The organism is Streptomyces manipurensis (assembly GCF_049570255.1).
GTDB classification, from domain to species: domain Bacteria; phylum Actinomycetota; class Actinomycetes; order Streptomycetales; family Streptomycetaceae; genus Streptomyces; species Streptomyces manipurensis.
On record NZ_CP186950.1, the window covers coordinates 5,415,744 to 6,338,489 of the forward strand.

The 922,746-nt window shown below is 73.2% G+C and carries 733 protein-coding genes, 6 tRNA genes, 13 pseudogenes and 4 riboswitches (1 of these 756 cut by a window edge); of the genes and pseudogenes, 433 read left to right on the forward strand and 319 right to left on the reverse strand.

The features are described from left to right. A protein-coding gene (gene recA / locus ACPU2J_RS25085; RefSeq protein ID WP_420079411.1) for a recombinase RecA crosses the window boundary here: on the forward strand, positions 1-390 show its 3' portion. Its footprint begins 720 nt before the window's first position; the window shows 390 of its 1,110 coding nt (coding positions 721-1,110); its start codon lies beyond the left edge, outside the window; its stop codon occupies positions 388-390. 3 nt (positions 391-393) lie between these two features. Continuing rightward, positions 394-966 (forward strand): recombination regulator RecX, encoded by a 573-nt coding sequence (gene recX, locus ACPU2J_RS25090; RefSeq protein ID WP_423834017.1) that lies wholly within the window; start codon positions 394-396, stop codon positions 964-966. Positions 967-1,027: 61 nt separating this feature from the next. On the opposite strand, the gene ACPU2J_RS25095 is transcribed toward recX, so the two are convergent. The 8 genes from ACPU2J_RS25095 to ACPU2J_RS25130 all read right to left on the reverse strand — a co-directional run bounded on the left by ACPU2J_RS25095 (position 1,028) and on the right by ACPU2J_RS25130 (position 7,290). After that, positions 1,028-1,429: a rhodanese-like domain-containing protein gene (locus ACPU2J_RS25095; protein ID WP_361589502.1), complete on the reverse strand. Its 402-nt coding sequence runs from the start codon at positions 1,427-1,429 to the stop codon at positions 1,028-1,030. Beyond that, positions 1,426-1,959 carry a cysteine dioxygenase gene (locus tag ACPU2J_RS25100; protein WP_361589499.1) on the reverse strand — a complete coding sequence of 178 codons (534 nt, stop codon included), beginning with the start codon at positions 1,957-1,959 and terminating at the stop codon, positions 1,426-1,428. The genes ACPU2J_RS25095 and ACPU2J_RS25100 overlap by 4 nt, the downstream gene beginning before the upstream one ends. Positions 1,960-2,037: 78 nt before the next feature. Then, positions 2,038-2,124 (reverse strand): putative leader peptide, encoded by an 87-nt coding sequence (locus tag ACPU2J_RS25105; protein WP_311318651.1) that lies wholly within the window; start codon positions 2,122-2,124, stop codon positions 2,038-2,040. Positions 2,125-2,156: 32 nt separating this feature from the next. Then, a complete protein-coding gene (locus tag ACPU2J_RS25110) occupies positions 2,157-3,731 on the reverse strand; it encodes an FAD-dependent monooxygenase (protein ID WP_420079410.1) in 1,575 nt (524 codons plus the stop codon). Positions 3,732-3,912: 181 nt separating this feature from the next. Beyond that, positions 3,913-4,809: an amino acid ABC transporter permease gene (locus tag ACPU2J_RS25115; protein WP_389074335.1), complete on the reverse strand. Its 897-nt coding sequence runs from the start codon at positions 4,807-4,809 to the stop codon at positions 3,913-3,915. Next, positions 4,806-5,480, reverse strand: a complete 675-nt coding sequence (locus ACPU2J_RS25120; protein ID WP_365077806.1) for an amino acid ABC transporter permease — start codon at positions 5,478-5,480, stop codon at positions 4,806-4,808. The genes ACPU2J_RS25115 and ACPU2J_RS25120 overlap by 4 nt, the downstream gene beginning before the upstream one ends. Before the next feature lie 83 nt (positions 5,481-5,563). After that, positions 5,564-6,415 carry a glutamate ABC transporter substrate-binding protein gene (locus ACPU2J_RS25125; RefSeq protein WP_365496416.1) on the reverse strand — a complete coding sequence of 284 codons (852 nt, stop codon included), beginning with the start codon at positions 6,413-6,415 and terminating at the stop codon, positions 5,564-5,566. Positions 6,416-6,504: 89 nt separating this feature from the next. Next, positions 6,505-7,290 carry an amino acid ABC transporter ATP-binding protein gene (locus ACPU2J_RS25130; RefSeq protein ID WP_423834018.1) on the reverse strand — a complete coding sequence of 262 codons (786 nt, stop codon included), beginning with the start codon at positions 7,288-7,290 and terminating at the stop codon, positions 6,505-6,507. 304 nt (positions 7,291-7,594) lie between these two features. Between ACPU2J_RS25130 and ACPU2J_RS25135 the strand changes: the two genes are divergently transcribed. After that, positions 7,595-8,302 (forward strand): response regulator transcription factor, encoded by a 708-nt coding sequence (locus tag ACPU2J_RS25135; protein ID WP_423834019.1) that lies wholly within the window; start codon positions 7,595-7,597, stop codon positions 8,300-8,302. Positions 8,303-8,314: 12 nt separating this feature from the next. After that, positions 8,315-9,736: a sensor histidine kinase gene (locus ACPU2J_RS25140; protein ID WP_420079408.1), complete on the forward strand. Its 1,422-nt coding sequence runs from the start codon at positions 8,315-8,317 to the stop codon at positions 9,734-9,736. 35 nt (positions 9,737-9,771) lie between these two features. On the opposite strand, the gene ACPU2J_RS25145 is transcribed toward ACPU2J_RS25140, so the two are convergent. Continuing rightward, complete coding sequence (locus ACPU2J_RS25145; protein ID WP_423834021.1) at positions 9,772-11,955, reverse strand: endo-beta-N-acetylglucosaminidase; 2,184 nt, start codon at positions 11,953-11,955, stop codon at positions 9,772-9,774. Between the two features lie 151 nt (positions 11,956-12,106). Then, on the reverse strand, positions 12,107-13,402 hold the full coding sequence (locus ACPU2J_RS25150) for a glycoside hydrolase 5 family protein (RefSeq protein WP_423834022.1): 1,296 nt from the start codon (positions 13,400-13,402) through the stop codon (positions 12,107-12,109). A 384-nt stretch (positions 13,403-13,786) separates the two neighbouring features. Between ACPU2J_RS25150 and ACPU2J_RS25155 the strand changes: the two genes are divergently transcribed. Continuing rightward, entirely contained in the window at positions 13,787-14,854 is a 1,068-nt protein-coding gene (locus tag ACPU2J_RS25155) for a LacI family DNA-binding transcriptional regulator (RefSeq protein WP_423834023.1), read from the forward strand. Positions 14,855-14,938: 84 nt separating this feature from the next. Beyond that, positions 14,939-15,889 carry an ROK family protein gene (locus ACPU2J_RS25160; protein ID WP_423835006.1) on the forward strand — a complete coding sequence of 317 codons (951 nt, stop codon included), beginning with the start codon at positions 14,939-14,941 and terminating at the stop codon, positions 15,887-15,889. Between the two features lie 42 nt (positions 15,890-15,931). On the opposite strand, the gene ACPU2J_RS25165 is transcribed toward ACPU2J_RS25160, so the two are convergent. Continuing rightward, positions 15,932-16,927 (reverse strand): TAXI family TRAP transporter solute-binding subunit, encoded by a 996-nt coding sequence (locus ACPU2J_RS25165; protein ID WP_420079404.1) that lies wholly within the window; start codon positions 16,925-16,927, stop codon positions 15,932-15,934. A gap of 177 nt (positions 16,928-17,104) precedes the next feature. On the opposite strand from ACPU2J_RS25165, the gene miaB reads away from it, so the two are divergent. Both miaB and ACPU2J_RS25175 read left to right on the forward strand, forming a co-directional pair. Then, positions 17,105-18,628 (forward strand): tRNA (N6-isopentenyl adenosine(37)-C2)-methylthiotransferase MiaB, encoded by a 1,524-nt coding sequence (miaB, locus tag ACPU2J_RS25170; protein WP_361589464.1) that lies wholly within the window; start codon positions 17,105-17,107, stop codon positions 18,626-18,628. Positions 18,629-18,738: 110 nt separating this feature from the next. Continuing rightward, a complete protein-coding gene (locus ACPU2J_RS25175) occupies positions 18,739-19,461 on the forward strand; it encodes a hypothetical protein (protein ID WP_423834024.1) in 723 nt (240 codons plus the stop codon). A gap of 114 nt (positions 19,462-19,575) precedes the next feature. Here the strand turns inward: ACPU2J_RS25175 and ACPU2J_RS25180 are convergent, their stop codons facing one another. Both ACPU2J_RS25180 and ACPU2J_RS25185 read right to left on the reverse strand, forming a co-directional pair. Further along, positions 19,576-19,827: an antitoxin gene (locus ACPU2J_RS25180; protein ID WP_361589459.1), complete on the reverse strand. Its 252-nt coding sequence runs from the start codon at positions 19,825-19,827 to the stop codon at positions 19,576-19,578. A gap of 23 nt (positions 19,828-19,850) precedes the next feature. Then, positions 19,851-20,072, reverse strand: coding sequence for a gliding motility protein (locus ACPU2J_RS25185; protein WP_361589456.1), 222 nt, complete (start codon positions 20,070-20,072; stop codon positions 19,851-19,853). 220 nt (positions 20,073-20,292) lie between these two features. Here ACPU2J_RS25185 and miaA point away from each other — a divergent pair, with 220 nt between their 5' ends. From miaA to hflX, 6 genes are all read left to right on the forward strand, one after another. Further along, positions 20,293-21,231, forward strand: a complete 939-nt coding sequence (gene miaA, locus ACPU2J_RS25190; protein ID WP_423834027.1) for a tRNA (adenosine(37)-N6)-dimethylallyltransferase MiaA — start codon at positions 20,293-20,295, stop codon at positions 21,229-21,231. Positions 21,232-21,356: 125 nt separating this feature from the next. After that, the gene (locus ACPU2J_RS25195; RefSeq protein WP_423834028.1) at positions 21,357-21,875 is read left to right on the forward strand and encodes a hypothetical protein; all 519 of its coding nucleotides are present in this window, start codon (positions 21,357-21,359) and stop codon (positions 21,873-21,875) included. A 24-nt stretch (positions 21,876-21,899) separates the two neighbouring features. Continuing rightward, positions 21,900-22,775: a diaminopimelate epimerase gene (gene dapF / locus ACPU2J_RS25200; protein WP_365496397.1), complete on the forward strand. Its 876-nt coding sequence runs from the start codon at positions 21,900-21,902 to the stop codon at positions 22,773-22,775. Positions 22,776-22,915: 140 nt separating this feature from the next. Next, entirely contained in the window at positions 22,916-24,997 is a 2,082-nt protein-coding gene (locus ACPU2J_RS25205; RefSeq protein ID WP_361589447.1) for a RelA/SpoT family protein, read from the forward strand. 179 nt (positions 24,998-25,176) lie between these two features. Beyond that, complete coding sequence (locus ACPU2J_RS25210) at positions 25,177-26,751, forward strand: M1 family metallopeptidase (RefSeq protein ID WP_423834029.1); 1,575 nt, start codon at positions 25,177-25,179, stop codon at positions 26,749-26,751. Positions 26,752-26,884: 133 nt separating this feature from the next. Further along, complete coding sequence (gene hflX, locus ACPU2J_RS25215) at positions 26,885-28,390, forward strand: GTPase HflX (RefSeq protein ID WP_423834030.1); 1,506 nt, start codon at positions 26,885-26,887, stop codon at positions 28,388-28,390. Between the two features lie 161 nt (positions 28,391-28,551). Here the strand turns inward: hflX and ACPU2J_RS25220 are convergent, their stop codons facing one another. After that, complete coding sequence (locus ACPU2J_RS25220) at positions 28,552-29,724, reverse strand: trypsin-like serine peptidase (protein WP_423834031.1); 1,173 nt, start codon at positions 29,722-29,724, stop codon at positions 28,552-28,554. Positions 29,725-29,907: 183 nt separating this feature from the next. On the opposite strand from ACPU2J_RS25220, the gene ACPU2J_RS25225 reads away from it, so the two are divergent. From ACPU2J_RS25225 to ACPU2J_RS25245, 5 genes are all read left to right on the forward strand, one after another. Then, positions 29,908-31,371, forward strand: coding sequence for a diaminobutyrate--2-oxoglutarate transaminase family protein (locus ACPU2J_RS25225; protein ID WP_423834032.1), 1,464 nt, complete (start codon positions 29,908-29,910; stop codon positions 31,369-31,371). Positions 31,372-32,690: 1,319 nt separating this feature from the next. Then, positions 32,691-34,601, forward strand: a complete 1,911-nt coding sequence (locus ACPU2J_RS25230; RefSeq protein ID WP_423834033.1) for an IucA/IucC family protein — start codon at positions 32,691-32,693, stop codon at positions 34,599-34,601. A gap of 32 nt (positions 34,602-34,633) precedes the next feature. Continuing rightward, a complete protein-coding gene (locus tag ACPU2J_RS25235; RefSeq protein WP_365077856.1) occupies positions 34,634-35,332 on the forward strand; it encodes a GNAT family N-acetyltransferase in 699 nt (232 codons plus the stop codon). Between the two features lie 98 nt (positions 35,333-35,430). Beyond that, positions 35,431-37,326: an IucA/IucC family protein gene (locus ACPU2J_RS25240; protein WP_423834034.1), complete on the forward strand. Its 1,896-nt coding sequence runs from the start codon at positions 35,431-35,433 to the stop codon at positions 37,324-37,326. 54 nt (positions 37,327-37,380) lie between these two features. Further along, entirely contained in the window at positions 37,381-39,351 is a 1,971-nt protein-coding gene (locus ACPU2J_RS25245; RefSeq protein WP_361589430.1) for an ATP-dependent DNA helicase, read from the forward strand. Between the two features lie 115 nt (positions 39,352-39,466). Here the strand turns inward: ACPU2J_RS25245 and lexA are convergent, their stop codons facing one another. Beyond that, entirely contained in the window at positions 39,467-40,261 is a 795-nt protein-coding gene (gene lexA, locus ACPU2J_RS25250) for a transcriptional repressor LexA (RefSeq protein ID WP_361589427.1), read from the reverse strand. Between the two features lie 470 nt (positions 40,262-40,731). Here lexA and nrdR point away from each other — a divergent pair, with 470 nt between their 5' ends. The 7 genes from nrdR (at position 40,732) to ACPU2J_RS25285 (ending at position 49,525) form a co-directional block, all read left to right on the forward strand. Beyond that, a complete protein-coding gene (gene nrdR, locus ACPU2J_RS25255) occupies positions 40,732-41,244 on the forward strand; it encodes a transcriptional regulator NrdR (RefSeq protein ID WP_365077860.1) in 513 nt (170 codons plus the stop codon). Between the two features lie 152 nt (positions 41,245-41,396). Further along, positions 41,397-44,288, forward strand: coding sequence for a vitamin B12-dependent ribonucleotide reductase (locus ACPU2J_RS25260; protein ID WP_420079395.1), 2,892 nt, complete (start codon positions 41,397-41,399; stop codon positions 44,286-44,288). A gap of 175 nt (positions 44,289-44,463) precedes the next feature. Next, on the forward strand, positions 44,464-45,303 hold the full coding sequence (locus tag ACPU2J_RS25265) for an arylamine N-acetyltransferase family protein (RefSeq protein WP_420079394.1): 840 nt from the start codon (positions 44,464-44,466) through the stop codon (positions 45,301-45,303). Positions 45,304-45,335: 32 nt separating this feature from the next. Beyond that, positions 45,336-45,941: a YdbC family protein gene (locus ACPU2J_RS25270; protein WP_361589417.1), complete on the forward strand. Its 606-nt coding sequence runs from the start codon at positions 45,336-45,338 to the stop codon at positions 45,939-45,941. Positions 45,942-46,014: 73 nt separating this feature from the next. Further along, positions 46,015-46,674 (forward strand): histidine phosphatase family protein, encoded by a 660-nt coding sequence (locus ACPU2J_RS25275; RefSeq protein WP_361589414.1) that lies wholly within the window; start codon positions 46,015-46,017, stop codon positions 46,672-46,674. A gap of 11 nt (positions 46,675-46,685) precedes the next feature. Then, on the forward strand, positions 46,686-47,600 hold the full coding sequence (locus ACPU2J_RS25280; RefSeq protein ID WP_420079393.1) for an ADP-ribosylglycohydrolase family protein: 915 nt from the start codon (positions 46,686-46,688) through the stop codon (positions 47,598-47,600). A 293-nt stretch (positions 47,601-47,893) separates the two neighbouring features. Continuing rightward, positions 47,894-49,525, forward strand: coding sequence for a DUF4153 domain-containing protein (locus tag ACPU2J_RS25285; RefSeq protein ID WP_420079392.1), 1,632 nt, complete (start codon positions 47,894-47,896; stop codon positions 49,523-49,525). Between the two features lie 78 nt (positions 49,526-49,603). Here ACPU2J_RS25285 and ACPU2J_RS25290 read toward each other — a convergent pair. Further along, positions 49,604-51,017: pseudogene (locus ACPU2J_RS25290) on the reverse strand (MFS transporter). A gap of 172 nt (positions 51,018-51,189) precedes the next feature. Between ACPU2J_RS25290 and ACPU2J_RS25295 the strand changes: the two are divergent. The 3 genes from ACPU2J_RS25295 to ACPU2J_RS25305 all read left to right on the forward strand — a co-directional run bounded on the left by ACPU2J_RS25295 (position 51,190) and on the right by ACPU2J_RS25305 (position 53,346). Beyond that, positions 51,190-51,792, forward strand: coding sequence for a TetR/AcrR family transcriptional regulator (locus ACPU2J_RS25295; protein WP_420082336.1), 603 nt, complete (start codon positions 51,190-51,192; stop codon positions 51,790-51,792). A 115-nt stretch (positions 51,793-51,907) separates the two neighbouring features. After that, entirely contained in the window at positions 51,908-52,618 is a 711-nt protein-coding gene (locus ACPU2J_RS25300) for a ribonuclease HII (protein WP_423834035.1), read from the forward strand. A gap of 59 nt (positions 52,619-52,677) precedes the next feature. Next, positions 52,678-53,346 carry a hypothetical protein gene (locus ACPU2J_RS25305; protein ID WP_420079390.1) on the forward strand — a complete coding sequence of 223 codons (669 nt, stop codon included), beginning with the start codon at positions 52,678-52,680 and terminating at the stop codon, positions 53,344-53,346. 145 nt (positions 53,347-53,491) lie between these two features. On the opposite strand, the gene ACPU2J_RS25310 is transcribed toward ACPU2J_RS25305, so the two are convergent. Further along, on the reverse strand, positions 53,492-54,121 hold the full coding sequence (locus ACPU2J_RS25310) for a hypothetical protein (protein WP_420079389.1): 630 nt from the start codon (positions 54,119-54,121) through the stop codon (positions 53,492-53,494). Between the two features lie 215 nt (positions 54,122-54,336). Then, entirely contained in the window at positions 54,337-56,496 is a 2,160-nt protein-coding gene (locus ACPU2J_RS25315) for a DEAD/DEAH box helicase (protein WP_423834036.1), read from the reverse strand. Positions 56,497-56,627: 131 nt separating this feature from the next. Between ACPU2J_RS25315 and ACPU2J_RS25320 the strand changes: the two genes are divergently transcribed. The 7 genes from ACPU2J_RS25320 (at position 56,628) to ACPU2J_RS25350 (ending at position 66,958) form a co-directional block, all read left to right on the forward strand. Continuing rightward, a complete protein-coding gene (locus ACPU2J_RS25320) occupies positions 56,628-57,905 on the forward strand; it encodes a DUF4192 domain-containing protein (protein WP_423834037.1) in 1,278 nt (425 codons plus the stop codon). Positions 57,906-58,114: 209 nt separating this feature from the next. After that, positions 58,115-60,103 (forward strand): glycogen debranching N-terminal domain-containing protein, encoded by a 1,989-nt coding sequence (locus ACPU2J_RS25325; RefSeq protein ID WP_423834038.1) that lies wholly within the window; start codon positions 58,115-58,117, stop codon positions 60,101-60,103. A 99-nt stretch (positions 60,104-60,202) separates the two neighbouring features. Then, on the forward strand, positions 60,203-60,949 hold the full coding sequence (locus tag ACPU2J_RS25330) for an NUDIX hydrolase (RefSeq protein ID WP_423834039.1): 747 nt from the start codon (positions 60,203-60,205) through the stop codon (positions 60,947-60,949). A 167-nt stretch (positions 60,950-61,116) separates the two neighbouring features. Next, positions 61,117-62,901: an ATP-binding cassette domain-containing protein gene (locus tag ACPU2J_RS25335; RefSeq protein WP_423834040.1), complete on the forward strand. Its 1,785-nt coding sequence runs from the start codon at positions 61,117-61,119 to the stop codon at positions 62,899-62,901. A gap of 137 nt (positions 62,902-63,038) precedes the next feature. Beyond that, complete coding sequence (locus ACPU2J_RS25340) at positions 63,039-63,980, forward strand: FadR/GntR family transcriptional regulator (RefSeq protein WP_420079383.1); 942 nt, start codon at positions 63,039-63,041, stop codon at positions 63,978-63,980. A gap of 376 nt (positions 63,981-64,356) precedes the next feature. Continuing rightward, positions 64,357-65,934, forward strand: a complete 1,578-nt coding sequence (locus tag ACPU2J_RS25345) for an RNA polymerase sigma factor (protein WP_423834041.1) — start codon at positions 64,357-64,359, stop codon at positions 65,932-65,934. Between the two features lie 97 nt (positions 65,935-66,031). Then, positions 66,032-66,958: a serine protease gene (locus tag ACPU2J_RS25350; RefSeq protein ID WP_423834042.1), complete on the forward strand. Its 927-nt coding sequence runs from the start codon at positions 66,032-66,034 to the stop codon at positions 66,956-66,958. Between the two features lie 189 nt (positions 66,959-67,147). Here ACPU2J_RS25350 and ACPU2J_RS25355 read toward each other — a convergent pair whose 3' ends face one another. After that, positions 67,148-67,381, reverse strand: coding sequence for a DUF7455 domain-containing protein (locus tag ACPU2J_RS25355; RefSeq protein ID WP_360877520.1), 234 nt, complete (start codon positions 67,379-67,381; stop codon positions 67,148-67,150). A gap of 447 nt (positions 67,382-67,828) precedes the next feature. On the opposite strand from ACPU2J_RS25355, the gene ACPU2J_RS25360 reads away from it, so the two are divergent. The 3 genes from ACPU2J_RS25360 (at position 67,829) to ACPU2J_RS25370 (ending at position 72,203) form a co-directional block, all read left to right on the forward strand. After that, positions 67,829-69,949 (forward strand): DNA gyrase/topoisomerase IV subunit B, encoded by a 2,121-nt coding sequence (locus ACPU2J_RS25360; protein WP_423834043.1) that lies wholly within the window; start codon positions 67,829-67,831, stop codon positions 69,947-69,949. A 179-nt stretch (positions 69,950-70,128) separates the two neighbouring features. Continuing rightward, positions 70,129-70,614: a DUF485 domain-containing protein gene (locus ACPU2J_RS25365; RefSeq protein WP_361589369.1), complete on the forward strand. Its 486-nt coding sequence runs from the start codon at positions 70,129-70,131 to the stop codon at positions 70,612-70,614. Next, positions 70,611-72,203 (forward strand): solute symporter family protein, encoded by a 1,593-nt coding sequence (locus tag ACPU2J_RS25370; RefSeq protein ID WP_423834044.1) that lies wholly within the window; start codon positions 70,611-70,613, stop codon positions 72,201-72,203. Before ACPU2J_RS25365 ends, ACPU2J_RS25370 begins: the two co-directional genes overlap by 4 nt. A 91-nt stretch (positions 72,204-72,294) precedes the next feature. Here the strand turns inward: ACPU2J_RS25370 and ACPU2J_RS25375 are convergent, their stop codons facing one another. From ACPU2J_RS25375 to ACPU2J_RS25385, 3 genes are all read right to left on the reverse strand, one after another. Then, the gene (locus ACPU2J_RS25375) at positions 72,295-72,996 is read right to left on the reverse strand and encodes a DUF7342 family protein (RefSeq protein WP_423834045.1); all 702 of its coding nucleotides are present in this window, start codon (positions 72,994-72,996) and stop codon (positions 72,295-72,297) included. Further along, complete coding sequence (locus ACPU2J_RS25380) at positions 72,993-74,594, reverse strand: ATP-binding protein (RefSeq protein ID WP_420079380.1); 1,602 nt, start codon at positions 74,592-74,594, stop codon at positions 72,993-72,995. Before ACPU2J_RS25380 ends, ACPU2J_RS25375 begins: the two co-directional genes overlap by 4 nt. Before the next feature lie 151 nt (positions 74,595-74,745). Beyond that, positions 74,746-75,996, reverse strand: coding sequence for a citrate synthase (locus ACPU2J_RS25385; protein WP_420079379.1), 1,251 nt, complete (start codon positions 75,994-75,996; stop codon positions 74,746-74,748). A gap of 64 nt (positions 75,997-76,060) precedes the next feature. On the opposite strand from ACPU2J_RS25385, the gene ACPU2J_RS25390 reads away from it, so the two are divergent. After that, on the forward strand, positions 76,061-77,236 hold the full coding sequence (locus ACPU2J_RS25390; RefSeq protein ID WP_399314444.1) for a citrate synthase/methylcitrate synthase: 1,176 nt from the start codon (positions 76,061-76,063) through the stop codon (positions 77,234-77,236). Between the two features lie 24 nt (positions 77,237-77,260). Further along, positions 77,261-78,349 (forward strand): CobW family GTP-binding protein, encoded by a 1,089-nt coding sequence (locus tag ACPU2J_RS25395; protein WP_423834046.1) that lies wholly within the window; start codon positions 77,261-77,263, stop codon positions 78,347-78,349. Between the two features lie 137 nt (positions 78,350-78,486). Here the strand turns inward: ACPU2J_RS25395 and ACPU2J_RS25400 are convergent, their stop codons facing one another. Together ACPU2J_RS25400 and ACPU2J_RS25405 are read right to left on the reverse strand one after the other, a co-directional pair. After that, positions 78,487-80,580: a restriction endonuclease gene (locus ACPU2J_RS25400; RefSeq protein ID WP_423834047.1), complete on the reverse strand. Its 2,094-nt coding sequence runs from the start codon at positions 80,578-80,580 to the stop codon at positions 78,487-78,489. Between the two features lie 91 nt (positions 80,581-80,671). Continuing rightward, complete coding sequence (locus tag ACPU2J_RS25405) at positions 80,672-83,128, reverse strand: DNA gyrase/topoisomerase IV subunit A (protein WP_420079376.1); 2,457 nt, start codon at positions 83,126-83,128, stop codon at positions 80,672-80,674. 280 nt (positions 83,129-83,408) lie between these two features. Between ACPU2J_RS25405 and ACPU2J_RS25410 the strand changes: the two genes are divergently transcribed. The 4 genes from ACPU2J_RS25410 (at position 83,409) to ACPU2J_RS25425 (ending at position 88,229) form a co-directional block, all read left to right on the forward strand. Beyond that, positions 83,409-84,770, forward strand: a complete 1,362-nt coding sequence (locus ACPU2J_RS25410) for a M16 family metallopeptidase (RefSeq protein WP_361589344.1) — start codon at positions 83,409-83,411, stop codon at positions 84,768-84,770. A gap of 20 nt (positions 84,771-84,790) precedes the next feature. Then, the gene (locus ACPU2J_RS25415) at positions 84,791-86,158 is read left to right on the forward strand and encodes a M16 family metallopeptidase (protein ID WP_365078398.1); all 1,368 of its coding nucleotides are present in this window, start codon (positions 84,791-84,793) and stop codon (positions 86,156-86,158) included. Between the two features lie 228 nt (positions 86,159-86,386). Continuing rightward, positions 86,387-86,545: riboswitch (cyclic di-AMP (ydaO/yuaA leader) on the forward strand. Positions 86,546-86,558: 13 nt separating this feature from the next. Further along, a complete protein-coding gene (locus ACPU2J_RS25420; RefSeq protein WP_361589341.1) occupies positions 86,559-87,362 on the forward strand; it encodes a M23 family metallopeptidase in 804 nt (267 codons plus the stop codon). 189 nt (positions 87,363-87,551) lie between these two features. After that, complete coding sequence (locus ACPU2J_RS25425; protein WP_365496334.1) at positions 87,552-88,229, forward strand: GntR family transcriptional regulator; 678 nt, start codon at positions 87,552-87,554, stop codon at positions 88,227-88,229. Positions 88,230-88,618: 389 nt separating this feature from the next. Here the strand turns inward: ACPU2J_RS25425 and ACPU2J_RS25430 are convergent, their stop codons facing one another. After that, on the reverse strand, positions 88,619-88,900 hold the full coding sequence (locus ACPU2J_RS25430) for an HPr family phosphocarrier protein (RefSeq protein ID WP_327737834.1): 282 nt from the start codon (positions 88,898-88,900) through the stop codon (positions 88,619-88,621). A 176-nt stretch (positions 88,901-89,076) separates the two neighbouring features. Between ACPU2J_RS25430 and ACPU2J_RS25435 the strand changes: the two genes are divergently transcribed. The 4 genes from ACPU2J_RS25435 (at position 89,077) to ACPU2J_RS25450 (ending at position 94,497) form a co-directional block, all read left to right on the forward strand. Beyond that, positions 89,077-91,866: a GNAT family N-acetyltransferase gene (locus tag ACPU2J_RS25435; protein ID WP_423834048.1), complete on the forward strand. Its 2,790-nt coding sequence runs from the start codon at positions 89,077-89,079 to the stop codon at positions 91,864-91,866. Positions 91,867-91,916: 50 nt separating this feature from the next. After that, positions 91,917-92,513, forward strand: coding sequence for a DUF5998 family protein (locus tag ACPU2J_RS25440; RefSeq protein ID WP_073909804.1), 597 nt, complete (start codon positions 91,917-91,919; stop codon positions 92,511-92,513). After that, positions 92,513-93,715: an alkaline phosphatase family protein gene (locus ACPU2J_RS25445; RefSeq protein WP_420079374.1), complete on the forward strand. Its 1,203-nt coding sequence runs from the start codon at positions 92,513-92,515 to the stop codon at positions 93,713-93,715. The genes ACPU2J_RS25440 and ACPU2J_RS25445 overlap by 1 nt, the downstream gene beginning before the upstream one ends. A 131-nt stretch (positions 93,716-93,846) precedes the next feature. After that, on the forward strand, positions 93,847-94,497 hold the full coding sequence (locus ACPU2J_RS25450; protein ID WP_361589329.1) for a thymidine kinase: 651 nt from the start codon (positions 93,847-93,849) through the stop codon (positions 94,495-94,497). Positions 94,498-94,609: 112 nt separating this feature from the next. Here the strand turns inward: ACPU2J_RS25450 and ACPU2J_RS25455 are convergent, their stop codons facing one another. Beyond that, positions 94,610-95,041: a hypothetical protein gene (locus ACPU2J_RS25455; protein WP_423834049.1), complete on the reverse strand. Its 432-nt coding sequence runs from the start codon at positions 95,039-95,041 to the stop codon at positions 94,610-94,612. A 195-nt stretch (positions 95,042-95,236) separates the two neighbouring features. Between ACPU2J_RS25455 and ACPU2J_RS25460 the strand changes: the two genes are divergently transcribed. Beyond that, positions 95,237-95,458: a hypothetical protein gene (locus ACPU2J_RS25460; protein WP_423834050.1), complete on the forward strand. Its 222-nt coding sequence runs from the start codon at positions 95,237-95,239 to the stop codon at positions 95,456-95,458. Positions 95,459-95,488: 30 nt separating this feature from the next. Here ACPU2J_RS25460 and ACPU2J_RS25465 read toward each other — a convergent pair whose 3' ends face one another. Further along, positions 95,489-96,448 carry a hypothetical protein gene (locus ACPU2J_RS25465; protein WP_423834051.1) on the reverse strand — a complete coding sequence of 320 codons (960 nt, stop codon included), beginning with the start codon at positions 96,446-96,448 and terminating at the stop codon, positions 95,489-95,491. A 580-nt stretch (positions 96,449-97,028) separates the two neighbouring features. On the opposite strand from ACPU2J_RS25465, the gene ACPU2J_RS25470 reads away from it, so the two are divergent. Then, positions 97,029-97,601: a GNAT family N-acetyltransferase gene (locus tag ACPU2J_RS25470; RefSeq protein ID WP_391345844.1), complete on the forward strand. Its 573-nt coding sequence runs from the start codon at positions 97,029-97,031 to the stop codon at positions 97,599-97,601. Here the strand turns inward: ACPU2J_RS25470 and ACPU2J_RS25475 are convergent. From ACPU2J_RS25475 to ACPU2J_RS25490, 4 genes are read right to left on the reverse strand one after another with little or no spacing between them, the layout of a single operon-like run. Further along, positions 97,577-98,353, reverse strand: coding sequence for a nucleoside 2-deoxyribosyltransferase domain-containing protein (locus ACPU2J_RS25475; RefSeq protein WP_423834052.1), 777 nt, complete (start codon positions 98,351-98,353; stop codon positions 97,577-97,579). The two genes, ACPU2J_RS25470 and ACPU2J_RS25475, sit on opposite strands and share 25 nt — an antisense overlap. Beyond that, the gene (locus ACPU2J_RS25480; protein ID WP_423834053.1) at positions 98,343-99,266 is read right to left on the reverse strand and encodes an alpha/beta fold hydrolase; all 924 of its coding nucleotides are present in this window, start codon (positions 99,264-99,266) and stop codon (positions 98,343-98,345) included. Before ACPU2J_RS25480 ends, ACPU2J_RS25475 begins: the two co-directional genes overlap by 11 nt. After that, the gene (locus ACPU2J_RS25485; protein ID WP_423834054.1) at positions 99,263-100,243 is read right to left on the reverse strand and encodes a macrolide 2'-phosphotransferase; all 981 of its coding nucleotides are present in this window, start codon (positions 100,241-100,243) and stop codon (positions 99,263-99,265) included. The genes ACPU2J_RS25480 and ACPU2J_RS25485 overlap by 4 nt, the downstream gene beginning before the upstream one ends. After that, the gene (locus ACPU2J_RS25490) at positions 100,240-101,745 is read right to left on the reverse strand and encodes an AMP-binding protein (protein ID WP_423834055.1); all 1,506 of its coding nucleotides are present in this window, start codon (positions 101,743-101,745) and stop codon (positions 100,240-100,242) included. Before ACPU2J_RS25490 ends, ACPU2J_RS25485 begins: the two co-directional genes overlap by 4 nt. Positions 101,746-101,779: 34 nt before the next feature. Between ACPU2J_RS25490 and ACPU2J_RS25495 the strand changes: the two genes are divergently transcribed. Beyond that, positions 101,780-103,399, forward strand: coding sequence for a CocE/NonD family hydrolase (locus tag ACPU2J_RS25495; RefSeq protein WP_423834056.1), 1,620 nt, complete (start codon positions 101,780-101,782; stop codon positions 103,397-103,399). On the opposite strand, the gene ACPU2J_RS25500 is transcribed toward ACPU2J_RS25495, so the two are convergent. The 9 genes from ACPU2J_RS25500 to ACPU2J_RS25540 all read right to left on the reverse strand — a co-directional run bounded on the left by ACPU2J_RS25500 (position 103,364) and on the right by ACPU2J_RS25540 (position 114,870). Continuing rightward, on the reverse strand, positions 103,364-104,443 hold the full coding sequence (locus ACPU2J_RS25500; RefSeq protein ID WP_420079368.1) for a glycosyltransferase family 2 protein: 1,080 nt from the start codon (positions 104,441-104,443) through the stop codon (positions 103,364-103,366). The genes ACPU2J_RS25495 and ACPU2J_RS25500 overlap by 36 nt on opposite strands. 57 nt (positions 104,444-104,500) lie before the next feature. Further along, positions 104,501-105,733 (reverse strand): ATP-grasp domain-containing protein, encoded by a 1,233-nt coding sequence (locus ACPU2J_RS25505; protein ID WP_361589307.1) that lies wholly within the window; start codon positions 105,731-105,733, stop codon positions 104,501-104,503. Then, positions 105,726-106,430 (reverse strand): PIG-L deacetylase family protein, encoded by a 705-nt coding sequence (locus ACPU2J_RS25510; RefSeq protein ID WP_361589304.1) that lies wholly within the window; start codon positions 106,428-106,430, stop codon positions 105,726-105,728. Before ACPU2J_RS25510 ends, ACPU2J_RS25505 begins: the two co-directional genes overlap by 8 nt. Beyond that, positions 106,427-108,457 (reverse strand): NAD-dependent epimerase/dehydratase family protein, encoded by a 2,031-nt coding sequence (locus ACPU2J_RS25515; RefSeq protein WP_423834057.1) that lies wholly within the window; start codon positions 108,455-108,457, stop codon positions 106,427-106,429. Before ACPU2J_RS25515 ends, ACPU2J_RS25510 begins: the two co-directional genes overlap by 4 nt. A 73-nt stretch (positions 108,458-108,530) precedes the next feature. Next, the gene (locus ACPU2J_RS25520; protein ID WP_365077975.1) at positions 108,531-109,280 is read right to left on the reverse strand and encodes a hypothetical protein; all 750 of its coding nucleotides are present in this window, start codon (positions 109,278-109,280) and stop codon (positions 108,531-108,533) included. Positions 109,281-109,287: 7 nt separating this feature from the next. Further along, positions 109,288-110,322 (reverse strand): arginine beta-hydroxylase, Fe(II)/alpha-ketoglutarate-dependent, encoded by a 1,035-nt coding sequence (gene vioC / locus ACPU2J_RS25525; RefSeq protein WP_361589295.1) that lies wholly within the window; start codon positions 110,320-110,322, stop codon positions 109,288-109,290. 127 nt (positions 110,323-110,449) lie between these two features. After that, positions 110,450-112,291, reverse strand: coding sequence for an amino acid adenylation domain-containing protein (locus tag ACPU2J_RS25530; RefSeq protein WP_423834058.1), 1,842 nt, complete (start codon positions 112,289-112,291; stop codon positions 110,450-110,452). 5 nt (positions 112,292-112,296) lie between these two features. Beyond that, the gene (gene vioD, locus ACPU2J_RS25535) at positions 112,297-113,421 is read right to left on the reverse strand and encodes a capreomycidine synthase (protein WP_423834059.1); all 1,125 of its coding nucleotides are present in this window, start codon (positions 113,419-113,421) and stop codon (positions 112,297-112,299) included. Between the two features lie 57 nt (positions 113,422-113,478). Then, complete coding sequence (locus ACPU2J_RS25540) at positions 113,479-114,870, reverse strand: KamA family radical SAM protein (protein ID WP_420079364.1); 1,392 nt, start codon at positions 114,868-114,870, stop codon at positions 113,479-113,481. Between the two features lie 592 nt (positions 114,871-115,462). Here ACPU2J_RS25540 and ACPU2J_RS25545 point away from each other — a divergent pair. The 6 genes from ACPU2J_RS25545 (at position 115,463) to ACPU2J_RS25570 (ending at position 124,587) form a co-directional block, all read left to right on the forward strand. Next, positions 115,463-115,984, forward strand: a complete 522-nt coding sequence (locus tag ACPU2J_RS25545) for an XRE family transcriptional regulator (protein WP_423834060.1) — start codon at positions 115,463-115,465, stop codon at positions 115,982-115,984. A 69-nt stretch (positions 115,985-116,053) separates the two neighbouring features. Beyond that, the gene (locus ACPU2J_RS25550) at positions 116,054-117,787 is read left to right on the forward strand and encodes a carbamoyltransferase family protein (RefSeq protein WP_420079362.1); all 1,734 of its coding nucleotides are present in this window, start codon (positions 116,054-116,056) and stop codon (positions 117,785-117,787) included. Then, positions 117,784-119,502: a condensation domain-containing protein gene (locus ACPU2J_RS25555; protein ID WP_423834061.1), complete on the forward strand. Its 1,719-nt coding sequence runs from the start codon at positions 117,784-117,786 to the stop codon at positions 119,500-119,502. The genes ACPU2J_RS25550 and ACPU2J_RS25555 overlap by 4 nt, the downstream gene beginning before the upstream one ends. A gap of 32 nt (positions 119,503-119,534) precedes the next feature. Next, positions 119,535-121,037 (forward strand): AMP-binding protein, encoded by a 1,503-nt coding sequence (locus ACPU2J_RS25560; RefSeq protein WP_365077995.1) that lies wholly within the window; start codon positions 119,535-119,537, stop codon positions 121,035-121,037. Next, a complete protein-coding gene (locus ACPU2J_RS25565; protein ID WP_420079360.1) occupies positions 121,034-122,725 on the forward strand; it encodes an ABC transporter transmembrane domain-containing protein in 1,692 nt (563 codons plus the stop codon). The genes ACPU2J_RS25560 and ACPU2J_RS25565 overlap by 4 nt, the downstream gene beginning before the upstream one ends. Next, positions 122,722-124,587, forward strand: a complete 1,866-nt coding sequence (locus ACPU2J_RS25570) for an ABC transporter ATP-binding protein (RefSeq protein ID WP_423834062.1) — start codon at positions 122,722-122,724, stop codon at positions 124,585-124,587. Before ACPU2J_RS25565 ends, ACPU2J_RS25570 begins: the two co-directional genes overlap by 4 nt. A gap of 50 nt (positions 124,588-124,637) precedes the next feature. Here the strand turns inward: ACPU2J_RS25570 and ACPU2J_RS25575 are convergent, their stop codons facing one another. Further along, on the reverse strand, positions 124,638-125,186 hold the full coding sequence (locus tag ACPU2J_RS25575; protein WP_420079358.1) for a hypothetical protein: 549 nt from the start codon (positions 125,184-125,186) through the stop codon (positions 124,638-124,640). Positions 125,187-125,380: 194 nt separating this feature from the next. Between ACPU2J_RS25575 and ACPU2J_RS25580 the strand changes: the two genes are divergently transcribed. Further along, positions 125,381-125,452 (forward strand) — tRNA-Cys (locus tag ACPU2J_RS25580). 44 nt (positions 125,453-125,496) lie between these two features. Here the strand turns inward: ACPU2J_RS25580 and ACPU2J_RS25585 are convergent. Next, the gene (locus ACPU2J_RS25585) at positions 125,497-126,282 is read right to left on the reverse strand and encodes a VOC family protein (protein ID WP_420079357.1); all 786 of its coding nucleotides are present in this window, start codon (positions 126,280-126,282) and stop codon (positions 125,497-125,499) included. A gap of 175 nt (positions 126,283-126,457) precedes the next feature. On the opposite strand from ACPU2J_RS25585, the gene ACPU2J_RS25590 reads away from it, so the two are divergent. Beyond that, positions 126,458-127,303, forward strand: a complete 846-nt coding sequence (locus ACPU2J_RS25590) for a sulfurtransferase (protein ID WP_420079356.1) — start codon at positions 126,458-126,460, stop codon at positions 127,301-127,303. A gap of 72 nt (positions 127,304-127,375) precedes the next feature. Here the strand turns inward: ACPU2J_RS25590 and sepH are convergent, their stop codons facing one another. After that, a complete protein-coding gene (gene sepH / locus ACPU2J_RS25595; protein ID WP_420079355.1) occupies positions 127,376-128,401 on the reverse strand; it encodes a septation protein SepH in 1,026 nt (341 codons plus the stop codon). A gap of 528 nt (positions 128,402-128,929) precedes the next feature. Between sepH and ACPU2J_RS25600 the strand changes: the two genes are divergently transcribed. Further along, positions 128,930-129,733: a hypothetical protein gene (locus ACPU2J_RS25600; protein ID WP_423834063.1), complete on the forward strand. Its 804-nt coding sequence runs from the start codon at positions 128,930-128,932 to the stop codon at positions 129,731-129,733. A 2-nt stretch (positions 129,734-129,735) separates the two neighbouring features. Here ACPU2J_RS25600 and ACPU2J_RS25605 read toward each other — a convergent pair whose 3' ends face one another. Both ACPU2J_RS25605 and ACPU2J_RS25610 read right to left on the reverse strand, forming a co-directional pair. Continuing rightward, complete coding sequence (locus ACPU2J_RS25605) at positions 129,736-131,070, reverse strand: D-arabinono-1,4-lactone oxidase (protein WP_365134178.1); 1,335 nt, start codon at positions 131,068-131,070, stop codon at positions 129,736-129,738. After that, positions 131,015-132,274, reverse strand: a complete 1,260-nt coding sequence (locus tag ACPU2J_RS25610) for an MFS transporter (RefSeq protein ID WP_423834064.1) — start codon at positions 132,272-132,274, stop codon at positions 131,015-131,017. The genes ACPU2J_RS25605 and ACPU2J_RS25610 overlap by 56 nt, the downstream gene beginning before the upstream one ends. 170 nt (positions 132,275-132,444) lie before the next feature. Between ACPU2J_RS25610 and ACPU2J_RS25615 the strand changes: the two genes are divergently transcribed. Together ACPU2J_RS25615 and ACPU2J_RS25620 are read left to right on the forward strand one after the other, a co-directional pair. Further along, a complete protein-coding gene (locus ACPU2J_RS25615; protein WP_423834065.1) occupies positions 132,445-133,599 on the forward strand; it encodes a ferrochelatase in 1,155 nt (384 codons plus the stop codon). Between the two features lie 11 nt (positions 133,600-133,610). Next, positions 133,611-134,414 (forward strand): inositol monophosphatase family protein, encoded by an 804-nt coding sequence (locus ACPU2J_RS25620; RefSeq protein ID WP_391345872.1) that lies wholly within the window; start codon positions 133,611-133,613, stop codon positions 134,412-134,414. A 97-nt stretch (positions 134,415-134,511) separates the two neighbouring features. On the opposite strand, the gene ACPU2J_RS25625 is transcribed toward ACPU2J_RS25620, so the two are convergent. Next, positions 134,512-134,691 carry a hypothetical protein gene (locus tag ACPU2J_RS25625; RefSeq protein WP_360871552.1) on the reverse strand — a complete coding sequence of 60 codons (180 nt, stop codon included), beginning with the start codon at positions 134,689-134,691 and terminating at the stop codon, positions 134,512-134,514. 245 nt (positions 134,692-134,936) lie between these two features. Here ACPU2J_RS25625 and ACPU2J_RS25630 point away from each other — a divergent pair, with 245 nt between their 5' ends. From ACPU2J_RS25630 to ACPU2J_RS25645, 4 genes are all read left to right on the forward strand, one after another. Beyond that, positions 134,937-135,590 (forward strand): response regulator transcription factor, encoded by a 654-nt coding sequence (locus ACPU2J_RS25630; RefSeq protein ID WP_361589244.1) that lies wholly within the window; start codon positions 134,937-134,939, stop codon positions 135,588-135,590. 5 nt (positions 135,591-135,595) lie between these two features. Beyond that, on the forward strand, positions 135,596-136,849 hold the full coding sequence (locus ACPU2J_RS25635) for a sensor histidine kinase (protein WP_361589241.1): 1,254 nt from the start codon (positions 135,596-135,598) through the stop codon (positions 136,847-136,849). Between the two features lie 383 nt (positions 136,850-137,232). Next, positions 137,233-137,529 carry a DUF4193 domain-containing protein gene (locus ACPU2J_RS25640; protein WP_030036261.1) on the forward strand — a complete coding sequence of 99 codons (297 nt, stop codon included), beginning with the start codon at positions 137,233-137,235 and terminating at the stop codon, positions 137,527-137,529. A gap of 12 nt (positions 137,530-137,541) precedes the next feature. After that, positions 137,542-138,474, forward strand: a complete 933-nt coding sequence (locus ACPU2J_RS25645; protein ID WP_423834066.1) for a hypothetical protein — start codon at positions 137,542-137,544, stop codon at positions 138,472-138,474. 30 nt (positions 138,475-138,504) lie between these two features. Here the strand turns inward: ACPU2J_RS25645 and ACPU2J_RS25650 are convergent, their stop codons facing one another. Next, the gene (locus ACPU2J_RS25650; protein ID WP_420079349.1) at positions 138,505-138,963 is read right to left on the reverse strand and encodes a DUF3093 domain-containing protein; all 459 of its coding nucleotides are present in this window, start codon (positions 138,961-138,963) and stop codon (positions 138,505-138,507) included. A 58-nt stretch (positions 138,964-139,021) separates the two neighbouring features. Here ACPU2J_RS25650 and ACPU2J_RS25655 point away from each other — a divergent pair, with 58 nt between their 5' ends. From ACPU2J_RS25655 to ACPU2J_RS25685, 7 genes are all read left to right on the forward strand, one after another. Next, complete coding sequence (locus ACPU2J_RS25655; protein WP_361589233.1) at positions 139,022-139,606, forward strand: PaaI family thioesterase; 585 nt, start codon at positions 139,022-139,024, stop codon at positions 139,604-139,606. Beyond that, complete coding sequence (gene dut / locus ACPU2J_RS25660; RefSeq protein ID WP_420079348.1) at positions 139,606-140,139, forward strand: dUTP diphosphatase; 534 nt, start codon at positions 139,606-139,608, stop codon at positions 140,137-140,139. Before ACPU2J_RS25655 ends, dut begins: the two co-directional genes overlap by 1 nt. Position 140,140: 1 nt before the next feature. Beyond that, complete coding sequence (locus ACPU2J_RS25665; protein WP_365496282.1) at positions 140,141-140,923, forward strand: DUF3710 domain-containing protein; 783 nt, start codon at positions 140,141-140,143, stop codon at positions 140,921-140,923. A gap of 192 nt (positions 140,924-141,115) precedes the next feature. Further along, a complete protein-coding gene (locus ACPU2J_RS25670) occupies positions 141,116-143,821 on the forward strand; it encodes a DUF4118 domain-containing protein (protein ID WP_423834067.1) in 2,706 nt (901 codons plus the stop codon). Next, positions 143,818-144,504: a response regulator gene (locus ACPU2J_RS25675; RefSeq protein WP_361589223.1), complete on the forward strand. Its 687-nt coding sequence runs from the start codon at positions 143,818-143,820 to the stop codon at positions 144,502-144,504. The genes ACPU2J_RS25670 and ACPU2J_RS25675 overlap by 4 nt, the downstream gene beginning before the upstream one ends. 25 nt (positions 144,505-144,529) lie before the next feature. Continuing rightward, the gene (locus ACPU2J_RS25680) at positions 144,530-144,949 is read left to right on the forward strand and encodes an OB-fold nucleic acid binding domain-containing protein (RefSeq protein WP_361589220.1); all 420 of its coding nucleotides are present in this window, start codon (positions 144,530-144,532) and stop codon (positions 144,947-144,949) included. 3 nt (positions 144,950-144,952) lie between these two features. Next, positions 144,953-145,720 carry a DUF3159 domain-containing protein gene (locus ACPU2J_RS25685; protein ID WP_361589217.1) on the forward strand — a complete coding sequence of 256 codons (768 nt, stop codon included), beginning with the start codon at positions 144,953-144,955 and terminating at the stop codon, positions 145,718-145,720. A gap of 229 nt (positions 145,721-145,949) precedes the next feature. On the opposite strand, the gene ACPU2J_RS25690 is transcribed toward ACPU2J_RS25685, so the two are convergent. Both ACPU2J_RS25690 and ACPU2J_RS25695 read right to left on the reverse strand, forming a co-directional pair. Then, entirely contained in the window at positions 145,950-146,612 is a 663-nt protein-coding gene (locus tag ACPU2J_RS25690) for a potassium channel family protein (RefSeq protein WP_030650639.1), read from the reverse strand. After that, positions 146,609-147,277: a potassium channel family protein gene (locus ACPU2J_RS25695; protein ID WP_361589215.1), complete on the reverse strand. Its 669-nt coding sequence runs from the start codon at positions 147,275-147,277 to the stop codon at positions 146,609-146,611. The genes ACPU2J_RS25690 and ACPU2J_RS25695 overlap by 4 nt, the downstream gene beginning before the upstream one ends. A gap of 220 nt (positions 147,278-147,497) precedes the next feature. Between ACPU2J_RS25695 and ACPU2J_RS25700 the strand changes: the two genes are divergently transcribed. The 3 genes from ACPU2J_RS25700 (at position 147,498) to ACPU2J_RS25710 (ending at position 151,706) form a co-directional block, all read left to right on the forward strand. Next, complete coding sequence (locus ACPU2J_RS25700) at positions 147,498-149,552, forward strand: APC family permease (RefSeq protein WP_420079345.1); 2,055 nt, start codon at positions 147,498-147,500, stop codon at positions 149,550-149,552. Between the two features lie 100 nt (positions 149,553-149,652). Beyond that, a complete protein-coding gene (locus ACPU2J_RS25705) occupies positions 149,653-150,984 on the forward strand; it encodes a class I SAM-dependent RNA methyltransferase (RefSeq protein ID WP_423834068.1) in 1,332 nt (443 codons plus the stop codon). A 554-nt stretch (positions 150,985-151,538) separates the two neighbouring features. Beyond that, the gene (locus ACPU2J_RS25710) at positions 151,539-151,706 is read left to right on the forward strand and encodes an acyl carrier protein (protein ID WP_423834069.1); all 168 of its coding nucleotides are present in this window, start codon (positions 151,539-151,541) and stop codon (positions 151,704-151,706) included. A 149-nt stretch (positions 151,707-151,855) separates the two neighbouring features. Here ACPU2J_RS25710 and ACPU2J_RS25715 read toward each other — a convergent pair whose 3' ends face one another. After that, positions 151,856-153,175, reverse strand: a complete 1,320-nt coding sequence (locus ACPU2J_RS25715; RefSeq protein ID WP_423834070.1) for a cation:proton antiporter — start codon at positions 153,173-153,175, stop codon at positions 151,856-151,858. After that, positions 153,172-153,552 (reverse strand): DUF6191 domain-containing protein, encoded by a 381-nt coding sequence (locus ACPU2J_RS25720; protein ID WP_423834071.1) that lies wholly within the window; start codon positions 153,550-153,552, stop codon positions 153,172-153,174. Before ACPU2J_RS25720 ends, ACPU2J_RS25715 begins: the two co-directional genes overlap by 4 nt. A gap of 167 nt (positions 153,553-153,719) precedes the next feature. On the opposite strand from ACPU2J_RS25720, the gene ACPU2J_RS25725 reads away from it, so the two are divergent. From ACPU2J_RS25725 to ACPU2J_RS25735, 3 genes are all read left to right on the forward strand, one after another. Beyond that, positions 153,720-165,173: an amino acid adenylation domain-containing protein gene (locus ACPU2J_RS25725; RefSeq protein WP_423834072.1), complete on the forward strand. Its 11,454-nt coding sequence runs from the start codon at positions 153,720-153,722 to the stop codon at positions 165,171-165,173. Positions 165,174-165,299: 126 nt separating this feature from the next. After that, positions 165,300-165,794 (forward strand): DUF3995 domain-containing protein, encoded by a 495-nt coding sequence (locus ACPU2J_RS25730; RefSeq protein WP_423834073.1) that lies wholly within the window; start codon positions 165,300-165,302, stop codon positions 165,792-165,794. Between the two features lie 56 nt (positions 165,795-165,850). After that, the gene (locus ACPU2J_RS25735) at positions 165,851-167,245 is read left to right on the forward strand and encodes an NB-ARC domain-containing protein (protein ID WP_423834074.1); all 1,395 of its coding nucleotides are present in this window, start codon (positions 165,851-165,853) and stop codon (positions 167,243-167,245) included. Here the strand turns inward: ACPU2J_RS25735 and ACPU2J_RS25740 are convergent. The 15 genes from ACPU2J_RS25740 to ACPU2J_RS25810 are packed head-to-tail and all read right to left on the reverse strand — an operon-like array spanning position 167,163 to position 177,708. Beyond that, a complete protein-coding gene (locus tag ACPU2J_RS25740) occupies positions 167,163-167,744 on the reverse strand; it encodes a 3-hydroxyacyl-ACP dehydratase FabZ family protein (RefSeq protein WP_423834075.1) in 582 nt (193 codons plus the stop codon). The two genes, ACPU2J_RS25735 and ACPU2J_RS25740, sit on opposite strands and share 83 nt — an antisense overlap. Further along, complete coding sequence (locus ACPU2J_RS25745; protein WP_423834076.1) at positions 167,741-168,190, reverse strand: hypothetical protein; 450 nt, start codon at positions 168,188-168,190, stop codon at positions 167,741-167,743. Before ACPU2J_RS25745 ends, ACPU2J_RS25740 begins: the two co-directional genes overlap by 4 nt. After that, positions 168,187-168,570: a hypothetical protein gene (locus tag ACPU2J_RS25750; protein WP_423834077.1), complete on the reverse strand. Its 384-nt coding sequence runs from the start codon at positions 168,568-168,570 to the stop codon at positions 168,187-168,189. The genes ACPU2J_RS25745 and ACPU2J_RS25750 overlap by 4 nt, the downstream gene beginning before the upstream one ends. Continuing rightward, positions 168,571-168,996, reverse strand: coding sequence for a hypothetical protein (locus tag ACPU2J_RS25755; RefSeq protein ID WP_423834078.1), 426 nt, complete (start codon positions 168,994-168,996; stop codon positions 168,571-168,573). After that, the gene (locus ACPU2J_RS25760) at positions 168,987-169,322 is read right to left on the reverse strand and encodes a hypothetical protein (RefSeq protein WP_423834079.1); all 336 of its coding nucleotides are present in this window, start codon (positions 169,320-169,322) and stop codon (positions 168,987-168,989) included. The genes ACPU2J_RS25755 and ACPU2J_RS25760 overlap by 10 nt, the downstream gene beginning before the upstream one ends. Then, complete coding sequence (locus tag ACPU2J_RS25765) at positions 169,319-169,579, reverse strand: acyl carrier protein (protein ID WP_423834080.1); 261 nt, start codon at positions 169,577-169,579, stop codon at positions 169,319-169,321. The genes ACPU2J_RS25760 and ACPU2J_RS25765 overlap by 4 nt, the downstream gene beginning before the upstream one ends. A gap of 40 nt (positions 169,580-169,619) precedes the next feature. Further along, positions 169,620-170,336, reverse strand: a complete 717-nt coding sequence (locus ACPU2J_RS25770) for a 2-hydroxychromene-2-carboxylate isomerase (protein ID WP_423834082.1) — start codon at positions 170,334-170,336, stop codon at positions 169,620-169,622. Between the two features lie 28 nt (positions 170,337-170,364). Further along, a complete protein-coding gene (gene fabG / locus ACPU2J_RS25775) occupies positions 170,365-171,111 on the reverse strand; it encodes a 3-oxoacyl-ACP reductase FabG (RefSeq protein WP_423834083.1) in 747 nt (248 codons plus the stop codon). Continuing rightward, the gene (locus tag ACPU2J_RS25780; protein ID WP_423834084.1) at positions 171,104-172,165 is read right to left on the reverse strand and encodes a beta-ketoacyl synthase N-terminal-like domain-containing protein; all 1,062 of its coding nucleotides are present in this window, start codon (positions 172,163-172,165) and stop codon (positions 171,104-171,106) included. Before ACPU2J_RS25780 ends, fabG begins: the two co-directional genes overlap by 8 nt. Further along, positions 172,162-173,169 carry a hypothetical protein gene (locus ACPU2J_RS25785; protein ID WP_399820538.1) on the reverse strand — a complete coding sequence of 336 codons (1,008 nt, stop codon included), beginning with the start codon at positions 173,167-173,169 and terminating at the stop codon, positions 172,162-172,164. The genes ACPU2J_RS25780 and ACPU2J_RS25785 overlap by 4 nt, the downstream gene beginning before the upstream one ends. Further along, on the reverse strand, positions 173,169-174,041 hold the full coding sequence (locus ACPU2J_RS25790) for an alpha/beta fold hydrolase (RefSeq protein ID WP_423834085.1): 873 nt from the start codon (positions 174,039-174,041) through the stop codon (positions 173,169-173,171). The genes ACPU2J_RS25785 and ACPU2J_RS25790 overlap by 1 nt, the downstream gene beginning before the upstream one ends. Beyond that, positions 174,038-175,036, reverse strand: coding sequence for a beta-ketoacyl synthase N-terminal-like domain-containing protein (locus ACPU2J_RS25795; RefSeq protein WP_423834086.1), 999 nt, complete (start codon positions 175,034-175,036; stop codon positions 174,038-174,040). Before ACPU2J_RS25795 ends, ACPU2J_RS25790 begins: the two co-directional genes overlap by 4 nt. Next, on the reverse strand, positions 175,033-176,175 hold the full coding sequence (locus ACPU2J_RS25800) for a beta-ketoacyl-[acyl-carrier-protein] synthase family protein (RefSeq protein WP_423834087.1): 1,143 nt from the start codon (positions 176,173-176,175) through the stop codon (positions 175,033-175,035). Before ACPU2J_RS25800 ends, ACPU2J_RS25795 begins: the two co-directional genes overlap by 4 nt. Then, positions 176,172-177,398 carry a beta-ketoacyl-[acyl-carrier-protein] synthase family protein gene (locus ACPU2J_RS25805; RefSeq protein ID WP_399820530.1) on the reverse strand — a complete coding sequence of 409 codons (1,227 nt, stop codon included), beginning with the start codon at positions 177,396-177,398 and terminating at the stop codon, positions 176,172-176,174. The genes ACPU2J_RS25800 and ACPU2J_RS25805 overlap by 4 nt, the downstream gene beginning before the upstream one ends. 25 nt (positions 177,399-177,423) lie before the next feature. Continuing rightward, positions 177,424-177,708: an acyl carrier protein gene (locus tag ACPU2J_RS25810; protein ID WP_423834088.1), complete on the reverse strand. Its 285-nt coding sequence runs from the start codon at positions 177,706-177,708 to the stop codon at positions 177,424-177,426. Between the two features lie 193 nt (positions 177,709-177,901). On the opposite strand from ACPU2J_RS25810, the gene ACPU2J_RS25815 reads away from it, so the two are divergent. Both ACPU2J_RS25815 and ACPU2J_RS25820 read left to right on the forward strand, forming a co-directional pair. After that, on the forward strand, positions 177,902-178,660 hold the full coding sequence (locus ACPU2J_RS25815; RefSeq protein ID WP_423834089.1) for a phenylalanine 4-monooxygenase: 759 nt from the start codon (positions 177,902-177,904) through the stop codon (positions 178,658-178,660). A gap of 39 nt (positions 178,661-178,699) precedes the next feature. Then, positions 178,700-179,362, forward strand: coding sequence for an O-methyltransferase (locus ACPU2J_RS25820; protein ID WP_399820522.1), 663 nt, complete (start codon positions 178,700-178,702; stop codon positions 179,360-179,362). 19 nt (positions 179,363-179,381) lie between these two features. Here the strand turns inward: ACPU2J_RS25820 and ACPU2J_RS25825 are convergent, their stop codons facing one another. The 3 genes from ACPU2J_RS25825 to ACPU2J_RS25835 are packed head-to-tail and all read right to left on the reverse strand — an operon-like array spanning position 179,382 to position 183,367. Then, positions 179,382-181,064, reverse strand: coding sequence for a phytoene desaturase family protein (locus ACPU2J_RS25825; RefSeq protein ID WP_399820519.1), 1,683 nt, complete (start codon positions 181,062-181,064; stop codon positions 179,382-179,384). Between the two features lie 27 nt (positions 181,065-181,091). After that, positions 181,092-182,168 (reverse strand): beta-ketoacyl synthase N-terminal-like domain-containing protein, encoded by a 1,077-nt coding sequence (locus tag ACPU2J_RS25830; protein WP_423834090.1) that lies wholly within the window; start codon positions 182,166-182,168, stop codon positions 181,092-181,094. Continuing rightward, positions 182,165-183,367: a beta-ketoacyl-[acyl-carrier-protein] synthase family protein gene (locus tag ACPU2J_RS25835; RefSeq protein ID WP_423834091.1), complete on the reverse strand. Its 1,203-nt coding sequence runs from the start codon at positions 183,365-183,367 to the stop codon at positions 182,165-182,167. Before ACPU2J_RS25835 ends, ACPU2J_RS25830 begins: the two co-directional genes overlap by 4 nt. Before the next feature lie 227 nt (positions 183,368-183,594). On the opposite strand from ACPU2J_RS25835, the gene ACPU2J_RS25840 reads away from it, so the two are divergent. The 5 genes from ACPU2J_RS25840 to ACPU2J_RS25860 all read left to right on the forward strand — a co-directional run bounded on the left by ACPU2J_RS25840 (position 183,595) and on the right by ACPU2J_RS25860 (position 194,682). Continuing rightward, positions 183,595-183,798, forward strand: coding sequence for an MbtH family protein (locus ACPU2J_RS25840; RefSeq protein ID WP_399820513.1), 204 nt, complete (start codon positions 183,595-183,597; stop codon positions 183,796-183,798). A 43-nt stretch (positions 183,799-183,841) separates the two neighbouring features. Continuing rightward, positions 183,842-191,353, forward strand: a complete 7,512-nt coding sequence (locus ACPU2J_RS25845) for an amino acid adenylation domain-containing protein (protein WP_423834092.1) — start codon at positions 183,842-183,844, stop codon at positions 191,351-191,353. A gap of 11 nt (positions 191,354-191,364) precedes the next feature. Continuing rightward, positions 191,365-192,855, forward strand: a complete 1,491-nt coding sequence (locus ACPU2J_RS25850; protein WP_423834093.1) for an FAD-dependent oxidoreductase — start codon at positions 191,365-191,367, stop codon at positions 192,853-192,855. Next, positions 192,852-193,607: a thioesterase II family protein gene (locus ACPU2J_RS25855; protein WP_423834094.1), complete on the forward strand. Its 756-nt coding sequence runs from the start codon at positions 192,852-192,854 to the stop codon at positions 193,605-193,607. The genes ACPU2J_RS25850 and ACPU2J_RS25855 overlap by 4 nt, the downstream gene beginning before the upstream one ends. A gap of 460 nt (positions 193,608-194,067) precedes the next feature. Further along, complete coding sequence (locus ACPU2J_RS25860; protein ID WP_423834095.1) at positions 194,068-194,682, forward strand: lantibiotic dehydratase; 615 nt, start codon at positions 194,068-194,070, stop codon at positions 194,680-194,682. 111 nt (positions 194,683-194,793) lie between these two features. Here the strand turns inward: ACPU2J_RS25860 and ACPU2J_RS25865 are convergent, their stop codons facing one another. Both ACPU2J_RS25865 and ACPU2J_RS25870 read right to left on the reverse strand, forming a co-directional pair. Next, a complete protein-coding gene (locus ACPU2J_RS25865; RefSeq protein WP_423834096.1) occupies positions 194,794-195,138 on the reverse strand; it encodes a hypothetical protein in 345 nt (114 codons plus the stop codon). 153 nt (positions 195,139-195,291) lie between these two features. Continuing rightward, positions 195,292-197,421 (reverse strand): UvrD-helicase domain-containing protein, encoded by a 2,130-nt coding sequence (locus ACPU2J_RS25870; RefSeq protein WP_423834097.1) that lies wholly within the window; start codon positions 197,419-197,421, stop codon positions 195,292-195,294. Between the two features lie 102 nt (positions 197,422-197,523). On the opposite strand from ACPU2J_RS25870, the gene ACPU2J_RS25875 reads away from it, so the two are divergent. From ACPU2J_RS25875 to ACPU2J_RS25895, 5 genes are all read left to right on the forward strand, one after another. After that, positions 197,524-200,109 carry a GmrSD restriction endonuclease domain-containing protein gene (locus ACPU2J_RS25875; RefSeq protein WP_423834098.1) on the forward strand — a complete coding sequence of 862 codons (2,586 nt, stop codon included), beginning with the start codon at positions 197,524-197,526 and terminating at the stop codon, positions 200,107-200,109. Positions 200,110-200,253: 144 nt separating this feature from the next. Next, positions 200,254-200,754, forward strand: a complete 501-nt coding sequence (locus tag ACPU2J_RS25880) for a DUF4365 domain-containing protein (protein WP_319818847.1) — start codon at positions 200,254-200,256, stop codon at positions 200,752-200,754. Then, entirely contained in the window at positions 200,751-201,902 is a 1,152-nt protein-coding gene (locus tag ACPU2J_RS25885) for a hypothetical protein (RefSeq protein WP_423834099.1), read from the forward strand. The genes ACPU2J_RS25880 and ACPU2J_RS25885 overlap by 4 nt, the downstream gene beginning before the upstream one ends. A 127-nt stretch (positions 201,903-202,029) precedes the next feature. Then, complete coding sequence (drmD, locus tag ACPU2J_RS25890; RefSeq protein WP_423834100.1) at positions 202,030-205,290, forward strand: DISARM system SNF2-like helicase DrmD; 3,261 nt, start codon at positions 202,030-202,032, stop codon at positions 205,288-205,290. After that, positions 205,287-209,486 carry an Eco57I restriction-modification methylase domain-containing protein gene (locus tag ACPU2J_RS25895; protein WP_423834101.1) on the forward strand — a complete coding sequence of 1,400 codons (4,200 nt, stop codon included), beginning with the start codon at positions 205,287-205,289 and terminating at the stop codon, positions 209,484-209,486. Before drmD ends, ACPU2J_RS25895 begins: the two co-directional genes overlap by 4 nt. A 28-nt stretch (positions 209,487-209,514) precedes the next feature. Here ACPU2J_RS25895 and ACPU2J_RS25900 read toward each other — a convergent pair whose 3' ends face one another. Then, positions 209,515-209,745, reverse strand: a complete 231-nt coding sequence (locus ACPU2J_RS25900; protein ID WP_423834102.1) for a hypothetical protein — start codon at positions 209,743-209,745, stop codon at positions 209,515-209,517. 148 nt (positions 209,746-209,893) lie between these two features. Next, positions 209,894-210,121 carry a hypothetical protein gene (locus tag ACPU2J_RS25905; RefSeq protein ID WP_150259950.1) on the reverse strand — a complete coding sequence of 76 codons (228 nt, stop codon included), beginning with the start codon at positions 210,119-210,121 and terminating at the stop codon, positions 209,894-209,896. A 114-nt stretch (positions 210,122-210,235) separates the two neighbouring features. On the opposite strand from ACPU2J_RS25905, the gene ACPU2J_RS25910 reads away from it, so the two are divergent. The 7 genes from ACPU2J_RS25910 (at position 210,236) to drmC (ending at position 221,391) form a co-directional block, all read left to right on the forward strand. Then, a complete protein-coding gene (locus ACPU2J_RS25910; RefSeq protein ID WP_423834103.1) occupies positions 210,236-211,084 on the forward strand; it encodes a helix-turn-helix domain-containing protein in 849 nt (282 codons plus the stop codon). A gap of 53 nt (positions 211,085-211,137) precedes the next feature. Beyond that, on the forward strand, positions 211,138-211,263 hold the full coding sequence (locus ACPU2J_RS25915) for a DUF397 domain-containing protein (protein WP_423835007.1): 126 nt from the start codon (positions 211,138-211,140) through the stop codon (positions 211,261-211,263). A 251-nt stretch (positions 211,264-211,514) separates the two neighbouring features. Next, positions 211,515-212,345, forward strand: a complete 831-nt coding sequence (locus ACPU2J_RS25920; protein WP_423834104.1) for a hypothetical protein — start codon at positions 211,515-211,517, stop codon at positions 212,343-212,345. Between the two features lie 156 nt (positions 212,346-212,501). Further along, positions 212,502-214,730: a hypothetical protein gene (locus tag ACPU2J_RS25925; protein ID WP_423834105.1), complete on the forward strand. Its 2,229-nt coding sequence runs from the start codon at positions 212,502-212,504 to the stop codon at positions 214,728-214,730. A 120-nt stretch (positions 214,731-214,850) separates the two neighbouring features. Further along, positions 214,851-218,720: a DISARM system helicase DrmA gene (gene drmA / locus ACPU2J_RS25930; RefSeq protein WP_423834106.1), complete on the forward strand. Its 3,870-nt coding sequence runs from the start codon at positions 214,851-214,853 to the stop codon at positions 218,718-218,720. A gap of 2 nt (positions 218,721-218,722) precedes the next feature. After that, positions 218,723-220,633: a DrmB family protein gene (gene drmB, locus ACPU2J_RS25935; RefSeq protein ID WP_423834107.1), complete on the forward strand. Its 1,911-nt coding sequence runs from the start codon at positions 218,723-218,725 to the stop codon at positions 220,631-220,633. Then, positions 220,630-221,391, forward strand: a complete 762-nt coding sequence (gene drmC, locus ACPU2J_RS25940; protein ID WP_423834108.1) for a DISARM system phospholipase D-like protein DrmC — start codon at positions 220,630-220,632, stop codon at positions 221,389-221,391. The genes drmB (ACPU2J_RS25935) and drmC overlap by 4 nt, the downstream gene beginning before the upstream one ends. A gap of 47 nt (positions 221,392-221,438) precedes the next feature. On the opposite strand, the gene ACPU2J_RS25945 is transcribed toward drmC, so the two are convergent. From ACPU2J_RS25945 to ACPU2J_RS25955, 3 genes are all read right to left on the reverse strand, one after another. Continuing rightward, positions 221,439-228,155, reverse strand: a complete 6,717-nt coding sequence (locus ACPU2J_RS25945) for a DUF3320 domain-containing protein (RefSeq protein ID WP_423834109.1) — start codon at positions 228,153-228,155, stop codon at positions 221,439-221,441. Positions 228,156-228,254: 99 nt separating this feature from the next. Further along, positions 228,255-232,142 carry a caspase, EACC1-associated type gene (locus tag ACPU2J_RS25950; protein ID WP_423834110.1) on the reverse strand — a complete coding sequence of 1,296 codons (3,888 nt, stop codon included), beginning with the start codon at positions 232,140-232,142 and terminating at the stop codon, positions 228,255-228,257. Then, on the reverse strand, positions 232,139-232,558 hold the full coding sequence (locus tag ACPU2J_RS25955; RefSeq protein WP_423834111.1) for an effector-associated constant component EACC1: 420 nt from the start codon (positions 232,556-232,558) through the stop codon (positions 232,139-232,141). The genes ACPU2J_RS25950 and ACPU2J_RS25955 overlap by 4 nt, the downstream gene beginning before the upstream one ends. Before the next feature lie 274 nt (positions 232,559-232,832). Between ACPU2J_RS25955 and ACPU2J_RS25960 the strand changes: the two genes are divergently transcribed. The 3 genes from ACPU2J_RS25960 (at position 232,833) to ACPU2J_RS25970 (ending at position 236,182) form a co-directional block, all read left to right on the forward strand. Further along, a complete protein-coding gene (locus tag ACPU2J_RS25960; RefSeq protein ID WP_423835008.1) occupies positions 232,833-233,858 on the forward strand; it encodes a PucR family transcriptional regulator in 1,026 nt (341 codons plus the stop codon). A gap of 166 nt (positions 233,859-234,024) precedes the next feature. Next, positions 234,025-234,534: a TOBE domain-containing protein gene (locus tag ACPU2J_RS25965; RefSeq protein ID WP_420079331.1), complete on the forward strand. Its 510-nt coding sequence runs from the start codon at positions 234,025-234,027 to the stop codon at positions 234,532-234,534. An 88-nt stretch (positions 234,535-234,622) separates the two neighbouring features. Further along, a complete protein-coding gene (locus ACPU2J_RS25970) occupies positions 234,623-236,182 on the forward strand; it encodes an SPFH domain-containing protein (RefSeq protein WP_423834112.1) in 1,560 nt (519 codons plus the stop codon). A gap of 83 nt (positions 236,183-236,265) precedes the next feature. On the opposite strand, the gene ACPU2J_RS25975 is transcribed toward ACPU2J_RS25970, so the two are convergent. Then, positions 236,266-237,156 carry a helix-turn-helix domain-containing protein gene (locus ACPU2J_RS25975; RefSeq protein ID WP_423834113.1) on the reverse strand — a complete coding sequence of 297 codons (891 nt, stop codon included), beginning with the start codon at positions 237,154-237,156 and terminating at the stop codon, positions 236,266-236,268. Between the two features lie 140 nt (positions 237,157-237,296). Between ACPU2J_RS25975 and ACPU2J_RS25980 the strand changes: the two genes are divergently transcribed. Next, entirely contained in the window at positions 237,297-238,022 is a 726-nt protein-coding gene (locus ACPU2J_RS25980) for an SDR family oxidoreductase (RefSeq protein WP_423834114.1), read from the forward strand. Beyond that, positions 238,019-238,498 (forward strand): nuclear transport factor 2 family protein, encoded by a 480-nt coding sequence (locus tag ACPU2J_RS25985; protein WP_423834115.1) that lies wholly within the window; start codon positions 238,019-238,021, stop codon positions 238,496-238,498. The genes ACPU2J_RS25980 and ACPU2J_RS25985 overlap by 4 nt, the downstream gene beginning before the upstream one ends. A gap of 92 nt (positions 238,499-238,590) precedes the next feature. Here ACPU2J_RS25985 and ACPU2J_RS25990 read toward each other — a convergent pair whose 3' ends face one another. Next, positions 238,591-238,839 (reverse strand): MbtH family protein, encoded by a 249-nt coding sequence (locus ACPU2J_RS25990; RefSeq protein WP_423834116.1) that lies wholly within the window; start codon positions 238,837-238,839, stop codon positions 238,591-238,593. Positions 238,840-238,981: 142 nt separating this feature from the next. After that, positions 238,982-239,437 (reverse strand): Lrp/AsnC family transcriptional regulator, encoded by a 456-nt coding sequence (locus ACPU2J_RS25995; protein ID WP_371588650.1) that lies wholly within the window; start codon positions 239,435-239,437, stop codon positions 238,982-238,984. 122 nt (positions 239,438-239,559) lie between these two features. Between ACPU2J_RS25995 and ACPU2J_RS26000 the strand changes: the two genes are divergently transcribed. Next, positions 239,560-240,561 (forward strand): asparaginase, encoded by a 1,002-nt coding sequence (locus tag ACPU2J_RS26000; protein ID WP_423834117.1) that lies wholly within the window; start codon positions 239,560-239,562, stop codon positions 240,559-240,561. Positions 240,562-240,688: 127 nt separating this feature from the next. On the opposite strand, the gene meaB is transcribed toward ACPU2J_RS26000, so the two are convergent. From meaB to ACPU2J_RS26020, 4 genes are all read right to left on the reverse strand, one after another. After that, positions 240,689-241,672 (reverse strand): methylmalonyl Co-A mutase-associated GTPase MeaB, encoded by a 984-nt coding sequence (gene meaB, locus ACPU2J_RS26005; RefSeq protein WP_361589151.1) that lies wholly within the window; start codon positions 241,670-241,672, stop codon positions 240,689-240,691. A 10-nt stretch (positions 241,673-241,682) separates the two neighbouring features. Next, positions 241,683-243,869, reverse strand: a complete 2,187-nt coding sequence (gene scpA, locus ACPU2J_RS26010; protein WP_420079326.1) for a methylmalonyl-CoA mutase — start codon at positions 243,867-243,869, stop codon at positions 241,683-241,685. Continuing rightward, positions 243,866-245,731 (reverse strand): methylmalonyl-CoA mutase small subunit, encoded by a 1,866-nt coding sequence (mutA, locus tag ACPU2J_RS26015; RefSeq protein WP_423834118.1) that lies wholly within the window; start codon positions 245,729-245,731, stop codon positions 243,866-243,868. The genes scpA and mutA overlap by 4 nt, the downstream gene beginning before the upstream one ends. A gap of 62 nt (positions 245,732-245,793) precedes the next feature. Next, positions 245,794-246,957, reverse strand: coding sequence for an ROK family transcriptional regulator (locus ACPU2J_RS26020; protein WP_420082333.1), 1,164 nt, complete (start codon positions 246,955-246,957; stop codon positions 245,794-245,796). Between the two features lie 665 nt (positions 246,958-247,622). Here ACPU2J_RS26020 and ACPU2J_RS26025 point away from each other — a divergent pair. From ACPU2J_RS26025 to ACPU2J_RS26050, 6 genes are all read left to right on the forward strand, one after another. Beyond that, a complete protein-coding gene (locus tag ACPU2J_RS26025; RefSeq protein ID WP_423834119.1) occupies positions 247,623-248,636 on the forward strand; it encodes a TauD/TfdA dioxygenase family protein in 1,014 nt (337 codons plus the stop codon). A gap of 35 nt (positions 248,637-248,671) precedes the next feature. After that, positions 248,672-249,274: an NADPH-dependent FMN reductase gene (ssuE, locus tag ACPU2J_RS26030; protein WP_420079323.1), complete on the forward strand. Its 603-nt coding sequence runs from the start codon at positions 248,672-248,674 to the stop codon at positions 249,272-249,274. Positions 249,275-249,455: 181 nt separating this feature from the next. Beyond that, positions 249,456-250,499, forward strand: coding sequence for an ABC transporter substrate-binding protein (locus ACPU2J_RS26035; RefSeq protein WP_420079322.1), 1,044 nt, complete (start codon positions 249,456-249,458; stop codon positions 250,497-250,499). An 8-nt stretch (positions 250,500-250,507) separates the two neighbouring features. Continuing rightward, positions 250,508-251,332 (forward strand): ABC transporter ATP-binding protein, encoded by an 825-nt coding sequence (locus ACPU2J_RS26040; RefSeq protein ID WP_361589133.1) that lies wholly within the window; start codon positions 250,508-250,510, stop codon positions 251,330-251,332. Continuing rightward, on the forward strand, positions 251,329-252,252 hold the full coding sequence (locus ACPU2J_RS26045; protein ID WP_361589130.1) for an ABC transporter permease: 924 nt from the start codon (positions 251,329-251,331) through the stop codon (positions 252,250-252,252). The genes ACPU2J_RS26040 and ACPU2J_RS26045 overlap by 4 nt, the downstream gene beginning before the upstream one ends. Before the next feature lie 87 nt (positions 252,253-252,339). Then, positions 252,340-253,677 (forward strand): LLM class flavin-dependent oxidoreductase, encoded by a 1,338-nt coding sequence (locus ACPU2J_RS26050; RefSeq protein WP_365494394.1) that lies wholly within the window; start codon positions 252,340-252,342, stop codon positions 253,675-253,677. 117 nt (positions 253,678-253,794) lie between these two features. On the opposite strand, the gene ACPU2J_RS26055 is transcribed toward ACPU2J_RS26050, so the two are convergent. Together ACPU2J_RS26055 and ACPU2J_RS26060 are read right to left on the reverse strand one after the other, a co-directional pair. Continuing rightward, positions 253,795-254,715, reverse strand: coding sequence for an NADP-dependent oxidoreductase (locus ACPU2J_RS26055; protein ID WP_361589124.1), 921 nt, complete (start codon positions 254,713-254,715; stop codon positions 253,795-253,797). Between the two features lie 59 nt (positions 254,716-254,774). After that, positions 254,775-255,500, reverse strand: a complete 726-nt coding sequence (locus ACPU2J_RS26060) for a DUF2470 domain-containing protein (RefSeq protein WP_420079320.1) — start codon at positions 255,498-255,500, stop codon at positions 254,775-254,777. 155 nt (positions 255,501-255,655) lie between these two features. Here ACPU2J_RS26060 and ACPU2J_RS26065 point away from each other — a divergent pair, with 155 nt between their 5' ends. The 4 genes from ACPU2J_RS26065 (at position 255,656) to ACPU2J_RS26080 (ending at position 258,655) form a co-directional block, all read left to right on the forward strand. Continuing rightward, positions 255,656-256,051, forward strand: a complete 396-nt coding sequence (locus ACPU2J_RS26065) for a cell division protein SepF (RefSeq protein WP_030031705.1) — start codon at positions 255,656-255,658, stop codon at positions 256,049-256,051. Positions 256,052-256,382: 331 nt separating this feature from the next. Further along, a complete protein-coding gene (locus tag ACPU2J_RS26070; protein WP_423835009.1) occupies positions 256,383-257,618 on the forward strand; it encodes an AAA family ATPase in 1,236 nt (411 codons plus the stop codon). Then, on the forward strand, positions 257,615-258,046 hold the full coding sequence (locus tag ACPU2J_RS26075) for a nucleotide pyrophosphohydrolase (RefSeq protein WP_423834120.1): 432 nt from the start codon (positions 257,615-257,617) through the stop codon (positions 258,044-258,046). Before ACPU2J_RS26070 ends, ACPU2J_RS26075 begins: the two co-directional genes overlap by 4 nt. Before the next feature lie 123 nt (positions 258,047-258,169). Further along, positions 258,170-258,655 (forward strand): DUF6099 family protein, encoded by a 486-nt coding sequence (locus ACPU2J_RS26080; protein WP_420079318.1) that lies wholly within the window; start codon positions 258,170-258,172, stop codon positions 258,653-258,655. Between the two features lie 62 nt (positions 258,656-258,717). On the opposite strand, the gene ACPU2J_RS26085 is transcribed toward ACPU2J_RS26080, so the two are convergent. After that, the gene (locus tag ACPU2J_RS26085) at positions 258,718-259,041 is read right to left on the reverse strand and encodes a hypothetical protein (protein ID WP_423834121.1); all 324 of its coding nucleotides are present in this window, start codon (positions 259,039-259,041) and stop codon (positions 258,718-258,720) included. 203 nt (positions 259,042-259,244) lie between these two features. Between ACPU2J_RS26085 and ACPU2J_RS26090 the strand changes: the two genes are divergently transcribed. The 9 genes from ACPU2J_RS26090 to ACPU2J_RS26130 all read left to right on the forward strand — a co-directional run bounded on the left by ACPU2J_RS26090 (position 259,245) and on the right by ACPU2J_RS26130 (position 271,759). Beyond that, on the forward strand, positions 259,245-260,168 hold the full coding sequence (locus ACPU2J_RS26090) for an LLM class F420-dependent oxidoreductase (RefSeq protein ID WP_423834122.1): 924 nt from the start codon (positions 259,245-259,247) through the stop codon (positions 260,166-260,168). 12 nt (positions 260,169-260,180) lie between these two features. Then, on the forward strand, positions 260,181-261,092 hold the full coding sequence (gene mmuM, locus ACPU2J_RS26095) for a homocysteine S-methyltransferase (protein ID WP_420079316.1): 912 nt from the start codon (positions 260,181-260,183) through the stop codon (positions 261,090-261,092). A gap of 150 nt (positions 261,093-261,242) precedes the next feature. Beyond that, positions 261,243-262,751, forward strand: coding sequence for a 3' terminal RNA ribose 2'-O-methyltransferase Hen1 (locus tag ACPU2J_RS26100; protein ID WP_423834123.1), 1,509 nt, complete (start codon positions 261,243-261,245; stop codon positions 262,749-262,751). Beyond that, positions 262,748-265,375, forward strand: coding sequence for a polynucleotide kinase-phosphatase (locus ACPU2J_RS26105; protein WP_420079314.1), 2,628 nt, complete (start codon positions 262,748-262,750; stop codon positions 265,373-265,375). The genes ACPU2J_RS26100 and ACPU2J_RS26105 overlap by 4 nt, the downstream gene beginning before the upstream one ends. A 243-nt stretch (positions 265,376-265,618) precedes the next feature. Further along, positions 265,619-266,125 (forward strand): hypothetical protein, encoded by a 507-nt coding sequence (locus ACPU2J_RS26110; protein WP_420079313.1) that lies wholly within the window; start codon positions 265,619-265,621, stop codon positions 266,123-266,125. Between the two features lie 46 nt (positions 266,126-266,171). Further along, entirely contained in the window at positions 266,172-267,398 is a 1,227-nt protein-coding gene (locus ACPU2J_RS26115; protein WP_361589100.1) for an arginine deiminase, read from the forward strand. A gap of 88 nt (positions 267,399-267,486) precedes the next feature. Beyond that, on the forward strand, positions 267,487-268,506 hold the full coding sequence (gene argF, locus ACPU2J_RS26120) for an ornithine carbamoyltransferase (protein WP_423834124.1): 1,020 nt from the start codon (positions 267,487-267,489) through the stop codon (positions 268,504-268,506). Between the two features lie 165 nt (positions 268,507-268,671). After that, entirely contained in the window at positions 268,672-269,499 is an 828-nt protein-coding gene (locus ACPU2J_RS26125; protein ID WP_365078184.1) for an enoyl-CoA hydratase family protein, read from the forward strand. Positions 269,500-269,503: 4 nt separating this feature from the next. Further along, positions 269,504-271,759, forward strand: coding sequence for a bifunctional salicylyl-CoA 5-hydroxylase/oxidoreductase (locus ACPU2J_RS26130; RefSeq protein WP_423834125.1), 2,256 nt, complete (start codon positions 269,504-269,506; stop codon positions 271,757-271,759). 7 nt (positions 271,760-271,766) lie between these two features. Here ACPU2J_RS26130 and ACPU2J_RS26135 read toward each other — a convergent pair whose 3' ends face one another. The 3 genes from ACPU2J_RS26135 to ACPU2J_RS26145 form a co-directional block, all read right to left on the reverse strand. Then, the gene (locus tag ACPU2J_RS26135; RefSeq protein ID WP_420079311.1) at positions 271,767-272,606 is read right to left on the reverse strand and encodes a GNAT family N-acetyltransferase; all 840 of its coding nucleotides are present in this window, start codon (positions 272,604-272,606) and stop codon (positions 271,767-271,769) included. A 104-nt stretch (positions 272,607-272,710) separates the two neighbouring features. After that, the gene (locus ACPU2J_RS26140) at positions 272,711-273,511 is read right to left on the reverse strand and encodes a PaaX family transcriptional regulator (RefSeq protein WP_361589087.1); all 801 of its coding nucleotides are present in this window, start codon (positions 273,509-273,511) and stop codon (positions 272,711-272,713) included. A 4-nt stretch (positions 273,512-273,515) separates the two neighbouring features. Then, positions 273,516-275,174: an AMP-binding protein gene (locus ACPU2J_RS26145; RefSeq protein ID WP_423834126.1), complete on the reverse strand. Its 1,659-nt coding sequence runs from the start codon at positions 275,172-275,174 to the stop codon at positions 273,516-273,518. Positions 275,175-275,319: 145 nt separating this feature from the next. Between ACPU2J_RS26145 and ACPU2J_RS26150 the strand changes: the two genes are divergently transcribed. The 3 genes from ACPU2J_RS26150 (at position 275,320) to ACPU2J_RS26160 (ending at position 277,818) form a co-directional block, all read left to right on the forward strand. Beyond that, entirely contained in the window at positions 275,320-276,486 is a 1,167-nt protein-coding gene (locus tag ACPU2J_RS26150; protein WP_361589081.1) for an acyl-CoA dehydrogenase family protein, read from the forward strand. Continuing rightward, on the forward strand, positions 276,483-276,884 hold the full coding sequence (locus tag ACPU2J_RS26155; RefSeq protein ID WP_361589078.1) for a RidA family protein: 402 nt from the start codon (positions 276,483-276,485) through the stop codon (positions 276,882-276,884). The genes ACPU2J_RS26150 and ACPU2J_RS26155 overlap by 4 nt, the downstream gene beginning before the upstream one ends. 250 nt (positions 276,885-277,134) lie before the next feature. Next, on the forward strand, positions 277,135-277,818 hold the full coding sequence (locus tag ACPU2J_RS26160) for an alpha/beta fold hydrolase (protein ID WP_420079309.1): 684 nt from the start codon (positions 277,135-277,137) through the stop codon (positions 277,816-277,818). A gap of 43 nt (positions 277,819-277,861) precedes the next feature. Here the strand turns inward: ACPU2J_RS26160 and ACPU2J_RS26165 are convergent, their stop codons facing one another. The 4 genes from ACPU2J_RS26165 to ACPU2J_RS26180 all read right to left on the reverse strand — a co-directional run bounded on the left by ACPU2J_RS26165 (position 277,862) and on the right by ACPU2J_RS26180 (position 281,176). Further along, positions 277,862-278,509, reverse strand: coding sequence for a GNAT family N-acetyltransferase (locus ACPU2J_RS26165; RefSeq protein ID WP_420079308.1), 648 nt, complete (start codon positions 278,507-278,509; stop codon positions 277,862-277,864). Beyond that, positions 278,502-279,119, reverse strand: coding sequence for a hypothetical protein (locus tag ACPU2J_RS26170; protein ID WP_420079307.1), 618 nt, complete (start codon positions 279,117-279,119; stop codon positions 278,502-278,504). The genes ACPU2J_RS26165 and ACPU2J_RS26170 overlap by 8 nt, the downstream gene beginning before the upstream one ends. Next, the gene (locus tag ACPU2J_RS26175) at positions 279,109-279,732 is read right to left on the reverse strand and encodes a TetR/AcrR family transcriptional regulator (protein WP_420079306.1); all 624 of its coding nucleotides are present in this window, start codon (positions 279,730-279,732) and stop codon (positions 279,109-279,111) included. The genes ACPU2J_RS26170 and ACPU2J_RS26175 overlap by 11 nt, the downstream gene beginning before the upstream one ends. A 64-nt stretch (positions 279,733-279,796) precedes the next feature. Next, positions 279,797-281,176 carry an aminopeptidase P family protein gene (locus ACPU2J_RS26180; protein ID WP_423834127.1) on the reverse strand — a complete coding sequence of 460 codons (1,380 nt, stop codon included), beginning with the start codon at positions 281,174-281,176 and terminating at the stop codon, positions 279,797-279,799. 117 nt (positions 281,177-281,293) lie between these two features. Here ACPU2J_RS26180 and ACPU2J_RS26185 point away from each other — a divergent pair, with 117 nt between their 5' ends. The 10 genes from ACPU2J_RS26185 (at position 281,294) to ACPU2J_RS26230 (ending at position 292,767) form a co-directional block, all read left to right on the forward strand. Then, entirely contained in the window at positions 281,294-283,738 is a 2,445-nt protein-coding gene (locus ACPU2J_RS26185; protein ID WP_423834129.1) for a collagenase, read from the forward strand. Positions 283,739-283,819: 81 nt separating this feature from the next. Beyond that, positions 283,820-285,037: an NAD(P)/FAD-dependent oxidoreductase gene (locus ACPU2J_RS26190; protein ID WP_423834130.1), complete on the forward strand. Its 1,218-nt coding sequence runs from the start codon at positions 283,820-283,822 to the stop codon at positions 285,035-285,037. 124 nt (positions 285,038-285,161) lie between these two features. Continuing rightward, the gene (locus ACPU2J_RS26195) at positions 285,162-285,476 is read left to right on the forward strand and encodes a (2Fe-2S)-binding protein (RefSeq protein ID WP_389074378.1); all 315 of its coding nucleotides are present in this window, start codon (positions 285,162-285,164) and stop codon (positions 285,474-285,476) included. After that, on the forward strand, positions 285,457-286,959 hold the full coding sequence (locus ACPU2J_RS26200) for an NAD(P)/FAD-dependent oxidoreductase (RefSeq protein ID WP_423834131.1): 1,503 nt from the start codon (positions 285,457-285,459) through the stop codon (positions 286,957-286,959). The genes ACPU2J_RS26195 and ACPU2J_RS26200 overlap by 20 nt, the downstream gene beginning before the upstream one ends. 75 nt (positions 286,960-287,034) lie before the next feature. Continuing rightward, positions 287,035-287,949 (forward strand): dihydrodipicolinate synthase family protein, encoded by a 915-nt coding sequence (locus ACPU2J_RS26205; protein WP_423834132.1) that lies wholly within the window; start codon positions 287,035-287,037, stop codon positions 287,947-287,949. Positions 287,950-287,969: 20 nt separating this feature from the next. Further along, positions 287,970-288,974, forward strand: a complete 1,005-nt coding sequence (locus ACPU2J_RS26210; RefSeq protein ID WP_361589038.1) for a proline racemase family protein — start codon at positions 287,970-287,972, stop codon at positions 288,972-288,974. Beyond that, entirely contained in the window at positions 288,971-289,990 is a 1,020-nt protein-coding gene (locus tag ACPU2J_RS26215) for a proline racemase family protein (RefSeq protein ID WP_423834133.1), read from the forward strand. The genes ACPU2J_RS26210 and ACPU2J_RS26215 overlap by 4 nt, the downstream gene beginning before the upstream one ends. Positions 289,991-290,025: 35 nt before the next feature. Then, positions 290,026-290,931, forward strand: a complete 906-nt coding sequence (locus tag ACPU2J_RS26220; protein WP_399314357.1) for an ornithine cyclodeaminase family protein — start codon at positions 290,026-290,028, stop codon at positions 290,929-290,931. A 71-nt stretch (positions 290,932-291,002) separates the two neighbouring features. After that, positions 291,003-291,713, forward strand: a complete 711-nt coding sequence (locus ACPU2J_RS26225; RefSeq protein WP_420079298.1) for a GntR family transcriptional regulator — start codon at positions 291,003-291,005, stop codon at positions 291,711-291,713. 196 nt (positions 291,714-291,909) lie between these two features. Then, a complete protein-coding gene (locus ACPU2J_RS26230) occupies positions 291,910-292,767 on the forward strand; it encodes a hypothetical protein (RefSeq protein WP_423835010.1) in 858 nt (285 codons plus the stop codon). Here ACPU2J_RS26230 and ACPU2J_RS26235 read toward each other — a convergent pair. From ACPU2J_RS26235 to ACPU2J_RS26245, 3 genes are all read right to left on the reverse strand, one after another. Then, positions 292,758-293,513, reverse strand: a complete 756-nt coding sequence (locus ACPU2J_RS26235) for an aldo/keto reductase (RefSeq protein WP_423834134.1) — start codon at positions 293,511-293,513, stop codon at positions 292,758-292,760. The genes ACPU2J_RS26230 and ACPU2J_RS26235 overlap by 10 nt on opposite strands. Positions 293,514-293,533: 20 nt before the next feature. Continuing rightward, complete coding sequence (locus ACPU2J_RS26240; RefSeq protein ID WP_423834135.1) at positions 293,534-294,745, reverse strand: JmjC domain-containing protein; 1,212 nt, start codon at positions 294,743-294,745, stop codon at positions 293,534-293,536. An 81-nt stretch (positions 294,746-294,826) separates the two neighbouring features. Further along, positions 294,827-294,982 (reverse strand): hypothetical protein, encoded by a 156-nt coding sequence (locus ACPU2J_RS26245; protein WP_401164273.1) that lies wholly within the window; start codon positions 294,980-294,982, stop codon positions 294,827-294,829. 741 nt (positions 294,983-295,723) lie between these two features. Between ACPU2J_RS26245 and ACPU2J_RS26250 the strand changes: the two genes are divergently transcribed. Further along, the gene (locus tag ACPU2J_RS26250; protein WP_423834136.1) at positions 295,724-297,082 is read left to right on the forward strand and encodes a helix-turn-helix domain-containing protein; all 1,359 of its coding nucleotides are present in this window, start codon (positions 295,724-295,726) and stop codon (positions 297,080-297,082) included. Here the strand turns inward: ACPU2J_RS26250 and ACPU2J_RS26255 are convergent. Then, on the reverse strand, positions 297,052-297,585 hold the full coding sequence (locus ACPU2J_RS26255) for an NUDIX hydrolase (protein WP_365494321.1): 534 nt from the start codon (positions 297,583-297,585) through the stop codon (positions 297,052-297,054). The genes ACPU2J_RS26250 and ACPU2J_RS26255 overlap by 31 nt on opposite strands. Before the next feature lie 226 nt (positions 297,586-297,811). Here ACPU2J_RS26255 and ACPU2J_RS26260 point away from each other — a divergent pair, with 226 nt between their 5' ends. From ACPU2J_RS26260 to ACPU2J_RS26285, 6 genes are all read left to right on the forward strand, one after another. Beyond that, entirely contained in the window at positions 297,812-298,771 is a 960-nt protein-coding gene (locus tag ACPU2J_RS26260; RefSeq protein ID WP_423834137.1) for an arylamine N-acetyltransferase family protein, read from the forward strand. A gap of 153 nt (positions 298,772-298,924) precedes the next feature. Beyond that, positions 298,925-300,667 (forward strand): ABC transporter substrate-binding protein, encoded by a 1,743-nt coding sequence (locus ACPU2J_RS26265; protein WP_420079293.1) that lies wholly within the window; start codon positions 298,925-298,927, stop codon positions 300,665-300,667. A 22-nt stretch (positions 300,668-300,689) separates the two neighbouring features. Then, the gene (locus ACPU2J_RS26270; protein ID WP_420079292.1) at positions 300,690-301,694 is read left to right on the forward strand and encodes an ABC transporter permease; all 1,005 of its coding nucleotides are present in this window, start codon (positions 300,690-300,692) and stop codon (positions 301,692-301,694) included. Next, entirely contained in the window at positions 301,691-302,677 is a 987-nt protein-coding gene (locus ACPU2J_RS26275) for an ABC transporter permease (protein ID WP_365078240.1), read from the forward strand. Before ACPU2J_RS26270 ends, ACPU2J_RS26275 begins: the two co-directional genes overlap by 4 nt. Next, the gene (locus ACPU2J_RS26280) at positions 302,677-303,675 is read left to right on the forward strand and encodes an ABC transporter ATP-binding protein (protein ID WP_423834138.1); all 999 of its coding nucleotides are present in this window, start codon (positions 302,677-302,679) and stop codon (positions 303,673-303,675) included. Before ACPU2J_RS26275 ends, ACPU2J_RS26280 begins: the two co-directional genes overlap by 1 nt. Then, positions 303,672-304,700: an ABC transporter ATP-binding protein gene (locus tag ACPU2J_RS26285; RefSeq protein ID WP_365078243.1), complete on the forward strand. Its 1,029-nt coding sequence runs from the start codon at positions 303,672-303,674 to the stop codon at positions 304,698-304,700. Before ACPU2J_RS26280 ends, ACPU2J_RS26285 begins: the two co-directional genes overlap by 4 nt. A 98-nt stretch (positions 304,701-304,798) precedes the next feature. On the opposite strand, the gene ACPU2J_RS26290 is transcribed toward ACPU2J_RS26285, so the two are convergent. Continuing rightward, positions 304,799-305,797 (reverse strand): hypothetical protein, encoded by a 999-nt coding sequence (locus ACPU2J_RS26290; protein WP_420079289.1) that lies wholly within the window; start codon positions 305,795-305,797, stop codon positions 304,799-304,801. Positions 305,798-306,053: 256 nt separating this feature from the next. On the opposite strand from ACPU2J_RS26290, the gene ACPU2J_RS26295 reads away from it, so the two are divergent. After that, positions 306,054-308,801 carry a M4 family metallopeptidase gene (locus ACPU2J_RS26295; protein ID WP_423834139.1) on the forward strand — a complete coding sequence of 916 codons (2,748 nt, stop codon included), beginning with the start codon at positions 306,054-306,056 and terminating at the stop codon, positions 308,799-308,801. An 81-nt stretch (positions 308,802-308,882) separates the two neighbouring features. Here ACPU2J_RS26295 and ACPU2J_RS26300 read toward each other — a convergent pair whose 3' ends face one another. After that, the gene (locus ACPU2J_RS26300; protein ID WP_423834140.1) at positions 308,883-310,940 is read right to left on the reverse strand and encodes an alpha/beta fold hydrolase; all 2,058 of its coding nucleotides are present in this window, start codon (positions 310,938-310,940) and stop codon (positions 308,883-308,885) included. 83 nt (positions 310,941-311,023) lie between these two features. Here ACPU2J_RS26300 and ACPU2J_RS26305 point away from each other — a divergent pair, with 83 nt between their 5' ends. Beyond that, positions 311,024-312,577: an MFS transporter gene (locus ACPU2J_RS26305; RefSeq protein ID WP_423834141.1), complete on the forward strand. Its 1,554-nt coding sequence runs from the start codon at positions 311,024-311,026 to the stop codon at positions 312,575-312,577. 60 nt (positions 312,578-312,637) lie between these two features. On the opposite strand, the gene ACPU2J_RS26310 is transcribed toward ACPU2J_RS26305, so the two are convergent. Beyond that, complete coding sequence (locus ACPU2J_RS26310; protein ID WP_420079285.1) at positions 312,638-313,159, reverse strand: FBP domain-containing protein; 522 nt, start codon at positions 313,157-313,159, stop codon at positions 312,638-312,640. Between the two features lie 61 nt (positions 313,160-313,220). Continuing rightward, positions 313,221-314,606: a cytochrome P450 gene (locus tag ACPU2J_RS26315; protein ID WP_423834142.1), complete on the reverse strand. Its 1,386-nt coding sequence runs from the start codon at positions 314,604-314,606 to the stop codon at positions 313,221-313,223. Positions 314,607-314,850: 244 nt separating this feature from the next. On the opposite strand from ACPU2J_RS26315, the gene ACPU2J_RS26320 reads away from it, so the two are divergent. Next, complete coding sequence (locus tag ACPU2J_RS26320; protein WP_361588997.1) at positions 314,851-315,423, forward strand: dihydrofolate reductase family protein; 573 nt, start codon at positions 314,851-314,853, stop codon at positions 315,421-315,423. A 37-nt stretch (positions 315,424-315,460) separates the two neighbouring features. Here ACPU2J_RS26320 and ACPU2J_RS26325 read toward each other — a convergent pair whose 3' ends face one another. From ACPU2J_RS26325 to ACPU2J_RS26335, 3 genes are all read right to left on the reverse strand, one after another. Then, positions 315,461-315,763: a DUF6087 family protein gene (locus ACPU2J_RS26325; protein ID WP_420079283.1), complete on the reverse strand. Its 303-nt coding sequence runs from the start codon at positions 315,761-315,763 to the stop codon at positions 315,461-315,463. Between the two features lie 178 nt (positions 315,764-315,941). Beyond that, positions 315,942-316,502, reverse strand: a complete 561-nt coding sequence (locus ACPU2J_RS26330) for a hypothetical protein (protein ID WP_423834143.1) — start codon at positions 316,500-316,502, stop codon at positions 315,942-315,944. Positions 316,503-316,984: 482 nt separating this feature from the next. Next, positions 316,985-317,554, reverse strand: a complete 570-nt coding sequence (locus ACPU2J_RS26335; RefSeq protein WP_423834144.1) for a hypothetical protein — start codon at positions 317,552-317,554, stop codon at positions 316,985-316,987. A 199-nt stretch (positions 317,555-317,753) separates the two neighbouring features. Here ACPU2J_RS26335 and ACPU2J_RS26340 point away from each other — a divergent pair, with 199 nt between their 5' ends. Further along, positions 317,754-318,533, forward strand: coding sequence for an aminotransferase class IV family protein (locus ACPU2J_RS26340; protein WP_423834145.1), 780 nt, complete (start codon positions 317,754-317,756; stop codon positions 318,531-318,533). A gap of 52 nt (positions 318,534-318,585) precedes the next feature. After that, positions 318,586-319,449: an SUMF1/EgtB/PvdO family nonheme iron enzyme gene (locus tag ACPU2J_RS26345; protein WP_423834146.1), complete on the forward strand. Its 864-nt coding sequence runs from the start codon at positions 318,586-318,588 to the stop codon at positions 319,447-319,449. A 132-nt stretch (positions 319,450-319,581) separates the two neighbouring features. On the opposite strand, the pseudogene ACPU2J_RS26350 reads toward ACPU2J_RS26345, so the two are convergent. Continuing rightward, a pseudogene (locus ACPU2J_RS26350) lies at positions 319,582-319,824 on the reverse strand (lipoate--protein ligase family protein); the annotation flags it as partial. A gap of 186 nt (positions 319,825-320,010) precedes the next feature. On the opposite strand from ACPU2J_RS26350, the gene ACPU2J_RS26355 reads away from it, so the two are divergent. After that, the gene (locus ACPU2J_RS26355) at positions 320,011-320,199 is read left to right on the forward strand and encodes a hypothetical protein (RefSeq protein WP_423834147.1); all 189 of its coding nucleotides are present in this window, start codon (positions 320,011-320,013) and stop codon (positions 320,197-320,199) included. On the opposite strand, the gene ACPU2J_RS26360 is transcribed toward ACPU2J_RS26355, so the two are convergent. Then, positions 320,200-320,595 (reverse strand): very short patch repair endonuclease, encoded by a 396-nt coding sequence (locus ACPU2J_RS26360; protein WP_423834148.1) that lies wholly within the window; start codon positions 320,593-320,595, stop codon positions 320,200-320,202. Positions 320,596-321,173: 578 nt separating this feature from the next. Between ACPU2J_RS26360 and ACPU2J_RS26365 the strand changes: the two genes are divergently transcribed. From ACPU2J_RS26365 to ACPU2J_RS26400, 8 genes are all read left to right on the forward strand, one after another. Beyond that, the gene (locus tag ACPU2J_RS26365) at positions 321,174-322,442 is read left to right on the forward strand and encodes a DNA cytosine methyltransferase (RefSeq protein ID WP_423834149.1); all 1,269 of its coding nucleotides are present in this window, start codon (positions 321,174-321,176) and stop codon (positions 322,440-322,442) included. 247 nt (positions 322,443-322,689) lie between these two features. Continuing rightward, complete coding sequence (locus ACPU2J_RS26370) at positions 322,690-325,287, forward strand: Z1 domain-containing protein (protein ID WP_423834150.1); 2,598 nt, start codon at positions 322,690-322,692, stop codon at positions 325,285-325,287. A 20-nt stretch (positions 325,288-325,307) separates the two neighbouring features. Beyond that, entirely contained in the window at positions 325,308-326,300 is a 993-nt protein-coding gene (locus ACPU2J_RS26375) for a PD-(D/E)XK motif protein (protein ID WP_423834151.1), read from the forward strand. Beyond that, positions 326,297-328,183 (forward strand): hypothetical protein, encoded by a 1,887-nt coding sequence (locus ACPU2J_RS26380; RefSeq protein WP_423834152.1) that lies wholly within the window; start codon positions 326,297-326,299, stop codon positions 328,181-328,183. Before ACPU2J_RS26375 ends, ACPU2J_RS26380 begins: the two co-directional genes overlap by 4 nt. Next, the gene (locus ACPU2J_RS26385; protein WP_423834153.1) at positions 328,180-329,082 is read left to right on the forward strand and encodes a hypothetical protein; all 903 of its coding nucleotides are present in this window, start codon (positions 328,180-328,182) and stop codon (positions 329,080-329,082) included. The genes ACPU2J_RS26380 and ACPU2J_RS26385 overlap by 4 nt, the downstream gene beginning before the upstream one ends. Continuing rightward, positions 329,082-329,852, forward strand: coding sequence for a DUF6339 family protein (locus ACPU2J_RS26390; protein ID WP_423834154.1), 771 nt, complete (start codon positions 329,082-329,084; stop codon positions 329,850-329,852). The genes ACPU2J_RS26385 and ACPU2J_RS26390 overlap by 1 nt, the downstream gene beginning before the upstream one ends. A 179-nt stretch (positions 329,853-330,031) precedes the next feature. After that, positions 330,032-331,273, forward strand: a complete 1,242-nt coding sequence (locus tag ACPU2J_RS26395) for a restriction endonuclease (protein WP_423834155.1) — start codon at positions 330,032-330,034, stop codon at positions 331,271-331,273. 191 nt (positions 331,274-331,464) lie between these two features. Beyond that, complete coding sequence (locus ACPU2J_RS26400) at positions 331,465-331,746, forward strand: hypothetical protein (protein WP_423834156.1); 282 nt, start codon at positions 331,465-331,467, stop codon at positions 331,744-331,746. 361 nt (positions 331,747-332,107) lie between these two features. Here ACPU2J_RS26400 and drmB (ACPU2J_RS26405) read toward each other — a convergent pair whose 3' ends face one another. From drmB (ACPU2J_RS26405) to ACPU2J_RS26425, 5 genes are all read right to left on the reverse strand, one after another. Next, on the reverse strand, positions 332,108-333,919 hold the full coding sequence (gene drmB, locus ACPU2J_RS26405; RefSeq protein ID WP_423834157.1) for a DrmB family protein: 1,812 nt from the start codon (positions 333,917-333,919) through the stop codon (positions 332,108-332,110). Next, positions 333,900-336,983 (reverse strand): helicase-related protein, encoded by a 3,084-nt coding sequence (locus ACPU2J_RS26410; RefSeq protein WP_423834158.1) that lies wholly within the window; start codon positions 336,981-336,983, stop codon positions 333,900-333,902. The genes drmB (ACPU2J_RS26405) and ACPU2J_RS26410 overlap by 20 nt, the downstream gene beginning before the upstream one ends. Positions 336,984-337,072: 89 nt before the next feature. Further along, positions 337,073-338,593, reverse strand: a complete 1,521-nt coding sequence (locus ACPU2J_RS26415) for an NERD domain-containing protein (protein WP_423834159.1) — start codon at positions 338,591-338,593, stop codon at positions 337,073-337,075. Continuing rightward, entirely contained in the window at positions 338,590-343,299 is a 4,710-nt protein-coding gene (locus tag ACPU2J_RS26420; RefSeq protein WP_423834160.1) for a sacsin N-terminal ATP-binding-like domain-containing protein, read from the reverse strand. The genes ACPU2J_RS26415 and ACPU2J_RS26420 overlap by 4 nt, the downstream gene beginning before the upstream one ends. 568 nt (positions 343,300-343,867) lie before the next feature. Next, positions 343,868-345,397 carry a helix-turn-helix domain-containing protein gene (locus ACPU2J_RS26425; RefSeq protein WP_399822671.1) on the reverse strand — a complete coding sequence of 510 codons (1,530 nt, stop codon included), beginning with the start codon at positions 345,395-345,397 and terminating at the stop codon, positions 343,868-343,870. Positions 345,398-345,624: 227 nt separating this feature from the next. Here ACPU2J_RS26425 and ACPU2J_RS26430 point away from each other — a divergent pair, with 227 nt between their 5' ends. After that, a complete protein-coding gene (locus ACPU2J_RS26430; protein ID WP_420079281.1) occupies positions 345,625-346,488 on the forward strand; it encodes a haloalkane dehalogenase in 864 nt (287 codons plus the stop codon). Between the two features lie 83 nt (positions 346,489-346,571). Here ACPU2J_RS26430 and ACPU2J_RS26435 read toward each other — a convergent pair whose 3' ends face one another. Further along, complete coding sequence (locus tag ACPU2J_RS26435; protein ID WP_420079280.1) at positions 346,572-348,494, reverse strand: amidohydrolase; 1,923 nt, start codon at positions 348,492-348,494, stop codon at positions 346,572-346,574. A 310-nt stretch (positions 348,495-348,804) separates the two neighbouring features. On the opposite strand from ACPU2J_RS26435, the gene ACPU2J_RS26440 reads away from it, so the two are divergent. From ACPU2J_RS26440 to ACPU2J_RS26460, 5 genes are all read left to right on the forward strand, one after another. Continuing rightward, positions 348,805-349,854: a LacI family DNA-binding transcriptional regulator gene (locus ACPU2J_RS26440; protein WP_423834161.1), complete on the forward strand. Its 1,050-nt coding sequence runs from the start codon at positions 348,805-348,807 to the stop codon at positions 349,852-349,854. A 306-nt stretch (positions 349,855-350,160) separates the two neighbouring features. Continuing rightward, positions 350,161-352,875: an aconitate hydratase AcnA gene (gene acnA, locus ACPU2J_RS26445; protein ID WP_423834162.1), complete on the forward strand. Its 2,715-nt coding sequence runs from the start codon at positions 350,161-350,163 to the stop codon at positions 352,873-352,875. Positions 352,876-353,188: 313 nt separating this feature from the next. Continuing rightward, on the forward strand, positions 353,189-354,619 hold the full coding sequence (gene ngcE / locus ACPU2J_RS26450) for an N-acetylglucosamine/diacetylchitobiose ABC transporter substrate-binding protein (RefSeq protein ID WP_423834163.1): 1,431 nt from the start codon (positions 353,189-353,191) through the stop codon (positions 354,617-354,619). A gap of 43 nt (positions 354,620-354,662) precedes the next feature. After that, positions 354,663-355,607, forward strand: coding sequence for a carbohydrate ABC transporter permease (locus tag ACPU2J_RS26455; protein WP_361588959.1), 945 nt, complete (start codon positions 354,663-354,665; stop codon positions 355,605-355,607). Positions 355,608-355,620: 13 nt separating this feature from the next. Further along, entirely contained in the window at positions 355,621-356,547 is a 927-nt protein-coding gene (locus tag ACPU2J_RS26460; RefSeq protein WP_399822679.1) for a carbohydrate ABC transporter permease, read from the forward strand. 4 nt (positions 356,548-356,551) lie between these two features. Here the strand turns inward: ACPU2J_RS26460 and ACPU2J_RS26465 are convergent, their stop codons facing one another. From ACPU2J_RS26465 to mgtA, 3 genes are all read right to left on the reverse strand, one after another. Further along, positions 356,552-357,427 carry a hypothetical protein gene (locus ACPU2J_RS26465; protein ID WP_423834164.1) on the reverse strand — a complete coding sequence of 292 codons (876 nt, stop codon included), beginning with the start codon at positions 357,425-357,427 and terminating at the stop codon, positions 356,552-356,554. A 112-nt stretch (positions 357,428-357,539) separates the two neighbouring features. Next, a complete protein-coding gene (locus tag ACPU2J_RS26470) occupies positions 357,540-358,253 on the reverse strand; it encodes an MgtC/SapB family protein (RefSeq protein WP_423834165.1) in 714 nt (237 codons plus the stop codon). A gap of 16 nt (positions 358,254-358,269) precedes the next feature. Then, positions 358,270-360,990 carry a magnesium-translocating P-type ATPase gene (gene mgtA / locus ACPU2J_RS26475; protein WP_423834166.1) on the reverse strand — a complete coding sequence of 907 codons (2,721 nt, stop codon included), beginning with the start codon at positions 360,988-360,990 and terminating at the stop codon, positions 358,270-358,272. Positions 360,991-361,587: 597 nt separating this feature from the next. Here mgtA and ACPU2J_RS26480 point away from each other — a divergent pair. The 6 genes from ACPU2J_RS26480 (at position 361,588) to ACPU2J_RS26505 (ending at position 370,078) form a co-directional block, all read left to right on the forward strand. After that, a complete protein-coding gene (locus ACPU2J_RS26480; protein ID WP_361588945.1) occupies positions 361,588-362,802 on the forward strand; it encodes an ROK family transcriptional regulator in 1,215 nt (404 codons plus the stop codon). Between the two features lie 117 nt (positions 362,803-362,919). After that, entirely contained in the window at positions 362,920-364,038 is a 1,119-nt protein-coding gene (locus tag ACPU2J_RS26485; protein ID WP_365494254.1) for a sugar ABC transporter substrate-binding protein, read from the forward strand. A gap of 161 nt (positions 364,039-364,199) precedes the next feature. Further along, positions 364,200-364,988: an ATP-binding cassette domain-containing protein gene (locus ACPU2J_RS26490; RefSeq protein WP_420079275.1), complete on the forward strand. Its 789-nt coding sequence runs from the start codon at positions 364,200-364,202 to the stop codon at positions 364,986-364,988. Next, positions 364,985-366,280 (forward strand): sugar ABC transporter permease, encoded by a 1,296-nt coding sequence (locus tag ACPU2J_RS26495; protein WP_389073567.1) that lies wholly within the window; start codon positions 364,985-364,987, stop codon positions 366,278-366,280. The genes ACPU2J_RS26490 and ACPU2J_RS26495 overlap by 4 nt, the downstream gene beginning before the upstream one ends. Before the next feature lie 262 nt (positions 366,281-366,542). Beyond that, the gene (gene dxs, locus ACPU2J_RS26500) at positions 366,543-368,459 is read left to right on the forward strand and encodes a 1-deoxy-D-xylulose-5-phosphate synthase (RefSeq protein ID WP_420079274.1); all 1,917 of its coding nucleotides are present in this window, start codon (positions 366,543-366,545) and stop codon (positions 368,457-368,459) included. Between the two features lie 131 nt (positions 368,460-368,590). Continuing rightward, positions 368,591-370,078 carry an amino acid permease gene (locus tag ACPU2J_RS26505; RefSeq protein WP_420082330.1) on the forward strand — a complete coding sequence of 496 codons (1,488 nt, stop codon included), beginning with the start codon at positions 368,591-368,593 and terminating at the stop codon, positions 370,076-370,078. A 95-nt stretch (positions 370,079-370,173) separates the two neighbouring features. Here the strand turns inward: ACPU2J_RS26505 and ACPU2J_RS26510 are convergent, their stop codons facing one another. From ACPU2J_RS26510 to ACPU2J_RS26540, 7 genes are all read right to left on the reverse strand, one after another. Then, positions 370,174-371,220 carry an LCP family protein gene (locus ACPU2J_RS26510; RefSeq protein WP_420079273.1) on the reverse strand — a complete coding sequence of 349 codons (1,047 nt, stop codon included), beginning with the start codon at positions 371,218-371,220 and terminating at the stop codon, positions 370,174-370,176. A gap of 91 nt (positions 371,221-371,311) precedes the next feature. Next, the gene (locus ACPU2J_RS26515) at positions 371,312-373,450 is read right to left on the reverse strand and encodes a 3-hydroxyacyl-CoA dehydrogenase NAD-binding domain-containing protein (protein WP_365494241.1); all 2,139 of its coding nucleotides are present in this window, start codon (positions 373,448-373,450) and stop codon (positions 371,312-371,314) included. Then, positions 373,447-374,673 carry a thiolase family protein gene (locus ACPU2J_RS26520; RefSeq protein WP_125814944.1) on the reverse strand — a complete coding sequence of 409 codons (1,227 nt, stop codon included), beginning with the start codon at positions 374,671-374,673 and terminating at the stop codon, positions 373,447-373,449. The genes ACPU2J_RS26515 and ACPU2J_RS26520 overlap by 4 nt, the downstream gene beginning before the upstream one ends. Positions 374,674-374,810: 137 nt before the next feature. Further along, positions 374,811-375,566 carry a ferritin-like domain-containing protein gene (locus tag ACPU2J_RS26525; protein WP_420079272.1) on the reverse strand — a complete coding sequence of 252 codons (756 nt, stop codon included), beginning with the start codon at positions 375,564-375,566 and terminating at the stop codon, positions 374,811-374,813. A gap of 118 nt (positions 375,567-375,684) precedes the next feature. Further along, a complete protein-coding gene (locus ACPU2J_RS26530; protein WP_420079271.1) occupies positions 375,685-376,968 on the reverse strand; it encodes an HRDC domain-containing protein in 1,284 nt (427 codons plus the stop codon). Positions 376,969-377,092: 124 nt separating this feature from the next. After that, complete coding sequence (locus ACPU2J_RS26535; protein ID WP_007267191.1) at positions 377,093-377,755, reverse strand: helix-turn-helix transcriptional regulator; 663 nt, start codon at positions 377,753-377,755, stop codon at positions 377,093-377,095. A gap of 291 nt (positions 377,756-378,046) precedes the next feature. Beyond that, positions 378,047-378,703, reverse strand: a complete 657-nt coding sequence (locus ACPU2J_RS26540; protein ID WP_361588922.1) for a DUF3000 domain-containing protein — start codon at positions 378,701-378,703, stop codon at positions 378,047-378,049. A gap of 91 nt (positions 378,704-378,794) precedes the next feature. Here ACPU2J_RS26540 and hemE point away from each other — a divergent pair, with 91 nt between their 5' ends. Both hemE and ACPU2J_RS26550 read left to right on the forward strand, forming a co-directional pair. Continuing rightward, a complete protein-coding gene (gene hemE / locus ACPU2J_RS26545; protein ID WP_361588919.1) occupies positions 378,795-379,859 on the forward strand; it encodes a uroporphyrinogen decarboxylase in 1,065 nt (354 codons plus the stop codon). Between the two features lie 40 nt (positions 379,860-379,899). Further along, positions 379,900-380,196 (forward strand): annotated as a pseudogene (locus tag ACPU2J_RS26550) (DUF7638 domain-containing protein); the annotation flags it as partial. Positions 380,197-380,502: 306 nt separating this feature from the next. Here the strand turns inward: ACPU2J_RS26550 and ACPU2J_RS26555 are convergent. Together ACPU2J_RS26555 and ACPU2J_RS26560 are read right to left on the reverse strand one after the other, a co-directional pair. Further along, positions 380,503-381,885: an FAD-dependent oxidoreductase gene (locus ACPU2J_RS26555; protein ID WP_420079270.1), complete on the reverse strand. Its 1,383-nt coding sequence runs from the start codon at positions 381,883-381,885 to the stop codon at positions 380,503-380,505. 59 nt (positions 381,886-381,944) lie between these two features. Further along, on the reverse strand, positions 381,945-382,925 hold the full coding sequence (locus ACPU2J_RS26560) for a DUF4349 domain-containing protein (protein WP_423834167.1): 981 nt from the start codon (positions 382,923-382,925) through the stop codon (positions 381,945-381,947). 140 nt (positions 382,926-383,065) lie between these two features. Here ACPU2J_RS26560 and hemG point away from each other — a divergent pair, with 140 nt between their 5' ends. Together hemG and hemQ are read left to right on the forward strand one after the other, a co-directional pair. After that, positions 383,066-384,595 (forward strand): protoporphyrinogen oxidase, encoded by a 1,530-nt coding sequence (hemG, locus tag ACPU2J_RS26565; protein WP_420079268.1) that lies wholly within the window; start codon positions 383,066-383,068, stop codon positions 384,593-384,595. 4 nt (positions 384,596-384,599) lie between these two features. Beyond that, positions 384,600-385,313: a hydrogen peroxide-dependent heme synthase gene (hemQ, locus tag ACPU2J_RS26570; protein WP_423834168.1), complete on the forward strand. Its 714-nt coding sequence runs from the start codon at positions 384,600-384,602 to the stop codon at positions 385,311-385,313. 232 nt (positions 385,314-385,545) lie between these two features. Here hemQ and ACPU2J_RS26575 read toward each other — a convergent pair whose 3' ends face one another. The 3 genes from ACPU2J_RS26575 to ACPU2J_RS26585 all read right to left on the reverse strand — a co-directional run bounded on the left by ACPU2J_RS26575 (position 385,546) and on the right by ACPU2J_RS26585 (position 388,795). Further along, positions 385,546-386,595: a TIGR04222 domain-containing membrane protein gene (locus tag ACPU2J_RS26575; RefSeq protein WP_423834169.1), complete on the reverse strand. Its 1,050-nt coding sequence runs from the start codon at positions 386,593-386,595 to the stop codon at positions 385,546-385,548. Then, positions 386,592-387,899 (reverse strand): DUF692 domain-containing protein, encoded by a 1,308-nt coding sequence (locus ACPU2J_RS26580; RefSeq protein WP_423835011.1) that lies wholly within the window; start codon positions 387,897-387,899, stop codon positions 386,592-386,594. Before ACPU2J_RS26580 ends, ACPU2J_RS26575 begins: the two co-directional genes overlap by 4 nt. Positions 387,900-388,042: 143 nt before the next feature. Beyond that, positions 388,043-388,795: an aminoacyl-tRNA hydrolase gene (locus ACPU2J_RS26585; RefSeq protein WP_420079266.1), complete on the reverse strand. Its 753-nt coding sequence runs from the start codon at positions 388,793-388,795 to the stop codon at positions 388,043-388,045. Between the two features lie 71 nt (positions 388,796-388,866). Here ACPU2J_RS26585 and ACPU2J_RS26590 point away from each other — a divergent pair, with 71 nt between their 5' ends. Further along, complete coding sequence (locus tag ACPU2J_RS26590) at positions 388,867-389,541, forward strand: AIM24 family protein (protein ID WP_423834170.1); 675 nt, start codon at positions 388,867-388,869, stop codon at positions 389,539-389,541. 79 nt (positions 389,542-389,620) lie between these two features. On the opposite strand, the gene ACPU2J_RS26595 is transcribed toward ACPU2J_RS26590, so the two are convergent. From ACPU2J_RS26595 to ACPU2J_RS26610, 4 genes are all read right to left on the reverse strand, one after another. After that, the gene (locus tag ACPU2J_RS26595; RefSeq protein WP_420079264.1) at positions 389,621-390,367 is read right to left on the reverse strand and encodes a scabin-related ADP-ribosyltransferase; all 747 of its coding nucleotides are present in this window, start codon (positions 390,365-390,367) and stop codon (positions 389,621-389,623) included. Positions 390,368-390,507: 140 nt separating this feature from the next. Next, positions 390,508-391,425 carry a polysaccharide deacetylase family protein gene (locus ACPU2J_RS26600; RefSeq protein ID WP_420079263.1) on the reverse strand — a complete coding sequence of 306 codons (918 nt, stop codon included), beginning with the start codon at positions 391,423-391,425 and terminating at the stop codon, positions 390,508-390,510. 78 nt (positions 391,426-391,503) lie between these two features. After that, positions 391,504-392,859, reverse strand: a complete 1,356-nt coding sequence (locus tag ACPU2J_RS26605; RefSeq protein WP_420079262.1) for an alkaline phosphatase PhoX — start codon at positions 392,857-392,859, stop codon at positions 391,504-391,506. 113 nt (positions 392,860-392,972) lie between these two features. Further along, positions 392,973-393,527 (reverse strand): hypothetical protein, encoded by a 555-nt coding sequence (locus tag ACPU2J_RS26610; protein ID WP_365078368.1) that lies wholly within the window; start codon positions 393,525-393,527, stop codon positions 392,973-392,975. Between the two features lie 259 nt (positions 393,528-393,786). Between ACPU2J_RS26610 and ACPU2J_RS26615 the strand changes: the two genes are divergently transcribed. Together ACPU2J_RS26615 and ACPU2J_RS26620 are read left to right on the forward strand one after the other, a co-directional pair. Beyond that, a complete protein-coding gene (locus ACPU2J_RS26615; protein WP_420079261.1) occupies positions 393,787-395,100 on the forward strand; it encodes a cytochrome P450 family protein in 1,314 nt (437 codons plus the stop codon). A gap of 40 nt (positions 395,101-395,140) precedes the next feature. Continuing rightward, positions 395,141-396,223, forward strand: a complete 1,083-nt coding sequence (locus ACPU2J_RS26620; RefSeq protein ID WP_423834171.1) for an amidohydrolase family protein — start codon at positions 395,141-395,143, stop codon at positions 396,221-396,223. Between the two features lie 55 nt (positions 396,224-396,278). Here the strand turns inward: ACPU2J_RS26620 and ACPU2J_RS26625 are convergent, their stop codons facing one another. Continuing rightward, positions 396,279-396,704 carry an OsmC family protein gene (locus ACPU2J_RS26625; protein WP_365078377.1) on the reverse strand — a complete coding sequence of 142 codons (426 nt, stop codon included), beginning with the start codon at positions 396,702-396,704 and terminating at the stop codon, positions 396,279-396,281. Positions 396,705-396,769: 65 nt separating this feature from the next. Continuing rightward, positions 396,770-397,873, reverse strand: coding sequence for a cell division protein ZapE (gene zapE / locus ACPU2J_RS26630; protein ID WP_361588874.1), 1,104 nt, complete (start codon positions 397,871-397,873; stop codon positions 396,770-396,772). A gap of 36 nt (positions 397,874-397,909) precedes the next feature. Here zapE and ACPU2J_RS26635 point away from each other — a divergent pair, with 36 nt between their 5' ends. The 9 genes from ACPU2J_RS26635 to ACPU2J_RS26675 all read left to right on the forward strand — a co-directional run bounded on the left by ACPU2J_RS26635 (position 397,910) and on the right by ACPU2J_RS26675 (position 407,525). Then, on the forward strand, positions 397,910-398,692 hold the full coding sequence (locus ACPU2J_RS26635; RefSeq protein WP_420079258.1) for a pyrimidine reductase family protein: 783 nt from the start codon (positions 397,910-397,912) through the stop codon (positions 398,690-398,692). Positions 398,693-398,827: 135 nt separating this feature from the next. Further along, positions 398,828-399,295 (forward strand): indole-3-glycerol phosphate synthase, encoded by a 468-nt coding sequence (locus tag ACPU2J_RS26640; protein WP_361588869.1) that lies wholly within the window; start codon positions 398,828-398,830, stop codon positions 399,293-399,295. 68 nt (positions 399,296-399,363) lie between these two features. After that, a complete protein-coding gene (murC, locus tag ACPU2J_RS26645) occupies positions 399,364-400,761 on the forward strand; it encodes a UDP-N-acetylmuramate--L-alanine ligase (RefSeq protein ID WP_420079256.1) in 1,398 nt (465 codons plus the stop codon). A 23-nt stretch (positions 400,762-400,784) separates the two neighbouring features. Further along, positions 400,785-401,192 carry a peptide-methionine (R)-S-oxide reductase MsrB gene (gene msrB / locus ACPU2J_RS26650; protein ID WP_361588864.1) on the forward strand — a complete coding sequence of 136 codons (408 nt, stop codon included), beginning with the start codon at positions 400,785-400,787 and terminating at the stop codon, positions 401,190-401,192. A 419-nt stretch (positions 401,193-401,611) separates the two neighbouring features. Beyond that, complete coding sequence (locus tag ACPU2J_RS26655) at positions 401,612-403,954, forward strand: nitrate- and nitrite sensing domain-containing protein (protein WP_423834172.1); 2,343 nt, start codon at positions 401,612-401,614, stop codon at positions 403,952-403,954. Beyond that, positions 403,951-404,355, forward strand: coding sequence for a roadblock/LC7 domain-containing protein (locus ACPU2J_RS26660; protein ID WP_361588859.1), 405 nt, complete (start codon positions 403,951-403,953; stop codon positions 404,353-404,355). Before ACPU2J_RS26655 ends, ACPU2J_RS26660 begins: the two co-directional genes overlap by 4 nt. Further along, entirely contained in the window at positions 404,355-404,720 is a 366-nt protein-coding gene (locus tag ACPU2J_RS26665; protein WP_420079254.1) for a DUF742 domain-containing protein, read from the forward strand. Before ACPU2J_RS26660 ends, ACPU2J_RS26665 begins: the two co-directional genes overlap by 1 nt. Continuing rightward, positions 404,707-405,321 carry a GTP-binding protein gene (locus ACPU2J_RS26670; protein ID WP_420079253.1) on the forward strand — a complete coding sequence of 205 codons (615 nt, stop codon included), beginning with the start codon at positions 404,707-404,709 and terminating at the stop codon, positions 405,319-405,321. The genes ACPU2J_RS26665 and ACPU2J_RS26670 overlap by 14 nt, the downstream gene beginning before the upstream one ends. Positions 405,322-405,464: 143 nt before the next feature. After that, on the forward strand, positions 405,465-407,525 hold the full coding sequence (locus ACPU2J_RS26675) for a phosphocholine-specific phospholipase C (protein WP_423834173.1): 2,061 nt from the start codon (positions 405,465-405,467) through the stop codon (positions 407,523-407,525). Here the strand turns inward: ACPU2J_RS26675 and ACPU2J_RS26680 are convergent. Next, entirely contained in the window at positions 407,512-408,228 is a 717-nt protein-coding gene (locus ACPU2J_RS26680) for a hypothetical protein (protein WP_423834174.1), read from the reverse strand. The two genes, ACPU2J_RS26675 and ACPU2J_RS26680, sit on opposite strands and share 14 nt — an antisense overlap. Before the next feature lie 73 nt (positions 408,229-408,301). Here ACPU2J_RS26680 and ACPU2J_RS26685 point away from each other — a divergent pair, with 73 nt between their 5' ends. Further along, positions 408,302-409,057, forward strand: a complete 756-nt coding sequence (locus ACPU2J_RS26685) for an alpha/beta fold hydrolase (protein WP_423834175.1) — start codon at positions 408,302-408,304, stop codon at positions 409,055-409,057. Between the two features lie 51 nt (positions 409,058-409,108). On the opposite strand, the gene ACPU2J_RS26690 is transcribed toward ACPU2J_RS26685, so the two are convergent. Further along, positions 409,109-409,181: transfer RNA gene (locus tag ACPU2J_RS26690), tRNA-His, on the reverse strand. 73 nt (positions 409,182-409,254) lie between these two features. Continuing rightward, a complete protein-coding gene (locus tag ACPU2J_RS26695) occupies positions 409,255-410,148 on the reverse strand; it encodes a CTP synthase C-terminal region-related (seleno)protein (protein ID WP_423834176.1) in 894 nt (297 codons plus the stop codon). A 77-nt stretch (positions 410,149-410,225) separates the two neighbouring features. On the opposite strand from ACPU2J_RS26695, the gene ACPU2J_RS26700 reads away from it, so the two are divergent. Both ACPU2J_RS26700 and ACPU2J_RS26705 read left to right on the forward strand, forming a co-directional pair. After that, positions 410,226-411,080: a LysR family transcriptional regulator gene (locus tag ACPU2J_RS26700; protein WP_420082328.1), complete on the forward strand. Its 855-nt coding sequence runs from the start codon at positions 410,226-410,228 to the stop codon at positions 411,078-411,080. Beyond that, complete coding sequence (locus ACPU2J_RS26705) at positions 411,077-412,216, forward strand: M24 family metallopeptidase (protein WP_423834177.1); 1,140 nt, start codon at positions 411,077-411,079, stop codon at positions 412,214-412,216. The genes ACPU2J_RS26700 and ACPU2J_RS26705 overlap by 4 nt, the downstream gene beginning before the upstream one ends. A 33-nt stretch (positions 412,217-412,249) precedes the next feature. On the opposite strand, the gene treZ is transcribed toward ACPU2J_RS26705, so the two are convergent. After that, positions 412,250-413,998 (reverse strand): malto-oligosyltrehalose trehalohydrolase, encoded by a 1,749-nt coding sequence (gene treZ / locus ACPU2J_RS26710; RefSeq protein ID WP_423834178.1) that lies wholly within the window; start codon positions 413,996-413,998, stop codon positions 412,250-412,252. A gap of 111 nt (positions 413,999-414,109) precedes the next feature. Between treZ and ACPU2J_RS26715 the strand changes: the two genes are divergently transcribed. Beyond that, the gene (locus tag ACPU2J_RS26715; RefSeq protein ID WP_391346061.1) at positions 414,110-414,673 is read left to right on the forward strand and encodes an FHA domain-containing protein; all 564 of its coding nucleotides are present in this window, start codon (positions 414,110-414,112) and stop codon (positions 414,671-414,673) included. Positions 414,674-414,914: 241 nt separating this feature from the next. On the opposite strand, the gene ACPU2J_RS26720 is transcribed toward ACPU2J_RS26715, so the two are convergent. The 3 genes and pseudogenes from ACPU2J_RS26720 to treY all read right to left on the reverse strand — a co-directional run bounded on the left by ACPU2J_RS26720 (position 414,915) and on the right by treY (position 419,029). Next, complete coding sequence (locus tag ACPU2J_RS26720) at positions 414,915-416,387, reverse strand: M14 family zinc carboxypeptidase (protein WP_423834179.1); 1,473 nt, start codon at positions 416,385-416,387, stop codon at positions 414,915-414,917. Positions 416,388-416,506: 119 nt separating this feature from the next. Next, positions 416,507-416,671, reverse strand: a pseudogene (locus ACPU2J_RS26725) (dihydrolipoyl dehydrogenase); the annotation flags it as partial. A gap of 87 nt (positions 416,672-416,758) precedes the next feature. Continuing rightward, positions 416,759-419,029, reverse strand: a complete 2,271-nt coding sequence (treY, locus tag ACPU2J_RS26730; protein ID WP_423834180.1) for a malto-oligosyltrehalose synthase — start codon at positions 419,027-419,029, stop codon at positions 416,759-416,761. Between the two features lie 82 nt (positions 419,030-419,111). Between treY and ACPU2J_RS26735 the strand changes: the two genes are divergently transcribed. Continuing rightward, positions 419,112-420,383 (forward strand): MFS transporter, encoded by a 1,272-nt coding sequence (locus ACPU2J_RS26735; protein ID WP_423834181.1) that lies wholly within the window; start codon positions 419,112-419,114, stop codon positions 420,381-420,383. Here the strand turns inward: ACPU2J_RS26735 and glgX are convergent. Further along, positions 420,368-422,482: a glycogen debranching protein GlgX gene (glgX, locus tag ACPU2J_RS26740; protein ID WP_399822765.1), complete on the reverse strand. Its 2,115-nt coding sequence runs from the start codon at positions 422,480-422,482 to the stop codon at positions 420,368-420,370. The two genes, ACPU2J_RS26735 and glgX, sit on opposite strands and share 16 nt — an antisense overlap. 284 nt (positions 422,483-422,766) lie before the next feature. On the opposite strand from glgX, the gene ACPU2J_RS26745 reads away from it, so the two are divergent. Both ACPU2J_RS26745 and ACPU2J_RS26750 read left to right on the forward strand, forming a co-directional pair. Further along, complete coding sequence (locus ACPU2J_RS26745) at positions 422,767-424,044, forward strand: SAV2148 family HEPN domain-containing protein (RefSeq protein WP_420079241.1); 1,278 nt, start codon at positions 422,767-422,769, stop codon at positions 424,042-424,044. 111 nt (positions 424,045-424,155) lie between these two features. Continuing rightward, positions 424,156-424,893, forward strand: coding sequence for a 3'-5' exonuclease (locus tag ACPU2J_RS26750; protein ID WP_420079240.1), 738 nt, complete (start codon positions 424,156-424,158; stop codon positions 424,891-424,893). An 88-nt stretch (positions 424,894-424,981) separates the two neighbouring features. Here ACPU2J_RS26750 and ACPU2J_RS26755 read toward each other — a convergent pair whose 3' ends face one another. The 3 genes from ACPU2J_RS26755 to ACPU2J_RS26765 are packed head-to-tail and all read right to left on the reverse strand — an operon-like array spanning position 424,982 to position 427,417. After that, a complete protein-coding gene (locus tag ACPU2J_RS26755; RefSeq protein WP_420079239.1) occupies positions 424,982-425,854 on the reverse strand; it encodes an aminoglycoside phosphotransferase family protein in 873 nt (290 codons plus the stop codon). A 37-nt stretch (positions 425,855-425,891) separates the two neighbouring features. Next, complete coding sequence (locus ACPU2J_RS26760; protein ID WP_423834182.1) at positions 425,892-426,803, reverse strand: SDR family oxidoreductase; 912 nt, start codon at positions 426,801-426,803, stop codon at positions 425,892-425,894. Next, complete coding sequence (locus ACPU2J_RS26765) at positions 426,800-427,417, reverse strand: TetR/AcrR family transcriptional regulator (protein ID WP_420079237.1); 618 nt, start codon at positions 427,415-427,417, stop codon at positions 426,800-426,802. Before ACPU2J_RS26765 ends, ACPU2J_RS26760 begins: the two co-directional genes overlap by 4 nt. Before the next feature lie 137 nt (positions 427,418-427,554). On the opposite strand from ACPU2J_RS26765, the gene ACPU2J_RS26770 reads away from it, so the two are divergent. The 4 genes from ACPU2J_RS26770 (at position 427,555) to ACPU2J_RS26785 (ending at position 432,719) form a co-directional block, all read left to right on the forward strand. Continuing rightward, positions 427,555-429,777: an FUSC family protein gene (locus tag ACPU2J_RS26770; RefSeq protein WP_423834183.1), complete on the forward strand. Its 2,223-nt coding sequence runs from the start codon at positions 427,555-427,557 to the stop codon at positions 429,775-429,777. A 24-nt stretch (positions 429,778-429,801) separates the two neighbouring features. Then, positions 429,802-431,016: a macrolide-inactivating glycosyltransferase gene (gene mgt, locus ACPU2J_RS26775; RefSeq protein WP_420079235.1), complete on the forward strand. Its 1,215-nt coding sequence runs from the start codon at positions 429,802-429,804 to the stop codon at positions 431,014-431,016. Between the two features lie 20 nt (positions 431,017-431,036). Further along, a complete protein-coding gene (locus tag ACPU2J_RS26780) occupies positions 431,037-431,627 on the forward strand; it encodes a DUF1697 domain-containing protein (RefSeq protein WP_423834184.1) in 591 nt (196 codons plus the stop codon). An 87-nt stretch (positions 431,628-431,714) separates the two neighbouring features. Then, positions 431,715-432,719 carry a ketopantoate reductase family protein gene (locus tag ACPU2J_RS26785; protein WP_420079233.1) on the forward strand — a complete coding sequence of 335 codons (1,005 nt, stop codon included), beginning with the start codon at positions 431,715-431,717 and terminating at the stop codon, positions 432,717-432,719. A gap of 15 nt (positions 432,720-432,734) precedes the next feature. Here the strand turns inward: ACPU2J_RS26785 and ACPU2J_RS26790 are convergent, their stop codons facing one another. The 14 genes from ACPU2J_RS26790 to ACPU2J_RS26855 all read right to left on the reverse strand — a co-directional run bounded on the left by ACPU2J_RS26790 (position 432,735) and on the right by ACPU2J_RS26855 (position 447,034). Then, entirely contained in the window at positions 432,735-433,490 is a 756-nt protein-coding gene (locus tag ACPU2J_RS26790; protein ID WP_423834185.1) for a sirohydrochlorin chelatase, read from the reverse strand. Between the two features lie 5 nt (positions 433,491-433,495). Further along, positions 433,496-434,380: an ABC transporter permease gene (locus tag ACPU2J_RS26795; RefSeq protein ID WP_361588783.1), complete on the reverse strand. Its 885-nt coding sequence runs from the start codon at positions 434,378-434,380 to the stop codon at positions 433,496-433,498. Further along, positions 434,367-435,161: an ABC transporter ATP-binding protein gene (locus ACPU2J_RS26800; RefSeq protein ID WP_361588781.1), complete on the reverse strand. Its 795-nt coding sequence runs from the start codon at positions 435,159-435,161 to the stop codon at positions 434,367-434,369. Before ACPU2J_RS26800 ends, ACPU2J_RS26795 begins: the two co-directional genes overlap by 14 nt. A 33-nt stretch (positions 435,162-435,194) precedes the next feature. Next, a complete protein-coding gene (locus ACPU2J_RS26805; RefSeq protein ID WP_423834186.1) occupies positions 435,195-436,313 on the reverse strand; it encodes an ABC transporter substrate-binding protein in 1,119 nt (372 codons plus the stop codon). A gap of 195 nt (positions 436,314-436,508) precedes the next feature. Then, a complete protein-coding gene (locus ACPU2J_RS26810; RefSeq protein ID WP_420079229.1) occupies positions 436,509-437,855 on the reverse strand; it encodes a sulfate adenylyltransferase subunit 1 in 1,347 nt (448 codons plus the stop codon). Between the two features lie 2 nt (positions 437,856-437,857). Then, complete coding sequence (gene cysD / locus ACPU2J_RS26815) at positions 437,858-438,796, reverse strand: sulfate adenylyltransferase subunit CysD (protein WP_420079228.1); 939 nt, start codon at positions 438,794-438,796, stop codon at positions 437,858-437,860. Beyond that, complete coding sequence (cysC, locus tag ACPU2J_RS26820; RefSeq protein ID WP_420079227.1) at positions 438,793-439,338, reverse strand: adenylyl-sulfate kinase; 546 nt, start codon at positions 439,336-439,338, stop codon at positions 438,793-438,795. The genes cysD and cysC overlap by 4 nt, the downstream gene beginning before the upstream one ends. A gap of 35 nt (positions 439,339-439,373) precedes the next feature. Beyond that, positions 439,374-440,102, reverse strand: a complete 729-nt coding sequence (locus tag ACPU2J_RS26825; protein ID WP_365083438.1) for a phosphoadenylyl-sulfate reductase — start codon at positions 440,100-440,102, stop codon at positions 439,374-439,376. Further along, positions 440,099-440,287, reverse strand: coding sequence for a hypothetical protein (locus ACPU2J_RS26830; protein WP_361607958.1), 189 nt, complete (start codon positions 440,285-440,287; stop codon positions 440,099-440,101). The genes ACPU2J_RS26825 and ACPU2J_RS26830 overlap by 4 nt, the downstream gene beginning before the upstream one ends. Next, a complete protein-coding gene (locus ACPU2J_RS26835) occupies positions 440,284-441,990 on the reverse strand; it encodes a nitrite/sulfite reductase (RefSeq protein WP_420079226.1) in 1,707 nt (568 codons plus the stop codon). The genes ACPU2J_RS26830 and ACPU2J_RS26835 overlap by 4 nt, the downstream gene beginning before the upstream one ends. 215 nt (positions 441,991-442,205) lie before the next feature. Continuing rightward, the gene (locus ACPU2J_RS26840) at positions 442,206-442,289 is read right to left on the reverse strand and encodes a putative leader peptide (protein WP_312847410.1); all 84 of its coding nucleotides are present in this window, start codon (positions 442,287-442,289) and stop codon (positions 442,206-442,208) included. 900 nt (positions 442,290-443,189) lie between these two features. Continuing rightward, entirely contained in the window at positions 443,190-443,753 is a 564-nt protein-coding gene (locus tag ACPU2J_RS26845) for a GNAT family N-acetyltransferase (protein ID WP_361607565.1), read from the reverse strand. A 5-nt stretch (positions 443,754-443,758) separates the two neighbouring features. Continuing rightward, positions 443,759-445,024 (reverse strand): GAF domain-containing protein, encoded by a 1,266-nt coding sequence (locus ACPU2J_RS26850; protein WP_423835012.1) that lies wholly within the window; start codon positions 445,022-445,024, stop codon positions 443,759-443,761. A 366-nt stretch (positions 445,025-445,390) separates the two neighbouring features. After that, positions 445,391-447,034, reverse strand: coding sequence for an acyl-CoA dehydrogenase family protein (locus ACPU2J_RS26855; protein ID WP_365083442.1), 1,644 nt, complete (start codon positions 447,032-447,034; stop codon positions 445,391-445,393). 17 nt (positions 447,035-447,051) lie between these two features. Between ACPU2J_RS26855 and ACPU2J_RS26860 the strand changes: the two genes are divergently transcribed. The 3 genes from ACPU2J_RS26860 (at position 447,052) to rsgA (ending at position 450,175) form a co-directional block, all read left to right on the forward strand. Continuing rightward, the gene (locus tag ACPU2J_RS26860; protein ID WP_420079224.1) at positions 447,052-448,167 is read left to right on the forward strand and encodes a YihY/virulence factor BrkB family protein; all 1,116 of its coding nucleotides are present in this window, start codon (positions 447,052-447,054) and stop codon (positions 448,165-448,167) included. 97 nt (positions 448,168-448,264) lie between these two features. Continuing rightward, the gene (locus tag ACPU2J_RS26865) at positions 448,265-448,795 is read left to right on the forward strand and encodes a GNAT family N-acetyltransferase (RefSeq protein WP_420079223.1); all 531 of its coding nucleotides are present in this window, start codon (positions 448,265-448,267) and stop codon (positions 448,793-448,795) included. 273 nt (positions 448,796-449,068) lie between these two features. Further along, the gene (gene rsgA, locus ACPU2J_RS26870) at positions 449,069-450,175 is read left to right on the forward strand and encodes a ribosome small subunit-dependent GTPase A (RefSeq protein ID WP_399308765.1); all 1,107 of its coding nucleotides are present in this window, start codon (positions 449,069-449,071) and stop codon (positions 450,173-450,175) included. Between the two features lie 138 nt (positions 450,176-450,313). Here the strand turns inward: rsgA and ACPU2J_RS26875 are convergent, their stop codons facing one another. From ACPU2J_RS26875 to ACPU2J_RS26885, 3 genes are all read right to left on the reverse strand, one after another. Further along, entirely contained in the window at positions 450,314-450,925 is a 612-nt protein-coding gene (locus ACPU2J_RS26875) for a GNAT family N-acetyltransferase (protein ID WP_423834187.1), read from the reverse strand. A gap of 79 nt (positions 450,926-451,004) precedes the next feature. Further along, positions 451,005-451,487: a DUF456 domain-containing protein gene (locus ACPU2J_RS26880; RefSeq protein ID WP_420079221.1), complete on the reverse strand. Its 483-nt coding sequence runs from the start codon at positions 451,485-451,487 to the stop codon at positions 451,005-451,007. A gap of 24 nt (positions 451,488-451,511) precedes the next feature. Beyond that, positions 451,512-452,489: a helix-turn-helix domain-containing protein gene (locus ACPU2J_RS26885; protein ID WP_423834188.1), complete on the reverse strand. Its 978-nt coding sequence runs from the start codon at positions 452,487-452,489 to the stop codon at positions 451,512-451,514. Between the two features lie 367 nt (positions 452,490-452,856). Between ACPU2J_RS26885 and ACPU2J_RS26890 the strand changes: the two genes are divergently transcribed. From ACPU2J_RS26890 to ACPU2J_RS26900, 3 genes are all read left to right on the forward strand, one after another. Then, positions 452,857-454,947 carry a protein phosphatase 2C domain-containing protein gene (locus tag ACPU2J_RS26890; protein ID WP_423834189.1) on the forward strand — a complete coding sequence of 697 codons (2,091 nt, stop codon included), beginning with the start codon at positions 452,857-452,859 and terminating at the stop codon, positions 454,945-454,947. A gap of 77 nt (positions 454,948-455,024) precedes the next feature. After that, positions 455,025-456,767: a pyruvate dehydrogenase gene (locus ACPU2J_RS26895; RefSeq protein WP_365487249.1), complete on the forward strand. Its 1,743-nt coding sequence runs from the start codon at positions 455,025-455,027 to the stop codon at positions 456,765-456,767. Positions 456,768-456,950: 183 nt separating this feature from the next. Next, positions 456,951-457,355: an ATP-binding protein gene (locus ACPU2J_RS26900; protein ID WP_361604617.1), complete on the forward strand. Its 405-nt coding sequence runs from the start codon at positions 456,951-456,953 to the stop codon at positions 457,353-457,355. A 57-nt stretch (positions 457,356-457,412) separates the two neighbouring features. On the opposite strand, the gene ACPU2J_RS26905 is transcribed toward ACPU2J_RS26900, so the two are convergent. Together ACPU2J_RS26905 and ACPU2J_RS26910 are read right to left on the reverse strand one after the other, a co-directional pair. Then, a complete protein-coding gene (locus ACPU2J_RS26905) occupies positions 457,413-458,471 on the reverse strand; it encodes a DUF2637 domain-containing protein (RefSeq protein ID WP_423834190.1) in 1,059 nt (352 codons plus the stop codon). A 205-nt stretch (positions 458,472-458,676) separates the two neighbouring features. Beyond that, positions 458,677-459,537 carry a (2Fe-2S)-binding protein gene (locus ACPU2J_RS26910; protein WP_365138893.1) on the reverse strand — a complete coding sequence of 287 codons (861 nt, stop codon included), beginning with the start codon at positions 459,535-459,537 and terminating at the stop codon, positions 458,677-458,679. Between the two features lie 131 nt (positions 459,538-459,668). Here ACPU2J_RS26910 and ACPU2J_RS26915 point away from each other — a divergent pair, with 131 nt between their 5' ends. Next, on the forward strand, positions 459,669-460,331 hold the full coding sequence (locus tag ACPU2J_RS26915; RefSeq protein ID WP_423834191.1) for a GntR family transcriptional regulator: 663 nt from the start codon (positions 459,669-459,671) through the stop codon (positions 460,329-460,331). Positions 460,332-460,386: 55 nt separating this feature from the next. On the opposite strand, the gene ACPU2J_RS26920 is transcribed toward ACPU2J_RS26915, so the two are convergent. Next, a complete protein-coding gene (locus ACPU2J_RS26920; RefSeq protein ID WP_361604626.1) occupies positions 460,387-461,169 on the reverse strand; it encodes a hypothetical protein in 783 nt (260 codons plus the stop codon). Between the two features lie 180 nt (positions 461,170-461,349). Beyond that, positions 461,350-463,029 carry a PucR family transcriptional regulator gene (locus tag ACPU2J_RS26925; protein WP_423834192.1) on the reverse strand — a complete coding sequence of 560 codons (1,680 nt, stop codon included), beginning with the start codon at positions 463,027-463,029 and terminating at the stop codon, positions 461,350-461,352. Positions 463,030-463,283: 254 nt separating this feature from the next. Between ACPU2J_RS26925 and ACPU2J_RS26930 the strand changes: the two genes are divergently transcribed. The 7 genes from ACPU2J_RS26930 to ACPU2J_RS26960 all read left to right on the forward strand — a co-directional run bounded on the left by ACPU2J_RS26930 (position 463,284) and on the right by ACPU2J_RS26960 (position 473,054). Continuing rightward, positions 463,284-464,177, forward strand: coding sequence for an FAD binding domain-containing protein (locus ACPU2J_RS26930; RefSeq protein WP_361604602.1), 894 nt, complete (start codon positions 463,284-463,286; stop codon positions 464,175-464,177). A 2-nt stretch (positions 464,178-464,179) separates the two neighbouring features. Next, complete coding sequence (locus ACPU2J_RS26935) at positions 464,180-464,785, forward strand: (2Fe-2S)-binding protein (protein WP_361604599.1); 606 nt, start codon at positions 464,180-464,182, stop codon at positions 464,783-464,785. A 2-nt stretch (positions 464,786-464,787) separates the two neighbouring features. Beyond that, complete coding sequence (gene pucD, locus ACPU2J_RS26940; RefSeq protein ID WP_399817237.1) at positions 464,788-467,184, forward strand: xanthine dehydrogenase subunit D; 2,397 nt, start codon at positions 464,788-464,790, stop codon at positions 467,182-467,184. A gap of 323 nt (positions 467,185-467,507) precedes the next feature. After that, positions 467,508-468,971 (forward strand): NCS2 family permease, encoded by a 1,464-nt coding sequence (locus ACPU2J_RS26945; protein ID WP_361604593.1) that lies wholly within the window; start codon positions 467,508-467,510, stop codon positions 468,969-468,971. 109 nt (positions 468,972-469,080) lie between these two features. Next, positions 469,081-470,232, forward strand: a complete 1,152-nt coding sequence (locus ACPU2J_RS26950) for an XdhC family protein (protein WP_423834193.1) — start codon at positions 469,081-469,083, stop codon at positions 470,230-470,232. 144 nt (positions 470,233-470,376) lie between these two features. Continuing rightward, complete coding sequence (locus ACPU2J_RS26955) at positions 470,377-471,669, forward strand: YncE family protein (RefSeq protein ID WP_420079213.1); 1,293 nt, start codon at positions 470,377-470,379, stop codon at positions 471,667-471,669. 149 nt (positions 471,670-471,818) lie between these two features. Further along, a complete protein-coding gene (locus ACPU2J_RS26960) occupies positions 471,819-473,054 on the forward strand; it encodes a GNAT family N-acetyltransferase (protein WP_423834194.1) in 1,236 nt (411 codons plus the stop codon). A gap of 55 nt (positions 473,055-473,109) precedes the next feature. Here the strand turns inward: ACPU2J_RS26960 and ACPU2J_RS26965 are convergent, their stop codons facing one another. The 3 genes from ACPU2J_RS26965 to cobN form a co-directional block, all read right to left on the reverse strand. Then, entirely contained in the window at positions 473,110-475,332 is a 2,223-nt protein-coding gene (locus ACPU2J_RS26965; protein ID WP_420079211.1) for a terpene synthase family protein, read from the reverse strand. A 109-nt stretch (positions 475,333-475,441) separates the two neighbouring features. Continuing rightward, positions 475,442-477,469, reverse strand: a complete 2,028-nt coding sequence (locus ACPU2J_RS26970; protein ID WP_423834195.1) for an ATP-binding cassette domain-containing protein — start codon at positions 477,467-477,469, stop codon at positions 475,442-475,444. 363 nt (positions 477,470-477,832) lie between these two features. Continuing rightward, the gene (cobN, locus tag ACPU2J_RS26975; protein WP_423834196.1) at positions 477,833-481,459 is read right to left on the reverse strand and encodes a cobaltochelatase subunit CobN; all 3,627 of its coding nucleotides are present in this window, start codon (positions 481,457-481,459) and stop codon (positions 477,833-477,835) included. A 53-nt stretch (positions 481,460-481,512) separates the two neighbouring features. Then, a riboswitch (cobalamin riboswitch) is annotated at positions 481,513-481,610 on the reverse strand. Positions 481,611-482,072: 462 nt separating this feature from the next. On the opposite strand from cobN, the gene ACPU2J_RS26980 reads away from it, so the two are divergent. From ACPU2J_RS26980 to ACPU2J_RS26995, 4 genes are all read left to right on the forward strand, one after another. Beyond that, positions 482,073-483,431: a cobalamin biosynthesis protein CobG gene (locus tag ACPU2J_RS26980; protein ID WP_423834197.1), complete on the forward strand. Its 1,359-nt coding sequence runs from the start codon at positions 482,073-482,075 to the stop codon at positions 483,429-483,431. Positions 483,432-483,590: 159 nt separating this feature from the next. Further along, the gene (locus ACPU2J_RS26985; RefSeq protein ID WP_420079205.1) at positions 483,591-484,238 is read left to right on the forward strand and encodes a precorrin-8X methylmutase; all 648 of its coding nucleotides are present in this window, start codon (positions 483,591-483,593) and stop codon (positions 484,236-484,238) included. Then, positions 484,235-485,740, forward strand: a complete 1,506-nt coding sequence (locus ACPU2J_RS26990; protein ID WP_423834198.1) for a precorrin-2 C(20)-methyltransferase — start codon at positions 484,235-484,237, stop codon at positions 485,738-485,740. Before ACPU2J_RS26985 ends, ACPU2J_RS26990 begins: the two co-directional genes overlap by 4 nt. A gap of 145 nt (positions 485,741-485,885) precedes the next feature. Beyond that, positions 485,886-487,928 carry a UvrD-helicase domain-containing protein gene (locus ACPU2J_RS26995; RefSeq protein WP_423834199.1) on the forward strand — a complete coding sequence of 681 codons (2,043 nt, stop codon included), beginning with the start codon at positions 485,886-485,888 and terminating at the stop codon, positions 487,926-487,928. 24 nt (positions 487,929-487,952) lie between these two features. Here ACPU2J_RS26995 and ACPU2J_RS27000 read toward each other — a convergent pair whose 3' ends face one another. The 3 genes from ACPU2J_RS27000 to cbiE are packed head-to-tail and all read right to left on the reverse strand — an operon-like array spanning position 487,953 to position 490,811. Further along, on the reverse strand, positions 487,953-488,738 hold the full coding sequence (locus tag ACPU2J_RS27000; RefSeq protein WP_420079202.1) for a cobalt-precorrin-6A reductase: 786 nt from the start codon (positions 488,736-488,738) through the stop codon (positions 487,953-487,955). Further along, positions 488,728-489,477: a precorrin-4 C(11)-methyltransferase gene (cobM, locus tag ACPU2J_RS27005; RefSeq protein WP_420079201.1), complete on the reverse strand. Its 750-nt coding sequence runs from the start codon at positions 489,475-489,477 to the stop codon at positions 488,728-488,730. Before cobM ends, ACPU2J_RS27000 begins: the two co-directional genes overlap by 11 nt. Next, positions 489,474-490,811, reverse strand: coding sequence for a precorrin-6y C5,15-methyltransferase (decarboxylating) subunit CbiE (gene cbiE / locus ACPU2J_RS27010; RefSeq protein WP_420079200.1), 1,338 nt, complete (start codon positions 490,809-490,811; stop codon positions 489,474-489,476). The genes cobM and cbiE overlap by 4 nt, the downstream gene beginning before the upstream one ends. A 148-nt stretch (positions 490,812-490,959) precedes the next feature. Here cbiE and ACPU2J_RS27015 point away from each other — a divergent pair, with 148 nt between their 5' ends. Next, entirely contained in the window at positions 490,960-491,925 is a 966-nt protein-coding gene (locus ACPU2J_RS27015; RefSeq protein ID WP_420079199.1) for an oxidoreductase, read from the forward strand. Between the two features lie 74 nt (positions 491,926-491,999). Here the strand turns inward: ACPU2J_RS27015 and ACPU2J_RS27020 are convergent, their stop codons facing one another. Next, positions 492,000-492,977 (reverse strand): trypsin-like serine peptidase, encoded by a 978-nt coding sequence (locus tag ACPU2J_RS27020; protein WP_423834200.1) that lies wholly within the window; start codon positions 492,975-492,977, stop codon positions 492,000-492,002. Between the two features lie 290 nt (positions 492,978-493,267). Here ACPU2J_RS27020 and ACPU2J_RS27025 point away from each other — a divergent pair, with 290 nt between their 5' ends. From ACPU2J_RS27025 to ACPU2J_RS27040, 4 genes are read left to right on the forward strand one after another with little or no spacing between them, the layout of a single operon-like run. After that, positions 493,268-494,560 (forward strand): hypothetical protein, encoded by a 1,293-nt coding sequence (locus ACPU2J_RS27025; RefSeq protein WP_420079197.1) that lies wholly within the window; start codon positions 493,268-493,270, stop codon positions 494,558-494,560. Beyond that, a complete protein-coding gene (locus ACPU2J_RS27030; protein WP_420079196.1) occupies positions 494,557-496,620 on the forward strand; it encodes a hypothetical protein in 2,064 nt (687 codons plus the stop codon). The genes ACPU2J_RS27025 and ACPU2J_RS27030 overlap by 4 nt, the downstream gene beginning before the upstream one ends. A 31-nt stretch (positions 496,621-496,651) precedes the next feature. Then, positions 496,652-497,719: an AAA family ATPase gene (locus ACPU2J_RS27035; RefSeq protein ID WP_423834201.1), complete on the forward strand. Its 1,068-nt coding sequence runs from the start codon at positions 496,652-496,654 to the stop codon at positions 497,717-497,719. After that, the gene (locus tag ACPU2J_RS27040; protein ID WP_423834202.1) at positions 497,716-501,333 is read left to right on the forward strand and encodes an SAV_2336 N-terminal domain-related protein; all 3,618 of its coding nucleotides are present in this window, start codon (positions 497,716-497,718) and stop codon (positions 501,331-501,333) included. The genes ACPU2J_RS27035 and ACPU2J_RS27040 overlap by 4 nt, the downstream gene beginning before the upstream one ends. A 23-nt stretch (positions 501,334-501,356) precedes the next feature. On the opposite strand, the gene ACPU2J_RS27045 is transcribed toward ACPU2J_RS27040, so the two are convergent. Beyond that, positions 501,357-502,295 carry an ion transporter gene (locus ACPU2J_RS27045; protein WP_423834203.1) on the reverse strand — a complete coding sequence of 313 codons (939 nt, stop codon included), beginning with the start codon at positions 502,293-502,295 and terminating at the stop codon, positions 501,357-501,359. 343 nt (positions 502,296-502,638) lie between these two features. On the opposite strand from ACPU2J_RS27045, the gene ACPU2J_RS27050 reads away from it, so the two are divergent. The 9 genes from ACPU2J_RS27050 (at position 502,639) to ACPU2J_RS27090 (ending at position 512,087) form a co-directional block, all read left to right on the forward strand. Next, positions 502,639-503,238 (forward strand): acyltransferase, encoded by a 600-nt coding sequence (locus ACPU2J_RS27050; protein WP_361597757.1) that lies wholly within the window; start codon positions 502,639-502,641, stop codon positions 503,236-503,238. Between the two features lie 434 nt (positions 503,239-503,672). After that, the gene (locus ACPU2J_RS27055; protein ID WP_423834204.1) at positions 503,673-504,842 is read left to right on the forward strand and encodes a hypothetical protein; all 1,170 of its coding nucleotides are present in this window, start codon (positions 503,673-503,675) and stop codon (positions 504,840-504,842) included. After that, entirely contained in the window at positions 504,839-505,609 is a 771-nt protein-coding gene (locus tag ACPU2J_RS27060) for a WecB/TagA/CpsF family glycosyltransferase (RefSeq protein ID WP_420079190.1), read from the forward strand. The genes ACPU2J_RS27055 and ACPU2J_RS27060 overlap by 4 nt, the downstream gene beginning before the upstream one ends. Further along, complete coding sequence (locus ACPU2J_RS27065) at positions 505,609-506,865, forward strand: nucleotide sugar dehydrogenase (RefSeq protein WP_389077765.1); 1,257 nt, start codon at positions 505,609-505,611, stop codon at positions 506,863-506,865. The genes ACPU2J_RS27060 and ACPU2J_RS27065 overlap by 1 nt, the downstream gene beginning before the upstream one ends. Before the next feature lie 4 nt (positions 506,866-506,869). Further along, positions 506,870-508,000 carry a non-hydrolyzing UDP-N-acetylglucosamine 2-epimerase gene (gene wecB, locus ACPU2J_RS27070; RefSeq protein ID WP_420079188.1) on the forward strand — a complete coding sequence of 377 codons (1,131 nt, stop codon included), beginning with the start codon at positions 506,870-506,872 and terminating at the stop codon, positions 507,998-508,000. A gap of 28 nt (positions 508,001-508,028) precedes the next feature. Beyond that, on the forward strand, positions 508,029-508,733 hold the full coding sequence (locus tag ACPU2J_RS27075; RefSeq protein ID WP_420079187.1) for a chain length determinant protein: 705 nt from the start codon (positions 508,029-508,031) through the stop codon (positions 508,731-508,733). After that, entirely contained in the window at positions 508,730-510,196 is a 1,467-nt protein-coding gene (locus tag ACPU2J_RS27080; RefSeq protein WP_420079186.1) for an oligosaccharide flippase family protein, read from the forward strand. The genes ACPU2J_RS27075 and ACPU2J_RS27080 overlap by 4 nt, the downstream gene beginning before the upstream one ends. Next, complete coding sequence (locus ACPU2J_RS27085) at positions 510,186-511,259, forward strand: hypothetical protein (protein ID WP_420079185.1); 1,074 nt, start codon at positions 510,186-510,188, stop codon at positions 511,257-511,259. Before ACPU2J_RS27080 ends, ACPU2J_RS27085 begins: the two co-directional genes overlap by 11 nt. Before the next feature lie 21 nt (positions 511,260-511,280). Next, positions 511,281-512,087 (forward strand): glycosyltransferase family 2 protein, encoded by an 807-nt coding sequence (locus ACPU2J_RS27090; protein WP_423834205.1) that lies wholly within the window; start codon positions 511,281-511,283, stop codon positions 512,085-512,087. 61 nt (positions 512,088-512,148) lie between these two features. Here the strand turns inward: ACPU2J_RS27090 and ACPU2J_RS27095 are convergent, their stop codons facing one another. Beyond that, complete coding sequence (locus ACPU2J_RS27095; protein WP_420079183.1) at positions 512,149-513,132, reverse strand: glycosyltransferase; 984 nt, start codon at positions 513,130-513,132, stop codon at positions 512,149-512,151. Then, the gene (locus ACPU2J_RS27100; RefSeq protein ID WP_423834206.1) at positions 513,072-515,108 is read right to left on the reverse strand and encodes an O-antigen ligase family protein; all 2,037 of its coding nucleotides are present in this window, start codon (positions 515,106-515,108) and stop codon (positions 513,072-513,074) included. Before ACPU2J_RS27100 ends, ACPU2J_RS27095 begins: the two co-directional genes overlap by 61 nt. A gap of 62 nt (positions 515,109-515,170) precedes the next feature. Here ACPU2J_RS27100 and ACPU2J_RS27105 point away from each other — a divergent pair, with 62 nt between their 5' ends. Next, the gene (locus ACPU2J_RS27105) at positions 515,171-515,947 is read left to right on the forward strand and encodes a hypothetical protein (RefSeq protein ID WP_365079479.1); all 777 of its coding nucleotides are present in this window, start codon (positions 515,171-515,173) and stop codon (positions 515,945-515,947) included. Here the strand turns inward: ACPU2J_RS27105 and ACPU2J_RS27110 are convergent. From ACPU2J_RS27110 to ACPU2J_RS27140, 7 genes are all read right to left on the reverse strand, one after another. Next, positions 515,866-516,918 carry a glycosyltransferase family 2 protein gene (locus ACPU2J_RS27110; protein ID WP_361597793.1) on the reverse strand — a complete coding sequence of 351 codons (1,053 nt, stop codon included), beginning with the start codon at positions 516,916-516,918 and terminating at the stop codon, positions 515,866-515,868. The two genes, ACPU2J_RS27105 and ACPU2J_RS27110, sit on opposite strands and share 82 nt — an antisense overlap. Further along, positions 516,915-520,217 (reverse strand): DUF4082 domain-containing protein, encoded by a 3,303-nt coding sequence (locus ACPU2J_RS27115; protein ID WP_423834207.1) that lies wholly within the window; start codon positions 520,215-520,217, stop codon positions 516,915-516,917. The genes ACPU2J_RS27110 and ACPU2J_RS27115 overlap by 4 nt, the downstream gene beginning before the upstream one ends. A gap of 31 nt (positions 520,218-520,248) precedes the next feature. Then, complete coding sequence (locus ACPU2J_RS27120; protein WP_420079179.1) at positions 520,249-521,364, reverse strand: DegT/DnrJ/EryC1/StrS family aminotransferase; 1,116 nt, start codon at positions 521,362-521,364, stop codon at positions 520,249-520,251. After that, a complete protein-coding gene (locus tag ACPU2J_RS27125) occupies positions 521,361-522,206 on the reverse strand; it encodes an acetyltransferase (protein ID WP_423834208.1) in 846 nt (281 codons plus the stop codon). The genes ACPU2J_RS27120 and ACPU2J_RS27125 overlap by 4 nt, the downstream gene beginning before the upstream one ends. Beyond that, positions 522,203-523,357 (reverse strand): DegT/DnrJ/EryC1/StrS family aminotransferase, encoded by a 1,155-nt coding sequence (locus ACPU2J_RS27130; protein ID WP_420079177.1) that lies wholly within the window; start codon positions 523,355-523,357, stop codon positions 522,203-522,205. Before ACPU2J_RS27130 ends, ACPU2J_RS27125 begins: the two co-directional genes overlap by 4 nt. Then, positions 523,354-524,355 (reverse strand): NAD-dependent epimerase/dehydratase family protein, encoded by a 1,002-nt coding sequence (locus ACPU2J_RS27135; protein WP_420079176.1) that lies wholly within the window; start codon positions 524,353-524,355, stop codon positions 523,354-523,356. The genes ACPU2J_RS27130 and ACPU2J_RS27135 overlap by 4 nt, the downstream gene beginning before the upstream one ends. A gap of 84 nt (positions 524,356-524,439) precedes the next feature. Beyond that, complete coding sequence (locus ACPU2J_RS27140) at positions 524,440-525,540, reverse strand: Gfo/Idh/MocA family protein (RefSeq protein WP_361597811.1); 1,101 nt, start codon at positions 525,538-525,540, stop codon at positions 524,440-524,442. Positions 525,541-525,925: 385 nt separating this feature from the next. On the opposite strand from ACPU2J_RS27140, the gene ACPU2J_RS27145 reads away from it, so the two are divergent. The 19 genes and pseudogenes from ACPU2J_RS27145 (at position 525,926) to hypE (ending at position 545,328) form a co-directional block, all read left to right on the forward strand. Then, positions 525,926-526,807: a glycosyltransferase gene (locus ACPU2J_RS27145; RefSeq protein WP_423834209.1), complete on the forward strand. Its 882-nt coding sequence runs from the start codon at positions 525,926-525,928 to the stop codon at positions 526,805-526,807. A 144-nt stretch (positions 526,808-526,951) separates the two neighbouring features. Then, positions 526,952-528,379 (forward strand): MFS transporter, encoded by a 1,428-nt coding sequence (locus ACPU2J_RS27150; protein WP_423834210.1) that lies wholly within the window; start codon positions 526,952-526,954, stop codon positions 528,377-528,379. Next, entirely contained in the window at positions 528,376-529,392 is a 1,017-nt protein-coding gene (locus ACPU2J_RS27155; protein ID WP_423834211.1) for a TolB family protein, read from the forward strand. The genes ACPU2J_RS27150 and ACPU2J_RS27155 overlap by 4 nt, the downstream gene beginning before the upstream one ends. Before the next feature lie 142 nt (positions 529,393-529,534). After that, complete coding sequence (locus ACPU2J_RS27160; RefSeq protein WP_420079172.1) at positions 529,535-529,909, forward strand: low affinity iron permease family protein; 375 nt, start codon at positions 529,535-529,537, stop codon at positions 529,907-529,909. 194 nt (positions 529,910-530,103) lie between these two features. Continuing rightward, complete coding sequence (locus ACPU2J_RS27165) at positions 530,104-531,804, forward strand: enoyl-CoA hydratase-related protein (protein WP_420079171.1); 1,701 nt, start codon at positions 530,104-530,106, stop codon at positions 531,802-531,804. Positions 531,805-531,877: 73 nt separating this feature from the next. Beyond that, positions 531,878-532,933 carry a hydrogenase expression protein HypE gene (locus tag ACPU2J_RS27170; RefSeq protein ID WP_361597828.1) on the forward strand — a complete coding sequence of 352 codons (1,056 nt, stop codon included), beginning with the start codon at positions 531,878-531,880 and terminating at the stop codon, positions 532,931-532,933. 142 nt (positions 532,934-533,075) lie between these two features. After that, positions 533,076-534,860 (forward strand): nickel-dependent hydrogenase large subunit, encoded by a 1,785-nt coding sequence (locus ACPU2J_RS27175; RefSeq protein ID WP_360867021.1) that lies wholly within the window; start codon positions 533,076-533,078, stop codon positions 534,858-534,860. Then, the gene (locus tag ACPU2J_RS27180; RefSeq protein ID WP_420079170.1) at positions 534,857-535,384 is read left to right on the forward strand and encodes a hypothetical protein; all 528 of its coding nucleotides are present in this window, start codon (positions 534,857-534,859) and stop codon (positions 535,382-535,384) included. Before ACPU2J_RS27175 ends, ACPU2J_RS27180 begins: the two co-directional genes overlap by 4 nt. Continuing rightward, positions 535,381-536,079, forward strand: coding sequence for a DUF5947 family protein (locus ACPU2J_RS27185; protein ID WP_423834212.1), 699 nt, complete (start codon positions 535,381-535,383; stop codon positions 536,077-536,079). The genes ACPU2J_RS27180 and ACPU2J_RS27185 overlap by 4 nt, the downstream gene beginning before the upstream one ends. Continuing rightward, positions 536,076-536,774, forward strand: a complete 699-nt coding sequence (locus ACPU2J_RS27190) for a DUF6084 family protein (RefSeq protein ID WP_420079168.1) — start codon at positions 536,076-536,078, stop codon at positions 536,772-536,774. The genes ACPU2J_RS27185 and ACPU2J_RS27190 overlap by 4 nt, the downstream gene beginning before the upstream one ends. Further along, positions 536,771-538,177: a hypothetical protein gene (locus ACPU2J_RS27195; RefSeq protein WP_420079167.1), complete on the forward strand. Its 1,407-nt coding sequence runs from the start codon at positions 536,771-536,773 to the stop codon at positions 538,175-538,177. The genes ACPU2J_RS27190 and ACPU2J_RS27195 overlap by 4 nt, the downstream gene beginning before the upstream one ends. Beyond that, a complete protein-coding gene (locus ACPU2J_RS27200; RefSeq protein ID WP_399817158.1) occupies positions 538,174-538,743 on the forward strand; it encodes a hydrogenase maturation protease in 570 nt (189 codons plus the stop codon). The genes ACPU2J_RS27195 and ACPU2J_RS27200 overlap by 4 nt, the downstream gene beginning before the upstream one ends. After that, on the forward strand, positions 538,740-538,844 hold the full coding sequence (locus ACPU2J_RS27205) for a DUF6893 family small protein (protein ID WP_420079165.1): 105 nt from the start codon (positions 538,740-538,742) through the stop codon (positions 538,842-538,844). Before ACPU2J_RS27200 ends, ACPU2J_RS27205 begins: the two co-directional genes overlap by 4 nt. 127 nt (positions 538,845-538,971) lie before the next feature. Continuing rightward, positions 538,972-539,367, forward strand: coding sequence for a hydrogenase maturation nickel metallochaperone HypA (locus tag ACPU2J_RS27210; RefSeq protein WP_361597842.1), 396 nt, complete (start codon positions 538,972-538,974; stop codon positions 539,365-539,367). Between the two features lie 3 nt (positions 539,368-539,370). Further along, positions 539,371-540,225, forward strand: a complete 855-nt coding sequence (gene hypB, locus ACPU2J_RS27215; RefSeq protein WP_423834213.1) for a hydrogenase nickel incorporation protein HypB — start codon at positions 539,371-539,373, stop codon at positions 540,223-540,225. After that, positions 540,222-542,711 (forward strand): carbamoyltransferase HypF, encoded by a 2,490-nt coding sequence (hypF, locus tag ACPU2J_RS27220; RefSeq protein ID WP_423834214.1) that lies wholly within the window; start codon positions 540,222-540,224, stop codon positions 542,709-542,711. The genes hypB and hypF overlap by 4 nt, the downstream gene beginning before the upstream one ends. After that, positions 542,680-542,958 (forward strand): annotated as a pseudogene (locus tag ACPU2J_RS27225) (HypC/HybG/HupF family hydrogenase formation chaperone); the annotation flags it as partial. The gene hypF and the pseudogene ACPU2J_RS27225, both read left to right, overlap by 32 nt. A gap of 143 nt (positions 542,959-543,101) precedes the next feature. Further along, complete coding sequence (gene hypD, locus ACPU2J_RS27230; RefSeq protein ID WP_420079162.1) at positions 543,102-544,244, forward strand: hydrogenase formation protein HypD; 1,143 nt, start codon at positions 543,102-543,104, stop codon at positions 544,242-544,244. Next, positions 544,237-545,328 (forward strand): hydrogenase expression/formation protein HypE, encoded by a 1,092-nt coding sequence (gene hypE / locus ACPU2J_RS27235; RefSeq protein WP_420079161.1) that lies wholly within the window; start codon positions 544,237-544,239, stop codon positions 545,326-545,328. The genes hypD and hypE overlap by 8 nt, the downstream gene beginning before the upstream one ends. 618 nt (positions 545,329-545,946) lie before the next feature. Here the strand turns inward: hypE and ACPU2J_RS27240 are convergent. From ACPU2J_RS27240 to ACPU2J_RS27260, 5 genes are all read right to left on the reverse strand, one after another. Continuing rightward, complete coding sequence (locus ACPU2J_RS27240) at positions 545,947-546,162, reverse strand: hypothetical protein (protein WP_361597854.1); 216 nt, start codon at positions 546,160-546,162, stop codon at positions 545,947-545,949. After that, the gene (locus ACPU2J_RS27245; protein ID WP_423834215.1) at positions 546,162-546,788 is read right to left on the reverse strand and encodes a hypothetical protein; all 627 of its coding nucleotides are present in this window, start codon (positions 546,786-546,788) and stop codon (positions 546,162-546,164) included. Before ACPU2J_RS27245 ends, ACPU2J_RS27240 begins: the two co-directional genes overlap by 1 nt. Positions 546,789-546,929: 141 nt before the next feature. After that, a complete protein-coding gene (locus ACPU2J_RS27250; protein ID WP_420079158.1) occupies positions 546,930-547,457 on the reverse strand; it encodes an SMI1/KNR4 family protein in 528 nt (175 codons plus the stop codon). A 32-nt stretch (positions 547,458-547,489) separates the two neighbouring features. Then, the gene (locus ACPU2J_RS27255; RefSeq protein WP_423834216.1) at positions 547,490-549,337 is read right to left on the reverse strand and encodes a TerD family protein; all 1,848 of its coding nucleotides are present in this window, start codon (positions 549,335-549,337) and stop codon (positions 547,490-547,492) included. Positions 549,338-549,413: 76 nt separating this feature from the next. Further along, positions 549,414-549,647: a hypothetical protein gene (locus tag ACPU2J_RS27260; RefSeq protein ID WP_423834217.1), complete on the reverse strand. Its 234-nt coding sequence runs from the start codon at positions 549,645-549,647 to the stop codon at positions 549,414-549,416. A 238-nt stretch (positions 549,648-549,885) separates the two neighbouring features. On the opposite strand from ACPU2J_RS27260, the gene ACPU2J_RS27265 reads away from it, so the two are divergent. From ACPU2J_RS27265 to ACPU2J_RS27280, 4 genes are all read left to right on the forward strand, one after another. Continuing rightward, the gene (locus tag ACPU2J_RS27265; protein ID WP_420079155.1) at positions 549,886-550,227 is read left to right on the forward strand and encodes a HopJ type III effector protein; all 342 of its coding nucleotides are present in this window, start codon (positions 549,886-549,888) and stop codon (positions 550,225-550,227) included. A 99-nt stretch (positions 550,228-550,326) separates the two neighbouring features. Further along, positions 550,327-550,980 carry a hypothetical protein gene (locus ACPU2J_RS27270; RefSeq protein ID WP_420079154.1) on the forward strand — a complete coding sequence of 218 codons (654 nt, stop codon included), beginning with the start codon at positions 550,327-550,329 and terminating at the stop codon, positions 550,978-550,980. Between the two features lie 5 nt (positions 550,981-550,985). Then, complete coding sequence (locus ACPU2J_RS27275; RefSeq protein ID WP_423835013.1) at positions 550,986-552,251, forward strand: DUF6357 family protein; 1,266 nt, start codon at positions 550,986-550,988, stop codon at positions 552,249-552,251. Positions 552,252-552,364: 113 nt separating this feature from the next. Continuing rightward, positions 552,365-553,408, forward strand: coding sequence for a hypothetical protein (locus ACPU2J_RS27280; RefSeq protein ID WP_423834218.1), 1,044 nt, complete (start codon positions 552,365-552,367; stop codon positions 553,406-553,408). 71 nt (positions 553,409-553,479) lie between these two features. Here ACPU2J_RS27280 and ACPU2J_RS27285 read toward each other — a convergent pair whose 3' ends face one another. The 7 genes from ACPU2J_RS27285 to ACPU2J_RS27315 all read right to left on the reverse strand — a co-directional run bounded on the left by ACPU2J_RS27285 (position 553,480) and on the right by ACPU2J_RS27315 (position 560,006). Then, positions 553,480-554,265 (reverse strand): enoyl-CoA hydratase/isomerase family protein, encoded by a 786-nt coding sequence (locus ACPU2J_RS27285; RefSeq protein ID WP_420079152.1) that lies wholly within the window; start codon positions 554,263-554,265, stop codon positions 553,480-553,482. Next, positions 554,262-555,509 carry a cytochrome P450 gene (locus ACPU2J_RS27290; protein WP_420079151.1) on the reverse strand — a complete coding sequence of 416 codons (1,248 nt, stop codon included), beginning with the start codon at positions 555,507-555,509 and terminating at the stop codon, positions 554,262-554,264. Before ACPU2J_RS27290 ends, ACPU2J_RS27285 begins: the two co-directional genes overlap by 4 nt. 104 nt (positions 555,510-555,613) lie before the next feature. Further along, complete coding sequence (locus tag ACPU2J_RS27295) at positions 555,614-556,993, reverse strand: cytochrome P450 (RefSeq protein ID WP_423834219.1); 1,380 nt, start codon at positions 556,991-556,993, stop codon at positions 555,614-555,616. Between the two features lie 10 nt (positions 556,994-557,003). Continuing rightward, entirely contained in the window at positions 557,004-557,564 is a 561-nt protein-coding gene (locus ACPU2J_RS27300; RefSeq protein WP_361597893.1) for a GTP-binding protein, read from the reverse strand. A gap of 3 nt (positions 557,565-557,567) precedes the next feature. Continuing rightward, positions 557,568-557,948 carry a DUF742 domain-containing protein gene (locus ACPU2J_RS27305; protein WP_423835014.1) on the reverse strand — a complete coding sequence of 127 codons (381 nt, stop codon included), beginning with the start codon at positions 557,946-557,948 and terminating at the stop codon, positions 557,568-557,570. Between the two features lie 4 nt (positions 557,949-557,952). Next, entirely contained in the window at positions 557,953-558,795 is an 843-nt protein-coding gene (locus tag ACPU2J_RS27310; protein WP_399314602.1) for a roadblock/LC7 domain-containing protein, read from the reverse strand. Then, positions 558,792-560,006: an ATP-binding protein gene (locus ACPU2J_RS27315; protein ID WP_420079149.1), complete on the reverse strand. Its 1,215-nt coding sequence runs from the start codon at positions 560,004-560,006 to the stop codon at positions 558,792-558,794. The genes ACPU2J_RS27310 and ACPU2J_RS27315 overlap by 4 nt, the downstream gene beginning before the upstream one ends. 605 nt (positions 560,007-560,611) lie before the next feature. On the opposite strand from ACPU2J_RS27315, the gene ACPU2J_RS27320 reads away from it, so the two are divergent. Further along, positions 560,612-561,724, forward strand: coding sequence for a winged helix DNA-binding domain-containing protein (locus ACPU2J_RS27320; protein ID WP_420079148.1), 1,113 nt, complete (start codon positions 560,612-560,614; stop codon positions 561,722-561,724). Positions 561,725-561,834: 110 nt separating this feature from the next. After that, entirely contained in the window at positions 561,835-563,532 is a 1,698-nt protein-coding gene (locus ACPU2J_RS27325; RefSeq protein WP_423834220.1) for an AMP-binding protein, read from the forward strand. 104 nt (positions 563,533-563,636) lie between these two features. On the opposite strand, the gene ACPU2J_RS27330 is transcribed toward ACPU2J_RS27325, so the two are convergent. Further along, positions 563,637-564,125 carry a glutathione peroxidase gene (locus ACPU2J_RS27330; RefSeq protein ID WP_365079390.1) on the reverse strand — a complete coding sequence of 163 codons (489 nt, stop codon included), beginning with the start codon at positions 564,123-564,125 and terminating at the stop codon, positions 563,637-563,639. 135 nt (positions 564,126-564,260) lie between these two features. Further along, positions 564,261-565,091 carry a hypothetical protein gene (locus tag ACPU2J_RS27335; protein ID WP_420079146.1) on the reverse strand — a complete coding sequence of 277 codons (831 nt, stop codon included), beginning with the start codon at positions 565,089-565,091 and terminating at the stop codon, positions 564,261-564,263. A gap of 276 nt (positions 565,092-565,367) precedes the next feature. Here ACPU2J_RS27335 and gcl point away from each other — a divergent pair, with 276 nt between their 5' ends. Then, on the forward strand, positions 565,368-567,155 hold the full coding sequence (gcl, locus tag ACPU2J_RS27340) for a glyoxylate carboligase (RefSeq protein ID WP_423834221.1): 1,788 nt from the start codon (positions 565,368-565,370) through the stop codon (positions 567,153-567,155). Between the two features lie 1,339 nt (positions 567,156-568,494). On the opposite strand, the gene ACPU2J_RS27345 is transcribed toward gcl, so the two are convergent. The 3 genes from ACPU2J_RS27345 to ACPU2J_RS27355 form a co-directional block, all read right to left on the reverse strand. Next, a complete protein-coding gene (locus ACPU2J_RS27345) occupies positions 568,495-569,952 on the reverse strand; it encodes a catalase (RefSeq protein ID WP_420082325.1) in 1,458 nt (485 codons plus the stop codon). A gap of 206 nt (positions 569,953-570,158) precedes the next feature. Continuing rightward, positions 570,159-571,058, reverse strand: a complete 900-nt coding sequence (locus ACPU2J_RS27350) for a 2-hydroxy-3-oxopropionate reductase (protein WP_403636197.1) — start codon at positions 571,056-571,058, stop codon at positions 570,159-570,161. 75 nt (positions 571,059-571,133) lie between these two features. Next, positions 571,134-571,967 (reverse strand): TIM barrel protein, encoded by an 834-nt coding sequence (locus ACPU2J_RS27355; protein ID WP_423834222.1) that lies wholly within the window; start codon positions 571,965-571,967, stop codon positions 571,134-571,136. 125 nt (positions 571,968-572,092) lie between these two features. Here ACPU2J_RS27355 and ACPU2J_RS27360 point away from each other — a divergent pair, with 125 nt between their 5' ends. The 7 genes from ACPU2J_RS27360 to ACPU2J_RS27390 all read left to right on the forward strand — a co-directional run bounded on the left by ACPU2J_RS27360 (position 572,093) and on the right by ACPU2J_RS27390 (position 578,101). Further along, a complete protein-coding gene (locus tag ACPU2J_RS27360) occupies positions 572,093-572,344 on the forward strand; it encodes a hypothetical protein (RefSeq protein ID WP_361597932.1) in 252 nt (83 codons plus the stop codon). After that, positions 572,341-572,724, forward strand: a complete 384-nt coding sequence (locus ACPU2J_RS27365) for a helix-turn-helix domain-containing protein (RefSeq protein WP_420079143.1) — start codon at positions 572,341-572,343, stop codon at positions 572,722-572,724. Before ACPU2J_RS27360 ends, ACPU2J_RS27365 begins: the two co-directional genes overlap by 4 nt. 154 nt (positions 572,725-572,878) lie before the next feature. After that, complete coding sequence (gene uraD / locus ACPU2J_RS27370; protein ID WP_361597938.1) at positions 572,879-573,394, forward strand: 2-oxo-4-hydroxy-4-carboxy-5-ureidoimidazoline decarboxylase; 516 nt, start codon at positions 572,879-572,881, stop codon at positions 573,392-573,394. Between the two features lie 2 nt (positions 573,395-573,396). After that, positions 573,397-573,801 carry a hydroxyisourate hydrolase gene (gene uraH / locus ACPU2J_RS27375; RefSeq protein ID WP_420079142.1) on the forward strand — a complete coding sequence of 135 codons (405 nt, stop codon included), beginning with the start codon at positions 573,397-573,399 and terminating at the stop codon, positions 573,799-573,801. A 1-nt stretch (position 573,802) separates the two neighbouring features. Further along, entirely contained in the window at positions 573,803-574,726 is a 924-nt protein-coding gene (pucL, locus tag ACPU2J_RS27380) for a factor-independent urate hydroxylase (RefSeq protein WP_361597944.1), read from the forward strand. A 192-nt stretch (positions 574,727-574,918) separates the two neighbouring features. Beyond that, the gene (locus ACPU2J_RS27385) at positions 574,919-576,319 is read left to right on the forward strand and encodes an 8-oxoguanine deaminase (RefSeq protein ID WP_420079141.1); all 1,401 of its coding nucleotides are present in this window, start codon (positions 574,919-574,921) and stop codon (positions 576,317-576,319) included. Positions 576,320-576,712: 393 nt separating this feature from the next. Beyond that, the gene (locus ACPU2J_RS27390) at positions 576,713-578,101 is read left to right on the forward strand and encodes a nucleobase:cation symporter-2 family protein (RefSeq protein WP_361597950.1); all 1,389 of its coding nucleotides are present in this window, start codon (positions 576,713-576,715) and stop codon (positions 578,099-578,101) included. A gap of 120 nt (positions 578,102-578,221) precedes the next feature. Here the strand turns inward: ACPU2J_RS27390 and ACPU2J_RS27395 are convergent, their stop codons facing one another. The 4 genes from ACPU2J_RS27395 to ACPU2J_RS27410 form a co-directional block, all read right to left on the reverse strand. After that, positions 578,222-579,412, reverse strand: coding sequence for a GDSL-type esterase/lipase family protein (locus ACPU2J_RS27395; protein WP_423834223.1), 1,191 nt, complete (start codon positions 579,410-579,412; stop codon positions 578,222-578,224). Between the two features lie 324 nt (positions 579,413-579,736). Next, entirely contained in the window at positions 579,737-581,356 is a 1,620-nt protein-coding gene (gene aceB, locus ACPU2J_RS27400; protein ID WP_420079139.1) for a malate synthase A, read from the reverse strand. 251 nt (positions 581,357-581,607) lie between these two features. Then, entirely contained in the window at positions 581,608-582,219 is a 612-nt protein-coding gene (locus tag ACPU2J_RS27405) for a nucleotidyltransferase family protein (RefSeq protein ID WP_420079138.1), read from the reverse strand. Continuing rightward, positions 582,186-582,368 carry a hypothetical protein gene (locus ACPU2J_RS27410; protein ID WP_361597962.1) on the reverse strand — a complete coding sequence of 61 codons (183 nt, stop codon included), beginning with the start codon at positions 582,366-582,368 and terminating at the stop codon, positions 582,186-582,188. Before ACPU2J_RS27410 ends, ACPU2J_RS27405 begins: the two co-directional genes overlap by 34 nt. 88 nt (positions 582,369-582,456) lie before the next feature. Here ACPU2J_RS27410 and ACPU2J_RS27415 point away from each other — a divergent pair, with 88 nt between their 5' ends. Next, a complete protein-coding gene (locus ACPU2J_RS27415; RefSeq protein WP_423834224.1) occupies positions 582,457-583,944 on the forward strand; it encodes a PLP-dependent aminotransferase family protein in 1,488 nt (495 codons plus the stop codon). Between the two features lie 34 nt (positions 583,945-583,978). Here the strand turns inward: ACPU2J_RS27415 and ACPU2J_RS27420 are convergent, their stop codons facing one another. After that, a complete protein-coding gene (locus tag ACPU2J_RS27420) occupies positions 583,979-584,608 on the reverse strand; it encodes a response regulator transcription factor (protein ID WP_361597968.1) in 630 nt (209 codons plus the stop codon). After that, complete coding sequence (locus tag ACPU2J_RS27425; RefSeq protein ID WP_423834225.1) at positions 584,605-585,936, reverse strand: sensor histidine kinase; 1,332 nt, start codon at positions 585,934-585,936, stop codon at positions 584,605-584,607. The genes ACPU2J_RS27420 and ACPU2J_RS27425 overlap by 4 nt, the downstream gene beginning before the upstream one ends. Positions 585,937-586,070: 134 nt before the next feature. Here ACPU2J_RS27425 and ACPU2J_RS27430 point away from each other — a divergent pair, with 134 nt between their 5' ends. Together ACPU2J_RS27430 and ACPU2J_RS27435 are read left to right on the forward strand one after the other, a co-directional pair. Then, positions 586,071-587,201 (forward strand): ABC transporter permease, encoded by a 1,131-nt coding sequence (locus ACPU2J_RS27430; RefSeq protein WP_399817103.1) that lies wholly within the window; start codon positions 586,071-586,073, stop codon positions 587,199-587,201. Beyond that, entirely contained in the window at positions 587,198-587,893 is a 696-nt protein-coding gene (locus ACPU2J_RS27435; RefSeq protein WP_423834226.1) for an ABC transporter ATP-binding protein, read from the forward strand. The genes ACPU2J_RS27430 and ACPU2J_RS27435 overlap by 4 nt, the downstream gene beginning before the upstream one ends. A 100-nt stretch (positions 587,894-587,993) precedes the next feature. Here the strand turns inward: ACPU2J_RS27435 and ACPU2J_RS27440 are convergent, their stop codons facing one another. Beyond that, positions 587,994-588,800 carry an IclR family transcriptional regulator gene (locus ACPU2J_RS27440; RefSeq protein ID WP_361597980.1) on the reverse strand — a complete coding sequence of 269 codons (807 nt, stop codon included), beginning with the start codon at positions 588,798-588,800 and terminating at the stop codon, positions 587,994-587,996. A gap of 327 nt (positions 588,801-589,127) precedes the next feature. On the opposite strand from ACPU2J_RS27440, the gene allB reads away from it, so the two are divergent. Both allB and alc read left to right on the forward strand, forming a co-directional pair. Continuing rightward, entirely contained in the window at positions 589,128-590,471 is a 1,344-nt protein-coding gene (gene allB / locus ACPU2J_RS27445) for an allantoinase AllB (RefSeq protein ID WP_420079134.1), read from the forward strand. A 3-nt stretch (positions 590,472-590,474) separates the two neighbouring features. Next, complete coding sequence (gene alc / locus ACPU2J_RS27450) at positions 590,475-591,593, forward strand: allantoicase (RefSeq protein WP_420079133.1); 1,119 nt, start codon at positions 590,475-590,477, stop codon at positions 591,591-591,593. A gap of 88 nt (positions 591,594-591,681) precedes the next feature. Here alc and ACPU2J_RS27455 read toward each other — a convergent pair whose 3' ends face one another. Both ACPU2J_RS27455 and ACPU2J_RS27460 read right to left on the reverse strand, forming a co-directional pair. Continuing rightward, the gene (locus tag ACPU2J_RS27455) at positions 591,682-592,146 is read right to left on the reverse strand and encodes a GNAT family N-acetyltransferase (protein WP_365079337.1); all 465 of its coding nucleotides are present in this window, start codon (positions 592,144-592,146) and stop codon (positions 591,682-591,684) included. Positions 592,147-592,312: 166 nt separating this feature from the next. Then, positions 592,313-593,059 (reverse strand): SDR family oxidoreductase, encoded by a 747-nt coding sequence (locus ACPU2J_RS27460; RefSeq protein ID WP_423834227.1) that lies wholly within the window; start codon positions 593,057-593,059, stop codon positions 592,313-592,315. A gap of 172 nt (positions 593,060-593,231) precedes the next feature. Here ACPU2J_RS27460 and ACPU2J_RS27465 point away from each other — a divergent pair, with 172 nt between their 5' ends. Next, entirely contained in the window at positions 593,232-593,849 is a 618-nt protein-coding gene (locus ACPU2J_RS27465) for a dihydrofolate reductase family protein (RefSeq protein WP_423834228.1), read from the forward strand. Between the two features lie 385 nt (positions 593,850-594,234). On the opposite strand, the gene ACPU2J_RS27470 is transcribed toward ACPU2J_RS27465, so the two are convergent. Further along, positions 594,235-594,606 carry a hypothetical protein gene (locus ACPU2J_RS27470; RefSeq protein WP_389077884.1) on the reverse strand — a complete coding sequence of 124 codons (372 nt, stop codon included), beginning with the start codon at positions 594,604-594,606 and terminating at the stop codon, positions 594,235-594,237. A 133-nt stretch (positions 594,607-594,739) separates the two neighbouring features. Between ACPU2J_RS27470 and ACPU2J_RS27475 the strand changes: the two genes are divergently transcribed. Further along, positions 594,740-595,681 carry a DMT family transporter gene (locus tag ACPU2J_RS27475; protein WP_423834229.1) on the forward strand — a complete coding sequence of 314 codons (942 nt, stop codon included), beginning with the start codon at positions 594,740-594,742 and terminating at the stop codon, positions 595,679-595,681. A 61-nt stretch (positions 595,682-595,742) separates the two neighbouring features. Here the strand turns inward: ACPU2J_RS27475 and ACPU2J_RS27480 are convergent, their stop codons facing one another. Further along, complete coding sequence (locus tag ACPU2J_RS27480; protein ID WP_420079129.1) at positions 595,743-596,756, reverse strand: Gfo/Idh/MocA family protein; 1,014 nt, start codon at positions 596,754-596,756, stop codon at positions 595,743-595,745. Positions 596,757-596,969: 213 nt separating this feature from the next. Between ACPU2J_RS27480 and ACPU2J_RS27485 the strand changes: the two genes are divergently transcribed. From ACPU2J_RS27485 to ACPU2J_RS27520, 8 genes are all read left to right on the forward strand, one after another. Then, the gene (locus ACPU2J_RS27485; RefSeq protein WP_361598073.1) at positions 596,970-597,950 is read left to right on the forward strand and encodes a sugar ABC transporter substrate-binding protein; all 981 of its coding nucleotides are present in this window, start codon (positions 596,970-596,972) and stop codon (positions 597,948-597,950) included. Continuing rightward, positions 597,947-598,987: an ABC transporter permease gene (locus ACPU2J_RS27490; protein WP_391345031.1), complete on the forward strand. Its 1,041-nt coding sequence runs from the start codon at positions 597,947-597,949 to the stop codon at positions 598,985-598,987. The genes ACPU2J_RS27485 and ACPU2J_RS27490 overlap by 4 nt, the downstream gene beginning before the upstream one ends. Next, positions 598,984-599,907 carry an ATP-binding cassette domain-containing protein gene (locus ACPU2J_RS27495; protein WP_365140583.1) on the forward strand — a complete coding sequence of 308 codons (924 nt, stop codon included), beginning with the start codon at positions 598,984-598,986 and terminating at the stop codon, positions 599,905-599,907. Before ACPU2J_RS27490 ends, ACPU2J_RS27495 begins: the two co-directional genes overlap by 4 nt. After that, positions 599,904-601,082: an ROK family glucokinase gene (locus ACPU2J_RS27500; protein WP_420079128.1), complete on the forward strand. Its 1,179-nt coding sequence runs from the start codon at positions 599,904-599,906 to the stop codon at positions 601,080-601,082. Before ACPU2J_RS27495 ends, ACPU2J_RS27500 begins: the two co-directional genes overlap by 4 nt. Continuing rightward, a complete protein-coding gene (locus ACPU2J_RS27505; protein WP_420079127.1) occupies positions 601,079-601,672 on the forward strand; it encodes a hypothetical protein in 594 nt (197 codons plus the stop codon). Before ACPU2J_RS27500 ends, ACPU2J_RS27505 begins: the two co-directional genes overlap by 4 nt. A 30-nt stretch (positions 601,673-601,702) precedes the next feature. Further along, positions 601,703-602,335 carry an MBL fold metallo-hydrolase gene (locus ACPU2J_RS27510; protein WP_365140589.1) on the forward strand — a complete coding sequence of 211 codons (633 nt, stop codon included), beginning with the start codon at positions 601,703-601,705 and terminating at the stop codon, positions 602,333-602,335. A 30-nt stretch (positions 602,336-602,365) separates the two neighbouring features. Next, positions 602,366-603,151: an exodeoxyribonuclease III gene (locus tag ACPU2J_RS27515; RefSeq protein WP_361598025.1), complete on the forward strand. Its 786-nt coding sequence runs from the start codon at positions 602,366-602,368 to the stop codon at positions 603,149-603,151. Between the two features lie 108 nt (positions 603,152-603,259). Continuing rightward, complete coding sequence (locus ACPU2J_RS27520; protein ID WP_420079126.1) at positions 603,260-603,700, forward strand: DUF6278 family protein; 441 nt, start codon at positions 603,260-603,262, stop codon at positions 603,698-603,700. A 160-nt stretch (positions 603,701-603,860) separates the two neighbouring features. On the opposite strand, the gene ACPU2J_RS27525 is transcribed toward ACPU2J_RS27520, so the two are convergent. Continuing rightward, the gene (locus ACPU2J_RS27525; protein ID WP_423835015.1) at positions 603,861-605,033 is read right to left on the reverse strand and encodes an Ig-like domain-containing protein; all 1,173 of its coding nucleotides are present in this window, start codon (positions 605,031-605,033) and stop codon (positions 603,861-603,863) included. Between the two features lie 248 nt (positions 605,034-605,281). Between ACPU2J_RS27525 and ACPU2J_RS27530 the strand changes: the two genes are divergently transcribed. Genes ACPU2J_RS27530 through ACPU2J_RS27555 form a run of 6 tightly spaced genes read left to right on the forward strand, consistent with a single transcriptional unit; the run spans position 605,282 to position 612,162 of the window. Continuing rightward, on the forward strand, positions 605,282-606,445 hold the full coding sequence (locus ACPU2J_RS27530) for a lipid II:glycine glycyltransferase FemX (protein WP_389077896.1): 1,164 nt from the start codon (positions 605,282-605,284) through the stop codon (positions 606,443-606,445). Beyond that, the gene (gene murJ / locus ACPU2J_RS27535) at positions 606,442-608,103 is read left to right on the forward strand and encodes a murein biosynthesis integral membrane protein MurJ (RefSeq protein WP_423834230.1); all 1,662 of its coding nucleotides are present in this window, start codon (positions 606,442-606,444) and stop codon (positions 608,101-608,103) included. Before ACPU2J_RS27530 ends, murJ begins: the two co-directional genes overlap by 4 nt. 58 nt (positions 608,104-608,161) lie before the next feature. Continuing rightward, the gene (locus ACPU2J_RS27540) at positions 608,162-608,845 is read left to right on the forward strand and encodes a response regulator transcription factor (protein WP_361598037.1); all 684 of its coding nucleotides are present in this window, start codon (positions 608,162-608,164) and stop codon (positions 608,843-608,845) included. 7 nt (positions 608,846-608,852) lie between these two features. Next, positions 608,853-610,298: a HAMP domain-containing sensor histidine kinase gene (locus ACPU2J_RS27545; RefSeq protein ID WP_365079289.1), complete on the forward strand. Its 1,446-nt coding sequence runs from the start codon at positions 608,853-608,855 to the stop codon at positions 610,296-610,298. After that, positions 610,295-610,825, forward strand: a complete 531-nt coding sequence (locus tag ACPU2J_RS27550) for a GerMN domain-containing protein (protein ID WP_420079124.1) — start codon at positions 610,295-610,297, stop codon at positions 610,823-610,825. The genes ACPU2J_RS27545 and ACPU2J_RS27550 overlap by 4 nt, the downstream gene beginning before the upstream one ends. Before the next feature lie 44 nt (positions 610,826-610,869). Beyond that, complete coding sequence (locus tag ACPU2J_RS27555) at positions 610,870-612,162, forward strand: cytochrome P450 (RefSeq protein ID WP_420079123.1); 1,293 nt, start codon at positions 610,870-610,872, stop codon at positions 612,160-612,162. On the opposite strand, the gene ACPU2J_RS27560 is transcribed toward ACPU2J_RS27555, so the two are convergent. Next, positions 612,122-612,847 (reverse strand): hypothetical protein, encoded by a 726-nt coding sequence (locus ACPU2J_RS27560; protein WP_420079122.1) that lies wholly within the window; start codon positions 612,845-612,847, stop codon positions 612,122-612,124. The genes ACPU2J_RS27555 and ACPU2J_RS27560 overlap by 41 nt on opposite strands. 100 nt (positions 612,848-612,947) lie before the next feature. Between ACPU2J_RS27560 and ggt the strand changes: the two genes are divergently transcribed. After that, on the forward strand, positions 612,948-614,747 hold the full coding sequence (gene ggt / locus ACPU2J_RS27565) for a gamma-glutamyltransferase (protein WP_423834231.1): 1,800 nt from the start codon (positions 612,948-612,950) through the stop codon (positions 614,745-614,747). Between the two features lie 80 nt (positions 614,748-614,827). Here ggt and map read toward each other — a convergent pair whose 3' ends face one another. Further along, positions 614,828-615,595: a type I methionyl aminopeptidase gene (gene map, locus ACPU2J_RS27570; RefSeq protein ID WP_420079120.1), complete on the reverse strand. Its 768-nt coding sequence runs from the start codon at positions 615,593-615,595 to the stop codon at positions 614,828-614,830. Between the two features lie 64 nt (positions 615,596-615,659). On the opposite strand from map, the gene ACPU2J_RS27575 reads away from it, so the two are divergent. The 11 genes and pseudogenes from ACPU2J_RS27575 to ACPU2J_RS27625 form a co-directional block, all read left to right on the forward strand. Beyond that, positions 615,660-615,911, forward strand: coding sequence for a helix-turn-helix domain-containing protein (locus tag ACPU2J_RS27575; RefSeq protein ID WP_365079274.1), 252 nt, complete (start codon positions 615,660-615,662; stop codon positions 615,909-615,911). Between the two features lie 95 nt (positions 615,912-616,006). Beyond that, positions 616,007-616,192: a hypothetical protein gene (locus ACPU2J_RS27580; protein ID WP_361598061.1), complete on the forward strand. Its 186-nt coding sequence runs from the start codon at positions 616,007-616,009 to the stop codon at positions 616,190-616,192. A 38-nt stretch (positions 616,193-616,230) separates the two neighbouring features. Then, positions 616,231-616,611 (forward strand): PPOX class F420-dependent oxidoreductase, encoded by a 381-nt coding sequence (locus ACPU2J_RS27585; protein WP_365487509.1) that lies wholly within the window; start codon positions 616,231-616,233, stop codon positions 616,609-616,611. Between the two features lie 99 nt (positions 616,612-616,710). Continuing rightward, on the forward strand, positions 616,711-618,375 hold the full coding sequence (locus ACPU2J_RS27590; RefSeq protein WP_423834232.1) for a hypothetical protein: 1,665 nt from the start codon (positions 616,711-616,713) through the stop codon (positions 618,373-618,375). A gap of 166 nt (positions 618,376-618,541) precedes the next feature. Then, on the forward strand, positions 618,542-619,384 hold the full coding sequence (locus tag ACPU2J_RS27595) for a nitrilase-related carbon-nitrogen hydrolase (protein ID WP_361606287.1): 843 nt from the start codon (positions 618,542-618,544) through the stop codon (positions 619,382-619,384). After that, on the forward strand, positions 619,381-620,676 hold the full coding sequence (locus ACPU2J_RS27600; protein ID WP_420079118.1) for an aspartate aminotransferase family protein: 1,296 nt from the start codon (positions 619,381-619,383) through the stop codon (positions 620,674-620,676). Before ACPU2J_RS27595 ends, ACPU2J_RS27600 begins: the two co-directional genes overlap by 4 nt. 11 nt (positions 620,677-620,687) lie before the next feature. Continuing rightward, positions 620,688-622,088: a dihydropyrimidinase gene (gene hydA, locus ACPU2J_RS27605; protein ID WP_365079261.1), complete on the forward strand. Its 1,401-nt coding sequence runs from the start codon at positions 620,688-620,690 to the stop codon at positions 622,086-622,088. 75 nt (positions 622,089-622,163) lie between these two features. Continuing rightward, the gene (locus tag ACPU2J_RS27610; RefSeq protein WP_361606278.1) at positions 622,164-623,165 is read left to right on the forward strand and encodes a TIGR03842 family LLM class F420-dependent oxidoreductase; all 1,002 of its coding nucleotides are present in this window, start codon (positions 622,164-622,166) and stop codon (positions 623,163-623,165) included. A gap of 183 nt (positions 623,166-623,348) precedes the next feature. Next, positions 623,349-624,173, forward strand: a complete 825-nt coding sequence (locus tag ACPU2J_RS27615) for an inositol monophosphatase family protein (RefSeq protein ID WP_420079117.1) — start codon at positions 623,349-623,351, stop codon at positions 624,171-624,173. Positions 624,174-624,273: 100 nt separating this feature from the next. After that, positions 624,274-625,692, forward strand: coding sequence for a phytoene desaturase family protein (locus tag ACPU2J_RS27620; RefSeq protein WP_423834233.1), 1,419 nt, complete (start codon positions 624,274-624,276; stop codon positions 625,690-625,692). A gap of 154 nt (positions 625,693-625,846) precedes the next feature. Continuing rightward, a pseudogene (locus ACPU2J_RS27625) lies at positions 625,847-626,344 on the forward strand (O-acetyl-ADP-ribose deacetylase); the annotation flags it as partial. Between the two features lie 61 nt (positions 626,345-626,405). Here ACPU2J_RS27625 and ACPU2J_RS27630 read toward each other — a convergent pair. Continuing rightward, positions 626,406-626,888, reverse strand: coding sequence for an Lrp/AsnC family transcriptional regulator (locus tag ACPU2J_RS27630; RefSeq protein WP_361598755.1), 483 nt, complete (start codon positions 626,886-626,888; stop codon positions 626,406-626,408). A gap of 134 nt (positions 626,889-627,022) precedes the next feature. Between ACPU2J_RS27630 and ACPU2J_RS27635 the strand changes: the two genes are divergently transcribed. The 3 genes from ACPU2J_RS27635 to ACPU2J_RS27645 all read left to right on the forward strand — a co-directional run bounded on the left by ACPU2J_RS27635 (position 627,023) and on the right by ACPU2J_RS27645 (position 631,605). Further along, positions 627,023-628,006: an EamA family transporter gene (locus ACPU2J_RS27635; protein ID WP_423834234.1), complete on the forward strand. Its 984-nt coding sequence runs from the start codon at positions 627,023-627,025 to the stop codon at positions 628,004-628,006. Continuing rightward, positions 627,999-629,237 (forward strand): aromatic amino acid transaminase, encoded by a 1,239-nt coding sequence (locus ACPU2J_RS27640; RefSeq protein ID WP_423834235.1) that lies wholly within the window; start codon positions 627,999-628,001, stop codon positions 629,235-629,237. The genes ACPU2J_RS27635 and ACPU2J_RS27640 overlap by 8 nt, the downstream gene beginning before the upstream one ends. 295 nt (positions 629,238-629,532) lie before the next feature. Then, a complete protein-coding gene (locus ACPU2J_RS27645; RefSeq protein ID WP_423834236.1) occupies positions 629,533-631,605 on the forward strand; it encodes a SpoIIE family protein phosphatase in 2,073 nt (690 codons plus the stop codon). 54 nt (positions 631,606-631,659) lie between these two features. Here the strand turns inward: ACPU2J_RS27645 and ACPU2J_RS27650 are convergent, their stop codons facing one another. Further along, entirely contained in the window at positions 631,660-634,488 is a 2,829-nt protein-coding gene (locus ACPU2J_RS27650; protein ID WP_423834237.1) for a SpoIIE family protein phosphatase, read from the reverse strand. Between the two features lie 143 nt (positions 634,489-634,631). Next, a complete protein-coding gene (locus tag ACPU2J_RS27655; RefSeq protein ID WP_423834238.1) occupies positions 634,632-635,780 on the reverse strand; it encodes a glycerate kinase in 1,149 nt (382 codons plus the stop codon). Between the two features lie 143 nt (positions 635,781-635,923). Here ACPU2J_RS27655 and ACPU2J_RS27660 point away from each other — a divergent pair, with 143 nt between their 5' ends. The 3 genes from ACPU2J_RS27660 to ACPU2J_RS27670 are packed head-to-tail and all read left to right on the forward strand — an operon-like array spanning position 635,924 to position 638,618. Beyond that, a complete protein-coding gene (locus tag ACPU2J_RS27660) occupies positions 635,924-637,612 on the forward strand; it encodes a BCCT family transporter (protein WP_423834239.1) in 1,689 nt (562 codons plus the stop codon). 41 nt (positions 637,613-637,653) lie between these two features. Then, positions 637,654-638,154 carry an NUDIX domain-containing protein gene (locus ACPU2J_RS27665; RefSeq protein ID WP_423834240.1) on the forward strand — a complete coding sequence of 167 codons (501 nt, stop codon included), beginning with the start codon at positions 637,654-637,656 and terminating at the stop codon, positions 638,152-638,154. 35 nt (positions 638,155-638,189) lie between these two features. After that, positions 638,190-638,618 carry a hypothetical protein gene (locus tag ACPU2J_RS27670; RefSeq protein WP_423834241.1) on the forward strand — a complete coding sequence of 143 codons (429 nt, stop codon included), beginning with the start codon at positions 638,190-638,192 and terminating at the stop codon, positions 638,616-638,618. On the opposite strand, the gene ACPU2J_RS27675 is transcribed toward ACPU2J_RS27670, so the two are convergent. The 11 genes from ACPU2J_RS27675 to ACPU2J_RS27725 form a co-directional block, all read right to left on the reverse strand. Beyond that, positions 638,611-639,123: a methylated-DNA--[protein]-cysteine S-methyltransferase gene (locus tag ACPU2J_RS27675; RefSeq protein ID WP_420079107.1), complete on the reverse strand. Its 513-nt coding sequence runs from the start codon at positions 639,121-639,123 to the stop codon at positions 638,611-638,613. The genes ACPU2J_RS27670 and ACPU2J_RS27675 overlap by 8 nt on opposite strands. Before the next feature lie 12 nt (positions 639,124-639,135). Further along, a complete protein-coding gene (locus ACPU2J_RS27680) occupies positions 639,136-640,620 on the reverse strand; it encodes an AlkA N-terminal domain-containing protein (protein WP_423834242.1) in 1,485 nt (494 codons plus the stop codon). A gap of 389 nt (positions 640,621-641,009) precedes the next feature. Then, positions 641,010-641,870 (reverse strand): CDP-diacylglycerol--serine O-phosphatidyltransferase, encoded by an 861-nt coding sequence (gene pssA / locus ACPU2J_RS27685; RefSeq protein WP_361598728.1) that lies wholly within the window; start codon positions 641,868-641,870, stop codon positions 641,010-641,012. After that, positions 641,857-642,513, reverse strand: a complete 657-nt coding sequence (locus tag ACPU2J_RS27690; protein ID WP_361598725.1) for a phosphatidylserine decarboxylase — start codon at positions 642,511-642,513, stop codon at positions 641,857-641,859. The genes pssA and ACPU2J_RS27690 overlap by 14 nt, the downstream gene beginning before the upstream one ends. 186 nt (positions 642,514-642,699) lie before the next feature. Continuing rightward, complete coding sequence (locus tag ACPU2J_RS27695) at positions 642,700-643,905, reverse strand: acyl-CoA dehydrogenase family protein (protein WP_030027413.1); 1,206 nt, start codon at positions 643,903-643,905, stop codon at positions 642,700-642,702. Positions 643,906-643,907: 2 nt separating this feature from the next. Further along, entirely contained in the window at positions 643,908-644,420 is a 513-nt protein-coding gene (locus tag ACPU2J_RS27700) for a MaoC family dehydratase (protein ID WP_361598721.1), read from the reverse strand. A 5-nt stretch (positions 644,421-644,425) separates the two neighbouring features. Beyond that, a complete protein-coding gene (locus ACPU2J_RS27705; RefSeq protein ID WP_364848464.1) occupies positions 644,426-645,418 on the reverse strand; it encodes an HpcH/HpaI aldolase/citrate lyase family protein in 993 nt (330 codons plus the stop codon). Next, the gene (locus ACPU2J_RS27710; RefSeq protein WP_420079105.1) at positions 645,415-647,496 is read right to left on the reverse strand and encodes a protein meaA; all 2,082 of its coding nucleotides are present in this window, start codon (positions 647,494-647,496) and stop codon (positions 645,415-645,417) included. Before ACPU2J_RS27710 ends, ACPU2J_RS27705 begins: the two co-directional genes overlap by 4 nt. A gap of 31 nt (positions 647,497-647,527) precedes the next feature. Next, positions 647,528-648,865, reverse strand: coding sequence for a crotonyl-CoA carboxylase/reductase (gene ccrA, locus ACPU2J_RS27715; protein ID WP_150260301.1), 1,338 nt, complete (start codon positions 648,863-648,865; stop codon positions 647,528-647,530). 393 nt (positions 648,866-649,258) lie between these two features. Next, positions 649,259-650,074 (reverse strand): TetR family transcriptional regulator, encoded by an 816-nt coding sequence (locus ACPU2J_RS27720; protein WP_420079104.1) that lies wholly within the window; start codon positions 650,072-650,074, stop codon positions 649,259-649,261. A gap of 163 nt (positions 650,075-650,237) precedes the next feature. Then, complete coding sequence (locus ACPU2J_RS27725; RefSeq protein WP_423834243.1) at positions 650,238-652,034, reverse strand: 3-hydroxyacyl-CoA dehydrogenase family protein; 1,797 nt, start codon at positions 652,032-652,034, stop codon at positions 650,238-650,240. Between the two features lie 409 nt (positions 652,035-652,443). On the opposite strand from ACPU2J_RS27725, the gene ACPU2J_RS27730 reads away from it, so the two are divergent. Beyond that, positions 652,444-652,998: an adenylosuccinate lyase gene (locus ACPU2J_RS27730; RefSeq protein ID WP_420079102.1), complete on the forward strand. Its 555-nt coding sequence runs from the start codon at positions 652,444-652,446 to the stop codon at positions 652,996-652,998. Between the two features lie 50 nt (positions 652,999-653,048). On the opposite strand, the gene ACPU2J_RS27735 is transcribed toward ACPU2J_RS27730, so the two are convergent. Both ACPU2J_RS27735 and ACPU2J_RS27740 read right to left on the reverse strand, forming a co-directional pair. Continuing rightward, entirely contained in the window at positions 653,049-654,620 is a 1,572-nt protein-coding gene (locus ACPU2J_RS27735) for an alpha/beta hydrolase (RefSeq protein WP_420079101.1), read from the reverse strand. 123 nt (positions 654,621-654,743) lie between these two features. Then, complete coding sequence (locus ACPU2J_RS27740) at positions 654,744-655,775, reverse strand: Rv2578c family radical SAM protein (RefSeq protein WP_420079100.1); 1,032 nt, start codon at positions 655,773-655,775, stop codon at positions 654,744-654,746. A 214-nt stretch (positions 655,776-655,989) separates the two neighbouring features. Here ACPU2J_RS27740 and ACPU2J_RS27745 point away from each other — a divergent pair, with 214 nt between their 5' ends. The 4 genes from ACPU2J_RS27745 (at position 655,990) to ACPU2J_RS27760 (ending at position 660,840) form a co-directional block, all read left to right on the forward strand. Continuing rightward, the gene (locus ACPU2J_RS27745; RefSeq protein WP_423834244.1) at positions 655,990-656,433 is read left to right on the forward strand and encodes an SRPBCC family protein; all 444 of its coding nucleotides are present in this window, start codon (positions 655,990-655,992) and stop codon (positions 656,431-656,433) included. 208 nt (positions 656,434-656,641) lie between these two features. Beyond that, positions 656,642-657,475, forward strand: a complete 834-nt coding sequence (locus ACPU2J_RS27750; protein ID WP_361598695.1) for a M55 family metallopeptidase — start codon at positions 656,642-656,644, stop codon at positions 657,473-657,475. Position 657,476: 1 nt separating this feature from the next. Beyond that, positions 657,477-658,826, forward strand: a complete 1,350-nt coding sequence (locus ACPU2J_RS27755) for a M20/M25/M40 family metallo-hydrolase (protein ID WP_423834245.1) — start codon at positions 657,477-657,479, stop codon at positions 658,824-658,826. Positions 658,827-658,839: 13 nt separating this feature from the next. Next, positions 658,840-660,840 carry a prolyl oligopeptidase family serine peptidase gene (locus tag ACPU2J_RS27760; RefSeq protein ID WP_420079098.1) on the forward strand — a complete coding sequence of 667 codons (2,001 nt, stop codon included), beginning with the start codon at positions 658,840-658,842 and terminating at the stop codon, positions 660,838-660,840. 104 nt (positions 660,841-660,944) lie between these two features. On the opposite strand, the gene ACPU2J_RS27765 is transcribed toward ACPU2J_RS27760, so the two are convergent. The 3 genes from ACPU2J_RS27765 to ACPU2J_RS27775 form a co-directional block, all read right to left on the reverse strand. Then, the gene (locus ACPU2J_RS27765; protein ID WP_365070502.1) at positions 660,945-661,487 is read right to left on the reverse strand and encodes a stress protein; all 543 of its coding nucleotides are present in this window, start codon (positions 661,485-661,487) and stop codon (positions 660,945-660,947) included. Positions 661,488-661,628: 141 nt separating this feature from the next. Beyond that, positions 661,629-662,159 carry a stress protein gene (locus tag ACPU2J_RS27770; protein ID WP_423834246.1) on the reverse strand — a complete coding sequence of 177 codons (531 nt, stop codon included), beginning with the start codon at positions 662,157-662,159 and terminating at the stop codon, positions 661,629-661,631. A 514-nt stretch (positions 662,160-662,673) separates the two neighbouring features. After that, entirely contained in the window at positions 662,674-662,859 is a 186-nt protein-coding gene (locus ACPU2J_RS27775; protein ID WP_365132371.1) for a hypothetical protein, read from the reverse strand. Between the two features lie 147 nt (positions 662,860-663,006). Here ACPU2J_RS27775 and ACPU2J_RS27780 point away from each other — a divergent pair, with 147 nt between their 5' ends. From ACPU2J_RS27780 to ACPU2J_RS27795, 4 genes are all read left to right on the forward strand, one after another. Next, positions 663,007-664,095, forward strand: a complete 1,089-nt coding sequence (locus ACPU2J_RS27780) for a LuxR family transcriptional regulator (protein WP_420079096.1) — start codon at positions 663,007-663,009, stop codon at positions 664,093-664,095. A 112-nt stretch (positions 664,096-664,207) separates the two neighbouring features. Continuing rightward, positions 664,208-664,783, forward strand: a complete 576-nt coding sequence (locus ACPU2J_RS27785) for a GNAT family N-acetyltransferase (protein WP_423834247.1) — start codon at positions 664,208-664,210, stop codon at positions 664,781-664,783. A gap of 4 nt (positions 664,784-664,787) precedes the next feature. Continuing rightward, on the forward strand, positions 664,788-665,687 hold the full coding sequence (locus tag ACPU2J_RS27790; RefSeq protein WP_423834248.1) for an arginase family protein: 900 nt from the start codon (positions 664,788-664,790) through the stop codon (positions 665,685-665,687). Positions 665,688-665,751: 64 nt separating this feature from the next. Continuing rightward, positions 665,752-667,725 carry a DUF5107 domain-containing protein gene (locus ACPU2J_RS27795; protein WP_423834249.1) on the forward strand — a complete coding sequence of 658 codons (1,974 nt, stop codon included), beginning with the start codon at positions 665,752-665,754 and terminating at the stop codon, positions 667,723-667,725. 125 nt (positions 667,726-667,850) lie between these two features. Here ACPU2J_RS27795 and ACPU2J_RS27800 read toward each other — a convergent pair whose 3' ends face one another. Further along, entirely contained in the window at positions 667,851-668,672 is an 822-nt protein-coding gene (locus ACPU2J_RS27800) for a methyltransferase domain-containing protein (RefSeq protein ID WP_423834250.1), read from the reverse strand. A gap of 169 nt (positions 668,673-668,841) precedes the next feature. On the opposite strand from ACPU2J_RS27800, the gene ACPU2J_RS27805 reads away from it, so the two are divergent. The 3 genes from ACPU2J_RS27805 (at position 668,842) to ACPU2J_RS27815 (ending at position 671,919) form a co-directional block, all read left to right on the forward strand. Then, positions 668,842-669,435, forward strand: a complete 594-nt coding sequence (locus ACPU2J_RS27805) for a TIGR03086 family metal-binding protein (RefSeq protein WP_423834251.1) — start codon at positions 668,842-668,844, stop codon at positions 669,433-669,435. A gap of 106 nt (positions 669,436-669,541) precedes the next feature. Then, on the forward strand, positions 669,542-670,759 hold the full coding sequence (locus ACPU2J_RS27810; protein ID WP_423835016.1) for an aminotransferase class I/II-fold pyridoxal phosphate-dependent enzyme: 1,218 nt from the start codon (positions 669,542-669,544) through the stop codon (positions 670,757-670,759). A 35-nt stretch (positions 670,760-670,794) separates the two neighbouring features. Next, on the forward strand, positions 670,795-671,919 hold the full coding sequence (locus ACPU2J_RS27815; RefSeq protein ID WP_423834252.1) for an MBL fold metallo-hydrolase: 1,125 nt from the start codon (positions 670,795-670,797) through the stop codon (positions 671,917-671,919). 105 nt (positions 671,920-672,024) lie between these two features. Here the strand turns inward: ACPU2J_RS27815 and ACPU2J_RS27820 are convergent. The 4 genes and pseudogenes from ACPU2J_RS27820 to ACPU2J_RS27835 all read right to left on the reverse strand — a co-directional run bounded on the left by ACPU2J_RS27820 (position 672,025) and on the right by ACPU2J_RS27835 (position 675,149). After that, positions 672,025-672,904: pseudogene (locus ACPU2J_RS27820) on the reverse strand (putative RNA methyltransferase). Positions 672,905-673,163: 259 nt separating this feature from the next. Further along, entirely contained in the window at positions 673,164-673,622 is a 459-nt protein-coding gene (locus ACPU2J_RS27825; RefSeq protein ID WP_389074900.1) for a MarR family transcriptional regulator, read from the reverse strand. A gap of 85 nt (positions 673,623-673,707) precedes the next feature. After that, positions 673,708-674,352: a DedA family protein gene (locus ACPU2J_RS27830; RefSeq protein ID WP_420082323.1), complete on the reverse strand. Its 645-nt coding sequence runs from the start codon at positions 674,350-674,352 to the stop codon at positions 673,708-673,710. 26 nt (positions 674,353-674,378) lie between these two features. Further along, complete coding sequence (locus ACPU2J_RS27835; RefSeq protein WP_361607476.1) at positions 674,379-675,149, reverse strand: MBL fold metallo-hydrolase; 771 nt, start codon at positions 675,147-675,149, stop codon at positions 674,379-674,381. Positions 675,150-675,352: 203 nt separating this feature from the next. Between ACPU2J_RS27835 and ACPU2J_RS27840 the strand changes: the two genes are divergently transcribed. The 3 genes from ACPU2J_RS27840 (at position 675,353) to ACPU2J_RS27850 (ending at position 679,555) form a co-directional block, all read left to right on the forward strand. Then, positions 675,353-675,757 (forward strand): hypothetical protein, encoded by a 405-nt coding sequence (locus ACPU2J_RS27840; protein ID WP_365487609.1) that lies wholly within the window; start codon positions 675,353-675,355, stop codon positions 675,755-675,757. Between the two features lie 159 nt (positions 675,758-675,916). After that, entirely contained in the window at positions 675,917-678,100 is a 2,184-nt protein-coding gene (locus ACPU2J_RS27845; protein WP_420079088.1) for a phage holin family protein, read from the forward strand. Positions 678,101-678,175: 75 nt separating this feature from the next. After that, complete coding sequence (locus ACPU2J_RS27850) at positions 678,176-679,555, forward strand: amino acid permease (RefSeq protein WP_423834253.1); 1,380 nt, start codon at positions 678,176-678,178, stop codon at positions 679,553-679,555. 177 nt (positions 679,556-679,732) lie between these two features. On the opposite strand, the gene ACPU2J_RS27855 is transcribed toward ACPU2J_RS27850, so the two are convergent. Continuing rightward, positions 679,733-681,328 carry an RNA polymerase sigma factor gene (locus tag ACPU2J_RS27855; RefSeq protein ID WP_420079086.1) on the reverse strand — a complete coding sequence of 532 codons (1,596 nt, stop codon included), beginning with the start codon at positions 681,326-681,328 and terminating at the stop codon, positions 679,733-679,735. A 210-nt stretch (positions 681,329-681,538) separates the two neighbouring features. Further along, positions 681,539-682,312: a methyltransferase domain-containing protein gene (locus ACPU2J_RS27860; RefSeq protein ID WP_423834254.1), complete on the reverse strand. Its 774-nt coding sequence runs from the start codon at positions 682,310-682,312 to the stop codon at positions 681,539-681,541. A 56-nt stretch (positions 682,313-682,368) separates the two neighbouring features. Then, a riboswitch (ZMP/ZTP riboswitch) is annotated at positions 682,369-682,469 on the forward strand. 96 nt (positions 682,470-682,565) lie between these two features. Between ACPU2J_RS27860 and ACPU2J_RS27865 the strand changes: the two genes are divergently transcribed. Further along, positions 682,566-683,411: a bifunctional 5,10-methylenetetrahydrofolate dehydrogenase/5,10-methenyltetrahydrofolate cyclohydrolase gene (locus tag ACPU2J_RS27865; protein ID WP_365071604.1), complete on the forward strand. Its 846-nt coding sequence runs from the start codon at positions 682,566-682,568 to the stop codon at positions 683,409-683,411. A gap of 24 nt (positions 683,412-683,435) precedes the next feature. Here the strand turns inward: ACPU2J_RS27865 and ACPU2J_RS27870 are convergent, their stop codons facing one another. Then, positions 683,436-684,869 (reverse strand): NAD(P)/FAD-dependent oxidoreductase, encoded by a 1,434-nt coding sequence (locus ACPU2J_RS27870; RefSeq protein ID WP_423834255.1) that lies wholly within the window; start codon positions 684,867-684,869, stop codon positions 683,436-683,438. A 566-nt stretch (positions 684,870-685,435) separates the two neighbouring features. Continuing rightward, the gene (locus ACPU2J_RS27875; protein WP_420079084.1) at positions 685,436-685,828 is read right to left on the reverse strand and encodes a hypothetical protein; all 393 of its coding nucleotides are present in this window, start codon (positions 685,826-685,828) and stop codon (positions 685,436-685,438) included. Between the two features lie 239 nt (positions 685,829-686,067). Between ACPU2J_RS27875 and ACPU2J_RS27880 the strand changes: the two genes are divergently transcribed. Beyond that, on the forward strand, positions 686,068-686,490 hold the full coding sequence (locus ACPU2J_RS27880; RefSeq protein ID WP_423834256.1) for a hypothetical protein: 423 nt from the start codon (positions 686,068-686,070) through the stop codon (positions 686,488-686,490). Here the strand turns inward: ACPU2J_RS27880 and ACPU2J_RS27885 are convergent. Next, on the reverse strand, positions 686,476-687,264 hold the full coding sequence (locus ACPU2J_RS27885) for a helix-turn-helix domain-containing protein (RefSeq protein ID WP_420079082.1): 789 nt from the start codon (positions 687,262-687,264) through the stop codon (positions 686,476-686,478). The two genes, ACPU2J_RS27880 and ACPU2J_RS27885, sit on opposite strands and share 15 nt — an antisense overlap. A gap of 153 nt (positions 687,265-687,417) precedes the next feature. On the opposite strand from ACPU2J_RS27885, the gene ACPU2J_RS27890 reads away from it, so the two are divergent. Further along, on the forward strand, positions 687,418-687,723 hold the full coding sequence (locus ACPU2J_RS27890; protein WP_361605180.1) for a 4a-hydroxytetrahydrobiopterin dehydratase: 306 nt from the start codon (positions 687,418-687,420) through the stop codon (positions 687,721-687,723). A gap of 163 nt (positions 687,724-687,886) precedes the next feature. On the opposite strand, the gene ACPU2J_RS27895 is transcribed toward ACPU2J_RS27890, so the two are convergent. The 7 genes from ACPU2J_RS27895 to ACPU2J_RS27925 form a co-directional block, all read right to left on the reverse strand. Beyond that, positions 687,887-688,312 carry an RICIN domain-containing protein gene (locus tag ACPU2J_RS27895; protein WP_420079081.1) on the reverse strand — a complete coding sequence of 142 codons (426 nt, stop codon included), beginning with the start codon at positions 688,310-688,312 and terminating at the stop codon, positions 687,887-687,889. 9 nt (positions 688,313-688,321) lie between these two features. Further along, positions 688,322-689,170 (reverse strand): aldo/keto reductase, encoded by an 849-nt coding sequence (locus tag ACPU2J_RS27900; RefSeq protein ID WP_420079080.1) that lies wholly within the window; start codon positions 689,168-689,170, stop codon positions 688,322-688,324. Between the two features lie 137 nt (positions 689,171-689,307). Continuing rightward, positions 689,308-690,078 carry an ABC transporter ATP-binding protein gene (locus ACPU2J_RS27905; protein ID WP_420079079.1) on the reverse strand — a complete coding sequence of 257 codons (771 nt, stop codon included), beginning with the start codon at positions 690,076-690,078 and terminating at the stop codon, positions 689,308-689,310. Next, positions 690,075-692,879 carry an ABC transporter permease subunit gene (locus ACPU2J_RS27910; RefSeq protein WP_423834257.1) on the reverse strand — a complete coding sequence of 935 codons (2,805 nt, stop codon included), beginning with the start codon at positions 692,877-692,879 and terminating at the stop codon, positions 690,075-690,077. Before ACPU2J_RS27910 ends, ACPU2J_RS27905 begins: the two co-directional genes overlap by 4 nt. Before the next feature lie 9 nt (positions 692,880-692,888). After that, positions 692,889-694,157 carry an ABC transporter substrate-binding protein gene (locus tag ACPU2J_RS27915; RefSeq protein ID WP_420079077.1) on the reverse strand — a complete coding sequence of 423 codons (1,269 nt, stop codon included), beginning with the start codon at positions 694,155-694,157 and terminating at the stop codon, positions 692,889-692,891. 89 nt (positions 694,158-694,246) lie between these two features. Further along, positions 694,247-696,082, reverse strand: a complete 1,836-nt coding sequence (locus ACPU2J_RS27920) for an AMP-dependent synthetase/ligase (protein ID WP_420079076.1) — start codon at positions 696,080-696,082, stop codon at positions 694,247-694,249. Between the two features lie 157 nt (positions 696,083-696,239). Beyond that, positions 696,240-697,091 (reverse strand): LysR substrate-binding domain-containing protein, encoded by an 852-nt coding sequence (locus ACPU2J_RS27925; protein WP_365070556.1) that lies wholly within the window; start codon positions 697,089-697,091, stop codon positions 696,240-696,242. Positions 697,092-697,465: 374 nt separating this feature from the next. Here ACPU2J_RS27925 and ACPU2J_RS27930 point away from each other — a divergent pair, with 374 nt between their 5' ends. The 3 genes from ACPU2J_RS27930 to ACPU2J_RS27940 are packed head-to-tail and all read left to right on the forward strand — an operon-like array spanning position 697,466 to position 699,425. Then, positions 697,466-698,509: a bile acid:sodium symporter family protein gene (locus ACPU2J_RS27930; RefSeq protein WP_389074863.1), complete on the forward strand. Its 1,044-nt coding sequence runs from the start codon at positions 697,466-697,468 to the stop codon at positions 698,507-698,509. A 9-nt stretch (positions 698,510-698,518) separates the two neighbouring features. Then, positions 698,519-698,950 (forward strand): (2Fe-2S) ferredoxin domain-containing protein, encoded by a 432-nt coding sequence (locus ACPU2J_RS27935; protein WP_361605154.1) that lies wholly within the window; start codon positions 698,519-698,521, stop codon positions 698,948-698,950. Between the two features lies 1 nt (position 698,951). Then, positions 698,952-699,425: a hypothetical protein gene (locus ACPU2J_RS27940; protein WP_423834258.1), complete on the forward strand. Its 474-nt coding sequence runs from the start codon at positions 698,952-698,954 to the stop codon at positions 699,423-699,425. Here the strand turns inward: ACPU2J_RS27940 and fdhD are convergent. After that, positions 699,415-700,242, reverse strand: a complete 828-nt coding sequence (fdhD, locus tag ACPU2J_RS27945; RefSeq protein ID WP_399816974.1) for a formate dehydrogenase accessory sulfurtransferase FdhD — start codon at positions 700,240-700,242, stop codon at positions 699,415-699,417. The two genes, ACPU2J_RS27940 and fdhD, sit on opposite strands and share 11 nt — an antisense overlap. Positions 700,243-700,449: 207 nt before the next feature. On the opposite strand from fdhD, the gene ACPU2J_RS27950 reads away from it, so the two are divergent. Continuing rightward, complete coding sequence (locus tag ACPU2J_RS27950) at positions 700,450-701,391, forward strand: beta-ketoacyl-ACP synthase III (RefSeq protein WP_361605145.1); 942 nt, start codon at positions 700,450-700,452, stop codon at positions 701,389-701,391. Between the two features lie 262 nt (positions 701,392-701,653). Further along, positions 701,654-701,738, forward strand: a tRNA-Leu gene (locus ACPU2J_RS27955). Positions 701,739-702,146: 408 nt separating this feature from the next. Here the strand turns inward: ACPU2J_RS27955 and ACPU2J_RS27960 are convergent. Together ACPU2J_RS27960 and ACPU2J_RS27965 are read right to left on the reverse strand one after the other, a co-directional pair. Then, positions 702,147-702,845 (reverse strand): annotated as a pseudogene (locus ACPU2J_RS27960) (IclR family transcriptional regulator domain-containing protein); the annotation flags it as partial. 833 nt (positions 702,846-703,678) lie between these two features. Then, positions 703,679-704,335 (reverse strand): RNA polymerase sigma factor, encoded by a 657-nt coding sequence (locus ACPU2J_RS27965; RefSeq protein ID WP_420079074.1) that lies wholly within the window; start codon positions 704,333-704,335, stop codon positions 703,679-703,681. A 379-nt stretch (positions 704,336-704,714) separates the two neighbouring features. Between ACPU2J_RS27965 and metG the strand changes: the two genes are divergently transcribed. Next, the gene (metG, locus tag ACPU2J_RS27970; RefSeq protein WP_365070567.1) at positions 704,715-706,430 is read left to right on the forward strand and encodes a methionine--tRNA ligase; all 1,716 of its coding nucleotides are present in this window, start codon (positions 704,715-704,717) and stop codon (positions 706,428-706,430) included. A gap of 100 nt (positions 706,431-706,530) precedes the next feature. Here the strand turns inward: metG and ACPU2J_RS27975 are convergent, their stop codons facing one another. Next, complete coding sequence (locus ACPU2J_RS27975; protein WP_420079073.1) at positions 706,531-708,243, reverse strand: protein kinase domain-containing protein; 1,713 nt, start codon at positions 708,241-708,243, stop codon at positions 706,531-706,533. A 158-nt stretch (positions 708,244-708,401) separates the two neighbouring features. Here ACPU2J_RS27975 and ACPU2J_RS27980 point away from each other — a divergent pair, with 158 nt between their 5' ends. Beyond that, complete coding sequence (locus ACPU2J_RS27980; protein WP_420079072.1) at positions 708,402-708,977, forward strand: hypothetical protein; 576 nt, start codon at positions 708,402-708,404, stop codon at positions 708,975-708,977. Positions 708,978-709,066: 89 nt separating this feature from the next. After that, entirely contained in the window at positions 709,067-709,846 is a 780-nt protein-coding gene (locus ACPU2J_RS27985; RefSeq protein ID WP_361593380.1) for a hypothetical protein, read from the forward strand. A 9-nt stretch (positions 709,847-709,855) separates the two neighbouring features. Here ACPU2J_RS27985 and ACPU2J_RS27990 read toward each other — a convergent pair whose 3' ends face one another. The 3 genes from ACPU2J_RS27990 to ACPU2J_RS28000 all read right to left on the reverse strand — a co-directional run bounded on the left by ACPU2J_RS27990 (position 709,856) and on the right by ACPU2J_RS28000 (position 712,321). Continuing rightward, positions 709,856-711,025 carry an MAB_1171c family putative transporter gene (locus ACPU2J_RS27990; RefSeq protein ID WP_389074846.1) on the reverse strand — a complete coding sequence of 390 codons (1,170 nt, stop codon included), beginning with the start codon at positions 711,023-711,025 and terminating at the stop codon, positions 709,856-709,858. Next, entirely contained in the window at positions 711,022-711,579 is a 558-nt protein-coding gene (locus ACPU2J_RS27995; RefSeq protein WP_365070575.1) for a toxin-antitoxin system, toxin component, read from the reverse strand. The genes ACPU2J_RS27990 and ACPU2J_RS27995 overlap by 4 nt, the downstream gene beginning before the upstream one ends. A 64-nt stretch (positions 711,580-711,643) precedes the next feature. Then, positions 711,644-712,321, reverse strand: a complete 678-nt coding sequence (locus ACPU2J_RS28000; RefSeq protein WP_365070577.1) for a helix-turn-helix domain-containing protein — start codon at positions 712,319-712,321, stop codon at positions 711,644-711,646. Between the two features lie 334 nt (positions 712,322-712,655). Between ACPU2J_RS28000 and ACPU2J_RS28005 the strand changes: the two genes are divergently transcribed. From ACPU2J_RS28005 to ACPU2J_RS28020, 4 genes are all read left to right on the forward strand, one after another. Beyond that, positions 712,656-713,531 carry a helix-turn-helix domain-containing protein gene (locus ACPU2J_RS28005; protein WP_399816964.1) on the forward strand — a complete coding sequence of 292 codons (876 nt, stop codon included), beginning with the start codon at positions 712,656-712,658 and terminating at the stop codon, positions 713,529-713,531. A 126-nt stretch (positions 713,532-713,657) separates the two neighbouring features. After that, positions 713,658-715,013 carry a 6-phospho-beta-glucosidase gene (locus tag ACPU2J_RS28010; protein WP_423834259.1) on the forward strand — a complete coding sequence of 452 codons (1,356 nt, stop codon included), beginning with the start codon at positions 713,658-713,660 and terminating at the stop codon, positions 715,011-715,013. A gap of 60 nt (positions 715,014-715,073) precedes the next feature. Beyond that, positions 715,074-717,170, forward strand: a complete 2,097-nt coding sequence (locus tag ACPU2J_RS28015) for an MDR family MFS transporter (RefSeq protein ID WP_423834260.1) — start codon at positions 715,074-715,076, stop codon at positions 717,168-717,170. Between the two features lie 125 nt (positions 717,171-717,295). Beyond that, positions 717,296-717,952, forward strand: coding sequence for a GOLPH3/VPS74 family protein (locus tag ACPU2J_RS28020; RefSeq protein WP_420079068.1), 657 nt, complete (start codon positions 717,296-717,298; stop codon positions 717,950-717,952). 117 nt (positions 717,953-718,069) lie between these two features. On the opposite strand, the gene ACPU2J_RS28025 is transcribed toward ACPU2J_RS28020, so the two are convergent. Together ACPU2J_RS28025 and ACPU2J_RS28030 are read right to left on the reverse strand one after the other, a co-directional pair. After that, positions 718,070-718,561 (reverse strand): NUDIX domain-containing protein, encoded by a 492-nt coding sequence (locus tag ACPU2J_RS28025; RefSeq protein ID WP_420079067.1) that lies wholly within the window; start codon positions 718,559-718,561, stop codon positions 718,070-718,072. Next, complete coding sequence (locus ACPU2J_RS28030) at positions 718,558-719,187, reverse strand: helix-turn-helix domain-containing protein (protein ID WP_420079066.1); 630 nt, start codon at positions 719,185-719,187, stop codon at positions 718,558-718,560. The genes ACPU2J_RS28025 and ACPU2J_RS28030 overlap by 4 nt, the downstream gene beginning before the upstream one ends. 65 nt (positions 719,188-719,252) lie before the next feature. Here ACPU2J_RS28030 and ACPU2J_RS28035 point away from each other — a divergent pair, with 65 nt between their 5' ends. Then, on the forward strand, positions 719,253-720,257 hold the full coding sequence (locus ACPU2J_RS28035) for an NAD(P)/FAD-dependent oxidoreductase (protein WP_423834261.1): 1,005 nt from the start codon (positions 719,253-719,255) through the stop codon (positions 720,255-720,257). A gap of 59 nt (positions 720,258-720,316) precedes the next feature. Here the strand turns inward: ACPU2J_RS28035 and ACPU2J_RS28040 are convergent, their stop codons facing one another. Next, positions 720,317-720,727 (reverse strand): hypothetical protein, encoded by a 411-nt coding sequence (locus ACPU2J_RS28040; protein WP_420079064.1) that lies wholly within the window; start codon positions 720,725-720,727, stop codon positions 720,317-720,319. Between the two features lie 203 nt (positions 720,728-720,930). Between ACPU2J_RS28040 and ACPU2J_RS28045 the strand changes: the two genes are divergently transcribed. Further along, a complete protein-coding gene (locus tag ACPU2J_RS28045; RefSeq protein ID WP_420079063.1) occupies positions 720,931-722,346 on the forward strand; it encodes an NAD(P)/FAD-dependent oxidoreductase in 1,416 nt (471 codons plus the stop codon). A 15-nt stretch (positions 722,347-722,361) separates the two neighbouring features. On the opposite strand, the gene ACPU2J_RS28050 is transcribed toward ACPU2J_RS28045, so the two are convergent. After that, on the reverse strand, positions 722,362-723,438 hold the full coding sequence (locus tag ACPU2J_RS28050; protein WP_420079062.1) for an ATP-dependent DNA ligase: 1,077 nt from the start codon (positions 723,436-723,438) through the stop codon (positions 722,362-722,364). 75 nt (positions 723,439-723,513) lie between these two features. Here ACPU2J_RS28050 and ligD point away from each other — a divergent pair, with 75 nt between their 5' ends. Together ligD and ACPU2J_RS28060 are read left to right on the forward strand one after the other, a co-directional pair. Next, positions 723,514-724,533 carry a non-homologous end-joining DNA ligase gene (ligD, locus tag ACPU2J_RS28055; protein WP_423834262.1) on the forward strand — a complete coding sequence of 340 codons (1,020 nt, stop codon included), beginning with the start codon at positions 723,514-723,516 and terminating at the stop codon, positions 724,531-724,533. Between the two features lie 72 nt (positions 724,534-724,605). Continuing rightward, positions 724,606-724,848, forward strand: a complete 243-nt coding sequence (locus ACPU2J_RS28060) for a WhiB family transcriptional regulator (protein WP_365070599.1) — start codon at positions 724,606-724,608, stop codon at positions 724,846-724,848. A gap of 132 nt (positions 724,849-724,980) precedes the next feature. On the opposite strand, the gene ACPU2J_RS28065 is transcribed toward ACPU2J_RS28060, so the two are convergent. From ACPU2J_RS28065 to ACPU2J_RS28075, 3 genes are all read right to left on the reverse strand, one after another. Further along, positions 724,981-725,952, reverse strand: coding sequence for an acyl-ACP desaturase (locus tag ACPU2J_RS28065; protein WP_420079060.1), 972 nt, complete (start codon positions 725,950-725,952; stop codon positions 724,981-724,983). Between the two features lie 268 nt (positions 725,953-726,220). After that, the gene (locus tag ACPU2J_RS28070; protein ID WP_420079059.1) at positions 726,221-727,861 is read right to left on the reverse strand and encodes an ABC-F family ATP-binding cassette domain-containing protein; all 1,641 of its coding nucleotides are present in this window, start codon (positions 727,859-727,861) and stop codon (positions 726,221-726,223) included. A gap of 217 nt (positions 727,862-728,078) precedes the next feature. Continuing rightward, entirely contained in the window at positions 728,079-728,495 is a 417-nt protein-coding gene (locus ACPU2J_RS28075; protein WP_361593346.1) for an SsgA family sporulation/cell division regulator, read from the reverse strand. 343 nt (positions 728,496-728,838) lie between these two features. Here ACPU2J_RS28075 and ACPU2J_RS28080 point away from each other — a divergent pair, with 343 nt between their 5' ends. Next, a complete protein-coding gene (locus ACPU2J_RS28080; RefSeq protein ID WP_420079058.1) occupies positions 728,839-729,933 on the forward strand; it encodes a WD40/YVTN/BNR-like repeat-containing protein in 1,095 nt (364 codons plus the stop codon). Between the two features lie 100 nt (positions 729,934-730,033). Here ACPU2J_RS28080 and ACPU2J_RS28085 read toward each other — a convergent pair whose 3' ends face one another. Then, positions 730,034-730,333 (reverse strand): YciI family protein, encoded by a 300-nt coding sequence (locus ACPU2J_RS28085; protein WP_365071606.1) that lies wholly within the window; start codon positions 730,331-730,333, stop codon positions 730,034-730,036. 25 nt (positions 730,334-730,358) lie between these two features. On the opposite strand from ACPU2J_RS28085, the gene ACPU2J_RS28090 reads away from it, so the two are divergent. Beyond that, the gene (locus tag ACPU2J_RS28090) at positions 730,359-731,039 is read left to right on the forward strand and encodes an endonuclease V (protein WP_420079057.1); all 681 of its coding nucleotides are present in this window, start codon (positions 730,359-730,361) and stop codon (positions 731,037-731,039) included. 7 nt (positions 731,040-731,046) lie between these two features. On the opposite strand, the gene ACPU2J_RS28095 is transcribed toward ACPU2J_RS28090, so the two are convergent. Both ACPU2J_RS28095 and ACPU2J_RS28100 read right to left on the reverse strand, forming a co-directional pair. Beyond that, entirely contained in the window at positions 731,047-732,246 is a 1,200-nt protein-coding gene (locus ACPU2J_RS28095) for a saccharopine dehydrogenase family protein (protein WP_420079056.1), read from the reverse strand. A 181-nt stretch (positions 732,247-732,427) separates the two neighbouring features. After that, a complete protein-coding gene (locus tag ACPU2J_RS28100) occupies positions 732,428-734,080 on the reverse strand; it encodes a PKD domain-containing protein (RefSeq protein ID WP_423834263.1) in 1,653 nt (550 codons plus the stop codon). Between the two features lie 320 nt (positions 734,081-734,400). On the opposite strand from ACPU2J_RS28100, the gene ACPU2J_RS28105 reads away from it, so the two are divergent. From ACPU2J_RS28105 to ACPU2J_RS28125, 5 genes are all read left to right on the forward strand, one after another. Then, the gene (locus ACPU2J_RS28105; RefSeq protein WP_365070612.1) at positions 734,401-735,552 is read left to right on the forward strand and encodes a CaiB/BaiF CoA transferase family protein; all 1,152 of its coding nucleotides are present in this window, start codon (positions 734,401-734,403) and stop codon (positions 735,550-735,552) included. Then, a complete protein-coding gene (locus ACPU2J_RS28110) occupies positions 735,552-736,577 on the forward strand; it encodes an LLM class F420-dependent oxidoreductase (protein ID WP_420079054.1) in 1,026 nt (341 codons plus the stop codon). The genes ACPU2J_RS28105 and ACPU2J_RS28110 overlap by 1 nt, the downstream gene beginning before the upstream one ends. 29 nt (positions 736,578-736,606) lie before the next feature. Continuing rightward, entirely contained in the window at positions 736,607-737,749 is a 1,143-nt protein-coding gene (locus tag ACPU2J_RS28115) for an acyl-CoA dehydrogenase family protein (protein ID WP_365070616.1), read from the forward strand. A 69-nt stretch (positions 737,750-737,818) separates the two neighbouring features. After that, entirely contained in the window at positions 737,819-739,033 is a 1,215-nt protein-coding gene (locus ACPU2J_RS28120) for an acetyl-CoA C-acetyltransferase (protein WP_420079053.1), read from the forward strand. A gap of 50 nt (positions 739,034-739,083) precedes the next feature. Beyond that, positions 739,084-741,255: a 3-hydroxyacyl-CoA dehydrogenase NAD-binding domain-containing protein gene (locus ACPU2J_RS28125; protein WP_423834264.1), complete on the forward strand. Its 2,172-nt coding sequence runs from the start codon at positions 739,084-739,086 to the stop codon at positions 741,253-741,255. A 101-nt stretch (positions 741,256-741,356) separates the two neighbouring features. On the opposite strand, the gene ACPU2J_RS28130 is transcribed toward ACPU2J_RS28125, so the two are convergent. The 3 genes from ACPU2J_RS28130 to ACPU2J_RS28140 all read right to left on the reverse strand — a co-directional run bounded on the left by ACPU2J_RS28130 (position 741,357) and on the right by ACPU2J_RS28140 (position 743,459). Continuing rightward, positions 741,357-742,025, reverse strand: a complete 669-nt coding sequence (locus tag ACPU2J_RS28130) for a maltokinase N-terminal cap-like domain-containing protein (RefSeq protein ID WP_423834265.1) — start codon at positions 742,023-742,025, stop codon at positions 741,357-741,359. A 66-nt stretch (positions 742,026-742,091) separates the two neighbouring features. Then, a complete protein-coding gene (locus ACPU2J_RS28135) occupies positions 742,092-742,547 on the reverse strand; it encodes an SRPBCC family protein (RefSeq protein WP_420079050.1) in 456 nt (151 codons plus the stop codon). Positions 742,548-742,730: 183 nt separating this feature from the next. Then, complete coding sequence (locus ACPU2J_RS28140) at positions 742,731-743,459, reverse strand: MerR family transcriptional regulator (protein ID WP_361593324.1); 729 nt, start codon at positions 743,457-743,459, stop codon at positions 742,731-742,733. 85 nt (positions 743,460-743,544) lie between these two features. Between ACPU2J_RS28140 and ACPU2J_RS28145 the strand changes: the two genes are divergently transcribed. Then, entirely contained in the window at positions 743,545-745,392 is a 1,848-nt protein-coding gene (locus ACPU2J_RS28145) for an AMP-dependent synthetase/ligase (protein ID WP_420079049.1), read from the forward strand. Positions 745,393-745,558: 166 nt separating this feature from the next. Here ACPU2J_RS28145 and sph read toward each other — a convergent pair whose 3' ends face one another. Beyond that, entirely contained in the window at positions 745,559-746,548 is a 990-nt protein-coding gene (sph, locus tag ACPU2J_RS28150) for a sphingomyelin phosphodiesterase (protein ID WP_365132189.1), read from the reverse strand. Positions 746,549-746,674: 126 nt separating this feature from the next. Then, positions 746,675-746,878 carry a hypothetical protein gene (locus tag ACPU2J_RS28155; RefSeq protein ID WP_423834266.1) on the reverse strand — a complete coding sequence of 68 codons (204 nt, stop codon included), beginning with the start codon at positions 746,876-746,878 and terminating at the stop codon, positions 746,675-746,677. A 91-nt stretch (positions 746,879-746,969) separates the two neighbouring features. Between ACPU2J_RS28155 and ACPU2J_RS28160 the strand changes: the two genes are divergently transcribed. Next, positions 746,970-747,872: an oxygenase MpaB family protein gene (locus ACPU2J_RS28160; RefSeq protein WP_420079047.1), complete on the forward strand. Its 903-nt coding sequence runs from the start codon at positions 746,970-746,972 to the stop codon at positions 747,870-747,872. A 79-nt stretch (positions 747,873-747,951) separates the two neighbouring features. Here ACPU2J_RS28160 and ACPU2J_RS28165 read toward each other — a convergent pair whose 3' ends face one another. Next, positions 747,952-749,502 (reverse strand): M1 family metallopeptidase, encoded by a 1,551-nt coding sequence (locus ACPU2J_RS28165; RefSeq protein WP_365070630.1) that lies wholly within the window; start codon positions 749,500-749,502, stop codon positions 747,952-747,954. A 301-nt stretch (positions 749,503-749,803) separates the two neighbouring features. Between ACPU2J_RS28165 and ACPU2J_RS28170 the strand changes: the two are divergent. The 6 genes and pseudogenes from ACPU2J_RS28170 to ACPU2J_RS28195 form a co-directional block, all read left to right on the forward strand. Then, a pseudogene (locus tag ACPU2J_RS28170) lies at positions 749,804-750,157 on the forward strand (SCO6745 family protein); the annotation flags it as partial. A 92-nt stretch (positions 750,158-750,249) separates the two neighbouring features. Continuing rightward, positions 750,250-752,712, forward strand: a complete 2,463-nt coding sequence (locus ACPU2J_RS28175) for a Tex family protein (RefSeq protein ID WP_423834267.1) — start codon at positions 750,250-750,252, stop codon at positions 752,710-752,712. Between the two features lie 274 nt (positions 752,713-752,986). Then, entirely contained in the window at positions 752,987-753,493 is a 507-nt protein-coding gene (locus ACPU2J_RS28180; protein ID WP_365070635.1) for a hypothetical protein, read from the forward strand. Further along, complete coding sequence (locus ACPU2J_RS28185) at positions 753,483-754,670, forward strand: MAB_1171c family putative transporter (protein ID WP_420079045.1); 1,188 nt, start codon at positions 753,483-753,485, stop codon at positions 754,668-754,670. The genes ACPU2J_RS28180 and ACPU2J_RS28185 overlap by 11 nt, the downstream gene beginning before the upstream one ends. Further along, on the forward strand, positions 754,667-755,449 hold the full coding sequence (locus ACPU2J_RS28190; protein WP_399309764.1) for an SDR family NAD(P)-dependent oxidoreductase: 783 nt from the start codon (positions 754,667-754,669) through the stop codon (positions 755,447-755,449). Before ACPU2J_RS28185 ends, ACPU2J_RS28190 begins: the two co-directional genes overlap by 4 nt. A 61-nt stretch (positions 755,450-755,510) precedes the next feature. Beyond that, positions 755,511-756,083: a hypothetical protein gene (locus ACPU2J_RS28195; RefSeq protein WP_423834268.1), complete on the forward strand. Its 573-nt coding sequence runs from the start codon at positions 755,511-755,513 to the stop codon at positions 756,081-756,083. A 94-nt stretch (positions 756,084-756,177) separates the two neighbouring features. On the opposite strand, the gene ACPU2J_RS28200 is transcribed toward ACPU2J_RS28195, so the two are convergent. After that, complete coding sequence (locus ACPU2J_RS28200) at positions 756,178-757,815, reverse strand: ABC-F family ATP-binding cassette domain-containing protein (protein ID WP_423834269.1); 1,638 nt, start codon at positions 757,813-757,815, stop codon at positions 756,178-756,180. 100 nt (positions 757,816-757,915) lie between these two features. Between ACPU2J_RS28200 and ACPU2J_RS28205 the strand changes: the two genes are divergently transcribed. Further along, complete coding sequence (locus ACPU2J_RS28205) at positions 757,916-758,887, forward strand: GlxA family transcriptional regulator (protein ID WP_423834270.1); 972 nt, start codon at positions 757,916-757,918, stop codon at positions 758,885-758,887. A gap of 109 nt (positions 758,888-758,996) precedes the next feature. Beyond that, positions 758,997-759,647, forward strand: coding sequence for a DJ-1/PfpI family protein (locus tag ACPU2J_RS28210; protein ID WP_420079041.1), 651 nt, complete (start codon positions 758,997-758,999; stop codon positions 759,645-759,647). 13 nt (positions 759,648-759,660) lie between these two features. On the opposite strand, the gene ACPU2J_RS28215 is transcribed toward ACPU2J_RS28210, so the two are convergent. Next, complete coding sequence (locus ACPU2J_RS28215) at positions 759,661-760,401, reverse strand: enoyl-CoA hydratase/isomerase family protein (RefSeq protein ID WP_420082322.1); 741 nt, start codon at positions 760,399-760,401, stop codon at positions 759,661-759,663. A gap of 87 nt (positions 760,402-760,488) precedes the next feature. Between ACPU2J_RS28215 and ACPU2J_RS28220 the strand changes: the two genes are divergently transcribed. Beyond that, entirely contained in the window at positions 760,489-761,151 is a 663-nt protein-coding gene (locus tag ACPU2J_RS28220) for an HdeD family acid-resistance protein (RefSeq protein WP_423834271.1), read from the forward strand. Positions 761,152-761,281: 130 nt separating this feature from the next. Further along, complete coding sequence (locus ACPU2J_RS28225; RefSeq protein WP_361593394.1) at positions 761,282-761,770, forward strand: ATP-binding protein; 489 nt, start codon at positions 761,282-761,284, stop codon at positions 761,768-761,770. Positions 761,771-761,782: 12 nt separating this feature from the next. On the opposite strand, the gene idi is transcribed toward ACPU2J_RS28225, so the two are convergent. The 3 genes from idi to ACPU2J_RS28240 form a co-directional block, all read right to left on the reverse strand. After that, entirely contained in the window at positions 761,783-762,382 is a 600-nt protein-coding gene (gene idi / locus ACPU2J_RS28230; protein WP_420079039.1) for an isopentenyl-diphosphate Delta-isomerase, read from the reverse strand. Positions 762,383-762,530: 148 nt separating this feature from the next. Then, the gene (locus ACPU2J_RS28235; RefSeq protein ID WP_423834272.1) at positions 762,531-763,862 is read right to left on the reverse strand and encodes a GNAT family N-acetyltransferase; all 1,332 of its coding nucleotides are present in this window, start codon (positions 763,860-763,862) and stop codon (positions 762,531-762,533) included. Positions 763,863-764,287: 425 nt separating this feature from the next. Continuing rightward, on the reverse strand, positions 764,288-764,431 hold the full coding sequence (locus tag ACPU2J_RS28240; protein WP_365487774.1) for a hypothetical protein: 144 nt from the start codon (positions 764,429-764,431) through the stop codon (positions 764,288-764,290). Between ACPU2J_RS28240 and ACPU2J_RS28245 the strand changes: the two genes are divergently transcribed. The 15 genes from ACPU2J_RS28245 to ACPU2J_RS28315 all read left to right on the forward strand — a co-directional run bounded on the left by ACPU2J_RS28245 (position 764,426) and on the right by ACPU2J_RS28315 (position 781,459). Then, positions 764,426-766,039 (forward strand): DUF5941 domain-containing protein, encoded by a 1,614-nt coding sequence (locus ACPU2J_RS28245; RefSeq protein ID WP_423834273.1) that lies wholly within the window; start codon positions 764,426-764,428, stop codon positions 766,037-766,039. The genes ACPU2J_RS28240 and ACPU2J_RS28245 overlap by 6 nt on opposite strands. Beyond that, positions 766,036-766,785, forward strand: coding sequence for a sugar phosphate nucleotidyltransferase (locus ACPU2J_RS28250; protein ID WP_420079036.1), 750 nt, complete (start codon positions 766,036-766,038; stop codon positions 766,783-766,785). Before ACPU2J_RS28245 ends, ACPU2J_RS28250 begins: the two co-directional genes overlap by 4 nt. Further along, positions 766,773-767,834 carry an iron-containing alcohol dehydrogenase family protein gene (locus tag ACPU2J_RS28255; protein ID WP_361593282.1) on the forward strand — a complete coding sequence of 354 codons (1,062 nt, stop codon included), beginning with the start codon at positions 766,773-766,775 and terminating at the stop codon, positions 767,832-767,834. Before ACPU2J_RS28250 ends, ACPU2J_RS28255 begins: the two co-directional genes overlap by 13 nt. Further along, positions 767,812-768,591 (forward strand): CDP-alcohol phosphatidyltransferase family protein, encoded by a 780-nt coding sequence (locus ACPU2J_RS28260; protein WP_420079035.1) that lies wholly within the window; start codon positions 767,812-767,814, stop codon positions 768,589-768,591. Before ACPU2J_RS28255 ends, ACPU2J_RS28260 begins: the two co-directional genes overlap by 23 nt. Positions 768,592-768,599: 8 nt before the next feature. After that, a complete protein-coding gene (locus ACPU2J_RS28265; RefSeq protein WP_420082321.1) occupies positions 768,600-769,481 on the forward strand; it encodes a glycosyltransferase family 2 protein in 882 nt (293 codons plus the stop codon). Positions 769,482-769,575: 94 nt separating this feature from the next. Further along, positions 769,576-770,505 carry an ABC transporter permease gene (locus tag ACPU2J_RS28270; protein WP_399816898.1) on the forward strand — a complete coding sequence of 310 codons (930 nt, stop codon included), beginning with the start codon at positions 769,576-769,578 and terminating at the stop codon, positions 770,503-770,505. Then, positions 770,498-771,280 carry an ABC transporter ATP-binding protein gene (locus ACPU2J_RS28275; RefSeq protein WP_361593274.1) on the forward strand — a complete coding sequence of 261 codons (783 nt, stop codon included), beginning with the start codon at positions 770,498-770,500 and terminating at the stop codon, positions 771,278-771,280. The genes ACPU2J_RS28270 and ACPU2J_RS28275 overlap by 8 nt, the downstream gene beginning before the upstream one ends. A 433-nt stretch (positions 771,281-771,713) precedes the next feature. After that, positions 771,714-772,598, forward strand: a complete 885-nt coding sequence (hpnC, locus tag ACPU2J_RS28280) for a squalene synthase HpnC (protein ID WP_361593272.1) — start codon at positions 771,714-771,716, stop codon at positions 772,596-772,598. Continuing rightward, positions 772,595-773,557: a presqualene diphosphate synthase HpnD gene (gene hpnD, locus ACPU2J_RS28285; protein WP_420079033.1), complete on the forward strand. Its 963-nt coding sequence runs from the start codon at positions 772,595-772,597 to the stop codon at positions 773,555-773,557. Before hpnC ends, hpnD begins: the two co-directional genes overlap by 4 nt. A 106-nt stretch (positions 773,558-773,663) precedes the next feature. Then, positions 773,664-775,043, forward strand: a complete 1,380-nt coding sequence (gene hpnE / locus ACPU2J_RS28290) for a hydroxysqualene dehydroxylase HpnE (protein ID WP_423834274.1) — start codon at positions 773,664-773,666, stop codon at positions 775,041-775,043. A 53-nt stretch (positions 775,044-775,096) separates the two neighbouring features. Further along, positions 775,097-776,197 carry a polyprenyl synthetase family protein gene (locus tag ACPU2J_RS28295; RefSeq protein ID WP_391344947.1) on the forward strand — a complete coding sequence of 367 codons (1,101 nt, stop codon included), beginning with the start codon at positions 775,097-775,099 and terminating at the stop codon, positions 776,195-776,197. A gap of 120 nt (positions 776,198-776,317) precedes the next feature. Next, a complete protein-coding gene (gene shc, locus ACPU2J_RS28300; RefSeq protein WP_423834275.1) occupies positions 776,318-778,381 on the forward strand; it encodes a squalene--hopene cyclase in 2,064 nt (687 codons plus the stop codon). Next, positions 778,381-779,046 carry a 1-hydroxy-2-methyl-2-butenyl 4-diphosphate reductase gene (locus ACPU2J_RS28305; RefSeq protein WP_420079031.1) on the forward strand — a complete coding sequence of 222 codons (666 nt, stop codon included), beginning with the start codon at positions 778,381-778,383 and terminating at the stop codon, positions 779,044-779,046. The genes shc and ACPU2J_RS28305 overlap by 1 nt, the downstream gene beginning before the upstream one ends. A gap of 5 nt (positions 779,047-779,051) precedes the next feature. Then, positions 779,052-780,080 (forward strand): adenosyl-hopene transferase HpnH, encoded by a 1,029-nt coding sequence (gene hpnH / locus ACPU2J_RS28310; RefSeq protein ID WP_361593260.1) that lies wholly within the window; start codon positions 779,052-779,054, stop codon positions 780,078-780,080. Then, positions 780,077-781,459: an aspartate aminotransferase family protein gene (locus tag ACPU2J_RS28315; RefSeq protein WP_420079030.1), complete on the forward strand. Its 1,383-nt coding sequence runs from the start codon at positions 780,077-780,079 to the stop codon at positions 781,457-781,459. Before hpnH ends, ACPU2J_RS28315 begins: the two co-directional genes overlap by 4 nt. Before the next feature lie 63 nt (positions 781,460-781,522). Here the strand turns inward: ACPU2J_RS28315 and ACPU2J_RS28320 are convergent, their stop codons facing one another. Next, complete coding sequence (locus ACPU2J_RS28320; protein WP_365070666.1) at positions 781,523-782,314, reverse strand: tyrosine-protein phosphatase; 792 nt, start codon at positions 782,312-782,314, stop codon at positions 781,523-781,525. A gap of 312 nt (positions 782,315-782,626) precedes the next feature. Beyond that, a riboswitch (cyclic di-AMP (ydaO/yuaA leader) is annotated at positions 782,627-782,807 on the forward strand. A 4-nt stretch (positions 782,808-782,811) separates the two neighbouring features. On the opposite strand from ACPU2J_RS28320, the gene ACPU2J_RS28325 reads away from it, so the two are divergent. The 25 genes from ACPU2J_RS28325 to ACPU2J_RS28445 all read left to right on the forward strand — a co-directional run bounded on the left by ACPU2J_RS28325 (position 782,812) and on the right by ACPU2J_RS28445 (position 828,291). Further along, on the forward strand, positions 782,812-783,765 hold the full coding sequence (locus tag ACPU2J_RS28325) for a M23 family metallopeptidase (RefSeq protein ID WP_423834276.1): 954 nt from the start codon (positions 782,812-782,814) through the stop codon (positions 783,763-783,765). A 163-nt stretch (positions 783,766-783,928) separates the two neighbouring features. Then, positions 783,929-784,714: an SGNH/GDSL hydrolase family protein gene (locus ACPU2J_RS28330; RefSeq protein ID WP_399816880.1), complete on the forward strand. Its 786-nt coding sequence runs from the start codon at positions 783,929-783,931 to the stop codon at positions 784,712-784,714. Positions 784,715-784,902: 188 nt separating this feature from the next. Next, positions 784,903-786,108, forward strand: coding sequence for an MBL fold metallo-hydrolase (locus tag ACPU2J_RS28335; RefSeq protein ID WP_399309739.1), 1,206 nt, complete (start codon positions 784,903-784,905; stop codon positions 786,106-786,108). 275 nt (positions 786,109-786,383) lie between these two features. Beyond that, a complete protein-coding gene (locus ACPU2J_RS28340; RefSeq protein ID WP_423834277.1) occupies positions 786,384-788,141 on the forward strand; it encodes a sensor histidine kinase in 1,758 nt (585 codons plus the stop codon). Positions 788,142-788,185: 44 nt separating this feature from the next. Then, complete coding sequence (locus ACPU2J_RS28345) at positions 788,186-788,620, forward strand: roadblock/LC7 domain-containing protein (protein ID WP_365488166.1); 435 nt, start codon at positions 788,186-788,188, stop codon at positions 788,618-788,620. Continuing rightward, on the forward strand, positions 788,617-789,030 hold the full coding sequence (locus tag ACPU2J_RS28350) for a DUF742 domain-containing protein (protein ID WP_423834278.1): 414 nt from the start codon (positions 788,617-788,619) through the stop codon (positions 789,028-789,030). The genes ACPU2J_RS28345 and ACPU2J_RS28350 overlap by 4 nt, the downstream gene beginning before the upstream one ends. A 79-nt stretch (positions 789,031-789,109) precedes the next feature. Next, positions 789,110-789,655: a GAF domain-containing protein gene (locus ACPU2J_RS28355; protein WP_420079026.1), complete on the forward strand. Its 546-nt coding sequence runs from the start codon at positions 789,110-789,112 to the stop codon at positions 789,653-789,655. Between the two features lie 90 nt (positions 789,656-789,745). Beyond that, the gene (locus ACPU2J_RS28360) at positions 789,746-790,108 is read left to right on the forward strand and encodes an MmcQ/YjbR family DNA-binding protein (protein ID WP_423834279.1); all 363 of its coding nucleotides are present in this window, start codon (positions 789,746-789,748) and stop codon (positions 790,106-790,108) included. Between the two features lie 105 nt (positions 790,109-790,213). After that, a tRNA-Pro gene (locus ACPU2J_RS28365) sits at positions 790,214-790,287 on the forward strand. Positions 790,288-790,597: 310 nt separating this feature from the next. Next, entirely contained in the window at positions 790,598-791,854 is a 1,257-nt protein-coding gene (locus tag ACPU2J_RS28370; protein WP_389074734.1) for a helix-turn-helix domain-containing protein, read from the forward strand. Between the two features lie 315 nt (positions 791,855-792,169). Continuing rightward, the gene (locus tag ACPU2J_RS28375; RefSeq protein WP_420079025.1) at positions 792,170-792,679 is read left to right on the forward strand and encodes a cobalamin B12-binding domain-containing protein; all 510 of its coding nucleotides are present in this window, start codon (positions 792,170-792,172) and stop codon (positions 792,677-792,679) included. Positions 792,680-792,747: 68 nt separating this feature from the next. Then, the gene (locus tag ACPU2J_RS28380) at positions 792,748-794,193 is read left to right on the forward strand and encodes a methylaspartate mutase (protein ID WP_423834280.1); all 1,446 of its coding nucleotides are present in this window, start codon (positions 792,748-792,750) and stop codon (positions 794,191-794,193) included. Further along, entirely contained in the window at positions 794,190-795,191 is a 1,002-nt protein-coding gene (locus ACPU2J_RS28385; RefSeq protein WP_391344936.1) for an asparagine synthetase A, read from the forward strand. Before ACPU2J_RS28380 ends, ACPU2J_RS28385 begins: the two co-directional genes overlap by 4 nt. Continuing rightward, the gene (locus ACPU2J_RS28390; protein WP_423834281.1) at positions 795,188-796,456 is read left to right on the forward strand and encodes a glutamate synthase-related protein; all 1,269 of its coding nucleotides are present in this window, start codon (positions 795,188-795,190) and stop codon (positions 796,454-796,456) included. The genes ACPU2J_RS28385 and ACPU2J_RS28390 overlap by 4 nt, the downstream gene beginning before the upstream one ends. Before the next feature lie 379 nt (positions 796,457-796,835). Then, the gene (locus tag ACPU2J_RS28395) at positions 796,836-801,578 is read left to right on the forward strand and encodes an amino acid adenylation domain-containing protein (RefSeq protein ID WP_423834282.1); all 4,743 of its coding nucleotides are present in this window, start codon (positions 796,836-796,838) and stop codon (positions 801,576-801,578) included. Between the two features lie 58 nt (positions 801,579-801,636). Continuing rightward, on the forward strand, positions 801,637-806,175 hold the full coding sequence (locus ACPU2J_RS28400; protein ID WP_423834283.1) for an amino acid adenylation domain-containing protein: 4,539 nt from the start codon (positions 801,637-801,639) through the stop codon (positions 806,173-806,175). A 667-nt stretch (positions 806,176-806,842) separates the two neighbouring features. Beyond that, positions 806,843-808,654, forward strand: coding sequence for a non-ribosomal peptide synthetase (locus tag ACPU2J_RS28405; protein WP_423834284.1), 1,812 nt, complete (start codon positions 806,843-806,845; stop codon positions 808,652-808,654). Further along, on the forward strand, positions 808,651-809,526 hold the full coding sequence (locus ACPU2J_RS28410; RefSeq protein WP_420079020.1) for a thioesterase II family protein: 876 nt from the start codon (positions 808,651-808,653) through the stop codon (positions 809,524-809,526). The genes ACPU2J_RS28405 and ACPU2J_RS28410 overlap by 4 nt, the downstream gene beginning before the upstream one ends. After that, complete coding sequence (locus ACPU2J_RS28415) at positions 809,526-810,728, forward strand: cytochrome P450 (RefSeq protein WP_420079019.1); 1,203 nt, start codon at positions 809,526-809,528, stop codon at positions 810,726-810,728. The genes ACPU2J_RS28410 and ACPU2J_RS28415 overlap by 1 nt, the downstream gene beginning before the upstream one ends. A gap of 166 nt (positions 810,729-810,894) precedes the next feature. After that, entirely contained in the window at positions 810,895-811,107 is a 213-nt protein-coding gene (locus ACPU2J_RS28420; protein ID WP_361593222.1) for an MbtH family protein, read from the forward strand. 8 nt (positions 811,108-811,115) lie between these two features. Beyond that, entirely contained in the window at positions 811,116-812,114 is a 999-nt protein-coding gene (locus tag ACPU2J_RS28425; protein ID WP_423834285.1) for a TauD/TfdA family dioxygenase, read from the forward strand. An 81-nt stretch (positions 812,115-812,195) separates the two neighbouring features. After that, complete coding sequence (locus ACPU2J_RS28430; protein ID WP_423834286.1) at positions 812,196-825,620, forward strand: amino acid adenylation domain-containing protein; 13,425 nt, start codon at positions 812,196-812,198, stop codon at positions 825,618-825,620. A gap of 6 nt (positions 825,621-825,626) precedes the next feature. Continuing rightward, positions 825,627-826,922, forward strand: a complete 1,296-nt coding sequence (locus ACPU2J_RS28435; protein ID WP_420079017.1) for an MFS transporter — start codon at positions 825,627-825,629, stop codon at positions 826,920-826,922. Positions 826,923-827,029: 107 nt separating this feature from the next. Continuing rightward, entirely contained in the window at positions 827,030-827,842 is an 813-nt protein-coding gene (gene ddaH / locus ACPU2J_RS28440; protein ID WP_399309712.1) for a dimethylargininase, read from the forward strand. 227 nt (positions 827,843-828,069) lie between these two features. Next, a complete protein-coding gene (locus ACPU2J_RS28445) occupies positions 828,070-828,291 on the forward strand; it encodes a hypothetical protein (protein ID WP_361593214.1) in 222 nt (73 codons plus the stop codon). Between the two features lie 52 nt (positions 828,292-828,343). Here ACPU2J_RS28445 and ACPU2J_RS28450 read toward each other — a convergent pair whose 3' ends face one another. Then, the gene (locus tag ACPU2J_RS28450; protein ID WP_420079015.1) at positions 828,344-831,541 is read right to left on the reverse strand and encodes an AfsR/SARP family transcriptional regulator; all 3,198 of its coding nucleotides are present in this window, start codon (positions 831,539-831,541) and stop codon (positions 828,344-828,346) included. Between the two features lie 277 nt (positions 831,542-831,818). On the opposite strand from ACPU2J_RS28450, the gene ACPU2J_RS28455 reads away from it, so the two are divergent. Then, a complete protein-coding gene (locus ACPU2J_RS28455; RefSeq protein WP_420079014.1) occupies positions 831,819-832,853 on the forward strand; it encodes a hypothetical protein in 1,035 nt (344 codons plus the stop codon). Between the two features lie 51 nt (positions 832,854-832,904). Here the strand turns inward: ACPU2J_RS28455 and ACPU2J_RS28460 are convergent, their stop codons facing one another. Then, the gene (locus ACPU2J_RS28460; protein WP_423834287.1) at positions 832,905-833,693 is read right to left on the reverse strand and encodes an IclR family transcriptional regulator; all 789 of its coding nucleotides are present in this window, start codon (positions 833,691-833,693) and stop codon (positions 832,905-832,907) included. Positions 833,694-834,090: 397 nt separating this feature from the next. On the opposite strand from ACPU2J_RS28460, the gene ACPU2J_RS28465 reads away from it, so the two are divergent. Together ACPU2J_RS28465 and ACPU2J_RS28470 are read left to right on the forward strand one after the other, a co-directional pair. Beyond that, positions 834,091-835,506 (forward strand): phenylacetate--CoA ligase family protein, encoded by a 1,416-nt coding sequence (locus ACPU2J_RS28465; RefSeq protein WP_399816845.1) that lies wholly within the window; start codon positions 834,091-834,093, stop codon positions 835,504-835,506. Continuing rightward, on the forward strand, positions 835,503-836,423 hold the full coding sequence (locus ACPU2J_RS28470) for a hypothetical protein (RefSeq protein WP_423834288.1): 921 nt from the start codon (positions 835,503-835,505) through the stop codon (positions 836,421-836,423). The genes ACPU2J_RS28465 and ACPU2J_RS28470 overlap by 4 nt, the downstream gene beginning before the upstream one ends. Positions 836,424-836,790: 367 nt before the next feature. On the opposite strand, the gene ACPU2J_RS28475 is transcribed toward ACPU2J_RS28470, so the two are convergent. Beyond that, complete coding sequence (locus ACPU2J_RS28475; protein WP_399816841.1) at positions 836,791-836,979, reverse strand: hypothetical protein; 189 nt, start codon at positions 836,977-836,979, stop codon at positions 836,791-836,793. Positions 836,980-837,211: 232 nt separating this feature from the next. On the opposite strand from ACPU2J_RS28475, the gene ACPU2J_RS28480 reads away from it, so the two are divergent. Then, on the forward strand, positions 837,212-839,488 hold the full coding sequence (locus tag ACPU2J_RS28480) for a hypothetical protein (protein ID WP_423834289.1): 2,277 nt from the start codon (positions 837,212-837,214) through the stop codon (positions 839,486-839,488). A gap of 90 nt (positions 839,489-839,578) precedes the next feature. On the opposite strand, the gene ACPU2J_RS28485 is transcribed toward ACPU2J_RS28480, so the two are convergent. From ACPU2J_RS28485 to ACPU2J_RS28505, 5 genes are all read right to left on the reverse strand, one after another. Further along, entirely contained in the window at positions 839,579-840,718 is a 1,140-nt protein-coding gene (locus ACPU2J_RS28485) for a substrate-binding domain-containing protein (protein WP_420079011.1), read from the reverse strand. Positions 840,719-840,763: 45 nt separating this feature from the next. After that, positions 840,764-841,828 (reverse strand): ABC transporter permease, encoded by a 1,065-nt coding sequence (locus ACPU2J_RS28490; RefSeq protein ID WP_423834290.1) that lies wholly within the window; start codon positions 841,826-841,828, stop codon positions 840,764-840,766. Next, positions 841,825-843,411 carry a sugar ABC transporter ATP-binding protein gene (locus ACPU2J_RS28495; RefSeq protein WP_423834291.1) on the reverse strand — a complete coding sequence of 529 codons (1,587 nt, stop codon included), beginning with the start codon at positions 843,409-843,411 and terminating at the stop codon, positions 841,825-841,827. Before ACPU2J_RS28495 ends, ACPU2J_RS28490 begins: the two co-directional genes overlap by 4 nt. Before the next feature lie 149 nt (positions 843,412-843,560). Continuing rightward, complete coding sequence (locus tag ACPU2J_RS28500) at positions 843,561-846,287, reverse strand: SpoIIE family protein phosphatase (RefSeq protein ID WP_423834292.1); 2,727 nt, start codon at positions 846,285-846,287, stop codon at positions 843,561-843,563. A 114-nt stretch (positions 846,288-846,401) separates the two neighbouring features. Next, positions 846,402-847,370 carry a cyclase family protein gene (locus ACPU2J_RS28505; protein WP_423834293.1) on the reverse strand — a complete coding sequence of 323 codons (969 nt, stop codon included), beginning with the start codon at positions 847,368-847,370 and terminating at the stop codon, positions 846,402-846,404. 101 nt (positions 847,371-847,471) lie between these two features. Here ACPU2J_RS28505 and ACPU2J_RS28510 point away from each other — a divergent pair, with 101 nt between their 5' ends. The 3 genes from ACPU2J_RS28510 (at position 847,472) to ACPU2J_RS28520 (ending at position 851,847) form a co-directional block, all read left to right on the forward strand. Continuing rightward, positions 847,472-848,662: a PP2C family protein-serine/threonine phosphatase gene (locus ACPU2J_RS28510; RefSeq protein ID WP_420079006.1), complete on the forward strand. Its 1,191-nt coding sequence runs from the start codon at positions 847,472-847,474 to the stop codon at positions 848,660-848,662. Beyond that, complete coding sequence (locus ACPU2J_RS28515) at positions 848,659-850,278, forward strand: phospholipase D family protein (protein WP_423834294.1); 1,620 nt, start codon at positions 848,659-848,661, stop codon at positions 850,276-850,278. Before ACPU2J_RS28510 ends, ACPU2J_RS28515 begins: the two co-directional genes overlap by 4 nt. Before the next feature lie 126 nt (positions 850,279-850,404). Then, entirely contained in the window at positions 850,405-851,847 is a 1,443-nt protein-coding gene (locus ACPU2J_RS28520) for a glyceraldehyde-3-phosphate dehydrogenase (RefSeq protein WP_423834295.1), read from the forward strand. 76 nt (positions 851,848-851,923) lie between these two features. Here the strand turns inward: ACPU2J_RS28520 and ACPU2J_RS28525 are convergent, their stop codons facing one another. From ACPU2J_RS28525 to ACPU2J_RS28535, 3 genes are all read right to left on the reverse strand, one after another. Next, complete coding sequence (locus ACPU2J_RS28525) at positions 851,924-853,117, reverse strand: MFS transporter (protein WP_420079003.1); 1,194 nt, start codon at positions 853,115-853,117, stop codon at positions 851,924-851,926. A 65-nt stretch (positions 853,118-853,182) separates the two neighbouring features. Further along, positions 853,183-854,229, reverse strand: coding sequence for an NUDIX hydrolase (locus ACPU2J_RS28530; protein WP_361593186.1), 1,047 nt, complete (start codon positions 854,227-854,229; stop codon positions 853,183-853,185). Positions 854,230-854,342: 113 nt separating this feature from the next. Continuing rightward, the gene (locus ACPU2J_RS28535; protein ID WP_365070728.1) at positions 854,343-854,972 is read right to left on the reverse strand and encodes a LysE/ArgO family amino acid transporter; all 630 of its coding nucleotides are present in this window, start codon (positions 854,970-854,972) and stop codon (positions 854,343-854,345) included. 69 nt (positions 854,973-855,041) lie between these two features. Between ACPU2J_RS28535 and ACPU2J_RS28540 the strand changes: the two genes are divergently transcribed. The 5 genes from ACPU2J_RS28540 to ACPU2J_RS28560 all read left to right on the forward strand — a co-directional run bounded on the left by ACPU2J_RS28540 (position 855,042) and on the right by ACPU2J_RS28560 (position 860,640). Then, positions 855,042-855,947 (forward strand): LysR family transcriptional regulator ArgP, encoded by a 906-nt coding sequence (locus ACPU2J_RS28540; protein WP_365071616.1) that lies wholly within the window; start codon positions 855,042-855,044, stop codon positions 855,945-855,947. A gap of 31 nt (positions 855,948-855,978) precedes the next feature. After that, positions 855,979-856,371, forward strand: a complete 393-nt coding sequence (locus tag ACPU2J_RS28545; RefSeq protein WP_420079002.1) for a TOBE domain-containing protein — start codon at positions 855,979-855,981, stop codon at positions 856,369-856,371. Positions 856,372-856,470: 99 nt separating this feature from the next. After that, positions 856,471-857,553, forward strand: a complete 1,083-nt coding sequence (corA, locus tag ACPU2J_RS28550; protein ID WP_365070730.1) for a magnesium/cobalt transporter CorA — start codon at positions 856,471-856,473, stop codon at positions 857,551-857,553. A 300-nt stretch (positions 857,554-857,853) separates the two neighbouring features. Next, on the forward strand, positions 857,854-858,210 hold the full coding sequence (locus ACPU2J_RS28555) for a DUF805 domain-containing protein (RefSeq protein WP_420079000.1): 357 nt from the start codon (positions 857,854-857,856) through the stop codon (positions 858,208-858,210). A gap of 210 nt (positions 858,211-858,420) precedes the next feature. After that, the gene (locus tag ACPU2J_RS28560; RefSeq protein ID WP_420078999.1) at positions 858,421-860,640 is read left to right on the forward strand and encodes an NADP-dependent isocitrate dehydrogenase; all 2,220 of its coding nucleotides are present in this window, start codon (positions 858,421-858,423) and stop codon (positions 860,638-860,640) included. A gap of 124 nt (positions 860,641-860,764) precedes the next feature. On the opposite strand, the gene ACPU2J_RS28565 is transcribed toward ACPU2J_RS28560, so the two are convergent. After that, entirely contained in the window at positions 860,765-861,247 is a 483-nt protein-coding gene (locus tag ACPU2J_RS28565) for a MarR family winged helix-turn-helix transcriptional regulator (protein ID WP_423834296.1), read from the reverse strand. 65 nt (positions 861,248-861,312) lie between these two features. Then, positions 861,313-861,795: a hypothetical protein gene (locus ACPU2J_RS28570; protein ID WP_365487903.1), complete on the reverse strand. Its 483-nt coding sequence runs from the start codon at positions 861,793-861,795 to the stop codon at positions 861,313-861,315. A gap of 459 nt (positions 861,796-862,254) precedes the next feature. Between ACPU2J_RS28570 and ACPU2J_RS28575 the strand changes: the two genes are divergently transcribed. Continuing rightward, positions 862,255-863,916, forward strand: a complete 1,662-nt coding sequence (locus ACPU2J_RS28575) for a glycoside hydrolase family 71 protein (protein WP_420078998.1) — start codon at positions 862,255-862,257, stop codon at positions 863,914-863,916. A gap of 31 nt (positions 863,917-863,947) precedes the next feature. Here ACPU2J_RS28575 and ACPU2J_RS28580 read toward each other — a convergent pair whose 3' ends face one another. After that, positions 863,948-864,574, reverse strand: a complete 627-nt coding sequence (locus ACPU2J_RS28580; RefSeq protein ID WP_423834298.1) for a GNAT family N-acetyltransferase — start codon at positions 864,572-864,574, stop codon at positions 863,948-863,950. Between the two features lie 130 nt (positions 864,575-864,704). Here ACPU2J_RS28580 and ACPU2J_RS28585 point away from each other — a divergent pair, with 130 nt between their 5' ends. After that, a complete protein-coding gene (locus ACPU2J_RS28585) occupies positions 864,705-865,919 on the forward strand; it encodes an aminotransferase class V-fold PLP-dependent enzyme (protein ID WP_423834299.1) in 1,215 nt (404 codons plus the stop codon). A gap of 82 nt (positions 865,920-866,001) precedes the next feature. Here ACPU2J_RS28585 and cobF read toward each other — a convergent pair whose 3' ends face one another. Further along, entirely contained in the window at positions 866,002-866,754 is a 753-nt protein-coding gene (cobF, locus tag ACPU2J_RS28590) for a precorrin-6A synthase (deacetylating) (protein ID WP_365070746.1), read from the reverse strand. A gap of 18 nt (positions 866,755-866,772) precedes the next feature. On the opposite strand from cobF, the gene ACPU2J_RS28595 reads away from it, so the two are divergent. The 4 genes and pseudogenes from ACPU2J_RS28595 to ACPU2J_RS28610 form a co-directional block, all read left to right on the forward strand. After that, a complete protein-coding gene (locus ACPU2J_RS28595) occupies positions 866,773-867,528 on the forward strand; it encodes a (Fe-S)-binding protein (RefSeq protein WP_420078995.1) in 756 nt (251 codons plus the stop codon). After that, complete coding sequence (locus ACPU2J_RS28600; protein ID WP_420078994.1) at positions 867,525-869,009, forward strand: lactate utilization protein B; 1,485 nt, start codon at positions 867,525-867,527, stop codon at positions 869,007-869,009. The genes ACPU2J_RS28595 and ACPU2J_RS28600 overlap by 4 nt, the downstream gene beginning before the upstream one ends. Continuing rightward, positions 869,006-869,656: pseudogene (locus ACPU2J_RS28605) on the forward strand (LutC/YkgG family protein); the annotation flags it as partial. The gene ACPU2J_RS28600 and the pseudogene ACPU2J_RS28605, both read left to right, overlap by 4 nt. 63 nt (positions 869,657-869,719) lie before the next feature. Then, a pseudogene (locus ACPU2J_RS28610) lies at positions 869,720-870,091 on the forward strand (VOC family protein); the annotation flags it as partial. Positions 870,092-870,097: 6 nt separating this feature from the next. Here the strand turns inward: ACPU2J_RS28610 and ACPU2J_RS28615 are convergent. Beyond that, positions 870,098-870,586 (reverse strand): DUF309 domain-containing protein, encoded by a 489-nt coding sequence (locus ACPU2J_RS28615; RefSeq protein ID WP_420078993.1) that lies wholly within the window; start codon positions 870,584-870,586, stop codon positions 870,098-870,100. 108 nt (positions 870,587-870,694) lie between these two features. On the opposite strand from ACPU2J_RS28615, the gene ACPU2J_RS28620 reads away from it, so the two are divergent. Next, positions 870,695-870,768, forward strand: a tRNA-Pro gene (locus ACPU2J_RS28620). 73 nt (positions 870,769-870,841) lie between these two features. Here ACPU2J_RS28620 and ACPU2J_RS28625 read toward each other — a convergent pair. Next, positions 870,842-872,530, reverse strand: coding sequence for an immunity 49 family protein (locus ACPU2J_RS28625; protein WP_423834300.1), 1,689 nt, complete (start codon positions 872,528-872,530; stop codon positions 870,842-870,844). Positions 872,531-872,816: 286 nt separating this feature from the next. Between ACPU2J_RS28625 and gdhA the strand changes: the two genes are divergently transcribed. From gdhA to ACPU2J_RS28640, 3 genes are all read left to right on the forward strand, one after another. Continuing rightward, the gene (gene gdhA, locus ACPU2J_RS28630) at positions 872,817-874,163 is read left to right on the forward strand and encodes an NADP-specific glutamate dehydrogenase (protein ID WP_423834301.1); all 1,347 of its coding nucleotides are present in this window, start codon (positions 872,817-872,819) and stop codon (positions 874,161-874,163) included. Between the two features lie 213 nt (positions 874,164-874,376). Continuing rightward, entirely contained in the window at positions 874,377-875,717 is a 1,341-nt protein-coding gene (locus tag ACPU2J_RS28635; RefSeq protein ID WP_420078990.1) for a phosphatase PAP2 family protein, read from the forward strand. 128 nt (positions 875,718-875,845) lie between these two features. Further along, complete coding sequence (locus tag ACPU2J_RS28640) at positions 875,846-878,173, forward strand: tetratricopeptide repeat protein (RefSeq protein WP_423834302.1); 2,328 nt, start codon at positions 875,846-875,848, stop codon at positions 878,171-878,173. Between the two features lie 48 nt (positions 878,174-878,221). Here the strand turns inward: ACPU2J_RS28640 and ACPU2J_RS28645 are convergent, their stop codons facing one another. The 4 genes from ACPU2J_RS28645 to ACPU2J_RS28660 all read right to left on the reverse strand — a co-directional run bounded on the left by ACPU2J_RS28645 (position 878,222) and on the right by ACPU2J_RS28660 (position 881,867). Next, positions 878,222-879,568: an MFS transporter gene (locus tag ACPU2J_RS28645; RefSeq protein WP_420078988.1), complete on the reverse strand. Its 1,347-nt coding sequence runs from the start codon at positions 879,566-879,568 to the stop codon at positions 878,222-878,224. Continuing rightward, a complete protein-coding gene (locus ACPU2J_RS28650; protein ID WP_423834303.1) occupies positions 879,565-880,716 on the reverse strand; it encodes a PLP-dependent cysteine synthase family protein in 1,152 nt (383 codons plus the stop codon). The genes ACPU2J_RS28645 and ACPU2J_RS28650 overlap by 4 nt, the downstream gene beginning before the upstream one ends. Positions 880,717-880,841: 125 nt before the next feature. Beyond that, the gene (locus ACPU2J_RS28655) at positions 880,842-881,279 is read right to left on the reverse strand and encodes a hypothetical protein (protein WP_420078986.1); all 438 of its coding nucleotides are present in this window, start codon (positions 881,277-881,279) and stop codon (positions 880,842-880,844) included. 183 nt (positions 881,280-881,462) lie between these two features. Next, a complete protein-coding gene (locus tag ACPU2J_RS28660) occupies positions 881,463-881,867 on the reverse strand; it encodes a hypothetical protein (RefSeq protein WP_423834304.1) in 405 nt (134 codons plus the stop codon). 147 nt (positions 881,868-882,014) lie between these two features. On the opposite strand from ACPU2J_RS28660, the gene ACPU2J_RS28665 reads away from it, so the two are divergent. From ACPU2J_RS28665 to ACPU2J_RS28680, 4 genes are all read left to right on the forward strand, one after another. Next, positions 882,015-882,431 carry a DUF6153 family protein gene (locus tag ACPU2J_RS28665; RefSeq protein WP_423834305.1) on the forward strand — a complete coding sequence of 139 codons (417 nt, stop codon included), beginning with the start codon at positions 882,015-882,017 and terminating at the stop codon, positions 882,429-882,431. 105 nt (positions 882,432-882,536) lie between these two features. Next, entirely contained in the window at positions 882,537-883,193 is a 657-nt protein-coding gene (locus ACPU2J_RS28670; protein WP_423834306.1) for a DUF305 domain-containing protein, read from the forward strand. 145 nt (positions 883,194-883,338) lie between these two features. Continuing rightward, positions 883,339-885,159, forward strand: a complete 1,821-nt coding sequence (locus ACPU2J_RS28675; RefSeq protein ID WP_423834307.1) for an ABC transporter ATP-binding protein — start codon at positions 883,339-883,341, stop codon at positions 885,157-885,159. 153 nt (positions 885,160-885,312) lie between these two features. After that, positions 885,313-886,074 carry a carbonic anhydrase gene (locus ACPU2J_RS28680; protein ID WP_399816778.1) on the forward strand — a complete coding sequence of 254 codons (762 nt, stop codon included), beginning with the start codon at positions 885,313-885,315 and terminating at the stop codon, positions 886,072-886,074. Positions 886,075-886,095: 21 nt separating this feature from the next. Here ACPU2J_RS28680 and ACPU2J_RS28685 read toward each other — a convergent pair whose 3' ends face one another. The 4 genes from ACPU2J_RS28685 to ACPU2J_RS28700 all read right to left on the reverse strand — a co-directional run bounded on the left by ACPU2J_RS28685 (position 886,096) and on the right by ACPU2J_RS28700 (position 890,570). Further along, positions 886,096-888,000 (reverse strand): CASTOR/POLLUX-related putative ion channel, encoded by a 1,905-nt coding sequence (locus tag ACPU2J_RS28685; protein ID WP_423834308.1) that lies wholly within the window; start codon positions 887,998-888,000, stop codon positions 886,096-886,098. Positions 888,001-888,075: 75 nt separating this feature from the next. Continuing rightward, a complete protein-coding gene (locus tag ACPU2J_RS28690) occupies positions 888,076-888,837 on the reverse strand; it encodes a TetR/AcrR family transcriptional regulator (protein WP_420078980.1) in 762 nt (253 codons plus the stop codon). Continuing rightward, positions 888,834-889,919, reverse strand: coding sequence for a saccharopine dehydrogenase (locus tag ACPU2J_RS28695; RefSeq protein WP_420078979.1), 1,086 nt, complete (start codon positions 889,917-889,919; stop codon positions 888,834-888,836). The genes ACPU2J_RS28690 and ACPU2J_RS28695 overlap by 4 nt, the downstream gene beginning before the upstream one ends. Positions 889,920-889,985: 66 nt before the next feature. Then, positions 889,986-890,570, reverse strand: a complete 585-nt coding sequence (locus tag ACPU2J_RS28700) for a hydrolase (protein ID WP_423834309.1) — start codon at positions 890,568-890,570, stop codon at positions 889,986-889,988. Positions 890,571-890,837: 267 nt separating this feature from the next. Between ACPU2J_RS28700 and ACPU2J_RS28705 the strand changes: the two genes are divergently transcribed. Then, positions 890,838-891,902, forward strand: coding sequence for an enoyl-CoA hydratase/isomerase family protein (locus ACPU2J_RS28705; RefSeq protein WP_420078977.1), 1,065 nt, complete (start codon positions 890,838-890,840; stop codon positions 891,900-891,902). Here ACPU2J_RS28705 and ACPU2J_RS28710 read toward each other — a convergent pair whose 3' ends face one another. Continuing rightward, complete coding sequence (locus tag ACPU2J_RS28710; protein ID WP_423834310.1) at positions 891,903-894,164, reverse strand: ATP-binding cassette domain-containing protein; 2,262 nt, start codon at positions 894,162-894,164, stop codon at positions 891,903-891,905. 96 nt (positions 894,165-894,260) lie between these two features. Between ACPU2J_RS28710 and ACPU2J_RS28715 the strand changes: the two genes are divergently transcribed. After that, the gene (locus ACPU2J_RS28715; protein WP_423834311.1) at positions 894,261-895,037 is read left to right on the forward strand and encodes a TetR/AcrR family transcriptional regulator; all 777 of its coding nucleotides are present in this window, start codon (positions 894,261-894,263) and stop codon (positions 895,035-895,037) included. Positions 895,038-895,121: 84 nt separating this feature from the next. Here the strand turns inward: ACPU2J_RS28715 and ACPU2J_RS28720 are convergent, their stop codons facing one another. Beyond that, positions 895,122-896,348, reverse strand: a complete 1,227-nt coding sequence (locus ACPU2J_RS28720; protein WP_420078974.1) for a serine hydrolase domain-containing protein — start codon at positions 896,346-896,348, stop codon at positions 895,122-895,124. Positions 896,349-896,606: 258 nt separating this feature from the next. Here ACPU2J_RS28720 and ACPU2J_RS28725 point away from each other — a divergent pair, with 258 nt between their 5' ends. Next, positions 896,607-897,401: a MarR family transcriptional regulator gene (locus tag ACPU2J_RS28725; RefSeq protein WP_423834312.1), complete on the forward strand. Its 795-nt coding sequence runs from the start codon at positions 896,607-896,609 to the stop codon at positions 897,399-897,401. 63 nt (positions 897,402-897,464) lie between these two features. On the opposite strand, the gene ACPU2J_RS28730 is transcribed toward ACPU2J_RS28725, so the two are convergent. Beyond that, complete coding sequence (locus ACPU2J_RS28730) at positions 897,465-898,388, reverse strand: SDR family oxidoreductase (RefSeq protein WP_420078972.1); 924 nt, start codon at positions 898,386-898,388, stop codon at positions 897,465-897,467. A 140-nt stretch (positions 898,389-898,528) separates the two neighbouring features. Here ACPU2J_RS28730 and ACPU2J_RS28735 point away from each other — a divergent pair, with 140 nt between their 5' ends. After that, positions 898,529-899,839, forward strand: a complete 1,311-nt coding sequence (locus tag ACPU2J_RS28735) for a cytochrome P450 family protein (RefSeq protein WP_423834313.1) — start codon at positions 898,529-898,531, stop codon at positions 899,837-899,839. Here ACPU2J_RS28735 and ACPU2J_RS28740 read toward each other — a convergent pair. The 6 genes from ACPU2J_RS28740 to ACPU2J_RS28765 form a co-directional block, all read right to left on the reverse strand. Then, positions 899,778-900,983 (reverse strand): FAD-dependent monooxygenase, encoded by a 1,206-nt coding sequence (locus tag ACPU2J_RS28740; RefSeq protein WP_423834314.1) that lies wholly within the window; start codon positions 900,981-900,983, stop codon positions 899,778-899,780. The two genes, ACPU2J_RS28735 and ACPU2J_RS28740, sit on opposite strands and share 62 nt — an antisense overlap. Positions 900,984-901,058: 75 nt before the next feature. Beyond that, entirely contained in the window at positions 901,059-902,675 is a 1,617-nt protein-coding gene (locus ACPU2J_RS28745; protein WP_423834315.1) for a molybdopterin-dependent oxidoreductase, read from the reverse strand. A 77-nt stretch (positions 902,676-902,752) separates the two neighbouring features. Further along, the gene (locus tag ACPU2J_RS28750; protein ID WP_420078968.1) at positions 902,753-903,934 is read right to left on the reverse strand and encodes an oxygenase MpaB family protein; all 1,182 of its coding nucleotides are present in this window, start codon (positions 903,932-903,934) and stop codon (positions 902,753-902,755) included. Between the two features lie 45 nt (positions 903,935-903,979). After that, complete coding sequence (locus tag ACPU2J_RS28755; protein WP_420078967.1) at positions 903,980-905,014, reverse strand: polyprenyl synthetase family protein; 1,035 nt, start codon at positions 905,012-905,014, stop codon at positions 903,980-903,982. Then, a complete protein-coding gene (locus ACPU2J_RS28760; protein WP_399816750.1) occupies positions 905,007-905,360 on the reverse strand; it encodes a hypothetical protein in 354 nt (117 codons plus the stop codon). The genes ACPU2J_RS28755 and ACPU2J_RS28760 overlap by 8 nt, the downstream gene beginning before the upstream one ends. 292 nt (positions 905,361-905,652) lie before the next feature. After that, complete coding sequence (locus tag ACPU2J_RS28765) at positions 905,653-907,341, reverse strand: ricin-type beta-trefoil lectin domain protein (RefSeq protein WP_420078966.1); 1,689 nt, start codon at positions 907,339-907,341, stop codon at positions 905,653-905,655. Positions 907,342-907,497: 156 nt separating this feature from the next. Between ACPU2J_RS28765 and ACPU2J_RS28770 the strand changes: the two genes are divergently transcribed. Both ACPU2J_RS28770 and ACPU2J_RS28775 read left to right on the forward strand, forming a co-directional pair. Continuing rightward, positions 907,498-908,139: a TetR/AcrR family transcriptional regulator gene (locus tag ACPU2J_RS28770; RefSeq protein ID WP_420078965.1), complete on the forward strand. Its 642-nt coding sequence runs from the start codon at positions 907,498-907,500 to the stop codon at positions 908,137-908,139. Between the two features lie 14 nt (positions 908,140-908,153). Further along, positions 908,154-909,095, forward strand: a complete 942-nt coding sequence (locus tag ACPU2J_RS28775) for a serine/threonine dehydratase (protein ID WP_365070906.1) — start codon at positions 908,154-908,156, stop codon at positions 909,093-909,095. A gap of 77 nt (positions 909,096-909,172) precedes the next feature. Here ACPU2J_RS28775 and ACPU2J_RS28780 read toward each other — a convergent pair whose 3' ends face one another. Together ACPU2J_RS28780 and ACPU2J_RS28785 are read right to left on the reverse strand one after the other, a co-directional pair. After that, the gene (locus ACPU2J_RS28780) at positions 909,173-909,751 is read right to left on the reverse strand and encodes a hypothetical protein (RefSeq protein WP_420078964.1); all 579 of its coding nucleotides are present in this window, start codon (positions 909,749-909,751) and stop codon (positions 909,173-909,175) included. 96 nt (positions 909,752-909,847) lie between these two features. Further along, the gene (locus tag ACPU2J_RS28785) at positions 909,848-911,269 is read right to left on the reverse strand and encodes an amidohydrolase family protein (protein WP_420078963.1); all 1,422 of its coding nucleotides are present in this window, start codon (positions 911,267-911,269) and stop codon (positions 909,848-909,850) included. Between the two features lie 229 nt (positions 911,270-911,498). Here ACPU2J_RS28785 and ACPU2J_RS28790 point away from each other — a divergent pair, with 229 nt between their 5' ends. Together ACPU2J_RS28790 and ACPU2J_RS28795 are read left to right on the forward strand one after the other, a co-directional pair. Further along, positions 911,499-912,194 carry an SDR family oxidoreductase gene (locus tag ACPU2J_RS28790; RefSeq protein ID WP_420078962.1) on the forward strand — a complete coding sequence of 232 codons (696 nt, stop codon included), beginning with the start codon at positions 911,499-911,501 and terminating at the stop codon, positions 912,192-912,194. Between the two features lie 233 nt (positions 912,195-912,427). Beyond that, positions 912,428-912,799, forward strand: a pseudogene (locus tag ACPU2J_RS28795) (sigma-70 family RNA polymerase sigma factor); the annotation flags it as partial. 117 nt (positions 912,800-912,916) lie between these two features. Here the strand turns inward: ACPU2J_RS28795 and ACPU2J_RS28800 are convergent. Then, the gene (locus ACPU2J_RS28800; RefSeq protein WP_423834316.1) at positions 912,917-915,919 is read right to left on the reverse strand and encodes an ATP-binding protein; all 3,003 of its coding nucleotides are present in this window, start codon (positions 915,917-915,919) and stop codon (positions 912,917-912,919) included. A 272-nt stretch (positions 915,920-916,191) separates the two neighbouring features. Further along, on the reverse strand, positions 916,192-917,079 hold the full coding sequence (locus ACPU2J_RS28805) for a hypothetical protein (protein WP_420078960.1): 888 nt from the start codon (positions 917,077-917,079) through the stop codon (positions 916,192-916,194). A gap of 299 nt (positions 917,080-917,378) precedes the next feature. Here ACPU2J_RS28805 and ACPU2J_RS28810 point away from each other — a divergent pair, with 299 nt between their 5' ends. The 3 genes and pseudogenes from ACPU2J_RS28810 to ACPU2J_RS28820 form a co-directional block, all read left to right on the forward strand. After that, positions 917,379-918,815 (forward strand): FAD-binding oxidoreductase, encoded by a 1,437-nt coding sequence (locus ACPU2J_RS28810; protein WP_399816734.1) that lies wholly within the window; start codon positions 917,379-917,381, stop codon positions 918,813-918,815. Positions 918,816-919,044: 229 nt separating this feature from the next. Then, positions 919,045-919,368, forward strand: coding sequence for a hypothetical protein (locus ACPU2J_RS28815; protein WP_420078959.1), 324 nt, complete (start codon positions 919,045-919,047; stop codon positions 919,366-919,368). 70 nt (positions 919,369-919,438) lie between these two features. Continuing rightward, positions 919,439-919,858: pseudogene (locus tag ACPU2J_RS28820) on the forward strand (transposase); the annotation flags it as partial. A gap of 114 nt (positions 919,859-919,972) precedes the next feature. Here the strand turns inward: ACPU2J_RS28820 and ACPU2J_RS28825 are convergent. Next, positions 919,973-920,212, reverse strand: a complete 240-nt coding sequence (locus tag ACPU2J_RS28825) for a universal stress protein (RefSeq protein ID WP_423834317.1) — start codon at positions 920,210-920,212, stop codon at positions 919,973-919,975. A gap of 190 nt (positions 920,213-920,402) precedes the next feature. Here ACPU2J_RS28825 and ACPU2J_RS28830 point away from each other — a divergent pair, with 190 nt between their 5' ends. Beyond that, on the forward strand, positions 920,403-920,768 hold the full coding sequence (locus ACPU2J_RS28830) for a hypothetical protein (RefSeq protein WP_401170390.1): 366 nt from the start codon (positions 920,403-920,405) through the stop codon (positions 920,766-920,768). A gap of 18 nt (positions 920,769-920,786) precedes the next feature. Here ACPU2J_RS28830 and ACPU2J_RS28835 read toward each other — a convergent pair whose 3' ends face one another. Together ACPU2J_RS28835 and ACPU2J_RS28840 are read right to left on the reverse strand one after the other, a co-directional pair. Next, positions 920,787-922,364 carry a hypothetical protein gene (locus ACPU2J_RS28835; RefSeq protein WP_423834318.1) on the reverse strand — a complete coding sequence of 526 codons (1,578 nt, stop codon included), beginning with the start codon at positions 922,362-922,364 and terminating at the stop codon, positions 920,787-920,789. 2 nt (positions 922,365-922,366) lie between these two features. Beyond that, positions 922,367-922,439: transfer RNA gene (locus tag ACPU2J_RS28840), tRNA-Cys, on the reverse strand. Positions 922,440-922,746 lie beyond the last annotated feature (307 nt).

Consider the following 922,746-nt stretch of genomic DNA (forward strand, 5'->3'; position numbering starts at 1 on the left):
CGCACCCGCTGCAAGGTGGTCAAGAACAAGGTCGCGCCGCCCTTCAAGCAGGCCGAGTTCGACATCCTCTACGGCCAGGGCATCAGCCGCGAGGGCGGCCTGATCGACATGGGCGTGGAGCACGGCTTCATCCGCAAGGCCGGCGCCTGGTACACCTACGAGGGCGACCAGCTCGGCCAGGGCAAGGAGAACGCCCGCAACTTCCTCAAGGACAACCCCGATCTCGCCAACGAGATCGAGCGGAAGATCAAGGAGAAGCTGGGCGTCGGGATCAAGAAGGACGGCTCCTCGGACGAGGCCGCCGCCGAGACCCCGGCCGATGCCGCCGCCGTGCCCGCCCCTGCGTCGAAGGCCAAGACGACGGCCAAGACCGCCGTGGCCAAGAGCTGATCCGTGCGCGAGCACGACGAGAGGGGCGGCGGAAGCCGGGCGGGCCGCGAAGGCCGCCAGGAACTGCCGCCCCAGAGCCCCGAGGAGCAGGCGCGGGCGATCTGCCTGCGTCTGCTCACGGGGAGCCCCCGTACCAGGCGTCAGCTCGCCGACGCCCTCCACAAGCGGGGCATCCCCGACGAGGTGGCGCAGGAGGTCCTCTCCCGGTACGAGGAGGTCGGCCTCATCGACGACGCGGCCTTCGCCGGGGCCTGGGTGGAGTCCCGGCACCGCGGCCGCGGTCTGGCACGCCGGGCCCTCGCCCAGGAGCTCCGCACCAAGGGGGTGCACGCCACCCTGGTGGAGGAGGCCCTGGAACAGCTGGACTCCGACCAGGAGGAGCAGACGGCGCGGGAGCTCGTGGAGCGCAAGCTCCGCTCCACCCGGGGCCTGGAGCGGGACAAGCGGATCCGCCGGCTCGCCGGCATGCTCGCCCGCAAGGGCTACCCGGAAGGCATGGCCCTGCGAGTCGTCCGCCGCGCGCTGGAGGCGGAGGGCGAGAACGCCGACGACAGCGACGGCACCGACGACTTCTGACACCCGACACCCGGGGGAGCAGTGACCGGCGGCCCGGGGCGGGGACGGCCCCGGGGCCGGGTCAGGACACGGGGGACACCGGGGTGACGGGCAGTCCCGCGGCCTTCCACGCCTGGAAGCCCCCGGTCAGGTCCGTGGCGCGGTGCAACCCCAGCGCGTGGAGCGAGGCCGCGGCGAGACTGGAGGCGTAGCCCTCGTTGCAGACCACCACCACCCGCAGGTCGTGTCCGGTGGCCTCGGGGGCACGATGGCTGCCCAGCGGATCGAGCCGCCACTCCAGCTCGTTGCGTTCGACCACCAGCGCGCCCGGGATGAGCCCGTCGCGCTCGCGCAGGGCCTGGTAGCGAATGTCCACCAGCAGGGCACCGGACAGCGAGGCCTCGTACGCCTCCCGCGCGCCGACGCGCGTGTAGCCGGCGCGGACCCGCTCCAGCAGCTCGTCGATGCCGACCGGCGCGCTCACTGCCAGTCCGCCGCACGCTCGACGTGCTCCAGGTGCAGCACCGGTCCGCTGCGGCTGTAGCGGCGGATCAGCGGGAGCGGCGGATAGTAGGCGTGGACCGAGACCGCGTGTTCGGCCGCGGACTCGTTGAGGACCTCGTGCACGTGGTGCTCCGAGAACGCCCGCCCCGCGCCCGCCTCCAGGACGCGGCTGCGGTCGACGCCGGGAGCCAGCTCCAGCGAGCGCCAGCCCTCGGAGGGCAGCCGGACCGCCAGGGAGCGTTCCGTCAGACGGCCCCGCGCGGTGGCGAACGCCCCGCGCGAAGCGGCGTGGTCGTGCCAGCCGGTGCCGCTGCCCGGGGGCCAGCCGATCAGCCAGGCCTCGCTGCCGCCGGGGCCGTCCAGCCGGATCCACGTGCGGCCCTCGGGATCGAGCGGCAGCGACGCCACGATGTCGGGGTCGGCCGCGGTGCGCAGGGCGAAGTCGAGGAGCTCGGTGATCGTGGGGCCCCCGGCCAGCACGGGCTCAGGGGTGTACGCGGGTGCAGACATGGAAGTGTGACCGTTCCTGGGTTCGCGGAAGTGCGCGCAGGCCGGTGGACGGCACGGGGCGCGCGGAGGGAGGGCGAATCAGCAGGAAGGGCGACACACGCAGCCCGCGTAGCGGAGCAGGTCCATATGGACCCTCCGCCACAGGCGTACGTCGTTGCCGGTCATTCGGCGAGTGAACCACGCGGGCCCGGACACGGTCAATCGATCACGGCGGTCGGCGTCGTCGCCCGGACGGCCGTCCGGGACTCCGGCGCGCCGGCCCGCACGGCGTCCGCCGCCTCGTACAGCTCGGCCGGGCGCACCCCCGCGAAGGTGGCCGCCAGGTGCCCGTCCGGCCGTACCAGCAGGACCGTGTGGGCGGGCGCCCCCGGGTAGCTGTCGGCGACCAGCAGGTCGGTGCGGGCCGGGAGGGCGCTGACCGCCGCGGCCAGACGGGGCATCAGTCCGGCGCCGAGCCAGTGGCGCCGGTCCCAGACCCCGGTCCCCGGAGCCACCAGGACCGCCAGCAGCCGCCCCTGCCCGAGCAGGTCGCGCAGCGGCACCGTCGCCCCGTCGGGTGCGGTGACCGGGACGTTGGCCACCTGACCGCCCGGCTCCGTGTCCGTCGGCACCTCGCGTACGGCCACGGGGGGCGCGTACGCCGGTGCCGCGCCCAGCGGCCCGCGCCCCAGGTGGCCGTCGGTGAGCAGCGACTCGGCGGAACGGGCCGCACCGGGCAGGTAGGTGCGCAGGCCGCCACCGGTCCGCAGGGCCGGCATGGCCTGGTCCGCGGCGCGCAGCCGCGCGGCCACGGCGGTGCGCCGCTCGCCCTCGTAGCTGTCGAGCAGTGCCTCCGAAGCCCCGTGGTGCCAGGCGAGGGAGAGCTTCCACGCCAGGTTCTCGGCGTCCCGCAGCCCTTCCTCGACCCCCTGGGTGCCGAGCGCGCCCAGCAGGTGCGCGGCGTCGCCCGCGAGGAAGGCCCGCCCGTCGCGCCACCGGCGGGCCAGCCGGTGGTGCAGGGTGTGGACCCCGGTGTCGATGAGGTCGTACGGGGGAGTCGTTCCCCCGCACCACGAGGCGAGGGTGTCGCGGATCAGCGTGACCAGCGCGTCGGGGGTCACCAGCTCGCCGCGGGCCGGCAGCAGCCAGTCCAGCCGCCAGACCCCGTCGCGCAGCGGCCGGGAGGTGACCTCCTGCTGCCCGCTGCGGTGCAGCAGCGCCTCGCCCGGCCAGGGCAGTTCGGTGCGCAGCGCGGCCACGGCGTGGCGCTCCACGGCGGTGCGGCCCGGGAAGCGGATCCCGAGCAGCTTGCGCACGGTGGAGCGGGCGCCGTCGCAGCCGACCAGGTGGCTCCCGCGCCACCAGGTGGTCTCGGCCCCCCGGGTGTGCGCGGTGATCCCGTGCTCGTCCTGCTCCAGGGAGTCCAGCTTGGTGTCGTGGACCAGCTGGACGAGGGGGTGCGCGGCGGCGGCGTCGCGCAGCCCGCGCGTCAGGGCGTGCTGCGGGAGGTGCAGGGGGGCCTGGCGGTCCTCGAAGGTGATCCGCTGCGCGTCCCGGCCGCGGCGCATGGTGCGCCAGGCGGCGAAGTACGCCCCCTCGTCGCGCAGGGTCCTGCAGCCCAGCCGGTGGGCCATGGCGGAGGTGTCGGCGTGCAGGACGACCGTACGGGCGGGCCGGACCTCGTCCTTGCCGGGCCCCTCGTCGAGCACGACGGAGGGCACGCCCGCACCTGCCAGGGCGAGGGCCAGGGACAGGCCGACGGGCCCTGCGCCGACGACGATCACCGGGTCCATGGCGCGGCTCCCGATGTCCGGTATGTGATCACACGAGTATGCAACCCACTGGATGTTCCTACGTCAAGTGACACTCGACGGCGCACAGCGGCGTGGTGCGGCGGATGAGTTCCGCCGCACCACGTGGGCCACGCTGTGTGACTGACCGGACGTCAGTTCCCGGAGGTGTCGTCCCGTCGGATCAGGGGGCCTTGCCCACCCCGGCCGCGCCACCGGCGTCGACCTCGGCCACGTCGCCCTCGACCACGGCGCCGGTGCTCTTCTTCGACTTCCGCAGCCGGCGTTCCAGCTGGGACGCGAAGCTGGTGAGGGCGAAGTTCACCACGATGTAGATCAGGGCGATCACGAACATGGTCGCGATGGTGTTGCTGTAGTTCGCCGCGATCTGCCGGTTCATGGAGAGCAGCTCCGCGAAGCCCAGCAGGGCGCCGCCGAGTGCGGTGTCCTTGAGGATCACGACGAGCTGGCTGACCAGCGCCGGAAGCATGGCCGTGACGGCCTGCGGCAGCAGCACGTGGGTCATGGTCTGGCCCTTGCGCAGGCCGATCGCCTTCGCGGCCTCCGCCTGGCCCTTCGGCAGGGAGAGCACGCCCGCCCGGACGATCTCGGCGATGACCGCCGAGTTGTACAGGACCAGGCCTGTGACGACGGCCCAGAACGGCCGCGTCTCCGAGGGGACGTCCATGAGCTGGGGCGAGTACAGGGCGCTGCTGAAGAGCATCAGCATCAGCACGGGGATGGCGCGGAAGAACTCCACCCACGCGCCGACCGCCGCCCGGACTCCGGTGTGGTCGGACAGCCGGCCGATGCCCAGCAGCGCACCGAGCGGGAGGGCGATCACCATGGAGAGGGCGCCCGCCTTGAGGGTCTCCATCAGCCCGGGGATCAGGTACGTGGTCCAGATCCGGCTGTCGGTGACGAAGGGGGTCCACTTGTCGGCGTCGAGCTGGCCCTTCTCGCCCATGAGGGACAGCGCCCACCACAGGACGAGGCCGAACAGGACGACGAAAATCCCGCTGTAGATCCAGTTGCGCACCTTGGCCTTGGGGCCAGGGGTGTCGTACAGCACGGAGCTCATCGCTTCACCGCCACTCGCTTGGACACCCAACCCAGCAGCAGGCCGGTGGGCAGGGTCAGAAGGACGAATCCGAGGGCAAAGACCGCGAAGACGGCGAAGACCGCCTGGGCCTCGTTCTCCAGCATTTCCTTCATCAGCAGCGCTGCCTCGGCCACGCCGATGGTCGCTGCCACCGTCGTGTTCTTGGTGAGCGCGATCAGGACGTTGGCGAGCGGCGCGACGACCGCCCGGAAGGCCTGGGGGAGCACGATCAGGCGGAGTACCTGGAAGAAGCTCAGCCCCAGCGCACGAGCCGCCTCGGCCTGGCCGACGGGCACGGTGTTGATGCCGGAGCGCAGGGCCTCGCAGACGAAGGTGCCGGTGTAGGCGATCAGCCCGAGGACCGCGAGACGGAAGCCCGTCTCCTTGAAGGTGGTGCCGCCCAGATCGATGCCGAGGGTCTGGCTGAGACCCAGCGAGCAGGCGATGACCACCAAGGTCAGCGGGGTGTTGCGCACCAGGTTGACGTACGCGGTACCGAAGCCCCGCAGCAGCGGGACCGGGCTGACCCGCATTCCCGCCAGGACGGTGCCCCAGATCAGGGATCCGACCGCCGAGTAGAAGGTGAGCTGAACCGTCACCCAGAAGGCTCCGAGCACGTCGTACTGCCCGGAATCAAGAAAATCGAACACGATGCCCTGCGCTCTCCCCAGGATGGCCGGTGAGGTGCGCCGCCGCCCGCGGCAGGCGGGCGGCGACGCCCCTCACCGATGAATCAGCTGCCTTCGGTGATCTGCGGGGCAGGCTCGCTCTTGAAGTTGGCCGGGCCGAGGTTCTTGTCCACGGCCTGCTGCCAGCTGCCGTCCGCGACCATCTTCTTGAGCGCGGCGTTGATCTTGGTCTGGAGCTCCTTGTCGCCCTTCTTCAGACCGATGCCGTAGTTCTCGTTGCTCAGGTTCAGGCCGACCAGCTTGAACTTGCCCTTGTTGTTCTCCTGGGAGGCGTAACCCGCGAGGATCGAGTTGTCCGTGGTGAGGGCGTCGACCTTCTTGTTCTCCAGGCCCGTGAGGCACTCGGAGTAGCCGCCCTGCTCCAGCAGGTCGGCCTCGGGGGCCAGCTTGGTCTTGACGTTCTGCGCCGAGGTGGACCCGGTGACCGAGCAGAGCTTCTTCTTGTTGAGGTCCTCGGCCTTGGTGATCGAGGTGTCGTCGGCGCGGACCAGCAGGTCCTGGTGCGCGAGGAAGTACGGGCCGGCGAAGTCGACCTTCTCCTTGCGCTTGTCGTTGATCGAGTAGGTCGCGACGACGAACTTGACGTCACCGTTCGCGATCAGGTTCTCGCGCTCGGCGCTGACGGCCTGCTTGAACTCGATCTGGTCGGGCTGGTAGCCGAGCTCCTTGGCCACGTAGGTCGCGACGTCGACGTCGAAGCCCGTGAACTTGCCGTCCGGGGTCTTCAGGCCCATGCCGGGCTGGTCGTACTTGATGCCGACGACGATCTTGTCCTTGGCGCCGCCGGACGCACCGCCGTCGCTGCCGGCGTCCTGCTTGCTGCCGCCGCACGCGGTGGCGGTCAGGGACAGGGCGACGGCAACGGCCGCGGCCGCAGCGGCCTTGGAGATCTTCATGGTGAACTTCCCTCGGATGAGACGTTGTTGGACGACGAGCGACGACGCGGGCGTCGGGCCGCCAGGGGATCACTACCAGACGACAACCGTCAGTGGTGCAGGATCTTCGACAGGAAGTCCTTCGCACGATCGCTGCGCGGGTTGCTGAAGAACTGCTCGGGGGGGGCCTCTTCGACGATCTTTCCGTCGGCCATGAAGACGACCCGGTTCGCGGCCGAGCGGGCGAAGCCCATCTCGTGCGTGACCACGACCATGGTCATACCCTCGCGGGCGAGCTGCTGCATGACCTCCAGCACCTCGTTGATCATCTCCGGGTCCAGGGCCGAGGTGGGCTCGTCGAAGAGCATCACCTTCGGCTCCATGGCCAGCGCCCGGGCGATCGCCACGCGCTGCTGCTGGCCGCCCGAGAGCTGCGCCGGGTACTTGTCGGCCTGCGAGCCGACGCCCACCCGGTCCAGCAGGGCCACCGCCTTGGCGTGCGCCGTGGCCTGGTCGATCCCGCGGACCTTGAGCTGGCCCAGCATGACGTTCTGCAGCACCGTCTTGTGCGCGAAGAGGTTGAACGACTGGAAGACCATGCCGACGTCGGCGCGCAGCCGGGCGAGTTCCTTGCCCTCCGAGGGCAGTTCCTTGCCGTCGAGCGTGATCGTGCCCGAGTCGATGGTCTCCAGGCGGTTGATGGTCCGGCACAGCGTGGACTTGCCCGATCCCGAAGGACCGATCACCACGACCACCTCGCCGCGGGCAATGCTCAGATTGACGTCCTGAAGCACGTGCAGCGCGCCGAAGTGCTTGTTGACGTTGCTCAGTACGACCAGGTCGTCAGCGGCACCGGCCGCGTCCTGCACGTCCTTGGTCACTGATACTCCGCTCATCGGCTTCTAGCTCCGTCCTCCTCGGTTGGGAGGACAGTAGTGAGGGGACGAGCACACCGTCATCACATCTGAGGGAGAATTGAGGATAACGATCCGGCCTCTGCCGGATACGCTCCGTGTACGGCACCTGTCCGGACGATCATGTACGAGTACCGGGTCCATAACGGAAGGCGCGCCGTGGCGGAACCCCCTTGACGTGGGCCCCGGCATCGGCGTGGATGCAGGGTGGCCACATGTGCGGCCACGCATCCACGCCGATGCCGGAGCACGGTGAACCCGAACGAGAAGAGGAGAGGGGGACGACATGAGACTGCTGCTCGTCGAGGACGACGACCACGTCGCCGCCGCCCTGTCCGCGATCCTCGCCCGGCACGGCTTCCAGGTCACCCATGCCCGCAACGGCGAGGAGGCCCTGCAGGCGCTGCTGCCCGCCGGGGCCCCGCCCTTCGGCGTGGTCCTGCTCGACCTGGGCCTGCCCGACCAGGACGGCTACGAGGTGTGCGGCCGGATCCGCAAGCGCACCTCGACGCCGGTCATCATGGTGACCGCGCGGGCCGACGTGCGCTCCCGCATCCACGGCCTGAACATGGGCGCCGACGACTACGTCACCAAGCCCTACGACACCGGCGAGCTCCTCGCCCGCATCCACGCCGTCGCCCGGCGCACCGGCACCGCGTCCGACGAGAGTGCCACCCCGGGCACCGGCACGCCCGCCACGGTGCGGCTCGGCCCCGTCAGCATCGAGCTGCCCACCCGCCGGGTCAGCGTGGACGGCGCGGACGTACCGCTCACCCGCAAGGAATTCGACCTGCTGGCCCTGCTCGCGCAGCGGCCGGGCGTCGTCTTCCGCCGCGAGCAGATCATCAGCGAGGTGTGGCGCACCAGCTGGGAGGGGACCGGGCGCACCCTGGAGGTGCACGTCGCCTCCCTGCGCTCGAAGCTGCGCATGCCCGCCCTGATCGAGACCGTCCGAGGGGTGGGCTACCGGCTCGTCGCCCCCACCGCCCCCTAGGAACGTCCTGCCGTGCGCGCCCGTCTGCTCCCCCTGCTCGTCATCCTGATGGCGGGCACGCTCCTCGCGCTCGGCTTCCCCCTGGCCGTGTCCCTCGCCGCGGGGCAGCAGCAGCGGGTCGTGGTCGACCGCATCGACGACAGCGCCCGCTTCGCCGCCCTCGCCCAGTTCGTGATCGACGCCCAGGGCGCCGGCTCCACCGGGGCCGACGAGCGCCGGGAGCTGCTCCAGCTCGAACTCGCCCGCTACCAGCAGCTGTACGGCATCCGTGTCGGCGTCTTCTACCGCGACGGCAACGCCCTCGCCCGCTCCCCGGGCTGGTGGCAGCTCCCGCGGTCCGGTGAGGGGCCGAAGGCTCTCGACGAGGCCCTCGCGGGGCGGCGCAGCCACGACCCGCCGCAGGTGTGGCCCTGGCAGTCCCACGGGAAGCTCCTCGTCGTCTCCCCGGTCGTCCTCGACGGCGACGTGGTCGCGGTGGTCGCCACCGAATCGCCGACCGACCAGATGCGGGCCCGGATCCTCCGGGGCTGGCTCCTGATCGCGGCCGGCCTGGCCGCCGCGATGCTGGTCGCCTTCGCCGCCGCGCTGCGCCTGACCAGCTGGGTGCTCAAGCCCGTCCGGACGCTGGACGCCGCCGCGCACGGCATCGCCACGGGCCGGATGAACTCGCGCGTCGCCGCCGCCGGCGGGCCGCCGGAACTCCAACGCCTGGCCCGGTCCTTCAACGAGATGGCCGACAACGTCGAAGAGGTGCTGGAACAGCAGCGGGCATTTGTCGCCGACGCCTCCCACCAGCTGCGCAACCCGCTCGCCGCGCTGCTCCTGCGGATCGAGCTGCTCGCCCTCGAACTGCCCGAGGGCAACGAGGAGATCGCGTCCGTCCGCACGGAGGGCAAACGGCTCACCCAGGTCCTGGACGACCTGCTGGACCTGGCCCTCGCCGAGCACGCCTCCGCGGAGATCAGCCTCACCGACATCGGCGCGCTCGCGGCCGAGCGGGTCGCCGCCTGGCACCCGGTCGCCGAGGAGAAGGGCGTACGGCTCGTCGAGACGGGCCGGACCGCCGCGACCGGCTGGGCCGACCCCATCGCCCTGTCCAGCGCGCTCGACGCCGTCATCGACAACGCCCTGAAGTTCACCCCCGCCGGTGAACAGGTCGAGGTGTCCGTCGCGGCGGCCGGGCGCTCGGTCACCGTGACCGTCGCCGACCGCGGCCCCGGCCTCACCGAGGAGGAGCTGCAGCGCGTCGGGGACCGCTTCTGGCGCAGCGGCCGCCACCAGAACATCAAGGGCTCCGGACTCGGCCTGTCGATCTCCCGGGCCCTGCTCGCCGCGGGCGGCGGGTCCCTCGCGTACGAGACGAACCCGCCGCACGGGCTGCGGGTGACCGTGGCCGTCCCGCGCACCGATCCCCACGGCGCCGCACCGCACTGACCCCGGCGCCGCCCGGGCAGCCCCCGCCGGCGCGGTTACGGCTCCCAGGGCAGGGCCGTGCGGACGGGTGCGGAGGCCCGGTAGAGCTCGTCGACGGCCCGCACCTCGAACACGGCCGCCGGCTCCCCGCCCGCGCGCACGATCCCGTCGAGGTAGAGGGCCGTACCGCAGGTGCCCCCGAGGAAGCGGCGGCCGCCGTCCGGCAGCAGCCGGGACACCTCGTAGTGGCGCGGCCGTCCGCCCGGAGCGGCCGCAGGCCTCCACGACAGGCGCAGCCGGGCCCGGTCCCCGGACCGTTCCGAGGCGTCCACGGCCGGCGCGGTGACCGGGGCGGGGCGCGGGGAGCGGGGCCCGTCGTGCACCGCGACGGAGCCCAGCCGCCACCCCACCGGGCCCTTGCCCCGCACGGTCAGCCGTACGGCGAGGGCGTACGCGGTACGGCCCGCCAGGAGCGCGAGCGGTGCCCGGGTGGTGCGCCAGCCCCGCCCTGCGTCCGTGCTCCGGCCGCGCAGCCAGGTGTACGGGACCGGCCCGCCGGCCGTGGACGGCTCGCGGGTCGCCACGCCGATCTCCACCCCGACCGGTGCGGTGCCGGGACCGGTGGCGTGGACCAGTTCCAGGACGCTCGCCCGGGTCAGCGGCAGCCGCGTCGTGTGCAGCCCGACCGTCACCGGCGCCGTCGCGGAGCCCGACACGAGCAGGCTGGAGCCGCCGCGCCAGGCGTCCGCGAAGTCCAGGGCGACCGTGGGGCGCTCCCCGTCGGTGTCGACCACCCAGCGGCGGCCCGGCAGCCGGTCCTGCAGCCCGAGGTGGTTCCAGGGGGTGTCCCCGACGACGGCGCCGGCGTCGTACCAGCGCAGCCCGTGTCCGGTGTTGAAGAAGCAGGCGAAGGGGAGAGCGGTGACGGTGGACCGGTCGGCGACCGCGGTGGCGGGTGCGCGCCAGCGGTCCCCGGGCGCGGGCCGCGACGGGTCCAGCGACGAGCCGGTCCAGAAGCGGTCGTCCGCGCGGTGGAAGGCGCCGGGGGAGCGGTCGGTGAGGTGGTTGCGGGTCCACTCGGGCCGGTAGAAGCCGACGCTGACGATGTGGTCGCGGCCGCGCGGGACGATGGCGTCCCAGTCGACGGCGGACTCCCAGCCGCGGGCCTCGGTGTCCACGGCCGCCCACAGTTCGTGGCGGGAGCGGCCCAGCCGGTCGGCGAGCGCGCCCGAGGAGGCGAGCGTCCCCGGCGTCCAGCGGAAGTCCAGGAACACCGTGTCGGCGACCCTGCCGCCGCGGTCCTCGAAGAACTCCTGGTTCAGCGCGTTGAGCGCACCCTGCCAGCCGACCCGGCCGGTGGTGTTCATGGCGTCGTACCAGGTGATCCGCAGCCCGTGCGGTTCTCCCGCCGCCCGCAGGGCGCGCAGGAACTCCCGCATCCGGGTCGCGAGGGCGCTGTCACCGCCGTCGGTCTCGGCGTTCACGAACCAGCCGTCGAAGCCGTACGTCCGCGCCACCAGGACGAGTTGGTCGGCGATCGGGAAGCGGCCCAGGGCGTCGCGCTGCACCAGATCGCGGGTCCAGCGCAGGTCACCGCCGTACGCGACGGGAGGCAGGAAGACGTTGCCCATGACGCGGACGCCGTTGCGGTGGGCGGCGTCGATCACGGGGGCGTTCGGGGCGAGCACGATCCCCTCGCCCGCGGAACCGCCCCAGAAGACCAGCTCGTCGATGTACGCCCAGTGCGCGAACGCGTAGTGGTCGGCGGTCGGGGAGCCCTGGGAGGGGTTCGCGGCGGTGGGGGCGAAGGAGACCAGGGAGGCGATACGGGCCTGGCCGGCGCGGGCGAGCCGGTTCGCGGGGACCGGGGTGAAGCGCTCCGCCAGGGGCACGGTCGCGGTGTTGTACGCGAGGTCGGGGTCCCCCTCGGGGCTCCACTCGCGCAGCGAGCGCCACACGATGCCGGGGCCGGGGGTCCCGGCGGGGAGGGAGTCGGGGAACCAGTAGGAGGCGTACGGTGCCAGGTCGGCCGGGGCCGGTCCGGGCGCGCCGTGGGTCCCGTGCGTCCCGTGCGGCGCGGCGGGCGGGGCCGGCGGGGCCGAGTCCGCCCGCGCCCGGCCGGCCAGGCCCAGCAGCGCGGTGGCACCGGCTCCGGCGGCCAGCACTCTGCGCCGGGTCGGGCGTAACCGGTCGGGCGCGGGCGGCGTACGACGATCGAGGCCGTTTCCGGTCTCGGGCATGCGGGGCTCCTCACGGGGGATCGGTCGGGTGGTGCCGGGCGGGGCGGGGCGGCGCGGGCATGGCGGGAGTGCGGGCCGGGGTCGCGGCGCCGGCGCACGGTTCCGGGCGGCCGGGGCGGGTCTGGCGGATCTGGCAGGTCGGGCGGGGGTGTCAGGCCGGGGGCGGCGGGGCCGCGTCGCGTACGCGCAGGACCTCCGTGATCCCGCGGGCCGTCAGGTGCGCCGGGTCCTCGGCGTGCTCCGCGAGCACCACCGCGGGCCGCACGCCCTCGGCCGTCAGCGCGGCCCAGGCCTCGAAGAACGCCCCGCCCGGAGCACACGCCGACCGTCCGGCGGCCCCGTCGGGGCGGCCGGGCGCGTCGGCGCCCGCGGAGTCCAGGGTGTCGAGGACGAGCGCGGTCGTGCGCGGGGCCGGCCGGTGCGGGCGCCCCCGCCACCGGGCGGCGATCCGGGCGACCGCGTCGCCGGCCGGCTTGACCCTGCCGTCGTTGGAGAGCAGGCCCAGGCCGTACTCCAGCTCGGGGAAGTCGGCGAGGTCCCGGGACACGTCGTGTGAGCACCACCAGGTCACCCCCCACAGGCCGGCACAGTCCAGCACGTTCGTGATCGTGGCCTCGGTGAACCGGGCCGCCCGCTCCGGCAGGATCAGCGGCGCCGGAGCGCCGGCCTCCTGGAGCCACACCGGCCGGTGCGGGTCCAGGGCCCAGGCCTTGGCCAGCTCGATCAGGTACGCGGCGTGGTGCTCGGTCGCCGTCCCGCGCGCGCCGTGGCGCTGGGCGGTCCCGTTGAACACCCAGGAGTGCACGGCGGTGGCCCCGCCCAGCCGGGCCGCCTGCGCGGGGGTGAAGGGGTGCCCGTCCCGGTACCAGGCGGCGTCGTACTCGGCGTGCACGTGCAGCCGCCCCGGCGCGCCCCGTTCGCAGGCGGCGAGCATCCGCTCCAGCCAGCGGGCGGCCTGGTCCGGGCCGATGCGGTCGGGGTCGGGGTGGGGGTCGTCGGAGAACTGGTTGATCTCGTTGCCGACCGTCATGCCCAGGAAGTTGGGCCGGTCGGCGAGGGCCGCGGCGAGCGTGCGCAGGTACTCCTCCTGCCCGGCGACCACGTCGGGCGCGGTGAACATGTTGCTGCGGTGCCAGGTCCGGGTCCAGGAGGGCAGGAAGTCGAAGCTCGACAAGTGCCCCTGCAGGCCGTCCACGTTGACGTCGAGCCCGCGTTCGGCGGCCGCGTCGGCGAGCGCGACGAGCTGTTCGACGGCCCGCGGCCGGATCAGCGCGCGGTTCGGCTGGAAGACCGGCCACAACGGGAACACGCGGACGTGGTCCAGCCCGAGTGCGGCGATCGCGTCGAGATCGGTCCTGACCGCGTCGAGGTCGAAGTCCAGCCAGTGGTGGAACCAGCCCTGGGCGGGCGTGTAGTTGGCGCCGAAGCGGACTGCGTCGTCAGGCACAGGGCGTCCCGGGTTCTGGAGTGGTACGCGAATTCTCCGGACGCGCCACAAACTGCCGCCGCGGATCCGGAAAGTCAACAGGGCCCCGGAGGGACGCACTTATGCGCTTCAGGCCAACGCGCACAAGGGTTCCGGTCCTGGAACACCGGGAGGCTAAAGCGGTTTAGCCCCGGTCCGCCCCGGCGGTGGGAACGGGAAATGGACAAGGGGCGTACGGGTGGTGGCCGCAGCGCGCCCGGCCCCGTCCGGAAATCCCTTCCCGGCGGGCGGACGGAGGTGCCGGACCGTTCGGTGCCCGGGGCGGGGCCGGATCGCGTACGGTCCGGCCAGCGGCCCGCGTACTGCGCCGCGCGTGACGCACCCGATGGAGGAATGAGGCAGGTCATGGCCCGCAGACCCACCATCAAGGACATCGCCCGACGGGCGGGCGTGTCGGAGAGCGCCGTCTCCTTCGCGCTGAACGACCGGCCGGGGGTCTCGCGGGACACCCGGGCCCGGATCCGCGGCGTCGCCGAAGAGCTCGGCTGGCAGCCCAACAGCGCCGCCCGCGCGCTCTCCGGCGAACGCGCCGGGGCCGTCGGGCTCGTCCTCGCCCGGCCCGCGCACACCCTGGGGGCCGAGTCCTTCTTCCTCCGGCTCGTCTCCGGGATCCAGGAGGCACTCTCCGCGGCCGGGACCGCGCTGCTCTTCCAGGTGGTCGAGGACATCGACGCCGAATGCGCCGTCCACCGCAGGTGGTGGGCCGAGCGCCGGGTCGACGGGGTCCTCGTCGTCGACCCGCGCACGGACGACCCCCGCCCGGCGCTCCTCGCGGAGCTGGGCCTGCCCGCGGTCACCGTCGGCGAACCGGCTCCCGCCCCCGGCTCCGCGCACGCCGGGACGCCGTCCCCCGCCCTCTCCGCGATACGGGCCGACGACGCGGGCGCCATGGCCCAGGTCCTGGACCACCTCCACGGGCTCGGCCACCGCCGCATCGTCCACGTCGCCGGCCTGCCGGCACTGGCCCACACGGTCCGCCGGATCGACTCGCTGAGGGCCGAGGCCGCGCGACGCGGCCTCGGCCCGGACCACGTCCGCTCGGTGGTCACCGACTACTCCGACGCGCAGGGGGCGGCGGCCACCCGCCTGGTCCTCGCCGAGCCGCGCCCGCCGACGGCCCTCGTCTACGACAACGACGTGATGGCCGTCGCGGGGCGCGCCGTCGCGGCCGAGCTGGGCATCCCCGTACCCGCGGGTCTGTCCATCGTGGCCTGGGACGACTCCGCGCTCTGCCGGGTCACCCACCCCCCGCTCACCGCGCTGGTCCGCGACACCGCCGGCTTCGGGCGGCTGGCCGCCGAAGAGCTGCTCGCCGTGGTGGTGGGGCGCCCGCCCGGGGTACGCGAGAGCGAGCGGCCCCGGCTGGAGCCGCGCGAGAGCACGGCGCCACCCCCGGCGCATACTGATTCCTGAACCCTTCCTGGAGCCGCCACCGTGATCACCCCCACCGCCCCGCTGCCCGTACCGCGCGCCGACGCCCCGGCCGCCGGACCGACGGTGGCGATCGACATCGGCGGCACGAAGATCGCCGGCGCGCTGGTCCACGCCGACGGCACGATGACGGACACCACCCGCCGGGCGACGCCCCGCGGAGCCGACGCCGACGGCGTCATGGCGGCGGTGGCGGAGGTCGTCGCCGAGCTGTCGGCCTCCCCGCTGTGGGACTCGGCCGTCCGCTGCGGCATCGGCAGCGCCGGCCCGGTGGACACCTCCCGGGGCACGGTCAGCCCGGTCAACATCGGCGCCTGGCGCGACTTCCCGGTCCAGGAACGCGTGGCCGCGGAGCTGGCGGCGCGCGGCGCCGACCTGCCGACCGTGCTGGCCGGCGACGGCGTGGCCATGACCGCGGCCGAGCACTGGCTGGGCGCGGCCCGCGGGCACGCGAACGCCCTGTGCATGGTGGTCTCCACGGGCGTCGGCGGCGGACTGGTCCTCAACGGCCGGCTCCACCCGGGCCCCACCGGCAACGCCGGGCACATCGGTCACATGAGCGTGGCCTTCGACGGCGAGCCGTGCGTCTGCGGCGGGCGCGGCTGCGTCGAGTCCATCGCCTCCGGTACGGCCATCGCCCGCTGGGCCCGGGAACAGGGCTGGACCCCGGTGGCACGCGACGGCGCCCCGGACGCGCCGGACGCCACGGCGGCGGGAGTGGCGGCGGCCGCCGCCCAGGGGGACCCGGTCGCCCGGGCCGCCTACAACCGGGCGGGCCGCGCCCTGGCCGCCGCCATCGCGGCCACCGCCACCCTCGTCGAGACCGACATCGCGGTCGTCGGAGGAGGCGTGGCCGCCGCCGGGGACACCCTCTTCGGCCCGATCCGCGCGCACCTCGCGCAGTACGCCACGCTCGGCTTCGTCGAGGAGCTCCGGGTGGTTCCGGCGAGCCTGGGCACGCACGCCGGCCTCATCGGGGCGGCAGCGGCGGCGACGATGCTCCTGCCGGGAGCCTGAGCGGGATCAGGGATCAGGGATCAGGGATCAGGGATCAGGGCCTCAGGGCTTCACGGACCGGTAGTACCGTCCGGCGCCCTCGTGCAGTTCCAGCGGGTCGGTGTAGATCGCCGTCCGCAGGTCCACCAGCTGCGCCGCGTGCACCTCGCCCCCGACCAGGTCGCGGCTGAGGATCACCGTCCGGGTCAGCTGCTCCGTCAGTCCGGCGTCGGTCGCAGCCGTGGTCACCAGCAGGTTCGGCACCGCGACGGTGGTCACCGCGCTGGTGTTGCGGGCCCGCTTGTAGGCGTCCTGCGGCATCACCGCCGTCCGGTAGTACTGCGCCGGGCTGCCGTTCCCCTGGAGCCGCTCGACCAGGTCGCCGAGCTGCACCAGCCGGATGTCGAACCGCTCCGACAGCTCGCGCACCGCGTTCGTCGGCAGGCCGCCCGACCAGAAGAACGCGTCGATCCGCCCGGCCTCCAGCTCGGCCGGCATGGTATCGAGGCCGATGGACACCGGTGTCAGGTCCAGCACCGGGTCGATCCCCGCCGCGGTGAGCAGCCGCTCCGCGACGAGCCGCACGCCCGAGCCGGGCTGGCCTATCGCCACCCGCTTCCCGCGCAGGTCCCTTACCGACTGCACGGGGGACCCGGCGGGCACCACCAGCTGCACGTAGTCGTCGTAGAGCCGCGCGCACCCGCGCAGCAGGTCCGCCCCCGGCTTGTTGTCGAGCCGGTACTTGGCGACCGCGTCGGCCGTGGCGACGGTGAAGTCGGCCTCACCGGTCGCGAGCCGCTTGAGGTTCTCCTGCGAGCCCTCGCTGGTGATGAGCTCGACGTCGACCCCGGGCATGCCCTTGCCGAGCTGCTGCTTCAGCAGCTGCCCGTAACGGTGGTAGACGCCCGTCTGCGCGCCCGTGCTGAACGTCAGCTCGCCGTGCAGCTCGGGCTCGCCGAAGGGTTTCAGCCACCAGGTGAGGACGCCGAGGACGGCGAGCACGGCCACCGACACCCGCAGGGCGTGGCGCCTGCTGATGCGGGGCGGTACGAGGGGCATGCCTGCGATCCTGCCACCCGCACCGCCGTCCTGTCACGGTGCGGCCCTCGCACCGGCCCCGGAACCGCCCGTCGGCGACCCCGCTGACCTGCGGCTCCCGCGGCCGGGGCGCCCGCGATGGGCGGCCGGCTCCCGCACCGGAGCGGAGGGCATCCGTCCACCGCCTACCCTTGATGCATGACCAGCAGCGACCGGAGCCAGGCAGTGGACGTGAAGCGAAGCTACGAGGTGCGCACCTACGGGTGCCAGATGAACGTGCACGACTCGGAGCGGCTCTCCGGTCTGCTGGAGGACGCCGGTTACGTGCGGGCCCCCGAGGGTTCCGACGGCGACGCCGACGTCGTGGTCTTCAACACCTGCGCGGTCCGCGAGAACGCCGACAACAAGCTCTACGGCAACCTCGGCCGCCTGGCCCCGATGAAGACGAAGCGCCCCGGCATGCAGATCGCCGTCGGCGGCTGCCTCGCGCAGAAGGACCGCGACACGATCGTCACGAAGGCCCCCTGGGTCGACGTCGTCTTCGGCACGCACAACATCGGCAAGCTCCCCGTGCTGCTGGAGCGCGCCCGCGTCCAGGAAGAGGCCCAGGTCGAGATCGCCGAGTCGCTGGAGGCCTTCCCCTCCACGCTCCCGACCCGCCGCGAGTCCGCGTACGCCGCCTGGGTCTCGATCTCCGTCGGCTGCAACAACACCTGCACCTTCTGCATCGTCCCCGCGCTGCGCGGCAAGGAGGAGGACCGCCGGCCCGGCGACATCCTCGCCGAGGTGGAGGCCCTGGTCGCCGAGGGCGTCTCGGAGATCACCCTGCTCGGCCAGAACGTGAACGCCTACGGTTCCGACCTCGGCGACCGTGAAGCCTTCAGCAAGCTGCTGCGCGCCTGCGGCCAGATCGAGGGCCTGGAGCGGGTCCGCTTCACCTCCCCGCACCCGCGCGACTTCACGGACGACGTGATCGCGGCGATGGCCGAGACCCCGAACGTGATGCCGCAGCTGCACATGCCGATGCAGTCCGGCTCCGACCCGATCCTGAAGGCGATGCGCCGCTCGTACCGTCAGGAGCGCTTCCTCGGCATCATCGAGAAGGTCCGCGCCGCGATCCCGCACGCCGCGATCTCCACCGACATCATCGTGGGCTTCCCCGGCGAGACGGAGGAGGACTTCCAGCAGACGATGCACGCCGTGCGCGAGGCCCGCTTCGCGAACGCCTTCACCTTCCAGTACTCCAAGCGGCCCGGCACCCCCGCCGCCGACATGGACGGGCAGATCCCCAAGGAGGTCGTGCAGGAGCGGTACATGCGCCTGGTCGCCCTCCAGGAGGAGATCTCCTGGGAGGAGAACAAGAAGCAGGTCGGCCGCACCCTGGAGGTCATGGTCGCGGAGGGCGAGGGCCGCAAGGACGGCGCCACGCACCGCCTGTCCGGCCGCGCCCCCGACAACCGCCTGGTCCACTTCACCAAGCCGGAGCAGGAGGTCCGCCCGGGCGACGTGGTCACCGTCGACATCACCTACGCCGCCCCGCACCACCTGCTCGCCGAGGGCCCGACCCTGACCGTGCGCCGCACCCGGGCCGGCGACGCGTGGGAGAAGCGCAACGCCGCCCCGGCCCAGCCGGCGGGCGTCATGCTCGGCATCCCGACGCTGGGCGTCCCCGCGCCGCTGCCGGCCGTCGCGTCCGGCTGCTCGGTGCCCGTCTCCTCCTGACGCCCGCCCCGGAACGGGACACCCCTGCCCCGCGGCAGGGGTGCCCAGGTCCCGGGTCCCGCCCGTGCCCCGGGGGGTCCCGTTCCACCCGTCCGGCTAGGCTGCGGATCATGCTCGTTGCCGCTGCCGTCTGTCCCGCCCCGCCGCTGCTCGTGCCGGAGGTCGCCGCCGGCGCCGCCGCCGAACTCGGCGACGCCCGCACCGCCTGTTCCGACGCGCTGGCGGTCCTCGCAGCCTCCCGGCCCGACCTGCTCGTCGTGGTCGGGGCCGCCGAGGAGGGCGGCGGATACGACCAGGGCACCCCCGGCAGCTTCGCCGGCTTCGGCGTGGACCTCACCGTCACCCTGGGCCCCGACCCGAGCGAGCCCCCGAGCGGCCACGCCACCGGCACCACCCTCCCGACCTCCCTCGCGGTGGCCGGCTGGCTGCTGGGGCAGGCCCGGTGGGCGGCCGCCCCGGTCGCCGGCGTCGCCGTCGCCGAGCACCTGCCTCCGAGCGGCTGCGGGCTCCTCGGCGCGGACCTGGGCCGCAGCGCCGCACGCGTGGCCATGCTGATCCTCGGCGACGGCAGCGCCTGCCGGACCCTCAAGGCGCCCGGCTACCTGGACGAACGCGCCGCGGACTTCGACGCCGCCGCCGCCCGCGCGCTGGGGACCGCCGACGCGGCCGCGCTCGCCGCGATCGAACCCGGACTCGCTGCCGAGCTGCAGGCGGCCGGACGGGCCCCCTGGCAGGTCCTGGCCGGCGCCGCGGAGGGCGCCGACCTCGCGGGACGGCTGCTGTACGACGACGCGCCGTACGGCGTGGGGTACTTCGTCGCCACCTGGTCGTAGCGGCCGGCGTCCGCCGCTTCGCGGCCCCGCGCACACCGCCCGTACGAGGACACGACGAAGGGGGCGCGGAACGGCCGTGCCGTCCGCGCCCCTTCCCGTGCTTACCGATCCGCGTCAGGGAGCGGCCGGCGGCGGCGTCTGCCCGCTGCCGGGGGTGTCCTTGTGCGCGATCTTGCCCAGGGCGTCCTTCGCCTTGCCGGTGCCGCTCGTGATCCGGTCGCTGTACTTGCCGTGGGTCTTGGAGTCCACGGCCTTCGCGACCTTGTCCAGACCCTCGTGGATCTTGCCCTCGTTCTTCTGCGCGAGGTCGCCGACCTTGTCCTTCGCCGGCCCGAGCTTGGCCTTCAGATTGTCCAGCAGGCCCATGGGTCACCTTCCGTTGGCGGTCGCTACGTGCGGGCGCCCTCGTCGGCCGCGGTGTCCGCTGCCGCCTCGGCCGACTGCTGCTTCGGGATCTCCACGGCTTCCGCCTTCGGAGCCTCCGCGGCAACCTGCTCGGTCTCCGCCGCGGCCTCGTCGGCCGCACCGGACTCCACCGTCACGGCCTCGGTCGCGACCTCCTCGGCAGCGACCTCTTCCCTACGACGAAAAAACCGATCGAAAACGCCCATGTCTCCTCCTACAACGCTACTCGTGCGAGTGAAGTTCCGCCGTGGCCGGACGGGCTCCCCGGGAGCTGCCGCCGGAAGCCGTACGAGGGCGCGTCCCGTCCGAGTGCCGGTGCGCGCCGGGCGTACGACCGGCCGGAACCACGCCAGGGCAACGACCCCGATCCGCCCCCGTCACGTAGCTCGATCGGGTACATGCCGAGGGGTTTGCGAGACTGGGGCGGTGAGCAAAGCAGCCCCCGCCCCGCGCGTCATCGCCGTCGTCGGTCCCACCGCGGCAGGAAAGTCCGACCTGGGCGTCGCCCTGGCCCGCCACTTCGACGGCGAGGTCGTCAACGCCGACTCCATGCAGCTGTACCGGGGGATGGACATCGGCACCGCCAAACTGACGACGGAGGAGCGCGGGGGCGTCCCGCACCACCTCCTCGACATCTGGGACGTCACCGACACCGCCAACGTCGCCGAGTACCAGCGGCTGGCCCGCCTGGAGATCGACAAGCTGCTCGCCGAGGGCCGCACCCCCGTCCTCGTCGGCGGATCCGGCCTCTACGTCCGCGGCGCCCTCGACGTCATGGAGTTCCCCGGCACCGACCCCGGGGTCCGCGCCCGGCTGGAGGCCGAGGTCACCCTGCGCGGCCCCGGAGCGCTGCACGCCCGCCTCGCCGCCGCCGACCCGGCCGCCGCCGAGGCCATCCTGCCCAGCAACGGCCGCCGGATCGTCCGGGCGCTGGAGGTCATCGAGATCACCGGCAGGCCCTTCACCGCCAACCTCCCCGGCCACGAGTCCGTCTACGACACCGTGCAGATCGGCGTCGACGTGGCGCGCCCGGAACTCGACGAGCGGATCACCCTGCGCGTGGACCGCATGTGGGAGGCCGGCCTGGTCGACGAGGTCCGCGCGCTGGAGGCCCGCGGACTGCGCGACGGGATCACCGCCTCCCGGGCCCTCGGCTACCAGCAGGTCCTGGCCGCGCTCGCCGGCGAGTGCACCGAGGACGAGGCGCGGGCCGAGACGGTCCGGGCGACCAAGCGTTTCGCCCGCCGCCAGGACTCCTGGTTCCGCCGGGATCCCCGCGTCCACTGGCTCAGCGGAGCCGCCGCCGACCGGGGAGAACTCCCCGGACTCGCGCAGTCGTTGGTCGAACGAGCGGTTACAGCCTGATCACGTGATGGCATCGGGACGCCCCGGGCGCCCATAGCAGGGTCGAGGGCGTGCCATCATCAAACTCCTACGGGTGCGATCACCCGCAAGCATGGCGGCGTACTGAGTCCGAGTGGGGAGGGCGCGTGGCGATGGAGGCCGGCCCTCGCGACACCGGGCGGGACGACACCCGGCGGGAAGCGGACCCGATGCTTCTCGACGATGCGGTCGGTACCGCGGGCCTCGGGCTGCCCGCCGACCCCGCGCGGCTGAGCCCCGACGGCCCGGACGCCCCCGACTCCGCCGAGGCCGCGGCCGCCGCCGGACCGGAGGTCGAGGTCGAACTGCGCCCGCAGCGCCGCCTGCGCGTGTGGCAGATCGCCCCCATCGTGATGCTCGCGGCCACCGGCTCGCTGATGTTCGCCTTCCCCCTCGCCTTCGAGTTCGGCGACGGCGGCGCCGTGGTCGCCATGCTGGGCTTCCTGATCAGCTGCTGCGCCGGAGGCTGGGGCATGATGGCCGCCCGCCGGGTCGGCTACACCTGGCCCGGGCTCCCGGCCCGGGGCAGCGGCCGCCGCCCGGACTGGCGCATGGCCGCGCTGTACGCCGTGATCGCGCTGGCCGTCGTCGCCCTGGCCGTGTACCGGGTCGCCCGGCTGCGCTGAGCTGGGGCTCGGTACCATGGGCGGGTGACGCAGACCACCCTCTCCTTCCTCAAGGGCCACGGCACCGAGAACGACTTCGTGATCGTCCCGGACCCGGACAACGCCGTCGAGCTGCCTGCGTCCGCCGTCGCGAAGCTCTGCGACCGGCGCGCCGGGATCGGCGGCGACGGCGTCCTGCACGTCGTCCGGACCGCCGCGCACCCCGAGGTGGCCCACCTGGCCGACGAGGCGGAGTGGTTCATGGACTACCGCAACAGCGACGGCTCCGTCGCCGAGATGTGCGGCAACGGCGTCCGCGTCTTCGCCCGCTACCTCCAGTACGCCGGCCACGCCGAGGCGGGCGACCTCGCCGTCGCCACCCGCGGCGGCGTCAAGCACGTCCACCTGGACAAGGCCGGCGACGTCACCGTCTCCATGGGCCGGGCCGCGTTCCCCGAGGGCCAGGTGACCGTCAGCGTCGGCGAGCGCAGCTGGCCCGCCCGCAACGTGAACATGGGCAACCCGCACGCCGTCGCCTTCGTCGACAGCCTCGACGACGCCGGCACTCTCCACACCGCACCGCCGTTCAGCCCCGCGTCCGCCTACCCGACGGGCGTCAACGTCGAGTTCGTCGTCGACCGCGGCCCCCGGCACGTCGCCATGCGCGTCCACGAGCGAGGCTCCGGCGAGACCCGCTCCTGCGGCACCGGCGCCTGCGCCGTCGCCGTGGCCGCCATCCGCCGTGACGGCGCCGATCCCGCCGTCACCGGCGAGCCGGCCACGTACACCGTCGACCTGCCCGGCGGCACCCTCGTCATCACCGAACACCCCGACGGGCAGATCGACATGACCGGGCCCGCGGTCATCGTCGCCTCCGGGGAGTTCGACGCGGCCTGGCTGACCGACACGGCCTTCTGCTGAAGCTTCCCTCTAATGGGTGATCCGTTTCACGCTGAGCGAGAGGTGGACTGCGCCACGTGGTGGGGTCGGTAACATCAGGCACCGGCCCTGAGGGCTCACCCCATGCCCGCCACCGCCGGTCGAAGCCGCCGGAGGTGCCCATGAGTGCAGAGGCCACGAACCCCGAAGCACACCCCGAAGCGCGCCCTGAGCTCCGCAGACGGGGCCGGAGCAGGATCGATCTGCGCCGGCTCGGACGCGCTGCGCTGCTCGGGCCGACGGCCCGGGACCGCCTCCCGGACGCGATCGGACACGTCGCCGAGGCGCACCGTGCCCACCATCCGGACGCCGATCTGTCCCTTCTGCGGCGCGCGTACCTCCTCGCGGAGAGCTCCCACCGCGGCCAGATGCGCAAAAGCGGTGAGCCGTACATCACACACCCGCTCGCCGTCACCCTGATCCTCGCCGAACTCGGTGCCGAGACCACCACGTTGACGGCCTCCCTCCTCCACGACACCGTGGAGGACACCGATGTGACCCTCGATCAGGTGCGGGCGGAGTTCGGCGACGAGGTCTGCTTCATCGTCGACGGTGTCACCAAGGTGGAGAAGATCGACTACGGCGCCGCCGCCGAGCCGGAGACCTTCCGCAAGATGCTCGTCGCCACCGGCAACGACGTCCGCGTCATGTCCATCAAACTCGCCGACCGGCTCCACAACATGCGCACCCTGGGCGTGATGCGGCCCGAAAAACAGGCCCGCATCGCCAAGGTCACCCGCGACGTCCTCATCCCGCTCGCCGAACGGCTCGGCGTACAGGCCCTCAAGACCGAGCTGGAAGACCTCGTCTTCGCGATCCTCCACCCCGAGGAGTACGAGAGCACGCGCGCCCTCATCGCCGCCCACGCGGGCGAACGCGACCCGCTGCCCGGCATCGCCGACTCGGTCCGCACCGTCCTGCGCGAGGCGGGCATCAGCGCCGAAGTGCAGGTCCGCCCGCGGCACTTCGTCTCCGTCCACCGCATCGCCCGCTCCCGCGGCGAGCTGCGCGGCTCCGACTTCGGCCGCATCCTCGTCCTCGTCGGCGAGAACGCCGACTGCTACGCGGTCCTGGGGGAGCTGCACACCTGCTTCACGCCGGTCGTCTCGGAGTTCAAGGACTTCATCGCCACCCCCAAGTTCAACCTCTACCAGTCGCTGCACACCGCCGTGGCCGTCCCCGAGGGGTACGTGGCCGAGGTCATCGTCCGCACCCGGCAGATGCACCGCGTCGCCGAAGCCGGTGTGGTGGCCCTCGGGAACCCCTACGCCACCGCGACGCCCGACGCCGGCGCCGACCCCGACGAGGAGCGCGTCGACCCGACGCGGCCCGGCTGGCTGTCCCGGCTCCTCGACTGGCAGCAGTCCGCCCCCGACCCCGACACCTTCTGGAGCGTCCTCCGCGAGGAGCTCGCCCAGGACCGGGAGATCACGGTGTTCCGCGCCGACGGCGGCACCCTGGGCCTGCCCGCGGGGGCCAGCTGCATCGACGCCGCCTACGCCCAGCACGGAGCGGCCGCCCACGGCTGTATCGGCGCCCGGGTCAACGGGCGCCTCGCCTCCCTCTCCTCCCCGCTGTCCGACGGGGACACCGTGCAGCTGCTGCTCGCCCAGGACGCCTCCTCGGGGCCGGCCGCCGAATGGCTCGACCACGCCCGCACCCCGGCCGCCCGCATCGCCATCAGCAGCTGGCTCGAAGCCCACCCCGACCGTGCGATGGCCACCACCACGGCCGCACGGGCCCCCCTGTCCGTCGTCGGGGCCCGCGGCGGCGGCGCCAACGCCGTCACCGACCTGCCCGACGCCACCGTACGGCTGGCGGGCTGCTGCACCCCCGTACCGCCCGACGCCGTCGCCGGATTCCTGGTCCGCGGCGGGGCCGTCACCGTCCACCGTGTCCAGTGCGCCGCCGTGGCGCAGATGCGCGCCGTGGGCCGCACCTCCGTCGCCGTGCACTGGCGCGCCACCGCGGACTGCCGGGTCACCCTCCGCGCTGAATCGTTCGGCCGCCCCCATCTGCTCGCCGACCTCACCGAGGCCATCGCCCGCCAGGGGGTCGAGGTGGTCTCCGCGACCGTGGACCCGCCGGTCGAGCAACGCGTCCGGCACACCTACACGCTCCAGCTGCCCGACGCGGCCGTGCTGCCCGCGCTGATGCGGGCGATGCGGGACGTGCCGGGCGTGTACGACGTCGGCCGGGCCTGAACCACGGGGGTCGCCACACCGGTCCCGGGCCGTCGGCCCGACCTCGGCGGGCGCCCCGGGCCCGGCGCGGGTGCGGGGGCGCGGGGCGTAGGCCGGGCCGCCGCCGGAAGGCCCCGTTCGGGTGGACCCGTTCGCGCGTCGTGCACGGCCGCGCGGCGCGCGCTGGTAAGCGGTGGTGGATGCAGCTCTCCTCCCCGCGCCTGCGCGCCGCCCTGCTCGCGGCGGCCTCCCTCACCCTCGTCGCCGCAGTCCTGCCCCCGCCGACCCCGCTGGGCATCGGCGACCGTCTCTTCCCGGAGCTCGGGAACCCCGGCTACAACGTGCTCGCGTACGACCTGTCCTTCACGTACAAGGACAACAAGAGCCCGCTCGACGCGGTCACCGTCATCGACGCCCGCGCCCTGGAGCCGCTGGAGCGGATCAACCTGGACTTCGCCCACGGGAAGGTGGCCTCCGTCGAGGTCAACGGGGAGCCGGCCCGGTACGAGAGCGTGGGCGAGGACCTCGTGCTGACCCCCGCGCGCCCGGTGGCCGACGGGGGAGCGCTGCGCATCACCGTCCGGCACACCAGCGACCCGCGCGGCCGTGGCGACGGCGGCTGGGTGCCCACCGAGGACGGCCTGGCCATGGCCAACCAGGCGGACGCCGCCCACCGCGTCTTCCCCTGCAACGACCACCCGGCCGACAAGGCCCTCTTCACCTTCCGCATCACCGCCCCGGACGGGCTCACCGCCGTGGCCAACGGGGTGCCCGTCGCGCCCGCCCGGCGCCTCGGCCCCGCGAAGACCTGGACGTACCGGACCGTGCACCCCATGGCCACCGAGCTGGCCCAGGTGTCGGTCGGCCGCTCCGCCGTCGTCCACCGCACCGGACCGCACGGGCTCCCGCTGCGCGACGTGGTCCCGGCGGCCGACCGCGAGCGGCTGGAGCCCTGGCTGCGCAAGACCCCGGGACACGTGCGGTGGATGGAGGAGCGCGTCGGCCGCTACCCCTTCGAGAACTACGGCGTGCTGATCGCGCGGGCCACGACGGGCTTCGAGCTGGAGACGCAGACCCTGTCGCTCTTCGAGCACACCCTGTTCTCGGGCGAGGGCTACCCCGAGTGGTACGTGGAGGCCGTCATGGTCCACGAGCTCGCCCACCAGTGGTTCGGCGACAGCGTCAGCCCGCGGACCTGGTCCGACCTCTGGCTCAACGAGGGACACGCCACCTGGTACGAGGCCCTGTACGCGGACGGGCTCGGCAAGTACTCCCTGGAGCGGCGCATGCGCGAGGCGTACCAGCGCTCCGACCAGTGGCGGGCCGCCGGAGGCCCCCCGGCCGCCCCGAAGGCCGCGGCGCCCGGAGAGAAGATCGGGCTGTTCCGGCCGGTGGTCTACAACGGGGCGGCGCTGATCCTCTACGCGCTCCGCCAGGAGATCGGCACCGCCGCCTTCGACCGGATCGAGCGGCGCTGGGTCGCCGAACACCGGGACGGGGTCGCCGGTACCGACGACTTCGTCCGCCTGGCCTCGCAGGAGGCAGGCCGCGACCTCACGGCCTTCCTGCAGCCCTGGCTGTACGGGGCGAAGACCCCGCCGATGCCCGGACACCCGGAGTGGAGCACCCCGGCAGCCTCGGGCCGGGCGGCCCCCGGCGCGGGCGGACACGCAACGGGCGCGGGCGGACACGCACCGGGCGCGGGCGGACAGGGTGACACCGGCCCGGCGGGAACCGGCCACGGAGAGGCCGCCCCGGCAGGGAAAAGGGTGTGACCCGCGAGGAACGGGCATGTCACCATCGACGGGGCCGTGCGGGGAATCCCCGGGCGGTGTGACACGTTGGACGTGACAGCTGACGTGTCCCCGTCGGCCCTGACACTGCTATTCGAATCGACGTAAGGATCCAATGACCTCCTCTTCTTCCCCTTCCCAGGACGCGCGGGACGCACGGGACGTGCGTGATCCGCAGAGCTTCACCGAGAGCCTTCGGGCCGATGCCCTGATGGAAGAGGACGTCGCCTGGAGCCACGAGATCGACGGAGACCGGGACGGCGACCAGTTCGACCGCTCCGAGCGCGCGGCCCTGCGCCGCGTGGCCGGCCTCTCCACCGAGCTCGAAGACGTCACCGAGGTCGAGTACCGACAGCTCCGCCTGGAGCGCGTCGTGCTCGTCGGTGTCTGGACCTCCGGCACGGCGCAGGACGCCGACAACTCCCTCGCGGAGCTCGCCGCCCTCGCCGAGACGGCGGGCGCCCTCGTACTGGACGGCGTGATCCAGCGCCGCGACAAGCCGGACCCGGCCACCTTCATCGGTTCCGGCAAGGCACGCGAGCTGCGCGACATCGTCATGGAGAGCGGCGCCGACACCGTCGTCTGCGACGGTGAGCTCAGCCCCGGCCAGCTGATCGCCCTCGAAGACGTCGTCAAGGTCAAGGTCGTCGACCGGACCGCCCTGATCCTCGACATCTTCGCCCAGCACGCCAAGTCCCGAGAGGGCAAGGCGCAGGTCGCGCTCGCGCAGATGCAGTACATGCTGCCGCGCCTGCGAGGCTGGGGTCAGTCGCTGTCCCGTCAGATGGGCGGCGGCGGGGGTGGCGGCATGGCCACCCGAGGTCCCGGTGAGACCAAGATCGAGACCGACCGGCGACGGATCCGCGAGAAGATGGCGAAGATGCGCCGGGAGATCGCCGAGATGAAGACCGGCCGCGACATCAAGCGGCAGGAACGCCGCCGCAACAAGGTGCCCTCGGTCGCCATCGCCGGCTACACCAACGCGGGCAAGTCCTCGCTGCTCAACCGCCTCACGGGCGCGGGCGTCCTGGTGGAGAACGCCCTGTTCGCCACCCTCGACCCGACCGTGCGCCGGGCCGAGACGCCGAGCGGCCGGGTCTACACCCTGGCCGACACCGTCGGCTTCGTCCGGCACCTGCCCCACCACCTGGTCGAGGCCTTCCGCTCCACGATGGAGGAGGTCGGCGACTCCGACCTCATCCTGCACATCGTGGACGGCTCGCACCCGGCCCCGGAGGAGCAGCTGGCGGCCGTGCGCGAGGTGATCCGCGAGGTCGGCGCGGTGAACGTGCCCGAGATCGTCGTGATCAACAAGGCCGACGCCGCCGACCCGCTCGTCCTGCAGCGGCTGCTGCGGATCGAGCGGCACTCCATCGCCGTCTCCGCACGGACGGGCATGGGCATCGAGGAACTCCTCGCGCTCATCGACGCCGAGCTGCCGCGGCCCGAGGTCGAGGTGGAGGCCATGGTGCCGTACACCCGCGGCTCGCTGGTCGCCAAGGCACACGCCGAGGGCGAGGTGATCTCCGAGGAGCACACCCCGGAGGGCACCCTGCTCAAGGCCCGGGTACACCAGGAGCTCGCGGCGGACCTGGCGCCGTACGCGCTGGCGAAGCAGTGAGCACCGAGGGCCGAGCGGGTACGTCTCCCGCCTGACCCGCTTGACGACGACGGAGGGCCCCCTGCGCTGCAGGGGGCCCTCCGTCGTCGCATGGTGCCGGGTGGCCCGACGCCCGGGTGGCTCAGGTGCTCAGCCGCGCGGGCGCCGGGGCGGCCCGGGCTCTACTTGAACTTGCCGCTGACCGCGTCGAAGACGCCCTTCGCCTCCGGGCCGAGCCGCGGCCCGGCCAGCCAGCCGGCCTTGGCGGGACCGATCGAGGTGTTCGAGACCAGCGCCGGCTTGCCGTCGGCGCCTGCCGCGACCCAGCCGCCGCCGGAGGACCCACCGGTCATGGTGCAGCCGATGCGGTACATCACCGGGTCGTTCGCCTTCAGCGTCAGCCGGCCCGGCTTGTCCGTGCACTGGAAGGCCTTCTGGCCGTCGAACGGGGCCGCCGCCGGATAGCCGGTCGCCGTGATGCTCGCGACCTTCGGCACGGCCGGCGCCGCGAACTCCACCGGGAGGGCCGAACCGACCGTCTCCTCCAGGGACTTGCCGCTGCCCTTCTCCGGCGTCACGTGCAGCACGGCGAAGTCGTACGGGGCACCCGCACCGCCCGTCGGACCACCCGACGCGATCCACTGGTCGGAGGTCTGCGCCCAGTCGCTCCACCACACCCCGTACGGGGCCACCTGCTCGCGCGGCGCGCCCTTGAGCTGGGCCGCGGGCTTGCCCGCGTTGTTGTAGGAGGGGACGAAGGCGATGTTGCGGTACCAGCCGCCCGCCTTGCCCGCGTGCACGCAGTGGCCGGCCGTCCAGACCATGTTCGACTTGCCGGGGTGAGCGGGGTCCTTCACCACGGTCGCCGAGCAGACCATCGAGCCCTCGGGGCCGTCGAAGAAGACCTTGCCCGACTCGGGGACGCTCCTGTGGTAGGGCGCGTTCGCCGGCTTCGCCGCCACCGACGCGGGGGTCGGGTCCGTGACGCCCTGGTCCTTGCCCGCGTCGGGGTCGACGGCCGGACGCTGGGGCTGCTCGGCGTCACGCATGCGGTCCGGGTCCCACAGGCCCTCGATGATCGGGTTGATGTAGTCGCCCGCCTCGCGGAGCCAGTCCTCCTTCTTCCAGTTCTTCCACTCACCTCCCCGCCACTTCTCCAGGTCTATGCCGCGTTCCTTAAGCTTGTCCTTGAGGTGCTCGGGGATCTTGATCCCGTCCGTGCCCGGAAGGCTGCTCGCCGCGACGGTCGGCTTGGCGTCGCCGCCGGCCTCCCCGTCGCCGGGGCCGCAGGCAGCCGCGGTCAGCGCGAGGGCGGCCGCGCACAGCATGGCGGTGACCGGTCGGTTCGGTCGCATGTCGTTCGTCCCCCTGGTGGATCGAGGCGTGGAGTGCAGCCCCCCACTATGCCGCTGCCGCCGAGGACGACACAGCCCGGGTCTGCGGTTCCTGCCGGCGCCCCGCCGGGCAAGGATCTTGGCCCCACCCGTGATCCCCCGGCGTCACCGTCGTTGGTACGTACGGGGGATGGGGGAGCGTCCATGTTCGAAGAGCAATCCGGAAGAGCAGCCGGAACAGCAGTCAGTGCGGGAGGAGCGACATTCGTGGCTTTCACGGAGCCGGCAACGGATCCCGCCGCGGCGGAGACCACGGCGGCCGGGGCCGCGACACCGGCCCCGCCCCACGTACCGTCGCAGGGCGCCCGTCCGGCAGGCTCCGGCGACGCCATCCTGCGCCGGCAGGCCCAACGCGAGTCCGCCGCCCGTACGTACGCGCGTTCGCTGCCCATCGTCCCGGTGCGGGCCCGCGGCCTGACCATCGAGGGCGCCGACGGGCGCCGCTACCTGGACTGCCTCTCCGGCGCCGGCACCCTCGCCCTCGGGCACAACCACCCCGTGGTGCTCGAAGCCGTCCGCGGAGTCCTGGACTCGGGGGCCCCGCTGCACGTGCTGGACCTCGCCACCCCGGTCAAGGACGCCTTCACCACCGAGCTGTTCGCCAACCTGCCTGCGGAGCTGGCCGCCGACGCGCGCGTCCAGTTCTGCGGGCCGGCCGGAACGGACGCCGTGGAGGCCGCGCTCAAACTGGTGCGCACCGCCACGGGACGCTCCGCGCTCATCGCCTTCACCGGCGCCTACCACGGCATGACCGCAGGCGCGTTGGAAGCCTCCGGAGGCGCCCCCGCGGCAGGGGTGATCCGGCTGCCGTACCCCCAGGACTTCCGCTGCCCGTTCGGCGTCGGAGGCCCCGAGGGAGCAGAACTGGGCGCGCGCTGGACGGAGAACCTCCTCGACGATCCCAAGAGGGGAGCCCCCGCCCCCGCCGGCATGATCGTCGAACCGGTCCAGGGCGAGGGCGGGGTGCTCCCCGCCCCGGACGCATGGCTGCGCCGCATGCGCGAGATCACCGCCGCACGGGGGATCCCGCTGATCGCCGACGAGGTCCAGACGGGCGTGGGGCGGACCGGCGCGTTCTGGGGCGTCGACCACGCCGGGGTGGTGCCCGACGTGATGGTGCTGTCCAAGGCCATCGGCGGCAGCCTGCCCCTCGCGGTGATCGTCCACCGGTCCGGCCTGGACGTCTGGGCCCCCGGCGCGCACGCCGGCACCTTCCGCGGCAACCAGCTCGCCATGGCCGCCGGCACCGCCACCCTCGCCTTCGTACGCGAGAACCGCCTCGCCGAACGCGCCGCCGCCCTCGGCGCCCGCATGCTGACGGCCCTGCGCGGCCTCGCCGCCGACCACCCCTGCATCGGGGACGTCCGCGGCCGCGGCCTGATGATCGGCGTCGAACTCGTCGATCCCGACACCGGGGCCGCCGCACCCGCCCTCGCCGCCGCCGTCCGCCGGGAATGCCTGGACCGCGGCCTGATCGTCGAACTCGGTGGCCGCCACGGCACCGTGGTCCGCCTGCTCCCTCCGCTCACCCTGACCGACGAGCAGGCCGCGGCGGTCCTCGACCGCCTGGCCGACGCCATCCCGGCCGCCGCCCGCCGCACCCGCTGACCGCACCCCGAGGACCCGCGATGCCAGAGCCGCACCAGGCCACTCCCACCCCGCCCTCCCGCCACGCCCGCCCCCACCCCCAGCCAGTCACCCCCACTCCTGCGGCCGTCCGACCCACAGGCCACCCCGAACGTCCGCCCTCCACCACTGCGCAGCCCCCGGGCCCCGCCGACCCCCTCCCTCCTGAGGCCGGGCAGCCCCAGAACCACCCCGAACCGCCCTCCTCTGCCACCGCGCAGGCCCCGGGCCACCCTGCACCGGTCCCTTTCGCGGTCGGGCAGACCCCGGGCCCCTCCGAGCCGCCGCGCTCCGCTGCCGCCCAGCTCCCGGGCGGCCCTGCACCGCTCGCCTCTCCGGCCGGGCAGACCCAGGGCGACGCCGAGCGGCCCGCGTCCGTCGCAGCGCAGGCGCCGAGCCACACTGAAGCGCCCGACTCCGGCGCCGCCCAGCTCCCGAGCGCCGAGCTGTCCAGCTCTGCCGCACCACTCACCTCCGCTGCGGCGCAAACCCCGGGCCAGGCCGGACGGCTGTCCGAGACGGCGACCGAGCGCGCGAGCGACCGAGGACTGCCGGTCCCCGACGCGGCCCAGGGGCCGGACTGCCCCCAGCCACTCCCCGGCACCGGGCCGATCGCCTCGGGGCGGGCCCACGCTGCCCAAGCGCGGGGAGCCGCCAACCCGGCCGCGGATGAGGGCGATCACCCGCTGACCTCAGCCGACAGCACATGGCCAGCCGCCGAGCCCGCGCAGAGCGCCTCCGTGTCCGGACGCCCCGCCTCCGACTCCACCGGCCCGGCGTCCGCGCTCCGCGCGCGGAACGGAGCAGCCCAGCTGCCGGCTCCAGCCGATCCGGCACTCGGAGCCGTGGCTTCGGATCCGAGCGCGGCCGACCCCGCCGCAGCGCACGGCGAGCCGGTACCGGCTGCCGCCGAGCCCGTGCCGGCTCCCGCCCGGCCCCGGCCCCGAGCCGGCCTGCCGCCGACTCGGGCGGCGGAGACTCCCGGACCCGGGACCGGTGGGAGGCCTGCCCCTCAGCGGACCGATGGCGGCCGGTCCGGGGCCGGTCCGACAGCGCCCGTGGCAGGCGCCGCCGTCCCGCCCCCGCCCGCGTCGTCGTGGTCGTCGCCCCTGGGGAACGGGTCCGACCCGGCCGTAGTCGCACCCGCACCCGCAGACCCGGCGTGGGGTCTGCCCCCCGGCATTCCCCACCGCAGCGCCGCCGCCCAGGAGCCCGAGCAGGCTGCCGACTCCGCGGACTCCGGTGATCCCGCCGAGCGGACGGCAGGTCCCGCGGCCGGGACCGGTACCCGTCCCAGCCCCTTGGCCCCCGAACACCCGGCGCCCGCCCCGGCCGGTGCCCCCGGGGCACCGCCCACGGCATCCGCCGACGCGGACACCGGCGCCACCGCCACGGTGCCCCGGCAGAAGGACGGCACGCCCCGGGCCCGGACCGGCTGGCCAGGCCGGGTCCGCCTCGCGCCCACCGCATGGCCCGACCCGCTGGACCACGGCGACCCGGCCGTCGCCGCCGAGTCGGCCGCGGTCGAGAACCTCCTGCGTTGCTGGGTCCGCGAAACCGGACTCACCCGGCCCGACGGATCCACCGGAACCCCCCTTCGCATCCCCCTCCCCGCATCAGGCACCGCCCTCACCGTGGCCGTCCGCCACTGGTCCCACACCGGCTGGCACCGCTTCGGACCCGCCCGCCTCGCAGGCGCCCCCACCACCGCGCCCCCGCTGGACGCCGTCACCCTCGCCGCGCTGATCGCCCGGGAGGGCGCCGACGGTGGCGGGCGCGCCCACACCGATCTCGTCGTCAGGGTCGCCGACTCGGTCCGCCGCACCACCGAGTTCATCGCCGACCGGCGAGAACGCCCCACCGCCCCGGCCCCCATCGGCGGTGACCGCTTCCTCTCGGCCGAACAATCCCTCCTCCTCGGTCACCCCCTCCAGCCCGACCCGAAGAGCCGCGAAGGACTCACCGAGGCCGAAGCACTCCGCTACTCACCCGAACTCCACGGCTCCTTCCCCCTGCACTGGTTCGCGGTCGCACCCTCCGCTCTCGCCACCGAATCCGCCTGGACCGAACGTGGCCGACCCGTCTCCGCCCCACAGCTCCTCGGCCGCATCGCCCCCGGACTCCCGCTGCCGAGCGGTACCACCCCCCTTCCCCTGCACCCGTGGCAGGCTCGCGACCTCCTCCACCGCCCCGAGGTCAGCGCCCTGCGCGACGCGGGACTACTCCACGACCTCGGTCCGTACGGCGAGGCCTGGTACCCGACCTCCTCCGTACGCACCGTCCACCGGCCCGGCGCCCCCGCCATGCTCAAGCTCTCCCTCGGGCTGCGGATCACCAACTCCCGCCGTGAGAACCTCCGCAAGGAACTCCACCGCGGCGTCGAGGTGCACCGGCTGCTCCGCACCGGCCTCGCCGAGGAGTGGCAGGCGGCCCACCCCCGCTTCGACATCGTTCGCGACCCCGCCTGGGTCGCCGTCGACGCCCCGGACGGCACCCCCGTCCCCGGCCTCGACGCGCTCCTGCGCCACAACCCCTTCCGCTCCGGCGACGACGCCGTCTGCATCGCCGCGCTCACCGCCCCCCGCCCATGGCCCGGCCGCAGCACCATGAGCTCCCGCCTCGCCGAGATCATCGTCGGCCTCGCCGACGCCACCGGACACTCGACGTCCGCCGTCGCCGCCGAGTGGTTCCTGCGCTACCTCGACCACGTGGTCCTGCCGGTCCTGGCCTTCGACTCACTCGCCGGCATCGCCCTCGAAGCGCACCAGCAGAACACGCTGGTCCTCCTCGACCCGGCCGGCTGGCCGGTCGGCGGCCGCTACCGCGACAACCAGGGCTACTACTTCCGCGAGTCCCGCCGCACGGAACTCGAGCACCGCCTTCCCGGCATCGGCAGTCGCAGCGACACCTTCGTCTCCGACGCCGTCACCGACGAGCGCTTCGCCTACTACCTCGGCATCAACAACGTCCTCGGGCTCGTCGGCGCCTTCGGATCACAGCGCCTCGCCGACGAACGCGTCCTCCTCGCCGCCTTCCGCCGTTTCCTCGCCAAGGCCGCCGGGCTCGGACCGCTCCCCACCCGACTGCTCGACTCGCCCACCCTGCGCTGCAAGGCGAACCTCCTCACCCGCCTGGGCGGCCTCGACGAACTCGTCGGCCCCGTCGACACCCAGTCCGTCTACGTCACCATCACCAACCCCCTTCACGACTGACGCGTCGGCGCCCGACGCGGGGAAGAACCCCGATGCGCTTCATGGACACCGCCACCTACGCCGCAGGCTCCGACCTCGACACCCTGGACTCACTCGACGCCCCGCGCAGCACCGCCGAACAGCACCTCAACGCGGACCTGTTGCCGCTCCTGGCCGAGGCGGACCTGCTGGACTCGCCCGCCACCTGGGGCAGCGTGCCCACACCCGCCGGCCCCTTCCGCCTCGAACCCGTACGACCGGGCCGTGACCTCGGGCTCCTCACCGGCTGGATGAACGACCCCGACGTGGCCGCCTACTGGGAACTGGCCGGCCCCGCGACGGTCACCGCCGACCACCTGCGGTCACAACTCGACGGAGACAGCAGCAGCATCCCCTGCCTCGGCATCCTCGACGGCACACCGATGAGCTACTGGGAGATCTACCGGGCCGACCTCGACCCGCTCTCCCGCCACTACCCGGCGCGCCCCCACGACACCGGTATCCACCTGCTGATCGGAGACGGGACGAACCGCGGCCGCGGGCTGGGCACGGCACTCCTGCGCGCCGTCACCGACCTGGTCCTCGGCAACCGACCCCGCTGTACACGCGTCATCGCCGAACCGGACATCCGCAACACCCCCTCCGTATCGGCCTTCCTGAACTCCGGCTTCCGCTGGCACGCGGAAATCGACCTTCCCGAGAAGCGCGCCGCTCTGATGATCCGGGAGCGGGCGCTGCGCAACCTCCTCTGAGGGCCGCCCCGCGAAGCTCCGAACCAGGTGCCGCTCCGCACCTCTCCCTCCTGAAACTCTGCGTCGCGCAGCAAAGTTCCCGGGCTTGGAGGATTCCCGTGACGAACTTCCCCGTGCCTCACGACCCGAAAGAACCCATCCTGCCGACGTCGCCCCAGCACCCCGGCACCCCACCCGAATACACCCCCGCGACCTGGGACTCCGTCTGCCGCAGGCTGCTCGCCAAGATGCTCGCCGAGTTCGCCTACGAGGAGATCGTCACCCCTGTACCGGCCCCCGCATTCGCCGGCGACGCCTGGACCCTCACCCTGGACGACGGCAGCAGCCTCGGCTTCCGGGCCCGCCGCCGTGCCTACGGCAGCTGGCACGTCGTGCCGGAGTCCATCACCCTCACCCCGCCGACGACGCCCCGGCCCACCCCGTATCCCCCCGCCCCATCCACCACGCCCACCCCCGCCGCCGCGTCGTTCGGAGACCCGTACGCCTTCCTCGTCCGCGCGCGCCGACTGCTCCGCCTCGACGGCGCCACCCTCGGCCACCTCGTCCGCGAGCTCAGCTCCACCCTCGCCGCCGATGCCCGTATCGACCACACAGCCCTGACCGCCGACATCCTCGCCGACCTCGACTACGCGGCTCTCGAAGGTCACCAGAGCGGCCACCCCTGGCTCGTCCTCAACAAGGGCCGCATCGGATTCTCCGCCTCCGACGCCGCGACCTGGGCCCCCGAGGCACGCAACCGGCAGCGGCTTCCGTGGCTCGCCGCCCACACCTCACTCGCGGCCTACCGCGGCACCGCCGGGCTGGAGGAGCCCGCACGCCTGTACTCCGCCGAGCTCGACCCCGTCACCCGGGCCGCCTACGACCGGACCCTGCGCGAGCGCGGACTCGACCCGCTGCGCTACCTCTACTTCCCGGTCCACCCCTGGCAGTGGGACGAGGTCGTGGTGCCGCTCTTCGCGCCCGCACTCGCCTCCGGCGACCTGGTGCCGCTCCCCGCCGACCCGGACGAACGCCTGCCCCAGCAGTCGATCCGCACGTTCCTCAACGTCAGCCGTCCCGACCGGCACAGCGTCAAGCTGCCCCTCTCCGTCTTCAACACGATGGTCTGGCGCGGGCTGCCCTCCGACCTCGCCCTCGCCGCGCCCGCCGTCACGGCCTGGATCCACTCCCTCCGCGACGCCGACCCCTTCCTCAGAGACGAATGCCGGGTGATCCTCCTCGGCGAGGTCGCCTCCGTCACCGTCCGCCATCCCGTGTACGACCGGCTCCCCGAGGTCCCCTACCAGTACAAGGAACTCCTCGGCGCGATCTGGCGGCAGCCCCTCACCGGCCTCCTCGACCCGGGGGAGCGGGCCCGGACGCTCGCCTCACTCCTCCACACCGACCCGCGCGGCCGCTCCTTCACCGCCGAACTCGTGGCCCGCTCCGGACTGGCTCCGGCGGTGTGGCTGCAGCACCTCTTCGCCGCCGTCCTGCCGCCCCTGCTCCACTTCCTCTACCGTTACGGCACCGTCTTCTCCCCGCACGGGGAGAACGCCGTCGTGATCTTCGACGAGCGGGACGTCCCGGTCCGCCTCGCGATCAAGGACTTCGTGGACGACGTCAACATCAGCGACGAACCGCTCCCCGAGCTGGACTCCCTGCCCGACGAGGTCCGCGCCGTCCTGCTCACCGAGCCGGCGGACTTCCTGCCGCAGTTCATCCACTCCGGTCTCTTCGTCGGGGTCTTCCGCTACCTCTCGGCGCTGTGCGAGGACCGCCTCGGCGTACCGGAGGACGACTTCTGGTCCCTCGTGCGGGCGGAGATCCTGCGACATCAGGCCCGCTTCCCCGAGCTCAAGGAGCGCTACGCGCTCTTCGACCTGCTCGGGGAACGCATCGGACGGCTCTGCCTGAACAGGAACCGGCTCTACGAGGACGGCTACCGCGACCGCCCGGACCGCCCCCACGCCGTCCAGCACGGCACCGTGCCCAATCCTCTGCACCGGCCGTGAATTCCCGGCGGTGTGCTCCCGCTGTCAGTGGGGACCCGTAGGGTTGGCAGTGCTATGACGAAGCCCTCCCTCCCCGACCTGCTGCACGCCGCCGTCTCCGCCGTCGGCGGCACGGAGCGCCCCGGCCAGGTGGCCATGGCCGAAGCCGTCGCCGAAGCGATCGACGACAACTCCCACCGGCTGATCCAGGCGGGCACCGGCACCGGTAAGTCCCTCGGCTACCTGGTCCCGGCCCTCGCCCACGGCGAGCGCGTGGTCGTGGCCACCGCGACCCTCGCACTCCAGCGGCAGCTCGTCGAGCGGGACCTGCCCCGGACGGTGGACGCGCTGCACCCGCAGCTGCGCCGCCGCCCGCAGTTCGCCATGCTCAAGGGACGATCCAACTACCTGTGCCTGCACCGCCTGCACGAAGGGGCCCCGCAGGACGAGGAGGAAGGCCTCTTCGACCAGTTCGAAGCGGCCGCCCCCAGCAGCAAGCTCGGCCAGGACCTGCTGCGCCTGCGCGACTGGGCCGACGAGACGGAGACCGGCGACCGCGACGATCTGACTCCGGGCGTCTCGGACAAGGCCTGGTCCCAGATCTCCGTCTCCTCCCGCGAGTGCCTGGGCGCGACGAAGTGCGCCTACGGAGCCGAGTGCTTCGCGGAGGCGGCACGGGAGCGGGCGAAGCTCGCGGACGTCGTCGTCACCAACCACGCGCTGCTCGCCATCGACGCCATCGAGGGCGCTCCCGTCCTCCCGCAGCACGAGGTGCTGATCGTGGACGAAGCCCACGAGCTGGTCTCCCGGGTGACCGGGGTCGCCACCGGCGAGCTCACCCCCGGGCAGGTCAACCGCGCCGTGAAGCGCGCCGCCAAACTGGTCGACGAGAAGACGGCCGACTCCCTCCAGACCGCCTCCGAGTCCTTCGAGCGGGTCATGGAGCTCGCGCTCCCGGGCCGGCTGGAGGTCGTCCCGGAGGACCTCGGCTACGCCTTGATGATCCTCAGGGACGCGGCCCGCAACGTCATCTCGGCGATCGGTGCCACCCGCGACAAGTCCGTCCAGGACGAGGACGCCGTCCGCAAGCAGGCCCTGGCCGCCGTGGAGAACATCCATGCCGTGGCCGAGCGGATCACCATCGGGTCCGAGTACGACGTCGTCTGGTACGAGCGCCACGACCGCTTCGGTGCCACGCTCCGCGTCGCGCCGCTCTCGGTGTCGGGTCTGCTCCGCGAGAAGCTGTTCGAGGACCGGGCCGTGGTCCTCACCTCGGCCACCCTCAAGATCGGCGGCGACTTCAACGGGGTGGCGGCCTCCTTGGGCCTGTCCCCGGAAGGGGTCGAGGGGGACGACGTGCCGCCGTGGAAGGGCCTGGACGTCGGCTCGCCGTTCGACTACCCGAAGCAGGGCATCCTCTACGTCGCCAAGCACCTGGCCACGCCGGGCCGCGAGGGCACCCGCGGCGACATGATGGACGAGCTCGCCGAGCTGATCGAGGCGGCGGGCGGCCGGACCCTCGGGCTCTTCTCCTCGATGCGCGGCGCCAAGGCGGCGGCCGAGGAGCTGCGCGGCCGGCTCGACAACCCGATCCTGCTCCAGGGCGAGGAGACGCTCGGCGAGCTGATCAAGAACTTCGCCGCCGACCCGAAGACCTGCCTGTTCGGGACGCTGTCGCTGTGGCAGGGCGTGGACGTGCCCGGTCCCAGCTGCCAGCTCGTGGTCATGGACCGCATCCCCTTCCCCCGCCCCGACGACCCGCTGATGAGCGCGCGCCAGAAGTCGGTGGAGGAACACGGCGGCAACGGCTTCATGGCGGTCGCGGCCACCCACGCCGCCCTGCTGATGGCTCAGGGGGCGGGCCGTCTCGTCCGCGCCACGGGTGACAAGGGAGTCGTCGCCGTACTGGACCCCAGGCTGGCGACCGCGCGCTACGGCAGCTTCCTGCGGGCCACCCTGCCGGACTTCTGGTACACGACGGACCGTAACCAGGCCCGTCGCTCCCTCGCCGCCATCGACGCGGCGGCCAAGGCGGACGGCGCGTAGAAGCAGAGGACCCGGCTGCCGGCCCGGTGCGGGCCCGCCACACCCCCGCAGAGGGCATGAAGCAACCCCCGAGACCGGCGCAGTGGGTCCCGGGGGCTGACTGGGGGCGGCGGGATCAGACCCGGCGCAGTACGGCGACGACCTTGCCGAGGATGGTGGCCTCGTCGCCCGGGATCGGCTGGTAGGCGGCGTTGTGCGGGAGCAGCCAGACGTGGCCGTCCTCGCGCTTGAAGCGCTTGACCGTGGCCTCGCCGTCCAGCATGGCGGCAACGATGTCGCCGTTCTCCGCGACGGGCTGACGACGGACCGTGACCCAGTCGCCGTCGCAGATGGCGGCCTCGATCATGGAGTCGCCGACGACCTTGAGGACGAAGAGCTCACCGTCGCCGACGAGCTGGCGGGGGAGGGGGAATACGTCCTCGACCGACTCCTCGGCGAGGATCGGGCCGCCGGCCGCGATCCGGCCGACCAGGGGCACGTACGAGGCGGCGGGCTTGCCGGTGGTGTCCGTGGGCTGCGAGCTCGGCTGGTCGGAGCCGCGGACCTCGTAGGCCCGGGGGCGGTGCGGGTCGCGACGCAGGAAGCCCTTGCGCTCCAGGGCCATCAGCTGGTGGGCGACCGACGAGGTGCTCGACAGGCCGACGGCCTGACCGATCTCCCGCATCGACGGTGGGTAGCCGCGACGCTGCACGGAGTCGCGGATGACTTCGATGACCCTGCGCTGCCGGTCGGTGAGTCCGGAGCTGTCGGCGCGGATGCCTGGAGGTCGACCTGGCAGCGAGCGTGCGGGGCGCACTGCGGCCTCCGCATCCGGGTTCAGGTTTGCGTCGTTCATGGCATGCACCGGATCGAGTCGGCTCTGGGAGCGGTTCTGGGCAGTGATGGTGGCACTGTCTGCTGTGGTGGTCACGTCGGCCCCTCTCGAAATGTTCTCCCTAGCTGGACAACGGTAGTTGCTTTCGAAAGGTTGCGCCAAACACACGTTCGAGTGAAAAAACGCAGATCGCCCTGCGTGGGCAAGTTGGGGGGTGTATGGACGATTGGGCGGGCGAACACGGGTTCGGCTCTGCGGCCGCCGCTTACGGTACCCTTCCCGATCGGGTCGCCGCCCTCGGGTCCTGCGTCCAGTGTGGCACCACGGGGCCCCCTATCCGGGTACCGGACGCTGCGACACGCAGAGGCGGCCAAATCCACCACAACCCAAGATCTAGTGGTTGGATGAGCGGCGCCACCCAGAAGTTGTGGTCCCCGGGTCCTACGAGGCTCCTGGGATCGCATATGCTGGTGGCTGCTCCGAGAGCCCCCCGACAGAGCCCGTCTCCGTCGTCGAGGGTTTCCGCGGGGTGATTCAGTCGTGCCAAGAGGGAGGGTGAGGGAACCATGCACTGCCCCTTCTGCAGGCACCCCGACAGCCGCGTCGTCGACAGCCGCACCACCGACGACGGCACGTCGATCCGCAGACGCCGCCAGTGCCCCGACTGCTCCCGTCGCTTCACGACGGTGGAGACGGCCTCGCTGATGGTGATCAAGCGCAGCGGGGTGACCGAACCCTTCAGTCGTACCAAGGTCATCTCCGGCGTGCGCAAGGCGTGCCAGGGGCGGCCGGTCACCGAGGACGCCCTCGCCAAGCTCGGCCAGCGGGTCGAGGAGGCGGTGCGCGCCACCGGGAGTGCCGAGCTGACCACCCACGACGTGGGTCTGGCCATCCTCGGCCCGCTGCAGGAACTCGACCTCGTCGCGTACCTGCGCTTCGCGTCCGTCTACAAAGCGTTCGACACCCTTGAAGACTTCGAGACCGCCATCGCGGAACTGCGCGAGCGGCGGCCTCACTGTGAAGAGCGCGAGCCCGGCGCGACCGTTGCGGTCCCCGTGCCCGCCTCCGCCGCCGACTGACCGGGCGGACCTCGTCGCGCCGGGAGCCACGCCGGCGCGACACGGCCTCCGGGTAGTCGAGCGAAGAAACGTAGAAACAGATACACAGCACCGTGCCACGGAATAACGCTGGCACTTTAGGGCGTTTTTGCCCGCATATGGGAGGAAGCGGCATGACAGAGACGGCGAGCAGCTCGGCACGTGGTTCCCGCGCCAAGGGGACCAAGGCTGCCAAGGGCGGCCTGCGTATCGAGCGCATCCACACCACCCCGGGCGTGCACCCCTACGACGAGGTGAGCTGGGAGCTCCGCGACGTCGTCATGACCAACTGGCGCGACGGCTCGGTCAACTTCGAGCAGCGCGGGGTCGAGTTCCCCGACTTCTGGTCGGTGAACGCCGTCAACATCGTGACCAGCAAGTACTTCCGCGGCGCCGTCGGCACCCCGCAGCGCGAGACCGGTCTGAAGCAGCTGATCGACCGGATCGTGAAGACCTACACCAAGGCCGGCGAGGACCACGACTACTTCGCGTCGCCCGCCGACGCGGAGATCTTCGAGCACGAGCTGACCTACGCCCTGCTCCACCAGATCTTCAGCTTCAACTCCCCGGTGTGGTTCAACGTCGGCACGCCCCAGCCGCAGCAGGTCTCCGCCTGCTTCATCCTGTCCGTCGACGACTCCATGGAGTCCATCCTCGACTGGTACAAGGAAGAGGGCATGATCTTCAAGGGCGGCTCCGGAGCCGGCCTGAACCTCTCCCGCATCCGCTCCTCCAAGGAGCTCCTGTCCTCCGGCGGCAACGCCTCCGGCCCGGTCTCCTTCATGCGCGGCGCCGACGCGTCCGCCGGAACGATCAAGTCGGGCGGCGCCACCCGCCGTGCGGCCAAGATGGTCGTCCTGGACGTGGACCACCCGGACGTCGAGGCCTTCATCGAGACCAAGGTGAAGGAGGAGGAGAAGATCCGCGCCCTGCGCGACGCGGGCTTCGACATGGACCTGGGCGGCGACGACATCACGTCCGTCCAGTACCAGAACGCCAACAACTCCGTCCGGGTGAACGACGAGTTCATGACGGCCGTCGAGAACGGCACCGAGTTCGGCCTGCGCGCCCGCATGTCCGGCGAGGTCATCGAGAAGGTCGACGCCAAGGCGCTCTTCCGCAAGCTCGCCGAGGCCGCGTGGGCCTGCGCCGACCCGGGCATCCAGTACGACGGTGTGATCAACAACTGGCACACCTGCCCCGAGTCCGGCCGCATCACCGCGTCGAACCCGTGCAGCGAGTACATGCACCTGGACAACACGTCCTGCAACCTCGCCTCGCTCAACCTGATGAAGTTCCTGAACGACGACGGCAAGGGCGACCAGTCCTTCGACGCCGAGCGCTTCGCCAAGGTCGTCGAGCTCGTCATCACCGCGATGGACATCTCCATCTGCTTCGCGGACTTCCCGACCCAGAAGATCGGCGAGAACACCCGCGCCTTCCGCCAGCTCGGCATCGGCTACGCCAACCTCGGCGCCCTGCTCATGGCGACCGGCCACGCCTACGACTCGGACGGCGGCCGCACGCTCGCCGCGTCGATCACCTCCCTGATGACCGGCACCGCGTACAAGCGCTCCGCCGAGCTGGCCGCCATCGTCGGCCCGTACGACGGCTACGCCCGCAACGCCGACGCCCACAAGCGCGTCATGAAGCAGCACGCGGACGCCAACGCCACCGCGCCGCGCACCCAGGACCTGGACAATGCGATCTGGGCTGCCGCCACCGAGGCCTGGCAGGACGTCCTGCGCCTGGGCGAGAAGAACGGCTTCCGCAACTCCCAGGCCTCCGTCCTCGCGCCGACCGGCACCATCGGTCTCGCGATGTCCTGCGACACCACCGGTGTCGAGCCGGACCTGGCCCTGGTCAAGTTCAAGAAGCTCGTCGGCGGCGGCTCGATGCAGATCGTCAACGGCACCGTCCCGCAGGCCCTGCGCCGCCTGGGCTACCAGGAGGAGCAGATCGAGGCGATCGTCTCCCACATCGCCGAGCACGGTGTCGTCGTGGACGCCCCGGGCCTGAAGACCGAGCACTACGAGGTCTTTGACTGCGCGATGGGCGAGCGTTCCATCTCGGCGATGGGCCACGTCCGCATGATGGCCGCCATCCAGCCCTGGATCTCCGGCGCGATCTCGAAGACGGTCAACATGCCGGAGTCGGCGACCGTCGAGGAGATCGAGGAGATCTACTTCGAGGCGTGGAAGATGGGCGTCAAGGCGCTCGCGATCTACCGCGACAACTGCAAGGTCGGCCAGCCCCTCTCCGCCAAGAAGAAGGAAGAGGAGAAGGAGGAGGTCACCGCCAAGGCGGAGGACACCATCCGCGCGGCCGTCGAGAAGGTCATCGAGTACCGCCCCGTCCGCAAGCGCCTCCCCAAGGGCCGCCCGGGCATCACCACCTCCTTCACCGTGGGCGGCGCCGAGGGCTACATGACCGCGAACTCCTACCCGGACGACGGCCTGGGCGAGGTCTTCCTGAAGATGTCCAAGCAGGGCTCGACCCTCGCGGGCATGATGGATGCCTTCTCCATCGCCGTGTCGGTCGGACTGCAGTACGGCGTCCCGCTGGAGACCTACGTCTCCAAGTTCACGAACATGCGCTTCGAGCCGGCCGGCATGACCGACGACCCGGACGTGCGGATGGCGCAGTCGATCGTCGACTACATCTTCCGCCGCCTGGCGCTGGACTTCCTGCCCTTCGAGACCCGCTCGGCCCTCGGCATCCACACCGCCGAGGAGCGCCAGCGCCACCTGGAGACCGGCTCCTACGAGCCCCTCGAGGAGGAGCTGGACACCGAGGCGCTGGCCCAGTCCGCTCCGCTCACGGCCGTCCCGTCGGTGCCCAAGGTGGCTCCGGCCGTGATCCCGGCCGCCGACCGCAAGGCCGCGCACAGCAGCGCCGAACTGGTCGAGATGCAGCTCGGTGTCTCCGCGGACGCCCCGCTGTGCTTCTCCTGCGGCACGAAGATGCAGCGCGCCGGCTCCTGCTACATCTGCGAGGGCTGCGGCTCCACCAGCGGCTGCAGCTGAGCTGAGGCCCCGGCGCGGTCCGCGCCGGTGAGCGCACGGCAGTAGGACGAAGGGCACCGGCCAGTAGCCGGTGCCCTTCGCCGTGCCCGGGCACCCGGCGGCCGCGCCAGGGTCTCGGCGATCATGATGCGGGGGCGCGGACCGCGCCGGGGGAGCGGCGGAGAAGGGGAGAACCATGTGGAGCGGTGACCAGCTGGACCTGGACGCGTACCTGGCGCGGATCGGATACGGGGAGGAAGCCCGGCCGGACCGGGAACTCCGTCCGGACCTCGCCACGTTGTACGCAGTGCACCGTGCCCACACCGCCGCCATCACCTTCGAGAGCCTGGACGTCCTGCTCGGCCGCCCCGTCGCGCTGGACCTCCGGTCGGTCGAGGAGAAGCTCGTGCACGGCCGCCGCGGTGGCTACTGCTACGAGCAGAATTCGCTGCTGGCCGCCGCCCTGGAGCGGATCGGCTTCGAGGTGTCCGGGCGGGGTGCCCGCAACCGCACCCGCGGGGACGCCCCGACGGCGGTGACCCATGCCGTCCTCGTCGTCACCGTCGACGGCGAACCCTGGCTGTGCGACGCGGGGTTCGGCCACCAGGGCCCCCGCGAGCCCGTTCCGCTGGGGGAGACCGGCGTAGAGGTGAGGCAAGGGAAGTGGACGTACCGCGTCCGCGAAGAGCCGGACGGAATCCTCGTGCTCTGCCTCCGACGCGAGGGTGCGTGGCGGGACCTGTACGCCTTCTCCCCGCAGCGGTACCACCCCGTCGACTACGTCGTCCTGAACCACTACAGCTCCGGCCACCCCCTGTCCTCCTTCGTCGGCCGCCTCGTCGTCCAGCGCCCGGGCGACGAGGTCCGCCGGGCCCTGGTCGGGCGGGAACTCGCCCTGCTGCACCCGGACGGCCGGACGGTCCGGCGGCCCGTGGCCGAGGAGGAACTCCTCGACGTACTCGATCGGGAGTTCGGTCTTCGGCTGTCCGATCGGGACGCAGCGGAACTGGTGGGGATCTACTCCGCCGAGGACTGACCGTGGCCGCGCCCGGCCCGTACGATGGCGCCGTGCTGGTCAAGTGGATTCGCTGCACGGTGACGGACCGACGCGGGTTCGAGCGCGGACAGCGAAAATGGGCGGGGCTGCCCGGCGAGCCGGGGTTCAGGGGGCAGGGTGGCGGTTGGAGCCGGGGCAGGCAGGGGGTGGCGCATGTCTTCGCGTTCTGGGAGAGCCGGTCGTTCTACGACTCCTTCATGGCGCGCTCGCACGACCGGCTGGCCGCCGCCCAGAACGGCACCTACACGGACCTCCGGACGACCCTCTTCGACCACCGCTTCGACGTGAAGACGGGCTTCGAGCCGAGGTTCACCGACGCCGACGTCGTACGGGTCGCGCACACACGTGTCCGCGAAGGCCGGGTCGAGCACTTCGCCCTCATGCAGGAGAAGGTGTGGAATCCGGCCATGGCGGGCTCGCCCGGCATGGTCAGGGGCCTCTTCGGCGAGGCGCCCGGCCGGGAGTTCCTCGTCCTCTCCATGTGGCACGCCGCCGCCGAGCACGGCAAGTACCGGCAGGAGCGGGTCGAGAGGCTCTCCCTGCGCGCCCAGATCCAGGCCGACGTCGAGGCCCTCACCGGGGACGTCGTGGACCTCGAACCCTCCTGGACGGTATGACCGTACGACCGACCTCGCGGTGACCGGCGTGCCCCGGTCGTTCCGCCGGCGGATGGCCGAATAGGGTCGTGGAATGGTCAGACCACGCCGCATCGTCCTTGTCCGGCACGGGGAATCGGAGGGGAACGCCGACGACACGGTGTACGAGCGGGAGCCCGACCACGCCCTGCGGCTGACCCCGACCGGCCGCGAGCAGGCGTCCGCGACCGGGGAGCGCCTGCGCGACCTCTTCGGCAACGAGACCATCAGCGCCTACGTCTCCCCCTACCGCCGGACCCTGCAGACCTTCCGGGAGCTGCGGCTGGACCCGGCGCGGGTCCGGGTGCGCGAGGAGCCGAGGCTGCGCGAACAGGACTGGGGGAACTGGCAGGACCGGGACGACGTGCGCCTGCAGAAGGTGTACCGCGACGCCTACGGCCACTTCTTCTACCGCTTCGCGCAGGGCGAGTCCGGGGCCGACGTGTACGACCGGGTCGGCTCCTTCCTGGAGAGCCTCTACCGTAGCTTCGAGGCCCCCGACCATCCGCAGAACGTCCTGCTGGTGACGCACGGGTTGACCATGCGGCTGTTCTGCATGCGGTGGTTCCACTGGTCGGTGGCCGAATTCGAAGCCCTGTCCAATCCCGGTAACGGAGAATTCCGGATGCTCCTGCTGGGTCCGGACGGCCGCTACCGGATGGACCGCCCGTTTGAGCGCTGGACCACACCCGAGCCTTATGACCTGGACGGCTAAAGTGACCCGCGATGACGCCTGACTCCACTCCCGAACCGCGCTACGCACGCGCGATGGCCAGCCTCCGAGGGCTGGCGCTGGGTGACGCCCTCGGCTCCCAGTACTTCGTCCCCGTGAACTACCCGCTGCTCAAGCGGCGAGAACTGCCGTCCGGCACCGGGACCTGGCAGTGGACCGACGACACCGAGATGGCCTGCTCGGTCGTCGCCGTCCTGGCCGAGCACGGCCGCATCGACCAGGACGCCCTCGCGGGCTCCTTCGCCCACCACCACGACTTCGACCGGGGCTACGGACCTGCCGTGAACCGGATGCTGCGCCTGGTGCGGGAGGGCGAGGACTGGCGCACGCTGGCCGCCGAACTCTTCAACGGGCAGGGCTCCTGGGGCAACGGCGCCGCCATGCGCATCGCCCCGTTGGGCGCCTGGTACGCCGACGACCCCGAGCAGGCCACCCATCAGGCGGAGATCTCCTCCTACACCACCCACCAGCACCGCGAGGCCGTGTGCGGGGCGATGGCCGTGGCCGCCGCGGCGGCCCTGGCGGCGGCCCCGGACGGGCCGCCGAAGGCCGAGGACCTCCTGGACGGGGTGATCGCGCTGGTGCCGCGCAGCGCGGTCGGCGCCGGGCTGCGCCGCGCGCGGGACATGCTGGACTACGGGGACGCCACCACCGTCGCCGCCGTGCTGGGCTGCGGCAGGCGCACGAGCGCCCATGACACCGTGCCGTTCGCCCTGTGGTCGGCGGCGCGTGCGCTGGACGACTACGAGCGGGCGTTCTGGACCACGGCCCAGGTGGGCGGGGACGTCGACACCACCTGCGCCATCGTCGGCGGGGTGCTGGGCGCGCGCGGGGACGACGTGCTGCCGGCGGCCTGGCTGGCCCGCACCGAGGCGCTGCCCGCCTGGCTGCCGGAGTCGGTGGCCTAGCGAGCCCCCACTCCTGCGTTCCTCCGCCCGCCGGCCGGTCCGATCACGGACCGCCCGGCGGGCGTTCGCATGTCCGGGCCGATGGGCGGATGGGCGGGTGAGCCGATGAGTCGATGGGTCAAAGGCCGGGCCCACGCGGGGTCATGACGCCCGCTTTTCATGACGTTTCGATTGTCACGGTCCTGACACAGCATGCTTTTGATCCTGTTCAAAACTGTCCGCGACCGGCCTACCCTGTCCGCAACGCCGCCCCGACCGGAACTCCGGGGCGGCCGGAAGGGGAGGGAAACCCGATGTCAGACAACACAGGCGGGCCGGAACAGGCCCAGCCCGAGGCCGCAGGCAACACAGGGGCCACGACCGGGAATTCGCCCGCACAACCGCCCCGGCCCGGGGCCCACGCAGGCGGATGGCAGGCGTGGCAGCCGCAGCCGACCGGCCCCACGTGGTCGACGCTCGTACGCTCCGCCGAGGCGGCGCCGATCCGCACCGTCACCCTCGTCGCCGTCCTCGCGACCGGACTCGCCGCCGCGCTGCTGCTCGGCGACGGCATGGGGCCCGGCCTGCTCCTCGTCGTGGTGCCCGCCGTCGTCGGCGCGTACGTCGCCGCCCGGGCCGCCGGCCGCGGCGCCCGTCCCTGGACGCTGGCCTGGGCGATCGGCTGCCTCGCGCTCCTCGTGATCCCTGCCCTGCGCGACTCCGCCTGGCCGGCCGCGCTGGCGATCCTGGCCGCCGTACTGCTGGGCGCGCTCGCCCTGCACGGCAGCCGGACCTGGCCCGGTGTCCTGCTCGCCCCCCTCGGCTTCGTCGACTCGGCCGTGTCCGGCGTCGCCTGGCTCCTCAAGGGCCTGCGCGCCCGCGGGGGCGCAGGCAAAGACCGCTGGCTGCCGGTGGCGAAGGCGACCGCGGTGGCCCTCGTCCTGCTGGTGCTCTTCGGTGCGCTCTTCGCCTCCGCCGACGCCGCCTTCGCCGACCTCCTGGGCGGACTGATGCCCGACGTGTCGGTCGAGGACGGGCCCATCCGGTTCATGCTCTTCGTCCTCGGTGTGTTCCTCGCGCTCGCCGCCGCCCGCACCGCCGCGGCCCCCCTGCGTTGGGACCGGATCACGGTCTCCCCGGGGAAGCCCCGCTCCCGGGTCGAATGGGCCCTTCCGCTCATCGTGCTGAACCTGCTCTTCGCCGGCTTCAACGCCGTGCAGCTGGCCGTGCTGTTCGGCGGCTACCGCAAGGTCCTGGAGAGCACCGGCCTCGGCTACGCCGAGTACGCCCGCCAGGGGTTCTGGCAGCTCCTCTGGGCCACCCTGCTCACCCTCGTGGTGATCGCCCTGGCCCTGCGCTGGGCGCCGCGCGCCGGGGCGGGCGACCGGCGGCTGGTCCGGGCGGTCCTCGGGGTGCTGTGCGTGATGACGCTGGTCGTCGTCGCGTCCGCGCTGCGCCGGATGGACCTCTACGTCGAGGAGTACGGGCTGACCAGGCTGCGCGTCTCGGTGGCCGCGATGGAACTCTGGCTCGGGCTGGTCATCGTACTGATCATGGCGGCCGGGCTGTTCGGCGCGCGCTGGCTGCCGCGCGCGGTCGCCGGCAGCGCGGCCGCCGCCGTCCTGGTCTTCGGCCTGATGTCCCCGGACGGGATGGTCGCCGAACGGAACGCGGCCCGCTACGAGGCGGACGCGAAGATCGACCTGGCCTACTTCCAGTCCCTGTCGGCCGACGCCGTACCCGCACTGGACCGGCTGCCCGAGCCCCAGCGGTCCTGTGCCCTGCGGGGGATCAACGACGAGATGTCGAGGGCGGGCGAGGTCCCCTGGTACGCCATGAGCCTGGGCGAGTACCGGGCCCGCCGGATCCTGGAGGAGCGTCCCGTGACGGCTTCGTACGAGGTCTGTTCGCGTCTCGGTGCCTTCGGCAGTCGCACGGAGTACTAGCCGGACCGAATGGCAGGGGCGCCCTTCGGGGGCCGGGCGCGGGGCAGTGGCTTCCCGCCCCCGGCCCCTCCTGCTGCGTCAGGCGGCCGGACCGGCCTTGGCGGCGGCTCCGGCCAGGGCCTCCAGGTCGCTCCTGCGCACCCGGATCACCAGCAGGGCGGTGGCCAGGGCGAGCCCCGCCATCGCGACGGCGGCGAGGAACGCGCTGGAGATGCCCTGGGCGAGGACGAGGTCCTCCCAGGGATCGGGGAGCTGCCCGGTCTGCCGGAAGGCCTCCACCGCTGCCGGGTCCGCCTGCGCGAGGAAGGCGGGTGCCTGCTTCCTTCGGCTCCACCCCGGACACCGCCGTGAGGGTGAGCGTCACGAAGTTGAGGCCCATGCCGAAGCCGAACAGCAGCATGGGGCCGAGCACGCCCGAGAGGTAGGAGCTGTCGGTCCGCAAGAGGGTCAGCCAGGCCAGGCCGGTCCCGGTGAGCGCGGATCCGGCGACCATGAAGGGCTTGGGGCCGAAGCGCGGCAGGAAGCGCTGGGAGAGGCCGGCGGCCGTCACGATGGCCACCGTGACCGGAAGGAAGCCCAGACCGGAGCGGATCGGCGAGAAGCCCAGCACGTTCTGGACGAACTGCACGATGAAGAAGAACATGCCGAACATCGCGGCGGCGAGGGCGAGCATGATCACGTAGGTGCCCGTGCGGTTGCGGTCGGCGAACATGCGCAGCGGGATGATCGGCTCGCGGGCCCTCGACTCGATGAAGACGAAGAGCGAGAGCAGGATCACGGCGGCCCCGAACGAACCGGCGGTCAGCGCGTCGCGCCGGCCCTCCTCCGAGGCGCGGATGAAGCCGTAGACGAGCGAGGCCATGCCGACGGTGGAGGTGAGCGCCCCGGCGACGTCGAAGCGGCCGGGGTGGCGCTCGGACTCACTGATGTAGAGCGGGGTGAGGACGGCGATCAGCACGCCGATCGGCACGTTCACGAAGAGCACCCAGCGCCAGTCCGGCCACTCGGTGAGCACGCCTCCCACCAGCAGGCCGATCGCGCCGCCGCCCGCGAACACGGCGGCGAAGACACCGAAGGCCCGGTTCCGTTCGGGGCCCTCGGGGAAGGTCGTGGTGATCAGGGCGAGCGAGGTCGGGGAGGCGATGGCGCCGCCGACCCCCTGCAGGGCGCGGGCGGCGAGCAGCTGCCGGGGTTCCTGGGCGAAACCGCCGAGGAGCGAGGCCGGCGTGAAGAGCAGGATTCCGGCCAGGATCACCCGGCGGCGGCCCAGGATGTCGTCGGCCCGGCCGCTGAGCAGCAGCAGGCCGCCGAAGGTGAGGGTGTAGGCGCTCAGCACCCACGACAGGTCCGTGGTGGTGAAGGCGAGGGCGGTCTGGATGTGCGGAAGCGCGATGTTCACGATCGTCGCGTCGAGCACGACCATGAGTTGGCAGGCGGCGATGACGGCCAGGGCCACACCGGGGCGGCCGTCCCGGCGGGCCGTGCCCGGTATTCGGGGCGCGACGAGTCGAGAACTTTCACTGAGGATCCCCCCCAAAGTGAAATAGTGAACGCGTTCGTTCACTATGAGATCCACGGTGGGAGCCCGGCTTTAGTGAACGCACGCGTTCACTAAGGCTGAAAATGTGTGCGGTCACATCGCGAGCCGGGTGGGAGTGGGGCAAGTGGTGGATTCGCGCTGGTCACCGGCGTCGGCGGGGCGCAGGCGAGGGCCCGAGCTCGAACGGGCGATCCTGGAGGCCGCGTTGGAGCAGCTGGGCACCGTCGGATGGAACGCGCTCACGATGGAGGGGGTCGCGGCGGGAGCGCAGACCGGCAAGGCGTCCCTCTACCGGCGCTGGCCGTCGAAGACGGACCTGGTGGCCGATGCGCTGCGGACCGCTCTTCCGCAGATCGGTGAGATTCCCGACTGTGGATCGATCAGGGAGGACCTCCACCTGTTGTGCGTCCGCACGAGGGCGGTCATGTACTCGCGCGCCGGGCAGGCGCTGTGGTCGGTGCTTCACGAATGCGATCATGCGCACGCGGAACGGTTTCACGGGGTGATCTCGTCCCGGCTGCAGGAGCCTGCCCGGCAGCTGATCAGGGAGCTTCTGGTGCGAGGAATCGAGCGGGGGGATGTGAGAGCGGACGCGACCGGTCCGCTCGTGGTGGACGTCATCCCGGCCATGCTGATGTACCGCAGCAAGGTGTGCGGGAGCGAATGGCAGGACGGTGAGATCGCCGAGCTGATCGACCAGGTGATGGTGCCGCTGCTCAGGGTGTGAGACACCGGGGCCAGCGTCCCGGTGGTCCCGGACCTGCCCCGGGCCGGCTCCGGTGACTGTCGGGCGTGGGCGGGGGTGTGCAGTGGGCTCGGGGCGGCGTACCCTTGCTGGCGCCATGCCGTACGAAGCACCCACCCACACCGTCGAGCGCTCCCTCCGTGCCACCACCGGCGCCAAGGTCATCGCCGGGGTCGACGAAGTCGGACGAGGGGCCTGGGCCGGGCCCGTCACCGTGTGCGCGGCGATCACCGGTCTGCGCCGGCCGCCCGCCGGACTCACCGACTCCAAACTGCTCACCCCGAAGAGACGCGACGCCCTGCTCGACGTCCTGCAGGACTGGGTCACCGCCTACGGGCTGGGGCACTCCACACCCGAGGAGATCGACGCACTGGGCATGACCGCCGCCCTGCGCCTTGCCGCAGAGCGTGCCCTGGGGGCGCTGCCGGTCCGGCCCGACGCGGTGATACTCGACGGCAAGCACGACTACCTCGGGTCGCCCTGGCAGGTGCGTACGGTGATCAAGGGCGACCAGTCCTGCATCGCTGTCGCCGCCGCTTCGGTCATCGCGAAGGTCCGTCGTGACCGCATGATGGCCGACCTCGGCGAACAGGACGGATCCCTCGCGGACTTCGGATTCGCCGCCAACGCCGGATATCCCTCGCCCGTGCACCGGGCGGCGCTGGAGGCGCAGGGGCCCACCCCCTACCACCGGCTCTCGTGGTCGTACCTCGACGCGCTGCCCCGGTGGCGCCACCTGAAAAAGGTGCGCCGCAGCGAGGAGTCGATGGAGCTGGAAAACGGAGGCCAACTCGGCTTCGATTTCTGATCGCACCCATGTGCCACCGACCGGTACGTTTCGTACCGGTGTTTGATAGATATCAACTCATGCCTCTCACCCCCGCCATCGAGGAGCCTCAGATTCACGAGAGTGCCCAGGGTCCCCGCGTCACGCCGGCCGCCGGCCGCAGCGCGCAGACCCCTCGCCCCGTACCTGGTCCGCGTCCCGCCGCCGTCCCGCGGCCCGGCCGCCCCGGTCCCACCCCCGCGGCGGCGAGCCGTGCGGGCGGGGCCCCCAGGCCCGCAGCGCCCGCGCAGCGGACGCCGCAGGCCACCCCCGCAACCGCCACCGCTGCCCCTGCCGCCGCCCCGTCCGTCTCGGCCGCGGTCCCGCAGGTGCAGCTGATCCCGGCATCCGTCGAGGGCGCGCTGGACGCGGCCGAGGAGGCCGTGGACCTGCTGCTCGACACCGGGCGCGCGCCCGGCGACATCCTGGTGCTGACCACCGGTGACCCGCACCCGTGGGCCGCGCACGAGCTGTCCTTCGGCGAGGCCGCGTACTGGGCCCTGCACGACGCCGGGGACGACGTGTTCTACGCGGACGCCGCCCGGCTGGAGCGTGCCGCGGGCCGTCCCGTCGTGGTCTTCGCGGCCAACGGCGGACCGGTCGACACCGTTGCGGGCGCCCTGCCCGTCGCGCTCGCCCGGGCGGGTGCGCTGCTGATCGTGTGCGGCGACCCGCAGCAGATCAACTCCGTGCTGGGTGCGGGCGTCTGACGCCCTGTACCCCGGCACGGGCGAGGGGCGGGGCGGGCCATGGGCCGGCCCCGCTGAAGCCCGACGCCTGATCAGCCGTACGCCCCTTCGCGGGTGTACGGCCGTAAGGCCTGCCCGCCGTCAGGGCCGGTGCCGCCCGCAGGGGTCAGCGCGCGGCGGTCCTGCGCAGGGCCTCCACCGCGCCGCCGCCCGTGTGCAGGGCGAGCGGTGCGAATTCGGCCACGGTGTCCCCGAGGCGCTGCGGCCGGGAGTCCGAGCTGGGCTGCCGTCCGCCGCGGCCCTCGCCCAGCACCTGCCAGCCGTCGCGGGTCAGGGTGATGTAGGCGCCGCAGCGCAGCCCGTGCAGGGTGCAGGCGTCCCGCAGGCCCCACATCCACGCCCCGTCCTCGGGGGTCCACCGCTCGTCGCCCTCACGGCAGTAGAGCAGTACGGCCGTCCGTACGGGGGTACGCCGCCGCAGGTCGTGCGGGAGGACCCGGCGCAGCCGGGACAGCAGGGCGTTGCGGTACTCCCAGCCGTCCGCCGACACGGTGCGCTGTACGAAGGAGGCGCTGGCCACCAGCTGTTCCTCCGGGCCCAGGACGGCGATGACCGCGGTCGAGGGCACCGGACTGTGCCGGGAGTGCAGCCCGCTGACGACCTCCCGCGGGTTGCGCAGGAGCGGGATGCCGGCCGTCGTCCATTCCGCTGGTTCCAGCAGGCGGCCGTGCCGGCCGGCGCCGCCGGTGGCCGTGGCAAGGGACGAGGTCGAGGGCGGCGTGAATCCGAAGGTCACGTTCCTCCCTTCGGGTACACGCCCGCGGACGGGCACGGCTGGAGTGTGGGCGCGCCGCAGCGCGGCCCAGGAGGGTGCCGAGGAGCCGAGCGGGAGCACTCCAATTCTCGCGTGGCTTCCGAGCATGCGGCAACGAGCAATTGACGCCGCCGACCGGAATTCGCCGGTATGCCGCTCATATCCTTGCCCCGGCACGCCGGGGACGACGCATCCGGCTACCCCTGAAGCGCCAGCACCAGCGGGAACACCTCCTTTGCGCCTGCCCGTCGCAGCAGCCGGGCCGCCACGGCGAGGGTCCAACCGCTCTCCGCGCGGTCGTCCACGAGGAGCACCGGGCCGTCGGCCTCCGCCAGCGCCGCCGCCAGCGCCTGAGGAACGGTCAGTGCCTGGTGGAGCCCGCGCACCCGCTGGGCGCTGTTGGACGAGGTCAGCCCGAACTCGGGCAGCTGGTCGGTGTACTCGATCGTGCCGAGCACGGGCATCCGCCCGATCTCGGCGATCCGCGCCGCCAGTGAACCGACCAGCTGGGGGCGGCTGCGCGAGGGCAGCGCGACCACTCCCACCGGGCGGGCCGGAGCGTCGGCCGCCCCCGACGCCCAACCGCCCGGCCCCCGAGCCCAGTCGGCGAGGACCGCCACCACCGCCTGCGCCACGTCGTCGGGCACCGTCTGGTCCGGAGCCTGCGGTGCGAGCATCGGGCGCAGGCGGTTGCCCCAGCCGATGTCGGACAGTCGGCCCAGGGCCCGGCCCGTCGAGGCCTGTTCCCCGGCGGGGATGCGCCCCTTGAGGTCGACACCGACCGCCACGAGCCCCGTGGGCCACATCTTGCGCGGCTCCAACTCCACGCCCGGGCGGCCGAGCTCGCCGCGAGCGGTGTCGAGGGCCGTCGTGGAGACCTCCGCGGTGAACCTGGCCCCGGCGCAGTTGTCGCAACGGCCGCAGGGAGCGGCCTCCTCGTCGTCGAGCTGGCGGCGCAGGAACTCCATCCGGCAGCCGGTCGACGCCGCGTAGTCGCGCATGGCCTGCTGCTCGGCGGCCCGTTGCCGGGCGACCCACGCGTAGCGCTCGGAGTCGTAGAACCACGGCTCGCCCGTCGAGGTCCAGCCACCCTTGACGCGGTGCACCGCCCCGTCCACGTCGAGGACCTTGAGCATGGTCTCCAGGCGGGTGCGCCGCAGGTCCACGAGCGGTTCCAGAGCGGGCAGCGACAGCGGCCGACCCGCCCCGGCCAGGACGTCGAGCGTGCGCCGGACCTGCTCCTCCGGGGGGAAGGCGACGGAGGCGAAGTACTGCCAGATCGCCTCGTCCTCACGGCCGGGCAGCAGCAGCACCTCCGCGTGCTCCACACCACGGCCGGCGCGTCCGACCTGCTGGTAATAGGCGATGGGGGAGGAGGGGGAGCCGAGGTGCACCACGAAGCCGAGGTCGGGCTTGTCGAAGCCCATGCCGAGGGCGGAGGTGGCCACCAGGGCCTTGACCCGGTTCGCCTGGAGGTCGTCCTCCGCCTGCTGGCGGTCGGCGTTCTCGGTCTTGCCGGTGTACGAGGACACCGTGTGCCCGCGGTGACGCAGGTACGCGGTGACCTCCTCGGCGGCCGCCACCGTCAGCGTGTAGACGATTCCGGAGCCCGGAAGGTCGCCGAGGTGGTCCGCGAGCCAGGCGAGGCGGTGCGCGGCGTCCGGGAGGGTCAGCACCGCCAGGCTGAGGCTCTCGCGGTCGAGGGGCCCGCGCAGCACGAGGGCGTCCGTGCCGGCGCCCGTGCCCAGTTGCTCCGCGACGTCCGCCGTCACACGGGCGTTCGCCGTCGCGGTGGTGGCGAGGACGGGGACGCCCGGCGGGAGGTCGGCCAGCATGGTCCGCAGCCGTCGGTAGTCGGGGCGGAAGTCGTGCCCCCAGTCGGAGATGCAGTGCGCCTCGTCCACGACGAGCAGGCCGGTCGCCGCGGAGAGCTTGGGAAGCACCTGGTCGCGGAAGTCCGGGTTGTTGAGCCGCTCCGGACTCACCAGCAGGACGTCGACCTCGCCGGCCGCGACCTCCGCCTGGATCCCCTCCCACTCCTCGGGGTTGGCGGAGTTGATGGTGCGGGCACGGATGCCCGCCCGGGCGGCCGCCTCGACCTGATTGCGCATCAGTGCGAGGAGGGGCGAGACGATCACGGTGGGGCCGGCGCCGGCCGCCCGGAGCAGCGAGGTCGCCACGAAGTACACGGCGGACTTGCCCCAGCCGGTGCGCTGCACCACCAGGGCCCGCCTCTTGTGGGCGACCAGCGCCTCGATCGCGAGCCACTGGTCCTCGCGCAGCCGGGCAGTGCCCGTCGGGTCACCCACGAGGCGGGCGAGTACGGAGTCGGCGGAGGACCTCAGGTCTGCGTTCATGCCCCCATGCAACCCGATGCCTCCGACAACGCGCCAATGGCGTTCCGAACCTGTGGAAGTTGAATGGTCAATAAAATCGGGAGTTATCCACAGGGCTTTCGGGATCGGATCGATCACGGGACCTTCGTGCCATGACGAACAACGACGCATCACGACGCCCCTCCGACCGGCCGTTCATGACCCCCGGCGGAGCCACCGGAGGACCACAGATCACCCTGCGCAGCCCGGCCGAGCTGGCCGACGCCCTGCCCTACATGCTCGGCTTCCACCCGAACGACTCGCTCGTCCTGGTCGCCGTGCACGGCGAGGGCGGCCGCTTCGGCGGCCGGCTGCGGGTCGGCATCCCCTCCGCGCCCGACGAATGGGAGGACGTCGCACGACAGGTCGCCGACTGCCTCGTCCGGGGCAGCAGGCTGCGCGGCGGCAAGCCCGACGGCATCGTCGTCTATCTCTGCCAGGACCCCGTCGGGGAAGAGACCGGCCGCCAGGTCATGGCACGCCTGAGGCCCTTCGCCCAGCGGCTCCGGCTGGCCTGCGGAGCGCTGGACGTCCCGGTACTGGAAGCACTCTGCCTGTCCGAGGGACGCTTCTGGTCCTACGTCTGCCCCGACGAGCGGTGCTGTCCCGCGGAGGGCAGCCGCCTCGCGGCCGTCGGGACCTCGGTGATGGCCGCCACGGCCACCTTCGCGGGCCTGCGGGTACGCGGTTCGCTCAAGGAGATCGAGGGCAGGCTCTCCCCACTGCGCGGAGCCGTCGCCGAGGAGGCCGAACGCGCCCTGGACCGGGCGGCAGCCGCTCTGATGCCGAGGATCCTCGACGGGGCCACCCGCGAGGAGGTCGGGGCGGAGACCGTCGAGCTGGCCAGGTCCCTGATGCGGCGCATGACCCTCGCACCGCCCGTCCAGGGCGGAGCCCCCGCGGACGAGTGGGACGACGCGCTGCTCGGCCACGACGAGGCCGCCACCCTCATCCTCGGCCTGCAGGACCGGGAGGTCCGCGACATCGCCGCCGAGTGGATGGAGGGAGAGGAGGCGGCCCCCGCCCTTCGCCTGTGGCGCGCCCTGGCCCGCCGCTGCGTCGGAGCCTACGGCGAGCACGCCGCGGCGCCCCTCACCCTCGCGGGCTGGGTCTCCTGGTCCACCGGCGACGAGCCGACCGCACGGATCGCCCTCGGCCTGGCCCTGAGGGCCGACGCCGAGTACCGCTTCGCCCAGCTCCTCCACCACGCCTGCAACGAGGGGATCGACCCGGAGGGCCTCAGGCAGTGCCTGAGGGAGGAACGGCGCAGCAGGGAGCCCGGGCGCACCCGCCCCCGAGGTCGTTCCTCGGCGAGGACCAGGCCCCCCGGACGCCGCGGCCGTACGGCACCCCGGCGCGGTCCCCGGCGCACCGCGGGGAGCGGGCGGTGAACGCCGCCCGGCCGCGCACCCGTCGGCCGCTGTCCCTGCCGCACACGGCCCCGAGTACCCACACCCCGGAGCGAGGGCCCGCGCCGGGACGCCCCCGGCCGGGGCCGGGGCCCGTGACCCGGGCGGGGTCGCGGCCGTTCAGCCGGTGGGTGGTGCCGCCCCGGCCGCGCCGCCCAGCCGAACCGACCGGAGCGCAGACAAGGCGACGCATGTCCCACCCCGCACCTCCCCGCCCGACCGGCGTGCCCACAGCCCGTAGGCCCGAACTGCCGCCCGTGCACGGCGCCGTCATCTGCGTCGCCGCGCCCTGTCTGGTCATCTCCCCGGAGCACGGCCAGCTGACCGGGCAGGGAATCGAGGGGGTGTACCGCTCGGGGCGCCGGCTGCTCTCCCGCTGCGTCCTGCGTGTCGGCGGCCGCGACCCGGTCGCCGTCCAGGGGCGCAGCCTCGGGGCCGACCGGGCCGCTTTCACCGCGACGGTGCGCACCGGTGCCGACCCCGGTCCCGACCCGGACATCGGTGTCGAACGGGTGCGTCACGCGGACGGCACCGAACGCATCACCCTGCGCAGCTTCGCCGCCCGCCCGGTACACCTCCCCGTGGAGGTCCTGCTCGGCACGGACCTGGCGGAGCTGGCCGCCGTGGCCGCCGGCCTGTCCGGGCCGGAGCTGCCCGCAGGGGTGCACGCCGCCGGGCTGCGCTGGAGCAGCGGTGACGCACAGGCCGTCACGGCCGCCGAACCACCGCCCGACGACGCGGTGGCCTCGGCGGGGATGCTGCGCTGGCAGCTCGCGCTGGAACCGGGCGAGGCCCGCGTCATCGAACTGCGGACCACACAGGACCGGGTGACGCGGGCACCGGTCGGCCGGGTGGCCAATCCACTGGCCGACGCCCGGGCCGAAGGGGACGACCCGCGGGCCGCAGCCTGGTTTCGTACGAGCGTCGACGACCTCGGGGCGCTGTTGCAGCGGGATCCCGTAGCGCCGGGTGACTCCTTCGCGGTGGCCGGAGTGCCCTGGAGGCTGGGCCTGGCACCCGCGGAGTCGCTCTGGGCCGCGCGGATGGCCCTGCCCCTCGGGACGGGCCTCGCGGCAGCCACCCTGCGGGTCCTCGCCCGGACCCAGATCCAGGGCCACGGCCCCGATGCGGGGAAAATCCCGGGCCCCCTGCGCGGGGCAGGCCCGCAGCTCCCGCCTGCGTGCACCGGCACCGAGGCCACGCTGGCCTTCCCCGCGGTCCTCGCCGAGGCGAGACTCTGGGGGCTGCCGGAGGACGAGCTGGCACGGCTGCTCCCGGTGGCCGAGCGGTGCCTCGCCTGGCTGCGAGGAGCGCAGGGGCCGGACGGATTCCTTGCCGACCCCGTCCCGGGACCGCGGCGCTGCGAGACGCAGGCGCACGCACACCGGGCCGCGGTGCTCGGGGCGGAACTCCTCGACGGCTGCGGCAGACCCGGCGCCGACGAGTGGCGGGAGCGGGCGGCCGCACTGCGCGAGAGCTTCCGGGCCGCCTTCTGGGTCGACGGCCCCGACGGCGGACGGCCCGCCTCGGCGCTGCACCCGGACGGGCGGCCGCTGCCCCGGCTGACGGGGGCAGCCGTCCACCTCCTCGACACCGGGCTGCTGGGCGGGGGAGGAATCGCCCCGGGGCTGCTGGACCGGACCCGCGCCGAGCAGCTGGCACGGCTGTTCGGGGCTCCGGCGATGGACTGCGGGTGGGGGCTTCGGAGCATGGCACTCAAGGAGCCGGGGCACAACCCGTACGGTCACCGCTCCGGCGCGGTGCGGGCGTACGAGAGTGCCGTCGCCGTGTCGGGCCTGGCCCGGTCCGGCTTCGGAAAGGAGGCGGCGGGCCTGCTCAGGGGCCTGCTGGATGCGGCCGAAGCCTTCGGGTACCGGCTGCCGGAGATGTTCGCGGCCGAGCAGCGCACCGCGGGGAGCTTCCCCGTCCCGCACCCGGCGGCCTGCCGCCCGGCCGCCGTGTCCGCCGCCGCGGGGATCCACGTGCTCACCGCCCTCGCCGGAATCCGGCCCGATGCCCCCGCGGGCACCGTCGCCCTCGTCCCCGTACCGGGTGCACCACTGGGGGAGATCCGGTTCTCGGGACTGCGGGTTTCGGGCGAGCCGTTCGCCGTGAGGATCAGCAGGATCGGCCTCGGCATGGTGGAGGAGGCCGCAGATGCGCTCCAACTGGGCGGCTGAGGGCAGTTCGCGACAACCCGCCCGCCCGAGCCGCGGAGCCGTTGCCTTCGGGGTCGCCAAAGCGCTGTTTATCGTCAGGCAGACGACTATGATCGCGGCATGTCGCCCTACGACCCGTCGGCCTATCCGCCCTTTGCTGTCACCGTCGACCTGGTCGTGCTCACCGTGCGGCGCCATGCGCTGTGCGCGCTGGTCGTCCGGCGGGGTGAGCAGCCGTTCCAGGGGCGCTGGGCGCTGCCCGGCGGGTTCGTCCGCGGGGACGAGGACCTGGTGGGCGCCGCCGCGCGTGAACTCTCCGAGGAAACCGGACTGTGCGCCCACGACCCCGCCCTGCCGGGCGCGGGCAACGGGGCGCATCTCGAACAGCTCGCCACCTACGGGGATCCGAAGCGTGATCCGCGGATGCGTGTCGTCAGCGTGGCGCACCTGGTGCTGGCTCCGGACCTGCCGACGCCCAGGGCCGGCGGCGACGCCAACAGCGCGCGCTGGGCCCCCGTCGACGAGCTGCTGGCATCCACCGAGGAGGACTCCGCGGGGCTCGCCTTCGACCACGCCACGATCCTCGCCGACGGTGTGGAGCGGGCCCGCTCCAAGATCGAATACTCCTCCCTGGCCACCGCGTTCTGTCCGCCCGAGTTCACCGTCGGCGAGCTGCGGCGGGTGTACGAGGCCGTCTGGGGCGTGGCGCTGGATCCGCGCAACTTCCACCGGAAGGTCACCGGCACCCCCGGGTTCCTGGTCCCCGCCGGAGGGACGACGACCCGTCAGGGAGGGCGCCCGGCCCAGCTGTTCCGGGCGGGCGGGGCGAACCTCCTCAACCCGCCCATGCTGCGCCCGGAGGTCTGAGGCCGGGCCGGCCCGGCCCCGTTCGACAGGGCCGCCGGACAGCGCTCTACCGACCGGGCGCTCGGCGCTCCGCCGGACCGGTTGCGCCGAAAATCGGACATATCGCGTTATCTTGCTGGTGGTACTCACGCTGCCGCAAAGCGGTCTCACACCCCGCGAGAGAAGCGATGCTCCAGGCCATCGGACTCACCAGCAAGCCACGTTCCGCCGCTCCGCCCCTGGTGGACGACCTCACCCTCGAGGCCCGCCCGGGGCAGGTGACCGCCCTGCTCGGCGAGCCGGGGTCGGGCAAGACGACCGCGCTGCGGCTCATGCTCGAACTCGAACCGGGCCGAGGCGTCACCTACTTCCGCGGCCGCCCGCTCCACCGGATCCCGCACCCCGGCCGCGAGGTCGGTGTGGTCCTCGGCGACGTCCCCGGCAACCCGGCACGGACCGTCCGCAACCAGCTGCGGATGCTCTGCGCCGCGGCCGGGGTGCCGGCCTCCCGGGCCGACACCATGCTGGAGGTCGTCGGCATCGCCGGCCTCCGGGACCAGCGGCTCGGGTCGCTGTCGCTCGGCATGGAACGCCGGGTCGCGCTCGCCTCCGCACTGCTCGCAGACCCCTGCACCCTGCTCCTCGACGAACCCACCGCCGGGCTCTCCCCCCGCGAGCGGGGCTGGCTGCACGGCCTGCTGCGCGGTCACGCCTCCCTCGGGGGAGCCGTGCTCTTCACCACCACGGACGCCAAGGAGGCCGCCCGCAGCGCCGACAGGGTGGTCAGCATCGAGGCGGGCCGGCTTGTCGCCGACCAGGAGGCGGTGGAGTTCGCGCGGACCCGGCTCCGCCCGCGGGTGGCGGTACGCACCCCGCACGCCGCCAGGCTCGCCGACGTACTGGGCCGGGAGGCGCGCGCCGCCCAGCGCACGGTGGAGATCGTGGAGGAGAGCGGAAGCCGGCTGTCGGTGTACGGAAGCAACTGCGCCGAGGTCGGGGAGGCCGCCTTCCGCCACGGCGTGCTCGTGCACCAGCTCGCCGACGAGACGGGCGACGCGGGAGCGGTGCCGCCCGTCCCGCGGGCCCGCGCGGCGACCGGGGCCGGGAGCCCACCCGAGTCGGGTGAGGGCCGCACCGAAGGCCCCGCCGACCGGGACCGTCCCGCCCGTCCCCCGCGGCCCGCCTCGGCCGCGCGCCGTCTGGGCGGTCCGCTGCGCCCGCTGCGCTACGAGCTGCTGCGCGTCTTCGGCACGGCCACCCCGGTGCTCACCGCCGCACTCGTCACCGCGGTATCCGTGATCACCACCCTCGTGCTCGCCCGCGCCGGGCAGAGCCCGCAGGGGCGGCTGCTCGCGGCCTGGCCCGGGCTGCTGCCGCTGCCCCCCGCCGCCCTCGGCGCGGGGCTGCTGGGTGCGCTGGCCTTCGGCGAGGAGTACCGCTACCCCGCCCTCGCCGCCGACCGGGGCACCGTGCCCCGGCGGATGGGACTGCTCACCGCCAAGCTCGGGGTCAGCGCGGCGCTCGCCCTGCTGCTCGGCGCCCTGGTGGTGGCGGCCGACGCCGCGGCTCTGGCGATCGTCTTCGACAGCGGCCCGCTGCGGACCCCGGCGGAGTGGCTCTCCCCGGCGGCGAGTTGGGCGGGACTGCTGATCGGCTGTGCCTGGGCGGGCGTACTGGCCTCCGGCGTGTTCCGTTCCGCCACCGCGGGACTGGCCGCGGTGCTCGCCGTACCGGTGGTCGTGGTGCCGCTGGTGCGCAAGGCCCTGGAGGGTTCGTCCGCGTACCCGACGACGGGGATCGGGCCCCGGCTGCGCGGGCTGAGCTGGGTGCAGTGGCCGCCGGAGGCCGACCGGCTTCTCGTGGGGGCCCTCCGGGTGATGGCCCAACCCGTCGGCACCGCAATGGTGTTGTCGCTGATGGTCCTGTTGTGCGCCTATGGGTTCACCGGACTGCGCAGCAGGGTCCGTTGGTGATCGTTCCGGTGCCGGAGCGGTCACCAACGGGACCGTTGCAGTCCATGTCGCGTCAAGCGGACCGCAACTCCCCGTAAAAGGCCCGGTTCTTTACGATAAGTCGTCAATTGCGTAGGTGGCACCGATCACCCTTTCGTGTGCTTTTCACCAAAGACCTCAAGGGTCATGGAGGCACGGCCGACAAAGGATTCGTGAGTACCCTTGCGCACACCATGATGACCGCCGCCCGCCACGCCGACTCCGGCCTCGCCGGCCCGGGCGAACTCGACCGCTACCCCTACGCGGAGGCCTCCGGGTCCGACCGCGTCGGAGCGCCCCACTGGGACGGCGCCGACGTCGAGTTGAGCCGGGTGGGCCGCCGCGCGGCCGGCAGCCGCGGCCGCGGCCTGCACGGCCAACTCGTACAACAGCTCGGCCAGATGATCGTCTCCGGCGACCTCGGCGCAGACCGCCCCCTGGTCCCCGAGGAGATCGGGCAGCGCTTCGAGGTCTCCCGCACGGTCGTCCGCGAGTCGCTGCGGGTCCTGGAGGCCAAGGGCCTGGTCAGCGCCCGCCCGAACGTCGGCACCCGGGTCCGCCCGGTCGCCGACTGGAACCTCCTCGACCCCGACATCATCGAGTGGCGCGCCTTCGGGCCGCAGCGCGACGACCAGCGACGCGAGCTCGGGGAGCTCCGCTGGACGATCGAGCCGCTCGCCGCCCGCCTCGCCGCCGGCCACAACCGCCCGGACATCCAGCAGCGCCTCGCGGACATGGTCGAGATCATGGGGCACGCCCTCGGCCAGGGCGACTCGATCACGTTCGCGCGCGCCGACAACGAGTTCCACGCCCTGCTCATCCAGATCGCCGGGAACCGGATGCTGGAACACCTGTCGGGGATCGTGTCCGCGGCGCTCCAGGTCTCCGGAAGCCCGGTCACGGCCTGCGACCGTCCGAGCGAGGCGTGCGTCGCGCACCACGCCCGAATGGTCGAGGCGCTCGCCGCCGGCGACGCCACGGGGGCGGAGAACGCCATGCGCCAGCTGCTGACCGTGCACCCGGAGGTCGAGCGGGTGGTTCCCGCCCCGCGCGAGCACTGACGGGCCGGACGCGCGAGGGAGTGCGGGCGTGCAGGACGAGTCGCCGGGCCCGGCCGGGCCCGGCGACACCGCTGTGCGGCACCCCCGGAGCCCCGGTGGCCGCTCCGGATCCACGGCGTACGACCCCGCGACCGGCATGCGTGCACACGGGGTGTGACTCGGGCCACGAAGATTGGGCGTAACGCTCTGCGAGGTCGTGCGATGACTTAAGAGGTGATGGCCGACGGAGGGAAGACAGCAGCCCTTGGGGGTGCTGTGCAGCTCCCCGGCCCCTGCCCGCGCTGCCGGCCCATCCCCGGTCGGTGGTCGTCGGCTCCGGTCCAGCACCACCTGGCCCGGGGTCGGAAGCCGTTCCCATCGTTCCGAGAGGTTGTTCGTGTCGGCCAGCACATCCCGTACGCTCCCGCCGGAGATCGCCGATTCCGAGTCTGTGATGGCGCTCATCGAGCGGGGCAAGGCCGAGGGGCAGATCGCCGGCGATGACGTGCGTCGGGCCTTCGAGGCTGACCAGATTCCTGCGACCCAGTGGAAGAATGTTCTGCGCAGCCTCAACCAGATCCTCGAGGAAGAGGGTGTGACGCTGATGGTCAGTGCCGCGGAGTCGCCCAAGCGCACCACCCGCAAGAGCGTCGCAGCGAAGAGCCCTGCCAAGCGGACGGCGACCGAGCCCGTACGGAAGACGGCGGCCAGGACCACGGCGGCGCAGCCCGCGGCACCCTCGGCCGCGGAGACCGAGGACCCGCAGGCCCCGGACGCCCTCGCGGAGGAGCCCGGAGCGGCCCCCGTCGCGAAGAAGGCGGCCGCGAAGAAGACGGCGGCCAAGAAGGCGGCGCCCGCCAAGAAGGCCGCGGCGAAGAAGACGGCCGCGAAGAAGACCGCGGCCAAGAAGGACGCCGACGAGGCCGGCGAGGACGAGAACCCGGAAGAGGGTCCCGACGCCGTCAAGGCCGAGGGCGAGGAAGAGGAAGAGGGCGGGGAGAACAAGGGCTTCGTCATCTCGGACGACGAGGACGACGCCCCCGCCCAGCAGGTCGTGGTGGCCGGCGCCACCGCGGACCCGGTCAAGGACTACCTCAAGCAGATCGGCAAGGTCCCGCTGCTCAACGCCGAGCAGGAGGTCGAGCTCGCCAAGCGCATCGAGGCCGGTCTGTTCGCCGAGGACAAGCTGGCGAACTCCGACAAGCTGGCGCCCAAGCTCAAGCGCGAGCTGGAGATCATCGCCGAGGACGGCCGCCGTGCGAAGAACCACCTGCTGGAGGCCAACCTCCGCCTCGTGGTCTCCCTCGCCAAGCGCTACACCGGCCGCGGCATGCTCTTCCTGGACCTGATCCAGGAGGGCAACCTGGGCCTGATCCGCGCGGTCGAGAAGTTCGACTACACCAAGGGCTACAAGTTCTCCACGTACGCCACCTGGTGGATCCGGCAGGCGATCACGCGTGCCATGGCCGACCAGGCCCGCACCATCCGCATCCCGGTGCACATGGTGGAGGTCATCAACAAGCTGGCGCGGGTGCAGCGCCAGATGCTCCAGGACCTGGGCCGCGAGCCCACCCCGGAGGAGCTCGCCAAGGAGCTCGACATGACCCCCGAGAAGGTCATCGAGGTCCAGAAGTACGGCCGCGAGCCGATCTCCCTGCACACCCCGCTCGGCGAGGACGGCGACAGCGAGTTCGGTGACCTCATCGAGGACTCCGAGGCCGTGGTCCCGGCCGACGCGGTGAGCTTCACGCTCCTGCAGGAGCAGCTGCACTCGGTCCTCGACACGCTCAGTGAGCGCGAGGCGGGCGTGGTCTCCATGCGCTTCGGCCTCACGGACGGCCAGCCCAAGACCCTCGACGAGATCGGCAAGGTCTACGGGGTCACCCGTGAGCGCATCCGCCAGATCGAGTCCAAGACCATGTCGAAGCTGCGTCACCCCTCCCGGTCCCAGGTACTGCGCGACTACCTGGACTGACCGGCGGGGCGTCGCCGAAGGTGGCCGCGCGGGTGCGCTCGGCCACCGGGCATCCCACTCTGGGTGGAGTCATGCACACTCGGAGTCAGGAGGCCTCATGCGTCGTCCCTTTGCCCGTGCTCTGGCGGGCGCGCTGACCCTGGCGGCGGGCGCGGCCGCGGCACCGCTCGCCCAGCTGCCGCAGGCGGCAGCCGACAGTGTGGTGATCGGAGGGAAGCCGGTCAAGGTCGCCGACAGCCCCTGGGTCGTCGCCCTGGCCAGCCGTGACCGGTTCGGGGGTACGCGGGACGGGCAGTTCTGCGGGGGCGTCGTCGTGGCTCCCACGACGGTCGTGACGGCGGCGCACTGCCTGAGCCCGCAGGTGCTGGGGGGACCGGTCGAGTCGGTGCCGGACTTCCGGGTGATCGCGGGGCGTACGGAGCTCCGTGCGGCCGAGGGCCGGGAGATCCCGGTGCGCGGGGCGCGGGTGAACCCGGCGTACGACACGCGGACCAACGCCGGTGACCTGGCGGTGCTGGAGCTGGCCGAGCCGGTGCCGGCGGAGCACGTGCTGCCCATGGCGGAGTCGGGCCATCCCGCGTACGAGGCGGGGACCGAGGCGGCCGTGTACGGCTGGGGCGACACCAGCGGGTTCGGTGACTACGCGTACGCGCTGCGAGCCGCCCGCGTGACGGTGCTGGACGACGAGGTGTGCGCGCGGGCCTACCCGGGGGACGCCGACGGACAGTTCCGGGCCGATTCCATGGTGTGCGCGGGTGACGACAACGGCGGCCGGGACGCCTGCCAGGGCGACAGCGGCGGGCCGCTGGTGGCGCAGGGCCGGCTGATCGGGCTGGTGTCCTGGGGCCGGGGCTGCGGCCGTGCCGACAGCCCGGGGGTGTACACGCGCATCGCGCCGCTGGCCGGCTTCGTGACGGCCCCGGAGGCGGCCGCGCAGCGTGCTGGTGACCCGGACGTCGCAGAAGGGGCTGCGGGGGCCTCCGGGCGGCACGCAGGGCCCGCGCAGGGGCATCGTAAGGATTAGGCGGCTCCCGCGGCGGCGGCGCGCCCGGAGCGGGCGGCGCCGGCTCGGACCCGTGACCCGTTCGGCCCCTTTCCCCGTGGGGGAAGGGGCCGCGGGCATGAGGACGGGCGGTACCCCTGGGTCACAGGGGTACCGCCCGTCGACCGGCCTAGCCGGTCCTGGCTCGTCGGATGCGAGGTCAGGCCTGTGTCAGCGGTCCTCGGTCTCGGCATGGGCAGCCGGAGCGGACGTGAGCCGCTCGGTCTCATCCTGTATTTCCGCGGCGATCTTCTTGAGTTCCGGCTCGAACTTGCGACCGTGGTGGGCGCAGAAGAGCAGTTCACCGCCGCTCAGCAGGACGACGCGCAGATATGCCTGGGCGCCGCAACGGTCGCATCGGTCAGCGGCCGTCAGCGGGGTCGCGGGTGTCAGAACAGTAGTCACGTCGCCTCTTCTCTAGCTCGACGAGCTGTCGTACCAGGGTCAACATCCAACCAGGCCGAAAACGTTCCCGCTCGCGGCTTTTCCTCGAAACTTCCTTCCGAAGCTGGCCGGCTGTTGCCGGTTGGCGGCGAAGGAGCCGTATTGCGTTGCTTTACGGTTTCGCGTTGTCACTCGTGCGCTTCTTGCAGTTCCATCCTCCCCGGCGTGAGTGCCAGGTTGTTCATGAGGACGTGCCCGAACCCTAAATGGTTCATGCGCGGAAGGGAACGTGATGTTTCCTTCACCCGCCCGGGGGATCGAACATCCGTACGGATCTGCACTAGGCTGAGGACCACGCGAGGGTGGCGTTGCATCGGCTCTACCTGGCCTCGGTACCCTTCGAGCGGCACCCGAGCCACCCCTGCGCCCGACCGGGCCAGAAAAGAAATTCAGCGAGGAGCGAACTGCGTGACCGCCGACACGTCCGTGCCTTCCAGCGCGCTGCTGTCCGGAGCAGACCGGGACGGTTCCAACTACACCGCGCGGCACCTGCTCGTCCTCGAAGGGCTGGAGGCCGTCCGCAAGCGTCCCGGCATGTATATCGGCTCGACCGACAGCCGGGGCCTCATGCACTGCCTGTGGGAGATCATCGACAATTCCGTCGACGAGGCCCTGGGTGGCTACTGCGACCACATCGAGGTGATCCTCCACGAGGACGCCTCCGTCGAGGTCCGGGACAACGGCCGCGGCATCCCCGTGGACGTCGAGCCCAAGACCGGCCTGTCCGGCGTCGAGGTCGTCATGACCAAGCTGCATGCCGGCGGAAAGTTCGGCGGCGGCTCCTACGCGGCCTCCGGCGGCCTCCACGGAGTCGGCGCCTCCGTGGTCAACGCCCTCTCCGCCCGTCTGGACGTCGAGGTCGACCGGGGCAGCTCCACCCACGCCATCAGCTTCCGCCGCGGCGTCCCCGGCATGTTCACCGAGCAGGGCCCCGACAGCCCCTTCGACCCGGCGAACGGCCTGCGCAAGGTCAAGCGCATCGCCAAGGGCAAGACCGGCACCCGGGTCCGCTACTGGGCCGACCGCCAGATCTTCCTCAAGGACGCCCGCCTCGGCCTGGAGACGCTCTACCAGCGGGCCCGCCAGACCGCCTTCCTCGTCCCCGGCCTGACCATCGTCGTCCGCGACGAGAGGGCCATCGACGGCGCGGGCAAGACCGAGGAGACCTTCCGCTTCGACGGGGGCATCAGCGAGTTCTGCGAGTACCTCGCCCAGGACAAGGCCGCCTGCGACGTGCTGCGGCTGACCGGCTCGGGCACCTTCAAGGAGACCGTCCCGGTCCTCGACGACCGCGGCCACATGACCCCGACCGAGGTCACCCGCGAGCTCGGCGTGGACATCGCCCTGCGCTGGGGCACGGGCTACGAGACCAGTGTCAAGTCCTTCGTGAACATCATCGCCACCCCCAAGGGCGGCACCCACGTCACCGGCTTCGAACGCTCCGTGACCAAGACCGTCAACGAGGTGCTGCGCTCGGCCAAGCTGCTGCGCGTCGCCGAGGACGACGTGGTCAAGGACGACGCGATGGAGGGCATGACGGCCGTCGTCACCGTCCGCCTCGCGGAGCCGCAGTTCGAGGGTCAGACCAAGGAAGTGCTCGGCACCTCGGCCGCCACCCGCATCGTTGCCGCGGTGGTCGCCAAGGAGCTCAAGGCCTTCCTGACCTCGACGAAGCGCGATGACAAGCAGCAGGCCCGCGCCGTGATGGAGAAGATCGTCGCGGCGGCCCGGACCCGGATCGCGGCCCGCCAGCACAAGGAGGCCCAGCGCCGCAAGACGGCGCTGGAGACCTCCTCGCTCCCGGCCAAGCTCGCCGACTGCCGCAGTGACGACGTCCACCGCAGCGAGCTCTTCATCGTCGAGGGCGACTCCGCGCTCGGCACGGCGAAGCTCGCCCGCAACTCGGAGTTCCAGGCGCTCCTGCCGATCCGCGGCAAGATCCTCAACGTCCAGAAGTCCTCCGTCTCGGACATGCTGAAGAACGCCGAGTGCGGGGCGATCATCCAGGTCATAGGAGCCGGCTCGGGCCGGACCTTCGACATCGACGCCGCCCGGTACGGCAAGATCGTGCTGCTCGTCGACGCCGACGTCGACGGCGCGCACATCCGCTGCCTGCTGCTCACGCTCTTCCAGCGCTACATGCGGCCGATGGTCGAGGCCGGACGGGTCTTCGCCGCCGTGCCGCCCCTGCACCGGATCGAGCTGGTCCAGCCCAAGAAGGGCCAGGACAAGTACGTCTACACGTACTCGGACAACGAGCTGCGCCAGACCCTGCTGGAGTTCCAGCGCAAGAACGTCCGCTACAAGGACTCGATCCAGCGCTACAAGGGTCTCGGCGAGATGGACGCGGACCAGCTGGCGGAGACCACCATGGACCCCCGCTTCCGCACCCTGCGCCGGATCAACATCGGCGACCTGGACTCGGCCGAGCAGGTCTTCGACCTCCTCATGGGCAACGAGGTCGCCCCGCGCAAGGAGTTCATCACCAGCTCCGCGGCCACCCTCGACCGCTCGCGCATCGACGCCTGAGCGAGGCGCTGCCCGTGGGGCCCGGCCGAGACTGACACGGCCGGGCCCCACGGCACACCGCCGCTCCCGGCTCCATCACCTGTTGGAGTGAAGAGCACCGGTACACCAGTCCGGAAACCGTCCATTCCGCTCATCCTTGTGGGCACGCGGCCGATGCGGCCGCGGACAAGGAGAGTTCGGTGGACAAGCACGAAGGCCGCGATGCCGGAACGATCCGGCTGGACGACCCCTGGTACGACGCCCTGGCCGTAGGCTGGGGCGAGGGCGAGGAACCGTCCCCGCCGCGTCCGGACGCCGGCACCCGACCCGCACCCAGCGCGTCGGACATCTACCTGGAAGTGCAGCGCAGCGCCGCCTTCCAGGAGGTCCGCCGGCGCTACCGGCGGTTCGTCGTGCCCGCGACCGCCGGGTTCTTCCTCTGGTACGTCGCCTACGTGGTCGCCGCGACCGCCGCGCCGGGGGTGATGGCCCGGCCGGTGATCGGCGCCGTCAACGTCGCCCTGCTTGCGGGACTCGGCCAGTTCCTCAGCACCTTCCTGCTCACCTGGGCCTACGCCCGGCACGCCCGGCTGCGCCGGGACCGAGCCGCGCTCGACCTGCGCTGGACCGTCTTCGAGCAGGAGCGCGGCCAGGACCGGAACCGGGCCAGGAGGGCGGGCCGTTGACCAGCGAACACCAGGCGCTCGCGCTGATCCTCTTCAGCCTCTTCATCGCCGTGACCCTGGGCATCACCACCTGGGTCAGCCGCAACCGGCACGGCTCGGCAGAGGAGTTCTACGCCGGGGGACGGCTGTTCTCGCCGATGGAGAACGGTTTCGCCATCGCCGGCGACTACATGTCCGCCGCCTCCTTCCTCGGGATCTCCGGTCTGATCGCCCTCTTCGGATACGACGGCCTTCTGTACTCGGTGGGCTTCCTCGTCGCCTGGCTGGTGGTGCTCTTCCTCGTCGCCGAACTCGTCCGCAACTGCGGCCGCTTCACCCTGGCCGACGTGGTCGCCGCCCGGATGAGCGAGCGCCCCGTACGCATCGCCGCCGGCATCTCCTCCGTCGTCGTCTCGGTGCTCTACCTCATCGCGCAGATGGTCGGGGCGGGCAGCCTGGTCGCCCTGCTGCTGGGGAGTTCGAGCGCCACGGCCCGCACCCTCACGGTGATCGGCGTGGGCGCCCTCATGGTGGTCTACGTGTCCTTCGGCGGGATGCGGGCCACCACCTGGATCCAGATCGTCAAGGCCGTCCTGCTCATGGGCGGGGCGGTCACGCTGACCGTGCTGGTGCTGCTGCGTTTCCGCGGAGACTTCGGCCTGCTGCTCACCAGCGCCGCCGAACGCAGCGGCCACGGAATGAAGTTCCTGGGGCCGGGCCTCCGGTACGGCGGCGACTGGACCGCCCGGATCGACTTCATGAGCCTCGGCCTCGCGCTGGTGCTCGGCACCGCCGGACTGCCGCACATCCTGTCGCGCTTCTACACGGTGCCCACGGCGCGGGCGGCGCGCCGCTCGGTGGTGTGGGCGATCGGGCTCATCGGCGGCTTCTACCTGATGACCATCGTGCTCGGCTTCGGGGCGGCCGCCCTGGTCGGACCGGACGAGGTCCGCGCCTCCAACGCCTCCGGCAACACGGCCGTCCCGCTGCTCGCGGCCTTCCTCGGCGGTGGCGCAGAATCCACCGGCGGCGCCGTGCTGTTCGCCCTCGTCGCGGCGATCGCCTTCGCCACCATCCTGGCCGTGGTCGCGGGCATCACCCTGGCCTCCTCCGCGTCCGTGGCGCACGACCTGTACGCCTCGCTCAAGCGGCGCCGCGCCAAGCAGCGCAGCGAGGTCTCCGTGGCCCGGGCGGCGGCCGTGGGCATCGGGGCGGTGGCGATCGCCCTCGGGCTGCTCGCACAGGACCTGAACGTGGCGTTCCTGGTCGGCCTGGCCTTCGCCGTGGCCGCCTCGGCGAATCTGCCGGTGCTGCTGTACTCGCTGTTCTGGCGCGGCTTCACCACGCGGGGCGCCGTCTGGTCGGTGTACGGGGGACTGGTCCCCGCGGTGCTGCTGGTGCTGGTCTCGCCCGTGGTGTCGGGATCGCCCGAATCGCTCTTCCCCGGCGTGGACTTCCAGTTCTTCCCGCTCCAGAATCCGGGGATCGTCTCGATCCCGCTGGGCTTCCTGGCGGGCTGGCTGGGCACGGTCACCTCGGGAGAGGAACCGGACGAGGTCCGGCACGCGGAGACGGAGGTCCGCTCCCTGACCGGTGCCGGAGCGGTCTGACCCGGTCACGGACCCCGTACCCCGGATCCCGCATCCGTCCGGCAGGACGGGGCCGGACGGGGAGCGGGCCGGGTGGGGGTGTCCCGCCGCGTCAGGCGGGTCCCTCGGACGGGAGCCAGGTGTAGCGGTGCTCGGGGCGTCCCGTCTCGCCGTAGCGCAGGGCCAGTGTGACGCGGCCGGTGCGTTCGAGGAGCTTGAGGTAGCGCTGGGCGGTCTGCCGGCTGATGCCGGCCCGGTCCGCGATCTGCTGCGTGGACAGCGGGCCGTCGGCGGTGCGCAGGATCCGCCGGACGAGCTCGGCCGTGGTGGGGGAGTGGCCCTTGGGGAGCTCGTTGGCGGGGCCCGCGCCGGCGAGGGCGCCGAAGAGACGGTCCACCTCGGCCTGTTCGGCCTCGCCGCCCGTGTCCAGGGTGCGGCGCAGGGAGCCGTACGCCTCGAGCCGGGTGCGCAGTCCGGCGAAGGTGAAGGGCTTCACCAGGTACTGGAGGGCGCCGAGTCGCATGGCGGCCTGCACGGTGGCGAGGCCCCGGGCGGCCGTGACCATGATCACGTCAGTGCCGTGGCCGCGCTCGCGGAGCCTGCGGACCAGGTCCAGGCCGTTGCCGTCCGGGAGGTAGTGGTCCAGGAGGATCAGGTCCACCGGGTGCGCGGCGAGGAACTCCATTGCCCCGGCCGCCGAATGGGCCTGGGCGGCGACCCGGAAACCGGGAACCTTCTCGACGTACGCCGCGTTGATCCGGGCAACACGCATGTCGTCGTCGACGACCAATACGTGCATCGGGGTCTCGTTCATCGCAGGGCCTCCGGGAGTACGACGGAGAATTCCGCCCCTCCGTCCTCTGCTTCACCGGCCCGGGCACTGCCGCCCTGCCGCTCCGCGAGGCGGCGTACGAGAGCGAGGCCGAGCCCGCGCTCGCGGTGTGCCCGGGGCTGCTTGGTCGACCAGCCCTCCGTGAAGACATCCTCGCGGCTCCCGGCGGGGATCCCGGGCCCGCTGTCGCGCACGCGGAGGACAGCGGTGCGGCCCTCGGCGCGCAGTTCCACCTCGACCAGGGGCGTGGCTCCGCCGGCGGCCGCGTCCAGCGCGTTGTCCACCAGGTTGCCGAGGATGGTGACGAGCCCGCCCGGATCCACCAGCCGGTCGGGGACGAGGGTGGTCTCGGTCAGCCGCAGGGGGACGCCCCGCTCGGCGGCGACGGTCGCCTTGCCCACCAGGAGGGCCGCCAGCAGCGGGTCGTGGACCTTCTCGGTGACCTGCTCGGCCGTCGTGCGGTGCACACCGACGACCTCGGTGACGAAGTCCACCGCCTCCTCGTGCAGGCCCAGCTCCAGCAGGCCGAGGAGGGTGTGGAGCCGGTTGGCGTGCTCGTGGTCCTGCGCGCGCAGGGCGTCGATCAGGCCGCGGGTGGAGTCGAGCTCCCGGCCGAGGTGTTCCAGCTCCGTGCGGTCACGGAGGGTGGCGACGGCGCCGCCGTCCTCGGTGGGCATGCGGTTGGCGACCAGCACCCGGGAGCCCTGGACGGTGACCAGGTCCCGGCCGGTGACGCGGCCGGACAGCACGTCGGCGGTCCGGCCGGTGCCGAGGACGGCGTCCAGCGGGCGTCCCGTGAAGGTCGCGGGCGCCTCCGGGGCGAGGCCCAGCAGACGGGCGGCCTCGTCGTTGACCAGGCGGACGCGGCCGTCGGGGGCGAGTGCGATCACGCCCTCGCGGATGGAGTGCAGCATCGCCTCGCGCTCGGCGAGGAGGCCGGCGATGTCGGAGAAGGCGAGGTCACGGGTCTGCCGCTGGATGCGGCGGGAGAGGAGGTAGGCGGCGAGCGCGCCGACGGCCAGGGCGCCGCCCGCGTAGGCGAGGAGGCCGGGGATGGCGCCGAGCAGCCGGTCGCGGACGCCGTCGTAGGCGATGCCGACGGACACGGCGCCGACGATTTCGCCGTCGGCCGCGAGGAGCGGGACCTTGCCGCGGGCGGAACGCCCCAGGGTGCCGTCGTCGATCTCCATCACCTCGCGGCCGGCGAGGGCGTCGGCGGGGTCGGTGGAGACGGGCAGCCCGATCCGGTCGGGGCTCGGGTGGGCGCGGCGGATGCCGTCCAGGTCCATGACCACCACGTACTCGGCGCCCGTCGCCCGCCGGATCCGTTCCGCCGCGGCCTGCACCGGGCTGTCGGGGGAGGGGCCGGTGGCGATGAGGTCCGCGGCGAGCGAGGGGTCGGCGGCCGCGCTCTGCGCGATGGCCAGGGCGCGCCGCATGGCCTGGTCGTCGAGCTGCGCGCCGAGCGGTGCCAGGAACAGCCCGGTGGCCAGTACGAGGACCCCGGCGGCGAGGGCCAGCTGGGTGAGCAGGATCTGCGAGACGGCCCGTCTGGGCAGCCCGAGGCGCCGAGCGCTCATGAGGGGGAACCGCATGGGAAGCAACGGTAGGTCGGCCGCGGCAGGAGCGGAACGCCTCCGCCCGGCTTGTCGGATACCCCACTGCCGCCGTGTCCGGGCCGTGTTCCCGGGCTCACCGCGGCGGCCCGCCGTACCGTCCTGGCGGCGGGCGTCACGGGGACGGGTCGGGCACCGGCCGGGGCGGGCGGGGGCCGTGGTACTGCCCGCTCGGCCGCATGCGCAGCGGCCGTTCCTGGTACTCCTCCAGCGCGTGCGCGATCCACCCCGCCGTCCGGGCCACGGCGAAGACGGTCTCCCCGGCCTCCGCCGCCATGCCGCAGGACACCGTCAGCACGGCGAGCGCCAGGTCCACATTGGGGTGCAGTCCGCCCTGGCGGGCCATCACCGCGGCCACCTCGCGCGCGGCGCCCAGGGCGGGGGCGGCCTGCTCCAGCCCTTCCAGCCGGGCGAACAGCGCCGCTGCCCGCGGGTCCTCGCCCCGGTACAGCCGGTGGCCGAGGCCGGGCACCCGGCGGCCCGCCCGGAGGTACTCCGCCACCACCGGCGCCGCTCCGCCCTGCTCCAGCACCTCCACCAGCATCCGGTGCGCGAGCCGTCCGGCCGCGCCGTGCAGAGGGCCTTCGAGCGCGCCGAGCCCGGCGGACACGGCCGCGTACGGATGGGCGCGGGCCGACGCGGCCACCCGCACGGCCAGAGTGGAGGCGGCCAGGTCGTGGTCCACCAACAGGGCCAGCGCCAGGTCCAGGACGGCGAGCGCGCCCGGATCCGGTTCCCGTTCGGTGAGCCGGGACCACAGCCGGCGGGAGATGCGGCCGTCCCCGGCCCAGGAGACGGCTCCCTTCTCCGGGAGCGCGCCGACCAGGGTGGGGATCAGGCAGCGGGCGGACCCGAGCACGGCCTCCTCGGAGAGGTCGAAGCGCAGGGGGTCCGCCACCGCGGCGGCGGCGACCGCCACCCGCAGCCGGTCGACGGGGCCGCTGTGTTCGGGCAGCGCGGCGACCGCCCGTCCGGCCGCCGCCAGCACGTCCGGGGGAGAGGTGAACACGGCGCCGTGGGGGACCCGTCCCGTCCAGAGCCATTCGGCGACCTCCTCGTAGCGGTACCGCGAGGCCAGGGCCACCGCGTCCACGCCCCGGAAGTAGTAGCGGTCGGGCTCGATGAGGGTGAGGGCGGTGCGGACGGAGAGGTCGCCTGCGGCCGGGGCGGCGGCCTCGCGCCGGCTGCGCCGGGCCAGCTCCTCCACCTCGACGGCGTCGAAACTGCTGCCCCGCCCGGCCGGATCGCGGCGGCTCGTGAGCTGACCCCGGCTGACATAGGCGTACACGGTGGCCGGCTTCACGCCGAGTGCCCTGGCCGCCTCCTGGGTGCTGAGCCTGCGTCCGCCGTCCGTCTGATCGCTCATGCGGACACTCTACAGATGGAAATGCGCATTGATTCAATCAATATTGACAGTGACTGAATCCATCATGGATGGTCGATGCATGAACGCCATCGACAGCACCATCGAAGGACCCCGCGGCCTTGCGGGGGTCGTGGTCACCACCACGGAACTGGGAGACGTCCGCGGCAGCGAGGGCTTCTACCACTACCGCCAGTTCTCGGCCGTCGAGCTCGCCGCCGTGCGCGGCTTCGAGGACGTCTGGCACCTGATGTTCCGGGGCCGGCTGCCCGCGGACGCCGCCGAACGCGATGCCTTCGCCGCCGAGACCGCCGCGCTGCGCCGGCTGCCCGACGAGGTGCGCGAGGCCCTGCCGGGCATAGCCCGCGCCGGCCGGCACTCGGGCCCCCTCGCCGGACTGCGCACCGCCCTCTCCCTGCTCGGAGCGTCCGCGGGATTCCGTCCCGTGTACGACCTCGACCCCGACCGCCGGGCCGCGGACGCGCTGGCCGCGTGCGCCGCCGTCCCCACCCTGCTGACCGCCCTGCACCGGCTGGGCCGGGGGCTGGAGCCGATCGAGCCCCGGGAGGACCTCCCGTACGCCGCCGACTACCTGCGCATGCTGACCGGCGAGGAGCCCGACCCGGCGCGGGTCCGCGCGGTCGAGCGGTACCTCGTCTCCACCGTCGACCACGGGTTCAACGCCTCGACCTTCACCGCCCGCGTGATCGCCTCCACCGGCGCGGACGTCGCCGCCTGCCTGACCGGTGCCATCGGCGCGCTCTCCGGCCCGCTGCACGGTGGCGCCCCCAGCCGGGCCCTGGACACCCTCGATGCGATCGGCACCGTGGACCGCATCGGGCCGTGGGTGCGCGAACGGGTCCTGGCGGGCGACCGGATCATGGGCTTCGGGCACCCCGTCTACCGCACCGAGGACCCCCGCTCGCGCATGCTGCGCGACATCGCCCTGGACTTCGGCGGCCCCCTCGTGGACTTCGCCGTCGAGGTCGAGCGCCAGGTGGAGGAGATCCTCGCCGAACTCAAGCCGGGCAGGGAGCTGCACACCAACGTGGAGTTCTACGCCGGGGTGGTCATGGAGCTGTGCGGACTGCCGAGGGAGATGTTCACCCCGACCTTCTGCGCCGCCCGGGTGGTCGGCTGGAGCGCCAACATCCTGGAACAGGCCGCCGATTCGAAGATCATTCGTCCGGCGGCCCGCTACACCGGACCCACCCCGCCGCAGCCGGTCCCGCTGATCGACTGACGCGGCCTGGCTACGATCGGCAGGGTGAACAGCAGGCAGCCCATCCCCGTCGTCGTGCTCGCCGGATTCCTCGGATCCGGCAAGACCACCGTCCTGAACCATCTCCTCGCCGGGCGCGGAGGCACCCGTATCGGGGTCGTCGTCAACGACTTCGGATCCATCGAGGTCGACGCGATGGCGGTGGCCGGCCAGGTCGGCGACTCGATGGTCTCCCTCGGCGGCGGCTGCCTGTGCTGCGCCGTCGACGGCAGCGAGCTGGACGCGTACCTGGAGAAGCTCTCCGCACCCGTCCACCGGATCGACGTGATCGTCATCGAGGCGAGCGGCCTGGCCGAGCCCCAGGAGATGGTCCGGATGCTCATGGCCAGTGAGAACCCCGCCGTCCGCTACGGCGGGATGGTGGAGGTGGTGGACGCCGCCGAGTTCGACGCGACCCGGGCCCGGCATCCGGAGACCGACCGCCATCTGGCCGTCGCCGACCTCGTGGTCCTCAACAAGATCGACCGGGTCGACGCCCGGGAACGGGCCCGGCTGGAGACCCTGCTCGCCTCGCTGTGCGCGCCCGGCACCCCGGTCGTGGCGGCCGATCACGGCCGCATCGACCCGGAGCTGCTGTTCGACCGCAGGCCGTGGACCGAGACCCGGGGGCAGCTGTCCTTCGAGGACCTGCTCGCGCAGGCCGACGGCCACGACCACTGCACCCACGCGCACGCCGCCTACGAGAGCACGGAGTTCACCTCGGAGCAGGCCATGTCCCCGCGCAGGCTCATGGACTTCCTCGACCGCCGCCCGGCCGGCCTCTACCGGATCAAGGGCTCCGTGTGGTTCGGGGTGCCGGGACACGAGGAGTGCCACGAGGTGCACGCGGTGGGCCGTTTCCTCCGCTTCGCGCCGCGGCCCTGGGGGAGGGGGGAGGCCCGCAGGACCCAGCTGGTCCTGATCGGCTCCGGAACGGACGGCCCGGCGCTCCTGCGCGAGCTGGAGCACTGCCGGGAGGAGGCGCCGCGCGAGGTCCCGCCCGAGAGCATGTGGGGCGTGCTGCGCTACGTCGCCCGGCCCCGGCCGGAGGAGGAGCCGGAGCCCGGGCCGGGCGAGCCCGGGGAGGCGCCGTAGGCTCCGTGGAGCGGGTACGGGAGGCCGTTCCGGAGCGGGTGACCGGCGAGCGGTCCCGACGAGCGGGCCTCCGGCGGGGCGGGGCGCGGCCCCGGAGCGACGCCCCCGGGGCGAGGCCCGGCCCCGCCGGACAGGAGCTAGGCGACCTCCACCCCGAAGTCGCCGAGGAGGTCGACCAGGCCGCCGCGGTAGCCCTTTCCGCCGATGACGAAGTCCCAGTCACCGTTGGGGCGGCGCCGGAAGGAGCCCAGGACCAGCGCGGTCTCGCCGGCGCGGCCGTCGGAGACCTCCAGCCGGCCGGCCTCCTCGCCCGCCGCGTCCAGCAGCCGGATCCGGGCGTCGGTGAAGCCGGCCAGGTCGGCGTGCGGGTCCGCCTCCGGATCGACGGCCGCCACCAGCACGAGGCGGTCCGCCTGCTCCGGGAGGGAGTCGAAGGAGACCTCCAGCGCCGCCCGGTCGGGGGCCGTGTGGGCTCGCGAGCGCACCGAACCGTCAGGGGTGCGCGGGTTGTTGTAGAAGACGAAGTGGTCCTCGCTGAGCACCCGGTTTCCGGAGCAGACGAGTGCGCACACGTCCAGCGCCACCGGGCCCGCCCAGGACATGCCGAGTACGTTGTGGTCCTCCGCGGGAGGCGCGGCGGCGGGCTCGGCGGCGGCCCGGGCGGCTCCGCCGGCCGGCGGGTTCCCCCGCTCGCCGAGCCGGCCCCGCAGACCGTACTGGTGCAGCAGCTCCACGAGCCGGTCCCCGGGAACCAACTCCAGCGGCTTGCCGTTGGCAAAGGTGTAGGAGCCCGGTCCGAAGGACGAGGTGGTGACCAGCACCCCCTTGTTCGCCCCCGCGTCCTGGACCGTGCCGTAGAGGTCCCGCACCGCCGTCGGCGGGACGGTGTTGCGGTAGCGCTTGACCTGGACCACGATCCGCCCGCCCCGGATCGGCGCCGGGTCCAGTGCCTCGACGTCCACCCCGCCGTCCCCCGAGCGCTGGGTGGTCACCGCCTCCATGCCCATCGCCCGGAACAGCTCCGCGACCAGGTTCTCGAAGTCGATCGGGTCCATGGCGAACAGGTCCGGCTCGTCGCCGTCCCGGTCCGCCCCGACAGCGTGCCCGCCGTGACTGACCACCTCGCCGCCCACCTCGTCGGGGCGGCGGCCCGGACGCACCGCCGTGAGCTGGTCGGGCCGCGCCGAGAGCGCGCCGCCCAGCCCCGACACCAGGCAGTCCACCGCGCTGACCTGCTGCAGCCGCAGCCCCGTGAAGGCGGACCGCTCGGCCGGCACCGTGGCCAGCACGAACCGGGTCTCCTGGCCCGTCGCCGGATCGTGGCAGTCCACGAAACCGTTCACCACGACCGAGTCCAGCACACCGAACTCGTCCGCCGCGTACAGCTCGCGCACCACGAGCAGCAGGCACTGGGCCAGCAGGTCCTTGTAGACGCTCCGCCGCTCCGTGACCGGGCGCGGTTTCACCCTGTCCTGGTCCGTGCTCGGCAGGTACTGCACCGCCCTGGCCTCCGGCACGACCGCGTAGCCGGGGAGCTCCCAGTCCAGGACGAGCTGGCGCGCGCCGGGATCGTACGCGGCCGTCACCTGCCGGGGCAGCGACTCCGGCCAGGCGGCGGAGGCGTACAAGGCGGCCGAGAAGTACTCCACGGCCGCCTCCGGGTCACCCGCGCGCAGGGCGCCGGTGAGCGCGGTCAGTCCGCTGTTGTGCTCCCGGATGCCGGCGAGCTGCTGCGCCGCCCAGCGGTCGTACTGCTGCCGGTACGCGGCCAGTTGCTGCTGCCGCTGCGCCTCGGCGGCGCTGGCCGCCTGCCAGGCCTGGGTGTAGCGGGCATGGGCCTCGCGCTCGGCGCGGGCCCGCTGGTTCGACCCGAGGGTCCAGCCGCTGCTCTGCTGGAACTGCTCGATCCGCGGCATCGGCACCGGATGGGCCAGGGTCCCCGGGGCGAACGGCTCCAGCTGCTCGGGCCGGGCCAGGGCGGCTATCCGGAACGCGGGCGCCCGGCAGCCGGCGACCAGCAGGCTCTTCAGGGCGGCGACCTCGGCGTCGAGCTGCTCGGTGCGCCGCCGGGCCTCGGCCTCGCGGTACTGCCGGTGGTTGCGCTCGGCCTCGCGCTCGTAGGCCCGCTGCCGGCGCTCGGCCTCCCGCTGCTGGATCACCTGCGTCTGCTGCAGGCGGCGCTGCGCCTGCGCCCAGTCACCGATCAGTCCGCTGCCCGCTCGACGGCTCATCAGTCGTGTTCTCCCCCCACCGCGTACAGGGACAGAACACTAGTCGGCAAAAGGGGTGTCCGGCTCCGGACCGGACACCCCGTTCCCCGGGTTAGAGCGCGGGTCCCGCGACGACCGCCACCGGTCCCGGCAGGGGCGTCCCGGAGCCGTCCCGGCGCGGATCCGGCGCCGGCAGGGCGGCCGGAGCACCGGCCGCCGTCGACGCGCGGGCCGGGGTCGGGCCGGCCCAGGCGAGCACCAGCAGGTCCTCGCCCTTCAGGAACCGCTGGCAGCGCACGCCGCCGGTGGCGCGGCCCTTGCGCGGGTACTGGTCGAAGGGGGTCAGCTTCCCGGACAGCATCGAGTCGTCCAGGGTGCCGTGGGAGCCGGCCACCGTGAACACCACGGCGTCCCGGCCCGGGTCGACGGCCGAGAAGTGGATCACCTTGGCGTCCGCGGACAGCTTGATGCCCGCCATGCCGCCCGCCGGACGGCCCTGCGGGCGCACCTGGCCCGCCGGGTAGCGCAGCAGCTGGGCGTCGTCGGTGATGAAGACCAGGTCCTCCTCGCCGGTGCGCAGCTCGACGCCGCCGACGATCCGGTCACCGTCCTTGAGGGTGATGACCTCCAGCTCGTCCTTGTTGGCCGGGTAGTCCGGCACGACGCGCTTGACCACACCCTGCTCGGTGCCGAGCGCCAGGCCCTGCGAGGACTCGTCGAGGGAGGTCAGGCAGACCACCTTCTCGTCCGGCTCCAGACCCGAGAGGAACTCGGAGACCGGGGCCCCGCCCGCCAGGTTCGGCGCGGCGTGCGTGTCCGGCAGCTGCGGCAGGTCGATCACCGACAGGCGCAGCAGCCGGCCCGCCGAGGTGACGACGCCGACGTCGGCCCGCGCCGTCGCCGCGACCTGCGAGACGACGAGGTCGTGCTTGGACCGGGAGCCCCCCTCCTCCTGCGGGAGCGGGTCGCCGTTCGCGGTGCGGGCCAGCAGCCCCGTCGAGGACAGCAGCACCCGGCACGGGTCGTCCGCGACCTCCAGCGGCACGGCGGCCACCGCGGTGCCCGCCGACTCCAGCAGGACCGTACGCCGCTCGGTGCCGAACTTCTTGGCGACCGCGGCCAGTTCCGCGGAGACGAGCTTGCGCAGCTCGTTGTCGGACTCCAGGATCCCGGTCAGCTCGTCGATCTCGCCGGTGAGGCGGTCGCGCTCGGACTCCAGCTCCAGGCGGTCGAACTTGGTGAGCCGGCGCAGCGGGGTGTCCAGGATGTACTGGGTCTGCGTCTCGCTGAGCGAGAACCGCTCCATGAGCCGCGCCTTGGCCTGGGCGGAGTTCTCGCTGTCGCGGATGAGCCGGATGACCTCGTCGATGTCGATGAGGGCCACCAGCAGGCCCTCGACGAGGTGCAGCCGGTCACGGCGCTTGGTGCGGCGGAACTCGCTGCGCCGGCGGACGACCTCGAAGCGGTGGTCGAGATAGACCTCCAGCAGCTCCTTCAGGCCGAGGGTGAGCGGCTGACCGTCCACCAGCGCCACGTTGTTGATGCCGAAGGACTCCTCCATCGGCGTCAGCTTGTAGAGCTGCTCCAGCACGGCCTCCGGGTGGAAGCCGTTCTTGATCTCGATGACCAGGCGCAGGCCGTGGGCGCGGTCGGTGAGGTCCTTGACGTCGGCGATGCCCTGGAGCTTCTTCGAGCCGACCAGGTCCTTGATCTTCGCGATGACCTTCTCGGGGCCGACCGTGAAGGGCAGTTCGGTGACGACGAGGCCCTTGCGGCGGGCGGTCACGTTCTCCACGGCCACCGTGGCGCGGATCTTGAAGGTGCCGCGGCCGTTCTCGTAGGCGTCCTTGATGCCCGAGAGGCCCACGATCCGGCCGCCCGTGGGCAGGTCGGGACCCGGTACGAAGCGCATCAGCGCCTCCAGGTCCGCGTGCGGGTACCGGATCAGGTGGCGGGCGGCCGCGATGACTTCGCCGAGGTTGTGCGGCGGCATGTTGGTCGCCATGCCGACCGCGATCCCGGACGCGCCGTTGACCAGGAGGTTGGGGTAGGCGGCGGGGAGCGCGACCGGCTCCTGCTCCTGGCCGTCGTAGTTGGCGGTGAAGTCGACGGTGTCCTCGTCGATCGACTCCGTCATCAGCGACGTGGCGTCGGCCATCCGGCACTCGGTGTACCGCATGGCGGCCGGCGGGTCGTCGTTGCCGAGCGAGCCGAAGTTGCCGTGGCCGTCGACCAGCGGCAGCCGCATGGAGAAGGGCTGTGCCATGCGCACCAGCGCGTCGTAGATCGACGCGTCACCGTGCGGGTGGAGCTTGCCCATCACCTCGCCGACGACGCGGGCGCACTTCACGTAGCCGCGGTCGGGGCGCAGCCCCATCTCGTTCATCTGGTAGACGATGCGCCGGTGCACCGGCTTCATGCCGTCGCGGGCGTCGGGCAGGGCGCGGGAGTAGATCACCGAGTACGCGTACTCGAGGAAGGAGCCCTGCATTTCGTCGACGACGTCGATGTCGAGGATCCTCTCCTCGAAATCCTCCGGCGGCGGGGTCTTCGTGCTGCGGCGGGCCATCGCTGCGCGGCTCCTTAACCAAAATGGGGTGTGCTGGGTGTCGGGCTGGTGGTGCGGGGTCTGGCGGGTGTGGCGGGATCTGGCTGGTGTGGCGGGTGGTGCGGCCGGGTCGTGCAGGTGTCCGGCGGGGTCATGACGCCGACCATTGTGGCCCGAGGCGCCGACAACGCCGACTCCGACCCAGGTCTGGGCCGGGAACTTATCCGGCGGCCGACGCGCTTGCATACAGTGGCAGGTCTGCAAGAAATCTCTGTATCGCGATCGAAGGGACCACATGCCCATGGGTCACACGGCCACAGCCCAGGCCGGCTCCGGCGGCCTGACAGCGACCGAACACCGGCTGGCCAACGGTCTGCGCGTGGTGCTGTCCGAGGACCACCTGACCCCGGTCGCCGCGGTCTGCCTCTGGTACGACGTCGGCTCGCGCCACGAAGTCAAGGGCCGTACCGGCCTGGCTCACCTCTTCGAGCACCTGATGTTCCAGGGTTCGGCGAGCGTACCGGGCAACGGCCACTTCGAGCTGGTCCAGGGCGCCGGCGGCTCCCTGAACGGCACCACCAGCTTCGAGCGCACCAACTACTTCGAGACGATGCCGACGCACCAGCTGGAGCTCGCGCTCTGGCTGGAGGCGGACCGGATGGGCTCCCTGCTGGCCGCCCTGGACGAGGAGTCCATGGAGAACCAGCGCGACGTCGTCAAGAACGAGCGCCGCCAGCGCTACGACAACGTCCCCTACGGCACCGCCTTCGAGCGGCTGACCGCCCTCGCCTACCCCGAGGGCCATCCGTACCACCACACCCCGATCGGCTCCATGGCCGACCTGGACGCCGCCTCCCTGGAGGACGCGCGCGCCTTCTTCCGTACGTACTACGCGCCCAACAACGCGGTGCTGTCGGTCGTCGGCGACATCGACCCGGAGCGGACGCTCGCCTGGATCGAGAAGTACTTCGGCAGCATCCCCTCGCACGACGGCAAGCAGCCGCCGCGCGACGGCTCGCTGCCCGACGTCATCGGCGAGCAGCTGCGCGAGGAGATCGTCGAGGAGGTCCCGGCGCGCGCCATGATGGCCGCCTACCGGCTGCCGCACGACGGCACCCGCGAGTGCGACGCCGCCGACGTGGCGCTGACCATCCTGGGCGGCGGCGAGTCCTCGCTGCTGCACAACCGCCTGGTGCGCCGCGACCAGACGGCCGTCGCCGCCGGCTTCGGCATGCTGCGCCTGGCCGGGGCTCCCTCGCTGGGCTGGCTGGACGTCAAGACCTCCAGCGGCGTCGAGATCCCCGCGATCGAGGCGGCCGTGGACGAGGTGCTCGCGCGGTTCGCCGCGGAGGGCCCTACGGCCGAGGAGATGGAGCGCGCCCAGGCACAGCTGGAGCGCGAGTGGCTGGACCGGCTGAGCACGGTGGCCGGGCGCGCCGACGAACTGTGCCGCTACGCGGTGCTCTTCGGCGACCCGCAGCTGGCGCTCACCGCCGTCCGGCGCGTCCTGGACATTACCGCCGAGGAGGTGCAGGCCGTGGCCGCGGCCCGGCTGCGCCCGGACAACCGCGCGGTGCTCGTCTACGAGCCGCTGGCGGCCGAGGACGCCGACGCCTCCGACCTGCACGACGAGTCCGACGAGAACGAGGGGGCGGAGCAGTGAGCGACACCGCAGCCGTCACGATGACCTTCCACCCGCGCCCGGAGGCGGGGGAGCCGCAGCCGTGGGCCTTCCCGGCCCCCGAGCGCGGTGAGCTGCCCAACGGCCTGACCCTGCTGCGCTGTCACCGCCCGGGCCAGCAGGTGATCGCGGTGGAGGTCAACCTCGCGGCCCCGCTGGACGCCGAGCCCGAGGGCCTGGACGGCGTGGCGACCATCATGGCGCGCGCGCTCTCCGAGGGCACCGACAAGCACTCCGCCGAGGAGTTCGCCGCCGAGCTGGAGCGCTGCGGCGCCACGCTCGACGCCCACGCCGACCACCCGGGCCTGCGGGTCTCCCTGGAGGTCCCGGCCTCCCGGCTGGGCAAGGCGCTGGGGCTGCTCGCCGAGGCGCTGCGCGCACCCGCCTTCGCCGACGCCGAGGTGGACCGGCTGGTCCGCAACCGGCTCGACGAGATCCCGCACGAGCTGGCCAACCCGCAGCGCCGCGCCGCCAAGCAGCTCTCCAAGGAGCTGTTTCCGGCGTCCCTGCGCATGTCCCGGCCGCGCCAGGGCACGGAGGAGACGGTCGCCCGGATCGACTCCGCCGCCGTACGCGCCTTCTACGAGGCCCACGTACGCCCCGCGACGGCCACCGCGGTGGTCGTCGGCGACCTGACCGGGATCGACCTGGACGCCGTCCTCGCGGACACCCTGGGCACCTGGACGGGCAACACCGCCGAGGCCCGCCCGGTGCCGCCGGTGACCGCCGACGACACCGGCCGCGTGGTCATCGTCGACCGGCCCGGCGCCGTGCAGACCCAGCTGCTGATCGGCCGGATCGGGGCGGACCGCCACGACAGCGTCTGGGCGGCCCAGGTGCTCGGCACGTACTGCCTGGGCGGCACCCTCACCTCCCGCCTGGACAAGGTGCTGCGCGAGGAGAAGGGGTACACCTACGGCGTGCGCGCCTTCGGCCAGGTGCTGCGGTCCACGGCGGACGGCAAGGGCGCCTCGATGCTCGCCATCAGCGGTTCGGTGGACACCCCCAACACCGGCCCGGCGCTGGAGGACCTCTGGAAGGTGCTCCGGACCCTGGCGGAGGGCGGCCTGACCGACGCCGAGCGCGACGTGGCCGTGCAGAATTTGGTGGGCGTGGCCCCGTTGAAGTTCGAGACGGCGGCCTCGGTCGCGGGCACCCTGGCCGACCAGGTCGAGCAGGAGCTGCCGGACGACTACCAGGCGCGGCTGTACGCACAGTTGGCCGAGACGGGCACCGTGGAGGCCACCACGGCGGTTGTGAAGGCCTTCCCGGCGGACCGGCTGGTCACGATCCTCGTCGGCGACGCGGCGGTCATCGAGGAGCCCGTGCGGGCCCTCGGTATCGGAGAGGTCTCCGTCGTCACCAACTGACGGTCCGACGGCTGCCGGCCGTTCGGCTACGGGGCCGTCAACTGACTTACCGGGCACAGGGCTCCGGCGGCACTGCCGCCGGAGCCCTTTTGTCCGTTTAGTGTCGTGGTTGCTTTTATGTGATGTGGCGTACGCAACAAAAACGCGCGTCTGTTTGGTGATCGGCTGATGATCCGCCTAGCGTCGGCCGTGCTGTTCGTCAGTCGTGCCCGCCGCACCCGCGGCACCGGACAGCGATCGCCGAGTCCCCGTCAGGCGCGAGCCTGGGGAGCCGGGGACCCACATGAGTCCCTGGGGTGAATCGGACCCCCTCGCAAGAGGAGGCCCGTAGGAGACCTTCCTGCTCCGAACCCGTCAGCTAACCCGGTAGGCGAGAAGGAAGGAAAGGATCAAACCCTTCATGGCGTTTGGCAGTCGTCCCGCTGGTACCGGCAAGCACCGTGGTTCCAGCCGCCTGAGCAAGAAGACCGCCGGCTACGCCGGTATCGCCGCGATCGCCACGACGGGTGTCGTCGGCTCCCTCGCCGCCCCGGCCTTCGCCGCGGACAACCACAGCAGCACCTCCGCCGCCGACAACGGCCTCGGTGCCGTGGTCGTCGCCGACGAGCTCGCGGGCGACCTCGCCGACCAGGCCGTGTCCCAGCAGCGCGTCGCCGACCAGGCCGCCGCCCAGGCGCAGGCCGAGGCCGAGGCCAAGCAGAAGGCCGCCGAGGGCAAGCGCCTCGCCGAGGCCAAGGCCAAGGCCGAGCGGGAAGCCGCCGAGCGCGCGGCCCGCGAGGAGGAGCGCAAGCGCCTCAACACCTTCGTCTCCCCGCTGGACGACTCGTACGTCAGCACGCAGTACAAGGCGGGCGGCGGCATGTGGTCCTCCGGCAGCCACACGGGCATCGACTTCCACGCGGCCTCCGGCACGTCGGTCCACGCGGTGGGCTCCGGCACCGTCGTCGAGGCCGGCTGGGGCGGCGCCTACGGCAACAACGTCGTCATCAAGCACAACGACGGCACCTTCACCCAGTACGGGCACCTGTCCTCGCTGAACGTCTCCGTCGGCCAGCAGGTCACCCCGGGCCAGCAGATCGGCCTGTCGGGCTCCACCGGCAACTCCAGCGGCCCGCACCTGCACTTCGAGGCCCGCACCGGCTCGCAGTACGGCTCGGACATCGACCCGATCGCGTACCTGCGCTCGCACGGCGTCAGCCTCTGACAACCGCGCATCCTTCCGCTTCACCGAGGACCCCGGCTCGCACCGAGCCGGGGTCCTCGTGTTTTGCGCCTCCGCGCAATGTTACGGATTTCCGTCCGCTCTCGAAATTATGGTGTGCTGCAATAGAGTCGTGACGCGCGCACGCGCGTGCATTGTGGCAGGCAGTCGGAAATAGGCGGAGGTTCGGTCTTGCGTATTCCTGCGCACGCGGTATGCACGGCGATCCGCGACGACATCGTCTCCGGGGTGTTCGCGCCGGGCGCCCGGCTGACCGAGGAGGTGCTCGCCCGCCGGTACGGGGTCTCCCGGGTCCCCGTCCGCGAGGCGCTGCGCACCCTGGAGTCCGAGGGGTTCGTGACCACGCGGCGGCACGCGGGGGCCTGTGTGGCCGAGCCGACCGCGCAGGAGGCCGCGGACCTCCTGGAGCTACGGGTGCTGCTGGAGCCCCTCGCGGCCGCCCGGGCGGCCCGGCGGCGCACCGACGGACACCTGAAGGTGCTGCGCGGGCTGGTCAGACTGGGGCAGGAGCGGGCCAGGCAGGGGCAGGGCGAGGACCTGCGGGCCCTAGGTGGCTGGTTCCACGAGACGCTCTCCCAGGCCTCCGCCAGCCCCGGCCTGATCGCGCTGCTCACCCAGATGCGGCACAAGACCGCCTGGATGTTCGTGGTGGACGCGCCGGCCCGGCCGACGGAGTGCTGGGCCGAGCACGGTGCGCTCGTGGACGCCGTGGCGCGCGGGGACGCCGAACGGGCGCGCTCCCTGGCCGCCGTGCACGCCGAGCGCGCGGCGGGCGCCCACCGCCCGCGCCCCCGCGCGGCGGTGAGGACTTCGCAACCTGCCGTACACATGCCGGGCGGTCGGCATTAACAACGCCCGTATACAAAAGAGGGAATCGGGTGCGGTCTGCGGACTGCCGGGCGATTGAATTTCCGGGGCCGGTTATTTCCGGACGCCCGATTCCTTCCGGGCCCGGGATTTCCGGCCGTGATCGGCGGGCCGTCGTGAATTCACGCCGACGGCGTTCTTCTGTCCGGCGCGCATTTCCTCCCGGTGTATTCCGCTCGGCGTGGATTCCTCCCGCCGGGCGCGGAGGCCGCCCCGGGTACGGAAACGGCGGAGCCGCGGTCCCCGTCGCGCCGGGGGCCGCGGCTCCGCCGCGTACGGGGCGGACCGGCCCGCAGGCCGGATCCGAAGGACGGGCCCGCCGGTGGATCCTCGGTGGATCCCGCAACGGGCCCGGAGGCGGACCTGAAGGGTCAGACCGTCTCGGGGAGCTCTTCGAGCCCCTCGGCGACCAGCTTCGCCAGGCGGTCCAGTGCGGCGTCCGCACCCTCGGCGTCGGAGGCGAGGACGATCTCCTCGCCGCCCTGGGCGCCCAGGCCCAGGACCGCCAGCATGGAGGCGGCGTTGACGGGGTCGCCGCCGGACTTCGCGATGGTCACCGGGACGCCGGAAGCGGTCGTCGCGCGGACGAAGATCGAGGCGGGACGAGCGTGCAGGCCCTCGGCCCACCCGACGTTGACGCGGCGCTCTGCCATGGTGATGCCCTTCAGGTTCTTACGGTTGTCTAGACCAGTCTCTCACGGCACCCGGAATGCTCCGACCGACCTCCGGCCCGGATCCGCCGCCCTTGGATCCCCCAGCTTGCACCGTTCTGCCCCGGCTTGCCGCGTGCGCCGCGCGAGAGCTGTCCGGCCCGGTCCGGCCGTAAGGTATGCGCATGACCATAGAGTCGGACCCGTCCTACCCGGCCCACTGGGAGGCGGACGTCGTCCTCCGCGACGGCGGCACCGCCCGGATCAGGCCCATCACTGCCGAGGACGCGGGCCGGCTGGTCAGCTTCTACGAGCAGGTCTCCGACGAGTCGAAGTACTACCGCTTCTTCGCCCCCTACCCCCGACTCTCCGACCGGGACGTGCACCGCTTCACGCACCACGACTACGTGGACCGGGTCGGGCTCGCCGCCACCGTCGGCGAGGAGTTCATCGGGACCGTCCGCTACGACCGCATCGGCCCCGACGGCCGGCCCGCCTCGGCCCCCGCCGACGCGGCCGAGGTGGCCTTCCTCGTCCAGGACGCCCACCAGGGCCGCGGGGTCGCCTCCGCCCTCCTCGAACACATCGGGGCGGTGGCCCGCGAGCGCGGCATCCGCCGCTTCGCCGCCGAGGTGCTGCCCGCCAACAGCAAGATGATCAAGGTGTTCACGGACGCCGGGTACGAGCAGAAGCGCAGCTTCGAGGACGGCTCCGTCCACCTCACCCTCGACCTCGAACCCACCGCCGAGTCCCTCGCCGTCCAGCTGGCCCGCGAGCAGCGCGCCGAGGCGCGCTCCGTGCAGCGGCTGCTGGCGCCGGGATCCGTCGCCGTGGTCGGGGTCAGCCGGTCCGGCGGCGGGGTGGGCGCGGCCGCGCTGCGCAACCTGCGCGACAGCGGCTTCCACGGCCACCTCTACGCCGTCAACGAGGCCGTCACGAGCGACCTGCTCGACGGGGTCCGTGCCTACCGCACCCTCGGGGCCGTCGGAGCCCCGGTCGACCTCGCCGTGATCGCCGTCCCGGCCGAGCGGGTCCCCGACGCGGTGGCCGCCTGCGGGGAGCACGGCGTACAGGGGCTCGTGGTCCTCTCCGCCGGATACGGCGACAGCGGCCCGGCCGGCCTCGCCCGCCAGCGCGAACTGGTGCGCCAGGTCCGCTCGTACGGCATGCGGCTCATCGGGCCGAACGCCTACGGGGTGATCAACACCGCCCGGGAGGTCCGGCTCAACGCCTCACTGACGCCCGCACCCCTGCCGATGCACGGCCGGATCGGCCTCTTCACCCAGTCCGGCGCGATCGGCATCGCCCTGCTCTCGGCGCTGCTGCGGCGGGGCGAGGGCCTGTCCTCCTTCGTCTCGGCGGGGAACCGGGCCGATGTCTCGGGCAACGACATCCTCCAGTACTGGTACGAGGACGACGCGACCGACGTCGCCCTGATGTACCTCGAAACCCTCGGCAACCCGCGCAAGTTCACCCGCCTCGCCCGCCGCACCGCCGCCGCCAAACCCGTCGTCGTCGCCAAGGGCGGCCGCCACACCCCGGCCGGGCTCGTCGTGCCCGGCACCCGGCTGCCGGAGGAGACCGTCTCCGCCCTGCTGCGCCAGGCGGGCGTCATCCGCGTCGACACCGTCACGGAGTTGGTGGACGTCGGCCTGCTGCTGGCCTCGCAGCCGCTGCCCGCCGGCCCCCGGATCGCGATCCTCGGCAACTCCGAATCCCTCGGGGTCCTCACCTACGACGCCTGCCTCGCCCAGGGCCTGCGCCCGCTGCGGCCGCTGGACCTGACGACCGCCGCCGCGCCGGAGGACTTCCGCACCGCGCTCGCGGCGGCGCTCCGCTCCGAGGACAGCGACGCCGTCGTCGTCACGGCGATCCCCTGGGTGAGCGAGCACGCGCTCGCCGACGACCTGGCCGCCGCCCTGCGCGAGGCCGTCGCCGAGACCCCCGGCAAGCCGGTCGCCGTCGTCCACGTGGAACTGGCCGAGCTGGTCGAAGCCCTCTCCGCGGCCCGCGGGCCCGCCGGGACGGCCCCCGCCCCGACCGCCCCCGACACCGCCCCGGCCCCGGCGGCGGACGCCCCCACCGGCGCCGCCGACCCGCACCGGATCCCCAGCTACCCCGCCGCCGAGCGGGCCGTCAAGGCGGTCGCCGAGGCCGTGCGCTACGGGCAGTGGCGGCGCGCCACCGCCGACGCCGGGCAGGTCCCCGCGTACGAGGACATCGACGAGGCGGGCGCCGCGCTCCAGCTGTCCGCCCTGCTGGCCGGGGTCGGTGACGGGGCCGTCGCGACCCTGGCGGACGCCGACGCCCGCGAGCTCCTCGCCCGCTACGGCATCCGCGTGGTGCCCACTCTCCCCGCGCCCAGCCCGGACGCGGCGGTCCGCGCCGCCGGGGTCCTCGGCTACCCCGTCGCCCTCAAGACCACCGCCCCCCACCTGCGCCACCGCGCCGACCTGGGCGGCGTACGCCTCGACCTGACGAACGAGACCGAGCTGAGACGCTCGTACGAGGAGCTCACCGAGGCCCTCGGCAAGCCCGCCGAGCTCCAGCCCGTCATCCAGCCCATGGTCCCGCGCGGGGTCGACACCGTCGTCCGCTCCGTCATCGACCCGGCCGCGGGCGCCGTCCTCTCCTTCGGACTGGCCGGGGTCCCTTCCGAGCTGCTCGGTGACACCGCCCACCGGCTGGTCCCCGCCACCGACCGGGACGTGGCCGGGCTGATCCGCTCCCTGCGCGCCGCACCGCTCCTCTTCGGCTGGCGTGGCAGCGACCCCGTGGACACCCCGGCCCTCGAAGAGCTGCTCCTGAGGCTGTCGCGGCTGGTCGACGACCACCCCGAGGTGATCGGCGTCACCCTGGAACCGGTCGTCGTCGCCGGAGAGGGCGCCCGCCCCCTCGGCGCGACCGTCCGCGTCGCCCATCCGCCCGCCCGCGGCGACCTCGGACCGCGGACGCTTCCCAGTTACTGAGCGGGTACGGCGCGGTATGAGGGCACCCGAGGGGCCTTAGGATGGACCTCATGGCGAAATCCGGTACGACGACCCAGGGGCTGCGCACGGCGATCGAGCGCAGCGGCTACTACCCGGCCCTCGTGGCCGAGGCCGTGGAGGCCGCGGTGGGCGGCGAGCCGATCTCGTCGTACCTGGTCCACCAGGAGACGACCTTCGACTCCAACGAGGTCCGCCGCCACGTCACCGTGCTGGTCCTGACCGGCAACCGGTTCATCGTCTCCCACACCGACGAGCAGGCCGCCGACGCGGGATCGCCGTCCCCGTACGCGACCACCTCCACCGAGTCGGTCAAGCTGTCCAGCATCTCCTCCGTGGTGCTGAGCCGCGTCGTCGCCAACCCGGAGTCCTACACCCCCGGCACCCTGCCCCGCGAGGTCGTCCTGACCATCGGCTGGGGCGCCGTCTCCCGCATCGACCTGGAGCCGGCCGCCTGCGGCGACCCCAACTGCGACTCCGACCACGGCTACACCGGCAACTCCACCGCCGACGACCTCAGCCTCCGGGTGAGCGAGGCCGGGGACGGCCCCGAGGCGGTGCGCCAGACCCTGGTCTTCGCGCAGGCCCTCAGCGAGGCCACCGCCGCCACCTCCACCCCCGCCCGCTGATGGCCTACTCCGCGGCGCAGGACTGGACCGAACCGGACCTGCTGGACCCGGCCGGCGCCCCCGTCCCGGAGTACGGCGCCGGATCCCTCGCCGACCTGCTGCCCACGCTCGTCGCCGGCCAGGGCGTCCCCGGCTTCACCCCGGTCATCACCGAGCTCACCCCCGCCGACCGGAACTGCGTGTTCCTGGTCGACGGCATGGGCTGGGAGCAGATCAAGGCCCACCCGGCCGAGGCCCCGTTCCTCACCTCCCTGCTCGGCAGCTCCCGCGGCGGCACCGGCCGGCCCCTCACCGCCGGGTTCCCGGCGACCACCGCCACCTCGCTGGCCTCCGTCGGCACCGGCCTCCCGCCGGCCCGCCACGGCCTGCCCGGCTACGCCGTGCGCAATCCGGCCACCGGCGAGCTGATGAACCAGCTCCGCTGGCACCCGTGGACCCCGCCGAAGCCCTGGCAGCCGTACCCGACCGTCTTCCAGCAGGCCGACACCGCCGGTGTGGCCACCGCACAGGTGTCCGCGCCCGCCTTCCAGAGCACCCCGCTGACCAAGGTCGCGCTGAGCGGCGGCACCTTCCTGGGCCGGATGACCGGCGAGGAGCGCATGGACGTCGCGGCGGAGCGGCTCGCGGCCGGTGACCGCTCGCTCGTCTACACGTACTACAGCGAGCTCGACGGGGCCGGCCACCGCCACGGCGTGGATTCCGACGCCTGGCGCGGCCAGCTCATGTACGTGGACCGGCTCGTGCAGCGGCTCGCCGAACAGCTGCCGGCGCGCACCGCCCTGTACGTGACCGCGGACCACGGGATGGTCGACGTCCCCTTCGACGAGGACTCCCGGATCGACTTCGACGAGGACTGGGAGCTGGGCGCGGGCGTCGCCCTCCTGGGCGGCGAGGGCCGAGCCCGGCACGTGTACGCGGTGCCGGGAGCGGAGGCCGACGTCCTGACCGTGTGGCGCGAGGTGCTCGGCGACCGCTTCTGGGTCGCGAGCCGCGAAGAGGCCCTGGAACTGGGCTGGTTCGGCGCGCCGGGAGAGGTCGACGAGCGGGTGCTCGGGCGGATCGGCGACGTGGTGGCGGCCGCCCAGACCGACGCCGCGATCACCGCCTCGCGCAACGAGCCGAACGAGTCCGCGCTCGTCGGCATGCACGGCTCCATGACCGCGGCGGAGCAGCTCGTGCCGCTGCTCGAGATCCGTACCTGACCCGCCCTCGTCCCGCGGCCCGCACCGCACCCCGTACACCGCACCCGTACCTCGCACCCGTCCGGCGCCGGACCTCCCCGGCCCTGCGCCCGTCCCCGCCGCCCACGACCCCGAAAGGTCCCGTACTCCCCATGCCCGAGCTGGTGTTCTTCTCCGGAACGATGGACTGCGGAAAGAGCACCCTCGCTCTTCAGATCACCCACAACCGCTCGGCGCGCGGCCTCCAGGGCGTGATCTTCACCCGCCAGGACCGGGCGGGGGAGGGCAAGCTGTCCTCCCGCCTCGGACTGGTGACGGAGGCGATCGAGGCGCCGGAGGGCATGGACCTGTACGCGTACGTGGTGGCCCAGCTGTCCCAGGGCGGCAAGGCCGACTACGTGATCGTGGACGAGGCCCAGTTCCTGGCCCCCGAGCAGATCGACCAGCTCGCGCGCATCGTCGACGACCTCGACATGGACGTCTTCGCCTTCGGCATCACGACCGACTTCCGCACGAAGCTCTTCCCCGGCTCGCAGCGGCTGATCGAACTGGCCGACCGCCTGGAGCAGCTCCAGGTCGAAGCCCTGTGCTGGTGCGGGGCGCGCGCGACGCACAACGCCCGTACGCTGGGTGGGGAGATGGTCGTGGAAGGCGCCCAGGTGGTCGTCGGCGACGTCAACCGCCCGGCGGAGCAGGTCGGCTACGAGGTCCTGTGCCGGCGCCACCACCGCCGCCGGATGACCTCGGCGACCTCCCAGGCGGGCGCCCTCTCCCCGGACGTCCTCCCGGTCAACGGCACCTGACCGGGACCGCCCCCGGGTCTCGGGGGCGGAGCGACATCGCCCCGAGGGAACGCCTGTTCGTCGACTAGAGGGCGGACGAGGGAACGGCTACGGGACGGTCCGTGCACGTCGGCTAGAACGGGTCCGGAGGCGGGCCGATGTCGGCACGGCGCTGTCGGACGCTCCTGAACCCCGAGGTATCGACGGGATCAGGATCGGGATCGGGGTCGGGGTGCTCCAGCGCCTGGTTCCACAGCTCGCGGAGATGAGGACGCAGGGCTCTGCCGTATCCGTCGCCGGTGTCCACGACGTCCTCGGGCGTGAGATCACCGAGAGCACAGAACGCCTCCAGGACCGCTTCCACCGCACGCCAGTCGTTCGGCACCGTCCCGTGCAGCATCCTGCGAACCGTCTCGCGGCTCGCCGTGCCGTCCAGGTCGCTGCGCTGGGCGATCGCGTCGCTGACCAGTCGTAGTGCGGGCCGTCCGGCGTCCCGGTAGAGGTGGAAGAGGAGCGCGGAGAACCGCCGACGGGCACCCGGGGGCAACTCGACCTCGTTCGGCATTCGGATGATCTTCGGCACTGGACTCCGTCCGGGTAATGACCGACACCGCGCGGCACTTCTTGACACAGGACCACCCACCCCGGCTCCCCGCCGGCACGGATGAGACCTCCGACGTCCCCACACGTCCCGTCCGATCAACTGCCCCTCGCCCTGCGGGAGCCTGGTTGTCGCACCCCGGCTCGGGAGAGGGAGAAGATGTCGGACGAACACCGTGGGGAAGCCACCCCGTCGACGGCGCGGCGCAGAGGGGTGGTGCTCGCAGCGGCCTTGTGTACGGTGTCGACCGCCGCGGGCCTGGTGCTCTTCGTTCCCGCGGACCGTGCGGCCCTTCTGGTGCAGCTGCTGTCCTCGGTCACGGCGGTCGCCGTCGCCGTCGTTCCGCTGCGCAAGGGCCGGGGTGGGGGCCGCGAAGAGTGAGCCCGCTCGTGGCGAGGGGGACGGATCCCTCTAGTCGAAGAGCCTCGTGTCGTCCGACGCGAGCCACTTGTCGCTGACGTGGGTCGCGGCGGGCGTGACCTCCGGGTAGCGGTCCGCCAGGTATTCCTGGTGCACCTCTTCGCCGGTCCGGCGATCGGCGACGATCTTCACGCCGCCCATCTTCATCTTCTTGAGAGTGCCGATGGATTCACCCAGGACGAGGGCGTTGAACGCCTTGATGGCCTGCGCGGACTGCTGCACGCTGTCGCGGCTGACGATCCCTCGGTTCACGTTCAGCATGGTGTTCGTGTACATCGCCCGGGGGTCCCGTCCGATGAACTCACGGCTGGCGTCACCGATGCGGTCGAAGAAGAGGTCCGCCACGTCATCGGGCCACACGTCGGTGATGATTTTGTAGGCGACGACCAGGCCGGTCGCACTCGAATGGCACTGCTTCCCCTTGCCCACGAGACGCACGATGCGTTCCTCCTCGACGGGCCACGCGGGGACCAGGTCCTGCAGTTGCTCGGCGGTGAGCCGTCCGCTGGTCCATCGTGTCCAGTGGAGCCCGGCCGCCCGGTTTGCCAGGATCTTCAAAGCCGCACCGTAGACATTGGAGTTGCTCTGTTTCATCTGCGTGATCTGCGCGACGAAGTCCCCCGCGGTGCGGACGCGGCCGCCGTCGATGGCGGCGAACGAGTCCGGGTCGAGGTTGTAGGTGACCTGCGCGGTCACCGTCATGCCGGTTTCGATCAGGGCGGCGGCCCTGTGCTGCCCGTCGATCAAGCAGCCGTGCCAGTCGAGCGCGAATCCCTGGTGCGTGGTGCGGAACTGCCCTTCGCGCAGGATGTTCTTGAACTTGTCGACGTTGGAGCGCTTGAGGGGAACCCGATTGCAGGTCCTCTTCTCCATCCAGCTCCTGCACCGCTCGGGAGTCACTTCGATGATCTCGGTGTGCACGGGCGGACGAACGTCGTTCGCGCTGGTCATGGGGCCGCCTTCTGGTGAACGTCAGGTCTGTTGATGGCGTTCGTGTCAACGCCGAAGGCGGTCCGGGTGCTCGCCTCCTCGTCCGGGAGGTTAGGGAGTGGCGCTCGTGGATGATCCTTGATGTCTCAAGTTCGCGTGAATGTGATTGTTCAACTGGCTTGTGTGAGCTTTTCGTATCGCTTTTTGATCTGAAGTCTTCGACTTGAAGGTGGCTGCCCGGCAGTCGTCTGGCTCGAGGGTCCACGAGTGCAGCGTCCCCTCTAGGCGAAGATCGCCTAGAGGGGACGCTGATTCGCGGTCGATGGCCAGGTCAGCGGGGCACGGAAGGGGTGTGAACGCCTGCTTCGAGACGGCCTTCCGCTCGCCTACGGTGCGACGAGGGCGCGGCAGAGGCACCCCGTCCGGACGTCCGCACGGCTGTCGGACAGCCGGGTCGGGCCCGCGCATCGAGCTCGGCGCGTGCGCCCGACGCGCGACCCGATTCCGCACGTCACGCCCGCCAGTGCGGCAGGGACGCCCCGGGTGTCGGGGACGGCTGGAATGTGTCGTTCGGGGGGTGGGGCGGTCATAGCCTCCTGCCATGACCACGATCCATGACACGGCGTACGAGTTTCGTACCGCCCGCCCCGAGGACGCCGGGGCCATCGAGGCCCTCGACGGGTCCTTCAGCACCAGCACCGTCTTCGAAGTCGCGGTCCACGCGGACGGCTTCGCCCTCCGTGAGGTCCCGGTGGACCCGCCGCTGGTCAAGGTGTTCCCCGAGGACGAGGGCGACGACGGGGACGACGCGGGGGAGGAGGGCGAGGACGCCGACAGCCGCACCTTCGTCGCCGTCGACCCCGACTCCGGGCTCGCCGGTTTCGCCGCCGTCTCCTATTCCTCGTGGAACCGGCGGCTGACGATCGAGGACATCGAGATCGCACCGGGCCACCGGGGCCGGGGTCTGGGCCGGGCGCTCATGGGGCACGCGGTGGACTTCGCCCGGGAGCGGGGCGCCGGACACCTCTGGCTGGAGGTCACCAACGTCAACGCCCCCGCCATCCATGCCTATCGGCGGATGGGATTCGCCCTCTGCGGCCTGGACACCGCCCTGTACCTGGGCACCGAGTCCGAGGGGGAGCAGGCGCTCTACATGAGCATGCCCTGCCCCTGAGCCGCGAGCAGCCGGACCGCGCCGGGCGCCGAGCCGTCGCCCGGCGCCACGGTGGCGGTCACCAGCCAGCCGTCCGATCCGTCCGATCCGTCCGGTCCGGCGCCCGGCGCGTACCACTCGACGCGTGCGTCCAGCAGCCGGTCCCCGGCCTCGCGGCGGCCGGCGTACCAGGTGCGGAACTGCCCGGTCCGCCACACCGTCAGCGGCACCGACCGCTCGCCGCCGCTGCGGGCGGAGCCCGGTCCGACCGCGCGCAGCGCCGCCTCGGCCGCGCCCTGCAGCGTGCGCTCCACCGGGACCCCGAGGGTGCCGGCGAAGTGGAGCAGGTACGCCATGCGTTCGGCTTCCGGCGGAGTGCCGAGGACGGCCCGGCCCGAGTCGCACCACGAGCCCCATTTGATGTTGGACACGAGGCCGGGCAGGCGGGCCATGTCGCGCGGGATCCAGAAGAGGATCACGTCGGACCGGCGCATCGCGTCCTCCTCCCACGCGATCTGGTCCCCGTACGCGGGGTAGTCGCCGCCGGGCACCGGCTCGGGCAGGAAGACCGCCAGCCGGCCAGCCCCGGACCACGAGGACCGCAGGGCGGCGACGGCGTCCGGCCGCCACGAGGGCTCGGCCGGGTCGGTGGGGGTCGGCCCGCACAGGTACACGGACGCCGCCCAGGAGTCGGGCGCCTCCTGGCCGACGTGGACGATCTCGACCTCGCTCGCCGGGGCCGTCGTGGTGGAGGTCTGGGACTCAGGGGACACGGGGTGCTCCGGGGTCGGTCGGGGCCAGGGTGGCCAGGAAGTCCAGCAGTACGGTGTTGAAGGCCCCGGGCCGTTCGAGGAAGCCGAGATGGCCGGCGTCCGCGAGCTCCGTGTAGCGGGCGCCGGGGATCGCGGAGGCGACCTCCCGGCCCAGCGGGGCGGGTGCCAGCACGTCGTCGGCGAAGCCGACCACCAGCACGGGGACCGGGATCCGGCCGAAGTCGGCCGGCCGGTGGCCGAGCGGGGGGAGCGGCCGGTCGGCCGCCGACTCGCCGGTCAGCGCGGCAAGTTCGAACAAGTCGAGCCATTCTGCCGCCGCGCCCTCGTCGGCCAGGGTGCGCGGGGAGAGGTTCAGCACGAGGCGGACGAAGGCCTCGTACTCCGGTGGCGGCCGGGTGCCCGCGCGGGCCGCCGCGGTCTCCGCGCGGGTCAGGGCCTCGGCCAGTACGTCGGAGCGGCCGCGGGTCGCCGCCAGCAGCGCCCCGCTCACCCGGTGCGCGTCGGTCAGGAGCAGTTCCTGTACGGCGAGGGCGCCGAGGGAGTGCCCGACCAGCGGGCAGGGTGGCAGGTCGAGGGCGGTCAGCAGCTCCACGGTCCGGGCGGCCAGCGCGAGCGGCCCGTAGGCCTCGGAGCCGACGGCCTCCGAGGTGGCGGCCTGCGCGGTGTCGGCTCCCGCGCCCGCCGTCTGCGGCCCGGCCGCCTTCGCGCCCGCCGGCTCCGGGCCGTGGTCGAACGTGACCACGAGACGGCCGGCCGCCGTCAGGGCCGGGACCTGGTGGTGTTCCCAGATGCGGCCCGCGCCGCCCGCGCCCGCGACCAGCACCACCGGACGGTCCCCCGTCCCGTGCAGGGTGTAGGCCGTGCCGCCGGGCGTCCGGCCCGTCGTGCGCGCGGCGCCTCCGGGGCCCCTCACGGCGCCATCCTGCGCAGCGCCGTCTCCACCCAGGCGGGGCGGCCGGTGTCCAGGCCCCGCAGGGCCACGTGGACCCACAGGAACGAGGCGCGGGCCAGGACATGCGCGCGCATGCCGTCGCGGACCTCGCCGCCCGCCGTCCGGTAGGCGTCCAGGAGCCGGTCGAGGACCGGGGTGCCCCCGGCGTACAGCATGTCCACGAAGTCGGCGGCGGGGTCGCCGACATCGGCGTTCGCCCAGTCCAGCAGGCCGGACAGGGCGGGCGGACCGGACTGCGGGCGCACCACCAGGGTGTGTCCGGGGTGGACGTCGCCGTGGATCAGGGTCAGCCGGTCGGGCCACAGCCGGTCGTCGTCCAGCCAGGCCCGCCAGCGCCGCAGTCCGTCGGCGGGCAGGGGGAGTTCGGTCCGGGCCCGGGAGAGGCGGTCCGCGATCCGGGTGCGTACGGTGCCGGCGTCGGCCCGCTCCCGGCCGGCCGTTCCGGGCACGCCGTCGAGGGGGGTCGTGTGCACGGCGACGAGGGCCCGCGCGAGGGGTTCCAGGTAGTGGCGGGGGTGGGCCAGCGGGTCCATGGACCACCCGTAGACGAGGGTGTCGGGGTCCTCCGTGCCCGCCGCCTCGCCGGGCAGACGGGGGTACGCGACCAGGTCCGGGCCGTGCAGGCGCCAGTCGGGCACCGGCACGGAGGTCCGGGCGCGGACCGCGGACAGGACGGCGCCCTCGAAGGCGAGCCGGTCCGCTGCCTCGGGCCGGCGCGGCCGGCGCAGGATCCACCAGGCGCCGTCGGCCGCCCGGACGTGCGTGACGCGGAAGTCCCAGCCGGTCTCGTCCTCGTGCGCCGTGGCGGGGTCCAGGGCGACGCCCAGCCGGTGCGCGGCGTAGGCGGCGAGGGCAGCGGGGCCGCCGTCCGGGGCGTACGGGGCACCGTCCGCGCCCTCCGTGTGCTCCGCCCGCTCCGTACGGGACGTTGCGGTCATCGGGCCGCCTCCGCCGTCGCCAGGTAGCGGTCCCGGGTGGCCTCGCGGTCCACCTTGCCCGTGTGGGTGTGTTCCAGGTCCGGGACGGCCACCAGCAGGCTGGGCACCAGCTGCGGGGCCGCGGTGCCGGCGAGCCGGGCGCGTACGCCCGTCACCACCTCGCGCGGGTCGTGGCCCGGCAGCGGCACGAAGAAGGCGGCGAGCGTGCTGTGTTCGGCCCGGTCGACCCGGGCGGCCGCCACCTCCCGCACGCCCGCGCAGGCTCCGACGAGGGCCTCCACGTGCACCAGGTCCACCCGGTGCCCGCGGATCTTGACCTGGTGGTCGGAGCGGCCGCGGAAGACCAGGGCGCCGCCCGGAGCCTCGGAGACCAGGTCCCCGGTGCGGTACCAGCGGGTCCCCGCGTGCTCGGTGAAGCGCGCCGCCGTCGCCGCGGGTGCGCCGTGGTAGCCGAGCGCCAGCCCGGGCCCGGAAACATGGAGTTCGCCGGTGTCGTCGATGCGCTGGCCGACGTGCGGCAGGGGCAGTCCGATGGGCAGGTCCCCGCCGGTGTCGGGCAGTTCGGGCGCGTCCGGCCCGGCCAGCGGCACCGCGTGGGTGACCAGGGCCGTCTCGGTCGATCCGTAGGTGTTCAGCAGCCGTACGCCGTCGGCGCCGAGCAGCCGCCAGCGCTCCAGCATGTCGGCGCGCACCGCCTCACCGCCGATCACGATGGTCCGCAGCGACGGGGGCAGACCCGCGCCCTGCTGGAGCAGGTCCCCGGTCAGGCTGTGCCAGAAGCCGGTCGGCAGCACCGCCACGGTGACCTCCTGTTCCGCGGCGACCTGCGCGAAGGCCTCGCGTGCCGCGTCGTCCACGACGAGGGTGGCGCCGCCGGTCAGGGTGGGGAGGATCTCCTCCAGGCTCGTGTCGCCGCCCGCCCCGTGGAAGTGGAGCACGGTGGAGTGCGGGCCGATGCCGTAGAGGTCGCGCAGCGGCGGCACCACGGCGGCCAGGGCGCGGTGCGGCACCACGACCCCCTTGGGCGTGCCGGTCGACCCGGAGGTGAACAGCACGTACGCCGGATCCCCGGGCCGTACGCCGGAGTCGTGCCCCGCGGGCGGCGCCGGCGGGGACGCGGCCCAGCGCGGCCGGAGCACGCGTGCGACGGCCGGCTGCCAGCCGGTGTCCGCGGTCGCCACGGCCTCCCGGACCTCCAGCCGGGCCAGTACGGCATCCAGCACGGCCGCGGGATGGCCGGCCTCCAGCGGCACGTACGCCCGGCCCGCCGCGAGCACGCCCAGCAGGGCCGCCACGTCACGGGCCGAGTGGTGCACGACCACCCCGACCGGCGGCTGGGGGGCGTCCGTGCGCGGCTCGACCGCGCCCGCCACCTCCAGCACCCAGGCGGCGAGGGTGCCGTAGCCGACGACGAGCCCGTTGTCGACCACGGCCGGGCGCGCGGGATCCGTACGCGCGGTTTCGAAGAACGGTTCCAGGAAATCGATTCCTGAGGGCTGCATTGTCATTTCCCTCGTCCTGATGGAATATGGGCGGGTGCGAATTGTTGTGGAACACGACCTGAAAATACCCGTGCGGGACGGCGTGTTATTGAATGCCGACCTCTACCGTCCCGATACCGGCGGCCCGGTGCCCGTACTCGTACGCCGCACCCCCTACGGGAAATCCGGCGCCCCGGGCGGCGCCTCCGTCGACGGCCTCCGGCTGGTGCGCTCCGGCTACGCGCTGCTGGTGCAGGACGTCCGCGGCCGGTTCGGCTCCGGCGGCTCCTTCGAGCCGTACTGGCACGAGGCCGCGGACGGCGCGGACACCGTCGCCTGGGCGGTGGAGCAGCCCTGGTGCGACGGCACCGCCGGCCTGTTCGGCCGCTCGTACGAGGCGATGGCGGCGCTCCTCGCCGCGGCGGAACGGCCGCCCGGCCTGCGCGCGATCGCCCCGCACGTGGCCGGATCGGGCTTCGGTGAGGGCTGGACCCACCAGGGGGGCGCCTTCCAGCTGGGCTTCGTCCTGTACTGGGTGCTCTACGACCTGCTGCTGGAGGGGGCCGGGCTGACCGGCGCCGACCGGGAGGAGGTGGCCCGCGCCGTGGACCGGATCGACGAGCTCTACCGGGATCCGGACGGGGCCGCGGAACTCCTGGACCGGCTGGCCCCGTACTACCGGCGCTGGCGGGCGCACCCGGGCGGGGACCCGTACTGGCGGCGCGCCGCACCCCGCGAGTCCTATCCGCGGATCGACGTCCCGGCGCTCCACCTCACCGGCTGGTACGACATATTCCTGGCCGGTGCGCTGGAAAACCACCGGGGAATTCGGGAATGCGGAAACACGTCGCGGCTGGTCGTCGGGCCGTGGTCCCATTGCGTCACCGGCGGGATATTCCCGCAGCGCCGGTACGGGCTCGCCGCGGACGAAAGTAATCTCGATGTCACGGGCCTTCATCTCGACCATTTCGACCGCCATGTGCGCGGCCGTGACGACGTCCCGGAGCCGGACCCGGTCCGTCTGTTCGTCACCGGCGCCGACGAATGGCGCACCGTCCCGGACTGGCCCGTCCCCGGCACCCGCGGCCACGTCCTCCACCTCCACGGCCGGGACCTGGTCCCCGGCCCCGGCCCGCACGCCGCCGGAAGCGACCGGATCCGCCACGACCCCGCCGACCCGGTGCCCACCACGGGCGGCGCCACCGCCCTCCCCGGCCAGTTCACCGGCGGGGACTGCGGACCGCTGGACCAGCGCGAGGTGGAGGCGCGCGCCGACGTGCTGTGCTTCACCGGCGCGCCGCTCCCGGAGCCGCTGACCGTGATCGGCGACACCGTGCTGACGGTGTACGTGACCCCGGACGCGGCCGGCGCCGACGTGACCGGCAAGCTGGTCGACGTCCACCCCGACGGCAGGGCCGAGCTGCTCTGCGACGGAGTGCGCCGCCTGGCGCCGGGGGCGGACACGGGGTCCGCCCCCGGCGGGCCGGTCGAGGTCACCGTCGCGCTGGGCGCGGTCGGCCATGTGTTCCGCGCGGGCCACCGGATTCGTCTGGAGGTCGCGGCGAGCAACGCGCCGCGCTTCGACGTGCATCCGAGGGTCCTCGCCCACCACACCGTCCACCACGGCGGCGACCACCCCTCACGCCTGCTGCTGCCGTGTCCGTCCGGCGGCTGAGGATCCGCCGGGGCCGGCGGCGTCCGGGTGGAAGACCGACAGGTCGGCCACCTTGTCGATCCGCCGGCCCGCCTCCCAGTGGGACCGCCGCAGCCGGCGCAGCTGGGCACCGGTCAGCTTGGTGCTGTGCTGCGGGATCGAGAACACCATCCGCGCCCGCTTCGCCGCGGCGGGGTAGCGGTCGCGCACCCGGTACGGGTCGTTGAGCAGGTGGTGGGCGGTGCCGGTGTGGAAGGCGGCCTTCAGCAGCGCGTAGTAGGCCGCCGCGCCCACCCCCTTGGCGCGGGCGCAGTGCACCAGCGTGCGCGAGGCCTCGAACAGCCGCCACACCACCGGCACCGCGGGGGTGGTGAACACGCCCGTCTCCTGGGCGATCCCCTCGCCGACGCCGTAGCGGAAGTAGCTGCGCATGTTGCCGAAGCCGTGCTGGGCGTCGTGGAAGATCCGCGCCTCCGGCAGGTACACCACGGGGATGCCCGCCAGCTGGAGCCGGAAGTCGAACTCGCGGTCCTCGCACCAGTGGATCAGCTCGTCGAAGTGGTAGCCGCCGATGTGGTCGACGATGTCGCGGTTGTAGATCAGCGGCGGGGACAGCGCGCTGACGTAGTCGCCCTCGTCGAACTCCCGGACCCGGGCCGTCAGCCTGCTCAGCACCCCGTCCGACTCTCCGTACACCACCTGCCCCTTGACCACCGGGTCGGTGAGGACCGCGCGGACCATGGCGCGGACCACCCCGGGGGCGAAGGTGCAGTCGGAGTCCATCAGCAGCAGGTACTGCCGGTCGGTGACGGCGGCGCCGGCGTTGTAGGCGGCGCCCAGGTTGCCGACGTCCTCGATCTCGGTGACGGTCAGCGGGCGCGGGTGTTCGGCGATCAGCTTCAGCACCGCGTCGCTCGGTCCGTTGAGCGCCAGGACGATCTCGACGTCCTCGTCGATCGACTCGATGCAGTCGGCGATCCGCAGGTCGTCACGCAGGGCGATGATCACGCTGGTCCGGGCGATGCCCTTGTCGACCGACGCCTCGTCCACCAGGTCGGTGGCCATCTCAGTACTCCCTCGTCGAACTCGTGTGCGTACGGTGGGCCCGGTGTGCGGGCGGTGTCACGGGGATCCGGCCTTGAACCGCAGGGGCAGGGCGTTCAGCGTCCGTTCGGCGAGGGCCTCGGCCTCCGCGGGCTGCGGGGCGTGGGCGATCACCCCCGCCAGGACGTCCGCGCCGCCGCGGTAGGTCGGCACCACGGTGCCGGGCCTCAGGTCGAGGCCCCAGAACACGTCGTGGACCCCGGCCCGGCGGGCGACGTCCCGCGGGTCGCCGACCCACTCGACCACGCCGCCGTCCGCCGGGAGGAAGCGCTGCACCACGGCCCGGCTGTGCCGGGGGACCAGCTCGGCCGGCTCCAGGGGCCGGCCCAGGGCGAGCCGGACCACGTTGGGCAGCGGGTCCACGCCGGTCGCCAGCCGCATCACCTCGGTGGCGATCCGGGCGCCGGTCAGCCGGCAGGTGATCTCCAGCAGGATCACCCGGCCGTCGTGCGTCCGCAGGATGTCGGTGTTGATCACCGCCGGGTCCAGGCGCAGCGCGCGCGCCCCGCGCCGCACCGTGTCGGTGACCTCCTCGATCTGCTCGGCGGTCAGCCGGCTGGGCAGGGTGTCGCCGCCCTCGAAGAAGTGCGGGGCGAACTCCTCCTTGCGCCCGTACTCCCGGTCGGCGAAACCGAAGCGGTGGAGTTCGCCGTCGACCATGAAGGCCGCCAGCGTGTGCTCGGTCCCCTCCAGGAACTCCTCCACCACGATCCGCCCGCCGGGGCTGAGCCGCAGCGCTTCCTCCGCCAGCCCCCGCACCTGCCCGGCGGTCTCCACCTTCAGCACGCCCAGCGACCCGGTCTGGTCACTGGGCTTGAGGACCGCGGGCAGGCCGATGTCGGCGACCGCCCGCACCGCCTCGCCGACGCTCTCGGCGGTCGCGAACCGCGGCAGGTCCAGCCCGGCCGCCCGCAGGATCCTCAGCCGCCGGTCCTTCAGGGTGCAGTCGAGGGCGGTCTCCAGCGGCAGCCCCGGGCAGCCGAAGCGCTGCGCGAGCGTGCTGATCACCGGCGGGTTGTCCGCGCCCAGCGAGAACACCCCGTCGATCCGGTCGATCCCCGCGGCCGACAGCTCGGTCAGGACCGCCACGGCGTCGTTCGGGTCGCACACGAGCAGGACGTCCGCGGCCGCCCGCGCCCGCTCCGACGGCTGGTCGGTGACCACCACCAGCTCCCGCCGGGGCGAGCGCAGTTCGGTCAGCGACCGGTCCATGCCCGAGCCGACCCCGCAGACCAGCAGGCGGTCAGTCATGGCCGCCGCCGGGCCGGCCGGAGGGCAGCGGGGCGCCCAGGCTCAGCACCTGGAACACCTCCGCGTGACCCGAGCCCGCCGACACCGCGCCGCGGTAGCGGGCCAGGCCGCGGATGCCCTCGTCCCATGCGGCGTGCCGCAGCTGGGAGACGTACGCGCGCATCGCCTCGACCTTGGTCTCGATCTGCCCGTCGATGTCCTCGGCGTACTGGAAGCGCGCCATCGGCGCCCACACCTCGTAGCCGAGCACCAGCCGGGGAGCGGGCATCGGCAGGCCGCCCGTCTCCTGGAAGAACTCCGACTGCGCCATCCACAGCGCCTCGGTGGTCAGCTGGTGCACCATGCGGTGCTCGACGTCGTCGTCGTTGTCGTGCGGGAGGTAGACCACCTGCGGGCGCACCTCGCGCATCACCCGGACCAGGTCCAGGTGCACCCGGCGGGAGAGGACGAAGTCCCGCGAGGGCTCGTCGAAGCGCACGCAGCGGTGCACGCCGAGGGTCTTCGCGGCGTTCTCCGTCTCGGCGGCGAACTCGGCGTCGCCGACCGCGTCGTCGAGGGCGCTGCGCTCGCGGCCGATGACGATGACCACCGTCACCCGGGCCCCGTCCCGCACGTGCTTGGCGATGGAGCCGCCGCAGCCGATGACGTCGTCGTCGGGGTGCGGCGCCACCACCAGGACGTCGGTGATGCCGGTCATGCGCCGGCCTCCGGCGCCTCGCCGGCCCAGCGGGCCCACTGCCCGGTCAGCGCGACCCCCTCGGCGAACGGCACGCGCGCCGTGTGGCCCAGGATCCGGCCGGCCTTGTCGTAGCCGGCGCGGGCCGTCGCCCGGTACAGCTCCAGCTCCCAGTCGGCGACCGGCTCCCCGGCCTCCTCGCCCGCGGTGTCCAGCGGGCCGCGCAGGGCGCGGATCCCGTCGAAGAAGGTGCCCCAGCGCAGCTCCTCGGGGTGGCCCACGAGGAACCGCTCGCCCGCGGCGGCCTCGGTGTCCACGGCCAGCAGGGCCGCGTCGGCCAGGTCGTCCACGTACACGGCGTTGCACACACCGCCCTCGCCGGCCGCCGGGAGCTGCGCGAAGTCGCCCGCCGGACGGCGGAGCTGGGCGGTGGTCCACTGGCCGCCCCACGGCCCGTACACCACGCCCGGCTGGAGCACGACCGTCTCCAGGCCGTCGCCGTGGGCCTCCAGGACCAGCTGCTCGGCGGCCAGCTTCTGCTGCTCGTACTCGCGGTCGGCGGGGTCGGCCGGACGGGCGGGGGAGTCCTCGGTCAGGGCCCCGGTCACGGCCGGGTCGTAGACGTCGACGGTGCTCAGGTGCACGACCCGGCGCACGCCCGCGGCCCGTGCCGCCGCCAGGACGTTCGCGGTGCCCTCGACGGACGCGGCCCAGCGGCCGGCCTCGTCGCCGGCGCTGCCGAACGCGCAGTGGACGACCGTGTCGCAGCCCTCGAACGCCGCGCGGAGCGTGTCCCGGTCCAGCAGGTCGCCCTGGCGGAACTGCAGCCGGTCCTGCGGCAGCACCGACAGCCGTGCGGCGCGTCCGAAGCCGCGCACCACGGGTCGCACCCCGGCCTCGGTGCCGAGGACCAGGCGCTCGACGATCCGGCCGCCGATGAATCCGCTCGCGCCGGTGACCGCGACGGTGCGGCCGGCGAGCACGGGGCCGGCCGGTGCCCCGGCCTCCTCCCGTACGGTCCACGGCTGGGCGGCCCGCCCGTGGCCCGGGCCGCCGTAGCACTCCTGGATCAGTTCGACGACGCGGACGCCGTCCTCCGGGGTGGAGTGGACGGCGGCGGTGCCGCGCACGGCGGCGGCGAAGTTGGCGAGCTGCTCGGTGAAGAGCAGCTCCCACTCGCCCTGGGCGGGGGCGACGGCGTCCACGTCGGCGCGGTGCAGTTCCTTCCCGTCCGCGGTGATCAGGGTGCACTCGCCGGCCGGGAAGTCGGTGCCGATGGTGACCGTCGCCTGGGTGCCCGTGACCTTGCAGCTGATGCCGAGGTCGCGCAGGCGGCTGAAGTCGCAGTGCACGTCGGTGCTGCCGAAACGCAGGTGGGTGGCGGTGTCGGTCTCCACGCCGCCGAGGGTGTTGTCCTCGTGGCGGACCACCTCCACCTCGGGGCCCAGCCACCACAGCAGGGTGTCGAAGACGTGCGAGGCGGTGTCGGTGAGCACGCCGCCGCCGGCGAGCCGCCGGTCGAACATCGACCAGGACACCGGCTCGTGGGCGTACGGGTGGCCCTCCGACCAGTCCACCCGCACCACCTCGCCGAGCTCGCCCCCGTCGATGAGCCGCTTGACCCAGGCGTAGGCGGGGAAGAGCCGTCGCGGGTGGGCCATCGCGAGCACGGGCGCGCCCTCGGCCGCGGCGGTGGCGGCCAGCGCCTTCGCGTCCTCGACCGAGGTGGTCATCGGCTTCTCCAGCAGGACGTGCTTGCCGGCCGCCAGCAGCGCCTGGACGATCGGCGCGTGCAGCGTGTGCGGGGCCACGACCACGGCGGCGTCGAAGGCGTCGGCGGCCTCGGCCGGGTCGGTGGCGAGCACGACCCGGTCGGCGTCGGTGCCGCCGAGCTCCCGGTAGAGGGCGAGGGCGTCCTCGGCCTGGCGGGGGTCGCGGTCGACGAGCGCGGTCAGCTGTACGTCGCCCTTGAGCGCGGGCAGGGCGGGCAGGTGGCAGCCGCGGGCGGCGGCGCCGCACCCGACGATGGCGAGGCGTACGGGAGGCATGGTTCTCTCCAGGGTTCGTCGAGGAACGGGGGTGGGTGTGCGGGCCGGGCCGGGCGCGGGGGCCCGGCCCGGATCAGGCCGTGCCGTGTCCGGCGGGGTGGTGGACCCACACGTTGGGCTCGGTGTACGTGCCGTGGCCGTCGTCGCGGACGACCAGCGGGACGAGGGCCCCGGGCAGGGGGTGCTCGCCCGGACCCGGCAGCGGGTGCCCGAGGAACTCCGCCCAGCGGGCCACCGGCTGGCGGATCACCAGGGACGCGTGGGCGATGCCCAGCTGGCGGGCCCCCAGCTCCAGGTGGGTGCGCAGCCACGGGTCGAAGCAGCGCCCGTCGGGCCGTCGCCATGCCGCGTACTCGGCGATCGGGATCAGCGGGTAGCGCGGCTTGCGGGTGGGCCGGACCGGGATGATCACTCCCCGGGGGGCGGTGCGGGCGGCTCGCCGCCGCACCTCGGTGAGCAGCCGCTCGGCGTGGCCGGCCGCCCGGTGGGCGGGGTCGACGGACACCGACAGCATGCACACGGCGTCCGGGCGCTCCGGCGGGGCGTGGTCGACGGCCCGCACCAGGACGTCGTCGCTGCCGGCCGGCAGCGAGGCGGCCGTGCCGTCCCAGCGGACCGGCAGCCCGTTGGCGGCCGCGACCAGCCGCCCGGCGCCGTCCACCAGGCACAACTGGTGGGCGGCGTAGCGGTCGTACATGCCGTGCCAGCGCCAGTTCCCGGGGGACTCCCAGCTCATGAACGCGGGCATGTTGGCGCCGATCAGCGCGTCGACCTCGGGCAGCAGCCACGGGTCGCGGGACAGGTCGGTGAGGGTGAGGGCCACCGGCGGGTCAGCCCAGCAGCCGGGTCTGGGCCGTGGCCCGCATTTCGCGGGAGCGGCGCAGGTCGGTCGTCACGCACACCCGCTTGAGCCAGCGGTCGGTGCCGTCGTAGCGGGCCTGGAAGGGCAGCCGGCCGTGCACGGCGCGGTGGTTGTCGATGAACAGCACGTCGCCCTGGTCCGCGACGACCTCCCGCATCCCGGCGTCCACGACCTTGAAGAGGGCGTCGTAGGCGCGCCGCGCGTCGGTGTCGTCCTCCGGCACGGAGGTGAAGTACGGGTCGAGGCGCATGTAGGGGTCCAGGCGCGAGCCGTAGAGCAGCGGGCCGAGCGGCCGCTCGTCGATCATCCGCTGGATGGTGGCGAACCGGGCCGCCTCCTCCGCGGAGGCGATCGTGTTGTTCTTCGGCAGGTGCGACTCGTCGGGCGCGATGTAGAAGCGCGACTCGAAGAGCACGTCGACGTCCTCGGCCGACAGCGAGGACAGGTCCAGTTCGCCGACGGTGGTGGGCACGTGGTCGGGGTTGCGCAGCGCGCCCAGGATCAGGTAGTCGCTGCGGTAGGGGTGGAAGGCGTCCTCGGTGTGCCAGGTGAGGAGTTCCTTGCTGCCCATGCCGAGCTGGTCGTGCTCGTGCTGGCGGATCGGGAAGATGTCGTGCACGAGGTGGCCGTCCTGCTGCGTGGCCCAGCCGAAGGGCTCGCCGAGCAGGGCCGAGTACAGCATCAGCAGCAGTTCCTCGGGGAACTCCGGGCCGGGTCGGCCGCGGCCGCGCCAGTGGTCCGGGGTGGGCCCGATGCGCCGCTGGTCGAAGTCGTGCCCGCGGATCACGGTGTGGCCGTGGCGGTCGCCGAGCTGGAACTCGCGCAGGAAGCCCTGCACGCCTTCGGGCAGGCGGGCCGCGAGGCGCGGCAGGTCGTGCAGCAGCTCGGGGTCGCCGAAGGAGGGGTAGGAGGCGGCCAGTTCGAGGCTGAGCTCCGCGATGGCGGAGGCCTCGTCGGCCGTCAGGGTGTAGCCGTGCGCGGACTGGTCGGTGAGGTTCGACATGCCAACTCTCGCTGAGTGGTCGGGGGATGGGTGCTGCTCGCGGCCGGCCGGAGCCGGCCCGCGGGCCCTCGGGTGGTGCGGGTGAGCGGGGCGGGGCCGGAAGCGGCCCCGCCCGGTGGGGCGGTGGTCAGGGACGGGCCGCCGCGCGGCCGGCGAGCACCTCGGCGAACCGTCGCGGCGTCCGGGCCGTGAAGAGGGCGCTCGCGCGCAGCCCGGCCGCGTCGGGCCGGGACTCGCGCAGCCGCGCGAGCAGGCGCAGGGCCAGCAGGGACTGGCCGCCGTGGTCGAAGAAGTCGTCGTCGGGGCCGAGGGCGGGGGCGTCGAGGACCTCGCGGAAGAGGGCCAGGACGCCGTCCAGCGCCGGGTCGCCGGAGGAGTCCCCGGCGGCGCCCGGGTGACCCGGTGCCGGTGCGGGGGTCCGGACGCCCGCGGCCGCCCAGGCGGCCAGCCGTCGCTTGTCGACCTTGCCGTGCGGGTTCTTGGGCAGGACGGACACCCGGTGCAGGACCCGGGGCACCGCCCAGTCCGGCAGCTGTGCCTCCAGCGGCGCCAGCAGCGCGTCCCGGTCGGGGCCCGTGAGCCGTACGGCCTCGCCGGGCAGCGGCGCGGCCGCGGGGTCCTCGGGCACGGTGAACGCCCACAGGACGGTGCCGGTCTCCGGGTCGGGGAAGACCACGGCCTGGCCCACCCCGGCCGCCTCGCACAGGGCGCGTTCCACCCGGGCGGGCTCCAGCCGGTGTCCGCGGATCTTGACCTGGTCGTCGACCCGGCCGAGGAAGACCAGCTGCCCGTCCGCGTCGATCCGGCCCAGGTCCCCGGTGCGGTACACGCGGGCGCCCGGGGTGTCCGCGTACGGGTCGGGCACGAAGCGGGAGGCGGTGGCGGCCTCGTCGTCGAGGAAGCCGCGGGCCAGCAGCGGGCCGCCGATGTGGATCTCCCCGGTCTCGCCGTCCGGGACCGGGACGCCGTCGTGCCGGATGCCGATCCCGACGTCCTGCAGGGGGGTGCCCAGCGGCACCTCCTCGGCGTCGGCGGGGAGCAGCCCGGTGTAGAAGGTCGAGCTGACGGTGCATTCGGTCAGTCCGTAGACGTGGGCGAGGCCGGCGGGCTGCCGGGCCTGCCACCGCCGGTAGGGGACCGGGTCCATCCGTTCGCCGCCGACCACCACCGTGCGCAGGGACTCGGGGGTGGACGTGCCGCTCGCCTCCAGCCAGCGGGCGTACTCCAGCCAGTACTGGGTGGACAGTTCGACCACGGTGGTGCGGGTCCGGGCCAGGGTGACGTGCAGTTCCTCGGCGTCCAGGGCGCGGGTGTCCTCGCGGCACACCACGGCGGCGCCGGCGGCGAACGCCGGGAACACCTCCTCGATCAGCACGTCGAAGCCCAGCGACGCCACCTGCAGCCAGCGGTCGTCCCGGGTGAGCTCCAGCCGCTTCGCGACCGCGGCCGCGAACCGGCCCAGCGCGTCCCGTTCGACGACGGTGCCCTTGGGTCGGCCGGTGGACCCGGAAGTGAACAGCACGTACGCCACGTCGGATCCGCCGGCCCGCCCCGGGCGGAGCGGAGGTGGCGCGGCGTCCGGATCCCCGGAGCCCTCCCGGTGCGGCTCGGCCGGTACGTGTGCGCCCTCGGGCGCGTGGCCCCCGTCGCCCAGCCACACCGCCGCCGCCGTGCGGGCCACCAGCGCCGTGCGGGCGGCCTCCGGCAGCCGGTCGTCCAGCACGGTGAACCCGGCCCCGGACTTCAGCGCCGCGAGCATGCCGAGGACGGTGCGGGCGGGGTCGCCGAAGGCAAGGCCGACCAGCTCGCCCGGCCCCGCACCGCGTTCCGCGAGGAAGGCGGCCCAGGCGTCGGTGAGACGGTCCGCGTCGCGGTAGGAGAGCACCCGGTGCGGGGTCACGAGGGCGGGCCCGTCGGCGTGCTCGCGGACCGACCGGTCCCACAGGCCGAGGACGTCGGGCGCGGTCACCGCGGTCACCGTCCGGCCCCGCGCGAGCGGAGGAAGTCCGACAGCCCGGCGAGACCGGCGCGGAAGTCCTCCTCGGGCCCGCCGAAGCCGAGCCGGGCGCCGTGCGGCGCGCCGAAGGCCGTGCCGGGCACCAGCAGGGTGCGGTGGCGGGCGAGCAGTTCCAGACAGAAGCGTTCCACCGCTTCGGGCCCGGCGGCCGTCTCCTCCAGCTCGCGGAAGACGGGCAGGGCGCACACGCCGCCCTCCGGCGGGGTCCAGCGGACCAGGTCGGCGTGGTCCGCCATCCACTCGGTCAGGTGCGCGAGGTTGCGCCGGGCACCGGCGGCCCTCCGGCCGATGAGCTCGTCGGCGTGGCGCATGGCCCGTTCGGCGACCAGCTCGACCAGGGGGGAGAGGAACAGCGTCGTCCGGTCGCGCAGCGGGAAGGTCGCGGTGATCAGTTCCCGGGGCGCGACGGCCCAGCCGACCCGGAGTCCGGGCAGGCCGAAGGTCTTGGAGAAGGTGCCGTAGGACACCGTGTCGCCGCCGTCGGCACCGGGGTCGGGCAGGACCTCCCAGCGGTGGGCGATCTCGGCGGTGGCCGCGTCCCACACGAGCACGGCCCCGGTGGCCGCGGTGTGCTCGGTGAGGGCCTTCAGGCCCTGCGGGGACAGCGTGACACCGGTCGGGTTGTGCGGGAAGTTGACGATCACCGCGGCGGTGCCGGGGGTGACCACCTCGGCCAGCACGCCGGGGTCGATCTCCCCGTCGCGCACCGCGTGCGCCGGCAGTTCGGCCACGTCGCAGCCGGCCGCCCGCGGGTAGTGCCCCAGCGAGTGGTAGATGCCCTCCTGGACCACCACCCGGTCGCCGGGGTGCAGCAGGGTGCTCAGGGTCAGCGCGATGGCCTCGCTCGACCCGTGGGTGATCAGGACCCGTTCGGCGTCGCCGCCGGCGTAGCGGTCGGCGACGGCCCGGCGGATGCCCGCCCCGCCCTGGGAGACGCTGTCGTCCATGACGATCTCGTCGAGGTCGGCGGACGGGATCCGGCACAGGTCGCGTATCTCGGCGAAGGTGTACGGGTGGACGCCGCTGGAGCTGATGTCGTGGAGGTCCGGGCCGAGGTGGCGGCGGTACCACTCCTCCAGCACCGGAGGGTCTTCACGCCGTGGACGGAGGCTGCTCATGGCCGTTCAACTGTCCCTTCTCTACCCCTGACGGGTTTCCCGCCACCAGCGCTGCCCGGAGAGCGGGAGCGTGTCGATGGGGTCGTAGTAGTGGTAGGAGCCGCTGTGGGCGTCCCGGTCCGCCGCTTCCAGCGGGGTGAGGTAGCTCTTGCTCCAGTGCGAGACCCCGAGCTGGCGGTCGTAGGAGTCGGCCTGGTCCACCCACCGCTTCCCGGCCATCGGCACGTCGCAGACGATGCGGGGGGTGGCGAAGCCCGGCAGATAGCCCATGATCTGACGCTGGATCATCTGGGCGCGGTGCAACGGCACCCGCCAGTGCTCGGCGTTCGGGATCATGTCGCACATGTAGAAGTAGTACGGAGTGACGCCGGCGTGGTCGACGAGCGCGAAGCACAGGTCGAGCAGGTCGTGCGCGCTGTCGTTGATCCCGCGCATCAGAACGCCCTGGTTGCGCACGTCGTGCAGGCCGGCGCCCAGCAGGGCCCAGGAGGCGCGTGCCACCCCGGGCGTGACCTGCTGCGCGGCGTTGGCGTGCGTGTGCAGCGCGATGCGCACCCCGCGGGAGCGGGCCTTGCGGGCGATGCGCTCGACGCCCTGGAGCACCGGCGCGGAGTTCCAGTGCTGGGGCAGTCCGATCAGCCCCTTGCTGGCGAGCCGGATGTCACGGATCGACTCGACGTCCAGCAGCCCGTCCACGAAGCGTTCGAGCCGCGGCCAGGGCAGGTTGGCCAGGTCGCCTCCCGACACCACCACGTCCCGGATGCCGGGGGAGGACCGCAGGTGCTCCAGGATCCGCTCGGCCCGGTCGACCGGCTTGAGCTGGAGTTTGTTCTTGGTGACCTGGGGCGTGGAGTTGCCCACCAGGTCCATGCGGGTGCAGTGCCCGCAGTACTGCGGGCAGGTCGAGAGCAGTTCGGCCAGCACCTTGGTGGGGTAGCGGTGGGTGAGGCCCTCCACCACCCACATGTCCTGCTCGTGCAGCGAGTCCCGGCTGGCCATCGGGTGCGAGGGCCAGTGCGGGTGCCGGTCGGACAGCACCGGCAGCATGTAGCGGCGCACCGGGTCGTCGTAGAAGGCCTTGGTCAGTTCGCCCGGGCGGGCCGCTGCGACCTCCGGGGCGATCGTGTTGAGCATCTGCGGCGGGAGCAGCACCGACATGGTGGCGCGGTGCAGGCGGTCCTGCTCCCAGTCCTCGTAGAACGATTCGTCGAGCAGGTCGCCGACGACCGCGCGCAGTCCCTTCGCGTCCTTGACGCAGTGGGCGCGCTGCCACTGGGGGTCCGCCCACTCTGCCTCGGTGACCTCTCGCCAGCCGGGGAAGCGGCGCCAGTCCGGTTCCACGAGCGGGCTGCTCCGGTACTCGTAGACGCCTTCGAGCGCTGTTGATTCCGTCTGGCTGCGTGCTGTGTCCACCAACCCGCCACCCATTCCCGTCGGTTTCGGCCTTATCGCCTGACAGGAACCGATCTTGCAGAGCACCGGCGTTGTACACGACCGCCGGTTGTACGGGGCAATCGGCCCGAGTGCCCCTGTACAAGCCCACGCCGAAGGCGGATGGTTGTACAGGCAACGAATGCCGGTGATCCCCTCCCGACAACGTTCCGCGACGGAAAACGGAACGTCCGGGGAACGAGTCCGTACGGGGGGATCGCCGGAGGGGCCTCGGGGGAGCCTCATTGAGACGAACCGGCCGTCGCGTGGCCGGAATTGTCGACTGACGATTGATGGATATGTCAGTGGCATGTACCAATGTCCGAGAGGTCCGGTGCGACTGTTTCCGGTCGTACCCGGTACCCCGGACCGGTCCTCGTACCGGACCCGTGCGCCACTGACCAGGTTGTACGGCACGCAAGAAACGCGCGTTCCACTCGACACCCTTCATCACCAGGGGAGAAGCATGCCCAGGCCAGAGCGGTTGTTGGACCCCACAGCCGGACCGCTGGAGGAGTTCGCCCACGCACTGCGGGGTCTACGGAGGCAAGCGGGGAACCCCTCCTACCGGACCATGGCGAAACACGCCCACTACTCCGTGGCCACGCTCTCGGAAGCGGCCCGCGGCCTGCACAAACCCTCCTTGAAGGTGACCCTCGCCTACGTGTCCGCCTGCGGGGGCGACCCGGAGCCGTGGACCCGCCGCTGGTACCGCCTGAGCAGCGAACTGGAGGCGCGGGACAACCCGGCACGCGGCCAGCCGGGCGGTTCCGCCCTGGTCCCCGCCCAGCCGCCCGTCGGCCGGCGGCCCGGGACCGCCCCCTCCGCCACGGCCGCCCGGCGGTCCGAGCCCGGGGCCGCCCGGGCCGCCGCCCGGGCCGCCGCCCAGCCCGTCGCCGCCGCGCGCCGGCCCGCCCGGGAGCCGGCGCTGACCACCGACGAGCGCGCCGAACTGCGCAGACTCCGCAACGAGGTCGAGCAACTGCGGCACGCCAACGCGGTGCTGAAGGCCGCGTCCGCGATCTTTGCGGCCGATCTCCGCACAAACCCCCAGGTCGTGTACAACCCGGCGGACCGACAAGATCCGTTGGCGTGACCGGACGCCGGGCGCCCCACGGGCCCGCGGCGGATCCGGCGGATGCCGACCGACCCTTGGGGGCTGAACATGCGTGTACTCGGAGTCAACGGCTGGCCCGGCGCCAGCCACGACGGTGCGGCCTGTCTCGTCGTCGACGGCGAGGTCATCGCCCTGGCCGAGGAGGAACGCTTCACCCGTAACAAGCACGCCTACGGGGAAGCGCCCCTCAACGCGGCCGCCTACTGCCTCGCCGAGGGCGGTCTCACCCTGGACGACATCGACGTGGTCGCCCACGGGTGGGACCTGCCCACCCTCTTCGCCGACCGCGGTCTCGACTGGTTCGGCAGCGACGCGGACGCCCTGGAACACCTGCTGCCCAAGGCGCTGTTCCCGCGGGCCCGCGACCCCCGGCTGACCTTCGTCAACCACCACATCGCCCACGCCGCCAGCGCCTACCACCTCTCCGGGCGGGACCGGGGCGCGATCCTCGTCCTCGACGGCCAGGGCGAGAACGAGAGCACCACCCTCGCCGTGGGCATCGACGGCGAGATCAAGACGTTGCGGGCGCACACCCCCGGCTGGTCGCTCGGGTACTTCTACGCCGCCGTCTGCGAGTACGCCGGCCTCGGGGCCGACGCCGCCGGCAAGATGATGGGCCTGGCCTCCTACGGCACCCCCGGCGACCTCACCCTCGGCGGTGCCCTCGGCTTCACCGACGAGGACTTCACCGTCGCCGTCGTCCCGCCCGACCTGCGCTCCAGGGGCACCACGGACGAGGAGACGGCCACCATCCGGTACTGGCTGGAGCACCTGGAGAAGACCCTCCCCGAGGCCCCCAACCGCTCCGTACGCCGCTTCGACCGCGGCCTCGGCCGCTACACCAAGGTCACCGACCGGGACCCCTTCGAGTACCGCGACATCGCCGCCACCGCGCAGGCCGCCCTGGAACGGGCCGTCATGGGGCTCGTCCGCGGCCTGCTGCGGGAGACCGGCGAGAGCACCCTCCTCATCGCGGGCGGCGTCGGCTTCAACGCCACCCTCAACGGCAAGATCATGCGGATGCCCGAGGTGCGGGACCTCTTCGTGCAGCCCCTCGCCGGCGACCAGGGCGTCTCCCTCGGCGCCGCGGTCTGGGTCGCCGCCCAGGAAGGCGACCGCATCCGGCCCATGAACGGCTCGGTCGCCTGGGGTCCGCAGTGGTCCCCCGACGAGATCCGCCGCGTCCTGGACGCGTCCGGCACCGCCTACACCGAGCCCGCCGACATCGCCGCCGCCACCGCCGGGGTCCTGGCCGCGGGCGGGGTCTCCGGCTGGTTCCAGGGCCGCGCCGAGGGCGGCCCCCGCGCGCTCGGCCACCGCAGCATGGTCGCCGTACCCGACCCCGAGTCCACCCGCGACCGGGTCAACGTACGCATCAAGGACCGCGAGGCGTGGCGGCCGTTCGCCCCCAGCATGCAGGAGGAGGCCGCCGAGGCGCTCATCGGCACCGGCACCCCGCTGCCGTACATGATCGTCACCACGCCCGTCACCGAGGCCGGCGCCGCCGCCATGCCCGCCGTCGTCCACAGCGACCGCACCACCCGGCCGCAGACGGTCTCCGCCGCCGTCGACCCGCTCTACCACCGCCTCATCGGAGAGGTCGGCGGTCACACCGGCACCGCCGTCATCATGAACACCTCCTTCAACGGCCGTGACGAACCGGTCGTGTGCAGCCCGCGCGACGCCCTCGCCACCTTCCACCGGCTGCCCCTGGACGCCCTCGCCCTCGGCCCGTTCCTGGTGCGCCGCCCCACCGGCTCCCTCGGGGAGGCCGGCGCGTGACCGCGGCCGTACACCCCGCGGACGCCGCACCGCCCGCGCCCGCCCCCCTCCCGCCCGAGGAGGAGATCCGCTCCCGGCTCGCCGGCTGGCTCGCCGAGGCGGTCCTCGTCCCCGACGCCGACCCGGACGGCTCGCTGCGCGACCTCGGCATCGACTCCCTCGACCTGATCCGCACCGCCCGCCGCATCGAGGCGTCGTTCGGCGTACGGGTGCAGCTGCGCGAGCTATTCGCCCCCGAGCTGACCACGGCCCGGCTCGCCGGACTCGTCGCCGAGCGCGCCGCGGCGCGCGGCACCGCCGAGACCGCACCACCCGGCACCGGCCACGAACCGGTCGTCCTCACCCCCTCCCAGGAACAGGCCTGGGAGGAGCAGACGGGGGAGCGCGGCCAGTGGAACCAGGCCCTGCTCTTCACCACCCGGCCCGGCATCGACTCCGGCCTCTTCGCCGAAGCCGTCCGCCGGCTCGTCGCCGGCCACGCCTCGCTGCGCCTGGCCGTCGAGGAACGCCCGGCCCGCCGGCCCCGCCAGCACACGGCCCCCCTGGCCGCCGACGGCCCGCCCGCCCAGGCCCTCGGGGCGGTCCTCGACACCGTCGACGTCTCCGAACTCGCCGACGCCGACCTGTCGGCCGCGGTCTCCCTGCGGTGCGCCGTCGAGCAGCGCTCCCTGGACCCGCAGGCCGGCCGCGTGGCCCGCTTCGTCCGCTTCGACGCCGGACCGGCCCGGTCCGGACGGCTGCTGATCGTCGTCCACCAGCTCGCCGTCGACATGGTGTCCTGGTCGGTGCTGCTGGCCGACCTGGAGGAGGTGTACACCGCGCTGGAGGACGGCCGCCACGACGTGTGGCCGGCCGAGGGCACCTCCTACCCGGAGTGGGCGCTGGCCCTCGCGGCCCACGCCCGGACCCCCGAGGCGGAGGAACAGGCCGAGTGGTGGACGGAGGTGGCCCGCACCCCCGCCGCCCTGCCGCCCGACCACCCGGTGCCCGACCCGCGGGCCGCGAACACCGCCGCCACCGCGGCGACCCACCGCGAGGAGTTCCCCGCGGAGCTCACCGCCCGCCTGCACACGGCGGCCCGCGCCCACCGCGCGCACCCCGGCGACCTCGTCCTGCACGCCCTCGGCGAGGTGCTCGCCGAACGGCTCGGCGAGTCCGCGGTCCGCGTGGACGTCCTGCGCCACGGCCGCGAGGAGACCATCGGCGACACCCACCTGGCCCGCACCACCGGCTGGTTCACCACCACCGTCCCCGTCCGGCTGGACCTCGCGGCCCCCACCCCCGCCGCACGCCTCGCCCTGACCGTCGGCCACCTCGCGGCGCTCCCCGGCGGCGGCGTGGGCCACGGCGCGCTCGCCCGGCACGGCCGGCCGCGGATCGCCGCAGCCCTGCGCGCCGCCCCGCCCAGCGACGTCTCCTTCGACTTCGAGGGCGACGACGCCGACACCCTGCCCCTGGGCACCCTCCTCCCTGACGTGGCCCCGGAACCGGTCGGCGACATCACGGCCCCGCACTGGACGCGCCCGCACGCCGTCGAGGTGATCGCGACGACGGAGGACGGCGTGCTGCGCGTCGAATGGTGGTACTCCACCGCCCTGCACCGGGAGGAGACCGTCCGCGCGCTCGCCGCCCGGCACCGCGGCGCCCTCACCGCCCTCCTTGACGCCCTGGCCGGCCCCGAGCAGCCGGCCGGATCCCAGGCCCTCGCCCGCTGACCGCCCCACGGACGGACCGGAAGACACCTGCCATGACCCTGCCCAGCCTGCTGGACCCCTTCTTCGCCATCGCCCGCTCGGACCCGGACCGGCCGGCCGTGGTCGACAACGGCGTCACCGTCGGCTACGGCCAACTGGCCCGCTGGGCAGGGGCCGTGGCCGACCTGGTGGCCACCCGCACCGCCCCCGCGGGCCCGCCCCCCGTGGTCGCCGTCCAGACCCACCACAGCGTCCGCGACATCGCGGCGATCCTCGGGACCCTGGCCGCCGGACGGGGCTACGTCCCCATCGCCGACGAGCCCGTCGCCCACACCGAACAGGCCCTGCGCGCCCTCGGCTGCCGCGAGCTGATCGCCACCGCGGAGACCGGCCGGCTGCCCGCGGTCGACCGGGTCCTGCGGCCCAACTGGGGCCGCTCCAAAGCCCCGCTGCCGGAGAACGGCGAACCCGTCCGCGCCGAGGACCCCGCCTACGTCCTGTTCACCTCGGGCTCCACCGGCGCCCCCAAGGCGGCGGTGGTCCCCCACGGCGCGCTCCACGCGGTCCTGCCGCACCTGGGCCGCCAGTACGGCGCCGGCCCGGACACCGTCGCCCTCAACTTCCACCGGGCCGACGGCGACACCAGCCTGGAGGAGATCCTGCCGACCCTGCTGGCCGGCGGACTCGTCGTCCTCGAAGAGGACAGCGAGGCGGACCTCGACCGGGTCCTCACCGACCACGAGGTCACCCTCGTCAACCTCCCCGTCGACTACTGGCACGTCTACACCGGCCACCTGCTGGAGGCCGGCCGCGCCCTGCCCCCCTCCGTCGAGACCGTCGTCGTCGGCGGCGAGGCCGTCCGGCCCGACATGCTGGAACGCTGGCGCAAGCTCGGCGCCGACCACGTCGTCCTGCTCAACACCTACGGGTCCACCGAGACCGCGCTCGTCACCCACAGCGCCGTCCTCGCCGGACCGGGCGCGCCCGCCGCCTTCCCCGACGGCGTGCCGATCGGCCGGCCGCTGCCGTCCGTGCGCCAGGCCGTCGTCCGCGCCCCCGACGCACCGCAGGGCCCCGGCGAACTCCTCGTGGCCGGACCCCAGCTGAGCACCGGCTACCTCGACGCCCCGGAACGCACCGCCGCTCGCTTCGTCGAGGCCGACCACGGCGGCGGCACCGAGCGCTGGTACCGCACCGGTGACCTCGTCACCGAGGACGCCGCGGGCTCCCTCGTCTTCCACGGCCGCATCGACCACCAGGTCAAGATCCGCGGACACCGCGTGGACCTGCTGGACGTCGAAGGGGCCGTCGGCGCCCTCCCGGAGGTGACGGCCGTCGCCGCCGCGGCGCACGCCAAGGGCGAACACACCGTCCTGCTCGCCTTCGTGGTCCTCGCCCCCGGAACCGGGGCGGAGGCCGACACGGCCCTGCGCGACCGGCTGCGGGCCACCGTGCCCGCACCCCTCGTCCCCGACCGGATCGTCGCCGTACCCGGGCTGGTCCACACCCGCACCGGGAAGGTCGACCGCACGGGCACCAGGGACCGGTACCTGTGACCAACCGACTCTTCGACGCCTCGGTCGCCCCCGCCGCGCTCCCCGAGGCGGAGGCCCGGGGCCCCTGGGCCTACCTGTGGTGGCTGGTGCGCATCCGCCCCCGCCCGCTGGTCCTCGCCGCCGTGCTCGGCGTGCTGTGGATGGTGCCCCTCGCCCTGATCCCGCTGGTCCTCGGGCGGGCCATCGACGAGGCCGGACAGGGCACCGGGCAGGCCGGGCTCTACCTGTGGTCGCTCGTTGCCCTGGGCCTCGGCGTCCTCCAGGCCCTCGCGGGAGCCGGCCTCATCCAGGCCGCCGTCGGCGCCGAGGCGCACGCCCTGTCCGTCACCCACCGGGTGCTGGTACGGCAGGTGGTGCGGCTCGGCGCCGCCCTGCGCGGCAAGGCCCGCTCCGGGGACGTGGCCGCCTCCGCCGCGGCAGACGTGGAGAGCATCGGCAACGCCTTCGAGGTCGTCGGCCGCACCATCGGCGCGGTCGTCGCCGCCGTCCTCGTGGCCGTGGCCCTCACCGTCACCTCGCCGGTCCTCGGGCTCGCCGTGCTCATCGGCGTGCCCGCCGCCGTCCTCGGCATCGGCCCGCTGCTGCGGCCCCTCCAGGAACGCGACGAGGCCCAGCGCGAGCAGATGGGCATCGCCACCTCCCAGGCCGGCGACATCGTCGCGGGCCTGCGCATCCTGCGCGGCATCGGCGGCGAGGCCCGCTTCGCCGAGCGCTTCCGCCGCACCAGCCAGCAGGTCCGCAGGGCCGGAGAGTCCGCCGGCCGGATGGAGGCCTGGCTCCAGGCGGCCGGGGTCTTCCTGCCCGGACTGGTCACCGTCGGCATCGTCTGGCTCGGCGCCCGGCTCGCGCTCGACGGCACCATCACCGCCGGTGAACTCGTCGCGTTCTACGGTGCCTCCGCCTTCCTCACCCTGCCCGTCAGCACGGCCACCGAGGCCGCCGAGACCCTCAGCCTCGCCAAGGTCGCCGCCGGCCGCGTCTGCATCCTGCTGCGGCTGACCCCCGACACCGTCCGCCCCGCCGACCCCGAACCGCTGCCCGCCGGAGCACTCGCCCTCTCCGACGCCGACACCGGCGTCACCGCCGCCGCGGGCCGCCTCACCGTGATCAGCGCGCCCGCCGACCGCACGGGCGAGCTCGCCGACCGGCTAAGCCGCCCCGGCGCCCACGGCGGCCCTTCGGCCGTCCGGCTCGGCGGAGTCCCCCTGGACCGGGCGGACCCCGACGAGCTCACCGCCCGGCTGCTGCGGTCGGGACCGGCCGACGTCCTCTTCAGCGGCACCGTCCGGGAGGAGCTGGCCGCCGGTTCCGCCCGGCCGCACGCGACCCTGGAGCGGGCCCTGTTCGCCGCCGACGCCGCCGATGTCGTCGACGCCCTGCCCGGCGGCCTCGACGCCCCGCTGGACGAGGGCGGCCGTGCCCTCTCCGGCGGCCAGCGCCAGCGGCTGGTGCTCGCCCGCGCCCTGTTCGCCGCCCCCGACCTGCTGATCCTGGAGGACCCCACCGCCTCCGTCGACGCCCACACCGAGGCCCGCATCGTCGAACGGGTCGCCGCCCTGCGCGCCGGCCTGACCACCGTGGTCCTCACGGACAGCCCGCTGTGGCGCGCCGCCGCCGACCACGTGGTGCGCCTCGGGCCGGAGCCCGCTCCCGGCGCCACCGACCGCTCCGCAGGAGTGCCCTCATGACCACCACCCCCACCCGCGCCCCCGAAGCCGGGCCCCGCGCCGCCGCCCCGGAGGGCCCCGCCGCAGCGTCGGGGGCCGGCCGGCTGCCGCTGGCGGGCCGGGCCGAGGTCCGCGCCTGGACCGCCGTCTTCCTGCGCGGCGAGGCCCCCCGACTGGCCCTGACCTTCGGCCTGTTCGCCGCGGCGCTGGTGGCGAGCCTGGTCGGCCCCCGCCTCCTCGGGCACCTGGTCGAGTCGGTCAAGGAGGGCACCACCACCGGCCGGGTGGACGTGCTCGCCCTCGGCTTCGTCGCCATCCTCGTCGGACACGCCCTCCTCGCCCGCGCCGCCCGCACCCAGGCCACCCTGCTCGGCGAACGCGTCCTCGCCCGCACCCGGGAGAACTTCGTCGGCCGGGTGCTCCGGCTGCCCCTGTCCGAGGTGGAAGCGGTCGGCACGGGAGACCTGCTCAGCCGCGCCACCACCGACGCCGACCGGCTGAACGAGAGCATCCGGCAAGCCGTCCCGCGCATCGCGCTCGCCGCCGTCACCCTCGTGTTCACCTTCGCCGCCATCCTGCTCACCTCGCCGCTGCTGGCCCTCGGCCTGCTGGCCGGCGTACCGTTCGCCGTCCTGTCCACCTGGTGGTACCGGCCGCGCGCCACCCGGGCGTACGAGCTCCTCCTCGCGCAGGAGGCCGACGTGCTGGCCGCCACCCACGAGACCACCCGCGGCGCCGCCACCGTCGAGGCCCTGGGACTCGGCGCGCGCCAGCTCCGGCGCCACGGCGCGGCCGTGGACCGGGTGGTGCGCACCCGGCAGCGCACCACCTGGCTGCAGACCATCTGGTTCCCCAGCCTGGACCTGGCCACGATGGTCCCGATGGCGCTCACCCTCCTCATCGGCGGACTCGCCTACCAGCGCGGAGAGGTGGGGCTGGCGGAGCTGACGGCCGTCGTGCTCTACGTCCAGGCCCTCGGCGAACCACTGAACGACCTGCTGACCTGGACCGACGAACTCCAGATCGGCAATGCCGCGCTCCGCCGCATCCTCGGTGTGGAACGGCTGCCCCGCGAGGAGCCGAAGGACCCGGCCCCCGCCGTCGGCCACGCCATCCGGCTGGAGGGGGTCGGCTTCGGCTACGGGCCGAACCGCGAGGTGCTCACCGGCGTCGACCTCGACATCGCCGCGGGCGAGCGCCTGGTGGTCGTGGGAGCCTCCGGCGCGGGCAAGTCCACGCTCGGCAAGCTGCTCGCGGGCGTGCACCACGCGACGCGGGGGACCGTGCGGATCGGCGGCGCCGACGTGGCGGGGCTCCCGGTGGAACGGCTGCGGCGGGAGATCGTGCTGGTCACCCAGGAGCAGCACGTCTTCACCGGCACGGTGCGGGACAACCTGCTGCTGGCCGTCGGCGCCCCGGCCGACGACGAGGACGGCGACACCGGTGACAACGGGAGCGCGGCCGACCCCCGGCTGTGGCAGGCGCTCGACACCGTCCTCCTCGCCGACTGGGTGCGGTCCCTGCCCGACGGACTGGACAGCGAGATCGGTCCGGGCGCGGCCCTGGTCTCCCCTTCCCACGCCCAGCAGCTGGCTCTGGCCCGGCTGTTGCTGTCGGACCCGCACGCACTCGTCCTCGACGAGGCCACCGCGCTGCTGGACTCCAGCGCCTCGCGCCGGGTCGAACGCTCGCTCGCCGCGCTGATCGAGGGCCGCACGGTCATCTCGATCGTGCACCGCCTGGACTCGGTGCGCGACGCGGACCGGATCGCGGTCATGGACGGCGGACGGATCGTCGAGCTGGGCAGCCACGACGAACTCCTGGCGGCCGGCGGGGCGTACGCGGCCCTGTGGCAGTCCTGGGACGCGGCGCGCCGGGCCTGACCGGGCGGGCCCGCCCCCCCGGGGTGGCCCGGCCGCCCCGCGGCGGTTCGTCAGCAGGAGCTCTCGGCGCCGTCGGTCTCCGCCTCGGCCGCGATCTCGAAGGCCAGCTTCCGGGCCGACTCCCGGTTCGGCTCCAGCCGGTGGATGTCGCGGAGCGCGCGCCGGGGCACGAAGCGGACCTCGGCTTTCCGGGCGTGCCCCTCCTCGCCCTGGGTGAGGCACAACTCCGGCCGGCCGTCGGCGGAGGGCCTCCGCGTGCTGTGGACCTGCCACCCGCCGGCGACGGCCGCCTCGCGGTAGTGGGCCACCACCTCCTGCTCGGTACCGGGGTAGAAGTACAGCCGTCCGGCGGACAGCCAGGCGTCACCGCTGTCGTCCACGCACTCCGCGTACGCGCCCGCGGAGCCGGGGGCGGGCTCGGCGCCGGCCGGTGCCGAGGCCAGCAGCGGCAGGGCGTCCAGCTCCCGCAGCCGGGCGTCGGTGCCCTCGCAGGTGCTGAACGGCGCCAGGGCGGAACAGCCGGCGGTCCCCGCGGCGAGCAGGGCGGTGGCGATCAGCACGGCGACCGGAGGGCGCGGGCGGTGGGGCGGGAACGGCACGGGTACTCCTCGGTGAGCGCGGCGGACAGCCGCGCTGCCTGTAGTACCGCATCCGGTTCCGGCGCACCACCGCCGTCCCCCATGGCGGACGCAACCCCCGTTCGTGAACGCCGTATTGCGGTCGTGTGGCGGGGTGCGCCGGCCCCTTCACCCGGGACGGCCGCGGCCCTACGGTCGTACTCACGCACCACCACGACCGTGTGCCCGAGTGGCCCAGGGGCCGGACTGCAAATCCGGTGACGCGGGTTCGAATCCCGCCACGGTCTCCGCGACGCCGCCCGGGTCCCCCCGGGCGGCGCGGCTCGACCGCTCAGCGGCGCGAGCGCACCAGGGCGAAGACCGCGCCCCCGGGGTCCGCGACGGTCGCCTGACGTCCGCGCATGCCCTCGTGCGGCGCGGCCACGACCCGCCCTCCGAGTTCAACGACCCGCTCCGCGGCCGCGTCGGTGTCCTCCACCTCGAAGTACGCCAGCCAGTGCGGCCCCCGGTCGTGCGGCAGCGACCGGCCGACGCCGTGCACGGCGGCCACCGCGCGCCCCGCCAGGTTCAGCGTGAGGTGGTCGAAGTCGTCCGCCGCCGTCACGTGCGACTTCACCTCGTGGCCGAAGACCCGCTCGTAGAACTTCCCCACCGTCGAGGTGTCCTGGGTGACCAGCTCGTTCCACACGGGCGTGCCCGGCCGCCCGGGCGTCCAGGCGACCGGCAGGCCCTGGGTCTGCCACAGCCCGAACACCGCGCCCAGCGGGTCGGAGCAGATCGCGACCCGTCCCGCCGCGCCCGCGTCCAGCGGCCCCACCGCCACGGTGCCGCCGCAGGCGCGGACCGCCTCCGCCGTCGCGTCCGCGTCCTCGGTCGCCAGGTACGTGGTCCAGGCCTGCGGCAGGTGCCGATCCGGCGGCATCTCGCCGATCCCGGCCACCTCCTGACCGTCCAGCACCGCGCGGACGTACGGGCCGAGCTGCTCGGGCCCGGGAACGTACTCCCAGCCGAACAGGTCGGCGTAGAAGTCCTCGGTGCTCCCGAGGCCGTGCACCATGAGGCTTACCCAGCACGGGGTGCCGGGCGTGTGCCGGGTTGCTGCCGCTGCCTCGGTCATGTCAGCCGTCTCCTCCGTCGTGCCGATACCGGTGCTGATGGTTCCACTCCTGCGCACCCGCCATGCCCCGACCGGGCCGCATTCCGCCCGCCCCGGACGGAGTTGACCGGATCAGGCCGCCCCCGGGGCGGCGGGGGCGTCACACGGGCGCCGGGCGGGGAGGAAGATGGCCGGCATGACTGAAAAATCCGTGATCGTGTCCGTCCCCGCACTGAGGGACGAGTTGACGGGCTCCCGGCCCCCCGTGCTGCTGGACGTCCGCTGGCAGCTCGGCGGCCCCGACCAGCGGCCCGCGTACGAGGCGGGGCACCTGCCCGGCGCCGTGTACGTGGACCTCGACCGTGAACTGGCAGGTCCGCCGGGTGCGGGCGGACGGCACCCGCTGCCGGACCCGGAGGCCTTCGGCGCGGCGATGCGGCGGGCCGGGGTCTCGGCGGACCTGCCCGTGGTCGTCTACGACGGCGGGCAGGGCTGGGCGGCGGCCCGGGCCTGGTGGCTGCTGCGCTGGACGGGTCACCCGGACGTGCGAGTGCTGGACGGCGGACTTGCCGCGTGGACCGCGGCGGGCGGCGCCGTCACGGCCGGACGGGTGACACCGGCCGAGGGCGATTTCAAGCCAACGCCGGGTGCGCGCGGGGTACTGGACGCGGACGCGGCGGCCCTGCGGGCGCGCGAAGGCGTGCTCCTGGACGCCCGGGCGGGGGAGCGGTACCGGGGCGAGGTCGAGCCGATCGACCCGGTCGGCGGCCACATCCCCGGCGCGCTGTCGGCCCCGACCACGGAGAACGTGGGAGCGGACGGCCGGTTCCTGCCGGCGGAGGAGCTGCGGGCGCGGTTCGGCGCGCTCGGCGTGTCCGAGGGCACCGCCGTCGGCGTGTACTGCGGCTCCGGGGTGTCGGGAGCCCACGAGGTGCTCGCGCTGGAAGTGGCCGGTATCGAGTCGGACCTCTACGCGGGCAGTTGGTCCCACTGGAGCTCGGACCCGGCCCGTCCGGTGGCCACGGGTCCGGACCCGCAGTAGCGGACGCGCGCGGGCGGGCGCCCGGGAGGCCGTGGGAGGGCCTCCCGGACGACGCGCACTACGGCGCCGCCCTCACTCCTGCTTCTTGCGGCGCGTGCCGAAGACGATCTCGTCCCAGCTCGGCACCGCCGCCCGGCGCCCGGGCCGGACCCCGTCGGCCTCGGCCTGCCGGTCGGTGGTACCCGTGAGGCGGTCGCGGTGGCCCGCCACCGTACGCGGCATGAGCACGTCGGCGTACGCGGCGCCCGCTCCCGCCGAGGCGGCGGGAGCCGGCGGCTCCTCCACCTCCGGCTCCGCCTCCGCGACATCGGTGCGCTCCGGCACCACCATGTCGCCGCGGAAGCTGGGCACGGCCTCCAGCAGGCTGGTCAGCGTGTCCCGTTCCTCCTCCGGCTCCGGCACGGGCACCGGCCGGGGCTCGACCCGTTCCAGCTGGCGGTCCAGGGCGCGGTCCAGCGGTCGGTCGCGCGGCAGCCGGGCGATCCGCGGCACGAAGGGGAAGCTCGGTTCGGGCGCGGCCGGCAGGTCCTCGGACTCGCCGATGAGGGAGCGCGCCTCGTCGTCCACGGCCACGACCATCCGGCGCGGCGGGTCGTAGCTCCAGCTCGCCGCGTGCGGCTCGCTCGCGACCCGGTAGACGAGGAGGACCTCCCAGGTGCCGTCGTCGCGGCGCCAGGAGTCCCACTGGACGGAGTCCTTGTCGGCCCCGCGCAGGGTCAGCCGCTCCTGCACGGCCTCGCCCAGCTGCGGTCCGGTGTTCTCGCCGGGCCGGCGTACGGGCGTCTTGCGGGCACGTTCGGCCATGAAGGCGCGCTCGGCGAGCACGGGGCCCTCGAAGCGGCGCACGCGCTCGACGGGGATGCCGGCGAGCTGGGCGACCTCCTCCGCGGAGGCACCGGCCCGTATGCGGGCCTGGATGTCGCGGGGGCGGAGGTGGCTCTCCACCTCGATCTCGATCTGGTTCAGGCGTGCGCGGTCGTTGCGTACGGCAGCACGCAGCCGCTCATCGATCGGAAGCGTGTACTCCGTACTGTCCGCAGCCTTGAGCACCAGTCGTGTGCCGTCATTTGAGACGGCCACGACACGCAGTTCGGGCATGGGGACCTCCCGGGTGGTGCCTGCCGACGTCACGTGCGTCGCTGCTTCCGCTAGTCGAGTGTGGCCTGCCCGGGTGCAGCCTGCCACAACCTTGCCGAGTTAAACCGGCGTGTCGGGCATGCGCCCTTGATCGGCGTTATGGCACGGTTACCTGTTGGGTACGCACAGTGACCGGATGGTTACTGTGCGCAGCAGGAGTCCGTGCGATACCGCGGCATCACCGGTCTTCGAGTGCCGTTCTCCATCAGCCGGCCCCCTCTCCCGGGTCCGGACATCCAAAAGGAAGGACGGCCCCAGGGCTCGCCACAGTACTCCATTCGGGCCACCCGGGTGGACCGCCGCGCCGCCGAACTTCGACCGGGCGGCGCCAGTTGGCCTGCCCGCTGTCGGGTACCACCTTCCCCCGTGGCCGGAATCCGGGTGTCCTGCTTCACAGAATCGCCCGAAACGGAACTTTCCCCTTCGCTCTGCTGTCAGTAACTGCTGAAAGAGGAGATGCACGAGAGGCGCACCACACAGAGGATGGCGATGGGTCGGACGAGGGGTCGGAAGACGACGCGGGAGGCAGGAGCCGAACCGGAGGAGAAGAAGCTCGACCTGAGCGTGGCCCAGGTCGCGGGCTCCTCCCTCGCCACCGTCGCCGCGGCCCTGCTCGCCTCGAAGATGGGGGTCTACGGGACCATCCTCGGCGCCGGCGTGGTCAGCGTGGTCGCCACCGCGGGCGGCCCCGTCATCCAGCACCTCTTCCGGCGCACCGGCGACCAGCTGCGCGGGAGCGCCGTACCGAGGCCCCGTCAGGTGCCTCCGTCCGACGGCGGTCCCGCGACCTCGGCCGCCGCCCCGGCCGTCCCGCCGGGGGAGTTCGGCGCCGCCACGGTGCACGGCACCCGGATGCGCGGCTGGAAGCGCACCGCCGTCGCCTCCGGCGCGGCCTTCGCCCTCGCCATCGGCGGCCTCGGCACCTACGAGGCGGTGGCCGGCACCTCCGTCAGCAGCGGCGGCGGCACCCTCTTCTCGGTCGGGACCCGCACGGCCGGGCCGGACCGGCCCGCACCGCCCGCGGACGCCCCGGACACGACGGAGGACGGCCGCGGGAAGGACCGGCAGGGCGACGGGCGCGGCGGATCCGGGGAGAGCCCCGGCCCCCGGAACTCCCCGGACCCGTCACGGTCGCAGGGCGACCGGAGCCCCTCGGCGGTTCCCACGCCGTCCGGTTCCGGCGGGCCGGCGCCCGACGCGCCCCCGTCGGCGCGGCCGTCCGCTCCCTCGCCCGCCCCGTCGGGCGGATCGCCGGGCCACGGTGCGTCGAGCCCGGCGCCCGGCCCCTCCTGACCTCAGGCGCCCAGGACGCGGCGGAGGTAGTCGTTGCCGAAGACCCGGTCCGGGTCGAGGCGGTCGCGCAGGGCGGTGAACTCCCCGAAGCGGGGGTAGACGGCGGAGAGGTACTCCGCGTCCCGGGTGTGCACCTTGCCCCAGTGCGGGCGTCCGCCGTGCGCGGTGAAGATCTGTTCGGCCGCGGTGAAGTAGGCCTGGTAGGGAGTGCCCTTGTACATGTGCACCGCGATGTAGGCGCTGTCGCGGCCCGAGGCCGTCGACAGCGTGATGTCGTCCGCGGGGGCCGTGCGCACCTCCACCGGGAAGCTGATCCGCAGCCGCGAGCGGTCCACCATCGCCCGCAGTTCCCGCAGCGCGTCGACCACGGCCTCGCGCGGGAGGGCGTACTCCATCTCCACGAAACGCACCCGGCGCGGGCTGGTGAACACCTTGTAGGGGATGTCCGTGTAGGTGCGGGCCGACAGCGCCCGGCTGGCCACGCGGGCGATGGAGGGGATGGTGGCCGGCACCGCCCGGCCGAGCGAGTTGACCGCCTGGAAGAGGCCGTTGGAGAGCAGCTCGTCCTCGATCCAGCCGCTGACGGGACCGGTGGGGGCGGCCGGGCCCTGGCTGCGGTTGTTGCGCTTGGTGTTGCAGTTGCCGGTGTGCGGGAACCAGTAGAACTCGAAGTGCTCGTTCTCCGCGAAGTGCTCCTCGAACTCGGCGGTCACCCGGTCGAAGCCCATGGGCTCCTCTCGGGCGGTGAGGAGGAAGAGCGGTTCCACGGCGAGGGTGAGCGCCGTGACGATGCCGAGCGCGCCGATGCCCACTCGGGCCGCCGCGAAGACCTCGGGGTTCTCCTTCTCGGAGCAGGTCAGCAGCCTGCCGTCGGCGGTGACCAGCTCCAGGCCGCGGATCTGGGCGGCGATGGAGGCCGAGTCGCGGCCGGTGCCGTGGGTGCCGGTGCTGGTGGCGCCGGAGACCGTCTGCTCCATGATGTCGCCCATGTTGGTGAGCGACAGGCCTTCGCGGGCCAGGGCGCGGTTGAGGTCCTTCAGGACCGTGCCCGCCTCCACCGTGACGGTGCCGGCGGCGCGGTCCACCGAGCGGATCCCGGCCAGGGCCTGCGGCCGCACCAGCACCCCGTCGGTCGCCGCGGCCGCGGTGAAGGAGTGGCCGGTGCCGACCGCCTTCACCCGCAGCCCGCTCTCGGCGGCCCGCCGGACCGCCTCCTGGAGCTCCCCGACCGAGGCCGGGGTCACCACCCGGGCGGGCGTGGCGGTGACGTTCCCCGCCCAGTTATGCCACGCGGCCGGGCTGTTCTTCCCTGCTGTCCCCGCTGTAGCCGTCGCCATCGCTAGAGGGCTCCTCCCCTTGCGCCGGCCTCGTCAGCCGGCGGTATCCCGCGAACGCAACCGCCGCCGCGGCCGCTCCCGCCGAGAGGGAGACCACGTACCCGCTCCTCGCACCCGCCCCGTCGACGACCAGGCCGGCCACGGAGGAGCCGAGCGCGATACCGACGGCAAGGCCGGTGCTGATCCAGGTCATGCCCTCGGTCAGCTTCTCGCGCGGTACGTGCGCCTCGATCAGGGCCATCGTGGTGATCATCGTGGGAGCGATGGCGAGGCCCGAGACGAAGAGCGCCACGGCCAGAATCGGAAGGTTCCCGGCCAGTAGGAGGGGGATCATACTCACGGCCATCGCACTGATGCCCAGTACCCAGCGAGGTTCGGCCTTCCCCTTGAAGCGCAGCGTGCCGAAGACGATGCCCGCGAGGCAGGAGCCGAACGCCCAGACCGCGAGCAGCAGTCCGCCCGCGGACTTGCTGCCGAGTTCCTCGGCGAAGCCCATGGTGACCACGTCCACGGAACCGAAGATCGCGCCGGTCGCGACGAAGGTGGCCACCAGGACCTGGAGGCCGCGGGAACGCAGCGCCGACGAGGTGTCCGACTCCTCGCTGCGCGGGTGCGGTTCCGGCTCGGTCGCCGTCAGCGCCGTCAGCCACCACACGCCCGCCACCAGGAAGACGACCGCGACCACGGGGCCGGCCTCCGGGAACCAGCCGGCCGAGAGCAGCGCGGCGAGCGGGGGGCCGACGATGAAGCAGACCTCGTCGACGATGGACTCGAAGGAGTAGGCCGTGTGCAGTTGGGGGGTGTCGCGGAACAGGGCCGTCCAGCGCGCGCGGACCATCGAGCCCACGCTGGGCACGCAGCCGGCCACGACGGCGAAGAGGAACAGGGTCCAGCTCGGCCACCCGTTGGCCGCGGCCACCAGCAGTCCGGTCACGGAGGCGGCGGCGACCAGGGTGGCCGGGCGCAGCACGCGCCGCTGGCCGTGCCGGTCGACGAGCCGCGAGACCTGCGGGCCCACGGCGGCGGCGGACAGGGCGATCGTGGCGGTGAGGCCGCCGGCGAGGGCGTAGCTCCCGCCCAGCTCGGTGACCATCGTGAGGACACCGATGCCCACCATGGAGAGCGGCATCCGGCCGACGAGGCCGGCGGCCGTGAACCCCTTGGTGCCGGGGAGCGCGAATATCGCGCGGTAGGGACTGGGCAAGGTGCCCTCCGTAAGGGACGTGATTGGCTCAGACAGGTTACGTCTGCCGACAAGGCGCCCGCATGGGGAAGCACCGACAGGGACTTAGGGTGACCTTACCTGTCGTCCGAGGTGTGAGAACGGGCCGGGTCCGTTACCCGGCCCGCGGGCCGGGTGGCAGGATTCGAGACATGTCAGACCAGTTCCGCGCCCCCGACGCCGGCTCCGCCGCCCCGTACGACGCCCTCCTGCTGCTCTCCTTCGGCGGACCCGAGGGACCTGACGACGTTGTGCCGTTCCTGGAGAACGTCACGCGCGGGCGGGGCATCCCGCGCGAACGACTCAAGGAGGTCGGACAGCACTACTTCGGCTTCGGCGGCGTCAGCCCCATCAACGCCCAGAACCGCGCCCTGCTGGACGCGCTGCGCAAGGACTTCGCCGAGCACGGCCTGGACCTGCCGGTCTACTGGGGCAACCGCAACTGGGCCCCGTACCTCACCGACGTGATGCGCGAGATGGCCGCCGACGGCCGCCGCCGCATCGCCGTCCTCGCCACCAGCGCGTACGCGTCGTACTCGGGGTGTCGGCAGTACCGGGAGAACCTGGCCGACGCGCTGGCCGCACTGGCCGAGGAGGGCCTGGAGCAGCCGCGCGTCGACAAGCTGCGGCACTACTTCAACCACCCCGGCTTCGTGGAGCCCATGATCGACGGCGTGCTGGAGTCCCTCGCCGCGCTGCCCGAGGAGGTGCGCGCCGGTGCCCACCTCGCCTTCACCACGCACTCCATCCCGACCGCCGCCGCGGACGCCTCCGGGCCGGTGGAGGCCCACACCGAGGGCGGCGAGGGCGGTGCGTACGTCCGGCAGCACCTCGACGTCGCCAGGGTGATCGCGGACGCGGTCGCCGCGCGCACCGGGGTCGAGCGGCCGTGGCGGCTGGTCTACCAGTCCCGCAGCGGCGCCCCGCACATCCCGTGGCTGGAGCCGGACGTCTGCGACCACCTGGAGGCCCTCCACGCCGAGGGCGCTCCCGCGGTGGTGATGGTCCCCATCGGCTTCGTCTCGGACCACATGGAGGTCCTGTACGACCTCGACACCGAGGCCGCCGCGAAGGCCGCCGAGCTGGGCCTGCCGGCCGCCCGCTCCGCGACCGTGGGCGCCGACCCGCGCTTCGCCGGGGCCGTCCGGGAACTGGTGCTGGAGCGCGCCGCCCGGGAGCGCGGGGAGAGCCCCGCGCCGTGCTGGGTGGGCACGCTGGGGCAGAGCCACGACCTGTGCGCCGTGGGCTGCTGCCCGGCGCGCGCGCCCCGGCCGGCGGCCGCCGGCGCCGACAGTCCGTACGCGTAGGGAGCGGGACCTTGATCTCCGAAGAACTGAAGGCCGAACTGCTGGACGTGGGCCTGGAGGCCGCCCGGCAGGCCGGCGCGCTGCTGCGCGACGGGCGCCCCGCCGACCTCACGGTCGCGGCCACCAAGACCAGCCCGATCGACGTGGTCACCGAGATGGACCTCGCCGCGGAGAAGCTGATCACGGGCGTGCTCGCCGAGCGCAGGCCCGACGACGGGCTGCTGGGCGAGGAGGGCGCGGACGCCCCGGGCACCAGCGGGGTGCGCTGGGTCGTCGACCCGCTCGACGGCACCGTGAACTACCTCTACGGGCTTCCGAGCTGGGGGGTGTCCATCGCCGCCGAGTACCGGGGCGAGACCGTGGTGGGCGTCGTCGAGGCCCCCATGCGGGGCGAGACCTACCACGCGGTGCTCGGCGGCGGCGCCTGGCTGGGCCGCTCCCGCCTGGCCTGCCGCCCGGCGGCGCCGCTGGACCAGGCCCTGCTCGGGACCGGCTTCGGCTACGTGCAGGCCCGGCGGGCCCGTCAGGCCGAGGTGGCGGCGCGGATCATCCCGCTGGTACGGGACATCCGGCGGGGCGGATCGGCCGCCCTGGACCTGTGCGACGTGGCGGCGGGCCGGCTGGACGGCTACTACGAACGCGGCCTGAACCCGTGGGACCTGGCCGCCGGCGACCTGATCGCCCGGGAGGCGGGAGCGGTCACGGGCGGCCGCCCTGGACAGCCTGCCTCCGGCGAGCTGGTACTCGCCGCCACGCCCGCGGTCTTCGCCTCCCTGCAGCCCCTGCTGGACGAGGCCGGGGCCTGGCACGACTGATCCGGCGGCGGCACGGCCCGCCGCCGGGAACGCGCGGACCCCGGCCGCCCTCAGGGGGCTGCCGGGGTCCGCGCGTGTATGCGGTGCGGGGCCGGGGTCAGCAGGCGGGCACGGCCGCCGAGACCGGGACACCGTGCTCCGCGGCCAGGCGCTGGAGGTCCTCCAGCTCGGCCAGCTCCACTTCCGCGAGGAAGTCGTCGCCCGTCTCCTGGGCGTGCCTGAGGTCCGTCTGCGTGGCCCTGATGCGCTGCAGGAGACCCGCGGTGAATGCGTCCATGATGGGTTCGCCCCCTCTTCGTGGGTCGGCGGCGGTACGTGGCAAAACCGCCGTCAGGGAGTGGTTGGGGTGTGGTGACGTCCTCCCCGGCGCCCCGGGACCGGAAACCTCCGCGGGGCAGGCAATCCTCACTTCCGTCCCGCAGGCCCCTCCACGACCCGCCTTACAGCCGGTTTACGGCCGAAACGTGCAGGATGTACGACGCAATACACGTGTGCCCACAGGGCTCGGAGGAAGGAAACGACGTGCGCGTACTCGTCGTCGAGGACGAGCAGCTGCTCGCCGATGCGGTGGCCACCGGCCTGCGCCGGGAGGCCATGGCCGTGGACGTCGTGTACGACGGCGCCGCCGCCCTGGAGCGGGTCGGCGTGAACGACTACGACGTGGTCGTGCTCGACCGGGACCTCCCGCTCGTGCACGGCGACGACGTCTGCCGGAAGATCATCGAGCTCGGCATGCCCACCCGCGTCCTGATGCTGACCGCCTCCGGCGACGTCAGCGACCGGGTGGAGGGCCTGGAGCTCGGGGCGGACGACTACCTGCCCAAGCCCTTCGCCTTCACCGAGCTGACCGCCCGCGTGCGCGCCCTCGGGCGGCGCACCACGGTCGCGCTGCCGCCCGTACTGGAGCGGGCCGGCATCAAGCTGGACCCGAACCGGCGCGAGGTGTTCCGTGACGGCAGGGAGGTGCAGCTCGCGCCGAAGGAGTTCGCGGTGCTGGAGGTCCTGATGCGCAGCGAGGGGACGGTCGTCTCCGCGGAGCAGCTGCTGGAGAAGGCCTGGGACGAGAACACCGACCCGTTCACCAACGTCGTGCGGGTCACCGTCATGACGCTGCGGCGCAAGCTCGGCGAGCCGCCGGTCATCGTCACGGTGCCCGGTTCCGGGTACCGGATCTGACGGGCGTGGCCGCCACCCCGGCGCCGCCGACCGCGCCACCGAAGCCCACCTGGGACCCCGGCCAGGCGGAGGGCCCCTTCCCCTGGCTGAGGCCGACCATCCGGATACGCCTCACCCTGCTCTACGGCGGGATGTTCCTGATCGCCGGCATCCTGCTGCTGTCGATCATCTACCTGCTGGCCGCCCAGGCCCTGCGGGAGGGCAACGCCCTGCCCTTCAAGATCATCGAAGGCACCGCGAAGGTCCAGGTCACCAGCGACGCCTGTCCCGGCGTCGCGAGCACCATCCAGCCCGCCCAGTCGCAGTTCTACGACGTGATGAGCCAGTGCGTGCTCGAACAGCGCCGGCACGCGCTGGACGACCTGCTGAGCCGCTCGCTGATGGCCCTGCTGGGCCTGAGCATCATCGCCTTCGCCTTCGGCTACGCCATGGCCGGCCGGGTGCTCTCCCCGCTGGGGAAGATCACCCGTACGGCCCGCAGGGTGGTCGGCAGCGACCTGACCCGGCGCATCGAGCTGGACGGTCCGGACGACGAGCTGAAGGAGCTCGCCGACACCTTCGACGAGATGCTCGACCGACTGGAGCGGGCCTTCACGGCCCAGCAGCGGTTCGTGGCGAACGCCTCGCACGAGCTGCGCACCCCGCTGGCGATCAACCGGACGCTGCTGGAGGTGCACCTCTCCGACCCCGGGGCCCCGGTGGAGCTCCAGCAGCTGGGCAAGACGCTGCTGGCCACCAACGAGCGCAGCGAACAGCTCGTCGAGGGCCTGCTGCTGCTGGCCCGCAGCGAGAACCAGATAGTCGAGCGCAAGCCCGTGGACCTGGCGGAGGTCGCCTCGCGCGCCGTCGACCAGGTGCGGGCCGAGGCCGAGGCCAAGGGCGTGGAGATCCGCGGCGAGCGGGCGCCGGCCGTCGTGCAGGGCAACGGCGTCCTGCTGGAGCGCATCGCCCTCAACCTGGTGCAGAACGCCGTGCGCTACAACGTGCCGGAGGACGGCTGGGTGGAGGTCGTCACGGAGGTCCGGCACGGCCATGCGGTCCTGCTGGTGTCGAACACGGGTCCCGTGGTTCCCGCGTACGAGGTGGACAACCTCTTCGAGCCGTTCAGGCGGCTGCGTACGGAGCGCACGGGCAGCGACAAGGGTGTCGGACTGGGTCTGTCGATCGCGCGCTCCGTGGCGCGCGCACACGGCGGCAGGATCCAGGCGGTGCCCCGGGAGGGCGGTGGCCTCGTGATGCGTGTCACTCTGCCCCTGTGAGACCCCTCACCCGGTGTTCGCTTTTGGCTGAATATGTGGCCACTGAAAGCACTCGCCCCTGTGTGATCGATCACAGTGGCGGGTGCCGGGCCGTGTCCGTCCGGTGACGCGGAGACGGCCGGAACGCCCGGGAAGTCCGGGTTTCCGGCCCCCCGGATGGCGGGAAATACACGGGGTGGCGTTTGTGCAAGACCCGCCCCGGACCGTGTACGGTCCCGGTCGTCATCCCAGCCGATCGCCCCTTCAGGTGGGCGGCTGGGTGTCGATTGAGTAACAGACCTTGATGTGAGGCAAAATCTCCGCCTCAGGTCGGGCACAAGTCCGGCCTCTCGTGCGTTACGTGCGCTGAGACACCGCTAACACCCAGAGGGGGAGAGCGAACAATGGCAACGGACTACGACACCCCGCGCAAGACCGACGACGACGTCGACAACGACAGCATCGAAGAGCTCAAGGCTCGACGCAACGAGAAGTCGTCCTCGTCCGTCGACATGGACGAGTTCGACTCGGCCGAGAGCCTGGAGCTGCCCGGTGCGGACCTCTCCAACGAGGAGCTGGCCGTCCGGGTGCTGCCCAAGCAGGCCGACGAGTTCACCTGCATGAGCTGCTTCCTGGTGCACCACCGCAGCCAGCTGGCGCGCGAGAAGAACGGCCAGCCGATCTGTCGCGACTGCGACTGAGAGGCATCGGCCGTGGCTGGCTCCACACCCTTCAGGAAGCTCCGCTTCCGCAAGCAGGGTGATCCGGCGGAGACGCAGGTGGCGACGACGGACCCGGTGACGGGTCCCGAGGCCCCCGGCGGCTCCGCCAGTGCGGTGCTCGACGAGTACTCCGGCGCCGCCCCGGCGGTGCCCGCGCCCGCCGGAGCAGGCGAGGGCGCTACGCGCGACCCCGGCGGCCGCCGGATGCAGGCCGTCAGGAACGGCATGCGCAAGGGCGGCGAGGGAATCCGGGACGCCGTCGGCCACCTCGCCGACCGCGTCATCGACCTCGCGCCGCGGATCCCGGTCCGGGACCTGGAGACCCTCCGCGCGCAGTTCCCGGGGCTCGGCCCCGAGCAGCTCGCCGACAAGCTGGTCCTCGGTGCCGCCAACGCCTCGTCCACCGTCGGCGCCGGCATCGGAGCGGCCGCCATGCTCCCCGTGCCGCCCGCCATGCCCGCCGAACTCGCCGCGGAGATCACCGCGGTCGCGGCGATCGAGCTGAAGCTCATCGCCGAGCTCCACGAGGTCTACGGCCGCAGGCCCCCCGGCAACCTCAAGCAGCGCAGCGTCGCGTACCTGACCGCCTGGGCCGAGGAGCGCGGAGTCGACCTGACCAAGCCGACCACCCTCAACGCCGCCCTCGGCGGAGGAGTCAAGCGCGAACTGCGCCAGCAGATCATGAAGCGCATGTTCCGCACCCTGCCGAACCTCATGCCGTTCATGGTCGGCGCGGCCGTCGGCGCCGTGATGAACCGCCGGGACACCCGCAAGCTCGCCGAGAAGGTCCGTGGGGACCTGCGCAGGCAGGCCGTGGCCTGGGAGGCCATGCGCGCCCTGCCGCCCCTGGAGCAGCCCGTACAGCCCCTTCCCGAGGCCACCGTGGCCGCACTGGAGGGCCGGGGGCCCTTCCGCCGCGACTGAGCCGCGCCGCGGCCCCGGGTGCGGGGCCGCTCAGACCGTCCGCGCCGCGTTCAGCGCCGAGACCAGGGCCTGCGGGGTGCGGGTGGAGACGTAGACGTACGGGGTCGGGTCCGCCGGGTCGGTGACCTCGATCCGCACCGCCGTCCGCACGTAGCTGCGCATCAGCATGAAGGCGCGGGTGTCCGCCTTGTGCGTGCGCCAGGCCAGCGCCTCGTCCGCGTCCAGGATCTCGGGCTCGCCCAGGGCCGCCACCGGGATCCGGGCGTCGCCGGCCGCCAGCGCACCGTTCACCACGCGCACGCGCGCGGACCCGTACGAGCTGACCGCGAGCACCGCCAGCGCGGTCCCGCCGACCAGGCCGGCGAGCAGCGGGAGCGTCCCCAGCGGCAGCAGCATCAGCGCGCAGGCGAGGCCGATCAGAGCGGCGATGCCCCACCAGGAACGGGGGGCGGTCAGGCGTTCGTCGTATTGCGCGGTGGAGAGCTGCATGCGCTCAAGCCTGCCACGAGGCGACCGGCGGGTAGCCGCGCGGGTAAGGTCTGCGGCTGTGAGTGGACGAAACACAGCGTTGACGCCCCCGGCGGACGCCGCGGCGCCGGTCCGGCACCCCGACGCGCCGGCCCCGGGCGAACTCCTCGGTGCGCACTACGAGCACTGCTTCGGCTGCGGGGGCGGCCAGCCGCACGGCCTGCACCTGGAGGCGCGCGCGGGGGACGGGGTGAGCGTCACCGCCGAGTTCACGGTCAGGCCCGCCCACCAGGGCGCGCCGGGGCTCGCCCACGGCGGGGTGCTCGCCACCGCCCTCGACGAGACGCTCGGTTCCCTGAACTGGCTGCTGCGGGTCATCGCCGTGACGGGACGGCTGGAGACGGACTTCGTGCGGCCCGTGCCCGTGGGCACCGTGCTGCACCTGGAGGCCGAGGTCACCGCCGTCGCCGGCCGGAAGATCTACTGCACGGCCGTCGGCCGCATAGCCGGGCCCGAGGGCCCGGTCGCCGTCCGCGCCGACGCCCTCTTCATAGAAGTGAAGGTCGACCACTTCATCGACAACGGACGGCCCGAGGAGATCCAGGCGGCCATGGCCGACCCGGACCAGGTCAGGCGCGCACGCGCCTTTGAGGTGAACCCCTGATGTCCCAGAACCACGCCTCCGTCGACGTGCTGATCCGCCGCGTCGACCCCGAGGTCCCGATCCCGGCTTACGGTCACCCCGGCGACGCCGGCTGCGACCTCGTCACCACCGAGGCCGCCGAGCTGGCGCCCGGCGAGCGCGCCGTGCTGCCCACCGGTGTCTCCATCGCCCTGCCCGACGGCTACGCGGCGTTCGTGCACCCGCGGTCGGGCCTGGCCGCCCGGTGCGGGCTCGCGCTCGTGAATGCCCCGGGGACGGTGGATGCCGGGTACCGTGGAGAGATCAAGGTGATCGTGGTCAATCTCGACCCTCGCGAGAGCGTCCGGTTCGAGCGTTTCGACCGCATTGCCCAGCTGGTTGTCCAGAGGGTCGAGAAGGTGCGCTTCCACGAGGTGGCGGAACTTCCCGGCTCGGCCCGGGCCGAGGGGGGCTTCGGCTCCACCGGCGGCCATGCGGCCGTGGCCGGATCCGGGGCTGGTCAGCAGGGTGGGAATGGCTACGCTTCGGTCGTAACCGACCGGGAAGGACAGTGACGTGTTCGGACGTCGCAAGAAGAACGACTCCGCCAGGGACGGCGGCGCGGCCGAGCAGGTCGTAGACGGCGTCGCCTCCGCTGAGCAGGACGACACGGGCGAGCAGGAGAGCGACGCGCCGCGGCGCCTCAACCTGCCGCCGGCCCCGCGGCCCGACGGCCCGTGGGACGTCTCCGAGGTGCCCGGGAACCCGGCCGACGGCCGGGTCGACCTGGGCGGCATCCTCGTACCCGGCGTCGAGGGCATGGAACTGCGCGTCGAGGTCGCCGGTGACGCGATCGTCGCCGCGACCGTGGTCCTCGGCGACAGCGCCGTGCAGCTGCAGGCCTTCGCCGCCCCCAAGAAGGAGGGCATCTGGGGCGAGGTCCGCGACGAGATCGCCGCGGGCATCACCCAGCAGGGCGGCCTGATCGACGAGGTCCAGGGCACCCTGGGCTGGGAGCTGCGGGCCCAGGTGCCCGTGCCGCTCCCGGACGGGCAGACCGGCGCCCAGCTGGTCCGCTTCGTCGGCGTGGACGGCCCCCGCTGGTTCCTGCGCGGCGTCATCTCGGGCCAGGGCGCGGTGCGCCCCGAGGCCGCGGGCGTGCTGGAGCAGATCTTCCGGGACACCGTCGTCGTCCGCGGCGAGGGCCCGATGGCCCCCCGCGACCCGATCGTCCTGAAGCTCCCCAACGACGCCCAGATGGTGCCGGACGGCGTGCAGACCGAGGACCAGGAGAACTCCCGGTTCGGCGGCGGCATGGGCCAGCTGGAGCGCGGCCCGGAGATCACCGAGGTCCGCTGACCCCGGGACGCCCCGGCGCGCCGGGGGAGTGACGCGTACACGGCCGGTGGGCCCCGTCTCCGCGGAGACGGGGCCCACCGGCCGTGTACGCGGGCGGACCGGGCCGCGTGCCCGCGTCAGGGATCCGTCAGAGATCGGCCGCCGGGCGCCCATCGGTGCGTGCGCGTCGCGGACGTCCCCGAGAATGAGCGCATGGGACGCGGCAGGCTCAGGATCTATCTCGGCGCGGCACCCGGTGTGGGCAAGACCTACGCGATGCTCTCCGAGGGGCACCGCCGGGTGGAGCGCGGCGCGGACTGCGTCGTCGGCTTCGTCGAGCACCACGGGCGGCCGCGCACGGAGGTCATGCTCCACGGCCTCGAACAGGTGGAACGGCGCACCCTGGAGCACCGCGGGGCCGCCTTCACCGAGATGGACGTGGACGCCGTGCTGGCCCGCAGGCCCGCCGTCGCCCTCGTCGACGAACTCGCGCACACCAACGTCCCCGGCTCCCGCAACGCCAAGCGCTGGCAGGACGTCGAGGAGCTGCTGCGCGCCGGGATCGACGTGGTCACCACCGTCAACATCCAGCACCTGGAGTCCCTCGGCGACGTCGTCGAGTCCATCACCGGGGTGCGGCAGCGCGAGACCGTGCCCGACGAGGTCGTCCGCCGGGCCGACCAGGTCGAGCTGGTCGACATGTCCCCGCAGGCGCTGCGCCGGCGGATGGCGCACGGGAACATATACGCCCCCGAGAAGGTGGACGCCGCCCTCTCCAACTACTTCCGGCCCGGCAACCTCACCGCCCTGCGCGAGCTCGCGCTGCTGTGGGTGGCCGACCGCGCCGACGAGTACCTCCAGCAGTACCGCGGAGAACACGACATCCGTTCGACCTGGCAGGCGCGGGAGCGGATCGTCGTCGGGCTCACCGGCGGGCCCGAGGGACGCACCCTGATCCGGCGGGCCGCGCGGATGGCGGCCAAGGGGTCCGGCAGCGAGATCATGGCCGTCTACATCGCCCGCAGCGACGGGCTGACCGCGGCCTCGCCCAAGGAGCTCGCGGTCCAGCGGACCCTCGTCGAAGACCTGGGCGGAACGTTTCACCATGTGATCGGCGACAACATCCCGGACGCGCTGCTCGCCTTCGCACGCGGAGTCAACGCCACCCAGATCGTCCTCGGCTCCAGCCGCCGCCGCTCCTGGCAGTACGTGCTCGGCCCCGGGGTCGGTGCCAGCGTCGCCCGCGACTCGGGCCCCGACCTCGACGTCCACATCGTCACCCACGAGGCCGTCGCCAAGGGCCGCGGCCTGCCCGTCGCCCGCTCCGCGGCCCGGCTCGGCCGCGCCCGCGTCGTCGCCGGCTGGATCGTGGGCACCGTCCTGCCCGTCCTGCTGTGCCTGCTGCTCACGCACATCGAGGCCGACCTCGGGCTCGCCAACGACATGCTCCTCTTCCTCTCCCTGACGGTCGCCGCCGCGCTGCTGGGCGGACTGTGGCCGGCCCTCGCCTCCGCCGCCCTCGGCTCACTGCTGCTGAACTACTTCTTCGCGCCGCCGCTGCACCAGCTCACGGTCTCGGACCCCAGGAACATCGTCGCCATCACCGTCTTCTTCGGGGTCGCCGTCTCCGTCGCCTCCGTGGTGGACCTGGCCGCCCGCCGCACCCACCAGGCCGCCCGGCTGCGCGCCGAGTCCGAGATCCTCTCCTTCCTCGCCGGCAGCGTCCTGCGCGGCGAGACCACGCTCGACGCCCTGCTGGAACGGGTGCGCGAGACCTTCGCCATGGAGTCCGTCGCCCTGCTGGAACGGACGAACGACGTCGAGCCGTGGAGGCCCGCGGGCAGCGTCGGCCCGAACCCCGCCGCCCGCCCCGAGGACGCCGACGTCGACATGCCCATCGGCGACCACATGGCGCTGGCCCTGTCCGGGCGGGTGCTGCCCGCCGAGGACCGCCGGGTGCTCGGCGCCTTCGCGGCCCAGGCGGCCGTGGTCCTGGACCGCCAGCGGCTGGTCGGCGAGGCCGAGGAAGCCCGCCGGGCGGCGGAGGGCAACCGGATCCGGACCGCGCTGCTCGCCGCCGTCAGCCATGACCTGCGTACCCCGCTGGCCTCGATCAAGGCCTCCGTGACCTCGCTGCGCTCCGACGACGTGGACTGGTCCGAGGAGGACCGCGCCGAGTTCCTGGAGGGCATCGAGGCCGGCGCCGACCGGCTCGACCACCTCGTCGGCAACCTCCTGGACATGTCCCGCCTGCAGACCGGCACCGTGACCCCGCTGATCCGGGAGATCGACCTCGACGAGGTGGTGCCGATGGCGCTGGGCGGCGTACCGGAGGACAGCGTGGTGCTGGACGTGCCCGAGGCCCTGCCGATGGTGGCGGTGGACCCCGGCCTGCTGGAGCGGGCCGTGGCCAACGTCGTGGAGAACGCCGTCAAGTACAGCCCGGCGGGCGAGCCGGTCCTGGTTGCGGCGAGCTGCCTCGGCGACCGCGTCGAGGTCCGGGTCGTCGACCGCGGGCCCGGCGTGCCCGACGAGGGCAAGAACCGGATCTTCGCCCCCTTCCAGCGCTACGGGGACGCCCCGCGCGGTGCCGGAGTGGGCCTCGGACTCGCGGTCGCCCGCGGGTTCGCCGAGGCGATGGACGGAACGCTGGCCGCCGAGGACACCCCGGGCGGCGGGCTGACCATGGTGCTGACCCTGCGGGCGGTGGCCCGTGGGCCCGGCCGGGACGGGCCGGACGTCGCCGCGGACCCGGCCGCCGACGGTCGCCCCGGCGGCGCGGGCGCCCGGGGCGCCGGGGACCGTGGCACCTTGGACGGCGACGTATCCGGACCGGCGGCGGACGGCCCCGGAGGACCCCGACCCGAAACCGGTCACGACCGTGACCACAGGACGCGACAGAAGGCAGGACCGCAATGACCCGGGTGCTCGTGGTGGACGACGAGCCGCAGATCGTCCGAGCCCTCGTGATCAATCTGAAGGCACGCAAGTACGAGGTGGACGCCGCGGCCGACGGCGCGGGCGCGCTGGAGCTGGCGGCGGCCCGCCACCCCGACGTGGTCGTGCTCGACCTGGGCCTGCCCGACATGGACGGCGTGGAGGTGATCAGGGGCCTGCGCGGCTGGACCCGGGTGCCGATCCTGGTCCTCTCCGCGCGGCACAGCTCCGACGAGAAGGTCGAGGCCCTCGACGCGGGCGCCGACGACTACGTCACCAAGCCCTTCGGCATGGACGAGCTCCTCGCGCGGCTGCGGGCGGCCGTCCGCCGGGCCGAGCCGTCGCCCGGGGCCGGCGAGGACGAGGTGGTCGTGACCACCGAGGGCTTCACCGTCGACCTGGCGGCGAAGAAGGCCGTCCGCGACGGCCGGGACGTCCGGCTCACGCCGACCGAGTGGCACCTGCTGGAGGTGCTCGTCCGCAACGGCGGCAAGCTCGTCAGCCAGAAGCAGCTGCTGCAGGAGGTGTGGGGGCCCTCGTACGGCACCGAGACCAACTATCTGCGGGTCTACATGGCCCAATTGCGCCGCAAGCTCGAAGCGGACCCCTCGCATCCGCGGCACTTCATCACCGAACCGGGCATGGGATACCGCTTCGAGCGGTAGTGGGCGCGCCGGTAGGCTTTCCTGTATGAGTGCTGAACCGCGTCCCGAGAAGCCCGTCAGGCCGGCCAGGCCGGCGGGCCGGTTCCGCCGGATGATCGAGCGGCTGTCCACCTCCCAGGAGGAGCTGCATTCGGCGGAGCTGCAGGAGGACGCAGAAGCCGCGGGGTGCACGCGGATCTGCGACTGCGACGACCGTCAGATAGTCAAGGTGACCGGCACCTTGCGTACGGTCACCCTGCGGCCGCGGGCCGGCGTACCCGCCCTGGAAGCGGAGCTGTTCGACGGCTCGGGCGCCCTGGACGTCGTCTGGCTCGGGCGTCGCTCGATCGTGGGAATCGAGCCCGGACGGCGCATGATCGCTTCAGGGCGCATCTCCCTGAGCCACGGCCGTCGGGTGCTGTTCAACCCGAAGTACGAACTCCGACCGCTCGGACAGGAGCAGTAACCGGTGACGTCACTCGACAAACCGTCCGTTCCGGACCCCGCCGCCACGCCTTCCGGCGCCCCCTCGGACGCCCCTCCCGGCGACGACCAGAAGGCCGTGACCCAGGCGGCGCTCTTCGACGCCTTCGGAGGCGTCCGGGGCACCGTGGAGACGATGCTCCCCGGGCTGCTCTTCGTCATGATCTACACGATCAACAAGGACGTGAAGATGTCGGCGATCGCCGCCGGCGCCGTCGCGGTCCTGCTCGTGATCGTGCGGCTGGCGCGCAAGGACACCGTCAAGCACGCCTTCAGCGGTGTCTTCGGCGTCGGCGTCGGCGTGGCCTTCGCCCTGTTCACGGGCAGCGCCAAGGGCTTCTACCTGCCCGGCATGATCTACGGCGTCGGCCTGGGCGTGGCCTTCACGCTCTCGGCCCTCGTGGGCTTCCCGCTGCTGGGCGTGATCCTGGGGCCGGTGTTCCGGGAGAACCTCTCCTGGCGCACCCGCAACCCCGGGCGCAAGAAGGCCTACACCAAGGCCAGCCTGGCCTGGGGCCTGATCTTCCTCGCCAAGTACGCCATCCTCTTCCCGCTGTACTGGTGGGGCGACGCGACGCAGCTGGGCTGGGTGCTGATCGCGCTCAAGCTCCCGCCGATGGTGCTGGCGGTGTACTTCACCTGGGTCTTCCTGGCCAAGGCGCCGCCGCCGATCGACGTGATCGCGGAATGGGAGGCCGAGGAGGCCGCCGAGAAGGCGGCGAAGACGAAGGCGACGTCCCACCGCAAGCCGTAGCGTCCTACGGCCGCAGCAGCACAGGGGCGGGACCGGCCACGCGGCCGGCCCGCCCCTGTCGTTTCCCCAACGGCCGGAAGACGTCGGCGGGCGACCTGAAGCGGTGCCCGGGGCGCCGCCCCACCGCACACCACGGCTCCTGCGCCCCCCAGGGCGCGGGAAGCCCGAAGGGGGCGCACCCGGCCGGGTGCGCCCCCTTCGTCCGTCGAGCGAGCCCGCAGGGCCACGGTCAGCGGCGCGCCTGGAGAAGGTCCTCCAGCTGCTCCTCGCGCGCCTGCGCGGCGACGAAGAGGAGCTCGTCGCCCGGCTCCAGCGTCTCCTCGCCGTGCGGCGTCAGCACCCGGTTGCCCCGGATGATCGTGACCAGCGAGGTGTCCTCGGGCCAGCTGATCTCGCTGATCTGCGTCCCCGCGACGGAGGAGTCCGCCGGCAGGGTCAGCTCGACCAGGTTGGCGTCGCCGTGGCTGAAGCGCAGCAGCCGCACCAGGTCGCCGACGCTGACGGCCTCCTCGACCAGCGCCGACATCAGGCGCGGCGTCGAGACGGCGACGTCCACGCCCCAGGACTCGTTGAAGAGCCACTCGTTCTTCGGGTTGTTGACGCGGGCCACCACGCGCGGCACCCCGTACTCGGTCTTCGCGAGCAGCGAGACGACGAGGTTGACCTTGTCGTCACCGGTCGCGGCGATGACCACGTTGCAGCGCTGGAGCGCGGCCTCGTCGAGCGAGGTGATCTCGCAGGCGTCGGCGAGCAGCCACTCGGCCTGCGGCACCCGCTCCACCGAGATGGCGGTCGGCGCCTTGTCGACGAGCAGCACCTCGTGGCCGTTCTCCAGCAGTTCGCCCGCGATGGAGCGGCCCACCGCGCCTGCCCCGGCGATAGCGACCCTCATGCGTGTGCCTCCTCGGGCCCCTCGGCGAACGCCGCCTCGACCTTGTCGATCTCGTCGGTGCGCATCATCACGTGGACGAGGTCGCCCTCCTGCAGCACGGTCTGCGACGTCGGCAGCATCGCCTCGCCCAGCCGGGTGAGGAACGCGACACGGACCCCGGTCTCGTCCTGGAGCTTGCTGACCTTGTGCCCGATCCACGAGGGGGAGGTGTGCACCTCGGCGAGCTGCACACCGCCGCTCGGGTCGCGCCACAGCGGCTCGGCGCCCGACGGCAGCAGCCGGCGCAGCATCTGGTCGGCGGTCCACCGCACCGTGGCGACGGTGGGGATGCCCAGGCGCTGGTAGACCTCGGCACGCTTGGGGTCGTAGATGCGGGCCGCGACGTTCTCCACACCGAACATCTCGCGGGCCACGCGGGCGGCGATGATGTTGGAATTGTCACCACTGCTGACGGCCGCGAACGCTCCCGCGTCCTCGATTCCCGCCTCCCGCAGGGTGTCCTGGTCGAAGCCGACCCCGGTGACGCGACGCCCGCCGAAGCCGGCGCCGAGCCGGCGGAACGCGGTGGGGTCCTGGTCGACGACTGCGACCGTATGACCTTGCTGTTCCAGGGTTTGCGCGAGGGCGGAGCCCACTCTTCCGCAGCCCATGATGACGATGTGCACGGCCGTCCTTCCGGCTGTCAGCGACGCGCTGAATCCCAGCCTCATTGCATGCTCTGGATAAACAGGGTCTCAGACCACGCCCCAAGCTACACACGGGTGGTCACCGGGGGAGCCCCCCGGGCGACTGTCGTGGCGCGCTCGGGGAGGAATTGCAACGGGATTGCGGTACGAGGGGGTGGGGGGTTCGTCAGTCCCATTTCGAACGCTTACGATCCTCTGCGTGTCCAAACTGACCGACGTGCCCAAACGGATCCTGATCGGCCGGGCGCTACGCAGCGACCGCCTCGGGGAAACCCTCCTTCCCAAGCGGATCGCCCTACCCGTCTTCGCGTCCGACCCCCTCTCCTCGGTGGCCTACGCCCCGGGCGAGGTCCTGCTGGTCCTGTCGATCGCGGGCGTCTCCGCATACCAGTACAGCCCCTGGATCGCCCTCGCGGTCGTCGTGCTGATGTTCACCGTCGTCGCCTCGTACCGGCAGAACGTCCACGCCTACCCCAGCGGCGGCGGCGACTACGAGGTCGCCAACACCAACCTCGGCCCCAAGGCCGGTCTGACCGTGGCGAGCGCCCTGCTCGTCGACTACGTCCTGACCGTCGCCGTGTCGATCTCCTCCGGCGTCGAGAACCTCGGCTCCGCGGTGCACTTCGTCATCGAGCACAAGGTGCTCTCGGCGATCGTCATGATCCTCCTGCTCACGCTGATGAACCTGCGCGGCGTGAAGGAGTCCGGAAAACTCTTCGCCATCCCCACGTACGTCTTCGTCGCGGCCGTCTTCATCATGATCGCCTGGGGTGCCTGGAAGGGCATCGTCCTCGACGAGACCATGACGGCGCCCACTGCCGGCTTCGAGATCGAGCCCGAGCAGAAGGGCCTGGCGGGCTTCGCCATGGTCTTCCTGCTGCTCCGGGCCTTCTCCTCGGGATGCGCCGCGCTGACGGGCGTCGAGGCCATCAGCAACGGCGTCCCCGCCTTCCGCAAGCCCAAGAGCAAGAACGCCGCGACCACCCTGGCCCTCATGGGCGGCCTGGCGGTCACCATGTTCTGCGGGATCATCGGCCTGGCCATGGCCACCGACGTGCGGATGGCCGAGAACCCGGCGGTGGACCTGCTGGACGACGGCGTGCCGGTCGGCCCGGACTACGTCCAGGACCCGGTCATCTCCCAGGTGGGCGAGGCCGTCTTCGGCGGCGGCAGCGTCCTCTTCATCCTGCTGGCCACGGCCACCGCGCTCGTCCTCTTCCTGGCCGCGAACACCGCCTACAACGGCTTCCCGCTGCTCGGCTCGATCCTCGCCCAGGACCGCTACCTGCCGCGCCAGCTGCACACCCGCGGCGACCGCCTCGCCTTCTCCAACGGCATCGTGCTCCTCGCCGGCGCCGCCATCCTGCTCGTCTGGATCTACGACGCGGACTCGACGAAGCTGATCCAGCTCTACATCGTCGGCGTCTTCGTCTCCTTCACGCTGAGCCAGATCGGCATGGTCCGGCACTGGAACCGGTACCTGAAGACCGAGCGCGACGCCGCCGCCCGCCGGCGCATGCACCGCTCCCGGGCGATCAACACCTTCGGCGCGTTCTTCACCGGCATGGTCCTGGTCATCGTCCTCGCCACCAAGTTCACCCACGGCGCCTGGGTCGCCCTGCTCGGCATGGTGATCTTCTACGGCACGATGACCGCGATCCGGAAGCACTACGACCGGGTCTCCGCCGAGATCGCCGCCGCCGAGGGCCCGAGCGACGACAGCGTGCGGCCCTCCCGGGTCCACTCCATCGTCCTGGTCTCCAAGGTCCACAAGCCCACCCTGCGCGCTCTGGCCTTCGCCAAGCTGACCCGCTCCGACACCCTCGAAGCGCTCAGCATCAGCGTCGACCCGGCCGAGACCAAGGCCCTGCGCGAGGAGTGGGACCGGCGCAGGATCAACGTCCCGCTCAAGATCCTCGACTCGCCGTACCGCGAGATCACCCGCCCGGTGGTCGAGTACGTCAAGGGCCTGCGCAGCGAGAACCCGCGCGACGCGGTCAGCGTGTACATCCCCGAGTACGTCGTCGGCCGCTGGTACGAGCACCTGCTGCACAACCAGAGCGCCCTGCGCCTCAAGGGCCGGCTGCTCTTCACGCCGGGCGTGATGGTCACCTCCGTGCCCTACCAGCTGGAGTCCTCGGAACTCGCCAAGCGGCGGGCGAAGAAGCGTCAGGACTGGAACGCCCCCGGCTCCGTCCGCCGCGGCCCGGTGGACACCCCGCGGCCCCCGAAGGCCCCGGCCGACAAGGGCTGAACCGGTTGGTGAACGGCCGGACGAGATCCACGTAAACTGGTGGGTCGGTCGTCCGGCCGTTTCACTTTTCCGGTTTTCTCATCCTTGGAGCCACCCCGCCATGACGCAGCAGAACGAGAAGCAGTCACTGGTCGGGGAGGAGTACGAGGTTGAGGTCGGCCCCGTCGCGCACGGCGGCCACTGCATCGCCCGCACCTCCGACGGCCGGGTCCTGTTCGTCCGTCACACCCTCCCCGGCGAGAAGGTGATCGCCAAGGTCACCGAGGGCGAGACGGACTCCCGCTTCCTGCGCGCCGACGCCGTCACCGTGCTGGACGCCTCCAAGGACCGCGTCGAGGCCCCCTGCCCGTACGCCGGCCCCGGCAAGTGCGGCGGCTGCGACTGGCAGCACGCCAAGCCGGGCGCCCAGCGCCGGCTCAAGGGCGAGGTCGTCGCCGAGCAGCTGAAGCGGCTCGCCGGACTCACCCCGGAGGAGGCCGGCTGGGACGGCACGGTCATGCCCGCGGAGGGCGACAAGCTCCCGGCGGGCCAGGTGCCGCAGTGGCGCACCCGCGTCCAGTACGCCATCGACGAGACCGGCCGGGCCGGCCTGCGCAAGCACCGCTCGCACGACATCGAGCCCGTCGACCACTGCATGATCGCCTCTCCGGGCGTCAGCGAACTCGGCATCGAGCAGCAGGACTGGCCCCAGATGGCCACGGTCGAGGCGATCGCCGCGACGGGCTCCCAGGACCGCCAGGTCGTCCTGACCCCCCGCCCGGGCGGCCGGCTGCCCCTGGTCGAGCTGGACAAGCCCGTCTCGGTGCTCCGCGTCGAGGAGAAGGACGGCGGCGTCCACCGCGTCCACGGCCGCCCCTTCGTCCGGGAGCGCGCCGACGGCCGTACGTACCGCGTCGGCATGGGCGGCTTCTGGCAGGTCCACCCGCAGGCCGCGGACACCCTGATCAAGGCCGTCATGCAGGGCCTGATGCCGCGCAAGGGCGAGATGGCCCTCGACCTCTACTGCGGCGTCGGCATCTTCGCGGGCGCCCTCGCGGAACGCCTCGGCGAGACGGGCGCGGTCCTCGGCATCGAGTCCACGAAGCGCGCGGTGGAGGACGCCCGGCACAACCTGGCGGACTTCCCCCGGGTCCGCATCGAACAGGGCAAGGTCGAGACGGTCCTCCCGAAGACCGGCATCACGGAGTGCGACCTGGTCGTCCTGGACCCGCCCCGCGCGGGCGCGGGCAAGCAGACGGTCCGCCACGTGGCCGGCCTCTCGGCGCGCCGCATCGCCTACGTCGCGTGCGACCCGGCGGCCCTGGCCCGGGACCTGGGCTACTTCCGCGACTTCGGCTACCGCCCCCGCACCCTCCGCGTCTTCGACCTCTTCCCGATGACCCACCATGTCGAGTGCGTCGCGATCCTTGAGCCTGCCGCAAAGGGTGACTGACCTGCGGTTTCGTCGAGTGTGCGTTATGTGCGCTACGTGCGTTACGGGCGATATCTTGACGCAAATCTGAGGCGTGTGACGCACGCCGGACGCTTCTTCTGACGGGGTGACATGGCGGGTGAGTCACCTCCCGGGACGGGCTGTGGTTCCCGTCGGGGAGGTGGCTTTGGCGCAGTCGGGTCGTGCTGCCCTTTCCCTGCGGGCGTCTCGGACAATCCCGTGCGTGGTAACACTCTGTAGTAGATCGCCGGGGTGGCGGCGGGCCTGGCAAACCCCGCGGGCGAGATGTTCAGGCTGTTTGTGAACGCGTCCGAGGGGCGGGTGGTCACCTTAGGTGCCGCAGGGATCGGGGCTCGTAAGCGAGGAGAGGGTCGACCTGCTGGTGCCGAGTAAGGGTGCGGGTAACGCCCAGAGGTGAGCTTCGTGTGGAGAAGCGCCCGGCGACGGCAGCATCGGCTGGACATTGGGGCCCGCCCGCCGGGCCTGTACAGGCCCGCGTGTCGCCCGACGGGAGGGGGCGCCGGGCGGTTTGAGGCAGCTGATGACGGGCCGAGATGGGCATGGACTCGGTGATGACGGTGGCGGCCGGTCGGCGCCTGGAGCGGCTGTTCCGGCTCACGCTGCCCGCGACCCTGCTGTGGAACCGGCCCACCGTGAGGGCGATCGCCGAGTACCTGGCCGAGTGCCTGGCACCGCGGGAGGCGGTGGGCGACAGGGGCTGAGGAGGCGCTGCCGGCCGCACCTCCTTCCCGACGGCGCACCGTGCCGGCCGTCCGGTTCACGGGGTGCGGGTGGTCCGTGTGGCCGGCCGACATTCGGGCCCGGCGACACGGGACCCTGGGGGTGCTGCCGAGCAGGACCCGGCAACCGCCTACTTCTCGGCCGCCGGGACCGTCTCACGGGCCGTTCCGGCTTCCGCGCGCTTCTCCGCGGGGGCGGAGGGTGCGGCCGGCGGTCCGCTCCTCCCGGCTGCCGGCAGGATCCGGGTCAGCAGCGGGCCGGTGAGCGCCGTGGTCGTCACTGCCATCACGACCATCAGCGAGTACAGCGTCCCGTCCAGCAGTCCCAGTTCCAGTCCCACCCCGAGGACGACCAGTTCGGTGAGGCCGCGGGTGTTCAGGAGGGCGCCGAGCGCGGCCGCGGGCCGTCTGCCGAAACCGCCGAGACGAGCCCCGAGGTAGGCGCCGAGGAGCTTCCCGGTCATGGCGACCACGAGGATGGCGGCCAAGGTGCCGAGGTCCCCGAAGTCCAGTCGGGAGAGGTCGACCTTGAGGCCGGCCATCACGAAGTACACGGGCAGCAGGAGCAGCCTGGACAGTGGTTCCATCCGCTGGAGTGCGCCGTCGCGCAGTGGGCCGGCGCCCTCCCGCGGCACGACGGCGCCGAACAGGAACGCTCCGAAGATGTAGTGCAGCCCCATCCACTCGGTGCAGGCCGACGACAGGAGGAGCCCGGCCAGCACCAGGACCAGGAGGTTCACGTCCTTGCCGGAGCCGGATTCCGTCCCCCGGATCCCCCTGCGCCTGCTCACTTCGCCCGCCTTGCGGAGCAGGGGCCGGACGACAGTGATCATCAGGACGGCGTACGGCACCAGCAGGGCGAGACGCCAGTCGAGGTCCGCCCCCGTGGCCAGTGCGGCCGCCACCGCCAGGAGGATCCAGACCAGCAGATCGGTGACGGCCGCGCACGTCAGGGCGGTCGTACCGACCCGGGTACGGGTCAGCCCGCGGTCGGCGATGATCCGAGCGAGTACGGGGAAGGCCGTCGCGGCCATGGCGACCGCGAAGAACAGGACGAACGCCGGGAGGGGGCCGTGGCCGTAGCGATCCGCCAGGAGCCATGCGAGCACGGCACCCAGACCGAGCGGCAGCACTGTCGAGAAGGTGGTCGCCCACAGGGTGACCCGGCCCCCTCCGCGCAGGACGCCGAGATCCATCTCCAAGCCGACGGCGAACATGAAGAGGGCGAGTCCCACACCGGCGAGCGCGCTCAGCAGCGGTCGAACCTCGGAAGGGAAGAGGACGCCCGCGAAGTGAGCGCCGAGCAGTGTGGGTCCCAGCAGGACACCGGCGACTATCTCGCCGATGACCGCCGGCTGGCCGCACGCCCGAGCGGCCGCCCCAAGAACGCGCGCCATGGCGATGATCAGGGCCAGGTCGAGGAGGAGGTAGAGCGTCTGCGACGGCGTCACCGGGGAGGACCCTCGTCGGCCTTCGACCGGTCGTCGTCGACCGCCCGGGGACTGGCGGTCCCGTCCTCGTTGGGCATGACGATGCTGGCGATGCCCTTGTCCAGGTCGATGCGTGTCCGCGGCGGGGCGCCGTCGCCCTCGTCGTCGCGGAGCACTTCCTGCAGTTGCTGCTGCTCCACCTCGACCAGCTTGTTCGCATTGAAGATCACGTTGAACTCGTCGAACGCGTGACCCGTCAAAGGGCGCCGAGCGTTGCTGCGCCGGGTGAGGATCGTGCGCCCCTTGAAGAAGCGGCGCAGGACCAGTTCCGTCCCACAGCATATGAACAGCAATAACGCGAGCCCCGGAAGAACGGCTTCGCTCCACATGGTTGACATCGGATCTGCCTCCTGCTGACGAGTCGAGGCTATCCAGTATCCGTGCCCGCTCCCGCAGGATTCGGTGTCCCGTTTCGTCCGGTGCCGTCTCGGACCTTGCACGGCGTGCCGGGCAGAGCAGAGCCTCCCATGGAGATTCAGCGCCTGCGCAGCCCGGAGGAGAACCCATGATCCCGCTCTCGCACGCACAGCAGCGACTGTGGTTCCTCCACCGGTTGGAAGGGCCCAATGCCACCTACAACATGCCTGCCGTGCTCCGGCTGACGGGTGCGCTCGACCGGGCGGCACTCGTTGCTGCGCTGCAGGACCTCGTCGACCGGCACGAGCCGCTGCGCACGGTCTTCGTCAGCCAGGACGACGTGCCCGGCCAGAAGATCCTGGCCCCGGGCGAGGCCCGGCTGGAGGCCTCCGTCACCGAGGTCGCGCCGGAGGAGCTGGACGGCGAACTAGCCGAGCTGGCGGCCGGAGCCTTCGACCTGGAGACGGAAATACCCATCCGGGCACGGCTGTTCGCCCTGTCCGAGCGCGAACATGTGCTGGCGCTGGTGATCCATCACATCGCCGCGGACGGCTGGTCGATGGCTCCCCTCGCCCGTGACCTCACCACCGCGTACGAAGCCCGCCGCACCGGACGGACGCCCGACTGGCCGGCGCTGCCGGTCCAGTACGCGGACTACACCCTGTGGCAGCAGGAGCTGCTCGGCGGCGAGGACGACCCGGAGTCCCTGATCAGTGAGCAGGTCGAATACTGGCGCAAGGCGCTGGCCGGGCTGCCGGACGAGCTGCGGCTCCCGGTGGACCGGCAGCGTCCCGGCGCGCCCGGCAACCAGGGCGGCAACGTCGCCTTCCAGGTGAGTGCGGAGCTGCACCGGAGGCTGTCCGACCTGGCCGCACGGTCGGACGCCAGCCTCTACATGGTGGTGCAGGCCGGGCTGGCCGCGCTGCTGAGCAGAATGGGCGCGGGCACCGACATCCCCCTCGGTTCGCCGATCGCCGGCCGCACCGACGAAGGGCTGGACGAACTGGTCGGCTTCTTCGTCAACACCCTGGTGATGCGCATCGACACCGCCGGCGTCCCCTCGTTCCGCGAACTCATCGCCAGGTCCCGGGAGACGGCGCTGGGCGCCTACGCGAACCAGGAGCTGCCCTTCGAGCGGCTGGTCGACATCCTCCGCCCTGACCGGAGCCTGGGCAGGCACCCGTTGTTCCAGGTGATGCTGGCGTTCCAGAACAACACCCTCCCGCAGCTGCGGCTGCCGGGGCTGGTCGTGGAGGGCGAGCAGCTGTACACCGCCACCTCCAAGTTCGACCTGGCGTTCAGCATGGGCGAGCAGTTCGACGACGAGGGCCGTCCCGCGGGCCTCGGCGGCACGATCGAGTACGCCACCGACCTGTTCGACCGGGAGAGCGTGGAGCGGCTCGGCGCACGCCTTGTCCGTGTCTTCGAGGCGATGGCCGACGACCCCGGCCTGCGGCCCGACGCCCTGGAGCTGCTGCTGCCGGGTGAGCGCGAGCAGGTGCTGGAGTCGTGGAACCGGACCGAACAGGAAGTCCCCGCCAGCGGGTTCGCCGAGCTCTTCCGCTCCCGTGCCGCAGCGGCCCCGGAAGCCACGGCGCTGGTGTCCGAGGAGACCACGCTGACCTACGGCGAGCTCGATGCCGAGGCGAACCGGCTGGCCCGGCTGCTGAGCGAGCGCGGTGCGGGCCCGGGACAGCTGGTGGCGCTGGCGCTGCCCCGGTCGGTGCAGCTCGTGACGGCGATGCTCGCCGTGGCCAAGGCCGGAGCCGCCTACCTCCCCGTCGACAGCGGATACCCGGCCGAGCGCATCGCGTACCTGCTCGAGGACTCCCGCCCGGTGCTGACGGTGACGACCGGAGCGCTGTCCGGGCGACTGCCGGCAGGCAGCCCGGTCCTCGTGCTCGACGACGAGCGCACCGTGTCCGAGCTGGACCGGTACGGCACGGAGGAGCTGCCGCAGAACCGGACGCTCGACAGCCCGCTGTACGTGATCTACACCTCGGGATCCACCGGGAAGCCGAAGGGCGTGGTGGTGACGGACGGCGGCGTGGCCAGCATGGCCCGCACCCAGCGCGAACGCCTGGGCGCGGGGCCGGACAGCCGGGTCCTGCAGTTCTCCTCACCGAGCTTCGACGTCGCGTTCTGGGACTGCTGCATGGCGCTGCTGAACGGCGGCACGCTGTTCCTGCGCTCGGCCGACCGGCTCATGCCCGGCCACGAGCTCGCCGAGTTCATCCGGGACCAGCGCCTCACGCACTTCACCATGCCGCCGTCCGTTCTCGCGGCGATGCCCGAGGGGGTGCTGCCGGCCGGCCTGACCGTGTCGGTGGCGGGCGAGGCATGCCCCGGCGCACTCGTCGGGCGGTGGGCGCCGGGCAACCGGATGTTCAACGCCTACGGCCCGACCGAGACGACGGTGATCGCCACCATGAGCGAGCAGCTGTCCGGCCCGGACGGCCCTCCGATCGGCAGGCCGGTGGACAACACCCGGGTCTACGTGCTCGACGAGGCCCTGCGCCCGGTGCCGCCGGGCGTGGTGGGAGACCTGTACGTGGCGGGCGCGAGCCTGGCCGCCGGCTATCTGCGCCGCCCGGCTCTGACCGCGGAGCGGTTCGTGGCCTGCCCGTTCGGCCGTAGCGGGGAGCGGATGTACCGCACCGGAGACCTTGCCCGGCTACGGGCGGACGGTCACGTCGACTACGTCGGCCGGGCTGATGCTCAGGTGAAGATCCGCGGTTTCCGGATCGAACCCGGTGAGGTCGAGGCCGTACTGACCCGGCACCCCGGGGTGCAGCAGGCCGCCGTGCTGGCACGGGAGGACCGCCCCGGGGACCGGCAGCTGGCCGCGTACCTCGTGGCTGCCGGGGACGGCGCCGACCTGGAGGAAGCGGCCGAGCGGCAGCAGCTCGGCAACTGGCAGGCCACCTACGACGCCCACCACGAGGGCCTGTCGGGCGGTCTCGGCGAGGACTTCTCCGGCTGGAACAGCAGTTACACCGGGCAGCCTATCCCGGTCGCGGAGATGCAGCGGTGGCGCGACGCGACCGTGGCGCGGGTACGGGAGCTCCGGCCCCGCCGGGTGCTGGAGATCGGAGTGGGCAGCGGTCTGCTCCTCGCGCCGCTGGCGCCCGACTGCGAGTCCTACTGGGGCACGGACATCTCCCAGGTCGTCATCGACCGGGTCCGCGCCCAGCTCGACGGCCGGCACGATTTGGAGGGCCGGGTCGAGCTGCGTGCACAGCCGGCCCACGACTTCGACGGACTGCCCACGGGGTTCTTCGACACCGTCGTCGTCAACTCCGTGATCCAGTACTTCCCCAGTGCCGACTACCTGACCGATGTGCTCACCCGGGCGCTCGACCTGGTCGTCCCGGGCGGCAACGTGTTCGTCGGCGATGTCCGCAACCTCCGGCTCCACCGCGCCCTGCGCACGTCCGTCGAACTGCTCGCCACCGACGCCACGGTCCGCGACGCCGCAGAGGTCCGCAGGACGGTCGACCTCGCCGTGGCGCGGGAGACGGAACTGCTCGTCGACCCGGACTACTTCGCCGGCCTGGCCGTGGCAGCGGACCTCGCGGTCAAGTCCGGCACGGACCGCAACGAGCTCACCGGCCACCGCTACGACGTGGTGCTGCGCACGGAGCCGCAGCCCGAGCCCACCGCCGTCAGGGAGCTCGTCTGGGGGCGCGACGCCGCCGATGCGGACACGTTGCGTGCGGCGCTGGCGGCCCGGCCGGACGGCCTGCGGGTCACGGGTGTTCCCAACCGCCGGATCGCCGGCGAGCTCACCGCCGCACGGGCACTCGAAGCCGGCGACCTGCAGGCCGCACAGGCCGCACTCGCGGCGGACGCGTCCGCGCTGCCGGAGCCGGAGGAGTTCGCAGTGCTGGGCGAGGAGGCCGGCTACCGGACCACCGTCACCTGGGCCGGCGCCGACCTCGACGGCGGCACACTCGAGGTGGCGTTCAGCGCACCCGGGCAGGCGCCGGTGGCCGGCTACCGCCCCGGTGCGCGCCCGGCCTCCGGTGGTCGCGTGTACACGAACGCCCCGGCCGCCGTGCTGGCCTCGGACGCGCTGGTCGAGTCCGTGCGTGAGCACCTGCGGCGCGTGGTGCCCGACTACTTGGTGCCGACCTCGTTCGTCGTGCTGGACCGCATGCCGCTGACCACGAACGGCAAGCTGGACCGGCGGGCGCTGCCGGCGCCCGCGATCCTCGGCAGTACCTCGGGCCGGAGCCCGCGCAACGAGCGCGAGACCATGCTGTGCCGGATCTTCGCCGAAGTCCTCGGACTGCCCAGGGTAGGCATCGACGACGGGTTCTTCGACCTCGGCGGCCACTCACTGCTGGCGACCCGGCTGGTCTCCCGGGTCCGCGACGCCCTCGGCGTCGACCTGGCCATCAGGGACCTGTTCGTGACGCCGACGGTGGCCGGACTCGGCCGCGTACTGGAGAAGGCCGCAGGGACCCGGCGTCGGCCGGTGGAGCGGCGGCGCCGCCCCGAGCACACGCCGCTCTCGCACGCGCAGCAGCGGCTGTGGTTCCTCAGCCGGCTCGAGGGCGGGAGCGCCACGTACAACATGCCGATCGCGGTGCGGCTCACCGGAGAGCTCGACCGTGCGGCACTGGCCGCGGCCGTCCAGGACGTGTCCGACCGGCACGAAGTGCTTCGCACCCGCTACCCCGACGTCGGGGGCGTCCCGCACCAGGACATCGTGTCCCCGGAGCAGGCCCGGGTCGAACTGAAGGTGACCGAGACCACCGACGCGGAACTGGCCGCACGGCTCGCAGACGCCTGTGCCCACGTGTTCGACCTGGCCGAGGAACTGCCCCTGCGAGCCGAACTGCTCGCCCTGTCCCAGCACGACCACGTGCTGGTACTGACGCTCCACCACATCGCCGGGGACGGCTGGTCCATGGGACCGCTGACCAGGGACCTCACGGACGCCTACGCCGCCCGCCTCGACGGCCGTCGGCCGCGGTGGGCGCCGTTGCCCGTGCAGTACGCGGACTACGCACTGTGGCAGCGCGAACTCCTCGGCCGCGAGGACGATCCGGACAGCCTGGTCGCCGAACAGATCTCTTACTGGCGCAGGGCCCTGGCCGATCTGCCCGAAGACCTGCGGCTGCCCGGAAGCCGACCGCGCGGTAAGAGCGGCGACTACCACGGGGCCACCCTGTCGTTCCGTATCGACGCGCGCACGCACAGCCGTTTGGCCGACCTGGCCGCGTCCTCCGGCACGAGCCTCCACATGGTCAGCCAGGCAGGGCTCGCCGCCCTCCTCACCAGGCTGGGCTGCGGCACCGACATCCCGCTCGGCACGCCCGTCGCCGGGCGCACCGACACCGCGCTCGACGACCTTGTCGGCGACTTCCTCAACACGCTCGTGCTGCGCACCGACACGGGCGGCAACCCCACCTGGCACGAGTTGCTCGACCGCATCAGCGAGACGAACCTGGGCGGCTACGCCAACCAGGACGTGCCGATCGAGCGCCTGGTCGAAATCCTCAACCCCGACCGCTCGGCAGGCCGGATGCCGCTGTTCCAGGTCCTGCTGTCGCTGCACGGAGTCCCGCCGGAGCCGGCGTTCCCCGGCCTGGCGGCCCAGGCCGAGCCGGTCGAGCGGATCGTACAGAACAAGTTCGACCTCGCCGTTCACCTGCGCGAGACCTTCACCCAGGACGGTTCCCCCGGCGGACTGGAGGGCATGGTCGAGTACTCGACCGACCTGTTCGACGCGGCTGACGTCGAGCTGCTGACCGGCCGCCTGGCACGGATGCTCGCCGCGATGGCCGCCGATCCCGGGGGGAGGATCGGCGCGGCCGACCTGCTCGAGGAGGCCGAGCAGGAGCAGGTCGTCCGAGGCTGGAACGAAACCGCGCACGACGTGCCGCGCACCACCCTGCCGGAGCTGTTCGCGGCGCAGGCGGCCCGGACCCCCGACCGCACGGCGGTGGTCTTCGAGGGCACCGAACTCACCTACGCCGAGCTGGACCTGCGGGCCGACCGGTTCGCACGGCTGCTCGCAGAGCACGGTGCCGGACCGGAGACCTGCGTGGCAGTGGTCCTCCCCCGCTCCGAAACCCTTGTCGTCACGCTGCTGGCGGTCCTCAAGACCGGTGCTGCGTACCTCCCGGTCGACCCCGGCTACCCCGCCGAGCGCATCCGGTACCTGCTCGACGACGCCCGCCCGGTGCTCACCCTCACCGAGGACCACCCGCTCCTCGGCGCCGAGCCGACGGGCGACGCGCCGGCGTCCGGCCCGGTCACTCGCCTCCCGGAGCATCCCGCGTACGTGATCTACACGTCGGGGTCCACCGGAGCGCCCAAGGGCGTGGTGGTGTCCCACGCGAGTATCGTCAACCGGCTGATGTGGATGCAGGACCGGTACGGGCTCGACGACACCGACCGGGTACTGCAGAAGACCCCCGCCGGATTCGACGTGTCGGTGTGGGAGTTCTTCTGGCCGCTGCTCACCGGCGCCACGCTGGTGGTGGCCAGGCCGGGCGGTCACCAGGACCCGGTGTACCTGGCCGACCTGATGCGCGAACAGCGCGTCACCACAGCGCACTTCGTGCCCTCGATGCTCGCGGTTTTCGTCGCGGAGCCCGCCGCGGTACGGCTGCCGGACCTCCGTCGGCTGATCAGCAGCGGCGAGGCGCTGCCGGCCGAGCTGGCCGAACGGGCCCGGACGACGATCGGCGCCACTGTGCACAACCTGTACGGGCCGACCGAGGCGGCGGTCGACGTGACCGCCTGGGAGTGCCGGAACGAGCCGGGCGCGGTCTCGGTGCCCATCGGCGGTCCGGTGTGGAACACCGCCCTGTACGTGCTCGACTCCACGCTGCGCCCGGTTCCGCCCGGGGTCGCCGGCGAGCTGTACATCGCCGGTGCCCAGCTGGCCCGCGGCTATCTGCACCGCCCCGGCCTGACCGCCGAGCGCTTCGTGGCCTGCCCCTTCGGCAGGGCCGGGGAGCGCATGTACCGCACGGGCGACGTGGCGGCCTGGCGGTCCGACGGGCAGCTGGAGTACCTCGGCCGCGCCGACGACCAGGTGAAGGTACGCGGATTCCGGGTCGAGCCCGCCGAGATCGAGGCCGCCCTGGCGCGTCACCACGGCGTCGGACACGCCGTCGTCGTGCCGCGCGCGGACGCGTCCGGCGACACCCGGCTCTTCGCCTACGTCGTCCCGGCGGGCCCGGACAGGCCCCTGCCGATGGACCTGCGCGACTTCCTCGGAGGCCTGCTGCCGGAGCATCTGGTCCCGGCTGCCTTCGTCGTCCTGGACGAACTGCCGCTGACCCCCAACGGGAAGCTGGACCGGCGGGCGCTGCCGGCCCCCGACCACGAAGGCCGCAAGGCCGGGCGCGGACCGCGCGACAAGCGCGAGGAGACACTCTGCCGGATCTTCGCGGACATTCTCGGCCTGCCGGAGGTGGGCATCGACGAAGGGTTCTTCGACCTCGGCGGCCACTCTCTGATGGCGACCCGGCTGATCTCCCTGGTCCGGGTCACGTTCGGTGTCGATCTGGCGATCCGTGACCTGTTCACCACGCAGACGGTGGCGGGGCTCGTGGAGATCCTCGACCGGTCCGGTGACAGTCGGCGGCCACCGGTCGTGCGAGGGCAGCGCCCGGAGCGGGTGCCGCTCTCCCACGCCCAGCAGCGGCTGTGGTTCCTCAACCGTCTGGAAGGCTCGAACGCCGCGTACAACCTGCCGATGGCAGCGCGGCTGACGGGCCCGCTGGACCATCGGGCGCTGGCCGCCGCCGTGGCCGACGTCACCGCGCGGCACGAGACGTTGCGCACGGTCTTCCCCGAGACCGACGGCGTACCCCACCAGCGGATCCTCACCCCGGCAGAGACGCGTCCGGACTTCGAGGTGGGCGAGGTCGACCGGGACCGGGTGGCCGAGGCGATCGCCGGGATCGCCGAACGGGACTTCGACCTGCGCACGGACCTGCCGCTGCGGGTCAGGGTGCTCACGGTGTCACCGACGGAGCACGTGCTCGTGCTGGTCCTCCACCACGTCGCCGGGGACGGATGGTCGTTGGTCCCGCTCGCCCGCGATCTGAGCGGTGCGTACACGGAACGCTGTGCCGGACGGACGCCGGAGTGGACCGAACTCCCCGTGCAGTACGTGGACTACGCGCTGTGGCAGCGCGATCTGCTCGGCCGTACGGACGATCCGGACAGTCTCGTCGGCGAGCAGGTCGCGTACTGGCGGCGGGCGCTGGCCGGGATTCCTGACGAGCTGCCACTGCCGACCGACCGGCAGCGGCCGAGGACCCCGAGCTACGCGGGTGGCAGCGTCGACTTCGGCTACGGGCCGGAGCTGCACGCCCGGATCAACAAACTTGCCGTCGACTGCAACGCGACGGCGTTCATGGTCGTCCAGACGGCGCTTGCCGCCCTGCTGACCCGGCTCGGAGCCGGCACCGACATTCCGGTCGGGTCGCCGATCGCCGGCCGCACCGACGAAGCCCTGGACGACCTCGTCGGATTCTTCGTCAATACGTTGGTGCTGCGCACCGACACGAGCGGCGATCCGACGTTCCGCGAGGTGATCGACCGGGTGCGGGAGGCCAACGTCAGCGCGTACGCCCACCAGGATCTCCCGTTCGAGTACCTGGTCGAGGCCGTCAACCCGGTCCGGTCCGCCGCCCGGCATCCGTTGTTCCAGGTGATGTTCGCCTTCCAGAACACCAGGGACACCGAGCTGCGGCTTCCGGAGCTGTCCGCGGAGCCGCTCGGAGTCGGCACCGACGCCACCATGTTCGACCTGTCGGTCCACCTCGAGGCCCGGTACCACGAGGACGGCCGGGAGGGGGGCGCCCGCGGCGCGCTGATCTACAGCAGCGATCTGTTCGACCGGGAGACCGTGGCGAGCATCGCCGATCGCCTGCTGCTGATGCTGGAGGCGATCACCAGGGACCCGGAGCAGTGGATCAGCCGGGTCGAGCTGCTCGACGCGTCCGAGCGGCGGAGGATCCTGAACGAGTGGAACGGTGCTGCCGCACCGGTTCCCTCGGCCACCCTGCCCGAGCTGTTCGCCGCGTCCGCCGCCCGTGACGGCGCCGCCACGGCGGTGCGCGCGGGGGACACGCGGCTGAGTTACGACGAGCTGCGCTCCTCCGCGAACAGGCTGGCGCGCATGCTGGTGGCCAACGGCTGCGGCCCTGAGCAGCGGGTCGCGCTGGCCCTGCCCAGGACCGCGCTGCTGCCGGTCGCGATGTGGGCGGTGTTGAATGCCGGTGCTGCGTATCTCCCGGTCGACCCCGGCCATCCCGCCGAGCGGGTGCGCCGCCTGGTCGAGGACGCCCGTCCGGTGCTGGCGGTGACGGACCGCGCCGGTGCGGCCGTTCTGCCCGACGGCCTGCCCCGTATCGTGCTCGACGACCCGGAGACCGAGGCCGCCCTCCGCGGACTCGACGACGGAGACCTCACCGACGCGGACCGGTCGGTTCCGCTGCACCCCGACAACGCCGCCTACGTGATCTACACCTCGGGCTCGACCGGGCGGCCCAAGGGAGTGGTGGTGGCGCACCGCGCCGTGGCGAACCTGTCGGTGTGGGCCGGAGAGACCTTCTCCGCCGACGTGTTCGCCGCCGCACTGGCCTCCACCTCGGTCACCTTCGACGTCTCGGTGTCGGACATGATCCTGCCGCTGCTGCACGGCGGCAGCATCGAGGTGGTGCGTGACGTGCTCGCCCTCGCAGACGGGGAGCGCCCCGAGGCGAGCCTGGTGTGCACGGCGCCGTCCGCGATGTCGGCCGCCCTCGCCGCCGGCGGACGGCTGCGGATCGGTACCGTGATCCTGGTGGGGGAAGCGGTCAGTCCGCGGCTGGTGCACGATCTGCGGGCCGCAGCGCCCGGCGTGCGGATCGCGAACCTGTACGGACCGACGGAGGCGTGCGTCTACGCCACCGAGTGGTACGACGACGGCAACGCCGCCGGAGTGGCACCGATAGGCCGGGCGCTCACCAACTACCGCACCTACGTGCTGGACCACGGCATGAATCCGGTGCCGGCCGGGGTCACCGGTGAGCTCTATCTCGCCGGGTCCGGTCTGGCGCGGGGCTACTTCGGGCGTCCCGGGATGACCGCCGAACGCTTCGTCGCCTGCCCGTTCGGCGATGCAGGGGAGCGCATGTACCGTACCGGCGACCTGGTCCGCTGGCGCTCCGACGGCCAGCTGGAGTTCGTCGGCCGCATCGACGACCAGGTCAAGATCCGCGGTCAGCGGGCGGAGCCTGGCGAGACCGAGGCGGTGCTCGCCCGGCACGACGGCGTTGCCCAGGTCGCGGTGATCCCGCTGCGAGACCAGCAGGGGGACACGGTGCTGGTGGCGTATGCCGTGGCGGCCGAAGGCCACGAGGCCGAGCCGGCCGAGCTGATCGACTTCGCGCGCCGTGAACTTCCGGGCCATCTGGTCCCCTCGGCGGTCGTACCGCTGGAGCGGCTGCCGCTGACGGCCAGCGGAAAGCTGGACCGGCGGATGCTGCCGGCGCCTGGGGCCGTACAGCCCACCGGCGGACGCGGGCCGCGCGATGGCCGGGAGCAGGCGCTGTGCGACCTGTTCGCCGAAGTGATCGGGGTGCCCGCCGTGGGTATCGACGACAGCTTCTTCGAGTTGGGCGGGCACTCGCTCCTCGCCACCCGGCTCGTGGCGAAGGTACGGGACCGGCTGGGCGTCGACCTCGCCGTGCGGACCCTGTTCGAAGCGCCGACCGTGGCGGGGCTGGCCGACCGGCTCGATGCGGGCGGCCCGGAACACTCCGGAGCGGACTCCCTCGACGTCCTGCTGCCGCTGCGTGCCGAAGGCAGCCGGCCTCCGCTGTTCTGTGTGCATCCGGCAACCGGGCTCGGTTGGGTGTACGCGGGCCTGCTGCACCACCTCGACAAGGATCAGCCGGTCTACACGATCCAGGCCCGCGGCCTGGACGGGCGGGGCGGGTACGCGGAGTCGGTCGGGGAGATGGCCGTCGACTACCTCGAGAGGATCCGCGAGGTACAGCCTCACGGCCCGTACCAGCTCATGGGCTGGTCGTCCGGCGGCGCGGTGTCCCACGCCATCGCCGGGCTGCTGCGTGACCAGGGGGAGCGTGTGCACCTGCTGGCCATGCTCGACACCACGCTCCCCGGGTCCGACTACACCGATCCGGACACCGACGTGATGTTCCAGGCTCTGCGTTACGTCGGCCTGGACCTGCCGCAAGCGGCCGGTGAAGGGCTCGACTTCGGCCGGGTGCACGCGTTCCTGCGTGAGATCGACCACCCGCTGGCCGGTCTGGGCGAGCGCAGCCTGGCCGCGCTCCCGGAGATCCTCGGCAGGCAGACGGCGATGCTGGGTGAGCCGTTCAGCCGTACGGTCGACACCGACCTGCTGTTCTTCACCGCGAAGCGCACCCATCCGAATGAGCCGGACTTCGCAATGACATGGCAGCCCCTGATCAGGGGCCGGATAACGGAGATCGAGATCGACTGCGAGCACAACCGGATGACGGAGCCGCAGGCGTTGGAGCAAATCGCTCCGGCCCTTCGGGCGAGGCTGCTGACACGGGCCGGTGAGGCGGACCACAGGGGGCCTGAGCATCCCTGACGTGTCGCCAACATCGCACATGCGAAAGACATTTGCGCACTGGTAGAGTTGTGTCGTCTGCTGCCGACGAGTCTGGACCGGCAGCGCCGGGGGAACTCGGGACGGTCGCAATACGGGGGTCTGGGATTGCGTTTCGGGTGGCTACGTCGTCATGGGTATCTCGCTGCCGGCTGGGCGGCGGCCTTCGCCCTTCTGCATTTCTTCTGGGCCCTCGGTGGTGAAGCAGGGCTGGACGTCTCGTCCGGTGAGCAGCTCGCGTCCGAGCGTCCGGCCTGGTTCGTGGCCGGAGGGCTCTGGGGTGTGGGCTTCCTGTGCCTGATCGGCTCCGCGGTCGCCATGGGGCTGCAGCGGCGGGGTGTGCACGGCCGCCGGTGGCGCATGCTCCGGTTGCTGGGGCGGGCGATCTGCCTCCTGCTGCTGGTCCGGGGCATCCTCGTCGAGGTGCTCCTCATCGCCGGCGTTTCGGCCGTGGGTGAGGTCAGCGCCGCTCAGAAATTCTGGACGCTCGCGGTGTGGAACCCTTGGTTCATTCTCGGCGGAGTGCTATTCGGGTTGGCGGCGAGGAGCTCCGGCAGCGACATGTCGGACCGTGCGAGAGCGGGATCAGTGGCCGGCCAATGAGCGGGCCAGGCGAGAACTGTTAAACATTTGACAATTTACGGGGGTGATTGTCGAGGATGGAACCTTTCGATGCTTCGGAATTCGTGCAGCAACTGCGAGAACTAAGGCTGAATGTCGGACAGCCTTCCATGCGGCGTCTGCAGCAGTTGGGAGGAAAGGTCAGAGCATCCAATGGAGACGAGGTCGACGCTCTGCCGCGCAGTACGGTTTCGACGATTCTGCGTGGTGACAAACTGCCGCGATCGGAATTCGTCTCGTCCTTCGTGACGGCGTGCCTGGTGTACGCCGGACAGCCGCCGGAGAAGGTGGTGGAGACCACCGAGCGGTGGCTCGGCCGCTGGAAGGCGCTCTACGCGGCAGGGGCGAGGGAAGGCTCCGACGGGAGGGCCGCTCAGGACGATTCGGTCACCGAGGGGTCGAAGGAGCGGAGCGTGCCCCGGCACCTCCCGCTCGACGTGCCGCTCCTGGCCGGCCGAGGGGCCGAGCTCACCGTTGCCGACGAGCTGTACCGTCGGCGCCCAGGGGGAGGCGTCTTCCTGGTGACGGGCTCGGTCGGGGTCGGGAAGTCCGCGTTCGCGATCCGGTGGGCGCACCGCCGGATCGACGATTTTCCGGATGGTCAGGTGTACGTCGATCTGCGCGGCTCGCACGGTCCGCTGGGCAGCCACGATGCCTTGGCCGTGCTGCTCGGAAGTCTGGGTGTGCACGAGGGGGACTGCCCGGCGGATCCGTTGCGACGGGTGGAGCGGTACCGGTCGTTGATCGCCGAGCGCCGCATGCTCGTCGTCCTCGACAACGCTTCCGACGCCGAGCAGGTCCGCCCGCTGCTGGCCACCGGCGAACACTGCCGGACCGTCGTCACCAGCCGCAACCGGATGTCCGGGTTGGTGGCCCGAGAAGCCGCGCAGCGGCTGGTCCTGGACGTGCTCACCCCGGAGGCGGCCTGCACCGTGCTGAGTGCCGTGGTCGACGAGGAGTACGTGGTGGACGCACGTGCCGAACTGGAGGAACTGGCCGAGCTGTGCGGTTACCTGCCGCTCGTGTTGCGGTTGGCCGCCGTGAAGTTCGTCGACCGGCCCGGGCAGGGCTTCAAGAACTTCGTCCGCACCATGCGCGACGGCAGCCAGCTCCTTTCCCTCGCACTCGACGGCGACAGCGGCAACTCCATCCGGGCCGAACTGGAGTTCTCCTACCGAAGGCTCGGCCTCGACGCGAAGCGCTACTTCCGGAAGATCGGCCATGTCGATCAGACCGGCTTCACGCTGGAGACGGGAGCGGCGCTCGCCGGCATCCCCGTCGCCGAGGCCGACCGGCTGACCGCGCAGCTGGAGTCGGAGCACCTCGTGGCCGAGGTCGGCGGGCGCTGGTTCACCATGCCCCGGGTGCTCCAGGCCTTCGCCCGGGCGATGGAATGCCAGGCGGGTGAGGCCCGCACCCTGGCGGTGGCGTGACGAAGGGGGCTGCGGCGTACGCCGCAGCCCCACCGGTCACCACGCCGACCGGACGTGCCACGGCGATCAGGGATCCGACGGTGAGCAGTACCTGATCGCCGACCAGGCTCTCACCGGTCATGAACGCGTTTCCCTCCACCAGCCGTTCCACCCGTACGCGGTGCCGGATCACGTCGCCGGGGAACGCGGAACCGGTGAACGCGCAGTTCCGCAGCCGGCCGACCATCGGCAGGCTGTCCCCTTCTGCGTCCGGGCCGTGACTGCCGAGCCACAGCAGCGCCGCGGACTGCCCGAAGGACTCCAGGATCATGGACCGGGGATAGGCGTACCGTTCGGCCGGGAGGTCCTCGGCCATGCCCTGGAAGCACGGCTCGCTGCCGGTCACTGCCTTGGTGGTGCCGATGGTCCTGCCACGGTCGAAGTCGGTGACGCGGTCCACCAGCACCATCGGGTGCCGGACCGGAAGGAGGGCGAGGAGCTGCCCGTACCCTGACTTCACGAGGTGCCTCCCCGAACGAGTTCGACGGTCATCTTCGCGACCTGCTCGCCGTCGGCGCGGCGGCAGTCGAGTGCGGCCCGCAGGACGCCCGGACGTCCGGGCGACACCCGTATCCTCAGACGGAGTTCGTCGCCCTCGAGCATCGGCCTGAGCACCCGTGCCGAGTCGAGCGTCCCCAGTTCGAGCCAGTCCTCTCCAGGGCCGCCCGGGCCGAGGTGTCCGGCGAGCGACGGGGAACGGCGGAGCTCGGTGCCGACCGCCTGCCGGATGCCGTCGAGGAGGAATATCGCCGGATAGAGGGTGACCCCCGGGAAGTGGCCGGCGAGGTAGGGATCGGTGGACCGCACCACCTTGACCGCCTCGATCAGCAGCCCGTCCGCCTCGGCGCGGGCCGTGCTCCGGTCGGCCCCGTCGAGCGGCCGGGCGTAGCCGCGCCGCCCGTTCACAGGAACCACACTCCGGCGTAGTCCCCCCAGCGAGCGGTGAGTCGAGAGGTGTCCATCCTGGTGACTCCGGGGAGCAGGGGAGCGTGGTCCAGGCCGAGGGCCGTCAGCCCGGGCCCGTCGACATAGACGGCCGTTCCCCTGTCCACCAGAGTACCGATGGATCGCCGCGGATCCGCGAGGGTGCTCAGCACCGTGGGCCCCACTCTGACCTCGGGCGGCGGATGGGCGCCGGCCAGCGCGGCGGTCACGCCGGTCCCGCGCAACACCACGTCCATGCCCCCGAGCTGCTCACCGAGCATCTCGACCCCGTAGAGCGCGTCGAAGAACTGCGCCTCCACGCTGCCGCGGTAGCCGCGGTCGATGACGACCAGGTAGGCCATCTACGCACCTCCGATGTAGACGGTCCGGTCGGCCGCGGCGATCGTCGCGGCCAGCCGGGCGTCGGAGCGCAGCCGGACCTCGGCGATGTGGTCCCGGGCTCCGCGCTCCGCGCTGCAGGCCGTGCAGACGATCCAGCTGAACCGGCCCTTGTACGCCGTGAGCAGGCCCCGGATCAGAGCGCCGGCCGTCGGCGCCGGTCTCGCCGGGTCGCGCAGGTCCGCGGGTTTGGTGTCGCCCAGCGAAGCCTGGGTCAGCATGGTGTTGTAGCCGCACGCCCACACCCTGATGGTGCGCTCCCGGTCGAGAACGGCCTGGGCCAGCCGGAGCACGCTGGTGAGGGTGTCGTTCGCGTGGGGCGGTGCGGTGAGGACGACCAGGACGTCCCAGGTGCGGCGTTCGACGATGGCGGCCATGGTCAGTGCCACACCACCCGGGTGCCGGGCTCCAGCAGCCAGTCCGCCAGGTCGCCCATGCCGGTGGTGCGGACCCCGGGAGTCAGCGGTGCGTGGTGCAGTGCCCGGTGGGTGAGGGTGAACTCGTCGATCCAGGCCTGCCCGCCGGCGTCGAGGAACCGCGGCAGTCCGGCGCTCGCTCCGCGGATCCCGAGTGCGACGCCGTCCGCGGCGAGGAACAGGCACACCCGCTCACCGGCGTCGGCGAGCCCCGCGGCGTCGGCGAGGAAGCGCTCCGCCCTGTCGCCGGACTGGGTCTCGACGAGCAGGTACTGCCCGGTCGGGCGGGTCTGGGTCACGCCGCCGACCTCCGCAGTTTCCCCAGCAGCAGCGCGGAGATGTCGGACATGGTCCGTACGTCTCCGATCTCATGCGATTCGATCTTCACCTGGTAGTGCCGCTCCAGCGTCACGGCCAGTTCCAGGGCCAGGAGGGAATCGACGCCGAGGTCGCGGACGAAGTCGATCTCCGGCGTGATCGACTCGGCGTCGACCTCCAGGACGTCGGCGATCATCTCGCGCAGCTCTTCGGGATCGAAGGTGGTTTCGGCGGTCATGGGAATCCTTCCGTTGTTCGTTTCGGCGGCGGCCGCGGCGTCAGCCGCAGCCGCCCGCGTGGCCTGCGTCCCCGCCGGCCGGTACCGGCTCGGGCAGCAGGCCCGCTTCGTCCAGCCAGGTGAGTTCGGTGTCCGGACCCGGCTCCTGGCCGCGGACCTTCGCGACATAGGCGCGCAGCCGGTCGGCTCCGAAGAACTTGTCGTGCCCGTGGATGAAGAAGGGAACGCCGAAGAGTCCGTCCTTGTACGAGCGGGTCAGCGCCTCGGCCCCCCGGCGCCGCAGCTCCGGATCGTCCGGGGCGTCGGCCACCAGGACGGGATCCAGGCCGAGTTCGACGGCGAGTTCGGCGATGACGGCCCGGTCGGTGATGTCCCGGCTCTGCTGCCAGCGGGCGCGGTAGGCCAGTGCCACGTACTCCCGGCCCAGGCCGGCGTCCGCGGCCGCCAGGTAGCCGAGGTGGGAGTTCTCCCAGTTCGGGTCGCGGTCCACCGGCCAGGTGACGGAGAGCCCGCGGGCCTCGGCGAGTCGCCGGGCGTCCTGGAGGATGTAGAAGTTCTTCGCGCGGGACATCTCCACGATCGGCAGCCGGACGCCGTCGTCCTCCAGCAGCGACTGGGTCCGGCCGTCCGGTTCCCAGAAGGGGATCCACTCGATCGAGTCCGCCACGTCTGGGTAGCGGTCCATCAGGTCGCGGTAGGCGAACCACGAATACGGGCTGCGGAGCGAGAAGTACCAGCGGGGTGCTTTCCGGGCCATGCCGGGTGACTCCTTTCCTGCGGGGCACTCAGAGCGAGATGCCACCGTCGATCTCGAGTACGGTGCCGGTGATGAAGGCCGCACGGGGGGAGACCAGGAACGACACCAGGTCCGCGACCTCCTCGGCCCGGCCCGTCCGGCGCAACGCCGTCCTCCCGACGGCATCCTGGACGGCGGCTTCGGGGAGGACGGCTGTCATGTCGGTGTCGATGAACCCGGGGGCGACCACGTTCGCCCGGATCCCGTACGGACCTGCTTCCTTGGCCAGGGACCGGGTGAACCCGATGATTCCGGCCTTGGCGGCCGCGTAGTTGGTCTGCCGGGCGTGGCCCTGCACGCCCGCGACCGAGGACAGGTTGACGATGACCCCGGACCGGCTCTTCATCATCTCGAAGATCGCGGAGCGGCAGACGTTGTACATGCCGTCGAGGTTGACGTCGAGGACGGTGTGCCAGTCCTCGTCCGCCATCAGCGCCAGGGCGCTGTCCCTGGTCACACCCGCGGAGGTCACCACGGCGCCGATCGGACCGAGTCCGTCCTCCGTGCCGCGCACCCAGGCGCGTACGGCAGCGGCGTCGGTCACGTCGACCCGGGTGGCGACCGCGCGCCTCCCCAGCTCTGCGATCTCCTTCTCCAGCTCACGGGCCGGCTGCTCGCCGCTGACGTAGCAGAATGCGACGTCGTAGCCGTCCTGGGCCAAGCGGCGTACGACCGCCCGGCCGATGCCGCGTGACCCGCCGCTCACCAGCGCGACCGGTGACGGATTGTCAGACATAGTGGCTCCCTCGGTCCTTCGCGATGCGGAAAAGGGCACAGCCGAGCACGTTGTCGCGATCGGCCGACAGAACGGCCGCCACGCGTCCGCGCGCAGTGGGGTCGCGTTCTGCCGCGGCCAGTACGGACGCGATCTGGAAGGGGGCCGCCGCGGCGCCGGCGTCTCCCCAGACTTCCGCACCGGGCAGGGGCAGCGGGGTGTGCCCGTCGAGACGGACTTCGGCCTGCCCGACCGCGGGCGACACGGCCCACAGGTCGGCCGCCGTGACCCCGGCCCGCGCCATGGTTCGGGAGAGGCAGTTCGCCAGCGCGCCGTCCGGACCGTCCTCGCGGAAGACCCCGAGGGTGACGCCGATGACCTCGGCGAGCACCGGCCGGTCGGGGGGCGCGGCGGGTTCCAGCAGCAGCAGTGAGCAGCCCTCGCCCAGCACGGTCGGCCGGTCCCGATCGCCGACCAGGTGTTCCAACCAGCCTCGGTCCTGCGTGAGTTCCTCCGCACCGCCGCAGAGCACCGAGCGCGCGTGGCCGGACGAGAGCAGCCGTAGGGAGTAGCGCAGCGCGAACAGCCCGGCGACCCTGCCGCCCGCGACGGTCGTGTTGGGACCCTTGAGACCGTGCCGAATGGCGCACTGCGCGGCGGGGCTGTTCATGATGGCGTTGGGGATCCGCGGGGTGTCGATGTGGAACGGCATCGAGCGTGTGTGCGTGTCCCGGGTGATGTCCATCATGCTCGTGCTGCTGCCGGCGGTGGTGCCGAGCACGAGCGCCGCCCGTTCACCGGTCGCGACCTCGCGATGGCGGCTGTCGGCACCGAGCAGCTCGTCGGCAGCGGCCGCGGCCAGGGCCGAGACCCGGTCCATGGACCGGGTGCCCTTGCGCCCCAGCACCTCCGCGGTGACGAAGTCCGGCACCGGTGCGACCCGCTGTCGCGGGACTGGCCAGTCCTCGGGCCGGGAGACCGCGGACCTGCCCGCCGCCACGCCGGCCACGAAGGCCCCCCGGCCGAGGCCGTAGGGCGACACCGCGGACCAGGAGGTGATGACGGGGGCCGTCACGACTCCTCACCGGACAGGCCCTTGAGGGCGCGGTCGATCCGGTCGTCCCAGGTGACCACCCGTGCCTGGTTGCCGTTCTCCACGACGCCGTAGCCGTGCGTGATCACACCCGTGGCCGTCCGGACCAGCCGGCCGTCCCGCACCACGTAGCAGTCCATGCGCGCGGTGTAGAGCAAATTCTTGAAGACGCTCTCGACCGTGTACACGGTGTAGAGGTCCTCTTCGAGGAGGGCCTCGCCGAGTATCCGGATGCTGGAGTGCGTGACCGCCGGGATCCAGTTCCGTTCGGCGAGCTGCGCCCCGATGGAGATGCCGCGGGCGTCGACGAAACGGTGCTTGGCCTCCTCCATCTGCCGCAGATAGGCCGACATGTGCATCCGGCTGAAGAAGTGCACGTACGGATAGGGGATGCGGAACTTCCAGGCGTGGCCGTTGCGGCCGGCCAGGAGCTGGTCCAGCACGGGGTCCCGGTCGGTGGAGCCGCCGGACGGCAGGTCCCCGTCCGTACTCGGGACGGCGGCGCCGGGCTCCGGGGTGCCGAGCGCGGCCACGGTGAAGCGGTCGAGTACGGCCGGAGCCGGCACTCGGCCCGGCAGCCGCCGGTCGTCCTCGTCCCTGCGCAGTACGGCCGCCGCCGAGGCCGTGACGATCCTTTTCGGCTCGCCGTCGCGGAGCACGGTGATCGCCACCTTGAACCGGAACGCCGTGTCGTCGTCGCCCGTCACCGGCCTCACCTCGAGGGTGGCCTCGTCGTCGACGAAGACCCCGCCGCGCAGCCGGGCCTCCAGCTCGACGAGGTCGAAGCCCAGCCCGTACCGCTCGTAGAGTCCGCCGACCGGCAGCCCCTGCTTCCGGAAGTGCTCGATGACCGCTTTCTCGACGAGGTAGTTGACGTGCTTGAAGCCGATGTACGTGCCGATGTTCGCGCCCTCGTACCCGGGTGTGAGGGAGACCGTGGTGGTCTCGGTGACCACGTTCTTGACCGCGGTGTCGATGTCAGCCATCAGATTCGCTCCACTAGCGTTGAACGGGGCCGCTCCCCGGTCGTCCCGGGGACGGCCGTGATACGGCGCAGGAAATCGCCGAGCGCATCGGCGAACCGGGCCGGTTGCTCGGCCATCGGGAAGTGCCCGGACTCCTCGATCGGGTGAAGAGCCCCGGCCGGCATCCGGGCGGCCAGGTCATGCGCCTCCCGGGTCGGCGCGATGCGGTCAGCGGCGCCGGACACGACCAGCACGGGCATGCGTACGTCCGTGGTGCGCAGCCAAGGTGTGCGGAGGTACAGCTCGAAGAACCGCGACCAGCCGTAGGGGCCGATCACCTCGCACAGCCGCTCCGCCAGGGCGCGGTGCAGCTCCGGCTTCGACCGCGGCCCGGCTGCGACGCGGATGCCTTCCTCCATGGTGCGGATGAACTGCTCCGGAAGACCCGTCATGGTGCCCCAGTCGAAGTCGGCGGGCCGAGGCCGGAAGAACGGGGACACCAGCACCATTCCCCCGAGCCGGTGCCCGCTGGTTGCGGCCGCACCGCAGACCAGGTCGAGGAGGAGCATGGCGGAGAAGGAGTGCGCCACCACGACGTCGGCCGGACCCACGGTGGCCGCCAGTTCCTCCAGGGTCTCTGCGAGCCACGAAGCGCAGTCGGGGCGGTGAGCCCAGTCGGGCGGCCCGGTGCCCCGCCAGGGCAGCTCCGCCGTGTGGATCTCCGCTCGGCGCAGATCGGCGTGGTGCGGGACGAGAGCGAGCAGCCGCTCCCAGACGGTGCTGCTGTCGGCCATTCCGTGCAGCAGCAGTACCCGGGGTCCGGTGCCTGCGCTGATCGTGCGCTGCCGGAGCAGTACGTGCCTGATGCCGTGGGGCAGGGATGCCGGACTCACGCGTTGCCCACCCCGTTCCCCGCCGTCCGGGAGCCCGGTGCGGTCAGGACGAGTCCGGCGACGGCGTCGTCGCCGTCCGTACCTGCCACCGCGTACACGGGGCCGCCGCCACCCGCGGCGAAGTGACCCACCGCAGCGGCGCACTGGAGGACCCCGAGTGCGCCGGAGGCCGGGCCCCAGCGGTGCTCCAGATCGTGCCGGAGCACGCCCGGGAGGACGTCCGCCGGTGCGCGCCGCGGCGCGAGCCAGGCACGGGGGATGCCGCCGAGGGCGGAGACGCAGCCGGTCAGTCCGCCGGTCCGGACATAGCCGCCCAGTTCGGCGAGCACCGGAGCGTCGCGCTCTGCGGCGGCGGCCGGGGACTCCAGCACCAGCGCCGCGGCGCCGTCCAGGGGGCGGTCGTGCCCGGTGAGACGGCGGACGACGTCGTTCGCCGGCTCGACGCCCACCACCAGGACGTGCCGGGCGCGGCCGCCCGACAGCAGCACCGAGGCCCAGTACACCGCGTCGAGACCGGAGGTCGGGCCGTTGCACACCATCAGGTTCGGGCCGCGCAGCCCGAATCTGATCGCGATCTCCGAGGCCGTGACGTTGCTCGACAGCCGCGGCGCGTAGACCGGGCTGAGGAGCCGGGTGCCGCCGTCGGCCGCGATGGTCGTGGCGACCTCGCACACCGAGTCCAGATTGCCGAAGTTCGAGCTGACGACGACCGCGACCGACTCCGCGGGCACCTGCAGTTCGGCACCCACGGCCGGAGGGCCGCCGACGGTGGCAGTCAGCCGCGCGTCGCCGGTCATCAGTCCGGCGGCGTTCAGCGCGTCCCGTGCGGCGCAGAGCGCGAGCCGGGTCGCCTGATCCAGATGGCGCAGGCCCTTCTTGCCGATCCGTTCCGCCGGGTCGACCGGTGCCGCGCCCCCGGAGGTCCGTGTGGTGAGGTCCGTGGCGGACCGGGCCCCCGGTACCGCCAGGCCCACGCCGGTGGCGACCGCGCTCATCGTCGGCCCGCCACGAGTGCGACCGCGTTGATCCCGCCGAAGCCGAAGGCGTTGACCTGCGCCAGCGACAGGTTCGCAGGTGCTGCCTTGCCGCGTACGATCCGGAACTCACCGACCTCTTCGATGGGTTCGTCCAGACCGAGTGTCGGCGGGACCAGCCCGGCCGACATGGCGCGCAGTGCGACGATCAGGCTGTGCAGTCCGGAGGCTCCGGACGTGTGGCCGGTCATCGACTTCATTGCCGTCATCAGTGCCTTCTCCGGGGCGGGGCCGAACACCGCCCGGATGGCCCGGGCTTCGGCGTCGTCGTTGGCGTGGGTTCCGGTGCCGTGCAGCATCACCAGATCGATGTCCTCCGGTGTGACCCCGGCCCTGCGGTGTGCGTCCCGCATCGCCGCTGCGATGCTCCCGGCGTGGGGCGCGGTGGTGTGGTGAGCGTCGCAGTTGACGGCCACGCCGCGGACCCGGCCGGGGCCCGGGCGGGCGGGGTCCTCGGTGCGGCGCAGGACCACGGCCGATGCTCCTTCGCCGAGGATCGTGCCCATCCGGCCGCGGTCGAAGGGGCGTACGCGTTCCGGTGCCACGGACTGCAGCCTGTCGGCGATCCCCACCATGCTCTCGGTGACGGCATCGACGCCGGCCACGACCACGGTCTCGGCGCCGGCGGCCAGCAGGTCCGTGCCCATCGACAGGGCGTAGAGCGAAGCCGAGCAGGCGTTCGAGACGGTGTGGGTCACCGTCGCACCGAAGCGCTCCCGCAGCGCCGTGCCGAAGTGCAGCCGCGCGGCCGAGTACGGGACGTCGCCGCGGGCCCACAGCTCGACCGAGCGCAGCTCCCGCAGCCCGGTGCCGACCAGGATCGGGATGTCCCCCAGCTGCTCGGCCATTCCGGCCTCGGCCAGCGCCTGCGCGATCGCGTCGAGGAGGAAGGCGGTCGCCCGGCCCGGTACGTCGCCCTCGCCGCCACGGTCGTCGATCTCGTACAGCCGGTCACCGGTGTAGTACGAGCGCTCGAAGCCCCGCATCGGATGCAGACCGGACGTGCTCGTGCACAGTGACCGGAAGATCTCGGCCGGGGACCGGCCGATGGCGGCCACCGCGCCGGTTCCGGCGACCGGCCAGCCTGCGTGCTCGCTCAACGGGACTCCTCGTACCGGCCCAGGACCACGACCGCGTTGTTGCCCCCGAAGCCGAGACCGTTGTTCTGCACGATCCGCAGGTCGGCCTCGACCGCATGATTGGGTACGCAGTCGATCCGGCACTCCGGGTCGGTGCGGTTGTGGTTGATGGTCGGCGGTATGAATCGGTGGGTGATCGCCAGCGCGCAGGCGATCGCGGCCAGCGCGCTCGCCGCGCCCATGGTGTGACCGAGCATCGACTTGACCGACACGGTGCGCGGCGGCCGGTCGCCGTAGATCTCCCGGATCGCCTGGGACTCGGTGATGTCATTGGCCTGCGTACCGGTGCCGTGCGCCGAGACGAGGTCGACCTCGTGCGGCTTCACACCGGCGTTCTCCAGTGCGAGAGCCATCACCCGTACGACGCTGTCGCGGTCCGGGGCGACCTGGTGGTAGGCGTCGCAGTTGAGGCCGTAGCCGAGCACCTCGGCGTAGATCCGGGCCCCGCGGGCGAGCGCCGACTCCAGGTCCTCCAGGACCAGTACGCCAGCGCCCTCACCGGTGAGGATGCCCTTCCGGTCGGCATCGAAGGGGCGGCAGAGGTCGGGAGCGATGGTGCCCAGCCGGTAGAACCCGGCGAAGGTCTTGCGGCACATCGCGTCCGCGCCGCCGCACAGGGCGAAGTCGACGTCCCCGGAGCGGACCGCGTCGTAGCCGTAACCGATGGCGTAGTTCCCGGCTGCGCAGGCCGTGGGGATGGTCACCGCCTCCACGTCGGTGAGGCCGAGCTCCAGGGCCACGGCCGAGGACAACCGGGCGGCGCGGAGCCGACCCGCGACCCGCGGGTCCATGGCCCCCGGGCCGTGCGCCAGCTCTGTCTCCACCAGTTCGTCGAGGTCGCGCGATTCGCCGTCGGTGGTGCCGATGGAGATCATGCCGGGCCGCTCGCGCAGGGTCCCGAGGTCGAGACCGGCATCCGCGACGGCCATGCGTGCCGCCGACACCGAGAACCGTGTCGCGGGCCCGAGCGAGTCGACGGGAAGGTGCCGGATCCAGGCCTCCGCGTCGAACTCGCCGAGGCCGCAGCCGGTGGAATGCTCGAACCCGGCGGTGTCGAACACCGTGATCGGTCCCGCACCGCTGCGCCCGGACCGCAGGCCGGCGGTGAACTCCTCCACTCCGGTCCCGATGCTCGACAGTACTCCCAGCCCGGTCAGGACCACCCGCCTGTCAGGTGACGCCATCAGCTCCTCATTCCCTCCGCGGGGACTACTGCTTGGCCCAGCCGGCGGTTTCGGCGACGACGTCGTAGACGCCCTGAAGGTTCTTCATCCGCACGAGCTCGGTCTGGTCGATGACCACTCCGAATTCGCGCTCGAGCGAGCCGAGGATCTCGATGGCGCGCAGCGAGTCGGCGCCGTACTCCTCACTGAACAACCCTTCGGCCGTGACCTCATCCTCCTCGAACTCGAGGATTTCGCAGACGATTTCTTTGATCCTGGCGAAATTCTTGTCGACAGTCGTCGCCACAGTCGTGTCCTCTTTCTCCGGCATGCGATTTGAGCATCGGTTCAACAGGTCAGATCTCATAAGGGCGGTCTCTGTCCCGCAAGGCCGTGGACGGCACGGGACGGAACGAGACAGTCGCTCCTCGTATCCCCCTCCAGGGGCCGTGGGTTAGCGTGCACAACGGGATATGAGGGGGAGTTGTGACCCGAATTCGAGGGGATGGGTGGAACAGGACGCGATGACTGATGAATACGAGCGCCAGAAGGCCACGCGTCAGCAAGCGGCCAGGGAATGGCGGCCCGGCGAACCATTGCCAGCCGTTGCGTACACCGAAGAGGAGGACGTCCTTTGGGAGACGGTCACCGCCAAACTGGGTTCCCTGCACGAGGAAGTGGCGTGTGAGAGCTACCGGCGGGCCGCCGAGGCCGTCGTCCTGCCGCGGCAGCGGGTCCCGCAACTGGCCGAGGTCTCCTCGGTACTGACCGGACTGACCGGCTTCCATCTGAGGCCCGCGGAAGGGACCGTTCCCGCCCAGCGGTTCCTCGGGACCTTCGCGGACAGCGGTTTCTACGCGACCCAGTACCTGCGCCGGCCCGAATCGCCCTACCACTCCCCGGAACCGGACGTCCTGCACGAGCTGATCGGCCACGCCGTGATGCTGGGCGATCCCGTCTTCGCGGACCTGTACCGGCGCTTCGGTGAGGCCGCCCGGCGGGTGTCCGCCCCGGCCGCCCTGCGGGACCTGGTACAGGTCTTCTGGTTCGCCATGGAGACCGGCGTCGTGTACGAGGGCGGCCGCCCCCGGGTGTGCGGAGCGGCCCTGCTGTCCTCGGTCGCGGAGATGGAATCGCTGGACAAGGTGGAGCTGCGGACCTTCGACACCGCCGACATCGTGGCGCAGGACTTCGACGACACGGAGTGCATGCCGGTGCTTTTCGCCGCCGAGTCGGTCGACCACCTGGTCGCCGAGGTACGGCGGTTCCTGACCCGGCTGTGAGGACTCCATGCCGGCCTACATCACAAGGAGAATGAGGACATGAGGATCCAGGTCACCATCACCGAGGAACTCCAGGACTACATAGCGGACGTCTCCCTGTCCGAACCCGCGCCGTTGGGCGAGCTGCGAGAGGAGACTTCGCGGCTCGACGAGCGCAACATGCAGATCTCACCCGAGCAGGGCCAGTTCCTGTCCGTGCTGCTGCGGGCCATCGGCGCGAAGCGGACCCTCGAGGTCGGCGTCTTCACCGGCTACAGCCTGCTCCGCACGGCGCTGACCCTGCCCGCCGACGGCCGTGTCACGGCCTGCGACATCAGCGAGGAGTGGGCGAAGACCGCGCTCGGGCACTGCGAGCGGGCGGGGGTCGCCGGCAAGGTGGACCTCCGGGTCGGCGACGCCCGGGAGAGCCTGGCCGCCCTCGTCCAGGAGGAGGGCGCGGCCGGCGGCTACGACTTCGTGTTCCTGGACGCGGACAAGGAGGGCTACGAGACCTACTACGAGTACGGTCTCACCCTGCTGCGGCCGGGCGGCCTGCTGGCCGCGGACAACGTGCTGTGGTCCGGGCGGGTCGTCGACGAGTCGGCGCAGGACGACGAGACCCGCGCGCTGCGCGCCTTCAACGCGAAGCTGCGTGAGGACGACCGGGTCGACCTGTGCATGCTGCCGTTCGCCGACGGCCTCACCCTCGCCGTGAAGCGCTGACCCTTCCCGGGCCCCGTCGTCAGTCCACCCTGGCCAGTCCGCGCGCGTTGCGCCTCGCCGCCCCCCGGGAGACGGCGAGCGGGTCCCAGCCCGCAGCGCGCGCGGGCAGCCGTCCCGGTGGGGCGAACACCGTGCCGGCATGTGCCTCGGTCAGCAGGGGCCGCCCGAGGATCCGGGCGGCGCAGGCGATCCCGCTGACCATCACGCCCGTGATCCCGCTGCCGTATCGGGTGCTCTGTCCGACGACGTGCAGGCCCTCGACGCCGGTGGCGGTGTCCGGCCGGGCGCCGCCGGCGCCCCAGGTCGCCAGGCCGAACGGAGATCCCCCCGTGGAGAGCGTGTAGCGCTCCTGGGTCAGCGGTGTGGCCAGCTCGAGATGGGTGATGTGATCCCGGAAGGGCCCCAGCACCCGCTCACCTGCCCGTAGCACGGCGTCGGTGAAGCGTCTCTTCTCCGCCAGATAGGCCGGCTCGCGGCGGTACCGGCCGCCCTCGGCCGGTCCCCGGTCGACACCCCAGTGGCGGTAGCCGGGCGGGCACATCGTCATCAGCTGGAAGTTCGCGTGTCCGGGCGGGCACAGGTGCCGGGCGCCGGGCTCCTTGAGCGAGGCGAACGAGATGAAGAGGAAACGGACGTCGTCCGGCTGCTCGCCCGCGTGCAGCCCGCGGTAGAGGTCGCCGATGTCCTCGTGGTCGTACCACCAGATGTTGGCCTCGGCCTGCCGTGCCGGCGGCCGGTCGAGGGCGACATAGACGGTCGCGAAGGGCAGCCCCATCGTCGCCTCCCGGGTCGCACGCACGATCCGCGGGCTGAAGTGCTCCGCGCCCACCAGGTCCAGCACCGTGCGCCGGTAGTCCGCGCCGGAAACCACCAGCGGCGCGGTGAGCGACGTCCCGTCGGCCAGGTGCACTCCGGTGGCCGTGCGCTCCGTCACGTCGATCGAGGTGACCCGGCTGCGGGTGCGCAGCTCGCCGCCGTGCGCCTCCAGGACCTCGACCAGCGTCGCCGCCAGTGTCTGACCGCCGCCGACCGGGACGTAGGCGCCCCGGATGTAGTGGTCGGTCACCGTGGCATGGGTGGCCACCGTCGCGACGTCCGGGCCCATGCCGTAGTTCGGCGACTGGGCGGCGAGCACCGTGCGGGCCTGCGTGGACAGCCGGCAGTGGTCGAACAGCTCGGACAGCGGCCGCCGGCCCCAGGCCCGTACGTGCCGGGTGCCAGCGGCCATCTCCGGAAGCGGGGCGTCGGTGAGCAGCGCCCAGCGCTGTTCACCGCCGACGGCCCGGCAGATGCCGGTGAACGTGCGCAGGCCCTCCGCGTCCTCGGGCAGTGCCTCTTCCAAGCGGGCCAGGTACGCGTCCCAGTCGGCGGGCACGTCGAGGGTGAGCCCGGGGACCAGGACCTGGTCGAAGCAGTCCCGGTCAAGTTCACGGAACTTCATCCGGTCGCCGGCCCCGAGCCCCGACAGGATGGCCGGGATGACGCCGTCGGGGCCGCAGTCGCCCAGGTAGTGCACGCCGACGTCGAACTCGTAGGCACGGCGGCGGCGGAAGACGTGACTGTTGCCGCCCGCCCAGTCGTGCTGTTCGAGCACGAGCACCCGCCGCCCCCCGACGGCGAGATAGGCGGCGCAGGTCAGGCTGCCGAGCCCGCCCCCCACGACGATGGCGTCCCACTGCTCTTCGGTGCTGGTACTGGTCAAGGAGTCCTCGCCGTGGTCGTGTCGTGGTCAGCGTGCGGGGTGCGGCCGCAGCAGGGCGCAGCCGAGGGTGCCGTCGTGGTCGACCGCGGTCACCAGCGCCAGTCGGCCGGCGAGCAGCGGATCCTCCTCGGCCCTGACGAGCACGGCGAGCACCTGGAAGGCGGCGGCTGCGGCCGCCTGGTCGCCGATCAGGCCGGCGCAGTCGACCTCCGCGGGCAACCGGGCACCGAAGAGCTCCGAGAGCGAAGCCTGTTCCGGGCCGTCGAGCGCGCCCGGCGCGACGAGTGCGACGTCCGCGGGCCGTGCACCGGCCCGTTCCAGCGCCCGGCGCACACAGCGGAGCAGGGTCGCCGGGATCTCCCCGACGTCCTCGTGCACGCCGAATTCCAGCGCGACGACCTCGGCAAGGCCGTGACGCTCGGCCGCAGCGGAGCCGGCCGGCTCCAGGCGAAGGATCGCCGCCCCCTCGCCGAGGACGGTTCCGTCCGGGGCGCCGCCCCGGCCGTGGTGGTGCAGCCGTGCCCGCGCGTCGGAGTACTCCTCGGCGCCGCCGCAGAACAGGGTGCCCGCCCGGCCGCCGGCCTGCAGCCGGCGCGCGTAGTTCAGGGCGAGGAGGCCCGCCGCCCGGCCGCCGGCGATCGTCGCGTTCGGCCCTTTCAACCCGTGCCAGATCGCGCACTGGCCTGCCGCGCAGTTCATCACCGTGTTGGGGAATCGGGCCGGGTCGACGTAGAACGGCCGGTCGCCGTCGAGCGAGCTGCGGGTGAAGTCCATCGTGGACTGCACACTGCCGGTGGTACCGAGGACCAGGCCGGGGGCCGGGCCCCCGGCCGGGGTGCCGACAGCGTCCGGCGGATCCACCAGTTCGCCGACGCCGGCCACCGCGAGCGCGGTGACCCGGTCCATCGAGCGGGTGCCCTTCTTGCCGAGCACGGTGCGGGCGTCGAAGCCCGGAACCCGTCGGCCGCAGGTGTCCGGCGCGGGACCGGAGGACGGGGCGGCGGCCGGAGCCCCGCCCCGCAGACCGTCCCGGAAGGCGTCCGCGCCGAACCCGAACGGCGAGATCGCCGACCATGCCGTGATGACGGGTCGCGTGCCTGTCATGCTGCTCCTTCGTCGTAGCGGCCGAAGACGACCACCGCGTTGTTGCCCCCGAAGGCGAGACCGTTGTTCTGCACGATCCGCAGGTCCGCCGTCACCGACTCGTTGGGCACGCAGTCGAGACCGCACTCGGGGTCGGTCGTGGTGTGGTTGACGGTCGGCGGGATGAAGCCGTGTTCCAGGGCCAGCGTGCATCCGATCGCGGCCAGCGCGCTGGCCGCGCCCATGGCGTGCCCGAGCATCGACTTCATCGACACCGTGCGGGGCGGCCGTCCGCCGAAGACCGTGCGGATCGCGCCGGCCTCGGTGCTGTCGTTGGCCTTCGTGCCGGTGCCGTGCGCCGAGATCAGATCCACGTCGTCCGGTGCGATGCCCGCGTCGGCGAGCGCCAGTCGCATGCAGTCGGCGACGCTCTCCTCCAGGGGCGCGACCTGGTGGTACGCGTCGCAGTTGAGCCCGTATCCGAGTACCTCGGCGTGGATCCGGGCGCCCCGGGCGAGCGCCGACTCCAGACTCTCCAGCACCAGGATCCCCGACCCCTCGCCGGTGAGGATGCCCTTGCGGTCGAGGTCGAAGGGGCGGCAGCGGTCGGGGGCGATGGTGCCGAGCCGGTAGAACCCGGCGAAGGTCTTGAGGCAGACCGCGTCCGCTCCGCCGCAGAACGCCAGATCCGCGTCGCCCGCTCGGATGGCGTCGAGCCCGTAGCCGATCGCGTAGTTGCCGGCGGCACAGGCCGTCGGGACGGTCACGGCCTCGGCGTCGGCGAGCCCGAACTCGCGGGCGACGGAGGCGGCCAGCCGGGAGGTCGAGGCCCGGCGGGCGATCCGCGGGGCCATCGCACCCGGTTCCGCCACGTCCTGCGCCACCAGCCGGTCCAGGTCGCGGGTCTCACCGTCCGTGGTGCCGACCGCCACCAGGACGCGGCTCGCGGCCAACACCTCCGGGGTCAGACCGGCGTGGCCCGCGGCCATCCTGGCGGCGGCCACGGCGAACCGGGCCGCCCGGCCCAGCTCTCCGGGGTCGAGCCGCTCGATCCATCGCCCCGGCTCGAACCCGTATATCTCACAGCCGTTGGCATGCTCGAAACCGGTGGTGTCGAAAGCGGATATGGGCCGGACCTCGCTGCGGCCGGCGCGCAGCCCCGCAAGGAATTCGGCGACCGAGGTGCCGATGCTGGAAACTGCGCCGAGACCGGTGATCACTACCCGCCGCCGGCCGGGTTCTGTCGTTTTCCCAGCGAGCAATGTGCTGACCCCAATTCAGAGGAGAAGGGCAATTCGAATCCGTCCGGAAGACTACTTGCCGGGCTTCCGTCGGGTACACAACCGCCGGTGTCTCGTTCCGTCCCGTACCGTCCCCCCACTTGTCGGGACGGCGTCGCGCGGGCAATTCTGCAGTCCGAGCGCGCCGATGCGATAGGGGTAGTCCCATGACCAATCCGTTCGACGACAACGAGTCGACCTTCTCCGTTCTGGTGAACGACGAGGGACAGTATTCGCTCTGGCCCGAATTCGCCGATGTTCCGGAGGGCTGGCACGCGGAGCTCTCCGGGAGCAGCCGCGAGGCCTGCCTGGCCCACATCGAGGAGAACTGGACGGACATGCGGCCGAAGAGCCTGCGCGAAGCCTCCTGACATCCGCAGCCCTGCACCACCGGCCACTACCCCGGGAATGAACATGAGCAACGTCGGCGGTGACCTGCTGCCGCTTTCCGCCGCGCAGCGCGGAATCTGGTACGGACATCAACTCGATCCCAGCGGCCGGCGGTACGCCATCGCGGAGTACTTCGACATCCGCGGCCCGGTCGACCCCGAGGCATTCGGGGCCGCCTGGCGCCGGGTCGTCGACGAGACCGAGGCGCTGCGCCTCAGGTTCACCGAAGAGGCCGACGGACCGCGACAGTTCGTCGCCGATTCCGTGGACGCCACCGTGGACGTCGTCGACGTCTCCCTGCTGCCGGATCCCGCGGGCTCCGCCCTCGGGCGGATGCGCGCCGATCTGGACCGGCCGGTCGAACTGTCCCAGGGACCGCTGCACACCATCCTGCTGTTCAAGGTGTCCGCGGACCGCTGGCAGTGGTACTTCCGGTTCCACCACGCCGCCCTGGACGGTCACAGCGGGGCGACGGTGGTCCGCCGCGTCGCAGAGGTGTACTCGGCGCTCGTCGCCGGTGAACCCGTCCGTTCCGCGGAGTCGCTGCCCCTGCGCGGTCTGCTCGACGAGGAGGCCGGCTACCGTGCCTCCGACTCCTTCACCGCCGACCGCGAGTACTGGCGTGCCCGGCTGGAAGGCCTGCCGGACCCGGTGACCCTGGCCAAGGGACCGGCCGGCCCGGCCGAAGAGCCGGCGCGCTGCTCGACGCAGCTCGGCGCGGACCTCCAGCGGCGGCTGACCGACTCCACCGGGCGAGCGTTGCCCACCCTCCTGCTCACCGCCGTGGCCGCCTACCTCCACCGGATCACCGGAGCGCAGGACCTCGTGCTCGGACTGCCGGTGACGGCACGGCCGGGCCCCGGTTCCGGCGCGGCGGGGATGGTGTCCAACCTGCTGCCGCTGCGCCTGACCGTGACCAGTGGGACCAGCTGCGCCGACCTCGCCCGGCACGTGCTCTCCCGCGCCCGTGATGCGCTGCGCCACCAGCGGTACCGCTACGAGGACATGCGCCGCGACCAGCGGCTGTCCCTGGAGGACGGGACACTGGTCGGCCCGGTCGTCAACTACCTGCCGTTCAGCTACGACCACGGCTTCGGCGGTCACCCGATGACCTCCCACAATCTCGCGGGCGGGCTGGTCGAGGACCTGTCCGTCACGGTCTACGACCGCGGTGAAGGGCAGGGGCTGCGCGTCGACCTCGACGCGAGTGCTCTGTACACGCGGGAGGACCTCCTGACGCACCAGCGCGGCCTGTTGCGGGTGCTGCGGGCGATGGCGGACGACCCGGCGGTGGAGGTCGGCCGGATCGAGCTGCTCGACGAGGCGGAGCGCCGACGGGTGCTGCACGAGTGGAACGACACGGCCCGGGAGCACCCGGCGGCCACCTGGCCCGCGCTCTTCGAGGCACAGGCCGCCAGGACCCCCGACGCGACCGCCGTCGTCTTCGAGGACACCGAGGTGAGTTACGGCCGGCTGAACGCCCGCGCCAACCGCCTCGCCCGCTCGCTGGTCGCCTCCGGCATCGGCCCGGAGAGCGTGGTGGCGCTGGCGCTTCCGCGCTCCATCGAGCTGGTCACCGCCATGCTCGCGGTGTCCAAAGCGGGAGGCGCGTACCTCCCGCTCGATCCGGAGCACCCGGCGGAGCGCATCGCGTTCATGTGTGCGGATGCCACGCCCGCCTGCGTCGTCGTCGGCGCGGAGAGCCCGGAGGGCCTGCCGGACGGCCTTCCCCGGCTCACGATCGACGGTTGGTCCGGCACCCGCACGGACTCCGCCCCGGCCGCAGACCTGACCGACGGCGACCGGCTCGCCCCGCTGCTGCCGGACCACCCGGCCTACGTCATCTACACCTCCGGCTCCACCGGCCGGCCGAAGGGCGTCGTCGTCACCCACGCCGGTGCGGCCTCGCTCGCCTTCGGGCAGATCGCCCGGCTGGGCGTGGACGAGCGCAGCCGGGTGCTCCAGTTCGCGTCCCCGAGCTTCGACGCGGCGTTCTCCGAAGTGTCGATGGCGCTCCTGTCCGGAGCGGCCCTGGTGCTCGCACGTGCCGAACAGCTCGCCCCGGGCCGTACCCTGACCGAGCTGGCCGCAAAGCACGCGCTGACCCATGTGACCCTGCCACCCGCTGTCCTCGCCACGATGCGGCCCGACGAGCTGCCCGCGGACCTGACCCTCAACCTGGCCGGCGAGGCCTGTCCGGCCGAGGTCGTCGACACCTGGTCGCCGGGCCGCCGCGTGCTCAATGCGTACGGGCCGACCGAGGCGACGGTCTGCGCGACCATGTCGGACCCCCTGTCCGGCGGCGGGACGCCCCCGATCGGCCGTCCGATCGACAACATGCGGGTCCTCGTCCTGGACGGCGCGCTGCGCCCGGTGCCGGCGGGCGTCACCGGCGAGCTGTACCTGGCGGGTCCGGGACTGGCACGGGGCTACCGGGGACGTCCGGCGCTGACCGCCCAGCGGTTCCTCGCCTGCCCGGCCGAAGCCGCAGGCCTACCGGGCGAGCGGATGTACCGGACGGGCGACCTCGTCCGGTGGCGTACCGACGGGCAGCTCGAATTCCTCGGACGTGCCGACGACCAGGTCAAGATCCGCGGGTTCCGCATCGAGCCGGGCGAGATCGAATCCGTGCTGGCCGACGACGACTCCGTCCGCGAGGTCGCCGTCGTCGCCCGTGAGGACGTCCCCGGCGGGCAGCGACTGATCGCTTACGTCGTGCCGCACGAGGGGCGGACCGTCGACCCGGCGGCTGCGCGGAGGTCGGCCGGCGAGGTCCTGCCCCGGCACATGGTTCCCGCCGCGGTCGTCGTCCTCGACCGGCTCCCGCTGACCTCCAACGGAAAACTGGACCGCCGTGCGCTGCCTGCCGTCACGTTCACCGGCAGCGCCACGAGCCGTGCCCCGCGCAACCCGCGGGAGGAGATCCTCTGCGGCCTGTTCGCGGATGTCACCGGTGCGGCCAAGGTGCACATCGACGATCACTTCTTCGACCTCGGGGGGCACTCGCTCCTCGCGACGAAGCTGGTTTCCAGGATCAGGCCGGCCTTCGGTGTGGAACTCACCGTCCGCGACGTCTTCGGCGCACCCACGGTGGCGGAGCTCGCGCGGCGGCTGGACGAGGTCGGCGGCTCGCTGCGGCCCGCCGTGACCCGCGCACAGCGCCCCGACCGGCTGCCGCTGTCCTTCGCGCAGCGCCGCCTGTGGTTCCTCGGCCAGATGGAGGGCCCCAGCGCGACCTACAACATGCCGGTCGTGCTGCGGCTGACCGGCCGGCTCGACCGCGTGGCCCTGGCCGCGGCGCTCGGGGACCTGACCGACCGGCACGAGGCACTGCGGACGGTGTTCGGGGAGGTCGACGGGGTTCCGTTCCAGCGCGTGCTCGACGTCCGGCCCCCGCTCGCGTGCACCGGCACCGACGGGCAGGCGCTGGACGCCGAGGTCGCCGCTTTCTGTGGCCGGGAGTTCGACCTGGCCACCGATCCGCCGCTGCGTGCACACCTCTTCGCCCTGTCCCCGAACGAGCACGTGCTCGCCCTCGTGATCCACCACATCGCCGGCGACGGCTGGTCGATGGCCCCGCTGGCGGACGACCTGGCGGCCGCCTACCGGGCCCGGACCGCCGGGCTCGTGGACGGCGCCCCCGAACTGCCCGTCCAGTACGCGGACTACACGCTGTGGCAGCAGCGGCTGCTGGGCACCGAGGACGACCCGGACAGCCTGATCAACGAGCAGATCCGGTACTGGGCGAAGGCACTGGACGGAGCGCCGCAGGAGCTGCCGCTGCCGGTGGACCGGCAGCGGCCCGCGGTAGCCAGCTACCGTGGCTCGACCGCCCGGTTCGACATCGGCGCCGGCCTCCACACCCGCCTCACCGAACTGGCCCGGCAGAGCGACGCGAGCCTGTTCATGGTGGTCCAGGCCGGCCTGTCCGCACTGCTCAGCCGCCTTGGTGCGGGTACGGACGTCTCCATCGGCACGGCAATCGCCGGCCGGACCGACGAGAGCCTGGACCCGCTCGTCGGATTCTTCGTCAACACCCTGGTGTTGCGCACCGACCTCCGCGATGACCCGTCGCTGCGCGAACTCATCGCGCGGGTACGGGAGACCGACCTCAGCGCCTATGCCCACCAGGACCTTCCGTTCGAGCGCCTGGTGGAGATCCTCAACCCGAGCCGGTCGACGTCGCGGCACCCCCTGTTCCAGGTGATGCTGGCGTTCCAGAACCTCGCCGCCGTCGAGTTCCGGCTGCCCGGACTGGAGGTGGAGGCCAGGCAGCTCTACACCGACACGGCGAAGTTCGACCTGGCGTTCAGCGTGTTCGAGCAGTTCGACGAGCACGGCGCCCCGAACGGGCTGACCGGTGTGGTCGAGTACGCGGTCGAACTGTTCGACCCGGCCACCGTCGAGCGGATGCTGGACCGGCTCGTCCAGGTCTTCGAAGTGATGACGGCCGCCCCAGAGACACGTCTCGGCGACGTCGACGTCCTCGACCCCGCCGAACGGCACCTGGTGCTGCGCCAGTGGAACGACACCGACCGGGACGTCGCCCCGACGGTTTTCCCGGAGCTCTTCCAGACCCAGGTGGAAGCGACACCCGACGCATTCGCGATCCGCTGCGAGGGGACCGCGCTCACCTACCGGGAGCTGAACGAGAACGCCAATCGGCTGGCCCGGCATCTGGTGGCCTGCGGGGTGGGGCCGGACGACCACGTCGCGCTCGCGCTGCCCCGCTCGATCGAGCTGACCACGGCCATGCTGGCGGTGCTGAAGGCCGGTGCCGCCTATCTGCCCGTGGATCCGGACTACCCCGCGGACCGCATCGCGTTCATGCTCGGCGACGCCGCGCCGCGGTGCGTGCTGACCGCGTCGGACAGCACGGTCGCACTGCCCGCCGGGCTCGCCCGGATCGTCCTCGACGACGCGACCCGTTCTGCCGTCTCCCTGCTCAGGGGTGAGGACCTGGTGGACGGCGACCGCGTGGCGCCCCTGCGCCCCGGCCATGCCGCCTATGTCATCTACACCTCCGGCTCCACCGGCGTCCCGAAGGGGGTGGTCGTCTCCCACGCGGGCATCGCGAGCCGCATGGGCAGCGAGATCGAGCGCCTGGAGGTCACGCCGGACAGCGTCGTGCTGCAGTTCGCGTCGCCCAGCTTCGACGGTGCCTTCTCCGACATGTGCATGGCGCTGCTGGCGGGTGCGACGCTGATCGTCGCGCCCAGGGAGAAGACGCTGCCGGGACCGGCGCTGAGCGCGCTGATGCACGAGCAGGGCGTCACCCATGTGACGCTGCCGCCGCCGGTGCTCGCGGCCCTTGCGGACGACGGCCTGCCCGCGTCGATGATGCTGATCACGGCCGGCGACGCCTGCCCGGCCGACCTCGTCACCCGCTGGGCGCCCGGCCGCCGGATGGTCAACGCCTATGGACCGACCGAGGCCACGGTCTGCGCCACCATCAGTGACCGGCTTGTCCCCGACGGCAGCCTGCCGCCCATCGGACGGCCGCTGGACAACACCCGGCTCTACGTCCTCGACGACCGGCTGCGGCCCACACCGCCGGGGGTGGCGGGCGAGCTCTACATCGCGGGCGAAGCCCTGGCGCGCGGCTATCTGCGGCGCCCGGGACTGACCGCCGGCCGGTTCGTTGCCTGTCCGTTCGGCGCTCCCGGGGAGCGGATGTACCGGACCGGGGACGTGGTCCGATGGCGCGTCGACGGCCAGCTCGAATTCGTCGGCCGGTCCGACGACCAGGTGAAGGTCCGCGGCTTCCGGATCGAACTCGGCGAGGTGGAGGCGGCGATGACCGCCCACCCGGGCGTGGCGCAGGCCGTCGTCGTGCCCCTGGAGGACCAGCCGGGCGGCAGGCGCCTCGTCGGTTACGTCGTCCCCAGCGGGAACGACCTCGCCGTGGCGAAGGACCGGGACGATCGGCAGGTGCAGGAGTGGCAGGTCACCTACGACTCGCTCCACGCGGGCGGGGAAGCGGCAGCGTTCGGTGAGGACTTCTCCGGCTGGAACAGCAGCTACGACGGCCGGCCGATCCCCGTCGGGGAGATGCGCGCCTGGCGCGACGCGACCGTCGACCGGATCCGCGCGCTGCGGCCGAAGCGCGTGCTGGAGATCGGCATGGGCACCGGACTGCTCCTCGCGAAGATCGCACCGGAATGCGAAAGCTACTGGGGCACCGACATCTCGCCCCGGATCGTCGAGGGAGTCCGCGGTCAGGTGGCCCTGGACCCGCTGCTGTCCGACCGCGTCGAGGTACGGCTCCAGCCGGCCCACGACCTCGACGGGCTGCCCCGGGGCCGCTTCGACACGGTGGTGCTGAACTCCGTCGTGCAGTACTTCCCGAACGCGGGCTATCTGGAGCGGGTGCTGCAGGGACTGCTCGGGCTGCTGGCGCCGGGCGGCCGGGTGTTCGTCGGCGACGTGCGCAACATCCACCTGCTGGAGGCGCTGCGCACGGCGGTCGAGCTGGGCCGCCCGGCCGGCGCGGAGGACGGCCGGGAGGTGCGTGCGGCAGTCGACCGGTCCGTGTCCCTGGAGAAGGAACTGCTGATCGATCCGGCCTTCTTCACCGGCCTGGACGCCGCGGCAGACCTCCGCGTCAAGCGATCGGACTTCCGCAACGAGCTGACCGCGCACCGGTACGACGTCGTCCTCCACAAGCAGCCGTACGAACGCATCGACACCGACGGCGCTCGCGAACTGGTCTGGGGTACAGACGTCACCGACCTGGACGTGCTCGCGGACCGGCTGGCCGAGGCCCGTTCCGCGCCCGTCCGGCTGTGCGGCGTCCCCGACGCGCGGGTCGGGCACGAGGTCGCAGCCGTCCGCGTCCTTGCCGAAGGTGGCACGCCGGAGGAGGCCCGGGACAGACTTGCGGAACGCGACGACTTCCTCCCGGGGCCCGGGGACTTCGCCGAGCGTGCCGAACGGCTCGGCTACCGCGCTTTGGTGCTGCCTCCCGGCGAGGACGGAACGCTCGACGTCCTGTTCGTGGAGCGGGGCGTGACGGGGGTGCCCACGACCGGGTACCGGCCGCGGGGCTCCGGACCCCGGGCGCTGACCAACGACCCCTCCCGCTCAGCGGATGCCGTCTCCCTGGGAGCGCTGGTCAAGGCCCACTTGCAGGACGTGTTGCCCGACCACATGGTCCCCTCGGCCCTGGTCGTGCTGGAGGAGCTGCCGCTGACGCCGAACGGCAAGGTGGACCGGCGTGCCCTGCCCGCACCGGGCCGGGTCGGTTCCGGGACCGGAAGGGAGCCGCGGAACGAGCGCGAGGAAGTGCTGTGCCGGCTGTTTGCGGAGCTGCTCGGCGTGCCTAAGGTCGGCATCGACGACGACTTCTTCGAGCTCGGCGGACACTCCTTGCTGGCGACCCGGCTGGTGTCCCGGATCCGGTCGGCGCTGGGCGTCGAGATCGCCATCCCGGATCTGTTCAACGCGACCACGGTCGAGAAGCTCTCGGGCCGGCTGGCCGTGGCGCGCAAGCGCCGGCGGCCGGTGCTGCGACCGCGCCCGCGCCCCACACGTTAAGGAGAATGTCCATGTCATCTGAAGAGTTCGATGTCGTCGTGGTCGGCGGCGGCCCGAGCGGTTCGACCGTCGCGTCCTTCGTCGCCAAGCAGGGACACCGGGTGCTGCTGCTCGAGAAGGAGTCCTTCCCCCGGTACCAGATCGGTGAGTCCCTGCTGCCGGCGACCGTGCACGGCATCTGCGGGCTCCTGGGCGTCGCCGAGGAGATCGAGCAGGCGGGTTTCACCCGCAAACTCGGCGGCACCTTCCGCTGGGGCAGCAGCCCCGAACCGTGGTCCTTCGCCTTCGCCATCTCCCCGCGGATGGCCGGTCCGACCTCGCATGCGTATCAGGTCGAGCGGATGAAGTTCGACGACATCCTGCTCAAGCACTCCCGCAAACTCGGTGTGGACGTACGTGAGAACTGCGCCGTGACCGAGGTGCTCGAGGACGACGGGCGGGTCACCGGGGTGACCTACACCGACGCGACCGGCGCCCGGCACACGGCCGGCGCGCGGTACGTCGTCGATGCCTCCGGGAACAAGAGCCGCTTCCACCGCCGGGCCGGCGGCGAGCGCAACTACTCGGACTTCTTCCGCAACATCGCGGTCTTCGGCTATTTCGAAGGCGGCAAGAGGATGCCCGCCCCGAAGCAGGGCAACATCTTCTGCGCCGCCTTCGACGAGGGCTGGTTCTGGTACATCCCGCTGAGCGACACCCTCACCAGTGTGGGGGCGGTGGTGAACCGCAAGTTCGCGGAGTCGGTGCAGGGCGACCCCGCCGAGGCGCTCTCGGCCCTCATCGCGAAATGCCCCCGGATCGACGACCTGCTGGCCGACGCCGAACGCGTCACGGAGGGCGTCTACGGCCAGGTGCGCGTCCGGAAGGACTACTCGTACAGCAACAGCAGCTACTGGCGGCCGGGAATGGTGCTCGTCGGGGACGCCGCGTGCTTCATCGACCCCGTCTTCTCCTCGGGGGTGCACCTCGCGACCTACAGCGCCCTGCTGGCTGCGAGGTCCATCAACTCCGTCCTGGCGGGCGAACTCGGCGAGGAGGAGAGCTTCGCCGAGTTCGAGGCCCGCTACCGCCACGAGTACGGCCTGTTCTACGAATTCCTGGTGTCCTTCTACGACATGAACAGCGACCACGAGTCGTACTTCTGGCAGGCGAAGAAGGTCAACAGCTTCGCGGACTCGGAGCTCGAGGCCTTCGTCGAGCTGGTCGGCGGTGTGGCGTCCCATGACGGTGCCTTCGTCGACGCCGAGTCCGTACGGGCGAGGTTCAGGCACACCGCCGGGGAACTCGAGCGTTCGGTGTCCCGGGTCGACCGGACCGGTGGGGACGACTCCACTCCGATGTACCAGTCGGAGATCATGGGCAGCGTCATGGAGCAGGGCACCCAGATCCAGGTCCAGGCCGCACTCGGCGGCTACCTCGATCCGGCGGAGGCCCTTTTCGCCGGCGGGCTGGTGCCCTCGGCGGACGGCCTGCGCTGGGTGGCGTCGGCAGCCGAACAGTGAACCCCAAGTCGTGGCTGCGCAGCTTCCACGCCGCGCCCGACCCGGCGAGCCGCCCCGTCCAGCTGGTCTGCTTTCCGCATGCGGGCGGCTCCGCGAGCTACTTCGTCCCTCTCTCCGCCCGGCTCAGCGGCGTCGCGGAGGTCCTGGCGGTGCAGTACCCGGGCCGCCAGGACCGCTGGTACGAACCTGCGATCGATGACCTCGGAGAACTCGCGGAGCATGTCGTCAGGGCGCTCGCGCCCGCTCGGAACGGCGGCCCGCTGGCCCTGTTCGGGCACAGCATGGGCGCCCTGGTGGCGTACGAGGCGGCCCGGCAGGTGGCGCCGACGCGGCTGTACGTGTCCGGGTGCCCGGCGCCGTCGCAGGGGGTCGGGGCCACGAAGGCGGTCAGGGACGACGCCGCCCTGCTCGCGGACGTGCGCCGGCTGGGCGGCACCGACACCGCGCTCCTCTCCGATCCGGCCATGCTGGAGGTGATCCTTCCGGCTCTCCGGGCCGACTACCACGCCGTCCGGAGCTACGAGTGGCGTGCGGGGTCCGAGCCCTCCTGTCCGGTGCGGGTCCTCACCGGCAACCGCGACGCCGGAACCCCGCCGCACGTGATGCGGGACTGGGAAAAGCACACCACGGGCGAGTGCCGTTTCCACGAGTACGAGGGAGGCCACTTCTACCTGTCCGAGCACACTCGGCGCGTAGCCGACCTTCTTGCCGGGGACCTTCCCGTCGCGGACCTCGCCCGACCGGTGAACTGACCCTGGCGTCGGAGAGCGACGCGAGAAGCACGCACGCCGCCGCATCCGACGGCCCGGAACGGAGATCAGCCGATCGCCGTGATCCGGCCGGGGACCCCCTCCTGACGGTTGCTCCGGTGAAGCTCTCCGATGTCAGCGGTCAGGGCGCGGCTCGGATGTCGGAACCCAGACGGCGCCATCCGAAGAACTCGCAGGCGTGACACGTCAGTTCCTCGTCGGACATGCCCGGACACTCCGTCGCCGGTTCCCCCAGCGCCAGACGGCGTTCGGCCGCAGCGACGTGCAGCACCTTCCGTACGGTCCGGCCGACGTCGGGCCTGCGCGCCCGGAGCCCGGTCCGGTGCGGTGCGGTACATCCAGGAACGGCCCGTCCGAAGCGGCCTGCCCCGACCGGACGAGAGCGGTCCTTCGGCTTCGATCAGGCCCGTCAGCAGGCGGCGCAGGGCCGGCTGGGCCCGCCGTGTCCTGGGCGAGCACCGACGCGCCGTTCTCCGCGTACTCCAGGTACCGCTTCAAGTGGCGGACGCTCTCGTTCGGGCTGTCGGGCATGCCGCCACCACGGAAAGGGCCGACGATGCGCCGGCTCCACCTCGTCCTCAACCCGACGGTCGCCCGCGCGGGCGACCGCGTCGTCCTGCCGCAGGCCGACAAGTACGGCCGCCACGACGAGCGGACCGTCCGCGTCCGGGCCACCCCCGCCGTCGACCCCGTCATGCGGACGGCCGCCGTGCCGGTCCTGTACGAGCGGCTCACCGCCGAACTCGCCAGCGCCTTCCCCGACGGGCCCGCCGAGGCCGTCGAGGGCCTGGTCCGGCAGCGCTGGGACCTCGGCTTCCTCATCGGCGACCTGCGGCCGCCGCAGACCGCGGGGCGCCCCGAGCACCACGTCCTGAAGAAGCTGACCGACGTCCCCGCCGCCGCGACCACCGCCGAACAGCTCCGTACCGTCGCCGACCTCGCCGACCGGGGCCACGACACCGCCTCGCTGCGCGCGCTCGCGGCGGCGCAGGACGAACTCGTACCCGGCCACATCGGGCGGAGCTACCAGGCCGACACCCTACTCGACCTGCGCTAGCCGGTCCTCGACGCCTCAATCGGACAGCCGCGGCCGACGCCGTCGGCGTCCTGATGCGGCTCAGCGCCGCTCAGGGCAGGCGCGACCATCTGACGCGCTACCGCGAGGCGTTCACCGAGCGGTACGGCGTCGGACCCGCGTCCCGGTCCTCAGCCTGCTCAGCCCCGACACCGGCCTGGACGCGCCGCCGACGTACACCCGGTTCGAACGCCGGGTCAGGAAGCCCTTTGCAGGGCGCAGGGCCTCGTCCGCGCCGTCCACGCTCATGGTGAGCCGGCCCTGTTCGCGCGTACCGATCGGCACATGGCTTTCCGGCGGGGTACCGGCGCTCCGCCGGATCTCGCAGCGCGGCAGCCCGTCACCGCTCACCGTCACCGTCCCGCCCTCGTGGTTGAGCGCGATGTGGACGATCCCGAAGAGCCGATCGGCGGCGGGCTTGTACGTGAACTCATCCATCGGCGCCCTCTCTTCTCCTCATCGCCCTGCTGATCGTCGCCCGCCAGTCTCCGCCGGGGTGGCGAGGACGGTTTTCCTTTCGGCCACGGAGTGGGACGGAGCACACCCGTCGATGCCGGGAGCCTGCGCTTCCTGTACGTCGGCCGCTGAGCGCTACCGTGCCAGGAACGGGCTGGGAGCGCCGTTCCAGGAAATCCGTAGCGCTTCCCTTGCACGGGTGCAGGCGACGAACAGGAGGCTCAGCTCACTGAGGCGGTCTTCCCGGTGTTGCTGGGCGTCCACTTCTACGGGGGTCAGGGCCGAGACCAGAGGAACGACGCTGTCGCTGACACCGGCGACGGCGACGAAGCGGAACTCCAGGCCTTTCATCCGGTGCATGGTCCCGATGCTGACACCGTCGCCGGACCCCTGCGTACCGCCGAGGAGCCGGACCGGGAGCTTTGCCTGTTCCAATGCGTGGGCGATCTCCTTGCCCAGTTGCAGGTACCGGACGGCCACCCCGATATCGCTCGGTTCCACACCGTCGGCCGTCCACCGGACGATCTGTGCAGTGAGATCCGCGATCTCTTCGGCCTTGCTGCTCGCCGCCAGGAGTTCGGGATGCGCACCGTTCAGTACTGATCGGTAGCCCGCCAGCGATTCGGTCCCGCCGTCCATGTCGTCCGGGCTCTCGCGGCCGAGCAGGGACATCGACCACTGCAGAATCTGGTGTGTGGTGCGGTAGTTGATGCGCAGCCGGTGGGATCTGCCGCTGACGTTCACGCCGAGGCTCCGCAGCGACACCTTGTTGCCGTAAATGCGCTGGTGTGTGTCGCCGGCGATGAACAGGTCGTCGGGCCCGGGCGCGACCGCTGCCCGCAGCAGGCGCCACTGCGCCGGATGGAGGTCCTGGGCCTCGTCGATCACCACATGGCGGAACGGGCGGTCGGTGCGCGGCTCCAGCAGTCGTGCGGCCTCGGCGCACACCTGGAGGAAGGTCCACTCCCCGGCCTGGCGCAATTCCCGTGTGAACGCCTCGACGGCGCGCCAGACCTGGGCGCGCCGCAGCGGACTCAGCGCGGTGCCCCGGCCGCTGCGCGATGCCTTGAGATACGCCTCGGGCGAGCGCAGGTCCTGGGCCAGGACGACCTGTCGCCACTCCTGGTCGAGGAAGGCGTCGCTGTAGTCGAGCCCGAGTCGGCGGGCGAGGGCGTTCCAGCGGGAGTTGATCTCCTTCTGGCTGGTCAGAATGGTCAGCGGGCCGCCCCGGTCCTCGCGTACGAGCTGATTCGCGAGGGCGTCGACATTCACGACGCGGATCTTCGCGCGCAGCGCCTCGTCCGGGATGAGCAGTTCGAGTCCGTGGCGCAGATCGGCGGCGAGATTCCTGGTGAAGGTCGTGAGCAGCACCGATTCGTCGGGCGCGTCGTCCGGCAACTGCCGCGCCAGGTGCAGGGCGCGGTGCAGGGCGACCACGGTCTTGCCCGTGCCGGGCCCCCCGGTCACCCGGGCAGGCCCGTTGTAGGAAGGGTGGTACGCGATGCGGCGCTGGCTGGGGTGCAGGAAGATGCGCCACGCGTCGAACGGTCGGGACAGGACGTCCAGCAGCTCTTCGGGCCCGGAGAGCAGTGCGATGCGCCCCTGCGAGCGGGCCATGGCGGCGGCGAGTTCGTCCTCGGCGGGCGCATGCGGCGCTTCGGCGGCGGCGCGCTCGGCGTGCACGGCGACGGCCTCGCGCCAGACGTCCTCCGGGGTCAGCCCCGCTGCCAGACCGGCGAGAACGTCGTACTGCTGCTCGGGAAGGATCTTGCGGAGCGCGTCGAGATGAGCCTCGGCGCTGAGGTTGCGCACGAGCGGGAGCAGATCGGGGTCGATGCCGAGGCGCGTCAGTTCCTTGTCCGCGACGTCGGTGAAGAGCCGGTTCTCCACTGCGGTCGGCGCATGGTGCACGTCGGCGGAGGCCCGCTCCAGGGCGATGTCGTCGCGCAGTTCGATGCCCTGGGTGGCGGAGTTCACCGTCGCCCGGTGGCTCAGGGCCCAGGCGATGGCGTCGTCGTGGGCCATGACCTTCAGCAGGAGGAAGCTGTCTCCGGAGTCCGGGGCGAGAACGACGCCGCGCATGAACTTGCTGACGCGGATGGTGCGGATCCGGGAGTCCCGGGGGTTCTCCAGTTTTTCCAGGTGGAGCCCGGCGTGCCGGTGCTCGCGGAACTTGTCGAAGACCTCGTGGACCCGCTTCTGGACGGGCTTCTCCAGCTTGGCGAATTCCAGGAGGAAGTCCTTGTGGATTCCCAGTGTCGCCATGTGTGCCCCCGGGCCGTGCGCGATCCGACGTTTCGACTGATCACCGTACGGTATGGGGCGACAATGGCGGCTCGGCGCCGAGGATTTGGGGAGAGGACGCGCGTGCACGCTCAGGAGACCACGTTCAGCAAGCTGGTGCAGGGGGAGCAGCAGTTCCAGGTACCGCTCTACCAGCGAACCTACAGCTGGCAGCGTGACGAGCTGCGGCAGCTGTGGGACGACGTGCAGGAGCTGGTCGAGGACCGGCAGGAGGGGCGGCCCGGTTCGGGTCACTTCCTCGGCTCGGTCGTGCTGGCGCCCGAGCGGGTCGCCGCGGGCGGGATGCAGCGCTGGCTCGTCGTCGACGGCCAGCAGCGGATGACCACCCTGATGCTCGCGTTCACGGCGCTGCGGGACCACCACCGGGACCGGGGCTCGGTGAAGAAGGCCGCCCGGATCAACGACCTCATCCTGGTCAACACGTACCAGGACGGGCACGACCGCTACCGGCTGCTGCCGACGCAGGCGGACCGCGAGGCCTACACGGCCTGCGTGGACAGCCTCCCGAAGGCCGGCGGCGCCGGCAACGTGGGCGCCGCCTACCGCTTCTTCGTCGCCGCCCTGGCCGACGGGGCCGAGAGCGGTGGTGAGGCCTGGGTGGACGCGGTCGAGTCCGTGCTGGGTGAGTGTCTCTCGATCGTCGCGATCACCGCCGCCGAGGGCGACAACGTCTACCGCATCTTCGAATCCATCAACAACACCGGTGTCGGGCTCAGCCAGAGCGACCTGCTGCGCAACTACCTCTTCATGTGCCTGCCGAGCAGGGGCGAGGACGTCTACCGCAAGCGGTGGCTCCCCATGCAGGAGCTGCTCGGCCCCGCCCATCTGGAGCTGCTGGTCTGGCTGGACCTCGTCGTCGGAGGGAACAGCCGGGCCCGGCAGAGCGAGATCTACCGGGACCAGAAGAAGCGTCTGGAGCCGCTGAGCGGGGACGAGGCCGCGCTGGAGGCCGAGATCGCCCGGTTCTCCCTGCGCGCCGACCGCCTGATGCGGATCGTGGAGCCCGAGAGGGAATCCGACCCCGGGCTGCGGACGGTGCTGGAGCGCCTGTCGCGGTGGGGCGGCCAGACCCACTACCCGCTTGCCCTGCACCTCCTCGACCTCGTGGACGAGGACAGGACCACGGCCTCGGAGGCGGCGGAGGCACTCGGGTTCGCGGAGAGCTACATGGTGCGGCGCCTGTTCGCGGGCCTGTCCACGACGGGCAGCAACCGGGTGTTCATGGAACTCCCCAAGGAGCTGGACAAGGAAGGCTCCCCGGCCGAGGCAGTACGCCGGTTCCTTTCACGCCCCCGCACGGGCGCGCGCGTATGGCCCGGCGACGAAGCGGTCCGTGAAGCCGTCCGCACCCGCCCCTTCTACAAGACCGGCCGCAGCAACCAGCGCTTCCAGATTCTGCGCCGGCTGGAGGAGAGCTACGGGTCGAGCGAGCCCGTCGACTACGACAAGGCACCGCTGACCGTCGAACACGTCCTGCCCCAGAGCCCGGCCCAGCAGTGGTTCGACCTGCTGGCCGAGGAAGCCGCGGACGGCGAGAGCCCCCAGGAGATCCACAACCTGCTCGTCCACACCCTGGGAAACCTCACTCTCTCGGGTGAGAACGCACGCCTCTCCAATCACCCCTTCCACCGGAAGCAGGAACTGCTCGACTCCAGCGCGCTGCGGATGAACCAGCAGATCGCCGCACAGGAACGCTGGGGCCGCCGCGAGATCCTCGCCAGGGCCGACGAACTGGCCGACCGTGCCGTGGGGCTGTGGCCCGGGCCGCTGGAGGAGGCCGTGCAGGCGGACGACGAGTGGCAGGGCTGGCGGGAGTTGAGGGAGATCCTGCTCGCCGTGCCGGCCGGGACCTGGACGTCGTACGGTGAGCTCGCCGCCCTCATCGGCACCAGCGCCATCGCGGTCGGCAACCACATGGCGGCCAGGACCGGACTGCACTGCGCCTACCGCGTGCTGACCGCCGACGGCCGGATCGCGGGCGGGTTCCGGTGGACCGACGACCGGCACTCCGGGGACCCGAAGGACGTCCTGGAAGCCGAGGGCGTGCCCTTCGACGAGAACGGCCGCGCCTCGAAGGCCCACCGGCTGAGCAGCGCCGACCTGGCGGTCCTGGTGGGCAGGGAGCTGCCGGAGGAGACCCCGGCCGGGCCGGCCGCACCGCAGACCGGCGCCGACGAGGCCGGGACCCGCTTCGAGACCCTGCTGCGAGCCAACCAGACACCGGAGGTCGTCGACGGCGTCCTGGCGGCACTCCGCTTCTGGGAGGAGCAGGGCGGCCACCATGTCTACGGGAAGGCGAACGAGACCAGCTGCTTCCCGACCGTGGACGCAGGCGGGCCGGGTGCTCCGCGGGCTCTGTGGCCGATCGGCATCTACCCGGTGACGGGGACGGCGGAGGTCGTCTTCCAGTACCTCAAGCGGCGCCCGCCGTTCGACGACGAGCCGTTGCGTCGCGCCCTGATGGAGCGGTTCAACGCCATCGACGGCGTCGACCTCGCGGAGGCGAAGCTCGATCTGCGCCCCTCCTTCCCGCTGGAGGTCTTCGCCGCGCATGCCGAGGAGATCCGGTCCGTACTGGAGTGGTTCATCCACGAGGTCGCCCTGGCGGAAGCACGCCGCCCGATCGACGACGGCCCGGCGGTGTTCTGACCCGGTGGCGGCCGGAGTGCCCCACCTGGCCGGAATCCGCCCTTAACGGAAGATCACTGCTCGGGTAGCCTGCCCGGGCAGTGATCGGTGTCACTCCGGACGTGGGTGCGTGGCGGGTGGCCTGCGACCGGAGCACGGGGGCGCATGGAGCACAACAACCACCAGGGCTGGTACGGAGAGACCTTCGTGGCCGCGATCGCCGCGGCGGCCGGATTCCAGGTGGCTGTGCCGTATCCGGACATCGGCAAGGACCTGATCCTGGGCCGGGACCACGAGGAGCCCGAGCTCGATGTCCAGATCGCCCTCCAGGTGAAGACGCACCGGGTGGAGAGCATCCTGGACGGGGTGACCGGGTTCAAGATCACACTGTCGGTGTCGCAGTTCAAGAGGCTTCGCGGCAAGCGGCAGGTGCCCGTCTACCTGGTCGTCGTGCTCGTGCCGAAGGACCCGGCGGACTACATCCGCACGGACGAGGACGCCCTCGTGCTGCGCCGCTGCGCGTACTGGGTCTCGCTCGAACACCACGTCCCCGCACCAGCCGGCCGGGAGAGCGTCACTGTCACTGTTCCGCGCGACAATCTGCTCACGGTCGACGCTCTGCACGAGTTCTTCGCCCGGGCGTGTGAGGAGGTGCCCGCACCATGACCACGATCGGCGTACCCGAGGACGAGCTGGAGCGGCTGCGACCGCATGACGTCGCGCACTACCTCCGCAGCAGGGGCTGGCAGGAAGCCGGCCAGGTCCGCTACAGCCGCCGCTGGGAGAGGGACTGGGCCGGCCGGGCGCGGCGACTGCTGCTCCCCCTGGACACCGACCTGGCGGACTTCGCGGACCGCATGGCGGATCTGGTCGGGGCACTGGCCGAGCTGGAGGCCCGACCGCCGGCCGCCGTTCTCCAGGACCTGCGGGCGACCGGTCTCGATGTGCAGTACATCCGGACCATGCCGAGCACGCCCTCCGGCACGATCCCCGTGCAAGCGGGAGTGCTCGCCGTGACCAGCGCCCGGGACCTGCTGATGGCGGCGGCCTGTCACACGATCGAGCCGAGGCTCGTGCAGCCGCGCCGGAAGCCGCGTGCGGCGCGCGACTTCGTGGACAGCACCCGCTTCGGACCCACTGCGCCGGGCAGCTACGTCCTGAGCGTGCAGGTGCCACTGCCGGAGCGGAACGTACAGCCGCCGCTCTTCGGCGACGACCCGGAACCCTTCGCGCGGAGCGTCTCGCGCAGGATGTACGAGGCCGTGGCGGCGGCCCACAAGGCAGCCGAGGAGGCGACGGAAGCCGACGACTCGGCTCCCTTCGCGGATGCCGTGGCGGACGGAGTCTCCGCGGACCTCTGCGAGGCGCTCGCGGGCATCGGTGGGCACGACGACCGGGGCGCGGGCACCGCACACGCCTTCTCGATCGACTTCGCCTGGTCGCCGAGGTGGCCCGTGCCGCCCATGGAATCCCTGGCACCCTTCCCTCCCCGCCTGGTCCACGTCCTTCGCGAAGGGGCCCAGGACCTGCGCCGGCAGGAGCCGGAGCCCGGCGTGACGGTCATCGGCCGCTCGACCAAGCTCAAGCGTGCCGCGGAGTACGGCCCCGGCGAGGTGACCGTGGAGGCGGTCGTGCTCGGGGCGGCGGGCCGGATCGGCCCGAAGCGCCAGATCCACGTGACGCTGGACGAGGGCGAGTACACCCGCGCCACCGACGCCCATGCGCAGGGCAGGACGCTCAAGATCGAAGGCGATCTCGCACGCCGGGGCACCTACTACGAGCTGACCCGCATCACCGCCTTCGACGTGCTGTGACGGCCCGGCCGCAGCCGGTCCACCGAAGTTCCACGAGCGTCGCCGGGCGGCCTTTCGTACGTGTTTGAATGACTGTGATTGACGTGAAAATCGCCCTCACGGGGCGGTATGGAGGGGCGGAGACCCGATGACGACGCCGACCACCGACCTGGCGGGGGTGGCGCAGCGGGCGGTACGCCGCCGCGCCGACGCGCAGGACCACACCGCTGTACCCGAGATCAGCGATCTCGTCGAGGTCCGGGGGCAGCGCTGGGTCGTGGCCGACGTCGATCACGGCACGGGTTCCGCGGCGATCAGCGCGCCCGGCACCCTCGTCACGCTCAACAGCGTCGAGGACGGCCGCTACAACGACACCCTCTCCGTCATCTGGGAGATCGAGCCCGGCCGCCGCCGTCTCTTCGCCGGCTCCCTCCCCGAGGTCACCGCGGACCGCTTCGACCCGCCGGAGCGCCTGGCGGCCTTCCTGGACGCCGTCCGGTGGTCCGCGGTCACCTCGGCCGACGTGCGTACCCTCCAGGCGCCCTTCCGTTCCGGCGTCGCCGTGGAGCCGTACCAGCTCGAACCCGTCTCCCGGGCCGTGGCCGCGCCCCGCGTGAACCTGCTCCTCGCGGACGACGTCGGCCTCGGCAAGACCATCGAGGCGGGCCTGGTCGCGCTGGAGCTGATCCTCCGCAACCGGGCCCACAAGATCATGATCGTCTGTCCGGCCGGCCTCACCGTGAAGTGGCGCGACGAGATGGCCGAGAAGTTCGGCCTCGACTTCACGGTCATCGACTCCGAGCGGGCCGCCGCGGTCCGGCGCACCCACGGCAGCGCCGCGAACCCCTTCAACATCCATCCGCGGTGCATCGTGAGCCTGCCCTGGCTGCGCGGCCCGAAGGCCCAGCGGCTGCTCGCCGAGGTGCTCCCTGCCCAGGACGCCGAGGCGGTCGCCCCCGGAAAGCGGGCCTTCGACCTGCTCATCCTCGACGAGGCCCACCACGTGGCGCCCTCCGCGCCCAAGCAGTACTACCCCGTCGACTCCCAGCAGACGAAGCTGATCCGCCGGCTCGCCCCGCACTTCGAGCACCGGCTGTTCCTGTCGGCCACCCCGCACAACGGCTACCAGCAGTCGTACACGGCCCTCCTGGAGATCATCGACAACCAGCGTTTCGCCCGCGGCGTCGAGCCGGACCCGCGGGCCGTCGAGGACACCGTCGTCCGCCGCCTCAAGACCGACATCCGCGACCCGGAGACCGGCGAGCGCCGTTTCCTGGAGCGGAGGACCACGTCGCTGTCCGTCGAGTACACCGAGGACGAGCGCCGCATCCACGCCCTGCTGAAGGAGTACGCCCAGCTCCGCCGGGCCAAGCTCGGCACCCGCTTCAAGGGCGGCCGCAAGGCGGCCGACCTGGTCACTCTGCTGCTCAAGAAGCGGCTGTTCTCCTCGCCCGACGCCTTCGCCCGCACCATCGAGGTCTACCTGGAGACGCTGCGGACCAAGAAGCAGCAGGCTGCCGAGGAGGTCGAGGACTGGCAGGAGACCTTCTTCGACGACTACGCGGACTACGACGACGAGCCCCTCGCCGAGGCCGAGGACGACGCCATCGCCCGCGCCACCACCCTCCAGCCCGGCACCGACGGCGACGAGTCGGCTCTGCTGGAGCAGATGCGCGACTGGGCCCAGCGCCACCAGGCGCAGGCCGACTCCAAGGCCCGCGAACTGATCACCTACCTGAAGGCCAACTGCCTGGCCGAGGGCGGGCACTGGCTCAACGAGCGCGTGGTCGTCTTCACCGAGTACCGCGACACCCAGATCTGGCTCCAGAACCTGCTGCGCGACCACGGGCTCGGCGGCGACCGCGTCGCCCTCCTGCACGGCGGTCTGAACGCCGAGGACCGGGAGCAGCTCCGCCTGGCCTTCCAGGCCGAGCCCACCGAGAACCCGGTACGCATCCTGCTGGCCACCGACGCGGCCAGCGAGGGCATCGACCTCCAGCGGCACTGCCACCGGCTGGTCAACTACGACATCCCCTTCAACCCCAACAAGCTCGAACAGCGCATCGGCCGCATCGACCGCTACGGCCAGCTCACCGCCCCCGAGGTCGTGCACTTCGTCGGCAGCGGCTACGAGAAGAGCGCCGACACCTACGAGGCCGACCTCGAATTCCTGGCCCGGGTGGCGGTGAAGGTCGCCCGCATGGAGGAGGACCTCGGCAAGGTCAACGCCGTCCTCGCCGACGCCGTGCAGCGCCGGATGACCGGCGACCTCGGCACCGACTTCGACGTGGAGCGCGCCGAGGTCTACGCCGGCCGCAAGGCCAGGAAGGGCGGCGGGAACGTCGCCGCCGAGCGCGACGCCCAGGCCCAGGCCCAGCGCCTGAGCGAGCAGGTCGCGGGCACGGTGGACTCCCTCGGCATCACCCCCGAACGGATCGCCCGGGTGGTCTCCACCGCGCTGCCGCTCGCCCGCCAGCAGGACATCCGGCCCGTCCTCGACGAAAAGGACGGCGCCGACGGCTTCTACGAGGTCCCCACTCTCACCGGTTCCTGGGAGCGGGCCTCCCACGGCCTCGCCGACAAGCTGCGCCCCGAGATCCGCCGCCCGGTCACCTTCGAGGCGGCCAAGCTCAAGGACAGCCACGGCAAGGACCGCGACGACGTCGTCCTCGCCCACCTCGGGCACCCCCTCGTCGCCATGTCCACCCGGCTGCTGCGCGCCGCCGTGTGGAACAAGGAGCAGATCGACCTCGCCCGCGTCAGCGCCGTGATCAGCGACCACCCCGAGCTGGAGACGACCCTCGTCGGCGCCTTCGCCCGGTTCGTCCTCGTCGGCGCCGACGGCGTGCGCCTGCACGAGGAGATCCTCCAGGCGGGCGGCTGGCTCCGCGAGGCGGAGGGTGCGGGCCAGCCCCGCTTCAGCCGCCTGGAGAAGATCACCACGGTCCGCGACATCCTCGACGACGCTTTCGCCGACCACGCCACCCAGGCCGCCCCGGTCCTGCGCGGCAAGCTCGCCGCTGCCTGGCCGCACGTGAGTGAAGGCCTGGTCTCGGCCCTGGAATGGCGGGCCCGCAACCGCCAGACCGCACTGGAGACCCGTCTGGAGACCCGCCGCCGCGACGAGGCCGAGCGGATCACCGCCCAGATCGACCGCTTCCGCGAGTCCCTGCGCCGGGCCATCGGAAACCCCGCGGAGCAGGAGGAGGAAGGGCAGCTGGAGCTGGCCTTCGACGAGGTCGAGCAGCAGCGCCGGGACCGGGAGAACTGGGAGCAGCGCCGGGACGCGCTGGAGAGCGAGAAGCAGCGCGAGCTCGCCGCCATCGCCGCCCGGTACGAGCGGCCCAAGGCCCTGCTGTTCCCCGTCGCCGTCGTCTTCGTCGTTCCCCGCCGGGAGGCCGTGAAGTGAGCACCACCCACCCTAAGAACACGGGCCGCGGCAAGACCTGGAGCGGAGCCCCCGCCCCCGACGGCCGGCAGGACCACCTGGACTGGCTCAGCCTGGTCGACGTATCCGGCCCCTTCCTGACCCTGCCCGTGCTGCTCAAGACCTGGCCGCAGCTCGACTCGATCGACAAGCCGCTCCGGGCCCGGCTGCGCTACGAGCACGGGGTCTGGCAGTCGGATCCGGCGGCCGGACAGCGCGCCTGGACGGACTTCGTCCTGAACGAGCTCCTGGGCTGGGGCGACGCGCTGCGCGAGGGCACGGAGCTCTCCGAGGCGCTCGCCGTGGACGTCCCCGAGCACGACGAGCGCATCGCCCCCACCTTCGCCCTCCTCGAACCGGGCAGCACCGCCGAGGACACGGCGGGCCTGGTCGCCGACTGCGCCATCCTCGGCATGACCGTCCCTGCGGGCCGCCACCCGTCCCAGCGCATTCCGGGCTCGGCCTGGGCGGCGACCCCCGTCGACCGTATGGCACACCTGTGCCGCCACCACGGCGTGGAGCTCGGCCTGGTGACGGACGGCCGCTGGTGGACCCTGGTGTGGGCGCCGCGCGGTGGGGTGACGACGTCGGCGCTCTTCGACACGGTCGCCTGGACCGAGCCGGTCGAGCGGGTCGTCGTACGCGCCTTCATTTCGCTGCTGAGCCGGCGCCGCTTCTTCGCCGTCGAGGACGCGGAGATGCTGCTGCCGCTGCTGAAGGAGTCCCTGGACAGCCAGGAGGACGTCACCGACGCTCTCGGCGTGCAGGTCCGCCAGGCGGTGGAACTGCTGGTGGAGGCCATCGGCCGCGCCGACGTCACCGAGCGCGCGCGGGGCGGCAAGGGTCTGGCCGACGTACCGGCCCAGGACGTCTATCGCGGTGCCGTCGCCGTCATGATGCGGGTCGTCTTCCTCCTCTTTGCGGAGGAGCGCGGGCTGCTGCCGAGCGACAACGAGCTGTACGTACAGGCCTATTCGGCCGGGCGGCTGTGCCAGGAGCTGGAGGACCGGGCGCGGGAGACCACCGAGGACGACCTGGAACAGACGGGGGTGGGCTGGCACCGGCTCATCGCGCTGTTCAACGCGGTGTACGGGGGAGTGGACCACCCGGCGCTGCGGATGCACGCGTACGACGGCTCGATCTTCGACCCGAACTCCTTCCCGTGGCTGGAGGGCCGCGGCACGGCGGACGGCGACCCGACGGACCCGCTGCCCATCGACGACCGGACCGTCCTGCACATGCTCCAGTCGGTGCAGCACGTCTGGATCGGCACGGGCAAGAAGCGGGAGCGTCGCCGGCTGACCTTCCGCACGTTGGACGTCGAGCAGATCGGCTACGTGTACGAGGGCCTCCTCTCGTACCAGGGCCGCCGCGCCGAGGACACCATCGTCGGCCTCGTCGGCAAGGCGGGTCTGGAGGCGGAGGTGCTGCTGACCCGGCTGGAGGCGCTGGCCCGTACGGAGGGCGAGGGGCTGGGGGCGGTGCTGGCGGAGGAGTACAACAAGACGACGGGGCTGGGCAGCGCGGCCAAGGTGACGAAGCTGCTGGAGCCGCTGACGGACGTGGAGCGGGCCGCGGCGAGGAGCAAGCTGCTGGCGGCGACGGGGAGCGACGCCGAACTGACGGACCGGCTGCTGCCGTTCTACCGGCTGATCCGGCGTGATCTGCGGGACCTGCCGGTGGTGATCGGCGCGGGCGGGCTGTACGTGACGGAGTCCTCGCTCCGGAAGAACACCGGTACGCACTACACCCCGAAGTCCCTTGCGCAGCAGGTTGCGGACGGCGCGCTGGAGCCGTTGGTCTACGAGTACGGCCCGCTCCAGACGGCGGACCGGACCCAGTGGCGGCCCAAGTCCGCGGACGAGATCCTGAAGCTGAAGGTCGCGGACATCGCGATGGGTTCGGCGGCGTTCCTGGTGGCGGCGTGCCGCTACCTGGCGGGCGCGCTGGTGGAGGCGTGGAGCCGGGACGGCGACGCGCGGGCGGTGGCGTACCTGGAGGCGGCGGACTCGCTGTCCGCGTCGGCGGTGGAGGCCGAGGCCGAGCCGGTGATGGTGGAGGCGCGTCGGCAGATCATCGAGCACTGCCTGTACGGCGTGGACATCAACCCGATGGCCGTGGAGATGGCGAAGCTGTCGCTGTGGCTGGTCTCGATGGACCGGGACCGGCCGTTCACGTTCCTGGACGACAGGCTTGTGGCGGGTGACTCGCTGCTGGGCATCACGTCGGTGGAGCAGTTGGAGGCCATGCATCTGGATCCGGTGCGGGGTCGGCGCATTCACGGCGACGGCATCGACTTCACGGGTGGTGTGCGGCGGGTCATCGCGGAGGTAGCGGAGGAGCGGCGCAAGCTGGCCGGCATCCCGGGCACGGGCTTGGAGGAGCTGGAGCAGAAGCGCGCCATGCTGGCCTCGGTGCGGGAGAAGACCCGCCAGGCGAGCGTCTTCGCGGATTTGGTGGTGGGCGCGGCGCTGGCCGGTGCGGGCCGGGCGGAGAAGGACCAGGACCAGCTGTCGTTCGCCGCGGTGACGGCGGCGCACGCGGTGTCCGATGCCGGAGACGACGAGGAGTTGGCCGCTGCCGAGCTGCGGCAGGCGGAGACGCTGGCGCGGGGGTGGCTGGCCACTGGCAAGCCGGCCGGCGCGTTCGAGCGCGAGCCGGTGCATTTGCCGCTCGTGTTCCCGGAGGTCTGGGACGAGCGGGGCGGGTTCGACGCGGTGGTGGGAAACCCGCCGTTCCTGGGCGGTAAGAAGCTCACGGGGTCATTTGGCGTCAAATACCGCGAACACCTAGTTCACGGGCTAGGTCGAGGCGCTCGCGGTAATGCAGATCTGGTGGCGTATTTCCTTTTGCGCTCCCACGAATTGCTCAGTGCTCGCGGGCAGGCCGGACTGATCGCGACGAACACGTTGGCGCAGGGCGATACGCGGGAAGTTGGACTTGATCAGCTGGTCTCCGATGGTGTGGAGATCCGGATGGCTGTGAAGAGCGCACCTTGGCCTTCGCGGAGCGCGGTGTTGGAGTACTGTGCTGTTTGGACGAGCTGTGCGGCTGTCGCGCAGGGGCAGTTGAGGGTTGCAGATGGCGTGCCGGTCGAAGGGATTACTGCCTCCCTGGAAGTCGCATCTCGTGCTACTGGGACGGCAGAGCGACTTGTGGAAAACCAGGCGATAGTGTTCCAAGGTGCAGTGGTGCTTGGTGTCGGATTTACAATGTCGCCAGAGCGGGCAGGAGTGCTTGTCGCCCAGGACGAGCGGTATGCGCGGGTCCTTTATCCATATCTCAGCGGCCAGGATGCAAACTCTCGACCGGACAGTTCAGCAAGTCGCTGGATCATCGACTTCCGAGACTGGTCGGAGGAGCAAGCGAGAGAGTATCCAGCTGCGTACGAGCAGGTTCGACGGCTTGTTAAGCCAGATCGAGATCGAAGCAACCGAAAGGTCTATCGCGAGCGTTGGTGGCAGTTCGCTGAGAGGGGTCCTGCCAGACTGAAAGCAACCGAGGCCTTCAATAGCGTAGTTGCTATTACTTTCGTGAGTAAAGCTGTCATGCCGGTGATGGTGCCGACCGGGCAGGTGTTTGCGAACACACTCGGTGTCTTCGCTTCTGATGATTTTGCCATGTTGGCACTGCTTAGTAGTGCTCCCCATTATTGGTGGGCTATAGAGCATTCATCGACCTTGGAAACTCGAATCAGATATACTCCATCTGATGTTTTCGAAACGTTTGTGAGGCCAGGTCTGACGGCGGAACTCCGGAGTCTGGGGCGACGGCTTAACGGGCGTCGTGCCGAGATCATGCTTCATCGAGGAGGTCTTACGAGTACTTACAATCTAGTCCACGACCAGGCATGTACGGACGCCGACATTGTCGAGCTTCGTGAGATCCATAGATCCATTGATGAAGAAGTGGCTCGCGCTTACAAATGGGAGGACCTTCTGAGCCAGCCCGGCGGGCTTGACCACGGATTCCATGACACCCGCCAGGGGCCCCGCTACACCGTCGGTCCGGTTGTCCGGCAGGAGATTCTTGACCGGCTGCTCGAAGAGAACCAGCGACGCTACGCGGCCGAAGTCGCCGCCGGTCTGCACGACAAGAAGGGCGCCAAGAAGAAGGCGGCGGCCCCGGCCCAGCGGAAGCCGAAGCCTCCGGTGGAGGAGCCGCCGAGCCTGTTCTGATGACAAGGGTGGGGGAGCGGTGGGCCGGTCAGCGCCAGTGGCGTACCGGTCCGCCGCCGGTGTTCCGGTCGCGGGCCACCTTGACTGCGACCCACGGGCCCAGAACGAAGACGTTCCCGTCCTCGAACTCCAACCGTTTCCGCCGCCCCCGCAACTCCCTCACATCCCGCACCCGGTGCGGGATACCGCCCACGGCGATCACATCACCTCGCCGCACCCCGTCGGGCATGACCTCCAGGGTCTGCATCACGTGCTGCATGTCCGGACCCCCTAACGCCGAGGCGCAAGACTTCGCTTGTTGGCCTCGCGGACCTTGGTCAGGAGCGCCTCATGGCAGGCGACACCAACAGCCGCGTCTTCGGACGAGTCGGTCTGCTCCTCCGGCTCGGGCGCCGTTGACTCCTCGGTCACTGGACGCTCTTCCTCAGAGCCGCTGCCAACTTCCACGCCACATCGGCCCGGCAGCACCCGAGTTCCACCAGCGGCGACAGGTAGTCGCTCGTCAGGGACACCAGATCCACCCCGAGCGACGGCAGCACCACGTCCACCCCCGCCAGCGCCTCGCGCAACTCGTCCCGTGCCGCCTCCGCCTCCCGCGTCTTCTCCGCCGAGCGCCCGCTCTTGCCCGCGTCCATGTCCGCCTGCCTCCTTGCCGATCACTGTCTTTCAGCGATGAGCATGGAGGCGTAGCGCTACGCTCACCAGGGGTAACGGTTTTCGGAGCATCGGAACGAAAACGGGAGTCGCCAATGCCCGCACCGAAGGAACTCGACCCAAGCGCCTCCCTCGCCGCGCTCTACGGCGCGAAGCTGCGCAAGCTCCGCATCCGCGCCGGGCTCACGCAGAGGCAACTCGGCGACAAGATCCCGATCGCGCACAGCCGCATCGCCCAGTTCGAGTTGGGCAACGAGGTCCCTCCCGAGGACGTCAACGGCAAGCTGGACGTGTTGCTCGATGCGGACGGTGACTTGGTCGACCTGCGGGGTCATATCAAGCGAACCCCGTACCCGGACTGGGCGCGGGCCTTCGTCGCTCTTGAGGCCAAGGCCGTCAAGATGCTCAAGTACATGGCGCATGCGGTGCCGGGACTGTTGCAGACAGAGAGCTATGCGCGTGCCCTGCTTCGCATCAGCCGTCCTCGTGACACAGACGGGCAGATCGAGGTGTTGGTCTCTGCCCGGCTTGATCGCCAGTCGATACTTGAAGCCTCTGCCCCACCGCTGATGTGGTGCATCCTCGATGAAGCCGTCATCCGACGCCCCGTCGGTGGTCCAGCAGTGATGCGGGAGCAGCTTGCCCGAGTGCTCCTTTTGGCGGAGACGCCCCACGTCGTGGTGCAGGTGCTGCCGTTCAAGGCGGGAGGGCACCCGGTGATGGGCGGATCGTTGACGCTCCTCAGCTTTGAGCGGGGGCAGGACGTGGCCTACACGGAGGGTTCCCACTCCGGCGAGCTGGTGGAGACGGCAGAGGAGGTAGCCGAATATGCGCTCGCTTACGATCTGTTGCAGGCCCAGTCGCTGTCGCCAGATGAGTCGCTGACGGTCATCCGGTCCGTGATGAAGGAGTACTCCAAGTGCGAGCCAACCGAGCCGATCTGAGCAACGTCGAGTGGCGGAAGAGCAGCTACAGTAACGGACAGGGTGGCGACTGCGTGGAGGTCGCTGACCACTTCCCCGGAGCCGTCCCCGTTCGGGACAGCAAAGCGCCCGCCGGGCCCGTGATCCTCGTCGGGAACGTCGCCTGGAGCGCCTTTGTGAAGCACCTCCGAGAGGCGTAGAGCGGCCCTTCACCGGGGCGCGGAATCCTGGACCCCGGTGCGGCGCGGCGCCCTTCAAAGGAACGGGAGAGAACCCACCCAACCAAACCCGGGCCCCAACTCCCGTCGCCACACGATCGGGTGAAGGATGCGTCACACACCCTGACCGGTGGGGTACGGTCGGCCGCAACAACCCCATACACGCAGACGGCCCCCGACAGGATTGCAGTCCTGACGAGGGCCTGACCGATCCGGAAGATATGAGCTTCCCGATGGCTGATCCGCAGTCTAACGCGGTCGCGCCCGCGCGCCCCGCGAATCCGATCCCTGCCGACGCGCCCAGCGCCGGCGTGATCCATTTCCGTCACCGCCACACCGACCGGTTCACCGTCGTCGGCAACCACCTGGCCCAGCACCCGCAGCTCTCCGCTGTCGCGATCGGGCTCGCCGTCTACATCCAGTCCGTTCCGGACGGGGTCAGCGTGACCGCCAAGGCCCTCACCCTCCGCTTCCGCGAGGGCGAGATTACCATCCGGCGCGCTCTCAACGAGCTTGAGGCAGCTGGCTATCTGGAGCGGCGGCGGATTCCGCTCGGCGGCGGCCGGTTCGCGACCCGCACCCTCGCCTACGACAAGCCCGGTTGTGCAGCGACACCCTCAGCCGCGCCAGTTCCGCAGCAACCTGCCGCGCCGCGCACCGAACCCGAGCCCGCCCCACCCGCCCCCACAGGACCGGCGGCGGACCTCCTGGCCCGGCTGCGGACGGTCGACGCCCGCCTGATCCTCTCGGTGCGGGACGTCCAGCGGCTGAGCCCCGTCGTCGAGGAGTGGCTCGCCCGGCATGCGACCGCCGAGCAGATCACCCGCACCCTCACCGGCAACCTGCCTCCCGCACCGGTCCCCATCCACCACCCGCCCCGCTTCCTGGAGCACCGGCTCACCACCCTCCTGCCGCCGCCCCTCCCCACCTCCGCACCCGAGCCGCAGCGTCCACGGCCCGCGCCACTCATCACGTGCGACGGCTGCGAACGCGCCTTCCGCAGCCATGTTCCCGACGCCCGGTGCGGGGACTGCGGGCCTGCGCCGGACCGGTCCGTCGCGTGAGTACGTGCGCCTGCTCCTGACGGATCCGGGCTTTGCCCTGGTCAGGACATGCGAGAAAGGTGATCATGGAGTGACTGTCAGTGGGGGCCCGTAACGTCGAGCGAGTCCGTCACCGACCGTGGCCGCCTGCCCCCGTCTCTGGAGTGTCGCCCGACCATGACGTCCCCTGCGCCGTACGCCTCCACCTCCCTCGCCGACCTCCTCCCCGCCGTCCGCTACGCCGATCCGCAACTCCTCGCCGCCCGGCTGGAAGACGTACGGCTTCCGCTCGGCTGGTGGCACGCAACACCGTTGATGGAGATCGAGCGCGTCATCGGCGCCGAGGCGCTCAGCCACCAGGTGGCGCAGGCGCTGCGGTCCCTGTGGCCGCACGTGGAGCTCGGGGACGTGGTTCCCGTACTGCGACTGCTCGGGAGCCCGGGAGTCGAGCCGGGCAAGACGGTGGCGCAGGTCGCCCGGGAGGCCGGGCCCGGGGTCGTGGACGGGGACCGGGTGCTCGCGGCGGTGTTCGGCTCGGTCCTCGACCGGCTGCACCAGCGCGGCGTACCTCGGGAGGAGAGCGAGGGAGCACGCGTACGGGACGCCGTGTCCGTGATCGCCCGGTGGCTGCCGGCGGACGCACCGGCCGAGGTGCGTGCCGCGCTCGCCGTGCTCCAGGGGTTGGAGGAGCAGTCGGAGGATGAGCCGACGCCGGTGCCAGTGGTGCTGGCGGCGCCCGAGGCCGTCGAGGAGCCGGCCGGGGAGCAGCCCGAGTACGCGGAACTTCCGGCGCCGCGTGAGGCCTTTGACGACCACGAACCGGGCGCGGAGGCCGACGAGCCGGACGTCATCGAGGATGCGGGCCCGTCGGTCGACCCTGCGCTGATGGCCGAGCCGTTCGCCGCGCTGACGCGCCTGGTCGGCGGATGGGACGAGCGCGCGCTCGTGATCGCCGGGCAGCGGATGTTCGCCGACGAGCCGGTGAAGCTCCAGGACCTGGGCGAACGGTTCTCCGTCAGCCGGGAGCGGGTCCGGCAGTTGGAGCGCGCCGTTGCGGACTCGCTCACGCAGTGGATGGTGGCCGACGAGGACGGCCGGGCCTTCGCCGGGCACCTGGCGGCCGTGGCCGAACGGCTCGGCACCGTCGGCCAGGTCGCCGAGGTGCACGCGCTGCACCCGGACCACGTCCGCACCGTGGAAGCGTTGGGCGTGCCGCTCGGGGACGTCGTGGCGCGGCTGCTGCCAGGCGGCACACTCGTCGGGGCCTGGATCGTGCAGGGCGACGCGGCAGCCCTGCGGGCGGACATGCAGGAGGAACTGCTCGCCGCCTGTGGGGACACCCCGCTGGCCTGGGACGAGGCGGTCGCCCTCGGACAGCGGTACGGAGTGCGCGGCGAGGTGCTCGCCGACTGGGCGGCCGACCTCGGACGCTTCCAGGTGCGGGACGGACGGCTGCTGTACTGGGGGCGGTCGCTGAACGACCGGGCCGCCGCCGTGCTCGCCCTGCACGGCAAGCCGATGTCGATGGAGGACATCCACGAACAGCTCGCCGACGGCACCGCCATCAACAGCATGCGCAACCAGATCTGGACCGACGAGCGCTTCCTCCGCGTCGACCGCAACCTGTACGGGCTGCGCGCGTGGGGCGGCGAGGAGTACCTCGGAATCCGGGAGATGATCGCCCGCGAGATCGCCAACGCGGGCGGGGAGGCCGAGGTCAACGCCATCGCCGAGGCCCTCAGCGCCCGCTTCGACGTATCGGCGGCATCGGTCCGCACCAACCTCGGGGGACCCGGCTTCGCCCGCACCCGCCGCGGCTGGGTCCGCGTCGCCGACCAGCCCGGTGAACAGGACGCGCCGTACGTGCCGCGCAACGACGTCGCCGGTACGCGACGCTGCTTCGTCGGAGCCGACGGACGCTGGTGGTACCGGATGGAACTGACCGCCGACCACCTGCGCGGCTCCGGCTTCCCGGTGCCCGCCGGCTGGGCCGCCCACATCGGCGGAGCCCCGCACCGCGACCCGCTCCCGCTGCGCCACGAGGCGGGGGAGACCTCCCTGACCTGGCGCGCCCAGCCCACCGTCGGCTCGGTGAAGCCGCTGCTGGAGCACATCGGGGCGACCGCGGGCGACCAGGTCTTCCTCAACGTGACCGACGGCCACCTCAGGGCGCTGCGGCTGCACGCGCCCGCAGACGCGCTCGACCCCGCGTGCGGGGCCGCCCGGCTCACCGGCTGGACGGCCGCGGTCACCCCGGCGGAGGCGGTGGAGGTGATCGCACGGCGGATCGGGATGGTGCCCGGCCAGGAAGGCAGTGCGCTGCTGGAGCGGCTGGTCGAGCGCGGGGACAAGGACATCGCCGAACTGCTCGAACGGGCCTTGTCAGGGGCTGTACCGGCCTTCTGATGCCGGCGGTGCTCGATAGCATCGCAACCATGACCGGCTGTCACGGTCGGGCGGCGTCGGCCGCGCTGTGGGGAGGGGCCCGCGAGGGCACCGCGCGAGGGACGGAAGAGGGATGCACTGATGGCGACGGGCAAGACCGCCGAAGGGGCGGGGAGCGGGAGCGGCTCCCTGGAGGAGGACCTCCTCCAGCGGGTCCGCGAGGTGACGCAGGACTTCGTCCCGGCGTCCTCGTACGAGATCCGGGACGACCTGGGCGAGCTCATCAGCCGGGACCTGCTGGGCCCGTGGGACGGGCCGGACGAGGAGTTCGACCACCGGGCAGCCGGCCCCCGCGACCGGTACCTCGTCGGGCGGATCGGCCCGAAGCGGGCCCTGAGCACCACCCTCGCCGCTGCCGACGAGCAGCTCCTCGACGACTCCGACGGGGAGGGCGACGGCACCGACCAGGGACTCCCGGAGCGGCTCACCGCCCAGAACGCGGGGCGGATGTGGGCCTCGTCGATGGGCCTGATGTTCGCCCTCCCGGCGACGGACGACGCGGCAGCGGTCACCGTGCGGGTGCGGTGGGGGCAGTACCACCGCTCGCAGGTCCTGAACGACGAAGGCGTCGCGCGGTCCACCTGGACCCGGGAGCAGGTGGAGAAGCTCGTCACCGTCCCGGTCGACGGCGCGCCCCGCCAGGTCCTGCCGCTCACCGCCGACCAGGAGGACGCCCCCGGCGTACGGCTGGTCGCGGAGGTACGCAACCGGCCGGGTGCCGCGGGACCGAGCCGTGTCGTCGAGCTGTCGCTCGTCAACGCGCAGGACGAACCCCAGCAGGCCAAGGACGCGGCCTGGCTGTTCCAGGCCGAGCTGCACGTCACCGCGGCCGACGGCGGGGCGCCGGTCTTCCTGCCGATCTCCGACCCGCTGGACGAGGCCGAGGAGGCCGCCCAGGACGGCCTGGGCGCGGCCGACCTGGAGGAGCAGCACCTGACGCTGCTCTACCGCAACCACCTGAAGCACGCGGCCGGCCGCAACGTCGCCGTGGCGGTCGCCATCGACAAGGGCGAGCGCCGCGCCCACGCCCTCACGACCACCTGGCTGCCGGTCCACGACGTGCCGGCCACGATCGCCCCGACCGGGGCCGACGCACAGCACCTGGACGGCATCGAGCTGTCCATGGACGAACTCGCCGTGCTGCCCCCGGCCGCGCTGAGCGAGGCCCTGGCTCCGCTGGCCAACGGCTACAGCGCCTGGCTCGACGAGCGCGAGGCGCAGGCGGAGCAGCTGACCGGGGCGCTGCGCACCAGTGCCCTCGACGCGGTGTCCCGGGCCCGGGACGTCGCCGTCCGGATCACCCTCGGCGTGGACGCCCTCGCGGACCCCGAACGCCCCGAGGTACTGGAAGCGTTCCGCTTCGCCAACCGGGCGATGGCCCTCCAGCGGCGGCACACCACCATCGCCGCCCTGCGGGAGCGGGAGGGCCTCACCTTCGAGGAGGCGAAGGAGCGCATCGGCGCCAAGAAGAAGGCGGAATCCGCTTCATGGCGTCCGTTCCAGCTGGCCTTCGTCCTCCTCAACCTCCGGGCGCTCGCCGACCCGACGCTGAAGGAGCGCGAGGCCGGTCCGGACGGCATCGTCGACCTGCTGTTCTTCCCGACCGGCGGCGGCAAGACCGAGGCCTACCTCGGGCTCGCGGCCTTCACCTTCGCCATCCGCCGCCTCCAGGGGACCATCGGCACGGGGGAGGAGGCCCGCAGCGGCGAGGCCGGCGTCGCCGTGCTGATGCGGTACACCCTGCGGCTGCTCACCGCCCAGCAGTTCCAGCGGGCGGCGGCGCTGATCTGCGCCGCCGAAGTGCTGCGCCGCGAGGCCTACGACGGCGGCGACGTCCGCTGGGGGACCACCCCCTTCCGGATCGGCCTCTGGGTGGGCGGCGCGGTCTCCCCGAACAGCTACGACGAGGCGCAGAAGCAGATCGGCGAGGCCAAGGACGCCGGGGACGGCAAGGGCGCCAAGGTGCTCCAGACGCTGGCCTGCCCCTGGTGCGGCTCCGCACTGAGCGCCCAGCGCGACCTGCACGCAGACGACGACCTGCGCCGCATCCTGCTCTACTGCCCCAACGGCGAGGGCAAGCAGGCCTGCCCGTTCTCGCAGCGCCGCTCACCCGGTGAGGGACTGCCCATCCTGACGGTGGACGAGGAGATCTACCGGCTGGCCCCCAGCCTGCTGATCGCCACCGTCGACAAGCTGGCCCAGCTGCCCTGGCGCGGCCAGGCCGGCATGCTGTTCGGGAGGGTCTCCGACCTCTGCCCCCGGCACGGCTACCGGCACGCGGACCTCGACACCCGCACCAAGTGCGGGGACAAGCACCAGGCCAAGGGCAAGCACCCGGCCGTGAAGAGCAAGCCGGTGACGCGGCTGCGCCCGCCGGACCTGATCATCCAGGACGAACTCCACCTGATCTCGGGCGCGCTGGGCACCACCGTCGGCCTCTTCGAGGCGGCCGTCGACGAGCTGTGCGGCTGGCAGGCGCAGGACGCCTACGGCACCACCGTCCGCGTCGGCCCCAAGATCGTGGCCTCGACGGCGACGACCAAGCGGTCGGCGGACCAGATCAGCGGCGTCTTCGCCCGGAAGTCGGCGATCTTCCCGCCCCAGGTCATCGACATCGGCGACACCTTCTTCTCCCAGCAGGTCGAGCTGTCGAAGGTAGCGCCGGGGCGGCGCTACCTGGGCATCTGCGCCCACGGCGTCCGTATGAAGCAGGCCGAGATCAGGGTCGCCGAGATCCTCTTCCTGGCCGGCCAGACCCTCTTCGACCGGCACGGCAAGCCCACCGACCCCTACATGACGCTCGTCGGCTACTTCAACGCCACGCGGGAACTCGCCGGGATGCGCCGCTTCCTCGACGACGACATCGCCACCCGCGTACGGATCCACGGCACCCGCAAGGGACTGTCGAACCGCCTCCTGCGCCGCACGGAGATGCTGTCCGTCCAGGAGCTGACCTCGCGCATCTCCTCCGCGGACATCACGGAGGTGCTGTCCCGGCTGGAAGTGTCCTTCGACGAGTCCATGGACACCACCGTGCGGCGGCAGGCGGTCGCCGACGAGCTGCGCGAGGCCGCCCAGCACAAGCAGCGCATCGACTTCTCGAAGCTCGGGCTGCGCAACGAGGGCACGGGAGCGGTCGACGCGGTGATCGCCACGTCCATGCTCCAGGTGGGCGTCGACGTCTCCCGCTTCGGCCTCATGATGGTCGTCGGCCAGCCCAAGAACACCGCCGAGTACATCCAGGCGTCCTCGCGCGTGGGCCGTACCGCCGAACGCCCGGGCCTGGTGGTCACGCTCTACAACTGGACGCGGCCGCGCGACCTGGCGCACTTCGAGAACTTCGGGCACTACCACGCCACCTTCTACCGACAGGTCGAGGCCCTCTCCGTCACCCCGTTCGCCCGCCGGTCCCTGGACCGGACGACGGCGGCGGCGTGGATCGCCGCCGTGCGCAACGCGACCACGCCCCACTCCCGCAACCACGACGCCTACGACCTCGACCTCGACGGCCCCGTCGCGCAGCAGGTCACCGAGCGGTTCCTGGCCCGCGCCGAGACCGTCGGCGGGCCGCGCGCCCGCAAGTACCTCGCGGAGCGCATCGAAGTCCTCAAGGACGCCTGGGCGCACAAGAAGCAGGGCTCCGCACGCCTCGGATACGAGGAGGCGGCCTGGCAGGGCCAGCGGCTCAGCGGACTGCTCAACAAGGCCACCGGCGCCACCTGGGACGAGCTCACGGTCGCGCAGTCGATGCGCGAGACGGAGAACGAGATCAACCTGCTGGTGCCGGGAGCCGGCCTCTACGACGTGGTCGGCGGAGCACCCGCATGGAGCTACGCGCCCGGGGCGGGCCAGTCCGGCGCCGACGGCGAGGACTCGCCCGAGGGAGACGAAACGGGCGCCGTACTGGACGGCAAGGGCGCCACGGCAGGCGGGCAGGGGAAGAAGGCGTGAGCATGACGGACAAGACACAGCACCGGCGCCGGGTCGGATCCGTACGCCCCAGCCACCTGATGTACACGGGCGGTGTGGGCGCTCTGGTCGACCTGCCCAACTTCGCCGTCCTGGTGCGGGGCATCGACGACTGGCAGTACGACGCGTTCGAGTGGGCGGACCTGAAGGAACCGCGACTGCTCCGAGCCGTCAACGGCCTGATAGGAGACCCGTACGGCGCCCAGGTCACCCAGTTGCGGCCCGCGCCCTGGACGGACGGCACGGACAGCGACCCCAACGGCCCCGCATCCCGGGTCGGCGTCCCCGTCCTGCCCTTCCCCCAGTGGCTGCGCTGCACCGCCTGCAACGCCCTCGGCGGCCTCGACTCCAAGATCTTCAAGTTCGAGAACGCCAAGCCCCGGCGCCCCGACCAGGCGCGCTTCTTCCACGACAACTGCACCGCCAAGCGCAAGGGCAAGCGCCCGCTCGCCGTCGCGGCGCGCTTCGTCCTGGTCTGCCAGGCCGGACACCTGGACGACTTCCCCTACGCGTCGTTCGTCCACCGCGGCGGGAACTGTACGGAGGCCAGCCACCCGCGGCTGGAGATGCTCGACCACGGCGGCAACCAGGCCGCCAACGTCAAGGTGCGCTGCGTGAACTGCAACAGCGAGCGCAACATCCGCGACGCCATGGGACAGCGCGGCGAGATCACCCTGCCCCACTGCCGGGGCCGCCACCCCCACCTGGCGACCTTCGACCCGGCAGGCTGCAAGCAGCGTCCCAAGCCGCTGGTCATCGGCGCCTCGAACCAGTGGTTCGCGCAGACGCTCAGCGTCCTGGCGGTGCCGCCGACCAGCGGCAGCGCCCTCCAGGGCAAGGTGGAACAGCTCTGGGAACAGCTACAGAAGGCGAAGTCGCAGGAGTTCCTCGACATGGTCTGGGAGCTCCCGCAGTTCAAGCCGCTGCACCGGTGGAGCCAGTCCGAGGTGTTCGAAGCCATCGAGGCACACCGGGCCGCGGGCGACGAGTCCCAGTCCTCGGAGGCCGTCTCGTACCCGGACCTGCTCACCCCCGAGTGGGAGATCTTCACCAGTCCTCAGCTCCCCGAACCGACCGAGGACTTCGCGCTGCGCGACGTTCCCGTACCGCCGGCCCTCGACGGGGTCTTCTCCCACGTGCTCCAGGCAGAACGGCTGCGGGAGGTGAGGGCGCTGATCGGGTTCACCCGGCTCGACGCCCCAGACCCGGAAGACCCCACTCTGGTGGCCCGCGCGCCGCTCTCCCGCAGCCGAGTCCCCGCCTGGGTGCCGGCCAGCGAGGTGCGGGGCGAGGGCATCTTCCTGAGGGTCTCGGACGAGCTGATGGCCGACTGGGAGCAGCGGGTGGCCGACACGGCGGCGCTGAAGGCGCACCGCGACGCCTACGTGGAGTTCCGGCGCAACCGCTACTCGGGCCGAGTCGAGGACACCGACGACCCGTTGCGGGGCTGGCCGGGCGCGCGGTACATCGCGCTGCACACGCTGTCGCACCTGCTGATCCGGGCCATCTCGCTGGAATGCGGCTACTCCTCGGCAAGCCTCTCCGAGCGGATCTACGCAGGCCGCGAGGACGACCGGCGCACCGGCATCCTCATCTACACCGCGGTCCCCGACGCCGAAGGGACCCTGGGCGGTCTGGTCGCCCTGGCCGAACCGGAGAAGTTCAGCAGGGTCGTGCGGCGAGCGCTCCACGACGCCGAGCGGTGCTCCTCCGACCCGCTGTGCGCCGACCGGCTGCCCCGGCCTCCGCACGAGGACTTCCTGCACGGTGCCGCATGCCACGTCTGCCTGTTCGTGTCCGAGACCACCTGTGAGCGCGGCAACCGCTTCCTGGACCGGCGGTTCATAGTGCCGATCGACGACCCGGACCTCGTGCTCCTCAAGGGCCTCACATGAAATGGGCGCGACTGCTCAAGGCCGCCGCGGAGGCGGAGGCGGCCGCAGGAGTCCTCGCACTGGCCGCACTGGCCGACGGGATAGCAGCCGGACAGCCCCGGGCCGCGCTGCTCACGGTCCGGTCGGCCTCCGCCTACACGGAGGCCGCGGCTGCCGTGCTCGACGCGATGGACGCGGACGGCCTGTCCCGGGCGGAGGCGGCGGCCTGCCTGCACGGGCTGGCCGCGGGCTACGCGCAGCGCGACCGGGAGCAGGAGGTCTCCCTGGTGTGGAGCGGCCCCTCCTCCCACCGGGTGCCCGTACGGTCCACGGACCGGGCGCTCCTGGGGCTGATCGCCGAGGCGCGTACGGAGCTGATCCTGATGACCTACTCCGCGCGGCGGTACCCGCCCCTGACGCGGTCGTTGCAGGATGCCGCGGCCCGGGGCGTCGGTATGGACATCGTCGTCGAGACGCTCCAGGGAGCGGGCAGCGCCCTGTCCGGCGACGAGCCGGCGAGCGCGTTCACCGATGTGCCGGGAGCACGCCTGTGGCACTGGCCCCTGGACAAGAGGGCGGAGCCCGGGGCCAAGACGCACGCGAAGCTGGCCGTCGCCGACCGGAAGGCGCTCCTGACCACGAGCGCCAACTTCACCCAGTCCGGAGTGGACCGGAACATCGAGGCCGGAACGCTCGTCCGAGGTGGCTCCGCGCCGGCTCGGGCCGCGGAACACATAGCGGAGCTCCAGCGCACGGGAGTCCTCCAGCGCTACTGGTGACGTCCAGCGGGCCGGGACCCCCCTCAGAACCGATGCCCATGAAGTCGTCAGACACCGTCCGCGGGCATCAGGCAGCCGTCCGCCTCACGGAGCGTCGCCTTCGCGACGAGCTCGTCCACGTCGCTCGTCAGCGCATCCCTGATGTCAGGGCCCAGCCGCGTCCACCCGAAGAAGCGTGCGACCTCACGGAGCAGCTCCTCGCGGTGGACGCCCGGGCTCTCCCCGACCACGTGCCCCACGACGAGCTGCCGTTCGGCCGACGGGACCTGGCCGACCTTACGGGCCACGGTCGGTGTCGGAGTGCGGGCGAAGGCCAGCTCCCGGCCGGGAACGTCATACGCCTCGTTGACCCGCACGATCCGGCCGGCGGACGCGGTCCTCCGCAGCGCGCGGCGGACCGAGTCCCGGATCACCGCGCCCGCCCTTGCAATGCCCCACGCCGAACGGACCCGGGCGACGATCAGGTCCTCCGTCATCGGCCCCTCGGCGTGGATCACCGAGAGGGCGACGTCGGCGACGACTCCCACGGCGTCCGGGTCCTGCAGTTCAGCGAACCGCATGCCGTGCCGCACGGCGGATGTGACCCGCAAGTTCACCAGTTGGACGTCGACGACCTCCTCGTACGCCCTGCTCCACGCCGGCGGCCCGTCGTCCACGGCCACGAACGTCACCACCTGCCCCGGTTCCACCGCCGTATCCGGCACCGCAGGTCCTTCAACGGGCGGCCCCTCGCCGGACGGCTCCTCCGCCGTCACCTGGAACGGGTCCCGCGCGCACGCCTCCTCCACCGCGGCGCGCAGGCGCGCCATCGCGTCCCGGCGGCTGCGGTACCAGTCCGTGCCCCAGATGCGGTGCAGGTTCCAGCCGAGGTCCCGGAGTACCGCCTCGCGCAGCCGGTCGCGGTCGCGGGCGGCGCGCGAGGAGTGGTACATGACGCCGTCGCATTCGATGCCCAGGGCGTAGCTGCCCGGGGCGGCGGGGTGCCGTATCGCCATGTCGATGCGGAAACCGGCCACGCCGACCTGAGGCTGTACGGAGTAGCCCCAGCCGCGCAGGACGCCCAGGACGTCCTCCTCGAAGGGGCTCTCCGGCTCGGCGTCCGGGTCCGCCGCGGCCGTCTGCAGGATGTGGGGGCCGTGTTCGGCGTACTGGAGGTAGCGCTTCAGGTGCTGGACGCTCTTGTTGGCGCTGTCTGCCAGCTCGGAGCCGTGGAAGGACGCGACGACCTCCATGCGCCGCCGGGCGCGGGTCACGGCGACGTTGAGACGGCGCCAGCCGCCGTCCCGGTTGATGGGGCCGAAGCTCGCCTGCAGCTTGCCCCGGTGGTCCCGGCCGTAGCCGACGGACAGGATGATGACGTCCCGTTCGTCTCCCTGGACGGTTTCGAGGTTCTTGACGAAGAAGCCGTCGAGGCGGTCTTCGGTGAAGAAGCGATCCAGGTCGGGGCGTGCGTTCCGCGCCTTCTGGACGGCTTCCTCGATGGCCTCCGCCTGTGCCTTGGACAAGGCGACCACACCCAGGCTGAGCTTCGGCCGGGTGGCGAAGTGGTGGATCACGCGCTGTGCGACCGCTGCCGCCTCGCCGGGATTGTTGCTCCGTCCGCCCCGGTCGTAGACACCGTCGGCCTTGAAGAACTCGACGCCGAGGTCGGGGCTCTGCTCGTACGCGCCCGGGAAGGTCACCATCGTGTTGTCGTAGAAATCGTTGTTGCTGAAGGCGATGAGGTTCTCGTGGCGGCTCCGGTAGTGCCACTTCAGGGGCAGACCGCGCAGTACGCCGCTGGCCTTGCAGGCGTCGAGCACGGACTCGAAGGTGTCCGCGGCCTCCTCGTCCCACTCGTCATCGTCGTCGCCGTCGCCGCCGGCGCTGAAGAACGAGGTCGGCGGGAGCTGGTTCTGATCGCCGGCCACGATGAGCGCACTGCCGCGGTACACGGAATTCACCGCATCCTGTGGCAGCACCTGGGAGGCTTCGTCGAAGATGACGACATCGAAGCGGAAGTCCGGCGGCAGGAACTGGCTGACCGTCAGAGGGCTCATCATGAAGCAGGGCTTGATGAGCCGCACGACATCCCGCGTCTCGGCCAGAAGCTGACGCACCGGCTTGTGCCGGCGCTTCAGTTGGGCCTGCCGGCGCAACTCGGCCGCGGGGCCGATGTTGGTACGGCGCGGACGTCGGGCGTTGCATGCCGCGATGACCTCGGCGTGGGCCGCCTCCACGAGGGCCTGGTCCGCATCTCGGAATCGGTGGACGAGCTGATCGCGGTCCGCCGCCCGCGCGGGCTTGAGCCGGGCGTCGAGTGCAAGGCGCCGCTCGATCCAGGCTGTGAGCACCGCACGCTCGACGGAGGCGGGGAAGTCCTCTGCGGACACGCCGCGCTGCGCGAGCTGGGAGGGCAGCCCGTCGAGGCCGTACCGCCGCAACCGGTCGAGGGCCTCTGAACACAGGGTCCATGCTTCGGGACCGAAGGGGTCGTGGTCCAACCGGGACAGGACGGTTGCGGCAGCGGGGAGCGACTCCATCAGCTCGCGATGCAGAAGACGGCCGCGCTGCACCTCGAAATGCTCCACGAGGTAGTCCCGCTGGCGCCGCCAGTCGTCGTGGCGGTCCGCCACCGAGGGGTCGGCGGGAGCGTCGAGCATCACCCGGGCCGCTGGGGCGGACAGCGGGGCTCCACGCCCTCCGTGTGCTGTGCGGCGTACCTGCTGGGCCCAGTCCAGGGCGTCGAGGACGGCTGCCTTGTCGGTCCCCGCCCCCTGGTAGAGGCCACCGAGCAGCTCCTCGTGACGCGGGTCGTCCTCGGTGAACCGCGTCTCGGCCGCCCGGGCGTCGATCACTGCCGTCACCGCCTGGCGAGCCCGCACGAGGGACAGCCCGCTGTCGGCGTCCGCGACGCGCCCCACAGCGTGGAGGAGTTCGGCCGCGTCCTCGAAGGGTTCGACGTGGGCGCGCAGCCAGCGTGCCGCGTCGTACAGAGGGGCGGCGAGCAGGTGCGCGCCGGCGCCTGTCAGATGCGGCCGGGCGGCGTACTCCCGCCAGGCGTTCAGGTCGGTGCGCAGCTGCGGCTCCGCCTGCCGCACAACGGCGTGCGGTGCGGGACGTTCGTCTGCGAGGAAGCCGGCCAGACGCGAACGCCGAACGGGATCAGCGAGGGTGTCCGGCGCCAGCCGCTCGACGGTGTGAGCGGCTGCCAGGGCCTCCTGCAGTGCTCCACTGTCGAGGCGGCCGGTGTGCGCCGCGTACCGACCGAGCAGCTCGCGCTGCTCCTCGTCGACGCCGGCTCCCGGGGCCGCCTCGTGGACCGCCCAGGCCCGCCACAGGAGTCGGAGCACGCCGCGCTGTCCCGGTGCTGTGGCATGGGAGTGCGCACGCAACTCGGCGGGATCGGTGTCCAGTCCCCGGTACCAGGAACCGCAGAGGAGCCGGTGCGTGTCCTCCTCGGCCGTGAACCCGGCCGTCTGCCGCTGACCCTCGTGAGCGGCGCCGATCGCCGCCCGTGCGCCGGCGAGCGTGTACTCGAAGTCTCCTGGGTCGTCGCGACGGCCGACGGAGGCGACCGTGTCGATGACGTCGACGGCCCGAGCGAGCGGATCCAGGTGGTGGCGCAGCCAACGAGCGGCGTTGGCCGGGGAGCACTTGGTGAGCTCGTCCGCGACGGCTGCAAGGCGGGGTCGCGCCAGGTCCCGCCGCCAGACACCCAGATCCTCCGTCAGGGACCGACCGTGCTCCGCCAGGTGCGCGGCAGGGGTGTGGCCGTCCGCGACCTGGGCGGCCAGCACGCCGCGACGATGCGGGTCCGGCACCGAGTCCGGCACGAGCCGGTGCACGGATTCGGCGTGCTCCACCGCCGCCGCCAGGAGGGCCACGTCCGGCAGGTCCTGCCCCGCGTAGCGTCCGAGGAGGGTGGCATGCGTACGGGCCAGAGACCGCAGGTGGTCGTGGGCGGCGCGCCAGGCGAGGGCGTGGGGCAAACGGGCGTACAGCTCACTGCGCCACGACCCCGCGACCGTCAACGCACCGAGTGCCTTGCGGTCCGAGCGCACCGAGCCGGAAAGCAGGCCGCCGAGGCCACGTGATCCTTCGGACAGGCGGCCGATCAGGTCCGGCAGGCCCGGGGACAGGGTGATCTCTGGCCGGAAGACGTCCTGCGCGGCCCGCTCGGCCTCAGTGAGCCGACGTGCGGCTTCGGTGATCTCCGCGCAGGCTTCGCGCACGCGGGGCATCACCTGGGGGTCGAGCCACGAGTCCAGCATCCTGGGGGAGGCGTGGGCCAGCTCGCCGAGGGCGGTCAGCTCCTCGGCCTCCTGCGTGCTCTCCGGCCGGTCACGTCCGAGCAGCCGGGCCATGGCTGCGGCATGCCGATCGGCCGATTCGAGGGTCGCCGCCAGGTCGGTGAACCAGTCGGAGAGATCCGCGGCCTGCATACGGGTCAGAGGGCTCAGGTCCAGGCCGGCCGGCCCCAGTCCGGCAAGGGCCTGCTCGGACGCCGGCGGGTCCGCGCCGAGCGCGGGGGGAATCGAGTCCCAACCGGGGCCGGCCTCCATGGTCGCGTGTGCCCGTGCGGACAGAACCGTGTCGCGTCGTGCGAGGAACGCGCCCAGGGCGTCGGCCACCACGTTGACCGCAGCCCGGTCCGCCTGGGTGGCTCCCCCGGGCACGATCCACCGTTCGAGGGGCCGGTGGGCGGCTCCCGCCAGTGCGACGACGTCGCAGAGGTCTTCCGCCGCGGCGGTGCTGCCCGGAACGGTCAGCCCCGTCTGCTGTGCGATCTCGGCCAGGCCGCGATGCGTACGCTCCAGACCGTCCGCGGTGTTCTCGAACTCGCGGGCCAGCTCGTTCGCGCGGTCCTCAGACAGCCCGGACGGATCGAGACCGGCCGGGGAGAGAGCGGCCAGGGCGCGTTCGGCTTCGCCCGGCACCGGGGTGAGCCGTGGCGAGAGTTCCTCCCAGCGGGCCCCTGCCCGGGAGCGAGCCGTGGCCCGGGCCCTGACCACCGTCCTCAGGGCGGCGAGGAAGGCGTCGACCGGGCTCTCCACCGCATCGGCGAAGTCGGAGCCGGTGAGCCACGCTTCGGGCACCGGGCGGCGTGAGCCGATCAGCTCGAGGAGCCTGATGAGCCGGCGGACGCCGTCCTCCTCCTCGATCGGCTCGCCGGCTTGCGCGAGATCCTGGTAACGCGTCAAGGTCGCGGCAAGCCCGTCCCGCGCGGCCATGGCCTGGTCGAGTGCCTGACGCGGATGGGGCATACCGGGCATGAGGTCGCGCCAGGGGAACGACGGGTCGGCGACCGCCTGCCAGGCGCCGGCAATGGCTTTCGTCGCCTCGACGATGGTGCGCAGGTCCTGAGCGCTGAGTGCTGCGGCGTCGAGCACCTCCTGCTGTGCGGAGCGGCCGTCCGACTCCGAGGGCAGAAAAGCCACGTGTGCGTCGGACAGCTGCCCGACCCTGCCGATCACGTCGTGCAGGCTCCGGCCCAGCGGTTCGCTGATCTCGTTCATCGCCCCGGCGTAGGCACTGAGGGCCTGGCGGGCCTCGCGGGCCCGGGCGACCGCCTCCTGGGAGAGCCGTGGGGCCCGCGGCTCCTCCTCAATGGCCCTTCCGAGCTCCTGCGCGACGGCTCGGCGGCTGGTGTTGTGGCTGTGCAGGGGCAGGGCGTACGAGTCGAGTCCGACGGACTTCAGCCGGTCCAGCACCACGTCGAGCGCGGCGGCCTTCTCACTGACGAACAGCACGCTGCGGCCCGCGTGCATCAGACCGGCGATCATGTTGGTGATCGTCTGGCTCTTGCCGGTGCCCGGCGGGCCGTCGAGCACGAAGGACTGCCCGGCGACAGCGGCCGCGACGGCCTGACGCTGCGAGGCGTCGGCGTCGAGGACGAGCGGGCTGTCCTCCGGCGGGCTGAGCTCGTCGATCCGGTCGGCGTGGATCTCCTCGAACTCGAAGCGGTCCGATGCCAGTTCCGCCTTGGGGCCGAGTGCGACCGCTCGTACGAGATCGCTGCTCAGGATGCGAGCCTCGTTGTCCAACAGGTCCTGGTACATCGACTCCTTGTGGGAGGCGAAGAGCGCCAGCACCACGCGCCGCGAGACCACCCACCCCGGTCTGCCCGCCACTGCGGCTGTGACCGCGTCGATCACGGCGTCGAGGTCGGTCGGGTCCTGTTCCGTGACGGGCGACCAGTCGATCAGGAACTGCTCCAGCTTGACCCTGAGAGCGGGGTTCAGGCGCGGTTCCTCGTCGTCGTTGGCCACTAGGCGGACCCGCCCGTTGCTCAGCCGCTCGATACGGACAGGAAGGAGGAGGAGCGGCGCGTCGCTGCTCGTCGATGCGCCGTCCTCACGCCAGCGGAGGATGCCGACACCCAACTGGAGCGTCCACAGACCGTAGTCGTTGAACAACTGGGTGGACTTGCTGCGCAGGCTCGTCAGCGCACGCAGGAGCGCCGGGGCCGTCGTCTTCTGGGTGACGATCCCGTACGCGGCGTCGCGCCGTCCGGCGAGGGGCGCTTCCGACGGGGCGCCGTCGGAGTCCTCTGCGTCAGGTTCCTCGGCGGGCAGCGGTGCGAAGTCCCAGCCGCGTTCCAGGCCGTCGATGAGCTCCTCGGCCGGCGGATGCGCGATCTCCAGGGTCGCCGCCTTGGTGTGCCGGAAGTTGAGGAGCCGATTGCGGCCACTCAGATCGACGAGTGACGTACGCCAGTTGGCCAGGATCGCTTTGAACCGTTCCAGCTCTTCACCGCCGCCGAAACCACCCGCGTTCGCCACACTCGTCCTCGTTGTCGTGTTCGCTCGCCGCTCCGCCCCATCCTGACACCGCCATCAGCGACGCGATGCGTGTTTCGCGCATCAACCCGACGCACAAGGTCAGGCGAAGAGCGGGTCCAGGAGGGCCGGGCCCGCTGCCACCCGCCAGGCCGGGAGGCGGACAGCTCGGGCCACCGGGGCGGGCTTTGCGCCACGGCCGCCGGACGGGAGACCGATCAGCAGGTCGCCGCGGGCGTGGGTGAGGCGCAGGTGGCGGGCCGGGTCCTGCCCGGGGGCGGGGCCCGTGTCGATGAGGACCGCCGTGTTCTCGCCGTTCACCGTGAACACCAGGTCCACGGTGTGGCCGCCGACCAACGCCGCGCGTTCCAGATCGCTGATGCCGAGGGTGCCGAGGTATTCCTGGAGCTGGTCGGCCAGTTCCTCCCGAATGCCGGGCCCGGGCGTCGGGCCGGCGTCGATGTCCTGGTCCGCCGGCGCTCCGCCGCCCAGCACCGTCGAGCGGGCCGCGAGCAGGGCCGGCAGGCCCGCCTGCCCCTGCCAGAAGCCTTGGCTCCCCACCGTGATCAGCTGCGACCTGGCCCGGGTGACCGCGACGTTCCAGAGGTTGACCTGACTCGCGACCCAGTGCGTGGTCTTCGGCGGGGTGTTGTCCGTGGCCACCGGGCTCAGGACCATGACGTCGCGCTGACCACCCTGGAAGGCGTGGACCGTGCCGACCCGGACCCGGGTCTCGCCGGCCCATGCCCGGGAGAGGGCCTCCCTCTGGGCGCGGAAGGGTGTCACCACGCCGACCGTGGCGTCCTCGGGCAGCCGTTCCAACAGCTCGTCCACCAGCTGTCGCACGCGGTCCGCCTCGGCCCGGTTGCGCCAGGACCGGCCGCCACTGCCGGCCGCCGACTCGCCGAACGGCACGTCCACCCAGCCGAGCACCGGAACCGCACCGGACGATCCCGCCGGATCGACCGGGGGGATCTGCCTGCGGACATCGGTGAGGACCTGCAACTGGCCCGCGTAGCAGTAGCCGTTCACCACGTCCGCGATCTGCGGATGGCACCGGTAGTGCTCGTCCAGCAGCAGTGCGGCCTCACCGTGCTGCGCCGCCGCGTGGTACGAGGCGTACACGTGGTGGGCCAGACGGTGGTCCTCCAGTTGCGCTGCGGTCAGGCCGGCCCGGATCCGGGCCTGCCGCTCCTGCTCCGGACTGATCCCGGGAATGTGCCCGAGCTGCATCGGGTCGCCGATGATCAGTGCCCTTTTCGCACGGAACAGCAGGGGCAGTACCGACGGGATCGAGCACTGGCTCGCCTCGTCGATCACCACGAGGTCGAAGAGCTTCGGGGCGAGCTCGAGCTGGCGCACCGAGTGCGTGCTGATGGCCCAGGCCTTCAGATGTGCCATCAGATTGCGCTGGCTCTTCTGGACCCCCGAGCGCCTGCGCAGTGTCTGGAGCCGCTGGTTCATCAGCGACCGCCCCCGCGCCACGGCCTCGGCGACCACGGACCGCGCAAGCTCCTTCGACACGGCGGAGGACGCGTCGGAGCTTTCCAGCCGGGCCCGCTTCAGCGCCTCCTCGTCCCAGGCCAGATGGGCGGGTACGAGCTCCCGCAGGTCCCGCTCCACCGCCACGGCCTCCGCGACTCCGAGCAGCAGCTCGGGCGGGACGTGGCGCTCCGAGGACCAGGCCGGCCACGAAGCCCCGGACCCGTCGTTGCCGGACGCAGCCATGAAGGCCCTGAGGGCGCGTCCCCGGCGCCACCCGCCGAGTGTCAGCCATCCGGCACCGGCAGCCCTTCGCGCGCGCTCCTCCCAGCGGGCGAGCGCAGCCCGTTCCTGCGCGGACCAGGCACTTTCCAGCAGGCGTACGGGGAGCGCGAGAGCGTCCGCCCGCCGGGCCCGCTCCCGGACCAGTTCCAGCAGGCGAGCCTCCTCGCCGATCCGCCCCGCCGCCTCCGTCCGGAGAGCGGCCGCACGCGCGTGGCGGTTGCGCAGCTCACCGGCCACGGTCGCGGACCCCCGGGGCGGTGACTCGACCGGTTCGGCCAGCAGCGCGGCCAGCTTCTCGGCCTCCCGTTCCCGGGCTTCCACGTTCCCGGTCCGCATGAGCAGGCCGGGCGAGATCTCGTCGCACCGCTCGGCCACCACGTTGACGGCCTCGTTGTTCGTCGAGGCGACGAGAACGGACTGGCCGGCGGCGACGGCGGTCGTCACCACAGCCGTCACCACCTCGCTCTTGCCGGTACCGGGCGGGCCGGTCGCGACGGTCAGCCGGCGGGTCATCGCCGAGGAGATCACCTGCTCCTGGCTCTCGTTGCACGGGCCGGGGGCCACGACCGTCACGGCCGTCGCGTCATGATCCGTCCCGGCGCGACGGTCGTCGCCGGCGAGAAGTGCCTCCAGCGCGGTGCCGGCGATCTGGCCGACGCGCGTGGACATCTGGAGCAGGTTGTCGACCAGCCCCTCGGTCGCGACCCGCTCCATTCCGGAAGGCGCCAGCAACACGGCGGCGTTGTGGGCACCCGGTCGCAGCGAGTCCATCACCGACCGCTCGCTGAGCGAGGCGAGGTCGAGGGGTTCCAGCTCCGGAACGCCCAGCTCGGTCAGGAGCTCGCGCACCGCCTTGACCATCTGGGTGCCGTTGCCCTCCTGCCAGCTCGGCTGCCAGTGGGCCAGCAGTTCGGCGGCTTCGTCGTCGGACAGCAGCTCGGTGATCACCCCGGAGTGCAGGGACGGTACCCCGCTCGGTCGCAGCAGATCGCGGCCGCCCTCGTCCGGGGCGAGCTCCATCGGCTGGACCAGCAGCGGCGCGATCCGGACCGCCGCCCGCCTGCGGCCGTCCCCGCCGCGCTCGGGAAGGGTGATCGCGGGATAGCCGTACCAGTACTCCTGGAGCCCGGCCCCGTCGGCCTGCCCGCCCGTGCTCCTCGGCTTGGGCAACTGCCCCGGGGCGGGGAAGGAGTGTTCGAGCCCGGACTGGATGGACTCCGGGCCCTGGCCCAGGAGGAAGTACGCGGAGCCCCGGCCGCTGTCGCGGTCGGGCAGCATTCCGGTCGCCGCCTGGGCGCCGAGACAGTGCGCGTAGTACCGCAGCAGCCGCTGAGGATCGACGCCGTTCCCGGCGTCCTCGGACACCAGCCGACGTGCCTTCAGCAGTGCGGGAGAGACCCCGCCCCGGGTGTCGGCCCGGGCGGCATCGCGCGGCGCGTCGGGAAGGCGTACCGGGCGGGCTACCGAGCGGGCGAAGGGAAGCGAACGGGTCGCCCGGATCGTGGACTTGGTCGGTCGCTGCTCCTCGGGAACACCCTTGATCACCATTTGTGCGGTCAGGTACTCGAAGAGGTCGTCCGGGGTGATCCAGCCGCCTTCCTTGATCCGCCCGCTCCTCAGGCCCTCCACGATCTCCCCGGTGAACCGGGAAGTGCCGAGGGAGGAGCCTTCCGGAGCCATGGCGGACGCGGCCTGGAGGGCGTCGGAAGCGGTGATGAAGTACACGCCGCCAGGGCGGAGCAGCGTACTGGGCGCGGGCGGCGCAGCGGTGTCCGCACCCCCCTTGGCCGTCCAGCCCTGGACGACGGACCCGCTGGAACAGCAGTCCAGCAGGACCAGTTTGGACGAAGCCCGGCAGGACTGCAGCATCCGCTCCAGGAACTCGGCGGGGACCGCCGTGCCCGGCAGGTCGTCCGGATCCGCGTCCCGGGTCAGGAAGTACAACTGCCCGTCGGCCTCGCAGAACTGGCCGTGGCCGCTGAAGTAGAGCAGCGCCGTCTCACTGGACTGCCGCTCCTCCAGGAACTGCTCGACGGCGTACAGCATTTCGGCACGAGTGGGTTCGGCGACCATCGCGCAGTCGTTGTACATGCCGATCTCGGTGCTCTCCAGCACGGCCCGCATGTAGTGCAGGTCGGCCCGGACGGGCGGCAGATCGTGGTAGCGGTCGCTGTCGTACGTGGATACGCCGATGAGCATGGCGTACCGGTCGTTGTCGCTCACGGCGCGTCCGGCCCCGCCTCGCCGCCGTCCTCCTGTCCGGTCCCGGCCGCATCCGCGCCGGCGAGGAACCGGGCGATCAGCTCGCTGTCGGCCCGCGCCTCCTTGCCGGACACGCTGAGCGTCGCCCCGTCCGCCCGGGTGATGACGATGGTCCGCTGAGGTACCCGGGCCAGCCAGACCTGAATGCTCGCCGCGACGAGCGAGCCGCCGCTGAAGACCAGCCCGAGCAGGTCGGTGACCGGGCCACCCTTGAGGCTCTCGTCGGTGAGACGCGGGCGCGGGACGTCGAGCGCGGCCCGGGGGTCGGCGTCGGTGAGGGCGGCGAGCAGCTCGCGCGCCTCGCGCCGGGCGCGCAGCGGGTCCTCGTCGACGATGGCGATGCGATGGCCGACGGCCGGGCCGGTGGTGCTGCTCACGATCTTCGTTCCCCCTGGATCTTCCCTGTGCTGTCGACACACGGACGAGGGAGCGTATCGAAGATCATTGGCAGTGAGATCAGCAGTTGCCGGAAATGTGCTGGTTGTTGGCGTGAAGCAGTAGGTCGCCGCTCTCAGCTGCGGACTTCCCACCCCGTACCGGGTTCGGCCGCACCGGGAGGTCCCGTGTCACCCTGGAGTCCTGTCGACGAAGGGGGAGCGGACGGTGCCTGACCTGCCGGGGGGCGAGGGGTTCGTGGCGGGGTACCGGCTGATGCTGGCCGAGGCGTGTGCCACCGGGCGGCGGCTCACGCGGGAGGAGCTGGAGGCGCGCCGGCGGGAGGGGGAGCGGGCCGCCGGGGCCGGGGTCGGGCTGCGGCTGCTGATACGGGCCCATCTCGCCGCGGCGCACGAGGCGCAGCAGCAGGAGCCGCCCGCCGTGGCGGTGGGGATGTTCGCCGTCGCGGAGCAGGCGGTGGACGCCTTCGTCGAGGGATACGAGCGGGCGCAGAGCAACGCCGTGCGCCAGGAGGTGGCGGCGCGGCGGGAGTTCGTGGACGACCTGCTGTACGGGCGCAGTGATCCGGGCAAGCTGGCGGAGCGGGCGACGCGCTTCGGGCTGCGGCTGTCGCAGGCGCACGCGGTGGCCGTGGCCGAGGGGCGGGAGCCGTACGGGGACGGGTATCCCGTCGCGCGGGGCATCGAGGAAGCGGTGCTCGCCCGGTTCGGGAACCGGAACGTCCTGGTGGCCACCAAGGACGGCCGGCTGATCTGCGTGGCCCCCGGGGACCAGCCGGAGGTGCTGACCTACTTCGCGAAGCAGGCGTACGCGGCGACCGGGGGCGGCCGGGCCGGCATCGGCCGGCCGCAGCCGGGGCCGGGCGGGGTGGTCCATTCGTACGAGGAGGCGCTGGGCGTCCTCGAACTCGCGGAGCGGATCGATCTGGACGGGCCCGTGCTGCACGCGGCGGACCTGCTGGTCTATCCGGTGCTGACCCGCGACCGGCAGGCGATGGAGGACCTGGTGGAGAGCACGCTCGGCCCGCTGCGCCAGGCGCGCGGCGGGGCGGGGCCGCTGCTCGACACCCTCCACGCCTATTTCGAGACCGGCTGCGTGGCGACGGAGGCGGCCCGGCTGCTGTCGCTCAGCGTGCGGGCGCTGACGTACCGCCTCCGCCGCATCCACGTCCTCACCCGGCACGATCCGGCCGATCCGCGGCACCGCTACACCCTGCAGACCGCGGCGATCGGGGCCCGGCTCATCGGCTGGCCCGCGGGCCCGGCCCGGTCCGCCGACTGAGGTGTGTTCGAGGGGCCGGGCCGGCCGCCGAGGCCTCCGGCGGCTCGTGACGGGGTGCGTTAAAGACGCGTAGAGATTGCCGACGGCAGGCAATGTGCGCGCAGGTGTCCCCGGGGCAGTCTGTCGGTGTCCGGCGGAAACGGTGGCCAGACGGGGGAGGTGTCCGATGGGCTGGTTTCTGGGGCTCGGCATCGGGGGGATCGTGGCGCTGGCCACGGCGCTGGTGTTCGACGGGGTGCTGGAGGGGGTGTTCGACGGCGCTCTGGGCGGACTGTTCGACGGGTGGCTGTCGCTTCCGGTGGTCGCGGGCTTCGTATCGATGCTCGGTTTCACGGGGGCGATCGTGCTCGGGTCCACGGGACTCGGGCCGGGGGCGGCGGCCACCGCGGGGGTGCTGGCCGGAGCCGGGGCGGGCTGGGCGACGTACCGCCTGGGGCGGGGGCTGCTCCGTGACGTCAGCGGCCTCGCCCCGCAGCGGGCGGACCTGGTCGGGGTCGCCGGACGCGTGGTCACCGCGATCCCGCTCGGCGGCTACGGGGAGGTCCTGCTGTCGCTGGCGGGACAGCCCGTGAAGTACGCCGCGACGGCCGACGCCCCGGTGGAGCGCGGCGCCGAGATCTGGGTGACGGCGACCCCGTCGGACACCTCGGTCGTCGTCCGCGCCATCGAGCGCTGACGCACCGTTCGTTTCGTTTCGTTCTGCTGCGTTCTGTTCCACGTACATCACCGAACCGCCCCTTCGGGGAGGCAAGGGGGAAATCGTCATGAGTCCAGTCGCCGTCGCAGCCATCGGGGTCGTCGTACTCCTGGTGCTGCTGGCCCTCGTCGTCGTCACCCGGTACAAGGTGGCCGGCCCTTGCGAGGCCTTCATCATCACGGGCCGCCGGGGCAAGCAGTCCACCGATCCGGACACCGGGCAGGTGTTCACCGACAACAGTGGCCAGAAGGTCGTGGTCGGCGGCGGCGTGTTCGTCGTCCCGTTCGTCCAGCAGCGCTACAGCCTGGACCTGTCCAGCCGGCACATCCCCGTCGCGGTGCGGGGCGCGGTCACCCTGCGCGGCATCAAGGCGAACCTCGAAGGCGTGGCCATCGTCAAGGTGGGCGGGACCGAGGACGCCATCCGGGCCGCCGCCCAGCGATTCCTGAGGCAGCAGGACGGGATCGTCGGCTTCACCCAGGAGGTGCTGTCCGGCGCGCTGCGGGCGATCGTCGGCCGGATGTCGGTGGAGGACGTCATCCGCGACCGGGCGGCGTTCGCCGGGCAGGTCGCGGAGGAGGCGGAGGCCAGCCTGTCCGGGCAGGGCCTGGTCCTGGACGCCTTCCAGATCCAGGACATCACCACCGAGGGCTCGTACCTGGAGGACCTGGGCCGCCCCGAGGCGGCCCGGGCCCGCCAGGAGGCCGACATCGCGGAGGCCAACGCCCGGCGGGCCGCGGAGCAGGCCCGCCTCAAGGCGGAGGAGGAGATCGCGCTCGCGCAGCGCACGCTCTACCTGCGCCAGGCGGAGATCAAGGCCGAGACCGACGCGGCCGCCGCGCGGGCGAGTGCGGCGGGCCCGCTCGCCGACGCCGACCGGCAGCAGCAGATCCTCACGGAGCAGGAGAAGGTGGCCGAGCGGCAGGCGGCACTGACCGACCGTCAGCTCGACACGGAGGTGCGCAAGCCCGCCGATGCCCGGCGGTACGAGGCCGAGCAGCAGGCGGAGGCCCAGCGCATCGCCCGGGTCAAGCAGGCGGAGGGCGAGCGGCTGGCCGGGATCGCGGCCGCCGAGGCGGAGGCGGAGCGGGCCCGGCTGACCGGTGAGGGCGAGAAGCAGCGCCGTCAGGCGCTGGCGGAGGCGGAGGCCATCGAGGGCGCGAAGCGCGGCGAGGCCGAGCGGGCGCGCCGTGCGGCCATCGCCGAGGCCGTGCGCCTGGAGGGTGACGCCGAGGCCGCGGCGATCGCCGCCAAGGGCGCGGCGGAGGCCGACGCGATGCGGAAGAGGGCCGACGCCTTCGAGAAGTACGGGGACGCGGCCATGCTCCAGATGGTGGTGGAGGCCCTGCCGCAGGTCGTCGCCAAGGCCGCCGAACCGCTGGGCGCGATCGACAAGATGACCGTCATCTCCACGGACGGCGCCTCCCGGATCTCCCGCACGGTCACCGACAACGTGGCGCAGGGGATGGAGCTGCTGGGATCGGCCACCGGGATCGACCTCGGCGCGATGCTGCGCGGCCTGGCGGCGGACCGGGTCGGCACGGCGGGTGCGGCGGCCCCGGCCCCGGTCTCGACTCCGGTCTCGGCCGCGGCACCGGTGAACGGGGCGATCCCCGTCACGGACTGACCGTCACTGACCGGCGGTCGCGGACCGGCGGTCACGGACTCACCGCCGCGGACGCGGCCGCGTACCGGAGACGGGGGCCGCCCCTACGGCCCGGTGCGGGAAGGACCCGTACCGGGCCGGCTCGCGCGGCTCCCGGGGCCTTCCCCGTGTGCCCCGAGGAGGGCGAGGGCCTCGGCGGTGGCCGTGCCGGGGGCGGGCTGGTAGACGACGAGCTGCTGGCCCGGGGCGGCCCGTACGTCGAAGGACTGGTAGGTGAGGGTCAGGGGGCCGACGGCCGGGTGGTGGAGGTGTTTGGCGCCCTGGGTCTTGGCCAGGACGTCGTGGGTGGTCCACAGGCGGGCGAAGTCGGGGCTCCGGGCCGTGAGGGTACGGACGACCTCGCGCAGGCGCGCGTTGTCGGGGGCGGTGCCGGAGGCCTCGCGGAGGTGGCCCGCGGTGGCCCGGGAGGTGGCGGCCCAGTGCGTGTGGAAGCCGCGGGCTGCCGGATCGAGGAAGACCATGCGGGCCAGGTTGTCGGCCGGGGAGAACGGCGCGTGCAGGGCCCGGGCACGGTCGTTGGCCGCCAGGACGTCCAGGGCGGCGTTGACGACGAACGCCGGTGAGCCGGGGAAGCCGTCGAGGAGCCGGCGCAGGGCCGGGTCGACGGTGTCGGTGGCCGGGCGGTCGGCCGGCGGGGAGCCGGCCAGGCGGTGCAGGTGGGCGTGGGCGTCGGGGCGCAGCCGCAGGGCGTGCGCGAGCGCGTCGAGGACCTGTGGGGAAGGGTGGCGCTCACGGCCCTGTTCCAGGCGGGCGTAGTAGTCCACGTTGACGTCGGCCAGGACGGCGACCTCCTCGCGGCGCAGGCCGGCGACCCTGCGCACGCCGTGACTCGCCATGCCGACGTCCTGCGGGCGCAGTGCGGCCCTGCGCGCGTGGAGGAATTCTCCGAGGGCCCGGTCCGTCGGGTTCGGGGCCGGGGTCGTGGTCCTGGTCATGGCCACAGGCTAGGGCGCGGGGGCGGGCCGTGCCTGGGTGTGTCGCACCCGGGCAACTCGCTGCCTGGTCCGCCGTCCTCGCCGCGCGAAGACTTGGCCGGGCAGGACGGACCTGCACCCATGGCGGAGAGGACGGGCACATGACCAAGGTCGTGGCGATCACCGGAGCGAGCAGCGGGATCGGGGAGGCGACGGCCCGTCGGCTCGCCGCCGACGGGCACGCGCTGATACTCGGGGCACGGCGCGTGGAGCGGTTGGCGGCACTGGGCCGGGAGATCGAAGCAGCCGGCGGGACCGTGGCGTTCCGGCGGCTGGACGTCACCGACGCCGAGGACGTACGGGAGTTCGTGGCCGCGGCGGGCGAGCGCTACGGGCGGGTGGACGTGCTGGTCAACAACGCCGGTGTGATGCCGTTGTCCTCGCTGGCCGCGCTGGAGGCCGGGGAGTGGGACCGGATGATCGACGTGAACGTGCGGGGTGTGCTGCACGGGATCGCCGCCGCCCTGCCCGTGATGCGGGCCCGGGGCTCCGGGCACATCGTGAACATCGCCTCCGTCGGGGCGCACGAGGTCTCGCCCACCGCGGCCGTGTACTGCGCCACCAAGTTCGCGGTCCGGGCGATCTCGGAGGGGTTGCGGCAGGAGTCCGGAGGCGTCGTCCGGGTCACCCTGGTCTCCCCGGGAGTGACGGAGTCCGAACTCGCCGACGGCATCTCCGATCCCGCCGCCCGGGAGGCGATGCGGGCCTACCGGGCCGTGGCGCTGCCGGCCTCCGCCGTCGCCGGGGCCGTCGCGTACGCCGTCTCCCAGCCGGCGGAGGTCGACGTCAACGAGATCGTCGTCCGTCCCGCGGCGAGCGCGCAGTGAGCGCCGCCGATCCGGTGGGCCTCGAACGGCGGTTGCGGGTCCTGGAGGACAAGGAGGCGCTGCGCGGCCTGCTGATGCGCGGGTGGCGGGCGCTGGACCACAAGGACTGGGCCGCCTGGAGCGCATGCTGGGCGCAGGACGCGGTGCTGGACTTCGGCCCGTGGGGGGTGACGTACGGGAGGGAGGCGATCCGGGAGACGGTGGAGCGGGCGGAGGAGTCCTTCGGGCGCATGCAGCACCACCTCCTCAACGCGCACTTCGAGGTGGACGGGGACCGGGCGTCCGGCATCGGCTACATGTGGTTCGTCGCGGTCTCCGGCGACGGTGGGGACGGGGCCCCGTACGTGCTGGGAGGCCCGTACGACTGGGAGTTCCGCAGGGGTGCGGACGGGCGCTGGCTGCTGGTCCGGCAGCGGCTCGGGGTGTGGTGGTCGGACGGTGACGGCGCCGGAGCGCCGGAGGCCTTCCGCCGCTAGACCGGGCCGGGCCGCCGGAAGCGGTGCGGGAGCGGGAGCGGAACACGAGCGGGCCGCCCGGCCTCGGCCGGGCGGCCCGCTCACCTCCGTGCTCAGGTCGCGGCGGCGGAGAACCGTTCGGCGGCCGCGGCCGTGCGCGGGCGCGGCGGCTGCAGTTCGGTCCAGTGGGCCTCGACGTGCTCCAGGCACAGCCGGCGGCTCTCCTCGCCGAAGATGATCCGCCAGCCGGCGGGCACCTCGGCGAGGGACGGCCACAGGGAGTGCTGCCCCTCCTCGTTCAGCAGGACGTAGAACCGGTCGTCGCCGTCGCCGCCACCCTGCTCCGGCGGGTTGCTGCTCATGGATGTCCTCCCCGTCAAGCCGTCCACCGGCGCCCCAGCGGTCCTGTGCGTGGAACGGCACCCCGCCACCCTGCACCGGATTTTTGATGTCCTGGACCGGCTTCGCGGTTGCGGTCTACCTCCGCCCGCCGTCCGCCGCGTGTCAGAGGTCCACCGGGAGGCCCGTCGGTTCCTTGATCCGCTTCATGATGATCTGCGAGTTGACCTCCGTGATGCCGGAGAGGGCCGTCAGCTTCTCGATCCACAGCCGCTCGTACGCCCGCAGGTCCGCGACGGCGATCCGCAGCAGGCAGCCGGGGCTGCCGAAGAGCCGGTACGCCTCGATGACGTCGGGGATGTCCTGGAGGGCTGCCTCGAACGCCTCGACCGCCGCGCGGTCGCGCCGCACCTCCACCGACACGAGCACCTCGAAGCCACGCTCGACGGCCTCGGGCGAGATCACGGCCCGGTAGCCCTGGATGACCCCGTCCTGTTCGAGCTGGCGCACCCGGCGCATGCAGGGGGAGGGGGTCAGTCCCACCCGCTGCGCGAGCTCCTGGTTGCTCAGCCGCCCGTCGGCCTGAAGCTCGCGCAAGATATCGCGGTCGATCGCATCCATGGCGCAATTATCACCCAAGCCTTCTGGGCCATCTCGGCGGAAGACGCAAGCATATTGCGTGTAGATCGCTCTATCATTGCTGCTTTGAGTACATATGTGCGAGTGAAGGGTGGCCAGGCAGCATGGGACGGATCGTCGTCATCAGCACCGGCGGCACGATAGCCAGCCGCTGGCAGGGCTCCGGCTTCGCGGCGGACGCCGACGGGAACGAGGTCATCGCCACGGCGCCGCTGCCCGAGGGCGTCACCGTGGAGGTGGTGGACCTGTTCAGCGTGAACAGCCCCCGCCTCACCACCGCGCACCAGCTCACCCTGCTGCGCACCGTGCACGAGGTGCTCGCCGACCCCGGAGTCGACGGCATCGTCATCACCCACGGCACCGACACCCTGGAGGAGTCCGCCTTCCTCCTCGACCTGCACCACCGCGACCCCCGCCCGGTCGTCCTCACCGGCTCCCAGCTGCCCATGGGCACCGCCGACGGCGACGGCCCCGGCAACCTGTACGACGCGCTGCTCACCGCCGCCACCACCCGCGGGCTCGGCGTGCTGATCGCCTTCGCGGGACGCGTCCACGCCGCCCGCGGCACCGTCAAGACGCAGGCCGTGGCCCTGGACGCGTTCGCCGACCCCTCCAGGGAACTGCTCGGCAAGGTCGGCTTCGGCAAGGTCACCGTCCTGCGCACCCCGCAGCGCCCCCTGCCGCTCCCGCTCCCCGCGATGCCCGAAGTCCCGCCCCGCGTCGACGTGGTGGTCCACCACGCGGACGGCGACCCCGTCCTGCTGAACGCGGCCGTCGAGGCCGGCGCCCGCGGCATCGTGCTCGTCGGGACCGGCGCGGGCAACGCCACCCCGGAGATCGTCGACGCCGTCCGGGCCGCCGTCGCCCGCGGGGTGCTGGTCGCCCTGACCACCCGGGTCATGGCCGGCCCGGTCACCGAGATCTACACGCACGGGGGAGCGGTGGACCTCGTCGCGGCGGGCGCCGTCCCCACCGGCACGCTGCGCGCCGGACAGGCCCGCATCGCGGTCCTCTCCGTGCTCCTGGCCACCGAGAACACCGTGGAGCGGGTCCGTCTGCTGCGTGAGGCCCTCACCCCGACCGGGTCGGTCCTCGTCGAGGCGTAACGGCGGCCGCGGAACCGCACGCACGCGCCCCCGGCCCCGCACGCACGCGCCCCCGGCTCCGGACGGGCAAGGTCCGGGGGCCGGGGGCGCGAAGGCGAGGCGGCGCGGTGCGGCGCGGGCTCCGGGCTCAGGCGCCGCCGAACGCCGACAGGATGCGGTCCGCCGCGGACGTCGGGGTGACCGAACCCGCCCGGACCGCCGCCTCCAGCCCGGGCGCGAGCTCCCGTACGGCCGGGTCGGCCCGCAGCCGCTCCAGCAGTTCGTCGCGGACCATCGACCAGGTCCACTCCACCTGCTGCGCCGCGCGCTTCGCCGCCAGCCGGCCCCCCGCCTCCAGCAGGGTGCGGTGCTGCTCCAGACGGTTCCACACCTCGTCCAGGCCGGTCGACTCCCGGGCGCTGCAGGTCAGCACGGGCGGGGTCCAGGCCGCGTCCACCGGGTGCATCAGCCGCAGCGCGCCGGACAGTTCCCTGGCCGCGGCCTTCGCGTCGCGCTCGTGCGGGCCGTCCGCCTTGTTCACCGCCAGTACGTCGGCCAGCTCCAGGACGCCCTTCTTGATGCCCTGCAGCTGGTCGCCCGTACGGGCCAGGGACAGCAGCAGGAAGGAGTCCACCATCCCCGCCACCGTGGTCTCCGACTGGCCCACGCCGACCGTCTCGACGAGGACCACGTCGTAGCCCGCCGCCTCCATCACGATCATCGACTCGCGGGTGGCCTTGGCGACCCCGCCCAGCGTGCCCGCCGACGGCGACGGCCGCACGAACGCCGCCGGATCCACCGACAGGCGTTCCATCCGGGTCTTGTCGCCCAGGATGGAGCCGCCCGTGCGCGTCGAGGACGGGTCCACGGCGAGCACCGCGACCCGGTGGCCGAGCCCCGTCAGCATCGTGCCGAAGGCGTCGATGAAGGTGGACTTGCCCACCCCGGGCACCCCGCTGATACCGATCCGCCGGGCCCGCCCCGCGTGCGGCAGCAGTTCCGTCAACAGGCTCTGCGCGAGAGCCCGGTGCGCGGGCAGGGTGGACTCGACGAGGGTGATGGCACGCGCGATGAACGCGCGCTTCCCGTCGAGCACCCCCTTCGCGTACGCCTCGATGTCGATCTTCGGCACCGGCGCCCGCCTACAGCTCGTGGCCCAGGTCCGCGGCGAGCCGCGTCACCAGGTCGTGGGCCGCGTCCGGGATGACCGTTCCGGGCGGGAACACCGCGGTGGCGCCCATCTCCAGCAGCGTCGGGACATCGGCCGGCGGGATCACCCCGCCCACGACGATCATGATGTCCTCGCGGCCCTCCTCCGCGAGCTGCTCGCGCAGCGCCGGGACGAGGGTCAGGTGGCCGGCCGCCAGCGACGACACGCCCACCACGTGGACGTCCGCCTCGACGGCCTGGCGGGCCACCTCCGCCGGGGTCTGGAACAGCGGGCCGACGTCCACGTCGAATCCCAGGTCGGCGAAGGCCGTCGCGATCACCTTCTGGCCGCGGTCGTGCCCGTCCTGGCCCATCTTGGCGACCAGGATGCGCGGACGCCGTCCCTCCGCCTCCTCGAACCGGTCCACCAGCGCACGGGTGCGCTCCACCGACGGGGACTCGCCCGCTTCGTTTCGGTACACGCCCGCGATCGTACGGATCTGGCTCGCGTGCCGCCCGTACACCTTCTCCAGTGCGTCCGAGATCTCACCCACGGTCGCCTTGGCGCGCGCCGCGTCCACCGCCAGGGCGAGCAGATTGCCCTCCCCGCGCTCGGCGGCGTTCGTCAGCGCCCGCAGGGTGTCCTGGGTGACCGCCTCGTCGCGCTCCTCGCGCAGCCGCCGCAGCTTGGCGATCTGCTGGGCGCGCACCGAGGAGTTGTCGACCTTGAGGACGTCGATCGCCTCGTCGTTCTCCACGCGGTACTTGTTCACGCCGATCACCGGCTGGCGGCCCGAGTCGATGCGGGCCTGCGTCCGGGCCGCGGCCTCCTCCACGCGCAGCTTCGGGATGCCCGCGTCGATGGCCTGCGCCATGCCGCCGGCCGCCTCGACCTCCTCGATGTGCTGCCAGGCCCGCCGCGCCAGGTCGTACGTCAGCTTCTCCACGTACGCGCTGCCGCCCCACGGGTCGATGGACCGGCAGGTCCCCGACTCCTGCTGCAGCAGCAGCTGGGTGTTGCGGGCGATGCGCGCCGAGAAGTCCGTCGGCAGCGCGAGCGCCTCGTCGAGGGCGTTGGTGTGCAGCGACTGGGTGTGGCCCTGGGTCGCCGCCATCGCCTCGATGCAGGTGCGCGTCACGTTGTTGAAGACGTCCTGCGCGGTCAGCGACCAACCCGAGGTCTGCGAATGCGTGCGCAGCGAAAGCGACTTGGCGTTCTTCGGGTCGAACTGCTTCACCAGCTTCGCCCACAGCAGGCGCGCCGCGCGCAGCTTCGCGACCTCCATGAAGAAGTTCATGCCGATGGCCCAGAAGAACGACAGGCGCGGCGCGAACGCGTCCACGTCCAGCCCCACCGCCTGCCCGGCCCGCAGGTACTCCACACCGTCCGCGAGGGTGTACGCCAGCTCCAGGTCGGCCGTGGCACCGGCCTCCTGGATGTGGTAGCCGGAGATGGAGATCGAGTTGTACCGCGGCATCTTCTGCGAGGTGAACGCGAAGATGTCGGAGATGATCCGCATCGAGGGCTTGGGCGGGTAGATGTAGGTGTTGCGGACCATGAACTCCTTGAGGATGTCGTTCTGGATGGTCCCGGCGAGCTTGTCGGGGGAGACGCCCTGCTCCTCCGCCGCCACGATGTAGAGCGCGAGGACGGGCAGCACCGCGCCGTTCATCGTCATCGACACCGACATCCTGTCCAGCGGGATCCCGTCGAACAGCTGGCGCATGTCGTAGATCGAGTCGATCGCCACGCCCGCCATGCCGACGTCACCGGTCACGCGCGGGTGGTCGCTGTCGTAGCCGCGGTGCGTGGGCAGGTCGAAGGCCACCGACAGGCCCTTCTGGCCGGACGCCAGGTTGCGCCGGTAGAAGGCGTTCGACTCCTCGGCCGTGGAGAAGCCGGCGTACTGCCGGATCGTCCAGGGCTGGTTGACGTACATCGTCGGGTACGGGCCGCGCAGGTAGGGGGCCACTCCCGGGTACGTGCGCAGGAAGTCCAGGCCCTCCAGGTCCCGCCCGGTGTAGAGCGGCTTGACGCCGATGCCCTCGGGCGTCTCCCACAGCAGGTCGGCGGCCGCGGTGCCGGTGGACTCCTTCACCGAGGACCGCCACTGCTCCTCGGAGACCGGTGCGGCGACGGAGGGGCCGAGCGCCAGCTCGGAAAAATCGGGGATGCTCATGCGGGCACTCCCATCCGGTCGAGTACGGAGGACAGCACGGCGACGGCGTCACAGCCGGCGAAGACGTACTCGTCCACGGAAGCCTCTGCGGTGCCCGGCCGTCCGGCGAGGAAGACCGTCGTGGCACCCGCGGCGCGCAGCGCCCCAGCCACTGCCTCGGCCTGCTCCTCGTACAGCGCGTCGCTGGAGCAGAGCACGGCCATGCCGTCCGCCCCGCTCGCGGCGTAGGCGGCGCCGGCCGTGGCGGCGTCCACGGACACCGGGTCGTGCACGGATTCCACGCCGCCCGCCTGGAAGAGGTTCGAGGCGAAGGTGGCCCGGGCGGTGTGCGCGGCCGCCGGTCCCAGCGCGGCGAGGAAGATCCGCGGGCGGGCGCCCGTCGCCGCCAGGTGCGCGTCGCTGCGGGCGCGCAGGGCCTCGTAGGCCTCGTCGCGCCGTACGCGGGGGAGCCCGCCGGTGGGCGCCGCGGGCGCCGGCTCGCGGACGACCGGCTTCTCCGAGAGCAGCGGGAACTCGCTCACGCCGGTGATCGGTTCGCGGCGCTTGGCCAGCTTCCGGGAACGCTCCGCCCAGGTGGCGGCGAGCCGTTCGGCGACCAGCCCGGAGCGCAGCGCGGCGGCCATGCCGCCGGCCTTCTCCACCGTACGGAAGAACTCCCACGCGGCGTGGGCCAGTTCGTCGGTGAGGCGCTCGACGTAGTACGAGCCGCCGGCCGGGTCGATCACCCGGGCCAGGTGCGACTCCTCCAGCAGGATGGTGGAGGTGTTGCGGGCGATGCGGCGCGCGAACGGGTCCGGCAGGCCCAGCTCGTTGTCGAAGGGGAGCACGGTGACCGAGTCGGCGCCGGCGACACCCGCGGCCATGCAGGCCACCGTGGTGCGCAGCATGTTCACCCACGGGTCGCGGCGGGTCATCATCACCGGCGAGGTGACGGCGTGCTGGAGCTGCGCGCCGGCCTCCGGGGCCCCCGAGGCCTCGGCGATCCGCGCCCACAGCCTGCGCGCCGCGCGGAACTTGGCGATGGTGAGGAACTGGTCCGCGGTGGCCGCGTACCGGAATTCGATCTGGCCGAGCGCGGCTGCGACGCCCAGCCCACCTGCGGAGAGGGCGCGCAGGTAGGCGACTCCGGTGGCCAGCGAGAGCCCCAGCTCCTCGGCCGCGCTGCCGCCGGCCTCGTGGTACGGCAGGGCGTCCACGGTCAGGGCGCGCACCCCGGGGAGGCCGGCGGCGGCCTCCCGGGCCAGCTCCACGGCGGCGTCCTGGTCCAGCGGCTGCCCGGTACGGGCCTCGTGCCCGAGGGGGTCGGCGCCCAGGGAGGCCCGCACGGCCTCCGGAGCCACCGAGCGCTCGGCGTACAGGTCCAGCAACGCGCGGGCGGCCCCGGCGTATTGGGCGCCGGCGTCCAGGGCGACGGGGGCGAGGTCCAGGTAGACCCCGTCCAGGGCGCGGGCGAGGCCGTCGAGGGGGATGCCGCCCTCGCCCACGGTGAGCCAGAGGGAGGTGACGCCGTTCTCGAGGTCGGCGAGCGCCGCCTCGTTCGCGCGCTGCGGGTCGGTGCCCGTGAGGCGCTGGCGCACGTCCCAGCCGGTCGCGGTGGTGCCCTCGGGCCGTCCTCCGCGGACGAAGGGGGCGGATCCGGGGAAACCGGTGTCGGGTGCCGTCCGGTCGGACGGCGCGGTGTACAGCGGGCGGGTGGTGAGCCCGTCCTCGAGTCGGGTGGACAGCGCATCTTCTGCGGCCTCGCCGGATGCTTCCTTGCCCGACTTGCGCAGTACGCCTTCTACAAGGCGCTGCCACTGCTCATGTGTCGCGTCAGGGAACTCGGCGGCCAGGGAGAGCCCGTCGTCAGGCAGGACCGTCATGGCTCGAATGCTAGGGGGGCCGCTCAGCGGTGCACCATACCGTCCGGTGTGATCTCGCCCTCTCATGACATACTAAAAGGATCACGGAATATGCGGCTGAGCAGCACGGTTGCGGCCGCTTCCGGCAGTACGGCCGGGCCCGCGTGCGGCCCGACGATCCGTCCGGGGTCGTCGCAGACGTGCGAGAGCGCCGTCGTGGCGCCGCGGATTTCCTCCAGATAGCCCTCGTGCAGCACGCTCGCCAGCTCGGTCACGACCATGACGGCCGGATTGAAGACATCCCACAGGAGCGCCGCCGCCCGGCCCACCGCGCGGGCCCGCTCGCGCAGCATCCGGTCGGCGCGCGGATCGCCCGCGGCGGCCGCGTCCACGAGCAGCGGCACCGACGGGTCCGGCACGATGCCGCGCCGCATCGCCTCGGCCCCCAGCGCCGTGTCGGACGCGGTCGCCTGGAGGCATCCGGTACGCCCGCACGGGCAGGGCACGTCGGAGCCCGGCACCGGGAGGTGCGCGACGTCGCCCGCGGCCGCGCCGGGACCCTGGTGCACGGTCCCCTCGATGCCGAAGGCGGCGTCGACGACGTTGCCGATGAAGAGGTGCACCAGGCTGCGGCGGGCCTCCGGCCGGCCGAAGAGGATCTCGGCCCGGGCCACGGCGCGGGCGTGGTTGTCGACGTGTACGGGGAGCCCGAGCGCGGTGGACAGCTCGGCGCCGAGCGGCTTGTGCCGCCAGTGCAGTCCGGGATGGTGGACCACCCGACCCTCGTCCGGGTCGACCCAGCCGCCGAGGGCGGCGCCGACGCCGAGCAGCGGCCGGCCGGTGTCGTACTCGGCCAGGAACCGGGCGAGTTCGGCGGCGATCGCGGCGGAGAGCCCGGCGGCGGGCCGGTGCTGATGGGGGAAGGTCCGCCGGGCCAGCAGGGTGCCGCGCAGGTCGACGAGGCTGAAGGTGGCGGAGGGCACGCCGATGTGGAGTCCCGCGGCGACCGGTCCGCCGACGGCTCCGGTGTGCAGGTCGAGCGGGACCCGCGGCCGGCCGACCCCGCCGGCGGGGCCGGGCAGCTCGCGCAGCAGGCCGGCCCGCAGCAGCCCGGTCGTCTGCCGGGAGACGGCCGCCGGGCTCAGGCCGCACCGCCCGGCGATGTCGCTGCGGGCGACGGGACCGTGGTCGAGCACCGTCCGCAGCACGGTGGCGGCATTGGCGGCCGCCCGTCGGTCACCGGCCATACGCGTCACGCGCAGCTCCTCGGGTTCGTGGGGTCTGCCCCGGTCACGGGGTCCGCCCCGATCATGCCGCCTCCCGCGGCCGGCCCCGCCGGACACCGCCCCGGCCGCGCGGATGAGGCGGCGACGTGGCGGGAGCGTTGCGCCACCATGAAATCCGGCCACGGTTTTCGGCCGTCGCGGGTGGCCAGTGGACGGGGGAAAGCGCAGGTCGCACGGGGTGGGGCGGGAGGCAGCGGCAGTCGGTGGGGCGGTGTCGCCGGGGGTTGACCGGGCCCCGGGGCGCTGACAGTCTCCAGGCCATGACCGCGAACGAACTCCTCGCCCCGCGGCTCCACACCACCGGCCGGCCCACCGCGCCGGGCGCGTGTCCGGGCCGCTGTACGGCCGCCGCGCGCCGAGCCTGAGCTCCGCTCCGCCACCCGACGGCCCGCCCCGCGCCAGGGGCCCGCCCCTCCGGCGTGCCGCCGTCCGTGCCGTTCCCCGCCCCCGCGTGCGGTTCACCCTCGCCTCTCCCTCCCCGTCACGGGCTCCGTCACCACGCCCCGTACCGGCGTAGGTCACAGCCGCATCCGCATCCGCATCCGCATCCGCTTCCACGTCCGTGCGTACCTCCATTACTTCCGCTGCGGAAATAAATAGCCGCGCACCCTGCCCAGGAGGCCATCATGAGCACCGCCACCGCCACCGCCACCGCCACTGCCACTTCCGGCGCCACCGCCGTCGCCGAGGACGCCCCCGAGATCACCGTCACGAAGATCGGCGGCCGCATCGGCGCCGAGATCCGGGGCGTCCGGCTCGGCGGCGACCTCCCCGAGAGCGCCGTCGCCGCCGTCCGGTCAGCCCTGCTCGCCCACAAGGTCGTCTTCTTCCGCGGCCAGGACCACCTCGACGAGGCGGGCCACGAGGCCTTCGCCGCACTGCTCGGCGCACCCGTCGCGCATCCCACCGTCCCCTCCGCGGACGGCCGCTACGCCCTCGGCATCGACTCCCACCACGGAGCCCGGGCCAACCAGTGGCACACCGACGTCACCTTCGTGCCCGCCTACCCGGCCTTCTCGATCCTGCGCGCCGTGACCATCCCCCCGTACGGCGGCGACACCCTCTGGGCCAACACGGCCACCGCCTACTCCCACCTCCCTTCACCGCTGCGCGCCCTCGCCGACGGCCTGCGCGCCGTCCACTCCAACGAGTACGACTACGCCGCCCTGCGGCCCGACGCCCTCCCCGAGGCCCTGGCCCAGTACCGGGAGGTGTTCACCTCCACCGCGTTCCTCACCGAGCACCCGGTGGTCCGCGTCCACCCCGAGACCGGCGAGCGCACCCTGCTGCTCGGGAACTTCGTCCAGCGCATCCAGGGCCTCACCGGCCGCGACACCCGCACGCTCCTCGACCTCTTCCAGTCCCACATCGAGACCCCCGAGAACACCGTCCGCTGGCAGTGGCAGCCCGGCGACGTCGCGATCTGGGACAACCGCGCCACCCAGCACTACGGCGTCGACGACTCCGACGACCACGAGCGCACCCTGCGCCGCGTCACCGTCGACGGTGACGTCCCCGTCGGCCCCGACGGCGTCCCGTCCCGGCTGATCAGCCCGGAGACCGTCCCGGACCCCGCCTTCGGCATCGCCTCGGGAGCCTCCGCCTCCGCCTCCGACGTTCCCGCGGCCCCCGCCGCCTGATCCGGCCGAGACCTCACATCGCCCGAGGAGTCCCCGTGCCCCAGCTGCTCGCCCTGACCGGCAGCCCCTCCGCCCACTCCCGTACCGCCGTCGTCGCCGAACACGCCCTGCGCCACCTGGCCCTCGCCCACACCGACCCGCTGACCGGGTCGCAGCCCGGCTTCGGCATCGCCCGGCTCGCCGTACGCGACCTGCCCGCCGCCGACCTGCTGGCCGCGCGCCGCGGCGAGCCCGAGATCCGCCGGGCCCTCGAGGCCGTCGCCGAGGCCGACGGCCTGATCATCGCGACCCCCGTCTACAAGGCCTCGTACACCGGCCTGCTCAAGGCCTTCCTCGACCTGCTCCCGCAGGACGGACTCGCCGGGAAGACCGTCCTTCCGCTGGTCACCGGCGGCAGCCTGGCCCACGTCCTGACCATCGACTACGCCCTGCGGCCCGTGCTCAACGCCCTCGGCGCCCGGCACGTCACCGCCGGCCGGTTCGTCCTGGACTCCTCCGTGGAGCGGGGCGGCGGCCCCGACCGGCTGCTCCCCGAGGCGGAACTCGACCTCTACCAGGCGGTCGACGAGTTCGCCGACGCCCTGCGGGCCGCCCCCCGCACCGCCGCCCCCGTCAGCGCCACGGCCACCGCGTCGTAGGGGACGTCCCGCCGGTCATGCCGGGCTCGCGGGGGCCGGTGCCGCGCCCCGCCGCGTCGCCCCCGTCCGCCGTGCGATCCACGGCACCGGACCGCGCTCCCCGATCCGGCCCAACCGACCGACCGACAAGAGACCCCCGGCCCCGCCCACCCCGCGCCCCGTACCCATACAAGGACCCGCCATGCCCGCAGCCCTCACCTCGACCACCACCTCCCGGCGCCAGTTCCTGACCCTGCTCGGCATCTCGGCGGCCGCGGTGAGCTGCGGCAGTGCCACCGCCGGCGGCGGCTCCGGCTCCGGTTCCGGCGGCCAGGTCACCACCCTCAAGTACCAGGGCAGCGTCGGCGCCGTCACGCTGCCCGAACTCGCCGCCGACCTCGGATACCTCGGCGACGTCAAGCTGGAGTGGATCGGCAACACCATCAGCGGCCCGCAGGACATCCAGTCCGCCGCCACCGGCCAGATCCACTTCGGCGGAGCCTTCAACGGGGCGGTGGTCAAGCTGGCCGCCAGCAAGGCCCCCATCACCGCGGTCGTCTCCTACTACGGCTCCGACCAGCACTCCTTCAGCGGCTACTACGTCCTGGAGGACAGCCCCATCCGCTCCGCCCGCGACCTCGTCGGCAAGAAGGTCGGGATGAACACCCTGGGCGCCCACGCCCAGGCCATGCTGGAGATCTACCTCGGCCGCGGCGGGCTGTCCAAGGCCGAGATCGACAAGGTCGAGTCCCTGGTCGTCCCGCCGGTCAACACCGAACAGGCCCTCAGGCAGAAGCAGATCGAGGTCGCCGTGCTCGGCGGGGTGCTGCGCGACAAGGCCCTCGCCGCCGGCGGAATCCGCCCCCTGTTCACCGACTTCGAGCTCCTCGGCGCGTTCAGCGCCGGCACCTACGTGATGACCCGGCGCTTCGTGAAGGAGAACCCCGACACCGTCCGCACCTTCGTCACCGGGGTCGCCAAGGCCATCGAGTGGTCGCGAGCCACCCCGCGCGAGGAGGTCGTCGCCCGGATGACGGACATCGTCACCCAGCGCGGCCGCAACGAGGACACCGCCACCCTCAAGTACTGGCGCTCCTACGGGGTCGCGGAGACCGGCGGGCGCATCTCCGACAAGGAGTTCCAGGTGTGGCTGGACTGGCTCGGGGAGCGCGGCGACGTCAAGAAGGGCCAGCTGAAGGCGGCCGACCTCTACACCAACGACTTCAACGCCTACGGAAAGGGGTGACGGCCGCCATGGCGAAGATCGTGTTCGACGGGGTGCGCAAGGAATTCGGGGACTTCACCGCCCTCGACGGGATCGACCTGGAGATCCGCAGCGGGGAGTTCCTCGTGGTCGTCGGCCCCAGCGGCTGCGGCAAGTCCACCCTCCTGGACCTCCTCGGAGGACTGTCCGCGCCGACGGCCGGACGGATCCTGCTCGACGGGAAGCCGGTCACCGGTCCCGGCCTGGACCGCGGCATCGTCTTCCAGCAGTACGCGCTGCTGCCCTGGCGGACGGCCCTCGGGAACGTCGAGTTCGGGCTGGAGGCGACGGGCGTCCCGCGCCGCGAACGCAAGGAGCGCGCCCGGGAGTTCCTGGACCTCGTCGGGCTCGGCGGCTTCGAGGACCGCCACCCGCACCAGCTCTCCGGCGGCATGCGCCAGCGCGTCGCCATCGCCCGCTCCCTGGCCTACGACCCCGACGTCCTGCTGATGGACGAGCCGTTCGCCGCGCTCGACGCACAGACCCGGGAGTCCCTCCAGGACGAGCTGCGCCGCATCTGGCAGCGCACCGGCAAGACCGTCGTCTTCATCACGCACGGCATCGAGGAGGCCGTCTACCTCGGCCAGCGGGTGGCCGTCATGACCTCCCGCCCCGGCCGGATCAAGGAGATCGTCCCCGTCGCCTTCGGCGAGCGCGGGGCGGCCTCCGTCACCGGGACGTCCCTCGCGGGCCCGCAGGGCGAGGACCTGCGCTCCAGCCCCGAGTTCGCCCGTCACCGCCACGAGATCTGGACCCTGCTCCACGACGAGGTGGCCCGCGCCCAGCAACTGGAGAAGGAGGAGGCCTCCGTATGAGCACCGGAACCGGCACCGCCGCCCCCGTCGTGCTGCCCGCCCCGCCCGCCCCCGCCGAGGAGGTACGCAGCAGCCCGGCGCCGCCGGAGCCCGCACCCGGCGGCGGGCCCGGCCCCCGCGCGGACCGCCCGCGCCCGGCCCGCCGTCCCGCGAGGGCGCTCGTACGCCTGCTGCGCGCCGCGGCCCTGCGCTCCGTCGCCGTCCTCGCCCTGCTCGCCCTGTGGGAGGCGGCCCCCCGGCTGGGGCTCGCCGACCCCACCTTCCTGCCGCCGGTCAGCGAGGTCGCCGTCGCCTGGTGGGAGCTCCTCGGCAACGGCCAGCTCGGTCAGCACACCTGGGCCAGCCTGGTCCGCTCCTTCGGCGGCTTCGGCATCGCCGTCGCCGTCGCCGTGCCGCTCGGGCTGCTCATCGGCTGGTACCGGCCGGTCGCCGCCCTGCTCGGCCCGCTGCTGGAGGTGTTCCGCAACACCGCGGCGCTCGCCCTGCTGCCGGTGTTCGTGCTGCTGCTGGGCATCGGCGAGACCTCGAAGGTCTCCATCGTCGTCTACGCCTGCGTCTGGCCGATCCTGCTCAACACCATCAGCGCCGTCGGGAACGCCGACCCCACCCTCGTCCGGCTGGCCCGCTCGATGGACCTGTCCACCCCGCGGCTGTTCCAGAAGGTGATCCTGCCCGCCTCCGTGCCGGCGATCTTCACCGGCATCCGGCTGGCGGGAGCGGTCTCCATCCTGGTCCTCGTGGCCGCCGAGATGATCGGCGCCAAGGCCGGCCTGGGCTACCTGATCAACGCCTCGCAGTTCAACTTCGCGATCCCGCAGATGTACGCGGGCATCATCACCATCTCCGCCATCGGCGTGGCCTTCAACCAGCTGCTGGTCACGATCGAACGCCGCCTGAGCACCTGGCGCGTCCCCGCCTGAGCCCGCGGCCCCGCCGCCGTCCCGCCCGTGCGGCATCCCGCCCCCCCGCCCTGTCCAGCCCCCCGCTCCCACCGAGGACGAAGAACCATGACCGCACCCCGGACCCTGCACCTGAACGCCTTCCTCATGAACGCCGGTCACCACGACGCCGCCTGGCGCCACCCGGCCAGCCGGCCCGAACGCGTCACCGACCTGGCGTACTTCCAGGAGCTGGCCCGCACCGCCGAGCGCGGCCGGCTCGACTCGATCTTCTTCGCCGACGGGCTCGCCCTGTGGGGCAAGGCCCGCTACAACGCACTGGGCGGGTTCGAGCCGCTCACCCTGCTCTCCGCGATCGCCGCCGTCACCGAGCACATCGGGCTCATCGCCACGGTGTCCACGACCTTCAACGAACCCTTCAACCTGGCCCGGAAGTTCGCCTCCCTCGACCACATCAGCGGCGGCCGCGCCGGATGGAACATCGTCACCTCGGGCACGGTCGACGAGGCCCGCAACTTCAACCGGGACGAGCACCTGGAGCACGGGCTGCGCTACGACCGCGCCCGCGAGTTCCTCGAGGTCGCCACCAAGCTCTGGGACAGCTGGGAGGACGACGCGATCGTTCTCGACAAGGAGGCGGGGATCTACGCCGACACCGACAAGCTGCATCCCGCGGCCCACCGCGGCGAGTACTTCGGCGTCGCCGGTCCGCTCAACGTGCCCCGCTCCCCGCAGGGGTACCCGCTCCTCGTGCAGGCCGGATCGTCGGAGTCCGGCAAGGAGTTCGCGGCCCAGTACGCCGAGGCCGTCTTCACCGCCCAGCAGACCCTCGCCGACGGGCAGACCTTCTACAAGGACCTCAAGTCCCGGCTGGCCCGCTTCGGCCGGGCCGAGTCGGACCTGCTCGTCCTGCCCGGCATCGCCCCCGTCATCGGATCCACGGAGGCCGAGGCGAAGGCCCTGGAGCAGGAGCTCACCGACCTCCAGGTGCCCGAGTACGGTCTGGCGCAGCTGTCCGGGATGCTGGGCGTCGACCTGACCGGCCTGCCCCTCGACGGCCCGCTCCCCGATCTGCCGGAGGAGCGCGACATCAACGGCAACAAGAGCCGCTTCACGCTCGTCGCCGAGCTGGCCCGGCGCGACGGCCTCACCCTGCGGCAGCTGATCGCCCGTCTCGGCGCGGGCCGGGGGCACCGGGTCTTCGCCGGTACGCCCGAGCAGATCGCGGACCAGCTGGAGGAGTGGTTCACGCAAGGGGCCGCCGACGGCTTCAACATCATGGCGCCCGTCCTGCCCACCGGCCTGACCGACTTCGTCGACCACGTGGTGCCCGTCCTCCAGCGGCGCGGGCTCTTCCGCACCGAGTACACGGGACGCACCCTGCGCGAGAACTACGGCCTGCCCCGCCCGGCCAACCGGTACGCCGCCCGGCCGGCCACCGCCTAGCCCGGACGCCGGGCCCCGGTGCGCCGTCCCGCCGACGTGCCCCGGTACGCCGTCCGACCGGCGTCCCGGGGCGCGGGCCGCCCGGAGCGTGCGCTCCGGACGGCCCGCGCGCTGTGCTCAGACCGTCAGGACGATCTTGCCGCGGGTGCGGCCGGAGGCGCTGAGCTCCCAGGCCCGTGCCGCCTCGGCGAGCGGCAGCGCGTGCTCCACGTTCACGGTGAGCTTCCCCGCGTCGGCCAGCTCCGACAGGAAGGTCAGGTCGGCCGTGTCCGGCCGCACCCACAGCTGGTGCGCGCCCTGGGCGGCGGCCTCGTAGTCGGCGATGGAGACCACCCGGCCGCGCTCCTTGACCAGGGACTGGAGCGTCGCGACGACACCGTCCCCGTAGAAGTCCAGACCCGCGTCGACGCCCTCGGGGGCCAGCGCCCGGACCCGGTCGGCCAGGCCCTCCCCGTACAGCACGGGCTCGGCGCCGAGCGAGCGCAGGTAGTCGTGGTTGTGCGCGCCGGCGGTGCCGATGACGCGCAGTCCGAGGGCGACGGCGATCTGCACGCCGAAGGATCCGGTGCCGCCGGCCGCGGAGTGGATCAGGACGCTCTCGCCGGCCTTGAGGCCGACGCGCGTGAGTGACTGGTAGGCGGTGAGGGCGGCCAGCGGGAGGCCCGCGGCCTGCTCGAAGGTGAGGGAGCGGGGCTTGCGGGCGAGGGTGCGGACGGGGGCGCTGACCAGTTCGGCGTAGGTGCCGAGCTCCACCCATTCCTTGCGGACGTATCCGTAGACCTCGTCGCCCACCTCGTAGTCGAAGGTGTCCGGACCGACCGCCTCGACGACGCCGGCGACGTCCCAGCCGGGTATGACCGGGTGGCGGACCTCCAGGACCTGGTCCAGGTGACCGGCGGCGATCTTCCAGTCCACCGGGTTGACCCCGGCGGCCCGTACTCGGACGAGCACCTCGCCGGGCGCGACCTTGGGCTGCGGTAAGTCGACGAGCCGGAGTTCGGGGGTGGTTGCGTATGCGCTGTATGCGATGGCCTTCATGACCGGCCCCAACGCGGCCGTCCAGGACGGTATTCCGGCCCCCGTGCGCGGCGATTCCTTCAGGCGGGGAGGGTGTTGCGGTGCGAGCGCCGCCGGGCCGCGCTGAAGAGCGCCTGGATCTGCGCGCCCGACTGCTCGACGTCGTCGAGGGGCGAGGGGAACGGCAGCCGCACGTCGCGGTGGCCGCTGCGCTCCTCCAGCCGCAGGGTGATCCCGTAGCGGTCGAGGGCGAGGGGCAGGGCGCGCAGGACCGCCGCGGTGGGCGCCGGCTGGACCAGGCGCAGCAGCAGGGTGACGAGCTCGTGGTGATCGTCCAGGAGGTGGGTGAGCATGCCCGCCTCGTAGGGGGCCAGCGGGTCGGGGCGGGCCGCGTCCAGCTCCTCCAGGCCCACGGGGAAGACACCGTCCGGGGTCTCCAGCTCGGCGCGCACGAACTCCATGCAGGTGGAGCCGGCGCCGGAGCCGGAGTCGGCCGACAGGTCGGAGAAGGGGGTGAGCAGCCGGCCCAGGACGGTGACGCGGGCGCGCACGCGGTCCCGTACCGGGGTGGGGGCCACGTCGGTGAACTCCAGCCGGATCGCGGGCCGGCACTCGGACTCGCCGCCGGGCTCCGCGGGGTGCAGGTGCAGCCGGCCCATCGGGTCGGCGCCGTCGAGGTGGCGGACCTCGGTGCGCCGGTCCTCGGTGACCGCGGTCATCGAGTGGGCGGCTTCCAGGATCGAGCGGATCCGCTCGGCAGCGGTGGGCAGGGCGGCCGGGGTGGCGGGTGCACCGAACATGCGCATGCGGATCTCTCCATCTCCTGTGGGTTAGGTATGCCTAACCTAACCCATCCGGGTCTCCGAGAGTATCCGGCCCCGCCCGTGTCGTTGTTGGGCTGAACGGGTGAAACGCGAGAGGATGGGGGGATGCACATGAAGCACGCGGCCGAGGCGGCCCGGTGAGCAGGTACGACGTCACCGACGAGCAGTGGGAAGGGCTCGCGCAGGTGGTCCCCCTGCGCAGTCGCAACGAATGGCCCTCCCGGGTGGACCACCGCACGATTCCCAAGTCGCCCGGAGCGGCGGCGGCGGAGCAGCGGCGCTTCGTGGTGATCAGAGTCCAGATCTTCGCGGACGCCCGGGAGGTGGCCGAGTACCTGATCGCGCAGATCCCGGTGCTGCTCGACCTGACCGGCGCGGACAGCGAAGTGGCCAAGCGCATCCTGGACTTCAGCAGCGGCGTGGTCTTCGGGCTGGGCAGCGGAATGCACCGGGTCGACCGGAACGTCTTCCTGCTGGCTCCGGTGGGCACCGAGGTCGAGGGGATCGCGGCGGCCGCCGTCCCCCGATCGTAGGAAGGTCCGTACGAGGGAACGGTTCGCCGGGGTCGCGCGGTGCCCGGCGGGCCGTACCGTCCGGCGCATGGACGCCACCCTGGACACCGCCCCGGACACCGCCCCGGACGCCGCCACCGGCGCGGCGGAGCCCGCACCCGATGCCCTCCTCGCCTTCGCGTTAGCGGCCGCGGCCGAAGCGGCGCCGCCCGCCTCGCCGGCACCCGCCGCATCGGTGCCTGCCGCTTCTGCGCCCGCCGCACCTGCCGTACCCGCCTCCGCTGCGGCTGCGCCGTCGCCACCGCTGCGGCCCTCGGGCCCAGGCCCGGTCTTGTCGCCCGTGTCCGAGCACGTGCCCGCGCCCGTAGGTGCGACCCCGGCCGCGGGCGCCCCCGCCGGGCCGCCGCCCACCGTGCCCGCGCAGGCCGCTCCCCACCGGGCCGCCGGTGGTCCCACGGGGCCGCGGCCGCAGCGCCCCGTCCTCACCGAGCTGCGGCTCTCCGCCTTCGGGCCGCACCGCTCCGCCGTCTTCCCGCTGGGGCCCGTCACCCTGTTCGCCGGTCCGAGCGGCAGCGGCAAGTCCCAGGTGCTGGACGCCTACGGGGCCCTGGCGCGGCTCGGCTCTGGCGCCGCCCTGGACGAGGCCTTCCCGCACCCGCGGACCCGCATCCCCGACCGGGCCACCCCCGACGCGCAGGGCCGCCGCGGCTTCCGCCTCGGCTGCACGGTCGACGGCCCCGTCGGTCCCGTCCGGCTCGACCTGGCCGTCCAGGCCGAGCCCGCGCTGCGGATCGTCGGCGAACGCCTCTCGCAGGACGGGGAGATCCTCTTCGCCACGGCCCTGCGCGACCCCGGCCGCCGGTCGGTCCAGGCCGCCTGGCTGACCGGCGGCGCCGTCGGCGTCACCCGCGCCCCGCTCCCCGACGACCGGCTCGGCACCGCCCTGCTGCCGCTGCGCGTCGCCGGATCCACCGCCGGCCAGCGCCGGGTGCTGGCCGCGGCCGAGCAGGTCGTCGTGGCCCTGCGCGCGGTGTTCCCCTGCGACCCCAGGCCGGACCGGATGCGCGCGCCCGTCCCGCCGGGAGAGGGGCGGCTGCTGGGCGACTGCGCCAACCTCGCCGACGTGCTGCGCCGCACCCGCGACGAATGCGGCACCCGGTACGCACTGCTGACCGAGGCGGCCCGTACCGGCTGCGCGGGAGCCGTCGCGGGGCTCGGCGTCCGGGCCCCGGCCGGCGAACCGGTCACCGCGCTGCTGGAGCGTGGGCCCGGGCGGCCCGCCACGGAGCTGGTCCGCCTCGGCGCGGGCGAACTCCGCTTTCTCGCCTTGGCGTTGGTGCTCCTGACCGGGCCCGGGGTGCTCGACGTGGACCCGGCCGCGGAACTGCTGTCCGCGCGGCAGGCGCTGACCGTCCTGGCCGACGGCCTCGACGCGGGGCTGGACGGCGGGCAGTCCGCCGAACTCCTGCGCCTGGCGCTGCTGTCCTGCGGCCGGGGCCACGTCAGGCTCGCGGCGGCGGTGGGGGAGGGGACCGCGGCCCTCGCCCGGCGCACCGAGGGGGTCTCGGTGGTAGACCTGTCGCCATGAACGAGACGCAGAACCCCCGCCCGGACGGCGCGCGGACCGACGGCGCGCGGACCGACGGACCCGCGGCGGGGCGGCCCGAGGAGCGGCTGGACCTCCTGCAGCGGCGCCTGGCACGGTTCGCCGCGGCACGCGGCTGGGAGCCGTACCACACCCCGAAGAACCTGGCGGTCGCGCTGAGCGTCGAAGCGGCGGAACTGGTCGAGATCTTCCAGTGGCTGACGCCGGAACAGTCGGCGCGGGTGATGGAGGAGCCGGAGTCCGCCCACCGCGTGGCCGACGAGGTGGCCGACGTGCTCGCGTACCTGCTGCAGTTCTGCGAGGTGCTCGGGGTGGATGTGCTGGACGCGCTCGCGGCGAAGATCGAACGGAACGAGCTGCGCTTCCCCGTGAAGGAGGACCGGACATCGGATCGTCACTCTTCGGAGTGATGGACTCCTCCACAATCACGATTCTGTCCACATTTTCCGAATACCCCTGGCTTTACTGACTCGTTGCCCTCACTCTGGGTAGTGGTGAGGATGGCGGGATGTCGTGCGGACGGGGGACGGCATATGGATGCGGTACGGCTCATCGCGGCCGGCCGGCACGTGCTGGCACAGAGCGGGGCGGCATGGGACATCGTGGGCGAGGCCTGGCAGGCCCAGGCGCTGGCCCAGGGAGTGGGGAGCTGGCTGGCGGTCACCGGGCCGCCGGAGCTCAGATCGGAGGCACGGGGACTGGGGGAAGCCGGAGGCAGAGGGTGCGGGGTGGTGGACCGGGCCGCCCTGCAGGCAGGGGGTGGTGCGCCGGACCAGCCGCCGAGGGCGGCGCGGCTGAGCGAGGTGTCGGACGTGCGGCAGGCGCTGCTCGGACTGCAGGCGCTGCTCGGTGAAGTGGGCATAGCCCTGGTCGGGGTGGCCTGCGGGACGGACGACGAGACCCTGTACTGGCAGTGCATAGAGTCGATCGACGCGGCGGACGAGTCGAGCGACCGGGTACGGGCCCTGCTGCGCCGTATGACCGTCCGTGAGCGGGGCTCCGCCTCGGGCGTCTCCTGACGGCGGCCCGCCGCGCGGCGCCGGTGCCGGGTCCCGCCGGGCCCGGCACCGGGCCCGGGCGGTCAGGAAGGGCGGTGCGTGCGGTGCTCGCCGACGGCGGCAGCGGTGCCGCGGGCCCCGGCCTCGGCCCCGGATCCGGCCCCGGAGAGGCGGTCCGTGGAGGACTGGATGTCGGCGTCGAGCTGTGACAGGTCGGCGTTCAGCGCCGCCATCAGCTCCTCCATCTGCTGCAGCAGGCCCTTCGGCGCCCCGCCGCCCTGGGCGGGGAGCGGCTCGGGTGCGGCCGCCGGTCCGGGGCGCGGCTCCTCCCGCACGGCACCGTGATGTGCTGCCCGTCCGGTCGGGCTGGTCTGTCGGGGGGTCTCCGGCACGGCCTCGCGGGACATGGCGGCCTCCTCGGCCCTGGCCCTTCCGCGGTGGAAGGGGGCGGTGGGCGCACCGGCGAGAGGCCGCCGGCGCGCGGGCCGGCGGTCCGGCTCCGACCGGCCAAACGATCTCCGTACGGGCCGGTCACTGCGGTACCGGTGGCCCGACACGTCGGGTTGACGAGGATTCACCCCGGCGGGGCGGGGCGTGCAGGATGGAGGGTATGGATCTTCGCATTTTCACCGAACCGCAGCAGGGTGCGAGCTACGAGACGCTCCTCGCGGTGGCCAAGGCCACCGAGGACCTCGGCTTCGACGCGTTCTTCCGGTCCGACCACTATCTGAAGATGGGATCCGCGGACGGCCTGCCCGGGCCGACCGACGCCTGGATCACCCTCGCGGGCCTGGCCCGCGAGACCCGGCGGATCCGCCTCGGGACCCTGATGACGGCGGGCACCTTCCGGCTGCCCGGGGTCCTCGCCATCCAGGTGGCCCAGGTGGACCAGATGTCCGGCGGCCGCGTCGAACTGGGCCTGGGAGCCGGCTGGTTCGAGGAGGAGCACAAGGCGTACGGCATCCCCTTCCCGCCCGACCGGATGTCCCGGCTGGAGGAGCAGCTGGCCGTCGTCACCGGCCTGTGGGCCACCGCGCCCGGCGCCACCTTCGACTACGAGGGACGCCACTACCGCGTGGAGAACTCGCCCGCGCTCCCCAAGCCCGCCCAGGCCAAGGTGCCCGTCCTGGTCGGCGGTCACGGCGCCAGGCGCACGCCGCGGCTCGCCGCCCGCTACGCCGACGAGTTCAACATGCCGTTCGCGTCGGTCGCCGACAGCGAGCGGCAGTTCGGCCGGGTCCGGGAAGCGGCCGAGGAGGCCGGTCGGCGCCCCGACGACCTCGTCTACTCCAACGCCCTCGTCGTGTGCGTCGGCAAGGACGACGCCGAGGTGGCCCGCCGGGCGGCCGCCATCGGCCGTGACGTCGACGAGCTCAAGGCCAACGGCCTCGCCGGGTCCCCGGCCGAGGTCGTGGAGAAGATCGCCGCCTACGGCGGAGTCGGCTCCTCCCGCGTCTACCTTCAGCTGCTCGACCTCGACGACCTGGACCACCTGGAGCTCATTTCCGCCCAGGTGCTGCCCCAGCTCGGCTGAGGAGGCGCACCGATGCCGCGTGCTACCCGCCCGCTCGCCGAGGCCCTGGCCCGCGGGCCCGTCGTCCTGGACGGCGGGCTCAGCAACCAGCTCACCGCCCAGGGCTGCGACCTCTCCGGCGGGATGTGGACGGGCCGCGTGCTCGACGAGCGCCCGGACCAGGTCGAGGCCGCGCACACGGCCTACGCCCGGGCGGGCGCCGAGGTGCTCATCACCGCGAGCTACCAGATCGGGCACGACCCCCGCGCCGCGGCCGGCCGGGACCGGGCCGGGACCGCCGCCCTGCTGCACCGCAGCGTCGCCCTCTCCGCCCGGGCCGCCGAGGCCGCCGACCACGAGGTGTGGGTGGCGGCGTCCGTCGGCCCGTACGGGGCGGTGCTGGCGGACGGTTCCGAGTACCGCGGCCGGTACGGGCTGAGCGTGCGCCGGCTCGCGGCGTTCCACCGGCCCCGCATCGAGGCGCTGCTGGCCGCCGGGCCGGACGTCCTGGCCGTGGAGACCGTGCCCGACCCCGACGAGGCGGAAGCCCTGCTCACCGTCCTCGCGGAGACGGGTGCCCCGGCCTGGCTCGGGTACACCGTGGCCGGGGGCCGCACCCGCTCCGGGCACCCGCTCCGGGAGGCCTTCGCCCTCGCCGCCGAGTCCCCGCAGGTCCTCGCCGTCGGCGTGAACTGCTGCGACCCGGCGGACGTGCTCCCGGCCCTCGAAGCGGCGGCCGCCGTCACCGGCAAACCGCTGCTGGCCTACCCCAACGACGGCTCCGTCTGGGACGCGGCCACGGCCACCTGGACGTCCCCCGGCACCGCCGCCCCCTGGCCCGTGGCCGCCTGGTACGGCGCGGGTGCCCGCCTCCTGGGCGGCTGTTGCCGCATCGGCCCGGACCGCATCGAGCGGCTCGCCCGCGAACTGCGCACGATCGCCTGACCGACGGCCGCACCGCCGCCGGTCACTCGCAGCCGACCCCGTCACCGTCGCGGTCGATGCCGGCCGTAGCCCGGGTCCCCGCGACGGATGGGGTCCGCGCGCGCCGAAATCCATTGGCCCGAGCACCTGCGGACGGTCATGCTGAACCGCATGTTCCTTACGATCACCACCACCGGGACCGCCGAGAATCCGGCGACTGACCTGGGCTTTCTCCTGCACAAGCACCCCGACCGGGTCCGAGTGGAGAGCCAGTCCCACGGCACGGCCCACGTGTTCTACCCCGAGGCCACGGCCGAGCGGTGCACGGCGGCGCTGATGCTGGAGGTGGACCCCGTCGCGCTGGTGCGGCGGGGCAGGGGCAAGGGCCGGGGCGGAGCGCCCGACGCCGCGCTCGCCCAGTACGTCAACGACCGCCCGTACGCCGCGTCCTCGCTGCTCGCCGTCGCGCTCGGCGGGGTGTTCCGCACCGCCCTCAAGGGCCGGTGCGCGCTGCGTCCGGAGCTGCCGGAGCGGGCCCTGCCGCTGCGCGTCGAGATCCCCGTGCTGCCGGCCCGCGGCGGTGCCGCGCTGGTGCACCGGCTGTTCGGCCCGCTCGGCTGGGAGCACGTGAGCGCCGAACCCCTGCCGCTCGACGAGCGGTTCCCCGAATGGGGCGATTCCCGCTACGTACGGCTCGTCCTGGAGGGCGAGCTGCGCCTCGCCGACGCGCTGCGCCAGCTGTACGTCCTGCTGCCGGTGCTCGACGACGCGAAGCACTACTGGATCTCCCCGGACGAGGTCGACAAGCTGATGCGCGCCGGTGACGGCTGGCTCGCCGCCCACCCCGAGCACGCCCTGATCAGCTCCCGCTACCTGGCCCGTCACAAGAGGCTGACCCAGAACGCCATCGAGCGGCTCGAACTGGTCCGTCTCGCCGAGTCCGACGGCAGCGAGGTCGAGGAGATCGACAACGCCGTGGACGAGCACGCCGACACGCAGGAGCGGCCCGTACCGCTCGCGGCGCGCCGCCGCGAGGCGATCCTCGCCGCACTCAAGGCCGCAGGTGCCGCCCGCGTCCTCGACCTCGGCTGCGGACAGGGGCAGTTGCTCCAGGCCCTGCTGGGCGACGTGTCCTTCACGCGGATCGTCGGCATGGACGTCTCCGTGCGGGCCCTGCAGATCGCGGCCCGCCGGCTGCGGCTGGAGCGGATGGGCGAGCGCCAGAGCGCGCGCATCACCCTCCTGCAGGGATCGCTGGCCTACACCGACAGGCGGCTGGCGGGCTACGACGCCGCCGTGCTCAGCGAGGTCATCGAGCACCTGGACCCGGAGCGGCTGCCCGCGCTGGAGTACGCCGTGTTCGGCGCGGCCCGCCCCGGCACGGTGCTCGTCACCACCCCGAACGTCGAGTACAACGTCCGCTGGGAGACCCTGCCGGCCGGGCACGTCCGCCACGACGACCACCGCTTCGAGTGGACCCGCGAGGAGTTCCGCGCCTGGGCGGAGCCGGTCGCGCAGCGCCACGGCTACACCGTCGCGTACGTCCCCGTCGGCGACGACGACCCCGAGGTGGGGTCGCCGACCCAGATGGCCGTCTTCACCCGCACCGGCCCGGACCCCACCACCACCCCCACCGAGAACACCACCACCGACACCCCGAAGGAGGGCGAGGCAGCATGAACCGCACCGACGCCCCGGCCGCCCCGGACACGGCCGAAGTCCCGGACACCCCGGACGCCACCGCCCCCTCCGGGGCCCGCCGGCCGCGCACCCTCCCCGTCACCGACCTGTCCCTCGTCGTCCTGATCGGGGCCACCGGATCGGGCAAGTCCACCTTCGCCCGCAAGCACTTCAAGCCCACCGAGGTCATCTCCTCCGACTACTGCCGGGGCCTGGTCTCCGACGACGAGAACGACCAGAGCGCGAGCCGCGACGCCTTCGACGTCCTGCACTACATCGCCGGCAAGCGGCTCGCGGCCGGACGGCTGACCGTCGTCGACGCCACCAGCGTCCAGGCCGACGCCCGCCGCGGGCTGGTGCAGCTCGCGCGCGAGCACGACGTCCTGCCGATCGCGATCGTCCTGGACCTGCCGGAGTCCGTCTGCGCCGAGCGCAACGCGGCCCGGCCCGACCGGGCCGGCCTGCCCCGCGCCGTCATCCAGCGGCACCGCCGCGACCTGCGGCGCTCCCTGCGCGGCCTGGAGCGCGAGGGCTTCCGCAAGGTCCACGTGCTGCGCTCGGTCGAGGAGGTGGAGAACGCGCAGGTCGTACGGGAGAAGCGGTTCAACGACCTCACGCACCTCACCGGCCCCTTCGACATCGTCGGTGACATCCACGGCTGCTCCTCCGAGCTGGAGACCCTGCTCGCCAAGCTGGGCTACGAGGACGGAGTCCACCCCGAGGGGCGCACGGCCGTCTTCGTGGGCGACCTCGTCGACCGCGGTCCCGACAGCCCCGGCGTCCTGCGCCGCGTGATGGGCATGGTGAAGTCCGGCAACGCCCTGTGCGTCCCCGGCAACCACGAGAACAAGCTCGGCCGCCACCTCAAGGGGTCGAAGGTCCAGCGCACCCACGGCCTGGCCGAGACCATCGAGCAGCTCTCCCACGAGCCGGAGGAGTTCGTCGCGGAGGTACGGGAGTTCATCCGCGGCCTCGTCAGCCACTACGTGCTCGACGGGGGCCGGCTGGTGGTCTGCCACGCGGGCCTGCCGGAGAAGTACCACGGCCGCACCTCGGGCCGGGTCCGCTCGCACGCCCTGTACGGGGAGACCACCGGCGAGACCGACGAGTTCGGCCTGCCCGTGCGCCACCCCTGGGCCGACGACTACCGGGGCAAGGCCGTCGTCGTCTACGGCCACACCCCGGTCCCGGACACCTCCTGGATCAACAACACCATCTGCCTCGACACCGGCGCCGTCTTCGGCGGCCGGATGACCGCCCTGCGCTGGCCCGAGCGCGAACTGGTCGACGTACCGGCGGAGAAGGTCTGGTACGAGCCGGTCAAGCCGCTCGTCGCCGAGGCCCCGGGCGGCCACGACGGCCGTCCGCTGGACCTGGCGGACGTGCACGGGCGCCGGGTCGTCGAGACCCGGCACCTGCGCAACGTCACCGTCCGGGAGGAGAACGCGGCCGCCGCGCTGGAGGTCATGAGCCGCTTCGCGGTGGACCCCCGGCTGGTCCCCTACCTGCCGCCGACCATGGCGCCGACCGCCACCTCCCGCGAGGACGGGTACCTGGAGCACCCGGCCGAGGCCTTCGCGCAGTACCGCAAGGACGGCATCGCCGAAGTCGTGTGCGAGGAGAAGCACATGGGCTCCCGCGCCACCGTCCTGGTCTGCAAGGACGCCGGCGCGGCACGGGAGCGGTTCGGCGTGGACGGTCCGACCGGCTCGGTCTACACGCGCACCGGACGGCCCTTCTTCAAGGACCCGGAGGTCACCGAGGAGGTGCTGGCCCGGCTGCGCGCGGCCGTCACCGGCGCCGGACTGTGGGAGGAGCTGGAGACCGACTGGCTGCTACTCGACGGCGAACTGCTGCCCTGGTCCCTGAAGTCCACCGGTCTGCTGCGCAACCAGTACGCCGCCGTGGGCGCGGCCTCCCGCGCCGTCCTCCCCGACGTGGTCGCCGCGCTGGAGGCGGCCACGGCCCGGGGCCTCGACACCGGCGGGCTGCTGGAGCAGCAGCGCGGGCGGGCCGCGGACGCGGCGGCCTTCACCGAGGCCTACCGCCGCTACTGCTGGAGCACCGACGGGCTGGAGGGCGTGCGGTTCGCGCCCTTCCAGGTGCTGGCGGCCGCGGGCCGGTCGCTGGCGGCCGTACCGCACGACGCGCAACTGGCCTGGCTGGACCGGCTGGTGGCGGCGGACGACCCCGCCGCGCCCGGCGGTACGGGGCTGTTGCGCGGGACCGGCCGCGTCCTGGTGGACACCGGGGACGAGGAGTCCGTCCGGGCCGGCACCGACTGGTGGCTGGCGCTGACCGCGGCGGGCGGCGAGGGCATGGTCGTCAAGCCGCTCCGGGCGTACGCGAGGGACGGCGCCGGGCGGCTGGTCCAGCCCGGCCTGAAGGTCCGCGGAAGGGAGTACCTGCGGATCATCTACGGCCCGGAGTACACGCGTCCGGAGCAGCTGGAGCTCCTGCGGGAGCGGTCCCTCGGGCACAAGCGCTCGCTCGCCCTGCGCGAGTACGCGCTCGGGCTGGAGGCACTGGACCGGCTGGCGGCGGGGGACCCGCTGTGGCGGGTCCACGAGGCCGTCTTCGCGGTGCTCGCGCTGGAGTCGGAGCCGGTCGACCCCCGGCTGTGACCCGCGGGCCCGGCCGGGCCCCGGACCGTGCCGGCACGACGGGGCACGGTCCGGGCCCGTCCGGTCGGGGCGAGGGAGCCCGTCCGGCCGGTCCGGGCGTAAAGGCGGAGCCCCCGCACGGCCCCGAATTAGGTCGTATGGGGGAACTTTCGCGGTGAAGCCCGGGGAAACCGGCGGCGGGATCGTTCATCCAGGGCAGCGGAACGACCGCGACCCCGGAAGGACGGAACGTCACCTATGAAGATGACCGCGCGCGGAAGCATTGCGGCGCTCCTGACCTGTATGGCGGTGGCCGGTGCGGCCACCCCGGCCCTGGCCGACGGGGTGCCGGTGGGGGTACCGCTCGAAGGCGTGGAGGCCACGACGGGCCTGGACGTGCCGCACATCGCGACCGCGGTGCCGCTGCCGGTCGTCGGGGCGCCCGAGGCTCCCCGCATGCACAAGGGGGACATGCTCCCCACCCCGCTGCTCCCGTCGGTGCCGATCGCCGCCGAGCTGGGCCGGACGCTGGTGACCTCTCCGCTGCCGAACCTGGCGGGCCGGCCGGAGACCGACGGCGAGGGCTCCGTCGAGTCGCCCTCGACCACGGTCCGCACCCGCACCCCGGGCGCGGTCCTCGGCTCCCCGCTGACGATGCCGGACGGCTCCAACTCCGGCCTGCCGAACCTGACGACGCCCAAGCTGGGCCTCCTGACGCCGGAAATCACCGGCGCCCCGGAGGCACTTCTCGGCGTCGGGCTGCCCCGCTGAGCCGACCCCGCCTCAAAAGGCCGTCCGGTCTGCGAACGTGTAGGGCATGGGATTCCATGTCGACTCCGAGACCGGGCGGCTGCGCCGCGTCATCCTCCACCGGCCCGACCTGGAGCTGAAGCGGCTCACACCGAGGAACAAGGACGCGCTCCTCTTCGACGACGTGCTGTGGGTGCGCCGGGCGCGCCAGGAGCACGACGGTTTCGCGGACGTGCTGCGTGACCGGGGGGTGGAGGTCCACCTCTTCGGGGACCTGCTGTGCGAGGCCCTGGAGGTCCCGGAGGCGCGGCACCTCGTGCTGGACCGGGTCTTCGACGAGAAGGAGTACGGGCCGCTCGCCACCGACCACCTGCGGCAGGCCTTCGACGGCCTGTCCTCCGCGGACCTCGCGGAGGCGCTGATCGGCGGGATGACCAAGCGGGAGTTCCTGGAGCGGCACGCCGAGCCGGTGTCCGTGCGCTTCCACGCCCTGGACCTGGACGGTTTCCTGCTGGGCCCGCTGCCGAACCACCTCTTCACCCGGGACACCTCCGCCTGGATCTACGACGGGGTGTCGATCAACGCGATGCGCTGGCCGGCCCGGCAGCGCGAGACCGTCCACTTCGAGGCGATCTACCGCCACCACCCGCTGTTCACCTCGTCCGGGGCCTTCCACTACTGGTCGCAGGGGCAGGCGGACTACCCCTCGACCATCGAGGGCGGGGACGTGCTGGTGATCGGCAACGGCGCGGTGCTGATCGGGATGAGCGAGCGGACCACGCCGCAGGCCGTGGAGATGCTGGCGCGCGGCCTGTTCGCGGCGGGATCGGCGACCACCATCGTGGCGCTGGACATGCCCAAGGCGCGGGCCTTCATGCACCTGGACACGGTGATGACCATGGTCGACGGAGATACGTTCACCCAGTACGCGGGACTGGGCATGCTGCCCTCCTACACGATCGAGCCGGGCGTCGGGGCGAACGAGCTGAAGGTGACCGACCACCCGGCCGACCACATGCACCGGGCGATCGCGGCGGCGCTCTCGCTCGATTCCATCCGCGTGCTGACCGCGACGCAGGACGTGCACTCCGCGGAGCGGGAGCAGTGGGACGACGGCTGCAACGTGCTCGCCGTGGAGCCGGGTGTGGTGGTGGCGTACGAGCGGAACGTCACCACCAACACGCACCTGCGCAAACAGGGGATCGAGGTGATCGAGATCCCCGGCAGCGAGCTGGGCCGCGGCCGGGGCGGGCCGCGCTGCATGAGCTGTCCGGTGGAGCGGGACGCCGTCTGAGGCGGACCGGGGCAGGGGTCTGTATATCAATACGAGGCGTCGTATAGACTTCCATCATCCCCTGTCACCGTGACGCTGGAGCGACCCCATGGCCCCCGACCTCCGAGGCCGCAGTTTTCTCAAGGAGCTGGACTTCACGGCCGCCGAGTTCCGCGGCCTGGTCGAGCTCGCCGCCGAGCTGAAGGCGGCCAAGCGGGCCGGGGTCGAACAGCGTCTGCTCCAGGGACGGAACATCGCCCTGATCTTCGAGAAGACCTCGACGCGCACCCGCTGCGCCTTCGAGGTGGCGGCCGCGGACCAGGGGGCGCACACCGTCTACCTGGACCCGGCCGGCTCCCAGATGGGCCACAAGGAGTCGGTCCGGGACACCGCCCGGGTGCTCGGGCGGATGTTCGACGGGATCGAGTACCGGGGCGACAGTCAGAAGGCGGTCGAGGAGCTGGCCGCGCACTCGGGTGTCCCCGTCTTCAACGGCCTCACCGACGACTGGCACCCCACCCAGATGCTGGCCGACGTCCTCACCATGACCGAGCACACGGCCAAGCCGCTGGACCGGATCGCCTTCGCCTACCTCGGTGACGCCCGCTTCAACATGGGCAACTCCTACCTCGTCACCGGCGCCCTGCTGGGCATGGACGTCCGTATCGTCGCGCCCCGGAGCTACTGGCCCGCCGGGCCGGTCGTGGCCGAGGCGCGCCGGCTGGCCGCGCACAGCGGTGCCAGGATCACGCTGACCGAGGACGTCGCCGAGGGGGTCGGCGGGGCCGACTTCGTGGTCACCGACGTCTGGGTCTCCATGGGCGAGCCCAAGGAGGTCTGGGACGAGCGGATCGCCGCCCTGTCGCCGTACGCGGTGACCATGGACGTGCTGCGTGCCACCGGGAACCCGGACGTGAGGTTCATGCACTGCCTGCCCGCCTTCCACGACCTCGGCACCAAGGTGGCCCGGGAGATCCACGAGCGGCACGGTCTGGACTCCCTGGAGGTGACGGACGAGGTGTTCGAGTCCGAGCACTCCGTCGTCTTCGACGAGGCCGAGAACCGGCTGCACACGATCAAGGCCGTCCTCGTGGCCACCCTCGGCCGCCCCACCCCGGCTGACGCATAGTCATACGCCCGCCGGAGCGATCCGGCGCCTGCGCCGCTGCCGCTGCCGCCGCGACTGCCGCTACCGCCCCGGCCGCCCGGGCCGGGGCGCCGGTGCGGCGCGCCCGCCTTCCCCTCTGTCGTGTTTCTGTGACGGCAGTCACGATCGGGTGATACCGTCGGAGTCGTGAGCCCCTTCACCGGTTCCACACCAGCGACCGAACGGTGGCAGCACCTCCGGGTCACCCGGCAGGACGGCGTCGCCACCGTCACCTTCGACCGGCCCGAGAAGATCAACGCGCTCACCTTCGGCGCCTACGCCGACCTGCGCGATCTCCTCGCCGAACTCTCCCGCGAACGCTCCGTGCGCGCCCTCGTCCTCGGCGGCGAGGGCCGCGGCTTCTGCTCCGGCGGGGACGTGGACGAGATCATCGGCGCCACCCTCGCCATGGACACCGCGCAGCTCCTCGATTTCAACCGGATGACCGGCCAGGTGGTCCGCGCGATCCGGGAATGCCCCTTCCCGGTGATCGCCGCCGTGCACGGGGTGGCCGCCGGGGCCGGCGCCGTCCTCGCCCTCGCCGCCGACTTCCGCATCGCGGACCCCACCGCCCGCTTCGCCTTCCTCTTCACCCGCGTCGGCCTCTCCGGCGGGGACATGGGCGCCGCCTACCTGCTGCCCCGGGTCGTCGGCCTGGGCCACGCCACCCGCCTGCTCATGCTCGGAGAGCCCGTACGCGCCGCCGAGGCCGAGCGGATCGGCCTGCTCAGCGAGCTCACCGACGAGGGCAAGGCCCACGTGCGCGCCGCCGAACTCGCCGCCCGCCTGGCCGCGGGCCCCGCCCTCGCCCACGCGCAGACCAAGGCCCTGCTCACCGCCGAGCTGGACATGCCGCTCGCCGCCTCGGTCGAGCTGGACGCCTCCACCCAGGCCCTGCTCATGAACGGCAGGGACTACGCCGAGTTCCACGCGGCCTTCACCGGGAAACGGCCGCCGCAGTGGGAGGGCAGGTAGCGCCATGGACGCCGGCAGCGCATTGCGGGTGGCCGTCGTCGGCGGCGGACCGGGAGGCCTGTACGCCGCCGCACTGCTGGCCCGCCAGGGCCACACCGTGGAGGTCTGGGAGCGCAACGCCCCCGAGGACACCTTCGGCTTCGGCGTCGTCCTCTCCGACGAGACCCTCGGCGGCATCGAACGTGCCGACGCCGTCGTGCACGCCGCCCTGGGGGCCGAGTTCGTGCGCTGGGACGACGTGGACGTCGTCCACCGCGGACGGCTGCTCACCTCCGGCGGCCACGGCTTCGCGGCCGTCGGACGGCGCCGGCTCCTGGAGATCCTGCACGAACGCTGCGCCGGTCTCGGCGTTCGCCTCCGCTTCCGCGCCGAGGCCCCCGACGTGCGCGAACTGGAGGCCTCCCACGACCTGGTGGTCGCCGCGGACGGGGTGCACAGCGCCGTCCGCGAAGCCGGCGCCGCCCACTACCGGCCCACCCTGACCGCAGGCCGCTGCCGCTACATCTGGCTCGCCGCCGACTTCGCCCTCGAAGCCTTCCGCTTCGAGATCGCGGAGACCGAGCACGGCGTCATGCAACTGCACGCCTACCCCTACGCCGCCGACGCCTCCACCGTGATCGTCGAAATGCGGGAGGAGGTCTGGCAGGCCGCCGGCCTGGACCTGTGCGACGAGCAGGAGTCTGCGGCCCGCTGCGCGAAGATCTTCAGCGAGGCCCTGCGCGGACGCCCGCTGCGCGGCAACCACTCGGCGTGGACGCAGTTCCGGACCGTCGTCAACGCGCACTGGTCCCACGGCAACACCGTCCTGCTCGGGGACGCCGCGCACACCGCCCACTTCTCCATCGGATCCGGCACCAAGCTGGCCGTGGAGGACGCCCTCGCCCTCTCCGAGGCCGTCGCCGCCGCACCGGGCGACGTGCCGGCCGCCCTCGCCGCGTACGAGCGGGCCCGCCGCCCGGCCGTCGCCAGCACCCAGCGGGCCGCCGCCGCCAGCCGCCGGTGGTTCGAGGAACTCGCCGGATACGTCGACCAGCCCGCCCGGCAGTTCGCCTTCAACCTGCTCACCCGCAGCCGCCGCGTCACCCACGACAACCTGCGGATGCGCGACGAACGCTTCACCCGGGCCGTGGAACGCGACTTCGGCTGCCCCGACGACGCCACACCGCCCATGTTCACCCCGCTCACCCTGCGCGGACTGACCCTGCGCAACCGGGTCGTCGTCTCGCCGATGGACGTGTACTCGGCCGAGGAAGGCGTCCCCGGCGACTTCCACCTCGTCCACCTCGGCGCGCGGGCCCTGGGCGGAGCCGGCCTGGTGATGACCGAGATGGTCTGCGTCAGCGAGCAGGGCCGCATCACCCCCGGCTGCGCCGGCCTCTACACCCGGGAACAGGCCGACGCCTGGCGGCGCATCACCGACTTCGTGCACACCTCGGCACCCGGCACCGCCCTCGGCGTCCAGCTCGGGCACGCGGGCCGCAAGGGATCGACCAAGGTCATGTGGGAGGGCATGGACGACCCCCTTCCGCACGGCAACTGGCCGCTGGTGGCCGCCTCGGCCCTGCCCTACCGGCCGGGCGTCTCCGCCTCCCCGCGCGCCCTGGAACGGGCCGACCTGGCCGCACTGCGCTCCGAGTTCGCCGAGGCCGCCGTCCGCGCCGCCGACTGTGGCTTCGACCTGCTCGAACTGCACTGCGCCCACGGCTACCTGCTCTCCGGCTTCCTCTCACCGCTGACCAACCACCGCGACGACGAATACGGCGGCTCCCTGGAGAACCGGCTGCGCTTCCCGCTGGAGGTCTTCGACGCCGTCCGCGCGGTCTGGCCCGCCGAACGCCCCATGACCGTGCGCCTGTCGGCCACCGACTGGGCACCCGGCGGCACCTCGCCCGAGGAGGCCGTGGAGATCGCCGCGGCCTTCGCCGCCCGCGGCGCCGACGCCATCGACGTCTCCACCGGCCAGGTCGTCGCGGACGAGGCCCCCGAGTACGGGCGCTCCTACCAGACCCCGTACGCCGACCGGATCCGCAACGCGCTCGGCGTCCCCGTCATCGCCGTCGGCGCCATCTCCTCCTGGGACGACGTCAACTCCCTGCTGCTGGCAGGCCGGGCCGACCTCTGCGCCCTCGGCCGCCCGCACCTGTACGACCCCCACTGGACCCTGCACGCGGCCGCCGACCAGTCCTACGAGGGCCCGGCAGCCCCCTGGCCCGCCCCCTACCGCGCCGGCAGCCGCAAGCCCCCCACGGGCCGCGGCTGAAAGCCCGCTACGCCGGGGCGATGCGGACGCGGTCCTCCACGGGGCGGTAGCCCAGGCGCCGGTAGATCCCGTTGCTGGTGGGGTTGGCCAGGTCCGTGAAGAGGACGACCTCCGAGGCGCCCGCCGCGTACGCCGCCCCGCTCGCCGCGTGCGTGACGCCCGCGGCATAGCCGCGGCCCCGGAGGGCGGGCGGGGTGTAGACCGGGCCGACGCGGGAGGCCGCGCCGATCGGGCGGGAGAAGGACGCCAGGGCGACGGGGGCGCCGCCGTCCTCCCACAGCAGGAAACCGCCGTACGTCAGCCGGTCGCGCACCAGCGTCTCCGAGGCGCCGGCCGGGATCTCCAGCTCGGCGTGGAACGCCCCCATCCACTCGACCAGCAGCGGCAGATCCGCCCCGGCCGCGACCCGGGCCCGGCCCGCCGGGGCGGGCCGCGGCGGGACCAGCCCCGCCAGCCGGTACAGGCGCAGCTCCTCGACGACCCGCGTGGGCCGGCCCCAGGCCGCCGCCAGGGCCTCCGCGTCCGCGCGGCGGGCGTTGATCCCGCCGAGCCCGGCCAGCAGCGGCTCGGTGGCGAGGGCACCGGCCAGCGCGGCGACCGCCTCCGGCGGGAGCGCGCCCAACTGCAACGGGTGCGGCGGAGTGCACAGCAGCGCGCCGGAGACGGCGCCGTCGGCCCCGGTCCACCAGCCGAAGAAGGGGGCCTCGGGGCCGAAGGCGTGCAGCCCGCGCCGCTCCAGGGCGTCCGCGACGCTCAGCAGCAGGGTGTGGGGCGCCGGCCGCGCGGCGACGGCGGCGCCCGCCGCGGCCCGGTAGGCGGTCAGGTCGGTGGTGAAGGTCCAGGTCATGGCTCATCCTGCCGCGGCGCCCGCCCGGCCCGCACCGCCGTTTTCCGCGAGGGCGGCCGGGACGGCCGGGGCCGGCGGGCGGGCCGGGCCGTGCCGGGTGCGGCCTACGCGTCCACGAACCGCGCGCCGGTGTCCCGCAGACGGGCGTTGAGCTCGGCGAAGACCGCCGCCGAGCGGTCGCCCGGCCAGTCCGAGGGCAGCAGCTCCCGCGGCAGGCCCGGGTCCGCGTACGGCAGGCGGCGCCAGCTGTCCAGGGCCAGCAGGTAGCCCCGGTAGGCCTCCTCCGGGGTGGGGTCCGGGCCCGACTGCAGGGCGCGCAGGACCGGCTCGTGCCGGTCGAGGAACTCCTCGTGCTGCTTGGCCAGCGCCGCCAGGTCCCACCAGCGGGCCACCGCCTCCGCCGTCGGGGCGAAGCCGAGGTGGCCGCCGCGGAAGAGCTCCACGTACGCGGTCAGGCGCAGCCGTTCCAGGGTGTGCGCGGTCTCCTCCGCCAGCCTGGCCGGGGCGATCCACACACCCGGCGCCACCGCGCCGAAGCCGAGCCCGGCCAGCCGGGAGCGCAGCAGGTGGCGCTTGCTGCGCTCCTGCTCGGGCACGGAGAACACCGCCACCAGCCATTCGTCCGACAGCCGCGGGCTGCCGTAGATGCGCCGGTCGCCGTCGTCCAGCAGCTGGCGCGCCTCGTCGGAGAGCCCGTACGCCGCCGAGCCGTCCGCCGCCCGCGCGGGCAGCAGGAAGCCGCGCCGCTTCAGCCGGGACACCGACGAGCGGACCGACGGGGCGTCGACGCCGGCCGCGCCCAGCAGGCGGACCAGCGCGGACACCGGGACGGGGCCCTCGAAGGCCCGCCCGTAGGCTCCGTAGAACGTGACGATCAGGGATCGCGGGGTGTGCTGCTCGACCACGGCTTCACTCTAGGCGCTCTGGCCGGTCCGCCGCCGTTCCTTGATCGCGGAGGCGGAAGCGCTGCAGCTTGCCGGTGGCGGTGCGGGGGAGCGCGGGGAGGAAGACGAAGGAGCGCGGGCACTTGTGCGGGGCCAGCTCCGCCCGCATGAAGGCGCGCAGGGCCTCCTCCGTCAGGGTCGCGCCCTCGCGGGCGACGGTGTACGCGACGACGACCTGGCCGCGCCGTTCGTCCGGGCGGCCCACCACGGCCGCCTCCGTCACGTCCGGGTGGCGCAGCAGGGCCTCCTCCACCTCCGGGCCGGCGATGTTGTACCCGGCCGAGATGATCATGTCGTCGGCGCGGGCGACGTAGCGGAACCAGCCCTCCGGGTCGCGGACGTAGGTGTCGCCCGTCAGGTTCCAGCCGTCCCGCACGTACTCGCCCTGGCGGGGGTCGGCCAGGTAGCGGCAGCCCACCGGGCCGCGTACGGCCAGCAGCCCCGGTTCGCCGTCCGGCACCGGCCGCCCGGCCGGGTCCACGACCCGGGCCTGCCAGCCGGGCACCGCGCGGCCGGTGGTGCCGGGCCTGGCCTCCTCGTCCGCGGCGGAGATGAAGATGTGCAGCAGCTCGGTCGCCCCGATGCCGTTGACGATCCGCAGCCCGGTGCGTTCGTACCAGGCCTGCCAGGTGGCGGCCGGCAGGTTCTCCCCGGCCGACACGCAGCGGCGCAGCGCGGACAGGTCGTACGCGCCCACGTCGTACGGGCCGAGGGCGTCCAGCATGCTCCGGTAGGCGGTGGGGGCGGTGAACAGGACCGTCACCCGGTGCTCGGTGAGCGCCGGGAGCAGCCTGCGCGGCACCGCGTCCTCCAGGAGCAGCGCCGACGCCCCGGCGCGCAGCGGGAAGACGACGAGCCCGCCGAGACCGAAGGTGAAGCCGAGGGGCGGGCTGCCGGCGAACACGTCGTCCGGGCGGGGGCGCAGCACGTGCCGGGAGAAGGTGTCGGCGACGGCGAGCACGTCGCGGTGGAAGTGCATGCAGCCCTTGGGGCGGCCGGTGGTCCCGGAAGTGAAGGCGATCAGCGCCACGTCGTCGGCGGAGGTGGGGACCGCCTCGTAGGGCTCCGGGTGTCTCTCCGCGAGCCGGAGCAGGTCGTCCGCCGCGCCGCCCCCGTAGGGGGTGATCCGCAGCCCCGGGACCTCCGCCTTGACCAGGTCGTCCAGGACGTCCGCATGGCACAGGGCGTGTCCGACCCGGGCCATCGCGCACACCGTGGCCAGTTCCTGCGCACGCTGCTGGGGCAGTACGGTCACCGCCACCGCGCCCGCCTTCATCACGGCGAGCCAGCAGGCGGCGAGCCAGGGGTCGGTGGGGCCGCGCAGCAGGACGCGGTTGCCGGGGACCACCCCGAGGTCGGCGGTGAGCACGTGCGCGAGGCGGTCCACGCGCTCGCGCAGCCCGCCGTACGTCCACACCTCGCCGGTGCCGCTGCGGAAGGCGGGGCGGTCGGCGGCGCCGGGGCCGAGCCGGGCGAGGGTGCCGTCGAGCAGCTCGGCGCCGCAGTTGAGCCGGTCCGGGTAGGCCAGCTCGGGCAGATCGAAGAGGAGCTCCGGCCAGGCCTCCTGCGGTGGCAGGTGGTCCCGGGCGAAGGTGTCGGTGTGAGCGGAAGGCTTGAGGTCCAAGGCGGGTTCGCCCCCCTTGCGGCGTCCGGGGTGGGGTGGGGCCGGCCGTGCGCCGTTCTCCCGTACACCGCCGGGAGCCGGTCCCTGGAGCGTATCGTGATGGTGACGGCAGTCAACAGGACGCGATAGATGCGGGGATGTTCGGATGACCGGATTCGCGCTCGGGGTGGACCAGGAGGAGTGGTGCGGGCAGTTGCGCGCACTGGCGGCCGACCGGCTGAGGCCGCTCGCAGAGAAGGGTGAACCGGGCCGGGTCAACCGGCCGTTGCTGGCGGAACTCGGCGAGCTGGGCCTGCTGGAGCGGGTGTTCGGCGCGGGCGCGCTGGAACTGTGCCTGCTGCGGGAGTCCCTCGCCTACGGCTGCACCGAGGCCGAAACGGCCCTGGCGCTCCAGGGCCTGGGCGCCCATCCGGTGCTGCGGTCCGGAAGCGACGCGCAGCGGGAGCGCTGGCTGCCGCGGGTGCGTGCGGGGCGGGCGGTCGCGGCCTTCGCGCTGAGCGAGCCGGGGGCCGGATCGGACGCGGCGGCGCTGGCGCTGGCGGCGGAGCCCGGCCCGGCGGGCGGCTGGCGGCTCGTCGGGGAGAAGTGCTGGATCTCCAACGCCCCCGAGGCGGATTTCTACACCGTGTTCGCCCGCACGGGTGAGGGACCCGGCTCGAAGGGCATCTCCGCCTTCCTGGTCCCCGCCGACCGGGCCGGCCTCTCCGGCCGGGCGCTGGACATGCTCTCCCCGCACCCGATCGGCTCGCTGGCCTTCGACGGGGTGCCGGTCGGCCCGGAGGACCTGCTCGGCGAGCCCGGCCGGGGCTTCCGCGTCGCCATGGACACCCTCAACCTCTTCCGGCCGAGCGTCGGCGCGTTCGCGGTGGGCATGGCCCGGGCCGCGCTCGACGCGACCGTCGCGCACACGGCGGGACGGACCGCGTTCGGCGGACACCTGAGCGACCTCCAGGCGGTGGCGCACCGGGTCGCCGAGATGGCCACCCGCACCGAGGCGGCCCGGCTGCTGGTGTACGCGGCGGCGGGCGCGTACGACCGGGGCGCCGCGGACGTGCCCCGCCGGGCGGCGATGGCGAAGCTGCTGGCCACGGAGACCGCCCAGTACGTGGTGGACCACGCGGTGCAGCTGCACGGGGCGGTCGCCCTGCGCCGGGGCCACCTGCTGGAGCACCTCTACCGGGAGGTGCGGGCGCCGCGGATCTACGAGGGGGCGAGCGAGGTGCAGCGCACGATCATCGCGAAGGAGCTGTACGGGGCGGCGGCGGCCGCGCGGCCGGCCGGGGCCGGGGCGGAGGAGGTGGCCGGGCCGTGAGCCTCGACCGCGTCAACCCGGCGGAGCTGTCCCCGCCGACCGGCTTCTCGCACGCGGTGACGGCCGCCGCCGGCTCCCGCCTGGTGTTCCTGGCCGGGCAGACCGCGTTGGACGGGGCGGGCAAGGTGGTCGGGGAGGACCTGCCCGCCCAGTTCGAGACGGCCCTGGCCAACCTCCTGACGGCCCTGGCGGCGGCGGGCGGGGCCCCGGCGGACCTGGCCCGGGTCACGGTGTACGCGGTGGACGTGGCCGCGTACCGCACGCACGCGCCCGAACTGGGCCGGATCTGGCGCAGGCTGGCGGGCCGGGACTATCCGGCGATGGCGGTGGTCGGGGTGGTCCGCCTCTGGGACGAGGAGGCACTGGTGGAGCTGGACGGGCTGGCGGTGCTCCCGTAGCGGCCGGGGCGGCGCGGGGCGGCGCCCCGCCGGAACGTCTCCTCGGCTCGGCGCGCGCGGGCCCGTCCCGGCCGTACGGGCCGGTGGCGCCTCGTCCTGCGGGGACGTTCCGCCGTGGCCCCGCCCCACCCGCGGGTCCGGCGGCGCGGGGCGGCGGTCCGAGATGCGGGCCGGCGGGGGCTGGTGTGGACTCGGAGGGCCGAGCGGGTCCGGTGACCGGGTCCGCGCTGTCGACTGGAGGAACGCACCGATGTCGCCGAGCAAGCCGAGCATCGTCTTCGCCCACGGCCTGTGGGCCGACGGCTCCTGCTACAGCAAGCTGATCCCCGTCCTGCAGAACGAGGGACACGAGGTGGTGTCGGCGCAGAACCCCCTCGACTCCCTGGAGGGGGACGTCGAGGCGGTCCACCACGCGCTGGGCCGGGTGGGCGGCCCGGCGCTCCTGGTCGGGCACTCCTGGGGCGGCTACGTCATCACCGCCGCCGGCACCGACGACCGGGTCGCCGGGCTCGTCTACATCGCCGCGCTCGGCCCGGACGCGGGGGAGACGCCGCAGGACCTCATCGGGAAGTTCGAGGCGCCGCCGCTCTTCTCCCACCTCGACACCGAGGAAGGGCGCATCTGGATCTCCCGGGAGGGCATCTCCGACTTCGTCGGGGACCTGCCCGAGGCGGAGCAGAAGGTGGTCTGGGCGACGCAGGGCGCTCCGCGTGCCGAGGTGCTCGGGTCGACCGTGGAGGACCCGGCGTGGCGGACGAAGCCGAGCTGGTTCCTCGTCACCACGCAGGACCGCGCGGTCAACCCGGAGCTCCAGCGGTTCGCCGCCCGGCGCATGGGCGCGACGGCCGTCGAGGTGGCCTCCGCGCACGTGCCCATGCTGTCCCGGCCCGAGGTCGTACTGGATCTGATCCGCGGGGCGGCGAGCTCGCTCTGAGCGCCCCGCGGGGCGGCCCGGTCCCGCCGCCCCGCGGGCGGTTTCAGCGGCGCACCGTGCCGGGCGGGCCCCCTTCCGTGTGGCGCGGTGGCCGGGCCATCGCGGTGACGGTCAGCGGCCCGAGCGCGATCTCGTGCTGCGTGGCGAAGCCGAACCGGCGGTACAGGGGGACGTTCGACGGGTCGGCCGTGGTCAGGTGGACGCCCGCGCCGTCGGGTACGGCCGCCAGGACGTGGTCCAGGAGGGTGCGGCCCGCCCCGCGCCCGGTGAGGTCCGGGCGGACCCCGACGAACTCGAGGGTCCAGGCCCCTTCGGGCGCCCGGCCCTCGGCGGCGTCCAGGTAGCGCAGGGTGCGGGCGAGGGCGAGCGGCCCGCAGCGCAGCAGGGTACGGGCGGCCCAGCGGGCCCGGGCGCCGGCCCCGGGGACCGCGCCCGGCGGGGTGAGGACGGCGGCCGCCAGCGGCCGGCCGTCCGCGTCCACGAGCGCGGTCCGGCGGGCCCCGGCCAGGGAGGCGTGGGTGCGCAGGGTCGCCCGGAACCAGTGCGCGCGGGCGGCGGCGGAGGTCCCGCAGATCCAGGAGACGGCCGGCTCCGCCGCGAAGGCGGAGGCCAGCAGGTCCGCGCAGGCGTCGGAGGTGGGCGCGGTGTCGATCCGCCGGGGAGCCGCCGTGGCGGCCGGGTCCTCAGGCATTCCGGCTCCGTTCCAGGGGCGCCTCGGGCACGAGGTGGCAGACGAGCAGCTTGAGGAAGAACAGCGGCGCGAACCAGGCGAGCGCCGCCGGCACCGGCAGCCAGAACAGGTTGACCAGGACGGCCGCCATCAGCACGGCCATCGACACCGGCCGCCGCAGGTGCACGGGGGCGAACTCCACGGCCGCCGCCCCGCCCAGGAGCAGGACGGCGTTGCCCGCCGTCCAGGCGAGGTCGCCGGACAGGACGTACAGGCCCACGGCGGCCAGGTGGAGCAGGTGGGCGGAGACGAACACCAGCCGGGCGCGCCGGGCCCCGCGGTCGGCCCGGTGGTACCAGCGCTTCGCCGCGTTGGTGGCGTTGGTCAGGACCCCGCCGATCAGGTCGAGACCGGCCAGGGCCACCACCACGAGCTGTCCCGCGGTCCACTCGCGCGCCGCGCCGGAGTCCCACAGGCCGGCGGCCAGCAGCAGGGCGCAGCCGATCAGGCCCACGGTCTCCACCGCGGATTCGGAGCGGGTCTTGCCCGGCCCCATGAACCGTTCCAGGCGTCCGGCGAGGCCCGGCGGGGTGGCCGGTATCTCCCAGGAGATCCGCAGGTCAGTGCGCACGACCCGGCTCCCGTCCGCCCCACAGGCCGGTCAGGAGGCTCCACAGCTGCGCCTCGGGCGGGGGTGCGGGAGCGGGCTCCGGCGGGTCGGCGGGGTCCGCGGCCGTCATCCGGGCCAGGGCCCAGCCGTCGGCGGCCCGGATGACGGCCGCGGTCGCCGCCACCATCAGCTCGTGGTCGAGGTCGCCGCGGACCAGCCCGAGCCGGCGGCCGTCCGTGACGAGCGCGCCGAACCAGTCGAGCCACGGGCCGCCGTGGGCGCGTCCGATGGCGGCGTCGGCGAGGGCGAGGTCCTCGGGGTGGCCGGCCAGATGGGCGGCGAGGGCGGCGGAGCCGGCGGTGAACCGGGCCGCGAAGTCGTCGGCGTCGCGGGCCGGCTCCCAGGGGCCGAGGGCGGTGAGCAGCCGGCCGAGGACCCCGTCGAGGACGGCGGTGAGCAGGTCCTCCCGGCCGTCGAAGTAGTGGTAGGCGGCGGTCTTGGAGACCCCGGCGGCTTCGATGATCTTGTTGTAGGAGGCGCCTTCGGAGCCGTGCTCGGCGAAGTGCCGGCGCGCGACCCCGAGGATGTGCTCCCGGCGTTCCGCGGGCAGCCGGTCGAATCGGGGAAGAGGCATGACCCGATAATACGCACCACTGGGGTGTACCGCTAGCACACCCCAGTGGTGCGCGTATCGCTTTTCAGCCCCGGCCGCCCTCCAGCAGGCGCCCCATCCACTCCTCGATGCCGGCGACCGTACGGGGCAGGGCGCCCGACATCAGCCGGGCGCCGTCCGCTGTGATCACCAGGTCGTCCTCGATGCGGACCCCGATGCCCCGCAGCTCCGCGGGGAGGGTCTCGTCGTCGGGCTGGAGGTAGAGCCCGGGCTCCACCGTCAGCACCTGGCCCTCCTCCAGCACGCCGTCCAGGTAGGTCTCCGCCCGCGCCTTCGCGCAGTCGTGCACGTCGAGGCCCAGCATGTGGCCGCTGCTGCACAGGGTGTAGCGCCGGTGCAGGTCCCCGTCGGCGTGCTTCAGGACGCCCCAGTCGGCGAGGCCCTCGGCGATCACCCGCATTCCGGCCCGGTGGAAGTCCCCGAAGCTCGCGCCCGGCCGTAGCGCGGCGATGCCCGCCTCCTGGGCGGCCAGGACCAGTTCGTACACCTGCCGCTGGACGGGGGAGAAGCGGCCGGACAGCGGGAGGGTGCGGGTGATGTCCGCCGTGTAGAGGGTGTCGGTCTCCACCCCGGCGTCCAGCAGCAGGAGTTCGTCCCCGTCCAGCGCGCCGTCGTTGCGGATCCAGTGCAGGGTGCACGCGTGGGCGCCCGAGGCGGCGATCGTCTCGTAGCCGGTGCCGTTGCCCTCGGCGCGGGCGCGCAGGCCGAAGACCCCCTCGATCCAGCGTTCGCCGCGCGGGTGTGCGAGGGCGCGCGGAAGGGCCCGTACGACGTCCTCGAAGCCCGCGGCCGTGTGGTCCACGGCCTGTTGCAGCTGCTCGACCTCCCACGCGTCCTTGACCAGGCGCAGTTCCGAGAGGGCCGCGGCGAGTTCGGCGTCCCGGGAGGCGTCGCGGCCGGGCGCCGGGCCGAGGGTGTCCAGGTGTGCGCAGCGGATGCCGGTGAGGCGTTCGGCCTCGGCCAGGTCGGGCCGGCGGCCCACCCAGAACTCCCCGTACCGGCGGTCGCGGTAGAACTCCCCGCCGCCTCCGGTGCGCGGTGAGCGCGGGCGCAGGTACAGCACCGCCTCGTGGCCGTGCGGGCCGGACGGCTCCATGACCAGGACGTGGCCCGCCTGGTCCTCGCCGGTCAGTCCGGTCAGCCACGCGTACGCGCTGTGCGGGCGGAAGCGGTGGTCGCAGTCGTTGGAGCGGACCGTGAGCACGCCGGCCGGGACGACCAGTCGTTCTCCCGGGAAGCGGGCCGAGAGCCGGGCCCGGCGGGCGGGGGTCAGGGCGTGGCCGGGGACGCGTGCGGTGTCGGGCAGGGGGGTGGTGGCCCAGCCGTCCGCCATGAACCGGGACAACTCCTCTGACACCGGGCGGTCATGGCTGCCCGTGTTGAGGCGGGTGGGGGAGTCGGTCACGCGGGCTCCTTCGGGGACGTCGCGAACTGGTGTGCGCAAGGGGGTTGTCAGTGCAATTTCACATTACTATGTTACAGCTCACACCGCGGCACGTTAATCCCCGTCAAACGCCGCGTGATGCAGGGCAGTTCACGCACCACCCCCCACCACACCCTCCCCACACAGGAGTTCTCGGTGCTCAAGCACAGAGCTGTGCGCTCTTCCCTTCTCGCCTCCGCCGTGGCGGTGACCCTCCTCGCCACCGCGGCGCAGGGCACGACGCAGGCCGCGGAGCCGGCCGTACCGGCCGCGCTCGCCGGTGCCCGGGAGGCCTCCCCGGCCGCGGCCCACGGCCCCACGGGGAACCCGTTCGACGAAGTGGACCGCTACGCCGACGCCCGTGACACCGCGCCGGCGCCCGCGCCCGCCCCCGGCGGCCAGGCCATCGCCGGACAGGTCCCCGGCGCGGCCACCCCCGCCACCGCGCCCGCCCAGGAGCTGGAGAAGCGCGGCCGGACGGCGAAGGGGGTTCCCACCGCCCGGAGCGTCGCCGGGGGCGTCCCCTGCACCCTCGACGGGATCACCGGCCTCACGCCCGAGCAGTTCGCCGACTTCCTCGCCGACCAGGCGGTGCTGGCCGACGGCTGCCTGCGCGGACTGATCTGGACCTGGGACGCCCGCCTCGCCCCGGTCATGTCGGACGCGCACGTCCAGGCCGTCTCGCGCCGGATATCCGGCCTGGCCGCCGCCCACGACGGCCGCAACTCCTCACACCTGGAGGAGATGTTCACCTACCTGCACGCGGTCGCCTACCACGACTACTCGCGCACCGAGATAGACGTCACCGACGCCCCGACCGTCGACGCCATGCGCCGGGCCATCGCCGACTTCGGCGCCGCCGCCCGCACCTTCGACGTGACCCCGAGCAACGCCCGTACCCTGCGCGAGGCCCTCTACGCCGGCAGCGCCCCGGGCCTGCGCCAGCACCAGCTCGGCCTGATCACCAAGGTCCTCGCCACCATGGACCCGGCCCACCCGGCCACCCACCACGACTCCGCCTGGGCGGGCGCGGCCCTGGCCGGCCTGTCCGTCAGCTACCTCGGCGTCTACCCCGGCAACCAGGACGCGGGCTTCCACGCCGCCGTGGCCGCCGACCCCTCCTACCGCGCCACCTTCAAGGCTTTCGCCGGGTACACCCACCTCAAGGACACCGCCAACGCCTGGGTGGTGCGCGACGCCCTCAGCGAGTACGCGCGCTTCGGTCAGGTGGAGGGCCTGCGCGGCCAGGTCGTCGCCGACCTCGGCGGCATGCTGGAGCCCGTCAAGGCCGCCTTCGGCGCCGGGAGCGAGCCGTGGGCCAAGGTCGTCTCCTGGCTCAACTTCTACGAGGCCTGCAAGCCGTACGGGGTGTGCAAGGAGGACATCGAGAAGCAGCTCTTCCCCTACACCTACACCTACGACAACGGCGCCATCAGGGTCCGCACCGGCCTGGACCGCGCCACCGTCGACCAGCTGTACTACGCCAGCAAGCAGGTCAAGGCCCAGTACCACCGCGTCCTCGGCACCGATCAGCCGCTCGCCGGGGACCCCAACTCCACCCTGAACATCGTCCTCTACGGATCCCGCGCCGACTACGTCAACTACCACCCGATCCTGACGGGTTACGACACCAACAACGGCGGCATCTACATCGAGAACGGCGCCACCTTCTACACCTACCAGCGCCGCGTCCCCCAGGACTCCTCCCTCACCCTCGAGGAGCTCTTCCGCCACGAGTACACGCACTACCTGAACGGCCGCTTCGCCGTCCCCGGCTTCTTCGGCCAGGGGCCCTGGTACGAGGGCGACCGCACGACCGCCATGGACGAGGGCACGGCCGAGTTCTTCGACGGCGCCACCCGCGACGACGGCATAGCCGTCCGCAAGTCCCTCGTGAAGAGCATCATCGCCGACACGGCGGGCGGCGGCCCGCGGATGAGCGTCGAGCAGCTGCTGAACGCCACCTACGAGGGCGACGGCTTCCGCTTCTACAGCTACGCCGGCACCTTCTTCGAGTTCCTGTGGACCGAGAAGCCCTCGCTGCTGCGCGAGATGTACACCCACCTGCGCAACAACGACGTGGCGGCGTACGACGCCTGGCGCCACCGGCTGGGCGCGGACACCTACCTCCAGCGCGACTACGACCGCTTCCTGGACGCGCAGATCGCCAAGGTGGACCGGCTGTTCGTGCCGAACACCTCCTTCACCCCCAACGAGCAGCTGCGCGACTCGGCGCTCGCCTCGGTGAAGTCCTCGTTCGCCGCGGCCACCTACAACACCCCGGACTGCGTGGAGAACGGCGACCCCGGCAAGCGCCGCTTCACCTGTACGGGCCGGATCACCGCGAACCTGAAGAACTGGCGCAGCGACGACCAGAACTTCAAGGACATGTCGGAGACGGTGGACTACTTCATCCTGGAGCGGGCGGGCGCCGCCTCCAACAACCTCGCCGACATGAACTGCTCCTTCGGGCCGCCGGAGATCTGGAGCAACAAGAAGGCGGCGACGTCGGACTACAGCTGCGAGGGACCGCTGCGCAGCTGACGGACTCCGGACCGGTCCCGCGCCTGAGGAGGGTGCGGGACCGGTCTGGGCAGCCACTAGAGAATGTGACATATTACTGCCGTGCTCAAGAGACACTCCCTGGACGCCGTCGTCATCGGCGCCGGCGTCGTCGGGGCGGCCGTCGCGTACTACGCGGCCCGCGCCGGACTCTCCGTGGCGGTCGTCGACCGCGGGCCCGTCGCGGGCGGCACGACCGGCGCTGGCGAGGGCAACCTCCTCGTCTCCGACAAGGAGGCCGGCCCCGAGCTGGACCTCGCGCTGCTCTCCACCCGGCTCTGGACGGAACTGGCCGCGGTGCTCCCGCCCGCGATCGAGTACGAGGCCAAGGGGGGCCTCGTCGTGGCCCCCGACGAAGCGACCGTGAAGGCGCTGCGGAGCTTCGCCGAGGGACAGCGCGCGGCGGGCGTCGAAGCCGCCGAGGTCCCGGCGCACGCCCTGCACGACCTGGAGCCGCACCTGGCCCCCGGCCTCGCGGGAGGCTTCCACTACCCGCAGGACGCCCAGGTGCAGCCCGCGCAGGCCGCGGCCCGGCTGCTGGCCGCCTCCGGCGCCGAGCTGTACCCGGGGGAGGAGGTGACGGAGGTCCTGCGGGACGGGAACGCCGTACGCGGTGTCCGCACCCCCCGCCGGGACCTGCTCGCCCCGGCCGTGGTGAACGCGGCCGGCACCTGGGGCGGGCACGTCGCCGAGCTGGCCGGGGTCTCCCTGCCCGTCCTGCCGCGCAGGGGCTTCGTCCTGGTGACGGAGCCGCTGCCGCGGGTGGTCCGGCACAAGGTCTACGCCGCCGACTACATCGCGGACGTGGCCAGCGGCTCCGCGGCCCTGCAGTCCTCGGCCGTGGTCGAGGGCACCCCGTCGGGTCCGGTCCTGATCGGCGCCACCCGGGAGCGGGTCGGTTTCGACCGGACCCTGTCGACGGAGGCGCTGCGCCGGCTGGCGGCCCAGGCCGCCGCGCTCTTCCCCGTCCTGGCCGACGTCCGGGTGATGCGCGCCTACCACGGCTTCCGCCCCTACCTGCCCGACCACCTCCCGGCGATCGGCCCGGACCCGCGCCGGCCCGGGCTGCTGCACGCGTGCGGCCACGAGGGCGCGGGCATCGGCCTGGCCCCGGCCACCGGCCTGCTGATCGCCGCGGCCCTGACGGGGGCCGAACCGCCCCTCCCTGTAAGGCCGTTCCGCCCCGAGCGGTTCGAGAGCGCCGGGAACGGCGGCCACGGCGGCCACGGCGGCCGCGGTCCCGACGGCGACGGCTGCGGCGCCGAGGGCGGGCCGCGGTGAGGCCCGGCACCCCGGACGGCGCTCCGGACGCCGCCGCGCCCCGCCCCCCGCGGGCCGCGGGCCGGCCCGCCACCGCACGCACCACCCGTCCGCGGCCCGCCGCGACCGTCCCGAGGAGGACCGCCTGATGCGCACCCCCCGCTCGCTGGTGGGCGGCAGCCCCCGGTCCCGCTTCACGATCGACTTCGACGGCCGGGAACTGCCCGCGCAGGAAGGCCAGAGCGTCGCCGCCGTCCTCTGGGGCGCGGGTGTCCTCGCCTGGCGCACCACCCGGGACGGCGGCGCGCCGCGCGGGGCCTTCTGCGGGATCGGCAGCTGCCACGACTGCCTCGTCACCGTCAACGGCCACCCGAACCAGCGCGCCTGCCTCGTCCCCGCCCGGCCGGGCGACGCCGTCACCACCCAGGAGGGAACCGGCCGTGCCGACCTCGCCGTCTGACCCCGCCGACCCGCCCCGCGCCGCGCAGCCGGCCTCCGGCCCGTCCACCTCCACCTCCCCCTCCGCGGAGCCGGTCGACCTGGCGGTCGTCGGGGCCGGGCCGGCCGGGCTGGCCGCGGCCGTGGCCGGCGCCGCGCTCGGCCTCACCGTCACCGTCCTGGACGCGGGCGAGCGGCCCGGCGGGCAGTTCTACCGCCGGCCCGCGCCCGGACTGGGCGCGGCCCGCCCCGAGGCCCTGCACCACGACTGGGCCGCGTTCGCGACCCGCGAAGCGGCCCTGCGCGCGCACGAGTCGGCCGGGCGGATCACCTGTCTCCCGCTCCACCACGTGTGGACGGTGACACCGTCGGAGGGCGCCTGGACCCTGCACGCCGTGGCCGGCCACGCCCCCGAGGAGCGGGCCGCCGCCGTCACGGCGCGCGCCGTGCTCATCGCCACCGGCGCCTACGAGCGCCAACTGCCCTTCCCCGGCTGGACCCTGCCCGGAGTGGTCGGGGCCGGCGGGGCGCAGGCCATGCTCAAGGGGGGACTGGTGCTGCCGGGGCGGCGCGTGGTCGTCGCCGGAAGCGGTCCGCTGCTGCTCGCGGTGGCCGGGTCCCTCGCCGCCGCCGGAGCCACCGTGCCCGCCGTGGTGGAGGCCGCCGCCTACACCGCGTACGCGGGGCGGGCGGCGACCCTGCTGCGCAACCCCGGCAAGCTCCTCGAAGCCGCCACCTACGGTGGCGCCCTGGCCCGTCACCACGTCCGGCTGCTGACCCGGCACGCCGTCACGGAGGCCCACGGCACCGGCCGGATCGAGGCCGTCACGGTGGCCCGCCTCGACCGCGACTGGCGCCCGCTGCCCGGCACCGCCCGCCGGATCCCCTGCGACGCGCTCGCCGTGGGCCACGGGCTGGTGCCGCAGCTCGAACTGGCCACCGGCCTCGGCTGCGCCACCCGGCCCGGCCCGGACGGCACCACCGCCCTCGTCCTCGACGCCGAACAGCGCACCTCCGTCCCCGGCATCTGGTCCGCGGGGGAGACCGGCGGCATCGGCGGGGCCCGGCTGGCCCTGACCGAGGGCGAGCTGGCCGCGCACTCCGTCGCGGCGGCGCTCCGCCCGCCGCGGCCGGCCCCGGGCGGCGGGGCCCGCGTCGCTCGCCTCGTCCGCCGCCGCGCCCGGCTGCGCGCCTTCGCCGACGCGATGGCCGCCGCCCACCGCCCGGGGGAGGGGTGGACCGGCTGGCTCCGGGACGACGCCGTCGTGTGCCGCTGCGAGGAGGTCCCGGCCGGGCCGATCCGCGAGGCGGTCGGAGACCTCGGGGCGCGGGACGCGCGTACGGTCAAGCTGCTCACCCGGGCCGGCATGGGCTGGTGCCAGGGCCGCATGTGCGGGCCCGCCGTCGCCGCCCTGGCCGGGCAGGAGCCCGCGGCGGACCGCCGTCCCCTGTCCTGTCCGGTCCCGCTGCGCCATCTCGCCGAACTTCCGCCAGCGGACCGCTGATCGGGGTGCCCCGGCCCTTGTGGCCGTCCCGCACCCCCTAGTAAAATGTCACACATCACACTAGGGAGCTCTCACATGACCCACGCGCACACCCCCGCGCCCCGCACCCGCCCCTGGCACGGAATCATGGTCGCCACCGCGCTCCCGCTGCGCGAGGACCACGGCGTCGACTACGACGCCTACGCCGAGCACGTGGCCTGGCTGATCGCCAACGGCTGCGACGGCGTGGTCCCCAACGGCTCCCTCGGGGAGTACCAGACCCTCACCGACGAGGAGCGGGCGCGCGTGGTCCGCACGGCCGTCGAGGCGGCCGGCGACGGCGCGCGCGTCATGCCCGGCGTCGCCGCCTACGGCAGCGCCGAGGCCCGCCGCTGGGCCGACCAGGCCGCGGAGGCGGGCGCCGGATCGGTCCTCCTGCTGCCGCCCAACGCCTTCCGGGCCGACGAGGACGCCGTACGCGCCCACTACGCCGAGGTGGCCCGTGCCGGGCTGCCCGTCGTCGCGTACAACAACCCCGTCGACACCAAGGTGGACCTCACGCCGGCCCTCCTCGCCAAGCTGTACGCGGACGGATCCGTCGTCGCCGTCAAGGAGTTCAGCGGGGACGTGCGCCGCGCCTACGAGATCGCCGAACTCGCCCCGGGCCTCGACCTGCTCATCGGCGCCGACGACGTCCTCCTCGAACTCGCCCTGGCCGGGGCCGTCGGCTGGATCGCCGGCTATCCCAACGCCCTGCCGCGTTCGTGCGCCACCCTCTACCGGGCCGCCGTGGCCGGCGACCTCGACACCGCCCTGCCGCTGTACAAGTCCCTGCACTCCCTGCTGCGCTGGGACTCCAGGACCGAGTTCGTCCAGGCCATCAAGCTCTCCATGGACCTGGCGGGCCGCCCCGGGGGCGCCACCCGCCCGCCGCGCTTCCCGCTCACCGGGGAGACCGAGGCCGCCGTCCGCGCCGCCACCGAGAAGGCCCTGGCCGAGGGGCTCAACTAACCAGCCGGAGAGGACGACCGATGCGCACGCGCCACGTCTACCACGCGGTGGACTCGCACACCGAGGGCATGCCGACCCGGGTGGTCACCGGGGGAGTCGGGGTGATCCCCGGCGCCACCATGGCCGAGAAGCGGCTCCACTTCATCGAGCACATGGACCACGTACGGACCCTGCTGATGTACGAGCCGCGCGGGCACTCCGCGATGAGCGGCGCCGTCCTGCAGCCCCCGACCCGCCCCGACGCCGACTACGGCGTGCTCTACATCGAGGTGTCGGGCCTGCTGCCCATGTGCGGGCACGGCACCATCGGCGTGGCCACCGTCCTGGTCGAGACGGGCATGGTGCCCGTCGTCGAGCCGGTGACCACCGTCCGGCTGGACACCCCGGCCGGGCTGGTGAGCGTCGACGTACGGGTGGAGGACGGGGCGGCCACCGCCGTCACCCTCACCAACGTCCCGTCCTTCAGCGTCGGCCTGGACCTCAAGGCGGACGTCCCCGGCCTCGGCACGGTCACCTACGACCTCGCCTACGGCGGGAACTTCTACGCCTTCGTCGAGCTCGACTCCCTCGGCCTGCCCTTCGACCGGGCCCGCGGGGACGACCTGCTCGCCGCCGGACTCGCGGTCATGGACGCGATCAACGCCGGGCCGGACCGGCCCGTCCATCCCGAGGACCCCGCCATCGCCGGCGTGAAGCACGTCTACCTCGCGGCCCCGGGCTCCGACGCCCGGCGCTCCCGGCACGCCATGGCCATCCACCCGGGCTGGTTCGACCGCTCGCCCTGCGGTACGGGCACCAGCGCGCGGATGGCCCAGCTGCACGCCCGGGGGCTCCTCGGGCTCGGCGCCGACTTCGTCAACGAGTCCTTCATCGGGACGGAGTTCACCGGTCGGCTGGTCGGGCGGACCACCGTCGGCGGACTGCCCGCCGTGGTGCCGACCGTCACCGGCCGGGCCTGGATCACCGGCACCGCGCAGTACTTCCTCGACCCGTCCGACCCCTTCCCCGGAGGCTTCCTCCTGTGATCACCGTCCGAACGGTGGACTACCACACCGCCGGGGAGCCCTTCCGGATCGCCGACACCGCCGGGGCGGGCATGCCGCCCGCCCCGGGGGACACCGTTGCCGAGCGCTGTGCCACCGCCATCGGCCCCGGCGGCTCGGGGACCGCCCCGCGCCGGGGCGCGCTGGACGACGTACGGCGGCTGCTCGTGCAGGAGCCGCGCGGACACGCGGGGATGTACGGCGGGTTCGTGGTGCCGCCCGACGACGACGGGGCCCACTTCGGGGTGCTGTTCTGGCACAAGGACGGCTGGTCCACGGCCTGCGGCCACGGCACCATGGCCCTCGGCGCCTGGGCCGTCGACACCGGCCGGGTCGCCGCCCCGGACGACGGGGACGTCCCGGTGCGGATCGACGTACCGTCCGGGCGGGTCACCGCCACCGTGCACCGGGCGGGCGGCCGCACCACCGGCGTCACCTTCCGCAACGTCCCCGCCCGGGTGAGCGCCCGCAAGGTGCCGGTCGCCACCTCGCTCGGGCTGGCCGAGGCCGACCTCGCGTACGCCGGGGCCTGTTACGCCTCGGTCCGCGCGGGCGACCTCGGCCTGGACGTCTCCCGCGCGGCCCTGCCCGCGCTGGTCCGGGCCGGGCAGGAGGTCCGGGCCGCCCTCGCGGCGCACCCCGCCACCTGGCACCCCGGCGGCCCGCTGCTCTCCGGCGTGTACGGGGTGATCCTCCACGAGGAGCTGCCCGACACTCCGTTCGGGCCGCACCAGCGCAACGTCACCGTCTTCGCCGACGGCCAGGTCGACCGCTCGCCCTGCGGCTCCGGCACCTCGGCGCGGCTCGTGCTGCTCGCCGAGGACGGGCGGCTCGGACCGGGCGAGGACCTGCTGCACGAGTCCGTCGCCGGCACCGTCTTCACCGGGCGGCTGCTGGAGGGCGGGGTCACCGAGGTCACCGGCAGCGCCCACCGCACCGGGGAGCACACCTTCGTCGTGGACCCGCACGACGCCCTGGGCGCCGGGTTCCTGCTGTGACGCGGACCCGGACCCCCCAGCTCGGTGCCGACGCCATGGCCGCGCTGCTCCCCCCGGCCGCCGCGGCCGACGCCCTGGCCGCGGCCCTGCGCGACGGCCTGGACCCGGAGGCCTGTCCGCCGCGCTCCGCGGTCCCCGTCCCCGGCGGGGAACTCCTGCTGATGCCGGCGGCGTCGGGCCGGTACGCCGGGGTGAAGATCGCCGGGGTCGCGCCGGGGAACGCGGCCCGCGGACTGCCCCGCATCACCGGCTCCTACCTGCTGCTGGACGGTCCGACCCTGCGTCCGCTCGCCCTGCTGGACGGCGCCGCCCTCACCGCCCTGCGCACCCCGGCGGTCTCGGCCCTGGCCCTGCGCCATCTGGCCCCGAGGGGGCGGCCGTTGCGGATGGTCCTCTTCGGATCCGGCCCGCAGGCCCACGGGCACCTCGCGGCGGTCCTCGCGGTGCGGGAACTGGCCGAGGTGGTGGTGGTCGGCCGCAGGGCCGCGGCGGCCGAGGACCTCGTGGCCCGGGCGCGCGCACTCGGCGTGCCCGCCCGGCCGGGCGGCCCCGGGGACGTGGCCGCGGCGGACCTGGTGCTCTGCTGCACCTCGTCCCGCGAGCCGCTCTTCGACGGCCGGCTGGTGCGGGAGGGCGCCGTCGTGGTCGCCGTCGGTTCCCACGAGCCGACGGCCCGGGAGACCGACACCGCCCTCGTGCGACGCGCGGCGGTGTACGTGGAGTCACGGGCGGCGGCGCTGCGGGAGGCCGGCGACCTGCTCGTCCCGGAGGCGGAGGGGGCCATCGGGCCGGGCCACATCACCGGCACGCTCGCGGACCTGGTCGCCGGACGTCAGCCGGGGGGAGGGGAGCGGAGTTGTCCACAGCTCTTCAAGAGCGTGGGCATGGCCTGGGAAGATCTTGCCGTGGCGGTCGCGGTGTACGAGGCCGCCGCAGTGTGAGCAGCGCAACGTGACATTGTACGCTGGTGCTCTGCTCGTCGGCAGGTGGAGAGGGCCTCGGAGGAAACACAATGGGTGACCTGAAGCAGCACAGTCTCATCAAGGCCCAGGAACGCCTCCGCGACCAGGTCGGCCACGCCCTCCGGGCCGCGCTGATAGCGGGTGAGCTGCGCCCCGGGAGCGTCTACTCCGCCCCCGGCCTCGCGGCCGAACTCGGCGTCTCCGCCACCCCCGTGCGCGAGGCCATGCTCGACCTCGCGCGCGAGGGCCTGGTGGAGCCGGTCCGCAACAAGGGCTTCCGCATCACCGAGGTCAGCGAACGCGACCTCGACCAGTACACCGAGCTGCGCACGATGATCGAGGTGCCGACCATCGGCCGGATCACGAAGACGGCCACCGCCGCCCAGCTGGAGGAACTGCGCCCCATCGCGGAGGAGATCGTCACCAGCGCCCGCGAGCACAACCTCATCGGCTACCTGGAGGCGGACCGCCGCTTCCACCTCACGCTGCTCGCCCTCGCGGGCAACGAGCGGCTGGTGGAGACCGTCGGCGATCTGCGCAAGCGCTCCCGGCTGTACGGGCTGACCGGCCTGGACGAGGCGGGCAAGCTGGTCTCCTCCGCGGAGGAGCACCTGGAGCTGCTGGACCTGATGATCAGCGGGGACGCGGAGGCCGCCGAGGCCTGCATGCTGCGCCACCTCGGCCATGTCCGCTCCCTCTGGGCCCAGGGCCGCGACGAACCCGTCGGCCGCCCCACGGGAGGCCTGGGCGCGGTCCGCTAGGCCGGTCGCGGCGCGAGTCACCGTGGGTGCAGATCGTGCACCCACTGCACCAGGTCGGGCAACGCGCTGATCAGAAGGGGTGTCCCGACCAGAGGCGCCCCTTCGTCATATGTTCATGTCGACGTGCCTGTGCACCGGTTTGGACCCCGGGGTGGCCTCATCCTGCTACGGTCATCCGTTCGCCGAGGAGGTCGTGATGCACGGATCCCTGCCCGCTGCTGCCCAGGTGGATTTGCGCGCTCAGCCAGTGGACGACGTACTGGAACGCGTGGAGGAGGCCCTTCACGTGCGACTGGATCGGCAGACGCTCGTACGCAAACGCCGTTCTGTGGGGGGCCGTACGGAGCGGGGTACGTGGGTGCGTATCGAGCGGCGGGGCTTCGAGCGGATCGGCCCGCAGGGCTGGAACGGCACCGAGGCCGCCGCCGTTCTGCAAGGTGTCGCCATGCCTGAGTGGTACCGGGGCCTGGCGTGGCGCGAGCCGGGCGAGCCGGTCATGTGGCGCGCGGATGAGCTGGAGCTGATCGCATCGCCGTCTGTCGGCAAAGGCGCCTTGGTGCTCGAAGACCCGTGCCTGCCGGACGACTGGTGGGCGGCCTTGAAGGCTTCTCTGGATGCTCTTGCCTCGCAGCAGACACCGCGGATCGCGACGCCCGACACGGTGACGATCACCCAGGAGGAGGTGACCCGGACCCTGGGGGCGGTCTTCCCCGGAGTGGCCGATACGCGGATCGACAAGTGGACACCGGCTCATGCAGATCTGACCTGGGCCAACGTGATGGCGCCGGAGTTCTCACTCATCGATTGGGAGGACTGGGGCATGGCGCCCCGGGGTCTGGACGCCGCAACGCTGTGGGGAAACGCGCTTGCCGTCCCGGTGCTCGCCGACCGAGTCCACCATGAGCGGCGGGCGGACCTGGAGAGCCGAGACGGCAAGCTGATGTCGCTGTTCTTCCTGTCGAAGATCGTCGGACCCTACGCGTACGAGGAGGACCCGCTGCTGGCGCCGGCCCGGAAGGAGGCCGAGCGCCTGGTGGCCGAGCTTCAACTCTGACGGAGCCCATGGAGGGCGTGCAGATACTGACTCACGGTGGCGATGTCCACCTCCGCGGCCATGGCCTGGACCAACTGGGCCAGGTGCCCGGGGTCGTCGGTGCCGACTGCCATCGCGGCCGCGACGGGCAGATGGAATGCGGTCCGGAACGCCGCCTGCACACGGGACAAGTCGTGGGGCGGCCGGAGAAACGGACGAGGGTCGAAGCCCTCCCACACCTTCCCGTGGCCGCCCCCGAACGGGCTCATGCCCCAGGTCTCTTCCGCCTGCCAGGCGGTGCGCAGGGCATTGGTGGCGTCGAGGAGATCGATGCCCACGAGGAAGCCCGCCCGGACCATGAGCACGTCCGGAGACGGAAGGCCCTTCACGCGGACCATGCCGAGCGACTGCGTATCCCAGGAGGCCACACCCCAGGTGCGGCAGAGACCGTCGCGGGCGGCGTCGGCCAGGACGGTGCAGGCCTTGCCGAGAAGGCCGTGGCCGTCGTCAGGAGACAGGCCCGCAAGGCTCCGTTCGGGGTTGTGGAGGAGAACGGTGTCAGGTTCCCTGCCAACTTCCCGAGCCGCCCGCTCTACTCCCAGTCGCAGTCGGACCGGGTCAAGGGAGTGCTCAGTACCTGCGGTGGTCGGGAAGAAGCCCACCTTCGTGGAGAGCGTGAACTTCGGCAGCAGATCGGCGGCCGACTCGGCCAGTGCCAGGTGCGAGCGAAAACCGAGGTACGGAGCTGCGGTGTCCAGGGCTGTCACGCCGAGGTCGAGTGCGGCCGTCAGAAGGTCGCGGTGGTGACGAGACCGGTGTAGGCCGAGGACAAGGCGGGGGTCAGCTCCGTGCACAGTTCCTCCTTCAGCAGGATCTCGGCGAGCTGATCCACATCCACACCGGTCTTCTCGGCGGCATCCGCGATCTCGACGGGGTGGCCGCTCAGCAGCAGGACCAGGGCGGGGTACGCGTTGCCGGAGAACGTGAGCCTCTTGCCCGCGGCGAGCACGTCCACTGTGTCGTGGTGCTGCTCGATCACGGGCTCGAAGTCGGTGACGCACACGACGGCCGTGGATTTGCCGAACAGGCCCGTCGCCGGGACGTGCCGGGCGGCCGGCCGCTCCCGCTCGCGGGCATCGAAGAAGTTTTGCGGAGTCAGCCTCGTGGCCAGCTCGGTGGCGGCTTCGGTCAGGAGCCGCTGCTGTCCCTCCCACTGGCCGGGGGAGTGCCAACGAGCGAGGTCGTACCGGAACAGCTCCTGCGTACGAGCCTGGTCGGCGAGCCAGGCCAGCCAGTTCACGCCGACCCGCTTCACGATGCCGAAGGTGGCGTGGAGGCTGTAGCCGTTGCCCTGGTCGTCGCGGGTGGCCTGGTGCCAGAAGCCGCGCGGGATGTGCATCACCTCGCCGCGCTCCATGACGCCCTGCCACACGATGTCCTCGCTGGGCTCTGCGTTCGGTGCGGAGTCGCGGTATATCGGAACCCTGCGCGAGGTACCGCGGACCTCCCAGCTCTTGCAGCCGGCGAGCTGGACGATGACGGTGTCGTGATCGTCCCAGTGGAGCCTGAAGCCGCCGGCGTCCTGGGTGGTCAGGTAGGCGTTCACCTGAACCAGTTCGCGGGCCCACCACTGGAGCGCGCGACACGTGACTTCCATGGCCGGGTCGAAGAAGTCGACCTCGTCCAGCACCATGGTGCAACCCTCACGCATCAGCCCGCCGACGCGGCGCATGTCGGCCATGGGGATGGCCTGGCCCCGCCGGGTGACGGAGGGCTGGATGTAGCGGCCGGGGTGCAGTTCGGAGCCTTCCTGGAAGATGCGGAACTGGGGGGTGGTGACACTGCGGCGCATCACCAGGTCCAGTAGCTTCCTGGGGTTGAGCAGGCGATCGAGCAGCTCGAGGTCCTCGATCGTTCCCCGGGCGAAGCCGGCTCCGAGTTCACCGGGCCCGTCCCAGCCGAGGGCCCTTTCCAGCGCGTTGACGAAGTGGTGGTCCACGTGTTCCTCCGGTCGGAGTCCTGGCGTGAGGGCTCGGGGGCCCGTCGTGTACGGCGGGCCCCCGGTTGGTGCTGTGGGGTGCTACTCCTGCGGGAGGTTCAGGCCGTCGCGGTTCTCGCCGTCGTCGCCCGCGGAGGTACCGGTGGCGTCGGACTCGGCCGCCGCGGCAGTGAAGCGGTCCTGGACCCTGATCAGGCTCTCGATGCCGATCAGCAGGTCTTCCTTCTGAGCTGACATGTGTGTCTCCATTTTCTGGAAGTCCAGGGCCGACGGGTGCCGGCCCAGCCCCGATGGGGCGTGCCTCACCCGCACGGTTCGTTCCGGGCCGGTGAGGAGACGGGGGTGGTGTGAGTCCACGAGTCGAGCGAGCGCGGGATTCCCGCCGGGAGCCGGTTGCCGGTCAGCGGCCGGGATCACCGGCGATGGCCAGGGCGACCACCAGGACGGTGACGGCAGCGGCGTAGAGGGGCACGGCGAGCTGCCGGCCCCAGCCCCACGGAGCTCGACCGTGTTCCGGGAATCCCGCTTCAAGGGAGCCACCGTCGGAAGGCGGTCACCACGCCGATCAGGGCGTGATGGATGCCGGGCGAAGGGTGCGGGCCGACGAGGGCGCACCGCCACAGCGCGGGCACTCGCACGGGGGGTAGTAACCGGGGTTGGAGAGAATGTCGAACGGATCGCCTTCCAGAACCCGCGCGCTCCGCACCCACGTCCGGCCCGAATCCCAGGAAACCCGGAGGGTCATCAAGACGCGGGGTGCGTCACCCAGGTCCTGGGCCGCTCCGAGAGCCGTTCGCGCCGAGTCGGGAGTGCCACCGTGTGCTTCCAAGGCGGTCGCCCTCTGTCGCTTCGTCATGTGAAGAAGGATCGTCAGAGGGCGGCATGGCCAGAAAGGTCCAGCGGATTACCCGACTTGGGTAACATTACGGTCGGTTGACACCTTGAAGCGATCCGTAGTCTTCCTCCGGAGCGTGCCCGATGCCCGCGTCACGTCGCGTGAAGGAAGTCCCGGCGAATCTGCTCACCGAGCCCGAGATGATCGAGGCGTGCCGTCTTCGAGACTTCGCGAGGGTCTTTCGGCTGCTGAAGACGCGGGCGGGTATCTACCCGTCGATGATTGCGCGGCAGTGCGAGCTGACGCCGAGCCGGGTGGGAGAGGTGATCGCGGGACAGCGGCAGCTCGTTCACATGGACGTGATCGAGCGGATCGCCGATGGGTTGCGCATCCCGGGGCACATGCTGGGGCTGGCCCGTCGTACGTGGGAGACGCCGGCGGTCCTGGCCGTGGCCCAGCGGGAGGGGCCGGAGCTCGATCACCTCCCCATCGAGCCGAAGCCCCTCAGCGCCTTACCGGGCGTGGAGGTGGACAGCATCCTGGCCTTGGCCGCCGGGACCAACCCGAGCCCCTCCACACTGCGCGCCCTGCGTTCTTCCATCGAGGACTACTGGCGTCGCGACGACGAGCACGGGGGCGAGACGCTCCGGCCTGCTGTCGTCGGCCAGCTGCGATACGTCGAGGGGCTGCTGAAGGATCAGCGGCCGACACCGATACAGCACGGCCTGTACGGCATCGCGGCCGAGCTGGCGAGGCTGACCGGGTGGACGTACTTCGACGCCCGGCAGTACCACCAGGCCCGTGCGTACTTCACGGAGGCCCTGCAACTGGCCCGGGAGATCGACGACCACCCCTTCATGGCCAACGTGTTGGCGTGCATGAGCCTGCAAGCGACCTACCAGGACAAGCCGGTGGACGCTCTTGCCCTCGCGTCCGCTGCCCAGGACCAGGCCCGAGCGGCCATCGGCACGACGCCGAGAGTCCTGGCCATGCTGGCCATGCGTGAGGCTTTCGCCCACGCGACCTTGGGCGACCGGACAGCGACCCACGCTGCGATCTCCGAGGCGCACAGCCAGTACGGGCGGATCAAGGCGGGCGACCCGGACCCGGCATGGGTGGCGTACTTCGACGAGCCGAAGCTCATCGTGGACACGGGCATCGCGCACGGCCGTCTCGACGAGGCATCGATTGCCGAACCGTTGATCGCGGACGCGCTGGAGCGGGAGGATCCCGCCAACCAGCGAGGTAGGGCGTTCCATGCTTTCTGGTTGGCCCGTACGCAGCTCCGGAGGGGCAAACTCGACCAGGCGTGCCATACGGCGATCGAGGCACTGGTGCCCGCCGCGGCAGTGTCGTCCGAGCGGCTGACCGGGCACCTGCGCGAGTTCTACGAGCAGCTTGCGCCGTATCGCGAGGTGCCGGCCGCGGTTGCCTTCGAGGCATGCCTACGAGCGATCTTTCCGCCGAGAGGTCAGCGAACCCCTTCGTCCATCAGGACGTAGAGCAGGCCGACCAGGGAGCCGCTGCTGACGATCTCACGGCGGTCGATCATGCCCCGGATGTTCGCCAGGGGAATCCACTCGATCCGGTCCGACTCGTTCTTCTCGGTCGGCGGCCCGTCGTACGTGGCGCCGTCGGCGCGGAACAGGTGGTGCTGGGAGTCGGTGATGCCGTTCGCAGGTTCGGCGTAGATCAGCGGCTTCATCGGGCCGGGACGCCAGCCGGTCTCTTCGAGGACCTCACGCGCGGCAGCTTCGCCGGGGGTCTCCTCCGCCTCCACCAGGCCCATGGGCAGCTCCCAGGCCCACGCGTCCGTGATGAATCGGTGGCGCCACATCATCAGAACCTCTTGGCGGTCGTTGATCACAGCGGCCACGGCCAGGTGGCGGAGCTTGACGACGTGGTGCTCCCAGCGGTGACCGTCCGGCGTCTCGATATCGGTGAGCCACAGGTTCACCCATGGGTTCTCATAGATCGGACGTTCCCCGTGGATCTTCCACTGCATCGCTGCGGCCCCTCTCGATCGGCCTCCAGCATCGCAGAGTCACCACGGGGAGTCTCCGAGTTCCGGAAATTCACGTCAGAGTGACGAAATGGGTTGGCCGGCCACCGAGCTGCCTGAGGAAGCCTGCGGTACCCCGAGCTCGACACGGACGTGCAGCCCGACTCCGTGTGCGGGGGCTCGCATGTCAGCTTGACCTCAAGGGAGGTCGAGGTAGCAGGCTGGGGCCATGAACATCCCGCCCGCGCCCGACCCCCGCCCCACCGGGCCCGACCCGACGGGCCATCGTCCCGACCGGTGGTCCGGCGGGTTGCTCGACCTCGACGCCTATCTGGCCCGGATCGGGTACGACGGCCCCCGCGAGCCGACCCTCGCCGTTCTGCGCGACCTCCAGCGCGCCCACACCACCGGCATCCCCTTCGAGAACGTCCACGCCGTCCTCGGCCGGAACCTGCCGCTCGACCTGCCCTCCGTCGAGGCCCGACTGGTCCGCGGTCGCCGCGGCGGCTACTGCTTCGAGCACGTCCTCCTCTTCGCCGCCGCCGCCGAACGCCTCGGGTTCCACGTCACCGGCATGATCGGCCGGGTCAGCCTCGGGGCGTCCAAGGTCCTGCCGGCCACCCACGGCCTGCTCGCCGTGACCGCCCGCGACGACGGCCGCGAGTGGCTGTGCGACGTCGGCTTCGGGGCCGGTCCGCTCGGGCCGGTCGAACTGGCCGACGGCGCCCGCGCCGCGTACGACGGCTGGCTGCACCGGCTGGAACGGCGCCCCGGCGCCCACGACATCGACCAGTGGTGGCTGTACCAGACCGCCCCCGGCCCGTCCGGGCCGGACGACGCCCCCGGGCCGGGCGGGGCGGGCGGGCGGGGCCGGTCCCGCTGGCTCGACCGGCACACCTTCACCCTCACCGCCCAGTACCCGATCGACTACGTGGTCGGCAGCCATTTCGTGGGCACCCACGCCCGCTCCCCGTTCGTCCGCCGGCTCCTCGTGCAGCGCATGACACCGGCCGCCCACCGCAGCCTGGACGACCTCACGCTGGTCACCACCCTCCCCGACGGGGCGAGCACCACCGAGGAGATCGCGCCGGAGGCCCTCGACGGCGTCCTGCGCGAGGTGTTCGGGATCGCCCTCACCCGGGAGGAACTCCGTGGGATCGCCGCCCGCCGGTCGGCCGCGACGGCGTAGGGCGGGCTCGCGGTCCCCAACGGGGCCCAGCGGCACGGGGTTTGGACACGGCTGGGTAACGGCGTTCCCCACCCCTTGTCCGTGCAATTTCACATTACTATGTTACCGGTCACATCGTAGAGCCGCTGAGCGTGCCCTTCCCTGGAGTGACCCATGACCACGCGCACCCAACTCGCCCTCGCCACCGCCCTGGTGGCCGCACTCGCACTCGGCGCCTCGGGCTGCTCCGGCACCAAGAAGGGCTCGACCGGCGCCGGCGCCGAGAACCCCGCCGCCGCCAACGACGGCAAGGTCCTCGGCGGCACCCCGGTCAAGGGCGGCACCCTCACCGTCCTGTCCAACCAGGACTTCGCCCACCTCGACCCCGCCCGCAACTGGGTCATGCCGACCATGGACTTCGGCACCCGCCTGCTCTACCGCACGCTCGTCACCTTCAAGGCCGAGCCCGGCAAGGCCGGCAGCGAGCTCGTCCCCGACCTCGCCACCGACCTCGGCACCCCCTCCGACGGCGGCCGCACCTGGACCTTCACCCTCAAGGAGGGCGTGAAGTACGAGGACGGCACCCCGGTGAAGGCCCAGGACATCAAGTACAACGTCGAGCGCTCCTTCGCCCCCGACCTGACGGGCGGCCCCGACTACGCCGCCCAGTACCTGGCCGGCACCGAGGGCTACAAGGGGCCCCTCCAGGGGCAGCACCTCGACTCCGTCAAGACCCCCGACGACCGCACCATCGTCTTCGAACTCAAGCGCCCCGTGGCCGAGTTCTCCGCCACCGCCACCCTCCCCACCTTCGCCCCGGTGCCGCAGTCCCAGGAGAAGGGCACCCAGTACGACGCCCGCCCGTTCTCCTCCGGCCCGTACAAGATCGAGTCGTACGACCGCGACAAGAAGCTCGTCCTGGTCCGCAACGAGCACTGGGACCCGGCGACCGACACCGTCCGCAAGGCCTACCCGGACCGCTTCGTCGTCGTCATGGGCCTCAAGGGCGGCCAGATCGACGACCGCATCATCGCCGGCGAGGGCGCCGACGCCTCCGCCGTCCAGTACGCCGACATGCGCCCCGAGAGCGCCCCCAAGGTGCTGCCCCGGCCCGAGGTGAAGTCCCGGCTGCTCGCCGAGTCCCAGGGCTGCACGGAGATGCTCCACCTCAACAACTCCCGCGCCCCCTTCGACGACCCCGAGGTCCGCCGGGCCCTGCAGTACGCCGTCGACAAGGAGGCCGTCGTCACCGCGGGCGGCGGGCCCGCCCTCAACGAGATCGCCACCGCCTACCTGCCCCCGGCCCTCTCCGGCGGCAAGCAGGCCGACACCCTGAAGATCCCGCCGGCCGGCGACCCGGCCAAGGCCAAGGAGATTCTCAAGGCCGCGGGCAAGGAGAACCTGAAGGTCTCCCTCGCCGTCTCCACCGGAGACAAGGGCAAGGCGGAGGCCGTCCAGCAGGGCCTGGCCCGCGTGGGCATCGAGGTGGTCATCGACACCGTCGACCCCGGCGCCTACTACGACGTCATCGGAGACCTGTCCACCACCCCCGACATGACGCTCACCGGCTGGTGCCCCGACTACCCCTCCGGCTCCACCTGGATCCCGTTCGTCTTCGACGGACGCACCATCAAGCCCAAGGGCAACCAGGGCAACTACAGCCAGTTCCGCGACGACGAGACCATGAAGCGGATCGACGAGATCAACGCGATGGCCGACGCCAAGCAGGCCAACCAGGCCTGGATCGACCTCGACGCGGCGCTGATGGCCAAGTCCCCCAACGTCCCGCTCCTGCTGGAGCGCAAGCCGCTCCTCGTCGGCACCAACATCGCCGGAGCCTTCGGCCACCCCGTGTGGACGGGCACCATCGACTACGCGACGGTCGGCCTCAAGGACCCCTCGAAGGGCCAGGGCTGAGGACGCACGGACCCCCGCCACCATGACCACCACACCACCGGTCCCGGACGACCGCGCGGCCCCCGGCCCCGACGGCTCCGCCGGCCCCCCGGCCCCCGGCACCGCCCCGCCCGCGGCGGCGGTGGCGCCCGGCAGCAGCCCCTGGCAGCTCGCCCGGCGCGAGCTCCGCCGCCGTCCCGCCGTCCGCGTCAGCCTCGCCGTCGTCCTCCTCTTCGTGCTGATGGCCGCCACCGCGCCCTGGCTGAGCGCCCTCGGCGGCTGGTCCCCGCACGAGTTCGACAAGAGCGCCGTGGACCCGTACCTCGGCGGCCAGCCGATCGGAGCCCTCGGCGGGATCAGCGCCGACCACTGGTTCGGCGTCGAACCCGTCACCGGACGCGACCTGTTCGCCCGCGTCGTCCACGGCGCCCAGGTCTCCCTGCTCATCGCGTTCGCGGCCACCGCCATCGTGGTGGCCGCCGGCACCGCCGCCGGGATCGCCGCCGGCTACTTCGGCGGCCGCACCGACACCGTCCTGTCCCGGCTCATGGACCTGACCATGTCCTTCCCGTCGCTGATCTTCATGATCGCGCTGCTGTCCGTCGCCAAGGACGTCAACCGCATCCTCCTCATGACCGCCGTCATCGGCGTCTTCGGCTGGCCCGGCGTCGCCCGCGTGGTCCGCGGCCAGACCCTCTCCCTCAAGCACCGCGAGTACGTGGACGCCGCCCGCGTCGCCGGCTCCGGCCCCTGGCGGATCCTCACCCGCGAGATCCTGCCGGGCGTCTCGGGCCCCGTCATCGCCTACACCACCCTGCTCGTCCCCGGGATGATCAGCACCGAGGCCGCCCTCAGCTACCTGGGCGTCGGGGTCCGCCCGCCCACCCCCTCCTGGGGCCAGATGATCGCCGAGTCCGTCGCCTACTACGAGACCGACCCCATGTACTTCGTCATCCCGAGCGTGTTCCTCTTCCTCGCCGTGCTCGCCTTCACCCTGCTCGGCGACGCCCTGCGCGACATCCTCGACCCGAGGGGCGGCCGCACGTGATCGCCTACCTCGCCCGCCGCCTGCTCGCCCTCACCGGCGTGCTCCTCGCCATCGCGGCCGTCACCTTCCTCATCTTCTACGTCCTGCCCTCCGACCCGGCCGCCGCCGCCTGCGGCAAGACCTGCAGCGCCGAACGCCTCGCGGACGTACGCGAGCACCTGGGCCTCGACCAGCCCCTGTGGCGGCAGTTCGGCGACTTCCTCACCGGGATCTTCACCGGCCGCACCCTCGGCACCGGCCAGTACGCCGTCGACTGCGGCTTCCCCTGCCTGGGCTACTCCTACGAGAACTCCCTGCCCGTGTGGGACCTGCTCATGGACCGGCTCCCGGTCTCCGCCTCCCTCGCCCTCGGCGCCGCCGTGCTCTGGCTGCTCCTCGGCCTCGGCGCCGGGGTGACCGCCGCCCTGCGCAAGGACACCGCCACCGACAAGGCCCTGATGGTCGGCGCCGTCGCCGCCGCCTCGCTGCCCGTCTACTTCACCTCGGTGCTGCTCATCCACGGTGTCATCCGGCTCGCCGGCCTGCTGCCCTACCCCACCTACCAGCCCTTCACCGACGATCCCCTCGGCTGGGCCGCCAACCTGCTCCTGCCCTGGACCGCGCTCGCCCTCCTCTACGCCGCCATGTACGCGCGCCAGAGCCGCGGCTCGATGATCGAGGCGATGGCCGAGCCGTACATCCGCACCGCCCGCGCCAAGGGCCTGCCCGAGCGCACCGTCGTCGTCAAGCACGGCCTGCGCTCCGGGATGACGCCCGTCCTCACCCTCTTCGGCATGGACCTCGGCGGTCTCCTCGCCGGAGCCGTCATCACCGAGTCCATCTTCGGACTCCCCGGCATCGGCCGGCTGTTCTACGGCGCGCTCGTCGGCTCCGACCAGCCCGTGGTCCTCGGCGTCACCCTCCTCGCCGCCTTCTTCATCGTCGTCGCCAACCTCCTCGTCGACCTCCTGTACGCCGTCATCGACCCGAGAGTGAGGTACTGATGGCCGCACCCCTGCTCCGCGTGCGCGACCTGCGGGTCACGTTCACCACGCCCCGGGGCACCGTCCGGGCCGTCGACTCCGTCGGCTTCACCGTCGAGGCCGGCCGCACCCTGGGCATCGTCGGCGAGTCCGGCTCGGGCAAGTCCGTCACCTCGCTCGCCGTGATGGGCCTGCACCGCGGTGCGGTCGAGGTGGCCGGATCCGTCACCCTGGACGGACGCGAGCTGACCGGCCTGCCCGAACGCGAACTGGCCCGCGTGCGCGGCCGCCGGATGGCCATGATCTTCCAGGACCCGCTGTCCAGCCTGCACCCCTACTACACCGTCGGCGAGCAGATCGCCGAGCACCACCGGGTGCACTTCCGGTCCGGGCGCCGCGCCGCCCGCCGGCGCGCCGTCGACATGCTCGGCGAGGTCGGCATCCCGGAGCCGGCACGCAGGGCGGGGGAGTACCCGCACCAGTTCTCCGGCGGCATGCGCCAGCGCGCCATGATCGCCATGGCCCTCGCCTGCGAACCGGACCTGCTGATCGCGGACGAACCGACCACCGCCCTGGACGTCACCGTGCAGGCGCAGATCCTCGAACTGATCGCCCGCATCCAGCAGGAACGCGGCCTCGGCGTCGTCATGATCACCCACGACCTGGGGGTCGTCGCCCGCGTCGCCCACGAGGTCCTCGTCATGTACGGGGGCCGGTCCGCCGAACAGGCCACGGTGGACGCGCTCTTCGCCGCACCCGCCCACCCCTACACCCGCGGGCTGCTCGACTCGCTGCCCCGCCTCGACACCGCCGACGACGCACCGCTCCCCTTCATCCCCGGCACCCCGCCGTCCCTGCTGGCCCCGGCCCCGGGATGTGCCTTCGCCCCGCGCTGTCCGGCGGCCGCCGACCGCTGCACCGCCGAACGGCCCGCCCTCACGGCGTACGGCGACGGCCGGGGCCGCACGGTGGCCTGCCACTTCCCCGGAGCGCACACCGCCCGGAAGGCGGCCCGATGAACCCGACCCCGACCCCGATCCCGTCCGCCGCCGCGGCGCACCCCGCGGCGTCCGCCGCCGCGCCGCTGCTCTCCGTACGGGACCTCACCATGACCTTCCCCGGCCGGCGGGCCGCGACCGGGCGCCGGGGGGCGCCCGTGCGCGCCGTCGACGGGGTCTCCTTCGACCTGGAGGCCGGCCGCACCCTCGGCCTGGTCGGCGAGTCCGGCTGCGGGAAGTCCACCACCGGACGGATGCTCGTCCGGCTCCTGGAACCGACCTCCGGCCGGATCACCTTCGACGGCACGGACATCGGCGGGCTCTCGCAGGCGGCCCTGCGCCCCCTGCGCAGGAACATCCAGATGGTGTTCCAGGACCCGCACTCCTCGCTCAACCCGCGCCAGACGGTGGCCCGGATCATCTCCGACCCGCTCCTGGTGCAGGGCTGGAGCGCGGCCGACGCCCGCCGCCGCGCCGCCGAGCTCATGGAGCTGGTCGGCCTGATCCCCGAGCACGTCGACCGCTACCCGCACGAGTTCTCCGGGGGCCAGGCCCAGCGCATCGGCATCGCCCGCGCCCTGTCCACCGGCCCCCGCCTGATCGTCGCCGACGAGCCGGTCTCCGCGCTCGACGTCTCCGTCCAGGCGCAGATCGTCAACCTGATGGAGCGGCTGCGGGAGGAACTGGGCCTCGCCTACGTCTTCATCGCGCACGACCTGTCGGTGGTCAGACGGGTCAGCGACCGCGTCGCCGTCATGTACCTCGGCCGGATCGTCGAGACCGGGGACCGGCAGTCCCTCTACGAGGACCCCCAGCACCCCTACACACGGGCGCTGTTGTCCGCCGTACCGCTGCCCGACCCGGCGGCGGAGCGGCGGCGGGAGCGGATCGTGCTGCTGGGCGACCCGCCCAGCCCCGCCGCTCCACCCCCGGGCTGCACCTTCCATCCGCGCTGCCCCAAGGCGCAGGAGATCTGCCGGACGGAGCGCCCGCTGCTGCGTCCTGTCGCCTCGCGCGAGGTGGCCTGCCACTTCCCGGGTGACTGACGGGGATCACGGGAAGAGGGGCCCGGGGCCGACACGATCGGCTCCGGGCCCTCCGCTCCTCCGGCCGCGGGACGTCTCCCGGCGGCCCCGGCCGTCCGTCAGTTCGCCCCGGCCGGCCTCGGCGCGCCCTGGGGGTCGGCGGGGTGGGGCTGCAGCCAGCCGCGGATGGCGGCCTGGACTCCGGCCTGGAAGCGGGTGTCGGCGTCGAGTTCCTCCAGCATGCGGGTGATCCGGCGGCGGGCGGTGTGCACGTGGACGCCGAGCCGGCGGGCGATGGTCTCGTCCTTCAGACCGGAGGCGAGCAGCCCGAGGAGTTCCCCCTGTTCGGCGCTGAGGGGGCTGACGGGGCTGCCGACGGGCGTGGCGCGTGCCCACAGGGACTCGAACAGGGGCAGTGCCGTGCGGTGCAGCAGGGAGTCGCCGAAGACCAGGGCCGCTCCGTCGGTTCCTCCGTCGGCCGAGGGCGGTGTGGGCAGCAGGCAGGTGCGCCGGTCCACGAGGACCAGGCCGGTGGGCAGGTGCTGTCCGATCCGGGCCTGGAGGCCGAGGCGGGTGAGGGCGATCAGTTCCCGGGCCCCCTCGGGGAAGTCCGTACCGCGCCGGTCGGTGACGGCCCGTACGGTGACGCCGCGGGCCAGCAGACGGCGTATGCGGCCGGCGCCCGCTTCCCCGGCGGCGTCCGCCTCCCCCGGGGCGCCCGCTTCCGCCGCGGCTCCCGTTTCCCCCGCGGCTCCGGCCTCCCGCGCTCCCGCGGACCGGGACGTCGTCAGCGCGCCGAGGTCGAGGACGAGCACTTCCGTCCCGGCGGAGTCGAGCATGCCGTCGAGGCGGGCCGTGACGGCTGCGGTGCCGGTGAGGACCTCCACGCCTGCCGGGGGTCCGGGGGGTAAGGGGGGCGTCGGCGGCAGCTCGTGGGCGAGCCGGTCGGCGTAGCTGCGCAGGGACCTCAGCTCCGCCGATTCGCGCTGCAGGAGGGCCTGTCGGCGCTGGATGAGCATGCGGAGCGCGGCGGCCGGATCGGCGGCCGCGTGGGCCGTCGCCCGGCTGTCCTCGTGCGTGCGGGCCGGAGTCCGCTCGTGCGGGTCGGATTCGATCATGCCGGGGATTTTTGTTGCCTTCACAGGCCCCCACAACTGTGCATGGCCACTTCTGTGGGGCTCCGGGGTCTGGCCGCGAGCCGCCTTCGGCGCTTGCATGGCGGCGACTCACAGCAACGCATCAGGCACTCATGGTTGAGGAGACCCCTTGCCCCAGTACAGCGCAGGTTCGTCGGCTCCGACCCCGACCGCACGACGGATATGGCGCAAAGAGCTCCGATCCGCCGGAGGAATCGCCGTTCTGCTGGCCGCCGCAATGACCTTGCAGGCGTCGCCGGCGTGGGCCGCGGACCCCGGCCCCTCGAACGTCCTGCCCGGCCAGGACACGGCGACCCCGGTGCTCGTCGAGGGCATACGGGAGTCCGTGGACGCCAAGGCCGCCCCGGCCGACGCGGCCCGCAAGCACCTCGCGGCGAACAAGGGCCGTTACAAGATCCCGCGGGCCGGCAGTGATCTCACCACCCTGTCGGCGACGTCCACGGGAGGTCAGGACGAGACGGTCCGGCTGCAGCAGAAGCACCGCGGCGTCGACGTCCTGGGCGGCCAGTACGTCGTGCGCATGCAGAAGCAGGACGGCAAGCGCGTGGTCACCGGCACCTCGGGGCACTACTTCACGGCCCTGAAGACGGACGTCACCCCGCAGGTCGCCGAGGACCTCGCGGTCCGCCGCGCGGTCGCCGCCACGGCCCGCCGGCTGGGGGCCACCCTCGACAAGAGCCAGGCGCCCCGGTCGGAGTCGGGTGATCCGGCGGCCACCGGCATGACCGGTGTCGCCAAGGGCCTCGTCGTCCTGCCCAAGGGCGGCGGGGTGCTCGCCTACCGCGTCACCGTGCACGGCACCGCCCCCGGCACCGGCGCGCCGGTCCTGGACGAGGTGTACGTGGACGCACGCTCGGGCTACCCGGCGCTGCAGTACAGCGCGCTGAAGACGCTGACGGCCCCGAAGGCCGCCACGGGTGCGGCCGCCCAGCCCGCGGACGGTGCGACGGCGGACGGGCCGCCCGCGGCTCCGCCGAACCTGGTCCCCGAGACCGGTTCCGGCGCCCGGCTCGGCGGCGCCGCGGCCTCGCTGGCCATCGCCTACGACCCGGCGGCGGGGAACTACCTCCTCGCGGACGCGGGCCGGATGCGCGCCACGTCGAAGAGCCTGCTGTCCATGTGGGACGCACGGGGCAAGTCGGTGTCGGAGACGGCGGGCAAGTGGCCCTCGGGCATCAGGATGTTCTCCTCCCCGGACACCACCTTCGGCGGGGCGGCGACGGACTCGGGGGCCGTGGACGCCCACTGGAACGGGGGTCAGGTCTACGACTTCTACAGGAAGAACTTCGGGCGCGACAGCCTCGACGGGGCCGGCGGCGCCGTCAACTCCCTGGTCGGCGTGACCTATTACGGCCTGCCCTACGCCAACGCGTTCTGGGACGGCACCAAGATGGTCTACGGCAACGGCGACGACGAGTTCAAGCCGATGTCCGCCGACACCGACGTCGTGGGCCACGAGATGACCCACGGGGTCATCGAGCACACGGCGAACCTGGTCTACGCGGGCCAGTCCGGCGCCCTCAACGAGGCCCTGGCCGACTACTTCGGCAACGCCATCGACGTCACCGCGAGCGGCACCCCGATGAACGATCCGGCCGCGGGCCTGATCGGCGAGGACCTGTGCCGCACGAAGGCCGCCGCCGACTGCGCGCTGCGCGACCTCAACGACGGAGCCACCACGTCGAAGAGCTTCCTGGGCGTGTCCTTCGCCACCGACAACGGCGGCGTGCACCTGAACTCGACGATCTTCTCCGGCGCGCTGTGGGACATGCGCGAGGACCTCGGCGGGGAACTCGCCGACAAGATCGTCTACAAGGCCGTCACCGAGTACATGACGCCGATCGACGGGTTCACCGAGGCCCGGGGCGCGGTGCTTGCGGCGGCCAAGGCGCTGGGCGCGACCTCCGCCCAGCAGAACACCGTCAAGCGGTCCTTCAACGCCCACGGCATCGTCCCGGGCTGGGAGCAGGCCCTCGGCGTCGACAGCGACACCCTCTTCGGGACGCTGAACACCACGGACTCCGGGGTGGGCGCGGGCGGCGGCTGGTGGACCGCCTCGAAGTCCAACGACGACGGCTCCGAGCCCTACTCGGTCTACGCCGGCCGCCTCGACGGCAAGGGCGCGCCGAAGGTGATCAGCCCCAACGACGGCCGCTACCACACCGCCCCGGCGACGGACGGCAAGACGGTGGTGTGGACGGCGTACGGCCCGACCTCGGTCGACGTGCTCTCCCGTGCGGTGGCCGGCGGCCCGGTCAAGACGCTCTACAGCTCGACGACGGGCGTCGCGGGCCTGCGGGTGGAGAAGAACACGGTCGTGTTCGAGGAGTACGACATCCTCGGCGGCCGCCACGTCGGCTACATGCGCCCCACGGACAAGGCGCCGGTCTTCACCGACGGCAAGAAGTGGAACACCCTGACCGCGCTGCCCTCCATCAGCGACAACAGGATCGCCTACGCGAAGCTGTACTCGCAGGGCGGCGCGTACCGGCTGGGCGTGGAGGTGGTCGACCTGGCCACCGGCAAGGCGGTGCTGACCGAGCAGCTGGACGAGCCGGTGAGCCTGGGCCAGACCGGCATCAACGGCAAGAACGTGTTCTGGCTGGCGGACGTCGACGAGAGCGACGGCGGTCTGATGTCGGTCGTCAGCGCCGGCCTGGACGGCCGCGGCGCGTTCATCGTGAGCAGCGAGCAGAAGCCCGGCGCTTTCATGGCCTCCGACCTGACGGTCTCGCAGGACGCGCTGACCCTGGTCGCCCGGACGCCCGACACGCGGTACCGCAACGAGTCGCTGCCGAAGCTGTGGCAGCTGACCACCGACGGCTCCCGCCGCGAACGGGTCTCCTGCAACCGTGGTGAGCAGAGCTACCCGGCGGCCGGTACGGGCCGCCAGGTCGCCTGGCTGGACGCGACGACCGGCTCCACGGACCTGGTGGTCCGGGAACGCCCGGCCGGCACCTGCTGATCCCCCCTGCTGAGTGACGGGGCCGGCGGCCGCAGCCGCCGGCCCCGTCGGGCTGTCGTCGGCCGGTGGGGCCGACGGCCCTCAGGCGAGCTCGCGGCGGAAGAACTCCAGCTCCAGCGCCATCAGCTTCTCCCGGGTGCCGCCCGGGGTCATGTGGGTGACGCCGGGCAGCGCCAGCAGCTGGTGGGGGCGGCCGGCGTCCGTCAGGGCCTGCGACAGGCGCAGGGTGTGGGACGGGTGGACGTTGTCGTCGGCGAGGCCGGTGATCAGCAGCAGCGGCCGGGTCAGCTTCGGGGCGTCGGGCAGCAGCGAGTCCCGTTCGTACACCTCCGGGTGTTCCTGAGGCAGGCCCAGGTACCGCTCGGTGTACGCCGTGTCGTAGTGCCGGAAGTCGGTCGGCGGGGCCCCGGCGGACGCCGCGTGGAAGACGTCGGGGCGGCGCAGGACGGCCAGCGCCGCGAGGTAGCCGCCGTAGGACCAGCCGCGGATGCCGACCCGTCCCAGGTCGAGGTCCTCGTGGCGGGCGGCCAGCGCGTGCAGGGCGGCGACCTGGTCCTCCAGGGTGACCTCGGAGAAGCCGCGGTACATGGCCTGGGTGTGGGAGGGCGAGACGTTCGCGGTGCCGCGGTTGTCCACGGTCACCACCGCGAAGCCCTGGTCGGCCCACCACTGGCGGTGCTGCCAGCGGCGCGGGTCGGCGGTGATGTCCTGGGCGCCCGGGCCGCCGTAGCTGTCCATCAGGACGGGCAGCCTGCGCCCGGGGGCGTGCCCGCGGGGCAGCACCAGGGCGGTGGGGACCGCGTGCTCGGTGACCCGCTCCAGGACCGGGGAGACCCGGTACGGCAGCGGCTCGGAGAGGTCGGCGGGGGTGAACTCCCGCCCGTCGGCGGTGCGCAGGGTGCGGCGCACCCCGTCGGCGTCGGCGGTGGTCAGCAGCAGGGACCCGGCGGAGGCGGACACGGTGTGGACGCCGGGCCCGTCCGCGAGCGCGGTGGCCTCCCCGGTGGTGGTGTCGAGCAGCAGGACCTGCTGTTCGGCGGGATCGCGCAGGGCGGCCTCGATCAGCAGCGCGCCCCGGTGGAGGCCGGCGACCGCCCGGACCTGGACGTCGTCGCCGGTGAGCGGGGTGCCGTCCACGGCGAGGCCGCGCGCGGCGCCGCTCGGGGTGTCGGTGACGGTGAGCATCCGGCCGTCCGGGAGCCGGGCAGGGGTGCCGGCGACGTCGGGGTCCACCCACAGGGGGTGCGTGGTGCGGGACAGTTCGCGGGTGCGGCCGGTGGCGGGGTCGGCGGAGAGCAGGACGACCTCGCGCTGGAGTCGGTCCTGGACGGTGAGCAGGATCTCGTCGGCGGACTCCCATCCCGCGTCGGAGACGTAGGGGTGGGCGGTGCTGTCCCACTCCAGGCGGGTGCGGGAGCCGTCCGGGGCGAGCACCCACAGCTGTACGTCGGCGTTGGGTCCGCCCGCCTCGGGGTAGGCGAAGTCCTCGGCCGGGAGCTCGGGGTGGGCGGGGTCGGTGAAGTAGCGGCGCTGGAGGCCGGTCTCGTCGACGCGGGCGGCGAGCAGGGTGATGCCGTCGGGGGACCACCAGTGGCCGCGGGAGCGGCCCAGTTCCTCGGCGGCGGCGAATTCGGCGAGGCCCCAGCGGGCTCCGTCTTCGGGGCTGATCCGGCCGCCCGGGGCGACGTACAGGGCGTCGTCGGCGACGTACGCGGTGCGCGAGCCGTCGGCGTTGGGGCGCGGGTCGAGGGCCGGTCCGGCGGCGGGGATCTCCTCGGGGGCCGCCTCCGTGCGGGCGGTGACCGCGTACAGGCGTCCGTACAGGGCGAAGACGGCGCGCAGGCCGTCGCCGGAGAGGGCGTACGAGCCGATCCCGGCGGCGACGAGCCGGGTGCGTTCGCGCAGCCGGCGTTCGGCGTCGGGGAGGGGGCCGGGCTCGGGACACAGTTCGCGGGGGTCGGCAAGCCGGGTCTCCGCGCCGGTGGTCGTGTCGAGCACCCAGAGGCCGTCGAAGGGGTCGGTCGGACCGGCCGAGCGCAGGAACCAGAGCAGGCGGCCGTCGTCCCCGAAGGTCAGTGCCCGCGGGGCTCCGTGGGTGAATCGGGCCGTGCTCGCCGAGAGCCTGAGGAAGTCATCCATGATCGTAGTGTGACATGTGAAATGTCACCACCACTAGGCTGTTCGAGTGGTGACCCCCGGGGTGCGGGCTTAGCGTCGAAAGGGTGGACCCGAACGCACAGCCGAGCAGCAACGGGACCGACGGCACGGTCCGAGGCAAGGGCAACGGACTCGCCCTGTTCGTCATCGCCTCCTGCCAACTGATGGTCGTCCTCGACATCACCATCGTGAACATCGCCCTGCCGCACATCCAGACCGCGCTCGACTTCTCCACCGAGAGCCTGTCCTGGGTGGTCAACGCCTACACCCTCGCCTTCGGCGGACTGCTGCTCCTCGGCGGCCGCACCGGCGACATCCTCGGCCGCAAACGCGTCTTCATCTTCGGCGTCCTGCTCTTCGGCCTCGCCTCCCTCCTCGGCGGACTCGCCCAGAACGAGGGCCAGTTGATGGCCGCCCGGGCGCTCCAGGGCGTCGGCGGCGCCATCGCCTCGCCCACCGCCCTCGCCCTGATCACCACCACGTTCCGCGAAGGCCCGGCCCGCAACCGGGCGTTCGGCGTGTTCGCCGGCGTCTCGGCCGCCGGCGGAGCGATCGGCCTCCTCGCCGGCGGCATCCTCGTCGAACTGCTCGACTGGCGCTGGGTGCTCTTCGTCAACGTGCCCATCGCCATCGTGATCGCGGTCCTCGCCTCCAAGGTCCTGCACGAGTCCGAACGCCACGCCGGCCACTTCGACTTCGCCGGCGCGCTGCTGTCCACCCTCGGCATGGTCGCCCTCGTCTACGGCTTCATCCGCGCCTCGCAGGAGGGCTGGCGCGACCCCGTGACCCTCGGCTCCTTCGCCGCCGCCGTGGTCCTGCTCACCCTCTTCATCCTCAACGAACGGCGCTCGCCGCAGCCGATCACCCCGCTGCACATGTTCGCCGACCGCAACCGGGCCGGCACCTACGGCATCATGCTCATGCTCGCCTGCGCGATCTTCGGCATGTTCTTCTTCCTGACCCTCTTCGTGCAGATCGTGCTCGGCTTCAGCCCCATCCAGGCCGGTCTGGCCTTCCTGCCGGTCAGCGTGGTGATCGCGGTGGGCGCGGGCGTCACCGCGAGGCTGCTCCCCAAGTACGGCCCCAAGCCCTTCATGGTCATCGGCGCGCTCTCCTCGGCGATCGGGCTCGGCTGGCTGACCCGCACCGACGTCGACTCGACGTACCTGGGCAGCATCCTGGGCCCGATGCTGTTCTTCGCCCTCGGCATGGGCCTGCAGTTCGTCTCGCTGACCCTGATGGCCCTGTCCAACGTCCCCGACCGGGAGTCGGGCGCCGCCTCCGGCCTGCTGAACGCCACCCAGCAGGTGGGCGGTTCCCTCGGCCTGTCCATCCTGGTCACCGTCTACGGCACGGCCAGCCGCAACGAGGCCAAGAGCCTCGTACCGGACTTCGTCGCCACCGCAGGACCGGCGGACAAGGCCTACTTCCAGCGGACCGGCCAGTTCCCCAAGCCCTGGAGCGACCAGGTGCTGACCTCGGGCATCAGCTCCGCCTTCGTCGTCGCGGCCCTGTTCACCCTGGTCGGGGCGGCCATCGCACTGTTCGTCATCCAGGTCCGCCCCTCCGACCTCGAACGCCTCCAGGGCAACCACGCACCGACGGCCGACCGGAGCTGACCCGCGGGCCGCCCGGGGTCACGCAGTCGGGGCCCGGGGTCAGGCGGCAGGATCCCGGGATCACACTGCGGGGACCCCGGCCCCCGCCGTCACCCGCGCCACGAAGGCCTCCAGATTGCCGCTCATCCGGGCGATGCGCTCCTCCACGGTCAGCGACTCCTCCTGACGGCCGGCCCGCAGCTTCGGCTGCCGCTTCCCGCGCACGTACAGCGAACAGGCCAGGTCCGCGCAGACGTACGTGCCGACGGTGTTGCCCTCGCGGCCGCGGGCGCCCGCCAGCGGAGCGGCGAGCAGGGTCACCCCGGAGGACGCGTGCCCCGTCAGGCAGATCTGGCACAGGCTGGACTTCACCGCACTGGTCCGGCCGACGGTCGGCACGCGCAGGGAGATCCCCACCGGGCCGCCGGCGCGCGGCAGCACCAGGTGGGCGCGCAGCGGAGCCCCCGGATCGACCCAGCCCAGGAAGTCCAGGTCCTCCCACGGGGTCGCGGCGAAGTCGAGCGGCAGGCGCATGCGTGCCGCCTCGCCCTTGGTGCAGTTCACGAAGGACGTACGGATCTGTTTCTCGCTGAGTGGTTCCACGGGCATCGAGCCTAGGCCGTGCCCGCCGCCGCCCGCACTCCCATATCCGCCGAGGCCGCCCTCAGCGCAGCGGGCGGATCCGGCAGCGGGCCGGCCCCTCCGTCCGCAGGGTGATCCCGGCGCTCACCGGTATCTCGGTGTCCACCGCCTCGAACGCGTGGGCGCGCAGGATGATCGCCAGGGCGAGCACCGACTCCAGCATGGAGAAGTGCTGCCCGATGCAGGCGCGCGGGCCGCCGCCGAACGGGAACCACGCGTACCGGGGCCGCCCCGCCTCCGCCTCCGGGGTGAACCGGCCCGGATCGAAGCGGTCCGGGTCCGGCCAGTAGGCCGGGTGGCGGTGCGTCACCCACGGCGCCAGGATCACGTCCGCGCCGGCCGGGACGGCGTACCCCCCGATCCGGGTCGCCGCGACGGACTTGCGTCCGATGACCGGCGCGGCCGGGTAGAGCCGCATGGCCTCCTTGACGACCCGGCCGAGGAAGGGCAGCCGGTCGAGGTCCGCGGCCTCGGGCGTACGGTCGCCCAGCACCCGGGAGATCTCCGCGCGGGCCAGGTCCTGCTGCTCGGGGTGACGGGCCAGCAGGTGCAGGGCGAAGCACAGGGAGGTGGCGGTGGTCTCGTGCCCGGCCAGCAGGAAGATCAGCACCTGGTCGCGCAGCTCGTCGGCGTCGAACTCCCGGTCGTCCGAGCTCCGTGCGGCGGCGAGCAGCGTCAGCAGGTCCTCCCCGGCGGCCTCCGCCCCGTCCTGCCGGCGCCGATCGATGATCTGGTCGCAGGCCCCGTAGAGCTCCTCCATCGCGGCGGCGGCCCGCCGGTTGCCCGGGGTGGGCCAGGTACGCGGGATGTTGGCGGGGGAGTAGCCGCGGGCCAGCACGTAGTCGGTGATCACGGGGAAGCAGCGGGCCACCACGTCGGCCGTGGTCTCGACGTCGGTGCCGAAGAGGATCCGGGCCACGGCCCGCAGGGCGAGGTGCATCATCTGCCCGGAGACGTCGATGACACCGCCCGGCGCGTCCGCCCAGGAGGCGACGACCGCCGAGGTCTCGGCAGCCACGGCCCCCGCGTACCCGTCCACCCGGCGGCGGGTGAACAGCGGCTGCACCAGGCGGCGCTGGCGCAGGTAGTCCTCGTCCTGCGCGGTCAGCAGCCCGTTGCCGAAGGACTTCCGGACCTCCTCGTAGAAGTGGTTGTCCTTGCGGAAGTTGGCGGCCTCGGAGGCCAGCACCTGCTGCGCGCCCTCCGCGGAGAAGACGCAGTACAGGTCGGCCCGCAGCCCGGGCGGCCCGGCCGAGACCCGCACGACGTCCCCGTGCCGGTGCTGCGCCCGCAGGTAGGTGCCGAGGGAGTCCGCCTTCAGGTCGAGCAGGGACCCCAGCAGCGGCACCCCCGCGAGGGCCGGCACCTCCGCTCCCGTACCGACGCCCGCATCCGCCCCAACGGCCATGACCACCCCTTCGTCCGCCAACGGAGCCCGATTCTGCCGCCGTACCGCCGGGGTGGCGAGACCCTGCGCGGTTTCCGGCCGGATCCCGTCGCGGCTTTCCCGGAGAAGTTTCCGCGGGGACCGATGAGTTCTGCCGCGCTCCACGGTCATAGTCCGTGGTTGGTGCAGGGTGGACGCGAACGGCGGCCACGGCGTGCGTCGGCCGGACCGCCGAGAACCGGACACGAGAGACCGAGGAACCGCCATGCGCACCCTGATCAGCACCGCCTTCATCTCGCTCGACGGCGTCGTGGAGGCCCCGGGCGGCGAGCCCGGCTACCGCAACTCCGGCTGGACCTTCAAGGACGTCGAGTTCCTCCCCGAGGCCTTCGAGATCAAGGACCGGGAGCAGAAGGAGGCGGGCGCGATGCTGCTGGGCCGCACCAGCTACGAGGCGTTCAGCCCGGTCTGGCCCGGCATGGAGGACTTCGCCGACTACAAGCTGATGCCGAAGTACGTGGTCTCCACCACCCTCACCGAAGGGGACCTGGTGACGAACTGGGGCGAGACCACGATCCTGCGCTCGCTCGAGGAGGTCGCGGCGCTCAAGGAGACCGAGGGCGGCCCGATCATCGTCCACGGCAGCGCCGGCCTGAACCGGGCCCTCTCCGACGCGGGCCTGATCGACCGCTACCACCTGCTGGTCTTCCCGCTCCTGCTCGGCGCCGGCAAGCGCCTGTTCAGCACGACGGACAAGGACACCCAGAAGCTGAAGCTGGTCGAGCACGAGGCCTACGCCAACGGCCTGCAGAAGAACGTCTTCGACGTCATCCACTGACCCGCCCGGCCGCCCTATCCCGTCCTCGGGCGGCCCGTCACGGCTTGCGGTGCCGCCCCGTTCCCCTGCCGAGCCGCGGAGCGTACCCGGGGACCGGTACGGACTCGGCCCGCGCGGACGGGTCCAGGAGGCGGCAGGCGGCCGCGTAGCCGTCGACGACGGCGAGCGTCACCCACTGGAAGCCGTCCCACTCCAGGATCAGGCGCGGGGCGCCGGGGTCGAGGTGGGCGGCCCGCTGCGGGCCGGTACCGAGCGTGACGGCCTTGAGCTCGCCGGCCCTCCGCACCCGCCCCTCACGGCGCGCGGCCCACTGGTCGAGCGGTTCGTCCTCGGGGTTCATGGTCGTACCTCCGTCGAGCAGATGCGGCACCCTACCGCCCCCGAGGACGACGGCGCCCCTGCTCCCGCACTCCCCGGGGCCGGGGGCGTCGTCGTCGAAGATCAGGACGACATGCTTCGTCGGCCACGCTCGTTTACTCCGGAAGCAGGGGACTTGGTTGCGCGGTCGCCCTTGTGGGTCACTTCCAGCCAGTGCGGTGCTTCAGCCACGACAGCGCCGCCGCACCGTAATCCGCCCGGTTCTGCCGCAGGAACGGCGCCCCTGGCGGATCCAGGTGACGGGAGCACCAGATCCAGTAGCCGGCCAGCCCGGCGGCGAACGCGGTCAGCACGTCGGGAGACGGCTGCGGCAGATGAGCCACGGCAGCTTCGGCTTCGGTGGGGGCGTGGCCGCCTACGACCAGGGCGGGTACCAAGAGAACGGGATCGATCCAGTCGGCGCCTCGGAAGCGGTAGGACCAGTCGATGAGGATGACGGAGTCATCGGGGCGGCGAATCATGTTGTCCGGACGGATGTCCCAGTGGACGAGGGTGTCACCTCGGGCAGCGGCCTTCCACTGCTGTTCGATGCCGACGAGGTCCTCCAGATGGCGCTCCGCCCAGGTATCGAGCCCCTCGGCATGTTCGCCGAGAAGGTCAGCCCATCCGGTGAACCACTTGCCGAGTACGTCCTCGACGGGAACCGCGTCCTCGACCGGGCACGGCGTGAGCATCTTCCCGGCGGCCTCGACGGCGGCCACGGCAGCCTCGACGTCACCACCCGGACCGAAGCACGGTTCCCCTCCGTCCACGCTCTGCATACACAGGAGCCACCACTCCATTCCCTCGCGGGGGGGCCGACCACCACAGCACATCCGGCCCGGTACCGCGAGGCAGCACAGAGGTCACAGCCACCTCGTCGGCGTAGTGCCGGGAGAAGGGGTGGTCACCCTCCATTCCTTTGAGGAACACCTCGCGTCCGTCCGCGAGGCGCAGCCGTGAGGCCAAGCCCGGTGTATACCCACCGCCACAAGTCCGCGCCTCGACGACCGGGGACCCCAGGCGGTGTTCGGCGTGGGCGCGTACCGGTTCCGGTAGGGACGTCCAGTCAGGACGCACGGAAGTGGCAGTCATGGGCGCCACTGTAGGTAAGGCGTCCTCACCCATAGGGTTCCTTCCCCTGAAATCCGAGCAAGGGCGCCGGCCGCTGGAACGCCGACCGGGCACTTTGAGATCGTGCACGCTAGATCCTCGCGGGCATCTTGGCGTAGTCCTCCTCGGGGACCTTTGGCGGCATGTGCTCCGTCCCCACCCAGATACGGCGACTGAAGTCCTCGTACTGCTCGGTGTTGAGGATGAACGCGTGCCACACCATGTCCACCGGGCCGGACGGGGCGTTGTGTTCCGTGGGGTACAGCATGGACAGGGCCACGTACTGGCGGAACTCTGCGATCAGCGGAATCGCGTGCTTCGCGAAGAAGTAGTCCCGGAACTCGACGGCCCTGGTGTCGTCGGTGCCTTCGAAGTCGCCCTCGGAGGGGTTGAAAACGAGCCACTGCTGCATGATCTCGGAGGCCCAGTAGCGGCAGTGCTTGTCCCACTGTCCGAACCACAGGAGCAGGGGCAGAACCTGCTCGTTGTCGAACAGCCGGCCCTCTCGCAGCAGCCGGCGCGGGCTCAGGCCCAGGAGCAGGAACCCCATGTCGTATTCCTCCAGCAGTGTCAGCCGCATGCGGAGGTCGTCATCCATGTCCGGCTCGGCCGCCACGCACTTGTCGAGGATCGATCCGCGCTCGGCGGTCAGAATCTTCATGTCCATGTACATCCTCCCGTCCGGGAGGGAGCCGGGCACACCCGCCCGAACGCCCGCCCCTGAACCGTCGTGGCCTCGGGGTGTGGTGATCAGTGAACGCCCGGATGCTCTTTGCGGGAATGAAGTGCTGCTGAAGTTGCGGGGCTCGCTGTGGCGGCTCCCGGCCGTCTGATCGTCGTCAACTGCCAGACTGCGCAGCATGATGGAACTCAATGGAGCCCCTGCCGATCCCGAGGCAGTGAAGGCGCTCGCGCTGGGCAACTACGGACACTTCACGTCGATGAGGGTCGAGGGCCGGCGAGTGCGCGGCCTCGCCCTGCACCTTGAGCGCCTGCAACGCGACTGCCGTGCGGTCTTCGCCACCGAACTCGACAGGGACCGCGTCCGCGAGTACATCCGCCGGGCGGTCGTCGGCCAGGACGGTTCGTTCGTCGTCCGCGTCAGCGTCTTCGATCCGGCCCTCGACATGGGTCACCCGTCAGCGCCGGCCACACCGCACGTCCTGGTCACCAGCAGGCCCACGGGCCGGCTCCCGATGCCGCCCATGCGGGTCAAGGCCGTTCCCTTCGTGCGTGACGTTCCCGCTGTCAAGCACATCGGCCTCTTCGGCGCCCTCCACGCCCGGCGTGCCGCACAGCTCGACGGGTTCGACGACGCCCTGCTCCTCGGACCGGACGAGTTGATCAGCGAGGGTGTCACCTGGAACGTGGGCTTCGTCGACAACGACGGGGCAGTGCTCTGGCCCAAGGCCGAAGTCCTGCCCGGGGTCACCATGGCCCTCCTCCAGCAGCAGCACCCCCACGTGATCACCCACATTGCGCAGCACGAAGCGCACCGGATGCAGGCCGCGTTCGCCACCAACACGAGCATCGGCGTGCGGGCCATCAGCGCGATCGACTCCACCCGGTTCCCCACCGAGCATCCGGTGCTGGCCGCCCTGCGCGACGGGTACCTGGCCACCCCCGGCGACCTCGTATAGCCGGGGGCCGGGCGTGGGAGTAGTGCGTTGGACGGGACGGGAGACGCGGGCCTTGCGCACGGCCCTGCGGATGACGGTCCGTACGTTCGCCGTGCACATCGGGGTCAGCGACCGCATGGTGTCCCACTGGGAGCGTGGCGGGGTGGGGATCGTCCCGCGCCCTTCCAACCAGTCCGCACTCGACACCGCGCTGTCCATCGCGGGCGCGGAGGCGCAGGAGCGGTTCGCTGTCCTGATCACGGAGCAGGCCGCGGTCACCACGGACCAGCGCACGGAAGTACTGCTGGCCTCAGACCCGCTCAAGTTCGTACGCCACCCGGTGGACGGGAAGCTGATGGTGCTGGTTCCGGAGGGGATCTACCTGGGTGGCGATGCCGGTGAGACGACGTGGTTACCGGCGTTCCACCTCGACGTGTCCCCCACCACGAACGCCGACTACTCCCGCTTCGTCTCGGCGACCGGGCACCCGGCGCCGCAGCACTGGGACGGACCGCGGTACCCGCACAGCCTCTTCGACCATCCGGTGGTGTGGGTGACATGGCATGACGCCGCCGCCTACGCCGCTTGGGCCGGCAAGACCCTGCCCACGAGCGCGCAGTGGGAGAAGGCCGCCCGGGGGGCCAAGGGCAACATCTACCCCTGTGGCAACAGCGCCACCGCGGCGAAGTGCAACGTGGCCGACTCGGGGATCGGGCACACGACCCCCGTCAGCCGGTACCGGAGCGGTGCCAGCTCCTTCGGCGCGTACGACCTGTGCGGCAACGTGTGGGAATGGTGTGCCACCGACTCCGCTCCCGGGCGCAAGGAACTGAAGGGAAGCGCCTACGTGAGGCCCTCCACGACCGCCTCGACCGAAACGTGCGGCAGGTATCTGAGAAGGACAGCGAGAGCAAGCAGTTCTTGGGGGCGGGGATGAAGGTGGTGGCAGCCGCTGGTGCGGCCGCTCTCGGACTGGGCGTGGTGTTCGTCGGCGGCAAGATCGCTGGAGGGAGCGAGGACGATTCCGAGGAATCCCAGTAGGACTGTGACCCGCAGGGTGGGGGCCAGCCCGCCGTCCGGCGGTCACCTCGGCGGTGAGCACCTCGTCCAGCGCCATGTGCAGAGCCGGGCCCCGGTGCCCCACGTGCACCAGCCGCCAGTCGTAGTCGCTCCACTCGGTCGCGCGGGCCAGGGCCCGCCGGACGGCGATGCCGACTCCTTCCGCGGTCAGGCCGAACATCACGGTCGACTCGGGCAGGGCCGCCGTGATCCGGGCCACCAGACCCGTGGCGTCCGCCAGGGAGGGGTGCCCTCCGTCCCGGGAAGCCCCTCGCGATGATCTTGATCGGGATGTGACGGGGCTGCCTGGCGTTGGGTCTCATGAGCGATTCGCGTCTTCGTGAGCGGAGTCACTTCCGCTGCGCTACACGATTCGGAGCCCTGAACGGAGGATCTGACGGAATCGATGGGCCCGGTGGATGTGTGGCACGCTGAGAGGATGATCAGAGAACCCGCCGAGACCGCCATCAGTGAAGACGGAACCGTCGAGCTCCCCATGGGGGTCATCGTCGAGGCCGGCCTGTCCGTCGGGGCGCGGCTGCTGGCGTACAGCGACGGGGACGGCAGGATCGTCCTGCGCCGAGCGGAAGACGCCATCGACGACCTGCTGAACGGTCATACCCTCTGATCACTTCGCGGCGTCTGCCTCCCGGCGCGCCTCTGTGACGGTCTCGATCACCAGCCGTGCCACCTCCTCGGCGGGCACGTGTTCCCAGATCCGTAGCACCTTCCATCCGGATTCCTCCAAGAGGCGGGTCGTCTCCGAGTCGCGAGCCCTGTTCTTCTCGAACTTCTCCGCCCAGAAATCCCGGTTCGTCGCAGGGGTGCTCCGATGTTCCGGAAATCCGTGCCAATAGCAACCATCGACGAAAACCGCCACTTTCGCCTTGGTGAACACCACGTCCGCTGTACGTCGGAGGGACGCCACCGGTCGAATCGACACCCGGAACCGGAGTCCTGCGCGGTGCAGGAGAGAGCGGAGTCGCAACTCGGGCTTCGTGTCCCTCGCCTTGTTCGCCCGCATCGACTTCCGGGAGCCGGGCGATGACGCCCACGATCCCGCCGGAATCGACGTGTCCGCGAGCAATCCGGCGACGCGGGCCAGTCGCCACCCCTCGCGCAGGTTCGCCGCGCGAGGGGGGGGCGGTCGACCTCGCCCAGAGGGACACTGGTCGCTCGGCCGTCGACGGACCACCGCAGTACGGCGGTCACCCGTGTACCGCGGGCGGTTCGGCGCAACACGATCCTCGCGGGCCGCAGGTCACCTCCGCCGACGTCCACCAACCGGCGGTCGGGGCCTCCGGCGCTGCGTACCTGTTCACGGGCCCGCTGTGTTCTGTCGAGTCCGGGACGCACACGCCAGGAGCGGTCGGACACCACCTTCTCTTGCACTCCGTGTGTGCCCTTTCCCACCACTGATCTCACCGGTTCGTTGTAGAACCGACTTCCGGGTCGACGATACGGCTCCACGACGTGGTCGTGGCAGGGTGCCGACTCGCGCCTTCAGGCCGAAACAGGGGCCGGCGCGACAAGCCGTTGAGTAGTACTGTTGATTTGAGGTCTGTGTTGTCCAGGGTGTACCTGGCCGGCTAGAGTGCGTCCATGGCCGCCGACACCGACTCCCCGACCAGCAGATTCAGCTCAACCGACGATGACAGAGTCTCGTCCGTTGGCTTCCGCATGATCGATCTCTTCGCGGGGTGTGGTGGTCTGACCAAGGGATTCGTGGACGCCCGGCACGACGGTCGAGCGGTGTACGAGCCGATCGCCGCAGTCGAGATCGACCGCGCGGCGGCCGCGACTTACGCGGCCAACTTCGGTCCGCACGTCTACCAGGGCGACATCACGGCCTGGGTCCGGAGGGAGGCCGGCATCCCTCGCGCGGACATCGTGCTCGGTGGTCCGCCGTGCCAGGGCTTCTCGCGCCTCGGTAACCAGGATCCGTCGGATGAGCGGAACCAGCTCTGGCGCCAATACCTGGCGGTCGTCCACGAGGTGCGGCCGAAGATTTTCGTGATGGAGAACGTCGACGCCTTCAGGAAGTCCCCCGAGTTCCAGCTCCTGATCGATGAGGCGACCCGGCCCGGAGGGCTTCTCAAGGACTACATCATTCGCCACGAACTCGTCAGCGCCGACGAGCACGGCGTTCCGCAACGTCGAAGGCGGACCATTCTCGTCGGAGCCCGTAAGGACCTTGTGGCTCCCGGGTCGGGTGAACGGCTCGAAGAACTGTCCGAATGTGATCTCCTGAATCTCCTCTTCCCCACCCCCGGTCAAGATGACCCGGTCACGGTATGGCAGACGATCTCGGATCTCATTCTGAAGAAGCTCGATTCCCAATTGCCTGAACGTGAAACAATGATCAACGGAACCTCCATTCAGGGTCCGTTTCACATGGGCGAGCTTCACCTTCGTCGGAACGGCATCACGGCGCACTCGCTGAAGCGCTATTCCCACATCCCGGAGGGTGGGAATCGTTTCGATATCCCCTACCATCTCCTCTCCAACTGCTGGAAGAAGCACAAGGCGGGGTCCGCGGACGTTATGGGTCGCCTGTACAAGGATAAGCCCTCAGTGACCATCCGTACCGAGTTCTTCAAGCCCGAGAAGGGCCGCTATCTCCATCCGTGGCTCCACCGCCCCATCACGCACCTGGAGGCGGCTCTACTGCAGAGCTTCCCAATGGACTTCAAATGGTGCGGAACCCGGAACGAGATCGCCCGACAGATCGGCAACGCCGTCCCCGTCGGCCTGGCGCGCGTCATCGCCGAACACCTCGCGCCGCTTCTCCTCGCACAGCCGGTCGAGCGCCCGAGGCAGCCGGCGGAGCGGGACCTGCGTTCCGAGGAACGTGTTCTGGTGGAGGCCTGACCTCGTCGACGGTTGGACGCGACCGATGCGGAGTCTCGACCGGCACGAGCTGAACCGGACGCCTGGAAGGCGTATCGGCTTGTCGCAGACGGTGAACGAAGCGCATCTCTCCCGCACGACGACCGAGGTCCGTGCGTGATCGAGAGGCGGATCGGCTGAACCAGGCCTTCCTGTACGGTCGTCTCGTCGTCGCCTGGTCGGAGCGTCCGGTTCGACCAGGCGAGGTGTGGTGGGGGAAAGGGGACCCGTGAACGAGTTCGACGCGCAGTACGACGCCTTCCGGAAATTGATCAAGAGCCAGACGCCGGAGCAGGCGCTCGGGACGATCAGACTTTTCGGCATGAGCGACGATCTCGCCAAACGCATCGCCGAGCGTCATCAACGGGAGACCATCGAGATCCGGGACAAGCGACAGCCGGGATCGGTGGTCCGCAACAACCGTGAGACCTGGTACGTGGGTCCTCAGGAGGGTGACCGTTGCTGGCCGGCGTTGCACGACCTTCTGAAGCGAGAGTCGTCCTGGGACGATGACGGGCTCCGGGCTCTAGACGCCGCGTCCACCAAAGTCGTCTCCATGCTCGATCACCCCATGGAGAAGGAGTTCTCCACCCGCGGACTGGTCGTGGGGTACGTGCAGTCGGGCAAGACCACCAACTTCACGGCTCTGATCGCCAAGGCCGCAGACGCCGGGTACAAGTTCTTCATCGTCTTCGCGGGAATTCACAACGGCCTCCGCCGGCAGACGCAGATTCGGCTGGAACGTCAACTCGTCGATCCCGTCATCGACCAATGGCATCCCCTCACCGGGGCGGAAGGCGACTTCGAACCGCCCGCGGGCAACCCGGCCGCCTTCTTCACTTACAAGAGCCAACAGCACGTCCTCTGCGTGGTGAAGAAGAACGTGCCGCGGCTCACGAAGCTGAAGGAATGGCTCGAGAAGGCCCCCGACTACCTGAAGAACTGCCCGACGCTCATCATCGACGACGAGGCCGACCAGGCCAGCATCGCGTCCAAGCGGACGAACCCCTTGATCCGCGAGATCATCGACCTCTTTCCACGCGGCGGCTACATCGGTTACACCGCGACCCCGTTCGCGAACCTCCTCATCGACCCGACGGCCAAGGACCTCTATCCCGAGGACTTCGTCGTCAACCTCCCCAAGCCACGTGGGCATTTCGGCACCGAGGTCCTCTTCGGTCGGGAACCGCTCGACGGTGAGGACCCTCAAGACGTGCCGGACGGATACGACATGATCCGTATCGTGCCGGAGGACGAGATTTCGCTCGTCAAGCCCGGTCGTGACGAGATCGAGGGCTTCTCGCCGGAGATCGACGGAGCCCTTCGCACCGCCGTTCACTACTTCTGGCTGGCCACCGCCGCGCGCAGGGTGCGCGCACGAGGAGTCCCGCACTCGACGATGCTCGTCCACACCAGCGTCAGCACCCTGGTCCACGAGAGTTTCAAGCGACCTCTCGAGCGCTTCCGTTCCACATTCTCGGAGCTGCTCCGGGCCGAAGACCCCTCCCTGCTCGACGAGCTGCGCGAGTTGTGGGACGAGGAGACCGCCCGTGTGCCGGGGGAGGAGCCCGATTTCGGGGAGGTGAAGGTGCCCTTCGAGTGTCTTCTCCCGAAGCTGGCCGGTGTCGTCGACGACTGCCGGATCATCCTGGACAACTCGAAGAGCCTGGAGCGTCTCGACTATGAGACCGGTGCGGTCGTGGCGATCGCGGTCGGAGGCAACACCCTCTCGCGCGGCCTGACCCTCGAGGGCCTCGCGGTCAGCTACTTCGTCCGCGGTGCCTCGACCTACGACACGCTGCTTCAGATGGGCCGTTGGTTCGGGTTCCGTGACGGCTACGCCGACTTGCCGCGCATCTGGATGACCGAAGAACTGCGTGAGTGGTTCCGTCACATCGCCACTGTCGAATCGGAGATGCGCCGGGACATCGAGCTCTACATGGTCGAGGACAAGACACCGCTGTCCTTCGCAGTCCGCCTCCGCAACCACCCCGCACTCCGCATCACCGCCGCGGCGAAGATGCGCGACGCGGTCAAGGTCAGCGCGTCTTACGGAGGCCAACGAGTCCAGACCAGCTACTTCCACACCGACGACTCCGAGTGGCTGCGCGGCAATCAGGCTGCGGCCGGCAAGCTCGTCGACCGAGCCCTCAACATCGCCGGCGCCCGGCACGAGGACCTGTCCGGCGCGGGCCGACACGTGTTGCGCGACGTTCCGTACGACATGGTCCTCGCCTTCCTCGAGGACTACCGCTTCCACGAGAAGTCGATGGACTGCGACGCGGGACTGCTTCGCAGTTACGTCGAGCGACGGGTCAAATCCCGCGGCGGCGGAGCCCTGAAGCGGTGGAACGTCGCAGTCATCGGTAATCCACTCAGCGGTTCCCCTGAAACCAGGTACGAGTTCGCTCCCGGAGTCGCAGTGGATCGCGTGTTCCGCGCGAAGCTCCCGAGTGGCCCCGACGCCGCCAACATCAAAACGCTCATGAGCCGCAGGGACGCGGGAGTCGACCTCGACCTGAGCACGCTCGACGAGGTCACCGAGGGCGCGCTCAAGCAGGCGCGTCGGATCCAATGCCCGGAGACCGCCCTCTTGACCCTCTATCCGATCGACAGGGTGTCACCCACCAGGCGTCCCCGCCGACAGGCGCTGCACGCGGTCGATCACGTCATCGGCGTCGGGCTCGTCTTCCCGATGGCCGGGGGAGAGGACAGCGAGGTCGAGTGGTACAGCGCGGACCTCTCGAACGTGGTCGTCGAGGAGGACGAGTTCGGCGTGCTGGGCAGTGACGAGTTGGAGATGCTGCTCGAGGACGACGTCCGGTGACCACGGCCGACCTTCGTATGGTGCTGGAGGACCACTGGAACCGGCTCGGGGCCGAGCCGGTTTCCGTCGGGCACGTGTTGAGGACCTCCGCTCTGCCGGTGGTCACCGCCCACGGGCCGCTCCTGGCGGCGGTCGACCGCGAGGGACGGCGGCATCTCCTGGTGCCGCTCAAGGTGCGACAGCGTGTAGCCGTCGGCTCGGTCAGTGCGTCACTCCGGATAACGGAGCGTCCGCTCGAGGACGAGGACGGGTACGGACGTTTCGCCGACGTCACGTGTACGAGCCGTGAGCTCGACGACGTGTTCACCGGACTCTGCAGGGACGTCCTGGTGGCGGTCGAGGCTGACGGCGGCCGTCCGTACCGGACCGCTCGCGCGGTGGTCGAGCGCTGGAAGCTGCTCTTCAGCAGGGGGCCCCGTTCTCTGACGTGTGAGCAGACGGTGGGGTTGTTCGGTGAGCTCCACGTCCTGGTGCGCTTGCTGGAAGGTGATCCCGGAGCCGTGCGTCACTGGGTCGGGCCCACCGGTGGGCGACACGACTTCTCCGACGGCCTGCACGCGGTGGAGGTGAAGAGCACGGTCACGAACTCGGAGCGCCGCGTCTTCGTCGTCCACGGATTGGATCAGCTGGAGGCGCCGGAGGGAGGGGATCTCCTTCTCGCCTGGCAGCGCTTCGAGCCGAACCCCGGAGGCAGCACGCTCGGTGAGCTCGTCGACCGTGTGGCGGACCTGTGTGACGATCAGTCCGAGCTGCTCTCCAGGCTCCGCTCCGTCGGTTACCGTCTGTCCGCCGAGGAGGACCAGGACGGATTGAGGCTGTCCCTTGCCGAGGACCGCTGGTATCGCGTCGACGAGGACTTCCCTCGGCTCACCACGGCCTCGATGCACGCCGGAGCGGTTCCGGCCGGGGTCCTCGACGTCCGGTACACGGTCGACTTGGCCGGTACCCGTACGAGTCCTGTCGACGAGGTGACGGTCGGCGACTTCCTCGGGCGTGTAGGGGAGACGACGTGACCACGTCGCCACGGTGGCTGTCCGAGTTGTACGGGCCCGGGGGCGGCGGGGCGGCGGAGGGCATGCTCAGGCACCTGGACGCCACCGAGATGGACCCCGTGTCACTGCTGGTCCGCGAGTCGGCTCAGAACAGCTGGGACGCTCGGGTCGGAGACGGACCGGTCGACTATCGGATCGGATTGCGCACGCTCGGCCCGAGCGAGGCGCCGGTGTGGCGTGAACTCCTGTCGGAGAACGCGCCCTCCGTCGAGCACCTCCGGCTGCGTTCGTCACTCGCCCACCCTGTCGTCCGCGTCCTGACGGTGACGGACACGGGCACTAAGGGGCTCGGCGGACCGACTCGCGCAGACGTCGTCCCCGACGGTGAATCGGACTTCGTCTCCTTCGTCCGCAAGACCGGCAGTTCCCAGGATCTGAGCAGCCGCGGCGGAACCTACGGCTACGGCAAGGCGGTCTTCCACCTGGTCTCCAGGCCGCACACCGTTCTGGTCCACACTCGCTGCCGGGTCGGACGCCGGTACGAGACACGGCTCATCGGCTGGGCCGTCCACGAGAGTTACAGCACGGACACCGTCGACGGCCCGAAGACCTTCACGGGTCGACACTACTGGGGGCGCGTGCAGGACGACTACGTCGAACCTCTGGTGGGAGAGGAGGCCGACGAGGTCGCCCGGAAGCTGGGGCTCAAGGCGTTCCCGCTGGACGGCACCGGCACCACCGTCGCGATCGTCGACCCGGATCTCGGGGAGCGGGACGACGGCGAGGCGATGCAGTGGATCGTCGACGCCATGATCTGGAACCTATGGCCCAAGATGCTGCCCGAGGGCGGGGACGCTCCCATGCGGTTCACCGTCACCCGCGACGGAGTCGAGGTCCCCGTTCCCGGCCCTTCGGATGTACCGCATCTTCGCCCCTTCCTGTGGGCTCACGGGGAGATGGACCGCATCGTCGAGCACAAGAGGTTGGGACGGACTCTCGGGCGCATGGGCGTGCGCAAGTTCATCGCGCCTCCCGGCCCTCCGCCGATAGCCGCGCAAGAGGCGGGCTTGGGGGACCGGCTACACCACACCTGTCTCATGCGTCCGGTGGATCTCGTGGTGCGATACTTCGCGGGCCCACCCTTCTACGAGGAGCACGGCGGATATGCGGCGGTCTTCCGGGCGGACCCCGGGATGGATCGAGTGTTCGCCGCGACCGAACCCGCCAGCCATGACAACTGGATGGTCGACAGACTGCAGGGCGAGGATCGCCTGCTGGCGAAGCACGCTCTCAGGAGGATCGCCGATGCGATGAAGGAGGCCTCTGTTCCGACCGCGGTGGTCAACAACGCCGGCGACGGGGTCTCCTTGGCGGGTATGAGCAAGCTCATGGCCGGGCTCATGGCCGGCACCCCGGGCCAAGGCGGTTCAGCCGTCTTCGCCGTAGAGCCTGCAGCCGGTCCTGCCGGTGCGGACGGGCGATGGTCGGATGCAGGACGCCCGACTGATGGCGAGGGTTCAGGGGCGGCGGATCGGAGCGGGTCGAGGGGCCAAGGGAGACGCGGAGCGCGGTTGCGCTACCTGGACGACCCTTTCCACGACACCGTGGACGGGAAGACGGTCCTCGTCCAGCGCTTCGAGCTCCTCGACGTCGGCGACCAGGCGGTCCGAGCTCGATTGGCCGTGGCCCTCAGTGGCGCTTTGGGAAGAGAGGGCGAACCGCCCAAGGGTGCGTCCGTCCCCACGGTGCTGGGGTGGCGGTCCGACACGGGAGAGGTTCGCACGGTTCCCGAACTTCACGTGGCGGGAGGGGACGGCAGGATATGGTCTCTCGTGGTCCGCCCGGCCCCCGACACCGTCACCGAGATCGCCGTGACCTCCGAACGGAAGGACGGGTCGGGGTGAATCGTCGCGCCTACCCCTACAGACGCCCTCATCCAGGCGCCGTCACCACCGACGGCTGGCTCCTCAAGCAGGTCGAGGGGGAGGGCGTCCCACTCCCGCCCTCGGTGGTGGACTGGGACTACCAGCGGGATCTGGACTTCGAGTGCACGGTGGACGTCGATCTCGACAAGGTCCGAGAGACCGCGGCACTGCCGCCCGAAGCCGAACTCGCTCTCACGGTCGTCTGGAGTTCCTCCGGTTCAGGACTGCGCCTGCTCGCGGTGGACAGACCACTACAGGGCGGAGGGACCCGATCGGTGCATCTGGCCTTCACCGTTCTCGGCAGGGAGAGCGGTGGCGTGTTGTCGATCGAGACCCAACTCGTTCTGCGGAAGCACCTGGACAACCCCGACCCGACCGGCCCCCAGCGGGCTGGCTCCATCCTCTGGCAGCGGGTAGCCCGGATCCGTCTGCAGGGTGACGCCTCGCAGTTCCCGATGGCCGTCGTGGATTTCAAAGGCACGGGCTATCCCGAGAACGCCCCCTGGTACCTGGACATCGGGTCGAATCTCGAGGCGGCGACCATGGGCGCGGTACTCCTGCTCGTCAACAGCAGGACCCCCCTCGTCCTGGAAGCCGTACGCAAGGCGGAGAAGGCGACACATGCAGAGAAGTTGATCCACTCGGCACTCCGCCAAGACGTCGTGCGCCTCATGATCGAGCACGCCATCGGCCACGAGGACCTGGACGACGAATCGAGATTCGAGGCGGACACCCTCGGTCACACACTCCTTGGAGTGGTCCGCGGTCATCTCCCCGACATGACTCTGGCCGCACTTCGCAACATGCGGCGCAGCGACCCGTCCCTGCTCGCGGCCCGAGTGCAGAGCGCCGTCGGACTCTTCGCCAAGGAGGCGTGATGGTCCACCTCTTCCCCCGCCTCCTCCCCGGTGCGGCCGGGAGTCTACGGGAGGCGTATCTCGGAAAGTCGGCGGAGGAGCTGCGAAGCCGTGCGGACCTGTCCCACACCGCGATGTTCTACGCGGCTACGGGTGGCGTCAGGCTGCCCGTGGAGCGGCTGAAGGACATACGCGCCGAGATCCTTCGATTGGCTGAGGATCGGGGTTTCCCCGCCCCGCACAACCGTAGACAGGCAGCCACCTTCGACATCGCGGTCGCCGAGGTCCTGCACAGGGATTCGGGGATCATCCCGGCGGAGGCCGTCGCGGGTGATCTGTGGGCCTTCCTCTCCCTCGTGCTGATGCCGGACGTCGCCGCCTGGCGGTACTCCGACCTTCACCGAGACCGTGTCCTTGGCACCGACGTCACCCGACACGTCTTCGGTCGACTCTGGTGGCGGGCCCACCTCGTCCACGACAGTGGAGCCGAAGAGGGAGACCTCTACGTCGCCCTGAACATCCTCGGCGAATCGGCCTTCGACCAGATCTACGCCCGCCGCACGTCCATCGGCGGCAGCCCTGCGCTGGTACGCGGCATCCTCAGAGTCTGGGAGGGGATCGACGTGCCCCGGGACGAGGTGAGGGAACGTGACCTCCTCCGGGACCTCCTGATGAGGGTGTTGCGGCTCCAGGCGTTCGTCTCGTTCGATTCGTTGACGGCGGACGATCTGGACGAGGAACTCGGAAGACTGGCCGACGAGTCGCTTCGAGCGCTGACCAATCGTGTCTGACGGTGGCGCTCTCGTTCCGCGAGCTCTGCTCGCACTTGTGGGTGAAACAGACTCGCGTGGTGGAGCAGGACATCGACGGCACCGACGACTGTCAGACAGTGGTGGGAGGGGTGTGACGCGTGGGTAGGACGATGCGGATCGGAGAGGTCCTCCGCTACACCAGCGAGAAGGACTCCACGGTGCCCGTCATCGACGGATGCCCGAACTTCCACTTCCTGACGGACAGCCCGGGCCATCTGCGAGCCCTCTTGGAAGCCGGGATCAACGGTATGCGCAGAGTACGGACCGACGGCGGCGAACGCCGACCGGCCATCCTCATCCGGTCCAGCCCCTGGAAGGCCGGCAGCGTTCAGACGCCCTGGCATGACGTGTTCGACCTGGATAGCGGCCACGTCCGCTACTTCGGGGACCACAAGGTGGGATCGCCGGGGGCACCGGACGGAAGTAAGGGGAACGCGGCGCTCCTCGACGCCTTCGAAGGCCACCAGGCGCCTACGGCCGAAGGCCGGGCCAAGGCGGTGCCGCTCCTCCTCCTCCTCCGTTCCGTGACGAGCAACGGCAAGCCCAAGGGGCACGTCGAGTTCTGCGGCGTGGGTGTCGTCGAGCGCGTCGAGCGGATCGTGCAGTGGGCCGGCCGGGAGCGCACCACCTTCACCAACTACGTGTACGACATCGCGGTGATGAGCCTCACGGCGGAGGACGAGCGGCTCGACTGGGACTGGATCACCGCCCGCCGTGACGGCCTGGCGGACGCCGAGGTCCTCTCCGTCGCACCGAAGGCATGGCGGGAGTGGGTCGAGCACGGCCATGCCGCGCTTCCCCGGGTGCGACGACGCGTGGCCCGCTCGAAGGTCGAGAAGGTCCGAGAGCAGCGCCCGGTGACCGGTAGCGCCGAGGAGAGAGACCTCCGCCTCGTGTACGAGCACTTCGACGGTCGCAAGCACGACTTCGAAGTCCTCGCATCGGCCGTGGCCGCCCGCATCCTCAGGCGGGACGGCCACGCGTACCGTGAAGGATGGCTCACCCGCCTCTCAGGTGACGGCGGAGCCGACTTCGTCGGGAGGCTCGACCTCGGGACGGGCTTGTCGGGCACCAGTCTGGTCGTGCTGGGGCAGGCCAAATGCATCCTGCCCGCGAGTAACGTCTCAGCGGAACAGATCGCCCGTGTGGTCGCGCGCCTCCGCCGCGGTTGGATCGGCGTATACGTCACGACCGGCTCCTATTCGGAGGCGGTTCAGCTGGAGATGGTCGAGGACCAGTACCCGGTCCTCCTCGTCAACGGACGGGATCTGTTCCGCGAGATCCGCGCCATGGCGCGTGACGACCACGGGGGAGAACTCATCGCCTGCGTCGAGCACCTCGTCGACCATGGTGCCATCCCCGTCGCCCATAGGAGATCCGAGGAGATCCTCCTCCTGTGAGACACATGGCGACTCCCTATGCGGATGGCGGTTTCGTCCATACCCTTGTGAAGGCTGGAGTTGTGTCGGAGCAGTCGGTGAGGACGGTGGCGTATGTGCAGTGGTCGACTCTCCGATCGCATCGCGAGGAGCCGGTCTGATGAAACGCTCATAGGTGTCGAGCGCTCGATCGGCCTTCTCGGCAGGGGCCGGTGATACCGGACAGCGGCGAGCCGATCCAATCAGACGTGCCCGCGGGTGCCGCGTTCTGGACGCCGGATCCAGGAGAGCTGGAAGAGCGTGACTCGATAGGCTATTTCCGTGACGTCTGGCTGCTCGGCCATGTCGAGCGTCACGAGGCTGCGGCCGTCGCACGGGATGAACACGAGCTCGTCCGGATGGCGGACAGTTTCGCTGGTGATCACGAAGAATTCGAACGAATTCTCCTCGCGTTCGATTACTCGGATGCGGATTTCATCCCCGCGAAAGGTTGAAGAGTGCACCGGGAGCTGACGAGTTGTTCGGGTACGCCGATTCGCCGGGCTTCGTGGATCTCGGTGGGTTGGAGACGGGTGTCGCCGGGTTGTCCTACGCCCTTGCGGCGGTCGGGTGCATCCCCGCTGCGAGTTGCAGATGGCACCCCGGTCGTCGTTCCTGGGCCCCCAATCCCGTCGTCTACCTGGCAGCGGATCGTCCTACCGTCGAGCGGATACAGCCCCACGTCAGAGCGGCTGGATGCGGCTTCGGATTGGACGCAAACCGCCCTGAGCTACTGGTTCTGGGCGGTCCGTCCGTCGCGAACACCGTGGAACTCGCACGTCGCCTGATCGAGGCTTGACTTCCCACTGCTCCGCTCTACGAGTCGATACCGCGCCGAGCCTGATCGAGTGCGTGCTCGAGGAGGCCGGGCACGTTCCTTCCGCCGAGAACGAGCTGACGGTCCAGTAGTCGGTTTCCCGTTTCACATGAGGTCTCGCTGACGAGGGCGCATCCGTGACAGGCTGACAGATTCAGCTGTGTCGAGCCCTGCCTGTCGCTCTCGATGCACACCGGGTCGTTCGAGCAGACGTCCGCGTCGCTCAGCGCGGCCAGCAGCAGCGGGAGGATCTTGTCCGGTGCGCCCAGCCGTACGAGCCCGCCGAGCGTCCCCTGCGCATCCCCGGAAGCCGTGTAGATGAAGATGCCCGCAGTGCGGTCCGGTCGATCGGAGTGTGCGTATACGCGCTCCTGCAGAGCCGCCGACGCGTAGCCACTCGCGAATGCGAGTCTGCGGATCAGCAGGTGGGAGATGGTGTGAAGCGCGACGTACCGCGGCTCGGGTACATCCAGGCGCTGGGCCCACGGGGTCGCGTCCCTGCGCTGCGCCAGGATGTCGGCCCGCGCACGGACCTCGGGCAGGATCTCCCACTCGGACATCCACTGCTCGTCGAACCGGAGGAAGATCCCCTCCCCGAACGTCTCGACGGCGGGATAGACGGGCCTGCGCCGCCGGTCGGGACCGAGATCGGCGGAGATGAAGTCGGCGTCGGCGTCGTGACGTCGGAATCCGCGCAGCGCCCTGACCTCGCGGACGCGGCGCACCTGGCCCACACCGAGGAGTCGGCTCGTGAGGGCCGAGTACGTCTCCGAAACGGCGGCCGTCCGCCAGCCGTCGACGACGAAGTCGCCCGCGCCGTGGTCCCTGCCGTTCTCGAGCTTCCGGAGGAAGGCCGCCCACTCGCCGTCCTTGAGGTCGAGGAGCGGGTCCTCCCCCGAGTCCCCTCCGCCGGCCGCGAGGGCCAGGACGTCTTCCGGCGACACCCCGTCGATCTCGTCCGCGATCCATCCGGCCACCAGCTCCGCCTGAGGACCGCCGTTGTCGGCCACCACCTTCTCGAAGTACACGTGGCCGCGGATCAGGTCCGTCGTTCGCGCGGACCGGGGGCGTTCCTCCGGGATGTCGAGCGCCGACAGCCGATCCGCGATGTAGTTGCCGGTGGCACCGCGCTGAACGGCGACGAGGCGGTGATCGCAGACGCGATCGGGCTTCGGTTCCTCCCATGGTTGGGCGCCCTCGCAGTGGATGCCGTCACGGTGCAGCGACTCGCTGCCGACCAGTTCGGAGAGCGGACGGGTCCGACTGCACCCGGTGCAATGGATCCGGAGCGACCCCAGCCCCTCTCCGAGCTGAGACGAGCGCACGAATTTCAGTTCCTTGTAGGCGCGGCAGAACCGCACGGCGTCGCTGACGCCTCCGTCGTTGCCGCGGTGCGCCCACTTGAACCAGGGGACGTCCTGGATGTGACTGCCCTTGCGGCACACCGCGACGTAGCGCATGGGCACGAGCGTCCCACCGCACTCGCAACTGTTCGTGAAGCGGCCTTTGCTCTTGCCGCTGAACTGGGAGAGCCTGGTGCACCTCTCGCAGAACCGCCACGCCGGGAACCGCCAGTAGAGCAGGTGCGGGGTCCCCTTGGCCGCGCGCCCGGAGTGAGCCGGAGCCTGGCGCAGGACGCCTGCGCCCAGTCGCGAGAGGAGCCGTTCGCAACTGATCTCGGGAGCCGACTTACGGTCCCACCACGAGGTGTCGGGCGCGATCAGGGACTCACCGAGCACATCGACGATGGCTCCCACACCGAACGGTGAGAGCGTCTCCGACAACCTCAGGTCATGCAGGACGCGTTCCACGGTCGTCTCCTTCCATCGGTTCACGGACCTGCACGGCGACTTTCGGCTCGACCGACCGCATCGAGTCGGCGACGAGCCACCCCTCGCCCGACTGGCCGAACCGCTTGAGTAGAGCGTCGTCGTCCGATTTCCTTCGGTCGTACGACAGCGTGGATCCGGCCTCCCGCGCCATGCGCGCACGGCGATCCCAGTCGCTCAGGAGCAACCGCAACTCCTCCGCGGTCTCCTCGACCTCCATGCCCTCGGAGCGGTTCACCAGATCGAGGAAGGTCGCGACGAGCCCTTCGATCGCCTCGCGCATCCGATGGTCGGAGAGGTCGAGGCGCGACGCGTCGTCGTTGTCGGCGAGGGTGGAGAACGACTGTCTCAGCAACGCTACGAGCGCGCCGGCCAACGATCGCCCACGGGACGCCACGGACCAAGGGGTGACGCTCGTCGGCTCGACGCTGCGGTAGAGAGCTTCGTGATAGCCGCGGAAGGTCTCGAAGTGCGAACGGTCGCGCGCCCGGTTCGAGCGGAACAGCGTGGTGACGATGCCGTTGTTGCGCCCGCGCCCGACCCTGCTGGTGGCCTGGATGTACTCGGCGGTCGTCTTGGGCTGGCCGACCATCAGCATCAGCGCCAGCCGGGGGATGTCGATTCCCACGGACAGCATGTTGGAGGACAGGACCACGTCGACGGCCCCTTCGCCGTCGTCCACGCTTCGGCCCAGTTCACGCAGGTCGTTGGGAAGTTCCTCAGGACCACGCCGACTGGTCAGCTCGAGTACCCGGTCCGCCCGGATGCGTCGCACCGGCAGACGCAGACGTTCCGATCGTACTTCGAGGCGCCCGTTCACGTCGTCGACGATCAGGGTCCCCGAGCGGCCGAGCTCACGAAGACTGTTGTGATACATCACGGCCGTCCAGTAGGAGTCCCGTGTCGCACCCGGATCGGTCGCTCCGGCGAGCACCTCTGGGATCTCGACCATGGGAGCGGTCGCGGCGATGACCGCGGAGACCTGCGAGAGGGACTGCGGCATCAGGCCGATGTACAGGCGACCCTCGCCGCTCTCGACAGGGCGCGAGAAGAAGGTCCGGTCACCGTCGAGCCCTGTCGGTGGATACAGGGCGACGCTACGTCCGTACAACCCGCGGACCTGCTCGTCCGATGCGCGGATCGTGGCTGTCGAGGCGACGATCTTGGGGGCTGATCCGTCTCTGCTCAGGAGCATCTTGATCACTGCGTCGAAGACGGCGACTGTCGTGCCGAGCGGACCCGACAACAGGTGCAGCTCGTCCTGAATGATCAGCGACGGCTGTCGGAAGGGCGTGTTCAGACCGAGGAGGCTACCGGCCTCCGGCTTGAACTGGAGACGGGCGAACTTGTCCACCGTGGCCAGCAGGATCGTCGGCGGTTCGTCGTAGAGGACGTCGTCGACCACCCCCACGGGCAGTTCGTCACGGAACAGACAGTCTCCGCGGGTGCAGTGGATGGCGACGTCGCGGCCGATGGGTCGGAAGCCGTACTGAGCCCGGTCGTGAGCCTTCGCCTGAGGCAGGAGCGACGCGCCGCACCACGGGCAACTCTCGACCTGGAACTCGTTCGCCTCCTTGGGACGGGAGGCCTTGTGCAGGCGCTCCAAGGCATGCCTGGCCTCGACCCTCGTGGCAGGGGTGACCTCGTTGCCGACCCACAGGCCGATGGAGAACCGGGCCATGCCTTTCGCCCGCGGGTCGTCACGCCGCAGGATCTCCATCGCGCAGACGAGGGAGGCCGCGCGCTGGAACTGCTGTGCCGTCAGGAGACGTAGCGTGTAGCGGGTGATCACCGCGGTACCGGCGCCGGCGGATCCGTGGACGAGGCGGCGCCGGAAGATCTCGATCGCCGCCAGTCCCAGATACGCCTCCGTCTTCCCGCCCCCGGTCGGGAACCAGATCAGATCGACGAGTTCCCGGTCGTCGTGCCCCTCGTCGACCGTCGACGCGAGGGAGACCAGCAGGAAGCCGAGCTGGAAGGGGCGCCAGCCGGGTTCCTTCACCGTGGCCGGGTCCTCACCGCTCTTGACCGCCGTCTGACGCAGCTGGAGGCGCATCGCGGCCATGCCGAGCGCGAACGCCCTCCTCAACGTGTCGTTCTCCGTATCGCGCAGCAGGTCCACACCGGCCTCCATGCGGCGTACGGCGGTGCGCGCCCGCCGGGTGATCGACCGGGCGACCGGAGCGTCGTCCCCGTACTCACTGACACGGTCCTCCTGTTCCGCGACCCAGTCGGAGAAGGACTCGACGAATACGTCCAACGTCGACAGGACCTCGGCCGTGTCAGTGTCAATCCGTTCCAGGAGGTCGAGGCGGAGCGCTCTTGCAGCCTCGGATTCCGGGGCGAACCCGGTGGTCTCCACCGCGGGGACGACGTACGCCGGCACGGGATCGAGGAACACACGCGTACAAGCGCCGTCGTGCAACTCCCAGTCGGCCGCCATGCCGTGGCCGACCGCGTACACCCTCTTGTCCCGGTAGCGCAGGCGTAGCTCGGCGGATTCGTCGTCCAGGTCGAGCGACCGTATACCGTCGTACTCGCGGATCTGTCCGCCGTGGGCGGGCGTCACACTCAGGGAGACCTGGAAGAGCATCAGGGCGATGTCGGACCGGTCCTTGCCCGTCGACCGGGACAACACACGCGCGTGCACCGTCACGAGGTGGGCGTCACCATACGGGCGCCATCTCGAACCGATCTCCAGCTTCACCTCTCCCGCCCGGATCTCGTGCGGGGGCCTGTCGCCGGACAGCTCGACCCCTTCGAAGCGGAAGGGACGGCGCTGCCAGCGCGGAGGCCCGTCGCCTGTCACCGGCTGGTAGGTGCCCCCTGAGAAGTCGCACAGGACGGTGTCCCGGTCCGTGACGAAGGAGATCGCCACTGACGAGGGGCGCCAGTCCTCGGCCAACGGCACACCCGCGCCGGACTCCTCCACCTCCCCCTCGGTGACATCACCCATGACCGCCGTCCCACCGTCGCCCACCTCGGCGTCGGGCTCGGACGAACCGGCGGGGAACAGCATCCCGACGGCGTACTGCCGGTCCGGCATGTTGGTGACGACTTCGTCCTCGCCGCCGTCCGGTCCGATGTACGCCTTACGAAGATGATCCAGTGCGAGGTGCTGTGCCCTGGTCCTGCTCATCCTGTCACCGCCCGCTGGGGGAGAAGCTGCTGGAGACGTCGACGGTCTTCCTTGGTCGCGACGATGTGAAGGGAGACGCGGGCACGTGTGACCGCCACGTAGAAGGCCGCCGTCCCGGCGTCGTCGTAGGTCTGGGGGAGATCGCAGACGACTACGTGCTCCGCTTCGAGACCCTTCGCATGCCTCGGGCTCGTCACGATGTGACCGCGGGGTGTCTCGCGGGGAGCCGTGTCCGAGGTCGTGCTGATGATCCAGACGTCTTTACCGGGGACCCCGTCGGCCAGCAGCCGTCGCGCCACGGCGTCGGCCGCGGCGAGGCCTGCCTCCGCGTCAGGAGTGTGCCATTGGACCCGCTCCCCGTGAACGATGCCCGGGTCCCCGACGTCGGCCCCGAGGTATTCCTGCACGACGTGCACCATCGCCCGCGTGTTACGGACGTTGAGGTCCAGGTCGACCGAGAGCGCCTCGGGTGCGATCAGCTCGAAGACGTCCCGGTCGAAGCCGCCGTCGACGTGCGCCTGGTTGTTCATGTCGAGGAACATCCGCCATCGACCGCCGGCCCGTCCACCGCCGACGACACCGTCGAGCCTGTCCATCGCCTCCGCAGTCATCAGGTCCTGCGCCTCGTCGACGAACACGGTGTCGTAGTTTTTGGTCGGTCGCAGCTCGTCGAAGGGGATCACGTCGATGTCCCGTTCGGTCACGTGCGGGGTGAAGAAGCGCACGAGCCCTGGTGACCGGAAGGTCACCAGTACCGTCCTCCCTTGATCCGCCTCCTGCTTGGCCGCTTCGACGAGGACGATCGACTTGCCCGTCCCGGCGCCTCCGAAGACCATCACCCGGGGATTGCGCGCGAGTGACGCGAGGACCCTGGCCTGGCTCGCCGTCGCACGGTTCTGCTCCTCGATGACCGCTCCGCGCTGAGCGTCGATCACGGGCATCCGGGTGAACTCGCCAAACAGCCGGCTCCGGAGGTCCTCGATCCTCGCGAGCTTTCGGCCAGCCGGAGGTTTCCGCGAGGTCGTGGCGATGGAGTCGAGCGCACCGGTCATGTGCTCGATGCTCATGGCGTCCTTCGCCAGCCAGTGGGTCGGCCGCCATTCGACCGAGTGCGGAGGCGACTCGGTGTCGGGCGTGACGACGACGGCCTCGTGGGCGAACCAGCCGATGCCCTCCTCCTGGAGGATGTCCCGCAGCGCGTGCATGGCGGAGCGGGCCTGCTCCATCGGGGACCCCGACAACTTGTGCCAGTCGTCGCGACGGTCGACGCTGTACCAGGCTCCGTCGAACTTCCGGACTCCCCCACCCTTCACCTCGACGAGGATGACGACGTTCTTCCACAGGATGACGAAGTCCGCCTCCGCCTGCTGCTTGTAGGCGTGTGACCGCAACTTCACCGAATGGAAGGCGACCGCATCGGGGTCACCCTCGATGTCCCGGAGCAGACGGGCGACCCTGCGTTCGGCGTCACTGCCGGCGTTCCTCTCGATGTCGGTGAGATCGGGGACGAGGATCACGCGCGCTGTTCCTTCCAGAGGTCTTCGTACTCGCGGTATCCGAGCAGATCGTTGACATCGCCGAAGTTGTCCGCCATGTCCACGATGAGACATTCCTCCTTGCCGCCGTTGGCGGGGCCGCGCAGACCGCGTCCGGCCATCTGGATGTACGCGTTCGGGCTGAAGGTGGGACGGGCGATGTAGAGGGCGCGGACGCCGGGGGCGTCGAACCCCTGGATGAGCAGGTCGCAGTTGGCGAGGACGCGGATCTCGTTCCTCTTGAACTTCGCGATGACGTCGCGACGCTCCTGCCTGCCGGTCTGCCCGCTCACCGCCGCCGCCTCGACCCCGCGGTACCTCAGGGTCGCCGCGAGGACCTGAGCCGAGAGGACGTTCGGAGTGAACACCAGCACCGGCCACTCCCGGTCCAGGCCCATGATGTGGTCGACGAGCGTCGCCATGCGGGCCTGATCCTGACCGATGCGTTCCATGACGCGGGGACTGATCCTGCGCTGTTCCGTCGCCTCGGCGATCTCGTCCGGCAGGAGCTGGACGTCGATTCCGTCGAGTACCCGGTGCTCTACCCGAGCGAGGACCCCGAGCTCCGCGAGCTGTCTGTACGCGTCCGAGCCGAAGGCGTCGAGCTTGCGGTTGCCGAACCGGTTGACCAGAGCTCTGGTCGCCGTGTCTGACTTCCCCTTGAAGGGCGTCGCGGAAAGACCGACCAGGGGCCGGGCCCAGCCGCGCCCGGCCACACCGAGCCACTCCAGGATGCGCGTGTACCGCTCCGAACCGCCCGCACGGTGCCCTTCGTCCACGATGACCGCTGACGCGTCCGCGAGCCACGCGTACTCCGGACTGCCGAGGACGACGTCGAGCTTGGCGTCCGTCGCGACGATGAGACTGAACTCGGTGTCCGGCTCGTGCACGGTGTTGCGTTCCCAGAGCCGCCCCACCGTCAACGGACGCTCGTCCGCGAGCCCTCGCCAGACCGTCGTCCAGGTCTGCACCGCCTGTTCGCACAGCTCCAGTGACTGTGCGATCCACAGGACCGGCCCCCGCAGGTCGCCCTCGATGAAGAGTCTGAGCACGGTCTCCGCCGCGACACGCGTCTTGCCCGCGCCCGTGGGGAGTTCCACCATCGCCTTCAGGTGGCGTCCGTTCGAGTCGCGTAGTACGAGGACGTCCTTGAGCTGCCGGCTGATCTTCTCCTGGAATTCGTGTAGCGGGTCCAGTCTCACGGCTCCGGGGACGACGAATTCGTGCTCCTGGGGGTCGCTGCGGCGACCCGCGTACTTGGTCCCGAAGCCCATGTCCCGCAACCACGAGATGGTCTTGGGACTTCCGGCCCAAGCGCTCGGGACGTTGTCGAAGCCCTCCTGCCGGAACAGGTGGGCGAGCTGCCTTACCGAGTCCGATCCGTACACCGTGAGGAAAAGTTCGGAGACGGAGGCGTCGTCAGCGAGTAGTCCCTGCGTCTCCAGAGCCTGCCACAGCCCCTTGGGCAGGGCGTCCCGCAGGTCGTCGGGCCCGAAGTAGACGTCGAGTCGTTCGGCGTCGGTGGCGGCCGCCTTAGCCTCCTGCTGAAGCCCTTGAAGATGGTGATCCAGGCCCCGCCTGAGCACGTCTTCGAGGTCGGCGTTGGTCAGACGCAGTTCGAACGCTTCATTGACGTGGCCGAGGAGCCTCCGCTCGTCGACATCGTCTCGTACGACCAGAGCCGACCCGTCCAGGTGCCATGGCAGTGGCTGGTCTTCGACGCCGTCCTCCGTGGTCACCCGCTTGACCACCTGGATCGCGCGGATGACCGTCGCATTGGTCAGGCTGTGGGCGACGTGTGTCCTACGCAGCCCGGTGAAGAGGTCGAGGACCCGCTCACTCTCCTGCTCCCCGTCGATCACCATTGAGAACGCGAAGCTGTCTTCGAATCTCCGGCAGCCCACCGAATTCACGAGTTCCAGTGCCTGGGCTTCCGTCACCCGCAGGTATGGACGCTGACGCGAGGAGAGGAAGTTTTGCTGGTCGTCCGTCGTGGCGAGATAGACCGACGCGGGTGGACGCGACTCGATCGCGCGTTTCACTCGGGCGGGGATGCTCGGAGGGCGGCCGTCCGGATGGGCGATGCGGCACGCCGTCGTGATGAACTCGACGAGGAGGTCGTCCTCCATGTTCGGGGGGAAGAGCTCCGCTGCGAGGGCTTCCCTGAGCACCTGCACGGGTACGGATCCCAGTTCATTCGGAAGGCCCAACGTCTCGGCGACCCGGCGCGGTCCACGGAACAGCGGCAGGAGTTTCTCGTATCTGACGAGAGACGGAGCGACGACCTCAGCCGGGGTCCGGTAACCGCGGGTCGACTGGAGCAGACCTGCACGGTCCACCGCCCAGCGAACCGGTGACGGCACGGGATGGGTTCGGCCCGTGTCGAGATCCTCGCAAGTCCAATCGACATCGCCGATCTCGAGCAGGCCGACGGTCCAACTCTCGCGCAACTTCGCTGACGCGTTCGAGTCGAGCAGGATGGGTAGCACGGAGAACGGGCCCGGACCCTCGCCGGGGAGGAAGTCGATGTTCTCGATCGGCCGTTCGCCTGGTCCCTGGGTCTCGTTGAGCATCGCCACGACCCATTCCCGGTACTGCTCGAGCGCCGGTTCGTCTTCAAGGGGGTAGCAGCTCCTGGGCGCACGGACCACACCCAGCTCATACGTCACCTCGGGCATGCACCGCCGACGGTCCAGCGTCACCGCGTCATGCTCGTCGCCCAGGGGCTCAGGAAGGTCGAGGACCTTGTGGGGCCAGGTCCAACCACCGTCATTGGTAGGCACCTTGACGGTCAGTGGATGGCCGGCCAGCACTCTGCCCGCGTCGCGCGGAGGCAGGCCGAGGACGGCCTCCCAGAGTTTGGTGAGTTCTTCGTCTCCTGAGGAGCTCGAGAGCGCGGCCAGGCGCGCATTGAGTATCGCGCGCGGGTCCAGATCCCGGAAGCCGACCCTCCTGAGACCTTCCTCGACACCGGGCCGGGCCAGGAAACCGGGGGAGACGAAGACCGCCCCCTCGATCTCGACCCCCTCCTCCTGGTGCAGGAAGACGACGTTTCTGTCCGCCAGTGACCGCATGCCTTCGGTGGTGGGGACGACCTTGGCCTGCTCGACGTCGGACTGCGGCTTGTGCCCGAGCGTGAACTTGAACGCGTTGGAGGAGGACACAGGGTCCGGTCCGTCGGCCCACTCGCGAAGCCAGGAGAGGAGACCGCGCTTCGGGAGTTCCTCCAGGGCCCGCTTCACGTCCCTGTCCGTGGCGTCGATGCCGCCGTGCGGGCTCGCGGAAGTGAACAGCTGCCGTAGACGAGTGACACGCTGCGACGACGTGTAACACCGCCAATGCGGCACGTCGGTGGCAGTGTGCACGGAGATGGTCCACGCGCGGTGGACGTCCGGGTGAACCTGGACGGCGAAGTCCAGGGGGCGCAGAGCGCCGGCGTTCACCAGCGCCCCCGTGGCGTCGGGAACCATGTCGGCACTCGCCGCGATCTCCGGCACATGCGCGCAGAGCAGTTTGTCGCCGAACGACAACGGCTCCCGCCCTCGCGCGGGCATGTAGTCGAGGTGAGCGGCTGGATCGTCGGGTTGCCTGACCTGCGGCAACAAGTCGACGAACATATCCGAGAGCGTTGCGAGGATCTCCCGGTTGTAGTCGTTCTTCAACAACGTGGTCCGGTCGTCGTTCACGCTCCATGGAGCGTTGAAGAGCGCGGACGCCGACGTCTGGTCCTGAAGCGGGAAGTAGGACCAGAACCGTCCGACGCGCTGTCTCGCCTGTCGTTTCGGGATCGCGACGGTGACCTTGACCTCCGTACGCGAGACGGCCTCGCCGACGTCCCTGCGCGCCGCCGCGGACGGTGCGTGCATGCGGTCCGCGACGATCCACTCGTCGCCGCCGCCGTCCGGGGTCTCGATCTTGTAGACGCCGCCGCCGAAGTCGCGGGACGTGTGGCTCGTCTCGAAGCCGTCGACGCCGAGCACCCTGAGCCTGACCTGCCGAACGGCGCCGACGAAGAGCAGGAACTCCGAGGCGAAGGACTCGATCTCTCGACGGAGCCGGTCGAGGTTGGACGCGTGAGGCAGCTTCACGACGCTGGAGGCCCACTCGGCGAGATCCGCGAGGACGGGGTCTTCGCCGAACACGGCGAGCGGGTCGATGACGGTGGGTGTACGCAGGATCGGATGACGTTTCGCAGTGGGTGCGATCCGGCCGATCTCGGTTCGAGCTGTGCGAGAGTTGAACTCGAACGACACCGAGCGGCTGAAGACCTGAGGCGCGTCCGACACGGCCAGGACGGACTTGAACCCCAGCCCGAAGCGCCCGATCTCGTCCCCTCGTTTGCCACTGAGATGCGCGTGCGTGATCGCGGTGATCCCGTTCCTGGAGAACGGGCGACCGGCGTTGGCGCAGTAAAGAGTTCGATTCTCCGGGTCGAGGACGATCTCGACCCGGCCCGCGAATCCGCTCTGGTCGTCGCTGACCCCCGACATCGCGTCGGCGGCGTTCTGAACGAGTTCCAAAAGTGTTCGGTTGGCGTATCCGCCGACCCGGATGGACTCCTCGTGATTGGCGTGCTCGGAGACGAGGTAGGCATTGGCCCGGTACGAGGCGAGGGCTCTGTCGAACTGATCCCCCACTTCCCGCACGAGACCTGGGTCCGGTGTCCAGGACTGCGGTGTGACCGTCATGAGCGACCGCCCCTCATATCGAAGGCGTCCGACTCACCGGTGGGCGCAGGGCCGCTCTGATCAGCTCGAACCATGTTCGGACCGAACCCGATCGGGCGTGAAATCGCCTCGCATGCGGCGCGGAGGCCAGCCCCGCCCCAGTCCCAGAATCGCAACCTCACCCCTACGTCGTCGCTGCACAGCCGGACGTGCGTAATGCGACGCGTCTCGACTGGACACGAATCTAGACGATGCGACCGATGCGGACGTAATGAATCTGAATCAACCGACGGCTCCGCCACGGTCACCGGCAGATAGCTGCTCGCCTCGTCGACCACCGCGGTCGGCGCGACGCGAACGACATCGGACGTGGCGAGGTCGTTCGGTGACGACTCTGCGCGATGGCTGACGGTTGCTCAGGGTTGCCTGACGCATCGTCGACTGTTCAAGATCATCTTGCACGCGCGTTGCACAAGGCGCTGAAAAACAACGGTGATCAGTGAAGAGTCGTGAAGGTGAATATCCGCAGGTCAAACGACATGTTGGGGTGTCGTGCCCCTTGTCCCCAAGTGGCACGACGCTCCGCCCGTCAGATGTCGCGGAAGATCTCGATCTGGGCGCCCACCGAGTTGAGGCGTTCGGCCAGTTCCTCGTAGCCGCGGTTGATCACGTAGACGTTGCGCAGCACCGAGGTGCCCTCGGCGGCCATCATCGCCAGGAGGACGACCACCGCCGGGCGGAGGGCCGGCGGGCACATCATCTCCGCCGCGCGCCAGCGGGTGGGGCCCTCGACCAGGACGCGGTGGGGGTCCAGGAGTTGGAGGCGGCCGCCGAGCCGGTTGAGGTCGGTCAGGTAGATGGCGCGGTTGTCGTACACCCAGTCGTGGATCAGGGTCTGGCCCTGGGCGACGGCCGCGATGGCCGCGAAGAACGGGACGTTGTCGATGTTCAGCCCCGGGAACGGCATCGGGTGGATCTTGTCGATCGGGGCTTCCAGCTTCGAGGGGCGGACCGTGAGGTCGACCAGGCGGGTGCGGCCGTTGTCCGCCGGGTACTCCGCCGAGCGGTCGTGGTCGAGGCCCATCTCCTCCAGGACCGCGAGCTCGATCTCCATGAACTCGATCGGGACCCGGCGGATCGTCAGCTCCGACTCCGTGACGACCGCGGCGGCGAGCAGGCTCATCGCCTCGACCGGGTCCTCGGAGGGGGAGTAGTCGACGTCCACGTCGATGTTCGGGACGCCGTGGACGGTGAGGGTGGTGGTGCCGACGCCCTCGACCTTGACGCCCAGCGCCTCCAGGAAGAAGCACAGGTCCTGGACCATGTAGTTGGAGGAGGCGTTGCGGATGACGGTGACGCCGTCGTGCCGGGCGGCCGCCAGCAGCGCGTTCTCCGTGACGGTGTCCCCGCGTTCGGTCAGCACGATCGGGCGGTCGGGGGAGGTGCCCGGCTCCACCTTCGCGTGGTAGATGCCCTCGGTCGCGGTGATGTCCAGGCCGAAGCGGCGCAGGGCGATCATGTGGGGCTCGATGGTGCGGGTGCCGAGGTCGCAGCCGCCGGCGTACGGGAGGCGGAAGGTCTCCATGCGGTGCAGCAGCGGGCCCAGGAACATGATGATGCTCCGGGTCCGGCGGGCCGCGTCCGCGTCCATGGCCTCCATGTCCAGGGTGGCCGGCGGGACGAGTTCCAGGTCCACGCCGTCGTTGATCCAGCGGCTGCGGACGCCGATGGAGTTCAGGACCTCCAGCAGGCGGTAGACCTCCTCGATGCGCGCCACCCGGCGCAGCACCGTACGGCCCTTGTTGAGCAGGGAGGCGCACAGCAGGGCGACGCAGGCGTTCTTGCTCGTCTTGACGTCGATGGCGCCGGAGAGGCGGCGGCGGCCCACCACGCGCAGGTGCATGGGGCCGGCGTAGCCGAGGGAGACGATTTCGCTGTCGAGCGCTTCACCGATTCGGGCGATCATCTCAAGGCTGATGTTCTGGTTGCCGCGTTCGATCCGGTTCACTGCGCTCTGGCTCGTGCCGAGGGCGTCGGCGAGCTGACTCTGTGTCCAGCCCCGGTGTTGCCGGGCGTCACGGATGAGCTTGCCGATGCGTACGAGGTAGTCGTCTGCCATAGGGGCACGCTATCTCAGATATGAGATGAGCTACGCGCCGGGTGTGGCAGACGGGTGGTGCGACTCCCCCATAAGGGACTTACCGGTTGTCACATTTCATTCCGGGGTGTCTCGACCCTCCTCGACCCTCCTCTTGGGGATTGTGTTAGTGACACTAACGGTATAGCGTCGCGCCTGGCTTTGCGTTAGTCGTCTGAACGATTCTCGAAGACCGGAAGGTGGCTCCCATGCCCACGATCGACGTGCTCGACTCGACGATGTACTACGAGGACCGCGGCGACGGCGTGCCCTTCGTCTTCCTCCACGGCAACCCCACCTCCTCCCACCTCTGGCGCGACGTGCTGCCCCGCATCGACGGCCCGGTCCGGGTCCTCGCCCCCGACCTCATCGGCATGGGGCGTTCGGGGAAGCCGGGCGGCGAGTACCGCTTCGCCGACCACGCGCGCTACCTGGACGCCTGGTTCGACGCCCTCGGACTCGACCGGGCGGTGCTGGTCGGTCAGGACTGGGGCGGCGCCCTCGCCTTCCACCGGGCCGCGCGCCACCCCGACCGGGTCCGCGGCATCGCCTTCATGGAGACGATCGTGCGGCCGCTCACGTGGGAGGAGTACCCACCGGCCGCCCGTGCCCGGTTCGAGGCGATACGCACCCCCGGCGTGGGGGAGGAGATGGTCCTGGACCGGAACATCTTCATCGAGGACAGCATCCGGCAGACCGTCCTGGAACCGATGGACGAGGCGGTACGGGCCGTCTACGCGGCCCCCTACCCCACCCGCGAGAGCAGGCTGCCGATGCTCCGCTGGGCCCGTTCCCTCCCGATCGGCGGAGAGCCGGCCGACGTGGTCGCCGCCGTCGAGGAGTACGACGCCTGGCTCGCGGACAGCCCCCGCGTGCCGAAGCTGCTGCTCACCTTCGACGGCTCGCCCGCCCTCATGACCGGTCCCGCGGCGGCGGCCTGGTGCGCGGAGCACATCTCGGCGCTGGAGAGCGAGTACTGCGGCCGGGCCGCCCATCTGGCCCCCGAGGACCGTCCTGCGGAGATCGCGTCCGCCGTCAACCGCTGGGCGACCCGGCACGGCCTGACCGCCTGACCGGCTGCCCCGGGTGTCGCGCCGGCCGACCGCTTCCGCCGGCCGAGCCGCCCGGGCCGCCCGACCGCCACCGGGCCGCGCCCTCACCGCCCCGAGGTCGCCTCCGTGCAGCCGCAGTTCCGGTGGCGGCCGCCGTGCACCGCCGCGTACGTGGCCGGGCGGGGGCCCGACGTCGCGCGGGTCAGCCGGCCCGCCGCGGCCCTGCCCGCCGCCGAGGCGGCGTCGTGGACGACCCGGCCGCCCACCAGGGTGAGCTCCGCCACCGTGTCGCTGATGTCCGCCACCGGGCAGCGCTCCACGTCCCGGTCCAGCAGCACCAGGTCCGCCGCCCGGCCCCGCTCCACCGTGCCGGTCAGCGACTCCTGGCGGAGCTGCCACGCGGTGCCGTGCGTGTGCATCCGCAGGGCGGACGCGCGGCTGAGGCCCTCCAGTTCGCGGTAGAGCTCGCCCTGCCCGTGGGCGCCCCGCCGGTCCACCGCCGTCCGTACCTGGTTCCACACCTGGAGCGCGTCCACCGGCCAGTCCGAGCCTCCGGCCAGCCGCGCCCCGGCCCGCTCCAGGCTGCGCGCCGGGTACATCCAGCGGTGCCTGCGCTCCCCGATGTACGGGAGCAGGGCCTCCATCGTCCAGGTGTCCCGGGCCGCCCACTGGAGCTGCATGCACGCGGCCACCCCCAGGGCGGCGAACCGGCGCAGGTCCGCGGGGTCCACGAGCTGGAGGTGGGCGACGGCGTTGCGCGGATCGCGCCGTCCGGTGACCCGGCGGGCGTACGCGTACCCGTCCAGAGCGGTACGGACCGCGCGGTCGCCGAGCCCGTGCGCGTGCATCTGCCAGCCCGCCGCGTTGAACGCGGCGGTCAGCCGGCCGTAGTCGGCCGCCGAGGTGTACAGCTCGCCGCGGTTGCCGGTCGGCTTCCCGGTGCTCCCGTCCAGATACGGCTCCAGGAGCGCCGCCGTCTGCGCCGGGTACTCGATGACCCCGTCCAGGAAGACCTTGACCGTCCCGAACCGCAGGCCCGGTACGCGCTCGAACTCCCGGCGCAGGCCGCGCGCGTACGCCAGGGCACCCGCGGGGTCCCGGGTCTGCTCCACCTCCAGGCGCAGGGCGGGCACGATGCGCTGCGGCAGCCGCCCGGCCGAGGCCAGGTCCCTGTACAGCTCCAGTTCGTGCCGGCCCACCAGGGCGTCCATCATCGTGGTGACGCCGCTCGCCGCGGCCTGCTCCAGCACCTTCGCGCAGGCGGCGACCAGCTGCTCCCGGGTCGGCGCCGGGACGTGGCGCTTCACCAGCTCCTGGGCGTCGTCCTTGAGCACGCCCGTCGGCAGCCCGTCCGCGCCCTTGACGATCCTGCCGCCCGGCGGGTCGGGGGTGGCGGCGGTGACGCCCGCGATGTCCAGGGCCCGGCGGTTGGCCCAGAGGTTGTGGCCGTCGCCGCCGACGAGGACCACCGGGCGGCGGGTCGGCAGGGCATCCAGCATCGTGTGGTGCGGCACGGTGCCGGCGGGCAGCAGCCCGACCGGGTTCCAGTCCTCCACCACCAGCCAGCCGTCCGGCTCGGCACCCGTCCCGCCGGTCTCGGCGAGGAAGCCCCCGAGGATCTCGCGGAGTTCGGCCAGGGTGGTCTCCGCCCCCTCCAACGAGGGGCGCAGCGAGCGGTCGCCCGCGCCCAGCGGGTGCACGTGCCCGTCGTGGATCCCGCTCATCAGGGTGTTGCCGCGGGCGTCCACCACCTCGGTGTCACGGCCGATGTGGCGACGCAGGGCCGTACCGCGTCCGGTGTCGAGGATCGTGCCGTCCCGGCCGACGGCGACCGCGTCCACCGGAGCGCCCCCGGAGGTGCCGGTGAACACGCGGGCGTTGTGGACGACCAGTGCCGCGGGACCGCGGGTGCGGGAGGCGCCGGAGCCGTCCGCGGCGGCCGCCGGGCCGCCGACCAGGCCGGCCGCGCCGACGGCGCCGGCGGCGGCGAGGAGACCGCGGCGGGAGAGGGGGGAGGTAGACGTCATGAACCACTCCAGGAGGACGAACGTGACGGCGCCGGAGGGCATCGGCCGCCCGGCTGTGGCCAGGACGATCGGTGATTAACCCGTTAACCGGAACCTCCTCCCCGCCACGGATTCCGCAGCGGTGCGCGACCGCCGGCCCCGTTCCGCCCCGCCGGGCGCGTGCGGCCCGTGCAGGTCCGTCCCGTCCGGCGAGTGCCGCCGCCCGCGCGGTCCGTCCCGTCCGGCGAGCACCACCCGCCCGCGCAGGCCCGCCCCGCCGGGCGGGTTCCGGCCCCCGCCCGCGCGTACCGCCCGCCCCGGGGTCCGTACGATGACCCGCGTGTCCGGACCGACGATCGCCGACGTCGCCCGTGCCGCGGAGGTGTCCACGGCCACGGTGTCGCACGCCCTCAACGGCACCGGCCGGGTCGCCGAGACCACCCGCCGCCGGGTCCGCGCGGTCGCCACGGCGCTGGGCTACGGCGCCCCGGGCACCGGCCCGCGCAGCCGCACCCTCGGGCTGGCCGTCACCACCTTCGCGGGCTCGCCCTGGAACTTCGTGGCCGTCAGCTACTTCGCCCGCTGGCTCACCGCGGCCACCGCCGCCGCCCACGCCCGCGGCTACGCCCTCACCACCCTGCCCGCCGACCGCGGCGCGGAGGCCCTGTGGCACACGCTCGCGGTGGACGGGATGCTCCTGCTCGACAGCCCGGAAGGGGACCCGGTGCTGCGCGCCCTGCGGGCCCGCGGCATCCCGGTGGTCTTCGACGGGCGGCCCGCGGCGCCGCACCCGCAGGACGTCTGGGTGGACAACGACCACGCGGCCAGCACGCGCGAGGTCCTCGACCACCTCGCCGCGGCCGGCGCCCGCCGGATCGCCCTGCACGGGGGGTTCGGCCGCGAGCACTACACCCGGGCGGTGGCCGAGGCGTACGGGGCCTGGTGCGCGGAGCGCGGTCGTCCGGTGCTCCCGGTCCGCTTCGACCCGGAGGACGCCGCCGGCCACGCCCTGGACGGCGTACTCGCCGGGCGCGGGGAGTCCGGGCGCACGGAGCCCGCCGACGCCGCCGACGCCGTGTACTCCCTGTACGACCCGGGCGGCCGGCAGGTGCTCGCCGCCGCAGCCCGGCACGGTCTGGCGGTGCCGGACCGGCTGCTCGTGGTCTGCGCCAGCGAGGACCCCGCCTACGCGAGCACCGAGGTGCCGGTGACCACGGTGACGCTGCATCCGGAACTGATCGCCGAGACCGCCGTCGCGGCGCTGGTCGCCCGCATCGAGCGCCCGGCGGCCGGCGGTCCCGGCCGCCACACCGTCCCGGCGGGCCTGCTGCCCCGGGCCTCCTCGCACCGCCCCGGCCCGCCGCCGGGCACGCCCCACTGACGGGAGGAGGGCACGGCGGCCCCGCCGCAGCCCCTGACCGGCGCTTTCGCGCGCGGCGGGGGCAGGGCGGAGCGCCCGGCCGGCCCTGTGGGACCGCCGTCGCGGGCAGTCGTGACCATGCCGTGCATGACCTCGGCGCGGCCATGTACTAGAGTTATCTCGACATCGAGATATCTGCCGAAGGCGAACCGCAGCCGCCCGCGGAGTAAGGGTTACCTAACTTAGCCCTACCTTAGCGGATTGGCCAGAGTGCCACGCGGCAGGATTGCGGTAATACGCGCGAAATCATGCATGAAGGAGACTGTCGTGTCGGCGAACAGCTTCGACGCCCGCAGCACGCTGCAGGTGGGCGACGAGTCGTACGAGATCTTCCGGCTGGACAAGGTCGAGGGCTCCGCCCGCCTGCCCTACAGCCTGAAGGTGCTGCTGGAGAACCTGCTCCGCACCGAGGACGGCGCGAACATCACCGCCGACCACATCCGGGCGCTCGGCGGCTGGGACTCCCAGGCCCAGCCCAGCCAGGAGATCCAGTTCACGCCGGCCCGCGTGATCATGCAGGACTTCACCGGCGTTCCCTGCGTCGTCGACCTCGCCACCATGCGTGAGGCCGTCAAGGCCCTCGGCGGCGACCCGGCGAAGATCAACCCGCTGTCGCCCGCCGAGATGGTCATCGACCACTCGGTCATCGCCGACAAGTTCGGCACGAAGGACGCCTTCGCGCAGAACGTCGAGCTGGAGTACGGCCGCAACAAGGAGCGCTACCAGTTCCTGCGCTGGGGTCAGACCGCCTTCGACGACTTCAAGGTCGTCCCCCCGGGCACCGGCATCGTCCACCAGGTCAACATCGAGCACCTGGCCCGCACGGTCATGGTCCGCAACGGCCAGGCCTACCCCGACACCCTCGTCGGCACCGACTCGCACACCACCATGGTCAACGGCCTCGGTGTGCTGGGCTGGGGCGTCGGCGGCATCGAGGCCGAGGCCGCGATGCTCGGCCAGCCGGTCTCCATGCTGATCCCGCGCGTCGTCGGCTTCAAGCTGACCGGCGAGCTGCCCACCGGCACCACCGCCACCGACCTGGTGCTGACCATCACCGAGATGCTGCGCAAGCACGGTGTCGTCGGCAAGTTCGTCGAGTTCTACGGTGAGGGCGTCGCCGCCACCTCCCTCGCGAACCGCGCCACCATCGGCAACATGTCGCCGGAGTTCGGCTCCACCGCCGCGATCTTCCCGATCGACGGCGAGACCCTGAAGTACCTGCGCCTGACCGGCCGCTCCGAGCAGCAGGTCGCGCTCGTCGAGGCGTACGCCAAGGAGCAGGGCCTGTGGCTGGACCCGGCCGCCGAGCCGGACTTCTCCGAGAAGCTGGAGCTCGACCTCTCCACGGTCGTCCCCTCCATCGCCGGCCCGAAGCGCCCGCAGGACCGCATCGTCCTCGCCAACGCCGCCGAGCAGTTCGCCGTGGACGTGCGCAACTACGTCAGCGACGACGAGGAGGCCGGCAAGGAGTCCTTCCCGGCGTCCGACGCCCCGGCGTCCTCCAACGGTGTGCCCACCAGGCCCACCCTGGTGACCCTGGCCGACGGCACCTCCTTCGAGATCGACCACGGCGCCGTCACCGTCGCCGCGATCACCTCCTGCACCAACACCTCGAACCCCTACGTCATGGTCGCCGCGGCGCTCGTGGCCAAGAAGGCGGCCGAGAAGGGCCTGACCCGCAAGCCGTGGGTCAAGACCACCCTCGCCCCGGGCTCGAAGGTCGTCACCGACTACTTCGACAAGGCCGGCCTGACCCCGTACCTGGACAAGCTGGGCTTCAACCTGGTCGGCTACGGCTGCACCACCTGCATCGGCAACTCCGGTCCGCTGGACGAGGAGATCTCGAAGGCGATCAACGAGGCCGACCTCGCCGTCACCTCGGTGCTCTCGGGCAACCGCAACTTCGAGGGCCGCATCAACCCCGACGTCAAGATGAACTACCTGGCCTCCCCGCCGCTGGTCGTCGCGTACGCCATCGCGGGCTCCATGAAGGTGGACATCACCAAGGACGCCCTCGGCACCGACACCGACGGCAAGCCGGTCTACCTGGCCGACATCTGGCCCTCCGAGGCCGAGGTCAACGACGTCGTGGCGAACGCCATCGGCGAGGACATGTTCAGCAAGTCCTACAGCGACGTCTTCGCGGGCGACGCCCAGTGGCAGGCGCTGTCGATCCCGACCGGCAACACCTTCGAGTGGGACCCGCAGTCCACCTACGTCCGCAAGCCCCCCTACTTCGAGGGCATGACCATGGAGACCACCCCGGTCTCCGACATCACCGGCGCCCGCGTGCTGGCGAAGCTGGGCGACTCGGTCACCACCGACCACATCTCCCCGGCCGGTGCGATCAAGGCCGACACCCCGGCCGGCAAGTACCTCACCGAGCACGGCGTCGAGCGCCGCGACTTCAACTCGTACGGTTCCCGCCGCGGCAACCACGAGGTCATGATCCGCGGTACGTTCGCCAACATCCGCCTGCGCAACCAGATCGCGCCGGGCACCGAGGGCGGCTTCACCCGCGACTTCACCGTCGACGGCGGCCCGGTCTCCTTCATCTACGACGCCTCGCAGAACTACCAGGCCGCCGGCATCCCGCTGGTCATCCTGGCCGGCAAGGAGTACGGCTCCGGCTCCTCCCGCGACTGGGCGGCCAAGGGCACCGCGCTGCTCGGCGTCAAGGCCGTCATCGCCGAGTCCTACGAGCGCATCCACCGCTCCAACCTGATCGGCATGGGCGTCCTGCCCCTGCAGTTCCCCGAGGGCGTCACCGCGGCCTCCCTGGGCCTCACCGGCGAGGAGACCTTCTCCTTCACCGGTGTGGAGGAGCTGAACAACGGCACCACCCCGCGCACCGTCAAGGTGACCACCGAGACCGGTGTGGAGTTCGACGCGGTCGTCCGCATCGACACGCCGGGTGAGGCGGACTACTACCGCAACGGCGGAATCATGCAGTACGTCCTCCGCAACCTCATCCGCGGCTAAGGGCGCGCCAAGCGGAGCACCGCTCCGCCAGTGGGCACCATTAGGGCCGTATCCCCGCCACGGGGGTACGGCCCTTCCGCATGCGTCACGGCGGTGCCAGATGACGGACAGGTCTCAACTCGGAAAAGCCGGCGGTCATCCTTGTGCCCGATCTTGCTCAGTCGAGCGGAAGTGGACTATACCTGTGCGCGTCCAGGTCGCTCCGGCAGGAGCGGCCCGGGGCCGGGGGACAGCGGGGATCGCGGCGTCGTCCGCGTGCACGGCAACTGCCGTGATTTCCCGCCTCCTTCACACTTCTGACGAAGGCGAGGACATGAGCATGGCATCCACCGGTGAGGGCCTCGGCCGCCGTGATCTGATCAAGCGCTCCGCGGCACTCGGCCTGATCACCGTGCCGACGATGGGCTTCCTCTCCGCCTGCGCCTCCGGCGGCGGCGAGCCCACCAACGGTCCGTCCAAGGCCGCGACGAGCGCGCAGAACCCCTTCGGCGTCGCGAAGGGCGGCAAGCTGGAGGTCGTCGTCTTCAAGGGCGGCTTCGGCGACGACTACGCGAAGGCCTGGGAGGCCGCGTTCGACAAGAAGTGGGGCACCACCAGCACCCACCTGGGCACCCAGGAGATCACCGGCAAGCTCCAGCCGCGGTTCAACGGCGGCAACCCGCCGGACGTGATCGACAACTCCGGCGCGCAGAAGATCAAGCTGGACGTCCTCTTCAAGAGCGACCAGCTCGCCGACCTCACGCCCGTGCTGGACGCACCCTCCCTCGACGACCCGGGCAAGAAGGTCCGCGACACGCTGATCGCGGGCACCATCGAACAGGGCACCCAGGGCGGCAAGTTCGTCTCGCTGAACTACGTCTACACCGTCTACGGCCTCTGGTACTCCGGCAAGCTCTTCAAGGAGAAGGGCTGGACCCCGCCCAAGACCTGGGACGAGTTCCTCGCGGTCTGCGCGAAGGCCAAGGAGGCCGGCATCGGCGGCCTCGCCCACCAGGGGAAGTTCCCGTACTACATCAACGTCGTCATCATGGACCTGATCGCCAAGAAGGGCGGTCTGGAGGCCATGAAGGCCATCGACAACCTGGAGCCCAACGCCTTCGAGGGCAACCCGACCGCCCTCGCCGCCGTCGAGGCGGTCTACGAGGTGGTCGAGAAGGACCTGCTCCTCCCGGGCACCAACGGTCTGACCCACACCGAGTCCCAGACCGCGTGGAACCAGTACAAGGCGGCCTTCATCCCCTCCGGCTCCTGGCTGGAGAACGAGCAGCTGAAGCAGACGCCCGAGGACTTCGACATGCAGTTCCTGCCGGTCCCGCTGCTCGCGGACAGCAAGCTGCCCTTCGAGGCCATCCGGGCCGGGGCCGGCGAGCCCTTCATCGTCCCGGAGAAGGCGGCCAACAAGGCCGGCGGCCTGGAGTTCATCCGTTCGATGCTGTCGCGCGAATGGTCGACCATGTTCGCCCAGCAGGCCAACTCGCTCACCGTGGTCAAGGACGGGGTCGACCCGAGCGTGAAACTGCGCCCCGGCACCCAGTCCGCCGTCACCGCGCTGAAGGCGGCGGGAACCGACACGTTCAACTACCTTTACCCCGACTGGTACAGCGAAATGGACACGGCGATCCAGGACGCGTCCAATGAACTGATGGCCAAGCGGATTCAGCCGAAGGAGTGGATCAAGCGGGCGCAGGCCGCGGTGAACAAGGCGGCGCAGGACCCCAACGCCAAGAACAACCGTCGCAGCTGATCACGCGCGCCACCGGTCACCGGGCACACCAGGGACGGACACCATGAGCCAAGTAGTCCGGGGCAGGGGACGGGGCGGCTTCATCGCCGGCTTCCTCCTCGCACCCCTCGCGCTGTATCTGACCTTCGTCATCTGGCCGTACGTACAGACGTTCGGCTACTCCTTCACCAACTGGAGCGGGCAGTCGCCCACGTTCGATTTCGTCGGCGTGGACAACTACACCGCCCTGATGAAGGACGAGGTCTTCCGCGGCGCCCTGTGGAACAACCTGCTGCTCCTGGTGTTCGTCCCGGTGGTGACCATCCTGCTCGCCCTCTTCTTCGCCTTCATGGTGAACGCGGGAGGGCGGGGCGGGGCCGGCGGGGTGCAGGGCGTGCGCGGATCGGCCTTCTACAAGGTCGTCTACTTCTTCCCGCAGGTCCTCTCCCTCGCCATCCTCGCGGTGCTCTTCGGGGCCGTCTACCGCACCGACGAGGGCGGCCTGCTCAACGGCGTCCTCATCCGGCTCGGCCTCGTGGACAGGCTGCACCCGGTCGAATGGCTCAACGAGCCGGACCTGGTCCTGTGGTGCCTGCTCCTCGTGGTCGTCTGGCACGGGGTCGGCTTCTACCTCGTGCTGTTCTCCGCCGCCATGCAGTCCGTGCCCAAGGACATCTACGAGGCCGCCCTCCTCGACGGGGCGGGACGCGCCCAGACCTTCTTCCGGGTGACCCTGCCCCTGCTGTGGGACTCGGTGCAGACCTCGGCGGTCTACCTCGGCATCGCAGCCATGGACATGTTCGTCCTGGTGTCGACCATGACGTCGGGCCAGTTCGGAGGCGGCCCCGACCACCACAGCGAGGTCATGGCGACCGTGCTCATGAGGAACTTCCTCTACTTCGGCAAGAGCGGCTACGCGTGCGCCATGGGCGTGGTCATGCTCCTCCTCACCATGATCCTTTCCGTCATCACGCTGCGCGCGACCCGCCGCGAGCGCATCGAGTTCTGAGCGGGAGACCCTCATGACCACAGTGATCAAGGCTCCGGGCGAAGCCGCCGCGGAGCGGTCCGGGGGAGCCTCCCCGGGCGGGGAGGACGGCGGGGGGCGCTCCGAGGGCCTGGTCCTCAACGTCTTCTCCCACGGCTTCCTGGCCCTCTGGGCCGTGCTGATCGTGCTGCCGCTGGTCTGGCTGGCGCTCGGCTCCTTCAAGACCGACGCGCAGATCGGCGGCTCGGCCCTGAGCTGGCCGACCAACTGGAACCTGGACGCCTTCGGCAGGGCCTGGGACAAGGGCATCGGGGACTACTTCGCCCACACGCTCGTCGTGATGGTCTTCTCCGTCCCGCTGACGATGCTCCTCGGCTCGATGGCGGCGTACGTCCTGGCCCGCTACCCGTTCCCCGGCAACCGGTTCGTCTACTACTTCTTCGTCAGCGGGGCGATGTTCCCCGTCTTCCTCGCGCTCGTGCCGCTCTTCTTCATGGTCAAGCGCTTCGACATGCTCAACACGTACCAGGGCCTGATCCTCGTGTACGTCGCCTACTCCATGCCGTTCACCGTCTTCTTCATGCACTCGTTCTTCCGCACCCTGCCGACGGCGGTGCACGAGGCGGCGGTGATCGACGGCGCCTCCGACACCCGGATCTTCTTCCAGGTGATGGTGCCGATGGCCAAGCCCGGCCTGATCAGCGTCGGGATATTCAACATCCTGGGCCAGTGGAACCAGTACATCCTGCCCTCCGTGCTGATGCAGCCCCAGAGCGGATCGGACCCCGAGCGCTACCTGCTCACGCAGGGCCTGATCCAGCTCCAGCAACAGCAGGGCTACGAGACGGACCTGCCGGTGCTCTTCGCCGGCGTGACCATCGCGATGCTCCCGATGCTGGTGGTCTACCTGTCCTTCCAGCGGCAGATCCAGGCCGGCCTGACCTCCGCCACGCTGAAGTAGCGGCTCAGGACGCCTTGCGCAGCTCGTACAGCACGCCCGAGCCGGAGCCGCCGATCTCCTGGTGCATGCGGGGGGCCCGGGCCGTGCCCCCGACCCCCCAGGCCGGCCAGGCGCACCCGGGGATCTCCACGCGGACCCGCTGCGACCGGGCGTCCCGGCCGCCCTCGTAGACCCAGGTGCCGGTGCCGGAGCAGCTCGGCGCCGGGTCGCGGGGGTAGTCGAAGGAGCTGCGCCCGCCGACGCCGTCGGAGGTGACCCGGCCGTCCGCGGTGAAGACCAGGGTGTTGCCGATCTGGTCGGACCAGGTGCCCGTCACGGTCCGCGGCCCGATCCGCGGGGGCTCGTACGCGGGCAGCAGGCCGACGGCGAGCCCGAGCGCGCCCAGCAGGCCCGTGCCCGCCACCACCGCCGCGCCCCACAGTGCCACCCGCCGCAGGAGGCCCTCGCCCCGGGGCAGCGCGATCAGCGCCCCGAGCGAGAGCGAGCCCGTGGCCGCGGCCCAGAAGACCAGCGTGGACCCCGTCGGCGCGTCGTTGTACCGCGCGACGATCCAGACGGGCGCCGCCAGCAGGGCCGCCACCGCCAGGGGAGCCGCCACCGCCTCCCCCCACGCGGCGCGGGCGCCGAGCCCGCGGGCGACGAGGTCCGCGAGCGCGACCGCCGGCAGGACGAGGACCAGCGACAGCAGGAACGAGATGAATCCGAGGAGAGGGGCGAGCGAGACCAGGCTCCCCCCGATGGCGGTCCAGTCGGGGGGTGTGTCCGGCGGCGGCTGCGTCCGCACGTGGATCAGGACCACCACGACGGTGAGCGCGACCTCCAGGCATCCCACCAGCGTCGAGACCACCAGCACGCGCGCGTACGAACGTTTCTGACGCATGTTCGACCCCCCTCGTGGGCAGGGCGGGGCAACGCGTCCGCCCGGCCGGCGACGTCCTGGAGTCATGATGCCAGCCGGGCTGAACGTGTTCAATTAATGCGTCGGGATCGCCTCACGAAGGGGCCACCGACCAGCTGACCGCCGACACCGACGGGTCCAGCGAGAGGCTGCTGACCGCCTCCTCCAGCGCCCGGCCCTGCGTGCCCTCGGCGGTCAGCAGCGCGGACACGGTCACCCGGCCGGCCACCGGGCCGTCCTGGCTGCGGATCGAGCGCAGCTGGTGGCCCGGCCGGCCCAGCGCGTCCACCAGCCGGCGGCGGATGTGGGCCTCCTCCGCCTCCAGGCACACCGCTTCGAAGTGGTACTCGGCGGCCACCTCGGCCCCGCCGCGCGGCTCGCGGTCGAGGCGCCGGCCCAGCGGGCGCAGCAGGAGGTTGGCCCCCACCACGCCCGCCGTGCCGCAGACGGCCAGGACGAACAGGCCCGCCCCGGCCAGGCAGCCCACGGCCGCCGAGCACCACAGGGTGGCAGCGGTGTTCAGCCCGCGCACGCTCAGGCCGTCGCGCATGATCACGCCGGCGCCGAGGAAGCCGATCCCCGACACGATCTGCGCGGCGACCCGGGAGCCGTCGTAGTTCACCTCGGAGACCGCGCTGAGGAACCCGTACTGCGAGAGCAGCACGAAGAGCGCGGCCCCACCCGCCACCAGGGCGTTGGTGCGCAGACCCGCGAGGCGGGCCCGCCACTGGCGCTCCAGGCCGATGACCGCACCGAGCCCGAGCGCGGCGGCCAGGTGTGCGGCCATCTGCCATTCGGTGAGCAGCATCGGACGCTCCCTCCTCCTACAGCCAGGTGCCGAAGCGGCGGACGTACCAGGTCTTCACGAACTGGGTGAGCGTGCAGTACGCGAGCAGTACGCCGACCAGCCACGGGAAGTAGGACGCGGGCAGGGCGACGAAGCCCAGCGAGGACGCCAGCGGCGAGAAGGGCAGCCAGAGCCCGGTCAGCACCGCGAGGACGGTCATGACCATCACCGGCCAGGAGGCGCGGGACTGGAGGAAGGGGATCTTCCGGGTGCGGATCATGTGGACGATCAGGGTCTGCGAGAGCAGGCCCTCCACGAACCAGCCCGACTGGAAGAGCGACTGGCTCGCCGCGCTGTCGGCGGCGAAGACGTGCCACATGATCAGGAACATCGCGATGTCGAAGATCGAGCTGATCGGGCCGATGGTGACCATGAAGCGGCCGATGCCCCTGGCGTCCCAGTTGCGGGGCCGGCGCAGGTACTCCTCGTCCATCCGGTCCCACGGGGTGGCCAGCTGGGCGATGTCGTAGACCAGGTTCTGGACCAGCAGCATGATCGCGAGCATCGGCTGGAAGGGGATGAAGGCGCTCGCCACCAGGACCGAGAAGACGTTGCCGAAGTTCGACGACGCCGTCATCTTGATGTACTTGATCGTGTTGCCGAAGGTGGTGCGGCCCTGGAGGACGCCCCGTTCCAGGACGGTGAGGTCCTTCTCCAGCAGGATGATGTCCGCGGACTCCTTGGCGATGTCGACGGCGGTGTCCACGGAGATGCCGACGTCGGCGTCGTGCAGTGCGGCCGCGTCGTTGATGCCGTCGCCGAGGAAGCCCACGGTGTGCCCCTCGGCCTGGAGGGCGCGGACGATCCGGGCCTTCTGGACCGGGTTGACCTTGGCGAAGACCGTCGTACGGGCGGCCAGCTCGCGCAGTGCGCTGTCGTCGAGGGCGTCGGTCGCGGGCCCGAGGACCACGGTCCCGACGTCGATGCCGACGTCCGCGCAGACCCGGGCGGCGACGAGCTCGTTGTCGCCGGTGACCACCTTCACCGCGATGCCCTTGTCGGCGAGGGTCTCCAGGGCCCGGGCGGCGTCCGCCTTCGGCGGGTCGAGGAAGGCGAGGAAGCCCACCAGGGTGAGCCCGTCCTCGTCGGTGACGGAGTAGCTCTCGCGGGGGGTGTCGAGGGTGCGGGTGGCGACGGCGAGGACCCGCAGGCCCTGCCGGTTGTGGTCCTCGGCGGTCCGGGTGACGTGCCACCGCAGCTGCTCGGTCAGCTCCACGGTCTCGCCGCGGTCGGCCACGTGGGTGCAGAGGTCCAGGACCTCCTCGACGGCCCCCTTGGTGATCATGACATGCTCGTGCCGCCCGAAGTCGCCCACCAGTGTGTTGCGGGCCAGGACCACGGACATCCGGCGCCGGGCGAAGTCGAAGGGGATCTCGTCGACCATCGCGAACCGTGCGTCGACGACAACCTCCTCGGCCTCGTCCACACGGTCGATGACCGCCTGGTCCATCAGGTTGCGCAGGCCCGTCTGGAAGTGCGCGTTCAGATAGCCGTACTCCAGGACCTCGGTGTCCTCGTTGCCGTGCACGTCGAGGTGGCGGGCCAGGACGATCCGGTCCTCGGTGAGGGTGCCGGTCTTGTCGGTGCAGAGCACGTCCATCGCGCCCAGGTTCTGGATCGCGTTGAGCCGCTTGACGACCACCTTGTGCCGGGCCATGGCGACGGCGCCGCGCGCCAGGTTGGCGGAGACGACCATCGGGAGCATCTCGGGGGTCAGGCCGACGGCGACGGCGATGCCGAAGAGGAAGGCCTCGTCCCAGTCTCCCTTGGTCAGGCCGTTGACCATGAAGACGACGGGGACCATGACCAGCATGAAGCGGATCAGCAGGAAGCTGACCTTGCGCACGCCCGTGTCGAAGTTGGTCTGCGGACGCTCGCCGACCAGGGAGCCGGCCATCGAGCCGAAGTACGTGTTCGCGCCGGTGGCGACGACGACGCCGGTGGCGGTGCCGGAGGTGACCGAGGTCCCCATCAAGGCCAGGTTGTCGGCCTCGACCGGGTCGCCGGTGGCCTGCTGGCCCACGTCCGGTGCCCGGGTGTCGGCCTTGGCCACCGGCAGGGACTCGCCGGAGAGCGCGGCCTGGCTGATCATCAGGTCCTTGGCGGTGAGGAGCCGCAGGTCGGCCGGGATCAGGTCGCCGGCGGCCAGCCGGACCACGTCGCCCGGGACCACCTGGTCCATGGGCACCTCGAAGGTGGTGGGGGCCGAGCCGCTTCCCGCCCGGCGCCGGACCGCGCAGGTGGTGGTGACCAGCTGCTTGAGGGCGTCGGCGGCGCGGCCGGAGCGGTACTCCTGCCAGAAGCGCAGCAGCCCGCTGATCCCCACCATCACGGAGAGGATGACGACGCCCGGGTCCGCCGGGTCCTGCCAGTACATGACGGCGGCCAGGAAGACCAGGACGGCGATGAACGGGTTGCGGAAGGCCTTCGCCAACTGGACGTACCAGCGCGGGGCGCGCTCGTGGGCGACGACGTTGGCGCCGTGGCGCTCCAGGCGCAGTGCGGCCTCGGAGTGGGTGAGGCCGGCCGCGGACGCGTCCACGGACTGCAGGGCCCGCACGCCCGGGGCGGAGCTGAGACCCGCGAGCCGCTCGCCGGCGAGCCGGGTACGGGACTCCAGCTCGGCGGCCTTGCGCTCGCGGCGGGAGCGGCCCGGCGGCGCGAGCTTGGCCGGGGTACGGGGGGTGAGCATGGTCATGGCAAATACCTCCCTCCACGGTTCCGGGCAGCGCGGAGCCGAACGGTCACGTGGAGTGATCAGGAGTCGGCGTGCGGCGGCCGCGCGGGCCGTCGCCGGTGCCGACACAACGGGATGACGCACGCCGGACGGAACCGTCCGGTCATGCGGAAGGGGAGGAACGCGAGAGGAACGCAGCAGAGCGCGGGATCAGCGGGACACCGCTGCCGTGCGCACTCGTGGAGAGGCCGGCCGGCCGTTCGACGGGTCGGTCGTGCGGCGGGTCAGCCGGAGAGAGCGCTGCGAGGACTTCGATCGGGACTCATCCCGAACACCTCCTCGCGTCGCGCTGACATGGCGGGCGCCCGGTCCGGCCGGAAGGGCCGCAGAGGACCGGCGCCCTGGTGACCGTAACACGATCCGGTGGCCCGCTCCCTCCCTCTTTCGGCCGGTAGGCCCGATTCCTGTCGTGTCAGCCTCTTGACGTGCGGAGGGTCAAAGGCTCGACTTAAGGTTCACAAGTTGGAGAGACGCCGGGGTCTCGGAGCGCGCAGTCGCGAGGTGTCCCGGCCGGGGGGCGACGGCTGGCCGTCGCTTATGGGCAGGAGTGGATGAGTCGTGCAGACTCCCGGATCGCAGTCCTCGTTGCACCGCGCGAACCTCGAACGGGTCGTGCGGGCGGTGCGGCTCGCGGGATCGCTGACCCAGGCGGAGATCGCCCGGACCACCGGACTGTCGGCGGCCACGGTCTCCAACATCGTCCGGGAGCTCAAGGACGGCGGGACCGTCGAGGTCACCGACACCTCGGCCGGCGGGCGGCGGGCGCGCAGCGTCTCCCTCAGCGGTGACGCGGGGATCGTGATCGGAGTCGACTTCGGCCACACTCACCTGCGGGTGGCGGTCGGCAACCTCGCCCACCAGGTGCTGGCGGAGGAGACCGAGCCGCTGGACGTCGACGCCTCCTGGGCGGACGGCTTCGACCGGGCGGAAGCCCTGGTCGGGCGGCTGGTCGAGGACGTGGGGGTCGGCCTGGAGAAGGTCATCGGAGTCGGCCTCGGTGTCCCCGGCCCCATCGACGTGGAGTCCGGCACCCTGGGCTCCACCGCGATCCTGCCGGGCTGGGCGGGCATCAACCCGCGCAAGGAGCTCTCCGAGCGCCTCGGGGTCCCCGTCTACGTGGACAACGACGCGAACCTCGGCGCCCTGGGCGAGCTCGTCTGGGGGAGCGGGCGGGGGGTGAAGGACCTCGCCTACATCAAGGTGGCCAGCGGCGTCGGCGCCGGTCTGGTGATCAACGGCCAGATCTACCGCGGCCCCGGCGGCACCGCGGGCGAGATCGGGCACATCACCCTGGACGAGTCGGGCCCGGTCTGCCGCTGCGGCAACCGCGGCTGCCTGGAGACCTTCGCCGCCGCCCGGTACGTCCTGCCGCTGCTCCAGGGCACGCACGGGCCGGAGTTGACGATGGAGCGGGTGGTGGAACTGGCCCGGGACGGGGACCCGGGATGCCGCCGGGTGATCACGGACGTGGGCCGCCACATCGGCAGCGGCGTGGCCAGCCTGTGCAACCTGCTGAACCCGAGCCGGGTGGTGCTCGGCGGGTCGCTGGCGGAGGCCGGTGAACTCGTGCTGTCCCCCATCCGTGAATCCGTGGGGAGGTACGCGATCCCGAGCGCGGCCCGGCAGTTGTCCGTGCTGACGGGTTCCCTGGGCGGCCGTGCGGAGGTCCTGGGCGCACTGGCCCTCGTACTCAGCGAGATGGGCGATTCGACGCTTTTGTCAGATCATGGAAGTGGAGTGCGAGCTCCAGCCGTCTTGCCTTCAGGTAGATAACGAATGGCACCGTTGTCATCTCGTTAAGAATTCACTCCTTGACGGCAAAACGCGGCCGGGGTTGACTCACATCCACCTCGGCCGCAGTGCTGCGGCCTCGTCAGGGAGGTTCAAGAAATGAACACGCGTATGCGCAGAGCCGCCGTAGCCGTTGCCGCCGGCGCCATGGCCGTTTCCCTCGCCGCCTGTGGCAGTGCGAAGGAGGCCGGCGACGCGACCAAGGAGTCCTCCTCCGGCGCCGCCAAGGGCGACGCGATCAAGGTCGGACTGCTCCTGCCGGAGAACCAGACCGCGCGCTACGAGAAGTTCGACAAGCCGCTGATCGAGAAGAAGGTCGCGGAGCTCACGAACGGCAAGGGCGAGGTCGTCTACGCCAACGCCAAGCAGGACGCGACCACCCAGAACTCCCAGGTCGACACGATGATCACCAACAAGGTGGACGTCCTGATCGTCGACGCGGTGGACTCCAAGGCGATCGCCGGCTCGGTCAAGAAGGCCAAGGACAAGGGCATTCCGGTGGTCTCCTACGACCGCCTGGCCGAGGGCCCGATCGACGCGTACACCTCCTTCGACAACGAAGAGGTCGGCAAGGTCCAGGGCAAGGCGCTCCTGGAGGCGCTGGGCGACAAGGCCAAGGACGGCCAGATCGTCATGATGAACGGCTCGGTCACCGACCCGAACGCCAAGCTCTTCAAGTCGGGCGCGCACTCCGTCCTCGACGGCAAGGTGAACGTCGGCAAGGAGTACGACACCGTCGAGTGGAAGCCGGAGAACGCCAACACCAACATGGCGGCCGCCCTCTCCGCCCTCGGCAAGGACAAGGTCGTCGGCGTCTACTCCGCCAACGACGGCATGGCCGGCGGCATCATCACCGCCCTCAAGGCCGCCGGTGTCTCCCCGCTCCCGCCGGTCACCGGCCAGGACGCCGAACTCGCCGGTGTGCAGCGCATCGTCGCGGGCGAGCAGTTCATGAGCGTCTACAAGCCGTACGCCCCCGAGGCCGAGGCCGCCGCGAAGATGGCCGTCGCCCTCGCCAAGGGCGAGAAGCTCGACGGTCTGACCACCTCCACCGTCGACAGCCCCACCACCAAGGGCGTGGCCTCCGTGCTGATCCCGGTCGTCTCGCTCACCAAGGACAACATCAAGGACACCGTCGTCAAGGACGGCGTCTACACGGTCGACGAGATCTGCACCGACAAGTACGCGGCCGCCTGCGCCGCCCTCGGCCTGAAGTAGCGGCCCCCGCCCGCCTCCCCGGAGGCGTGCCCCCGTGCCTGACCGGCGTCCCGCCCCCCACCACCCCGCCACCGGGCGGGGCGCCGGGCAGAAACGTTTCCCCCATTCGCCCCGCTCCTGCTCTTCTGCACGACATCCCCGCCGGTCAGGCGGCGAAGGAGATGGTTCATGTGTCCGCTGCGCCCGTGCTGGCGTTGCGAGGGGTCTCGAAGCGGTTCGGCGCCGTCCAGGCCCTGACCGACGTAGAACTCGAGATCCACTCCGGTGAAGTGGTCGCCCTGGTCGGCGACAACGGTGCCGGCAAGTCCACGCTGGTCAAGACGATCGCCGGCGTGCACCCCATCGATGACGGCGTCATCGAGTGGGAGGGGCGCCCGGTTGCCATCGGCAAGCCCCACGACGCCCAGAACCTGGGCATCGCGACGGTCTACCAGGACCTGGCGCTGTGCGACAACATCGACGTCGTCGGCAACCTGTTCCTCGGCCGGGAGCTCAAGAAGTTCGGTGTCCTCGACGAGGTGGAGATGGAGCGCCGCGCCCGCGAGCTCCTCACCACGCTGTCCATCCGGATCCCCAGTGTCCGGATCCCCATCGCCTCGCTCTCGGGCGGTCAGCGCCAGACCGTGGCGATCGCCCGTTCCATGCTGGGCGAGCCCAAGCTCGTCATCCTCGACGAGCCCACCGCCGCCCTCGGCGTCGAGCAGACCGCCCAGGTCCTGGACCTGGTGGAGCGACTGCGCGAGCGTGGCCACGCCGTCATCCTCATCAGCCACAACATGGCCGATGTGAAGGCCGTCGCCGACAAGGTGGCGGTCCTGCGGCTGGGCCGCAACAACGGCGTCTTCAACGTCGCCCACACCTCGCAGGAAGAGATCATCTCCGCCATCACCGGGGCCACGGACAACGCCGTGACCCGTCGGGCGGCCCGCACCGGGGAGGCCCGCAAGTGAGCACCCACAAGCCTGCCGCCGACCGGCAGGAACACGTCGACCCGGTCAACCCCGCCGCCGCTCACGACGCGATCCCGGCCGTCGACCCCCGCCTGCTGGTCCGCGAGGAGGGGCTCGCCGGGTACGTGGGCGAGTTCAAGCGCAAGATGAAGGCCGGCGACCTCGGATCGCTGCCGGTCGTCATCGGCCTGATCGTCATCTGGTCGATCTTCCAGGGGCTGAACTCGAACTTCCTCTCCCCGGAGAACCTGACCAACATCGCGATCACGATGACCGGCACCGGCATGATCGCCATCGGCATCATCTTCGTGCTGCTGCTCGGCGAGATCGACCTCTCGGTCGGCTCGGTCAGCGGTGTCTCGGGCGCGATCGTCGCCGTCCTCGCCGTCACCCACGGCGTGAACGAGTGGCTGGCGATCCTGGCGGCTGTCGTCGGAGGCGCCCTCATCGGCTCCATCCACGGCTTCTTCTTCGCCCGGGTCGGCGCCCCGGCCTTCGCCGTCACCCTGTCGGGCCTGCTGTTCTGGCTCGGTGCGATGCTGCAGATCCTCGGCAGCAACGGCACGATCAACATCGACGCCGACGGCGTGGTCGGCCAGCTGACCACGTACTTCTTCTCGGACGTGGCCGTCGCCTACGGGCTGGCCGCGCTCGCGGTGGCCGGCTACTTCGTGGCCGTCCTCCTCGACGCCCGGCGCCGCGAGGCCGCCGGCATGCCCTCCCGGCCGATGGCCGAGATCCTGCTGCGCACCGGCCTGCTCGCGGTGTTCACCTTCGGTCCCGCGGTGGTCTTCAACCAGTACAAGGGCCTGCCGCTCGCGGTGGTGCTCTTCCTGCTGGCGCTGGTCGTCACGGACTTCGTGCTCCGCCGCACGACCTTCGGGCGAAACGTTTTCGCGCTGGGTGGCAGCGTCGAGGCCTCCCGCCGCGCCGGCATCAACGTCACCCGCATCCGGATCACGGTCTTCGCGATCTCCAGCACCTTCGCGGCCATCGGCGGCCTCTTCTGGGCCTCCAAGATCGCGGCGGCGAACCAGAGCGCCGGCGCCGGCGACCTGCTGATGAACGTGATCGCCGCGGCCGTCATCGGCGGCACCAGCCTCTTCGGCGGCCGGGGCCGGACCTGGAACGCCCTCCTCGGCGTCATGGTCATCATCTCGATCCAGTACGGTCTGGCCCTGGAAGGCATCGCGACGCCGATCCAGTACATGATCACCGGCGCGGTGCTCCTCGCCACCGTGGTGATCGACTCGGTCACGCGCAAGACCCAGAAGACGGCCGGACGCGCCTGACCGCGCGCCCGACGGCCCGCCGGACCGGTGTCCGGCGGTAAGAACGGTCACAGTGCCCGGCGCCACCTCGTGTGGCGCCGGGCATCCGCGCGTGCGGACACGGGTACTCCTGTACGGGTATACGCCCGTATGTGATGTGTGGTCGCATGATCATGCGTACATGTATGACAAAGGTGTGACCCCGCCGGGACGGCCCGATGACCGCGGCCGCGAGCGGAACATTAGACTCGACAGACCAGCAAGCAACTGCAAGGAGGCACGGGTGCTGCTGACCCGCATCAAGGGACCGCGCGATCTGGACCGGCTCAGCCAGGAGGAGCTCGTACAGCTCGCCGCCGAGATCAGGTCCTTCCTCGTCGACGCCGTCTCCAAGACCGGCGGGCACCTCGGCCCCAACCTCGGCGTGGTCGAACTGACGATCGCCCTGCACCGGGTCTTCGAATCGCCCAAGGACAAGGTCCTCTTCGACACCGGCCACCAGGCCTACGTCCACAAGCTGCTCACGGGCCGCCAGGACTTCGCCGGCCTGCGCACCAAGAACGGCCTGTCGGGCTACCCCTCGCGCGCCGAGTCCGAGCACGACGTGATCGAGAACTCGCACGCCTCCACCGTGCTCGGCTGGGCCGACGGCCTGGCCAAGGCCAACGAGGTGCTGGGCCGCGAGGACCACCACGTCGCCGCCGTCATCGGCGACGGCGCGCTGACCGGAGGCATGGCCTGGGAGGCGCTGAACAACATCGCCGCCGCCAAGGACCGCCCGCTCGTCATCGTCGTCAACGACAACGAGCGCTCCTACGGCCCCACCATCGGCGGCCTCGCCAACCACCTGGCCACCCTGCGCACCACGGACGGCTACGAGCGCTTCCTGGCCCGCGGCAAGGAGCTCCTGGAGCGCACCCCGGTCGTCGGCAAGCCGCTCTTCGAGACCCTGCACGGCGCCAAGAAGGGCCTCAAGGACTTCATCGCCCCGCAGGGCATGTTCGAGGACCTCGGCCTGAAGTACATCGGGCCCATCGACGGCCACGACATCGAGGCCCTGGAGTCCGCCCTGCAGCGCGCCAAGCGCTTCAGCGGCCCGGTCATCGTCCACTGCCTCACCCAGAAGGGCCGCGGCTACACCCCGGCCCTGGAGCACGAGGCGGACCGTTTCCACGCCGTCGGCGTGATCCACCCGGACACCGGCCTGCCGGTCAAGACCGCCGCCGCCAGCTGGACCTCCGTCTTCGCCGACGAGATGGTCAAGATCGGCCACGAGCGCGAGGACGTCGTCGGCATCACCGCCGCCATGCTCCACCCGGTCGGCCTCAACAAGTTCGCCGAGGCCTTCCCGGACCGCATCTACGACGTCGGCATCGCGGAGCAGCACGGCGCGACCTCCGCGGCGGGCCTGGCCACCGGCGGCGTGCACCCCGTCTTCGCGGTCTACGCGACCTTCCTGAACCGCGCCTTCGACCAGGTGCTGATGGACGTGGCCCTGCACAAGTGCGGGGTCACCTTCGTCCTGGACCGGGCCGGCGTCACCGGCGACGACGGCGCCTCCCACAACGGCATGTGGGACATGTCGATCCTCCAGGTCGTCCCGGGCCTGCGCCTCGCCGCCCCGCGCGACGCCGAGCAGCTGCGCGCCCAGCTCCGCGAGGCCGTCGAGGTCAAGGACGCCCCGACCGTGGTCCGGTTCTCCAAGGGCGTCGTCGGCCCGGCCGTGCCGGCCGTCGGCCGCATCGGCGGGATGGACCTGCTGCGCACCCCGGCCCCCGAAGTCACCAGTCCGGACGTATTGCTCGTCTCGGTCGGCGCACTCGCCCCGATGTGCCTGGAGATCGCCGACCTCCTCGACAAGCAGGGCATCTCCACCACCGTCGTCGACCCCCGCTGGGTCAAGCCGGTGGACGAGGCCCTGGCCCCGCTGGCCGACCGCCACCGCGTGGTCGTCACCGTCGAGGACAACGGCCGTGCCGGAGGCGTTGGGTCCGCCGTCTCGCAGGCTCTGCGCGACGCGGGCGTCGACGTCCCGCTGCGCGACTTCGGCATCCCGCAGCGCTTCCTCGACCACGCCCTCCGCAAGGAGATCCTGGCCGAGATCGGCCTGACCGCGCCCGACATCGCACGGCAGGTCACCGGCCTCGTCGCCAAGCTCGACGGCCGCTACGACAGCGAACCGGCCGCCACCGTCGACTAGGACGGGCACGAGCCGCTAGATCGCCGCGCGGTTGCACGTCACGGGCCGGGAGATCACTCTTGAGGAGTGGGCCTCCCGGCCCGTTCGCGTGCGTCGACACCTGTTTCGGAGGTGCGTCGGTGAGTAGGGATATGAACAGCCCCTTCCGCACCAAGACGGTGGAGCAGTCCATCCGTGACACGGAGGAGCCGGAACACGCGCTCCGGAAGTCGCTCTCCGCCTGGGACCTGACGGTGTTCGGTGTGGGTGTCATCATCGGCACCGGCATCTTCGTCCTGACGGGCATCGCGGCCCGGAACAACGCCGGACCCGCGACCGCCCTCGCCTTCGTGGCAGCGGGCATCGTCTGCGCCCTCGCGGCGCTCTGCTACGCCGAGTTCGCGTCCACCGTGCCGGTGGCAGGGTCGGCGTACACCTTCAGCTACGCCTCCATCGGCGAGCTGCCCGCCTGGATCATCGGCTGGGACCTGGTGCTCGAGTTCGCGCTCGGCACGGCGGTGGTCGCGGTCGGCTGGTCCGGCTACGTACGCCATCTCATGGACACCAACCTCGGCTGGACCCTGCCGACGTCGCTGTCCGGTCCCGACGCCGGCGGTCATTTCGACCTGCTGGCCTTCCTGCTGGTCCTGGTGCTGACGTGGATCCTGGTCGTCGGGACGAAGCTCTCGGCCCGCATCACGGCCGTCGTCGTCGCCATCAAGGTGACCGTCGTCCTGCTGGTCATCGTCGCGGGCCTGTTCTTCATCAAGGCCGACAACTACTCGCCGTTCATCCCGCCGGCCCAGCCGCAGGAGGCGGGCAGCAGCGGCTGGCACTCGCCGCTGGTCCAGCTGCTCTTCGGCTACGAGCCCACCAACTTCGGCGTCATGGGCATCTTCACGGCGGCCTCGCTCATCTTCTTCGCCTTCATCGGCTTCGACGTGGTGGCGACGGCGGCCGAGGAGACCAAGAACCCCCAGCGGGACATGCCGCGCGGCATCCTCGGCTCGCTGCTCATCTGCACCGTGCTCTACGTGGCGGTGACCCTCGTGGTCACGGGCATGCAGAAGTACTCGGAGATGTCCGCGACCGCCCCGCTCGCCGAGGCCTTCAAATCGGTGAACCAACCGTTCTTCTCGGGTGCGATCAGTCTGGGCGCGTCCGTCGGGTTGATCACCGTCTGCATGATCCTGCTGCTCGGTCAGACCCGCGTGTTCTTCGCGATGAGCCGCGACGGACTGCTGCCGCGGGTCTTCTCCGTGACCCACCCGAAGTACCGCACCCCCTACCGGGCGACCATGCTGCTCGGCGGGATCATCGCGGTCGTCGCGGGCTTCACCAGCCTGGAGAGCCTCGCGGAACTGGTGAACATCGGCACCCTGTTCGCCTTCGTGGTGGTCGCGCTCGGCGTGATCATCCTCCGCAAGACCCGCCCCGACCTGCACCGGTCCTTCCGGACCCCGTGGGTGCCGTTCATCCCGATCGTCTCGATCGCGGCCTCGTTCTGGCTGATGCTCAACCTGCCGGCCGAGACCTGGCTGCGCTTCGGGATCTGGATGGCCATCGGCGTGGTCGTCTACTTCCTCTACGGACGTCAGCACAGCCGCCTCGCCAAGGTCGGCGCGGACGCCGAGTACTGACACGCCGCACACACGGCGGACACAGCCACGCGAACGCCGGAGCCGGCCGTACGGGTCATCCGTACGGCCGGCTCCGTGTGCGCACGCGGGGCTGCTCAGCCGGTGCCCTTGGCGGGGGAGTTCTTCGCGGAGGCCGGGACGGGCTGGTCCTTGCGGATGGCGTCCCACAGCTGCGTCGCCTGTGGCTCGGCCACGATCACGCGGTTGGGGTCGACCTTGTCGTAGGCGACCGGCAGCATGATCGTCTCCATGGTCTCCGGATTCACGCCCTTCATGCTCTGCGCGAAGTCCGCGAGGGCGGTCAGCGAGCCGAGGTCGGAGTCCGTGGTGAGCGACTTGGTCCCGGCGTCCGCGAGCTTGTAGAGCCGCGCCGGGTTGCCGAGGGCGTCCTGCTTCTTGATCTCGGAGAGCATCGCCAGCATGAACTGCTGCTGCAGACCGATGCGCCCGAGGTCGCTGCCGTCGCCGTAGCCGTAGCGGGTGCGGACGAACTTCAGCGAGTCGGTGCCGTCCAGCCGGTGGGTGCCCGCGTCCAGCTTCAGGCCGCCCTTGGCGCCGCTCATCGGCTTGTCGAGGGTCACGGTGACCCCGCCCAGCGCGTCCACCAGGCCCTTGAAGCCGGCGAAGTCCACCTCGACGAAGTGGTCCACGCGGACACCGGACATCTGCTCGACGGTGTTGACCACGCAGGCCGGTCCGGCCAGCGAGTAGACCGAGTTGAACATGACCCGCTTCGCGGACGGCACGGTCTTGCCGTCGCGGTCCTTGCACTCGGGCCGGGCGATCAGGGTGTCGCGGGGGATGCTCACCGCGGTGGCCTTGGCCCGGCCCTCGGGTATGTGCACCAGCATCGCGGTGTCGGAGCGGGCGCCGCTGACGGAGCCGTGGTCGAGGTCGCCGTTGGCCCCGGCCCGCGAGTCGGAGCCGAGCACGAGCACGTTCTGCGCGTTCGCGACGACCTTCTGCGGCCGGTTGTCGCCGATCGCCCGGTCCAGGTCGACGCTGTCGATGTTGCCGTTGAGGTGGCTGTACGTCCACCAGCCGGCCCCGGCCGCGCCCAGGATCAGCACGGCGACCAGCAACAGGGTGATCCGCAGAATGCGGCGTCGGCGGCGCCTGGGGCGCGCGTGCGTTTCCGTCATGGGGGTGAATCTTAGACAGGTATTCGAACGGCCGAAGCCCGCCCCCCGGAGGGAGCGGGCCCGGCCGTCGAACAGCCGCCTGCGACCCGGACTAGGCCGGGACGCTCGCGATGCCGGGGGCGAGGAACTTCTTGCCGTTCACGCGCTCCGAGACGCCCTCACGGTCCAGGTACGGCGTGATGCCGCCCAGGTGGAAGGGCCAGCCCGCACCGGTGATGAGGCAGAGGTCGATGTCCTGGGCCTCGGCCACGACACCCTCCTCCAGCATCAGACCGATCTCCTGCGCGACCGCGTCCAGGACGCGCGCGCGGACCTGCTCCTCGGTCAGGACGGAGTCGCCCTGCACCAGGAGGGCGGCCACCTCGGGGTCCAGCTCCGGCTTGAAACCGTTCTCCGCGGAGTACACGTAGAAGCCGCGCTTGCCGGCCTCGACGACCCGCTTGAGGTTCGGGGAGACGGTGAAGCGCTCCGGGAAGGAGCGGTTCAGGGTCTCGGAGACGTGCAGACCGATCGCCGGGCCCACGAGCTCCAGCAGCACCAGCGGGGACATCGGCAGGCCGAGCGGCTCGATGGCCTTCTCCGCCGTGACCACCGGGGTGCCCTCGTCGATGACGTTCTGGATCTCGCCCATGAAGCGGGTCAGGATGCGGTTCACGACGAACGCCGGGGCGTCCTTGGTGAGGACCGCGGTCTTCTTCAGCTTCTTGGCGACACCGAAGGCCGTGGCCAGCGAGGCGTCGTCGGTCTGCTCGCCGCGCACGATCTCCAGCAGCGGGAGGATCGCGACCGGGTTGAAGAAGTGGAAGCCGACCACACGCTCCGGGTGCTGGAGCTTCGAGGCCATCTCCGACACCGACAGCGAGGAGGTGTTGGTGGCGAGGATCGCGTGCGCCGGGGCGACCGCCTCGACCTCCGCGAACACCTTCTGCTTGACGGACATCTCCTCGAACACGGCCTCGATGATGAAGTCCGCGTCCGCGAAGCCCTCGGCCTTGTCCAGGACACCGCTCACCAGGGCGGTCAGGCGGTTGGCCTTGTCCTGGTTGATGCGGCCCTTGCCGAGCAGCTTCTGGATCTCGGCGTGGACGTAGCCCACGCCCTTGTCCACGCGCTCCTGGTCGATGTCGGTGAGGACCACCGGCACCTCCAGGCGGCGCAGGAACAGCAGCGCCAGCTGCGAGGCCATCAGGCCCGCGCCGACGACGCCGACCTTGGTGACCGGACGGGCCAGGGACTTGTCCGGGGCGCCGGCCGGGCGCTTGGCGCGCTTCTGGACCAGGTTGAAGGCGTAGATGCCCGAGCGCAGCTCGCCGCCCATGATGAGGTCGGCCAGGGCCGTGTCCTCGGCGTCGAAGCCGGCCTGGAGGTCGCCGTCCTTGGCCGCGGCGATGATGTCCAGCGCGCGGTAGGCGGCCGGAGCGGCGCCGTGCACCTTGGAGTCCGCGATGGCGCGGCCCTTGGCGACGGCCGCGTCCCAGGCCTCGCCGCGGTCGATCTCCGCGCGGACGACCTCGGTGGTGCCGTTGAGGACGTTCGCGGTCCACAGGAGCGACTGCTCCAGGAAGTCCGCGCCCTCGAAGATCGCGTCGGCGATGCCGAGCTCGAAGACCTGCTTGCCCTTGAGCTGGCGGTTCTGGTTCAGCGAGTTCTCGATGATGACCGAGACCGCGCGCTCGGCGCCGATCAGGTTCGGCAGGATGGCGCAGCCGCCCCAGCCGGGGACCAGGCCGAGGAAGACCTCGGGCAGCGAGAAGGCCGGGATGGCCTTGGAGACGGTGCGGTAGCTGCAGTGCAGACCGACCTCGACGCCGCCGCCCATCGCCGCGCCGTTGTAGTACGCGAAGGTGGGGACGGCCAGCGCCGAGAGGCGCTTGAAGACGTCGTGACCGCCCTTGCCGATGGCGAGCGCCTCGTCGTGCTTCTTCAGCAGCTCGACGCCCTTGAGGTCGGCGCCGACCGCGAAGATGAACGGCTTGCCGGTGATGCCCGCGCCGACGATGGTGCCGGCGGTGGCCTCCTGCTCGACCTGGTCGATCGCCGCGTTCAGGTTGGCGAGGGACTGCGGGCCGAAGGTGGTCGGCTTGGTGTGGTCGAAGCCGTTGTCCAGCGTGATGAGCGCGAAGCGCCCGGCGCCGAACGGCAGGTCCAGGTGGCGGACGTGCGCGGACGTGACGACCTCGTCCGGGAACAGCTCGGCCGCGCCCTTCAGGAGCTCAGCGGTGGTGCTCACTTGGAGTCTCCCTCGGCGTTGAAGTTCGGGTTCTCCCAGATGACCGTGGCGCCCATGCCGAAGCCGACGCACATGGTGGTCAGGCCGTAGCGGACGTGCGGCTGCTCCTCGAACTGGCGGGCCAGCTGCGTCATCAGGCGCACGCCGGAGGAGGCCAGCGGGTGACCGAAGGCGATGGCGCCGCCGTACTGGTTCACGCGGGCGTCGTCGTCCGCGATGCCGTAGTGCTCCAGGAACGCGAGGACCTGGACGGCGAAGGCCTCGTTGATCTCGAAGAGGCCGATGTCGTCGATCGTCAGGCCGGCCTGGGCCAGGGCCTTCTCGGTGGCCGGGATCGGGCCGTAGCCCATGACCTCCGGCTCGACACCCGCGAAGGAGTACGAGACGAGGCGCATCTTGACCGGGAGGTTGTTCTCGCGGGCGAAGTCCTCGGACGCGATGATCGCGGCGGTGGCACCGTCGTTGAGACCGGCGGCGTTGCCCGCGGTGACCCGGCCGTGCGTACGGAACGGGGTCTTCAGGCCGGCCAGGTTCTCCAGCGTGGTGCCCGGGCGCATCGGCTCGTCGGTGGTGACCAGGCCCCAGCCCGTCTCGCCCGCGGCCTCGTTGGTGTTGCGCACCGAGATCGGGACCAGGTCCTGCTGGATCTTGCCGTCGGCGTACGCCTTGGCGGCCTTCTCCTGCGAGCGCACGGCGTACTCGTCGGCGCGGAGCTTGGTGATCGTCGGGTACCGGTCGTGCAGGTTCTCGGCGGTCATGCCCATGAACAGGGCGGACTCGTCGACCAGCTTCTCGGAGACGAAGCGCGGGTTCGGGTCGACGCCCTCGCCCATGGGGTGGCGGCCCATGTGCTCGACACCGCCGGCGAGGGCGACGTCGTACGCACCGAAGGCCACACCGCCCGCGACGGCGGTCACGGCGGTCAGCGCGCCGGCGCACATGCGGTCGATGGAGTAGCCCGGGACGGACTGCGGGAGGCCCGCGAGGATGCCGGCCGTGCGGCCCAGCGTCAGGCCCTGGTCGCCGATCTGGGTGGTCGCGGCGATGGCGACCTCGTCGATCTTCTTGGGGTCCAGGTCCGGGTTGCGGCGCAGCAGCTCCCGGATCGCCTTCACGACGAGGTCGTCGGCGCGGGTCTCGTGGTAGATGCCCTTCGGGCCCGCCTTGCCGAACGGGGTGCGGACGCCGTCGACGAAGACGACGTCCCTGACGGTACGAGGCACGTTGGCTCTCCTCCAGGTGCGGGGATGGCACTGCTGCGCGGGGGCGGCTCCGCATCCGTTGCTGAGCGCCCGCTCACCCGGCCATGCTACTTGCGGGTAACCCATGTGCACACCCCCTCCCCGAGGAGCGGCGAAGGTCACACTCCCCAAGGTCGTCCGGACGTCACCCGGACGGGTGGAACAGGGCCGTCCGCCATGACCGCGGCCATCGGCCCCGCCGCCCGCGTCACCTCGGCGGCGAAGGCCCGGCGGGAGACCCCGGCCGCGCGCAGCGCCGCCCCGTGATCGGCCGCCACCACCGCGGCGGCACCCGCCACCAGCAGCCGCCAGCCCGCGGTCGCCGCCCGGCGCGCGGGCCTCGACAGCCCGCCGAGCCCTTCGTGGAGGCGGTGGCAGTGGAAGGGGACGTGTCGCTCCTCGTCGCCCAGGATCCGCCCGGCCACCTCCGCGGTCAGCGCGTCGGGAGCGCCGTCGCGCAGGGCCCGGTAGTAGGACAGGGCCACCACCTCGGCCACCATCAGCACCATCAGTTCCACTCGCAGGCCGAGCATGCGCCGGATCCGCACGAAGGCGGCGTCGCTCCAGTGCCCGGGGAGGACGGGCTCCCCGGCGGCCGCCAGCAGCAGGGCCAGCATCCGGGCGTGGTTCTGCTCCTCGGCGACGAACAGCCGCGCGGCCGCGGTGTAGGAGGGGTTCCCGGCCCGCTCGGCCTTCGCCAGCAGGGCTGAGCCGTCGCCGTCCTCGCCCACCTGGAACTTCTGCAGGCTGCGGACGAGGGCCCGGGGCAGCCGTGCCCCGCGGGTCCAGTCCGGGTCGCCGAGCGCGGCGCGCCGCTCCCGCTCGGCCTCGAAGTCGCGGGTCCAGTCCTCGTACGAATTTTTGATCACGTTCAAGAAATTAGCCGTTGTTGAGCGTGTTCAAAACCCCGCGAGTGTCATGGGCACGTAACAAAGGAGCCCCCGGCCGGATGGCCGGGGGCTCTCGTGGTCCGTGCGGACGGCGCGTTCCGCGTCAGGCGGTCGCGCCGAGGGCGGTGACCAGGGCGGGGGTCACCTGTTCGATCTGCCAGGGGCGGGCGCCGTACGAGGCCAGGGCCTGCGCGACGGCGGCCTCGTCCGGGCGCTGCGGGGGCTCCCAGCACAGCCGCCGGACCGTGTCCGGGGTGATCAGGTTCTCCTGCGGCAGGTTCAGCTCCTCGGCGAGCGCCGAGACGGCGGTGCGGGCCGCCGCCAGGCGGGCGGCGGCCGCCGGGTCCTTGTCCGCCCAGGAGCGCGGCGGCGGCGGGCCGGCCGGGGTCGCGCCCGGCTGCGGCAGCTCGCTCTCGGGGAGGGCCTTGGCCCGGTCCACGGCCGCCATCCACTGCTCCAGCTGCCGCCGGCCCATCCGCTGCCCGTAGCCGGGCAGGGCGGACAGCGTGTGCACGTTCGCGGGCAGGGCCAGGGCGGCCTCGACGATCGCGGCGTCGCCCAGCACCTTGCCGGGGGACACGTCGCGCCGCTGTGCGATCCGGTCGCGGGACTCCCACAGCTCGCGCACGACGGCCATCTGCCGGCGCCGGCGCACCTTGTGCATGCCGGACGTACGGCGCCAGGGGTCCTTGCGCGGCGGGGCGGGGGGCGCGGAGGCGATCGCGTCGAACTCCTGACGGGCCCACTCCAGCTTGCCCTGCCGGTCCAGCTCCTTCTCCAGGGCGTCGCGCAGGTCGACCAGGAGCTCGACGTCCAGCGCGGCGTAGCGCAGCCAGGGCTCGGGCAGCGGGCGGGTGGACCAGTCGACGGCGGAGTGGCCCTTCTCCAGCGCGTAGCCGAGCACGCTCTCGACCATCGCGCCCAGTCCGACGCGCGGGAAGCCGGCGAGCCGGCCGGCCAGCTCGGTGTCGAACAGGGAGGTGGGCAGCATGCCTATTTCGCGCAGGCAGGGCAGGTCCTGGGTGGCCGCGTGGAGGATCCACTCGGTACCGGACAGGGCCTCGCCGAGCGAGGACAGGTCGGGGCAGCCCACCGGGTCGATCAGCGCCGAGCCGGCGCCCTCGCGGCGCAGCTGCACCAGGTAGGCGCGCTGGCCGTAGCGGTATCCGGAGGCGCGTTCGGCGTCGACGGCGACGGGGCCGGTTCCCGCGGCGAAGGCCGCGACGACCTCGGCCAGGGCGTCCGCGTCGGCGACCACCGGCGGGATGCCCTCGCGGGGCTCCAGCAAGGGGATCGGCAGCCCACCGGGCGGAACAACGACTTCGTCCGGGGGGCCGCCCCCGGTGGTGGTGCGCAGGTCTGCTGCGGTCTCTTGGGCGTCGGTCACCGGTCAAGGGTATCCGTGTATACGACGCGCCCGTCGCCGGAACGTTCCGTCGACGGGCACGATCAGTACGCGGGGAGTTTTCCGGGGGTCTCCCGGAGGTCTATCCGGGGGTCGCGGCCCGCGTTCAGTGGATGATCCCGGTGCGCAGTGCCACCGCGACCATTCCGGCGCGGTCGCCCGTGCCCAGCTTGCGGGCGATGCGGGCGAGGTGGGACTTGACGGTCAGGGCGGACAGGCCCATCGAGACGCCGATGGCCTTGTTGGACTGGCCCTCCGCGACGAGGCGCAGGACCTCGACCTCGCGGCCGGAGAGCTCGCGGTAGCCGCCCGGGTGGCTCGGGGCACCCGGGGGGCGGCGGTGCATACGGGCGGCCGCGGCGCCGATGGGGGCGGCGCCGGGGCGGGTGGGGAGCCCGATGTTGGTGCGGGTGCCGGTGACGACGTAGCCCTTCACTCCGCCCGCGAGGGCGTTGCGCACGGCGCCGATGTCGTCGGCGGCGGACAGGGCCAGGCCGTTCGGCCAGCCTGCGGCGCGGGTCTCGGAGAGCAGGGTGAGACCGGAACCGTCGGGCAGGTGCACGTCGGCCACGCAGATGTCGCGCGGGCTGCCGACGCGGGGGCGGGCCTCCGCGATGGACGACGCCTCGATCACGTCGCGGACTCCGAGGGCCCACAGATGCCGGGTCACCGTGGAACGGACGCGCGGGTCGGCCACGACGACCATGGCCGTCGGCTTGTTCGGGCGGTAGGCGACCAGGCTTGCGGGCTGCTCGAGAAGAACGGACACCTAGGCCTCCTGGGGGAGTGGCGGGGCCGGCCGGTTCGGGGAAGGGAGCCGGTGGGGACCCGTGCGGATGGTCACTGACTCCTTCGGCACGTCACCCGCCCGGCTTTAGGGAATGATCACGATTTGGTGAGTAACAATTAGGGCAATTCGGACGCACGATCGATCATCAGGTGATCAGAAGCCCACAACGGGAGGCCGGGTTGTGACAGCCCTCCCGGCCGCCGGCCGCCCGCGCGGCGCGGGCGGCGGGGGGTCCGGGGCCCCCGTGCGCAGGGCCGGACGGCCCTGCGGCTACGGGTGGTGCGGACCGCGTCGCTGTGGCAGGGAGACCACGCCCGTCGCCGTGTCCGTCGGCCCCACCGGGGGCAGGCCGGCGATCTGGCAGATCAGTTCGCACCACGCCGACAGGTGCGCCGGGGTGTCGGGCACCCCGCCCGCGCCCTCGCGGGGGGTCCACGAGGCCCTGATCTCGATCTGCGTCGCCGGACGCCGCTCCGCGAGCCCGCCGAAGTAGTGCGAGCCCGCCATGGTCACGGTGCCGCTCGCCTCCCCGTACGCCAGCCCGCGCGCCTCCAGTGCCCCCGTCAGCCAGGACCAGCACACCTCGGGCAGGAGCGGGTCCGCGGCCATCTCGGGCTCCAGCTCCGCCCGTACGAGCGTCACCAGCCGGAAGGTCCCGTGCCAGGCCTCGTGCCCGGCCGGATCGTGGAGCAGGATGAGCCGGCCGTCGGCCAGGTCGTCCTCGCCCTCCACCACCGCGGCCTCGAGCGCGTAGGCGTACGGCGCGAGTCTCTGGGGCGGCTTCGTCGGATCGATCTCGATCCCCGGGCGCAGTCGCGCCGTCCTGAGGCCGTCGACCGCCCGCCGGAACGGGAGCGGGGCGGAGCCCTCCTTCGGCCTGCCCGTACCCTCGGCGCCATCTGAAAATCGTCCCTGAGCCGCAGCCATGCGGGGAAGACTAGGCGGTATGTGAGCCCGTGCGGCGCAGGGACACCCGTGCCGGGTCGGGCACTTCTTCATACGTGCGAAGATTTGGGTCGTGAGCGCCAACCTCCGCCCCCAGGGCCAGCCGAGCCAGACGTACGATTCCGCCTTCCTGAAGGCGTGCCGGCGGGAGCCGGTGCCGCACACCCCGGTGTGGTTCATGCGGCAGGCCGGGCGCTCCCTCCCCGAGTACCGCAAGGTGCGCGAGGGCACGGCCATGCTGGAGTCCTGCATGCGCCCCGACCTGGTCACCGAGATCACGCTCCAGCCGGTGCGCCGCCACAAGGTGGACGCGGCGATCTTCTTCTCCGACATCGTGGTCCCGCTCAAGGCCATCGGCGTCGACCTGGACATCAAGCCGGGCATCGGCCCGGTCGTGGCCCAGCCCATCCGCCGCCGCGAGGACCTCGCACAGCTGCGCGACCTCACCCCGGAGGACGTCGCGTACGTCACCGAGGCGATCGGCATGCTCACGGGTGAACTGGGCTCCACGCCGTTGATCGGCTTCGCGGGCGCCCCCTTCACCCTCGCGAGCTACCTCGTCGAGGGCGGTCCGTCCAAGAACCACGAGCACACCAAGGCCCTCATGTACGGGGACCCGGAGCTCTGGGCGGAGCTGCTGGACCGCCTCGCGGAGATCACCTCCGCCTTCCTCAAGGTCCAGATCGAGGCCGGCGCCTCGGCCGTCCAGCTCTTCGACTCCTGGGTCGGCGCGCTGCCCCCGGCGGACTACCGCCGCTCGGTGATGCCCGCGTCCGCGAAGGTCCTGGAGTCCGTCGCCTCGTACGGCGTCCCGCGCATCCACTTCGGCGTGGGCACGGGCGAGCTCCTCGGCCTGATGGGCGAGGCCGGCGCCGACGTCGTGGGCGTCGACTACCGGGTCCGGCTGGACGAGGCCGCCCGCCGGGTGGGCCCCGGCAAGGCGCTCCAGGGCAACCTGGACCCCGCCGTGCTCTTCTCCACCACGGAGGCGGTCGAGGCCAAGACGGACGAGGTCCTCGCCGCGGCCGCCGGCCTGGAGGGCCACGTCTTCAACCTCGGCCACGGAGTCCTGCCGACGACCGACCCCGACGCGCTGACCCGCCTGGTGGACTACGTCCACACCAAGACGGCCCGCTGAGCGGAAAACCGCACCCGAGCAAGATCGAAACGTCGGTACCGTGCCCTGCACGACATGGCACGGACCGACGTTTCGCATATCCGACGGAGGACGCGTCGACGGGGCCTGGTGCCTCGTCTGGCGCAGGCACGACCTGCTGGACGAGCACTTCGTCGAGCACCTCTTCGTCTACGCGGACGGCCTGATCACCTGCGGCGGGTGCGACGCGACCGACCTCGCCGGGCTGGAGCGGCTGCCCGCCACGGGGAGGCTCGCCCTGGACCCGCCGCACGCACGCGAGCGGCCCGAGGAGCAGCCGGAGCGCTCGAATTGGGAGACCCGGTATCCCGAGCCGCGGACCGACGCGGGCTTCCTCCTGGAGGTCGCCGACGAGATCCGCCGGCTGGCGGGCCGACCACGGCCGGATTCGCGCGGCCGCCACCGCCGACCGGGCACGGGAGCTGGCCGGCGCGGCGGCCCGGCGGGCGGACTGGTCCGGGGTGCGGCTCGCCGCGGTCCTGCTCGCCACGGGAGACGCGCCGATCCTCCACATCGGCACCTCCGAGGCGCCCTTCTGGCGCGACGGAGGTACCCGGGGCGGCCGCAACCCGTTGGGCCGGCTGCTGGAGCTGGTCCGCTCCGAACTGCGCTGCGCGCGGAGCGGTCAGACGCCCGCCGCGCGGACCGCGGAGACCGCCTTGCGGGCCGCCACCAGGACCGGGTCCCAGACCGGCGAGAACGGCGGGGCGTAGCCGAGGTCCAGGGCGACGACCTGCTCCACGGTCATGCCCGCCGTGAGCGCCACCGCCGCGGCGTCCACCCGCTTCGCGGCGCCGGCGCCGCCGACGATCTGCACCCCGAGGAGCCGGCCCGTGCGGCGTTCCGCCAGCATCTTCACCGTCATCTCCGTGGCGCCCGGGTAGTAGCCCGCCGTGTTGGTGGAGGTGACGGTGGCCGTCACGAAACGCAGGCCCGCCTCCAGCGCGTCCCGTTCGCGCAGCCCCGTACGGGCGATCTCCAGGTCGCAGACCTTGCTGACGGCCGTGCCGACGACGCCGGGGAAGGTCGCGTAGCCGCCGCCCACGCCCGAGCCGATGACCTGGCCGTGCTTGTTGGCGTGCGTGCCCAGCGGAACGTGCCGGGTGCGGCCCGCCACCAGGTCGAGGACCTCCACGCAGTCCCCGCCGGCCCAGATGTTCCCGTGGCCCCGGACGCGCATCGACAGGTCGGTCAGGATTCCGCCCGAGGGCCCGAGCGGCAGTCCCGCCGCGCGCGCCAGCGCCGTACGGGGCTCCACGCCGATGCCGAGCACGACCACGTCCGCCGGGTACTCCTCGCCGGACGTCGTGCACACCGCCCGGACCCGCCCCTCCTCGTCGGAGAGGATCTTCGTGACCTCGGCGCGGGAGACGGTCCGGATGCCCATGCGGTTCATCGCGCTGTGCACCAGGCCGCCCATGTCCGGGTCCAGCGTGGACATGGGCTGCTCGCCCCGGTGCAGGACGGTGACCTCGAAACCCCGTTCCACCAGGGCCTCCGCCATCTCCACCCCGATGTAGCCCGCCCCGACCACCACGGCCCGCCGGCCGCGCGTGCGCTCCAGCGAGTCCATCAGGCGCCCGCCGTCCTCCAGGGTCTGGATCCCGTGCACCCCGTGCGCGCCGATGCCGGGGAGCCGGGGCCGGACGGGTCGGGCGCCCGTCGCCAGGACCAGCTTGTCGTAGGCGGTCCAGGACTCCGCCCCGCCGTCCAGGTCCCGGGCGCGCACCCGGGACCCGGCCACGTCGAGCTCCACCACCTCGGTGCGGGTGCGCAGGTCGATGCCCCGGGCCCGGTGCTCCTCGGGCGTGCGGGCGATCAGGTCGTCGCGCTCGGGGACCAGCCCGCCGACCCAGTACGGGATCCCGCAGGCGGAGTACGAGGTGAACCGGCCGCGCTCGAACGCGACGATCTCCAGCTCCCCGGCGCCCTTGAGCCGGCGGGCCTGTGACGCGGCGGACATGCCCGCCGCGTCACCCCCGACCACCACCAGTCGTTCCGTCGCCATCGACCGCACCACCCCTTCACCACCGAACGATGGTGAACACGCTACGGCCGAACGCGCGTTCAGTCCTGCACGTCCGCCGCGGTGTCCGCAGCCCGCTCCCGCTGAGCGGGCACCGCCGGCCACCGCGGAGCAGGTGCCGCCTTCGGCCGCGCCGGCCGCAGACGCCGGAACAGGCGGAACAGCAGCAGCACCACGGCCCCGGCCAGCGCGAAGGGCAGCAGGGCGCCCACCGCCAGCGTCAGGTAGCGCAGCACCGCCGTGAAGACGTCCCAGCCGGCGCCCAGGGCGCTCAGGAAGGTGGGCTCCTTCTTCTTCTCCTGGACGGCGGGAGCGGGCTCGGAGACCTCCAGGGTGATCGTGCCCATCGAGGTCTGGTCCTTCAGCGCCGTCTGCTGCGCCTGCAGCGATTCCAGATCGGACTGACGCCGGCTCAGCTCGCCCTCCAGCATCACCACCTCGCTCAGCGCCGACGCCTTGCCCATCATCTCCCGCACCCGTGCCACGCTGGCCTGCTGCGAGGAGACCCGGCTGTTGATGTCGGCGACCTTCTCGGTGACGTCCACCGCGTCCACCTTGCGGTGCAGCAGCTTCCCGCTGCCCTCCATCGCGCCGAGCACGGCGTCGTAGCGCTCGCCCGGGACCCGCAGGACCACCGTCGAGGTCATGCGGCCGTTGCTGCCGCGCTTGGTCGACTCGCTGCCGACGTAGCCGCCCGCCCCGTCGGCCGCGGCACGGGCCGCCGCGAGGGTCTTCTGCACGTCCGCCGTCTCGATGCCGAGCGTCGCCGTGCGGATGACGTTCGGGCGGACCGCGGCCGGGGGCTGGGCGTTCTTGTCGGCGCCGCCGCCCGGTGAGGCCGCCGGGGCCGGGGCCGCTGCCCCGCCCCGCGTGCCCTCCTGTGCCTTGCCCTCGGCGGGCGCCACGGCCGCCTTGTCCTGCGCGGCCCCCTCGCCGCCCGCGCCGCAGCCGGTGAGCGCGAGCACGCCCACCAGGGAGAGGGCGGCCAGGGCCGCCGCGGAACGCTGTCTGCTGCTGTGCATCGTTCGGAAACCCCCGTCGTTCGGCTGCTGTTGCCGTTTCGACGTACCGGGGCCCGCCGCGGGTTTCGCCCGCACGGTTCCGGCCCGGTCCCGATGCGGTCACGGTCCGGCCTCGGAGATCGGTCTGAGACGATGTGTCCATGCACGAAGCGGACATGCGTACGGACCGGCCGGGAGGCGGCGTCCCGGCCGGCCGGCCCCTCGGACACGTCGTCGTCATCGGCGGCGGCATCGCCGGCCTCGCCGCGGCCCACCGGCTGCTCGCCGGAGGCGCCCGCGTGACCCTGCTGGAGGCCGGCTCCCGGCTCGGCGGGAAGCTGTACACCGGCGAACTCGCCGGAGCCCCCGTCGACCTCGGCGCCGAGTCCATGCTCGCCCGGCGTCCCGAGGCCGTCTCCCTCGCCCGGGCCGTGGGTCTCGGCGACGCCGTGGAGGCGCCCGCCACCGCGACCGCCCGGCTGTGGACCCGGGGCGCGCTGCGGCCCATGCCCCGCGGGCACGTCATGGGCGTCCCCGGCGACCTCGCTCCGCTCGCCGCCTCCGGAGTGCTCTCCGCGGAGGGCCTGGCCCGCGTCGGCGCCGAGGCCGGACTCCCGCCCACCGAGGTCGGCGAGGACGTCGCCGTCGGCGAGTACGTCGCCGCCCGCATGGGCCGCGAGGTCGTCGACCGGCTCGTCGAACCGCTGCTCGGCGGGGTCTACGCCGGCGACGCCTACCGGATCTCGATGCGCGCCGCCGTCCCCGCGCTCTTCGACGCCGTACGCACCCACTCCACGCTGACCGAGAGCGTGCGCGCCCTGCAGAGCGCCGCCGCGGAGCGCGCGGCCGCCGAGCGGACCACCGTGACCGGCGCGGCCGCCACCGGTGCCTTCTTCGCGGGGATCGCCGGCGGCATCGGCCGGCTGCCGCTCGCCGTCGCCGACGCCTGCCGCGCGGCCGGGGCACGGATCCTGACCGGCACCCCGGTCCGGGGCGTCGACCGCACCCCCGGCGGATGGCGGGTCACCGCCGGGGAGGAGACCCTCGACGCCGACGCGGTGGTCCTGGCCGTCCCCGCCGGGCCGGCCGCTCGGCTGCTGGACGCCCTCGCCCCGGCCGCCGCGGCGGAGCTGGACCGGATCGAGTACGCCTCGATGGCGCTGGTCACCCTGGCCTTCCGGCGCGCGGACCTGCCGGCCGCCGTCACCGACGGCGGCGCGAGCGGGTTCCTCGTACCGCCCGTCGACGGCCGGACCATCAAGGCCTCCACCTTCTCCAGCAACAAGTGGGCCTGGTCCGGGGCGGATCCGGAGCTCTTCCTCCTGCGCACCTCCGTGGGCCGGTACGCCGACGAGAGCGACCTGCGCAAGGACGACGCCGAGCTCGTCGAGGTCTCCCTCGGCGACCTCGGCGAGGCCGTGGGGCTCGCGGCCCGGCCCGTGGCCTCCGTCGTCACCCGCTGGGACGGCGGACTGCCCCAGTACCCGGTCGGTCACCTCGCCCGGGTCGCCCGGATCCGTGCCGCCGTCGCGGCCCTGCCGGGCCTCGCGGTGTGCGGCGCGCAGTACGACGGCGTGGGCATTCCGGCCTGCATCGCCGGTGCCGACGCGGCCGCGCAGGCCGTGATCGGGTCGCTGACCGCGCGTACGGCACCCCTGGCACGGACCACTGATCAGCGCACGGGACAATAGACACATGACTGCACCAGAGAAGATTCCCAACGCGGGGAAGAAGGCGAAGGACCTCAACGAGGTCATCCGCTACACCCTGTGGTCCGTCTTCAAGCTGAAGGACGTCCTGCCCGAGGACCGCGCCGGTTTCGCCGACGAGGTCCAGGAGCTGTTCGACCAGCTGGCCGCCAAGGACATCACCGTCCGCGGCACCTATGACGTCTCCGGCCTGCGCGCCGACGCGGACGTCATGATCTGGTGGCACGCGGAGACCGCCGACGAGCTGCAGGGCGCCTACAACCTGTTCCGCCGCACCCGGCTGGGCCGCGCGCTGGAGCCGGTGTGGTCGAACATGGCCCTGCACCGCCCGGCCGAGTTCAACAAGTCGCACATCCCGGCCTTCCTGGCCGACGAGGTCGCCCGCGACTACGTCAGCGTCTACCCGTTCGTGCGCTCGTACGACTGGTACCTGCTGCCCGACGAGGACCGTCGCCGCATGCTCGCCGACCACGGCAAGTTGGCCCGCGGCTACCCGGACGTCCGCGCCAACACCGTCGCCTCCTTCTCGCTGGGCGACTACGAGTGGATCCTGGCCTTCGAGGCGGACGAGCTGTACCGCATCGTCGACCTGATGCGCCACCTGCGCGCCTCCGAGGCCCGCATGCACGTCCGCGAAGAGGTGCCCTTCTACACCGGGCGCCGCAAGTCCGTCGCCGATCTGGTGGCCGGGCTCGCCTGATACCTCCCCTGGGGGGAAGGACCGGAGGACGACCACACCGTCAGGTGAGTTCCTCCGGTGGATCGGGAGGCCCAGCCCCCGAAACGACGCAGCCGGAGACCCCGCCCGGAAGTTCAGACGACAGGCGGCGCAGTGCCCCTGGGGCACCCGCCGCCCGGTCGTCCAGCGACACCGGTGCGGGCTCCGGATGCGGCGCGATCCTGACGTCTCCGGCCGTCGTACCCGCCGCCGGTCAGCAGCTGCTGCTGGAGCAGCTGGACCCGGACGAGCTGGAGCAGCTCGACCCGGAGGAGCCGGAGCAGCTCGACCCCGAGGAGCCCGAGGAGCCCGAGGAGCCCGAGCAGCCGGACCCGGACGAGCCGCAGCCCGAGCCCGAGGAACAGCTGCCGCCCGACGCCCCGCAGCTCGAACCGCCCCCGCCGGCGCCCCCGTCGCTCGTGGCGCACCACAGCACCGGCAGCAGTTCGGGCGAGCCGTCGGAGGACGACGTGCCATGGGTGCGGTGGTGCGCGCCGGACTGGGCCGCGGCCAGCCGGGTGCCGCGCGCGGCCGACACCAGCTGCCGGCGCAGGGCCGGATCGCGCAGCCCGCGCAGCCCGGAGAGCGCCACCTGCACCTGCGGGGTGGCGTGGGCGCCGTACGCGGCCCGGGCGGCGACCAGGGCCCGTGTCCCGGCCGGGGTGATCCGGCTCTTCGCCCGTGCGGCGCAGATCACGCCCACCAGGAGGCCGCCCAGCAGCGGCAGCAGCACCTTGACCACGAACGGCACCACGGGCTCGGGATCGAGCGCGAACTCCACGAACGTCAGCGGGATCGACGCGGCCAGCCACACCCCGCACACCACGGCCTGGATCCGCCCCAGGCGACGCCAGCGCCGGCCGGCACCGGGCCGGGAGATCAGCCCGCGGTCGGCCAGCACCTCCCCGATCTCCTGGACGGCCGGGTCGCACATGGCGGCGTAGCGCACCTGGTACAGCCAGCCGGAGGGCGCCGCGCGGTGCGCCTGGAGCACGGCCCGTTCGGCGGGATCGCCGGCCCGGGCCGCGGGGTGCACCTGGACGATGCCGGGACCGCCGACGACGAGCCGTCCGTCGACGAGCATGGCCACCAGGGCGGCGTCCACCACGTTGCCGGGACCGCCCACCACGAAGGCGGCCTCGGACAGGTCCTGCAGCCCGGCCGCGGGGCCGGCCGGTGCGGGCCGCGACCGGCGCAGCCCGAGCACGAGCAGGACCGAGGAGACCAGGACGGCGATCCAGAGGGCGAGGGCGAGGAGGTTCATGCCGCCCTCCCCGTGAGCGCCCGGGCCCAGCGCACGAGGGGGTGGGGCGGTCGGGCCCCGGACCGCTCCCGCCACCAGGAGGTGAGCCGGCGCCGCGCCGCGAGGTCCGCGGGCAGGTCACGGACGAGGAGGTGCTCAGCGAAGTCCAGCGCGTCCCGGCGGTATCCGGCGGTCATCGGGCGGCCCTTGGCGTAGGTGAGGAAGGCCTCGCGGTACGGTCCGCGCCCGCCCAGGATCACGGGCAGTTCCGGAGCCAGCTTCGCGACGACGTCGGCCCGCTTCGCCGCCAGCGCCCGGGCCTGCACCCGGATGCGGGCCCGGTCGAAGCCCTCGGGCACAGGGGTCCCGGCCACGAGGGCCGACAGCAGCGCGGCCTGTCCCAGCGCCACGCGGGTCCGCGCCCCGTCGTCCGCCGCACCCGCCGTGCTCGCCGGGCCGCCGTCCTGCCCGGCGACGGACTCCCGGGCCCGTGCGGGGGAGTCCTCCTCGGTCCCGGCACCGGGCGTGACCACCGCCCGGATCGCCGCCAGCTCGCTCGCCAGCTCGGCCTCCGCAGGGAAGTCGTCGTCGCGTTCCAGCAGCACGCCCGGCGGATCCACCCGGGAGCGGAGTTCCGCCAGCAGGTCGAGGACCACCGGAGGCACGGGGTGGGCGTGGGTGTCGTGCCATACGCCGTCCCGCTCGATCCCCCCGGCCACGTGCACGTACGCCAGGGCCTCCAGCGGTATCGCGTCCAGCACGGCGGCCGGGTCCTCCCCGCGGTTGACCCGGTTGGTGTGCAGGTTGGCCACGTCGACGAGCAGCCGTACGCTGGTCCGCTCCACCAGCTCCGTGAGGAACTGCCCCTCCGTCATCTCCTCGCCCGGCCAGGAGAACAGCGCCGCGATGTTCTCCAGGGCCAGGGGGACGGGCAGGGCGTCCTGCGCGATCCTCACGTTCTCGCACAGCACGTCCAGCGCGTCACGGGTGCGCGGCACCGGTAGCAGGTGCCCGGCCTCCAGCACCGGCGAGGTGGTCCGTACGAAGGCGATGTGCTCGGTGACGAGCGGCGCGCCCAGCGCCACCGCCCGCTCGCCGAGCGCCGTCAGCTTCGCCGGGTCGGGGCGGTCGGCGCCGCCGAGGCCCAGCGAGACCCCGTGCGGAACGATCTTCGTACCGCGCTCGCGCAGCCGCAGCAGTGCCTCGGGCAGGTGGCCCGGGCAGACGTTCTCGGCCACCACCTCGACCCAGTCCAGGCCGGGCAGCCGTTCGACCGCGTCCGCGATCTCCGGCCGCCAGCCGATCCCCGCCCCCAGGCGTCCCATGGGCTTCATGTCCCCTCGCCCCCTCTCGTGCCACCGTGCGGTGTGCGGATGTCATGGCCCCGACGGAGTCGCGCCAATCGCAGGAGGGGACGTTCAGAGCAACATTTGAGGTTCCCGGCGGTTCCGGCGGTGGCGCGGCCCGGTCAGAGCCGGGCGCGCAGCGCCGGGTGGTCGGCGACGACCGTGGCACTGCCCGGGGCGATCTCGGTGAACCCCGCGTCGCGGACCACCGGCAGCCCGCTGCTGCTCAGCGCCTCCCAGCGGTCCCGCGGGGCCGTGCGCACGGCCAGCCGGAAGCCCGTGGCCTGCCACGCGGTCCGCTCGGCCGGCGTCAGGTCCCACCACGCCAGCTGCGCCGCGTGACCGGCCTGGGCCATCGCCTTGCCGGCCGACATGCCGAGGCCGGGATTGAGCCACAGCACGGGCAGGCCCGGCGCGGTGTCCGCGCCCACCGGCTCCGGGTCGTCCAGGTCGGTGCCCGAGACCTGGAGCTTGGCCAGCTCCTTGGGCCAGCCGTCCAGGGGCACCGGCGGGAACACCCGCACCAGCGCCTCCGTGCCCTCCACCGTGATGCCCGGCAGGGTCTGCGCCTTGCGCCACTCGGCGCCGCGCGCCCGCCGGACCACCTTGCGGATCCGGGCGTCCTGCCAGTCGCTGACGGCCCGGGCCCACTCGCCCTCGCCCCGCGCCCGCTCGTCGGTGAGCAGCACCAGCACCGCGCGGGCCGCCGTCTCCAGGGCGTCCGTCCGGGCGGGCGGCTCCGCCTTCTCGATGCGCACCACCAGCGGCAGGACGAACTGCGGGGCCTCGTCGCGCAGGGCGTGCTCGCGCCGGAAGGCACTGTCGGCCCCGACCGCGGGTACGCCGGAGGTGTCGTCTGTGTGCTGGCTGCTCATCCCGCCAAGGATGCCAGGCTCCCCCCTGAGGATGATGTCCCGGGTGGCGGGTCCGGACGAGGATCGAGGGCATGAAGAGTGATCTTTTCGCGTCCGAGAACCTGGCCCAGGGTGCCGTCACCCCCGGCATGAGCCTGCAGAACCCCAAAGCCGTGAAGTACAACGTCAACGGTGAAGTGCTCGCCCGGCAGGGCTCGATGGTCGCGTTCCGCGGCGACCTCCGGTTCGAGCGCAAGGGCCAGGGCATAGGCGGCATGCTCAAGCGCGCCGTCACCGGCGAGGGGCTCGCGCTGATGACCGTGCACGGTCAGGGCGAGGTCTGGTTCGCCCACCAGGGGGGCAACTGCTTCATCCTCGACTTCGAGCCGGGCGACGCCCTCACCGTCAACGGCCGCAACGTGCTGTGCTTCGACCCGACCCTGTCCTACGAGATCAAGATGCTGAAGGGCGCCGGAATGGCCGGCGGCGGCCTCTTCAGCAGCCTCTTCACCGGCACCGGCAAGCTCGCCGTCGTGTGCGACGGGCACCCCATCGTCATCCCGGTCACCCCCCAGGCGCCCGTCTACGTCGACACCGACGCGGTGGTCGGCTGGAGCGCGCAGCTGGAGGCCGGGCTGAACCGCTCCCAGTCCGTCGGTTCGATGATCCGCGGCGGTTCCGGCGAGGCCGTCCAGCTGATGCTGAGCGGCGAGGGCTTCGTCATCGTCCGCCCCAGCGAGGTGACGGAGGCGACGGCGGCGCACTGACGCGGTGCGCCGGTCCGGCCCCGCGTCGGGCGGGCCGGACCGACGCGGGGCCGGACCGACGCGGCCGGACCGGGGCGGCTCAGCGGGCCGCGGCGAGGGCGGCCTCGTCCACCGCGTACGGGGCGAAGCCGACGTTGTCCTTGCAGCCCAGCTCCTCGAAGGTGCTGACCTTCGTCACCGGGTCGGTGTGGACCAGCCGGAACTTGCAGGCCCCCTTGATGTAGCGGCCCTTGACCCCGCCCGGGAAGTCGACCTCCTTGTTCCACAGGTAGGGGGAGTTGTAGTTGTTCAGCCGGGCGGTGGCGTTCACGTCGATGCCGCCGGGCGCGTGGATCTCGTAGACCCAGCCGGTCCTCGCGCTCCCGTAGGTGGCGAACTTCTGCGCCACCCACTTCTCGCAGCTGGTGCTGAGGTGCGCGCTGTCCTGGCCGCCGCCCTTGACGATGTACTCGGCGAGCGGGGTCACCTGCTCGCCGCGGGGCGTGAACCCGGTCTCGAAGATCTGGTCGACGGTCTCCCGGGTGTCGCCGCGCCAGAGGGTGTTGACGTCCGTGCGCCACTGCCACCGCTCCTCCGCCGCGGCCGAGGCGACGGGCCGCGCCAGGGAGGCGTTCGTCGTCGTGCGCCACCAGTCCCAGGCCCGGTACTCGACGGTGGGCCCGCAGGGGGAGGTCAGCTCGTCCTCCGCCGCGGCGGCCGCAACGGGCACGGACGCCGGGGCGGTGGTGACGGAGGGGGCGGTGACGGAGGCGGCGGTGGCCGGGGCGACGGCGGCGGCGGAGACGAGGGATACGGCGGCGAGCACCCGCAGAGCGGCCTGCAACATGGTGAGGACCCATCAGTCGGTCAACGTGACGGGCCCTTTATAGGGGGGTGCGCCGCCGGCGGTCCGGGGGCTGCGCGCGGGGTCCACCCGCACGGGCGGATCAGTCGTACTGGCGAAAGGATCCTCCGCGCGCCCCCGGATCACTTCCCGACGAGTTCCGAGACCTTCACGAAGCGGTAGCCGCGTTTGCGCAGCTCCGGGACGATCTTCCGGACCGCCTCCTCGGTGACGGGGGCGGCGCTGCGCGTGCAGTGCATGACCACCACCGAGCCGGGCTTCACCCCGGCCAGGACCTGTTCGGCCACCGCGTCCGGGTCCTTCGCGAAGGCGTCCCCGCTGACCACGTCCCACTGGACGGCGGTCACCCTGGCCGTGGACAGGGCCCGCAGCGCCGCGTCGTCGTAGCAGCCGCCGGGGAAGCGGAAGTACGGGACGGTGTTCACGGCTCCCGCCTGTTTGAACGCGGCGAAGGCGCGGTCCACGTCGGCCCGGGCGGCCGCGGTGTCGAGCGCGGGCAGTCCGTAGCAGGGGGAGGCGAAGGCGTGGTGGCTGTAGGAGTGGTTCGCGATCTCGAAGTTCGGATCGGTGCCGATGGCCTTCGCCTGGTCGGGGTACTCCTCGGCCCAGCGGCCCGTCATGAAGACCGTCGAGGGCACCTTGAGGGCGCGCAGGGCCGCGATCAGCTGGGGGTTGTCGAAGTGTTCCCCGGCCGCGGCGCGCGGTCCCTGGTCCGAGGTCATGTCGGCGTCGAAGGTCAGTGCCACGGTCTTGTCGGTCTGCTGCTTCGTCCGCTCGAAGACGGGGGTCAGGCCGCCTGCTCCGGGGGCCAGTATCGGCGCCGCCGGGGCCGGTGCCCCGGCCTGCGGGGCGCCCGGCGCGGGCGCGCCGGGGGAGGGGCTCTGCGGGGCGGGGCCGTTGGCGGACGCGGCCGGGGTGCCCATGCGGGCCTCACGGCTGCCGTCCGGGGCGGAGGATCCGCCGCCGCACCCGGCGAGGGCGGCCGTCACGGCGGCACCGAGGGCGGCGGTGGCCGCCGCTTTGCGCACAGAAATGGTCACGCAGGCAAAATATATGACTATGTGCCAAGTGCTTGTCTGCGGCACTCCCCGATGTCACCCGCGTCGGCCCCCTCCGGATCAGCGCCAGGGTCCCGTCACGGCGAACGTGGTCCCGGGGGCGTAGGCGTTGACGTACAGGGTCCGGCCGTCCGGGGAGAAGGTGACACCGGCGAACTCCCCCCACTCCGGGGCCCCGGGCTCCCCGATGTCCTCGGCGTTGCGGGCGACCGGATACACCTCGCCGTCCCGCGTCACCCCGAAGACGTACTGCGCCCCGCCGCCGTCCTCGCACACCATCAGCCCGCCGTCCGGGGCCAGGCAGATGTTGTCGGGGGAGTCGCCGGGCAGCCGGAGGTCGGCGGCCGGGCCGAAGAGCACGTCGAGCCGGAGCCGGGCGCTCCGCGGGTCGTAGAACCACACCTGGCCGTGGTGGTCGCCGGCGGCGCCCTCGCCGCGGCGGGCGAAGCTCGAGACGAAGTGGACGCCGGTGCCGCCCCAGTAGCAGCCCTCCAGCTTCTGCGCGTGAGTGATCCCGCCCGCCCCGAAGTCCTGCAGCCGGACCGGTGTGCCCGAGGCCGACGGATCCGGTACGGCCACCCACTCCACCGGGAACTCCGCCCCCGGCTCGTCCACCGCCGCCAGGTCCGCCAGCCCCGGCACGCGCAGCGCCTCCAGTGCGCCGCCGGCCCGCAGCGAGCCGGTCCCGCCGAGCGGCCGTGCGGGCAGGAACCGGTAGAACAGCCCGAAGGGCCGGACGAAGGCGTCCTCGGTCTCGTAGACGATCCCGCTGTACGGGTCCACGGCGACGGCCTCGTGCGCGAAGCGGCCCATCGCCGTGAGCGGGACCGCGCCCGTGCGGTCCGGGCGGGCCGGGTCCACCTCGAAGACGTAGCCGTGGTCCCGGGTGTAGCCGGAGGTGCCGGCCCGGTCCTCGGTCTCCTCGCAGCTCAGCCAGGTGTTCCAGGGGGTGCGGCCGCCGGCGCAGTTGACGGCCGTCCCGGCGAGGGCCACCCGTTCGCCGGTGAGCCGCCCGGCCGGGTCGAGCTCAAGGACCGTGCAGCCGCCCAGCGCCCCGGGATCGTAGGTCAGGCGGGGGACGGCGGGGACGCGCAGGGCGGCGGTGGTGCGGTTCTCGTGGTTGCGCACCAGCCGCACACCGCCGGCCGCCGCGCCGAAGGCGGCCATGCCGTCGCAGTTCGCGGGGACGGTGCCCTCGCCCGAGCGCATCCGGTCGCCCGCGCGCGAGAGCACCCGGTAGGTGAAACCGGCGGGCAGGTCGAGCAGCCCGCGGGGGTCGGGGACCAGCGGCCCGTACCCGCCGCCGGCCCGGGCCGCCCGGGAGGAGGCGGGGGAGCCGCCGGCGAACAGGGCGCCCAGTGCCCCGCTGAAGGCGATCGTGCCGGCGGCGAGCAGGCTGCGGCGGGTGACGGACATCGGCGGCTCCCGGAGGACGTCGGGCCCCGTGGGGCTGGTCCCGCCGATCATGCCGGGCCACGGCCCGCCCGGCCGTGAGGACACCGCGGGCCGGGACACCTCCGGCCGGGCCCCTACGGGCGGGTGGTGCCCGGCAGGCAGGTCACCGCGCGGTTGAAGGTCTCGAACACCCCGGCGGGGTTCTTCTTCCAGAGCCACAGGTGCAGCGCGTAGTGGACGGGCTGGCCGGGGAAGTTGCCGGGCTTGGGGCCCTTGAAGGCGGTGCCGAACATCGTCGGGCGGTCCTCGTCCGTGGTCAGCTTCTGGTCGCGGTCGTAGACCAGCCACTGCATGCCGACGAGCCGCTTGCCGCCCCGTCCGTCGTCCTCGTAGTACAGGGCGGCCGGCTTCTTCGGGTCCACGGAGTTGTCGTACGCGTGGTTGAAGTGCGGGTAGCCGAGCGCGCCGGTGCCCGCCTTGTCGCGGACGCAGTACTTGTCCGGCACGTAGCCGTCCGCCACGGCGTTGGCGTGCACCTGGTACTTGGCCGTCGCCCCGTACGCGACCGCGCGGTCGGCCGTGGCCCGGCCGGCGTCCGGGCCGTGGCCCGCGGAGGCCGGGGGCGCGGCGACGGCCGCGAGGACGAGCGTGGCGGCGGCGGTGAGGGCGGGGGCGAGACGTCGGGCCATGCGCGGGCTCCTCGTGACGGGCTGGCTGGGGCACAGCAGCCCTTCCCCCCGGCCGCCGCACCCGCCCCGCGCGGGACCCGGACAGGGCCCGGACGGACGACCGCCGATCGGCCGACCGCCGGGAGGCGGCCGGACGCGGGCGCGGGCGCGGCGGGGGCCCGCCGCCGCTCACTCGAACGGGAGCGGTGCCGTTTCGCGGCACACCGGCCCGGGGAACCGGTGAGTCCGCAGAAGGCGAGTGCGACGGAGGGTGCGGAACATGGCACAGCAGGACGCGGCACCAAGCGGCGGCGGAGAACTGCACGAGATCGTGTCGGCCGTCTCCAGGGGTGCGCCGGAGTACCGGCAGTGCCCCCACCCCCTGTACGCGGCGCTGCGCGAACAGGCCCCGGTGTGCCGGCTGACCCCGCCGCACGGCGTGGACACGTACCTGATCACCCGCCACGACGACGCCCGCGACGCGCTGTCGGACCCGCGCTTCAGCAAGGACATGCACGGCGCCATCGACACCTACCACGCCGTGTACGGCAGCTTCTTCGACGCCCTCGACGACAACGTCCTCTTCTCGGACCCGCCCCGGCACACCCGGCTGCGCCGCATCCTGCGCAGCGCCTTCACCCCGCGGCGGGTGGAGGAGATGCGGCCGAGGATCACCGAGATCACCCAGGACCTGCTGCGCGCGTGCGGGGAGGCCGGGACGGTCGACCTGATGACGTCCTTCGCGTTCCCGTTGCCCATCGCCGTGCTGTGCGAGCTGATGGGCATCCCGCCGGAGGACCGCCCCGAGATCCTGGAGCAGTTCGCCGTGGTGACGCGCTCCCGCTTCGACCCCAGCCGCCGGGCCGAGCTGAAGGCCGCGGAGGAACGGCTCCAGCACCGGCTGGAGGGGCTCATCTCGGACACCCGGGCCCACCCGTCGGACTCCTTCCTCAGCGACCTGATCCAGGCCGAGGAACGCCTCGACGACGCCGAACTCGTCGCGTCGCTCTGGGTGGTGTTCTTCGCCGGGCACAAGACGACCGCCTACCAGATCGGCAACTCCGTCCTGAACCTGCTGCTCCGTCCCGACCAGGCGGCGAAGCTGCGCGAGGACCCGGCGCTCGTCCCGCGGGCGGTCGAGGAGATCCTGCGCTTCGAGGGATCGGTGGAGACCTCCACCTTCCGGTACGCGGCGCAGGAGGCGGAGATCCGGGGCACGGTGATCCCCGAGGGCTCCCTGGTGCAGATCGCGATCTCCTCGGCCAACCGCGACCCGGAGCGCTTCGCGTCCCCCGACGAGCTGGACGTGACCCGCGAGGGTCTGCAGTCGACGCACCTGGCCTTCGGGCACGGCACCCACTACTGCCTCGGCGCCCCGCTCGCCCGGCTGGAACTGGAGATCGCGCTCGGCTCGCTGCTGCGCGAGTTCCCCGCCATGGAGCTGGCCGAGGGGGAGGAGCCCGCCGGAGCGTGGATGAAGGGGCCGGTGGCGGCGTTCCGGGGGCTCGAACACCTCCGCGTCGTCCTGGGTCCGTCCCGCCGGGACACCGACCCCGGCGAGCCCACCCTGGCCTCTGTGGCCTCCGGCACCTGACCCCACTCCCGATGGGCGGTTGACTGGCATGACGGATTCCGTGAGCACCCCCGCACTGCGGCTCCTGGGGACCCCGGCGGACGAACTGCGCATCGCCGCGGTCGGCACCAGCGAGGTCGTCCGGGTCGCGCGGGGCCACACCGCGCAGGTCCCGGAACCCTCGCGCACGCGCCACTCGAAGATCGACATGCACCACCACTACTGCGCGCCCGAGTGGCGCGAGTGGGCCGTGCACCACGGGCTGGTCGACGTGGAGCGGCTGCCCCCGTGGACACGGCTGGGCACCGAGGACGCGATCCGCTTCATGGACGGCGCGGGCATCACCACCGCCGTCCTCAAGCCGATGCTGCCGGCCCGCTACCGCTCGTCGGCGCAGCTGCGCGAGGCCATCAACATCACCCTGCGCTCGATGATCGAGGTGGCGGCCTCGCACCCGGGGCGGTTCGCGTTCTACGTGCCGCTCTTCCTGGACGATCCCGAGGCCTCGTCGTGGGCGGTGCGCCGCGGGCTGGGCCAGCTCGGCGCGGTCGGGGTCAACGTGACAGCCAACTACGGGGGCGTCTACCTCGGCGATCCGACCTACGACCGGCTGTTCCACGAGCTGAACGAGCACGCGGCCGTCGTGGACACCCACCCGCACAACCTGCCGGACGGCCCGCCCGGCGCGGCCACGGTCCCGGGCATCCCCAACTTCATGTGCGACTTCCTGCTGGACACCACGCGCGCCGCCGTGAACATGATCAGCCGCAGGACGCTGGACCGGTTCCCCGACATCTCGGTGGTCCTGCCGCACGCGGGAGGCTTCCTGCCGTACATCGCGACGCGTCTGGAGGCCCTCGGCCGGTTCTGCGAGCCGCGCGTCGAGTCGGCCGCCGTACGCGACCACCTGAGCCGTTTCTACTACGACACGGCCGGGCCGATGGCGCCCGCGGCGACTCTGCTGGAACACGTCCCCGCCGACCACGTCCTCTTCGGCACCGACTGGCCGGCGGCCCCCGCCGACACGGTCACCGATCTGGCGCTGCCGGCCCTCGACGCGGACCCGGCCTTCACGCCGGAACAGCTCCAGGGGATCTACCACGACAACGCGATGCGGCTGATCCCGCAGCTGGCGACGGCCTGAGGGGGGTGCGGGCCGGGCGCATGCGACGGCCCGCACCCCCTCGGCAGTGCCGCGATCAGGCGAGCTTGGCGCTCAGGGTGATCGTCGTGCCGGTCAGGGCCTGGCTGACCGGGCAGTTCTTCTTGGCCTCCTCGGCGGCGGCGACGAAAGCGGCGTCGTCGAGGCCCGGGACCTCGCCCTCCACCGTGAGGTGGATGCCGGTGATGCCCTCACCGGGCTGGAAGGTGACGTCGGCCTTGGTCTCCAGGCGGGTGGGCGGGTTGCCCTTGCCCGCGAGGCCGTGCGACAGCGCCATCGAGAAGCAGCTGGAGTGCGCGGCGGCGATCAGCTCTTCCGGGCTGGTCTTGCCGTTCGCGGCCTCGGAACGGGCCGGCCAGGAGACGTCGTACGAACCGATGCCCGAGGAGTCGAGGGTGACGACGCCCTTGCCCTTGAGCAGGTCGCCTTCCCAGACGGTGTGCGCGTGACGCGTGGTGGCCATGGTGATCCCTTCGCAGGAGTGGGAAACGGCCAGCCTCCCGAAGGGGGAGCCCGGCGCCCCCAAACCTACTGGGACACCAGGGGTTTCGCGTCGCGCGCCAGCGCGGTGAGCCGCGAGATGGCGCGGAAGTACTTCTTCCGGTAGCCGCCGTTCAGCATCTCCTCGCTGAACAGCCGGTCGAAGGGGACCCCGGAGGCCAGGACGGGGACCTCACGGTCGTACAGCCGGTCGGCGAGGACCACCAGGCGCAGGGCCGTGGACTGGTCCGGCACCGGGACGACGTCGGTCAGGCAGACGGCGGTGAGCCCGTCGGTCAGCGCGCCGTACCGGCTGGGGTGCACCCTGGCCAGGTGTTCGAGCAGGCCGGGGAAGTCGTCCAGGCTCGCGCCCTCGGTCGCGTACGCGGCCTTGGTGACCTGCTCGTCGGAGAACGGCGCCGGGGCCTCGGGCAGGCCGCGGTGGCGGTAGTCCTGGCCGTCGATCCGCAGCGGCCGGAAGTGCGCCGACAGCCCCTGGATCTCCCGCAGGAAGTCCGCGGCGGCGAAGCGGCCCTCACCGAGCTTGCCGGGCAGCGTGTTGGAGGTGGCGGCCAGCGCCACGCCCTGCTCCACGAGGCGGCTGAGCAGGGAGGACACCAGCACGGTGTCGCCCGGGTCGTCCAGCTCGAACTCGTCGATGCACAGCAGCCGGTGCCCGCCCAGGGTCTGCACGGTCTGCTGGAAGCCGAGCGCGCCCACCAGGTTCGTGAGCTCCACGAAGGTGCCGAAGGCCTTGAGCGCGGGCTCGGCCGGGGTGGCGTGCCACAGGGAGGCGAGCAGGTGGGTCTTGCCGACGCCGTAGCCGCCGTCGAGGTAGACCCCGCGCGGGGCGGCCGGGGCCGCGGGCTTCTTCGAGAACCAGCGCTTCTTTCCGGCGCCGCTCGCGTGCGCCCCGCCCAGACCGGCGGCGAAGCCGCTCAGCACGGTGACCGCCTCGGACTGGCTCGGCTGGGCCGGGTCCGGGTTGTAGGTGTCGAAGCGGACGGAGTCGAACCGCGGCGGTGGCACCATCTCGGCCACCAGCCGTTCGGCGGGAACCCGGGGCTCGCGCGCGCACAGGGCCAGGGGCCCGGCGTCGGCTATCGGGGGGCGGCCCGAGGTGTGACCGGAGGTGGGGAGTGATGTCGACACAGCACTCAACTCTACGGGGCGTGGCACACTGCACCGATGCGACGCCTGTTCCCTGTGACCGATCAGACACCAGCCCCCGGCCAGGACGGGGCGGACCGTGAGTGGTCGCTCGACGAGCTCGCCGACGCCTACGCATACCCCGCCCTGGCGGCGGACGGGCACTGGCTGCGCGCCAACATGGTCTCCTCCCTGGACGGGGCGGCCCAGCACGAGGGACGCTCCCAGCCCATCTCCGGCGAGACCGACATGCGGATCTTCGGCACCCTGCGGGCGCTGGCCGACGTGGTGGTCGTCGGCGCGGAAACGGTTCGCCAGGAGGGCTACCGCCCGGCCCGCGCCCGGGAGGCCTTCGCGGCGCGCCGCGCGGCGGCCGGGCAGGGTCCCGCCCCCGCCATCGCCGTGGTCACCTCCGGCCTGGACCTGGACTTCTCCCTGCCGCTGTTCACCTCCCCGCTGGTGCCGACCCTGGTGGTCACCGGTGCCGGGGCGCCCGCCGACCGGGTGGCCGAGGCGGTACGGGCCGGGGTCGAGGTGGTGGTCGCCGGGGAGGGCGCCGCCGTGGACGCGGGCCGGGCCGTACGGGAGCTCGCCGGCCGGGGGCTGCGCCGTCAGCTCACCGAGGGCGGCCCCCGGCTGCTGGGCCAGTTCGTGGCCGCGGGGGTGCTGGACGAGCTGTGCCTGACGATCTCCCCGACGCTGACGGCGGGCGGCGCCCAGCGGATCGCCGGAGGCCCTTCCGTCACGGTTCCGCACCGGCTCGCGCCCGCCTGCGTACTGGAGGAGGCCGGGTTCCTGTTCACCCGCTACCGTCGGATCTGACAAGGGGCGGAATTTGTCGTTCCGCTTTGCTTCCGCTGGGCACATATACCTGCGCGAGCCCCGTGCGACAGCGGGGCAGGATGGTTTCCGCAGGGGCCGGCCGGCCGGCCTCGGCCCATGAAGGAGAGGGCGTCCGTGTTCACGAGCGTATTGATGATCGAGCAGCCGCTGACCACGGTGGACGTGGACTTCGTCACCAGCCTGCACGGGGACGACCCGGTCTCCTTCATCGTCCTCATGCAACCGCGCGGCGACCAGGACCGACTGCTGCGCGCCATCGACGACGTAGCCCTCGGTGAGCTCCCGGAAGCCATCCGTGAGGGTGACGAACCGGAGGGCGAGGCCGCCCGCGGCCCCGCCGCACACGCCCTCGCCCACTCCCTGAACGCCCTGCGCGGCAAGGGGGCCAAGGCCGTCGGCCAGCTCATCGACGCCCACCCCCTCGACAGACTCAAGGCCGTCGTGGAGGAGAACGGGGCCGACGAGGTGATCGTCCTGACCGCCCCGCACTTCGTCGAGGAGTTCTTCCACCGCGACTGGGCCTCCCGCGCCCGGCACAAGGTCGGCGTTCCCGTGCTCAAGCTCTTCGCCCACAACGAATAGGCTTGGGCCGCGGAGCCCGACACGGCCCCACGCACCCCAGCACCGCACTCGATCCTGGAGCGACCTGAATGAAGCCCGGCCTGCCGACCGCCATGGAACGGCCCCACTTCATCGGCATCGGCGGCGCCGGCATGTCCGGCATCGCGAAGATCCTGGCCCAGCGCGGCGCGCAGGTGGCCGGCAGCGACGCCCGCGGCGACTCCGAGACCGCCGACGCCCTGCGCGCCCACGGGGTCACCGTGCACGGCGGCCACGCCGCCGGGAACCTCGCCGCCGACTCCACCTGCGTGGTCGTCTCCAGCGCCATCCGCGCCGACAACCCCGAGCTGGCCCGCGCCGCCGAGCTGGGCGTCCCCGTCGTCCACCGCTCCGACGCCCTCGCCGCCCTGATGGACGGGCTCCGCCCGATCGCCGTCGCCGGCACCCACGGCAAGACCACCACCACCTCGATGCTGGCGGTCTCCCTCTCCGCGCTGGGCCTGGACCCCTCCTACGCCATCGGCGGCGACCTGGACGCCCCGGGCTCCAACGCCCACCACGGCGAGGGCGACATCTTCGTCGCCGAGGCCGACGAGAGCGACCGCTCGTTCCACAAGTACGCCCCGCAGGTCGCGATCATCCTCAACGCCGAGCTCGACCACCACGCGAACTACGCGTCGATCGAGGAGATCTACGAGTCCTTCGAGACCTTCGTCGCCAGGATCGTGCCCGGCGGCACCCTGGTCGTCGCCCACGGCCAGGAGGGCGCCGCCGAGATCGCCCGCCGCGTCGCGGGCCGGCAGGGCCTGACCGTCGTCACGTACGGCGAGGAGGAGGGCGCCGACATCCGGATCACCAAGGTCACCCCGCGCGGCCTGACCAGCGAGGTCACCGTGCTCCTCGACGGCCGGATGCTCACCTTCACCGTCTCCGTCCCCGGCCGCCACTACGCCCACAACGCCGTCGCGGCCCTCGCCGCGGGCGTGGCCCTCGGCATCCCGGCGCACAACCTGGCCTCCGCCCTCGGCAAGTACACCGGCGTCAAGCGCCGCCTCCAGCTCAAGGGCGAGGCAGCCGGCGTCCAGGTCATCGACTCCTACGCGCACCACCCCACCGAGATGAACGCCGACCTGGAGGCGATCCGGGGCGCCGCCGGCGACTCCCGCATCCTGGTCGTCTTCCAGCCCCACCTGTTCTCCCGCACCCAGGAGCTCGGCAAGGAGATGGGCCAGGCCCTGGCCCTCGCCGACGCCTCCGTGGTCCTGGACATCTACCCCGCCCGCGAGGACCCGGTCCCCGGCGTCACCAGCGAGATCATCATCTCCGCGGCCCGGGCGTCGGGTGCCGACGTCACCGCCGAGCACGACAAGACGGCCGTCGCCGACGTCATCGCGGGAATGGCCAAGCCCGGCGATCTCGTTCTCACGATGGGCGCGGGTGACGTCACGGACCTCGGTCCGGCGATCCTGGCCCGCCTGTCGGGCTGACGGTGAGAGGGAGCGGGAAACACATGTCGTACGAGGTCGAGAAGACGGACGAGCAGTGGCAGGCGGAGCTGACCCCGTCCGAGTACCAGGTCCTCCGCCTGGCCGGCACCGAGCCCGCCTTCCGCGGTGAGTACACCGACACCAAGACGGAGGGCGTCTACTCCTGCCGCGGCTGCGGCGCCGAGCTGTTCCGCTCCACCGAGAAGTTCGAGTCGCACTGCGGCTGGCCGTCCTTCTTCGACCCGAAGGACACCGACGCCGTCGAGCTGCTCGCGGACACCTCGCACGGCATGGTCCGCACCGAGGTCCGCTGCGCGAAGTGCGGCTCCCACCTGGGCCACGTGTTCGAGGGCGAGGGCTACCCCACGCCCACGGACCAGCGCTACTGCATCAACAGCATCTCCCTGCGCCTGAAGCCCGCCGAGGGCTGACGCGGGCACGGGGAACGACGGCGGCAGGCCCGCCCGGCAGGCCGGAATCCGGCCCCCGGGCGGGCCTGCCGCCGTCTCGGCACGCGGGGCTGCGGGGAGCGCCCGCCCCGCCCCGCCGCCGGCGGTGCACCACCGAGGCGGCGAACCGGTCCCTGGCCTGCGGTGATCCACATCCGATAGCACGGTCCGGCCGGCGAAGACATCTATCCGATTCTGGGCGGTGTCTGGTTATGATCGGCACCCTCACGTCCCGCCGCAGGCGGACCGGTTGCGCATGTTTTCGTCCCAGAGCCGTGCCCGGTCCGTTCCTTCGGCCTACCCTCGCCCTCCCGCCCGTCGTCCCCCGCTCCCGAGGACCGATGTCTCCCACAGAACCCGAAGGCATACGAGGGCAGTCACCGGCCCGCCGGTGGCGGACCGTGCGCCTGCGCACCCTGCTCATCTGGCTGGCCGTGGTACCCACCGTCGCGATGGGCACCCAAGTGACGGTGTCCGCGCAACGTTTGCTGGAGCAGTCGGCCCAACTGCGGTCCGACGTCGAGGCCTCCGAGCGGATCGGCGCCCCGCTCTACACGCTCCTGGTCGACCTGCAGGCCGAACGGACCGCCACCGCGGCCCTGTGGGCGGCCGCCGCGGGGGCCGAGGGCGAACTGCGCGTCCGGCGCGAGGCCACCGACCTGGCCGCGGCCGAGTTCCGCCGGCTGGCCGTCGACCCGTCGCGGTCCTTCACCGAGGTCACCCGCCAGCTCGACCGGCTCGCCGCCCACCGCCAGCGCGCCGACCTGCGCAGCGGCACCCCAGAGGCCACCCTGACCTCCTACTCCGAGGCGATCGGCAAGGTCATCCAGGTCTACCAGCAGGAGTTCAGCCACGCCGAGGACGCCGAACTCGCCCAGGCGAGCCGTCCCGTGGTCTCCATGCTGCAGGCCACCGAGATGGTGGCGCGCGAGGACACCGTACTGGCGCTGGCCGGGCCGTCCGGCGACCTGACCTTCTCCGGCTACGACCAGTTCGTCAGCTCCCTCGGCGCCCAGCGCTACCTGCACGAGGCACTGATCGTGCCCCACCTCGGCGCACGCGACCAGCGCTTCTACGACCGGGTCGTCGGATCCGCCGACTGGCAGACCAAGACACGCATCGAGAACGCGGTCCTCTCCGGGCACAAGGACACCCCCACCGGCATCAGACTGCCCGCCGAGGTCGCCGGCTGGTCCTCCGCGCACGCCAACTTCTCCGTCCAGATGACCACCCTCAACATCGACCTGGCGCGTTCGGTGCTCGCCCGCGGCGAAGCCAAGGCCGCCGAGCTGGAGAGCGAGGTGGCCTGGCTGATCGGCGGCAGCGCCGGCGGGCTGCTCGCCGTCGTCGTCGTGGTCGTGTTCACCACCCGGTCCGTCCTGCGCCGCCTGCACGACCTGCACGAACGCACGGTGACCGTGGCCGAGGAGACCCTCCCCGACGTCGTCGCGCGTCTCCAGCGCGGCCAGACCGTCGACCCCGGCACCCTGCCGTCCGTGACCGGGGAGCGCGACGAGGTCGGACGCGTCAGCGACGCCTTCGCCCGGGCCGTCGCCGTCTCCGTCGACGGCCACCGCCGGCTCGCCGCCGAGCGCCACGGCTTCGGCCTGTTCGCCTCGGGCATCGCCTCGCGCACCGGCAACCTGGTCAGCCGTCAGCTCAGCCTCACCGAGGAGCTCCAGGACACCTTCGGCCACGACGAGGCCCTGCTGGCCCGGCTGATGCGCTCCGACCAGCTGACGGTCGGCATGCGGCGGCAGATCGAGAACCTCCTGATCCTCGCGGGCGGCGAGGTCCCCGACCCGCACACCGAACCCATGCGCGTCGCCGACCTGCTGCGCGAGGCCGCCGCCGAGGTGGAGGACTTCCGGCGCATCGAGCGGCAGGCCCTGGACGAGACCAGCGTGGAGCCGAGCGCGATCAGCCAGATCAGCCACCTGCTGGCCGAACTGCTCGACAACGCCACCCGGTTCTCCCCGCCGAAGTCCAAGGTGGTGATCCGCGCCGAACTGGTCGCCGACGGGCTGTCGGTCGAGATCGAGGACCGCGGCCCCCGGGTGAGCCCGGAGCGGTACGAGGAGATGAACAGCCGCCTGCACCAGGCGCCCCCGTACTCCGTCCTCGCGCAGAACGCGCACCGGCTCGGCCTGTTCGTCGTCGGCCACCTGGCCGACCGGCTCGGCGCGACCGTCACCCTGCGCCGCTCGGTGTACGGCGGCACCTGCGCCGTGGTCGTCCTCCCCGCCGACCTGCTGCTGGCGACCGCGCCGGACGCCCCCCGCGAGGGCTCCTCCGGCCGCGGCGCCCCCCGCGCCCTGGCCGCGGCAGCGCCCGCCGCCCGGAACGGAGCCGCCGCGCACGCCGTCCCCGCGGACGCCGCCCCCGCCACCGGCACCGCGCCGGCCGCCACCGGGCCCGTCCCGCCGGAGGCCGACGCACCCGCCCGCACCAGCGCCGGACTGCCCAGCCGCCGCACCGTGAAGCCGCTCGTGCCCGCGCTCGCGGTCCGCCCCGCGGGCGTTCCCGCGGCCGCCCGGCCCGCCCTCACCGCGGGCGCGGCCCGGCCGGCCCTGCCGGAGCGCGTACCGCAGACCCACATCGCCGACCAACTGCGCGCGCCCCGCGCGCCGGAACCAGCCGTCCGGCAGGACGCCGCGACACCCGAAGAGGTGGCCGACGCCTGGGCTGACTACGAACAGGGGACCCAGACAGTGGAAGCAGAGCTCCGACGGGATCAGCCATGACCACCTCATCGAACGACATGATCTACAGCGTCCTCGACAACAACCTCAGCAGGATCGCCGGCATCCAGGGGGCCGTGCTGCTCTCCAACGACGGCATCAGGCTCAGCGACTACCTCCTGGACCAGCCCCAGGCCGAGCGCATGGCCGCCGCCGCCTCCGGCATCGCGGCCACCATGAAGGCGATATCCCGCGAGATCGAGGGCGGCCGCGTCATCCGGCAGCTCGTCGAGATGGACGACCGCTACCTCTGCATCGTCGGCTGCGGGGAGGGCAGCACCCTCATCGTGGTGACCTCCCGCAAGGCCCGCCTGGGCGAGCTGGGCGGTGAGGCCGTACGGACCGCCCAGGCGCTCGGCGAGTGGCTGGGCACCCCCGAGCGCGGCCAGGCTCCGTCCTCGTAATGCAGGACGAGCCACAGCCCGCGGGCCGCCGCCGGACGCGGCTGTACGCCCTCACCGACGGCCGTACAGCCGCCCCGCACACCGTCCTCACCATGGACACCACGATCACGGCCGCGGCCGGCGACGAGGAGCACGGCGGCCTGCCCACCGAGTGGCAGGCGATCCTCGCCATGTGCGCGACGCCGGGCGGGCTGGCGGTCGCCGAGATCGCGGCGAGGATGCACATCCGCCTCACCCCGATGACGCTGCTCCTCGGCGAACTCGCCGACCGCGGGCTGATCGACCACCGGCCGCCGCTGGCGGCGACCGAGACCACCAACGTCCACCTGCTCATGAGAATCAGGGACAACCTTGCCCGGATATGACACGCCCGCCACACCCGACCCCCGGGCACCGGCCCCGGTCAAGATCCTCGTCGCCGGCGGCTTCGGGGTCGGCAAGACGACCCTCGTGGAGACCATCTCCGAGATCGAACCGCTGCGTACCGAGGAACGGCTGACCTCCGCGGGCATCGGCGTCGACGACCTCGACGGCATCGAGTCCAAGACCGTCACCACCGTCGCGATGGACTTCGGCAGGATCACCCTCACCGACGCCGGAGTCGTCCTCTACCTGTTCGGCACCCCCGGCCAGGAGCGCTTCTGGTTCATGTGGGACGACCTGCTCAACGGGGCCCTCGGCGCGATCGTGCTCGTCGACACCCGGCGCCTGGACCGCAGCTTCCCCGCCGTGGACTTCTTCGAGAGCCGTGGACTGCCCTTCGTCGTCGGCGCGAACTGCTTCCACGGCGAACAGCTCTACACCGCCGAGGAGATCGCCGCCGCGCTGCGCCTGAGTGACCCGGAGACCCCCGTGCTCATGCTGGACGCCCGCGCCCGTACGGACGTCCGGGCCTCCCTGCTCTCCCTGCTCGACCTGCTCATCGCCCGGGCGAAGGTCCCGGCGGGACCGGCCGCGACCCGCTGAAACCCCCGCCCTGCCGGGCGGGGAACGCCTTTCGTTCGCCAGGTGTACGGCGTGCTGTCACGAGGTGATCCCCGTCCGGTACCCGGGGGCCGCTGTCCTTGGGGCGCCCCTCGACTCCCCCCTCACCCAGAGGTCGTCACCCCATGGCAGAACTCAACCGGCGCAGGTTCCTGCAGATAGCCGGCGGCACCGCCGCCCTCTCGATGCTGAACGACAGCATCGCGCGGGCCGCCTCCATCCCGGCGCAGGGCGCCACCGGCACCCTCCAGGACATCGAGCACATCGTCGTCCTCATGCAGGAGAACCGGTCCTTCGACCACTACTTCGGCGCGATGAAGGGCGTCCGGGGCTTCGGCGACCCGCGGCCGGTGCTCCAGGACAACGGCAAGTCCGTCTTCCACCAGTCCAACGGGACCAAGGACATCCTGCCGTTCAACCCCCAGGTGGCGGACCTGGGCATGCAGTTCCTGGAAGGCCTCAACCACGACTGGGCCGGCGGCCACCAGGCCTACAACAACGGCAAGTACGACAAGTGGATCCCGGCCAAGACGGCCACGACCATGTCGTACATGACGCGGAACGACATCCCGTTCCACTACGCCCTCGCCGACGCCTTCACCGTGTGCGACGCCTACCACTGCTCCTTCATCGGAGCCACCGACCCCAACCGCTACTACCTGTGGACCGGTTACACGGGCAACGACGGCGTGGGCGGCGGCCCGGTCCTCGGCAACCAGGAGCTCGGCTACGGCTGGAAGACCTACCCCGAGCGCCTCGAGGCGGCCGGGATCTCCTGGAAGGTGTACCAGGACATCGGCGACGGCCTGAACGCCGCCGGCTCCTGGGGCTGGATCAACGACGCCTTCCGCGGCAACTACGGCGACAACTCGCTCCTGTACTTCAACAGCTACCGCAACGCCCAGCCCGGCAGCCCCCTGTACGAGAAGGCCCGCACCGGCACCAACGCCAAGGCGGGCGAGGGCTACTTCGACCGGCTGCGTGCCGACGTCGTCGACGGCACCCTCCCGCAGGTCTCCTGGATCGCGGCCCCCGAGGCGTTCAGCGAGCACTCCAACTGGCCGACGAACTTCGGCGCCTGGTACATCTCCAAGGTCCTGGACGCGCTGACCGCGAACCCGGCGGTGTGGGCGAAGACCGCCCTCTTCATCACCTACGACGAGAACGACGGCTTCTTCGACCACGTCGTCCCGCCCTACCCGCCGGCCTCCTCCGCCTGGGGCCTGTCCACCGCCGACGTCAAGGGCGACCTGTACGCCGGGGGCGGCGGCTACGCGGCCGGCCCCTACGGGCTCGGCCCCCGCGTCCCCATGATCGTGGTCTCTCCCTGGAGCAAGGGCGGCTACGTCTGCTCCGAGACCTTCGACCACACCTCGGTGATCCGCTTCATGGAGAAGCGCTTCGGGGTCCGGGAGCCGAACATCTCCCCGTGGCGGCGCGCCGTCTGCGGCGACCTGACCTCGGCCTTCGACTTCACCCGCGCCGACGCCGCCCCCGCCGCCCTGCCCTCCACGGCCGCGTACGTCCCGCCGGACAAGGACCGCCACCCCTCCTACCACCCGACGCCGCCCGCCACGGGCGCCCTGCCGCCGCAGGAAGCCGGGTCCAAGCCCACCCGCGCCCTCGGCTACGCCCCGTACGTGGACGGTGCCCGCACCGTCTCCACCGGCAAGTTCACCCTCACCTTCGCCTCCGGACCCACCCTCGGCGCCCACTTCCACAGCACCTCGGGCAACCGCACCGACGGCCCCTGGCCCTACACCGTCGAGGCGGGCAAGACCCTCTCCGACACCTGGTCCACCAGCAGCTCCACCGGCAATCAGATCAACCTGACGGTGTGGGGCCCCAACGGCTTCCTGCGCACCTGGAAGGGCCCGGCGAAGAAGGCCGGCCCCGAGGTCACGGCCCGCCACGCGGGAACCACCGGCAACCTCGCCCTGACCATGACCAACTCCGGCACGGCCGCGGTCAACCTCACCGTGACCAACTCCTACGGCGGCGCGCCCCAGACCTTCCGGGTCGCGGCCGGCGGCACGCTCACCCACACCGTGAACCTCGCCGCGACGAGCCGCTGGTACGACGTCACGGTCGTCTCCGACCTCGACACCACCTTCCTGCGGCGCTTCGCGGGGCACGTGGAGACCGGCGCCCCGGGCGTCTCCGACCCGGCGATCAGGACCGCCTGATCCGGTCCTCCGGCGCGCGCAGCAGCCGCCGTTCCAGGACCGCGAGGTCCCCGGGGCGGTGGCTGCGGGCGTGCCGGAGCAGCAGGTCCCGGGCGGTGTCGGGAACCCGGCGCCGCTTCGGGTGGCGGGTGGTGAACTCCTCGCCCGCGAAGAACCGCACGGCGCCCTCCAGCCCGGTACGGTCCGACTCCCGCACCGCCCAGACCAGTTCCCCCGTCGCCGCCGCGGCCAGCAGCCGCACGGGGGCCCGTTCGGCGAGCAGCCACGCCGCGTCGCGCGGCTCCTGCCGTACGGCGCCCAGCCAGCCGAAGACCACGCTCAGCGGCACCCCGTGCGGCGGCGCGGGCTCCTCGGCGCCCGCGGCGAGGGCCGCGGCGTACGCGCGCAGCGCCCCGGGTGCCGCGGCCACCCAGCGGGCGCGGTGGCGGGCCGGGATCCCGTCGGGGGAGAGCGGGTCCAGCAGCCGGTTCGACGCGGGGGTGACGTGCCGGGTCCCGTCGGCGTGCCCGCACGAGCAGCCGAACACGTCGTCGTCGCCGGCCGCGGCGGCGAGCTCGCGCCCGAGCTCCCTGACCGCCCGGACCTCACCGGCCTCGGCGGGGTCGGTGATCTCGTAGCCGCGCGGGTGATGGGGGTGCCGGGCCCCGTCCGGCCGCGAGAAGTCCCCCATGACCAGCCGGTCCGTGCGCGATGTCGGGCTCACGGTGTGATGGTAGGCGCGGTGGGCATGGCTCACTGCGTCGGTTGTCACCATTCCCGTCACCGAGGGAGAACGCATGGCCATCGCCCACCGTCGGATCGGTACCGGACCCGTCCGCGTCATCGTGCTGCACGACTGGTTCGGCACCTCCGCCAACTGGGGCTCCGTGCTGGACCACCTGGATCCGGAAGGGTTCAGCTACGCCTTCCTCGACTACCGCGGCTACGGCGAGCGCCGGGACGTCGCCGGCCGTCACACCCTGCCCGAGATCGCCGACGACGTCCTCGAACTCGCCGACCAGCTCGGCTGGGACACCTTCTCCCTGCTCGGGCACTCCATGGGCGGCAAGGCCGCCCAGCAGGCCCTCGTCCGTGCCCCCGAACGCATCGAGAAGCTCGTCGGGATCAACCCCGTGCCCGCCGCGCCGTACGAGATGGACGACGCCGCCCACGCGCTCTTCTTCGGCGCCGCGCAGAGCCCGGACAACCGGCGCGCCATCCTCGACCTCGTCACCGGCCACCGGGCGAGCGGCCACTGGATCGACCGGATGGTGGCCCACTCCCTGGAGGTCTCCCGGCCGGAGGCCTTCGCCGACTATCTCGCGAGCTGGCAGTCCCTGGACCTCTCCGCCGCCGTCAAGGGCAACACCGTCCCGGTGCTCGTCCTGGTCGGCGAGTACGACCTCGCGCTCACCGCCGACGTGATGCGCGCCACCTGGCAGGCCTGGTACCCGAACTGCCGCGTCCACACCCTCCCCGGCGCCGGGCACTACCCGCCGCACGAGACCCCCGTGGCCTTCGTCACCGAGGTGGAGGCCTTCCTCCGCGACTAGGGGGACGAAAAAACCCCGGGCCGCGAGGAGACCTCGCGACCCGGGGATCAGGGTGAGTGACGGGACTTGAACCCGCGGCCACCTGGACCACAACCAGGTGCTCTACCAACTGAGCTACACCCACCACGAGGGGCGGCGGACCGCCCGTCGATGTGCATGCACAGCATAGCCGATCTGCGGGGCGGTCCTGCGACCCGTTATCCGCCCGACCCGCTCGTGGCCGGGCCCGTGGCCGGGGCTGCTGCCGGGGTCGCGGCGGGCCGCCCCGTCACCCCGGCGGCGCGGGCCGCCGCGTGCCGGACGGCCGCCACGGCGAGGGCCCGGACGATCGGATGGGGCCTGCTCCCGTCGCCCCGCAGCTCCGGCTGGAAGAGCGTGGCCAGGAAGAAGGGGTGCCCGGGCAGCTCCACGACGCGCACCTGTCCGTCCTCGTCGTGCCCCGAGAGCCGCAGCCCGTGCGCGGTGAGCGCCGGCAGGTGCCGCGGAGCGGGCCCGTAGGAGCAGTGGTAGCGCTCCGTCGACCGCTCCGCGCCGAGCGCGGCCTCGGCGAGCGACCCGGGCTCGGCCCGCACGAGCCCCTCGTGGCCCACCAGCGAGCAGGCGAGCGGGGCGATCAGCAGGTCCGGGGCCCCGGGGTCGTTCTCGGCGTGCGCCACGCCGGACAGCCCGCACACCGACCGGGCGTACTCCAGCAGCGTGTGCTGGAAGCCCCCGCAGGTCCCGAGGAAGGGGATGCCCTCCTCGCGGGCCACCCCGATCGCGGCCAGCGCCCCCGCCTCGCTGGCGTACGGGCTGCCGGGCAGCACCCACACGGCGTCGAAACGGGCCAGGGTCCCGGCGGCGGCCTCGGCCGCAGCGTCGCCCGTGGGAATCCAGTAGGCGTCGAGGACGAGTCCGTCGCGGGAGGCCAGGGCGTCGAGGAGGACCGGGATACGGGTGTGGGACTCCACGTGCGGGGAGCGGTCGCCGACGAGGGCGATCCGGGCCACCGCGGAGTGCGCGCCGTCCGGGGAGTGCGGGGCGCGTGCGGTCTGTGCGGTGTCTGCGGTGTCTGTGGTGCGTGAGGTGTCTGTGGTGTCTGCGGTGGTCATGTGGATCATCCTGGGGCCGCCTCCTGCTTCAGCGCCAACGATTGTCCGTGCACCTTCGATAAGTGATCCTGATGACCATGGACCCGCACCTCCTGCGCACCTTCGTCACCGTGGCCCGGCTCTCCTCCTTCTCCGGCGCCGCCCGCGAGCTGGGCTACACCCAGTCCGCCGTCTCCCAGCACATCGCCGCGCTGGAGGGCGACCTGCGCACCGAGCTCCTCACCCGCCGCCCCGTCCACCCGACCCCGGCCGGGGTCCGGCTGCTGGAACACGCGGGCCCGCTGCTGCTCCGGCTCGACGCCGCGCGCGCCGACGTACTGCGGCTGGCCGCCGCCCCGCCCGCCCGCGTCACGCTCGCCGCGTCCCCGCTGGCCGTCGGCCCCCGGCTGCTCGCGGCCCTCCCCGCCACCGGGGTCACCCTGCGCGTCCTGCCCCCGGCCGAGGTGCCCGCCGCCGTCGCCACCGGGGACTGCGACCTCGGACTGGTCGACGGCCCGGCCGCACCGAGCGACCCCCTGCGGCTGCCCGACGTCGCCCCCCTCTCCGTGACGGGCGTGGCCGAGGAGGAGCTGGCCGTGCTGCTGCCCGCCGCGCACCCCTTCGCCGGCCGCGCCTCCCTCCGCCTGGAGGACCTCGCCGACGCCCGCTGGATCGACGCGCCGGGCGTCGGCCTGCCGCTCACCGCCGCCCGCGCATCCGTCCGCTACGAGGGCACCGACCTGCGCGCGCTCTGCGCACTCGCCACCGCCGGGCACGGCCTGGCCCTGCTGCCCCGCACCGTCGCCGCGGCCGCCGCGGGCAGCGGCGCGGGGGCCGCCGTACCGCTGTCCGCGCCGCGCCTGGTGCACCGTACGGAGCTCCTCGCGCCCGGAACCCCGACCGGCGCGGCCGCTGCGCTCGCGGCACGGCTCACGGCAGGATCCCCCGTATGACCGATGACCCGAACGCAGCCGGCCCCGCCCCCTTCACCGCCGCGGACCACGCCGCCCGGATGGCCGCGGCCGCGCAGAGCGCCGCGGACGCGGGACTCGCCGGGCTGCTCATCGCCCCCGGACCCGACCTCACCCACCTCACCGGCTACCGGCCCACCGCGGAGACCGAGCGGCTGACCCTCCTGGTGCTCGCCGCCGGACAAGACCCGGTGCTCATCGTGCCCGCCCTGGAGGCCCCGGACGCGGCGCGGGCCCCCGGCGCCGCCGCGCTCACCCTGCGGGACTGGGCCGACGGGACCGACCCGTACGCCGTGGCCGCCCCGCTGCTGGACTTCCGCGGCCGCTTCGGAGTCAGCGACAACACCTGGGCCCTGCACCTGCTGGGCTTGCAGAAGGAGTTGCCGAACACCACCTACGCGGCCCTGACCGACTGCCTGCCCATGCTCCGCGCCGTCAAGGACGACCGGGAGCTGGAACGTCTCGCCGCCGCGGCGGCCGCAGCCGACGCCGCCTACGCGCAGATCCTCCACCTGCCGTTCGCCGACCGCCGCGAGAGCGAGGTCGCCGCCGACCTGGCCGCCCTGCTGCGGGCGCACGGCCACTCCCAGGTCGACTTCACCGTCGTCGGATCCGGCCCCAACGGCGCCAACCCGCACCACGAGGCCGGCGACCGCGTCATCCGCCACGGCGACATGGTGGTCCTCGACTTCGGGGGACTGCGCTTCGGCTACGGCTCGGACATCTCCCGCACCGTGCACGTCGGCGAGCCGACCGCGGAGGAGCAGCGCGTCCACGACATCGTCCGCGAGGCCCAGCAGGCCGGATTCGAGGCGGTCCGGCCCGGGGTCTCCTGCCAGGAGGTCGACCGGGCGGCCCGGGCGGTGATCACCGAGTTCGGTTACGGGGACCGCTTCATCCACCGCACCGGCCACGGCATCGGCGTCACCACCCACGAGCCGCCGTACATGGTCGAGGGCGAGGAGCAGCCCCTCGTGCCCGGCATGTGCTTCTCCGTGGAGCCGGGCGTCTACCTCCCCGGCCGCTTCGGCGTCCGCATCGAGGACATCGTCACGGTCACCGAGGACGGCGGCCGCCGCCTCAACAACGCCCCGCACGGCCTGGCCGTCGTCGCCTAGACGGCCTGCGGGCGTCAGGGCCGCTTTCGGGCGTCAGGGCCCGAGGACGACCGCCGACTCGCCCGGCAGGTGGAGCCGCCCGTCCCGTCCGGGGTCTCCGACCGGCTCCCAGGAGGCCAGGACCCGGACGCCGTTGCGGCCCAGCGCGATCGTCACCGGCTGCGGGGAGAGGTTCACCGCCACCCGGACGTCGCCCCGCCGGAAGGTCAGCCAGCGCCGCCCCTCGTCGTGGGCGACCCGGACCGCCGCCAGGTCCGGGTCGCGCAGGTCCGGATGGGTGCGCCGCAGCGCGACCAGGGTGCGGTACCACTCCAGCAGACGGGCGTGCCCCTCCTCCTCCGGCTCGGCCCAGTCCAGGCATGAACGCCCGCGCGTCGCCGGGTCCTGGGGGTCGGGGACCTCCTCGGCCTTCCAGCCGTGCTCGGCGAACTCCCTGCGCCGGCCGGTGCGGACGGCCTCCGCCAGCTCCGGGTCGGGGTGGTCGGTGAAGTACTGCCACGGGGTGCGCGCACCCCACTCCTCGCCCATGAACAGCATCGGGACGAAGGGCCCGGTGAGCGTCACCGCGGCCGCGCACGCCAGCAGTCCGGGGGAGAGCGACGCCGACAGCCGGTCGCCGAGCGCCCGGTTGCCGATCTGGTCGTGGGTCTGGGAGTAGCCGACGAACCGGTGGGCCGGTGTCCGGCGGCGGTCCACCGGACGGCCGTGCGTGCGGCCGCGGAAGGAGGACCAGGTCCCGTCGTGGAAGAAGGCGCGGGTCAGCGTCTTCGCCAGCGCGCCGAGCGGGGCCACGGCGAAGTCGGCGTAGTACGCCTGGGACTCACCGGTCAGCGCGCAGTGCAGGGCGTGGTGGAAGTCGTCGTTCCACTGGGCGTGCAGGCCGAGGCCGCCGGCGGCGCGCGGAGTGGTCGTGCGCGGGTCGCAGCGGTCCGACTCGGCGATCAGGAACAGCGGCCGTCCGGTGTGCGCGGCCAGCGCGTCCACGGCGGCGGACAGCTCCTCCAGGAAGCTCAGCGCCCGGTCGTCGGCCAGCGCGTGCACGGCGTCGAGCCGCAGCCCGTCGATGCCGTAGTCGCGCAGCCAGGCCAGCGCGCTGCCCAGCAGGTACGCGCGCACCTCGTCGGAGCCGGGCGCGTCCAGGTTGACCGCCGCCCCCCACGGCGTGTGGTGGCTGTCGGTGAAGTACGGGCCGAACGCGGGCAGGTGGTTGCCGGACGGGCCGAGGTGGTTGTGCACCACGTCGAGGACCACGCCCAGCCCGGCCGCGTGCGCGGCGGCCGTGAACCGGGCCAGGCCGGCCGGCCCCCCGTACGGCTCGTGGACCGCCCACGGCGCGACCCCGTCGTAGCCCCAGCCGTGCCGGCCGGAGAAGGAGCACACGGGCATCAGCTCCACGTGCGTGACCCCGAGGGCGGCGAGGTGGCCCAGACGGCCCGCGGCCGCGTCGAAGGTCCCCTCGGGGGTGAAGGTGCCCACGTGCAGCTCGTACAGGACCGCGTCCTGGAGCGGGAGGCGCGGCGACGGCGACGGCGACGGAGCCAGGGCGGCGACGTCGACGACGGCCGACAGCCCGTCAGGGCCGTCCGGGAGGCGCCGGCCGCGCGGGTCCGGCCGCGGGACGGGATCGTCGTCCAGCAGGAACCCGTAGCGGCTCCCCTCCTCGGCGGGGGCCTGCGCGATCCACCAGCCGTCCCGGTCCGGGTCGCGTCCCATCGCGTACGTCGCGTCGCCGAGCCGCACGGCGACCCGGTCCCTCAGCGGTGCCCACACCTCGAACTGCACGGACGCGTCCCCTCGTCTCCGGCGGTGCCCAGCATGCGTATCCTGCCCATCATTCCGGGCGGAGCGGGGGAGTTCTGGACACTCCGGCCCCGACGGGCCGACAATCACCCTGTGACGTCGAGTTTCGAACTTCCCGCCTTCCCCGCGCCCCGGCTGTCGGACGCCGAGCGGGACCGCGCCGTGGGCCAGCTCCGGGAGGGCGCGGCCCTCGGGAAGCTGTCCCACGACACCTTCCTGCGCCGCATGGAACTCGCCCTGGTGGCCCGACGTTCCGAGGACCTCGCCGTCCTCACCGCCGACCTCGAGTCCCGGGACAGTGCCGAAAGCCCCTGGACCCACCGGCTGTTCGGCTGGGTCGGCCGGGTCTCGGCGGTCTCCGCCGGGGTCCGCCGCGCCTGGAACGCCGAACGGCTGCCCAAGCTCCTCCTGCCCCATCCGAGCGCGGCGGCCCTGCGCATCGGCCGCGACCCCGGCAACGGACTGCGCCTCAGCCACGAGACGGTCTCGCGGGCGCACGCCGAACTGCGCATGCGCGACGGGACGTGGGTCCTCACCGACCTCGGCTCGACCAACGGCACGACGGTCAACGGCCGCCGCGTGACGGGCTCGGCCGTCGTCCGCGACGGAGACCAGGTCGGCTTCGGCCACATGACCTTCCGCCTGTCGACGGGCTGACCCCACCGCCGGGCGGCCGACGCCACCGCGCGACGGGCGGGACCCACCGCCCTGTGGCGGACCCGCTGCCCTGTGGCGACCCCGCCCGCACGCGGCGGGAGCCGGCCGCGCAGGATGGCGGCATGGAACACACGCCCGTCATCCGTCGTGCCCGCGTCGGGGACCTGCCCCTGCTGGTCGAGCTCGTGCTCCGCTTCACCCTGCCGGTGGAGGCGGACGGCTCCTGAGGGGCCGTCCCGGCTCACGTCCCGCGGCCGGCCGCCACGAGACGCTCGTAGGCCGCGAGGACCGTCCGGGACTGGTGCTCCACCTGCACCTCCACCGGGACCCACCGGGCCCCGAACCGGGCCGCGAACTCCTCGCACCAGCCCGTGACGAGCCGGTCCAGTCCCGGCGCAGCCGGATGCTCCCGGGCGCGCAGCACCCGCAGCAGCATCGCCGCGGCGCGCAGCGACAGCCGCCGCCCGAAGGCGTCGATGCTCGCGACGTACGCGGCCGTGGCCTCCGCGGGTGCCTCGGAGCCGGTCCACTCGACGGCGATGCGCGGGATCAGCCCGAGCGTCCAGTCCACGGCGCGCAGCAGGGCGGCCTCGGCCGGGTCCTCGGCGGCCGGCTCCTCCCCGTACGGGCCCGGAGCCGGGGCGGGCAGCGCCGCGGGCGGGGGCCCGGGCGGCAGACCGTGCGCCGGGCGGGCCCCCTCCCGGGCCGCCCCGACGAGCGCGGCGTCCGCCGTCAGCCTCCCGGCCAGCATCCGCAGGGCGCCGCGCGGGTCGGGGTGCGGCGCCGGATCGTCCACCAGGTCGGAGGCCCACATGGGGACTTCGACGATCGCGGTGGTGCCGGCGTAGCGGTGGGCGTGGTACCAGGTGCTCAGCCGGGTGTCCTCCGGGTGGAAGGCGCCCGCGGCCCCGCTGCCCGGCTGCGGTATCACGAAGATCCCCGGGCCGGGGGAGGGCCAGCCGGCCGCGTCCGAGGCCCCGTTCTCCACGGGGATGCGCAGCTCGGCGGCCGATGCGGCGAACGGCTCGGCGAGCCCGGGGATGTCCCGGGTGAGCTGGACCCAGGAGCCGCCGAGATCGGTCGCGTGCAGGGACACCTGGAGCACCGGCCGGAGCTCGTCGATGAGCGCGGTCAGTGCCAGCGTCTCGGGAGGGAGCCGGTCCGCGGGCAGTAAAGACGGCGCCCACTCGGGCTGTTCGGGCCCGGGCGGCCGGAAGAAGGACCGGTGGTAGTCCAGCAGCGAGTCCGGGCTGGGCGTGCGGTGCAGGTCCGCGCCGTCCGGGTCGGCGCAGAGCAGGAAGTGCCACCCGCAGCCGGCCCGCGGCGCGGGGTCGTCGAGCAGGCGCCGGGCGAGCGACAGGGCGGTGGCGCCGCCCACGGGCTCGTTGGCGTGCGCCCCGGCGACGACGAGGACGTTGCGGACACCCCCGAGCGCCGGGGCGCCGGGGCCGGCCGGGGCCGGGCGGGAGGTGCCGCCGGCGTCGCCGGGACCGCCGACGCCGCCGACGGGGCTTGCGGGAGGTGCGGGGCTTGCGGGGCCGGCCGGAGCGGTCCCCGCGGTCGCCGCCACGGAAAGCACCCAGATCGGCTGCCCGGCCCGCGAGGAGCCGGCCTGGCGGAGCCGGGCCTCGGCGGGGTGTGCGTCCGCCAGTGCTCGGGCGGCGCGCCCGAGCTCCTGCGGGGTGGGGTAGTGCATGTCACGGAGGAGAGTCACAAGGGATGCTCTGCCCGCCGCGCGCGCCCCCTACTGCTGTGCGGGCCCCGCAGTTGCCCGGATCTGCGGGGAAAATCCCTGGCCGAGGCCGTGCCGCGCCCTCCCCGGGGCGCCGCGCGCTACTGCTGGTGCAGGCCGCGGCCCTCCAGGGTCAGGAAGGCCTCGCCGACCGCCTCCGAGAGGGTCGGGTGGGCGTGCACGTGGCGGGCCACGTCCGAGGGCTCCGCGTCCCATCCCACGATCAGCCGGCTCTCCGCGATCATCTCGGACACGTGCGGCCCGACCCCCGCGTCCCGCTGACCGGCGCCGCGGCCGCCTTCGCGGAGCTCCTGCGGACCGTGTCCGGCGCGGAAGCGGCCCCGGGCGGGCCGTCACCGGCGGAGCCAGACCCCGACCGGGCGCTCGTCCAGCAATGCGGCCACCCCGGCTGAACCGCGGAGCCCGTCCCCGGGGCCCCGCCCGCCGGGCGCGGGCAGGAGCGGGGTCCAGGTGCCCGGTGGCAGGTCCAGCCGGGTGTCGCGCCAGCCGCCCGCGGCCGCGAGCCGGTGGGACAGCCGGGTGGCCGCCACCAGCAGGCCCGGGGCGCGGGTGAAGGCGATCAGGTGGCCGGCCGCCGGGCCTCGGGCCGCGACGGGGGCGTAGCCGTGGAAGAGCTCAGGCCGGTCCCGGCGCAGCCGCAGCAGTGCCGCCGTGAGCGCCAGCTTCTCCTCGGCGGGACCGTGCGGGACGGCCCCGGAGTCCAGCCGTGCCAGCGCCTCGCGGGGGAAGTGCGCCGGGCGCCGGTTGTCCGGGTCCACCAGGGCCCGGTACTCGGTCTCCGCGCCCTGGTACACCTCCGGCACCCCCGGCATCGCCAGGTGCAGCAGCGCCATGCCGAGCAGGTTCGCGCGGGCCGCCTCCGCAAGGTCCGCCGGGAGGTCGAGCGGGGTGGGGGCGTAGCCGGGGACGGCCGCCTCGTAGGCCTCGTCGGGATCGGTCCAGCTGGTGCGCAGCGCCGCCTCGCGGGCCCCCTTGAGCAGGGCGTCGGCCAGCCGGGGCACCGCCTCGGGGGCCCGGCCCAGGCCGAGCGCGGTCTGCCGGGCCGTCCAGGCCAGGTGCGGGTCGGCGCCGGGCGGGCTGCCCATCGCCTCCGGCGCCTGGGACAGCGCGGAGATCCGGGCCCGGACGTCCGCGCTGCGCTTGGTGTCGTGCGTGGAGAGCACCGTGCCGGTCCCGGGCCAGTCCCGGGCCTGGAGGGCGCAGTACGCGTGGAACTCCTCGGCGGCCACCGCCGGATCCCCCGGCTCGCCGCCGACCTCGGTGGCCGACAGCAGCGGCGCGTACCGGTAGAAGGCCCGGTCCTCCAGGGACTTGGCGCGCAGGGCCGCCGAGGTCTGCGCGAAGCGGGCGGCGAAGGCCGGGTCCCGCAGGAGCAGTTCGCGTACGCCGGCCACCGCGGCCGGACCGGCCGCGCGGGCGGCCCGTTCCACCGCGGCCGACGGCGGCTCGGGGTCCGCGGGGTAGGCCCGGTAGACCGGGAAGGCGATCAGCAGTTCCCGCACGGCGGGGGCGTGCTCGGCGCCGGCCCACCGCTCGAGGAGGGCCAGTTCGGCGGCGAGGTCCCCGGTGAGGACTTCCCGGGCGGCGGCCCCGGCCGTCTCGGACCAGGCCGGCAGGCCGGTGAACTCGCGGTAGCGGGAAGCCAGTTCGGCGGATCCGTCCGGATCGGCGAACACCCCGTCCACCCGGTGCAGCGCGTCGTAGCCGGTGGTGCCCGCCACCGGCCACGTCGACGGCAGCCGCTCGTCGCGGGCCAGGATCTTCTCGACCACCACCCAGCAGCCGTCGCCCGCGGCCGCGCGCAGCCGCCCGAGGTACTCCTCCGGGTCCGCGAGTCCGTCCACGTGGTCGATCCGCAGGCCCTGCGCGACCCCGTCGCGCACGAGTTCCAGCACCTTCGCGTGGGTGGCCGTGAACACCTCGGGATCCTCCACCCGGACCCCGATCAGGTCGGAAATGGTGAAGAACCGCCGGTAGTTGAGGACCCGGGTGCCCTCCCGCCACCAGGCGGGCCGGTACCACTGCGCGGCCAGCAGCTCGGGCAGCGGCAGCTCCGCGGTGCCGTCCCGCAGCGGGAACTCCTGCTCGCCGTGGCGCAGCACGCCGTCCTCGACGCGCAGGTCGCAGCTCTCCGGCGGGCCGCCGAGCAGGGGGAGCACCACCTGCCCGCCGCCCGCCTCCCAGTCGATGTCGAACCAGCGGGCGTACGGCGAGTCCGGGCCCTCGCGCAGGACCTCCCACAGCGGGCGGTTCAGCCGCAGCGGGGCCGGTACCGCCATGTGGTTGGGCACGATGTCGAGGACCAGGCCGAGTCCGTGCGCCCGGGCGGTCGTCGCCAGGGCCCGCAGTCCGGCCTCCCCGCCGAGCTCGGCCCGCACGCGGGAGTGGTCGGTGACGTTGTAGCCGTGCGTCGAGCCGGGCGCGGCCTCCAGGACGGGGGAGAGGTGCAGGTGGGACACGCCGAGCGAGGCGAGGTACGGCACGGCCGCCTCGGCCGCCGCGAACGGGAACTCGCGGCGCAGTTGGAGGCGGTAGGTCGACGCCGGGGTGACGGGCGTCGGAACGGCGGGGTCCGATTCGGGGGTCGGGCGCGGCTGGCTCATGAGAACGTACGTACCCAGCCTGCCGGATTCCGTGCCATGACCCAATGCATCCGAGTGACTGCACCGGGTTAGCGTTGATCAAGTGCTTGGAACCGTCTCCACCTATCGAAGAGTCATCGCCCTGACCGGGCCCCTGCTGCCCTGCGTCTCCTTCCTCGCCCGGCTCCCCGTCGCGATGTCGCAGTTCGGAAGCTTCCTGCTGGTCGCCCGGACCAGCGGCTCCCTCGCCACCGCCGGACTGGTCGGGGGCGCCCTGTCCCTGGGCCAGGTCCTGTGCGGGCCCGTCCTCGGCCGGCTGGCCGACCGGCACGGCCAGCGGCCCGTCGTCCTCGCCGCCGCGGCCGTCAACGCCCTCGCGACCGCCGCCCTGGTCGCCGGCGCCCTCGGCCGCCTCGACACCGTCCCGCTCGCCGTGCTCGGCGCCCTCACCGGCGCGTCCGTCCCGCTGATCGGCCCGCTCGCCCGGACCCGCTCGGTGGCACTCGCCCACCGGGCCGGCGCGGACGAGGGCGTCAAGGGCGCCGTCCACGCCCTCGAGGGCACCCTCGACGAGGTCTCCTACGTCTTCGGGCCGGCCCTGGTCGGCCTCGCCGCGCTGGTCGCCCACCCGGCCTTCGCCCTGGCCGGCGCGGCCGGCCTCGTCGCCGTCTTCGGGACCGCCTTCGCCCTCCACCCCAGCGCCGCCGCCACCCCCGGGTCCCCCGCACGGCCCCGCCGTGGGACCGGCCGCGCCCGGACACCCGCCGTCGTCCACGCCGTCCGCGGCTCCCTCGCCCTCCAGGGCGCCATGTTCGGCGCCTGCCAGGCCGGCATCACCGCCCTGACCCTCCGCCTCGGCGTCCCCGACCAGGCCGCCGTCGTCTACGCCGCCATGGGCGTCGTCAGCGCGGTCGTCGGCCTCGCGCTCGGCGCGCTCCCGGCCCGCTTCGGCCTGCGGCTGCGCTGGCGGGTGGCCACCGCGGCCGCCCTCGTGCTCTCCGTGCCCCTGCTCTTCACCGACGCCCTGTGGCCGCTGTACGCCGTCGTCACCGTCCTCGGCGCCGCCTACGCCCCCCACCTGATCACCGCCTTCGCGCTGACCGAACGGGCCGTGGAACCCGCCCGGCTCGCCACCGCGATGGCGTTCGCCGCGAGCAGCCTGGTGGCCGGACAGGCCGTCGCGCTCGCGGTCTGCGGACGCCTCACCGAACGCCACGGACCCGACGGCGCCTTCGCGGTGGCGGTGGGCGCGGCCGCGCTCTGCCTGCTCCTCGCCCTCGTCACCCGGGTGCCCGCAGCCCGTCCGCAGCCCGCCCCGCCGCCCGGCGGCGGGCACCGGCCCACCCCGGGCGGCGCCGCCTACGCCGGGCGCTGAAGCACCACCAGGCACCGTCCCGTCAGGGCCACCCGGTCGCCCGCCGCGTACTGCGGCCCGGTACCGGGTGGCAGGACGTCCGCCCGGGCGGTGTCCACCACCAGCCGCCACTGCGCGCCGTGCCCGGCCGGGATCGTGAAGTCCTGCGGATCGGCGCCCGCGTTGAACATCAGCAGGAACGAGTCGTCGGTGATCCGCTCCCCGCGGCTGCCCGGCTCGGAGATCGCCTCCCCGTTGAGGAACACCGTCAGCGCCCGCGCGTGCTGGGCCTGCCAGTCGCGGGCCCGCATCTCCTCCCCGTGCGGGGTGAACCAGGCGATGTCCGAGAGCTCGTCGTGGGTGCCCTCCACCGGCCGCCCGTGGAAGAACCGGCGCCGCCGGAACACCGGGTGGTCGCGGCGCAGCCACACCATCCGCCGGGTGAACTCCAGCAGGGACGGAGCCGGTTTGCCCGGCTCCGGCCAGCTCACCCAGGACAGCGCGTTGTCCTGGCAGTAGGCGTTGTTGTTGCCGCCCTGGGTCCGGCCGAACTCGTCGCCGTGGCTGAGCATCGGCACGCCCTGCGACAGCATCAGCGTGGCCGTGAAGTTGCGCATCTGCCGCTCGCGCAGCTCCATGACGTCGGGGTCCTCGGTCGGCCCCTCCACCCCGCAGTTCCACGACCGGTTGTGGGTCTCCCCGTCCCGGTTGCCCTCCCGGTTGGCCTCGTTGTGCTTCTCGTTGTACGAGACGAGGTCGTTCAGGGTGAACCCGTCGTGGCAGGTGGTGAAGTTGATCGACGCCAGCGGGCGCCGGCCGTCGTCCTGGTAGAGGTCCGAGGAGCCCGTCAGCCGCCCGGCGAACTCCGCGAGGGTGCGCGGCTGCCCCCGCCACAGGTCCCGCACCGTGTCGCGGTACTTGCCGTTCCACTCCGTCCACAGCGGCGGGAAGTTCCCCACCTGGTAGCCGCCCTCGCCGAGGTCCCAGGGCTCCGCGATCAGCTTCACCTGGCTGACCACCGGGTCCTGCTGCACCAGGTCGAAGAACGACGACAGCCGGTCCACCTCGTGGAACTGCCGGGCCAGGGTCGCGGCCAGGTCGAAGCGGAAGCCGTCCACGTGCATCTCGGTGACCCAGTAGCGCAGCGAGTCCATGATCAGCTGGAGCACGTGCGGGGAGCGCATCAGCAGCGAGTTCCCGGTGCCGGTGGTGTCCATGTAGTGCCGCGGATCCTCCGACAGCCGGTAGTACGAGGCGTTGTCGAGCCCGCGGAAGGACAGCGTCGGCCCCAGGTGGTTGCCCTCCGCCGTGTGGTTGTAGACCACGTCGAGGATCACCTCGATCCCCGCCTCGTGCAGGGCCCGGACCGCCGACTTGAACTCCAGCACCTGCTGGCCGCGGTCACCGGACGCGTAGCCGTTGTGCGGGGCGAAGAAGCCGATCGTGTTGTAGCCCCAGTAGTTGCTCAGCCCGTCGTTGACCAGCCGGTGGTCGTGCACGAACTGGTGCACCGGCATCAGCTCCAGCGCCGTGACGCCCAGCTTGGTGAGGTGGCCGATGACCGCCGGGTGCGCGAGCGCGCCGTACGTACCGCGCAGCTCCTCGGGCAGCTCGGGATGACGCATGGTCAGCCCCTTGACGTGCGCCTCGTACAGCACCGTGTGGTGGTACTCGTGGCGCGGCGGCCGGTCGTTCGCCCAGTCGAAGTACGGATTGACCACGACCGAACTCATCGTGTGCGGGGCCGAGTCCAGGTCGTTGCGCGAGTCCGGCCGGCCGAAGTGGTAGCCGTACACCTGCTCGCCCCAGGCGACGCTGCCGCTGACGGCCCGCGCGTACGGGTCCAGGAGCAGCTTGGCCGCGTTGCAGCGCAAGCCCCGCTCGGGCTCGTACGGGCCGTGCACCCGGAAGCCGTAGCGCTGGCCGGGCATGATCCCCGGCAGGTAGGCGTGGCGGACGAACGCGTCCGTCTCACGCAGTTCGACGGCGGTCTCCGAGCCGTCGTCGTGCAGAAGGCACAGCTCGATGCGCCGTGCGGCCTCGGAGTAGACCGCGAAGTTGGTTCCGGCGCCGTCGTACGTGGCGCCGAGGGGATACGCCTGTCCCGGCCAGACCTGCATGGGCAACGACTCTTCCCTGGTATCGGAGATGTCCCGGATCATCCGGCGTGGACCGCGTCACTGGCAGATCTTCCCCGAAAGAGGGTCCTCACGCGCGGACTTGGGAGTGGTCCTACCGGGTGACCCGCAGAGCTGACAGTCGGGTCATCGGACTGTCCGCGCATCCGATAATGGGTCAATGGACCTCCCGTGTGCGGGCCATCGGGCTGCACCGGGCCGCGCGCGCGGGATACCCTTCCGTGATCACTGGAGACGGGCGTCCAGACGCAGAAGGCGGTGCACGGGTGAGCTCGGGAGGTCTGGAGCTTCCCCCTGGTGACAGCAGTCACGAGGGTGGTCCGGCGGACGCACCGGGCGGTGCCCCCGGCGGGGCGCCGGCGGGCGTCCCGGCCGGGGCGGTCTCCCTGGCGGGCGGACCGGCCGAGTCCGGCGGCGCCCGGGCGGGCGCCGAACTGGACTGGGGGGCGGAGGCCTGGAGCGAGGTCCGCACCCGGGCGCAGCGCGCCGGCCGCGCCTACATCTGGCTCAACCTGATCGAGCAGCGGCTGCGGTCGGTGGTCGGCGCGGTCCTGCGGCCCATCTACGAGCCGGTGCACGGCGGGGACGACTGGGTGGTCGCCGCGGCCGGGCCGGCCGGGCAGGAATGGGTCCAGCGCGCCGTGGCCGTGCGCGAGGTCAGCCGGCGCAAGGGCTACCTGCTCGACTCCGCCGACGACAACGTCCTCAGCTTCCTGACCCTGCCCCAGCTGCGCGAGCTGATGGTCCAGCACTGGCCTTGCTTCGAGCCGTACTTCGACGACCGGCGCGAGATCGAACTCGCGCTGGACGAGCTGGAGGTCACCCGCAACGTCGTCTCCCGCAACCGGGCCCTGTCCCGGCCGGTGCTGGAACAGGCCGAGCGCGCCTCCTCGCGGCTGCTGGAGGTGCTGGGCGGCGGAGCGGGCAGCCCCGCCGCGGACCGGCTGCCGATCGACGCCGTCGAGGACCTCGTCGGCGACCGGTACGCGGACGTCGTCTCCGTCCACCCCGACCGGGTGCGGCTCCAGCGGCAGCTGCCCGCCGAGGACCTCTTCGGCGGCGCGCGCCGCCTCGACGCCATCGGCATAGGGCTGAACCTGCTCGTCCAGAACTTCTCCGGACGAAGACTCGTCCGGCTCACCGAGGCGGGCTGCCGGGTGCGGCTGCTGTTCCTCAACCCGGCGAGCAGCGCCGTCAAGCGCCGGGAACGGGAGCTGGGCCTGCGCAAGGGCGAGCTGAGCCGCTCGGTGGAGATGAACATCCTGCACGTACGGCGGGTCCGGGCCGGCCTGAAGGACCCCTCCCGCTTCGAGATCCACGTCTTCGACGAGACGCCGCGCTTCACCGCCTACCTGGTGGAGGGCCAGGCGTCGGGCATCGCGGTGGTCCAGTCCTACCTGCGGCGGGCGCGCGGGATGGAGTCGCCCGTGCTGGTGCTGCGCGGGGGCGGGCGCGGGGTGCCGAAGGACGCCGACCACGGCCTGTTCGCGACGTACCGCGAGGAGTTCGAGTCGATGTGGGAGGACTCCCGCCCGGTGTCGTGACCGCCGCGGCCCCCGGGAACGGGCCGCTGCGCGGGCCCCGCCGCGGGCTTGTCAGTGCCCCGTGGCAGGCTGAAACCCGTTGACCGAAGGTGTACGGGGGAGGGACGAGGGGTGGAGGACCAGCGCGGTACGGGGGACTGGCACGGCCGGGTGCTGATCGGTTTCGACCTGGAGACGACGGGCACGGAGCCGGGCGAGTCCCGGATCGTGACGGCGGCCGTGGTCGAGGTCCGGGACGGGGCGGTGCAGGAGCGGCGCGGCTGGCTGGCCGATCCGGGCATACCGATCCCCGAGGGGGCCTCGGCCATCCACGGGATCAGCACGGAGCGCGCCGTCGCGGAGGGCCGCCCGGTGCGGGAGGTCGCCGACGAGGTCGCGCGGACCCTGGTGGGGCACTGGCGCGCGGGCGCGGTGGTGGTGGCGTACAACGCCGCCTTCGACCTGACCCTGCTGAGCGCCGAACTGGCCCGCCACGGGCTGCCGTCGCTCGCCGACCGGCTGGGCGGGGCGCAGACCGGGCCCGTGGTGGACCCGCTGACCATCGACCGGGCCGTCGACCGCTACCGGCGCGGCAAGCGGACCCTGGAGGCGGTCTGCGGGGTGTACGGGGTGACCCTCGACGCCGCGCACGACGCGGGGGCGGACGCCCTGGCCGCCGTCCACGTGGCGCGGGCGATAGCCGAACGCCACCCGGGAGTGGCGGCGCTCACCCCGGCCGACCTGCACGACCGGCAGAGCACCTGGCACGCGCGCTGGGCCCGCGACTTCCAGTCGTACCTGCGCCGCCAGGGCACCCCGGACGCGGTGATCGACGGGGCCTGGCCCCTGCGGGCCCTCGTGCCGGCCTGACCCGCGCACGGGCCGAGCGGCCCGGTCCGCGCCGTCCGCCCCCGGGGCGGGGTGGCCCGGAAGCCCCGCGGGCATCCGGCGCCGGGAGTCAGAAGGCGTGCCAGCGGACCTCGGCGGCGCCGTCGCGCAGCGAGGCCACCCGCCTGCGGAACTCGGCCCGGGCCCGGGGGTTGCCCGGCGCGTGCTGGGCGACCCAGGCGCAGCTCGCCGTCTCGCGGGCGCCGCGCAGGACCGCGCAGCCCTCCCACTCGCGTACGTCCCATCCGTACGCCGCGGCGAAGGCCTCGTACTCCTCGGCGGGCAGGCCGTACCGGTCGCGGGCCAGGGCCATCACCACCAGATCGTGTTCGCGCAGGTCGTGGGAGACCGTCTCCAGGTCGACCAGGACCGGGCCGTCCGGGCCGACGTGGACGTTGCGGGGCAGCGCGTCGCCGTGGACCGTGCCCGGTTCCAGGTGCGCGGTCAGCGCCGCCACCTCGCCCGCGTAGGCGTCCCGGCGTGCCCGCAGGTACGCCGCGTCGGCCGGGTCGACGGCGTCCCCCGCCAGCCGCAGCCAGCGCTCCACTCCCGACAGCAGGTCCCGGGCGGGCAGCGGGAACGGCGGTGCGGGCAGCGCGTGGACGGCCCGCAGCAACACCGCGAGGTCCTCCGGCCCGGCCGGACGGACCGCGTCGGGGAGCCGGTGCCACAGCGTCAGCGGATGCCCCTCCACCAGCCGGGGCTTCGGCTCGGCCGCCCGGACCGCCGGCACCCCGCACGCGGCGAACCAGCCCGCCACCGCCAGCTCGCGCGCCGCACGGTCGGCCAGGGCCGCCTCCCGGCCCACCTTCACCACCAGGCCGCCGACCGCGAACACGGCGTTCTCGCCCAGCGCGAGCAGGTCGGCGGCCGCGGCGGCGCCTGCGCCCCGGCCCGCGAGACCCGATGCCGTCAGTACGTCCCTGGCCCGTGCTTCGTCCATGCCGTCGTTCTACCAGCCGCGGACGGCGCCGTGCCGGTCAGAGCGGGTCCCCGAGCGGACCGTGCTCGTCCACCAGGTGCCTCGCCCAGTGCGCCGCGAAGTCGGGGCGGCTGCCGTCCGCGTCGGTGAACCCGTACTCCTCGTACAGACCCCAGGTGGCCAGCGCCCGTCCCGTCTTCGCCATGACGGCCGGATCGGCGGCCAGCGCCGCGACCGCCCGCCCCAGGTAGGCGGGGCTCTCGGACTGGGCGAAGTGCGGGTCCTGCGCGGCGCCGTCGCGCCAGTCGGCCTCGGTCACCCCGAGGTGTTCCAGCATCGCCTCCGAGCGCAGGAACCCCGGGGTGATCGCGACGGCGGCGACACCGTGCGGCTTCAGCTCGACGGCCTGGGCCACGGCGAGCCGGATCACGGAGGACTTGGCCAGGTCGTAGAAGAAGGAGCCGCGGTAGCGGGCGGTGTTGCCGTCGGTGACCTCCACGACGAGTCCGCTGCCGCGCGCCACCATGAGCGGGAGGGCGAACCGGCTCGTGATGACGTGGGTCTCCACCGCCTGCCGCACCAGCCGCAGACCGGTCTCCAGGTCCTGTTCCCACAGCGGGTGTTCCCAGTCCGTCAGCGGGTCACCGCCCCAGACGCAGTTGACCAGGACGTCGAGCCGGCCGTCCTGCTCGGCGGCGATCCGGTCGACGAGGCGGCGGACCTCCTCGGGACTGCTGTGGTCCGTGCGGACCGGGACACCGGTGCCGCCGGCGGCCGTGACGGCGGCGGCCGTCTCCTCGATCGTCTCGGGGCGGTCCATGGGGGAGCGCCCCGCGGAGCTGCTGCGTCCGGTGACGTACACCGTCGCGCCGGCCGCCCCCAGTTCGACGGCGATGCCCCGTCCGCCGCCGCGGGTGCCGCCGGCGACCAGGGCCACCCTTCCGCTCAGCGGGCGCGTGCCGGTGCTCATGATTCCTCCAGGTCGTCGGGGTGCCGCCGCGGCGGCAGGTGGGGGCGCAGCACGGCGTCGAGCTCCCGGCGGATCCGGTCCCCGAGGGTGCCGTGGCGTTCCAGGGCCCAGGCCAGGCCGGCGCCGGCGGTGACCGCCTGCACGGTGCGGCCGAGCGCGGCCACGTCGGTGCCCGCGCGGAGCTCGCCGCCGTCGGCGGCCTCCGCCAGGAGCGCACCGAAGGACCGTTCCCGGGCCCGGTGCACGGCCAGGGCGCGGGCGTGGAGCTCGGGGTCGGCGAGGTCCGCGCACAGGAAGGCCAGGTGGTGGGCGAAGGACTCGGGCGTGTCCCTGCCGGAGGCCGATTCCGCCGCCAGCGCCGTCAGGGCCTCCAACGCGGAGGTCCCGGGGGCCCGGGCGGGTCCGGTGCTCTCGTCCGCCTCCCGGGCGGACAGGTCGGCCAGTGCCAGCAGCAGACCGCGCTTGGACCCGAAGCGCTGCACGAGCGTGCCGGGCACCAGGCCGACCTCGCGGGCCACGGCGGCCAGAGTGAGACCGGCGGGCCCCACCCGGCCCATGACCTGCACGGTGGCGCGCAGGATCGTCTCGTCCGCGACCCCCCTGGGGCGTCCCACGACCGCCCACCTCCCTCACCCACCATTAATGAATGACTGTTCATTCATTAAAGCCCGGGCGGGTCGCCCGAGGCAACCCGCCACCCGTGCGCACCCGGTGGGTGGTGGCTTCCCGCCACCGGCCCGATGCTGGAGTGGTGGGCGCCGAACGCGACGGAAGCGCAGGCCGCGGCCCCGGTACGGTGGCGCGGCGCGCGATCCGCACCACCCTCGCCGCATGCGGCGGCTTCTACCTGTTCCTCTACGGACTCGACGAGCCCGTGGCGGCCACGTACGCCCTCTTCGGCGTCGTGTCCATGGCGGCCCTCTCCCACATCCCCGGGACCGGGCGCCAGCGCGCGGCCGTCATGGTCAGGACGACCCCCGCCGTCTGGCTGCTGGTGGCCGCCGGCACCTACCTCGCCGTACGCACCTGGGCCGCCGTCGCCGGCATGCTGCTCATCGGCTTCGTGCTCGCCTTCGTGGCGGCCGCCGGCCCCCGCGCGGCCGGCGCGAGCCCCGGGCTGCAACTCCTCTACATCATGCCGAGCTTCCCGCCCTACGCCCCCGACACCCTCGGCCAGCGGCTCCTCGGCGTGACCGTCGGACTCGCCCTGCTCGTCCTCGCCGAACTCTTCGTGCTCCCCGAACCGCGCGGCCCCACCTACCGGCGGCTCGCCGCCGAGGCCGGCACGGTCGCCGTCCGCTGCGCCGCCGAGCTGAACCGGCCCCCGTACGCACTCTCCGCCGCCTCCGTGGCCGCCGTCCACGCCGCCGGCGAATCGCTGCGGCCCCTGCGGGTCGACGAGGCCGACCGCCCCGCCGGGCCGGGCCTGCGCGACCGAGCCCTCGCCCATACGGGCCTGACCGCCCGTACCCTCCTCGGCCGGCTGCTGCACCTGCCGCCGCCCCCGCCCGGCAAGGCCCCCCTGCCCCCCGGCGCGGAGCTGCTCGACTCCGTCGGCCGGGCGGTCGCCGAATCGGCCGCCCTCCTCTCCGGCGCCGGCGGCGGGAACGAGGAGGCCCTCCACCTGCGCAGGCTGCGCGAGGAGGCCGGGGACCGCGCAGAGCACGAGCGGCAGGGCCTGACGGCGGCCCGCGGCCGCCGCCGCGCCGCCCTGCTGGAGGTCGCCGACGCCGCCGTGGCCTACACCACCGCGGCGGAGCTGGCCGTGCGGGGACGCCGCGCACGCATCCCCGGCGGGGTCGACGCCATCCGCTTCTGGTACGCGGGCCGGGGTGCGCCGCTGCTGTGGTGGCACCGGCTGGTGGCCCACGCCGGGCCCCGGTCGGTGTACTTCCAGAACGCCGTACGGATCGCCCTGGCCCTCGGCGCGGCGCGCACCATCGCCGGAGTGGAGTCGCTGCCCCACGGTTTCTGGGCCATGCTGGCCGTCCTCAGCCTCACCCGCACCACGGCCGCCCAGACCAAGGCGACCGTTCGCCAGGCCCTCGCCGGGACCCTGCTGGGCGCGCTGCTCGCCGCCGGCGTCCTCGCCCTGGTCGGAGGACGCACCACCGTCTACGCCGTCGTGCTGCCCGTGGTCATGGTCGTGGCCTTCCGGGTCGGACCGGTCCGGGGCGTGGGCTGGGCGCAGGGGATGTTCACCCTCGTCGTGTCCTTCGTCTTCGCGCAGCTGGCGCCCGTGACCTGGCGGCTGGCCGAGGTGCGGATCATGGACGTGATCATCGGCAGCATGATCGGCGTGGTCTTCGGGCTGCTCGCCTGGCCCCGCGGCGCCCAGGCCGAGCTGCACCGGGCCGTGGCCGAGCTGCTGGAACGGGAGGCCGAGGCGGTCGAGCGGACCACGGCCGCCGTGGTGGCGGGTGCGGCGGGGATCACCCCCGACGACCGGGCGCTCCAACGGGCGCTCGCCCTGGCGGAGAGCGCGTACGCGCAGCGCCAGGGGGAGCCGAGGGCGCCCGCGGCGGGTGCCCCGGACTGGCAGGCGGCCGTGATGACGGGCCACCACGTCCTGTGGGGCTCGCGCCGGCTGCTCGCCCGGTCCGGCCCGGTCCTCGACCCGGCCCACCGGGACCGCCTCGGGGGCCGTACGGCCGAACTGGTGGCGGAGATGTACGCCGCGGCCCGGCGCGCGGTGGCCGAACCTGCGATCTCCGCACCGGCGGGCGGCGCGGCGGCCCCGGGCGGGCCGGCTGCGGCGGACGGGGTGCGGGCGGGGGCGGTGGCGGCCGACGGGACGGGGGCGGGGGACGCGGCGCGGGCGGTGGACGGGGCCGGTCCGGGGCCCTGTCCGGACACCCCGGAGAGCGTGGCGCCGTCCCGGTACTTCGGGGCCCTCGCGTGGCTGGAATCCCTCACGGTCGACGTGGACCGCGTCCTGGCGCCGTGCCGTACCGCCCCGGACAAGAGAAAATAGTTGCACGAGACGTCTCGTCTCGTTATGGTTCCGGGTATGACCTCAGCGAAGCCCGCCCACATCGCCATGTTCTCCATCGCCGCCCACGGCCACGTGAACCCGAGCATCGAGGTGATCCGTGAGCTCGTCGCCCGGGGCCACCGCGTCAGCTACGCCATCCCCGCCTCCTTCGCCGAGAAGATCGCGGAGACCGGCGCCACCCCCGTCGTCTACACCTCCACCCTCCCCACCGACGACGAGCCGGAGGCCTGGGGAACCGAACTGATAGACAACCTGGAACCCTTCCTCAACGACGCCGTCCAGGCCCTGCCCCAGCTCGCCGCCGCCTTCGAGGGCGACGAACCCGACCTCGTCCTCCACGACATCACCTCCTACCCGGCGCGCGTCCTCGCCCACCGCTGGGGCGTCCCCGCCGTCTCCCTCTCCCCGAACCTCGTCGCCTGGGAGGGGTACGAACACGAAGTGGCCGAGGCGATGTTCGCGCCTCTGAAGGCCTCCGAGCGCGGCAAGGCCTACTACGCGAAGTTCGCCGCATGGCTCGCCGAGAACGGCCTCGACGACCGGGTCGACGACTTCCAGGGCCGCCCGCGCCGCAGCCTCGTCCTGATCCCCGAGGCGCTCCAGCCCCACGCCGACCGCGTCGACAGGAGCGTCCACACCTTCGTCGGCGCCTGCCAGGGCGACCGCAGCGCGACCCAGGGCACCTGGACCCGGCCGGCCCACGCCGAGGGCAGGAAGCTCCTCCTCGTCTCCCTCGGCTCGGCCTTCACCAAGCAGCCCGCCTTCTACCGCGCCTGCATGGACGCTTTCGCGGACCTGCCCGACTGGCACGTCGTCCTGCAGATCGGCAAGTTCACCGACGAGTCCGACCTGGGCGGGATCCCCGCCAACGTCGAGGTGCACCGCTGGGTCCCCCAGCTGGACATCCTGCGCCAGGCCGACGCGTTCATCACGCACGCCGGAGCGGGAGGCAGCCAGGAAGGACTGGCCACCGGCACCCCGATGGTCGCCGTCCCCCAGGCCGTCGACCAGTTCGGCAACGCCGACATGCTGGTCTCGCTGGGCGTCGCCCGGCACGTCCCCATGGCCGAGGCCGACGCACGGACTCTCCGGGAGGCCGTCCTCGCGCTCGTCGCCGACCCCGAGGTGGCCGCCCGCGCCGAAGCCGTCCGTGCGCAGATGGCCACCGAGGGCGGCACCCGGCAGGCCGCCGACCTCATCGAGGCCGAACTGTCCTAGCCAGGTCCTAAGGTGCCGCCATGACACAGAAGACGGCGAAGTCGCAGCAGGCGGACGAGACGAGGACCACCCGATACGCGGCGCTGCTGCGCGGCATCAACGTCGGGGGCCACAAGAAGGTCCCCATGGCGGAGCTGCGCTCCCTGCTGGCGGGTCTCGGCCACGGCGACGTGCAGACCTACCTGCAGAGCGGCAACGCCGTCTTCAGCAGCGCGAACCAGGACCCGGCGGCGCTCGCCCGGGAGCTGGAGGCGGCCATCGAGGCCCACTTCGGCTTCCGGGTCGCGTGCCTGGTGGTCGACGGGGCGTACCTGAGCGCCGTCGCCGACGCGTGCCCCTTCCCCGCCGCGGAACTGGAGGGCCGGCACCTCCACGCCACCTTCCTCTCCGAGCAGCCCGGCCCGGAGCGCTTCGCCGCGCTCGACGCGGAGGCCTTCCTCCCCGAGGAGTACCGGGTCGGGGACCGCGTCGTCTACCTGTACGCCCCCGACGGCCTGGGCCGCTCCAAGCTGGCCGAGGCCCTCGCCCGGCCCGCCGTCGTCAAGGGCGTCGAAGCGACCACCCGGAACTGGAACACCGTCGCCAAACTCGTCGAACTGACGTGCCCGTAGGGCGGCGACCGGCGGCTCGCACCCCGGACGCGAGCAGTTCCTCCCCCCGCCGGGACGGGAGCGGCCGGATGTGCCAGGCTCTGCGGCATGCGTTACATCATCATCGGCGCGGGCGCCGTGGGCGCCACCATCGGCGGACGGCTCGCTCAGGCGGGCAGCGAGGTCGTCCTCGCCGCGCGCGGCACGCACGCGGAGGCCCTGCGCGCGGACGGGCTGCGGCTCACGACGGCCGACGGCACCCGCGTGCACCGGCTGCCCGTCGTCACCGGACCGGACGAGGCGGGCGAACTGCGGCCCGACGACGTGCTGGTGCTGGCCGTCAAGACCCAGGACGCCGTCGCCGCGCTCGACGCGTGGGGCGACGCGGAGGTCGAGGGCGGCGGCACGGCCGCTCAGCGGCTGCCCGTGTTCTGCGCGCAGAACGGCGTCGAGAGCGAGCGGCTCGCCCTGCGGCGCTTCGCCCGCGTGTACGGGGTGTGCGTCTGGCTGCCGTCCACCTTCCTCGAGCCGGGCGTGGTCTCCGCGCTGTGCGCCCCGCTGACCGGCATCCTGCACGTCGGCCGGGCCGCGGGCGGTACGGACGCACTGGCCCGGGCCGTCGCCGCGGACCTCGCGGCAGCCGGCTTCGAGGCGCCGGTGACCGAGGACGTCATGCGCTGGAAGTACGCCAAGCTGCTGGGGAACCTCGGCAACGCCGTCCAGGCCACGACCGGCCCCGAGCCGGACCCGGCCAAGGCGGCGCTGCTGCTGCGAGCCGTCCGCGAGGGGAAGGCCGCGTTCGTCGCCGCCGCCATCCCCTACGCCTCCGACGCCGAGCAGGCGCTCGCCCGCGACGGCAAGGTCGAGCAGCCGGCGGGGGTCCGGGGCGGCTCCTCCTGGCAGAGCCTGGCGCGCGGCACCGGCTCGGTCGAGGCGGACTACCTCAACGGGGAGATCTCCCTGCTGGGACGGCTGCACGGGGTGCCGACCCCGGTCAACGACGTCCTGCGGCACGCCGCGAACATCTTCGCCCGGGAGGGCCTGCCACCGGGCGCCATGTCCATCGCGGACCTGACGGCCCTGGCCGACGAAGCGGCCGCCCGCGGCGCCTAGTGCTGCACGGGAACCTCAGGCCGTCAGGGCGCGCAGGCGGGCGGGTGAGACGGCGGCCGCGTCGTAGCGGCGCAGGAGCAGCGCGGCCAGTTCCGGGGCGGAGCCCAGCACCTCGGCCAACACGTCGGCGCCCGCGGCCCGCGCGCCCTCCGCGATGCGGTCCGGCAGCCGGCCCGGAGCGATGACGTACGGGGCCACGGCCACGCGGACGAAGCCCTCGGCGCGCAGGGCCCGTACGGCGTCCTCCGTACGGGGAAGAGCGGCGGAGGCGAACGCAGGCCGCACGGCGCACCAACCGGTGTGCCGCCACTCCCGCGCGATTTCAGCGATCACTGCGATCGCCTCCGGGTCGGTGGAACCGGCGGACGCGAGCACCACCGCGGTGGTGGCACGGTCCGCCGGGGTGACGCCCGCCTCGGCCAGACGGCGATCGAGGGCGTCGACGAGCAGCGGGGACGGGCCGAGCACGTCCGCCACGGACACCGAGAGTCCCGGCAGCCGGGGCAGCGCCTCCGACAGCACCGCCGGGACGTCGGCCTTGACGTGGAAGGCGCGGGTCAGCAGCAGCGGCAGGGCCACCACCTCCCGCACGCCGTCGGCGTACAGGGCGGACAGCACCTGCTCCACCCGCGGGGCGTTGAAGTCCAGGTAGGCCGTTTCCACGCGCAGTCCGGGCCGCAGCGCCCGTGCCCGCCGGGTGAGGGCGTGCACGGTCGCCGCGTGCCGCGGGTCGCGGCTGCCGTGGGCGATGACGAGCAGTGCGGGGGCCATGCCGGTCAGCTCTTCACCAGCAGGCCGCGGGTGCGCAGAACGTACCGCTCCAGCGGGCTGAAGATCAGCAGATCGATGGCGATGCCGACGACCAGGATCAGGATGATGGCGAGGAAGACGCCCGGCAGGTCGATGTTGTTGCGGCCGTTCTCCAGCAGCTGGCCCAGGCCCAGGCCGAGGTCCGGCGAGGACGCGATGATCTCCGCGGCCATCAGCGAACGCCAGGAGAAGGCCCAACCCTGCTTGAGGCCCGCCAGGTAGCCGGGCAGCGCGGCCGGCATCACGATGTGCCGGGCGCCGCGCAGGCCCGTCGCGCCCAGGGTGCGGCCCGCCCGCAGGAACAGCGGCGGCACCTGGTCGATGCCCGAGACGAGGCCGTTCGCGATCGACGGGACGGCGCCCAGCAGGATGACCGTGAACATCATGGCGTCGTTGAGGCCGAACCACAGCACGGCCGGCGGCACCCACGCCACCGACGGCAGCGACTGCAGGCCCTGGAGGATCGGGCCGATCGCGGCCCGGACGAACTTCACCCGGGCGACGAGCAGACCCAGCGGGGTGCCGATGGCCAGCGCCAGCAGGAAGCCGAGCAGGCCTCGGGACACGCTGGTCCAGACGACCTCCAGCAGGGTCCCCTGGAGCCACATGTCGGACAGGCTGTCCCACACCGCGGAAGGCGCGGGCAGCTTGGTCTCCTCGGTGACCTTCGTCGCCACCAGGACCTGCCACACGGCCAGGACCAGGCCCACGGCCAGGAACGGCGGCAGCGCCTTCTTGACGAGCACCTCGCGGACCGGGGTGCGGCGGACCTCGACCGCGTCCAGTGCGTCGAGGCCCGCCTCCAGGCCCGCGAGGTCGTCCGTCTTCGCCTTCGTGTCAGTGCTGGCCATGGCGGCGGATCTCCCCACGCAGGTGTTCAGTGATCTCGACGGACAGCTCCGCGACGTCCGCGTCCTCGATGCGGCGCGGCTGCGGGATGTCCACGGTCCATTCCTTCGCGACCCGGCCCGGCCGGGAGGAGAGCAGGACCACGCGCTGGGCGAGGCGGACCGCCTCGCGCACGTTGTGGGTGACGAACAGGACGGACAGGTTCGTCTCGTCCCAGATGCGGGTGAGCTCGCCGTGCAGCACGTCCCGGGTGATGGCGTCGAGCGCGGCGAACGGCTCGTCCATCAGCAGCAGGTCGCTGTCCTGGGCCAGGGCCCGGGCCAGCGCGACGCGCTGGCGCATGCCGCCCGACAGCTCGTGCACGCGCTTGCCGTGGGCACCGCCGAGGCGGACCAGCTCCAGCAGACGCTCGGCCTCCGTCCTGCGGTCGGCCTTGGCCACCCCGCGCAGGCGCAGGGCGAGTTCGATGTTCTTGCCCGCGGTCAGCCAGGGGAAGAGGGCGTGCTCCTGGAACATCAGCGCCGGACGGCCGCCCGGGGTCTCGATGGACCCCGCGGACGGCTTGTCCAGACCCGCCACCAGGTTCAGCAGGGTGGACTTGCCGCACCCCGACGCCCCCAGGATGGTGACGAACTCCCCGGGAGCGACATCGAGGCTGATGTCGTCCAGGACGAGCTGCGATCCGGCCGGGCCGGAGAAGGACTTCGATACGTGCGCGATGCGGGCGGCGTGCGCGTGCTCCGTCACGGAGCCCTCGGCAGCCTTGGCGAGTGTGGTGGCCATGGTCGTCACCTCCTGGGATTGCTGGGTGCGGGGTTACTTGGCGGCGAGGCCGGCGTCGGTGACCTCGGGCTTGCCGGCGGCCTTGAGGACCTTGTTCAGGAGGGTGAGGTCGTAGATGCCGGTGAGGTCGGGCTGTTCGATGAGTTTGGCCTTGACGGCGTGGTCGGCCTGGGCCTTGAGGGTGGAGGCGAGGGGGTCGTCGGTGACGAGGATGCTCTGCCAGGCGGGGTCGATGATCTTGGCGTCGAGGGGCTTTCCGCTGTCGGCGGCGAGTTTGGCGTTGGCGGAGGCCTTGGCCTTGTCGGGGTTGGTGTTGATCCAGTCGTTGGTCTTGACGGTGCCGCGCAGGACGGCTTCGACGACGTCGGGGTGTTCCTTGAGGAACTTCTGGCTGACGATGATGTTGGTGATGACGAACTTCTTGTCGGGCCAGAGGGTGGTTTCGTCGAGGAGGACGGTGCCGCCGTCGGAGACGAGTTTGGAGGCGGTGGGTTCGGGGACCCAGGCGCCGTCGATGGAGCCCTGCTTGAAGGCGTCGGGGGTGACCTTGTTGTCGGTGCGGACGACGGAGACGTCGCCCTTGCCGGATTCGGGGTCGACGGTCCAGCCCTTGTCGTTGATCCAGTTGAGGAAGGCGACGTCCTGGGTGTTGCCCTTCTGGGGGGTGGCGATCTTCTTGCCCTTGAGGTCGTCGAGGGTTTTGATCTTGTCGGGGTTGACGACGAGTTTGACGCCTCCGGAGGCGGATCCGGAGATGATGCGGAGGTTGGAGCCCTTGGACTTGACGTAGCCGTTGATGGAGGGGGAGGGGCCGATGAAGCCGATGTCGAGGGAGCCGCCGTTGAGGGCTTCGATTTCGGAGGGGCCTGCGTTGAAGGACTGGGGCTTGATGGTGGTGGCGCCGAGTTCCTTCTGGATGAGGCCTTCCTGGAGGCCGACCAGGGCGGTGGCGTGGGTGAGGTTGGGGAAGTAGCCGATCCGGACCTCGGGGGCGGACAGCTTCTCGCCCCCGCCGGTGGCGGCGGCCGGCTTGGTGTCGCCCTCGCCCTTCGCCTCGGAACCGTAACCGCAGGAGGCGAGCGCGCCGATCAGCAGCGGCAGGGCGGCGGCAGCGGCGAGACCGCGGCGCAGGGTGGAACGGGTGTCGGGCACGGGAGGACTTCCTCTCGCCGCGCCGAGGACCTACGGCGCGGATCTACGTCTGTGGAACGGTGGCGGGTACGACGGGGGAGGCGGACGCGGTCATCGCACACATCGCGCAACCCCTCCCTGGCCGCTGCCGAGGGAACCGCTTCCGACACGGCCCCCCTCCTTCGCGAAGGTGGAGTAAGGATCGGCTCCCATGATCTAGAAGTCCCACCCTTCCTCGTCCGCGGCCGGTGCCTCGGCACGGGAGGCGAAGGACTCGCCTGCCATGCCCGCTGCCAGGGTGGTGCCGTCCGCCGGGTCGATCAGCAGGAACGAACCGGTGCGGCGGGAGTCGGCGTACGCGTCCAGCGCGAGCGGCTCCGCGGTGCGGACGACCACGCGGCCGATGTCGTTGGCCACCAGCTGACCCGGTTCCGGATGCTGGGACAGGTCGTCCAGGGTCAGCCGCGAGGGGATCTCCTTGACGATCGCCTTGACCGTGCGCGTCGTGTGCTTCAGCAGCACCCGGGCGCCCACGGCCAGCGGCTGGTCGGCGACGTGGCACACCGTCGCGACGACGTCCTGCGTGGTGGCCGGCGCGGACGCGGACGGCGCGATCAGGTCACCGCGCGAGATGTCGATGTCGTCCTTCAGCCGCAGGGTCACCGACTGCGGGGTCCACGCGATGTCGACGGACTCGCCGAGCACGTCGATGCCCTCGATCACCGAGGTGCGGCCCGACGGCAGCACGGTCACGGCCTCGCCGACGCGCAGCACGCCCGAGGCGATCTGACCCGCGTAACCGCGGTAGTCGGGGTGCTCCGCGGACTGCGGCCGGATCACGTACTGCACCGGAAAACGCGCCGGGCAGGCCGTCAGGTCGTGGCTGACCGGGACGGTCTCCAGGTGCTCCAGCACCGTCGGGCCGCCGTACCAGTCCATGTTCGCGGACGGGTCCACCACGTTGTCGCCGGCCAGCGCCGAGATCGGGATCGCGGTGATCTCCGGGACCCCCAGGTCGGAGGCGTACGCGGTGAACTCCTCGGCGATCGCCGCGAACACCGACTCCTCGTAGCCCACCAGGTCCATCTTGTTCACGGCCAGGACCACGTGCGGGACGCGCAGTAGCGCGGCCACCGCCGCGTGCCGGCGGGTCTGCTCGATCACGCCGTTGCGGGCGTCGACCAGGACCACGGCCAGGTCCGCGGTGGAGGCACCGGTCACCATGTTCCGGGTGTACTGCACGTGCCCGGGCGTGTCCGCGAGGATGAACCGGCGGCGCGCGGTCGCGAAGTAGCGGTACGCCACGTCGATGGTGATGCCCTGCTCCCGCTCGGCCCGCAGGCCGTCGGTGAGCAGCGCGAGGTCGGGGGCCTCCTGGCCGCGCTGCGCGGAGACCGCCTCGACGGCCTCCATCTGGTCGGTCAGGACCGACTTGGAGTCGTGCAGCAGCCGGCCCACCAGGGTGGACTTGCCGTCGTCGACGGAACCGGCGGTCGCGAAGCGCAGCAGGGTGGTCGCTGCGAGGTCGGCCAAGTTGGCGACCTGATCGGTGGTGCTGGTCATGTCTAGAAGTACCCTTCGCGCTTGCGGTCTTCCATCGCGGCCTCGGACATCTTGTCGTCGGCGCGGGTCGCGCCCCGCTCGGTGAGGCGGGAGACGGCGATCTCGGCGATCACGGCGTCGAGCGTGACGGCGTCGGAATCGACGGCGCCGGTGCAGGACATGTCACCGACGGTGCGGTAGCGGACGAGCCGCGTCTCGGGCGTCTCGCCCTCCTTCGGACCGCCCCACTCGCCGGCCGTCAGCCACATGCCGTTGCGCTTGAAGACCTCGCGCTCGTGCGCGAAGTAGATCTCCGGCAGCTCGATGCCCTCGCGGGCGATGTACTGCCACACGTCCAGCTCGGTCCAGTTGGACAGCGGGAACACGCGCACGTGCTCGCCGGGGGCGTGCCGGCCGTTGTACAGCTGCCACAGCTCGGGGCGCTGGCGGCGCGGGTCCCACTGGGAGAACTCGTCGCGCAGGCTGAACACCCGCTCCTTGGCGCGGGCCTTCTCCTCGTCGCGGCGGCCGCCGCCGAACACGGCGTCGAACCTCAGCCGCTGGATCGCCTCGGTGAGCGGGACGGTCTGCAGCGGGTTGCGGGTGCCGTCCGGACGCTCGCGCAGCGTGCCCGCGTCGATGTAGTCCTGGACGGACGCCACGTGCAGGCGCAGGCCGTGCTCGGCGACCGTGCGGTCCCGGTACTCCAGCACCTCGGGGAAGTTGTGACCCGTGTCGACGTGCAGCAGGGCGAACGGGACCGGCGCGGGCGCGAACGCCTTCAGCGCCAGGTGGAGCATGACGATGGAGTCCTTGCCGCCCGAGAAGAGGATCACCGGCTTCTCGAACTCCCCCGCCACCTCACGGAAGATGTGCACGGCCTCGGACTCGAGGGCGTCGAGGTGCGACAGGGCGTAGGGCGCGTCCGTCTCCTCGTGGACGTGTGCGACGGTCGTCGTCATGCCAGACCCCTCTCGGTGAGCAGCGCGTGCAGGGCGGAAGCCGACTCCTGCACGGTCTGCGTGTGCGACTCGATGCGGAGGTCCGGGGCCTCCGGTGCCTCGTAGGGGTCGTCGACCCCGGTCAGACCGGAGATCTCGCCTGCCGCCTGCTTGGCGTACAGACCCTTGACGTCCCGCTCGGAGCACACCTCGACCGGGGTGGCCACGTGGACCTCCAGGTATTCCGTCCCCGCGGCGGCGTGCCGCTCGCGCACCGCCGCGCGGCTGTCGGCGAACGGCGCGATCACCGGGACCAGCGCCTTCACGCCGTTGCTCGCCAGGAGCTCGGCGACGAAGCCGATCCGCTGCACGTTGGTGTGCCGGTCCGCGCGGCCGAAGCCCAGCCCGGCGGAGAGGAACTCGCGGATCTCGTCCCCGTCGAGCACCTCCACACGGTGACCGTCGCCGCGCAGCCGCTCGGCCAGCGCGTAGGCGATGGTCGTCTTGCCCGCGCTCGGCAGCCCGGTCAGCCACACGGTGGCGCCCTGGTCGCTCACGCTCATCTGTTCCGTCTCCGTAAGTTCTTCGCCGGCCGTCATCAGCCGTGCAGTCCGCACTCGGTCTTGCCCCGCCCGGCCCAGCGGCCGGCCCGCGCGTCCTCGCCCTCCGCCACGCGCCGGGTGCAGGGAGCACAGCCGACGGAGGCGTAGCCGTCCATCAGCAGCGGGTTGGTGAGGACGCCGTGCTCGGCGACGTACGCGTCCACGTCGTCCTGGGTCCAGCGCGCGATCGGCGAGACCTTGACCTTCTGCCGCTTCTCGTCCCACCCGACCACCGGGGTGTTCGCCCGGGTCGGGGACTCGTCACGGCGCAGGCCCGTCGCCCACGCGTCGTACGCCGTCAGACCCTCTTCCAGCGGCTTGACCTTGCGCAGCGCGCAGCACAGGTCCGGGTCCCGGTCGTGCAGCCGCGGACCGTACTCGGCGTCCTGCTCCGCCACCGTCTGCCGCGGGGTCAGCGTGATGACGTTGACGTCCATCACCGCGTCGACCGCGTCCCGGGTGCCGATGGTCTCCTCGAAGTGGTAGCCCGTGTCGAGGAAGACCACGTCCACGCCGGGGAAGACCCGCGAGGCGAGGTGGGCGACGACCGCGTCCTCCATCGAGGAGGTCACGGCGAACTTCCGGCCGAAGGTGTCGGCCGCCCAGCGCAGGATCTCCGGCGCGGACGCCTCCTCCAGGTCCCGGCCGGCCTGCTCCGCCAGCTCCTTCAGCGTCGCCGCCTTCAGAGCGGCGTTCCTGAGACTCGCGTCCTGAGTGGTGGTCATATCCCTTCCCCTCCCGCTGATCCCGCCGCGTCGGACCGAACGCCCCGGGCCAGCAGCCCGAGGTACTTCAGCTGGAAGGCCCGGTTGCAGGCCCTGCACTCCCAGGCGCCGTGGCCCGTCTCGTGGGGGAACAGGTCCTCGTCGCCGCAGTACGGGCAGTAGAACGGTGCGGCGCGCTCGCTCACGACAGGCTCTTCTCGTCCGCGCGGGCGACCCACGCCGCGAAGCGCTCGCCGTCCTCGCGCTGCTCCTCGTAGCTCTTGACGACCCGCTCGACGTAGTCGGGCAGAGCGGCCGAGGTGACCTTCAGGCCGCGGACCTTGCGGCCGAAGCCGGCCTCCAGCCCCAGGGCGCCGCCCAGGTGGACCTGGTAGCCCTCGACCTGGTTGCCGTCGTCGTCCAGGACCAGCTGCCCCTTGAGACCGATGTCCGCCACCTGGATACGGGCGCAGGCGTTCGGGCAGCCGTTGATGTTGATGGTGAGCGGCTCGGCGAAGTCCGGCAGACGGCGCTCCAGCTCGTCGATGAGCGAGGCGCCGCGCGCCTTGGTCTCGACGATGGCCAGCTTGCAGAACTCGATGCCGGTGCAGGCCATCGTGCCGCGGCGGAACGGGGACGGCTTGACCCGCAGGTCCAGCGCCTCCAGCGCCGCCACGACCGAGTCGACCCGGTCGGCCTCGATGTCGAGCACGATCATCTTCTGCTCGGCGGTGGTGCGCAGACGGCCCGAGCCGTGCTGCTCCGCGATGTCGGCGATCTTGGTCAGGGTGGCGCCGTCCACGCGGCCCACGCGGGGCGCGAAGCCGACGTAGAACCTGCCGTCCTGCTGCTCGTGGACACCGACGTGGTCACGCCACTGGCCGGAGGGCTGCTCGGGCGCGGGGCCGTCGGTCAGCTTCCGCTTCAGGTACTCGTCCTCCAGGACCTGGCGGAACCTGGCCGCGCCCCAGTCGGCTACGAGGAACTTCAGGCGGGCGCGGGTGCGCAGTCGGCGGTAGCCGTAGTCACGGAAGATCGAGATGACGCCCTCGTACACGTCCGGGACCTCGTCGAGCGAGACCCAGGTGCCCAGGCGCACGCCGAGCTTGGGGTTGGTCGACAGACCGCCGCCGACCCAGACGTCGAAGCCGGGACCGTGCTCGGGGTGGTTCACGCCCACGAAGGCGATGTCGTTGATCTCGTGCGCCACGTCGAGCAGCGGCGAGCCGGAGATCGCCGACTTGAACTTGCGGGGCAGGTTGGAGAAGTCCTTGTTGCCGACGATGCGGCGGTAGATCTCGTCGATCGCGGGCGTGCCGTCGATGATCTCGTCCCGGGCGATGCCGGCGACCGGCGAGCCGAGGATGACGCGGGGCGTGTCACCGCAGGCCTCGGTGGTGGACAGGCCGACGGCCTCCAGCCGGCGCCAGATCTCCGGGACGTCCTCGATCCGGATCCAGTGGTACTGCACGTTCTGCCGGTCGGTGAGGTCGGCGGTGCCGCGGGCGAACTCCTCGGAGATCTCACCGATGACGCGCAGCTGCTCGGTGGTCAGCCGGCCGCCGTCGATGCGCACGCGCAGCATGAAGTACTTGTCGTCCAGCTCCTCCGGCTCCAGGATCGCGGTCTTGCCGCCGTCGATCCCGGGCTTGCGCTGGGTGTAGAGACCCCACCAGCGCATGCGTCCGCGCAGGTCGTTGGGGTCGATGGAGTCGAAGCCGCGGTGGGCGTAGATCGTCTCAATGCGTGTCCGCACATTGAGACCGTCGTCGTCCTTCTTGAACTGCTCGTTGCCGTTGAGGGGCGTGTGGTGCCCGACGGCCCACTGGCCCTCGCCGCGGTGACGGCCGGTCTTGCGGCGCGCGGCGGCTGCGGGTGCGGCTGCGGGCGTTTCGGGGGTGGCGGCCATGGCGGTACGTCCTTCTTCGGCGGCTCAGGGCAGGGGTGAGGGCGGCGGTGGGGGTGGCGTGACCCCTGGACGCTGAGCGGGTGTGGCGGAATGCCGCGCCTTTGCCGGGGTGACCGGGAACAGGGCGGAAGTCGGCCTTCAGGGGACTGCGATGGTCGACGCTTCCACGGCGACGATGCCGGGATTGCGGCGGTGCGCGGCGTTTGCTGGTTCCGTCAGCGCGCCGGACAGATGGCGCTGGACATGCGGCCGAGGTCGACGTGCCGTCGACTCACCAAGGCAATTCCAGCTCCATTCATGGCCGAAGCGTGTCACGGGCCGATTGGAGGAGTCCACTACTGTCCACGATACGGACGAAGTCGTCCCGGATTGTGGGATGACGTGACGGGGGTCACCTGCTGGGGTGCGGTCTGCGTGTGTTGGTGCGGGCCGTTTGCCGTCTGCGGCCCGGTGGCCGCGCCTCAAACGCCGGCGTGGCTGGGGGTGTGCGTGGGGCGGGGTCGGTGGGGTGGGGGGTGTGGGCGTCGTGGGGCGGTGCCCCTGCGGGGGCTCTCCTCGGCTCGGCGCGCGCGGGCACGTCACGGCTGTGAGCGGTGGTGGCGCCTCGTCCTGCGGGGAGCCCCCACAGTGTCCCCACCCCACGCCCCCCCCCACACCCCGGGCCCGCCCCGCCCGCGCGAGGGGGGTGGGAGGGGGATCCCGTCAGGTCCGGCCCCGCCCCGCGAGGTGGGGAGGGGTATCCCCCCGGGGGCCATTCCGCCCGGCGGGCCTCTGGGCGGGCCGGGCCGGTCCCGTTCGGGCGGGTGTGAGCAGCCGGGCCGGGGTAGGCATCGAGGCCTTCTGTGCGGGCCGGGGGAACGGAGCTCGGCGGGTGCGGGCGTGCCGGGTGGGCGGATGCGTCGGGGTGGATGTTGTTCGGGGGGATGGGGGGGATGCCTTGAGGTCGATGTCCCTCGTGCCGGTGGTGGGGTGGATGTGCCGGTGGGGGTGTGGGGACGGTGGGGGGTGTCCCCGCAGGACGAGGCGCTACCACCGGGTACCGCCGAGACATGCCCGCGGGCGCCGAGCCGAGGAGACACCCCCCGCCGGCCCCGCACCCCCACCCCACCGACCCCGCCCCCGCACACCCCCAGCCCCGCCGGCGTTTGAGGCGCGGCGACCGGGCCGCAGACGGAAAACGGCCCGCACCCACACACGGGCTACGCGCCCGGCCACGGGCCCGGGGTGGCCGTTTCCTCCTTCTCCTCCGTCTCGGTCCGGAAGAGCGTGAAGCCGCGCCGCTGGTAGTTGGCCATGGCCGTCGGCCCGTCCTGGCTGCACGTGTGCACCCACACCCGCCGCGTCGCCTCCCGGCCCGGCCAGCGCGACGCGAGGTCCCACGCGCGGGCGACGCCCACGGACAGCAGGTGGCCTCCGATGCGGCGGCCACGGAACGCGGGGAGGAGGCCGAAGTACATGATCTCCACGACGCCGTCGTCCTGCGGGTCGAGCTCCACGTACCCGGCGGGCGTGCCCCGGTCGTAGGCCACCCACGTCTCCACACCGGGACGGTCCAGCTGCTCGACCCACTGCGCGCGGGTGAGGGAGAGCCGGTCCGTCCAGTGGATGTCGCCGCCCACCGAGGCGTAGAGGAAGCGGCTGAACTCGGGGGAGGGGACCTCCGACCGGACGACGGATATCTCCGGGCCCGGCACGGCCGCGGGGGCCAGGTCCTGCGGGGAGGTCATCTCCAGGGACCACGTGGTGAGGGTGAGGGTGCTCATGCAGCTCAGGGAATCACGCCGGGCCGGGTCCGGCCCAGGCGGGCCCTGATCACCGCGGGTGAGGTGGAGTGCGGGAGCAGGGCGGCCGGGTCGCCGGGGCGGATCAGCTCCACCTCGACGTCGTCGGCGAAGCGGTACGGCCGGTGGGCGAGGACCCCGGCGAGGTTGCGGCGTACGCGGGACAGCTCGGCCCGGACGGTCACCGTGCGTTCGGGGTCGCCGAACAGCTCGGCGGCGAGGTCGGCGGCCGAGCACCCGCGCGGGGTCTCCGCCAGCAGGAACAGCAGCTCCGCGTGGCGCGGGCTCAGCTCTTGGGCCCAGCTCCCGGAGGGCCCGTAGACCGCCGCCGACCAGGAACCGGTCCGGCTGAGGTCCAGGACGACGCGGGTCGCGGCGGCCGCGGCCGGCCGGTCCTGCGTGATCCGCAGCAGCCAGCCGCCCGGCAGCGGCTCCACCGCGCACTCGCCGAGCCGCGGCAGCCACACCCGGCCCGGACCGAACCCCTTCGGCAGGGTGACCCGGTCGGCGGGAGCGGTGCCGGTCACCGCCGCCGTCCAGCCGTGCGGGTCGACGGCCAGTGCGCGTCCGGGCAGCCGGGCGAGGAGGGGGGCGGCGACCGTGCGCAGCCGTTCCAGCGATTCCAGGTGCCGTACCCGCAGCTCGCGCTCCGCGAGGCGGGCCACGGAGGTCACCCATGTGAGCGTGGCCGGGTGCATGGTGGCCAGGGGGCCGCTGACGTCGACCACGCCCAGCAGCCGGCCGTCGCGCGGGTCCCGTACGGGTGCCCCGGCGCAGGTCCAGTCGTGGTGGCTGGAGACGAAGTGTTCGGCGGAGAAGACCTGGACGGGCCGACGGGCGACCAGGGCGGTGCCCACCCCGTTGGTGCCGACGACGGCCTCGTTCCAGTCGGCCCCCACGGTGAAGCCGAGCCGGTCGGCCTTGCGCAGGATGGAGCTGTGCCCCTCCCGCCACAGCAGCCGTCCGTCGGCGTCGGCGACGACCATGATGTGCAGGGCCTGGTCCAGGGCCGGGAGCAGGCCTTCGCGCAGGACCGGGAGGACCTCGCGCAGCGGTGAGTCGTGCCGGCGTTCCTCGGTCTCGGCGGCCGACAGCATCCGGGAGCGGGCGTCGCGGTCGGGGTCGACCCCGCAGGCGAGCATCCGGCGCCAGGATTCGGCGATCTCCGGCCGGGGCGCCGCGGGCGGGCGGTCCCCGGCCAGCGCGGCCGCCCGTACGCCCTTCAGCAGACGGCTGGCCTCCCGGGGGTCCATGGCCGAGATGCGTGCGACATCGACCGTGCTGCCTGTGGTGTCTGCCACCGGAACCTCCCCGTGCGAACAGGACGTACGCCGCCGCCTCCCGGCGGGCCGCGGGTGCCCGGGACGGCTTCCCCCGGGCGCCCCTGCGGGCGGCTGCCGACTCACAGGTTGCAACGGTATGCAACTCTCGCCAAGTGCCGTCCGCGCGACCGAAAATGTCCGGACGTCGCCCGAGCGGCGTGACAGCTCCTCCTCGGGGGCTTCGGATCAGGGGTGGTGCCGAGTCGGCGCGGCGCCACCCCTGCGCCGGTCGCGGGCCCGGATCCCGGCTCGGAGCGGTTTGGGGACCGCAGGGGGAGCCCGACGGGGGCTCCCTCCCTAGCCGGAGATCCGCGCCCGCTCCACCACCGCGCCCAGGGCGGGGAGGTTCGGCAGGGTGCCGAAGGCGGTACCCCAGTCACCGCCCAGCCGTGAGGCGCAGAAAGCGTCCGCCACCTCCGGCGGAGCCCACCTGACCAGCAGTGATCCCTGGAGCACCAGCGCCATGCGCTCGACCACGCGGCGGGCCCGGGCCTCGATCCCCTCCAGGTCGGCCAGGTCCGTCAGCAGGTCCTTGATGGCCGAATCCAGCCGGTGGTCGGCGCCCCGGGACTGTCCCACTTCCTGGAGGAAGGCGTTCAGGGCCTGCGGCTCCCGCTGGAGCGCGCGCAGTACGTCGAGGGCCTGGACGTTGCCCGAGCCCTCCCAGATGGAGTTCAGCGGGGATTCGCGCAGCAGTCTCGGCAGCCCGGACTCCTCGACGTAGCCGTTGCCGCCCAGACACTCCAGGGCCTCCGCCACCATCGGCGTACAGCGCTTGGTCACCCAGTACTTGGCGGCGGGCACCGCGAGGCGCAGGAAGGCCCGCTCCTGGTCGGTGCCGGCGTCGTAGGCGGCGGCCAGGCGCAGGGTCAGGGTGGTGGCCGCCTCCGACTCCAGGGCGAGGTCGGCGAGCACGTTGCGCATCAGCGGCTGCCGGATGAGCGGTGCTCCGAATGCGGAGCGGTGCTCCGCGTGGTGGACCGCCTGCGTGAGCGCCTGCCGCATCAGCGCCGCCGAGCCGATGACGCAGTCCAGCCGGGTCGCCGCGACCATCTCGATGATGGTCCGCACGCCGCGGCCCTCCTCGCCGACCCGCCGCGCCCAGGTCCCGTCGAACTCGACCTCGCTCGACGCGTTCGACCTGTTGCCCAGCTTGTCCTTGAGCCGCTGGATCGCGAAGACGTTGCGCGTGCCGTCCGGGAGCACCCGCGGCACCAGGAAGCAGGTCAGTCCGCCCGGTGCCTGCGCCAGCACCAGGAAGCCGTCGCACATCGGAGCGGAACAGAACCACTTGTGCCCGGTCAGCAGGTACTCGCCGGAGGCGTCCAGCGCCACCGCGGTGGTGGTGTTCGCCCGGACGTCGCTGCCGCCCTGCTTCTCCGTCATGCCCATGCCGAAGAGCACCCCGGCCTTCTGCGCGGCCGGCCGCAGCCCCTGCTCGTACACGTGCGAGGTCAGCCGCGGCTCCCATTCGGCGGCGAGCGCGGGATCGGCCCGCAGCGCCGGTACGGCGGCGTGCGTCATCGAGACCGGGCAGCCGTGCCCCGCCTCGGCCTGGGACCACAGGAAGAAGCCCGCGGCGCGCCGCAGGTGCCCGGCCGGCCGCCCCCAGGCGTCGGTCAGCCCGGCGCCCACGGCGTGCCCGAGCAGCCGGTGCCAGGCCGGGTGGAACTCGACCTCGTCGACGCGGTTCCCGTACCGGTCGTGCGTGCGCAGTTTCGGAGGGTTCTCGTTCGCCTGCGCGCCCCATTCCTGGGCCTGGGCGGAACCGGCCGCGTGCCCGAGGTCCGTGAGCTCCTCCCGTACCTCGGCGAGGAGTTCGGGATCCGCCGCCGCCAGGTGGCGCTCGACGCCCTCCGTGAGGGCCCGGTCGCCGCCGTAGACATCGTGGCCCACCAGGGGCGGGGCCTGGTTGCTGACTGTGTGGGTGGTGGCTGCCATGCGGATACCGTAAGGACGTGCAGCCAGCAAAAGAAACACCCGAGCGGATCCCAGGACGGCTCCACCGGGCCCGCGCGCTCTACCGCAACGTCTCCAAGCGGAAGATGGGCTGGTTGCTGCTCAAGGACACCGTCAACTCGTGCATCGAGTACCGGATCCTCGGCCTCGCCGCCGAAGCCGCGTTCTTCACCCTGCTCTCCCTCCCCCCGCTCTTCCTGGGCCTGCTGGGCCTCCTCGGATACGTGGACGGCTGGACCGACACCCGTACCGTCGTGAGCATCGAGGAGAACATCCTGCGCGCCGTCGGCACGGTCCTGTCCGACCGCGGCGTCAACGACATCGCGAAACCGCTGCTCGACGACGTCACCCGCAGTGGCCGGCCGGACCTGATCTCGCTCGGTTTCGCCTTCGCCCTGTGGTCGGGGTCGCGCGCCGTCAACGTCTTCATCGACACCATCACCGTGATGTACGGGCTCGACGGACACCGGGGCATCGTCAAGACCCGGCTGCTGGCCTTCCTCCTCTACGTCATCGCCCTGCTGATCGGCGCGATCGTGCTGCCGCTGATGGTGGTGGGGCCGGACGCCGTCGTCCGGCTGGTGCCCTGGGGGACGGAGGTCATCGCCGTCCTGTACTGGCCGACCGTGACCCTGCTCTCCATCGCCTTCCTCACGACGCTCTACCACGTGTCCGTGCCCGTGCGCTCGCCGTGGATCGAGGACGTGCCGGGCGCCCTGGTCGCCCTCGCCATGTGGGTGCTGGGCTCGTTCCTGCTGCGGATCTACCTCACGAACACCGTGGAAGGGCCGACGATCTACGGTTCGCTGGCCGCCCCCGTGGCCGTGCTGCTGTGGATCGGCATCTCGGCCTTCGCGGTCCTCGTGGGGGCGGCCGTCAACGCCGCCATCGACCGGGTCTGGCCGTCCGTGGCCACGGCGGCGGCCCGCGAGGCCAACGAGCGGATCCGGGAGGCGGAGGCCGCCCAGCTGATCGCGCGGGCCGCCGCCTGGCGGGCCCTCGCGGAGGGCGAGTCGGAGGACGACGAGGACCAGGCCATGCCGTCGGAGTTCCCGGAGCGCTGGTCGAAGTTCCTGCCGCCGGAGGACTACCAATCGCGACTGCGCAAGCACTGACCGTCCCGGTACGTTCCCGTACGTCCCCGCCGCCCGGGGAGGGCCGCGGCAGGGGAAGGCACCGTCCGGTCGGCGACGCACCGCATAGGCTCGCACCGTGAACGACTCCGCACCCGCACTGCGCATCCGGCCGGGCGGCCCGGCCGACGTCCCGGCCGTCCTGGACATGCTCGACTCCGCCGTCGCCTGGATGAACTCCCGGGGCAACACCGAACAGTGGGGCACCGTCGCCTACTCGCGGCGCCCGGGCGGACCCGAACGGGTGGAGCGGTACACCACCGAGAACACCCCGTACATCGCCGAGCTGGACGGGCTGCCCGTCGGGGCCCTGGTCATGGACACCGGCCCCAGCCCGCAGCTCCCGGTCGCGCCGGCCACGGAGCCCGAGCGGTACGTGCGCCTGCTGGTCTCCGACCGGCGGCACGCGGGCCGGGGCATCGGAGCGGCGCTGCTGGAGCACGCCGCCGAGGAGACCCGGCGGGCCGGGGTGGAGCTGCTGCGCGTCGACTGCTGGGCGGGCGGCGGGGGCGAGCTCGTCGCGTTCTACGAGCGCAGCGGATTCACCCCCGTCGAGCGGTTCCGGGTCGGTGACTGGCCCGGGCAGCTGCTGGCCCGCAGGGTCGTCTGACGGTCCGTGCGGACGGGGCCGGAAAAAGGAGTGGCCCCGGCGCGAGGAGGCTTGTTACGGTGAGGTCGTTCCCGCCGAGCGGCAGGGACCACAGTGATGTGCATGACCCGGAGGTGAGTTCATTGATGACTGTCGTTGCGCAGGGCGCTGCCCGCATCCAGAAGACCATCGATGTCACCTCCGTGGTCTCCGGCTGACCTCACACACTTCTCCCTCCGCGCACCGCCGTCGAGCGGGCGCAGGCAGCCGGGGCCACCCTGTGAAGGGTTCCCCTTGTCTTTCTCCGCCTCCCAGCAGGCCTCGCTCGCGCACACCCTCGTCCCCCTCGGCTGGGACGACGCGTGGCAGGCCGAGTTCACCCCGTACGCCGAGCAGGGCCTCGTGCCCGGCCGGGTCGTACGGGTCGACCGCGGACAGTGCGACGTCATGACCGCGGACGGCGTCGTCCGCGCCGACACCGCCTTCGTCACCCCGCACGACCCGCTCCGGGTCATCTGCACGGGTGACTGGGCCGCCGTCGAAACGGCCGGCAACCCGCGCTACGTGAAGGCGTACCTGCCCCGCCGCACCGCCTTCGTCCGGTCCACCTCCTCGCAGCGTTCCGAGGGCCAGATCCTCGCCGCGAACGTCGACCACGCGATCATCGCGGTCTCGCTCGCCGTCGAGCTCGACCTCGGACGCATCGAGCGCTTCCTGGCCCTGGCCTGGGAGTCCGGGGCGCAGCCGCTGGTCGTCCTCACCAAGGCGGACCTCGTGCCGGACCCGGTCACCCTCGGGTACCTGGTCCAGGACGTCGAGGCCACCGCGCCGGGCGTCCAGGTGCTCACCGTCTCCTCCCTCACGGGAGAGGGCACGGACGTCCTGTCCGCCGTCGTCTCCGGCGGTACCAGCGTCCTCCTCGGCATCTCCGGAGCCGGCAAGTCCACCCTGGCCAACACCCTGCTCGGCGCCGACGTCATGGAGGTCCAGGAGGCCCGTGAGGTCGACGGCAAGGGCCGGCACACGACCACGACGCGCAACCTCCTCGCCCTGCCGGGCGGCGGCGTCCTGATCGACACGCCGGGACTGCGCGGGGTGGGCCTGTGGGACGCCGAGTCCGGCGTCGGACAGGTCTTCTCCGAGATCGAGGAGTACGCGGAGCGCTGCCGCTTCCACGACTGCGCCCATGTCGCCGAGCCGGGCTGCGCGGTGCTGGCGGCCGTGGACGCGGGCGAGCTCGCGGAACGCCGTCTGGAGAGCTACCGCAAGCTGCTGCGGGAGAACCAGCGGATCGTCGCGAAGACGGACGCCCGCCTGCGGTCGGAGATCCGCCGCGACTGGCGCCTGAAGTCCGCCGAGGGTCGCGCCAACTACGCGGCGAAGCGCGGCGGACGCTCCTGACCCCCCGGGCCCGCCGCCCGGTCCGGCCCGCCGCCCGGCCCCGTCCGCGGTGGCGGCCCCGGCCGGGCGGCGGTCGTGCCGCCGTCCGCATCCACCGGTGCCGGGACCTCGCGGTTCACGGGACCGACGGCCGGTGGGTCAGGAGTCGGTGCGGGGGGCGCGGCGCATCGCCCAGAGGGTGGGGCCGCCTCCGGGCAGCCGGGCCTCGCCGAGCACGGTGAAGCCGAAGTGCTCGTAGAAGGGCAGGTTGTCGGGCTTGGAGGACTCCAGGTACACCGGCAGGCCCGCCGCGTCGGCCCGGGCCAGGCCCGAGCGCAGCAGGGCCGCCCCGTGCCCCTGGCCGCGCGCGGCCGGGTCGGCGCCTATGACGGCCAGGTACCAGTGCGGCTCGGCGGGGGAGTGCGCGGCGGCAGCCTCGACGGCCTCGCGGAACGCCGCGGCGCGGTCGCCGAGGATGTCCTGGAGTTCCCGGACGGTCTCCGCGTCGGGGACGGCCTTGTCCCGGCCCTCGGGCGACACCCAGAAGGAGGTCGCCGCGCCGGTGTGCTCGCACACGCCGTGGCGGGCGTACTGGCGGGTGAACAGGGTCGTGAAGTACCGGCGCAGGCCCTCGGCGCGCGTGGCGTCGTCGGGGAAGAACCAGCGCATCATCGGGTCGTCGTCGAAGGCGGCGGCGAGGATGCGGCCGACCGGCTCGGCGTCGTCGGTGGTTGCCGTCCTGGGGGTGTGGGTCACGGTCATGAGGGTCATTCTGCCCCCGTGATGATCTTGGTCCGGGGGAGGGGTGCACCTTCCGGGCCGGGTGGGCCCTCCCGGCCCGGAACGGCGGCTAACCGGCCAGCACCGCCCCCACCCACGCCGCCACCACCAGCAGGCACGCGAACAGTTCCACCAACACGCTCGTCCCCGCCGCCCGCATCACCACGCGCACCGAGGTCCAGGCCTCGCCGTGCGTGCCCAGGCGCAGCCGCTCGCAGAGGTACAGGCCGCCGACAAAACCCGGCACCGCCCCCAGCACCGGCACCAGGACGAAGCCCAGCAGCGCACCCAGACCCGCGAACACGCCCGTCCGCGCGGTCACCGGCAGCCCCCGCAGGCGCCGGGGCGGCAGCTGCCACTTCACCGCCTGGACCACCAGCAGCAGGGCCGTCGCCGCCACCAGCAGCGCCCACGCGGTCCGCGACCGCTCCTGCAGCGTCCACCAGAGCACGCCCGCCCACACCAGCCAGGTCCCCGGCACACCGGGAACCAGTACGCCGACCAGCCCGAGCGACAGCACCAGTCCCACCAGGAGGAGCTGCGGCACGTCCACCCGCCCAGCGTGCCCGACCAGCGGCTACCGGGCCACCCAGCCCCGTTCGCGGGCGTGCCAGCCCAGCTGCAGCCGGGTCGTCACCCCCGCCTCCTCCATCAGCCCCTTGACCCGCCGCTGCACGGTCCGCAGCCCCAGCTCCAGGTGCTTGGCCACGCTCGCGTCCGTCATGCCCGCCAGGAGCAGGGAGAGGACCTCCAGGTCCGTGGCGTCGGGGGTGCCCCCGGCCTCCTCCGCCGCGCCCGTCGCCCCGAGCCGCAGCGGCAGGGACTCCCGCCACACCGCCTCGAACAGACCGGTGAGCGACTGCAGCAGCCCGGAGGCGTGCACCACCAGCGCCGCCGGCTCCGCGCCCTGCGCCGTCAGCGGGACCATCGCCAGGGTCCCGTCCGCGACGACCAGCCTCGTCGGGACCCGCTCCGTCACCCGAACCCGTTCACCGCGCGCCAGCGCGCTGGACGCCTCGCGGACCCCGCCGGGCAGTGCCAGGGACTCCCGCTCGATCACCACCCGGTGGCCGACGCCCCGCGCCGGGGCCCCGTCCTCCGGCCCGTCGTCCGGGCCCGCCACGTCTCCGGGCCACCCGGTGACCAGCGCGCAGAACTCCTTGCGCGCCCCCAGCCGGAGCTGGTGGAAACGGTGCGCCACCGCGCTCGCGCCCTGCACCACCTCCACCAGGTCGTGCACCGCCGGCTCGGCCGCCTCCGCCCGGTACTCCCGCGCGAGCAGGGCCGCCGCCTCCTCCGCCTGCTCCAGACCCTGCCGCCGCCGGGTCAGCAGGGCCCCGAGCGCGACCCCGGGCGGGGCCGCCACCCACCGGCCCGGCCGCGCCGAGGAGCGGGCCGCGAGCCCGTGCCGCTCCAGGCCGCGCAGGGCCCGTTCGGTCTGCGGTACGGGCAGGGTCAGCCGGTGCGCGAGGTCGGACACCTCCGCGGCGCCCAGCGTCACCAGCGCCCGGTACGCCGACTCCTGGCCCTCGTCCAGGCCTATCGCACCCAGCAACCCGCCCACCACCTCTCGACACGGCACCCGGCGGGAAGCCGCCACGGCGCGAACCCGCCGTCGACATCATCACCGGTGACCCCGCCGCAACACCAACATCCGCCGCTCCGCTGCCACTTGTGCGGCGGGTTGCCGTGCAATGGAGCGGTTGGCCCGAATGTGCCGGGTCGGAGCGATGCGCCCGGAATCGCGTACGGGCCCGGCGGCGAAGGCCGTTGCCGCCGTCGGACCCGCCCGTGCCGGTCAGGCGTACGGCGTCCGCCGATCCGTACGGGCGCAACGGCAGGGCTCCACCGGGCCGCGGTCCGGTGGACCCTTTTCGTGCATTCGGCGTTTTCCGTCCGCACCGGGGGCCGAGAATGAGGGCATGAGTCAGCGGGGCGCGGACGACTGGTGGCAGAAGCTCTACGAGGACCCGGAGGCGGAGCGGCCGGACCGGGACCGGGAGCCGGACCCGGGGGACACCCTGGAGAACCGCTTCCGGTCCGCGGCGGGGGTCACGGCCCCGCCCGCGCCGGGCGGCGGCAGACCGCTGCCGGGGCAGCGCCCGGCCTCCGGCCCGTCCGGGGCCGCCCCCGGGGATCCGGCCGCACCGCTGCCGGAACAGGCCGCCGCCCCGGTCGCGGGCCCGCGGGCCGCAGACCCGGCCGCACCGCCCCCGCCCGCCGTCCCCGACGCTTCCTTTCCCGATGCCCGGACCGGTCCCCGGGTGCCGGACCCGGGCCGGGACCGGCCGGCGGTGCCTCCCGTTCCGGGGGGTCCGCCGCCGGCCACTCGTCCCGCCGTACCCGCGCCGCCGGCCGCGGGACCGGCCGGCCCGGGCCCGGAGGGTCCCGCCGCCGTGCCGCCACCGCCGCGCACCGAGGCCGACGCCCCCGCACCCGGGGCCCGTTCCGGGCCGTCGGCGCCCGACGCGGGCCGGAGCCGGACCGGTCCTGCGGAGCCCCCCGGGCCTCCCGCCGCGCCGCCGCTGCCGGGCGCCGCCGCGGACCGGCCGGTGACGCCGCGTCCACCGGAGTCCGCCGGCCCCGTGCCACCGCCGCCGGGCGCCGCGCCGGGCAGCGCCTCCGCCGAGCGACCGCCCGTCCCGCCGATGCCGCCGGGCGCGCTCCCGGGCCTGCCGGGAACGGCTCCGGCCGCGGGCCCGCGGCTGCCGGAGGTGCCGCCGGCCCCGCCCGCTCCGGCCACCGCCCCGGGGCCGCCCGTCGCGCCGCCGGGCCCCGTTCCGGCGCCGCGCACGGCCCCCGACGGCCTGCGGCAGAATCCCGGCGCGCCGTCCCCCGGGCACCCCGGATCCCGGGCGGCCGGCGACGGGGCGCCCATGCCGCCGCCGGTTCCGCCCCCGCCCGTGACGCCCCCGGCGGCCGCCGCCGAGCCGCCGTCGCTCCCCGTCCGGCCGCGTGACCCCCGTACCGGAGGCGCCACCGGATACGCGCTCGGCGGGGTCGACGTGCCTCCGGTGCCCCCCTCCGACCCGCCGGCCGCCACGGCCGGGCCCGTGGTCGGGGACGCCCCGACGGAGCACGTGCCGCGGCCCGCGCCCGCGAAGGACGCCGCACCGCCGCCCCCGGACGGGCCCCGGCCCACCGTGCACCACCTGGGCGACCGCGCCCCCACCTACGCCGCCGAACCGGGCGCCCTCCCGGCCGCCGACCCGGCCGCCCTCGACGCGCTGGTCCCCGACACCGTCCTGGAGGGGGCCCGGCACGGCAGCCACACCCTGCGCGCCGCCTCCGTCCGCGGGGACTCCGCCCGCTACCGCGGCGAGCACCGCCGGGACTTCCTGCTCACCGCCCGCTTCGGCAGCGGCGAGGACGCCCTGGTCCTCGTGGCCCTCGCCGGCGGCGACCGGGCCGCGCCCGGCGCCGCGGACGCCGCCGCCGAACTGTGCCGCACGGTCGCCGCGGCCGTCGGGCGCAGCAGGGACCGGCTCGCCGAGGACATCCGGGCCGGCCGCCGCGACGCGCTCCGCTCCGGCCTGCAGCGCCTCACCGACCGCGGCTACGGGCGGCTGCGGGCCCGCGCGGCCGAGCTGGGGCTGGCCGAGACGGAGTACACCGCCGGGCTGCGCGGGCTGCTGCTGCCCGTCGACCCCCGGTGCCGTACCCGGGTGTGCTTCGGCGCCGGAGCCGGAGGGCTCTTCCGGCTCCGCTCCGGACAGTGGCAGGACCTGGAGCCCGGCGGCCCGGCGGAGCCGCCGCCCGCCGCGGACGGGGACGCCGAGGGCGGTCCGGCGTTCCGGTTCCGTGCCTCGGTGGCCCGTACGGGCGACGTCCTGCTGCTGTGTTCCGGGGGCCTCGCGGAGCCGATGCGGGAGGAGCCCGCTCTCCCCGAGGAGCTGGCCGCCCGCTGGGCGGACCCGGAACCCCCCGGCCTCGCCGCCTTCCTCGCGGACACCCAGCTGCGGCTGAAGGGCTACGCCGACGACCGGACGGCCGCCGCCGTCTGGGAGGCGTGAGCGGCGCATGCATGGCTGTATGAGAGGGCACGCGGCGAAGGACCGGACGGACCGGACACCGGGAAGGGCGCCCTCTCATGGCCAAGCAGAACGTGGCGGAGCAGTTCGTGGACATCCTGGTGCGCGCCGGGGTCCGCCGGATGTACGGGGTGGTGGGCGACAGCCTCAACCCGGTGGTCGACGCGATCCGCCGTACGGACGGCATCGACTGGATCCAGGTCCGCCACGAGGAGACGGCGGCCTTCGCGGCGGGCGCCGAGGCCCAGATCACCGGCCGGCTCGCCGCCTGCGCCGGCTCCTGCGGCCCCGGGAACCTGCACCTGATCAACGGGCTGTACGACGCCCAGCGCTCCATGGCCCCGGTCCTCGCCCTGGCCTCGCACATCCCCTCGGGCGAGATCGGCCTGGGCTATTTCCAGGAGACCCATCCCGACCGGCTCTTCGCCGAGTGCAGCCACTACAGCGAGCTGATCTCCAACCCGGCCCAGATGCCGCGGCTGCTCCAGACCGCCGTCCAGCACGCCATCGGCCGCAGCGGTGTCAGCGTGGTCGCGCTGCCGGGGGACGTCGCCGCGCAGCCGGCGCCGGAGAAGACGGTCGAGCACGCCCTCGTCACCGCGCGGCCCACGGTGCGCCCCGGCGACGGCGAGATCGAGAAGCTCGTCCGGCTCGTCGACGAGGCCGACCGGGTCACCCTGTTCTGCGGCAGCGGCACGGCGGGCGCGCACGCCGAGGTCATGGAGTTCGCCGGCCGGGTGAAGGCGCCCGTCGGGCACGCGCTGCGCGGCAAGGAATGGATCCAGTACGACAACCCGTACGACGTCGGGATGAGCGGGCTGCTCGGCTACGGCGCCGCCTACGAGGCCACCCACGAGTGCGACCTGCTGATCCTGCTCGGGACGGACTTCCCGTACAACGCCTTCCTCCCGGACGACGTGAAGATCGTGCAGGTGGACATCCGTCCGGAACACCTGGGCCGGCGTTCCCAGTTGGACCTGGCCGTCTGGGGTGACGTACGGGAGACCCTGCGGGCCCTGAACGCGCGGGTGCGGGCGAAGCCGGACCGCCGCTTCCTGGACCGGATGCTGAAGAAGCACGCGGACGCGCTGGAAGGCGTGGTGCGGGCCTACACCCGCAAGGTGGAGAAGCGCACTCCGATCCATCCGGAGTACGTCGCCTCGGTCCTCGACGAACTCGCCGACGAGGATGCGGTGTTCACCGTCGACACCGGCATGTGCAACGTGTGGGCGGCGCGCTATCTTTCCCCGAACGGAAAGCGCCGCATCATCGGCTCCTTCAGCCACGGCTCCATGGCCAACGCCCTTCCGCAGGCCATCGGCGCACAGTTCACCGACCGCGGCCGTCAAGTGGTGTCGATGTCGGGCGACGGCGGTTTCTCCATGCTGATGGGAGATTTCCTCACCCTGGTGCAGTACGACCTGCCCGTCAAAGTGGTCCTCTTCAACAACTCCTCCCTCGGAATGGTCGAGCTGGAGATGCTGGTTTCCGGCCTCCCCTCCCACGGGACGCAGTACAAGAACCCGGACTTCGCGGCGGTCGCCCGCGCGGCGGGTGCGTACGGGGTCCGAGTCGAGAAGCCCAAGCAGCTCACGGGCGCTCTGAAGGACGCGTTCCGGCACCCGGGGCCCGCTCTCGTGGACGTGGTCACGGACCCCGACGCCCTGTCGATTCCTCCGAGGATCAGCGCCGAGATGGTGGCCGGATTCGCACTGTCCGCCGGGAAGATCGTCCTCGACGGCGGGGTGGGCCGCATGATCCAGATGGCTCGATCCAACCTCCGCAACGTGCCCCGCCCCTGAGCCCGCAGGAGTGCGGATCCCCCCGGAGGGCATGCATCCCGTAGACCTGTTCGAGAGCGTGCACACCGGAGGGACATCGCCGTGCGGGTGGGGGCGAAGACGGGGAAGCTGTGGAAGAGAGGGACGCCTGTACCGCGCGAACCCTCCGGCGCGGACGGCGGGGGAGCGGCCGAGACGCTGCGGATGCACCGGAGCGTGCGGCGGGCCGACCTGAAGGCGGTGTCCGAAGTCCGCCGGGCGTTACGGGAGCTGATGCGCCAGCGGTGCCGATCCGACGCCGCGGAGGCGGCGGAGCTGCTGATCACCGAGATCGTCACCAACGCCCTGGTGCACACCGACCGGGGGGCGGAGGTGTCGGTCAGTCTCACCCCCGCGCGCCTGCGGGTGGAGGTCCGTGACCATGCCGCGCGCAGGCCCCGGCCGCACGTACCGACCGCCGACGACGGTACGCACGGCCGGGGGCTGGTCCTCGTGCAGGCACTCGCCGACGACTGGGGCGTGGACGCCATGGCCCTCGGCAGCGGCAAGGTGGTGTGGTTCGAGCTCGACACGTGCCGCGAGGCCGCGTACGACGCAGGGCCCGCCTGAACGGGCGGGCCCTGCGGGGTGTCCCCTGACCGGGACGGGTCGGGCGGACCGGGACGGTCAGCCGAACTGCTGCTCCAGATCCTTCAGTTTGCGCTCCAGTGAGTCCAGCCGGGGGATGGTCTGGGTGTCGTCCTCGGCGGTGAGGTCCACCGTCCGGGGTCCGGTGACCTCAAAGGAGTCGGACGGGTTGACGGCCTGGAGGGAGGGCCGGCGGCGCAGGGGCAGCTGATCCGCTTCCGGTATGGCCGGCTCCGCGCCGACCGGCGCGGAGCCCGCTCCCTGGGTCAGTTCCGGCAGTTCGACCTGGCGGCCGCGGCCGCGCCCGAACGCCCGGTGCTGACGGCCGAGCGCCCTGATGCGCGCCCGGTCCAGCCGGTGCTGCTCCCGCCTGCGGTGGCGGTCCTGCTCCCGCTCCTTGCGGTCCTCGCGCACCTCGTCCACGGCCTGGTCGAGGGTGCGCACCCCTTCCAGCAGCATCAGCGACCAGGCGCCGAAGGTCTCCCGGGGGGCGCGCAGCCAGCGCACCATCCGGATCTGCGGCAACGGCCTCGGGATCAGGCCCTGTTCGCGCAGGGCCGCCCGGCGGGTCTGCTTGAGGGCGCGGTCGAAGAGGACCGCGGCCGAGAGCGACATCCCGGCGAAGAACTGGGGTGCCCCGTCGTGGCCGAGGCCGCGCGGCGCGTGCACCCAGTTGAACCAGGCCGCCGCGCCCGCGAACAGCCACACCAGCATGCGCGAGCCGAGGGCCGCGTCGCCGTGGCTGGCCTCGCGCACGGCGAGCACCGAGCAGAACATGGCGGCGCCGTCGAGGCCGAAGGGCACCAGGTACTCCCAGCCCCCGGAGAGGCTGAGGTTCTGCCGGCCGAAGCCGACCAGTCCGTGGAAGGAGAGCGCGGCCGCCACCGCCGCGCAGCAGAAGAGCAGGACGTAGGAGGCGGTGCCGTAGACGGCCTCCTTGCGCCGCCGCCGTTCCTCGCTGCGCTCCCAGCTGTCGTCTGCCGCCGCCTTCTCGCTCTCGCGCCTGCCCCGGGCCAGTACCGCAACTGCCGCAAGCACGCCCAGGATCAGCAGGCTGCCGGGCAGCAGCCAGTCCAGCGATATGTCGGTCAGTCTCATGCGGATGTCCCTTGCCTCGCGTATGCGGTCGTGCGGCTTTCCGGCGTTCGGGCGCCATAGTGGCGCAGCCGGTGCGCGGCGCACGCGGGTTTCGGGGCAAGTGGACGCCATCGGGGGGCGGGGCCCGCCGGATAGGGTGTTGTGACTCGAACTGGCGGCCGTTCAGGCGCTTTTGTGTTCGAGAGTGATCAGGCCTGCGGGTGGTTCAGGCCGCCTCCGCCGTGAGCCGGGCGACGCGGTCGGCGTCACAGGTCCGGGGGCAGGTCACGCAGGTGTCGTCGGGCCGGATCGTGTAGAAGAAGCAGCAGCTGGCCCGGTCCCGGGTGGGCAGCTCGGTGCCGCCGGGGCCCGCGAGCGTACGGAATCCCGCGCCCCCGGTGTACGGGGCCGTGGAGCCCGGCAGCAGCGCCTCCAGCTCCGCCATGGTCCGCCGTTCCTCGCCGAGCAGGCTGCCGACGTACCAGAGGCTCTCGACGACCTCGTCGGTCACCATGCCCCACAGGGCGCGGCGGCCGCGCCGCATCCGCGGGCCGAAACCTTCCAGCACGGGGCCGAGGTGCTGGGCCACCGCAGCCCGCACCTCGTCGCGCAGCGCTTCCTCGTCGGGCACGACACGGGCCCCGGGGAGCGCGGCGGCCGGATCGTCCGGCAGGCAGGCGAACTCCGCCACGTGGACGGCCATCCGGCCGCCGGTCCGGTGGAAGGCCACCCGGGTGACGGGCAGCCGGGGGACCCGCCGGTGCAGGAGCCAGGGGACCGTGACCAGCAGACAGGCCGGCCACGCGTACCGGTGCAGCCCGAAGGTCGCGACCACGTCGGGCCGTGCCCGGGTGCCGTAGTCCGCCAGGACCTGGGCGTCGTCCCATGCGAGGAAGGCGTCCAGGGCGGGCCCACCGGCCGCCAGCTCGTCCGCGCCGACCCACCCCACACCGCGAGGGGAGGGTTCGTCCGCGGCCAGCTCGACGACCCGCAGTCCGCCGTACGCGTCGGCCAGCCGGGCGTACGCTTCCGCCACCGCAGAGCCGGGCGGGGCGGGGGCGACGGCCGGGAGGGTCGACACGGTCATGGCGGACCACCGAATCACACGATCGTTAACAGGTTAGCCTTACCTTACTCGATCCTCCTTGATGTGCACCCCCCTGTGCCGCGGGCCGCGTCACATATTCTCGGGACAGGCCAGGACCCGGAGGAGGACCGATGCACGAGACGGCCCAGGCCCGGGTTCCGGCGCAGAAGCAGCGCAAGGTGCTGCGCCATTCGGTGCGCGGGCAGGTGCTCGAGGCCCTGCGCGCGGCGCTCGTCGACGGCGAGCTGGTCCCGGGGGAGATCTACTCGGGGCCCGCGCTGGGGGAGCGCTTCGGGGTGTCCGCCACCCCGGTCCGCGAGGCGATGCAGCAGCTGGCCGCCGAGGGGGCCGTCCAATGCCTCCCGAACCGCGGCTTCCGCGTCCTGTCCCGGACCCCCCGGGAGCTCGCCGAGCTGGCCGAGGTCCGGGCGCTGCTGGAGGTGCCCGTCATGCTGCGGCTGGCCCGCACGGTGGCCCCGGCCGCCTGGGAGGCGCTGCGTCCCGCCGCGGCCGCCACGGCCGTGGCCGCCGCCGCGGGCGACCTGCCCGGGTACGCGGAGGCGGACCGGGCCTTCCACCGGGCGGTGCTGCTCCTGGCCGGCAACGGGCAGCTGGTGCAGGTGGCCGAGGAGCTCCACCGCCGGGCGCAGTGGCCCCTGCCGGGGGCTCCGCGGGTTCGGCGGGCGGATCTTGTCGCTGACGCGGCTGAGCATTCGGCGCTGCTGGAGGCGTTGATCGCGGGGGATCTGGCCGTGGTGGAGTCCCTGGCCCGCGAACACTTCGCCGGCGCCTGACCCCCGCCTCACAGGATCGGGGGTCCGGAGCGCCGTGTTCGTGCGCGCGGCCCGGCTAGGCCGCGGGTGACGGGGTCGCGGTGACGTGGAGCTGGTCCGCCAGCCAGGTGGGGATCCCGCCCAGGAGGTGGAACAGCCGCCGGGCCTCGGCGCGCAGCCGGGTGGCCTCCGGCTCGGGCTCCGCCTCGGCCAGCGCCGCGAGGGCGGGGGCCGTGCCGATCAGGAAGCCCAGGTCCTCCCGGATCCGCAGGGACTCCGCGAAGCCCTTGCGGGCCTCGGCCACCTCGCCGTCCCGCAGTGCCAGGGCGGCCAGGTGGCGCCAGGTGAAGGACAGCAGCAGGGCGTCCCCGTGCGCCTCCGCACCCGCGTGGGCGCGGTGGTAGGCGGGCCGGGCCGACTGCGGGGCGTCCGCGAGGTGCTCGGCGACCAGCCCGCGGCGGAAGTCCAGCAGCGGGCGGGTCCGCGACCCCGGCGACAGCAGGGCCGCGGCCCGGCCGAGCGCGGAGCGGGCCTCGTCGGCGCGGTCCCGCACCCCGAGCACGGTCGCGGCGTACGCCAGCTGGCCCCGCTCGCACGCGGCGGCGCCGCGGTCGTCGTCGTCCTGGGCGACCGCCTCGGCCACCCGCAGCGCGTCCTCCGCCTCGCCCCAGCCCTGGCCCGTGAACAGGCACCGTTCGACGAGCAGCGCGGTGCGCTGGACGGCGGCGGCGGCCTGGCCCGCCTTGCCGACGTGGGGCGTCAGCAGCGCCGCGGCGTCGGTCCAACAGCCGCGCGAGCGCAGCCGCCATATCGCCCGCTGGAGGGGGTCGTCTCCCCCGATGGATCCGGCACCGGACATGGCGGTGTCCGCCACATTGCCCTCCCCGAAGCAATCAAGCAGCACATGGATGAGCCCTGGGGCGAAATGAGAGCACGGATCGGCGGCTCCGGCCAAGGGGTCGGGTGAACTCTTTCACAAAGTCCGGACGGATCATCAGCCGCCCGCGGCCGCACCCGGACGGCCGCGGAGCGGATCGCCTCAGCTCATCCGCAGTGCCAGGAAGAAGTCGAGCTTGTCCTCCAGTCGGGACAGGTCCCGCGCCGTCAACTGCTCGATTCGCCCGACCCGGTAGCGCAGCGTGTTGACGTGCAGGTGCAGCCGGGTCGCGCAGCGGGTCCAGGAGCCGTCGCAGTCCAGGAAGGCCTCCAGCGTCGGGATGAGCTCGGCGCGGTGGCGGCGGTCGTAGTCGCGCAGCGGGTCCAGCAGCCGGGCGGTGAAGGCGCGGCGCACGTCGTCCGGGACGAACGGCAGCAGCAGGACGTGCGAGGCGAGCTCGTGGTGGCCCGCGGCGCAGACCCGTCCCGGGCGGGCCGCGGCGACCCGGCGGGCGTGCCGGGCCTCCTCCAGCGCCCCGCGCAGGCCCTCGGCGGAGTGCACGGCCGCGCTGACGCCCAGCGTGAGCCGCCCGTCGTCGGCCAGGCCGGCCGTCAGGGGGTCGCGTACGACGGCGAGCAGCTCGTCGGCGTGCAGGGCCGAGTCCGGGCCCTTGTCCTCCCCGGCGTCCCCGGCGAGCGAGGGCAGCGGGACCAGGGCGATGGCCTCGTCCCCGGCGTGGGCCACCGCGATCCGGTCCGAGGGCTCGGGGCCCGAGACCGAGGGGTCGACGAGGATCTCCTCCAGCAGCGACTGCGCCACCGGGCCGCCGGGGATGTCGCCGTTGTCCCAGTCCACCCGGGCGACGACGACCTGCCAGTGCGGGGCGGCGCCCAGCCCGGGCAGCAGCACCGGGGCCGCGACCCGCAGGCGGGCGGCGATCTCGGCGGGGGCGGCACCCGTCTGGACCAGTTCGAGGACCTCCTGTGCCAGGCGGCGGCGCACGGTGCGGGCGGCGTCGCGCCGGTCGCGTTCCACGGCGATCAGCTGGGTGACGCCCTGGAGCAGATCCAGGCGCTCGGCGGGCCAGTCGCCCGCGTCCGCCTCGACGGCCAGCAGCCAGTCCGACAGGACCGTCTCGCGCACGTCGCGGGCGGCCGGACCCGCAGCTCCGCGGCCGTGTCCCCTGATCGGGAAGAGCGAGTAGGTAATACCCTGGATGGAGATCCGGTGCGGCCCCCTACGGCCCGTCCGGACCGCCGCGAGGTGCTCGCTCGCCAGTGCTGCGCAGACGCCCGGCGCCAGCGGCTCGCCCGCTCCGGCGATCTGCCGGCCGGTGGGGGACAGCACCCAGGCCCGGAGGTCGAGGTCGGTGGTGAGCAGATCCAGCACCACATCGGGTCCGCCGCCCGCCGGGCCCGAGGTCATCAGGCGGCGATGGCGGTCGACGACGGCCGCCAGGTCCCCCGCGCGCTCGCCCGACACCTGCCGTACGACGTATTCGGTGATGGTGGCGAATGCAACGTCCTCGTTCACGGCGAACAGCGGCAGGCGGTGGCGCACGCAGGCCGAGACGAGATCGTCGGGGATGTCGCCGAGCTCCGCCTCGCCCGCCGCGAGCCCGGCGACGCCGGCGCTCGCGAGGATTCGTACGAACGGCTCGGAGTCGGCTGAATTTCGCCGCCAGGCCAGGCCGGTCAGGACCAGCTCGCCCCCCGACAGGTACCGGCTGGGGTCGCGCAGGTCGGTCGTCATGACCCCGCGGACCGTGCGGTCGAGTTCTTCCTCGCCACCGAGCAGCCGCAGCCCCAGCGCCTCGGTTTCCAGCAGTGCGCGCAGCCGCATGATGTCGCCGCCGATCTGTCTCGAATGTTGCCGTTGGAAATCGGGCAGGTCGTCGCATCCTGCCTTTCATACGAATCTACAAGACGAGGGAGGCCGTCAGCCAACTCCTTCATGGTTTCGGTGACTGCACCCGGGGGACGCGCGGCTTGTGTACTGACTCCACACCGCGTTAACAGCACGTGAACGACCAGTCGAGGGCCCCTGGGCCTCCTGGCTTGAAGTGAACGACACGATGAAGAAGAAGAGAGCCGCACATGGACTTCCTTCGCCCCGCCAGCTGGGAGGAGGCGCTCGCCGCTAAGGCCGAGTACCCCACAGCTGTGCCGATTGCGGGTGGCACCGACATCATGGTCGAGATCAACTTCGACCACCGCCGTCCGGAGTACCTCCTTGACCTCAACCGCATCGAGCTGCTGCGGGAGTGGGAGGTAGGCGAGGAGGTCACCAAGCTGGGCGCCTCCGTCCCGTACACCCAGATCATGGAGAACCTGCGCGGCACGCTGCCGGGTCTCGCGCTCGCCTCGCACACGGTCGCGTCCCCCCAGATCCGCAACCGCGGCGGTGTCGGCGGCAACCTCGGTTGCGCCTCGCCCGCCGGTGACTCCCACCCCGCCCTCCTGGCGGCCGACTGCCATGTCGAGGTGGAGTCCGTACGCGGCGCGCGCCTGATCCCGATCGACGAGTTCTACACCGGTGTGAAGCGCAACGCGCTGGCCGCCGACGAGCTCATCAAGACGGTCCACATCAAGAACGCCACGGGCCCGCAGCAGTACTCCAAGGTCGGCACCCGCAACGCGATGGTCATCGCGGTCTGCGGCTTCGGCCTGGCCCTGCACGCCGACACCCGTACCGTCCGCACCGGCATCGCCTCGGCCGCGCCGACCCCGATCCGGGCCAAGGCCGCCGAGGAGTTCCTCAACGCCGCGCTCGAAGAGGGCGGCTTCTGGGACAACGGCAAGGTCATCACCCCGTCGATCGCCAAGCAGTTCGGTGAGCTCGCCTCCGGCGCCTGCAACCCGATCGACGACGTCCGCGGCACGGCGAAGTACCGCCGTCACGCGGTCGGCATCCTTGCTCGCCGCCAGCTGGTCTGGACGTGGGAGCAGTACCGCGGCACCAACGGCCGCTCGCTTGAAGGGGCTGCGTAACCATGCGCGTCAATTTCACTGTCAACGGTCGTCAGCAGGAAGCCGACGACGTGTGGGAGGGCGAGTCCCTCCTCTACGTGCTGCGTGAGCGCCTGGGTCTGCCCGGCTCCAAGAACGCCTGCGAGCAGGGCGAGTGCGGTTCCTGCACCGTCCGTCTGGACGGCGTGCCGGTGTGTTCCTGTCTGGTCGCGGCCGGCCAGGTCGAGGGCCGCGAGGTCGTGACCGTCGAGGGTCTCGCCGACTTCGCCAAGCAGCGCGAGCAGCACGGCCACGGCGGTGCCTGCGGCACCGGCGGCGGCTGCGGCAGCAAGGGCGTCTCCACCGACGAGGCGAAGAAGTGGGCCGCCAAGCCCGGCGACTCGCAGACCGGTGAGGGCGTCGAGCTCTCCAACATCCAGCAGGCGTTCATCGACGCCGGCGCCGTCCAGTGCGGTTTCTGCACCCCGGGTCTGCTGGTCCAGGCCGACGAGCTCCTGGAGCGCAACGCGGACCCGTCCGACCAGGACATCCGTGAGGCCCTCTCCGGCAACCTGTGCCGCTGCACGGGCTACGAGAAGATCCTCGACGCGGTCCGCCTGGCGGCCGCCCGTCAGGGAGAGGCGGTCTGACCATGGCCCAGAACACCCGCACCGTCGGCACGCCGACGAACGTCACCCAGAAGCACACCAAGGGCGGCATCGGCGAGTCGACCCTCCGCCCGGACGGCACCCTCAAGGTCACCGGCGAGTTCGCGTACTCCTCGGACATGTGGCACGAGGACATGCTGTGGGGCCAGACCCTGCGCAGCACCGTCGCCCACGCCGAGATCGTCTCCATCGACATCTCCGAGGCCCTGGCCATGCCCGGCGTCTACTCGGTGCTGACGTACGACGACCTGCCGGCCGAGATGAAGAACTACGGCCTGGAGATCCAGGACACCCCGGTCCTGGCCAACGGCCGGGTCCGCCACCACGGTGAGCCGGTCGCCCTCGTGGCCGCCGACCACCCGGAGACCGCCCGCCGCGCGGCCGCCAAGATCAAGATCGACTACCGCGAGCTGCCGCTCGTCACGGACGAGGCCTCGGCCCTGGCCGCCGACGCGCCGCTGATCCACCCGGGCCGCGACGACCACCACTCCGGTCACGTACCGCACCCGAACATCGTGCACCGCCAGCCGATCATCCGCGGCGACGTGGCGGAGGCCCGCAAGCGCGCCGACGTCATCGTCGAGGGCGAGTACACCTTCGGCATGCAGGACCAGGCCTTCCTCGGCCCGGAGTCCGGTCTCGCCGTACCGTCCGAGGACGGCGGTGTCGACCTCTACGTCGCCACCCAGTGGCTGCACTCGGACCTCAAGCAGATCGCCCCGGTCCTCGGCCTGCCCGAGGAGAAGGTCCGCATGACGCTCTCCGGCGTCGGCGGCGCCTTCGGCGGCCGCGAGGACATCTCGATGCAGATCCACGCCTGCCTGCTGGCCCTCGCGACCAACAAGCCGGTCAAGATCGTCTACAACCGCTTCGAGTCCTTCTTCGGCCACGTGCACCGCCACCCGGCGAAGCTCTGGTACGAGCACGGCGCCACCAAGGACGGCAAGATCACGCACATGAAGTGCAGGATCGTGCTCGACGGCGGTGCCTACGCCTCGGCCTCCCCGGCCGTCGTCGGCAACGCCTCCTCCCTCTCCGTCGGCCCGTACGTCATCGACGACGTCGACATCGAGGCGGTCGCGCTCTACACGAACAACCCGCCCTGCGGGGCGATGCGCGGCTTCGGCGCCGTCCAGGCCTGCTTCGCGTACGAGGCCCAGATGGACAAGCTCGCGGCGAAGCTGGGCATGGACCCGGTGGAGTTCCGCCAGCTGAACGCCATGGAGATGGGCACGATCATGCCCACCGGCCAGGTCGTGGACTCCCCGGCCCCCGTCGCCGAGCTGCTGCGCCGGGTCAAGGCCCGCCCGCTGCCGCCGGAGCGCCAGTGGGAGAGCGCCGGCGAGGGCGCGGACGTCCGCGCGCTGCCCGGCGGCCTGTCGAACACCACCCACGGCGAGGGCGTCGTGCGCGGCGTCGGCTACGCGGTCGGCATCAAGAACGTCGGCTTCTCCGAGGGCTTCGACGACTACTCCACCGCCCGCGTGCGGCTGGAGGTCATCAACGGCGAGGCCGTCGCGATGGTCCACACGGCCATGGCGGAGGTCGGCCAGGGCGGTGTCACCGTCCACGCGCAGATCGCCCGTACGGAGCTGGGCGTCACCCAGGTGACCATCCACCCCGCCGACACGCAGGTGGGCTCCGCCGGTTCCACGTCCGCCTCCCGGCAGACGTACATGACCGGTGGCGCCGTCAAGAACACCTGCGAGCACGTCCGCGAGGCGCTGCTGGAGATGGGACGCCGCAAGAACGGCTCCTACCACCCGGCCTGGGCCCACGCCGAGCTGCTCCTGGAGGGCGGCAAGGTCGTCACCGACGGCGGCGAGGTCCTCGCGGACATCGCCGACATCCTGGAGAACGAGGCGATCGACCTCGAGCTCGAGTTCCGCCACCGTCCGACGGTCGCCTTCGACCTGAAGACCGGCCAGGGCGACGGCCACGTCCAGTACACCTTCGCCGCGCACCGCGCGGTCGTCGAGGTGGACACCGAGCTCGGCCTGGTCAAGGTCGTCGAGCTGGCGACCGCCCAGGACGTGGGCAAGGCCCTCAACATGCTCTCCGTGGTCGGCCAGATCCAGGGTGGTACCACCCAGGGCCTCGGCGTGGCGGTCATGGAGGAGATCATCGTGGACCCGAAGACCGCGAAGGTGCGCAACCCCTCCTTCACGGACTACCTGATCCCGACCATCCTGGACACCCCGACCATCCCGGTCGACGTCCTGGAGCTCGCCGACCCGAACGCGCCGTACGGCCTTCGTGGTCTGGGCGAGGCCCCCACCCTGTCGTCGACCCCGGCCGTCCTCGCGGCGATCCGGAACGCGACCGGGCTGGAGCTCAACAAGACCCCGATCCGTCCGGAAGCCCTCACCGGGACCCTCTAGGACGGACCGGTCCGGGGGCCGCGAGGCCCCCGGACCCCCGGACTCTCCGGGCGGTGCGGCCAGGGAACGTCACACTTCGCCGCCGTGCCGCCCGGAGTACACACGAAGCACCGCACCGCTCGCGGTCCCTTCAGCCGGCAGTACCCCTGCACAAACCCCCATGTAGTACCAGCGGTCACCCCGCACTACCCGCAGTACACGCAGTGAACATTCGCGTCGCCTCGGGCCGTCACCCCGGGTCGTGCAGCCAAACGCACCATCCCAAATCCCGCAGTCTCCAATCCCCAAGCGGGTGCCCCTTTGAACCTTGGGAGTTAGGCACCATGACCCAGTCGTCAGTGGAGTCCAAGACCACCGCGGAAGAGGCCGGTGACGGCTCTTCGCCCCCGGCGGGCAGCTCTTGGCTCGACCGCTACTTTCACATCACCCACAGAGGATCCAACGTCGGCAACGAGGTTCGTGGCGGTATCACGACCTTCATGGCCATGGCGTACATCCTCCTGCTCAACCCGCTGCTCCTCTCGGGCAAGGACGTCGCCGGCACGTCGATGGAGGCCTCGGCCATCATCACCGCCACGGCGTTCGCGGCAGCCGTCACGACGCTCCTCATGGGCTTCGTCGGCAAGGTCCCGCTGGCCCTGGCCGCCGGACTCTCCGTCTCCGGTGTGCTCGCCTCGCAGGTGGCCCCGCAGATGACCTGGCCGCAGGCCATGGGCATGTGCGTGGTCTACGGTGTCGTGATCTGTCTCCTGGTCGTCACCGGCCTCCGAGAGATGATCATGAACGCGATCCCCCTCGCGCTCAAGCACGCGATCACCATGGGCATCGGCATGTTCGTCGCCCTGATCGGTCTCGTGAAGGCCGGCTTCGTCGGCCGCGGCCCCGAGCAGGGGCCCCCGCTGCAGCTCGGCTCGGTCGGTGAGCTCGCCGGCTGGCCGGTCCTGATCTTCTGCCTCACCCTGCTCTCGATCTTCATGCTGCAGGCGCGCAAGATCCCCGGCGCGATCCTGATCGGCATCGTCGGCGGCACCGTCGTCGCGGCCGTCGTGAACGCCGTCGCGAACATCGACCCCAAGGCCTGGAACAGCGGCCCGCCGGAGCTCTCCGGCTCCGCGGTCTCGATGCCCGACTTCTCGCTCTTCGGCGACGTCTCGTTCGGCGGCTGGGGCGACGTCGGCTACATGACGGTCGGCATGATCGTCTTCACCCTGGTGCTGGCCGGCTTCTTCGACGCGATGGCCACCATCATCGGTGTCGGCACCGAGGCCAAGCTCGCCGACGACAAGGGCCGCATGCCGGGCCTGTCGAAGGCGCTCTTCATCGACGGCGCCGGCGGCGCCATCGGCGGCGTCTCGGGCGGCTCCGGCCAGACCGTGTTCGTCGAGTCGGCGACCGGCGTCGGCGAGGGTGCCCGCACGGGTCTCGCCTCCGTCGTGACCGGCCTGTTCTTCGCGGCCTGCCTCTTCTTCACCCCGATCACGCAGATCGTCCCCGGTGAGGTCGCCTCCGCGGCCCTGGTGGTCATCGGCGCGATGATGATGCAGAACGCCCGCCACGTGGACTGGGCCGACAGCGCGACGGCGATCCCGGTCTTCCTGACCGTCGTGATCATGCCGTTCACGTACTCGATCACGGCCGGCGTCGCCGCCGGTGTGCTCTCCTACGTCGCCATCAAGATCGCTCAGGGCAAGGCCCGGGAGATCGGCGGCTTCATGTGGGCGCTCACCGGGATCTTCGTGGTCTTCTTCGCCCTGCACCCGATCGAGGGCTGGCTCGGGGTCGGCTGACCCGGAGCACGGCCGGTCCGGGTCGCCCGACCCGGACCGGCCGGTCCGCCACGGACCCTGCACCCCCGCGTACCCGATACTGGAACCGAATCCTCCCAGGAGGCCGCACATGCTGGACATCGCCGAAGAGCTGGACCGGTGGGTGCAGCAGGGACGTGACTTCGCCGTCGCCACGGTCGTGGCGGTCGGCGGCAGCGCGCCCCGGCAGCCCGGTGCCGCGCTCGCCGTCGACGGCGAGGGCACGGCCATCGGATCGGTCTCCGGCGGATGCGTGGAGGGCGCGGTGTACGAGCTGTGCCGGCAGGCGCTGGAGGACGGCGAGACCGTCGCCGAGCGCTTCGGCTACAGCGACGACGATGCCTTCGCGGTCGGTCTGACCTGCGGCGGGATCATCGACATCCTGGTCACCCCGGTGCCCGTGGGCTCGCCCGCCCGGGCGGTCTTCGAGGCCGCGCTGGCCGCCGCCTCCCGCGGCGAGGCCGCCGCGCTGGCCCGGGTGGCCGAGGGCCCGGCCGAGCTGATGGGGCGCGCCGTGCTCGTCCGTACGGAGGGCCCCTTCGAGGGCGGCCTCGGCGGACACCCCGAGCTGGACCGCACCATCGCCGCCGAGGCCCGCGCCCTGCTGGACGCCGGCCGGACCGGGGTCCTGGAGATCGGCGCCGACGGCAGGCTCTGCGGAGAGCCCCTGAAGGTGCTCGTGGAGTCCAGCGTCCCGCCGCCCCGGATGATCGTCTTCGGTGCCATCGACTTCGCGTCCGCCCTGGTGCGGATCGGCAAGTTCCTCGGCTACCGGGTGACCGTCTGTGACGCGCGGCCCGTCTTCGCGACGAAGAACCGTTTCCCCGAGGCGGACGAGATCGTCGTCGACTGGCCCCACCGCTACCTGGAGAGCACCGAGGTGGACGGTCGGACCGTGCTGTGCGTGCTCACCCACGACGCCAAGTTCGACGTCCCGCTGCTGGAGCTGGCGCTCCGGCTCCCCGTCGCCTACGTCGGGGCCATGGGTTCCCGCCGTACCCACGAGGACCGCAACGCGCGGCTGCGCGAGGTCGGCGTGACCGAACTCGAACTGGCCCGGCTGCGCTCCCCGATCGGCCTGGACCTCGGCGCGCGCTCCCCGGAGGAGACCGCGCTGTCCATCGCGGCCGAGATCGTGGCGAACCGCCGCGGCGGCACGGGGGCCGCCCTCACGGGCGCGCACATCCCGATCCACCCGGACGTCTCCCACACCGTCGTGGGCAGGATCGGCTCCGTCGCTTGAAGGGGTGAGCGTCCCCGCTGAGGCGCGGAAGCTGAGGAAAGGGCGCATCCCGCAGGGGTTGCGCCCTTCGTGTGTTCCCCCTATCTTACCCGCCGGTAATAGGAAACACCCCTCTCCAGCCCCTCCCACACCGGAGTTGAGCGGATGTTGCGTACCGTGCGAACCCTGGGCGTGCTGGCCGCGGCCGCCCTGCTGACCGCCCTCACGCCCGCCCCGGCGGCCCCGGCAGTCCCGGCACTTCCGGCGGCCCCGCCCGCCCCGGCATCACCCGCGGCCCCGGCCGGGAACCTGCGCGAGGTGCTCTTCGTGGGCAACAACTGGGAGGGGACGGCCGACGTCCTCGCCTCCACCGGCGACCTCGCCAAGGTCGGCCGGATCGACATGATCCCCGACAAGGCCGAACGGCTGTGGGAGATCTACCTCAACCCCGTGAAGCTCGCCTTCTTCCTCGGCATCCGCGAGAGCGCCGGCGAGGGGCACGACCAGTTCGTCGACGACATGTTCACCACCCCCGACGGCTCCGCCGTCGTCGCCTCCCGCCCCAGCTTCGCCGACGTCGTCTCCATCGACCTGGCCTCCGGGCGGATCAACTGGCGTTTCCCCGTCTCCGGTTTCCGCTCCGACCACATGGCGGTCTCCCCGGACGGCACCCGTATCGCCGTGTCGGCGTCCACCTCCAACACCGTGCACGTCCTGGACATCACCACCGGACGGGAGACCGGTTCCTTCCGCACCGGCGACAAGCCGCACGAGAACACCTTCACCCGGGACGGCCGCTTCCTCTGGAACAGCTCCATCGGCGAGGTGAACACCGCCCTCGACGCACCCTGGCTGGACTGGACGAAGGGCGACCGGAAGATCACCGTGGTCGACACGCAGACCTTCCGCACCGTCCGGGTCGTCGACATGCGCGAACGGCTCGACGCCTTCGGCCGCAAGGACCTGTCCGACTCCGTACGGCCGGTGGCCTTCAGCCCCGACGAGTCGAAGCTCTACTTCCAGGTCTCGTTCTTCGGCGGCTTCCTGGAGTACGACGTGGCCACCGACCGCATCACCCGCCTCAAGGACCTCCCCGCCAACCCGGCCACCAGCACCGACCGCACCACCTGGGTCAACGACTCCCGCCACCACGGCATGTCGATGAGTCCCGACGGGACGAAGCTCTGCATCGCGGGCACGATGGACGACTACGCGACCGTCGTGGACCGCGCCACCCTCGCCGAGGGGCCGCTCGTGCCCGCCTCCAAGCCGTACTGGGCCACGGTCTCGGGCGACGGGACGGCCTGCGTGATCTCCGAGAGCGGCACCGACCAGGTGACGGCCATCGACTTCGCCACCGGCACCAAGCGGGTGTCCGTACCCGTCGGTGACCACCCCCAGCGCATCCGCCTCGGCCACGTCCCGGCCTCCTGGACCGGTCCGGCCGGCCGCTCGTAGACGTCCCCGGGGCCGGGCACGTCCGGGCCGGGCACGTCCGGGCGGGGCGCGGCCCCCGCGGGCCGGACCCGCGCACGGGAACCGGCCGTTCCCGCAGAACGAGCCAATTTGGAGTGACTGGTCCACGATGACCGATTAGTCTCGCGATCATGGTGGACATCCGCGGCGTACCCGAGTCCGACATCGACCGTGCGCTGGAGCTCGCGTACCTGGTCTTCCACGACCGGCCCGAGGCCGAGGTGCGCGAGCGGCACCACGCGCTGCTCGGCCGCTGCGACCGGCTCGGCGCCTACGACGGCGACCTCCTGGTCGGCTTCATGGCCGCGTACGACTTCCGGCTCTCGGTGCCCGGGGCGGACCTGCCCTGCCCCGGGCTCACCTTCGTCAGCGTCGCCCCCACCCACCGCCGCCGCGGGGTGCTCACCCGCCTCATGGCGCACATGCTGGGGCGCGCCGCGGAGGGCGGCAGGCCGCTCGCCGCGCTCTGGGCCTCCGAGGCCGCGATCTACGGCCGTTTCGGCTACGGCAGTGCCACCACCGGGGCCACCGTGGAGATCGACTCCAGCCGCCCGCTGGCCCTGCGCATCGCGCCGGACCGGCGCCCGCTGCGGTTCGTCGACCCCGAGGACGCCGTCGCCGTGATCGGGCCCTACCACGAGGCCGCCCGCGCCGCCCGTCCGGGCCGGCCCACCCGCAGCCCGGAGCGCTGGCGCGAGGAGTGGCTCACCGAACAGGACGAGGAGGACGAGGAACTGAGCCCGCCGCGGATCATCGCACTGGGCGACCCCGGCGAACCGGTCGCCGGATACGTCGTCTACCGCACCAAACCGGAGGGCGACGGCGGACCCGCCCGCACCCCGGGCCTGGTCCGCGTCGACGAACTGGAGGCGGACGGCCCCGCGGTCGCCGCCGCCCTGTGGGAATGCGTGACCGCCCTCGACCTCACCGGCAGGGTCCGGGCGTGGGGCCGCCCGGTGGACGACCCCCTGCTGCACTTCGCCGCCGACCGGGACCAGGTCCGGGTCACCGCCCAGTTCCCCGCGCTCTGGCTGCGCCTCGTCGACGTCGCCGGGGCCCTGACCGCCCGGTCCTGGGCCGCGCCCGTGGACCTGGTGCTGGAGCTGCGCGACGCCCGGATGCCCGCCAACGCCGGGCGCTTCCGGCTCCGGGCGGGCCCGCACGGTACGTCGTACGAGCCCGCCGGCGCGGCCGCCGCCGACCTGGCCCTGGACGTGCGCGAGCTGGCCGCCTGCTACCTCGGCGGGACCCGGGTCACCGAGCTCGTCGCCGCGGGGCTCGTGCAGGAGCACGTACCGGGGGCCGCGGCCGCCCTGGACGCGGCCCTGCGCACCCCCGTACTGCCGCACACCGGCGACGAGTTCTGAGCCCGGGGCACGCCTTCGGGCCTCGTTCCGGTGTGCGGCGCGGGTCAGGTGCGGGTCAGGTCCGGGTCCGCAGCGAGAGCCGGGCGGCCGCCATCCCGAAGCCGGGGTCCCGTACCGCCGCGGACAGGCCGTCCGGCCCGGCGGTCAGATCCTCGGGGCGGTAACGCCGGGCCTTCTCGTGCCAGTTGAGGATCCCGGCGTGCCAGTCCCGCAGCTCCTGCACGTACGCGTCCAGGGCCGAGCGGGCCTGCGGGCCGAGCTTCCAGTCGTCGTAGAGCAACGGCAGCTGGTTGGCCACGATGTGCTCGAACTCCTCCGTGCGCTGCGTCATCAGCGCATGGCAGATATGCAGGGCCTGCGGGTAGTCGATCCCGAAGAACGTCCGGGTGACCAGGACGTGGTTGTGCACGTCGCCCTCGAACTCCACTTCCTTCTGGTAGGAGTAGATGTCGTTGATCAGGCAGGCGGCGTCCGCCACGGCGTTCTCCAGCGACCGGATCGTCCCCGAGGCGTAGATCTCCTCCGGGACGCCCCGCCCCTCGTGCCCCAGCCGGCACAGGTACATCGTCAGCCGGCTGCCGAAGGTGCGCCGCCGCATCTCCGCGTAGTCCACCGGGTCCGGGACACGGTTGCGGACGCAGTTGTCCACCTCCCACACCCAGCTCTCCAGCATCTCCACCAGCGTCGCCCGGAACTCGGCGCGCTGCGCCGGCGACATGCCCGAGGCGGTGCGCACCCACAGGTCGGCGAGCCCGCGCTCCATCGCCGTCGCCGGCTCGGGCCGCCCGGCGGGATCGAGCGCGAGCAGGGAGATCAGACGGGATGTCGTCGCCTTGGCCCCCGCCAGGTTCCCGCTCCGCGAGAAGACCGCCGGGTAGTAGTCGTCCCCGTACGTGCCCCAGGTCAGCCAGCAGGCGTTCAGGGCGAGTTCGTCCGGGGTGGCGTCGGGGTCGAGTCCGGCCGAGCAGAGCGCGAAGTCGAAGCCGCGCAGCCGCTCCTCGGTCCAGATCGCCGATCCGGGGTCGCCCGGCTGCGGATCCAGCAGGCCCGTCCGCCGCGCCCAGGCCACGGACTCCTCACGGGCGTGCGCCAGGTGCGGGCTGAGCCGGAGCGGGTGCGGCATGTAGATGCCGGGGACGACCGAGGGGCCGGTCCGCTCGAAGGGGACGTGCGTGAAGGACCGGGCCCGCAGCTCGGCCGAACGCCTGGTGAAGACCGACCCGAGGTCCAGGGCCGCGGTGCCGGGCCCGGACGGCAGGAACGGCAGGGTGAACCGCGAGGTGGCGCGGGCCTCCTTGTTCATGTAGCGGCTGGAGACCATGTGCCATTCGTGGCCGCCGGACTGCCAGTCCTGCAGCCCCTTGGTGTAGGCGAGGACGGCCGCGGTCTCCGCCGGGTCCAGCGCCCGGTCGGCGACGAGCTGCGGGAGTTCGACGAGGGCCGTCTGCTCGAACTGCTGGAGCCGGGAGGTGAGCAGGTCGTTGGAGACCTCCGCGGCCTCCTGGGTGGTGCAGCCCAGGAAGGTCTCCAGCACCAGCACGGCGTTGGAGAGTTCCCCCTCGTGCGCGACCTCGCGTTCGTACGAGAAGAGGTCGTTCCTGATGTGCACGGCGTCGGAGAACGCGTCCCGCAGCACGCACAGGGGGCGCGAGTGCGCGACGCGGGCCGGGACCTCGGCGCTGACGTACTCGACCAGACCGGCCGACCACGGGGCGCCGCCCACCTTGCGGCGCATCTCGATGTACTCGAGCGGATTGGCCACCCGGCCGATGTCGATGTTGGCGAGCTCCCACATGGACTCGTCGAGGAGGTTCCTGGTGGACAGGGAGAACCGTTCCCGCCAGTCCGCCGACATCGCGGGCACCGTGCGCCGCCACAGGTCGGCGAGGCCGGCCTCCACCGGGTTGGTGGGCTCGGGGAAGCCGTCGGCGAGGTCCATCGGCATGAAGGCCGCGAGCCGGTCGAGGTAGGCCTTGGCGCCGTCCCGGTCCTGCGAGCGCTTGAACGTCTCCAGGAAGTGGTCGTCGAAGAAGAACACCCACACGTACCAGTCGGTGACCAGCGACAGCGCGTCGCCGGAGCAGTCGGGGTGGGTGTACGCGCACAGCAGCGCGTAGTCGTGCGAGTCGAGGTCGCTCTCCTCCCACACGCCGGAACCCTCCAGCATCCCGAAGCCGCGCGCCCACCGCTTGGTGTGCACCCTCGCCTCCTCGAGGTGCGGGTTCAGTCGCGCCGGATACGGTACGTAGAAATCCGGCAGTTGAAACGGCTGTGTCACGGCGAGCAGAGCCCTTCGTCCAGAGTGCGGGGACCGGTGGTCCGGCCCCCGCACGAGATCAGCAGGGCACTACCCGCGCCGCCCGGCGCACGGGGGAAAGTTCACCGCATCAGGTGACGGAGGTTTCGCCGGGAGTGGGAGCGGGAGCGGGAGCGGGGGCCGGTTCCGGCCCGGCCTGGCGGGGGACGGTGGGCGGCTGCCCGTCGAACTGCTCCGCCTGCATGCGGAACATCGACGCGTACCGGCCGTCCAGCGCCATCAGCTCCTCGTGACCGCCCTGTTCGACGAGGCGCCCCTCGTGCAGCACGTGGATCACGTCGGCGTAGCGCACCCCGGACATCCGGTGCGTCACGAGGACCACGGCCCGTTCCGGTCCGGCCAGGCCCCGGATGCTGTCGAAGGCGGCGATCTCCGCCTCCGGATCCAGCGCCGAGGTGGGCTCGTCGACGACGATGACACGGGCGTCGCGGAAGCGCGTCCGCGCCAGCCCGATCCTCTGCCACTGGCCGCCGGACAGCTCCGAGGCCCCCCTGAACACCCTCGCGAGCAGGGTCTCGTAGCCGTTCGGGAGCTTGCCGACGATCCGGTCGGCGCCCGCGTAGCGGGCCGCGGCCACCACCTCGGCGGCGTGCTCGACCCCCTCCTCCGCACCCCGCGCCCCCGGCCTGCCGACCGAGATGTTGGTGCGCGCGGTCACCGGCCAGCGCTCGAAGTCCTGGGTGAGGAGGGCGACCCGGTCGAAGACCGCCTCCCGGTCCGCGTCCCGCACCTCCACCCCGTCCCAGGTCAGCGATCCGGAGTCGGGCAGGTGCAGGCCCGCGAGCAGTTTGACCAGCGTGCTCTTCCCGGACCCGTTCTCGCCGACGAGGGCCACGACCGTACCCGCGCGGATCGTCAGCGACACCCCGTCGAGGGCGGGCTCGTCCCGGTCGGGGTACCGGAAGCGGACGTCCTGCAGCCGTACCGCGCCCAGCCGGCCGGGCAGCGCCAGCCCGCCGGCGGGGACGGCGCGCCGCCCGGCCTCGGCCGTGAACCGCTCCAGGTCCCGTACGTACAGGGACTCCTCGTGCAGGGTGTTGGTGGTCGCGACCAGGGCGCCCAGGCTCGCCGACCCGGTGCGCACCGCGATGACGGCGGTGCCGGCGACGGCGAGGTCCATCCGGCCGGTGGCGATCAGCGCGCCCATCGTCCCGTACGTGACGAGCGCCGCCGCGCCGGAGAGGGCGGCGGCCAGGAGTTCGGTCGCGGCCTTGTCCCGGGCGAGGCGGGTGGCCTCGGTCTCGGCGACCTCGGCCATGTTGCGGTAGTGGCCGAGCAGGTAGCGGCCGACGCCGTGCACGCGCACTTCGGGGGCCGCGGTGCGCGAGATCAGCAGCTGGCCGATGAGCCGCGCGGCCCGGACGTGCTCGACCCAGGTGATGACGGACAGGTAGCGGCGCTGGGCGACGCGCATGGCGCCCCAGCCTCGGGGGGCCGCGATCAACAGCAGCAGGGGCAGCAGGAGCGGGTGCAGGACGGTCAGCACCCCGGCGGTGGCGATCAGGGAGATGACCCCGCCGAGGGTGGCCACGCAGGCGCCGACGGTCCGGCGGGCCGACGGCGGACCCCACTGGGCGCTGTCCAGCAGCCGCCGGAACTCCCCGTCCTCGATGGCCTCCAGCTCCACCTCGACGGCCGCCTTCAGGTACTGCTCGTAGGCGGCCCGCTCGACCTTGGGCTCCAGCCGGCCCGCGGCCGCGGTGGACCGGGAGGCCAGGACGGCGCCCAGGACGGCGACCAGGGCGCCCGCGGCCAGGGCGGGCAGGGCGGCGTGCAGCCGCTCGGCCGGGCTGCCGGCGCCGAGCAGCGTGCGCAGCACGTCGCTCAGGACCAGCAGCCCCACGGCGGAGGTGACCCCCTGCCCGGCCTCGGAGGCGGCGACGGTGAGCAGCGCGGGCCGGTCGGTGTCCCAGGCCAGGCGCAGGGTCCCGCCGACCATGCGGGGCATGGAGCGCAGCGTCGACAGGAGCCGCCCCTCCAGGCGGGCGTATTCGTGCTGGGACCAGCCGGCGTCGTAGCGCAGGGGCCCGCCGAAGAGGCGCCGCTCGCTGTCCGAGACGGCGGGCTGGACGGCGTCGGGCCGCTTGAGGAGCCTCATGCGCGGCCACCTCCGGCCGGTGCCGGGTCGAACACCACATGAACGTGCACGGATCGCAAACTTCCTCCCGGGGCGCTGCGGCGGGGCACTGACGCCGGAAGAACGTGGCTGCTCAGAGCGGCGTCACGGCAGCCGGGGAGCGAAAGCCCGCACAGGTTTGCGACCCGGCCCGCAACCCCAAGGGAGGCCCGGCCGCCACTCCGTGACGCGGCGTTCGAACCACCCGCAGGTGTCGATGCCCCCCTACGAGGGATTGCGGCGGGTCGCCGGGGGAGGGACACGGAACGGCCGGAGGCCGGCTCCCCGGGAACGGGGAGCCGGCCTCCGGCCGTCTGCCGAGAGGGTCAGGGGAGACGGGCCGGGTCAGTCGGTTTCGGACTCCAGGTTGCCCTCCGTGTCCAGGTAGACCTGGCGGAGGGATTCGAGGATCTGCGGGTCCGGCTTCTCCCACATGCCGCGGGACTCGGCCTCCAGCAGGCGTTCTGCGATGCCGTGCAGGGCCCAGGGGTTGGCCTCCTCCAGGAAGGCGCGGTTCTCCGGGTCCAGGACGTAGGTCTCCGTCAGCTTGTCGTACATCCAGTCCGCCACCACGCCCGTCGTGGCGTCGTACCCGAAGAGGTAGTCGACCGTCGCCGCCAGCTCGAAGGCGCCCTTGTAGCCGTGGCGGCGCATCGCCTCGATCCACTTGGGGTTGACCACGCGGGCCCGGAAGACGCGGGAGGTCTCCTCCACCAGGGTGCGGGTCTTGACCGTCTCCGGGCGGGTCGAGTCGCCGATGTACGCCTCGGGGGCCGTGCCGCGCAGGGCGCGGACCGTCGCCACCATGCCGCCGTGGTACTGGAAGTAGTCGTCGGAGTCGGCGATGTCGTGCTCGCGCGTGTCGGTGTTCTTCGCGGCCACCGTGATGCGCTTGTACGCCGTCTCCATCTCGTCACGGGCCGGGCGGCCCTCCAGGCCGCGGCCGTACGCGTACCCGCCCCACACCGTGTAGACCTCCGCGAGGTCGGCGTCCGTACGCCAGTCGCGGGAGTCGATCAGCTGCAGGATGCCGGCCCCGTACGTGCCCGGGCGCGAGCCGAAGATACGGGTGGTGGCGCGGCGCTCGTCGCCGTGGACGGCCAGGTCGGCCTGGGCGTGGGCGCGGACGTGGTTCTCCGACTCCGGCTCGTCCAGCGAGGCCGCGAGCCGGACCGCGTCGTCGAGCAGGCCGATGACGTGCGGGAAGGCGTCGCGGAAGAAGCCCGAGATGCGCAGCGTGACGTCGATGCGCGGACGGCCGAGCTCCACCAGTGGGATCGGCTCCAGGCCGGTGACGCGGCGCGAGGCCTCGTCCCAGACCGGCCGGACACCCAGCAGGGCGAGGGCCTCGGCGACGTCGTCGCCGGCCGTGCGCATCGCGCTGGTGCCCCACAGCGACAGGCCCACCGAGGCCGGCCACTCGCCGTCGTGGTCCTCGCGGTAGCGGGTGACGAGGGACTCGGCCAGGGCCTGGCCCGTCTCCCACGCGAGGCGGGAGGGGACGGCCTTGGGGTCCACCGAGTAGAAGTTGCGGCCGGTCGGAAGGACGTTGACCAGACCGCGCAGCGGGGAACCGGAGGGGCCCGCCGGGATGAAACGGCCGTCCAGGGCCGCCACCACGTGGGCGATCTCGTCGGTCGTGCCCGCCAGGCGCGGGACCACCTCGCGGGCGGCGAAGGCCAGGACGGCGGCCACGTCGGCGTTGTGGTCCGCGGCGACCGCGGGGACCGCGGCGGGGTCCCAGCCCGCGTCCTCCATGGCCTGCACCAGGGCGCGGGCGGTCTCCTCGACGGCGTCCGCCGAGGTACGGGTGGCCTTCGACTCGTCGAGGCCGAGCGCCTCGCGCAGCCCGGGCAGGGCCTCCGTACCGCCCCAGATCTGGCGGGCGCGCAGGATCGCGAGAACCAGGTTGACCCGGGTCCCACCGGTCGGCGCGCCGCCGAGCACGTGCAGGCCGTCGCGGATCTGGGCGTCCTTGACCTCGCACAGCCAGCCGTCGACGTGCAGCAGGAAGTCGTCGAAGCCGTCGTCGTCGGGACGCTCGGCCAGGCCGAGGTCGTGGTCGAGCTTGGCCGCCTGGATCAGGGTCCAGATCTGCGCGCGGATCGCCGGCAGCTTCGCCGGGTCCATGGCGGAGATCTGCGCGTACTCGTCCAGGTGCTGCTCCAGCCGAGCGATGTCGCCGTACGACTCCGCGCGCGCCATCGGCGGCACCAGGTGGTCGACGAGGGTGGCGTGCACGCGGCGCTTGGCCTGGGTGCCCTCGCCCGGGTCGTTGACGAGGAACGGGTAGATGAGCGGCAGGTCGCCGAGCGCGGCGTCCGGGGCGCAGGCCGCGGACAGGCCCGCGTTCTTGCCCGGCAGCCACTCCAGGTTCCCGTGCTTGCCCAGGTGGATCATCGCGTCGGCGCCGAAGCCGCCGTCCTCCGCGCGCGCCTGGATCCAGCGGTACGCGGCCAGGTAGTGGTGCGACGGCGGCAGGTCCGGGTCGTGGTAGATCGCGATCGGGTTCTCGCCGAAGCCGCGCGGCGGCTGGATGAGGACGAGGAGGTTCCCGCGGCGCAGGGCGGCGAGGACGATGTCGCCCTCCGGGTTCGCGGAGCGGTCCACGAACATGTTGCCCGGGGCCTCGCCCCAGTGCTCCTCCACGCTCTCGCGCAGCTCGGCGGGGAGCTCGGCGTACCAGCGCTTGTAGTCGGCGGCCGGGATGCGGACGGGGTTGCGGGCCAGCTGCTCCTCGGTCAGCCAGTCCTGGTCGTGGCCGCCGGCCTCGATCAGGGCGCGGATCAGCTCGTCGCCGTCGCCCGAGACCAGGCCGGGGATGTCCGCGGCGGGACCGAAGTCGTAGCCGCCGGCGACGAGGGTGCGCAGCAGCTCCACGGCGCTGGCGGGGGTGTCCAGGCCGACCGCGTTGCCGATGCGGGAGTGCTTGGTCGGGTACGCGGACAGGACCAGCGCGACCTTCTTGTCGCGGCGCTCGACGTGGCGCAGCCGGGCGTGCCGCACGGCCGTCCCGGCGACGCGGGAGGCGCGCTCGGGGTCGGCCACGTAGGCGGGCAGGCCGTCCTCGTCGAACTCCTTGAAGGAGAACGGGACGGTGATCAGACGGCCGTCGAACTCGGGCACGGCGACCTGCGTGGCGGCGTCCAGCGGGGACAGGCCCTCGTCGTTCTCCTCCCAGGCGGCCCGCGAACCCGTCAGGCACAGGGCCTGCAGGATCGGCACGCCGAGCGAGGCGAGCGCGCCAGCGTCCCAGGACTCGTCGTCGCCGCCCGCGGAGGCGGTCGCGGGCTTGGTGCCGCCCGCGGCGAGGACGGTGGTGATCACCGCGTCCGCGGAGGCGAGGACCTGGAGGAGCTCGGGCTCCGGGGTGCGCAGGGAGGACACGAAGAGCGGGACCGGGCGGGCGCCGTGCGCCTCGATCGCGTCGCAGAGGGTGTGGACGAAGGCGGTGTTCCCGCTCATCTGGTGGGCGCGGTAGTAGAGGACCGCGACCTCGAGGGCGGTCTCCGGCAGCGCGGCCGGGGTGCGCTCCAGCGGGCCCCAGGTGGGGGCCGGGGCGGGCGGCTCGAAGCCGTGGCCGGTGAGGAGGACCGTGTCGGACAGGAACCGGGCCAGCTGGCCCAGGTTGGCCGGGCCGCCGTGCGCGAGGTAGGCGTGCGCCTCGGCCGCGATGCCGATCGGGACGGTGGAGGCCTCCATCAGCTGCGCGTCGGGGGCCTGCTCGCCGGTCAGGACCACGACCGGGCGGGTCTGGCCGGCGGCCAGGAGCAGGTCGAGGCCGTCCTGCCAGGCGCGCAGGCCGCCGAGGAGGCGTACGACGACCAGGCCGACGCCGTCGAGCAGGCCGGGGAGGTCGTCGAGGGGAAGGCGGGAGGGGTTGGCGAACCGGAACGGGACGGGGCCGTCCGCCGTGTTCGCCGCGCGGGCGCTGAGCAGATCGGTGTCGGACGTCGACAGCAGCAGGATCATGCGGCGGCAGGCCTTCCTCGGGGTTTCCGCGCCCCGGGCAGTGAGGACAGCGGGAGTTCCTGACTCGCCCGGCGGGGTGGTGCCGGGCTCACAGTGGCGGGACCGCGCCGGAATCGCACCGGGCTTCCTCCCATGTCGCCGTCCTCGGCGACGGCGGACCGTGCGGCCCGCCGGAAGGTCATCTTAGGGGGAGGCGGTACGGGGCCGGCGTGGCCCCCTGGGCCTCTGCCCGCGGGCCGCCGTAGGGCAAACGCGGGCAGGTCGGGAGGGGTCCGGCGGGCGGGGTCCGACATCGGTGCGCCCGGGGCTCCGCCCTGGCCCCGGGCGGGGGCACGGGGCGGGTGACGCCGACGGGGCGTGATGCGGGCCGGCCGGGCCGGGACCTGGGCGGGGAGGGGTCCGGCGAGGCCGGGACGTGCGCCGGGGCCCGGGAAGTGGCCGGGGACCCGGGCGGGGCCGCACGCCGGGACATCGGCGGGGACGCGGACGGGGAAGCGGGCCGGAACCGGGTCGGGGCGTGGGCCGGGACCTGGGCGGGGTCGGGAGGGGGAAGTGGGCCGGGGTGGTGACCGACACAGGTCAGGGCGTCGTAATCGTGGGTATGCTCGCCGCCATGCCCACGCCCCCCTCCGCCGTACCGCGGGACGAACCCGTCATACGGGACCGCGGTGACGCCTGCCCCGGAGCGCTCCGGCTGCACGCGGCGGACGACGGGTACCTGGCGCGGGTCCGGATCCCCGGCGGCGCGCTGACCGCCGGACAGGCCTCCCTCCTCGCGGACGCCGCCGACCGGTTCGGCGACGGCCACCTGGAGCTGACCTCGCGCGGGAACGTGCAGCTGAGGGGCCTGGCCGACGGGTGCGGCGCTGGTCTCGGCGAGCTGCTGGACGCGGCCGGGCTGCTGCCCGCGCCCTCGCACGAGCGCGTACGCAACATCGTGGCCACGCCCACCTCGCAGGAGGTGCTGCCGTGGGTCCGCGAACTGGACCGGCTGCTGTGCGCCGACGCCCGGGTCACCGCCCTCTCGGGCCGCTTCCTCTTCGCCCTCGACGACGGCCGGGGCGACGTCGCCGCCCTGGAGCCGGACGTCACCGTGCTCGGCCTCCCGGCCGGCCCGGCCGGCGGGCGCGCCCTGGTGCGGTTCGGATCCGCGGCCGGCGCCGTGGCCGTCGCCGCGCACGCCGCCCCGCGGGCCGCGCTGCTGGCCGCCGTGCACTTCCTCGACGCCGTGGACGCCGCCGGCACCCGGGCCTGGAGGGTCGCCGAGCTGCCCGCCGAACACGCCCCGGACGACGCGCAGTTCGCCGCACGGCTGGCGGCCGCCGGCATCGACGCGACGCCCGTGCCCGCGGTGGACTGGCCGTACTGCGCGCCGCCGCGGCCGTGGGGCCGGGGGCCGGGATCCGGGCCGCGCGGTCCGCTGTGCGTCCTGCCGCCGTTCGGCCGGCTGACCACCGATCAGTGGCGGCTGCTCGTACGGCTCGACGACCGTGGCGCCGGGATGCGGATCACCCCCTGGCGGACCGTCGTCCTGCCGGACGTCCCGCTCCGGGCGCCCGGGACCGACGGTCCGGCCCTGCTGGAGGGCGCCGGTCTGGTGGTCTCCCCGGACAGCTCCTGGCAGTCCGTCACCGCCTGTACGGGGCGACCCGGTTGTGCCAAGTCCGCGGCGGACGTACGGGCCGACGCGCGCGCCGTCGTCGAGCGGACGCGGGGGACGCTGCCCGTGCACTGGTCCGGCTGCGAACGCCGCTGCGGACATCCGCGCGGCACGCGGTGGGTGGACGTACTGGCCACGGAGGACGGCTACCGGATCGCCTCCCGCGGCCCGCTCCTGTCCGGACGGCCGGAGCTGGAGGCCGCACTCACGGCCGCTCGCGCGGCCGCCCCGGAGCCCGACGCGGTCACCACCGGGGCACCGAAGACAGCGGCACCCGGCGGAACGGGGCCGGCACAGCCGTGTCCGACGTGACGGAGCCCCAGGTGACTGAGCCCCACGTGACGGAGTTCCACGCGGCGGAGCCGCACCGCCCACGGCCGCACCGGGCGCAGCCCCACGCAGCAGAGCCCACGCAGCAGAGCCCCACCGAGCAGAGCCCGACGAAGCAGTGTCCGACGTCGCAGTGAAGAAATGAGCGAGTACACCGTGTTCGAGTACGAGAAGGACGGCGCCGCGATCTACCGCCAGTCCTTTGCCACGATCCGCGCCGAGGCGGACCTCTCCGGGCTGCCCGCCTCGGTCGCCCAGGTCGCGGTGCGCATGATTCACGCCTGCGGGATGACCGACCTTCCGCAGGACCTCGGGTACACGCCCGAGGTGGTGCTCCGCGCCCGTGCCGCGCTGGAGGCCGGCGCGCCGATCCTCTGCGACGTGCAGATGGTCGCGAGCGGCGTCACGCGCAAGCGGCTCCCCGCCGACAACGAGGTGATCTGCACCCTCTCCGACCCCTCGGTGCCCGCACTCGCCGCCAGCATGGGCACCACGCGCAGCGCCGCCGCCCTCGAGGTGTGGCGTGACCGCGGCCTGCTGGAGGGGTCGGTGATCGCCGTGGGCAACGCGCCGACCGCGCTCTTCCGGCTGCTGGAGATGATCGAGGAGGGTGCTCCCCGCCCGGCCGCCGTGATCGGCGTGCCCGTCGGCTTCATCGGCGCCGCCGAGTCCAAGGACGCCCTCGCCGCGCACCCCTCCGGCCTGGACCACCTGATCGTGCGCGGCCGCCGCGGCGGCAGCGCGATCGCCGCCGCCGCCCTCAACGCCATCGCGAGCGTGGCCGAATGAGCACCGAGCAGACCACGCCCAGGGGACGCCTCTACGGGGTCGGGCTGGGGCCCGGCGACCCGAACCTGATGACGCTGCGGGCCGTCGAGGTCATCGGCGAGGCCGACGTCGTCGCGTACCACAGCGCCCGCCACGGACGCTCCATCGCCCGGTCGATCGCCGCGAAGCACCTGCGCGAGAGCCACATCGAGGAACCGCTGGTCTACCCGGTCACCACCGAGACCACCGACCACCCCGGCGGCTACCAGGGCGCGATGGAGGAGTTCTACGAGTCCGCCGCCGCCCGGCTGGCCGCCCACCTGGACGCCGGCCGGACCGTCGCCGTCCTCGCGGAGGGCGACCCGCTCTTCTACAGCTCGTACATGCACATGCACAAGCGGCTCGCCGACCGCTACGAGACCGAGGTCGTCCCCGGCGTCACCTCCGTCAGCGCCGCCGCGGCGCGGCTCGGCACACCGCTCGTGGAGGGCGAGGAGGTGCTGACCATCCTCCCCGGGACCCTCCCCGAGGAGGAGCTCACCGCGCGCCTCGCCGCCACCGACTCGGCGGTCGTGATGAAGCTCGGCAGGACCTTCCCCGCGGTGCGCGGTGCGATGGAGAACAGCGGCCGGCTCGCCGAGGCCCGCTACGTGGAACGCGCCACGATGGCCGGCGAGCGTACGGGCAGCCTCGCCGACACCGACGCCGACAGCGTGCCGTACTTCGCCGTCGCCGTGGTGCCCAGCCGGATCGGCAACCCGGGCAGCGTGCCGTCCGGGCCGGGCGAGGTCGTGGTCGTGGGGACCGGTCCCGCCGGCCCGCTGTGGCTCACCCCGCAGACCCGGCGGGCGCTGGCGGACGCCGAGGTGCTGGTCGGGTACACCACGTACCTGGACCGGGTGCCGGTGAAGCCGGGCCAGGTACGCCACGGCTCCGACAACAAGGTGGAGTCCGAACGCGCCGAGTTCGCCCTCGACCTGGCCCGCCGCGGCAAGCGGGTCGCCGTGGTCTCCGGTGGCGACCCGGGCGTGTTCGCCATGGCCACGGCCGTCCTGGAGGTGGCCGGGCAGGCCGCGTACGAGGACGTTCCGGTACGGGTGCTGCCCGGGGTGACCGCCGCCAACGCGGCCGCCGCCGCGGCCGGCGCGCCGCTCGGCCACGACTACGCGACGGTCTCGCTCTCCGACCGGCTCAAGCCGTGGGAGGTCATCGCCGAGCGGCTGCGCGCCGCTGCCGCAGCCGACCTGGTGCTGGCCCTCTACAACCCCGGCTCGCGCAGCCGGACCTGGCAGGTGGCACAGGCCCGCGAGCTGCTGCTGGAGCTGCGTGACCCGCAGACCCCGGTGGTCGTCGCCCGCGACGTGGGCGGCCCGGAGCAGTCCGTGCGGATCGTCACCCTCGCGGAACTGGAGCCCGCCGAGGTCGACATGCGGACGATCCTGCTGGTCGGCTCCTCGCAGACGCAGGTCACCGAGCGCCCCGACGGCTCCCGGATCACGTGGACCCCGCGCCGCTACCCGTGACCGGCTGAACCACAGCCAGGGGAAGCCCCGACCCGAACCCCCACCGGGCCTTCCCCGGCCGGGCCTGCCCCGGCCCCGGCAGGCGCTCTGACGGTGGGGTTGCCTTGCGTCCTATGATCGTCACTCCGTGTAGGAGGGGGTTGGCATGGGGGCAGGCGGGGTTCAGGAGGCGCGGCGGCAGGAGCGGTTACTGCGCGAGCAGTGGGAGGCCGCCCGGCGGCAGGTCCGGCAGCGGGCCGTGCCCGACGGGGGCGGGCAGCGGGTCCTCGCGCAGTTGCTGGTGCTGACCGCGCGGGGCTGGCGGCTGCTCGTCGGGCGGGCCGCGCACGGCCGCATGGTGCTGGTGGGGCCCGGCGGGGTCTTCGTCGTCGGTGTGACGGACCGGCCCGGCGGCGAGCCGGGCGACGAGGAGGCGGGCGCGCTGCTCGCCGCCGCCCGGGTCGTCACGAGCGCGGTGGCCTCCCTGGGCATGTCCCCGGTGGCGGTCCAGCCGGTCATGGTGGTGGCCGGCCGCAGTCTCGACCGCCCGCTCGGACGGATACGGCTGCTGGGGGAGCGCGAGGCCGGCCCCGTACTCCTCGCGCAGCGGCACCGGCTGCGGGCGGCGTCCGTACGCGCGCTGGCCGACCACCTGGAACGGGCCCTGCCGGACCACGAGGGCGCGGCGCTGGAAGCGCCCCCGCCGCACCCCGGCGCGCACCCCCCGCCGTCCCGCGACGACGCCCTGTTCGACGCGGAAGGGCTGCGCGAAGCCGCTCTGGCGGGGGCGCGGGAGGCGCCCATCGAGCAGTGGATGACCTTCCTGCACCCCGATCAGGTGGCGCTCGTACTCCGCGACTGGTCGGGCCCGGCACGGATCAGCGGGCCCGCGGGGACGGGCAAGACGGTCGTCGCCCTGCACCGCGCCGCGCACCTCGCCCGGCGGACCACCGGCCGCATCCTCTACGTCACCTTCGCCAACAACCTGCCGCGGGTGCAGGCCACCTTCCTGAAGGCCATGGCCCCCGCCGTCGCCGGCCGGGTGGACTTCCGCAGCCTCCACGCGTGGGCACAGGACTTCCTCCAGGAGCGGGGCGTCCCCGTACGGCTCAGCAGGGAGAAGGCCGAGACCGCCTTCAGCCTGGCCTGGAAGCACGTGGGCCGGGAGGGCCGGCTGGCCGAGCTCGACCCCGCCCCCGGCTACTGGCGCGAGGAGATCGACCACGTCATCAAGGGGCGGGGTCTCACCCGCTTCGAGGAGTACGCGCTCGTCCCCAGGCGGCGGCGCAGGGCGCGCCTGCTGCGCGCCCACCGGGAGTCGGTGTGGGAGCTCTACGAGGAGTACGAGTCGCTGCGCGGCGAGCGCGGCGTCCACGACTTCAACGACGTGCTCGCGCTGGCCCTCGCCGAGGCGTCGCGGGAGCCGCGCGGGCCCGCGTACGCCGCCGTGGTCGTGGACGAGGTGCAGGACCTCACCCTGGTGGGGGTGCGCCTGCTGCACGCGCTCGTCGGCGACGCCCCCAACGGTCTGCTGCTCGTCGGGGACGGCCAGCAGACCGTGTACCCGGGCGGCTTCCGGCTCACCGACGCCGGTATCGACATCCGCGGCGACCGCGGACAGGTGCTGCGCACCAACTACCGCAACAGCGGCCGGATCCTGGAGGCCGCCCTCGCCGTCGTCGCCGACGACGCCTTCGAGGACATCGACGGGCTGCGCACCCCGGGGCGCCGCGACGTCGACCTGACGTACCACGACGGCGACGTGGTGCGGGTGGCCGCTCCCACGGCGGACGTCCACGACGAACGGCTCCTGGAGGCGCTGCGGACCCTGCCCGACGGGGCCCTCGCCGACACCGCGCTGCTGTGCCCCTCCAAATGGAGCCTCGGCCACTACCAGCGGCTGCTGACCCGGGCGGGGATCCCGGTCTGCCAGTTGGAGGGCTACGACGGGAACGCCGTGGGCGCGGTCAAGCTGGGCACCTACCGCCGGGCCAAGGGGCTGGAGTTCAAGAACGTCTTTCTGCCCCGGCACGACGAGCCGTCCGGGCACGGGACACCGGCCGGCCGCGACGGCACGGCGAGCGGCACGGCGGGCGGTACGCAGGCCGCGGAGACGGCCCGGGAGCGCGACGAACTGCGGCGCAGCCAGCTGTTCGTGGCCATGACCCGGGCCCGCGACCTGCTCTGGCTCGGCAGCGTCTCCCGGTAGCGCGGCGGCGGCCGCCCGCCCGGGTCAGCGGGACGGGGCCCGGCCGTCCCGGCGCAGCCGCTCCAGGGCCGCGGCGACCGACGAGGCCTCCGGCACGCCCTCCGGGACCGGGGGACGGCGCACGACCAGGACCGGGACGCCCGCCTCCCGGGCAGCGGCCAGCTTGGGGGCGGTCGCCGAGCCGCCGCTGTCCTTCGTGACGAGGAGGTCGATCCGGTGGCGGGCCAGCAGCTGCCGCTCGTCCTCCAGGGTGAACGGGCCCCGGGCCAACAGCACTTCGAGCCGGGCGGGCACCGGCCCGTCCGGGGGGTCCACCGACCGCACCAGGAACCACGTGTCGTCGAGGCCCGCGAAGGTGTGCAGGCCCATCCGCCCGGTGGTCAGGAACACCCGCCGGCCCAGACCCGGCAGCAGCGCCGCCGCCCCGGCCAGGGAGTCCGTGAAGGTCCAGGCGTCCCCGGCGGCCGGCTCCCAGCCGGGCCGGCGCAGGGCGAGCAGCGGGACCCCCGAGAGCCGGGCCGCCTCCGCCGCGTTGAAGCTCATGCGTTCCGCGAAGGGGTGGGTGGCGTCGACCAGGTGGGTGACCCGGTGCGCGGCGATCCAGGCCGCCAGCCCCTCGGCGCCGCCGAAACCGCCGATGCGGGTGTCGCCGGGCGGGAGCACGGGCGCCGTGACGCGTCCCGCCAGCGAGGTGGTCACCCGCCAGGCGGCCTCGCCGGCCAGCGCCTCCGCGAGCCGACGGGCCTCGGTGGTGCCGCCCAGGACCAGGACGTGCCGTCCGGCCCCGGGCGCGGCCCCGTCAGCAGACATGCCGGTCGCGTCCGGGGGAGTACAGGTGGCTGTCGCGGAACTGCTCGGCGCCGAGGGTGCGGCCCACCACGATGACCGCCGTGCGGACCAGGCCCGCGGCCTTCACCCGGTCGGCGATGTCGGCGAGCGTGCCGCGCAGGATCAGCTCGTCGGGGCGGCTGGCCATCGCCACGACCGCCACCGGGCACTCGGCCCCGTAGTGCGGGAGCAGCTCGTCGACCACGCGGTCCACGTAGCGGGTGGCCAGGTGCAGGACCAGCAGCGCGCCGCTGCGGCCCAGGGTGGCCAGGTCCTCGCCGGGCGGCATGGGAGTGGCCTGCTGGGCGATCCGGGTCAGGATGACGGTCTGGCCGACGGTGGGCACCGTCAGCTCCCGCTTGAGGGCGGCGGCCGCGGCGGCGAAGGCCGGGACGCCGGGGACGACCTCGTAGGGGATCCCCGCGGCGTCGAGGCGGCGCATCTGCTCGGCGACCGCGCTGAAGATCGACGGGTCGCCGGAGTGCAGCCGTGCCACGTCCTGACCGGCCTCGTGGGCCCGTACGCACTCGGCGACGATCTGGTCCAGGTTCAGCTGCGCGGTGTCGACCAGCCGGGCGTCCGACGGGCACTCGGCCAGCAGCTCGCGCGGCACGAGGCTGCCCGCGTACAGGCACACGGGCGCGGCGGCCAGGGTGCGGGCACCGCGCACCGTGATCAGGTCGGCGGCGCCGGGGCCCGCACCGATGAAGTACACGGTCATGTCTGATCCTTCTCGTCCGTTGCCGTCTGCGCCGGCGTCTGCGCTGCCGTGTGTGGTCCCGTCCGCGGTGTCGTCCGTGGTGTCGTCCGAGCCGCCGTCGCCGGTTTCGTCACCGACCACTGGGTGACCGGCATCGCCTGCCGCCATCCCGTGAAACCGCCGACCGGGACGGCGTGCGCCACCGCCAGCTTCACCAGCTCGCCGCCGTGCCGCCGGTGGCGTTCGGCGAGGACCGCCTCCGACTCCAGGGTGACCGTGTTGACCACCAGCCTGCCGCCCGGGGCCAGCGCGTCCCAGACCGCGTCGAGCAGCCCCGGGGCGGTCAGCCCGCCGCCGATGAACACCGCGTCCGGGGCCGGCAGCCCGGCCAGCGCCTGCGGGGCCGCGCCGACGACGACCCGCAGTCCCGGGACGCCGAGCGCCGCCGCGTTGCGGCCGATCCGCGCGGCCCGTTCGGGGACGCGCTCCACCGCCACCGCACGGCAGGAGGGGTGGGTGCGCATCCACTCGATGCCGATGGAGCCCGAGCCGCCGCCGATGTCCCACAGCAGCTCGCCCGGCGAGGGGGCGAGCGCGCACAGGGTCGCCGCCCGGACGTGGCGCTTGGTGAGCTGCCCGTCGTGTTCGTACGCGGCGTCCGGCAGGCCCGGGGTGGCGCCCAGGCGCGGCGCTGCGTGGGACGGGTCCCGGCGGCAGTCGACGGCCACCACGTTCAGCGGATCGCCGGGAAGCCGGTCCCAGGCGGCGGCCGTGCCCTCGTACACGTCCTCGCGTTCGGAGCCGAGCTGTTCCAGCACCCGCATCCGGCTCGGGCCGAAGCCCCGTTCGCGCAGCAGGGCGGCGATCTCGGCCGGGGAGGCGGCGCCCGCGCTCAGCACGAGCACCCGGCGCCCCTCGTGCAGGGCGGCCGCGAGCCGGGCCACCGGGCGGCCCACCACGGTGATCACCTCGGTGTCCTCCACGGGCCAGCCCAGGCGGGCGCAGGCGTAGGAGACCGACGAGGGGTGCGGGTGCACGCGCAGGGACCGCGGGCCGAGCTCCTCGGCCAAGGCGCGCCCGATCCCGTAGAACATGGGGTCGCCGCTGGCCAGGACGGCGATCCGGCGGCCGGAGTGCTCGGCCATGAGCTTCGGCACGGCCGGGCGCAGCGGGCTCGGCCAGGCCACCCGCTCACCGGCGCAGTCGGCGGACGGCAGCAGGTCGAGCTGGCGCGGCCCGCCGATCAGCACCTCGGCGGAGGACAGGGCCGACCGGGCGGCGGTGGTGAGCCCGGCCCAGCCGTCGGCGCCGAGGCCGACGACCGTCACGGGTATGGGGGGCGGTGCGGAGCTCACTGCGCGGTACCTCGGGGACGGGACGGGAACGGAAGGGCGGACCCGCAGCCTACTGGCCTGCGGATCCGCTTCCGGCGCCCACCCTGGCGAGGCCGCGCGCGTGTCCCGGTCTACGCTCGGTGGCCCACCGTGTGACGAGGGAGCTGCCATGCCCGGCCGGACCACCGCGATCATCCCCGACCAGAGCGGCCGGACCGCCGTCGTGACCGGCGCGAACAGCGGCATCGGCTACGTCACGGCCCGGGAGCTCGCCCGGCACGGCGCCACCGTGGTGCTGGCCTGCCGCAGCGCCGCCCGGGGCCGGGCCGCCGTGGTCCGACTGCGCGGCGAGGTGCCGGACGCCGCGGTGGAGTTCATGCCGCTGGACCTCGCCGACCTGGCCTCGGTGAGGCAGTTCGCCGCCGCGTACGCGGGCCGGCGCGGCGCACTGGACCTGCTCGTCAACAACGCCGGCGTGATGGCGCTGCCGTTCGGGCGCACCACCGACGGGTTCGAGACGCAGTTCGGCGTCAACCACCTCGGGCACTTCGCGCTGACCGGGCTGCTCCTGCCCAGGCTGCGGGCCGCGGGCGCCGGGGCCCGCATCGTCACCGTCTCCAGCGGCTTCCACGTCCTCGGGAAGATCCCCTCCGGCGCCGGGGGGCCCGCCGCCACGGAAGGGTTCGGCAGCCGGGACGCCGAGGCCGGCTACCGGCGCTGGATCGCCTACGGCCGTTCCAAGACCGCGAACCTGCTCTTCACGCACGAGCTGGCCCGCCGCTTCACGGCCGCGGGCGGGCCGGTCACCGCGGCCGCCGCCCACCCCGGCTACGCGTCCAGCAACCTGCACACGGGGGCGGCCCGCCTGGAGGGGCCGACCCTCGGCTCGCGCCTGACGGCCCTCGGGGACGCGGTCCTGGCCCAGCCCACCGCCTCGGGCGCCCTGCCCACCCTGCACGCGGCCACCGCGCCCGGCGTCGGCCAGGACGCCTTCTACGGCCCGCGCTTCGGCTGGCGCGGAGCGCCCGTGCCGTCGTGGCGTGCGCGGTGGACCCTCGACGACGCCGCCGGCGAGGAGCTGTGGGCCGCCTCCGAGCGGCTCACGGGCGTCTCGTACGCCGCCCTGCCGCGCTGACCGGGGGCTCCCGGCGCCGCCGGCCCTCCTGAGCCGCCCGCCGGGCCCCGGTGCCCCGGGGGCCCGCGCCGCGCTCAGTGCCCCGCGGTGGAACGCTCGTACAGGGCCCGGACCCGGTCGTCGAAGTACACGCTGTACGAGGTCTCGTCGTCGCCCCCGCCGTCCCGTCCCCCGATCACGCCGATCAGGGTCCGGCCGTCGGTCAGCACCGGGCCGCCGCTCGTCCCGTTGGGCACGTCCGCGCAGTCCAGCCGGATCTGCGTCGGTCCGGCCGGCCGGGCCGTGGTGCGGCAGTCCAGCGGCTGCTCGGTGGCGTTCGGGTAGCCCATCAGCCGTGCGGGCGCGGGCAGTTCGGTGCCGAAGCCGATGGTCCTGGCGCCGGTGACGTCCTCCAGGCGCTGCCCGGGATAGCCGGGGCGGCGCACCCGTACGAACGCCACGTCGGCGTCGGGGTCCTGGTCCCGCGCCCAGCGCGGGTCCACGTCGATCCGGGTGGGCACCCACACGCCGAACGGCGCGGTCCCGTCCCGGTAGCCCGGCACGAAGGCGAGGTTCGTGCGGAAGCCGCCCCCGTGCACGCAGTGCGCGGCGGTGGCGATCAGGTCGCCGCCGGGGGAGTGCACCACGACGCCCGAGCAGTGGTGGTCGGGATCGCCGTCGTTGCCGGGCGAGAACAGCGCGCCGGCCGCCGGCTCGGCGGGGGCCGGCCGGGCCTCCAGCGGGTCGGAGGGCGCCCAGCCGCCGGAGCGCCAGTCGGCGTCGGAACCGGACCCGGCGAAGGCCTTGTCGTCCGTCGGGGGCTCCGCGGCCTCGCGGACGATGCCGTCCAGCACCGCCGAGGCCGTCCGGTCGGCGCGCTCGGGGTCCTGCTGGTAGAAGCCCAGCGCCGGGTCGCCGTCGGCGCGGTTGGCGGCGATGCCGCGCAGTTCCCACGCCACGTAGCCGGCCCCGGCGAGGACGAGGGTGCACAGGAGACCGACCACGACGGAGCCCCGGGCCACGGCCCGGCCGTGCCCCCGCCGCCGTTCCCGCTCCCCAACCCTGCTGGTCATGTGCCCCCTCCACCCGCGTACGCGTCCGACGCTCCGTTCGATGGGGGGAGGGCCGCCCGGGTTCCGCGCCCGGCACGTGTCCGTCCTCACAGCCCGCCCCCGCCGTCCCGTGCACGTCCGGACCCGCCCCCGCCGTCCCGTGCACGTCCGGGCCCGCCCTCCCGGGCGCCTCCGTCCCGCCGTCCCGCGGGCCGGCGGCCGGTGCCGAACCCGGCGTTCCCCCCACCGGTCCGGACGCACGGCGCTATCGTGCCCGGGCGGGGCGAACTGCGCGAGGGGGCGGTGCGGCGGTGCGTTTTCTCTTTGTCCACGGCACGGGGGTACGGCGCGAGCGGCACGACAGGCTCTTCGCCCTGGTCCGCGACCGGCTGACCGCCCGGTTCCCCCGCGCACGAGTCGACTCCTGCTACTGGGGCGACCGGTTCGGCGCCACCCTCGGCGCCGGCGGCCGGTCCGTGCCCGGCATGCGGCCGCGCCCCGACGCCGCACCCGACCCCGTGGACGCCGAGACCGCCGAGTGGGCGCTGCTGCTGGCCGATCCGCTGTGCGAGCTGAGGGTCCTGGCCGAGGCCGGCTGGGGCCCGCCCGGGGAGGGCGGCGCCGCGTCCGGCGGAGGCCCCGCGGGCGGGCCCGGCGGGGACCCCGGCGACGACCCGTTCGCGATGCCCGGCGTCCGGCCCGCCGGTACGGGCGTCCTCGCACTGCTCGCCGCCCTGCCGCACGATCCGCCCCGCACCGGGGACGAACTCGGCGCCCTGCTGCACGGCACCGGGCTCGCGGCGGGCTACCCCGCCGCCCTGGACTCCACCGCGGCCTCCGCCGAAGCCGCCCGGGCCGCGGACCGGGCCGCCGGCGACGCGCAGGCCCGTGAACTGGCATCCGCCCTCGCCCGGGCCGTCACCGCCGCCGCGCTGGCCGACGCCGGGGCCGACGCCGACTGCACCGGAGCCGAACGCGACCGCCTCGTCGAACTGCTCACGACCCGCCTCGGCGGCGACGCCCGGGTCCCCGGGGCCCGCGCCGCGGCCGTCCTCGGCCGGCTCGCGCTGCGGGTCACCACCCAGCCCCTGCTCAACGCCTGGCGCGGCTCCCTCACCACGGGCGCCACCCCCGCCCTCGGCGACATCCTGCGCTACCAGGCCCGCGGCCACGAGCTGCGGGCGTTCCTGCACGCGCGGATCACCGCCGACCCGGGACCGACCGTGCTCGTCGGGCACAGTCTCGGCGGGATCGCCCTGGTGGACCTCCTCGCCCTCGCCGCCGCCCGCGGGGAGGCCGTGCCCGGGGCCCGGCTCCTCGTCACCGTCGGCTCCCAGGCGCCCTTCCTCCACGAGCTCGGCGCGCTCGCCGCGCTCGAACCGGGCGCGAAGCTCCCGTACGGCTTCCCGCGCTGGCTCAACGTCTTCGACCGCCAGGACGTCCTCGCCTACCTCGCCGGGCCCGTGTTCCCCGGCGACCCCCGCGTCACCGACCACGAGATCGGCAGCCGCCAGCCCTTCCCGGCCTGCCACAGCGCCTACTGGAAACAGGACGCCCTCTACGAGCGGATCGAACAGGCGGTGGCCGAAGCGGAGATCGGATGATCCCCGCCGGCTTCCTGCCCCCGGCCCTCGGCCCGCAGCGCACCTTCGCGCTCGTCGCCGGGGTCGAGCGCTACGAGATCAGCCACCGCTGGAACCTGCGCGGGCCGGCTCGCGACGCCCTGCGGTTCGCCCGCTGGCTGACCGGCCCCGCCCAGGTGCCGCCCGGCAACCTCCGGCTGCTCCTGTCGCCGCTCGACGAACCGGACGCCCTCGACTGGTCGGACTCCCCGGCCATGGCCGCCCTGCGCACCGCGTACCGGCCGGCGACCGAGGAGAACGTCAAGGCCGCGCTCCTCGACGAACTCCCGCAGTGCGACGGCGACCTGCTGTGGATCTTCTGGGCGGGCCACGGCTACCTCGGACCCCGGCACGAGCTGATGCTGCCCTGCGCCGACGCCCGCCCGAGCCAGATCCGCCACCTCAACCTCGACTCGGCGCTGCGCTGGTGGCGCACCGACCTCGTCAAACAGCGCAGCTTCCCGCTCCAGGCGGCGCTCGTGGACTCCTGCCGCGTGGACGCGCCCCGCGACGCCCGCTGGAACTTCGGCACCAACGACTACGGCGGCGGGCTGTCGGTGCCCGGCCGCCGGCAGTTCCGCCTCTACGCCTCCCGCGAGGGCGAGGCCGCGCAGAACGACGCCGAACGCGGCGCCGGCCGGTTCACCGAGGCCCTCCTCGACGAGATCGGCGGGCACTCGGTGCGGGAGAGCGTCAGCGGACTGCCCGTCGCGGCCCGCAGCATCCACCGCGCCTTCCGGGAACTGCGCGAACGCGGCGAGGGCTGGCAGCTCCCGCAGTTCGTCGTCGACCGCGACTGGGACGCCTGCTCCTTCCTCGACGAGGACCCGTCCGGCGGGATCCCGCAGGGAGCCACCCGGCTCGACCAGCAGGCCTGGGACGGCCTCGGCGGGCTCTTCGCCGGACGCGAGCCGCCGCGCAGCACCCACGAGGCCTACGCGTGGGCGTTCAAGGCGGCCGGCTGCACCACCCCGGTCGGCGGCGGGCTGCCCGGCGAAAGCCTCCTGGAGGTGGTCCAGGACCTCGACGAACGCCAGGGCGGGCGCGGCGGGATGCCGCTGGCCGTGCCCTTCGTCCGCTTCCTCGCGGACCGGGCGGCCGCGGCGGGCGACCCCGCGTGGGCCGCGCGGCTGGGGGAGTGGGTCGCCGCCACCCGCGAACGCCTGGCCCTGCCGGTGCTGCCCCCGCCGCCGCCCCCGCCCCGCACGACCGTCGTCCACGTACGGCTGGAGACGCCGCCGGACGGCGGGCCCGGCCACCTGGCCCGGATCTGGCTGCGGGGCCGGCGGACCGAGCACGTCTGGGAGTCGGAGGGCGCCCCCGTGGGGCTGGACGCGGTACGGGAGCAGCTCGTGCGGCAGCTCGCCCTCGCCTGCGCGGCGCCGCCGGAGGGGGACCGGGAGGAACCGGGGGTGTACCCGGCCGTGGACCGCGTCGAGTTCCACGTCCCGTACGCCCTGCTGGACACCGCCTTCGACCAGTGGCCTGTACCCCGCGGACCGGCCGGCCGGCACCGCGCCCTCGGACTGCTCCACCAGGTCGTGGTGCGCTGCCCGCAGGAGCGCGCCGACACCCGGGCCGCATGGCACGGCAGCTGGCGCTGGCTGCGCCTCCAGGGCGGCCGGCACCCCGACGCCGTCCGGGTGGTGGAGGACCACGAGCTGCACGACGGGCTCGGGATGGAGCTGGCCGGCGGGCCGGCGCCCGCCTGCGTCCTGGACCACACCACGGCGGCCCCGCACGCCGGACTGCTGGAAGCCGTACTGGAGGGCGGTGTCCCGGTGGCGGTGTGGCGCCGCGGGGGCGGAACCCCGGAACGCCCCCTCCTCGACCTGCTCGCACCGGCCGGCCCCGACGGCCGGCCGGACCCCGGCGCACTGGACGTCCTCGGTCTGCCCGCCCGCGTACGGGACGTGCGCCGGGCGGCCGCCGGCGCGGCCGCCCGGGCCGCGCACGCCTGCCAACCGCCGCCGGGGGAAGACCAGTTGGTGCTGCTGTGGGACGATCCCGACGACGCACCGGGCGTGCGCTCCCTGGCCTGACCCCGACCACCGACACACGGCGACACCGACGATGGAGGCAGAGGCAGTGGCGAAGGACTGGTGGCTGTACCGGGGCAACGGCGGGAGCGAGGAGCGGCGCGCCCGCCTGGAGACCGGATTCCCGCCGCCCTGGCGGGACTTCACCGGGGTGCCGGACCCGCTCTACCGGCCGCCCGAGTGCGCCGGACCCGCCTGGGAGCGCACCTGGCGGCGCGGCGAGGGATACGTGCCGGACGGCCCGGAGACGGACGTCGTCAACACGGCGCTGCACCTGCGCAGGCCGCTGCTGATCACCGGGAAGCCCGGCGTGGGCAAGTCCACCCTCGCCCACGGCATCGCCGCCGACCTGGGCCTGGGCCCCGTACTGCAGTGGCCGATCACCAGCCGGACCGTGCTGCGCGACGGGCTCTACCTCTACGACGCCGTCGGCCGCCTCCAGGAAGCCGGCCTGGAGCAGCTGCGCCCCCCCGGATCCGCCGCCGCCGACCGCCCGGCCGCGGGCGGCGGGCCGTCCATCTCCCGCTACCTGCGCCTCGGCCCGCTCGGCACCGCCCTGCTGCCGCAGACCCGCCCGCGCGTGCTGCTCGTCGACGAGATCGACAAGAGCGACATCGACCTGCCCGGCGACCTCCTCACCGTCTTCGAGGACGGCGGCTTCCTCATCCCCGAACTCGCCCGCCTGGCGCAGGAGGATCCCACGGTCGCCATCGGCACCGAGGACGACCCCGAGGCCGTCGTACGGATCACCCAGGGCCGGGTCCAGTGCCGCCACTTCCCCGTCGTCGTCCTCACCAGCAACGGCGAACGCGACTTCCCGCCCGCCTTCCTGCGCCGCTGCGTCCGGCTCCACCTGGAGCCGCCCGGCCCGGAAAAACTCGCCCGCATCGTGCGCCGCAGGCTCGGCGTCGACATCGAGGACGGCGACGAGTACCAGGACCTGGTCCGCGCCTTCACCGACCGCGGCGCCGACGGGGACCTGGCCACCGACCAGCTCCTCAACGCCATCCAGCTCCGCCTCGCCGGCGCCTGGTCCGCACCCGCCGACCGCGAGCGGTTCCTCGACACCGTCATGCAGCGCCTGACCGGGCCCACGGCGTGATCGAGGACCTCCTCGCGGCGCTCGCCGACGGCGCCGACGCGGCGGGCCCCGGCCCGGGCCTCGGGCCCGAGGAGATCGCCGACATCCTCTGGCTGGCCGCCCGGGTGGACCCCGCCGCTACCCGCCCGCCCGGCGCGCCCGCCCCCGGGCCGCCGGACGGACCGGCGCCGGAGGCCGCACCGCCGTCCCCCGCCGCCGGTCCGCTCCCCGGCGAGGGCGCCGAGGACGGCGGCGGGGGCGCGGACGGGCCGGGGCCAACCGTCCGGCTCTTCCCGGCCGCCCGGCACGACCCCGCCGGCAAGCCGGCCGACACAGCGGGAGGGCGCCGCGGCAGCCCCCTGCGGCTGCCGCGGGCCGCCTCCCTCGACGACCCGCTCTCCCTCATGCGCGCCCTGCGTCCCGTCGGCCGGCGCGCCATCGGCGGCCCCGGCCAGGAACTGGACGAGCAGCTCACCGTGGAACGCAGCATCGAACGGATGGTGCCCACCCCGGTGCTGCGCCCCGCCGAGAGCCGCTGGCTGGACCTGGCCCTGGTCGTGGACGCCCACCACTCGATGCTGCTCTGGGCGGACCTGGTCGACGAACTCCGCGCGGTGCTGACCCGCAGCGGCGTCTTCCGCGACGTCCGCACCTGGCAGCTCACCGGCACCGGCCCCGGCGCCACCCCGATGCTCACCCGCGGCCGGGGCGGCCCGCCCCGCAACCCGCTGGAACTGGCCGACCCCGCCGGCCGCCGGCTGATCCTCGTCCTCTCCGACACCGTCGCGGCGGGCTGGCGCGAAGTCCCCCTCCAGGGCGTGCTGCGGCACTGGTGCACGCACAACGCCGTGGCCGTCCTCAACGTCCTGCCCGAACGGCTGTGGACGCGGGGCGCCGTCCGGCCCGTCCCCTACGCCCTCCGCGCCGACCGGCCCGCCGCCGCCACCCGCTCCTGGCAGCGCAGCCCGGCCGGCGGACGCGCCCGCACCGGACGGCGCCACCGGCCGCCCGAGGTGGTCCCCGTGGTCGGGATCGCCCCCGGCAGCCTGGCCCGGCTGGTGCGCGTGGTCGCCGGCGACGGCCGCTGGAGGCGCCTCGCCTGCCTGCGGCTGGACGCGCGGCACGGCGCGCCGGAAGCCTCCGGGCCCGGTCCGGACCCGACCGGGCACAGTCCGCTGGAGGTGGTGGAGCGGTTCCGCGCCGGGGCCTCCCCGACCGCCCAGCAGCTCGCCGCCCACCTCGCCGCCGTCCCGCTCACCCTGCCGGTCATGACCCTCGTACGGCGTTCCCTCCTGCGCGACTCCGAGCACGGGCACCTGGCGGAGGTCGCCCTCGGCGGGCTGTTCGAGCCGTGGGGGGACGAACGGGGTGACGATCGGGGGGCCGACGGCGGGCAGACGGAGTTCGAGTTCCGGCCCGGAGTACGGGAGGTGCTGCTCGGATCGCAGCTGCGCGGGGACGTCGCCGCCGTCCGGGAGCTGGTCCGCCGCCGCGTCTGGGAGTACCTGGCGCGCCGGCGCGGCACCGGGCCCGACTTCCCGGCGGTCCGCGTCGCCGACGGCCGGGAGGGCCACCGCGGCGTGGCCGAGGACTCCCTGCCCTTCGCGACCCGGCCGCCGGCGGCGGACCCGGGCCTGGGCGACCGGGTGGTGCGGGTCCGCCACGACGCGCGGGCGGAGCCGCTGGACGTCGGCATCCTGCTGACCCCGCGGCTGGTCCTGACGGTCGGGGACGGGGCGGTCCCGCTGGGCGCGGAGGCGTGGGTGCGGCCCGGCGACCGGGAGGTCCCGTGCCGCACGGTGTGGTGGGACGACGCGGCCCCGCGGGTCCTCCTGCTGGAGGCCGACGAGGACCTCGCGGACCCCGGACTCTTCGCGCAGCCGCTGTCCTGGGCGGACGCCGACCACCGTCCCGCGCAGGTCCGGGTCGACGGCCGCACCGACGAGGGCGCGCCGGCCAGCCTGACGGGCGAGGTGGTCCCGTACGGCGGCGACCGCAACGGCGAGCTGGTCCGGCTGTCGGCCGAACCGGACGCCTGGACGCACTACCGCGGAGGCCCGGTCTCCGCGGACGGGACCCTCGTCGGGGTCGTCCACACGGTGTGGCCCAACCGCCTGGTGTTCCTCTCGGCCCACGCGCTGCTGGAGCACCGGGGGTTCCGCGGGGTGCTCGCGCGCCGCGGGTCGGCGGGGACCTTCACCTCCCCGGACGCGGTGCGGACCGTGTGCCTCGCCGTGCGTACGGGCACCGACGGCATGCACCCGATCGGCAGTTCGCCGCGGGAGGAGACGCGGGCCATGCTGCTGGAGCTCATGTCCCTGGCGGCCGTCGGCGGGCGGGTGAGCACCGACGAGGGGGACGCGCCGGTGCTGGTCCTCCTGGAGGCGCCGGGGGCCCGCGCGAAGGCCGCCCGGCTGCTGGCGCGGCTGCCCGGCCGGATGGCCGCGTACGGGGAGCGCCGCATGGAGGGGATGCACGCCTCCCTGGCCGTCGCCCTCGGCGCCGACGCGGCGGAAGCCGCCCGGCTCGCCGCGCACCCCGCCGTCGGGGACCTCCTGCACCGGACGGTCCCGTCGGGCGCGCTCCTCCTCGCGGTCTCCGACCGGGTGCACGACGAGCTGGACGGCCTGCTCGGCCTGCCGGACCGGCTGGCCGTGGCGCGGGCGGGCGCCGAGGGCGAGGGTTGGCTGTGCACCGACCCGTACCCACCCGCCGAGGCGCTCGGGCAGCTGCTCGCGGAGGCCGACGAGCTCCTCGGTGACACGGTGGCCTGGCCGGTCTGTGGCATCGGTGCCACCGCGACCGAACCGCAGGGCTGCATCGGTGTCCGGCTCCCCGGGTACGAGCGGTGCCTGGCCCACCTGGCGGAGGGTGACCGGCGTGCCTTCCTCGGCACCCTGGCGCCGGGGGTACCGGTCGACTTCCGGGGGACGACCTTCGAACACGGTCTGCTGGGGCGCGTGCTGGCGGCGCTGGCCCCGTCGGGCGCGGACCCCGTCAGGCTGGGGAGCGCGGCGTTCGACCGCGCGTACTTCGCGGACGGCTGGGACCGGCCGGGGGCGGAGTTCACCGACCGGGCCTCCTTCGCGCGGGCCGTGTTCGCGGGCAGGGCGGCGTTCGTGGGGTCGGTCTTCGAGGGTCCGGCCTCCTTCGACGGGGTGGAGTTCCAGCACATCGGCGACTTCGACCGGAGCCGCTTCCGGGGCCGGGCCCTCTTCCGCCGGGCGGTCTTCCGGGGTTCCGCGGGCTTCACCGACGCGGTGTTCCTGGACGGACTGTTCTTCTCCCGGGCCGTGCTGGAGGGCTCCGCGGACCTGAACGGGATGCGGGTGACCGGGGAGGCCGACTTCTCCCGGACCCGCTTCGGCGGCCTGACGGGGCTGAGCGCGGCCGGGTTCGCGGGGCCCGCCTCCTTCGCCGCCGCGACGTGGGAGCTCGGTCTGCTGTCCACGGGGACGGCCTTCGAGGACTCCGTGGACTTCACCGACGCCGTGTTCCGGGCCCGGGTCCGCTTCGAGGGCGTGCGCTTCGGGGCCGGCCCGGACCACGGCCTCACCGACCGGCCGGGCCGCTGGCGGTCCCGCAGGCGGCCGGACGGCACGTGGGACGTCCGGCGCGACCCGGACGGGGACTGACGGACTGACGGACCGACACCGGCTCACGGACCGCTGTGCGAGGCCTCCAGGCGCCGGTCGGTGCGGGAGTCCGCCGCCGGCAGGCTCGCCTCCAGGTCGTCCAGGGCGCGGCGGGCCGTCGCGATGCGTTCGCGGACGTCCGTGCCGGGCGCGTTCGCGCCGGACGCCTCCGGTCCGGCGCCGGCCGGCGGCGGGCTCCCCGGCCGCTTCGGGTCACGGCGCTCCGCGTCCTCCATCTCGCGTGCCTCGTCCAGGGAGTTGAGGACGACCCCGATGAGGACGTTCACCAGCACGAAGGAGGCCAGCAGCGCGTAGGAGGCGTAGTAGAGGATGCTGAGGCGGGAGATCTGCAGGCCCGCGCGCACCGCGTCCGTCAGGCCGTCGAGGGTGGTCAGCAGGAAGAGGGTCAGCATGGCGCGGCCCACCGAGCCGTAGTGTCCGGGGTCGGACTCGGCGAAGCAGACCCAGCCGACCATCGCGTACACGTACAGCACCAGTCCCCCGACGAAGAGGAAGCTGGCCGTGCCGGGCAGGCTGCGGCCGACGGCGATCAGCAGGATGCGCAGGTGCGGCAGGAAGCGGGCCGTGCGCAGCACCCGGGCGAGCCGCAGCAGCCGCAGCAGGGTCGTGTTCTCCCGGACGAACGGCACGAAGGCCGAGGCCACGACCGCGAGGTCGAAGAGGTTCCACGGGTCGCGGAAGAATGCTTTCGGCCGGTCCGCGAAGGCGCCGATGCGCAGCACCATCTCCAGGCTGAACAGTGCCAGGCAGGCCTGTTCCGCGGTGTGCAGCAGCAGCCGGTGCTCCCCGGCGAGCCCGCTGTACGTCTCCGCGCCCATCAGGGCGGCGTTGAGCAGGATCAGGCAGAAGACGCCCATGCTGAAGGCGGGGGCCTCCGTGGCGACCCGGCAGCGGGCTGCCAGCTTCATCCGGCCGCGTCCGGCCGGCCCGGGGTCAGTCATCGTGCTCCTCGCGCTGTCGTCTGCGCCGCGGTCGAACGGCGGCCCGCCTCTCCTAACGCCGCACGGGCGATCGGGTTTCACCGGGTGTGCGCCCCCGCGTGCCGTGGAGTGCGCCCCCGTGCTCCTCGGTGCGACCTCCGACCCCCTGCCCGAATCCCTCAAGTGCGCTGGGTGAACAGTCGGTTGATCCGCGGGTGGGGCGCCCCCGGTGCGCATATGCTCGGCGCGTACCTCCGCACGCCAGAACACCGGCACACCCGTGCACCCGTACATCCGTGCACTCGTACATCCGTGCGTGCCGTCCGCGCGCCGCACGTCTCACGAACCGTTAGGGGATCGCGCCGTGAGTGTCCGCATCCAACCCTCCTCGCAGGTCGACGAGAGCGCCGAGCTCGGGGAGGGCACCGCCGTCTGGGATCTGGCGCAGATACGCGAGGACGCCCGCCTCGGCCGCGGGTGCATCGTGGGGCGCGGGGCGTACGTGGGGCCCGGTGTCCGTATCGGGGACCACGTGAAGCTCCAGAACTACGCACTCGTGTACGAACCGGCGGAACTGGGCGACGGCGTCTTCATCGGCCCGGCCGCCGTCCTCACCAACGACTTCTACCCGCGGGCGGTCGACCCCGACGGGCGGCTCAAGCGCGGCGACGACTGGGAGGCGGCGGGGGTCGTGGTGGCCGAGGGCGCCTCGCTGGGGGCCCGTTCGGTGTGCGTCGCCGGGGTGCGCGTCGGACGCTGGGCCCTGGTCGCGGCGGGTGCGGTGGTCTCCCGGGACGTACCGGACTTCGCCCTCGTGGCCGGCGTCCCGGCCCGCCGGATCGGCTGGGTGGGACGGGCCGGGGTGCGGCTGGTGGAGCGCGCGGGGGAGCCGGGCGCGTGGGAGTGCCCGCGCACCGGTGAGCTGTACGACGAGAAGGGCGACACGCTCACGCAGCGGAGCTGACGGAAGGTCGGCGATTTGGGCCACCACCATTTCCTCAAAACCGCAATCAATGAACATCCGTGGGCATAACGTGTCCCTGCACACGGGATCTGAGCAGGCAACAGGCCATGCTCAGTGGGGGGTTGTGTACGACGAGGAGCACCGCGGGCAGTGCCGCTGCGGGCGCGGGAACACCGCGTCCGAGGACACTGCCGTGCGCGCGTGCTCCCGGTCCGGGGCATCGCTGGGGGGATCCAGACGCAGGCCTCCGGACGGCTCGTGCCGTCGGCGCTGGGACGCCGGCGGCGCGGGCACCGTCACGCGCAGTCCCCCTCCGGGGAAGGGCGACCGCCAGGTCCGTCCGAGGAGAGATCAGAGGGGGTAGGTGTGTTGGAGCCGTACAGCTCGGACATGCGGGGTGCGGGGAGCACCAGGGGCTTCGGGACGGGGACCCGATGACCACCACACGATTAGGGGCACTGGCCCAGGAGGACCCGGCGCTGCACGCGCTGGCACAGCGGCTGCTCGGGCTGGCCGAGGCGGGACTGCCCGCCATGTACCTGCCGGTGGCCGGCACCTTCGCCTTCACCCGGGCGGGCACGGTCGCACCCGACGGCAGCCGCCTGCTCGAACTGCGCGGGACCAGCACCCGGTACGCGGCCATCACCGCGCTGGGCGCCCGGTTCCTGCCGGAGGAGCGGCAGCGCACCCTGTTCGGCGGGCGCTCCGCCGAGGAGTTCACGGGACTGCTCGTGGAACGCCTGCCCGGCGTGGAGAACCTCGGCGACGCGGCGCTCATCGCCTGGGCCGCGGCCGAGACCGGACACCCCAAGCTGTCCGACGCCCTCGACCGGGTGGCCGCGCTGGACCTGCCGGGCCGGCCGCAGTACACGGTCGAGGCCGCCTGGGTGCTGTCGGCCCTCGCGGCCGCGCGGCCCGTCACGGACGTGGAGAGCCGGATCCCGGCCGCCCGCGCCCGCCTGCTGAGCGCCAGGACCGGGCGGAGCCCGCTCTTCGCGCACGCCACCGGACCGGGCCTGGTCCCCGGCTACCGCTCACACGTCGCCTGCTTCGCCGACCAGACCTATCCGCTCCAGGCACTGGCCAGGCTGCACGCGAGCGGCGACGACCCGGAGGCCCTGGCGGCCGCCGACGCCTGCGCCGCCCGCATCTGCGACCTCCAGGGCGACGGCGGACAGTGGTGGTGGCACTACGACTCCCGCGAGGGCGGCGTGGTGGAGGGCTACCCGGTCTACAGCGTGCACCAGCACGCCATGGCCCCGACCGCCCTGTTCGACCTGGCCGAGGCCGGCGGCACGGACTTCGGCCCGCACATCCGCCGCGGCCTGCGCTGGATGACCGAGGTGCCCGAACTGGCCGGGCCCGACGGCACCCCGCGCGAACGGATGATCCGCGAGGACCTCGGGATCACCTGGCGCAAGGTCTACCGCGGCGACCCGAAGAAGGCCGTCCGCGCCGCCCGCGGGCTGACCGCCAAGGTGGCGCCGCACGCCCGGCTCGCACCGCTCGACCTGGTCTTCCGCCCCCGGGCCGTGGACCGCGAGTGCCGTCCGTACGAGTTCGGCTGGCTCCTGTTCGCATGGCTCGGGGGGCCGCAGGGATGACCCGACCCACGCTCTTCGGGGTCGCCCTCGACCCGCTGACCATGGACGAGACCGTCCAGCGCTGCCTCGACGCGGTTCGCCGCGGCGAGCAGATCGAGATCGGGATGGTCAACGCCGCCAAGCTCGTCAACATGCGCCGCGACCCCCGCCTCGCCGCGGCGGTCTCCGGCTGCGACCTGGTCCTGGCCGACGGCCAGGCCGTGGTCTGGGCCGGGCGGGTGCTCGGCGTCCGGCTGCCCGAACGGGTCGCGGGCATCGACCTGTTCATGCGCCTGCTCGCCGCCGCCGAGACCGCGGAGATCCCCGTCTACCTGCTCGGGGCCCGGCAGGACGTCCTGGACCTGATGCTCGCGCAGATCTCCGCACGCTTCCCGAAGCTGCGGGTCGCCGGCAGCCGCAACGGCTACTTCGACGACTCCGAGCAGGGGGAGATCGCCGACGCCGTCGCCGGGAGCGGCGCCCGCCTGCTCTTCCTCGGCATGACCTCGCCCAAGAAGGAGATCTTCACCGCCGGCTACGGCGAGCGCACCGGCGCCCGCGTCGTCCACGGCGTCGGAGGCTCCTTCGACATCCTCGCCGGCATCACCAAACGAGCCCCCCTGGTCTGGCAGCGGATGGGACTCGAATGGTTCTACCGCACCCTCCAGGAACCGCGCCGCCTCGGAAAGCGCTACCTCACCACCAACGCTGCCTTCCTCCTCATGACGGTCCGCGAGCTCATCCACCGCACACCGTCTGCCGGTTCCGCGAACAGGAGTCACTGCTGATGCGCGTCGTCGTCGTGGGACAGGGATACGTCGGCCTGCCACTGGCCGTCCGGGCCGCCGAGGTCGGCCACCAAGTGATCGGTTACGACGTCGACGCGCGGCGGGTCAAGAGCCTCGCCGCCGGAGAGTCGTACGTGGAGGACGTCTCCTCCGAACGCCTCGCCCGCGCCCTGGAGCGCGGCACCTACCGGGCCACCGAACTGGCCCGCGACTGCGGCGGCTTCGACGTCGCCGTCGTCACCGTCCCCACCCCGTTACAGGACGGCGCCCCCGACCTGCGCTACATCGAGGAGTCGGCCCACACCCTGGCCCGCTTCCTGCGCCCGGGCGCGACCGTGATCCTGGAGTCCACCACCTACCCCGGCACCACCGAGGAGCTGTTCGCCCCGATCCTGGAAGCCGGATCCGGCCTCACCGCAGGCGCCGACTTCCACCTCGGCTACAGCCCCGAACGCATCGACCCCGGCAACACCGTCTGGGGGTTCCAGCAGACGCCCAAGGTCGTCTCCGGCGTGGACGAGGCCTCCCTCAAGGCCGTCGAGGCCTTCTACGGGCAGCTCGTCGACACCACCGTGCCGGTGCGCTCGCCCAAGGAGGCCGAGCTCGCCAAACTGCTGGAGAACACCTTCCGGCACGTGAACATCGCCCTCGTCAACGAGATCGCCATGTTCGCCCGCCACCTCGACATCGACGTCTGGCAGTCCATCGAGGCCGCCTCCAGCAAGCCCTTCGGCTTCATGAAGTTCACCCCCGGGCCGGGCGTCGGCGGGCACTGCCTGCCCATCGACCCCTCGTACCTCAACTGGCGCGTCCAGCGAGAACTGGGACAGAACTTCCGCTTCGTCGAACTCGCCAACGACATCAACAACCACATGCCCGAGTACGTGACGCGCCGGGTCATCGACGCCCTCAACACCAAGCGCCGCTCCGTCAACGGCTCCCGGATCCTGCTCCTCGGCCTCGCCTACAAGAAGAACACCGGCGACGCCCGCGAATCGCCCGCCGTGCGCATCGCACAGCTGCTCCTCGACATGGGCGCGAAGGTCCGCGCGGTCGACCCGCACGTCGTCGAGAGCATCAAGGTCGACGCCCGGCTGGTCCGGGTCGAGGCGACCCGCAAGGAGATCGCGGGAGCCGACGTCGTCGTCCTGCTCACCGACCACGACTCCTTCGACTACCAGATGATCACCGAGCACGCCTCCTACGTCCTCGACACCCGCAACCGCATGACCGGACCGAAGGTGGAGGTGCTCTGAGGCCATGGCCAGGATCGTCTGCGTCGCCGGGGCACGCCCCAACTACATGAAGATCAAACCGGTGATGGACGCACTGGAGCGCCGCGGCGCCGAGGTGGTCCTCGTCCACACCGGCCAGCACTACGACGAGTCGATGAACGACGTCTTCTTCCGCGACCTCGGCATCCGGCCCCCCGACCGGTACCTGGGCGCCGGATCGGGCAGCCACGCCGAGCAGACCGGCCGGGTGATGACGGCCTTCGAACCGCTGCTCGACGCACTCGCACCGGACGCCGTGGTCGTGGTCGGGGACATCAACTCCACCCTCGCCTGCGCCCTGGTCACCGCGAAGGCCGGCCCGCTGCTGGCCCACGTCGAGGCCGGACTGCGCAGCCGCGACTGGAGCATGCCCGAGGAGGTCAACCGGGTCGCCACCGACCGGCTCAGCGACTTCCTGCTGGCGCCCTCGCCCGACGCCGCGGACAACCTGCGCGCCGAGGGCTACCGCGAGGACCAGATCCACATGGTCGGCAACGTCATGATCGACACCCTGCTGGCCAACCTGGAGCGCGCCCGGAGCTCCGACGTCCTCGACCGCCACGGGCTCACCCGCGGCGCGTACGGCCTGCTCACCCTGCACCGGCCGGCCAACGTGGACGACCCGGCCGTCCTGCGCGGCCTGCTCAAGGCCCTGGGCGAGATCGCCGGCCGCTGTCCGCTGCTGCTGCCCGTGCACCCGCGGGCCGAGCGGCGGCTCGCCGACCTGGGCGTCCCCGAGGGCATCCGGCTGGTACCCGCCGCCGGATACCTCGACTTCATCGCGCTCCAGGACGCCGCACGGGTGGTGCTCACCGACTCCGGCGGCATCCAGGAGGAGACCACCGTGCTGGGCGTGCCCTGCGTGACCCTCCGCGAGAACACCGAGCGGCCCATCACCGTCGAGGAAGGCACCAACGTCCTCGCGGGCACCGACCCCGACCGCATCGTCGACACCGTCAACCGGGTCCTCGACCACCCGCCCGCACCGCGCCGCCCCGCACTCTGGGACGGCCGCGCCGGGGAACGCATCGCAGGGGTCCTGCTGGACGGGCCGCCGGCGGCCGGCCGGCTCCGGCCCACCGACCTGCTCCCGGCCACCGGGCACCCGGCGCAGTAACCGAAACACCGCAACAAGGGGGAAGACCATGGATCTCGCCGAGATATGGCGGGTCATGCGCAGGCGCTGGTACGTGCTGCTGCCCGGGCTGCTGCTGACGGCGGCGCTCACCACCGGCGTGCACCTGCTGATCCCGGTGGAGTACCAGTCGCAGAGCACCGTCACACTGCTCAACTCGTCGAAGGCCACCGTGGCCTTCGACGGGAACCCCTTCCTCAGCACCCAGGCCTCGCTGACCGGCATGGCCGACGGCCTCGCCCGCAACCTCAACTCGGACGGCGCCAAGGCCGACCTCAAGGCCCTCGGCGTCACCGGCACCCACGAGGTGAAGATCGCCGACAACGCCCAGGGACCGTTCATGTGGCTGACCGTCACCGGAACCGACCCTGCCGCCGTCCTCAAGTCCGACGAACTCCTCGCCTCCTACGCGGAGAAGCGGCTCAAGGAGTTCCAGAGCCAGCAGTCCGTCCCCCCGGAGGCCATGATCAGGATGGCGACGATCGTGCCCCCGCAGAAACCGGAACCGCAGACCAAGACCCGGCTGCAGTACATCGTCATGGTGGGCGCGCTGGGATTCGTCCTGAGCCTCGTCGCCGTGTTCTTCGTCGAGGCCCGCAAGCGGACCCCGCGCGGGAAGAACCGCCCGGCCGCCCCCGACTCCGCGGCGCCCGGCGCCGCCGACGAGACCATGGCGCTGCGCACCGTCGCCGCCGGAGCGGGCGGTTCGCCGTGACCGGACCCGCGACGGACACCGAAGCCGCCCCCCAGACGCCCTCGCTGGGCCGCAAGGTCGGCTCCGCCGCCAAGTGGAGCCTGATCAACACCGTCGTCATGCGGCTGGGGAACTTCGCCACCGGCATCGTCCTCGCCCGCTACTTCCTCGGCCCCGAGGCCTGGGGCGTGTACGGCATCGCCCAGACCGTGCTGCTGGTGCTGCTCTCCGCGAACGAGCTCGGCGTCTCCCTCGCCATCGTCCGCTGGGAGGGCGACCCGCGCCGCTTCGCCCCCACCGTCCTCACCCTCAGCGCGGTCTCCAGCTGCCTGCTGTACGCCGTGCTGTTCGCGTCCGCCCCGGCCGTCGCCGGCGTGCTCGGCTCGCCCGAGGCCTCCGGGGTGCTGCGGGTGATGTGCCTGTGCGTGGTCCTCGACGGACTCTCCCAGGTGCCGGCCGGCTTCCTCACCCGGGAGTTCGCGCAGGGCCGGCGGATGGCCGTCGACGCCCTCAACTTCGTCCTCAGCACGGCCGTCACCCTGCTCCTCGCCGTCGAGGGCTGGGGCGCGATGAGCTTCGCCTGGGGCTCCGTCGTCGGCAACGTTGCCGCCCTCATCGGCTGCTGCCTCGCCGCCCCCGGCACCCTGCGGTTCGGCTGGGACCGGGAACAGGCCCGCGCCCTGCTGAGGTTCGGCCTCCCGCTCGCCGGGGCCAGCATGCTCGCGCTCGGCGTGGTCAACGTCGACACGATGGTGGTCGGCTCCACCCTGGACCCCCTCGCGCTGGGCTTCTACGTCCTCGCCTTCAACATCTCCGGCTGGCCCGTCCGCATCATCTCCGAAGCGGCCCGCCGGGTGTCCTTCGCGGGCTTCTCACGGCTGGCCGACTCCCCGGGGGCCCTGGCCGCCGGGTTCGGCCGCGCCATCGGCGTGGTCATGGCCGGCACCGTCCCGCTCTGCGTCCTGCTCGCCGCCCTCGCCGCACCGATCGTCGAACTCGTCTACGGCCAACGGTGGCTGCCCGCCGCCGAGGCCCTGCCCTGGCTGATGGCGCTCGGCCTGGTCCGCATCGGCTGCGAACTCGCCTACGACTGCCTGGTCGCCATCGGCCGGCGCAGCTCGCTCATCGGCGTCCAGGCACTCTGGCTCGTCCTGCTGGTCCCCGCGCTGGTCCTGGGCGCCCGCAGCGACGGCATCGTGGGCGTCGCCCAGGGACACGTCCTGGTCGCCGTCGTCGTGGTGGTGCCCGTCTTCCTCGCCGCCCTGCACCGCGGGGGCATCCGGCTGGGCACCGTCGCCCGGGCCTGCGCCTGGCCGCTGCTCGGCGGCGTCGTCATGGCAGGGGTAGTCCTCGTACTGGAGAGCCACCTCGGCGACGGCGTGCTCGCGCTCCTCGCGACCGCCGCCGCGGGCACACTGGCCTATGTCCTGTGTGTTCTTCCCGCCCGTACCCTGCTCCGCGGGCAGGCCGGCCGTGACGCGTGAGCGCAAGCGCCTGGCCGCCTGGCTCCTCGCCGGTGTCCTCCTCGCCGCGGCCCTCGTCCTCCACCGGGCCGACCGCACCGGGGTGAGCGATCCCGCGGCCGGCCCCACCGCGGGCCCGACCGCCGGCGCTCCCGCCCCGGGCACCCCGCCGGCCACGACGGACACGCCCACCCCGTCCCCGTCGGGCTCACCCGCCACGAGCGGACCCCCGCCCTCCGGGCCCGCCGCCACAGCCCCCGGCACCTGCACCTCTCCCGGGGCGTGCGGATACCCCGACGCCTCCACCACCGGCCCGCGGATCCCCCTGGAGAAACACGACCTCGGCAACATGTCCGTCAAGAAGGACGGCACGGTCATCAAGGGCTGGGACATCCGCGGCTCCCTCGACGTCTACGCCAACGACGTCACCGTCATCGACAGCAGGATCACCTCCACCAACTGGTGGGGCATCAACCTCCGCCCCGGATACAGCGGGCTGAAGGTCCTCCACACCACGATCACCGCCGTCCCCGGCAAAGGACCCGACAACGGCGGCGTGAACTACGCCGTCTCCAACATGGGCGGCAGCTCCATCGAGGTCGGCTGGTGCGACATCTCCGTGTTCGGCAACGCCCTCTCCATGGGCCAGGGCGACCTGCACGACAACTACGTCCACGATCTCGTCGCCTTCCGCAACCAGGGCGGCGAGTGGCAGCACACCGACGCCGTCATCAGCGGCGGAGGCAACAAGGGCCGGCTGACCGTCCGCCACAACACCCTGCTGAACGGCACCCCCGTGGACAAGGGGGCCACCGCGGCCGTCGGCCTCTTCGCCGACACCGGTGTCGTCTCCTCCGTCGTCGTCGCGGACAACTGGCTCGCCGGGGGTGCGTACGCGCTCTACGGCGGCGGGCCGGGCGCCCACGGCATCGAGGTCACCGGCAACGTCTTCTCGACCCAGTACCACCCGGCCTCCGGGGCGTACGGCCCGGTCACCGCCTGGAACGCGGGCGGCCCCGGCAACGTGTGGAAGGACAACCACCTGTCCGACGGCAGACCGGTCCTCCCCCCGACCACCCCCTGACCATCGAGAGGACCGACGGACATGAAGCGCCGGATCGCGCGCGCCCCCTGGGAACTGCTCAAGCGGACCTTCGGCTGGCTGGTGCTCTTCGAGGCCAGGAACAAGGTCCTGCTGGCGCCGTCCGCGGTCCGGCTGCGCCGCTTCGAGAACGCCGAGACCGCCCGCCTCGCCGCCGCCCTCGGCCGGCCCCCCACCGCCCGCGTCGCCACCGTGATCGCCACCCACCGGCGTCCCGAGGCCCTGGTGGCCGCCGTCCGCTCCGCCCTGGAACAGACCGTCGAGGACCAGGTGGTGATCGTCGTCGACGACGGCGCGGGCCTGCCCCGACTCCCCGCCGACCCGCGCCTCTTCGCGGTCTCCCTGGCCCGCAACACGGCGACCGCCGGGGTGGTGCGCAACGTGGGCATCCGGCTGACGAGGTCGCGGTACGTGGCCTTCCTCGACGACGACAACCGCTGGGAGCCCGACCACCTCGAACGGGCCCTGGCCGAACTGGAACGGCCGGGCGGCCCCGACGCCGTCTACACCGCGCTGCGCCGGGTCCTGCCCGACGGCACCGAACGGGACGTCCTGTCGGTCCCCTTCGACCGCCGGCGCGCCGCCCGCGAGGCCTTCCTGGACACCAACGCCTTCGTGGCCCGGCGCACCGGCTCCCTGTACTTCAGCCGCCTGCGCCGGACCCCCGAGGTGCTGCCCCGCGAGGACTGGGAACTGGTCCGCCGCTACTCCCGCCGCCACGAGGTGCGCCACGTGCCCCATGCCACGGTCCGCTACCTGGTCAACCCCGACAGCTTCTGGACCGCCTGGGACGCCACCGGCCGGACCTGAACCGCAGGCCCCGGCTCCCGGGGTGCCCGCCGGTCCGGACCGGCGGGCACCCCGGCGCCGTTCACGGGCCCGGTACGGTGCGCAGCGCGCCCCGGCCGGCCAGGGCGCGGGCCGCCGCCCGGCTGGCCTCGCGGCCCAGGGCGGCCCGGGAGGCCTCGCGCAGCAGGACGGCCGCCCGGAAGGCCGCGGTCGCCGCCGGACCGTGCCGGCGCCCGTACAGGCGCACCCGGTTGACCGTCAGCAGGGTCCACAGCCGCGGCGAGACCTGTGAGTCCCCGCCCAGGTGCGTGGCGGAGGCCGCGGGCTCCAGCCGGGTCAGGAAACCCCGGTCGCGGGCCCGCAGGCAGAACTCCGTCTCCTCGGAGTACAGGAAGAACGACTCGTCCCAGGGGCCGCACGCGTCCAGGCACTCCCGCGACAGGGCCATCAGCGCGCCCGTCGCCCAGTCCGCCACCGTCGCCCGCTCGTACGCGGCCGGGTCCGTCACCAGCTCGCTCCAGCGCGGGAAGCGCCCCGCCCGCCGGTTGCCCAGCACGGCCTCGCCGAGCGCCCTGGTCACCCGGGACTCGCGGCGCAGCGACAGCAGCAGGGTCCGCCCGTCCTCCTCGTACAGCAGCGGGACCGTGATCCCGGTCCGGCGGCCCCCGCCGTCCGCGGGGACGGCGCCGAGCGCGTCCACGAGCACCTTGGCGCAGCCCCGTCGCATGCGCACGTCCGGATTGCACACCAGGGCCGCCCGGAAGCCGCCCGTCCAGGCGGCGGCCGCACCCAGGGCGGCGTTCACCCCGGCCGCGTAGCCGGCGTTGCGGCCCGTCTGGACGACGGTGGCGTCCGGGGCCAGGGAGCGGACCAGCTCCACCGTGCCGTCGGCGGAGTCGTTGTCGGCGACGACCAGCCGCCAGTCGAGGCCCGCCATGCCCTCGGGCAGGGAGGCGAGGAACTCCGGCAGCACCGCGGCACTGTTCCAGGTGACGACGAGGACGGCTACGGGACCGGAGCCGGAGCCGGGGACATGCTGGGGGACGGCCGGTCGGCGGGAAGACATGCGGACTCCACGGTTCGGGGCTTCGGCGCGGCGCGCCGGATGAAGCCGAGGTAGGTGCCCCCGGCGGCGATCGTCAGGAAGAACATCCCGGCGAACATCGGGAAGCTGAGTGCGTCGAAGGTGGCGCTGACGACCAGGGCGACGACGGCCGAGGCGAAGAACGCCTGCCCGAGCTCGCGGTCGGACTCGTCGGCCGCGAGCCGGCGGATCGCCCCGCCCTGGTGGATGCCGGCGAAGAAGAGGGCCAGGAGCGCGACCAGCCCCAGCAGCCCCATCTCGGCGAGCGTCAGCATGTACTGGTTGTCGGTGAAGAAGTAGAGCTCGGGGATGAAGGTGCCGAGCCCCCGGCCGAACAGCGGCCGCTCGTCCAGATAGGGGACGATCGCGCTGTACTTGACCGTACGGGCCTGGGTGCTGCTGTCGGAGTTGGTCAGGAAGGACGCGAACAGCGCCGTGATGGTCCCGATCAGCCCCGGGATGATCACCTTGAAGCAGGCTACCGCCCCCACGAGCACCCCGACGGCCGTCCACCGCCGCTGCGGCTTCCACCGCGGCACCATCACCAGGATCACGATGAGCGCCCCGATGATGGAGGTCCGCGACACCGTCAGCGGCAGGGCCCCGCCCATCAGCACCACCGGCGCCCACCGCCGCCAGGCCTTCAGGCGGCGCCGGGCCGGGTCGAAGGCCTGGTGCACCGCGAAGGGCAGCAGCAGCGCCAGCATCCCGCCGAACTCCAGCGGCTGCGCGGTCGTCGAACGGGGCCGTGTGAACGCCCCCCGGTTCAGCGTCGTGATCTGCGCGACGCTCGACTGCAGTCCGGGGATGCTGATGCTGTCGGCGATGTTGGTCGCGGTGAAGAAGTCGTAGAAGCCGATGGCCGCCACCACCGAGCCCATCACCACGGCCCGCCGCATCAGCACGTCCAGCCGCGCCCGGTCCTGGATGCCGGCGGTCACCAGCACCACCAGCGACACCCACACCAGCAGGGCGATCAGCCCGCGGTCCGCGCCGAGCAGCTCCTTGCGCACGGCCCCGCGGCTCGCGTTGGCGACGTACGAGGCCAGCACCGACACCGCCAGCAGCCACATCACCACCCGCGGCAGCCGGGTCCCGGGCCGCGGCCGGATCCGGCCGGTCAGCCAGGTCGCCAGGTACCAGAACAGGCCCAGCAGGGCGAAGACGTTCGCCGGGGTGCCCACCCCGCCCATGCCCGGCAGGGTCAGGTTGGACGGTACGAAGAAGGCCAGCGCCAGATAGCCGGTGAGCAGGGCGGTGGCGTCGAGGTGACGCCCCCGGGACCGGCGCCGGGCCCCCGGCCGGCCGGGAGCGGCGGGCGCCCCGGCGCCGATCCGCTCCCGCCTGCGGCGGCGGGCCACCAGCGCCGCGTCCGTCACGAACGACAGCACGAACCCGCCGGCGGCGCCGAGGATGAGGACCCCCAGCACCTGCTGGTAGCGGCTCTTGAGCTGGGGGACGGGGGTCTGCGGCAGCACCACCGGGGCGGTCTGCACCATGTACGCGGGCTGCACCTTGGCCGCCGCCTGCAGCGCGTTGAGCTGCTCCCCGGCGAAGTCGGTCAGCTTGTTGGTCTCCTCCAGGACCTTCCCCCGGTCGGTGCCCGTCACCGTCAGCGTCAGCAGCGGGCCCGAGGTGTTCGCGGCGAACCCGACGGTGTAGGGGTCGGTGACGCCCAGACTGTGCAGATCGCGTGCCGCGTCGGCCCCCGACAGCGTTCTGATCAGCACGTCCGCCGTCACCACGAGGGCGCCGCCCGCGTTGGAGATCGGGTTGCCGAAGGAGGGCGGCAGCTGGGAGGCCGCCGAGGAGTCCAGCAGTGCCACCGAGCTCTGGGACTGGTAGGCGACCGGCACCGACCGGTACAGGTGCAGCGCCGCGAGGAGGCTGAGCAGCACCACGGGCGCGAGCACGTACCAGCGGCGGCGCAGCACCGCGCCCATTTCACGGATGCTCACGAACTCCCCTGACGCGTAGCGGATTTGATGGCGGACCTACCCGGGTCCTGCAAAGATCGGACATGAAGGAAAGGAACCCCGTGTCGCCTGGTGAGTTGGTCCGTGCGTTGCGTCGGCGCTGGTACGTCCTCGTGGTGGCGGCGCTGGTCTCGGCCGCCGGCGCGGCGGCGGTCCTCAGACCCTCGCCGTCCCACCTCAGCTCGGCGATCGTGGTGCTCAAGCCGCCGGTGACCAGCACCCAGCCCAACCAGCTCGCGAACCTCCAGCCGCCGCTGGCCGCCGTCTCCTACGGCGTGGTGCAGCAGCTGGACTCGCCGGCCGGGGCCGAGGAGCTGAGGGCGGCCGGTGTCGCCGGCACGTACCGGATGACGCCGCGCAACAGCGGTACGAGCGTCACCCCGCGCCATCTGATCCCCTCGCTGCAGATCCAGGCGGAGCACCCCGACCCCGCCGTCGCCGACACCTCGGTACGGAAGATCATCGAGGTCTACACCGCGCACCTGAACACCCTCCAGACGCAGCAGGGCATCCCCGCCGGCGCGCGGATGAGCGTGGAGGTCCTGGTGCAGCCGCACGCGGTCGCCCGCACCGGCGACCGGATCCGGGGCCTCGCGGGGGTGGCCCTGCTGGCCGCGGTCTGCGGTGTCACGGCGGCCCTGTGGGCGGACCGGCTCCTCACACGCCGGGACCGGCGCCGGCGCGAGAGCGCCGGCGCCGGTCCCGAGGAGCCTCCGGGAGGACCGGTGGGGACGGAGCATCAGATGCCCCGGCGCTTCCACGACTCCCACCACAGCCACTCGCGCCCGCGGTCGGCCACGGCCGACAGCACCAGCGGCTGAAGGTAGGGCATCGCGCGGGCGCCGATCCGCCGGCGCCGCAGCAGCGCCCGGTACTCACCGAGCTTCGCGTGGCCGCCGCCGGGCAGGCACTCGGCGGCGAACTCCACCAGCTCGTCGACCGGTACCACCGAGGTCCGCCCCCGGTCGTACGCCCGGTAGGCGCGCCGCAGCGCGTACCGGGCGAGCCGGGTCCGCGCCGCGACCGACAGCCGGTCCCGGTCGGGCAGGAGCCCGCCGCACTTGTCGAGCACCGAGGTGAAGGCGACCAGCCGCTGGCGCAGGTCGTCGAGCTGCCCACCGAAGTCCGTGGTGGACATGTTGTTGCCGTGGACCCGGTAGAACGCCTGGTCGGCGCCCCGGACGTAGCCCACGTCGGCGTGCGCCGCGAGCCGCATCCACATCTCGATGTCCCCCGCGTGCGGCAGCTCGGGGTCGTAGCCCCCGACCTTGCGCTGGAGGGCGGTGCGGACGACCACCTCGGGCGAGGTGATGCATCCGGTGCCCTCCCGGAAGCGCCGCTCCAGCCACCACTGCCCGGGGTAGACCACCGATCCGGTGGACCGGGTGCGGGCGGCGGGGAGCGGCCCGCCGTGCGTGAAGCGCAGCGGCCTGCCGTACGCGAACCCGGCCTGCGGGTTCGCGTCGAGCAGGGCCGCGGCGCGCACGAGGGCCCCCGGCACCAGCCGGTCGTCGGCCGAGAGCAGGGCGACGTAGTCCCCGTCGGCCCACTCCAGCAGTCCCTCGTTGTAGGTGGCGATGTGCCCCCGGTTGCGTTCGTGGACCACGACCTCGATCCGGGGGTCGGACGCGGCCAGGGCGCGCGCCACGTCCCCCGAGTCGTCGGGCGAGGCGTCGTCGATGATCAGCACCCGGACGTCGACGCCCGGCTGCTCGTCCAGGACGCTGCGGACGCAGTCGGCCAGGAAGTGGCCGTACTTGTAGCAGGGGATCACCACGCTGACCGTGCTCACTGGCCGGACACCTCCGTGGAACCGTCCGTGGACTGGACGGAGTTCGGCAGGGTGGTGGTGAAGACCGGTCCGACCCAGTAGTTGACGGAGCCGAAGGTGTTCGACGGGAACGCGGTGGCGCTGCCGTACTTGTAGAGCCCGTTGGCGCTTCCGGGAGCGTCGGCCGGGGCGACCAGCGGGTAGGAGCGGTGGGCGCCGGAGAAGTAGCCCCCGTCGACCGAGTAGTTGCCGTTCGGGGCGTGGTAGGACGCCACGTAGGTGGTGCCCGCGGTGATGGGCACGGGCGTGGCGAACTGCAGTTGCTGCCAGCCGGAGAGGGTCTCGCTGCCGAAGGTGCCGGTGGCCAGCAGGGTGCCCGAGGCGGACCACAGGCTGCCCGTGTGGGTGCCGGTGTTCCCGGGACCCTTGTAGAAGGTGACACCCGTGATGTAGCCGTTCACCGCGGACTGGAAGCGGGTGCCCAGCTCCACCGAGTTGGTGTCGGAGCCCACGTTGGCGGTGCTCGGGGTGGCACTGCCGCTCCACAGGGTGCAGGGGCAGTTCACGGTGGGCGGGCTGGCACTGGTGGTGAAGTTCCACGTGACCGGTGCGGCCATGGCGTTGCCCCACAGGTCGGAGGCCTGGACGGACGCCGTGTACGTGGTGTTCAGGGCCAGCTCGGAGGACGGGGCGAAGGTGGCGCTGTTCGAGGCGGGGAGGACCTTGGTCCCCGGGACGGTGGCCCCGCCCGCGTCCTTCACCGTGAAGGTGAGGGTCTCCGCGTCGACGGCCGTGCTGAAGGTGGCGCTCACCGCCGCCGTGATCTGGGTGCCGGTCGCCGCGGACTGCGGTGAGGTCGCGGTGACGGTCGGCGGGGTGGTGCTGGCCGTGGCGGTGTCCAGGACCGCGTCCACCCAGTAGTTGCTGCCGGAGGCGGCCTTGTTCGGGAAGCCGCCGGTGCCGCTGTAGCGGTAGACGCCGTTCCCGCCGTCGGTGCCGCTCTTGAGCGCCGTGAGCGGGGCGAGGCCCGCCTCGGAGGCGGCGAAGGTGTTGTCGAAGGAGTAGCCGCCGTTCGGGGCGAAGTAGGAGGCGACGTAGGTGGTGTTGGGCTTGATCGGCACCGGGCTGGCGAAGTTCAGCTGCTGCCAGCCGGAGGCCGTCTCGTTGGTGAAGGTGCCGGTGGCGAGGCGCTGGCCGGTGCTGCTCCACAGGCTGCCGGTGTGCGTCCCGGTGTTGGCGGGGGACTTGTAGAACCGGACTCCCGTGATCGAGCCGGCCACCGATGAGCGGATCTTCACGCCGAGCTCGACGGCGCTGCCGTCACCGGCGTTGACCGTTCCGGGCACGGCCGCGGCCGGCCACACGGTGCAGGGGCACTGCTGGGGGCCGACGGTCAGCGGGACCGTGGTGGTCGCGCCGATGTTGACGCTGTCGTCGACCGCGCGCACCTTGATCTGGACGGGGCCGGGGACGGTCGGGGTCCACTGGTAGCTCCACGAGCCGAGGCCCGTCGTCGCCTTCCAGGTGGTCCCGCCGTCGGTGGACACCTCCACGCGGGCCACGACACCGCCGCCGGTGTCGGTCGCCGTCCCGGTGACGGTCACGGGCCGCAGCGCCGGCACGGTGGCGTTCGCCGCCGGGCTGGTCACCGTGATGCCGGGGCCCACGGTGTCCGTGGAGGCGGTCGAGGCGACCAGGTCGCTCTGCAACGACTTGGGCTGGACGCCCATGTCGGCGAACACGTTCACCGTGGCCTGCTGCATCCGCTTGTCGGCGGTGACCACGGTGTCGTCCGGGTTGGATGTGGGCATGTTGGTCAGGCCCCAGGACCACTGCACCGTTCCCGCGCCGAACACCAGCGCGTGCGAGGTCTGGTCGCGGAAGGCCACCAGGCTGTGCGTCGCGGTCCCGTTGCCGTAGGTGTTGCCGTAGTCCTTCAGGAGCTTGCCGTCCTCGATGTCGACCGTCGTGGACGACATCTGGATCTGTCCGGCGGGCCGGCTGGCGTTCTCCACGTCGCTGTCCCACTCGTAGCCGAGCGTGCCCTGCGGGAACGTGGCCGTCTGCGAGGGGGTGAGGTTGGCGACCGTGGTGTTGCGCCACAGGCGCTGCTTGGCGAAGGTGCCCGGCACCGTGATCGCGTCACTGCGGTAGCCGTTGACGCTGAACATCGAGCCGGTCAGCTGGTTCTGCGGCTGGAAGGGCCGGCCGTTCGTGGCGCTGGCCGGGTCCATGAAGGTGCCGGTCCAGATCCCGCTCGGGTCGGGGACGCCGTTGGGCTGGGGGAAGGACAGCTTGGTCTCCTTGTACGAGACCAGCGTCCGGTCGGGGGTGTTCGTCCCGTCGATGCTCGGGGAGAGCCGGGTCTTCCAGAAGATCTCGTTGCCCGCGAAGTACGTCTGGTGCTGCCCGGCGCGGCGCGCGTTCAGGGCGTTGGTGAACTGGTCCTGGGTCCAGTACTCGTCGTGCCCGGAGGACATGAACACCTTGTGGTTCTGCAGCAGGGTCGCGCCGCGCACCGACATGTCGATGCCGGACATGTAGCTCACGTCGTAGCCGTTGCGCTCCAGCCAGGCGACCATCTGGAACTCGGAACCGTAGATCCCGTTGTCCCCGCCGATGTCCATCGGCCGGTTGTAGCTGACCTCGTAGGCCCGCCCGTCGGGCGCCGGCCCGCCGCCGTCGTAGAGGTCCTGGCCGCCGTAGTTGTTGTACGCCTGCCAGGTCTGGTCGCTGGTCTGCACGACGATGTCGGAGTGGCTGGAGTCCTTGCGGACCACGAACGGGTAGGGCATCACGCCGTTGCCGTCGGCCTGGTCGAAGTTGGCGACGTAGAGACCGGACACGGCGTCGGCCGGCACGGTCCACGAGGCCGTGGTGGGCCAGTTGCCGCAGTCGACCAGCCCGGTGGAGGCCTTGGTGGTGCAGGCGGCCGGGTTCCCGCCCGGCGCGAAGTTCGCCGGGTAGGTCTGGGCGGCCTGGGCCGCGGTCGACATCAGCCGGGCACCGGTGCCCCCGTAGTGGCCGAGGCGGTACACCGACACCTTGTACGACGTCGGGGACTGGACCTTGAAGTGCAGGGTCTCGCCGGCCTGGACGCTCGTCCGGTCCGGGAATCCCTTGATGTCGCCGTAGGCGCTGGGTGCGAACCACTCCTCCGTCGGGGTGCCCGGCTTGGAGTTCTCGCAGACGATCGCGTTCGTGGTGGGACCGCAGGGATCGGCCGCTCCGGCCACCGCGGCCGGGGGGAGGGCCGTGGCCAGCAGGGCCGCCGCCACGGTGAACAGACCGTGGCGGAGGGACCTTGTCCGTCGTTTCATGGGGACCTCATCGGGTTCACGCCGGCGCGGGTCAGCGCAGGGCGTCGGAGAGCGCTTCCACGACCCGCTGCTGCTGCGCGGCGGTGATCTGCGGGAAGAGGGGGAGGGAGAGCATGCGGTCCGCAGCCTGCTCCGCGTGCGGGAAGGCCCCGCGACCGTGACCGAGGTGGCCGAAGGCCGGGGTGAGGTGGACCGGGGACGGGTAGTGCACGCCCGCGCCGATCCCCTCCGCGTTGAGCTTGCCGACGACGGTGTCGCGGTCCGCTCCGGAGATCCGCACGACGTACAGGTGCCAGACGTGGACGTTGCCCTCCGCGGTGACCGGAAGGGTGAGACGGCCGTCGGCGGCCAGGTCGCCGAGCAGTTCGCCGTAGCGGTCGGCCGCGGCCCGACGGGCGGCGTTGCCCTCCGCCAGACGGGCCAGCTTCGCGCGCAGCACCACGGCCTGCAGCCCGTCCAGCCGGCTGTTGAAGCCCGCCACGTCGTGGCGGTACTTGGCCACCCCGCCGTGGTTGGCCAGCGCCCGCACCAGGTCGGCGCGCTCCGCGTCGTCGGTCACCACCGCGCCCGCGTCCCCGTACGCGCCGAGGTTCTTGCCCGGGTAGAAGCTGGTGGCGGCGATCGTGCCGCTGCCGGGGGAGCGGCCCCGGCGGGTGGCGCCCTGGCTCTGCGCCGCGTCCTCGACGACCGCGACGTGCGGGGGAAGGTGCTCCGCCAGTTCGGCGGCGTCCGCGCACTGCCCGTACAGGTGCACGGGGACCACCGCGCGGGTGGCCGTGCCGACGGCGTCCAGCGCGGCCTGCGGGTCCATCAGCAGGGTGTCCGGCAGGCAGTCGACGAGCACCGGCCGGGCACCGATCCGGGCCACGGCTCCGGCGGTGGCGATGAAGGTGTTGGCGGGCAGCACCACCTCGTCGCCGACGCCCACCCCGGAGGCGCGCAGGGCCAGTTCGAGGGCGTCGGTGCCGTTGGCGACACCCACGCAGTGCCCGACCCCGGCGAAGCCGGCGTACTCCTGCTCGAAGGCCCGGACCTCCGCCCCGCCGATGAAGGCCGTGTCGGCCAGCACCCGGTCGAACCCTGCCCTTAACTCCTCGGCGACCTCGGCGTGCGCGGCCTTGAGGTCGACCAGCGGTATCTGGTTCATACGACGGGACTCTCCATCCGTGTCTCCGGCCGCCGGCCGTCCGGGCCGGTGCCGTCTTCCGTGCCGTGCGCCGCTGCCCGTGCGGGCACCAGCGGCTTTCCGGCGGGCCCGCCGGGTGTCCCCGTCGTACGGGCCAGTTCGGCGAGGGCCGTGGCCCCCGCCGGCCGCAGGAGGCGGGCCGGACTGCCGGCCCACACCTCCCCGGCCGGGACGTCCGCGAGGACGGTGCTGCCCATGCCGGTCAGCGACCAGGCGCCGATCCGGGCGTACTCCCGGACCAGCGCACCCGCCCCCACGTACGCCCCCGTCCCCACCCGGACCCCGCCGCCCAGGCGGACGCCCGAGGCGAGGGTGGCGAAGGAACCGATCTCGTCCTCGTGGGTGAGCACCACCTGCGGCATGACCGCCACGTGGGACCCGACCCGGACCCCGGCCGTCAGCGCGCAGTGCGCGAGCAGCACCGACCCCGGGCCCAGGACCGAGGACGCCGAGACGGCGGCCGTGGGATGGACCACCGTCGCCCAGCGGTGCCCCGGGAGCCCCAGGCGCCGTACGAGGCGGGCCCGTACCGCGTAGTCCCGCGGGCTGCCCACGCAGACCACCACCCGTGCGGCGGGCAGCTCGTGGACCAGGTCGCAGCCGCCGAGCACCGCCACCCCGTCGACGTCACGGCCCAGCAGGGCCGGATCGTCGTCGAGGTGCCCGGCCAGCCGCCACCGCGGGGGGCGGCCCGCCGCGGTGTCCGCGGCGGCCACGTCCCGCACAGCCTGCGCGGTCTCCCGCGCGAACCCTCCCGCCCCGACGATCAGCAGGTCCTCGGTGGCGGCGCCCGCCCCGATCATCCGCCCGCCCGATCCCGCAGCACGGCCACCACCCGGTCCTGCTGGGCGGCGGTCATCGTGTGGAACAGCGGCAGGATCAGGGAGTCGCGGGTGATCCGCTCGGTCACCGGCAGGGCCGCGGCCCCGTGGCCCGCGTACGCCGGCTCCAGGTGCGAGGCCATGATGCCGCGCCGGGCGGAGATCCCGGCCTCCGACAGCACCGCCAGCAGCTCGTCGCGGCCCACGGGGAACTCCGGCTCCAACAGCACCCAGTACGACTGGAAGTTGCCCTCGCCGTACGCGGGATCACGGACCGGACGCACCCCCGGGACCCCGGCCAGCAGCTCCCCGTACCGGGCGGCGAGCGCCCGCCGCCGGGCGACGATCTCGTCCAGCCTGCCGAGCTGCACCAGACCGACCGCGGCCTGGATGTCGGTCATCCGGAAGTTGTAGCCGACCTCCAGATAGCTCTCGACGATCGGCGTGCTGCTCGCGTGGCGCTGCGCCGCGGACACGTTCATCCCGTGTTCCCGCAGCCGGCGCAGCCGCTCCGCCCACTGCCCGTCGTCCGTGGTCAGCATGCCGCCCTCGCCGGTGGTGATCACCTTGCGGGGGTGGAAGGACCAGGCGGCGAGCAGGGCGCCGTGCCCGACGGACTTCCCGCCGACCGTCGCGCCGATGCCGCAGGCCGCGTCCTCCACCAGCGCCACGTCCCACTCGGCGCACGCCGCGCGCAGCGCGGGCACGTCCGCGGGCACGCCGCCCTGGTGCACGACGAGCACCGCCCTGGTCCGGGGCGTGCGGACCGCGTCCACGGTGGCCGCCGTCAGGTTGCCGGTGGCCTCCTCGACGTCCGCGAACACGGGCCGGGCGCCGACGTAGCGCACCGCGTTGGCCGTGGCGATGAACGACAGGGACGGGACGATCACCTCGTCGCCCGGCCCCAGCTCCAGGGCCAGCAGGGCCAGGTGCAGGGCGGTGGTGCACGAGCTGACGGCGACGGCGTGCCCGGCGCCCACCCGCTCCGCGAAGGCCCGCTCGAACTCCGCGACCCGGGGGCCCTGGGCCACCCATCCGGAGAGCACGGCGTCGGCGGCCGCCCGGGCCTCCTCCTCGCCGAGCCAGGGCACCATCACCGGGATGCGGTCCGCGGCGGTGTCGGGCGCGCTCATCGGCCCGCCTGCGCGGTGCCGCCGGTGGTGTCGGCGGCGCGTTCGGCCCGCCACCAGTCGACCAGGTCCCGCAGCCCGGTCCGCAGGTCGATCTCCGCGGTGAAGCCGAGGCGTTCGGAGGCCAGCGAGGTGTCCGCGAGCCGGCGGGTCACCCCGTTCACGGCCCGGGCCGGCCCGTGCTCCGGCACCAGGCCGTCCGCGTCCATGGCCTCCAACAGGCCCTGCGCGAGCTGGAGCAGGCTGGTCTCGGTGCCGTGCGCGACGTTGAACACCTCGTCGGTCAGGTCCGATTCGGCGGCCAGCAGGTTGGCGCGCGCGATGTCCCGCACGTCCACGAAGTCCATGGTCTGCGTGCCGTCGCCGAGGATCAGCGGCGGCTCGCCCCCCGCGATCCGCTCCATCCAGCGGATCAGCACCTCCGTGTACAGCCCGTGGATGTCCATCCGCGGCCCGTACACGTTGAAGTAGCGCAGGGCGACGTAGTCCAGTCCGTACATGGAGTGGAAGCTGCGCAGCATCCCCTCGTTGAAGGCCTTCGCCGCCCCGTAGAAGGTGTCGTTGTGGTAGGGGTGGTGGCGTTCGGTCGTCGGGAAGGTCTCGGCCAGCCCGTAGACCGAGGCCGAGGAGGAGGCGATCACCTTGCCGACCCCGGCCGCGGCCGCCGCCTCCAGCACGTTGAACGTGCCGTCCACCATGACCTCGTTCGCCAGCCGCGGCTCCTCCGCGCACTGGGTGATCCGGATGGCGGCCAGGTGGAAGACCAGGTCGGCCCCCTCGGTCGCCTTGCGCACCGCCGTCACGTCGCGGATGTCGCCTTCGACGACCTCCACCACGCCGCTCGGCAGGGCGCGGGCCAGGTTGGCCGTCCGCCCCCGCACGAAGTTGTCGAGCACCACGATCTCGCGTGCCCCGTTGTCCACCAGCTGGTCCACCACGTGCGAGCCGATGGTGCCCGCTCCTCCGGTGACCAGAATCCTCTTGCCTCGTACCTTGCTCAACGCCCTGCCCCCACTGGTTCGTTCGTGGTGTTGCGTGTGACGGAAATGCGATGGGTCCGCGGCCGGCCCGCCGGACCGCGGGGGTCAGCGCCCGGTGCGCAGCCCGACGACCGCGCCGCGGAACTCCAGGCTCCGGGAGGCGGCCTCGAGGATGTCGAGCACCTTCAGGCCGGCCCGGCCGTCGGTCAGGGCCGGCCGCCCCGTGCGGATGGCGTCGGCGAACTCCTCGACCATGCTGCGCAGGGCCTCCTTCTCGCCGATCGCCGGCGCGACCATGTCGCCGGTCCGGTACGAGACGAGCATGTCGCGGCGCTCGTCGGCGCCGATCTCCTGCGGGGTGCTGAGCTCCACGCCGCGGTCGAACACCGAGACGCGCTGCGTGGGGTCGAGGTCGTCCCAGACCAGGGTGCGCTTGGACCCGCCGACCATGGTGGTGCGCACCTTCGTCGGGGAGAGCCAGTTGACGTGCACGTGCGCGATGGCGCCGGTGTTCAGCTGAAGGGTCAGGTAGGCCACGCAGGACTGGCCGGTCCCGATCGGGTCGGCGCCGTGCGCCGCGACCGCGACCGGTTCGACGTGGTCGGGGAGGATGAAGTCGAGGACCGACAGGTCGTGCGGGGCCAGGTCCCACAGGACGTCGATGTCCTTCTGGACCAGGCCCAGGTTGATCCGTACGGAGTCCACGTAGTGGATCTCGCCCAGTTCCCCGGAGCGCACCATGTCCCGGATCCGGCCCACGGCCGGGGTGTAGCAGTAGGTGTGGTCGCACATCAGGGTGAGGCCGCGCTCCTCGGCCTCGGTGACCAGCCGCAGCCCGTCCTCGTAGGTGGCGGCGAGGGGCTTCTCCACCAGGACGTGCTTGCCGGCCCGCAGCGCGGCCAGCGCGACGTCCAGGTGCGTTCCGGCCGGAGTGGCCACGGCGACCGCGTCGACCGAGGGGTCGGCGAGGACGGCCGCGTAGTCCGCGGTCGCCTGGACCGTGGAGTAGCCGCCGAGCACCTGCCGGGCCCGGTCCACGTCCAGGTCGCACAGCCACTGCAGCCGGAACTCCGGGCTGGACTGGAAGTTGCGGACGAGGTTGGGCCCCCAGTAACCGGCGCCGACCACGGCGACGCCTAAGGGGGCGTCGGCCCCCCGGCCGGCGGATCCGGCGTCCTGCCCCGTGTCCTTCGCGGTGTTCTTCACAGCGTTCCCCTTCCTTCCGCGCACGCCGGACGGCGTGACGACAACCCATGGCCGGGACGCGTGTGATGGAGGGAAATGCCGTCGACGGCAGGCCGGACACCCGCGCGTGGCATGTCCGACCTGCTCAACGGTGATGGCCCCCCACAACCGATGCTCTGCGTGAACCGCGTGTTCCGCCCCCCGGCCCGACCGCCCGTTCCCCACAAGCGGCCGAACCCGTAACGCCCTTGCCGTATCCGGAAGGTGCCCTCCGGGCAGCGCCGAGGCGTGTCGGAGAAGCATGCCGATTCCGGTCGGCGCCGTTCAATCTAGACCACCGGGCTTACGTCCGGGCAGACTTGACGGAAACGCCTGGAGCGGGTGTTCGACGGTGCATACTGCCCGGGTGACCAGCATCGTGATACCGGCCCACAACGAAGGCCGGGTCATCGGCCGGCTCCTCGACGAACTCCTGGCCGACCCCCATGCGTCCGGCCCCGACGTCGTCGTGGTGTGCAACGGCTGTACCGACGACACCGCCCGGGTCGCGGCCGCGCGCGGAGACCGCGTCCGGGTCGTGGAGATCCCCGTCCCCTCCAAGCACGCGGCGCTCCGGGCCGGGGACGAGCACGCCCGCGGATTCCCACGGCTGTACGTGGACGCAGACGTCGTGCTCGGCGCCGCCGACGTGCGGGCCCTGACCGACGAGCTCGCCGGGGACCCCGGCCTGCTGGCCGCGGCCCCGGGACGGCTGATCCCGCTCGCGGGCGCCGCCTGGCCTGTGCGCGCCTACTACCGGGTGTGGCAGCGCCTGCCCGCCGTGCGCGAGGGCCTGTTCGGCCGCGGGGTCATCGCCGTGACCGAGGAGGGGCACGAGCGGATCGCGGCCCTGCCTCCGCTGATGGCCGACGACCTGGCCGCCTCCCTCGCCTTCGGGCCGGGGGAGCGGCGCGTGGTCGACTCCGCCCGGGTGGTCGTGCACCCGCCGCGCACCTGGTCCGACCTCGTCCGCCGCAAGGTCCGGGCGGCCACCTCGACGGCCGAGCTGGAGTCCCTGCAGGCCACGGGGCAGCTGAAGGTTCCCGGGGACGGGCGGGCGCAGGACGCCCCCTCGGCGCGCACCGGCGGCTCCGACCTGCGCGCGATGCTGCGCGCCGACCCGGAACTGCTGCCCGCGGTCGCGGTGTTCGCGGCGGCCGCGCTCGCCGCCCGCCGACGGTCCCGCAGGGCGATCCGGGAGCAGGACTTCTCCACCTGGCTGCGCGACGAGAGCAGCCGCCGGGGCTGACGCGGCGGGGCCGGCCAGGACCGGCCGGTCCCGGCCGTCACCGGCCGATTCCCGCCGTACGCACCGCAGTTGGCCCGTACAAGCATTAGGGTTCCACTCGCACGTCCGAGTGATCCGCACCGTTGGCATCGGGGGCTCCAGAGCATGTACCTCGCGGACCGCTCCGCGCCCGCGGGCGAGCAGGACGGGACGACCGCGGCGCGGGCGGCCGGGGGCCGCACCACCCCGGTGGTGGCCTCCGCCGTCGTCGCCCTGGGAACGGTCAGCCTGATCACCGACGTCTCCTCCGAGATGGTCACCGCCGTCCTGCCGCTCTACCTGATCGCGGGACTGGGCCTGAGCCCGCTCGGCTTCGGCGCCCTCGACGGTGTCTACAACGGGGTCAGCGCCCTGGTCCAGCTGACCGGCGGCCACCTCGCCGACCGGGTCCGCAACCACAAGCTGATCGCCGGTATCGGCTACGGCCTCTCCGCCCTGTGCAAACCCCTGCTGCTGCTCGCCCACAGCCTCGGCCCGATCAGCGTGGTCCTCGCCCTCGAACGGACCGGCAAGGGCCTGCGCACCGCGCCGCGCGACGCGCTGATCTCCCTGTCCGCGCCGCCCGAGGCCCAGGGCCGCGCCTTCGGCCTGCACCGGGCCATGGACACCACGGGCGCCCTGCTCGGCCCGCTCGCGGCCTTCCTCGTCCTGAGCGTGGCCGTCGACGGCTACGACGCCGTCTTCGCCGTCAGCGGCTGCGTCGCCGTGCTCGGCGTCGTCGTGCTCATCCTCTTCGTCCCGTCCGGCGCACCGCAGGCGCCGCCGGCCCGGCCCGCCGCGACGGGCGCTCCGGCCGTTACCGGCCCCCCGGCCGTGAAGGGCGCTGTGGCCGTGACGGGCGCCCCCGCCGGTCCGGGACCCGTACGCCTGCGGGACGCCCTCGGCCTGCTGCGCCTACCGCGGTTGCGTTCCCTGGCGTTGTGCGCGGTCCTCCTCGGCCTGACCACCGTCAGCGACGCCTTCGTCTACCTGCTGCTCCAGCGCCGCACCGGCCTCGGCGATCAGTGGTTCGCCCTGCTGCCGCTGGGGACCGCCGCCGTGTTCCTGCTGCTGGCCCTGCCGGCGGGCGCGCTCGCCGACCGGATCGGCCGCCGCACGGTCTTCCTCGCCGGGCACGCCCTCCTGCTCGCCGGGTACGCCCTGCTGCTGTGGGCCCCCGACTGGCCGGCGCTGCCCTACCTCGTCCTCGCCCTGCACGGCATGTTCTACGCCGCCACCGACGGGGTGCTGCCCGCCGCCGTCGCCGCCACCGTCCCCGAGGCGCTGCGCGCCACCGGTCTGGCCCTCGTCGGCACCGGCCAGGCCCTCGCCCGCTTCGCCTGCTCCCTGGCCTTCGGCGGCGCCTGGACGCTGTGGGGGCCCGGGCCCGCCCTCGCCGTCGCGGCGGCCGGACTGCTCTGCTCGGCGGTCGTCGCCGGCCGCGTGCTGCGCCCCGCCGCCGGCCCGGACGCCGACCGCGCCGCCCCGTCGGCCGCGGACCCCGGGGACGCCCCGACCACCGACCCGTCACGCAGTGCGCGAGGAACCGGATGACCCGCTCACGCCGCCTGCTCGTCCTCCTGGTGGCGGTCCTGCTGCTCGGCGGTGTCGCCGCAGCCTGGGTCCTGTACGCCGCCGACCGCGCCGACCGGCCCGGCTCGGGCGGCCCGGCCGCCGCCGCGGGCGCCGTGGCACTGACGCCCGGGCAGGACGCGCTGGCCTTCCTCGGCAGCGGGCAGGGCCCGCAGCGCGGCGCCGTCGCCTCGGTCCCCGCCGTGGGCCCCGACGGACCCCGCACGGTCTCCGACCTCACCTGCCAGCGGTTCCACGCCGCCGCCGGCACCGGCGTCTGCCTGCGCTCCACGCCGGGCGCGCTGGCCCAGGACAACAAGGCCCTGATCGTCGACGCCGAGCTGCGCACGGTGCGCAGCTTCCCCCTCGCGGGCACGCCGAGCCGGGCCCGGGTCTCGCCCAGCGGGCGGTTCGCCGCCTGGACCGTGTTCGTCTCCGGCGAGTCGTACGGCGCGGCGTTCTTCTCCACCCGTACGGCCGTCCTGGACACCCGCACCTGGAAGCTGGAGGCCAACCTGGAGGAGTTCGCCATCACGATGGACGGCCGGGACTACCGGGCACAGGACGTGAACTTCTGGGGCGTCACCTTCGCCAAGGACGACGACACCTTCTACGCCACCCTCTCGACCGACGGGCGGACCCACTTGGTGAAGGGCTCGGTCTCCCGGCGGTCCGTCACCACGCTGGTGCAGAACGTCGAGTGCCCGTCGCTGTCGCCCGACGAGACGCGCATCGCCTACAAGAAGCGGGTGCGGCCCGGAGCCGCGCTGTGGCGGGAACACGTGATGGACCTGTCGACCCTGCGCGACCACCCGCTGGCGGAGAAGCACAGCGTGGACGACCAGGCCCTCTGGCTCGACGACCGCACCCTCGCCTACGCCCTGCCCACCGAGGGGGCCGCCGACAGCACCGACCTGTGGACCGTGCCCGCGGACGGCGGCGGCAGCCCCCGGCTGCTGACGCCGGGCGCCTCCTCCCCGGCCCGCCTGCGCTGAGCCCCGCCGGGTTCCGCCGGGGGACCGGCGGCCGGACCCGGCGTGCGGGAGCCGCCACCGACCGGCCGCAGCCGCTGCCCCGCCGGGGGTACGCGGCGGTCCGCGAGGATTCGGGTCCGCGCGGACCGGGCAGGCGCCCGGCATGACCTTCGACCATCCCGCGAAGAGGAAGGACGGGAAGGGGGAGCTCGGCCGCTTCGAGAAGCTCGCGGAACTGGCATCCAACTTCACCAGCTCCGCCGCCTTCTCCGCGTTCTGCGTCCTGCTGGTGGCCACCTTCCTCACGGTCCACGTGCTCCACCTCGCGCCGACCTGGCAGCACCTGGTCGGCGACGCGATGGGAGCGGTCTCGCTCCTGCTGCTGGCCCTGCTGAAGAACTCCGAGCGCCGCGCCGAGCACGCGATCCAGCTCAAGCTGAACGCCATCGCCGCGGCCCTGCTGGAGCAGCAGGAGGGGCACGGGGGACAGGCGCACCAGGACCTCCGCAAGGCCATCGGCAGCGAGGACGAGTCCTGAGGACCGCCCCCCGCCGGTAGGGCCGAGCGGGCGCGCCCGGCGGCGCTTTCGGGTGACTTCGCCGCACGGCTTCGGCGGCGGGCGGTCCGGGGTGGCCGAGCATCTCAGGCGGCCGGTCATGTTCCGGTCACGAGCTGCACCGATCAGGCCCGGCACCGCGACACCACGGCTCCGGGCCGCCGCCGGGAGAACACGTGTACGTCCTGCTCGTCGCGAGCGCGTTCAACAGCCTCACGCAGCGAGTCCACGCCGAGCTGCGCGACCGCGGCCACCGCGTGGCCGTCGAACTCGCCGTGCCCGGCACCGCCTGGCCGGAGGCCGTGCACCGCCACCGGCCCGACCTGGTCCTCGCGCCGATGCTGCGCACGGCCCTCCCCGAGGACGTCTGGACCGCGTACACCTGCCTCGTCGTGCACCCCGGCCCGGTCGGCGACCGCGGCCCAGCCTCCCTCGACCACGCCGTCCAGGACGGGGAGGACCGGTGGGGCGTCACCGTCCTCCAGGCCGTCGCCGAGCTGGACGCCGGGGACGTCTGGGCCACCGTCGGCTGCCCCGTGCCACCCGTCGCCAAGAGCGACCTCTACCGCGGTGAGATCGCCGACGCCGCGCTGGAGGCCGTCCACCTCGCCGTGGAGCGCTTCGCCTCCGGTACGTACGTCCCGCGGCCCCAGTCGGAGGGCCGTACCCGGCCGGCGCTGCGCCAGGAGCAGCGCCGGATCGACTGGGAGGCGGACGGCACGGACCGGGTCCTGCGCCTGCTGCGCGCCGCCGACTCCCGGCCCGGCGTACGGGACCGGCTGCTCGGCGGCGACTGGTACCTGATCGGCGGCCACCGCGAGGACGGGCTGCGCGGCCGTCCGGGCGAGCTGCTGGCCACGCGGGCCGGGGCGCTCTGCCGGGCCACGGCCGACGGCGCCGTCTGGATCCCGGAGCTGCGCGCCGTCCGCCCGCCCGGCGGCCCGGCCGCCCCCAGGCTCCCCGCGACGCTCGCCCTCGGGGAGCGGCTGCCGCGGCTGCCCGAGCGGCCCGCGCCGCCGGAGGCCGGCCCGTACCGCCCGGTCTGGTCCGACATCGGCTACCGGGAGGAGGGGCTGGCCGGGTTCCTGTCGTTCTCCTTCCCCGGCGGCGCGATGGGCACGACGCACTGTCGGCGGCTCCTGGAGGCATACCGGGCCGCGTGCGCCCGCCCCACCTCCGTCCTGGTGCTGGGCGGCGGCCGGGACTTCTTCTCCAACGGGATCCACCTGGGCGTCATCGAGGCCGCCGCCGACCCGGCAGCCGAGTCCTGGGACAACATCAACGCCATGGACGACCTCGTCGAGGCCGTCCTGACCACCACCGACCGGCTCGTGGTCAGCGCCCTCGGCGGCAACGCCGCGGCCGGCGGCGTCATGCTCGCCCTCGCCGCGGACGAGGTGTGGTGCCGCTCGGGCGTCGTGCTGAACCCGCACTACCGCCTGATGGGCCTCTACGGCTCCGAGTACTGGACGTACACCCTGCCGCGCCGGGTCGGTGCCGCCGTCGCCGACCGCCTCACCGCGGAGGCCCTGCCGCTCGGCGCGGCGGCCGCGCACCGGCTCGGACTGGTCGACCGTACGGTGCCCTGCGCACCCGGCGACTTCGGAGCCGAAACGGAGCGTCTCGCGACCCGTCTGGCGGATCTGCCGGCCACGGGCTCCCGCATCGCGGCCAAGAAGGCGGCGCGCGACCGCGACGAGGCGAGGCGCCCGCTGGCCGCCCACCGGGAGGCCGAGCTGGCCCGGATGCGGCGGACCTTCCTCGATCCGGACGCCCCGTATCACGCCCTGCGACGGGCCTTCGTCCGCAAGGAACGCGCGAGCGCCGTCACTGGACCGGCCGAACAGGACGCGGCACCCGGCCCGGCCGCCTGTTAGCAAGAAGGGTGGGGCCGAGACGGTCCGCCTCCCCCCACCCCCTCACCCCGATCCCTCCCCGAGGAGGCAGCGCATGGCCGCTGTGACGAAGGACCCGGCCGACGACCCGTTGATCCACATCCTCTGGATCAACGCCGGCCTGAGCTGCGACGGTGACTCCGTGTCCCTGACGGCGGCGATGCAGCCAAGCATCGAGGAGATCGTCACCGGCACCCTGCCGGGCCTCCCCAGGATCGCCGTGCACTGGCCTCTGATCGACTTCGAGTGCGGCCCCGTCGGCGGCGCCGACACCTTCATCGAGTGGTTCTTCAAGGGCGAGCGCGGCGAGATCGACCCGTTCGTGCTGGTCGTGGAGGGCTCGATCCCCAACGAGTCCATCAAGCCGGAGGGCTACTGGTGCGGCTTCGGCGACGATCCGGAGACCGGACAGCCGATCACCACCAGCGAGTGGATCGACCGGCTCGCCCCCAAGGCGCTGGCCGTCGTCGCCATCGGCACCTGCGCCACCTACGGCGGCATCCACGCGATGGAGGGCAACCCGACGGGTGCCATGGGCGTGCCCGACTACCTGGGCTGGGACTGGAAGTCGCAGGCGGGCATCCCGATCGTCTGCGTGCCGGGCTGCCCGATCCAGCCCGACAACTTCTCCGAGACCCTGACCTACCTGCTCTACCAGGCGGCCGGGTCCGCCCCGATGATCCCCCTCGACGACAAGCTGCGTCCGACCTGGCTGTTCGGCGCGACGGTGCACGAGGGCTGCGACCGGGCCGGCTACTACGAGCAGGGCCAGTTCGCCCACACCTACGATTCCCCGAAGTGCCTGGTCAAGCTGGGCTGCTGGGGTCCGGTGGTGAAGTGCAACGTGCCCAAGCGCGGCTGGATGAACGGCATCGGCGGCTGCCCCAACGTCGGCGGCATCTGCATCGCCTGCACCATGCCCGGTTTCCCCGACAAGTTCATGCCCTTCATGGACGAGCCCCCGGGCGCGAAGGTCTCCACGACCGCGAGCGGGGCGTACGGCGCGGTGATCCGCAAGCTCCGCGAGGTCACGGCCCACACCGTGGACGAGGAGCCGAAGTGGCGGCGCACCGGCCGGGCCCTGACCACGGGATACCGCCCGCCCTGGTGACCGGCCGGCCGCCGCTCCTCCGGCCCGCGTCCGGGGCCCCGCCCACCCGCGGGGCCCCGGACCCCTCACGTACCGCACTCCGACTCCAGCCCCACACGCACGCACGCGTCACGCGCACCGACGAAGGGTCACGGCAGACACGATGGCACCGAACACGAAGCCGGCCGGCGACGGCAGCGGCCTGGTGGAGATGGCCTGGGATCCGATCACCCGGATCGTGGGCAGCCTCGGCATCCACACGAAGATCGACTTCAAGCAGAAGCGGGTCGCGGAGTGCTACAGCACCTCGTCGGTCTTCCGCGGCTACAGCGTCTTCATGCGCGGCAAGGACCCGCGTGACGCCCACTTCATCACCAGCCGCATCTGCGGCATCTGCGGCGACAACCACGCCACCTGCTCGGTGTACGCGCAGAACATGGCCTACGGGGTGAAGCCGCCCCACCTCGGCGAGTGGATCATCAACCTCGGCGAGTCCGCGGAGTACATGTTCGACCACAACATCTTCCAGGAGAACCTGGTCGGGGTCGACTACTGCGAGAAGATGGTCCGCGAGACCAACCCGGGCGTCCTGGAACTGGCCGAGCGCACCGAGGCTCCGCACGCCGGCGAGCACGGCTACCGCACCATCGCCGACATCATGCGCTCCCTGAACCCCATCGAGGGCGAGTTCTACCGCGAGGCCCTCCAGGTCAGCCGCTACACGCGCGAGATGTTCTGCCTGATGGAGGGCCGCCACGTGCACCCCTCCACCCTCTACCCGGGCGGCGTCGGCACGGTCGCCTCGGTCCAGCTCTTCACGGACTACATGAGCCGGCTGATGCGCTACGTCGAGTTCATGAAGCGCGTCGTCCCCCTCCACGACGACCTCTTCGACTTCTTCTACGAGGCCCTGCCCGGCTACGAGGAGGTCGGCCGGCGCCGGGTGCTGCTGGGCTGCTGGGGCGCCCTCAACGACCCCGAGCACTGCGACTTCACCTACGCCAACATGACCGACTGGGGACGGAAGATGTTCGTCACCCCGGGCGTCGTCGTGGACGGCAAGCTCGTCACCAACGACCTCACCGAGATCAACCTCGGCATCCGCATCCTGCTCGGCAGCTCCTACTACGACGACTGGCAGGGCCAGGAGCAGTTCGTCACCCACGACCCGCTCGGCAACCCGGTCGACCCGCGCCACCCCTGGAACCAGCACACCATCCCCGCCCCGCAGAAGCGGAACTTCGACGACAAGTACAGCTGGGTGATGTCCCCCCGCTGGTTCGACGGCAAGGACCACCTCGCCCTCGACACCGGCGGCGGCCCCATCGCCCGCCTGTGGTCGACCGCTCTGTCCGGCCTGGTCGACGTCGGCTACGTCAAGGCCACCGGCCACAGCGTCGTCATCAACCTGCCGCGCACCATGACCAAGCCCGAGACCCGCTTCGAGTGGAAGATCCCGAAGTGGTCCAACGCGCTGGAGCGCAACCGCGCCCGCACCTACTTCCAGGCGTACGCGGCCGCCATCGCCCTGCACTGCGCCGAGAAGGGCCTCGCCGAGGTCCGCGCCGGACGCACCCAGACCTGGGAGAAGTTCGAGGTGCCGGACGAGTCCATCGGGGTCGGCTTCACCGAGGCGGTGCGCGGCGTCCTCTCGCACCACATGGTCATCCGCGACGGGAAGATCGCCAACTACCACCCCTACCCGCCCACCCCGTGGAACGCCAGCACCCGCGACACCTTCGGCACGCCGGGCCCCTACGAGGACGCGGTGCAGAACACCCCGATCTTCGAGGAGAACACCCCGGAGAACTTCAAGGGCATCGACATCATGCGCGCCGTGCGCAGCTTCGACCCCTGTCTGCCCTGCGGGGTCCACATGTACGTGGGCGGCGGCAAGACGGTGAAGACCATGCACGTGCCCACCGGCCTGAGCGGACTGGGCGGATGAGCGCCGCCGTCGACGCCCGCGAGGCGGGCCGGCGCGTCGAGGAGGTCCTCGACGCGCTGGCCGCCGACGGCAGCCGCGAGAGCTGCGCCGCCGCCGAGGAACTCGTGCGCGTGCTCATGGAGTTCTACGGCGCCGGGCTCGCCCGGATCGTCGAGAGGCTGGGAGCGGGCCCGGTGACCGCCCTCGCCGACGACGAGCTGGTGGCGAGCCTGTTCTCCCTGCACGGCCTGCACCCCGAGGACGTGCACACCCGCATCGCCCGCGCCCTGGCCCGGTCCGGCGACCGGGTGGAGCAGGTCGGCTTCGACGAGGCCACCGGCGTGCTGCGGCTGCGCCCCGCGCCGGCCGCCGCGGGCGGCTGCGGCTGCGGCAGCGGCGCAGGCGGGGGTGCGCAGGACATCGAGGACACCCTCGCCTGCTTCGCCCCCGAGGTGACCGGCATCGAGATGGACCCGGCTCCGGCCCCGGAGCCGCCGCTCCTGCAGATCGGCGTCCGCCCGCACAGCCCGGCGCGGGTGCCGTGACCGGCCCCGCCGCCCGTACGGACGGACTCCGCGGGCCGGGCCGCACGGACGCCCCCCGCGGGCTGAGCCGGTTCACCGGCCCGCGGCCGCCCCGGCCCGAGGTCTGCGAACTGTGCGGGGTGGCGGTGCCCGCGGACGGACACCGCCACCTGGTCGAGACGCAGAAGCGGGCGCTGGTCTGCGCCTGCACCGCCTGCTCCCTGCTCTTCGACCGGCCCGGTGCGCACACCGGTGCGCGGACCGGCCCCTACCGCGCCGTCCCCGACCGCTTCCTGACCGATCCCGGCCACCGGCTCGACGACGAGCTCTGGGAACTGCTCCGGATCCCCGTCGGGGTGGCCTTCCTCTTCCACAACACCGCCCTGGACCGGCCGGTCGCGCTCTACCCCAGCCCCGCCGGGGCCACCGAGAGCGAACTCGACCCGCGGACCTGGGAACGCGTCCTCGCGTCCGTCCCGCTGGCCGCACTCCTTGCACCCGACACCGAGGCCCTCCTCGTCCACCGCCGGGAGGGCCGCTCCGGCTGCTGGCTGGTCCCGGTCGACGTCTGCTACGAACTGGTGGGCCGGATGCGGCTGCTGTGGCAGGGCTTCGACGGGGGCGCGGAGGCGCGCGCCGCCCTGGACGCCTTCTTCGACGAGGTCGGCCGCCGGGCCAGGCCCGTCGGCCCGGCGACGGAAGCGGGCCGCTCGTGACGGACCTCTCCTTCGCCTGCACCGGCGTACGGGCCGATCCGTACGCCGCCGGCCCCACGCTCGTCTTCCGGCTGCGGGTCACCGCCGCCGGAGGTGCCCGGGTGCACGCCCTCGCGCTGCGCTGCCAGATCCGCATCGAACCCGCCCGGCGCGGCTACGACCGCGCCGAGGCGGACGGACTGGCGGACCTCTTCGGCGAGCGCTCCCGCTGGGCCGACACCCTCCACCCGGTGCAGTTCGCCCAGGTCCCGGTCATGGTGCCCGGGTTTACCGGCGAGACCGAGACCGACCTCGTCGTCCCCTGCACCTACGACATGGACATCGCCGCGACCCGGTACTTCGAAGCCCTCCGGGAGGGCGAGGTGCCCCTGCTGATGCTGTTCTCCGGCACCGCCTTCACCGGTGACGGCGGCTTCCGGGTCGAGCCGGTGCCCTGGGACCGCGAAGCCGCGTACCGGATGCCCGTGGCCGTGTGGCGCGAGATGCTCGAACAGCACTTCCCCGGCTGCGGATGGCTCCGGCTGCCCGCCGACACCATGGCCGAGCTGCTCGCCCACCGCTCCCGCCACGCGTTCCCCTCGTGGGAGGCGACCGTCCGCGCCCTGCTGGACGCGGCCGCCCCGCAGGAGGCCCCGCCCGGCGCGGCACGGCTCGCCGGGACCCGGCCGCGCGTCACCGAGAGGACGGCCCCGTGACCGCCACCACCGCAGCCGACCCCCGCTTCGGCGCCGCCCGGCAGGTGGCCGACGCCGTGCTCCTGGAGGGGTACGTGCTCTACCCCTACCGGGCCTCCGCCGCCAAGAACCGGCTGCGCTGGCAGTTCGGCGTGCTGGTCCCCCCGGCCTGGGGGCCGGCGCACGACGAACACTCCTGCCAGCAGACCGAGCTCCTGATGGAGCCGAAGGCGGACGCGACGCTCACCGTGGAGCTCCGCTTCCTGCACGCCCAGCGGCGCACCGTCCTGCGGGCTCTGGAGGACGGCACCTTCACGGCGACGGAGGAACTGCACCTGCCCGACCGGGTCCTCGTCCCCTGGGACGAAGGCGCCGAGGAACGCGTGGAACTCCGGCTGCCCGTCACCGAACTGACGGGGCACGGCGCCGCCGTCCCCTTCCGCCGTCCCGCCCGCGAAACGACCGAGGACGTCACCGACGCCGACGGCCGCACGGTGGGCCGCCTGGTGCGGCGCACCGAGGAGATCGAGGGCGTCCTGCGGCTGCGCGCCGTCGAACTGGAAGGTGCCTACCGGGTGTTCCGGCTCACCGCGGTGGTCGAGAACACCAGCCCGTGGGCCCCCGCGGACGGTGGCGCCGACGACCGCGAGGCGGCCCTGCCGCGCTCCCTGGTCGCCGCCCACCTCCTGCTGGGACTCGACTCCGGCTCCTTCCTCTCCATGACCGACCCGCCCGAATGGGCCCGCCCGGCGGTCGCCGCCTGCGTCAACCGCCACACCTGGCCGGTGCTCGCCGGAGCGGACGGCCGCGCCGACGTGGTCCTCTCCTCGCCGATCATCCTGGAGGACCACCCGGCGATCGCCCCCGAGAGCGCGGGCGCCATGTACGACGCCACCGAGATCGACGAGATCCTCGCCCTGCGCACGGCCGCCCTCACCGAGCAGGAGAAGCGCGAGGCACGCGGTACGGACCCCCGGGCCGCCGCCGTCGTCGACCTCGCCGACTCGCTGCCGCCCGAGGTGCTGGAACGACTGCACGGCGCCGTGCGGTCCCTGCGCGAGGTCACCGGGGAGGTGCCGACGCTGACGGAGATCCCGGCCGAGGAGGCCGTGTTCCGGCCGGACACCCCCTGGTGGGACCCCGCCGGAGCCGCGGCCCCCGACCCCGGCCCGGTCAGCGTCGACGGGGTTCCCGTCGGCCCCGGCAGCCGGGTCCGGCTCCGCCCCGGAGCGCGTCGCACCGACGCCCAGGACCTCTTCCTGCACGGCCGTTCCGCCCACGTGGAGGCCGTCCTGCACGACGTCGACGGGGGAGTGCACCTCGCCGTCACCGTGGAGGACGACCCGGGCGCCGACATCCGCCGCGAACAGGGCCGCTTCCTCTACTTCCAGCCCGACGAGGTCACCCCGCTGGAGGACGCGTGAGCCCCAGGACCCTGATCGCGGGCATCGGCAACGTCTTCCTCGGCGACGACGGCTTCGGTGTGGAGACCGTACGGGCGCTGGCCGGGCACCCGCTGCCCGACGGCGCGGAGGCGGTGGACTTCGGCGTCCGCGGCGTCCACCTCGCCTACCAACTGCTCGACGGCTACGACACGCTGCTGCTGGTCGACGCCACCGCGCGTGGCGGCGAACCGGGCACGCTGTACCTCATCGAGGCGGGCACGGCGGCGGATTCCGGGGACGGCTCCGGGCCCGGTCCCGGGCCCGCGGTGGAGCCCGGCGGCCCCGCGGTCCTCGACGGACACCACATGTCACCCGACACCGTTCTCGCCCTGCTGGACACCCTGTGCGCCGGGACCGGCACCACCCCGCCCCGGCGCACCCTGGTCCTCGGCTGCGAACCAGCCTGCGTCGAGGAGGGCATCGGCCTGAGCGCACCCGTGGCCGCCGCCGTACCGCGGGCCGTGCGCATGGCCCTGGACCTGCTGGGCGAAACGGCCCCCGACGAGGCGGGCGCACCCCGCCGAGCACTGAGGAGAACACCGTGAAGAAGGCCTTCATCGGCGGGGCCGCGGCCGCCGCCCTCGCCGTCGTCGTCCTGCAGGTACTCCCCGACATCAAGCGCTACCTGCGCATCCGCAAGATGTGACGGCCCGCTCCGCCACCCGCCGCGCCCCCCGCCGCCGAACGGCGTACGGGGGGCGCGGCGCACCGGCGTGCCCGCCCGCGGCGTCGTCCTCCCGCCGGTGTAATGAGCCCCGGCAGGACGGAGACCGATGCACGAGATGTCGATCGCCATGGCCGTCGTGGGCCAGGTGGAAGAAGCGGCCCGGGCGGGCGGCGCCGACGCCGTCACCGCCGTACGCCTCCGGGTGGGCGAGCTGGCCGGCGTCGTACCCGACGCCCTGGCCTTCTGCTTCGAACTCGCCTGCGCCGGAACGGTCCTGGAGGGCGCGCGGCTCACCACCGAGACCGTGGCCGGCCGCGCCCGCTGCCGTTCCTGCCCGGGCACCTGGGACGTCGGCATGCCCCCCGAACTGTGCTGTCCCGGATGCGGCAGGGCCACGGACGTGGAACTCCTGTCCGGCCGCGAACTGGAGATCCTCAGCGTGCGCTGGGAGGACGGCCCCGCCGGACCCCGCACCCGCGAACCGATTCCCGAGGAGGCCTGAACCATGTGCCGAGAGGTCGATCTGCGGCAGGCGGTGCTCGCCAAGAACGACAGCGCCGCCCAGGCCCTGCGCACCGCACTCGCCGCGCGCGGGACGACGGTCGTCAACCTGCTCTCCAGCCCCGGCAGCGGCAAGACCGCGCTGCTGGAGCGCGAACTGCTCCGCGCACGGGAGCGCGCGGTGCCCGTCGCCGCGCTGACCGCCGACCTCGCCACGGAGAACGACGCCACCCGGCTGGCGCGTTCGGGCGTACCCGTCAGGCAGGTGCTCACCGACGGGCTGTGCCACCTGGAGGCCGGGATGCTCGGCCGGCACCTGGACGGCTGGCTGCCCGAGGACACCCGGGTGCTCTTCGTGGAGAACGTCGGCAACCTGGTCTGTCCGGCCACCTACGACCTGGGGGAGTCGCTGCGGGTGGTCCTCGCCTCGGTCACCGAGGGGGAGGACAAGCCCCTGAAGTACCCGACCGCGTTCGGACTCGCGCAGCTCGTCGTGGTCACCAAGACCGACATCGCGCGGGCCGTCGAGTTCGACGAGACCGCCTTCCTGGCCAACGTCCAGCGGGTCAACCCCGGCGTGGAGGTCCTCATGACCTCGGCCCGCGCCGGCGAGGGCACGGGGCTGCTGCTCGACCGGGCGCTGCGGACCGCGGCCGGGGACGCCGCGCACACCCCGGTGATGGCGGGCCGGCCGCAGACCCCCGCGGCGGGGCACGACCACACCCACGGTCCCGGCCACGGGCACACCCACGGCGGCCACGGCCACGGCCACGGCCACGGGCATGGTCACGGCCAGGGACACGGGCCCGATCACGACCACCACCACCCGCACGTCCGGTCCGCCGCGCAGCCCCGATGACGCCGGCGGTGCAGCGCCGCCGGATCACCGTCCGGGGCGTCGTCCAGGGGGTCGGCTTCCGCCCCTACGTGTACACCCGGGCCACCGGGCTCGGCCTCGCGGGACACGTCACCAACACGTCCGAAGGCGTCGTCGCCGAGGTCGAGGGCACTCCCGCGGCCGTGCTGCTGTTCTGCGAACGGCTCGCGGCGGACGCGCCCCCGCTGGCCGTCGTCGACGCCGTCGACCACCACGAGGTCCCCGTGGCGGGCGGCACGGGCTTCACCATCGTCGCCTCCCGCGGGGGCGGCCCCGCCCGCACCCTGGTCTCCCCGGACGTCGCCACCTGCGCCGACTGCCTCGCCGAACTGGCCGACCCCGCCGACCGCCGCCACCGGCACCCGTTCATCACCTGCACCCACTGCGGGCCGCGCTTCACCATCGTCACCGGCCTGCCCTACGACCGCGCCCACACCACCATGGCCCGCTTCCCCCTGTGCCCCGACTGCGCCCGCGAGTACGGCGATCCCGCCGACCGGCGTTTCCACGCCCAGCCGGTCGCCTGCCACGCCTGCGGCCCGCGGCTGCGCCTGCTCACCGGGACCCCGGGAAACCCGCCCGCCGAGAGCACGGACCCCGATCCGGTCGCCGCCGCCCGCCGCCTCCTGGCGGCCGGGGCGATCCTCGCCGTCAAGGGCCTGGGCGGCTACCACCTGGCCTGCGACGCCACCCACCCCACGGCCGTCGCCGAACTGCGCCGCCGCAAGGCACGCGGCGACAAGCCCTTCGCCCTGATGGCACGGGACCTCCACGACGCCGGCCTGTACGCGCACATCGGCCCCGAGGAACGCGCACTGCTCACGGGCGGGGCACGCCCCATCGTGCTGCTGCGCCGCCGCGCCGCCACCGGCACGGCACAGGACGCGGGAGCCCCGGGCGCGCTCGCCGACGCGGTCGCCCCGCGCTGCCCCGACCTCGGCGTGATGCTCCCGTACACCCCCGTCCACCACCTCCTGCTCGGCCTCCCCGCAGACCCCCCGGGACCCCGGCTGCTCGTCATGACCAGCGGCAACCTCGCCGGGGAGCCCATCGTCACCGACGACGCGGAGGCCCTGGAGCGGCTCGCCGGCCTCGCCGACGCCTGGCTGACGCACGACCGCCCCATCCACGTGCCGTGCGACGACTCGGTCGTACGGGTCTGCGACGGCGAGACCCTCACGGTGCGGCGCGCCCGCGGCTACGCCCCGCTGCCCCTCCCGCTGCCCCTGCCCGTCCCCCCGCTCCTCGCCGCCGGCGGGGACCTGAAGAACACCTTCTGCCTCGGCGAGGGACGCCAGGCCTGGCTCTCCGCCCACATCGGGGACATGGACGACCTCGCCACCCGGCACGCCCTCGAACGCGCCGAACGGCAGCTGGAGTCCATCACCGGAGTCACCCCGGCGCTCCTCGCCGCCGACCGGCATCCCGGCTACCGTTCCACGGCCTGGGCCCGGGGCGCCGCCGGATCCCGGCCGCTCGTTTACGTCCAGCACCACCACGCCCACGTCGCCTCGGCCATGGCCGAACACGGCCTGGACGGCCGCCGCCCCGTCATCGGCGTCGCCTTCGACGGCACCGGCTACGGGGACGACGGCGCCGTGTGGGGCGGCGAGGTCCTCATCGCCGACTACGCGGGACACGCCCGCTTCGCCCACCTCGCGTACGTCCCGCTGCCGGGCGGCGACGCGGCCGTGCGGCGCCCGTACCGCATGGCGCTGTCGCACCTGCGGGCCGCCGGGCTCGCCCGCACGCCCGACCTGCCGTGCGTCGCCGCCTGCCCCGCCGACGAACTGCGCGTACTGGAGCGCCAGCTCGAACGCGGCCTGAACTGCGTCCCGACCTCCAGCATGGGCCGCCTCTTCGACGCCGTCTCCTCCCTCGCGGGCATCTGCCACCACGCCCGCTACGAGGCACAGGCCGCGATCGAGCTGGAGGCCGCGGCCCTCGGTTCCGGCGTGGCCGCCGGGCCCGGCTACGCCTTCGGCATCCACGTCCCCGACGACCCCGCCGGAGGGCCGGTCACCGCCGACCCCGGGCCCGTCCTGGCCGCCGTGGCGGCCGAGGTGCGGGCGGGCACGGATCCGGCGCTGATCGCCGCCCGCTTCCACACCTCCGTCACCTCCCTCGTCGCCGCGCTCTGCGGGCTCGCGCGCGACCGGCACGGCATCGACACCGTCGCCCTGACCGGCGGCGTCTTCGCCAACACCCTGCTGTCCTCGGCCTGCGCCCGCACCCTGCGCGCCGCCGGGTTCACCGTCCTGCGCCACGGCCGGGTCCCCCCGAACGACGGCGGGCTGTCCCTCGGCCAGCTCATGGTGGCGGCGGCGACGGCAGCCGCGGGGGCCACGGCGGCCGCGGAGCACACAGCGGCCGCGGAGCACACAGCGGCCGCCGACGCCGCGGCGATCGAGCACCACCCACAGCGAGGAGGAACCCATGTGCCTGGCGGTACCCGGCAGAGTGCTTGAGATCGCGGAGAAGGACGGCACCCGCATGGCCACCGTCGACTTCGGCGGGGTGCAGAAGGAGGTCTGCCTGGAGTACCTGCCCGACCTCCGCGTCGGCGAGTACGCCATCGTCCACGTGGGGTTCGCCCTCCAGCGGCTCGACGAGGAGTCGGCCCGCCAGACCCTGGAGCTCTTCGAGCAACTCGGCATGCTCCAGGAGGAGTTCGGCGACCCCTGGGAGCAGGCCGCCGCCCAGGCGGGACCCGATGCCCCCTGGCCCTTCGCCGACGGACCGACCGTGGGCGCGAGCCCGGCCGCGGCCGGGGGCGGGGCCGCGTCCGGCGGGTCCGACGTCCCGGCACCGCAGCAGCCCGCACCGCAGCAGACAGCCCCGCAGGAAGAAGCCGCGCAGTGAAGTACATCGAGGAGTTCCAGGACCCCGCCCTCGCCCGGCGGCTGCTCGACGACATCCACGCCACCGTGACCCGCCCCTGGGCCCTGATGGAGGTCTGCGGCGGCCAGACCCACACCATCATCCGGCACGGCATCGACCAACTCCTGCCGGAACAGGTCGAGTTGATTCACGGCCCCGGCTGCCCGGTGTGCGTCACCCCGCTGGAGGTGATCGACAAGGCACTCGAGATCGCCTCCCGCCCCGACGTGATCTTCTGCTCCTTCGGCGACATGCTCCGCGTCCCCGGCACCGGCCGGGACCTCTTCCAGGTGCGCAGCGAGGGCGGCGACGTACGCGTCGTCTACTCCCCGCTCGACGCCCTGCGGATCGCCCAGGACAACCCCGGCCGCCAGGTGGTGTTCTTCGGCATCGGCTTCGAGACCACCGCACCGCCCAACGCCATGACGGTCCACCAGGCCAGGAAGCTCGGCATCGCCAACTTCAGCCTGCTCGTGTCCCACGTGCGCGTCCCCCCGGCCATCGAGGCGATCATGAGCTCGCCGAGCTGCCGGGTCCAGGGCTTCCTGGCCGCCGGGCACGTGTGCAGCGTGATGGGTGTCGGCGAGTACCCCGACCTCGCGGCACGCCACCGCGTACCGATCGTGGTGACCGGGTTCGAGCCGCTGGACATCCTGGAAGGCGTACGACGGGCCGTGCACCAGCTCGAACGCGGCGAGCACACCGTCGACAACGCCTACGCGCGCGCCGTCCGCCCCGAGGGCAACCCGGCCGCCCTCGCCATGCTGGAGGACGTCTTCGAGGTCACCGACCGGGCCTGGCGCGGCATCGGCGTGATCCCCGACAGCGGCTGGCGACTGTCCGAGCGCTACCGGGACTTCGACGCCGAACACCGCTTCTCCGTCACCGGCATCACCACCCGCGAACCGGCCGCCTGCCGCAGCGGCGAGGTGCTCCAGGGACTGCTCAAGCCGCACGAGTGCGAGGCCTTCGGCACGCTCTGCACCCCGCGCAGCCCGCTGGGCGCCACCATGGTCTCCAGCGAGGGCGCCTGCGCCGCCTACTACCTCTACCGGCGGCTGGAGCTCAAGACCGTGCCCGCCGCCGCGACCACCCCGCTGGAGGCGACCCCCGTTGTCTGACACCCGTACCCCCACCCGGACCGACGACGGCACCACGCTCGACATCACCGGCTGGACCTGCCCCGCACCGCTGCGCGACCGGCCACGCGTGGTGATGGGCCACGGCGGCGGCGGAGCCCTCTCCGCCGAGCTCGTCCAGCACCTCTTCGCGCCGGCCTTCGGCGGCGAGGTCCTGGCCGGGCTCGGGGACAGCGCCGCCGTGTCCCTCGGCGGGACCCGCCTGGCGTTCTCCACCGACTCGTACGTCGTGCGGCCGCTGTTCTTCCCCGGCGGCGGCATCGGCGACCTCGCGGTCAACGGCACCGTCAACGACCTGGCCATGAGCGGAGCCCGGGCCGCCTACCTCTCCTGCGGCTTCATCCTGGAGGAGGGCGTCGAGATGTCCGTCGTCGCGCGGGTGGCGCAGGACATGGGCGCCGCCGCACGGGCCGCGGAAGTCGAGATCGTCACGGGCGACACCAAGGTCGTCGAGGCGGGCCACGGGGACGGCATCTACCTCAACACCGCGGGCATCGGGATCATCCCCGACGGAGTGGACCTCCGCCCGCAGCGGGTGGTGCCGGGCGACGTCGTCATCGTCAGCGGCGAGATCGGGCTCCATGGCGTCGCGATCATGAGCGTCCGGGAGGGCCTGGAATTCGGCGTGGACGTCGAGAGCGACTGCGCCGCCCTCGGCGGTCTCGTCCGGAGCATGCTGGCCGTCACCCCCGACCTCCACGTGCTGCGCGACCCCACCCGCGGCGGCCTGGCCGCCTCCCTCAACGAGATCGCGGCCGCGTCGGGCACCGGGGTCGTCATCCACGAGAACCGCGTCCCCGTGCCCCCGGCCGTCGCCAACGCCTGCGCGATCCTCGGCCTCGACCCGCTCTACGTGGCCAACGAGGGCAAGCTGGTCGCCTTCGTCCCCCGCGAGCACGCCGATGCCGTCCTGGAGGCCATGCGCGCGCACCCGCTGGGCCGCGGGGCCGCCGTGATCGGCGAGGCGGTCGACGCCCACGCCGGCCTCGTGGTCGCCCGCACCGCCCTGGGCGGCACCCGCGTGGTGGACCTGCCGATCGGCGAACAACTGCCGCGCATCTGCTGAACGGCCAGGCCACCGCGGCATCCCGCGGGTGTTCGCTGTGCGTTGCCCGCCCCGCCCCGCCCCGCCCCGCGTCGGGCTCCGGGCCCGGCCCGGCCTGGCGCGGACCCGCTTGGCACGGGCCCGCCCCTGGCGTGGGCCTGCTCGGCATGGGCCCGCCTGGCGCGGGCTCGCTCGGCGTGAGCCCGCCAGGGTGTGGGCCTGCTCGGTACGGGCCCGCTTGGCGTGTGCCTGCTCGACATGGGCCTGCTCGGCGTGGGCCCGCCCGGGCGTGGGCCCGTCCGGCGCTGGCCCGCCTGGCACAGGCCCGCCCGCCGCTGCTGGCCTGCTGGCCTGCTCGGCGGGACGGGCCGCGGGCTTGGCCGGGCGGCGGATCGGCGATCCCCGTCTCCGGAGTCCGGGGCAGCCCCGTGAGCGCCACGTCCCCGTGCCGCTCACGGGGTGCGGCCGTGGGCCCGGGCCGCACCCCCGGACCGCATGCCTTCGCGCCGCGAGCAGGCCGTACGCCGCTCGCGGGGCTCGTCCCTGTTCCCGCCCCGGTCCGGGATGCGGGCCCGTGCGCGGGGTCCGGGCCGCCCCCGACGCCGGCCCGGGCCCGCGGGCCCCGCGGATCCCGGACGGTCAGCGGTCGTCCCGCATGTCGTCCAGGTCCTCCTCGGTCAGGTCGTGCATCACGTCCCGCATCGTCGCGTCCTCCCGGCCGCGCTCGTGCGCGATCTCGTCGGGGGTGCGCGGCCTGCCACCGGTCCTCATGCGCTGCGGCTCCGGCGACCGCCCGCGGATCCGTTCGGCTCGGCCCCCGTCCCGGGGGCCGCCGTCCTGCCTGTCGCCGCCCATCACGGTTCAGCCTCCTCGTCCGACCCCCACGTCCTGCTGCTAACCGCTGGGGGGCGGGGCAAACGGGCCCCGGCAGCCCCGGGCAGGACGTGGTCCCGGCGCACCCGGTCCGCGTTGGCCCGCCGGACGCGCTCCTCGTCCGGCGGGGGCGGCTGCCGCACGCCGAGGGCGGAGCCCCGGGCCCCGCCGCCCACCGGGCCCGCCCCCTCCTGGGCGACGGGCAGCGGTACGTGCGGCACGGACGGGTCCGACCCGTCCCCGGGGCCGTCGTCCGCCGGGAGGGCCGCCCGGATCCTGCGCCCGACCGCCACGGGATCGGCCACGGTGACCGCCACGTGGGCGAACGGGCTCCCGGCGTCCAGATCCATGCAGAGCACGGGACCACCGGCCCGCACGGCCACGAAGTCCTCGCCCTCGGTCGTGCGCCGGATCCCGGCGCACCGGCCGGGCCGCCACCTGCCCCGCCCGGCCTCGCCGCGCAGCACCCGCCACCAGTCGGCCTCGACGTGGGCGCGACGCAGCGCCGCCGCCGGCACCCGTACCGCGTTCCGCCGCCGTGCGGCCATCCGCTCGCGCGGACCGAGCCGGACGACCACCTCGTCACCCTCGACGTTCACCCGTGCCATGACACCGCCACCGTCCTTCCGCCCCCGAGGGGCGGCTCCCCGGTATCGGCCGGCTCATGCCCGCCGGGCCCCGCCCGCGCGCCGCCCGACCGTACCTCGCCGGCCTCGCCGGCCTCGCCGGCCTCGCCGGGCTCAGCGGCCTCAGCGGCAGAGCACCTCGATGACCTCGTCGAACCCGGGGAACTCCTCGGCGGCCCGGGCGACGACGTCGGCTGCCGACGCCCTCCGCTCCGGCGCGAACCGCTCCGCGATCGACGCCAGTCCCTCGTGCGGGCGCCCGGTCAGGTCGGTCGCGTACGGGGAACCGGCCTCCGCGGGGCCGTGGCCGTCGGCGAGCAGCCACAGGAAGTCGTCCAGGTCGCGCGCCACGACACCGGTCTCCCCCTCGGAGCCGAGGAAGACGACGGGCTGTTCGCCCACCGGCCGCCCCGGCCGCACCAGCCAGAACGCCGCGTACCCGCCCGTCCCGTCCTGCCCGAACACGCGGAAGGCGTCACCGTCCAGCTCGGTGTTCCCGGTCCAGGCCTGGAACCAGTCCGTGGTGTCCTCGGCGGACAGGAACGCGGGGAAGGGCTCGAAGTCGACGCCGCCGCCGTCCGCGTAGTCGAACGGAACGGCCAGCGCGGCGGCCAGCGAGGCGGGGTACGGTCGGTCATAGGTCTGCGTCACCCGCACAGGCTAGCCGCGGGCTCCGACACCCCTCAGGCGACCTCGATCCCGTAGCCGCGGACCAGGGTCTCCAGGCCGTGGTCGTACCCCTGCCCGACGGCGCGGAAGCGCCACAGCGGGCCGCGGCGGTAGAGCTCGGCCAGCAGCAGGGTGCGTTCGCTCGTGGCGGCGTCGAGCGCGGCCTGCGTCATGACGGGGGCGTCGCTGCCGGGGGCCAGGCTGATCTGGACGGCCCCGATGTCGCCGAAGGTCGCGGTTCCGTCGATGGCGGCGGCGATCGCGATCCGCTGCGCGGCGGGCGGGAGCGCGCCGAGGTCGACCGTGACGGTCTGTTCGGTCGGGCCGTCGCAGAGCAGACGCGTGGCGCCGTCCGGGCTCTCGGGCGCCCCGTAGAAGACGAAATCCCCGTCGGACGAAGCCTGTTCGTCCTCGTCGAGGACGAAGGCCACGACGTCGATCTCGCAGTCCGCGCGCGGCGCCGCCCAGGAGGCGCCGACGTGCCAGCGGCCGGCGGCGGGCAGGGCGGGCAGGTCGACGACCCCGCCGCGGGGGAGGACGACGGCCGACGGGGTGTGCGGGACCGGAGCCCCGGCCGGTTGCGGCGCGGGAGAACCGAGCCACGCCGGCTCGTGGACCGGCAGTCCCATGGAGGTGACGCGGGCCAGCCGCCGGTCGCTTTCACCGCCGGGGAAGAGCACGATGTCGGTGACACTGGCCGACAGGTTGATCGCGGCGGCCCCGCCCAGCTCGACGACCCGCGCACGGGCGGCCGCGGCCTCCTCGTGGGAGCCGCCCAGCACCAGGACCCGCCGCCTGCCGAACGGCTGCACCGTCCGTACCGGCGCGGCCTGCCGGGGAGCCGGCACCTCGGCGACGGCGACGGCGACGGGGGCGGCAACGGCCGGGTCGGGCGCGGCCACGGGCGGCGCGGGCTGCTGCTTCTGATGGGGCGTCCCCGGACGTACGTCCTCGAGGAGGGCGAGGAAGGCGCGTTCGTCCAGCACCGGGACGCCCTCGGACGCCGCCCGCCGGGCCTTCGCCGAACCGCTGCCCGGGGCACCGGAGGGTGCTCCGTTGGCGACGAGTGCGCTGGTGTGCCGGCTGACCGACCCCATCACGTTGAGGCCGGCGGCCACGGAGCGGGCGACCAGCTCCGCCCGGGCCATGTCCGTGTCACCCGTGACGGCGATCTTCATGCCCTGCACGAGCGGCCCGCCGGACACCAGCCGGCCGGGGTTGCGGTACGCGCACGGGACCTTGGGCGCCTTCGGCGCGAACCGCGGGTCCTGCCGGGGCGGGCAGGGCACCAACGGCAGCGCGAGGTCCAGCCGTACGGCCTCGGCGAGGGAGGCGCGGAAGATCCCCGCGAGGACCCGGGTGTCGTCCAGCGCGTCGTGGGCCCTGGTCCGGCGCACCCCGTAGTGGGCGGCCAACGACGCCAGGCTGAAGCTGTCGGTGGGCGGCTCGACCCGCCGGTTCAGCGCCAGGGTGCACAGCCGCCGCGTCGCCGGGAGGGTGACCCCGGCGCGGGCGAACTCGTGGGCGAGGAAGTCGTAGTCGAACTGCGCGTTGTGCGCCACCAGCACCCGGCCCCGGAGCAGCGCGCCGACCCGCTCGGCGATCCGGTCGAACGCGGGCGCTCCGCGCAGCCGTTCGGTGGTGAGCCCGTGGACGTGCACGGGACCGGGATCGCAGCCGGGGTCCACCAGCGTGCTGAACTCCTCCACCGGCTTCCCCTCCGGCCCGAGGGTCAGGACGGCGATCGACAGGATCCGGTCGCGCCGTGCGACCAGCCCGGAGGTTTCGACATCGACCAGCGCCCAGTCGTGCGCGTAGTCGGGCAGGTGGGACACGTCGAGCGCGGCGGCAACAGGAGACATGACAACAAGCATGATTCGGACACCGCCACCGCATCAACCAGAACGCCGAATTGCACCGGGCGTCGACGGTTCGCGGTCAACTCGCGCTCATGCCCCGCTCCGGCCACGCGCCCCGCTCCGCGTACAGCACCTTGAGCTTCTGTGAGGTCTTCAGGAAGGTGTGGTCGACCCGTGCGTCCTGCACGGTGGAGGTGCGGGACTCCTTGTCCACGGTCAGCCGTCGCCCGAGGCACTCCGGGTCCTCACCGAACAGGTACGTCACGAGCCGTCCGGTCTCCGCGACCTTCCGGAAGTACACCAACGCGGCCACGCACCCTCCCCTGCCGAAGTCCTCGTGCCCGGCAACCGCCACCGCCACCGCCACCGCCACTGTCCCCTGCCACGCGGACCGGAGCGCCGCGGGCACGTCCCTGACCTGGCAAGACGCCGCCCGGAGGGCATCCGTTCCGGCATGTGGCCCGATTCCGGCCGACCGCCCGCGAACGGGTACGGTCGTCCGGTCACGGACGGCAGCCGGATCGTCCGTCCAACCCAGGGGAACCACCACCATGACCGACCTGAAGCCGCTGCGCGAGAGCCTCGCCTCGGGCGAGCACGAGTTCGCCGCCACCCTGGCCTTCGTCGCCGCGCACTACGACTACCGCCCGCAGGCCTTCCGCAACGGCGAGCTGGCGAACGCCGCGGGCGAGAACGAGGGGTCCTGCAAGACGCTGGGCCTGGCCGTGCTGGAAGGCCTGAGCGACCAGGAGGCCCTGCTGGCCTTCGGCGAGCACTACCGCAGCGTGCTGGCGACCCCGCAGGGCACCGACCACGCCAACATCCGCAACCTCATGGCCCACGGCCTGGCCGGCGTCACCTTCGACGCCTCGCCGCTGACCGCCCGGAACTGACCTTCCCTGCTGCCCGCAGGGCCGGCGGTAAGCGGCGGGAGCGGGCCGTTCCGGTGAGGTTAGGCTGTCGGAGCCATCCCGTGAACGAAGGACAACCCCATGGTCCGCCCCTACGCCCCCGGTCCGAAGCAGTTCGTCTTCGCCGCCGGTGACGGCAACGATCAGCAGGTCTCCGTGAGCGACCCGCAGGAGGCCTACACGGCGTTCTCGGCGTTCTTCCGCGAGCGGGACTCCGCCACGTACACCATCAGTGACGAACCGGCCGGGCAGCGTCTGGTCCTCGTACCGGGGCAGGGCCTGATCTCCCGCATCCGGGGCGGGGACCGGCCCCGGGCGGAGCACCTCCGGGTCGACCGGGGCAACCGCTACCTCCCGAGCGCGATGCTGTTCTTCGAGAACGGCTACGCCGGACTCGACCGCTTCGGCCAGTGGTTCCCCGACGCCGCCGACCTCGACGCGTCACCGGAGGCCCGTGGCGCCGCCCGAGCCGCCACGTTCACGACGGAGAGGGCGGCCATCGAGGAAGTCGCCCGGATCTGGGAGGATTCGGGCATCGTGGACCCGAGCGACCGGTACTACGTCTTCTTCGACTCCCACGACGCCGACGAGTCCCGCTCCGAGCGGGCCGAACTGCTGGAGCTGATCGGGTTCCTCGGCCTCGAACGGGTCGACGCCCCGGCCGGGGCCGCCGACGGCGAGGTCTGGACGCGCACCGACGCCCGCCTCGACGCCGAGTTCGCACGATGGTCGTGAGGGACGTGCCCGAGGTCGTCTTCACGCGCGGCATCGGCTGGATCCCCAACGTCATCCGCGAGGACGGCGAGCTCAAGCTGATGCTCGGCGCCGGGGCCGACGCCAACCACGACCCGCGCACGTTCACGTTCCCGATCGGGGAAACCCATCTCGCGGTGATCCGGACGGACCTGGCCCGCCACCTGCTGCTGTGGAGCGCGGTCCTTCCGCTGTGCGACGACGCCGGGACCCGGGGACCGCTCGACGAGGACGCCGCCGTCGCCCTCCTGGACCCGATCCTGCTCTCCCCGCCCGCGGACGTCGACTCCTTCTTCCGGCACACCCGGTGGGACCGGAGCCGGCTCGTCGCCCACGGGGCCGACACCGGCCTGCTGGGGCGCGGCCGGATCCTGGCCGCGATGCGCTCGGCGACGGAGACGTCCGACGGCAAGCGCGCCCAGGAGGACCGCGCGGACCGCCGTCGCGCCGAGCGCGGAGTGGTCCTCGGCCCGCTCGACGCCGCCGTCCTGCGCTTCACGGGCCAGTACGCGCACGGCGCGAGCGTCCCGAGGCGGCTGCCCGACGCCGTCGACGCCGCGCTGCTGCCCCGGGTCATGCGGGTGATCGCCACCGCGGAGCAGGCGTGCGCCGGAATGCGGATCGGCCTCGACCCGCGCCGGGGCCGCCGCGCCACGGACAAGAGCGACTGGGACCGGATGGCGGCGGCGGTCGACGCGGCCGTGCGCCGCGCACACCCCGGACTCGCCGACGACGCGGTGCGCACGGTGGGCTTCCTGATGTGCTCCGAGGCCGCGCAACGCTCCCGGAACACCCCGGTCGCCGACGACGAGGACCCCGCCGACACCCGGGACGCCCCCGGGGGGAGCGCGGAGAAGACGGCCCTGACCTTCACCGACGACAAGGGCGCCGAACGGAAGTGGCGCCGTGGCGCCGGCCCCCGCGGTGCCACCGCGGAGTTCTGGGAGTTCGTCGCCGAGCGCTCCGCGGGCGACAACGAGGTGTTCACCATCGAGGACGAGGAGCGGGGCGAGGGGATCCAGCTCCACTTCTACGCGGACTCCGTCGCCCGCGTCACGACGGTCCGGCCGGGCAGGGGCGGGGCGGACCCGGAGTACCGGGTCGAGTACGCCCTGGTCGACGGGATCCGTGGCTACCGGCAGGTGGTGGGCACCTTCGTCCGGGGCGGCTGCGCCGCACTCGGCGGGCACGGCCCCTGGATGTCGGACGTGGCCGAACTCGAAGCCGCCCGCCGCCACCGCAGAACCCACTAGGCCCCTCCCGCCCTCCGCCGGTTCGGCGTTGTCGCTTCCGCGCCGGGCGTTGCATAATCCGCTGCACTCGCCTTCGAACAGGCGGGCGGATGAATGCAATGACAGGAAGTTCCGTGCGCCTTTCCCCGGTGGTGGTCGATCCGGCCGTGTCCGTCCCCCTCTTCTTCGCTGCGCTGGGGGTCGCGGCGTCGTGTTTCCTCCTGTCCCTCCTGATGCCCCTCCGGCGATCCGACGGGCTCCTGGCCGGCCCCGATCCACAGCTCCAGCTCGCGATCGAGGCCGTCCGCTCCGGCACGTGGCAGCCTGCGGCCGACCTCCTGGCGGCGGCCGGCGACGACGCGGAACGGGTGGCCCACTACACGAAGCACCTGTCGTACGTGGCCGCCGACGAGGGAGACGCGTGGGTCACCGCGTGGCGGGAAGCCAGGCCGGACGACTCCGACGCCGTGCTCGTCGCCGCCTGCGCGCGGGTGAAGCGGGCCTGGCTGCTCCGCGGGGGGCAGCCGGCGCGTTTCACGTCACCCCGGCAGTTCGGCGACTTCCACCACGAGCTCCACGCAGCGCACATGGCGCTGGAACGAGCCGCGCTCCTGCGCCCGGACGACCCGACGCCCTGGGCGGAGAAGGCGGCGGTCGCGCGCGGACTCGGCTTCTCCCACGGGGAGATGGCCGAACTGTGGGCCGAGGTCGAGGCGAGGTCGCCGTACCACTTCGGTGCGCATCTTGCCGCGTTGCAGTACTTCTGCAGCAAGTGGTGTGGTTCGCGGGCCGAGGTGGAGGAGTTCGCGGCGCGGGCCTCCCGGTCGGCGCCGCGGGGCAGCCTGCTGACCGTGCTGCCCTTGCTCGCGTGGTTCGAGGAAGTGGACCTGCGGGGCGAGTCCGCGGGGCTGTTCGGCACACCGGAGGTCGTCGCGCTCGTGGATGCGGCACTGGACGACGTCGCCGAGGCCGGGGGACACCCGAACCAGCCTGAAGCACGGCACCTGCTGGCCTACTTCCTGCTGCGGCAGCGCCGCTACCGGGCGGCCCTGGAGCAGTTCCGTCACGTCGACGGCTACACCGGGGCCATCCCCTGGAGGTACTCCCGCTGGGGGAAGGTCACGTACCGGCTCTGCCGCGCACGAGCCCTGTGGGGAGCGCTGCTCACCCGCCGGTGAGGCGTCCGGGCCGGTCGTCGGCGGGGCAGGGTTCGTCTTCCCGCCCGCACCGTGCCGTCGTCCGGGAGGGGTCAGCTGCCTGCGTGCCGGTGGAGAGCGGCCGTCAGGAGATGGGAGTCGAGCAGGGAGACGTCCGCCGTCCTGTCCGCCCGCGCGTAGCCGGCCAGCATCCGTTTGGTCAGGACGAGCGCTTCGGGCGAGCGCCGGACGAGGGGCCTGACCCAGGAGTCGATCACCTTGTCCAGCCCGTCGAGCGGGGCGGTCCGGTGGAGCAGACCGATCCGGTGGGCCGTGTCGGCGTCGAAGGCGTCGCAGGTGAGCATGAGCTCGCGGATCCTGGACGCGCCGGCCTCGGCGACCAGGCGTCCCATCGCCCCGCCCCACGCCGGCGGCAGCCCGATGCCGACCTCGGGCATGCGGAAGCGGCTGGTGTCGGCACCGGCGCGCAGGTCGCAGAAGGCGGCGAGGGCGAGACCCGCCCCGATGACGCGCCCGTGCAGCCGGGCGATGGTGACCGCGTGCGTGTTCTCCAGGGCCTGGCACAGGCGGTGCGCCTTGTCGGCGATGCGCCGCAGGCTCGCCCCGGACGGGTCGGCGGCCAGCGCCTCCTGGTACTCGGTGCGGTCGGCACCCAGGCAGAAGTCCGTACCCAGCGACGACAGCGTCAGGATCCGGACGTCGGGTCTCTCGTGGAGGTCGTCGAGCAGGGTGACGAGGTCGTCGAGGACCACGGAGTCCAGCGTGTCGTCCTGGCCCCAGGGGTTGAGGCGGACGTGCAGTACGGGGCCGTCCTGCTCGGTGAGTACCGCCTTGGGCGCGGTCCGGGCGGAGGCGGGGGCGGGGGAAGAATCGTTCATGCGGGTGCTACGTCCAGGTTCAGCAGGCGGCGGAACGCCACACGGGGCGCCATCGACGGGGGGCGTACGAGGGTCAGGCGGGGGAGGCGCCGGGTCAGCTGGCGCAGCAGGGTCTGGGCTTCGAGGCGTGCCAGCGGCGCGCCGAGGCAGTAGTGGATGCCGCCGCTGAACGCGAGGTGGTCGGGCCTGCGCCCGGGGTCGAACCGGTCCGGGTCCTCGTGTCTGGCCGGGTCCCGGTGCGCCGCCCCGATCATGAGGTGGACCATCTCGTCGCGGCGGATCTCGACGCCTCCGAGCACCGTGTCCTGCGACGCGACCCTGCTGATCACGTGGGTGGGCGGGTCGTAGCGGAGCGACTCCTCCACGAAGGCGGGTACGAGGTCCGGGTCGCCGGCGACCATGTCCCAGCGTTCCGGGCTCTCGACGAGCCGGAGCGTCATCGTCGAGAGGAGGGTCGCGGTGGTCTCCAGGCCGGCCAGCAGGACGAACAGCACCAGGAAGTAGACCGCCTCGTCGGCCTTGTCCCGGTCGGGTTCGATCGCGTCCCACGCCCGGATCCACCGGGTGACGGGGTCGTCGCCGGGGTGGGCGCGCCGGTCACGCACCAGGTCCGTGAAGTAGGCGCGGAGTTCGGCCGTGGCCGCGTCGGACAGGGCCAGTTGGCTGGCCGACGGCAGCAGCTCCTGCGTGAACACCTGATCGTGCGTCAGTTCTCTGAGTCGTGGCCAGTCGGCCCGTGGCAGGCCGAGCCATTCGCCCAGGGTGGCGACCGGCAGCTCCTCGCAGACCAGCTCCGAGAAGTCCGCCTCGCCGGTGCGTATTCGCTCCGTCATGGCGTCGAGGAGCCGATCAGTGATCCGCTGCACGTTGCGCCCCATGCGCTCCACCGTGCCCCGGTCGAAGGTGCCCGCGGCCCGCCGCACCCGGGTGTGGTCCGGTGGGTTGAGTGCGGCGAGCGTGCTGCTCATCTCGCGCGAGGAGGGCGCGTTCCAGCGGGTCCCGGGCCCCTGGCGCTCCCGCCACGCCCTGTCGGGCTCCAGCCACTGGCGGCTGCGCAGGACGCCGTCGCAGGCGGCGAAACCCGTCACGGCGAAGCCGCCCCACGGAGCGGGCACCACCTCGCCCCGCGAGAGGAGTTCGGCGTAGATCGGGAAGGGGTCGGCCTGACCTCCGGCCGTCCGCAGACGGGAGAAGAGTGAAGCGGAAGCCCGGCGGTCGCACGACGGGATGGTGGCAACGCCCATGACGGCGGCTCCTTTCTGAGAACCAGCCGCCATGCCTACCCTCGTGATCGGCAGGGCATCCGCTACCACGGCGTACTCAGTGAGTTACCAGAATCACACTTGCCTCATTCACCCCTGGTCCACGCCAGGAAGCGGCTGAAAAGGCCCCCCTTGGGCTGCGACGGGGCGCCCGCGTCCGGACGGGAGGGACCGGCGTGCGTGACCGTGGGGGTGGCCGCCTGCTGCTGGGGAGCCTGGCCCGCGGCCGTTCCCGCCGACCCGGCCGCCTGGGGAACGGCCCTCGGGGTGAAGCGGATCGGGAGCGTGACCAGCGAGCGGCTCCACGGGCTCGGCGCCCAGGCGAGCGACTTGAACGGGACGCGCAGCTCGACGTCGTGGAGCTGGTTCAGCAGGGTCTCGACGGCCGTGACGGCGATCATGAAGGCCGGATCCTTGGCCGGGCAGGCGTGCGGGCCCGCTCCGAACGCCAAGTGCGCCTTTGCGCTCAGCTGTTCACGGTGCTGCGTGAGCCTCGGGTCGGTGTTGGCCGCGGCGAACGAGACGAGGACCGGGTCGTTCGCCCGGATCGTCCTGCCGCCGAGCTCGACGTCGTGCGTCGGGTAGTGGGCCGCGTAGTTGGCGATCGGCGCGTAGTTCCAGAGGGTCTGGGAGACCGCGTCCTCGACCGGGAGACCGACCTGCCAGTCCTCCCCGAGGTACAGGGCGCTGCTGGTGCCGATGGTCGCGGCGAGCGGCGCGGTGCCACCGGAGAGCAGGGTGACCAGCTGGTGGAGCAGCTCCTCGTCGCTCAGCTGGGCCGGGTGGTCCATCAGGCGCGTGGTCAGGTCGTCCGTCGGGCGCCGCCGCTTGAGGGCGATCAGCTCGGTGAGCGCTCCGCCGAGCACCACGTCGGCCCCGGGCGTCCCCTCGAAGATGCCGCTGATCCCGGCGATCACGCGGTCGCCGATGTCGGGCGGGCAGCCGAACAGGTCGCTGAAGACCAGCAGGGGCAGGGGCTGGGCGTACTCGGCCATCAGCTCCGCCTGACCGCGGATGTCGGTGCTGAACTGGCTGATCAGGTAGTTGGCGGACTGCTGGGTCTGCCTGATGAGCTGGTGCTCGTTGACCGTGGCGAGGCTGTCGGTGACGGCCCGGCGCAGCCGGGCATGTGCCGCGCCGTCGCTGAAGAGCGCGTTGGGGCGGTAGCCCATCATGGGCAGGGCCGGGCTGTCGGCCGGGACGCGCCCCTCGTTGAGGGCGTTCCAGCGGCGGGAGTCGCGCACGAACGACGCGGGGTTCTGCAGGACGTACAGCGCGGCGTCGTAGCTGGTGACGAGCTCGGCCTGGACGTCGGGGGCGATGTCCACGGTGGCACTGGGGCCGAGGAGGCGCAGCCGTGCGTAGTGGCTGTCGGGGTCGGCTCCGAAGGCAGGGCCGTACATCTGGACGTTCCCGTGCGCGGGGCAGCCGGGGGGTATCTCCTGCGGGTCAAGTGGCTGTTGCATTCCTGCGCTCCTAGCCGAGTTGGGACATGAGGTGTTGCACGAGGACGATCAGGGCCTGCGCCGAGGAGCTCTCGTCCCGTACGTCGCACGCGACGACAGGGGTCTCGGCGGTGAGGTTCAGTGCCTCGCGCACCTCGTCGAGCGGGTAGTGCGTGGTGCCCTCGAAGTGGTTCACGGCGATGGCGTACGTCAGGCCGAAACGCTCCACGAGGTCCAGGACGGGGAACGACTCGTGCAGCCGCTCCGGGTCGACGAGGACCAGCGCGCCCAGGGCCCCCCGGGAGAGCTCCTCCCACATCTCCTTGAAGCGCTCCTGGCCCGGCGTTCCGAAGAGGTAGAGCACCAGCGTGTCGCTGAGGGTGAGCCGGCCGAAGTCCATGGCGACGGTGGTGGTCTTCTTGTCGGGTGTGCCCGACAGGTCGTCGAAGCCCACGCTGGCTTCGGTGATCTCCTCCTCGGTCCGCAGGGGCCTGATCTCGGAGAGACTGCCGATGCAGGTGGTCTTGCCGACCCCGAAGTGCCCCACTATGAGGATCTTCACCGCGTGGGAGACGCCTGGATCCAAGTACACGCGTTACGCTCCGAATCGATTCTTCAGGCCTTCGAGCACGGCGCTGACCAGTTCTCTGTCGACACGTTCCGCGCGCGGTATCGGTGTCCTCGCGAGGACGAGCCCGTCGTCCTCCAACTGCGCCAGCAGGATGCGGACGACGCCCAGGGGCAGGTGCGTGTGCCCCGCCACCTCGGCCACGGACAGGAAGCCGTCCGCGACCAGGTCCAGGACCTGCCCCGCTTCCGGGGACAGCGTGCGCGCCGCGGCCTGTCCGTTCACCGGAGCCGCGGTGACGAGCGTCGTGTGCTCGTACTCGTGGTCCGGGGGCAGTGCTCGTCCGTTCGTGATGACGAAGAAGGGGACTAAGGGAGACGTCAGTTCCGGCGCGTCGTTGTACTCCATCCCCTCAGGCACGGTCCGTCCCCCTGCCCGGTGTCGCCGTAGCGGTCAGCGCGGGAACCACCTCGTGCAGCCGCGTGGTGAACTGTTCGATGTCGCAGTCGTGTTCGGCGGCCGCGGCCAGGAGGGCATCGGGGCCGGCCGCGATCAGGAAGATCCAGCCGTGCTGGAACTCGATGACCGTCTGACGCCACTCCGCGTCCTCGACCACCCCCGCGAACTGGGAGGTGACCCGGCTGTAGGCGTGGATGCCCGTCATGGCGGCGGAGACCGTGTCGGCGAGGTCGCGGCTCATCCCGTGGGTCGCCCCGCGGGGAAGGCCGTCCGACCCCAGGAGGATGGCGTGGCGGGCACCCTTGACCTCCGACACCACCCGGTCGAGCGCACCGAGCACGAATCCCGTGTCACCGGAGCCCTGCTGCCGGGGGGCGCCGCCCCGCGGGGCTCCGGCGTCCTCGGTGCCCACCCGCGGCGGCGAGGTGAGGTTGGTGCCCAGCCGGGCGACGAGGCGGTGCATACGGAACGAGATCTGCTGCATGTCCACGTCGGGCGCGGCCGCGGCGGCGAGGTAGGAGCCCTGCCCCGCCCCGATCAGGAAGCTCCAGCCGTGCGAGAACTCGATGATGGTCTGGTTCCACTGCCGGTCCTCCTCCGGTCCGGCGAAGTGGGCCGTCGCCCGGCTGAGCGACTGCATCCCGGCCATGGCCGCGGAGATGGTCCGCACGTCCTTCTCGGCCAGGCCCTCCGTCGCGCCGCGGGGAAGGCCGTCCGCGGACAGCAGGACGGCGTGCCGTGCGCGGGGCACGTTGTGCACGATGTCCTCGAGCATCCACGACAGATCTGCGGTCATGCCTCTTCGGGCCCTTCGAACGAGGTGGCGTCAAGATTGCGGCCCGAGAGGGTGCCGCGCTGGAAGGCCCCGAGGCTGCGCCCGGAAGCGCGGCCCGTCTCCCCCTGGGTCCGTGGCGCCGGAGAGGTGGCGTCGGGATCGGGGAGGATCGAGATGGGCGCCTGGCGTGCGCCGCGCTTGGGCAGACCGTGCGTGGTGCGCGACGTCGCGCTCTGGGGCCGGCTCTCGGTGGCGCGCCGGATGTCGCTGATCGGAGCCTCCTGGACAGGCGGGGCGGGCGGGACGGGCGGGGCGGACGGCATCTCCTCCATGGTCCACAGCTCCTCGGGCAGGAGGACGACCGCCCTGACGCCGCCGTAGCGCGAGACGCCGGTGACGTCCACCTTGAAACCGTGCTGACGCGCGATCAGGCCGATGACGGGGAAGCCGAACCTCGGCTGGGTGCCGAGCTGCGACAGACGGGGGGCGACCTCACCGGAGAGCAGCGCGGTCGCCCGCTGCCGCTCCTCGTCGTTCATGCTGACACCGGCGTCGTCGATGACGATGCACAGGTTGCTCTGGACGCGCTGGAACGTCACCTCGATCGGCGCGTCGTGCTGCGAGAAGCTGGCGGCGTTGTCCAGCAGTTCCGCCACGGCCAGGGCGACGGGCGCGACCGCGGACGCCTTCAGCGCGAGACTGGTCTGCTGCATGATGGCGACCCGGTGGAAGTTGCGGATCTGGCCCTGGGCGCTGCGCACCACGTCGTAGACGCTGGCGGGCCTGTTGCGGCGGCCGAGCGGCGCACCGCACATGACGGCTATGCCCTGGGCCTTGCGCGCCATCTGCGCGTTGGCGTGGTTGACGTCCAACAGGTCGCTGAGCACGGGGTGTCCGCCGTACTTGCGCTGGATGCCGTCCAGAAGCGTCGTCTGCTCGGCCGCGAGGCTCTGCAGGAGGCTGGCGGCACCCTTGAGGACGGCCTTGGTGCTCTCCTCCGCCGCTTCCTTGGCCCCGCGGAGCGTGGCCTCCTGCGCGTTCCGGAACGCCTGCAGCTCGGCACGCGACGCGTGCAGCTGGCTGTCCGCCGCGAGCAGCTGGTGCCTCAGTTCGGCCTCGGTGTGCTGCTTCTTCGCCCCCAGCGCTCTGTTGCGGGCGACGAGTGCCACGACCGCGGCGACGGATATCGCCGCCACCGCAACCAAGCACCACACAAGTGCGTCTCGATTCATGGAAACCTTTCCCGGCGCATGGTGTGCGGACGGCTGCAGATACACCTCGCGAGGCCCCGCAACACAGCTGATCGGCGTGGTTCGCCCGCTCGTTGTGCGGAGAACGTGACGCCGATCACGATCAGTATCTGCGTGAGAACAGATCAAGATCACAGATGCGGGGATGCTATCACCGGATCTCCGACCCCTCGGACGCCCGTCGTGGCTTCACATCCGCCCAACCGGGCCGCCACAGAAGCAGGTTGACATGGGGCCTTTCGGCCCTACCCCGACCCTCGACGGACCCTCCCGTTGTTGATCCGTCAAGCAGTTCTTCACGAGACGGGCGACAATTCCTCACATCATCCGAGAGGCGGTCGATCGGCCCCGGGGTCGCCCCGTCGACGGGTCGCGGCGGCCAGGCGGAATCCGGTCAGGTGGCCTGAATTCGATCGCGCGGTTCGCGGATATCCACACAACGGGGCGAAGTCCGCGAGCGAGGCCATGCGAATCCCCGTGCGGCCGGTATCCGCATTCTTCCCGGATTCCCCCCATCGCTCTACGGTGGTTTCCGTCCGTCAGAGTTGCGGACAGAAGGTGTCCGCAACGGGGGCTAGGTTGCTGTCATGGCCTCCAGGACGACGCATCCCGTACTCGGCACCCGCGCGCTGAACCGTGCCACCCTCGCCCGCCAGTTGCTGCTCGAACGCGCGTCGCTGTCCGCGCAAGACGCCGTCGCGCATCTCCTCGGGCTGCAGGCGCAGAACGTCAAGCCCCCGTACTTCCAGCTCCACGCCCGTCTCGCCGGCTTCCGGCCGGCCGAGCTCGCCGGGCTCATGGAGTCCCGTGAGGTCGTGCGGATGGTCACCATGCGCTCCACCATCCACACCCACACCGCCGACGACGCGCTGACCCTGCGCCCGCTCGTCCAGCCCGCCCGGGACCGCGAGGTCGCCTACTTCCGCAAGGGGCTCGTGGGAGTGGACCTGGAACGGCTCGCCGACCGGGCCCGCGCCCTCGTCGACGGCGCCCCGCGCACCATGGGCGAGATCCGCGAGGACCTGCTCCAGGAGTGGCCGGACGCCGACCCGCAGTCCCTCTCCGTCGCCGCGCGCTGCCTGCTGCCGCTGGTCCAGGTCACGCCGCGCGGGGTGTGGGGGCGCAGCGGGCAGGTGCGGCTCACCACCGTCGAGAACTGGCTCGGCACGACCTCCCCGGTCCGGGCGCAGCCCGTGGACGACGTCGTCCTGCGCTACCTCGCGGCGTTCGGGCCCGCCTCGGTCAAGGACATGCAGACCTGGGCGGGCCTGACCCGGCTGCGCGAGGCGTTCGAGCGGCTGCGGCCGGGCCTGGCGGTCTTCCGGGACGAGAACGGCGTCGAGCTCTTCGACCTCCCCGACGCACCCCGCCCCGACGCCGGCACCCCGGCCCCGCCGCGCTTCCTGCCCGAGTTCGACAACCTCCTGCTGTCGCACGCCGACCGCACCCGGGTCGTACCGCCCGAGATCAAGGGCCGCACCTGGACGGGCAACCAGGCCCACTGCACCCTGCTCGTCGACGGATTCCTCGCGGGACTGTGGAAGCTGGAGGGCCGGGAGCTCACCGTGGAGCTGTTCTCTCCCGTCCCGGCGCGGGTGCGGGACCTGATCGTCGACGAGGGGGAGCGGATGGTGGGCGAGATGGCCGGTGGGACGGAGGGGCCCGCCGCCGTCGTACGGTTCGGCGCGATTCCGCGCTGACCCGGCGCTGACCCCGCACCGGCGCGGCGTCGGCTCCGCGCCGCTCCCGGTCAACTCGCGGCTGACGCCGCCCTGGTGGTCCGTACGGCGAACGCGGCACGATACCTGCCATGACGACCGGAAACACGCAGAACAACGCCACCGCCACCGCGGAGTTCCTCGCCGCCCGGGACTTCCTGCTGGAGCGCCGCGGTGATCACGAGGGCGCCCGCACCGGCTTCACCTGGCCCCGCCCGCACCGCTTCAACTGGGCCCTCGACTGGTTCGACCGCATCGCCGACGGCAACGAGGCCGACGCCCTGCGCATCGTCGAGGAGGACGGTACGAGCGAGGCCGTCTCCTTCGCCCGGCTCGCCGTACGGTCCGACGCGACCGCCACCTGGCTGCGCGAGCAGGGCGTCGCACCCGGCGACCGGATCCTCGTCATGCTCGGGAACCAGCGGGAACTGTGGGAGGTGATGCTCGGCGCGATGAAGCTGCGGGCCGTGGTCATCCCCGCCACCCCCCTCCTCGGACCGGCCGACCTGCGCGACCGCGTGGAGCGCGGCCGCGTACGGCACGTCGTCGTACGGGCCGAGGACACCCCCAAGTTCGACGAGGTGCCCGGCGGTTACACGCGGATCGCCGCCGGCCCGCGGGTCCCGGCCGGCTGGCGGCGGCTCGCGGACGCCGAGCGGGCCCCGGCCGGATTCACCCCTGACGGCGAGACCCTCGCCACCGACCCCCTCATGCTCTACTTCACCTCCGGCACCACCGACCGCCCCAAGCTCGTCGAGCACACCCACGCCTCGTACCCCATCGGCCACCTCTCCACCATGTACTGGCTCGGGCTGCGCCCCGGCGACGTGCACCTCAACATCGCCTCGCCGGGCTGGGCCAAGCACGCCTGGTCCAACCTCTTCGCCCCCTGGAACGCGGGCGCGACCGTCTTCGTCCACAACTACGCGCGCTTCGACGCCGAACGGCTGATGGCCGCGATGGACCGGCACGGCGTGACCACCTTCTGCGCCCCGCCCACCGTCTGGCGGATGCTGATCCAGTCCGACCTCGGCCTGCTGGCGAACCCCCCGCGCGAGGCCGTCGCCGCGGGGGAGCCGCTCAATCCCGAGGTGATCGAGAAGGTCCGCGAGGCGTGGGGTGTCACCATCCGCGACGGCTTCGGCCAGACCGAGACCACCCTCCAGGTGGGCAACTTCCCCGGCGTGCCCGTCAAGCCCGGCTCCATGGGCCTCCCGGCGCCCGGCTACGAGATCGTCCTGCTCGACCCGGTCACGGGCAAGGAGTCCCCGGACGAGGGCGAGCTCTGCGTGGACCTGCGCGTCCGCCCGGCCGGGGTGATGACCGGCTACCGGGACGACCCGGAGCGGACCGCGGAGGCCATGGCGGACGGGCTGTACCGCACCGGCGACATCGCCTCCCGCGACGCCGACGGCCACCTCACCTACGTCGGGCGCTCCGACGACGTCTTCAAGGCCTCCGACTACAAGATCAGCCCGTTCGAGCTGGAGAGCGCCCTGCTGGAGCACGAGGCGGTGGCCGAAGCGGCCGTCGTGCCGGCCCCCGACGAGCTGCGGCTCGCCGTCCCGAAGGCGTACGTCACCCTCGCCGCGGGCTGGGAGCCCGGGCCGGAGACGGCCAAGGTGCTGTTCGCGCACTCCCGCGCCGTGCTGTCCCCGTACAAGCGGATCCGCCGCATCGAGTTCGCCGAGCTGCCCAAGACCGTGTCGGGCAAGATCCGCCGGGTGGAACTGCGGGAGCTCACCGCGGCCGGGTCGAACGAGGAGTACCGCGAGAGCGACCTGGGCTGAGGGGTACGGGCCGGCCCGCCGCGCCCGCCCGTCGGCCGGCCGGCCGCGCCCGTCGGCCGGCCGGCCGCGCACCGCGGGCCCGGCGGCGGCCCGGGGGCGGCGTCCTACGCGGGCAGCAGCGCCTCGATCGCCGCGATGACCTCCGGGGCCTCGGGCTCGGTGCGCGGGCGGAAGCGGGCCACGACCTCACCGGCGGGGGAGATCAGGAACTTCTCGAAGTTCCACTGGATGTCCCCCGCCTCGCCGTCCGCGTCGGGGGTCTTCACCAGCTCCTGGTAGAGCGGGTGCCGGTTCTCGCCGTTGACCTCGGACTTCTCCAGGATCGGGAAGGTGACGCCGAACCCGGCCGAGCAGAAGGTCTGGATGTCCTCGGCGTTGCCCGGCTCCTGCCCGCCGAACTGGTTGCAGGGGACACCGATGACCGTGAAGCCCTTGGCCTCGTACGCGAACTGCAGGCGGGCCAGTCCCGAGTACTGAGGGGTGAGGCCGCACTGCGAGGCGGTGTTCACCAGGAGGATGACCTTGCCCTTGTGCTCCGCGAGGCTGGTGGGCTCGTCGGCCAGGGTGGTCAGCGGGATGTCGTACAGGCTCATCGGGCTCTCCTCAGCAAGCAGGGGTGACGCCCACGAGCCTAGGGGATGCCCCGGCCGCCCTGGCCGCCCCGTCCTTGCCGTCGATCAGGCCGTCCACCGCGCCGTCGATCATGGATCCGGCCGGGCCCGCACCCCTCAGGACCCCGCCGCGACCAGTTCCTCGGCCGGGTCGTTGACGGGCTGCGGCATGCCGGTCAGGTCCATGACGAACAGCGGTATCCCCAGTTCGTCCGCGCGGCTCCGGGCCTCCTGCGTGTACCCCGCGAGCGAGAAGTAGACGCTGGTCGACGAGGCCGTGAGGCCGTTCAGCCAGACGCACTCCACCGCCCGCAGTCCGGCCTGTGCCGTGGTCGGGTTCACCTGCGCGACCAGGCCGGGAGCCCGCAGGTCCACCACCGCCGACGGGATCGGGCGCCCGTCCGGCTGGCGCACGTCCCGGAAGCCGAGCCAGCGCAGGTACAGCGCCGCCGTGGCCACCGCGTCGCGCGCCGTACGGATGGTCACGGGTCGGAAGGCGGGCCGCGCCGGCGGGAGCGGCGCGGGCGCCGGACGCGCACCGCCCGCGCCGCCCGGACCGTCGCCCGATCCGCCCGAGCCACTGCCCGTCCCGTCCCTGCCGGGGGAGGTCGCGGGGCCCGGGGCGTCCCGCGTACCGGCCCCGGCCCCGCCCGCCCCGGGCGGCGCATCCCGTACCGGCCCGGACGCGGGGTGCACCGGAACGAGGACGACCGTGCCGCAGGAGCCGCAGCCCAGCTCCGGGTGCGGCCACTCGCTCTCCCGCCCGCAGCTCGTGCACCGCACCGACACCCACGTGTCCGACCACGTCCGGTGCGTCAGCAGGACCGGCGGCGCCGACAGGTCCAGCGGCGGATGGACCGGGCTGCCGCAGGAGCAGGGGAAGACCGGCGCCGTGTAGCCGTTCTCGCGCAGGCACGCCGGGCAGCGCACCGGTACCGCTTCCGCCATGAGACCCCGCCCCTCCGTCGCCGTCCGTACCCCCATGCTCCACCACCGGCGACCGTGCGGGGGCGGGACCGGGGGAGAGAGCGGCCCCTTTCGGCCGCGCCGCGACCGCGAATCGGTGATTTGTACAAGTCGCCGACCGATATGCGGCCTTTGGTGGCTTCGGGGGTCCTGTGACGCCTTGACGTCGAAGGGCTCGCCGCTTAGCTTGTTCCGTATAGCAGAACAAAACTTCCGGATGACGGAAAAGCCTGACCGCCAGACCCGCAGGAGAACCTGATGCCTCGTATGACAGCCGCCGCTGCTGCAGTTGAGATCCTCAAGCTCGAGGGTGTCGAACAAGCGTTCGGTGTTCCCGGTGCTGCGATCAACCCCTTCTACCGGGAGCTCAAGAACGTCGGCGGCATCGCGCACACGCTGGCCCGTCACGTCGAGGGCGCCTCGCACATGGCCGAGGGCTACACCCGTGCCAAGGCGGGCAACATCGGCGTCTGCATCGGCACCTCGGGCCCGGCCGGCACCGACATGATCACCGGCCTGTACTCCGCCATCGCCGACTCGATCCCGATCCTGTGCATCACCGGTCAGGCCCCGGTCTCGAAGCTCCACAAGGAGGACTTCCAGGCCGTCGACATCGCGTCGATCGCCAAGCCCGTCACCAAGGCCGCCACCACGGTCCTGGAGGCCGCGCAGGTCCCCGGCGTCTTCCAGCAGGCCTTCCACCTCATGCGCTCCGGCCGCCCCGGCCCGGTCCTGATCGACCTCCCGATCGACGTCCAGCTGACCGAGATCGAGTTCGACCCGGAGACCTACACCCCGCTGCCGGTCTACAAGCCGCAGGCCAGCCGCGCCCAGGCCGAGAAGGCCCTGGGCTTCCTGCTGGAGGCCGAGCGCCCGCTGATCGTCGCCGGCGGCGGCATCATCAACGCCGACGCCTCCGACCTGCTGGTCAAGTTCGCCGAGCTGACCGGCATCCCCGTCATCTCCACCCTCATGGGCTGGGGCACCATCCCGGACGACCACGAGCTGGCCGCCGGCATGGTCGGCGTCCAGACCGCGCACCGCTACGGCAACGCGACCTTCCTCGCGTCGGACACGGTCATCGGCATCGGCAACCGCTGGGCCAACCGTCACACCGGCTACAACCTGGACGCCTACACCAAGGGCCGCACGTTCGTCCACGTCGACATCGAGCCCACCCAGCTGGGCAAGATCTTCGCCCCCGACTTCGGCATCGCCTCCGACGCCAAGGCCGCCCTGGAGCTCTTCATCGAGGTCGCGAAGGAGTGGAAGGCCGAGGGCAAGCTGCCCGACTTCTCCGCCTGGGCCGCCTCCGCGCAGGAGCGCAAGGCCACCCTGCAGCGCCGTACGCACTTCGAGAACATCCCCATGAAGCCGCAGCGCGTCTACGAGGAGATGAACCGCGCGTTCGGCCCGGAGACCCGCTACGTCACCACCATCGGCCTCTCCCAGATCGCGGCCGCGCAGTTCCTGCACGTCTACAAGCCGCGCCACTGGGTCAACTGCGGCCAGGCCGGCCCGCTCGGCTGGACCATCCCGGCCGCCATCGGCGCCGCCACCGCGCAGCCCGACGTCCCGGTCGTCGCCCTCTCCGGCGACTACGACTTCCAGTTCATGATCGAGGAGCTGGCGGTCGCCGCCCAGCACAAGGTCCCCTACGTCCACGTCCTGGTGAACAACGCCTACCTGGGCCTGATCCGTCAGGCGCAGGGCGGTCTCGGCATCAACTTCGAGGTCAACCTCGAGTTCGAGAACATCAACACCCCGGAGATCGGCGTCTACGGCGTCGACCACGTCAAGGTCGCCGAGGGTCTGGGCGTCAAGGCCATCCGCGTCACCGACCCGGACAAGCTGGGCGAGGCCTTCGAGGAGGCCAAGAAGCTGGCCCAGGAGTTCCAGGTCCCGGTCGTCGTCGAGGCGATCCTGGAGCGCGTCACCAACATCGCGATGAGCAAGACCGTCGACATGAGCGACGTCACCGAGTTCGAGGAGCTCGCGACCGAGCCCGGTCACGCCCCGACCGCGATCAAGGCCCTCCAGGCCTGATCCGCCCCGTACGCGGCCTGCGGCCCCCGCTCCTCCTCCGGGAGGGACGGGGGCCGCTGCGCGTTCCGTGGGTACGGGGCGCCCCTCGCGGGGCAGCCATCACCCCCGCGAGGGGGCGCGGGCGGGTCGGCGGCTGCCCACCCGCATCCACGGTGCGGGTGGGCAGCCGCGAAGCGGGATTCCCCTGGACCGGATCAGAGCAGGTTGGAGGTTTCCCGGCAGTCCCATCGTCCAGTGTCGGGTGCGCGGCTACCTGCGCGAGAGGTTGAGCGGGGCCCCTTACGGAGCACCCGAGCGCGACAGATCGCTACGCGCTCCTCCGGTCTCGGCGGCCGGCGGCTGTGCTCGCTGTTCCCGGACCGCCCGCCCTTCGCCGAAAAGCCGTCGTGGATGTCGACTCCGCTGCCCATCGGCATCGATCAATTGATCATGAACCTGATGCTTCTCGTCGTCGCGGGGCGACGCGGCAATCAAGGCGATCGAGGTCCTCGCGGCGGAGGTTCGCCTCGTCATCTGGGATCCGCAGTCCCAGGACGCCTGTCTGCCGGGCCGTGATTGACCGGGCCGGGTTCGGTTCAGGCGATCTGAGCCCCGTTCGACCGTGCCACCAGGCCGGAGGCGGCCGTCGGCCGCCGAGATCAGAGAACGTAGCGATCTGTCGCGTTCGGGTGGTCCGGAGGGGGCTCTGAGCAACTTTTCGTGCAGGTGGCCGCGCCCCAGCCCTGAGTCATGGAGGTGGGCCCGGCTGCCCGGCGGGCCGTGGCCCGGCGCCTCGCCTGATCGCTGAGAGGCCCGTCCCTTGGTCCAACCCTCCCCGAGGCCGCCCCAGGGTGTGCCGCTCTGCAGGCACCCACCCGCACCGTGGGAGGTGGGTGGGCAGCTGCCGACCTGCCCCCGCCCCCTCGCGGGGGTGATGGCCGGCCCGTGCCGCAAGCCCCGTACCCCCCAAAGCAAAGCGCCGAGTCACGGGACCGTCCGTGACTCGGCGCTCTGGCTTGTTACCGCCCGACGGAGCGAGGCTGGCGCGACAGGACGTTCGCACCGCCGGGCGGGGTGTGTGGGGAGGGTCCCTCCTCCGCGTGCGGGGGGCTCTGTGCGCAGCCCCCGTACGGGGAAGGGGTGTTGGCTGGGACCGTGGCGGGCGGGCGACGAGAACTCCGGCACCGTCTCCCTCAGGTCAAGAGACGGGCCTCGGAACCCATTACCACCGCACTGGCTCGCACGCTCGCCACGGTCCTCGTCCTGCCCTCGCCGTAAACCACCCCTCATCCGGGTCCACGGGTCGGGCTCAGCACCCGGGGCCTGACCTCCCGTCAGGCCCCCGGTACATCTGTGTGGCTCAGGCGTCGCGCAGGGCGCGGACGGCCTCCTCGACGCGGCGGCCGTAGTCGGCGTCCGCGGCGTGGAAGTGAGCCAGGTTCTTCTCGATGACGTCCTCGAGGGTGACCTGCGACAGGCCGCCGGCGATGTTCGCCACCAGACGCTGCTTCTCGGCCTCCGACATCAGGCGGTAGAGCTCACCGGCCTGGAAGAAGTCGTCGTCCTTGGTGTGGGCCGGGGCCTCGTGGGTGCCCGTGTAGCCGGAGACGGCCTTCGGGGCGCCGAGCGCGAGACCGGTCTCGGTCGGGCCCTGGTACGAGTTGGGCTCGTAGTTCTTGTCGTGGCGCGAGCCGTTGCGCAGCGCCATGACGCCGTCGCGGCCGTAGTTGTCGGCCTTCGTCGCCTTCGGGGCGTTCACCGGCAGCTGGGTGTGGTTCACACCGAGGCGGTAGCGCTGGGCGTCGGCGTAGGCGAAGAGGCGGCCCTGGAGCATCTTGTCCGGCGAGGCGGTGATGCCCGGGACGAAGTTGTTCGGGGAGAAGGCGGACTGCTCGACCTCCGCGAAGACGTTGTCCGGGTTGCGGTCGAGGACCAGGCGGCCCACGCGCTGCAGCGGGTAGTCGGCGTGCGGCCACACCTTGGTGAGGTCGAACGGGTTGAAGCGGTAGTCCGCGGCCTCGGCGGCGGGCATGATCTGGACGTAGAGGGTCCAGCTCGGGTTGACGCCGCGCTCGATGGCCTGGAGCAGGTCGGTCTGGTGCGAGTTCGCGTCGGAACCGACGATCTCGGCGGCCTGCTCGCCCGAGAGGCAGCGGATGCCCTGGTTGGTCTTGAAGTGGTACTTGACGAAGAAGGCCTCGCCCTGCTCGTTCGTCCACTGGTAGGTGTGGGAGCCGTAGCCGTTCATGTGGCGGTAGGACGCCGGGATGCCGCGGTCACCCATCAGCCAGGTGATCTGGTGCGTCGCCTCGGGGGCGTGCGCCCAGAAGTCCCAGACGTTGTCCGGCTCCTGCTTGCCCGTGAAGGGGTCGCGCTTCTGGGAGTGGATGAAGTCGGGGAACTTGATCGGGTCCTTGATGAAGAACACCGGGGTGTTGTTGCCGACGAGGTCGTAGTTGCCCTCTTCGGTGTAGAACTTCAGCGCGAAGCCGCGCGGGTCACGGACCGCGTCGGCGCCGCCGAGCGAGTCGGCGACGGTGGAGAACCGCAGGAAGGTCTCGGTCTTCTTGCCGACCGTGTTCAGGAACGCGGCGCTGGTGTACGCCGTGACGTCGTCGGTCACCTCGAAGTAGCCGTACGCGGCGGAGCCGCGGGCGTGCACCACGCGCTCCGGGATGCGCTCCCGGTTGAAGCGGGCGAGCTTCTCGAGCAGCTGCTGGTCCTGGACCAGGAGCGGGCCACCGACGCCGGCGGTGGCGGAGTTCTGGTTGTCGGCGACCGGGGCGCCGGACTCGGTCGTCAGCGTGCGCTTCGACATGGTGACCTTCCGTACGGGTAACTGCTGACGGAAAGCGTCTTCCGTCATGCGGAACAGCCTAAATTCGGCACGAACTAAACGTCAACAGTTTGTTGAACGAAGTTGGGGAGTGGTGATCCGGACGGCGCCGGCGCTTGGGCGCGACAGGACAGGTGTCAGCGCCGGCGCCATCCGGGGACTCGGGTCCCCTCGGAGAGGGGAGGTGCTCAGAGCTGGGCGCCGGAGAGGCGCTCGACGGCCCGGAGCAGGGCGGAGTGGTCCAGGCCGCCGTCGCCCTGGGCGCGCAGGGAGGCGACGAGCTGGGCGACGACCGCGCCGACCGGGAGGGCCGCACCGACGTTGCGGGCGGCGTCGGTGACGATGCCCATGTCCTTGTGGTGCAGGTCGATCCGGAAGCCGGGCTTGAAGTCGCGGTTCAGGAAGTTGTCCTTCTTGCGGGTCAGGACCGTGGAGCCGGCCAGACCGCCGTTGAGGACGTCCAGGGCGGCCTGGAGGTTCACGCCGGACTTCTCGAGGAAGACGACGGCTTCGGCGCACGCCTGGATGTTGACCGCGACGATGAGCTGGTTGGCGGCCTTCACCGTCTGGCCGGAGCCGTGCGGGCCGCACAGCACGATGACCTTGCCGAGGGCCTCGAGGATCGGAAGGGCCTCGTCGAAGTCGGCCTGCTCGCCACCCACCATGATCGACAGGACGGCCTCGATGGCGCCGGCCTCGCCGCCGGACACCGGGGCGTCGATGACGCGGATGCCCTTCTCGGCGGCGTTCTTCGCGAGGTCGATCGAGGTCTGGGGGGTGATCGACGACATGTCGATGATCAGCGCACCGGACTTCGCGTTCTCCAGGATGCCGTTCTCGCCGTAGGAGATGGCCTCGACCTGCGGGGAGGCGGGCACCATCGTGATGATCACGTCGGCGTCCCGGACCGCCTCGGCGATCGAGCCGGCCGCGGTGCCGCCGGCGGCGGCCAGGCGGTCCAGCTTGTCCTGCTCCAGGGTGAAGCCGGTGACCGAGTAGCCGGCCTTCAGCAGGTTCTCGGCCATGGGGGAGCCCATGATTCCGAGGCCGATCCAGGCAATCGACGGGAGTGCAGCGGGGTTGCTCATGATGAGGGTCCTTCTCTTAATGCTTCGTACGAAAAGTGCGTGAGGTGCCTGGCGGATCGCCCGGACTTCGTCCTCCTACGTGGCGGGGCGGGCCTCGGCCGGCAGCCACGCGAAGGAGGCGACGGCGTCGGCGGCCTTGTACTCGAGGCCCACGTAGCCCTCGTATCCGGCCTTCTTCAGCTGGTCGAGCAGCTCCTCGAGGGGCAGCTCGCCGGTGCCGGGGGCACCTCGCCCGGGCTTGTCCGCGATCTGGACGTGCCCGGTCTTGGCGGCGTACTTTTCGATGACCTCGGAGAGGTCCTCATCGTTCATCGCCAGGTGGTACAGGTCGAGCAGGAACTTGGCGTTGCCGAGGCCGGCGGCCTCGTTCACCTTGTCCACCACCTCGATGCCGGCCGGGGCGCTCACCAGCGGGTAGAGCGGCGACTCGGGCTTGTTGAGGGTCTCGATCAGGAGGATCGCGCCCACGCGGTCCGCGGCCTGCGCCGCGACGACCAGGTTCTTCAGGGCCAGCTCGTCCTGGACGGCCGGGTCCACGCCTTCGACGCGGTTGCCGTACAGGGCGTTCAGTGCCTTGCAGCCCACCGACGCGGCGAAGTCGGCCGCGACGTTGATGTTGGCGTTGAAGCGGTCCGACTCCTCGCCGGGGACCGATACCGCGCCGCGGTCCGGGCCCGGCAGCTGGCCGGCGTAGAAGTTCAGGCCCACCAGCTGGGTGCCCGCGTCCTCAAGAGCCTTCTTGAGGGCGTCGAGCTCCGTCTGGGCGGGGGTGGGGGTCTCGATCCAGGGCCACCACAGCTCGACCGCCGTGAAGCCCGCCGCGGCGGCGGCCGCGGGGCGCTCCAGGAGCGGGAGTTCCGTGAAGAGGATCGACAGGTTCACATCGAAGCGCTGGTCCGTGTATCCCATGAGGGGTGTGCGCTCCTTCCGTATTGCGGAAGTTATTTTCTGCTTGATGGAAGACTGCATGGGGTTCCGCGCGGATGTCAAGTGCGGACTCCCGGAAAATCGTGACCGCGCGGTAGCTTGACCGCGTGCGATTGAGAGTGGAGTTCACGACCGAGCCCTTCGACCTCGAAGAGGCCCCCGACCATGCCGTGGCGGCCCGTGAGGTCATCCAGAAGGCCCAGCTGGAGGCCGTGGACGTCGGCCCGTTCGGCAACACGGCGGAGGGTGGCGCCGACGAGGTGCTGACCGCTGTGGGCGCCCTGCTGCGCGACTCGCTGGAGGCCGGGGCCACCCGCGTCACCCTCCAGGTCAACGTGATCGGCGAGGAGACGCCATGACCGAGCCTCGCGACCACCCCTTCGTCGCGGCGGTCAAGCCGCTCGTCGACGCCATGGGCGGAGAGCTGATGGATCCCTCCCTCGCGCAGCCCGACGACGTCGTGCTCACCTGGGAGGGCCAGGACGTGCTCGCCGTGCGCCTGCCCCAGCTCTCCGACTCGCTGGACCGCATCCTGGCCGCGCTGGAGCGCCGGCACGGCGTACCGTTGTCCCAGCTCGACCGGAAGTCCAAGCAGGACGTGGTGCGGATACTGGAGGCGCGCGGCGCCTTCTCCGTCCGGCACGGTGTGGAAACGGTCGCGGGCGCCCTGGGGGTCAGCCGTTTTACGGTCTACAACTACCTGAACAGGGAAAACCCCAGCAAGAGCAGCCAGGCGTGAACGCCGCCTGACCCACAGTGACGAGCCGTCGCCCGATTCACCCGGGCGGCGGCTTTTGTGTACGCGAAGTTTCAACAAAGTGTTGACGCCGTGTTGTGGAGCGCGTTAGCTATGCGCAGCCCGTCTACGCAACAACAGGCCACGGAGGCCTACCGTGACTTCGAGTCCGACCCCGGGTCTCACCCGGATCAACACCTTGGACGACAGCGCGGCCGCGGCCGAGCTGCACGAGGTCTGTGCCAGCTCGGCGTGGGGCAGCAAGATGCTCGCCCAGCGCCCCTTCGCCACCGCAGAGTCCCTGTACGCCGCGAACGAGGCGGCCATGGCCGAGCTCACCGCGGAGGACCTGGGCGAGGCGATGGGAGGCCACGCGCCGATCGGCCGCCCGAAGCCGGGAGACCCGACCTCCGCCCGCGAGCAGCGCGGCATGGCCGGCGCCTCGGAGGAGCTGAAGAACGAGCTCCTCGAACTCAACCTGGCCTACCAGGACAAGTTCGGCCACGTCTTCCTCATCTGCGCCACCGGTGCGACCGGTGAGTTCATGCGGGACGCCGTCAAGGTCCGGATCGACAACTCGCCGGAGCAGGAGCGCGAAATCGCCCGCGGCGAGCTCGTCAAGATCAACCGGATTCGCCTGACCCGCCTCGTCGAACTCGCAGAAGGAGCGTAACCATGAGCACCGCGACCACCGCGTCGGTGTCCACGCACATCCTGGACACCAGCATCGGCAAGCCCGCCGAGGGCGTCGCCGTCTCCCTGTCGGCCCGCACGGGCCTCGACGGCGAGTGGGCGGCCCTGGGCGGCTCCGCCACCGATGCCGACGGGCGCTGCAAGGACCTGCCGGCGCTGCCGGAGGGCACCACACACGTGCGTCTCGACTTCGAGACCGAGACGTACTTCTTGAATAAGCACAGTGCAAAGAAGCAAGCCGAGGCGCAGCAGGACGCCCCCCGCGTAAGGGACAGCGCTACGTTCTTCCCCGAGGTCGCCATCACCTTCGCGGTGAACCCGGGCGAGCACTACCACGTACCGCTGCTGCTCAACCCGTTCGGCTACTCCGTTTACCGAGGGAGCTAGCATGGCCACGATTCTCGGCCAGAACCAGTACGGCAAAGCAGAGAACCGCGTCGTCAAGATCACGCGGGACGGCGACACCCACCACATCAAGGACCTGAACGTCTCGGTCGCCCTCTCCGGCGACATGGACGACGTCCACTACTCCGGCTCGAACGCCAACGTCCTGCCGACGGACACCACCAAGAACACGGTGTACGCGTTCGCCAAGGAGCACGGCATAGAGTCCGCCGAGCAGTTCGGCATCCACCTGGCGCGCTGGTTCGTGAACAGCCAGGAGCCGATCCAGCGTGCGCGCATCCGGATCGAGGAGTACGCCTGGGACCGGATCGCCACCTCGGACGCCAACTCCAAGTTCATCGGCTCCGACGAGGTCAACCACTCCTTCGTCCGCAAGGGCATGGAGACCCGCGTCACCCAGATCACGTACGACGGCCGGAACTGGGAGGTCATCTCCGGCCTCAAGGACCTGATCGTCATGAACTCCACGAACTCCGAGTTCTGGGGTTACGTGAAGGACAAGTACACGACCCTCCAGGAGGCGTACGACCGCATCCTGGCCACCCAGGTGTCGGGTCGCTGGCGCTTCTCCTGGTCGGACGACGAGCAGCGGATGCCCAACTGGGAGAAGTCCTACGCCGAGACCAGGAAGCACATGCTCCAGGCCTTCGCGGAGACCTACTCCCTCTCGCTGCAGCAGACCCTGTACCAGATGGGTTCACGCATCATCAACCACCGTTCGGAGATCGACGAGGTCCGCTTCTCGCTCCCGAACAAGCACCACTTCCTCGTGGACCTTGAGCCCTTCGGCCTCAAGAACGACAACGAGGTGTACTTCGCCGCGGACCGTCCCTACGGTCTGATCGAGGCCACGATCCTGCGGGACGGCGCCGACGCGCGCATCCCGGTGGACATGACCAACCTCTAGTACGGCGAGCACGGTCCCGGGGCTCCGCAGTGGCCCCGGGGCCGGGCGACACGAACCCCACTTCCTGAATCGGCACCCGGACGCACCACACGGGGCGGCAGTACTGTCAGCTGCCAAGGCCCCCGGCTCCGGCACTCAAATCCCCTGGGTTTTGCCGTGCCCGCACCGCCACTGAAAGCACGAGGAAGTCCCATGGCAGCATCGGCAGCCCATGACAGCGCCGTCGAGCGCACCGTCATCGAGAACTGTGCGATCGCGACCGTCGACGCGAACGACACCGAGTACGCCTCGGGTCACATCGTCATCGCCGGCAACCGGATCGAGTCCATCGGCGCGGGCAGGGCCCCCGAGAACCTCGACAACGTGGTCCGCCGCATCGACGGCACCGGACACCTCGTGACCCCCGGTCTGGTCAACACGCACCACCACTTCTACCAGTGGATCACGCGCGGTCTGGCCACCGACCACAACCTCTTCAACTGGCTCGTGGCGCTGTACCCGACGTGGGCGCGCATCGACGAGCAGATGACGTACACGGCCGCGCAGGGCTCCCTCGCCGCGATGGCCAAGGGCGGCGTCACCACCGCCATGGACCACCACTACGTCTTCCCCAAGGGCTCCGGCGACCTGTCCGGCTCGATCATCCGCGCCGCGTCCGAGATGGGCGTCCGCTTCACCCTCGCCCGCGGTTCCATGGACCGCAGCGAGAAGGACGGCGGCCTGCCCCCGGACCACGCCGTCGAGACCCTCGAAGGTGCGCTCGCCGACACCGAGGCGACCGTCAAGAAGTTCCACGACGCCTCCTTCGACTCGATGACCCAGGTCGCCGTCGCCCCCTGCTCCCCCTTCTCGGTCTCCACCGAGCTGCTGAAGCAGGGCGCCGAGCTGGCCCGCCGCCTGGGCGTGCGCATGCACACGCACGGCAGCGAGACCGTCGAGGAGGAGAAGTTCTGCCACGAGCTCTTCGGCATGGGCCCGACCGACTACTTCGAGTCGACCGGCTGGCTCGGTGAGGACGTGTGGATGGCGCACAGCGTCCACATGAACGACTCCGACATCGCCGCGTTCGCCCGCACCAGGACCGGTGTCGCGCACTGCCCGTCCTCCAACGCCCGTCTGGCCGCCGGCATCGCCCGCGTACCGGACATGCTCGCCGCCGGTGTACCGGTCGGCCTCGGCGTGGACGGCACCGCCTCCAACGAGTCCGGTGAGCTGCACACCGAGCTGCGCAACGCGCTGCTGATCAACCGTCTGAACCCGGTGCACCGCGAGGCCGCGCTCAACGCCCGCCAGGCCCTGCGCCTGGGCACCTACGGCGGCGCCCAGGTCCTCGGCCGCGCCGACAACATCGGTTCGCTGGAGGTCGGCAAGTGCGCCGACCTGGTGCTGTGGAACCTGAACACGTTCCTGCACTCCTCGATCGCGGACCCGGTCACGGCCCTGGTCTTCGGCGCGGCCGCCCCGGTGACGGCCTCGTTCGTCAACGGCAAGCAGATCGTCGAGAACAACCGACTGCTCTTCGCGGACGAGGACGCCATCGCGGTGTCCACCCGCGAGGAGGCCCAGCGCCTCGCGCGGATCGCGCAGGCCTGATCCCCCGGAGTCCGGCCGGGGGGACGGCCCCCGGCCGGCGGCCGCGGACCCGAGCGGGGTCCGTGGGCAGCCGTTCCCGGGCGACGCCCTCGGTGAGCCGAGGGCGTCCCCCGGGGGCGGTGACTCGTGCCACCCGCCTGCGGCGCATGCGCGCGCCCCCGCCACGGCACGTGCGGCACCATCTCGCGCACCAGCCCGGTCCCCCCGCCTCCGCCGGGGCCACCGGGCCGCACCGCCGCGCGCGGATCCGATGCATGGGCACATCGTCTCCGCACCCCTTGGGAAACGCAGTCGCACCACCCACAACCGCATACAGGCTCGACTCGCACCGCTTTCGCACCACCTCCAAGACACCCACGTCCCTGCCGACGTGTTACCCGACCGGAGGAAGCCGTGGCCAACCCGCCCAGGTTTCGCAAAGACGCAGTCGCAGTACCGGAGGAGAAGCACCCGGTCGACGAGACCCTCCCCCCGCTGAAGATGTTCACGAGCGGTCTGCAGCACGTGGCCGCCATGTACGCGGGTGTCGTCGCACCGCCGATGATCGTCGGCCCGGCCGTCGGACTCTCCGCCACCGAGACCGCCTTCCTGATGGGCGCCTCGCTCTTCACCGCAGGGCTCGCCACCCTCCTGCAGACCCTCGGGTTCTGGAAGATCGGCGCCAAACTCCCCTTCGTCAACGGGGTTTCCTTCGCCGGCGTGACCCCCATGATCGCGATAGGCAAGGGGGAAGGGCCGGACGCCCTCCCCGTCATCTTCGGCGCGATCATCGTCGCCGGAGTCATCGGCTTCCTGGCCGCCCCCTACTTCGGCAAGCTCGTCCGCTTCTTCCCACCCGTGGTCACGGGCACCGTCATCACCCTGATCGGCGTCTCGCTCCTGCCGGTGGCCTTCAACTGGTCGCAGGGCGGCAACCGGACCGCCGCCGACTACGGCTCGATGAAGAACATCGGCATGGCCGCGCTCACCCTCGTGATCGTCCTGCTGATGCGCAAGTTCCTCCGCGGGTTCCTCCAGCAGATCTCCATCCTGCTGGGCCTGGTGGCCGGCACGCTCATCGCCCTCCCGCTCGGCATGACCAGCTTCGACGCCGTCAGCAACGCCGCCGTCGTGGGCTTCCCGACGCCCTTCCACTTCGGTGCGCCGCAGTTCCAGCTCGCCGCCATCGTCTCCATGTGCATCGTGATGCTCGTGTGCATGACGGAGTCGACCGCCGACATCCTGGCACTCGGCAAGATCGTCGGCCGTCCGGCGGACGAGAAGGCCATCGCCGGGGGACTGCGCGCCGACACCCTCGGCAGCGCGATCAGCCCGCTCTTCAACGGGTTCATGTGCAGCGCCTTCGCCCAGAACATCGGCCTGGTCGCCATGACCAAGGTGCGCAGCCGCTTCGTCGTCGCCGCGGGCGGCGGGATCCTGATCCTGCTGGGCCTGTGTCCGATGGCGGCCTCCGTCATCGGCGTGGTCCCGCTCCCGGTCCTCGGCGGCGCCGGCATCGTGCTGTTCGGCTCGGTCGCCGCCAGCGGCATCCAGACCCTGGCCGGCGCCGCCATGGAGAAGGGCGAGAACGCCCTGATCGTGGCCGCGTCCGTGGGCATCGGCCTGATCCCGATCGCCGCACCCGACTTCTACCACGCCTTCCCCAAGGACCTCCTGGTCGTCCTGGACTCGGGCATCAGCACCGGCTGCGTGGTGGCCATCGTGCTGAACCTGGCCTTCAACCACCTCGGATCGAGGAGGGCCGCGGCCGCCTCGGCCCCGGAGCCCGTACCGGCCCACTGAACCCCGGCCCGGCGGGACGGGACGACGGCGGTGCGCACGCCACCCACTGCGGGTGTGGCGTGCGCGCCGCCGCGTCCGCGTACGGGCGCACCGCCGAGCGCCCGTACGTGCGTTACGGCGTCACGGAGACGGCCGCAGGTACATGCCCGTGTGGTCGGCCCCGGCCGTGTTCCGGCAGGAGGAGGCGGAGTTCGCGGGCTGCGCGAGGGCCAGGGCCAGGCAGCGGCCCGCAGCCAGCTGGCCGTAGTGGTTGGGGTGCATGGACTCCTGGATCAGGCCCTGGGACTCGTTGTTGTCGATCCAGCGCGCCCACTCGCTGGTGGTCGCCGAGGCCGGGGCGGCGGAGCCGACCAGCCTGCTCGCCTTCGCGCACACCTCGCGGCCCTGCAGCATGTCGCGCAGGTCCAGGAACTGCACGCCCTTGGCCGCGGCGACCCCCTTGATGCGGTCGGCGAGCTGCGGCACGAGGGAGTCGCGCGCCCAGTCCGAGTCCCGGTTCCAGAACGGGCAGCCACCGGTGTTGAGACGGCTCCAGTCGCTCTGGGTGTACCGGTTCTCCGCGCCGCGGGGGATCGGGGAGGGGTAGGACTGGAGCACGATCCGGTACGAGGAGTCGGCGTACCCGGCGGCGCGCATCACCGCCCGGACCTCGTCGACGGACTTGGCCACCTTGCCCATGACCGCGTCGATCTTCTGGTCCACGGCGTACTGCTGGTCGTCGTGGCAGTACGAGTTCCAGATGATGAAGTCGTAGGCGCAGTTCTTGATGATGTCGGCGAAGCCCAGGTCGTTGCCGCCCACGGACAGGGCGATGACCTCGACGTCGTGGGAGGCGGCCACCGCCGCGAGCTGGTCGGCCTGCGGCGCCTCGCCCTTGAAGGGGACCCCGCCCTGGGAGGCGCGGAAGACGTTGTCGGCCGTCGCCCCCGAACAGGCGAGGTTGACGGCGACGTCGGCGACGGGCCCGGCACTGCGCACCGGGGCCGAGTCGGAGCGGTGGCAGCCGCCCGCCGTGGACCCGTACACCCGGGCGGGGTCGTAGGCGCTGCCGCCGGTCCAGGCCCGGTCGGTGCCGTACCGGCTGCCGGTGTTGGTGAGGGTGTTGCCCTTCCAGCGTCCGGCCTCGCCCGAGATGTAGCTGTCGCCCAGGGAGACCACGGCGGTGGGCCCGGTGCCGGGTCCGGCCACGGCCGTGCCGGTGCCCGCGGCGAGGAGGGCGCCGACGGAGAGGGTGAGGGTCAGGCCGGCCCCGGCGAGCCGTCGCACGCGGCTGCGGTGCCGGTCCTTGCCGACGTTGCGGAATCCGATCACGGCGGAACTCCTGCGTTCGGCCACGCCGAAGTCTGCGACGACCGCGTCGCGTGGCTGGGAAGTGGGGGTACCGCCGGCCGGTGGCACCGGAAAGGTGACACGGGCCCACTTGTTACCGCTAGGTACAGGCGAGTTACGAACGAGTAACAACCGATCGGTCGTTCGGCGCGGGGCCGTCCCGCGGGGCGCCCGGGGCGTGCTGCGGCCACCGGGCCGGGGGTGAACAGGCCTCCGCCCCCGCTGCCCGGAGGGGCGGCGGGGGCGGAGGCGGCCGGGTCCGGCCGCTGTGCGTTCCGGTCGGACCCGGGGGATCGGCCGGCGAGGTCAGCCGACGAGGCGGTCGTACGCGGGCAGCGTGAGGAAGTCCGCGTAGTCCGCGTCCAGGGAGACCTGGAGGAAGAGGTCGTGGGCCTGCTGCCACTTGCCGGCGGCGAAGGCCTCCTCGCCCAGCTCGGCGCGCAGGGCGGCCAGTTCCTCGGCGGCCAGCGCGCGGGTCAGTTCGGCGGTGGCCGTCTCGCCGTTCTCGAAGACCACGCCGGCGTTGATCCACTGCCAGATCTGCGAGCGCGAGATCTCGGCGGTGGCGGCGTCCTCCATCAGGCCGAAGATGCCGACGGCGCCGAGGCCGCGCAGCCAGGCCTCGATGTAGCGGATGCCGACCTGGACCGCGTTGCGCAGGCCCTCGTACGTCGGTTTCGCGTCGAGCGAGTCGATGGCGATGAGCTCGCCCGGGGCCACCGAGACGTCCTCGCGCAGCCGGTCCTTCTGATTCGGCTTGTCGCCGAGCACGGCGTCGAAGGAGGCCATGGCGATCGGGACCAGGTCGGGGTGGGCGACCCAGGAGCCGTCGAAGCCGTCGCCCGCCTCGCGGTCCTTGTCGGCCTTGACCTTCGCGAAGGCGATCTTGTTGACCTCCGCGTCCTTGCGGGAGGGGATGAAGGCCGCCATGCCGCCGATGGCGTGCGCGCCGCGCTTGTGGCAGGTGCGGACGAGCAGTTCGGTGTAGGCCCGCATGAACGGGGCGGTCATCGTGACCGCGTTGCGGTCCGGCAGGACGAACTTCTCGCCGCCGTCGCGGAAGTTCTTCACGATGGAGAAGAGGTAGTCCCAGCGGCCCGCGTTCAGGCCCGCCGCGTGGTCGCGCAGCTCGTAGAGGATCTCGTCCATCTCGTACGCGGCGGTGATGGTCTCGATGAGGACCGTGGCGCGGACGGTGCCCTGCGGGATGCCGACGTAGTCCTGGGCGAAGACGAAGATGTCGTTCCAGAGGCGGGCCTCCAGGTGCGACTCCGTCTTCGGCAGGTAGAAGTACGGGCCCTTGCCGAGGTCGATCAGGCGCTTGGCGTTGTGGAAGAAGTACAGGCCGAAGTCCACGAGCGAGCCGGAGACGGAGGCGCCCTCGAACTGCAGGTGGCGCTCCTCGAGGTGCCAGCCGCGCGGACGCATCACGACGGTCGCGAGCTCCTCGGCGGGCTTCAGGGCGTAGGCCTTGCCGGTGCGGGAGTCGGTGAAGTCGATGCGGCGCTCGTAGGCGTCGATCAGGTTGAGCTGGCCGAGGACGACGTTCTCCCAGGTGGGAGCCGAGGCGTCCTCGAAGTCGGCGAGCCAGACCTTGGCGCCCGAGTTCAGGGCGTTGATGGTCATCTTGCGGTCCGTCGGACCGGTGATCTCCACGCGGCGGTCGTTCAGCGCGGCCGGGGCCGGCGCCACCTTCCAGTCGCCCTCGCGGACCTGTGCGGTGTCCGGGAGGAAGTCGAGGGTGGAGGTGCGGGCGATCTCGGCGCGGCGCTCGGCGCGGCGGGCGAGGAGCTCCGCGCGGCGGGGGGCGAACCGCCGGTGGAGCTCGGCCACGAAGGCGAGGGCCGCTTCGGTGAGGACTTCGTCCTGCCGGGGCAGGGGCTCGGCGTCGACGATGGCCAGCGGGGACGGCGCTGGTGCGGACATATCTGTCACTCCTTCAGCGGCGGTGCCTGGCGGCCGCGGGGAATGCTCGCGCGAGACGGCACGCAGTGCCGTCGGGTGTGGAGAGTTCCGAAGTACGGTCGCGGGCGCCGTCTGTGGATTCAGGGCGCTTCTGACCAGTGGATAGTAATTTCCTCATGGTGGAAGTTCAATGGTTTGTTGACGTCGAGATTCTCCGGGTCGACAGATTCCGGGCTCCGGTGGCCCTCAGTGCCATGACGGTCACAGGGTGCTCAGGACAGTCGGGCCAGGTCGGGCGGGGTGTCGATGTCGAAAGCCTCCGCCACGTCCGCGCACTCCACCAGGACCAGCTCCCCGGCGTGGCGCGACAGATGGACACGGGCGCCCTGGTCCCCCGTCGCGGTCGCCGCGATGTCGGCCCAGCGGTCCGCGCCGAACAGCACCGGATGCCCGCGCTCCCCCTCGTACGCCGCCGCCACCAGACTCGCCGGCGAGCGGTACGCCTCCCGGACCCGGGCCACGGCCGCCGGACCGATGCCCGGCTGGTCGACCAGCGAGACCAGGGCGGCGCGGGCCCCCGTACCGGCCAGGGAAGCCAGCCCGACCCGCAGCGAGGAACCCATGCCCTCGGCCCAGTCCGGGTTGTCCACCACCACGCACCCGGACAGGTCGGCGCGCTCGCGCACCTCCGCCGCCGAGGCCCCGAGGACCACGTGCAGCGGACCGCAGCCCGCCTCGCGCAGGACCCGTACGGCGTTCTCGACCAGGGGGCGGCCCCGGTAGGGGAGCAGGGCCTTGGGGCGGCCGCCGAGCCGGCGGCCGCCCCCGGCCGCCAGCAGGAGGCCCGCGATCACGGGTGGGCCGGAGTGCGTGTGGGCTGACATGCCCCCGATTCTCGCTCCTGCCCGGCCCGCCGCGGACCCCGCGCCAGGCTGCGCCGTACGGCGGCCAGCGCGGCCCCGATCCGCAGCGGACGGGAGATCCGGCTCTCGGCGGCGGCGACCAGGGCGCGTTCGTCACGGTCGGTCAGCATGGCGGTGTCTCCTTGCCAATCAGGGGCCAATACCGCGAGTCTGGTCCCCGATTGGCCTGGCCGTCAGAGCCAATCAGGGGAGGTTGGCATGGCAAACGGGCGAGTGGTCCGGACAGCGGACAGAACCATCGGCAGCCGCCAGCTCGCCGGACTGCTCCCGGCCGAGGTCCTGGCCCGCCCCGGCTACCGGTCCCTGGCCGACGCCCTGCGCACCCTGGTCCTCGACGGCCGCATCGCCCTCCACGTCCGGCTGCCCGCCGAACGCGAACTCGCCGAGGCCGTCGGCGCCAGCCGGGCCACCGTCACCGGCGCCTACGACCTGCTGCGCGAGAGCGGCTACGTCCGCAGCCGGCGCGGCTCCGGCACCTGGACCGAGCTCCCCGAAGGCCACCGCCCCGTCGGCGCCCACGCCCTCGTCGGGGCCGGCGGGTACAGCGCCGACGGCGACCCCGGCATCGACCTGGCCATCGCCGCGATGGGCGCCCCCGAAGACGCCCTCGCCGACGCCCTCGCCCGGGCCGCGCCCCGGCTGCCCGAGGCCGCCCGCACCCCCGGCTACCACCCCTTCGGCCTGCCCGACCTGCGCACGACCGTCGCCGAACGCTTCACCCGGCGCGGCCTGCCCACCCGCCCCGAGCAGATCCTCGTCACCTCCGGCGCCCAGCAGGCCTTCACCCTCGTCGTCAGCCTGCTGTGCGGCCCCGGCGACCGGGTCGTCACCGAGAACCCCACCTACGCCAACGCCCTGGACGCCCTGCGCCACGCCCGGCTGCGCACCGGCTCGATCGCCGTGTCCGACAGCGGCTGGGACATGGAGATCGCCGAGTCCACGCTGCGCCAGACCGTGCCGAGGCTCGCGTACACCATCCCCGACTTCCACAACCCCACCGGCGCCCTGATGCCCCCGGAGCAGCGGCTGCGGCTGCTCGCCGCGACCCGGCGCACCGGCACCTGGCTGGTCGTCGACGAGACCATCGCCGACATCGCCCTGGACGTACCGGCGCCCCCGCCCCTGGCCTCGCTGGCCCCGCGCGGCGGCGCGGACCACGTGGTGACCATCGGCTCGCTCAGCAAGACCCACTGGGGCGGCCTGCGCGTCGGCTGGATCCGCGCCACCGCCAAGATGATCACCGAGCTGACGGCCGTACGGGTCTCCGCCGACATGACCGGCTCGGTCCTCGACCAGCTCGTCGCGCTCCCGCTGCTGGACGGCATGGACCGCACCCTGCCCGCACGCCTCGACGAGCTGCGCCTGCGCCGCGCCGCCCTGGTGGACGCCCTCCAGCGGCACACCCCCGAATGGTCCTGGCAGGTCCCCCCGGGCGGCCTCTCGCTCTGGGTCGACCTCGGCGAGCCGGTCAGCTCCGCCCTGGCCGAACGCGCCGCGGCCGCGGGCGTCCACATCGGCCGCGGCGCCCGCTTCGGCGTCGACCCCGGAACCTTCGAACACCGCCTGCGCATCCCGTACACCCTCCCCGCCGACCGGCTCGACGAGGGCGTGCGCCGTCTCGCCGCGGCCTTCCACGACGGCGTCCCGCTGCCCCCGGCCGTGGACCGCCCGTACTGGGTCGCGTAGTTACGGCTACGGGCTACGGGCTACGGGCTACGGGCTACGGGGTGCGGATCAGGCGGCGGGTGGCGGCCGCCGCCACCGCCGCCGTGCGGGAGTCGACCCCGAGCTTGGCGTAGACGTGCACCAGGTGGGACTTCACCGTCGCCTGGCTGAGGAAGAGCCGCTTGGAGATCTGCTGGTTCGACAGGCCGTCCGCGACCAGCTGGAGCACCTCCAGCTCCCGCTTGGTCAGGGCCTCCGCCGGGGTCCTCATCCGGTCCATCAGGCGCAGCGCCACCGCCGGAGCCAGCGCCGACCGGCCCGCCGCGGCCGTGCGCACGGCCGCGGCCAGCTCCTCCGGCGGGGCGTCCTTCAGCAGGTAGCCGGCCGCCCCCGCCTCGACCGCCGCCAGGATGTCGGCGTCCGTGTCGTACGTGGTCAGCACCAGCACCCGGGGCGCGCCGGGGCGGGCCGTGATCAGCGCCGTCGCCTCGGAACCGTGCATGCCCGGACCGAACTGCAGGTCCATCAGCACCACGTCCACCGGTTCCCGGGCGGCGAGCTCCACCGCCCGTTCGGCGGTCGCCGCCTCGGCGACCACCTCGAAGTCGGCCTCGGTGTCGAGCACGGCGCGCAGGCCCGCCCGGACCACCGGATGGTCGTCGGCGAGCAGGAGACGGACGGTCACGGCGCCCCCACGGGCGCCGCGGCACCCACCTCCGGCCGTGCCCCGTGCGCGGCGGGCCGCTCCGGTTCGGCCGGTTCCGGGGGCAGCGGCAGCGTGACGGCCACCGCCGTGCCCTGGCCGGGGCCGGACTCCACGGTGAACAGCCCGCCCAGGGACTCGGCGCGCGCCCGCATCGCGGGCAGCCCGAAGCCGCCCGCGCCCGGGTCCGGCGAGCCCGCGGCGGCCGACGACGGCTCGAAGCCGCACCCGTCGTCCACGACGTCGAGGGTGACCGAGGCCTCCATGAACGTCAGGGTGATCTCGGCGCGCCCCGCACCCGCGTGCCGCACCACGTTGGCCAGCGCCGACTGGGCGATGCGCAGCAGCGCCACCTCGTACGGGGTCGGCAGCACCCGCGGCCGGCCGCTCGGCGAGAACCGCACCCGCGGCCCCGGAACCCCCGCGCACAGCCGCTCCAGCGCGGCCGCCAGCGATCCGTGCTCCAGGTCGGGCGGCGTCAGGGCGCGGACGAACCGGCGCGCCTCGGCGAGGTTGTCCTGGGCCGCCTGCCGGGCCTGCGCGATGTGCGGCCGGGCCGGGTCCCCCTCGGGCAGGGTCCGCTCGGCGGCCCGCAGCAGCAGCTGGATGGAGGACAGCCCCTGGGCCAGGGTGTCGTGGATCTCCCGGGCCAGCCGCTCCCGTTCGGCCAGGATCCCGGCGCCCCGCTCGGCCGCGGCCAGCTCGGCCCGGGTCGTGATCAGCTCCTCGATCAGCTCCCGGCGGCGCTCGCTCTCCCGGTACAGCGCCTGGTAGCCCAGTACGGTCGCCACGGCCACCGCGCCGCCCAGCAGGGGCCCCAGGAACGCCCCGGGGGTCACGGCGCTGCTGTGCGCGAGGAACCCGCCGATGGCGGCGCAGGCGGTGGCGGCCACCGCGGTGACCCCCCAGCGCAGCCGCAGCAGGTGCAGCTCCAGGAAGTACAGCGGGAAGGCGATCCACAGTCCGTCGGGGGAGAGCACGAGCAGGCCCGCCCAGGCCACCCCCAGGCAGCCGAGCCACACGGCCCCGGCGCGCGGTGAGGCGTGCACGGCCGGGGCGCGTACGCCGGCCGCGTAGACGGCGGCGAAGAGGACGCAGCCGGCGAGCACCCACCCGGCCAGCGGCGCGGAGTCGGCGAGGGCGCGCCCCGCGGCCAGGGCGAGCAGCCCGAGGAGCAGGGCGTGCAGGCACAGCCGCAGCACCACCGACACGGGTGTCAGCGGGCGGGCGGCCGCGGGAGCGGAGGGCGGAGCGGCGGGGGGCGCGGGAGCGGGGTGCTCCGCAGGAGCGGGGGCTGCGGCGGAAGTCATGGCCCGACCAGCGTAAGCCGGAGGCGTCCGGCGCCGGTCAACCGAAAGTTCGATCTGCGCGTGCATCCTTCGATGCGAAGACCCCTCCCGCGGTGCGATGCCCCGGGCCGGTGCCCGGCGCCAGGGTGGGGGACATGTTCGTCGCATGGAGAGATCTACGGTTCGCCAAGGGCCGCTTCGCCCTCATGGGGGCGGTCGTCGCGCTGATCACACTGCTGGTCGGCCTGCTGTCCGGGCTCACCGCCGGCCTGGCCCGGGAGAACGTCTCGGCCGTCACCGGCCTGCCCGTCTCGTACCTGGCCTTCGCCCCGCCCGCCGGCGGCGGGGAGGTGTCGTTCGCCGACTCGCGGGTGCCCGAGTCGGCCTGGCTGGCCTGGCGCGCACAGCCCGGGGTGACCTCCGCGGAGCCGCTCGGCATCCGCACCACCCGCGCGGCCTCCGGTGAGCGCACCGCCGCCGTGTCCGTCTTCGGCGTCGACCCGGACGGGCGGCTCGCGCCGCGCGGGGCGAGCCCCGCCCCGGGACGGGTCGTGCTCACGGAGAAGGCCGCCGAGGAGCTGGGCGGCCTCGCCGCGGGCGCACGGCTGCGGATCGGCCGGCTCGACCTGACCGTGGCCGCCGTGTCGGGCACGGCCGCCCACAGCCACACCCCGGTCGTCTGGATGGACCTCGGCGACTGGCGGCGCACGGGCGACCCGGGGGGCTCCACCGACCCGGGGGGCTCCACCGACCCGGCGGGCCCCGCCGATTCCGCCGACGCGTTCGCCACGGTCGTCGCCGTCGCGGGGAGCGGACCGGACCTCGCCGCGGCCGACGCGGCGGCCGGCACCCGGACCCGCACCGTCGACGAGGCCCTGGACGCCATCGGCTCCTACCGGGCCGAGAACGGCTCGCTCCAGCTGATGCGCGGATTCCTCTTCGCCATCTCCGCCCTGGTCACCGGCGCCTTCTTCACGGTGTGGACCATCCAGCGCAGCGGGGACGTCGCCGTGCTGAAGGCACTGGGTGCCTCCACCCCGTACCTGCTGCGCGACGCGCTGGGCCAGGCCGTGGTCATGCTCGCGGCCGGCACCGGGCTGGGCACCGCGCTGGCGGCGGGCCTCGGCGTGCTGATCGGCGGCGCGGACGTGCCCTTCGTCCTCGACGCCCCCACCGTGCTCGTCCCCGCCGGCGTCATGATCGCGCTCGGTGCGCTGGGCGCGGCCCTGTCCATCCGCCGGATCACCGCGGTCGACCCGCTGACCGCCCTCGGGAGCGCTCGATGACCCTCCTCGTCCACGACGTCACGCTCACCTACCCCGACGGCGACGGCCGCCTCACCGCCCTGGACGTGGTCGGCCTGGAGGCGCCGGCGGGCACCCTGACCGCGGTGATCGGTCCGTCCGGCTCCGGGAAGTCCTCCCTGCTCGCCGTCGCCGCCACCCTCGTCACCCCGGACTCGGGCCGGGTGGTCGTCGCGGGGGTGGAGACCACGGGTCTGGGCGCCGCCGAGAAGTCGGCGCTGCGCCGGGAGAAGATCGGCATCGTCTTCCAGCAGCCGAACCTGCCCGCCTCGCTGACCGCCGCCGAGCAGGTCCAGCTCATGGCGCACCTCTCGGGCCGGCCGGCGCGGGCCGGGCGCCGGCGGGCCCTGGAGCTCCTGGACGCCGTGGGCCTGGCCGACAAGGCCGGGAAACGGCCCCACCAGCTCTCCGGGGGCCAGCGCCAGCGGATCAACATCGCCCGGGCGCTGATGAACGACCCGGCCGTGCTGCTGGTCGACGAGCCGACCAGCGCCCTGGACCACGAGCGCGGAGCGGCCGTGCTGGACCTGCTGGTCGCCCTGACCCGGGAGCGGTCCACCGCGACGGTGCTGGTCACCCACGACCACGCGCACCGCGAGCGCGCGGACCGCACGGTGACGATGACGGACGGTCGGCTCACCGCGCTCGGCACGGCACCGCTCCGGACGCCCTGACGGCACACCCGGGCCCGGATGCGGGAAGGCCCCGGTGTCCCCTCGGAGCGAGGGGGCACCGGGGCCTTCGTACGGGCCTCGCCGCGAGTCCTTCGTAGGCCTACGCGGGGCTCTGGTTGGCCAGCGCCACCGACAGCTCGGCGGCCACGCCCTGGAGGATCGGCACGAAGGACTCGGCCACGGCCTCCGTGACCCGGCCGGCCGGGCCGGAGATGGAGATCGCGGCGGCCGTGGGGGAGTTCGGCACCGAGACGGCCAGGCAGCGGACTCCTATTTCCTGCTCGTTGTCGTCCACCGCGTAGCCGGACTTGCGGACCTGCTCCAGGGCCTCCAGGAAGCCCTCGGGCGTGGTGATGGTCTTCTCGGTCGCCGCGGGCATCCCGGTGCGGGCGAGGAGGGCGCGCACCTCGTCGGCGGGGGTGTGGGCGAGCAGGGCCTTGCCCACACCGGTGGAGTGTGGCAGCACCCGGCGGCCGACCTCGGTGAACATGCGCATGGAGTGCTTGGAGGGCACCTGTGCGACGTAGACGATCTCGTCCCCGTCGAGCAGGGCCATGTTCGCGGTCTCGCCGGTCTCCTCGACCAGGCGGGCGAGGTAGGGGCGGGCCCAGGTGCCCAGCAGGCGCGACGCGGATTCGCCGAGGCGGATCAGGCGGGGGCCGAGGGAGTAGCGCCGGTTGGGCTGCTGGCGTACGTAGCCGCAGGCCACCAGGGTGCGCATCAGGCGGTGGATGGTGGGCAGGGGCAGACCGCTCGCGGTGGAGAGCTCGCTGAGGCCGACCTCGCCCCCTGCGTCCGCCATGCGTTCGAGCAGGTCGAAGGCGCGCTCGAGGGACTGGACGCCACCGCTGGAGGCAGGGGTCCTGGAGGAAGCGTCGTCGGTGGTGCTGGCGCTGGACGTCGGCACGGCGCGGTCCTTTCGGTGCTGGCAGGCAAGGGAGCAGCCTACCCGGCGGCAGGCGTCCGCCCCAGTGCCGGGTCGCGGTCGTCGCCGCCGGTCAGAGAGGGTTTGTCCTGGTGGCGGATGTCCTCGGGAAGGTAGTCGTCCGACTCCCGGTGGTGGTAGCTACATTCTGTATGTCGAAATCTTAATTCCATCCTGTGGAAACATCCAATTGCGGTCCCGGTGTGTCAGTGGTCCGTCCGGTCGCTCTTGACGGGGTCCGGATCGCCGGGAAGACTCCGTCAACAGAACGTTGAATTTCGCTCTGTGGAAGTAGATGGGGAGGTTCCGGTGTCCGACGTGGCCGTGGAACTGGTACTGCGCTCGACGCGCGTCATCACCCCCGAGGGGACGCGCGCCGCCTCGGTGGCCGTCGCCGGCGGGAAGATCACGGCCGTGCTCGCGCACGACGCCGAGGTTCCGGCCGGGGCCCGGCTGGAGGACTTCGGCGACGACGTCCTGCTCCCCGGCCTGGTCGACACCCACGTCCACGTGAACGACCCGGGCCGCACCGAGTGGGAGGGCTTCTGGACGGCCACCCGCGCCGCCGCGGCCGGCGGCATCACCACGATCCTCGACATGCCGCTCAACTCCCTCCCGCCGACCACCACGGTCGACAACCTGCGCGTCAAGCAGGAGGTGGCCCGCGCCAAGGCGCACGTGGACGTCGGCTTCTGGGGCGGCGCCCTGCCCGACAACGTCAAGGACCTCGCCCCGCTGCACGACGCCGGCGTCTACGGCTTCAAGTGCTTCCTCTCGCCCTCCGGCGTGGACGAGTTCCCCGAGCTCGACCAGGAACAGCTGGCCACCTCCCTCGCCGAGATCACCGGCTTCGGCGGCCTGCTGATCGTGCACGCCGAGGACCCGCACCACCTCGACGCCGCCCCCGTGGTCCCCGGCCCCAAGTACGCCGACTTCCTGGCCTCCCGGCCGCGCGACGCCGAGAACACCGCCATCGGCAACCTGATCGCCCAGGCGAAGCGGCTGGACGCACGCGTCCACGTCCTGCACCTGTCCTCCTCCGACGCGCTGCCGCTGATCGCCGCCGCCAAGGCCGAGGGCGTGCGGATCACCGTCGAGTCCTGCCCGCACTACCTCACCCTCACCGCCGAGGAAGTGCCCGACGGCGCCAGTGAGTTCAAGTGCTGCCCGCCGATCCGCGAGGCCGCCAACCAGGACCTGCTGTGGGACGCCCTCGCCGACGGCACCATCGACTGCATCGTCTCCGACCACTCGCCCTCCACCGCGGACCTGAAGACCAGCGACTTCTCCACCGCGTGGGGCGGGATCTCCTCCCTCCAGCTGGGCCTGCCCGCCATCTGGACCGCGGCCCGCCGGCGCGGACGCTCCCTGGAGGACGTCGTGCGCTGGATGTCCGCCGCCCCGGCCGCCCTCGCGGGCCTGGCGCAGAAGGGCGCGATCGAGGCCGGCCGGGACGCCGACTTCGCCGTGCTCGCCCCCGAAGAAACGTTCACCGTGGACCCGGCCGAGCTCCACCACCGCAACCGCGTCACGGCGTACGCGGGCAAGACCCTGCACGGCGTCGTGAAGTCCACCTGGCTGCGCGGCAGGCAGATCGCCGACCACGGCACCCCGACCGAGCCCACGGGCCTCCTCCTCGAAAGGCAGAACTGACCAGTGGCGATTGAATCCTTCACCGGCAACGCGAACCCGTACGGGGGCGGCGACCCGTACGCGGACTACCGCACCGCGGATTTCCCCTTCACCCAGTACGCGAACCTCGCCGCCCGTGAGCTGGGCGCCGGTGTCATCGCCGCCAACGACGAGTTCTTCGCCCAGCGCGAGAACCTGCTGATCTCCGAGGCCGCGCACTTCGACCCCGAGGACTTCGGCCACAAGGGCAAGGTCATGGACGGCTGGGAGACCCGCCGCCGCCGCGGCGTCTCCGCCACCCAGCCCTGGCCGACCCCAGAGGACCACGACTGGGCGCTCGTACGCCTGGGCGCGCCCGGCGTCATCCGCGGCATCGTCGTCGACACCGCCCACTTCCGCGGCAACATGCCGCAGGCCGTCTCCATCGAGGCCACCAACTGGGAGGGCGCGCTCGCGCCGACCCCGGAGGAGCTCCAGGGCGACGACGTGAAGTGGACGACGGTCGTGCCCCGCACGGCGGTCGGCGGCCACGCCGCCAACGGCTTCGAGGTCGACGCCGAGCAGCGCTTCACCCACCTGCGCGTCAACCAGCACCCCGACGGCGGCATCGCCCGCCTGCGCGTCCACGGCGAGGTCCTGCCCGACCCGAAGTGGCTCGCGGCGCTGGGTTCGTTCGACGTGGTGGCGCTGGAGAACGGCGGCTCCGTCCAGGACGCCTCCAACCGCTTCTACTCCCCGCCGACCAACACCATCAACCCGGGCCGCTCCCGCAAGATGGACGACGGCTGGGAGACCGCGCGCCGCCGCGACAACGGCAACGACTGGATCCGCTACCAGCTCGTCGCCGAGTCCGAGATCCGCGCCGTCGAGATCGACACCGCCTACCTCAAGGGCAACTCGGCCGGCTGGGCCTCGCTGTCGGTCAAGACGGGCGAGGAGGGCGAGTGGCAGGAGTTCCTGCCGCGGACCCGCCTGCAGCCCGACACGAACCACCGCTTCGTGCTGGACACCCCGGCGGTCGGCACGCACGTGCGCATCGACATCTACCCGGACGGCGGCTTCTCGCGCCTGCGCCTCTTCGGCTCGCTGACGGAGGCCGGCGCGGCGGCGCTGACCGCCCGTCACCAGGAGCTGGGCGGCTGACGCCGTACCGCTGACCGCCCCGGGGGCCGACACCCCCGGGGCCCGCAGGGGCGCACCGCTCGCCGGTGCGCCCCTGCGGCGTTCCCGGTCAGACCGCGAGCGCGGCCACGATCTCCTCGTCCTCGAACTCGCCGGTGGGCACGAAGCCGAGGTCGGCGTAGAGGCGCGCGGCGGGCGCGTTGTCCGGGTGGTAGGAGAGCCGGATCTCGCGGCAGCCGGGCAGCGCGGAGAGCCGGCCCACCAGCGCGCGGACCGCGGCCCGTCCCACGCCCCTGCCCTGTTCGGCGGCGTCGACGATCATGCCGCCGATCCAGTGGGCGCCGCCCTCCTCGTCGTACGCCCACATCACATGGCCCACGACGGTGTCGCCGGCGCGGACGGCGAGCGAGTTCCACACCCCGCCGCGCAGGGACAGCAGCAGGTACCGGGCGCCGAGGGCGGCGACGAACCGGCGCTGGTCGTCCGCCGGTGCCACGTCGGCGACGGCCCGCCAGTTCTCGTCGGTGATCTCGTCGAGCACCACGCTCCGGTGCTGCCGATCCCTGAAGTCCACTCTTCCCCCTGCCCGTTCGAACATCCCGATCAAGCCGAGCATAGGCCCGCCCCACCACGTGGCCGCCGGCCCCACCGGCTTCGGGCGGGCCGCCCACCCCGGGCCGGGGCCGGGGTAAGGGTCCGGGGCGGCCCGGTTCGAGCCCGCCACGCACGCCCGGCGAGGGCTACGCGGCGTGGCCGCCGTCCACGGCGAATTCCGCGCCCGTGACCCAGCCGGCCCCCGGGCCCGCGAGGAAGGACACCACGTCCGCGACCTCCGACGGAGTGCCGAAGCGGCCGAGGGCGGTCATCGCCGCCTGCGGCCCCGCGTACGGTCCGTCGGCGGGGTTCATGTCGGTGTCCACCGGCCCGGGATGCACCAGGTTCGCGGTGATCCCGCGGCCGCCGAGCTCCCGGGCCAGGGCCTTCGTCAGTCCGATCGTGGCGGCCTTGCTCGTCGCGTACAGGACCCCGCCCGGGCCGGGCACCCGCTGGGTCATGCAGCTGCCGACGGTGATGATCCGCCCGCCCTCCCGCATCCGCGCCGCGGCCGCCTGCGCCGCGAGGAACGCCCCCCGCACGTTCACGCCGAGCACCCGCTCCACCTCGGCCACCCCCACCGCCTCCAGGGGGCCGACCGCCCCCACCCCGGCGTTGTTGACGAGCACGTCGAGCCTGCCGAACCGCCGCACGGTCTCCCCGACGGCGTTCGCGACCTCCGCGGCATCCCCGGCGTCGGCCCGCAGGGCCACGGCCCGCCGCCCGCGCGCCTCCACCGCCGCGACCACCCGGGCCGCGGCCCCGGCGTCGCTGACGTAGGTGATCGCGACGTCCATCCCGTCCTCGGCGAGCCGCTCGGCGACGGCCGCCCCGATCCCCCGGCTGCCACCGGTCACCAGTGCCGTCCTGCCCGGGCCGTACGCGTTGTTCATGTTGTTCCTCCGCATCAGTTGGTTGCGACTTCAATGAAATCCACCGGACCCCGGCCCCGCTGGCAGGATTGCGACCTCGCGTTCCGGCGCAGCCGGCACGCCGGGTGGCCCGGCAGGTGGGAGCCTGGAGCCGTGCACGGACGTGCGGACCACCGGACCGGGAGCGCAGGACATGGCCGAGCTGACACTGACCACCTTCGTGACGCTGGACGGCGTGATGCAGGCGCCCGGCGGGCCCGACGAGGACCGCAGCGAGGGGTTCGAGTACGGCGGGTGGGCCGCGCCGTACGTGGACGAGGGGATGGGGGAGTTCGTCACCGAGGTGTTCGGGCGGGCCGGGGCGTTCCTGTTCGGGCGCAAGACGTACGAGATCTTCGCCTCGTACTGGCCGGAGCACGACGACCCCGCCGACCCCGTCCCGGGCAGGCTGAACCGGCTGCACAAGTACGTGGCCTCGACCACGCTGAAGGAGCCGGCCTGGGGGCCGGCCACCGTGCTCGACGGGGAGCACCTGCAGGGCGAGATCGTCCGGGTCAAGGACGCGCTGGAGGGGGAGCTGCAGGTGCACGGCAGCGGGCAGCTCGCGCAGTGGCTGCTGGCCCGGGACCTCGTCGACGAGCTCAACCTGCTGGTGTTCCCGGTGGTGCTGGGGACCGGGCGTCGGCTGTTCCCCACGGGCGGGCTGCCGACCGCCTACGAGCTGACGGCCTCCCGGACGACGCCCGTCGGGACCGCCATCCACACCTACCGCCCGACGGGGCGGGCGACGTTCGGCACGGTCGGCTCCTGACCGGCCGCACCCGGCTGGGTATCACCGGCCCCCGTGGTCGGGCCCCGGCGCCCCGGCGCTGCGTCACCGACTCGCCGGCGCGCGGCGAGAGCAGGCGTCGGCTCGTCGGGACGGCCGTCGATGGCGCCGGGGCCGGAAGAGGGTGCCGGGCCGGCCTGACCGGCCCCCTGCCGAGCCGCCCCCCTCCGGGGGCGATCCGATCGACTGCTGCTTGCGCTCCGGAGCCACCCCGCGAGGCACACCACAGTGCGGTCCTCGGTGCGGTCGCGGAAGCAGTGCGGGCCGCCGTCCACGGCGGCCGGGCCCGCGCGTGGCCCGGCGTGCCGGTCCGGCCTCGGGCGGGCAGTGCCGGAGCCGTGCGGGACCGGTGCGGTCCGGGACGGGGCTAGCGCCGGTCCAGTGCCAGCTGGAGTACGCGGCCCTCGCGGAGGACCAGCAGGTCCGGGGACTCGTGCTCGTGGTGGCGGATCCGGCCGACCGGGCCCGGCGGGCGGATGTGCGGGGCCAGGGCGACGAGGAAGTCCTCCATCTCCGGCAGCTGTTCCGCGTGCAGCTCCTGGCGGATCGTCAGGGACCAGCCGCCGCGCTCGTTCGCCGCGAACTCGCCCACGAGCATGCCGCCCACCCGCCAGGCCGGGCCGCGCTCCCCGAGGAGCCCGTCCGGGGCCACGAGCTGGCGCCGGACCTCCGTGAGCACGGCGTCCGGGGTCCCTTCCAGCAGGTCGAACGCCAGGTCCAGGGCGTAGAGATCAGCCATGCGCCCGATGCTACGGGTGCGTGCCGGAGGCTCGTAAACGGGTCGCCGGGCATGATCGCTTCCGGTACGGTGTGCCCCGCAACCGTGCGAGCCACCGACGTCTCCACCCGTCCCGTGCCGTCGGAGGCTCCCGATGACCGCGTTCTCGCCCGCCCGCGAAGCTCCCCGGGAAGCCCCTCGGGCCGCCCGCCGGGCCTGGCTCGGCGATCTGCCCGTGCTGGCCGTCGCCGTCGTGTGGGGCGGGAGCTACCTCGCCGCCAAGGGGATCACCACCGCGCACACCGTGATCGCCGTGCTGGTGCTGCGCTTCGCGCTCGTCCTGCCGGTCCTGGTGGTCGCCGGATGGACGCGGCTTCGGGCGCTGACCCCTGCCCAGCTGCGCGGCGCGGGCCTGCTGGGGCTCGTACTCGGGGGGATCTTCCTGCTGGAGACCTACGGGGTCGTCCACACCTCCGCCACCAACGCGGGGCTGATCATCAGCCTCACCATGATCTTCACCCCGCTCGCGGAGGCGGCCGTGCGCCGCCGTCCGCCCTCCGCGGGATTCCTCGGGGCCGCCGCGGCCTCCGTCCTCGGGGTGGTGCTGCTCACCCAGGGTGCCGGCTTCACCGCGCCCGGCACCGGTGACCTGCTGATCCTCTGCGCGGCCCTCGCCCGCACGCTGCACGTCCTGCTGATGGCCCGGGCCGAGGGCCTGCGGGGCGCCGACCCGCTGTCCCTGACCACCGTGCAGCTGGGCGGCGCCGTGGTGGTCTTCGCCCTGCTGGCCGCCGTGCCCGGCACGGGAGCGAGTCCCTGGGCGGCGGCCGCCGGGTTCGGGCCGGCCCAGTGGGCGGGGCTGGCCTTCCTCTCCGTGCTGTGCACCCTGTTCGCCTTCTCCGTCCAGATGTGGGCCGTACGCCGCACCTCACCGTCCCGGGTCAGCCTGCTGCTCGGCACCGAGCCCCTGTGGGCGGCCGTCGCCGGCATCGCCGTCGCGGGGGACCGGCCGGGCCCCCTCGGCCTCGCGGGCGTGGTCCTCGTCCTCGTCGGCACCGCCTGGGGCCGCCGGGCGCTCTCCTCCCGCGCCGCCTGAGGGTGTCCGGAAAACGCCGCGGCCGGGAGGGCGGCCCGCCGTAGGGTGGATGCCCATGCGCTCACCGATCCGGCAGGTCCGGGAGCTCCTCCAGCCGGACCCGCCGCCCCTCCCGCCGCGAGAGCTCGCAGGCCTCGGCCACCCGCAGCGCCGCCAGTGCCTCCCGCCCGTCGCAGGGGTTCTCGCCCTCGCCGCGCAGCATCCGTACGAAGGCGTCCAGCTCGGCCTCGTACGCCGGGCCGAAGCGCTCCAGGAAGCCGGTCCAGGGCTTGGTCGCGGCCGGCGGTCCCTGCGGCTCGGTCGAGGCGATCGGCGTCCGGTCGTCCAGGCCCGCGGAGACCTGGTCGCGTTCCCCGGCCAGCTCCATGCGCACGTCGTAGCCGGCGCCGTTGCACCGGGTGCCGGTGGAGGTGACCAGCGTGCCGTCGTCGAGGGTGAGGAGGGCCGCGGCGGTGTCGACGTCGCCGGCCTCCCGGAACTGCGGCGGTCCGGCGTCGGAGCCGGCCGCGTACACCTCGGTCACCTCGTGCCCCGTCACCCAGCGCACCATGTCGAAGTCGTGCACCAGGCAGTCCCGGTACAGGCCGCCGGAGCCGGCCAGGTAGCCGGCGGCCGGCGGGGCCGGGTCGGAGGTCGCCGTGCGCACGGTGTGCAGCCGCCCCAGCGCCCCCGACCGCACCAGCTCGCGGGCCTTGCCGTAGCCCGCGTCGAACCGCCGCATGAAGCCCACCTGCAGCAGTCCGCCCGTGGCCGTCACCTCGCGCAGGACGGCCATGGTCCGCCCGAGGTCCGTGGCCAACGGTTTTTCGCAGAACACGGGCAGCCCGCCGCGGACGGCCCGTACGACGAGTTCCGCGTGCGCGTCGGTGGCGCAGGCCACCACCACCGCGTCCACGCCCCAGCTGAAGACCTGGTCGACGGAGGGCGCGGCGGTGGCCCCGAGCCGGTCGGCGAGGCGTGCCGCCCGCGCGGGATCGGCGTCCGCGAGCAGGAGCGAGCCCGCCTCCGGGTGGCGGGCGAGGACCGCCGCGTGGAAGGAGCCGATCCGGCCCGTTCCGATGAGCCCGATGCGCATGCACTCAACCTGGCCCTGTCGGGGGAACCTGTCAATCCGCCCGTGTCGATCTGCGGGTGCATGCCCCGATGGCCCTTCATGGTCCACTGTGGCGGATACTGATCGGCTGGAACCGGAATGACCGAATGATGTCGATGACGTCGGGCGAGACCGAAGAAGCGGACGAGGGAAGGGCGCGGGGACGTGGCTAGGGTTCGGACAGGGGTGCGCGTCGTGGGCGCCGTGCTCGCGGCGGTACTGGGGGCCTCGCTCGCGGGGTGCAGCAGTACGGGGGGCAAGCGTGCCGAGGAGCGGGCGAAGGCCGCCGAGGCCGGGCGCCCGGCCGTCTCCACCCCGCGCTGGACCTTCGCGATGGTGACCCACGCGGGCGACGGCGACACCTTCTGGGACATCGTCCAGAAGGGGGCCAAGGAGGCCGCGGCCAAGGACAACATCAACTTCGTCTACGCGCACGACGACCAGGCGCAGCAGCAGGCGCAGTTCGTCCAGAACGCCATCGACCAGAAGGTCGACGGGCTGATCGTGAGCCTGGCCAAGCCCGACGCGCTCAAGGACGTCCTGGCCAAGGCCGTCAAGGCGGGCATCCCGGTGGTCACGGTCAACTCCGGGTCCGCCCAGTCCGCCGCGTACGGGGCGCTGACCCACATCGGCCAGGACGAGGAGATCGCCGGCGAGGCCGTCGGCACGGAGCTGAACCGGCGCGGCCGCACGAAGGCCGTCTGCGTCCTGCACGAACAGGGCAACGTCGGCCACGAGCAGCGCTGTGCGGGTGCGAAGAAGACCTTCTCCGGGACCATGGAGAACCTGTACGTCGAGGGCACCAACATGCCGTCCGTCCAGGCGTCGGTCCAGGCCAAGCTGCAGGCCGACCCGTCCGTGGACGCCGTCGTGACGCTCGGCGCGCCCTTCGCGCCCACCGCGATCAAGGCCAAGGAGGCGGCCGGCAGCAAGGCCGAGATCGACACCTTCGACCTCAACGAGTCCGTCGCCCGCGACCTGAAGTCCGGCGCCCTCGGCTTCGCCGTCGACCAGCAGCCCTACCTCCAGGGCTACGAGGCCGTCGACCTGCTCTGGCTCTACCGGTACAACGCCGACGTGCTCGGCGGCGGCCGTCCGGTCCTCACCGGCCCGCAGATCGTCACCGCGGACCAGGCCGCGAAGCTGGAGGAGTACATCAAGAGGGGCACCCGATGAGCGCGACCGCCCCCGCCCCCGCCGCCGACGAACGGCTCGCCCCCGCCTCCGTCCTGCGCAAGCTGCTCGGCCGCCCCGAGCTCGGCGCCGTGGTGGGAGCCGCGGCCGTCTTCGTCTTCTTCTCCTTCGCGGCCCCCAGCTTCCTCCAGGCCTCCAGCCTCAGCACGATCCTGTACTCGGCCTCCACCATCGGGATCATGGCGGCCCCGGTGGCCCTGCTGATGATCGGCGGCGAGTTCGACCTCTCCGCAGGTGTCATGGTCACGACCTCGGCCCTGGTGAGCTCGATGTTCAGCTACCAGATGACCGCGAACGTCTGGGTCGGCGTCCTGGTGTCCCTCGTGGTCACCCTGGCCATCGGCTTCTTCAACGGCTTCCTGCTGACCCGCACCAGGCTGCCCAGCTTCATCATCACGCTCGGCACCTTCCTGATGCTGACCGGCCTGAACCTCGGCTTCACCAAGCTGATCACCGGGACCGTCTCCACCAAGAGCATCGCCGACATGGAGGGCTTCCCCTCCGCCCGCGCCCTCTTCGCCTCGCAGTGGACGGTCGGACCGGTCACCCTCAAGGTCACCGTCCTGTGGTGGTTCGCGATCGTCGCCGTCGCCACCTGGATCCTGCTGCGCACCCGCGCCGGAAACTGGATCTTCGCCGTGGGCGGCGGCGCCGACGCCGCCCGGGCGGTCGGCGTACCGGTCGTCAAGACCCGCATCGGCCTGTACATGGGGGTCGCCCTGTGCGCCTGGATCTCCGGGCAGCACATCCTCTTCTCGTTCGACGTGGTCCAGTCGGGCGAGGGCGTGGGCAACGAGTTCCTCTACATCATCGCGGCGGTCATCGGCGGCTGCCTGATGACCGGCGGCTACGGCTCCGCCATCGGCTCGGCGGTGGGCGCCTTCATCTTCGGCATGACCAGCAACGGCATCGTCTACGCCCAGTGGAACCCCGACTGGTTCAAGTTCTTCCTCGGCGCGATGCTGCTGCTCGCGACGCTGCTCAACGCATGGGTCCGCAAGCGGGCGGAGGCGAAATGACCACCGGAAAGACCACCGCCGCCACCGGGGCGGCCACGACGGCACCCCTGGTGAGGCTGACCGGCGTCAGCAAGTTCTACGGCAACATCCGCGCCCTCCAGGGCGTCTCCCTGGAGGTGTCCGCGGGGGAGATCACCTGCGTCCTCGGCGACAACGGCGCCGGCAAGTCCACCCTCATCAAGATCATCGCGGGACTGCACCGGCACGACGCCGGCACCTTCGAGATCGAGGGCGAGGAGACCGAGCTCGCCAACCCGCGTGCCGCCCTCGACCGCGGCATCGCCACGGTCTACCAGGACCTCGCCGTCGTCCCGCTGATGCCCGTCTGGCGCAACTTCTTCCTCGGCTCGGAACCGACGAAGGGCCGCGGCCCGCTGCGCCGCCTCGACGTGGACCTCATGCGCGCGACCACCCGCGCCGAGCTGCTGCGCATGGGCATCGACCTGCGCGACGTCGACCAGCCCATCGGGACCCTGTCCGGCGGCGAACGCCAGTGCGTGGCCATCGCCCGCGCCGTGTACTTCGGCGCGAAGGTCCTCGTCCTCGACGAGCCCACCGCGGCCCTCGGCGTCAAGCAGTCCGGCGTGGTCCTCAAGTACGTCGCCGCGGCCCGGGACGCCGGGCTGGGGGTGGTCCTGATCACCCACAACCCGCACCACGCCCACCTGGTCGGGGACCGTTTCGTCCTGCTCAAGCGCGGCACCATGGCCGGCAGCCACACCCGCGACTCGATCACCCTCGACGAGCTCACCCGGCAGATGGCGGGCGGCTCCGAGCTGGACGAGCTGAGCCACGAACTGGAGCGGGTGGCAGAATCGGGCCAGGACGCGAAAGCCGCCGACGGCGCGGCCGGACCGGCGGGCCCCGCCCGACCGGCCTCTCCCCCCACCGGACCGACGAGGGACGACACGACGCGATGAGCACGTACCGGGACTTCACGCTCACCCACCGGGGGTCGGCGCGAGGCACCGTCCTGCGCACCATCGGCACCCGTGAGCGGCGGTCGCACCTGACCGCCCCGCGCGTCCCGACCGTCGGCATCGACATCGGCGGCACCAAGGTGATGGCCGGCGTCGTGGACGCCGACGGGATCATCCTGGAGAAGATCCGCACCGAGACCCCGGACAAGTCCAAGAGCCCCAAGGTCGTCGAGGACACCATCGTCGAACTGGTGCTGGACCTCTCCGACCGGCACGACGTGCACGCCGTGGGGATCGGTGCGGCCGGCTGGGTGGACGCCGACCGCTCCCGCGTCCTCTTCGCCCCGCACCTCGCGTGGCGAGACGAGCCTCTGCGCGACGCCCTGCAGTCCCGCCTCGCGGTCCCCGTGATGGTCGACAACGACGCGAACACCGCCGCCTGGGCGGAGTGGCGCTTCGGGGCGGGCCGCGGCGAGGACCACCTCGTCATGATCACCCTCGGCACCGGCATCGGCGGCGCCATCCTCGAGGGCGGCCAGGTCAAGCGGGGCCGCTTCGGCGTCGCCGGCGAGTTCGGCCATATGCAGGTCGTCCCCGGCGGCCACCGCTGCCCCTGCGGCAACCGCGGCTGCTGGGAGCAGTACAGCTCCGGGAACGCCCTGGTCCGCGAGGCCCGCGAGCTGGCCGCCGCCGACTCCCCGGTCGCGTACAACATCATCGCCAGGGTCGGCGGGAACGTCTCCGAGATCACCGGGCCGCTCATCACCGAGCTGGCCCGCGAGGGCGACGCCATGTGCGTCGAGCTGCTCCAGGACATCGGCCAGTGGCTCGGCGTCGGCATCGCCAACCTCGCCGCCGCCCTCGACCCCTCCTGCTTCGTCATCGGCGGCGGCGTGAGCGCCGCGGACGACCTGCTGATCGGACCGGCCCGGGACGCCTTCCGGCGGCACCTGACCGGCCGCGGATACCGGCCCGAGGCCCGGATCGCCAAGGCCCAGCTCGGCCCCGAGGCGGGCATGGTCGGCGCCGCCGACCTCGCCCGGCTCGTCGCCCGCCGCTTCCGCCGGGCCACCCGGCGGCGGGTCGAGCGCTACGAGCGCTACGAGCGCTACGCCCGGCTCGGCCGCCGCGACACCGCCGGATCCCCGGACCCCAAGGACGACGTACAGCCGTGAACCCGCCCACCCTGCCCCACCAGGCCCCCGCCCCCGACGGAGGCGGCACGCCGCCGCCCACCGCCGAGGACCGAAGGCACGTCGTCAAACGCCGCTGGATCACCGCGGTCATCATCGTGCTGCTGATCGGCGTCCCGGCCGGCTACCTCGCGATCTCCACGCAGCAGAGCCGGGAGAGCGGCCGCGACAAGGCCGCCAAGGTCGGCGCGTCCACCGTGCGGCCCGGCTGGCCCTCCAAGGTCCAGCGCAGCATCTACGAGGTCCCGATCCCCGCCACGGCCTGGAAGGTCGGCTTCCTGGAGACCAACAACTGGCGCACCAGCCGGCTGTTCACGCAGTTCGCCGTGACCCCCGCGGACCTGGACGCCTTCCTCGCCGCCGTGGGCACCAGCCGCGAAGGGCTGACCGCGGGGGACGTCACGATCTCCCCGCACGACTCCGAGACCGCGGGCTGGAGCTGGAGCCCCAAGGCGCTCTGGTACGGCACCAGCATCGAGCAGGCCGATCCGCGCCCCTCCCGCGACATCACGGTGGACCTCACCGACCCGGAGAAGCCCAAGGTCTACGTGGTGTCCACGACCACCCCCTGAGCGGGGTGCCCGCGGCGCTAGCCTGGGATCATGAAGCTCACCAAGAGGCTGCACTCCTGCGTCCAGCTGGAGAAGGACGGGCACACGCTCGTCATCGACCCCGGCGCCTTCAGCGAAGCGGACGCGGGCCTGGGGGCCGACGCCCTGCTGGTCACCCACGAACACCCCGACCACTTCGACGAGGGCCGGCTGCGGGCCGCCCTCGACGCGAACCCGGCGGCCGCCCTGTGGACCCTGCGCAGCGTCGCGGACCGGCTGGCGCCGGCCTATCCGGGCCGGGTGCACACCGTCGGCCACGGCGACACCTTCACCGCCGCCGGCTTCGAGGTCCAGGTGCACGGCGAACTCCACGCGGTGATCCACCCGGACCTGCCGCGCGTCACGAACGTCGGCTACCTCGTCGACGGCTCCCTCTTCCACCCCGGCGACGCCCTGACCGTGCCCGGCGTCCCCGTGGAGACCCTGATGGTCCCCGTGCACGCACCCTGGAACAAGGTCGCCGAGGTGATCGACTACCTGCGCGAGGTGAAACCGCGCCGGGCCCTCGACATCCACGACGCCTACCTCGCCGACATCGCCAGGCCGGTCTACGACTTCGCCCTGGACACCCTGGGCGGCACCGACCACGGCCGACTCACCGCCGGGGACAGCACCGACCTCTGAGTGTCGGCGCCGGGCGGTAGGTTGGAACGCATGCGTATCGCCACCTACAACGTCAACTCCATCACCGCCCGGCTGCCGCGCCTGCTGGCCTGGCTGGAGAGCTCCGGCACCGATGTCGTGTGCATCCAGGAGACCAAGTGCTCCGCGGAGCAGTTCCCGCACGAAGAGCTGCGCGAGCTGGGCTACGAGTCGGCCGTCAACGCCACCGGCCGCTGGAACGGCGTGGCCCTGCTCTCCAGGGTCGGCCTCGACGACGTGGTCACGGGGCTGCCGGGCGGCCCCGACTACGAGGGCGTCCAGGAGCCGCGCGCGATCTCCGCGACCTGCGGCGGGGTCCGGGTCTGGTCGGTGTACGTACCGAACGGCCGCGAGGTCGAGCACGACCACTACGGCTACAAGCTGCACTGGTTCCGCTCGCTGGCCGAGGCCGTCGCCGAGGACGCGGCCGGCCCGCGCCCCTTCGCCGTGCTGGGCGACTTCAACGTGGCCCCCACCGACGAGGACGTCTACGACCCGGCCGTCTTCGCGGGCCTCACCCACGTCACCCCCGCCGAGCGGGCGGCGCTGGAGACGCTGCGGGCGGCGGGCCTCGCCGACGTGATGCCCCGCGCGCTCAAGTACGACCGCCCGTACACGTTCTGGGACTACCGCCAGCTCGCGTTCCCCAAGAACAGGGGCATGCGCATCGACCTGGTCTACGGGAACGAGGCCTTCACCAAGGCCGTCACCGACGCCTACGTCGACCGCGAGGAGCGCAAGGGCAAGGGCGCGTCCGACCACGCACCGGTCGTCGTCGACCTCGACCTCGACCGCTAGGACCCGTCCCGGGCCGCCCCCGCGGACCGTGCCGGGCCGGGGATCCGGGGCGGCGGATCCAGGCGCGCCCTGTGGCCAGGCGCGGATCCTGGTGCGACGCTGGGCGGTATGAACATCCCCTTCCTGGACAACTGGCTGAACCGACGCGAAGCGGAACAGGCGCCGACGCTCGCCGTCGCCCTCGCGGACGACCCCGAGGGCGTCGCCGAGTTGTTCTCGGAGTGCGAGATGCTGCGGGCCCAGGCGCGGGCGGCCGGGCTCGAACTCGACGGCAGCCCGGCCTCGTTGGAGGCGCTCGACCAGGTGACGCCGCGCTGGCGGCGCGACCCCGAGGTGGTGCCCTGGCTCGGCAACGACGCCGGGTTCTACCTCGGCACCGTGATCGTCCGCAGGGTCCCCGGGGCCGCCTGGCGGGTGTGGCCGAACGGCCGGCCGGTGATCCTGCTGGCCTCGGGCCGCGAGCTCGACGTGATCGAGTCGGGGGTCTCCTGGGCGATGACGGGCTCGCCCGAGCTCAGCCAGGCGTACGCGGAGGCCTCCGAGGGCTGAGCGGGGCCGTACGGGACTCCGCCCGGCCCGGTGCGTCCCGTCCGGCTCCGGCGGCCCGGTGTGTCCGGGCCCGGGGCTGCGGCGGCCAGGAGCGCCACCGCCCCGGGCCCGGGCGGTGGTGGTGCGGGTCGGCCGTTCCGCCGGTCAGCCGTTGTGCGGGTCAGCCGTTGTGCGGGGCTCCGGACAGGGCGCTCTTCGTCTTCCACTCGTCCCAGCCGAGGTTCCACTCGCCGTAGCCGTTGCCGATGTCGGCCTGGCCCTTCGAGCCCTCGCCGACGACCTCGAAGGGGTCACCGACCTGGGACTGCGCGAAGAAGTCCTTGGCGTCGGCGTCGCTCATCCCCACGCAGCCGGAACTGCTGTTGACGCGGCCGAAGTTGCCCGAGTTCCACGGGGCGGCGTGCGCGTACATGCCGGACCAGGTCAGGCGCATCGAGTAATCGACCATCTTGTCGTAGGCGTTGTCCAGGCCCACCGTCTGGGAGTCCATCCGGATGGTGCCCTCCTTCGACATGATCACCATCTTCCCGGACCACGAGGCCTTCTTCCCGCCCGGGGTGCCCGCCGAGACCGGGATGGTCTTGAGGGCCTGGCCGTCCTGGGTCACGGACATCTTCTTGGTGTCCAGGCTGACCTGGATCCGCCGGTCCTTGCCGATCTTGAACTCGGTGCTGTAGTCCCGGGCGAACATCCCGCCGCCCTTGCCGGAGTCCACTCCGTTCAGCTTCATCTCGACCTTCACGTCCGTGCCGGACTTCCAGTAGTCCTTGGGCCGCCAGTCCACCCGGTCGTTGCCGGAGTGGTCCTTGATCCAGCCCCAGGACCCCTCGGTGTTGTCGGAGGTCGTGACCTTGAGCTGCTTCTCGACCTCCGCCTTGTTGGTCACCGGGTTGTCGAAGACCAGGGACACGGGCATCGCCACGCCCACGGTGCTGCCCTTGGAGATGTTGATCGAGACCTTGTTCACCTTGTCGGCGGCGCTGGTCCTGAACTGCGTCGTGGCGCTCTGGCTCTGCGTGTCCTGCGCCTCGACCTTGTACTCCGCGCCCGCCGGGGCGTTGCGCTCCGAGGTCCAGGTCCTGCCGTCATCGGCTATCTTCCCCGGCAGCTCAGCGCCCTTGGCGTCGGTCACCTTCACCTGGGCCAGCTTGCCCTCGGCGACGGTCACCGTGACCGGCTGGCCCGCCTTGACCTGATCACCCGTGAGGTTGACCGACACCGCCATGGGCGCCTTCGGCTTCGCGTCCGCCTTGCCCTTGTCGTCCCCACCGCCGTCGCTCCCGCCCGAGCAGGCGGTCAGCGCGGCGGCGGCCAGAAGTACGGTGCCCGCCATGGCGGTGCGGCGTGTGCGGCTCAACGAAGGACCCCTTCGAGTCGTGGTGGTGATGAACGTTCGCAAAAGAGGATGAGAACGGGACGACTTTAGGTTGCACAAACCGAAAAAAAGATCGTCCCTTTTCCTGTGACGCCGACCGCAGCGAAACGGTCATCATCCGGTCACATTCGACGCGCACTTCGGTCACGGGTGGCTGTGAGAGTCCTGTGCACCACCCCTCGGCACGAACAGGAAGGCCGACAGCCGTGTGCGCACTGCTCGTCACCCCCGCCCGGCAGGACCAGGACCAGGAGCTCCAGGTGCGCACCCTGTCGGCCCCCGAGTACCACGCCTTCCTGGCCAGGAGCCCGCAGGCGAGCTTTCTGCAGTACCCGTCGTGGAGCCGGGTGAAGGACCTCTGGCGCGCGGAAATGGTCGGATGGCACTGCCCCGGGGGCGAGACGGAAGGCGCCGGACTCGTTCTCTATCGCCAATTCCCCGGGACCCGTAAATACTTCGCCTACCTTCCCGAGGGCCCCGTCGCCGACTGGTCGGACCCGCGCATCGACCGCTGGCTGCGCCCGCTCATGCGCCACCTGCGCGCGGCCGGCGCCTTCGCCGTCCGCATCGGCCCCACCCCCGCCTACCGCCGCTGGGACGCCGCCACCGCCAAGGCCGGCACCGGACCGGGCCGCCGCATCACCGACGTCGTCGCCACCGAGGTGGATCCCGTGGGAGCCGCCCTCGCCGACCGGCTGCGCACCCGCGGCTGGAAGCGCTGCGGCGGCGAGGACGACGGCGACGCCCAGCCGCGCCACGTCTTCCGCGTGCCCCTGGCCGGCCGCACCCTCGACGAGGTCTGGTCCGGCCTCAACCAGGAATGGCGGCGCAACGTGCGCAAGGCGGGCAAGGCCGGCGTGGAGACCGTCCTCGGCACCGCCGCCGACCTGCCCGAGTTCTACCGGCTGCTGCGCATCACCGAGGAACGCGACGGCTTCCGGCTCGGCCGCTCCCTCGCCTACTACGAGCAGCAGTACCGGGTCCTGAACGAGGAGCGCCCCGGCCGGATGCGCCTCTACCTCGGCATCCACCAGGGGGAGGTCCTCGCCGCCCACACGATGATCACCGCGGGCCGGCGGGTCTGGTACCAGACGGGCGCGTCCGCCGACCACCGGCGCGAGGTACGGCCCAGCAACGCCCTGCAGTGGCGCATGATGTGCGACGCCCACGCCCTCGGGGCCGACGAGTACGACATGCGCGGGGTACCCTCCACCCTCGACCCCGACGACCGTTCCTTCGGACTGCTGCGCTGGAAGCTCGGCACCGGCGGGGACGTCGTCGAAACGCTCGGAGAATGGGAGACCCCGATGGACGGAGTGGCCAACACGGCGCTCTACAAGGCGTTCCAGGCATACCTGGCCCGCCGGTGACGGCCACCGACACCAGACCGGCAGGCCCCGCCGCCGACAGCGCGGCACCGGAGAAGACCTCGGTGCTGCGCAGCGGCGCGCTCATGGCGGCCGGCTCCATCGTCTCCCGCGCCACCGGCTTCGTCCGCTCCGCCGTCGTCGTCGCCGCCCTCGGCACCGGACTGCTCGGCGACGGCTACGCCGTCGCCAACACCGTCCCGAACATCATCTACATGCTGCTCGTCGGCGGAGCGCTCAACGCCGTCTTCGTGCCCGAGCTGGTCCGCGCCGCCAAGGAACACGCGGACGGCGGCGCCGCCTACACCGACCGGCTGCTCACCGCCTGCACCGCCGCCCTCGTCGCCCTCACGGCCGCCGCGGTCCTCGCCGCCCCGCTGATCGTCTCGGCGTACACCGGCTACAGCGGCGCCCAGGAGAGCACCACCGTGGCGCTGGCCCGCTACTGCCTGCCGCAGATCCTCTTCTACGGGCTCTTCACCCTCCTCGGCCAGGTGCTGAACGCCCGCGGCCGGTTCGGCGCGATGATGTGGACCCCCGTCCTCAACAACGTCGTCATCATCGCCGTCTTCGGGTTGTTCCTCTCCGTCTCCCACGACGCCGCCGGCACCCTCACCGCGGCCGAGACCCGGCTCCTGGGAATCGGCACCACCGCCGGCATCGTCGTCCAGGCCCTCGCCCTGATCCCCTCGCTGCGCGCGGCCCGCTTCCGCTGGCGCCCCCGCTTCGACTGGCGCGGCAGCGGCCTCGGCCGCCCCCTGCGCAACGCCGGCTGGACCGTCCTGCTGGTCCTCACCAACCAGTTCGCCTACTGGGTCGTCACCCGGCTCTCCACCGCCACCGGACAGAGCGCGGTCGAGGCCGGCCTCGCGGGCGGCGCCGGCTACACCGCCTACAGCAACGCCTACCAGCTGTGGATCGTCCCGCAGGGCATCATCACCGTCTCCCTCGTCACCGCCCTGATGCCCCGGATGAGCTCCGCCGCCACCGACGGCGACCTCGGCGCCGTCCGCCGCGACATCTCCTACGCCCTGCGCTCCAGCGCCGCCCTCGTCGTCCCCGCCGCCGCCCTCATGGCCGCCCTCGCCCCCTGGGTGATGGGCAGCGTCTTCGGCTACGGCCGCACCACCGACGCCGACATCGCGGTCATGGCCGGCATGCTCACGGCCTTCGCCCCCGGCCTGATCGCCTTCTCCGCGCAGTACGTGCTCTCCCGCGGCTTCTACGCCCTCGGCGACACCCGCACACCGTTCTTCCTGAACCTCGTCATCGTCGCCCTCAACGCCGGGCTGTCGGCCGCCGCCCACCTGCTGCTGCCCCCGCGCTGGGCGGTCACCGGCATGGCCGCGGCCTCCTCCGTCGCCTTCCTCGCCGGCGCCGCCGTCACGGCGTACGTCCTCGCCCGCAGGCTCGGCCCGCGCGCCCGCACCCGCCGCCGGGTGACGGCCGTACGGACACACCTGAGGCTCCTGGCCGCCTGCCTGCCCGCGGCCGGCGCCGGACACCTCGCGGCCCGCGCCGCCGAACGCTTCGGGGACTTCGCCGCCGTCGCGGCGGGAACCATCACCCTGGGCCTGGTCGTCGTCCTTCTCGCCGGGCCGCTGCGCCTGACGGAGATCACCGACCTGCTGGACTCCCTGCGGCGAAAGCTCCGCCGGTAGCCGGGGGCTGCGCCGGCGGCGTGGGAAAGACGACGCGACACCTTGGGATACTGACCGGATGCCACGAGTACTGCTGATCGAGGACGACCCTTCCATCCGGGAGGGCGTGGGCCTCGGCCTGCGCCGGCGCGGGCACGAGGTGCGCGCCGCCGAGACCGGGGAGGAGGGGCTCGCCCTCATGGCGGGCTTCCACCCCGAGCTCGTCCTGCTCGACCTCATGCTGCCCGGCATCAACGGTGTGCAGGTCTGCCACCGCATCCGCCAGACCAGCGAGGTGCCGATCATCATGCTCACCGCGCGCGGCGACGACTTCGACATCGTCATCGGCCTGGAGGCCGGCGCCGACGACTACATCGTCAAACCCGCCCGCACCGAGGTCATCGAAGCCCGCATCAAGGCCGTGCTGCGCCGGCTCAGCGACCCCGCCGGCGCCCGGCCGGAGGTGCAGATCCACGGCGAACTCGCCATCGACCGCGCCGGGCTGACCGTCGCCAAGAACGGCGAGCGCGTCGCCCTGGCCCCGAGCGAGATCAAGCTCCTGCTCCACCTGTCGGCCTCGCCCGAGCAGGTCTTCTCCCGACAGCAGCTGCTGGAGTACGTCTGGGACCACAGCTACCACGCGGACGCACGGCTCGTGGACGCCTGCGTCCGCCGGCTGCGCCACAAGATAGAGGACCCCGCCCGCAGCCCCCGCTACATACAGACCGTGCGCGGCTTCGGCTACCGCTTCGGCCCCCTGTAGGCGCCCGGTGGCACGCATCGCACCGCTCGGCCTGCGCACCAGGCTCATCGCCGCCTTCCTGCTGGTCGCCGCGATCAGCGCGGTCACCACCGCGGCACTCACCTACCAGCAGGCGCGCAACGCCATCCTCAAGCAGACCCAGGACACCGCCGTCAACACGCTGCGGGACCAGGTGGAGCAGCAGGAGGTGCGCCTGCCCATGGACATGCAGGAGCTCCAGCGGATCGTCACCGAGCTCGGCAAACGCGGCAAACCCCACCCCTGGATCGTCTTCGGCGAGTACGCGGGCCTGCGCACCTCCACCAACCCGGCCACGCCCACCTCCACCGTCATCACCGACAGCCTGCGGACCAGGGTCCGCGAGAGCCGCTACGCTGCCTTCCAGCGCGTCGAGGACCAGCGCGGCAACCCGTGGCTCACCATCGGGGTCCCCGCCCTCTTCGAGCACAACGGCTACAGCGAACCGACCGGCGCCGTCTTCTTCGCCAGTGTCCCGCTCAGCACCGAGAAGCAGACCGTGCAGGCCATGGTCGACGCCGCCCAGCAGGGCGCCGTCCCCGGCCTGGCCATCGCCGTCGTCCCCGCCCTGCTGGCCGCCCGCAGCGTCCTGCGGCCCGTCCGCGACATGCGCCGCGCCGCCCAGAACCTGGGCCGCGGCCGGCTCGACACCCGTATCGAGGTCCGGGGCGCCGACGAACTCGCCGGGCTCGCCCGCACCTTCAACGAGACCGCCCGCGCGCTGGAGCAGTCCGTACGGGAACTGCAGGACGCCGAGGTCCGGGCCCGGCGCTTCGCCTCCGACGTCTCCCACGAACTGCGCACCCCGCTCGCCGGGATGCTCGCCGTCACCGAGGTGCTCGACGAGGACGCCGAACGGCTCGACGCCGACACCGCCAAGGCCCTGCGCCTGGTCAGCGCCGAGACCGGCAAACTGGCCGTACTCGTCGAGGACCTCATGGAGATCTCCCGCTTCGACGCCCGCGCCGCCGAACTCAACCTCGACGACGTCGACATCGCCGAAGCCGTCCGCAAGACCCTCGAACGCCGCCACTGGGACGACGAACGGGTCCGCACCGACCTCCCGGAACGGGTCCGCGCCCGGCTCGACCCGCGCCGCTTCGACGTCATCCTCGCCAACCTCGTCGGCAACGCCCTGCGGCACGGCGGCGCCCCCGTGCACGTCACCGTGCGGACCGCACCGGGCGGCGACGGCGAGAGGCTGCTCATCGAGGTCGCCGACAGCGGCCCCGGCATCGCCCCCGAGGTACTGCCCCACATCTTCGACCGCTTCTTCAAGGCGGACGCCGCACGCACCCGCTCGGCCGGCAGCGGCCTCGGCCTCGCCATCACCCTGGAGAACGTGCGCCTCCACGGCGGCACCCTCCGGGCGGCCAACGGGCCCTCCGGCGGAGCCCTCTTCACCCTCGACATGCCGCTGGAGGCCCGCGCATGACCGGCCGCGGGACCCCGCGCCCCGCGGCCGCGGCGGCCGCCGCGGCACTGGCCGGCAGCCTGCTGCTCACCGGGTGCGGGATCAAGACCACCGGCGTGATCGAGAGCGGCCACGCCGCCAAGGTCGCCGTGCCCGACGGCGGCGGCGCCACCGTCTACTACGTGTCCAAGGACGGCGAACACCTCGTCCCCACCCCCTTCGGCTTCGAGGGCTACACCATCTCCCCGGCGATACTCGTGCGGCTGCTCATGGACGGCCCCAAGGGCCGCGCCCAGGAGGCCGGGCTCACCACGCAGCTGCCCCGGATGCCCGAGGGCAAGACGGACGGCTTCTCCTCGACCCCGTACTCGCCGGAGGGCGGCATCACGCTCCGGGTGCCCTTCCCGGTGGCCGGACTGTCGCAGCTGGCCCGCCAGCAACTCGTCTGCACCGTCGCCGTGTCCTCGGTCAAGGACGTCGTCAGCCCCGTCACCGTGCAGGGCACCGACACCACCCTCCCGTCCGCCGACTGCCGCCCGCGGAGCTGACCGGCACCCTTGCGGCCGGGCCGGACACCCGTCACGGTGGCCCCATGGACCACGCCGCGGACGTCCCCGACGTCTTCGACCCCCGCATCTACGCCGCCGGAGTGCCCCACGACCGCTACCGGCTGCTGCGCGACCTGCACCCCGTCTCCCGCCAGGCCGAGCCCGAGATCGACGGCTGGCCCGCCGGCCCCGGATTCTGGGCCGTCACCCGGCACGCCGACGTCGTCCGGGTGCTGCGCGACCACCGGACGTACTCCTCCTGGCTCGGCGCCACCCAGATCCGCGACCCCGACCCGGCCGACCTGCCCTTCCTGCGCCGCACCATGCTCAACCAGGACCCCACCGCCCGGCCCGCGGGCCCGGACGGGACCCCGGCCGGCCACGGCCGGCTGCGCCGCCTGGTCTCCCGCGCCTTCACCCCCGCCCGCGTCGACGCCTTCGCCGGGCGGGTCCGCGCCCGCGCCCGCACCCTCCTGGCCGGAGCCCGCGAACGTGCCGAGGACGGCGCCGCGGACATCGTGCGCACCGTCACCGACGAGTACGCGCTGCTCAACCTGACCGACCTGCTGGGGGTCCCGCCCGCCGACCGCGCGCTGCTCCTGGAGTGGACCGTACGGATCATCGGCTACCAGGACCCCGAGGACGCCCCGGCGCCCCTCCTCGGACCCGACGGCACCCCGCTCAACCCGCGCTCACCGGCCCTGCTCGGCGAGATGTTCGCCTACGCCCGCGAGCTCGCCGCCCACAAGCGCGCCCGCCCCGGCGACGACGTGATGACCGTCCTCGCCACCGCCGGCCTGGACCCCGCCGAACTGGAGATGTTCTTCTTCCTGCTCACCGTCGCCGGGAACGACACCGTCCGCAGCGCCGCCCCCGGCGGACTCCTCGCCCTCGCCGGCGCACCCGACGCCTACCGCAGGCTGGCCGACGGAACCGTTCCCGCGGACCACGCCGTCGAGGAACTCCTGCGCGTCCACCCGCCGGTGCTCAGCTTCCGCCGCACCGCCGACACCGACACCGAACTCGCCGGACGCCGCATCCGCGCCGGGGACAAGGTGGTGGTCTTCCACGCCTCCGCCAACCACGACGAACGCGTCTTCACCGACCCCGGGCGGCTCGACCTCGGCCGCACGCCCAACCCGCACGTCTCCTTCGGGGACGGCCCGCACGTCTGTCTCGGCGCCCACTTCGCCCGCCTCCAGCTGCGCACCCTCCACGAGGAGTGGCGTGCGGCGATGCCCCCGCCCGAACTCGCCGGCCCGCCGCGCAGACTGGTCTCCAACTTCATCAACGGGCTCACGCGGCTGCCGCTGCGGGTGTCCGGGCCGCCGCGGTGACGTCGGCGACCAGCTCCGTCACGTCCGGGCCGTACGCCTGGGAGTTGACCACCTTCAGCACGAGACAGAAGGACCGGGTGCGGTACTTGCGCGCCAGCCCGTCGTGGTGGCGGGCCAGGTAGCGGGCGGCGGCCTGGTTGCTGACCGCGGTCTGCCCGGACAGCAGGAAGACCGGCCGGCCGCTCTCCCCGGCCGCGATCCGCGCCAGGAGCACGTACTCCTCACGCCCCTTGGCCCAGCGGTACTTCTCCTCGCCCACCTCGATCGCCCCGCGGTCGGCGTGCTGCTCGCTGTCGAGGTTGACCCGCACACCCGGCAGCATCGAGGCCAGGTGCGCGACCGTACGGGCGTTGGACGTCGGGCCGCCCACGCAGAACTCGGCGCGGTCGCCGAAGCCCTGCCGCGCCTCGTCGTGGCCCACGATCTGGACGTTCGCCCCGCAGTCCTTGATCAGCGCCGAGATCTCCAGGAGCGCGAAGGCGTCGTTGCGGTGCACCGACGACTCCTTGCCGCCCATCTGCCGGTTGACCACGAACAGGCAGTCGGAGCCGGCCGGCAGCCCGAGGAAGGACTGCTTGCGGCGGAGCGCCCGCCGCCACAGGTAGGTCCGGGAGAACCAGCCGAGACCACCGCTCAGGCCGGTGGCTATCAGCCCGAGCACGATGTTGCGGACGTCGTCGTTCATGCGGCGGATGGTAGCCGCCGTCCGGCCTTCCTGACGCGGGGGGTGCGGTGAAGTTACGCTGCGAGGCCTGTGCCTGACAGACCGTCGACTGGAGGAACGGATGCGTGGTCCCGCCGCACGTCAGTTAGCGCTCGTCGCCCTCGCCGGAGCGCTGGTGTCCACCGGGGCGGCCGCCCCGCCGGGCACCGCCGGGACCCCGGCCAAGGTGCCGGTCGCCGCCGGCCACGGCGGGGCCGTCGCCAGCGTGGACCCGGACGCCTCCGCCGTGGGCATCGCCGTCCTGCGCGAGGGCGGCAACGCCGTGGACGCGGCCGTCGCCACCGCCGCGGCCCTCGGGGTCACCGAGCCCTACTCGGCGGGCATCGGCGGGGGCGGCTACTTCGTCTACTACAACGCGCGGAGCCGCCGCGTCCACACCGTCGACGGCCGCGAGACCGCCCCCGCCACGGCCGGCGAGACCCTGTTCCAGGAGAACGGGCAGCCCATCCCGTTCGCCGAGGGGCAGACCAGCGGCCTCGGGGTGGGCGTCCCCGGCACTCCCGCCACCTGGAAGAGCGCCCTGGACGCCTGGGGCACCCGGCCCCTGTCGCGGCTGCTGAAGCCGGCCGAGAAGCTGGCCCGCGACGGCTTCACCGTCGACGCCACCTTCCGGGCGCAGACCGAGCAGAACGAGGCCCGCTTCCGGGACTTCCCGGCCACCGCCGGCCTCTTCCTGCCGGGCGGCCGGCTGCCCGTGGTCGGCTCCACCTTCAAGAACCCCGACCTCGCCGACACCTACGCCGAACTCGCCCGCAAGGGCACCGGCGCCCTCTACCGCGGCCCCCTCGCCGAGGACATCGTCCGGGCCGTCCGCACGCCCCCGGTGGACCCCGCCGCCACCCGGAAGGTGCGGCCCGGCGACCTGACCGCCGCGGACCTGCGCGCGTACGCGACGAAACGGCAGGACCCCACCCGGATCCGCTACCGCGGCCTCGACGTGTACAGCATGGCGCCCTCCTCCTCCGGCGGCACCACCGTCGGGGAGGCCCTGAACATCCTGGAACGCAGCGACCTCTCCCGGCTCTCCGAGGCCCAGTACCTGCACCGCTTCATCGAGTCGTCCCGGATCTCCTTCGCCGACCGCGGCCGCTGGGTCGGCGACCCGGCCGCCGTCGACGTACCGACGCGCGAACTGCTCTCCCAGCGCTTCGCCGACGCGCGCGCCTGCCTGATCGACCCGGGCCGCGCACTGACCAGCCCGCTGGCCCCCGGCGACCCGCGCAGCCCCGCACCCTGCGCCACCACCGGCCGGGCCGCGCCGACCACCTACGAGGGGGAGAACACCACGCACCTGACGGTCGCCGACCGCTGGGGCAACGTGGTCTCCTACACCCTCACCATCGAGTCCACCGGCGGCAGCGCGATCACCGTCCCGGGCCGGGGCTTCCTCCTCAACAACGAGCTCACCGACTTCTCCTTCGCCCCGGCGGCTCCCGGGGTGCCGGACCCGAACCTGCCCGGCCCCGGCAAGCGGCCCCGCTCGTCGATGTCCCCGACGATCGTGCTGGAGGACGGCCGGCCGCTGCTCGCGGTCGGCTCCCCGGGCGGCGCCACCATCATCACGACCGTGCTGCAGATCCTGACCGGGCACCTGGACCGCGGCCTGCCGCTGGTCGAGGCGATCGCCGCGCCGCGCGCCAGCCAGCGCAACCAGACCACCACCGAACTGGAACCGGGGCTGTGGAACAGCCCGCTGCGCGCCGAGCTGGAGGCGCTGGGGCAGGGCTTCCGCCAGAACCCGGAGATCGGCGCCGCGACCGGTGTCCAGCGCCTGCCGGACGGGCGCTGGCTGGCGGCCGCCGAGACCTCGCGGCGCGGCGGCGGCGCGGCGATGGTCGTACGGCCGCACGGGAAGCCGTAGGCACCCGCAGGAACCCGTAGGGACCCGCAGGGAGAGCGGCAGGGCCCGCCCTGGCGGCGGGCCGGCGGGCCGGGGCGGGCTCAGAGGGCGGTGAGGATCCGCGGGCCGTCGGCGGTGATGGCGACCGTGTGCTCCGCATGGGCGGCGCGGCTGCCGTCGACGGTGCGCAGTGTCCAGCCGTCGGCGTCGCACCGGTAGTCGTCCGTGCCGCCCGCGATCAGCATGGGCTCGATGGCGAGGACCATGCCGGGACGCAGCCGCATGCCGCGTCCCGGCGGGCCCTCGTTCGGCACACCCGGGTCCTCGTGCATGCTCCGGCCGATGCCGTGGCCCCCGAAACCGTCGGGCACGCCGTACCCGGCGGCGCGGCACACCGTGCCGACGGCGTGCGCGATGTCCCCGATCCGGTTGCCGGGCACGGCCGCGGCGATCCCGGCCGCGAGGGCGGCCTCGGCGGTCCCGATCAGCCGGGCGTCGGCGGGGCGGGCCCGGCCGACGGTGAAGCTGATCGCCGCGTCCCCGGCCCAGCCGCGCAGCAGCGCCCCGCAGTCGATGCTGACCAGGTCGCCGTCGCGCAGCCGGTAGCCGTCGGGGACGCCGTGCACGATCGCGTCGTTGACCGAGGCGCACACCACCGCGGGGAAGGGCACCGGGGCGAACCGCGGCCGGTACCCGAGGAAGGGGGAGGTGGCGCCGGCCTCCCGGAGCACCCCGCGGGCCACCTCGTCCAGCTCCAGCAGGGACGCGCCGACGCGCGCCGCCCCGCGCACGGCGGCAAGGGCCTCGGCGACCACCCGGCCCGCCGACCGCATCTCGTCGATCTCACGGTCTGTCTTCAGCTTCACCATGCCAATAACTATACCGGTATAAAAATAACGGGATAGTTATTGGTGTGCGGGGTAGGATGGCGGCATGGTCCGAACCCCCCTCACCCCCGAAGAGCGCGAGCGCGGCGAACGGCTGGGCGCCCTGCTCCGCGAGGCCCGCGGCGGCCGCAGCATGGTCGAGGTCGCAGCCGGAGCCGGACTCTCCGCGGAGACCCTCCGCAAGATCGAGACCGGCCGCGCGCCCACGCCCGCCTTCTTCACCATCGCCGCCCTGGCGGCCACCCTCGGCCTCTCCCTGGACGACCTGCTCCGGCGCACGGCGGTCGTGCCCGCCTGAGACCGGCCGCCGGCCGGGTCGGCGTCCGGGTGGGTCCGGCCGCCGAACGGCGCAATCGGCGGTGGGGGCCCCGCGGCGCGGGGCAGGCGTGAGGCGTGCCCACCACCCATGCCTCCGAGCGCGTCGGCCTCGGCGTCGTCGGCGCCCTGCTCGCGGGCGGCCTGCTGCTCGCCGCCTGCGCCGTCCCCGACGAACGCGCCGCCGACGGCGAGGCCGCCCCGCCCCGTACCGCCCCGGCCGCCGCCCCGCACGGCCCCGCCCCGCACCCGGCGCCGCCGTAGGGGTGATCTCCGGGGGCCCGGGGCCGTAGGGTCGGACCATGGACATCGAGGAGCTCGGCAGGGCCCGGTACGTCAGTCTCACCACCTTCCGCAAGGACGGCACCCCCGTGGCGACACCCGTGTGGGCGGTGGCCGACGGCGGCGAGCTGTACGTGTGGACGCGCACCGACACCTGGAAGGTGAAGCGGATCCGCAACGACGGGCGGGTCAGGCTGTCCCCGTGCGACGTGCGGGGGCGCGTGCCGGAGGGCGCGGGCACGGCCGAGGGGCAGGCGCGGCTGCTCGACGAGGCGGGGCTGCGCCGGGTGCGCAAGCTGATGTCGCGCAAGTACACGTGGCAGTTCTGGTTCGTGGACGTACCCGCCACGCTGGCGCGGCGGGGGAAGCGGCCGCACACCGCGATCGCCGTCAAGCTTTGAGACTCCCGTAGTCCGCCCGTAACACGGGTGGGGTCCAATGCGGGCATGGAGACCGTGACTTCACTGGCGATCAGTCAACTCTCCGGATACTTAAGGGGATTGACGCAACGGCTGGACCCCGGGGCGGGCTGGTACGGAGAGTTCCTGCGCAGGGACCCGGAGGGCGTGCGGGCCTGCCTCGACGGGGCGGCGATCCCGCCCTGGGACGTGGTGGAATCGCTGCTGCGCGACCTGGAGGGGCTGCGGGGAACGGAGTTCGCGGCGCGCGAGACCGTATACGCCGCCCGGCTGAGAGCCGCGGCCGTCGCGGTCTGGGACCGGCTGCCCGGCGGCGCGGCGGAACTGCGCACCCAGCTCGGCGCGGCCGCCGAGCAGCGGGCGGCGTCGGAGGCGGCCCTGCGCGGGCTGACGGTCCGGCTGCGCGAGGCGGCCGGCGGCGCCGGCACGGACGCGCTGGCCCGGGAGCTGTCCTGGACCCAGGACGACGTGGCCCGGGCGGTGGCCCGGCACGAGGACCTCTCGGACCGCCTGGCCGCGCTCGTTCCCCCCGCACCGGAGCCCGCCCCCGCCGTCCCGGCGCAGGCCGGAGCCCCGGCGGGGTGGACCCACCGGGAGGCCGGTACCGGACTCCCGGCCCGGGACCGGACCGCGGCAGACCCGTGGGACGCCGGACGCGCCGGCGCCCCGGTCCGCGAGCCCGACGTCGACCGGGTCTCCGGTCGCGGGTCGGGGGCGGAGCGAGGCTGGAGCCCCGAGCCCGGGCCTGGCCGGGGCCCCGGGCCGGAGCGTGATCCGGCCCCCGGCCGTTGGTTCGGTCCGGGGCTCGGCGCGGGATCCGGGCCCGCGCCCGGCCCGGGGGCCGAACCGGAGCGCGGGCCGGTTCGCGAGCCCGAGTCCGGCCGGAGCCCCGACCCGGAGCGCGAGCCCGAGGCCGTCCGCGAGGCCGTCCGCGAGGCCGGGCGGGGCGGAGGCCGCGGGGCGCGCCGGGGTGGCGGGGCGCGGTACGCCGGGGCCGCGGTGCCCGAAGCCGCCGGGTTCACCCTGCCGCCCGGCCTGGACGACACCACTGCCCCGCCCGGCACCGCCCCCCGCGGCGCCCGGTTCGGCCGGTCGGCGCCCCGGGCCGAGGCCCCCGCCGGCTCCGCCCCCGCGCCCCTCACCGGAGCCGCCGCCGGGCCGGACCACGCGGCCCCGTCCGCCGGTTCCGGCTCCGCGCCGCCCACGGAGCCGGCCGTCGGGCCCGGCGTGCCGCGGCCCGTCGCCGGCGAGCTGATCGCGCTGCGGGCGCAGGGCCGTACCGGGGAGGCCCACGCGCTGCTCTGCGAGGCCGCGGCCTGGCCCGCCGAGCGGCTGCCCCGCCTCGCCGTCGAACTGACCCGTTCCGGACTGGCGGCGGACTGGGCCGCCCTGCTGTGGGAGGCGGCCTCGCTGCCGCCCCACCGGTTCGCTGCCGCCGCGGCCGCCCTCGCCGCGGCCGGTCGCGAGGCCGACTGCGAGGCCCTGCTGCGCCAGGGAGTGGCCCGTCCCGCCGGCGAGGTGGCCGACGTCGCGCTCGCCCTCGGCGAGGCCGGCCACGACCGCGAGGCCGACTCCCTGCTCACGGCCTTCGTGCGGGTCCGCACGCCGGAGGAGGCCGCCGACCTGGCCCGTCGCGCACCGGGCCCGCTCGCCCCGAGGCTGCTCCGCGCGGCCCGGGCGCTGCCCGGTGCCCGGCACCGCGACCTGCTGCACGCCCTGCGGGTGGCGGGCATCGACGCGGCGTAACCCGCCCGTCTCCTGATCGCATTCGACCGCCGGGCGACGTAACGTGATCGACTACTCCAACAGCGCACGGCGGTCTTGCCCCACGCTGTGACGCGGCCTACGTTCTACTCCCTACGCACACCGTCTACGTGCGTAGAACCGGCGTTCCCGTCGCGAGGAGCAGCTCATGGCCCAAGTCGTCCGCGCCGCGCTGGTCCAGGCCACCTGGACCGGAGACACCGACTCGATGATCGCCAAGCACGAGGAGTACGCCCGCCGGGCGGCCGCCGAGGGTGCGAAGGTCATCGGCTTCCAGGAAGTGTTCAACGCCCCCTACTTCTGCCAGGTCCAGGAGCCCGAGCACTACCGGTGGGCCGAGGCCGTCCCCGACGGCCCCACCGTCCGCCGCATGCAGGACCTCGCCCGCGAGACCGGGATGGTGATCGTCGTCCCGGTCTTCGAGCTGGAGAGCGAGGGCTTCTACTACAACACCGCCGCCGTCATCGACGCCGACGGCAGCTACCTCGGCAAGTACCGCAAGCACCACATCCCGCAGGTCAAGGGCTTCTGGGAGAAGTACTACTTCCGCCCGGGCAACCTCGGCTGGCCCGTCTTCGACACCGCCGTCGGCCGGATCGGCGTCTACATCTGCTACGACCGCCACTTCCCCGAGGGCTGGCGCCAGCTCGGCCTGGCCGGGGCCCAGCTGGTCTACAACCCCTCCGCCACCCACCGCGGCCTCTCCTCCTACCTCTGGCAGCTGGAGCAGCCCGCCGCGGCCGTCGCGAACGAGTACTTCGTCGCGGCCATCAACCGGGTCGGCCAGGAGGAGTACGGCGACAACGACTTCTACGGCACCAGCTACTTCGTCGACCCCCGCGGCCGGTTCGTCGGTGACGTCGCCAGCGACAAGGAGGAGGAACTCGTCGTCCGCGACCTCGACTTCGACCTGATCAAGGAGGTCCGCGACCAGTGGGCCTTCTACCGCGACCGCCGTCCCGACGCCTACGGAGGGCTCGTACAGCCGTGACCAACCCCACCCCGCTCCACAACCGCCACCGCACCGTCCTGCCCGACTGGCTCGCGCTGTACTACAAGAACCCCATCGAGCTCACCCACGGCGAGGGCCGGCACGTCTGGGACGCCGACGGCAACCGCTACCTCGACTTCTTCGGCGGCATCCTCACCACCATGACCGCCCACGCCCTGCCCGAGGTCACCAAGGCCGTCTCCGAGCAGGCCGGGCGGATCATCCACTCCTCCACCCTCTACCTCAACCGGCCGATGATCGAGCTGGCCGAACGGATCGCCGCACTCTCCGGCATTCCCGACGCCCGCGTCTTCTTCACCACCTCCGGCACCGAGGCCAACGACACCGCCCTGCTGCTCGCGACCACGTACCGCCGCTCCAACCAGATCCTGGCGATGCGCAACAGCTACCACGGCCGGTCGTTCTCCACCGTCTCCATCACCGGCAACCGCGGCTGGTCCCCGACCAGCCTCTCCCCGCTCCAGACCTACTACGTGCACGGCGCGGTCCGCAGCCGCGGCCCCTTCGCGCACCTGGACGACACCGCCTTCACCGCCGCGGCCGTCGCGGACCTGGAGGACGTGCTCGGACAGGCCCGCGGGGGAGTGGCCGCCCTCATGGCCGAACCGGTCCAGGGCGTCGGCGGGTTCACCTCGCCGCCCGACGGGCTCTACGGAGCCTTCCGGGAGGTCCTCGACCGGCACGGCATCCTGTGGATCAGCGACGAGGTGCAGACCGGCTGGGGCCGCACCGGCGAGCACTTCTGGGGCTGGCAGGCCCACGCCCAGAACGGGCCGCCGGACATCCTGACCTTCGCCAAGGGCATCGGCAACGGCATGTCGATCGGCGGCGTCGTCGCCCGCGCCGAGGTGATGAACTGCCTGGACTCCAACTCCATCTCCACCTTCGGCGGTTCACCCGTCACCATGGCGGCCGGTGTCGCCAACCTCGCCTACCTCCTGGAACACGACCTCCAGGGCAACGCCCGCCGCGTCGGCGGCCTGCTGCTGGAACGGCTGCGGGGCATCGCCGCCACCGTGCCCGCCGTACGGGAGGTCCGCGGCCGGGGTCTGATGGCCGGCCTGGAACTGACCAGGCCCGGCACCGACCGGGCCGACCCGGACGCGGCCGCCGCCGTCCTCGAAGCGGCCCGCGAAGGCGGCCTGCTCGTCGGCAAGGGCGGCGGCCACGACACCAGCGTGCTGCGCATCGCGCCGCCGCTCTCCCTCACCGTCGCCGAGGCGGAAGAGGGCGCCGAGATCCTCGAACAGGCTTTGCACGGCCTCGAGTAGGGGGAACCGCGATGAGCATCCGCACCCTGATCAGCGGCGGCCTGGTCGTGACCGCCGCCGACGAGATCCACGCGGACGTCCTGATCGAGGACGGCCGCGTGGCGGCCCTGGCCGCCCACGGCTCCGAGGCCGCACGGGCCTGGACCGCCGACCGTACGATCGACGCGACGGGCAAGTACGTCATCCCGGGCGGGGTCGACGCGCACACCCACATGGAACTGCCCTTCGGCGGGACCTCCGCCTCCGACACCTTCGAGACCGGGACCAGAGCCGCCGCCTGGGGCGGCACCACCACCATCGTCGACTTCGCCGTGCAGAGCGTCGGCCGCTCCCTGCGCGAGGGCCTGGACACCTGGTACGCCAAGGCCGACGGCAACTGCGCCGTCGACTACGCCTTCCACATGATCCTCTCCGACGTCAACGAGGGCACCCTCAAGGAGATGGACCTCCTCGTCGGCGAGGGCGTCACCTCCTTCAAGCTCTTCATGGCCTACCCCGGCGTCTTCTACAGCGACGACGGCCAGATCCTGCGCGCCATGCAGCGCGGGGCCTCCAACGGCGGGCTGATCATGATGCACGCCGAGAACGGCATCGCGATCGACGTGCTCGTCGAACAGGCCCTGGCCCGCGGGGAGACCGACCCCCGCCACCACGGAGAGGTCCGCAAGGTCCTCCTCGAAGCGGAGGCCACCCACCGCGCCATCCAGCTGGCCCGGGTCGCCGGGTCCCCCCTCTACGTGGTCCACGTCTCGGCGGAGGAGGCCGTCGCGGAGCTCGCCGCCGCCCGGGACAAGGGCCTTCCCGTCTTCGGCGAGACCTGCCCCCAGTACCTCTTCCTGTCCACCGACAACCTGGCGGAGCCCGACTTCCAGGGCGCCAAGTACGTCTGCTCCACCCCGCTGCGCCCGCGCGAGCACCAGGCGGCGCTGTGGCGGGGCCTGCGCACGAACGACCTCCAGGTGGTCTCCACCGACCACTGCCCGTTCTGCTTCCGCGGCCAGAAGGAGCTGGGCCGCGGCGACTTCTCCAAGATCCCCAACGGGCTCCCGGGGGTGGAGAACCGCATGGACCTCCTCCACCAGGCCGTCCTCGACGGGCACATCAGCCGTCGGCGCTGGATCGAGATCGCGTGCGCGACGCCGGCCCGGATGTTCGGCCTCTATCCGCAGAAGGGCACCATCGCACCCGGTTCCGACGCCGACATCGTGCTCTACGATCCGCACGCCGAGCAGGTCATCTCCGCCGAGACGCACCACATGAACGTGGACTACTCGGCGTACGAGGGCAGGCGGATCACCGGACGCGTCGACACCGTGCTCTCGCGCGGCGAGGTCGTCATCGACCGGCGCGAGTACACCGGCCGGGCCGGCCACGGGGCCTTCGTCCACCGCTCCACCTGCCAGTACCTGTAGGAGACGGCCGGGGCCCGCACGCCCCGGCCCCTCCCGCCCCGGCCCCCGCACTCCCCAGCAAGGAGCAGCCCGACCATGGACTTCGGCCTCGTCCTGCAGACCGACCCGCCCGCCTCCCAGGTCATCAGCCTCATGAAGCGCGCCGAGCGCAACGGCTTCCGGTACGGCTGGACCTTCGACTCCGCCGTGCTGTGGCAGGAGCCGTTCGTCATCTACAGCCAGATCCTCGCCAACACGCAGAAGATGCACGTCGGCCCGATGGTGACCAACCCGGGCACCCGGACCTGGGAGGTCACCGCCTCCACCTTCGCCACCCTCAACGACATGTACGGCAACCGCACCGTCTGCGGGATCGGCCGCGGGGACTCCGCGATGCGGGTGGCCGGCCGGGCGCCCAACACCCTGGCCCGCCTGGGCGAGGCCATCGAGGTCATCCGCGACCTCGCGGAGGGCCGCGAGGCCGAGGTCGACGGCAACGCGATCCGCCTGCCCTGGGTCAAGGACGGCCGGCTGCCCGTCTGGATGGCCGCGTACGGGCCGAAGGCCCTGGCCCTGACCGGGCAGAAGGCCGACGGCTTCATCCTCCAGCTCGCCGACCCCTACCTCACCGAGTGGATGGTCAAGGCGGTCCGCGACGCGGCCGCCGCGGCCGGCCGGGACCCCGCCTCGATCACCATCTGCGTGGCCGCCCCCGCGTACGTCGGCGACGACCTGGCGCACGCGCGCGACCAGTGCCGCTGGTTCGGCGGCATGGTCGGCAACCACGTCGCCGACCTGGTCAGCCGCTACGGCGAGCACTCCTCGATGGTCCCCGACGAGCTCACCGAGTACGTCAAGGCCCGCCAGGGCTACGACTACAGCCACCACGGACGCGCCGGGAACCCCTCGGCCGACTTCGTCCCGGACGAGATCGTCGACCGCTTCTGCCTGCTGGGCCCGGTCGAGGCCCACATCGAGAAACTCCGCGCCCTGCGGGACCTGGGCGTCGACCAGTTCGCCGTGTACGACATGCACGACGCACGGGAGGCCACCATCGACGCCTACGGCCAACACGTCATCCCGGCCCTGGCCGGCTGACTCCGTTCCCGCACGCCGGTGCGTCCCGGCCCGGCCCAGGCCCGCCGTTCCGGTTCCCGGTGCGCCGGGCGGGCCGGAACCCGGCGCGGTTCACCCGGCGGACATCCCGCGGACGTCCCCCGGCCGCCGGTCCGCCCGGGACCGGCAGTGGGGTTTGTCCGTCCGGCGTGCTTTGCTGGAGACATGATCGATGAGTTCCTGGCCCAGGGCCTGTCCGATGTGGAAGAGGCCGTCCGCAAGGCGGCGGCGGTCGAGATCATGCCGAGATTCAGGCAGCTCGCCGAACACGAGGTCGACGAGAAGAACGGCCCCCACGACCTGGTGACCGTCGCCGACCGCAAGGCCGAGGAACACCTCACGGCCTCGCTCCGGCGGCTGCTGCCCGGCTCCGCCGTGGTGGGGGAGGAGGCCGTGCACGCCGACCCCACCGTCTACGACGCCCTGCGCGGCGACGCCCCGGTGTGGATCGTCGACCCGGTCGACGGCACCCGCCAGTTCGTCGGCGGGGACCCCGCCTTCTGCACGCTCGTGGCGCTGGCCGTGCGCGGTGAGATCCTCGCCTCCTGGACCTACGCCCCGGCGCTGGAGGAGCTGGCGACCGCCGTGCGCGGACAGGGTGCGTACCTCAACGGCGAGCGGATCCTGAGCGGTTCCCCGGACGCCGGGGCCGACCTGCGGGTCGCCACCGCCCACCCGCTGTACACCACCGACGAGCACAAGCGGGTCCTGGCCCGGCTGGAGGTGCCCGGTGTCGCGCCGCGTCCCTGCGGGTCGGCGGGTCTGGAGTACCTGAAGGTGGCCCGGGGTGAGGTCGACGGCCTGGCCTTCACCTGGCCCTCCGCGTGGGACCACGCGGCCGGCCTGCTGCTGGTCGCCGAGGCGGGCGGCGCGCAGAGCACGGTCGACGGTGTCCCCTTCCGGGTGGACCGTGACAACGCGCTGCCGTTCGCCGTCGGCCGCGACGAGGCCACCGCCGTACGCATCAGGGAGTTGCTGCGGGGGGTCTAGGCGTACGCGGCGGTCCCGTGCCGGCCCCCGGCGTGCGGGCCCGCCGCCCGCCGCGGAATATCCTGGGGGCGCAGACGCCCGCGGGACGAAGGAGTCGCAAGTGCCGTTGATTCTCGATGTGGTCGTGGTGGGGGCGGGACCCAACGGGCTCACGGCCGCCGTCGAACTGGCCCGGCGCGGCTTCTCGGTGGCCGTCTTCGAAGCCGCCGGCACCGTCGGCGGCGGCGCCCGGACCGAGGAGCTCACCCTCCCCGGATTCCGCCACGACCCCTGCTCGGCCGTGCACCCGCTGGGCATCGGCTCACCGGTCTTCGCCACGATGCCGCTGAAGCGGTACGGCCTGGAGTGGCTGCACGCCCCGCTGCCCATGGCACACCCCTTCGACGACGGCACCGCCGCCGTGCTCTCGCGTTCCGTCGCGGAGACGGCGGCGTCGTTCGGGCCGCGCGACGCCGGCACCTACCGGCGCCTGGTCGAGCCGTTCCTCGGCCGATGGGACACCCTGGTACGGGACTTCATGTCCCTGCCGAACACGGCGCTGCCCCGGGACCCGGCCACCCTCGCCCGCTTCGGGCTGGCCGGACTGCCGCCCTCGACCTGGCTCCTGCGCCGCTTCCGCGACGAACCGGCACGCGCGCTGATGGCGGGCCTCGTCGCCCACGTCATCGCCCCGCTCGACGGGATCGCGACGAGCGCCGTCGGCCTTGTCTTCGCCCTCGCCGCGCACGCGCACGGCTGGCCGCTGCCGCGCGGCGGTTCGCAGTCGGTCTCCGACGCCCTCGCCGCGTACCTGCGCGACCTCGGCGGCGAGATCCACACGGACTTCGAGGTCAAGCGGCTCGACGACCTGCCGCCCGCCCGCGCCTACGTCTTCGACACCTCGCCGACCGCGCTGGCCCGGATCGCCCGCCTGGGCCGGTTCTACAACGGCTACCGGTACGGCTCCGCCGCATTCAAGATCGACTACGCGCTGGACGGACCGGTCCCGTGGACCGCCGAGGAACCGCGCCGCGCCGGCACCGTCCAGATCGGCCCCCGCGCCCGCGACATCGACGCCGCCCTCCAGCTCGCCTCGGGCGGCCGGGCGCCCCGTACCCCCTTCCTCATCACCGCGCAGCCCAGCCTGGTCGACCCCGGCCGGGCGCCCGAGGGCAAGCACGTCTTCTGGGCGTACGGCCACGTCCCCGGGGGCTGGGAGGGGGACCTCACCGACGCGATCGAGCGCCAACTGGAGCGTTTCGCACCGGGCTTCCGCGATCTCGTCCTGGCGCGGGCCACCGCCGGACCGCCCGTGCTCGCCGCCCGCAACCCCAACTACGTCGGCGGGGACATCGCCTGCGGGGCCGCCTCCGGACTGCAGCTCCTGCTGCGCCCCAAGCTCACCCACTCCCCGTACACGACCCCGCACCCGGCGGTCTTCCTCTGCTCCTCGGCGACCCCGCCCGGCCCCGGGGTCCACGGCATGTCGGGCCACAACGCCGCCAAGGCCGTCTGGCGCCACCTGCGCAAGACCCGCTGACCCGCCCGGCCCGCCGTCACCCCGGACGGCAAGCGCCTGCGCCCGGCGGAATGCGCGTGCCGGGACGGCCGGGCGTGGCTAGGGTCGGGGGAGAGGACGCCGGGCGCCCGCCGCGCGCGTCCTGCCCCCCAGCAGCCCCGCGAGAGGACGTCCGATGGTCCGCATCACCCTGGTCCGTGGTGACATCACCGCCCAGGAGGCCGACGCGATCGTCAACGCGGCCAACTCCTCGCTGCTCGGCGGCGGCGGGGTCGACGGGGCCATCCACCGGCGAGGCGGTCCGGAGATCCTCGCGGCCTGCGAGGACCTGCGGCGCTCGCACTACGGCAAGGGGCTCCCGACCGGCCGGGCCGTCGCCACCACCGCCGGCCGGCTCGCCGCCGGGCACGTCATCCACACCGTGGGGCCCGTCTGGTCGCGCGAGGAGGACCGCTCGGAGTTGCTCGCCTCCTGCTACCGCGAGTCGCTGCGCGTCGCCGACGAACTGGGTGCCCGCAGCGTCGCCTTCCCCGCCATCTCCACCGGCATCTACGGCTGGCCCATGGACGAAGGGGCGCGGATCGCCGTGCGGACCGTGCGGGCGGCCCGCACCCGCGTCGAGGAGGTGCGGTTCGTGCTCTTCGACGCCGCCGCGCACGAGGCCTTCCGGGCCGCGGCGGAGGCCGAGGCCGGGGAGGCCGGCCGCGAGGCCACCGGGGACGGCGGCCCGGAGGTCACCGGGGACGGCGGGAAGGCCCCGGAGCGGGACGCGGATACGTCCGGGTCTGCTTGACGCTGCCGTACGCGAAGCTCGACTCGATCGAGGCGATCCCGGGAATGGCGTGGATCCGGTGGCGCACCAGGGCCTCGTAGGCCGCCAGGTCCTCGATGACCACACGCAGCAGGTAGTCGCTGCTGCCCGCCATCAGGTAGCAGTCCTGGATGTGCTCGATGACCGCCACGTGCTCCTCGAAGAGGCGCACCGCCTCCGCCGTGTGCCGCTCCAGGCGGATCCGGACGAAGACCGTCACGGGCAGCCCGAAGGCCACCTGGTCCACCATCGCCGTGTAGCCGCGGATCAGTCCCGCCTCCTCCAGCCGCCGGACCCGGCGCAGGCAGGGGGAGGGGGAGAGCCGGACCCGGTCCGCGAGCTCCTGGTTGGAGAGCCGTCCGTCGGCCTGCAATTCCCTGATGATCTGCAGATCGACTGCGTCCACGGCCCCTCCTTGGCAGATCCTGCCCCAAACGTATGTCCGAGCGGCAGAACTGGCAATCGGCTGCCCCGGACCAGGCCCTAGCGTTGCCCCCGAGCGGACCGGACCGGTCCGCCATCGGAGGCTGGAGCACTTCCTTGGTCGCGACGCACACCACCCGGGCGACCCCGCCTCCCGCAGCGGCGGGCCCGCAGGCCGGACATCCCGGCCGGCGCGGGCTCACCCCGCAGACCAAGGGCATGCTGGCACTGCTGGTGACGGTCTCGATCTGGGCGGCCTTCGCGCTCAGCGCCCGCGCCCTCAGCGCCTCCTCGCTGCTGCCCGCCGACGCCGCCCTGCTGCGCTTCGGCCTCCCCCTCGTCGTCCTCCTCCCCGCCCTGTGGCGGCGCCGCCGGGCCATCGCCGCGGTGCGCCCCGGACCCGCCGCGAAGATCGTCTGCGGTGCGGGGGTGCCCTTCTTCCTGGCCGCCATGCACGGGGGATCCCTGACCTCCGCCGCCTTCGTCGGCTCCATCGTCCCGGGGATGGTCCCGCTCTTCGTCTCCCTGATCATGGTCCGCCGGGGGCACGGGCTGCCCCGCGGCACCCAGGCCGCCGGGCTCGCCCTGATCGCGGCCGGCGTCGTCGCCCTCGTCTGGCGCTACGTCGTCCCCGTGGACACCGGCGTCCTGGCCGGCTCCGGCACGCTCCTGGTCGCCAGCGGTCTGTGGGCCCTCTACACCGTGGGCCTGCGCGAGGTCGAGCTCGACCCCGTCGGCTCGATCGGGCTGCTGTGCCTGCCCTCGTTCGCGGCGGTCGGGCTCCTGGTCCTGACCGGCGTCCTCCCGAGCGGCATGGCCCACGCCGCGGGCAGCGACATCCTGCTCTTCCTCGTGGTCCAGGGACTCGGCGTCGGGCTGTGCGCGGGCCTGCTGTACGCCTACGCCATCCGCCGCCTCGGCGCCGAGCGCAGCTCCGTCGTCGGCAGCCTCAGCCCGGTGGCCGTCGTGCTGCTGGCCGTCCCCCTCCTCGGCGAGTCGCCGACCGTCGCCGTGCTCGTCGGCGTCCCCCTCATCACCGCCGGCGTGGTCCTCGCCAACCGCCGGCCCCGCCCCCGACCCGAGGTTCCCGCACATGCTTGAGCTCCTGCCCCCGCCGCCCACCGACCCGCTGTGGGACCTGACCTACGAGTTCGGCAGTGACGAGCGGCCCGAGCGCCTGAACCTCGTCCTCGGCGTCTACCGCGACCAGACCGGGACCACGCCCGTCATGGCGGCCGTACGGGAGGCCGAGCTGCGCCTCGCGCGGCGCTCGGAGTCCAAGGAGTACCGCGGGCTCTCCGGGAACGCCGCCTTCAACCGCTCCCTGCTCGCCCTGGTCCTCGGCCAGGACGGTCCCGCCGAACGGGCCGCCGCCGTACAGACCGTCGCCGGGTCCGGCGCCCTGCGCCTCCTGGCCGACCTGGTCCACCGCACCCGCCCCGGCGCCACGGTGTGGATCAGCGACCCCGCCTACGTCAACCACCGCCCCATCTTCGAGGCCGCGGGCCTGCGGGTCCGTACGTACGGCTGGCGGGACGCGGCGGGCGGCTTCGACACCGAGGGCGTGCTGCGGGAGCTGCGCGAGGCGGGCCGCGACGACGTCGTCCTGCTCCAGGGCTGCTGCCACAACCCCACGGGCGTCGACCCCCTGTTGGACGACTGGGAGGCGCTGGCCGAGGCGGCGGCCCGCGGCGGCTGGGTGCCCTTCGTCGACCTGGCCTACCACGGCCTCGGCGACGGCCTGGAGGCCGACCTGCTGCCCACCCGGATGCTGGCCGCGCGCGTCCCCGAGATGCTGATCGCCGTCAGCTGCTCCAAGAACTTCGGCCTCTACAGCGACCGCGTCGGCTGCGCGATCGTCGTCGGCTCCACCGCGCAGGCGGTGCGGCACGCGGAGACGGCCCTGCAGAACGCCGCCCGGACGCTGTACTCGATGCCCCCCGAGCACGGCGCCGCCGTCGTGACCACGATCCTCCAGGACGAGGGGCTGCGGGCCTCGTGGAGCGCGGAGCTGGACGTCATGCGGGAACGCATCATGTCCAACCGGGCCGACCTGACGGCGCACCTCGGCGCCCTCGGCTGCACCGAACAGGCGGCCTCGCTGGCCCGGCAGAAGGGCATGTTCTCGATGCTGCCGCTGACCTCGCAGCAGATGCTCCGGCTGCGCAGGCAGTACGCCATCTACGGAACGACCTCGGGGCGCATCAACATCGCGGGCATCCCCGCCCACCGCATCCCCTGCCTGGCCCAGGGCATCGCCGCGGTGCTGGACCGGCCCGAGGTCCCCCGCATGCGCGAACCCGCCGCGCTGCCGGACCGCGCGCGGGCATGACAGTCCCCGGCAGTCCTTCGCGTCCATGAGCCATCCGCCGTCGCCGATGGCTCCCGTGGACCGACGGTCACTGCCGGGGGCCTGGCCAGAGCCTGGACAAAGTCACGCGGGCCCCTGGACGTCTCCAGAGGGAGGTGCGGCTCTTTCCGGTGATCCGGTGTACTTCCGAGTCTCCTCCGCATTCGCCCCGAGTCAAGGCTTTTCGTCCACCACCCGGGAGAAATGTTCCGGAGCCCCGAACCCACGCCTCGGATAGGGTGAATCGGTAGGAATCAGGCCCCCCGGGGTGAGGTCGGTGCGGTTGGACACTTACCAGTCGACGAGCGAGGTGCCGGACCCGCCTGCGGCGGCCGTCGGCTACGCCGGCGTGCTCCGCGAGCTCCTCCCGATCGCGCTGTGGCGGGAGGACGCCGACGGCCGCATCGTGGAGTGGTCCCTCGCGGCCCGGGACCTCCTCGGACACCGTCCCGAGGACATCATCGGCCGCCCCGGCGCGTCCGTCCTCGTCCCCGAGGCGAACCGCGAACTCGCCGGCCAGCTCGCCCGGCGCGTCCAGGCGGGCGAAACCGTCGTGGGCACCCTGCCGGTGCGCCACCGCGACGGCCACCTCGTCGCCATGGAGATGTGGATCGTCCCCGCAGTCGACCCGCAGGGCCGGATGGGCGCCATGCTCATCGCCGTGGAGACCTCCGAGGTCCTCCACATGCGCGACTCCCTCGCCGCCCTCCAGAGCCTCTTCACCCAGTCGCCCATAGGCCTCGCCACCCTCGGCCCCGACCTGCGCTTCCTCCGCGTCAACGACGCGCTGGCCCGTATGAACGGCGTCTCGCCCGCCGAACACCTCGGAAAGCGGCTCACCGAGGTCGTGCCCGGCGTCAACGCCACCGCCCTCGAAGCCACGATGCAGCAGGTCCTCGACCGCGGCACCGCCGTCGTCGACGTCCGCCGCACCGGCCGGACCCCCGCCGACCCCGAGAACGACCGCACCTGGTCCTGCTCCTACGCCCCGCTCCTGGACGGCTCCGGCCGCCGGCTCGGCCTGATCGCCTCCCTCATCGACATCACCGACGGCCAGCGGGCCCAGGCCGAGGCCGAACGGGCCCGCCACCGCTTCGCCCTGCTTGCCGAGGCCGGCACCCGCATCGGGACCACCCTCGACCTGCACCGCACCGCCCAGGAGATCGTGGAACTGCTCGTCCCGCAGCTCTGCGACTCCGCCGACGTGCAGCTGCTGGAATCCGTCCTCGGACCCGACGAGGGCGGCGCCCCCGCCGCCTCCACCCGCGGCCTGCTGCGCCGGCTGGCGGCCCAGTTCCCCGACCCCTCCGCCCCCACCGCGCAGCTCGCCACCGGCCAGACCTTCCAGATCCCCGCCGGGACCGTCTACGAGGAGGTCATCACCGACGGCCGGCCCATGAACCTCTACGTCTCCGACATCCCGGCACTGATCACCTCCTCGCGCGCCGAGGCCCTGCGCGCCTACCTGGCCACCCTCGGCTCCGCGCGCCTGGTCCCCCTCGTCGCCCGCGGCACCGTGCTCGGCGCGGTCAGCGTCACCCGGACCCGTGACCGTGACCCCTTCGACGAACAGGACTGCGTCCTCGTCGACGAACTCGTCGCCCGCGCCGCCCTCAACATCGACAACGCCCGCATGTACACCCTCCAGCGCCGGGCGGCCCTCACCCTCCAGCGCAGCCTGACCAACAACGTGCTCCCCGAGGTCCCCGGCCTCCGGCTCACCGGCCGCTACCTGCCCGCCAGCGACCACGACGTCGGCGGCGACTGGTTCGACGCCATCCCGCTGCCCGACGGCCGCACCGGCCTCGTCATCGGCGACGTGATGGGCCACGGCATCCACGCCGCGGCCGTCATGGGCCAGCTGCGCACCGCCGTCCGCAGCCTCGCCCGGCACGGCGTACCCCCCGCCGAGCTGCTCCGCTCCCTCGACGCGGTGGTCGCCGACCTCGGCGAGGACGAGATGGCCACCTGCGTGTACGCCGTGCACGACCCGGGGTCCGGCCGCTGCGTCATCGCCCGCGCCGGCCACCCGCCGCCCGCCGTGGTCGGCACCGACGGGAACGTCACCTTCCTCGACGGCCCCCCGGGGACCCCGCTGGGCGCCGGAGGCCGGGACTTCAGCACCGAGGAGATCGCACTGCCCGCGGGAAGCCTGCTCGCCCTCTACACCGACGGCCTCATCGAGGCCCGCGAACGCGACCTCGACCAGGGCATGGAACAGCTCGCCGAGGCCCTGCGCGGCCCCGCACAGCCCCTGGAGGAGCTGTGCGACCGGATCCTGCGCCGACTGCTCCCGTGCGCCCAGCAGGACGACGTGGCCGTGCTCCTGGCCCGCGCCCTGCCGCTCTGACACCGGACGGCCGCAGCGGCCCGCATCCGCCCGCGAGGAGCCGCCGGGCGCCGGTCACCAGGCCAGGTCCTCCAGCGCGTCCAGGTCCAGCGGGACGGGCGCGGCGGGCTCGGCGCCCCCGGCCAGGGGCAGCTCGGCCCAGATCACCTTGCCCCGGTCGGTGTAGCGGGTGCCCCACCGCTCGGCGTACTGCGCGACGAGGAACAGGCCGCGGCCGCCCTCGTCGGTGGTGGCCGCGTACCGCAGGTGCGGAGAGGTGCTGCTGCCGTCCGAGACCTCGCAGATCAGACTGCGGTCGCGCAGCAGGCGCACCCGGACGGGCGCGCTCCCGTACCGGATGGCGTTCGTGACCAGCTCGCTCAGGATCAGCTCCGTGGGGAAGGCCACGTTCTCCAGACCCCACGCGACGAGCTGCGCCGAGGCCGCGTTGCGCACCCGGGACACGGCCGACGGATCGCCCGGCACCTCCCACTCGGCGATCCGCCCGGCCTCCAGCCGGCGGGTGTCGGCCACCATCAGGACGATGTCGTCGCTCGGCACCGGGAACAGCATCGTGACGAGGATGTCGGAACAGGCCTGGTCGGTGCTGCGGCCGGGCCGCGAGAGCGCGTCGCCCAGCAGCCGCAGGCCGGTGTCGAAGTCCCGGTCGCGGTCCTCCACCAGCCCGTCGGTGAAGAGCACCAGCCGGCTCCCCTCGGGCAGCTGGAACTCGGTGGCCTCGAACGGCATGCCGCCCACACCGAGCGGCAGCCCGGCCGGCAGCTCGGGGAACTCCACCGGCCCGTCGGGGCGGATCAGCGCGGGCCCGGGATGCCCGGCACTGGCCATCCTGCACTGCCCCGACGTCGGGTCGTACACCACGTACAGGCAGGTGGCCCCGGTGATGCCGGTGGACTCGCCCCCGGCGTCGGCGCCCTCCTCGTCCGGCCCGCCGTCCCCGCCGTCGCTCCCCGCCCCGGAACCGTCCGCGCCGCGCCCGCCGCCGGTCTCGTTCTGGTCGATCCGGTGGATCAGCTCGTCCAGGTGCCCGAGCAGCTCGTCCGGGGGCAGGTCAAGGGTCGAGAAGTTGTGCACCGCGGTCCGCAGCCGGCCCATCGTCGCGGCGGCGTGCACACCGTGCCCGACGACGTCCCCCACGACCAGCGCCACCCGTGCACCCGGCAGCTGGATCACGTCGAACCAGTCACCGCCCACCCCCGCCTTCGCGGGCAGGTAGCGGTAGGCCACGTCCACCGCGCTCTGCTCCGGCAGCGCCCGCGGCAGCAGACTGCGCTGGAGGGTCACGGCCATCGCGTGCTCTCGGGTGAAACGGCGCGCGTTGTCGATGGAGACGGCCGCCCGCGCGCCCAGCTCCTCCGCGAAGGACAGGTCCTCGTCGTCGAAGGGCTCCGGGGTGTCCGCCCGCCAGAAGTTGGCCATCCCCAGCACCACGCCGCGGGCCTGGAGGGGGACGGAGATCAGCGAGTGCAGCCCGTAGTCGAGCGCCACCCTCGTACCCTGCGCGTCCTGGGCCCGCCACCCCATCGCCGCGTTCAGATCGGCCGCCAGCACCGCGTGCCCGGCGTCCAGCGCCGCCGCCATCGGGGCCGTCGGCACCACGAACCGGATCACGTCACCGACCGGCTGGAGCGGGGAGTCCGTACGGATGCCGCTCATCGCCGCCCGCCGCATCTCCGTGTAGGCGCCGGCCACGTGCGCGGGCTCGTCACCGCGCAGCACCGGCTCCAGCAGCTCCACCGTGACGAAGTCCGCGAAGCGGGGCACCGCCACCTCCGACAGCTCCTCCGCCGTCCGCTCCACGTCCAGGGTCGTCCCGATCCGCACCCCCGCGTCGTACAGCAACTGGAGCCGGCTGCGCGCCACCTCGGCCCGGCCCGACACCGAGGCGAGCTCCGTGGAGTCGCGCAGGGTCACCACGTTCCCGGCGGGGCGCCCCGCGTACGGCTTCGTCGGCCGTACGTTGACCGCCAGGAGCCGGTCGCCCGCCAGGTGCACGTGGTCCGTCACCACCCGGCCCGAGGCCAGCAGTTCGGTGGTGCGGGGATCGAGCCCCAGCTCGGAGACGGTGCGCTCCTCCGCGTCGGCCGGCAGGTCGAGGAGCCTGCGGGCCTCGTCGTTGGCGAGGATCAGCCGCTGGTCGTTGCCGATGATGAGCACGCCCTCGCGCACCGCGTGCAGCACCGCCTCGTGGTGCTCGTTCATCCGGTTCATCTCGGCGGCGCCCAGCCCACGGGTCTGCCGCTGCAGCCGTCGGCTGACCAGTCCGGCGCCGGCGGTGCCCAGCAGCAGCCCGCCGGCCGCCGCGCCCAGCAGCAGGGGGAGCTGCCCCTCCAGGGCCTGGGAGACCTTCTGCACCTCTATGCCGGTGCCGACCAGGCCGACGACACGGCCGTCCGCGTCCCGTACCGGCACCACGGCCCGCACGGCGTCGCTCGGCTCGCCGGTGAAGACCTCGGTGAAGGACTGCCCGGCCACCGCGCGGGCGACATCGGTGGCCCGCTGGCCGATCAGCTCGGGCCGCGAGTCCGTGTACCGGATGCCCCGCACGTCCATCACGGCGATGAAGTCGACCCCCGAGGCCCGGCGGGCGGACTCGGCCAGCGGCTGGAGGACGGCCGTCGGGTCCGGCGAGCGCAGGGCCGCCACGATGCCGGGGGCGTGCGCGAAGGCCTCGGCCGCCGCCAGCGACCGGTTGCGGGCGTCCCGCTGGCTGTCGTGGCGTGCCTGGAAGACCAGGGCGAGCGTGGCCGCGGTGATCAGCAGGACGACGATGACCGCCATGAGGGCGAAGACCTGACCGGCGACACTGCGCGCCCGCCGGGACACGCGCGCGGACAGGCGGGGATCCCACCCGGTCGGCTGGCGACCAAAACGTCCGGTCATGAGCCCTTTCTAACACTGTCCCGCCGGTTTGGGCTCGGTCACCCCGCCCGCACCGCCCGCCCGTACGCGAACGGCCGGGGAAGGCCGCAGGCCCGGACCCCGGGAGTGCTCCTCGGGGTCCGGGCCTGCCGGGGCCGGCGGGGTCAGAGGACCTCTGCGGCGATGTTCTCCGCGACCTGCTCCAGCAGCGGGCCGGCGTTCGGGATCGACTTGGCCGGGTCGGGCTCCAGGTCCGTCAGCGGGTACGCCTTGCGGATACCCGCCGCCTGGAGGGCCGCCGTGTCCAGCAGCAGCCGGCCGCACACCGCCACGACCGGCTTGCCCGCGGCGCGCGCGGCCGCCGCGACGCCCGCCGGGGCCTTGCCGTGCAGGGTCTGCTCGTCGAGGGAGCCCTCGCCCGTGATCACCAGCGTGGCCCGCTCCAGCGCCGGGGCGAAGCCCAGCACCTCCAGCATCAGCTCGATGCCGGGACGGAAGCTCGCGCCGAGCAGCAGTGCGCCGTAGCCGATGCCGCCCGCGCCGCCCGCGCCCGGGGAGGAGGCGAGCTCGGTGGCCTTCGGACCGATGGCCTTCTCCAGCACCTGCGCGTAGTGCGCCAGCGCCGCGTCGAGGGTCGCCACCTCCTCGGGCGAGGCGCCCTTCTGCGGGCCGTAGACGGCCGCGCAGCCCTTCGGGCCGGTCAGCGGGTTGTCCACGTCGCTCGCCAGGACGAAGTCGACCTCGGCGAAGCGCGGGTCGACGCCCGACAGGTCGGCCGAGGCCAGGTCGGCCAGCGCGCCGCCGCCCGGACCGACCGGTTCGCCGTCCGCGTCCAGGAAGACGGCACCCAGCGCGGCCAGCATGCCGGCGCCGCCGTCCGTGGTCGCGCTGCCGCCCACGCCGAAGACGATCGAGCGCGCGCCCGCGTCCAGCGCGGCCTTGAGCACCTCGCCGGATCCGTAGGTGGTCGCCGTCAGCGCGGCGAAGGTGCCCGCGGGCAGCAGCTGCAGGCCCGAGGCCTCCGCCATCTCCACCACCGCGGTGCCCCCGCGCAGCGCGAAGGCCGCCGTGACCTGCTCGCCCAGGGGCCCGGTCACCCGTACCTCACGACGTTCGAAACCGGCCGCCACGGCGGCCGCGACCGTGCCGTCGCCGCCGTCCGCCACGGGGAGGGTCTCGATCTCCACGCCCGGGACGGCCCGGCGGAGCCCGGCCGTCACCCGCTCCGCGACCTGAACGGCCGTGAGCGAGCCCTTGAATTTGTCCGCGGCGATGAGCACGCGCGCGGCCTCAGTTACTGCTCCGTCCGTCACCTTGCTATTCCCTTGCTATCGAACAGTGCAGTCGCGCCTCCATGAGCTTATCCGGAGGATCCTCCTATGCCCATGAGTGGCCTGGGCCACATCCGGCGCGCCATGCGGCTAAATACGGATATACGCCTGCATAGTGTGGCCGCATGAGTGCGGAATCACCGGACAGGCCCCCCACGGACCCCGCCGACGACGGCCCCGACCACACCGTCGTCACCGTGGGCGTCCTCGCCGTCCTGGCCGCCGTCGCCTGGGCGGCCCTCGGCAAGGAGTCCTTCGACACCGCGTCCGCCACCGCGCTCCGCTGGGTCCTCGACAACTTCGCCTGGCTCTTCGTGATCGCCGCCGACGTCTTCCTCGTCCTCTGCGTCGTCCTCGCCATCAGCCGCTTCGGCCGGATCCGGCTGGGCGCCGACGACTCCGAACCCGAGTTCACCAACCTCGCGTGGATCGCGATGATGTTCAGCGCCGGCATGGGCATCGGCCTGATGTTCTACGGAGTGGGGGAGCCCCTCACCCACTACCTCGCCCCGCCCCCGGCCTCCGGAGCGGCCCCCCGCACCGGCGCCGCCGCCCTCGCGGCCATGGAGTACTCCTTCTTCCACTGGACCCTCACCCCCTGGGCCATCTACGGCATCGCCGGCCTCGCCCTCGCCTACGCCACCTTCCGCAAGGGCCGCGGCAACCGCCTCAGCTCCGCCTTCGTCCCCCTCATCGGCGCCCGGCGCGCCGACGGAGCCCCCGGCCGGGCCATCGACCTCCTCGCCGTCTTCGCGACCGTCTTCGGCACCGCCACCAGCCTCGGCCTCGGCGCCCTCCAGGTGTCCAAGGGCCTCAGCATCACCACCGGCATCGACGACTCCACCACCGTCGAACTGATCATCATCGGCTCGCTCTCTGCCGCGTTCGTGCTCTCCGCCTTCTCCGGCCTCCACAAGGGCGTGAAATGGCTCAGCACCAGCAACCTCGTGCTCGCCGCCGTCCTCGCGCTCTTCGTCTTCCTCCTCGGGCCCACCGTCTACATCCTCGACGTGATCCCCGCCGGCATCGGCGGCTACCTCCACGAGCTGCTCCCCATGGCCACCCGCACCGGAGCCTTCACCGACAGCGCCTGGCTCGGCGCCTGGACGATCTTCTACTGGGCGTGGTGGCTCTCCTGGGCCCCCTTCGTCGGCACCTTCATCGCCCGCATCTCGCGCGGCCGCACCATCCGTGAATTCCTCATCGGCGTGCTGCTCGTCCCCAGCGGCGCGACCGTCATCTGGTTCTGCGTGATGGGCGGCACCGCGATCCGCCTCGACTCCACCGGCGCCGTCGCCTTCGCCGCCACCATGAAGGACGGCACCGAGGCCTCCCTGTTCGCCATGCTCGACGCACTGCCCCTCGGCACGCTCACCTCGTGGATCGCCATGATCCTCGTCATGACCTACTTCGTCACCAGCGCGGACTCCGCCTCCCTGGTGATGGGCTCCCTCACCAGCCGCGGATCCCTCCACCCGCCCACCTGGCTGGTCGTCACCTGGGGCGTCCTGATGGCCGCCGTCGCCGCCGTCCTGCTCGTCGCCGGAGGCCTCAAGTCCCTCCAGACCGCCACCATCCTGGTGGCCCTGCCCTTCGTCGTCGTGATGCTGCTCCTGTGCTGGGCCCTGCTGAAGGAACTGCGCGAGGACCCCGGCGCCGGCCCCGCCCGCCACCACCCCCTCCACGGCATGCGGGACGCCGTCCGCGCCATGGTCGGCGACGCCCTCACCGAGCAGGGGCAGACGCGCCACCACCGGCTGCGCCGCGCCGCAGGCTCCCGGGGCGACGGCCCGGGCCCGCACGGGGACGCATGACCGGGCGGGAGGACCCTCCGGCCCCTCGGTAGGGTGGCCCGGTGACCACCACGCATGACTTCGCCACGTACATCGCGAGCCTGCCCCGGGTACTCGCCGGAGCCGCAGCCCTCTACCGGGACGCCGCGGGCCGGGTCCTGCTCGTCGAACCCAACTACCGCGAGGGCTGGGCCCTGCCGGGCGGCACCATCGAATCGGACGAGGGCGAATCCCCCCGCACCGCCGCCCGCCGCGAGAGCGCCGAGGAGATCGGCCTCGACCTCCCGCTGGGCCGGCTGCTCGCCGTGGACTGGACCCTCGGCCCCGGCCGCCCGCCCCTGGTCGCCTACCTCTACGACGGAGGCGTCCTCGACGAGGCGCAACTCGCCTCCATCCGGCTCCAGGAGGAGGAACTGCTCTCCTGGCGCCTGGTCGACCCCGCCGAACTCACCGCCTACCTGCCCGGATCGCTCGGACGCCGCGCCGAAGAGGCCTACCGCGTCGTGCAGTCGGGCGAGGGCACCGTGGAACTGGAGAACGGCCGGCGCCCCGACTCCCCGTGACACGGGCCTTACCGCGAGCAGGACAGAATCAGCAGATGATCACGATGTACGCCTGGCCCAGCACCGCCGACGGGCCCGACGCCCTGCCCATGGTCCACTTCACCACCGACGAGCAGGCCGGCGGCCAGGTCACCCCCGACGGCACGCCCGTATGGCTCTTCGACACGGCGATACGCGACGGCGGCTGGGCCCTCTTCAACGACTTCGACGGCTGGTCCGTGCCCGCCACCGAATGGCGCGCCCTCTACCGCCGCGAGGACGACTTCCTCGCCGTCACCGGCCCCGGCGCCTGCGAGGGCTGGTACGAGGGCAACCTCGGTGCCGACGGGGACTGGGTGGCCGCCGCGGCCGCCCGGGAGAGCGTCGTCCTGCTCGCCGCCCCCGTCCAGCACCCCTCGCTCTACGGCTACGCCGTCGAGGCCGGCGCGGCCTTCGCCCTGCTCGTCCCCCTGCTCGTCATCTGACGCCGGGGGCGGGCAGCGTCCGCTCCCCGGCCTCGAAGGCCAGCAGCCGCACCTTGCGCTCGACCCCGCCGCCGTACCCCGTCATCGAACCCGACGCGCCGATCACCCGGTGGCACGGGACGATGATGCCGACCGGGTTCTTCCCGTTCGCCAGACCCACCGCCCGCGAGGCGTTCGGCTTCCCCAGCCGCGCCGCTAGCTCCCCGTACGACCAGGTCTCGCCGTACGGGATCCGCACGAGCTGCTCCCACACGCTGCGCTGGAACGCGGTGCCCTCCAGCCGCAGCGGAAGGTCGAACTCGGTCAGCTCCCCGGCGAAGTACGCCGTCAGCTGGCGCACCACCTCCGGGAACGGCTCCTCACCGGGCCCCACCCGCTCGCCGAAGGCCTCCTCGGCCGGCCGGTGCCGTTGCCCCGTCATGTAGAGCCCGCCCAGGACACCGTCCACGGCGACCAGGGTGAGCGGACCGTACGGGCTGTCGACGACGGTGTGCTGCTTGTTCATGACTGCTGCTCCTCAGACCGGCAGGTGGTTGACGGGGTGGGCGTCCGTGGCCCAGAGGTACTGCACGGCGTACGCGCGCCACGGCCGCCAGCCGGCCGCCCGGGCCGTCAGCGCCGCGGGGGTGGACGGCAGCCCCAGGCCCTGCGCAGCCCGCCGCACCCCCAGGTCCGACGGCAGGAAGGCGTCCGGATCACCGAGCGCCCGCATCGCGATCACCTCCGTGGTCCAGGGGCCGAACCCCGGAAGCGCCGCCAGCCGGGCCCGCGCCTCCTCCCAGTCGCTGTCGATCCCGAGCGGCAGCGAGCCGCCCGCGAGCGCCGACACCAGGGTGGTCAGGGTGGCCCGCCGGCTGCGCGGCAGGGCCAGCGACTCCGGATCCAGCCCCGCGAGCGCCTGCGGCGACGGGAAGAGGTGGGTCAGCCCGCCCAGCGGGTCCTCCACCCGCTCCCCGTACGCGGTCACCAGCCGGGCCGCGTGGGTGCGCGCCGCCGCCGTGGACACCTGCTGGCCCAGCACCGCCCGCACGGCGAACTCCGCCGCGTCGACCGTACGGGGCACCCGGCGCCCCGGCGCCTTTGCCACCAGCGGAGCCAGCAGCGGGTCCGAGCGCAGCTGCCCGTCGACCGCCTCCGGGTCGGCGTCGAGGTCGAGCATCCAGCGGCAGCGGCTGATCGCGATCGTGAGGTCGCGCAGGTCGGTCAGGGCCAGACGGCAGCCGATGTGGTCGGGCCGCGGGGTCAGCGCCACGACGCCGGTCCCGTGGGGGAGGCGCAGCGTGCGGCGGTAGGCGCCGTCGCGCCACTCCTCGACCCCGGGGACGGCGGTCGCGGCCAGGTGCCCGAACAGGTTGTCGGGGTTCAGGGGGGCCCGGAACGGCAGCCGCAGGCTGATCGTCCCCGGGATCCGCGGCGCCGCGTCCTTCGTCCGCCCCGCCTTCACGGACCGCTCCCGCAGCTCGCTCGGGGAGAGGGCGAAGACCTCGCGGACGGTGTCGTTGAAGGTCCGGATGGAGGAGAAACCGGCGGCGAAGGCCACGTCCCCCATCGGGAGCTCGGAGGTCTCGATGAGCAGCCGGGCCGTCTGGGCGCGCTGCGCCCGGGCGAGGGCGAGGGGGCCGGCGCCGAGCTCGGCGCTCAGCTGGCGTTCCACCTGGCGCGTGGAGTAGCCCAGCCGCGCGGCCAGGCCCGGGACCCCCTCGCGGTCGACGACGCCGTCCTGGATGAGCCGCATCGCCCGGGCGACGGCGTCGGCGCGGGCGTTCCACTCCGGGGAGCCGGGGCTGGTGTCGGGGCGGCACCGCTTGCAGGCCCGGAACCCGGCCTGCTGGCAGGCGGCGGCGCTCGGGAGGAAGGTCATGTTCTCGATCTTCGGCGGCACGGCGGGGCAGCTGGGGCGGCAGTAGATCCGGGTGGTCAGGACGGCGGTGAAGAACCAGCCGTCGAAGCGGGCATCCTTCGACTGCACGGCCCTTACGCAGCGCTCGGTGTCGGTGTGCATGGCTCCAGGATCCGGGGCGGGATCCCCAGTGGGCTGGCGGTTTTCCGACATCAAGGCTAACGCCGTCCGGGCCGGGCACTCCGTGGGCCGGACGGGGCCGTGGCCGGCGGCGGGGCGGGGGCCGTCCGGGGTAGGCATGATTCACGGCCCCTCGGCCGGATCGAGAACGCCCCCGGCGGTCAGGGCCAACACATCACGTTCTACACCCCGGACGGCCCCCGCCCCACCACCTACCCCGTCCCCCGCCCTCAGGCGCCCGCCGGCGGCCCTCCCAGGCCCTGTGAGGCTGCCCGTGGGGTGTCGCGGCCCGACCCCCACCCCCCCCGCCCCCGGACACGCAGGAGGCCCCGGATGCCGAGGGCATCCGGGGCCTCCTCGAACCTGCCGAGCTAGCGCAGCGACGTCGCTCGGGCTTCGCGGCGGTTGTGGCGGAAGGTGTTCGCCCTCCGCGTCGTCGCGAACAGCGGAATCGTCGCGGCCATCGCGATCTGCAGGGCGCAGCCGGTCTGGAGCAGCAGCTGACCGCCGGGCGCGTCGAACGCCCAGGCCGCCAGCAGGCCCATCGCGCTGACGATCCAGCACAGCATCGCCACCGCCAGGACGCCCCGCGGCTTCGGGTACTCCACCCGGCTCACCATCAGCCAGGCCACCCCGATGATCGCCAGCAGCGTCGGGATGAACGGGAGCTCCAGCAGCACGATCGAGACGACCGTCAGGGCGCCGAAGGGGCTCGGCATGCCCTGGAACATGCCGTCCTTCATCGTCACGCAGCTGAATCTGGCGAGTCTGAGCACCACGGCCAGCAGCACCACGATCGCGGCCAGGGCCGACATCTTCTGGTCCGCGTCGACGGCGACCATGCCGTAGACGAGGACGAAGTAGGCCGGGGCCAGGCCGAAGCTGATCAGGTCGGACAGGTTGTCCAGCTCGGCACCCATCGGCGAGCTGCGCAGCTTGCGGGCCACGATGCCGTCGAAGAGGTCGAAGACCGCGGCGAGCAGCATCAGTATCACTGCCGTCGCGGCGCTGTTGCGGGCCATGCCCGTCTCACCGCTGCCGGTGAGGTGCGGGATGAGGATCCCGGTGGTGGTGAAGTACACCGCCATGAATCCGCACGTGGCGTTACCGAGGGTGAGGGTGTCCGCTATCGACAGCCGCAGCGAGAGCGGCATGTCGTCCTCGGCGGACTCCTCCTCGGCAGGCTCGGGCACCCAGCCGGTGGCCGGAGTCTCAGGGTCAGTCACGGTCAATTCGTGTCACCCCCGCGGTGGTGGTCTGACCGACCTCGACCGCGACCTCGACGCCCTCGGGGAGGTAGATGTCGACGCGGGAGCCGAAGCGGATCAGACCGATGCGTTCGCCCTGCTCCACCTTGGTGCCGGCCGGGAGGTACGGCACGATACGGCGGGCGACGGCGCCGGCGATCTGCACCATCTCGATGTCGCCGAGCTCGGTGTCGAAGTGCCAGACAACGCGTTCGTTGTTCTCGCTCTCCTTGTTGAACGCCGGGACGAATCCGCCGGGGACGTGCTCCACGGACGTCACCGTGCCCGCGAGGGGCGCGCGGTTGACGTGGACGTTCAGCGGGCTCATGAAGATCGCGACCCGGGTTCGTCCGTCCTTCCACGGCATGATGCTCTGCACCACACCGTCGGCGGGCGAGATGACACGGCCCTGGGCGATCTCACGCTCGGGGTCGCGGAAGAACCACAGCATGCCCGCGGCGAGCGCGGTGGCGGGCACGGCCACAGCGGCCCAGCGTCCGGACTTGCGGGCCCGGGTGAGGCTGAGCGCCGCGGTGGCGACGGTCGGCAGAAGCCACGGCGATGCTCCGCGAGCGAGACGTACGCCGAGTCGGCTGTCGCGAGATGCAGAGGTTTGGCTGTGGGGCATGGATGACCTTCGTAGCGGGTGATTGCCGCGCCGCAAACAGGGGGACGGGACGGCGGCTTTACTGGAATGCTATCGGTTGCGCGCAACAACTGGGCAAGCCAGAAGCCGAGTCGATGACCGTCGGCCAGTGACTGGCAGTGATCCTTTCGTGGCGGACCCGTGGAAGATCCGCCACAAAAGGGACTTTCAGCCCTGGAGTCGGTACTCCTCGAGCAGGCGTCGCCCGATGATCATTTTCTGGATTTCGGCGGTACCTTCACCGATCAGCAACATCGGAGCCTCTCGGTAGAGGCGCTCGATCTCGTACTCCTTCGAGAATCCGTATCCACCGTGGATGCGGAAGGCGTCCTCCACCACCTCCTTGCAGTATTCCGAGGCGAGGTACTTCGCCATCCCTGCTTCGAGGTCGTTTCGTTCCCCGGAGTCCTTTTTGCGTGCTGCATTGACCATCATCGCATGAGCGGCTTCGACCTTGGTAGCCATCTCGGCCAGCTTGAACTGGATGGCCTGGTGTTCGGCGATCGCCTTGCCGAAAGTGTGACGTTGCTGGGCATACGAGACACCCAGTTCGAAAGCACGCTGAGCGACGCCGCAGCCACGGGCGGCCACGTTCACCCGGCCCACCTCGACCCCGTCCATCATTTGGTAAAACCCTCGGCCCGTCTGGCCGCCGAGGACGCGATTGGCCGGAATGCGCAGTCCGTCCATGATGAGCTCGGTCGTGTCGACGCCCTTGTAGCCCATCTTGTCGATCTTGCCGGGGATGGTCAGGCCGGGGCGCACCTCACCGAAGCCGGGCTCCTTCTCGACGAGGAAGGTCGTCATCGACTTGTGGGGGGCCGTGCCCTCGGGGTGTCCTTCGTCACTTCGGACCAGGACGGCCACCAGGGTGGAGCTGCCGCCGTTCGTCAGCCACATCTTCTGGCCGTTCAGGACGTACTCGTCGCCGTCCTTCACCGCCTTGGACGAGATGGCCGACACGTCCGAGCCGAGGGCCGGCTCCGACATCGAGAAGGCGCCGCGGACCTCGCCCAGCGCCATGCGCGGGAGGAAGTGGTCCTTCTGCTCCTGCGTGCCGTGCTGCTTGAGCATGTACGCCACGATGAAGTGCGTGTTGATGATGCCCGAGACGGACATCCAGCCCCGCGCGATCTCCTCGACGCAGAGGGCGTAGGTGAGCAGCGACTCACCCAGACCGCCGTACTCCTCGGGGATCATCAGCCCGAAGAGCCCGAGCTCCTTGAGACCGTCGACGATCTGCTGCGGGTACTCGTCGCGGTGCTCCAGCTCGGTGGCGACCGGGATGATCTCCTTGTCGACGAACTCGCGGACGGTCTTGAGGATCTCCCGCTGGACGTCGGTCAGCCCGGCGGTCTGGGCGAGTCGGGCCATGGCTACTTCTCCTGGGTCTTCGGCTGGGGGCGGCCGGGCTGCTCGCCGCCGCGCTCCTTGATGTAGGTCTCGGTCGGGACCATCACCTTGCGCCGGAAGACGCAGACGAGGGTGCCGTCCTGCTTGTAGCCCTTGGTCTCGACGTGGACGATGCCGCGGTCGTTCTTCGACTTCGACGGGGTCTTGCCGAGGACCGTGGTCTCGCCGTAGATCGTGTCGCCGTGGAAGGTCGGCGCCACGTGCCGCAGGGACTCGATCTCCAGGTTGGCGATGGCCTTCCCGGAGACGTCCGGCACGGACATGCCGAGCAGCAGCGAGTAGATGTAGTTGCCCACGACCACGTTCTTGCCGAAATCGGTGGTGTTCTCGGCGTAGTTCGCGTCCATGTGGAGCGGGTGGTGGTTCATGGTCAGGAGACAGAAGAGGTGGTCGTCGTACTCCGTGACCGTCTTCCCGGGCCAGTGCTTGTAGACCGCCCCGACCTCGAACTCCTCGTACGTGCGTCCGAACTGCATCGGGATCAGGCCTCCGCCGTCTTCTCGGTCGAGGGGTGTTCGAACTTGGTGGTGCGCTGCATGCCGGCGGCGCGGCCCTTGCCCGCGATGACCAGGGCCATCTTGCGGCTGGCCTCGTCGATCATCTCGTCGCCGAGCATCGCGGAGCCCTTCTTGCCGCCGGCCTCGGAGGTGCACCAGTCGTACGCGTCGAGGATCAGCTCGGCGTGGTCGTAGTCCTCCTGGGAGGGGGAGAAGACCTCGTTCGCCGCGTCGACCTGGCCGGGGTGCAGCACCCACTTGCCGTCGAAGCCCAGCGCCGCCGCCCGGCCGGCCACCTCGCGGTAGGCGTCCACGTCGCGGATCTGGAGGAAGGGGCCGTCGATGGCCTGGAGGTTGTGCATGCGGGCCGCCATCAGGATCCGCATCAGGATGTAGTGGTAGGCGTCCGCCGGGTAGCCGGGCGGCTGCATGCCCACGACCAGGGACTTCATGTTGATGGAGGCCATGAAGTCGGCCGGGCCGAAGATGATGGTCTCCAGCCGCGGGGAGGCGGCGGCGATCTCGTCGACGTTCACCAGGCCCTTGGCGTTCTCGATCTGCGCCTCGATGCCGATCTTGCCGACCTCGAAGCCCATGGTCTTCTCGATCTGGGTCAGCAGGAGGTCGAGTGCGACGACCTGCTGGGCGTCCTGGACCTTCGGCAGCATGATGCAGTCGAGGTTCTGGCCCGCGCCCTCGACGACCGTGACGACGTCGCGGTAGGTCCAGTGGGTGGTCCAGTCGTTGACGCGCACGACGCGGGTCTTGCCGGTCCAGTCGCCGTTGTTCAGCGCGTCCACGATGGTGTGGCGGGCGCCTTCCTTGGCGAGCGGGGCGCAGGCGTCCTCCAGGTCCAGGAAGACCTGGTCGGCCGGCAGCCCCTGGGCCTTCTCCAGGAACCGCGGGTTCGAGCCGGGCACCGCGAGGCAGGAGCGACGCGGGCGAAGACGGTTCACCGGGTGGACTGGCGTGGTCATGCGGGGACCTCCGTGCTTGCAACGAGTGCGTTGTCTGTGTCGAGGGGGGCGAGCTTGTTGGCCTTGCGGATCTCGTCGACGATACGGCCGATGATCTCCGTGATGCCGAAGTCCTTCGGGGTGAAGACCGCGGCGACACCCGCGGCCCTGAGCGCGACGGCGTCGGCGTTCGGAATGATGCCCCCGACGATGACGGGGATGTCACCCGCCCCCGCCCCGCGCAGCCGCTCCAGGACGTCCGGGACGAGAGCGCTGTGCGATCCGGACAGGATGGACAGGCCCACGCAGTGCACGTCCTCGGCCAGCGCCGCCGAGGAGATCTCCTCCGGCGTCAGCCTGATGCCCTGGTAGACCACCTCGAAGCCGGCGTCGCGGGCGCGGACGGCGATCTGCTCGGCCCCGTTGGAGTGCCCGTCCAGGCCGGGCTTGCCGACCAGCAGGCGCAGCCGGCCCGAGCCGAGCTCGTCGGCGGTGCGGGCCACCTTCTCGCGGACCTCGTGCATCGGGGTGCCGGGCTCGGCGGTGACGGCGACGGGGGCCGAGGAGACGCCCGTCGGGGCGCGGAACTCGCCGAAGACCTCGCGCAGGGCGCCCGCCCACTCGCCTGTGGTGACACCGGCCCGGGCGCACTCCAGGGTGGCCTCCATCAGGTTCTCGGTGCCGGCCGCGGCCTCCTTCAGGCGCTCCAGCGCCTGCTGGGTGGTGGGGAAGACGAACGGGTCGCCGTTCCCCTGGCGGTCCGAGGACTCCTGGCGCTCGGCGCGCCAGCGGCCGATGCGCTCCACGGTGAACGCCTCCGTCGCCGGGTCGACCGTCATGATCGCGCCGTCCAGGTCTGCCGTGAGCGGGTTCTCCTCGGTCTGCTCGAAGCAGTTGACGCCGACGATCTTGTCCTCGCCGGCCTCGATCCGCGCCCGCCGTTCGGCGTGCGAGGAGACCAGCTCGCCCTTCAGGTAGCCGGACTCGACGGCCGCCATGGCGCCGCCCATCTCCTGGATCCGGTCGATCTCGGCCAGGCAGTCGGCGACCAGGGAGTCGACTTTGGCCTCGATGACGTGGGATCCGGCGAAGATGTCGTCGTACTCCAGCAGGTCGCTCTCGTGGGCGAGGACCTGCTGGATGCGCAGCGACCACTGCTGGTCCCAGGGCCGGGGCAGGCCCAGCGCCTCGTTCCAGGCGGGCAGCTGCACCGCGCGGGCGCGGGCGTCCTTGGAGAGGGTGACCGCGAGCATCTCCAGGACGATGCGCTGCACGTTGTTCTCGGGCTGCGCCTCGGTGAGTCCCAGGGAGTTGACCTGGACGCCGTAACGGAAGCGGCGCTGCTTCGGGTTCTCGATGCCGTAGCGCTCCTTGGTGACCTGGTCCCAGATGCGGCCGAAGGCGCGCATCTTGCACATCTCCTCGATGAAGCGGACGCCCGCGTTCACGAAGAAGGAGATGCGGGCGACCACCTCGCCGAAGCGCTCCTCGGGCACCTGCCCCGAGTCGCGCACCGAGTCGAGGACGGCGATCGCGGTGGACATCGCGTACGAGATCTCCTGGACAGGGGTGGCCCCGGCCTCCTGGAGGTGGTACGAGCAGATGTTGATCGGGTTCCACTTGGGGATGTGGTTGACCGTGTACGCGATCATGTCGGTCGTCAGCCGCAGGGACGGCCCCGGCGGGAACACGTGCGTCCCGCGCGAGAGGTACTCCTTGACGATGTCGTTCTGGGTGGTGCCCTGGAGCTGGGCGATGTCCGCGCCCTGCTCCTCGGCGGCCACCTGGTAGAGCGCCAGCAGCCACATGGCGGTGGCGTTGATCGTCATCGAGGTGTTCATCTGCTCCAGGGGTATGTCCTGGAACAGCCTCCGCATGTCGCCCAGGTGGGAGACCGGGACCCCGACCCGGCCGACCTCGCCGCGGGCGAGGATGTGGTCGGGGTCGTAGCCGGTCTGCGTCGGCAGGTCGAACGCGACCGACAGGCCGGTCTGGCCCTTGGCGAGGTTGCGGCGGTACAGCTCGTTGGACGCCTCGGCCGTGGAGTGGCCGGCGTACGTCCGCATGAGCCACGGACGGTCCTTCTGGCGCTCTGTCATCTCAGGCTGTCCCTTAGGCCTTTGAACGGTCTCAGACGTTGCGGAAGCGGTTGATCGCGTCGAGGTGTTCGGCGCGCATCTCGTGGTTGCGGACGCCGAGGCCCTCCTCGGGGGCGAGCGCGAGGACGCCGACCTTGCCCTGGTGGAGGTTGCGGTGCACGTCGTAGGCGGCCTGGCCGGTCTCCTCCAGGGAGTAGACCTTCGACAGGGTGGGGTGGATCTTGCCCTTGGCGATCAGGCGGTTGGCCTCCCACGCCTCGCGGTAGTTGGCGAAGTGCGAGCCGACGATCCGCTTCAGCGACATCCACAGGTAGCGGTTGTCGTACTGGTGCATGTAGCCCGAGGTCGAGGCGCAGGTGGTGATGGTGCCGCCCTTGCGGGTGACGTAGACCGAGGCGCCGAAGGTCTCGCGGCCCGGGTGCTCGAAGACGATGTCGATGTCCTCGCCGCCGGTGAGCTCGCGGATCTTGGAGCCGAAGCGCTTCCACTCGCGCGGGTCCTGGGTGTGCTCGTCCTTCCAGAACTTGTAGCCCTCGGCGTTGCGGTCGATGACCGCGGTGGCGCCCATGGCCCGGCAGATGTCGGCCTTCTCCGGGGAGGAGACCACGCAGATCGGGTTGGCGCCGCCGGCCAGGGCGAACTGGGTGGCGTAGGAGCCGAGGCCGCCGCTGGCGCCCCAGATCAGGACGTTGTCGCCCTGCTTCATGCCGGCGCCGTTCTGGGAGACCAGCTGACGGTACGCCGTGGAGTTGACCAGGCCGGGGGAGGCGGCCTCCTCCCAGCTCAGGTGGTCGGGCTTCGGCATCAGCTGGTTGGACTTGACGAGCGCGATCTCGGCCAGGCCGCCGAAGTTGGTCTCGAAGCCCCAGATGCGCTGCTCGGGGTCGAGCATCGTGTCGTTGTGGCCGTCGGAGGACTCCAGCTCGACGGAGAGGCAGTGCGCGACGACCTCGTCACCCGGGTTCCAGGCGTTGACGCCGGGGCCGGTGCGCAGGACGACGCCCGCGAGGTCGGAGCCGATGATGTGGTACGGCAGGTCGTGGCGCTTGGTGAGCTCGGACAGGCGCCCGTAGCGCTCCAGGAAGCTGAAGGTGGAGACGGGCTCGAAGATCGAGGTCCACACGGAGTTGTAGTTGACCGACGAGGCCATGACCGCGACGAGGGCCTCGCCCGGGCCCAGCTCGGGCAGCGGGACGTTGTCCAGGTGCAGGGACTTGCGGGGGTCCTTGTCGCGGGTGGTGAGCCCGGCGAACATCTCCGCCTCGTCCTTGTGCACGGTGATCGCGCGGTAGGACTCGGGGAGCGGCAGGGCCGCGAAGTCGGCGGCGGTGGCGGACTGCGACTGAATCGCGTCCAGGATGTCCTTCACGGTGAGCCTCCGGCTAGCGCTGATGAGGGTGCGCTGAGGTGTACGCGGGTGCGTGGAGCAGGTGTGGTGTGTGTGCCGTCGGTCCGGCTGAGCGGTGGTGCGGGCGACGCCCGTGGTGCGGCGTGCGGGTGCCTGGTGACGCAGGCGTCCGGGGCGCGTTCCGTGCCGTGTGGGCGTGGGCCGCGGGGACATCCGGACGACTTCAACGTATGGCACCCCGTGTCACCCGGCAAGGCACCGCGTGCCAAATCTTTCTCTCATTTGCCGATTGACCTGCGCAGATGAGCGATGATCGATCAAAGCTACCGGCGAGTAGGGGCAAGCCGGACATACAAAAGCGGCCGCCCCCGGGTCGGGGACGGCCGCTGTGACGAGCATCGCTCGCGCGCGTCGCTACCTCGTGCGCAGTGCCTCTTCGATGGTCCGCATGACCTCGTCCAGCGGGGCGTCGGTACGGGCCACCGCCACCAGCACCTCGCCCTCGGTGCGCACCGCCGCCGGCCCGGCCGCCGCGACCGGGCCCAGGGTGCGGCCCGCGCCGATGCCGGTGCCGAAGGTCTTGCGCACGATCGAGAAGGCGTGGTCCAGCTGCGCCTCCACGTCGCCCTGGCCGCCGGCCCGCAGCCAGCGCCGCAGCACGTGGTTGTGGGCCGTGACCACCGCCGAGGCGGCCACCTCGGCCAGCAGCGGGTCGTCGTTGCCGTCGTGGTGGTCGGTCTCGTCGAAGTGGGCCAGCAGGTAGCGGGTGAACAGCCGCTCGTACCGGGCCACCGAGGCGATCTCCCGCTCCCGGAGCGCCGGGACCTCGCGGGTCAGCCGGTAGCGCTCCACCGACACCGCCGGCGAGGCGGCGTACATCTTCATGACTTCCTTGATCCCGCGGCACACCGTGTCGAGCGGGTGCTCGTGCGCCGGGGCCACGTCGAGGACGGCCTCGGCGCGGGTCAGGGTGTCGTCGTGGTCGGGGAAGATCGCCTCTTCCTTGGAGCGGAAGTGCCGGAAGAACGTCCGGCGCGCGACCCCGGCCGTCGCGGCGATCTCGTCGACCGTCGTCGCCTCGTACCCCTTGGTCGCGAACAGCTCCATGGCCGCCGCCGCGAGCTCGCGGCGCATCTTGAGCCGCTGGGCCGCGGCCCGGGTGCCGGCCGCGCTCTCGGGGGCGTCGGGGGCCGAGGAGGCGCGGGGCGAGGTCTTGGCGGGCTGGGACATAGAGCGAAAGTACTTCATTCGCGCAGGGGAGCGCGCCTGAGGGGGGTGAGAGGGGGAGGGATGCGGGGGAGAGCCCGCACTGGGCTCGGGAGGGTCAGTCCGCCGTGAGGGTCCGGCGGACCCGAGCAGCCCTCCCCACGCATCCGGCTCATGGCCCGCGCGGTTACCGGCGGGCGTACTCACGGAATCCGCGGCCGGTCTTCCGGCCCAGGCAGCCCGCCGCCACCAGGTGCTCCAGGAGCGGCGAGGGAGCCAGGCCCGGGTCGCGGAACTCCTTGTGGAGGACCTTCTCGATGGCCAGCGAGACGTCGAGGCCGACCACGTCCAGCAGCTCGAACGGCCCCATCGGGTAGCCGCCGCCCAGCTTCATCGCCGCGTCGATGCTGTCGATGTCCGCGTAGTGCTGCTCGACCATCTTGACCGCGTTGTTGAGGTACGGGAACAGCAGCGCGTTCACGATGAATCCGGCCCGGTCCCCGCAGTCCACCGGGTGCTTGCGCACCTTGGCGCAGACCTCGCGGACCGTGGCGTGCACGTCGTCCGCCGTCAGGACGGTCCGGACCACCTCGACCAGCTTCATCGCCGGAGCCGGGTTGAAGAAGTGCATGCCGATCACGTCCTGCGGACGCGAGGTGGCCCGGGCCACCGCGATCACCGGCAGCGAGGAGGTGGTCGTGGCCAGCACCGCGCCCGGCCGGCAGACCTTGTCCAGCGCCGCGAAGAGCTCCTGCTTGACCGCCAGGTCCTCCGCGACGGCCTCCACCGCCAGGTCGACCTCGGCGAAGGCGTCCAGCGACCCGGCCGGGGTGATCCGGCCCAGGGTCGCGTCCGCCGCCTCCTGCGTCAGCCGGCCCTTGGACACCGCACGGCCCAGGGACTTGCCGATCGCGGCCTTGGCGGCCTCCGCCTTCTCCTGGCTGCGGGCGGCCAGGACCACGTTGTACCCGGACTGGGCGAAGACCTGCGCGATGCCGCTCGCCATCGTCCCGGAACCCGCGACGCCCACCGAGGAGACCGGACGGCCCGCGCCCAGCAGCGACCCGTCCAGCGGGGTCTGCAGGTCGCGGACGATCACCGAGCTGCCCGCAGCCTCGTACGTGTAGAAGCCGCGGCCGGACTTCTGCCCGGTCAGCCCCGCCTCGGCCAGGTGGCCCAGGATCGGCGCCGGGGCGTGCAGCCGGTCGCCGGAGGAGGCGTACATGGCCTCCAGGACCGTCCGGGCCGTGTCCACGCCGATCAGGTCGAGCAGCGCCAGCGGGCCCATGGGCAGGCCGCAGCCCAGCCGCATCGCCGCGTCGATGTCCTCGCGGGAGGCGTACTTCGCCTCGTACATCGCCGCGGCCTGGTTCAGGTAGCCGAAGAGCAGTCCGTCGGCGACGAAGCCGGGACGGTCCCCGACCGGCACGGGCTCCTTGCCGAGCTCCCGGGCCAGCTCGGTGACGGCGGCCACCGCGGGCGGCGCGGTCAGCACGCAGGAGACGACCTCGACCAGCTTCATGGCCGGCGCCGGGTTGAAGAAGTGCAGGCCCAGGACGCGCTCGGGGCGCTGGGACTCGGCCGCGAGCCGGGTCACCGACAGCGCGTTGGTGCCCGTGGCGATGATCGTGTCGGGCCGCACGATCGCGTCCAGCTCGCGGAACACCTGCTGCTTGATCTCGTAGGACTCCGGCGCGACCTCGATGACCAGGTCGGCCTCGGCCGCGGCGGCGAGGTCGGTGAAGGTGCGGAAGCGGGCGAGCACGTCCGCCCGCTCCTGCTCGGTGAGCAGCTCGCGGGCGACCGAACGCGCGGTGGACGCGCCCAGGGCGGCGGCGGCCCGGCGGGCGGCGGCCTCGCTGACGTCGATGCCGATGACCTCGCGGCCGGCACGGGCGAGGACCTCGGCGATGCCGGTGCCCATCGTGCCGAGTCCGACGACGGCGACGGTCTGGAGGGTGGGGTGACTGGACTGACGGTCCATCGAGGGACTCCAGTGGAAGAGGGTGACGACTGAGGGGGCGCGCGGCGCACAGCGCGCGCGGATGCCGTACGGGGTGCCGTGCGGTGAACGGGCGCGCGCGAGGGTGCGGCCCGGAAGCGAACCCCTGCCGGAGCGGGCTCCGGGGGGTGGAGAACGGCGGGGCCCTGTCCCGGGGTCACGCCGTGCGAAACGAGATACGAACCGACCGGCACGGGGCGGCTGCGTCACCAGGCCGCCCTGTACGGGTGTTGCTGCATCGACAGTAACTCGCCGGTAACTGGTGCGCCAGAGCGCGGAGATGTGACCTGTACCGCCGAAATGTACCGATCATCGATCATCGATCAGCCCGCCCGGTGAACTCTCGGCGAACCCGGCCCGGCGGCAGGCCGCGCCGCCTAGGGTGGGCCGGGTGAACGACGTGCTGGAGCGCCTGCGGGCGGAGGCCGGGTCCTCACCCGCGTACGAGGAACTGCTGGGCGCCGGCCCCGACGGCCTGGCGGCCGCCCTGACCTCGGCCGGGCATCCCCTGTGGGCCCGCGAACTGGCCGCCTACCGACTAGGCCTCGCCGGGGACCGGCGCGCCTTCGAGCCGCTGGTGCTCCTCCTCAACCACCGGGACCCGCCCCGCTGCGCGGCCGCCGCCGAGGCCCTGGCCGTCCTGGACGACCCGCGCACCGCCCGCGCGGCGGCGGCCCTCGCCACGAACCCCCTGCGCACGGCCTACGCCCTCCAGCCCGTCCGGCTGCTCACGGCCCTGCGGGCGCCCGAGTCCGCTCCCGCCCTGCGGGCCACCCTGGCGCGGCTGCTGTCCCCGAACGACCCCTACTGGCGGGTGGCGCTGGCCTGCGTCGAGGGCCTCGGCGCGCTCGCCGACCCCGACGCCCGCGAGGTGCTGACCCGCGCCCAGTCCCACCCCCGCCTGGCCGTGGCGGCGACGGCCGCGCTGCGCTCCCTGGACGCCTGACGGGGCCGTCCTTCCCGCGGGCCGGTGTCCGGCCCGCGGGGGAGGTGTCCTCAGCCGCGGAAGCCCAGCAGCCCGTGCAGGGCCGCGCCGCCCGCCGACGGGGGGACGGCGCGGGTCGCCGCGGTGGGTCGCGGGGCCGGCGCGGCGGGGCAGGAGGCGTCCGCGGCCGTTCCCGTCCTCAGGTAGGCCGCCACCTTCTCGTCCAGGCAGGTGTTGCCGCTGAGGGCGATGCCGTGGTTGCCGCCTCCCTCCTCGACCACCAGCGCCGAGCCCGCGAGCTTCTCCCGCATCGTGACCGCCCCCTCGAAGGGGGTGGCCGCGTCGTCGGTCGCCTGGAGCAGGAGGGCCGGCGGGAGCTGGGTGTTGGTCACGTCGGGTGCCTCGAGCGGCTGCGTCGGCCAGAAGGCGCACGGCGCGTTGTACCAGGCGTTGTTCCAGGTCATGAACGGGGCCTTGGCGTGCGTGCGCCACATGTCGGCCCGCCACACGTTCCAGTCCCGCGGCCAGGCCGAGTCCCGGCACTGGACCGCCGTGTACACGCTGTAGCTGTTGCCCGCGGAGGGCTCCACCGCGCCGAACCGCTCGTACGCGGCCACGAGCGGCTTGGGGTCCTTCTTCACGGAGTACGCCGAGAACGCCTCGGCGAGGTGGGGCCAGTAGCCGTTGTAGTAGCCGCCCGGCAGAAAGGTGTCCTCCAGCTCCGAGGGGCCCACCTTGGCGCCCGCCGGGGTCGCGCGCAGCGCCTGCCTCATCTCGTACCAGCGCCGCTCGACCACCGCGGGGTCGGTGCCGAGCCCGTAGACGGAGTCGTGCTGGGCGACCCAGGCCATGAAGGCCTTGTGGCGGGCGTCGAAGGCGACGTCCTGGGCCAGGTTGTCCTTGTACCAGACGCCGCTGGGGTCGACGACGGAGTCCAGGACGAGCCGGTGCACGCGGCCCGGGTGGAGCTTGGCGTACACCGCGCCCAGGTAGGTGCCGTACGAGTAGCCGAAGTAGCTGATCCGCTCCGCGCCCAGGGCGCCCCGCAGCACCTCGATGTCCCGGGCCGCGGAGACCGTCCCGATGTGCGGCAGCACGTCCGCGTGCCGGGAGGCGCAGGACCGGGCGAAGTCGCGCACGCGCTCCAGGTTGGCGCGTTCCGTGGCCCGGTCCAGGGGCAGGGAGTCGGGCCGTACGGGGGTGAAGTGGCCGGCGCCGCAGTCGAGGGCGGGTTCGCTCTTGCCGACGCCCCGCGGGTCGAACCCGATCACGTCGTACTGGGCGGCCACGTCCTTGGGCAGGGCGGAGGCGACGAACCCGGCGAGGCTGCGGCCGCTGCCCCCGGGCCCGCCGGGGTTGACCAGCAGCGGCCCCTGGGAGGTCTTCGCGGTGTGCGGGACCCGGGTCAGGGCGAGCGTGATCTGCCGGCCCGCGGGGGCGTCGTGGTCGAGGGGAACCTTGAGGGACGCGCACTGCAGCGTGGGGTGGCGGGGCGTCGCGCAGGCGGTCCAGGCGAGCGCCGCGGCCCGCTCGGCCGGCGCGGGCGCGGGGGCCGGGGCGGCCGTCACCGGGCTCGTGAGGGCGGCGGCGACGGTGGAGATCGCCAGCAGGACGGCGGCGCGCTTCTTCAAGGGGTGGAGCATGGGGCCTCCCAGCCGAAGGTTCTGGGCGGAATCGTCCCGGAAACGGTGGCTGGAAGGCGGGATTGGTGCGGCGATTGGCCCGATGTGATGACCGGTCAGGGCCCGGTGCGGGCGGGGCGGGGGTCAGAGGAGGCTGAGCTGGGTGGGCGCGGCGGGCGCCGGACCGGCCGGCGGCCCGGGGGCGGCCGCGGCCCGGGGTGCGGCGCGGCGGGCCGGTCCGATGCCGAATTCCGCCGCCAGTTCGTGGACTTGGCGGGTGATGCGGCGCTGGTACCAGGTGGGCGCGTACGCGCCGCCCGCGTACATGCGCTCGTACCGCGGGACCAGATGGGGGTGGTGCCGGCCGAGCCAGGCGGTGTACCACTCGCGGGCCCCGGGCCGCAGATGGAGTACCAGGGGTGTCACGGAGACCGCGCCGGACTCGGCGACGGCCCGCACCGTCGCCCGCAGCTGCTCGGGGGAGTCCCCGAGGAAGGGGATCACCGGGGCCATCAGGACACCGCACTCGATCCCCGCGTCGGTGAGGGCCCGTACGGCGGCCAGCCGGGCGGCGGGGGACGGGGTGCCCGGTTCCACGGTGCGCCACAGGGAGGTGTCGGTGAAGCCGACGGAGACGGAGATGCCGACCTCGGTGACGGAGGCCGCCTCGCGCAGCAGGGGCAGGTCGCGCAGGATCAGCGTGCCCTTGGTGAGGACGGAGAAGGGGTTGGCGCGGTCCCGCAGGGCCTCGATGATGCCGGGCATCAGCCGGTAGCGGCCCTCGGCCCGCTGGTAGCAGTCGACGTTGGTGCCCATGGCGATGTGGGCGCCGGTCCAGCGGGGGGAGCCGAGCTCGCGGCGGAGCAGCTCCGGGGCGTTGGTCTTGACGACGATCTGGGTGTCGAAGCCGAGGCCGGTGTCGAGGTCGAGGTAGCCGTGGGTCTTGCGTGCGAAGCAGTACACGCAGGCGTGGCTGCAGCCGCGGTAGGGGTTGACGGTCCATTCGAACGGCATGCGCGAGGCGCCGGGCACACGGTTGACGATCGAACGGGCCCGCACCTCGTGGAAGGTGATCCCGCGGAACTCGGGGGTGTCGACGGTGCGGGTCACGACGGCATCGGCCCCGAAGAGGGCCCCGGTCCGGGCGGGCCCGTCGGTCAGGTTGTCCCAGCGCATGCTGCCTCCTTCGACGGCTCTCCCTCCGAGAATAGAACAAACGTTCCCATGATCGTGCGCTCCGGGAGTCCGGCGGCCGCCCCGGCGGCGGTGCGGGCTCCGCCCGGCGGCGGGGCGGCGGACCGCGGTGTGCCTCCCCGCCGGATTTGGGCGGCCGGGCCGGAGGTGGTTGGCTTCGCCGTGACGAGCGGACACAACTGCTGGAGGAACAGCTATGGCGCAGGTCGAGGCCACCACGGAGCGGATCATCGCAGCCGACGCGGAGACCGTGTTCGACGCGCTGGCGGACTACACCGGAACCCGCGGCAAGGTGCTGCCCGAGCACTTCAGCGAGTACGAGGTGCGCGAGGGCGGCGACGGCGAGGGGACCCTGGTCCACTGGAAGCTCCAGGCGACCAGCAAGCGCGTGCGCGACTGCCTGCTGGAGGTCACCGAGCCGACCGACGGGCAGCTCGTCGAGGCGGACCGCAACTCCTCCATGGTCACCACCTGGGTGGTCACCCCGGCCGGCGAGGGCAAGGCCAAGGCCGTCGTCACCACCGTGTGGAACGGCGCCGGCGGCATCGGCGGCTTCTTCGAGCGCACCTTCGCGCCGAAGGGCCTCGCCCGGATCTACGACACCCTGCTCGCCAACCTGGCCGCCGAAGTCGAGTCCTGAGCACGGCGGATGCCCGGGCCCGGCGGCCCGGGCACCTCACCGGTCCGGGTGGACTTCCCCCGCGCCCGCCCGGCCCGGCCGGCCCGCGGGGGCGCCGCGCGGACCCCGCGCGCTGATCCGCCTCCGAGCGCGGGGCAGCCCGTAGGCTGGGCGCAGCGTGCGCCGCCCGCGTCGCGCGCCACCGCGCAACCGACCGCCCGGGGGCCCGATGAAGATCCTCATCTCCGCCGACATGGAAGGCGCCACCGGCGTCACCTGGCCCGCCGACGTGCTGCCCGGCACGCCGCAGTGGGAACGCTGCCGCGCCATGTTCACCTCCGACGTCAACGCCGCGGTCCTCGGCTTCCACGACGGCGGCGCCGAGCAGGTCGTCATCAACGAGGCGCACGGGACCATGCGCAACCTGCTGCTGGAGCGCCTCGACGCCCGCGCCGAGATGCTGACGGGCCGCCACAAGAACCTCTCCATGGTCGAAGGCGTCCAGCGCGGCGACATCGACGGCATCGCCTTCGTCGGCTACCACACGGGCGCCGGCTCCGAGGGCGTCCTCGCGCACACCTACCTCGCCAACTCCATCACCGGCGTCTGGCTCAACGGCACGCGTGCCAGCGAGGGCCTGCTCAACGCCCATGTCGTCGCCGAGTACGGGGTGCCCGTCATCCTGGTCACCGGCGACGACCTGACCTGCGTGGACGCCGCCGGCTACGCCCCGGACGCGGTGACCGTCGCGGTCAAGGACCACGTCTCGCGCTACGCCGCCGTGTGCCGCACCCCCGCCCGCACCGCCGCCGACATCCGGGCCGCCGCCAAGGAGGCGACCGCTCTGGCCGGCCGCCGCGAGCCCGCCCCGGGCGGTCCGTACACGGTGGAGCTGGAGTTCGACGCCGAACACCTCGCCCTGTCCGCCACGGTGGTCCCCGGGGTGCAGCGCAGCGGCGAGCGCCGCGTCGCGTACACCAGCGAGACCATGTACGAGGGGATCCGTGCCTTCAAGGCGGTCACGACGGTCGTCTCGGCGGCCGTGGAGGAGCAGTATGGCTGACATGCGCGCAACCGACAGCGACGCCCCCGCCCCCGCCGTGGACCGGGTGGCCCTCGACGAGGCCGTCGAGTTCACTTCCGGCCTCATCCGGATCGACACCTCCAACCGGGGCGGAGGGCACTGCCGTGAGCGTCCCGCCGCCGAGTACGTCGCCGAGCGGCTCGCCGACGCGGGCACGGAGCCGGTCCTGCTGGAACGGACCCCGGGCCGCACCAACGTCGTCGCCCGGATCCCGGGCACGGACCCCACGGCCGACGCCCTCCTCGTCCACGGACACCTCGACGTCGTCCCCGCCGAGGCCGCCGACTGGAGCGTGGACCCCTTCTCCGGCGAGGTCCGCGACGGCGTGGTCTGGGGCCGGGGCGCCGTCGACATGAAGAACATGGACGCGATGGTGCTCGCCGTCGTACGGGCCTGGGCGCGCGCGGGCGTGCGGCCCCGCCGGGACATCGTGATCGCCTACACCGCCGACGAGGAGGACAGCGCCGTCGACGGCTCCGGCTTCCTCGCCGACCACCATCCGGAGCTCTTCGAGGGCTGCACGGAGGGGCTGAGCGAGTCCGGCGCCTTCACCGTGCACACCGGCCGGGGCCGGGCGCTCTACCCGATCGCGGCGGGGGAGCGCGGCACCGCGTGGCTCAAGCTCACCGCGCACGGCACCACCGGCCACGGCTCGAAGCCCAACCGGGCCAACGCCGTCACCCGGCTCGCCGCCGCCGTCGCGCGCATCGGCGCCCACGAATGGCCGGTACGGCTCACCGGCACCGTCAGCGCCTGCATCGCCGAACTCGCCGCGCTCCAGGGCCTGTCCGTGGACCCGGAGGCCCGTGACTTCGACCTCGACTCGGTCCTCGGCAAGCTCGGCCCGGCCGCGGCCCTGGTGGAGGCGACCATCCGCAACAGCGCCAACCCCACCATGCTCGAAGCCGGTTACAAGCTGAACGTGATCCCCGGCCAGGCCACCGCCTACGTGGACGGCCGGATGCTGCCGGGCGGCGAGGCGGAGTTCGCCGCCACCCTCGACGCGCTCACCGGCCCCGACGTCGAGTGGGAGTACCACCACCGGGAGGTCCCGCTCGAAGCCCCCGTCGACGGGCGGACGTTCGCCGTCCTGCGCGAGAGCGTCGAGCGGTTCGACCCCGACGGCCGCGTGGTCCCCTTCTGCATGGCCGGCGGCACCGACGCCAAGCAGTTCTCCCGCCTCGGCATCACCGGCTACGGCTTCTCCCCGCTCAAGCTGCCCCCCGGCTTCGACTACTGGTCCCTCTTCCACGGCGTGGACGAGCGGGTCCCCGTCGAGGCACTCCACTTCGGCGTCCGGGTCCTCGACCGCGCGCTGCGGACGCTGTGAACGGGGCCCGGTGATGGCCGCGCCCACCTGGCCCTACGGGAGCTGGCCCTCACCCCTCGACGCCGCGCTCGCCGCCGCCCACGACGGACGGCCCGAGTACGTGGGCACCGTCGGCCCCGAGGTCTGGTGGACCGAGCCCCGCCCCGCGGAGGGGGGCCGCCGCACCCTGGTGCGCCGCCGCCCCGCGGGGGACGGCGCCGAGACCGCCGAACTGCCGCCGCCGTGGAACGTGCGCAGCCGCTTCACCGAGTACGGCGGCCTGCCCTGGACAGGCGCCGAGCGCGCGGCCGGCGGGCCGCTGATCGTCTTCGTCCACTTCGCCGACCAGCGGCTGTACGCCTACGAGCCGGACGCGCCCGGAAGCCCCGGACCGCGCCCCCTCTCCCCGCTCTCCACGACCGGCCGCGGGCCGCGCTGGGTCGATCCGGTGCTGCGCGGCGCCGAGGTCTGGTGCGTCCTGGAGGAGTTCACCGGGCCCGCGCCGACGGACGTGCGCCGGGTGCTGGCCGCCGTACCGCTGGACGGCTCCGCCGCGGACGACCGGGCCGCCGTACGCGAACTGACCGACGACAGGCACCGGTTCGCCACCGGCCCGCGGCTGTCCCCCGACGGCCGGCACGCGGCCTGGCTGGTGTGGGACCATCCCCGGATGCCCTGGGACGGCACGGACCTGATGCTTGCCGAGGTCACCGGGGACGGGCTGCTGACCGGGGTCCGGAGCGTGTTCGGCGGCCCGGAGGAATCCGTGGCCCAGGTGGAGTGGGCGTCCGACGGATCGCTCCTCGCGGTCAGCGACCGCGGCGGCTGGTGGAACCCGTACCGGGTGGACCCCGCGACGGGCTGGGCCGTCAACCTGTGCCTGCGGGAGGAGGAGTTCGGCGGGGCGCTGTGGAAGCCCGGGCTGCGCTGGATGGCCCCGCTCGCGGAGGGGACCGTGGCGGTCCTGCACGGCCAGGGTTCCTCGGTGCTCGGCATCCTGGACCCGGAGAGCGGCGACCTGGTGGACGCGGCCGGGCCGTGGACGGACTGGCAGCCGACGCTCGCCGCGTCCGGGACCCGGGTCTACGGGGTCGCCGCCAGCCCGCGCAGCGCGTACGAGGTGGTCGAGCTGGACACCGCCACCGGCCACGCCCGGGTGGTCGGCGCGCAGGGCGCGGACCCGGTGGACCCGGCCTTCTACCCCGAGCCGCAGAGCCGGACCTTCCTCGGTCCCGACGACCGGCAGATCCATGCGCACGTCTATCCGCCGCACCACCCGGGCTGCCGGGCGGCCGCCGACGAGCTGCCCCCGTACGTGGTCTGGGCGCACGGCGGCCCCACCGACCACGTGCCGCCCGTACTCGACCTGCACATCGCCTACTTCACCACGCGCGGCATCGGTGTGGTCGAGGTGAACTACGGCGGTTCCACCGGCTACGGCCGCGCCTACCGGGAGAGACTGCGCGAGCAGTGGGGCGTGGTCGACGTCGAGGACTGCGCGGCGGTGGCGCGGGCGCTGGCGGACGAGGGGACCGCCGACCCGGCCCGGCTGGCGGTGCGGGGCGGGAGCGCGGGCGGCTGGACGGCGGCGGCCTCGCTGGCGGCGACGGACCTGTACGCCTGCGCGGCGATCATCTATCCGGTGCTGGACCTGGTCGGTTTCGCCGAGGAGACCCACGACCTGGAGTCCCGTTACATCGACGGCCTGGCCGGGCCGCCGCAGACCCTCGCGGTCGTCAGCCGCGAACGCTCCCCGGCGGCCAACGCCGACCGGATCACCGCTCCGTTCGTCCTGCTCCAGGGGCTGGACGACGCCGTCTGCCCGCCGGTCCAGGCCGAGCGGCTGACGGCGGCCATGCGGGGCCGCCCGGTGCCGCACGCCTACCTGGCCTTCGAGGGCGAGGGTCACGGGTTCCGCCGGGCGGACACCATGGTGCGGGCGCTGGAGGCCGAACTGTCCCTGTACGCGCAGGTCTTCGGGATCGAGCGGAACGACGTGCCCCGGCTCCGGCTGCGGCTGGAACGGGAGCGCTGAAGGGGCCGGCCCGCCCGCGGCGGCGGGCCCGGAGAGCCCGGCGGCCCCCTCCGCCGTCCCGGGAGGGGCGCGGAGGGGGCCGCCGGTGGGCCCTGCGTGGCGTACTACCAGGAGCGGTTGAACTTCACGTGACCGCCGTTGCGCTCGAACCAGCCGACGAAGCCCCAGTTGATCCAGCCGCCGTCGCCCTGGTTGGTGAACTCGCCGGACTCGAAGATCCACAGGCCGTAGTGGATGTTGCCCCACTGGACGTTGGCGTAGACCTTGGTGCCCCGGAACTGGTCGTTGTAGTTCTGGCTGAGATTGAACAGCATGACGTTGTGCCGGCTTCCGGCGGCCTTGAACGCCTTGTCCACCGCCTCCTGCACGAAGCTGCCGCGGTTGTCGGTCTTGATACCGCGCAGGGCGTCGGCTATGGCCTTGCCGCTGCCGAGGTGGTCCATGGAGACGTTGACGGTGACGCTCTTGTCGGCGGCGGCAGCGGCATCGGGGGCCGCGGCCGGCGCGGTGTCGGGGGTGGCGGCCGGGGCGGACACGGCGGGAGCCGGAGCGGCGGGGTGGCCGGCGGCCTGGGCCGGGAGCGCGGCGGCCCCGGTCAGGGCGAGGGCGGTGAGGGAGATCGTGGCGAGGGCGGTGGTGCGGCGCATGGCGTGGTCCTGTTCGGTCGGGTCGGGACGGAAGGTGGGGCGGCGCGGCCGGGCAGGGCCGGCCGTACTGCGAAGGCGTGCGGAGGAGGGCGACCGCCGGGAACGGCGGGAGCCACCGGGAGCTGCCGGGAGCAGCGGGGACTACCAGGAGCGGCGGAACGTCACGTGACCGCCGTCGCGGTCGAACCAGCCGCGGAAGGCCCAGTTGATCCAGCCGCCGTCGCCGTGGTTGGTGAACTCGCCCGACTCGAAGACCAGGACCCGGTAGGTGCCGTGGATGCCGCTGACCTTGGCGTCGTAGACCACGCCGCGCAGGTTGGGCGTGTAGCTGTTGGCGTTGTTGATGACCATGACGTTGTAGCGCTGGCCGGACTCGTAGAAGGCCCCCTCCATCAGGGACTTCACGTAGCCGGAGCGGTTCTGCTTGCGCTCGATGGCGTCGGTGACGATGTCCATGATCTTCTTGGTGATGTCGAGGACGGCGGAGGCGACGTCCACCTTCCCCGCGAGGGCGCCGGCCTCGCCCGGGGCCACGCCCTGGGCCGCGGCGGCGGCGGTGCGCTGCGGGGCGGGGGCCTCCGCGGCGAACGCGGCGGCGGAGGGGACGAGGACGCCCGCGGCGGCGACCGAGCTGACGACCATGAGAGCGGCACGCTGACGGGTGATACGCATTTCTACTCCTTCATGAGGATTTTTCGGGCAGGGTGCAGCGCGGAAGGCTGCGGCTCGTGAATGGGTGGTGCGGGAATGCCCGGAAGGGCGGTGAATTCTCCGGGAGGCGCCCCGGCTGCGGCGCACGGCCGGGTCGGGGCGAAGGCGGGGAAAAGATCGGGCCTGTTTTAGGCCGAACACATTCGACGGGCTCCACCGAAGAGCCGTGCTGCTGATGTACTGAAAGGGTCTTCGGCTGCCGGTGCGCGGCGGACGGTCACCTCACCACGACGTGGTGAGGTGACGCGCCGCGTCGTTCCGTAGGGGGTGCCGGCCGCGCTCGCGGCGGGCCGCCCGGGAGGGGGGAGGGGCGGCGATCCGCCGGAGCAGCAGCGCGGCGCAGCACCCGGCGCAGAGCAGGGAGAGGGCCGTCCACCAGGGAAGACGTGCTCCCCTGGCGCTGTTGGGGGGAATCGGCATCGGATACTTCCGGCGACTTTCGCTCGGTTCGGAACCTCGGGGGGCCCGGTCGGCTCTACAGGGACGGAGGGCAGTGGGTCGCGGGGTTGGTCCACTCGGTGTCGCCCGGCTTGGGGGTGCAGGGGGCGGTGGCCCGCGCGGTGGCGCTGCCGGAGTCGCCGACGGATGCCGCTCCGGCGGTGAGGCCGCCCGCAATACCCGCGGCCAGCGCCGCCGCACAAAGGAACCGGGTGAACTTCATGCTGTACTCCTGAGAAAGTGAATTCCGGGCTGTTTCCTGCCGGGGGTGTTTCTTTCCGGTGACTCAAGAATCTCCGGCCGGGAACTCCGGGTCCAGTCTCGGCTGGCCTCAGCAACGTGCGTGGCACGAAAGGGAGGGGCGTAAAACATGGACATAAAGGGTGAGATCGGGCCCTCTGTAGGGGTGGCGGGGCCGTTAGGGCCCCCGCCGGACCCGGATCCGGCGGGGGCAGCGGACATCGGGCCCGCGGCGGTCCGGCTCTACACCCGGCTGCTGGAGGACGGCCCCGCGCCGACCACCGCCCTGGCCGCCGCACTCGGCCTGAGCCGGGAGCAGACCGAACGGGCCGCCGACGAGCTGGTCCGCCAACGGCTCCTGGCCCGCGACCCCGACGGCACCCGGGACCGGTGGCGGGCTGTCAGCCCCTACACCGCCGCGGCCGAGCTGGTGGGCCCGGAGGAGAGCCGGCTGCGCCGGCGGCTGGAGGCCCTGGAGCGCACCAGGGCCCGGCTGAGTGCCCTGATCCCGCTCTACGAGGAGACCGCGCGGCGCGGCGCCGACTCCGGCGCCGTCGAGGTCGTCGAGTCCCGCGACCGCGTGATGCTCCTGATCTCCGACACGGCCGCCCGCTGCACCGAGGAGGTGCTCACCGTGCAGCCGGGCGGCGGACGCCCGCCCGGCCATCTGGAACGGGCCCTGCCGCGGGACCTGGAGATGCTGGGCCGCGGAGTGCGCCTGCACACCCTCTACCAGCACACCGCCCGCTACAGCCCCGGAACCCAGGAGTACGTCCGGGCCGTCAGCGCGGCCGGGGGCGAGGTGCGGACCCTCGGCGAACTCTTCGGGAAGATGGTCGTCTTCGACCGGGCCACCGCCTTCCTGCCGGTCTGGGACGACCCCGAGGCCGCCGTCGTGCTGCGCGAACCCTCGGCCGTCGCCTTCCTCTGCTCGGTCTTCGCCAGCGCCTGGGGCCTCGCCGAGCCGTTCTCCGCCTCCTACACGGCGGCCGCGGCCAGCCAGTTGCAGGACACCATCGCCGCCCGCCTGGCCGACGGGGCCAAGGACGAGCTGATCGCCCGGAGGCTGGGCATGTCCCTGCGGACCTGCCGCCGGCACATCGCCGAGCTGATGGACGAGCTGGGCGCCGAAAGCCGCTTCCAGGCCGGATACCTCCTCGCGCTGCGGGCCTCCGCCGCCCCGCCCGAAGGTCCCCACCATGCCGCGGCGGGACTCTGAGAGCGCTCCCCGGACCGCCGCCCCGCGCCGCGCACCCGCCCCGCGCCGGTGGGACGCCGGCCGGGGCCGGGCCCGTCCCTACTGCCCTGCCCGCACCGCCTAGCCTGGGCCGATGGCCACCCCCACCCACCTCCGTGAGGGCGCGCGCGTGGGCCTGCGGCCCTACCGGGCCGCCGACGGGCCCGAGTTCACGGCACGCGTGCGCGAGAGCCGGGACCTCCACCGCCCCTGGCTGTTCCCGCCCGCGACCCTGGAGGAGTACGCGCCCTACGCGGCCCGGCTCACCGGCGCCGAGGGCCGCGCGGGGTTCCTCGTGTGCGAGCTCGGCACCGGAGCCCTGGCCGGCTTCGTCAACGTCAACAACATCGTGCACGGCGCCTTCCGCTGCGGCGCGCTCGGCTACGGGGCCTTCGCCCACGCCACCGGACGCGGGCTCATGGGCGAGGCGCTCGCCCTGGTCCGCGCACACGCCTTCGCGCCCCCCGGCGAGGGCCTGGGCCTGCACCGGCTGGAGGCCAACATCCAGCCCGGCAACGCCGCCTCGATCGCCCTGGTCCGCCGCGCGGGCTTCCGCCTGGAGGGGCTCTCCCCGGACTTCCTCCACGTCGACGGGGCCTGGCGCGACCACGAGCGCTGGGCCGTGACGGCAGAAATGCCCGCACCGCGGGGCGCGCATCGCCCAGGATGAGGACATGCGAACCCTCGTGCTGCTCGACGCCCCCTCCAACCTGGGACTGCGGCCGCCCGCGCCCGGCACCGTCCCCGGTGTCTACAAGCTCGCCGGCGCCCTGCGCGAGCAGGGCCTGCTGGCCAGGCTCGGGGCACGCGAGGGCGGGGTCGTGGTCCCGCCCCGCTACGACCGCGGTGACTGGCGGGAGGGCGACGGCGTCTTCCACGCCGCCGCCCTCGCCGCGTACACCGTCGCCCTCGCGGACCGGATCGAACGGCACCTGCGGGCCGGGGAGTTCCCCGTCGTGCTCGGCGGCGACTGCTCCATCCAGCTCGGCGCCTCCCTCGCCATGCGCCGGATCGGCCGCTACGGACTGGCCGCCGTCGACGGCTCCGCCGACTTCCGCCACCCGGGCAACACCGCGACGAACGGCCCCGTCGGCGCCGCGGGCGGCGAGGAAATCGCCCTGGCCACCGGCCGCGGCCAGGCCTCCCTCACCGATCTGGAGGACCTCGCGCCGTACCTGCGGGACGAGGACGTCCGCCTCTTCGGCCTGCGCGACGGGGACGGCGACCTCCCGGAGCTGGCCGAGGCCGGCATCTTCGCCGCCACCGTCGCCGAGATCCGCCGGCGGGGAGCCGCCGAGGTGGCACGGGCCGCGCTGGACGGGCTGCACCCGCCCGTCACCGCGGGGTTCTGGGTGCACCTGGACGCCGACGTCCTCGATCCGGAGGTGATGCCGGCCGTGGACAGCCCGGATCCCGGGGGACTGCGGCCCGAGGAGCTCGCCACCCTGCTGGGCACGCTGGTGGGCTCGCCCCGCTGCGTCGGGCTCAACGTCACCATCTACGACCCCGACCTGGACCCGGACGGGAGTGCGGGCGCGCTCCTCGCCGACCTGGTCGTGGGGGCCTTTGCGTAATCCTGACCGGTGGTCCTCGGCGGAACCCCTGTGCACCGGCCGCCGCTGCGTGTTCCATTTCCCCATGGCCACCACCGTCCGACGTGCCGTACTGACCCTTCCCGCCGCCCCGTTGGGGACCGACAACCCGCTGCCCGCCCTCCGCGCGCCCGACGGCCCGCAGCCGCCCGACGAGCGCTCGCGCGCCGGCCTGCCGCGCGACACGGCCCGGCACGCCGGCTGCGGGCCGCTGCGCTCGCTGCTGCCCGCCAGGATCCGCGACGGGTACGGCAGGGAGCGCTCCGCGCGGGACTTCCCGACGGTCGTCATCGAGAACGCCCACCTGCGGGTCACCGTGCTCCCCGGACTGGGCGGGCGCGTCCACTCCCTCGTGCACCTGCCCACCGGGCGGGAACTGCTCTACTCGAACCCGGTGTTCCAGCCCGCCCACCTCGCGCTCAACGGCGCCTGGTCCTCCGGCGGCATCACATGGCACCCCGGAGCCACCGGCCGTGCCACGCTGTCCTGCGCCCCCCTGCACGCCGCGCTGGTGCCGGGCCCGGACGGAGGGACGATCGTCCGGCTGTGGGAGTGGGAGCCACTGCGCGACCTCCCCTTCCAGGTCGACCTGTGGCTCCCGGAGGACTCGGAGTTCCTGTACGTCGGCGTCCGGGTGCGCAACCCGCACGAGCGGACCGCCCCCGTGCACTGGTGGTCCGACGCGGCCGTCCCCGAGGACGCCGGCACCCGCGTCCTCGCCCCCGCCGAGAAGGCCTGGCACGTCGGCCGCGGGGCCGCCCCGCGCCGCGTCCCCGTACCGGGAGAGGAGGACGCGGACCACACCTACCCGCTGCGCAGCGAGGACCCGGCCGACTTCTTCTACGAGATCGACGAGGGCACCCGGCCCTGGATCGCCTCGCTCGACGCGGCCGGACACGGCCTCGTGCAGACCTCCACCGGCCGCCTGCGCGGGCGCGGGCTGTCCGTGTGGGGCTCCGGAGCGGCGGGCCGCCGCTGGCAGGAGTGGCTGACCGAGCCGGGCACCGGCGGGTACGCGGAGCTCCGGTCCGGGGCGACCCGGACCCGCCAGGAGTGCGTACGGCTCGACGGCGGCGCGGAGTTCGCCTGGCTGGAGGCGTACGGGCCGCTGTCGGCGGACCCCTCGCGGGTGCACGGCCCCGGGTGGGCCGAGGCCCGGGCCGCGGCGCAGGGCGCACTCGACGCCGCCCTGCCCCGGGAGCGGCTGGAGGAGGCGTACAAGGCGTGGCGGGGCTGCGCCGACACCGCACCGGGGGAGCGGCTGGCCACCGGCTCGGGCTGGGGAGCCCTGGAAGTGCTCTGCGGCGGACACGTGCTGCCCGGAACGCCGTTCGCGGAGGACACCCTCGGCGAGGAGCAGGAGCCGTGGCGGGAGCTGTGGCGCAGCGGCGCCCTGCCCGCTCCCGGCCGGGCGCTCCCGCCGGGGCCGAGCCTGGTCGCCCCGCACTGGCGGGACATGCTGGAGACGGCTCCCGCGGACGCGCTGACCGAGTTCCACCTCGGCGTCGCCCAGTGGCATGCGGGGGACGTGGCCCAGGCGGTGCGGAGCTGGGAGCGCGGGCTGGCCCTCGCCCCCTCGCGGTGGCCGCTGCTGAGGTGCCTGGCGGTGGCCGACGCGCTGGCCGGCGACCGGGAGCGGGCCGCCGACCGCTACGCGGCGGCCTGCGAGGACCTGGCCGCGGAGAGCCGCGGCGGCGACCGGTGGGAGGCCGCGGAGTCGGCCCTCGGGCGGGAGGCGATGGAGGCCCTGCTCGCCGCGGACCGGCCGGCGCAGGCCCGCGGGGTCTGGGAGGGGCTCCGGCCCGCCCTGCGGGAACAGGGCCGTTTCCGGCTGCTGGGGGCCCGGCTGCTGGCCGCGGAGGGGCATGTGGCGGCGGCCCGCCGGGTGTTCGAGGACGGGATCGAACTGCCGGACCTGCGGGAGGGCGAGGAGACCCCGGCGGAGGTGTGGTCGGCCCTGACGGACCGCCCGCTGCCCGCGCGCCACGACGACCGTACGGGCGGCCCGACGAGCCCCTGACCCCGGCGGGACGGGGCGGCGGTGCGTGGGCTCGGTGGAGCGGGCCCGCCGTCATCTCCGCGGGGGCGCGCCCGGGGTCGGAACCGGTTCCGACCCCGGCACCGGTTCCGACCCCGGTGCCGGTGTCAGGCCCGGCACAGGATCTCGGCGTTCAGGACCGCGAACCAGGCGTCCGGTTCGGCGGCCCAGGCCCGCCAGGCTCCGGCCGCGGCCTCCAGGTCCGCGGCCGTCGCGTGGCCGCCCAGGACCGCGACGCCGGCGTACGAGGAGGCCGTCGTCCGGTCCGCCCACAGCGAGGACCACCAGGCGGTCTCCTCCGGTTCGGCGAAACACCAGGCCGTCGCCGAGGAGGTGACCTCGGTGAAGCCGGCCCGCCGCGCCCAGGCCCGCAGGTGGCGTCCGGCGTCGGGCTCGCCGCCGTTGGCGCGGGCGGTCCGCCGGTACAGGTCCAGCCACGCGTCCAGGCCCGGTACGGCCGGGTACCAGGTCATCGCCGCGTAGTCCGCGTCCCGGGCGGCCACGATCCCGCCCGGTCGGCAGACCCTGCGCATCTCGCGCAGGGCCCGCACCGGGTCCCCGACGTGCTGCAGCACCTGGTGGGCGTGGACCACGTCGAAGGAATCGTCCGGGAAGTCCAGCGCGTGCACGTCCGCCACGGCGAAGGACACCGCGCCGCCCAGGCCGCGTTCCTCCGCGTGGGCGGCGGCCTGCGCCAGGACGTCCTCGGCGGCGTCCACGGCGGTGACCCGGCCGCCCGGGGCCACCAGGGCGGCCAGGTCGGCGGTGATCGTGCCCGGCCCGCAGCCGACGTCCAGCACCCGCATGCCCGGGCGCAGGGAGCCGATCAGGTAGGCGGCGGAGTTCTCGGCGGTGCGCCAGCGGTGCGAGCGCAGGACCGACTCGTGGTGGCCGTGCGTGTAGACGGCGGTCTCCCTGGCGGCGTCCATGACCGTTCCCCTCGTCGTCGAAGTGAGGGCACCACCGTAGATGATCAGTTCGCAATGCGAGATACCCGTTTCGATATGTGGACGAGATGCTTGTGTGCGAAGGGCCCCGGGGGAGTCGGTGGCAGTGCCCGGCGGGTGCGAGGAGAGTGGGTCGCAGGGGACGTCGCCCATGGCACGGGAGGGTGAGGTCATGCCGGACAGGCTGCTGGAACGTCACGCCGAGGCGCTGCGGCTCTTCGGCGAGCGGGTGCGCGACATCAGGGACGATCAGTGGGGCGCGCCGACCCCCTGCACCGAGTGGACCGTGCGGGACCTGGTCAACCACGTGACCGGGGAGCAGCTGTGGGTGCCGCCGATGGTCACCGAGGGCCGCACCGTCGAGGAGATCGGCGACGCCTTCTCCGGCGACGTGCTGGGCGGCGACCCGGCCGCGGCCTGGGACCGCGCCTCGGCCGCCGCGCACACCGCCTTCACCGCCTCCGGCGCGCTCGACCGGACCGTGCGGCTCTCCTACGGGCCCGCGCTCGGGTCGGCGTACTGCTCGGAGCTGACCGCCGACTGCGTGGTCCACACCTGGGACCTGTGCCGGGGCATCGGCGCCGACGACCGGCTGCCCGGACCCCTCGTGCGCTTCGCCCTGGAGGAGGTCACCCCGTACGCCGACGCGCTCGCCGCCAGTGGCGCGTTCGCCGAGCCCGTCGAGGTGCCCCCGGGGTCGGACGAGCAGACCAGGCTGCTCGCCCTGGTGGGCCGGAAGGGCTGAGGCGGGCGGTCGGCTCCGACAACGGGCATAGTGCCGCAAATAATCGTATAAAGGTCACGATCGGCGGAGGTGCGGCGAACGCGGAAGGCGGGAAGCGGTGGCGGGGATGCAGCGCACGGCGACGGAGGGCCGCGGCCAGGTCCGGTACGGCCCGCCGCCGCTCCAGCCGGGCCTGCCCGTCCTGCCCGAGCTGGTCTCCGTCCTCGGCGCCGCGGCGGACCACTCCGCCCCCGAGCCCCCCGGCGGCGGCGAACCCCTGCGCGAGGCCGCCTGCCGGCACTGGGGCCGGCGTGGGCTGGCCACCTCCCCCGAGTCGGTGGCCGCCGGACCCGGCGCCCCCGGACTGCTGCTGGCCGTGCTCGGCGCGTACGGGGGAGACGTCATGCTGCCCCGGCCCTGCCCCGCCTGGTGGACCCCGCAGGTCCGGCTGCTGGGGCGGCGCGCCTACCACGTGGCGACCCCGGCCGAATGCGGGGGCGTACCGGACCCCTACGCCCTGCTGGAGACCGTGCGCAGGGTGCGCGCCGAGGGCGGGGACCCGCGCGTCCTGCTGCTGTCGGTGGCCGACGACCCCACCGCCACCGTCCCGCCGCCCGAGCTGCTCCGCGAGGCGTGCGAGGCCGCCGAGACCGCGGGCCTGTTCGTCGTCAGCGACGAGACCTGGCGCGACACCGTCCACCGCCCCCACGACACCCTGGTCCTGAGCCCCGCCGAAATGCTGCCCGAGCAGGCGGCCGTCCTCGTCGACCTCTCGGGAGCGCTGCTGCCCGCCGGCTGGCCGGCCGCCGTGGTCCGCTTCCCCGACACCGGGCGCGGGGCCCGGCTGCGCGAAGGAACCCTCGACGTCCTGACCGCCACCGGCGCGACCGTGGCCGGACCCGTCGCCGCCGCGGCCGCCCACGCCCTCGGCGAGCCCGACGCCGTCGCCGCCCGCGCGTCCGCCGCCGCGGCCCTGCACGGCCGGGTGGCCGCCGCCGCCCACCGCGAACTCCTCGCCGCCGGAGCCCTGGCGAGGCCCCCGCAGGCCGGCCGGCACCTCTACGCCGACCTCACCCCGTTGCGCGCCGGCCTCGCCCGGCACGGGGTCGGCGACGCCATGGAACTGGAGGACTGGCTCGGGGACCGGCTCGGCGCGCCGGCCCCCGGCGGGCAGCGGTTCGCCGACGACCTCGGCGCGCTGCGCGTACGGCTGTCGACCGGACCCCTGCTCGGAGCCACCCCGCAGGAGCGGCTGGCCGCCCTCACCGCCCGCGATCCGCTCGCGCTGCCGCACGTGCGGCGCTCCCTGGACCTCCTCGGATCGGTCCTGGCCGCACTGGCCTGACCGCGACCCCGGTGAACGGAAACGGAGACTTCTCGATGAGGGACCGGACGGACGCCCCCGCCCCCGCCTCGCCCCTTCCGGAGCCGGACCCCCCGGCCCCTGCCCGCCCCCACCGCCTGGCACCGGACCCGGTCCCCGCCGAGCGGCCCGTCGGCGGGTCCGCGCCGCGGCCGCTCGGCGAGCACCGCCGCTGGCCCGCCTCGTTCGCCGACCGCCTGACCACCCCCCTGCCGGGCCTGCGGGCCTTCGCCCGGCTCGCCCGCGAAGGAGCCTTCCGGCCCGGACCGGCCGGGCTGCGCGGCATCCCCGACCTGCCCTACGCGCCCGGTCCGCTGCCCCCGGCCCCCGCGGGCACGGTCTGCGCCACCTGGGCCGGACACGCCAGCTGGGTGCTCCGCACGGGCGGGCTGACCGTACTGACCGACCCGGTCTGGTCCCGGCGGATCCTCGGCACCCCGGCCCGGATGACGCCCGTCGGCGTCCGCTGGGAGGACCTCCCGCCGGTGGACGCCGTGGTGATCAGCCACAACCACTACGACCACCTCGATGCACCCACCCTCCGCCGGCTGCCCCGGCACACCCCCCTCTTCGTCCCGGCCGGCCTCGCGGGCTGGTGCCGCCGCCGCGGCTTCACCCGGGTCACCGAGCTCGACTGGTGGGAGTCGGCCGAACTGGACGGCGTGCGCTTCGAGTTCGTGCCCGCCCACCACTGGTCGAAGCGGACGCTGCTCGACACCTGCCGGTCCCTGTGGGGCGGCTGGGTCCTCACGGACACCCTGAGCCCCGCCCCGCGGAAGGTCTACTTCGCCGGGGACACCGGCTACGGGCACTGGTTCGCCGAGATCGGCCGGCGCCACCCCGGCATCGACCTCGCGCTCATGCCGGTCGGCGCCTACGCCCCGCGGTGGTGGCTCGGCGACGTCCACGCCGACCCGGAGGAGGCCGTCCGGGCCTGCCTCGACCTCGGCGCCCGCCGCATGGCCCCCATGCACTGGGCCACCTTCGTCCTGTCCGCCGAGCCCGTCACGGAGCCCCTGCACCGCACCCTGGCCGCCTGGACCCGCGCCGGCCTCCCGCGCGAGGACCTCTGGGACCTCCCCGTCGGAGCCTCCCGCACCCTGCCCCCGGCCCCGGGCCATCCGGAGGAGCCGGCCCCGTGACCCGGGTCACCGGGCCGAGGCCGGCTCCTCCGGCCCGTCCCCCGGAGCACCGGCGAACCAGGAGCGACCCTGGGCCCAGCGCCCGGTGTGCCCGCTGCACGTCTGTCAGCGGGCGCAGGCGTCCGCTCGTGGTCGGCGCATCCGGTAGGCGGTGGCCGGTACGGAGACGGTGACCCGGTCGGGCAGGGTGCCGGCGTCGCCCAGGTCCGCACGGCTCACGTGGCGGGCACTCGGCGTCATCGCCACCAGGTCCCGCACGTCCGGCCCGGACAGGGCCGCGGAGTACTCCACCTCTTCGGTGACGACGGCCTCGAAGTAGGGGGTGAGCGCGCGGTGCAGGCGCTCTTCCTCGGCCGGGTCGACCGTGACCGTCCCCGGCACGTGGCCGCGCAACTCGGCCAGGTGCCGACCGGTGGGCCGGACCACGATCAGCCGGCCCGTCGGGCGCAGTACGCGGTGGAACTCGGCCGGGTTGCGCGAGGCGAACACGTCCAGCACCACATCGGCCGCACCGTCGGCCAGGGGGGAAGGGACGGAAGACGTCCCAGGCCACCGCGGCGGCCCGGTCGTGGGCACGGACCGCCAGGCGCAGTGCGCGCGCCGAGGTGTCCAGCCCCAGGCCGCGGGCGCCGGACAGATGGTCGAGTACGCCCGCCAGGTAGCAGCCCGTGCCGCACCCCACGTCCACCACCGTGGCCCGCTCCGACACGGCCCCGGCCGCCAGGCGGGCCCCGACGTCGCGGATGGGCGCGTAGCAGCCGGTGGACAGGAACCGCTCCCGGGCCCGTACCGTGGCCGCGTCGTCCCCGCTGGTGGCGCGGGTGCCGGTCAGCAGGCCGGCGTAGCCGTGGCGGGCGATGTCGAAGGCATGGCCCGACCGGCACCGCAGTGCGGCGTGGTCGGGGTGCAGGCGGCGCGTCCGGCACGTCGGGCAACGCAGCAGGTCGAGGGACAGATCGAGGGCAGGGGGAAACGACACGGGCACGAGGCACTCCTGGCAAGGGGTGAAGGGAAGGGATCGTGCCTGCGCGCTCGGAACCCCCACTGCCTCGGGAAGGAACGGGCAGAGGGGACGCGTCTCATGAGGCAGGCATACCAAGGAGGGCGACGCCGTCCGGCATCGCCCTCAGCGCCTTCCGATCACAGGAAGCAGCAGTGCGGGGTGCTCATGAATGCCATGCCGTCAGTCAACGAGCACGACCGGGGCCCTTCATGGTCCGTGCCCAGGAGTGGGGAGCCGCGACCTAGTGGTGCCAGGCCCGGCCGCCCGTGTTGTGCACGAAGCGCTGGAGCACCTTGAGCGTCGTCAGGTACTCCTCGTCCGAGATCCCCTCGTGCCGCTCGTCCCACAGCTCCTTCTGCAGGGCAGCCGCCCGCCGGTGGAACTCCCGGCCGTCCGGGGTGATCCCGAGGCGGCCCGCGGCGTCCTCGGTGATCCAGCCGCGGACCACGGTCGTGTCGATCTCCTCGTCGAGGGCCGGGCCGCCCACCGCGAGGTAGCCCTTGAGGACCTCGGTCACCTCCTCCCGGGTCCTCGGCTCCCGCGCCCCGGCCACCTGGGCGAGCACCCACCACTGCGGCTGGGTGGTGCCGATCCCGGCGAGCGCGCCCCGCGTCCGGGTCACGACGGCGTCGTAGGCCGCCCAGCTCCAGTAGCCGATGGGCTGCCGGACCAGTTCGGCGTCACTGTGCGAGTACTCCATGGCGGATCCGCTCCGTTCGTTCGGTCCCGGGTTCCTTCGACGGGCACGACCCTAGGAGCTCAACCGCACTTGATGTCCAGGCCGTTCACCGGCCTGCCCGCCCGCGCCGGGCGCGCAGCCGGCGCAGCAGCGCCGGGGCCGAGCTGATCAGCACGGTCAGGCCGACCGCGAGCGCCACACCCTTCCACGGCTCCGGGAAGAGCGAGCCGCCCAGGATGCCGATGAGCCCGTACGCGGCGGCCCAGGCCAGGCACGCCGCGGCGTCCCCGCGGGCGAACCGGCGCAACGGCATCCGCGCGAGCAGGCAGGCCAGCATCACCGGGATCCGGCCCGCGGGGACCAGCCGCGACAGCACCAGGATGAGCACCCCGTGTTCGTCGAGGCCGCGCTGCGCCCGTTCCAGCCGCTCGGGTGCCGCCCGCGCCCGCAACGCCTCCAGCCGCCGGGAGCCGTTGCGCGAGCGCACCCCGCGCTGCCCGAGCCAGTACAGGGCCAGGTCCCCCGTGAACGCCGCCAGCGCCGACACCCCGACGACCAGCAGCACGCCGAACGGCGGCGCCTGGTGGTGGAAGGCGACCACCGCCGCCGAACTCACCAGCGCCCCGGTGGGAATGACCGGCACCAGCGCCCCCAGCGCCACCAGCACGAACAGCAGCGGGTAGCCCACGGCCTGCTGGGTGCTCTCCGGCGGCACCTGGCCGGCGGCCCCGGCTGCGGCGGCGGCCGCCAGGACCGCCACCGCGCTTCCGGTCGGCGTCACGGCAGCCGCACCCGTTCCCCGTGCGCGGGCACCCGGACGGCCACCTTCGGCGCCAGCCGCCTCGCGTGCCGTTCGAACTCCGTTCCCGGGGAGTGGAATTCGTGCGGTCGCACCGCGTCCATCCCCAGCGGCCAGTACGTGCCGTAGTGCACCGGCACGGCCGCCGCCGGCGCCAGCGCGGCCAGCGCACGCGCCGCGCGTCCCGGGTCGAGGTGCCCCGGGCCCAGGTACGGCCCCCAGCCGCCCACCGGCAGCAGGGCCACGTCCACGGGGCCGACCTCCTCGGCCATCGCGTCGAACAGCCCGGTGTCCCCGGCGAAGTACGTCCGCGCCGCGCCCTCCACCACGTAGCCCAGGGCCGGTGCCAGCTGCGGCCCGAACGGCAGCCGCCGCCCGTCGTGCCGGGCCCGCACCGCACGGACCCGTACGCCGTCCCGTACGGCGACCTCCGCACCCGGCGCCACCTCCGTCACCGCCAGCCCGCGCAGCCCGGCGATCCGGGCCAGGCCGGGCACCGCACGGCGTGCGCCGTGCGGCACCAGCAGCCGGGTCCCGGGCGCGAGCCGGCCCAGTGACGGCAGGTGCAGGTGATCGGCGTGCAGATGGGACACCAGCACCACGTCGGCCACCGCCGCCTCGGGCGGCGGGAGCGCGCCGCGCCGGCGCCGCAGGTGGGCGAGGCGCCGGGCGAACAGCGGATCCGTCAGCAGCCGGACCCCCGAATCCTCGACGGTGCACGTCGCATGGCCCCACCAGGTGATCTCCACCGGCCTCGGCCCTCCCTCCCTCACGCACCCGCGCCTCCCGGGGGTGTCCTGCCCCCTCCCCATCATGCCGGGCCCCGTACCGCGCGGGCGCCGGGCGCGGGGCGGGCGCGGGCCGGGGCGCGGGCCGGGGCGCCCCCACCGCCCCGAATCGCAGCGCCCCCGCCCCTCCTCTCCGGAGGCGGATCGGAGTAGGGTCCGGCGGCATGGAAGAGTTGCGCGTGGCCGCGATCGCCAGCCTGGCCCCGCTCGAGGACCTGGACGCCGACCCCTTCGCCGTGGACACCCGCGGCCAGCAGGCCGTGTGCGCGCGCTGGGCCGCCGACCGGGGCTACGTCGTGACGCAGCAGCTCCTGGTCTACGGGATGCGGGCGGACCACTGCGGGTTCTGGTACGAGGTCGACGCCGGGCGCGTCGACCTGTTCGTCGCCGCGAGCGACCGGGTGCTGGGCCGGGCGCTGAGCTGCGTCGAGGAGTTCGCCGCCGAGTGCGAGCGGCGCGGCGTACGGCTGGAGACCGCGGGGGAGGACGAGCCGCGCTACACCCCGGCGATGAAGGCAGAGGTGCACCGGCGGCTGTCCATGCCGACCGCCGGCTACGACGGCACCTGACCCGGCCCACCCGTCCCGCGGGCCCGCCCCGGTGAACCGTACCGCGAGCCCGCCGGCAGCCCCGGCCCGTCCCGCCCCGAGCCCGGACCCGCCCTTTTCCGGCCGCGCCCGGCCGGTTGTGCGAGCCTGGAAGCGGACGGGCTCGCGGGAGGTGGTGCGGTGCGGCGGGGACGGTTGAGGGCCGCGGGCAGCGCCCTGCTGCGCGTGACCCTGGTCTGGGCGGTGTCCACCCTCACGATGCTGGCCCTCGCCGGGATCCTGCCGGACTTCCGCCTCCAGTCCGGGGACGGCGAGAGCGTCACCCGGATCGGGCTGACCGCGGCCTGGGGCGCCGGCGCCTTCGGCCTGCTGAGCGCCCTGGTCTGGCCCGTGCTCGTGCGGGCCCTGCTGCTGGTGCCCGCCCTCGTGCTCGGGCTGCTCGTCTTCTTCCTCAACGGCTCCCTGCTGCTGGTCGCGCTCCGGCTCGTCCCGGACGGCGGCGGCGCGGCGGCACCCGAGACCGCGGTGGTCGTCGCCGCGGTGATGTCGGCGGTGGCCTCGGCGACCTCCACCGCGCTCGCCGTGCGCGACGACGAGGCGTACCGCCGCCGGCTCTACCGGCTGGCGGACCGGCGCCGCAGGCGGGACCGCGGCCGCGACCCGGACCGGGCGGGGCCGCCCGTGCCCGGCCTGGTCGTCGTCCAGCTCGACGGGGTCGGGTACGAGGTGCTGCGCCGTGCCTGCAACAGCGCCCTGATGCCGACCGTCGCCGGCTGGCTGGAGCAGGGCCACCGCGTCATGCCGTGGCGCACCGACTGGTCGAGCCAGACGGGCGCCAGCCAGCTGGGCATCCTGCACGGATCCACCTTCGACGTGCCGGCCTTCCGCTGGTACGAGAAGGACACCGGCGAGGTGATGGTCTGCAACCGGCCCTCCAGCGCCGCCGAGCTGCAGCGGAGGGCCGTCGCACGCACCGGGGACGGCGGGCTGCTCACCCTCGACGGGGCGAGCCGGGGCAACCTGTTCAGCGGAGGCGCCGACCAACTGGCCCTCGTGCTGTCGGTCTCGGCCCGCCGGGGCCGGGCGAACCGCTCCCGCGCCGGCTACTTCGCCTACTTCTCCGATCCGGCCAACGCCGTCCGCACGGCCCTGTCCTTCGTCGCCGACGTGGTCCGCGAGGTGCGCCAGTCCGTGCGCGCGCGGCTGCGCGGGGACCGGCCGAGGGTCTCGCGCGGCGCCCCCTACCCGCTGATCCGGGCCTTCGCGACGGTCGTCGAACGGGACGTGGTCGTCGCGGCGGTGATCGGCGACATGCTGGCCGGGCGGGCCGTCGTCTACGCCGACCTCGTCGCCTACGACGAGGTCGCGCACCACTCGGGCCCGCACGGCCGGGACACCGACCAGGTGCTGGAGCGCCTGGACCGGAGCCTCGCGCTGCTGGCCCGCGTCGCCGAGCACGCCCCGCGCCCCTACCGGATCGTGCTGCTGTCGGATCACGGCCAGAGCCCGGGGGAGACCTTCCTCGGCCGGTACGGGCTGACGCTGAAGGACCTGGTGCGGGCGGGGTGCGGGCTGCCCGTCTCCCGCCGGGCCGGCCGCACCCGCAGCGGCGCCGAGGCCCGTGCGGCCGTCCTCGCCGCTCTGCACCGGCCCGTGGAGGAGGAGGGGGAGGAGGTCCGGCCCGGAGCGGGCCCCGATCCGGTGGTGCTGGCCTCGGGCAACCTGGCCCTGATCTCCTTCCCGGACATCCCCGGCCGGGCCACGCGGGCCCGTGTCGAGCAGCGTCACCCCGCCCTGCTGGCCACCCTGGCCAACCACCCCGGCGTGGGGTTCCTGCTGGTGGACGGGGAGGTGCTCGGCCCGGGCGGTGCGGTGGCCCGCCTCGACGTGCCCGGCGAGGCGGAGGAGCTTCTGGCCGCCTTCGGCCCCGGCGCCGCCGACGCCGTCCGTAGGACCGACTCCTTCCCGCACGTCGCCGACATCATGGTCAACTCGGCGTACGACCCGGACACCGGGACGGTGCACGCCTTCGAGGAGCAGATCGGCTCGCACGGCGGACTGGGCGGCGAGCAGGGCCGTCCGTTCCTGATGTGGCCGGCGGAGCTGTCCGACCCGGGGGCCGAGCCGGTCGGCGCGGAGGCCGTGCACGGGCTGCTGCGGCGCTGGCTCCGCGAGTCCCACGGCCCCCAGGTCCCGCTCCGGCCGGGGGAGGGTGCGCAGGAGGGCGTGGGGGAGGACGGCGAGGCGGAGGACGGCGAGGCGGAGGGCGGGCGGGAGGGCGTGGTGGAGGATCCCCCGTCGGGAACCGGCCAGAACGGAAGGTTTCCTTCCGGAAGGGTCCCGGCGCGGGACGAAACCCGTTGATTTGGTGCCTCCTCCGCGGTGGTCAACCATGTGTTGACCTGCCCACCATGTGAGACGTTCCGAGGCGCACCACCGATGACCAGCACCGCAGCCCTGCCCACAGAGGCCCCCGCACCCCCAGGACAGGACCGCGACCCGCACACCCGGCGCTTCGGTCTGCCCATCGCGACCTGCCTGGTCATGGGCAACATCATCGGCGGCGGAATCTTCCTCCTGCCGGCCTCCGTGGCCCCCTTCGGCACGATCAGCCTGGTGGCCTTCGCCGTGCTCACCGTCGGCGCCGTCGCCCTCGCCCTCGTCTTCGGCCGGCTCGCCCGCCGCCACCCGCAGACCGGCGGCCCGTACGTCTACGCCCGCGCCGCCTTCGGGGACTTCGCCGGCTTCCTCGCCGCCTGGAGCTACTGGATCACCTCCTGGGTGTCGAACGCGGCCCTGGCCGTCGCGTCCGTCGGCTACCTCACGGTCCTTTTTCCGGAGATCGGCGCGCACAAGTGGTCCATGTGCCTGGCCGCGCTGGCCATGCAGTGGCTGCCCGCGCTCGCCAACCTGGCGGGCACCCGCTACGTGGGAGCGGTGCAACTCGTGGCCACGGTGCTGAAGTTCGCGCCGCTGGTGCTGGTCGCCGTCGGCGGCCTGTTCTTCTTCGACCCCGACAACCTCGGCCCGTTCCAGGCCACCGACCAGAGCGCGGCCGGCGCCCTGTCCGCCTCCGCCGCGATCCTGCTCTTCAGCTACCTCGGCGTCGAATCGGCCGCGGTCAGCGCCGGCGAGGTCCGCGACCCGGCCCGCAACGTCGGCCGGGCCACCATCCTCGGCACGACCGGCGCGGCCGTCGTCTACCTGCTGGGCACCCTCTCCGTGTTCGGCCTCGTCGCCCACGACCGGCTCGTCGCCTCCGAGGCCCCCTTCACGGACGCCGTGAACGCCATGTTCGGCGGCACCTGGGGCGGCACCCTCGTCGCCTGCGCCGCCGTGATCTCGATGGCCGGCGCGCTCAACGGCTGGACCCTGCTCAGCGCCCAGACCCCGTACGCCGCCGCGAAGGACGGGCTCTTCCCGCGCGCCTTCGAGAAGAAGCGGCGCGGCGTCCCGGTGGTCGGTGTCGTCGTCACCACATCCCTGGCCTCCGCCCTGACCGTCTACAACTACACGGCGGGCTCCGGCGGCGTCTTCGAGATCCTGGTCCTGGTCACCGTCTTCACGGCGACCGTCCCCTACCTGCTCTCCACCGCCGCGCAGATCTACTTCCTGCTCTCGGGCCGCGCCGAGCGCGTGCACCGAGGGCGGCTGGCCCGCGACGGCGCCCTGGCCTGCCTGGCCTTCGGCTTCTCCATGTGGCTGGTGGCCGGCTCCGGCTACGCGGCCGTCTACCAGGGCGTACTCTTCCTCTTCGCCGGAGTCGCCGTCTACGCCGTGATGGCCGCCCGCCGACACCGCCCGGCCCCCACCGCCTGACCCGCGGCCCGCGCGGGCCCGCCCCACGAAGACCTCCGCCCCGCCGGGCGGAGGTCTTCGCGCGTGCGCCACGGCCCCGGCCGGGCGGCGGCCGCCCCCGGTGCGGACCGGCCGCCGCCCGGGTACGCGGAAGCCCCCGCCCCGCCGGTGGCGGGACGGGGGCTCCGACGGGCCCGGTCAGTCCAGGTAGTCGCGCAGGACCTGCGAGCGCGACGGGTGGCGCAGCTTCGACATGGTCTTGGACTCGATCTGGCGGATGCGCTCACGGGTGACCCCGTACACGCGGCCGATCTCGTCCAGGGTCTTCGGCTGGCCGTCGTTGAGGCCGTAGCGCATCGACACCACGCCCGCCTCACGCTCCGAGAGCGTGCCCAGGATCGACTGGAGCTGCTCCTGGAGGAAGGTGAAGGAGACCGCGTCCGCGGGCACGACCGCCTCGGAGTCCTCGATGAGGTCACCGAACTCGCTGTCGCCCTCCTCACCCAGCGGGGTGTGCAGGGAGATCGGCTCGCGGCCGTACTTCTGGACCTCGATGACCTTCTCGGGGGTCATGTCGAGCTCCTTGCCCAGCTCCTCCGGAGTGGGCTCCCGGCCGAGGTCCTGGAGCATCTGGCGCTGCACACGGGCGAGCTTGTTGATGATCTCGACCATGTGGACGGGGATGCGGATGGTGCGCGACTGGTCGGCCATGGCACGCGTGATCGCCTGCCGGATCCACCAGGTCGCGTACGTGGAGAACTTGAAGCCCTTGGTGTAGTCGAACTTCTCGACCGCGCGGATCAGGCCGACGTTGCCCTCCTGGATCAGGTCCAGGAAGAGCATGCCGCGGCCGGTGTAGCGCTTGGCGAGGGAGACCACGAGGCGGAGGTTGGCCTCCAGCAGGTGGTTCTTCGCGCGGCGACCGTCCTCGACGAGGATCTCCAGCTCGCGCTTGAACGCGGGCTTGTGGTCCTCTTCCTCCTCGAGCTTGTACTCGGAGAAGAGACCGGCCTCGATGCGCTTGGCGAGCTCCACCTCCTGCTCGGCGTTGAGGAGCGGCACCTTGCCGATCAGCTTGAGGTAGTCCTTGACCGGGTCGGCGGTGGCGCCGGCCACCATGACCGTCTGCGCCGGGGCGTCGTCCTCGTCCTCGTCGGACAGCACGAAGCCCTGGGTGCCGGCCTTGGGAGCCTCCTCCTCGACCTCGTCGACGAGGTCCTCGGCGGCCCAGTCCTCACCCTCGGCGGCCGGGTTCTCGCCCTCGTCGGAGTCCTTGGCGCCGGTCTTCTTCGCCGCGGCGGTCTTCTTCACCGCGGTCTTCTTGGCGGCGGTCTTCTTGACCGTGCGCTTCTTGGGCTCGGCGGCGGCCTCGGCCGGCGCCTCACCCGCCGCGGCGGCCGACGGAGCGGATATCGCCGCGGCCGCGGAGGCGGCGGTGGTGGCGGGCGCGGCCGTGGCCGCGGTCTTGCGCGCGCCGATGGGGCGCGGCGCGGCGGTGGCCTTCTTGGTCACGGTGCGGGCCGGAGCGGCGGCAGCCTTGCGGGGCTTCTTCGCGGCGGCCTTGGTGGCGGGGGCCGCGCTGACGTGAAGGGCGACACCCTCCTCGTCGAGGACCTGGTTCAGACTGCGCAGGACCCGCTTCCACTGGTCCACCGGGATGCGGCCGGCCTCGAAGGCCTGGCGCACGTCGTCACCGTTGATGTGACCCTGCTCGCGGCCGCGCTCGACCAGCGCTACCAGGGCCTCGGATTCGGCGATCTCCGGAGGGAACGTACGGGACGGGCTGAGCGACACAAGGAGCCTCTCGTTGCGAACAGACAGTGGTGGGCGGGACATCATCGCGCGAACTCGGGAAACAGAGCCGAGGGGGGTCTGTATTCCGGGCCGCGCGAGGACACCTGTCGGTTCATCGCGTGCCCGAGTCGATTCGTTACGCGCTGAATTGAGTGACCTGCGCCACGCCACGACGGGGCAACCGATCCGGCGTGGATCCGTCCGCCCCGATCAGCCCTCTCGGTGGTCCGTTTTGCGGGCCTTGATGAGGAAACGGGCGGTGTGGGCGACGAACGGGCCGTCCCTTTCGATCTGTTCGTGCAGTTCGCGCAGCCGGTCCCGGTACTGCCCGACCGTGAAACCGGGCACCATCCAGATCACCTTGCGCAGGAAGTAGATCACCGCGCCGATGTCGTGGAACTCCGTACGCAGCCGCTCGGAGCGCAGGTCCACCACCTCCAGGCCGGCCGCGGTGGCGTCGGCGACCGCGTCGTCGGGGTGCCGGCCGCGCCGCACCTCCTCCGGCTGGGGCCCGAGGAAGTACTCGACGAGCTCGAAGACGCTCGCCGGGCCGACCTGCTGCGAGAGGTACGTCCCGCCCGGCGCGAGCACGCGCGCGATCTCGTCCCACCAGATCGTCACCGGGTGCCGGCTGGTCACCAGCTCGAAGGCCTCGTCACCGAAGGGCAGCGGGGGCTCGTCGGAGTCCGCGACCACCACCGCGCCCAGCGGGTGCAGCAGCTTCGTCGCCCGCCGGACGTTCGGCGGCCAGGACTCGGTGGCCGCGGTGAGGGCCGGGAGGGGCCCCGCGCCGGCGAGGACCTCGCCGCCGCCGGTCTGGATGTCCAGGGCGGAACGGACCCGGGCCAGGTGCTCGCCGAGCAGCCGCTGGTAGCCCCAGGAGGGGCGCTGCTCGGTCGCCCTGCCGTCGAGCCACGAGAAGTCCCAGCCGTCGACGGACACGGTCTCGGCTTCGGCGACAAGATGGTCGAAAGTGCGCGTCATGCATTGATCGTCGCAGGTGGGACGTCGGTGGACCACCGGATAAGTCGATTACAGTGGGGGCGGGCCGTGACTGGCGTTCGGGTGGATCACCACCGGGGAGCGGCCCGGCGTACACGCACCTCCCGTACGTCGACTGCCGCGCGCCTGGGCGACCGCGAACCGCGATCCGCAGCGACGTTCAGGAGACCCCGTGACGACCGCCCAGACTGCCACTGCCACTGCCACTGCCACCGCCGCCGGTACCGCCCGCCTCATGGACGGCACCGCCCTCGCCCGCCGCGTCTCGGAGCGCACCGCCGCCCTCGCGGCGAAGATCACCGAGCGCACCGGCACCGCCCCCTGCCTCGCGACCGTACTGGTCGGCGAGGACCCGGCCTCCGTCACCTACGTGCGCATGAAGCAGAACCGCTGCGCCAAGGCCGGCATCACCTCCCGCCACGTGGAGCTGCCTGCCTCGACCACCACCGAGGAGCTCGTCGCCGCGATCACGGCGCTCTCCGAGGACCCGGAGATCAGCGGCATCCTGCTCCAGCACCCGGTCCCGCACCACATCGACGAGCGGGCCGCCTTCGAGGCGATCGCCCCCGGCAAGGACGTCGACGGGGTCACCATGCACTCCTTCGCCGCCATGGGCTTCGGCCTGCCCGGCTTCGTCTCCTGCACCCCCGGCGGCATCATGCGCCTGCTCGCCGAGTACGACGTGGACCTCACCGGCAAGCACGCCGTGGTCGTCGGCCGCAGCGCCATCCTCGGCAAGCCGGCCGGGATGCTGCTGCTGGAGCAGAACGCCACCGTCACCTACTGCCACTCGCGCACCCGGGACCTCCCCGAGATCGTGCGCCAGGCGGACGTCCTGGTCGCCGCCGTCGGCAAGGCCGAATTCATCCGCGGCGAGGACATCAAGCCGGGCGCGGTGGTCCTGGACGCCGGCTACAACGAGGGCAACGTGGGCGACGTCCACTTCGAGTCGGCCGCGGCCCGCGCCTCCCTGATCACGCCCGTCCCGGGCGGTGTCGGCCCGATGACCATCGCCGTGCTGCTGGAGCAGACGGTCCAGGCGGCCGCCGCCCAGGCCGGACTGGACCTCGCGGAGCTCTGACGCGGCCCCGCAGGGGTCACGGGCTCAGCGGGCCCGGCCGACGGGGTCGGCCGGGCCGGGACGCCGGGCCAGCCCGGCGAGCGCGCGCTCGGCGAGGGTCAGCGGGGGCCCGGCCGGGGCGCCGCGCTCCGAGGCGCGCAGGACGTGCCACACCACCGACGGCCGCAGCCAGTGCGCCGGCCCGCTGCTCATGGTGATCACCCGGAAGAAGGCGTCGGTGAGTTCCCGGCGGGTGGTGGCTCCCGTCATCAGCCGGCCGACGTAGGCGTTGAGCAGCCCGGCCCCGGTCCGCGGCCGCATGCCCGTGGCCCCCGGGTAGAGGATGTCCTGCGAGGTGGCCAGGTCCCAGGCGGTGGCCACCCGCGGGGCGATCGCGCGCTGCGCGGCCCGCCCGAAGCCCGGAGCCGCGACGCCGGTGTCCCGCAGCAGGTCGCGTACCGCCAGCAGTCCCTGCGCGGCGACGGTCATGCCCTGGCCGTACAGAGGGTTGAACGTCGCGACCGAGTCGCCGACGGCGAAGAACCCGTCGGGCAGGGCGGCCTTCTCGAAGAAGATCCGGCGGTTGGCGTTGCCCCGGGTGACGGCGACGTCCGTGAGGGGCCTGCGGCCCTCCAGCAGCTCACCGACGATCGGGTCGCGCACGCTCCTGGCGAACGGGACGAACGCGTCGGGGTCCCCCGTGGGGCGGCCGCCGCGGGTGCCCGACAGGGTCGCCTGCCACTGCCCGTTCTCGATGGGCACGATGGTGGCCGTCCGCCCCGGCACGGGCACCCTCGGATCGGACTGCACGTTGACGATGGGGAAGCCCGCCGCGTGCGCCCCGGCGGGCGCCTCGAAGACCCGGGTCGCGTAGACCAGCCCCGAGTCGACCTCGGCCCGGCGCAGGCCGGTCACCCCGAGGGCCCGGAGCCACTGCACGGCGTGGGAGCCGCGCCCGGACGCGTCGACCACCAGGTCGGCGGGGACGGAGCGGCCCCGATCCTCCGGTGTGTCGACGAGGACCCCGGTGACCCGGGCCGCGCTGCCCAGCAGTCCGCCGACCCGGCCGTTCTGGAGGGTGCGGACACCCGGCAGGGCCGTCACCCGGGCCCGTACCACCGAGTCCAGGAGGTCCCGGCTGCAGGAGATGCTGAACTGCATCTCCGGGCGGCGCGGGATCCAGCCCTGGGCGGTCATGGTGACCAGGTCGGCGGGCAGGCTGCGGCGCAGCGCACCGGCGGCCGTCCAGCCCTCGGTGATGCCGGGGAGGATCCGCTCGATCGCCCGCGCCCCTCCCGACCACAGCACGTGGACGTGCCGCGCCTGCGGCAGCCCGCGGCGCGGGGCCGGGCCCACCGGGAGCGTGTCCGCGTCGATGAGCGTGACCGTCGCGTGCTCGGCGAGGACGGCGGCCGCGAGCAGGCCGGCCATGCTGCCGCCGATGACGACGACGTGCGGGGCCGGGGAGGACTGCGTCATGGTGTCGGGCTCTCTGTCGGGGCCGCGCCGACGGCAGCGGCGTGCGGGGGCGGTGGCGTGTGCGGCGCCCGGCGGCGGGCCGTACGGGGTGAACGGCACCCGGCACCGAAGGCGCGCGGGCGAGCGCGCGAGCCCGGGGGATCGCGCGGCCCGGGTCCGTGCCCGGTACGCGCGGCCGGGGAACCCGCGGCCCGGGAAGGCGTGGCCGGGGAGCCTGGGGCTCGGACAGGCGTGGCCCGGGAGCCTGGGGCTCGGGAACGTGCGACCCGGGAAGCCGCGGCTTGGGAGGGCGTGGCCGGGGAGCCTGGGGTTCGGACAAGCGGGACTGGGTTCCTGCCGCTCGGGAGTGCCACCCGGGAAGCCGCGGCTTGGGAAGGCGTGGCCCGGGAGCCTGCGGCTCGGCCAGGCGGGCCCGGAAACGTGAGGTTCGGGCATGCGGGCCCGGGAACGTGCGGCTCCGGAAGCCAGGGAACGTGCGGCCGGGGCCGGGGCCGGGGCCGGGGCCGGTGCCGGGGCCTGGGCCTGCGCGGCGGCGGCGCGGGGTGCCCGCAGGGCTCGCGTGCGGCTCATGCCGCGCCCCGCCCGTCCGCCGGCTCCGCAGAATGCCGGCCGCAGGGCGTCGAGCCGGTAGCGGCGGCTGGGGGCCGGGTGTGCTCCGTCCGGCTCGTGCCGTCCGTCGGCAGGAGGTCGGCGTGCACGGCGAGGAAGCGCTGTACGTCCGCCGCGTGCCCCGGCCCGACCAGGCCGGTGCCCGCGGCGCGGGTGGCGCGCGGCGGCCGGAAGCACCGGTGCGCGCGGGCGGAGGGCACCACGCCCGGTAAGTGCTCGGGGGCGACGCCGGAGAGTCGGCCCGGCCGCTCGGGGGCGGGCACTTCGGCGGGGGCCGGGCCCTGTTGCTCCGCGAGTGCCCCGGCCCGGTGCCGGACCGCGGCGAGCCCCGGGCGGGGGACGGCTCGCACCGGCGAACCTCCCTGTGTCGACAAGACGTTCGAGTCGGTCTGCTGGGTGCAGCGTAGCCCGCCGCCCCGGGCCGGACCAGGCGCTTCCGCCACCTTCCCCGCCGGCCCGTTACCCCGGAGGTAATCGACCCGTGCGGGACGGCCCGGCAGGGTGGGGGCATCGGGTTCCGGGGCCGCGCACTCGGGTCCGGAACCCGTCTCCCACCTGCCGGTCCGACCTCGACGGAGGCTGATCCCCGATGTCCGCAACCCTGCTCACCGGAATCGCCCGTACCACCGTCCCGCAGACCGCCCTGCGGCGGTTCCTCGCCCTCGACGCCGTGGTCACCACCGCCAACGGCCTTGCCTACGTGGCGTTCTCCGCCCCCCTGTCCCGCCTCCTCGGCGTCGGGCAGGAGCTCCTGCTCGGGCTCGGCGTCTTCCTGGCCGCGTACGGCGCGGGCGTGGCCTGGCTCGCCTCGCGCCGCCGGCCGCCGGTCCTCGGGGTGCGTCTTGTCATCGAGGGCAACTACGCCTGGGCGGCGCTGAGTCTGCTGTCGCTCGCGCTCTGGTTCGAGCCGACGACCGCGGGTCTGCTGTGGATTCCCGCGCAGGCCCTGACGGTGGCCGGCTTCGCCCTGCTTCAGCAGCTCGCCCTGCGCGCGGGCTCAGTCCCCGAGTGAGCGCAGGTACTTCACCGTCGCCGGATCGGCCGGGAGCATCGTCTCGATGGCCAGCTCGGCGACGGTCACGTCCATCGGGGTGTTGAAGGTCGCGATGGACGACACGAAGGACAGCACGTGCCCGTCGTGCTCGATGACCAGCGGGAGCGCGATGGCGGCGACGGGTTCGAGCGGCGGCCCGTCGCCCGGTCGCTCCGCGACGGGGTAGGCCGACACCTCCTCGTACAGCGCGCGCAGCGGCTCGGAGCGGGCCAGGGCGATCTGGCGTTCCATCTGGTGGAGCAGGTGCCCGCGCCACTCCCGGAGGTTGCGGATCCTCGGAGCCAGCCCCTCGGGGTGCAGGGTGATCCGCATGGCGTTGAGCGGCGGGGTCAGCAGATGCTCCGGGAGGCCGTCCAGCAGCATCGTGATGCCCGCGTTGGCGGCGACCACCTCGTAGGTGGCGTTCACGACCAGCGCGGGATAGGGCTCGTAGCCGGTCAGCAGCCGCTGGATGCCCTCGCGGAGGGTCCCCATCGTCGGGTCGTCCAGCGCGGTGTGCGCGTAGCGGGGGGCGTAACCGGCGGCGAAGAGCAGGGAGTTGCGTTCGCGCATCGGGACGTCGAGGTGGTCGGCGAGCCGCAGCACCATCTCCTCGCTCGGCCGGGAGCGCCCCGTTTCGATGAAGCTGATGTGCCGGGACGAGGAGTCCGCGCGGCCCGCCAGCTCCAGCTGGCTGATGCCGCGCCGCTCCCGCCAGGCGCGCAGCAGCGTGCCCACACTCGTCGTCGTCATGGGCACGACGGTAGCCCAGGGAGGTCGTCCCAGGTCGGGGACGCCGGGCGGAGGAGGGCGCAGGAGCATCCGGGCGCACCACGGCGCGAAAGGGTTGTTCCGGTGCGCGCTGTGGGAACCTTGACCACACGTCACGGGAAAAGGAGCCGGTGCATGCCGAGTGAGCCGCTGTCGCAGAAGGAGATCGAGGACCGCCTGCGGGAACTCCCCGGATGGGCCTTCGACAACGACCGGATCTTCCGTACCTACCGGCTGGGCACGCACTTCGCGGCCAGCGCCCTCGTCGCCCACATCGCCAGCGTCCAGGACGAGTTGAACCACCACTCGGACCTGACCCTCGGTTACAACACCGTCCGGCTCACCGTGAACAGCCACGACGCGGGCGGCGTGGTCACGGAGTCCGACTTCGCGCTCGCCGAGCGGGTCGAGGCCCTCGCGGGTGCCCACGGCGCGAGCTGATGACCGGCCCCGTCCGGTCCGCGCCGCCGCTGCCCGACTACGACCCGGAGGCCGAGGAGTACGACGCCTCCCGCGGCGGCGCCCCGCGCGCCGGAGCCGCCGCGGAGGCGGTCCTGAGGCTGCTCCCGGCCGGGTACGCCTCCCGCATCGTCCCGCGCGGGCCTCAGACCCGTTCCAGCCGCCACCACTGGGAGGGGGAGTCGGTGTCCTCGACCTGCCGGATGCGGCCCTCCGCGTCGGCTTCCAGCAGCAGCCCGCTGATGCAGGCGACCAGCGAGACCACACCGGGATCGTCGAGATGCTCCTCGACGATCCACTCCTGCGCGCCGAAGGCGTTGGCCCGCCACACCTGCACCCGGGCACCGCTGTCCGTCGACGCGTTCGCCACGTCCAGCCGCCGCTCGTTGTCCTCGCTCACCACGTGGAAGACCCCGCCGCCGCTGTGCACCGGGGAGATCCGCCAGCGCCGGGCGGCCTGCGGCGCGGGCGGCCCGTCCGGGCCGACCCGCACCCGGGAGGCGCCCTCCAGCTGGAGCACCAGCCCGCTGTCCGCGTTGCGGATCCGGTAGAGCCCTTCGGAAAGGTTCACCGGGCCCGCTCAGACGTCGAACTCGGCCGGGTCGGGACCGATGCGGCGTCCCGCCGGGCCCGCGCCCAGGGCGTCCAGCGCGGCCGTGTCGGCGGCGTCCAGCTCGAAACCGAAGACGTCCAGGTTCTCGCGGATGCGCGAGGGGGTCACGGACTTCGGGATCACGACGTTGCCGTGCTGCAGGTGCCAGCGCAGCACCACCTGCGCCGCGCTGCGGCCGTGCTTCGCGGCGATATCCGTGACGGCGGGCAGGGCGAGGAGTTCCTTGCCCTGGCCCAGCGGGGACCAGGCCTCCGTGGCGATGCCGCGCGAGGCGTGCAGGGCGCGCAGCTCCTCCTGCGGGAAGAGCGGGTGCAGCTCGACCTGGTTGACGGCGGGCACCAGGGCGCTCTCCGCGGCGAGGCGGTCCAGGTCCGCGGGGCGGAAGTTCGACACGCCGACCGCCCGGGCCCGCCCGCTCTCGGCGATCTCCTCGAAGGCCTTCCAGATGGCGACGAAGTCGTCGCGCATCGGCCGCGGCCAGTGGATCAGGTACAGGTCGACGTGGTCGAGGCCCAGCTTGCCGAGCGAGTCGTCGAAGGCGCGCAGCACCTCGTCGCGGCCCCACTTCTGCTGCGGACCGTTCCACAGCTTGGTGGTGACGAAGAGCTCCGCGCGGTCCACCCCGGAGGCGGCCAGGGCCTTGCCGGTGCCCCGCTCGTTGCCGTAGATCGCGGCCGTGTCGATGCTGCGGTAGCCGGCCTCCAGGGCCGTCCCGACGGCGTGCTCCGCCTCCGCGTCCGGCACCTGCCAGACACCGAAGCCGAGCTGGGGCATGAGCGTGCCGTTGTTGAGCCTGATGGCGGGGACCTGGTTCACGTCGGGTCGTTCCCTCACGTCGGTGCGGCGGTGCGCGGCGGAGTGCCGCTTCGTACGAGGGGCGACAACCGGCCCCTCGTACGACGTATTCCCGCGGCTCCGGCCGGATCTCCCCGTCCGGCGGTACGCCCGCGGCGTCAGCCCGTGCCGAGGTAGGCCTCCCGCACCAGCGGGTCGGCCCGCACCTGGGCCGGTGTGCCCTCGGCCAGCACCGTTCCGAGGTCCAGGACGACGACCCGGGCGCACACCTCCATCACGAAGGCCACGTCGTGCTCCACCAGCAGCACCGCGCAGCCCTCCTCCCGCGCCAGCGCGCGCACGACCGCCGCGAGCCGTTCGCGTTCCGGCGCGGAGGTGCCCGAGGCCGGCTCGTCCAGCAGCAGCACCTTCGGCGGATCGGCCACCGCCCGCGCCAGCTCGACCATCCGGGCCTGCCCGACGGGCAGCCCGTCGGCGTACGCGGCCCCGAGGCCGCCGATCCCGCAGTCGGCCAGCACCCGTTCGCAGCGCGTCCGGCGCTCGCGCTCCCGGGCCCGGCGGGCGGGCAGGGCCAGCAGGTCGGCGGCCGGACCGCCTCCGCCGCCCCGCCACTCCTGCGCCACCAGGACGTTGTCGGCCACGGTGAGCTGGCCGAACAGCTGCCGGCGCTGGAAGGTCCGGCGCATCCCGTGCCGGGCCCGCCAGACGGGCGAGCGGCGGGTGATGTCCGCGCCGTCCAGCAGGATCCGCCCCCGGTCGGGGCGGCGGATCCCCGACAGGACGTCGAACAGGGTGGTCTTCCCGGCGCCGTTCGGCCCGATCAGCCCGCACACCTCGCCCGCCCGGACGCCGAGGTCCACCCCGGTCAGGGCCCGCACCCCGCCGAACCGGACGCCGACCCCCTCCGCCCGCAGCACGTGCTCGCTCATCGTCCCCTCCCCAGGTAGGCCTCGGTCAGCAGGTCCGCCTCCACCTCGGCCCGCGGACCGCTCCAGGTGACCCGGCCCCGGGAGAGGCAGGCCACGGTGTCGGCGACCCCGAGGATCCCGGCGGCCTTCTCCTCCACCAGCAGCAGCGCGGTCCCGTTGTCGCGCAACTCGGTGAGCAGGGCGTACACCTCCTCCACCACGCGCGGCGCGAGCCCGAGGGAGGGTTCGTCGGCGATCAGCACCCCGGGCGGCCGCTGGAGCAGCGGCGCGAGGGCCAGCATCTGCTGCTCCCCGCCCGAGAGCGCCCCGGCGGGCACGGAGCGGCGCTCGGCGAGCCGGGGGAAGCGTCCGTAGACGGCGTCCCGGTCGGCGGGGTCGCGCAGGCGGAGGGCGAGGTTCTCCTCGATGGTGAGGGAGGGGAAGATCCCGCGGCCCTCGGGGGCGAGGAGCACCCCGGCCCGGGCCCGGTGCACCGCCCCGTCCCGGGTCGCGTCCCGTCCGCCGACGTGGACGGTCCCGGCCGCGGTGGGCAGCAGCCCGGCGGCGACGCGGCAGGCGGTGCTCTTGCCGGCCCCGTTGGGTCCGAGGACGGCCAGGATCTCGCCCGCCCGTACGGTGAGGTCCACCCCGTGCAGGACCGGTGCGCCGTTGTAGCCGGCGCGGACGCCGCGCAGCGCGAGGGCGGCGGGGCCGCCGGGGCCCGGGCCGCTCTCCCGGTCCGGCCGTGCGGACCGGCCGGTGGGCGCGGGGGCGGTCCGGCCCGGGTCGGCGGGCCGGGGCCGGGGGAGCCGCCGTCCGCCCGGTGCTCCCGTCTCGGGGACGGCCACGGGGCCGGAGCCCGGAGCGGGGCCGGCCCGGGGTGTGTCGGGCTCCGGTTCCGGGGGACGTCCGCTGCGGGCGCGCCGGCGGGCCAGCCGTACCGGAACGGCCGCGCAGTACCCGTCAGGATCGTTGGCCAGGGCCAGTCCGGCGAGGCCGAAGAGGATCACGGGCAGGTGCGCGGACTGCGTCACGTAGTCGGACAGCAGCCGCGGGGCCAGGGCGAAGACCAGGCCCGCGACCACCGCGTACTGCGGTCGCCGCACCCCCGCGGCCACCACGACCGCCAGCCACACCAGGCCGGTCATCGCGGTGAAGTCGGTCGCGGTGATGCGGGTGTTGTACGAGGCGTACAGCACGCCCCCGAACCCGGCGAGTCCGGCGGACAGGGTGAACAGCAGCAGCTTCGTGCGCAGCACCGACACCCCCGAGGCGGCTGCGGCCGCCGGGGCGGACCGCACGGCCAGCATCGCCCGCCCGGAGGGGGAGTCGCGCAGCGCGCTCAGCGCGGCGGCCACCAGCGCGACGAGTACCACCAGGGCCACTCCCAGGGCCCGGTCGTCGGACAGGTCCACCGGTCCGAGGACCGGCCGGGGGATCGCCCAGCCGGTGTCCCCGTTGCGCAGCCAGCGCAGCTGGAACAGCACCTGGTCGGCGAGGAAGGCGAGGGCCAGCGTGGCCAGCGCCAGGGACCGCCCTCCGAGCCGCAGGGCGGGCAGGGCGACCAGCGCCCCGAGGAGCGCCGCCGCGCAGGTGCCGACCGCCAGCGCGGCCGCGAAGGGCCAGCCCCGGCTCATCAGCAGCCCCGCCACGAGGGCGGCGCCGGTGACGAAGGTGCCCTGGGCGAGGGACACCATCGCCCCGAGCCCCGTCACCACGGTGAACGACATGAACACCAGCGCGATGGCGAGGCCCTGGGCCAGCAGGCCGCTCCAGAACGGTGTGGTCACGGTGTAGAGCGCGACGCAGGTCAGGACGGCGGCGACCGCCCATCCACCCCAGCGCCGGCCCCAGGAGGCGCCGGCGAGGTGGTCCACCGGCGGCGGGTCGGCGGCGGCGACCCCGGCGGTCCGGGACCGCCGGGTCAGCAGGAGCAGGCCGCCGAACAGGATCAGGAAGGGCACCGCCGTGCGGAAGCCGGTGACGGACTCGGCGAAGGACGCGTAGCCGGCGACCAGGTTCTGCAGGACCCCGAGCCCCAGTCCGCCCGCGAAGGCGAGCGGTACGGACGCGAACCGGCCGAGGACCGCCGCCGTGGCGGACACGAACAGGAACAGGGTGAAGTCGTGCGCCGACAGCCCCAGCAGCGGGGTGGCCAGCACCCCGGCCAGTCCGGCCAGCCCCGACGAGATCATCCAGGCGACCGACGAGAGCCGGTCGGCGCTGATCCCGCGCAGTTCGGTCAGCGAGCGGTCGTCGACGCAGGCGCGCAGGGCCAGGCCGAGGCGGGTGTGCCGCATCAGCACCCACAGCGCCACCGCCACCAGCGCCGTGACCACCCAGGTGATCAGCTGGTCGGAGTCGACGCCGACGCCCTCCACCGGCTGCCAGGACTTCGCGGGGCTCGGCCCCACTCCGGGCAGCCCGAACTGGTTCTCGGCCGGCTTCACGGGAACGCCCGCCCCGGCCAGCAGTTCCACGATCCACAGGCCGGCGGCGGGCAGCGCCACCAGCAGTCCGATGGTCGCCACGATCTGCGCGGTCTCGCCGACCCGCGCGAGCCGCCGGAACATCAGCCGGTCCAGTCCCCAGCCCAGACCGGGGGCGAGGACGAACACCACCAGCAGAGCCGCCGGCACGGAGGGCCAGCCGAGCCCCGAGTGCAGTTCGTGGAAGGTGAGCGCGCACAGGTAGGCGGTGGCCCCGTGCGCGAAGTTGAACAGGCCGGACGCCGAGTACGACAGCACGAGCCCGGTGGCGAGCAGCGCGTACAGGGCGCCCGAGACCAGGCCGCTCAGTACGAAGACGAGCAGGTCACCCATGCCGCGGCCCTACGTGAAGGGGATGGGCTCGTGGCATGCGAACGGGACGGCCACCTCGTACGCGCCGTTGGTGAGCCGTACGAGCGCCCCGCAGCCGAAGCTGTCCTTCTGTCCCTTGGGCAGCGACCGGTCGCCGACGAGCGTCCCGGTGTCGGAGAAGCCCTGCGCGGCGGCCTGGAAGGACTCGACGGTGAGGTCCTTCCCGGCTTCGCGGGCGATGGACAGGAACAGGTCCGCCGACATGTACCCGGTGAGCATGTGCATGCTAAGCGGGACGTCCTGTCCGCCCGAGGCCGCCTTGATGTCGGCCTTGAACTGCGCCATCTTCGGGTCGGCCGACTCGAAGGGCTGGAACTGCAGCAGGACGTACACCCCGTCGAGGGCCTGCCGCGTGGCGTCCTTGGCGAGCAGCCCGGGGTCGTAGTCGGTGGGGTCGGAGATCAGTCCCTGGTAGCCGCTCCGCTTCAGCGCCGTGAACAGGCCGATGTTGCCGGGGGTCTGCATCACGGAGATCACCGCGTCGGGGGCCTTGCCGCCGTCCGCGGCGAGGATCTCCTTCACGTACGCGGACCAGTCGCTCGGGACGGCGGTCGCCGGGACCGAGGCCTTGGCGTAGGCGACCCGGAAGCCGGCGCTCGCGAAGCCCTGCTGGAAGGTGCGGATGCCGAACTTCCCGGCGTCGCTGTCGTTGGCGATGATGGCGACCGACCGCCCGGAGGCACCGCCCAGGACCTGTGCGATGCCCTCCGGCCAGGTCTGGTTCAGGGTGCCGCCCGGACTGGGGACCAGGCAGCCGTTGAAGCCGTAGATGTGGCGGGGGCCGCAGAAGGAGGGCAGGGTGCCCCAGCCGAAGGTGGGGACCTTCTCCTGTTCCAGGAAGTCTGCGCCGGAGAAGGTCACGGAGCTCATGGGGGACACGGCGAAGACCTTGTCCTGCTGGACGAGTTTGCGGGCGGCCGCCAGGTTCTTGGCCGGGTCCTGGCCGTCGTCCTCCGCGCCGAGGTAGTCGATCCTGCGGCCGTGGACGCCGCCCTCGGCGTTGGCCCTGAGGTAGCGGGCCCGGGCGCCGAGGTCGGTGTCCTTCTTGCTGTAGCCGCCGGCGCTGGTCATCGACACGATGCCGCCGACCTTGATCGAGTCGGCGCTCACCCCGCGGGAGATCCCGGACGCGCCGCCCGGCCCGCCCGCGGAGGCGCCGTTCGTGGAGGCGGAGTTGCAGGCGGAGACGAGGGCGAGGGCCGCCGCGGCGGCGGCCAGGGTGCGGATGGGTCGCAACATGTCGGGGATCCCCTCCGGTCGGAATCCCCGCATTCTGTGGGCGACCTGACGGATCGTCAATAATCGCGACAGGTGGATATGACGACTCGTCAGTTCCGGTGTCCGGGGCCGTACAGGGCCGCGACCTCCCGGGCGTACGCCTTCTCGATCGCCCGCCGCTTCAGCTTCAGCGACGGCGTCAGCAGCCCCCGCTCCTCCGTGAACTGCTCGCCGAGCACCCGGAACGCCCTGATCGCCTCCGCCTGCGACACCAGGGTGTTGGCGGCCACCACCGCCCGCCGCACCTCCGCCGTGAGCTCCGGGTCGTCCACCAGCTCCGCAGCCGGCGTCTGCGGTCTCCCGCGCATCGACAGCCAGTGCGCCATGCCCTCCGGGTCCAGCGTGAGCAAGGCCCCGATGTACGGACGGTCGTTGCCCACCAGCACGCACTGTGCCACGAGCGGATGCGAACGGACCCGCTCCTCCAGGGCCGCCGGCGCCACGCTCTTGCCGTTCGAGGTCACCAGGATGTCCTTCTTCCGCCCGGTGATCACGAGGTAGCCGTCCTCGTCCAGCCGCCCCAGGTCCCCCGTCGCCAGCCACCCGCCGCGCAGCACCGCCTCCGTCGCACGGGGATCGCCCAGATAGCCCGAGAAGACGTGCGCCCCGAACAGCCACACCTCCCCGTCCTGCGCGATGTGCACCGAACTCCCCGGGATCGGCCGGCCCACCGTCCCGTACTTCGTCGCCCCCGGGGGATTCGCCGTGGCCGCCGCCGAGCTCTCCGTCAGCCCGTACCCCTCGAACACGGTGATCCCCGCGCCGTCGAAGAACAGCCCCAGGCGGCGCGACATGGCCGAACCGCCCGACATGGCGTACCGCACCCGGCCGCCCATCGCCTCGCGGACCTTCCCGTAGACCAGCCGGTCGAAGACCTGGTGCTCCATGCGCAGCGCGGCCGACGGCCCCGGCCCCCCGCCGAAGGCCTTCCGCTCGCGGGCCTCCGCGTACCGCACGGCCGTCTCCACGGCCCGGTCGAAGGCCGCGGCGCGCCCCTCCGTCTCCGCCTTGCGCCGCGCCGCCGCGAACACCTTCTCGAAGACGTGCGGCACACCCAGCACGAAGGTCGGCCGGAACGCGGCGAGGTCCGGCATCAGCTCGGCCGCCGCCAGGACCGGCTGGTGCCCGAGCTTGACCCGCGCCCGGACCGCCGCCACCTCCACCATCCGCCCGAAGACGTGCGCCAGCGGCAGGAAGAGCAGCGTCGAGGGCCGGTCGCCCTGCCCGGCCCCGAACACCGACGCCCAGCGCGCCACCAGGGTGTCCGCCTCGTACATGAAGTTGGCGTGCGTCAGGACGCAGCCCTTGGGCCTGCCCGTGGTCCCGGAGGTGTAGATGACCGTCGCGGTCGCGTCCGGCGTCACCGCGCCGCGGTGGCGGTGCACCACGTCCTCCGCGACGTGCCCGCCGTCGGCGACCAGCGCCCCGACGGCACCCGCGTCGAGCTGCCAGAGCCGTCCGAGCCGGGGGAGCCGGTCGATCACCGAACCCACCGTCATCGCCTGGTCCTCGTTCTCCACCACGCACGCCGTGCAGTCGGCGTCGGAGAGGATCCAGTGCACCTGCTCGGCGGAGCTCGTCGGGTACACGGGCACGGGCTGCGCGCCGATCGCCCACAGGGCGAAGTCGAAGAGCGTCCACTCGTACCGGGTACGGGACATCACCGCCACCCGGTCCCCGAACCGCACCCCCTGCGCCAGCAGCCCCTTCGCCAGCGCCAGCACCTCGGCGGCCAGCTCGCCCGAGGTCACGTCCCGCCACACACCGCCGGTCTTGCGGCCGAGCACGACCCGGTCCGGGTCCTCCCGGGCGTACCGGAACACGACGTCGGCCAGCCCGCCGACGGGCGCTCCCGTGACGACCGCTGGGACGGTGATCTCGCGCAAGGCCCCGCTCCTCTCCGCGCGCCGCGGTGAACGTACCTCACGGCCCGGACGGCACGAGGGCCCGTCGGCGACCTCCACAAGACCTCCCCAGCGATCACCCGCTTCATGCCGCTGACGTGCGCTCCAGGGCCCCCGCGCACGGGGGCGGAAGCGCCCGTCAGCCGGTGCGCGTGAGCCGGTCGGCCCCCGACAGGACCGCGGCCGCGAGCGCCTCCGCCGCCGCCGAGGGGCGCGGACCGCGCAGCAGCGCGAACTCCACCGGCCCCAGCTCCGGCAGCGAGCCGACCCGCACCAGCCCCGGCGGGATCAGCCCCCGGGTGTGCGCCATCACGCCCAGGCCGGCCCGGGCCGCCGCCACCAGACCGCTCAGGCTGCCGCTCGTGCACGCGATCCGCCAGGCCCGCCCGTCCCGTTCGAGCACCTCCAGCGCCCGGGCCCGGGTGATCCCCGGGGGCGGGAAGAGGATCAGCGGCACCGGACGGTCGGGGTCCACCCGCAGCCCCTCCGCACCGATCCACACCATCCGGTCGCGCCAGACGAGGCGGCCGCGCTCGTCGCCCGGCCCGCGCCGCTTCGCCAGCACCAGGTCGAGCCGGCCCGCGTCCAGCCGCTCGTGCAGTGTGCCCGACAGCTCCACCGACAGCTCCAGGTCCACCTCGGGGTGCTCGTGCCGGAACCGCTCCAGGATCTCCGGCAGGCGGGTGAGCACGAAGTCCTCCGAGGCCCCGAAGCGCAGCCGTCCCCGCAGCCGCGTCCCCGCGAAGAAGGCCGCCGCCCGCTCGTGCGCCTCCAGGATGGTCCGCGCGAACCCGAGCAGCGCCTCTCCGTCCTCCGTCAGCTCCACGGTGTGCGTGTCCCGCAGGAACAGTGGCCGCCCGGTGGCCGCCTCCAGCCGCCGCACGTGCTGGCTGACCGTGGACTGCCGGACGCCGAGCCGCCGCGCCGCCTGGGTGAAGCTGAGCGTCTGGGCCACGGTGAGGAAGGTCCGCAGCTGAACGGGGTCGTACATGAGCTCATGTTATTGCGGTTCGTGATGACAGTCAGAGCGGTGTACGGGTTTCCCGATCACCGCGGACCCCCGACCATGGGGGAGGGCCCCCGACCGGAGCCCCCGCCCGGCTGCCACCCGGAGCCCCGACCGGGGGAGCCGGCCCCCGGCCCGTCCCGGCCCGCATCCTGTCCGGGGCGCCGGACACCCGGATCCGCACCCGGTTCCGTCCCGGGCCCGCCCGCCCCGGCGCCGAAGCGTTGCGCCGCACCGTCGCGCCGCACCAGGGCGCCGGACCGCGACGCGGAACCGTGACGCCGGACCGGAGCGCGGAACCGTGCTGCCGACCCCGCCCCCGTCCCCGCCCCCACCCCCGACAGCAAGTGAGCACGCCCATGCGCCGCCGCCCGCACCTGCCCGCCCGGCTCCCGGTCGACCCGTACGTCCTGGCCCTGCTCGCCACCGTCGGCCTCGCCGCCCTGCTCCCCGCCCGCGGCACCGCGGCCACCGTCGCCGACGCCGCCTCCACCGCCGCCGTGGCCCTGCTCTTCTTCCTCTACGGCGCCCGCCTCTCCACCCGCGAGGCCCTCGACGGCCTGCGCCACTGGCGGCTCCACACCACCGTGCTCGCCTGCACCTTCCTGCTCTTCCCGCTCCTGGGCCTGGCCGCCCGCGTGCTCGTCCCCGGTGTCCTCACACCCCCGCTCTACGCCGGCCTGCTCTTCCTGTGCCTGGTCCCCTCCACCGTCCAGTCCTCGATCGCCTTCACCTCGATCGCCCGCGGCAACGTCCCCGCGGCGATCTGCGCCGGATCCTTCTCCAGCCTGGCCGGCATCGTGCTCACCCCGCTGCTCGCGTCCGTCCTGCTCAGCGGAGACGCGGGCGGCTTCTCCCTCGACTCCCTCCTGAAGATCACCCTCCAGCTGCTGCTGCCCTTCCTGCTCGGCCAGGCCCTGCGCCCCCGCGTCGGACCCTTCCTCACCCGCCACAAGCAGACCCTGGGCCTCGTCGACCGCGGCTCGATCCTGCTCGTCGTCTACGCCGCCTTCAGCGCCGGCATGGTTGCCGGCATCTGGCAGCGGGTCAGCCCCCTGCGCCTCGGCGCCCTGCTCCTGGTCGAGGCGGCGCTCCTCGCCGCCATGCTGCTCGCCACCTGGTACGGCGCGGCCCGCCTGGGCTTCGGCCGCGAGGACCGCATCGCCATCCAGTTCGCCGGGTCGAAGAAGAGCCTGGCCGCCGGACTCCCGATGGCCAGCGTGCTGTTCGGCCCGCAGGCCGCCCTCGCCGTACTCCCGCTGATGCTCTTCCACCAGATGCAGCTGATGGTCTGCGCGGTGATCGCCCGGCGCCGCGCCGCCGACCCGCCGGCCGAACTCCCCGGCGAGCGTGTGGCGGAGGTCTCCCGCGGGCCCCAACAGGCGGGCGCCCCCGCCCGGTAACGTGCGGTGGTGACCTGGATACGCCCGCTCGGGGCCCACGCCGAACGCCCGTGCACCCTGGTGGTCTGCCGCGGCTGCTGCTGCGGCGACCCCCGCAAGAACCCCGGCAGTGACCACGCCGGCCAGCTCGCCCGGCTGCGCGAGGCCGCGGCCGCCTCCGCGGGCCGGCTGGCCGTCCGTACGAGCGACTGCCTCGGCCCGTGCGCCCAGGCCAACGTCATCGTGGTGCAGCCCACCACCGAGGCCCGCCGCCGCGGGGCCCGGGCGGTCTGGTTCGGCTGGGCCCTGGACGACACCGCCACCGACGAGATCATCGCCTGGGCCGAGTCCGGCGGCCCGGGCACCACCCCGCTCCCGGCCACCCTGGACCTCCACCGCATCGACCCGCCGGCCCCGAAGCCGCGCGCCGAAACCGGCCGCCGCACCCGCCGCGGCCGCTGACGTGCGCGACTACAACCTCGCCCGTGCGGTGACCGTGGCCCTCAGCGTGCTCTTCGGCCTGCTGTTCCTGCTGGCCCTGGCCTTCGGCCTGTGGGGCGGCAAGTCCTCCCCGCTGACGGAGGCGGACGTCATCGGGACCTGGCACGGCGACCGCGGGTCGCGGCTCGACGTGCTGGCGGACGGCCGGGCCCGCCTCTCGGACGTGTCGGGCTGGAAGTGCTCGCCGGACGAGAAGCCCGGCGTGTTCACCGGCGAGGGGGGCTGGACCCTCGGCCACCTCCCCGACGAGGGCTCGGGGATCCTGCTCAGGCTCAGCCCCGGGGGGACCCCCGCGGTGCAGGAATGCACCGACTGGTTCCTGCTGAGCGACACCGGCAAGGACGGAACCCCGGGCGACGGCAGCGACGTGTGGGCCGGTTTCCACGGTCACAGACACGGCCACCACGAGGTGTTCCGCCGCAGCCCTACAGGATGATCCGCTCCTCGCCCGCGTAGATGTTCATGTCCGGCCCCCGCAGGAAGCCGACCAGCGTCGTGCCCGACTCCAGCGCGAGGTCCACCGCCAGCGAGGACGGCGCCGAGACGGCCGCCAGCACGGGGATGCCCGCCATCACGGCCTTCTGCGCGAGCTCGAAGGAGGCCCGGCCCGACACCAGCAGCACCGCGCCCGCCAGCGGCAGCAGCCCCGACTGCAGGGCCCGGCCGACGATCTTGTCCACCGCGTTGTGCCGGCCCACGTCCTCGCGCAGGTCGAGCAGTTCGCCCTCCGCCGTGAACAGCCCGGCCGCGTGCAGGCCGCCCGTGCGGTCGAAGACCTTCTGGGCCGCGCGCAGCCGGTCCGGAAGCGCGGTGAGCACCTCCGCCGGGACCCGCACCGGGTCGTCGGCGACCCCGGGGAAGCGGGTCGCCGTACGGACCGCGTCCAGGCTGGCCTTGCCGCACAGCCCGCAGGACGAGGTCGTGTAGACGTTGCGCTCCAGGGTGATGTCGGGAACGGAAACCCCGGGCGCCAGCTGGACGTTGACCACGTTGTAGGTGTTCGAACCGTCCTCGGTGGCCCCCTCGCAGTAGGTGACGGCTCGCACCTCGGACGCCGCCCCGAGCACGCCCTCGCTGACGAGGAAACCCACCGCGAGCGCGAAGTCGTCGCCGGGCGTGCGCATGGTGATGGCGAGCGGCTTGCCGTTCAGCCGGATCTCCAGCGGCTCCTCGGCCACCAGCGTGTCCGGCCGCACCCCCGCCCGGCCGTTCCGGATCCGGACGACGCGACGACGCTCGGTGACCCGTCCCATGGTGATCAGCCCACCCCTCCTGTTTTCCTGCCGATGCCCTACGTAGTCATTCTGGCGGTTCCGCATCCGACCTGGTCCCGGGCAGGGAGCTCCTCGGGAAGCTCCAAAATCCGGCCCCGGAATCCTGTCGGGTCACACGCACACGTACCCATCGGTAGCAGGCAAAGCTGGGTGATCCTGACTTGCCTACGAGGGGGGACCCCGCCCATGACCGGTTCACGCGTGGTGGCGCTAGGGCACTACCAGCCCGCGAAAGTGCTCACCAACGAGGACCTCGCGGCCATGGTCGACACCACCGACGAGTGGATCCGCTCCCGCGTCGGCATCCGCACCCGCCACATGGCGGGCCCGGACGAACCGGTGGACGAGCTCGCCTTCCACGCGGCGGGGAAGGCCCTGGCCGGCGCCGGCCTGACCCCGGACGACATCGACCTGGTCCTCGTCGCCACCTCCACCGCGATCGACCGCTCGCCCAACATGGCCGCGCGGGTCGCCGCGAAGCTGGGCATGGGCGGCGGGCCGGCCGTCATGGACATCAACGTCGTCTGCTCGGGCTTCACCCACGCCCTGGCGACCGCGGACCACGCCATCCGTGCCGGTTCCGCGACCCGGGCGCTGGTCATCGGCGCCGACAAGATGACCGAGATCACCGACTGGACCGACCGCACGACCTGCGTGCTGACCGGCGACGGCGCGGGCGCGGCCGTCGTCGAGGCCAGCGCCGAGCCCGGCATCGGCCCGGTGCTGTGGGGTTCCGTTCCGGAGATGGGCAACGCGGTCCGGATCGAGGGCTCGCCGCCGGTGTTCGCCCAGGAGGGCCAGTCCGTCTACCGCTGGACCACCAGCCGGCTCCCTCCGCTCGCCCGCAAGGTGTGCGAGAAGGCCGGGGTCGCGCCCGAGGACCTGGCCGCGGTGGTCCTGCACCAGGCGAACCTGCGCATCATCGAGCCGCTCGCCGCCCGGATCGGCGCCGTCAACGCCGTGGTCGCCCGCGACGTGGTCGACTCCGGAAACACCTCGGCGGCCAGCATCCCGATGGCCCTGTCGAAGCTGGTCCAGCGCGGTGAGGTCCCCTCCGGCGCTCCGGTCCTCCTCTTCGGCTTCGGAGGCAACCTCTCCTACGCGGGCCAGGTCATCCACTGCCCGTGACGGCTCCCGCGGCCGGAACCCGCCGCACAGGCGGGTTCCGGCCGTCGAGGCGTCCCCCGTCGGAACGTCCGGCCGGGACCGCGCCGGGCCGGGCACCCGCCCCCGCACGCCGCGATACGTACCGTCTCGCTGACCCCGCGGCCGCATGCCCGCAGGTCAGCCCGGCGTGGCGGGTCCGGGGCGCCCGGATAAGTGGTCGGAGGCCCGCCGATCCTTTGCTATTGTTGTCCATGTCGCCGCGGGAAACCGGGGCCGACCACCGGTCCGGGTGGCGGAATGGCAGACGCGCTAGCTTGAGGTGCTAGTGTCCTTTATCGGGCGTGGGGGTTCAAGTCCCCCCTCGGACACAGCGTAAGAGCCCCACACCACGGTGTGGGGCTCTTCGCGTTTCCCCGGGGCCGTTTCCCGGTCCGCCCGGGCGGACCGGGCGGGGGCCCGGGCCGCCGTCACGTCCCCAGGACGATCAGGCCTGTCGGGGGCGGCAGGCTGCCCGGGGTCACCGAGGTGAAGGTACGGGGCAGGTACAAGCGGGGCCGGCCCGACTCCGGAGCCGCGTCGAAGAGGTACGCCTCCGCCGCCCCGGTGTCGCTCACCAGATGCGGACCGTCCGGGGCGGCCGTGACCCCCGTCAGCGGCGTACGGAAGAGGCGGCGCAGGTGACGGAGGGTCTCCGGGGTGGCGGGAGCCCGCTCCGGGCCCGGCGGCGCGGCGGGCGCGGGCCCGGCGGGGGGCGCGTCCGGGGGGATCGCCCCGGTCAGCAGCAGGGCGAGGAGCACCGGGACGGCCTTGCGGCGCAGGGTCTCGGTCGCCGGGCGCAGCCGGTGGGCGTGCGTGGCCGGCAGCGAGAGCGCGAGGCTGCCCGCGGCACCGCCCATGGCGAGGGGAACGGCCGCGCAGACGACCCCGGGGGAGTATTCGCGCAGGTCGAAGACCGGGGCGCCCGGGGCCACCGCGTCCAGGGCCGTGAACAGCGCCCGGCTGTCGGTGATGGTCCGTGACGTCAGCCGGGCGGGCCGGTGGCGGGCCACGTGGTCGGCGCGGCGGCCGTGGTCGAGCTGCGTCAGCAGGCACTTGCCGACCGCGCTGGCGTGCGCGGCGTCCCGGAAGTCGACCCACTCCCGCACCGGCGGGGTCGCCGGCCCGGCCGCCATCTGCGTGATGTGGACCTCGCCCGCCGCGTACCGGCTGAGGTAGACCGCCGCCCCCGTGCTGTCCCGGGCCAGGGAGAGGGTGCGCTGGAGCTGGCCCGCCAGCCCGTGCCCGCCCGGTGCGGCGAGCAGGTCCAGCGCCGGGCCGCGCGCGTACACCCCGGCGGCCGGCCGGCAGGCGTACCCCTCCTCGCACAGCATCGACAGCAGCGGGCGCAGCTCCGCCTCCGTGCGGGCGGCCTCCCGGGCCAGCTGGGCGGTCCGGACCCCCAGCGGGTGCCGGTCCAGTACGCGGACGACGGCCAGCGCCCGGCGGGCCTGCGCGAGGGCCTCGCCCGTCCCGTCCTGGACGACCGTCCCGCGGGCGGCGGCCGTGAGGGCGGGGTGGCGCAGCGGCCCTGCGCCCGGTCCGTCCGCGGGGGGCGGCGGCGGGGCGGGCGGAGCGGGCGGGGGAGCGAGCACGACGGGCGGCAGGAAGGCGGCCAGGGTGCCCGAGAGCCCGGCCCGCGGCAGCGGGACCGGCCCCAGGTCGGGGTCGTCGTACTGGTCGACGTAGCGCAGGACGGCCGCCTGCGCGCACAGCCGGACCTCCCGCAGGTCCCGCCGGCCCCCCGGCCGGAAGCCGCGGCGCGCCAACTCGCGCCCCCAGTGCCGGGCGTCGTGGTGCTCGCCGCGGCGGGAGTGGTCGAGGAAGAGGCAGTACGCGGCCGGGGCGGTCCGCGGCCCGCCGGAGGCCGCGGCGAACTGCCACCAGAACCGGGCCCCTTCGCGCATCCCCGAGAGGTGCAGCAGACAGCCGAAGACCACGGCGCCCACCAGGTCGGTGCGGCCCCGGGTGAAGGAGTCGAGGTGCGCGCCCGCCGTCGGCGCGCACACCGAGGCCAGGCAGACGGCCTTGAGGTCGCGCCGGGCCCGTTCGGCGTCGAGCGGGCAGTCCCGTACGGGGTCGCTCCAGCCGTGCGCGGGGCGGCGGCGGCCGCGGTGGGCGCTCCCCTGCGGGGGATGCGGCGCGACGCGCAGCAGCCGGGCCTCGGCCGCGCCCAGGTCGTAGTGGCGGTAGCGGTCGCGGACACCGGCCCGGGCGAGGAACTCGGCCAGGGAGCGGGGGGCCGGGTCGCCCTCCTGCCGCTCGTGCCGCCTCATGACCCGGCCGGTTCGGTCGGTTCGGTCGGTCCCGCAGGGTCCGCCCCGTCCGCCGGGCCGGAGGACGTGTCCAGCAGGCGCGCCAGCCGCCGGTGGGCCTGGCCGAGGTAGGAGCGGACGGTGGCCTCGTCCACGCCCATCACGTCGGCGGCCTCGCCCGGCGTGCACTGGAGCCCGTAGCGCAGGAGCACGGCGTCGCGCTGGCGCTCGGCGAGCCGGGAGACGGCGGAGTAGAAGCGGATGGTGTCGGTGAGCACCTCGTACTGGTCGGCGCGGGCCTCCTTGAGGGCGGCCTCGAAGGCGCTGATGTCCACCGGCTCGGGCTGCCGCCGCCAGGGGTCGTGCCGGCGCTGGCGGTCGGCGAGGCAGTGCTTGAGCACCGTCCAGGCGTAGGCGTCGAGGCGGTCCATGTGCAGCATCCGCAGCCACTGCCCCATGATCGAGTCGAAGGTGGCGTCCACCGTCGCCTCCGCGCCCTCGTCGGAGCCCAGCTGCAGGTACGCGAAGCGCATGTAGGCGGGCCGGCGGTTGGCGTGGAAGGCCCAGTACGACAGGCGCGCCGTGGGATCCCACTGGCTCATGGGAGTCGGCCGCCGGCGCCGGCTCGGCAGTCCCACGGCCCCACCGGACTCCTCCGGTCCGACATCGCTCACGGCTCCACCTCATCCCCTGTGCGCAGAACAGGAAAGCAGCGCGGGCGCACTCGGAGGGCGTAGAGCAGAAAGCTGGAAGCAATCCGTCGCGGATGATCGAAGCGTGATCGATGTCGATCACACCGCGCCGCCGAGGGCACGTATGCATATGCCCGACCGCCGGTGCCCGGTGGACCGGCGGTCGGGAGGGCCGCCCTCCCGCTGTACCATGGGGCCCGATCGCGAGGGCCGTGACGTGGAGGTCACTGCCCTCGCTTTTGCGTTATGTCCACCGGAACAAATGCGGCGCGTGGCCTTTCGGCGGTTCGATACGATGAACCGCATTCACAATCCGTGACGTCACGTCGTCAACCGCACAGAGGAATGGGAGCATCCAAGGATGGCTCGACACCTGATCACCAGCGCGCTTCCCTACATCAACGGGATCAAGCACCTGGGCAACATGGTCGGGTCGATGCTTCCGGCGGACGTGTACTCCCGGTACCTCCGCCAGCGCGGCCACGACGTCCTCTACATCTGCGCGACCGACGAGCACGGCACCCCGGCCGAGCTCGCCGCCAAGGAGGCCGGCGTCTCCGTCGCCGAGTTCTGCGCGCAGGCCCACGACGCCCAGAAGGCGGTCTACGACGGCTTCGAGCTGTCCTTCGACCACTTCGGCCGCAGCTCCTCGGCCCAGAACGCCGAGATCACCCAGCACTTCGCGCGGCAGCTCCAGGCGAACGGGTTCATCGAGGAGCGGGCGATCCGCCAGGTGTACTCGCCCGCCGACGGCCGCTTCCTGCCGGACCGGTACGTGGAGGGCACCTGCCCGCACTGCGGTTACGACAAGGCCCGCGGCGACCAGTGCGAGAACTGCACCCGCGTCCTGGACCCCACGGACCTGATCGACCCCCGCTCGGCCATCTCCGGCTCCACCGAGCTCGAGGTCCGCGAGACCAAGCACCTCTTCCTCCTGCAGTCCAAGCTGCAGCACGAGGTCGAGGCCTGGGTCGCGCGGCACGAGGAGGAGTGGCCGCAGCTGGCGTCCTCCATCGCCCGCAAGTGGCTGACCGAGGGCCTGCACGACCGGGCCATCACCCGTGACCTCGACTGGGGCGTTCCCGTACCGGCCGACACGTGGCCCGAACTGGCCGCCGACGGCAAGGTCTTCTACGTCTGGTTCGACGCCCCGATCGAGTACATCGCCGCCACCAAGGAGTGGGCGGACGCCGACCCGGCGAACCGCGACCACAAGGCCTGGTGGTACGAGGCGCAGGACGTCCGCTACACGCAGTTCATGGCCAAGGACAACGTCCCGTTCCACACGGTGATGTTCCCCGCCACCGAGCTGGGCACCCGTGAGCCGTGGAAGATGGTCGACTACGTCAAGGCCTTCAACTGGCTGACGTACTACGGCGGCAAGTTCTCCACCTCGCAGAAGCGCGGCGTCTTCACCGACCAGGCGCTGGAGATCCTGCCCGCCGACTACTGGCGCTACTTCCTCATCGCCAACGCGCCCGAGTCCGACGACTCGTCCTTCACGTGGGAGCACTTCACCGCCACGGTGAACAAGGACCTCGCCGACACCCTCGGCAACTTCGTCAACCGCGTGCTGTCCTTCTCGCGCAAGCGCTTCGGGGACGACGTCCCGGCGGGCAACGCGGCCGGCGAGGCCGAGGCCAAGCTCGGCGAGCAGATCGCCGAACTCCTCGCCGAGTACGAGGGCCACATGGAGACCCTCCAGTACCGCAAGGCCGCGGCCGCGCTGCGCGCCCTGTGGTCGGCCGGAAACTCCTACCTGGAGGAGAAGGCCCCCTGGCTGGAGATCAAGACCGATCCCGAGGGCGCGGCCCTGACCCTGCGCACCGCGATGAACCTCATCCACCTCTACTCGGTGGTCTCCGAGCCCTTCATCCCGGCCTCCGCCCGCGCCATGCGCTCGGCGTTCTCGCTCGCCGACGACACCGCGTCCTGGGTGACCCCGGAGCAGGCCCGCTCGCTCGACGCGGTGCCGGCCGGGACCCCGTTCACCGTGCCGCCCGTGCTCTTCGCGAAGATCACCGAGGAGGACCTGGAGTCCTACCGCGAGCGCTTCGGCGGCTCCGAGGCCGGCTGACACCGACCGACCGTACGCGGGGGCGCGGCCCGGGATCCCTTCCCTGGCCGCGCCCCCGCGGCGTGTCCGGGCCCTGCCCCGCGGCCGCCGTCCCCCCTGCTCAGCCACCGGTCCGTACGAAGGTCCGCAGCGCGGTGTCGAGGTAGCCCCGTGCCTCCTCGGCCTGCGCGACCGGCGCCGAGACCCACACGTCGTACAGCCGGCCGTCCTCCTCCCAGCACAGGTCACGGGTGTGCCGCGGCCCCTCGGCGGCCGAGAAGCCGTCCCAGGTGAACAGCCACAGGGCCGCGTCCCGTCCGTTGTGCGTGGCCGACGCCACCGAGGCGTTGCGGTAGCCGGGGTTGTTCGCCGCGCCCCTGGCGTGCGCGCGCTGGTGCACGGCCAGCGGCCCGCCGGATTCCGGCTCGGTCACCTTGATGCCGATGCGGAAGGTCTCGCCGGGGGACAGGTAGAAGATCCGCGGTCCCTCGGCCCTGCGCGTGAAGCCCTCGGGGACGGCCAGCGAGAAGCCGGCCGGGTCCTGGACGGTCCGGTAGCCCGCGGGCGCCCCGCCGACCGACGTCGGGAGGTCGGGGGCCGAGGTCGCGCCGACCGCCACCGGGAGGCCGGGGGGCGGGGCGCCCGTGCTGGCGGGATGTGTCGTGGTCGTGCCGGCCGGCACCGACGCGGACGGGGCGGCCCCCTTCGCGTCCGCCGGCCGGCCCCCGCGCTCCTCCCCGTTCGTCAGCAGCGCCGCGGACAGGCCCGCTCCGGCGATCGCTGCCACCAGCAGGCCCGCCACCAGCGCCGCCACGGGCCGGTGCCGGCCGGGGTTGCCGCGGGTGGGTTCGGAGGCCGTCACCGGCGCGGGGGCCGGAGCCGGGGAAGGAGCCGGAGCCGGGGCCGGGGCAGGTCCGGGAGCGGGTGCCGGCGCGGGCGGGGCCGCCGGGGCGCCCCCGGAGGGCTGCCGGGCGTCGAGCCGTGTCGGGGCGTTCCCCCGCCCGGGGTCCGCGTACGTCGCCAGCATCTCCTGCGCCCGCTCCGCGTCGAGCCGTACGGCGGGATCGCGTGCGAGCAGGCCCCGTACCACCGGGAGCAGCGGCCCGCACGCGGCGGGCGGTCTGATCTCGTCGTACACCACGGCGTGCAGCACGCCGGCGAACGAGTCGCGCCGGAACGGCGACGCGCCGCTGACCGCGGCGCACAGCAGGGCCCCCAGCGACCACAGGTCGGACTCCGGACCCACGGGCGTGCGCGCCGCCATCCGCTCGGGCGCGGTGTACTCGGGCGAGCCGACGAAGGCCCCGGTCGCCGTCAGCGTCGTCGCGCCGGCCACCTGCGCGATCCCGAAGTCGGTGAGGACCACCCGCCCGCCCGGCTCCTCCAGCAGGACGTTGGCCGGCTTGATGTCACGGTGCAGCACACCCGCCGTGTGCGCGGTCCGCAGGGCACCGAGCAGCGCGAGGCCGATCCGTGCGGCCTCGGCCGGTTCCACGGGCCCGGCGGCGGCGAGCCGGTCGGCGAGGGAGCCGCCCTCGACCAGCTCCATGACGATGTACGGGTGCTCGCCGTCCTCGACGACGTCGTGCACCACGATGATGTGGGGGTGGCCCAGCTGCGCCGCGGCACGGGCCTCGCGCAGCGTGCGTTCGCGCCGGCGCCGGGCCTCCTCCTCGGAGAGCGCCGGGTCGGCCGCCACTTCCTTGACGGCGACGTTCCGGCCGAGCAACAGGTCGGTGGCGCGCCACACGACGCCCATGCCGCCGCGTCCGAGTCTGGCATCCAGCCGGTAACGCCCGGCGATCAGACGGGCGTTCTCCCCCTCGGTGACCATGGCGACATCATGCCGCATCGTCGCGGACGACGCGGCCGGCGGCGTGTCCGGCAGCGCGGCCGGGCCGCCTTTCGGGCCGCTTCGCGTGTCGAAGTCATGCCTTGATCGTTTCTTCAGACGCAGCGTTCGTCTCTGCTGCGGAATTCGGAGGACGCGAGGTGACCGCGTGGCAGTATTTCGCCGGGGCGGGGCTGGTGGCGGCGCTCTGCCCGCTGCACGGCCATGTGGCGGTCGCGGGCGACGGCCACGGCCACGGCCACGGGGCCCGCGTCGACCTGTGCGTGCCCGGAGGGCGCCCGGGAAGTCCGGTGGCGCCCCCGTCCGGGCGGCCCTCGGTACGGGTCGTGGTGCCCGGCATCGAGCTGCCGACCGTCCGCCACACCGGCCCCGGACCCCGGGCCGCCACCGGGGACCCCTCCGCGCGGCCGTCGACGCCGCCGTCCGCCGCCGGCGCCGTGGCGCCCGCTGGGCCGGCCGGTTCCGCACGGGCGGATCCGGCGCCCGCACCGGAGAGCCCGGCGCCGGCGCGGGAGGAGCCGGACGCGGCCCCCGCCCCGGCCCGGGCGGCTCCCGCCGCGCCCGCGAGGGCCTTCGCCGTGCGCCCGTACCGTGCGGTGGCCCTGGAGCGGCGCAGCCCGGGCGGGATGTCCACGGTGACCCTGATGGTCGTCGTCACCACCCCGGCCGTGCTGGCCGCGGCGGCCCTGCGCCCGCGTTCGAAGAGCCGCGGCTGACCGCGCCCCGCCCGCCCCACCGACCCCGCAGACCCCCGCGGGCCGTCGCACCGACCCACCGTCCCACCGACTCCACCGGGAGAACCCTCGTGTCCGAATGGCTGGTCCTGGCCATCGCCATGGCGCTCGTCTGCGCCCTCGTCCTCGCCTTCACCGCGATCCGGCACCGCCGGGCCGCCGACGACGAGGACACCAGCGAAACCCCCGACGTCATCGAGTACATGACGATGATGGTGGGCGTGGTCTACGCGATCGTGCTGGGCCTGGCCATCGCGGGTGTCTGGGAGGCGCGCGGTGCCGCCGAGGACAGCGTCCGCCGGGAGGCCCAGGCCCTGTACGAGGTGACCCAGCGCGCCGACGTGTATCCGGCGCCGGTCCGCGACCGGATCCGCGGTGAGGTGGACGCGTACGTCGCCCACACCGTGGCCGTGGACTGGCCGCTGCTGACCTCGGGTGAGAGCGCCTCGTCGGAGGGCGGCGCGCTGCTGGGCAGGCTGCGGACCTCCGTCACCCACCAGAGCCCCGCGGACGAACTCCAGGCGCAGGCCTACCAGCCGCTGCTGGACCACATCGCGGCGGCGGACGAGGCCCGGCACTCGCGGACGCAGAGCTCGGAGTCCACCCTGCCGGGCGTGGTCTGGTTCGGGCTGCTGGTGGGCGGTGTGGTCACCGTCGGCCTGATCTTCACCCTGCAGATCCGGCGCTCCGGGCGCGAGTTGCTGCTCGCCGGACTCTTCAGCGCGCTGATCGTCTTCCTGCTGTTCATGGTGTGGAGCTTCGATGCCCCCTACGGGCGGGCCGGACTCGATTCGGCGGGGCCGTTCCAGGACCTGTTCCCGAAGGCGACGGTGGCGGCCGCGGGCCGCTGAGCGCACCCGTCAGACGGTCACCCTGCGCCGGACCTCCTGCACCACGGGGGAGTTCCGCAGGGCGTGGGAGATCCGCAGCAGGTCGCGCGGCCCGTCGGCGGGGTCCACCGGGACCTCGTCGTCCTCCCCGACGGCGCGGCCCTCGGGGTCCGCGGAGCGGGCGCGCACGGCCGCCGCGACCATGGCGGCGTCGCCGACCGCGCGCGCGGTGTCCTCGTCGGCCCCGTGGGCGACGGCGTCGCCGTACGCGCCGTCGCGCAGGTCCTGGTCGAAGTAGGGGCCGAGGTGCAGGAAGCCGTCGTGGATGTCGGACTCGCGCTGGATCACGCGCAGTTCGGCCGGCGACCACCAGGCCATCCGCACCGAGGGGGTGCCGGCGGGCGCGGCGATCTGCACCTCCTGCCACAGGGCGCCGAGCCTGCGGTACGTCGCCCAGGTCTGCCAGTGGTCCGAGAGCCGCTGGCAGACGAGCGGGACGACGAAGCCCACCGCGCTGATCAACGCGCCGAGGGAGGCAAGGGGCGGAGCGGCGTAGGTGCTGAGGTCGTCGAGGTTGCCGCCGAACCAGCGGGCGGCGACCGCGGTCATCTTCGTGGCGTCGTAGGCGAGGTTGAAGAGGTAGCCGATGACGATGATCACCAGGCCGACCCGGAGCCAGCCGCGGACCTGGAGGGACCAGCGCCAGCACAGGGACACCATCACGACCGCGGCCACGTGGTGGGCCAGCAGGTACAGGGCGATCATCTGCGCGATGTAGGGCGTGTTGGCGTAGTGGGTGTCGAAGTCGCGCAGCCGCTCGACGGGGGTGTCGCCGAGGGTGAACAGCACGACGACGGCGACGATGACGAGGCTGTAGCCGAGGATCCAGCGGCGTGAGGTGCGACGGGTCTGTTCCGGTTCGCCGCCGCGCCAGTTGACCATCAGGACCAGGCACGAGGCGCTGAAGGCGGTGATCAGGCAGTAGACCAGGGGGGCCGAGAAGTTGGCGATCCCGGTGGCGCGGTTGACGGCCGCGATGGTGGGCGGGGCGGCGAAGGCGAAGACGGCTCCCGCGAGGGTCAGCAGGGCGACGACCGAACGGAGGAGCGGGTCGCGCCAGTTGTGCCGCAGTGCCGGGACCTTGAAGGCGAGCGCGACCGCCATCGCGGCCGCCGGAATGTAGTAGTCCTCGCCGGTCAACGGTCTTTCCTCAGCCCCCTGTAGCCCAGCGAGGCCTCGATCCGGCCCGCCAACTGGTCGCGCTGTACCGGAGCCCGGTGGTGCGCCGCCCCGGCGAGCCAGTTCCGGCAGCGACTGCCGAGGAGTAAGCCGAAGGTCTCGGCCTCGGTCTCCTCGGCCACGTCGGCGCGGGTGCGGGCGGCGACGCGGCGTACGGTCTCGCCGATGTCGGCCTCGTCGGACAGCAGCCGGGCGGCCACGGCGGCACCGTCCACGTGGTGGCTGCAGTGGCCCGCCTTCATGTGCCACAACTCGTGACCGAGGATGACCAGTTGGTGGTCGGGCGCGGTGCGCTCCTCGATGACGACGAGATCGCGGTCCGCCATGTCCAGCCAGAGTCCGCTGGCCGTGTGGGCGGGGAAGGAGGCCATCCGGAAGTCCACCCGGCGGCCGCGGTGTCTGCTCATGCCCTCGCAGAGGGCAGCGTAGAGGTCCATGGGCTCCACGGGTGCGGTGAGCCGGATCCCGGCCACCAGCTCCCCGCACAACCGCCGCTGCTCTCTGCCTATGCTCACCGTTCTCCCCGTCGGCGCGGATCCGGATCAGGACTCAAGGATCAGACCCAGACTTTCGACTGGGTCAGGATTCATTCGGTTTTACGCTTTCGAGGAGCATGTCCAGCCATTCGGTCACCTTGTCGCGGTGCTTGTCGCTGGGGAGTTGTGCGGCACGCCAGGCGATGCCCCGGACGCCGTGGTTCTGCAGGAGTCTCGCCAGCGGATCACCGGCCGAGGCGGTCGCGGCCGGTACGCCGGGGACGGTCTCCCGGGCGCGCCCCGCGAAGTCCTGGAGGAGCTGCTGCTCGGTCCGCTGGAGGGCATCGGTGAGGGCGTCGGCGTCGTGTGCGGTGAGGAATCCGGCGTGCACTCCGAAGAACCGCTGGATCGCGTCGCAGTGTTCCATGGTGGGGCGGCGATCGCCGTTGATCAGCGCCCCTGCCTGCTGCCGGGACATGCCGGCGCCGTCGGCGATCTCCTGCTGGGTGTAGCGGCGGCCGTTCGGCTTGACACGGGTGCGCCGCAGGAGGTCCAGTCGCTGGAGGAACCGGGCCTGCAGGTCGGGCTCGCCGGCGGGCCGGCCGTCGAGCAGGGTCTTCACCACGTCCGCGGGCACGCCGGAGGCCTCGGAGAGGCGTCGCAGGTCGAAGACCTGGCCCAGGTCGCGGCCCATCTTGCCGGCGAGTTCGGCGACGCGGGCGACGGTCGCTGCCAGGGGTGCGTCGGCCACCGCGACGGGAGCCGGGAAGCCGTCTGTCACCAGTGGTTCTCCTAGATCGCGCGAAGTCGGTTACGGCACATGGTCGGCCCCTGGAATCTATCCGCTCTCGCCCAGAAGGGCTAGAACGTGCCACAGCTGTGGCGGGAATGAGCTGTCAAGAGGCTGGAATTGCCACAATAGTTGACACTCGAATGAAGTCGGTAGCAGGATCGCCACACGGAAATGAAGATCCAGACCGGAGGAGGGGGAGCTCTCAGTGCCACATCTCGCAGCGGTGGGCCCGTCCGATGGGCTCGTCCGAGCCGGTGAAGAACGCCTGGCGGGCGAGGAGTCCGCACGCGGTGCGGTGCGGTCCGAACGGCGCAAGGAGATTTTGCGCCAGCGCCGCGAAGAACTGGGCCTGAGCCAGGAGGACGTGGCCGCGCGACTGCGCATCAGCGTGCGCGCGTACGGGAACTGGGAACGCGGCCTGGTCAAGGAGTGGACCGACCGCAAGCTGCTCGCCCTGGCCGAGGCCCTGGAGATGAGCGAGCGGCAGTGCTTCTGGCTGTTCCGCGTCATGGTCGACCGCGACCCGCCGCCCACCTGGCGCGCCTCCGAGGAGAACCGCCTCCCCGAGGACCCGGCGCAGCGCGACTACCTCTGCGACTACGCCGCCCTCATGGAGTCCGTGCCGTACCCGAGCTTCCTGGTGGACCACCGCTGGGACGTGGCGCTGACCAATTCGGCCTTCGACCAGCTCTTCCAGACCGTGCGCCCGCACCCGACGGCGCTGCCGGACGACAATTTCCTGCGCTTCGTGCTGTTCCACCCGGACGCCGCGGCCGTGCTGGAGGACCACGAGCCCGCCTGGTGCGTGCCCCTGCTCGCCCGCTTCGCGGCCGCCCTGGCCGAGTTCCCGGAGGACGAGGGCCTGCGCAGCATCCGCCAGGAGGTGGCCCGCGACCCCTTCATGGAGGCGGCCTACCGCTACGGCGTGCCCCACTGGCTGAGCAGGAACGGAGCCGAGGCCGCCGAGCAGGACGGGGCGGTGCGCACCGTGCGTCACCCCGACCCGCGGTGGGGCCTCGTACGCTGCCGCATGGTGGCGGAAACCAGCCGGATGCTCGACGAGATGGGCCTGACCCGCATCACCCTGATCCTCTCGGCCCCGCAGGGCGTGCCCTCGGCCCCGGTCCACGGAGCGGGCGCGGGGACGTACCAGCAGGGCGGCGCCAGGCTGCGCGCCGTGCCGCCGCTGGGGGAGTGACCGCCCGGGGCAGACTGGTGCGGGCGGGGGTGCGCCGGGCACCCGATGTCACCGATCGTGGCACGGGACTCGGGGCCGGCACCGGCACCCGCATCGGTACGGGCACGGGCGAAGGGCGGTAGGGGCGTGCGGCTGACGATCCTCGGAGGGGGCGGCTTCCGGGTGCCGCTCGTGTACGGAGCACTGCTCGGGGACCGCGCCGAGGGCAGGGTGTCCCACGTGGCGCTGTACGACGAGGATCCGGCGCGGCTCTCCGCCATGGCCCGGGTCCTCGCAGGCCAGGCCGAGGCGGCAGGCCTCCCCGACGCCCCGGCCGTCACGGCCACCACCGACCTCGACGAGGCGCTGCGCGGCGCCGACTTCGTCTTCTCCGCCATCCGCGTCGGCGGCCTGGAGGGGCGGGCCGCCGACGAGCGGATCGCCCTGGCGGAGGGGGTCCTCGGCCAGGAGACGGTGGGCGCGGGCGGGGTCGCCTACGGGCTGCGGACCGTCCCGGTGGCCCGCGCGATCGCCCGAAGGATCGCCCGTGCCGCCCCCGACGCCTGGGTCATCAACTTCACCAACCCGGCCGGACTGGTCACCGAGGCCATGGCCGAGGAGCTCGGCAACCGGGTGATCGGCATCTGCGACTCGCCCGTCGGCCTCGGTCGCCGCATCGCCCGCGTGCTCGGGGCCCGGCCCGAGGAGGCCTGGATCGACTACGTCGGGCTCAACCACCTGGGCTGGGTGCGCGGGCTGCGCGTCGCGGGCCGGGACGAGCTGCCGCGGCTGCTGGCCGACGCCGGGGCGCTGGAGTCCTTCGAGGAGGGGCGGCTCTTCGGTGCCGAGTGGCTGCGCTCGCTCGGCGCGATCCCCAACGAGTACCTGCACTACTACTACTTCAACCGGGACACCGTACGGGCCTACCGGGAGGCGGAGCGGACGCGCGGGGCCTTCCTGCGCGACCAGCAGCGCGGCTTCTACGAGGAGGCCGGCCGGCCCGGCCTCGCGCCCGGCGCGGCGCTCGCCGCCTGGGACCGGACCCGGGCCGAGCGCGAGGCCACGTACATGGCCGAGAACCGCGAGGCGGCCGGAGCGGGCGAGCGCGAGGAGAGCGACCTGGAGTCGGGGGGCTACGAGCAGGTGGCGCTCGCGCTGATGCGTGCCATCGCCCGGGACGAGCGGGCCACCCTGATCCTGAACGTCCCCAACGGCTCGACCCTGTCCGTCCTGGACGCGGAGGCGGTCATCGAGGTGCCCTGCCTCGTCGACGCCAACGGCGCCCACCCGGCGGGCGTCGCGCCGCTGCCGCTGCACGCGGTGGGGCTCGTGACGGCCGTCAAGGCGGTCGAGCGCGAGGTGCTGGCCGCCGCCGCGAGCGGTTCCCGGGCTGACGCGGTGAAGGCGTTCGCCCTGCACCCCCTGGTCGATTCCGTGGCCGTCGCCCGGCGGCTGGTGGAGGGCTACGCGGCCGCCCACCCGGGCCTGGCCCACCTGCGCTGACCCTTTCGCGCGGCCACCCGGACGGTCGCGCGGACAGCCGCCCGGACGGCCCAGTGCCGCATGCGGGGCGCCGGACGGGCTGTGAGAGTGCGAGATGTGACCACCGCTCCCGCCGCCCTGTCCCCGCCCCCCGTGGTGGACCGGCGGCGCCGCAACGTCATCTTCGGCACGATCATGCTGGGAGTCCTGCTCGCTGCCCTCGACCAGACGATCGTGGGCACCGCGCTGCCCACGATCGTGGCGGACCTGGGCGGCGGGGACCACATGTCGTGGGTGGTCACCTCCTACCTGCTCGCGGAGACCGTGTCGACGGTCCTGGTCGGCAAGTTCGGCGATCTCTTCGGCCGCAAACTGATCTTCCAGATCTCCGCCGTCGTCTTCATCAGCGGCTCGTTCCTGTGCGGCCTGTCCGCCTACATGACCCTGCTGATCCTGTGGCGCGGGGTCCAGGGCATCGGCGCCGGCGGACTGATGGTCACCGCCATGGCCCTGATCGCCGACGTGGTGCCGCTGCGCGAACGCGGCAAGTACCAGGGCATGATCGGGGCCGTCTTCGGCGTCGCCACCGTGATCGGACCGCTGCTCGGCGGGTTCTTCACGGACGCGCTGACCTGGCGGTGGTGCTTCTACGTCAACGTCCCCGTCGCCGTCCTCGTCGTCATCGCCGCGGCCCGCACCATCCCGTCGGTGCGCGCCGAGGGCCGCCCCGTCATCGACTACCTGGGCATCGCCCTCGTCGCGATCGGGTCCAGCGCGCTGATCATCGCCACCAGCTGGGGCGGCAACCAGTACGCCTGGGACTCGCCGGTGATCATCGGCCTGTTCGCGGGCGGAGCGGTCGCCCTCGTGCTGTTCTGCCTGGCGGAGACCCGCGCGGCCCAGCCGATGCTGCCGATGCGGCTCTTCCGCAATCCGGTCTTCGCCGTCTGCTCCGTCCTCAGCTTCATCGTCGGGTTCGCGATGCTCGGGGCGATGACCTTCCTGCCGACCTACCTGCAGTACGTCGACGGCGACTCGGCCACGATCTCGGGCGTCCGCACCCTGCCCATGGTCTTCGGCCTGCTGCTCGCCTCCGTGTTCAGCGGGACGGTCACCAGCAGGACCGGCCGGTACCGGATCTTCCCGATCGTCGGCAACCTGATCACGGCCGTCGGCCTGTACCTGCTGTCGCGGATGCAGCCGGGGACGAGCTCGCTCCTTGAGTCCCTGTACATGTTCGTGCTCGGCGCGGGCATCGGCCTGTCCATGCAGGTGCTGACCATCGCCGTGCAGAACACCGTCGACTACGCCGACCTCGGCACCGCCACCTCCGGCGTCACCTTCTTCCGTACGCTCGGCAGCGCCTTCGGCACGGCCGTCTTCGGGACCATCTACGCCAACAGCCTCGGGCCCGCACTGGAGGCGGGCGTCGCCGAATCGGCCCGGCTCACCGGTGAGGACCCGCAGCAACTGGCCCGGGCGGCCTCCAGTCCCGAGGGCGTCCACGACCTCGACCCGGTGGCGGCCGGCCCGATCGTCGACGCGTACGCGCACGCCCTGCACACCGTGTTCCTGTGGACCGTTCCGGTGGCGCTGGCCGGCTTCGTGGTCGGGCTCTTCCTCAAGCAGGTCAAGCTGCGCGACAGCGCGCGGGCCGCCTCCACGGACATGGGCGACGGCTTCGGATCGCCCGCGACGGCCTCCGGGGATTCCGCCAAGCTGCTGGAGCTGGCGGTCGGCAAGCTCATCCGGAACATGGGGCCGGAGGAGGCCCGGGCGATCGTCTTCGGCTCGGACACCCGGCTGGACATGGGCGGCGCCTGGGCCGTGATGCAGGTGGACATGCTCACCCGGACGGTCGGCCACGCCAGCCTCGGGCTGATCGCCCACCGGCGGTGCGTCCCGCCGGAGGTACTGCTGCCCGTCTTCGACCGGATGGTGGAGGAGGGCTACCTGACGCGGCAGGACCACTTCCTCTCGCTCACGGGCGCGGGGCAGCGGGAGGCGGGCGTCATCTCGGCGGCCTGGGCCCGGTGGCTCGGCGATCGGCTGGAGAAGGACCGGGGACGGCCGCGGAGCGCAGAGCTGCGGGTGGCCGCCGACGCGATCGCCAAGCGACTGCTGGCGGAGGACCTCAGGGAGGGCACCTTCGCCCCGGTGGACGCCGGGCGGGAGTAGGGCGCGGCGCCGGCCCGGCCCCGACGGAAAGACGGCGCCCAGCCTGCGGAATCGGAACTTCCGCCGAACGGGGTCCGTCTAACGGACAGTAAGTTCGAACCTCGGGGGCGACGCGGATGGAAAACATGGAAATCACTTTGGCCGAGGAGATCACGCTGCTCTGCCTGGAGGACGAGTCCGGGGCGGCACGGCAGCGCCAGGCGGTCGGCTGGGCCGTCGCCGGCGGGCTGCTGGTCGAGCTCGTCCTCGCGGAGCGGATCGCGGTCTCCGGCAAGCACCTTGAGCTGACGAGCACCGAATCCACCGGTGACGCGCTGCTCGACGCCCGGCTCGCCGCGCTGGAGACCTGGCTGCGGGGCCGACGGCGGCGGGTGACGGACTGGCTGACCAGGGAGCACAGCAGGGCGGTCACGGCCACGCTGGAGAGCCTGACCGCGCGCGGGCTGGTGGTGGAGGAGCGGCACAAGGTGCTCGGCCTGTTCCCGGTCCGGCGCTACCCGGAGGCCGACGGCACGGTCGAACGGGCCCTGCGGGCACGGCTCGACTCCGTCGTCCTCGGGGACGCGGAGCCGGACGAGCGGACGGCGGCCCTCGTCGCCCTCATCCACTCCGCGAAGCTGCACCGGCTGGCCTTCCCCGGCCGGCGCCCCGCCGAACTGCGGGCCCGGACGGGCGAGATAGCGGCGGGCGAGTGGGCGGCCGACGCGGTGCGCGCGGCCATCCGTGACGTGCAGGTGGCGATGCTGGCCGCGACGGCGGCAACGGCCGCGGCGGTCAGCTAGGTCCTGTCGTGCCGGCGGCCGGGCCCCGACCGGCGGGGCCGGCAGCCGGTCGGTCGGTCCGGCCGGAGCCTGTGGGACGGCGAGCCCGTCCCACAGGCCCGGCCCGTCCCGTCGGCGTCAGCCGGTCGTGGCCGGGCCCGCCGTCGGGTAGTCGTACGACGGGACGTGTGGCAGCCTCCGGAGGTCCGGGCGCCAGACACGCAGCACGGCCGCCGAGGGCGCGTACAGGGCCTCCGGGATCTCCGCCGGGGCGAACCACTCCCACCGGGCGATCTTGTGGGGCTCGGTGACGGCCGGAACGCCCTTGGCGGAGGTGGTCACGGCGGCCGCCGTCAGGCGGGTGAGCCCCGGCTGCATGCCGATCTGGACGCAGAGGACCCGTACGTCCTCGGGGGCCACCCGCAGGTCCGTCTCCTCGGCGAGTTCCCGCGCGGCGGCCTCCTCGAAGCCCTCCCCGGGGTCGACCTTCCCGCCGGGCAGTTCCCAGCGGCCGTCATGGGCCTGGCCGAGCAGTACGCGGCCGTCCGGGCCGACGACGACCAGGCCGACACCGACGACGGCGTTCGGCTGCGGCACGGCCCGCTCGCGGCGGGTTTCGGGGGTGGTCATGGACGTCCTTCCGGTGGAGTGGAGGGCCGGGCGCGGACGTGGATCCGCTCTCCCTGGGGCCCGAAGAGGCTGAGGAACTCCGCCGCCTGCGGACCGGCGTTGAAGAAGGCGTGCGGCGTGCGCGTGTCGAACTCGGCGGCCTCGCCGGGGCCCAGCACCAGGTCGTGCTCGCCGAGCAGCAGCCGGACGCGCCCGGAGAGCACGTACAGCCACTCGTAGCCCTCGTGGACCTTCAGCTCGGGAAGGACCACGGGGCCCCCGACGGGCGGCAGGATCTGCTTGAAGGCGTGCACCCCGCCGAAGTGGCGGGTCAGCGGCACGTAGGTGCTGCCGTGACGGACGAACGGCTTCGGGCGGACCCGGGGGTCGCCGGTCTCGGGCGCGCCGACCAGCTCGTCCAGCGCCACCCGGTGCGCCCGGGCCAGCGGGAGCAGCAGCTCCAGCGTCGGCCGGCGGCGGCCGGACTCCAGCCGGGAGAGCGTCGAGAGGGAGATGCCGGTCGCCTCGCTGAGCTGGGCCAGCGTGGTGCCGCGCTGCCGGCGCAGCGCGCGCAGGCGCGGGCCGACGGCGGTGAGCACGTCGGCGAGGTCCTCGTCCGGGCCGGAGCCCTGCTGATCGTCGGCCATGACTCCATTTGCCGCTTCGGCAAGAGCATTTGTCAAACCGCTCGTGGGGGCAGACCCTCGCAGACATGGACAACGCAAGCGAAGAGACGTACGACGCGGTGGTCGTCGGCGGCGGCGCCGCCGGCCTCTCCGGGGCCCTCACCCTCGTCCGGGCCCGCCGCTCGGTCCTGGTGGTCGACTCGGGCAGTCCGCGCAACGCCCCCGCCGCCCACATGCACGGCTACCTCGGCCACGACGGCGAGAGCCCGGCGGAGCTGCTGGCCAAGGGGCGCGCCGAGGTGTCCGGCTACGGCGGGGTGATCCGGCGCGGCACGGCGATCGCCGCCGACCGCCTGCCCGAGGGGGACTTCCGGGTCCGCTGCGACGACGGCTCGACCGTCCGGGCGCGGCGGCTGCTGGTGGCCACCGGGCTGGTCGACGAGCTGCCGGACGTCCCGGGCCTCGCGGAGCGCTGGGGGCGGGACGTGCTGCACTGCCCGTACTGCCACGGCTGGGAGGTCGGGCGGCAGCGGATCGCCGTCCTGGCCGACGGCCCCCTCGCCCTCCACCAGGCGCAGCTCTGGCACCAGTGGACCGGGCGGACCGTCCTGCTGGCCCACGGCTGGACGCCGGGCGACGAGGACCGGGAGCTGCTGGCCGCCCTCGGGGTCGAGGTCGTCGACGGGAAGGTGTCCGGCCTCACGGTCGAGGACGACCGGCTGACCGGGGTCACCCTGGCCGACGGCGCCGCCGTCGCGTGCGCGGCGTTGGTGGTGGCCCCGCGCTTCACCGCGCGCGCCGGGGTGCTCACCTCGCTGGGCCTGCCGTCCGTCGCCGTGGAACGGGACGGCCGGGTGCTCGGGACCTGCGTGGCCTCCGATCCGGAGACGGGCGCGACGGCCCTGCCCGGGGTGTGGCTCGCGGGCAACGTGACCGCTCCGATGGAGAAGGTCGTCGGCGCCGCCGCCCAGGGGGTCCGCGCGGCGGCCGCCCTCAACGCCGACCTGATCGAGGAGCAGGCCCGCCGGGCCCTGGACCACCACCGGGCCGCGGGGACCGACGGGACCCCGGGGCCGGTCCCGGGCCGGTAGGGCTTCCGGTCGCGTGGCGTCGCGTGGCGTCGTGTGCGGTGTGCGCCGGGTCGAGGGGCTCAGGGCGCTGCGTCCGCGCCGCCGCCGTACGGGTCGACCGCTGGGTGCGTGTACCGGACCGGCTTGCCCTGGGCGCGGGCGTAGTCGATCTCCGAGCGGGTGGAGTCCCCGATGTAGTGGCCGACGATCAGCACTTCGTCGGCGAGGCGGATCTTCGCGCGGTGCAGTTCGTCGAGCCGCGCCTTCAGGCCGGCCGCTTCCGCCGGGTCGCCCCACAGCGCGTGCGGTTCCTTCATGTTGCAGCCCGGGCGGACGACGATCCGGCCGGCGGCGGTCTCCCGGAGGTCCGCCTCCGTCATCTCGTCCATGAAGCGCGTGGAACCGCAGATGGCGACGATGACCGGCAGGCCGAGCCCCCGCTTGGCGGAGGCCAGGTGCTGCTCGGGGGTGGGTGGCTGCGGGTGGGACACGGGGTCTCCTTCGTCGGCTGCGCAGGGGCCGACCAGGATGCCGCATCCGGTGCCCCGCCGTGGTCCTCCAGCCCGGCGAGGTGGGGGGTAGTCGAACGAGTAGGCCGATATCGCATGGATGTACGGGTTTCGGGCGGTTCCGTGCCGTGCAGGCTCTGGGCGGTACGACCGTCATACGGTCCGACGGATCGGGGAGACGCTCCATGGCTCATGTGCTGGTCATCGGCGGAGGTGTCGGTGGTCTGGCCACCGCCCTGCTCGTGGTGCGGCGGGGACACACGGCGGAACTGTTCGAGCGCGACGCGCGCGCCCCGGGCGCCGCCCTCGACCGGGACTTCTTCGGCTGGCGCCGGCCGACCGTGCCCCAGGCCGCGCAGCCGCACACGCTGCTCGGCGCCGCGCGCGCGGTCCTGCGGGACGACCTGCCCGACGTGTACGCGGAGATGCTGCGGCTCGGCGCCCGCGAACGGCACGAGCTCGACTGGTTCGACGTCCGTCCGCCCGCCGCGCCCGGCGACGACGACCTCGTCATGGTCCAGGCCCGCCGCATCGTGCTGGAGACCGCGCTGACGACGGCGCTGCGCGCGGAGCCCGGGGCCGTCCTGCGGTACGGGGAGCAGGTGACCGGGCTGATCACGGCCCCGGCGGCAGCCGACACGGGGCCGGACGGCCGTTCCGGGATCCGGGTCGCCGGGGTGACCACGCCGGCCTCCGGCCACGAGGGCGACCTCGTCGTCGACGCCGCCGGGCGGCGCGGGGGCATCGAGCGCAGGCTCGGCGCCGTGGGCTGCCGGCCGCCCGTCGTCGAACGGCACCGTACGGGGCTCGCCTATTTCTGCCGCTGGTACCGGCTGCCGGCGGGCGTGGAGGAGGGGCCGCGCAGGCCGTGGGCGGTGACCGGCGGGCCCTTCGCCGGGTGTGCCGTGTTCCCGGCCGACAACGGGGTGTTCGCCGTGACCCTCTTCGTGCACACCGCGGACCCCACCCGTTCGGCCCTGCGCGACCCGGCGGTCTTCGAGCGGGCGGCCCGTTCCTTCGCCCCGGGGGAGGCCTGGCTGACCCTGGGCGCCGAGCCGCTGTCGGGCGTCCTGGCCGCGGCGGGCCTGGACAACCGGTGGAGCGCGCTGGTCGACGAGCACGGGCCGGTGGTGACCGGGCTGGTGCCGGTCGGGGACTCGATCACGCACACCAACCCGACGCTGGGTCAGGGCGTCTCCCTCGCCCTGTGGGCGGCGCGCAGGGTGGCCCGTACGGCACACCGGGATCCTGGGTCGGCCAGCTACGCCCGCGACCACCACGCGTGGGCGGAGCGCGTCCTGAAGCCCTGGTTCGACTTCCAGGTGGCCGCCGACGCGGCGATCGGCGAACGGTTCGCGAACCGGGCCGGGCGGACGGGGGCCGCCCGCGAGGTGGCGGCGCTCTTCGAGTGCGCGCTGGAGGACCCCGAGGTGATGCGGGCCCGCGCACGGGTCCGGCACCTGGCGGAGCCGCCCGCGCGGGCCTACGCCGATCCGGAGGTACGGGCCAGGGTCGCGCGCTGGCTGGCGGCCCGGCCCGACTACGCCCCGCACGAGGCGGGCCCGGACCGCGAGCAGTGGGAGAAGCTCACGGCGGGCTGAACCGCGTGACGCCGGTCAGGCGGGGCCGGCCGCGGGACCGAGGACCTCGGCGAGGTCGTAGCCGACCACTTCCTCCAGCTGGGCGTAGGTGCAGCTCTCCGGGGTCCGGTCGGTGCGCCAGCGCCGGAACTGCGCGGTGTGCCGGAAGCGGTCCCCCTCCATGTGGTCGTACTTCACCTCGACCACCCGTTCGGGGCGCAGTGGCACCCAGGACAGGTCCTTCTTGCCCGTCCACCGGCTCTGAGCGCCCGGCAGCCGGGCGCTCTCGTGCGCGGCCTCCTCGGCCCAGCCGGCCCACGGGTGCCCGGAGGGGTCGGCCATCCGGAGGGGGGCCAGTTCCTCCACGAGTTCGGCCCGGCGCTTCATCGGGAAGGCGGCGCACACCCCCACGTGCTGGAGCGTTCCGTGGTCGTCGTACAGCCCGAGCAGCAGCGATCCGACAATCGGACCGCTCTTGTGGAAACGGAAACCCGCGACGACGACGTCGGCGGTACGTTCGTGCTTGATCTTGTACATGAGGCGGGCGTCGGGCCGGTAGGGGAGATCCAGGGGCTTTGCGATCACCCCGTCCAGTCCCGCCCCCTCGAACCGCTCGAACCACTCCTGCGCGAGCGCGGGGTCGGTGGTCGCGGGCGCGATGTGGACGGGGGGACGAGCGGTGGACAGGGAGCCGACCAGGGCGGTGCGGCGTTCGGCGAGCGGGGTGTCGAGGAGCGCCTCGTCGTCGAGCGCGAGCAGGTCGAAGGCGACGAAGCTGGCGGGGGTCGTCCGAGCCAGCAGATCGACACGGGACCGGGCGGGATGGATCCGCTCGGTCAGCCGGTCGAAGTCCAGACGGCCGTCGCGGGCGATCACGATCTCGCCGTCCACCACGCAGCGGCCCGGCAGATTCGCCTTCAGGGCCTCCACCAGCTCGGGGAAGTACCGGGTCAGCGACTTACCGGTGCGGCTGCCCACCTCGACCTCGTCGCCGTCGCGGTGGACGATCGCCCGGAAGCCGTCCCATTTGGCCTCGTACTGCATGCCGGGCGGGATCTTCGCCACGGACTTGGCGAGCATCGGCTTCACGGGCGGCATCACCGGCAGGTCCATGCACATGATTCTGCGGTGGTACGTCCGGCTCCGCCCGGTATGCGCCTGCGGGCGGGCCCGCCTACCGTGGCGCACATGGGTGCTGCGGGCAATGCGATCGAGCTGGAGGCCGCCGGGCGGACGGTGCGGCTGTCCAATCCGGACAAGGTGTACTTCCCCGAGCGCGGCCTCACCAAGAGGCAGGTCGCCGAGTACTACCTGGCCGTCGCGGACGGCATCACCCGCGCCCTGCGCAACCGGCCCACGACCCTGGAGCGCTTCCCCGACGGGGTCGACGGCGAGTCCTTCTTCCAGAAGCGGGCCCCGAAGAACCTGCCCGACTGGATCCCGACCGCCCACATCGCCTTCCCCAGCGGCCGTACGGCCGACGAGATCTGCCCGACCGAGCCGGCCGCCGTCCTCTGGGCCGCGAACCTCGGCTGCCTCACCTTCCACCCCTGGCCGGTACGCCGCGACGACACCGACCGGCCCGACGAACTGCGCATCGACCTGGACCCCCAGCCCGGCACCGACTACCACCACGCCGTCGCCGCCGCCCACGAGCTGCGCACCCTCCTGGAGGAGCTGGGTCTGCGCGGCTGGCCGAAGACCTCCGGCGGACGCGGGCTGCACGTCTTCGTCCCGATCGAGCCCCGATGGACGTTCACCGAGGTCCGCCGGTGTGCCATCGCCCTCGGCCGGGAGCTGGAGCGGCGCATGCCGGGCAAGGTCACGACCGCCTGGTGGAAGGAGGAGCGCGGCGAGCGGATCTTCGTCGACTACAACCAGACGGCCCGCGACCGCACGATCGCCTCCGCCTACTCCGTCCGCCCGCGCCCGCACGCCCCGGTCTCGGCACCGCTGCGCTGGGAAGAGCTGGACGAGGTCGAGCCGCGCGACTTCGACATCGTGACGATGCCGGCCCGCTTCGCCGAGCTGGGTGACCTGCACGCCGACATGGACGAGCACGCCTTCACCCTGGACGCCGTACTGGAGCTCGCGGACCGGCACGAGCACGACCACGGCCTGGGGGACATGCCGTACCCGCCGGACTACCCGAAGGTGCCGGGCGAACCGAAGCGCGTCCAGCCCAGCCGGGCCCGGCGCGAGGGCTGACGCGGACCGGCCGGGCGGGGTGTTGATCAGTTGTCCATCGGACGTCCATCGGCGGCGGCCAGGCTCAGCGGCATGTCGATGAACACCACTGCCGCCACCACTGACACCGCCTGGTACGAACTCGCCCTGTGCGCCCAGACGGGCCCGGGCTTCTTCTTCCCGGAGCCGGGATCCTCATTGCGTGACGCGAAGCGGTTGTGCGGGGCGTGCGAGGGACGGGCGGCCTGCCTGGAGTACGCCCTGGCGAACGACGAGCGCTTCGGCGTGTGGGGCGGCCTGTCGGAGTCGGAACGCCTGGCCCTGCGCCGCCGCTGACACCGGCCGCCCGCGACGAGGCCGGAACGCGAAGACCCTGGCCGAGCGTGGCTCGGCCAGGGTGATCGGGGCCGCCCGCCCGAGCGGGCGGGAAGCGGAGGCGAGAGGTCGGGCCCGGTGGGCCCGGCGGTGTCAGCCCTTCCGGGCCGCCATGCGGGCGGCGCGGGCGGCCAGCCGCTCGTCGAACTTCTTGGCCTCGGAGTCCAGGCCGTTCATGAACAGGCCGAGCTCGTCCTGCGCCTTCTGCCCCTCGGGCCCGAGGCCGTCGATGTCCATGACCTTCAGGAAGCGGAGCACCGGGGCGAGCACGTCGTCGTGGTGGATCCGCAGGTTGTAGACGCCGCCGATGGCCATCTGGGCGGCCATGCGCTCGAAGCCGGGCATGCCGTGGCCGGGCATCCGGAAGTTGACCACGACGTCCCGCACGGCCTCCATGGTCGGGTCCGGCGCGAGCTCGAAGGCCGCGCCCAGCAGGTTGCGGTAGAAGACCATGTGCAGGTTCTCGTCCTGCGCGATGCGCGCCAGCATCCGGTCGCAGACCGGGTCGCCCGACTGGTGGCCGGTGTTGCGGTGCGAGATGCGGGTGGCGAGCTCCTGGAAGGCCACGTACGCCACCGAGTGCAGCATCGAGTGGCGGTTGTCGGACTCGAAGCCCTCCGACATGTGCTGCATCCGGAACGCTTCCAGCTTGTCCGGGTCCACGGCGCGCGAGGCCAGCAGGTAGTCGCGCATCACGATGCCGTGGCGGCCCTCCTCGGCCGTCCAGCGGTGCACCCAGGTGCCCCACGCGCCGTTGCGGCCGAACAGCGTCGCGATCTCGTGGTGGTAGCTAGGCAGGTTGTCCTCGGTCAGCAGGTTCACGACCAGCGCGATCTTGCCGATGTCGGTGACCTTGGACTGCTGCGGGTCCCAGGCCTCGCCGTCCTCGAAGAAGCCCGGGAAGTTCCGGCCGTCGCTCCACGGGACGTACTCGTGCGGCATCCAGTCCTTGGTCACCTTCAGGTGCCGGTTGAGCTCCTTCTCGACCACTTCTTCCAGCGCGTACAGCAGCTTGGCGTCGGTCCACGCCTCCGAGCTGCCGAGGTGGGGAGAGGTGATCGTCACGGGTACTCCTGGGTGCAAAGCGAATTACCTACGGTTCCGTAGCCTACGGAAACGTAGGTTAAGCGCGACATCAAGGCCAGCCAAGCCCCGACGGTTGCTACGCCCGGTTACGTCCGGTTATCTATGCAGTTTGGGACGGCCATGCCTGGCCAAGGAAGGCCCCGAAAAAGCCGGTGCCGGGGACGCTGCGGTCAGCAGCGTCCCCGGCACCAGGTGATTTCGGAGCCGGCCGGGCCACCGGATCAGCCGAGGGTCCGGCCGGATGTGGTCAGTCCTCCCACAGCGTCTCCCGGACCTCCTCCGCCGTGGTCGGGCGCAGGTCGCCGTCCAGCAGCAGCCAGCGGGTGATGCCGATCGACTCCAGGAACGGCACGTCGTGGCTGGCCACCACGAGCGCGCCCGCGTACGAGTCCAGCGCGGCCGTGAGCTGCCGCACGCTGGCGAGGTCGAGGTTGTTCGTCGGCTCGTCCAGCATGAGGAGCTGCGGCGCGGGCTCCGCCAGCAGCAGTGCCGCCAGCGCCGCCCGGAACCGCTCGCCGCCCGACAGGGTGCCCGCCGGCCGGTCCGCCCGGCCGCCCCGGAACAGGAAGTGGGCCAGCCGCGCCCGGATCATGTTGTTCGTGGCCTGTGGCGCGAACCGTGCCACGTTCTCCACGACGGAGCTGTCCTCGTCCAGGACGTCCAGGCGCTGCGGCAGGAAACGCGTGGTCACGTGCGTCTCGGCCGTGCCCGACTCCGGTGCGAGCAGGCCCGCGATCGTGCGCAGCAGCGTGGTCTTCCCCGAGCCGTTGCGCCCCACCAGGGCGATCCGCTCCGGCCCGCGCAGCTCCCACTCACCGCGCACGGCGGCCCCGTGGGGCAGTCGCAGGTCGCTCAGGGTCAGGACGCGCCGCCCCGGCGGGACCAGGGTGGCGGGCAGTTCGATCCGGATCTCGTCGTCGTCGCGCACCGCTTCGACCGCCTGGTCCAGGCGGTCCTTCGCCTGCGCCAGCTTCTCGGCGTGCATGATGCGGTGCTTGCCCGCCGACTCCTGGGCCGCGCGCTTGCGGGCGCCCATGACGATCTTCGGCTCGCGCTTGGTCTCGTACATCTTCTGGCCGTACCGCTTGCGCCGCGCCAGCTTCACCTGTGCGTCGGACAGTTCGCGCTTCTGCCGCTGTACGTCGGCCTCCGCGACCCGGACCATCCGTTCGGCCGCGTCCTGTTCGGCGGCGAGCATCTGCTCGTAGTCGGAGAAGTTCCCGCCGTACCAGCGGACTTCGCCGTCGCGCAGGTCGGCGATCTGGTCGACCCGTTCCAGCAGCTCGCGGTCGTGGCTGACCAGGAGCATCACCCCGGTCCACGACTCCACGGCCGCGTACAGGCGGCCCCGGGCGCGCAGGTCCAGGTTGTTGGTGGGCTCGTCCAGCAGGAGGACGTCGGGCCGGGCGAGCAGCAGGGCGGCCAGTCGCAGCAGTACCGACTCGCCGCCCGACAGTTCGCCGACGGTGCGGTCCAGGCCGATCCGTGCGAGACCGAGCTGGTCGAGCGTGGCCAGGGCCCGCTCCTCCACGTCCCAGTCGTCGCCCACCGCGGCGAAGTTGGCCTCGGTGGCCTCGCCCGCCTCGATGGCGTGCAGGGCGGTGCGGGTGGCGCGGATGCCGAGCGCCTCGTCGACCCGCAGTGCGGTGTCGAGGGTGACGTTCTGCGGGAGGTGGCCGACCGTGCCGACGACGGACGACTGGCCCCCGGAAGGGGTCAGTTCACCCGCGATCAGTTTCAGCAGGGTGGACTTCCCGCTGCCGTTGAGGCCGATCAGGCCGGTGCGTCCGGGTCCCACGGCGAGCTGGAACCCGTCGAACACGGGAGTGCCGTCGGGCCAGTCGAAGGACAGGGCGGAGCAGGTGATGAATGCAGGGGTGTGACTCATGGAGGCCTCCAGGTTGCGTGAGTGTGCGTGCAACGCGGGGAGACAGCCGACGCCCTCGGAGAGGCGCGATGGTGGTGACGGGTCGCGGTGGTCGGTGTCTCGGACCTCAGAAGAGCAACGTCCTGCTCCGTTTCGACGGCGATGGGGCGTCGACGAAACTACGGGCGGTCGTGGCCACCCGCAATCGAATTAACTGCGGAGCGCGGGCGGGTGGTGGTCAGCAGGTGCCGCGCATGAGCCGGTCGAGGCTGTGGTCCATGTCCAGGTAGAGGTGCTCCAGGCCGGGCGGGACGACGGCCGCCGCCCGCTCCAGGAACCGGTGCAGCTCGGCCGTCAGCATTAGCACGATCGCCACACCCTCCGTCGCGTGGAACTCGATCGTCGTCCGGTCCACGTCGTACGGGCGCACCCGCACGTCGCCGAAGCCGGACGGGCGGTCCAGGCCCGACTCCAGGAGCTCGCGCGAGAAGGTCCACGACACCTCGACGCCCTCCAGCGTGGCGGGGGCGGGGAAGGCCATGCGCACGGCGAACGGATCCGCACGGTCGTAGCAGAGGGTCACGGGAACGGTCTCGACCTTAGGCGCGGTGGCAACCAGGCGGGCCTGTGCGGCCTGCTCGATGACAGTGATCAAGGCTCACTCCCTTGCGGCGGATCTGCTGCCGGACCCTGGGTGGGGTCCGGCAACCCGATAGACGCGGGAATCGGCAAATCCGTGCACAGGCGGTTGCGTGAGCTGTGTCACCGACTGGCCTGAACCTTACCGTGCGATCGCACAGAGTGACCGGGTGCGCGGTGGCGCCCGAAGGCGGGCGCCGGCCCGCGGACGCGGTCCCACACGCGCAGAAGGGCCGGTTCCCGCTCACTCCACAGGCGCAACGCGGGGCTCGGGGCGGCCCTCGCGGAGGCGCCCTGGACGGGGGGTCCGGGGTGCGTTAGCTTCCCGCGCCATGAGACTTCGCGATCTGGGAATTGGCATGTGCGCGGCAATCCTGGCGGTGGGGGTGACGGCCGGGGCCGCCCGTGCGGACGCCCCCGTGCCGGCCGCCGCCGACCCCTCGCTCCCGGCGTCGGGCGGGGCCGGCTCATGGGCCGCCACCTGGGCACCGAAGGAGACCGGCACGACCTCCCGCTTCCGCGGGCTGGCGGCGGTCAGCCGCACCGCGGCCTGGGTCGCGGGCAGCGGCGGAACGGTCCTGCGCACCCGCGACGGCGGCCGTACCTGGCAGGACGTCTCCCCGCCCGCCGCGGTCGCGGAGCGGCTGGAACTGCGTGACATCGAGGCCTTCGACGAACGGCGGGCGGTGGCCCTCTCCATCGGCGAGGGCGAGGCCTCCCGGGTGCTGCGCACCGAGGACGGCGGAGCCACCTGGACCGAGGCCTTCCGCAACACCGACCCGCGCGCCTTCTACGACTGCCTCACCTTCTTCGACGCCCGGCACGGGCTCGCCATGAGCGATCCGGTGGACGGCCGGTTCCGCATCCTGGCCACCTCCGACGGCGGCCGCTCCTGGCGGGTACTGCCCTCCGGCGGCATGCCCGAGGCGCTGCCCGGCGAGGCCGGCTTCGCGGCGAGCGGCCAGTGCCTGGTGAGCGCGGGCCCGCGGGACGTCTGGCTGGCCACGGGCGGCGCCGCGACCGCCCGGGTCCTGCACTCCGCGGACCGCGGACTGACCTGGCGGGTCGCGGAGTCCACCGTCCCGGCGGGCGACCCGGCGCGCGGGGTCTTCGCCCTCGCCTTCAAGGACCGTACGAGGGGACTGGCGGTCGGCGGGGACTACCGCTCCGGGCAGGCCTCCCCGCAGGCCGCCGCCGTCTCCACCGACGGGGGCCGCAGCTGGCGCCCGGCGGCGACGCCGCCGCCCGCGTACCGCTCGGGCGCCGCCTGGTACCCGTACAGCAGGGCGACGGCCCTGGCCGTGGGGCCCACCGGCACGGACGTGACGACGGACGGGGGCCGTACCTGGCGGCCCTTCGACGCGGGCTCGTACGACACGGTCGACTGCGCGGCGGACACCGGCTGTTGGGCGGCGGGGGAGAAGGGCCGGGTGGCCCGGCTGGAACGCCGCTGACCGCCCCGGGAGCCGGCCGCCGGCCGGCTCCCGGTCCGGGGTGCTCCGGACGACCCCGGACGGGTGGTTCCCAGCGCCCCGGGAGACCCCGACAGCGGTCCTACACGGCCGGGTTCTCCCGGACCGCGGCCAGGTCCGACGAGGTCCTCGACGCGATGAACTCGGTGATGCGGTAGGCGCAGACGCCCGCCACGGCGAAGGGGTCCTCGGCCGCGATCCTCTCGATCTCGGCCCGGGACACCCCGGCGGCCAGGACGATGCCGCCGTCGCGCGGGACCTTGCGCCCCGACGCGAGGAACACGCCCGAGGCGTAGTGGCCGTCCAGCCAGGCGAAGTGCGCGTCCATGTGTTCCTCGACGGCTTCGATCGGCGCGGTGTAGGCGAGCTCCATGACGAACATGATCGCCAGGCTACCCTCGCTCACCATGACCCGAGTGAAGACCCCCGCCGACGAGGCCGAAGCCCGAGCGATACAGGACGAACTGCGCCCCCGCGTCGTGCTGTCCGAGACCGGCCCGCCGCCCGGCGGCGGTTTCGTGACGGGCGTGGACGTCGCCTACGACGACGCGCGCGACCTGGTGGCCGCCGCGGCCGTGGTGCTCGATGCCGCCACGCTGGAGGTCGTCGAGGAGGCCACCGCCGTCGGACACGTCAGCTTCCCCTATGTGCCCGGCCTGCTGGCGTTCCGTGAGCTGCCCACCCTGCTGGCCGCCCTCGACTCCCTGCGCACCCCGCCCGGCCTGGTCGTCTGCGACGGCTACGGCCTCGCCCACCCCAGGGGCTTCGGCCTCGCCTGCCACCTCGGCGTGGTCACCGGGCTCCCGGCCGTCGGCGTCGCGAAGAACCCGTTCACCTTCACCCACGACGAGCCCGGGGCCCGGCGCGGGGACAGCGCCGCGCTGCGCGCCGCCGACGGGACCGAGGTGGGCCGGGCCCTGCGCACGCAGGACGGGATCAAGCCGGTCTACGTCTCCGTCGGACACCGGGTCTCGCTGGACAACGCCTGCGCGCACGCCCTGGCCCTGAGCCCCCGGTTCCGGATCCCGGAGACCACCCGGCACGCCGACTCCCTGTGCCGCAGGGCGCTGCGGGAGGCGGTCTCCTGACCCGGTCTCAGCGCGCGTCGGCCACCCGGAAGGTGATCCCCGCCTTCCGGAGCCGGGTGAGGAGGGCGTCGCCCATCGCCACGGCCGTCGTCACCTGCCCGGAGGTGTCCGGCAGCGCGTCGAGGGCGAGGCAGAGCGCCGACTCCGCGAGCATCTTGGCGGTCTCCCCGTAGCCCGGGTCGCCGCCCGACACCTCGGTGAACACGCGACGGCCGCCGCCCTCGCCGACGAACCGCACGCTGAACCAGCTGCGCGCGCGCCGCTCCGCGTCCGGGCCGCGGCCCGGCTCCCAGCGGTCCATCAGCCACTGCCGGGCCGCCGGCACCTGCGCCAGGGCGGCGGTGGCGCCCAGTGCGGCCGTACCGCCGAGCGCGACGGGCAGGTGCCGTACCGAGGCGTAGTGGCGGTAGCGGAAGTCGGGGCCGTAGCGCTCCAGCGCCGCCGCCGACCGGGCCACGATCCGCGGGTCCAGTACGGGCAGCGGGAGCGCCCAGGTCCCCGTCTCGCGGCTGAACCGGGGCGCACCGACGGGCCCGCGTGCCCGGCGCCCCGGCAGGCGGGGCTCGTGCAGCCGGCGGGCCTGCGCGGCGGCCAGCGTCTGCGGGCCGCGGCCGATCGCGGTGAGGGCGGAGGCCAGGGTCCCGCCGGAGAAGAGGGCGTTCGACCGGACGAAGCCGTCGACGGTCAGGGGCACGCCCTCGGGCAGCTGCAGGACGGTGAACCAGGCACCGAGGTCGGCCGGGATCGAGTCGAAGCCGCAGGCGTGGACGATCCGGGCACCCGTCTCCCGGGCCCGCGCGTCGTGTTCGACGTACATGCGGTCCACGAACTCCGGCTCCCCGGTCAGGTCCACGTAGTCCGTGCCCGCTGCGGCGCAGGCGGCCACCAGCTCCGCGCCGTACCAGACGTACGGACCGACCGTGGTGGCCAGCACCCGTGTGGACGCGGCCAGTTCGCGCACGCCGTCGGCGTCGCGGGCGTCCGCGCGCAGCAGCGGCAGGGACGCGCACGCCGGGTCGGCGGCGGTGAGGCGTTCACGCAGCCGTTCGAGCTTGCCGGGGTCCCGGCCGGCGAGGGCCCAGCGGAATCCGTCGGGGGCGTGTGCGGCGAGGTACTCGGCGGTCAGCTCCCCGACGAACCCGGTGGCGCCGAAGAGCACCACGTCGTAGGGCCGTTCGGCGCGGTCCTGCGGAACCGTTGCGTTCATGGGAGCTCCTCCGGGGGGTGTGGTGGGCCGAGGCTAGCGCGCCGCCCGGCCGCACGTGCGGGCAGGTGGGCCGGGACGTGCGGGGAAGCCGTGAAGGGGGCGGGGGAGGGAAGAGGACGGCGCCCCCGGCCGCGGCCCACGGGGCCGGGCCGGGGGCGCCGTCGCGCCGCCCGGTGGCGGATCAGCCCTGCTGGTAGAGGCCGAACAGGTCGACGACGAGGTCGATCTCGTCCCAGCCCTGGTTCCAGACGTCGATGATGCCGTTCTCGCCGGTGCTCGCCTGGACGAGGTTCGGCACGGTGGCGCCCTTGGTCCAGTTCAGGTTCGAGGAGTTCGGCGGGGTCGGCCACTCGTCGGCCTGGTTGACGTAGTCGTCCATGTGGTTCGGGTCGGGCGTGACCGTGAGGTGCCCGTCGCCCTGCGTGTTGGTGACCGTGGTGTTGAGCACGAAGCCCGTGATGCTGGGGTCGGTGTACGACAGCGGCATGAAGATGTAGCTGCGGCCCCACATCGGCCCGTAGACCGGGTCCTCGGGGTCGCGGGTGTCGACCAGGCGCTCCGGCGCGAGCGGGATGAAGGCGCTCTTGCTGTCGGTGCTGTAGTAGCCCACGACGTCCACGATCACGTCGGTGCCCGCCCAGGCGCCGTTGAAGACGCTGATCCGGCCGTCCTTGCCGACGGGCACGATCACCGAGTTGGCGATGGTCTGGCCCGCGGTGAAGTTCAGGTTCGACGCGGTCGGGGTGGCGCTGCCGCCGGGGTAGACCGACAGGTGGCCGGCTTCCCGCGGGTTGGTGACCGTGACGTTCAGCGCCACGGCGCTGATGCCCTGCGGGACCCCGGACAGGCCGCTGATCTGCGTGGAGAAGCTCTTGCGGCCGCCGAGCTGGCCCCTCGCCGTGCCGAGGCCCTCGCGGGTGTCGACGAAGCGGGACGGGGTGATCGGGGTGTAGCCGCTGGAGGCGGTCTTGGAGAAGTAGCCCGTGACGTCCGCGATCAGGTCGACATGGATCGGGCCGCGGTTGGCCAGTTCGACGTAGCCGCCCTTGCCGACGGGCACGATGACCAGGTTCGGGACGGTCTGGCCGGCCTTGTAGTTGACGTTCGACGTGGTCGGACGCTCGGTTCCCTCGGGGAAGGCCGTGATGTGGCCGTCCGCGGAGGTGTTGGTGACGGTGATGTTCATGGCGACGGCGGTGACGCCGGCCGGGATGCCGCCGTTGCCGCCGACCTTCACGCGGGTCGAGCCGTAGGGCTTGACCGTGCCCACCGGTGCGCCGGTGCCGTTGCGGGTGTCCAACAGGCGCGTGGGGCCGTACGGGGTGAAGTCCGAGCCCCGGGTGACGACCTGGACCTCGTTGACGGCGGAGGTGTTGTTCGCCGCGTCCGCGACGGTGACCTTCACCTTGTAGGAGCCGACCTCGGCGTACGCGTGCTCGGAGACCAGGGTGGTGGAGCCGGACGCGTCGAGGACCTCCGACGCGCCGTCGCCCCACTCGACCGTGACCTTGAGGGCGGTGTCCTCGCTGGTCGTGGTGGCGCGCAGCTCGACGCCGTGGGCCGTGGTGGCGTAACCGGTCAGCTCGACCGCCAGGTTCGGGTTGGCCGCGACGGCCGAGCCGCCCTCGGCGGCGACCCCGGCGCGTGCGCCGGACTTCGCCCCGGCCCCGGCCTTGGCGCCGGCCAGCGGCACCCGGACGGTGCGCTCGGCGGGGCTGGTGAAGGCGTGGCCCTTGTCCTTGGACGCCTTGCCCAGGTCCAGGTCGGGCACGCTGGCACCGCGCGGGTCGGGCTTGGCCGGATCGGCCTGGGCCACGCCCGGAACGAGGCCCACGCCCGCTGCGATGGCGGCAGCGGAGATTACAAGTCGGCGACGGCGCACCGGCCCCCCAGTGATTCTGTGGTTGAACGATTGAACAAGTTCGAAAGCGTGCTCAGCGTACACAGCTTCGAGCGCCGCGATCCGGGGGGTCGACCTGGATCCTAGACCGATTTCCGGGGCCCCGGTGCCCGCATCCGCGCGGATCCCGCGGGAGCCCCGCCGGGGGGCTTGTGTTCGGTGGAACACGTTCCTAGCATCGCCGGTGTTACATCAGTTGTGTCACACGGTCGCACACCATGAACACCACGCACACCGCAGACGCTGGGGGCTCGATGGCAGTGACAGGGAACGGGACCGGCACGGCGGGCGGAGGCGGCCCGCTCGCCGGCGTGCGCGTGGTCGAACTCGCGGGCATCGGCCCGGGTCCGTTCGCCGCGATGCTCCTGGCCGACCTGGGCGCCGACGTCGTACGGGTGGACCGCCCGGGCGGCGGCGGGCTCGCCATCGACCCCGCCCACGACCTCACCAACCGCGGCAAGCGCTCCGTCCTCGTCGACCTCAAGGCCGGCGACGGGCCGGCCCGCGTCCTGGACCTGGTCGAGCGGGCCGACGTCCTGATCGAGGGCTTCCGCCCCGGGGTCGCCGAACGGCTGGGCGTCGGCCCGGCCGACTGCCACGCCCGCAATCCGCGGCTCGTCTACGGCCGGATGACCGGCTGGGGCCAGGAGGGCCCGCTCGCGCACACCGCCGGCCACGACATCGCCTACATCGCCGTCACCGGCGCCCTCGGCATGATCGGCAACCCGGGGGAGCCCCCGGCCGTCCCGGCGAACCTGGTCGGCGACTACGCAGGCGGCTCGCTCTACCTGGTCGTGGGCGTCCTCGCCGCCCTCCACCACGCCCGCGCCACCGGCACCGGACAGGTGGTCGACGCCGCCATCGTCGACGGCACCGCGCACCTCACCTCCATGATCCACGGGATGATGGCGGCCGGCGGCTGGCAGGACCGGCGCGGGGCCAACCTGCTCGACGGGGGCTGCCCCTTCTACGGCACCTACGAGACCGCCGACGGCGGGCACATGGCGGTCGGCGCCCTGGAGCAGCAGTTCTACGACACCTTCGTGCGGCTCCTCGGCATCGAGGACGAGGCCCCCGCCCGCAAGGACCTCGCCCGCTGGGGCGAGCTGCGCGAGCGCGTCGCCGCACGCTTCAAGTCCCGTACGCGCGCGGAGTGGACGGCCGTGTTCGAGGGCACGGACGCCTGCGTGGCCCCGGTGCTCTCGCTGCGCGAGGCCCCCGCCCACCCGCACCTGGCCGCCCGCGGCACCTTCACCGACCTCGGCGGGGTCCTCCAGCCCGCCCCCGCTCCGCGGTTCTCGGCGACCCCGACGGCCGTCACCACGGGTCCCGCGCAGCCGGGCGCCCACACCCGGGCGGTCGCGGCCGACTGGGACGTCCCGGCCCTGCCGGGGAAGGAGGACTGATGGAACTGTCCATGATGCTCGACTACGCCGGGGACCCCCGGCGGGCCGCCGACGAGGCCGCCGCGCTGGAGTCGGCCGGGCTCGACGCCGTCTGGGTCGCCGAGGCCTGGGGCTTCGACTCCCCGACGATCATGGGGTACCTCGCCGCCCGCACCGAGCGCATGAAGATCGGCTCGGCGATCGTCAACGTCTACTCCCGCACCCCCGGCCTGATCGCGCAGACCGCCGCCGGGCTGGACGCCCTCTCGGGGGGCCGGGCGCTCCTCGGCCTCGGCGCCTCCGGCCCGCAGGTCGTCGAGGGCTGGCACGGACTGCCGTACGACAGGCCGCTCGGCCGGACCCGGGAGACGGTGGAGCTGTGCCGGCGCATCTGGCGCCGCGAGACGATCGACCACCACGGCATCACCGACATGCCGCTCCCGCCGGAGAAGGGCGGACGGCACGGCAAACCGCTGAAGATCCTCACCCGTCCCGTCCGCCCCGACATCCCCGTCTTCATCGCCTCCCTCGGCCCGGCGAACGTCCGGCTGACCGCCGAGATCGCCGACGGCTGGCTGCCCACCCTCTTCATCCCCGAGAAGGCCGCAGCGGTCTGGGGCCGCCCGCTCGCCGAGGGCGCCGCCGTTCGCGACCCGGCGCTCGGCCCCCTCCGGACCGTCGCGGGCGGCCTGCTCGCCATCGGCGAGGACGCGGCGGCCGCCCGGGACCTCGCCCGCCCGCAGATCGCCCTGTACGTCGGCGGCATGGGGGCGGTCGGCAAGAACTTCTACAACGACCTCGCCGTCGCCTACGGCTACGAGGAGGAGGCCCGGAAGATCCAGGAGCTCTACCTCTCCGGCCGCACCCGGGACGCCGCGGCCGCCGTGCCGGACGAGTTCTGCGAGCTGATGACGCTGTGCGGGCCCGAGGGCTACGTGCGCGAGCGCGTCGAGGCCTTCCGCGAGGCGGGCGTCACGATGCTCAACGTCACCCCCGTCGGCCCCGAGCCGGCCCGTCTGATCGAAACCGTCAAGAACTGGCTTTGAGGAGCCCCTCCGATGCAGCGAGCCGCCCGATGAAGCGACTGATCTTCGACGCCGACCACGAGGCGTTCCGCGAGACCGTGCGCACCTTCCTGACCAAGGAGGTGCTGCCGCACTACGAACAGTGGGAGCGCGACGGCATCGTCAGCCGCGAGGCCTGGCGGGCCGCGGGCCGCCAGGGCCTGCTCGGCCTGGCCGTCCCCGAGGAGTACGGGGGCGGGGGGAACACCGACTTCCGCTACGCCGCCGTCATCGCCGAGGAGTTCACCCGGGCCGGGGCCGCCGGACTCGCCGTCGGCCTGCACAACGACATCATCGGCCCCTACCTCACCTCGCTGGCCACCGAGGAGCAGAAGCGGCGCTGGCTGCCCGGATTCTGCTCCGGGGAGACCATCACCGCCATCGCGATGACCGAGCCGGGCGCGGGCTCCGACCTCCAGGGGATCCGCACCACCGCCGAGGACCGCGGCGACCACTGGGTGCTGAACGGCTCCAAGACCTTCATCTCCAACGGCATCCTCGCCGACCTGGTGATCGTGGTCGCCCGGACCACCCCGGAGGGCGGGGCGCACGGCCTGTCGCTGCTGGTGGTCGAGCGGGGGGCGGAGGGCTTCGAGCGCGGCCGCAACCTCGACAAGATCGGCCAGAAGGCCCAGGACACCGCCGAACTCTTCTTCCACGACGTCCGCGTCCCCAAGGAGAACCTGCTCGGCGAGCTGAACGGCGCCTTCGTCCACCTCATGAACAACCTCGCGCAGGAACGCCTGGGCATCGCGATGGCCGGCATAGCCGCCGCCGAACACCTGCTGGAGATCACCACCGCCTACGTCAAGGAACGCGAGGCCTTCGGCCGCCCGCTGTCCCGGCTCCAGCACATCCGCTTCGAGATCGCCGAGATGGCCACCGAGGTCGCCGTCACCCGGACCTTCCTCGACCGGTGCATCACCGACCACTCCGACGGCACGCTGGACCACGTGCACGCCTCGATGGCCAAGTGGTGGGCCACCGAGCTGCAGAAGCGCGTCGCCGACCGCTGCCTGCAACTGCACGGCGGCTACGGCTACATGACCGAATACCGGGTCGCGCGGGCCTTCACCGACGGCCGGATCCAGACCATCTACGGCGGTACGACCGAGATCATGAAGGAGATCATCGGCCGGTCCCTCCTCGGCTGAACCGCCCCGCCGCCCCCCGAGCACCCACCACGGGCTTCCCCGGCCCTCCAGCACACCGAAAGGCCTCCAGTGAGCACCGAAGCGTACGTGTACGACGCGATCCGCACCCCGCGCGGCCGCGGCAAGGCCAACGGCGCCCTGCACGGCACCAAGCCGATCGACCTCGTCGTCGGACTCATCACCGCCCTGCGCGAGCGCAACCCCGGCCTCGACCCCGCCGCCATCGACGACATCGTGCTCGGCGTCGTCGGCCCGGTCGGCGACCAGGGCTCCGACATCGCCCGGATCGCCGCCATCGCGGCCGGACTGCCCGACACCGTGGCCGGCGTACAGGAGAACCGCTTCTGCGCCTCCGGTCTGGAAGCCGTCAACATGGCCGCCGCCAAGGTGCGGTCCGGCTGGGAGGACCTGGTCCTCGCGGGCGGCGTGGAATCCATGTCCCGCGTCCCCATGGCCTCCGACGGCGGCGCCTGGTTCAACGACCCGATGACCAACTGGGACGTCAACTTCGTCCCGCAGGGCATCGGCGCCGACCTGATCGCCACCATCGAGGGGTTCTCCCGCCGCGAGGTGGACGAGTACGCGGCCCTCTCGCAGGACCGCGCCGCCGTCGCGATCAAGGAGGGCCGCTTCGCGAAGTCCGTCGTCCCGGTCACCGACCGCAACGGCCTGGTCGTCCTCGACCACGACGAGTTCGTCCGCCCGGGCACCACCGCCGACAGCCTCGCCAAGCTGAAGCCGTCCTTCGCGGACATCGGCGAGCTCGGCGGCTTCGACGCCGTCGCCCTGCAGAAGTACCACTGGATCGAGAAGATCGACCACGTCCACCACGCGGGCAACTCCTCCGGCATCGTGGACGGCGCCTCGCTGGTGGCCATCGGCTCCAGGGAGGCGGGGGAGCGGGCCGGACTGCGGCCGCGCGCCCGGATCGTCTCCGCCGCCGTCTCCGGCTCCGAACCCACCATCATGCTCACCGGGCCCGCCCCCGCCACCCGCAAGGCCCTCGCCAAGGCCGGCCTCACCATCGAGGACATCGACCTCGTCGAGATCAACGAGGCCTTCGCCGGCGTCGTCCTGCGCTTCGTCAAGGACATGGGCCTCTCCCTCGACAAGGTCAACGTCAACGGCGGCGCCATCGCACTGGGCCACCCGCTCGGCGCCACCGGCGCGATGATCCTCGGCACGATCGTCGACGAGCTGGAACGCCAGGACAAGCGCTACGGCCTGGTCACCCTCTGCGTCGGCGGCGGCATGGGCGTCGCCACCGTCGTCGAACGCCTCTGAACCGTCCTGTCACCCCAGACCCTCCGACCTCCGACACGGAAGTAGCGAACATGAGCGAGTCCACCACGATCCGCTGGGAACAGGACGAGACCGGCGTCGTCACCCTCGTCCTCGACGACCCGGGCCAGTCCGCCAACACGATGAACCAGGCCTTCCAGGACTCCATCGCGGCCGTCGCCGACCGCGCCGAGGCCGAGAAGGACTCCATCCGCGGCATCATCTACACCTCCGCCAAGAAGACCTTCTTCGCGGGCGGCGACCTCAAGGACATGATCCGGCTGCGCCCCGAGCACGCGCAGCTCGCCTTCGACACCGGCACGGCCATCAAGCGTTCGCTGCGCCGCATCGAGACCCTCGGCAAGCCCGTCGTCGCCGCCATCAACGGCGCCGCCCTGGGCGGCGGTTACGAGATCGCCCTCGCCTCCCACCACCGCGTCGCCCTCGACGCGCCCGGATCCCGGATCGGCCTGCCCGAGGTCACCCTCGGCCTGCTCCCGGCCGGCGGCGGCGTCACCCGTACCGTCCGCCTCATGGGCATCGCCGACGCGCTGCTCAAGGTCCTGCTCCAGGGCACCCAGTACACCCCGCAGCGGGCACTGGACAACGGCCTGGTCCACGAACTGGCCGCCACGCGCGAGGAGATGCTGGCCAAGGCCCGCGCCTTCATCGACGCCCACCCCGCGTCGCAGCAGCCCTGGGACGTGCCCGGGTACAAGATCCCCGGCGGGACGCCGTCGAACCCGCGGTTCGCCGCCAACCTCCCGGCCTTCCCGGCCAACCTCAAGAAGCAGCTGAACGGCGCCCCGTACCCGGCCCCGCGCAACATCCTGGCCTGCGCCGTCGAGGGCGCACAGGTGGACTTCGAGACCGCGCTGACCATCGAGGCCCGCTACTTCACCGAGCTGGTCACCGGACAGACCGCCAAGAACATGATCCAGGCGTTCTTCTTCGACCTCCAGGCCGTCAACGCCGGACGCAGCCGCCCGCAGGGCGTCGAACCGCGCAAGGTCACCAGGGTCGCCGTCCTCGGCGCCGGCATGATGGGCGCCGGCATCGCCTACTCCTGCGCCCGCGCGGGCATCGAGGTGGTCCTCAAGGACGTCACCCCCGAGGCCGCCGCCAAGGGCAAGGCCTACTCCGATAAGCTGCTCGACAAGGCCCTCTCCCGCGGCCGCACCACAGAGGCGGCGCGCGCGGAGCTCCTCGCCCGGATCACCCCGACCGCCGACGTGGCCGACCTCACCGGCTGCGACGCCGTCATCGAGGCCGTCTTCGAGGACACCGACCTCAAGCACCGGGTGTTCCAGGAGATCCAGGACGTCATCGCGCCCGACGCCCTGCTGTGCTCCAACACCTCCACCCTGCCCATCACCGGACTCGCGGAGGGCGTGAAGCGGCCCGCCGACTTCATCGGCCTGCACTTCTTCTCGCCCGTCGACAAGATGCCGCTGGTGGAGATCATCAAGGGGGAGCGGACCGGCGACGAGGCCGTCGCCCGCGCCTTCGACCTGGTCCGCCAGATCAACAAGACCCCCATCGTGGTCAACGACTCGCGCGGCTTCTTCACCTCCCGCGTCATCGGCCAGTTCATCAACGAGGGCGTCGCCATGGTCGGCGAGGGCGTCGAGCCCGCCTCGATCGAGCAGGCCGCGGCCCAGGCCGGCTACCCCGCCAAGGTCCTCTCCCTGATGGACGAGCTCACCCTGACGCTGCCCCGCAAGATCCGCAACGAGGGCCGCAAGGCCTTCGAGGCGGAGGGCCGGACCTGGACCGCGCACCCCGCGGACACCGTCATCGACCGGATGGTCGACGAGTTCGGCCGCCCCGGCCGCAGCGGCGGCGCCGGCTTCTACGAGTACGACGAGGCCGGGAAGCGCGGCCGGATCTGGCCGGACCTGCGCGAGCACTTCACCCGCCCCGGACACGAGATCCCCTTCGAGGACATGAAGGAGAGGATGCTCTTCGCCGAGGCGCTGGACTCCGTCCGCTGCCTCGACGAGGGCGTCCTCACCTCGGTCGCCGACGCCAACATCGGCTCCGTCATGGGCATCGGCTTCCCCGCCTGGACCGGCGGGGTGATCCAGTACATCAACGGCTACGAGGGCGGCCTGCCGGGCTTCGTGGCACGCGCCCGGGAGCTCGCCGCGACGTACGGCGAGCGCTTCGAGCCGCCGGCGTCCCTCGTGGCGAAGGCCGAGCGCGGGGAGACGTACGCCGACTGAGCGCGCGGGAGCGTACGCCGCCGCCCCGCGCGGGGCGGCGGCGTACGGGCCGGCCGCACCGGGCACCACAGGGGGGTGTCCCGGGCGGCCGGCGCCCGGCCTCAGGCGTCGCGGAGAGTCGCGAAGGTGCCGCGGGGCGCGGTGCCCTGCGCGTCCGTCCACGGCGCGAGCACCTGCGCGAGCAGGCCCTCCCCGGCCGCGGAACCGGGACGCAGCACCCGGGTCAGGGTCAGGAGCCGTCCGGGACCCTCCCGCCCGGCCGCGCCGACGGCGATCAGCGTCGTGTCGGCGGTGTCCGTCACGTCCCCGTCCCCGGCCCCGGCCGGGGACGCCGGCGCCGCGGGCCCCTCGCCGCGCACCTCGACGCCCCGGTCGGGAACGCCGCTCTCGTTCTGGTCCTGCGCCTCGGCGGCTCCCGCCAGCAGGGCCAGCAACTGCCCCACCAGAACGGGGTCGTGGGCCCCGTCGTAGATCCAGCGGGTGCCGAGGACGCCGTGCTCGGAGGTGCCGATCAGGCCGTCCGCAGCGGATGCCAGGGGCGCGCCGCGGTAGGTCATCGGGACCTGGTAGGTGACGGGGGAGTCCCCCGAGGTGTCGGTGACCACCATGAACTCGATGCCCACCTCGCCCTCGGGGTCGTCGAGCCGGAACCCGCCGGCCTTGGCCGGCTGCGGTGCGTCCCCGCCCCGGTACCAGGGCTTCGAAGGCATCCAGGCGGCCAGGAGTTCGAGCTTGCCGGGTGACATGGTGGTGCGGTGAATGACTGCCATGATCGTCAACCTATCCGGCCGGCGCGGGTGTTGACCGGTGACCTGGCCCGGCCCGAACCGACCCGGTCATGGGGGCGGTGCGGTCACGGGGTGTTCCCGGACGGCGATCCTGGCCAGTTTCGTCAGCATCATGCCGTTGCGCACGGCGACCAGGTAGTCCACCGGCAGCCCGTGCATCCGGGTGCCGGGACCGCGCAGCGGATGCCAGTCGAGGGTGAAGAGCGTATTCGGGCCCCAGGGGGCCAGGTTCATGGCGATGCGGGCCGCGCCGAAGGGTTCGGCGCGCGCCTCCAGCTCCAGGCGCCGCTGCGGTTCGCAGACGCGCACCACGCAGGTGTCGTCGAGGGTCAGCGGGCCGGCGCCGACGCGCACCCGCAGCCGGGCCCCCACCTCGGGCCAGTGCGGGTCCGCAGCGAGGACCTGCCGGGTGCCCGTCACCCACTCCCCGTAGCGATGCCCGTCGGCCAGGAGACGCCAGACCTCGGCGGGCGGGCTCAGGATCAGGCGGCGGTTGCGCGCCACGGTGGTCACGCTCCTTCCGGACGGTGGCCGGGCCGTCGTGCCGCCCGGCCCACCCCAGCCTCGCGCCGTACGCCCGCTTCCGCAGTCCGGCAGACCCGAACGGCTGTCGCGGCCGCCGGCCGGCCGGTCCGGCGCCGGGCCCCTGCCGGGCCTTCGCCGGGCCGGCCCCTCGCCCCGATCCGGTCACTCGCCGCCGGAGACGAACGCGGCCCGCAGCTCCTCCCGCAACGACCGCTGGAAGGCCGTCACCAGCGCCTGGACCACCATCGGCTGCATGTGGGCCGACAGCGCCTTCATCGACTCCACCCGTTCCGGATCGCTCTCGCCCTCCGTGAACGGCCCCCACACCTCGTCCCGGAACAGCGCCGTCAGCTCGTGCGCCGCCGACCTCGCGTGGTCGATCAGCACCCTGCGCGCCGCCAGGATCGTGCCGTGCGCGATCGGCACGTCCAGCAGGGCCACCCCCAGTCGCAGCAGCCCGACGTCGACCCGGAAACCGTCCCCCTGCGCGGCGAGCACGTTCATGGCCGCCAGCCGGCACACGTCGCCGTCCGACAGGCCGCGCCCGGCCCGCTTCTCCAGCTCCTCGCGGGAGAACACCTGCGCCGCGTCGGGGGCCCAACTGGCCACCATGGCCCGGTGGATGGCCAGGTCGTGCGCGCTCAGGTCGTCGGGCAGGGCGTCCAGGTAGCGCTCGATCGCGGACAGGGTCATGCCCTGGTGCTGGAGCTCCTCGATGAGGGCGAGCCGCGACAGGTGCTCCGGCCCGTAGTGCCCCACGCGACGAGGTCCGATCACGGGAGGGGGCAAAAGCCCGCGGGTGCTGTAGAACCGTACGGTGCGCACGGTGACGCCCGCCCGGGCCGCCAGCTCGTCGACGGTGAGCATCGGCTCGGGTGCCTGGTCGGCCATCGTCTGCGCCTCGCTCTCTGCTCCACAGCTTGGGTTCAACAGTATTGCTGTCGCACCAACGATGTGAAACGGCCAGGAGCTGCCCATGCCCACGAAACTGCGACTGCCCGGACGACCCGAAGACCTCACCTTCTCCGCCCTGCTGGCCCGCAACGCCGCCGAGCACGGGGACCTCCCCGCCCTCTCGTGGCGCTCCGGCCCCGACACCGCCGCCGAATGGACGACGCTCACCTGGAGCGAGGTCCGCCGCAAGGTCGCCGTCCTCGCCTCGGGATACGCCGCCCTCGGCGTCGGCCGCGGCGAGCACGTCCTGCTCATGATGGGAAACCGCCCCGAGCACTGGCTGAGCGATCTCGCCCTCGTGCACCTCGGCGCCGTCCCGGTCACCGTGTACGGGACCTCCGCGCCCGAGCAGATCGCCCACATCGCCCGCCACAGCCGGGCCCGGATCGCCGTCGTCGAGGGCGCCCGCGAGCTCGTCCGCTGGGAGCCGCTGCTGGCCGACGCCTCCGTACCGCTGGAGCGGCTGGTCGTGGCCGAGGCCGCCGAGGCCGGCGCGCACACCGCGTACGCCTCCCTGTACGCGAGCGGCGCCCGCACCCACCGCGCCGACGCCTTCGAGAAGGCCTGGCAGGAGTCCCGCCCCGAGGACCCGCTGACCGTCGTCTACACCTCCGGCACCACCGGCGACCCCAAGGGGGTCCGGCTGAGCCACCGCAACCTCGTGCTCCAGGCGGTGCGCATCGACCGGGGCGTGGACCTGCCCGAGCACGCCCAGCACATCTGCTACCTGCCCTTCGCGCACATCGCCGAGCGGGTCCTCGGCATCTACCTGCCCCTGCTGCGGGCCTCGCACGTGATGCTGTGCGCCGACCCCGCCGCCGTGGCCGGGGCGGTCCGCGAGCTCCGCCCGGTGCAGTTCTTCGGCGTGCCCCGGGTGTGGGAGAAACTCGCCGCGTCCGTGCGCGCCGTGCTCGCCCAGCTCCCCGAGGAGCAGCGGACCGCGATCGAGGCCGCGAACGACCTCGCCCGCACCCGGGCCGCTCACGCGGAACGCGGCGAGGAGGTGCCGGCCGAGCTCGAAGCCGCGTACGCCGGCGCGAAGGAGCGGGCGCTCGACCCGCTGCTCACGCTCGCCGGACTGGACCGGCTGGTGTGGACGGCCAGCGCCACCGCGCCGATGCCGATCGACGTCGTCCGCTTCTGGGCGGGCTGGGGCATCACCATCATGGACGCCTGGGGGCTGACCGAGACCTCGGGCGTGTGCACGCTCAACAGCGCCGCGAGCGGCTACCGGCTCGGCTCGGTGGGCCGCCCCATCGAGGGGCTGGAGCTGCGGATCGCTGAGGACGGGGAGGTGTTCACCCGCGGCGAGACCGTCTTCGACGGCTACCTGAGGCCGGACGGCACGGTGGAGAGCGCCGCGGACGCGGACGGCTGGTTCCCCACCGGGGACGTCGGCCGGATCGACGAGGACGGGTTCCTCTGGATCACCGACCGCAAGAAGGAACTGATCATCACCTCGACGGGCAAGAACGTCTCGCCCGCCCTGGTGGAGAACACGGTCAAGGAACACCCCCTGATCGGCCAGGCCCTGGTCCACGGCGACGGCCGGTCCTACCTCGTCGCCCTGCTGGTCCTGGACGCCGAACTGGCCCCGGTCTGGGCACGCTCCCGCGGCATCGAGGCGGACTCCGCGGCCGCCCTCGCCGCACATCCCGCCGTACGGGAGGAGATCGCCCGTGCGGTCGACGCGGCCAACGCCCGCCTCAACCGCACCGAACAGATCAAGCGCTACCGCCTGCTGACGGAGGAATGGGGCCCGGAGACGGGCGAACTCACCCCCTCCCTCAAGCTCCGCCGCCGCATCGTCCGGGACAAGTACGGCGACCAACTGGACGCCCTGTACGAGCAGCCGTACGACACCCCCTGACACCCGCCCCGCCCGCCGCCCGCCGCCCACCCCGCACCCGGCGGGCGGGGCCGGCGGGTACGGGAGGTGCGGTTCGGGTGATGCCGTGACGGCCTCCCCTCGGGCAGCCCGGAGCAAGCACGACGGCACCGCCCCCGACCCCGCCGAGCGGCAGCGGCCGGGTAGGTCAGCGGCCGATGACCGGGTAGTGGTCGCTGAGGTTGTCGTAGGTGTACGAGGTGCCCCAGCTGGAGACCGTCCAGGGGGCCGACTGCTCCTTCACCACGTTGTTCTCCCATCCCGCCGGGCGGGCGTGGCCCTTGCGGTGCAGGACGTAGTCCAGGTCCTCGCGCGGGTCCGTCGGGTAGCGGTACTTCGCTATGGAGTTCAGCGCGGTGTCGAAGGAGTACGGGTGGCCCGTGCGGGAGTCGGTGCCGGCCAGGTCGGCGTTGGCGAGGAGGCTCGCGTACTCGGGGGTGCGCGAGTCGACGTTGAGGTCGCCCGCCACGAGGACCTGCTCGTTCGCCGGGATGTTCTTGCCGTCCAGGAAGGCGTCGATCGCGCGGAACTGGCGGGCGCGCATCTCCGCCGCCTCCCCCGCGCCGCAGCCCGGGTCGGTGGACTGCGCGTGCGTGCCGACCACGTGCACCTTCGCGCCGTTCACGTTCAGCACCACGTAGGCGAAGCCCTTGTTGGACCACCAGTCGGCGCCGCAGGCGTCCTTGAAGACGTACTGCTCCTTGCGGAGGATCGGCCACTTGCTGAGCACGGTGACGCCGCCGTCCTCCGGGGTGGTGGCCGAGTAGGAGCCGCCCGTGGCGTCCCAGCCGCTCTTGCTGCGGCCGACGACGGGGGTCTGGTACGGGTACTGCGCCGCGGAGTTGGCCTTCAGCGCGTCCGAGGAGGAGTTGTCGAAGGCCTCCTGGAGCACGACCACGTCGTGGCCCTTGTAGAAGGAGGTTTTGGGGATCTCCGCGGCCCGGTGGTCCTGGCCCCAGTTCGGGTAGAGGTTCTTGCTCATCAGGAACACGTTGTACGACAGCACGCTGAGCCGGGGGGTGGCGGTGTTCTCCGCGGCCGTGGCGGCCGGCGCGGTGGTCGCGGCCAGGGCGCCGGCGGCGATCGCCGCGACGGCCGCCGCGGCGGCGCGGTGACGGCGGGGGGAGCTGAGCAGCATGGGGGTCTCCATCGTTCCTGCGCGGGAAGATCGGCTCCGCCATCCAAGCAGCCGCGGTTACCTCTGGGTAACACCCGTGCAGCGACTTTCTGTCCGGACCGCGACGATCACGCGGCGGGCCCGCCGTCACTCCTCGGGAGGGGTCCAGGTGAAGCCGGCGAGACCGCCCGCGGCCTCCTCCCGGACGGCCCGGCGGCGGCGCCGCGGCACCAGGCGCAGCACGCCGACGAGGCCCGCGGCGATCGCGCAGACGAGGCCGAGGGTCACCGCGGCGACCGCGAGCACGGACGGCAGGAGGGCTTCCCACCACGCCGAGGGAGACAGGTCCATCGCCGCAGGATGGCGCGCGGACCGGCCCGCCGGAAGGGCTTCGGCGCAGGTCATACTGGGAAGCGGGAAAGATCGACGCTTGGGGGCGCGCATGACCGGGAACGACCGACGGGCCGGGCTGGGGACCCCGGGGACCTCCGCCGCGCGGACCGATCCGGAGCCGCCGCCGCCCGGCGGGGTGCTGTGGACCATCGCCGGGGACGTGCGGGCCCTGCTGATGCTGCCCGCCGCCTTCACCCTCCAGGTGGCGCACCCGGCGATCGCGGCCGGCGTCGACGAGTACTCCGTCTTCCGCACCGACCCCTGGGGCCGCGGCGAACGCTCCCTCCGCTCGGTCCAGCTGTGGGTCTACGGAGGGGAGGCGGCCGCCGAGGAGGGCCGCCGGGTCCGCCGCCTGCACAAGGACATCCAGGGCACCGACACCCGCGGCCGCCGCTACCACTCCCTCGACCCCGCCTGCTACGCCTGGGTGCACGCCACCGGCTTCCCCGTCTACCTGTATGCCGGGCGCTACCTCCTGCGCCGCTTCACCCCCGCCCAGGAACAGCAGCTGTACCGGGAGTGGCTCCAGGTGGGCCGGATCCTGGGCCTGCGCGACCGGGACATGCCGCAGACCATCGAGGAGTACTGGCCCTACTGGGCCCGGATGCTGGCCGAGGAGATCGAGTCCACCGCCGTCGCCCGGGAGCTGATCGCCACCGACGTGCCGCTGCCGCGGCCCGAGGGCGGCCCGCTGCCCGTACGGCTCCTGCTGCGGCTGACCTGGCCGGCGCTGCGGGCCGCGTTCCTGCGCCTGCGGGCCTTCGTGACCGTCGGCTACATGCCGCCCGAGGCGCGCGCCGCGCTCGGGCTGGAGTGGAGCGAGGCGCAGGAGCGCCGGCTGCGGCGGTTCAGCACGGCCGCGCGGCTCCTGGTACCGCTCCTGCCGGAGCGGCTGCGCTACCTGCCGATCGCCTACCGGGCGCGCGCCGCCTGGCACGCGGGCCGCCGCTGACGCGGGGCACGCCCCGTACACGGCCCCCGCGGGGAGCGGGAGCCGCGTACGGGGCGGCGTACGGGGCAGCGGGCGGGGCTCAGTGCCGGTGGCCGGGCCCGGAGCCGTGCTCGGTGTCGTGGATGGTGTTCGTCTCCGCGATCTTCTTCCAGGACTTCGGCTCCGCGGCCGGCTTCGCCGGGGCGGACTGCTGCGCCGAGCGGGCCCCGGCCGCGGGCTTCGCCGCCGGGTTCAGCGCCGACGCGTCGGGCTTGCCCGGGGTGTAGAGCCAGGTCTCGAACAGCTGGGCCAGGGGCTTGCCGGAGACCTTCTCGGCGTAGCGGACGAAGTCCCCGACCTTGGCGTTGCCGTAGGCCCGCTCGGTCGGCCAGCCCTTGAGGATCCGGAAGAACTTCTCGTCGCCGATCTCGTTGCGCAGCGCCTGCAGGGCGATGGCGCCACGGTCGTAGACCGCCCCGTGGAACTGGTTCTCCGGGCCCGGGTCACCCGGCTTGACCTGCCAGAACGCGTCCCCGGCCGGGCGCAGGGAGTAGGCCCAGTCGGCGAGCTCCTGAGCGGTGCCCTCGCCCTCCTTCTCCGACCACAGCCACTGGCTGTAGCGGGCGAAGCCCTCGTTGATCCAGATGTCCTTCCAGCCCTCCACCGAGACGCTGTCGCCGTACCACTGGTGCGCCAGCTCGTGCACGACGACCGAGACGTTGGCGCCGTTGCGGAACTGCGCGGGGCCGTAGAACGGCCGCGTCTGGGTCTCCAGGGCGAAGCCCGCGTTCACGTTGGGCACGTAGCCGCCGAGCGCGTTGAAGGGGTACGGGCCGAAGACCCCCTCCAGCCACTCCGTGACCTCGCCGGTCCGCTCGACACTGGCACGGGCCGCGCCCGCGTTGTCGCCGAGGTCCTTGCTGTAGGCGTTGACGATCGGCAGGCCGCTCGCCGTCGTGTCCGTGGTGATGTCGAACCTGCCGACGGCGAGAGTGGCCAGGTAGGTGGCCTGCGGCTTGTTGGAGCGCCAGTTGTAGCGGGTCCAGCCGAGCCGCGAGGTCTGCGACTGGAGCACGCCGTTGCTGATCGCCTGGGTGCCGTCGGGCACGTTGACGGACACGTCGAAGGTGGCCTTGTCCAGCGGGTGGTCGTTGCTGGGGAACCACCAGACGGCCGAGTCGGGCTCCTGCGCCGCCACACCGCCGTCGGGGGTGCGGTGCCAGGCCGTCCAGCCGTCCACCTTCAGCTCGGAGGGCTTCCCGGCGTACGTGACGACCACGGTCAGCGGCGTGTTGCGGGCCAGCGGCTTCGCCGGGGTGACCTCCACCTCGTGGGAGCCGGACGTGGCGAACTTCGCCTTCGCGCCGTTGACCCGGATCTCGCTGACCTTCAGGCCGAAGTCGAGGTTGAAGCGGGACAGGTCCTGCTTGGCGGTGGCGAGCAGGGTCGCGGTGCCTTCGAGCAGGTCGGTCGTGGGCTGGTACTTCAGGCGCAGGTCGTAGTGGGACACGTCGTATCCGCCGTTGCCGCTGGCCGGGTAGTAGGGATCGCCGATACCCGGGGCGCCCGGACCGGAGCTCGCCGCCGACGCCGGGATCACCAGCAGCAGGGAGGCGGCGAGCACGCTCGGGACGATGACTTTGCGGTGCACGAATGGCTCCAAGTGGTAGGGGAGACAGCTCGGTTCAAGGTCGTCGCTCGACCGTATTCACCCCTGGCCGCTCAGGCCATGTCCATGGCCCCTCCTGTCACACGATCGCCATTCGGCCGTCACGCGTCCGCCGCTCCCACCCCCTCGCGGACGCGCCCGCGCAGGCCGTCGCACCTGCCCCGGCCTGCGCACCGGCCCCCCGCGCCCCGGCACGGGCCGGGCTCCCGCCCGCACCCCCGGTCGGCCCGTCCCCGCGGCCCGGATGTCCTGATCCCGCGCCGCCGCCGTCCACCCCCGGCGCCGCCCCCTCTACGCGGCCCACGCCGACCTCCCCGTCCCCGAGGAGCCGCACCTGCGGCTGTGGCATGCCACCACCCTGCTGCGCGAGCACCGCGGCGACGGCCACCTCGCCGCCCTCCTCCTGGCCGGCCTGGACCCCGTCGAGGCCCTCGTCAGGCACACCGCCACCGGCAAGGGCATGACGCCGAAGTGGCTCAAGGCCCTGCGCGGCTGGACCCAGGACGAGCTCGACGCCGCCCCCTACGAGCACCTCGGAGCGGACGGCCCGGCCCGTCTCACCGAGCTCGGCGGAGCACTCGTCGTCAAGGCCGTGACCGCCGGGGCCTTCCCCCGGGACCTGATGGGCAGGGGCTGAGCGCGGGCCGGGCAGGGCTCCCGCGCTCCGTCACCGCCACCTGCCACAATTGGCAGCCTTCCAGTGCAAACGAAGGCAGGCGGGACCCGATCGTGACGATGTCCATCGAAGGCAGGATCGCCGAGGAGCTCGGCGTACGGGAGCGGCAGGTCAAGGCCGCCGTCGAGCTGCTCGACGGCGGCTCCACCGTGCCGTTCATCGCGCGCTACCGCAAGGAAGCGACCGAGATGCTCGACGACGCCCAGCTGCGCACCCTGGAGGAGCGGCTGCGCTATCTGCGCGAGCTGGAGGACCGCCGCGCCGCGGTCCTGGACTCCGTACGGGAGCAGGGCAAGCTCGACGCCGAGCTGGAGGCCCGGATCAACGCGGCCGACACCAAGGCCCGGCTGGAGGACATCTACCTCCCCTTCAAGCCCAAGCGCCGCACCAAGGCGCAGATCGCCCGCGAGGCCGGCCTGGAGCCGCTCGCGGACGGCCTGCTGGCCGATCCGTCGGTGGAGCCGGCCGCGGCGGCCGCCGCGTTCGTCGACGCCGACAAGGGCGTCGCCGACCCGGCCGCCGCCCTGGAGGGCGCCCGCGCCATCCTCACCGAGCGGTTCGCCGAGGACGCCGACCTGATCGGCGAGCTCCGCGAGCGCATGTGGGGCCGCGGCCGGCTCGCCGCGAAGGTCCGCGAGGGCAAGGAGGAGGCGGGCGCCAAGTTCGCCGACTACTTCGACTTCGCCGAGCCGTTCACCGCGCTGCCCTCGCACCGCGTGCTCGCCATGCTGCGCGGCGAGAAGGAGGACGTCCTCGACCTCAACCTGGAGCCCGACGCCCCCGAGGACGCCGACACCCCCGGCCCCTCCGCGTACGAGGGCATGATCGCGCGCCGATTCGGTGTCGCGGACCGCGGCCGGCCCGGCGACAAGTGGCTCGCCGACACGGTCCGCTGGTGCTGGCGCACCAAGGTCCAGGTACACCTGGGCATCGACCTGCGGGCGCGGCTGCGCCAGGCCGCCGAGGACGAGGCCGTACGGGTCTTCGCGTCGAACCTGCGCGACCTGCTGCTCGCGGCGCCCGCCGGCACCCGGGCCACGCTCGGCCTCGACCCGGGCTTCCGCACCGGTGTGAAGGTCGCCGTCGTGGACGCCACCGGCAAGGTCGTGGCCACCGACGTGATCCACCCGCACGTGCCCGCCAACCGCTGGGACGAGTCCCTCGCCAAGCTGGCCCGCCTCGCGAAGGAGCACGCGGTCGAGCTGGTCGCCATCGGCAACGGAACCGCCTCCCGCGAGACCGACAAGCTGGCGGGCGACCTGATCTCCCGTCACCCCGAGCTGGGCCTCACCAAGGTGATGGTCTCGGAGGCGGGCGCCTCCGTGTACTCGGCCTCCGCGTTCGCCTCGCAGGAACTGCCCGGCATGGACGTCTCGCTGCGCGGCGCCGTCTCCATCGCCCGCCGCCTCCAGGACCCGCTCGCCGAACTGGTCAAGATCGACCCCAAGTCGATCGGCGTCGGCCAGTACCAGCACGACCTGTCCGAGGTGAAGCTGTCCCGCTCGCTCGACGCGGTCGTCGAGGACTGCGTGAACGGCGTCGGCGTGGACGTCAACACCGCCTCCGCGCCCCTGCTGTCGCGGGTCTCGGGCATCAGCGGCACCCTCGCCGAGAACATCGTCGCCCACCGCGACGCCAACGGCCCCTTCCGCAGCCGCAAGGGCCTCAAGGACGTGGCCCGCCTCGGCCCCAAGGCGTACGAGCAGTGCGCGGGCTTCCTGCGCATCCGCGGCGGCGACGACCCGCTGGACGCCTCGGCCGTGCACCCCGAGGCCTACCCGGTGGTCCGGGCGATGGGGAAGACGGCGGGCGGTGAGGTGGCCGCGCTGATCGGCAACACCGGGGTCCTGCGCTCGCTGCGGCCCGAGCAGTTCGTCACCGAGTCCTTCGGCCTGCCCACCGTCACCGACATCCTGCGCGAGCTTGAGAAGCCGGGGCGCGACCCGCGACCCGCCTTCAGGACGGCGACCTTCAAGGAGGGCGTCGAGAAGATCGGCGACCTGGCCCCCGGGATGATCCTGGAGGGCGTGGTCACCAACGTGGCCGCCTTCGGCGCCTTCATCGACATCGGCGTCCACCAGGACGGCCTGGCGCACGTGTCCGCCCTGTCGAAGACCTTCGTCAAGGACCCCCGGGACGTGGTCAAGCCGGGCGACATCGTCCGTGTGAAGGTCATGGACGTGGACATCCCGCGCAAGCGGATCTCGCTGACCCTGCGGCTGGAGGACGAGGCCGGCGCCGAGCGCGGCGCGGGCGCGCCCCGCCAGCGCGAGGACCGGCGGGGCGGCGGGCGCCCGCCGCAGCAGCGCGGCGGCTCGGGCTCCCGCGACGGCGGACGCAAGCAGGGCGGCGAGCGCGGTCAGGGGCAGCGCGGTCAGGGTCAGGGAGGCCAGGGCCAGGGCGGCGGCCAGGGCCGCCGGCAGGGCGGCGGCGCACCCGCCCCCGCGAACAGCGCCATGGCCGACGCCCTGCGCCGGGCCGGCCTCACCGGCCCCGAGGAGCGCCGCAAGCGGTAGCGCGTGCGCGGGGTTGGCCTCCGGCCACCCTGCGCACCGGCGTCTGCGGAAGCAATGGCCGAATAGGTTCCCCACCTGGGGACTCTTCTTGCCAACTCGCGTACAAGATCTGTAGGCATGTGGAACGCCCGTTCGTCATCCGGCGGACGGGCTTCCGCGTTTCCTCCCCTCAGGACCGTCATCCCCCGAGGCCGCCTTGAAGGCACAGGACGTCATGCCCCTGCCCGTACACGCCTACCGACGCTGCCCCGGAAAGGGTCCGAAGAGGGATCACATGCCCCACCGGCAACTCAGCATTCGCAAACGGTGCGAGAACATTCTCGGCCATCTGGATCTGACGCATCCGTTCTCGCTCGACGCCCTGTGCGAGCGGATAGCCGAGCAGCGCGGCCGCCCCATCCGCCTGCACCCCCTGCCCAAGGAGGCCGCGGAATCCGGGGTCTGCGGCCTGTGGGTCGGCACGGCCAGCGTCGACTACGTCTTCTACGAGGCCCAGACCACCCCGCTCCACCGGGAGCACATCGTCCTCCACGAGCTCGGTCACATCCTCTTCGGCCACCACTCGCTGGAGGGCGAGGAGACCGACGGCAGCGCCCCCACCGTGCTCGGGCGCACCAACTACACCACCCGCCAGGAGCAGGAGGCGGAGATGCTCGCGAGCATGATCCGCATCCGCACCGCGAACGCCGGCCCGCGCCGCAGGCCCGCCCGGGACGGCGGCAGCACCCTGGCCCGGCTGGAGTCCGCCATGGGATACGAGCGGGGCCACGATGGCAGCTGACCTCACCGCCTTCGGCGACTGGCTCGCCGTCCCGAGCGTGATCTGTCTGTGGGCCGCCCTCGTCCTGCGCGCCCCCGGCGCGCTGCGCTCCCCGCAGCAGCGCGGCCTGTGGCTCGCCGTCGCGGCCGCCGCCGCCGCGATGACCCTCAACCTCCCCGACGTCGTCGCCTACGCCATGGACCGCGGCGCCGCCTACGCCCACACCATCGGCCTCGCCCGCAACCTCGTCGGAGTGTTCTCGGCCGGAGCCGTCCTCTACTTCGTCGCCGCCGCCACCCGCGGCCGCCGCCTCCGGCTCGCCGCCTGCGCGGCCACCGTGCTCTGGCTCGCCGCCCTCGTCGGCCTCGACGCCGCCGCTCCCGGCCACGGCACGCACACGATGCCCCCGACCGGCGAACCCGTGCCCTCCCTCGCCTACTGGCTCGCGCTGATCGGCGCGCACGTCGTCGCCAACACCCTGTGCGTGGCCCTGTGCTGGCGCTACAGCCGGCGCACCCGGAGCCGGGGCCTGGCCGTGGGCCTGCGCCTCTTCGGCCTCGGCACCGCGCTCGCCGGGCTGTTCTGGCTGGCCTACCTGGCCAAGGCCCTGTTCGGCAGCACCTGGGCGATGCCGGCCCTGCCGCTCCTGATGAACGTCCACGCCCTGCTGCGCGCCGCCGCGATCGTGGTGCCCACCCTGTTCACCCTCCGCCGCACCCTCGACGACAGCGCCACCGCGTGGCGGCTCTGGCCGCTCTGGCGCGACCTCGTCGAAGCCGTCCCGCACGTCGCGCTCAACAAGCCGCGCTCGGGCCGGGTGGTGGAGTTCCTGTGGCCGCCCGTGCCCCGCAACCTGCTGGTCTACCGCAAGGTCATAGAGACCCGCGACGCCATCCTGATCCTGGGGGAGTACGTCCGCCCGGGTGCCCTGGAACACGCCCGCGGCCACGTCGCCGGGCACGGGATCCCCGAACAGCGGCGCACCGCCGCCGCGCTGGCCCGCGTCCTGCGCGACGCCCGCCGCGCGAAGCTCGACGGGCTGCCGGGCCACTCCGGCGAGACCGCCGGACTCGAACTCCCCGCCGCCATCCAGAGTCCCGGGGAGGGCGGGGACCTCGCGGACGAGGCGAGGTTCCTCGTCGACGTCGCCGAGGCCTACACCGCGCAGGCCGCACCCGAGGAAGCGAAGACGAAGTGAGCACCACCGTACTGATCACCGGGGCGAGCAGCGGGCTGGGCGCCGCCTTCGCCCGCGGCTTCGCGGCCAAGGGCTGCGACCTGGTCCTCGTCGCCCGCGACAAGGACCGGCTGGCCGCCGTCGCGGACGCCCTGGCCCGGGAGTTCGGGGCGGCGTGCGAGGTGCTGCCCGCCGACCTGCTGGACCCGGCCGGCCGCACCGCCGTCGCCGAGCGGCTCGCGGACCGGGCCCGGCCGGTGGACGTCCTGGTCAACAACGCGGGATTCGGGCTTCCCGCCCCCTTCCCGTACAGCCCCGTCGAGGACGAGGAGCGGATGCTCGACCTGCTGGTCAAGGTGCCCCTCGCACTCACCCACGCGGTCCTGCCGGGCCTGCGGGAACGGCGGCGCGGAGCCGTCCTCAACGTCTCCTCGGTGGCCGGCCTCCTGCCGACCGGCACCTACGGGGCGGCCAAGGCCTGGGTCACCGCGTTCAGCGAGTCCCTCCGGGTGGACATGGAGCCGTACGGGGTCCGGGTGCTGGCCGTGGTGCCCGGCTTCACCCGCACCGAGTTCCAGGAGCGGGCCGGGATGGACGTCAGCGCGCTGCGCGACGCGGTCTGGCTGGAACCGGAGGCCGTGGTCGCCCGCGCGCTGAAGGACCTCGCCCTGCGCCGCCCCGTCAGCATCACCGGCCGCCGCTACCGGGCCTACGCCCTCGCCGCCCGCCACCTCCCGCGCTCCTTCGTCGCCCGCAGAATGGCCCGCACCAGGCGGCCCCCGGCGGACCGGGCCCTCTGAGCGCACCCCGCCCCGCGGTCGCGCCTACCCGTGCGGGGCCGTCGCGGGGGAGGATGTCCGGGTGATCTCCGACGTGGTCCTCGACCCGGTCTTCGACGGTGACGGCATCCGGCTCCCGGGCGGTGACGGCTTGCTGCCGTATGCCGCCCCCGGAGGCCTGCTGCCCGCGACGGCGGTGCGGGAGGCCGACCCGGACGCCCTGCCGCCGGAGATCCGCACCCGGTCGGGCGAGATCGTCTTCGTGTCGTCCGTCCGCCGGGCGGAGCTGGAGCGGTTCTGCGCCGACCACGGCATCCCGCTCCGCTCCCGGCCGGACGTGTGGGGAGACCTGCTCGAACCCTTCCTCGACACCGAGTTCGACTCCCGGCAGCGGGCGGCGACCCTGGACCGGCTGGCCGCCGCCGGGGTCGACGCCATCGAGGCGGCCGCGATCCGCGAGCGGGTCGGGCCGTTCATGGCGGCCTACAACTCCGTGCACCAGGACTGGTTCCACCTCGGGCTCGCGGACCTCCTGGACGCGGCCCGCTCGGACCTCGTTCCCGAGGAGCTCCGCATCCCGCCCGCGGACCTGCGGACCTTCCGGACCTGGGCGACGGAACTCGCCGCCCGCCCGGACCGGCGGAGGCCCCGGTGACCCGAGTCGGAGATCCAGCGGCACCTCTCTGACTCGGGTCAGCAGGCCGGTCGCTCCGGATCGTGCCGGGCCGACACGATCCGGAAGGCACGGCCTACAGCTCCGTGACCCGGCCGCCCGCGACCTCCAGGCGGCGGGTCACCCGGACCGCGTCCAGCATGCGGCGGTCGTGCGTGACCAGGAGGAGGGTGCCCTCGTAGGCCTCCAGGGCGGACTCCAGCTGCTCGATCGCCGGCAGGTCCAGGTGGTTGGTCGGCTCGTCCAGCACCAGCAGGTTCACCCCGCGGCCTTGGAGCAGGGCGAGCGCCGCGCGCGTGCGCTCACCGGGGGAGAGGGTCGCGGCCGGACGCAGGACGTGGGCCGCCTTGAGGCCGAACTTGGCCAGCAGGGTGCGGACCTCGGCCGGCTCGGTCTCCGGGACCGCGGCGCAGAAGGCCTCCAGCAGCGGTTCCTCGCCGAGGAACAGCCCGCGGGCCTGGTCCACTTCGCCCACGAGGACACCCGAACCGAGCGTGGCGGAGCCGGAGTCCGGGGTCAGCCGGCCGAGCAGGACGGCGAGCAGCGTGGACTTGCCGGCGCCGTTCGCCCCCGTGATCGCCACCCGGTCCGCCCAGTCGATCTGCAGGCTCGCCGGGCCGAAGGAGAAGTCGCCGCGCTTGACGGCCGCCTCGCGCAGGGTGGCCACCACGGAGCCCGACCTGGGCGCCGCCGCGATCTCCATGCGCAGCTCCCACTCCTTGCGCGGCTCGTCGACGACCTCCAGGCGCTCGATCGCGCGCTGCGTCTGGCGGGCCTTGGCGGCCTGCTTCTCGCTGGACTCGCCGCGCAGCGCCTTGCCGATCTTGTCGTTGTCGGTGGACTTGCGGCGGGCGTTGCGCACGCCCTTGTCCATCCAGTTGCGCTGCATCTGGGCCCGGCCCTCGAGGGCGGCCTTCTTGTCCGCGTACTCCTCGAACTCCTCGCGGGCATGGCTGCGGGCCCGCGCACGCTCCTCCAGGTAGGAGTCGTAGCCGCCGCCGTAGAGGTTGATCTGCTGCTGGGCCAGGTCGAGTTCGAGGACCTTGGTGACGGTCCGGGTCAGGAACTCGCGGTCGTGGCTGATGACGACCGTGCCGGCGCGCAGCCCCGTGACGAAGCGCTCCAGCCGCTCCAGGCCGTCCAGGTCCAGGTCGTTGGTGGGCTCGTCGAGCAGGAAGACGTCGTAGCGGGAGAGCAGGAGCGAGGCCAGGCCCGCACGGGCCGCCTGGCCGCCGGACAGCGCCGTCATCGGCAGGTCGAGGCCCACGGCCAGCCCGAGGTCGTCGGCGACCTCCTGGGCCCGCTCCTCCAGGTCGGCTCCGCCGAGGTCCAGCCACCGGTCGAGCGCGGTCGCGTACGCGTCGTCCGCACCCGGCGTCCCGTCCACCAGGCCCTGCGTCGCCGCGTCGAGCTCGGCCTGCGCGGCGGCCACACCGGTACGCCGCGCCAGGAACTCCCGGACCGACTCCTCGGGGCGCCGCTCCGGCTCCTGCGGGAGGTGGCCGACGGCGGCCGTGGGCGGGGAGAGCCGCAGCTCCCCGGTCTCGGGGGTGTCCAGTCCGGCGAGCAGGCGCAGCAGGGTGGACTTCCCGGCGCCGTTCACACCGACGAGACCGATGACGTCGCCGGGCGCGACGACGAGGTCGAGGTCGGCGAACAGGGTGCGCTCGCCGTGCGCGGCGGTGAGCTTCTTGGCGACGAGGGTTGCAGTCATGATGGGCCGATCCTATCGGCGCGCGGGCCCCGCCCCGCATGGCCGGATAGGTGGGAAGCACGTCATTGCGGCCACCCCGGGCACGGCACACCATGAAGTCATGGGGTCATCGCCGCGCAACCTGCTCGTCCTCCTCTACGACGGCGTCCAGAGCCTTGACGTGACCGGCCCGGTGGAGGTGTTCGCCGCGGTGGGCCACTTCCCCGGCCGGGACGCGTACGCCATCCGCACCGTGTCGCCCGCCGGGGCGCCCGTCCGTACGGGCAGTGGACTGACCCTGGTGCCCGACGGGGACCTGGAGGGCGCCCGGCCGGGCCCGGGGACCACGGTGCTGGTGCCCGGCGGCCGGTACTGCGCGGACTTCGAGCCCCGGCTCACGGACTGGCTCCGGGCCCACGGGGGTGGCGCGGAGCGGCTGGTGTCGGTGTGCACGGGAGGGCTCCTGCTGGCGGAGGCGGGCCTGCTGGACGGGCGCCGGGCGACCACGCACTGGAACGCCTGCGAGCGCATGGCCCGCGACTACCCCGCCGTCACCGTGGAGCCCGACCCCGTCTACGTGCGGGACGGGCCCGTCGCCACCTCGGCGGGGGTCACCGCGGGCATCGACCTCGCGCTGGCCCTGGTGGAGGAGGACCACGGGCGGGACGTCGCCCTGACGATCGCCCGCCACCTGGTGGTGTTCCTGCGCAGGCCCGGCAACCAGGCGCAGTTCAGCGCACAGCTGGCGGCCCAGACCGCCCTGCGGGACCCGCTGCGGGACGTCCAGCAGTGGATCTCCGAGCACCCGGGCGAGGACCTGGGCGTCGAGCACCTCGCCGCCCGCGCCCGGCTGTCGCCGCGGCACTTCGCGCGGGCCTTCCGCGCGGAGACCGGGGTCACGCCGGGCCGGTACGTCGAACGGGTCAGGGTGGAGCACGCGCGCAGACTGCTGGAGGAGGGCGGGGAAGGGATCGCGCAGATCGCCCGGGCCTGCGGCTACGGCACCTCGGAGGCCCTGCGCCGGGCGTTCGTCCGCACGCTCGGCCAGCCGCCCGCCGAGTACCGGCGCCGCTTCGGCGCACCCCGCGGCTGACGCCGCCCGCTCACGCCCCCGCCCCTGCCCGCCCCGACCCCGCGCCCGAACCCGCCCGCGGCCCGGTGCCGCACCGTTTCCCCGTCCCGACCACCGCTCCGGAGGAGCCATGCAGATCGCCGTACTGCTCTACGACCGCTTCACCGCCCTCGACGCCATCGGCCCCTTCGACACCCTCGGCCGGCTGACGGACGCCGAGGTCGTCTTCGTCTCCCAGCGGCCGGGTCCCGTCCGCACCGACAACGGCTCGCTCGCGCTCGTCGCCGACAAGGGGCTGGACGAGGTCACCCGGCCCGACGTCCTCGTCGTCCCCGGCGGCCCGCACCCCGAACGGGAGACGGCCAACCCCGTGGTGCTGGACTGGCTGCGCGCGGTCGACGCCGGCACGACCTGGACCACCTCGGTGTGCACCGGCTCCCTGCTGCTGGGCGCCGCCGGCCTGCTCGACGGCCGCCGGGCGACCAGCCACTGGCTGTACCTGGAGCAGCTGGCCGGCTTCGGGGCGCGGCCCACCGGCGAGCGGGTGGTGTTCGACGGGAAGTACGTGACGGCCGCCGGGGTGTCCTCGGGCATCGACATGGGGCTCACCCTGCTCGGCCGGATCGCCGGCGACGACTTCGCCCAGGCCGTCCAGCTGATGACCGAGTACGACCCGCAGCCGCCCTATGACGCGGGCTCGCCCGAGAAGGCCCCGGCCGAGCTCGTCGCGATGCTGCGGGCGGGTTCCGCCCACGGCCGGGACACCACGGCGACCGGCTGAACGGGAGGGGGCGTCACGGCGCCCAGGTGAAGCGGGGCGCGCGGCGTTCCAGGAAGGCGGCGACCCCCTCCGCGGTGTCGCCGCTCCCGGCCGCCTGCTCCTCCCAGTGGCCGTCCCGGTCCGTCCGGCCGTCCGCGAAATCCTTCGCGGCCGCCTGCGTCAGCTGCGAGCGGGAGGCGAGGATCCGGGTGAACGCGGCGACGCGCCCGTCCAGACCGCCCGCGGGCAGCAGCTCGTTCAGGAACCCGGCGCGCAGGGCCTGCTCCGCGTCGATCAGCTCGGCCGAGAAGAGCAGGTACTTGGCCCAGGCCGGACCCACCAGGGAGGCCAGCCGCCGGGTGGAGGACGCCGGGTAGACGATGCCCAGCCGGGCCGGGGTGACCCCGAAGGAGGCGCCTTCCTCGGCGAAGCGCAGGTCGCACGCGGCCGCCAGCTGGCTTCCGCCGCCCACGCAGAACCCCCGGATCGCGGCCAGCGTGGGCTTGGGGAAGGCGGCGAGGGCCTCCTCCGCCGCCACGGCGAGGGCCCGCGGGTCGTCGTCCCCGGTCAGGGAGGAGATGTCGGCCCCCGCGCAGAAGGTCGGGCCGTCCCCGGTGAGCACGAGCACCCGTACGGCCGGGTCGTGGGCCAGGTCCGCCAGCAGCTCCGGCAGGGCCCGCCACATCGCCGCCGTCATGGCGTTGCGCTTGGCGGGGTGCGAGACGACGACGGTGGCGACCCCGTCGGCGACCGTGTGCAGGAGGGTGGCGTCCAGGGCTGCGTCCATGCGCCGGATGCTATCCCGGGGGTCCGAACCTATGATCAAGGGAGTCCGCCGGGGGTGCGAGGAGGAGGCACGTCCATGGGCACGGCTCCGCAGGCTCCGCAGGAGACGAAGAAGCTCAAGCGCAGTTTCGGGCTGCTGGCCGGGCTCGGGGTGCTCCTCGTGCTGGCCGGTCTGGTCGGCCTCGTCTACACCGGCCTCGCCACGCTCACCTCGATGTTCCTCTTCGGCTGGCTGCTGCTGATCGGCGGTGTGGTGGGCCTGCTGCAGGCCGTGCAGTCGCGCAGGAGCAACTACTTCTGGCTCGCCGTGATCGTCGCCGCGATCAACATCGCGGCCGGGTTCGTGATCCTGCGCCGACCCGAGGCGAGCGCCGAGGCCCTGACCATGTTCGCGGCCCTGCTCTTCCTCACCGGAGGGCTGTTCCGGCTGGTGGGAGGGCTCGTGGTGCGCGGGGCCCACTTCGGTCTGGCCCTCGTCCAGGGCGCCTTCGGAGTGCTGCTCGGCCTGCTGATCCTCTCCAACTGGCCCGGCAACAGCCTCTACGTGATCGGTGCCTTCTTCTCCCTGGCGCTGCTCTTCGACGGCCTGAGCCTGATCGTGACGGGCATGGGTGCCCGCCGCATCCTGGGTCTGGTCAGGGAGGACGAGGTCGGAGCCGGGGAGCCCGGGACGGCGGACGGGGTCCGGGACGGCGCCGTGAAGCGACCGGCGGAAGGTCAGGAACGGACCAACAACTGACGCTGTCATACGCCAACGGTCAGAAAGCGTCCGATTGCCGCTGACTTCTGGTCAGCGGTCCGGGCCGTATGGCGCTGTTCCCCACTCTGGAGGCGTGGAGACGATCGAGCGTGAAGACGGGGGCCGGAAGATGGACAGCAGCGGGAGCGTCCCGCAGGCCAGGGAGGGCGAGCCGGAGGCTCCGGGCGATCCCCTCGCGTACGAGGGGGTGTGGAGGTTCACCGCGCCGGCGGTTGAAGAATCCGTTCCGCAGGCCCGCCGGGCGGTCCGCGACCTCCTCGGGCGCCAGGGGGTGCCGGCCCCGCAGGACCTGGTGTACTCCCTGCTCCTGATCGTCTCCGAACTGGTGACGAACTCGGTCCGGCACGCCGCGCTGCTCTCGCCCGAGGTGGCCGTCGAGGTCGCCATCGGCCGCGCGTGGGTACGGGTGGCCGTCGAGGACAGCCACCCCTACCGCCCCAAGGCCCTGGAGGCCGACTTCGGCCAGACCGGAGGCCGGGGCCTGCTCCTCGTGCGGGAGATCACGCTGGAGTCGGGCGGGGTCTGCGACGTCGAGCACACCGCGACCGGGGGGAAGGTCATCTGGGCGGCCCTGCCCCTCCCGCCGGTCGCCCCCTGAGCGGCGGACGGACTACCAGCCCGCCGCGTCGCCGGTCAGCTCGCGGATCGCGGGCCGGGCCGCGTCCAGCACCGTCGTGAACCAGGCCGAGAACGGGACCTCCGCGTGCCGCTTGGCGAGCTCCTCGGCGGTGACGAAGGCGGTGTCCTCCACCTCCTCCGGGTCCGGCCGGACGGCGGCCTGCGCAAGTCCCACGAACAGGTGATTGAACTCCTGCTCCACGAGACCCGAAGCGGGGTCCGGGTGGTTGTAGCGCACGGTCCCCGCCTCCGCGAGCAGCGAGGGGGAGAGCCCCAGCTCCTCGTGGGTCCGCCGGGCCGCGGCCGCGAACGGCGACTCCCCCGGGTAGGGGTGACCGCAGCAGGTGTTCGACCAGACGCCCGGAGAGTGGTACTTCCCCAGGGCCCGCTGCTGGAGCAGCAGTCGTCCCTGCTCGTCGAAAAGGAACACGGAGAACGCCCGGTGCAACCGGCCGGGCGCCTGATGCGCGGAGAGCTTCTCCGCCGTGCCGATGGTGTTGCCGGACTCGTCGACCAGTTCGAGCATGATCGGTTCTTGAGTACCGGTGCCGTTGGACGCAGTGTTCGCGGCGGTGGCTGGTGTGGTCGGCATACCCATCCTTCGCTTCGGACTTCGGCCCTCAGTCTGCCGTACAAAAGAGGCTTGTCCCCACTTCGGCCATCCGCGCATGTCCGCCCCCCGTCGCGTGATAGCGACGGGGGGCGGACCGGGACGGAACACCGCGTAGTGCCCCGGGGCGTCAGACCCCGAACGGGGCCGGGTAGCGGATCGTGCCCGCCGGGACCGGGTCCGAGTCGTCCAGCACCAGCGCCATCATCGCCTCGTCCGGGACCTCGAAGGGCGCCCGGATCCCGAAGTGCGACGCCGGCACGAAGCCGAAGCGCGCGTAGTAGGAGGGATGGCCCAGCACGAGGACCAGCGACTCCCCGCGCTCCCTCGCCGCCGCCAGGAGGGCCCGTACGACGGCGGTGCCCGCCCCCGAGCGCTGGTGCGCGGGGTCGGCCGCGACCGGGGCCAGCGCGAGTGCCGGCACCCCGTCGACCTCGCACCGGGTCAGCAGCGCGTGCGCGGCCACCGATCCGTCCGGGGCCTGCGCCACGTACGACAGCCCGGGCAGCCAGGCGTCGTCCGCGCGCAGCGCGTCCACGAGGTCCGCCTCCAACGGGGTCTCGAAGGCCGCCAGGTTGACCGCCCGGACCGCCGCCGTGTCGGCGGCCGTCTCCGGGCGTGCGGGCCAGGCGCCGTCGCCGCCACCGCCGGGCACCGGGCGCAGGACGTAGCCCGTGTACCCGTACTCGTGGCCGTGGCGGGCCCGGACCGCGAGCTCCTCGCGGGTGGCGGCCAGGGCCCGCTCCATGGCGGGGGTCGCGTTCGCGGCCAGGGCGCGGACCCGCTCGGCGAGCGGGCCGTAGTACGCGTCCCAGTCCGCGTCGAGCAGGTGGTGCACGCCGAGCACCTGGTACCCGGCGGCCTGGGCCGCCGCGATGTTGCGGGCGGTGCTGCGCAGCGGGTACTGCGGGTCCCAGAAGGCGCGGGCTCCGGCGGACGGCTCGGAGACCGTCCACTGGCACTCGGTCACCACCAGGACGCCGCCCGGGGCGAGCAGCCGCTTCCACCGGGCGAGAGCGGTGTCGAAGCCGATGACGTAGGCGGAACCCTCCGCCCACACCAGGTCGAAGGAGCCGTCCGCCAGGCCCGTGGCGCCCTCGGCCGGGAGAGCGCCCATGTCCGCCCGGACGGTCCGGACCCGGTCGGCCAGGCCGGAGGCCGCGGCGGCCCGGGTGAGCTCGTCGAGGAAGGGGGCGTGCAGGTCGACGGCGGTCACCGTCGCGCCGTCGCCGGCCTCGGCGGCGAGCAGCAGGGCACTGCGGCCGGGGCCGCAGCCGAGGTCGAGGACGCGCGGCCGCTCGGGCAGCGGTCCGCAGAGGGAGAGCATCAGCCGGGTGCTCGCGTCGGAGCCCGGAGCCTGCCGGGGCAGGCCGTGGTGGAGTGTGAAGAACGCCTCGACCGCCCCGTCGGCCTCGCCGAAGGAGCTGTCGGTACGGGTGGTGCTGTTGGTGCCGTCGGTCAACGTGACCCCTTGAACGGGGGGTCCGGCCGACCCGGTTCCCCGGCAATGCCGTGGGGAGGGTGGATCAGGAGCGGCCGGACACCCGGGAGGAACGGGAGATGAACCGGAGTTCGCAGCGCACGGCCGCGACCACTGCGACGGTCATCAACCCACCTCTTTCCACTCGACACCTTCGGGGCGTGTCCACCGTAACACCCGGCCCGTTTGTGGAGCCGCGAGGTGATCACCCATGATGATCACGACCCGGCCCGGAGCCCCGGACATTCGGCTGATCGGGGCGTGAACGGGCGGTGAATCCCCGCTTCCATTCATCCGATAGCCTCTGCCGACGTGCCGCCGCCCCACGAGGGCGCCCGTTCGGAACCCGTCACAAGGAGTGAGTTCGTCTGCCGACCGTCATCCTCACCGGCCTGCCGGTCCCCGGATCACCGCTCGCGGACGAGCTGCGCTCCCTCGGCTTCGACGTCCGCCCGGCCGCCGGGCCCGCGGAAGCCGCAGCCGCACTGGCCGGCGTACCCGCCGACCAGCGGGTGGCCGTCGTCGACAGCGCCTTCGTCGGGCACGTGCACGCGCTGCGCCTGGCCCTGACCGACCCCCGGTTCGACGCCTGCGCCGTCACCGGCGCCCTCTCCGTCCAGGCCGGTGCCCGTGAGGCACTGGACAAGGCCGCGGCCGCGGCCGGCGACGCGGCGGGCCCCGGTCCGTACGCCGACCGGCTGGCCGCCGCCGTCGAGGCCGACGGGACCGCCGTCCAGCGTCCCGAGCTCGGCAGCCTCGTCGCCACCGTCCCCGCCGCCGGCGAGGAGCGAGCGGCCGCGGCCGCCGCCGTCGCCGCCGTGGACGAGGAAGCCGTACGGCTGCGCTCCGCCGTGAAGTCCCGCGACGGGTTCTTCACCACCTTCTGCATCAGCCCCTACTCGCGCTACATCGCCCGCTGGTGCGCGCGCCGCGGCCTGACCCCGAACCAGGTCACCACCGCGTCGCTGATCACTGCGCTGATCGCGGCGGGCTGCGCCGCCACCGGCGAGCGCTGGGGCTACGTCGCCGCCGGCGTGCTGCTCATCGTCTCCTTCGTCCTGGACTGCACCGACGGGCAGCTCGCCCGCTACTCCCTGCAGTACTCGACGATGGGAGCCTGGCTCGACGCCACCTTCGACCGGGCGAAGGAGTACTCCTTCTACGCGGGCCTCGCCCTCGGCGCGGCCCGCAACGGCGACGACGTCTGGGGCCTCGCCCTCGGCGCCATGATCCTCATGACCTGCCGGCACGTCGTGGACTTCTCCTTCAACGAGGCCAACCACGACGCCACCGCCAACACCAGCCCCACCGCGGCGCTCTCCGACCGCCTCGACAGCGTCGGCTGGACGGTCTGGGTCCGGCGCATGATCATCCTGCCGATCGGCGAGCGCTGGGCGATGATCGCGGTCCTGACCGCCCTCACCACGCCCCGGATCGTCTTCTACGCCCTGATCGTCGGATGCGCCTTCGGCGCGCTGTACACCACCGCCGGCCGCGTGCTGCGGTCCCTGACGCGCAAGGCCCGCCGCACCGACCGGGCCGCCCAGGCCCTCGCCGACCTGGCCGACAGCGGTCCGCTCGCCGAGCTCCAGGCCCGCCTGCTGCGCGGCCGGGCCGGCTCCTTCGGCTCGGTGTACGTCGCCGCCCTCGGTGCCGTGCTGATGACCGGCGCCGCCCTGTACCTCCCCTTCGGCGACCCGCGGCTCGTCGCCGTCGCCGTGATCTACGCCATGGCCGCCGGCCTCGCCGTCGCGGCCCCCCTCAAGGGCGCTCTCGACTGGCTGATCCCGCCGCTGTTCCGCGCTGCCGAGTACGTCACCGTGCTCGTGCTCGCGGTCAAGGCGGACGTCCCCGGTGCCCTTCCGGCGGCATTCGGCCTGATCGCGGCGGTCGCCTACCATCACTACGACACGGTGTACCGCATCCGCGGAGGCACCGGCGCGCCCCCGCACTGGCTGGTGCGGACGATCGGCGGCCACGAGGGCCGGGTCCTGCTGACGGCGGTCCTGGCCGCCGTCCTCGTGGACCGCGCATCGGACTTCCCCGTCGCGCTCACGGTCCTGGCCGTGTTCGTGGCACTCGTGGTGCTCGTGGAGAGCATCCGCTTCTGGGTTTCCTCCGGGGCACCCGCCGTACATGACGAAGGAGAACCAGCATGATCGGCCTTGTCCTCGCCGCCGGTGCGGGACGCCGCCTGCGTCCCTACACCGACACCCTGCCCAAGGCCCTCGTGCCCGTCGGCCCGGCAGGCGACGAGGAGAGCCTCACGGTCCTGGACCTCACCCTCGGCAACTTCGCCGCGGTCGGTCTGACCGAGGTCGCGATCGTCGTCGGCTACCGCAAGGAGGCCGTCTACGCGCGCCAGGCCGCGCTGGAGGCCAAGTACGGCCTGAAGATCACGCTGATCGACAACGACAAGGCCGAGGAGTGGAACAACGCCTACTCCCTGTGGTGCGCGCGTGAGGTCATCAAGCGCGGTGTGATCCTCGCCAACGGCGACACCGTCCACCCGGTCTCCGTCGAGGAGACCCTCCTCGCCGCCCGCGGCAACGGCCAGAAGATCATCCTCGCCCTGGACACCGTCAAGGTCCTGGCCGACGAGGAGATGAAGGTCGTCGTCGGCGACACCGGCGTCCGGAAGATCACCAAGCTGATGGACCCCGCCGACGCCACCGGCGAGTACATCGGCGTCACCCTGATCGAGCCCGAGGCGGCCGAGGCCCTGGCCGAGGCGCTGAAGACCACCTTCGAGCGCGACCCGGACCTGTACTACGAGGACGGCTACCAACAGCTCGTCAACGACGGCTTCGTGGTCGACGTGGCCCCCATCGGCGACGTCAAGTGGGTCGAGATCGACAACCACGACGACCTCGCCAAGGGCCGGACGATCGCATGCCAGTACTGACGAGGCTCATCCCCTCGCCGGTCGTCGTCGACATCGGCCGCGGGGCGATGGACGACCTGGCCGGCCTCCTGGCCGACCAGCGGATCTCCGCGTCGGGCAAGCTCGCCATCGCGATCAGCGGGGGCTCGGGCGTGGCGCTGCGCGCCAAGCTGGAGCCCGTCCTGCCGCACGCCGACTGGTACGCCGTCGTCGACGGCACCATCGACTCCGCGGTCAAGCTGGCCGACGACATAAAGGGCCGCCGCTACGACGCCGTCGTGGGACTGGGCGGCGGCAAGATCATCGACGTGGCCAAGTACGCCGCGGCGCGGGTCGGGCTGCCCATGGTGGCCGTCGCCACCAACCTCTCGCACGACGGCATCTGCTCGCCGGTGTCCATCCTGGACAACGACAACGGCCGCGGCTCCTACGGCGTCCCCACGCCGATCGCCATGGTGATCGACCTGGACGTCATCAAGGAGGCCCCGGTGCGGTTCATCCGCGCCGGCATCGGCGACGCGATCTCCAACATCTCGGCGATCGCCGACTGGGAGCTCAGCCACGAGACCACCGGCGAGCCCGTCGACGGCCTGGCCGCCGCCATGGCCCGTACCGCCGGCGAGTCGGTGCTGCGCCACCCCGGCGGCTGCGGCGACGACCAGTTCCTCACCGTGCTCTCCGAGGCCCTGGTGCTGTCCGGCATCGCCATGTCGATCAGCGGTGACTCCCGCCCCTCCTCCGGCGCCTGCCACGAGATCAGCCACGCCTTCGACCTGCTCTACCCGGGGCGCTCGGCGCTCCACGGCGAGCAGGTCGGCATCGGCGCGGCCTTCGCGATGCACCTGCGCGGCGCCGCGGACGCCTCCGGCCACTTCGTCGAGGTGCTGCGCCGCCACGGCCTGCCGGTCGCGCCCGAGGAGATCGGCTTCAGCATCGACGAGTTCGTCGCCGCCGTCGAGTACGCCCCCCAGACCCGCCCGGGACGCTTCACGATCCTGGAGCACCTCAACCTGTCCGCAGCCGAGATCAGGGACGCCTACTCCGACTATGCCAAGACCATCCGTAGCTGAACTCCGGCCCGTCGTGCACCCGGCGGGCGTGAAGGACCGGGTCAGCGGCGAGCACTGGGGCGGCCGCCTCTACATGCGCGAGGTCTCCCTGCGCATCACCCGCGTCCTGGTCACCACCCGGGTCACGCCCAACCAGCTGACCTACCTGATGACCCTCGCCGGCGTCCTCGCCCTCCCGGCCCTGCTGATCCCGGGCATCTGGGGCGCGGTGCTCGGCGTGGTCGCGGTCCAGATGTACCTGCTGCTCGACTGCGTCGACGGCGAGGTCGCCCGCTGGAAGAAGCAGTACTCGCTCTCCGGCGTGTACCTGGACCGGGTCGGCGCCTACCTGTGCGACGCGGCGGTCCTGGTCGGCTTCGGCCTGCGCGCCGCGGACCTGTGGGGCCCCGGCCGGGTGGACTGGCTGTGGGCCTTCCTGGGCACGCTCGCCGCCCTCGGCGCCATCCTGATCAAGGCGGAGACCGACCTGGTCGGCGTCGCCCGCCACCAGGCCGGCAAGCCCGTGGTCAAGGACGCGGCCGCCGAGCCGCGCGCCAAGGGCATGGCCCTCGCCCGCCGGGCCGCGGCCGCGCTCAAGTTCCACCGGCTGATCCTCGGCATCGAGGCCTCGCTGCTCATCCTGTTCCTGGCCGTCCTGGACCAGATGCGCGGCGACCTGTACTGGTCCCGGGTGGGCGTCGCCGTGCTCGCGGGCATCGCGATGCTCCAGACCGTGCTGCACCTCGTGTCGATCCTCGCCTCCAGCAGGCTGAAGTGAGCGCCCCGATGCGGCTGGGCGCCGTGATCATCACCATGGGCAACCGGCCCGACGAGCTCAAGGCGCTCCTCGACTCGGTGGCCCGCCAGGAGGGCGACCCGGTCGAGGTCGTCGTCGTGGGCCAGGGCGTGAAGGTCGCCGAGGTGGCGGACCTGCCGCCGGGGGTCCGCTCCGTCGACCTGCCCGAGAACCTGGGCATCCCGGGCGGCCGCAACATCGGCATCGAGGCCTTCGGCCCCGGCGGCCGCGACGTGGACGCCCTGCTCTTCCTCGACGACGACGGGCTGCTGGAGCGCACCGACACCGCCGAGCTGTGCCGGCAGGCCTTCGCCGAGGACCCCGCGCTCGGGATCATCAGCTTCCGCATCGCCGATCCGGACACCGGGCAGACCCAGCGCCGGCACGTGCCCCGGCTGCGGGCCTCCGACCCGATGCGCTCCTCCCGCGTGACCACCTTCCTCGGCGGGGCCAACGCCGTCCGTACGAAGGTGTTCGAGCAGGCCGGGGTCCTGCCGGGGGAGTTCTTCTACGCCCACGAGGAGACCGACCTGGCCTGGCGGGCGCTCGACGCCGGGTGGCTGATCGACTACCGGGCGGACATGGTGCTGCTGCACCCGACGACCGCCCCCTCCCGGCACGCCGTCTACCACCGTATGGTGGCTCGTAACCGGGTGTGGCTCGCCCGGCGCAACCTGCCCGCTCCTCTGGTCCCGGTCTACCTGGGCGTCTGGCTCCTGCTGACGCTCCTGCGCAAGCCCTCGGGACCCGCGCTCAAGGCCTGGTTCGGCGGATTCCGGGAGGGATGGACCACTCCCTGCGGACCCCGCCGCCCGATGCGATGGCGTACGGTCTGGCGGTTGACCCGGCTGGGCCGACCACCTGTCATCTGACCAGCCCGCGTCTGGGAACATGGCGCGATCACGGGCTTCGCGCCACCAGCCTGATGCCCACCCGGCCGCATCTTGAGGACGAAAGTTTCAACTTGTGAGTGACACAACCCACAACGGCGCCCTCGCCACGAGCAGGCCGCCGTCCGCCGACGCGGGGCTGAGCCCTGCGGAGCTGGCCAGGAAGTACGGCCTCTCCGTCAGCGGTGCCCGGCCCGGTCTGGGCGAGTACGTGCGGCAGCTCTGGGGCCGGCGCCACTTCATCATGGCGTTCTCCCGGGCCAAGCTGGTCGCGCAGTACAGCCAGGCGAAGCTCGGCCAGGTCTGGCAGGTGGCGACCCCCCTGCTGAACGCGGTCGTCTACTGGCTGATCTTCGGGCTGATCCTCGGCGCCGGCCGCGAGATGCCCAAGGACGTCTACGTCCCGTTCCTGGTGATGGGCATCTTCGTCTTCACCTTCACGCAGAGCTCGGTGATGGCGGGCGTCCGGGCCATCTCCGGGAACCTCGGCCTGGTGCGCGCGCTGCACTTCCCGCGCGCCTCCCTGCCCGTGTCGTTCTCGCTGCAGCAGCTCCAGCAGCTGATGTACTCGATGATCGTCGTCTTCGTGATCGCCCTCTGGTTCGGCAACTTCCCGCGCCTGTCCTGGCTGCTGGTGATCCCGGCGCTGGCCCTCCAGTTCGTCTTCAACACCGGCCTCGCCATGATCTTCGCGCGGATGGGCTCCAAGACCCCCGACCTGGCGCAGCTCATGCCCTTCGTGATGCGCACCTGGATGTACGCCTCCGGCGTCATGTTCCCGATCGGGGTCTACCTCAAGGACCAGCCGCAGTGGATCAGCGACGTCCTGCTGTGGAACCCGGCCGCGATCTACATGGACCTGATCCGGTTCGCGCTCATCGACGACTACGGCGCGAACAACCTGCCCCCGCACGTGTGGGCCTTCGCGGTCGGCTGGGCCGTGCTCATCGGCCTCGGCGGTTTCGTGTACTTCTGGAAGTCCGAGGAGCGGTACGGCCGTGGATGACAACAACCAGGGGCGCGTCCCCACCGTGATCGCGGACGGCGTCCACATCGTCTACCGGGTCAACACCGGCAGCAGCGGCAGGGGAGCGGCCACCGCCGCCCTGAGCAAGATCATGCGCCGGAAGAGGGGCGACGCCCCGGGCGTGCGCCGGGTCCACGCCGTGCGCGGGGTCTCCTTCACCGCCTACCGCGGCGAGGCCATCGGCCTCATCGGCTCCAACGGCTCCGGCAAGTCCACGCTGCTGCGCGCCATCGCGGGCCTGCTGCCCTGCGAGGAGGGCAAGGTCTACACCGACGGCCAGCCCTCGCTGCTGGGCGTGAACGCCGCGCTCATGAACGACCTCACGGGCGAGCGCAACATCGTCCTCGGCGGGCTCGCGATGGGGATGAGCCGGGAACAGATCAAGCAGCGCTACCAGAGCATCGTCGATTTCTCGGGCATCAACGAGAAGGGCGATTTCGTCTCGCTGCCGATGCGCACCTACTCCTCCGGCATGGCGGCCCGACTGCGCTTCTCCATCGCGGCGGCCAAGGACCACGACGTCCTGATGATCGACGAGGCCCTCGCCACCGGTGACCGCGCCTTCCAGGTGCGCTCGGAGAACCGCATCAAGGAACTCCGGGAGAAGGCCGGCACGGTCTTCCTCGTCAGCCACAACAACAAGTCCATCCGCGACACCTGCGACCGGGTGCTGTGGCTGGAAAAGGGCGAGCTCCTGATGGACGGGCCCACCGAGGAAGTCGTCTCGGCCTACGAGAAGGCCACCAACGGCTGATCTCCCGCCCGCCCGGCGCCCGCCGCCGCGCACGTCCGCTCCCCCTGAAGGCCCCTGCCGCTCAGCGCGGCGGGGGCCTCGGGTGTGTGCCCGTAATACCCCGCGTGCGCGTTTCCCGCATTCGGCGGCGACATTCGGCGGCGCAGTGAATACCCGCGCGGCCCCCGCGACGTTGTACAGCGTAAGCTGCACAGGTCCTGAATCGCGGCAAGAGGGGACGATTCACCGCAGGTGAACGGCCCCGGAACGCCCCCGGGAAACCACCGGCGGCGTGTCCGAAATAGGATGTATTGGGTCGGCAGTGTAGAACGGGAGATGTGACGGCAATGGCTACGGGAATTCTCCGGCCCCCAGGATCTGCGGCCGTCCCCGCCACGGGCGGCGGGCGGTGACCCCGGGGCCCGGCATCCGGCCACCGTCCGACACGGTCCACGTGAGCGCCACCCTCGACAAGGCGGCGGCGGAGAACTTCCCCGTCGCCCCCGCCTTCCTGCCCCGCGCCTGGCGCGACGGGCTCATGGCCGTCTACGGCTACGCCCGGCTCGTCGACGACATCGGCGACGGCGACCTCGCCCCCGGCGGCCGCGACGCCGTGCTCCTCGGCCTCGACCCGGCCGCGACGGACGACCGCCTCGCCATGCTCGACGCCTTCGAGACCGACCTGCTGCGCGTCTTCGGCTCCTCCGACGGCCCCCCGCGCCACCCCCTGCTGCTCGCGCTGCAGCCCGTCGTGCGCGACCACGGCCTGACCCCCGAGCCCTTCCTCGGGCTCGTCGAGGCCAACCGCCAGGACCAGCGCGTCACCCGCTACGAGAGCTACGCCGACCTCGTCTCCTACTGCGAGCTCTCCGCGAACCCGGTGGGCCGCCTCGTGCTGTCCCTCACCGGCACCAGCACCCCCGAACGCGTCCGCCGCTCCGACGCCGTCTGCACCGCGCTCCAGATCGTCGAGCACGTGCAGGATGTCGCCGAGGACCTCGGACGCGACCGGATCTACCTGCCGGCCGAGGACATGCGGCGCTTCCACGTGTCCGAGGCCGACCTCGCGGCCCCCACCGCCGGCGCCTCCGTACGGGCCCTGGTCGCGTTCGAGTCCCAGCGCGCCCGCGAGCTGCTGGAGGAGGGCCCCCCGCTCGTGGGCAGCGTGCACGGCAGGCTCCGGCTGCTGCTCGCCGGCTTCGTGGGCGGGGGACGGGCCGCCCTGCGGGCCGTCACCGCCGCCGGCTTCGACGTCCTCCCCGGCCCGCCCAGGCCGACCAAGCCCGGCCTGCTCCGCGAGGTGGCAGCCGTCCTGCGCACAGCGCCGAGAAAGGGGTGAGCCCGAACGTGGAGGGGCCCACACACGCGTCCGCACCCGTGCAGGCGGCGTACAGCTACTGCGAGGCCGTCACCGGAACGCAGGCACGCAATTTCGCGTACGGCATCCGGCTGCTGCCCACCGACAAGCGCCAGGCGATGTCCGCCCTGTACGCCTTCTCCCGCCGGGTCGACGACATCGGCGACGGCACCCTGCCCGCCGACGCGAAGTTCGCACGGCTGGAGGAGACCCGCGCCCTGCTCGGCCGGATCCGCGCCGGGGAGATCGAGGAGGACGACACCGATCCGGTCGCCGTCGCCCTGGCGCACGCCGCCCGTCGCTTCCCGATCCCGCTCGGCGGCCTCGACGAGCTGATCGACGGCGTCCTCATGGACGTCCGCGGCGAGACGTACGAGACCTGGGACGACCTCAGAACCTACTGCCGCTGCGTGGCCGGGGCCATCGGCCGGCTCTCGCTGGGGGTGTTCGGCACCGCCGGCGCCTCGGGCCCGGCCGCCGCCGACGCCGCGCGCGCCCCCGAGTACGCCGACACCCTGGGCCTCGCCCTCCAGCTCACCAACATCCTGCGCGACGTCCGCGAGGACGCCGCCAACGGCCGCACCTACCTGCCGGCCGAGGACCTCGCCAAGTTCGGCTGCTCCGACGGCTTCCACAGCGACCGGGCACCCGCCGGCGCCGACTTCGCCGGGCTCGTCCACCACGAGGTCCGCCGGGCCCGCGCCCTGTTCGCCGAGGGCTACCGGCTGCTGCCGATGCTCGACCGGCGCAGCGGCGCCTGCGTGGCTGCCATGGCCGGCATCTACCGGCGCCTGCTGGACCGCATCGAGCGGGAGCCCGAGGCCGTCCTGCGGGGCCGGGTCTCCCTGCCGCCGCACGAGAAGGCGTACGTCGCCGTGCGCGGCCTGTCCGGGCTGGACGCGCGGACCGTCACCCGCCAGGCCGTCCGGAGGCGGGCGTGACCGCGCGGGCCAGGGGCGCCCGGCCCGGAGCAACCCGCGGCCCCGCGGCCGCGTCCTCCACGGAGGGCCGCGCCGCCCCGGCGGCCCACGGCACGGGGGAGGCCACATGACCGGCACCGACCGCCGGGCCGTCGTCGTGGGCGGCGGCCTCGCCGGAGTCACCGCGGCACTCGAACTCGCCGACGCGGGCCTGGAGGTCACCCTCCTCGAAGGCCGGCCCCGGCTCGGCGGGCTCGCCTTCTCCTTCCAGCGCGGCGACCTCGTCGTCGACAACGGCCAGCACGTCTACCTGCGCTGCTGCACCGCCTACCGGTGGTTCCTCGACCGGGTCGGCGGCACCGCCCTCGCACCGCTGCAGGACCGGCTCGACGTCCCCGTGCTCGACGTGGCCCACCCCGGCCGCCCGCGCCTGGGACGGCTGCGCCGCGGCCCGCTGCCCGTGCCCCTGCACCTCGCCGGGGCCCTCGCCCGCTACCCCCACCTCTCCCTCGCCGAGCGCGCGGGCGTCGGCCGGGCCGCCCTCGCCCTGCGCCGCCTCGACCCCGAGGACTCCGCGCTCGACGGCCTGGACTTCGCCACCTGGCTGCGCCGCCACGGCCAGTCCGACCGCACCGTCGAGGCCCTCTGGGACCTCGTCGGCATCGCCACGCTCAACGCCACCGCCGAGCAGTCCTCGCTCGGCCTGGCCGCCAAGGTGTTCAAGACCGGCCTGCTGTCCGAGAAGGGCGCGGCCGACATCGGCTGGGCACGCGTACCGCTCGGCCGGCTCCACGACACCCTCGCCCGCGAACGGCTCGACGCGGCCGGGGTGCGCACCGCCCTGCGCACCCGGGTCACCGGACTGTCCCGCACGCCCGGGGCGGGCTGGCGCGTCGACACCGAGGAGGAGTCCCTCGAGGCGGACACCGTCGTGCTCGCCGTCCCGCAGCGCGAAGCGCACGGACTGCTGCCGGACGGCGCCCTCGCCGACCCCGGCAAGCTGCTCGACATCGGCACCGCCCCGATCCTCAACGTCCACGTCGTCTACGACCGCAAGGTGCTGCGCCGGCCCTTCTTCGCCGCGCTGGGCTCGCCGGTGCAGTGGGTCTTCGACCGCACCGACTCCTCCGGCCTCCCCGACGGCGGCCAGTACCTGGCCCTGTCCCAGTCGGTCGCCCAGGACGACATCGACGAACCGGTCTCCGTCCTGCGCGCCAAGTACCTGCCCGAGCTCGAACGGCTGCTGCCCGCCGCCCGGGGCGCCAAGGTACGGGACTTCTTCGTCACCCGGGAGCGCACGGCGACCTTCGCCCCCACACCCGGCGTCGGCCGGCTGCGCCCCGGGGCGCGCACCGACACGCCGGGGCTCTACCTCGCCGGTGCGTGGACTGCCACCGGTTGGCCCGCGACCATGGAGGGCGCCGTCCGGAGCGGACTGAACGCGGCCCACGCCGCGCTCGCCGCGCTCGGCCGCCACCGCGAACACCCGCTGCAGGAGGCGGCATGACGCCCACGACGAGCACCACCAGCACCGCACGTACAGGAACAAGAGGAGAGCCAGTGAACCCGGGGAATCCGGCTGTCGAGAACACGGATGCCAGTGTGGCCGCAGCCGGCAGGGGCGTGGAGAAGGCGGACACGGTGGCCCTCCTGGAACGCGGCCGCACGCTGTCGACCCCCGCCCTGCGCGCCGCCGTGGACCGGCTCGCCGCGCCCATGGACACCGTCGCCGCCTACCACTTCGGCTGGATCGACGCCCAGGGCAACATCGCCGACGGCGACGGGGGCAAGGCCGTGCGCCCCGCCCTCGCCCTGCTCTCCGCCGAGGCCGCCGGCGCCGCCCCCGAGGTCGGCATCCCCGGCGCCGTCGCGGTCGAGCTCGTGCACAACTTCTCCCTGCTCCACGACGACCTGATGGACGGCGACGAGCAGCGCCGCCACCGCGACACGGTCTGGAAGGTGCACGGCCCGGCTCTCGCCATCCTCGTCGGCGACGCCCTCTTCGCCCTCGCCAACGAGGTGCTGCTGGAGCTCGGCACCGTCGAGGCGGGCCGCGCCACCCGCCGCCTGACCACCGCCAGCCGCAAGCTCATCGACGGCCAGGCGCAGGACATCTCCTACGAGCACCGCGAGCGCGTCAGCGTCGAGGAGTGCCTGGAGATGGAGGGCAACAAGACCGGAGCCCTGCTCGCCTGCGCGGTCTCCATCGGCGCCGTGCTCGGCGGCGCGGACGACCGTACGGCCGACAAGCTGGAGGAGTACGGCTACCACCTCGGCCTCGCCTTCCAGGCCGTCGACGACCTCCTCGGCATCTGGGGCGACCCGGAGTCCACCGGCAAGCAGACCTGGAGCGACCTGCGCCAGCGCAAGAAGTCCCTGCCGGTGGTCGCCGCCCTCGCGGCCGGCGGCCCGGCCTCCGAACACCTCGCGGAACTGCTCGCCGCCGACGCCAAGAGCAGCGACTTCGCGAACTTCTCCGAGGAGGAGTTCGCGGCACGCGCCGCCCTCATCGAGGAGGCGGGCGGCCGCCGGTGGACGGCCGACGAAGCGCGCCGCCAGCACGCCGTGGCGATCCGCGCCCTGGACGACGTCGACATGCCTCAGCGGGTCCGCGACCAGCTGGTCGCCCTCGCCGACTTCGTCGTCGTACGCAAGAGGTGACCGCCACCCGGCAGCGGATATGAATCGCGAGTCGCCGGCCGGAGCCGCCGCCTGAGGACGGCGCGCCCCGGCCGACGGCAGACCCCAGCACAGCAGAGGACACTGTTCTAAGGGGAAGCCATGACAGCGACGACCGACGGCAGCGCCGAAAGCGCTGGCGCTGGCAGCGAATCCACCCAGGGCGCGCCGCCGCCCGACCGGCCCGGGCCCGGCGCGCCGCGCGCGGGCCAGGCCGCCACCGTGGTCCTCCCGGACCCCCCGCAGGACGTTCCGGCGGGGGTGTACGAGGCCGCCGCGCGCGCCACCCGGCACCTGCTGGAACGCCAGGACCCCGAAGGCTGGTGGAAGGGCGACCTGGAGACCAACGTCACCATGGACGCCGAGGACCTGCTGCTGCGGCAGTTCCTCGGCATCCGGGACGAGGCCACCACCTACGCCGCCGCCCTCTTCATCCGCGGCGAGCAGCGGGAGGACGGCACCTGGGCCACCTTCCACGGCGGACCGTCCGAACTCTCCGCCACCATCGAGGCGTACGTCGCCCTGCGCCTGGCCGGGGACCCGCCCGACGCCCCGCACATGAGCCGCGCCTCGGCCTGGATCCGGGCCCACGGCGGGATCGCCGCCGCCCGGGTCTTCACCCGGATCTGGCTCGCCCTCTTCGGCTGGTGGAGCTGGGACCACCTGCCCGAACTCCCGCCCGAGCTGGTGTTCCTGCCGCCCTGGGTCCCCCTGAACATCTACGACTTCGGCTGCTGGGCCCGGCAGACCATCGTCCCCCTCACCGTGGTCTCTGCACTGCGCCCCGTCCGGCCCGGCCCCTTCGCGCTCGACGAACTGCACGCCGACGCCCGCAATCCCTTCCCCGCCCGCCGGATGGCCCCGCTGACCACCTGGGACGGCGCCTTCCAGCGCATGGACCGGGCCCTGCACGTCTACCGGCGGTTCGCACCGCGCCGGCTGCGCGAGGTGGCGATGGGCGCCGCCGCCCGCTGGATCATCGAACGGCAGGAGAACGACGGCTGCTGGGGCGGGATCCAGCCGCCCGCCGTCTACTCCGTCATCGCCCTGCACCTGCTCGGCTACGACCTCGGACACCCGGTGATGCGGGCCGGCCTGGAGTCCCTGGACCGCTTCGCGGTCTGGCGCGAGGACGGCGCCCGGATGATCGAGGCCTGCCAGTCCCCGGTGTGGGACACCTGCCTGGCCGCGATCGCCCTCGCCGACGCGGGTGTCCGCCCCGACCACCCGGCGCTGGTCAAGGCCGCCGACTGGATGCTCGGGGAGGAGATCGTCCGCACCGGCGACTGGGCGGTGCGCAGGCCCGGACTCGCCCCCGGCGGCTGGGCGTTCGAGTTCCACAACGACACCTACCCCGACATCGACGACACCGCGGAGGTCGTCCTCGCCCTGCGCCGGATCCAGCACCCGGACCCGGCCCGCGTCGAGGCGGCCATCGCCCGCGGGGTGTCCTGGAACCTCGGCATGCAGTCCAAGGACGGCGCGTGGGGCGCCTTCGACGCCGACAACACCAGCCCCTTCCCCAACCGGCTGCCGTTCTGCGACTTCGGCGAGGTGATCGACCCGCCCTCGGCGGACGTCACCGCCCACGTCGTGGAGATGCTCGCCTACGAGGGCCGCGCCGGGGACGCCAGGACCCGGCGGGGCATCGCCTGGCTGCTCGACGCACAGGAGCCGGACGGCAGCTGGTTCGGCCGCTGGGGCACCAACTACGTCTACGGAACCGGGTCGGTGGTCCCCGCCCTCACCGCGGCCGGTATCCCCCCGGGGCATCCGGCGGTGCGGCGCGCCGTGCGCTGGCTCGAGTCCGTACAGAACGAGGACGGCGGCTGGGGCGAGGACCAGCGCTCCTACAAGGACCGCGCCTGGGCCGGGAAGGGCGCCTCGACCGCCTCCCAGACCGCGTGGGCGCTGATGGCCCTGCTGTCCGCCGGCGAGCGCGAGAGCGAGGCCGTGGACCGGGGCATCGCCCACCTCGTGCGGACCCAGCGGGAGGACGGCTCCTGGGACGAGCCCTACTTCACCGGCACCGGCTTCCCCTGGGACTTCTCCATCAACTACCACCTGTACCGGCAGGTGTTCCCGCTGACCGCGCTCGGCCGCTACCTGTACGGCGAGTCCGCCGCGCTCACCGGGTCGCACCCGGTCGCCGCCGGGGGGCGGTGATGTCCGCCCCCGGCGGGGCACGGCCCGCCGGACCGGAGGACCGGCTGCTGATCGCCTGCGCCCTGCGCATCGAACAGGCGGCCCTGCGCAGCGGCGCCCGCGGAGCGGCGCGGGCCCACGGGACGCACACCCTGCTGCGCACCGGGATGGGTCCGCGCGCGGCCGAACGCGCCGTCGGCCGTGCGCTGGAGCGGCCGGGGGCCGGCCGGGCCGCCGTCCTCGCCACCGGGTTCTGCGCCGGACTGGTCCCCGGCATGCACCCCGGGGACCTGGTCGTCGCCCGGGAGACATGGGACCCGCGCGGCACCGTCGCCTGCACCGGCACCGAACTGCTCGTGGAGTCCCTGGCCCGGGCCCTGCCCGGCCGGACCGTGCACACCGGTGTGCTGACCGGATCCGACCACGTCGTCCGCGGCCAGGAGCGTGCGGAGCTGCGCGCCACCGGCGCGGTCGCCGTCGACATGGAATCCGCCGCGACCCTGTGGACGGCCGTACGGGGCGGTGGCCGTCCCGTTGCGGCCGTCCGGGTGATCGTGGACGCACCGGACCATGAGCTCGTCCGCATCGGCACGGTCCGCGGGGGAATATCGGCCTTCCGTGTCCTGCGTGCCGTACTGCCCGCTTTTCATGAATGGCACCGTTCTTCGCTGCTCCCCAGGAGGTGAGCCAGATGGCCATGCCGCTGCGCCAGACCATCAGGGTCGGGACCTATCTGCTCGAACAGAAGCTCCGCAAGCGGGACAAGTTCCCGCTGATCGTCGAGCTGGAGCCGCTCTACGCCTGCAATCTGGCCTGTGAGGGCTGCGGGAAGATCCAGCACCCGGCCGGGGTGCTCAAGCAGCGCATGCCGGTGGCCCAGGCGGTCGGGGCCGTGCTGGAGTCCGGCGCGCCCATGGTGTCCATCGCGGGCGGCGAGCCCTTGATGCACCCGCAGATCCACGAGATCGTGCGGCAGTTGGTGGCCCGGCGCAAGTACGTGTTCCTGTGCACCAACGCGATGCTGCTGCGCAAGAAGATCGAGAAGTTCACCCCCTCCCCGTATTTCGCCTTCGCCGTGCACATCGACGGCCTGCGGGAACGCCACGACGAGTCGGTGGCCAAGGAAGGGGTCTTCGACGAGGCGGTGGCCGCCATCAAGGAGGCGAAGAGGCGCGGATTCCGGGTCACCACGAACTCCACCTTCTTCAACACCGACACGCCCCAGACGATCATCGAGGTGCTCAACTTCCTCAATGACGACCTGAAGGTGGACGAAATGATGATCTCGCCCGCCTACGCCTACGAAAAGGCGCCCGACCAGGAGCACTTCCTGGGCGTCGAACAGACCCGGGACCTCTTCCGGAAGGCCTTCGCGGGCGGCAACCGGCGGCGCTGGCGCCTCAACCACTCCCCGCTCTTCCTCGATTTCCTGGAAGGGAAGGCCGATTTCCCCTGCACGGCCTGGGCCATTCCGAATTACTCGCTCTTCGGCTGGCAGCGCCCCTGCTACCTGATGAGCGACGGCTACGTACCCACGTACCGGGAGCTCGTCGAGGACACCGACTGGAGCAAGTACGGCCGCGGCAAGGACCCGCGCTGCGCGAACTGCATGGCGCACTGCGGGTACGAGCCCACCGCCGTCCTGGCCACCATGGGATCCCTCCGGGAGTCCCTGCGGGCCGCCCGGGAGACGGTCGGCGGCAACCGGGACCCGCAGTGACCGGCTTCGACCTGCGGGCCCTGCTCGACGAGCGCGGCGCCGAGCGCTACGCGCTGCACGAGCGCCACCTCAACCCGCAGCTGCCCCGGATGCTGCGCACCATCGGCTTCGACAAGGTCTACGAGCGCGCCGAGGGCGCCCACTTCTGGGACGCCGAGGGCAACGACCACCTCGACATGCTGGCCGGCTTCGGGGTGATGGGCCTCGGCCGGCACCACCCGGTGGTCCGGCAGGCGCTGCACGACGTCCTGGACGCCGGCCTGGCCGACCTCACCCGCTTCGACTGTCAGCCGCTGCCGGGGCTGCTGGCCGAGCGGCTCCTGGCGTACAGCCCGCACCTGGACCGCGTGTTCTTCGGCAACAGCGGAACGGAGGCCGTCGAGACCGCGCTGAAGTTCGCCCGGTACGCCACCGGGCGCCCCCGGATCCTCTACTGCGACCACGCCTTCCACGGGCTCACCACCGGATCCCTCTCGGTCAACGGGGAGGAAGGCTTCCGGGACGGCTTCGCGCCGCTGCTCCCCGACACCCGGATCGCCCTGGGCGACCTGGCGGCCCTGGAGCGCGAGCTGCGGCGCGGGGACGTCGCCGCCTTCGTCCTCGAACCGATCCAGGGCAAGGGGGTGCTCGCCGCCCCGCCCGGATTCCTGCTCGCGGCGCAGGAACTGCTCCACCGGCACAAGGCGCTGCTGATCGCCGACGAGGTGCAGACCGGGCTCGGACGGACCGGGGACTTCTACGCGTACCAGCACGAGCCGGGCGTGGAGCCGGACCTGGTCTGCGTCGCCAAGGCGCTGTCGGGCGGCTACGTGCCGGTGGGCGCGACCCTGGGCAAGGACTGGATCTTCAAGAAGGTCTACTCGTCGATGGACCGGGTGCTCGTGCACTCCGCGAGCTTCGGGTCCAACGCGCAGGCGATGGCGGCCGGGCTCGCGGTGCTGTCCGTGATGGAGGACGAGCGGCTCGTGGAGCGCGCCCGCACCACGGGCGACCTGCTGCGCGGCCGGCTGGCGGCGCTGGTCGACGAGTACGAGCTGCTGCACGAGGTGCGCGGGCGGGGGCTGATGATCGGCATCGAGTTCGGGCGGCCGTCCTCCTGGGGGCTGCGCAGCAGGTGGACCATGCTCCAGGCCGCCCGGAAGGGGCTGTTCGCGCAGATGGTGGTGGTGCCGCTGCTCCAGCGGCACCGGATCCTCACCCAGGTCTCCGGGGACCACCTCGAGGTGATCAAGCTCATTCCGCCGCTGGTCCTGGAGGAGGCGGACGTCGACCGCTTCGTCGGTGCCTTCCGCGAGGTCATGGACGAGGCGCACGGCGGCTCGGGGCTGATGTGGGAGTTCGGCCGGACGCTGGTGAAGCAGGCCGTCGCCGTGCGCTGACGGCCCGCTCCGGGCCCCGCCCCCACCGCTTCCCCCGGCGCTCGTTCCGGCACGGGGGAGCGGTCAGCCGAGCAGGCGGTCCCGCAGGCGGCCGAGGGTCCCGGCGTCGAGCCCGAGGCCCTCCGCCAGATAGCGGTCCACCCCGCCCCAGGTCGTGTCGATCGTGTCGAAGGCGGCGAGCAGGTACTCGGCACGGGCGTCGAAGAGCGGCGCCAGCAGCTCCATCACCTCGGGGGAGCGGGCCTCGGCCGACGCGGAGCTGCGGTGCACGCGGTAGCGGCGGTGCGGCGCGTTGGACTCCAGGTAGTCGGCGAGGATCGCCTCGCGCCCGACGCCCAGGGCGAGGAGGGTGACGGCGACGGACAGACCGGCCCGGTCCTTGCCGGCCGCGCAGTGCAGGAGCGCGGGGACGCTGTCCTCCGCGAGGGCGCGCAGCACCCGGCCGTGCTCGGCGGTGCGGTCGCGGACGATCCCCCGGTAGGAGTGCGCCATCCGGGCCGCGGCCTTGCCGTCGCCGAGCAGCTCGCGCAGCTGGGCGAGGTCGCCCTCGCGCACGAGCCGCCAGAACTCCCGGCCGTCGGCGGGGTCGGAGAGCGGGATGTTGACGTTGCGCACGCCGGGAAGTTCGACGTCGGGCCCCTCCAGCGCGTGGTCGGCCCCGTTGCGGAAGTCGAAGACGGTGTGGAGGCCGAGCGAGGCGAGGAACTCCGCATCGGTTTCGGTGGCATGTGCGAGATGTCCGCTTCGGAAGAGTCGTCCCGGCATGACCCTTCGGCCGTCGGAAGTCGGCAATCCGCCCACATCGCGGAAATTGCGCACTCCGGTCAGTTCCGGCTCCTGTATCTGCTGGGTCACGGGAACTCCTCCGCCTCGTCGTGGGGTGTCTGTCCGAATTGCGCTCTTTGGTGTCAACTTGCCATGTCCGGAGGTGAGATCGGCCGCACCCCCGTGAGCCAGATCATACGGTGACGGTGCGTGCCTGATCGCCAAGGCCGAATGGCCAGCCGGGGGCGGCTGTTGACGGTCCGGAATGGACGCAGGGTGACCGGAATTCCGAGGACCGCGCATTCCTGTGATTCCGTCAGGGAATTCGTGGCTTGTTCCCCGCGGCGGAAAGGGATTACCTTCGCGATCGATCCGGGCGGATCGCCGAATCCTGCCACCGTCCGGAAACCGCAACCGAACCATTCGCGCGGCAGGAGCGGGGGAACCAGGTAGGCCGCCGTCCCCGGAGATCCATTTCTCCGGTGCCGGCTCGGGGTGAAGCCGTGCATGTCCTCGTGCATGTACGGCCGGACATCTCCAGTCCGAACCCGACAGCTCACCTCGCAGGCGCCGGAGAGGAATCCGCCATGCCTGCAAAGGGCAAGCACCGCCGACCCAAGTCCCTTTCGATTTCCCGCGGATTCGCCTTCGCCGGTACCGGCGGAGCGGCCCTCGCGCTGCCGCTGACCTTCACCGCCGGAGCCCACGCCGCCGGCGCCCCGGCCGCGGCCCCCGCCGTCGCCCCGGCGGCCGCGCCGCAGGCCCCCGCAGCGCCGCAGTCCGCCCCCGCCGGCGTCCAGGCCGCGCCCTCCGTCTACACGGTCGTCCCCGGCGACTGCCTCTCGGAGATCGCCGCCGAGCGCAACCTCTCCGGCGGCTGGGAGCAGCTGTACGCCGACAACCGCGAGGCCGTCGGCTCCGACCCCTCGCTGATCCACCCCGGCCTGCGGCTCCACCTCGGCGGCCCCGGCGAGACCGCCCCCGCGGACGAGGCTCCCGCCCCGGCGAAGCGGACCACCTACAAGAGCGCCCCCCAGGCGGCCCCGAAGAAGGCCCCGAAGGCCGCCGCTCCGGCCGCGCCCGAGCAGGCCGAAGAGGCTCCCGCGGCCGAGGCCCCCGCCGCCAAGCCGTCGGCGGCCGGCTTCGTCGCCCCGGTCGGCGGCGGCGTCTCCACGGCGTACAGGACCGCGGGCGCCATGTGGTCCTCCGGCTACCACACCGGCGTCGACTTCATCGCTCCGATGGGCACCACCGTCAAGGCCGTCGGCGCCGGCACCGTGGTCTCCGCCGGCTGGAGCGGCTCGTACGGCAACGAGGTCGTCATCCGGCACGCGGACGGCAAGTACTCCCAGTACGCCCACCTGTCCCAGCTCTCGGTCTCCTCCGGCCAGAGCGTCACCGCCGGCCAGTCCATCGGCCTCTCCGGCTCCACCGGCAACTCGACCGGCCCGCACCTGCACTTCGAGATCCGTACCGGCCCGTCCTACGGCTCGGACATCGACCCGATCGCCTACCTCCGCTCGAAGGGCGCCAGCCTCTGACGGTCGTCGCCGGCGGAGCACCGACGCGCGTGGGGCCGGGGCCCGAGGGGGGTCCCGGCCCCACGTGTACTTATTCCTTACCTCTCGCGTGGTATAGATCACGGCCCGTCAACCCCTCATTACGTTGGCGTAGGTTGGTTACGGGAGTGAAGGATGGGCTCTCGTGGCAGCGACGACGACGAAACTCAAGACCATCGGCTCGTACGCGGCGATCGGGGACAGCTTCACCGAAGGCGTGGGGGACCCGGGACCCGGGGATTCCTTCCTCGGCTGGGCGGACCGGCTCGCCGTGCTCCTGGCCGACCAGCGCGAAGAGCACGACTTCCGGTATGCGAATCTGGCGGTGCGCGGAAAGCTCCTCGACCAGATCGTGGCCGACCAGCTTCCGAGGGCCAAGGCCCTCGCGCCGGACCTCGTGACCTTCTGCGCGGGCGGCAACGACATCATCCGGCCCGGCAGCGACCCGGACGACGTGGCGGAACGCTTCGAGGCGGCCGTGGCCGACCTCACGGGGGCCGTGGGCCACGTGATGATCACCACCGGCTTCGACACCCGCGGCGTGCCCGTCCTCAAGCACCTGCGGGGCAAGGTCGCCACGTACAGCGCGCACGTGCGGGCCATCGCCGACCGCTACGACTGCCCGGTGCTCGACCTGTGGTCGCTGAAGTCCGTCCAGGACCGGCGTGCCTGGGACGCCGACCGGCTGCACCTCTCTCCCGAGGGCCACACGCGCGTCGCCCTGCGCGCCGCGCAGGTGCTCGGCCTGGAGGTGCCGGCCGACCCCGACCAGCCGTGGCCGCAGCTGCGCCCGCGCGGCTCGGTGGACGTGACCCGCGACAACATCCAGTGGGCCCGCGAGTACCTCGTGCCGTGGATCGGCCGGCGGCTGCGCGGCGAGTCCTCCGGCGACCACGTCGAGGCGAAGCGGCCGGACCTGCTGCCCCTGTGAGCTCCGGGCACGCAGGGTGACGGTACGGGCCGCGGTGCGACGGACGCCGGCTCCCGCGGGCCGCGGGGCGGCGGGGGACTCCGGGACGCCGCGGTGCGGGGGCGGCGGGCGGAATCCTTCGGGGCCGGTGGGCGTTGGCATGGTCGTAGCGATACGACCGCACCGACCCCATCCTCCCTGGAGGCGCTTTGACCGGCACCCGTCCCCTGCGTCCGCGGCTGCGTGCCCTGCGGCCCGAAGCCTTCGGCGCGGACCCGTCCGGTGCCCGGCTGGAGCGCATCCGCCGCTCGCCGAACTTCGCCGACGGCGTCTTCCAGAACCCGCTCGGAGCCCGGAACAGGCCCTCGGGGTCCATGACGGAGTTCGCCAAGATCTACTTCCACCGGGAGCAGCGGGCCCGGCGCAGCCCGGCCGCCCCCATCCCCGTCCACCCGACGACCCTCGCCGACCTGGCCAAGGCCCCGGCGAGCGGCCTGCGGCTCACCTGGATGGGCCACTCCAGCGTCCTCGCGGAGATCGACGGGCGCCGGGTGCTCTTCGACCCGGTGTGGGGCGAGCGCTGCTCCCCCTTCCCCTTCGCCGGACCCAAGCGGCTGCATCCCGTCCCGGTGCCGCTGGCCTCCCTGGGCACGGTCGACGTCGTGGTCATCTCGCACGACCACTACGACCACCTCGACCTGCCGACGATCAAGGAGCTGGCCGGCACCGACACGGTCTTCGCGGTCCCGCTGGGCGTCGGCGCGCACCTGGAACGCTGGGGCGTGCCGGCCGGCCGGCTGCGCGAGCTCGACTGGAACGAGAGCACCGAGGTCGCCGGGCTCAAGCTCACGGCTACCCCCGCACGCCACTTCTGCGGCCGCGGCCTGCGCAACCAGCAGCACACGCTCTGGGCCTCCTGGGTCGTCGCCGGGGAGGAGCACCGGATCTACCACAGCGGGGACACCGGCTACTTCCCCGGCTTCAAGGAGATCGGCGCCGAGCACGGGCCCTTCGACGCCACGATGATCCAGATCGGCGCCTACTCGGAGTACTGGCCCGACATCCACATGACCCCCGAGGAGGGCATGCGCGCCCACCTCGACCTCCAGGGCGGCACCCCGCACGGCACGATGCTGCCGATCCACTGGGGCACGTTCAACCTCGCCCTGCACCCGTGGGACGAGCCGGGCGAGGGCACGCTGGCCGCCGCGGAGGGGGCCGGGGCGGGCATCGCGCTGCCGATCCCGGGCCAGCCGTTCGAGCCCGGCACCGCCGGGGCGCCCCGGGAGCCGTGGTGGCGGCCGTTCGTGGCGGGGGGCGCGACCCCGGCGCTGCCTCCGGCGGCCCGGCCGGCGGCCGCGGGGGACCGGCCCGCCGCGGTCGGGCGGGAGGAGACCGAGGCCGTCGGTTCCTGACCGCCTCCTGTTCGTGATCGCCACCGGTCGGTGACGGCCACCGGTCCGTGACCGCGGCCGGCCGGTGGACGCCGCACGCGCCCCGTCCGGCCGGCGGGGGCGCGGCGGGCGCATTCGTGCTCCAGTGCGAGCGCTCCACCGGGAGCGGGAAGCACCCCGCAAAGTTCACGAACCGGCAGGCCGGGGCGCTGAAACCGGGTCCGGCGTGGGTATCGGTCGATCAATGCCGGGCCCCGGGAACGCCGGGGTCCGGGCCCCACGTACCGAGGACGCCGATGTCCGGACTCCGCGCCGCCCGCCACGCCCCGTCGAGGCACACCGCCACCGGTCCCTCCCGGCAGATACGCCCCCAGCTGGTACGCGCGGCCCTGCTGCCCACCCTCGCCGCCGGCCTCAGCGGAGCCGCCGCGGTCATGTTCACCCTCCAGCTCGGGGGCGGTGCCGGCGAGCGCGACGCCCGGCTCTGGCCGGTGCTCGCCGGCTGCGCCCTGCTCGTCGCCGGCGCCCTGGCGGCGGCCCTGCTCGGCGCCCAGCGCGCCGCCAAGGCCGTACGGGACCGGTGCGAGGCCCTGCGCCGCTCCAGCGTGCGCGGCCGCCAGGAGCTGCGCGCGGCCGCCGACCGGCTGGAGCGCGGTGAGAGCCCGCCCGGCCCGATCAGGGGAGGCCCCAACACCCCGCTGCCCGGGGGCGACCCGGCGGGGGTCGACGAGTTCTGGCTGCTCTCGCAGGAGCTGCGGGGCGCCCGCGAACAGGCCCACACCACCCTCGTACGGCTCGCCGCACCCGCCGCGCCGACCGACAGCGAGCGCACGGTCGAGGTCTTCGTGAACCTGGCCCGGCGCCTGCAGTCCCTCGTCCACCGCGAGATCGCCCTGCTGGACCACCTCGAGGACACCGTCGAGGACCCGGACCTGCTCAAGGAGATCTTCCGCGTCGACCACCTCGCCACCCGCATCCGCCGCCACGCGGAGAACCTGGCGGTGCTCGGCGGCGCCACCACCCGCCGGCAGTGGACGCGCCCGGTCGACCTGAGCGAGGTGCTGCGCTCCTGCGTGGCCGAGGTCGAGCAGTACACGCGGGTGAAGGTCGTGCCCCCGGCGGGCGGCAGCGTCCGCGGGCACGTCGTCGCCGACGTGGTCCACCTGCTGGCCGAACTGGTGGAGAACGCCACGGTGTTCTCGGCCCCCGACACGGACGTGGTGCTGCGCGCCGAGCGGGTCACCTCCGGAATCGCCGTCGAGGTGGAGGACCGGGGGCTGGGCATGCCGGCGGGCGAGCAGCACCGGATGAACGCCCTGCTCGGGGACCCCGACCGGTTCAGCGTCCGCAACCTGCTGGCGGACGGCCGGATCGGCCTGTTCGTCGTCGCGGTACTGGCCCGCCGGCACGGCATCGCGGTCGAGCTGAAGTCGAACATCTACGGGGGCGTGCTCGCGGTCCTGGTCCTCCCGCAGGACCTGCTGGGCGCGGAGGCTCCGGACACCGCGGTCTGGACGGCCCCGCCCCTGGAACCGGCGGCCCGGCCGTTTCCGGCGGCCGGAATCGGCGCCGGGGCGGGGCGACCGGGGGACCCGGACCGGGGCGGCGGGCCCGTGCCCGCGGCGCAGCCTCCGCCGGTCCAGGCCCCGCCCGCGCCGGCCTGGGCGGTGGAGGTCCCGCCCGTGCAGGCTCCGCCCTTGTCGGCCTGGGCCGCGGAGGTCCCGCCCGTGGAGATCCCGTTCGCGCAGGCCCCGTCAGCGCAGGTCCCGGACGTACCGCCCCCGGCGGCGTCGCTCGGCCCCCGGCCGGATCCGGTGCCCCACCCCGTGCCCGCACCCCACTCGGCCCCCACGGCGGTGCCCGCGCCGCGGGCCGGCGGGGAGCGGCCGCCCCTGCTGCCGCGGCGCCGGGCGCAGGAGCACCTCGCGCCGCAGCTGCGCGAGGCGCCCGCCCCGCGGCGGCCCGCGGATCCGGACCCGCCCCTGCACGACCCCGGCCTGATGGCCGCCTTCCGGCGGGGCTACGGCCTCGCCCAGTCGGAGGACCAGACATGACCCCGACCCCACCCCCACCCCTCGGAAGCAAGGAGCGCACCACCATGGGCGGCGAAGCGGTGACGGAGACCGGCAACCGGCTCTCGGACCTCGACTGGCTCCTCGGCGGCCTGGTGCAGCGCGTGCCGTACACGCGCAGCGCCGTACTGCTCACCGCCGACGGGCTCGTGACCTGCGTGCACGGGATGGACACCGACAGCGCCGACCACATGGCGGCCCTCGCCTCCGGCCTGTACTCGCTCGGTCGCAGCGCGGGCGCCCGGTTCGGGGCGGGCTCCGAGGTCCGGCAGGTCGTCGTCGAGCTCGACAGCGCGCTCGTCTTCGTCTCCGCCGCCGGCTCCGGCACCTGCCTCGCCGTCCTGGCCGACCGGGAGGCCGACGCAGGGGTCCTCGGCTACGAGATGGCGATGCTGGTCAAGAGCGTGCGGCCGTACCTGGCGGCGCCGCCGCGGCGGCCCGTCGCCGACACGGAGCGATGAGGATCCGCGAGCGGGAGGGCCGCCCGAAGGGCCGCGACACCCCGTGGCTCGACGCCTCGGCCGGGCGGGTGACGCGCCCGTACACCGCCTGCGGCGGGCGCACCCGTCCCGGTGCGGCGCTCGACCTGCTCTCGGTGATGACCGCGACCGGGGTGCGCCCGAGCGCCCCGCTCGGGGCCGAGCACCTCCTCGCGCTCAGGCTGTGCTCGGGGACCGCCGCGGCCACGGTCGCCGAGGTGGCCGGGCAGCTGCGGCTCCCGGTCGCGGTGGTGAAGGTGCTGCTCTCCGATCTGATGGAGCAGGGGGCCGTGACGGCGCGGGCCCCGTGCTTCCCGGGCGGGGACGCGTCCGCCGCCGACGACCACTCCCTGCTCCTGGCGGTCCTCGACGGCCTGCGCAGACGGCTGTGACCCGTGAGCTCCCCGGTACGGGGGCACCGCCGCCCCCGTACCGCCCCTTCCCGTCCCGACACCACCGGGGGAAACCCGTATGACCTCGTACGAATCGACCGGTCACCTGCTGCTCACGCCCGTGGACCGCGAGGCGCCGGCACGCGCCGTCCGGCTCCGGGAGCTGGGGCTGGGCGAGCGGACGGACGGAGAGCTGGACGGCTGGGCCCGCCAGGTGGCCGAGACGCTCGACGTCCCCTCCGCCGGGGTGAACTTCGTCGGCGAGGAACGGCAGTTCTTCGCCGGTCTGCACCACGCGGCCACGGCGACCCAGAGCGGCTACCCGGCGCGCGTCCTCGCCCGCGACCACGGCTACTGCCCGCACGTGGTGGTGCGGGGCAGGGCGCTGGCCCTGGAGGACGTGCGCGACTTCGCGCGGTTCGCGGGGAACGCCGTGGTGGACGGCAGCGGGGTGCGCTCCTACCTGGGCGCTCCGCTCACCGACCGGCACGGAACGGTCCTGGGCACCCTGTGCGCGGTCGACGTGGTGCCCCGCCGCTGGGGCACGGAGGGACTCGCCACGGTCAAGGCGCTGGCCGCCGAGCTGTCGGACCTGCTCGGCGCCCGGGAGGACCGGCCCCGGTGAGCACGGCCGGGGCGCCGGGGGCCGGGAAGCGCCGCGGGGGGCTACGGTCGGCGCAGGACCACCCGCCGCCACCGTCCGAGGGAGCCCGCGATGCCGATGACCGCACAGGACGTCCGCCGGATCGCCCTGTCGCTGCCCGACAGCAGCGAGAAGCCGGCCTGGGGCATGCCGACCTTCCGGGTCGGCGGGAAGATCTTCGCCGCGCTCGCCGACGACGACGCCTCGATCGGGGTGAAATGCCCGAAGGAGGACCGGGCCGAGCTGATCGCGGCGGAGCCCGGGAAGTTCTTCCTGCGGCCCGGCCACGACGACAACTACGCCTGGATCCGGGTGCGGCTCGCCGCGCTGCGGGACATCGGCGAGCTGCGGGCGATCCTGACCGACTCCTGGCTCCAGGCAGCCCCGAAACGCCTGGTGGCGGCCCACCCCGAGCTGGCCGCCGGCACCGGCTGAGCGGCCCGGCGGCCGACGGCGGGAAAGGTGCGCGCGACCACCCGCCGGAATGCGGTATCGTTCTCATGCGCGTTCGGCCAGGGGAAACCCCAGGTCAGCGGGCACCGGGACGTGGCGCAGCTTGGTAGCGCACTTGACTGGGGGTCAAGGGGTCGCAGGTTCAAATCCTGTCGTCCCGACTTGCGAAGCAGGTCAGAGGCCGTATCGGAGCATCCGATACGGCCTCATCCGTTTTTCCGCCCCCGCCGTGCGGCAGAGCCCTCCGGGCAGCCCGTACCCCGTCCGGGGAGCACCGACGGCGAGGGGGCGTGAGCCCGTGGTGATCGGCCGTTGATCGGCCGTAGAGCCGGGCCGTGGAGCATCGGCGCCAAGGGGAGAACGGCCCGACGGTCACCACCGGTCGCCGCCGTCCTCGGCGTGCCGTGGCCGTGCGGCCGCCAGGGCCCCCGGTCCCCGGTACTTGGCCAACCCACGGAAGGTGGACGAGGCATGGACGGCGTTCAGGTGCTGCATTCGACGGCGGGTTTCGGAGAGCTGCTCCGGGTCCGGCGCGAGCGGGTCGGTCTCACGCAGCAGGTACTCGCCGATCACGCGACGCTCAGCGTCCGGGCGATCCGGGACATGGAGAGCGGGCGGGTACAGCGCCCCCGGCAGGAGACGGTACGGCTGCTCGCCGACGCGCTGCGGCTGGAAGGCCACAGCCGCTCGAACTTCGAGGCGGCCGCCCGCCGGCAGGCCCTCGTCGAGGAGCCGCGCGACGAGCCGACCGCGCCGCCCGTCGCCCGGGGCGCGATCGTGGGCCGGGACCTGGAGACCGAGGTGCTGGCCGACGCCCTCGCCGTCCACGGCGACCGGCTGATCACGGTGGCCGGACTGGGCGGGGTGGGCAAGACCCGGCTGGTCCTGGAGGTCGCGCGACGCCTCCACCTCGCCTCCCGCTGGTCGGTGCGGTGGATCGACTGCGCCCGGCAGCCGCCCGCCGGACCGGAACGCCGCGCCGACCTCGCCCGGACCATCGGCGAGCGGCCCACCCTGCTGGTCCTGGACGGGGCCGACGCCGGAGTGGACACGGGCCTGCTGGACGAGCTGTTCCACCACTGCCCCGGCCTGCGGGTGCTGATCACCGCCCAGGTGCCCCGGCCGCTGCCCGGCGGGCAGGTGATCCCGCTCGCGCCGCTGCCGGTACCCGGGCCGGAGCTGGACCACGATCCTGCGGCACTGGCCGAGGTGGGCGCCGTACGGCTGCTCCTCGCCCACCTGCGCCGACTGCGCCCCGGATTCCGGCTGGACCCCGAGGAGGCGCCCGCCGTCGCCGCGCTCTGCCGCCAACTCGACGGACTCCCCAGCGCGTTGGAGCTCGCCGCCGGCTGGTCCACCGTGCTGTCGCCACGCCAGCTGCTGGCCCGGCTGGCGGACGGGCCCTTCCAGCTCGCACCCCCGCCGGCCGGCTACGGCGGCAGGGCCGACGTGGGCGCGGCCCTCGGCGCCGCCCTGGACCGGCTGACGCTGGGCCAGCGGGACCTCCTGGAGCGGCTCGCGGCCAGACCGGGGGACTGGTCCGGCGAGGACGCCGTCGAGCTGAGCGGCCGGCCGCCGCAGGAATGCCTGGCGACGGTGCACGAACTGCTGGCGAGCGGGCTCATCCGCAGCGTCCCGGCCCGCGACGGGGTCCGGTTCACCGTGCTGAACCTCTGCCGGCGCCTGGGCGGGGACGGCGTCCACGGCCGTCTGGCCGCCGCGAGCTGAACCCGCCCGGAGCACCCGGCGCACCTGCCCGGCGCACCCGCTCCGCCGCCGTCGGCGCGCCGTCCCGCCGCCGCGCCCGCGCGTGCTTCCGCAGGCCCCGGGGAGCGCCCGCGAAGGCTCCGGTCCGGGCGGATCCTGCCCGCATCCTGCCGGACGAGCTGCCGGTCCGGCGCCCGGATCCTTCCTAGCGTTCTGTCCACGGCCGGGCGGGCCGGACCCGTCCGGACACCTCCGGACGGCCCCGGAGGCCCGGACCCCGGAGTCCCTCCCCTCCCGGGGACTCCCCACCACCCACCGACACAGAGGGTTTGCGCCGTGGAGCAGCATGCCGTGGAGCAGCACGGAAAGGCCGAGCCGGCCGGTCTGGACGTCGTCGTGACGACCATGGCCTCGGACTCGCACACCTGGAACCTGGTCTTCCTCCAGCTGCTGCTGGAAGAGCTCGGCCACCGGGTCACCAACCTGGGCGCGTGCGTGCCGGACGAGCTGCTGGTCGCCGAATGCCGCCGGATCGAACCGGACCTGATCGTGCTGAGCAGCGTCAACGGGCACGGCTTCCACGACGGCCTGCGGGTGATCGCCGCCCTGCGCGCCCGCCCCGAACTGGCCCGCACGCCGACCGTGATCGGCGGGAAGCTCGGGATCGCCGGCACGGGCACCCCGGCCCGGCAGCACAGGCTCCTGGCGGCGGGCTTCGACGGGGTCTTCGAAGAGGGCGGATCGGTGCTGGACTTCCAGGCCTTCGTCGGATCGCTCCCCGCCGGATCCCGGGCCCTGCCGAACGGCCCCGGGCCGCTGCCCGCCGGGACCGGGGTGCTGCTGTGACCGCCGCGGCGCAGGGGGTCCCCGCCGGTCCCACCGTCCGGGTGCCCGCCGTGCCCGCCGTGCCCGCTGTGCCTGCTGGGCCCGTCTCCGGCTTCGGTGCGTTCGTCGCCCGCGCCCGGGCGGCCGGCACCCTGGTGGTCCAGCCCCGGATGGGCATGGCCGATCCGCTGAGGATGCGCGACGGACTGCTCGCCACCCGGGACGCCGACGCCGTCACCGTCGGCACCCTCACCCTCGACAGCTACACCCGCACCAACGACCTCGCGGCCGCCCGTGACGCGCTCGCCGAAGGGGTCGGCCTCAACGGCTACCCGATCGCCACCCACCCCGCCGACGTCACCCGCGCGGTCCTGCGGGGAGTCGCCGGCCCGCGCTTCCCCGTGCAGGTCCGGCACGGATCGGCGATGCCCGAGCACATCGTGCGGGCGCTGCTGGCGGTCGGCCTGGACGCCACCGAGGGCGGCCCCGTCTCGTACTGCCTGCCGTACAGCCGCACCCCGTTGCGCGAGGCCGTGGAGAACTGGCGCCGCAGCTGCGAACTGCTCGCCGGATCGGCGGAGTTCGGAGCGGCACCGCACCTGGAGACCTTCGGCGGCTGCCTGATGGGGCAGCTCTGCCCGCCCAGCCTGCTCGTCGCGGTCAGCGTCCTGGAGGCGCTCTTCTTCCGCCAGCACGGGCTGCGCTCCGTCTCGCTCAGCTACGCCCAGCAGGCCGACCCGCGCCAGGACGAGGAGGCACTCACCGTCCTCGGCCGGCTGGCTGCCGAGCTGCTGGGGGACATCGACCACCACGTCGTGCTCTACGCCTACATGGGCGTCTTCCCCCGCTCGCCGGGCGGGGCCCGGCTGCTGCTGCAGGACGCGGCCCGGCTCGCCGTCCGGGCCGGAGCCGCCCGCCTGATCGTCAAGACCACCGCCGAGGCGCACCGGATCCCGACCGTCGGCGAGAACGTCCGGGCGCTGGAGACGGCCGCCGCGGCCGCCGCCGCCGAACGTGGCCGCGCGCCGCTCGCCGCCCTGCCCGGCGGGCGCGCCGCGGACACCCTCGCCGTCCCCGACACCGGGATCGAGGCGGAGGCCCGGGCGCTGGTCGCGGCCGTGCTGGAGCTGGACACCGACATCGGCCGGGCGCTGGTCCGGGCCTTCGCCGCCGGGTACCTGGACGTCCCCTACTGCCTGCACCCCGACAACGCGGGCCGGGCCCGCACCTCGCTCGCCCCCGACGGACGGCTGCGCTGGTCGAGCGTCGGCTCGATGCCCATCGCCGGTCTCGCGGACGGCGGCCCGCGCCCCCCGATCCTCGGGTCGGTCGGGCTGATCGAGGCCCTCTCCCATGTCCAGCGGAGCTACGACGCCCGCGCCGCCGAGCCGGAGCCCGTCCACGCCGCCGACGCGCCGCCCCGGACCCGTCTGCCTCCCGCCCGGCCCGCAGCGGGGGCCGCGGTGTCCGCCGCGCCCCCACCGCCCCGTACGACGTCCACGCCACGACGAGAGTTGGGACTCACCACACCATGACCACCGACGGCCCCACGGCCCCCGCGACCCTCCCGGACCCCGGTCTGCACCTGACCGCGCCCACCACCCGCAGCGCCCTGCGGATCCAGCACCAACTGCTCACCTCCGCACGCGAGTTCCTGCGCGAGCGGGGCTTCACCGAGCTGCTCCCGCCGATCATCGGCCCGGTGACCGACCCCGGCTCGCGCGGCTCCAAGCAGGTCGACGTCGACTTCTACGGCCACCGCTACAAGCTGATGACGAGCGCCATCCTCTACAAGCAGGCCTCGCTGCTCGCCTTCGACAAGATCTTCTGCATCGCCCCCAACGTCCGGCTGGAGCCCCTGGAGACCGCCGGCACCAGCCGCCACCTCGCCGAGTTCCACCAGCTCGACGTGGAGGTGGCGGGCGCCTCCCGCGACGACGCCGTCCGGCTGGTCGAGGAGCTGGTGGTCCACATGGTCGCCGGCGCGGTCCGCGAGCTGCCCAAGGACTTTGCGGAACTCGGCCGCGACGTGGACGCGTTCACCGAACTGCTCAAGGGGTCCTTCGGCCGCATGCGGCACGCCGAAGCCGTCACCGAGCTCCAGGGCCTCGGCCACCCCCAGAGCCCCGACGCCGAACTGGACTGGGACGGCGAGGCGTTGCTCTCCGGGCGGCGCGACCGTCCCTTCTTCGTCACCGACTACCCCAAGGGCTCGCGGGGCTTCTACGACCGCGAGAACCCCGAACACCCGGGCCTGCTCATGAACTTCGACCTGATCGCGGCCGAGGGGTTCGGCGAGCTGTGCAGCGGCAGCCAGCGCACCAACGACTACGCGGAGATCGTCACCCGGATGCGCGAGACCGGCGAGAACCCGCAGAAGTACCGCTGGTACCTGGACCTCGTCCGCGAGGGGGTGCCCGGCAGCGCCGGCTTCGGCATCGGCGTGGAGCGGCTGACCCGCTACGTCGCCGGCCTGGACGCCGTCCGGCAGGCCACCGCCTTCCCGAAGGTGGCCGGGGTGGTGTCGCCGTGAGCGACCTGTCGGCGCCCGGCTTCCCCGAGGAGGAGGTCCGCCGGCGCGCCCGCGCCGGGGCCGCCGCCGCCTTCCCGCCGCCCGGCGACTACGGCCGGGTCCTGTTCGGCGCGGACCACACCGGTGACGACAGCCGCGGCGGGGCCCGCGATCCGCTCGACACGCTGCGGATCGTCCCCCCGGTGCTCATGCCGCAGCGGCTCGCCCGGCTGATCGAGCTCGGCCGCGAACCGGACTACCGTGACGTCGAACTGGCCACCGCCATCGGCGGGTTCATCTCCCCGCTGCCCGCGTACGTGTCGGCGCTCGGCTCCACCCGGGCCGCCGGGGGCGACCTCGGCCTGGCGCTGGCCCGCCAGGCCGGCACGCTCGGACTGCCCCTGGTGATCGGCGAGAACGTCGTCCCGGTGAACGGGTACGGCCGCCTTGGCGAGGCCGCGGACCGGGCGCTCCTCGGCCGCCTGCGCGCCTATGCGCAGGAACTGCCGGACGGGCGCGGCGGGGTCGCCGTGCAGCAGTCCACCGAGGACGCCGACGCCGAGGTGTGGAACCTCGTCTACAGCGACCCGGCGGCGCTGCCGCTGCTGGAGTCCGGCCGGCTGGCCTTCGAGCTCAAGCTCGGGCAGGGGGCGAAGCCGGGGCTCGGCGGGATGACCGTGCTCGACGCCGAGGCGGCCGCCCGGCTCGGCGACCGGTTCGGGTTGGACGACGTCTTCGGCGACGGCCGGGTGCTGCGTTCCGGCACCCCTGGCACCTTCACCGCGGAGATCCTGCGCCAGCAGGTCCGCCTGATGCGCAACAACTTCCCGCGGGCCAGGGTCTGGGTCAAGCTCCACCCCGGCCGGGACGTCGCCGAGGCCGCCCGGGTGGCGGCCGAGGCGGGAGCGGACGCCGTCACCGTGGACGGCGCCGAGGGCGGCACCGGCTGGGCCCCCGGAGCCTTCCCGGCCCAGGTCGGCCTGCCCCTGGCCGAGTGCCTGCGCCGGCTGGCCGCCGCGGGGCCGCCGCCCTGTCTGCTGGTGTCCGGCCGGATCTGGGAGGGCGCCCGGGCCGTCAAGAGCCTGGCCCTCGGCGCCCGCGCGGTCGGTCTGGGCCGCGCGGCCCTGATCGCCGCGGCCGAGGACCCCCGGGACGGGCTGACCCGTTTCACGAAATGCCTCGCACTGGAACTCCGCCTGCTGATCAGCGCGCTCGGGAAATACGCGCCGGGTGCGCTCGACGCGGACGACATATGGTCCCCGGAATTCCCCGGAACGAGCAGCTGACGACGGGCGCGGAGTAATTCCCGTCCTCCGTGCCGACATTGCCCGCACGTCTTCCTCCGTCCCTTCTCGCACGCCTTCCCGCATCTCTTCCCCCGTCCCTTCCCGCATCCCTTTCCGCTCCTCCTCCGGCGCTCCTTCCGTACCGCTTCCCTTCCTCGCCCCAGCCCCTCCACCACACCTTTCCCGCTACACCTCCACAGCCCGCCGGGACGCCCGCAGCGTCCCGGCGGGCTGTCGTACGCCCTGCGCAACGGGCCCGGCCGAGCGGCAGTTGAAACTGCCGATCGCCTTCCGGGTCTTCTGCCGATCGGCCCGGGACAGCGGCCCTATCGTCGAAATCGACCACCCGCAGCGTCGTTATATTCATCGGGGTTGGATGATGGAATCTCGCGATGTCCCCTTCATATCCGTCGCACGCCGGTTCCCGGACCGCCCGGCCCTGCGCATCGGCAGCCGGACCGTCGACTACCGGGAACTGGACGAGCTGAGCGGCGCCCTCGCCGCCCGGATCGCCCCCGGCCGGACCCTGGCCGTCACCGGCCGGGACCGGCTCGACCACGTGGTCGGCCTGCTCGCCGCACTCCGTGCCGGCGCCACCTACCTGCCGCTGGACCGGGAGGCGCCCGAGGAGCGCAACCGGTGGATCCGCGAGGACGCCGGAGCCACCCTCGACTACACCGACGGCGTGCTGGCCGGCGAGGTCCCCGGCGGACCCGCGGGCAGGCCGGAAGCGGACCCGGACCGGCGCGGCCGCCGGTCCGCCGCGGGATACCTCGTCTACACCTCCGGCACCACCGGCAGGCCCAAGGGCGTGCACGTCCCCCTCGACGCGCTGGCCGGCCATCTGGCCGCCGCCGTCGACTGCTTCGGCCTCACCGAGCACGACGTCGTGCTGCACTTCGCCCGCCCCACCGTGGACGTGGCCGTGGAACAGGTGCTCACCGCACTGTCGGCCGGCGCCTGCCTCCTCGCCCCGCCCACGCGGCTCCCGGCCCCCGCCGCCCTGCTGGAACTGATGGACACCGAGGGCGTCACCGTGGCCAACCTGGCCGCCGGCTACTTCCAGGAGGTGGTGGCCGCGCTGCGCGAGGACATAGGTTCGCCGCGCTCCCTGCGCCTGATGATCTCCGGCAGCGACCGCCTCTACCCGGACGCGGCCGCCGGCTGGTGGGCCGCCACCCGCGTGCCCCTGCTCAACGCGTACGGCCCGACGGAGACCGTCGTCACCGCCACCGTGCACGAGCTGGCGGGCCCGCCCCCGGCGGAGGCCGCCTCGGTGCCGATCGGCCGCCCGCTCGGCGACCGCCGCGCGTACGTCCTCGACGACCGGCTGCGGCCCGTGGAAGCGGGCACGCCCGGGGAGCTGTACCTCGGCGGACCGCTGCTGGCCTCCGGCTACCACGGCCGCCCCGGCGCGACGGCCGGCCGCTTCGTCGCGGACCCCTTCGCCGCCGAGCCGGGCGCCCGCATGTACCGCACCGGCGACGTCGTCCGACGCTCCGGGACCTACGGCCCGCTGGAGTTCGTCGGCCGTACGGACCACCAGGTGAAGATCCGCGGCTTCCGCGTCGAGCCCGCCGAGATCGAGCAGGTGCTGACCGGCCACCCGGGTGTCGCCGGGGCCGTCGTCGTCGCCCACGAGGGCCGGCTCGCCGCGTACGTGACCGGCACCGCCGACGACACCGCCGCGCTCCGCGCCCACCTGGCCGAGCGGCTCCCCGACCACATGGTGCCGGCGACCGTCACCGCGCTCGACGCCTTCCCGCTCACCACCGGCGGCAAGGTGGACCGGGCGGCGCTGCCCGAGCCGCAGGCCGCGCCCGCCGCCCCGGCCGCCGGCCGCAGGCCGCCGCGCACCCCCGCCGAACAGCTCATCGCCGCGGTCTGGGCGGACGTGCTCGGGGTCCCCGAGGTGAGCGCCGACGACAACTTCTTCCACCTGGGCGGGGACTCCCTCACCGCCGTGCGCGTCGTCGGCCGGGTCTTCGACGTCTTCGGCATGATCTCGCCCTACACCATCTTCGACGCGCCGACCCTCGCCGAGTTCGCCGCCGCGGTCACCGCGGCCTCGGACGACACCGAGCGGCCCGCACTGGAGCGGACCGGAGCCACCGAGGCCCCCCTCGCCGACTTCCAGCGCGGCCTGTGGTTCCTCGACCAGTGGAACCCCGGAGCGCCGACGTACACCGTGCCCTGGGTGTTCCGCTTCGCCGGGCCCGTCGACCCCGACCTGCTGCGCCGCGCCCTGGCCGGCGTGGTCGAGCGGCACGGCGCCCTGCGCACCACCTTCGCGCTCGGCGAGGACGGACCCCGGCAGGTGGTCCACCCGTCCGTGGACCTGCCCTTCACCGTCGTGGAGACCACACCGGACGCGGTGGACGGGCTGCTCGCCGAGGCCGCGCTGGTGCCCTTCGACCTGGAGACCGGCCCGCTGGTCCGCGCCCACCTCTACCGCAGCGCCGCCACGTCCACCCTGCTGCTGCTGTGCCACCACATCGTCTGGGACGAGGGATCCCTCACCGTCCTGGAGACCGAACTGGCCGCCCTGTACGAGGCCCTGGCCGCCGGCCGAGCCGCGGACCTGCCCGAACTCGCCGTCCAGTACGCCGACTACAGCGTCTGGCAGCAGCGCGACGACACCGCACGGCGTCGGCTCGACCACTGGCGCGAGCACCTGCGCGACGCACCCGCCGACCCCATCCTGCCCACCGACCGGCCGCGCCCCGACGAGCAGGCCTTCCGCGGCGCCTTCCACCGCTTCGCCATGCCCCGGCCGGTCGCGGAGGCCGTCCGGGAGCTGGCCCGCAGCGAGGACGCCACCCCGTTCATGGTGCTGCTGGCCGGGCTCGCGCTCACCCTGCACCGCCGGACGGGCCGCCGGGACCTGGTGCTCGGCACCCCGGTCAGCGTCCGCGGACGCGCCGAACTCGACGCCCTGATCGGCTACTTCGTCAACCTGCTGCCGCTGCGCCTGCGTGTCGACGAGGGCGCCGACTTCCGCGAACTCGTCCGCCACGCCCGGGACGTCGCGATCGCCGGCTACCGGAACCAGGAAGCCCCCTTCGACGCCGTCGCGGCCGCCGTCATGGAGGACCGCGCCGACGACCGCGCCGACGACCGCAACCCCCTGTGCCAGGTCCTGCTGGAACTGCACCCGCTGGACAGCCGCCCCCTCACCATCGGCGGCACCGAGGTCACCCGCGAGCTGCACTCCAACCCGGTCTCCCGCTTCGACCTGTCGATCTCCGTCGACGACCGGGGCACCGACTTCACGGGCCGGTTCGAATACGACTCCGACCTCTTCGACGCCGCCACCATGGCCGAGCTGTGCGAAGCCTGGCTCGGCACCCTCGCCGCCGCCGTGGACACGCCCGTCCACGCCCTGTTCGAGGACCGGGCCGCCCGGAACCCGCGGGCCCTCGCCCTGGTCGCCGGCGAGGACCGCCTCGACTACGGCACCCTCAACGAGCGCGCCAACCGCCTCGCCCACCACCTCGGCGCCGCCGGCGTCGGCCGCGGCGACACCGTCGCCGTCCTCGCCGAACGCGGACCGGACCTCGTCGTCGCCCTGCTCGCCGCGCTCAAGGCGGGAGCCGCCTACACCCTGCTCGACCCGGACTTCCCGGCCGAGCGGCTGGCCGGCGCGGTCGCCGACAGCGGCGCCGAACTGCTCGTCACCCACCGCACCACGGCCGTGCCCTTCCCGGTCGCTCGCCGTCTCGACCTGGACGCCGAGGCCGACGCCCTCGCGGCCCGGCCCGCCCACGACCCGGGCCTGCCCGTCACCGGGACCGACCTGGCCTGCGTGATGTTCACCTCGGGCTCCACCGGGCGCCCCAAGGGGGTCGCCGTCCCGCACCGCGCCCTCACCACCACCTACCTCGGCCAGGACTACGCCCGCTTCGGACCCGACGAGGTCTGGCTGCAGTGCTCCCCGGTCTCCTGGGACGCCTTCGCCCTGGAGCTCTACGGGGCACTGGCCTTCGGCGGGACGTGCGTCCTGCAGCCCGGCGGGCGGCCCGACCCGCAGACCATCACCGAACTGACCCGCCGTCACGGCGTCACCCAGCTCCAGCTGTCCGCCAGCCTGTTCAACTTCCTCCTGGAGGAGTTCCCCGAGACCTACGACGACCTCGCGGTGGCCTTCACCGCCGGGGAGCGGGCCTCCGTCACCCACGTCGGCAAGGCGCTCGACCAGTACCCGCGCCTGGTCGTCGCCAACGGCTACGGCCCCGTCGAGAGCCTCGGCCTCACCACCTGCCACCGCGCCACCCCGGAGGACGCCGCCGGCAGCTCCATCCCCATCGGCCGTCCGCTGAACGGCAAGCAGGTCCACGTCCTCGACGGTGCGCTGCGTCCCGTCCCCGACGGCGCCACCGGCGAGCTGTACGCCGCGGGCGGGGGCCTCGCGCTCGGCTACCTCGGCCGGCCCGCGCTGACCGCGGAACGCTTCGTCGCCTCCCCGTTCGGCCCGCCCGGCGAACGCCTCTACCGCACCGGGGACCTCGGGCACCGCACCCCCGGAGGGGTCCTGGAGATCACCGGCCGGATCGACGACCAGGTCAAGGTCCGCGGCTTCCGGGTCGAGCCCGGCGAGATCGAGGACGCCCTCACCCGCCACCCGTCCGTGGCGGAGGCCGCCGTCACCGTCCACGAGCCCGCCCCCGGGGACCGCAGGCTCGCCGCGTACGTCACGGCCGCCGCCGGGGCACCGGCGCCCGCCCCGGACACGCTCCTCGACCACCTGGCCGGACTCCTGCCCGAGCACATGGTGCCCGCCACCCTCGACGTGCTCGACGCGCTGCCGCTCAACCCCAACGGCAAGGTCGACCGCCGGGCCCTGCCCGAACCGGCCGCCCGCCCGGCCGATGCCCCGGCCGGCACCCCGGCCGACCCCCTGACCCCCGGCCAGCGCCTGGTCGCCGACGCCGTGCGCTCCGTGCTCAGCCTGGCCGAGGACCTCGCCCCCGACACCAACTTCTTCCGGATCGGCGGCAATTCGCTGGCCGCCGTACGGGTCGCCATGCGCCTGTCCCAGCAGACCGGCACCCGGGTCCCGCCGCAGGTCGTCTTCCGCGGCCGCACCGTCGGCGCCATCGCCGAACGGCTGGCCTCCCGATGACCCGGCCGCCGCTGCGCCGGCCCGCCAGTCCACCCGCCCGACCGAAGGGAACGAGGCCGTGAGCCCGTCCACCGACCAGCCCGCCGCCCCGCCGACCCCCCGGCCGGCGGCGGCCCCCGCCCCCACCGCCCCCGGGCCGGCCGACGGCCCGGCCACGGCCCCCGTCCGTACCGCCCCGCTCTCCGGCCTCCAGCGCGGCCTGTGGTTCCTCGACCGCTGGAACCCCCTCGCGGCCACCTACACCACCCCCTGGACGTACGAGGTCACCGGACCGCTCGACCTCGCCCGGCTCCAGCGGGCCCTCGACGGCGTGACCGCCCGGCACGAGGCGCTGCGCACCACCTTCGCCCTCCACCCCGACGGCCCCCGCCAGCACGTACACCCCGCCCTGACGGTGCCGCTCACCGTCACCGACCTGCGCGGTCTGCCCGACCCGGAGCGGGCCGACCGCGCGGAACACCTGGTCGCCGAACGGGCCCGCGCGCCCTTCGACCTCGCGGCGGGGCCGCTGCTGCGCGCCGAGGCGTTCCGGCTCGCCGACGACCGCACGACGCTCCTGTTCGTGGTCCACCACATCGTGTGGGACGGCTGGTCGGCCGACCTCTTCGAACGCGAACTCGTCGCGCACTACCGGGCGCTGGAGCAGGACCGGGCAGCGGACCTGCCGGCCCTCACCCTGCAGTACGCCGACTGGGCCGAGGAGGAGCAGCACACCTCGTACGAGGACCACCTCGCCCACTGGAAGCAGGCCCTCGACGGCGCCCCCGCCCTGCTGGAGCTCCCCGCCGACCGGCCCCGGCCCGCCGAGAGCAGCCGGCTCGGTGCCACCGAACCGTTCGGCCTCGCCCCCGGGACCGCCGCCCGGGTCCGCGCGCTCGCCGAACAGGAGGGCGTCACCCCGTTCACCGTCCAGCTCGCCGCCTTCGCCCTGCTCATGGGCCGCTGGACCGGAGCCGACGACCTGCTCGTCGGCACCCCGGTCACCACTCGCAACCGACCCGAACTCGGCGACCTGCTCGGCTACTTCGTCAACCTGCTGCCACTGCGCGTCCGGCTCGCACCGGCCACCGCGTTCCGCACGCTGCTCGGCGAGATCCAGGACACCGCGTTCGACGCCTTCGGCTACCTCGACCTCCCCTTCGACCAGCTGATCGACGCCCTCGGCACCCCCCGCACCCCCCAGCACCCGCCCCTGGTCCAGGTGGTCTTCGGAGCCCACGCCGAGGACCGCACGCCCCTCGCACTGGGGGCCGCCACCACGGCCGAGCGCACCGTACGGTCCAACGGCACCAGCAAGTTCGACCTCACCTGGTCCGTCTTCGAGGACACCGGGGGAGGCGAACTGCGCGGCGAGGCCGAATACGACAGCGACCTCTTCGACGCCGGCACCGTCCGGCGGCTCGCCGCCGACTACGCCGGACTCCTGGACGCCGCCCTCACCGACCCCGACGCCACCGTCCGCGCGCTGACCGCCGCCGGACCGCCGCACCGCCCCGCCCGGCCGGGCGCCGGCCGCAGCCTCCACCACCTCTTCGAGCGGGCGGCGGACGCGCACGGCGACCGGCACGCCGTGACCGACGCCGACGGCACCCTCACCTACGCCGAACTCGACCGCCGCGCCAACCGGCTGGCCCACACCCTGATCGCCCGCGGTGTCCGCCCCGGCGACCGGGTCGGGCTGCTCCTGGAACGCACCGCGTCCGTGCCGGCCGCGATCCTCGCCGTGCTCAAGACCGGCGCCGCCTACGTCCCCGTCGACCTCGCGGCCCCGGCCGACCGGGCCGCGCTGGTCTTCGGCGACACCGCCGCCACCCTCGTCCTCACCGACCGGCCCGACCGCGCCCCGGACGGCCCCTGGCAGACCCTCGACCTCACCGCGGCCGCGCAGGAGATCGCCGCCCACCCGGCCGTCCGGCCCCCCGCCGCGGGCCGCCCCGGCGACCTCGCCTACCTGATCTTCACCTCCGGCTCCACCGGGCGCCCCAAGGGCGTCGCCGTCGCCCACGAGCACGTCAGCCGCCTGCTGGACTCCGGCCGCGAACACTTCGCCTTCGGCCCGGACACCGTCTGGACCCTCTTCCACAGCTACGCCTTCGACTGGACGGTCTGGGAGCTGTGGGGAGCCCTGCTGCACGGAGGCCGCCTCGTCGTCGTCCCGTACCTCACCAGCCGCTCGCCCGACGAGTTCGCCGGACTGCTCGACGAGGAACACGTCACCCACCTCTGCCTCACGCCCTCGGCCCTGCGCCAGCTCGAACCGGCCCTGCGCCGCCGCCCGCGGGCCCTGCCCGACCTCCGGTGGATCATGCTCGGCGGGGAGGCGCTCGACCCCGCCGTGGTCCAGCGCTGGCACGCCCTCGAACCGCTGCCGCCGGCCCGCCTCTGCAACCTCTACGGCATCACCGAGACCACCGTCCACGTCACCATGCACGACGTCGCCGAGGGCGGCGCCGGCTTCGAACGCAGCCTCGTCGGCGACCCCATGCCGCACCTCACCGCACTCGTCCTCGACGACTGGCTGCGCCCCTGTCCGCCCGGCGTCCCCGGAGAGCTGTACATCGGCGGCGGCAGCCTCGCCCACGGCTACTGGGGCCGGCCCGCACTCACCGCCGGCCGCTTCGTCGCCGACCCCTACGGACCGCCCGGTGCCCGGCTCTACCGGACCGGCGACGTCGCCAGACGGCTCCCCGGCGGCGGCACCGAATACGTCGGCCGGGCCGACTTCCAGGTGAAACTGCGCGGCTTCCGGATCGAACTCGGCGAGATCGAGAACGCCGTGGCCGCCCACCCCGAGGTCGACGCCTGCGTGGTGACCGTCCACGACGACCGGCTCGCCGCCTACATCACCGGGCGCTCGCCGGACGAACCCCAGGACCTGCGGGCCTTCCTCGGCCGCTCCCTGCCCGCGTACATGGTCCCGGCGAGCGTCACCGTACTGGAGTCCCTGCCGCTCACCGTCAACGGCAAGGTCGACCGGGCCGCGCTGCCCGATCCCGACCGGAGCGCCCCCGCGGCCGACGGCCGGCACGTCGAGCCGCGCACACCCGAGGAGGAACTCTTCGCCGCCGTCTGGACGGACGTCCTCGGCATCGGCGGGATCGGCGTCCACGACGACTTCTTCCACCTCGGCGGCGACTCCATCCGCGCCGTCCAACTGGCCGGAGCCCTCCACGACCGCGGCTGGGAGGTCACCCTGCGGGACGTGTTCAACGCCCCCACCGTCGCCGAACTGCTGCCGCTCGCCCGCCCGGTGGCCGCCGACCCCGCCGCGGACCGGCCGTTCGCCCTGATCTCCGACGAGGACCGGGCCGAGCTCCCGCCCGGGATCACCGACGCCTACCCGATGGTGTCGATGCAGCTCTCCATGGTCTTCCACATGGAGGTCGCCGGCGGCACCGACAGCTACCACAACGTCAACTCCTACCGGATCACCGGCGACCTCGACGAAACCGCCTTCCGCCGCTCCGTCGAGGAGGCGACCGCCCGGCACGCCGTCCTGCGCACCGGCCTCGACCTCTCCGGCTACGGAGAACCCCTCCAGCTCGTCCACGGCACGCTCCCCGCACCCGTCGAGTTCGCCGACCTGCGCGCCGCGGGCACCGACGAACAGGACGAGGCGGTCCGCACGGTCTTCGCCCACCACCGCGACCGGCCCTTCGACCTGGCCGAACCACCCCTCTTCCGGATCACCGTCCAGCGGCTCGCCGACAGTGCCTTCCAGCTCACCGTCTCCGAACACCACGCCATCCTCGACGGCTGGAGCTTCACCTCGCTGCTCACCGAGATCCTCGAACGGCACACCGCCCTCGCCGCCGACCCGGCCTCCGCCCCCACCCCGCCCCCGCGCACCGCCTTCCGCGACTTCGTCGCCGTGGAACGCGCGGCCGCGGCCGACCCGGAATCCCTGGCGTACTGGCACCAGCGGCTCGACGGTGCCACCGGCCAGCTGTGGCCCGGCAGCGAGGACGTCCACGAACTGCCGCGCACGGTCGAACGGGTGCTGCCCGAGGCCCCCGGACAGCTGCGCGCGGTCGCCGACGCGCTCGCCGTACCGGTCAAGTCGGTGGCGCTCGCCGCCCACCTGTACGCGCTCGCCGAGATCACCGGGCGGCGGCGGGTCACCACCGGTCTGGCGATGAACGGCCGGCTGGAACGGCTCGGCGGCACCGAGGTGTACGGGCTCTTCCTCAACACGGTCCCGCTGGTCGCGGAGCCCGACGGGGAGGACCTGACCGCACTCGTACGGCACGTGCACCGCGAGGAGCTGGACATGATGCCGCATCGCCGGGTGCCGTTCGCCCGGCTGGCCCGGATGATGGCCGACACCGCGCTGGACAGCCAGTTCGGCTACCTGAGGTTCCACGCCCTGGGGAGGCTGAGCGCGGCCCGGATCGAGGACGGCCGCATCGGCTCCGAGCCGACGCTGCGCCACGAGCCGAACAGCTTCGCCTTCGGGGCCTCGCTGATCCAGGACCCGGTCTCGCAACGGGTGCTGCTGGCGGTGGACCACCAGCGGACCCTGGTGGACGACGCGACGGCGGACGCCTTCATGGACGCCTACCAGCAGGCCCTGTTCCGGCTGGCGTCCGACGCCTGAGCCGGTTCGCCGCTGTCGGCGCCCGAACCACTCGGCGCAGCCGGAGCCGGACCCGGCTGCCGACGGGAGGGCCGTTGCCGGGCCGCGCCCGGCCCGCGCCGGCCGCCCGTTCACGGCCCCGGCTGCGCCGGCCCACGGGAGGCCACCGGCCGTGCCGTGACCGGCAGGCGCCGCCCCTCCGTCCGCGGGCTCCGGGCTCCGGGCATACGGCTCCGGCCGCACCGGGCCGGCCGGAGCCGGAGGCCCGTCGCCGGCGAGGGGCCCGAGCGGCCCGGCCCGTTCACCGGCCCGGGGCATACGGGCTCCGACGGCACCGGGTCGCCGGCCTGTGATGCCGTGAGGGGCGGGCGCCGCCTGCCCGTCCACCCCATCCGGGCGGGGGTTCCGGTCGCACCGGACCGTCTGCCGCCGGTGCCGTGAGTGGCCGGCGCCGCCTGGTCGTTCATCCGCTCCGGGCACCGGATCCGGTCGCACCGGCCGGTGCGAGGGCCGTCGCCTGCCGCGGGTGATCCGTACCGCCCGTCCCTTCACGGCCCCGCGCACACGGACTCCGCCGCACGGGCTCCGCCGGGGCCGGTCCCGATGCCCGTTTCCGGCCCGCGGGATCCGCCTTCTTGATCCACCCCGTCCCGATCCACCCGATCCGACCACCCAGGAGCGCACTCCCATGACCACCTTCGCCGAACCGGCCACCGTCACCACCGACCTGCTGTCCCGCTTCCGGGCCGCGGTCGCCGCACACCCCCGGCGGGCCGCCGTGCACGCGGCCGGCGAGAGCCTCGACTTCGCCGCGTTCGACCTGCGCACCGCCGCCCTGGCGCGGGCCCTGCGGGCCGCCGGGGTGCGGCGGGGCGACCGGGTCGGGGTCCACCTCGGCCGCACCGCCGACCTGCCGGTCGCGCTGTTCGCCGCCTGGCGGGCCGGCGCCGCCTACGTCCCGCTCGACCCGGCCTACCCCGCCGAGCGGATCGCCTTCATGGCCGCCGACGCCCGTCTCGCCGCCGTCGTGAGCACCGACGCCGAGCCGCCCGTGCCGGCCGGGGTACCGGTCCTCCGCCCGGACGCAAACGCCGACGCCGTCTCCGGCGCCGACGCGTCCGCGGACCCGCAGGCCCCGTTCACCCCGCACCCGCTCGACTCCGCCTACGTCATCCACACCTCCGGCTCCACCGGACGTCCCAAGGGGGTCGAGGTCCCGCACGGCGCCGTCGCCGACCTCGCCGCCGCCCTGGAGCTCAGCGGCGCCTACCGGCCCGGGCACGCCGTCGTCGCCTGGAACGCCAGCGTTTCCTTCGACGCCTCCGTCCAGCAGTGGATCCGGATCTGCCGCGGCGACACCCTCGTGGTGGTCGACGACGCCCACCGCGCCGAGCCGGCCCGGCTCGTCCGGCTGCTCGCCGAGCACGGCGTCACCGACCTCGACCTGACGCCCTCGCACTGGCAGTTGCTGCGCGAGCCGCTCGCCGGCGCCCGCGTCCCGCGGCTGTTCATGGGCGGCGAGCCCGTGCCCGCCCGGACCTGGCGCGAGCTGGCCGACGGCGGTGTCGACGCGTTCAACCTGTACGGGCCCACCGAGGCCACCGTCGACGCGATCACCGCGCCGATCACCGGCCCCGGCCCCCACCTCGGCGAGCCGCTGCCCGGGGTCCGGGTCCACCTGCTCGACGCCCGGCTCGCCCCGGTGACGGCCGTCGGCGCCGTCGGCGAGCTGTACCTCGCCGGGCCCGGCCTGGCCCACGGCTACCCGGGCCACCCGGGCCTGACCGCGGGCCGGTTCCTCGCCGACCCGTTCGCAGCAGAGCCGGGCGCCCGCATGTACCGCACCGGAGACCAGGCCCGGCGTTCCGCCGACGGGCTGCTGGAGTACGTCGGCCGGGTGGACCGCCAGGTCAAGGTGCGCGGCTTCCGCATCGAGCTGGGCGAGGTGGAGCACGCGCTGGGAGCCCTCGCGGGGGTCGGCGCCGCCGCGGTCGCCGTGCACGAGCCCGCCCCCGGAGACCACCGGCTCGCCGGCTACGTCACCGGCACGGACCTGCGCCCCGCGGACCTGCTGGCCGCGTTGCGCCGTACCCTGCCCGCCCACCTGGTGCCCTCCAGCGTGACGGTGCTGGACGCCCTGCCGCTCACCCCGAACGGCAAGACCGACCACCGGGCCCTGCCCGCGCCGCCGACGGCGGAGGCCGCCGCACCGGCCGCGGCCCGCGGCCTGGACGAGCAGGTCGCCGAGGTCTGGCGCACGGTGCTCGGGGTGCCCGGCGTCGAGCCGTCCGACGACTTCCTCTCCCTCGGCGGCCACTCGCTCGCCGCCCTGCGCGTCGTCCACCTGCTGCGCCGGGCCCTCGGCGTGGAGCTGCAGCTGCGCCACCTGCTCGACGCCGCCGACCTGGCCGAGTTCACCGCCACGGTCCGGCGTGCCACGGAGGCCGGCCCGGCCGCCGCCCGCCCCGCCCTGACCGCCCGACGGGCGGCCGTCCGATGACCACGACCCTCCCCACCGCCCCCTCGTCAGCCGCCTCCGCAGCCCCCTCAGGGTCGGCCGCCGCGCCCGGCACGCGTACGCCGCGGCCCACCAGGCCTCGGGCCGAGGGCGACTGGCTGCTCGTCCCCGCCCCCCAGCCGCACCGCCCCGTCCGGCTGTTCTGCTTCCCCCACGCGGGCGGCGACGCCACCGCCTACGTGCCGATGGCGCGCGCCCTGGCCCCCGCGGCGGAGGTGTGGGCGCTGCGCCCGCCCGCCCGGGGCGGACGCAGCCGGCACCCCATGCCGCCCGACTTCGACGCCCTGGTCACCGCCGTCACCGCGGCGCTGACCCCGCACCTGGGCGGCGCCGCCGACGGCCGGTTCGCCTTCTACGGCCAGAGCTTCGGGGCGCTCCTCGCCTACGAGGTGGCCCGGGCCCTGCCCGCGGACCGCCGGCCCGAACGGATCGTCGCCGTCGGAGCGCCGAGCCCCGCCGAGTGGAGCGGCCGCGAGAGCCGGGACCTGGACGCGGCCGAACTGCTCCGGCTCACCGGCCTGGACGAGTCGGTCCGGGCCGAACCCCAACTGGCCGCACTGGCCCTCGGGACCATCCGCACCGACCTCGCCGTCAGCGCCACCTACCGCCACCACCCGCACGCGCCGATCGGCCCCGCGATCCACGCGCTGGCCGGCGCCGACGACCCGATGCTCGCCACCACCGGCCTCACCGGCTGGGCCGCCCACACCCGCGGCGCCTTCGAGCACCGCGTCGTCCCGGGCGGCCACCTGCTCGCCACCGTCGACCGGCCCGGCCCGGTTGACCTCCTCACCTCACTCCTGGCGGACGGCCAGGCCCCCACCCCCTTCCGCGCCGCCCCCAGGGAGCACTGATGCCGACCACCGCCACCGCGACGCCCACCACCACCGTCGACCTCACCGACCCCGCGCTGTGGGCCCGCCCCGACACGCCCGCCCTGATCGCGGAACTGCGCCGCGAGGCACCCGTCCACCTCACCGAGACCGTCGACGACGGCCCCGTGTGGTCGGTGCTCACCTACCGGGAGTCCGCCGACGTCCTGCGCAACGCGGCCGTGTTCAGCTCCGAGTCCGGCTCCCTGCTCGGCGCGGGCGAGGGCAACGTACCGGTCGGGTCGGGCCGGATGATGGCCCTCACCGACCCGCCCCGCCACCGCGAACTGAGGGCCCCCGCGAACCCGTTCTTCTCCAAGAACGGAGTACGCGGCGCGGCCCGTTCGATCGCCGAACGGGCCGGCGAACTCTTCGACCGGGCCGTCGAACAGGGCGACGTCGACCTCGTCGACGTGGTCTCCGCCCTCCCGCTCGCGGTCATGTGCGACCTGCTGGACGTCCCCGAGAAGGACCGCGACATGGTGGTCCGGGTCTGCGACGTGGCCTTCCTCGGCCGCACTCCCGAGGAACGCCGCGCCGGACACCAGCAGTTGATCCCGTACCTGATGCACCAGGTGATGCTGCGCCGCACCGACCCGCGCGACGACCTCATCTCCATGATGGCCACCTACAAGGTCGGCGGCCGGCTGCTCCCCATCGAGGACGTGGTGCTCAACCTGGACAACATCGTGGTGGGCGGCGTCCAGACGGTGCGGCACACCGCCGCCATGGGGCTGCACACCCTCGTGCAGCGTCCCGACCTGTGGCGCAGTCTGCAACGGGGCGAGGTGTCCATGGACTCCGCCGTGGACGAGCTGCTGCGCTGGACCTCGGTCGGCCTGCACACCCTGCGCACCGCCTCCCGCGACGTGGAGCTGGGCGGACGGCAGATCCGCCGGGGCGACCGGGTCGCCGTGTGGGTGTGGTCCGCCGACCGGGACCCCGAGGCCTTCGAGCAGCCGGAGGAGATCCGCCTCGACCGCTCGCCCAACAAGCACCTCGCGCTCGGACTGGGCGCCCACTACTGCATCGGCGCACCGCTGGCCAAGGCCGAGCTGAGCGCCCTGTACTCCGCCGCGCTGGAGAAGGCCGCCGCCATCGAGCCCACCGGCCCGGTCACCCACAACCGCTCGATCATCAACTTCGGCCTGGACCACTTCCCCGTACGGCTCACACCGCGCTGAACCGGCCCCGCCCCCCGATGGCCCCGCGTCCGCCTGCGTCCCGCCGGGCCGTCCCCGGCAGCCGCGCAACTGCCGCTCTCCTGCCGCAGCTTGTGCCGCTCGCGCCGGAACGGCGCCCCTACCTTCGAATCACACCCCAGCGCACCACTCACCTACGGAGACCACCATGAGCAACCCGTTCGAGGACGACAACTCCGGCTACCTCGTCCTGGTCAACGACGAGAACCAGCACTCCCTGTGGCCGGTCTGGATCGACGTCCCCGCCGGCTGGACCACCGTGCACGGCGAGGCCACCCGCCAGGAGTGCCTCGACTGGATCGAGACCAGCTGGACCGACATCCGCCCCGCGAGCCTGCTCGCCACCCTCGACCAGCGGTGAGCGCGGCCATGCCGAACTGGGAACTGAACCCGGGCCGCCCGGCCCTCACCCGCGTGCCGGCCTTCGCCGGCCTCGCGGAGGCCTGCGAGTGGCTGCGCGCGCACGAGACCGCGCTCACCGACGCCCTGCACGAGCACGGCACGATCTTCCTGCGCGGGCTGCCGGTGGCGCAGGCCGCGGACGTGGCCGCCGTGCGCGACGTCCTCATCCCCGAGCCCACCCCGTACCGGGAGAAGGCCACCCCGCGCAGCGACTTCGGCGACGGCGTCTTCTCGTCGACCGACCTGCCGCCCGCGCAGGCCATCCGGATGCACAACGAGAACAGCTACACGCTGACCTTCCCCGGCCGGCTGCTGTTCGCCTGCCTGACCGCCCCCGAGGCGGGCGGCGCCACCCCGACCGCCGACGTCCGCAAGGTCCTCGCGGGGCTGCCCGCCCACCTGGTGGAGCGCGGCCGTTCCTCCGGCTGGACGCTCACCCGCAGCTACTCCGACTACGTCTCGCTCGGCTGGCGCACCGCCTTCGGCACCGAGGACCCCGCCGACGTCGAACGGTACTGCCGGGAGAACGGCATCTCCTGGGAGTGGCTGCCGGACGGCAACCTGCGCACCAGCCAGCTGCGTTCGGCCACCGTGCACCACCCGCAGACCGGCGACGAGGCCTGGTTCAACCACCTGGCCTTCTGGAACGAGTGGTCCCTGGAACCCGACATCCGGGAGGCCATGGTCGAGGAGTTCGGCCCCGACGGCCTGCCCTTCAACACCGGGTTCGGTGACGGCGAGCCGCTCACCCGGGAGGACGCCGACGCCCTCAACGCCGCCTACGAGGCCGCGACCGTCCGCGAGACCTGGCAGGCCGGCGACGTGATGCTGGTCGACAACGTGCTCTGCGCGCACGGCCGCGACCCCTACCGCGGCGACCGGAAGATCGCCGTCGCCATGGGGCGCCCCGTCGACCTCATGGACTGCCGGCCCACGGTGCGACCCACCACCGCCGTCCCCGCCTAGGCCGTCCTTCGGCTCCGGTCCCTGCCCGCGCCCGGGCGACCCGAACACCGTCCACGCCGTGATGTGAGCAGAGGAAGCACCGTGATCCCGGTTTCGTACGCACAACAGCGTCTCTGGCTGATCGACCAGATCGAGGGGCCGACCGCGCTCTACAACCTGCCGTTCGCGGTCCGCCTGCGCGGCACGCTCGACACCGCCGCACTGCGTGCCGCGACGGCGGACGTGGTCGCCCGGCACGAGGCCCTGCGCACGGTGTTCCCGGTGGCCGGGGGAGTGCCGGTGCAGCAGGTCCTGCCGTCGGCGCAGGCGGAGGTCGCCTTCGAGACGGTGGACTGCGCACCGGACGCCTACCCCGCCCTGCGGGACCGGGCCGCCGCCCACACCTTCGACCTGGCCGCCGAACTGCCCATCAGGGTCACGGTCTTCACGCTCGCCCCCGCCGAACACGTTCTGCTCGTCGTGCTCCACCACATCGCCGGCGACGGCTGGTCCCTCGGCCCGCTCCTGCGCGACCTCGCCACCGCCTACGGCGCCCGCCTGGACGGCCGGACCCCCGACTGGGAGCCGCTGCCCGTCCAGTACGCCGACTACGCGCTCTGGCAGCGCGAGCTGCTCGGCGAGGAGAGCGACCCCGACAGCCTGATGAGCCGGCGGCTCGACCACTGGCGGGGCGTCCTGGCCGGGCTGCCCGAGGAGCTGGAACTGCCGGCCGACCGGCCCCGGCCGCCCGCCCCGACCGGAGCCGCCGACGCCGTCGCCTTCCGCTACGACGCACCCCTGCACGCCGCGCTGGCCGCCCTCGCCCGCCGCCACCGCGCCACCCTGTTCTCCGTCCTCCAGGCCGGGCTCGCCGCCCTCTTCACCCGGCTCGGGGCCGGCACCGACATCCCGCTCGGCACCGGAGTGGCGGGCCGCGACGACGAGGCGCTGAACGACCTCGTCGGCTTCTTCGTCAACACCCTGGTGCTGCGCACCGACACCTCCGGCGACCCGTCCTTCGCGGAACTCCTCGGCCGGGTGCGCACCACCCAGCTCGACGCCTTCGCCCACCAGGAGGTGCCCTTCGAGCGGCTCGTCGAGGAGCTCAACCCGGCCCGCGTCCTCGGCCGGCACCCGCTCTTCCAGACGCTCCTCGTCCTGCAGAACCACGAGGAGGGCGAACTGGGCCTGCCCGGAATCGAGTCGGCGCCCGAGCCGCTCGGCCTGCGCGTCGCCAAGTTCGACCTCAACATCGGGATCACCGAGCAGCGCACCGCGGACGGCGCTCCCGCCGGCCTCAGCGGATCGGTGGAGTACGCGGCCGACCTCTACAACCGCGCCACCGTCACCACCCTGTTCGAGCGGCTCGGCCGGCTGCTGGCCGCCGCGGCCGCCGCACCCGACGCGCCGATCGGCACCCTCGACATCCTCGCCCCCGAGGAGCGCGCCCGGCTGACCGGCGAATGGAACGCCACCTCCACGCCCGTCCCCTCCGGCTCGCTGCCCGCACTCTTCACCGCCCGGGCCGCCCGCACCCCCGACGCGGTCGCCCTCGCCCACGACGAAGGCACCGTCACCTACGCGGAACTCGACACCCGCGCCAACCGGCTCGCCCACCACCTGATCGCCGTCGGCGTCGGCCCGGAGTCCCCGGTCGCCCTGCTCATGGAACGCTCCGTCGACCTGGTCGTCGCCACCCTGGCCGTGCTCAAGGCCGGCGGATGCTACGTCCCCCTGCACGCGAGCCTGCCGCCCGAGCGGATGACCGCCCTGCTCACCGACACCGGCGCGCCCGTCCTGCTCACCGACCGCACCGACCCGGGATTCGCGCACGGCGCCGCCGTCGTGCGCCCCGGTGACGAGACCGGCGCACCGGAGCACGACCCCGGCGTGGCGGTCCACCCCGACGCGCTCGCCTACGTGATGTTCACCTCCGGCTCCACCGGCACCCCCAAGGGGGTCGCCGTCCGCCACCGCGACGTCGTCGACCTGGCCGCCGACCGCCGCTGGCAGGACGGCCGGCACCGGCGGATCCTGCTGCACTCCCCGCACGCCTTCGACGCCGCCACCTACGAGCTGTGGACGCCCCTGCTGGCCGGGGGGACCGTGGTCGTCGCCCCGCCCGGCAGCCTGGACGCCGCCGCCCTGCACGCCGTCGCCACCCGGCACCGGGTCACCGCGGTGTTCCTCACCAAGGCGCTCTTCGACCTGGTCGCCGAGCAGGCCCCGGAGACCTTCCGCGCCCTGCGCACCGTCTGCACCGGCGGCGAGGCCGCCTCCGCGACCCTCATGCGGCGCGTCCTCGACCACTGCCCCGACCTGCTCCTCGCCCACGTCTACGGCCCGACCGAGGCCACCACCTTCGCCACCCACCACCCCCTCTCGCCCGCCGACCTGGCCGGCGCCCGCCCGCCGATCGGCGCCCCCCTCGACAACATGAGGGCCCACGTCCTCGACGCCCGCCTGCGGCCCGTCCCGCCCGGGGTCCCCGGCGAGCTGTACGTGGCGGGCGCGGGTCTGGCCCGCGGCTACTGGCGCCGGCCCGCGCTGACCGCGGAGCGGTTCGTCGCCGACCCGTTCGCCGCGGGGGAGCGGATGTACCGCACCGGCGACCTCGTGCGCCGCCGCACCGACGGCGCGATCGAGTTCCTCGGCCGCGTCGACGGTCAGGTCAAGGTGCGCGGCTTCCGCATCGAGCCCGGCGAGATCGAAGCGGTGCTCTCCCGCCACCCCGCCGTCCGCCAGGTCATCGTGATCCCGCGCGAGGACCGTCCCGGTGACATCCGGCTGGTCGGCTACTGCGCGGTGCCCGGGCCGGCCCTCGACGAGCAGCCCGCGCTGGCGGCCGAGCTGAAGGAGTTCGCCGCGGCCACCCTGCCCGGCTACATGGTCCCCTCGGCCGTGGTCGTCCTGCCCGCCCTGCCGCTCAACGCCAACGGCAAGGTCGACCGGCGCGCCCTGCCGGCCCCCGAGGCGACCGGCGACGCCGGGGGACGTGCCCCGCGCGACGCCCGCGAACACACCCTCTGCGCGCTCTTCGGCGAGATCCTCGGGATCGACGACATCACCATCGACGACGACTTCTTCGAACTCGGCGGCCACTCCCTCCTCGCGACCCGCCTGATCGGCCGGGCCCGCACCGAGCTCGGCGCCGAACTCGCCATCTCCGACCTCTTCCAGGCCCCGACCGTCGCCGCCCTCGCCGACCGCCTCGCCACCGACCCGGCCCGCCCCGCGCTCCGCCCCGAGGCCCGCCCGGACCGCCTGCCCCTCTCCTTCGCCCAGCGCCGGCTGTGGTTCCTCGCCCAGGCCGAGGGCTCCACCGCCACCTACAACGTCACCCTCGCGCTCCGGCTCACCGGACCGCTCGACGCCACCGCCCTCGAAGCCGCCCTCGGGGACGTCGTGTCCCGCCACGAGAGCCTGCGGACCGTCTTCGGCGAGCACGACGGCGTACCCCACCAGCGCGTCCTGCCCGCCCCGCCCGCCCCGCTGCTCACCCGCACCGACCGTCCCGCGCAGGACCTCGTGGGCCACACCTTCGACCTCGCCCGTGACGTCCCGCTGCACGCCTACCTGCGCGCCGAGACGCCCGACGAGCACGTCCTGCTCCTGGTCATGCACCACATCGCCAGCGACGGCTGGTCGCTGCGCCCGCTCTTCCGCGACCTCGCCCGGGCCTACACCGCCCGGCTCGGCGGCGACCCGCCGGCCTGGGAACCGCTGCCCGTCCAGTACGCCGACCACACCCTCTGGCAGCAGCGGCTGCTCGGCGCCGACACCGACCCGCACTCCCTGCTCGCCCGCCAGCTCGACCACTGGCGGCAGGCACTGGCCGGCCTGCCCGACGAACTGCCCCTGCCGCTGGACCGGCCCCGCCCCGCCGTGGCGAGCCACCGCGGCGACGTCGTCCCGCTGGACCTCGACGCGGACCTGCACGCACGGCTCGCCGCGCTGGCCGCCGCGCACGGGGCCACCCTCTTCATGGTGCTCCAGGCCGCCTACGCCACCCTCCTGCACCGCTTCGGAGCCGGCGACGACCTGCCCGTCGGCACCCCGCTGGCCGGCCGCCTCGACCCCGCCCTGGACGACCTGGTCGGCTTCTTCGCCAGCACCCTCGTCCTGCGCACCGACCTCGCCGGGCGGCCCACCTTCGCCGAGCTGCTGGCCCGCGTACGGGAGGCCGACCTGGCCGCGTACGCCCACCAGGACGTTCCCTTCGAACGGCTCGTGGAGGAGCTCAACCCGGCCCGGACCCTGTCCCGGCACCCCCTGTTCCAGGTGATGATCGCCTTCGACAACACCGCGGGCGGCGACCCCGAGTTCCCCGGCACCCGGACCGCGTACGAGCCGCTCGGCCTGCCCACCACCGCCTTCGACCTCACCCTGAACCTCTCCGAGCGCCACCACGCCGACGGCTCCCCGGCCGGCATCCACGGCGGCCTGGAGTTCGCCACCGACCTCTTCGACCGCGCCACCGCCCACCGGCTCGCCGACGCCCTGCTGCGACTGCTCACCCAGGCCGCCGACGACCCCCACCGCCCCGTCGCCGAGCTGGACGTCCTCGGCGCCCCCGGCCGGGAGGCGCTCGCCTCCTGGCACGACACCGAACGCCCCGGCACGGACGTCCTCCTCCCGCGGGCCTTCGCCGAGCAGTCCGCCGCGGCACCGGACGACACCGCCCTGGTCTGCGGCCCGACCCGGCTGACCTACGCCGAGCTCGACGCCCGGGCCAACCGTCTCGCCCACGCCCTGACCGCCTCCGGCGCGGGCCCCGAGGACCTGGTCGCGCTCGCCCTCCCGCGCTCCGCCGACTCCCTCGTCGCCCTGCTGGCCGTGCTCAAGGCCGGCGCGGCCTTCCTGCCGCTGGACGCCGAGTACCCCCGCGACCGGCTCGCCCACATGCTGGCCGACGCCCGCCCGAAGGCCGTGCTCACCGGGCCCGGCTGGCCGCTGCCCGACCTGCTCCGGGCACCCGGATCGCCGGACGGCCCCGTCGTCCTGGACGTCCGCGAACAGCACCGGACCGACCGGCCCGCCGAGGCACCCGCCGTGTCCGTCCACCCGGACGGCGCCGCCTACGTCATCTACACCTCCGGCTCCACCGGCCGCCCCAAGGGCGTCGTGGTCCGCCACCGCGGCCTGGCCAACCTGCTGGCCTTCCACCGTGCCGAGACCATCGCCGCCGCCCGCCAGGCCCACCCGGAGGGTCGGTTCCGCTTCGCCCAGACCGCCTCGCTGTCCTTCGACACCGCGCTCGAGGCACTGCTGTGGATGGTCGCCGGGCACGAACTCCACCTCCTCGACGACGACGTGCGCCGCGACGCCGAGGCCATCGTGCGCTACGCCGAGGACACCGGCACCCACGTCCTCGACGTCACCCCCGGCCAGGCCGAACGGCTCGTGGAGGAGGGCCTGCTCGACCGCTGCCCGCCCGCCCTGCTGATGGTCGGCGGCGAGGCCCTCGGCCAGACCCTCTGGGCCGCCCTCGCCGACGCCCCCGGCACCGTCGTCCTCAACATGTACGGCCCCACCGAATGCACCGTCGACGCGCTGCACCACCGGCTGGGCGGCGACCCCCGCCCGCTGATCGGCCGTCCGCTGCCCAACCTGCGCGCGCACGTCCTCGACACGGGCCTGCGGCCCGTCCCGCCCGGCGTCCCCGGCGAGCTGTACCTCAGCGGCGCCGGACTGGCCCGCGGCTACCTGGGCCGCCCGGCGCTGACCTCGGAACGGTTCGTGGCCGACCCGTTCGCGCCGGGGGAGCGGATGTACCGCACCGGCGACCTCGCCCGCCGTCGCCCCGACGGCACCGTGGAATACCTCGGCCGCACCGACCACCAGGTCAAGGTGCGCGGCTTCCGCATCGAACCGGGCGAGATCGAGACCGTGATCGCCGCCCACCCCGGCGTCCTCCAGGCCGCCGTCCTGCCCCACCACGACCCCGCCGCCGGCACCCGCCTGGCCGCCTACGTCGTGACGCGGGACCCGCTCGACCCGGCCGAGCTGCGCGCCCACGCGGCCGCCACCCTGCCCGACCACATGGTCCCGGCGGCCTTCGTTGCCCTCGACGCCCTGCCCCTCAACGTCAACGGCAAGCTCGACCGCGGCGCCCTGCCCGCCCCCGACTTCGCGGCGGCCGGCGGCGGCCGGGCGGCCCGCACCGCCCGCGAGGAGATCCTCGCGGGACTCTTCGGCGAGGTGCTCGGAGCCACCGGCCAGGTCTCGGTCGACGACGACTTCTTCGCCCTCGGCGGCCACTCCCTCCTCGCCACCAGGCTGCTCAGCCGGGTCCGTTCGGTCCTCGGCGCCGAGCTCGGCATCCGGGACGTCTTCGAGGCGCCCACGGTCGCCGGCCTGGTCCGGCGCCTGGACGGGGCCGGCGCCCGGCTCGCGCTGACGGCCGGCGCACGCCCGCCGCGGCTCCCGCTGTCCTTCGCACAGCAGCGGCTCTGGCTCATCGACCGCATGGAAGGCCCCGGCGCCCTCTACAACATGCCCCTCGCGCTGCGCCTGACCGGCCCGCTCGACACGGACGCCCTGCGGGCCGCCCTCGGCGACCTGGCCGCCCGCCACGAGATCCTGCGCACCGTCATCGCCGAGCAGGACGGGGAGCCCCACCAGCTGGTCCTCGCCGCCTCCGCCGCGGACCTCCCCTTCACGCTCCTCGACTGCGCACCCGGGTCGGTGGACGCCGAGGTCGACCGGGCCGCCCGCGAGCCCTTCGACCTCGCCGCCGAACCGCCCGTCCGCACCACCCTCCTGCGGGTCTCGCCCGAGGAACACGTGCTGGTCGTCGCGCTGCACCACATCGTCGGCGACGGCTGGTCCATGGGCCCGCTGCTGCGCGACCTCACCGAGGCCTACACCGCCCGCCTGGACGGAGCCGCCCCGCAGTGGCGGCCGCTGCCCGTCCAGTACGCCGACTACGCGCTCTGGCAGCGCGCCCTGCTCGGCGACGAGGCCGACCCCGACAGCCTCGCCTCCCGCCAGCTCGCCTACTGGCGCGACACCCTCGCCGGCCTGCCCGAGGAGCTCACGCTCCCCGTCGACCGGCCGCGCGGAACCCGCGCCGACCACCGGGGCGACCGGGTCGCCCTCCCCATCGACGCCGCGCTGCACCGCGCGCTGACCGCCCTGGCCCGCGAACACCGCGTCACGATGTTCATGACCTTCCAGGCGGCCCTGGCGGCGCTGCTGACCCGGCTCGGCGCCGGCACCGACGTCCCCATCGGCTCCGTGGTCGCCGGGCGCTCCGACGAAGCCCTGGACGACCTGGTCGGCTTCTTCGTCAACACGCTCGTGCTGCGCACCGACACCTCCGGCGACCCCACCTTCACCGAACTCCTCGGCCGGGTCCGGGACACCGGCCTGGGCGCCTACGCCCACCAGGACGTGCCCTTCGACCGGCTCGTGGAGGAGCTCAACCCGGCCCGCTCGCTGGCCCGCCACCCCCTCTTCCAGGTGGCGATGGTCCTGCAGTCCAACGCCGGCACCGAACCGGAGCTCTCCGGCCTGCGCGCCGAGGCGCTGCCCGCGGACACCGGCGTCGCCAAGTTCGACCTCAACGTCACGCTGGAGGAGTTCTTCGGCCCCGACGGGGAGCCCGCGGGCGTCGACTGCGCCATCGACTTCGCCACCGACCTCTTCGACCGCGAGACCGTCGAAGCCCTCGCCGCCCGCTTCGGCCGCCTCCTCACGCAGGTGACGGACCGCCCCGGGCAGCGCATCGGCCGCGCCGACCTGCTGGACGAGGCCGAGCGCGCCGCACTCCTCGGCGGACACCGGCCGCTGCCCGCGGACCTGCCGCCGGTCCCGGCCGCCTTCGCCGCGCAGGCCGCCGCGACCCCCGGCCTCACCGCCCTGGTCCTCGGCGACACCCGGCTCACGTACGCCGAACTGGACGTCCGCGCCGCCCGGCTCGCCCACGGCCTGAGGGAGGCGGGCATCGGCCCCGAGGACGTGGTCGCCCTCGCCCTGCCCCGCTCGGTGGAGACGGTGGTCTGCCAGCTCGCCGTGCTCAGGGCCGGCGCGGCCTTCCTGCCCCTGGACGCCGCGTACCCGCCGGAGCACACCGCCCACATGCTGGCCGACGCCCGCCCGAAGGCCGTGCTCACCCACACCGGCTGGCCGCTGCCCGAGGTGCTCGACGGACTCGACGGATGCACCGTCCTGGACGCCGGCGAACGGACCTGGGCGGACCGGCCCGCCGACGCCCCGCCCGTCCCCGTCGACCCCTCCCACGCCGCCTACGTCATCTACACCTCCGGCTCCACCGGGCGGCCCAAGGGCGTGGTGGTCGGCCACGGTTCGCTCGCCGGACTGCTCGCCGCCCACCGCGCGGAGACCTTCGGCCGGCCGGAGCGGGCCCACGGCCGGATCCGGGCCGCGCTGACCACCTCGTTCTGCTTCGACGCCTCCCTGAACGGGCTGCTGTGGATGGTCGCGGGCCACGAACTGCACGTCATCGGCGAGGACCTGCGCCGCGAACCCGTCGCCCTCGTCCAACACCTGCGCACCGCCGGCATCGACGCCGTGCAGTTCACCCCCACCTACGCCGAACAGCTCATCGCCGAAGGCCTGCTGGACGCTCCCGCACCGCGCGTGGTGCTGCTCGGCGGCGAGGCGGTGGGCCAGGGGCTGTGGGACCGCCTGCGCGAGGCCCCGGCCACCACCGGCCACAACCTCTACGGCCCCACCGAATGCACCGTCGACACCCTGCTCCAGGCCTTCGACGAGGCGGAGCGCCCCACCATGGGCCGCGCCGTCCTCGGCACCCGGGCGCACGTCCTGGACGAGCACCTGAACCCGGTGCCCGCCGGGATCCCCGGCGAGCTGTACCTCGGCGGCGCCGGACTGGCCCGCGGCTACCTGGGCCGGCCGGCGCTGACCGCGGAACGGTTCGTGGCCGACCCGTTCGCTCCGGGGGAGCGGATGTACCGCACCGGCGACCTCGTCCGCCGCCACCGCGACGGCCGGATCGACTACCTCGGCCGCACCGACCACCAGGTCAAGATCCGCGGCTTCCGCATCGAACCCGCCGAGATCGAACAGGTGCTGTCCGCCCACCCCGCCGTACGGCAGGCCGTGGTCACCCCGCACGAGGGCGCGGACGGCGACCGCCGGCTCGTCGCCCACTGCGCGGTCGCCGCACCCGGACCCGAACTCGCCCAGGAACTACGCCGGTTCGCGGCCGGATCGCTGCCCGCCCACATGGTCCCGGCCGCGGTCGTCGCCCTCGACCACCTGCCGCTGACCGGCAGCGGCAAGGTCGACCGGCGCGCCCTCCCGGCCCCCGACTTCCGGCTCTTCGCCGGCGGCCGGGCCGCCCGTACGGCCACCGAGGAACTGCTCGCCGGGCTCTTCGGCGAGGTGCTCGGCGTCACGGGCCCGGTCTCGGTCGACGACGACTTCTTCGCCCTCGGCGGCCACTCCCTCCTCGCCATGCAACTGGTCAGCCGGGTCCGCACGGTGTTCGCGTCGGAGATCGGCGTCCGGGACGTCTTCGAGGCGCCGACGGTCGCCGGCCTGGTCCGGCGCCTCGACGGGGCCGGCGCCCGGCCCGCGCCGGCCGCGGGTGAGCGCCCCGAGCGGCTCCCGCTGTCCTTCGCGCAGCAGCGGCTCTGGCTCATCGACCGCATGGAGGGCCCCAGCGCCCTCTACAACCTCCCGCTCGCCCTGCGCGTCACCGGCCCGCTCGACGCGGACGCCCTGGAACTCGCCCTCGGCGACCTCGTCGCCCGCCACGAGATCCTGCGCACCCTCATCGGCGAGCAGGACGGCGAGCCCCGGCAGCGGATCCTCCCGCCCGCCGAGGCCCGCATCGTCCTCGACCGACGCACCGCAGTCCCCGCCGACCCGGCGGCCGCCCTCGCCGAGTGCACCGAGACCCCCTTCGACCTCGCCACCGAACTCCCCGTCCGCGCCCACCTGCTCCCCGTCGCCGCCGACGAACACCTGCTCGTCCTCGTCCTGCACCACATCGCCGGCGACGGCTGGTCCATGGACCCGCTGCTGCGCGACCTGTCCGCCGCCTACGCCGCCCGCCGGGAGGGCGCCGCCCCGCAGTGGCGGCCGCTGCCCGTCCAGTACGCCGACTACGCGCTCTGGCAGCGCGCCCTGCTCGGCGACGAGGCCGACCCCGACAGCCTCGCCGCGGGCCAGCTCGCCTACTGGCGGACCGCCCTGGCCGGCCTGCCCGAGGAGCTGTCCCTGCCCGTCGACCGGCCCCGTCGCGCCGACAGCGGCCACCGCGGCGACCGCGTGGTCCTGCCGCTCGGGGCCGACCTGCACCGCTCCCTCGTCGCACTGTCCCGCGAGCACCGGGTCACGCTTTTCATGACCCTCCAGGCCGGACTGGCCGCGCTGCTGACCCGGCTCGGCGCCGGCACCGACGTACCGATCGGCTCGGTGGTCGCCGGGCGTTCGGACGAGTCGCTGGACGAACTGGTGGGCTTCTTCGTCAACACCCTGGTCCTGCGCACCGACACCTCCGGGGACCCCACGTTCACCGAGCTCCTGCACCGGGTCCGCGAGACCCAGCTCGACGCCCACGCCCACCAGGACGTGCCCTTCGAGCGGCTGGTCGAGGAGCTCAACCCGGCGCGTTCGCTGGCCCGACACCCGCTCTTCCAGGTAATGCTGATGCTCCAGGGCACCGCCCGGACCGGCGCCCCGGGCGGCGGCGCCGGGGCGGCGCTCGACCTGGCCGGGCTGCCCGCGGCCGTCGAACCGGCCGGCGGCCACGTCGCCAAGTTCGACCTCTCCGTGGCCATGGGCGAGTCCTTCGACGCCGACGGCGCGCCCGCCGGACTGGAGTGCGCGATCGACTTCGCCACCGACCTCTTCGACCGCGAGACCGTCGCCTCCCTGGCGGTCCGGTTCGGCCGCCTGCTGACCGCGGCCGCCGCCCGGCCCGATCTGCCCGTCGGTAGCGCCGACCTGCTCTCCGCCGAGGAACGCACCGAACTCCTCCCCGGTGCCGCGGCGTTGCCCCCGGCCGTACCGCTGCTGCCCGCCGCGTTCGCGGCCCAGGCTGCCCGCACCCCGGACGCCACCGCCCTGGTCCACGGCGACACCCGCCTCGACTTCGCCGAACTCGACGCCCGCGCCGACGAACTGGCCCGCCGCCTGACCGCGGCGGGAGCCGGACCGGACTCCGTCGTCGCCCTCGCCCTGCCGCGCTCCGCGGAGAGCGTGATCGCCCTGCTCGCCGTCCTCAAGGCCGGGGCCGCCTCGCTCCCGCTGGACGCCGCGTACCCGGCCGACCGGACCGCCGCCATGCTCGCCGACGCCGCGCCCGCCCTGGCCGTCACCGCCGAGGGCTGGCCCCTGCCCGGACTGCTCACCGGGATGACCGTGCTGCCCGCCACCCCCGGCCAGGACACCGAACGCCCCGCCGCCGGCCCGCCGGTCCACCCCGCCGCGTCCGACGCCGCGTACGTGATCTACACCTCCGGCTCCACCGGCCGCCCCAAGGGGGTGGTGGTGAGCCACGGCGCGATCGCCGCGCTGCTCGCCTCGCACCGCTCCCCGGACGGGCCGATCGGAGCGACCGAAGCCGCTTACGGCCGCGGGCGGTTCGCGCTCACCGCGTCCCTCTGCTTCGACGCCTCCTGGGACGGCCTGCTCTGGCTGATCGCCGGACACGAGCTGCACCTGATCGGCGACGAGGTCCGCCGCGACGCCGCCGCGCTCGTCCGGCACGTGCGCACGCACTCCCTCGACGTCCTGGAGGTCACCCCCTCCTACGCCGAACAGCTCCTCGACGAGGGCCTGCTGGACGCCCCCGCACCGCGCGTGGTGCTGCTCGGCGGCGAGGCGGTGGGCCAGGGGCTGTGGGACCGCCTGAGCGCGGCCCCCGCCACCACCGCCCACAACCTCTACGGCCCCACCGAGTCCACCGTGGACGCGCTCACCCAGCCCTTCGCCGCCACCGGCCGCCCCGCCCTCGGCCGCCCCGTGCTCGGCACCCGCGCCCGGGTCCTGGACGCCCGCCTGAACCCGGTGCCCGCCGGGGTCCCCGGCGAGCTGTACCTGAGCGGGGCCGGACTGGCCCGCGGCTACCTGGGCCGGCCGGCGCTGACCGCGGAACGGTTCGTGGCCGACCCGTTCGCTCCGGGGGAGCGGATGTACCGCACCGGCGACCTCGTCCGCCGCACCCGGGACGGCGGGCTCGACTACCTGGGCCGCACCGACCACCAGGTCAAGATCCGCGGCTTCCGCATCGAACCCGGCGAGATCGAGCACGTCCTGACCCGCCACCCCCGGGTGCAGTCCGCCGTCGTGACCGTCCACGAGGACGCCGCCACCGGCCCCCGGCTGATCGCCCACGTGGTCGGGGACGGCCCGCTCGACCCGGCCGAGCTGCACTCCTTCGCGGCCGAGTCCCTGCCCGGCTACATGCTTCCCGCCGCCGTGATCCCGCTGGACGCCTTCCCGCTGACCGCGAGCGGCAAGATCGACCGCCGCGAGCTGCCCGTCCCCGACCCGCGGCCGGCCGGTACGGGCCGGGCCCCCGCCACCGCGCAGGAGGAGCTGCTCTGCGCCCTCTTCGCCGAGGTGCTCGGGCTCCACGGCCCCGCCGGAGCCGACGACGGCTTCTTCGACCTCGGCGGCCACTCCCTCCTCGCGATGAAGCTGCTCGGCCGCATCCGCGCCGCCACCGGCACGGACCTGGGCATGCGGGCCCTCTTCGAGGCGCCCACCCCGGCCGCCCTGGCCCGCCGCCTCGGCCCGCACCCCGACGCGGCCGACGCCGACGGCGCCTCCGGCTCGCGGAGCGCCCTGGACGTCCTGCTGCCGCTGCGGCCGGGCGGCACCGCCGCCCCCCTCTTCTGCGTCCACCCCGCGGCCGGCATCAGCTGGGTCTACTCCGGACTGCTGCGCCACCTCGACCCGGACCGCCCCGTCCACGGCCTCCAGGCCCGCGGGCTGCGCGGCGGCTCCCCGTCCTCCGTCACCGAGATCGCGGAGGACTACGTACGGCAGATCCGGGCCGTCCGGCCCGAGGGGCCGTATCACCTGCTCGGCTGGTCCTTCGGGGCCGTCGTCGCCCAGGCCATGGCCGTCGCCCTCCAGGCGGAGGGCCAGGAGGTGGAGCTGCTCGCCCTCCTCGACGGACTCCCCGCCGACCCCGCCCGGTACGCCGTGGACGGTCCGCCCGCCGACGAGCCGGCCGACACCCTCGCCGAACTGCTCGCCTCGCTCGGCCTCGACCCGGCCGGCGACCGGGGACCGGCGGAGCTGACCGCGCTCCTCGGCGAGGCCGCCGCGGTCCTGCCCGACGTCTTCGACCAGCACCGCAAGCTCATGGCCGAGCACGTACCCGACCGCTACCGCGGGGACGCCGTCTTCTTCGGCGCCACCCTCGACAAGCCCGCCGACTGGCCCTACGCGGCGGCCTGGCACCCGTACGTCGACGGCCGCATCGAGGAACACCGCATCACCTGCACGCACGGCGCCATGACGCAGCCGGAGCCCGTCGCACGGATCGCCGCCGTGCTGGCCCAGAAGCTTGGAGAGTGACCCGCCATGACCACAGCCCCCGTCAAGCCGCCGTCGCCCCCGGCGCAGGACGCGCCGCAGCGGACCCGGTGGGGTCTGTGGGCGCAGGGCAACTTCCGCCGGCTCTGGATCGGTGAGACGACCAGCGGCCTCGGGACCGCCGTCGGCAACGTGGCGCTCGCCCTGGTGGCCGTGGTCACCCTGGAGGCCTCGCCGTTCATGGTCGGAGTACTGACGGCCTCCGCCTGGGTGCCCTGGCTCTTCCTCGGTCTGCTGGCCGGTGCCTGGGTGGACCGCTGGCCCCGGCTGAAGGTGATGCTGGTCTGCGACCTGCTGCTGCTGATGCTGTTCGGCAGCGTCCCGGTGGCCGGCTGGCTGGGCCTGCTGACCATGGCCCAGCTCGTGGTGGTGGCCCTGCTGGCCGGCGCGGTCAAGGTGTTCCTGTCCACCGCGAACAGCGCCGTCCTCCCGGCGCTGGTCGCCAAGGAGGACCTGCTGGAGGCCAACGTCAAGCTCCGCTCCGGGGACGCGGCCGCGGAGATCGCCGGGCCGGGCCTGGCGGGCCTGATCTCACAGGCGTTCGGCGCCGTCACCGGCCTCCTCGTCGACGCCCTCACCTACCTGGTGGCCGCGCTGTGCGTGAGCCGGATCCGGGCCGAGGAGAAGCCGCCGCCGGTCTCCGAACGGCGCGGGATCCTGCGGGAGATCAAGGAAGGCGTCCGCTTCCTCGTGCACGACCCGTACCTGCGGACGCTGGCCTGCTTCGCGGCGGTGGGCAACCTCGGGCTCAACGGCATCCAGGCCGTGCAGACGATCTTCCTGGTGCGCAGTGTCGGGGTGAGCCCCGGCGGCATCGGCATGGTCTTCGCGGTGGTCTCGGTCGGCGGGCTCGCCGGGGCCGCGCTCGCCGGGCGGATCGCCCGCCGCTTCGGCACGGCACGCGGGCTGCTCCTCTGCGAGCTGGTGGGAGCCCCCTTCATCCTGCTGCTGCCGATGGCCGGCGAGCGGCTCCCGCTGGCCGTGAGCGCGGTGGCCTGGTCCGTCGCCGTCTGCGGGGTGATCGCCGGGAACGTCATCGCGGGCAGCTTCTACCAGGCGTACTGCCCGCCCGAGATGATCGGCCGGATCCGCGCCAGCGCCTCCACCGTCAACTTCAGCGCCATCCCCGTGGGCGCCCTGCTCGGCGGATGGCTCGGCGGGATGCTCGGCGCCCGCACCACCCTCTGGATCATGGCGTGCGTGCTGCTCTCGGCCGGCGCCGTCCTCCTCGCCAGCCCGCTGCGCCGCCTGCGGAGCTTCCCCGAACGCCCCGCCACGCCCTGACCGGACCGGATCCTCCGGCGTCCCGTCCCGTCCCGTCCCGCCCCGTCCTCCTCTCCTCTCCTCTCCTCTCCTCTCCTTCCTTTCCGTCCTTCCTTCCGGAGCCCGTCGTGACCCGCACCGCCCGCCCCCGCCGCCTGCTGATGTGCCGCCCGACCCACTTCGAGGTCGGCTACGCGATCAACCCCTGGATGGATCCGGCCAAGCCGGTGGACACCGCTCTCGCCGTCGCCCAGTGGGAGCGGCTGTACGAGCTGTACACCGGGCTCGGTCACCGCGTCGACCTGATCGACCCGCTGCCCGGCCTGCCCGACATGGTCTTCGCGGCCAACGGCGCCACCGTCGTCGACGGCCGGGTGCTCGGCGCCCGCTTCCGTGACGCCGAACGCGCCGCCGAGGGCCCCGCCTACCTGGAGTGGTTCCGGTCCCGCGGCTTCACCACCCACGACCCGGTCCACGTCAACGAGGGCGAGGGGGACCTGCTGCTGACCGGCAGCCACCTGCTGGCCGGCCGCGGGTTCCGCACGGTCTCGGCGGGTCACGCCGAGGCGCAGGAGTTCCTCGGCCGTCCGGTCGTCGGCCTGGACCTCGTCGACCCGCGGTTCTACCACCTCGACACCGCGCTCGGCGTGCTCGACCACGACCAGGTCGTCTACTACCCCGGCGCGTTCTCGGCGGGCAGCCGGGCGGTGCTGCGGCGGCTCTTCCCCGACGCGGTGCTGGTGGAGGAGGCGGACGCGGAGGTCTTCGGGCTCAACCTGATGAGCGACGGCCTGAACGTGGTGCTGCCGGAGGCGGCGACCGGGGTCGCCGCCCGGCTCGCCGAACGCGGCTTCCGGCCGGTCGGGATCGACCTCTCCGAGCTCTTCAAGGGCGGCGGCAGCGTGAAGTGCTGCACCCTGGAGATCCGCGGGGCCTCCTGAGGAACCGCCCGCCCGCCCGGCGCCGCGCCCCGGGCCCGTCCCGCACCCCGGATTGATGTGCGGTGACCCCGTCGACGCCCGATCAACGTCCCCGGCCGCTATGCGGTGCTCGGACGTCGATCGGGCGTTGAACGCGCCTTGCCATGCTCCTCCCATCAGCCCGGAGAGCACTCCGGGAAGTCCCCGAAAACCCCTTCCCGCCAGGGAAGACGTCCCAGGGAGCAGTCATGGCGAAGCACGCGAACAACACCGTTGCCACCCGGATCTGCCTGGCCGTGGCGGGTCTCGGCCTCGGCTCGCTGATCGCCCTGGGCGCGGCCGGCGCCGCGATGGCCGACGGCACCACCGGGGCCGGGCAGGGCGGCGGGACCGTGGGCACCCAGGCCACCGTGCCGACCCCGACCCCCACCCCGTCCGACGACAAGGACTGGAACAGCACCGGCTCCTGACCCGCCCTCGCAGCGGTCCGGCAGCCGGCGCGTCCCGCCGCGCCCCACGCCCTCAGGCCTCGAACCCGCACCGCCCGGCCGGCGCCGCCGCCGGCTGCGCCAGCAGCCCGGCCACCTCGGCGGCCTCCGGCAGCCCCAGGCGGCGGAAGATCTCGTACGCCTGCCGCAGCCGGGCCTCCGCCTCCTCCTCGCGCCCGAGGTCCGCCAGCGCGCGGCCCAGCACCACCAGCGCCTGCGCCTGGTCCCGTTCCGCCCCCAGCTCCTCGCACAGCGCCAGCGCCTGCCCGGCGTGGTCGAGGGCCTCGTCCGCCCGGCCGAGGGAACGCAGGCTGTCCGCCAGCCGGTAGCGCGCGTGAGCGGCCCGGTCCCGCAGCCCGGCCCCGGTCGCCACCGTCAGGCACTCCCGGAACCAGGTGACCGCCTCCGCGTGCCGTCCGAGCCCGTGCAGGGCCAGCCCCAGCACGTACACGGTGTACGCCCGCCCGGGATCGTCCTGCCGGGTCCGCAGCTCGGCGAGGACCCCGTGGCAGATCTCCACCGCCTCCTCCGCCCGCCCGCTGCGCACCCGCGCCAGCGCGGCGTTGACCGTGGTCACCAGCGCGCCCGAACGGTGCCCGAGCGCGTTGGCCAGCAGCAGCGCCTCGTCGTAGTGGTCCACGGCCTCGTCGTAGCGGCTGAGGAACTGGCAGATCAGCCCGAGGTCGTTGAGCGCCTGACGCAGGATCACCGTGTCGTCCGCGGCCCTCGCCGCGTCGACCGCCTGACGCGACGCCGCCTCCGCGGCGTCGAGCCGGGTCGCGGCCAGCGCGACGTTCCCGCGCAGGAAGTGCGCCCGCCCGGCGGCCCGCAGGTCGCCCTGGCGCACCGCCACCTCGGCCAACGCGTCGGCGGTCGCGGCGAGCTGCCGGCTCGGCGGGGTGAGCACGAACGGCGTCAGCGCGATCAGCAGGTCGATCGCGGCCCGCAGGGCCGTCCCGCGCTCCCGGTCCGGTCCCGCCGCCGCGCCGTCCGTGCGCGCACAGGCCTCCGCGGCGACCTGGGCCGCCAGTGCCACCGCACCCGCCCGCTCGGCCGCCGTCCACTCCCGCGCCGCGTCCCACCCGTCCAGCGGCACACCGGCGGAGCGGGCCGGGCCCAGTGCGCCCGCCGCGGGATCCCCCGGCACGGCGTGCTGGAAGGCCGCGCAGGCCGTGGCCAGCAGGTGGTCCAGCAGCCGGTCCCGGGCAGCCTCCGCCTCGCCGGCCGCCACACCGTCCCCCGCCGCCGCGGAGGGGCCGGCCGCGCCGTCCGCCACCGGGCGACGCCGGGCGAAGGCGCGCAGCAGGTCGTGGTAGCGGTACCGGCCCGGGAACGGCGACTCCACCATCGCCACGTCCACCAGGGCCTCCAGCAGGTCCTCCGCGTCGTACTCGTCGAGGTCGAGCAGCGCGGCGGCCGCGGGCAGCCCGATGTCCGGACCGTCCACGGAGGCGACCAGCCGGAAGGCCCGGGCCTGGTCCGCGGTGAGCTGGCGGTAGCTCAGCCCGAAGGCGGCCGCCACCTCCAGGTCGCCGATGCGCAGCTCGTCGATCCGCCGCCGCTCCACCTGGAGGCGGCGGCTGAGGGTCTCCACCGTCCAGCCGGGCCGGGCCGCGAGCCGGGCGGCCACGATCCGCACCGCCAGCGGCAGGTGCCCGCAGGCCACCACCAGCTCCCGGGCGGCCTCCGGTTCGGCGGCCAGCCGGTCCGCGCCGATGGTGCGGCCGAGCAGGTCCAGCGCCTCGGACGGCTGGAAGACGTCCAGGTCGACCCGTACGGTGGCCGGCAGTCCGGCGGGCCGGGTCCGCCCGGTGGTGAGGACCGCGCAGCCGAACGCCCCCGGGAGCAGCGGGCGGATCTGCGCCGCGTCCTTGGCGTTGTCGAGCACGACCAGCAGCCGCCGGCCGTCCACCACGGACCGGAACAGCGCCGAGCGCGCGTCCAGCCCGTCCGGCACCGCGTCCCCGGGCACCCCGAGCGCCACCAGGAAGCCGCTGAGCACCGCCTCGGGGTCGGCCGGCACCGGGTCGGATCCGCGCAGGTCCACGTACAACTGCCCGTCCGGGTAGGTCTCCCGGACGCGGTGGGCGACGTGCAGTGCCAGGGCCGTCTTCCCGACCCCGCCCATGCCGACCACGGTGGCGATCACCAGCGCCTGCGCCGAGCGGGTGCCGAGTGCCTCGTGCAGGACCCGTACGGGCGCCGTACGGCCGGTGAAGTCGGCCGCGTCGGGCGGGAGCTGGGCCGGTCTCGGCGGGGCGGGCGCGGGTCTGGAGGACTCGCGCCCCTCACCCTCCGGCCGTTCCGGCGCGGCGGCGCGCGGCGGGGACCCGTCCCCGCGGTCGTCGGCGGACGGGGCGGGAGCGGTGTCCCGGCCCGCGGCGGGCGGCCGGTCGCCGCCCTGCGGCGCCGACGGCCCCGGACCGGGCTCCGGCCGCCCACCGTCCGCCGCCGCGCCCGTCACGGGCGCCGGGGGCGCGGCCAGCGCCGGGTCGCTCTCCAGGATCCGCCGGTGCAACTGCTCCAGTTCCGTGCCGGGCGGAACGCCCAGTTCGGCGAGGAACAGCTGCCGCACCCCGCGGTACACCGCGAGCGCGTCGGCCTGCCGTCCCGCCTGGTACAGGGCGTGCATCAGCAGCCCGTACGCCCGCTCGTGCAGCGGGTGTTCGGTGGTGAGCGCGGTCAGCTCCGGGATGCAGCGCGAATGCCGGCCGAGGGTCAGGTCCAGCCCGATCCGCTCCTCCAGCAGGGTCAGCCGCAGTTCCTCCAGCCGCTGCCGGTGCCGCTCCGCGAAGGGGCCGGGGATCCCGGCCAGCGGCTCGCCCTGCCACAGCGCCAGCGCCTGGTTCAGCAGGTCGCGGGCGCGCTGCGGGTCGGTACGGGCGAGCCGTTCCGCCTCCGAGGCCAGCGCTTCCGCCCGGGCGGAGTCCACGGCGAGCTTCGGCAGCACCAGCCGGTAGCCGTCGCCCATCGACACGAGCACGCTCGACGGTGACTTCTCGGCCGCGCCGCCCTCCGCGCCCTTCGCTCCGGCGTCGAGCACCTTGCGCCAACGCCAGGCGTAGGTGCGCACGGTGGTCATGGCCGCGCCCGGCGGCTCCTCACCCCACAGCGCGGCGATGAGATCGGTCGCACTCGCCGCGTACCCCGGCCTGAGCAGCAGGACCGCAAGCATCGCCTGCTGCTGCGGACTACCGATCTTGAGCGCCTCGGCGCCCCGGTGAGCCTGCATCAGACCGAGTAACGAGAAACGGAGATCGCCCAAGTCCTGCCCCCAGCCCCCAGAACAAGTGCCCGCCCCGTTCGCGCACATGTCTAAATTTGTGTCACCTTTTAACCACAGCGTCGCACTCCGTGTCGAGAGTCTGTTGAGCCTGTGGTGATCAGGCGTTGAACCCCGCCGTACAGAATCGCCGTGCCGCGGGCACGCCGGACACGGTCCGGTGCCGCCAGCCCGCCCCCTCGGCCGCCGTGGCGCCGGGCCCGACCATACCTTCGGAGGCGGACGCGTGAACACCGCACTGCTGTACCGGCTGCTCGACGTCGACCCGGCCGCCGGCCCGGCCGAGCTGCTCCACCGCTCCCGGGCGGGCCGCCACCTGCCGCACCTCGTGCTCTCGTCCCTGGTCCGGGACGGCGTGCGGATGGGCGGAGCGGCCCGCGCCGAACTCCGCCGGGCCGGCGACCGGGCCGCCCGCTACGCCCGCCTCGCCGCCGGCCTGGGCTGCTGTACGGGCGTCCGCGCCATCGGCAGCCTCCCGCTGGCCGGTCACTACCCGGACGGACTGCTGCGCCCGATCGGCACCCTCGACCTCGTCGCCCCCGACGAGGCGGCCCTGTGGCAGGCGGTGGTCCGCCTCGTCACCGACCACCCCGTCGAGCACATCGAGGTCACCCTGCTCGGCGACCGCCCGCACCACACCGCCGTCACCGTCCACTGGCCGGCCGAGGACCCGCTCGCCGACCCCTGGTACCGGGTCCGCCTCACCACCGCCGCGCTCCCCGGCGACGGCCGGGCCGTGCCCGTCCGCCCCTACCTGGTCGCCGAAGAGCCCGTCGAATGCCTGCTCGCCCTCGCCGAGTCCCACCTCCGCCGGCCCGCACTGCCCCCCGCGCCGCTCACCGTCCTCGACGTCGCGGCCCTCACCCGCAGCTCCTTCGAGCCCTCCGACACCGCCGCCGTCCTCGCCGCCTACCGGCTGGCCCCCGAGGCCGCCGTCCTCCTCGACCAGGCCGCGGCGCACCTCCCGCTCGGCCCCCTGGCCCCCGTACGGGCCGCCCTCGCACCGGAACTGGCCGCCGAACACCGGCGTCGCTCCGAGGCCGCCGCCTCCCCGCGAGGCCTCACCTCCCGCCAGGGCACCCTGCTGCGCCGCACGGTGATCCGGCACACCTGGGACACCGCCCGGCTGCTCAGCACCGCGCCGGGCACCGACCTGCTCCTGACCCCCGTCGCGGACTACCTCCTCACCCCGGCCCCGGTCACCCCCACCACCCGCACCGCCGCCCTCGACGCCCTGCGCCGCTGGGACACCCCGTGCTGAAACGGAACGCGGGGACGGGTGCGGCCGGGGGCGCGCCCCGCCCCCACCCGGTCAGCGCGGACGGGCCGGTACCGGCGGCGCCGCGGGCACGCCGGGCACGGAGCGCCGTCCCGGTCCGCGGGGTGCGGCCGACGGCACCCGGGTCAGATCGGTGCTGATCACCGCGGCCGCGCGCCGCACGGCATCCCCCACCGGGGCGATCTGCCGGGCGTCCAGGGCAGTCACGGCCACCGCCGCCACCACCTGCCCGGACGCCGAGGACACCGGCGCCGCCACACAGGACAGACCGGGCACGCACTGCCCGAACTGGAACGCCGGGCCCTGCGAGCCGACCCGGGCCACCTCCTTCGCCCACTCCGCCTCCGCCCAGCCCGCGGGCGGGCGCGTCCCCGGCGCGGACGCGGTGAGGACCAGCTCGGCGGCGCTCCCGGGCGGCAGGACCGTCCCCGGACGCCATGCGAAGACCTCCTCCACCCCGCTGCGGGTGCCGGCCACCACGATCGTGTGCCCGGCCTCCGGCACGGACAGGATGACGGTCAGCCCCCCGCTCGCGGTCGCGAGTTCCCGCAGCGCCCGCGCCGAGGCGGCCCGCAGCACCCGCGCCGGATGCCGGGCCTGGCCCAGCCGGAAGGTCCGCGGCCCGAGCCGGTAGCGCCCCGCATCGCTCTGCACCGCTCCGAGTTCGACCAGCTGGCCGAGGAGCCGGTGTGCCGTGGCCTTCGGCAGTTCCGCGTCGGCCGCCAGCCGTGTGAGCCCCATCTCGTCCCCGTGCGCCAGCACTTCCATCAGCGCGAACGCGCCCGCCAGTACACCCCGCCCCTCAGTGCCGGATCTGGCCATGAGCGGATCCCCCTCTCGTGCGGGCGGCATCGGTCGGACGCCCCCGCAACTCCCCGTTCGTCCCGGCCCCTCAGCGCAAACGGTGTTGCCGTCTTCCGCTTCCTCCGGTCCGTTGAACGGACCCGATCATTGCTCGTGCGACACGAACGCGCCAGGGTGTTGGCATCCAGGGACGAACGCACCGGCTCCGCACCAGGGGCCGGTACACCCGTCCGCCAGGAACGAGTCACGGAGGTTCCGATGAGCGCGATCAAGACCGGTGCCAAGCAGTTCAAGTACGTCATGGGCGCCATGACGGCCGTCTTCTTCGGTTCTTGTTCTGCCAGCTGACGAAGACCCGGGGGTGGGGACGGCGCGCCGTCCCCACCCCCTCCCTTTCACCCCCAGGGAGGCACGAGTGCTGGAGACCGGTGTCCGCCAGGTCCGGGTCGCGATGTCCATGGTCTTCGGCCGCAGGCTGAACGTCCGCGCCGTGGAGAAGCTGGTCGCCGACGCCCTCGCCACACTGGAGGAGTTCGGCTCCCTCGGCGACGACGTCGACGAACTCGCCGACGGCCCGTTCGCCGACCCCGACGAACGCCGCGACCTGCAGAACCGCGCCCTCCAGCGGACGGTGACCCGGCTCGCCCGGCGCTCCCCCTTCTACCGGGAGCGGCTCGCCGGGATCGACCTCGACGGGCTCACCACCGAGACGCTCACGCGGATCCCGGTCACCCGCAAGGCAGACCTGCTGGAGCGGCCCGACGACTTCCTGTGCGGGACGCCCTACCTGGCCACCCAGACCACCGGCACCACCGGCCGGCCCGTGCGGATCTGGCTCTCCCGCTACGAGATGGAACTCTGGCCGGCCCTGATCGCCCTGTCCGTCGTCCTGCGAGGGGACATCCGCCCCGGCGACCGGATGCAGATCAACCTCAGCTCCCGTGCGACGGCCGCCGTGCAGGAGGACGTCGAGGTCTGCCGGCTGGTCAACGCCTCCTGCCACGTCGTGGGCCAGATCCCGCCCGAGGAGTCCGTCGACCACCTGCTCGGCCGCCGCGGCACCGCCCGCCCCACCCTCCTCACCGGCAACCCCAGCTATCTGGCCCGGATGCTCACCGCCGCCCGCGAACGCGGACTCGGCCCGGACGACTTCGCGCTGCGGTCCGTCTACGCCGGCGGGGAGATCGTCTCACCGGCCTTCGCACGCGCCCTGCGCGAGACCTTCGGCGCCACGACCGTCGGCGACAACTTCGGCATGACGGAACTGCTGCCGGTCGGCGGCCGCACGTGCAGCCGCCGCCACCTCCACATCGACCCCAACATGGGCTACACCGAGGTCCTCGACCTGGATACCGGCGAACCGGCGGCCCCCGGACGGCTCGGAGAGCTGACCGTCACCCCCTACTACCCCTACCGCGAGTGCATGCCGGTCCTGCGCTACAACACCGGGGACGTGGTCCGCACCCTGGACGGCGAACCGGACTGCGAACTGGCGGCCGTGCCCGCCGTCTCGCAGATCCTCGGCAAGGCCGGCACGCTCCTGCGCACCGCCGACGCCGTCGTCACCCCGCGCGAGATCGTCGAGGCCCTCGACGGCACCCCCGGCATGTCCTGGCCGCTCCGCCACCGGGCGGCGGTCGGGGCCGACGGCCGGCTCCACGTCGAGGTCGCCTCCCGCACCGCCACCGCCGCCGGGGTCACCGCCCTGCTGAAGGCCTCGGACATCGACGCCCGCGTCACGGTCCTGCCGCTGGACGACGCCGAGGCCGCCGCCCGCTTCCCCCTCCGCTGCGACCTGCTGGAGCACACCTTCACCCGGAGCCACGCATGACGGTCTTCTTCCAGCTCGCGGTCACCGCCGCCCTGGCGCTCGCGGTCGTCACCGGCACGATCGCCTACTTCCGGGCCGTGCGCACGGCCCGCCCGCCCGTGGGCGTCTTCAACGGCAGGGACATCTTCCTGATGATGGGCTTCGTCCTGGCCCTGCCCTACGTCTACCTGGCCCTGCCCGGCGCGGTCCTCCCGGCCGTGCTCGCCCTGGTCTTCGCCGGCGGACTGTCCGTCGGCTACCAGCCGGTCATCGGCGACGGCCGGCTGCGCTGGGCGCTGATCACCGCCCTGATCGCCTCCGTCCTCGCCGCCCACCTGGCCTTCGGCGAGACCGCCCCGCCGTACTGGATCGCCAACAGCTGCGTCGTCGGGCTGGTCGTGGTCTCCGCGACCAACCTCAACGTGCAGGGCGGCATGAAGCTGGCCAACGTCGCCCGGTTCCTGCTCGCGCTCGCCGCGTACGACGCCTTCTTCGCCTGGGTCGTACCGCTGACCCAGCAACTCGCCGACGCCGTCCAGGGCTACCCGTACGCCCCCGCCGCCGGCCTGCGCATCGGCGAGGACCTGGGCGCCGTGGTCGGCATGGGTGACCTGCTCGCCTACGCCCTGTTCACCACCACCGCCTACAAGGCCTACGGCCGGGCGGGACTGCGCACCGGCATCGCGCTGGTGCTCCTCTTCGGCGCGCTCGCCCCGGTGGGCGCCCTGCACCTGGTCGGCGCGCTCACCGGCGAGGTTCCCGCCCTCGTCCCCGCCCAGGTCTTCTTCGGCCCCGCGGCCTTCGTCGGCTACCGCCTGCTGCGCCGCCGCGGCCCCGAACGCCGCATGCGCGACCTCACCTTCCCCACCGACCGCACCCCCGCTCCCACGGCCACCCCACGAGAAGCCCCGACCCCGACTCCGGCCGGGACTTCCTAGTACTGCAACGGTGTTAGCCGTGACTGATGCCCGGTCGTGGGCGGTGAACTGAAGGCTGCGCATGAGCGGTTTATGCACCGTTTCTCCAGGTCGGAGCCGCGGGAGTCGGCTTGCCTCTATGCGGGGGCTGATCGCTCGGCCGGAGTCCAGCGCCAGTAATCGGGCCGATCGGTGTGCTTCCACCGCCCATGAAGGCGTACACGGACAGGCTGGTGCTGCTGGTGGAGCAGAGCTGGGAGGACCTGGGCGCTGTGGACATCGCCGGCCCTGCCCGAAGACGACCGACGTACCTCACGCTGGACGCGCCTCCTCCGGAAGCGCGCCAAGGCTGGCGCCGAGTAAGCCGCTTGGAGCCCTCCGCCTTTCGTCAGAGCGACTGGAGCCAGGCGAGCAGCCAGGCGATCAGTGTGGCGCCCGCGGCACCGGCGGCGCCCAGCAGCGCCTGGAGCAGCAGTCGGCGCACCAGCCGGTTGAACCGTTGCCGCCGGTGCGGGGGGCACGGTGCGGCGGGTTGCGGTGACTTGCGTTCTCCGGCGCCGTCGTCGAGCCGTTCCATGTGTCTGTGTCTCCTGCCTGGACAGGGCTCCTTCGAGCCGCTCGTTCCATCTTGAGCGAGCCGGGACTTCGGACAGCGACGTTGGGTGTTGCCGGTGCAGACGGCACCCCCGCGCCAGGGACTGGGGTGTTGCCGTCCGCAGCGGCAACACGTACAGCGGCCGCAGTTGGGGCGCAGCCGGGATACTGGACGTTCGATCGGATCGGCAGCGTCTGCGGCGAGGTTGTTGAACATGGAGCGCACGGCACAACCAGCTCGTCTGTCACCTCTGAAGGAAGGCATTCCGCCCGAGAAGCGGGTCTTCGCCGAGGACCTCCGCGGCGTGTTCCTCGCACTGGGCGTCAGCGTCCGCCGTTATGCGGCACGCCGGCACATGGACCCCAGCACCGTCACCCGCTATCTGGGTGGAGAGCGCGTCCCCCCGTGGGACTTCGTTGCCGGGGTGCTTGCCGATCTGCGCGAGGCGGACTTGCCGGTCACGTTCGAAGCCGAGACGGGTCTGCGCTCCCTGCACGGGGAGGCGCTGAAGTGTCACCGCAGCGACAGCGAGAAACAGACTCTGCAGGATCGGCTGGCCGAGGCGGATGAAGAGACCCGCCGCATACGGACCCGCCAGCGTGCCCTGGAAGAAGCGCTGATGGACCGCACCCAGCGCCTGGCCGAGGCCCACGGGCGCTGCCGACAGCTCCAAGTGGACCTTGAAGGCCAGCGACTCGCCCGCCGGAGCGACCTCGAGCTGTGGCAGGGGGAGTTCGACGAGCTCGAGGACGAGTGCCGCGATCTCGAACAGCAGGTGGGCTACCTCCGGGAGGCACTGGCCGTCGCCCGCGCGGAACTGATCGCTGCCGAGGAGCAGTGCCATCACCTGGAAACCCAGTTGGAACAGGCCCAGGACCTGGAGGCGCAGCCCGTCGGCCGGATCTCGTTGATGGCCCTACTGGAAGAGACCGACCGCAGCGCCTCGGTAGCCGAATTGATCACGGTCGTCGCCGATCTCGAATCACGGACCCAGCGGGCGATGGCGAGCGAACTGGTGGCCTCGGTCAGCCGTTCCCGGGAGGTCCAGGAGGTCGCCGTGCTCCTGGCGGGCCTGCAGAGCGCCGGCTTGCACGCACACGCCGAGGCCGCCCTGCCCGCCCTGGTCATGACGCGTTCGGTGGAGGAAACCTGCGCGCTGATCGTGAGCCTGCACCACGCGGGCCTGGAAGAACACCTGGTCCAGCTCCTTCGTGCCTCGGTGCAGCTGCACACCTCGCGCGACATAGCCGTACTCGTCCGCAGTCTGCACGCGAGCGGCTTATGGGAGCAGGCCGCTACGCTCCTCGGCGCCGCCTGCGCCACCCGGCCGCTGCCCGACGTGGTGCCCATGCTCACCTGGCTGGCCGGCACAGGGCTGGACGGGACGGTCGTCTCCGCCATAGACGCGGTCGCCGTCGAACGCACGGTGCACGACATCGTGACCCTGAGCTGCTCCCTGACGGAGGCGGGGATGCACCCCGTCAAGAGCGTGCTGCACACCGCGGCGGCGACCCGTCGGTCCGCGTACGACGTGGCCGCCCTTGCGGAGGCCCTCTCGCGTGCAGGGTTGCACGGCGATGCCGAGACCGTGTTCAGCGCGACGCAGAACCAGACGATCGAGCATCTGCTGGCTCTCGTCTCGGCGCTGCAGGCCATGGACAAGCACCACGTCGCGACCGCCGTCATCAACCACGCCATCGCCTCCCGTCCAACGGCCGACACCCAGGTACTGATCACGGACATGCACGCCATGGGCCGTCACCAGCAGGCTTCGGAAGCACTCATCACCGCCTTGCAGAGCGTGCCTCCCGCGGACCTCTCGCAGCTCTTGTACGGCTTGGACCGCACCCACCCCGGCGCGACGGTCCTGCTGGAAAGGGCGGCCCGGACCGCCGGCTACAAGGAAGCCGCAGCAGTGGTCGCCGGTCTGGAGAGGAACGGGCTGACGGAGCACGCACGGACTGTCTTCACGTGCACCGTTCGTGGCCGGCCCACCGGACATGCGGCCTGGTTCCTGATCCACCTGAACCAGGCCGGGTCCGCTTTCACCGGCAGCCCCTTTCTCTTGGCCCAGGCGCAGAGCGGTCCGCCCGCAGCAATGGCACCGCTTGTGCTCGCCCTGGGAGCTGCGGGGCTGCACGCGGAGCTGACGTGCCTGCTGCAAGCGCTGGTTCACCGGGATGCGGAGGAGATCGTGCTTCTCCTCAAGCAGTTGGAACGGCTCGGTGGCGCCAACGGCCCGGAGCGCGAGGCCGTGGGCAACCGCATCATGACCACGACTGCGGCGGCCAGGCAGGTGCCCTTTCAGGTCGTACTGGTGTTGGCGCTGGAGGCGGCCGGGCTCTCCGGCAACGCGGCCGCGCTGGTTTCGGCAGCCACCGCAAGTAAGGGCCGGAGCTTCACCGATGCCTTGCGCAAGGAACGCTTCAAGCATCACCAGAGAGTGCTCTCCCGCGCGTTCTGGCGGGACACGGAGCCCCGCGTCGAATGAACCAGCGGGCCCGCGCAGCAGCGCACCGCGCAGACGGGCGACTGCTGCCCTTCCGCACCGGGAGCGGCTGCTCCCGAGACCGTTGCAGTACTAGCCGCGCCAGATCCTCTCGTACGCCTCGCGGTAGCCCGGCGGGTTCCAGGACGTGGCTCCGCCGCTGTTCTCCGCCGTGACCACGTGGACGGGGGCGACGTAGCCGCTGGCGGGGCTGCCGGCGAAGGCGCGGTTGAACTCGTCGACGATCTGCCAGCCCTGCTGCGAGAGCGGTTCGGGAACGGTGGCGGACTGGTACTGCCGGGCGTTGATCCGCTGGAAGGCCGACGGATCGCCGTCCCCCGCACCGATGTTGAAGGGAGGCCCGGTCCCGGGCTTCCCGGCCGCCCGCAGCGCCGGGGCCGCGTCGGCGAAGTACAGGTCGTTGATCGCGACCGAGTGGGTCCACCTGCCCGCGAAGCGCGACAGCAGCGAGGAGACCTCCTGCGGGGTGCGCAGGCTCGCGTCGGGGATCGGGATGTTCGCGGAGGCGAGCAGGGCCACGCCCGGGCAGTCGGCCAGCCGTTGCCGGATCAGCTCGGCCTTGTGCCGCGCGAAGGGGATGGAGTCGTCGGTGAACAGGACGGTCCCGGCCCGGCCGCCGGAACGGGCGATGACCCAGTCCGCGCTGATCCGGGCCACCTCCTCGACGTTCGTGGTGATGTTGGTGAACAGCGGCGGGTTCTCGCTCGGGCCGGGGGAGTCGACCGCGTGCCAGCCGACGAGGGGGATGTCCGCGGCGCCCGCCCGCGCCACCTGCTGCGAGGTGAGCCGGGGGTCGAATCCGCCGATGACGATGCCCGAGGGCCGGAGGGTGACGGCCTGGCCGAAGGCGGCCTGGATGCCGGCCGGGCTGCCCTGGCCGTCGATGACCCGGACCTGCCAGCCGATGCTCCGGGCCGCCTCCCGGACGCCCTGCGCGACGCCGGCGACTCCCGGGTTGGTCATGGTCTGCGCCACGTAGACCAGGGTCCGGCCGGGCACGGCGGCGGGCCCCGTCGTGGGGCCGTTCCACGCCGCGGTGGTGCTCTCGGCCCGTGCGACGGCGGCCCCGGCCTCCTTCAGGACGGCCGGGCAGCCGGCCGCCGCCGGGGCGGTCGTGTCGGGCGGGCCGTCGCCGCCCCGGCCGCAGCCGGCCACGGCCGCCGACACGAGCAGGGCCGCGGTCGTGAGGACGGTGATGCGGTGGGGGTACACGGTGCTCCTGGTGCTGGTCGGGGCCGGTCGGTGCAGCACAACTTCCTAGGGGCCGCCGCCTTCCGCCGTCGCGGGCGCCGCCCCGGCCGGCCCACCGGCCGGGGGCCCGCCCGCCGGTACGTCGGGGCGCAGCCGCCGCCGGGCCGAGTAGCCGGCCAGGCCGACGGCGATGAGCAGGGTGGCGCCGTTGAACAGCGGGGTGGCCCAGAACTCGGCGCCCAGCTGGCCGATCCCGGCCAGGCCGACGGCCAGGACGGTGACGGCCACGAGGGTGCCCAGGGCGTTGGCGCGGCCGGGCCTGATGGCGGTGGAGCCGAGCAGCGCGCCGACGAACGCGGGCAGCAGGTAGTCCAGTCCGACACTCGGGTTGCCGATCTGCTGCTGCGCGGCGAGGAGGACCCCGGCGAAGCCGACGACCAGCCCGGACCCGGTGAACGTCCAGACGGAGTACCGGTGGGTGGGGATGCCGAGGACCACCGCGGCGCGGGGGTTGGAGCCGATGACGTAGACGTACCGGCCGAACGGCAGCCGCTCCAGCGCCACCCAGAGGACGACGACCAGGGCGAGGACGTAGAAGGCGGGCAGGGGCAGCCCGAGGAGCCGGGAGTCGTAGAGGCCGGTGAAGGCGGCCGGGAGTCCTTCGGGGCCGGGGACGATGCGGCCGCCGTCGGTGATCCAGCCGGTGACCGCGTACATCATGCTGCCGGTGCCGAGGGTGGCGATGAAGGAGTCGATGCGGGCGAACTCGACGATCACCCCGTTCACCGCCCCCGCCAGGGCCCCGCCCAGGACGACCGTCAGGCAGGCGAGCGGCCACGGCCAGCCCGCTTCGACGATGAGGTACAGGGTCATGACGTGGGCCAGGCCCAGCGCGTAGCCGAGGGACAGGTCGAAACGGCCGGCGGCGATGGGGAGGGTCGCGCCGAGGGCGAGGAGCGCGGGGACGGACTGGTTGGACAGGATCGCCGAGACATTGTCCAGGGTGGGGAAGGTGTCCGGCAGGAGCAGGGAGAAGACGAGGAAGAGCAGGACGGTGAGCGCCGGCAGGCCGTAGGTGCCGACGGGGTGTCCGTGGCCCGGCAGGGGGCGGCGCGTGTGCGGGGGCGTCACCGGCCGTCGGGGTTTCCGGTGGCGGGGTTCCCGGTGACGGGGGGCAGGGCCGAGGCGGTCCGGGTCAGTTCGGTGACGGTCAGGCCGGCGCCGGCCGGCTCGGCGAGCACGGATCCGCGGCCGAAGACCAGGGCCCGGTGGCAGAGGCCGGCGACCTCCTCGAAGTCGGTGGAGACCAGCAGGACGGCGAGGCCCGCCCGGGCCGCCTCGTCCAGGATCCGGTGCACGGCCGCCTTGGCGCCGACGTCCACGCTGGCGGTCGGTTCCTCCAGGATCAGCAGGCGCAGGTTCCCGTGGAGCCACCGGCCGACGACCACCTTCTGCTGGTTGCCGCCCGACAGCGTGGCGATGGGGGCCTCGCTGTCGCGCGGGTGCACGGAGAACCGGTCGATCAGGGCGGTGGCCTCGGCGCGTTCGCGGCGCGGGCCGGTCCAGCGCCAGGCCGGGACACCGGTGGCGCGGGGGTTGGCCAGGAAGTTCTCCCGTACGGTCAGGCCGGGGGCGCAGCCCTCCTCCTCGCGGTTGCCGGGGACGAGGCCGACCCCGCGGCGCAGGGCCGCGGCCACCGAACGCGGCCGGTACGGGCGCCCGTCGAGCAGGGCCCGGCCGCCGAGGAGGGGCAGGGCTCCGGCGAGGGCGCGGCCCAGGTGCTGGTGGCCGGCGCCGGTCAGCCCGACCATGCCGACGATGTCGCCCTCGCGCAGCTCCAGGCCCACGGGGGCGGTGCGCCGCGTCGACACCCCGTCGAGGACCAGGACGGCGGGGCGCCGCGGGCCGGGGGCGGTCGCGAGGGCGGGGGAGCCGGTCCGGGGCGCGCGGGCCGGTTCCCGGCCGACGATGTCGCGTACCAGGCGGGCGGGCGGGTACGGCGCCAGCGGACCCCGGCTGACGACGCGTCCGTCGCGCAGCACGGCGAAGGCGTCGGCGACGGCGTACACCTCGTCGAGCCGGTGGCTGACGTAGAGGACGGCGTGCCCCCGGTCGCGCAGCGCGTGCAGGACGTCGAAGAGCCGCGCGCAGTCCGCGGCGGGCAGGGTGGCGGTCGGCTCGTCGAGGACGAGGAGTTCGGCCCGGTCGGCCAGGGCGCGGGCGATGGCGACCAGGGAGCGTTCGGCGGGGGCCAGGTCGGCGACGGGCGTGTCGGGGTCGAGGTGCCCGGCGACGGTGGCCAGGGCCTCGGTGCAGCGCTGCCTGGTCCGCCGCCAGGAGATCAGGCCGTGGCGGCGGGGGTAGCCGGTGCCCAGGGCGATGTTCTCGGCGACGGTCATCCACTCGACGAGGGCGAGGTCCTGGTGGATGAAGGACATCCGGCGTGCGGCCTCCTCGGTTCCGAGCGGGTGGCCGGCCACGGTGACCTCGCCGGCGTCCGGCCGGTGCACTCCGGCCAGGATCCTGATGAGGGTGGACTTCCCGGCGCCGTTGGGGCCGAGGAGGGCGAGGACGCTGCCGCCGTGGATGTCGAGGCCGACCGAGTCGAGCGCGAGGGTGCCGCCGAACCGCTTGCGGAGGCCGCGCATCCGGACGAGGGGCGGTCCCCCGGGGGACGGGGGAGGGCTCTTCGAGGTGACGGGAGTGTCATGCACGGACTTCTCCGGGGCCGCCTGGGGGTTCTTGCTGGACTGCGTGACGTCGAGGATGCTACTTGGACGTAAGGGGGCAAGTACGTCATATCGCTCTCCGTGCCGTCCGGGGCGCGGGGGCGGACGGGTGAGCGGGCCGCCGCGCGGCCGGGTCAGGCCGCGTCGAGGGCGCATTCGGCCCAGATGACCTTGCCGTGGGGGGTGTAGCGGGCGCCCCAGGCCTGGGACAGCTGCGCGACGAGGAACAGGCCGCGCCCGCCCTCGTCCGTCGAGGCCGCCCGCCGCAGGTGCGGGGCGGTGTTGCTGCCGTCGGAGACCTCGCAGATGAGGGTCCGGTCGTGGATGAGCCTCACCCGTACGGGCTCCGAGCCGTAGCGGACCGCGTTGGTGGCCAGCTCGCTGAGCATCAGCTCGGCGGCGAACGCGAGCTCGTCGAGCCCCCATTCGGCCAGCCGGCGGGTGGCGGCGGCGCGGATGTCGGAGACCCGGGCCGGGTCCGCGGGCAGGTCCCAGGTGGCGATCCGGTCGGCCGGCACGGTACGGGTCCGGGCGACGAGCAGCGCGATGTCGTCGGAGGGATGGGCGGGCGCCACCGCCTCGATGACGGCGCGGCAGGTGTCCTCCGGCCGGCGGTCGGGGTGGGCGAGCGCGCCGCGCAGCCGCTCGAGGGAGGTGTCGATGTCGCGGTGGCGGCGGTCGACCAGCCCGTCGGTGTAGAGGACGAGGGTGCTGTGCTCGGGCAGGTGGATCTCGGCGGTCTCGAAGGGCAGGCCGCCGAGCCCCAGCGGAGGCCCCGCGGGCAGATCGGGGAAGGTGACGCTGCCGTCGGGGGCGACCAGGGCGGGCGGCGGGTGTCCGGCCCGGGCCATCGTGCACAGCTGCGAGGTCGGGTCGTAGATGGCGTACAGGCAGGTGGCGCCTGCGATCGCGCCGCTGCCGGCGGCGCCCTCGTCGCCCTCCTCGCGGTCCAGGCGGACCAGGAGGTTGTCCAGGTGGGTGAGGAGCTCGTCGGGCGCCAGTTCCAGTTCGGCGAAGTTGCGGGCCGCCATCCGGAGCCGGCCCATGGTGGCGGCGGCGTGCAGACCGTGGCCCACGACGTCCCCGACGAGGAGGGCGACCCGGGTGCCCGAGAGCGGGATGACGTCGAACCAGTCGCCGCTCACCCCCGATTCGGCGGGCAGGTAGCGGTGCGCGACCTCGACCGCGCCCTGTTCCGGCAGCCCGCGCGGCATCAGGCTGCGCTGCAGGGCGAGGGCCAGGGTGTGCTCGCGGGTGAAGCAGCGGGCGTTGTCCACGGAGAGGGCGGCCCGGGCCACGAGCTCCCGGGCCAGGCGCAGGTCGTCCTCCCCGAAGGGCGACGGGTCCAGCGACCGGTAGAAGGAGGCGATGCCGAGCAGCACCCCGCGGGCGAGCAGGGGGACGCAGATGAGGGAGTGCACCCCGTGCGCCAGGATCCGCGCGGCGTCCTCGGGGCCCTGGGCGGTCCACCCGGCGGCCACGCTCAGGTCGGGTTCGAACACGGCCGGCTCGCCGTCCAGGCAGCGCATGTGGGGGCTGCCGGGGAGGGGGTCGACGTGCGCGCCGGCCGGGAGGAAGGGGCAGTCGGACCGGATCCCGTGGACCACCGCGCGGCGCAGGTCGGCCCGCGGATCGGGGGACTCCTCGCCGCGCAGCACGGCCTCGGGCAGGTCGACGGTGACGTAGTCGGCCAGGCGTGGCACCGCCGTCTCGGCGAGCTCCCGGGCCGTGCGGCCGACGTCCAGGGTCGTGCCGATCCGGGCGCTGGCCTCCGCCAGGAGTTCCAGCCGGCGGCGCGCGGCGACGGCGTACTTGCCCACCTCGGGCTCGCCGACCAGCACCAGCCCCCGGACGGGGCCCGGCCCGCCGGTGGCCGGAGCCGGGTGCGGGGGCAGGTTCACGGCGAGGTCCGAGGTGGCGTGGACGGACGCGGCGAGGTGGTGCGCGGGCGCGTCCCCGGGCAGGACGGCCTCGACGACGACGCCCTCGACCCCGGAGTCGCTGACCAGCGGACTGCTCACGAGGGTCACGTCCCGGCCGTGGTGGAGGGACACCTCGACGGCGGCCCGCCCGGTCGAGCAGATGAGCTCGGTGGCCTTCTCCTTGAGGACCATCTGGTCGTGCCGGTCCAGGCCGCCGTCGGTGAGCTCGTCCAGCGCGATCGGATGCCCGTCCCTCTCGGCCCCGCCCGCCCGGGCGAGGAGCCTGGCGTCCAGGTAGGTGCGCAGCAGCGCCCGCTCCCGCTCCGAGCACTGGTCCATCAGGCGCCGCTCGATGGCCTCGGCGGCCCGGTGGACCAGGGCGGGCAGTACGGGGTCCTCGTAGTCGCGGGGGTAGCCGAAGCAGAGGACCCCCACCACGTGTCCGCTGAACTGGTCGCGGATCGGGGTCGCCGCGCAGGCGCTGGCCTGCGAGCGCTCGGCGAAGTGCTCGGCGCCGTAGACCTGGCAGAGCCGCCGCTCGGCGAGGGCCAGGCCGATCCCGTTGGTGCCGGCGAACCGTTCGGCGAAGACGAAGCCCGGGACGGTCTGGATCGGGGGCAGGGTACGGGCGAGTGAGGGTTCCCCGAACCGGCGCTGGAGCACCGTGCCGTTGCCGTCGGCCAGGGAGATGTTCATCAGGCTGCCCGCGAACCGGGCCTGGAGCTGGTCGAGCACCGGGGCCGCGGCGCGCACGAGCCGGCTGTCGGGGTCGAAGTCGTCCCGGTAGGGCAGTTCCGTCTGCTCCGGGGAGAGCCCCAGCAGCCGGCTGCGCCTCCAGGAGTTCAGGATCGGGCCGCGGACCCCGTCCTCGACCGGTTCGCCCAGCAGGAACCGCTCACGGGAGCGCGCGGTGCCGGTCTGGCCTCCCGTGAGCCCCATCTGCACCACTTCCCCTTTGCCGAGCCGCGTGCCGCACCGGGATGTGCGCATCGAGCGAGCGCTTTTCGAGTATATTCCTCAGCTTTTGATCCGATATGGGTGAAAGTCGCGGAGTCAGAGGACCGCGACCGGAGCGACCGGTGAGCCGGTGCCGCCCGGCACGGCGAGCGGCGATACGACGATCATGAACTCGTGGCGTCCGGCGTCGGCGCAGGCGGCCGAGAGCTCCTCCAGGTCCAGGTTGTCGAGCAGCGGCACGCCCATGGCGGTCACCGCCAGGGCGTGCACGGGGGAGTGCACCCCCTCCACCGGGGAGGGCCGCAGGTCGCTGTCGCCGTCCCCGCCGAGCAGCGCGAGCGCCCGCCCCGCCAGCAGGGGCAGGGCGTCCACGTGGAAGCCCGCGGAGGCGGCCGAGACGTCCCAGGGCCCGCGCTCCACCAGCCGGCGGAAGCGGCCCGAGCGCAGCAGCACGGCGCAGCCCTCGTCGACCGTCACCCCGAGGGCGCGCTCCGCGTCCAGGACGTCGCGCGCGTGCACCGGGTGCCCGGGCTCCAGCCAGTCCGTTCCGAGGACGGCGGGCAGGTCGAGGAGCACCCCCTTCGTCACCAGCGGCCCCAGCGCGTCCACCGCGCCGAAGCGGGCTCCGCCCGCGCCGATCTCCTCCCGCGCCGGACGGCCGTCGTAGAGCAGCCCCCGGTAGGCGACGTGGGCCAGCGCGTCGAGGTGGCTCACCGACTTGCCGTGGTAGTCGACCGCGATGAAGTCCTTGTACGTGGCGGGCTCCGGGTCCTCCACGTCCCCGAGGTCGGACATGTAGTGCAGGGCGGGCCGGTCGCCCCCGCCGGGCGTCGTGTTCCAGGGCAGCCCCAGGGGCACCGTCCTCCCGGACCGGACGAGGGCGGCCGCCCGCCGCACGTGATCGGCGGTCACGGCGTTCCAGGCGCCGCGGTCCGCAGGACTCCAGCGGCCCCACGCCCGCACCTCGGCGAAGACCCGGTCGAACTCGGCGCGGGAGACCCGGGGAACCGGGGGAACCGGGGGGACCCGGGGCGCCCCCGCGTCGTCCGCCGCACTGCTGCTCACCCGTCGATCCTGCGCCCCCGCGGCCGTTCCGGCCTCCCGGCGCAGGGCGGGCGCGGCCGCGCGAGTGGCGGCGGGGCGGCGGGGCGGGGCAGGCTGGATCCATGCGGGTGCCCTTGCGCTCCCCGCCCCGGCCGGGAGCGAGCGGTCGTCACCAGGTCCTCTTCGTCCTCGCGGAGTGCGTGCCCTTCGCGATCGCGCTCCTGGTGCTGGTCATCGAGCTCACGCCCATGCACTTCCTCTACACCGGCCCCCTCCTCTCGGCCACCCCCGCCCTGGCGGCGGTGACCTCGGGCCCCCGGGGGACCCTCGCGGCCACCGCCCTGGCCGCGGCGGTCAGCATCACGACGGCCACGCACAACCAGGCCTGGGGCAACCAGATGGTGTACAGCAACTTCCTGGCCCTGTTCCTGGTGTCCGCGGCCAGCTACACGATGAGCCGCGCCGTGCGCCGGCGCAGCGAGCACGAGCTCAACCGGATCCGCCGGATCGCCGCGGCCGCCCAGGCGGTCCTGCTGCGGCCCGTCCCGTCCCGGCTCGGCCCGCTGCGCACCGCCAGCCTGTACGTCGCCGCCGAGAGCGGGGCGCAGATCGGCGGAGACCTGTACGAGGCCGTGCAGACCCGGTACGGGGTGCGGATGATCGTGGGCGACGTCCGCGGCAAGGGGCTGCCGGCCGTCCGGGCGGCCGCGGCCGTGCTCGGCGCGTTCCGCGAGGCCGTGCACTACGAGGAGGACCTGGTGGAGGTCATCCGCCACTGCGAGGAGGCGCTGCGCCGGGACGCCGCCGTGCCGGGCGCGGTCGACGAGGAGGCCCTGGTGGAGGGCTTCGTGACCGCGGTGGTCGCCCAGGTGCCCGACGGGGCGGTGGTCGAGCTGGTCAACCGCGGGCATCCGGCCCCGCTGCTGCTGCGCCGGGGCGAGGTCCGCCCGCTGCAGCCGGCGGTCCCGCTGCCGCCCCTGGGCCTCGGCGAGTTCATCGTGGGCCCCCCGGGCATCACCGACGCCTACCCCTTCCTGCCCGGGGACCGGCTCCTGCTGCACACGGACGGGGTGATCGAGGCCCGCAGCCCGCAGAACGAGTTCTTCGCGCTGCCCGAGGCCATGGAGGCGGCGCCGCCCGGCGGCACGCCCGGGCAGTTCCTGGACGCCCTGCGCCGGGACCTGGTCCGGCACACCGGCGACCTCCTCACCGACGACGTCGCGATGCTCCTCGCCGACCGGTCGGACCGCGACCGGGCGGACCCGACCGGCCGGGCCGGGCGCGCCGGTGCGCCGACGGGCGGCCCGCCGTGAACCGCGGCGCATGGCTCCTGGAACGGGGCGAGCGCGGCAACCCCGCCACCCGCCTCGACGGACGCCGTCCGGGCGGTGCGGCCTGGACCTCCGGCAACGAGGTCCGGCCGCTCGTGCACGGCGCCACGTACTTCGCCGAGCTCCTGGCCGGGATCCGCGCACTGCGCGCCGGAGACCTGCTGCTGTTCACCGACTGGCGCGGCGACCCCGACGAGCGGCTGGACGGCCCCGGCACCGAGATCGGCACCGTCCTGTGCCGCGCGGCCGAACGCGGCGTGCTGGTCAAGGGGCTGCTGTGGCGCTCCCATCTGGACGGCCTCCACTTCAGCCAGGAGGAGAACCGCCGCTTCGGCGAACAGCTCGCCCGCGCGGGCGGCGAGTGCCTGCTCGACATGCGGGTGCGGCCGGGTGGCTCCCACCACCAGAAGCTGGTCGTCCTGCGCCACCGCGACCGGCCGCTGCTGGACGTGGCGTACGTGGGCGGCATCGACCTGTGCCACAACCGCAACGACGACGCCGCCCACCGGGGCGACCGCCAGTCCCTCCCGCTCGCTTCCGCCTACGGGCCGCACCCGCCCTGGCACGACGTCCAGCTCGCCCTGCGCGGGCCTGTCGTCGGCGACGTCGAAGCCGTCTTCCGCGAGCGGTGGGAGGATCCTGCGCCGCTCAGCCGGAGCCCGCTCACCCGGCTGCGGGAGCGGCTGGCGGACGAGGACGTCAGTGCCGACCCGCTGCCCCCGCAGACGCCCGACCCGCCCCCCTGCGGCCCGCACACCGTCCAGCTTCTGCGGACTTACCCGAACCGACTGCTGCGCGGCTACCCCTTCGCCCCCGACGGCGAGCGCAGCATCGCGCGCGGCTACGTCAAGGCGCTCGCCCGGGCCCGCTCGCTCGTCTACCTCGAGGACCAGTACCTGTGGTCGCCGCGCGTCGTCGCGGGCTTCGCCCGGGCCCTGCGCTCCCACCCGGCACTGCGGATGATCGCCGTCGTGCCCACCGTGCCCGAGCAGGACGGATGGCTCACCCTGCCGATGAACCTGATCGGGCGGATCAACGCCCTCGCCGAGCTCCGCGCGGCGGCCGGCGACCGGGTCGCCGTCTACGGGCTGGAGAACCATGCGGGGACGCCGGTCTACGTCCACGCCAAGGTGTGCGTGATCGACGACATCTGGGCCTGCGCCGGCTCCGACAACGTCAACCTCCGCTCGTGGACGCACGACTCCGAGCTGAGCTGCGCCGTACTCGACGAGACCCCCGACCCGCGGCCCCCGGCAGGCGGGGCCCGGGTCTTCGCCCGGGACCTGCGCCTGGAGCTCATGCGCGAGCACCTGGACCTCGGGACCGGGACCGGGACCGGGCCCGGGGACGGCGTACCGGAGGCCGGGGCGGAGCTCTGCGACCCGGTGGCCGCCTTCGAGGCCTTCGCCGCGGCCGCCCGGGCCCTGGACGCCTGGTACGCGGAGGGCCGCCGGGGCCCCCGCCCGCCGGGCCGGCTGCGCCGCTACGTCCCCCAGGAGCTGCCCCCCGTACGCCGGTTCCTGGCCCGGCCGCTGCACCGCGCACTGGTCGACCCGGACGGCCGCCCCCTGGGGATGAGGCTGCGCAGGACGTTCTGAGCGGGTGCGATCCCAGTCGAACCGGGGCAAAGCGTTCAAGCTGTCCCGATCGGTGGGCACCCCTTAGGTGACCTAAACGATGGTCGGGTTAGCATATGAGCACCGCCTAGCTCGAAAGATAAGCCTGTGACTGTTGAGGACTCGTTCACCAGCTGGAAAAATCGCGAGGAGATCGCGGAATCGATGATCCCGATCATCGGGAAGCTGCACCGGGAGCAGGACGTCACGGTCCTCCTCCACAGCCGCTCCCTGGTGAACAAGTCGGTCGTCAGCATCCTCAAGACCCACCGATTCGCCCGGCAGATCGACGGCGAGGAGCTCTCGGTCACCGAGACGCTGCCGTTCCTGACGGCGCTCACCTCCCTCGATCTCGGCCCGTCCCAGATCGACATCGGCATGCTCGCCGCGGACTACAAGACCGACGACCGCGGTCTGTCGGTCGAGGAGTTCACCGCCGAGGCCGTCGCCGGCGCCACGGGCGCCAACAAGATCGAGCGCCGCGAGGGCCGCGACGTGGTCCTGTACGGCTTCGGCCGCATCGGCCGCCTCGTCGCCCGCCTGCTCATCGAGAAGGCCGGCTCCGGCAACGGCCTGCGCCTGCGCGCCATCGTCGTGCGCGGCGGCGGCGAGTCGGACCTGGTCAAGCGCGCCTCGCTGCTGCGCCGCGACTCCATCCACGGCCAGTTCCAGGGCACCATCACCGTGGACGAGGCGACCAGCACGATCGTGGCCAACGGCAACGCGATCAAGGTGATCTACGCCAACGACCCGTCCGAGGTGGACTACACGGCGTACGGCATCAAGGACGCCATCCTCATCGACAACACGGGCAAGTGGCGCGACCGCGAGGGCCTGTCCAAGCACCTGCGCCCCGGCATCGACAAGGTCGTCCTGACGGCCCCGGGCAAGGGCGACGTCCCGAACATCGTCCACGGCGTCAACCACGACACCATCAAGCCGGACGAGCAGATCCTGTCCTGCGCGTCCTGCACCACCAACGCCATCGTCCCGCCGCTGAAGGCCATGGACGACGAGTACGGTGTGCTGCGCGGTCACGTGGAGACCGTCCACTCGTTCACGAACGACCAGAACCTGCTGGACAACTACCACAAGGCCGACCGCCGGGGCCGCTCCGCGCCGCTCAACATGGTCATCACCGAGACCGGTGCCGCGTCGGCCGTCGCCAAGGCGCTGCCCGACCTCAAGGCCCCGATCACCGGCAGCTCGATCCGCGTCCCCGTCCCGGACGTCTCGATCGCCATCCTCAGCCTGCGCCTGGGCCGCGAGACCACCCGCGAGGAGGTCCTCGACCACCTCCGCGACGTCTCGCTGCACTCGCCGCTGAAGCGCCAGATCGACTTCACCACTGCCCCCGACGCCGTCTCGATGGACTTCGTGGGCTCGCGCCACGCGTCGATCGTCGACGCCGGCGCGACCAAGGTCGACGGCGACAACGCGATCCTGTACCTCTGGTACGACAACGAGTTCGGCTACTCCTGCCAGGTCATCCGTGTGGTCCAGCACGTGTCCGGCGTCGAGTACCCGACGTACCCGGTCCCGGCGGTCTGATCCGCCCGGAGCCCGTGTTCCCTCCGCCGCCCCGCAGCCCCTCCGGCCGCGGGGCGGCGGCGTACCCGCGGACGGCTCACGCCTCGGCGGGGACCACCGGATGCCGGCGCAGGTAGCCGGCCGCGACCCCCACCAGGGCCGCCATGCAGCCGATGAACACCAGCCCGGCGCCCTCCAGCCCGATCGGGCCGACCAGCAGGCCCACCCCGATCACCGGCACCGAGATGCCCGCGTAGGCCACCACGAACAGCGTCGAGATCACCGCCGCCCGCCGGTCCGCGGGCGAGGCCGCCGCCACCGCGGACAGCGCCCCGCGGAAGGCCAGCCCCTGCCCGGTCCCGCCGACCACCGCGCTCGCCACCACCAGGGCCAGCAGGTCCCACCACAGGGCTCCCGCCAGCAGCGCCAGCCCCGCCAGCAGGCCCGCGCAGCCCAGCGGCAGCGACCGGCCGACGCCGACCCGGCCGACCGCCAGCTGCCCGGCGGTCGACGCGAAGAAGGCCAGCGCGACGACCAGCCCGCTGACGGCCCGGTCGTGCACGTCCAGGGACTCGGAGAGGAAGGCCGGACTGACCGAGGTGAACACCCCGAAGAGGGCGAAGCCCACGAAGGCCGCCGTCGCCGCCGGTCCGAACACCGCCCGCACCTGCGGGGGCACCCCGGGCCGCTGCGGCCGTACGGTGCGCAGCGGGCGCCGCTCGCTGACGGTCTCCGGCAGCCCCACCAGGACGGCCGCGGACGCCGCCACCAGCACCAGGTGCACGACGAACGGCAGGTACAGCGGATCGGGGGCGTACTCGGCGAGGATCCCCGCCAGCAGCGGCCCGCAGCCCAGCCCGCCCATGTTCGCGGCGGTCGCCACGAACGTCGCCCGCGAGGCGCCGCCGGGCGGCGCCAGCTCCATCACGTACGCCGTGGCCGCCCCCGTGAACAGGCCGGCCGACAGCCCCGACAGCAGCCGGCCCGCGTACAGCCAGCCCAGCGCGGTGGCGCACAGGAAGCAGACCGCGCTGGCCGCGGAGAAGCCGAGCCCCCACAGCAGCACCGGCCGCCGCCCCACCGCGTCCGAGGCGTTGCCCGCCAGCAGCAGCACACCGATGACCCCGAAGGCGTACACCGCGTACACCACGGTCACCACCAGCTCGGAGAACCCGAACTTCTCCTGGTAGAGCCCGTAGAGGGGGGTCGGCAGCGTGGTACCCGCCATGCACACGGCGAAGACCGCCGCACCGAGCACACACGTCCGCCAGCCCCGGCGATCACCGTCCATGCCGCCGACGTTAACCCCGCCGGTGCGGCTCGGCGCGCCGGCCCGCGGCCGGCCGGTGCGGCGGCTCAGGGACGGCCCGCGTGCAGCTCCAGCGGTCCCGCCCCGGTGGCGCGGGCGCCGAGGCAGGCGGTGATCTGGCGGCGCAGGGCGGGCTTGACCAGGGTGCGCAGCTCCGCGGCGGCGACGGTGCGCCACTGCAGGAGTTCGGTGGGGTCCAGCCGGATGCGCGCCAGGGCGGATCCGTCCAGGACGCCGCCGTCGTAGAGGAAGCGGATCCGGGCCGGCCGGCCGGGCTTGTGGGACCAGTTCACCGCGAGCAGGCGCCCCGGGGCGAGGTCGAGGCCGAGCTCCTCGAGGACCTCCCGGCGGGCGGCGGCCCGCGGGATCTCGCCGAGGTCGCTGTCGACGCCGCCGCCCGGCAGGTTCCACCGGTCGCTGCGCCCGTACGCGGGCTGCACCAGCAGGACGCGCCCGTCCGCGGCGGTGAACAGCACGCTCGCCGCGGTCAGCGCCTTGGGCCGGCCCGCCCGGTGACTGGCCGCGTCGAGCGCACCCGCGTGCTCCAGGGCGGCCCGCCGGGCCGGGTCCAGGCCGGCCGGGGACCCGGGCTGCGCCACCCCGTCGACCAGGTGGGCGAAGGACCCGGCGTGCAGGGCGGCCAGAGCGGCGCGCAGCCGCGGGGAGACGTGGCCGGGCAGGACGGCGCCGGCCTCGTCCGGCGGCAGCCAGCGGGCCCGGCCGCCCTCCCCGCCGGGCACGGCGATCGCGGCGGCCTGCCCGGCGGGGAGCGGGCCGACGAGGTGGACGTGCACGACCAGGGAGCGGCCGTGCGGGCCCGGCGGCCGGGAGTCCACCGCCAGCAGCCGTCCGACCGGCGCGGTCAGCCCCAGCTCCTCCCGCAGCGCCCGGGCCAGCCCCGCTTCCGGCGTTTCGGCGGCCCCGACCGTGGCGCCCGGCAGCTCCGCCTCCGGCGCCCGGGCGGGCAGCAGGACGAGGACCCGCCCGTGGCCGTCCAGGACGATCCCGGTGGCGGCCACGCGCGGCGCCGGCCGGGCGGCGCGGTCCGCGCGCACCGCGTCGGGGGAGGGGCGGTCGGGGACGTGGTCGGGCACGGGAGGACTCCTGGGAGGCGGGGAGCGCCGGCGGGCAGGGAACGGGGGTGCCGGCAGGAACACTGTGCCGGGCCGCGCACGGAGCGCCGCACCGACATGCACCCGGACCCCGTTCAGGCGCGGGCCAGGAGCATGCCGCCCATGGTCACCATCGTGGCCGCGACCAGCCCGTCCAGTACCCGCCAGGCGGACGGCCGGGCCAGCAGCCCGCTCAGCAGCCGCGCCCCGTAGCCCAGGCTCGCGAACCAGATCAGGCTGGCCAGGCAGGCACCGATGCCGAAGGCCCAGCGCAGGTCCCCGCGGTCTGCGGCCAGCGATCCGACGAGCAGGACGGTGTCCAGGTAGACGTGCGGGTTGAGCCAGGTCATCGCCAGGCAGGTGAGGACCGCGCGCCGGACGGAACCGGGGAGCGGGGCGGCCCCGTCCGCGGTGAGGGCGGCGCCCGGGTCGGGCCGCAGCACCCGGCGGGCGGCGAGCACCCCGTAGCAGACGAGGAAGGTGCCGCCGGCCAGGCCGACGACGGTCAGCGCGCCGGGCCAGGCGGTGACGAAGGCGCCGACCCCGGCGACACCGAGGGCGATGAGCAGCGCGTCGGAGACGGCGCAGATGGCGACCACGGCGAAGACGGCGTGCCGGCGCGCGCCCTGGCGGAGCACGAAGGCGTTCTGCGCGCCGATGGCGACGATGAGGGAGAGTCCGGTGCCGAAGCCCGCGAGGGCCGCGGTGATGATGCCGTGTGTCATGGCTCCGACCGTAGGCAGCCTGCGGTTTTCAGTACAGCTAAAGATTTTTACGTACCATTAGCGCTCGTGATGGACGAACTCCCGCTGGACCAGGTGCGGACCCTGCTCGCCGTCGTGGACGAGGGCACCTTCGACGCGGCCGCCGCCGCCCTGCACGTGACCCCCTCCGCCGTCAGTCAGCGGGTGAAGGCGCTGGAGCAGCGCACCGGCCGCGTCCTGCTCATGCGGACCAAGCCGGTGCGGGCCACGGAGTCCGGCGAGGTGGTGGTCCGCTTCGCACGGCAGCTGGCCCGCCTGGAGAGGGACGCCCGCGCCGAGCTCGGGCTCTCCGAGGGATCCGGCCCGGTCCGGATCCCGATCGCGGTGAACGCCGACTCCCTCGCGACCTGGTTCCTGCCGGCGCTGGCCCGCGTGCCCCAGGACCCGCCGATCTGCCTCGAACTGCGCCGGGAGGACGAGTCGCACACGACGGCCCTGCTGCGCGAGGGCCGGGTCATGGCCGCGGTGACCTCCCAGCCCGAGCCGGTCGCGGGGTGCAGCGTCCGGCTGCTGGGCCTGGCCCGGTACCTGCCCGCGGCGAACCCGGCCTTCGCCGCCCGCCACCTCGGCGGCGCCCCGGAACGGGACCTGCCCCGGGCGCCCACGATCGTCTTCGACCGCAAGGACGACCTCCAGGACGCGTACGTCCGCACGCTGACCGGCGACGCCGGGGGCGGCGCGGGACCGGTGCGCCACCACGTCCCCACCTCCGAGGGCTTCCGGGACGCGGTGGTCGCCGGGCTCGGCTGGGGGCTCGTACCCGAACAGCAGGCGGCCCCGCTGGTGGCCTCCGGGGAGCTGGTGCTCGTGGCCCCCCGGCCGTTGGACGTCCCCCTCCACTGGCAGCAGTGGAAACTCGACTCCCCGGCCCTGTCGACGGTCGCCGAGGTGGTCGCGCGGGCGGCGGCGCAGGCCCTGCGCCGCCCTGCCGTGTGACCACCGGGGCCACGCCCTACCCTTGCGGTCCATGGAGTCCTACACGATCGGCCAGGCGGCACGGCTGCTGGGCGTCAGCGTCGACACGGCCCGCCGCTGGGCGGACGCCGACCGTTTCCCCACCCGCCGGGAGGGCACGAGACGCATGGTGGACGGGCCGGACCTGGCCGCGTTCTGCGTCGAGGCCGCACGGGAGGGGGTCGAGGGCGAGGAGGCCGCCCACACCTCCGCGCGCAACGCCTTCCCGGGGATCGTGACCGGGGTGAAGCTCGGCACGGTCGACGCGCAGGTGGAGATCCAGGCCGGGCCGCACCGCATCGTGTCGCTGCTGACGCGGGAGGCGGTGGAGGAGCTCGGACTGGAGGTCGGGGCCCGCGCCACGGCGCGGGTGAAGTCGACCAGCGTCTTCGTCGACCGGGCCTGAGGCGGCCGCCCCGGCCGGCGGGCGGCGGGCCGGACCGGACGCGCCCGGCGCCGATGGCAGACTGGCCGCCGATCCGCCGAAGGGGAGTACGCCTTGTCCATGTTCAGCAACCTGCGCCGGGCCGTTCGGCGCAGCTACCGCAGGGCCGTCGACCTCAGCCACCCGGCCCGCTCCCCGCTCGGCAGCGCGGTGGTCAACTGCATCGTCTACCGCGACGGCGTGCGGCAGGAGGACTGTTCGGAGGTCGAGGAGGCGCTGCGCCGGGTCCGCAAGACGGGCGAGGGCTTCGTCTGGATCGGCCTGCACGAGCCCGCGCAGTCGGAGCTCGCCGGGCTGGCCGACCTGTTCGGCCTGCACCCCCTGGCCGTCGAGGACGCCGTGCACGCCCACCAGCGGCCCAAGGTGGAGCGGTACGACGACACGCTGTTCTCCGTCTTCAAGACCGTGCGCTACGTGGAGCACGAGGAACTGACCGCCACCAGCGAGGTGGTGGAGACCGGCGAGCTGATGGCCTTCACCGGCCCGGACTTCGTCATCACCATCCGGCACGGCGGCCGCGGCACGCTCGGCCCCGTCCGCGAGCAGCTGGAGGCCGACCCCGAGCAGTTGCTGCGGGGGCCCGCGGCGGTCCTGCACGCCATCGCCGACCACGTGGCGGACGACTACATGGCGGTCACGGACGCCGTGCAGAACGACATCGACGCCGTGGAGACCGCGGTGTTCAGCGAGAACGGCGGCCGTGGCGACGCGGGCCGGATCTACCAGCTCAAGCGCGAACTCCTGGAACTGCGCCGGGCGGTGGCCCCGCTCAGCCGCCCCCTCGAACTGCTGGCCACGCAGCCGATACCGGTCATCCCGCCGGACATCCGCGCCTACTTCCGGGACGTCGCCGACCACGTGACCCGGGCCACGGAGCAGATCAACGGCTACGACAACCTCCTCGACTCCATCCTCCAGGCCCACCTCGCGCAGGTGACCGTCGCGCAGAACGAGGACATGCGCAAGATCACGGCGTGGGCGGCGATCGTCGCCGTTCCGACGATGGTGTGCGGCGTCTACGGCATGAACTTCGACCACATGCCCGAGCTGCACTGGACGTACGGCTACCCGCTCGTGCTCGGCGTCATGGCGGTCGCCTGCTTCGCCATCCACCGGGGCTTCCGCCGCAACGGCTGGCTCTGAGCCGCGTGGCGGGTTCGGCCTGGTCATGGCGGTCCGCGGTGTCGCGGGGCGGTAACGATGTGGGTAACGATCAGCACAGCATCCGGGGCGTCAAGCAGGCCCCCCGTGGGGACGTTTCGGACTTCCCGGTTCATGACGCCCCGGCAGTGTCCCGGATCCGTAACCTCCGCACGGGAAATCGGGTGCTATGGCCGATTTGGCTTCCCTGTAAGTGGCTTGACCCCGACGTAAGGGGGGCATAAGTTCTGCCCCGGCTTGCTCCAGCAGGACGGGCCCGGTCACCGTCCTCTGGGGGGACTCATGCACTACTACACCGACGTTCTGAAGAAGTACACCGTCTTCTCCGGCCGCGCCCGCCGGCAGGAGTTCTGGATGTTCACGCTCTTCAACCTGATCGCGCTGATCATCGTCGCCGTCCTCGACTTCGTCATCGGCACCTTCCCGCTGCTCTACGCGATCTACGCGCTGGCCGTCTTCCTGCCCGGTCTGGCCGTCGGTGTCCGCCGCATGCACGACCTCGGCAAGTCCGGCTGGTGGCTGCTCATCACCCTCGTCCCGGTGGTCGGCGGCATCTGGCTGCTGGTCCTGCTCGCGACCGCCGGCCAGCAGCAGGCCAACGAGTACGGCCCGGACCCGAAGGCGTACGCCGCCGCCTGATCCGACGCACGGCCGGTCACGGCCGGACGACCCTGAGCGCCGCCCCGGCCGGGAACAGCCGGGGCGGCGCTCTCGTCATGTGCGGGGGCCGCGTGACATGCGTCTCGCGGGATCCCGGCAGGGGGCTGTCCTGACAGGCCCGATCACGAGATATCTTGATGTCGAGCAATGTTGCAGACGAGAGACGCAGACTGTGGAGCGGAGCATCCGGTGACTGACTCGACCATCATCTACACGCACACTGACGAGGCCCCGGCCCTCGCGACGTATTCCTTCCTGCCTGTGATCCAGGCGTACGCGTCGACGGCCGGTGTGAATGTCGAGACCCGTGACATCTCCCTGGCCGGTCGGATCATCGCCGTGTTCCCCGAGTACCTCGAGGAGAGCCAGCGGATCGCCGACGCCCTCGCCGAGCTCGGCGAGCTGGCGAAGACCCCGGAAGCCAACATCATCAAGCTTCCGAACATCTCGGCGTCCATCCCGCAGCTGAAGGCCGCGATCGCCGAGCTCCAGGGCCAGGGCTACGCCCTTCCGGACTACCCGGACGACCCCAAGAGCGACGAGGAGCGCGAGATCCGCGCCCGCTACGACAAGGTCAAGGGCAGCGCGGTCAACCCGGTCCTGCGCGAGGGCAACTCCGACCGCCGCGCCCCCGCGTCGGTCAAGAACTACGCCAAGACCCACCCGCACCGCATGGGCGCCTGGACCCCCGAGTCGAAGACGAACGTCGCCACCATGGGCGAGAACGACTTCCGCTCCACCGAGAAGTCCACCGTCATCGCCGAGGCGGGCACCCTGCGCATCGAGCACGTGGCCGCCGACGGCGCCGTCACCGTGCTGCGCGACTCCGTACCGGTCCTGGCCGGCGAGGTCGTGGACGCGTCCGTCCTGCACGTCGACGCGCTGCGCACCTTCCTCAACGCCCAGATCGAGCGTGCCAAGGTCGAGGGCGTCCTGTTCTCCGTGCACCTCAAGGCCACGATGATGAAGGTCTCCGACCCGATCATCTTCGGCCACGTGGTCCGCGCCTTCCTCCCGAAGACCTTCGCCCGCTACGGCGAGACCCTCGCCGCCGCCGGCCTCTCCCCGAACGACGGCCTCGGCGCCATCCTGAACGGCCTGGGCGCCCTGCCCGACGGTGACGCGATCAAGGCCTCGATCGACGCCGAGATCGCCGAGGGCCCCGCCCTCGCCATGGTCGACTCCGACAAGGGCATCACCAACCTGCACGTGCCGTCCGACGTCATCGTCGACGCCTCCATGCCGGCCATGATCCGCACCTCCGGCCACATGTGGGGCCCCGACGGCAACGAGGCCGACACCCTCGCCGTCCTCCCGGACAGCAGCTACGCCGGTGTCTACCAGGCGGTCGTCGAGGACTGCCGCGCCCACGGCGCCTTCGACCCCTCCACCATGGGCTCGGTGCCGAACGTCGGCCTCATGGCGCAGAAGGCCGAGGAGTACGGCAGCCACGACAAGACCTTCGAGATCGCCGCCGCGGGCACCGTCCGCGTCGTCGACGCCGCCGGTGACGTGCTCATCGAGCAGGAGGTCGCCGCCGGCGACATCTTCCGCGCCTGCCAGACCAAGGACCTGCCCATCCAGGACTGGGTCAAGCTCGCCGTCACCCGGGCCCGCGCCACCGGCGCCCCGGCCGTCTTCTGGCTCGACGAGAACCGCGCCCACGACGCGCAGCTGATCGCCAAGGTCAAGACGTACCTCGCCGAGCACGACACCGACGGTCTGACCATCAAGATCCTCTCCCCGGTCGAGGCCACCGCCTTCTCCCTGGAGCGCATCCGCCGCGGCGAGGACACCATCTCGGTGACCGGCAACGTGCTGCGCGACTACCTGACCGACCTCTTCCCGATCCTGGAGCTGGGCACCAGCGCCAAGATGCTCTCGGTCGTCCCGCTGATGAACGGCGGCGGCCTCTTCGAGACCGGCGCCGGCGGCTCCGCCCCGAAGCACGTCCAGCAGCTGGTCAAGGAGAACTACCTGCGCTGGGACAGCCTGGGCGAGTTCTTCGCGCTGGCCGCCAGCTTCGAGCACCTCGCGGCCACCACCGGCAACGCCCGCGCCCAGGTGCTGGCCGACACCCTGGACCGTGCGACCGGCACCTTCCTCAACGAGGACAAGTCGCCGAGCCGCAAGCTGGGTGGCATCGACAACCGCGGCAGCCACTTCTACCTGGCCCTGTACTGGGCGCAGGAGCTGTCCCGCCAGATCGACGACCCGAAGCTGGCGGCGGCCTTCGAGCCGCTCGCCAAGTCCCTCGCCGAGCAGGAGCAGACCATCGTCTCCGAGCTCATCGCGGTGCAGGGCTCCCCGGCCGAGATCGGCGGGTACTACCAGCCCGACGCCGCCAAGGCCGAGGCGATCATGCGTCCGTCCGCGACCCTGAACAAGGCGCTCGCGCAGCTCGGCTGATCACCCGCGCCCGGTCACGCCCCACCTGGGCGTGACCCCGTGCGACCCGGTGCGTTCCGCCCCGGTCGGCTCCGTGCCGGCCGGGGCGGACCCGTGTCCGGCCGGCGGCGGACCCGTAACGGGATCAGTGGGCCTCGGCGTGGTGGTCCACCAGGCGGGTCAGCAGCCGTACGAACTGCTCCCGCTCGGCGGGGCTCAGCGGGGCGAGCAGCTCCTCGTGCAGCTCGTCCAGGACCTTGTCCAGGCGGCGCAGCCGACGGCTTCCCGAGGCGGAGATCGTGATGGTGTTGCGGCGCTGGTCGGCGGGGTCCGGGGCCCGGACGACGAGGCCCCGCTCGGCCAGTTCGTTGAGCACGCCGACCATGTCGCTGGGGTAGATCCCGGTGCGCCTGCTGAGCTCGGCCTGGCTGGCGGGCCCGAGGTCCTCGAGCGAGGCGAGCACGGCGTAGTGCCACTTGCGGGCGTCCGCCCGGGCCAGCCCCTCGCCGACCAGCCGGTCCGACCGCGTCGACAGCTGCGACACCAGCCGGCTGGCCCGGTGCCGCAGCCGGTCGGGGGTCCCGGGGGCCGCGTCGTCGGGCGTGTGCGCTGCTTCGGGACCGGTCATGGCGCCGATCGTACCCCCGTGCCGCCGGGCCCCGTCCGGTGGATCGGGGCCCGGTCGGGCGGGGTTCAGAGGTGGTGGATCCGCTCCTGTTCGAAGGCCAGCGGGGACCGCCCCGCCGCCAGGATCCGCAGCCCCGGAGCCGTGGCCAGCAGTCTGCGCAGCCAGGCCAGGGCATCCGGGCCGAGCTGGTCCACGCCGTCCAGGACGAGCAGCATGTCCCGTTCGGCGAGCCAGGAGGCGGCGTTCACCGTGCCGCCGGGTGCGGCGGGGGCCGAGGGGGCCCCGGGTGCGCGGCCCAGCTCCGCCGTCAGCTCGCGCACGCCGTAGCCGCCGTGCAGCGGGTCCAGGGCGACGACGGAGACACCGTCGTAGAAGTTGGACGCCAGCCGTCGGGCGATCTCCCGCACCAGCAGGCTCCGCGGTTCGCGGAAGCCGCCCGCCACGGTCAGGACGCGCCCCCGGCGGACGGCGGTGAGCAGCCGTGACATCTCGGCGGACGTCGCCGGCAGCCTGCCGGTCGTCCCTCCGGTCGTCCCTGATTCCCTCATCGGCACGATGCCCCCCAACGCATGCGTGACCACGTGCGGCACCAGGGATCTTTCGAGCCGCGTGACGTCGATTATGCGCCACGTGCGCCCCAAGGCTAGGGGAATGTCGCATTCCGATACGGGCTTTCACGAGCGCCCAGGTCAGACGGGTACGCGGCCCGGCGCACGGAGCGCCGCCCCGAGTCGTCGCCACCGCGCGCGACGACGGTGGTACAGCGGTGCGGGTGTCCCTCCGCGCCGGGGAACTCCGAGCCCTCCCGCGTAGTTTCGGTCGCCCGTGTGCTGTACGTACCCGGGGCCCGGCCCTGGGAACGGTTGTCCGGAAGCCGGTAATGGGCTCTACTGCTGTCCACCCCCACCGGGGGCATATTCGCGGGAGGGGCAGGCATGACAGCGGACCGGGGAACGGACCGGCGAGCACGGCGGCGCGGCGCGCATGGGCACCGGGCGGCGGGGCCCGTGTCCCACCGGAGGCGGCCGGCCTTCCGGGGGCGCAGGTCCCTGCTGACCCTGCTCCTCTCCGGCTTCCTCCTCGTCGGGGTCTGCGCGGCCACCGGCATCGCCTGGGACCCCCTCGACGGCGCCTCGGCGCAGGCGGGCCCGGCGGCCGGGGCCGACGCGCCGCAGCCCCCCGGCCCGGGCGCGACGGACGGGCCCGCCACCCCGTCCCCCGCACAGAGCGAGCACAGACCCTCGCCCACCGGGGACCCGGCCGCCGGGGACGACGCCGGGAGCGGCACGGACACCGCGGCCCAACGCCCCACCGGGGCCCTCCCCTTCGACCTGCCCGCGGCCCCGGCCCTGCGCTCCGGCGACGCCGGCAAGAAGCTCGTCTTCGCCCACTACTTCACCCCGTACCCGCTCTCCCTCGACAACGCGCCCGCGGACAACGACTACTACGCCCGCAACTACCTGCGCCCCGAAGGCGAGAACGGCAAACACGGCAGGTACGGCGGCCTGCTGCGGGACCGCCCGCTGCCCGTGACCCCCAAGAGCGGCGACTGGGAGTACGCCAACCTCCAGCAGGAGGTCCGCACCGCCCGCGCGGCCGGCATCGACGGCTTCACCCTCGACCTCCTCTCCCTCTCCGGCCGCAACTGGGACCGCTCCAACCTGCTCATGGCGGCGGCCCGTTCGGTCGACCCGGCCTTCAAGATCATGCTGATGCCGGACATGACCTCGCTGAAGACCGACGACCCCAAGGTGCTCGCCGAGGCCATCGCCGTGCTCGCCGACGCGTCCGCCGCCCACCGGCTCCCCGACGGCCGCCTCGTCGTCTCGCCCTTCAAGGCGGAGGAGAAGAGCGTCGCCTGGTGGACCGAGATGATCCGCGTCCTCAAGGCCGACCACGGCATCCGCACCGCCTTCGTGCCGCTCTTCCTCGACTTCGGCGCGCACAGCGGCGACTTCGCCCCCATCAGCCACGGGTTCTCCGAGTGGGGCAGCCGCAGCTACGTGGGCCAGGAGAGCTCCACCCGCGACGTCGAGCGGGCCCACGGCATGGGGAAGATCTGGATGCAGCCCGTGTCCGTCCAGGACGCCCGCCCCAACCAGGGCATCTACGACGAGGCCGGCAACACCGCGACCCTGCGCGCCACGTGGACGCGGGCCATCGAGGACGGCGCCGACTGGGTGCAGCTCACCACCTGGAACGACTACTCGGAAGGCAGCCAGTTCGCGCCGTCCCTGCACAACGGCCATGCCTACCTGGACCTCACCTCCTACTACCTGACCCGCTTCAAGACGGGCAGCTGGCCGAAGATCGTGCGGGACACCCTCTACCTCACCGCGCGCACCCAGTTCGCGGGCGCCGACCCGACCGGTGACCAGTCGCTGCTGATGTCCCTGCGCAAGGGCAGCGCCCCGTCCCGGGACACCGTGGAGGTGCTCAGCTTCCTCACCGGGCCCGCGGTCGTGCGCACGACGGTCGGCACCGCCCGCGCGGACCACGAGACGGCGGCGGGCGTGCACTCCCGGCTGCTGCCGCTGAGGACGGGCACGAGCTCGGCGCACGTGGTCCGCGACGGCAGGACGTCGGCCGAGGTGGACCTGCCCCGCCGGGTCGAGCACACGGCCGAGGTCCAGGACCTCCAGTACCAGGCGGCGACGAGCGGCCGCTAGACCGGCACGGGCGGGCGGCCCGCCCCCGGGATCAGGGGGCGGGCCGGTACACGTACCCGGTCAGGGGCGAGAGGACCTTCCACCCGAGCGCCTCGTAGAGCGCCCGGCCCGGGACCGTCGCCCCGAGGGCCCCGGTGGAGACCCCGCGGGCGAGGGCGGCGTCGGTGAGGGCGCCCATCACCACCGTCCCGAGGCCTCGGCGGCGGTGCGTCGGCTCGGTGACCACCTGGTCGAACACGCAGGCGTCGCCGGCGGTCCCCGTCCGGCCGTACGCGGCGGTCTCCCCGGCGGTGTCCAGCACGCGCACGTGGGTGACCCCGCCGGACTCCTCCACGGTCACCGCGTATCCGTCCGGCGGTCGCACCCGCGCCGGACGCAGGTCGACGGCCATCAGGAAGCAGGCCTCCGTCGGCTCCCACGCGGACGAGAACCAGGGATCCGTGTCGGCCGCGGGGAGGAAGGCCTTGACGCAGGTGGTCCGCTCGCCGATCGAGCCGACCAGCCCCCGCGCGGCCTCCGCGTCCGCGCCGAGCAGTACGTGACGGACCCTCTGGGCGGGGTGGCCGACGTCGATCCGCAGACCCCAGGGCACCTCCACCGGTTCCGGCGCCTCGCGGGCCACCGCCCACCCCTCGACCCACGACCGTGCGGTCTCCACCGTTCAGCCCCCCCCAGGACGCGTCCGTCGTCACCGCACTGTACGACGGGGTCCCGCCGGGGCGGTCTTCCGGCCGGCCGCGGGCCGGGGGATGATCCGGTCGACAGCCGCGCCGCACCCCGGAGGTCCCATGACCACGACGAATCGTTCCGCCGGAACGTCCGACGAGCCGTCCGCCGAGCAGTCCACCGAAACGCCCGCCGAGCCGTCCACCGGGCAGCCGTCCGCCTTCCCCGGCGGACCGGCCCTCTTCCGGCTCGACCCGGAGGTCTCCCACCTCAACCACGGCTCCTTCGGCGCCGTCCCCCTGCCCGTGCAGGAAGCCCAGGCCGCCCTGCGCGCCGAGGCCCACGCCGACCCCGACGACTTCTTCATCGCCGTCCCGGAACGCCTCGCCCGGGCCCGCGCCCGGATCGCCGCCCACCTGCGCGCCGACCCCGACGGCATCGCCTTCATCTCCAACGCCACCGAGGGGGCCAACCTCGCCCTCGACGCCGTCCCGCTCGGCGACGGCGACGAGATCCTGGTCACCGACCACGGCTACGGCACCGTCGTCGCGGCCGCCGCCCGCCGCGCCCCGGTGACCACCGTCGCGCTGGACCCCGCCCTGCCCGACGAGGACGCCGTCCGCGAAACCGTCCTGGCCGCGCTGACCCCCCGTACCCGGGTCGCCGTCCTCGACCACGTCAGCTCGCCCACCGCACGGGTCATCGCCTCGCCCCGGCTGCTCGCCGACCTCCGCGAGCGCGGCGTCACCACCGTCGTCGACGGCGCCCACGCCCCCGGCATGCTCGCCGACCCCCTCGCGGGAGGCGCCGACTTCTGGTTCGGCAACCTCCACAAGTGGGGCTACGCGCCCTCCGGCACGGCCGTCCTCGCCGTCGCCCCTCAGCACCGCCACCGCGTACGCGCCCTCGTCCCCTCCTGGGAGGACGGGCACGGGTTCCCGCGCTCCGTGGAGAACCGGGCCACCGCCGACTACACCGGCTGGCTCGCCGCGCCCGAGGGCCTGGACCTCATCGAACGCCTGGACGCCGCCAAGGTCCGCGCCCACAACAGCGCCCTCGCCGCCCACGGGGCCGCACTCCTGGCCGGGATCCCCGGGATCACGCGCCTTCCGCACACCGAAGGCCTCGCCATGCGCACCCTGCGGCTGCCGCCCGGCATCGCCGAGACCCACGAACGGGCCTCCGCGCTGCGCGAGGAGATCGCCGCCCGGCACCGCATCCGGGTGCTGGTCTGGCCCTGGCCGGGCGGCGGAGGCATCCGGGTGTGCGGCCAGATCTACAACCGCGCCGAGGAGTACGCCCGCCTCGCCGCCGTCCTGCCCGCCCACCTCGGCTGACGGGCACCCGGCGGTCCGGGCACCCAGGTTTGGGCGTCCGGTGCTGCGGGCGTCCTGCCGTCCAGAGGTCCGGGCGGCCGCCTCAGCCGCGCCGCAGCAGGTACGTGTCCATGATCCAGCCCTTGCGGGCGCGCGCCTCGGTCCGCAGCTCCTCGATCCGCTCCGACACCTCCGCCAGCTTCCCCTGCACCAGGATCTCGTCCGGGGTGCCCACGTAGGCCCCCCAGTAGATGTACAGGTCCTGGTCCAGGTGGGCGGTGAAGGCGTGCCGCGCGTCCAGCATCACCACCACGTCGTCCACGTCCTGCGGCCAGCCCTCGGCCAGCCGGCGACCGGTGGTGATCTGGACGGGCCGCCCGACCCGGTTCAGGTTGGTCCGGTGCCGCGCCAGCAGCGCCGAGATGCTGCTGATGCCAGGCACCACCTCGTGCTCGAAGGCCACCCGGCCCCGCTCCAGCACCTCGTCGAGGATCGCCAGCGTGGAGTCGTAGAGCGAGGGATCGCCCCACACCAGGAAGGCACCCGTCTCGCCGTCCGCCAGGTCCTCCGCCACGAACCGCTCGAAGATCTCGGCCCGCGCGCTGCGCCAGCCGTCCACCGTCGGGGCGTAGTCGGCCGGCGTACGGTCCCGGTCCGGGTCGCGGCCCTCGACCAGCCGGTGTCCGGGCCGGGCGTGCGCGTCGAGCATCGCCCGCCGCAGCCCGGTCAGATCCGCCTTCTCCTCGCCCTTCTCCAGGATGAGGAATGCGTCCGCCGCGCCGATCGCCCTGACCGCCTGGAGGGTCAGGTGGTCCGGGTCGCCCGCGCCTATGCCGATCACTGAGAACTTCTTCACCCGGCTATTGTGCCCATCATGCGTGCCGCCCTGTTCGTCACCTGCGTCAACGACGCGTTGTACCCGCGGACCGGCATCGCCGCCGTACGCCTCCTGGAGCGCCTCGGCGTCGACGTGGACTTCCCGGCGGCCCAGACCTGCTGCGGCCAGCCGCAGTACAACACCGGCTACCGGCACGAGGCGGAACCGCTCCTGCTGCGCACCGCCGCCGCCTTCGAGGGCCACCGCTACGTGGTCACCCCCTCCGGCTCCTGCACCGCCATGATCCGCGAGCACTACCCGCGGATGGGCCGGCAGGCGCAGCGGGAGGGGCGCGGCCCCCGGGCGGCGGACGCGGCGCGCTCCCTCGCGCCGCGCGTGTACGAGCTCACCGAGTTCCTGGTCGACGTGCTCGGGGTGACCGACGTCGGCGCGTACTTCCCGCACACCGTCACCTACCACCCCTCCTGCCACGGCCTGCGCGGCCTCGGACTGGGGGACCGGCCCCGGCGCCTGCTCGCCGCGGTCAGGGGCCTGGAACTCGTCGAGCTGCCGGGGGCCGAGGAGTGCTGCGGCTTCGGCGGCACCTTCGCCGTCAAGAACCCGGACGTCTCGGCCGCCATGGGCGCCGACAAGATCGCCGCCGCGGCCGGCACCGGCGCCGGCGTGCTGTGCGGCGCGGACAACTCCTGCCTCGCCCACCTCGACGGCCTCCTGCGCCGCGCGGACGCCCCGCTGACCACCCTCCACCTCGCCGAGATCCTGGCCGCCACCGAGGAGGAACCACTGCCATGACCGCCACCCACCTCGGCATGCCCGCCTTCCCCGAAGCCGCCCGCGAGGCCGTCCGGGACGGCGCCCTGCGCGCCAACCTCCGGCACGCCACGCACACCATCCGCGGCAAGCGGGCCCGGGCCGCCGCCGAACTGGCGGACTGGGACCGGCTGCGCGCCGCCGGAAAGGCCGTCAAGGACCACACCCTGCGCCACCTCGACCACTACCTCCTGCAGCTGGAGGAGGCGGTGACGGCCGCCGGCGGCACCGTCCACTGGGCCGTCGACGCCGAGGAGGCCAACCGGATCGTCACCGGCCTCGTCCGCGCCACCGGCGAACGCGAGGTCGTCAAGGTCAAGTCGATGGCCACCCAGGAGATCGGACTCAACGAGGCCCTGGAGGCCGCCGGGATCGCCGCCTACGAGACCGACCTCGCCGAACTCATCGTGCAGCTCGGCCGCGACCGCCCCTCCCACATCCTCGTACCCGCCATCCACCGCAACCGGGCCGAGATCCGCGAGATCTTCCGCACCGAGATGGGCCGTTGGGGCCGTCCGGCGCCCGACCCCCTCGGCGACGACCCGAGGGAACTGGCCGAGGCGGCCCGCCTGCACCTGCGCGAGAAGTTCCTGCGCGCCAAGGTCGCCGTCTCCGGCGCCAACTTCATGGTCGCCGAGACCGGCACCCTCGTCGTCCTGGAGTCCGAGGGCAACGGCCGCATGTGCCTGACCCTCCCCGAGACCCTGATCTCCGTCGTCGGCATCGAGAAGGTCGTCCCCACCTTCCGCGACCTGGAGATCTTCCTCCAGACCCTGCCGCGCTCCTCGACGGCCGAGCGGATGAACCCGTACACGACGATGTGGACCGGGCTGGGCCCTTCACGCGGGGCCGACGGCGACGGACCCGCCGCCTTCCACCTCGTCCTCCTCGACAACGGCCGCACCGACACCCTCGCCGACGAGACCGGCCGCCAGGCACTGCGCTGCATCCGCTGCTCCGCCTGCCTCAACGTCTGCCCCGTCTACGAACGCGCCGGGGGCCACGCCTACGGGTCCGTCTACCCCGGCCCCATCGGCGCCGTCCTCAGCCCCCAACTGCGCGGCACGGAGAGCGAGATCGACGCCTCCCTGCCCTACGCCTCCACCCTGTGCGGCGCCTGCTACGAGGTCTGCCCGGTCGCCATCGACATCCCCGAGATCCTCGTCCACCTCCGGGAACGGGTGGCCCAGGGCGGCCCGGTCACCCGCGACGGCGTCCGGGTACGGCTGCGCCCCGCGCACGGGCACACCGCCGAACGCGCCGCGATGCGCGCCGCACGGCTGCTCCTGGACCGCCCGCAGGCGCTGCGCGCCGGTGAACGGCTGCTGGCCCGGGCCCGCCGGCTGGCCCCGCGCCGGCTGCCCGGCCCCGGCCGGGCCTGGACCGACGCGCGCGACCTGCCCGCCGTACCCGCCGAGTCCTTCCGCGACTGGTGGAACCGAGAACGAGGAGGCCCGCGGTGAGCAGCAAGGACCGCATCCTGGCCCGCATCCGCCGGGCGGTGCCGCAGACCGGGCCTGGCCCCGCGCGTCCCGGCCCGGCGGCCGACGCGGCCGGGATCCCCCGCGACTACCTCCACGTCCACGCGGCGCGCACCCCCGGCGAACGCGCCGACCTGCTCGCCGCGAACCTGGCCGAGTACCGCGCCCGGGTCCACCGCACGGACCCGGACGGCCTTCGGGACCTGCTCGCCCGCCTCCTGGCGGACGCCCGGACGGTCCAGGTCCCGCCGGACCTCGGCTTCGACTGGCAGGCGCCGCCCGGCACCACGACCGTGCCCGACGAGGCCGCCCGGACACCGCGGGACCTCGACCGGGTCGACGCCGTGATCACCGGCTGCGCCCTCGCGATCGCCGAGACCGGCACCATCGTCCTGGACGGGGGACCGAGCCAGGGACGCCGGCGCATCACCCTCGTCCCCGACCATCACGTCTGCCTCGTCCGGGTGCCCGACCAGGTCGTGGACTCCGTCCCCCAGGCCCTCCGGCTCCTCGACCCGACCCGCCCGCTCACCTGGATCTCGGGCCCCTCGGCGACCAGCGACATCGAACTGGACCGGGTCGAGGGCGTCCACGGACCCCGCCGGCTCGACGTCGTCCTCGTGGCCCCCGCCGGGGAGCGGACCGCGGACCACCGCACAATGGAGGGCATGTCATCGCACATCGCCCTCACCGCCCTCCTGGTCGACGACTACGACGAGGCCATCGACTTCTACACGCGCGCCCTCGGCTTCGACCTCGTGGAGGACACCGCCCGCCCGGACGGCTCCCGCTGGGTGGTGGTCCGCCCCGCCGGCGCCACCGAGTCCGCGCTGCTGCTGGCCCGCGCCAAGGACGACGCCCAGCGCGCCCGGTTCGGGGACCAGACCGGAGGCCGCGTCGGCTTCTTCCTCCACACCGACGACTTCGCCCGCGACCACGCCCGGATGACCGCCGAGGGCGTCCGCTTCATGGAGGAGCCCCGCCACGAGGCCTACGGCTCCGTCGCCGTGTTCGAGGACCTCTACGGCAACCGCTGGGACCTGCTCCAGCCGGCCGGCGCCTGAGCCGTCCTACCCCGCCGCGCCCAGCCGCGGCGCCTCCCGCACGGCGTCGACGGCCGGGCCGCCGCCCTCCACCCGGGCCGCCAGCTCCCTGGCCCACCGCACCAGGCCCGGCACGTCGATCCCGTACGCCGCGCCCTGCGGCCCGGCGCCCTCCTCGATCCCGGCGGCCCCGCGCCGCAGCAGCCGGGCCCCGCCGACGGCATTGCCGCGCGCGGCGTGGGTCAGCCCGACGGCGAGCTGCGCGAGCCCCCGCCACAGCGGGGCCGCGGCCCGGGGCCCCGACTTCCACGCGTCCTCGAACACCTCGTGCGCGTGGAACGGCATCCCCGCGTCCAGCAGCCGCTGCGCCTCCCGCACGGTCTCCGCGGGCGAGCGCACCACCCCCTCGGGCTGCCGCTCCACCCCGGGCGCCCCGTAGGCCAGCGGCCGCCCCAGCCCGTCCCGCGGCCGGGCACTGCGCGCCCGCCCTCCGCCGTCCCGATCCCGTCCGTCCACACCCCCATCCTGCCCTGCGGCGATTACCGGTGCATGAACACCCCTCGGCGTGGGGTAATGTTCTGCATGTGCCGCCGAGCGCGGGGAAACCCCAGGTCGCAGGCACAACGGGACGTGGCGCAGCTTGGTAGCGCACTTGACTGGGGGTCAAGGGGTCGCAGGTTCAAATCCTGTCGTCCCGACTCGTGAGAGTCGTCACCCGAGGGGCCGCTCCGGAGCAATCCGGAGCGGCCCCTCGGGCGTTCCCGGCGGGTGTCAGGCGATGTGTTCGATCCGGTCCCCGTTGAGGAGGTACAGCGGCAGGTGCGGCTGTTCCAGGGGGAACGGGAAGCCGTTGCCGTGGGCCAGGGAGGCCATCGCGAGCGGGCCGAGGGCCACGCGGGAGCGGGCCGGGCCCGGTTCGCCCCAGTAGCCGCCGTGGTCCGCGAGGGCGTCGTGCAGGGCGGAGGCGAAGGCCTCGTGGTCGGCCGTGACCAGGCGGTGGAAGAGGGCGACCGGGTGGTAGTCGATCCGGTTCACGTAGTCCGACGGCGCCCGGGTCACCGCCTCGGGCATGGACGTTTTGATGGTGGCCAGCAGCTTCGGGACGACGTCGTCGATGGAGTGCTCGCGGGAGAAGTAGGTCTGCAGGGTATCGATCCAGTGCAGGACGTACTCGTCGGCCGAGTCGTCCTCGCGGAGCCTCGACAGCGGTACGCGGCACAGCCGTTCGGTCCGCTCCCACTGGCGGCAGACGATCGCGAGGTAGAGGGCGTCGAGCCAGGCCCGGGCGTCGGCCGGGGGTTCGGCGGCCATGGCCGGCAGCGGCAGCACCAGGTCCTCGCCGAGGTAGCAGTCCTGCGGCCGCTCCGACCCGGTGAACAGGGTGCTGCCGACCCGCAGCGCGGTCTCCCAGGCCTCCCAGACGGCGATGCCCGACGCCTTGGTGTCGTCGGCGCACCGGACGTGGGCGAGGGCGACGGCCGAGGCGAAGGCGTCGGCCAGGCCCGAGGGTTCCTGCGCGAGGCCGCGCAGGGCCTGCGCCGTGGCGGCCGTGAGGGTGTCGGAGTCCGGTGTGGCGGAGGCGGCGGCCGTGGCGATCCGGCCGGCGCGGTCCAGCCGGACCAGGCCCTTCATCAGGCCGAGCAGCCGCGGCGGGGGCTGCAGGGAGAAGGTCCGGGTCTCCTCGTCGATGACGGTGAGCGAGGTCAGCGAGCCCTCGTGCCACCAGTAGACCCGCGGGGACAGCTCGCCCGGCCCGTCCTCGTACGCGCGGAGGGCGTACTCGGCCAGCCCGTTGAGGGCGTCCACCACGGATCCGTCCGTGATGGGGTGGAATGCGAGCAGGTGGCGGTTGGGGACGATGACGAGTGCGCCCGCACCGGGCAGTGACTCTCCGGTCACCTGCAGGGCCACTTCGGCGAGGAACAGGGCCTTGCTCGCGATGAACGGGGAGTCGCCGTGGAGGGAATGCAGACGGGCGCGGCCGCCGAGGGACACCTCCTCGTGCTTGACGGGTATCCGCATCAGATTTGCGTGTGCGGCCCGTCCCAGCTCCTCGACCCCGGCGAGCTCGACGTCCCGGTCGGTCAGGATGCGCACGCTGGTGGGGCCGTCGAGCGCGAAGGCGTACACGAGGCCGTCGGCCACCACGCGCGCGTACGTCATCGAGGGCGCGAGCTCCTGGCCGATGGCCCCGACGGGCAGCAGCCGGGCGTGCGTTCCGTGCAGCAGGGCGGCGGCGGACTCGTCGCCGCGGCTCGCCCCGCGGAGGTTCGCGAAATGGGCCGCGACCAGCTCGGGCCACTGCGCTTCGGGGCTCTGGCGGCAGGTGTGCGCGAGGTTGTGGAGGGAGAATCGGACGCCGTCCTGCGCGTAGGGCGCGGAGAGCGTGCGCAGGTAGGTCGCCTGACGGTCCGTCAACATCGGGAGGTCGGAGGAGTCGAATGAGTCCATGCTGTTCATTCGTTCGACTCTACGGCGTACGGGGCGTGTTGGGGCCCGTGCCCGGCCGCGTGGCGCGCCGCCGGTGCCGGGGCGGCCCGTTCGCAGACGTACACGTACGGCCCGGGGCAGGGTGGGCTGCGCCGGCCGCCTCTCGGCTCGCTGGAGAAGGGGTGGAGTCACAAGATCGGGCCTTGCCGGTCACCCGTCGGCCGACGACAGTGGGGGGTCTTCGCGGGACCGCCGGTGAGGACCGGACCGCACGCGGAGGACGGAGCTTTCCGAACGAAGGGACAGCGGGACACCCATGAACGCCAGCGCACACATCGAGGCCGTCTTCGCAGAGACCCGCCGGCGCAACCCGGCCGAGCCGGAGTTCCACCAGGCGGTCGCCGAGGTACTGGAATCCCTCGGCCCCGTCTTCGAACGCCACCCCGAGTATGCCGACACCGGCATCCTGGAGCGGCTGTGCGAGCCGGAACGGCAGCTGATCTTCCGGGTCCCGTGGGTGGACGACGGCGGCGCCGTGCGGGTGAACCGCGGCTTCCGGGTGGAGTTCAACAGCGCGCTCGGCCCGTACAAGGGCGGACTGCGCTTCCATCCGAGCGTCAACCTCGGCATCGTGAAGTTCCTCGGGTTCGAGCAGATCTTCAAGAACGCGCTGACGGGCATGGCGATCGGTGGCGGCAAGGGCGGCGCCGACTTCGACCCCAAGGGCCGCTCGGACGGCGAGATCATGCGGTTCTGCCAGTCCTTCATGACGGAGCTGCACCGCTACCTCGGTGAGCACACCGACGTGCCGGCCGGCGACATCGGCGTGGGCGGGCGCGAGATCGGCTACCTCTTCGGCCAGTACAAGCGGATCACCAACCGCTACGAGTCCGGCGTCCTGACCGGGAAGCCGGTCGGCTGGGGTGGCTCGCACGTCCGTACCGAGGCCACCGGCTACGGCGCGGTGTACTTCGCCCACGAGATGCTCGCCACGCGGGGCGAGGGCTTCGACGGGCGGCGGGTCGTGGTCTCCGGCTCGGGGAACGTGGCCGTGTACGCGGTCGAGAAGGTGCACGCCCTCGGCGGCCGGGTCGTGGCGTGCAGCGACTCCTCCGGCTACCTCGTGGACGAGGACGGCATCGACCTGGAGCTGCTGAAGGAGGTCAAGGAGGTGCGCCGCGAGCGGATCTCCGCCTACACCGAGGCACGGCCCGGCGCGAGCTTCTCCGCGCGCGGCACCGTCTACAACGTCCCCTGCGACATCGCCCTGCCCTGTGCGACCCAGAACGAGCTGGACCGCGAGGACGCGGTGGCCCTGGTCAAGCACGGGGTCCGGGCGGTCGCCGAGGGCGCGAACATGCCCTGCACCCCGGCGGCGGTGCAGATCTTCCGGGACGCGGGCGTGCTCTTCGGCCCCGGCAAGGCCGCGAACGCCGGAGGCGTGGCCACCTCCGCCCTGGAGATGCAGCAGAACGCGGCCCGCGACAGCTGGACCTTCGAGCAGACCGAGACCCGCCTCGCGGCGATCATGCGCGACGTCCACGCCCAGTGCCGTGACACGGCGGCGACGTACGGCGGCAACGCCGACGACTACGTGCTCGGCGCCAACGTGGCCGGCTTCCTGCGCGTCGCCCGCGCGATGACGGCGCAGGGCGTCATCTGACCCGTCCCCGTCTCCCGTCCCCCGCCACCGGGCCGCGGCGGCGCCCCACCGTCGGGTGAGCCGGGCCGCCGTGCGGCCCGGCCCGGTCGGCGGGGTGATCCGCAGCACCCGCAACCGGCGACCGGCCTCTGCTCCGATACGATGTTCGATCCGCAGCTACTGCCTCGAAGCGACATCACATCGGTTGAAAAATTGATATCCAACGAATCGCGGATGAACTCGCGAACAAGCGGCCGGGACGTCCTCGCCGCCCTGCGCCGGCCACGCGTCCTGCTCTGGGCCGCGGTCGGCGCGGTGGCCCTCGGCTTCCTCGTCGCCCTGGAGATCGCCGCGCGCCACTACGGCGTGCGGGGACCGCTGACCAACCAGGTGCGCGAGGTGGTCTTCGCCCCCAAGTCGGGCCCCCTGCTGTACGCGGGCATGGCGCTGATGCTGGTGGTGCTCACCTGGCGGCAGCGGTTCGTCGCCATCGGGGCCGCGATCGGCATCGACCTCGTCTTCTGGCTCGTGCGGTGGCTGACCGACGCCCCGATGATGGCCGGCAACGGCGCGCTGTGGGTGCTCCTCGCGCACGGCGTCATCGCGTTCACCCACCGCACCGGCCGGGAACGGGTCCTGCTGCTGAAGGGCGTCGGCCTGGGCCTGCTGCTGGTGGCGGGCCGCAAGACCGGTGACATCTGGCTGCTGATCACCATGAAGACCCAGCCGTTCGTGCTCGACCAGTACGTGGCGGCCGCCGACCACGCGCTCGGCAGCCCGTCGCTGCTGATCGGCCGCCTGGTCGGGGCCACCGGCCCGGTCGGCGCCCACGTCCTCGACTGGGTCTACGTACAGCTCGGCGTGGCCGCGGTCGCCGTCGCGCTCTACCAGCTGCGCACCGTGGTGACCGAGCGCCGCTTCCCCTCCCACCACATCGTGCGCACCTTCCTCGTCATCGGCCTGCTGGGGCCGGCGATCTACATGGTGTTCCCGGTGGTCGGGCCCGTCTACGCCTACGGGGCCGAGGGCGGCCAGTGGGCGCTGGCGCATCTGTGGCCGCAGACCGCGCCGACGATCACCGACCCGCAGCCGTTCCTCTTCGACGAGATCACCCCGCGCAACTGCATGCCCAGCCTGCACACCGCCTGGGCCACCGCGATCTTCATCCACTCCCGCAAGGGCCCCCTGGCGCTCCGGCTCGCAGGAACGTTCTGGCTGATCGCGACCCTCGGGGCCACCCTGGGCTTCGGCTACCACTACGGTGCGGACATCGTCGCCGGTGTGGTCTTCACGCTCACGATCGAGACGGCACTGCGCTCGCTCGCCCGCGGCTGGGACCGCCAGGGCGCCCGGCTGACCGCCTACGGCGCCGCCGTCTTCGCAGCGCTGCTGCTCGCGTACCGCTTCCTGTCCGTGGAAATGTCCGAAAATCCGTGGGTCTTCGGGCCCCTGGTGATGCTGTCGATGATCTCGGTCGTCTACGCGTACGTGCGGACCACCAGGCAGTGGGACCGGAGCGCCGCGCCGGTGCGCCTGCCGGAACCCCGCCGGGAACAGCAGCCCGAACTGGTCTGATCCCGTCACGCCCGGCCCCCGGCCGGGCGTGACGGGCGCATCCGCGGGGCCCCTGCCCGTAGCGCGACGGCGCTGCCGGGGGAAAAATGGGAGCCGGCCACGGACGTGTTGGGGGCGGCATGCCGGCGTTGCTGTTATGGCGAAACGATCCTGTACGGGGCGCTGCCGCCCGGTCCGGAGGCCGGCCCGCGGCGGCCGTCATCGGCGCCGCGGTCCTCGCGTCGGCCCTGGCCCTGGCCTTCCTCTGGGCCGGCGGAGCGGGTTCCGGCGGCGCACGGGCCGCCGGGATCGCGGGCGGAGCCACCGTTCTCACCGCGCTTCTCGGCCTCGCCGCCCGGCTGCTGCGGCCGCGGGGCACCGCGCACCGCGGCGCACCCGGCTCCGGCCGAGGTCCCGGCTCCCGCTCGGACGCGGGCCGAGGTCCCGGATCCGGCTCCGGCGCGGACGGGCTGCTGCGCACCCCCGGAGGCCGCATCCCCCCGCTGCGCCGGGTGGACCGCCCCGAGCAGGCCGGCGTCCACCCCGCCGGCGCGGGCCGGTCCGGCGAACCGGCTCCCGCGTACGTACGCCGCGACGCCGAACCCCGGCTGCGCGAGGCCCTCGGGCGCTCCGGATTCGTGCTGCTGGTCGGGGAGTCCACCGCCGGCACGTCCCGGCTGGCGTACGAGGTGGCCCGCTCGCTCTACCCCCGGCACGCCTTCGTCCGCCCCCTCACCCGGGCCGCGCTCCCGGCGGCCCTGCGCGCCGCCGCGCGGCGGCGCCGGTCCGTGCTGTGGCTGGACGACCTGGACGACTTCCTCGGCGCGGGCGGTCTGACCGCCGCCATGCTGGCCGGGGTGGCCGCGGCGCCGGGCCGCCGGATCGTGCTGGCCACCCTGCGCACGCAGGAGTTCCGGCGTTTCCACGCCCGCGAGAAGGGCCGGCTCACCGGCTCCGACCGGGACGCCTGGCGCATCCAACGCGAGGTCCTGGAACGTGCCGAGGTGGTCCGGCTGGCCCTGCAGTGGTCCGCCGCCGAACGCCACCGGGCCGCCGCCGCCCAGCCGTACGACCCGCGCATCGGGGAGGCGCTGCTCGCCGGAGAGGGATTCGGGGTGGCGGAGGTCCTCGCCGCCGGACCGGAACGGCTCGCCGCCTGGCAGGCGGCCGGGGCCCCCGGCGCCCACCCGCGTGGCGCGGCCGTGGTCAGCGCCGCCGTGGACTGCCGGCGGGCGGGGCTGCGCGGGCCGGTGGGCGAGGACCTGCTGCGCGCACTGCACCGGCCCTACCTCCCCGGGCAGGGCGCCGACCCTCTGCCGGAACCTTTCTCCGACGCCCTGGACTGGGCCGTCCACGCGGCACCCGCCGCCGACCCGCCTTCCCCCGCCGGTCACCCGGCTGCCACGGGTCACTCGGCTGCCGCCGGTCGCCCCGCGGCCCGCCCGGCCCCCGCACCGGCTCCGTCCCCCGGCGGGCTGCTGGCCGGGGACCGCGCCCGGGGGTACACCGCCTTCGGCTACCTGCTCACCGCGCCGGGCGCGGAACCGGTCCCGGACCACCTGTGGCGCACCCTGCTCACCCGGGTGACGGCCGAGCAGGCCTACGACCTCGGCCTCCTCGCGCACCAGGAGGGCCACCCCCGCCGGGCCGCCGAGGCGCTGACCCGGGCCGCCCTCGGGCGGGTGCCCGGAGCCGACTTCCTGCTCGCCCTCGCGCTCGGCGACGCGGGGCGCCCGTACCGTGCCGCGGCCGACCTCACCGGGATCCTCCGGAGGCGCGAGGACCGGCTCGGCCCCCGCCACCCCGACACCCTGGCCGCCCGGCACCAGCTGGCCTTCTTCACCGGAGAGGCCGGCAATCCGCACGCCGCCGCGGCCCGCTTCGCGGCCCTCGCCGTCGACGCCGCGTCCGTGCTGGGGCCGGACCACCCCGACACCCTGGCCGCCCGCCACGCCCTCGCCCACTCCACCGGGGAGGCCGGCGCCCCCGCCGAAGCGGCCCGGCAGCTGGCCCGGCTGCTCACCGACCGGCTGCGGGCGCAGCACCCGGACGACCCCCCGGTACTGGCCACGCGCCGCGGCCTGCTCTGGTACCGCGCCGACGACCCGGCCCGCGCCGCAGCGCAGTGGGCCGAGCTCCTCGCCGACACGCTGCGCTGCCTCGGCCCCGACGACCCGCACACCCTGGCCGTCCGCGGCAGCCGGGCCGCCCTCGCGGCCCGGGCGGGCCGCCCCGACGAGGCCGCGGCCGCCTGGGAGTCGGTGACCGCCGACCGCGCCCGGGTCATGGGCCCCGCCCACCCGCACACGGTCCACGCCCGGCTGGAGTGGGCCCGGGCCCTGGCCGGCTCCGGCCGTCCCGGCCCGGCGTGCGCCCTGCTGACCCGTACCCTCGGCGACGCGGGGACCCTGTTGGAGCCTGGCCACCGGCATCTGCGCCGGGCCCGCGAGTTGCTGGCCGAACTCCCTCCGGGGTGACCGGCCGGGGGCGGGGCCGCACGACGGCGCCCGCCCCCGGCCGGGGGTTCAGGCCGTGGCCGGCTCCGTGCGCTCCGCGGCGGCGGGCGGTGCGAGGCGGCCGCCGCGGTGCAGGGCGAGGACCGCGGCGCCGCACAGCACCCCGAGCGCGAGCAGGGACAGCCACGGCAGCGCCGACAGCCCCGCGGACCGGGCCGCGTCCAGGGCGGCGCCGGTCAGCAGGTTGCCGAGGGTGATCCCGATTCCGCAGACCGTGTTGTAGAGCCCGTAGTGGGTGGCCACGAGGCGGTCCCCGGAGAGACGGACGACGGTGTCCATCTCGAACGGGTAGGCGATCATCGTGCCGACCGCCAGCAGCAGCGCGGCCAGCACCGGCGGTCCGGCGGCCAGCGCCCACCGCCCCGGTCCGTCCTCCGGCACGGTGACGGCCGTCGCGAGGACCAGCGGCACGAAGGCACCGCCCATGACCAGCACCCCCCGGGCCAGTGCGGTGCCCGGGGACATCCGCGCCCGGCACCAGGCGGTGACCCGCGTCTGGAACAACACGGTGCTCAGCCCCGACACCGCGAACAACGTCGCCGTCGCCGCTCCGGTGAAGTCCCCGTCGCCGCCGAGGCGCCGGATCTCCAGCGGCAGAGCCAGGTACACCTGGAAGGACAGCACGTACGACCCGGTCATGGCGGCGGAGAACAGCAGGAACGGCCGGTTCGTGAGGACCGTCCGCCACTGGGCCCGTACCGTCCCGTGCCCGTTGCCCCGGCCCGACGCCGTCGCGCCACCCGCGGCCTTCGCCCCGCCGGCCGCCGGTTCTCCGCTTGCGGCCCGGCGGGCGGGCAGCAGGCGCAGCTGTACGAGGCTCAGCACGGCGAAGACCCCGGCCGCGGTGAGGCAGGTCAGGCGGAAGTCGACCCCCGTGAGGACCATGCCGACCAGCGGGCCGAGCAGGATCCCGGCCTGGTAGAAGACGTTGAACAGGGCGAACGCCTCCACCCGGCGCTCGCCCGCGTCCGCCGCCAGGTAGGCACGGGTGGCCGGGTTGAACAGGGCGCCCGCCAGGCCGGTGGCGGCCGACGCCGCCAGCAGCGCGGGCACCGAGCCGACCAGCCCGAGCGCGGCGAAGCCGACGACGCGCAGCAGCATGCCCGCGACGATCATCGGCTTGTAGCCCAGCCGGTCGGCGAGGGTGCCGCCGATCAGGAACATGCCCTGCTGGCTGAAGTTGCGCACGCCCAGGACGAGGCCGACCACCCAGGCGGCCAGCCCCAGCGACCCGGACAGGTGGGCGGCGAGGTAGGGCATGAGCATGTAGAAGCCCAGGTTGATGGTGAACTGGTTCACCATCAGGAGGCGGACGCTCGCGGGATGGGAGCGGAAGGCCGTGAGGGTGCCCTTCACCGGTCGCGCCCCTCCGCCCCGCGGGACCGGCCCGAGTCCGGGTCCGAGTCCGAATCCCGGGCCGTGTCCCGGGCCGGGGCCAGCGGGTCGACGACCGCGCCGCACCGGGTCCAGCGGGTGACCTCCTTCTCGTCGACGCGCCCGACCACGTCCGGTTCGGCCGCCGGCGGGCCGTCCAGCAGACCGTGGGCCGCGCAGTAGTCGTCGTCGTAGACCGTGCCCAGGTACCGCTGCGGGCCGTCCGGGAACACCGCGGCGATCCGGGTGTCGGCCGGCCTGGTGCGGGCCAGCCAGCCCGCGACCAGGGCGACGGCGCCGACGCTCCAGCCGCCGGTGGCGTAGTGCGAGGCCGCCAGTCGGCGGCAGGCCCACACCGCCTCGGACGGAGCCACCCAGTGCACCTCGCCGAAGCTCCCGTACGCGACGTTGCGGGGGTAGATGCTCGACCCGAGACCGCGCATCAGCCGGGGCCGGGCGGGCTGGCCGAAGATGGTCGAACCGATGGTGTCCACCCCCACCAGCTCCAGCCCCGGGTAGAGCTGCCGCAGGACCCGTGACAGGCCCGCCGAGTGCCCGCCGGTGCCGACGCTGCACACCAGGACGTCGATGTGGCGCAGCGCGGTGGCCAGTTCGAGGGCCAGCGGGGTGTACGCGGCCGTGTTGTCGGGGTTGTTGTACTGGTCGGGGCACCAGGAGCCCGGATGGCGGTCCGTCAGCAGCCGTACGCGTTCCCGGCGGGCCTCCTGCCACCCGCCGGACGGATGCGGCTCGGAGACGACGTCGACCTGCGCGCCGTGGGCGGTGAGCAGCCGCGTCATGGACGGTTCGAGACCCGGGTCGGTGACCAGGGTGACGGGGTGCCCGTAGACCATCCCGGCCAGCGCCAGGCCCAGGCCGAGGGTGCCGCTGGTGGACTCGATGATCCGCGCGCCGGGCCGCAGCGCGCCGCGGGTACGGGCCCGTTCGACCATGTGCAGGCCCGGACGGTCCTTGATGCCCCCGGGGTTGAAGCCCTCCAGCTTGGCCCAGAAGCCGCGCCCCTCGGGAGCGAAGGGCGCGGAGACGCGCAGCAGCGGGGTGTTGCCGACGAGCCCCGACAGGGCGGCGCCGGGGGCGGGCGGGACGGTCTGAGTGGACGGAGAGGACATGTTCCTCGGCTCTCGTTCGTAGACGGCTGTGTCCGTGCGCATCTCGCCGGCCGCCGCCGGGCGGGGGTTCCCGCGTACGGCGGCGTACGGCGGCGGCCCCGGGGGTCGGGCCGCACGAAGGGCGTCTAGATCCGCCAGCAGCAGAGGTCGGTCCGTGTGCCGCGACTGCTCCGGGCCGCCGGCGGCGATGCCGTGCGGCGGTGCGGGAACCGGCCCGGGAGGACCGCGGCGGACAGCGCGAGCGCGAGCAGCGGGGGGAGGGCGGCGGTGCGCTGCGCCGGGGCCTCCTGCAGGGCCCTCGGAAAGGCGTGCAGGAGGCAGTGGTCCTCGGGGTGGGGGACCCCGGACGGAGCGTGCGCGGAGGGGTCGTGGGGCCGGTGGGCCGCGGAGTGCGCGGACAGCGCCGAGGGGGAGGCGGACGCCGCCGGGCGGGCGTCGTGGAAGAGGCAGCCGAGCACCGTCGCGGTGAAGGCGAGCAGCGCGAGCAGCGCGAGCGGGGCGGGCGACCGCCGCACGCGTGCGGGCACGCGCCGGCGGGGGACGGCGGACGGGCGGAACGGCACGGATCCTCCGTGGAGGTGCTTCGGATCGCGCGGGGACGGGGCGGCGGGGTGGCGCCGCGGGACGAACGGAGTGTTCCGCCGATGCCGCGGACTCCCCAGGGCGCACACCCGCAGAACACCCGGGACGGGTGAACGGGCATGGGCCGTGCGGGGGTCCGGCGCCGGGCGGCCGGCGGACAGACCCTAGATCCGGAGCACTCCGGGGGCGGAACAGGGGGGCGCGCCCGGCGCGGGCGGACCCGGGCGCGGCGCGGCGGAGACGGCCGTCGGCAGGGCCGGGGCCGTCCGGCGTATGCCGGTCTGCGGGCCGCTCGCGGGCGCGGCGGCGAGGTCGGGCCGTCCGGGCGTGCAGTGCGGGGCGGGATGTGACGAGCTGTCCGCGTCGGACGTCCGCGGCTCGGCGGCGTGGGCCACGGCGGGCTGCAGCGCAGCCCGCACGGCGGCGGCGGAATGGTGCGCGGCGCCCTCGCCGCCGGCGCCGTGCACCGGCAGCAGCCCGAGGAGCAGCAGGACCGGCCAGAGCAGGGCCGCCACGATCCGGCGCCGCCGGATCCGTGGCGCGCCGTACGACGACCGGGCCGTGATCATGCCGTGATCCTAGACCCGGCTCCGCGGCCCCCGGCAGCCCCGCCCGCCGGATTGGCGCAAAACGGGCCGCTCTCGCCCCGGCGGCAGGGGGACCCGCCGGAGGGTGGCGGGGGACGGGTGTCGGCGGGCGGACCGTACGATGGGGCCGTGACCACCCACTGCGCCCGGACGTACTGCAGCCCCTCGGGGCGTGGGTCCGTGCTGCTGGTGTTGCTGGTGCTGGCCGGGATCCTCGGCATGCACGCGCTGGGTCCCGCTCCCGCGGTCGCGCCGACCGGGCAGGGGCACCACGCGGCCGCCGGGGCGCACGGGACGGCCGCCGGCGCTTCCGCCGCCGTGCGGGCGGGCGACTGTTCGCACTCCGAGGACGGTACGGGCCACCTCTCGCACGCCGACGCGACCTGCGCCGCGGCCGGTGTGGCCGCCGCGTACGCGCCGCCCGCGCTCACCGAAGCCCTCGCAGGCCTCGCGCCGTCCTCCGCGACGGCCCCCGGCGCTCCGGCCTCGGTGGCCCGCGGCCGGGCCCCGCCCGATCTGGCCGAACTCCAACTCCTGCGGATCTAGAGCGACCCGCGCCGCCGACCCCGGTCGGCCGCGCCCCGGGCCACCTCGACATCCGTACCTCCCGCATGCCCGCAACCGGGCTGCGGATCAAGGAGCAGCACCACCATGACCGGTACCACCATGACCAGCACGCCCTCCCGTTCCCGTTCCGTCCTGCGGCACTGCGCCGCCGTCGCCGCGGCGGGAGCCGCGTCCCTCCTGCTGGTTGCCTGCGGCGGCAGCGGCGCCGACAGCACCGGCAGCGGGCACGGCGCTCACGCGAAGCCGTCCTCCGTCCCCGCCACGCCGGGTCAGCACAACGCGGCCGACGCCGCGTTCGCCCAGGGGATGATCCCCCACCACCGCCAGGCCGTGGAGATGGCGGAACTGGCGTCCACCCGGGCCGGATCGGCCGAGGTGAAGAAGCTCGCCGAGGAGATCCGGAAGGCCCAGGACCCCGAGATCCGGACGCTGTCCGGATGGCTCACGGCCTGGGGTGAGCCGGTGCCCGCGGAAGGCTCCGGGGACCACTCCACGCACGGCGCCGGCGCCGCGGGGATGATGAGCGCCCAGGAGATGGACGGGCTGAAGGCCGCCTCGGGCGGGGCCTTCGACACCGCCTTCATGGAGCTGATGATCAAGCACCACGAGGGTGCGGTCGCGATGGCCAGGACCGAACAGGCACAGGGCTCCTTCCCGGCGGCCCGGACCATGGCGGAGACGATCGTGTCCACGCAGTCCGCCGAGATCGCGCACATGAACAAGCTCCTCGGCCGAAGCTGACCGACCCGGGCCCGGGGCCGGGCGCCGGGGCAGGGTGCACGCGCACCCCGCCCGGCGCCCGGCGGCGGAAAACCCGTGGACCGTCCCGGCGCCCGTACGGGACACTCCGATCCCTGCCCACCGGTCCGATCAGACAGGGTTTGGGATGGGATCACCACCACCGCGCGAAGGACCGCCTAGCCGGGGCTCGGTCCTCCTCGCACTCCGCCACTACGGACGGGAGCTGGCGCGCCTGCGCCGGCTGACCGTGCCCGCCATGCTGCTCCCGGCGCTGGGCAACATCGGCATCTTCTACCTCGCGCCGCTCCTCGTCGCGAAGCTCGCCGGCCGGGTCGCCGCGGACGGCGGCACCGGCTCCGGCATCGGCCCGATGCTCCCGTACGTCCTCGGCTTCGCCGGGGTCCTGCTGCTGTCCGAGGCGCTCTGGCGCGCCGGACTGCACTGCCTGAACCGTCTCGACGCCCACGGCATCGAGCACCTGTACGTGCTCGGCATGGACGAACTGTTCGCCAAGGACGCCGCGTTCTTCCACGACAACTTCGCCGGCTCGCTGACCAAGCGGGTCCTGAGCTTCGCCTCCCGCTTCGAGGAGTTCGTCGACACGCTGACCTTCTCGGTGATGGGCAGCCTCGTACCGCTGCTGTTCGCGTCCGTGGTGCTGTGGCAGTACGAGCCGCTCCTCGTGGTCGGCCTGCTCCTGATGATCGTGCTCACGGGAGTGGGCGTCGCCCCGCTGATCCGGCGCCGCCAGAAGCTCGTCGCCCGGCGCGAGGAGGCCATCGCCCGGGTGTCGGGGCACGTCGCCGACAGCCTGATGAACATGGACACCGTCCGGGCCTTCGCCGCCGAGGACCGGGAGGCGGCCGAGCACCGCTCCCGGGTGGCGCAGTCGCGCCGCCTCACGCTCCGGTCCTGGGACTACGGCAACCTGCGCATCGACACCCTGGTCGCGCCCGCTTCCGTGCTGACCAACGTGCTGGGCCTCGTCCTGGCCCTGGGGCTCGGCGCCGGAGAGCACGGGGTCGAGGCCGTCATCGTCACCTTCACCTACTACGCCAACGCGACCCGGATCATGTTCGAGTTCAACCAGATCTACCGCCGCCTGGAGAGCTCCATGACCGAGGCGGCGCAGTTCACCGAACTGCTGCTGGAGCCGCCGACGGTGCTCGACCCGGTGGCTCCGGAGCCGCTGCGCTCCCGGGCCGCGGACGTGCGCTTCGAGGGGGTGACCTTCTCCCACGGCGGGGGCGGTCCGCTCTTCGAGCGCCTCGAACTGGACGTGCCGAGCGGGTCGAAGATCGGACTCGTCGGCCGGTCCGGCGGCGGCAAGACCACCCTGACCCGGCTCCTGCTGAGGATGACCGACGTCGACGCCGGCCGCATCCTGATCGGAGGTCAGGACATCAGCCGGATGCGCCAGTCGGACCTGCGGGGGCTGCTCGCCTACGTGCCGCAGGACCCGGCGATGTTCCACCGCACGCTGCGGGAGAACATCGCCTTCGCCCGGCCGGGCGCCACCGAGGCCGAGGTCCGGCGCGCGGCGGAGGCCGCGCACGTCGCCGAGTTCGCGGACGCCCTCCCGGACGGGTTCGACACCATGGTGGGCGAACGCGGCGTCAAGCTGTCCGGCGGCCAGCGCCAGCGGGTCGCCCTGGCGCGCGCGATCCTGCGCGACGCGCCGATCCTCCTGCTCGACGAGGCGACCAGCGCCCTGGACTCCGAGAGCGAGGTCCTCGTCCAGGAGGCGCTCTGGCGGTTGATGGAGGGGCGGACGGCGCTGGTGGTGGCACACCGGCTCAGTACGGTCGCCACCATGGACCGGCTCCTCGTCCTCGACCGGGGCCGGATCGTGGAGCAGGGCACGCACCAGGAACTCCTGGTGTCCGACGGCGCCTACGCGAAGCTGTGGAAGCACCAGTCGGGCGGATTCCTGGACGACACCCCCACGGGCGTCGACGTGTGCTGACGACCGGGCCCGGCCCGTTCCCCCGCGGGGGAACGGGCCCCCGCAGTTCCGCCCGCAGCCCCGCCCGCCGCTTCGGCCAAGACTTCGCCAAGGCCCGGAGGGCCCGCACGGCGCAGCCCGGCATCGGGGGTGAAATGCGTAGCTTGTGCCGGTGTGAGAGGTGATGTGAGAGGCGATGCGGGTGTCGATGACGAGGGCCCGGCGCGGCCGGGGCGACGGCGGCTGGTGCGCGGTGTGCTGACGGGCGCGGCGGCCGTGGCGGCGGGGCTGGTGGCCGGGTTCCCCCGGGCGCCGTCCTCCGCCCCGGCCGGCGGCGGGGCGGGCTCCCGGCCCACGACGCCCGACTCCGCGCTGGAGGCGCTGGTGGAGGGCAACGCGCGCTGGCGGACCTACCACGAGCGCCACCCCGACCAGACCCGGACGGTGCGCCGGACCCTGGTGGCCGGCCAGCATCCGTTCGCCGTGGTCCTCGGCTGCGTCGACTCCCGGGTGCCGCCGGAGCTGGTCTTCGACCAGGGGCTCGGCGACCTGCTGACCGTCCGCTCCGCGGGGGAGGTCCTCGACGAGGCCGTGCTCGGGAGCATCGCGTACGGGGTGCTGGAGCTGCGCATCCCGCTGGTCGTCGTCCTCGGGCACCAGTCGTGCGGGGCCGTGGCCGCGGCGGTCCGGGCGGCGGAGGGCGGTCCGCTGCTGCCGGGGCACATGCAGTACCTGGTGGACCAGATCCGGCCCGCGATCGACCGTACGCTCCGGGGCGCCGCGCGGATCGACGCGGCCATCACGGCGAACGTACGGCTCGTGGGGGCGCGGCTGGCCGCCGAGCCTGAGCTCGCCGCCAAGGTCGCGGCCGGGAGCCTGGCGGTCGTGGGCGCGCGGTACGAACTCACCAGCCAGCGCGTGCGCCTGATCCCCTGACCGTCCGGCTCCGGCGGGCGGTCAGTCCTCGGCGAGCACGATCACCCGGTCGTGCTCGCCGAACCGCACCGGCAGCCGCTTGTCGGGGTTGAGCCGCAGGCCGTACCCGGTTGCCGTGCCCGTCTCGGCGTGCAGCCGGTAGCCGATCGCGCACTCCCGGCGGCGGCGCGCCGACTCCACCAGCGTCGCGAACGCCACCTCCCGGTCGGTGCGGACGTAGTCGGTGACCGGCCGCAGGTGGATCTCGCTGCCCTCGGCCCGGAACAACTCGGCGAAGACGGCGGCGCGGCAGGCGTTCTCCGAGATCTGCGTCATCAGGAGGCTGATCAGCCGTGCGCTGACGACGAAGTCGGCGCCCTCCCGTGCGGGGGTCAGCAGCCGGTTGCCGTCGTCGGACATCTCGGTCGTGACCGACAGGGCCCGGCCGCAGGACTCGCCGATCGCCCGCAGGTGCAGCAGGGCGACCAGGGTCCGGTCGTCGGCCGGGGGCGCCTCGGGCGCGGCCGCCCCGGGCGACTGCTCGCCGATCACCAGCACGGCGTCGTACGAGGGCACGTCCAGCTTGTCGAGCACCTCGGGGTCGGTGATGTCCCCCTGGTGGAAGGCCACTTCGAGACGGGTGAGACCGGACGTGGCCTCGGCGGCCGCCCGGTCGGCCGCCGGGTCCGCGAGGGCGACGACGTCCAGGGTGGTCCCGGCGTCCACGAACTCGTCGAGCTGCCGCACGACGAGCGGGGCGCGCCGGTTCCAGCCCAGGAACAGCAGGCGTTCGGCGAGGGGGGCCGCGGGGCGGGCGGTGACGATCGCGTCCTCGTCGACCCAGGCGCCCGCCCCCTCCTGCACGGCGGTGTCGTCGTCCTCGCTGACGAGGAGGATCCGGTCGCCGGAGACGATCGGGGTGGTGGGGTCGGGGTTGAGCGTGACGCTCCCGCCGGCGTGCAGCAGGCCGACGACCGAGGACGTGGTGTAGGCGAGGAGGGCCTCGCCGAAGGGGCGTCCGGCCAGCCGCCCGGCCGCGGCCGGGTAGAACTCGTCGCCGGCGAAGTCGAGCAACTCCTGGTGGACGAGGGACAGTCCCGGCTGCCGGGCGGTCTGGACGAGGACGCGCGCCACGATGTCGTCGACGCACAGGACGTGCCCGCCCGGCCCTGCGGCCAGGACGGCGGTGCGGTGGTGCGCGCTCTCGCGGACCGCGGCCACGATCACCGCCCCGGCGGGCCGGGGGAGTGCGGCGTCGAGGGCCAGCAGGGTCTTCACCACGTGCGCGTCGCCGGAGTCCTCCTCGGGGGGCAGGACCAGCACGGACTTGGCCGTCCGCGGACCGACCCGGGCCAGCACGGTGGGGTCGGTGGCCGCACCGCTGCGGCAGATGATCTTCGTCCTGCCCGTGGCGGGGACGCCCGCGGAGATCTCGTCCTCCATCTCCACCTTGTCCTTGGGGGCGAGGACGGTGACGGCCGAGCGGCGCTGGTTGGCGTGGGCGGCGACCAGTTCCGACGCCACCGGGAAGATCTGGTCGGACCAGCCCAGGACGACGGTGTGCCCCGCCTCCTGGACGGTGGAGTGCCCCCGCCGCAGTTCCATGATGCGGCGGTCGATGCCGGTGGTGATCAGGCCGACCAGGCTGGACACGAAGAGGAGGGCGACGAGGGCCAGGGCCACGGACGCCAGCACGTACAGGGGCGAGCCGACCGCGCCGCCCAGCTTGAGGGTCTGCCCGACGCTCACCCACACGGCGGTCAGCCGGCCGGCGAGGGTGGCCGGAGCGGCCCGGTCGGACCAGACGAGGACGGCGCTGGCCGGGACCACCACGGTCAGGCAGGCCGGCGCCATCCAGCCGATGAGCGCGGTGGTCCCTCCGGAGATCAGCCCGTCGAAGCGGTAGCGCAGGCGCAGGCGCAGAGGACCGTCGTGCTGCTCCGCCATGCGGACTCCCTCGTCTTCCGTGCGGCCGCCCCGCGCTGCTGACCCGCGGGGGACCGCACGGTTACGGGTCGCTTCTCACGGGCCGGCGCCCGCCCCTGCGCCGCGGTCCGTACCGGGCGCGGGGCGGTCGCCGCCCGTGAGCAGGCCGAGCAGGGTACGGCGGAGCACGGCGTCGGTCCGCGCGCCGGGACGGCCGGTGATGCCCGAACGGAACAGCGCCGAACCCTCCATCAGCATCACGAAGACCTCGGCACGCGAGGCGGCCTCGGCGGGGTCCGTGGCCTCCGGGCCCTCGGCGGCCTCCCCTGCCCCGGCGCGGGGCGAGCCGCTGCGGACGAACGCGGCCACGTGGGCGGCGTAGGCGGCGTAGAAGGAGCGGACCGCCGCGGCCGCCGCCTCGTCGTGCGCGGCCATCGACCAGACCTCGGTGAACAGCCGCACCAGGGGCAGGTCCTCGTGCTCGCCGAGGACGGTGTCCAGTACGGCTTCGACGTCCGCCCCGGCGCCGTCGGCCGAGGTGAGCGCGGCCACGCGGGCCAGCGAGGCCGCCAGGATCCGGTCCAGCAGGGCCGCCAGCAGGTCGGAGCGGGCCGGGAAGTAGTACTGGAGGTGGCCCAGCCGGATCCCGGCCGCGTCGGCGACCGCCCGCATGGTCAGTTCGGCTCCGCCGGAGGTGCCCAGGATCCGTTCCGCCGCGTCCAGGAGCGCCGTGCGCCGTTGCTTCCCCTTGGCGGTGGGGGAGTTCGGGGCGTCAGGGGCGGGCGCACCGGCCGCGTCGGCGGACCCGCCCGATCCCGCGGGACCCGCCGCGCCTCCCGCGGAGCGTGCGTCGTTCACGCCGCCGCCCCGTCACACGCCCCGGAGCCGGCCTCGACGCGGACCCCGTGGGCCTCCAGCAGCGCGCCCACCCGGAGCGGATCCGGGTGCTGTTCGGGGAAGACCACCCCGTCGGGCGCGGGGTGCCCGTCGTCGCCGAGGACGCGCCGCAGCCCCAGGAAGGCCCCGACCGCCGTCAGATGGCCCTGCCCGCGCGGGTCGGTGACGGTCGCGGTCCGGGTCCGCCCGCCGTGGGAGACGTCGACGCGGACCCGGGCCGTCCCTCCGTCGCCGGGGGAGTGGAGCAGCGCGCGGCGGGCCGGTGCCCAGCGTTCGCCGCCGCCCCAGCGGAAGAAGCCGGTGCCGCGCAGGGCGAGGAGCGTGCGGGTGGCGGCGGCCGAGCTGAACCCGATCCGGGTGACGGCGGTGGCGGTGCCGAGGGTGAGCGGCAGGGTGAACTGTTCGGGGGTGTCGATCCGGGCGACCCGCACCGGAGCTCCGCCGATCAGCACCGTACGGGCGTCCGTGAGGGGGGCGGCGAGGCGCCTGCGCCCGTCGTCGACCACCTCGAAGTCCACCCCGAGCCGGTCCATGAACTCCACGGAATCGGCGCCGGAGCGGTCGGCCATGTCCCACCGGACGGCGATCTCCACCCGCTCGGCGCCCCCCAGCGGCGCGGCCAGCGAGGCTGCGACGAGGCTGCTCACCCCGCCCATCCAGGCCGACGACAGCAGCACGGGGGCAGTGGGCCGCAGCAGGGTCGCGACCGTCACCGCGCGCTGGACGCGCGCCGTCCAGCGGGTGATGTCCACGTAGGGCACCCCGCCGCGGACGGCGGCCCGCAGCACCCGGTCGTCGGGGTCGTTGACGGCGTTGACGACGGCGCGGACGGCCGCGCGGAAGGGCTGGGGGGAGCCCAGGTCCCAGGCGCGGACCTCGGCCCCGGTCTCCTCCGCGAGCGCCCGTCCGCGTTCGGGCGAACGGCCCGTCAGCAGGACGGGGGAGGCGGGGGTGATCAGCCGGGCGATCTCGGCGCCGACGGTTCCGTATCCGCCCGTGACGAGGACGGGGGCGGACGGGTCGTACTGCAGTGCATCGGTCATGGGACGCACTTTAGGTCATCCGACCTAAAAATGGGAGCGGGGGTGCGGTCCGGCTCTCCCGGGCCCTCACCGGTCGAGGGCCGCGACCACGTCGCCGGTGCTCGTGACCCTCCCGATGCGGGGGAAGATCTTCCCGAAGGTGTGCGCGTGGGAGTCGGCGTCGGTGTCGGCGCAGGCGTCCTCCGGGAAGACCAGGTTGTAGCTGTGCTCCCAGGCCGTGCGGGCGGTCGACTCGACGCCGACGCTGGTGGAGATCCCGGCCAGCACGATGCGGTGGATGCCGCGCCGGCGCAGCTGGAGGTCGAGTTCGGTGCCGGTGAAGGCGCCCCAGTGCCGCTTGGTGACCACCACGTCCCCGAGGGCGGCGAGCGCGGCGGGGATCTCGGAGAACGCGGCGGGCGGAGCGGCGGCGGGGCCGGGGCGGTCCACGTTGACGGTGGGCAGGTCCCCGCCGTCGGGGGACCAGGCCACCTTGACCAGGACGACGGGCAGCCGGTGCGCGCGGAACGCCCCGGCGAGCACGATGCCCCGCTCCAGGACCTCGGCGGACGGCCGGGTGGTGGGGAGCGCCAGGATGCCGGTCTGGAGGTCGATGAGGACCAGGGCGGTGTCGCCGCCGAGGGTGAGGGGTGCCTGGGGGTCGACGGTCACGGCGGTTCTCCTTCGGGGCCGGGGCGGGGCGAGCCGGTGCGGCGCGGTGCGGTGTGGTGCGGGGCCGGCCCGGGTGGTGCGGTCCGGCGGCCGCGTGACGGCGGGGATACGGTCACAAAACCTGCCGTACGGTCAAAAACTACGCCGGGTCGGCGCGGTGGCCCGCCCCTGCCGCACCCGCCCGCGCGCCGCCCCCGCCGTCGGGCCGTCCCCGCGCGCTGCCCCCGACGGGCCGTCCCCGCGGGTGGCCTGGGGATACTGGGCCCCGTGAAGACCGAAAGCGCTGCCGACGTCGTCGACGACACCGTCCTGTTCCGCGTCGAGGGCCGGACCGGTGTGGTCACCCTCAACCGCCCCCGGGCCCTGAACGCCCTCACCCGCCCCATGGTCGTGCGGATCGACGCGGCCCTCGCCGCCTGGGCGGAGGATCCCGCGGTGGAGCAGGTGCTGATCCGCGGGGCGGGGGAGCGCGGGCTGTGCGCGGGCGGGGACATCCGGGCCATCCACGACGACGCCAAGGCCGGGAACACCGCCTCGGCCGCCTTCTGGGCGGACGAGTACCGGCTCAACGCCCGTATCGCCCGCTACCCCAAGCCGTACGTGGCCCTCATGGACGGCATCGTCATGGGCGGCGGCGTGGGCGTCTCCGCGCACGGCAGCGTCCGCATCGTCACCGAGCGCTCCCGCGTCGCCATGCCGGAGACCGGGATCGGCTTCGTCCCCGACGTCGGAGGGACCCACCTGCTGGCCCGCGCCCCCGGGGAGCTCGGCACCCACCTCGCCCTCACCGGCGCGGCCGTCGGCGCCGCCGACGCGCTGCTCTGCGGGCTCGCCGACCACTTCGTGCCCGCCGAGCGGCTTCCCGGGCTCACCGCGGCCCTCGCCCGCACTTCCGTCCACGAGGTGCTGCCGCGGTTCACCACCGGCCCCGGCGACGGCGTGCTCGCCGGGGCGCGGGCCTGGATCGACCACTGCTACGCGGCCGACACCGTCGAGGAGATCGTGGAGCGGCTGCTCGGCCAGGACGACCCGGCGGCCGCGGAGGCCGCCCGGACGATCCTGGCCAAGTCCCCGACCGCCCTCAAGGTCACCCTGGCCGCCGTGCGCCGCGCCGCCGCGCTCGGCACCCTGGAGCGGGTGCTGGTGCAGGAGTTCCGCGTCTCCTGCAACGCGCTGGCCTCGCCCGACCTGGTGGAGGGCATCCGGGCCCAGGTCGTCGACAAGGACCGCACGCCGCGGTGGTCCCCCGCGACCCTCGCCGAGGTCGGCGACGCGGAGGTGCGGCGGTTCTTCGCGCCGCTCGGCGAGGGCCGCGAGCTGCGGCTGCCCTGATCAGGACCCGACGTACTCCCTGAGGTGCCGGGCGGTCAGCGTGTCCGCCCCGGCCACCAGGGCCGCCGGGGTGCCCTCGAAGACCACCTCGCCGCCCGCGCGGCCACCGCCCGGGCCGATGTCGATCAGCCAGTCGGCGTGTGCCATCACCGCCTGGTGGTGCTCGATGACGATCACCGAGTTCCCGTCGTCGACGAGCCGGTCCAGCAGCGCCAGCAGCTTGTCCACGTCGGCCATGTGCAGCCCGGTCGTGGGCTCGTCCAGGATGTACGTCGAGGACTTCTCCGCCATGCTGATGGCCAGCTTGAGCCGCTGCCGCTCGCCGCCCGACAGGGTGTTGAGGGGCTGGCCGAGCCGGACGTACGACAGGCCGACGTCGACCAGCCGTCCGAGGACGGCCCGTGCCTGGCCGGTGGGGAAGAACTCGTGGGCCTCCGCGACCGGCATGTTCAGCACCTCGCTGATGTTCTTGCCGCGGAGCCGGTACGTCAGCACCTCCGGGGTGAACCGCTTCCCCTCGCACTCCTCGCAGACGGAGGCCACCGCGGCCATCATCGCCAGGTCCGTGTAGACCAGCCCGATGCCGTTGCACTTCGGGCAGGCGCCTTCCGAGTTCGCGCTGAACAGCGCCGCCTTGACTCCGTTGGCCTTGGCGAAGGCCGTGCGGATCGGCCCCAGCACCCCGGTGTACGTGGCCGGGTTGGAGCGGCGCGAGCCGCGGATCGGCGACTGGTCCGCCACCACCACGCCGTCGCGTCCGGCCAGGTAGCCGTGGATCAGGGAGCTCTTGCCGGAGCCTGCGACGCCCGTCACCACCGTCAGCACCCCGAGGGGCACCTCCACACTGACGTCCTTCAGGTTGTGCAGGTCGGCGCCCTTCACCGAGAGGTGCCCGCGCGGGGTGCGCACCGTCTCCCGCAGCCGCGTCCGGTGGCCCAGGTGGCGCCCGGTGAGGGTGCCGGAGGCGCGCAGCCCGGCCACGTCCCCGCTGTAGCAGAGCTGCCCGCCGGCCGTGCCGGCGCCCGGGCCGAGGTCGACGACGTGGTCGGCGATGGCGATGACCTCGGGCTTGTGCTCCACGACGAGCACCGTGTTGCCCTTGTCGCGCAGGCGCAGCAGCAGGTCGTTCATGCGCCGGATGTCGTGCGGGTGCAGGCCGGTGGTCGGCTCGTCGAAGACGTACGTGACGTCCGTGAGGGAGGAGCCGAGGTGGCGCACCATCTTGACGCGCTGGGCCTCGCCGCCGGACAGCGTTCCGGAGGGGCGGTCGAGGCTGAGGTAGCCGAGGCCGATCTCGACGAGGGAGTCGAGCAGGCCGCGCAGGTTCGCGAGCATCGGGGCCACGGACGGGTCGTCGATCCGTCCGACGAACTCGGCGAGCTCGCTGATCTGCATGGACGCGCACTCGGCGATGTTCACGCCCTGGATGCGCGAGGAGAGCGCGGCCGCCGAGAGGCGGCTGCCGCCGCAGTCCGGGCAGTCGGCGAAGACCACGGCGCGGTCCACGAAGGCCCGGATGTGGGGCTGCATGGACTCGCGGTCCTTCGCGAGGTAGGTCCGGCTGATCTTGGTGATCAGGCCTTCGTAGGTGAAGCCGTTGGAGCCGGACTTCACCTTCACGGCGCCCTTGTGCAGGAAGTCGGCCCACTCCTGCTCGGTGAAGTCCTTGAGCGGGGTGTCGGGGGAGAAGAAGCCCGAGTTCGCCATGTTCTGCCAGTACCAGGAGTCGACCGCGTACCCGGGGACGGTGATCGCGCCCTCGTTGAGGGAGAGTTCGCGGTCGACGAGCTGGTCCACGTCGATGTCGGAGACCTGGCCGACGCCCTCGCACCGCGGGCACATGCCCTCGGGGTTGTTGAAGCTGAAGGCACTGGACGTGCCGATGTGCGGGGACCCCAGGCGGGAGAAGACGATGCGCAGCATGGTGTAGGCGTCGGTCGCCGTGCCCACCGTCGAGCGGGAGCCCGCCCCCATGCGCTCCTGGTCCACGACGATGGCGGCGCTCAGGTTGTGCAGTCCGTCCACGTCCGGCCGGCCGAGGGTCGGCATGAAGGACTGGATGAAGGCCGTGTACGTCTCGTTGATCATCCGCTGGGACTCGGCGGCGATGGTGCCGAAGACCAGGGAGGACTTGCCCGAGCCGGAGACGCCCGTGAAGACGGTCAGGCGGCGCTTGGGTATGTCCAGGGAGACGTTCGCGAGGTTGTTCTCCCGCGCTCCCCTGACCTGGATGACCTGATGGTTGTCGGCGGCGATGTGCACGGAACTCCTCACGGTTGCGGGCGATCGCGACAACTCTATACGCTGTACTGTGTACGGCGTAGTGAATTATCGGATCCGACGGTCGGAGGGCCGCGCATGGTGAGGGACCGGAGCGGGGCGGGCGACCCGGCCCGCACGCTGGAGCTGCTGTGGCGGGAGCCCGGGCAGCCGGCCCGCGCGGGCCGGCGCGGCCCCCGCCAGGGACTCAGCCTGGACGCCGTGGTCGGGGCGGCGATCGACCTCGCGGACGGGGCCGGGCTGGCCGCGCTGACGATGAGGGCCCTGGCGCAGCGCCTCGGGGTCACGCCGATGACCCTCTACACCTACGTCCCCGGCAAGGCCGAGCTGCTCGACCTGATGCTGGACGAGGCCTACCGGCGCATGGAGCGCACCCCGTCGGCTCCGCAGGACCCCTGGCGGGTCCGGGTGGCGCGGGTGGCCGAGGACAACCGGGACCTCGGCCTGCGCCACCCCTGGATCCCGGACCTGGCGGTCACCCGCCCGCCGCTGGGCCCGGGAGTCATCGGGAAGTACGAGTACGAGCTGGCCGCGTTCGAGGGGGTCGGGCTCACCGACATCGAGAGGGACGCGGCCCTGACCCATCTCCTCGGCTTCGTCCACGCCAACGCCCTGGCCGCCGCCGACGCCGCCGCGCACAACAGCCGCCAGAGTCAGGAGGACTGGTGGGCCGTCAGCGGGCCGCTGCTGGAACGGGCCCTGGACCCCGAGAGCTACCCGCTCGCCGGCCGCGTCGGCAGCGCCGTCGGCGGCTATCACCCGCAGGCGATCTGGGACTTCGGCCTCCGCTGCGTCCTGGACGGGCTGGCCCACCTGGTCGCGTCCCGCCGGGGGGACGCGGCGGACGCCGGATAGCGCCCCGGCGCCCGCGGCGGTCCGGCCCGCCGCCGCCCGGGGCGATCCGGGCGACCGGACGGGCGGTGGCAGGACGGGCGGGTCTCACTCGTCGATCGCCTGGTAGAGCGTGGTCCAGAAGTCCTGGACCAGCCGTGCCGGATCCGGGACGGAGAGCCCGACCTGGGTGAGGAGGACCCCGGTCAGCCGGTTCTCCGGGTCGGCGTACACCGAGGTGCCGGTGCCGCCGTCCCAGCCGAACTGGCCGAGCGGCGCGTAGTCGCCGCGGTAGGTCCGTACCGCCATGCCGAAGCCCCAGCCGCCCTGCTGCCCCTGGCCGAACGACACGTGGACGGCGTCGCGGGCCAGCGCGGAACGGGTGCGCTCCTGCTCGGGCGTCAGACGGTTGGTGGTCATCAGCTCGACGGCGGCGCGCGAGAGGATCCGGGTCGTCCCGTGCGTGCCGCCGTTCAGCAGCATCCGGAAGTACGCGTGGTAGTCGTCGGCGGTGGACACCAGCCCGCCGCCGCCCGCCTGGAACGCCGGGGGAGTGCTGTACCGCCCGCCCTCCGCCTCGTCCCAGACCGTGAACTCGCCGGTCTGCGGGTGGGGCGCGTAGCTGGGGGGCAGCCGGTCGATCTTCCCGGCGGGCACGTGGAAGCCGGTGTCCGTCATCCCCAGCGGGTCGAGCACGCGCTCGCGCAGGAACGCCTCGAACGGCCGGCCCGTGACCCTGGAGACGAGAACGCCCAGCACGTCGTGGCTGATGTGGTACTGCCACTGCTCGCCCGGCTGGTGCATCAGCGGGAGCGTGCCGAGGCGGCGCATCCACTCGTCCTGCTCGGGGATGGGCGTCGCGTGTCCGGTCAGCTCCAGCTCCTGGATCGCGGCCTGGATCGGCGCACCGAACGTCGACAGGTCCATGCCGAGGCCGAAGGTGGAGGTCACCAGGTCCCGCACGGTGACGGGCCGGCGGGCCGGCACCGTGTCGTCCAGCGGGCCGTCGGGGCGGCTCAGCACCCGGCGGTCGGCGAGCTCGGGCAGCCACTGGTCCACCGGGTCGTCCAGGCGCAGGACGCACTCGTCGAGCAGGACCATCACCGGCGCCATCGCGACCGGCTTGGACGTGGACGCCATCCGGAAGATCGTGTCCCGGCGGACGGGCGCGCCGCCCTCGTGGCGCATGGTCCCGATCGCCTCGACGTGCGTGTGTCCGTCACGGCCGACCAGGGCGACGACGCCGGGGATCCTCCCGGAGTCGACGTACCGCGTGAGGACGTCGCGCACCCTGCGCAGGCCGGCCTCGGAGAATCCCGCGTGCTGGTTTCCCATGATCTTCTCCCCCGTGGGTGATTGTTCGGCAACTGCTGAACGCTCACGAAGCTACATTGCGTTTACTGAAACGTCAACGCGGTTGGGCGCGTGAAGTGCTTGCAGGTCTGGGAATGTAGGCGTTGTATTGCAATGATGCTGACATTGAATGCAATGATGGGTGCCGAGTGCCTTTGCAATGAACCGGTGGTGAATGCATACTGCGCACGGGTGCGCGGAACCCCCGCGCCCGCAGCCCGACAAGGGGAGGGGACACCGATGCCCGGAGGAAGGCTCACCGGCGAGGACCGCCGGCACATCGCCGAGGGGCTGTCCGAGGGGCTCGGATACGCGGAGATCGGCCGGCGGCTGGGCCGTCCGGCCTCGACCGTCATGCGGGAGGTCACCCGCAACGGCGGACCCGAAGCCTACGGAGCGGACCGGGCCGAGCGGGCCACGCGCGAACGCGCGCGGCGGATCCGGCAGGACCCGCCGCGCCCGCCGCGGCCGGCGGAGCCGGACGGCGGCCACGGCCGCGACCCCCGGGAGGTGGAGGACTTCGCGGAGTCCTTCACCACCCTCCTCGAACAGCAGGGGGTGCCCCGGATGGCGGCCCGGGTGCTGGTCGCCCTGTACGTCACCGACTCGGGCGCCCTCACCGCCACCGAGCTGGTCCAGCGGCTCCGGGTCAGCCCGGCGTCCGTCTCGCACGCCGTGGCCTTCCTGGAGGCACAGGGCATGATCAGACGGGAGCGGACCGCCGGCGCGCGCCGCGAACGCTACGTCATCGACGACGAGATCTGGCTCCGCTCGACCCTCGCCGCGGTGCAGATGAACGCCGTCCTCGCGGCCGCCTCCCGGCGCGGAGCCGGGGTCCTGGGCGCCACGACCCCGGCGGGTGCCCGCTTCGGCACCTCCGCCGAGTTCCTCCTCCTCATGGGCGAGACCCTCCAGGAGGTCATGGAGCGGTGGCGACAGGGCCGCCGCCCCACCGGGAGCGCGGACACCGCGGCGCACGACGCACCGGACACCGCGGCGGGCGCCGGGCGTTCCGGGAGCGCCGCCGGAGGGTGAGCCGCGGCCCGACGGGCCCGCGGTGCGGCCGCCGCCCCGTCCGCGCTCCGCGGGCGGGTCCGTTCAGCGGTAGCCGGTGGTGTCCGCGGGGCGGCCGGCGTCCTGGACCTCGACCACGTACCTCCAGGCGTCCGGTCGGCTGCCGTCCAGGTCGTCGAAGTCGTAGACCTGCGCGAGCTGTCCGCTGGAGAGCGACTGCCCGTTCCAGCGCGACACCTCCGGGTCCGCGGCCAGCGCCGCGACGGCCCGGCCCACGTACACGGGCGTCTCGGAGATCGCGAAGTGCGGGACCTTCTCCAGGGCGTCCCGCCAGTTCGCCTCCGTCACGCCGAACGCGTCGAGCATCATCTCCGAACGCAGCCAGCCCGGCGTCAGGGCCACCGCCGTCGCCCCGCGCGGGCCGATCTCGTGACCGAGGGCGAACGCCATGCGCAGCACGGTCGACTTGGCGATGTCGTAGAAGAAGGAGTTCCGGTAGCGGGTGGCGTTGTAGTCGGCGGTGCCGTCGGTCATCTCCACGACCAGCCCGCCCGGCTCGCGCAGCAGCAACGGCAGCGCGAAATGACTCGTCACGGCATGGGTCTCCACGGCCAGCCGCAGCAGCCGCAGTCCGTTGTCCAGGTCGTGCTCCCACACCGTGCTGTCCCACTCGAAGAGCAGCTCGCCGCCCCAGATGTCGTTGACCAGCACGTCGAGCCTGCCCTGCTCGGCGTCGATGCGGCCGACGAGGGCCTCGACCTCGGCCGGGACGAGGTGGTCGGCGACCACCGGGATCCCCCGCCCGCCCGCCGCCGTGACCAGTTCGGCGGTCTCCTCGATCGTCTCCGGCCGGTCGTACTCCGAACGTCTGCCCCGCGTGCTGCGCCCCGATACGTACACCGTCGCGCCCCGCGCCCCCAGTGCGACCGCGATGCCGCGGCCCGCGCCCCGCGTCGCCCCCGCGACGAGGGCCACCCTGCCTTCCAGACCCCGCTGTGATTTCGGCATGCCCCGACCCTACGGCGTCCGCGCCGCCGGGGCCCGGCGGAAACGGGGATCTCCGGCCCGGCGGCGGGGCGGCCTTGTCCAACCCGCCCACCACGGAGCACTGTTGGCCGGTAGTCGTCCACCAGGTCAGGAGACCGGCTTTGTCGCCCCACACCTCACCCCTCCCGCACGACCCGGACACCCCGTACGTGATCGACCCCGCCGGAGGCTGCCCCCACGCGCTCAACGCCCGGCTGCGCGCCGAGCACGGGGACGTCGCGGAGGTCGTGCTCCCCGGCGGGGTGCCCGGGGCGGTCGTCCTGGGCCACGACGCGCTGAAGGAGTTCCTCGCCCACCCCGGGGCGGCCAAGGACGACCGTCACTTCTCCGCCCTGCACGACGGCACCGTCCCGCGCGACTGGCCCCTGCGCGTCTTCGCCAACGCCCAGGGCATGCACACCGCCGACGGCGAGGACCACCGGCGCCTGCGCGCCCTGGTCGGCAGGGCCTTCACCGCCCGGCAGGTCGAACGGCTGCGCCCGCGCGTGGAACAGCTGACCGCCTCGCTCCTCGACGACCTGGACCGGGCCGCCGCGGCCTCCCCCGACGGCGTCGCCGACCTGCGCGAGCACGTCGCCCTGCCGCTCCCGATGAACGTCATCTGCGAACTGCTCGGGGTCGACCCCGAGCACCGCGGCCGGCTGCACCACCTGTCCGACAAGGTCATCGTCGCGACCGACACCACCCCGGCCGAGGCGATGGCCGCCGCGAGGGAACTCGTCGAGCTGATGGGCACGATCGCAGCCGCCCGCCGCGAGACCCCTGGGGACGACCTCACCAGCGCCCTGATCGCCGCCCGGGAGGACGGCGGCGACCGGCTCACCGAGGCCGAACTCATCGGCACCATGCGCCTGATGCTCGTCGCCGGGCACGAGACCACCCTCAACCTCATCAGCAACGCCGTCCGTGCCCTGTGCACCCACCGCGACCAGCTCGCCCTCGTCCGGGAGGGCAGGGCCGACTGGTCGGACGTCGTGGACGAGACCCTCCGCTGGGACGGCCCGATCAGCTGGTTCCCCTTCCGCTACCCCACCCGGGACCTGACCGTCGGCGGCACCGTCATCGCCCGGGGAACCCCGGTCCTCGCCGGCTACACCGCCGCCGGCCGGGACGGCGCCGCCCACGGCCCGGACGCCGACCGCTTCGACCTCACCCGCCCCACGGCCGCCCGCCACCTGTCCTTCGGACACGGTGCGCACTACTGCGTGGGTGCGCCGCTCGCCCGGCTGGAGGCGACGACGGCCCTGGAGCAGCTCTTCACCCGCTTCCCCGACCTCGACCTGGCGACCCCCGAGGACGAACTGCCCCGCCAGCGCAGCTTCATCGGCAACAGCGTGCAGGCCCTGCCGGTCAGGCCGTACCCGCGCCGCGATCGTGCGGCAGCTCCCGGGCGGGCAGCCGGAAACCGTTGAACAGGCCGTCCATGCCGCGCAGGGCCAGCCGGTCCGGGGTGACACGGACCGCCAGGTTCCGGGCCGCCACCGCGAGCGGATCGCGCAGGACGCCCAGCCGGCCGGTGCGGCGGGCCCGCCGGCGGATGCTGTCGGTGCGGGTGTGGCGGGCGGTGGTGTAGGCGGTGAGGGCGGTGGGGATCCGGTGGGCGGGGGTGTCGGTGAGGAGGTGGGCGAGGACGGCGGCGTCCTCGATGGCCTGGCAGCCGCCCTGGCCGAGGTTGGGGGTCATGGCGTGGGCGGCGTCGCCGAGCCAGGCGATGCGGCCGTGGTGCAGGCGGGGCAGGGGCGCCGCCAGGTCGTACAGGTCGTTGCACAGCAGCTCCGCCGGGTCGAGCAGGCCCACCCGGTCCAGCAGGGCCGGGATCGGATCGTGCCAGGTGCCGAAGAGCCGGCGGAGCACGGCGACCGGATCGGACGGGCGGGTGCCGGCCGGGACCACGGCGGTGGCGTAGAGGTAGAACCGGCCGTCCGACAACGGGGTCACACCGAACCTCCGGCCCGGCCCCCAGGTTTCGCTCATGGCCGGTGTCCCGGCCCCGGTGGCGTCCACCATGGTGCGCCAGGCCGTCTCGCCGACATGGCGCAGCCCCGGGTGCGCGGGGAAGAACGCCCGGCGCAGCGGGCTGTGGATGCCGTCGGCCGCGACCACGAGATCGGCCGGCAGGCCGGACCCGTCCCCGGTACGGACGACCGCGCGGCCCGCCGCGTCGTCCACGCCCGTCACCGTGGTGCCGTAGCGCAGGCACTCCGGCGGCAGGGCCGCGGCCAGGGCGGCCGTGAACGCCGGGCGGGGGACGGCGATCGGCGCCACCCCGTAGCGGGCCGCCATGTCCGCGGTCGCGGACCGGGTGAGCCACCGGCCGTCGGGGCTGCGCACCCCCATCGTCGCGGGCACCGAGCGGCCCGCCGCGTAGGCGGCGTCCACGCCGATCGTGTCCAGCGCGCGCAGGGCGTTGGGCGCGAGGCCGATCCCGGCACCGGTGGCCGGGAGCGCGGGCGCGCGCTCGCAGACGGTGACCTCCCACCCCTGCCGGTGCAGGGCGACGGCGGCCGTCAGCCCGCCGATCCCGGCCCCCGCCACCACCGCGTGACGCCTCACCACGGCACACCACCCCTCGTCCGCCACGGGCACCCCCACGGCCCCGCGCCACTCTAGGGTCCACGGCCCCGCGCCACTCTAGGGTCCGGGTGCCCCGCCCGGGGTCCCGCCCAGCGCCTTCACCCGGACGTCCACCCGGTGCAGCCCGGTCGCCCCGTCGGGGACGGTCCCGGAGCGGACGTCCGTCTGCACGGCCCCCGTCCCGTCCGTCGCCCTGACCTCCAGCGTGTGCGGCCCCGGTGCCGCGTCCCACACCCACACCCACTGCCGCCAGGCGTCCGCACCGTCCGCGGCGCCCAGCCGGGCCTCCCGCCACGGACCGCCGTCCACCCGCACCTCGACCCGCGAGATCCCCCGGTGCTGTGCCCAGGCCACCCCGGCGACCGCCACCCGGCCCGGGGCGAGACCGGCGTACGGACGCGGGGTGTCGATCCTCGACTGCGTCTTCACCGGGGCCCGTGCGGCCCAGGAACGGCGCACCCAGTACGCGTCGTACGCGGCGAAGGTGGTCAGGCGCAGCTCGGTCAGCCACTTGCAGGCGGAGACGTACCCGTACAGGCCCGGGACGACCATCCGGACGGGGAAGCCGTGCGCGAACGGCAGGGGAGCGCCGTTCATCCCGACGGCGAGCAGCGCGGCCCGGCCGTCCATGACGGTCTCCACGGGCGTGCCCAGCGTCATGCCGTCCACCGAGCGCGCCACGATCTGGTCGGCCGGGCCGCCCTCGGACGGCGGCCGCACCCCGGCCTCGCGCAGCAGCTCGGCGAGGGGCGCGCCGAGCCAGCGGGCGTTCCCCGCGTACGGGCCGCCGACCTCGTTCGACACGCAGGTGAGGGTGACGTCGTGCTCGGCCAGCGGCCGCGCCAGCAGCTCCCGCAGGTCCAGGGTGAGGGGGCGGGAGACCCCCTCGCCGTGGATCCGGAGCCGCCAGGCGTCCGCGTCCACACGGGGCACGACCAGGGCGGTGTCGACGCGGTAGAAGTCCCGGGCCGGGGTGATGAACGGGCCCAGGCCGGGCACCCGCAGGTCGGCTCCGGCGGGCACCGGCGGCGCGGGCACGGCGGGCGGGGGCAGGACGAGGGAGGCCCGGGAGGCGGTGGCCCCCGCCGAGCCGTGCGCGCCGAGCCGCCGCCCGACGAGACCGGCCAGGGCCGAGCCGGCCACGACGGCGCCCACCAGCCGCCCGAAGCCGCGCCGGTCCACCGTCCACGCCCCGTCGGCCGGGGCTCCGGCAGGTCGGGGCCGCCGCGCCGCCGTGACCAGCAGCCACAGCACCCCGGCCGAGGCCAGGGCGCCCGCGAGGGACGGCAGCGCGTCCCGCCAGGAGGCCTCCGGCCTGCTCAGCGCGGCCGCCGCCCCCACCAGCCCGAACGCCGCGGTGACCGCGACCCCGGCAGGCAGGCTGCGCACGGCGAGCAGGCCCGTCAGGCCGGCCGCCACCGCCAGCACCAGGACGATGCCGAGGGCCAGCGCCGCCTTGTCGGCGCTGCCGAACAGGCCGATCGCCCACTCCCGGACGGCCGTCGGCGTGAGGTCCACCGCGGCACCGCCGACGGCTGTCACCGGCGCGGCCTCCGGCCGGGCCACCGCGGTGACCAGCTGGGCGACCGCCAGGCCGGCGAACGCGGCGACCAGCCCGGCGACCGCGCCGCGTACCCGGCGCGACCGGACCGGACGGTTCGGGTCTGCCTCCACACCGCCAGTGTGCCCCTCCCCGGCGGCGCGGGCCGCTCACGGCGGGTGGGCGGACGGGACGCGCCGTGACGCGGTGCTCAGTGCACCGGCGCGGGCGGCACCCAGCGTCCGGTACGCGGCGGCTTCACCCCGTATTCGTCCTTCAGCTCCGCGGGAATGGCGTGGTGCATGACCCGGCCCCGGGTCAGGGAGGCCAGCTCGAAGCCGGACAGCAGCGAGCCCGCCTTGTCGAGCGCCCACTCCGCGTACGGGCTGCTGTCCTCGATGGTCTCCAGCAGCCCGAGGAACACCGGCACCGCCTTCGCCGCCGCGTCCCAGGCGCTGCGCGGGATCTCCAGCCAGTCGCCGATGGTGTCGCCGACGAGGAAGCGGACGGTGGCCGGGACCATCGGGTCGAAGAGGGTGCCCGGGACCACGTCCTCGTACATGCGCATCAGCTGGGCGTTGAGCCGCACCCCCTCGGGCGAGGGGCCGAGGTTGCGCAGCAGGTAGAGGTCGCAGTAGTCACGGGCCTCGGCGAGGGTCCGCGGCACGGCGGACATGTCGCAGCCCAGCATCGCGCCGACCACCCGCCAGGCGTAGAAGTAGGACTCCGCGCCCTCCTCGCTCATGTGGATGCCCAGCCGGTGCATGGCGTCGAGCACCAGCAGCGAGAAGCAGATCTGGCCGCCGATCATGTCCTCCTGGCAGATCGGCATGCCGTCCCGTTCGACGTCCCAGTGGCCGCCGTGGCGCAGGTGGTGGCGGACCGCCGCGTGCAGCAGGCGCACCTTCTGCGCGGCGGGGATGAACTTGCTGCCCTCCGCGAAGGAGTTGGTCTGCATGAGATAGGTGACGAACTGCCCGGTGTTCGCCATCCGGCGCGAGGGGTACGCGAGGGAGTGCGTGGAGGACAGCAGCCGGGCGAGCCGGGGCACGGCGTAGGTCGCGGGCATCGCGGCGAAGGACAGTCCGGTGTTGATGTGGGCCGCGTTGTCCATGAAGAACAGCCTGGCCTGCTCCATGACGTCCCAGTCCACCCAGCCCGGCGGCATGGCCGTCGCCTCGAAGTAGGCGCGGGCGGAGGCCGGGAGCTGTTCGGGGAGCCTGTCCCCGGCGGTGGTGAAGAAGCGCATCAGGGTGTTGAGGTCGCCGATCTCCTTGCGGTGGAACATCGCGGCGACGGTCTCGTCGGCGAGCGGGTCGCCCTGGGTGCGCAGCGCGTCGAGTGCGGCGTCGTCGTAGCGCGGGCGCGGCGGAGCGGTCTGGGTGGGGTTCACGTCGGTCGTCCTTGTCGTGTCTGGGGTGCAGTGCCGTGCCACCGGCTACAGGGAGCGGTCGGCCGCGGTGCCGGCCAGGTCGTGCAGGGCCGCGCGGGCCTCGGCGGGCATCGGCGCCGCGTCCAGCGCGCCGTGCGCCCGCGCGATGCGTTCGCGGATCATGTCCTCCACCCGCTGTCTGGCCCCGCTGCGTTCCATCAGCCCCCGTACGGAGGAGGCCTCGGCCTCGCCGAGCTCCGGATTGCCGACGAGTTTGGCGAGGAGCCGGCGGTCGTCCGGGCCGGCCGCGGCGACCGTCAGCGCGAGCAGCGCCGTGGGCTTGGCGTCCCGGAGGTCGTCCAGGTTCGACTTCCCGGTCCTGGCCGGGTCGCCGAAGGTCCCCAGCAGGTCGTCGCGCAGCTGGAAGGCCTCGCCGAGGGGGAGGCCGTACGCGGAGAACGCCTCCACCAGCGCGCGGGGGCCGCCGCCGAGGGTGACGCCCAGGTGGAGCGGGCGCTCCACGGTGTACTTGGCCGTCTTGAAGCGGGCCACCTCCAGCGACTCCGCCACGAGCGGATCGCGGTCCGGCCCCGGGCGGGTGCGCAGCACCTCCAGGAACTCGCCCGCCATGGTCTCCCGCAGCAGGGCGGACCAGAGGGGGAGGGTCCGGGCCAGATAGGCCCCGGGCAGCCCGCAGGTGCCGAAGACGTGCCCGGCGTATCCCATCAGCAGGTCGCCCAGGATCATCGCCAGCGGGGTGGAGCGCCGCCCGGCCGCCGCGAAGGCGGCGTGCGCGGTGAGCTGCCCGTGCCGCATCCGGCTGCCGTCGATGATGTCGTCGTGGGTGCAGGCCGCGGCGTGCACGAGTTCCATCGCCGCCGCGGCCCGGACGACACCGTCGCAGTCGGGCTGTCCGGCCGCCCGCCACCCCCAGTAGAGGAAGGCGGCCCGCAGCCGTTTGCCCCGGGCCAGGGAGCGGCGTAACTGCTCGGAGAGCGGGGTGAGTTCGGGATGGAGGTCGAGCAGGGCGGCCTCCTCCTCGTCGGCCAGCCGGACCAGCACCGCGTCGATGCGTTCCTTGAAGCCGGTGTGGTCATGCACAGGGGCGGCCCTCGGAGGCGATGTTCTCGGCGGCCCGCCGTGCCATCGTCTCCAGGTAGTTCTCGCCGTTCACGCCGGCCCGGCGGGTGGCCAGTTCCCCGCGCTTGCGCAGCTCCACCACCCCGTCGGTGAGCAGTTCGCGCAGGTCGGCCCGGCGCATCGCGTCCTGGGCGCGGTCGGCGGTCTGCCGCAGCTGGTCCAGGGCCAGGTCGGCGACCCCGGCGGCCAGCAGGGTCAGCAGCTCCAGCGAGGCGGCCGCGGGTCCGGTGCCCGTGGGTCCGGTGCCCGTCGTGCGTTCCCGTTCGTGCTTCCCCTGGGCGGAGTTCTCGTGTTCGGTCCGGGACATGGTCGGGTGCCCTCCTGGTCGCTCGCGCCGCGCGGCATCGGAAGGGGCGGCCACCGGACCGTGCCGGTGGTCGCCCCTGATCGTTTGCGGGCCAGTCAACCGAGTGCCGTTCCCGTACGGCGAGTTGAGGGAGGAGAACTCCCCCTCCGGAGTGCCGGGTTTCCTCCGGGAGGGTGACGGTCGCCGCACGGGCGACCGAGCGGGCACCACCGGTACGGGCCTGCGGCGCGGGCGACCCGGCGTGCGTCCGGAACCGGGCGCGGCGGCCGGGGCACCCGCGCCGGCCTTCGTACTAGACGGGCAGGGACCAGGCCTGGTCGACCCGGTGGTCGCCGCAGTCGGCCAGCCCCAGCCGCTCGGCCGGGGCGCCGGGCGTGGTGACGGGGGCGGGCGCGGTCAGGCAGCGCCCGCTGACCTCCTCCACGAGGGCGCCGTCCCGCCGGTGGGTCCAGCTCTGGCCGGGCTGCCGGTCCCCGGCGGGCGAGCAGCCGGCGAGTTCCACGACACCCTCCTCGCCCGCGGAGAGGCAGGCGCCGCCCAGCTTCAGGCGTCCGTCCTCGGCGAGGGACCACCGCTGGTCGGGAGCCCCGGAGCAGGTCGCCATCACGACCGCCCCGACCCCGGTGGTGTTGACGCCGTCGGCGCAGCGGGCCCCGTCGCCGTTGATCTGACCGGTCGGCACGGCCTCGGCGCAGCCGCGCGGGGTCAGGCGCCAGACCGCCGTGTCGTGGCCGGCGAGCCGGCCGGTGAGCGCCTGGGAGACCTCGGTGAAGCCGCCGCTCCAGAGGTCCTGGGCGTCGACGGTGCACTCGGAGAGCCCGATCTCGTCGAGCGGGACGCGGATGTCGCGGGTGGTGGCCGACCGGTTCAGCACGGCCACCGCGCGGTCGCCGTTCGCGAGCGGGCGTACCAGGATCTCGAAGGTGGAGTTCGAGGAGACCACGGAGGCCTGACGGCCCATCGAGTCCTGGTCCAGCGTGATCATCCGGGTGTTGCCGAGGGCGGCGAGTCCCTCCGGCGTCAGCTTCGAGACGTCGGAGGAGAGGATGAACGGGGAGGCCATCATGGCCCAGAGGGCGATCTGGCTGCGGCTCTCCGCGGCGGTGAGCCCCGGTGCGCCCGCGATCAGGAAGTCGGGGTCGTTCCAGTTGCCGGGGCCGGCGTAGCGGCCGAGCCAGCGGTTGTAGCCGTAGTTGCCCATGACCGAGCCCCACCGCGAGGCGTCGGGCGTGGCCGGCTTGTGGACCTGGATGTCGCGGCCCTCGCGCCACAGCTGGCCGGTCTCGCCCACCCAGCCGAGGACCCTGTGCCAGTCGGATCCGCCCCACTCGCCCTGCTGGAAGTAGGCGGGTGCGGAGGCCGACAGGACCATGTCGCGGCCGCTGGCGCGGATCGCCCGCGCGACGCCGTGGTAGGCGTCCCGGTACGCCCGTTCCTTGGTCTGCCCCTCCGGGACCCACACGTTGCAGCCGTCCATCTTGACGTAGTCGACCTTCCAGGACGCGAACTGCCGTGCGTCCCGGGCGTAGTGGTCGGGTCCGCCGCCCGCGGGGGAGCCGCTGCCGGGGTACTTCTCGCACGTCAGGGAGCCGGCGTCCTGGTAGATGCCGAACTTCAGCCCCTTCGCGTGCAGGTACTCGCCGAGCCAGGCCATGCCGCGCGGGAACCGGTTCCGGTCGACGACCAGATTGCCCTGCGCGTCCCGGCTCTTGGTCATCCAGCAGTCGTCGACGGTGACCGTGTCGTACCCCTTGGCGGCGAGCCCGGTCGACACGAGGGCGTCGGCGTTGGCGACCACCGTGGCCTCGTCGATGTCGCACATGTAGTGCGCCCAGTTGTTCCAGCCCATCGGCGGGGTGAGGGCGAGCCGGGTGTCCGAGGTCGCCCGGGGCTCGGCGGCCGCCGGGGCGGGGGAGAGGGCGAGGGCGAAGAGGGCGGCCGCGGTCAGGCAGGGGAGCGTTGCGCGCAGGCGAGGCGGCACTGGGTCTCCTAGACGTGGGAACGATCGTGCGCCCAGTGCAGCGAGGTGACTACCCAGTGTCAACGAAGGTCGCTGATTGTCGTCCGATGACCAGCAATATGGCTGCAATGAATGTCACACGAAAGTGTCGATACATCGTATGTTACGGTGTATCGCATGCCGAGGAGATCAGACGCCCTGGACCGTGCGACGCCCGAGGCCATCGCCGTCGCCGCCCTGCGGATCCTCGACGAGGAGGGGCCGCAGCGGCTGAGCTTCCGCACCCTCGCCGAGCGCCTCGACGTCTCCCACGCCACCGTCCAGCGCCGTTGCACCGACCTTGCGGGCCTGCTGGACCTGTGCACCGAGCATCTGGCGGCCCGGCTCCCCGACATCCCCGCGGGCACGGACTGGGCCGAGGCCACCGAACGGCGCTTCCGCGCCCTCTACGACCTGCTCGTCGCCCACCCCGGACTGCTCGTCCTGCGAGGCGGCCGCCCCTGGCTCGGCCGCCAGCTCCTCGCCCGGCTCGTCGAGCCCGCCCTCGCCGACAGCGTCGCCGCGGGCCTGACCGTCACCGAGGCGATCACCGCCTACCGCCGCATGTACCTGCTCACCCTGGGCAGCGCGGCCTTCGTGGACCACCGCGAGCCGGAGCGGGCCACCGCCGCCTCCCGGACGGCCCTGGCCGCCCTGGACCCGGAGGAGTTCCCCGTGCTGTCCGGCCGAACGGCCGAGATCCTGCCCGCCCTGACGGACCACGAGGTGTACCACGGCGCCCTGCGCCAACTGATCGAGGCCGCCCGGCCCGGCATGTGATGGGGAGACCGACCATGGAACGTCCGCAGCAGCTCGACCACGCCGCCGTGCGCGCGGCCGCCGCGCGCATCGCGGGTGGGGTCCGCCCCGTCACGGTGGCCCCCGCGGCCGAGGGCGTCTGGTACGCGCTGGAACACCTCCAGCACACCGGCAGCTTCAAGGCCCGTGGCGCCCGCAACTTCCTCGCCGCCCACCACGAGGCCGGTACCGTCCCCGAGGCAGGCGTCACCATCGCCTCCGGGGGAAACGCCGGGCTCGCCTGCGCCTGGGCGGCCCGCGCCCTGTCGGTCCCCGCGACCGTGTTCCTCCCGGCCAACGCCCCGCGCGTGAAGGTGGAACGGCTGCGCGGCTACGGCGCGGACGTACGGCTCGTCGGCGACCGGTACGCCGAAGCGCTCGCCGCGTGCCGGGAGTTCGCCGCCACCAGCGGCGCCCTGAGCAGCCACGCCTACGACCACCCGCTCATCGCGGCGGGGGCCGGCACCCTGCTCGAGGAGATCCGCGACGCGCTGCCCGGACTGGACACCGTGGTCGTCGCGGTGGGCGGCGGCGGGCTGTTCGCCGGGGTCGCCACCGCCGCCCGCGCCCACGGCGTACGGGTGGTCGCGGCCGAACCGCGCACCTGCCGGGCCCTCAACGCCGCCCTGGAGGCGGGCCGTGTCGTGGACGTGAGCGTGGACTCCGTGGCCGCCGACTCGCTCGGCGCCACCCGGGTCTCGGAGGACGCGCTCGCCGCGGCGCAGGAGAAGAACGTGACCTCGGTCCTGGTCGCCGACGAGGAGATCACCGCGGCCCGCCGCGCGCTCTGGGAGGAGCACCGGATCGTCGTCGAACCGGGCGCGGCCACCGCCCTGGCCGCCCTGCGCGGCGCACCGGAACCCCTGGGCGAACGGGTGGCCGTCGTCCTCTGCGGCGCCAACACGGACCCGAGCGACCTGATGCGACCGGCGCCCTGAGACCGTCCGCGGCGGTCCGGTCCCGCGGTAGGCCGCCCCGCCCGTCAGGTCGGTCCCATGGCAGGCCGCCCGGCCGGTCAGGACCTCGCGGCGAGCAGACGCCTGCGGTGACTCCTGCGGCGCAGCGCCGTGACCAGGACGATGGCGGCGCCGGTCACCGTGCCCGGCAACGCGAAGAGGACGGACAGGATCAGCCGGCCCGCCGGCGAGACCAGGCCCCCGGACTCCCCGATGGCGTATCCGAAGTCCGACCGGGAGGTGCAGGTGAGCCGGTAGTCGGCCGCCTGCGACACCTCGATGGCGAAGAGCGGGGCCCAGGCCTCGTCACGGGTGAGGAGCGTGTGGAAGCCGGCGTCGCCGAGGCGCGGGGCACCCGGCCCGGTGATGTCGCCCTCCGGCGGGTGGGCGTCCTCCGGGAAGTCGACCCGCCCCCAGACGGTCTTCTCGCTGCCCGGTTCGAGGTGGAGGGTGACGGTGTCGCCGCGGGCGAACTGACGGCCGGTGTCGACCGAGTCCGTCGCCTGGTGGAACCGGTACGCGCCGAGGGCGACGCCGATCGCGATCAGCACGGCGGCGATCCCGGCCGCCACGGCGTACCAGTCGCGGCCGGGCCGGAGCTCGTTCGCCGCTGTCGGCGGCGGTGGGGAGAGCTGCACCGGCACACCCCAGTACTGCAACGGTGCTTGCCGTGACCGTTCTTCGGCTTCCGGCCCCGGCCGGCCACCCCACCGGACCTCAGTGGCCCTTGACGGCTACTGCTTGCCGTACCTGCTCTCTTCGATCGATTTCACGCGGGGGACTTCCGGGTCCAGGCCCTTCGCCCATTCGCTTTCGCCGAGTTGTGCGCGCAGGTGCTCGACGGTGTTCTCGACGTGGCCGCGTACCGCCCGCAGGTCGATGCCCTGGAGGCGGTGGCGGTACTTGGCGACGTGGCCGTCGACCAGGACGGTGTGGACGTCGGACCGCTGTGCCTGGAGTACGACGTGCCCGTGCGGGTTCAGGATCGGGAAGGAGACCGGGGATTCGTCGTTCTTGAGGAGGACCAGGTCTGCCTTCTTGCCGACTTCGATGGTGCCGAGGTCGTGGGAGCGGCCGAGCGCGGCCGCGCCGCCGCGGGTCGCCCAGCTCAGGACGTCGTGTGCGCGCAGGGTGGTGTGGGTGACGGTCTCGCCCCGGGCGTGACCCTCGGCGTGTTCGCGGGAGCGGTCGGCGGCCAGGGTGGCGCGCATCGCGGAGAAGAGGTCCGCGCTCCACCACACGCTGGTGTCCATGGAGAGGGACACGGGGATGCCGTGGGTGCGGGCGGCATGGGTGGGCGGGTATCCCTGGCCGGCGTGCTGCTCGCTCTCGGCGGAGATCGACAGGTATCCGCCGGTGTCCGCGATGCGGCGGTAGGAGTCGTCGCCGAGGGAAGAGCCGTGGACGTAGAGGGTGCCGGGGCGCATGAAGCCGTGATCGTGGAGGGTGGCCAGGTTCCGGTCTCCGTCGGTGCCCCAGACACCGGCATGGGTGGTCACCGCGGCGCCGAGGTCGTGGGCGGCTTCGAAGGCCGGCTTCTCGGGGAAGCCGGGGCCGCCGCCGAGGTCGATGGCCAGTTGCAGGTCCAGCATGCCGTCGCGGGGGACGCGCTGGTCGAGGAAGGCGCGGAAGGCGGGGTCGGTGGCCCACTCGGCGGCCGGCCGGTGGAGGTTGCCGTATGCGAGTACGAAGCGGCCCGGCACGGACTGGAGGGCGTCGACCGCTGCGTGGGCGTGGTCGGTGGTGGCCAGGCCGTGGGACCAGTCGACGGTCGTGGTCACGCCGGCGTCGAGGGCCTCGGCGGCGGCGAGCAGGTTGCCGGCGTGGATGTCCTGGGGCCGGAAGTGCTTGCCGTGGTCGATGAAGAACCACACGAAGTACTGGCTCAGGGTCCAGTCCGCGCCGTAGCCGCGCAGCGCGGTCTGCCACATGTGGCGGTGTGTGTCGATCATGCCGGGGATGACGATTCCGCCGGTGGCGTCGATCACGGTGGTGCCCGCCGGGAAGTCAAGGCCGGGTCCGATCGCGGTGATCCGGTCGCCTTGGACCAGGACGTCCGTGGTGGGGAGCACCTGCCAGGGGTCGCCCATCGGCAGTACCGTGCCGCCCTGCAGTAGTACCGGGCGGCCTTTGGCGAACGCGTCCGTGGTGGACATGCCGTCACCCCATTCTCGAAGTTGCCGAAGTTGCCGAATGCTGTGCCTGCCCTACGGACGCAGGACGGGACGGGTTCACGCGTCCGGCAAAGCTCCCTGCGCGGGTGGCCGTGAGCCGCTTCACAGAACCGGCGCTGCCCTGTTCTCGTGGAGCGTTGAGGGCGCTGCCGGCGGTCCCCGCTTTCCCTGCGAGCCCAGGGACTCAGGACACCGACGAGGAGACAAGGGCATGGCGAACATCGTGATCATCGGCGGTACCAGCGGCATCGGACGCGAGCTGGCCGAGCACATGGCCCGCCGGGGCGACAGCGTGGTGCTGACCGGCCGGGATGCAGAGCGGGCGGGGAAAATCGCGCGGGAGGTGAGCCAGGGGCGCCACGACGTACGGGGCATCGCACTCGACCTCTCTGAGCCGCACGGGCTCGCCGGGGCGTTGTCGGGGGTCGGCCGGGTGGACCACCTGGTGATCACGGCCGTGGAACGCGACGTGAACAGCGTGCGTGACTACTCGGTGGACCGGGCGGTGCGCCTGGCCACGCTCAAGGTGGTCGGCTACACTGCCGCGGTCGCAGCACTGCGGGATGCTTTGACGCCCGCCGGATCGGTGGTCCTGTTCGGGGGCGTTGCGAAAGACGTGCCCTACCCCGGCTCCACTACCGTCACGGCCGTCAACGGCGCCGTGGTCTCCATGGTGCGCACCTTGTCGACGGAGCTGGCACCGGTGAGGGTCAACGCCGTGCACCCCGGGATCGTCAGCGACACCCCGTCGTGGAGCGGGCAGGCCGACGTGTTGGAGTCGGTCCGCTCCCGTACGCCCACCGGCCGGCTCGCCACCATGGCCGACATCGTCGGCGCCACGGTCTTCCTGATGCACAACCCGGCCGTGAACCGGGTGAACCTGACCGTGGACGGCGGCATGGTGTAACCCGCCGGCTCCGGCGGAACCTGCCTGTCCCCAGGGCCGCGACAGTCTCCGGACAGGCGGGGAAAGCGTGCGGCAAGCGGCGGGCAAGCGGTGCGGCGAACGCTGGCCAGGTGATGACTACTTCGACTGCACCGGCCGCCCCACTCGCACCCGCCGCCCCACTCGCGGCAGCTCGACGGACCGAAGCCGACGACGAGCGCTTCGCCCGCGCCGTGTACGACAGGCACGCTGCCATGCTCAGGTATCTCGCCGCTCGCTCACTGGGCGGCGATGTCCACCGCGCCGAGGACATCGTCCAGGAGGCGATACTCCGCGCCTGGCAGCACGCTCCGCTCCTGGACCCGGCCGGCGAGGGCATCCGCGGCTGGCTCGTCACCGTCGTCCGGAACCTCGTGATCGACAGCCATCGGGCCCGCCGGGCCCGCCCGTACGAAAGTGGGCACCTCGACGGCGTGGAGCCCGCCTCACCCGGCCACGCGGACCGCGTGGCCGACCGCCACGTCGTCCGCGAGGCGCTGCGCGACCTCAGCGAACCGCACCGCCAGATCCTGCTGCACACGCGCTACCTCGACCAGTCGGTCGCCGAGACCGCCCTGGCCCTGGGCATAGCCGCCGGCACAGTGAAATCCCGCACCCACGCCGCGCTGCGTGCCCTCGAAGCCGCCCTGCTCAGACGCGGATATCCGTCTGCGGGCCGGACAACTGCCGGGCGCCGGAGCCCGTCAGCAGAAGGCCGCACGCACCGACGGCGAGCGGGCGAAACGCTCGTGGAGTGCGTAGCGCCGTCCCGCTTCGGCACTGCCCCCCTCGGCGGCTTCGGCCAGCAGCAGGCCGACCGCGTCCCGAGCCAGTGGCTCGATGATGGCGGCGGCCTCACGGTGCCCGTCGGCGAGCCGGTCGACGTCGACCGGCCCGCTCTCGCCGCAGACGGCGAGAGCCAGGGACGCCACGGCCCGACGGTGACGCGGGGCGGCATCCGCGCTCGCCACCTCCCTGAGGGCCGCCGCGGCCTCGGTGAACCGGGAGCGGGCGGCCAGGACCACCGCGCGCAGGTTTGCCCCGGCACAGCCGAGGTCGTAGGAGATGACCTCGGCGGCGATCCGCTCCACCTCGGCGATACGGTGGTCGGCCCGGTCGAAGTCTCCCTCCCCGATGTCCAGGTAGGCCAGCCGCAGCGCACGGTAGGCCCAGCGCGAGCGGGCGTCCATGGTCCGCAGGATCTCGCTCGCCTCGCTCCACATGCTGCGGGCCTCCTGCCGCCGGTCGGCGCTCTCCATGGCGTCGCCGCGGGCGGTGAGACAGATCGCGAGGGCGAAAGGGTCGTCGGCGGCGCTGGCCGCCTCGATGCCGCGCAGCGCGTGTTCGCCCGCCGCGTCCGGAGCGCCCTCGTGCAGGCAGTAAGTCGACCAGTTGTACTGCAGCACGGCCCTGTCCCACTGGAACGCGGTGCCGGCGATGCCTGCCTCGGCCCGCGCGAACAGGTCGGCGCGGTCCTCGTCGGCAGTGAGCCGCGCGTACAACGCCTCGTAGACCGGGCCGATCACCGCCACGTCCGGGTTGCGGGCCTGCCGCCAGGCTGCCTGGTAACGCTCCTCGTAGCCGAGTGCGCTCTCGTGCCGTCCGGCGACGTGGTTGAGCCAGGCGAGCCACGCGAACGTGTAGGCGAGCGCCCACTCCTCCCGGGGGCCGGGTGGGCGCGCGGGGTCCGAGGTGCCCCGTTCGCTGTCGTAGGCGTCCAAGGTTCGGGCGAGCCGGTCGATGCCCTCCTCCTCACGGCCTGAGACATACCAGAAATAGCCGAGGGAGGATTCGAGGAACAGGGCTTCGGCTGCCCGTCCTTGCCGGGCCAGCAGCTCGGAGCCGGCCCTGAGGTTGGCCACTTCCTCGGCGATGTGGAGGCAGTGGGCGGCCTGATCACGTGAATGGAGGGCCGCGGAGTGCTCGGCTGCGAAATCGAGGGCCCAGGAGGCGAAGCGCTCCTCGGCGTGCTGCAGACGGCCCTCGGTCCGCAGGCGGGCAAGAGCGTACTCACGTACCGTCTCCAGCATCTGGAAACGGGTTCCGTGGCGACCAGGAACGGTGAACAACATCGATTTGTCGACCAGCTGTGTCAGAGTCGGTAGCAGACCGCCGCCGTGGCCGATGTGAGCCGTCCCGGTCGCCTCCGGGCCGAGCGTGCCGTACCGCTCGGCGTCTTCGAGCGCGGTGCCGCCCACCCGTAGGGCGAGTTCGCTCAGGACCTGCTGCTCGGCGCCGCCGAGCAGGGCGTAACTCCAGTCGAGGACCGCCCGCAGGGTGCGGTGGCGGGCGGGTGCGGTGCGCTCTCCCTTCACCAGGAGGGCGAAGCGGTCGTCCAGCCTGCGGTCGATCTCCGCCACGGAGAGTATCCGGATGTGTGCGGCGGCGAGTTCGACGGCGAGCGGGAGACCGTCGAGACGACGGCACAGGCTCAGTACGTCCTGGCGCATGTCCGGCCCCGCCGCGAACGAGGGACTGATCTTGGCGGCGCGCAGGGTGAACAGTTCCCCGGCCTCCTCGGCGGTCATCGGCTCCACGGTGAAGTGGGCTTCCTGCGCGATGCCCAGCGGCTCCCTGCTGGTGGCCACTACGGTGAGCTGCGGGCAGGCCTCGAGAAGGGTGTTGACCAGGGGCGCGACCGCGTCCAGGACGTGCTCGCAGTTGTCGAGCGCCACGATCGCCGTGCGGCTCTCCAAGGAGGAGATGACGCGCCGCAGGAAGTCGTGAGGGCGCTGGTCGGTGGCCACCGAAGCGTCCGACAGGCCGAGCGTGGCGGCCAGTACCGCGAGGATGCCACCCTCGTCGGTGGCGGCCAGGTCGATCCACCAGAGGGCCTGGACGGGGGAGTCCGGCCGGGAGAGTGCCTCCAGTGCGAGCCGGGTCTTGCCGACGCCGCCGGGACCCAGGATCGTCACCAGTCGTTCGCGGGTGATCGTCTCCCGAAGGGCCCGCAAAGCGCCGCGTCGGCCGACGTACGGCCCCAGGGACCGGCTCAGATTGCCCTCCGTCTTCCCGGAGCCGGAGAGCCCGGAGGCAGGCAGGTGCTCCGCTTCGCTTCGGCCGGGCTCGGGGCGCATCAGGGCGGGGTCGTGTTCGAGGATCGCGCTCTGCAGGGCGCGCAGCTCGGGTGAGGGCGCCAGGCCGAGCTCGGCGTCCAGGAGGACGCGGCCGCGGTGGAAGAGGTCGAGTGCTTCGGCATGCCGGCCGCTGCGGTAGAGGGCGAGCATCAGCTGGCCGCGCAGCTTCTCCCGGAAGGGGTGATCCGCAAGCAGGGAGGTGAGTTCGGCTGTCAGCTCCTGGGCCCGGCCCCGCAGGAGTCCCACCTGGGCCGCGTCCTCCAGAGCGGTGAGCCGCAGTTCCTCCAGCCGGCGGCGCTCGCCCTCGAACACTGCCTCGGTCAGGTCCTCCAGTGCCTGGCCCCGCCACAGTCCGAGGCCGGTTCGAAGGATCCTCTCGGCGTCTTCGTAGGCTCCGGCCCGCAGACGCTCCCGGCCCTGACGGACGCTGGTTTCGAAGGCGGTGAAATCGACGTGGTCCCTGTCGTCGAGGGCGAGCTGGTAGCCCCCGGCCAGCAGCGCCAGACGGCCCGCCTCGCCCCGTTCGGCGAACGCGGTGCGCAGCTTGGTCATCTGCACCTGGAGCGCGTTGACGGGGTTCCTGGTCTCGCGCTCGCTCCACAGCTCGTCGATGAGGAGATCGCGTTGCACGGGCCGTCCGCCGGCCAGGGTGAGGCGGGCGACGACAGCCCGGGCGAGGGCACCGGGAAGGGCAATCGGGGATCCGTCGGAGGCAGTCACGTCGAGGCGTCCGAGCAGTCGAAAGTGCATACGTGAGTATCCCGTGACAGGAGGGCTGAGCCGGCCATGCCCGCTCCGGCTCATGCATGAACTTCGGGCCGCTGGGCGGAGCACCAGCCTTGCGGAGTCTGCCCGCCGCTGCGGACGGGCGGGGTTGCCGACCGTCCGCTCGGGAAGGCGGATCAGCCGAGGAAGCGGATGGACTTCACGGCCGGGAACCCGACGGCGGCCAGGTCGCGCACGTCACCCTGGACGACGAGGGACCTGCCGGTGCAGTTCGGGCCGTCCCAGATCTTGGCGGTACCGGTCATCTTGAGGGATCCGGAGAAGCGGACCGGCCTGCAGTCCGGTCCGGTGATCCCCTCGGCCGGGTCTGCGAAGTCCGCGGAGTCGAAGAACGTGGCGTTCGTCGCAGGCGCCGACGACGCGGTGCCGGCGGCGGACTGTCCGGCCTTCTTTCCGTCCGGCGCCACCGCGAACCATGTGCCGCCCACCCCCTGCCCGTTGGTGTCGCCGGGCTTGGTGTCCTTGCTGAACAGGTAGACGGGCCAGCCGCCGATCGTCACATGCAAGGCGCCGTCGCGCGGGACGAAACCGATGGCCGACGGCTGGACCCCGTCGATGAAGACCTTGCCGCCCCTGGCGACCAGGTACGGCGGCCAGGTGCCGGCGCAGGCACCGGAGCAGTTGGACTTCGACGGGTTCGTGGTGTCCTTGTCGAAGCGGTACAGCGTGAACCCGGCCCCGTTGAGTACCACGGGGTCGAGCGCACCGGCCTTACCGGCGGACAACTGCACCCATGCGCGGGCCACCGGCTTCTCCGCCGCCGAGGCCGCGGCGGGGCCCGCAGCCGGTTCGAGGTCGCCGGCATTGAGGTCGGCGCCGTTCTGGCGGGCGGTGCCGCTCAGGAGGGACAGCCCGGCAGCGCCGGCCCTTGCGGCGCTCGGAGAGGCGTCCGCGCTCGCACTGGCGGTCCCACTGGTGCTGCCGGTCCCGTCGCAGGCCGAGAGAAGAAGGATTCCGGCGGCCGAAAGGGCGGCGAGTGACGTGGCGCGCGTAGTACGGAACATCAGAACTCCTTGTGACAGTGGTGTGGTCGGCCGCTCCGTTTCGTGCGGGGCGGCAGGCCCCCTTGCTACGGATCGCACCCCGGAGTGGTTCTGACGCACTGCCGCCGGGGCCGTGGGCCAGACCGCCTCAACCCGGGAGAGCGCCGACCGCGGGCGGCCCTCGGCGTGCGGACAGTGCCGGGAAAGCACCAGGACAGCGACCGGCCCTTCGATGGTCCAAGGGCCGCACCGCGACGACGTCGTCAGCGCAGACCGCCCACACTCACCAGGCACCTCGCCACCGAAGGACGGCACAGCACATGAGCCAGGAATCCACCTACGCCCTGATCCAGCGGGCCATCGAAGAGCTGGAGCAGCTGAAGGCGAACATCTCAGGGAGGGTCTGCACGCCAGGCGACCCGCACTACGCACAGGAAGTCTCCGCGTTCAACCTGCGTTCACAGATCCGCCCCGCGTTCGTGGTCGCTGCCCAGACGCCTCAGGACGTGCAGATCGCGGTCCGGTTCGCCGCCGCTCACGGGCTCGCAGTGGGCGTTCTGTCGACCGGGCATCACGCCTTCCCCCCGCGGGCGAGCCACGGAGCCGTCCTGATCACTACCCGCACCATGCGGACCGTGCGGGTCGACGCGGCAACGGCGAGCGCCCGCATAGAGGCCGGCGCGCTGTGGAGCGACGTGGTCGGGCCGGCGCAGCGCTACGGTCTGGCCCCGCTGAACGGCTCCAGCGCCGGTGTGGGTGTCGTCGGATACACGCTCGGCGGCGGCCTCAGCCCGGTCCTGGGCCGCACCTACGGCTGGGCCGCCGACCACGTCCGCGCCATCGACGTCGTCACGGCCGACGGCGAACTGCTGCACGTGACCGCGCAATCGGACCCCGCCCTGTTCTGGGGGCTGCGCGGAGGCGGCAGCAACCTCGGCGTCGTCACCTCCCTGGAAATAGACCTGTTCCCGGTCAGCACCTTCTACGGCGGCGGGATCTTTCACCCGGCGGAACACGCCGAGGCCGTACTGCGTGCCTACCGGCAGGTCGTGGAGAAGGCCCCGGACGAGCTGACGGTGTCGGTCGCCCTGCTGAACTTCCCGCCGGTCCCCGAGGTCCCGGAGCTGCTGCGCGGCCGGTTCACCGTTCACGTCCGGGTCGCCTACCTCGGCTCGGACGCCGAAGCGGAGGAGCTCATCGCACCGCTGCGCGCGGTCGGCGCCCCGCTGGCGGACACGGTCGGAAGGCGCGGCTACGACACGTTCGCCGAGGTGCACCAGGACCCCACGGAGCCGGCTCCGTACGAGGATCGCAGCGTGCTGCTGACGGAGCTGACCCCCGAGGTGGCTGCGGCCGTGCTGGAGCGGGTCGGCCCCGCCTCCGGCAGCGCCGTCACCGTGCTGGAGATCCGGCACCTGGCCGGTGCCCTGAGCCGGGAGGCACACCTGCCCAGCGCCGCCGGCGCGCGGGACGCCGCCTTCATGGTGTGGGGAGCGACGGTAGGGCCGCCGGAAGTGGTCGACGCCGGAACCGAGGACATGAACGCACTGCTCAAGGACCTCACGCCCTGGTCAACAGGCCGCCTGTACCAGAACTTCACCTCCCGGCAGGCCGTGGCGTCCGACGTGTTCGCCCCGGACGTCCTGGCCCGCCTGCAGCGCATCAAGCAGCAGTACGACCCGCAGAACGTCTTCCGCGCCCACAACCACAACATCGCACCCGCACCGGGCCTCGCCGCCGAGGCCACGGCCTGCTAAACCGTGGGGCCGGCCGGGGCAGCGGCGCCGACCGGGTGTGGTTGCCGAGGGGGTAGCCATCCGGCGCCGTTCACGCGGCGTGTCGTACACGCCCTGGGAGCAGGATGCGGTCCGGGGTAGAGGTCTCGGGAGCACACGACCGGATTGCGGAGTGCCGGAAGGCGAGGGACGGGCACCGCGCCAGGGCTACTCTGGGACGCAATCAGGAACACTGCGTGATGGAGTGGAAATGGTGGATCCGGTCTGCGGCGCCCAGTCTGAGGGCGAAACCGTTCTGGGGCTCGGCGAGATCTCGGCGGATGCCTGGGTCTTCAAGTGCATGGGCCGCAGCTACAGCGCCGCACGCGCTGGCGGTGTGGTCGTCATCCAGGACATCACGGACATCACCCGCCCGTTTCCCGTCGGCAGCGCCGAGCCCTCCTCCGGCAGCCTGTGGAGCATCCACACTCCGCGGGGACTTCTCGCAGGCCGCACCGGGGGAACCCTGCACGCCGTCGCGGCCCTCCGGGAGGCCGACCTGCCACCCGGAGGGCCCTCCTGGCGCGCGCCGTGACCCCGGGCGCGGGCTGGTACTGCAACGGTCTTCGCCATGACGGTTGGGCAGGTCGGTCGTTTGTCGGTTCCTGGGTGGGGACGTTGCCGGTGCCCGGTTGTGGGCTGGCGCACCGAAAGGTTTGCACCGGCGATTCGTGCACCGTTCCGCCACCAGGGCGGAGAACTCCCGGATCGGGATGTTCCTCGCGCATGCCGGTGGCCGTGGTCGCACTCTGATCGACCGCCGCCTCCATCTGTCCACGTCATGGACGGATGACCGCGACCGGTGCCGGGCCGTCGGCATCGACGACTCGATCGGCTTCGAGGCGGAAGTGGTGACGGCCAAGGCCATGGTCCGCCGGGCCGTCGCCGAGAGGATTGCGTTCCGGTGGGTGACCGCGGATGCCGCCCACGGCCCGAGGGCCTGCGACTGGGCCCGGGTCGAGGTCCGGCCCTGGCACCGCGAGGACGGCCGACACTGGGTGATCGCCCGCCGTGGCGTCCGCCGGCTCACACCCCTCACCCTCCCCGAACTCCGAAGTCTGCTCAGCCAAGTCCGCGGCGCCGCGGGTGCCGGACGTCGAGGAGCCCTCCGCGGGCTCCCGTTCGGGCCGGGCCCGGGCTCAGCCGGCGGCCTCGCCCTCGCGGACCACCACCGTCAGCGCCGCCTCCTCCTCGGCGTGCCCCTCCGCACCGCCCGTCCCGAGGGCGAAGGGGTTGCGGTTCCACTCCCACGCCATGACGGCGTGCACCCGGCTCCCCGTCAACCGGGCCTGCTCCACCGCCCAGCGCACGGCCTCGCGGGAGGGGTTCGAGCCGTCCACGCCGACGACGATCAGGGGTTCGGCGGTCTGCTCGGTCACGGTGGGTTCCTTTCGCTCCGCCCGAATGGTCGATCTTCTCCCTGTATACACGGAACGTCGGCCCGACCTCGAACGACGATGGTTGCGACGGGCGACGACTTTCGAGGACAGCCTCCGCCGTACGGCACTTGCGAGGGTGTGAGGGTCCGGGCGACCGCCTGCGGACACGAAGCGAGTGGGAGGAACGGGCGTGGCTCAGCGCAAGGGTTGTCTGATCGGCTGCGGGGTGGCTCTGGTGCTGGGGGTGGGCGTCCTCGTCGCCGTCGTCTTCGGCATGGGCAAAGTCCTGGACATGGCGGACAAGTCGATGGTCGACCCCACGGTGTACGAGGGGGTGAAGACCGGCGACGCGGAGAGCGAGGTCCGCGCGAAGCTCCCCTCGGGCGAGAGCTTCGTCAAGAGCGCCCTGAAGGAGGGCGGCCCGGTCGAGCCCGACGGCAGCTCCTGCTCCTGGTACATATCCGGCGGCGACACCGAGATGGGCAAGGAGACCGTCCTGCGCTTCTGCTTCAAGGACGGCAAGCTGGCGGAGAAGGTCCGCTACCCGATGAAGTAGGGCCGACGCCGCGCCCGACTACCCTGCGCCGAGACCGAGGCCGAGGCGGAGCTCGGCGAGGCGAGGCGCGAACCGGTCGGCCGAGCGCCGGGGAAGCCGGGCGGCCCGTGCCTCGAACGCGGCGAACGCGGCCTCCCGCTCCTGCGGACCGCACAGCGACAGGTACAGCACCGCGTGCCGCCAGGCACGGGCGGACCGCGCCGCGGCGGCCGACCGGCGGGTCGCGGCGGCGAACGCCCCGACGGCCGCCCCCTGCCAGCCGCCGTGCGGCGCGATGCCCGCACGACGCACCAGGGTCGCCAGGTTGAACGTGGTCAGGACCCGGGCCTGTTCGGCGACGGCGGGCTCCGTCGCCAGGGACCCGCCGGGCCGTCCGGCCCGCTCGGCGCACAGCGCCGCGAAGCCCTCCCGGTCCCCGGCGGCGACGAGTTCCAGCACGGCCGCGTAGTCGATGCGGTGGTGGCGCTCGTACACGGTGCCGCGCAGCAGCCCGGCCGCTTCGGCCGCGGCGCCCAGCAGCTCGGGGGAGACCGTCCCGTCGTACCGGGCGGCGAACGGCTCCCTCAGCAGCGGGACGCCCAGCCCGCCGGCCTCGGCGAGCGGGGAGACCACCTGCACCAGGGAGTTCGGTATCCCGGCGCCGGGGAAGGTTTCCACGCAGGTTTCGACGACCAGGCGCAGCACCGAACGGGCCTGCGCCGGCGAGTCGTCCCCCCAGGGCGCCACCGCCCGCATCCAGGGCAGCGCGGCGATCCGCTCGCCGTGCTGCGCGCTCCACCACAGGGCGTGCCGGCGGGAGCGGCCGGCCGCGTACACCGCCGCGACCACCCGGCCCAGGGCCTCGTCCCGATGTCCCAGCGCCGGGTGGGACGCCACCAGCTGGGCCGCGACCTCCGTGAAGGCCTCCGCCGAAGGGATCGCGCCCGACCGGGCCAGCGTCACCAGCGGCGCACTGCGCGCGAGCAGGACGGTGTCCCGGACCGCGGCGGGCAGCGGCGTCCCCGCGGGCAGTCCCGATTCCCCGGCCTCGGCGGGCGTCACCGGCCCGGCCAGGTCCTGGGCCCGCGACGTCCCGAGGGAGACGTCGAGCGGGGCGAGGCGGCGCAGCACCGGCGCGGTCAGGTCCTGGTGCGCCGGTCCGCCCGCCTGTACGGCCTGGGCTTCGCGCAGCGCGCGGTGCCCGGGGGAGCCGGGACGTCCGCGCGCGGCGACCATCGACGCGACGGCGGGCCGGGGCACGCGTTCCGCCAGGGCGACGGCGACCTCGCCGACGGTCCGCCGGTGCACGGCGCCCGCGGCGGGGGCCGGCTCCGGCGCCGGACAGGGGGCGAAACGCACCTCGTGGGCGAAGGGGCGAAGTTCCTCCACGAGGCCGGCCGCGGCGGCGGGCTCACCGGCGCGCCGGAGCCAGGCGACGCACAGCAGGGCGGCGTGCTCCGGAGCCCGCACGTCGAAGCGGCCGTCGTCGAGGAGGGCGTCCAGCCAGGCGAGGCCGTCGTCGGTGAGGCAGTGGGCGAACAGTTCGGCGGCGGAGAGCCCCGGTGCGGGGGCGCCGGGGGCGTCGGCGGCCGTCGGCCGGCCGGGGTTCTGGTTCATCGCCGGCGTGGCAGGTCCTGCCCCTGCGCCCTCCGACTGTGCAGGTCGGTGCTCTGGCTGCTGAGCTACACGCCGTTCGGGGAAACCTAGCCGAGCGGGTGCGGTTGCACCAACACGGACCGACCACCGGGTGCCGCGGCCCGGGGGCGACAAGGCGTCAAAGGCTGTGGGGGGACGGCCGCGGGGTCCTGGCGGCGCGGGGACGGTTGTACGGCACACTCAAGCGCATCAGGCCAGGTGGCGGCGGTGGCGGAGCGCGGCACCCGGTGTCCCGGCGCGTCGCCGGGCGGCGCGCTGACCGTTCGGCATCGGCCAGTGCCGGCGAGGCCGCGTTGACGGGGTGCCGGGCCGTGGTGACCGTGGGCACCGCCTCCGGCCGCGC

Coding starts and splice junctions, on each gene's coding strand:
- ACPU2J_RS25100 (WP_361589499.1), bottom strand. CDS start 1,959: ATGTCTGCACCCGCGTACACCCCTGAGCCCGTGCTGGCCGGGGGCCCC.
- ACPU2J_RS25105 (WP_311318651.1), bottom strand. CDS start 2,124: ATGACCGGCAACGACGTACGCCTGTGGCGGAGGGTCCATATGGACCTG.
- ACPU2J_RS25110 (WP_420079410.1), bottom strand. CDS start 3,731: ATGGACCCGGTGATCGTCGTCGGCGCAGGGCCCGTCGGCCTGTCCCTG.
- ACPU2J_RS25115 (WP_389074335.1), bottom strand. CDS start 4,809: ATGAGCTCCGTGCTGTACGACACCCCTGGCCCCAAGGCCAAGGTGCGC.
- ACPU2J_RS25125 (WP_365496416.1), bottom strand. CDS start 6,415: ATGAAGATCTCCAAGGCCGCTGCGGCCGCGGCCGTTGCCGTCGCCCTG.
- ACPU2J_RS25130 (WP_423834018.1), bottom strand. CDS start 7,290: ATGAGCGGAGTATCAGTGACCAAGGACGTGCAGGACGCGGCCGGTGCC.
- ACPU2J_RS25135 (WP_423834019.1), top strand. CDS start 7,595: ATGAGACTGCTGCTCGTCGAGGACGACGACCACGTCGCCGCCGCCCTG.
- ACPU2J_RS25145 (WP_423834021.1), bottom strand. CDS start 11,955: ATGCCCGAGACCGGAAACGGCCTCGATCGTCGTACGCCGCCCGCGCCC.
- ACPU2J_RS25155 (WP_423834023.1), top strand. CDS start 13,787: ATGGCCCGCAGACCCACCATCAAGGACATCGCCCGACGGGCGGGCGTG.
- ACPU2J_RS25165 (WP_420079404.1), bottom strand. CDS start 16,927: ATGCCCCTCGTACCGCCCCGCATCAGCAGGCGCCACGCCCTGCGGGTG.
- miaB (WP_361589464.1), top strand. CDS start 17,105: ATGACCAGCAGCGACCGGAGCCAGGCAGTGGACGTGAAGCGAAGCTAC.
- ACPU2J_RS25175 (WP_423834024.1), top strand. CDS start 18,739: ATGCTCGTTGCCGCTGCCGTCTGTCCCGCCCCGCCGCTGCTCGTGCCG.
- ACPU2J_RS25180 (WP_361589459.1), bottom strand. CDS start 19,827: ATGGGCCTGCTGGACAATCTGAAGGCCAAGCTCGGGCCGGCGAAGGAC.
- ACPU2J_RS25185 (WP_361589456.1), bottom strand. CDS start 20,072: ATGGGCGTTTTCGATCGGTTTTTTCGTCGTAGGGAAGAGGTCGCTGCC.
- ACPU2J_RS25205 (WP_361589447.1), top strand. CDS start 22,916: ATGAGTGCAGAGGCCACGAACCCCGAAGCACACCCCGAAGCGCGCCCT.
- ACPU2J_RS25210 (WP_423834029.1), top strand. CDS start 25,177: ATGCAGCTCTCCTCCCCGCGCCTGCGCGCCGCCCTGCTCGCGGCGGCC.
- hflX (WP_423834030.1), top strand. CDS start 26,885: ATGACCTCCTCTTCTTCCCCTTCCCAGGACGCGCGGGACGCACGGGAC.
- ACPU2J_RS25220 (WP_423834031.1), bottom strand. CDS start 29,724: ATGCGACCGAACCGACCGGTCACCGCCATGCTGTGCGCGGCCGCCCTC.
- ACPU2J_RS25225 (WP_423834032.1), top strand. CDS start 29,908: ATGTTCGAAGAGCAATCCGGAAGAGCAGCCGGAACAGCAGTCAGTGCG.
- ACPU2J_RS25235 (WP_365077856.1), top strand. CDS start 34,634: ATGCGCTTCATGGACACCGCCACCTACGCCGCAGGCTCCGACCTCGAC.
- ACPU2J_RS25245 (WP_361589430.1), top strand. CDS start 37,381: ATGACGAAGCCCTCCCTCCCCGACCTGCTGCACGCCGCCGTCTCCGCC.
- nrdR (WP_365077860.1), top strand. CDS start 40,732: ATGCACTGCCCCTTCTGCAGGCACCCCGACAGCCGCGTCGTCGACAGC.
- ACPU2J_RS25260 (WP_420079395.1), top strand. CDS start 41,397: ATGACAGAGACGGCGAGCAGCTCGGCACGTGGTTCCCGCGCCAAGGGG.
- ACPU2J_RS25265 (WP_420079394.1), top strand. CDS start 44,464: ATGTGGAGCGGTGACCAGCTGGACCTGGACGCGTACCTGGCGCGGATC.
- ACPU2J_RS25275 (WP_361589414.1), top strand. CDS start 46,015: ATGGTCAGACCACGCCGCATCGTCCTTGTCCGGCACGGGGAATCGGAG.
- ACPU2J_RS25280 (WP_420079393.1), top strand. CDS start 46,686: ATGACGCCTGACTCCACTCCCGAACCGCGCTACGCACGCGCGATGGCC.
- ACPU2J_RS25285 (WP_420079392.1), top strand. CDS start 47,894: ATGTCAGACAACACAGGCGGGCCGGAACAGGCCCAGCCCGAGGCCGCA.
- ACPU2J_RS25300 (WP_423834035.1), top strand. CDS start 51,908: ATGCCGTACGAAGCACCCACCCACACCGTCGAGCGCTCCCTCCGTGCC.
- ACPU2J_RS25305 (WP_420079390.1), top strand. CDS start 52,678: ATGCCTCTCACCCCCGCCATCGAGGAGCCTCAGATTCACGAGAGTGCC.
- ACPU2J_RS25315 (WP_423834036.1), bottom strand. CDS start 56,496: ATGAACGCAGACCTGAGGTCCTCCGCCGACTCCGTACTCGCCCGCCTC.
- ACPU2J_RS25320 (WP_423834037.1), top strand. CDS start 56,628: ATGACGAACAACGACGCATCACGACGCCCCTCCGACCGGCCGTTCATG.
- ACPU2J_RS25325 (WP_423834038.1), top strand. CDS start 58,115: ATGTCCCACCCCGCACCTCCCCGCCCGACCGGCGTGCCCACAGCCCGT.
- ACPU2J_RS25330 (WP_423834039.1), top strand. CDS start 60,203: ATGTCGCCCTACGACCCGTCGGCCTATCCGCCCTTTGCTGTCACCGTC.
- ACPU2J_RS25335 (WP_423834040.1), top strand. CDS start 61,117: ATGCTCCAGGCCATCGGACTCACCAGCAAGCCACGTTCCGCCGCTCCG.
- ACPU2J_RS25350 (WP_423834042.1), top strand. CDS start 66,032: ATGCGTCGTCCCTTTGCCCGTGCTCTGGCGGGCGCGCTGACCCTGGCG.
- ACPU2J_RS25375 (WP_423834045.1), bottom strand. CDS start 72,996: ATGAACGAGACCCCGATGCACGTATTGGTCGTCGACGACGACATGCGT.
- ACPU2J_RS25380 (WP_420079380.1), bottom strand. CDS start 74,594: ATGAGCGCTCGGCGCCTCGGGCTGCCCAGACGGGCCGTCTCGCAGATC.
- ACPU2J_RS25385 (WP_420079379.1), bottom strand. CDS start 75,996: ATGAGCGATCAGACGGACGGCGGACGCAGGCTCAGCACCCAGGAGGCG.
- ACPU2J_RS25390 (WP_399314444.1), top strand. CDS start 76,061: ATGGATGGTCGATGCATGAACGCCATCGACAGCACCATCGAAGGACCC.
- ACPU2J_RS25400 (WP_423834047.1), bottom strand. CDS start 80,580: ATGAGCCGTCGAGCGGGCAGCGGACTGATCGGTGACTGGGCGCAGGCG.
- ACPU2J_RS25405 (WP_420079376.1), bottom strand. CDS start 83,128: ATGGCCCGCCGCAGCACGAAGACCCCGCCGCCGGAGGATTTCGAGGAG.
- ACPU2J_RS25410 (WP_361589344.1), top strand. CDS start 83,409: ATGGGTCACACGGCCACAGCCCAGGCCGGCTCCGGCGGCCTGACAGCG.
- ACPU2J_RS25415 (WP_365078398.1), top strand. CDS start 84,791: ATGACCTTCCACCCGCGCCCGGAGGCGGGGGAGCCGCAGCCGTGGGCC.
- ACPU2J_RS25420 (WP_361589341.1), top strand. CDS start 86,559: ATGGCGTTTGGCAGTCGTCCCGCTGGTACCGGCAAGCACCGTGGTTCC.
- ACPU2J_RS25430 (WP_327737834.1), bottom strand. CDS start 88,900: ATGGCAGAGCGCCGCGTCAACGTCGGGTGGGCCGAGGGCCTGCACGCT.
- ACPU2J_RS25435 (WP_423834048.1), top strand. CDS start 89,077: ATGCGCATGACCATAGAGTCGGACCCGTCCTACCCGGCCCACTGGGAG.
- ACPU2J_RS25440 (WP_073909804.1), top strand. CDS start 91,917: ATGGCGAAATCCGGTACGACGACCCAGGGGCTGCGCACGGCGATCGAG.
- ACPU2J_RS25445 (WP_420079374.1), top strand. CDS start 92,513: ATGGCCTACTCCGCGGCGCAGGACTGGACCGAACCGGACCTGCTGGAC.
- ACPU2J_RS25450 (WP_361589329.1), top strand. CDS start 93,847: ATGCCCGAGCTGGTGTTCTTCTCCGGAACGATGGACTGCGGAAAGAGC.
- ACPU2J_RS25455 (WP_423834049.1), bottom strand. CDS start 95,041: ATGCCGAACGAGGTCGAGTTGCCCCCGGGTGCCCGTCGGCGGTTCTCC.
- ACPU2J_RS25460 (WP_423834050.1), top strand. CDS start 95,237: ATGTCGGACGAACACCGTGGGGAAGCCACCCCGTCGACGGCGCGGCGC.
- ACPU2J_RS25465 (WP_423834051.1), bottom strand. CDS start 96,448: ATGACCAGCGCGAACGACGTTCGTCCGCCCGTGCACACCGAGATCATC.
- ACPU2J_RS25470 (WP_391345844.1), top strand. CDS start 97,029: ATGACCACGATCCATGACACGGCGTACGAGTTTCGTACCGCCCGCCCC.
- ACPU2J_RS25485 (WP_423834054.1), bottom strand. CDS start 100,243: ATGACCGCAACGTCCCGTACGGAGCGGGCGGAGCACACGGAGGGCGCG.
- ACPU2J_RS25490 (WP_423834055.1), bottom strand. CDS start 101,745: ATGCAGCCCTCAGGAATCGATTTCCTGGAACCGTTCTTCGAAACCGCG.
- ACPU2J_RS25500 (WP_420079368.1), bottom strand. CDS start 104,443: ATGGCCACCGACCTGGTGGACGAGGCGTCGGTCGACAAGGGCATCGCC.
- ACPU2J_RS25505 (WP_361589307.1), bottom strand. CDS start 105,733: ATGACTGACCGCCTGCTGGTCTGCGGGGTCGGCTCGGGCATGGACCGG.
- ACPU2J_RS25510 (WP_361589304.1), bottom strand. CDS start 106,430: ATGACCGGCATCACCGACGTCCTGGTGGTGGCGCCGCACCCCGACGAC.
- ACPU2J_RS25515 (WP_423834057.1), bottom strand. CDS start 108,457: ATGCCTCCCGTACGCCTCGCCATCGTCGGGTGCGGCGCCGCCGCCCGC.
- vioC (WP_361589295.1), bottom strand. CDS start 110,322: ATGTCGAACCTCACCGACCAGTCCGCGCACGGCTACACCCTGACGGCC.
- ACPU2J_RS25545 (WP_423834060.1), top strand. CDS start 115,463: ATGGCGAAACACGCCCACTACTCCGTGGCCACGCTCTCGGAAGCGGCC.
- ACPU2J_RS25550 (WP_420079362.1), top strand. CDS start 116,054: ATGCGTGTACTCGGAGTCAACGGCTGGCCCGGCGCCAGCCACGACGGT.
- ACPU2J_RS25560 (WP_365077995.1), top strand. CDS start 119,535: ATGACCCTGCCCAGCCTGCTGGACCCCTTCTTCGCCATCGCCCGCTCG.
- ACPU2J_RS25570 (WP_423834062.1), top strand. CDS start 122,722: ATGACCACCACCCCCACCCGCGCCCCCGAAGCCGGGCCCCGCGCCGCC.
- ACPU2J_RS25585 (WP_420079357.1), bottom strand. CDS start 126,282: ATGACCGAGGCAGCGGCAGCAACCCGGCACACGCCCGGCACCCCGTGC.
- ACPU2J_RS25590 (WP_420079356.1), top strand. CDS start 126,458: ATGACTGAAAAATCCGTGATCGTGTCCGTCCCCGCACTGAGGGACGAG.
- sepH (WP_420079355.1), bottom strand. CDS start 128,401: ATGCCCGAACTGCGTGTCGTGGCCGTCTCAAATGACGGCACACGACTG.
- ACPU2J_RS25600 (WP_423834063.1), top strand. CDS start 128,930: ATGGGTCGGACGAGGGGTCGGAAGACGACGCGGGAGGCAGGAGCCGAA.
- ACPU2J_RS25605 (WP_365134178.1), bottom strand. CDS start 131,070: ATGGCGACGGCTACAGCGGGGACAGCAGGGAAGAACAGCCCGGCCGCG.
- ACPU2J_RS25615 (WP_423834065.1), top strand. CDS start 132,445: ATGTCAGACCAGTTCCGCGCCCCCGACGCCGGCTCCGCCGCCCCGTAC.
- ACPU2J_RS25625 (WP_360871552.1), bottom strand. CDS start 134,691: ATGGACGCATTCACCGCGGGTCTCCTGCAGCGCATCAGGGCCACGCAG.
- ACPU2J_RS25640 (WP_030036261.1), top strand. CDS start 137,233: ATGGCAACGGACTACGACACCCCGCGCAAGACCGACGACGACGTCGAC.
- ACPU2J_RS25650 (WP_420079349.1), bottom strand. CDS start 138,963: ATGCAGCTCTCCACCGCGCAATACGACGAACGCCTGACCGCCCCCCGT.
- dut (WP_420079348.1), top strand. CDS start 139,606: ATGTCCCAGAACCACGCCTCCGTCGACGTGCTGATCCGCCGCGTCGAC.
- ACPU2J_RS25670 (WP_423834067.1), top strand. CDS start 141,116: ATGGGACGCGGCAGGCTCAGGATCTATCTCGGCGCGGCACCCGGTGTG.
- ACPU2J_RS25675 (WP_361589223.1), top strand. CDS start 143,818: ATGACCCGGGTGCTCGTGGTGGACGACGAGCCGCAGATCGTCCGAGCC.
- ACPU2J_RS25680 (WP_361589220.1), top strand. CDS start 144,530: ATGAGTGCTGAACCGCGTCCCGAGAAGCCCGTCAGGCCGGCCAGGCCG.
- ACPU2J_RS25690 (WP_030650639.1), bottom strand. CDS start 146,612: ATGAGGGTCGCTATCGCCGGGGCAGGCGCGGTGGGCCGCTCCATCGCG.
- ACPU2J_RS25705 (WP_423834068.1), top strand. CDS start 149,653: ATGACGCAGCAGAACGAGAAGCAGTCACTGGTCGGGGAGGAGTACGAG.
- ACPU2J_RS25710 (WP_423834069.1), top strand. CDS start 151,539: ATGGGCATGGACTCGGTGATGACGGTGGCGGCCGGTCGGCGCCTGGAG.
- ACPU2J_RS25720 (WP_423834071.1), bottom strand. CDS start 153,552: ATGTCAACCATGTGGAGCGAAGCCGTTCTTCCGGGGCTCGCGTTATTG.
- ACPU2J_RS25725 (WP_423834072.1), top strand. CDS start 153,720: ATGATCCCGCTCTCGCACGCACAGCAGCGACTGTGGTTCCTCCACCGG.
- ACPU2J_RS25735 (WP_423834074.1), top strand. CDS start 165,851: ATGGAACCTTTCGATGCTTCGGAATTCGTGCAGCAACTGCGAGAACTA.
- ACPU2J_RS25750 (WP_423834077.1), bottom strand. CDS start 168,570: ATGGCCTACCTGGTCGTCATCGACCGCGGCTACCGCGGCAGCGTGGAG.
- ACPU2J_RS25765 (WP_423834080.1), bottom strand. CDS start 169,579: ATGACCGCCGAAACCACCTTCGATCCCGAAGAGCTGCGCGAGATGATC.
- ACPU2J_RS25770 (WP_423834082.1), bottom strand. CDS start 170,336: ATGGCCCGGAAAGCACCCCGCTGGTACTTCTCGCTCCGCAGCCCGTAT.
- fabG (WP_423834083.1), bottom strand. CDS start 171,111: ATGTCTGACAATCCGTCACCGGTCGCGCTGGTGAGCGGCGGGTCACGC.
- ACPU2J_RS25785 (WP_399820538.1), bottom strand. CDS start 173,169: ATGGCTGACATCGACACCGCGGTCAAGAACGTGGTCACCGAGACCACC.
- ACPU2J_RS25795 (WP_423834086.1), bottom strand. CDS start 175,036: ATGAGCGCGGTCGCCACCGGCGTGGGCCTGGCGGTACCGGGGGCCCGG.
- ACPU2J_RS25805 (WP_399820530.1), bottom strand. CDS start 177,398: ATGGCGTCACCTGACAGGCGGGTGGTCCTGACCGGGCTGGGAGTACTG.
- ACPU2J_RS25810 (WP_423834088.1), bottom strand. CDS start 177,708: ATGCCGGAGAAAGAGGACACGACTGTGGCGACGACTGTCGACAAGAAT.
- ACPU2J_RS25815 (WP_423834089.1), top strand. CDS start 177,902: ATGACTGATGAATACGAGCGCCAGAAGGCCACGCGTCAGCAAGCGGCC.
- ACPU2J_RS25820 (WP_399820522.1), top strand. CDS start 178,700: ATGAGGATCCAGGTCACCATCACCGAGGAACTCCAGGACTACATAGCG.
- ACPU2J_RS25830 (WP_423834090.1), bottom strand. CDS start 182,168: ATGACAGGCACGCGACCCGTCATCACGGCATGGTCGGCGATCTCGCCG.
- ACPU2J_RS25840 (WP_399820513.1), top strand. CDS start 183,595: ATGACCAATCCGTTCGACGACAACGAGTCGACCTTCTCCGTTCTGGTG.
- ACPU2J_RS25845 (WP_423834092.1), top strand. CDS start 183,842: ATGAGCAACGTCGGCGGTGACCTGCTGCCGCTTTCCGCCGCGCAGCGC.
- ACPU2J_RS25850 (WP_423834093.1), top strand. CDS start 191,365: ATGTCATCTGAAGAGTTCGATGTCGTCGTGGTCGGCGGCGGCCCGAGC.
- ACPU2J_RS25865 (WP_423834096.1), bottom strand. CDS start 195,138: ATGGATGAGTTCACGTACAAGCCCGCCGCCGATCGGCTCTTCGGGATC.
- ACPU2J_RS25870 (WP_423834097.1), bottom strand. CDS start 197,421: ATGGCGACACTGGGAATCCACAAGGACTTCCTCCTGGAATTCGCCAAG.
- ACPU2J_RS25880 (WP_319818847.1), top strand. CDS start 200,254: ATGGAGCACAACAACCACCAGGGCTGGTACGGAGAGACCTTCGTGGCC.
- ACPU2J_RS25885 (WP_423834099.1), top strand. CDS start 200,751: ATGACCACGATCGGCGTACCCGAGGACGAGCTGGAGCGGCTGCGACCG.
- drmD (WP_423834100.1), top strand. CDS start 202,030: ATGACGACGCCGACCACCGACCTGGCGGGGGTGGCGCAGCGGGCGGTA.
- ACPU2J_RS25900 (WP_423834102.1), bottom strand. CDS start 209,745: ATGCAGCACGTGATGCAGACCCTGGAGGTCATGCCCGACGGGGTGCGG.
- ACPU2J_RS25905 (WP_150259950.1), bottom strand. CDS start 210,121: ATGGACGCGGGCAAGAGCGGGCGCTCGGCGGAGAAGACGCGGGAGGCG.
- ACPU2J_RS25910 (WP_423834103.1), top strand. CDS start 210,236: ATGCCCGCACCGAAGGAACTCGACCCAAGCGCCTCCCTCGCCGCGCTC.
- ACPU2J_RS25920 (WP_423834104.1), top strand. CDS start 211,515: ATGGCTGATCCGCAGTCTAACGCGGTCGCGCCCGCGCGCCCCGCGAAT.
- ACPU2J_RS25925 (WP_423834105.1), top strand. CDS start 212,502: ATGACGTCCCCTGCGCCGTACGCCTCCACCTCCCTCGCCGACCTCCTC.
- drmA (WP_423834106.1), top strand. CDS start 214,851: ATGGCGACGGGCAAGACCGCCGAAGGGGCGGGGAGCGGGAGCGGCTCC.
- drmB (WP_423834107.1), top strand. CDS start 218,723: ATGACGGACAAGACACAGCACCGGCGCCGGGTCGGATCCGTACGCCCC.
- drmC (WP_423834108.1), top strand. CDS start 220,630: ATGAAATGGGCGCGACTGCTCAAGGCCGCCGCGGAGGCGGAGGCGGCC.
- ACPU2J_RS25960 (WP_423835008.1), top strand. CDS start 232,833: ATGCTGGCCGAGGCGTGTGCCACCGGGCGGCGGCTCACGCGGGAGGAG.
- ACPU2J_RS25965 (WP_420079331.1), top strand. CDS start 234,025: ATGGGCTGGTTTCTGGGGCTCGGCATCGGGGGGATCGTGGCGCTGGCC.
- ACPU2J_RS25970 (WP_423834112.1), top strand. CDS start 234,623: ATGAGTCCAGTCGCCGTCGCAGCCATCGGGGTCGTCGTACTCCTGGTG.
- ACPU2J_RS25975 (WP_423834113.1), bottom strand. CDS start 237,156: ATGACCAGGACCACGACCCCGGCCCCGAACCCGACGGACCGGGCCCTC.
- ACPU2J_RS25980 (WP_423834114.1), top strand. CDS start 237,297: ATGACCAAGGTCGTGGCGATCACCGGAGCGAGCAGCGGGATCGGGGAG.
- ACPU2J_RS25990 (WP_423834116.1), bottom strand. CDS start 238,839: ATGAGCAGCAACCCGCCGGAGCAGGGTGGCGGCGACGGCGACGACCGG.
- ACPU2J_RS25995 (WP_371588650.1), bottom strand. CDS start 239,437: ATGGATGCGATCGACCGCGATATCTTGCGCGAGCTTCAGGCCGACGGG.
- ACPU2J_RS26000 (WP_423834117.1), top strand. CDS start 239,560: ATGGGACGGATCGTCGTCATCAGCACCGGCGGCACGATAGCCAGCCGC.
- scpA (WP_420079326.1), bottom strand. CDS start 243,869: ATGAGCATCCCCGATTTTTCCGAGCTGGCGCTCGGCCCCTCCGTCGCC.
- mutA (WP_423834118.1), bottom strand. CDS start 245,731: ATGACGGTCCTGCCTGACGACGGGCTCTCCCTGGCCGCCGAGTTCCCT.
- ACPU2J_RS26020 (WP_420082333.1), bottom strand. CDS start 246,957: ATGGCCGGTGACCGACGGGCGGCCGCCAATGCCGCCACCGTGCTGCGG.
- ACPU2J_RS26025 (WP_423834119.1), top strand. CDS start 247,623: ATGAGCACCGCCACCGCCACCGCCACCGCCACTGCCACTTCCGGCGCC.
- ACPU2J_RS26035 (WP_420079322.1), top strand. CDS start 249,456: ATGCCCGCAGCCCTCACCTCGACCACCACCTCCCGGCGCCAGTTCCTG.
- ACPU2J_RS26040 (WP_361589133.1), top strand. CDS start 250,508: ATGGCGAAGATCGTGTTCGACGGGGTGCGCAAGGAATTCGGGGACTTC.
- ACPU2J_RS26045 (WP_361589130.1), top strand. CDS start 251,329: ATGAGCACCGGAACCGGCACCGCCGCCCCCGTCGTGCTGCCCGCCCCG.
- ACPU2J_RS26050 (WP_365494394.1), top strand. CDS start 252,340: ATGACCGCACCCCGGACCCTGCACCTGAACGCCTTCCTCATGAACGCC.
- ACPU2J_RS26055 (WP_361589124.1), bottom strand. CDS start 254,715: ATGAAGGCCATCGCATACAGCGCATACGCAACCACCCCCGAACTCCGG.
- ACPU2J_RS26060 (WP_420079320.1), bottom strand. CDS start 255,500: ATGCGCATGTTCGGTGCACCCGCCACCCCGGCCGCCCTGCCCACCGCT.
- ACPU2J_RS26075 (WP_423834120.1), top strand. CDS start 257,615: ATGAACGAGACGCAGAACCCCCGCCCGGACGGCGCGCGGACCGACGGC.
- ACPU2J_RS26080 (WP_420079318.1), top strand. CDS start 258,170: ATGGATGCGGTACGGCTCATCGCGGCCGGCCGGCACGTGCTGGCACAG.
- ACPU2J_RS26085 (WP_423834121.1), bottom strand. CDS start 259,041: ATGTCCCGCGAGGCCGTGCCGGAGACCCCCCGACAGACCAGCCCGACC.
- ACPU2J_RS26090 (WP_423834122.1), top strand. CDS start 259,245: ATGGATCTTCGCATTTTCACCGAACCGCAGCAGGGTGCGAGCTACGAG.
- mmuM (WP_420079316.1), top strand. CDS start 260,181: ATGCCGCGTGCTACCCGCCCGCTCGCCGAGGCCCTGGCCCGCGGGCCC.
- ACPU2J_RS26100 (WP_423834123.1), top strand. CDS start 261,243: ATGTTCCTTACGATCACCACCACCGGGACCGCCGAGAATCCGGCGACT.
- ACPU2J_RS26105 (WP_420079314.1), top strand. CDS start 262,748: ATGAACCGCACCGACGCCCCGGCCGCCCCGGACACGGCCGAAGTCCCG.
- ACPU2J_RS26110 (WP_420079313.1), top strand. CDS start 265,619: ATGACCGCGCGCGGAAGCATTGCGGCGCTCCTGACCTGTATGGCGGTG.
- ACPU2J_RS26115 (WP_361589100.1), top strand. CDS start 266,172: ATGGGATTCCATGTCGACTCCGAGACCGGGCGGCTGCGCCGCGTCATC.
- argF (WP_423834124.1), top strand. CDS start 267,487: ATGGCCCCCGACCTCCGAGGCCGCAGTTTTCTCAAGGAGCTGGACTTC.
- ACPU2J_RS26130 (WP_423834125.1), top strand. CDS start 269,504: ATGGACGCCGGCAGCGCATTGCGGGTGGCCGTCGTCGGCGGCGGACCG.
- ACPU2J_RS26135 (WP_420079311.1), bottom strand. CDS start 272,606: ATGACCTGGACCTTCACCACCGACCTGACCGCCTACCGGGCCGCGGCG.
- ACPU2J_RS26150 (WP_361589081.1), top strand. CDS start 275,320: ATGACCGGATTCGCGCTCGGGGTGGACCAGGAGGAGTGGTGCGGGCAG.
- ACPU2J_RS26160 (WP_420079309.1), top strand. CDS start 277,135: ATGTCGCCGAGCAAGCCGAGCATCGTCTTCGCCCACGGCCTGTGGGCC.
- ACPU2J_RS26165 (WP_420079308.1), bottom strand. CDS start 278,509: ATGCCTGAGGACCCGGCCGCCACGGCGGCTCCCCGGCGGATCGACACC.
- ACPU2J_RS26175 (WP_420079306.1), bottom strand. CDS start 279,732: ATGCCTCTTCCCCGATTCGACCGGCTGCCCGCGGAACGCCGGGAGCAC.
- ACPU2J_RS26185 (WP_423834129.1), top strand. CDS start 281,294: ATGCAGGGCAGTTCACGCACCACCCCCCACCACACCCTCCCCACACAG.
- ACPU2J_RS26205 (WP_423834132.1), top strand. CDS start 287,035: ATGACCCACGCGCACACCCCCGCGCCCCGCACCCGCCCCTGGCACGGA.
- ACPU2J_RS26210 (WP_361589038.1), top strand. CDS start 287,970: ATGCGCACGCGCCACGTCTACCACGCGGTGGACTCGCACACCGAGGGC.
- ACPU2J_RS26220 (WP_399314357.1), top strand. CDS start 290,026: ATGGCCGCGCTGCTCCCCCCGGCCGCCGCGGCCGACGCCCTGGCCGCG.
- ACPU2J_RS26225 (WP_420079298.1), top strand. CDS start 291,003: ATGGGTGACCTGAAGCAGCACAGTCTCATCAAGGCCCAGGAACGCCTC.
- ACPU2J_RS26230 (WP_423835010.1), top strand. CDS start 291,910: ATGCACGGATCCCTGCCCGCTGCTGCCCAGGTGGATTTGCGCGCTCAG.
- ACPU2J_RS26245 (WP_401164273.1), bottom strand. CDS start 294,982: ATGTCAGCTCAGAAGGAAGACCTGCTGATCGGCATCGAGAGCCTGATC.
- ACPU2J_RS26250 (WP_423834136.1), top strand. CDS start 295,724: ATGCCCGCGTCACGTCGCGTGAAGGAAGTCCCGGCGAATCTGCTCACC.
- ACPU2J_RS26255 (WP_365494321.1), bottom strand. CDS start 297,585: ATGCAGTGGAAGATCCACGGGGAACGTCCGATCTATGAGAACCCATGG.
- ACPU2J_RS26260 (WP_423834137.1), top strand. CDS start 297,812: ATGAACATCCCGCCCGCGCCCGACCCCCGCCCCACCGGGCCCGACCCG.
- ACPU2J_RS26265 (WP_420079293.1), top strand. CDS start 298,925: ATGACCACGCGCACCCAACTCGCCCTCGCCACCGCCCTGGTGGCCGCA.
- ACPU2J_RS26270 (WP_420079292.1), top strand. CDS start 300,690: ATGACCACCACACCACCGGTCCCGGACGACCGCGCGGCCCCCGGCCCC.
- ACPU2J_RS26280 (WP_423834138.1), top strand. CDS start 302,677: ATGGCCGCACCCCTGCTCCGCGTGCGCGACCTGCGGGTCACGTTCACC.
- ACPU2J_RS26285 (WP_365078243.1), top strand. CDS start 303,672: ATGAACCCGACCCCGACCCCGATCCCGTCCGCCGCCGCGGCGCACCCC.
- ACPU2J_RS26290 (WP_420079289.1), bottom strand. CDS start 305,797: ATGATCGAATCCGACCCGCACGAGCGGACTCCGGCCCGCACGCACGAG.
- ACPU2J_RS26295 (WP_423834139.1), top strand. CDS start 306,054: ATGACCTTGCAGGCGTCGCCGGCGTGGGCCGCGGACCCCGGCCCCTCG.
- ACPU2J_RS26300 (WP_423834140.1), bottom strand. CDS start 310,940: ATGGATGACTTCCTCAGGCTCTCGGCGAGCACGGCCCGATTCACCCAC.
- ACPU2J_RS26315 (WP_423834142.1), bottom strand. CDS start 314,606: ATGGCCGTTGGGGCGGATGCGGGCGTCGGTACGGGAGCGGAGGTGCCG.
- ACPU2J_RS26320 (WP_361588997.1), top strand. CDS start 314,851: ATGCGCACCCTGATCAGCACCGCCTTCATCTCGCTCGACGGCGTCGTG.
- ACPU2J_RS26325 (WP_420079283.1), bottom strand. CDS start 315,763: ATGAACCCCGAGGACGAACCGCTCGACCAGTGGGCCGCGCGCCGTGAG.
- ACPU2J_RS26335 (WP_423834144.1), bottom strand. CDS start 317,554: ATGAAGATTCTGACCGCCGAGCGCGGATCGATCCTCGACAAGTGCGTG.
- ACPU2J_RS26340 (WP_423834145.1), top strand. CDS start 317,754: ATGATGGAACTCAATGGAGCCCCTGCCGATCCCGAGGCAGTGAAGGCG.
- ACPU2J_RS26355 (WP_423834147.1), top strand. CDS start 320,011: ATGATCAGAGAACCCGCCGAGACCGCCATCAGTGAAGACGGAACCGTC.
- ACPU2J_RS26360 (WP_423834148.1), bottom strand. CDS start 320,595: ATGCGGGCGAACAAGGCGAGGGACACGAAGCCCGAGTTGCGACTCCGC.
- ACPU2J_RS26365 (WP_423834149.1), top strand. CDS start 321,174: ATGGCCGCCGACACCGACTCCCCGACCAGCAGATTCAGCTCAACCGAC.
- ACPU2J_RS26390 (WP_423834154.1), top strand. CDS start 329,082: ATGGTCCACCTCTTCCCCCGCCTCCTCCCCGGTGCGGCCGGGAGTCTA.
- ACPU2J_RS26410 (WP_423834158.1), bottom strand. CDS start 336,983: ATGCCGGACCGGCAGTACGCCGTCGGGATGCTGTTCCCCGCCGGTTCG.
- ACPU2J_RS26420 (WP_423834160.1), bottom strand. CDS start 343,299: ATGACGGTCACACCGCAGTCCTGGACACCGGACCCAGGTCTCGTGCGG.
- ACPU2J_RS26425 (WP_399822671.1), bottom strand. CDS start 345,397: ATGGCAGACGACTACCTCGTACGCATCGGCAAGCTCATCCGTGACGCC.
- ACPU2J_RS26430 (WP_420079281.1), top strand. CDS start 345,625: ATGCCCACGATCGACGTGCTCGACTCGACGATGTACTACGAGGACCGC.
- ACPU2J_RS26435 (WP_420079280.1), bottom strand. CDS start 348,494: ATGACGTCTACCTCCCCCCTCTCCCGCCGCGGTCTCCTCGCCGCCGCC.
- ACPU2J_RS26440 (WP_423834161.1), top strand. CDS start 348,805: ATGACCCGCGTGTCCGGACCGACGATCGCCGACGTCGCCCGTGCCGCG.
- ngcE (WP_423834163.1), top strand. CDS start 353,189: ATGAGCATGGCATCCACCGGTGAGGGCCTCGGCCGCCGTGATCTGATC.
- ACPU2J_RS26455 (WP_361588959.1), top strand. CDS start 354,663: ATGAGCCAAGTAGTCCGGGGCAGGGGACGGGGCGGCTTCATCGCCGGC.
- ACPU2J_RS26460 (WP_399822679.1), top strand. CDS start 355,621: ATGACCACAGTGATCAAGGCTCCGGGCGAAGCCGCCGCGGAGCGGTCC.
- ACPU2J_RS26465 (WP_423834164.1), bottom strand. CDS start 357,427: ATGCGTCAGAAACGTTCGTACGCGCGCGTGCTGGTGGTCTCGACGCTG.
- ACPU2J_RS26470 (WP_423834165.1), bottom strand. CDS start 358,253: ATGCTGCTCACCGAATGGCAGATGGCCGCACACCTGGCCGCCGCGCTC.
- mgtA (WP_423834166.1), bottom strand. CDS start 360,990: ATGACCATGCTCACCCCCCGTACCCCGGCCAAGCTCGCGCCGCCGGGC.
- ACPU2J_RS26485 (WP_365494254.1), top strand. CDS start 362,920: ATGAACACGCGTATGCGCAGAGCCGCCGTAGCCGTTGCCGCCGGCGCC.
- ACPU2J_RS26490 (WP_420079275.1), top strand. CDS start 364,200: ATGGTTCATGTGTCCGCTGCGCCCGTGCTGGCGTTGCGAGGGGTCTCG.
- ACPU2J_RS26505 (WP_420082330.1), top strand. CDS start 368,591: ATGAACAGCCCCTTCCGCACCAAGACGGTGGAGCAGTCCATCCGTGAC.
- ACPU2J_RS26510 (WP_420079273.1), bottom strand. CDS start 371,220: ATGACGGAAACGCACGCGCGCCCCAGGCGCCGCCGACGCCGCATTCTG.
- ACPU2J_RS26540 (WP_361588922.1), bottom strand. CDS start 378,703: ATGGCTGCGGCTCAGGGACGATTTTCAGATGGCGCCGAGGGTACGGGC.
- ACPU2J_RS26555 (WP_420079270.1), bottom strand. CDS start 381,885: ATGGCGACGGAACGACTGGTGGTGGTCGGGGGTGACGCGGCGGGCATG.
- ACPU2J_RS26560 (WP_423834167.1), bottom strand. CDS start 382,925: ATGCACAGCAGCAGACAGCGTTCCGCGGCGGCCCTGGCCGCCCTCTCC.
- hemG (WP_420079268.1), top strand. CDS start 383,066: ATGCACGAAGCGGACATGCGTACGGACCGGCCGGGAGGCGGCGTCCCG.
- hemQ (WP_423834168.1), top strand. CDS start 384,600: ATGACTGCACCAGAGAAGATTCCCAACGCGGGGAAGAAGGCGAAGGAC.
- ACPU2J_RS26575 (WP_423834169.1), bottom strand. CDS start 386,595: ATGAACCTCCTCGCCCTCGCCCTCTGGATCGCCGTCCTGGTCTCCTCG.
- ACPU2J_RS26580 (WP_423835011.1), bottom strand. CDS start 387,899: ATGGGACGCCTGGGGGCGGGGATCGGCTGGCGGCCGGAGATCGCGGAC.
- ACPU2J_RS26585 (WP_420079266.1), bottom strand. CDS start 388,795: ATGAGCAGCCAGCACACAGACGACACCTCCGGCGTACCCGCGGTCGGG.
- ACPU2J_RS26590 (WP_423834170.1), top strand. CDS start 388,867: ATGAAGAGTGATCTTTTCGCGTCCGAGAACCTGGCCCAGGGTGCCGTC.
- ACPU2J_RS26595 (WP_420079264.1), bottom strand. CDS start 390,367: ATGTTGCAGGCCGCTCTGCGGGTGCTCGCCGCCGTATCCCTCGTCTCC.
- ACPU2J_RS26605 (WP_420079262.1), bottom strand. CDS start 392,859: ATGTCCGTCACCCGCCGCAGCCTGCTCGCCGCCGGCACGATCGCCTTC.
- ACPU2J_RS26610 (WP_365078368.1), bottom strand. CDS start 393,527: ATGGCCCGACGTCTCGCCCCCGCCCTCACCGCCGCCGCCACGCTCGTC.
- ACPU2J_RS26615 (WP_420079261.1), top strand. CDS start 393,787: ATGGCACAGCAGGACGCGGCACCAAGCGGCGGCGGAGAACTGCACGAG.
- ACPU2J_RS26625 (WP_365078377.1), bottom strand. CDS start 396,704: ATGGCCACCACGCGTCACGCGCACACCGTCTGGGAAGGCGACCTGCTC.
- ACPU2J_RS26635 (WP_420079258.1), top strand. CDS start 397,910: ATGCGACGCCTGTTCCCTGTGACCGATCAGACACCAGCCCCCGGCCAG.
- murC (WP_420079256.1), top strand. CDS start 399,364: ATGAAGCCCGGCCTGCCGACCGCCATGGAACGGCCCCACTTCATCGGC.
- msrB (WP_361588864.1), top strand. CDS start 400,785: ATGTCGTACGAGGTCGAGAAGACGGACGAGCAGTGGCAGGCGGAGCTG.
- ACPU2J_RS26660 (WP_361588859.1), top strand. CDS start 403,951: ATGACCACCTCATCGAACGACATGATCTACAGCGTCCTCGACAACAAC.
- ACPU2J_RS26665 (WP_420079254.1), top strand. CDS start 404,355: ATGCAGGACGAGCCACAGCCCGCGGGCCGCCGCCGGACGCGGCTGTAC.
- ACPU2J_RS26675 (WP_423834173.1), top strand. CDS start 405,465: ATGGCAGAACTCAACCGGCGCAGGTTCCTGCAGATAGCCGGCGGCACC.
- ACPU2J_RS26685 (WP_423834175.1), top strand. CDS start 408,302: ATGGCCATCGCCCACCGTCGGATCGGTACCGGACCCGTCCGCGTCATC.
- ACPU2J_RS26695 (WP_423834176.1), bottom strand. CDS start 410,148: ATGACCACCGCAGACACCACAGACACCTCACGCACCACAGACACCGCA.
- ACPU2J_RS26700 (WP_420082328.1), top strand. CDS start 410,226: ATGGACCCGCACCTCCTGCGCACCTTCGTCACCGTGGCCCGGCTCTCC.
- ACPU2J_RS26705 (WP_423834177.1), top strand. CDS start 411,077: ATGACCGATGACCCGAACGCAGCCGGCCCCGCCCCCTTCACCGCCGCG.
- treY (WP_423834180.1), bottom strand. CDS start 419,029: ATGAGCCAGCCGCGCCCGACCCCCGAATCGGACCCCGCCGTTCCGACG.
- glgX (WP_399822765.1), bottom strand. CDS start 422,482: ATGCAGGTCTGGCCGGGACAGGCGTATCCCCTCGGCGCCACGTACGAC.
- ACPU2J_RS26755 (WP_420079239.1), bottom strand. CDS start 425,854: ATGGACGAAGCACGGGCCAGGGACGTACTGACGGCATCGGGTCTCGCG.
- ACPU2J_RS26760 (WP_423834182.1), bottom strand. CDS start 426,803: ATGAGCACCGGCACGCGCCCGCTGAGCGGAAGGGTGGCCCTGGTCGCC.
- mgt (WP_420079235.1), top strand. CDS start 429,802: ATGGTTCCGGGTATGACCTCAGCGAAGCCCGCCCACATCGCCATGTTC.
- ACPU2J_RS26780 (WP_423834184.1), top strand. CDS start 431,037: ATGACACAGAAGACGGCGAAGTCGCAGCAGGCGGACGAGACGAGGACC.
- ACPU2J_RS26785 (WP_420079233.1), top strand. CDS start 431,715: ATGCGTTACATCATCATCGGCGCGGGCGCCGTGGGCGCCACCATCGGC.
- ACPU2J_RS26790 (WP_423834185.1), bottom strand. CDS start 433,490: ATGGCCCCCGCACTGCTCGTCATCGCCCACGGCAGCCGCGACCCGCGG.
- ACPU2J_RS26795 (WP_361588783.1), bottom strand. CDS start 434,380: ATGGCCAGCACTGACACGAAGGCGAAGACGGACGACCTCGCGGGCCTG.
- ACPU2J_RS26800 (WP_361588781.1), bottom strand. CDS start 435,161: ATGGCCACCACACTCGCCAAGGCTGCCGAGGGCTCCGTGACGGAGCAC.
- ACPU2J_RS26810 (WP_420079229.1), bottom strand. CDS start 437,855: ATGACCAGCACCACCGATCAGGTCGCCAACTTGGCCGACCTCGCAGCG.
- cysD (WP_420079228.1), bottom strand. CDS start 438,796: ATGACGACGACCGTCGCACACGTCCACGAGGAGACGGACGCGCCCTAC.
- cysC (WP_420079227.1), bottom strand. CDS start 439,338: ATGAGCGTGAGCGACCAGGGCGCCACCGTGTGGCTGACCGGGCTGCCG.
- ACPU2J_RS26825 (WP_365083438.1), bottom strand. CDS start 440,102: ATGACCACCACTCAGGACGCGAGTCTCAGGAACGCCGCTCTGAAGGCG.
- ACPU2J_RS26835 (WP_420079226.1), bottom strand. CDS start 441,990: ATGGCCGCCACCCCCGAAACGCCCGCAGCCGCACCCGCAGCCGCCGCG.
- ACPU2J_RS26840 (WP_312847410.1), bottom strand. CDS start 442,289: ATGAATGGAGCTGGAATTGCCTTGGTGAGTCGACGGCACGTCGACCTC.
- ACPU2J_RS26845 (WP_361607565.1), bottom strand. CDS start 443,753: ATGAGCACCCTCACCCTCACCACGTGGTCCCTGGAGATGACCTCCCCG.
- ACPU2J_RS26850 (WP_423835012.1), bottom strand. CDS start 445,024: ATGGACCCCCGGGAGGCCAGCCGTCTGCTGAAGGGCGTACGGGCGGCC.
- ACPU2J_RS26855 (WP_365083442.1), bottom strand. CDS start 447,034: ATGGCAGCCACCACCCACACAGTCAGCAACCAGGCCCCGCCCCTGGTG.
- ACPU2J_RS26875 (WP_423834187.1), bottom strand. CDS start 450,925: ATGACCCTCATGACCGTGACCCACACCCCCAGGACGGCAACCACCGAC.
- ACPU2J_RS26890 (WP_423834189.1), top strand. CDS start 452,857: ATGAGTCAGCGGGGCGCGGACGACTGGTGGCAGAAGCTCTACGAGGAC.
- ACPU2J_RS26895 (WP_365487249.1), top strand. CDS start 455,025: ATGGCCAAGCAGAACGTGGCGGAGCAGTTCGTGGACATCCTGGTGCGC.
- ACPU2J_RS26900 (WP_361604617.1), top strand. CDS start 456,951: ATGCACCGGAGCGTGCGGCGGGCCGACCTGAAGGCGGTGTCCGAAGTC.
- ACPU2J_RS26905 (WP_423834190.1), bottom strand. CDS start 458,471: ATGAGACTGACCGACATATCGCTGGACTGGCTGCTGCCCGGCAGCCTG.
- ACPU2J_RS26910 (WP_365138893.1), bottom strand. CDS start 459,537: ATGACCGTGTCGACCCTCCCGGCCGTCGCCCCCGCCCCGCCCGGCTCT.
- ACPU2J_RS26915 (WP_423834191.1), top strand. CDS start 459,669: ATGCACGAGACGGCCCAGGCCCGGGTTCCGGCGCAGAAGCAGCGCAAG.
- ACPU2J_RS26920 (WP_361604626.1), bottom strand. CDS start 461,169: ATGTCCGGTGCCGGATCCATCGGGGGAGACGACCCCCTCCAGCGGGCG.
- ACPU2J_RS26925 (WP_423834192.1), bottom strand. CDS start 463,029: ATGCGGCTGCGCGCACTGCTGGAAACCGAGGCGCTGGGGCTGCGGCTG.
- ACPU2J_RS26930 (WP_361604602.1), top strand. CDS start 463,284: ATGGACTTCCTTCGCCCCGCCAGCTGGGAGGAGGCGCTCGCCGCTAAG.
- ACPU2J_RS26935 (WP_361604599.1), top strand. CDS start 464,180: ATGCGCGTCAATTTCACTGTCAACGGTCGTCAGCAGGAAGCCGACGAC.
- pucD (WP_399817237.1), top strand. CDS start 464,788: ATGGCCCAGAACACCCGCACCGTCGGCACGCCGACGAACGTCACCCAG.
- ACPU2J_RS26945 (WP_361604593.1), top strand. CDS start 467,508: ATGACCCAGTCGTCAGTGGAGTCCAAGACCACCGCGGAAGAGGCCGGT.
- ACPU2J_RS26950 (WP_423834193.1), top strand. CDS start 469,081: ATGCTGGACATCGCCGAAGAGCTGGACCGGTGGGTGCAGCAGGGACGT.
- ACPU2J_RS26955 (WP_420079213.1), top strand. CDS start 470,377: ATGTTGCGTACCGTGCGAACCCTGGGCGTGCTGGCCGCGGCCGCCCTG.
- ACPU2J_RS26960 (WP_423834194.1), top strand. CDS start 471,819: ATGGTGGACATCCGCGGCGTACCCGAGTCCGACATCGACCGTGCGCTG.
- ACPU2J_RS26970 (WP_423834195.1), bottom strand. CDS start 477,469: ATGAGGCTCCTCAAGCGGCCCGACGCCGTCCAGCCCGCCGTCTCGGAC.
- cobN (WP_423834196.1), bottom strand. CDS start 481,459: ATGATCCTGCTGCTGTCGACGTCCGACACCGATCTGCTCAGCGCCCGC.
- ACPU2J_RS26980 (WP_423834197.1), top strand. CDS start 482,073: ATGCCCACGCCCCCCTCCGCCGTACCGCGGGACGAACCCGTCATACGG.
- ACPU2J_RS26985 (WP_420079205.1), top strand. CDS start 483,591: ATGAGCGAGTACACCGTGTTCGAGTACGAGAAGGACGGCGCCGCGATC.
- ACPU2J_RS26990 (WP_423834198.1), top strand. CDS start 484,235: ATGAGCACCGAGCAGACCACGCCCAGGGGACGCCTCTACGGGGTCGGG.
- ACPU2J_RS26995 (WP_423834199.1), top strand. CDS start 485,886: ATGGGGGCAGGCGGGGTTCAGGAGGCGCGGCGGCAGGAGCGGTTACTG.
- ACPU2J_RS27000 (WP_420079202.1), bottom strand. CDS start 488,738: ATGTCTGCTGACGGGGCCGCGCCCGGGGCCGGACGGCACGTCCTGGTC.
- cobM (WP_420079201.1), bottom strand. CDS start 489,477: ATGACCGTGTACTTCATCGGTGCGGGCCCCGGCGCCGCCGACCTGATC.
- ACPU2J_RS27015 (WP_420079199.1), top strand. CDS start 490,960: ATGCCCGGCCGGACCACCGCGATCATCCCCGACCAGAGCGGCCGGACC.
- ACPU2J_RS27020 (WP_423834200.1), bottom strand. CDS start 492,977: ATGACCAGCAGGGTTGGGGAGCGGGAACGGCGGCGGGGGCACGGCCGG.
- ACPU2J_RS27030 (WP_420079196.1), top strand. CDS start 494,557: ATGATCCCCGCCGGCTTCCTGCCCCCGGCCCTCGGCCCGCAGCGCACC.
- ACPU2J_RS27035 (WP_423834201.1), top strand. CDS start 496,652: ATGGAGGCAGAGGCAGTGGCGAAGGACTGGTGGCTGTACCGGGGCAAC.
- ACPU2J_RS27045 (WP_423834203.1), bottom strand. CDS start 502,295: ATGACTGACCCCGGGCCGGCCGGACGCGGCCGGATGAAGCTGGCAGCC.
- ACPU2J_RS27055 (WP_423834204.1), top strand. CDS start 503,673: ATGACCACCACACGATTAGGGGCACTGGCCCAGGAGGACCCGGCGCTG.
- ACPU2J_RS27060 (WP_420079190.1), top strand. CDS start 504,839: ATGACCCGACCCACGCTCTTCGGGGTCGCCCTCGACCCGCTGACCATG.
- ACPU2J_RS27065 (WP_389077765.1), top strand. CDS start 505,609: ATGCGCGTCGTCGTCGTGGGACAGGGATACGTCGGCCTGCCACTGGCC.
- wecB (WP_420079188.1), top strand. CDS start 506,870: ATGGCCAGGATCGTCTGCGTCGCCGGGGCACGCCCCAACTACATGAAG.
- ACPU2J_RS27075 (WP_420079187.1), top strand. CDS start 508,029: ATGGATCTCGCCGAGATATGGCGGGTCATGCGCAGGCGCTGGTACGTG.
- ACPU2J_RS27090 (WP_423834205.1), top strand. CDS start 511,281: ATGAAGCGCCGGATCGCGCGCGCCCCCTGGGAACTGCTCAAGCGGACC.
- ACPU2J_RS27095 (WP_420079183.1), bottom strand. CDS start 513,132: ATGTCTTCCCGCCGACCGGCCGTCCCCCAGCATGTCCCCGGCTCCGGC.
- ACPU2J_RS27105 (WP_365079479.1), top strand. CDS start 515,171: ATGAAGGAAAGGAACCCCGTGTCGCCTGGTGAGTTGGTCCGTGCGTTG.
- ACPU2J_RS27115 (WP_423834207.1), bottom strand. CDS start 520,217: ATGAAACGACGGACAAGGTCCCTCCGCCACGGTCTGTTCACCGTGGCG.
- ACPU2J_RS27120 (WP_420079179.1), bottom strand. CDS start 521,364: ATGAACCAGATACCGCTGGTCGACCTCAAGGCCGCGCACGCCGAGGTC.
- ACPU2J_RS27125 (WP_423834208.1), bottom strand. CDS start 522,206: ATGATCGGGGCGGGCGCCGCCACCGAGGACCTGCTGATCGTCGGGGCG.
- ACPU2J_RS27130 (WP_420079177.1), bottom strand. CDS start 523,357: ATGAGCGCGCCCGACACCGCCGCGGACCGCATCCCGGTGATGGTGCCC.
- ACPU2J_RS27150 (WP_423834210.1), top strand. CDS start 526,952: ATGTACCTCGCGGACCGCTCCGCGCCCGCGGGCGAGCAGGACGGGACG.
- ACPU2J_RS27155 (WP_423834211.1), top strand. CDS start 528,376: ATGACCCGCTCACGCCGCCTGCTCGTCCTCCTGGTGGCGGTCCTGCTG.
- ACPU2J_RS27160 (WP_420079172.1), top strand. CDS start 529,535: ATGACCTTCGACCATCCCGCGAAGAGGAAGGACGGGAAGGGGGAGCTC.
- ACPU2J_RS27170 (WP_361597828.1), top strand. CDS start 531,878: ATGGCCGCTGTGACGAAGGACCCGGCCGACGACCCGTTGATCCACATC.
- ACPU2J_RS27175 (WP_360867021.1), top strand. CDS start 533,076: ATGGCACCGAACACGAAGCCGGCCGGCGACGGCAGCGGCCTGGTGGAG.
- ACPU2J_RS27180 (WP_420079170.1), top strand. CDS start 534,857: ATGAGCGCCGCCGTCGACGCCCGCGAGGCGGGCCGGCGCGTCGAGGAG.
- ACPU2J_RS27210 (WP_361597842.1), top strand. CDS start 538,972: ATGCACGAGATGTCGATCGCCATGGCCGTCGTGGGCCAGGTGGAAGAA.
- hypB (WP_423834213.1), top strand. CDS start 539,371: ATGTGCCGAGAGGTCGATCTGCGGCAGGCGGTGCTCGCCAAGAACGAC.
- hypF (WP_423834214.1), top strand. CDS start 540,222: ATGACGCCGGCGGTGCAGCGCCGCCGGATCACCGTCCGGGGCGTCGTC.
- ACPU2J_RS27240 (WP_361597854.1), bottom strand. CDS start 546,162: ATGGGCGGCGACAGGCAGGACGGCGGCCCCCGGGACGGGGGCCGAGCC.
- ACPU2J_RS27245 (WP_423834215.1), bottom strand. CDS start 546,788: ATGGCACGGGTGAACGTCGAGGGTGACGAGGTGGTCGTCCGGCTCGGT.
- ACPU2J_RS27255 (WP_423834216.1), bottom strand. CDS start 549,337: ATGTCTCCTGTTGCCGCCGCGCTCGACGTGTCCCACCTGCCCGACTAC.
- ACPU2J_RS27265 (WP_420079155.1), top strand. CDS start 549,886: ATGACCGACCTGAAGCCGCTGCGCGAGAGCCTCGCCTCGGGCGAGCAC.
- ACPU2J_RS27270 (WP_420079154.1), top strand. CDS start 550,327: ATGGTCCGCCCCTACGCCCCCGGTCCGAAGCAGTTCGTCTTCGCCGCC.
- ACPU2J_RS27285 (WP_420079152.1), bottom strand. CDS start 554,265: ATGAACGATTCTTCCCCCGCCCCCGCCTCCGCCCGGACCGCGCCCAAG.
- ACPU2J_RS27290 (WP_420079151.1), bottom strand. CDS start 555,509: ATGGGCGTTGCCACCATCCCGTCGTGCGACCGCCGGGCTTCCGCTTCA.
- ACPU2J_RS27295 (WP_423834219.1), bottom strand. CDS start 556,993: ATGCAACAGCCACTTGACCCGCAGGAGATACCCCCCGGCTGCCCCGCG.
- ACPU2J_RS27305 (WP_423835014.1), bottom strand. CDS start 557,948: ATGGAGTACAACGACGCGCCGGAACTGACGTCTCCCTTAGTCCCCTTC.
- ACPU2J_RS27310 (WP_399314602.1), bottom strand. CDS start 558,795: ATGACCGCAGATCTGTCGTGGATGCTCGAGGACATCGTGCACAACGTG.
- ACPU2J_RS27315 (WP_420079149.1), bottom strand. CDS start 560,006: ATGAATCGAGACGCACTTGTGTGGTGCTTGGTTGCGGTGGCGGCGATA.
- ACPU2J_RS27320 (WP_420079148.1), top strand. CDS start 560,612: ATGGCCTCCAGGACGACGCATCCCGTACTCGGCACCCGCGCGCTGAAC.
- ACPU2J_RS27325 (WP_423834220.1), top strand. CDS start 561,835: ATGACGACCGGAAACACGCAGAACAACGCCACCGCCACCGCGGAGTTC.
- ACPU2J_RS27330 (WP_365079390.1), bottom strand. CDS start 564,125: ATGAGCCTGTACGACATCCCGCTGACCACCCTGGCCGACGAGCCCACC.
- ACPU2J_RS27335 (WP_420079146.1), bottom strand. CDS start 565,091: ATGGCGGAAGCGGTACCGGTGCGCTGCCCGGCGTGCCTGCGCGAGAAC.
- gcl (WP_423834221.1), top strand. CDS start 565,368: ATGCCTCGTATGACAGCCGCCGCTGCTGCAGTTGAGATCCTCAAGCTC.
- ACPU2J_RS27345 (WP_420082325.1), bottom strand. CDS start 569,952: ATGTCGAAGCGCACGCTGACGACCGAGTCCGGCGCCCCGGTCGCCGAC.
- ACPU2J_RS27350 (WP_403636197.1), bottom strand. CDS start 571,058: ATGAGCAACCCCGCTGCACTCCCGTCGATTGCCTGGATCGGCCTCGGA.
- ACPU2J_RS27355 (WP_423834222.1), bottom strand. CDS start 571,967: ATGGGATACACGGACCAGCGCTTCGATGTGAACCTGTCGATCCTCTTC.
- ACPU2J_RS27365 (WP_420079143.1), top strand. CDS start 572,341: ATGACCGAGCCTCGCGACCACCCCTTCGTCGCGGCGGTCAAGCCGCTC.
- uraH (WP_420079142.1), top strand. CDS start 573,397: ATGAGCACCGCGACCACCGCGTCGGTGTCCACGCACATCCTGGACACC.
- pucL (WP_361597944.1), top strand. CDS start 573,803: ATGGCCACGATTCTCGGCCAGAACCAGTACGGCAAAGCAGAGAACCGC.
- ACPU2J_RS27385 (WP_420079141.1), top strand. CDS start 574,919: ATGGCAGCATCGGCAGCCCATGACAGCGCCGTCGAGCGCACCGTCATC.
- aceB (WP_420079139.1), bottom strand. CDS start 581,356: ATGTCCGCACCAGCGCCGTCCCCGCTGGCCATCGTCGACGCCGAGCCC.
- ACPU2J_RS27405 (WP_420079138.1), bottom strand. CDS start 582,219: ATGTCAGCCCACACGCACTCCGGCCCACCCGTGATCGCGGGCCTCCTG.
- ACPU2J_RS27410 (WP_361597962.1), bottom strand. CDS start 582,368: ATGCTGACCGACCGTGACGAACGCGCCCTGGTCGCCGCCGCCGAGAGC.
- ACPU2J_RS27415 (WP_423834224.1), top strand. CDS start 582,457: ATGGCAAACGGGCGAGTGGTCCGGACAGCGGACAGAACCATCGGCAGC.
- ACPU2J_RS27425 (WP_423834225.1), bottom strand. CDS start 585,936: ATGACTTCCGCCGCAGCCCCCGCTCCTGCGGAGCACCCCGCTCCCGCG.
- ACPU2J_RS27430 (WP_399817103.1), top strand. CDS start 586,071: ATGTTCGTCGCATGGAGAGATCTACGGTTCGCCAAGGGCCGCTTCGCC.
- ACPU2J_RS27435 (WP_423834226.1), top strand. CDS start 587,198: ATGACCCTCCTCGTCCACGACGTCACGCTCACCTACCCCGACGGCGAC.
- ACPU2J_RS27460 (WP_423834227.1), bottom strand. CDS start 593,059: ATGAACAACGCGTACGGCCCGGGCAGGACGGCACTGGTGACCGGTGGC.
- ACPU2J_RS27465 (WP_423834228.1), top strand. CDS start 593,232: ATGGCCGAGCTGACACTGACCACCTTCGTGACGCTGGACGGCGTGATG.
- ACPU2J_RS27470 (WP_389077884.1), bottom strand. CDS start 594,606: ATGGCTGATCTCTACGCCCTGGACCTGGCGTTCGACCTGCTGGAAGGG.
- ACPU2J_RS27475 (WP_423834229.1), top strand. CDS start 594,740: ATGACCGCGTTCTCGCCCGCCCGCGAAGCTCCCCGGGAAGCCCCTCGG.
- ACPU2J_RS27480 (WP_420079129.1), bottom strand. CDS start 596,756: ATGCGCATCGGGCTCATCGGAACGGGCCGGATCGGCTCCTTCCACGCG.
- ACPU2J_RS27490 (WP_391345031.1), top strand. CDS start 597,947: ATGAGCGCGACCGCCCCCGCCCCCGCCGCCGACGAACGGCTCGCCCCC.
- ACPU2J_RS27495 (WP_365140583.1), top strand. CDS start 598,984: ATGACCACCGGAAAGACCACCGCCGCCACCGGGGCGGCCACGACGGCA.
- ACPU2J_RS27500 (WP_420079128.1), top strand. CDS start 599,904: ATGAGCACGTACCGGGACTTCACGCTCACCCACCGGGGGTCGGCGCGA.
- ACPU2J_RS27510 (WP_365140589.1), top strand. CDS start 601,703: ATGAAGCTCACCAAGAGGCTGCACTCCTGCGTCCAGCTGGAGAAGGAC.
- ACPU2J_RS27515 (WP_361598025.1), top strand. CDS start 602,366: ATGCGTATCGCCACCTACAACGTCAACTCCATCACCGCCCGGCTGCCG.
- ACPU2J_RS27520 (WP_420079126.1), top strand. CDS start 603,260: ATGAACATCCCCTTCCTGGACAACTGGCTGAACCGACGCGAAGCGGAA.
- ACPU2J_RS27525 (WP_423835015.1), bottom strand. CDS start 605,033: ATGGCGGGCACCGTACTTCTGGCCGCCGCCGCGCTGACCGCCTGCTCG.
- ACPU2J_RS27540 (WP_361598037.1), top strand. CDS start 608,162: ATGCCACGAGTACTGCTGATCGAGGACGACCCTTCCATCCGGGAGGGC.
- ACPU2J_RS27550 (WP_420079124.1), top strand. CDS start 610,295: ATGACCGGCCGCGGGACCCCGCGCCCCGCGGCCGCGGCGGCCGCCGCG.
- ACPU2J_RS27555 (WP_420079123.1), top strand. CDS start 610,870: ATGGACCACGCCGCGGACGTCCCCGACGTCTTCGACCCCCGCATCTAC.
- ACPU2J_RS27560 (WP_420079122.1), bottom strand. CDS start 612,847: ATGAACGACGACGTCCGCAACATCGTGCTCGGGCTGATAGCCACCGGC.
- ggt (WP_423834231.1), top strand. CDS start 612,948: ATGCGTGGTCCCGCCGCACGTCAGTTAGCGCTCGTCGCCCTCGCCGGA.
- map (WP_420079120.1), bottom strand. CDS start 615,595: ATGGTGAAGCTGAAGACAGACCGTGAGATCGACGAGATGCGGTCGGCG.
- ACPU2J_RS27575 (WP_365079274.1), top strand. CDS start 615,660: ATGGTCCGAACCCCCCTCACCCCCGAAGAGCGCGAGCGCGGCGAACGG.
- ACPU2J_RS27585 (WP_365487509.1), top strand. CDS start 616,231: ATGGACATCGAGGAGCTCGGCAGGGCCCGGTACGTCAGTCTCACCACC.
- ACPU2J_RS27595 (WP_361606287.1), top strand. CDS start 618,542: ATGGCCCAAGTCGTCCGCGCCGCGCTGGTCCAGGCCACCTGGACCGGA.
- hydA (WP_365079261.1), top strand. CDS start 620,688: ATGAGCATCCGCACCCTGATCAGCGGCGGCCTGGTCGTGACCGCCGCC.
- ACPU2J_RS27610 (WP_361606278.1), top strand. CDS start 622,164: ATGGACTTCGGCCTCGTCCTGCAGACCGACCCGCCCGCCTCCCAGGTC.
- ACPU2J_RS27615 (WP_420079117.1), top strand. CDS start 623,349: ATGATCGATGAGTTCCTGGCCCAGGGCCTGTCCGATGTGGAAGAGGCC.
- ACPU2J_RS27640 (WP_423834235.1), top strand. CDS start 627,999: ATGCTTGAGCTCCTGCCCCCGCCGCCCACCGACCCGCTGTGGGACCTG.
- ACPU2J_RS27650 (WP_423834237.1), bottom strand. CDS start 634,488: ATGACCGGACGTTTTGGTCGCCAGCCGACCGGGTGGGATCCCCGCCTG.
- ACPU2J_RS27660 (WP_423834239.1), top strand. CDS start 635,924: ATGAGTGCGGAATCACCGGACAGGCCCCCCACGGACCCCGCCGACGAC.
- ACPU2J_RS27670 (WP_423834241.1), top strand. CDS start 638,190: ATGATCACGATGTACGCCTGGCCCAGCACCGCCGACGGGCCCGACGCC.
- ACPU2J_RS27675 (WP_420079107.1), bottom strand. CDS start 639,123: ATGAACAAGCAGCACACCGTCGTCGACAGCCCGTACGGTCCGCTCACC.
- ACPU2J_RS27680 (WP_423834242.1), bottom strand. CDS start 640,620: ATGCACACCGACACCGAGCGCTGCGTAAGGGCCGTGCAGTCGAAGGAT.
- ACPU2J_RS27690 (WP_361598725.1), bottom strand. CDS start 642,513: ATGCCCCACAGCCAAACCTCTGCATCTCGCGACAGCCGACTCGGCGTA.
- ACPU2J_RS27695 (WP_030027413.1), bottom strand. CDS start 643,905: ATGGCCCGACTCGCCCAGACCGCCGGGCTGACCGACGTCCAGCGGGAG.
- ACPU2J_RS27700 (WP_361598721.1), bottom strand. CDS start 644,420: ATGCAGTTCGGACGCACGTACGAGGAGTTCGAGGTCGGGGCGGTCTAC.
- ACPU2J_RS27705 (WP_364848464.1), bottom strand. CDS start 645,418: ATGACCACGCCAGTCCACCCGGTGAACCGTCTTCGCCCGCGTCGCTCC.
- ACPU2J_RS27710 (WP_420079105.1), bottom strand. CDS start 647,496: ATGACAGAGCGCCAGAAGGACCGTCCGTGGCTCATGCGGACGTACGCC.
- ACPU2J_RS27720 (WP_420079104.1), bottom strand. CDS start 650,074: ATGTCCCAGCCCGCCAAGACCTCGCCCCGCGCCTCCTCGGCCCCCGAC.
- ACPU2J_RS27725 (WP_423834243.1), bottom strand. CDS start 652,034: ATGGACCGTCAGTCCAGTCACCCCACCCTCCAGACCGTCGCCGTCGTC.
- ACPU2J_RS27735 (WP_420079101.1), bottom strand. CDS start 654,620: ATGCTCCACCCCTTGAAGAAGCGCGCCGCCGTCCTGCTGGCGATCTCC.
- ACPU2J_RS27740 (WP_420079100.1), bottom strand. CDS start 655,775: ATGCGCTGGGACAACCTGACCGACGGGCCCGCCCGGACCGGGGCCCTC.
- ACPU2J_RS27745 (WP_423834244.1), top strand. CDS start 655,990: ATGGCGCAGGTCGAGGCCACCACGGAGCGGATCATCGCAGCCGACGCG.
- ACPU2J_RS27750 (WP_361598695.1), top strand. CDS start 656,642: ATGAAGATCCTCATCTCCGCCGACATGGAAGGCGCCACCGGCGTCACC.
- ACPU2J_RS27755 (WP_423834245.1), top strand. CDS start 657,477: ATGCGCGCAACCGACAGCGACGCCCCCGCCCCCGCCGTGGACCGGGTG.
- ACPU2J_RS27760 (WP_420079098.1), top strand. CDS start 658,840: ATGGCCGCGCCCACCTGGCCCTACGGGAGCTGGCCCTCACCCCTCGAC.
- ACPU2J_RS27765 (WP_365070502.1), bottom strand. CDS start 661,487: ATGCGCCGCACCACCGCCCTCGCCACGATCTCCCTCACCGCCCTCGCC.
- ACPU2J_RS27770 (WP_423834246.1), bottom strand. CDS start 662,159: ATGCGTATCACCCGTCAGCGTGCCGCTCTCATGGTCGTCAGCTCGGTC.
- ACPU2J_RS27775 (WP_365132371.1), bottom strand. CDS start 662,859: ATGAAGTTCACCCGGTTCCTTTGTGCGGCGGCGCTGGCCGCGGGTATT.
- ACPU2J_RS27780 (WP_420079096.1), top strand. CDS start 663,007: ATGGACATAAAGGGTGAGATCGGGCCCTCTGTAGGGGTGGCGGGGCCG.
- ACPU2J_RS27785 (WP_423834247.1), top strand. CDS start 664,208: ATGGCCACCCCCACCCACCTCCGTGAGGGCGCGCGCGTGGGCCTGCGG.
- ACPU2J_RS27790 (WP_423834248.1), top strand. CDS start 664,788: ATGCGAACCCTCGTGCTGCTCGACGCCCCCTCCAACCTGGGACTGCGG.
- ACPU2J_RS27795 (WP_423834249.1), top strand. CDS start 665,752: ATGGCCACCACCGTCCGACGTGCCGTACTGACCCTTCCCGCCGCCCCG.
- ACPU2J_RS27800 (WP_423834250.1), bottom strand. CDS start 668,672: ATGGACGCCGCCAGGGAGACCGCCGTCTACACGCACGGCCACCACGAG.
- ACPU2J_RS27805 (WP_423834251.1), top strand. CDS start 668,842: ATGGCACGGGAGGGTGAGGTCATGCCGGACAGGCTGCTGGAACGTCAC.
- ACPU2J_RS27810 (WP_423835016.1), top strand. CDS start 669,542: ATGCAGCGCACGGCGACGGAGGGCCGCGGCCAGGTCCGGTACGGCCCG.
- ACPU2J_RS27815 (WP_423834252.1), top strand. CDS start 670,795: ATGAGGGACCGGACGGACGCCCCCGCCCCCGCCTCGCCCCTTCCGGAG.
- ACPU2J_RS27825 (WP_389074900.1), bottom strand. CDS start 673,622: ATGGAGTACTCGCACAGTGACGCCGAACTGGTCCGGCAGCCCATCGGC.
- ACPU2J_RS27840 (WP_365487609.1), top strand. CDS start 675,353: ATGGAAGAGTTGCGCGTGGCCGCGATCGCCAGCCTGGCCCCGCTCGAG.
- ACPU2J_RS27850 (WP_423834253.1), top strand. CDS start 678,176: ATGACCAGCACCGCAGCCCTGCCCACAGAGGCCCCCGCACCCCCAGGA.
- ACPU2J_RS27860 (WP_423834254.1), bottom strand. CDS start 682,312: ATGACGCGCACTTTCGACCATCTTGTCGCCGAAGCCGAGACCGTGTCC.
- ACPU2J_RS27865 (WP_365071604.1), top strand. CDS start 682,566: ATGGACGGCACCGCCCTCGCCCGCCGCGTCTCGGAGCGCACCGCCGCC.
- ACPU2J_RS27870 (WP_423834255.1), bottom strand. CDS start 684,869: ATGACGCAGTCCTCCCCGGCCCCGCACGTCGTCGTCATCGGCGGCAGC.
- ACPU2J_RS27880 (WP_423834256.1), top strand. CDS start 686,068: ATGTCCGCAACCCTGCTCACCGGAATCGCCCGTACCACCGTCCCGCAG.
- ACPU2J_RS27885 (WP_420079082.1), bottom strand. CDS start 687,264: ATGACGACGACGAGTGTGGGCACGCTGCTGCGCGCCTGGCGGGAGCGG.
- ACPU2J_RS27890 (WP_361605180.1), top strand. CDS start 687,418: ATGCCGAGTGAGCCGCTGTCGCAGAAGGAGATCGAGGACCGCCTGCGG.
- ACPU2J_RS27905 (WP_420079079.1), bottom strand. CDS start 690,078: ATGAGCGAGCACGTGCTGCGGGCGGAGGGGGTCGGCGTCCGGTTCGGC.
- ACPU2J_RS27910 (WP_423834257.1), bottom strand. CDS start 692,879: ATGGGTGACCTGCTCGTCTTCGTACTGAGCGGCCTGGTCTCGGGCGCC.
- ACPU2J_RS27915 (WP_420079077.1), bottom strand. CDS start 694,157: ATGTTGCGACCCATCCGCACCCTGGCCGCCGCCGCGGCGGCCCTCGCC.
- ACPU2J_RS27925 (WP_365070556.1), bottom strand. CDS start 697,091: ATGTACGACCCCGTTCAGCTGCGGACCTTCCTCACCGTGGCCCAGACG.
- ACPU2J_RS27930 (WP_389074863.1), top strand. CDS start 697,466: ATGCGCCGCCGCCCGCACCTGCCCGCCCGGCTCCCGGTCGACCCGTAC.
- fdhD (WP_399816974.1), bottom strand. CDS start 700,242: ATGGGACGGGTCACCGAGCGTCGTCGCGTCGTCCGGATCCGGAACGGC.
- ACPU2J_RS27950 (WP_361605145.1), top strand. CDS start 700,450: ATGACCGGTTCACGCGTGGTGGCGCTAGGGCACTACCAGCCCGCGAAA.
- metG (WP_365070567.1), top strand. CDS start 704,715: ATGGCTCGACACCTGATCACCAGCGCGCTTCCCTACATCAACGGGATC.
- ACPU2J_RS27975 (WP_420079073.1), bottom strand. CDS start 708,243: ATGGTCACCGAGGGGGAGAACGCCCGTCTGATCGCCGGGCGTTACCGG.
- ACPU2J_RS28015 (WP_423834260.1), top strand. CDS start 715,074: ATGCGGGGCGCCGGACGGGCTGTGAGAGTGCGAGATGTGACCACCGCT.
- ACPU2J_RS28020 (WP_420079068.1), top strand. CDS start 717,296: ATGGAAATCACTTTGGCCGAGGAGATCACGCTGCTCTGCCTGGAGGAC.
- ACPU2J_RS28025 (WP_420079067.1), bottom strand. CDS start 718,561: ATGACCACCCCCGAAACCCGCCGCGAGCGGGCCGTGCCGCAGCCGAAC.
- ACPU2J_RS28030 (WP_420079066.1), bottom strand. CDS start 719,187: ATGGCCGACGATCAGCAGGGCTCCGGCCCGGACGAGGACCTCGCCGAC.
- ACPU2J_RS28035 (WP_423834261.1), top strand. CDS start 719,253: ATGGACAACGCAAGCGAAGAGACGTACGACGCGGTGGTCGTCGGCGGC.
- ACPU2J_RS28045 (WP_420079063.1), top strand. CDS start 720,931: ATGGCTCATGTGCTGGTCATCGGCGGAGGTGTCGGTGGTCTGGCCACC.
- ACPU2J_RS28050 (WP_420079062.1), bottom strand. CDS start 723,438: ATGGACCTGCCGGTGATGCCGCCCGTGAAGCCGATGCTCGCCAAGTCC.
- ligD (WP_423834262.1), top strand. CDS start 723,514: ATGGGTGCTGCGGGCAATGCGATCGAGCTGGAGGCCGCCGGGCGGACG.
- ACPU2J_RS28060 (WP_365070599.1), top strand. CDS start 724,606: ATGTCGATGAACACCACTGCCGCCACCACTGACACCGCCTGGTACGAA.
- ACPU2J_RS28070 (WP_420079059.1), bottom strand. CDS start 727,861: ATGAGTCACACCCCTGCATTCATCACCTGCTCCGCCCTGTCCTTCGAC.
- ACPU2J_RS28080 (WP_420079058.1), top strand. CDS start 728,839: ATGTGCGCGGCAATCCTGGCGGTGGGGGTGACGGCCGGGGCCGCCCGT.
- ACPU2J_RS28085 (WP_365071606.1), bottom strand. CDS start 730,333: ATGTTCGTCATGGAGCTCGCCTACACCGCGCCGATCGAAGCCGTCGAG.
- ACPU2J_RS28090 (WP_420079057.1), top strand. CDS start 730,359: ATGACCCGAGTGAAGACCCCCGCCGACGAGGCCGAAGCCCGAGCGATA.
- ACPU2J_RS28095 (WP_420079056.1), bottom strand. CDS start 732,246: ATGAACGCAACGGTTCCGCAGGACCGCGCCGAACGGCCCTACGACGTG.
- ACPU2J_RS28105 (WP_365070612.1), top strand. CDS start 734,401: ATGGCAGTGACAGGGAACGGGACCGGCACGGCGGGCGGAGGCGGCCCG.
- ACPU2J_RS28110 (WP_420079054.1), top strand. CDS start 735,552: ATGGAACTGTCCATGATGCTCGACTACGCCGGGGACCCCCGGCGGGCC.
- ACPU2J_RS28115 (WP_365070616.1), top strand. CDS start 736,607: ATGAAGCGACTGATCTTCGACGCCGACCACGAGGCGTTCCGCGAGACC.
- ACPU2J_RS28125 (WP_423834264.1), top strand. CDS start 739,084: ATGAGCGAGTCCACCACGATCCGCTGGGAACAGGACGAGACCGGCGTC.
- ACPU2J_RS28130 (WP_423834265.1), bottom strand. CDS start 742,025: ATGGCAGTCATTCACCGCACCACCATGTCACCCGGCAAGCTCGAACTC.
- ACPU2J_RS28140 (WP_361593324.1), bottom strand. CDS start 743,459: ATGGCCGACCAGGCACCCGAGCCGATGCTCACCGTCGACGAGCTGGCG.
- ACPU2J_RS28145 (WP_420079049.1), top strand. CDS start 743,545: ATGCCCACGAAACTGCGACTGCCCGGACGACCCGAAGACCTCACCTTC.
- sph (WP_365132189.1), bottom strand. CDS start 746,548: ATGCTGCTCAGCTCCCCCCGCCGTCACCGCGCCGCCGCGGCGGCCGTC.
- ACPU2J_RS28155 (WP_423834266.1), bottom strand. CDS start 746,878: ATGGACCTGTCTCCCTCGGCGTGGTGGGAAGCCCTCCTGCCGTCCGTG.
- ACPU2J_RS28160 (WP_420079047.1), top strand. CDS start 746,970: ATGACCGGGAACGACCGACGGGCCGGGCTGGGGACCCCGGGGACCTCC.
- ACPU2J_RS28180 (WP_365070635.1), top strand. CDS start 752,987: ATGCCCCACCGGCAACTCAGCATTCGCAAACGGTGCGAGAACATTCTC.
- ACPU2J_RS28185 (WP_420079045.1), top strand. CDS start 753,483: ATGGCAGCTGACCTCACCGCCTTCGGCGACTGGCTCGCCGTCCCGAGC.
- ACPU2J_RS28200 (WP_423834269.1), bottom strand. CDS start 757,815: ATGACTGCAACCCTCGTCGCCAAGAAGCTCACCGCCGCGCACGGCGAG.
- ACPU2J_RS28205 (WP_423834270.1), top strand. CDS start 757,916: ATGGGGTCATCGCCGCGCAACCTGCTCGTCCTCCTCTACGACGGCGTC.
- ACPU2J_RS28210 (WP_420079041.1), top strand. CDS start 758,997: ATGCAGATCGCCGTACTGCTCTACGACCGCTTCACCGCCCTCGACGCC.
- ACPU2J_RS28220 (WP_423834271.1), top strand. CDS start 760,489: ATGGGCACGGCTCCGCAGGCTCCGCAGGAGACGAAGAAGCTCAAGCGC.
- ACPU2J_RS28225 (WP_361593394.1), top strand. CDS start 761,282: ATGGACAGCAGCGGGAGCGTCCCGCAGGCCAGGGAGGGCGAGCCGGAG.
- idi (WP_420079039.1), bottom strand. CDS start 762,382: ATGCCGACCACACCAGCCACCGCCGCGAACACTGCGTCCAACGGCACC.
- ACPU2J_RS28250 (WP_420079036.1), top strand. CDS start 766,036: ATGATCGGCCTTGTCCTCGCCGCCGGTGCGGGACGCCGCCTGCGTCCC.
- ACPU2J_RS28255 (WP_361593282.1), top strand. CDS start 766,773: ATGCCAGTACTGACGAGGCTCATCCCCTCGCCGGTCGTCGTCGACATC.
- ACPU2J_RS28260 (WP_420079035.1), top strand. CDS start 767,812: ATGCCAAGACCATCCGTAGCTGAACTCCGGCCCGTCGTGCACCCGGCG.
- ACPU2J_RS28265 (WP_420082321.1), top strand. CDS start 768,600: ATGCGGCTGGGCGCCGTGATCATCACCATGGGCAACCGGCCCGACGAG.
- hpnE (WP_423834274.1), top strand. CDS start 773,664: ATGACCGGCACCGACCGCCGGGCCGTCGTCGTGGGCGGCGGCCTCGCC.
- shc (WP_423834275.1), top strand. CDS start 776,318: ATGACAGCGACGACCGACGGCAGCGCCGAAAGCGCTGGCGCTGGCAGC.
- ACPU2J_RS28305 (WP_420079031.1), top strand. CDS start 778,381: ATGTCCGCCCCCGGCGGGGCACGGCCCGCCGGACCGGAGGACCGGCTG.
- hpnH (WP_361593260.1), top strand. CDS start 779,052: ATGGCCATGCCGCTGCGCCAGACCATCAGGGTCGGGACCTATCTGCTC.
- ACPU2J_RS28325 (WP_423834276.1), top strand. CDS start 782,812: ATGCCTGCAAAGGGCAAGCACCGCCGACCCAAGTCCCTTTCGATTTCC.
- ACPU2J_RS28340 (WP_423834277.1), top strand. CDS start 786,384: ATGTCCGGACTCCGCGCCGCCCGCCACGCCCCGTCGAGGCACACCGCC.
- ACPU2J_RS28345 (WP_365488166.1), top strand. CDS start 788,186: ATGGGCGGCGAAGCGGTGACGGAGACCGGCAACCGGCTCTCGGACCTC.
- ACPU2J_RS28350 (WP_423834278.1), top strand. CDS start 788,617: ATGAGGATCCGCGAGCGGGAGGGCCGCCCGAAGGGCCGCGACACCCCG.
- ACPU2J_RS28355 (WP_420079026.1), top strand. CDS start 789,110: ATGACCTCGTACGAATCGACCGGTCACCTGCTGCTCACGCCCGTGGAC.
- ACPU2J_RS28360 (WP_423834279.1), top strand. CDS start 789,746: ATGCCGATGACCGCACAGGACGTCCGCCGGATCGCCCTGTCGCTGCCC.
- ACPU2J_RS28370 (WP_389074734.1), top strand. CDS start 790,598: ATGGACGGCGTTCAGGTGCTGCATTCGACGGCGGGTTTCGGAGAGCTG.
- ACPU2J_RS28385 (WP_391344936.1), top strand. CDS start 794,190: ATGACCACCGACGGCCCCACGGCCCCCGCGACCCTCCCGGACCCCGGT.
- ACPU2J_RS28395 (WP_423834282.1), top strand. CDS start 796,836: ATGGAATCTCGCGATGTCCCCTTCATATCCGTCGCACGCCGGTTCCCG.
- ACPU2J_RS28405 (WP_423834284.1), top strand. CDS start 806,843: ATGACCACCTTCGCCGAACCGGCCACCGTCACCACCGACCTGCTGTCC.
- ACPU2J_RS28410 (WP_420079020.1), top strand. CDS start 808,651: ATGACCACGACCCTCCCCACCGCCCCCTCGTCAGCCGCCTCCGCAGCC.
- ACPU2J_RS28415 (WP_420079019.1), top strand. CDS start 809,526: ATGCCGACCACCGCCACCGCGACGCCCACCACCACCGTCGACCTCACC.
- ACPU2J_RS28420 (WP_361593222.1), top strand. CDS start 810,895: ATGAGCAACCCGTTCGAGGACGACAACTCCGGCTACCTCGTCCTGGTC.
- ACPU2J_RS28425 (WP_423834285.1), top strand. CDS start 811,116: ATGCCGAACTGGGAACTGAACCCGGGCCGCCCGGCCCTCACCCGCGTG.
- ACPU2J_RS28435 (WP_420079017.1), top strand. CDS start 825,627: ATGACCACAGCCCCCGTCAAGCCGCCGTCGCCCCCGGCGCAGGACGCG.
- ACPU2J_RS28445 (WP_361593214.1), top strand. CDS start 828,070: ATGGCGAAGCACGCGAACAACACCGTTGCCACCCGGATCTGCCTGGCC.
- ACPU2J_RS28450 (WP_420079015.1), bottom strand. CDS start 831,541: ATGCAGGCTCACCGGGGCGCCGAGGCGCTCAAGATCGGTAGTCCGCAG.
- ACPU2J_RS28460 (WP_423834287.1), bottom strand. CDS start 833,693: ATGGCCAGATCCGGCACTGAGGGGCGGGGTGTACTGGCGGGCGCGTTC.
- ACPU2J_RS28470 (WP_423834288.1), top strand. CDS start 835,503: ATGACGGTCTTCTTCCAGCTCGCGGTCACCGCCGCCCTGGCGCTCGCG.
- ACPU2J_RS28475 (WP_399816841.1), bottom strand. CDS start 836,979: ATGGAACGGCTCGACGACGGCGCCGGAGAACGCAAGTCACCGCAACCC.
- ACPU2J_RS28480 (WP_423834289.1), top strand. CDS start 837,212: ATGGAGCGCACGGCACAACCAGCTCGTCTGTCACCTCTGAAGGAAGGC.
- ACPU2J_RS28500 (WP_423834292.1), bottom strand. CDS start 846,287: ATGGGGCTCACGGGAGGCCAGACCGGCACCGCGCGCTCCCGTGAGCGG.
- ACPU2J_RS28510 (WP_420079006.1), top strand. CDS start 847,472: ATGCGGGTGCCCTTGCGCTCCCCGCCCCGGCCGGGAGCGAGCGGTCGT.
- ACPU2J_RS28525 (WP_420079003.1), bottom strand. CDS start 853,117: ATGGACGGTGATCGCCGGGGCTGGCGGACGTGTGTGCTCGGTGCGGCG.
- ACPU2J_RS28535 (WP_365070728.1), bottom strand. CDS start 854,972: ATGACACACGGCATCATCACCGCGGCCCTCGCGGGCTTCGGCACCGGA.
- ACPU2J_RS28540 (WP_365071616.1), top strand. CDS start 855,042: ATGGACGAACTCCCGCTGGACCAGGTGCGGACCCTGCTCGCCGTCGTG.
- ACPU2J_RS28545 (WP_420079002.1), top strand. CDS start 855,979: ATGGAGTCCTACACGATCGGCCAGGCGGCACGGCTGCTGGGCGTCAGC.
- corA (WP_365070730.1), top strand. CDS start 856,471: ATGTTCAGCAACCTGCGCCGGGCCGTTCGGCGCAGCTACCGCAGGGCC.
- ACPU2J_RS28555 (WP_420079000.1), top strand. CDS start 857,854: ATGCACTACTACACCGACGTTCTGAAGAAGTACACCGTCTTCTCCGGC.
- ACPU2J_RS28565 (WP_423834296.1), bottom strand. CDS start 861,247: ATGACCGGTCCCGAAGCAGCGCACACGCCCGACGACGCGGCCCCCGGG.
- ACPU2J_RS28570 (WP_365487903.1), bottom strand. CDS start 861,795: ATGAGGGAATCAGGGACGACCGGAGGGACGACCGGCAGGCTGCCGGCG.
- ACPU2J_RS28585 (WP_423834299.1), top strand. CDS start 864,705: ATGACCACGACGAATCGTTCCGCCGGAACGTCCGACGAGCCGTCCGCC.
- ACPU2J_RS28595 (WP_420078995.1), top strand. CDS start 866,773: ATGCGTGCCGCCCTGTTCGTCACCTGCGTCAACGACGCGTTGTACCCG.
- ACPU2J_RS28600 (WP_420078994.1), top strand. CDS start 867,525: ATGACCGCCACCCACCTCGGCATGCCCGCCTTCCCCGAAGCCGCCCGC.
- ACPU2J_RS28625 (WP_423834300.1), bottom strand. CDS start 872,530: ATGAACAGCATGGACTCATTCGACTCCTCCGACCTCCCGATGTTGACG.
- gdhA (WP_423834301.1), top strand. CDS start 872,817: ATGAACGCCAGCGCACACATCGAGGCCGTCTTCGCAGAGACCCGCCGG.
- ACPU2J_RS28635 (WP_420078990.1), top strand. CDS start 874,377: ATGAACTCGCGAACAAGCGGCCGGGACGTCCTCGCCGCCCTGCGCCGG.
- ACPU2J_RS28650 (WP_423834303.1), bottom strand. CDS start 880,716: ATGTCCTCTCCGTCCACTCAGACCGTCCCGCCCGCCCCCGGCGCCGCC.
- ACPU2J_RS28660 (WP_423834304.1), bottom strand. CDS start 881,867: ATGATCACGGCCCGGTCGTCGTACGGCGCGCCACGGATCCGGCGGCGC.
- ACPU2J_RS28670 (WP_423834306.1), top strand. CDS start 882,537: ATGACCGGTACCACCATGACCAGCACGCCCTCCCGTTCCCGTTCCGTC.
- ACPU2J_RS28675 (WP_423834307.1), top strand. CDS start 883,339: ATGGGATCACCACCACCGCGCGAAGGACCGCCTAGCCGGGGCTCGGTC.
- ACPU2J_RS28685 (WP_423834308.1), bottom strand. CDS start 888,000: ATGGCGGAGCAGCACGACGGTCCTCTGCGCCTGCGCCTGCGCTACCGC.
- ACPU2J_RS28695 (WP_420078979.1), bottom strand. CDS start 889,919: ATGACCGATGCACTGCAGTACGACCCGTCCGCCCCCGTCCTCGTCACG.
- ACPU2J_RS28715 (WP_423834311.1), top strand. CDS start 894,261: ATGGTGAGGGACCGGAGCGGGGCGGGCGACCCGGCCCGCACGCTGGAG.
- ACPU2J_RS28720 (WP_420078974.1), bottom strand. CDS start 896,348: ATGGGAAACCAGCACGCGGGATTCTCCGAGGCCGGCCTGCGCAGGGTG.
- ACPU2J_RS28725 (WP_423834312.1), top strand. CDS start 896,607: ATGCCCGGAGGAAGGCTCACCGGCGAGGACCGCCGGCACATCGCCGAG.
- ACPU2J_RS28730 (WP_420078972.1), bottom strand. CDS start 898,388: ATGCCGAAATCACAGCGGGGTCTGGAAGGCAGGGTGGCCCTCGTCGCG.
- ACPU2J_RS28760 (WP_399816750.1), bottom strand. CDS start 905,360: ATGTCCCGGACCGAACACGAGAACTCCGCCCAGGGGAAGCACGAACGG.
- ACPU2J_RS28770 (WP_420078965.1), top strand. CDS start 907,498: ATGCCGAGGAGATCAGACGCCCTGGACCGTGCGACGCCCGAGGCCATC.
- ACPU2J_RS28775 (WP_365070906.1), top strand. CDS start 908,154: ATGGAACGTCCGCAGCAGCTCGACCACGCCGCCGTGCGCGCGGCCGCC.
- ACPU2J_RS28785 (WP_420078963.1), bottom strand. CDS start 911,269: ATGTCCACCACGGACGCGTTCGCCAAAGGCCGCCCGGTACTACTGCAG.
- ACPU2J_RS28790 (WP_420078962.1), top strand. CDS start 911,499: ATGGCGAACATCGTGATCATCGGCGGTACCAGCGGCATCGGACGCGAG.
- ACPU2J_RS28805 (WP_420078960.1), bottom strand. CDS start 917,079: ATGTTCCGTACTACGCGCGCCACGTCACTCGCCGCCCTTTCGGCCGCC.
- ACPU2J_RS28810 (WP_399816734.1), top strand. CDS start 917,379: ATGAGCCAGGAATCCACCTACGCCCTGATCCAGCGGGCCATCGAAGAG.
- ACPU2J_RS28815 (WP_420078959.1), top strand. CDS start 919,045: ATGGTGGATCCGGTCTGCGGCGCCCAGTCTGAGGGCGAAACCGTTCTG.
- ACPU2J_RS28835 (WP_423834318.1), bottom strand. CDS start 922,364: ATGAACCAGAACCCCGGCCGGCCGACGGCCGCCGACGCCCCCGGCGCC.